This window comes from Pseudomonas sp. C2.3V, from assembly GCF_058536325.1.
Window position 1 is genome coordinate 1,557,192 of the sequence record NZ_JBZUBN010000001.1, and the last position, 915,281, is coordinate 2,472,472.

Consider the following 915,281-nt stretch of genomic DNA (forward strand, 5'->3'; position numbering starts at 1 on the left):
CTGCCATACCTTGTACTTCCCAGAAGACAAGCGTGTTACCAAGCGCGCTGTCAATTTCTCTCCGAAGACAGTTCCTACGTTCGAACCTAAAGTTCGTACATACTGAGGTTTGCCGTTATGTTGCAAGTCAGTGTTTACCGCTATAACCCTGAAAAGGATGAACTTCCTTTCATGCAGGAATTTCAGATCGAGACCGGTGGTAAGGATCTGATGGTTCTTGACATCCTAGCCTTGATCAAAGAACAGGATGTTACGTTCTCTTACCGTCGCTCTTGCCGCGAGGGTGTTTGCGGCTCCGATGGTATGAACATCAATGGCCAGAATGGCTTGGCATGTATTACACCGCTTTCAAGCGTTGTAAAAGGTAACAAACTGGTTGTTCGTCCTTTGCCAGGTCTGCCTGTCATCCGTGACCTCGTGGTCGATATGAGTATCTTCTATAAGCAGTACGAGAAGGTGCAGCCCTATCTGCAAAACGAGACGCCTGCGCCAGCTATCGAGCGGCTGCAAACACCTGAAGAGCGCGAAAAGCTTGATGGCTTGTACGAGTGCATCCTGTGCGCCTGCTGCTCTACATCTTGCCCGTCGTTCTGGTGGAATCCTGACAAGTTCCTGGGCCCTGCTGCGCTGCTGCAAGCCTATCGTTTCCTGGCTGACAGCCGTGATACGCATACTCAGGAGCGCCTTGCTGCCATGGACGATCCCTTCAGTGTCTTCCGTTGCCGTTCGATCATGAACTGCGTGACGGTATGTCCGAAGGGGTTGAACCCAACGAAAGCAATTGGTCATGTGCGTAGCATGCTGCTTCAGAGCGGTACTTAATTAGCGATTTGCACCGACAAAGGAACAGAATCCTTTGTCGGTGCTCTAAAGCGACCTGCAAGGCGTAGGCTCTGCCGGTTGATTGAATACATATTAGGGGCAACCGGGCTGGTGCCCGGACATCAATGAATGCTGTATAGCTTTCTGGCGCGCAGTATGACTCGATGGTGTTGTCCCTGACCGAGGGGTGACTTAAATGCACGAAAGCGTTATGCAGCGGATGTGGGAAAGCGCTCACCTATCAGGTGGGAATGCCTCCTATGTCGAAGAGCTCTATGAGCTCTATCTGCACGATCCCAATGCCGTTCCTGAGGAATGGCGCTCTTATTTCCAGAAGCTTCCTGCAGATGGAAATTTCTCCCCTGACGTATCGCACTCAGCGATTCGTGATCACTTCGTTCTCCTGGCAAAAAATCAACGCCGTGCCCAGCCTGTCTCAGCAGGTACAGTTAGCAGTGAGCATGAGAAGAAGCAGGTCGAAGTTCTGCGCCTTATTCAGGCTTATCGTATGCGCGGCCATCAGGCTGCGAGTCTGGATCCGCTGGGGTTGTGGCAGCGTCAAGCGCCTGCCGACCTGTCACTCAATCACTATGGGTTGACTGACGCAGATCTCGATACGACCTTCCGCACCGGCGAGTTGTACTTCGGTAAAGAAGAGGCAACTCTGCGGGAAATACGGGATGCTCTGCAAGAGACATATTGCCGCACTGTCGGTGCGGAGTTCATGCATATTGTCGATTCCGAGGAGCGCCGCTGGTTCCTGCAGCGTCTGGAAAGCGTCCGTGGACGTCCTCAGTATTCCGCCGAAGCCAAGACACACCTGCTCGAACGCCTAACGGCCGCAGAAGGTTTGGAAAAGTATCTGGGTACCAAGTATCCAGGCACCAAGCGTTTTGGCCTGGAGGGTGGAGAAAGCCTCATTCCGCTGATCGACGAAATCATCCAGCGCTCCGGCTCCTATGGCGCCCAAGAGATCGTAATCGGTATGGCCCACCGTGGCCGCTTGAACGTACTGGTTAACACGCTAGGCAAGAATCCTCGCGATCTTTTCGATGAGTTCGAAGGCAAGAAAATCGTTGAGCTGGGCTCCGGTGATGTGAAGTACCACCAGGGTTTCTCCTCCAACGTAATGACTGAAGGTGGAGAAGTTCACCTAGCGCTCGCCTTTAACCCGTCACACCTGGAAATCGTTTCTCCAGTGGTGGAAGGATCGGTACGCGCACGTCAGGATCGTCGTAGCGACAAATCCGGCGATAAGGTCGTTCCGATTTCCATTCATGGTGATGCGGCCTTTGCAGGGCAGGGTGTAGTGATGGAAACCCTGCAGATGTCCCAGACCCGGGCTTACAAGACCGGTGGCACGCTGCATATCATCATCAACAACCAGGTCGGCTTTACCACAAACCGCCAGGAAGATGCCCGTTCCACCGAGTATGCAACTGATGTTGCCAAAATGGTGCAGGCGCCTATCTTCCACGTGAATGGTGATGATCCGGAAGCGGTTCTCTTCGTGACACAGCTGGCGGTCGACTACCGCATGCATTTCAAGCGTGACGTAGTCATTGACCTCGTTTGCTATCGTCGTCGTGGCCATAACGAAGCTGACGAACCCAGTGGTACTCAGCCGCTGATGTATCAGCAAATCACCAAGCAGCGCACCACACGTGACCTTTATGCGGATGCGTTGGTACAGGCTGGTGTAATGAGCACCGAGCAAGTACAGGCTCAGTTCGAGAACTATCGTAGTGCCTTGGACGAAGGGCGCCATGTGGTGGCGAGCCTGGTCAAGGAGCCGAACAAAGGTCTGTTCGTTGACTGGCGCCCCTACCTGGGACATGCCTGGACCGCACGTCACGACACTCGATTTGACCTGAAGACTTTGCAGGAACTATCCAACAAGTTGCTGCAGCTGCCGGAAGGCCTAGTTGTACAGCGTCAGGTTGGCAAGATCCTCGAAGATCGCCAGAAGATGAGTGCTGGTGGACTCCCAATCAACTGGGGCTACGCGGAAACCATGGCCTATGCCACGTTGCTGCATGAGGGCCATCCGGTTCGTATTACTGGTCAGGATGTTGGCCGTGGTACGTTCTCGCATCGCCATGCTGTGCTTCATAACCAGAAGGATGGTGTGCCTTATGTTCCGCTGCAACATCTGAGCGAAGATCAGCCAAGTTTCGAGATCTACGATTCCTTGCTGTCCGAGGAAGCTGTACTGGCGTTTGAGTACGGCTACGCCACGACGACACCAAATGCTTTGGTGATCTGGGAAGCGCAGTTTGGTGATTTCGCCAACGGCGCGCAGGTTGTCATCGATCAGTTTATTACCAGTGGCGAAATCAAGTGGGGCCGCTTGTGTGGCCTGACTATGCTGCTGCCTCATGGTTATGAAGGACAGGGCCCCGAGCATTCCTCTGCTCGTCTGGAGCGCTACCTGCAACTGTGTGCCGAGCAGAACATCCAGGTATGCGTACCGACCACGCCCGCTCAGATCTACCATCTGTTGCGTCGCCAGGTTATTCGTCCGCTACGTAAGCCACTTGTGGTTCTAACACCCAAGTCGCTTCTGCGTCACAAGCTTGCCATTTCCACACTGGAAGATTTGGCTGAAGGCTCGTTCCAGACGGTTATACCGGAAATCGATGCGATCGATCCGCAAAAGGTAACCCGTCTGGTCATGTGTAGCGGCAAGGTCTATTACGACCTGCTTGAGAAGCGCCGTACCGAAGGTCGTGAAGATACAGCGATCGTACGCATCGAACAGCTTTATCCGTTCCCTGAGGATGATCTGACAGAAGTCATGTCTGCCTACAGCAATCTGACGGATATTGTTTGGTGTCAAGAAGAGCCTATGAACCAAGGTGCCTGGTATTGCAGTCAGCATCATATGCGTCGCGTCATTTCAGCGCTCAAGCCTGAGATTGGCCTTAAGTACGCAGGACGTGATGCCTCCGCTGCGCCGGCAGTTGGTTACGCTTCGATGCATGCCGAGCAGCAGGAAAAACTGCTGAACGATGCTTTTAATGGTTAACGCGCGCGCATAAAACGAATTAAGGAATCCAATAGAATGGCTATCGAGATCAAAGCCCCAACATTTCCAGAGTCGGTTGCAGATGGCACCGTCGCTACTTGGCACAAGAAGCCTGGTGAAGCCGTAAAGCGGGACGAACTGCTGGTCGATATCGAAACCGACAAGGTTGTCCTGGAAGTTGTGGCTCCCGCTGACGGTGTGTTGGCCGAAGTCTTGAAAAACGAAGGCGACACCGTGCTGAGCGAAGAAGTCATTGCACGCGTGGAGGAGGGTGCTGCAGCTGCTGCGCCAGCCGCTAGTGCTCCGGCCGTAGCGCCGTCTGCTGCGCCTGCTACTGCAGCTCAGGATGAAGAGGATCCGATTCTGGCGCCAGCCGCTCGTAAGCTGGCAGAAGAAAATGGTCTGGATCCAGCCAGCATCAAGGGCACCGGAAAAGGCGGTCGCGTAACCAAGGAAGACGTTGTAGCCGCTATCGAAGCCAAGAAAGCTGCGCCTTCCGCTCCGGCAGCCAAGCCGGCTGCAGCGGCTGCGCCGGCGCAGACCTTTGCTGCAGGCGATCGCGTCGAGAAGCGTGTACCGATGACACGTCTGCGTGCCAAGGTCGCCGAGCGTCTGGTCGAAGCTCAGTCAAGCATGGCCATGCTGACTACATTCAATGAAGTCAACATGAAGCCGATCATGGAGCTACGCGCCAAGTATAAGGACATGTTTGAGAAGAAGCACAATGGCGTACGCCTTGGCTTCATGTCTTTCTTTGTTAAGGCGGCGACCGAGGCTCTCAAGCGTCAGCCAGGCGTCAATGCCTCTATCGATGGTAGCGACATCGTTTACCACGGTTATCAGGATATTGGTGTCGCGGTTTCCAGTGATCGTGGCCTGGTTGTTCCGGTGCTGCGCAATGCCGAGCTCATGAGCCTGGCTGAAGTCGAGGGTACCATTGCTGATTTCGGCAAGAAGGCGAAAGCCGGCAAGTTGACCATGGAAGACATGCAGGGCGGTACCTTTACCATCTCCAACGGTGGTGTTTTTGGCTCGTTGCTATCCACTCCGATCGTTAACCCGCCGCAGACTGCCATTCTTGGCATGCACAAGATCCAAGAGCGGCCTATGGCAGTGAATGGTCAGGTTGTCATTCTGCCGATGATGTACCTTGCACTGTCCTATGACCACCGTCTGATCGACGGTAAGGAAGCCGTAACCTTCCTGGTCACCATGAAGGATCTGCTGGAAGACCCGGCCCGTCTGCTGCTGGATATCTAATCTGGTCCATATATAGAGACGGCTTCGTAAGAAGCCGTCCGGTTTATCGAAATAGGATGAAACTTATGAGCGAAAAATTCGACGTAGTCGTGATCGGTGCCGGCCCTGGCGGCTATGTGGCTGCCATCCGTGCTGCGCAGCTCGGCCTGAAAACTGCCTGTATCGAGCGATACAAGGGTAAGGAAGGCAAGGTCTCCCTGGGTGGTACCTGCTTGAACGTAGGTTGCATTCCTTCCAAGGCGCTGCTGGATAGCTCTTACAAGTTTCATGAAGCGCATGAAGGCTTCAAGGTTCACGGCATCGATGCACCCAACGTGACTATCGATGTACCTGCCATGATCGGTCGTAAGGATCAGATCGTTAAGAACCTGACAGGTGGTATCGGCACGCTATTCAAGGCCAACGGTGTAACGCTGTTGGAAGGACATGGCAAGCTGCTAGCCAACAAGCAGGTTGAAGTGACAGGTCTGGACGGTCAGACTCAAGTTGTCGAAGCGACAAATGTCATCCTGGCTTCGGGCTCGCGTCCGATCGAAATTCCGCCGGCTCCGCTTGTTGAAGGCATTGTTGTTGACTCCACGGGTGCTCTTGACTTCACTGAAGTTCCGAAGCGTCTGGGCGTTATTGGTGCAGGCGTTATTGGTCTGGAACTGGGCTCGGTATGGGCTCGTCTGGGGGCCGAAGTAACTGTTCTGGAAGCGCTGGACAAATTCCTGCCGGCTGCCGATGAGCAGATTGCGAAGGAAGGCCTGAAGATTCTAACCAAGCAAGGTCTGAACGTTCGTCTGGGTACACGTGTAACCGGTTCGGAAGTCAACGGAAACGAAGTGACCGTGACCTTTACCGACTCTACCGGTGAGCAGAAGCAGACGTTCGACAAGCTGATCGTAGCCGTAGGCCGTCGTCCCGTGACGACCGATCTGCTGGCTTCTGATTGCGGCGTGGAGAGCGATGAGCGCGGATACATCTATGTTGATGACTATTGCGCTACCAGCGTACCCGGCGTTTACGCAATCGGTGACTGTGTACGCGGCCTGATGCTGGCTCACAAAGCTTCCGAAGAAGGTGTCATGGTGGCCGAGCGTATCGCAGGTCACAAGGCTCAGATGAACTATGATCTGATTCCTTCGGTTATCTATACCCATCCGGAGATGGCATGGGTCGGCAAAACCGAGCAGGCTTTGAAGGCTGAAGGCGTTGAAGTGAATGTCGGCACCTTCCCGTTTGCTGCAAGTGGCCGAGCCATGGCGGCCAACGATACGGCTGGCCTGGTCAAGGTAATTGCCGACGCCAAGACCGATCGCGTTCTAGGTGTTCATATTATTGGCCCAAGTGCAGCGGATCTGGTTCAGCAAGGCGCCATCGCCATGGAATTCGGCACCAGTGCCGAAGACCTGGGCATGATGGTGTTCTCGCACCCAACACTGTCTGAAGCGCTGCATGAAGCGGCCCTGGCAGTGAATGGCCATGCCATTCATATTGCCAACCGCAAGAAGCGTTAAGACGGTAGACCAACGGTGAGCAGCCCGCCGCTACTCCAGGGGAGGGCCGCAGGAACGCTCACCGGACTGCCAGAGGGCAGTTACAGGTGGCGCGGCGCCAGTGAGCGCAGCGCCGAAAATGCGCAATACCTAACGAAGACGGTAGATAAGCATGAATCTCCACGAGTATCAGGGTAAGCAGCTGTTCGCTGAGTACGGCCTGCCTGTATCCAAGGGCTTCGCTGTAGACACCCCGGAAGAAGCGGCGGAAGCCTGCGACAAAATCGGCGGCAGCGAGTGGGTCGTTAAAGCACAAGTTCATGCGGGTGGCCGTGGTAAAGCCGGCGGTGTGAAGCTGGTCAAGAGCCGTGAAGACGCCAAGGCGTTTGCTCAAAACTGGCTAGGCAAAAATCTGGTGACCTACCAGACTGATGCTAATGGTCAGCCGGTTAGCAAGATCCTGGTTGAGTCCTGCACGGACATCGACAAGGAACTGTACCTCGGTGCGGTCGTTGACCGCTCCAGCCGCCGTATCGTTTTCATGGCCTCCACCGAAGGTGGCGTGGACATCGAAAAAGTTGCGCACGACACGCCTGAGAAAATTCTGAAGGCAACCGTTGATCCTCTGGTAGGTGCTCAGCCTTATCAAGGCCGTGAGCTGGCCTTTCAGCTAGGCCTGACTGGTAACCAGATCAAGCAGTTCACCCAAATTTTTGTTGGTCTGGCTAAGTTGTTCCAGGATTATGACCTGGCGCTGCTGGAAGTGAACCCGCTGGTCATCAAGAAAGATGGCGACCTTCACTGCCTGGATGCCAAGATCAATATCGACAGCAACGCCATGTATCGTCAGCCCAAGCTGCGTACAATGCATGATCCATCCCAGGATGATGCTCGTGAAGCCCATGCGCAGAAGTGGGAACTGAACTACGTTGCACTTGAAGGTAACATTGGCTGCATGGTTAATGGTGCAGGTCTGGCCATGGGTACCATGGACATCGTTAACCTGCATGGCGGCAAGCCGGCCAACTTCCTGGACGTAGGCGGTGGCGCGACCAAAGAGCGCGTAACCGAAGCGTTCAAGATCATTCTGTCCGACAGTAATGTTAAAGCCGTACTGGTTAATATCTTCGGCGGTATTGTTCGTTGCGACATGATTGCTGAAGGCATCATCGGCGCAGTGAAAGAAGTCGGCGTGAAGGTTCCCGTCGTTGTGCGCCTGGAAGGCAACAACGCTGAGTTGGGTGCCAAGGTCCTGGCCGAAAGCGGTCTGAACATCATCGCGGCAACTAGCCTGACCGACGCTGCCCAGCAGGTCGTCAAGGCCGCGGAGGGTAAGTAATGAGCGTCCTGATTAATAAAGACACCAAAGTTATCTGCCAGGGCTTTACCGGTAGCCAAGGTACTTTCCACTCCGAGCAAGCTATCGACTACGGCACCAAGATGGTTGGCGGTGTAACGCCAGGCAAGGGTGGTACTACTCACCTGGGTCTGCCCGTATTCAATACGGTTAAGGAAGCAGTAGAAGCGACCGGCGCCGAGGCTTCGGTCATCTATGTTCCGGCTCCTTTCTGTAAGGACTCCATTCTTGAAGCCGCGTTTGGTGGTATCAAGCTGATCGTTTGCATCACCGAAGGCATTCCTACGCTGGATATGCTGGATGCCAAGGTCAAGTGCGATGAGTTGGGCGTACGCCTGATTGGTCCAAACTGCCCAGGCGTAATCACACCCGGCGAATGCAAGATCGGCATCATGCCTGGTCACATTCATTTGCCAGGTAAGGTTGGTATCGTTTCTCGCTCCGGCACGCTGACGTACGAAGCGGTTAAGCAAACCACTGACGCAGGTTTCGGCCAATCCACATGTGTGGGTATCGGCGGTGACCCGATTCCGGGTTCCAACTTCATCGATATTCTGAAGCTGTTCCAGGAAGATCCCCAGACCGAAGCGATCGTCATGATTGGTGAGATCGGTGGTTCTGCCGAAGAAGAGGCTGCAGCCTTCATCAAGGCCAATGTGACCAAGCCTGTTGTGTCCTACATTGCCGGTGTTACTGCACCTCCTGGCAAGCGTATGGGTCATGCGGGCGCAATCATCTCTGGCGGTAAAGGTACTGCTGACGAGAAGTTCGCTGCGCTGCAAGACGCAGGCGTCAAGACCGTACGTTCCCTGGCTGATATCGGCAAGGCCCTGGCCGAGCTGACTGGTTGGGAAGTCAAGAAGGCGTAAGCCTTACCTTGATGCAAAGGCCACCTTTAAGGTGGCCTTTGTTTTTATAGGGCTGATAAATTTTTAGTTCTGTAAATCGCTGATCGATCGACAATACTGCTACACGAGGGCCTGATTTCGGCCCGTTTAGTCGGGGTGTAAGACGTTTTTGCTGCCTTTGCCTGCAGATTTCGTTAGGATGTGCACCCTTCACAGCCACCGTCTCCAAAAGAGTAGGGTAGCCATTAGTGGTCCGCTTTAGCCAAGCGGGCGTCGTTCCTAATAAGCAACGGGAACCCTTCGCGATCAATCTGTCTGAATCCGGTATTCCCTTAAATGAAATCTCTGAAAGGCCAGGATATCCTGGCGCTTGGCTTTATGACCTTCGCTCTCTTTGTAGGCGCGGGTAACATCATTTTCCCTCCGATTGTAGGCTTGCAAGCCGGTCCCCACGTTTGGGCTGCGGCTATTGGCTTCCTTATTACAGCGGTAGGCTTGCCTGTACTAACAGTGGTTGCCTTAGCTCGTGTAGGCGGCGCCATGAATGCGCTGAGTTCACCAATCGGACGGGTAGCCGGTGGCTTGTTGGCAGCGGTCTGCTATTTATCAGTCGGTCCGCTGTTTGCCACCCCACGTACTGCAACTGTCTCATTCGAGGTTGGGCTTGCGCCCCTTACAGGTGGTGGGGCGCTACCGCTGTTTCTCTACAGCCTTGTCTATTTCTGTGTTGTATTGCTGGTATCGCTTTATCCAGGTCGCTTGTTGGATACGGTGGGCCGTTTCCTGGCGCCGTTGAAAATCCTGGCGCTTGCCATTCTGGGAGCAGCGGCATTCCTATGGCCTGCCGGCGGGACGGGCGAGTCCGTCAGAGCTTACCAGGCACAGGCGTTTTCCCAAGGTTTCATTAATGGTTATCTGACCATGGATACGTTGGGCGCTCTGGTGTTTGGCATCGTCATTGTAAATGCGATCAAGGCGCGTGGCATAGAATCAGCAACACTGATTACGCGCTACGCTGTTATTGCAGGACTGATTGCAGGTGTTGGGTTGGCTCTGGTTTACATCAGCCTGTTCCAGCTGGGCTCTACTAGCCATTCATTGGTGCCAGCGGCCACTAATGGGGCAGAGGTGCTTCATGCCTATGTACAGCATACGTTTGGTGAACCTGGCAGTATTTTCCTTGCCTGTCTGATTTCGCTTGCCTGTCTGGTCACTGCGGTTGGATTGACCTGCGCCTGTGCAGAATACTTTAGTGAAGCCCTGCATCTGCCTTACAAAGTTCTGGTTGTTGCACTGGCACTTTTTTCTCTACTCGTTTCGAATCTGGGTTTGACTCATCTGATTCAAATATCCGTACCCGTGCTGACGGCTATTTATCCACCGTGCATTGTCTTGGTTGTGCTTAGCTTCTGCTCCAGACTGTGGCATTCATCCTCGCGCGTTGTAGCCCCTGTCATGCTGGTTGCGTTTCTGTTCGGCATTGTAGATGGCATAAAGGCGGCAGGTTTTGATGTCAGCTGGATTACATGGCTGGAAGCCAAGCTTCCGCTGGTAGATCAAGGGCTGGCGTGGCTCATTCCATCGGTTGTAGTGGGTGTATTGGCTACGCTCTGGGATAGACAGCAAGGCCAGCCACAGGCCGTGCGAGCTTCATAAGAGCTTTTTCCCGGTAATAAAAAAGCCCGCTATTGCGGGCTTTTTTATTACAAGCTTACTGCTGCTTGGTGTTCGGATCACCGCCTTGCAGAGGCTGATCCGGATTTCCCTGAGGAGAAGTATTGGTGCCGGTATCCTGAGCTTCTTTAGCTTGCTCTTGGGCGGCCTCAGTACGCTCTTGAGCAGCCTGATTGCTTTCCTTGGCTGCTTCATTCATGTGTTCTTGAGCTTTCTGCTCGGATTGCTGTGCGTCTTGTGCCTTTTCTTCGGAAGGCTTGTCACAGGCAGCTAAGCCAAGGGCTGCAGCAAGCAGCAGGGCGTAAGCGAAAGGTTTTTGCATGGTCTTCTCCTTGTTTAATTCACGGCAGCACTTCGAGCATACGTATACAGCGAAGTTCCGCGTAGACCTTCTTAGCGTCTATGGCGGTATGCGAGCCTAACAGGTACGGCTGCCAGACCTATTGGCAGCAATCATGGCCAGGTAGTTCCTGACATTTGATTAAATGGCCCGGATATGAGACCTGCAATCCGTTTTGGGTTGAAAAATAAGGACTTGCCCCCATTTTGCGTCCATCACCGCTATCGCGGCTCAACCGTCATCTGTGGAGTTCGTAACCATGAGTGTGGAGACTCAGAAAGAAACATTAGGTTTTCAGACTGAAGTGAAGCAGCTGCTTCATCTCATGATTCATTCTCTGTATTCCAACAAGGAAATTTTTCTTCGGGAGTTGGTTTCCAACGCATCCGATGCGGCGGACAAGCTCCGCTTTGAGGCCCTGGCCAAGCCGGAGCTGCTTGAGGGCGGCGACGCGCTCAAGATCCGTATCAGCTACGACAAGGATGCACGCACTGTCACGATAGAGGACAACGGCATCGGCATGAGCCGTGAGGATGTCGTTACGCATCTGGGAACTATTGCCAAATCAGGCACCGCTGATTTCCTTAAGAACCTGTCGGGCGACCAGCGCAAGGACTCCCACTTGATCGGCCAGTTTGGGGTCGGTTTTTATAGTGCCTTTATCGTAGCGGACAAAGTGGATGTCTTTACACGCCGTGCTGGACAGCCTGCTGCGGAAGGGGTTCACTGGAGTTCGAAAGGCGAAGGCGAGTTCGATGTTGAAACCATCGAAAAACCTGAGCGTGGTACTCGCATCGTTCTGCATCTGAAAACAGGCGAAGAAGAGTTCGCTGACGGCTGGCGTCTGCGTAATATCATCAAGAAGTATTCTGATCACATTGCACTGCCGATCGAGTTGCCAAAAGAGCATCACGGAGAGGACGCACCCTCAGAGCAGGAGTGGGAAACGGTCAATCGGGCCAGCGCGTTGTGGACACGGCCGCGTACTGAAGTCAAGGATGAGGAATACCAGGAGTTTTACAAGCACGTCTCCCATGATTTCGAGAACCCTCTGACCTGGAGTCACAATAAGGTAGAGGGCAAACTTGAATACACCTCGCTGCTTTATGTACCTGCACGCGCGCCCTTTGATCTGTACCAGCGTGAAGCGCCGCGTGGATTGAAGCTTTATGTGCAGCGTGTATTCATTATGGATCAGGCTGACGAGTTCCTGCCCCTTTACCTGCGCTTCATCAAGGGTGTGGTGGATTCCAACGATCTCTCGCTTAACGTCTCTCGTGAGATTCTTCAGAAGGATCCGGTCATCGACTCCATGAAGTCGGCGTTGACCAAGCGGGTCCTGGATATGTTGGAAAAGCTGGCCAAAAACGAGCCGGAGCAATACAAGCAGTTCTGGAGTGCTTTTGGACAGGTTCTGAAAGAAGGGCCGGCGGAGGACTTTGCCAATCGTGAGAAGATTGCCGGCTTGCTGCGTTTTGCATCGACTCATGGAGATGCGGGTGAACAGGACGTTGCGCTCGCTGACTACATTGGTCGCATGAAGGAAGGGCAAGACAAGATCTACTACCTGACAGGCGAAAGCTACAATCAGGTGAAGAGCAGTCCACACTTGGAAGTTTTCCGTAAGAAGGGTATCGAAGTCCTTCTGCTAACGGATCGCATCGATGAGTGGCTGATGAGCTACCTGACTGAGTTCGATGGTAAGGCATTCGTTGACGTCGCTCGTGGCGATCTGGACTTGGGTAAGCTTGATTCCGAAGAGGACAAGAAGGCTCAGGAAGAAATAGCCAAGGCCAAAGAAGATCTTGTTGGTCGCATCAAGAAGGCACTGGATAACGAGGTCAGCGAAGTGCGGGTTTCTCATCGCCTGACAGACTCACCGGCTATTCTGGCAATCGGCGAACAGGACCTGGGTCTGCAGATGCGTCGCATCCTTGAGGCGAGCGGCCAGAAGGCCCCTGAATCCAAGCCGATTTTTGAAATCAATCCACAGCATCCTTTGATTGAAAAGCTGGACATGGAGCAGGATGAAGACCGCTTCGTAGATTTAGCTCATGTCTTGTTCGATCAGGCAGCTCTCGCTGCAGGTGATAGTCTCAAGGATCCGGCTGCGTACGTGCGCCGTCTCAATAAGCTTCTGGTAGAACTTTCTGCCTGATGCGCTGATAAAGCCCGCTTCTGGCGGGCTTTCTTTTAACACCCAACGACGAAGAGGTAACCCATGGCCGAAATGACGGTTAAGGCAATCCAGTATGAGATCGATGGACAGCCGTTCGAAGGGCAGCTGGTCTACGATGCTGATCAGCCCCAGACGCGGCCAGCAGTTCTGCTTTCGCCTAACTGGATGGGCGTATCGCAAGGTGCTATTGATTTAGCCAAGCGCCTTGCCAGCGAAGATGGGCTGGTTTATTTCATCGTGGATTTTTATGGTCAGAAGGTGCGTCCTGCTAATGCAGATGAGGCGCTGGCAGCCATGATGCCGATTCGTAATGATAGGGCTTTACTACGCAAGCGCCTGCAGTCTGCTTATCAGGCGCTTGTTGCTCAAGCGGGCACTGTTGCAATAGACACGAAACACATTGCTGCCATTGGCTTTTGCTTTGGTGGCTGTGCTGCGCTTGAGTTGGCGCGTGAAGGTGCAGAATTGGCTGCTGTTGTCACTTTCCATGCCAATCTGGATACGCCAAATCCTGAAGATGCCCGTAATATCAAAGCACCCGTTCTAGTGCTGCACGGGGCTGCTGATCCGTTAGTGCCTAGCGAACAGATTTCTGCTTTCGAGGCAGAAATGACCGCAGCCAATGTCGATTGGCAAGTTATCAGTTACGGTAATGCTGTCCATTCCTTTACTGATCCGGAAGCCAATAATCCAGGCAAGCAGCAATACAATCCGGTTGTTGCCAAACGCGCCTTCCTGGCTATGCATAATCTGTTTGATGAGGTCATGTCGCGCTAGTATGCGAAGACCCGCAGCAGTGCCTGGTCTAAGAAAAGCCCGCCAATAGGCGGGCTTTTTATGACCTGTAAGATTTAATCGTCGTCATGCATATTGGATTGCAGGTAGTTCTCAATCCCTACCTTGTCGATCAGCCCCAACTGAGTTTCGAGCCAATCGATATGCTCCTCTTCAGACTCCAGGATGTCCTTGAGCATGTCGCGACTTACATAGTCTCGAACACTTTCGCAGTACACAATTGCATCTCGTAGGTCGGTAACCGCTGCGATTTCCAGGCGAAGGTCACACTCAAGCATTTCCTTGGTATTTTCACCAATCATCAACTTGCCAAGATCCTGAAGGTTTGGAAGGCCTTCAAGAAACAGGATTCGCTCAATCAGACGATCCGCATGCTTCATCTCGTCGATTGACTCATGGTATTCATGGTGGCCAAGTTTTTTCAGGCCCCAGTCGTTATACATGCGCGAATGGAGGAAGTACTGATTGATGGCAACCAGCTCGTTTCCAAGTATCTTGTTGAGATGCTGAATGACTTTAATGTCGCCTTTCATGACGGCTCCGCCCAAGGATTATGTAATACAAGTCTGGGCGCGAAGCGAGGGCTTGTCAAACGTAAGTTATTGAATTGATTATGAAAAACATCTGTGAATAACACGCTTTCGCAACTGATTCATAACCTACTGATTTTTAGACATAAAAAAACCGGGCCAACTGCCCGGCTCTTAAAAATCTGTTTATCAGGCTTGGGATAATCCGACCGAGTAGGCCAGACTTTGAGCCGCCTGAAGCTCGCCAAGGGTTTCTCTGACAACCGTTTTAGCCAGGCAGGCACATTTACCGCATTGAGTACCTACTCCTGTGCATTCCCTTACTTCCCGATAGCTGCAGCATCCTTCGTAGATAGCTTCACGGATTTGCTTATCGGTGACACCTCGGCACAAACATACGTACATGGCGATTCGTCTATGGCTGAAAAGAGATATCGGCAGACTAATCGTAGTGAGAATGATTGTCAAAGCGTTATAGGAGGGAATGTTATTAACCTGCCGAGCGGCACGATGTCCGCTCGGCAAAAGGTTTATTCAGGGTCCATCCAGCCGCCCAGCTCACGCCAGCGATTGACGATACCGCAGAACAGATCGGCCGTTTTTTCTGTGTCATAACGGGCAGAGTGCGCTTCCCGATTATCAAACTCGATTCCAGCGCTTTGGCAGGCTTTGGCTAGTACTGTTTGCCCATAAGCCAGTCCGGCTAATGTAGCCGTGTCAAAGCTTGAGAAGGGGTGAAAGGGGTTTCGTTTGATACCACAGCGCAAGACCGCAGCGTTAAGAAACGCAAGATCAAAGCTACTGTTATGACCTACCAAAATGGCTCGCTTGCAACCGTTGGCTTTCAAAGATTTCCGCACCCCACGGAAGATTTCCGTAAGGGCATGTTCTTCCTTGACGGCCATTCTCAGCGGGTGATCAAGCTTGATGCCAGTAAACTCGAGCGCGGCAGGTTCTACATTGGCCCCTTCGAACGGCTCGACCCGAAAGAAATGGGTGTGCTCAGGGAAGAGAAAACCTTTCTCATCCATCCCAATGATAGTAGCGGCTATTTCCAATAGCGCATCGGTGGACGCATTGAAGCCACCGGTTTCCACGTCCACGACTACAGGTAAATAGCCACGAAAGCGTCGGGCCATTGGAATACGCGAGTCGGACATTGGCGCGGTGTTTTCCATTTCTTCCGCGAACAGTTCTTCATCATCACTCATGCAGAGGTCTCCAGACGCCAACGCAACGTTTCTCCGGCACGCAGCGGCACAACTTCAAAATCGCCAAAAGGCAGGGAGCTAGGTGCTTTCCACTCTTCACGCACCAGCGTTACGGTATCGGTATTATGCGGAAGGCCATAAAAGTCGGCGCCAAACAGGCTGGCGAAGCCCTCTAATTTATCCAGCGCGTCGCGGCCTTCGAAGGCTTCGGCATACAGTTCAAGTGCTGCATAGGCGGTATAGCAGCCAGCGCAGCCGCATGCAGACTCCTTGGCGTGTTTGGGGTGTGGTGCTGAGTCCGTACCCAGAAAGAACTTTGGACTTCCGCTGACAGCGGCATCCAGTAGCGCTTCCTGATGCGTGTTGCGTTTGAGGATAGGTAGACAAAAAAAGTGCGGACGGATGCCGCCAACCAGCATGTGATTACGATTATAGAGCAGATGATGAGCGGTGATGGTGGCGGCTACGTTTGCCGACGCATCACGTACGAATTGTGCTGCATCGCCTGTCGTGATGTGTTCAAGCACGACCCGAAGCGCGGGGAAGCGTCTAACGATGACGCTAAGCTGCTCGTCGATAAAGCGCTTTTCACGGTCGAAAATGTCGACTTCTGAGCGTGTAACTTCGCCATGTACCAGCAGCGGCAGTCCTACCTCGGCCATCGTTTCCAATACCGGAAAGATATTGTCCAGCGAGGTGACCCCTGAGTCGGAATTTGTTGTGGCGCCAGCAGGGTAGAGCTTGACGGCATGTACGAAGCCGCTCGCCTTGGCAGCACGGATTTCGTCTGGTGTGGTGCGGTCAGTCAGGTACAGTACCATCAGCGGTTCGAAGCGGTTGGCGGCGGGGCGGGCAGCCAGAATACGTTCGCGATAAGCCGCGGCTTGTTCCGCATTGCGTACAGGTGGTACCAGGTTGGGCATGATGATGGCACGGGCAAAGGTGCGAGCAACATCGGCTACGGTTTGGCTCAAGGCCGCACCATCACGGAGGTGTATATGCCAGTCATCGGGACGGCGAAGCGTTATCCGGTCGGACATGCTGATTTCCAGGCGAACAAATGTGGAGAGAATGCTACCGGAAAAGGCGGACTCGGGCACGCCGCCCAGCCTAGAAGTATTTCAGAATAGCTGATCCATTGGGTGAAACAGGCAGAGTTGTTCTAAAGCAATGCCGCCTGCGTAGCGTTGGCGTACTATCCAAGTGCTGATTGTATTCAAGTTTTCTGGGTAATGAACCGATATCACAAGGGTAAGATTCTTCTATTGGATTCGGAGCCTCCCCGTGCGCCTTCGTTACTTGACCCTTCTACCGCTCCTGGCCAGCCTGCCGGCAATGGGCATCACATTCCAGGACCGCATTGAAAAAGCGGGATGGAAAGTGGAGGGCGATCAGTTTGAATGCCGGCTTTCTCAGGATGTTCCCCGCTTTGGTACGGGTGAGTTTGTTCGTCGTGCCGGAGAGCAACCTACTTTCAGGCTCAAAACATCTGAAAACTGGCTTTCCCAAGGCTCTGCGACGCTGCTGGCTGCCGCTACGCCATGGCAGCCGGGACGAGGTGATGAGTCGCTGGGTTCAATCAGAATTCAAAGTGGCAATACTCCGCTCAATACGAGCGAGAGTCAGGGGCGGCGCCTGCTGACCGGATTGATGGAAGGTCGCAGTCCATTGATCAAATCGCGTAGCCGTAATGGCGACCCGCTTGAGGTTCGTATTTTACCCGCGAGGTTTGAGTCGGCGTATCAGGATTTCCAGCTGTGTGCTGCCAAGCTTCTGCCAGTCAACTTTGATCAAATTCGTCACTCCCTGGTTGGCTTTCCCAAGGGGGGAAGTGATCTGGATGAAGTGGCACGTAACAAGCTGGACATCATTCTTCAGTATCTCAAAGCCGATCCCACTGTAAACCATGTAGTGATTTCTGGCTTTACCGATAATTCTGGTAATCGACTCGATAACCGCCAGGAATCGCGGCTGCGTGCAATGGCTGTCATGCAGTACCTGAAAGCCAGCGGCGTTCCTGAGGAGCAAATGGAAATTCGCTTTTTTGGAGAGCAGTATCCTTTGGTCGCCAATAACAGCAAGGCAAATCGAGCCAAGAACAGAAGGGTGTCGATGGTGTTTACCCGTGAGCCTGTAGCCTCTGACTCCAAGCCAGAGTCTTCTACGGCAGCGCCAGCCGACGCGCCGGCGGCCGTTCCAGCTACAGCTTCGCAAGGTGGTAAGCCAAGCAGTTAATAGCGCACCGGGTGTCGCCTAGGCAACTTCTTGTGTCGCGCCTCTATAAATAGCTCCGCTTGGCAAGTAGAATCATCTTCTTTCTAAGCAATGCGTGGGAGCGAGTGGCATGACGGACGTCAAGAAGGTAGTCCTGGCGTATTCGGGCGGCCTGGATACTTCGGTGATCCTCAAGTGGCTGCAGGATACCTATAACTGTGAAGTCGTAACATTTACAGCGGACCTTGGCCAAGGGGAAGAAGTGGAGCCCGCTCGCGCTAAAGCCAAGGCTTTAGGCGTCAAGGAAATCTTCATCGAAGACCTGCGTGAAGAATTCGTTCGTGATTTCGTTTATCCGATGTTCCGGGCGAATACGGTATACGAAGGCGAATACCTGCTGGGTACTTCCATTGCTCGTCCGCTTATCGCCAAGCGATTGATCGAAATTGCCAACGAAACGGGCGCTGATGCCATCTCCCACGGTGCAACCGGCAAGGGCAATGATCAGGTACGCTTCGAACTGGGAGCCTATGCGCTCAAGCCTGGCGTAAAGGTTATTGCACCCTGGCGTGAGTGGGATTTGTTGTCCCGCGAAAAGCTCATGGATTATGCAGAAAAGCACAATATCCCGATCGAGCGTCACGGCAAGAAAAAATCGCCTTATTCCATGGATGCTAACCTCCTACACATCTCTTATGAAGGTGGTGTGCTGGAAGACACATGGACTGAGCATGAGGAGGACATGTGGCGCTGGACCAAGTCGCCAGAGGCTGCTCCGGATCAGCCGACGTATATCGAATTGACTTACCGTGCTGGTGATATCGTGGCTATCGATGGCAAGGACATGACGCCTGCCCATGTGCTGGCTGAGCTCAATCGCATCGGTGGCGAAAACGGTATTGGCCGTCTGGATATCGTTGAGAACCGTTACGTGGGAATGAAGTCGCGTGGCTGCTATGAAACGCCTGGCGGCACCATTATGCTCAAGGCCCACCGAGCTATCGAGTCCATTACCCTGGATCGTGAAGTCGCCCACCTCAAGGATGAGCTCATGCCTCGCTATGCGAGCCTGATCTATACCGGCTATTGGTGGAGTCCCGAACGCCTGATGCTGCAGCAGATGATCGATGCTTCTCAGTCCAACGTAAACGGGGTCGTACGTCTGAAGTTGTATAAAGGCAACGTAATTGTCGTTGGTCGTAAATCTGACGATTCCCTGTTCGATGCGAATATCGCTACGTTTGAAGAGGACGGTGGTGCTTACAACCAGGCTGATGCAGCAGGTTTCATCAAGCTCAATGCACTGCGTATGCGTATCGCCGCTAATAGCGGACGCAAATTGTTTTGAGTGATCTTGCCCCGGATCAATACCTGGGCAGCCCTTCCGTCTGGAGGGGCTCTCGCTCTTAAGCGCTAATAAAAAAAGCCCAACCGGGCTTTTTTTATTTACAGATCGAAATCGTATTCCGAGATCTGACGCTTCAAGCGACGCTCTTCAAGCATATTGTCTATTAAGCGGCGCTTGGTAAGGTTGGTTTTGCTGACAGGCACATCAGCAGCCTCAACGTCACCCTCGGTTTCTACGAAGTCATCATCAAGTTCGATATCACTTTTCTCGCTCGCCATGAGAAAACTCCTAGCATGAGGTGGTCAAGGAGCGGGTGCAGCTTGAGAGGACTACACAGCCCTTTTGGCGCACCTTATAGCGACAAAGTGATGAGTCGTAAAAAAGATTTTTTTAATCGATCAGCTTGAAAGTTACGGTACTTATCAATTATCCGATGTCTTAGCTTTGTATTCGCACAGGTCCTCAATGCGACAGCTCCCACAGCGGGGTTTTCGCGCCTGACACACGTAGCGCCCATGCAGAATCAACCAGTGGTGTGCATCCAGCAGATATTCCTTCGGAACCACCTTGAGAAGCTTTTGCTCCACCTCAACCACATTTTTTCCTGGAGCAAGATTGGTCCGGTTGCTGACACGGAAAATATGCGTATCAACGGCCATTGCAAACTGCCGAAACGCTGTATTTAAAATGACATTTGCAGTTTTACGACCTACGCCAGGAAGGGCTTCCAGTGCCTCACGTGTCTGTGGGACTTCACCGTTGTGCTGCTCGATCAAAATACGGCAGGTCTCGATAACGTTCTTGGCTTTCGTGTTATAGAAATTGATCGTATTGATGTATGCAGAAAGCCCATCCACACCAAGGGCATACAGGCTTTCCGGAGTGTTGGCCACTGGGAACAACTTTGCGGTTGCCTTATTGACCCCTTTATCGGTGGCTTGTGCCGATAGCATTACGGCAATCAGTAATTCGAAAGGCGTCGTGTAGGACAGCTCGGTCTTGGGATCAGGGTTGTCCTCGTGGAGACGACGAAAGATTTCCAGGCGCTTGGCGGCATTCATGGGAATAGTGGCTCGGCTTTCACGGTATAAGGGCTAACGCATCATTACGACGCCAAATGCTCTGACAGTTTATTTTCAAGCTCGGTCAATCGGCCACGCACTTCCAACAAGACATTCTCGGAAGTGTTCCTGTCGCGTTCAAGGCGTTTTACTTCTGCCTTGGCATAAGCAATCTGCGTCTTAAGGGTCCGCGTTAGAGGGTCGACAGGGCTTTTCTGTATCAGAGTATGCTCCGGCAGAGGTCTGTCTGAAGCCTTTTCAGCCATGTCCAAAGTGTTCTCAGCCTGATGAAGCATTTGGCGCAGTTGCGAAAGCTCCTCTTGAGGTGCACCGTTACGCTCTGCCGAGAGAAACGCGGCACGGGCACTTACTAGACCCAACTTTGCCTGTTTCAATGCATCCGGCGTCTTGGACGGCGTCTGATCTTCAAGATTTGCCAGGGCTTGTGCAGCAGCGGCAGCTGAGCCGTGAAGCATGCTCAGCTGCTCTTGCTGTTCCGGGGTTGGCTGTTGCCCGAATGCTTTCTCAGCTTTACTGAGTTGCGCTCGTGCCATGGCAGCATTGATTTTGGCTCGCTTTATTTCAGCAGAAACATCAATCGGTTGGGCTTGGCTTGAAGGGCGGCTACCACTCAGCGCTTCATCCAGCGCTTGCTGGGCGGCTTCAGCGGCCTGCTTGAGCCATTTAACCTGATCTTCCAATTGTTGTGTGGCACGCTGAGCCAGCTGCTTTTCAGCTTTCTTGAGCGCCATTTGGGCTGTAGAGGCGTTGATCTTGAGTTTTTTAAGTATTACGTCCGCATCAGTGGATGGATCTTTCTGAGCTTTGATGCGCGATATTGCTGCCTGGACAGGATCGACTGACGTGGCAGTTTGAACCGCCTCTGTCGACAATTGAGAGCGTGCCAGACGTGCATCTCGATCGGCCTGTTTACGCTGCTCTTCACGCGCCAGACGTGCGTTGTGTGCGTCATAGCGTAAGCGGTAATGAGCCGCTTGCTGCCGTTGCTGTTCGTGAGAAGGTTGTACAGGTAGCGGGTTCAGATCGATACAGTCGACAGGGCAAGGCGCAATGCACAGTTCACATCCGGTACATTCAGCCGCTATGACCGTGTGCATCAGCTTTGCTGCGCCTACGATGGCATCCACCGGGCAAGCCTTTAAGCATTTGGTACAGCCAATGCATTCTGCCTCACGAATGAACGCTACCTGAGCAGGTGTGGGCGGGTAGGGTGAGTCCAGAGGCGTGGCCTCGACGCCCAGTAGCACGGCCAGATCATGAATGGTTTCATCCCCACCGGGAGGGCATTTGTTAATGGCTTCGCCCGCCGCAATGGAAGTGGCATAAGGGAGACAGCCAGGATGGCCACATTTACCGCACTGGGTTTGAGGTAGAAGCGCGTCGATTGCATGTATCAGGCTCATGCACATACATCCAGTGACGTGCGCATGGCGCCAAAAACAAATTCAAGCATGGTCAGCAGATAAAGCGGATAGCCAAACAGGCGCGTATTATCCGGGATATGACCATGAATGAACACCTGCCGCTGGCCAGCGGCAGGCTGCTAGATCAATGAGGCGCTATGGAGGCCATCGATCAGGACTTGCGGTCGCCCTTTGGAGCAAGACTCAATCCGTGCGCGAACTCCATAAACTTCTGCCAGACTATCCGCATCGATCACGCTCTGCGGAGTGCCATGAGCCGCCAGGCGTCCATTCTTGAGCATGACAATATGGTCGGTTTGTCTCAAGGCGATGTTGATATCGTGCAACACGATAAGGGTAACCATATCGCGCTGACGTGTTTCCTGGGCTATCACGTCCATCACATGAAACTGGAAGTTCAGATCGAGTGCGCTCAGGGGCTCATCAAGTAAAAGCAGTGTCGGCCTGCGGATCAGGGCCTGTGCCAGACCTACCAACTGCTTTTGTCCACCAGAGAGCTGGTCAAGGTAGTGCATGCCCAGGTGTTCGATCTCAAGGCGCCTAAGCAGGGTAAGCGCGTCCTCAGTGTCTTTGGCATGCGGCTGCCCAGAGGCGCGGCGTGCAACCAGAAGCGACTCGAAAACACGCAGATGGACGCTGGCAGGCAATGTCTGGGGAAGATAGACCACTTTCTCCGCGCGTTTGGCAAAGCTCAGACTGGTAAGCGCCTCTTCGTCCAGTGTGATGGTGCCTTTGGCCGGCGTCAGGCCAGCGATGGCCTTGAGTAAAGTTGACTTACCGCTTCCGTTGGGACCGAGCAAGGCGGTTACCTTGCCATGCGTAATGCCTTCAAGGGTAAGGTCCTGAATGATCGTTTTTTTGCCATAGCCAACATTCAGCCCCTGCATAGATAACGCGTGCATTACAGGCCTCCCTTGTTACGCAGGACAACCGTGAGGAAAAAGGGTATACCCACAAGAGCCGTTACGATTCCAACCGGTATCAGCACGCCGGGGAGCAGGTTCTTGGATGCAACAGATGCAAGTGAAAGAATCAACGCACCGGCCAAGGCGCTGGCAGGTAGATAGAACCGGTGATCTTCGCCAAAGATCAGGCGAGAAATGTGCGGGCCTACCAAGCCAATGAAGCCGATGGTGCCTACAAACGCCACAGCCAGGGCGGTGAGAATACTAACTCTCAGCAGGGTGCCTAGCCTTAAGCGCTTGACATTGATTCCAAAGCTGGCTGCACGATCCTCACCGAGTCGTAACGCTGTCAGCTGCCATGCCCGACGAAGCGACAAGGGAAGTGCGATAGCGAGTGCCAGCGCCAGAATGCCGAGCTTGAGCCAGGTGGCTCGGGCAAGGCTTCCCATGGTCCAGAAGACCAGTCCTGAAAGCGTATCTTCACTGGCAACAAATTGAACCAGCGATACTAGTGCCTGAAAGGTAAAGCCCAAGGCAATACCGAACAGCACAATGGCGCTGGTTGTGGCTTGACGAAGCCGTGCGACAGCGTCGAGTAGAAGGGTTGCTGCCAGAACAAACACAAAGGCGTTGATCGAGATAAGCCACTCGCTGGGTACACCCGGAATGCCCAGATTCAACACAATGGCCAGGGCCGCTCCGAACGCGGCGGCGTGTGAAAGCCCTAGCGTGAAAGGGCTGGCCAGAGGGTTATTCAGTATTGTCTGCATTTCGGCGCCGGCAAGGCCTAACGCTGCGCCGACACAAACGGCCATGAGCGCTTGCGGGAGACGAATATTCCAGACAATAACCGCCTGACTAGGACTGACCGATTCGCGATGCACCAGGGTTTGCCAGAGATCACTAACGCTCAGGCCGGCCGGCCCGAGCGTGAAGTCCAGTAATAACGAACAACCAATCGCGATTACGAAGATCGCCAGAATAAGGAGTCGCTTACTCAGGAGCGAGCGGTAATCGTTAGAGAGAGAGGCATCCAGGGCAGGATGCTCAATCGATTGCTTGGCGTTCATGGATTACTCTTGGCTTGCGTCCAGTAGGCGCCACGGATATCGACAGGAAGGAACTGGTTATTCAGCTCATCCAGCGTTTGCTTGGGGTCGACGTCCTTGAACGCGTCCGGGTAGAACCATTTGGCAAATGCCTCGATGGCCAAAATGTTGTAGGGCGAGTTATAGAAATTATGCCAGATGCCGTACGTACGACCTTCATGAACAGCTCTGAGCGGCGCGATTTCCTGACGCTTGAGCAGGCCTTGCAGGCTGGCGGCCGCGGCATCATCTGTAACGCCTGTGCCTGACTTCAGGCCATTGTCAGTGGAGCTCATGTCCCGAGTGCCACTTGCAATGTAGATATCAGGGTTAACACTCAGAAGGGTCTCGGCATTGATGTCGCCGATTACGCCAGGCAGCAGGGGAGCGGCCAAGTTGTTGCCTCCAGCCGCTTCGATAAATTCGCCAAAATTGCCTTTACCGGCCGTATGGCAGCACGCTGCGCCAGGCCAGATACCTGCCAGCATTTCGATGAAGACATTGGGACGTTTGTCGCTAGGGATAGTTGAGACGGTTTTCTGAATTCGATCCAGATGACGTTGATAGAACGCAATGTAATCTTCAGCCTGCTTTTCTCGATGCACAGCCTTGCCAAGTACACGCATACTGGGAATGGTGTTTTGCATGGGGTGCTGACGGAAATCAATGAAAACAACCGGCACACCTGCAGCCTTTAGCTGCTCTACCAGCTCATTCTTGACGCCCGGGCCGTGACCAGCAATGCCGAAAATTGCAATATCAGGCTTCAGGGAGATCGCTTTTTCATCGTTGACACTGGCTTCAGACGTTTTGCCAATAGTCGGGATCTTGTCGATTTGAGGATACTTGGCCTGATAGGCCGCGTAGCCCTGCTTGTCTACGGTACTGAGTTCACCTTGCCAGCCAACAATACGGTCGAGTGGCTTGTCGCCTTCCAGTAGAGCCAGTGCATAAAGCATCCGTCCTTCGCCCAGAAGGATACGGTCAACCTTGGCAGGAATTTCTACCTGGCGGCCAGCGATATCAGTAATAGTCTCAGCATGAAGACCACTCGACATGATGGCAGCCAGAGAAAAGCCTGATAGAAGGCCAAGCCAGCGCTTGCCAGACAATATGGAATTAAACATTACTCTTCCCTGCAAATGAGATGCTTTATTATTAGGCGACTAACAGCTTATGTTTTCAAGTCTCTTTGCAATATTTAGCCGTTATTGTTCAACCACTTGTAAGAAAACGGCCGCTTATAGCGGCCGTTTTGATTACTTCACTCGCTGCCCTGGCAAGGCACCCGCGTCTGGACTTAACAAGAAAATATCTTTCCCACCAGGACCGGCTGCCAGCACCATGCCTTCGGAAACACCAAAGCGCATCTTACGGGGAGCCAGATTGGCAACGTACAGAGTAAGGCGACCTTCCAGCGTAGCGGGGTCATAGGCGCTCTTGATTCCAGAGAACACATTGCGCAATTCGTCGCCAATATCGAGCGTGAGTTGCAGAAGCTTGTCAGCCCCTGCCACCGCTTCAGCCTTGACGATACGTGCCACTCGCAGATCTACAGCGGAAAAGGCATCGAAGTCGATGGTTCCTGCAATAGGCTCCTTGGCCAGCTCACCATTATTGGAGGCCTGAGGCGCTGTAGTGCTGGCAGTCAGGTCTTCTTTTGATGCTTCGATCATCTCGGTCACTTTTGCAGATTCGATTCGTGTCATGAGGGGTGCAAATGGGTTTAGCTGATGATTCGCCAATGCCGTTGAAAGATCTTCCCAGTGCAGCGGAGCTATATTCAGGAACGTTTCGGCGGCCTCTGCGAGCTTGGGGAGTACGGGCTTGAGGAAGATGACCAGTTGACGGAAGAGATTGATGCCCAATGCGCAGATTGCCTGGACTTCATCCTGTTTACCTTCCTGCTTGGCCAGTGCCCAAGGCGCTTTTTCAGCAATCCAGGCGTTAGCCTGGTCGGCCAGCGCCATGATTTCACGCATGGCGCGCCCAAATTCGCGACCTTCATAGGCTTCGGCGATGCTGGGCGCCGCGGCCTGAAATGCCTGCCAGAGTTCAGGTGCCGGGTTGGCCTCGATCAAGAGCCCGTTATTACCCTTGTGAATGAAGCCAGCACAGCGGCTGGCGATATTGACAACCTTGCCCACCAGATCGGAATTGACTTTCTGGACAAAATCTTCAAGGTTCAGGTCCAGGTCATCTACACCGCGACCCAGCTTGGCGGCATAGTAGTAACGCAGGTATTCAGGCGAGAGATGCTCAAGGTAAGTACGTGCCTTGACGAATGTACCGCGTGACTTCGACATTTTCTGCCCATTTACCGTAACGTAACCATGAACGTTGACGGCGGTAGGCTTGCGGTAGCCTGCACCCTCCAGCATAGCTGGCCAGAATAAGGCATGGAAGTTGACAATATCTTTGCCGATAAAGTGATAGAGCTCTGCGGTGGAGTCCTTGCCCCAAAATGCATCGAACTCAAGACCTAGTTCCGGACGATGAGTGATCAGGTTCTGGAAGCTGGCCATGTAGCCAATTGGAGCGTCCAGCCAGACGTAAAAATACTTGCCAGGCGCATCAGGGATTTCGAAGCCGAAGTAAGGCGCGTCACGGCTGATGTCCCACTCCTGCAGACCGGCATCGAGCCATTCGGCAATCTTGTTGGCTACTGACTCCTGTAAGGCGCCGCCGCGCGTCCAGCTTTTGAGCATGGCGTCGAAGTCAGGTAGCTTGAAGAAAAAGTGTTGCGATTCCTTGAGAACAGGTGTCGCGCCGGAGATGGCTGACTTTGGATTGATCAGATCCGTTGGTTCATAGGTAGCGCCACACTTTTCGCAGTTATCACCATATTGATCCTCGGTGCCGCATTTAGGGCAAGTGCCCTTGATGAAGCGGTCAGCCAGGAACATGTTCTTATCCGGGTCGAAGTACTGGGTCACTGCACGTGTAGCAATGTGGCCTGCATCCCGTAGCTTCAGATAGATCTGGCTTGCCAGCGCACGGTTCTCTTCCGAGTGCGTCGAATAGTAATTGTCGAAATCAATAAGAAAATCGGCGAAATCCGCCATGTGCTCGGTGCGAACACCATCAATAAGCTGTTGCGGCGTAACGCCTTCACGTTCGGCGCGCAGCATGATGGCGGAGCCATGGGCATCATCGGCACAGACATAGATGCACTGGTTGCCGCGCAGTTTTTGATAGCGCACCCAGATGTCAGTCTGGATGTATTCCAGCATATGGCCAAGGTGAATCGAACCGTTGGCATAGGGGAGGGCGCTAGTGACAAGAATCTTCCGGGGTTCGGACATAGGGCTCGACTGTCAATTAAGGCTAAAAATAATTGAACACTATAAAGGCCGAACCGTTTTTTTTCACGCCTGGTCCAATAGCTGAGTATTCGGGTAGGTTTTATCCTGTCTGACCGGTAGCATAGTGACTACGATTACACCGTACCCTTGTTTGGAGCTGTTATGAGCGCACTTACCCGCGAAGTGGTAGAAGCCACTCTGCGCCAGTACACCGATCCCTACCTCAACCAGGACCTGGCCACCGCAGGTTGCCTGCGCGATGTCACCCTTAACGGCGGACACATCGTCGTTAGCATCGAACTGGGTTATGCGGCGGGACTGTTCAAGAATGGCATGGCACAGGTGCTCAAGAATTCGCTGGAAAACCTGCCAGGTGTGACCCAGGCGGATGTCCAGATCCAGTGTGTCATCAAGCCCCATGCGGCTCAGCCTCAGGTTGAGGCGATGTCGAACGTAAAGAATATTATTGCGGTCGCGTCTGGTAAGGGTGGGGTCGGCAAGTCTACGACTTCTGCCAACCTCGCGCTGGCCCTGGCACGTGAAGGGGCTCGAGTAGGTATCCTGGATGCCGACATCTACGGCCCCAGCCAGGGCATCATGTTTGGTTTGCCTGAAGGTACACGTCCCAAGATCCAGGATGAGAAGTGGTTCATTCCGCTGGTGGCACATGGGGTCGAAGTCATGTCCATGGCTTTCCTGACCGATGAGCGCACACCTGTGGTGTGGCGTGGTCCGATGGTGTCGGGCGCGCTGCTGCAGCTGATTACTCAGACCGCCTGGAATAATCTGGATTACCTCGTCATCGATATGCCGCCAGGCACGGGTGACATCCAGCTTACGCTGGCCCAGAAGGTTCCTGTAGCTGGTTCTGTCATCGTAACGACTCCGCAGGATCTGGCCCTTCTTGATGCCAAGAAGGGCGTTGAGATGTTCCGTAAGGTCAATATTCCAGTGTTGGGCGTAGTCGAGAATATGGCTGTGCACATCTGCTCGAATTGTGGTCATGCCGAGCATTTGTTTGGCGAGGGCGGCGGCAACAAGCTTGCCAGTCAGTATGGGGTTGATCTTCTAGCCTCTCTGCCGCTATCCATGGCTATTCGCGAGCAGGCGGACCAAGGACGTCCTACGGCCATCGCTGATCCAGACAGCCAGATCGCCATGATTTATCAGGATATGGCGCGTCATGTTGGCGCACGCATTTCTCAGAGTGGAAAAAAGGCTGCCATCATGCCCACCATCACGGTTTCGGACGACTGATACCATTGACGAGCGAGGGACTGAATAGCGTTGGTCCTTCGCTTTCTCATGGTTTAGGTCTTTGATGAGTGCCGCCGTACCGGTAAGATGTGCGGTTATGTTTTTACCCCTGACAGGACAGTGCCATGAGCATCAAAGCAGATAAGTGGATTCGCCGCATGGCCCAGGAACACGGCATGATCGAGCCGTTCGTTGAGCGGCAGATGCGTGGGGAGGGAGCCGACCGGCTGATCTCTTTTGGCGTGTCCAGCTACGGTTACGATGTGCGCTGCGCTGATGAGTTCAAAGTATTCACCAACATCCATTCAGCTACCGTCGACCCGAAGAATTTCGATGAAAAAAGCTTCGTCGATATCAAGGGAGATGTTTGCGTTATTCCGCCAAACTCCTTTGCGCTGGCGCGTACCGTCGAGTACTTCCGTATTCCTCGTAACGTATTGACCATCTGCCTTGGCAAAAGCACTTATGCCCGCTGTGGCATTATTGTGAATGTCACGCCGCTTGAGCCGGAGTGGGAAGGGCACGTAACATTGGAGTTCTCCAATACTACCAACCTGCCAGCTAAGATCTATGCTAACGAAGGCGTGGCTCAAATGCTGTTCCTGGAATCTGACGAGCCTTGCGAGGTGTCTTACAAGGATCGTGGTGGAAAGTATCAGGGGCAACGCGGTGTAACACTGCCGAAAGCCTGATTGACAATAGTGGCTGAAGCCGGGCGTGTCCCGGCTTTTTCATGCCTGCTGATCTAACCAGTCTGCTCAACCGTATTAAGAGGCCGGTTAGACGGAGGCGTAAAAACGCTTTAAGTAGACCCTACCGCATGCCGATACAGTAAGAGCCATACAGCCATCTATCGTGGCTGAGCGGACGGGCTTTTGCAGAGTTTCGCTTCAAGGTCCTTGCAAGATGGCCGATACCTAGGAAACGCTATTCTTAGGAGATTTGGCATGGCTAGCATTCTTGATTCTGTCGACCAGCGCACGCAGCTGGTAGGCGAGAACCGTCTGGAAATTCTGATGTTTCGTCTGTCCAGTCGGCAGATGTTTGCCATCAACGTGTTTAAGGTGCAGGAGGTATTGCACCTGCCCAAACTGACTTTAATGCCCAAGCGTAATCCGATGGTCTGCGGTGTCATTCATCTGCGCGGACAAACACTGCCGGTTATTGACTTGGCATGTGCCATTGGGATGAGGCCGATTGTGCCTGATCAAAACAGCACGATTATCGTCACTGAGTACAACCGCACCGTCCAGGCGTTCCTGGTAGGAAGCGTGGATCGCATCATCAACCTTAACTGGGACAGCATCCAACCCCCTCCGGGTGGAGCCGGTCGTCAACATTATCTGACGGCTATTACCAAGTTTGAGGACAAGCTGATCGAAGTCATCGATGTAGAAAAAGTACTGGCTGAAATCGTGCCTTATAACGTCAAGGTTTCCCGCGAGCGCTTGGACGACTCGTTGCTAACCAAAGCGAAGTCACGTGAAATTATGTTGGTGGATGACTCCAGCACCGCGCTCAATCAGATGCGCGATACACTGACGCAGCTCGGTTTGACCTTCCACATCGCTACAGATGGTCTCAAGGCGTTGCAGAAACTCAAACAATGGGCCAAGGACGGGGTCAATGTCTCTGAAAAGCTGCTAATGCTTATTACAGACGCTGAAATGCCGGAGATGGATGGCTATCGCCTAACGACGGAGATCCGTCAGGATCCTCAGCTCAGTAGCCTCTACGTCGTACTCCATACCTCGCTATCCGGTAGTTTCAACGAGGCGATGGTCAAGAAAGTAGGCTGCAACGCATTCCTGTCCAAGTTCCAGCCTGATTTATTGGTTGAGGCGGTACGAACCCGATTGAGCCTGCTAGACCAATAAGTGTAGGTCCTGACAATAATTTTGTCCGTCAAGCCTGCACACAGGCGCTGATCTTTTCTAGACTCACGGCTTCTTTGGTCGACAGGAAGCCGTGCCATGTTTCATCTCAGCGGACTTTATCGTTATCCCGTCAAATCTACTGCGCCTGAGCCTCTTGAGCGTGCCGATATTGATTGCCTAGGCGTGGCGGGTGATCGGCGATGGATGGTGGTAGAGGCTTCGACAGGACGTTTCCTGACCCAGCGATTGTTACCCAGCATGGGGCAGATTGTAGCCCGTTGGATCAGTAACGGTTGTCTCTCGCTTAATGCCCCCGGAATGTCAACGCTTGAAATTTCTGTTCCTCTGCCAGATGAGGCCCTGCAGGGCGTCACACTCTGGCGAGACACGTTCCAGGTTCCAGAGGCAGGAGAAGAAGCCAATGCCTGGTTAAGCACCTTCTTGGACAGACCTTGTCGCTTGGTGTACATGCCCGAAAGTCGGGCGCGTCAGGTTGATACTGCTTATGCCAGTCCTGGTGATCACGTTAATTTCGCAGATGGTTTTCCATTGCTACTGATTGGCCAGGCCTCTCTGGATGATCTGGCTCAGCGTGTGGGCCGGCCTTTGGATATGAGGCGGTTCAGACCTAATCTGGTCGTTGAAGGTAGCAAGGCTTACGCGGAGGATAAATGGACGCATATACGAATAGGGGAGGTTGAATTTCGTATTGTGAAGCCTTGCTCTCGGTGTGTACTGATTACTGTTGATCCGGTTACCAGCGTGCGCAGTCATGACCGGGAGCCTTTAGCAACACTGAAGACTTATAGAGAACATGAGGGCGCCGTTTACTTTGGGCAGAATCTGATCCAGCTTAATCCAGGCGCAGTGAATATCGGTATGCCTGTTGAGGTGCTGGCATAGCGCAGTGGAAATGAAAGGCCCTTCTGAGAAGGGCCTTTGTCATCAACCAGCTACTAGAACCCGTATAGATTCAAGGCGTAGCGATGCTTTGTCCAAGTGGGCAATACCTTCTTCACGCTGCTGACGCAGGGTGTCGATTTCAGTATCACGAACACTTGGGTTGACGGCTTGCAATGCCGTCAAGCGAGCCAGCTCCTCGTCCATGTTGGCAACGAAACGCTGACGTGCCAGTTCGACGCGCTCGTTATGACGAGGCAATACCTTGCCTTCGCCAGCCGCCACGAGTTTGCTCAAGGCGTCACGCTGGGCTTGAACAAACTTGTTGGCGCTTCCGCGTGGTACGCTTTCCAGCTGATCATTAAGCGTCTCGAACGAAACGCGTGCAGCCAGATCATTGCCGTTTGCATCCAGCAGGCAGCGAAGGGCAATAGGGGGCAGGAAGCGAGTCAACTGAAGTGAACGTGGGGCTACCGCCTCGCTGACGTAAAGCAGTTCAAGCAGTACTGTGCCAGGCTTGAGTGCCTTGTTCTTGATCAGCGCTACTGCCGTGTTGCCCATCGAGCCTGATAGCACAAGGTCCATGCCGCCCTGGACCATGGGGTGCTCCCAGGTAAGAAACTGCATGTCTTCACGTGCCAGGGCCAGATCCCGGTCATAGGTAGTCGTCACGCCTTCATCGTTACCCAGGGGGAAGCCTGCATCGAGCATTTTTTCGCTGGGCTTGAGGATGAGCGCATTATCGGAGTGGTCTTCGCTGTCGACGCCAAAGGCATCCAATAGCTTCTCCATATAGATCGGCAGTGCAAACTCGTCATCCTGTTCCAGGATCGCCTCCTGAAGCTCTTCACCTTCGCCGGAGCCACTGGAGTTAAGCTCAAGCAACCGATCGCGGCCTGTATGCAGCTCAGCTTCAAGTGCTTCACGTGTGCGGCGACCCTCTTCAAGCAGAGCTTGCCAGCTGTCCTCATCTCCACCAGGGAGCAGCGTGTTGAGCTGTTCACCGAAGCGCTGCTCTAGCGTATTGCCGGTAGGGCAGGTTGACAGAAACGCATTCAGTGCATGGTGGTACCACTGGAACTTGCGCTCCTGTGCGCTACCTTCGAGGTAAGGAACATGCAGCTGAATAGTGTGGCGCTGACCGATCCGGTCCAAACGGCCGATTCGCTGCTCCAGCAAGTCAGGGTGCGCGGGTAGATCGAACAACACGAGATGATGGGCAAACTGGAAGTTGCGTCCTTCACTACCAATTTCAGAGCAGATCAGTACCTGCGCCCCAAATTCTTCGTCAGCGAAGTAGGCGGCAGCCCGGTCACGTTCAAGAATGCTCATCCGCTCATGGAAAACCGTGGCCGGAATGCCCGAGCGCAGTCGCAAGGCGTCTTCCAAATCCAGTGCAGTCTCTGCATGTGCGCAGATGACTAGAACCTTGAATTTTTTCAAGCCTTTGAGGGTTTCAATCAGCCACTCTACACGTGGGTCATGGCGCCACCAGCGATCGTTTTCATCCTCTGGAACATACAGTGTTTCAGGATACAGCGAGGCGCTGGCATCCATGTACTGATCTGGGAAGGGCAAGGCTGATGCATCCAGGTTTCGCTCTGGAAAGCCCAGCACTGCGGCGCGAGTATTACGGAAAAGAACCCGACCTGTCCCGTGACGGTCCAGTAGTTCACGAATAAGGCGCGAACGAGCCTCTTCGTCACCAGCCGCAGCGGATGTAAGCAGCGCGTCGCCTTCCTCGCCCAGGAAGCCATGAATGGCGGCACGTGAAGCATCGCTCATCGTACCGTGGTCCAGCAGCTCTTGAACAGCTTCGGCAACCGGGCGGTAATTGGCACTTTCATTACGGAATGCTTCAAGATCGTGGAAGCGATTAGGATCCAGCAGGCGCAGGCGGGCAAAGTGGCTGTCTTGACCAAGCTGTTCGGGCGTAGCGGTCAGAAGCAGGACGCCAGGGATGACTTCAGCCAGCTGCTCGACCAGAGCATATTCGGGACTTACCTGTTCCGGGTGCCATACAAGGTGATGGGCTTCATCCACAACCATAAGGTCCCAGCCGGCTGCAAACGCGGCGTCCTGGGCGCGCTCATCACGCTTTAGCCAGTCCAAAGAGACCAAAGCAATCTGATTATCTTCAAAAGGATTGGTCGCGTCACTGGCGCGGAAGCGCTCTGAATCGAACAGGGCGACTTCCAGATTGAAGCGCCGGCGCATCTCTACCAGCCACTGATGCTGGAGGTTTTCAGGCACAAGAATCAGAATGCGACGCGCACGACCACTGAGCAGCTGACGATGGATAACAAGACCTGCTTCGATCGTCTTGCCAAGGCCCACTTCGTCGGCCAAAAGGACACGTGGAGCAATACGGTCAGCTACACTACGGGCAATATGCAGCTGGTGTGGGATAGGTTGGGCTCGAGCGCCTGCCAGCCCCCAGAGTGGCGATTGTAAGAGACGACTGCTGTGTTCAAGTGTGTGGTAACGCAGGCTGAACCAGGAAAGCGGGTCGATTTGACCTGCGAAAAGACGATCACTTGCCAGACGGAACTGAATAAAGTTGGACAGTTCAGCCTCGGTCATCGTGCGAGGTTCGTTTTTGGCATTCAAACCGTGATAGGTGAGCAGGCCTTCGTTTTCTTCCACCTCACGAACGGTGAGTTTCCAGCCTTCAAAGTGGGTGATTTCATCACCTGGTGCGAAGCGTACGCGGGTCAAGGGTGCGTTGCGTTGAGCATACTGGCGTGTTTCTCCGGTAGCCGGATACAGTACGGTCAGAAGGCGTCCATCCTGTGCCAGGATGGTACCGAGCCCCAGCTCGGCTTCACTGTCACTGATCCAACGTTGCCCAGGTTGATACTGCGCCATGTAGTAGCTTCTCCCGCCCATTCAAAAAGCCGGTTATGTTAACGAATGCGCCCGCCGAGGCCAAAGCCTGATGGCATAAAATCTTTAAATAGGTATATCGCGAGAGGACAAGTTGATGTTACCGCCCATACCGCAAGCCTTGATTCCGATCACTACGCAGCACGATTCCGTAAAGCCTCGACCGGACATCGCTCCAGTAACAGCTGTCGCCCATGCAAAGGAAGCAGGCTTTCAATCCGTTCTGGATGAGCAAAAGCTGGAGCAGGAAAGCGAAAAACGTCGCAAGCGTAAGCGGGGACTGCAGGTTTTACTGCCGGATGAGCGTGCCGAAGCATTGATGGAACCTTCCGAAAAAGGGCAGTGTGTTGATATCAAAGTTTAGGCGGCGGCTGGGTTCTATCAAGCCATATATAGCGCTCTGTATAAGTCAATGCCAAGAGAGGGTCGGCCGCAAGCCCTCTCGGGAAGGAGAAGGGAGGCCATGACTCAGACAGGTTTGGCGAATGCCGATGTGACGCTCTATGAGTCTTGGGTTGTTTCTCAGGAAGCTGACGACTGGATGGCGGAGCTGATTAAACAAACGCCATGGGAGCAGCCGCAGGTGCAGGTTTACGGCAAGAGCTATCCAACCCCCAGGCTCGTTGCTTGGTATGGTGATCCTGGAATCAGTTATGGATATTCCAGTCTTGCGCATCCTTCTTTGCCTTGGACGGAGCTTCTTGGCGATATTCGTGGTCGAGTGAGTCGGTTTTGTGAACACCCATTCAATGGGGTGTTGATCAACTATTATCGTAACGGCCAAGATGCCATGGGTTGGCATAGTGATAACGAGGCTGTGCTAGGCCGAAACCCTACAATTGCTTCGTTAAGCCTGGGGGAGGCGCGACGTTTCGATCTGCGTCGTCGCGGTGTGCAACGTATCGAGCATTCCATCGAGCTAACGCACGGCTCGCTTCTGGTTATGCGAGGTGCTACCCAGCATTATTGGCAGCATCAAGTTGCCCGTACAAAACGGTCTATGTCTTCTCGACTCAATCTTACTTTTCGTTGGATACGAACGTGAGCGATAACAACCTGATTGATTTTACTTCCGAGCGAAGCAAGCGCATCCATGATTTGAATGAAAAACGGCTGAACGAGATGCGTCAGGCGTTCGAACAGGCTCTGCCATTGGCGAAGCCCAAAAAGAAAGGCAAGTCAAAGCCCAAGAAACGTTGAGTGTCAGTTACCTACCTACCCAACCATTGACTGAGGTCAATAATCCGAAGCTGTCTCTCGTTTAACGTATACCCATTGCTTGGCCGCAGAGATCATCACCATGTTTATCGATGATGTCATCACAATGGGTATCGGCGCGTTGGCTTCGATTTCGCTGTTTGTTGCGGTTGTAGGTTTCATCGTCTGGAAGGATATGCATAAACGCTGACCTTCTGGACAAAGGGCACGCAAGGCACTTGGGCGACTTCGGTCGCCTTTTTTTTGCTCTATTTTCAGGGATTAGAAAAAGGCTGGCTAAAAAGCCAGCCTTTTGTGTTTAGTGAGCAACTACAGGTTTGGTGCGATAGCCTTTCAAACCGTAGAAGAGAATGTAGACATAGCCCAGCATCGGAACAAAGAACGACATCAGCAGGCCGATAGAGTCAGCAAACATAGCCTGGATAAACGGAACCAGTGCGCCGCCAACGATGCCCATGCACAGCAGACCAGAGCCCTTACTGGTGAACTTGCCTAGGCCGTCTAGAGCCAGGGAGAAGATGGTGGGGAACATAATGGAGTTGAACAGACCAATGCAAAGCAGAGCCCACATTGCTGCCTTACCACTGACTGCCATGGCAATCGCAAGCAATACGACGTTTGCAACGCTGTTGAAGGCCAGCACATAGTTAGGTCTGACGCGTGCCATGATCACACCACCGACAAAGCGGCCTACCATCGCGCCGCCCCAGTACAGAGCGAGGTAGCGTCCAGCTACATCACTCGAGAGGCCTGCCACGTCAGGGCTTTCCATCAGGCTGATCAGGTAGGTGCCGATCGATACCTCGGAGCCTACATACATGAAAATACCGATAACACCGAGAAGAAGGTGCTTGTACTGCCAGATGCTTTTGGCTTCGTGCTGAGGAGCGCTGTTCTGCTGGGTCTGAACTTCGTCATTACCACCTTTGATTTGCGGCAATTTGATAAAGCCAATGATCACGGCAATTGCCAGAAGCATACCGGCCAGAATCAGGTAGGGCATCTGTACCGAAGAGGCATCTGTGCTGTGCTCGACCAGTGCCAGAATGGTTACGGCGCCAATCAGCGGGCCTACGGTTGTGCCCAGAGAGTTGAAGGCCTGAGTCAGCGTCAGACGGCTTGCAGCGGTTTCCGGCTTACCAAGAACAGTAACGTAAGGGTTGGCTGCCACCTGTAGGACAGTGATACCGCCCGCTAGTACGAATAAGGCCAGTAGGAAGAAGGCGTAGGAGTGCGCTCCGGCAGCTGGATAAAACAGCAAACAGCCAACAGCAGCTGTACATAAACCGAAGATAATTCCCTTCTTGTAGCCAAGCCCCTCAACCAGGCGACCTGCCGGGAACGAGACGATGAAGTAGGCGGTAAAGAAACAGAACTGAATCAGCGAGGCTTGAACGTAGCTCAGCGTGAAGACAGCCTTGAGGTGAGGAACCAGAATATCATTCAGCGAGGTAATCAATCCCCACATGAAGAACAGTACGGTCAGTACCGACAGGGGGCCTCTGTAATTTGGAACTTCGTTGGAATTATTCATCTTCTCTCCAAAGGGGTAGGCGACTCAAATAAACGCCCGTTTAAAGCTCGCATATGATTGATCCAATCCGTTTCGGTTCAATCCGCGCGGAATAATAGTTATGAACCGTGCAGAAATCGATTCAGCGAGAGGTTAAATTTTTAAAAAGTTCGTCTAAAGTCATGTTTTGGTTGTAAAAAAACCCGCACGGTGTGCGGGTTTTAGGGTGTTGCACGCGGCGCTGGATCAGCTATTCCAGCGCTTGAGAATCAGCGTGGCGTTGGTTCCACCAAAGCCAAAGCTGTTGCTCATGACAACGTCGAGCTTGGCATTCTCCTGAGTCTCACGAAGAATGGGCAAGTCTGCTACCTGAGAGTCGAGCTCATCGATATTGGCTGAGCCAGCGATGAAGTTGCCTTCCATCATCAACATGCAGTAGATCGCTTCATGAACACCAGCGGCGCCCAAAGAGTGACCTGACAGGCTCTTTGTAGAGCTGATGGCCGGGGCCTTGTCACCAAAGACTTCCCGTACCGCCTTGATCTCCGCAACATCACCCACCGGAGTGGAGGTGCCGTGGGTGTTCAGGTAGTCAATCGGGGCGTCCACTGTAGACATCGCCTGGCGCATGCAGCGTGCAGCGCCTTCACCGCTCGGCGCAACCATGTCATAGCCATCGGATGTTGCACCGTAGCCTACGATTTCTGCATAAATCTTGGCACCACGAGCAAGGGCATGCTCGAGTTCCTCGACTACAACCATACCGCCGCCGCCAGCGATGACAAAGCCATCACGATTGGCATCGTACGCGCGGGAAGCTTTTTCAGGGGTTTCGTTGTACTGGCTAGACAGGGCGCCCATGGCGTCGAACAGGAAGGACTGGGACCAATGTTCCTCTTCACCGCCACCGGCAAACACGACGTCCTGCTTGCCCAGTTGAATCTGCTCCATCGCCAGACCAATGCAGTGCGCACTGGTTGCGCAGGCCGATGCCACGGAATAGTTCAGGCCTTTAATTTTGAAAGGCGTTGCAAGGCAAGCCGATACCGTGCTGCTCATAGTACGAGTAACCCGGTAGGGGCCGACACGCTTGACGCCTTTTTCGCGCAGGATATCCAGCGCTTCCATCTGGTTGAACGTAGAGGCGCCCCCAGAGCCGGCAATCAGGCCGGTACGTGGGTTTGAAACCTGCTCTTCGGTCAAGCCTGAGTCTTTGACAGCCTGTTCCATTGCCAGGTAGGCATAGGCGGCTGCATCACCCACGAAGCGCTTGACCTTGCGGTCGATCAGCTCTTCCAGGTTCAGGTCGACGGACCCGGACACTTGGCTGCGAAGCCCCATTTCGGCATATTCCGGATTGAAACGAATGCCGGGACGACCTGCGCGCAGGTTGGCGGAAACGGTGTCTTTGTCATTGCCGAGGCAGGAAACAATGCCCAAGCCGGTGATCACGACGCGACGCATGCGGAAGGACCCTTAGAAACTTTCTGTTGAAGTGAATAGGCCGACACGAAGACCTTCGGCCGAGTAAATCTCGCGACCATCAACGCTAACCGTACCATCTGCAATGGCTAGAATTAGCGAACGTGTAATGGTGCGCTTGATATGTATGTTGTAGGTCACTTTCTTGGCAGTGGGCAGTACCTGGCCAAAAAACTTGACCTCTCCTGAGCCCAGCGCACGGCCGCGGCCAGGATTTCCCTGCCAGCCAAGATAGAAACCTACCAATTGCCACATGGCATCCAAGCCCAGGCAGCCTGGCATTACCGGGTCACCTTCGAAATGGCATTTAAAGAACCAGAGATCTGGATTGATATCCAGCTCGGCGACCAGTTCACCCTTACCGTACTTGCCGCCTACATCGCTGATATGAGTGATCCGATCGATCATCAGCATGTTCGGGGCGGGCAGTTGCGCATTACCCGGGCCGAATAGCTCGCCACGGCTGCAGCGCAGCAAGTCTTCGTGGGTGAAGGCGTGTTGTTTGGTCATGCAAGCTCCTGTAGCTGGCCTGGTGATCAATGTCGGCGATTATAGTGTCGCTCTCGCTATTGGACAGCCACCACATAGACAGCCAAGCCATTTTGAAAGTCACAGCGAGGCGGTAAAACCTCGCGAAAGACGAATTGTGCACGTTGGAGATCAAATACTCCAATAGTGATGCATATCCGATTACAAGGACGTTGCTCCTCGAGACCGCTCGGGCTGGCTAATCCAGCGTTGCAGCATCTGTTGAAGATCAGCTCGCTTGAAGGGTTTTGCCAGATAATCATTCATTCCGGCAGCCAAACAATTTTCCCGATCCCCCTGCAGCGCATTGGCCGTTAGTGCAATGATGGGAACCATAGGCCCAGGCTGTTGACGGATCAGGCGAGTAGCCTGATAGCCATCCAGCACCGGTAAACGACAGTCCATGAGAATTGCACTGAAAGACTGCTGCTCGGCCAGACTTACCGCCTGGGCTCCATCCCCTGCGATAGTAATATGATACCCCAGGCTGCGTAACATGGCTTCGATAACTGTCTGATTGACCGGGTTATCCTCAACCAGCAGGACGTTCAGTCCATTGACCTGAAACTCCTGAAGAGGAGACTGGTTGCGCTCTGTCTGCTGGACGTGTCGGAAGGGAAGCGGCAATTCGAGCGTAAAGGTTGATCCCTGGCTTTCCTGGCTTATGGCATGAAGCGATCCACCCATCCGCTCCGCCAGTGTGCGTGCGATGGACAGTCCAAGCCCGGTACCTCCGTAACGGCGGCTGATGGTTGGGTCAGCCTGCTGGAAGGCATCAAACATGCGTTCCAGGCGTTCTGCCGAAATACCTATGCCGCTATCGTGTACCGAGCAGGTGAGCCAGAGCAGGCGCTCATCCAGAGGTTGGCAGTAGCATTTAACCTCGATTGAGCCGCTCTCGGTAAATTTGAGTGCATTGCCAACCAGATTGACCAGGATCTGCCTCAGGCGCGTCGGGTCTCCGGTAACCTCCAGTCGCTCCAGACTTTCGGCGCCTTCAAGCGCCAGCTGCAGACCACGTTGTGTTGCACTGTGCTGGAAAACCTGCACCGAACCTGTAATCAGGTCGGCCAGATTGAATGGAATGCTTTCCAGCTCCAGCGCACCACGCTCGATGCGTGAGAAATCCAAAACATCGTTGATAACTTTCAGCAAATGCTCTGTGGATTCGGTAGCAAGGCTAGTGTATTCACTTTGCTCGCGGGATTGCTCTGTGGTTTCAAGGAGCTGCAACATGCCCAGTACGCCATTGAGTGGTGTACGAAGCTCATGACTCATCATGGCGAGAAAGTCTGATTTGGCGCGGTTGGCCTGCTCGGCCTCTTCACGTGCCGCAACCAGCTGATCAATGCTGCGCTGTTGCTCTTCACTGGCCCGCTGCAGGGCTTGGGCAAGATCATTGATCAGATGCGCCAATACGCCCATTTCGGAGTTGTCTGGTACCGGAAGACGGCTGTGGTAGTCGCCTGCGCGAATGGCATTCACGGTACGACCCATGTCGCTTAGCGGCGCGGAAAGGCGCTTGGCCAGGCGCCAGGCCAGCAAGAAGGTAAGCCCAAGTGCCAGTAAGGCCAGTGCGCCTGCCTTGGTCAAAATAGCCTGTTGGCGCTCATGGAAGGCTTCGTTGGTCACGCCAACGGCAACACGGCCAAGGGACCCATTCGAATTGGGTGTGCCCGAGCGGCTGATGCTTGCGTGAAATATCTCTACCTGTGAAGCCGATTGCGCATTGGGGGGCGGATTATGCGCATACATGATGATGCGCTCCTGACGATCGCGGATTTCGATAAAGCGAACGTAGCGGGTCGCCAGTGTGGCCTCCAGGAGGTTGCGTAGCATCGGGAGGTTATCGGTCGAGACCCCATATTCACTGGCAGATGCCAACTGAATTGCAATCAGCTGACCTGTGTGACTGAGTTCGTGATGCAGATCCTGAAGGCGGGCGTATGTGAAATAGCCCGTCAGTACCAATGTAATAATCAGGGCAGGTCCCAGGCTGATGGCTAAAGTACGGGTACGTATGCCCCAGCCGCGTCGCTTGTCCAATAGAGCGTTCTCCGTGAGCCTTGAGCTCGATGCTCTTACTACAATAGGCCATTCTGGCCGTTATGGTGTTAGCGTCCACCTTCAGGAAGAAGGATACGGTAATTACACATGGTTCAATAAAAGAGAGCGGAATGTTAAATAGGGGCTTCGTATAATGTGGATACCGTCGCACATTGCGGCATAAATGGATAACCCGATGAGTGTAAAGCAACCTATAGCAGTCTTGGGCGGAGGCAGTTTTGGAACTGCCCTGGCCAATCTGCTGGCGGAGAATGGTCATCCTGTAAAGCTCTGGATGCGCGATCCTGAGCAGGCTGAAGCTATTCGTCAAGTTCGTGAGAATCCGCGGTATCTAAAGGGCATAAAGGTTCATCAATCTGTCGAGCCGGGATGTGATCTTGATGCCTCTCTGGCAGGGTGTGACATTGCCTTTGTCGCGCTGCCCTCCAGTGCGTTACGTAATGTGCTTGCCCCGGTAGCCGATCGCCTGGCGGGTAAGGCGTTGGTCAGCCTCACCAAAGGAATTGAAGCGCATACCTTCAAGCTGATGAGCCAGATTCTTGAGGAGATCGCACCGAAAGCCAGAATTGGTGTGATTTCAGGACCTAACCTGGCGCGAGAGATTGCAGAGCACGCACTGACGGCTACCGTTATTGCCAGTGAAGATGATGCGCTCTGCCAGCAGGTGCAGGCTGTTCTCCATGGGCGTACCTTCAGGGTCTATGCCAGCCGTGACCGGCTGGGAGTAGAGCTGGCCGGAGCCTTGAAGAACGTATATGCCATCATGGCGGGGCTGGCAGCTGCGCTGAATATGGGTGAAAACACCCGCAGCATGCTGATTACCCGCGCGCTCGCCGAGATGACTCGCTTTGCCGTACAGCAGGGTGCCAATCCCATTACATTCATGGGTTTGGCCGGGGTAGGTGATCTTATCGTCACTTGTTCTTCGCCCAAGAGCCGCAACTATCAGGTAGGGCATGCATTGGGTGAGGGCCTTACGCTTGAGGCGGCAGTTGCTCGAATGGGGGAGACGGCGGAAGGGGTCAACACCTTGCGTGTTCTCAAGGAAAAAGCCGATGAACTCGGCGTCTATATGCCGCTGGTGCAAGGCCTGTATGCGGTACTGTTCGAATCCCGCACGCTGGATCAGGTTATTGCTGCGCTGATGCGTGGGGAGCCTAAAACCGATGTCGATTTCTATTTGCCGATAGGCTCCGAAGCTTAGGAGAGAATATGTCAGCAGACACTCATGAACGCGAAAGCCTCGCGTTGCGTCTTATCTGGATGGTGATTTTCCTGCTTGTATGGTTAGTGTCGCAGTACCTTTTTGCAGGCGTGGTAATTGCTCAGCTGGGCTATCGCCTCGTCAAAGGCACACCAAGTGACGCCTTAAGTGAATTTGGTTCGAGTTTGTCCTGCTATCTGGCGCAGATTGTTCGTTTCGGAACCTTTGCTACAGAAGAAAAGCCATGGCCTCTTGCTGACTGGCCCGATACCGCTTCCTCTATGCAAGAGAAGCAGCCATGACTCTCTGGTTGCTAAGGCATGGTGAGGCGGAGCCGCGTTCAGAGGGCGATGAGTTCAGGCCGTTGACGGATAGAGGGCGTACTGAGGTCAGGCGCAGTGCAGAGCGGCTATTAGGGCAAAGAATCGATGTGATTTATGCCAGTCCATACGTCCGAGCCCAGCAGACAGCCGAGCTGGTCAGGGGTGTTCTAGGGCACAAAGAGTCCATTGTCACTCTGCCCTGGATAACGCCTGATGATGACGTGATCAAGGCTATTGATCTTCTGGATGATCTTTCCGGCAGTAATATCCTGTTAACTACCCATAATCCCTTTGTCAGCTACCTGGCTGGTCTTCTGGTTCATGGAAACCTACAGCAGCCACTGAGTATGGCTACAGGCTCACTGGCTACGCTTGAAGGGGAAATGCGCATTGCAGGTGCCATGGAGCTGGTTGAGCTTTTCCATCCTTGACTGATTCGACGATTCCATAATTTCTAACAAAAAAGAGGTCGTTATGTTAATTGATGCATCAGGTGTGTCTTTACGGGTCTATGCGGAGTACCTGGTATGAGTATCTGGTTCACCGAGCCGGACCTCGCTGCGCTGGATGAGAGTTTGCAAAACACTATTTGCGAGCGCGTGGATATTCATTTTGAGGCTTATGATGAAGATTCGCTCACTGCAAGCATGGCGGTAGATGAGCGTACCCACCAGCCGTTTGGGTTGCTTCATGGAGGGGCTTCTGTTGTCTTGGCAGAAACCGTCGGCTCCATTGCCAGTCTGCTCTGTATCGACAGGAGCCAGTACACCTGCGTGGGGCTTGAGGTCAATGCCAATCATTTGCGCGCTGTTAGACGTGGACGGGTGACCGCTGTGGCAAAGCCTGTCCATCTGGGTCGAAGTACTCATGTATGGGATATCCGATTGTCAGATGAAGCGGGGCGTGCAACCTGTATTTCGCGTTTAACGGTAGCTGTCATCCCCAAAGACCGCATTTCGTCCTGATGCCGCGCCTGGACCAGCCCTTTCGGTTATTAGGTGTTGGTCTTGCGCCTCTTTATATCTAGAGCATTTACTGGTTCGTCGAGCATGAGCGCCATTGCTCTGCGAAGCCCTTCTGCTTGCTTTATTGTCTGATTTGAAAATCAATTATGAGAACTAGACATGACTGCCCATGTACAGGAGTTGCGCCTTAACTTACCCCACCTTGAGCTTGCGGCTCGTTTATTCGGCCCTGAAGACGGGCGGCCAGTGCTGGCTTTGCATGGCTGGTTAGATAATGCCATGACGTTCTCGCGATTGGCCCCTTATCTGGAGGGGTTGCGCATTGTTGCAGTCGACCTGCCGGGGCATGGTTTATCCGCTCATCGCCCGGTCGGTGTTGGCTACCTGCTGCAAGACTACGTGCAGGACGTCTTGATGGCAGCAGAGCAGCTAGGGTGGGAGCGCTTCTCGTTACTGGGTCACTCACTCGGGGCCATTATTTCGGTGCTTTTCGCAGCAGCATTGCCGGAACGTGTCGAGCGTCTGGCATTGATCGACGGGCTGCTGCCGTACACGACAGAGCCGGATGAGGCGCCTGAAAAACTAGGCAATGCCTTGCGTGCTCAGCTTAATTTGCCCAATAAGCGCAAGCCGGTTTATGAGACTGTTCAGCAGGCCGCTCAAGCCAGACTCAAAGGTGTGGGATCGGTCAGTATGGAGGCTGCAGAGCTACTGGCAGAGCGAGGGTTGATGCCTATTCCAGGAGGGTATACCTGGCGCTCCGATGCTCGTTTAACCTTGCCGACCACATTAAGGCTGACGCGTGAGCAGGCCTTGGCGTTCATTAAAAAAGTGCAGTGCCCCGCGAGTCTCGTTGTGGCTGACAAGGGGCTGCTCGTCAATATTCCCGGTATCGATGGACTCCTACAGGAGCTTGCTTGCTATGAAGTTACCCGTTTGGCTGGGGGGCATCACTTGCATCTGGATAACGAGGTTGGCGCAAGGGCGGTAGCAGATTGTTTCAATCGCTTTTTCTCTGCAGCTTGACTCGAATACGGGTATTGATAAGGCTTGTTATGCATAAAGGATCAATAGCGATCAAGTCACAGGGAGCCATGCCTCTAAAGGATGCAGCGTTTGGACGGTTTTGAACGTGTATTCGCTCTGTCAGATTCGCCTGTCAGTCCTCAGGCAGGAAAAAGCGTGTGCCGGTATAACGCGCTACTCCAGGTAAACATGTCCCCGCTATTATTTATGGGTCTTTAAATTAATTCAGGGTGATTCACTAATATATATGCGACTTTTTTTTGCGCTTGGTCTGGGATTCATGACGTGTGCTGCTGTTGCGGCAGATATGCCAGGCAGTGTCGATCTTCCAGTGCTGGCGCGACCTGCCCATGCCGAAATTATTGATTATCGTGAGGCTGGGTCTGTCGAAAAAATGTACCCACAGGGCGCTGTAAGTCGTATAGGAGGCAAGTTGCGCCTGGAGGGAGACGTCCAAGCAGAGGGTAAGCTCGTCACGCTGACCTATGAGTTGCCCCGTGGACATGACCCTATTGCGGCACTCAATGAGGCCAGAAGTACATTGCAGAAACAGGCTGCGATACCGTTATCGTGGTGTGAGGGACGCGATTGTGGCTCCAGTAATGTATTTGCCAATGCTATTTTTGGAAAATCGCAGTTGTATGGGCCGGACGAGCAGCAGTCGTATCTCCTGTTGCGTCTCGCTCCACCACAAGACGAGACATTGCTGGCGCTTTACGCGATCACTCGAGGTAATCGAAGGGGTTATCTGCATGTGGAGCAGCTCGAGGCTTCCATACCTTTGGGCAAGCTGGTAGCAAGTCCTGCAACATTGCTTCGTCAATTGCGGCAAGATGGTGAGTTACATCTTCCTGCGTTAGCCGATCCACCAGACGATATCTGGCTGGACCTGGTAGGGCAGTGCCTTAATCTGGACACAGGTACCCGAGTGATCATCGGTGGGCCGCAAGCGGGCAAGTGGGAAAAAGCGTTGCTGGCCAGGAGAATACGAGCTGCCCGGCTTGAAGTTGACCCGAATCGTGAGCCTGGGCTCTATCTGCAGCTATAACCCATCTAGCGGTAACGACAGGTATCTGGCGGGGCGTTAAGCTCTGACATTGTCGCTTGCCTGTCCGGCGGGTGGAACCGATTAAGCAGGACAGTGATTCGATTGTCATCTTAGGAATTTTTATGCGGCTTCCTGCTGGTCAGTCTCCCCAATTACCTCCGCCCATGTATGAGCACGATCGCCTGCTCGTCCGCATACTTCTCCTGTCACTCCTTGGTGCCTGTCTATGGGTGTTGCTGCCATTCATGTCGGCCCTATTTTGGGCTGCGGTACTGGCTTACGCCAGTTGGCCCCTGATGCGGGGCTTGACCCGCAGGCTGAACGGCCGTAATACGGTGGCCGCTGCGATTCTTACGATCGGTTGGATATTGTTGGTGGCATTGCCGCTTGTATGGGTCGGTATGGGACTTGCTGATCATGTGCGTGGAACGATTGAGTTAGTTCGCAGCATCCAAGTGGGCGGTTTGCCGCCTGTGCCAGAGTGGGTAGTGCGGTTGCCTCTTGTTGGCGACCGGCTGGCCAGTCTATGGCAAACCCTGGATGCGCGAGGTACTGCCTATTTTGACAGCTTGAAGCCCTATCTGGGGCAGATGGGGAATTGGCTTCTGGCGCGAAGTGCGCGTGTAGGTGGCGGCTTTTTAGAGCTGGCGCTAAGTCTTGTCCTGGTGTTTTTCTTCTACCGTGACGGACCTCGGCTGGCTACCTTGGTTGAAAAGCTGCTCGTCAGGCTGATTGGTGCTCAAGCCGGCCATTATATGCAACTGGTCGGCGGCACAGTGCATCGAGTCGTAAATGGAATTCTAGGAACGGCGGCGGCTCAAGGTGTCTTGGCGATGATAGGCCTAATGATCGCTGGGGTGCCCGGCGCGTTAGGATTAGCGTTGTTGACCTTTGCATTGAGCTTGATCCCTGTGGGGCCTCCGCTGGTCTGGATACCTTCAACGATCTGGCTGGTGCTCCAGCAGGAATATGGATACGCCATATTCATGGGACTTTGGGGGCTCTTTGTCATTAGCGGTGTAGATAATATTCTCAAGCCGTATTTGATCAGTCGGGGAGGGGACCTGCCATTGGTAGTCGTATTGCTTGGTGTCTTTGGCGGCCTGCTGGCGTTTGGTTTTATGGGATTGTTTCTGGGGCCTATTCTTTTGGCCGTTGCCTACAATCTGATTCGTGACTGGATGGCAGGCGCTGCAGATCAGGTTCCAAAGCCATAACCAAACGAGTGGGGCAAACAAGACGTTTTCCCCCACTCAAGCACGTTATAGCGGAAGGCTCTTGGCGTTTACATGCAGGTTGCGTCCTGCAAGCAGGCCAAATAACGCGGCTAAAATGGCGATTCCAATAAACAGGATGCCCACACTGCTCCAGCCGCTGCTCATGTCATGGATCACGCCTACCAGCAGGGGGCCCATGGCTGCCAATGTATAGCCTACGCCTTGGGACATTCCTGACAGACGAGCTGCAATATGCGCATCAGGTGAACGAAGTACAATCAAGGCCAGGGCAATACTGAAGGTTCCGCCTTGGCCCAGGCCTAGAATGCAAGCCCAGAACCATAGACTGCCGAGGGAACCGTACAGGCAGCCAAGAAGGCCGGTTAGCGTCATGCTCAGCACCAGGATGATGGCCAGGCGCTGGTCTTTGCCTCGGGTAGCCAGCCAGGGCGTGATAAGCGCGGTCAGTAATTGAAGTAGGACTGAAATGGACAGCATGAGTCCTGCCTCTACAGCGCTGAGACCTCGATCAATCAGGATGGAGGGTAGCCATCCAAAAACAATATAGGCGAGCGACGATTGAAGCCCCATATAAAGGGTGACCTGCCAAGCCAGCTTATCCTGCCATAAGCCTACCACCTGCCATTTCTGGCTGTTCGCATGATGATTAGCGCGGGTTTGCGGCAACCAGACGATTGCTGCCAAGATCGCTGGTGTTGCCCAGAAAGCCAAGGCCGGTTGCCAGCGGTCGTTGAACAGATGCTCCAGTGGGGCTGTTGCACCGGCGGCGAGGGCGGCACCCAGGCATAGCGCCATGGTATAGGCGCCCATGAGCATGCCTGCCTGCTCCGGAAAGTCCCGCTTGATAATGCCGGGTAATAGAACGCCGATGACTCCAATGCTGGCACCTGCAACAAGACTGCCTATAAACAGGCCGGCAAGGGGTAACAGACTACGTAAGACAATACCGCCTGCCAGTGTAAGCAGTATCACCAGCACGGTTCTTTCGCTGCCCAGCCATCGGGAGAGGCGAGGCGCCAATGGCGCAAAAAGTCCCAGACACAGGACGGGTGCTGTGGTCAGTAGTCCGGCTGCCGAGCTGGACAACCCGGTCGAGGCCTCGATCTGACGAAGCAGAGGGGAAAGACTTGATAAGGCGGGCCTTAAGTTGAGGGCGACAAGAAAGAGTCCCAGCAGGAGTAACCACGCACGTGCGGGTACAGATGAGGTGTGGGTTGATGGGGCAGACATTAAGTAATCCAAATGTATAAACATGCTTATCCTACCTCAAACAATCGGCAGGACATTTTTGTAGTTGGGGTGGCGAGATATACACACCCGACTAAAACGCCATTGGGCGTAATGTCAAGGGGTTGTAATGCGTAGTAAAGCTATACTCTAAAATTATAAATGACTGAAAAGGCACAGAATTTATGGATTGCCTAAAAAAACGACAGTTTAGTTAAAAGTGGCGTGGCTACTGGCGTTGCGGTGATTTCCATCATCTTTTCCACGAACTTATCCACAGCTTTTGTGGATTAAAAACGTTCATGTCAGGTACTTTTAGGCGTTTATACAATGTTTTTTCGCGACATTTTGTCCTTGTAAATAGCTGGCAAGTTCCATCTGTGGCTCCATACGAGCCTCGAATCACGCGTATAGCAGGCGTATTCTGGCTATTTAGTCTGGTTCACTTACCAAGCAAGCCTAACCTTATCCAGGCTTTGTTAGAATACTGACCTATAAGCGCGCCTCGCGCGTATGAAATTCTTAGCCTTCAGCGGAGTACTTATGTCCGAGCCGATTCGCCTTACCCAATACAGCCATGGAGCCGGCTGTGGTTGCAAGATTTCGCCTAAGGTATTGGAAATCATTCTGGCCGGCAGTGGTGCCCAGCATCTGGACCCGAACCTTTGGGTAGGAAATGCCTCGAGGGATGATGCAGCGGTATATGCCCTTGATGCTGAGCGAGGTGTGGTTTCCACAACTGACTTCTTCATGCCCATTGTGGATGATCCCTTTGATTTCGGACGTATCGCGGCGACCAACGCCATTAGCGATATCTACGCCATGGGTGGCGATCCTTTGATGGCAATTGCAATTTTGGGCTGGCCTGTTAATGTGCTTCCGCCTGAGGTTGCACGGGAAGTGGTGGCAGGTGGCCGCAAGGTTTGTGACGAGGCGGGCATCCCGTTGGCTGGTGGACACTCTATCGATGCGCCTGAACCTATTTTTGGTCTGGCAGTAACAGGTGTCGTCGAAAAGCGAAAGATGAAGCGAAACGACACGGCTTCGTTAGGCTGCAAGTTGTTCCTCACCAAGCCTCTAGGCATCGGCATCCTGACTACCGCTGAAAAAAAATCAAAATTGCGTGTGGAAGACATGGGTGTCGCACGCGATTGGATGTGTCAACTGAACAAGCCGGGTAGTCGCTTTGGCAAGTTGGCTGCCGTCACCGCAATGACAGATGTAACGGGCTTTGGGTTACTGGGACATCTAGTGGAAATGGCTGACGGCAGCGGCTTGACTGCCCGGGTCGAATATAACGCAGTTCCACGTTTGCCTATGGTTGAGCAGTATCTGGAGTGGGGGTGTGTGCCTGGTGGCACCTTACGCAACTTCGATAGCTACGGTGACCGTATTGCATCGCTATCCGAGCAGCAGAAATTGCTTTTGTGCGATCCCCAGACCAGTGGCGGGCTGTTAATCGCGGTCGAGCCGCAGGGCGAGTCAGAATTCATGTCGGTCGCTCGAGAGTTAGGCCTGTCACTTCAGCCTATTGGCGAAATGGTTGATCGACAGCGGCATGCGGTTGAGGTGTATTGATGCGCGATGACGCTCGGGACTACCGCTCCCTCTTTCTTTCTGGTGTGCCGCTAATGGATGTGCGCGCACCCGTCGAGTTTTCCAAGGGCGCTTTTCCGGGCGCAACCAACCGGCCGTTGATGAATGACATCGAGCGGCAAAAGGTGGGTACCTGTTACAAGCTGAAGGGGCAGCAGGCTGCTCTGGAGCTTGGACACTCCCTGGTTTCCGGCAAGTTGAAGGAAGCGCGGGTACAGGCGTGGGCCGAGTTTGCCGAGGCCAATCCGGAGGGCTATCTGTACTGCTTCAGGGGTGGCCTGCGGTCGCAAATTACTCAGCAATGGCTGCTTAGTGAGGCAGGTATTGCCTATCCACGTGTAGCCGGCGGCTATAAGGCCATGCGTACGTTTCTCATGGAAACACTGCTTCAGTCTGTTGAGGAATGCCGCTTCGTATTGGTGGGCGGTATGACTGGAACTGGCAAAACAGAAGTCATCGCTCAGCTCGACGATAGTGTTGATCTGGAAGGGCATGCCAATCATCGCGGCTCAAGTTTTGGTAAGCGCGCCACCGTACAGCCATCACAAATCGATTTTGAAAACAGTTTGGCCATTGACCTGTTGAGGCGTCGTGCAAAGGGGCAGGATCGTTTTGTGCTGGAAGATGAGTCTCGGTTGATTGGGCGGTGCTCCTTGCCTTTTGAGTTGCACCAGGCCATGCAGCATTTTCCCATGGTATGGCTGGAAGACACCCTGGAGGGGCGTGTTGAGCGAATACTAAAGGACTACGTGATTGATCTGGCAGCCGAGTTCAATCGTGAGCATGGCGACAGCGGATTCGATTTGTTTGCTGAACAGCTTTGTAAGAGTCTTTCCAATATTGCCAAAAGACTGGGCGGCGAGCGCTATCAACGCCTAGCGGAGATCATGAATGAAGCACTCGCGGTGCAGAAGGTCAGTGGCGATGTAGGGCAGCATCGTGAATGGATTCGAGCGTTGCTAAGTGAATATTACGACCCTATGTATGCCTATCAACGCGAGAATAAGTCGGGGCGCATCCTCTTTGCTGGAGATCAGCAGTCGGTCGTGAGTTATCTCAAGGCAAACCGTTGAACAGGCTAGTTAAAACGAGGTCTTTAATGCGCCGGATTTACTTATCCATTGAAGGAGTCAAATCATGAATCGCTGGCTTGCAATGATGCCTGTCGCGGCGCTGGTACTTGCTGGATGTGCAGCCAAAACGGTCAACCGAGACAGTTGTGCGGCAGAGGTGAACGCTGCATGGAAAGAACTGGATATAGCCAAAACCGAAGGGTTTGCAGGTACGGTCAGCTATTCCAAGGCGCTGGGCTTGATTTCAACCGCCAAGACTCAGCAGCAGGTAGAGGCCTATAACGGCTGCGTTCAGAATGCTCAAAAGGCGCGCTTCTATATTCGCGAATCACGCGCTGGTCGTTGATTGATCCAAGGATGAACATCTCACATGTTCATCCTTTCTTGCTTCCCTTTCCTCTATCTAGCCTTGAGCGTTGAACGCTTGCCCATTGACGTGTGCGCTGTCTGGTCCCATCAAATAGAGGTAGACGGGCATGATCTCCTCGGGTGTTGGGTTGCGTGCAGGGTTTTCAGCAGGGTAAGCGAGGGCGCGCATGTCGGTTCGGGTTCCGCCGGGATTGATACTGTTGGCCCGTACGGCCGCAGTGCCATCCATTTCATCGGCAACCACCTGCATAAGGCCTTCGTTGGCAAATTTAGAAACGGCGTATGCTCCCCAATAGGCACGTCCTTTTCGCCCCACACTGCTGGAGGTGAAAATGATCGAGGCATCGTTCGATTGTCTGAGCAGTGGCAGTAGCGCACGCGTTAGCATGAAGACTGCGTTGACGTTGACTTGCATAACCTGCATGAAGGCTTCTCCGCTGGTCTGCTCAACGGAGGCGCGAGGACCTAGAATGCCTGCATTGTGCAAAAGACCATCAAGTCGACCAAACTCCGTCTCTACCATGGCAGCCAGCTCTTCGAACTGCTCAGGCCGTGCGGCTTCAAGGTCAAAAGGAACGACTACCGCTTGTGGATAGCCAGCAGCCTCGATTTCATCGTAGACCTCGTTGAGGTTCTCTTCTGTCTTACCCAAGAGCAGGATGGTTGCGCCATGGGCAGCATAGGTTTTTGCCGCTGCCCGGCCAATGCCTCGTCCGGCACCTGTTACAAGGATGATTCGATTTTTGAGAAGGTCAGGGCGGGCCTTGTATTCAAACATCTTGACTCCCAGCCGCTCGCTTGAGCGGCCCTACTGTTTTAACAGCCGCAAATGGCGCGGTCCAAGGCGTCACGCAGCTCAAGCGGGTGATCTACTACCAGATCGGCGCCCCAGTGAGCAGGATTGTCCTCTGGATGGATATAGCCATATCGCACGGCCGCTGTTTTGGTGCCCGCTGCGCGCCCCGATTCGATATCTCGACGATCGTCACCGACAAAAATGACGGCTTGCGGCTCGATATTGATTTGTTTACACGCTAACAACACGGGCTCTGGATCAGGTTTGCTGTGGGTGACATGGTCAGGGCAGACCAGAACGGCTGAACGTTTAGCAAGGCCAAGTGCCTGCATGATGGGCTCTGCATAACGGACGGGCTTGTTGGTGACTACGCCCCAAGTCAGACGAGCCCGTTCCAGGTCCGCCAACAATTCTTCCATGCCCTCGAATAGGTGAGAGTGGATGGCGCAGTGATCCTGATAGCGGTCAAGAAAGTCCAATCGTAGTGGGTCAAACTCATCGCTCAAGGGATCTACTTCGAACGCGCTGGCTACCATGGCTCGTGCGCCACCCGATACGACGTCCCGGACAGTTTTCTCATCGACGGCTGGCAAGCCTCGATCAGCGCGCATGGACTGGATCACGGCGATAAAGTCAGGTGCCGTGTCGAGCAATGTGCCGTCCATATCGAACAGTACTGCTTTTATTCGCATCCTATTACTCCTCGCGGATGGTGCGCAGCATGTAGTTTACGTCGACATCATTGCCCAACTTGTAGACCTTGGTAATCGGGTTGTAAGTCATACCGATGACATCGCGTACGTGTAGGCCGGCGTTTCGGCACCAAGCGCCTAATTCGGATGGACGAATAAACTTGCGGAAGTCATGAGTGCCGCGCGGCAGCAGACGCAAGACATATTCGGCGCCCACAATGGCAAATAGATAGGATTTGGGGTTGCGGTTAATCGTAGAGAAAAAGACATGGCCGCCAGGTTTAACTAGTGTCCGGCATGCTTGAATCACAGATGCCGGATCTGGGACATGCTCAAGCATTTCCATGCATGTGACGACATCGTAAGCGCCGGGCGTTTCAGCTGCCAGCTCCTCAGCGGTAATGCGGCGGTAGCTGACGGGCACACCTGATTCCAGTTGGTGAAGCTGTGCAACTGAAAGCGGCGCTTCGCCCATGTCGATTCCTGTGACGTCCGCGCCCCGTACTGCCATGGCTTCGCTCAGGATGCCGCCGCCGCAGCCTACGTCGAGTACTTTTTTGCCGGCGAGGTTGGCGTGTTGGTCAATCCAATTGACGCGCAGCGGATTGATATCATGAAGCGGCTTGAATTCACTCTCTCTGTCCCACCACCGCGAGGCCAGGGCTTCGAATTTGGCAATCTCGGCATTATCGACGTTGGACATCCCTTACACTCCATTCTCTAAATTCGTTGTGCAAATGCGCTTGTGATTTGGCATTTGCTAGATGAACGCACCACTGGCGCAGCCAGTCGTTAGCGAGCGGCTATCTTTTGGCCCCAGGTGCGAGCGTTCTCGATAAGTTCTTGTTCATCCAGGCGGGTCAGCTTGCCGTCCTTTAACAAGGGGCGGCCACCCACCCAGACATGCTTCACACAATCACGGTTGCTGGCATAAATCAGTTGAGACACTGGGTCATAAATGGGTTGCTGAGCCAGTCCGCTCATGTCGAAAGCGACCATGTCAGCTGCCTTGCCCACCTCAAGGGAGCCCAGGCAGCGCTCAAGACCTAGGGCACGTGCCCCATTGAGTGTGGCCATACGCAAGGCTCTGTGTGCATCCAGTGCTGTTGCGGAACCGGCTACGGCCTTGGCCAGGAGAGCGGCGGTACGGGTTTCGCCCAACAGATCCAGGTCATTGTTGCTGGCTGCCCCGTCCGTACCTATCGCGACGTTCACGCCTGCCTGCCAAAGCGTTTCTACCGGGCAGAAACCGCTGGCTAGCTTGAGATTGGACTCGGGGCAGTGGATTACATGAGTGTTGGTCTCAACCAGATTTTCCAAGTCTTCCTCGTCGATCTGGGTCATGTGGACAGACTGGAAGCGGGGACCTAAAAGTCCTAGCCTGCGCAGGCGAGCAAGCGGACGTTCCCCTGTCTTTTCGATTGCCTCCTGCACCTCGCCAGCCGTTTCATGCACATGCATGTGGATGCATGCGTCAAGTTGATCGGCCAACATCAGGACATTGGCCAGCTTGTCATCGCTGACGGTGTAGGGGGCGTGAGGCCCAAAAGCGACCTTGATGCGCTCATGTAGCTTCAGGTCATCAAAAAGCTCAAGTCCCCGGCGTATCGCCTCATCTGCAGTCCTTGCCCCTGGTACAGGAAAGTTCATGATCGGCAGGGTGACTTGCGCCCGCATACCTGACTCGTGGATGGCCTCACACGCTACCTGCGGAAAAAAGTACATATCCGAAAAGCAGGTTATGCCGCCTTTGATTTGCTCTGCGATGGCCAATCGGGTGCCGTCGCGGACGAAATCCTCGCTTACCCATTTGGCTTCAGCGGGCCAGATATGTTCCTGTAGCCAAGTCATGAGCGGAAGGTCATCCGCAAGGCCACGAAACAGTGTCATCGCAGCATGGCCGTGCATATTGATGAGGCCCGGACTCAGTAGCATGCCGGGAAGTTCGACTGACTCGGCTGCCTGATAGCGTCGCAGATCAGAGCGGGGTGCCAATACGGCGATTTGCCCATCCTTGATGCCGATAGCGTAGTTAGTCAGTACCACCCCGGCCGGTTCCACCGGAACGATCCAGGTGGGAAAAAGAAGCAGGTCAAGGGGCACGACACCAGGCATGGAAGGGCTTCCTGAAGGTAAATAAATGAAAGTATAACTGGCGTCAGCCCAATGGCGGGACTCAGTCGAGCCACATTATCGATAAAAGCGTTTATAAACCCATGTATTCGCGATGTCCTGTCACAGCGGCTTGTATCACCCCTGTATAATCGACTTTTTTGTTTCAGGCGATGAGGGTGATCATGCGCGAGCGACTTCTGGCCGCAGAGAAGGTCAAGGCTATCGAGTGGAAAGAGGGCGTACTGCATCTGCTAGATCAGCGTTTATTACCCATGCAGGAAGTCTGGCTCACGTATGACTCGGCCAGTGGTGTGGCCGAGGCAATCAGGCAGATGGTCGTGCGAGGAGCACCGGCAATCGGTATTAGTGCAGCCTACGGCGTTGTGCTAGGCGCTCGAGCGCGCCAGCAGGCAGGGGAAGACTGGTTGCAAACGCTGGATGAGGATATGCAGATGCTCGCAGAGTCCCGTCCTACAGCGGTCAACTTGTTCTGGGCGCTTAATCGTATGCGAGAGCGCCTGAAGCGACTCAAGCCGGGCGAGGAGGCACTAGCGGCCCTTGAAGCGGAGGCCGTTGCCATCCATGAGAGCGATCGCGAAGCCAATCTGACCATGGCGCAGCTCGGGGTCGAGTTGATTCGCAAGCATGGCGATGGCGTTCAGACGCTTCTGACCCATTGCAATACCGGTGCGTTGGCGACCGGAGGGTTTGGAACCGCCCTGGGGGTTATTCGTGCGGCTCACCTGGAAGGACTTGTGGACAAGGTATTTGCCGATGAGACGCGCCCGTGGCTACAAGGTGCCCGCCTTACTGCCTGGGAGTTGGCTGGCGAAGGCATTCCTGTCACTTTGAATGCCGATGCGGCAGCGGCCCATCTGATGAAAACCGGCAATATCTCCTGGGTCATCGTAGGGGCTGACCGAATCACAGCCAACGGTGACGTTGCCAACAAGATCGGGACCTATCAGCTGGCCGTCAATGCAATGCACCATGGGGTGCGCTTTATGGTTGTGGCGCCCAGCTCGACCATCGACATGAATCTGACATCCGGTGAGGATATCCCCATCGAGCAGCGTGAGGGACGCGAACTGCTTGAAATAGGCGGTGTTCGGATTGCGGCAGAAGTCGATACTGTAAATCCTGTTTTCGATGTAACGCCTGCTGATCTGATTGATGCGATTGTCACGGAGCGAGGCGTCGTGGAGCGGCCCACTGCAGAGAAAATGGCTGCACTTATGAACCGCAAGCGCTTGCACTGATTTTTCCGCTTAACACGACTCACACATCGCCTGCGGGAAACCGCAGGCAACCCTTGGTTTGTGGTAGTATTTACTGCTTTCCCGCAGGGTGTTGAAACTAAGGAACCAGGCTTCTCATGGGCGAACTGGCCAAAGAAATCCTCCCGGTCAATATTGAAGACGAACTCAGACAGTCTTACCTCGATTATGCGATGAGCGTAATCGTCGGACGCGCATTGCCGGATGTGCGCGACGGCTTGAAACCTGTGCATCGCCGTGTGCTTTATGCCATGAGCGAGCTGGGTAACGATTGGAACAAGCCTTATCTGAAATCCGCCCGTGTCGTGGGCGACGTAATCGGTAAATACCACCCTCACGGCGACTCTGCGGTATACGACACGATTGTACGTATGGCGCAGCCGTTCTCCCTTCGCTACATGCTGGTGAATGGTCAAGGTAACTTCGGTTCGGTTGACGGTGACTCCGCAGCCGCTATGCGATACACCGAAGTGCGCATGTTCAAATTGACCCACGAAATCCTGGCGGACCTGGATAAGGAAACCGTTGACTGGGTAGACAACTACGACGGGTCCCTGAAGATCCCGGCAGTCATGCCTACAAAGGTTCCGAACCTTCTGGTCAATGGCTCCAGTGGTATCGCGGTGGGGATGGCTACTAACATTCCGCCTCACAACCTGACCGAAGTGATTGATGGCTGCCTGGCGCTGATCGAAAACAGTGAGCTGACTGTCGACCAACTGATGCAGTATATCCCGGGGCCTGATTTCCCGACTGCAGGCATTATCAATGGCCGGGCAGGTATCATCGAGGCTTATCGTACAGGGCGGGGGCGTATTTACGTACGTGCACGTGCTGACGTCGAAGATATCGACAAGTCAGGCACTCGCCAGCAGATCGTCATCACCGAGCTGCCTTATCAGCTGAACAAGGCTCGTCTGATCGAAAAGATTGCCGAGCTGGTGAAAGAACGCAAGATCGAAGGTATCACCGAGCTGCGTGATGAGTCCGACAAGGATGGCATGCGTGTCGTGATCGAGTTGCGTCGTGGTGAAGTGGCTGAGGTTGTGCTGAACAATCTGTATGCACAAACCCAGCTGCAAACAGTGTTTGGTATCAATATCGTTGCGCTGGTGGACGGCCAGCCCAAGGTCCTTAACCTAAAGGACATGCTTGAGGCATTCATCCGTCACCGTCGCGAAGTGGTTACCCGTCGGACCATTTATGAACTGCGTAAAGCGCGTGAGCGTGGTCATATTCTCGAAGGCCAAGCGGTTGCGCTGTCCAATATCGATCCGGTTATTGAACTGATCAGGTCCTCTCCAACCCCAGCTGAAGCCAAAGAGCGGCTCATTGCGACCGGTTGGGAGTCCAGTGCTGTCGAGGCGATGGTAGAACGCGCTGGTGCGGATTCCTGCCGCCCGGAAAACCTTGATCCGCAGTATGGTCTTCGTGACGGCAAATACTGGCTATCTCCTGAACAGGCGCAGGCCATCCTTGATTTGCGACTGCATCGCCTGACCGGCCTGGAGCATGAAAAGCTGCTGGCTGAATATCAGGAGATCCTGAAACAGATTGCAGAGCTGATCCGAATACTCAACAGCCCTGAGCGTCTCATGGAAGTCATCCGTGAGGAGCTTGAAAAGATCAAGGCAGAGTTCGGTGATGCACGTCGTACTGAAATCGTCGCGTCTCAAGTCGACCTGACCATTGCTGACCTGATCACAGAAGAAGATCGTGTCGTCACCATTTCCCATGGCGGCTACGCCAAGTCCCAGCCCTTGCATGCCTACCAGGCTCAGCGCCGTGGTGGTCGCGGCCGTTCTGCCTCGGGCGTGAAGGAAGACGATTACATCGAGCATCTTCTCGTCGCCAATAGCCATACCACACTGCTGTTGTTCTCCAGCCTGGGTAAGGTGTACTGGAAAAAGACCTACGAAATTCCTGAGGCTTCTCGTGCTGCACGTGGTCGTCCGCTTGTAAATCTGCTGCCATTGGCTGAAGGCGAGCGTATCACTGCGATGTTGCCAGTAGATCTGGAGGCCGTGCGTCAACAGGCACCTGAAGATGAAGACCTGGGTGATCAGGACGATGTCGTTGAAGACGTGGTGCTTGAAGATGATGTTGAGGTCGATGAGGGCGCAGAAGGGGTTGAAGATAGCGGCAAGGATGAGCCTACCGGATCCTATATCTTCATGGCTACTGCTTACGGCACGGTCAAGAAAACCCCGCTGGTGCAGTTCAGTCGTCCTCGTAGCAATGGCCTGATTGCGCTGAAGCTGGAAGAGGGCGATAGCCTGATTGCAGCGGCCATTACCGATGGCGCCCAGGAGGTCATGCTGTTCTCTGACAACGGTAAGGTCATTCGCTTCAAGGAGCGTCATGTCCGCACAATGGGACGTACAGCCCGTGGTGTCCGCGGTATGCGTCTGGGTGATGGGCAGCATCTGATTTCCATGCTGATTCCAGAAGAGCAGGCGCAGATACTGACAGCCAGTCTGAATGGTTATGGCAAGCGTACTGCTATTGCTGAGTATCCGCAGCGTGGTCGTGGTGGTCAGGGCGTAATAGCCATGGTAACCAATGAGCGTAATGGCCCGCTGATTGGCGCTACTCAAGTCCTTGAAGGTGAGGAAATCATGTTGATTTCCGATCAGGGTACGCTGGTGCGTACACGGGTTGATGAGGTTTCCCTGCAAGGCCGCAACACGCAGGGTGTAACACTGATCAAGCTTGGCAAGGGCGAGAAGCTCGTAGGCCTTGAGCGTGTGCAGGAGCCCTCTGTTGACGACGAGTTGATCGAGCATGAGGGCGAGCTTGATGACGAGTTGCTTGAAAAGGAGCTTCCTGTCATTAGCGAAGAGCCAAGCGATGAGGATGTCCTGCCGGGCGCCAACGATGTTCCCTCTGATGACATGCCCAATGAGGACGATGAGTGATGAGCAAGCGAGCGTATAACTTCTGCGCTGGCCCGGCTGCGCTGCCGGAGGCGGTACTGAAACAAGCTCAGGCCGATCTGCTCGATTGGCAGGGGCGCGGCTTGTCTGTCATGGAGATGAGTCACCGTGGCGACGACTTCACTGCAATCAGCTCGAAAGCCGAGCAGGACTTGCGGGATTTGCTTGTAATCCCCGCTGATTACAAAGTGCTTTTCCTGCAGGGCGGGGCAAGTCTACAGTTCGCTCAGATTGCACTGAACCTGCTACCTGAAAGTGGAAAGGCTGATTACATCGATACAGGGATCTGGTCACGCAAGGCTATCGAGCAGGCGCAAAACTATGGCGCAGTGAATGTTGCCGCCAGCGCCAAGAAATACGATTACCTGGCTATCCCTGGGCAGAATGAGTGGCAGCTTTCCAAGGATGCGGCCTACGTTCATTACACGCCGAACGAAACCATTGGCGGTCTTGAGTACAACTGGATTCCTGAGACAGGCGATGTTCCTCTAGTTGCTGATGCGTCCTCGAACCTGCTGTCACGTCCTTTGGACGTGTCACGGTTTGGGTTGATTTATGCGGGCGCACAGAAAAACATCGGACCCAGTGGGCTTGTAGTGGTGATCGTTCAGGAGGAGTTGCTGGGGCGGGCACGTTCCTCTTGCCCCAAGCTCCTTGATTATAAGGTCGAAGCAGACAATGGTTCGATGTACAACACGCCCGCCACGTTTTCCTGGTATCTGTCTGGCCTGGTGTTCCAGTGGCTGAAAGATCAGGGTGGACTACCTGCCATCGAGCGGATCAACCGTCAGAAGCAGGAGCTTCTGTATGGCTTCATCGATAGTAGTGACATGTACATGAATCCGATTGCGGTAAATGATCGTTCCTGGATGAACGTGCCTTTCCGCCTGGCAGATGAGCGTCTGGACAAGACTTTCCTGTCGGGTGCCGAAGAGCGAGGCCTTCTATATCTTCAGGGGCATCGCTCGGTAGGTGGCATGCGCGCATCCATCTACAACGCTGTCAGTCTTGAGGCTGTGCAAGCACTGGTCGCCTATATGACAGAGTTTGAAAAGGAGCACGGTTAAACCATGGCGGAACAAGAGCTCAAGGCCCTGCGCCTCCGTATCGATAGCTTGGATGAACGGATTCAGGAACTCATCAGTGAGCGCGCCCGCTGCGCTCAGGATGTGGCTCGCGTGAAAATGCAGTCGCTAGGTGAGGGTGAAAGTCCGGTTTTCTATCGACCGGAGCGCGAAGCGCAGGTGCTCAAGCGGGTAATGGAGCGTAACCAGGGCCCGTTGGGTAACGAGGACATGGCTCGTTTGTTTCGAGAGATCATGTCGTCGTGCCTTGCGCTTGAAGAGCCATTGAAGGTTGCCTATTTGGGGCCGGAAGGTACGTTTTCGCAGGCGGCTACGCTTAAGCATTTTGGTATGGCGGTAAAGACACGGCCAATGGCCGCTATCGACGAAGTTTTTCGTGAGGTGGCGGCTGGGGCCGTAAATTTTGGTGTGGTTCCTGTTGAGAACTCAACTGAAGGTGCCGTCAACCATACGCTTGATAGTTTCCTGGAGCATGATCTGGTTATCTGCGGCGAGGTGGAATTGCGTATCCACCATCATCTGCTTGTGGGTGAAACGACCAAGACAGATAGCATTTCGCGTGTTTACTCACACGCGCAGTCCCTGGCTCAGTGCCGTAAATGGCTAGACGCGTATTTCCCTAACATCGAACGAATCGCAGTTTCGAGCAATGCCGAGGCTGCGAAGCGGGTTAAAAGTGAATGGAATAGCGCGGCGATAGCAGGGGATATGGCGGCTTCCCTGTATGGTTTGTCAAAGCTGCATGAGAAAATCGAAGATCGTCCAGATAACTCCACGCGGTTTTTGATTATCGGAAATCAGGAGGTCCCGCCTAGCGGCGATGATAAGACGTCTGTGATCGTGTCGACTCGCAATAAGCCGGGCGCCTTGCATGATTTGCTAATGCCGTTTCATGCCAACAACATTGACCTGACGCGCATCGAAACACGTCCGTCCCGCAGTGGTAAGTGGACCTATGTTTTCTTTATAGACTTCATCGGTCATCAGCATGATCCTCTCATCAAGGATGTGCTGGAAAAAATCAATGGCGATACGGTCGCCTTGAAAGTTTTAGGGTCGTATCCTAAAGCAGTGTTGTAACGCTCGAAAGCCACACCGTTAGGGTGTGGCTTTTTTATATTTGCTTTCTGTATCTGCAACGCATCCCGCATCATCAAAACTAATGACGCGTGAATGCTTCTTGCGCTGCGTTACATAGTAGTAACGGGCGCGATTATTGTTCTCGACGATCCTGTCTGGCTTTCCCAGGGCGCTTTCGACATCCTCTTTCGTCATGCCCGCTATAACCTTTTTGTGGATGACCGCCATTCTTCTTTCCGAGCCTGAAAGCACGTTTGGGCAGGCTCCTTCCTTGGCTCCCACAACTGCCAGCTCATGGTGGGCAGGCAACTGATCCTTGGCGGGAGAAGGTGAGGATAACGGTTGTGTCGATATCGGTGTTTTGGGTCCGTTGCCGCCAGGCTTGGGATTATCAGCGGTTTGGTGGCTGATCGTATCGCCTTTAAGGCAGCCATTTGCGGAAAAGCTGATATGGCCGTCTTCGCTTGCACACCGAAAGACCGTTGTGGCAGTAGCCATATTTGAAAAAAACAACGTTACCAAACATAGAAGTGTAACGGGATTACGGTACATAGCTGTCCTCCATGACATCTGTTCATAGCGTAGTGCGAGATGCGCCGTGCCGCTGTGATTGGCTCCGCAGATCAACGGCCAGGCTCGGTCAGGCATGAGCATTAGCTGCCAAATGATTGTTTTTAACTGTTTTACATCGCCGATTCAGCGCATGCAGTGCTATGATTCCGCTGTCAGCCCCGCCGGGGCTCGTGGACCCTTTCCATGGACATACCCCGATCTAACAAACTTCGATCGCTGTTTCGTTTATTAAAGATTTAATTCCCGCAGCGCGCTCCGTTGCCGGGGATGGAGTGCGCTTATGAGTGAAGTGGAAGCAAGAAAGCCACAGGAAAGTTTGCAGGAGCGACTGGCTCAAGTCGTTGAGCTGCTCCATCAGTATCGTTTCGTTGAAGGTCCCGCTCACGACGAGCAGGTTGTACAGCCTGATGAGGCGCTGCATGAAGAGGGGCTGTCCGAACTCCGTCGCCGTCTGGATGAACTGCATCCGGCCGATATTGCTTTTATCCTTGAGGCGCTTCCACTTCATGAGCGTCTGACCGTCTGGAGCCTGGTTAAGACCGAGCGTGACGGCGACATCCTTCTTGAAGTCTCCGACTCTGTTCGTGAAACACTGATCGCCGACATGGATGATCAGGAAATCCTTGCAGTGGCAGGACAGCTGGATGCTGATGAGCTGGCCGACCTGGCGCCTGACCTGCCTCGAGATGTTGTACATGAGCTTATGGAGGCTCTGGACGCCCAGCAGCGTGAGCGGGTGCGCTCAGCGCTTTCATATGAAGAGGATCAGGTTGGCGCACTGATGGACTTCGAGATGGTGACTATCCGCGACGATGTCACGCTTGAGGTTGTTCTGCGGTATTTGCGTCGCTTGAAGGAGCTGCCAGGCCATACGGATAAGCTGTTTGTTGTCGATTATGACGGCATATTGAAGGGCGTGCTTCCTGTGAAGCGGCTTTTGGTCAATGACCCGGAAAAGCAAGTCGCTGAGGTAATGGCTAACGATCCGGTAGCGTTTCATCCTGATAATGATGCCTACGAGGCCGCTCAAGCGTTTGAACGTTACGATCTAATTTCTGCGCCTGTCGTTGACAAGAATGGCAAATTGATAGGTCGTCTCACTATCGATGAAATGGTGGACTTGATTCGCGAGGAAAGTGAATCTGAAGTCCTCAACATGGCGGGTCTTCGTGAAGACGAAGATGTTTTTGCTTCTGTTTGGAAGTCGGTCGGCAATCGTTGGACCTGGCTTGCTACGAATCTGGTAACGGCGTTTGTTGCCTCTCGTGTAATCGGGCTCTTTGAAGGCAGCATTGAAAAGTTAGTAGCGCTGGCCGCCTTGATGCCTATCGTTGCAGGTATTGGCGGTAATTCGGGTAATCAGACGATCACTATGATTGTGCGTGCTATCGCGCTGGGTCAGCTCAATGCCAGCAGCACCATGAGATTGTTGAGGAAAGAGCTAGGTGTTGCGCTCTTCAATGGATTGATTTGGGGTGGGGTAATTGGCCTGATTGCCTATTACCTTTATAACAGTTGGTCGTTGGGGGTCGTCATGACGGCTGCCATGACGTTGAATCTCTTGCTAGCCGCGTTTATGGGAGTATTGATTCCCATGACGTTACAACGGTTTGGACGAGATCCCGCAATGGGGTCCAGTGTGCTGATTACAGCAATGACAGACAGCGGCGGCTTTTTCATCTTCCTTGGTCTTGCCACTATGTTCCTTCTGTAACTTCAAGCGAAAGGATCAGGGTGTATCCCTGATCCTTTAACAAATACTTTATTCCTGTGATGACTCGACGTCATTGGCAATCAGAGAGAGGAGGGCGTTTTGCTGGCGTCCAGAAAGTTGCCTGAAGCGCTGTAGCAGTTCCCGTTCATGAGTGCTTAGCTCTGGACTATCCATACGCATGCTCGGGTCTGTATCGATAGCGCCTTCTTGAATGAGACTCTGCTCCAGTCGAGCAATGATTTCAGAATTCATGCTGCGATGATGGTTGCGTGCAACTTCGGCGATACGTTCGCGCATTCCTTCGGGAAGACGGACGACGAATTTGTCAGCTGTGCGACTGGAGTACGATCTAATTGCCTGAGTCATGAGTACATTCATCTAAGTGGTCAAGGACGATGCCAACAAGGCTTTCATGAAGCTTGGGACAGCATTTGTTATTTGCTCTCAACGCTATTACTTGCGTGAGCTTATTGGCGTCAATTTAGTGACAATTTTCAAAAAAAGCAAAGTGGCTTCTCTCTAAATCAATGCTAATGAGAAGCTTAGCAATGATTTCTGGGAATAGCGGTCTTTAACGCTAGGTTTTACATAACGCATGACAAAGCGCGCTCTTGTCGTTAACATTCTGCTCTCGCACGACGTCATTTGGTCCCAGTAGCTCAATTGGATAGAGCATCCCCCTCCTAAGGGGAAGGTTGTGAGTTCGAACCTCGCCTGGGACACCATAAAACTTGCAATACCTCACGCACTTCTACTCTTCACATCCTTGACTAACGCATAAACTGGACTTTATGGTCTTTTATATTATTGTGCGTTAACGGTTGTCCTTTCATTTTTATGGCAACTATTAATATGACTATTAATATGAGTTCTACCGTAAAGTGATATTAATAGTTAGCCGTCCTAGAACCGATATATAAATATGTGATGGGGTTGGCAGACTGAAGGGGAACCTTTGGTGGGCATGAGAATCTATCGCTGGCGCTAGTATTAAGGGGTAACAAGATTCCTTAATTATAGTTATGTTATTCCGGTGCTCATTGGGCTGAGCGTGTTGGCCTCGATAACGATTCGAACAAGCAGAGCCCAGCAATGAACTTGTTTTACAGGCACGGCCAATTGAGTTGGCTGTGATGGTTTGTTCGTTATGTCGCGCCCATTCTTAATGAAGCCGCAATATTAAAGTTTATCTAGACAGCTTTGCTGAATATGGATCAACCCACTTGGGCTCTCTGAGAGGAAGCGTGAATGTCTTATTATCCCGTTCTGTTATCAATCGTTTTTGTTGTCCGTAATCAGTCTAGGGAGCTTGCAGAGTCATTGACTAATGCGGCGAGTATTATCGCCTCACTAGTGAGTGACTATGAGTTGATCATTGTTGACAACGCCTCTACCGATGACAGTGTAGCCATGCTCAAGGATTTGACTGGTGAAAAGGGGCTGCCGAATCTTCAGGTGTATGCTCTGACCAAAGAGGTCGATACGGATACCGCTTGCTGGGTGGGTTTGGAAAATGCACTTGGCGATTATGTAGCCGTCATTGATCCACTGACGGACGATGTCGGGTTCTTGCCTGCAATGCTGGAAAAAGCAGCGGAGGGAAGTGACGTTGTATTTGCGGCCAATTCCCAAAAGCCCAAGCGTACATTAGCCTACAAAGCCTGCTTCTCCAGCTTTAACTCTTTGTACAAGCGTCTAGGCGGCATCGACCTTGCAAACGATGCCCCTCAGTATCGCCTGTTGAGCAAGCGCGTAGTTAATTTTATTCTGCAACACCCTGTTCCTGCTTTGACCTATCGTCATTTGCCGGCAACAGCGGGCTTTGCTCAGACAAAGTTGACCTATAGCTCTACGCCCAAAGCGCCTCAGAACAAGCGTCTGGGAGACAGTATCGAGCGGGGAATCCGTCTCCTGATCTCTACAACGCGTGCCCCTATGCGACTGGTCAACATGCTTTGCATGTTTGGTGCTGCAGCCAACCTTATCTACTCGGCATATGTCATCGCGGTTGGGCTTCTCAAGTCGGATGTTGCGCCAGGTTGGGTAACGCTATCCCTGCAACAGTCAGGCATGTTCTTTCTTTTGTCCCTCGTGCTGCTGGTATTGGGCGAATACATCCTGCAAGTGGCTACCCGTACCAATGAAGGGCCGGCATACCATGTTGCTCAGGAGTTTACGAGCGCCATCATGACGCGACGCGAGAAACTCAACATCGAGGTTGTCAGTGACCCACAGCCGTCTACCGTGACTGCTGCTGCCTCTAATATGGCTTAAGGCATACATACATCATGCAGGATGCTATTGTCATTGGTGGCGGTTTCTACGGATCCATGATTGCCTTGTATTTGATGAAAGTACGAGGTTTCAAGGCTGTGACGTTGATTGAGCGAGAGGCGACTCTGCTCAATCGTGCGTCTTATAACAATCAGGCCCGTGTGCATAACGGCTATCATTATCCGCGTAGTTTCACGACTGCCTTCAGAAGTCGCGTCAACTTACCCCGCTTTATAAAAGACTATCCTGACGCTGTAGTCACAAACTTTACAAAGCTCTACGCCATAGCCCGTAATAACTCGAAAGTTACTGCCAAGCAGTTCGAGCGGTTTTGTCATGAAATTGGTGCAAAGCTTGAACCTGTACCTGCGTCAATGGAAAAGCTCTTTGAGCCACGGCTTATTGAGGCTGTTTATCTAACGGAAGAGTACGCGTTCAATTCTAGAGAATTGGCAGGAGAGGCGAGGCGCGAACTCGATGAAGTTGGAGTCGAGGTATTACTTAATACCAGGGTGAAATCTATTCATCGGCAGGGCAGTGACACGCTTTCGGTCACTTATGAGCAGGATGGAAAATCGGTAGAGCGCTCCACGCGGTTCATTTTTAACTGCACCTATAGTGGCCTGAATCAGTTTTCTGGCGACTTTCCGGGTACTCAAACCAAGTTGAAGCATGAGTTAACAGAAATGGCCTTGGTTGAGATGCCGGATGCGCTTAAAGGCCTGGGCGTTACGGTGATGGATGGGCCTTTCTTTTCCATGATGCCTTTCCCTGCGAGAGGGCTACATACGCTATCCCATGTACGCTACACGCCGCATATGCAGTGGAACGATTCACCGGATCTCGATCCCTATCATCGCCTTGAGCATTACCATCGTGACACACGCGTTGATCGCATGATTCGAGATGTAGCACGCTACATGGCGCCTGTTGCCAATGTTCAGTACAGGGACTCGCTTTTTGAAGTCAAGACCATTCTCGTTAAGAACGAAGGGGATGACGGTCGGCCAATTCTTTTTGAGCAGCACGCCCAACTGCCCAATTGTTACTCGGTTCTAGGTGGAAAAATCGATAACATTTTTGATGTTCTGGAGAAGCTAGATGCCGAATCCATCCACTGATGCAACCAATTTCGCGGATGTCACTCCAGCTCGGTCAGTCCGTTGGCTCGGAGTCGTTGCGCTATTCGCATTTGCTTTCGTCAGTTTTTTTACGCTAGGCCCCGGCAATATTGTCGATCCCTTTCACCAGGGAGAATACTTTGCCACTTTGCCCAGTATGCTGCATGGTCGGGTAGGTGAGCATGCCTTCACCATTCATGGTGCGCTCGACTTTTTGCCTGCCTGGATCGCCACTCATTTCAGCGGGCCGGATAATAACTTTCTCTATACCCAGGTTGCCTACGCGCTGTGCAACCTAGGTGCGGCTTGGCTGTTTTACTTGATAGCGTCTTTATTCATTGAGCGTGGCGCTAGATATGAGTTGCTGACACTCGTTGCAGTGGCGGTGGTAGCCAGCCAACTGGTTGGTTACCGTGACCTGTGCTTGCTGCTTTCGATCTATTTATTCCTGCTGTGTTTGCGAGCCAATCGCTCCTCCGATTTTTTTGTTAAAGCGACTCTCTTGGGTATTGCTGCAGCATTCAACATGTTTTGGTCTTATGACCGGGGCATTACCGGGTTTGGGGCGATAGGGTTGGGCGTGCTTCTGGCCAGCTTTTACGATCGCCGTTTCATCTATGCCATGGCCATCTTTGTTGGGACGTTTCTTGTACTGTCCCTGATGACCGAGGTGTTTTCCCTTAGCGATTATCTACGGAACTTCGACTTTCTACTCAGTACATCCTCGCAATGGACGTATCACAGTCCACGCTTCATCATTCAGAGCGCGCTACTGACCGTACCGACAGTGCTGGCTTATTATGCACTGTTCAAAGCGCTGCCTAAGCCGTTCCATTTCGGCTCTGCGTTTGCCATTGCTGGAATGCTGGCTGTCCTGATGTTGGTTTTGTACAAGATCGCGACCAACCGTGCAGATTTCATCCATGTTCCGATGGGTATGTGGGCGCCTTTGCTCAGTTTCCTCTTCGCTTATGATCAGCTGCGTAAGACGGGCCGAAAGCAGGAATTTGTGCTGCTGAAAAAGCCCGTAGCCGTGGCGGTGGTTGGGTCTATGCTGCTTCTAGGGCTGATTGGTAAGAACCCGATGCCCTTTTTTGCAGTTCTGCTGGGTTTGGTACTCATTAACAGCAACCGCAAGCCCTTGGGGTATGTAGCCCTGGTAGGTCTCTCGGGGTTGCTGGCTGCCTTTACACTTTACAAATCGCCAGTCCCCAATGTTCTTGTAAACGGCTACAAGTGGCTACCCAATATGGCGTCGCCCCCTGAGAACTCTCTGCTGGTCTCTGACGGTGCGCGTTGGGCGGCCAGCCAGATCAAGGGGTCAGGATCGCAGTGTGTGTTTGATCTTTCCAATAACGGAATTATCAATGGCGTGACAGGTTTGCCCGCGTGTACGAAATACATTTATCCGGTGTATGCCACGCGCGTGTATGAGCAAGACATGATTTCGGATCTGAAAAAGTCAGACCCCTCTGTCGTGGTCTACTCCACAACGTTCTGGTCGTTCAATATCAACGACATATCAATGCACGACAAATTTCCTGAACTCAAAAAGTATCTGGATGAAAGGTATCCGTACGAAAAGTGCGAGTCGGAATATTGTCTTCGTTTTAAAAATACTCAGGGGTGATAGGAATGAGTTTGCCAGACGCGCTTATAGGATATAGCGGCTTTGTCGGTTCGACATTGCTCAAGCAAAAAGACTTTGAGGGCCAGTTTCGCTCGACCAACATCTCTGAGGTAGGCGAAAAGGCTTATCACACGCTTGTATGCGCCGGTGCCCCCGCTCAGAAATGGATCGCGAACAAGGATCCCGAGGCTGACCGTGAGAAAATCGATGGTTTGATCGAACACTTGAAGCAGGTTAAATGCGAGACATTTGTTCTTATCAGCACTGTTGATGTATTCGGCTCGCCCGTTGGAGTCAATGAAGAAACGCCTGTTGTTGAAGAGGGCCTGCATGCGTATGGCTTGAATCGCAGGCGCCTTGAGAAATTCGTAGAAAGTCATTTCCCCAATTACCTGATTGTTCGTTTGCCAGGTCTAGTTGGACCAGGACTTCGCAAGAACGTTATTTTTGACTTCCTGAACGATAATAATCTTTCGGTCATCGATAGCCGTGGGGTATTCCAGTTCTATCCCATGGTCAATCTCTGGTATGACATCCAGACTGCCCTGAAGGCTAATCTCAAACTGGTGCATTTTACTTCGGAGCCTGTCAGCGTCGCTGATATCGCTCGCTATGGCTTTGGCTTCGAGTTCACTAATGAATTAAGCAACGCTCCAGCTTCGTATGATTTCCAATCCCTCCATGCTGAGGAGTTTGGCGGTGGTGCCGGCTATCAGTACAGCAAGCGTGAGACGCTTCAGGCAGTAAGGGCATATGCACAGTCCGAGCCGTTGAAAGCGAAGACTGCTTCGGAGGCTCATTGATGCGAGTCGCCATTTCCAACATCGCTTGGGATGTTTCCAATGACGAAGAAGTAGCGCAGCTGCTTTCCCGTTATGATGTAGATGCAGTCGATATAGCGCCCGGTAAATACTTTCCGCAGCCCAAGGATGCGACTGACGCAGAGATCCGGGCGGTCGAGCAGTGGTGGCAGTCCCGTGGTGTTTCGCTAACAGGTATGCAGTCCCTGTTATTCGGAACTACTGGATTAAATGTTTTTGGCTCCGCTGAGTCACAGCAGGCAATGCTGGATCACTTGGATGCCGTCTGCCGTATTGCGGCAGGCCTGGGCTCTACGCGTTTGGTATTTGGCTCTCCCAAGAACCGTGATCGCTCTGCAATTGCGGATGAACAGGTAGATAGCGTAGCTATCCCTTTCTTCCGCCGCTTGGGTGATATTGCTGCTCGTCATGGTGTGCTGATATGCCTGGAGCCAAATCCCACCTGTTATGGCGCTAACTTCATGGTCAATAGTGTAGAGACTGCTCGTGTAGTTGAGGCAGTTGATCATGACTCTATCCGGATGCAACTCGATACCGGCGCCTTGGCGATCAATGACGAAAATCCTGAAGAGATCATTGCCCGCTTTGCACCTTTCATTGGGCATATACATGCCAGTGAACCCAATCTGATTACGTTGGGTGATGGCGGTTCGAAGCATGCGCAGGTTGCCCAAGCATTGGCAAAACACCTTCCCGATCATGTCGTGACTATCGAGATGCTCCCTGCCAAGGAAGAGTCGAACATGGCATCTATCGAAAGAGCACTGGGCGTTGCTACACGGCTCTATCGAGATGGTGTGCAAGCAGGGGTAATGGCATGAAGTGGATGATCCTCATACTGGGCATCCTGTCCAATGCATCTGCCAGTGTCCTTGTAAAGATGGCCATGATGCCACCAAGAAAGTTTCCAAGTCTTTCCGATCCTATGGGAGCGTTAAGCAACTGGCCATTCTGGCTTGGGCTTTTTCTTTATGGATTGGCGTTTCTGCTGTATGCCGCTGCGCTTGCACGTTTGCCGCTGAATGTGGCGCATCCCGTTTTGACCGCTGGTGCCATAGCAACCGTGGCGATCATGTCGGCAGCGATATTCAAAGAACCTTTCCCATGGACGACCATTACCGGGATCATCATGGTAATCGCCGGTGTTGCGCTGATTACGGCCCGTGTAAGCTCATAATGTAGAAATGACTATGACAGCAGATATTTCCGAACACATACGCACTTCCTGGCAAGTGCCTGCGTATGAAAAAACGATGTGGTTGGGCAAGCAGCACGCCACATGCATCATCATTCCTGTGATCAATGAAGGAAGCCGTATTGTCAGTTTGCTGACTCGGATGAAGGATCTGAACGTTGATCAAGCGTCGGATGTAATCATTATCGATGGCGGCAGCACAGACGGCTCATTGGAGCTGGAGCGCCTCAAGTCCAAGGGTGTTAGAGGCCTGTTGCTCAAAAAGGGACCTGGTAAGCTAAGTGCTCAGTTGCGTTGTGCCTACGCCTTTGCATTGGAGCAGGGCTACGAGGGCATCGTGACGATTGACGGTAACGACAAGGATGATCCTGAGGCTATCCCGCGGTTCATCAAGGCGTTGGAGGAGGGGGCGGACTTCGTGCAGGCGTCGCGCTTCCTGCAAGGCGGTGTTGCTGAAAACACGCCAAAGTCCCGTGATTTCGCTATTCGCTTCATTCATGCGCCTATGCTGAGCATGGCGTCAGGCTTTCACTGGACCGATACGACCCAGGGGTTCCGGGCCTATAGCCGCAAAATGCTGTTGGATCCGCGCGTCGCTCCATTCCGTGATGTGTTCATGACCTATGAGCTGTTGGCTTACCTGTCCTATCGAGTGCCCAAGCTGGGTTATCGTTGTGTAGAGCTGCCTACCATCCGCCGCTACCCTAAAGGTGAAGTGCCCACCAAGATCAGTAGCGTGAGAGGAAATCTCTCTGTTCTTCAAGTTCTCTTCAAGGCGTGTACGGGACAGTACAACCCTTGAGGGACTATAAACACGGCGGCTTAGGTCGCCGTGTTTATTTCGGCTAAAAATCCCTCCTGACTCGACCGAACTCTTGGGCTTGCTACTCATCGAAGGGGTACATCAACGTCAAGGCATTAGGCCTTCGTGTCAAACGCATAAGAATCTGTCTTTGAAGCGCATTGTGCTGCCTTCGTAAGGAGCTGTAATGGGACGTACGTTATCTGCCTTCCGAGCGCTTTATGCTGCTACGTTGCTCATGCTGATCGGCTCAGGCCTGCTTAGCACCTATATGGCACTAAGGCTTGCGTCCGAGGAAGTTCCAGGGGCCTGGATCGGTGCATTGACAGGTGCTCAATACCTGGGTCTGGTGTTGGGAGGCAAGGTAGGGCATCGTCTTATTGCGCGTGTAGGGCATATAAGGGCTTACGTTGCTTGTGCGGGAATCGTAACTGCTGCAGTTCTGGGAACCGGAATATTGCCCTTTCTGCCCGTGTGGCTGCTGCTGCGTATGCTGGTAGGGATGGGCATGATGTGCCAGTACATGGTGTTGGAAAGCTGGTTGAATGAGCAAGCTGAGCCCAACCAGAGAGGCAAGGTATTCTCGGGGTATATGACGGCTTCCTACTTTGGTCTGGTTCTAGGGCAAGGTGTACTGATTGCCTGGCCTGAGCTCGGTAGCGAAAAGCTTATGCTGGTTGCGCTCTGTTTTGCGCTCTGTCTGGTGCCTGTTGCGATCACTGCGAAGATCCACCCGGCCCCGATGAGTCCGGCTCCTCTTGATCCTGGATTTTTCTTCAAACGAATCCCCCAATCGTTAACAACAACTGTAGTGAGTGGCCTCGCTATCGGTTCGTTTTATGGTCTTGCGCCTGTTTACGCCGCGGCCCAAGGGCTGCCAACCGAGCGAGTCGGCTTATTCATGGGGGTTTGTATTTTCGCAGGGCTGCTGGCTCAATGGCCTATTGGTTGGCTTTCCGACCGCCATGATCGTAGTTGGCTGATCAATAAGGTTGCGCTTGTTCTGGTGGTGGCTGCACTACCGCTGGCGTTATTGCCCAAGGTCCCCTTATTACTGCTGCTTGCTCTTGGCTTTGCAGTCAGCATGTTGCTTTTTGTGCTTTATCCTCTAGCCGTTGCGCTTTCCAATGACCATGTGGAAGGGGAGCGACGGGTATCCCTTACCGCCATGCTCCTGGCCACCTTTGGCGTGGGGGCCTGTATCGGTCCGCTATTGGTAGGTGCCTTGATGAATTGGTTCGGCGCCAACATGTTGTACGCGTCCATCGGTGTGTGCGGATTGATTCTGGTGTGGCGTATCAGGCCGCAGGATGTAAAAGGCTTGCACCGTGTCGACGAGGCCCCGCTGCAACACGTGCCTATGCCGGATAGCCTGGCCAGCTCACCTTTGGTTGCGGCACTGGACCCGCGAGTAGATGAGCAGGTAGTCCATGATCAGATGCAGAATGCAGAGGCAGTGGCAACTCCAGCGGAGGCTGCAGATGAAGAGACTTCCTCATCTGCAGTGCAGGCTATGGTTGAAGAGAGCAATCCTATACCTGAGGATGAGCCCAAGCGTTAGTCTATCCGCCGTGTTTCGCGTTGAAGTTGATAGACGAAGCGTTCGACCTGACGTTGAGTTAGGCCCGACATGCGATAGAAGCGCAGGCCTACCTCGGTACAATCTAGCCTTTCGTTATAAGAAACGTGGCGGACTTCTACTGTTGAGCTAAGGGCGCTGCCAGGGAGGGCTACGGAAAATTTTTCCAGTAGCTCACCAGGAGACACCATGGACGTTGCATTCTTGGCGATACGGATCTTGCAGCCGGTCGCCGAGATGTCCAGGAGCGAACCTTTCAGGAATTTTTTACTGGGAAGGTCTGAGAGCTCGGCTGTTGGCTGGCGATTAAGCTGAAGGCGGACCCGAAAAGCATTTCGGCGCTGGTGATAGCTTACTTCCTTCGGGAGTGGAAACCAGTAGCAGCGGCTGTCGTTCAGCTCGCTCAAATTGCCTGGAACGTCGTACTCCCAAGTGATTTGCACGCCTTCATGGGAGCTGTCGATGCGAAAACGCTCTCCCTGAAGCAGTAGCCGTTCCCCCTCGGTAGGGATGAGTTCATCCAGCGCGATCAAGCCTTGTTCGGTATTGATGTCGATCAGAAAGCTCTGGAACTGTCTGTTACGTTCCAGAAAGGTTACGCGGAGTGGACTACGGGTTTCCACCAACGGTTTTAGGTATGCAGCTATCTCAATAGGTGTCTTGAGTAGCTTGGGTGGCTGAGGACCCTGCACATCATTAAATGCGTTGGACACGCCCTGTCTCCATTTCTTGACAAATAAATAAAGAATGGCCGGGATCGTTTAATCCCAGCCATTGTATCAACAATTCATACCTGACTTAACGGGCGTTGGTAATTCGAGCGGGGCAGATGGCCGCGTCTGTTGTACAGACTGGGCACAGGAGGGCCCTGCAAAATTTCGAGCATGCTGGCCACAGTATACTGGTTGGCCTTGATGATCTGGCCATTCCGGTTGTTGGCTTCCTTGCACTGCTCAATAACGGTCGTGAGCTGGTCTGCCGCCTCGATCAACTGATCGTCCTGCTCGAAACGTTCGGCATAGGCTAACAGGCCTTCACGGCTCAAGGGTAACCCCAGGCGCTGCAATTGTGCAGAGCGCAAGTGATTATGCTGATCCAGTTGAACCAGGAGTGGCTGCTTTTCATCCAGCAACAGGCCAAGCAAATCGAACTTGCGATTTACCAGGGCTTCGTGTTCTAACTCGATCAGTTCCAGTAACCTTGTAGCGATGTTCAAATCGCTAAGGGTTAGCTCAAGCAAGCTGGCGTTGTGCATACGATCTACACTCGTGCGTCATATTTCCAACGCTGCGTCGCTTAGCGCTGGGATTCAAAATCAAGCAGTTTGGAAGCTACGCGCTGGCTATCGACTTTATAGCTGCCATCAGCAATGGCCTGCTTCAGGCGATTAACACGCTCGCTATCAACCACCGGCTCTTGGCGAATCTTTTCGACAGCCTTCTGAAGCGTTTGGGCTTCATCGCTCAGCTTTACATTTTCGCCTGCTGGCTGGGTTGGGGATACGGCAGCTGCTTTGGCAACTTCACTGGTTTTGTTAGTTGCATTGGTCGCTGCAGGTCCAGTAGTCCGGCTAGTGCTGGCGGTGCTGGAAGTGCTGTTCGTTCTGTTGAAATCAATAACCATGATGGAGAACCTCGGACAGTTTCGGTCGCATGCCCAGCTTTTCGGCTTAGCCCAAAAAAACTTTAGGCTAAATTTTGTGCTCCGTTTGGCAAAAAGCTAATGGGTCAGTATAAACCATCTGTTAGAGGCCATGGTGGCTGTTTGGCTTACATGGCGACCTCAACCATTCCCGGGCCAGTCACGCGCGCTTTAATGACGCGCTTGGAATTCAGATTCTTGACGCGAATCTGTTCTCCCTGGGCTCCATCAACCAACGCCTCTCCCTGCATTCTTACAGTAAAGCCTCCCGATCCCGCACTAATGACAACCTGATCGCCCTTGCGCACCACTTCGGCTGCCTGGAGGAAGGAGGGAGCTAATATTTGATCTGCCACTACCTGCCGCTTGAGTTTCTGACCCATCACTAGATCGATATCTGTCAGATAACCTTGAGGCAATTTTCCGACGTCTCGCTCCAGTAGAGCTACATTCTGCGGATCTATAATCGTATCGCGCAGCAATGGTCGGGTGGTGACTACGACATTTCGATACAGGCGAACCTCCGCAGGGATGTAGACGGTCCAGGGGGTACTTCCTTCGCATCGAACACGTACCGAAACACGGCCTAGCGGTGCTTCAAGGCCCTGCTGTGCAACGGTTAATGGTCGATCACAGGCCGCCAGCCGTAAACGTGGGTCCAAGTCTTTCACCTGAACTTCATGTCGACCCTCAGCATGACTCTCGATCAAATATTCCTGAACGCGCTCCTCAAGAAATCCTTGAGCTGCGCCGATAAGTTCTTCAGGCAGGGTTAGCTCGGCAGCTGCATAGGTCTGGTTTGCAGAGCAGAACCCTACAAGCGTTATCAGTAATGAGATGTGGCGTCTGTTCATGCGTCGAGAAACTGTCTTCGGCGGTTCATGAATCTACCTAAGCAATCCCTGTGCCGTCTTCTGTCATCCGATAGGCCGGCCTTTTCAGGAGTTCACAAATGGCTGGCGTATTAGATGCAGTCAACCAGCGTACTCAGTTGGTCGGGCAGAATCGGCTGGAACTGCTGTTGTTCCGTTTGGACGGCCCGCAGCTTTATGGAATCAACGTCTTCAAGGTAAGGGAAGTGCTGCAGTGCCCTAAACTTACCGTGATGCCGAAATCCAGTGCTGTCGTACGTGGCGTTGCAAGTATTCGTGGTGGCACCTTTCCGATCATGGACTTGGCGCTGGCAACGGGTCGCCGTGGTCTGGATGATCTGACGAACAGCTTCGTCATCATTACAGAATACAACACCAAGGTTCAGGGCTTCCTGGTGCGCTCCGTCGAGCGAATCATCAATATGAACTGGGATATGATCCAACCGCCACCCAAGGGAACCGGTCGTGATCATTACCTGACGGCTGTTACGCGTGTCGATAATCAGCTGGTTGAAATTATCGACGTGGAAAAAATCCTTTCAGAAGTAGCGCCTTCGGTCGAAACCATTTCGGAAGGTGTTATTGACACGGTTGTTCAGGCAAAAGCCGTTACCAAGCATGTGCTGATCGTCGATGACTCGTCTGTGGCACGTAAGCAGGTGAGCCGCTGTCTGGGAACCGTTGGAGTGGAAGTAACTGCGCTCAATGACGGACGTCAGGCGCTGAATTTCCTGAAGGACATGGTCGATAATGGTGAAAAGCCGGAGCGGGAGTTGCTCATGCTGATCTCTGATATCGAGATGCCTGAAATGGACGGCTATACTTTGACGGCAGAAATCCGTAACGACCCCCGGATGAGCAACCTCCATATCCTTCTTCATACCTCGCTGTCTGGTGTATTCAACCAGGCTATGGTTAAGAAGGTTGGAGCTAATGATTTCCTCGCTAAATTCCGCCCCGATGATCTTGCGTCCCGGGTTATTGAGCGTATCAAGGCAGCCGATGAAGGCTGAGATGATCAACGCTCTTCTTTTCTGATTCAGGAGCAGAACGGAAGTGTCAGCAGTTAATGCAGATTTTATGCAGTTCCGTGTCTTTCTTGAAAAGACGTGTGGAATCCTGCTTGGTGATAATAAACAGTATCTGGTTTCCAGCCGCCTCAACAAACTGATGGAGGCGGAAGGAATCAAGTCGTTGGGAGAGCTGGTGCAGCGTATCCAGACCCAGCCACGCAGCGGACTCAAGGAGAAGGTCGTCGATGCGATGACGACCAATGAAACCCTATGGTTTCGTGATACCTACCCGTTTGAGGTTCTGAAGAATCGCCTGTTACCGGAGTTGACCAAAGCCAACCCTGGACAGCGACTGCGTATCTGGTCGGCAGCCTGCTCGTCGGGCCAGGAGCCTTACTCGCTATCGATGACCATAGACGAGTTTGAGCGTAGCAGCCCAGGCCAACTACGCAGCGGTGTCCAGATCGTGGCAACAGATTTGTCCGGTGTAATTTTGACAGCGGCTAAATCGGGTGAGTATGACTCACTGGCAATCGGGCGTGGCCTTTCCCAGGAAAGACTGCAACGTAATTTTGACGTGGTTCCGCCGAATCGGTGGTCAGTAAAGCCCGCTATTAAAAGCCGCGTTGAATTCAGAGCGCTCAATCTGTTGGACAGTTATGCCAGCCTGGGCAAGTTCGACATGGTCTTTTGCCGCAACGTGCTGATTTATTTCTCGGCTGATGTAAAGAAAGATATCCTGACGCGTATTCACGGCACGCTCAAACCGGGAGGCTACCTGTTCCTGGGGGCGTCGGAAGCCTTGAACGGGCTGCCGGAACTCTATCAGATGGTCCAGTGTAATCCTGGCATCATTTACAAAGCGAAATAAGCCAAAGGCCCGACATGTCGGGCCTTTTCTTTTCCTGTCTTGCCATCCTTCCTGTCAAAGTTTTGCCGTCATCCTTGCCGCTTGCCCCTTCAAATACGGAAAAACCTTGCCGCTTTTGGCGCCGTAGCGCGCCTTGTTTTGTTAACTTATTGATATTTAAGGTTTTTAATAGTTGGCATGTGCATTGCTAAAGGGAGATAGCCCTTCTGGCAATAGGTTCATGACCATGAGTATCAGTTTCGATAAAGCATTGGGTATCCATCAGCAGGCGTTGAATTTCCGTTCTCAACGCGCCGAAGTGTTGGGCAACAACATTGCTAACGCCGACACGCCTGGATACAAGGCGCGCGATCTGGATTTCTCGGCCGTTCTGGCAGAGCAAGCCAACAAGTCGTCGCATAGCAAATTCAACCTTGATACGACCAACACTCGTCATATCGAGGCTGAAGGTTTCGGTGATCTGTCAGCGGATGCTGCGATGCGCTATCGCATACCCACTCAGCCTTCGCTGGATCAGAACACTGTAGATGAGCAAGTAGAGCAAGCCAATTACGCAGAAAACTCTGTGCAGTTCCAAGCCAGCTTCACGTTGCTTAACAACAAATTCAAAGGGCTCATGTCTGCCCTTCGTGGAGAGTAACCATGTCCCTGAGTAATGTATTCAACATTGCTGGTACAGGTATGAGCGCACAGACCACGCGCCTGAATACCATCGCCAGTAACATTGCTAACGCCGAAACCGTTTCGTCCAGCGTGGATGAGACCTACCGTGCCCGTCACCCTGTGTTCGCAACCATGTTGAACCAGGCGCAGAACGGTGGCAGCGCTTCTCTGTTCGATGAGCAGGGCGAGGCTGGAACGGGTGTGCAGGTACTGGGCATCGTTGAAGACCAAAGCAATCTTGAGGCCCGTTACGAGCCCAATCATCCGGCTGCTGATAAAGACGGTTATGTGTACTACCCGAACGTCAATGTCGTGGAAGAGATGGCGGACATGATTTCGGCAAGCCGTGCATTTCAGACCAACGCTGACATCATGAACACTGCCAAGCAGATGATGCAGAAAGTCTTGACGTTAGGTCAGTAAGCGGAGATCACGCATGTCCACTATCAATACGAATACCAATAACGCAGGCGTTGCAGCATCGGCATTGACAAGTCTTACGAGCACTTCGTCAAAGGATGCTACTGCGTCTACCGATAAGAAAGGCAGTCTGGGAAAGGATGACTTTCTGCAGCTGCTGGTCACTCAGCTCAACAACCAGAACCCGCTAAGCCCTCAGGACAATAGTGAGTTCGTCGCTCAGCTGGCCCAGTTCAGTAGTGTTGAAAGCCTGCAGAACTTGAACTCTGCAGTTAACGGCATCGCAGGTACCTATCAGTCTTCGCAAGCGCTGCAGGCGTCGTCACTGGTGGGACGCTCCGTGATCGCCCAGACGGGGTCGTCCATGGTGGATACCTCGAAGAGTTTCAATGGCTCGCTGGTCATGCCAGCGGCTGGTAAGGATGTCACTGTCGGCGTGTACGACAGTGCAGGTTCGCTGGTCAAGACCATCGACCTGGGCGTAGCCAAGGCAGGCACTACCGATTTCATCTGGGATGGTACAGATGCGAAAGGTAATAAAGTTGATGCGGGAATTTATAGCTTCAAGGCATCTGCCGATATCGATGAAACGCGGCAAGCCCTGACTACTTATCTGCCGGCCACCGTCAATAGCGTAACGCTGGGACAGGATGGCGGTGAAATGCAACTTAACCTGGCTGGGCTGGGCAGCGTGACGCTGTCGCAAGTTCAGATGATTGGTCAGTAAGCCGGCAGTCCGGCAGAGGAAAGAATTATGTCATTCAATGTTGGTCTGAGCGGTCTGAAAGCAGCAAGCACTCACCTGAACGTTACCGGTAATAACATTGCCAACGTAGGCAGCACCGGCTTCAAGGCATCCCGTGCCGAATTTGCCGATATCTATGCAACGTCGATGTTTGGTGTAGGCAATAACACCACAGGCAGCGGCGTCTTGACTGCCAATATTTCCCAGCAGTTCACGCAGGGCACAATCAGCAAGACCGGCAATAGCCTGGACATGGCCATTAACGGTAATGGCTTTTACATCATGAGCAACAACGGTACGGAGACCTATACTCGTAACGGTACGTTCAGCACGGATAAAGAAGGCTATATCGTTGACAATTCGGGCAACCGTCTCCAGGGCTATCGTGCTGATATCGATGGTAATATTGTGCCCGGCGCGGTGACTGACCTTGTGGTCGATACGACCAACCAGCTGCCTAAAGCCACGACTGCCGTAGCACAGACGCTGACCTTGAACTCAAGCTCGACGGTACCGACGTCCACTACATTCGATCCTAATCTGGCTTCTAGCTACAACTGGTCTACCTCAGTCAGTGTGTTCGATACTCAAGGTAACGAGCACAACATGATGCAGTACTTCGTCAAGAATGATACAAACCAGTGGACCATGTATGTAACGGTTGACGGTCGTAACCCTGCAGATCCAGCCTCAACCACACCGTATTCAGCGAACGTGAATTTTGACGCTGCCGGTCGTATGAGCTCAATTGCGTCGAATGACTTCCAGGTCGACGCAAACAACGTGCTGACCATGAACAACTGGGTGCCTGCTGCTGTTAAAGACAGCAAGGCTGATCCGGTCGTTTGGGGTGCCAATGGCGCGGCTGCCAACGGTGCGGGTGTAACCCTGGATATCACCAAGGTCACCCAGACTAACAGCAGCTCTGCAGTTACTAAAGTAACCCAGGATGGCTATACCACGGGTCAGCTGTCAGGTCTTTCCGTAGATGCCAGCGGCACGTTGTTCGCCAACTACACCAATGGCCAGTCGAAAAACATTGGTCAGACTGTTCTGGCTACCTTCGCCAACATGCAGGGCCTGCGTCCGGTAGGCAACACTAATTGGATCCAGACCGTTGCGTCCGGCGAGCCTGTTCGTGGTACTCCGGGTTCAGGTGTGATTGGTACGATCGAGTCCGGCTCATTGGAAGATTCCAACGTGGATCTGACGGCTCAGCTGGTAGACCTGATCGTTGCTCAGCGCAACTATCAGGCTAACGCCAAGACCATCGAAACTGAGAACGCTATTTCCCAGACGATCATTCAGATTCGTTAATTAGGGGAAGGATAGGTTTGCCGCTAGCGGCAACAATATTCCGGCGCTCTGATAAAAAGGCCTCATCCGAGGCCTTTTTCTTTTTAAATCAACTACTTAACTAATTTAAATAATATGGCACAGGCCTTGCTATAGATCCTGCATCGAAGCAATTCGCTGCAAAAAACCGTCGCTAGAGGATTCTATGGACAAGTTGCTTTACGTCGCTATGAGCGGTGCCAGCCAGAATGAAATGGCACAGCGTGCCCACGCCAACAACTTGGCGAACGTTTCCACTTCAGGGTTCCGTAAGGATCTTGAGCAAGCACGCTCGATGCAGGTATTTGGTGATACTCATCCTTCACGCGTCTATGCCATGAGCGAGCGTCCGGCAACGGACTTTACGCCTGGCTCGCTTCAAGAGACCGGACGGAACCTGGATATCGCTATCGAGGGTAACGGCATGATTGCTGTCCAGGCGCCCGATGGTAGCGAGGCGTATGTACGTACCGCCAGCCTTCAGATTGATGCATTGGGTCAGCTGCGTACTAGCGGCGGCTTTCCGGTCATTGGCAATGGCGGACCTATTGCGGTGCCTCCGCAAGCCAAGGTGGAAATCGGTCAGGACGGCACAATCAGTATTCAGGCGCTAGGTGAGAGTCCTCGCGTACTGGCCGAGGTTGACCGCATCAAGCTGGTTAACCCTGATACCAAGCAAATGGAAAAAGGCCTCGATGGTCTGATTCACACCAAGAACAAACAGCCTGCAGCGCCGGACGCCAATGTCCGCGTGGCTTCGGGATTCGTAGAAAGCAGCAACGTGAATGCTGCTGAAGAAATGACCTCTGTTCTTGCCCTGGCCCGTCAGTTCGAGTTGCACATCAAGATGATGCGTTCGGCTGAAGACAACTCGGCTGCGATGGCAAAGGTTTTGCAATCCTAATTACCAGTTTGCATGAAACGCCGTAAAGCCGGCGCTTGAGGAGAACGCAATTATGATGTCTGCATTGTGGGTCAGTAAAACAGGTCTATCCGCTCAGGACATGAACCTGACCACTATTTCCAACAACCTGGCCAACGTCTCCACGACGGGCTTCAAGCGCGACCGTGCCGAGTTCCAGGATTTGCTGTATCAGGTACGTCGCCAGCCAGGCGCCCAGTCCACTCAGGACAGCCAGCTGCCGTCAGGTCTGCAACTGGGTACTGGTGTACGTATCGTAGGTACCCAGAAAAACTTTACCGAAGGTAGCCTGCAAACCACGGATCAGCCGTTGGACATGGCCATCAACGGTCGTGGTTTCTTCCAGGTTTCCATGCCGGACGGCACGATTGCCTATACCCGTGACGGTACCTTCCACCTGAACTCTGATGGTCAGGTCGTTACCGCCAATGGTTTCGCGCTGGAGCCAGCGATTGTTGTTCCTGCCGAGACCAGAACCTTTACTGTGGGTGAAGACGGTACGGTGTCGGTAACCACTGCTAACAATGCGGCGCCGCAGGTGATCGGCAACCTTCAGACGGCTGACTTTATCAACCCGGGCGGCCTGCAGGCTGTAGGCAACAACCTGTTCATGGAAACCGCTGCCAGTGGTGCTCCGCAGAACGGTACCCCTGGCTTGAATGGTCTTGGCACCGTCATGCAGCAGACATTGGAAAACTCCAACGTAAGCACCGTGGAAGAGTTAGTGAACATGATCACTACTCAGCGCGCTTACGAGATGAACTCCAAGGTCATCTCCACCGCTGACCAGATGCTTGGCTTCGTTACTCAGAACCTGTAATCGCTTTTATTCGCGAGGTCGTTGTTTGTATGAACCGCCTTCTTGCTCTTGTTCCCGCGCTTGGCGCTGTATTGCTGGTTGGCTGCGTAGCACCTGCTGCTCAGCCAAACGATCCGTATTACGCGCCGGTGCTGCCGCGCACGCCGATGCCGGCTGCGCAGAACAATGGCTCCATTTACCAGCCTGGGTTCGACCAGAACCTGTATACCGACCGCAAGGCGTTCCGCGTGGGTGACATCATTACCATCACGCTGGAAGAAAGGACTCAGGCGAGCAAGAACGCGAGTTCGGATATTTCCAAGGACAGTTCGGCCAATCTTGGGGTCAGCTCCCTGTTTGGCACCAAGGCACAGATTGGCAACCCGCTTTCGGGTGGCAACCTGAACCTGGGCGCCCAGTTTGACGGCGCTCGAGAGAACAAGGGTGATGCCAAGGCTGCACAAGGCAACAGTCTGACGGGTTCTTTGACCGTGACGGTGGCAGATGTGATGCCCAACGGAGTATTGGCCGTCAGGGGTGAAAAATGGCTGACGCTCAACACAGGTAATGAGCTGATGCGCATTTCTGGACTGATTCGTGCAGACGATATCAGCACCAATAACACCGTGTCTTCCACTCGGGTAGCAGATGCACGGATTACCTATTCCGGTACCGGGGCATTTGCCGATGCCAGTCAGCCGGGTTGGTTGAGCCGCTTCTTTACTAGTCCGCTATTTCCGTTCTGAGGCGTGAAATCATGTTGAAACATCTATGCGTTGCTTTCGCACTGGTACTGTCGGCAACGGCAGTCCAGGCAGAACGCCTCAAGGACATCGCCACGATTCAGGGCGTGCGGACCAACCAGTTGATTGGTTATGGCCTGGTTGTAGGCCTGAATGGTACAGGTGACCAGACGACTCAGACACCGTTTACCGTCCAGACCTTCAATAACATGATGGCGCAGTTCGGTATCAAGGTCCCCAACGGCGGAAACGTCCAGCTTAAAAACGTGGCTGCTGTATCCATTCATGCGGACCTGCCAGCGTTTGCCAAGCCAGGCCAGACGATCGACGTTACCATCTCGTCGATCGGTAATGCCAAGAGCCTGCGTGGCGGTAGCCTGTTGATGGCTCCGCTAAAAGGTATCGACGGTAATGTGTATGCCGTCGCGCAAGGCAACTTGGTTGTAGGTGGTTTTGACGCAGAAGGTAAGGACGGCTCGCGTATCACTGTCAACGTTCCGTCAGCAGGGCGTATCCCTGGCGGGGCCACCGTCGAGCGTCCGGTTCCGAGCGGCTTCGATCAAGGCAACTCGCTGACGCTGAACCTTAACCGTTCGGACTTTACAACCGCCAAACATATCGTTGACAAGATCAACGATCTGCTGGGTCCCGGTGTGGCAACGGCAGTAGATGGCGGCTCGGTTCGTGTGACGGCACCGCTCGATCCCAACCAGCGCGTGGACTATATCTCTGTGCTGGAAAACCTGGAAGTCAGCCCAGGCGAAGCAGTTGCCAAGGTCATTATCAACTCGCGTACCGGCACTATCGTCGTCGGGCAGAACGTAAAAGTTGCGCCTGCAGCTGTTACGCACGGCAGCCTGACGGTCACCATCAGTGAAGATCCCATTGTCAGTCAGCCCAATCCGCTCTCGGACGGCCAGACAGCAGTGGTACCCAACTCGACGGTCAAGGCCAAGCAGGAAGCCAAGCCGATGTTCAGGTTTGGTCCTGGCACGACTCTTGATGAGATTGTACGGGCCGTCAACCAAGTTGGCGCAGCACCCAGTGATTTGATGGCGATCCTCGAGGCGCTTAAACAGGCTGGCGCCTTGCAGGCCGATCTGATTGTAATTTAACGGAGCAGTAGTCATGGACTCTCGTTTGGGCGGAACCTACAGCAGTAACGTCGATTCCGGCGCATACACCGACCTGAACCGCCTTGCCCAGATGAAGGGCAAGAACCGGGACAGTGAGGAAAACGTCAAGAAAGTGGCTCAGGAGTTCGAGTCGCTGTTCCTGAACCAGATGATGAAGTCCATGCGCTCGGCTAATGAAGTGCTGGCCGATAAGGACAGTCCGTTTCAGAGCGAAACGACCAAGCAATACCAGAGCATGTATGACCAGCAGATGGCCGTATCGCTTTCGCGAGAGGGCGGTGGCCTTGGCTTGGCATCAGTGCTTGAGCGTCAGCTCTCGAAGACGGGGCAGACCAGCCATCGTCCGAATCCGTTTGCGCAGGTGGGGCAGGCGGCTGCACCGAAAAGTGAAGCGTCAGCGGCTGCCCAGCCTTCAACGCTTCGCTCCGATCATAAACTGGCCAGTGTAGATCCTGCGCGTGATGACTCCAAGTTTCTCAATCAACGCCGCCTGGCGTTGCCTGGAAAGCTGGTTGATCGCGTCATGGCCGGTATTGTGCCGGATGTACAAAATCCGACCAGTCAAGTTGCCGGCACGGCTAACACTGCACTGTCAAAAAATGATTGGAAGCCTGCTCAAGCTCTGGCCGTTTCGGCCGATAAAGGTCTGAGTACGGGTGCCTCCCAAGAGATTAGTGGACGTCGGTATGCGCAACCGCCCCTGGCCAGTAAGTCATCCTTCAGTAGCCGTGAGGACTTCGTTAACACGATGCTGCCAATGGCGAAGGAAGCGGCTGAGCGGATCGGCGTCGACCCGCGTTTCCTGGTGGCCCAGGCTGCACTGGAGACCGGCTGGGGCAAGTCCATCATCCAGCAGCAGGACGGCTCCAGTAGCCACAACCTGTTCGGCATCAAGGCTCATGGCTGGCAGGGTGGTTCGGCGCGTGCACTGACTACCGAATATGTGAACGGGCAGCCCGTTAAAGAGGTAGCCAAGTTCCGTGCATATGGCTCGTACGCAGACAGCTTCCATGACTATGTGAGCTTTCTGCAGGACAACGATCGGTATCAGAAGGCGCTTAACAGCGGAGGCGATTCAGAGAAGTTCATGAAAGGACTCCAGCAAGCCGGCTACGCCACTGACCCGAACTATGCACGCAAGGTAACGCAAATTGCTCAAGGCATTGGTACTTACCAGAACATTGCCTCGAATAGCTCAACTACGATTCGTTCATAAGGCCTGATCATGTCGAACCTCATTTCAATCGGACTTTCGGGGCTTTCAGCCAGCCAGAGTGCTTTGAGCACGACGGGTCATAACATTACCAATGCGGATACCGCAGGGTATACCCGTCAGCAGACTGTTCAGAAAACGACGGCAGCGCGTCTTGAAGGTACCTCCTATATTGGTACCGGTACGACCATTGCCGACGTGCGCCGTATTTATAATGACTATCTGGGTACCCAGGTAAGGACGACCACTGCGCTGAATAGCGCCGCGCAGTCGTTTTACAACCAGGTCAAGCAGGTCGACTCACTGCTGTCGGACGGTACTACCGGCGTTAGCAAGGTCATGCAGTCGTTCTTTGCTGCGCTGCAGACAGCATCGGCCAGTCCTACGGATAATGCCTCTCGCCAGCTGCTTCTGACACAGGCTCAGGGCTTGAGCGAGCGCTTCAACTCTGTAACCAATCAGCTGGTAGACCAGAACAACTACGTTAACGAGCAGTTGGCCAGCATGGCCACGCAGGCCAACAAACTGGCAGGTAGCGTAGCTCAGTACAACCAGGCCATAGCCGAGGCCTCAGGCAACGGCGCTTCGCCCAACGACCTGCTGGATGCCCGTGACGAGGCGGTACGTCAGCTTTCCGAGATGATCGGCGTAACGGTGGTCAACCAGGACGGCAACTACAACCTATATATCGGCTCAGGTCAGCCCCTGGTGGTCGGCAACTCCGTGTCTACGCTTGCAGCAGGCCCCAGCCAAATCGATCCGGCGCGTTATGCCGTTACGTTGACCAAGGCCAATACAACCCAAGATGTCTCGTCCGTGGTAACGGGCGGTGAAATGGGTGGATTGCTCAACTACCGTGATAACGTGCTTGATCCGGCCCGAAATGAGCTGGGCCGCATGGCGATGGTGATTACCGAGCAGGTGAATAGCCAGTTGGGGCAGGGCCTGGATCTTAACGGCAACTTCGGTTCGCCGATGTTTGCTGATCTTAACAGCGCCGCCAACGTTTCTCATCGCAGCCTTGCCCAGATTGGCAACAGCGATAAGACGGCAAGCCTGAACGTAGACATCAAGGACACCAGCAAGCTGACCACTAGTGACTATGAAGTCACGATGCAGGAAGGTAATAGATATTCGGTGCGCCGTCTTTCCGATGGCCAAGCCATGGGCTCTTACAGCCTGGATGCTTCGCCTGCACCGGTGATTGATGGCTTCTCACTGAGCCTGGCGAGCGGGTCTGCGGTAAAGGGTGACAAGTTCACGATCATACCGACTCGTACCGGGGCGGCAGACATCTCCGCGCAGCTCAAGGATGCCTCTCAGCTGGCGTTCGCTGCGCCGTTGTCTGCCACGCTTACAACCGGTAATAAAGGGTCTGGCAGTGTGACGCAGCCGACTTTGACGACCAAGCTGGATGTCAATGATGCTACCGCCAATGCTCAGATGCAGGCGGGTATCAAGAACGGCACGCCGGTCAAGATTGTATTTGGTGACGTCGCGAATGGCTCTCAGAGCTACTCGGTATTCAACACCAAGGGTGAATCCATCGGGACCGGTACTATCGTTCCGGGCAACAACAACAAGGTTGCTGTCAATGTTCCTGTACTGGATAACACTGGCAATGCGGTACTGAATACAGACGGAACGGCCAAAACGTTCTCGTTTGAAATGACGGTGAGCGGCTCTCCATCCAAGGATGACAGCCTCACGGTGTCGTTCAACAAGAGCGGCGCCTCTGATAACCGCAACGCTCAGCAACTGCTGAATCTGCAAACCAAGAATGCGGTGGGCGTCAGTGGCGGGAGTGTAGGAACCAGCATTACTGGTGCTTATAGCTCATTGATTGAGCGAGTAGGGGCTATTACAAGTCAGGCCGAGCTCGATACCAAGGCGACGAGCGCTGTGCTGACCCAAGCAAAAGACAGTCGTGATTCGGTATCAGGCGTCAACCTGGACGAAGAGGCGGCTAACCTGGTCAAGTTTCAACAGTATTACAACGCGTCTGCGCAGGTGATCTCGATTGCTCGCAGCACGTTCGATACGCTGATCAATGCAGTTCGATAGAGGCTTTATTCATGCGCATCTCTACTTCACAAATGTTTGCTTCGAATATTGCCGGATATCAGAACGGCTATTCGAGCATTGTTAAAACCCAACAGCAGATCTCCAGCGGCGTTCGTATCCAGACGCCGGCAGATGATCCGGTCGGCGCTGCTCGCTTGCTTCAGCTGGAGCAGCAACAGGCTCAGCTCGGACAGTACAAAGGCAATCTGGATACGGCGAAAAATAGTTTGCTGCAAGAGGAAAGCGTTCTTACGTCTGTAAATAATATGTTACAGCGGGCGCGTGAACTTGCACTGTCGGCAGGAAATGGCGCTTACTCAGATAAGGATCGAAGCTCGGTTGCTGCAGAGTTAGATCAAATCCAGCAACAGCTCCTAACGGCGATGAATAGCCGTGACTCGAATGGCCAATATTTGTTTGGCGGTTCAAAGAGCGGAGAGGCACCGTTTACCCAGAATCCAGACGGTACTTACAGCTACGTTGGTGATCAAGGATCTCTTGACCTGCAGGTCTCCAGCTCTATGCGGCTGTCTTCCAACGATAGCGGTTGGAGCGTTTTTGAGAGTGTATCTAATAATGCTCGCACTGAATCTCAGGTGACAGCTTTTCCTGCCAGTGGTCAGAAGGCGTTTCTTGGTCAGGGTGTTGTAACTAACAATCAAACCTTTAGCAGTTCGTATGCTAGCGGCGCTCCCTATGTGGTAGAGCTGACAAGTAGCAAGGAGTACAAGGTTTATAGCAAGGCAGATCCTAGCCAGGCCTTGGCAACAGGTACAATCGACCCAGCAAAGTCTACAAATAATATTTCGTTCCGCGGTGTAGATTTTTCATTGGGTATTAGCGGCCTGTCAAAAGACTCTACTGTTTTAGATTCAGAGTTGACAGGGCATCAATTCGAGCTTTCCAGTGCGCCAGACAAATTTTCAGTTTCTGGTCAGAATGCATCGAATGTCCAGCTAAGTGGTGGGGCTGTTGTTGACTCTCAAGCCTATATCACGCAGTTTCCTGCGACTGGCGTTTCCATTAAATTCAGCAGTGCTACGGACTATGAAATTTATGCCCAACCTATAAGCGAGGGTAGTAAGCCTGTTGCGCAGGGATCATTAAGTGGCTCGTCGTTAACTTATGCAGGAGTTCAACTGCAAGTAGGCGGAACACCTCAGGCTGGAGACCAGCTAAGTGTGTCGCCAAAATCACAGACAACACAAGGTATCTTGGACACATTGTCCAATCTGTCTAAGGCGCTTAAAACCCCTGTAACGGGTAACGAGACGGCACAATTTAAATTGAATGAGTCACTTAACCTGGCAGTTAAAAATATTGATAGTGCCATGAATAATGTTGACGCTACTCGGTCGTCTATTGGTGCACGGTTAAATACGATCGAGACGCTTTCGATCGAGAATGAAAGCTTGAATATGACCAACTCTTCTACCCAGTCGGATATTCGTGACACTGACATGGCTGAAGCGTCGTCTAAGCTTATACTTCAGCAAACTATGCTAGAGGCGGCTCAGGCATCCTTTGCACGAGTCAGCCAATTGAGCTTGTTTGATAAGCTTTAAATACAACGCAATAAAAAAGGCGAGCCTGGCTCGCCTTTTTTATTGCTGCCAGATTGGCAAAGGCAGCCTAATGTAGGTTTAGAACGGATGTGCTGCGGATAAAAGGTATAGAGAAAAACTAAAGCAGCATCAAAACAGGCCGAAATAGAGAGTAACCAGTTTAGGCCATCTGCTGTAAGCGGGTGGGGTGGCGAAGTTAGCCAACTGCTTGGGAAAGACTGAAGAGAATTCTCCTAAAGCAAATTGAGCAAACGCCGATAACTTAAACGTAGGTTCTCCAGGCCATTGAGGCAACCGCCAGGCCGGGGTATCAATCAAATGACTTTTGTGAGTATCTCATCATGGCTATGACCGTAAACACTAACGTTGCCTCCTTGTCTGTTCAGAAGAACCTGAACCGTGCTTCCGACAGCCTGAGCAGCTCCATGCAGCGCCTGTCCTCTGGCCTGAAAATCAACAGCGCCAAAGATGACGCCGCCGGCCTGCAGATCGCCAACCGTCTGACCAGCCAGATCCGTGGTCTGAACGTTGCTGTAAAGAACGCCAACGACGGCATCTCCATCGCCCAGACAGCTGAAGGCGCTCTGCAAGAGTCCACCAACATTTTGCAGCGTATGCGCGAACTGGCCCTGCAGTCCCGTAACGACAGCAACAGCGAAAAAGACCGTAACGCACTGAATGCTGAATTCACTGCAATGACCGAAGAACTGAGCCGTATTGCCAATACGACTACCTTTGGTAAGGACAAGCAGCTGTTGGACGGCTCTGCCGGTAACATGCAGTTCCAGGTAGGTGCGAACACTGGCACCAACGAAGTAATCGAAATCGACCTGAGCACTGGCTTTGATGCCACCACTCTGGGTGTTGCCGGTCTTGGCATCACGGGTGCGGACAACGCTACGACTCATACTGCAGTAGACGCAGCTATCACCGCGATCGACACCGCTATGGATACCATCAACTCCAAGCGTGCCGACCTGGGTGCGGTGCAGAACCGTATGAGCAGCACAATCTCCAACCTGCAGAACATCAGCGAGAACGCTACTGCCGCTCGCAGCCGTACTCAGGATGCTGACTTTGCTGCCGAAACATCAGAAATGACCAAGCAGCAGACTCTGCAGCAGGCTTCGACTGCGATCCTGGCCCAGGCCAACCAGCTGCCAAACGCTGTACTCAAGCTGCTCAACTAATCAGGGCTGCTTTGTTGAAAGGGGAAGATGCGAAAGCATCTTCCCCTTTTTTGTTTGTGTCTTTTGTATGTGAAAGTCGCTACCAGCGGCACGTGAGCTGCCTAATGCGGTTGAAGGCAGGACGCGGCATTTAGCATCTCTAGCTCCGCTGGGCCTGTCTTTGCCGGGGCTCTCTACGCCTTACTTGCCTTCCAAGAAATCTCTTGGCGCTTTTGTTTGAGCCAGGCAATTTCTGTTGTAGTGCTTTATAGAGACTAGGGTTTGTCTGAAAAGTCGGCCCGCATGCATCGCTCGATACAGGCCAGCGTTACCATGGCCTTGAAGCTGCTAGCCAGCTTGTCAAAGCGAGTACAAAGCCGACGCTTTTCCTTTAACCAACCGAATAGCCGTTCGATCACGTTATGCTGTTGATACTTGGGCCTATCAAACAGGCGGGGCAGACCTGTCCGGGGCTTGCGGTGCATCGTGCGCTGGGCAATCACCGGCTGCATACCGAAGCGGTCGCAATAGCGACACAACCCTTCACTATCGTAGCCCTTGTCCGCGATCACTGTCCGGCAACGCTTGCGTGGTCTGCCCTGAGAGCCAGGAAGACGCACCTGATCTAGTAACGGAATAAAGTTGCGCGAATCGGCCTGCTGACCAGGCGAGAGGGTAAAGCTCAGCGGATAACCATTGGCATCGCAAAGCAGGTGAATCTTAGTACCTAACCCACCCCGGCTGCGTCCCAGGCAATGATCTACAGGTTCGTCCGGGCCCCTTTTTTTCCGCCTCCTGCCGCGGCACGGGTAGCTCGAATGGTCGTAGAGTCCACCATCCAGGTATCCAGATCGATAAAGCCATCCTGGCGAAGCCGCAGATGCAGACGAGTCAATACGCGCTCAAACGTTCCGTCGTCCCGCCATTGGCGAAAACGCTGATAGACCGTTTTCCAAGGGCCGTAGCGTTCGGGTAGATCACGCCATTTGGCGCCGGAGCAAAGGATCCAGAAGATACCATTGAGCATCTGTCGATCATCCCGGCGAGGACGGCCCATGGTCTGGGGAGGAGAAACGATGTCTTCAATCAATGCCCAGCGCTGACTCGAAAGCTCGTAGCGACCTGTCATGTCTGCCTCCGCTTGCCACAACGGCATTAGGCTAACAAACGCGACTTTTCAGACAAACCCTAATAAGGTGAATCTGGTAGTTATTATAAAGCAGTCATTTAATTGGCTGTATAACTAATAGTGCCAACTTTGTGAGTGGCGGGGCAGCTAATCAATAAATCATGTTTTTCTAAAGTAAATTAGCGAAGAGCCGAAATAGAGAGTAACCAGTTTAGGCCATCTGCTGTAGGCGGATGGGGTGGCGAAGTTAGCCAACTGCTTGGGAAAGACTGAAGAGAATTCTCCTAAAGCAAATTGAGCAAACGCCGATAACTTAAACGTAGGTTCTCCAGGCCATTGAGGCAACCGCCAGGCCGGGGTATCAATCAAATGACTTTTGTGAGTATCTCATCATGGCTATGACCGTAAACACTAACGTTGCCTCCTTGTCTGTTCAGAAGAACCTGAACCGTGCTTCCGACAGCCTGAGCAGCTCCATGCAGCGCCTGTCCTCTGGCCTGAAAATCAACAGCGCCAAAGATGACGCCGCCGGCCTGCAGATCGCCAACCGTCTGACCAGCCAGATCCGTGGTCTGAACGTTGCTGTAAAGAACGCCAACGACGGCATCTCCATCGCCCAGACAGCTGAAGGCGCTCTGCAAGAGTCCACCAACATTTTGCAGCGTATGCGCGAACTGGCCCTGCAGTCCCGTAACGACAGCAACAGCGAAAAAGACCGTAACGCACTGAATGCTGAATTCACTGCAATGACCGAAGAACTGAGCCGTATTGCCAATACGACTACCTTTGGTAAGGACAAGCAGCTGTTGGACGGCTCTGCCGGTAACATGCAGTTCCAGGTAGGTGCGAACACTGGCACCAACGAAGTAATCGAAATCGACCTGAGCACTGGCTTTGATGCCACCACTCTGGGTGTTGCCGGTCTTGGCATCACAGGTGCGGACAACGCTACGACTCATACTGCAGTAGACGCAGCTATCACCGCGATCGACACCGCTATGGATACCATCAATGCCAAGCGTGCCGACCTGGGTGCGGTGCAGAACCGTATGAGCAGCACAATCTCCAACCTGCAGAACATCAGCGAGAACGCTACTGCCGCTCGCAGCCGTACTCAGGATGCTGACTTTGCTGCCGAAACATCAGAAATGACCAAGCAGCAGACCCTGCAGCAGGCTTCGACTGCGATCCTGGCTCAGGCCAACCAGCTGCCGAACGCTGTACTCAAGCTGCTCAACTAATCAGGGCTACTTTGTTGAAAGGGGAAGATGCGAAAGCATCTTCCCCTTTTTATTGCGATTTAAAAGTATGTTTCCGAGATGTTAAGCGAATGCTGGTAGAGTGATGAGAGGTTAAAACTCTCGCTTGGTAACTTAGTCAGACGCCTGTTTCTATTTGAATTGCAATAACATAAGGGCTTTATACGCTATAAAGAGATTTTGATGCATCTTGGACTTTGTTTAATTAACTTTTTCAAGGATATTTCTTTTGACTGCCTGAGCCGATTATTTGACTAATTTATATGTTGCGTCAAACTTTTGATGGCTAGAATTTGGATATGTATCTGAGAAAATTTAGCTAAAGAAAGCCGAATCTGAGCCGAAATAGAGAGTAACCAGTTTAGGCCATCTGCTGTAGGCGGGTGGGGTGGCGAAGTTAGCCAACTGCTTGGGAAAGGCTGAAGAAAATTCTCCTAAAGCAAATTGAGCAAACGCCGATAACTTAAACGTAGGTTCTCCAGGCCATTGAGGCAACCGCCAGGCCGGGGTATCAATCAAATGACTTTTGTGAGTATCTCATCATGGCTATGACCGTAAACACTAACGTTGCCTCCTTGTCTGTTCAGAAGAACCTGAACCGTGCTTCCGACAGCCTGAGCAGCTCCATGCAGCGCCTGTCCTCTGGCCTGAAAATCAACAGCGCCAAAGATGACGCCGCCGGCCTGCAGATCGCCAACCGTCTGACCAGCCAGATCCGTGGTCTGAACGTTGCTGTAAAGAACGCCAACGACGGCATCTCCATCGCCCAGACAGCTGAAGGCGCTCTGCAAGAGTCCACCAACATTCTGCAGCGTATGCGCGAACTGGCCCTGCAGTCCCGTAACGACAGCAACAGCGAAAAAGACCGTAACGCACTGAATGCTGAATTCACTGCAATGACCGAAGAACTGAGCCGTATTGCCAATACGACTACCTTTGGTAAGGACAAGCAGCTGTTGGACGGCTCTGCCGGCAACATGCAGTTCCAGGTAGGTGCGAACACTGGCACCAACGAAGTAATCGAAATCGACCTGAGCACTGGCTTTGATGCCACCACTCTGGGTGTTGCCGGTCTTGGCATCACAGGTGCGGACAACGCTACGACTCATACTGCAGTAGACGCAGCTATCACCGCGATCGACACCGCTATGGATACCATCAACTCCAAGCGTGCCGACCTGGGTGCGGTGCAGAACCGTATGAGCAGCACAATCTCCAACCTGCAGAACATCAGCGAGAACGCTACTGCCGCTCGCAGCCGTACTCAGGATGCTGACTTTGCTGCCGAAACATCAGAAATGACCAAGCAGCAGACTCTGCAGCAGGCTTCGACTGCGATCCTGGCCCAGGCCAACCAGCTGCCGAACGCTGTACTCAAGCTGCTCCAGTAATGAGCGTTTAGTCGCTAGCAGCGAGGGGGTGCGAAAGCACCTCCTCGTTTTCTTGTTTGTGAGGTGATGACATGGACATGAATGTCAAGCTGAATACGGTTTACGCCCACAGCGGAAACTCCGCCAAGGCGGAAACAAGTGCCGGCGACCGTCAGTCTTTAAATGATTCTGCTTTGGCAAAAGCAAAAACACCTAAGCCGGATGCCAAAGAAGTAGAGCAAGCCGTTAAAAGTATCCAGGATTTTGTCGACTCGGTGCAGCGCAATCTCAAGTTTTCTATTGACGAAAGCACCGGAGATGTCGTCGTCAAGGTTATTGCCAAAGCCAGTGGTGAGTTAATCCGGCAGATTCCTTCAGAGGAAGCACTCAAACTGGCTCAAAGCTTAAAGGGTGACAATATCGCGCTTCTTCAGGATAAGGTTTAAAACTGGCCTGGATAATGCTTACTTAAAACCATGATGACTAGATAGTCAAAATTTTATTGAGGCGAAAATCATGGCAGGTATTTCGTTTAGTGGCCTTGGGTCAAGTGTCGATACAAAATCTATCGTTTCAGCGCTAGTTAATGCTGAAAAAGCACCCAAGCAGAATCAGATCGATACTCAGACCAAAAAAGCCAATACTACACTTTCGGCAATTGGTAGTCTGAAAAGTGCTTTGGAAACGTTCCAGAGTGCGGTAAAAAAACTTAACAGCGAGTCTGCTTTTGTTGGGTTAACTGCCAAGTCATCCAACGAAAAGACTGTCACTGTCACTTCCAGCACTGGTTCTGTAAATGGCAGTTATTCCCTTGATGTTAAAAATCTTGCAACCAGTTCCAAAGTGGCTACTCAAGTCATGGCGGCTGGCGTAACGACTGCTGATGCCGGTAAGCTGACTATTACTCAGGGTTCCGCCTCGGGCACAGGCAGTTCTTATGACGTCGATATTCCGGCTGGATCATCCCTATCTGAAGTGCGCGATGCGATTAACCAGCAGCTGCAAAGTAAGGGTATCACCGCTAACATCTTGACTGACTCATCAGGCAGCCGGCTTGTCTTGAGTTCAACGACAGCTGGAGCGGGTACTGATCTTTCGATCACTACAGGCGATAGTGCGCTTACTGCTTTCGCAGTTGATGGCACGACTCAGGTGAAGGATGCTAACGGTAAGCTCGTTAGTGGTTTCGTAGAGGCGCGTCCGGTGGATGCCAGCTTTACGGTTGATGGTTTGGAGATGACCAGTCCAAGTAATACACTGGACAAGACTATCAGTGGGCTTACCCTAACGTTAAGTGGAGTAGGTACTTCTACCGTATCTGTTTCCACTGATAAGGATGGTCTTAAAAAGTCTGTTCAAACGTTTGTTGATGCTTACAACGCATTGATGCAGACTACCAGCTCCCTGACTAAAGTCTCTTCTACCGTAGCTTCGGACTCTTCAAGCACTACAGCAGCTGCGCTTACAGGCGATGCTACTGTGCGGAGTCTTCTAAGTGATATTCGTAATGAACTTACGAACGTACAGAACTCTAGCACGGGTGGAATTAGTATGCTGTCCCAGTTAGGTATCATGACCAAGCAGGACGGTACGCTTGAAGTTAACAGTACCAAGCTGGATAAGGCTCTGACTGAAAACTATTCCGCTGTTGCAGGCTTTTTCACTGGCGACTCAGGACTTCTAAAAAGACTTGATAGCAGAGTTGATAGCTATACTCAGTCGAAGGGTATTCTTGATAGTAGGAAAATCAGTCTTCAAACTACCTTGGATAGTTTGACTGACCAGCAGTCAGCGCTTGATCTTCGAATTGAGAAGCTTGAAGAGACTTTGAACGCCAAGTATAACGCGATGGATAGTTTGGTAGCTCAGTTAAATGCTACCAGTACAAGCTTGATGACGACGCTAAACGCGTTAAACAACAGGAAAGAATGATTTCTTGATGTGAAAAAAGCCCGCCTTGTGCGGGCTTTTTTGTTTTAAAGCTTTCATTCGTCAGGCCGATATAAAGACATCGAAACCGAGTACGTGAGGAGCTCATTCATGTATGCCAAATCAGCTATGCGTCATTACCAGCAGGTAAACACGCACGCTCAAGTATTGGAAGCCAGTCCTCATCGACTGGTTCAGTTGCTAATGGAGACGGGTTTAACGAGGCTTGCTCAAGCAAAAGGAGCTATGGCTCGCGGTCAGGTTGCTGAAAAAGGCGTTCTGATTGGTAAGGCAATTGATATCATCGGTGGCTTGCGTGAATCATTGGATCCTGAGAAAGGGGGGAAGATAGCCCTTAATCTTAATGATCTGTATGTCTATATGACACAACGTTTGATCGAGGCGAACCAGCATAACGATGAAACAAAAATAGATGAGGTTGCCAAGCTGTTACGCACCGTCAAAGAAGGTTGGGATGGCATAGCGCCTACAGCCTAAGAAAATCGGAGATCGCGTTATGTCACTGGCTATTCAGCGAATAGATGAGGCGCGGGAAGCTATGGCTACCGCACTCGATAATCAAGATTGGGACGCAATAGGGCCCTTGGATATAGCTTGCCGCTTATACATAGACGAAGCTATGCAAGAGCAGCCACGTAATGATTATGCTTTGCGTTTAAGTTTAGAGGAATTGCTCTCTTTTTACGGGAAGCTGATCTACGCTAGTCGGATGCAGCGTAACGAGCTTGCAAAAAAAGCAACCCGAGTAAAGCGATCCCAAAAAGCAGCCAATGTTTACAAGTTATTTGGCTAAGAATACGACCAGCGGAATAAATTTAAAGTAAGAAAAACACGTCATAAAATTGACTCTGTTCCCACTTTTGACTTTACTAGGGCTATGCCTGTTAGTGGTCTTTGGCGGAAAGGGAATAATTGAAGATGTGGCGTGAAACTAAAATCCTCCTGATAGAAGATGACGCGAAGCGTCGCCACGATCTTGCCGTCATTCTGGCCTTTCTAGGCGAAGAGCATGTCGCCTGTACGAGTGCTGATTGGGAGCAGGCTGTCGAGTCGTTTGAAAGTAGTCGAGCAGTACTGTGTGTTTTGCTGGGCCAGATCGACGCGCAGGGGGGGAGCGTCGAGCTGCTAAAAAAGCTGGCAGCGTTTGACGAGGTCCTCCCTATTCTATTGCTAGGTGCCGTCACGTACAGCGACTGGCCGGATGATGTCCGGCGGCGCATCCTGGCGACCTTAGAGGTTCCGGTTAAATACAACCAGCTGCTCGACTCGCTCCATCGCGCTCAGGTCTATCGGGATATGTATGACCAAGCGCGAGACCGCGGACGCCAGCGTGAGCCCAATCTTTTCCGTAGCCTAGTCGGCACCAGCCGCGCCATTCAGGGTGTGCGGAAGATGATGCAGCAGGTCGCAGATACCGAAGCCAGTGTCTTGATTCTCGGTGAGTCAGGTACAGGTAAGGAGGTTGTTGCGCGCAACCTGCATTTCCATTCAAAACGTAAAGACGGCCCTTTTGTTCCGGTGAACTGCGGCGCTATTCCAGCTGAATTGCTGGAAAGTGAGCTGTTCGGTCATGAGAAGGGTGCGTTTACCGGGGCCATTACCAACCGCGCCGGGCGGTTCGAGCTGGCCAACACCGGTACGCTTTTCCTGGACGAGATTGGCGATATGCCACTCAACATGCAGGTCAAGCTGTTACGTGTGTTGCAGGAGCGTACCTACGAGCGTGTGGGCAGTAACAAGACTCAAACAGTCGATGTGCGCATCATTGCAGCAACTCACAAGAATCTCGAGAAGATGATCGAGGATGGGTCCTTCCGTGAGGACTTGTTCTATCGTCTTAACGTTTTTCCGATCGATATGCCACCCCTGCGGGATCGTGCAGAAGATATTCCGCTGCTCATCAATGAGTTGATTTCCCGTATGGAGCATGAAAAGCGCGGCTCCATCCGCTTTAACTCGGCGGCTATTATGTCGCTGTGCCGGCACAGCTGGCCGGGTAACGTGCGTGAGCTTGCTAACTTGGTTGAGCGACTGGCGATCATGCATCCCTATGGCGTTATCGGTGTAGCTGAGCTGCCACAGAAATTCCGTTACGTAGAAGATGAAAACGACGCAATGACCACGTCCTTGCGTGAAGAACTTGAAGAGCGTGAAGCGGTAGCGCTAGCCAGTCTTCCGGGTCCGGCAGCATCCTCTGCACTACTGCCATCAGAAGGGCTGGATCTTAAGGATTATCTGGCGAATCTTGAGCAAAGCCTTATCCAGCAAGCCCTTGATGATGCTGGCGGTGTGGTCGCTCGGGCGGCCGAGCGCTTGCGTATCAGGCGTACTACCCTGGTCGAAAAGATGCGCAAGTATGGTATGGGTCGTCGTGAGGACGAACTGGCGGATGAGGAGTAACGCTTGCCTCTGAGGCGCCTCTACTAACGGCACGCAGCTTGCACACTCTCTGTTTGGTGACGACTTCCTGTCATTAAACAGAGAGTACCGCATGAGTTCATCTGTAACGCCGGTTCCTTCTAATACGCCTTCTACGGATGACGTCAGACGAACACTTGAGCAGGCCAGTGTTCTGTTTGAACCCATCTCCGATCTCTTCAATGAGCCATATGGCTGGCTTGAAAATCGTCTATCTGATTTGAAGGGTGAGCTTGCACGTGAAACCGCCCAGCGTGTTCGGGAGTTGGCGGAGAAGGAGCGGTTGGCTAATCGATTGCAAAGCCTTCTCGATATCCTTCCGGCGGGCATTATCATTCTAGATGGGCAGGGCGTTGTCTGCGAGGCCAATCCTATTGCAGTCGCTCTACTAGGCGAGCCGCTGGTAGGAACGCTTTGGCGGGACGTTATCGGTCGCTGCTTCGCGCCTCGCAAAGATGATGGGCATGAGGTATCACTCAAAAGTGGTCGTCGGGTGTCATTGGCGACACGCTCGCTGGACGGTGAACCCGGCCAGCTCCTCATGCTGAGCGATATGACTGAAACGCGCCGCCTTCAAGAGCAGCTGGCCCGCCATGAGCGCTTATCCTCCATGGGGCGCATGGTTGCTTCGCTTGCACATCAGATTCGTACCCCCTTATCTGCCGCCATGTTGTATGCAGGCCACCTGTCTGAGCGTCCGTTGCCATTCGAGCAGCAGCAACGATTTGCCAGTCGACTCAAAGATCGCCTCCATGAGCTTGAGAACCAGGTTCAGGATATGTTGATCTTCGCGCGCGGTGAGCTGCCGCTCAATGATCGAGTTTCTCCCGTTCAGTTGTTCGCTGCCATCCAGTCAATTGCCAATCCTCATCTGGAAGATCTGCAATTGCGATGGCAATGCGATGCATTTGTAGGAGAAGTGCTTTGTAACCGGGACACGTTTGTAGGTGCAGTCATGAATGTTGTCCATAACGCTGTGCAGGCCGCAGGCAAGACCGCGCGGTACAAGATTCACGCGTACGCTAGGCAGGACACCCTGAGGTTGTCCATCAGCGACAGCGGCCCCGGTATGACCGTTGAAACAGTAAGGCGGCTTGGCGAGCCATTTTTCACCACCAAACCCATGGGAACCGGCCTGGGCATGACTGTAGCCAGGACCGTAGCCAAGGCTCACCACGGCGACCTGTTGATTCGCTCCAGGCCAGGCAGGGGAACCTGTATGACATTTGTCTTGCCGCTTCATGGACCGCGATTGGTGCTGATGGAGAATCCCCTATGAGCGCTCGTATTCTGCTGGTAGAAGACGATGCGGCCCTGCGCGAAGCACTGGAGGATACGCTAGAGGTCGGTGGCTTCGATTTCGACTCGGTCGACAGCGCAGAGTCTGCACTGGTAGCACTGGGTCAGAGCGCTTATGGGCTGGTCATCAGTGATGTGAACATGGGCGGCATGGATGGTCATCAGCTCATGGCATGTATTCAGCAGAGACAATGGCATGTACCGGTCCTGCTGATGACCGCGTTTGGCTCCATTCAGCGTGCTGTGGATGCTATGCGGCAAGGCGCTGTAGATTATCTGGTCAAGCCATTCGACCCTCGGGTGCTGCTGGAGCGAGTCGAGCGCTATGTAAGCCATTCAGCCGCTGATGAACAAGACAGTCCTGTTGCCCAGGAGCCGGCAAGTCGTCAGCTCCTGGCCTTGGCGGCCCGGGCTGCAAAAAGTGACTCAACCGTGCTGATTTCTGGCGAATCCGGTACAGGGAAAGAAGTATTGGCTCGTTATATCCATCTGCAATCAACGCGTGCAGCCGGACCTTTCGTAGCCATTAATTGCGCAGCCATCCCGGATAACATGCTTGAAGCCACCTTGTTTGGTCATGAGAAGGGCGCTTTTACCGGTGCCATAGCCTCACAGCCAGGCAAGTTCGAGTTGGCTGATGGTGGCACCATCCTGCTGGATGAAGTATCCGAGATGCCGCTAGGGTTACAGGCCAAACTTCTGCGGGTGCTTCAAGAGCGAGAAGTAGAGCGTGTTGGTGCGCGCAAACCCAAGCAGGTGGATATTCGAGTGTTGGCAACCACTAACCGGGACCTTTCCTCTGAAGTAGCCGCCGGGCGCTTTCGAGAAGACTTGTATTATCGACTGTCTGTTTTTCCCTTGGCATGGCGACCGCTTCGTGAGCGCCCTGCGGATATTCTGCCGCTTGCAGATCGGCTTTTGAAAAAGCATGCCGCTAGGGCAGGGCAGAGCGGTATTGTGTTTTCGGAAGGAGCTGCCAGGCTGCTTCAGCACTACGGTTGGCCGGGAAATGTTCGCGAATTGGATAATGCGGTTCAGCGAGCCTTGATTCTGCAGCAGGCGGGTACCATTGAGCCTGAAGACCTATGCCTTGACGGTGCTCCCGGATTTGTTGCGCGTGATATCGCTCCGCCAGTGACTGCAGCCAAAGCGCCTTTAAGTCCTACCGCTCTTGATGAATCACTAACTGCAGGAGCGTTGGGAGATGACCTGCGTCGCCGTGAATTCGAGGTCATCATGGAAACGTTACGTGCTGAGCGAGGAAGGCGTAAGGAAGCGGCTGATCGGTTGGGTATCAGTGCACGCACCCTGCGTTACAAGCTTGCACAGATGCGTGAGGCCGGTATTGATATCGAAGCCTATCTCTATGCCAGCTAGACCCCGGCCATGAGCCGGGGTCAAAGGCGTCAATCACTAGAGCTCAGGTCCATCTCTTTGTACCGAACCAGTCGGCTGCGGTGCTTGAAGCGGTAGCCCAGCCAGATCAGCAGGAACAGAGGAATGCTGATGTAGGTTGCTGCCAGACCTGCCCAGTCGATCTGCTCGCCAATCAGTGCCGTGTAGTTCTGCCCCATGGTAATGAATAGGCACAGAGCGAATGCAAGTAGCGGCCCGAAAGGGAAGAGTTTGGCCCGGTAGGGCAGGTCTTCGAGTCTTCCACCCTGAGCGATATAGCCTTTGCGGAATCGATAATGGGAAATGGCAATGCCCAGCCAGGCAATGAAGCCACACATGCCTGAGGTATTCAGAAGCCAAGTATAAAGTACTTTATCGCCAACAATCGAGGTCAAGAAGCACAGGGCGCCTACCAGTGTTGTCGCGTACAGGGCATTACGTGGAATGCCGTTTCGCGAGACCTTGGCAAACAGGCGGGGGGCTTTACCCTGCTCGGCCAGGCTAAACAGCATGCGCGTCGAGGCGTACATGCCAGAAGTTCCGGCAGACAGAATGGCAGAAAGAATGACAGCATTCATGACGCCAGCTGCAGCAGCGAAGCCTGCACGTTCAAACAGCAGCGTAAACGGGGAAACGCTGATGTCACTGGCTTCGTTTTGCAGCAAGCGTGGGTCGGTATAAGGGATCAGCATGGCAATTACAAAAATCGCCAGAATGTAGAACATCAGGATGCGCCAGAAAACCTGGCGGATAGCGATCGGAATGTTCTTTTTCGGATTTTCGGACTCACCTGCTGCCACGCCAATCAGCTCGGTTCCCTGAAAAGAGAAGCCCGCAATCATGGCCACGCCTACCATGGCCTGAAGACCACCCACGAAAGGCGCCTCACCAAGCATGAAATTGGAGAAACCCGGGGCTTCAACGCCGTGCATGATGCCAAAGATGCTGGCTAGACCAATGCCAATAAAGATGACTACTGTCAGTACTTTGATCAGGGCAAACCAGAATTCGCTTTCTCCAAATCCGCGCGCTGAAAAGACATTGAGCAGAAACATCAAGGCAAGAAAGCCCGCGCTCCAGATGATTCCGGGAACATCCGGAAACCAGAAGCTCATGATCAGCTGCGCAGCGACAAGCTCGGCTGCAATCGTCACCGCCCAGTTATACCAATAGTTCCAACCCAGGGCGAAGCCAAAACCATCTTCAACGAAGCGGCTTCCATAGGTGCTAAAGGAACCTGAGACGGGCATATAGGCCGCCATCTCGCCGAGGCTCGTCATGAGGAAATACACCATTAGACCAATCAGGGCATAGGCGAGCAGGGCACCACCAGGACCTGCTGAGGCGATGGTCGCGCCTGACGCAACGAAAAGTCCTGTGCCGATCGAGCCCCCAATGGCAATCATGTTCAGATGCCTAGGTTTCAGTACCCGGTTCAGGTGGGGCTTTTCCGCCGTGGTGGCTTGCTCTGCTGTAGATTGCCCCTGCGAGGCGGTCGGTTGTTCCGGAGGGAGGGAGACGGCAGTCATAAACAAAAGGTCCAACTAGGGCAGCAAGGGTCTGGTGATAGGTTCCAGACTCGGATAGTGCTCACCGGTATTGCCAGTGAAGGGTTTTACAGTGCAGGCGACTGGCTATGGCAGCACCTGATTGCAAAGCAGAGTTTGCAAAAAGGGCGGGAGTGTACAGTAAAAGGAAAACATGGGGCGCTTGATCGCCATTGAATTTCTGCATGAACGCTACCGCATGAAGCCTGGCTGCGCCCATAAAAAAACCCAGCCACTGGCTGGGTTTTGAATTTGGCTCCGCGACCTGGACTCGAACCAGGGACCCAATGATTAACAGTCATTTGCTCTACCGACTGAGCTATCGCGGAACAACGAAACGTATCTTACTGATTGCTAAGGAGAAGTCAACACTTCTCCTTAGACAAAAAACACGCTTAGAGAACTTCGGCGATAGCCTTGATAACCGCGTCCAGATTGTTCCTGTTCAGTGCCGCTACACAGATTCTGCCAGTTCCTACCGCGTAGATACCAAACTCAGCTTTCAGGCGATCAACTTGGTCGGTCGTCAGTCCTGAATACGAGAACATGCCGCGCTGTCCATTGACGAAGCTGAAATCGCGTTTGGCACCGGCTGCATTGAGTCCTTCCACCAGAGCATGGCGCATGCTACGGATGCGATCACGCATTTCTGCCAGTTCGGCCTCCCACATTGCGCGTAGCTCTGGATCGCGCAGAACAGTCGCAACGATCGTGGCACCGTGCGTCGGCGGATTGGAGTAATTGGTGCGTACCACACGCTTGACTTGCGACAGCACTCGAGCGGTTTCCTCGCGATCAGCCGTTACGATCGAAAGTGCGCCGACGCGCTCGCCATAGAGAGAAAATGATTTTGAGAACGAGCTAGAAACGAAAAAGGTCAGGCCTGATTCGGCAAACAGGCGGACAGCTGCAGCATCTTCCTCGATGCCATCGCCAAATCCCTGATAAGCGATATCCAGGAAGGGCACGTGCTCTCGCGTCTTGATGACTTCCAGCACTTCCTTCCAGTCGTCCAACTGCAGATCGACACCGGTCGGGTTATGGCAGCATGCATGCAATACCACAATGGAATGCGGAGGAAGGGCGTTAAGGTCTTCCAGCAGGCCGCCGCGGTTCAGACCATTCGTGGCGGCATGGTAGTAGCGATAGTTTTGTACGGGAAAGCCTGCCGCTTCGAACAGGGCGCGATGGTTCTCCCAGCTCGGATCACTGATGGCTACCGTGGCATCAGGCAGGAGACGCTTGAGAAAATCAGCGCCAACCTTTAATGCACCGGTTCCACCCAATGCCTGAATGGTAGCAACACGGCCTTCACTGATCAGTGGAGAGCCCTGACCGAACAGCAGGGTTTGCACTGCTTCGTCATAAGCGGCAATACCGTCAATGGGCAGGTATCCACGCGGCGCGCGGGCTACAACGCGTTTCTTTTCCGCTTCTTCCACGGCGCGTAGCAGGGGGATGCGACCCTGCTCGTCGTAATAGACACCAACGCCCAGGTTGACCTTGGTAGGGCGGGCATCGGCATTGAAGGCTTCGTTTAGGCCCAGGATTGGATCGCGGGCAGCCATTTCGACGGCAGAGAACAAACTCATTGTGCGCAAGCTCGATTTAGAAGAATGAAAACACGCACAAGACCCGATTGCCGTTGTGCGCAAGCGGGGAGACAGTATAGCGGGCATCGTCTGTCGGGGCGACAAAAAACAGGTCCCGCCTGGCAGTAACTAGACTAATGTTCAATGCTTGAAAAATATGCTGTCAGGACGCATCTAAAAGAATCTGGATAGCAATGTCATTCCAGGAGTACAGACAACGAAACGCTGGGTTCGTGTTGGTTATTTGGGGTGCATCTCGGGCAGGATGGCTCTCTGCACCTCCTCTTGAGGAAGCTCATGTCTGCATTTCAATTGTCTACACGTTATACCCCGGCTGGTGACCAGCCGGAGGCGATTCGCCAGATGGTCGAAGGGATCAATGCTGGCCTGTCACATCAAACCTTGCTGGGTGTGACCGGTTCGGGCAAAACCTTCAGTATCGCCAACGTCATCGCTCAGATTCAGCGACCCACGATCGTGCTGGCACCCAATAAAACATTGGCGGCTCAGCTGTACGGCGAATTCAAGGCCTTTTTTCCTGATAATGCCGTCGAGTACTTCGTCTCTTACTATGACTACTATCAGCCAGAAGCCTATGTGCCTTCCTCGGATACCTTTATCGAGAAGGATTCGTCTATCAATGATCACATCGAGCAGATGCGACTGTCGGCAACCAAGGCATTATTGGAGCGCCGTGATGCAATCATCGTAGCGTCAGTATCCTCCATCTACGGCCTGGGCGATCCCAAGGCTTACCTCAAGATGGTGCTGCATCTGGATCGCGGAGACCGTATCGACCAGCGCACGCTGCTACGGCGTCTGACTGAATTACAGTATTCGCGCAACGATATGGAGTTTTCCCGTGCAACGTTTCGGGTGCGCGGTGATGTGATCGATATTTATCCGGCTGAGTCTGACCTTGAGGCTATTCGCGTAGAACTATTTGATGACGAGGTGGAAAATCTTTCTGCCTTCGATCCCTTGACGGGGGAGGTCATCAGAAAGCTGCCGCGTTTTACCTTCTATCCCAAGACGCATTACGCCACGCCACGCGATACGCTGCTTGAGGCCATTGAGCATATCAAGGCGGAGCTCAAGGATCGGCTGGAATTCCTGCGTACGCAAAACCGCCTGCTTGAGGCGCAGCGACTTGAACAGCGAACCCGCTTTGATCTGGAAATGATCATGGAGTTGGGTTACTGCAATGGCATCGAAAACTACTCACGGTATCTGTCCGGGCGGGCTCCTGGTGAGCCGCCGCCAACCCTGTATGACTATTTGCCTCCTGATGCGCTGCTGGTGATCGACGAATCTCACGTAACCGTGCCGCAGATAGGGGCGATGTTCAAAGGCGATCGCTCACGCAAAGAGACGCTGGTCGAGTATGGCTTCCGACTGCCTTCGGCTCTGGATAATCGCCCGCTGCGATTCGAGGAGTGGGAAGCGGGGAGTCCGCAAACCATATTTGTATCAGCAACGCCAGGGCCTTATGAAGCAGAGCATGCCGGCCGTGTTATTGAACAGGTGGTGCGCCCGACAGGCCTGGTTGATCCGGAGATTGAAATCCGCCCGGCAACGACACAGGTAGATGATCTGCTTTCTGAAATCCGCTTGCGAGTAGCCAAGGATGAGCGCGTTCTGGTGACAACCCTTACCAAGCGTATGGCTGAAGACCTGACGGACTATCTGGCCGATCATGATGTTCGGGTTCGCTATTTGCACTCTGACATCGATACGGTAGAGCGGGTAGAGATCATTCGCGATCTCCGAATGGGAACGTTCGATGTGCTCGTCGGTATCAACCTGCTCCGTGAGGGACTGGATATGCCGGAGGTTTCGCTGGTTGCGATCTTGGATGCTGACAAGGAAGGCTTCTTGCGTTCAGAGCGTTCTCTTATCCAGACGATTGGTCGTGCAGCACGTAACCTGAGCGGCAAGGCGATTCTCTATGCCGATTCGATGACAGGCTCCATGCAGCGTGCCATTGATGAAACAGAGCGGCGCCGAGCCAAGCAATTGGCCTTTAACGAGGCTAATGGCATTGTGCCCAAGGGAATCAAGAAGGATATCCGCGATATCATGGAAGGTGCGGCTGTTCCGGGTGCCCGCGGTAAGCGTCGTGCCGCCAAGGCAGCCGAGGACAGTGGTCGTTATGAGGCCGAGCTGCGTTCACCGGCAGATATCACCAAGCGGATCGCTCAGCTTGAAGAGCGTATGCTCAAGCTGGCGCGTGATCTGGAATTTGAAGCCGCAGCCAAACTGCGTGATGAAATCCAGCAACTGCGTGAGCGCCTCATGGCGGCTTGAGTGAGTGTCAAACACAAAGGCCCGGTCCTAAAGCCGGGCCTTTGTGTTTTCGGCGCTGGAAGCCAAGGCTTGCCCGCTGCTACCATCTCCTTTTGTATTGTTCTGTGTCGAGACCTCCCATGACCACTGTTCGCACGCGTATCGCACCGTCGCCTACTGGCGATCCCCATGTCGGTACCGCTTACATCGCCTTGTTCAATCTCTGCTTTGCTCGTCAGCATGGCGGTCAGTTCATCCTGCGTATCGAGGATACCGATCAGCTTCGCTCTACGCGTGAGTCTGAACAGCAGATCTATGATGCGCTACGTTGGCTGGGTATCGAATGGGACGAGGGTCCTGACGTAGGAGGTCCACATGGGCCTTATCGCCAGAGTGAGCGGGGTGAGATTTATAAGAAGTACTCCGACGAGCTTGTCTCCAAGGGACATGCGTTCCCATGCTTCTGCTCGGCCGAGCGTCTGGATCAGGTGCGTGCCGAGCAGACGGCCCGCAAGGAAACGCCTCGTTATGATGGACACTGCATGCATATCGATCCTGCCGAGGCGCAGCGTCGTATTGCTGAGGGTGAATCCCATGTCATACGAATGAAAGTGCCAACAGAAGGCATCTGCGTCGTGCCGGATATGCTGCGCGGCAATGTCGAAATTCCGTGGGACCGCATGGACATGCAGGTTCTAATGAAGGCAGACGGCTTGCCGACATACTTCCTGGCTAACGTGGTCGATGACCACCTGATGGGCATTACTCACGTTTTGCGTGGCGAAGAGTGGCTGCCTTCCGCACCCAAGCTCATCAAGCTGTACGAATACTTTGGCTGGGAGCAACCCGCACTGTGCTATATGCCGCTGCTGCGTAATCCAGACAAGAGCAAGCTTTCCAAGCGCAAGAACCCGACGTCCGTAACGTTCTATGAGCGTATGGGATATTTGCCCCAGGCCATGTTGAACTACTTGGGCCGGATGGGTTGGTCAATGCCGGACGAGCGTGAAAAGTTCACGTTGGCTGAGATGATCGAGCACTTCGATATCAATCGTATCTCGCTTGGCGGCCCCATTTTCGACATTGAAAAACTGTCTTGGCTAAACGGACAGTGGATCCGTGAGCTGAGCGTAGAGGCATTTGCTGCCGAGGTTCAGAAATGGGCGCTCAACCCTGACTACCTGATGAAGATCGCGCCTCACCTACAGGGGCGTGTTGAAACCTTCAGTCAGATTGCACCGCTGGCCAGTTTCTTTTTTGCCGGCGCTTTGCCGCTGGATGCGGGGTTGTTTGCTCACAAGAAGCTTTCTCCAGATCAGGTGCGCCAGGTAATGCAGCTGACTCTCTGGAAGTTGGAATCGCTACGGCAGTGGACCAAGGATAATATTACGGCATGTATTCAGGGTGTAGCCGAGGGACTTGAGCTCAAGCTGCGAGACGTGATGCCGTTGATGTTTGCAGCTATCACTGGACAGGCCAGCTCCGTCTCGGTCCTTGATGCTATGGAAATTCTTGGTCCCGACCTCACACGCTTCCGCTTGCGTCAGGCCATAGAGCTGCTCGGGGGGGTATCCAAGAAAGAAAACAAGGAGTGGGAAAAGCTCCTGGCTACCTTGGGGTAATTGAAAAGGGCAACGTGAGCAATTACGGCGCCCCTTTTTTCTGGCCTTTTGAAGTGGCTGATTACCTTGCATCAAGGTGATGAGCATTACTCATATAGATCGGTTGTTGTTGAGTAATCCAGCGCCTTGGGCTGGGTTCCCGCGGCTGCATGGTCTACCATGGCGCCCATTCGTTTAATGGGTGCCGGGAGTCCGGCCATTATGAGGTTACAATGAGCTGCGATTTTCTAGCGCAAGCCCTGCCAGGCGTGCAGAAACTTTCACCTTATATTCCAGGCAAGCCAGTCGATGAGTTGGCGCGCGAATTGGGACTGGATCCTCAGCGTATCGTCAAGTTGGCGAGCAATGAAAATCCATTAGGCCCGAGTCCCAAGGCAACTGAGGCGATAAGAGCCGAGCTGGCTGAGCTGACACGTTACCCGGATGGCAATGGGTTTGAGCTCAAGCATAAAATTGCCAGTCGATGCGGCGTCAATATCGATCAGATAACCTTGGGCAACGGTTCTAACGATATTCTCGAGCTGGTTGCACGCGCTTACCTGGCTCCTGGTCTTAATGCGGTATTTAGCGAGCATGCATTTGCCGTATATCCCCTGGTGACGCAGGCAATTGGTGCCGAAGGTCGTGCAGTTCCCGCCGTGAATTGGGGGCATGATCTGGATGCAATGCTCAAGGCTATTGACGAGCATACGCGAATCGTCTTTTTGGCTAATCCCAATAACCCAACAGGTACCTGGTTTGGTCCACGCGCTTTGGCGGCCTTTCTGAAGGCAGTACCCGAGAATGTGTTGGTGGTGCTTGATGAAGCCTATATTGAGTATGCCGAGGGAGACGAGTTGCCGGATGGTTTGAGCTATCTGGCAGACCACTCCAACCTCCTGGTTTCACGTACATTCTCCAAGGCTTATGGCTTGGCCTCGTTACGGGTGGGGTATGCCATTTCTTCAGCGCAGATTGCGGATGTATTGAATCGCGTACGACAGCCATTCAATGTCAACAGCCTTGCCTTGGTTGCAGCATGCGCGGTTATGGATGACGCTGATTACTTGGCTAAAAGTCGTCAGGTCAATGACGAGGGAATGGCTCAGTTTGAACAGAGTTTTCAGCGGCTGGGACTTTCCTGGATTCCTTCTAAGGGAAACTTTATCGCCGTTGATCTCGGGCAACCGGCCGCGCCTGTTTATCAGGCATTGCTGCAAGAGGGTGTGATTGTCCGTCCGGTCGCTGGATACGGCATGCCAACATTCCTTCGTGTTTCTATTGGTACGAAAGAGGAAAACAGTCGTTTCCTTGAGGCGCTTGCCAAGGTGCTGGCTCGTGGTTGAATCGCAAAAGGTCCCCATGTTTGGTCGTCTCGTCGTAGTAGGACTTGGACTGATTGGCGGCTCGTTTGCCAAGGGCATGAAGGAGAGCGGCCTGTTTCATGAAGTGGTCGGCGTAGATCGGGATAGAGAAACACGGCGTCTAGCGGTTGAGTTAGAGGTTGTTGATAGCGCTGAGGCAGAGCTGGCCGTTGCTTGTCAGAATGCAGACGTTATCCAGTTGGCGGTTCCCATTCTTGCCATGGAACGAGTCCTTGCAGAGCTTGCGGCTCTCGACATCGGCCAGGCTGTGCTGACCGATGTTGGGAGTGCAAAAGGCAGCGTTGCCCGGGCAGCCAGAAAGGCCTTTGCCGGCAAAGCGTTCCGCTTCGTCCCAGGGCATCCAATCGCTGGTTCTGAAAAGAGTGGTGTTACGGCGGCTAATGGTCAGCTATTCAAGCGGCACAAAGTCATTCTTACACCCCTTGATGAGGCGGATGCTGAGGCGCTTGCAAATATTGATCTACTTTGGCGGGCACTGGGTGCTGACGTTGAATACATGACGGTTGACCACCATGATGAGGTGTTGGCTGCAACCAGTCACTTGCCGCATCTGCTGGCTTTTACCCTGGTTGATTCGCTCGCCCAGCGTAGTGAGAACCTTGAGATATTTCGTTATGCCGCTGGTGGCTTTCGAGACTTCACCCGTATCGCTGGCAGTGATCCGGTCATGTGGCACGATATTTTTCTAGCCAACCGGGAAGCCGTACTGCGGACACTGGATACATTTCGTGACGACCTGGATGCATTGCGTCAGGCTGTCATTACACAGGATGGGCATCAGCTGCTGGGTGTCTTTACCCGCGCCCGGGTTGCCCGCGAGCATTTCGGCAAAATACTGGCCCGCCGGGCCTATGTGGACGCTATGCAAACTAAAGATCTTACCTATATCGCCAATCCTGGCGGCTCGTTGTCCGGACGCGTTCGAGTGCCCGGAGATAAGTCCATTTCGCATCGATCAATCATGCTGGGCTCCCTGGCGGATGGAACGACAGAGGTGGAAGGGTTCCTTGAGGGTGAGGATGCCCTCGCTACGCTGCAGGCGTTCCGTGATATGGGGGTCGTCATCGAGGGGCCCACCAATGGTCGTGTAACCATTCATGGTGTGGGATTGCATGGCCTCAAGGCGCCTGCAGGTCCGCTATACCTAGGAAATTCAGGCACCTCAATGCGACTGTTGTCCGGGATTCTTTCCGCTCAGGCATTTGATACCACCCTGACCGGTGATGCCTCGCTCTCCAAGCGCCCCATGAACCGGGTTGCCGATCCGTTGCGGGAGATGGGGGCTGTTATCGAAACAGCAGAGCAGGGACGGCCACCGATGACCATTCGCGGCGGACAGAAGCTCAAAGGTATCCATTACGACATGCCCATGGCCAGCGCCCAGGTTAAGTCCTGCCTATTGCTGGCAGGCCTGTATGCCGAAGGAGAGACGTCGGTTACTGAGCCTGCTCCGACGCGTGATCACACCGAGCGAATGTTGCAGGGGTTTGGTTATCCGGTGACGGTAGAAGGTAATGTAGCAAGAGTGCGCTCGGGCTCCACGCTCACTGCCAATCGTATCGAAGTACCTGCAGATATTTCCTCGGCAGCTTTTTTCCTGGTGGCCGGAAGCATTGCGGAAAACTCCGAGTTGGTTCTTGAACACGTGGGTATCAATCCTACTCGTACCGGGGTCATCGATATCCTGCGCCTGATGGGTGGCGACATTACGCTTGAGAATCAGCGTGAGGTAGGGGGAGAACCTGTAGCTGATCTGCGCGTCCGCTCAGCTACGTTGAAGGGAATCGAAATACCGGAAGCGTTGGTGCCGCTGGCAATTGATGAGTTCCCGGTTCTGTTTGTTGCCGCCAGCTGTGCTCAGGGGCGTACCGTTCTGCGAGGTGCGGAAGAGTTGCGTGTCAAGGAGTCTGACCGTATTCAGGTCATGGCCGATGGTTTGAAAGTACTGGGTGTAAGTGCTACTCCTACGCCTGATGGAATCGTGATCGAGGGCGGCTCCATGGGTGGCGGAGAAGTGGAAAGTCATGGTGATCATCGCATCGCAATGGCATTTAGTGTGGCCTCGCTGCGAGCGAGCGCACCGATACGAATCCGTGATTGTGCAAATGTTGCAACTTCCTTTCCCGGCTTTCTTGAACTGGCAGCTAAAGCTGGGATTCGTGTGAAAGAAGAGGCTTCCGTATGATGAGTACCGCTCCGGTTATTACAGTCGATGGGCCTGGAGGCTCTGGGAAGGGCACTATCGCGGCACTTCTTTCCCGCCGTCTGGGCTGGAATCTACTGGACTCCGGAGCGCTTTATCGTCTGCTGGCCTTCGCAGCGCGCAACCATGGCGTTGACCTGACGAATGAGGAGTCACTCAAGGCGTTGGCAGCGTATCTTGACGTGCAATTCCAGGCTGGGCATGAGCATGGTCAGCGCATTGTCTTAGAGGGGGAGGATGTTACCGACTTCATTCGAACCGAAGATATTGGGGCAGGCGCTTCACAGGTGGCGATCCTGCCGGCTGTACGTGAAGCGTTGTTGCAGCGACAGAAAGCCTTTCGCGAGGCGCCTGGCCTTATTGCGGATGGTCGGGATATGGGAACCGTGGTTTTCCCAGATGCGGAATTAAAGATATTTCTGACCGCTAGCGCCGAAGAACGCGCCAGACGGCGCTATCTTCAGTTGAAGAAAAAGGGCGAAAGTGTTACTTTGCCGGGTCTCCTCGAAGAGATTCGTGAGCGCGACGAGCGTGATACTCAGCGCACCGTCGCTCCACTCAAGCCGGCAGATGATGCCATTGTCCTGGATTCGACGAATCTCTCGATTGAACAAGTGCTCGACCACATCCTTGCATTGGCCGCCGAGCGTGACCTGGCAGGATGACAGCCAGATTATCCTATCCTGGGATATTTGGTGAAGGCAGGCAGGAACCAGTCTCAACCTGTCTGCTGGATATTGATAACGAACCCCGCATTGGCTGGTGATGCGGTAGATCGGGTGCATCGTGTACCCAACATTACAGGTATAAACATGAGCGAAAGCTTCGCAGAACTCTTTGAAGAAAGTCTGAAATCCCTCGACATGCAACCGGGTGCCATCATCACAGGTACTGTGGTTTCCATCGATGGTGACTGGGTAGTTGTCGACACTGGCCTGAAATCTGAGGGTCTTGTTCCGCTCGAGCAGTTCTACAACGAACAAGGCGAGCTGACCATCAACGTGGGCGATGAAGTCCATGTGGCTCTCGATGCCGTGGAAGACGGTTTCGGCGAAACCAAAGTGTCTCGCGAGAAAGCCAAGCGCGCTGAGTCCTGGCTGGTCCTGGAAGCTGCGTTCAACGCTGACGAAGTGGTCAAGGGTGTTATCAACGGTAAGGTCAAGGGTGGTTTCACTGTTGACGTTAGCGGCATCCGTGCTTTCCTGCCAGGCTCCCTGGTTGATGTCCGTCCTGTGCGTGACACTGCCCACCTGGAAGGCAAAGAGCTAGAGTTCAAGGTCATCAAGCTTGACCAGAAGCGCAACAACGTTGTTGTTTCTCGCCGTAGCGTTCTTGAGGCTGAGAACAGTGCCGAGCGTGAAGCGCTGTTGGAGTCCTTGCAGGAAGGTCAGCAGGTTCGCGGTATCGTCAAGAACCTCACCGACTACGGTGCGTTCGTTGATCTGGGCGGCGTAGATGGCCTGCTCCACATCACTGACATGGCATGGAAGCGTATCAAGCATCCTTCCGAAATCGTTAATGTTGGTGACGAGATCGACGTTAAGGTTCTGAAGTTTGATCGCGAGCGTAACCGCGTATCCCTGGGCCTGAAGCAGCTGGGCGAAGACCCATGGGTTGCTATCAAGGCGCGTTACCCAGAAGGTACACGTGTTCAGGCTCGTGTTACTAACCTGACTGATTACGGCTGCTTCGCTGAGCTGGAAGAAGGCGTTGAAGGTCTGGTACACGTATCCGAAATGGATTGGACCAACAAAAACATCCACCCGTCCAAAGTCGTACAGGTTGGCGACGAAGTGGAAGTTATGGTTCTGGATATCGACGAAGAACGTCGTCGTATCTCTCTGGGTATCAAGCAGTGCCGTCCGAACCCATGGGAAGAGTTCTCCGGTCAGTTCAATAAGGGCGATCGTATCTCCGGTACTATCAAGTCCATCACTGACTTCGGTATTTTCATTGGTCTGGATGGTGGCATAGACGGTCTAGTTCACCTGTCCGATATTTCTTGGAACGAGCCGGGCGAAGAAGCCGTACGCCGCTTCAAGAAGGGTGATGAACTGGATACCGTTATCCTGTCCGTTGATCCTGAGCGTGAGCGCATTTCTCTGGGCATCAAGCAGTTGGAAGACGATCCGTTCTCCAGCTACGCTGCTCTGAACGAGAAGGGCACCATCGTTCGTGGTACTGTGAAGGAAGTTGACGCCAAGGGCGCCATCATCACTCTGGGCCATGAGATCGAAGGCGTTCTGAAGGCTTCTGAAATCAGCCGTGATCGCGTTGAAGATGCGCGTAACGTTCTGAAGGAAGGCGACGAAGTTGAAGCCAAGATCATCAGCATCGATCGTAAGAGCCGCGTGATCAGCCTTTCCGTCAAGTCTAAGGATGTTGACGATGAGAAGGAAGCGATGACGTCCCTGCGTAACAAGCAGGAGCCGAGCGCAGGCCCGACTACTATCGGTGACCTGATCAAGGCGCAGATGGAAAACCAGGGTTAATCACCTTAGGTTTTCTAGGAAAGGGGTGGCTTAGGCCACCCCTTTTTTATTGCCTAAAAAAAGCTTCTCAGATCTAAGGGGTTATATGTTTAGCGTCAAATAAATTTACAGCCTTTTGCTGGGTATATGCTTTTCAAAGCCAAGCGGTCATGCTAAAAGAGTTAAAAAATGATCTAGCCGCTTGAAAAAGAAGGAAAATTCCATGACCAAGTCGGAGTTGATCGAACGTATCGTTTCGGAGCAAGGGCAGCTGTCAGCTCGCGATGTTGAGCTGGCTATCAAGACAATGCTTGAGCAGATGGCCCAAGCGCTCTCAACCGGAGATCGTATTGAAATACGAGGCTTCGGCAGCTTCTCTTTGCATTATCGTTCACCTCGTACAGGGCGAAACCCTAAAACAGGAGAGTCTGTAACGTTGGATGGGAAATATGTTCCGCATTTTAAGCCAGGTAAAGAGTTACGGGATCGTGTTAACGAGCTAGGTTAATCTAATAGATATTTCATGAAGGCGGGCCGGGGGGGGGCTGTAGATGTTTGAATATTAAGGGCAGCTAACAAAACCCATTTCTGGTTAGCTGATATGGGCAAGCACAAGCTTGATCCTCCTTGAAATTCCATACTCCTAGCTAGCTACCTACGCTCATTGATAAGGTTTTGTTAGCAGCTCTAAGTATTCCAATAATTGTCTATAAAAGAAGCAAGACTCAAAATTTTTTGCTCTTGAGTCAGCTAATATTTCAAACGCGGTATAATGGGGGGTTCGTCATAATGTTTGTTAGCGTAATATGGGTTTTATTTCAACGTCTCTACTAACACTCTGCTACCTTTTTAATCGCGTCAGATCGCGGTTTCAAATGATAGAATCTGCAGTATTCAAGCGTGCAATATTCCTACCTGTAACCTTTAGTCCTGCCTTTGTAAAATCCCTGTGACCGAGTCATTGGCTTTACTGCATTAACCTTGCTTCCAAAGCACTAGATGAAATTGCACTCGTACATTTCCATTTTGCTTTCGAGTCATTCTAACAAATAGCTTATTTTGTGGATCGTCCTTCCTTGTGATTGTAGAGAATGTAGTGTTTTGCTGCTGCAATTTGGTTGGCGTCAAACGCATTGCGCAGATCGGCATATCGAGCCAGATATTTGCTTAGATCGAATAAGGTCAGGCATCCTTTTTGCTCCCGTAGAGCATGTAATGCCTTGTGGAAGCAAAGGTATCCGTACCAAATGCCTTAATCAGATCGGCGTATGAGGCTGTGTAATTAAGAGCATTGAAGCCATTCAGTGTGAACGAATTGCTTGCAGACTTGCCTGGCCGGCGCCCTTCTTTGTATCTATAGCTTATGTAGTATTGTGGCTGCAGTAAGGTTGGAGCCAAAGGCGTTATGAAGGTCCGCATAGTTGGCCAGGCATACATAGACCGAAGGTAGTAGTCCGACCGATTGATCAGCGCGGCATAAGTTTCGTTCGGGGGCTCCGCCAAGGGTCGGCTGTAATCGCTCCCAGCTAATGGGAAAGCGGATCATGTTGACGCCCTTGGTACTCCATTGCTGAAAATGTGCTTCGACGGAAAAATATAGTTTGTGCCATTAATGCCTGGTACAACTTGGAGAGCGAAGCCTGCTCCCCGGCATGTTTAAACCAAGCAAACCAATCGGTGTATCAGCGGGAGCTTGAACGCTGTATACTGCGGTCGCAGAGAAAACCACAAATAGAGTTTGACCTGCCCCCATCTTTAGTACCACTGCCTAGTTAGTAGGCCCTGGGGTTGATATCAATTTTTCCTGCTTCAGTTGCTGCTGGCCGACCCGCCAACTTGCAGCAAACTCTGCCGGGGTGAGGTTGCCAATGGCACTATGCGGTCGGTGCTCGTTGTAATCCCGCCGCCAAGCCGCGATATGGATTCTGGCTTCGGCGAGCGAACAGAACCAGTGCTCATTGATGCATTCGTCCCGGAGCTTGCCGTTGAATGACTTGATGAAAGCATTCTGCGTGGGTTTGCCAGGCTGAATCAGCTTCAGCTTGATGTCATGCTGATAAGCCCATTGATCAAGCGCTTTACCGGTGAACTCAGGGCCTTGGTCGGTGCGGATCGCCTTCGGGCAACCGCGAAACCGCGCCATCTCGTCCAGCGCCCGTGTGACACGAAAGCCGCTAAGGAAACTCTGATCAAGTCAGCAAGGACAGCCGATTGGCGACCGAATCGATTTTTAACCCGGTCTTTGGCGATAATCTTCACTAGAAACCCGGCTTTTGGCCGGGTTTCTGCGTTTTATAGACGCACCTCTCCTGCATCGGTCAGCAAATGTCGGCGGGCCATCCACAGGTTCTACAGGGCGAACAGCGTGACCAACTGAGCGGTGTTCTTGGCCAGGCCCCGGAAGCGCACCTTGATATAGCCGAACTGCCGCTTGATCACCCGGAAAGGGTGCTCGACTTCGGATCGTACCTGCGTCTTGGCCTTCTCGATCTTGCGCTTGGCCTTGAAAAGGGCGCTGCGCTTGCTCAACTGCTTGTAAGTGCTGCGCCGGGCCGCGATCTGCCAGATGACCTGGCGACCTTGATGCTCGGCACGCTTCTCCACGCCGGTGTAGCCCGCATCGGCACAGACCACGTTCTCCTCCCCGTGCAGGAGTTTGTCGACCTGGGTGACATCCGCCACATTGGCCGCAGTCCCCGCGACGCTGTGCACCAGGCCAGACTCGGCATCGGCACCGATATGCGCCTTCATTCCGAAGAAGTACTGATTGCCCTTCTTCGTCTGGTGCATCTCAGGATCGCGTTTGTCTTCTTTGTTCTTGGTTGAGCTGGGCGCATGGATGATGGTCGCATCAACGATAGTGCCTTGGCGTAGCGACAGCCCGCGTTCGCTCAAGTGGCCATTGATTACAGCCAGGATGCCCGTCGCCAGTTCGTGCTGCTCCAGCAGGTGGCGGAAGCTCATGATCGTGGTGTCTTCCGGAATACTGCCTTGGGTCAGACAGCTTGGCGAACTGGCGCAGCGAGGTAATCTCGTACAGCGCTTCCTATGGTCGGATCGCTCAGGGCGAACCAGTTCTGCAACAGGTGAATGCGTAGCATGGTTTCCAGGGGATACGGCGGACGGCCATTTCCAGCCTTTGGGTAGAACGGCTCGATCAGTGCCAGGAGACCAGCCCACGGCACTACCTGCTCCATTTCTACCAGAAAGCGTTCGCGCCGGGTCTGTTTGCGTTTGCCGGCGTACTCGGCATCAGAAAAGCTCATCTGGGTCATACGGCAGCGCTCGGGTTTAGCAAAGGTGGCATTTCACCAGATCGGCCGGGACTTTTCCGGAGTTTCCCTAATGCCGTGTTCCACCAGGATGCCGACCGACTCTTTAGTGAAGTCATCGACCACCGTTAGGCATTTGATCCGCCGGCCTGTGCTAAGTGCGTCAAAGACGAAATCCATCGACCAGACCTGATTCGGCGCACTCGGCAGACTCAGACGCTCGCGCTCCACTGCAACGCCACGGCGGCGCTTGCGCCGCTTCACCATCACGCCAGCCGCTTGATACAGGCGGTAAATCCGCTTGTGGTTGACCTGCACACCAGCTCGCCGCAGCAGTATATGCAAGCGCCGGTAGCCAAAGCGCCGACGCTCCTGTGCCAGTTCCACGAGTTGGGTTTGCAGCTTGATACTTTGCTCGTTGGAACGAGGTTGGTAGCGCAGCACCGAACGAGATAGCCCGACCAGCTGGCAAGCACGGCGCTCGGAGATGCCGGTTCTGGCTTGCATCTTCTGCACCGCCTCCCGCCGCGCTGTCGGGCTTACCCTTTTCCCCGAACGACCACCTTCAGTGACTCGATGTCCAGATGGGCTTCGGCCAGCAGCTTCTTCAGCCGGCTGTTCTCTAGTTCGAGATCCTTGAGTCGCTTGGCGTCTGGCACGGTCATGCCACCGAATTTGGCTCGCCAGGTGTAGAACGAGGCATCACTGAAGCCGTGCCGTCGGCACAGTTCCTTCACCGACATACCAGCCTCGGCCTGCATGAGAAAGTCGAGAATTTGCTCTTCGGTAAAACGCTTTTTCACTGCCGTCTCCTACTCGGAAAACGGACTCTACTAAGTTCAGCGTGGTACTGAAATCGGGGAGCAGGTCATCAGGTCAATAAGGCTAGCTGGTTACGTAGTAAGAGTGGTTGGTTTGCTTCTTATCTGTAGGAGTTATGACATCATGTCGCTAAACTAGTCCAAGAAAGAGATGTCGAAGGCCTCCAGGCACAGGCTAGCCAGAGTGACTGAGGAGAGATCTTCGTTATTACCTATACGTATTTCAGATAGGGCTGTGTTCCAAAGTGCTCAGACAGTCAGTAGGGACACGCTATGTATCATAGAGATAAATGCAAATGGCACCCTACATAGGGGCGGGGTTTTAAATTTATATAAAAGCGATTGTTTTCACTCTCTTTTTTAAGGGGTAGAGGAAAAGATACTGACCAACAAAGGAAAATTTATGGGGACAATGTCAGTCATCTGGCGTGGGTATGGAAACACTATCAATAAATTAATATCATTATAAGTTGGTTGAGGATTTAAATCTCTATCTCAGTTAAATTTTAAATTAATTGTGAGATGCTCAAAAACAATTTTGAATTGGTGATATAGTGATGAAATTAATTAGAGCTATTTTGGCAAGGATGTACATATTTTTCTGGAAAGTAGGGATATATGCATTTTTAAAGTATAAAAATCACTTGGAGTTTAAGAGGCAGCCTAGAAAAAAAGATATACTTTATGAGAGGGAATATACATCAGGGCCGGTTTTGTTAATGGCTCTTTACGAGAGGGGGCGGATCCGAAATGATACACAGACTCTGCTAAAGGCTGCAAAGCGGCTTGGAGCTTACGTGATTTGTGTTAATACGTTGCCAGTAAAATGGGAAGAAGGCTACCAGGGCTTTATAGACTGCTATATAGATAGAGACAATTTGGGGCGTGACTTTGGTAGCTATAAGTGTGGATTTGAGCATGTGTATTTGCGAGGAATAGATAAAAATTGCTCTCGTCTTCTAATGCTCAATGATAGTGTATTTTTTTCTGAGAAGAATTGTGAAGGATTTTTAAGCGCACTTTATAATTCTGATATAGAAGTTCTTGGTGCAACAGAGAACCATGATATAGAACATCACCTTGGCTCGTTCTGCATTTCTATTTGCGGTGACGTGCTAAGGTCAGAGGGCCTGAAGAGATACTGGGCTAAATATAAAAATTCGAACATTCGCCTCGAGGTTATTATTCGAGGTGAGATGGGGTTGTCCAAATGCCTGAAAAAGCAGGTCAGTTCTGATGGCCAATTTCGTGCTTACTATGACACAGCTTTTGTAGCCAAGGTAATAGACGAAAACCCTGAGTTGATAGCCTCCTTTTACCGCCTTAGCCGGAAATCTAAAATCGTTCCATGGGAACATTTCACGTGGGAGGGTGCGCTATCAGATAGTGCCTATTTGAAGAGTACTCTGCCAGATTATGACGTGAATGATTGGCATGGGTTAGAAGCTCTAGTGCCGCCAGGGGTTGAAAGCGAAAGATTCATGCTTGAATTAAAAGAGAAGGCAACAGCTTACTTTTTGCAGTGCTTTAATAGTGGCTCTCAACTACATATAAATAACATATTTCTGCATCATCTTGGGATGGCAATAATCAAACTGGATGGCTTGTATCGTGGTGTATTTTCTACAGAAGACGTGGAGAACATCGCTAATCAACTGCTTCCCGCTCAAAAGGAGGAGTTTAGACGAATTATGTACTCGCGTCCTTATGGCGGTAGAGTACTATTTGGCTGGAAGCATATGGCATTCCGGCTTGGCTTTATTTGATTAGGGTGACGTTATAGATGTCAAGTAATTTCAATGGTGCAGTTCGGGATATCAAGGGGGCTTATCAGAGGTTGCCTCTTGTTGGAATCCTTGGATGGCAAGACGTAAAGCAGAGATATAAAAGGTCGTCACTCGGTCCTTTCTGGTTAACAATCAGTATGGGCGTGATGATTGGGACGATGGGACTGGTTTTCGGTAATATTTTCAAGACTCCCTTGCATGATTTCCTGCCGTTTCTCGCCTTAGGCATCATTTTTTGGGGATTTATGTCAAATGTCATTAATGAGAACTGCACGGCTTTTATATCTGGTGAGGGTATAATCAAGCAGCTACCGATTCCGATGTTTGTTCATGTGTTGAGGGTTATCTGGAGAAACCTGATAATACTGGGCCATAATATAGTCATATTTCCGCTTGTACTGTTAATGGTACAGCGGGGTGTAAGTTGGAATGTGATTTTAGCTATTCCAGGGTTGATTTTGGTAGTGGCAAATTTGGCCTGGATATCATTGATTCTCGCAACTATATGCGCGCGCTATAGAGACCTTCCTCAAATAGTCACGAGCTTGCTCCAAGTTATATTTTATTTGACTCCAGTGATGTGGATGCCAAACCTTCTTCCAGAAGGTAAAGCTTATTTCTTGTTGAATTTAAATCCAGTTTACCATGGGCTTGACATCATTCGTTCCCCTTTGATGGGGCAGGTACCGTTGACAAACAGTTGGGTGATTTGTATCGCCTCAGCGCTTGTGGGATGGGTTTTGGCCTTGTCTATATACGGTCGATACAGAAAGCGTATCGCCTATTGGTTATAAATGTATGGCTTATATAAAGTTTAAAGATATGTGTGTAGATTTTCCTATCTACAACGCCTCCTCTAGGTCTTTGAAAAAAGATATTATGAAAGTGGCAACCGGTGGCCAGCTAGGCGAGGGTGGCAGTGGTAAGGTTGTAGTTAGAGCCTTAGAGAATATTAATCTGGAGCTTAAAGATGGAGATCGTCTTGGACTCTTGGGTCATAACGGTGCAGGCAAAACTACTCTCTTGCGACTATTGAGCGGTGTTTACTATCCTACCTCCGGTTCAGCACAAATACAGGGAAATATCGGCTCACTAATCGCTATTTCTTTAGGTATAGACCCAGAGTTTACTGGCCGCGAAAACATATATCTTCGCGGGGCGCTATTAGGGATAAGCCGGAAAGATATTAAAAGTAAAATAGATGAAATTATTGAGTTTTCCGATCTCGGAGATTTTATAGATATACCAGTTAGAACATATTCGTCAGGCATGCATCTCCGGCTTGCTTTTAGTGTGTCGACTATTTTTCGGCCGGAAATATTGCTAATGGATGAGTGGCTTTCTGTAGGCGATGAGGGCTTCAAGCATAAGGCCGAAGCCAGAATGAAAGAAATGATTAGCGCTACTAAGATACTAGTTATTGCCAGTCATTCAAAAGAACTAATCCTTAAGACATGCAATAGAGCTATTTGGATGGAGCATGGGCAGATAAAGATGGACGGGCTGCCTTCTGATGTGGCAAAGGCTTACTTTGGTGGCTAAAGTAAAGTTGTTAATATAGTAAAAAATTTATAAGGCTAAATTAAGGGGGCGGTTTAAAGGGATGAGACTTTATCTTGAAACATAAAATATTATTTGTAAGTCAAACTACTCAGTTGGATCGACCATTTTTAGATCCTTCGGTACGATACCGTTGCTTTCAGATGGCGGAAGCATTGACTAAGCTTGGGCATCAAGCAGCCGTAATTGCTCAGTCTGAATTTGAAGCAAAAATAGATTTTTACGGATTCTACGATAAGTATGTATTTCATAGGCCAATGATGAGCGAGGCCCTAGGAGAATTTTTACAAAAGCATAAAAAAAGTAAAGATTTGATTGCTGACTTTGATGATTACATCTTTGGGGTGGAGGATTCAGCACTTATGCCTTCTTATAGATTTAGGGGGAACTCTCTAACTCAAACGGCTAGGTATCTTGCTCTTAATGCCTGCGCATCCTCTTATTTTTCTAACTTTAGTCTATCTACTCAATATCTTGCTGATATCGTTACTGCTAAATTCTCTCCAGGTAAAGTTGAGGTAATTCATAATTCTCTTGATAAAGGGTATCAGGGAATAGCTTCGCTTATTCGACAAAGAATGAAGTTTTCTGAACGCCCTTATAGATTTGGTTATTTTGCTGGAACCGCTACTCATGATGCTGATCTCAAGCACGTTGCGCCAGCTATAGCCAAAGCTCTGCAGAGTGATCAGCACGCCCGAATGCTAATCCTAGGTCCAGCAAAAATTCCTACTGAATTACTTAGATTCGGACATAGAGTAGAACATCGTGCAGCAATAGTGCCGTTTCATCATTTGCCACTGGTCATGGCGCAAGTGCAGACGGTAATAGCTCCCCTTGAAGTTAATAAGTTTACCTTAAGTAAAAGTGGGTTAAAATTTTTCGAGGCAGCCGCTGTTGGGTGCTCCGTAGTAGCTACCCCTATTCCTGACATTGATAGATTCGATTCTCTTTTACTTCGAAAATGCCAAAATCAATATGAATGGTTAGAGGCGCTGATAACGCCTTTTAATTTATCTGTATCCGCTGTTGAAGAGGAGGCTTCTCGTATCTGTAGGCTCGTTAGCTTGGATATGGCTGCCCTCAAGTTTCAAGAGAAGTTTTTATGTCAGTAAAAAAAATTCTTATATACATTGAGCCGCATCCTTTAAGAAACTCGTTTCATGAGTACTGCGTTGCAGCAAATTTTATTATAGAGTCTTTTCTTTTAATAGATAACTCAGACTTCTATTTTGAATGGAAAGTCTATTCAAATAAGCTTGTTACTGATGAGCTAACGGCTCAGTTTGAGCTTGGTGATAGGATCATTAGCCCGGATACCGATACGGAGATGTTTCAGTTTTCTTCACTTCGTGAGTGGGATGTATCTGCAATAAAAGAAAGACAAGAACTGGTTAATGGTGTAGGCGAGATATCAAATTTTTATGAGCGGGAGCTAGCGCGAGTTAGATCTTTTTATCCGTTTGATACAGTAATTTTATGGTCAGAAAATGGCGCCGTCAGAGCCTTCTGTGAAAAAAATTACTTGCAAGTCTTTCACTGTGAGTTAGGTCCCACGAGATTGCCTTTTCCTGAAACATTTTATGTGGACAGTGATGGTACTAATGGTGCTGTATCTCTAATGCAGTATGAATTAAATAGTTATCCAGAAGAAAAAATCGTTCCCGCGGACACATGGATCTCTCTTTCAGCAGGGCATAATAGTGGTAGAAAAAGTATTATTGAAAGCCTTTTTGATGGTCGAGTATTTTCTCCTGACCAAATGAGTAGAGATTACATTGTTATTGCACTGCAGCTGGCTGACGATCTAAATACCCTTTCTCACTCTAATTTTTCTTCTCCTAAAGAGTTTCTGGAATACATTGTTCCACCTTTAATTTCATTTGGGTTTGACGTTGTTATTAAAGGGCATCCTGGAGCTGTAGGTAGGCCATATAATTTAGCGCTCCAATTGGAGGCTTTGGAATATGTGCAGGGCTTAAATGGAAATGTCTTGGTGCTTGATAAGGAATTTAGTAAAGATAAATTTTTGGTATTGCTGAAAAAAGCATATGCAGTATGTTCCATTAATAGCTCAGTAAGCTTTGAGGCTCTATTGTTGGGCACGCCTGGGATTGTTTTTGGGACGGCTGCTTATGATGTGGGTGGAGCGCTAAAAGCGTTAGGTGTAGAGTTATTGCAGGCTGGAAAAATAAGTACTGAGGGGGTTGATCTAGATAAGTTGTGTAGCATTCTGTTCAGGCATTATATCCATCCATACAATCCGGTTGTGGCTTCAAAGGTTTTTGAAATTCTAATAAGAAATTTTGAAGTACACATGAGTGGGAAAAAGTTTATCGATGGCTTGATAGATAATATCGATCATGGCGAAAGCTTTATGGATGTCGAGGTGATGGCATCAACTAAAGTTAGCGCTTTCGAAACTGTCTCAAAAAATACTCGGCTGATAGATAGTGGGTTTTATGGAAATATCGATGAGGTTCTGCGAAGCGCTGATTCTGACCTGTCGTCCCTAATGGTAAGTGGCTGGGTTTCTAGAGGTGTCGGAGATAAGCCTGTTATTGCGGTTGCCTTACGTGTTTCAGATCAACTATTGAGCGGTTTTGTCAGTGTTGCGGATCGGCCTGATGTTCGTGAAGCTCATCCCGAGATTGTAAATCCTTGTGGTTTTAATGTAGGTATAATTGTTCCTAGCGTGATGTTGCAGAGTAAGATTGAGCTACTTTTCATTTGTGCTAACGAAAGCTTTTCGTACTTGCTAGATTTGTCTAGAGTGGCGCCATACTTTATTAGTGGTCATAAAGAAATGGAAAGGTCTTCTTCGATCGGGATAATCAAGCGGTTTCTAAAAAAACTATAATGAGCTCTAATCTTCGTTATTAAGACCTTGAAGGTTGTGGTCTTTTGGTAGTGGAAAATTATGACGGCGCCTAGAGTAACTGCTTTGCGATTTGGAACTAAGATCTGTCATAATTTAGATGCGATCTAGGGGTGGGTAAATATTTAGGAAATAATAATTCGATTTTCAATTTTGGGGCGCATTGTCGGCGCTTGGTGGGCTTTGTGGTACGTTCAGAGAGTTATTATAGCCGGTGTGTCGTGGCTGAGTTATGTTAAGAAGTATAGCTGCTGTCGTTGTTGTCTATTATCCGGATATGGGTTTGCTTTGGCGAAATTTAATCAGCGTTTCGAAGCAAGTTCAATTAATTATCGTGGTTGACAATGCGTCCTTGAGTGAAGAGGAGACAGAGTGCTTAGTTAAAGTGGCGGAAGTGTTGCGATCTCCTTCTAATTTAGGGATAGCCAGTGCCCAAAACATTGGGGTGCGGAGCGCTATTGCAGCTGGGGCAGATGGCGTCATCTTTTTCGATCAGGATAGTGTAGTGCCTGATGGGATGGTTAAAGCTTTGCGTGATGAGTTTTTTGCTATTAGTGCGGCTAAGAACGTGGGTGCTATAGGCCCGGTATTTCGGAATATGGATTCCGGTTTTTTTTACCCTGTTGTCCAAATAAACTCCTTGGGTTTAGTGAGAAAAAAAGTTCCTTCTGCAGCTCTTGAGGCTATCCCAGTATCTTGCTGCATATCTTCGGGTACGCTGATACCAGTTCCTGTTATAAAAAAGGTAGGGATGTTAAATGAGGATTTATTTATAGATTATGTGGACACCGAGTGGTGCCTTAGAGCTGTTACGCATGGGTACGATATTTTTGTTACGCCTCGAGCTTTGATGGAGCATAGGATAGGGGATAAAACCTTATCGGTTGGTCCCTGGAGGCTGCCTGTGCATTCTCCGTTTCGACGTTATTACAGAATGCGAAACGTGTTTATATTAGCGCAACTTAGTCATATCCCAAGGCTCTTGTTAGTTAAAGAGTTTATCCAGAATGTCTGTCATCAGCTAATATTAATTATTACCCAGAAGGGTAAAAGAGTTTCTTATGCTAGAAGTGGATTGGCGGGGGTAGCGGATGGCGTAAAGCTTTTTCTTAATAGGCGCTTTTTTAATGGATCTTAAGCAACCCCGGTTCGCCGTTGCACTAGCGGCTTACAACGGCATGCTTTGGATTGACGACCAGCTCTCCAGTATTCTCGAGCAGCGGAGTGTAGATGTCGTCGTATTTATCAGTGTCGACATCTCGTCTGATGAAACATATGAGCATGTACTTTCGCTTGCCTCTAAAAATTCTCGCATATGTGTTTTGCCACAGATCGAGCGGTTTGGTGGGGCAGCCAAGAACTTCTATCGCTTGATACGCGATATAGATATTTCTGCATTTGACTATCTGGCCTTGGCTGACCAAGACGATATCTGGCTTGAGAATAAATTGATTAGAGCTCACCAAGTACTGATCGAACGGCAAGCTGAGGTCTATTCGGGTAATGTCATGGCATTTTGGGAGAATGGTCGGCAACGTCTGCTGGATAAGGCGCAGCCAATGCGCGCTTATGATTACCTTTTTGAGGCGGCTGGTCCCGGATGTTCCTACGTGATGGATAGGGCCTTTACTCATCGTTTACAAGCGTTCATGGAAGAAAATTGGTCGGCTGTCAATGAGGTCGCGCTTCATGATTGGCTCATTTACGCGTATGGTCGTAGCTCTGGGGCGCAATGGTGTATCGATCCGTGGCCTTCTGTTCTGTACAGACAGCATGGAGGTAATGTTGTGGGAGCCAATGTAGGTGTCCGCTCAGCCTTGAGCCGAATCAGGCGCATGAAAGGTGGGTGGTACCGAGACGAGTCGCGGAAGATCATCCGCTGTCTTGGTCTAGAAGATACACCGGGTATCGCCCATATCATCTTAAAGAAAGAACGTTTAAGCGCGATTCGTTTGCTGGTTGAAGTCAATAAGACCAGGCGGAAGCTAACGGATCGGATCGCTTTAGCTCTCTTCATATTACTAGGGCTGTACCGGTAAATGGCTAGAGTTCTGGTAACCGGGGCAGCCGGTTTTGTAGGCTCTAATCTCGTCTCGGCGTTAAATCAGCAGGGACATGAGGTTGTGGCGATGTCTCGTATGACAATCGAGACTGCAAGCGATCTTGTACAGCCCTGGCAAGCAGATTTTACAAGTCTGGATGCTAATGCTTTTCGACGCCATCGTGTCGAGAGTGTCGTCCATTGCGCGGCTAAGGTTCATGCCATGCACGAAAAGCCAGGGCAGGGGCTGGGTGAGTACCAGCGGGTAAATGTCGACGGAACGATGAAGCTTGCGCGTCTGGCGGCTGCCCATGGGGTGCGGCGGTTTGTCTTTGTCAGCTCGGTAAAGGTCAACGGTGACGAGACAGTACCCGAACAACCTTTTTCTCCCTTAGACGCACCCCAGCCTTCCGATACCTATGCCATTTCAAAATGGACTGCCGAACAGCAGCTCATGGAGCTGGCAAGAAATGGAGTAATGGATGTCACCATTATTCGTCCGGTACTGGTATATGGGCCAGGCGTAAAAGCCAATTTTCTTACTATGCTACGTTGGTTAGACAAAGGCATTCCATTGCCGTTGGGTGCTATCGATAATCGTCGCAGCCTGGTTTCGGTCAACAACTTGGTGGATTTCATTTCAACATGCCTTTTTCATCCGGCTGCTGCCGGTCAGACCTTTATGGTGAGTGATGGAGAAGACCTTTCTACTACTGAGCTGCTTAAGCGCCTAGCCCGATTTTTAGAGCGTCCCATAAGGTTGATTCCTGTACCTCGAGGATTGGTAGAGGTTGGTGCAACCATTCTTGGGAAGGGTGCGTTATCTCAGCGAGTGTGCCGTTCCCTGCAAGTCGATATTTCTAAGAACCTTGATATCACCGGTTGGCGGCCGCCTGTAGCTGTGAACGATGCTCTCCAAGCTACTGCAATTGATTTTTTGAGAAGCAAGGAAAGCTGATGACGCTATTTTTGGCTGTCTGCACGGTCGTCGCGTCTTGGGCTATGACACACTACGTTCGGCGTTATGCGTTAAAGGGACATCTTATGGATATTCCTGGTGTGCGCAGCTCTCACTCTATTCCTACGCCCCGGGGTGGTGGCTTAGCTATAGTTATCGTGTTTTCTATCGCTACCTTGGTCTGGCAATTTATTGGCGCTAATCTCTATTGGACGGATCTTGTCGCGTTGCTCGGTGCGGCATGTGGCGTTGCTCTAATTGGTTTTATTGATGACCATGGTCATATTCCGGCCAGGTGGAGGCTGCTCGGGCATTTTGCTTGCGCTGCTTGGGGGCTCTGGTGGTTGCAAGGATTTCCAACGGTCATGATTAATAATACGGCTATTAATTTTGGCTGGTTGGGCAACGCGTTTGCGTTGTTTTATCTGGTCTGGCTGCTTAATCTCTATAATTTCATGGATGGGATCGATGGCATTGCAAGTGTCGAGGCGATTTGCGTAGGGGCAGGCGGTGCCGCTCTATTTTGGATTACCGGACACGGTGCCATTGCATGGCTCCCGTTGCTGTTAGTGGCTGCCGTCTTAGGCTTTTTGATTCTGAATTTTCCGCCCGCTAGAATTTTCATGGGGGACGCGGGCAGTGGGTTTTTAGGAATCATTTTAGGATGTCTTTCTATCCTGGCTGCACGGCTTGATCCGGCTTTTTTTGTGGCATGGATTATCTTATTAGGTGTATTTGTGACGGATGCTTCCTTTACGCTGTTTCGTCGCTTGCTTAGAGGCGAAAAGGTTTATGAGGCTCATAGAAGTCACGCATACCAATCTGCTGCGCGCTTTCACAATGGGCATCGCCCCGTCACGTTGGCCGTTCTGTTAATCAATACTATTTTGCTTATACCTACGGCACTTTTGGTTGGTACAGGTTATCTATCGGGAGTTATAGGCGTGGCTGTTGCCTACGTTCCCTTGATCTATCTTGCCGTTCGTTATGAGGCAGGAAGGCCGGAAAGCTCTCGATAGATCATATTGGTAGGATTGGTGAAGGATTTGAGGGAGCTGTAGTTATGCTACGCGAGCGATTAGTCAGCCTAAGTCGTCGTAAAAAGCGTATTGTTCAAATAGCTACAGATCTGATTCTGATCTGGGTCGCCTTATGGCTCGCCTTCTTCATACGTCTCGGAACCTCTGAAAGTATCGAGCCCTTTAGTGGTCACGCCTGGCTGTTTGCTTCGGCTCCAGTAATATGTATTCCACTGTTCATCCGCTTTGGTATGTACCGTGCAGTCATGCGTTACTTGGGGTATGACGCAATGATGGCTATTGCCAAAGCTGTTACGCTTTCGGTGTTAGTGTTGTCCCTAGTGATCTACTGGTATCAGGACAAGCCCGAGATTGTTCCAAGGTCGATGATCTTCAACTTCTGGTGGTTGAGCTTGTTCATGATTGGCGGGCTACGCTTGGCCATTAGACAGTACTTTCTCGGCGATTGGTATGCGGCATTGACCAGTGTTCCCTTTATGCGCCAGCAGACTGGACTGCCTAGGGTCGCGATTTATGGGGCTGGCTCGGCTGGTAATCAGTTAGTCGCTGCGCTCCGTGCGGGGCGTGCAATGCGACCTGTTGCGTTCATCGATGACGACAAGAGTATTGCCTGTCGTGTTATTGCTGGACTTAAAGTTTACCGCCCTAAACATATTCAGCAAATGCTCAATGAAACCGGGGCGGAAGAGGTATTGTTAGCTATCCCTTCATCTTCACGTGCTCGCCGGCGTGAGGTATTGGCTCAGCTGGAACCTTACCCTTTGCATGTTCGTACTGTTCCGGGTATTACCGATCTGGCTAGCGGCAAAGTCAAGGTCGAGGATATTCAGGAAGTTGATATTGCAGACTTGCTTGGACGGGACCAGGTTGCACCGAACCAGGCGCTTTTTGAGCGTTGTATTCGCGGTAAGGTTGTTTTAGTCACCGGAGCGGGTGGATCGATTGGCTCCGAACTATGCCGCCAGATTATGGGCCAGGGTCCATTAGGGCTAATTCTATTTGATCACTCGGAGTTTAATCTCTATAGCATTCATCAGGAGTTGGCGGGCGCTATAGAGCGCGAATCCTTGCCCATTTCTCTGGTTCCGATTCTAGGATCGGTGCGTAACAACAAACACTTGCTGCACATTTTGAGGTCATGGAAAGTCAATACTATTTATCATGCCGCTGCGTACAAGCATGTTCCTATAGTTGAGCACAATATTGTCGAAGGCGTGCTGAACAATGTATTTGGTACCGTTAATACTGCCGAGGCGGCCATTCAGGCAGGTATCGAGCACTTTGTTTTAGTCTCCACGGATAAGGCTGTACGACCGACGAATGTGATGGGGAGTAGCAAGCGGCTTGCAGAAATGGTGCTACAGGCCTTGAGTCAAGAATCTGCTCCAACGCTGTTTGGTGAGCAAGGTGGAATTCATCGTGTCAATAAGACGCGCTTTACCATGGTTCGTTTCGGTAACGTCTTGGGATCCTCTGGCTCTGTAATACCGCTGTTTCGCGCTCAGATTCGCAAGGGCGGTCCGGTAACCGTGACGCATCCTGGCATTACTCGTTTTTTCATGACCATTCCCGAGGCGGCTCAGCTCGTCATTCAGGCGGGGTCCATGGGTGCGGGAGGGGATGTATTCGTACTTGATATGGGTGAGCCAGTCAAGATCGTGGAGCTGGCGGAAAAGATGATCAACCTCTCGGGCATGACAGTCCGTTCGGAGAAAAATCCCCACGGAGATATTGCCATTGAGTTCACTGGTCTGCGCCCGGGGGAGAAGCTCTACGAGGAGCTGTTGATTGGTGACAACGTCTTGCCTACAGAGCATCCAATGATCATGCGGGCCAGTGAGGATTTCGTGTCTTGGGATGCCTTCAAGTTAGTGCTGGCTGATCTAAAGTCAGCGGTGCAGGCAGATGATTATTCTCGCATTAGGCAGCTATTGCGCGAAACCGTAGCGGGATATGTACCGCAGGGCGAAATCGTCGATTGGTTATACGTACAAAGCCGTCGGGACAGATAATAAGAGCCGCTAACAAAACCCCCTTGAATCTAAGTTTGGCTACGTCCACGATAGAGGCATGAGACATCGCAAAGAGATTACGGCTGCGCTGTGGAAGCGCATCAAGCCGCTATTACCAGAGCATAAACTCTCACCCAAAGGCGGTCGTCCTCGCCTGGAGGATGAGCTCGCCCTTAATGGCATCGTATTTGTCCTGCGTACCGGCATTCCCTGGGAAGATCTACCCCAGGAACTTGGCTATGGCAGCGGTATGACCTGCTGGAGGCGTCTTAAGCAATGGCAAGCGTGCGGTGTCTGGCACCGCTTGCATCGTGTCTTGCTCGAAGAGCTGCGCGACGCAGATTGTTTGGATCTGAGCCGGGCCAGTGTGGGTGCTGCCAGCGTATCTAGCCCCCGGGGGGCCTATGCACCGGCCCAAACCCGACAGGTCGAGGCAAACTTGGCAGCAAGCGGCACCTGATTACCGACCGTAACGGTGTGCTGCTTGCCTTCTATGTCAGCGGAGCTAATCGACATGACTCGATTATGTTCGAGCCGCTGGTTGATGCCTTACCTACACCTGGAGACAAACCCAGTAGAGCCAGGCGTTGGCCTGAGAAGCTACACGCTGACAAAGCGTATGACATAGAGCGCTGCCACAGACATCTGCGCACGCGAGGGATCGCTGATCGAATCGCCCGTAAAGAGGTAGATAGCAAGGAACGACTTGGCCAGCATCGCTGGGTGGTGGAGCGTACCCATGCCTGGTTGGCCGGTATGGGCAAGCTGCGTATCCGTTTTGAGCGCAGGCTTGATACTCACCGAGCCCTGTTATCGCTGGCGTGTAGCATCATCTGTCTGCGGTCATTGGGGAGGTTTTGTTAGCGGCTCTAAGTAGCTCGTGTTAACCATCCTTTCGCCTTTATTAAGCACGTAAAATAGAATATAGATCAGCGTAGATGCAATTAAGAATCTTTCAGAGAAATTTTTGATGATGAGCACATTGAGTTAAGTTTTTCTTTCTTCGTGGAAACTTTTCTAAGTCAAAGCTGTTTAAGTCAGGTCTTGATGGCGGGTGGTGCTATTCATCAGCCTTAGGGCTTGCGTTCTAAATCTAGGGAACGAGACGCCTGTTGAGCTGTATTGGCTGCTTAACAGGAATTTATGATTTTTTAGCTGTGCCTTGCGCGTTTTGCTAACTGGCGCAGGCGTTTAAAAAGGCAGGTTCAGGATGAAAGTGCTGGTAACTGGTGGTGCGGGTTTCATTGGTTCTGCAGTGGTCCGTTTTTTGATCAACGAGACGAATTGCCATGTGGCAAACGTCGACAAACTGACTTACGCAGGCAACCTTGAGTCGCTAAATGAGGTCGCGTCATCTGATCGGTATGAGTTTCATCAGGTCGACATCTGCGATGCACCTGCCCTAAAAACTGTCTTCGATTCATTTCAGCCCGATGCGGTGATGCACCTTGCTGCCGAGTCACATGTGGATCGCTCTATCGAGGGGCCGGCTGAGTTCATTCGGACCAACGTTTTGGGGACCGGAACTATTCTAGAAGTGGCTCGTGCCTATTGGTCTGGACTCAATGCCGACCGGAAAGAAGCGTTCCGCTTCCATCATATTTCCACAGATGAGGTGTTCGGGGATCTGCATGGCACGGACGACTTGTTTACCGAAACGACACCTTATGCGCCAAGCTCTCCCTATTCAGCCAGCAAGGCGGGCAGCGATCATCTGGTACGCGCATGGGGGCGCACCTATGGATTGCCGGTGCTGATCACTAATTGTTCGAATAACTACGGACCGTTCCACTTCCCGGAAAAATTGATTCCTCACGTTATTCTGAACGCCATGCATGGCAAGCAGTTACCCGTATATGGTGACGGCTCGCAGATCCGCGATTGGCTATTCGTTGAAGACCATGCCCGTGCGCTCTACACCGTTGTAACCAAGGGTGTTATAGGTGAGACCTATAATATTGGCGGACATAACGAAAAGCGTAACCTGGAAGTGGTAGAAGCTATTTGTGATTTGCTCGAAGAGTTGGCACCTGAAAAGCCAGCTGGTATCACAGCCTACCGCGACTTGATTACTTTTGTGAAAGACCGCCCAGGCCATGACCTACGCTATGCGATTGATGCCAGCAAAATTGAGTCGGAGCTTGGTTGGGTTCCGCAGGAAAGCTTTGAAACAGGGCTTCGTAAGACTGTTCAGTGGTACCTCAACAACCGTTCCTGGTGGCAGCGCGTTCTTTCTGGTGCTTACCGTCTCGAGCGATTGGGTGAAGCTGTTTAATTTTCAGCCAGGGTTATTTGTATTTAGATCCTTAAGCCTATATCGATTGAGAGGGACGCGTAATGAAAAAGTATAAAGGGATATTGTTGGCGGGCGGTTCTGGAACCCGTTTGCACCCCATCACACTAGGTGTTTCGAAGCAGTCACTGCCTGTCTACGATAAGCCGATGATTTATTATCCTTTGTCGGTGTTAATGCTGGCCGGTATTCGGGAGATTCTCATAATTTCTACACCGACAGACTTGCCAGGTTTCAAACGCATGCTGGGTGATGGTAGTCAATATGGTATCGAACTTAGTTATGCGGAGCAGCCAAGTCCCGATGGACTAGCTCAGGCGTTTATAATTGGATCCGAGTTTGTTGGTCAGGATAATGTCTGTCTTGTTCTGGGTGACAACATATTTTATGGTCAGCATTTCAGCGAAACGCTTATAAACGCTGCGTCCCGTGAACAAGGCGCAACGGTATTTGGTTATTACACTGCTGATCCAGAGCGTTTCGGTGTCGTTGAATTCGATGAAAATGGCAAAGCCATTAGCATCGAAGAGAAGCCTAAAAAGCCTAAGTCCAACTATGCAGTGACTGGTCTTTACTTCTACGATAACGACGTACTTGAGATTGCAGCCAATATCAAGCCGTCACCGCGCGGTGAGCTTGAAATTACCGATGTCAATAATGAGTATTTGCGTCGCGGCGATCTGAATGTTTCCGTTCTTGGCCGCGGCTTCGCTTGGCTTGATACCGGGACTCATGATGCGTTGCTAGAGGCTGGGCATTTTGTCCAGACCATTGAAAAGCGTCAGGGTCTCAAGGTTGCTTGCCTTGAAGAGATTGCCTTTCAGAAGGGGTGGGTTACTCGCGAGCAGGTAGCACTGCAGGCCGAGGCCTTGAGCAAGACAGGCTATGGTCAATATCTGGCCCGCTTGATTGCAGGAGATCGATGATGGAAGTGATCGATACGATCATTGCAGACGTAAAGATCATTCAACCGCGAGTCTTTGGCGACTCGCGGGGATTCTTTCTAGAAACGTTTCAAGCCGATCGCTATGCAGAGCTGGCTGGCATAACATTGCCTTTTGTGCAGGACAATCATTCACGCTCAACGAGAGGTGTATTACGTGGCCTGCATTTTCAGCGCAGCCGTCCGCAAGGCAAGCTCGTTCGTTGCGTAAAGGGCGAAGTGTTGGATGTGGCTGTTGATATCCGTCAAGACTCGCCTACGTTTGGTCGCTGGGTTGCGGAAATCCTTTCTGAGGACAACAAGCGGCAGCTTTGGATCCCGCCAGGGCTTGCTCATGGTTTCGTTGTACTTTCTGAGACAGCGGATTTTGAATACAAATGTACTGACTATTATGATCCTTCCGCCGAGGGATGCTTGATCTGGAATGATCCTGATCTGGGTATTGACTGGAAGATCTCTGATCCTCAGTTGTCAGCCAAGGATGCTCAAGGCCTACGCTTGGTGGAGCTTTATAAATGAGAGTCATGGTCGCAGGGGGAAATGGTCAGGTAGGACAATGCCTGATTGATCGCTTGAAGCGCAGTGACTTGGCGTGGGAAGCGCATGGTCGTGCCACGTTGGACATTGCAGATGAGCGCTCTGTGGCCGAGCACCTGCAGCGTTTCAAGCCATCTGTGCTGATAAACGCTGCAGCTTATACCTCAGTGGACAAGGCGGAAATGGAGCCTGATGTAGCGGCACGCGCTAATATCAAGGGTCCTGCTACGTTAGCCAAGCTTTGCCATGAGCACGGCTGTTCAATATTACATATTTCTACCGACTATGTATTTTCGGGTGATGCTTCTGTTCCATATACACCTGATGACCCCGTGGGGCCGTCAGGTGTATACGGGGCGACCAAGTTGGAAGGTGAGTACCGTATTCAGGATGCCTGTCCGAATCATGTCATCATGAGAACGGCTTGGGTGTTTAGCGAGCATGGAAATAACTTCATGAAAACCATGCTCCGCCTGGCCTCGGAGCGAGACAAGCTACAGGTGGTGGACGACCAGCAAGGGACGCCCACTTACGCAGGGCATATTGCCGATGCTTTACTGTTGGTGGCTCATCGTATCGCTACTATTGATAACTCTCAGTTATTTGGTCTCTATCACTATGGGGGCAGCGATGCTGTTACCTGGTGTGGGTTCGCGCGGTATATTCTTGATGTTGCGCTTGAGAAGGGAATTATCAATAAGCTTCCCAAGGTAAACGGGATTACGACTGCTGATTTTCCTACCCCAGCGCGTCGTCCTTCCTATTCGGTACTAGACAGCACGCTACTCAAGAAACGGTTTGGTGTTGACCCGAGCGATTGGAAGACAGGGGTTAATGACTCCCTTGATGCATTAATAGCTGCAACCGCTGCTCACGCAAAGAATGCACCCAATCAGGTAAGTGCGTAACGTTAATAATGTGATGCTGCCAGTAGTTGGCCTTTCTGATAAGGCGTGAGTGGTTGGTAGCATATGCATTTAATTTCGAGTGAGGCCAAGGATACAGGCTCAAACTCTCCTGTAGTTGAACGTCAATTATGCGCTTGGAAAAGGATGTCTATTTATGCGCGCACTTCTATTATTTCGTATTGCCGTCTGTTTTACTCTTTTTACGTTCACTTCTGTTGCCTATGCTGAGACATACGGTGATCCGCTGCATTATCAGTTACCCAAACCTGTACCTATCGCGCGGACCTCTATTGAGGTGTCCAGATCCTCTGGACCTGTTTTTTCCAGTAAAGTCAATATCAACACGGCAGATGCCGCTACGCTGGACAAAAGACTTAAAGGTGTTGGCGCTGCCAAAGCAAAAGCGATTGTTGATTATCGGAATGCGCATGGCCCGTTTCAGGCGATTGACGAGTTGATAGAAGTAAAGGGCATCGGCCCTGCAATCTTGGAAAAGAATTCTGACGTCCTGACAATCAATTGACAAAACCGGTGCTGGTAGCCAACTAGCCAGAGTTATTCTTTTGGCACACGGTAGTTGTTGAGCCAAATTTTACTGATTGCGTTTCCCCAAGGTATCTAAACCATTTTCTTCGCTTAAGCGCCTAGCCTTACTTAGTTCAACGCTAGGCTGCTTTCGCCCAAACCCCTTTCTGGCCTGTTAATTGCTCTTACCTTGATAGTGATTGAAACCTGGCGCCAAGCCGGTTCAGTTAGCCAATTTCAGCTGACAGACAAAACTTGGCATCGCCATTGCTACATCAAGGTATAGCTAAAAGCGCGGCGTCAAAAATCCGCGCTGGTTGGAGGGTGAAATGGTTCAAGGTGTTGAGTTCAATCGTTTAATGCTGGAGATGCGCTCCATGCAGACAGAGGCAATGGCGCGAAAGCCCGTTGCGAGCCCTGTCGGTGTTGAGGGTGCTGCAAATGTTCCCAGCTTTCCGGATTTACTTGGACAGGCTGTCCGTAAAGTCAACGAGACGCAAAAGGTTTCCAATGAGATGGCCACAGCGTTCGAGCTTGGTCAGGGCGGCGTTGATCTGACGGAAGTCATGATTGCCTCGCAGAAAGCTAGCGTTTCCTTCCAGGCCATGACCCAAGTCCGTAACAAGATGGTCCAGGCCTACCAAGACATTATGCAGATGCCTATCTGAGGATAGATTGAATGGCCGACACCGCCCTCAATAATCAGGTTCCCGCTAAGGTAGACGCCTCTGGCGCATCCAAGAAGCCTTTTCCGGGCCTGGGCTTTCTAGACAACCTGTCTGAAATGCCGATCTTGCGTCAAGTAGGCCTTATGGTTGGCTTGGCTGCCAGCGTTGCCTTAGGGTTTGCAGTAGTGCTGTGGTCACAGCAGCCTGATTACCGCCCCTTGTATGGCAGTATGTCAGGCCTGGATGCCAATCAGGTAGTTGAAGCGCTGACTTCAGCCGATATCAACTACAAGGTTGATCCTAATACCGGTGCCTTGTTGGTAAAGGCGGACGATCTGGGCCGTGCTCGCTTGAAAATGGCCAGCGCTGGCGTAGCGCCTACTGACGGTATCGTTGGTTTCGAGCTGTTGGACAAGGAGCAGCCTCTGGGAACCAGCCAATTCATGGAAGCGGCAAATTACCGTCGCGGCCTTGAGGGTGAACTGTCTCGTACGATTGCCAGCTTAAATGGCATTAAAAGTGCACGTGTTCATTTGGCGATTCCGAAGAGTTCTGTATTCGTACGGGATGAGCGTAAGCCGACGGCTTCGGTTCTGGTCGAGTTGTATCCAGGCCGTACCTTGGAAACTGGGCAAGTAATGGCGATCGTTAATCTGGTTGCTACCAGTGTTCCAGAGTTGACGAAGTCTCAGGTAACGGTAGTCGATCAGAAGGGACAGCTCCTGTCGGATCAGCTGAACCAGTCTGAGTTCAGTGTTGCAGGTAAGCAGCTAGATTATACGAACCGCATCGAAAGCACATTGACTCAACGTGTGCAAAACATGATGCAGCCAATCGTAGGAAACGGTCGCTTCAAGGCAGAAGTATCGGCGGATGTAGATTTCAATGCGGTTGAGTCAACGTCCGAGCAGTTTAACCCTGATCAGCCTGCACTGCGCAGCGAGCAGATCAATACCGAACAGCGTCAAACTGCCGGCGGTGGGCCGCAGGGTGTGCCGGGAGCCTTGTCGAACCAGCCGCCTGGACCAGCCACTGCACCTGAGAACGCAACAGCGGCAGCGGGTACCAACTTTACGGCGCCGGGTCAGCTGATTCGTGACCCTAATGATCAGTTCATTACTGACCCGAAGACAGGTCTGCCGGCGACAGTGCCTTATCCGACAGACAAGCGTGACCAAAGCACACGTAATTATGAGTTGGATCGCAGTATCAGCTACACCCGCCAGCAGCAAGGTCGAGTACGTCGTCTCTCTGTAGCGGTAGTGTTGGATGATCAAGTGAAATTGGATGCAGCGACAGGGCAGGTAAGTCATACGCCCTGGAGTGCGGATGACCTGGCTCGCTTTACTCGCCTGGTGCAAGACGCGGTAGGTTTCGATGCAAGTCGTGGTGATAGTGTTAGCGTGATCAACGCTCCCTTTGCTCCGATCGCTGCTGATGATGTGGAAAGTATCCCCTTCTACTCGCAGCCCTGGTTCTGGGATGTCGTTAAGCAAGGTCTGGGTGTGCTGTTTATCCTGGTCCTGGTGTTTGGTGTCCTGCGCCCTGTTCTGAACAACCTGGCAGGTACCAACAAGAGTAAGGACTTGGCACTGGCTGATGGTATGGGTGGTGCTGGAGATCTGGCGGGTAGTGGAGCGGGCGGCCTGAGTGGTGGTGATCTGGCCGATGACAAGGTAAGTCTGGCAAGTCCTGCAGCGCTGATGTTGCCTGGACCTAGCGAAAACTACGAAGTACAACTCAATGCCATCAAGCAATTGGTGACTGAAGACCCGGGCCTGGTTGCCCAAGTTGTGAGGGACTGGATCAATGCCGACGAGTGAATTCAACAGCATGAGCAATGTCGATAAAGCCGCTGTTCTGCTGCTCTCCCTGGGTGAGGCAGACGCTGCCCAGATCCTGCGTCACCTGGGCCCGAAAGAAGTACAGCGCGTCGGTACTGCGATGGCTCAAGTGCGTAACATCAGTCGTGACCAGGCCGAGCATGTACTGGGCAACTTTATCGAAGTGGTAGGTGAGCAGACCAGCCTGGGTGTAGGCACTGACGGTTATATCCGCAAGATGCTGACCCAGGCCCTGGGCGAAGACAAGGCTAACGGTCTGATCGACCGGATCCTACTGGGTGGTAATACGAGTGGCCTGGATAGCCTCAAGTGGATGGAGCCTCGTGCGGTCGCGGATGTCATCCGTTACGAGCACCCACAAATCCAGGCGATTGTAGTGGCTTACCTGGATGCGGATCAGGCTGCCGAAGTTCTGGCGCATTTTGATCAGAAGATTCGGTTGGACATTATCCTGCGGGTGTCTTCGCTGAATACGGTCCAGCCAGCAGCACTGAAAGAATTGAATATGATTCTGGAGAAGCAGTTCTCGGGTAGTGCAAGCTCCGCCCGTACGACGCTGGGTGGCGTGAAGCGTGCAGCCGACATCATGAACTACTTGGATAGCGCGGTTGAGGCTCCGCTCATGGACGCTATCCGCGAAGTGGACGATGCGCTGTCTGCTCAGATCGAAGACCTTATGTTTGTCTTCGGCAACCTGGTCGATGTGGATGATCGTGGTATTCAGGCGCTGCTGCGTGAAGTCTCGTCCGATATCCTGGTTCTGGCGCTCAAGGGCGCAGATGACGGGATCAAGGACAAGTTCTTCCGTAACATGTCCAAGCGTGCAGGCGAGTTGCTGCGTGATGATTTGGAGTCCCGCGGCCCGGTTCGTATCTCCGAGGTAGAGGGGGCGCAGAAAGAGGTTATCGCAGTGGCCCGCCGTATGGCTGAGGCTGGCGAGATCGTCCTGGGTGCCAAGGGCGGCGAAGAAATGGTGTAAATCACCAAGTGGTTTCGAGCCCGGTCACTGTGTATTTGCAGTGGTCGGGCTTTTTTTATTCTGAGTTGGCCCAAGCTTTGCTATCTACCTGGCATACCGTAGCTTTTCTGTCAGGTGAGTCATGAACAAAGAGGACGCTAGCGATCTGATTCGCGCGAAGGAAGTCAGTATCTTCGAGCGATGGCTTTTGCCTGATCTGGATAGCAACCATGTTGAAGACGTGGCCGTTGAGCCTGATCCAGAGCCGGAAGCAGCGGAAGAGGAAACCGTCACCGTTGAAGACGTTCCGGTAGAGGAAGTCAAGCCGTTGACGTTGGAAGAGCTAGAGGCCATTCGGCAAGAGGCTTACAACGAAGGCTTCACTGCCGGTGAGCGCGATGGTTTTCACTCCGGGCAGGTAAGAGCGCGGCAAGAGGCTGAAGTAGCATTGACAGCCAAGCTGCGAAGTCTGGAAATCGTTATGGAGCAGCTGCTCGAGCCAATCGCCCAGCAGGATCGCGAGCTGGAGCAGGCGTTGGTTCGTCTGGTCGAGCATGTCACCAAACAAGTGATCCAACGTGAGTTGAAAGACGATTCTACGCAGCTGCAACGTATCCTGCGTGAGGCGCTGAAGCTTTTGCCCATGGGTGCTGAGAATATCCGCATTCATCTCAACCCGCAGGACTTCGATTTGGTGAAGGCCCTGCGTGATCGGCACGATGAGCGTTGGAAGCTGTTGGAAGATGAAAACCTGCTGCCGGGTGGTTGCCGTATCGAAAGCGAGAACAGCGTAATCGATGCAAGTATCGAAACGCGACTGGCTCAGGCACTGACGCAGATTATGGAACAGCAACGCCATCAGGCTACACAGCCTGCCGACCCTGACCTGCATATTCCTTTGGAGGATGCTGCTGATGCATCTTGATCGCCTGAGTTTCCAGCGTCGACTGGGTGGTTATATTGACGCGGTAAGCCTCCCGGGTGAGCCCGTAATCGAAGGGCGTCTGCTGCGCATGGTAGGTTTGACGCTTGAGGCAGAAGGCTTGCGTGCTGCAGTCGGAAGTCGCTGCCGGGTCATCAATGGCGGTACCTATCAACATGCTCAGGTAGAAGCCGAGGTCATGGGGTTTTCAGGTGATAGAACCTTTTTGATGCCGATTGGCAGTCTGGCAGGTATTGCCCCTGGGGCGCGTGTCGTGCCTCTGCCTGAGACCGGACGCCTGCCTATGGGAATGTCGATGTTAGGGCGTGTGCTCGATGGGTTGGGTAATGCCCTCGATGGCAAAGGGCGGATGCGCGCAGAGGATTGGGTGCCGATCGACGGCCCGACCATCAACCCGCTCAAGCGCGAGCCTATTCATGAGCCGCTTGATGTTGGTGTACGTAGTATCAATGGTTTGTTGACGGTAGGACGCGGTCAGCGTCTTGGACTGTTTGCCGGTACTGGTGTTGGTAAGAGCGTGCTGCTCGGCATGATGACCCGCTTTACCAAGGCGGACATCATCGTTGTCGGGCTGATCGGTGAGCGGGGTCGTGAGGTTAAGGAATTTATCGAGCACATCCTGGGCGAGGAGGGCATCAAGCGTTCCGTCGTTGTTGCCTCGCCAGCGGATGATGCGCCTCTGCTGCGTCTGCGTGCAGCCATGTATTGCACACGTATTGCAGAGTATTTTCGTGACAAGGGTAAAAACGTTCTGTTGCTGATGGACTCTCTGACCCGGTATGCACAGGCTCAGCGTGAAATTGCACTGGCTATTGGTGAGCCGCCAGCGACAAAGGGTTATCCGCCATCCGTGTTTGCCAAGCTGCCCAGCCTGGTGGAGCGCGCGGGTAATGCTGAAAAGGGCGGTGGTTCTATCACGGCGTTCTACACTGTACTGTCAGAGGGTGATGATCAGCAGGACCCGATCGCTGATGCGGCGCGAGGAGTGCTGGATGGTCACTTTGTTTTGTCCCGCCGTCTGGCGGAAGAAGGCCATTACCCTGCCATTGACATTGAAGCGTCGATCAGCCGAGTGATGCCGCAGGTCGTAAGTCCTGAGCATTTGCGTAATGCCCAGCGTATGAAACAGTTGTGGTCTCGCTTCCAGCAAAGCCGCGATTTGATCAGTGTGGGCGCCTATGTACCAGGCGGCGATCCTGAAACTGACCAGGCAATCAAGCGCTACCCTGCGATGCAGCAGTACTTGCGCCAAGGACTGAATGAAAGCGAGTCGCTCGAGCAGAGCGGGCATAATCTAGGCGTATTGCTGGAGAGCTGATGAATCATGAAAGGTCGTGCTGAGCGGTTGACCCCAGTGATAGATATGAGTGAGCAGGAGGAGCGGGACGCTGCTCGGCAATTAGGTAAGTGTCAGACACAACTGATGCAGGCAGAGCAAAAACTTGCTGACCTGCAGCGCTACCGGGACGATTACCACAAGCAATGGCTGAATGCGGGAAGTCAGGGTGTGTCAGGCCAGTGGATGATCGGTTATCAGCGTTTCCTCAGTCAGTTGGAGGATGCCATTGCGCAGCAGGAGCGGAGCACTAACTGGCACCGCGATGCTGTCGAAAAGGCACGCCAATCCTGGCAGCAACGATACGCACGCTTGGAAGGTTTGAAAAAGCTGGTAGAGAAATATCGCCAGGAACAGCGGCTGGTTGAGGACAAGCGAGAGCAGAAGCAGATGGATGAGTTTTCCCAACGGCTTTTGCAACGGGTTCGGATGTAAGAAAAAAGGGCCGGCCGTTTTGCTGGCCCTTTTTATTTCTTGCTAAACCTTCTAAAAGAGGTCATGACGGTTAGCAGCCAATTTTCCAGCAACATAGATTCTCTGTTGCTCATTCGCTGGAATTTTGACGTCAGGCTTATGTTTACCTTCCAAAGTCTGGTAAAAGAGCAATTACCAGAGCGCCTTCCAGCGTAAGTCCAGTGATATAAACGGTAGTAATGAGCGCTTTAGAACAATTTATTGTGTTCCAGGGGTGCCATTAGAGTGCCAGCTTTGCCAAAATCGCACCGACAGAAGGTTTGTTTAACCTAACTCCTAACGGAGGGCTTGATATGTCAGTGTTGTGTAGCAGAGCTCTTACGTTTCATCCTCATGTTACTTTGCCATTTCGTCTGGCATCTTTGGCCTGATGAGTGAGTCCTACCATGTCATTGCCACACTTAGATACCGATACTCTGCTTGCCCTGCAGGAAATTATGGAGGACGAGTACGGTAATCTGCTCGACACCTATATTTCCGACTCGGAAGAGCGTATCCGTGCGTTGAAGGAGGCCTATGCCGAACAGGAGCTGGTACAGCTTCGGCATGTGGCTCACAGCTTCAAGGGAAGCTCCAGTAACATGGGCGCCGTCGTTCTGACAAATCTTTGCCGGGACTTGGAGGAAGCTGCCCGTCGAAACGCTCCCTTGGCCGTTATAGATGAAAAGATCGAAAGCGTTCAGCGCGAGTTTGCCATTGTGCGCATTCTGTTCAAGTCGGAACGGCAACGGCACGCGTGATTTTCAGCCGTTTTTCTTAAAGCTGGCCCAGCGTTTGCTTCTCTAGCTCCAGATACCTTAACTGGAGCAATTTTATGGCTGTCGCCTCTGACTTCATTTTGTCGTCGACGCCTGATATCAGCTCGGCCAAGACCGCGTTCAAAGCGCCGTTCAAGCCCGCTGAGTCAACTCGCAGCGATACCCCACGTTTCTCGGATGTTTATGCCAAAGAGCAGCAGCCTGCTCGTAATGAGGTGCGTACTCGCGATGCGGATACAAAGTCCGTGAAGCGCGAGGCTTCCGCATCGCGTCACGATAGCAAGGTTAACGACAGCCAGACTGGCGAGTCCGTTTCTTCAGACGTAAAGCAGAAAGAGACCTCTGGATCTGCCGATAGCGGCAAGGCTTTGCCGGTAGCCGATGAGCACGCCTCTGTTCCAGACGCGCAGCTGGACCCGTTATTGCTGCTTGGCATGACTGGAACCCTGCCTGCGGAAGTGGCGCCTTTGCCAGTTTCAAACGCTGTCAGCTCTTTGACGTCCCTGACGGAAGATACGCTGACATCGGGTATTGCGTCAGCGCTTCCACAGGGGCTGGATCAGGTGGCTTCCTCGAATGGCCAGGCTGCCTCTTCTGATGATACTGCTGGCCAGCTGCTGGCCCAGGCCGGTAGTAAGCTACTTCAGACTACCGATACAGCATCTGGCACTGCTCAGGCCAATACAAGTCAAGGCTCATCTAAACAGGCCGAGGTTGTAAGTGCTCTTCTGGCTGCGGCCACTCACAGTCAGCCTACTGAGGGTGAGGCCGCCCTTGAAGCATTGCAGGGGTTAAAAGATATCGATGATAGGGCCTTGCCTGACGGTCGAAACGAGACCTTTGCAGACAAGCTGAATAGCTTGTCCCAGACAATGGGAACGCCTGTGCAGACGGCTCGTCCCGTTGCGCCTACAGTGCCGGGTCAACCGCTGGCAATGAATCAGTCCGACTGGCATGAAGGTGTAATTGATCGAGTCATGTGGATGTCGAGTCAGAACCTCAGGAGTGCTGACATTCGGCTCGAACCGGCCGGGTTGGGGCGTCTTGAAGTTCGTATCGATATGACTAACGACCAGGCTCAGGTCACTTTTGCTAGTCCGCATGCGGATGTTCGTGATGCACTCGACAGCCAGTCTCATCGCTTGCGAGACATGTTCGTGCAGCAGGGGATGACGCTTGATGTAAACGTCTCGGATCAATCAGCGCATCGTAACTGGCAGGCAGCACAGCAGGACACGGGAACCGGAGGGCGACGGTCTTCGAATACTGGGTCAGGTAGCGAAGATCGTGCGATTGATGAAGTGGCAGGTACCTCAAGTGAGACGGTAGCGCACACAATAAAGAGAAATGATGGAGTGGTGGACTTCTACGCTTGACCGGGACGCCTCCCGCAAGTGATGAGGTCTGTCTTACCAAGGGCGAATCTGACGGCTACGCCTCAAGCGATTGGCTAAAGATGAATGTATCAACAAAACTGCTGTTATTCCCTCTGCGTTTTAGGGCTGTAGGCGGTTCACTCAATTACGGATGTAAGCATGGCCAAGAAAGAACAAGCGGCTGATGACGCGGCCAAACCCGCTGGCAAAGGCAAGCTCAAGCTCATCATCATTATCGTGGTCGCATTGTTGTTGACGATAGGGGCTTCGGTAGGTGCAACATGGTTCATCATGAACAAGAAGGTTCATGATGCCGAGGCCGCAAAGGCAGAGCCCACCACTCCTGTCCGACTGCCTGCCATCTACGAAAAATTAACGCCGTCTTTTGTGGTCAACTTCAATGTGAACGGCAGGCAGCGTTATATGCAGGTGGGTGTGGCGCTGATGGGACGCGATCAGGCAAAGATGGATGAACTCAAGGCTCATTTGCCCCAGGTACGCAATCAACTGGTCATGCTGCTTTCTGCCCAGAGTTATGACGCCTTATTGACGCCGGTTGGCAAGGAGTTGCTACGTCAACAGGCAACTTCCAAGATTCAGGAGCTTGCTCAGAAGCAGGTGGGTCAACCTACGGTCGAGCAGGTTTTGTTCACTAACTTCGTCCTGCAATAGGGATTGCCATGTCTGTACAAGATTTACTGTCTCAGGATGAAATCGACGCGCTTCTTCACGGCGTCGATGATGGTCTTGTCGAAACGGATCCTATAGCGCCCACAGGCTCGGTCAGGGGATATGACCTGACCAGCCAGGATCGTATCGTCCGTGGGCGGATGCCGACATTGGAGATGATCAACGAGCGCTTTGCCCGCTATACCCGGGTCAGCATGTTCAACCTGCTTCGTCGCTCGGCTGACGTGTCCGTAGGGGGTGTGCAGGTCTTGAAATTCGGTGAGTATGTTCGCTCGCTGTATGTACCGACCAGCTTGAACATGGTGAAGATCAAGCCTTTGCGTGGTACGGCACTGTTTATTCTGGATGCCAAGTTGGTGTTCAAGCTGGTAGACAACTTCTTTGGTGGCGATGGCCGTCACGCCAAGATTGAAGGTCGTGAGTTTACGCCGACCGAGCTGCGTGTTGTACGCATGGTGCTTGACCAGTGCTTCGTTGATCTTAAAGAGGCCTGGGGCGCAATGTTGGCGTGTCAGTTCGAGTACATCAACTCCGAAGTCAACCCGGCCATGGCAAACATTGTCAGTCCGAACGAGGTGGTAGTGGTCAGCTCGTTCAGCATCGAGCTGGATGGCGGTGGCGGTGAGCTGCATATCGCCATGCCATACTCAATGATCGAGCCTATCCGCGAAATGCTGGACGCCGGCTTCCAGTCGGATGTGGATGATCAGGACGAGCGTTGGGTCAAGGCTATGCGCGAGGACCTTCTGGATATCCGTGTACCGCTGGAAGCGACGGTGGTGCGTCGTCAGCTCAGGCTACGTGACATCCTGCATATGCAGCCTGGCGATGTAATTCCGGTTGAGATGCCGGAGGAAATGCTGATGCGCGCCAATGGTATGCCAACTTTCAAAGTAAAGATGGGGGCTCGTAAAGGAAACCTGGCCTTGCAAATCATTGAACCGGTCAAGAACTCTCGCTGACGCGATTTTGACTGAATGCTTTTATTTCTTTCGAGCCATAGGCTCACCGTTTTAGATTGAGGTTAAGATGGCAGATCAAAACACCAACAGCGAAGAACAGGCTCTGGCTGATGAGTGGGCCGCGGCGATGGCAGAGGCAGGCGACTCCAATCAGGATGAAATCGATGCGATGATGGCTCAGGGCTCGAACCCGGCTTCTCGCGCGCCTGTAGAAGAATTTGCCGGGATCCAAGGTAACAATCAGCAGATTACAGGTATGGAAGGTCCGAACCTGGATGTGATTCTGGACATTCCTGTCATGATTTCGATGGAAGTCGGCCATACCGACATTTCCATCCGGAACCTGCTACAACTGAATCAGGGCTCGGTTATCGAGCTTGATCGCCTGGCGGGAGAGCCGCTCGATGTACTGGTCAACGGTACCTTGATTGCTCACGGCGAGGTGGTGGTGGTTAACGAGAAGTTCGGTATCCGGCTGACCGATGTCATCAGCCCCAGTGAACGTATCAAGAAACTACGCTGACCTTATGCGAATGCTCATTGCTCTACTGGCTACCTTGCCGCTTGTCTCCGAAGCGGCTGAAACAGCTGCACCGTCAACCAATATGGGATCGCAGCTGACTCAGCTTGTGTTGGGTCTGCTGCTGATTATTGGCCTGATCTTCGGGCTGGCCTGGCTTATCCGTCGGGTACAGCAGGTGGGGCCGCGTGGCAATAACGCTATCAAATTGGTAGCCACCCAGCATCTGGGGCCGCGAGAGAGGCTGGTGCTGGTGCAGGTAGGGCAGGAGCAAATACTCGTAGGACTCACGGCTGGGCGCATTACTCCCTTGCATGTGATGAAGGAACCGGTTCGTCTAGCCGATGAGCAACCGGCTTCGCCTGAGTTTGCTCAACGGCTTTTCGAGCTGATCAGCCGCGACCCAAAGGATAAGTCATGAGATTCGACTCATTGAAGTCTTTCGCGCGAGTGGTGCGGAGAATGAACTGGTGCTGACTGGTACAAGCGGTGTGTTTACGACGTTGTTGAAATCCAATCTTCGTTTGCTTCGTAATTGCCTGCTTGTGCTGGTGGCACTGGCGGCACCTTTGGCGTTTGGGCAGGAAAATGGGGCCAACAATCCGTTGTCCATTTCCGCTATTACCATGAGTACAAACGCCAACGGCCAGCAGGAGTACTCCGTCAGCCTGCAGATTTTGCTGATCATGACGGCGCTGAGTTTCATTCCAGCGTTTGTCATGCTAATGACCAGCTTTACACGGATCATCATTGTATTCGCCATTCTCCGCCAAGCCCTGGGCTTGCAGACAACGCCGTCAAACCAGGTGTTGATCGGGCTGGCATTGTTCCTGACATTGTTCATCATGGCGCCGGTCTTTGACCGCATCAACAACGATGCCTTGCAGCCCTATATGAATGAGCAGCTGACGGCCCAGGATGCAATTGCGCGGGCAGAGGGGCCAATCAAGGACTTCATGTTGGCGCAGACCCGGCAATCCGATCTAGATATGTTCATGCGGCTATCCAAGCGTACGGACATCGCCACACCTGATCAGGCGCCGCTGACGATCGTGGTTCCGGCCTTTGTGACCTCCGAATTGAAAACAGCCTTCCAGATCGGCTTCATGATTTTTATTCCATTCCTGGTGATTGACTTGGTGGTGGCCAGCGTGCTGATGGGGATGGGCATGATGATGCTTTCACCGATGATCATCTCGTTACCGTTCAAGCTGATGCTGTTCGTGCTGGTTGACGGTTGGTCGTTGATCATGGGTACGCTGGCTGGCAGCTTCGGTACTGTCTAAGAGGAGATACCCCATGACGCCTGAAGTAGCCGTAGATCTGTTTCGGCAAGCGCTCTGGTTGACTGCATTGCTTGTAGGCATTCTGATCGTGCCGAGCTTGCTAGTGGGCCTGGTGGTTTCAATGTTCCAGGCCGCTACACAGATCAACGAGCAGACCTTGAGTTTTCTGCCTCGACTGATTGTCACGTTGTTGACGCTGATTGTCCTAGGGCCTTGGCTCACCCGTGAGTTGATGGAGTTCATGCGCAACATGATCACCAATGTTCCGATGTTGATTGGTTAAATCATGCTTGAGCTGAGTGATGCGCAGATTGGCGGCTGGGTCGGTACGTTCCTGCTGCCTCTGTTCCGTATTGCTGCCGTCTTTATGACGATGCCTATCATCGGGACCAACATGGTTCCCGCGCGCGTAAAGCTCTATATGGCACTGGCCTTTACCGCTCTGCTGGTGCCTACGCTGCCCCCCATGCCGCAGGTCGATGCCGTGAGCGTGCAGGCCTTGCCGCTGATTGCAGAGCAGATCCTGATTGGCGCTCTGATGGGTTTTAGCCTTCAGCTGTTCTTTCACGTCTTCGTGATTGCTGGGCAACTGCTCTCCACCCAGGCAGGACTTAGCTTTGCATCAATGGTCGATCCGGCCAATGGGATTTCGGTGCCGGTGCTGGGGCAGTTCTTCAACGTACTGGTGACGCTGCTGTTCCTGTCCATGAACGGACACCTGATCGTCATGGAAATCCTGGCAGAAAGCTTTACCACACTACCGGTTGGTCAGTTGCTGTCTGTCGATCATTTTTGGGAGCTGGCCGGTAAATTGAGTTGGGTGCTTGGTGCTGGCGTATTACTGGTCTTGCCTGCTATTACGGCACTGCTGGTCGTGAACCTTGCTTTTGGCGTAATGACCCGCGCAGCGCCTCAACTCAACATTTTTTCCATTGGCATGCCCTTAACCGTAACGCTGGGTCTGATCATTATCTGGATTGGCACAGCGGATATCTTCTCGCACTACGAATCATTAGTCACTGAAGCGCTGCAATGGCTCCGAGAGCTGGTGCGAGCGCGATAGGCAGGAGGTCGCCATGTCGGACGAATCCAGCAGTGAAGACCGTACAGAGGAACCTACCGACAAACGTAAGCGGGAAGCGCGCGAGGAGGGGCAGTTACCCCGATCCCGTGAGCTTGGCACGCTGACGGTTGTGATGGGGGGGCTCATAGCGCTTCTGGCGTTTGGGTCGATCCTGGGAGATGCGTTACTGGATTTGATGCGTGGCAGTTTTTCACTAAACCGTGAAGCTGTTCTGGATGAGCGGAACATGGGGGTCATGCTGCTAACATCCGGCAAGGCCGCCATGCTGGGCATGATGCCGATTTTTCTCGTCCTTGTGCTGGCTGCCGTTATTGGCCCGATTGCACTGGGAGGCTTCTTGTTTTCCAGCAAATCCCTTCAGCCCAAGTTCAGTCGAATGAACCCTCTTTCAGGACTCAAACGCATGTTTTCGACCCATGCGTTGATGGAGTTGGGCAAGGCGCTAGCTAAGTTCGTTCTGCTGCTCACCATTGCGATCATGGTTCTCTTGTCCGAGCGCGATGCGTTGCTGTCCATTGCAAAGGAGCCTTTGGGCAGTGCCATTATCCATAGTATAAAAGTGGCGGGACATGCAGCGTTGATGGTGTCTTTAGGGCTATTACTTATCGCAGCTATTGACGTACCGTTCCAATGGTATAGCAACAAGAAAAAGCTGATGATGACCAAGCAGCAGATCAAGGATGAATACAAGGACAGCGAAGGCAAGCCCGAAGTAAAAGGGCGGATGCGCCAGATGCAGCGCGAAATGGCGCAACGTCGCATGATGACCGCCGTGCCAGAGGCCGACGTCATTATCACCAACCCAACACATTATGCTGTGGCGCTAAAATATGACGCTGCAACCGGTGGGGCGCCGATCCTGGTAGCCAAGGGTAGCGACTTTGTGGCATTGAAGATTCGTGAGCTTGCCCAGGAGCACGCCGTTACGACGCTTGAATCACCCGCCCTGGCGCGGGCAGTGTACTATTCCACTGATATCGATAGAGAGATTCCGGCAGGGCTTTACATCGCTGTGGCGCAGGTGCTGGCCTACGTTTATCAGCTCAAGCAGTACAAGGCCGGTCAAGGCCGGCGTCCAGAACAGCCGCATGAGCCACCTATCCCGCCGGATTTACGGCGTGATGAGTAGGTAAAGAGGGCCCCGCTGAACGGGGCCTTCTTGTTACTTGATAACCCCGCACGCCATCCGGGCTCCACCACCGCCTAGCGGTTTGGGATGATCCGAGTGGTTATCGCCACCTACGTGAACCATCAGAGCGTGGCCTTTGATTTCATTCAAGTCCTTCAGGCGCGGCGCCAGCACGGGCTGAGAGGCTGTTCCGTCGCTTGTGGCATAAAGGGCGGGCAGATCACCTTTATGGCCGTCGCCCCAGGGAGCGTCATGCTTGCCGGTATTCTCAGGGTCCCAGTGACCGCCTGCGGCGCCTGCCGGCGTGTTCTTGCCATCGACTTCTGCAGCGTCACAGCTGGGTTTGGCATGAATATGGAATCCATGTGTCCCTGGCTCCAGCCCTTTTAGCTCAGGTGTAAATACCAAGCCGTAGTCAGTCTTTACGACGGTGACGCTGCCTACACTTTCGCCCGGACCTTTCTCTGTTGCGATATTTAATGGAACAGTCACGGCGTCATCCGCCTGGGCCATACCAGCGAGTCCTGCTGACATCAGCGTTACGGCAATCCATTTTTTCATCGGGTTCTCCTGTTATCCACTTTATGCGCGTCTTGTGAAGGGACCTCATATGCGTGTTCAGGTTTCCTTATTACGGTGCTCGTATCAACAGTGGCTAAAGGCCGGCCTCAAGAAAACAGTCGTGCAGGCCGATATAACAGGCGCAAACGCAACAAATTCAAACAAAAAAGGAACTTGGCCCGTTGCTTGCTGAATAGCCTGCATCAAGACGCTCTGACGTCAAAAGATTGATATGCAAGGCATTCAAGAGGAACGACTGTGAAAGTTAATCACGGGCAAATGTTGACCAATGTTCGCAGCCTGAGCCGCGGTAACCTGGCTGTACCGATATTGGTTCTGGCCATGCTCGGCATGATGACATTGCCGATCCCGCCGTTTCTGCTGGACGTGCTGTTTACCTTCAATATCGCGCTGTCGATCGTGGTATTGCTGGTGAGCGTTTATGCGCTACGGCCTTTGGACTTTGCGGTGTTTCCGACGATCCTGCTCGTGGCCACGTTGCTGCGCTTGGCATTGAACGTGGCGTCTACACGTGTCGTTCTTTTGCATGGTCATGATGGCCATGCCGCTGCCGGTAAGGTGATTCAGGCCTTTGGTGACGTAGTGGTGGGTGGTAACTACGTTGTCGGTGCGGTCGTGTTCGCCATCCTGATGATCATCAACTTTGTGGTAGTGACCAAGGGTGCTGGTCGTATCTCCGAAGTATCCGCGCGTTTCACCCTGGACGCCATGCCTGGTAAGCAGATGGCCATCGACGCTGACCTGAACGCCGGTGTGATCGATCAGGCCGAAGCAAAGAAGCGTCGTGTCGAGGTAGGTCAGGAAGCTGACTTCTACGGCTCAATGGATGGTGCCAGCAAATTCGTTCGCGGTGATGCGGTTGCCGGTCTGCTGGTACTGTTCATCAACCTGCTCGGTGGTATCGCGATCGGGATGATGCAGCATAACCTGAGCATTGCCGATGCAGGCCGTATCTATGCACTGCTGACTATTGGTGACGGTCTGGTTGCCCAGGTGCCTTCGCTGTTGCTGTCTGTTGCGGCTGCCATCATGGTAACGCGTGTGTCTTCTTCCGAAGACATGGGGCAGCAGGTCAACCGTCAAATGTTCGCCTCGCCAAAGGCGCTTGCTGTCTCTGCGGCCATCATCATTGCCATGGGTCTGGTGCCCGGCATGCCGCACGTGCCGTTCTTGGGTTTGGGCTTCATGGCTGCTGCCGGTGCCTATTTCATCTGGGATCGCCAGCGCAAGGTCAAGCAAGTGGCCGAGCAGGAAGCCAAGCGTCAGCAGGATCTCGCTCCGGTACAGCGCCCCGCTGAAACCAAGGAGCTGGGCTGGGATGACGTAACGCCTGTCGACATGGTTGGCCTGGAAGTAGGTTATCGCCTGATTCCTTTGGTGGATCGCAACCAGGGCGGTGAGCTGCTAACACGTATCAAGGGTGTTCGCAAGAAGCTGTCCCAGGATCTTGGCTTCCTTATGCCTGCTGTACATATTCGCGACAACCTGGAGCTGATGCCCAATGCTTATCGTTTGACACTGATGGGCGTGAATGTTGCGGAAGCCGAAATCTATCCGGACCGCGAACTGGCTATCAACCCGGGTCAGGTATTCGGCACGTTGAATGGTGTGATTGCCAAAGATCCGGCGTTTGGCCTTGATGCGGTTTGGATTGACGTCAGTCAGCGTGATCAGGCGCAGTCCCTGGGCTATACCGTGGTCGATGCCAGCACGGTCGTTGCGACCCACCTCAACCAGGTTCTCCAAAAGCATGCCCACGAGCTGTTGGGGCATGAAGAAGTGCAGCAATTACTGCAGCTTCTGGCCAAGAGTTCGCCCAAGTTGGCCGAAGAACTGGTGCCAGGCATGATTTCCTTGTCTACGCTTCTTAAGGTATTGCAGCAATTGCTGCAGGAGCAGGTCTCGGTACGTGATGTTCGTACGATTGCTGAGGCTATTGCGAATGTGGCGCCGCGTAGTCAAGATCCTGCCGTCATGGTTTCGTCGGTTCGTGTGGCGCTGTCCCGTGCAATCGTCCAGAACATCATTGGACTGGAGCCCGAGCTGCCTGTTATTACGCTGGAACCGAGATTGGAACAGATGTTGCTTAATGGTATGCAGAAGGCCGGACAGGGTGTTGAAGATGGCATGTTCCTGGAACCAGGAATGGCCGAGAAATTGCAACGCTCTCTGGTAGATGCAGCACAGCGTCAAGAAATGATGGGTAAGCCAGTCGTGTTACTGGTAGCCGGTGCGATTCGCGGGATGATGTCCCGCTTCGCGAGAATGGCAGTTCCCACGATGTCTGTGCTGGCTTATCAGGAAATTCCGGATAACAAACAAGTCACCATTATCGCAACGGTTGGCCAGAACGGCTGAGGTTTGAACCATGCAAGTTAAACGCTTTTTTGCTGCTGATATGCGTCAAGCCATGAAAATGGTTCGTGACGAACTGGGTGCAGATGCCGCGATCCTGAGCAATCGCCGTGTTGCCGGTGGCATTGAGCTGACCGCTGCCCTGGATTATCAAGCGCCGACTCCCACTGCGCCGAATTCTGCGCTGGAAGCCGAGCTGCGTAAAACCCAAGTGCGTATCGCCGAAGCCCACGCTGAACTGGCCATTCGCTCGCCTAACCAGGGTGTCGCTGCGCCGCAAGCCAACGCTAGTCAACTCTTTGGCAGTGAGCAGATCAGCGCTCGCCAGGAACCTGTTATCTCCGAGCCCAAAGTTGCCCAGCCAGCACCTGCCGTTGCCGCCGCGCCTTCTGCCGAAGAGCGCCGCGCGCTGGATGCCATGCGCTCCGAGATCACCGGGCTACGTGAATTGATTGAAGTGCAGCTGGGCTCTATCGCCTGGGGCCAGATGCAGGACAAGCGTCCTGACGAAGCAAACTTTTGGCGCCGTCTGCAACGCATAGGTCTTCCGGCTGATCTGTGCCGTGACCTGATGGCGCGTGTGGCAAATGTGAACGAGCCCCGTCAGGCCTGGCGTATGCTGTTGGCCCACCTGACCCAGGCAATCGACACGCCCCAGGTTGATCTGCTGGAAGAGGGCGGTATCGTCGCGTTCGTCGGTCCCGCCGGATCGGGTAAGACCACTACGCTGTCCAAAATGGCAGCGAGCTATGTTCTGAAGTATGGCGCGCAAAGTCTTGCGCTGGTCACCATGGATAGCCATCGCATCGGCGCCCAAGAGCAAATCAAGACGTTGGGTCATATTCTCGATGTGCCGGTTACCGTTGTAGATCCACGTCAGTCGTTGGCTCAGGCGCTTGAGCCACTGGCTCGCAAGCGCATGGTCCTGATCGATACGGCAGGTATCCCGGCCAATGACCCCTCCCTGCGTCTGCAGCTGGAAGCGCTGGCTAATGAGAAACTGAAGATTCGCAACTATCTGGTCATGGCTGTAACCAGCCAGAGCCAAGTGCTGAAAGCGGCTTATCACAACTACAAGGGGTGCGGTCTGGCTGGTTGTGTTCTGACCAAACTGGATGAATCCGCGACGTTGGGTGAAGCGCTCGGTATAGCCATTAGCCATCATATCCCGGTAGCCTATCTCTCCGACGGTCCTCGCATCCCTGACGACCTGCATATTGCGCGCAAGCATCAGCTGGTTAGCCGTGCAGTCAATCGTCAGCTGACCGAGGAGCCAGCAGAGGAAACCATGGCGGATATGTTTGCCGAGCTCTATCAAAAGCCGGCCAAGCGCGTCGGTTAAGTTACAGTTTTTTGCGAGTTGGGTAAGGTTTTTGCAATAGAAGGTTTACAGGCGTCGTAGTGTCAGAAAGCAGTACACGCTTCAGGTTTAAGTGCCAGCTGGCTCGTTAGCATAACGATCTGGCTACACCATAAGTGCCCCTACGGGCTGGCTGGTTTTTCATAGGTGTACAGCAATGGGTATGCATCCCGTACAGGTAATTGCAGTGACAGGCGGCAAGGGAGGCGTTGGGAAAACCAACGTTTCGGTAAACCTTTCGCTAGCGTTGGCTGAACTGGGCCGACGTGTCATGTTGCTCGATGCCGACTTGGGCTTGGCAAACGTCGACGTTTTGCTCGGTTTGACTCCGAAGCAGACGCTCGCCGATGTGATCGAAGGCAAATGTGATCTTCGCGACGTGATTTTGCAAGGCCCTGGCGGTATCCGGGTCGTTCCGGCGGCTTCCGGTGCGCAAGCCATGGTGCAGTTGTCGTCTCTTCAACATGCCGGTCTGATCCAGGCATTCAGTGACATCAGCAACGATATCGATGTGCTTGTTGTCGATACGGCTGCTGGCATCGGTGATTCGGTCGTGAGCTTTGTACGGGCTGCCCAGGAAGTGCTTCTGGTGGTCTGTGATGAGCCTACTTCGATCACGGACGCTTATGCGCTTATCAAGATGTTCAACCGCGATCATGGAATCACGCGGTTTCGCGTACTGGCGAATATGGCATTGACGCCCCAGGAAGGTCGCAATCTCTTTGCTAAGCTGACCAAGGTAACTGACCGTTTCTTGGATGTGGCTCTGCAGTATGTGGGTGCGGTTCCTTTTGATGAATGTGTACGGAAAGCCGTCCAGAAGCAGCGGTCCGTATACGAAGCATACCCGCGCTCCAAAGCCGCTCTGGCTTTCCGGGCCATTGCCCAGAAGGTGGATGCTTGGCCCTTGCCAGCCAACCCACGCGGTCACTTGGAGTTTTTCGTCGAACGATTGGTGCAACCCACTGTAGGGCCAAATGTATGACAGCGTCCAGCGGTCTCCGTATGTACAGTAAATCTCAGACCCATTCACAGCAGGAGCAACTGATCAATCAGTATGCGCCGCTGGTCAAGCGCATTGCCTATCACCTGTTGGCGCGTCTGCCTGCCAATGTACAGGTGGAAGATCTCATGCAGGCCGGCATGATCGGCCTGCTCGAGGCCTCCAAGAAGTACGATGCCGGCAAAGGTGCAAGCTTTGAAACCTATGCCGGTATCCGTATCCGCGGAGCCATGCTGGACGAGGTTCGCAAAGGTGATTGGGCACCTCGTTCGGTGCATCGTAACAGCCGTATGGTGGCCGATGCGATTCGTGCTGTTGAAGCAAGAACGGGTCGTGACGCTAAAGATCCTGAAGTTGCTGCCGAACTTGGTGTAAGCCTTGAAGAATATTACGGCATTCTCAATGACACATTGGGAAGTCGCCTGTTCAGCTTCGATGACTTGATGGAAGAGGGTGAGCACGGTCTCGAAGAGAGCGGAGCCCATGATTTCGAGCCAGGTCGAGGACTGGAAGATGATCGTTTCAAGCAGGCCCTGGCGGAAGCCATTGCCAATCTTCCAGAGCGTGAGCGTCTCGTCTTGTCGCTGTATTACGACGAGGAGTTGAACCTAAAGGAAATCGGAGAGGTGCTTGGGGTAAGTGAATCCCGAGTCTGTCAACTGCACAGTCAGTGCGCAGCACGTCTGCGGGCTCGTCTGGCTGAATGGCGTTCGCGCTAAGGCAAAACACTAAGCATGTATGGCATGCCTTTGAAAAGGCATGTCTGGGGTAAGGATGGAGGTCGACTTGGACAAAGATATGAAAATTCTCATCGTGGACGATTTTTCCACCATGAGACGCATCATCAAGAATCTGCTGCGAGATCTGGGGTTCACCAATACTACCGAGGCCGACGACGGCTTGACGGCGTTGCCGATGCTGCAAAGCGGCAACTTCGACTTCCTGGTAACGGACTGGAACATGCCGGGTATGACCGGTATCGACCTGCTACGGGAAGTCCGTGCCGATGCACGCCTGAAGAACCTGCCTGTTCTGATGGTAACGGCCGAAGCCAAGCGCGAACAAATTGTCGAGGCAGCTCAAGCGGGTGTGAATGGTTACGTTGTGAAGCCGTTTACTGCCCAGGTGCTCAAAGAAAAGATCGACAAGATCTTTGAGCGGGTCAACGGCTGATAACCATCTCGAGGATGTTATGGACCTTGGCAGTAAATCATTCGAAGACCTGGAATCGACCCTGAAAAAGCATGCCCAAGAGCTGGTTGCCAGCCTTGAAGATGGCAATTTCAGCCAGGCAGTGCAGCTCATCAATGAGCTCAATCAGGTGCGAGATCGTGGTCTGTATCAGGAAATCGGCAAGCTGACGCGTGAGTTGCACAACGCGATCGTCAACTTCCAGATCGATCCCCAGGCGTCCTATGCCAATGAAGTAACAAACATTGCAGACGCCACCGATCGCCTAAGCTATGTTGTGGAAATGACGGAGCGTGCTGCCAACCGTACCATGGACTTGGTCGATGCCAGCACACCGCTTATCGAATCATTTGGTAAGGACGCTCATGACCTCCACGCCGAGTGGGGCCGCTTTATGCGGCGCGAGCTCAGTGCCGAGGAGTTCCGCGAGCTGGCCAAGCGAGTCGGTGCGTTTCTGGGGCGCAGCGATGAGGACGCCCACAAGCTGTCTTCGTTGCTGAACGATATCCTGTTGGCGCAGGACTATCAGGATCTTACCGGTCAAGTCATCAAGCGTGTGACGAACCTTGTTACACAAGTCGAGCGCGATCTCGTCAAGCTGGTCCGTATGGCCGGTCAGGTGGATCGTTATGCAGGAATTAGCCACGACCACGTCAAGGCCATCGAAGAAATTCAAAAAGAAAAGTCTTCGAAGGGTGAAGGTCCGCAGATTCATGCCGATAAAAGAGAAGACGTCGTATCCAGCCAGGATGACGTAGATGACCTTCTGTCCAGCCTTGGTTTCTAAACCTGGCCTTTTTGGAGAGTGCATGAATGAGCTTCGACGCCGATGAAGAAATCCTCCAGGATTTCCTGGTAGAGGCCGGCGAGATTCTCGAATTGTTGTCCGAGCAATTGGTGGAACTCGAAAGCCGCCCGGATGATATGAATCTTCTCAACGCCATCTTCCGTGGATTCCACACGGTAAAGGGAGGGGCAGGCTTCCTCCAGCTGCACGCCCTTGTTGAGTGCTGCCACATTGCCGAAAACGTGTTCGACATCCTGCGTAAGGGTGAGCGCCGCGTTGATGCCGAGCTGATGGACGTTGTCCTTCAAGCTCTGGATACGGTAAACGAAATGTTCGGCCAGGTACGTGAGCGTACTGAGCCGACACCGGCTACTCCTGAGCTGCTGGCTGCCTTGGCACGTCTGGCGGAGCCTGAAGGCGCCGAACCTGCTCCCACTGCTGTGGAGCCGGTTCAGGTCCCTGTGGTTGCTGTCCAGGCACCTGCTGCCAGTGACGTAAGCGACGATGAGTTTGACCGACTCCTCGATGCAATCGGGAATGAGCCTGCACCTGTGGCAGCCGTTGGCTCAGCCGTACCTGCATCTGGCGACGAAATCACCGATGACGAGTTTGAATCTCTGCTGGATCAGCTGCACGGCAAAGGCAAGTTCGATGCTGCTGTTGCAGCGCCGTCCGAGCCTGCCAAGGCTGCTGCTCCGGTAGCCAAGTCAGGTGATGAAATCACGGATGACGAGTTTGAATCTCTGCTGGATCAGCTGCACGGCAAAGGTAAGTTTGATGCTGCTGTTGCAGCGCCGTCCGAACCTGCCAAGGCTGCTGCTCCGGTAGCCAAGTCAGGTGATGAAATCACGGATGACGAGTTCGAGTCCCTGCTGGATGAACTGCATGGAAAGGGCCGTTTCGATGGGGGTGTTGCGGCTGCTCCTGTAGCGCCTGCACCTGCTCCGGTTGCCAAGGCAGCATCTGCTCCTGTGGCGAAGCCCCAGCCTGCAGCGGCCCCTGCACCGACAGCCAGCGCAGCACCCAAAGCTGAACCGCGTGCGGCGGCGGCCCCGGCAGGCGAGAAGCTGGCCAGCGAAGCTGAAACAACCGTGCGTGTGGACACCGCCCGTCTCGACGAGATCATGAACATGGTCGGTGAGCTGGTGCTGGTGCGTAATCGTCTGGTTCGTCTTGGGCTGAACAGCGGCGATGAGGCCATGGCCAAGGCTGTATCAAACTTGGACGTTGTGACAGCGGATCTTCAGACCTCGGTCATGAAGACGCGCATGCAGCCAATCAAGAAGGTATTCGGACGCTTCCCGCGTCTGGTTCGTGACTTGGCGCGCAACCTGAAGAAAGAAATCAACCTTGAGCTTGTGGGTGAGGAAACCGATCTCGACAAGAACTTGGTAGAGGCCTTGGCTGACCCGCTGGTGCACTTGGTGCGCAACGCGGTCGACCATGGAATCGAGGAGCCTGCCGAGCGCGAGAAGAATGGCAAAGCCCGTGCGGGCCGTGTCGTTCTGTCTGCGGAGCAGGAGGGCGATCATATCCTGTTGGCCATTTCTGACGATGGCAAAGGGATGGATCCCAACGCTCTGCGCGCCAAGGCTGTTGAAAAAGGCCTGCTCGACAAGGATGCGGCGGAACGTCTGACCGATCTTGAATGCTACAACCTGATCTTTGCACCAGGCTTTTCAACCAAGACCGAAATCTCCGATATTTCCGGTCGCGGTGTGGGCATGGACGTGGTGAAGACCAAGATTACCCAGCTTAACGGCACGGTAAACGTCTTCTCCAACAAGGGGCAGGGCTCCAAGATTGTGATCAAGGTCCCGCTGACCCTGGCGATCATGCCAACCCTGATGGTAATGCTGGGCGATCAGGCCTTTGCGTTCCCACTGGTCAACGTGAACGAGATCTTCCACCTGGACCTCTCGCGCACCAATGTGGTCGACGGTCAGGAAGTGGTCGTGGTTCGCGACAAAGCACTGCCGCTGTTCTACCTCAAGCGCTGGCTGGTCAAGGATGCGGCTTACGATGAGCAACAGCAGGAAGGTCACGTTGTTATCCTGTCGGTCGGTACGCAACGCATCGGTTTTGTTGTGGATCAACTCGTAGGTCAGGAAGAAGTAGTCATCAAGCCATTAGGCAAGATGTTGCAAGGAACGCCGGGTATGTCGGGAGCCACCATTACAGGTGATGGCCGGATCGCATTGATCCTTGACGTACCGAGCATGCTCAAGCGCTACGCGCGCCGCGGTATTTGAGTCGAAGCCCCGCCGTTAGGAGTGTCATATGGCTGTAAGAGTGTTGGTGGTGGATGATTCGGGTTTCTTCCGCCGCCGTTTGACTGAAATCCTGGCGGGTGATCCCAATATTACGGTCGTCGGTACGGCGACCAATGGGCGTGAAGGGATTGATCAGGTGATGGCGTTGAAACCCGACGTCGTCACCATGGATTATGAGATGCCCTTCATGGATGGCATTACGGCCGTTCGGCACATTATGCAGAAGTGCCCGACGCCTGTTCTGATGTTTTCGTCGCTGACGCATGAAGGCGCTCGGGTTACGCTCGATGCGCTGGATGCGGGTGCGGTGGATTATCTACCCAAGAATTTCGAGGATATTTCCCGCCATCCCGAGAGCGTAAAGCGCTTGTTGTGCGAGAAGATCCATACCATTGCGCGCAGCAACCGCCGGTTATCGTCTGGAAGTGTGTCGGCCCATGCGCCTGCACCCACCTCGACAATCCCTCGCCCGGCGGCGCGGACTGCTTTGGCACATCTGGCAGGCTCCTCGGCTTCAGCGTCGGTGACCAGTGCTGCGCCACGGCGCAAGAATTACAAGCTGGTGGCTATCGGTACATCGACCGGTGGTCCTGTGGCGTTGCAACGGGTACTGACCCAATTACCTGCCAACTTTCCAGCGCCAATCGTGCTGATTCAGCACATGCCTGCCGCCTTTACCAAGGCGTTTGCAGAGCGTCTGGACAAATTGTGCAAGATTTCTGTCAAGGAAGCTGAGGATGGCGATCAGCTTCGTCCTGGGCTGGCGCTACTGGCGCCTGGCGGCAAGCAAATGATGCTGGACGGGCGTGGCGGCGTGAAGATATTGCCGGGCGATGAGCGACTGAATTACAAGCCCTGCGTCGATATCACCTTTGGCTCAGCGGCCAAGGTTTTCCCGGACAAGGTACTGGCAGTGGTGCTGACCGGCATGGGCTCTGATGGCCGTGAAGGTGCTCGCCTGCTCAAGCAGGGTGGTAGCCAGATCTGGGCGCAGGACGAGGCCAGCTGCGTGATTTATGGCATGCCCATGGCCGTGGTCAAGGCAAATCTGGCAGATGCCGTCTACAGTCTTGACGACATCGGTCGACACATTACTGACGCGTGCATGTAATGGTACCGCTCTTGCTAGGCAGGAGCGGCGCCGGATTTGAATTTGACAGGTTTTGGCTTGCTGCCATGCCTTAGGGAGATGATGTGTGGATGTCTTGAGCCTGATTGGCATCCTGTTGGCCTTTATTGCCATCATTGGAGGTAATTTTCTTGAGGGCGGTACCATCGCCGCTCTACTCAACGGGCCTGCTGCCCTGATCGTACTGGGCGGCACATGCGGCGCGGCCATGCTGCAGACGCCTATCCGTGTTCTCAAGCGCTCCCTGACAATGCTCAGTTGGGTTTTCTTGCCGCCAAGAGTCGACATGCCAGCCGGTATCAATCGCATCATTGGCTGGAGCATGTCTGCCCGTAAGGAAGGTCTGCTGGGGCTTGAACCGCTCGTGGATGCCGAACGTGATCCATTCGCTCGCAAAGGCCTGCAGCTGCTGGTCGATGGTGCCGAGCCTGAAGCCATTCGCAGCATTTTGGAAGTCGATATGTATGGCCAGGAAGATCGTGATATCCAGGCGGCCAAGCTGTTCGAGGCCATGGGTGGGTATGCGCCTACCATTGGGATTATCGGTGCGGTGATGGGGCTTATCCATGTCATGCAGAACTTGGCAAACCCTTCCCAGCTGGGTAACGGGATTGCTGTTGCATTCGTAGCCACAATTTATGGGGTTGCATTCGCCAACCTGCTTTTACTTCCGATTGCCAACAAGCTCAAAGGCATGGTGCTGCGTCAAACTCGCTATCGGGAGATGCTTCTGGAAGGTTTGCTGTCTATTGGCGAAGGTGAAAACCCTCGTTCTATTGAACTCAAGCTGCAAGGCTTCATGGAGTAACCGATGCGTCGCCGTCGACACGAGGAGCATGAAAATCACGAACGCTGGCTGGTGTCCTACGCGGATTTCATCACCTTGCTGTTTGCCTTCTTTGTTGTGATGTATTCCATCTCATCCATCAATGAGGGTAAGTACAAGATTCTATCCGAGACGCTGACCGGTATCTTTACAGAGCCGGATCGCTCCATGAAACCTATTCCCATTGGGGATCAGGTGCCTCGCAGCGTTCAGCCTACTATCGAGCAGAATACGCCTGCATCAGATAACGCGCCGGCGACTACTCAAGCAGTCGATCCGCTTGAGCAGATAGCAACCAGTATGCAGAACGCCTTTGGCGATCTCATCAATTCAGATCAGATGACTCTAAGGGCAACCGAGACCTGGTTGGAAATCGAGCTGAATTCCAATCTGCTTTTTCCTAGCGGGGATGCCATTCCAGGCGATCCAGCCTTTGGCTTGATGGCGAAGGTTGCCAAAATTCTGGCGCCTTACAAGAACCCGATTCAGGTAGAAGGGTTTACTGACAATATTCCCATCAGTACGCCCCAATATCCCACCAACTGGGAGCTTTCAGCGGCGCGATCCGCCAGTATTGCTCGGCTGCTGATTGGTGATGGCGTTACACCCGAACGGCTCGCCGTGGTCGGGTATGGCAGCTATCAACCAATAGCAGATAACTCCACCCCTGAGGGCAGGGCGCGGAACCGTCGGGTGGTGTTGCTCATTTCACGAAATGTCGACATTCACCGTGGCGTGAGTGGTTTTCAGGAGCGCTCCGCTTCTGGCAGAAATGGCACGCAAAGTGCACCTGCTCCCTCCAAGTAAGCGGTAGAACCAATCGCTGTCAAATCTTCGCCGCTGGTATGTCCAGCGGCTTGGCCTTGGCAATGCAGTACGCTGCCTGGGGAGGGTAAAACGTGAGAGTTTGGGCAATAGCCAATCAAAAGGGCGGGGTAGGCAAGACAACAACGTCTGTTTCGCTGGCAGGGCTTCTGGCTGACTCGGGCAAGCGTGTCCTGATAGTCGATCTTGACCCCCATGGCTCCTTGACGAGTTATTTTGGACAGGACCCGGATCGACTGGAGCGCAGCGCCTTCGAACTGTTCCTGCATCAGGGGCAGGTTCCGGACGGGCTACCCAAACAACTTCTGCTACCGACCAGCCATGAGCGCATCTCAATGCTGCCGGCCAGTACGGCGCTGGCGACCTTGGAGCGGCAATCGCCGGGGCAGAATGGCATGGGGTTGGTGATTTCCAAAAGCCTTGCGCAGTTGTGGAATGAGTTTGACTATGCCCTGATCGATAGTCCGCCCTTACTGGGTATTCTGATGGTCAATGCATTGGCGGCAAGCCAGCAGTTGGTCATTCCTGTGCAAACGGAATTTTTGGCGATCAAGGGATTGGAGCGCATGGTCAATACATTGGCCATGATCAACCGCTCCAGAAAGCAGGCGCTTCCTTACACGATCGTACCGACGCTGTTCGACCGGCGTACCCAGGCTTCGCTGGGGACGCTTAAGTACCTCCGGGACAATTATGTCGAGCACCTGTGGCAAGCGTTCATTCCCATCGATACCAAGCTGCGGGATGCCAGCCGTGCAGGGATAACCCCCTCGCAGAACGATGCGAATAGTCGTGGTGTCATTGCATATAGGGCGTTGCTTAAGCATCTGCTTGATATGCAGCCTGCCTCAATGAACGTCGCGTGAAGACATAGTGATGCAGTACTCAAGTTTTTGCGGTATCCAGCCGATAGTTTCTTCAATCTTGAAGTGTGATACGTGACATGAGCCGTTCTACTAGCACTGAAATTCGTCCACAGCTGGCTTTGCAATCCTATCTGGATGCGCTGCTGATGGAGGCGACACTCGAGCTGCCGGTAGAGACGCCCGCCGTCCTCCAGCATGAGGCGGTTGTCGTCTCGTTGGTTGAAGCGGCGCCCGTGGCTGCGCCTGATCCTGTTGCGCCTACGGTCCAAAGCGTGTCTTTGGACGAGTTCGAGGCGGCTGTACGTGAGGAGAAGGCACGCGATGCCCAGGTCAGGGAAACGCCTGCCCAGAACAGCCTGCCTGTGGTGCCGGTTGTTAAGCCTGTAGTGGCAGAGCCGGAAAAAGTTGTCGATACCGTTATTCCGTTAAGAACTGTTCAGGCTGTCGAGCAGCAGGTGCAGCCTTTCAAGGTAAGCGACGACGGAAGGCCGGAATGGGCTGAAGAGCCGTTTGAATGTCTGTTGTTCGACGTGGCGGGGCTGACCCTTGCTGTGCCGCTGATATGTTTGGGAACGATTCATTCACTGGAAGGTCGCGAGCTGACGCCATTGTTTGGTCAGCCCGATTGGTTCCTGGGCATCCTGCCCAGCCCGCAGGGTAATTTGAAGGTATTGGATGCCGCGCGCTGGGTCATGCCAGAGCGCTACCGCGAAGACTTCAAGGAAGGCCTCCGGTTCGTTATCTCGGTTGAAGGGTATGACTGGGGAATTGCGGTACACCAGGTCAGCCGTTCGATACGTCTGGACCCTGCCGAGGTCAAATGGCGAACGCAACGATCCCAGCGGCCATGGCTGGCGGGAACGGTAATTGAGCATATGTGTGCCTTGCTGGATGTATCGGCGCTTGCGGCGCTGATTGAAAGCGGTGCTGCAAAGCAAAGGAAACAATAGAAGGGTTGACCTACGCTTAAGGGGTCGATTCTGGATCAACCAAGGCGGGAAGACCGCCAAGACCGCCAAGGCGGTATCAACGAGGCTGGGAAAATGAAGAAAACGTCTGCACAAGGTTCCGAAGATCCAATCCTGCAGTGGGTAACCTTCCGTCTGGACAACGAGACGTACGGTATCAACGTCATGCAGGTTCAGGAAGTGCTGCGCTATACGGAAATAGCTCCGGTGCCAGGTGCTCCAAGCTACGTGCTGGGTATCATCAACCTGCGCGGTAACGTCGTGACGGTAATTGATACACGTCAGCGTTTTGGCCTGGACTCTGCCGAGATCACGGATAACACCCGTATCGTGATTATCGAGGCCGACAAGCAAGTCGTTGGTATTCTTGTCGACAGCGTGGCTGAAGTCGTTTATTTACGTCAATCTGAAATCGAAACCGCGCCAAACGTGGGTAACGATGAATCCGCCAAGTTTATCCAGGGCGTTTGCAACAAGAACGGCGAGCTGCTGATTCTTGTCGAATTGGATAAGATGATGAGCGAAGAAGAATGGTCTGAGTTGGAAAGTATCTAATGTTGGCAGCGTTGATCGTGCTGGTGTTCATTTGCCTTGGGCTGGCGGGTGCCTGCTTTCTGCTATGGCAGGAGCTTAAACGGCAGGCGTCAAAGCTTGCCCAGCATGAGGAAACAACCGAAAAGCGCTTGAGGGCTCTAGCCAAGCGGCTGGAAACCTATCAGGCCGGCACGGTCCGTATGGGGGAGCAATTGCATGAAATTAATGAGATGGTTGCACCCCTGCCTGACAGGCTGACCCGTATCGAACAAAGCGATCCGGCCAGCCTGTCGTTCAGTCAGGCTGCGCGCCTTGTGGGGTTGGGTGCCAGCGTCGATGATCTGACTCAGTCCTGCGGCCTTTCACGGGCCGAGGCCGAACTGATCAGTAAGATGCATAAGGCGCGTCAGCAATCCTGACAAAGTGCATCTCGCAAGCCTGCCACAGATCTTGTGTCATATCCGGCAGGCCTTGCATTTCTTCATTTCCCGGAAAGCCATCAGTCATGCACTGATGGCTTTTTTGTGCTCTCGATAAGATGTTTCAGCATTTTCCGGATAGCGCCGATAGGATGGGATCATCCTGCCTGCATGACAGGCTCTGCAGATGCTTGCCCTTCAGATACCAGGCGAACGCGATGATTTCGGCAATCGTGCGGTATAGCGCTTCAGGAATGGCATCGCCAAGCTCAAGGCGTGCCAGCAGGCGTACCAGGTCAGCGTTCTCATAGATAGGGATTTCGTGCTCTCTGGCCAATGCCAGAATGGCTTCGGCAAGATCTGCATCGCCTTTGGCTGTTAGGGTGGGAGCGGTCTGGCCGTCATAGACCAGTGCAATAGCCTGCTTCGAAGTACTCATGCGCTTTCATCTATCCAGCGTTCTTCAATGTGCGTGCGTAGTCCACGCACCGGTTTTCCCAGCGTGCATTGCAGCTCGCCTACCAGAAGCCCGGCCTCCAGCAATCGCTCCTTGAAATGCTCCAGCTCATGGGTAATGAGCGCGGCGGTTTCCTTCTGCTCGGCCCAGAACTGGCTCGAAAGCGTACCGCGAGCAAGTTTAGCCTCGACCTGCATATTGCCGAGCGGCTCAAGATCAAAGGCAAGGTCGAGCTTCCAGATGCTGTCACGCAGTTCGCCAGCGCTTTTGGAAGGGCGTTCCTCTTGCAGCTTGTATTGCAGACTGGTGATGCGCTCACCGTTACGCATGGGGAGTTCCCCTTGCCAGGTAAGCAGCATGGATCCATCCGGGTAGTGCTGTGTCTGTTCAACGCCAGACAGCTGATGAGTTTGCAGGCGTGATAGGGCTGCTGTTGCCAACTTGAGCAGTTCTTCAAGCTCCATGCCTTCCTGCAGCAGCGAGCTAACTACCCGTGATGGCAGGGGAAAGCTCAACGCAGCATGCTTAGGGTTGCCTTGGCCTAATGCCGTTAGGGCATTGCGCAGGCTTCCTGGCAGGTTTGGCACGCCGACTTGAGGAGGAAAAGTGGAGGTCGTTGTAGCCTGGCTCAGTTGACTGATCAGGCGGAGCAGGAGCGTCTTGTAATCCTGCGGCAGCCGTTCGGTCTCACCTGAAATAAGGTGTCGCTCCAGCAAAATGCCGCTTCGCTCGAACAGGGTTTTTACGACATCCGGGTTCTTGAGTTCTTCAACCTCGGGTACGGAGGCGAGCAGCTGACCAAGCGTATCGCGCAACACGCCGGGCGTGGCGGGCGAGTCCGTGAGTAGCGGCAGAGCTTGAAACAACTGGGCCAGCGAGCCTTGTCGTTGGAACTGAGCCGTCAACTGCTGTCCCAGCTCAATCTGATCAAGTCTTCCGCTGGAGGGCACCAGAGCAACCTGCTGTGCATCGCGTACCGCAACCGTTATCAGGCTGCCGGGCTTAAGGGCATTTAGCGATTCGATTATCAGTTGTTTGCCTGCAAGGGCACCGTTGAGCAATGTCACAACGGATTTGAAGGATATCTGCCCCTCAGAGGCGTCGGCTGGTTGACTGCTGACCACTCGCGTCTGCAGCAGGGTGCCTGGCGGAAGCGCTTTGGTATCCAGGCTTTTCAAAGGCGTCTCTGCCTTGGCCTCGATCTGTACAGCCAGGCGGGTAGACGATAACGCCATGATGTTTAGTAGCGAACCGGTTGGCAGGGGTGAAGTGCTTTCCGCCGGTAGGGTAAGTTGACGTCCATTGGCAAGCGTCAACTGCAGCAATAACTGAAAACTCTGCAGATTCTGCTTAAGGGCAACAACTTGCGCCTGGGCTGTTTCGCCGGGCAGCAGAGGGCTTTCTGTCGGCAAGGTAATCCGCACGGCCGGCTCGGCGGGTAACGCTGCCCGCGTTGGGACAACTGGGGCAGAAGCGGGGCGGATAGTGCCTATGTCAGCCATGTAGCCACTCTGATAGTTTCATGCAGTCGGTCGTCCAGGCTGGCGTGATGTGTATAATGCTGGCCAATTGACGGGCTTGGTCTTGTTTCCAGCCTACTATAGCGGCCGATTCCGTTCCGACTTGATGCCAATGGTTGCGTGTAGTGATACCCCCTTGTCTTGAAGCCGTTGCGCTCACCTGTGAGCGTGACGAGCGCGTGCTGTTCGAGCAGCTGGATCTTGTGCTCGAATCTGGTGAAATGCTGCAGGTAATGGGGCCGAATGGCAGCGGTAAAACCAGTCTGCTACGTCTTCTGGCAGGGCTTATGGCTCCAACGGCCGGTGAGGTGCGTCTGGCTGGTAGGCAGCGACACGAGCCGTTCAGGCAGTTACTCTGGCTTGGCCATGCGACTGGAATCAAGGGACTCCTGACTGCCGAGGAAAACCTTACTTGGTTGTGCGCCTTGAACAAGCCCGCCACTCGGGAAGCGATCTGGCAGGCTCTGGACAGCGTAGGGCTGTCTGGCTTCGAGGATGTTCCCTGCCATACGCTCTCTGCCGGACAACAGCGTCGTGTCGCATTGGCTCGCCTGTATCTTGACCCTCCTGCCTTGTGGGTACTCGATGAGCCGTTTACGGCTCTCGACCGCCAAGCGGTGGAGCATCTTGAGCGGCATTTGAGCCAGCACTGTGAACAGGGTGGAGCAGTGGTGCTTACTACGCATCATCAAATGACGCAAACGCCGACGCGCTATCGCCAGCTAGAGCTAGGGCAGGGGGTCTCATGAGCGGGCTCTTCGTGCTTCTGCTTAAACGTGAAGCGCTACTGCTATGCCGACGCCCGGTGGAGCTGGCCAATCCCTTGGTGTTCTTTGCGATCGTGATTGCCCTGTTTCCCCTGGCGGTGGGACCTGAAAGCCAGCTGTTGAAAGAGCTGTCGCCAGGGTTGATTTGGGTCGCTGCCTTGTTGGCGGTATTGCTTTCACTGGACGGTCTGTTTCGTAGCGATTTTGAGGACGGCTCACTTGAGCAATGGGTGCTCTCGCCGCACCCACTCTTTGTTCTGGTATTGGCCAAGGTGATGGCGCACTGGGTGTTTACCGGACTGGCGCTAATCGTGCTCTCGCCTGTCCTGGCGCTCATGCTGGGGCTTCCTGTCCAGTGTTTGGGGGTGCTGCTGCTATCGTTGCTGCTCGGTACGCCTGTGTTGAGTTTACTGGGTGCTGTAGGTGCAGCGCTGACTGTAGGGCTCAAGCGGGGCGGGTTGCTGCTGGCTCTGCTTATTCTTCCGCTTTACATTCCGGTGCTCATTCTGGGCAGCGGTGCATTGCAAGCCTCTCTTCATGGAATGCCCGCCGCAGGACAGCTTTTGTGGCTGGGAAGTTTGATGGTTTTATCGCTGACGTTCTCTCCGTTCGCTATTGGCGCTGGGTTACGGATCAGTGTGGGTGAATAATGTGGAACAGTCATGAAGTGGACGTTTTTTCATAAACTGGGCTCGCCCAAATGGTTTTACGAGATCAGTGGCCGGTGGTTGCCCATCCTGGCGTGGGCGGCGGCATGCTTCGTTATGGTAGGCATGGTATGGGGCCTGGTCTTTGCGCCGCAGGATTATCAGCAGGGTAATAGCTTTCGCATCATCTATATCCATGTACCTGCTGCATTTTTGGCGCAGTCGGGGTATCTGCTTCTGGCAATTGCCGGGGTAGTAAGCCTGGTCTGGAAAATGAAGCTGGCCGATGTCGCACTCAAATGCGCAGCGCCCGTAGGCGCCTGGATGACTTTTGTTGCGCTGGTAACCGGGTCGATATGGGGCAAGCCAACCTGGGGTGCCTGGTGGGTGTGGGATGCACGGCTGACTTCCATGTTAATCCTGCTGTTCCTGTATTTCGGCATCATTGCGTTGGGGCAGGCTATTTCCAATCGGGAAAGTTCGGCCAAGGCCTGCGCGGTACTCGCCATCGTAGGTGTTATCAACCTGCCAATCATTAAATACAGCGTTGAATGGTGGAACACCCTACATCAGCCTGCCACGTTCACGCTTACCGAAAAACCGACAATGCCCATCGAGATGTGGCTTCCGCTTCTGATAATGGTGGTTGGTTTTTATTGTTTCTTCGGCGCTGTTGTCCTGATGCGCATGCGTCTTGAAATCTTACGCCGCGAATCACGAACGTCTTGGGCCAAGGCAGTGGTTGAAGAGAGCCTTGGTAAAAGGGGTAAAACATGACGTTTCATTCGATAAGCGAGTTTCTGGCCATGGGTCATCACGGACCTTATGTGTGGTCAGCTTACGGAATCACTGCACTGGTCCTGATAATCAATATCGTGATGCCACGGCTGGCACACCGTCGTTATCTGCAGAGCGAAGCACGCCGCCTGCGTCGGGAGATGAACCCGTGAATGCTGTCCGTAAAAAGCGTCTTTTGATCATTCTGGCGATTCTGGCTGGCGTTGGGGTCGCCGTGGCCCTGGCTTTGTCGGCATTGCAACAGAACATCAACCTGTTCTACACGCCCAGCCAGATCGTTTCGGGTGAAGCCCCCGTGGGCACTCGTATCAGGGCGGGCGGTATGGTCGAGCGGGGCTCTCTCCAGCGATCGGCCGACTCGCTCGATGTACGCTTCATCGTGAGTGATGGCGTTCAACACATTTCCATCAGGTACCATGGCATCCTGCCGGATCTGTTTCGCGAAGGGCAGGGGATCGTCGCGTTAGGCAAGCTCGATGCATCTGGTGTGCTCAATGCCGACGAAGTGTTGGCAAAGCACGACGAAAATTACATGCCGCCTGAAGTAACCAAGGCCCTCAGGGACAGTGGCGCCTACCAGCAGTTTAGTAACCAGAAGGACAGCTGATGCTGCCGGGCTCTGCATTTTTGTTTTTAGTGTAATGCGAGAAATTCATGATTCCTGAACTAGGCCACCTGGCTCTGATACTTGCGCTGTGCATGGCTGTGGTCCAGTCGACGTTTCCCTTGCTGGGCACATGGCGAGGCAACCGGCAATGGATGGGGCTTGCGCGGCCGGCGGCCTGGGGACAATTCGCTTTCCTTCTTTTTTCATTTGGCTGCCTGACCTGGTCATTCCTGACGAATGACTTCTCAGTGACCTATGTGGCGGAGAATTCAAACAGTCTATTGCCCTGGTACTACAAATTCAGTGCAGTCTGGGGTGCGCATGAGGGATCGCTGCTGCTATGGGCTCTGATCCTTGGCGGCTGGACGTTTGCTGTTTCCATCTTCTCCCGGCAATTGCCCGAAGACATGCTGACGCGGGTTCTGTCCATCATGGGAATGATCAGCTCAGGTTTCTTGCTGTTCCTGATCATGACGTCCAATCCATTCTCACGCCTGCTGCCCCAGTCGCCTGTGGACGGAAATGACCTGAATCCCTTGTTGCAGGATGTTGGGCTGATTGTGCACCCGCCTATGTTGTATATGGGCTACGTGGGGTTTTCCGTCGCCTTTGCCTTTGCCATCGCAGCCTTGCTGGGCGGGCGTCTGGACGCGGCATGGGCCCGCTGGTCCCGGCCCTGGACGCTGGTGGCCTGGACATTCCTGGGTATCGGTATTGTCCTGGGTTCCTGGTGGTCCTATTACGAGCTGGGTTGGGGTGGCTGGTGGTTCTGGGACCCGGTAGAAAACGCATCATTCATGCCGTGGCTGGTCGGGACAGCACTTATCCATTCGTTGTCCGTCACGGAAAAACGTGGGGTCTTCAAGAGCTGGACGGTATTGCTGGCAATTGCTGCGTTTTCCTTGAGTCTTCTGGGCACGTTCCTGGTTCGCTCAGGCGTGCTGACCTCTGTCCATGCGTTTGCTTCAGATCCTAGCCGCGGGGTGTTTATCCTTGCCTTCCTTCTGGTCGTAGTAGGCAGCTCGTTAACCCTGTTTGCCCTGCGGGCACCTGTCGTTAGAAGTCAGGTTGGATTTGAGCTGTGGTCTCGGGAAACGCTCCTGCTGATCAATAACCTCATTCTGGTCGTAGCGGCGTCCATGATCCTGCTGGGTACGCTGTATCCGCTGGTCATTGATGCACTAAGCGGTGCCAAGCTGTCTGTTGGTCCGCCTTATTTCAATGCCCTGTTTGTACCGCTGATGGTCATACTGATGATTGCACTGGCAATCGGCGTACTGGTGCGCTGGAAGAGCACCCCTGTGCGCTGGTTGCAGGGTCTGCTTATGCCGATACTCATTGTCAGCGTTGTTCTCGGCGTGCTGGCAGCGTTCATGCTGGGCGACTTTCATTGGGCGGTGCTGGCGGCGTGCTCGTTGGCGTCCTGGGTTGTACTGGCTGGCCTTCGCGATCTGCAGGACAAGACGCGCCATAAAGGTTGGCTCAAGGGTATTCGCAGCCTCGGCTGCAGTTACTGGGGGATGCAGGTTGCCCATCTGGGGCTTGCGGTGTCGGCATTAGGGATAGTGCTCTCTACCCAGTTCTCCGCTGAGCGCGACCTGCGCATGGCGCCAGGGGAGTCGGTCGAGCTGGCAGGTTATCACTTCATTTTCGATGGCACTCAGCATTTCGAGGGGCCTAACTTCAAGTCGGACTATGGCACTCTGCGGGTCTCGAAAGGCAATCAGGATGTTGCGGTTCTGCATCCGGAAAAGCGTCTTTATGTAGTACAGCGCTCGGTCATGACCGAGGCAGGCATTGATGCAGGGCTTATGCGTGATTTATACGTGGCGCTTGGTGAGCCGTTGGAAGACGGGGCCTGGGCAGTCCGCATCCATATCAAGCCATTCGTACGCTGGATCTGGCTGGGGGGCGTGCTGATGGCGCTAGGTGGACTACTTTCCATGTCGGACAAACGTTATCGACTCAAGGTGCGCCAGCGTGCCAGTCGGTCCCTGGGGCTCAAGGAGGCGCAGGCATGAAGCGTCGCCTGGTTCTGCTGGTTCCACTCGTCCTTTTTCTCGCCATGGCTGGCTTTTTGTTCAAGGGCCTGTATCTGAATCCATCCGAGCTACCGTCCGCACTGATCGACAAGCCATTGCCGCCATTTTCATTGCCCGCTGTTGACGACCCCGGCCGAACCCTGACTCAGGTTGATTTTCAAGGCAAGCCCGCCTTGGTCAATGTATGGGGCACCTGGTGTGTCGCATGCCGGGAGGAGCATCCCGTTCTGAATACGCTCAAAGAGCAGGGCATCACCATCTACGGCATCAATTACAAGGACGATAATGCCAGCGCATTGAGGTGGCTGAAGGAATTCCACAACCCTTATCAGCTCAACGTTCGCGATGACAAAGGCAGCCTGGGTCTGAACCTGGGTGTATACGGCGCACCAGAAACCTATCTGATCGATAGCAAAGGCGTCATCCGCTACAAGCATGTAGGCATTGTAAGCCAACAGGTGTGGCGTGATGAGCTGGCGCCGCGTTACCGGCAGCTCATGGAGGCGCCATGATCCGCCGGATAGGAGCATCGTTATTATTGCTGTTTATATGGATAGGCGTTGCACAGGCCGCCATCGAAACCTTCGCGTATACAAACGATGCCGAGCGCGAGCGCTTTCAAGCACTGACGCGTGAATTGCGCTGCCCGAAGTGCCAGAACCAGGACCTTGCCGACTCGAATGCACCCATCGCCGCTGATTTGCGAGGAGAGATTCATCGTCTGATGAACGAAGGTAAAAGCGATGAGCAGATCATCAACTATCTGGTGGCGCGATATGGTGAGTTCGTCATGTACAGGCCGCCTGTTGAACAGCGGACCTGGCTGCTCTGGTATGGGCCGGCTGCGTTTTTAATCTTAGGGTTCTGTATCATCCTGATCATCGTGCGACGTCGCCAGCAACAAACCTTGCCATCCAATGCTCCATTGTCTGCCGATGAGCAGGCACGCCTTGCATCACTTCTGAAAAAGAAAGATTCCTGATGATCGATTTCTGGCTCGCCATAGGGCTGCTGCTGCTCGTTGCCTTGGGCTTCCTCCTGATTCCCGCGATACGCCGTCAGCACGTTGCTTCTGGTAAAGACCGTGCCGCCGTCAACGTTGAGCTTTACGAGGAGCGACTGACAGAGCTCTCCCAGCAACACGCTGCAGGCTTGCTGACTGCTGGGCAGTGGGAAGAAGCCCGCTCCGAAGCTGCCCGTGAGCTGCTTTCCGACACTCAGCAGGCAGACACTGACGCCACAAGCGCTAAAGGCGGGCGCGCTGCGCCGTTGATCGTGGCGTTAATCGTTCCGCTCGTTGGACTTGGACTCTACCTGCATTGGGGTGCCAGCGACCGGGTCGAGCTCACTCGCGAGTTCAGCCAGCCGCCGCGCTCCATGGATGAAATGACTTCCCGGCTAGAGCGCGCGGTTGCCGTCCAGCCTGAGTCTTCTGAAGGCTGGTATCTGTTGGGTCGTACCTATATGAGCCAGGAGCGTTTCAGCGAGGCTGCTCATGCGTTTACCCAGGCAGTCCAGCAGGCCGGGCGTCAACCTGAGCTGCTAGGGCAGCTGGCGCAGGCGCAGTATTTTGCGGACGGTAAAGTCTTGACCCCGGAGGTCAAGACGTTGGCTGACGAAGCGCTCAAGGCTAATCCCAAGGAGGTGACTACGCTTGGGCTCCTGGGCATAGCGGCGTTCGAGCAGAAGGATTACGCCAGTGCAATCACTCATTGGCAAACCTTGGTCGATCAGCTGCCTACTGGTGATCCGTCCCGTAAGGCTATTCAAAGTGGTATCGAGCGGGCCCGGCGCTATATGGGCGCTAGCGGCGAAGCTGCATCTTCAGCCAGTGTTACTCAATCAGCTACCCTGAGTGTCACGGTAAGTCTTGATCCAGGCGTGAGCTCACATGTCAAGGCGAGTGATACCGTGTTCGTGTTTGCCCGCGCTGTATCAGGCCCCCCCATGCCATTGGCAGTAAAGCGTCTGACAGTAGCGGACCTGCCTGCCAGGGTATTGCTGAGTGATGCAGATGCGATGATGCCCCAGCTGAAGCTGTCAGGTTTTGATCAGGTTCAGCTGGTTGCGCGTATCTCTCGGCAGGGAAATCCGACGTCAGGTGAGTGGGTTGCGCTTGGCAAGCCGATTGCGGTTAAAGATGCCCAGCCGCAGGAGTTGAAAATAACGCAGCCCGACGCCAAATAGAAGATTTGCATGGCTTCTTGCAGGAGAGGCCATGCCTTGCCGGATGGCTGTGCGCAAGCATTCGCTTCCCGCTACACTTAAGCCTTTATTTGCCGGTATTTCTACTTAGCAGGAGCGGGAGCATGTCCACACCCTTTGCCCAAATGCTCGATAACATCACGCCGGAAATCTACGAGAACCTAAAACGCGCTGTAGAAATCGGTAAATGGCCGGATGGCCGCAAGCTGACGCGCGAGCAGGTCGAGCTCAGTTTGCAGGCAGTCATTGCCTATGAGGCCAGGCATGTCCCGGAGGACCAGCGAGTCGGCTACATGGGACCACAGGAATGCAGTTCAAAGTCCGAGCCGATTCCCAATCTTCTCTTCAAGTCCGACGCGATTCACTGATCTTCGCATCACCGCAGTTCCAAGCGCCGCGGCCCTACAGCCGTGGCGCTTTCATTTTAAAAGGTAGTGCAACACCATGGCAGAGTTAGGGCGCGGCGCGCTAAGCAAGATGACGGTGCGTCTCGGCGAGCCCGTGCAGTATTCGTTTCGCCTGGGCGAAACAGAGGTTCCCGTCAATCCGCTGATTGGCGAAAGAATCCGTCTGGAGTACCTAGGTGAAATCCATTGCACCCATTGTGGCCGCAAGACCAAGAAGAGCTTCGGTCAGGGTTACTGTTATCCCTGTTTTACCTCCCTTGCCCAGTGCGACAGCTGCATGATGAGTCCTGAGAAGTGCCATTTCGAGCATGGCACCTGTCGCGAGCCGGAGTGGGGAGAGTCTTTTTGCATGACGCCCCATATCGTCTACCTGGCCAACTCCTCAGGGCTTAAGGTCGGTATTACACGTGCCAATCAGATACCTACTCGCTGGATCGACCAGGGTGCTCATCAGGCGCTAGCCATCTTGCGTGTGGCTACCCGGCAGCAATCGGGTCTGGTGGAGGACCTTTTTCGTAGCCAGGTAGGAGACCGCACCAACTGGCGCGCTATGCTCAAGGGAGAGGCAGAGCAGGCGGACCTCGCTGCGCTGCGCGACCAGATTCTGGATGCCTGTGCGCAAGGGATGCACGTGCTTCAGGAGCGTTTTGGCCTGCAGGCGATCCAACCAATAGTCGACATGGAGCCGCTTCAGATTCATTATCCGGTTACGGTGTATCCCACCAAGATTGTTAGCCACGATCTGGAGAAGACGCCTGTAGTAGAAGGCACACTGCTTGGTATCAAGGGTCAATACCTGATGTTTGATACCGGGGTCATTAATATTCGCAAATACACAGCTTACCAGCTGGCCGTGCATCATTAAGCCGCCGCGGTACAACCGCCGTCGTGAATTAGCATAAGGGTTACGTCATGCGCACCGAGCAACCGAAGACGATACATCTCAAGGACTATCAGGCCCCTGAGTACCTCATTGACGAGACGCATCTCACGTTCGAGCTGTTCGATGACCATACGCTCGTTCATGCCGAGTTGCATATGCGGCGTAACCCTGACCGAGGCGCCGGTCTGCCACCCCTTGTTTTACAGGGGGAAGAGCTTGAGCTGTTGAGCCTGTCGGTCAATGCCGAGCCCCAGACGCCTAATGAGTATCAGGTCGAGTCCGATCACCTGACGATCCAGCCCTGTGGCAACAACTTCACTCTCAGCACCACTGTACGCATCCATCCGGAAACCAATACGGCGCTGGAAGGCCTGTATACCTCTGGCAAGATGTTCTGTACGCAGTGCGAGGCCGAGGGTTTCCGCAAGATCACCTACTACCTCGACCGCCCGGATGTGATGAGCGTATTTACCACAACCATCAAGGCGGACAAGGTCAAGTATCCGATCCTGCTTTCCAATGGCAATCCGATTGCCAACGGTGAGGAAGAGGGCGGACGTCACTGGGCGACCTGGGAAGATCCCTTCAAGAAGCCGTCCTACCTGTTCGCGCTGGTAGCCGGTGATCTCTGGTGTATTGAGGATACGTATACCACGGGAAGCGGACGCGACGTAGCCCTGCGGATCTATGTGGAGCCGGAAAACATCGGCAAGCTGCAGCATGCCATGGACAGCCTCAAGCGCTCCATGCGCTGGGATGAGGAAGTCTATGGCCGTGAATACGATCTGGATATTTTCATGATCGTTGCGGTGAACGACTTCAACATGGGCGCCATGGAAAACAAAGGGCTGAACATTTTCAATTCCAGCGCTGTTCTGGCAAGCCCGGACACTGCCACAGACGCCGCGCATCAGCGGGTCGAGGCTATCGTTGCCCATGAATACTTCCATAACTGGTCGGGTAACCGTGTCACTTGCCGTGACTGGTTCCAGCTGTCCCTGAAGGAAGGCTTCACCGTATTCCGTGATGCCGGATTCTCCTCCGACATGAACTCGGAAACAGTCAAGCGTATCGAGGACGTGGCTTTTCTGCGGACCAATCAGTTCGCAGAGGACGCCGGTCCGATGGCACACCCGGTGCGCCCGGATTCCTTTATCGAGATCTCCAACTTCTACACCCTGACTGTCTATGAAAAGGGTGCTGAGGTGGTGCGTATGCTGCACACCCTGTTAGGTGCAGATGGTTTCCGCAAGGGGACCGATCTGTACTTCGAGCGCCATGATGGCCAGGCGGTCACGGTCGAGGATTTCGTCAAGGCCTTGGAGGATGCTAACGGCGTCGACTTCACTCAGTTCAAACGCTGGTACAGCCAGTCCGGTACACCGCGTCTGGAGGTGGCTGAAGCCTTTGATGAACAGGCCAAGACCTATACGCTGACCTTCCGCCAGAGCTGCCCGCCAACCCCTGGCCAGCCCACCAAGGAGCCCTTCGTAATTCCGGTCAAGTTAGGGCTGTTGGGAGGGCAAGGGCAAGAACTGCCGCTACGCCTTGCTGGTGAGACGGAAGACGCTGTAACAGATCGCGTGATTGCCGTAACCGAGGCTGAGCAGTCCTTTACGTTCGAAGGTATTACGGAAAAACCGCTGCCCTCATTGCTGCGCGGATTTTCCGCACCGGTCAAGCTTAGCTTCCCCTATACGCGTGAGCAGCTGATGTTCCTCATGCAGCACGATTCCGACGGGTTCAATCGTTGGGATGCTGGTCAGCAACTGGCTGTACAGGTCTTGCAGGAGCTGATCGTTCAACAGCAGAAGGGTGAGGTGATGGTACTCGATCAACGTCTTGTCGAGGCGCTGCGCACGGTACTGGAGGACGAGCGCCTGGATCAGGCTATGGTGGCAGAAATGCTGGCGCTTCCAACGGAGGCGTATCTGGTCGAGCTGTCTGAGGTCGCCGATATCGATGCTATCCATGCTGCCCGTGACTTCGCTCGTGATGAGTTGGTTAAGGCGTTGTATGAGCCGCTGTGGAAGCGCTATCAGGCGAACCGCGAAACCTCACGCAATACGCCGTATGTTGCCCAGGCGGATCATATTGCCCGCCGCAGTTTGCAGAACATCGCACTAGGCTATCTCATGATGAGCCGCAAGCCGGAAGTAGTTGCAGCGGCTCAGGAGCAGTTCGACAACTGTGACAACATGACGGAACGCCTGGCGGCGCTGTCAGCCTTGGTAAACTCCGACTTCGAGGCGGAGAAGACCGAGGTGCTGGAGCGCTTTGCCGAGTGCTACAAGAATGATCCGCTGGTTATGGACTCCTGGTTCAGTGTGCAGGCGGCCAGTTACCGTCCGGGTGGTTTAGACCGCGTCAAGGCATTGATGGGGCATCCTGCCTTTACCTTGAAGAACCCCAACAAGGTTCGTGCACTTATCGGCGCCTTCGCCAACCAGAACCTGATCAATTTCCATCAAAAAGACGGCAGCGGTTATCGCTTCCTGGCTGATCAGATCATTACGCTCAATGCCTTGAATCCGCAGATTGCATCCCGCCTGCTAACGCCGTTGACCCGCTGGCGCAAGTACGATGAAACCCGCCAGCAACTCATGCGTGGGGAACTGGAGCGGATCATGGCAAGCGGTCAGCTCTCGAGCGATGTGTATGAGGTGGTAAGCAAGAGCCTGGCATAACGTAAATGCTTGGGTAGCAGGCCTGAAGGATGGGCCTGCTACTTCCGGCTGATGCCTATAAGTGATGAGCAGGCGGACGCTTGCCGTGACAGTGCGGGCGAGTTCGCTACCGCTTGCACGCTTCTGCCATAAGTGATGTTTATTCTTTCCTGGCATTCTGGTCGCGCGGACTTTCCCTGGTGTCGCTCCATAACGCCTGGGTATCGACATGAGATACCTTTGCGCCAATCGGCGTACAGCTGACCCGTCAGCGGGGCTGATTGCAATCTGTTCGAAACCGCAAAAACCTGTAGGACATATGTGTAAGAAACATTTCCTAAAGGAATCGTGCTTCAGTCACTGCTCCCGGATGTGCGCCCAGCGGATAGCCAGACGTTTGAAAAAATAAAACGATCACGAGTGGCGCTCGGTTCGTGTGAGCGCCACTGGACGGTGATGCCCGGCAGCATGGCTTAGTCAATAAAGCGAGGCATCGGCCCCTGGATTCTTAACGTACTCAATCCGTTGCCCTGTTTGCATACCTGCACCTGGACAGGAATACGCTCATGCATTTCCTGGACATGGGAAATGACAGCAACCTTGCGGCCTTGAGCTTGAAGTCCGTCTAATGCGTCCATGGCAAGCTGTAGCGAATCAGGGTCAAGGCTGCCAAAGCCCTCATCAATAAACAGCGACTCGATCTTCAGGTTAGTTGACGCCATAGAGGCGAGACCGAGGGCCAGTGCCAGCGAAACGAGAAATGTTTCTCCACCGGACAGAGAATGTACCGAGCGCAGCTCATCGCCCATTTCGGTATCCATAACCAAGAGCCCTAGCGCACTGCCGCCTCGCTTGAGCCGATAGCGGCGGACCAGCTGCTGGAGTTGAGCATTGGCATGATGGATCAGCAGATCCAGATTGTAGCCTTGAGCAATCTTGCGGAAGGTATGACCATCGGCAGAGCCGATCAGCTCGTCCAGTCTGGCCCAGCGAAGGTACTCCGCGCGGGCGCTCTCGATCGCGTTCAGCAACTCAGCGCTTTGTGTGCGCCGACGGTTGTCTTCAGCGATTTCAGCCCGTAGTTCGGCATGGCGTTCCTGAGAGGCCTGGTTGAGTTGGCTCAGCTCTGTCCAGCGCTGCTCCAGTGTCTCCTGCTCAGGAAGGTCGGCCCGCTCGGTCCGGTGGGCTGCCAGACGGTTTTCACGCTCTTGAACGACCACGTCAGCCTCATTGACAGCCCGTTCCAGGGTCTGCATCTGCCGGCGCAAGGCAGTGTGCTCACGGTCATCAATACCCAGCAGTCGAGTCAGCAGTGTCTCGTCAAGCGTACTGTGCTGGGCCCGCCAGGCCTCAAGCTCGACGAGAAGTAGACCATGTGCGGAGTCCAGCTTTTGCGCTTCGCCTCGCTTGAGTTCAACAGTATGGCGTAATTGCTCATGGCTCAGATTGGCCTCACTCCAGGCTTCCCTGGCTTGACTCTCTGCTTGGCGTGCCTGTTCAACGGATTGGTTCAATGCCTGTTGCCAGGCATGGGGGCTGGCATGTTCACCCAATGTTGTCTGAAGGCGCAGCTGACCACTCGTCAATTGTTCTTCCAGTGTTGCCAGCAGATTGGAAAGCTTTTCGTGCTGCTGAAGTCTGGTCTGCTGTTGATAACGCTCACGTTCGAGGTCGGACGTACAGGTCGTCAATGTCTTTTCCAGCTCCTGTTTGCGTAGCAGGTGATGGTGTCGAGCTTCTATGAGTGCTTCCAAGCGCGTAAACGTAGGCTGGGGCTGCTGTTGCCAATGTTCCAGCCAGGGTGCAGGCAGTAGTGCAGTGAGTTCAGCCAGCTCCTGAGCGTGTCGAAGCTCATCCTGCTGGATGGCTTTCAGGTGTTCTTCCAACTCCCATGCGGCCTGCTGGCTACGCTCGCGGGCGGTTTGCCAACGCTCCTGTAAGCCATCGATTTTTTGCTGATGATTCAATAGGAACTGCAGGCGCGTTTCTTCGGTCTGGATGCGCTTGCTGAGTGCTGTCAATTGTTCGTTCAGCCAGAAAGAGCGATGCTCCTCAGGTTGGGCGAGAAGTGTCTTGCCTTCCGGGTGGCCTCGCAGCTGCTCATGTATTCCCAACTGCTGTGCGGTCAGCTGTTCTTCTTGCTGCTTGAGATCCTTGAGTCGTTCATTCAGACCGGCAACAGCGCTTCGTAGACCAATCAGGCGTTCGTACAGCTGTTGCACATGTAGTCGAGCCTGCTCTTCTTCCCGAGCTTCATGGGAGGCTATAGCCTTTGCCAGAACACTCTCCTGATGAAAAGGATGCTCCTGGCTACCGCACACAGGGCAGGGCTCGCCCTCTACGAGTTGGGCACGCAGCTTTTCCACGCTTACGCTACGCATCAGCCGTTGCCGCTCAAGCACGGCAAGGGTGAGCTTGAGGTCGCGCTCGGCTTCGGCGTGCTCTGCAGCGGCGCGCTTACCCTCGGCTATGGTGTGGGCCCGCTCCTGCAAGAGCGCTGTCTGCTTTTCCTGATTACTGAGCCAATAGCCTTCGAGCTCTTCTCCTTGTTGCCAGAGATAGATGAGTCGTTCCAGTGAGCTGAGCAAGGGGCGGCTGGCCTGTTGCTGTTGCGTCAGCGCCTGGATTTGCTCGCTCAGGTTGCCTTCCGCGCCGGATTCCTGCTGGAGCGTCTGGATGGCTGTCTGATAAGTATCGGCCTCTTCCTGGGCTTTTTTTACAGCAGCCTGTAACTGGGGAATGCGCAGGCGGGATCCCGCCAAGCGCTCGCCGAGCTGCAGGTTCTGCTGAAGGCGAGGTCGGTAGGCTGACCAGGCATCACATAATGCTGACAGTGCCTCGCTTGTCTGAAGCTCTGTGGCTATCTGCTCCAGTGCCTGACGTTGCTCCACCTCGGTAGTTGCCAAGGCATTGATCCTTGCCAGGGATTCGCGTTGAAACGAGTCCTCTTGACGCCACGCCTCGCGGGTCTGCTGGACGTCGAGCTTGAGGCGGCTGAGGTCGTTCTCTTCTTGAAAAGCCTGTTGCAGTGAATCGGCACTTTGATGCAGGGCTTCTTCCGCGGTTTGGCGACGGGTTTGAGCGTGCTGTTGGCGTTCTGTCAACTCGTCCAGGCGTTGTTCAAGCGCTTGTTTCTGCTGTTCAAGTTGTATGAGGTGGGCCGTCAGCTGGCCCATGTCATGCTCAAGCTGCGCCTTCTGCTGATAGCGATGACGCTGTGGTAGCAACTGATCAAGCCAATGAAGCGTCTGGCGCGCCTCTTTATACTCATCGTGTTGCTGCCGCACTGTTGTACGCGCTGTCTGGGCCTGAGCAAGTTCCTGCTCCAATCGCTTCAAATCCCTTAACCAGCGCCGCTGCTGTTCGACCTCACCAAGCTCGGCCTGAATGCGGGTCAAGGCTTCCAGCGTGCTCTGGCATTGGGTTTCGAGTGCTGTGCGGCCAGCGTCGTCTAGGGGGCGGATACCACCTGCTTGCTGTTCCAGTTGATCAAGGGACTGCCGAGCCTGTTTCACCCGTTCGAAGGCGCGTCGGCCAAGCTGGCTATAGATCGCAGTATCGGTCAGTTTTTCCAAGAGTTCGCTGCGGCCGTTGTCGTCCGCTTTCAGAAAGGCGCTGAACTCGCTTTGCGCCAGTAGCACTGCGCGGGTGAACTGTTCAAAGGTAAGGCCCAGGCGCTGCTCAAGCTGGGTTTTGAATTCGGCTTTCTTGTCGGCTGCCAACAGCTGCTGCGTGTCCAGGTTCCGCAGGCTCTGGCGGCTGGGCTGAAGTTTTCCATCCGCTCTGTCTCGAGCGCGATTGGCTTCCCAGCGTGCACGGTAGCGATAACCGTCGATACCCAGGAAGTCCACTTCAGCATAGCCTGCACCGCTACCGCGGCGAAGAAGGGTACGTGGATCGCCTGTAGCAATTTCGTTATCGCCGTCTGGCACCTTGGCTTCCTTGCGCACATTGCTAAGGCGTGGCACTTCACCAAACAGCCCTAGCGAAAGGGCATCCAGCAGTGTGCTCTTGCCTGAACCGGTTGGGCCGGTAATGGCAAACAGGCCGGTGCTGGCAAGAGGTTCAGCGGTGAAGTCCAGCTCATGCGGGCCGGCAAGAGAGGCGAGGTTTTTCAGGCGAACGGCCAGAATCTTCATGCCTGTTCTCCCAGTGCGATGTCTTCAAGCAACTGGGCAAAATCGTCCAGTGTGGACGATTCTGGCATTTGCCCATAGGTATCCTGCCAGGCACGGCTGAAAAGCTCTTGTGGCGTCAGTTGCTCCAGCGCCACCAGCTCCGGCGACTCGCTGGAAGTACTGACGGCTCCCGCGTATTGCACGCCGATCCGTACGAGGCGCAGCGATTTTCTTTCAAGAGCAGACTCCAGCCGCTGCCGTAGATCGGGTTGGGGTGCGTCGAGTATGACTCTGACTTCGAGCCAGGGAGCCAGGTGGCTTCCGGGTGTATTGAAGAGGTCGATTTCGGATTGGCTTTTGAGATGCTCAAGGATATCTGCCAGTGGTGCAGGGCCCAGGCGCACCATGTCCACGGCTCGCGGGATCCGAATGCTCTCGACAGTCTTGAGCGCTTCTCCTTCGAACTGAACATCAAGAATCTGGTGAGGATAGTCCACTTCCGCGAACGAGAGGGGAAGGGGAGATCCGCTGTACCGGATACGCTCCTGCTTGGCTACCTTTTGCGGCTTATGCAAATGACCCAATGCCACGTAGGCAATGCTTGGTGGAAACAGAGAGGCAGGTTGAGCTTCGGCATTACCAACAATAATATTGCGCTCTGAATCCTCCGATACCTGGCCTCCCGCCAAGTGTGCGTGGCTCATGGCAATAAGGGCCTGGCCTGGTGTGCGACGTGTTTCAGCGTGGGCAATCAGCTCTGCGTGTACCTTGGCGATACCCTCCATATAGGTACCATCACTTCCCCCCGTTACTTCTGCCGGTCGTAAAAAAGGCAGGGCTAGGCACCAGGCTCTGATCGCGCCGTTTGCATCGGTAAGCGGAACCATTAGCCGCCTGGCATCCAGCGAGCCGTCATCCAGCCAGAGCACTCGCCCTAACGCATGGGTCCGCAGGCTGCGCATGAGCGGAGCGGGGAGTTCGATCCGGGCTCCAGAGTCATGGTTGCCTGCAATCATCACCACCGTTAGCGTAGGAAGCGCCAGGTGTGCCTGTACGATAAAGTCATAGAGGCGCTCCTGCGCCTTGACCGGCGGGTTGATCGTGTCGAAGACGTCGCCAGCGATGAGCAGGGCGTCGGGGCGGCGTGCCTTGAGTTGTGCCAACAGCCAATCGAGAAAACAGGCGTGTTCGAAGTCGCGATCCTGACCATGAAGGGTCTGGCCAAGATGCCAGTCGGAAGTATGAAGAATGCGCATGGTATTCCTGTTCAGGCGTGTGGTCGAGGCGTTGCGCCCGGACCATCAGCGCGGGTATAGCGGTGGCAGTGAGCCAGGCTCCTGTTGTACGGGCTGCGTAGAGGGTGGTAAAGCCTGGAACGCCTGCCACAGTGTCTCGCCTTGCCAGTGCTGTCCGCTTTCGCTGTAAAGCGCGCCGTTAAGGTCATCCAGAGCGACAGAAAGCGGATCGAAGCGGGCTGCCATTTCTGCCAGGGTTTCTGGCTGTTGTCGAGCCCAGGCATCGAGCGCCTGACGCGTGGCATGCGGATCGTTAGCCTGGCAGGCGCGTCGCAAATCATCGAGCAGCGTGCGTGGGCTCGGGCCGGCAGGAGCCATTTTAATAATGGCGGGCAGTTGGCGGGCTCGCCACCATAGCCCGAAACCCAACAGTGTGGTCAGAAGCAGAATAAAACTGGCCAGCTGCCATGGCCAGAGAAGTAGTCGCTTCCCGTTCACACTGGTAGAGGCCTGCCCTGGGGACGGTGGCATTAGGGTCGGGTCGGCAGCGACAGTAAGGGTATGGGCAGGTAGCTGTGTACGCTCAAGTTGGTCGGTCCGAGTGTTCCACCAGACAACTTCCAGAGCAGGTAGAGTGATGTCGCCGCTCCGGTTGGGTACGAGCGCCTCCCGCTCCTCGCGACTGCCGACCAGGCTTTGATCCTGCACGTCGTTGGTCAGCTTGGCCTGGTCTGGATAGCGGCGAAGCCCGTCTACAATCGGCTGCGGCAGAGGCGGCAGCTGTGCACTGGACAGGCCTTCTGCCTTGAGAAGAAGGTGGCGTGTTAATACGGCGCCCTGGCGCGCTTCTTCCGGCTGGGGATTCCACGCTTCGCTCAGCTCGATATGACGTGCCGGTAGCCAGGGTGCGTCAGCAGGATAATCGGCAGGCTTGGCTTTGACCTGAATGGGAATCTCGCTGGTATCCACGCGTATTACCCGACCCGGCCTTGAGCTGAACGGAGACGACTGCTGACCACTGGTTGAGGTATCAACCGCCGTGGCACTGAACGACAGGCTGGGAATGCGTAATGGACCGCTTTGCTGCGGAAAAATGGCATAGCGGATCTCGATAACACCATGTCTCACGCCGCCAATGGTCTGCTCATACGTCCTGGGCTCTCCCAAAGGCTCGACGCGCGCTGATGGCATGCTCAGCGTACTGAGGTTACTGTCATCGTAAAGCGGTACGGAGTGGAGGATGCGTAGCGTCAGGACCAGCTGCGCCTGCACATAAGCGGTTTCCTGATCCACCGTAGCATCGATAAAGACCGGCTCCAGGTTTTGAGCGCTGGGGGTAAGTGTCGAAGTTTCGTTGACATGCAGCGTAATCGGCTGGCTTCGCACCCCACTCAGGGTCAGCGGGGGAATCACTACGATTCCGCGCTGCCGCGGTTGAAGCGTTACGATCCAGCGGGTGATAGGCTCGCTTTGATCGGGACCCGCACTCAACTGGTTGATCTGGCGTGTGCCGAGAATATCGAACTGGGGCTCCAGAGGAGACAGATCCGGTTTGCCGAAAAGCGTCGGATCGCTTGATTCGAGGACAAGCTCGAAGGTCTCGCCAGGTACGAGTTGGGTATGGTCCACGCGAGCCGTAAAGTCTGCCCCCCAGCCAGGCAGACTGACCAGCAGAAGCAGGGTGAGCGCAATACGGACTAGGCTCATGGTGTTCTATTTTCCTGTTTTTGTTGCTGCTGATGCCAGAACTTGCGGCGTAACAGCTCTGCGGGATCGTCTGGTATTTCCCTTAGCCATTGTTCCAGTGACTGCCTGCGTTCCTCGCTCAGTACGTTCGAGTGAGGCTGAGACAGAAGGTCGTCGTTCTCTTCCTCGGTCTCGACGGCCTCGCTATCGCTGGCTTCGCCTGAGGTTTGGCCAACGGGCTGCCCTGATTCGTCATGGTTCGACGCAGCCCTTGGCTCATCAGTGGCGTCACTGTTTTGCGGTGAGGGTTGGGCTTGGGTGTCGGACTGACTGTGCTGGTCGTCACTTCCTGCTTCATTAGGCGTGGCGTCCTGAGCGGTTGCCTGTTCCTGTTGCTGTTTGAGCAAGGCTTCTATTAGGGCTCTGTTATGGAGGGCCTCGGGAAAATTGCTTTGCAGCCTGAGTGCTTGGTCATAAGCGTCCAGCGCGCCAGTCAATTGACCGGCTTTGGCCAGGGCGTTAGCGCGGTTGTAGTGATCTACCGCACTGTTGCCCTGGGCAAAGGTTTTGGCAGCCTCTTCATATTGACCTGCTTCGTATTGGGCGACACCACGCCATTCACGATTCTCGAACCGTCGAGCGGCTTCGTCAGGACGTTGCGCTTCAAGCAAACGGGCGCCTTGCTGATCCTTGCGCAACCAGAGATCTTCGAACGCAAACGCGTGAGCGGGAGGTGGCATGACAAACAGCAAAAGCGGTATACACAAGAGCCAGCCTTTTCGCCCTGCGCATGCAGCCAGAATCAGCACGGGGATAAGCAGCCAGTAGCCTTGGTCGACCCAGGCATCCAGGCGTACCTGTTCCTGTCGCTCGGCTACGGTGTCCGGTGTGTCGAGCAGACCCAACGCGCGGAGGTCACGCTCATCAGGCTGTTGGCGCTGATACTGCGCACCCACCGATTGAGCGAAGCGGAGCAAGGTAGCCTCATCCAGGCGTGACAGCAGAATATTACCCTGATTGTCGGTCAGATAGCCGCCTTCTTCTCGCGCCATCGGCGCACCTTCAAGTGTCCCCATACCCAGCATAAGCAAGGGAACCCTATAGCTGGATAGCGCTTCACGTATGCCTTTCTGTTCCTGGTTGCTGAGCTGGCTGGTTATTAGTAGGACTCGTCCTCCTGTACCGCTGCCTTGCCGGAGTAGCTGCAGTGCCTGGCGTACCGCTAAATCCGCACGCTCGCCGGCTTCTGGCATGATCGCCGGACGCACGGCTTCCAGCAGGCTTTGTGCCGTATGCAGGTCGTTGGTCAGCGGGACCAGGACATGACTGCTGCCGGCATAGACGACAATGGCAGTTTCAGCATCCCGACGAGCCGCCAACAGGTCCAGAATGGTGTGCTGGGCCTGAATCAGGCGAGAAGGGGAAACGTCCGAAGCCAGCATGTCCGGCGTCATGTCGAGCACGATAACCAGCGGATCGGTACGTGTGTAAGCCGGCTGCTCGGCGCGTTGCCAGCTGGGGCCGCTCAATGCCAGGATTGCCAGTGCAGCGCCAAGACCAAACAGTAACAACGGCAGGCGTTGGGTATCTCTGGATGGCGTGGTCAGCAGCCATTCGTGAAATGCCGTTGGCAAAAGCCGTTGCCAATGTCCTACGCGACGCGGACGATGCCACAGCTTCCAGAGGAGCCAGAGCAGCACGGGGAATGCTAGAAGCCAGAGAGGACGCGACAGGTGTGGAATCAGCGACATCATGTCTGCCTCCTCCCGCGCGCCTGTGCGTAGGCACGCAGCCGGGGAATACGCCGCCAGGGTTTCGGCCAGATATGCAAGGCAGCGGCGATCAGGCTGGTCAGAAGGGCAAGACTCAGTGGCCAGTAAAAGAGCGCTTTGGCTGGACGTACACGGGTGGGCTGTTGTGCAATCGGCTCGAAGCTGTTGAGTTCATTCGAGATGGCGGACAGCTCTTCCTGCGAATGGGCACGGAAATAGCGGCCTCCGGTTTCCTTGGCAATGGCTTTTAATGTGTCCTCATCCAGATCCAGGCTGCTGAAACCGAATAGGCTCGAGAGACTGGCCTGTTGTGGGTCGGCACCAATCCCGATGGCATAGATCCGTACATGCTCTTCGGCGGCCAGGCGAGCAGCGATCAGTGGATCGACGCGGCCACCGTTATTGGCGCCATCCGTAATCAAGACCATGACTCGACTATTTTCCGGACGCATCCTCAAATGCTTTACCGCCAGGCCAATGGCGTCACCGATAGCGGTGTTCTTGCCTGCAATACCTACCAGGGCCTCATCGAGCAGGGCATGGACCGTCCGGCGATCAAAGGTGAGCGGCGCCTGCACATAAGCTTGCGAACCAAAGAGGATAAGACCGATGCGATCACCCGTGCGGCCTTCGATAAAATCGCCGATCAGATGCTTTACCAGGGTGAGGCGGCTGATGTCTTCTCCCTTCCAGGTCATGTCGGGATAATCCATGGAGCCAGACACGTCAACGGCCAGCAAGATGTCTCTGCCACTGGTAGGAAGCGGAAGGGGTGAACCCACCCATTGGGGACGAGCTGTTGCTGCCAGAAGCAGCACCCAGATCAATACAAACGGCAACTGCCGCTTCAGGGCAGGCAGACGTGTATGGGCGCGGTGTCCTACAAGGTGCTCAAGTTCTTTCAGAAAACTGACCTTGAGTGCTGACTCCTGGCTTTGCGCAGGCGGCAATATCAGCCTGGCCACCCAGGGCAAGGGTGCCAGGAAAAATATCCACGGCCAGGCAAATTCAAACATGTTTGCGAATCCATATGCTGATCGCGGCGTAAAGGCCATCGATGGTCTTGTCGTCCAACCGGCAGTCCGGGCGATAAGCGCCTTCTACCAAGACCATCCAGCGTGTCAGGCCAGCTGCCGTACACCGGGTGTCGAGAAAGGCCAGCCAGGCGCGCCCGCTCAATGTCTGGCAGTGGCTGTCGGGATAGCGGGTCATGCACAGCCGTTTGAGCAGGGCATTGAGACTTTGCAGCCAGGGTCCGGCGGATTCGCCATAGGGACGGGGCATTTGTGCCAGCTCAAGCAGTGCCGCCCGGCGAGGCCTCTCCAGTTGCTCTTCTTCTGAAACAGGCTGCTCCACAGACGTCTGGCGCCGATGCCGCCATACCATGAATGCTGCAGCAGGTACCGCCACTAACATGACCAGCGCTATCCACCAGCCGGGTGCCAACGGCCAGAACGAAACGGGCTCGGGCCTGACTAGAGGGGCCAATTGATCGAGCGGGTTCATTGCTGGTAGCCAGGCTGATGCTGGTGCAGATGCTTACGCAGCTGCTCAATCAGGTCGTGGGAAGTAGAAAGCGGAAGCAGCGGGATACCCAGTCGCTGGCTTAGGCGTGTCCAGCGCTCCCGACGCTGCTTTGCCTGCTGCAGGTAGGCGTTCGACAGCGTGCCGTTCAGGGTGTCGATTTCAAGCTCGGTGTCGTGCTGGGCGAAGCGAAGAAATCCGGCTGCTGGCAAACGGTGGTCCAGCGGATCGGAGACCGGTAACAGAACCAGGTCCGTATGGCGAGACGCCAGGGCCAGTTGCTGCTCCGCGGCCTCGCTCAGGCTACGCTCATCGCATAGGATCAATGCCATGCTGCCTGGACGCAGTACTTCACGTGCGCGCCGCAGCACCAATGAAAAGGCGTCGCTCGGAAGTTTGGGTTCGGTCTGGTCCATAAGAGTGTGATTGGCCTTGATCAGATGATCGAACAACCTCAGCAGGTTTTGCTTGCTGCGCCGGGGACGCACGTCGTGAAAGCCGTCATCACCAAAAACCATGCCGCCAATGCGGTCACTGTGACCCAGCACGGACCAGCCAATTAGGGCAGCTGCCTGTGCCACCAATACCGATTTGAACACGCGCTCCGAGCCAAAGAACAAGCGCTGGCTCTGTTCAATCAGCAGATAGACAGGGCGCTCACGCTCCTCATGAAACAGCTTGGTATGTGGCTCGCGGCTTCTGGCGGTCACACGCCAGTCAATGGTGCGGACGTCGTCGCCTGGTTGATACACCCGTACCTGATCGAAGTCCACGCCGCGACCCCGCAGGCGTGAATGGTGAACGCCAATGAGCGGGCTGCGTCGCCCGGCGGCCGCGAACAGTTTGACCTCTGGAACGCGGTGTCTCATGTCGATCAGCTCGGTCAGGCTGATACTGACGCTGCGCGGCGTGCCCATGGTGCTATGCAACGGCCACGACGTCGAGAATACGTTGCACAACGCGATCATGGTCGACGCCGGCCGCTTCGGCCTCGAAGGAGAGGATTATGCGGTGTCGCAGAACGTCGAACAGTACCGCCTGGATGTCTTCCGGACTGACGAAATCCCGCCCCGCAAGCCAGGCATGTGCGCGAGAGCAACGATCCAGCGCGATGGAGCCCCGCGGACTCGACCCATAGCTTAGCCACTGTGCCAGTTCGGCATCGAAGCGTGCCGGTGTCCGTGTCGCCATTATGAGCTGGACAAGATACTCCTCGACCGCGTCGGCCATGTACAGCGAAACAACCTCCCGTCTGGCCGCAAAGATAGCCTCCTGCGTCACCTGATTAGGCGCCTTAGTTTCCCCGTGTAATGCCTCGCCTCGTGCCTGCGCCAGGATCCGTCGTTCAACGCTGGCATCCGGGTAACCAATCTTGACATGCATGAGGAACCGGTCGAGCTGGGCCTCCGGCAGCGGGTAGGTTCCTTCCTGCTCGATAGGATTTTGTGTAGCCATGACCAGGAACAACGGCGGTAGGTCATAGGTGGTGCGGCCAATACTGACCTGGCGCTCCGCCATGGCTTCCAGCAGGGCGGACTGTACCTTGGCCGGTGCTCGGTTGATCTCGTCTGCCAACACGAGATGGTGAAAGATAGGGCCGCGCTGGAATTCGAAGTTACCGCTGTCGGCTCGATAGATCTCGGTACCGGTAATGTCGGCCGGTAATAGGTCCGGAGTGAACTGGATGCGATGAAACTCGGCTTCCAGTCCGTCGGCGAGATCTTTGATTGCCTTGGTTTTCGCAAGTCCGGGAGCGCCTTCTACAAGAAGATGCCCGTCGGCGAGCAGTGCGATCAACAAACGCTCGATAAGCTTTTCCTGGCCCAGGATCTGGCTGGACAGGTAATTGCGTAGCGAGATCAGCGCTTCACGGTGTTCCATTAATACTTCCTGGAAAAATGGCAAGGATGAAAGCCTCGGCAGGGCGTTACTTTAATCCATTCCCATGCACTACACCTAACCTCTAGCGGCGTTTGGCTAGTACACGGAAGATCAATGGTCTTGCAAAGGCTGCAGGCGGTATTTTGACGAAATTTTGATTCCTGATCCGGCATTCTTACGCTTTTTGAACGGGCTGCGTATCAATGACGCTGAATAGGCGCGCCGGAAAGCTGGCTGCTATTGCAGGTATTGCGCTAATTGCAGCGGCCTGCGTTCCACTTTGGAAACACTTCTTCCCTGTCCAGGCCGCTGATGGCTGGGAGTACTCAATCTATCGCCAGAATATTCCTAACGTCAGTGCGCTGATCAGGGATGAGGCAGGCACTCTGTATGTAACGGAAGAGTTCCAGGATGGAAAGGGAAGAGTCATGACGCTTTCTCCCGATGGGACGTTAAATCCTTATGTCGAAGGTCTTTCCAAGCCTGATGGCCTGACGTTCTTTCAAGGGGGTGTGGTGTATAGCCAGGAGGCTGACCGACATCCCGTCATCTGGCAAAAGGGCGATCAAAAACGCGAGCTGTTCATGGGAAACGATGTCGAGGAAGTCTCAACCGACGGACACTACCTCTACGCCATCGAAGATCTGCATGGCAACGGGCGATTGCTGCGCTATGACCCAAGCACCCAGGCGGTGACCATTCTGCGGCAGGGCCTTGATCAGGCAGAAGCCGTCGCACCTTGCCCAGACGGTTCGCTGTTCTATCTCGAAAAGCAGAAGGGTGAAATCCACCAATGGCAAGCCGATGGCCAGGACCCTATAGTGCTCACCGGTTTGAATGCGCCTGGCTTCATGGTGTGCACCACGGAGGGTGTTTGGATTACGGAAGACGCCACGCACATGGCCCGGCTGCTGCTGCTCGATCGACAGGGCAAAGAGCATGTAATCCTGAGTCATCTTCGCTCTGCCCAGACCCTTCTGCCATCACCTGACGGCAGTTTTCTGCTATCCGAGCAGGGACGCAACCGCATCCTGAAACTCCAACGCACCAAAGAAGGCGCTTAAACAATGCAACAACCGGACGCCAAACGACCCGCTAATCCAGGGCGCAGGCCTATACAGCCAACCATTGCCAGTCATCTGGCCTTTACACTGGGGAGTGCGCTGGCCTTGCTGGTCATGTTCGCCCTGCTGCGGCTGGCCTTGCTGGCTTATAATCATGAATCCATTGGCGATACGCCTGCCGGCGAGTTCATCGAGGCGTTTATCAACGGTGCCCGCTTCGACCTGCGCCTGATTGCATACATCTGTGTGCCGCTACTGCTTTCACTGCTCAGCGTGCGTGCCATGGCGGCTCGCCGCCTGCACTGCGTCTGGCTTACGGTCGCTGCAAGCCTTTGCCTGTTCCTGGGTGTGGTGGAGCTGAACTTCTACCGGGAATTTCATCAGCGCCTGAATGGCTTGGTGTTCCAGTACATGCAGGAAGATCTCAAGACCGTATTCAGTATGATCTGGTACGGCTTTCCTGTTGTTCGCCTTCTGCTGGCCTGGCTGGTAGCAGCGTTGTTGCTGGGATGGATGTTTCATCGTATCGAGCGGGCGACGCGCCCGAAGGTTGTCGCTTCGGACAGCACGGGAGCCCGCCTGGTCGCTTCACCTGCCTGGTATGCGCGGGGCGCGGTATTCGTGGTCTGTCTGCTGGTGGCGGTCGTTGCCGTACGTGGCACGCTGCGCCATGGCCCACCGCTGCGTTGGGGGGATGCCTATACAACGGAGTCGATGTTTGCGAATCATCTGGGGCTCAATGGTACTCTGACGCTTATCAATGCGGCAGAGCACTCCTTCTCTGACCATCGGGACAACACCTGGAAAGCGACCCTGCCCGAGGATGAGGCGCTGAAGACCGTACGCAGCATGTTACTCACACCTCGTGATCAGCTGGTGGATGCCGATACCGCTGCCATTCGTCGCGTCTATACACCGGCGCCCGAAACCAGGCTGCCGGGTGTAGGCAATGTTGTCGTCATTCTGATGGAGAGCATGGCGGGCCGGTACATTGGTGCGCTGGGCAGTACGGATAACATCACGCCCAATTTCGATGCGCTAAGCAAGGACGGCCTGCTGTTTACCCGTTTCTTTTCCAACGGCACTCACACCCACCAGGGGATGTTTGCCACCATGGCCTGCTTCCCGAACCTGCCGGCTTTCGAATACCTCATGCGGATGCCAGAGGGCAGTAACAAGTTTTCAGGACTGCCGCAGATGCTCAGCCCGCGCGGCTATAATGATGTCTATGTCTACAACGGAAGTTTCGCCTGGGACAATCAGTCTGGCTTCTTTAGCAACCAGGGTATGACCTCTTTCGTAGGGCGTGACGACTTTGTCAATCCGGTCTTTATCGATCCAACCTGGGGTGTTTCTGACCAGGACATGTTTGCCCGCTCGGCTGAGGAGCTCAGCAAGCTCGAAAAGCAGGGCAAGCCGTTTTATGCCCTGCTGCAAACCCTTTCCAATCATACCCCTTACGCGTTGCCCAAAGATCTGCCGGTTGAGCGTGTAACCGGACACGGTTCGCTGGATGAGCATCTGACAGCGATGCGCTATGCGGACTGGTCGCTGGGCCAGTTCTTTGCCAAGGCGCGCAAGCAGCCCTATTTCAAGGACACCCTGTTTGTCATCGTGGGCGACCACGGTTTCGGTGCGCCGGAACAGTTAACGGAAATGGATCTTTTCCGCTTCAACGTACCGCTGCTGCTGATTGGGCCTGGCGTACAGGAAACCTTTGGCAGCAACCGCGATACGGTCGGTAGCCAGATCGACATAGTGCCCACCATCCTCGGGCGTTTGGGCGAACCGGCCCGCCATCAATGCTGGGGCCGGGATTTGCTGGACCTGCCCGCAGGTGATCCTGGCGTTGCGGTTATCAAACCGTCAGGTGGCGAACAGACCGTAGCCATCGTGTCGGGTGACAACATACTGGTGAAGCCCAAGGACCTGAACGCACGCCTGTATCGATACGAATTGGGTGCTACCCATCACGCGGAAGTGCTTAATGATTCAGACAAGGCCTCTGCCATGCAGCACAAGCTGGATGCCTTCCTGCAAACCGCAACCGACAGCCTTTTGAATAACACGACCGGTGTGACGCCGGCGACCCAGATTCCCTCCTCGAAATAATCGTTCTGGCGCAGCGGCAAACGCTGCGCCATTCCTTTCCCAAACCCCATCTGCAACAGGTATGAACGAAGATGTCGCGGCACCGAATGCAGCGGCGGCAGCTTCGTTTTAAGCTTTTACCCGGCTGAAGTCGCTGCTGCCAAAAATGTCAGGGGCTTCAGTTGCAATAAAGTTGAACTCGAGCTGAACACCCTGGGTCCTCGTCCTTGTATGTAGGCACCAGGCGTGCAAAAAACGAATAAAGCCCAGATGGAGTACAACCATGGCGTTTTTTACCGCTGCCAGCAAAGCGGACTTTCAACACCAGTTACACCTTGCTCTTGCTCAGCATGTGGACGAGCCGACGCTCTCCAGGCTGACACCCTTCGCTGACCAGTTCTTCGGAATTGTCGCGTTGGAAGAACTGACCCAGCGCCGTCTTTCGGACCTTGTTGGTTGTGTACTCTCGGCCTGGCGCTTGTTGGAGCGTTTCAATCCGGCTCAGCCGCAGGTCAATGTATTCAACCCTGAATACGAGCGGCATGGTTGGCAGTCTGGCCATACGGCGGTAGAGGTCCTGCATGCCGATATCCCATTCCTCGTTGACTCTGTCCGCATGCAGATCAATCGATCCGGACACAGCGTACATACTCTGCAGAACAGCGTGCTGAGCGTACGCCGTGATGAGACAGGCCGTCTGCTGGAGGTACTGCCCAAAGGTACCCAGGGAGAGGGAGTCAGCCAGGAATCAGTCATTTTCCTTGAGATCGATCGCTGTGCTTCAGCCAGCGACATGAAGGCGCTTGAATCAGCCCTGCTTGAAGTGCTGGGCGAGGTACGCCTGGCCGTGAACGATTTCAACCCCATGAAACAGCGTGTAGCGCATCTGCTCGATCAGCTGGATACCATGGCGGGGCCAAATGTGGCAGCAGAAGAGCTGGACGAGGTGAAGACCTTCCTGGCCTGGCTCAACGATAACCACTTCACGTTCCTGGGATATGAAGAATTTACCGTCGAGAACGAGGGTGAAGGTGGTCGCATCTTCTATGACGAGTCCTCTCTGCTGGGGCTTTCGCGGCAGCTACGCATAGGCCTTACTGCCGAAGACGCTCATATCCAGACCGAGTCGCTGCAGTATTTCCGTGAGCCGTTGCTGCTCTCGTTTGCCAAAGCTGCGTTGCCAAGCCGGGTGCATCGGCCAGCCTATCCCGATTTTGTCTCGATCCGCCAATGCGACGAACAGGGGCATGTCATTCGTGAACACCGGTTCATGGGGTTATATACCTCCAACGTCTATAACCAGAGCGTCGAAGCCATTCCCTTTATCCGGCGCAAGGCGGCGGAAGTCAGACGTCGGGCCGATTTCGGTGCCAGTGCGCACTTGGGCAAGGAACTGGCGCAGGTGCTTGAAGCACTGCCTCGTGATGATCTCTTCCAGACACCGGTAGATGATCTTTTCGCTACGGCGATGTCCATTGTGCAGATCCAGGAGCGCAACAAGGTTCGCGTCTTCCTGCGCCGCGATCCCTACGGACGCTTCTATTACTGCCTGGCCTATGTACCGCGCGACATCTATTCCACCGAGGTCCGTCAGCGCATGCAGCAGATCCTTATGGAGCGCTTGCATGGCACCGACTGCGAGTTCTGGACCTATTTCTCCGAATCCGTTCTGGCGCGTGTTCAGTTCATCCTGCGTATCGATCCGGGCCAGAAGCCGGAAATTGATCCTTCGCGTATCGAAAAGGAAATGGTGCAGGCGTGCCGGTCCTGGAAGGACGACTATGCGAGTCTGATCATCGATACCTTGGGCGAGGCGCAGGGTACCGCTGTACTGGCCGATTTCCCTCAGGGTTTCCCGGCCGGTTATCGTGAGCGTTTCGCGCCGCATCTGGCGGTGGTGGACATGCGGCATCTGCTGAACCTGTCGGAAAGCCGCCCGCTGATCATGAGCTTCTATCAGCCGCTCGGTTACAGCGGCGGCGACAATGTCCTGCATTGCAAGCTCTATCATGCGGATACGCCGCTGGCCTTGTCGGATGTGCTGCCAATTCTTGAAAACCTTGGTCTGCGCGTATTGGGTGAGTTTCCTTATCACCTGCGCAAGAAAGATGGGCGCGAATACTGGATCCACGATTTTGCCTTTACCACGGTGGCAGGGTTGCATGTGGACCTGCAACAGCTCAACGACACGTTCCAGGATGCGTTCATCCATATCGTCAATGGCAGCGCCGAGAATGACTCCTTTAACCGGCTGGTCCTGACGGCCGGGCTGCCCTGGCGTGATGTGGCCCTGCTGCGTGCCTACGCGCGTTACCTCAAGCAGATTCGCATTGGGTTCGACGTTGGCTACATTGCCAGTACGCTGAACAATCATGTGGACATTGCACGCGAGCTGACACGCCTGTTCCGTATGCGCTTCTATCTGGCGCGCCGTATGAGTCCGGAAGATCTGGAAGACAAGCAACAGCGTTTGGAGCAGGCAATCCTTGCAGCGCTGGATAACGTGGCAGTGCTAAACGAAGACCGTATCCTGCGTCGCTACCTGGATCTGATCAAAGCAACGCTGCGAACCAACTTCTACCAGCCAGACGAAAATGGTCAGCCCAAGGGCTATTTCAGCTTCAAGTTCAATCCGCGTGCTATCCCCGAATTGCCCAAGCCTGTACCGCGATTTGAGATTTTCGTTTACTCGCCACGTGTGGAAGGCGTCCACTTGCGAGGCGGCAAGGTTGCTCGTGGCGGTCTGCGTTGGTCGGATCGGGAAGAGGATTACCGTACAGAAGTGCTGGGCCTGGTAAAGGCGCAGCAGGTCAAGAACTCGGTAATCGTACCGGTAGGGGCAAAAGGTGGATTCGTACCGCGGCGTCTGCCTGTAGGCGGTAGTCGGGATGAAATCCTGGCCGAGGCAATTGCGTGCTACCGCATCTTCATTTCCGGTTTGCTGGATATCACGGACAACCTGAAAGAAGGCGAAGTCGTTCCGCCGGTGGGTGTTGTGCGTCAGGACGATGACGATCCCTATCTGGTCGTGGCAGCCGATAAAGGCACGGCGACCTTCTCGGACATTGCCAATGGTATCGCAGCTGAATACGGCTTCTGGCTGGGTGATGCGTTCGCTTCTGGTGGTTCGGCAGGTTATGACCACAAGAAAATGGGTATCACGTCGCGTGGTGCCTGGGTCAGCGTACAACGGCATTTCCGCGAGCGGGGCATTGACGTCCAGAAAGACCCAGTCACTGTACTAGGGATCGGCGACATGGCCGGTGATGTATTTGGTAACGGCCTGCTGCGCTCGGAAAGCCTTGAGCTGGTAGCGGCATTCAACCATCTACATATCTTTATTGACCCAAACCCCGATGCTGCCCGCAGCTTCGCCGAGCGCCAGCGTCTGTTTGACCTGCCACGCTCCAGCTGGACGGACTATGACGCCAGCCTGATTTCCGAGGGTGGCGGCATTTTCTCGCGTAGTGCCAAGCGAATTGAAATTTCGCCGCAGATGAAAGAGCGCTTCGATATCCAGGCCGATCAGCTGACGCCTAACGAGCTGATTCATGCACTGCTCAAGGCTCCGGTCGATCTTATCTGGAACGGCGGTATCGGTACTTACGTCAAGGCCAGCTTCGAATCCCATGCGGATATCGGCGACAAGGCCAACGATGCGCTACGGGTGAATGGCAACGAGCTGCGCGCCAAGGTGGTAGGTGAGGGCGGTAACCTGGGCATGAGCCAGCTGGCACGGGTCGAGTATGGGCTCAATGGTGGCGCATGCAATACCGACTTCATTGATAATGCCGGCGGCGTGGACTGCTCTGACCATGAGGTCAACATCAAGATTCTCTTGGGCGATGTGGTATCCTCTGGCGACATGACCCTGAAACAGCGTAATCAGCTGATGGGCGAGATGACCGATGAGGTTGGTGAGCTGGTCGTCAACAACAATTACATGCAAACCCAAGCGCTGTCTCTGGCGGAGCGTCGTGCACGGACGCATCTCATGGAGTACAAGCGTCTCATCGTGGACCTGGAAGGCCGTGGCAAGCTTGACCGCGCATTGGAGTTCCTGCCCTCTGATGATGTTCTGGCAGAGCGCGCCAGCCAAGGCATAGGCCTGACCCGCGCCGAGCTTTCGGTGCTGATCTCCTACAGCAAGATCGATTTGAAGGAGCAGTTGCTCAAGTCGAGCGTGCCGGACGATGAGTACCTTAGCCGCGACATGCATACTGCGTTCCCGCAGCGCCTGACTGAGGAGTTTGGCGAGGCGATGCAGCGGCATCGTCTGAAGCGCGAGATCGTGAGTACCCAGATCGCCAATGATCTGATCAACCATATGGGTATCACCTTTATCCAGCGCCTCAAGGAGTCCACTGCCATGAGCGCGGCGGATATCACGCGTGCCTATGTTGTGATGCGGGATGTCCTGCATCTGCCTCATTGGTGGCGTCAGATCGAAGCGCTGGACTATAAGGTTCCGGCAGATGTTCAGTTGAGTCTGATGGATGAGTTAATGCGCTTGGGGCGTCGTGCGACGCGCTGGTTCCTGCGCAGCCGTCGCGGTGAGCTGGATGCTGCGCGTGATGTTGCTCACTTCGGGCCACGTGTTGCCGCGCTGGGCGTTCGTTTGAACGAACTGCTCGAGGGCGAGCCACGCAGCCAGTGGGAAGGGCGGTATCAGCATTACATCGATCAGGGTACGCCGGAGCTACTGGCGCGTGTGGTGGCGGGTACGACGCACATCTATACGCTTTTGCCCATCATCCAGGCGGCTGACGTGACCGGGCATGATCCTATCCAGGTAGCCTCGACCTGGTTCGCTGTTGGCAATGCGCTCGACCTGACCTGGTATCAGCAACAGCTCAACGAGTTGCCGGTTGAAAACGCCTGGCAAGCATTGGCGCGTGAAGCGTTCAGAGATGAATTGGATGCACAGCAGCGCATCATCACGATTGCGGTTTTGCAGATGCCTGAGGCACCTGAAGATAACGCTGCGCGGCTGGCCCTATGGATGGAGCACAACCGTACCATGGTGGAACGCTGGAGAGGTATGCTCAGTGATGTGCGTGCCGCCAGCGGAAAGGATTTCGCCATGTATGCGGTGGCAGCCCGTGAACTAATGGACTTGGCTAGTCTGGGTTCTGCCACGAGTTCGACGATGTAAGTCGCACCATCGATAAAAAACCCCGCCTCGGCGGGGTTTTTTATGAGCTATTTAATTTCAGCCAATCCTTTGAGCAGCGCCTTGTGAAAGCGCTCGGGATCCTGGATTTGTGGTGCATGTCCCATGTCATCAAATTCGATTAGTGTGGCATGGGGAATGGTTTTGGCTGTCTGCTTGCCTAGGGTCGTGTAATCACCCAGCGCCTTCTGCACCTCTGGGGTGGCTGCGTCCTTGCCAATGGCGGTATTGTCCTTGGTGCCTATCATGAGCAGCGTTGGCATGCGCAGCTGATCAAATTCATAGACCACCGGCTGGGTATAGATCATGTCGTACAGCAGGGCCGAATTCCAGGCTACGACCTGCTTGCCTTCACCACGATACAGCCCGGCCAGCATATCGACCCAGCGATCGTATTCAGGCTTCCACTGGCCGGCGTAATAGGTGTTCTGTTCGTACTTGCGAATACCTTCGGCGCTTGTTTTGAGCTCCCGCTCGTACCATTGATCAATACTACGGTAAGGCACACCTTTGGTTTTCCAGTCTTCAAGGCCAATGGGGTTAACCATGACCAGCTGCTCGACCTGGCTGGGGTAGAGCAGGGCATAGCGGGTAGCCAGCATGCCACCGGTGGAATGACCTAAAACTGTGACCTTGTCTACACCCAGATGCTCAAGAAGCGCGTGGGTATTCACCGCCAGCTGCTGAAAGGTATATTGATAGTGTTCAGGTTTGGTGGATTTACAGAAACCAATCTGGTCCGGCGCTACGACCCGATAACCGGCCCCGCTCAGTTGGGCTATGGTCGTTTCCCAGGTTCCGGCACAAAAGTTCTTTCCATGCATCAACACCACGGTACGCCCGTTAGGTGTTGCGGTAGGCTTCACATCGATGTAAGCCATTTGCAGGCGTTGATTTTGGGATGTGAACTCAAACTCACTTACCGGGTAAGCGTATTCGAAACCTTCCAGACGTGGACCATAGGCGGCATCGGCAGCCAACGCCGAATGTGTCAGGGTAGCTAGCAGCAAAGCAGGGGCGAGGCGCGCGAACATGGATAACTTGCTCCTTGGGATGATTCAGCCGTTTCGACTTACCCTAGGTAACTAATAGTTCCGCAGTCCACCAGCACTGTTTGACAAGACATGTACAGCAGGAAAGCTCTAGTGAGCGGATCACAGATCTTTAGCGCTATCCCGATCAATCACACTTGTACAATAACGTACCTATGCAGGCACAATAGGCATAGATAAATCATCCATACGTAACGACAGGAGAGGATGCTTGGCCGTCGCCGACAATCCCAGTTCCTCGCTTCCAGCCAGCACGCTGACGGAATGTGCGAAAGAACCGATCCACATTCCCGGTAGTATCCAGCCACATGGGTTTCTGCTGGCCCTGAGCGAGCCGAGCCTGACGATTACTCAGGTTAGCCAAAACGTACAAGACTATCTGCATGCCAGCCCTGCCGATCTGCTAGGGAAGTGCCTGAGTGATTTTCTGCCAGAAACGAATCTGTCCGAGCGGCTGAAAGAGCTGGTCATCGAGGACCACAATCCCTTCTATCTGGGTGACGTGGCCTTGCGGCTTGGCGATAACGGCTACTGTTTTGCCATGTTCGTGCATCGTTTCGATGATGTATTGATCGCCGAGTTCGAAGCGGCCGGCACGGCGGCAATGGCCTACACAACGATGTACCCGTTGGTGCGTACCTTTGTCGAGCAGCTGCAGCATGCCGAGTCCATTGAGGCGCTTTGCCTGCTGGCGGTACGAGAGGTCAAGCGCATTACGCAGTTTGGCCGAGTACTGGCATATCGCTTCGATCACGACGGCCATGGCCAGGTGATTGCCGAAGAGGCAGACGAGGGTTACGACCGTTACCTTGGCCATGTCTTCCCCGAGTCGGATATCCCGGCTCAAGCGCGTCGGCTTTATCTTGAAAACCGGATTCGTGTCATTCAGGACGCCCATTACGAGCCCTCTATCATCGAGCCTTCCCTCAACCCGGAAACGGGGCGCCCACTGGACTTGAGCTTTGCAATGCTACGCAGCGTATCGCCAGTGCATGTCCAATACATGCGTAACATGGGTACGCAGGCCTCGATGTCCATTTCCATTCTGGTGGATAACGAGCTCTGGGGGCTGATTTCCTGCCACGATGCCGAGCCAAAGTCAGTGAGCTTCCAGAAGCGCACTGGCTGCGAACTCCTGGGACGTATGCTGTCCTTGCAGATCGAGGCTGGTGAGTCTCACAAGTTATCCGATCGTCGCCTGTCGCTTCGGCAGATGATCGTGCAGTTGCTGGCCGCGATGGCTGACCGCGACAGTGTTATCGAGGGCATCGCTGAAGTACCCGATATTTTTCTCCGGTTCGCCAGTGCGTCGGGTGGTGCTATCGTATCGGCTGAGCGCTGCGACCTGATTGGCCAGACGCCCCCGCGTTCGGTCGTCGAGTCGTTGGTGATGTGGCTCTCGACACATGTTGAAGATGATTTCCATACCAACAATGTGACACGCGATATTCCCGAGCTGGAATTGGGCGGCTATGTTGCCGGTCTGCTGGCGGTGCCGATTTCCGAGCTTCATTCCCATTACCTGATCTGGTTCAGGCCTGAGCAGGTTCAGGTCGTCAACTGGGCCGGGCCGCCGCATAAGGCGGTGCAGGACGACGGAATGCTCAATCCCCGCCTGAGCTTTAGCACGTGGCAGGAAACCGTCCGAGGCTTCTCATTGCCGTGGGACCCGCTGGAGGTCGAGGGTAGCATCGAGCTGCGTAATGCCGTTCGCGGTATCGTCTTGCGCAAGGCTGAAGAGTTGGCCGAGCTGGCAGAAGAGCTCAAGCGAACCAATAAGGAACTTGAAGCCTTTTCCTACAGCGTCTCACATGACCTGCGTGCGCCTCTTCGGCACATTGCCGGTTATGCAGAATTACTCAATGACTTCGAGGGCGACAAGCTCTCTGATCGCGGCGCACGCTTCCTTGAGAATATCGGCGTTTCAGCACGGTTTGCCGGAACCCTGGTTGACAACCTGCTGAGCTTTTCCCAGATGGGAAGGGCTGCGATCCGCTATTCCGATGTCAATGTCGCAGCCTTGATCGAAGCGATTCGTCAGGAGATGGCGCCTGACTTTGCCGGGCGCAACATCGAGTGGAAGGTCGAGCCATTGCCGATGGTCATTGCAGATGCGGCTTTTATTCATCTGGCGCTCCGCAACCTGATTTCCAACGCGATCAAGTACACCCGCAACCGCGAGCAGGCGGTTATCGAGATCGGCTCAGAATCAACCGACAAGGAAGACATTTTCCATGTCAGGGATAACGGGGTCGGATTCAACATGGATTACGTGGGCAAGCTGTTCGGCGTCTTCCAGCGACTGCACCATATGGACGAGTTCGAAGGCATCGGTATCGGCCTTGCCACTGTCCGCCGTATCATAGAACGCCATGATGGCAGGGTCTGGGCTGAGGGCGAGCCGGGCACAGGTGCCACGTTCTATTTTGCTTTACCGAAACAGCGCCCCCTTTCCACACAGAAACGTTGAGACTCCTTCTATGCTTAAGCCGATTCTTCTGATCGAGGATAATCCGCACGATCTCGAGCTGACGCTGGTTGCGCTTGAACGGAGCCAGTTGGCCAACGAGGTCATTGTTCTGCGCGACGGTGCCGAGGCGCTGGACTATCTCATGCGGCGGGGCGCTCATGCTGAGCGACTTGAGGGAAATCCGGCGGTAATGCTGCTGGACTTGAAGTTACCCAAGGTCGATGGCCTTGAGGTGCTCAAAGAAGTGCGTGATACCCCGTCATTGCGCAGCATACCGGTTGTAATGCTGACCTCTTCTCGCGAGGAGCCTGATCTGGAGCGGGCCTATCAGCTCGGTGTCAATGCTTATGTGGTAAAACCTGTTGAGTTTCGTGATTTCGTAGCGGCCATCAGCGACCTAGGCATCTTCTGGGCTGTGCTCAACGAGCCGCCACCCGGTTCGTTCCGTCTAACCCGTCGCCCCGGCTCATAGTGAGGTCCTTATCAAATCCTATACTGCAGATGATCCGAACGGCCTGATTTCACGTTCCATGCTCGTGGAACCTGCTCGGCGAAGCAATATGTCCTTACCGAAACGCATCAAGATATTGTTGGTCGAGGATAGCAAGCTCGACGTCGAGCTGATCCTTATCGAACTGGAGCGCAACGGCTTTAGTCTTGAGCCGACGGTTGTGTATGACCGAGCGGGGCTTGACGCAGCACTGTGCGGCCAGCCGTTCGATCTTATTCTGTCGGATATCATCCTGCCTGGCTTCTCTGGAGCCGAGGCGCTCAAAGTGGCGCGCGTAGCGGCTCCCGATACGCCGTTCATCTTTGTTTCCGGCATTTTTGGTGAGGCACATGCCGTTGAGATGATGCGCCTGGGCGCGAATGACTACGTGCTCAAACAGAGTCTGGAGCTGCTTTCTACTTCTGTAGAGCGTGCACTGACTGTTGTGCATGAACGACGGGAGCGACGCAAGGCCGAAGAGGCTCTGCAAACGCTTGAAGTGCGCTCCCGGCTGGCAATCGATGCGGCGCGCCTGGGCATGTGGGAGCTTCAACCCGAGACCAACTGCCTGCTGTGGGACGAGCGCTGCAAGGCTATGTTCGACTTGCCTTCGGACGCACAGGTCGATTTGGAGTTGTTTGCTCGACTGGGGCATCCGGACGAAGTCCAGAAAATGTTTGATGCGGTCCGCCGTGCTACCGAGCATAGCAATGACCAGGAATATCACGCGGAATACCGGATTTCTCTTCCTGCTGGAGAACAGCGCTGGATCGAGGCGAGAGGCAAGGCATTCTTCGAGGATGGCATCTGCACTCGCCTGCTCGGGGTAATGATGGATATCACCCAGCAGAAGCGGGCCACCGAAGCGCTGGAGCAACTCAATACCTTGCTGGGCGAACGTGTACAGGAACGTACACGCGAGCGCGACCGTACCTGGGATCTGTCACGAGACCTGTTGATCGTAACCGGATCACAAGGTCGTCTGTTGGCATTGAATCCGGCCTGGGCTGAGACCCTAGGATGGGATCGCCAGGCCTTGATCGACAAGCCGTTCATTGAGCTGGTGCATTGTGATGATCGCAGCATTACCCAGGCTGAGCTGAACAGTGTCAGTAACGGCCGGATAACCAACCGGTTCGTTAATCGTATTCAGCATCGAGACGGCAGCTATCGCTGGATTTCCTGGACGGCTGTGCCCGAAGATGGAAAGTTGTATGGCTCGGGGCGCGACATCACCGCTGAAGTGGATGCCATGGAAGAGCTGGCGACAGCCAACCGGCAGCTGCGTGAGCAGATCAATGAGCGGGAGCGCGTAGAGGCGACGCTGCAGCAAATGCAGCGCTTGGAAGCCGTGGGTCAGCTTACGGCCGGTGTTGCGCATGACTTCAACAATCTATTGACTGTCATTCTCAGCAGTGCGGCGTTCATGGGGCGCGATCTGGAAAAGGGCACTTTAGAAAAGTTGCCTTCGCGTCTGCAGAACGTTCGCGAGGCGGGAGAGCGAGGCGCCAAGCTGATTGGCCAGTTATTGGCGTTTTCACGACGCCAGCGTCTTGCGCCAAAGCCTGTTGAGCTAAACGAGACGGTCAACAGCATGCTGGCCTTGCTGCAAAGCACCATGGGCGGCAGCGTGTGGATTGAGACCTCCCTGGAGCCGGGGCTTTGGCATGCCTTGGTCGATCCGACCCAGATCGAGTTGATCATCCTGAATCTGGCAATTAATGCTCGGGATGCCATGAGCGTAGGCGGGTCGCTGCGTCTGACCACGGCCAACCAGACGATTACCGCTGCACCTTCGCGGCCTGAAGAGCCAGAGCCGGGCGATTACGTCATGATGTCCGTGCGGGATTCTGGCACGGGTATGACAGATGAGGTGCTGGCCAAGGCATTCGAACCGTTCTTTACTACCAAGGAAGTAGGCAAGGGGTCTGGCCTGGGGCTTGCTCAGGTGTTTGGTTTTGCCAAGCAATCCGGTGGTGGAGTGCGCATCGAAACCGAATTGGGTGTAGGCACCGAAGTCAAAGTATTTCTACCTCGCGCCGAGGTGGAGTTGGATGATGCGGCGTCGGATACCCAGGCAGCCTCCGAAAGTCGCATGGATGGACCCAGACGTACGATCCTGCTGGTTGATGATGACAGTGCCGTTCGGGAGGTTACCTCAACGCTGCTTCAGGAGCTGGGATATAGCGTCATCGAGGCGCAAAACGGTTTTGCTGCATTGGCGGTGATAGAGCGTACGGCCAAGATTGATCTGTTGCTGGCTGACTTTGCCATGCCGGGCATGAACGGCGCCGAGCTTGCCCGAACGTTGCGCCAACGCCAGCCCGATCTTCCGGTAGTCTTCATTACCGGATACGCCGAACTCGGCGAGCTGGACGAGCAGGAATATTTCATCGTACCCAAGCCCTTTCGAGAAAATGACCTGGCGAACAAGGTTCATTCAGCCCTGAAAGGCTCCAATCCCTTGAAAGTAATACAGCAGACATGAGTACGTCCTCTATTCGTGAGCGTTTACGACAGGCCGGTGGCGAATTGCACCAGCAGGTGGACGCCTTGTTTTCGTCCTATCGACTAACGGATCTGGATGGCTACCAGACGTTTCTGGTTGCCCATGCATGGGCCTTGTTTCCCATGGAGGAGATGCTTGAGTCCTCCGGCATCGAAGCGATGATGCCTGACTGGAAGCAGCGTCGGCGTCGGTTTGCGTTGGCCGAAGATTTGGCCATGCTGGGTGTGTCTGTACCTGAATATAAGCCTTTGCAGGCCTGCAGTAATGAGGCCACCCTTTGGGGATATGCCTATGTGCTTGAAGGATCACGGCTCGGCGGCAAGATGATTGCCCGCTATGTGGCTGGTAGTGATGAGCCATTGATTCGGGCTGCAACTCATTATCTGAGTCATGTTCCTGACTCCGGGCCGGCCGGATGGCCTGCTTTTCTGGCAGAGCTGGAGCATCGGGCGGTACATTGGAAAGAAGACGATCTCTTCAGCGGTCAATCTCAAGCCTTTGGCTTGTTTTTACAGGCAGGGCAACGCTTTCAACCGGTCGCCTCAAGCACCGCCTGATTCTTCAGGCGGTAACGGCGCTGTGGGTGCCCTTTCATCAGGAATCGCTCCAATCTGGCGTAGGCGAACCAACAGATCGGGAGCGCCTGCCAATTTGAGTCCCTGACCTAGCGCATCGCTTAACGGTGACTGACGGGGCAGCAGAAGCCATTCCAGCTGCTCCGGGTGTCCGGGAAGAGTAAGTCGGGCATAGGGAATGGCGTTATCAATCAGTAGTTTTACAAACCCTCGCTCGTTCCAGCACTCCGAAGGTACGGCAAGTACATGGAAGGCTTCACCGAGTGTCTCTACCGCAGCCGGATCGAGCTGATAGGTCGTCAATTCTGCGGGCAGTAGATATTCAAGGCCTCTCAGGCGTGCATAAGCTACTGCGCCTGCAAAAGCGCAAACCTGCTGCTCATCGCCATACCAGAACAGCCGTGAGCCGCGCCAGCTCGCTTCACGAAGCTGCAGTGAAAAGCGGTTTCCTGCCAGGGCCTGGCCCAGTGTGGACTCAAAGTCGCGATAACTGATAATGCGTACATGGCGGCGACAGTAGGGTGTAGCGGCCAGCTCTTCAAAGCTGCTCGCCGAGACCGTGCTGACGGCGGGGTGGCGTGTATAGACGCCGTTGATCCAGCGCAGGTCGAAGCTGGAGTAGTTGATCTGTCGCGTCTTGATGAGCTGGCTGAGAAGCTCATAGGCAGGCGCCTTGTCTTCCTGAACCGGACCTGAAAGTGCTCCACGTGACAGGGAAATCAATTGATACAGGGGAAGCCCTTCATCCCACCAGATGCTTTCGACATCCTCCGGAAGTGGCTGAAAATCAAGATCCAGACGGCTGGCGCGATGCAGCACTCGACTGGCCGACTGGCCAAGTCTCAAGCGCTGGGTAAGCGCCATGAACCGAGCACTGAGGCTTAGCGCATTCCGCGGGCTCATTTTCCCTCCGTGGGACAATTCACTGGCGCTCCATTCGTATTCAAAGACCCGTTGATAAACGGCGGGCCATCGGACCCTGCCGACTGATAAAGATTCACTGATTGCACTAACAATTCACTATGGCATGCATAGGAAAGTCTGCGCGATTTTCTTCCGAACGGTTGGAATAACCCGGGGAAGTAGAGCACACGTTGAAAGGCACCAGCCAAATACGAGCGGGTTTTGAAAAATACTCTTTTTATTCTGACATTTTATAACTTGTTCAGTTCGTTACTGATAACTGCTTTGCAATTACAAAAGAGCTGTGCGGTTTATTCCCGCTGCTGGCATGGCGAGACTCGTGACTTGTTGAACTGTATAATGACGAGTCCTTCCATTCGAACAGCCCTTGCCCATGTACTCCACGGTTCGTAACCTACTGTTCAAGCTTTCTCCAGAAACGTCCCACGATCTGACCCTTGATCTGATTGGTGCTGGTGGCAGGCTGGGTCTCAATGGCCTGTTTAATCGCCAGCCTTCGTTCCCCGTCACGGTCATGGGGCTGGAGTTCGCCAACCCTGTAGGCCTGGCGGCTGGACTGGATAAAAACGGTGCTGCCATCGATGGTTTTTCACAGCTGGGGTTCGGTTTTGTCGAGGTGGGTACGGTAACGCCAAGGCCACAGCCGGGTAACCCTCGGCCACGACTGTTCCGTATTCCCCAAGCTGAGGCCATCATCAATCGCATGGGGTTCAACAACCTGGGCGTCGACCATCTGATTCAGCGGGTTCGGGCCTCCCGGTACAAAGGCATTCTTGGAATCAATATCGGCAAGAATTTCGATACGCCTGTCGAGCGTGCCGCTGACGATTATCTGCTATGCCTGGACAAGGTCTATGAGCATGCCAGCTACGTGACCGTCAACGTCAGCTCGCCCAATACACCCGGACTGCGCAGCCTGCAATTTGGTGACTCGCTCAAAGCGCTTCTGGAAGCGCTTCGGCTTCGTCAGGAGGATCTGGCGGTGCGTTACGGCAAGCGAGTGCCGATTGCCATCAAGATCGCGCCGGACATGACGGATGAAGAGACTGTACTGGTAGCCCATGCCATTCATCAGGCAGGCATGGACGCGATCATCGCGACGAACACGACTCTGAGCCGGGACGGCGTGGAGAATTTTCCCTATGCTGCCGAGGCGGGCGGTCTTTCCGGTGCGCCGGTGCGTGATAAGAGTACGCATACGGTACGTGTGCTGGCGTCGGAGCTAAAGGGCAAACTGCCCATTATTGCGGCAGGCGGCATTACCGAGGGTATCCACGCAGAGCAGAAGATAGCGGCGGGTGCGAGCCTGGTTCAAATCTATACCGGCTTCATTTACAAGGGACCGGCACTCATTCGCGAGTCGGTAGATGCTATCGCTTCGACAATCAAAAGGGCTCCTTAAGGAGCCCTGTGCCTCGTTGGAGGCGTATCTGGTGTTCACCAGTGCGATCTGTTTGAGGGCGTTAAGTCACCCGTCCAAAACGAATTAGGTTGTATCAGCCTGCTACGTTGAGTTGATTTAAGCGATGAATACCTGCTGTGCCGATGAAGCCATCCCAGTGGTCGCCGCGGCCTTCGCGCCAACCGTTCATCCAGGCCTGGCGGATTTTTTGATGGTTAAAGGGGCAAAGATCGCGGGATTTTCCGCTAACGCCGTGCTGATAACCACGTTGAAAAGCTCGTTCCATCGGATCACGCTTAAGTCTTCTCATAGGGTGTTGCCCTCGTTTGTTGACTGTTTTTCCAATGGCCCTTGGGCCTCGTGGAAGCGTTGCCGGCGTGACGCTTCTCATCCCGCTCATTGCGAATCGGGATTGGTTAAGTTCTAACCAATGGTTACAGCTATGTGAATGATCGTTTTGGCATAACCATAGTGTTTTTATCAAATCTAACCATAACGACCGGCTAAGAAAGACCTTTACAAGGCCGGTCCTAACAGTCAAAGCCTTATGTAATAGGGCTTTTTATGGTTTTCAGTTTTCTGGCCGGTCAGTAAACCTGCCATCAATGAGTAATGACGATTCATGACCAATCAATACGAATTGTTTCTGACGTGCCCAAAAGGGCTGGACGGGCTGCTACTGGACGAGGCACAAGCGCTTGGTCTGGAGCAGGCACGCGCTCAGGTCTCTGCCATACGTGGGCAGGGCACGCTGGAGACAGCCTATCGGCTTTGCCTCTGGTCACGTTTGGCAAACCGGGTGCTGTTGGTACTGTCGCGCTTTGCAGTGACCAATGCCGATACCCTTTACGACGGGGTGGCGGCTATTGATTGGAGCGAACACCTTGAGCCCAACGGGACATTGGCCGTTGAATTTTCCGGAAAGGGTTCGGGGATTGATAACACGCATTTCGGTGCGCTCAAGGTCAAGGATGCGATTGTCGATGGGCTGCGCAGGGTATCGGGGCAGCGTCCGTCGATTGACAAGGTGCGGCCGGACGTTCGCATTCACGTTCATTTGGATCGAGGCGAAGCGACGGTCTCGCTGGATTTGTCCGGACACAGCCTGCACCAGCGAGGTTACCGTCTGCAGCAGGGTGCTGCACCGCTCAAGGAAAACCTGGCGGCAGCCATTCTGATTCGTGCGGGCTGGCCGCAACTGGCTGCGCAAGGCGGCGCGCTGGCTGACCCGATGTGCGGGGTAGGGACGTTCCTTGTAGAGGCGGGGCTGATGGCTGCGGACATCGCGCCCAATCTGAAGCGGGAACATTGGGGGTTCTCGAACTGGTTGGGGCATATTCCGGCGGTGTGGAATCGCTTGATTGACGAGGCCGAGGATCGAGCTGTCGCCGGGCTTGCGCGTCCACCGCTATGGATTCGCGGGTATGAAGCCGACCCTCGGCTTATTCAACCCGCCCGCAATAATATCGAACGGGCAGGGCTGGGCGACTGGATCAAGGTTTATCAGGGAGAAGTAGCGAATTTTGAACCGCGACCAGATAAGAACCAGACTGGTCTAGTCATCTGCAACCCACCCTATGGCGAGCGCCTGGGGGATGAGGCAAGCCTGCTGTATCTCTATCAGAACCTGGGTGAGCGTCTGCGCATGAGTTGCTTGAACTGGCGTGCCGGTGTGTTTACGGGAGCACCGGAGCTGGGCAAGCGCATGGGTATCCGCAGCCACAAGCAGTACGCCTTCTGGAATGGTGCACTGCCTTGCAAGCTGCTCATGTTCGAGATCGAACCACGGCAATTTGTGACTGGTGAACGTTCTTCCATATCGTCACAACCCCGTGATGAGGCGCAGGTAGCATCGGAACCTGCCAAGCTGAGCGAAGGCGGGCAGATGTTTGCCAATCGCCTGCAAAAGAACCTGAAGCAACTTTCCAAATGGGCGCGTAAGGAAGAGATCGAGTGTTACCGCGTGTATGACGCGGACATGCCCGAGTACGCTGTTGCCGTCGATCTGTACCGTGACTGGGTTCATGTGCAGGAATACGCACCGCCGAAGACTATCGACCCGGAAAAGGCGCAGTCGCGGTTGTTGGACGCATTGGCAGCCATTCCGCAGGCACTGAATATTGATCCTTCTCGGGTGGTCGTGAAGCGTCGCGAGCGCCAGACCGGTAAGAAGCAGTACGAGCGTCAGGCTGCGCAGGGTCACTTTATGGAGGTGATCGAAGGGGGTGTGAAGCTTCTGGTCAACCTGACCGACTATCTGGACACCGGCCTGTTCCTGGATCATCGACCCTTGCGCTTGCGTATCCAGCAGGAGGCCGCTGGCAAGCGTTTCCTGAACCTGTTCTGTTACACCGCGACGGCGACTGTACATGCAGCAGTTGGCGGTGCCCGCAGCACCACCAGCGTAGACATGTCACGGACCTATCTGGACTGGGGACGTCGCAATCTGGCGCTCAATGGCTTCTCTGACAAGCATCGTCTGGAACAAGCCAATGTCATGGAGTGGCTCGATGAGAACCGGGGAGAGTACGATCTGATCTTTATCGATCCGCCAACCTTCTCCAACTCTAAGCGTATGGAGGGCGTGTTCGATGTTCAGCGTGATCACGTTTCACTGATCGATATGGCCATGGCTCGGCTTGCCCGGGGAGGCCTCCTTTATTTTTCGAACAACTTCCGAAAGTTCGAGCTGGATGCTTCGCTCGCAGCACGCTACCAGGTAGAAGAGATTACGCACGAGACACTTGATCCGGATTTTGCACGGAACAGCAAGATTCACAGAGCGTGGCGGATTTCGGCTAAGCCAAAAGCATAATGATGCGCTTGCTTGTGACTTCTGTCATGAAGCGGGCCAAAACTTGAAACCCTGAGGGTCGATGAGAGTCGACCCTGGGCGGATATAGCCTCTAAGGTTTGTCTGAACAGGTCAGCGTTGCCTAATCAGTACCGAAAATGTGCTGTCAGAGCGGCTGATGCTGCAGCAGTCCTATCCGCATCAATGGGCTTCAAGGAGGCAAACGCTTTCAATGTTGGTTTCGCTTCAAGCGCTAAGGGCTCTGGCAGCCTGGCTCGTAGTGTTTCATCACTTCATGCAGGTCTTCTTTGATTTCCGGTCCGACACCCTGGTCGGCCATCTGCTCTCAACGCGAGGGCAAGTGGGAGTCGATATCTTTTTTGTGCTCAGTGGGTTCGTGATCTATATCTCGACAGCAGGTCGAGCCATGCCCACGTTCCGGTTCATGGTGAATAGGATCGCGCGAATAGTGCCCGCCTATTGGCTTTATACCGGTATTACCGCTGCCATCATTTATTTTGCGGCGGATGTGATGCCTGTTTATGGAGTGGCAAGCAAGGAGCTATTGCTATCGCTGTTTTTCATTCCGAGCCAGAATCCCGGAGGATTCGGTTTGTATCCCACGCTGCCGGTAGGATGGACGTTGAATTATGAAATGCTGTTCTATCTGCTGTTTGCACTGTCATTCAAAGTGCCGGAACGCTGGCGACTCTGGGTTGTATCGCTTCTGGTAGTTGGGGTCAGCGTTGCGTCAGCAGAGCAGCCTTTTATCAGCCATTTCTACCATAATCCCATCATGTATGAGTTCTTGTTGGGCATGGGTATCGGTGTGCTGTACCGAAAGGGGTTCATACCGCAAAGTCTGAAGGTGGCGCCACTGGTTGCAGGATTTTCGATAGCCACGATTCTGCATTTTGATGCCGGTAATGACTGGCGTTTGCTGACTTGGGGTGTTTCCAGCGCCTTGCTTGTAGCCAGCTGCATCGCAATGGAGCCACTGTTTGCGGGTAATCGGGTTCTCAAGGCGTTGGGTGATTGGTCTTACTCGGTCTATCTCATCCACGTTATTGTCCTATGGCTGGGCGACTACTGGCTACATCATCAGGTGGGGTTGAATCCCTATGAAACCCTGCTGCTGTGCTTGCCGATCATTCTCGTGTTGTCATGGCTCAGTTTTGAATTCATCGAGCGTCGCATGACCCGCAAGGTTAAGGCGGCATTGGAAGCGGTCCCGGCGCGTATTGCCGAGACCCTGGAGGCGCGGGCTCGCTGATCAGCGCCAAGCGTTGCGCTCGGCTTCGCTAAAGTCGGGCACAACGCTGATCCCTTCTTTTGCAGAACGCTGGACAGCCTCGATGACAGCCATGAGTGAGCACGCCTGGGCTGGCGTAACCGGGTTCTCTGCCTCACCCCGTAACGCACTGATCACGCCTTGGTAATAACGGCGATGATCCCCTGTGGGCACCGCTACAAGCTCTTGAGTGCCATCGGCATGGAACAGCTGTCCGGCATCCTCATCCAGGCCCCAATGTTCTCCGCCCGGCAAAATACCCTGACGTAATGCGTCCTCTTGACGATCAGCGCCACGCTTCAGCCAGCTGGCCTGTGTACCCTGGATCATGAAGCGGGGCGATCCTCCAGCACTCAACATTCCGGCCTGCAGGATCGCCTGAGTACGTCCATAGTCGAGTACGACGTGAAACCAGTCATCCGCCAGTGCGCCTTGCCGCTGCTTTACAAGCTGGGCAGTTACACGGTGCGGTACACCAAACAGGCAGAGTGCCTGATCCGCCAAATGCGGCCCCAGGTCGTACCACAGGCCGCTGCCCGGTCCATCACTTTCACGCCAACGTTGCCTAACCTTGGGCCGGAAGCGTTCGATACGCGATTCATACACGGCGATCTCACCCAGACGATTGCTGTTTATCAGCTCCTGAGCGCCTAGGAAGTCACTGTCCCAGCGGCGATTCTGAAAAACGGACAGAAATCTATTTTCTGCCTGAGCAATGTCTGCCAGCTGGCGCGCTTCGCGAAGCGTCAGTGTAAAGGGCTTGTCCACCACGACATGCTTACCCGCTCGCAAGGCTGCTTCAGCCAGTGTTGCATGGGTATCGTTGGGCGTGGCCAGGACCACCAGATCGACCTCAGGATGCGTTACTGCAGCGTGATAATCACTGATGACATTGATATGAGGGCGTTGAGAGCGAATCTTATTGAGCTGGCGAGAGGCAATATGCGTCAGAAGAAGGCCATCGATGCTTTCGATGAGAGGGGCATGAAAGATTTCCCCTACAAAGCCATAACCGATGAGAGCAACTCGAACCTGCGTATCCATGATGAACTAATACACTGACTGAAATGAAGTCGCAGTATAGCCAGGCTGGACACTATCGATAAGAAAGCCGCGAGAGGAAACAATTCTCTCCCGCGGCAAGGTGGGAGATACGTTATTCCTTACCTAACGCTGCCTGCTTGGCCAGGAAGTCGTCCTGCAGAAGCGAGTCGGTAAATTCCTGTGAATCTTCCAGATTAATCGGGTCGTCGATGTGGCCGGTAGACGTAACCTTTGCATCAAGTTTTCCGGTGAGGTGTTCAAGGGCGTGTCGCATTTTTTCTGCAGCGCCATCTACGGCAAGGTCTAGCGCTTCGGCTTTATGAGTCACTGAGATCGAGCGGTACCCCTTGGGGCGGGCTTCGATCTGACAACGCTTATCTTCCGCTCCGGATTTTTGAGCATTCTCATCGCTCAAGTGAATTTCAACGCGGGTCAAGAGATCTTCGAAACGCTCCAGGCGATCGACAACAGCAGAACCTACCCATTCTTGCAGCTCGGCACTGCCTTCGATCTGATTGGTGTTCACTTGGACTTGCATACCACATCCTCATGTTTTTTGACGTGCCTATCTAATAGGACGGGCTCGGCAGTAGGAGGTTCATCTTTTAAAGACTAATGGATGCCGAGTGCTTCGCCATGCAAGGCATGGAGCTGGTGCCGATAACGCTGGTAGACAGCTTCATAGGCACGCGCGCGGTCGGGATCAGGAGAGACGTGCGATGCTTCGTCCAGCTGCACGCAGCGTTTGCTCAGCGATTCAAGGGTGTCTGCCGAGTCATGCTGAGAAGACCAGCACCATGCTGCCTGTATGGCACCGCCAAGGGCCGCCGCTTCGGTGTGAAGGGTGCTGATGACCGGCGTATCCATGATATCTGCCACCAGCTGCCGCCAGACAGGGCTTTTGGCTCCTCCGCCAATCAGGCGAACAGTCTGGCTGTGCATGCCGGTGTCGCGCAGCAAGTCCAGCCCATAGCGCAGGCCAAAGGTTACGCCTTCGATCATCGCACGGCACAGGTTGGCACGGGTAAGGTTGGAGGCGGTCAGGCCCAGCAGGCTCGCCGTAGCAGTAGGCAGGGAAGGGACGCGCTCGCCGTTCAGGAAAGGTAGAACCGTAATACCCTCAGCCCCAATGGGTGCCTGTTCGACAAGGCGGTTGAAGGTGTGCAGGTCGATGTCTAAAAGCTCGCGCAGCGCGCCGCTTGCGTTTGTCAGGTTCATGGTGCAGATCAGCGGCAGCCAGCCGCCAGTCGAAGAGCAAAACGTTGCGACAGATGCATGCGGGCTGACGCGGGGGCTAGCAGAGTAGGCGTATACCGTTCCGGAAGTGCCCAGGCTCATGGTAATAAGGCCTTCCTGACTGTTTCCGGTACCGATTGCTCCCATCATGTTATCCCCACCGCCACTGGACACGATGGCGTGCTCATTCAGACCCAGCCGCTTGGCAACCGGTGGAAGCAGCGTGCCGACAGGCTGATGGGCCTCGATGAGTTCAGGCAGAGTCTTCATCAAGCGTCCAGTCGGATCAAGGTGCAGAAGCAGGTCGTTATCCCACTGCCGGGACCGCACATCGAAGTAGCCTGTCCCTGACGCATCGCCAAACTCGGTACAGCAACGGCCTGTGAGCCAGTAATTCAGGTAGTCATGGGGAAGCAGAATATGAGCGATGCGGGCGAAAAGGTCGGGAAAGTGTTTTTGTGTCCATCGAAGCTTGGATACGGTATAGCCCGGCGCAATGGCTATACCAAGACGCTCCAGCGAACCGGCAGGCCCGCCTAGGTAATCGAGCAGCTCCTCGTTCTCTAGTGTTGACTCGGTGTCGCACCACAGCTTGGCAGGGCGGAGCACTTGGCCTTCATTGTCAAGTAATACCAGCCCATGTTGTTGGCCTGATATTCCGATACCCCGGAGAGCGTTTCCTGGCAGGCCAGCATGAGCGAGTGCTTGCTGTGTAGCCGTTTCAAATGCCTGGATCCACTGTTCAGGCAACTGCTCACGACGGCCGTTGGGCCCGCTGATCATGTCGTGGGCTGCGGAGCCTTCCCCCAGGATCTGGCCCGTAGCTGAGTCGAGAATGACGGCCTTGGTGCCTTGTGTACCGCAATCAATACCAAGAAACATGTGTAGTCTCGCTGTTGTTCGTTCTGAAAGGCTCCAGACGCGGTTGTCTATAGAGCCTATGGATCACCTGTCTGACTTCAGAAGATTTTCCAGAGTTTTCTCTACGCCTAAGGTTTTCAGGCTGGCGAGGTTACGTTCGAAGGAGGCAATAAAGGCGGCGGATTTTGGGATAGAGGTTCCAAAGATTTCCTCAACACCCAGCAGCTGCTCGGTTAGGCGCTGATCGTTTCTGACCAGGGATTGGCAGAAGTCGGCGCGGGGATCAGGAATACGGTAGGTTTCGCCGCGCTCGTCTACGCCTTTGAGATAAAGCGCCCAGGCGGCCACGACGAGGGAGGCGCGATCCAGGTTCTGCTTGTCGGCAATCAGACGATTGATAGTGGGAATGGTGAACTTGGGAAACTTGGACGATCCATCCGAGCAGACGCGCTCCAGCTGATCGGCAATCGCCTGGTTGGAAAAGCGCTCGATCAGCTTGTCCTTGTAGGCTTCCAGATCAATACCGGGAACAGGGGCGAGCTGCGGGGTAACATCCTTGTTCATGTAATCACGAATGTACTGAACGAATAGTGGGTCATTCATGGTCTCGTGAACAAAACGATATCCCTTGAGAAAACCCAGGTAGGTAAGGGCAAGATGGCTGCCATTGAGCAGCTTGATTTTCATCTCCTCATAGGGCGTAACGTCGTCAGTGAACTGAACACCTACCTTTTCCCAAGCCGGTCGGCCATTGACGAATTTGTCTTCCAGTACCCATTGCATGAAGGGCTCACACGCAACCGGCCAGGCATCTTCGATGCCGTAGCTGTCTTTTAGCTTTTGCTTGTGCGCGGTGCTGGTCATAGGGGTGATACGGTCGACCATCGCGTTAGGAAAGGAGACGTTTTTGGCGATCCAGTCCGCCAGCTCCTTGTCTACCAGTTTGGTAAAGGACAGTAGCATTCGCCGGGTGACGTCGCCATTATGAGGAATGTTGTCGCAGGACATGATTGTGAAAGGGGGTATGCCTTCGCAACGGCGTTTGCACAAGGCCGCCAGCAGAAATCCGAAAACCGTTTTAGGATCCTCCGGGTGGGCGATGTCATGCTGGACCAGCGGAAGTTCATCGTTGAACTCGCCGGTGCTATCGTCCATGCAGTAGCCGCCCTCGGTGATGGTCAGCGAAACGATGCGAATATGGTGATGGGCCAGTTTATTAATCAGTGCCTGGGCACTGTCTTCTGCCAGCAGCATCTCGCTGATTGCCCCCACAACACGGACTTCAAGATCTGGCGTGTCGCCCAGCTCGAAAAGCGTATAGAGATAGTCCTGCTCGGCTAGAGTGTCGCGCATGGCGCGGTCTTCACTGCGCAATCCCACCCCACAGATGGACCAGTCCAGCGCCTCGCCCTGATTGAGAAGGGCTTCGGTATAGATGGCCTGATGGGCTCGATGAAAGCCACCAACGCCGATGTGAGCAATACCATGCCGGGTCTGACATGGTACGTAGCTTGGCGTGCGGATCGGGTCTGTCAGCTGTGCAAGATTCTGGCGATTGAGTTTCATGCAGGTGTCTCCAAGTGTGGCCCTGTTGAGCCACGCGAATTCAGTTGATCAGGCGGCTTGTTGAAGGGCACGGCTTACGGCCTGCCCATGCTCATCGAAGAGATGACAGTGGCTCACATCAACGGCCAGCTTGAGCCGCTCGCCATAGGCACCCGAAAAGTCTCCCGGTACGCGTACGGTGAGGGGTTCGCCAGACGGCGTGGTCATGTGACAGTACGTATCGCTGCCCAGGCGCTCGGTTACGTCCGTGACCACGGGCAGCTGACCTTGAGGGTCTATGACGAGATGCTCAGGACGAATACCTAGGGTGACTTCGTGGCCGACTGCCAATGCTCTGCCGTCACGTGGCAGACGCAGCCGAGGTCCGCTGGCTAGCTCGATTTCCGTCACCTGAGCGCTGGTATGGATGACCTTGGCTTTCAGGAAGCCCATCTTGGGTGTGCCCAGAAAACCTGCGACGAAGAGATTGGCAGGGTGATGGTAGAGGTCCAGCGGCGAGCCGACCTGTTCGATACGGCCGCCGTTGAGCACTACCACTTTGGTTGCCAGTGTCATGGCTTCGACCTGATCGTGGGTGACATAGATCATGGTCGCCTTGAGTTCCTGGTGGAGTCTGGCTAGTTCCAGGCGCATCTGGACACGCAAGGCTGCGTCTAGGTTGGACAGGGGCTCGTCGAAGAGAAAGACCTTTGGATTGCGTACGATGGCGCGGCCAATGGCGACACGCTGGCGTTGGCCGCCGGAGAGCTGACGGGGCTTGCGTTCAAGCAAATGACCTAATTCGAGGATACGTGCCGCCTCGTCAACTTTCTTCTCTATTTCGCTTTTGGCAATTCCCGCCAGATCCAGCGCGAACGACATGTTCTTGCGCACCGTCATATGGGGATAAAGCGCGTAGGTCTGGAACACCATGGCCAGATCCCGTTTGGCGGGGCTGACTTCGGTAATATCACGGCCGTCCAGCTCGATGGTGCCGCTGGTGACATCTTCAAGGCCGGCAATCAGGCGCAGCAGCGTGGACTTGCCGCAACCGGAAGGACCGACAAACACCACGAATTCACGGTCGTTGATATCCAGGTCGACACCCTTGATGATCTCGATGGAGTCAAAGCCTTTACGCAGGTTACGAATATTTAACGTAGCCATGGAAAATCCTCTTGTTCTTATTTGACGGCGCCGAAGGACAGGCCGCGTACGAGTTGCTTCTGACTGATCCAGCCGAAAATCAGGATAGGTGCGCAGGCCAGTGTCGAGACGGCAGACAGCTTGGCCCAGAACAAGCCTTCCGGACTTGAATAGGACGCGATCAGGGCAGTCAGTGGCGCGGCGTTGGATGAGGTGAGGTTGAGTGACCAGAACGCTTCGTTCCAGCACAGGATCAGCGACAGCAGGACCGTCGACGCCAGGCCCCCTTTGCTGATGGGCAGAAGAACCCTGACGATTTCCTGAAAGGTGGTGGCGCCATCCAGGCGAGCAGCTTCCAGGATGTCCTTCGGAATATCCTTGAAGTAGGTGTAGACCATCCAGACCATGATGGGCAGGTTGATCAGCGTGTAGATGATGATCAGCGAAAGCTTGGTATCGAGCAGGCCCAGGCTCTTAGTCATCAGGTAGATCGGCATGAGAACGCCTACGGCCGGTAACATCTTGGTCGAAAGCATCCAGAGCAATGTCTGCTTGGTCAGGCGCGTCTCATGGAAGGCCATGGAGTACGCCGCTGGAACCGCCAGCAGTAAGCCCAGCACTGTAGAGCCAAAGGAGATGGCGACGGAGTTCCAGGCAAAATGAAAGTAATCGCTGCGCTCCTGAATGTGCAGATAATTCTCCAGCGTGGGCATAAAGATGAACTGCGGAGGGGTTGCAAAGGCATCGATTTCAGTCTTGAAGCTGGTGAGGATCATCCAGAAGATTGGAAAGAACAGCACCAGCGCAATGATCCAGGCCAGCGTGCCGAGAACGGCACTGTGCAGGCGACGAGATTGCTTGAGCGTCATCATGGTCGCATCCTCACTGTTGGGTCAGGTTCTTGCCAAGCATCCGAACCAGGATGATGGCGGCAATGTTGGCGATCACGACAGCGATCAATCCGCCTGCCGAGGCCATGCCTACATCGAATTGCAGAAGTGCCTGGTTATAGATCAGATACGCAAGGTTGGTAGACGCGAAGCCAGGGCCGCCACTGGTGGTGGTAAAGATCTCAGCGAAGACCGAAAGTAGAAAGATCGTTTCGATCATCACCACGACGGCAATGGGACGCGCCAGATGGGGCAGGGTGAGGTGCCAAAAAATGGCAAGCGGGCCGGCGCCGTCCAGCCGTGCTGCTTCTTTCTGCTCCTGATCAAGCGACTGCATGGCGGTCATCAGGATAAGAATGGCGAAGGGCAGCCATTGCCAGGACACGATCAAGATGATCGACAGCAATGGGTAATTTGCCAGCCAGTCGATTGGCTGTGCGCCAAAAAACTTCCAGACGGCGGCGAGAATGCCTGAAACCGGATGGAAGATGAGGTTCTTCCAGATCAGTGCGCTGACGGTAGGCATGATGAAGAAGGGGGAAATCAGAAAGACCCGTACAATCCCACGCCCCCAGAACTCGGTGGCTTCCAGAAGCGCTGAAATCAGTACGCCCAGGACCACACTGATCAACAAGACACTCCCCACTAGTAGCAGGGTGTTGGTCATGCCCGGCATGAAGCCGGTGTCGGTGATGAAGTATTCGAAATTCTCCAGACCGACGAAGTCATTCTCACCGGGGTAGAGCAGGTTATAGCGAATTAGCGAAAAGTAGATGGTCATGCCCAGTGGCACGATCATCCAGAGCAGAAGCAGCAGGACCGACGGGCTGACCAGAAACCAGCCGGGGCTGGTCCGGCGCTTGCGAACGGTGTGCTCACGAGCTCGTGCCTGGGTAGAGACGGGGCTTTTCAACGTGGTTGTACTCATGACAGTCGCTCCGAACCGTTGCAGCGAGAGGTCTACAGGGCGGCCATCCAGAAAGCTGTCAGGCCAGGCTTGTCCTGAAGCGGCGTAGCCATTACGGCCACGCCGAACCGGTTAAGCTATTTGGGATAACCCGCGCGTTTCATTTCGCGAGAGGTCGACTGCTGGGCAGCCTGCAACGCCTGTTGCACGGGCATCTGTCCGGTCAGTGCCGCCGAGAACAACTTGCCCACCGAGGTGCCGATAGCCTGGAACTCAGGAATGGTTACGTACTGAATACCCACATAAGGAACAGGCTTGGCAGCGGGATGCGCCGGGTCGGCCTTTTCCAGCATGGACAGGGATACCTTGGCGAAGGGTGCGGCCTGCATATAGGCCTCGCTGTATGTAGACTTGCGCGTACCTGGCGGGACGTTGGCAATACCTTCCTTGTCAGCTACCAAGGTGGCGTATTGCTTGGACGTCGCCCATGTTACAAAGGACTGTGCAGCTTCCTTGTTTTTGGAGCTGGAAGGAATCGCCAGGGACCAAGCATAAAGCCAAGACGAACCTTTATCGGTTACCTGCGTTGGGGAGGCGGCAAAGCCCACCTGGTCAGCCACCTTGCTTTGCGATTTGTCGGTCGTAAAAGACCCGGCCACGCTGGCATCCACCCATAGGGCGCACTTGCCGCTGTTGAACAGCGCCAGGTTTTCGTTGAAGCCGTTGCTGGACGCACCGGGAGGGCCGTACTTCTTCATCGTATCGACATAAAAGTTGGCGGCCTTGGTCCATTCCGGGCCAGTGAATTCCGGCTGCCACTTTTCATCGAACCAACGTGCACCGAACGCATTGGCCATGGTGCCGATCAGCGCCATGTTTTCACCCCAGCCAGCTTTGCCACGCAGGCAAATGCCATACTGATCCTTGTCGGGATGGTGAAGTTTGGCGGCAAATTCACCGACCTGTTCCCAGGTTGGCTGCTCGGGCATGGTCAGCCCGGCGTCCTTGAAGAGGTCCTTACGGTAGTAGGTAATTGAGCTTTCCGCATAGAACGGCAAGGCATACAGCGTGCCCTTGACGGACAAACCTTCCCGTACCGAAGGAAACAGATCGTTCACATCATAGTCGGCTGGCAGGTCTTTCATGGGTTCCAGCCAGCCTTTGGCGCCCCAGAGACCGGTTTCGTACATGCCAATGGTCAGCACATCGAATTGACCGCCCTGCGTGGCAATGTCAGTCGTCAGGCGTTGGCGAAGTACGTTTTCTTCAAGGACTACCCAATTGAGTTTGATATCCGGATGCTGCTCTTCAAAGGTTTTGGAGAGCCGTTGCATCCGAATCATATCGCTGTTGTTAACGGTAGCGATGGTGACCGTGGCGGCCTGAGCATAGGTGACGGCAAAAATTCCGGCTGTAGCGAAAAGCGCTTTCAATAGCATGTTCATGTCGCACTCCCTTCTGCGCCGTAGCGACAGAAGCTCTTATTGTTGTTTTAACCCCCAGACTGCGAAACAGGAGGAGCGTGTTCGATTGATTACACCTCTTAAGTTAAGCGGTAGACAAATGCGAAAACACACTCAGACTGATACTTTTTTGCACTTGTTAGCGAGTGATCTTTGCGTGTGAAATAGCAACAGAACGCTCTGCAGTAGGGCTTGGCGCGTTTTTGGTGTTGAGCCTGCGTGACAGAAATTGCAAGGTATTGGCAGGCAATGAGCAGCCGCCTGGACCCGGTTTATACGTTCTGCTCGGTCAAGCGTTTTACCGTGAGGCGCCGATAATGCGTAGGCGTCATGCCTTTCATTTGTTGGAAGCGGCGATTGAAATTGGAAATGTTATTGAAGCCTGACTCGAAACAGACGTCTGTCACGGCCTTTTCGCTTTGCGATAACAGCTCGCAGGATTTGCTGATACGCAGGCTGTTCACGAATTCAATAAAGCACCGGCCGGTAGCCTTGCGAAAGAAGCGGGAAAAATAGGTAGGCGTCATGCCCAGGTGCTCTGCTGCTTCTTCAAGCATAAGCTCACTGGTGTAGCGTTCGAAGATGAAGTTAAGCGCCTTGTTGGTACGGTCCAGCGTATGTTCGTCGTCTTCCGAACGAATCGGCGCGCCGCTCAGCAGGTGATAATCCTCACAGGTCGCCAGCAGTTCCATCAATACGAAAAAGTGACCCAGACGGCTGGCACCCCGCGTCTCGGCAATACGCTGCAGAAGATCTGCCGATTCGTTGATGGTGCGCGAACAGTGGAACTGAATGCCGAAACGGGCGCGCTCAAGCAGCGGGTTCAGTGCATTGAGTTCAGGAAAAACTGTCGCCGCGTTTTCAAGCGTCTCATCGGTAAAGTTAACCAGCATGTCGCGCTTGTCGACGACCTCACCTTCCGCTACTTGGCTGATCCAGTTATGGGGCAGGTTAGGACCGGTCAAGAACAGGCTGTAAGGATAAAAGCTGCCGATATAGTCGCCAATGAAGGCTGTGCCCGAGCTGGCTATGATCAGATGCAGCTCGTATTCCTTGTGAAAATGCCAGCGAACCAGAGGGCAGGGGAAACCGTGCTCGCGGTAGATCACCGAATGGCCGCTAAGATCGTCCATCAGTTCATACGACGGATCGCGTTTGCGCAAAGGTCGAGTCATGGCCGGGTCCGTGGTGTTGTGGTTATACGGAAAAGGCCACCGCAGCATAGTCTGCTTCCCCTGAAATGTCTTTAGCGGCTCAACGATACGGCCATGCTGGGTCAGGTAACGCCGGTTTGTCGCCGGTCATACAGAAGCCGGTTGCATTTTGCTACCGTAACGCCTCCCCGCCGTCCGGATCAGGATGGTGCGACTCTAAAAAGCAAAGATTATGACTACTTATTTAGATGCCTCGTTAAACTGGCTCAGGAACTATCCCGAGCTCTACACGCTGTTCTGCCTGACCTTGCTGCTGCTGGCTGCCTGGTTATGTAACTGGATTGTGAAGCGTATTCTTGTGAAGGGTGTTTACCGGCTATTAAGCAGTGCTTCGCTGGGTCTTAAAAGCGAGGTCACCAATACCCCGATGATCGCGCGCCTGGCTAATGTGGTGCCGGCTCTGATCTTGTCGACGGGTATCGTCGCGGTACCCGGACTGCCGGAGGCGTTGGTCACAGTAGTTGGGAACGTGTGTAGCGCGTTCATTATCCTTACTATCGTGTTGGCGATCAGTAATCTGCTCGATATTGTCAATGCGGTTTATCAGCGCCGTCCCGATGCGCGATTCCGGCCGATCAAGGGGTACATCCAGGTCCTCAAGATCGGCATATTCTGCCTGGCATCCATTCTGATCATCGCCACGCTGATTGATCGCTCGCCATTGATTCTCCTGTCCGGACTGGGCGCGATGGCTGCTGTGCTGCTATTGATCTTCCAGGATACGCTCCTGTCACTGGTGGCCAGCGTACAGATCTCATCCGGGGACATCGTGCGCATCGGTGACTGGATAGAGATGCCCCAGCTCAACGCCAGTGGGGATGTCATCGATATCGCTTTGCACACGGTCAAAGTGCAGAACTTCGACAAGACGATCACCACGATTCCCACCAAACGCTTTATCTCCGATGCGTTCAAGAACTACCGCAGTATGCAGGAATCCGGCGGTCGCCGCATCAAGCGCAGCCTTTTCCTAGATCAGCAGAGCGTGCATTTCATCGATGGTGATGAGTATCGACATCTGCATCGTTTCAGCTTGCTGGCGGACTACCTGGACAACAAGCAGAAGGAGCTGAAGGAGTGGAATGATAAACTGGCTGAGCGCGGTCAGGAGCCTGTCAACACGCGTCGTATTACCAACCTGGGTACATTTCGGGTGTATGTAGAGCGTTACCTGCGTAGCCATCCCGGCCTTCGGCAGGACATGACCCTACTGGTTCGCCAGCTCGATCCTACCTCCAGCGGTTTACCCCTGGAGGTGTACTGCTTTACCAATACGGTGATCTGGGCGCAGTACGAAAATATCCAGAGCGATATTTTCGATCATTTGCTGGCGATCCTGCCGGAATTCGGGCTTCGTATCTATCAACAACCCAGCGGGGCGGACATGCGCGCCTTTCTGACGTCGGATCATCCGATCAACGCGGTAACTTCGCTGGATGACAAGCATCTGACCATACGATAGGCCGGGACGCTTTTTACCTTTGACGGTGCAACCTGGGTAATACTAGTTGGCGAAGAGCGTTTCGTGCAGCATGTATCCGGCAGCGTACCGCCAGCAGCATACAAAACGGTGGAAATTACCCGAAAAGGGTGTCGAGTGTGCTGACTCATTTGCCAGAACTCGTCTGACAGGCGTCCTAGCCGCTTTTGGGCAGCTTGCCATGCTATGTCAGAGGGGCCGGTTACTTGAGAACGCAGGACGCACTGATGGAGGGATTCATTTTTATCAGCTGGGTCCGCGCATCCATGCAGGTTTTCTGAGAATTGAACTCCTGCATGGCGACCATGGGCGAGCTGCCTTTATCGGTATGAGGATTGGTTGTATTCAGAAGGGTCACCACAAGAAGAACCCAAGTGCTCATAGGAGCTCCGTTTTAGAAACAGCGTCAGTGTTGTTACCAAGCGTCTTTTTCTACCTTAAAATTGAAGCCGGCTTATGGCGCTGAAGCGGTACGCTACTGCCTTACGCTGCCGGCTTTTTCACTGGGGCTGGAGGATACAGGATCACCGCAGCCCGCAGCTTGCTCTTGCCGAAGCGGCTGAGTTTGTCGAACTCGGCATGACTGACCGGAATGTGTTGGCAGTCCAGCTCCCGACGATGCTGGCTATGGTCTACGTCTGGGTCGTGGAAGTAAATGAAGTCTTCGTCGCAACCGGTTACAGCGATCCAGTGAGGGCCTTTGGTCTGGATAAGGCGAAAGCTGCTGATCAACACCAATGGCAGACCACCGTCGGCAATGATTTGCGGGATATCCAGCTTTGTTCGAATCAGGCGTTCAATATCAGTCTGTTTGAGTTCCCGGCTGAAGTCCTCATGCACCAGCCGCATCACGTCACGTTTTTCTTCGCTGCGTACGCCTTCCAGGAAAAGAGGGCCGCGGGTGTTAACCTGTAACTTCACACGAAAGCCGCGGCGTCGGGCGGCCAGGGCCAAGCCGTGTGGCCCGCAGCCACCGTGGCCGGCGGTCATGTAAATGGTGGTAGCCTCACGCCAGAGACGTAACTCTTCCCAACGCTCCAGCGGGCGTCCAGGCTCCAGCGCGCCCATGGCCATCAGAAGCGAGGCCGGGCCGCAGGTGAAATCCGTGGTCTGTCTATAGAAGGGTACCTTGCGTAGCCGGCCTTCACCGGGCTGACGGATACGTTTCTCGAAGCGCAGTGCCTGACTGTGATCTTCGTAATAGTCATCGACGGTTGCAAAGGGGAGATAGCCATTGCGTTCATACAGGGCAATGGCTGCAGTATTGTCCGGGCGCACCTCCAGACGCATGTACGCACAGTCCCGCTCAATGGCACAGGCTTCCGCAGCCTCGAGTAGGCGCTGCCCAAGCTTGTGCCCTCGAGCTGCCGGGTCGATGGCAATGGAATACAGCCGCGCCAGGGAGGTATTTTGGTGAAACAGAACCAAGGCGTACCCCAGGATATTTCTAGCCTCTTCCACCAGCGTGAGAGAGGCATTGGCTCGAGTCAGCATCCATTGGAAATTGCGCCGCGAAAGGCGGTCGTATTCAAAGCACCGTTTCTCCAGCTCAACCAGTGCGTTGAGGTCCTCGTGAACAGCAGGGCGTAGCGTGAAATTCATTTGTGTGAATCCCTAGCCAGGTCAAGCGCCTCAAAGACAGTCGCTCGGTCCTCAGCAGTGCGGTTAAGCCGCGGTTAATGGAGGCTGTGTTACGTAGTTTTCGTCTGTCCATCAATTGGTACAGACCGAACCTGAGTCGTTTGACAGGAACGTTGGTAATAGGCTCCCAAGGCGATTATCTGCACCGAGGAGGTGTTGTGAGCAAGCTGTATATCATCGTCGAGCGCAAGGAGGATTGGTCATCCTATTATCCGAGCGAAGACGTTATCACTGCCCAGGAATACCTTGAGCAGTCAAATGAGCAAGATAACGGCAAGCGTGTGCAGGTCATCAACCTGTGCCGTAACCAGAAGTACCTGGGGCACGGGTATTACTGCTCATTACTGGCAGAGGCCCGGGGTCACAAGGTAATTCCCTCCGTTCGCACGATCAGTGAGCTCTCCCGTAAATCCATCTATAACCTGGCGCTGGAAGATCTCGACAGGTTACTGAGCAAGGCCTTGAAGGGCCATCCCTACGCCAGTGCTGATGGGTTCACGTTGACCCTGTACTTTGGGCGAACCGATATCGAAGCCTTGCAGGATCTGGCCCGCCAGCTGTTTGAAGCTTTCCCCAGTCCACTGCTGCTCGTGGATTTTCGCCGCAATCGTGAGGGCTGGCATATTGGGGGCGTCAAGCTGGGAGCCATACACAAGCTGCACGAAGCTCAGGAAGACCTTTTTGCCAATGCCTTGGATGGTTTTAGTCGACAGGTCTGGCTCAAGCCGCGCGTACGCGAAAAATATCGCTTCGAAATGGCTATCCTGCATGACCCGAAAGAAGCGTTTCCGCCTTCTGATGCCAAGGCTCTGAAAAGCTTTGTCCGGATTGGCAAGCGCCTGGGAATTGATGTCGAGTTGATCGAGAAAAAGGATTACTCACGCCTTTCGGAATTCGATGCGCTGTTTATCCGTGAGACAACTGCCATCGATCATCACACGTATCGTTTCGCCAAAAAAGCGGAAAGCGAGGGGTTGGTGGTAATGGATGATCCCCGCTCGATCCTGCGATGCACCAATAAAGTCTATCTGGCGGATTTGCTTAAAGCACACAAGCTGGACATGCCCAAGACGGAAATTCTGTACAAGGACAATGCCGCCCAGTTGGCAACGGTAGGGGAGCGGCTGGGCTTTCCGCTGGTGCTAAAGATTCCGGATGGTTCGTTCTCGCGTGGCGTTATGAAGGTCTCCAATCAGGAGGAGTTGAACAAGGCGAGCGCCGAGTTGTTCGAGCGCTCCGTGCTGCTCCTGGCCCAGGAGTTCTTTTATACCGACTATGACTGGCGCATAGGGGTGCTCAACCAAGAGCCTATCTTTGCCTGTCAGTACTTCATGTCGAAAGGGCATTGGCAGATCTACGATCACAGCGCCGGTGCGGTCGAGAGCAGTGGTGACTTTCGCACCGTACCCATTCAGGAGGCGCCTCATGAAGTGGTCGAGCTGGCGGTTCGTACTGCCAACCTTATCGGCGACGGCCTGTACGGAGTTGACCTCAAGCAGGCGGGCGAGCGAATGGCGGTCATCGAGGTCAACGACAATCCCAATATCGACTCAGGGATCGAGGATGCCGTCCTGAAGGATGATCTGTATGCGTTGGTTCTGGAGGAGTTCATCCGCCGGTTGGAGTTGCAGCGCAACGGTCAGCGTTGGTGATCACTGATGTTCTTAAAAACATTTGGACGCTAAAGTGTCCCGCAGAGCGGTTGGAGCCCTAGAGGGAGGGTTCTCAATCCCAAGTAAGCACGTGCCAAAAGAGTGCCGATAAAGCATCGGCTTCAGGCGTAGCTGTAACGCCTGAAGCCTTTTGACTCAATGAAACACCATCCAGATCAGCAGCCCGGCCTCGAAGAGGCAGAACGCCGTTAGGCATGCCATGGTGAACTTCAGGCCCGCATCGTCACGACGGTAGGCGGCAATCTGCTCCTGCAGCTTGAACAGGCTGAGGTCACGCTCATGCAGGTTCTTGTCCGCCTGTTCCAGCATGCTGCCTACATCCAGCAGGGAAAGCACCTGCACCTTATCCATGTTCCATTCGCTTTTAAGCTCGCTGGCCTTGGGCGCGCTACAGATGGCCTTGAGGGTTTGCCCCTCAAGATAGGTAAGGGTAAAACCCTGAGCTTCCAGTGCATGGTCGCGGCGCTTGCGCATCTCCTCGACAAATCCATCACGGGCTGGCAGATCAAGGTTGGCCACCTTGTAGTGGCCCCACTTGGTCTTGGCCCATGCAATGCCCTGAGCCAACAGAAAGCGGCCCAGGCCACGATTGGATGGCTCGACTTGCAACAGTCCGCCTTCAAGTCCGCCGGGTTCGGCGGTGAAGCGGATCTCCTTGTTCTCGTGATCAGCCCAGATATTCAGGAAGTTTTGATCACGGTGAACGCGCTGTCCGGGCAGCTGAATGCTCAACGATAAAACGCTCAGATCGTCTCCATGCCGTTCGGTCTTGCCAAACTGCACAAAGCGCAGCGGGCGAGGCCCGGTAATACGATCCGTGGGCAACGGTGTCAGACGCAGCAGATAAAAATGTTCCGGTCCGAGCTCGGCCCAGGGATGCGTCTGCTTCTCAGGGGCGGTTTCCTCGGCGGTAGTGGGTTCTTCAATATCGGTTTCAGTCATGGCCGCGATCCTTTTCTACCTCCGCATGGGGTAATTCAAATCGCTATATCGGCCAAATCAGCGTGGACTAGAGACTTTTTCCTGAATGAAGGCGGTCATTCGCTCCACCAATTCGCCCGCTAATGGAAGATCCGGGTTGTTGTAGGTGGAAAGCTGAGCTTCGACATTGGCTGGCGTGATTCTGAGCATATGGTTCATGCCGGGAATCAGTGCCAGCTCGGCCTCAGGCCTTGCCCGTTTGAGCGCCTCGGCATCCTTGATGTCTACCTGAATGTCATGCTTGCCCTGGATGATCAATGCCGGAGCCTTGACCTGAGCGAAGGCCTGGGCGGGATTCTCCCGGAAGAGGGTGATCAGGTAAGGCTGAACGCTAGGGCGAAACAGCACCATCAGGGGATCCGGTACCTGAAGCTGCATCTGGCCTTTATCCAGCTGATCCATGATCCATTGTGCGCTGGCCAGCAGCGGAGGGGACAGCTTGGTTGCCAATTGCTCGCGTAATACGTCATCGATCGGGCGGCCACTTCCCGACAAGGTAATCAGGGCATCGGCACCTGCATCGTTGGCAGCGAGGCTGGCCATGAGGGCGCCTTCGCTATGGCCGATCAGGATCAGTTTTGTAAAACGCGGGTCTGAGTGGAGCTTTTTCGACCACGCGACGATATCTGCAACATAGCGTGGGACGCTCAAGTCTTCTTCTCGTGGCGCAGCAGGCGTACTTTGTGCAACGCCACGCTTGTCATAGCGAACGCTGGCAATACCGTTCTCAGCCAGGGCCTCGGCCAGGCGTTTCAAGGCAAAGTTACGCGCCATGGGGTTATTGCCGTCACGGTCTGTAGGCCCGGAACCTGCAATGATAAGAGCTACCGGCTGTGGCTTGTGACTTTCCGGCATGACCAGGCTGCCATACAGCGTTCCGTTGGCTGTTTCAAGATTGATGGGGTGATACAGGATCGGCCCCCTGGCCGCGAATGCGGGTAGCGTCAGAAGGCAACACAGCAGAACAAGCAGACGGGACATCACAACACTCATGACCATAAACAAAGGGCACCGGACGGTTCCGGTAACCTATAATTGGACGCAGCGTAACGGCTAGGGTTCTAAAGATGAACTCGGGAAAGCCAGAAGGTATACTCGTTCGCTTTCTGTGCCGGCGCTGGATAGGCTCCGGTCCATCGATTCTGCGGAGCTTTGCGACATGTCCGGCAATACCTTTGGCACATTGTTCACTGTTACCACGGCTGGCGAGAGCCATGGGCCCGGGCTGGTCGCGATTGTAGACGGATGCCCACCGGGGCTGCCGTTGGCGTTGGCTGACCTTCAACATGATCTGGACCGTCGCAAGCCGGGCACCAGTCGGCATACTACCCAGCGCCAGGAGCCGGATGAGGTCGAGATCTTGTCTGGCGTGTTCGAAGGCGTCACCACGGGTACGCCTATCGCTTTGCTGATTCGCAACACCGACCAGAAGTCAAAGGACTACTCTGCCATCAAGGACCTGTTCCGCCCAGCTCACGCGGACTATACCTATCACCATAAATACGGGTTGCGTGACTACCGTGGCGGTGGCCGCAGCTCTGCTCGTGAAACATCCATGCGGGTTGCGGCTGGCGCCATTGCCAAGAAGTTTCTGGCGACCAAGGGCATCCGTGTCCGGGGCTACATGAGCCAGCTCGGTCCTATCGAAATTCCGTTCAAGACCTGGGATAGTGTGGAGGAGAATGCGTTCTTCTGTCCTGATCCAGACAAGGTGCCGGAGCTGGAAGCGTACATGGATCAGCTGCGTCGCGATCAGGACTCGGTAGGTGCCCGGGTCACGGTCGTGGCCGACGGCGTTCCGCCGGGCCTGGGTGAGCCGATTTTCGATCGCCTGGATGCCGAGCTGGCTTATGCACTCATGAGCGTCAACGCCGTGAAAGGCGTTGAGATTGGTGCCGGATTTGCCAGTGTGGCGCAGCGGGGCACCGAGCACCGTGATGAGCTGACCCCCGAAGGTTTTCTCAGCAACAACGCCGGCGGTGTACTGGGAGGCATTTCCTCCGGGCAGCCGATCGTAGCGCATCTGGCGCTCAAGCCTACCTCAAGCATTACCACGTCTGGCCGCTCCATCGATGTGAATGGCCAGCCCGTTGATGTGATAACCAAGGGCCGCCACGATCCTTGCGTTGGTATTCGGGCCACCCCGATTGCCGAGGCGATGATGGCGCTCGTCCTGATGGATCACTACCTGCGACATCGTGCCCAGAATGCGGATGTACACGTAGGAACGCCTGTCCTGGGTCAGCTCTGATTGCGGGCTTATCAGTCTATAGACAGGTTCAACTGCAGCTGCCCGTGGAGGGCAGCTGCATGAATAGGCACGCCGCTGATCAGCTGTACCGGCCTACTCGGGCACTGCATGAATACACGTGAGTCAATGCCGATTCCTTATTGGCGTCTGTCCAGCTTCTATTTCTTCTACTTCGCCTTGCTGGGCGCAACGGCGCCGTTTCTGTCGCTCTATTTTCATCATTTGGGGTTTTCCAGCGAGCATATCGGTCAACTGGTCGCTATTCCCATGCTGATGCGCTGCCTGGCGCCCAATCTCTGGGGGTGGCTGGGCGACCGTACCGGTAAGCGGTTGACCATTGTTCGTTTCGGCGCCTGCTGCACGCTCATCTGCTTTGCGGGAATCTACCTCAGTCATAGCTACGCCTGGCTCGCCCTGGTCATGGCGGCCCATGCGTTCTTCTGGCACGCGGTGCTGCCACAGTTTGAAGCCATTACCCTGGCACACCTGCGTGAACAGGCTTCGCTGTATAGCCGCGTTCGCCTCTGGGGATCCGTCGGGTTTATTGCAGCAGTGGTAGGGCTGGGCAAGCTGTTCGAGCATTTCAGTCTTGATCTGTACCCAGCCGGCTTGCTGGTCATCATGGCCGGTATTGTCATAGGCAGTATCTGGGTTCCGTCGCCTCTTGCGGTAAAACTGGAAAACAGCGGAAGCGAAGGCGGACTCATGGGTTGTCTGCGTCAACCGGGCGTCATGGCTTTTTATTTAGGGGCCTGCCTCATGCAGCTCTCCCATGGGCCTTATTACACCTTTCTAACGATACACCTGGAAAACCTGGGTTATGCTCGCGGCACGATCGGTCTCTTGTGGGCAGTAGGGGTTGTGGCGGAGGTGCTGATCTTTTTGGTCATGCCTCGTTTGTTGACCCTGTTCAGCCTGAAACAGGTACTTGCGGCCAGCTTTCTGCTTGCAGCGCTGCGCTGGCTGCTGTTGGGGCATCTTGCCGATCACCTTGGGGTTCTGCTCTTTGCCCAGGTCATTCACGCGGCTACATTTGGTTGTTTTCATGCGTCGGCGATCCATTTCATCCAGCGCCGTTTCGGAAACAGACATCAAGGGCAGGGGCAGGCACTGTATGCTGCACTGTCGGGAACCGGAGGCGCCTTGGGGGCGTTTTACTCTGGTTATAGCTGGCAGGTGTTGGGTCCTGCCTGGACATTCGGCTTCGCCAGCCTGGCAGCGCTGGTGGGGGCATGCATGATCATTACGCGTTTGGAAGATCGACATCATGATGAATCATCGGGAGCTGCTGGCGCAGCAAATCATTGAGGCGGGTCAGTTTCTCTACAGTCGGGGATGGTCTCCAGCAACCAGTAGCAATTACTCTGCCCGGCTGTCCGAGACCCGCGCGTTGCTTACAGTCTCAGGCAAGCACAAGGGACAGTTGGGCCTGGATGATGTGCTCGTAACGGATTTGGAAGGTAACAGCCTGGAGCCCGGCAAGAAGCCGTCGGCCGAAACGCTGCTGCATACCCAGCTGTATCGATGGAAGCCGGAAATTGGCGCGGTGCTGCATACGCATTCGGTTAATGCCACGGTTCTGTCCCGGATGGTTGCCGACGAGGCGCTGGTGCTGCATGACTATGAGCTGCAGAAGGCCTTCAGCGGTATCACGACCCACGAGGGCAGGGTACTGGTACCGATCTTTGAAAACGATCAGGACATCGCCCAGCTTGCCACGCATGTTCAGACATGGCTCGACACGCATCCAGACTGCGTGGGGTATTTGATTCGTGGTCATGGTCTCTATACTTGGGGGGCTCGTATGAGCGATGCCTTGCGCCAGATCGAGGCGTTCGAGTTTCTTTTCGAATGTGAACTTAAAATATTGAGTATCCGGACATGAGCCGCCTGACTGTCTACCATGAGTCCCATCCCGAGCAGCCCAACAAGGTCCTGACCCAGGGTGATCATATCGCGGCAACGCTGGCCGAAGTAGGCGTTCGATTCGAACGCTGGCAGGCCACGGCGCCTGTAGCGCCGGGGGCGAGCCAGGAAGAAGTGATTGCTGCCTATCGTCCCGAGATCGATCGTCTTATCCAGGAACGCGGCTATCAGACCGTGGATGTGATCAGCATGAAGGCTGATCATCCTCAGAAAGCCGAGCTGCGCGCCAAGTTTCTAGACGAGCATCGTCATGCAGAGGATGAGGTCCGCTTTTTCGTAGCCGGGCGTGGCCTCTTTACCTTGCATATCGGCGAATATATCTATGCCGTACTGTGCGAGAAGAATGACCTGATTTCAGTACCCGCCGGTACACCGCACTGGTTCGATATGAGCGAAGAGCCTAACTTCGTTGCGATCCGGCTGTTCAATAATCCTGAGGGATGGATCGCCCAGTTCACCGGGGAAGACATTGCTTCCCGTTTTCCACGCCTGGAGGCAGATGCATGACCATTCGCGCTATCCTGACCGATATCGAGGGCACGACCAGCGCGGTCAGCTTTGTCTTTGATGTCCTGTTTCCTTTTGCAGCCAAGCATCTGCCGGACTATGTGCGTGAGCATGCTCAGGAGGTGGCAGTGGCAGAGCAGCTGGATGCGGTGCGCGCCGAGGCCGGGGAGTTGACTGCCGATACCGAGCGCGTCATCGAGATTCTGCTGGGCTGGATCGCTGAGGATCGCAAGGCTACACCGCTCAAGGCCTTGCAGGGCATGATCTGGGCACAGGGCTACAAGACCGGCGAGCTGAAAGGGCACGTCTATCCGGATGCCGTCGAAGCCCTTCGGCGCTGGCATGCGCTGGGGATTGCGCTTTACGTCTATTCTTCCGGCTCTGTGCAGGCGCAAAAGCTCATCTTCGGTTGTTCCGAGGCTGGAGACCTGACGCCGCTGTTTTCCGGCTACTTCGATACGATGACCGGAGGCAAGCGTGAAGCCGCTTCCTATAGCCGTATCGCCAGCGCAACCACGCATCAGGCAGATGAAATTCTCTTCTTATCGGATGTTGTCGAGGAGCTGGATGCTGCCCGGTCTGCCGGTATGAAAACCTGTGGCCTGGTTCGCGAGGGCGGCGAGCTGGCCGGTCACCCTTGCGTGAAAAGCTTTGCTGAAATCGACCCTCTGACGCTCTGACAAAAGGGGTATCAGCGACATTCGGTCGTTTAAGGCGAACTACCGCCTCGGGTGCGCAGTCCCAATTTTACCGGAACTGAATTGGAGAGCACCCATGATTAACTCAACTATAGGCGGTGTCATCGGTTTCATCGTCTTCTTGCTGGATATCTGGGCTATCGTCAGCGTGATTCGCAGCGACAGCACCAGTAACAAGAAGATCTTCTGGACACTGCTTATTATCATTCTGCCAGTCGTGGGGCTGATTGCCTGGGGGCTTGCGGGTCCTCGCGGAAGTACGTCCGTATCGGCGCCAACGCATAAAGGGTAGTAGAACGCGTCTGGAGACCGTCACGTATTGCCCTTACAATGCCCGCCTTTTCTAGGGCGGGCGTTTTCCGTTCCGCCCATCCGAGGAACGGGAGACCTCTCAATGAAAGATTATCTAGAAACCCTATATGACGGCTATGGCCAACGCTTTCGCATGGACGAGCTGCTCCATGAGGTTCGTACCGAGCACCAGCAACTCGTTATTTTCAAGAATGCCCGCATGGGACGCGTCATGGCGCTGGACGGCGTAATCCAGACGACCGAAGCCGATGAGTTCATTTACCACGAGATGCTTACCCATGTGCCGTTGTTTGCCCATGGTCAGGCCAAGCGTGTCCTGATCATCGGTGGCGGTGACGGCGGTATCCTGCGGGAAGTGGCCAAGCACAAGAGTGTCGAGCACATCACCATGGTGGAAATCGATGCGGCCGTGGTCGACATGTGCAAAACCTATCTGCCCAATCACTCCAATGGCGCATTTGACGATTCGCGTCTCAACCTTGTCATCGATGACGGTATGCGCTTCGTGGCAAATACCACTGACCGTTTCGATGTGATCATTTCCGACTCGACCGATCCCATCGGCCCGGGTGAAGTACTGTTCTCGGAAAACTTTTATCAGGCCTGCCATCGCTGCCTGAATGAAGGTGGAATCCTGGTCACGCAGAACGGCACGCCCTTCATGCAGCTTGACGAAGTGAAGACCACAGCAAGCCGGGTCAACGGGCTCTTTGCTGACTGGCATTTCTATCAGGCTGCCGTACCGACCTACATTGGCGGCGCGATGACCTTTGCCTGGGGCAGCCGAGACGCTGGCAAACGTTTCGTGCCGGTAGATACCCTACGCGAACGGTTCGCAGTCTCCGGCATTGTTACGCGCTATTACAATGCCGACATCCATATTGGTGCCTTTGCGCTGCCTCAATATGTACTAGGCGCCATTGGCAAGACTTCCAACGCCTGATACTTTCGGAAGGTGCCCTGTGATCATTTGCAGGGCACGCACCACTCGTCGCTATCCAAGGAACCGGTGCCGCCTCAAAGCTCTCTTTTAGTTGTGTGCAATGCTATACGTCAGGCGTTTGTGTTGGCGTTCTTTTAGTTGAAAGGGCTCTGCGAGTGGCTTCGCTGATACCGGCGATCACCGTTGCAACGCCTCTATCACGCTCTATCGCATTAACTAAAAATCCCATTCAATGAGCAGGAGGTGCCCTATGCCTTTAAACATCTCCGATGATGTAAGCCTTACTGTGCTCCGGCAGATGAAGGAGGGTGGTTTCGACTTCTCACGCATACATCCCATCGATTTCTTCGCTATTTTTCCTGATGAAAAACAGGCCCGAGAGGCTGCATGTCAATTCAAGGGAGAGTCGTTGAACGCTCAGATAATCCCGCACGAAGAGGGTGGGTGGCACTTACAGGTCAGTAAGGTCATGTTTGCTACCTATACGACAATTGACGATTTCGAGTCTGATCTTGAGGCCGTCGTCAGTCCTCTTGGCGGAACGTTGGATGGCTGGGGCGTAACCCAGGAAATCAGGAGGACCTGATCCTGACGTCGAGGCATGGCCGTTCGTGTCATGCCTCATTTTAGTTTCTGCCATATGCTCCGTTTGATCTCACGTCCTGCACTACCGATTTACTACTCCCCGTTCTTGCCCAAGAGGGCATAATGGACTCTTGATTCAGGGGAGAAAGGCATGCTGTCAGAGTTATTCGCGGTCATGGCGCCTGTGCTCATTGGCGCAGGTATCGGCTATTTCTGGAAGCGCTGGGGCTATGAATATCCCACTGACTTCATCTCCCGCCTGGTCTTCAACGTAGCCTCTCCCTGTTTGGTCCTGGCGACACTGGGGCATGCACACATCGACAAGCACAGCTTTGGGCAAATGGCCCTGGCCTGCGTGGTTATCTGCGCGATCATGGGGTTGGCAGCCTATGGGCTTGCCCGTGTCTTCAAGCGAGACTGGAAGGTATTAGCCCCGGCATTCATGTTTCCCAATGTAGGCAACATGGGCTTGCCGGTGTGCCTGTATGCGTTTGGCGAGCAAGGCATGACGCTGGCCGTGGCATTTTATCTGGTCTTGTCGATCGGTAATTTCAGTTTAGGGATCTTCTGGATGTCCGGCGAGCGCTCGCTCAAGATGCTGCTGGGAAATCCCATCATGATCAGCGTAGCGATTGCATTATCACTCATGATGCTTGATGCCCAACTGCCGCGCTGGATTGCCAATACCGTCGACCTCATGTCCGGCCTTGCCATTCCGCTCATGCTTATTACGCTGGGCGTGTCACTGGCCAGCATACGGCCACAACACCTGGGGTCCGGCTTCCTATTCGGTGGAATCCGGCTATGTCTGGGTGCTCTTGTGGGCTGGCTGGTGGGTTGGGCGCTACATCTGCCACCTCTGGCCCATGCTGTCCTCGTCACCCAGTCATCCATGCCCGTAGCGGTTTTCAACTATCTCTATGCCCTACGCGCTAACCGGTCTCCCCAGGAAGTAGCCAGTCTCGTATTGTGTTCAACCATACTGGCGTTTGGGTTCTTGCCGCTGATGCTGGCATGGTGGCTGCCTGCCACAGGATAATCAGCCCCCCAGCAGGCGGGTCAAGTTGGGAAGTACAAGTACGATGGTGGTGATGATCAGCACAAGGCTCGCTTGCCGCCACTTGGGTGTCGGTTCTCTTAACATGACTCAAGCCCTTTCTTCTTATAGGGAGAAGCTCGATTGCTCTGTCGGCATTTATTATGGCCCTCGCAAGGGCCATATCACATTGAGTCGAGACTAGGTCGCAAGTTACAGCCTGTTTAGATCTAAAGCTTTTCTAAATCTCCTACTTAATGGTGTTTAGCGATTAAAAGGAGCGCTGTACAGCGTCTTTTCACTGTTATAGACGCGTTTCACAGAGGTTTCGTGACAACGTGCCGTTTGTCTGATGATTGTCAGGCGCGGCCGAAGTGTTGGGCGTCCAGGGCGATAGCGTCATCCAGTGCGGACAGTAATGGCGCTCTGGCCTTTACCTTCGTGTTCCCATGGGCTGACATGTTGAGCTTGCTCAGGCGCATAGCGGCGCGGTGAACAGCGTCTTCCAACGCTTCTGGCGCTACGACTTCATCCAGAAAGCCTGCTTCGACAGCCGCTTCAGGTGAAAACATTTCAGCACCAATCACGGCTCGTTGAAAGGCGGGACGGGGCAACCGGTCGCGTGCGATTTCAATACCCGCCTGATGCATTGTCATACCAATGGCGACTTCATTCAGCCCTATGGTAAAGGCGCCTTTGACGCCAATCCGGTAGTCCGCCGACAACAACAGGAAGGCACCTTTGGCAACGGCATGACCACCACATGCAACTATCACGGGGAAGGGGTGGGACAACAGGCGACGTGACAGACGAGACCCCATTGTGACCAGATCGATCGCCTGCTGCGGGCCGCTCATCATGACCTTCAGATCGAAGCCCCCGGAGAGGATTCCCGGTTGGCCTGTAATGACCACAATGGCTTTGTCCTTTTCGGCCTGATCGAGGGCCTCGTTCAGCGCATCGATAACAGCTGGCGAGAGCGCATTGACCTTGCCGTTGTTCAGCGTAAGCGTTGCCACAGGGGATTCATAGCGATAAGAAACAAGTGCGTTCATGAGTGAGCCGTTGTCGTTATTAATATTGCGGTGAACGTAACGACTGTTTCGAGTCACGTAAAGCCGTTTGGTTGACTGCCTGGTCACGCATGAACTGGGCTTTCTGATTTAAATGCATGAATACATTAAAAAAAATTTGCCATTTCAAAACTACATGGATATAGTAGCGCACCTCAACGACGCAGACGTTGAGAAAAACTCTGGTGAGGTGTCCGAGCGGTTGAAGGAGCACGCCTGGAAAGTGTGTATACGAGAAATCGTATCGTGGGTTCGAATCCCACCCTCACCGCCAGATTAACAAAACCCCTGAGAGCGAAAGCTCCAGGGGTTTTGTGCATTCTGGGTGAAATTTCTGCCGAATAGACGGGCAGGATGTCAGCGTTTTAGATACCGAGCACCTGGGGCGTAAGTTGCGAGTGTCAGATCTGGCAGGCAGGGTTCGCTGAAAGACGTTGGTTTGCGAAGTTCGCGCTCTATGTCCGTTAGCACAGTGTCCATCAGCAAAGGGTTCTGGACTTGCGCTGAGGTCAGCTTCCAGGTGAGCGGAGAATTCCCCGTTACGGGAGCTGCAGTAATGGTCAGGCTACCATCGCAATCGACCACTGTATTGACCTGGTAGCGTCCAAGCGAGAGATCCGACAGGTGAAGAAGTGACTTCATGATCAAAGAGCAGCGTTTTCCGTGATGAGTATTAGATACGGAATTTCCCAAACATTCCCGCACGGCTTGACCGTTTGTCAGATCTTCTTTTCCTGTCTTACGTCTTGATTTAGATCAAGAAAGAGGTTGTTTCACCGACGCTGTTGACTCAAGCCGCAGCGTGTCGTGGCGACATGTCCGCCGCGACCTGCCTTTTATGGCCAAAACTTCTGATGGACTGAAGGCTGTACGGGAAGGATGGTGGTAGGTGCGGTTATAAGGTCGCTGCTTAATCGCTCGACTGTCGTTTGCCAAGTTGCTGGCCATTGAATGGCTAGGCTGACTTTTTCCCCTGGGTACTGTCAAAAACCGGGATTGTGGCGTGTGGCCAACTGGATGTTCGCTGGGTTGTCTGCAATGCTGTGTTTATCTTCAGGCAAAGGCGAACAGTTTGCACATCGCTATTCATTCCCTACCTCAACAATATGGCCATATGCGCCAGCCTGGTCTGTATTGGTTGTTGGTCAACCAGGCTCTGGTGGCCGATACGTTGCTGCTGTCAACCCTCCATGAACAAGCTTCGGACGTATCGTCAATTTGCGTATTGCCTGACCGGCCCAAGGACAGCTGGATCGACGTTCTGCTGGCTCATAAAACTAACGTCCGGTTTTATACGCTAGCTGAACAGAACCATGAACGCTGGCTGGAGCGGTTGACCGAAGAGCTTGAATGGTATGGCAGGTTGGCCGGCCGGCTGATCGTGGTGCAGTACGATGTTCGCCAATTGGACAGTCTGACCGAGGCTGCGCTGAAAAAGCGGCTGGCTCATCTGGCCGGATGGGTCCGTAAGCACAAGGCTACATGGCTCATGATTGGGGTAGGAGATGGTGTCCAGCAGCGTACACGTCTGGCGCCACTAAGTGATGAGTTATCCGGCCTGGGTGAAATGGAGCGTCATGCCTTTCATGTGCATTACCATATTGATCACTGGCGTAGCGGGGAAGGTGGCGTTTTTCATGCTGACTTCTCACTTGAGCTGAGTGAGTCCGGCCTGCGACTGGCCAATGCCGCTGATGTGGAAGTGTCTACCAGTAACCGTGATGACGAGGTGGTTCTGGCCTGGCGAGAATGCCTGGCAGGCCGACAGGCACCCTCCCGGCATTGGCAGCTGTTTGACTCACTGGAAGATCTGCTTAATGCAGCCCATGGCGCCCATGCCGCTACGGTAGTGCTGGGCATTGCAACGGCGGGCAAGGTAGAGGAGCTGGCAAGACAGATCCATGGCTTACGCGCTGCCCGAGGCAATCGGCTCAAGATTGTGATTCGTGAAATCAGTCAGTGTCTTCGCCACGTGGATGAACGGCTGTTCTTTTCAGCGGGTACCAACCTCGTTGTGCCGTACCTGAACGATGTATCCCGTTTCTTTAGTCAGTTGCAAAGTGTACAAGGACAGATTTATCGGCGAACGGGCGATACGGACTTCGATAAGCTCCTGCAGGCATTACGTCCCCAGTTCATGCGTGGCTATGTGGCTGCAGAGACTTTTATTGGCAGTGTACAGGCCGAGCTGGAGCGCATCGTACAGGATGAGCTGCCCGGCATGGTATTAAAGCTCAAGCCCGCCCATGGTCTGACCGCTCTGGATCTATTGGCACAGTGCGACATGAAGCGTCGTGGCGATTTCGTGACGGTGGTCGAGCAAAGCTTGTACCTGTATCTGTTTGCGTGTCGCCTTAACGATATCGAACCGGCCTTGCGAAATATTTTTCGTGTTTCTGTCGATACGCTGGCATCGAGTATCGAGATTTATGACAGTGCCGAGCGGTTGGGGCTGGAGCTGAGTCGAATGAATGCGCTACCGGCCCAGCATGACTATACGGATGACCTTGCCTTCCGGCTCAAAGGTATTGCCGAGCCGGCTGACATCAAAGATGTCTCTCCCGAATCGGGTGAGCCACAGCCTGTATTGAGGCGTGTTTCGCTTATGGTAAAGAGGACTGCAACCCATGAGCGATGAGCTGTTTCACTACGCCATCATTCTGACCGGCATTCTGGCCTTTCTGGCGGGTTTTTTGCTGCGCTCGGCTTGGAAGGCCATACTGGATTGGATATCTCACAAGACACAAAGGCCTCGTTACCTGAAACCCTCGATAGAGCTTAAAGGGGGCAAGATTCGTGATGGCGAGACAAAAGGGCGGGGTAATCAGTAAACCTGACGGACGTTTATGCTCCATCATCCATTCGACTACGCCTCGCTATCGCCTTGAGCGGGCAGGACGCCTTGATTGAAGATGTGTTTATGACCGATAGACCACTGCTGCTGCCACCCACCGCGCTTCAATACTGGCGAGGGTTGGGCTTCTGGAATTACTACTTCCTCACCAAATTCGTGCTGGTCTGGCAAGGCCTGCTAAATTTTCATGCGTTGGAGAATTTGGCCTTTGCGGCTTTTCTGTTGGTGCCGCTGCCGCCGGTATGGCTGCACCGTCTGAGGCATGTCGTGGCGATTCCCATTGGCGTGTCGCTTTATCTATATGACACCTGGCTACCCCCTGTCAGCCGGCTCTTTGCCCAGTCTGCTGAGATATCGGCGTTCAGTTTTGACTATATCCTTGAGCTGGTAGGGCGGTTCATTAATACTTCCTGGCTGGCCGCAGGTCTCGTGCTGTTGGTGGGGTACCTGTTCTTCAGTCAGTGGATACGTTTCACGGCGGTAACGGTTGTAGCCTTGGTAGCGATTCTGATGGCTGGCCAGACAACCTTCTGGCGTTCATCAAACCCTGCCGCGGGACCAACACTTGTAGACGTCCCAACCACGGCTGTACAGCCTGGAGGACAGGCGTCGCCTGTGCCCAGGCCGGTGGCGGGCGGAACGGTAGAGCCAACCGATGCTAATCTCAATGCAACACTCAGTGATTTTTATACCCATCAGAGCACTCTGGTCAGCCAGTTCCCTCCAACTCTAGGTAGCGACGCGGCCCCCTTTGACGTGCTGATCCTGAATATCTGCTCATTGGCCTGGGACGACATGGAGGATGTCGGACTCAGTCAGCATCCGCTCTGGAACAAGATGGACGTGCTGTTTGATGACTTCAATTCGGCCGCTACTTACAGCGGACCAGCTGTATTGAGGCTGCTTCGAGCGAGCTGCGGCCAGTTGCCTAATGCCGGGTTGTATCAGCCTGCCAGCAAACAGTGCTTTCTCTTCGAAAATCTCAAGCAGTTGGGTTTTGACGAGGCTATGGTCATGAACCATACCGGTCGCTTCGATAATCTGATTGGGCAGGTCAAAGACAACGGTGATATGCAGGCGACTCTTTTCCCGTTTGGGGACTTGCGGCCTGTCATGATGGGCTTTGATGGCTCGCCCATTTACCGTGATGGACAAGTGCTCTCCAAATGGTGGCAACAGCGACTAGACAATGCGTCAGCGCGCGAGGCGATGTTCTACAACACAATCTCGCTGCACGACGGGAATCGGGTCATTGATCCAACGTCCGGCAAGACGGTCACGGCAGAATACAAGCCGCGTCTGCAAAATGTATTAGATGACCTGAGCGGATTTATGGATCGCCTCCAGGCTTCTGGAAAGCCGGTTCTGCTGGTGATCGTGTCCGAGCATGGCGCCGCATTGCGAGGCGATCTCATGCAGATTAAGGGAATGCGAGAAATTCCAAGCCCTACCGTGACGCACATTCCGGCCGGCGTCAAACTCATCAATGCCAAGGCGACGTTGAGTGGGGCGCCTGTTCATATCCGTACGCCCGCCAGCTACTTTGCGTTGTCGGAATTGATCAATCACTTGGTGGATGGCGCTGCCTGGAAAAATCCGAATTTTGACCTGAATGCCATCATTACCAGCCTGCCGCAGCTGGATCATGTGGTGGCGGAAAACGAAGGCAGTGTGATGATGCGTTTCAACAACACGCATTATTTGAGGCTGGATGGTAAAAGCTGGATCAAGTATCCGGAGCGGGGGAAGTAAGCGAGAAAGGCCAGTCGTAATGTACGGCTGGCCTTTCTGGCGCTAGCTTCAGTCGTTGCCGACCCGGACGACCAGCTTGCCAAAGTTCTTGCCTTCCAGGAGGCCCGTAAACGCGTCAGGAGCATTCTCCAGGCCGTCCACGATCTGTTCGCGATATTTGATCTTGCCTTCACTTACCCAGGGCGTCATGTTTTCCAGGAACTCACCGTAACGGTCGCCATAGTCCATGGTGATGATGAACCCTTGCATGCGAATGCGCTTGTGCAGGAACGTAGCCTCCAGCATCGGGAGGCGATCCTTGCCGTCAGGCAGATCCTTTGGATCCTTGTTGTAAGTGGCGATCAGACCGCACACCGGTACGCGTGCCTTGGTGTTCAGGAGAGGCAGAACCGCATCGAATACCTTGCCGCCTACGTTTTCGAAATATACATCAATACCTTTGGGGCAGGCCTTGGCCAGTGCCTCGGCAAAATGCTCACTCCGGTGGTCGATGCATTCATCAAAGCCCAGGGCTTCTACGGCATGCTGGCATTTTTCGGCTCCGCCCGCGATGCCTACAACGCGGCAGCCCTTGAGCTTGGCAATCTGTCCCACCGTCGAGCCAACGGGACCGGTGGCCGCGGCAACCACAACGGTTTCACCCTCCTTGGGCTGTCCGATATCAAGCAGCCCCATGTAAGCAGTAAAACCAGGCATTCCAAGAACGCCCAATGACCAGGAGGGATGCTCCGGATTATCGCCGAGCTTGTTGAGACCATCGCCATTGGAGACGGCATAATCCTGCCAGCCATTAGCAGCTAATACCCATTCGCCTTCCTTGTAATCCGGATGTCGGGAGCTTTCCACGCGGCAAACCGTGCCTCCTACCATCACATCGCCCACTTGCATCGGATCGGCATAAGATTTCGCATCGCTCATCCGGCCCCTCATGTAGGGGTCGAGAGACAGGTAGACCGTGCGCAGCAATACTTCACCGTCTTTTGGCTCAGGGCGAGGCTCGCGCTCCAGACGAAAGTTCTCTTGCGTCGGTGCGCCTTGCGGGCGCGAGGCCATTACGATGCGGCGATTTTCGTTTTGGGATTGGATCATGTCTCACTCCTGTGGATCATCCAGGGTCAGCGCTGTGCCTGTTCAACGAGAGCAGGCGGGCTGTTGGTTACAGGGAAGGGACTGACCCAGATGCCCAGGGTTCCTGAAAATCTCTTTCAGGCTGGCCTGGGTTTAATTGAATTGTGCATATTCCTGAAGTGGCTCGGTCGGCATCCTGAGATCGCCTTCCCAGGGAGCAAAACTGTAGCGCAGGTACACGAGTGCCTGGTTGGGTTTGTAGTCACTCCCCACGGAGCGCTCGATTCCGGCAGACGTACCGATGAACCAGTTGGGCGAAAGACGACGCTCCAGCGAAAAGCTGGCTCGATAGCCAAGGCCTTTGCTGCGGCCTCCCGTCAGTACAGGATTTCCTGCTTCGCGCTGCCAGGCGGACTTTGTCGGGAAGTAATCCGCATCATCCTCTTTCACCCAGGAGTAGCTGGCTGATGCTTCGGCGTAAAACGACCAAGCATCCCAGCGTTGCGCAAAGTTGATCGGGACAGAGTAGGACAGGTATTGCTGTGGGCTATAATAGCCTCCCTGGCCGAACGTATAACCGCTCAGGTTTTCCTTGAAGTGCCAGTACATGACGTTACTGCCAACCCGCAGGCGTCGATTGGGCTCGTCGATCAGGCGAAAGTAGATTCCGCTCATCAGGCGCAGGCGATCATTGCTTTCCACGTTTTTACCAGTCAGACGATGAGCCTGCAGGCTCGACCAGATGCCATAGAAGCCGCCCTGGTCGTAGCTCAAACCAAGCGATACCCCATTGGTGCGGACGCCACCCCAGGTTTTGCCTGTGCGAGGGTCTTCAGTACCTGCATAAGCCAATAAGGACGTGGACAGGGCGCGGCGGGAAATATCCATTGTCCAGCCAAGGGGCTCAAGATCGCCGCTCAGGCGTACGCCTCCCACGATATCCTGTACTGGAAACCCCAGGGGAGTAGTACCTACGTCCCATTGGGTGTCTTGCCCACGCCAGCCAACAGCCAGGCTGGTACCTTGAGCTCGTTGGTTGATATGCCCGCGACTGCATTCCTCACGGGTCTGGCAGAGGGCCACACTTCCAAAGTTGTTCTGCTCAAGAATGTTTCCTAGGTCGCCATTATCCATCGTAATGGTTTCCGCCCGGAAAAAGCCTTTGCCCTCCCTGAGGGGATGATCAGCTTCAAAGCGTAGATCATGGGCTTTGAGGTCCGATATACCCGGTGTGCCTGAGCTGTCCCATGCGTCATATTGCAGTGTCGCAGTAGCGGTCTGCTGTTGATAAAGCTCAGCGGTATCGCTGCGAATGCTGCGGTTGAGCCAGTCGTCATCAGGTTGTACTCGGGTTTGTCGGGTGAACTGCGCATCGTTTTGGCCCGGATCGCCCATGTTGCTTGTGCGCATGGCCTGGCGATAGCGATCAAGCGCCAGGTCCGGCTGTTGATTGCGCTTGGCGAGCCGCGCCGCATCGCGCCATAGGAGCGGATCACGGGTCTCGACCTCCAGCGCGGCATTCATGTAGGCAGCGGCTTTCTCCGGCTCTCCCAATTCCGACCACAAATTGGCCATCCGACGTTGTTGTCCTGCAGTGGCTGCTTTGGAGGACAGCTCGGCCAGTTGGCGCCGTGCCTGGATATCAAGGCTCTGCTGATGGGCAAGCTCTGCCAGGCTGAGTCCGGCTTCTATATTGTCAGGCTCAAGTACCTGAGCTGCACGGTAATAACGTTTGGCCTCGTCAGGATGTCCACCTAATACCGACCACTCGCCCAGCAGGAGAGGAATACCCGCTTCCTTGGAAAAACGCGTACGTGCCTTTTCAAGCAGGGCGGTCGCATCCTGGGTGCGGCCCCGATTGTTTAAATCGCGCGCTTGAGCCAGGGTCAGGCCATAATCCAGTCGATAGGCAAGGCTGTGCATATCCTCACTCCACTGGTTGGCAGGGACTTGACGCAGGCTATCAAGCGCCCGTTGCGCCTGGTTCTGACTGTCGAGAAAGAGCGCATGGGCATACCGCAGGACCGGATCAGTGGAGCGCTGACGCAGCTGATTTGCAAAGGCGTCTTCTGCCTTTGGATTACCCAGTGCTGCGCGCGCTCTAGCAAGGTTATAGGCCAGCCAGGGATCCTGCGGCTGCAGCTCAAGGGCTTCTGTCAGCTTGTGCTCAGCGGTTGCCCATTGACCCTTGGCGGCATGGGCATCGGCCTCGCGCGACAAGATGTTCGCCTGAATCCGGTTCAACTCAGGTGTATAACGTTGACGCTGATCCTGGGGAAGGGAGGCGATAAGAGATTTGGCCGTGTCGATCTGGTTTTGCTGAAGATAAAGGTTGATGAGGCCCCGTAGTGCTGGACCGTTTCGACGGTCATAGGCCAGCGCCCGCTTGTAGGTCTGCTCGGCTCTGTTCGTATCACCCTGCGCTGCATAGACATCGGCAAGGCCCGTCAAGGGCTCTACGGCGCGAGGTTGCAGTCTGGCAGCGTTCTGGTAGGCCTTTGTCGCTGCAGTGTAATTGCCTGCACGCAATGCAGTATCCCCGTCATTGAGGGTTGCCCAGAATTGGGCTGTGTTGATCAGGCTTTGCCACTTGGCTCGCTGGTCGATGTTCTGCTCGTTGGCCAGGGCCTGCTGGTAAAAGGCCAACGCTTCTCGATGCCTACTTTCGCGCTGCCGTAGTCTTCCCAGATTGCCTAACGCATCTGAATCATTGGGGAAGCCCTTGAGGGCCTGTTGCAAGGCGCGCTCGATAGCGGCATGGTCCTGCGAGTTTTGCTCCAGGAGCTGCTGCGCCCTCTGCTTGGCTCTGAACGCTGGGTTTGCCAGCAGCTGTTGTTGCGCGGCCAATCCCTCGTGGGCGATAGGAGCTGCATCCGGGTAGGACTCAAGGTAACGCTTCCAGAGCGTGACAGCCCGATCTTCAACTGGCATTCGCTGGAGTTGGTCCAGCCATACTGCAGAGGCACCCTGGCGGGCGTAGGGGTCCTGACTGAGCTTTTCCAGGTCCTTGTAGGCTTCTGGATCATACGGATTCAGATCAAGGCGCTGTCTGACCAGCGCCAGCCGATAATTGCCACTTTGCGGATAGCGATTTACCAGTGATTGAATACCCTGTAGGGCTCTGGTATGACCCTGTGGCGTATTGGCAACCGCTTGCCAATATTCCAGCTCGTATTCAGGCGACGGTAAACCCGGCTTGAATAGTTCATCGTATAGCTTCAGGGCTTCGTCATAGCGACCCGCCCGTGCGAGCAGCCTGGCTTGAAGAAGCTGCGCTTTTTTTTGTGGCTGGTCGAGTTCGATATCAAGCCGTACCAGACTCAACGCCTGCGAACCTGGAGCAACCTTCTCCAGATGTTCCAGTGCGGCCTGTGCTTCCTGCGGCTTGTTCTGTCTTAACTTCAGGCGGGCAAGGGCAGCCAAGCCTTCCGGATGATCAGGTGCAATTTTGAAGAGGCGGTAAAGGCTGTCTTCGATCAGGTCATCTTTGTTACGCGCCTCGCCAGCCCTGACTTGCGCCATTAGCCGATCCTCCGGCGTAACGGGCCCCTCGGCCTGGGCCGACAGGCTAACCAATAGAAGAGACAGCAGAACAATCAGCGTGGGCATGCAGCGGTATCCGGCAACTGCAATTCACCATGAACGTTGAAGCGGAAGCGACCTTCTTGCCAGCCTCGTCCAAACAGCGACAGGACATTGCCATAATAGGCATCTGCCTCGAGCGGCTCCTGCTTCAGACGGGTTAGCTGAGCGTCGAGAGCCGCCTTGTCACCCAGGCTTGCCAGAAGCGGAAGTACAGCCGCCGAGAAGCCTAAAGGCCCTCGGTTTTGAGTAGTCCCTGTCTCGGCATTGACCTCTTCGGGCGGGTAGCCCCGTTGCGAGACATAAGTCTGCATGGGCTGGAAGCGCGAAAGCAGGCTATCCCGGCCGGCTGATCCAGGCGCCTGCATACCTGCCCACAGGTAAACACGAATGGCGTTATAACTGCCTTGCCAGCTGCTCCGCTCGGAGCCATGCCAGGCACCTGAGCGCCAATCAATCCAGTCAGGTGCAAAGCCTTTGGGCGCGGTTTCGTTCAGCAGTCGCAGCGTAGGAGCAATCATGCCTTGCCAGGGGCCTTCCGGATGCTTGTATGCAAAGCTGCTAAGTAAGAAAAGGGGCGTGTAGCTGGGGTTTAGCGTCCAGCTGTCCTCGTCGATAAAACCGACCGGGGCGGGCAGAAGCACCGGACCAAGCCCCTCAACCCGCGTGACTTCCTGCTTTTCGATCTGCTGCAGAAGCCGATTGGATAACGTCTGGTAATTGTGAATCCGCCAGAGGCGCGAGGCTTCCTGAAGGCTGTAGGCAATCCAGAGGTCGGCATCGGAAGCTGCGTTGTCATCCAGTATTTGAAAGTTGCCGTTTTCCGCACGCCCCCAGAGCCAGGCGGGCAGGTGTTTGGAAAAGTCTCCCTGGCTCAGGTTGCCCTGCGTCCAGTTGACTAAACGCTGAAACGTGGTTCGGTCACCTGCTACCAGGGCGAAAAAGAGCGCGTAGGATTGTCCCTCCGATGTTGTGATTGCGCGCTTGTCGCTGCGATCAATCACCCTGCCATTTTCGATGAACCCGCGCTTGAAACTTTCCCAAGCCGGCCACTGGCAGGCAGCCGAGACGGGGCTGGCGAGACTGATCAGACAGAGGGAGGCAAGCACTTTTTTCATGAAGGTTACTCCTGTTCCTGCAGGCGACGGCGCGCCAGCCAGCGGAGGACATTCCAGAGCAAGGCAGCCAATATCAGTGTGGTCACGATTGCAATGAATGCCAGTAGCAGCGGATGTGCGGACAGGTGATACCAGAGCAGCAGCCACCAGGGCAGGCTGCCTACGTAGTAAGGCTCTCCTACGATATGACTGTCGATCCGGTCTCCGCGGAAAAGACTGACGGACCCGGTGACATTCTCAAGCCCGGTATTCTGGCTCAAGGCCTCTTGCAGCTGCTGATAGCTGTTTTCGCCATAACCCATCAGAGCGACTACGCTGCGCGAGCTGGCGTCTGGGGATTCAAACCCGACCAGCGCCGAGATCGGCCCCGACGACGACGTCTGCAACTGTGTGTCTGCCGTAGCAGACCCGGTGTCCTGTAGCGGCGACTCAAGTCGGGATATCTTGCGGTTGGGCAGCATGAGCGACGTTCGGGTCTCATCCACGAACGCTGTCATATTCTTGTCCAACTCGGTCCGAGCCTGCTCGGGAATTTCACCTATTATCAGAACGTCGCGTTCGCCTTTCTTTATGGTTGACCAGTCATCACCAATAGCAACCTGTGTCGCGGGATAGCCTGTAATGGCCCCCATGCGTCCCATCAACGCAAACAAAAGGCCTGTCTGTTCCGGCGTTGGCTGCGAGGGCATCATTACCTGCGTCTGGGATAGATCGGCAAGGCGAGTAAAGGGATATCCGGCACTGACAAAGGCGCGTAGATCGGGCATGGCCTTGTAGTGATAGAGCGAAGAAAAATCAATGGTCGAGTCCGGATCGATTGCAGCTTGAACATTGAGCGGAAGCGTCGTGGTGCAGCTGGTATTGTCGCCATTGGCCGGGAAGGCGCCGAAAGAAAAATCAAAACGCAGCTCATTGCGAGCCCCTAGCTTGAGTGACGGCACTTGAAAGCCGGTACTGGTCCCTAGCGGATTTTCGTTAAGAATCGGCAGATTAACACCGCCCATGCTCTGGTTGGCATTCTTGCTCAGCGTAAAGGCCTTGATGAACTGGTTGTTGGCGTTGACCGTCAACAGGGCTGTATCGTCACGGAGCGGGGGCGTGTAGCGGTATTTAAGATCCAGCGGGATACCGCGATTACGCCACACGAACAGGTCCGGCGGAATATTGAACGCCAGCGTAATCGGTCGCGGCACCATGCCGGTGACTTCCAGCTGATTGGGATAATCCATTAGCTCGCCCAATCGAGTAGGGCGATCCAGTGAAACCCAATTTGGGGCATCGTAGGGTTGGCGGGGTGCCAGGGTTTGCAGAGAGTCCACAGTGGTGGATTGCCCTCGTAACGTAACAGCGCCCAAGGCGACAGCTTTCGCTGCAGTCAGCAGGTCGTTGTCGTCACGCCCAAGGATCAGTAACAGCTTCCCGTAGGGATTTTGCGGATTCTCGACAATCTCAATTGTCGGTGCTGTCACCTCCGCATGGCCTTCAATCAACGCAGGCAATTGTGCATTCGTTGCAAACACAACGGCATTGCCTTGAGAGGGCAGGCGTCCAAATGAGGTTGGAAAGCTGGCACCGCGCCAGCCACTCAGCGTTCCAAACCAGGACGCCATTACTGCCCCAGCAGTCTGCTCGGCACTGTTGGGGCGATCTGCAAAGATGAATGGAACGCTCAGGGGCGTTGGGTCGCGTTGATCGAAAAAGGGCTCTGGTAATTTGGATAAGTCATTCTGGATCTTTAGTGCCTGAGTGCTCAGGATCAGCTGGCTTTTCGCGCTGAAGTCAACCCATAGGCTGGAGTGCAGCGGGTCTTCGCAAATGGGGGCATAGTGGCCAACCAACTCAAAGCGCACGTTGTTGTAATCAGAAATAAACTGGGCATCGAGCGGTAGATCCCGCGTGATTTCCTTGCCCAGATCCGCCTGATTGATAGGCAATACCCCCATCAATTCATTGTTCAGATAGACCTTCAGGTGCGACTGCACCGGAATCAGCGCCGGCGAGGGGGTATACACCAGATGGAGTCGAGCGCCTGTGACGACCTCATCGCTACGTAACCCGAACGATGCGTAGAGATTTCTCAAGACATTACGGGTCGTCAGGTTTCCCGCTGATGAGATCTGATTGAAGCCCAGCTGCCGCTCCTGTACCGGTGGGGCAACGGGTGTCGTGTTGGGAGCAGGCGCAACCGTAGGCGCCGCGGTAGTCCAGGGGGCGCAGGCCAGCAGAGCCGCTGCGATGAGAAAGCGGATTACGCCTTTCATGCTTATCCTTGCTGTTGTGTTCGTTTTGGCGGTAGGACAGGGGTTACAGGTATGAACGACACGAGTTTCTCCACCAGCCACACCGAGCCCTTGATAAACGGACGGGAAAGCCTGGGGGAGTGCTGCAGCATGCGTTTATAACCTGATAATCCGACCCGGATAATGGCCAGGATGCTGCGTAGCGGGCTGTCTTGCACAAAACTTTCCTGCCATTGGGCCCAAGTGTCGGCACGTGCAAACGTACACTGCACAAAATTGATGCGTGTCTGAACATCCATCGGTTCAAGCTCTAGCCCTGCCACCCGGCCTCGCTGGTTCCGAACGCGAGTGGCAAAGCTGTACTCCTCAAGGCCGCGCTTTAGTTGCAAAAAGATCTGCTCGTCCGACTTGAGGTCCAGCTCTGGCGGCAGCTCCAGGCCCACACCGCCGTCGGAGTAGTCCGTCAGCGTACACGCATAAACGTGGCCGCCCGTCAGGCGTATGGCGGCAGGTAGTCTCAAGTCGACGCGATGGGTGCGACGAACCTGACGAACTTCTGCGGCAACTGCAATGGCGCCTCCGAGGATAATCAGGTTATAGACGGTCCAGAGCATGCTGATGATGACAGTGCCTTGTTCGACGGCTGGGCCGGTAACGTAACGATAGACACCAAACAGCAGGCCTACCACATTCAATCCAGCCAGGAACAGAAAGGACTTCGAGATCGTCCAGTCAAAGACGTTTTCCTCAACCAGTCCCCCTTTAGCCGTTACGTTGAATTTACCCTTGTGCGGATTGATCAGCGCCACTGTGGTAGGCCGGGCGATGTACCAGGACAGCACCGTCTCGTAGATCTCGCTCCAGAAGGAATAACGGTACCGACCCTGGATGCGCGAATTGGTAATGCTGGCATGGGCGATGTGAGGCAGAACGAACAGCAGAATCAGCAGCGCCGGGGCATACAGGATATACGCATGAAGGATCAGGAAGGCCAATGGTGAAAGCAGGTAGATGAGCCTAGGCACGCCAGCGAGAAAATGCAGCATTGCGTTGCAGTAGCAGAGTCGCTGGGGAAGCGAGAGGCCTTTGCCCATCAGCGGGTTGTCCAGTCGGAATATCTGCACCATACCCCGAGCCCAACGAATTCGCTGGCCGATATGGGCTGACAGGCTTTCGGTGGCGAGTCCTGCCGCCTGGGGAATACGAATATAAGCGGACGTCCAGCCGTTGCGGTGCAGACGCAGGGACGTGTGGGCATCCTCGGTTACGGTTTCCACGGCGAAACCACCAATGCTTTCCACGGCGGTGCGCCGCAAAATGGCGCAGGAGCCGCAGAAGAACGTGGCGTCCCACATGTCGTTTCCGTTCTGGACCAGACCGTAAAACAGGGTGTTCTCGTTCGGCGTACGCCGGAAGTTACCCAGGTTGCGCTCGAAGGGGTCTGGCGACAGAAAATGGTGAGGCGTCTGCATAACGCCCAACTTTGGGCTTTTCAGGAACCAGCCCATGGTCATCTGTAGAAAAGAGCTGGTCGGAATATGGTCGCAGTCAAAGATCACCAGGAAATCACCTTTGGTGACTTTCATGGCCGCATTCAGATTGCCTGCCTTGGCGTGGCGATTATCCGAGCGAATCAGATAGTGCACCCCAACTTCCGCGGCAAACTGGCGAAATGACTCCCGTTTACCGTCATCAAGAATGTAGATGTTCAGCTTGTCTTTTGGCCAGTCGATACCCAGGGAGGCCAGTACCGTCGACCGAACGACAGACAGGTCTTCGTTATAGGTGGGAATATAGATATCGACCGAAGGCCATTCGGCAATGTTGAGGGGGAGCGGATAGGGCTTGCGATCCAGCGGCCAGATTGTCTGGAAGTACCCAAGGATCAGTACCAGCCAGGAATAAGTTTCTGCCAGCAACAGGAGCAGGCCGCAGATGACATCCATCGGATTTTCCCAGTTCAGCGTCTGCGTATAGCGCCACCAGAAATACCGACACGATACAAGCAGCGAAAGGATAATAAGCGCTAACGTCGGGAAGCGCCCCGGCATCTTGCGAATGACCATTGCCAGCGCCCATAGCATGGCGATAAAAACGATCTGCTGGCCGATCTCGAATGGCTGCGTTACGCAAAGCAGCAAAAGCGGCGTGGCAATAAGCGCAAAGGCACCACCTAAGATACATTTCGTTCTAACCGAAAGAGACGACCAGGTCTCTTCTTTCAGCGTAGCGAGTGGCAAACGTTCCGGCAGACGTGCGGCTGAACGATAGAGGCGACGCCGATGTTCAAGCAGGGCAGGAAAACGTTGGAAACCCTTGGAGAGAGCAGCCAGGTAATCGGGACCTTTGCCATTGACGGGCCTGACCAGAATCAGCCAGATACTTTGCATGACAGTTCTGAGAGGATTGCCCAGGCGCCGCGTGGATAACTGAGGGTACAGTGCGCGCCAGTTGATAGCGACCCATTGCCAGGTGGGACGCTCGAATCGCAGGAATGTCCAGCCCAGTAGCCACAATGCCGTCATCAGTAAGGCAACCGGCGCGCGATGGCGCTCGCGGCTCTTGTGGTAGTACAGCGAAAGCCAGAATTTGGCAGCCGGTGCCAGGATCATGTGGCGCCTGCCTGCGCCACGCTCCATGTAGCCAGCGAGAGGAAGTTGTGGCTGGCCAGAGAGGCCGGAGCGCTATCTGCTAGCGGCCGCTTCAGGGCCAGGGCCTCGCGTACAGCTTCATCCTCGTGGATGATGGTTGAAATCAGTGTCTTGCCCAGGACCAGGCGCCAGAGTTGTATGAGATCCCGAGAGAGCTTGTAAGCGGGTTGGTAACGGTTCACCAGCCAGAAGCGGTTGGGTGTATTTAGCTGCCCCACCAGCGACTGCTGATTGATCAGGGCATGGCAGGCCGGGTCAGCCTGTACGATTTGAATCCATTGCAGGTCCGTAATCTGACCTAGTGCCTCGCGAAAGCTCGAGTGCTGTGGCACGTCGAAAATCACATAGGTATCGTCCGGCATCGCAAGTGCGCGCAGGGATGTGGGCAGCCAGTCTGCAGCCAGCTCATGTAGATGGGAAAGCGAGGTCGGACGACCAAAGGGCAGCAGCCAGATGTGCTCCTTATAAAGGAAAGCGGTGCTTTGCCAGGGGTAGCCTTCGGCGAGAGCCTGTGCCCATCCGGCATCCTCTGTAACGGATAAGCCAAAGTGCAGTCCCAGTAGATTGCTGGGGCAAAGATCGATCAGCAGAACATGCTTCTGTAAGGTGGCTAGACTGGCCGCCAGGCCTGCGGCTACTGAGGTGGTTCCACAGCCGCCCCGTATTCCCTGGACGGCTATAACGTGCATATTTTATGAGGCATTCTTCAGTTTGGCTTGCTCTTGAGTCGGTAGTACGACCTGAAGCGTCTCCAGGAGAAGAGGCCATTCGGCCAACGCTTTATTCAGATTCTGTACAGTCTGAATCTCAGCGTAGCGGAAATTTTGCAAATCGTAATGACGAATTAGCGTGGAAACGTCTTCACGACCACTGTTGCCTGTGGCAACGATCTCAGTAACGGGCAGGGTAGCCATTCTGGTATTGCTCCTGTTTGCAAAGCATCTGGGCTTTGCCGCGTTTATTTCTAGTGCACCCAGCGGCGTAAGGTGCAATGGATAAGGCACTTGGAAATAAAAGCGTCATCAAGGGCCGCCATAATAGAATTGCCCCCTACCGCCTGCGATCCGTGTCTTGAGTACAGTCTGTCCGGTCGCAGCCATGCCTTGAATTCGATTTCCTTAATCCATTCGATTCATTTTGTGAACCAGTGCAAATTATCGGCGGCTATTCCCACTGCTTAAAGGTCTATCTGGCGCCTTCTGACCGAACGATTTTTTCTCAGGACGAATGGCGTTTTGATAGCATCTGTCTGTTTCCCTTATTTCTAGTTGACCTGAGCGCTGTGTCTGGCTAAATGCCGTCCGGTTGTGACGCTGAGTGCGTCATCCGCTGAGCAGTGAGGGTGAATGAACGCTTCGTGGGATATCTTTTGCAGTGTCGTCGATAATTATGGCGACATTGGTGTGACATGGCGCCTTGCGCGTCAGCTGGTAGCCGAGCATGGTCAGCAGGTACGCTTGTGGGTGGATGATTGGTCGTCCTTTGCACGTATTCATCCAGCCGCAGGCATCAGTAATGATCCTGTCCAGCGTCATCTGGGCGTCGAAGTGCATCGGTGGACAGCCGTATGGCCCGACGATGTCATTCCGGCAGATGTCGTTGTCGAAGCGTTTGGCTGTCCATTGCCGGCTCCCTACATCGACGCAATGGCTCGACGTGCCTCCCATCCCCTCTGGATCAACCTTGAATACCTAAGCGCCGAAGCCTGGGTAGAGAGCTGCCATCGCCTTCCATCGCCGCAGCAGGGGATGCAGAAATACTTTTTCTTTCCCGGCTTCACTCAGGGAACGGGAGGGCTGCTCAGAGAACAGGACCTGCTCGACAAGCGTTTGCACTTTCAGGCGTCTACTGACGCACAAGCACGGTTTCTGGCTGCCCTGGGCGTTACCCAGACGCCTGGCGAGCGCATCCTTTCATTGTTCAGCTATGAGATTCCAGCACTATCGGAGTGGTTGGATGAACTGGCCCAGGGCGCTGAGCCCACCTTGCTGCTCATTCCTGAAGGCCGTGTATTAAGTAACGTGGCCCATTGGCTGGAGGCTGAAGAGTTAAAGGCAGGCGAGGAATACCACCGAGGCGCATTGCGGCTCTGCATTGTTCCGTTCCGCCAGCAGGATGACTATGACCTGCTCTTATGGTGCTGCGACTTCAATGCTGCACGGGGCGAGGAGTCATTCATTCGAGCGCAGTGGGCTGGCCGCCCCTTCATCTGGCATATCTATCCGCAGGAAGAGCGTGCCCATATGCTCAAGCTGGATGCGTTCCTGGACCGGTATCTCGTCGGAGCAAGCCCGGCTGCGCAGGTAGCTACGCGTACGCTATGGCACGCATGGAACGGAGAAGGATCTCTTGGGCAGGCGTGGCGTGAATGGTCAAAACATGAAGCCGAAATGACCGCTCATGCGGAAAACTGGTGTGCCCGACAGAGTGAACTCAATGACTTGGCGTCAACGCTAGTACAATTCCATACAGAGCGGCTATTATACGGCGCTTGATTTTCTATCTTCTTCCAAACGGATAACCGCATGAAAACCGCACAAGAGTTCCGTGCCGGCCAAGTGGCCATGATCGACAACGCTCCCTGGGTCATCCAGAAGGCTGAGTACAACAAGTCCGGCCGTAACGCTGCAGTGGTCAAGATGAAGCTGAAGAGCCTGCTTTCCGGCAGCAGTACCGAAACGGTATTCCGTGCTGACGACAAGCTGGAACCAGTCATTCTGGATCGCAAGGAAGTAACCTATTCCTACTTCGCCGATCCGCTGTACGTGTTCATGGACAATGAATACAACCAGTACGAGATCGAAAAAGACGACCTGGGCGATGCGGTTAACTACATCGAAGACGGCATGACTGACGTCTGCGAAGCTGTTTTCTACAATGATCGTGTAATCTCCATCGAGATGCCGACCACTATCGTTCGTCAGATCGCTTACACCGAGCCGGCTGTTCGTGGTGATACGTCTGGCAAGGTGATGAAGACTGCTCGTCTGAACACCGGTTTCGAACTGAAAGTTTCCGAGTTCTGCGATATCGGCGACCATATCGAAATCGATACTCGTACCAACGAGTACAAGTCACGCGCCAAGGTTTGATCGGCGAGTGTCACAAGAGCCCGGCTGATGCCGGGCTTTTTTGTGGGCCGTGTTTCGTTGGCCCAAAGCACAGTGATGGACAGGATGATGTATGGATGTAACGGCGATTGTGCTTGATATCCTGCTGGGTAGTGTTCTGGGCGTAGTGGGTGGTCTTTTTGGAATTGGGGGTGGTCTGATTGCGATCCCTGTGCTGGGGCTGCTCTTCGGGCTCGATCAGCAGTTGGCACAAGGCACAGCGTTGGTCATGGTCGTTCCTAATGTGCTGGTGTCAATCATCAAGTACAACCAACGCAATCGCATCGATTGGCGCCGTGCAGGTATTCTCTCGGGAGCGGGTATCCTGTCAGCCATTGCAGGGGCGATGCTGGCGGTAGGGCTGGATGCAAACCTGATGAGAAAAGGCTTTGTAGTCTTCCTGCTGTTTCTTGTGGCCTACAATCTCTGGCAGCTGCGCATGAAGAGCCATACGGTGACCAATCCACCTGGAGTCGCCTGGTTGGCAGTGCTGGGCGTGTTTGCCGGTCTGGTAGGAGGTCTCTTCGGCGTAGGCGGCGCGGTGATTGCGACCCCCATGTTGACGAGTGTCTTCGGCCTGTCCCAGGTCGTAGCGCAGGGGCTCTCGCTAACCATGGCGCTCCCGGCCACCAGCATTACGCTGGCAACCTATGCGATTCACCATGAGGTCGACTGGCTTATTGGCATACCACTGGCAATCGGTGGTTTCTTCAGCGTCGGGTGGGGTGTAAGAATGGCCCACGCCTTGCCGGAGCGTCTGCTGCGTGGGCTGTTTTGTGGTTTTCTTCTGGTATGCGCCATATTGCTTGCGCTCAAATGATCAGCCAAGACGGAAGCCTTCGACAATGAAGTTTGCGAAGGCCTCCGTAACCTGGGACTCAGTGTTCGAATTACGAACCAGCATGATCCGGGCGGAGGGCAGGCGGGGTAGACCGGCCTCTTCCTCGTTGATGATTTCCAGTTCTGGCGTAGCCAGGCTGTGCAATTGCGCGGTTACGGCAAGGCCGGTGCCGGTCATGGCCAGGATGGCCGACAGGCTGTGGCTGCTATAGGCAACCCGGTAATCGATGCCCGCTGTCTCCAGGGCATTGCACATCCACAGACGGCAAAAACAGCCATGATTGAAGACCGCTACAGGCAACGGGCTTCGCTCAAGAGCGGAGCTGCCAATGGCCTGCATCCAGCGAACGGGTTCTTCTCTAAGGAACTGACCGATTTCGTGGCCTGGCTCGCAGGTCACGATGCTCAGATCAAGGTCATGCCGCTGCAACAGCTGCGCTGATGTCTCGCACTGAACTTCGACTTGCACAAGCGGATAGGCCTGAGCAAAGCGTGACAGAATACCGGGCAGAAAGCGCATAACGTAATCATCAGGAGTCCCGATGCGAACGGTACCTACCATATGGGGCTCGCGTAGCGTATTCAGCACTTCACTGTGCAACGCCATGATACGGCGAGCGTATCCCAGCAGCACCTGACCCTCAGCCGTGAGGCGAACCTGGCGTCCCTCTCGATCGAACAGCTGACGTTGAACGATATCCTCCTCGAGACGTTTCATCTGCATGCTAACGGCAGATTGGGTTCGGTTGACGACCTCGGCCGCACGCGTGAAGCCACCGCTGTCAGCAATGGCGATAAAGGTGCGCAAGAGTTCACTGTCAATGCTGGGGAAAAGGCTCAAAGCATCAATCTCCTGAATGCAAGGCATCAGAACTATTCGTTGGATTGATCTTAGACGCGGGCCAAGAATGATGCCACTACATGAAGAGGAGGTATCAGCATGAACGCTCATGAGGTTATCCAGGCTTTCGATAGTGCGCGCCGCAAAATATCGGCTCTCTTGTTCTGGCAGAAAACACATGGAGTCATCAGGGCTTGGCGTGAGCAGGCCAGGCAACGCCAGACCTTGGCGATGTTAAGTGATGACGCCTTGAAGGATCTGGGCTTGAGCCGGGCGGATGCAGAGCGGGAGGGTTCCAAATGGTTCTGGGAGGGACCGTTTTCGCGTTGATGTCTGGCAGAGGGTTGACTAGGGTGTCCGTACCTGGCCCCTGGAATTCATCATGTCTATCCCTTTGTCCCTGTCGTTGAAAGAGGCTCGCCGACTCGCCCTGACGGCCCAAGGCTTTTACGGCTTCAAGCCCAGGGGCGAGGTACGGCATCGGCATATCGACGCGTTAATGAAGCGCTTGTGCATCCTGCAGATCGACTCGGTCAATGCGCTCGTGCGGTCACATTACCTCCCATTATTTTCCCGGCTCGGGTTCTATCCCCGAAAGCTTCTGGATGAGATGGCATGGTCATTAGAGAAACCGCACCAGCTGTTCGAGTGTTGGGGGCATGAAGCCTCCCTGATGCCTATGGAGGATTATCCGCTGATGCGCTGGCGCATGGAGCGGGCCGCTCAGGGGCAAGGCATCTATCGGGAGCTGGCACGGGTTGGGCGTGAGCAGCGCGCCGTGATTGAAGCGGCGCTACAGGCGGTACGGGAACGAGGCGCGCTTGGCGCGGGAAGCCTGACGACCCGAGTCGGCAAGGCGGGACCCTGGTGGGACTGGAGCGTCGAAAAAAAGGCACTCGAATGGTTATTTGCGGCTGGAGAAGTAACGGTGGCAGGCAGGCGTGGCTTTGAACGTCTATACGATCTGCCTGAAAGGGTGATTCCGAAGGCCATACGAGAAAAGCCGCCACTGAGTGAGGCGGAGGCCCAGCGCGAGTTGATCCGCCGAAGCGCAGCAGCCATGGGTGTGGCGGCCGAAAAGGACCTACGAGACTATTACCGGCTCGATCCTGCTGATGCCAAGGTGCGTATCGCAGAATTGGTGGAATCCGGCGAGCTGCTGATGCTGACTGTAGAGGGCTGGAAAAAGCCGGCCTTTAGCCTTGGCGAACCGCAGCAATCCCTGCGCGCGCGACACGTGAGCGCGCTGTTATCACCTTTTGATTCGCTCATTTGGGAGCGCGCCCGTACGGAGCGATTGTTCAATTTCAGGTATCGGCTGGAACTCTATACGCCTGCTCATAAGCGAGTGTATGGCTACTATGTCTTGCCTTTTCTCTTCAATGAGCACCTGGTTGCACGGGTAGACCTGCGCGCTGAGCGCGCCCATGACCGGCTGGCGGTACATGCCCTGCATGGTGAGGAGGGACACTTGAGCGAGGAGGCTGGTCGTTCGCTGGCAACCAATCTCCGCCAGTTGGCCAACTGGCTTGGCCTGGCGGAGATCAGTCTGCATGGCAGTGCAGCGGTGCTCAAGGCACCACTGGCTGAGGTCAGCGGCGGACCTGCTTGAGGGTTTCCGCAATCATGAAGGCCAGTTCCAGAGACTGGTCGGCATTCAGACGTGGGTCACAGTGGGTATGGTAGCGGTCGCACAGGCCGGCTTCGGTAATAGGTCGCGCACCCCCAATGCACTCAGTCACGTTCTGGCCGGTCATCTCGATATGAATGCCGCCCGCATAACTGCCTTCGGCTTGATGCACTTGGAAGAACTCACGAACTTCCGATAGAACGCTGGCAAAGTCACGCGTCTTGTAGCCACTGGAAGCCTTGATCGTGTTGCCATGCATCGGGTCCGAACTCCAGAGCACCAGGCGGCCCTCTTTTTGTACAGCCTGAATCAGGCGGGGCAGGTGATCACCCACCTTGTTGGCGCCCATCCGCACAATCAGATTCAGACGGCCGGGATCGTTGTTCGGGTTCAGCGTATCGATGAGGCGTATCAGGTCTTCCGTTGACGTCGTCGGTCCAACCTTTACGCCGATCGGGTTATTGACACCCCGCAGGAACTCCACATGCGCGCCGTCGGGCTGGCGGGTACGGTCGCCAATCCAGAGCATGTGCGCAGAGCAGTCGTACCAGTCACCCGTCAGGCTGTCACGACGGACAAACGCCTCTTCATAATTGAGCAGCAGGGCTTCGTGAGCGGTAAAGAAGCTGGTTTCCTTAAGCTGCGGTGCGCTTTCCAGTCCGCAGGCACGCATGAAGGCGAGAGTTTCGTCAATGCGGTCCGCCAGTTGATGGTAGCGCTCGGCCAAAGCCGAGTTCGCAATGAAGTCCAGGTTCCATTTATGTACCTGATGCAAGTCGGCAAAGCCGCCCTGGGCGAAGGCACGCAACAGGTTCAGGGTTGCCGTCGCCTGGTGATAGGCCTGCAGCAGACGCTGAGGATCCGGTACGCGGTTGGCTTCATCAAAGGTGATGCCATTAACGATATCGCCGCGATAGGCTGGCAGCGTGACGCCATCCTGGGTTTCTTCACCCGAAGAGCGAGGCTTGGCGAACTGGCCGGCCATGCGACCCACCTTGACCACAGGGCACCCGGCGGCAAAGGTCATCACCACGGCCATCTGTAGCAGCACCTTGAACGTATCGCGGATCTTGCCGGCAGAGAACTCCGCAAAGCTCTCCGCGCAGTCACCGCCCTGAAGCAGAAACGCCCGGCCATGGGTAACTTCGGCAAACTGGCGACGCAATTCACGGGCTTCACCTGCAAATACAAGCGGTGGAAAGCCGGCCAGGGTGCGCTCGACGTCGTTTAGACGCTTGGCATCGGGGTAGACGGGTTGTTGCTGGATGGGCAGTGCTCTCCAGCTGTCAGGGCTCCAGGGTTGAGTCATGATGGCTACTTGCTTTACGGATTATCCAATCGGGCAGGCATGTTAACCGATTAACAGCCTTTGGCGCTGATAGACGTGCTATATCAGTCTGCCTAAGATGGTGTGCTCTGTATAAAGGAGTCGACATGGATACTCAGGAGCGGTTACTGGCGGAAGTACACGACGAATATGGTCGTATTCGAGTCGTGGAAGCAGGGGAATACCGCTTTCTCGAGTTTGGAGACGAAATCGAGCAGAGTTGCGTATCGACTGCCAATCCCGGCTGGCTGGAATATGAGTATGGCCGGGCCATGCTGATGGGCGCGCTTTGCCATCCTGAACCACGGCGGGCGGTATTCATGGGCTTGGGTGCCGGAACACTGACGCGTGCCTGCCTTGATCATCTGCCATTGCAGGATGTCGAGGCAATCGAGCTGCGCGAAGCGGTACCGCCGCTGGCTCGACAGTATTTCGGTCTTGGTGACGATCCGCGCCTGCATATCCGTATTGGCGATGCGATGGATCTGTTGGACAGCTGCGAGTCAGCCGATCTGATTTTCGTCGACCTCTATACGGATGTAGGCCCCTCAGCCGCTCACTTGGCATGGGGGTTTCTGACAGGCTGCCAGAGCCGCCTCAATCCTGGTGGCTGGCTCATCATCAATCAGTGGAGCAGTACCGACGACAAGCCCCTGGGATCTGCATTCCTGCGCGGCATGTTCAGGCACCACTATTGGGAGTGCCCGGTGCCTGAGGGCAATGTCATCATTCTGGTGCCGGCCAGCTTCGAGCAAACCCTGGACCGGAGCGGACTGTCGGTACGTGTCGGTGCCATGGAGGAGAAGACTGGTTACTCACTGGGCCATCTGGTCGATCTGATTCGTCCGGCGAGCTAAATGCTTAGCCTTGAAAGCATTTTTGAGAAAGGCTGGGCTAATCCTGAGTTTTCCGGTATGATACGCCTCGGTCTTTTCAGACCTTTCCGTTCAGGAACTGCATTTTCCCGGTTCGCACCGGCCATAGCCTTGCAGTGCGAACTATTCCAGATGTAACACCACGTAATTTACTCATTCGCAAATCCTCACCTCGTCTGCCTGGGTGACTTCGGTCTATCGGAAATTAGCAGCACTAGGTCTTGGGTCTTTGCGATGTACAGAGGCAAGACAATGACCCAGGAAATCGGCGGTTTCGCCGCTCTCGATCTTAATCCTAACGTACTGGCGGCAATCAAGTCCGTTGGCTACGAAGAACCTTCTCCTATTCAGGCCCAGTCGATTCCAGTCATTCTGGCTGGCCACGACATGATCGGCCAGGCTCAAACGGGTACTGGCAAGACAGCCGCTTTTGCGCTTCCGTTGCTGTCCCGTATCGACCCTGCTCGCCGTGAGCCACAGGTCCTGATATTGGTGCCAACCCGTGAGCTGGCCCTGCAAGTGGCAACAGCCTGCGAAACCTACTCAACAGAAATGCCGGGCGTTAAGGTCGTTGCCTTATACGGTGGCGCGCCCATGGGCCCACAACTGCGCACGCTGCGTTTGGGCGCTCAGGTTCTGGTTGCTACGCCAGGCCGCCTGTGTGATCACCTTCGTCGGGATGACAAGATACTGTCCACTGTTGGACGTCTTGTACTCGACGAGGCGGATGAAATGCTCAAGCTGGGCTTCATGGACGATCTCGAATTCATTTTCGAAGCGATGCCTGAGTCGCGTCAGACCGTGCTGTTCTCCGCTACGCTGCCGCCGTCGATCCGTGCGATCGCCGAGCGTCATCTGAAAGAGCCCAAGCACATCCGCATTGCAGCCAAGACCCAGACAGTTGCCCGTATCGAACAGGCTCACCTGATGGTTCACGCTGATCAGAAGCCAGCCTCCGTGCTGCGTCTGCTGGAAGTGGAAAACTTCGATGCCCTGATTGCTTTCGTGCGTACCAAGCAAGCCACGCTGGACATGGCTGAAATGCTCGAGCGTCAAGGCTATCGCGTCAGTGCCTTGAACGGTGACATGCCCCAGGCTCAGCGAGAAAAAGTGATCGAGTCGCTCAAGGACGGATCGCTGGACATCGTGGTTGCAACAGATGTTGCTGCGCGGGGTCTGGACGTGTCTCGTATCACGCACGTACTGAACATCGACATGCCCTATGACCCAGAGTCCTACGTACACCGTATCGGTCGTACAGGTCGTGCCGGTCGTGAAGGTCGTGCGCTGCTGCTGGTAACGCCGCGTGAGCGTCGCATGCTGCAGGTCATCGAGCGTGTAACAGGTCAGAAGGTTGGCGAGATTCGCCTGCCTGATGCCGAAGCGGTACTGGAAGCCCGCATTTCCCGCCTGGCGGACAGTCTGGGTGCGCTACTCGCGGACGCAGAAGAAAACCGCGGTGCGCTGCGTGACGAACTGTGCGAGCGTCTGCAGTGTGATCCGACAACATTGGCCGCTGCGGTATTGGCCAAGCTGACTGCTGGCCGTGCGCTGGATATCGACACGGTTCGCCGTGAGCAGCCGCTGACACCGGCGCCTCGCTCCGATCGTGGCGAGCGTCAGAGCAGTGGTGGTCGCAGTGAGCGTGGCGAGCCACGTGATCGTCGTCCGATGGCGCCACTGCCGGAGGGTCGCGTACGTTGCCGTACAGCCCTTGGTGCACGTGATGGCATCGCTGCCAAAAACCTGCTGGGTGCTATCCTTAATGAGGGTGGCGTTCAACGCGAGGCGATTGGTCGTATTCAGATCCGTGAATCCTTCAGCCTGATCGAGTTGCCGGAAGAGGGACTCGAAGGGCTGCTGAATCGTCTGAAAGATACGCGTGTAGGTGGCAAGCCGCTGCGTCTGCGTCGTTATCGCGAAGACTAAGCAGTGTGATCTGCAAAAAGCCCTGGCCTTGTGCCGGGGCTTTTTGTTTGCGGGTGTTGGATGCCTACTGTCTAGTTATCAGCAAGGAGGTCATGTGGAAGCAGCATTCTGGATATCCAAGTGGGAGCGCAACGAGATCGGTTTTCACGTGCCTGAAGTCAGTGCTTATCTCACACGAAACTGGGCGTCACTGGAGCTAGCTGCCCGGTCGCGTGTACTGGTTCCGCTTTGTGGAAAAACACTGGATATGGTCTGGCTGGCAGAGCAGGGCTATCAGGTCGTGGGCATTGAACTCTCCCAGGTGGCGGTCGAGTCATTCTTTGCCGAGCAGGGGCTGGGTCCTATGCAGGAAAAGCGCGGTGATCTGGTGCTCTACAAGGCGGGACCTTATGAAATTGTGCAAGGTGATTTCTTCAAGGTAGGCGCAGAGCAAGTGGCGGCATGCGCTGGCTTCTATGACCGAGCAGCCTTGATTGCCTTGCCGGAAAACATGAGGCCTTCTTACGTTAAGCAAATGGGCAGGCTTATGCCAGCCAAGGCGAAAGGACTCCTCGTAACTCTTGAATATGACCAGGACCAGCGCGCGGGCCCACCGTTTTCAGTGTCGGAGCACGAACTCCATGCCTTGTATGGCTCTGCTTGGGGGCTGACCTGTCTGGAGCGCAATGATGTACTGGCGGAAAACGCCAAATTCGCCCGGCAGGGGGTGATCCGGCTTGATGAGGTGGTGTACCGAATCAGTCGGTAGGAAAGGAGGAGGGGCAGCAATGCGCTGCCCCTGAGTCAGAGAATGACTTTGTCTCGCAGCTTTTCAGCAGCCTGCTGCAAGGCCTGGATGACTTTTTCCTTGTCATAATTCTGGATGCTATTGGTATCCAGGTACATGGAAAAGCCTGGGGCTTCATGCTCCATGTAACTGGGTGAAGCGCCCAGATCACGGCGGAAGTCCACAACCTGATAGATCTGAACCGGACGGCTGAAGCCCTTTACGCTGATCTGGCTTTTATCCCGGCACATGATGACGTCCTTGATCAACGAGTAGGTCTCATGGCTGATCAGAATTTCCCCGGCATCGGCCGCACTTTCAAGCCGGCTGGCAAGGTTTACTTCACGGCCGATGATCGTGTAGTCCATCCGTGTGCTGGCACCGAAGTTACCGACCGTGCAGTAACCCGTATTGAGGCCCATGCGGATTTCCAGAGGCTTGGTAATGCCCTGGCTACGCCACTGCTGCCTGAGAACTTTCATGTGCTTGCGCATGGCGATGGCCATGGATACCGCTGCAACCGCGTCCTTCTTCGCGCCTTGGGTATTGGGATCACCAAAGAACACCATGACGCAGTCCCCTACGAATTTGTCGATCGTACCACCGTACTTGATGGCAATTTTCGACATCTCGTTGAGGTAGTTGTTGAGCATGTCCGTCAGCGCTTCGGCTTCAAGCTCTTCGGACAGCTCCGTAAACCCTTTGATGTCGGAAAAGAACACGGTGAGCTTTTTACGCTGGGTCTCCAGGATGACGTTCTTTTTACCGGTAAAGATCGACTCCCATACTTGAGAAGGCAGGTATTTAGAAAGATTGTGGGCCAGGTTCGCAGCTTTTTCATGTTCAAGCTTGAGCTCTTCCTGCGCCTGACGCAGGCGAAGTCGCTGTTCATACATGAAGTACGCTGTCATGCAGAGGTGCAGACTGGTGCCTACGATACTGACAAAGGTAACCAGAAGCGGTGTGTGCGGTTCGATGTGCTCCAGCGCGACCGCACTGGTCGCCAGTAGAGCGCTGAAGGCTGTCAGCAATGCAATAGCAGCATAGCGGCCCCCTCCCATCAACAGGGAGGTAAACGTCAGTAGCAGCAGGACCATGAAGCTGGGTACCAGCGAAAAGCCCAGCAGCAGAATGCTGATACCCGCATGCACCGAATCGATGAACAGCAGGATCAGGTCGGTTTCCTGGTTGCGGTTGCGGCGGAAGCGTATGCTGACCTGTTGAGCCACATGGGGATACAGCAGCGTGTAAGGCACCAGCCACAAAATGTTGTATGCGAAGTGGTGGGCATAGGCGCCTGCGGCAATGGTGGCTGCCAGGGCAAGGTAGGCCAATGCGCGAGAATAGTATTCGCCTAGGTACTCGGATGGGCTGTTGGCGTGTCGATGGGTCAGAAACTTCATAGAATCGAACCATCTGGAAGAAGAAGTGATGCCATAGTAACCCTCAAAAGTCTTGCAAAGAGCTGTGCCAGAATAGCGTCGCTGGCGAGCGCGATCTTATCTGAGGTCGTTATTCTCGTCCAAAGTCTTTACTTGTTACCGATGAGCAGAAGTTTGGCATGGAGTAATGGCACAATTCAGCCGGTCTGTACAACAACGATCGTTTTGATGAAAAGAGGTGTTCATGGATGCACTCGATGTGCTGCTCAACCGCGTTTCCGTTGCTCGCTTGACCGAGCCCGCCCCTACGGCAGAGCAATTGGAAACCCTCTTTGCTGCCGCGTTAAGGGCGCCCGATCATAAGCAGTTGCGCCCTTGGCGCTTCCTGACGATTCAGGGGGAAGGGCGCCAGGCGCTGGGCGAGTTGTTTTCAAGGGCGGTTCTGGCTCAACGCCCAGAGAGCCCGCCCGAAGCCTTGGCCAAGGCGCGCAACATGCCTATGCGTGCGCCTTTGCTGGTGGTGGCTGTGGCCTGCATTCAAGAGCACCCTAAAGTACCTGCGCAGGAGCAGATCCTGGCAGCAGGATGTGCCGCTCACGCTCTGGAACTGGCGGCTTATGCCATGGGGTTAGGCGCTATATGGCGCTCCGGTGATCTTACGCATGATCCTGTCGTACGCGAAGGGCTGGGCATTGGTGCTCACGAGGAAATCGTCGGTTTCATTTACCTGGGGACGCCGGACGTTACTCCGCGCAAGCCGGTAGCGTTGGAAACGAAGCAATTCGTCAAGACTTGGCCGGTGTAATCAGGCTTGCGGGAAGCTCCAGTGTGGCGACGAACCCACCCTCGGGATGGTTGGCGAACACGAGCTTTCCCCCATGTCGCTCGACCGCGCGCCGAGCGATGGCCAGGCCCAGGCCGTAACCCTGACTCGTCTGGTTGGCCGCACGATAGAAGGGTTCGCCCAACCGTGGTAGGTCTTCATTCGCCACCCCTGTTCCGTGATCACGCACTGCGATAGTCAGTGTTCCCCCGGTCTGGTGGGCTGTAATTTCCAGAGGCGTTTCAGGTGGATTGAAGCGCAGTGCATTACGGATCAGGTTATCGATGGCGCGTTCGAGCAGGTCAGGCCATCCGTGCAGCATCAGGGTAGCGGGTACATTTACCTCGATCCGCTGCTCGGGTGCGGTCAGCTGAGCGTCATCGCACAGGTGTTCGATGAGTGCATTCAGAGGGATGTCTGCCCTGTCGCCAGATTCGCCGTCCAGGCGGGCCAGCGCCAGGATCTCACCGATCAGCGTTTCCAGACGATTGCATTCCTGTTCCAGCCTGGGCCACATGGCGGCGCGATCTTCAGGGGTCGCGCGCTCGGCCAGCGCAAGGGCAATGCGAAGTCGGGCAAGAGGCGAGCGTAACTCGTGAGAGACGTCTCGAAGCAGTTGACGCTGGCTGACTATGAGACTTTGCAGGCGGTCGCCCATTCGGTTGAAGTCCTGCGCCAGTACGCCAAACTCGTCTCTTCGCCGAGAAAGCTTGGCAAGGCTGTCCTGCTGATAGGCCGTACGTCCCAGATCATGCACAGCGCTGCGCAGGCGGTTCAAGGGTCGGGTAATCGCCAGCGTTAATAGCAGACTGAACAGCGTCAGAACCACAAAGGCAATGACCAATACACTGATAGGGAAGAGCACTGAATCGCGCCGCCAGGCATTCAGCTCGGGCAGTGGGATATGGTAAATGAACAGGTAACTGCGCCCGCTTTCGCTGCTGGTATATTCCGTAGTAATCCGGCGCCAGGGCGGCGGTCTTCTGGGGCCGCGTTTTTCCATTTCCATGACATGCGGGGGGAGGGTGCCGGGCACCAGTGGCGTCCCGTTCTCGCCCAGTACCTGTATGTCGACGCCAAAGCGGCGCTTACGGTGCTCAAGCAGTCGTTGGGCTGCATCCTCGCCTTCATGCTCGTAGCGCTCGACCCACTTGGCGGGCAGTTGTTGAAGACCGGGATGGCGGGAAAGGATCCAGGAATCCTGATCGAGAATATGCCCCAGGAGCATGGTCAGGCCGACTGCCGACAGGATTGCCAGCCAGAAGGTACCGAATATTCGCCAGAACAATGTTCTCAATACCATGTGGAACCCTGGTTTGGATGGAAAACTGCCCAGCTGGGCTGGGCAGTTTTAGGCATCAATTGGATTTGTGTTCTTTCTTCCACTGCTGGAATTCAGCCCATTCCGCTTTGCGCTGTTCCTGCTTCTTGGCCAGCTCGTCGAACTTTTTGCGCTGATCAGGCGTGAGCTGATCGCGAATGGTCTTCTGCGTCTTTTCGCGGTTGGCCTTGAGCTCATCCTTCATGGCCTGGCGCTCTTTTTCTGGCAACTTGTCCAGGTACTTGTGAATGATGTCCTGGCGATCGTGCATCTCCTGACCCATCAGCTTACCGATAGTACGGTGCTGCTCAGGCGTCAGATCAAGTTCCCGGAACGGGCCGCCCATCATGTCGCGATGTCCCTTGGGACCGTCCATATGCATGCCGGGCGGGGATGGCGGCATGTCATCGGCTGGCGCAGGCGCTGCAAAAGATAAAGTAGGCAGCAGGGAAGCGAACAGCAGGGCGGGAATCATCTTGCGCATAAGGTTCTCCTTTTTGAGAGCCGGTATCGACCGGATGAGTCCACTTTAGCGGAGACAAGGTCAGGCGCCGTCAATCAAGGTAAAGCTTGGGTAAATACGCAGTCAGTAAACTGTGTCAGTACCGTGCCGCCTATTCACTGTAATAATAGCCGCGGCCTCTAATAGCCATGATGCGGGGTCTGCCATCCGCATGGGCACCCAGTTTCTTGCGCAGATTGCTGACATGCATATCGAGGCTGCGATCGTAAAGCGTAAGCTTACGTCCCAGGGCAATCTGGGCCAGAGCCTGTTTATCCAGAGGGTCACTGGGTTGGCGAAGTAGGGCTTCCAGAATGCGGCTCTCGGTAAGTGTCAGGTTGACCTCGTGCTCGCCGATGTTAGCGACGCCTCGGGCAACGCTCAATGACAGATCGCCCAGCTGTAAACGGGCTGCAGGCTGCGCCGGGTGGCTGCGGCGTAGAACGGCGCGCAGGCGCGCAGTCAGCTCTCGCGGGTCGCAGGGTTTGGCCAGATAGTCATCCGCGCCCAGCTCCAGGCCCAGGATGCGATCCAGGGGTTCGCCACGGCCGGACAGCATCACGACAGGTAGCTCGGGGTAGTCGCTGCGTAGCTGCTTGAGCAGCTCCAGACCACTTCCATCAGGCAGCATGACGTCCAGTACTACTGCAGAAGGGGTGTGGGCAGCCAGTTCCTGGCGTGCAGTCACGCCATCGTGGCTGGCGCGCACTTCGAATCCTTCCTGCTGCAACCAGGCACTTAGCAGATCGCAAAGCTCACGATCGTCATCGATCAGAAGAATTTGGCTCATTACGTTAGGCTCGTCGGAAACCGGAAGCAGGCTACCGACGTATGACAGGCCGGCAGCTGTATGAAGACTTCAGCGGTTCTAGGATTTCTTGGAGTCGCTGTCATGCAGATGCTTGGACAGGTAAATGCCCTGACCAATCATGAAGAGCAGCGTCATGCCCAGGCTGCCAAACACCTTGAAGTCCACCCAGATGCTCTCGAACGTAAAGGCAACGAACAAATTGGCAAAGCCGCAGACCAAGAAGAAGATGATCCAGGCAATGTTGAGGCGTACCCAGATCGCATGGGGCAGGGTCATGGCATGGCCCAGCATCCGTTCGATCAGCGGTTTGTCACCAATGAAATGACTGCCGATGAAGGCCAGGGCAAACAGCCAGTTGACCACAGGCGCTTTCCATTTCAGGAAAGTTTCGCTGTGGAACGCCAGGGTCATGCCACCAAACACCAGACAGGCCACCAGCGTCAGCCATTGGCCTTTCTCCAGACGTCGCTGCTGGATGAAAAGGATGCCATAGACGATGACTGACGCAATGATCAGAACCGCTGTTGCACTAAAGATGCCGCCCAGTGAGAAGGCATGACCTGCGAACTCGACGGTTCGAGGTTCAAGCTTGAAGACGATGAAGAACAGAAGCAGGGGGATGAAATCGATAAGTTGTTTCATTTAAGCAGCCGGAGCCAAGACATCCGGGCATAATAACAGACGAATCAAGACGAGGAACCAGGATGCGTGTCGATCTGCACTGCCACAGTACGGCTTCCGATGGGACACTGGCCCCGGCCGAGGTGGTTGCACGCGCCTATGAGCGGGGCGTTCGGTTACTGGCCCTGACCGATCATGACACCCTGGAAGGATTTGCCGAGGCGCGACAGACGGCCGATAAGCTGGGATTGACGTTACTGACAGGCGTTGAGCTCTCCTGTACCTGGGGCGGCGCAACCATCCATGTATTGGGCTACGGCTTTGACAGTGACTCTCCAGACCTGAAGCAGGCACTGGAGGCCCTTTACACGGGGCGTTGGGCGCGGGCCGAAGAAATTGATCGACGTTTGGCTGCCAAGGGCATGCCGGGGGCGCTTGAAGGCGCTCAGGCTATTCAGCAGGCGCTGGGTGATAGCCGTAATGCGCCTTCCCGCCCTCATTTCGCTGAGTTTCTAGTGCAGGCAGGCTATGTGAAGGACAGGGGCGAAGCATTCCGCAAATGGCTGGGCGGAGGCAAGATCGGTGATGTCAAGCAGCACTGGCCGACCCTGGAGGAAACAGTCACAACCCTGCGTGCGGCCAAGGCGTGGATCAGTCTGGCTCATCCATTGGCTTATGACTTTACACGGACTAAACGGCGCAAGCTGATCGGTGACTTCATCATGGCCGGCGGGCATGCCCTGGAAGTGGTCAATGGGGTCCAGCCAGCCGAACAGGTTGGCATGTTGGCAATTCTGGCGCGTGAGTTCGGTCTGATGGTTAGTGCCGGAAGTGATTTCCATACACCGAGTGACTGGTCTGACCTGGGCATGTACCGTCCGGTCCCTGAAGACCTGCCTCCGCTGTGGGCACGATTCGGCCATGCCATCTACCCAGCCAGTCAGGAGCCAACGTGAGCCAGTACATCGAGATACATCCGCAAAATCCCCAGCCGAGGCTGATCCGTCAAGCCGTGGATATCATTCAAAGCGGCGGCGTGATCGCCTATCCCACCGACTCGTCTTATGCATTGGGCTGTCGGATCGGTGAGAAAAATGCCGTAGAACGCATCCGGCGAATTCGCCAGCTGGACGACAAGCACAACTTCACTCTGGTATGCCGCGATCTTTCCGAGCTTGGTTTGTATGCCAAGGTCGACACGAGCACCTTTCGACTGATCAAGGCGCATACGCCAGGACCTTATACCTTTATTCTCAACGCCACCCGTGAGGTGCCACGCATTCTGCTGCATCCCAAGCGACGTACCATTGGTGTGCGGGTGCCCGAGCATCCCATCACTCAGGCGCTTCTGGAAGAGCTGGGGGAGCCGCTGATGAGTGTCAGCCTTATCATGCCCGGCGAGAAAGAGTCGCTATCCGACCCTTATGAGATGAGAGACCAGCTGGACCATCTCGTTGACCTGATCATTGATGGTGGAATGGGGGGACTTGAGCCCTCTACGGTGGTCAGCCTGACCGACAGCGAGCCGGAAGTTCTACGTGTTGGTGCTGGTGATCCAGAGCCGTTTGAGCGTGAGCGTGCATGAGCGAGCCAGGCAGTCCTGACGTGAACGAGCCTTCGGCACGCATAGAGGCGGCAGTACCGCTGGTTTACGGGCAGGCTTTTACCGAGCTGCCACAGGACTTGTATATCCCGCCAGATGCGCTGGAGGTCTTCCTCGAAGCCTTTGAGGGACCGCTTGACCTGCTGCTTTACCTGATCCGCAAACAGAATATCGATATTCTCGATATTCCAGTGGCTGAGATCACCCGGCAGTACATGGGTTATGTCGAACTCATGAAATCGGTTCGTCTGGAGCTTGCTGCAGAGTATCTGGTCATGGCAGCCATGCTGGCGGAGATCAAGTCGCGCATGTTGCTGCCTCGCTCTTCGGAGGAGGAAGAGGAAGAGGATGACCCTCGAGCTGAATTGATTCGCCGGTTGCAGGAGTACGAGCGCTTCAAAAAAGCTGCTGAGGATATAGATACTTTGCCTCGGGTAGGGCGTGACATTACCGTACCCACTTTACCGGCACCTGACGCCAAGGCGCGCAAACTCCTGCCGGATGTGGGGCTGAACGAGCTGATGCTGGCCATGAGTGAGGTTATGCGGCGGGCGGATCTCTTCGAGAGCCATCAGGTGTCACGGGAAGTCTTATCGACTCGTGAGCGCATGAGCGATGTGCTCGAACGCCTCAAGGGGGGACAGTTCGTACCCTTTATTGCCTTGTTTACCGTCGAAGAAGGCCGTTTAGGTGTGGTGGTGACATTCATGGCTATCTTGGAGTTGGTAAAGGAATCGCTGATCGAATTGGTACAGAACGAGCCCTTTGCAGCGATTCATGTACGGGCCCGAGGCGAAGACGCGCCTGTTGCCGATGCAGATATTGCTCAGTCCTGACTACCGGCGTAGGCCTAGCGCCGTCATCAGGGAATCGATTGCAGTAAATGTCTGGTCCGCCTGTGGCAATGGGGGGCGAGCACGCATCAGGACAGGGATTTTCAAGTCGCGCGCAGCGATCAGTTTAGCCTCGGTGGCGCTGCTGCCGCTGTTCTTGCATACAATCACCTCGATCTCTTGATCTTTCAACAAGGTGTATTCGTCTTCTATCTGGAATGGTCCTCGTGCGCTCAGGAGCGTAACGTTGGAACGAGTCTGCTCCGGAGTGACCAGGCAGCGAACCCACCAATGCTGGTGAGGGGGTATCTCATCGATATGGGTTAGCGGCTCTCGTCCGAGCGCCATCAGGACGCGGGCAAAGGGATAAAGCTGGGCCGTCAGATCGGGCCAGTGATGCCATTCCCGCCAGTTATCACTCGCGCAAGGATGCCAGGCCGGACGATGCAGCACCCAGTATGGGATACCTGTTTGTCTAGCGGCTTTCTGAGCATGTCGGCTGATCTGTTCAGCGTACGGATGGGTCAGATCGAGCAGCAAATCAATTCGTTGTTCATGAATGAAACGAACTAGCCCATCGATACCGCCAAAGCCACCTACGTGGCAGCGGCAGGGTAAGTCATCAGGTATCTGACCCAGGCCAGCCAGGCTATAGATGGCATCAGCGGGAAGCTGATAGGCAAGGCGCAGACCTTCGCGAGTGCCGCCCAGCAGCAGAATTTTCTTCAAGACGCGCTTCCCATCAGATTGCCGGCGCGGTCGATGGCAAAAACGTCCAGTGCCGTGGCAGCGGGCAGTTTACTGAGCGCCACATTACGAGCGAGTCGGCAGATATGGTCAGCCAGGAGGAAACCGGCCTCATGGGAAAGCTTGAGCGCCTGTTGACTGGTAGTGCAGGAAGCAATAGCCGCTTGCAAGGTGGCGCCTGCGCCGAGAGCTGCCGCCTGCTCAGCCAGCCAGGGCAGGTCTATGCTGGAGCTACGGCTGTGGAGATCCATGTGTCCGGCTGCCAATTTGCTGATCTTGCCAAAACCGCCACAGAGAGACAATCGTGGCACTGGAACGCGCTTGGTATGTTTTAAGACCGCGCCGACAAAATCTCCCATCTCGATCAAGGCAATTTCAGGCAGGCCGAAGTGGGTCCGCATGGCCGCCTCGCTGGCATTGCCGGTACACGCAGCCAAGTGAGACTCTCCATTGGCGCGGGCAACATCAATAGCCTGCTGAATTGAGGCGATATAGGCTGCACAGGAAAAGGGACGAACGATGCCGCTGGTACCCAGAATCGACAGCCCTCCCAGGATGCCCAGGCGGGCATTCATGGTCTTTTGCGCCAATACCTCACCGCTTTCAACGCCGATAGTCACTTGGAACCCGCCAGGGTAGCCAGCCTCAAGGGCGAGCCGCTCCAGATGGTGGCGCATCATCTGCCGGGGTACCGGGTTGATCGCGGGTTCACCAACCTCCAGTACCAGACCTGGTCGGGTTACTGTGCCAACACCAGGACCTGCTAGAAAGGTAATACCGGGCTCGGCTGTCAGCTCGACCTGAGCGAAAACCCGTGCGCCATGGGTAACGTCCGGGTCATCTCCAGCATCCTTGATGATCGAGGCGGTGGCACCCATAGCACTACGCTCGCAATGCTCGATACGAAGCAGAAGGGTTTTCCCGCCCTTGGGCAGATCAATGGTCAAGGCATCACAGGTTTCGCCACGCAAGAGCAGGCGTGCCGCTGCCAGGCTTGTGGCCGTGGCGCAGCTGCCTGTTGTAAAGCCGCTGCGCAGCGGACCTTTACGCTCGGGAGATTCCTCGCGCATGGGCGTTGAGTCGTCCTTCAGCCCACCACTGACATGAGTGCGTCAGGTTTGGAATGGACGAACGGGCAGGTGAACGGTCTCATGCAGGCGGCTCCTCGCTGGCTTTTTTGCGACGCTTGTATGCCGGACGATATACATGAGCCTTGTCCTCCCGGTAAAGAAAGGATTCGGAAAAATCATCTGGTGCCAGCACGCGCCCGACAAGAATCAGCGCCGTGCGGTGGAAGCCTTTGGCCCGAACTTTAGCCAGGATGTCTTCCAGCGTACCCATTACCCAGTCCTGATCCGGCCAGGTAGCTCGGTGCACCACAGCCACCGGGCAATCGGCGCCATAGTGCGGGATCAGGTCCTCGACAATCTTGTGCAGTCGGTTGATTCCCAGGTGTATGGCAAGGGTTGCGCCATGCCTAGCAAGGTCCGGCAGTTGCTCACCCTCGGGCATAGTTGTCTTGCCTGCATAGCGCGTGAGAATAATGGTTTGAGAGATATCCGGGAGCGTCAGTTCTGTACCGAGCAAGGCAGCGCAAGCAGACGTGGCTGTGACGCCCGGTATCACTTCGAACGGAATGTCCAGCTCACGTAAACGGCGAATCTGTTCGCCAATTGCGCCATAGAGTGACGGGTCGCCTGAATGCACGCGTGCTACATCCTGGCCCTTGGCGTGGGCAGCTTCGATCAGCGTCATGATTTCCGCCAGATGAAGCTCGGCAGTATTGATGACCTGTTCGGCTGTGTTGCCTTGGAGAACAGCCTCAGGGACCAGGGAGCCTGCATAGAGAATGACCGGGCAGCTGTGAATCAGTCGCTGGCCTTTGATGGTGATCAGCTCGGGGTCGCCAGGACCGGCGCCGATGAAATAAACCGTCATGCATCGGCTCCCAGTTTTTTAGCATAGCCGCGGGGCGTGTATACCCATTGGCCAACTCGGCGGGTTTCGCTGTTGCCCACCAGCACAATAGTCAGCATATCGACCTGAGCTGGGTCCAGTTCGCCTAGTGTAGTGATAGTGATCTGCTCTGTTGCCCGGGTGACGTTGCGACCGATAATGACAGGCGTGTCTGCTGGGCGTTTTTCCAGTAACAGCTCACGGGCACGTGCCAACTGCCAGGTACGCTTTTGGGAGACCGGGTTGTAGAAGGCCACCACAAAATCTCCCAGGCCTGCCGCACGGATGCGTGTCTCGATGGTTTCCCAAGGAGTGAGCAAGTCTGAAAGCGAGATGGTGCAGAAATCGTGGGCAAGTGGGGCGCCCACACGGCTGGCGCAGGCTTGCAGGGCTGAAATGCCGGGCACTACGGCAATCTCCACCTCGTGCCAGGCGGGCAGCGCCTCGTGCTCCAGTAGCTCGAACACCAGAGTCGCCATGGCATAGATGCCTGCATCTCCGCTGGAAATCAGCGCCACGCTTCGGCCTTCGGCGGCCAGCTCCAGGGAGCGGCGGGCACGGCCGATTTCATCACCCAGCGGGCTATCGTGACGTGCCTTGCCGGCCACGATCTCGCCGAGCAGGTCGACGTAGAGCGGGTAGGCAACCAGGTCTGTAGCGCCTTCCAGCGCGCGGCTGGCAGCGGGGCTCAAGTGCTCCAGCCCGCCTGGGCCGGTACCGATGATAACTAAACGTCCAGTCATGAAGGATCCTGATAGGCGCGTGCAAGAGCAAAGGTCGCACGGGCGTTCTTGTGTTTGGGAATGATCAGCTCGGCCGGACCGCCCGTTACCTGCTCGGCCATTGCAAGGGCCGCTGCCTCTGCCACGCCATAGCAGCCCGTTTCGCGAAAAACGATAGCGGAGCGTTGAGTGAGCTGGTTTTCGTACCGGTTGAGCGTGTCGGTTTCGAAAAACCGAATAGGTACATTTAATGTTTCAGCCAATGCCAGCATGCCGACTTCGTCGTGTTTCAATGCGATGCTGGCGAAGCCATTGATGTCGGCTACGGTCAGCGAATGGGCAGCCAGGGTTTCTGTCATCAGTGTATGCAGAACTGATTCCGGGCAACCTCGCTCGCATCCCAGGCCAGCAATGTAGAGAGGACGGGTGTAGCGCCGGGCACTGGTGATAACGCATTGAGCCTGCAGCTGCTCCGACCATTCCTGCGCCCAGGCGTTGGCGCCGCCTTCATGGCCGGACAGCAGGGGAATGATGAACCGACCGGCTTCATCCAACACCAGCACCGGCGGGTCGCGGTACTTGTCTTGCAACACTGGCGCCAGGGTGCGTACGGCGATACCGCTGGCGCAGATCAATGCCAGCCGATGTCCGGCCTGGAAGCGTTGCTGTACGGTTTCGATAAAAGGCTGAGGACGATGCAGCCACTCGGCACTTCGATCCAGTAACTGCAAGCGTTGAGCGAGCGCAGCACCGGCATCCGTCAGACTGACGATGGTCAGCATGGCTGTGCCCCGATTAGGAACAAGGCAAAGTAGGGGCCTTGTTCTCCATCAGGCATCGCTTCATGGCATCGAATGATCCGCTGTGTGTCACGGCTGGCGTATTCGACATAAACGCTATCAGCGTCACGTCCGGTACGTCGCAGCAAGCGCAGGATTTCACCATACTGGCGGCCGGGTTTCATGATCACGAGCGGTCCGGGCTCATGCAGGGCGCTGGCCAGCCGCTCCGGGCCGGCAGTAGCGGGCAGGATGCGCAGGCTTTGTTCGAGTCGCGTCAGCGGGTGACGCGCTGCAGCGGCGGCGGCCATGATCGAACTGATGCCCGGCACAATCTGACAGGGAAACCGCTCGCCCAGCCGATCATGTAGATAGATGAAGCTGCCGAACAGTAGAGGATCGCCTTCGCATAGAACCGCCACGTCCTGTCCATGCTCAAGCCGGTGGGCAATATCGGCAGCAGCTTGATCATAGACAGAGAGCGCCGCATCGCGCTGACGCTCGAACGGCATGTAGATAGGCAGCTCCAGCTGATCGATCAGATGTTCCTGGGCGATGACCCGCGCCTGGGAGGCACCTTGCTGATTGGCAATATAGGCTACTACCGGACACTGCCGGATCAGGCGGGCAGCCTTGAAGGTAAGCAGTTCGGGGTCGCCGGGGCCGACACCGATGCCATAAAGTGTACCAGTCATGGTTTGATTCGCTTGAAAAGAAGTACAGGCAGGTGCGGGCGCATGAGGCGTTGACCGGCGAGACGGTCGCCTCTGGAAACGGCCAACTGGATCCATTCGTCGTCCTGGGCAGGCTCAATTTGTGAAAAGCCATGCAAAGCCATACGCGCATCCTCGGTGACGGCACTGGCAATCAGGCGTCCTCCTGACGGGAGTCGAGCCCAGCATGCTTCAAGAATCGCAGCCAGATCACGGCCGCCACCGCCTACAAATACGACGGTCGGCGATGGCAGTTTAGCGATATGCTCAGGCGCACGGCCTTCATGAATATGCAGATTCTTGACGACGCCGAAGCGGTCACGGTTCGTAGCAAGATGGGTGAGTCGCTCGGCGTGATACTCCAGGGCCTGAACCTGCCCATAGGGGTTCCATCGGGCCCATTCCACCGCTACGCCACCACACCCTGCACCAATATCCCAGCCGATATCACCTGCACGGGGCTCAAGCAGCGAAAGAACACACAGCCGTACCTCGCGCTTGGTCAGCAGACCTCTGCCGGCCTCGTCACCGTCTGTGCTGAACGCGGCGTCGGTGATGCCCGGGAATTCAGGCAGTACGCCACCTGCACCTTGAGTCCTGAAGATCACGACGTTCAAGGGAGAAAAGACTTCAGTCGACTCACTGAGAAGGCTGGCCGTATGAGTGGACACACGTTCCTCATGGGTACCCAGGTTTTCTGCTACCCAAACGGTGGAATCACCAAAGCCTCCGGCAACCAGCTCGTCTGCGATCGCGGCAGGATGGCTGTGGGCATCGGTGAGCGTTGCAAACCAGCGGTTGACCTTCAGGGCGGCGCGCAGACTGGAAAGGGGACGACCATGCAGGCTGACCACTTCAGCCTCTTGCCAGGGTTGGCCGATCCGGGCAAAGGCGGCCTGGATACTGGACACTGCCGGATAAAAGCGAAGCTTTTCAGCGGTGAGGTGCTTGCGCAGATGTCCGCCAAGGCCATAAAAAAGCGGGTCGCCAGAGGCAAGCAGGACGATGCGCTGGCCGGAGTGCTCTGCCAGAAGCGACCAGAGCGCTGAAAACGGGTTAGGGAAATGGGCTCGGCGAGGAACATTGAGGCCTTGCTGCTCAAGCGCTTCGAAATGACGCGGTGCACCAATAACCAGTTCAGCCGAGTCCAGTGCCTGCCGCGCTTCGGCCGAAAGGGCTTCGCCTGCGAGCCCAAGGCCGATGACCTCCAGCGTAGGGCCATTCCAGGTTCGTTCGCTCACCAGCGTATCCCTTGCTGCACACGTGCCAGTGCATTGAGCGTAGCGGCGGCCAACGCGCTGCCGCCCCGTCGGCCACTGAGTGCTATCCACTCGATGCCGAGTGCTTGCCCATGAGCCATGAGCGCATCCTTGGATTCTGCTGCACCAATGAATCCAACCGGCATCCCGATGACAAGGGCGGGCCTGGGGCCACCCGATTCCAAGTGCTCAAGCAGTCTGAACAGGGCTGTCGGGGCGTTGCCAATGACTACAATGCTGCCGGGCAGATAGGGCTCCCACAGCGACAGCGCCACCATGCTGCGCGTTTCACCCGTTGCTTTTGCCAGTGCCGGGACGCGCTCGTCATTCAGAAAGCATAAGGGACGTTCACCGAACAGGCGTCGGGTCAGGCCGTGCCTGACCATTTCGACATCACAGAGGATAGAGGCCTGCGCCTCCACGGCGGCAAGACCGGCTTCCATGGCATGTGGGCTGAAGTGCAGCGCTTCCACAATCTCCGGTTCGCCACAGGTGTGTACCAGGCGCATGGCAATCTGCGCCTGGTCAGGGTCAAAGCGGCTGAGGTCGGTCAATGTCCTGATCTGTTCAAAGGACTGACGCTCGATGGCCTCCGGGTCGCGCTGATAATCGAAGGGCATGCAATCAATCCGCCGGGGTCAGTTTCTGAACACCTTTGAGCGGCGCTGCCTGGGCAGGTGACAGAGCATGATCATGACTGTGGCCATGTTCATGATCATGGTGGTGATGACCATGATGGTGATGATGGTGGTGGTCATGATCGGCATCGGTGCCAATACCGCGCACATGGTGGTGGTGTCCGAACTGGGGAGCACCGACACGGTCTTCGAAGCCGATGATCTGCTCGCGGTAATGGCAAAGCTGGCAGTTCATGTTGCCAGTGCCTTCCTCGGTTTCATGGAGTTTGTCCACCAACGCCTCGATGACCAAGGGATGGTCGTTGAGATAACCGGCCTTGACAACCCGTACCTCGGGATGCGCCTCGGCATAGGCATCTACGTCTGCATAGATGCGATCGATCAGGCGTCCTGTGAAAAGGAAGTAGGGGAATACGATGACATTGCGGTAGCCCAGGCGATGCACGACAGGCAGCGCGTCGGCTACCAGCGGCTTGGTTACGCCGGAATAGCAGGTCTCGGCCCAGGCGAAGCCCATGCCTTCCCACAGGAAGCGCGTGATCTTGGTGATGTTGGAGTTGGCGTCAGCATCGGACGCGCCTCGCCCGACAACGACCAGAAGGGTTTCATCGCGACGGTAATCATCGCCAAACTGCGCTTCGGCCGCCTCGATACGATCGCGTGCAGCGCGCATCATCTTGGCGTTGACGCCCAGTTCCACTCCGTAGGTGATCTTGACTTCCGGGTTCGCGGCCATGAACTCGTTGAGTTCGCTGGGAATATCATTCTTGGCATGGCCGGCGGCCATCAGCATGCCAGGAATGGCGGTAATGTTACGAGCACCTTCTGCGATCAGCTTGTTAAGGCCTTCAGCAATGGTCGGGCGGGCGAATTCGAGAAAGCCTGTGGTGCACAGACGATCTGGAAAGCGGCTCTTGAGGTGTTCGGCGAGGCGGAAGAACTCTTCGACGCCCGGCCTGCTGCGAGTGCCATGCCCCACGACGAGAATGGCGGGTGCGCTGTTACTTAAAGTCATCAGGTGTTCTCAGCTGTATCACGGGTGTAGAACCAGGCGCTCAGCCAGCCCAGCACAATCCAGAAAACGGTATTGGAAACAAGTGCTGCCAACTGGAAATGTTGCTGCAGGGATTCAGGGGCCAGGCTTGCCTGTTCGGCAGGTTGTGGTGCGCCAATTATATGGGGCAGCGCCAAAAGGGCCAATGCGGCCAGACGCAACACCCTATGGCGGGTGAAAAATAGCAGGGCCAGGGCGCAGGCTGTGGCAGCCGCGGTGCCGATCCACCAGCCTTGCCGTGCGGTCAGTTCAGCCGCTGCGGTGCCGGGCAGTTCCGGTGGCAGCCCCAGGGAGGGCGCAAGACAAAAGGTCAGATAGCCGGTAGCGCCCCAAAGCAAGCCATGCCAGGCGTGGCGCGGGGCTCGTAGCGTAAACAGGCCTGCCAATATCAGGCTGAATCCAACCGCAACGACCAGGTTGCCGCCGAGTGTCGAAAGCGTTCGTTGCCAGCCGTCTTCAGGCGCCCAGGCCTCGTCGTCATGGTGGTGAGCAGGCGTGTCAGCGGCATGCGCGTGCGCTTCACCCGCTACCTCATAGGTTTCGGCTTCCAGGATAAGCGGCGTGATCCAAAGACCCTGCAGCACGCTCAGGAGCAGTGCCGCCAGTAGTCCGGCAAAGCTGGCTGTAAAGGCAATCCGTTTGTACATGTCACAGCCTCAATGGCAGGGGAAGCCTTCACTATGACGGGTGTCATGAGCGCCATTATGAAGGGCGTCGATGTGTGAGAAGCCGGCTAGAAAGACCAGGCCTGCTCCCAACACGCACGCCAGGGCGGCGGCAGTCAGGCGTTGAGTCAGGGTGCCGGATGCCGTAGGCACATGAGACAGGGATTGGCTATTCATGGATTCCCTCCTAGGAGTGTGGCGAGGATGAGGGAACGCACGAAGGCGCGGTCGCTTGCGCGCCACGCCATTCAGCTGCGCCCGCCCACCGCAGGTTGCTCAATCGTCAATCAGGCCGGTCTCCGGACTTGTGAAGGGGGTGGAGCAAGGGGCTCCAACGCCTGCAAGATCGGCCTTCCCATGCTCTACAGCCGAGCACAGTGGATATCGATCTACACTCACGTACCGTTGCGGGGGCAGTGCCGGACTTGAACCGGCTTCCCGTTTCACCGCCACGAACCGCGTGGCGACACCTGAAATCAGGCGCAAGCAGACCACGAACACGGGCGAAGCGTCAACTTCATCGATTGACACTCCAGAGTGTCGCTCGTAGCCTTTGCGCCTTCAGGGTGCTTTGGCACATGACCAAAGCTAAGAGGGAATGCGGTGCGAGACCGCAGCTGCCCCCGCAACTGTAAACGGTTGTTTAATCGATGCTTTTCAGGAAGCCACTGCTCTTGGGCGGGAAGGCGAGAAGCGTTGCCGTGAGCCAGGAGACCTGCCTTGAACACATTTCAGAATGCGGCTGCACGTGTGAGCCGTATTCTTTCCGACAACCGGGCGGGGTGATCCGGTGTGGCGTCTGGACTGCGTATGAGCGCGTCTTCGTCATGCCTGCCTGTCCCTTTTTCATAAGGCAGCTCATGAAAACCTTGGCCAAGATTCCTGTCACAATCATTACCGGCTTTCTCGGCGCCGGCAAAACCACATTGCTGCGCCATATTCTGGAAAATGCCCAAGGGCGGCGCATCGCCGTCATTGTGAATGAATTCGGTGAGCTGGGTATCGACGGTGAAATCCTGAAGCAGTGCAGCATCGGATGTACCGAAGAAGAAGCCGCAGGCCGGGTATTCGAGCTGGCTAACGGCTGTCTGTGCTGTACCGTGCAGGAAGAGTTCTTTCCGGTGATGCGCGACCTGGTGGCCCGACGTGCCGATATCGACCACATCCTGATCGAGACGTCTGGCCTGGCGCTGCCCAAGCCGCTCGTACAAGCCTTCCAGTGGCCGGAAATCCGTAATGCATGCACCGTGGATGCCGTTGTCACCGTGGTGGATAGCCCGGCGGTTGCCCTGGGTACGTTTGCGGCCTATCCCGAAAAAGTCGATGCCCAGCGTCAGCTGGACCCCAACCTGGATCACGAGTCCCCACTGCATGAGCTGTTCGAGGATCAACTGGCAAGCGCCGATCTGGTCATCCTGAACAAGGTCGACCAGATGCCGCAAATGGCCCTGGCGGCCGTGCGTAGCCAGATCGAGAGCGAATTGCCAGCGTCCGTGAAAATCATCGAAGCGAGCAATGGGCAGCTGCCGTTGTCTGTCCTGCTGGGGCTGAATGCCGAGGCCGAGCTGCATATCGACGCGCGAAAGACGCATCACGACCATGAGCCTCATGAGGAGCATGATCATGACGAATTCGACTCGTTTGCGGTCGATCTGCCAGAGGTAGAGGAAAGTGTCTTGCTGGACGCATTGACCGGGCTGGTGCAGCGCCACGGCATCCTGCGTATCAAGGGCTTCGTCGCCATCAAGGCCAAGCCGATGCGCCTGCTGGTGCAAGGGGTAGGTACCCGCTTCGACAAGCACTTCGATCGTGCCTGGAAGGCGGATGAGGTTCGGCAGACACGTCTGGTCGTGATTGGCCAGGATCTGGATCAGGCTGCCATCAGCGCTGAACTCCGCAGCGTACTGGCTTAATACGATGCATCTCCTCAGGACTCAGCCCGGCGGCTTTACTCCCGACGACGGAATCGCTCATCTTGCACAGACCCCGGGCGACCTGGTGATCCTGTGCAGTGCCGATTCTCATCTAGCGCTGCTGGCCGAAGCGGCGCGCGGGCTGCCTGAGGACTTTCCAAGCCTGCGCCTGGCCAACCCCATGCAGCTGATGAATCACGCCTCGGTTGATCTGTATGTCGATGAGGTGCTTCAGCATGCCAAGGTCATCATTGTCTCGTTGCTGGGCGGGGCGGCGTACTGGCGCTACGGTGTAGATCAATTGGCCCAGCTGGCCGCACAAGGTGCCAGGCTGATTCTTGTACCCGGAGATGACAAACCCGATCCTGAGCTAATGGCGTTGGGTAACTCTTCCGTTGAGGATGCCGAGCGGATCTGGCAGTACCTGCGACAGGGCGGCATGGATAATGCCCGCATGCTGTATCGCTTCATCGGCCAGCGATGGTTTGGACGTGAGACGATGTGGGTCGAGCCTCAGCCGCTACCGCGTGTTGCGGTGTATGCGCCAGAGCGTGATAAAGATAAGGCGCTGGGCTCGTGGCAGCAGCGTTGGCAGGAGGATGGGCCGGTAGCAGCCCTGTTGTTCTACCGCAGTCATCTACAAGCGGCCAATACAGGGTTCATCGATACGTTCTGCGAAGCATTGATAGCTCAAGGGATTAATCCGTTACCTGTTGCCGTAGCCAGTCTCAAGGAGCCGGAGTGCCTTGCTGAGGTCGAGGCACTGCTGGAGGCGACAGAGACCGAGCTGATCATCAATACGACAGGTTTTGCCCAGTCCAACCCGGATTCCCCTCATCTCCGCCCGTTTCGTCGCGATGTGCCGGTACTGCAGGCTATTTGTGCCCAGGATAACGAACCGGGATGGCGGGAGAACGCCCAAGGGCTTGGTCCACGCGACCTGGCGATGCACATTGCCTTACCGGAACTGGATGGGCGGATCATCACGCGCCCCGTCAGTTTTAAGGGCCTGGCCTGGCGAGATGAGCGCAGCCAGAGCGATGTGGTGTGTTATCAGCCCGTTCATGAGCGAATGGCGTTTGTGGCTGAACTGGCTCGGCGCTGGATCATGTTGGCTCGATTGCCAAATAGTGAAAAGCGTACCGCCTTGATCCTGGCCAATTACCCGACCCGGGACGGCCGGATTGGTAATGGTGTAGGGCTGGATACGCCTGCCGCTGCACTCAATATTCTCAAAGCGCTGGAGACCGAAGGATATCCGGTCGAAGGCCTGCCCGAGAGCGGAACGGCCTTGGTCCATTCCCTATTGGGCGGCGTGACGAATGATCTGGGAAACCTGGATTTACGGCCGTGCCATCAAAGCCTGGGGATGGAGGACTACCTGCGCTTTTTCGCCGAATTGCCGCAGGTGAACCAGGACGCGGTGCGGGAACGCTGGGGCGATCCCGAGCAGGACCCCATGTTTCGCTGCGGCCGCATGATGGTTGCCGGGCTGCGGTTCGGACTGACGTTTGTAGGTATCCAGCCGGCGCGGGGCTATCACCTTGATCCCAGTGCGGTTTACCACGATCCGGACCTTGTACCGCCGCATGGGTATCTGGCGTTCTATTTTTGGCTGAGGCACGTCTATCGCGCCCATGTGCTGGTGCATGTCGGCAAGCATGGCAACCTTGAGTGGCTTCCAGGGAAGGGTGTTGGTCTGTCTGAAACCTGTTGGCCGGATGCCGTGCTTGGCCCGACGCCCAACATTTATCCTTTCATTGTCAATGATCCGGGCGAAGGGGCGCAGGCCAAGCGTCGTACCCAGGCGGTTATCATCGATCATCTGATGCCTCCGCTGACGCGCGCCGAGAGCTATGGACCTTTGCGCGATCTTGAGCGGCTTGCCGATGAGTTCTATGAAGCGCAACTGCTTGATCCGCGTCGCGCCCGCGAGCTGCAAGGCGATATCGCACAGCTGTTACGCCGCTCCAGCCTGGACCAGGAGCTGAAACTCTCGGATACCGAAGCGCCCGAAGACTGGTTACCCAAGGTAGACGCCTACCTGTGCGAGCTGAAGGAATCGCAAATCCGCGACGGGCTCCATATCTTTGGTGAGTCTCCTCAGGAGCGCCTGCGGCTTGATACCTTGCTGGCGTTGGTTCGTATTCCCCGCGGTAACGGGCAGGGCGGTAATGCCAGCCTGCTTCAGGCATTGGCTAAAGACCTGAGCCTGAATATTGATCCCCTTGATGCTGCGTTGGGAGAGCCCTGGCCTGGGCCGTACCCTGAAGCGTTACGGGCAGTCAGTACGGAGCCTTGGCGTATCGCCGGTGACACGCGTGAGCGCCTGGAATTACTGGCCGGTCGACTGATTGAGCAGGCACTGGGCGGTGAGTTGAATGAGGCGCAGTGGCCTTATGCGGGGCTGGTGCTGGCCCAGCTCAAAAGCCATATAGCACCGCTTCTTGACGCCTGCGGTCCGGCGGAAATCGCAGGAATCATCAGTGCATTGGCAGGACGGTTTGTCCCGGCAGGCGCCAGCGGAGCACCCAGTCGAGGCCGTCTGGATGTGTTGCCTACGGGCCGCAACTTCTATTCGGTAGACGTTCGTAATCTGCCAACCCAAACGGCATGGCGAATCGGTTGGCAATCAGCCAATCTCTTGCTGGAGCGTCATTTGCAGGATTATGGCGATTACCTGCGGCAGTTGGGGCTGTCCGTTTGGGGAACCGCTACCATGCGAACAGGTGGCGACGATATCGCCCAGGCCATGGCATTGCTGGGCGTGCGCCCCGTCTGGCAAGCGGGTAGCCAGCGTGTCAGTGATTTCGAGATCCTGCCTTTGACAATCCTGGACCGGCCGCGTGTAGACGTCACGTTGCGGGTTTCGGGTTTTTTCCGTGATGCCTTCGCCAACCTGATTAGGCTATTTGATGCTGCGGTGCAGGCGGTGGCAGCGCTGGACGAGCCGGACGATATGAATCCATTGGCCGCCCGGGTCCGTGATGAGCAGCGTGTCCTCGAAGCGAAGGGGTTGGCGACTGACGAGGCGCGGCGCCAAGCTGGCTGGCGGGTATTTGGTTCCAAGCCCGGCGCCTATGGGGCGGGTCTGCAAGGCCCGATCGATGAGCGTCAGTGGCAATCTCGCGATGATCTGGCGGAGGTATACCTTAATTGGGGCGGCTACGCCTATGGCGCAGATGACCCAGGCACGCCTGCACGGGAGCGCTTCGTCGAGCGGCTCGGCCATTTACAGGCTGTCTTGCATAACCAGGATAACCGTGAGCACGATCTGCTGGATTCGGACGACTACTATCAATTCCAGGGTGGCATGCTGGCCGCCGCAGAGACATTGCAGGGCGAGGCAGTAGCGTCTTATCACGGCGACCACAGTCAGCCGGAGTCGCCTCGTATCCGTACACTCAAGGAAGAGCTCAACCGCGTCATTCGTTCCCGGGCTGCTAATCCCAAATGGATCGATGGCGTGAAGCGGCATGGATATAAAGGTGCTTTTGAGCTGGCGGCCACGGTGGATTATCTGTTTGCCTTCGATGCCACGACAGCATTGATCGATGACCATCAGTATGCACTGTTGGCCGATGCCTATGTACTCGATCCGGCTACCCGTGAATTCATTCAGCAACACAACCCTGATGCCTTGCGAGAAATGACAGAGCGATTGCTGGAGGCCCAGCAGCGCGGGCTCTGGCAAGAGCCTGGGCATTATCGGGAAGCGCTGGAAAACGTTCTGATGGACAGCGAGGAAAGCTAAGTAGATGTTTCCTCATAATACCAGCCCATTAATGAGCCCTCTATGACTGATACTCCGCAATTTCCTTTGGCTGCCATTGTAGGAGCTGACTCCTTGAAGTTGGCGCTTTGCCTCAATGCCATTGATCCGGGTATCGGTGGGGTATTGATCGAAGGCCCGCGCGGTATGGCGAAGTCCACCCTGGCACGCGGCGTGGCCGCCCTGATGCCGGGTGGTTCATTCGTGACCTTGCCATTGGGGGCCAGCGAAGAGCGTATTACCGGCACACTCGACCTGAACGCCGCCCTGGGTGAAAAGCGCGCTGCATTTTCACCTGGCGTGTTGGCCAAGGCGGATGGCGGAGTGTTGTATGTGGATGAGGTCAATCTGCTGCCGGATCATCTGGTTGACCTGTTGTTGGACGTAGCCGCCAGTGGTGTAAACACCGTGGAGCGCGACGGGATTTCCCATCGGCATCCGGCGCGCTTTGTACTGATTGGCACCATGAACCCCGAGGAGGGGGAGTTACGCCCCCAATTACTGGATCGGTTTGGTTTCAATGTGGCGCTGAATGCCCATCCTGCGCCAGCAGAGCGAGCCGAAATCATGCGTCGTCGGCTGGCGTTCGACCTTGATCCGCCCGGCTTTATTGCCAGTTGGGCCGGAAGCCAGGCGGACCTTGTCAAGCGCTGCCAGGCTGCACGTAGCCGGTTGGCAGGGGTCGCACTGGATGATCTGTCGCTGTCGCGTATTGCCGAGCGCTGTTTTGCAGCGGCAGTGGATGGCATGCGTGCGGACCTGGTATGGCTAAGGGCAGCACGCGCCCATGCGGCTTGGCGCGGTAACGAAAAGATTACTGAAGATGATATCGATGCGGTGGAAGAGTTCGCGTTGCGTCATCGCCGACGACAGCAACCCCCTTCGGAGTTACCGCCACCGCCATCTTCTGATCGTCCCGTCTCCGAACCCTCTTCAAGCCATTCGAAGAGTGAAGGGCAATGGGGTGAGCTACCGCCTCAGGCGACGGCGATTGGAGAAAAGCGCTCAGGTGAGGGTTGGCCAAAAAAGCGCTGAGCATTCGCCCGCGTGTAACCCAAGTGGCGGATGCTCGACCTTTACCGGGGAAGGCCAGTAGCGGTCGGCACGGTGCTTCTCGCACAGGTGAGGCAGGGGCAGTTGCCTGGGTACCCACCTTACTGAGGGGGCTTCCTCGACGTGAGGCTGACCTGATACGCCAGCCTCGCTCTCAGTCGCCACGAGAGCATTGGTTGTTCATTGTCGATGCCTCGGCGTCCATGCGACGTCATGGCGCCCTGGTTCAAGCCAAGGGCGTATTGCTGGGTTTTCTCGAGCAGGCTTACCGCGCGCGGGCAAGCGTAGCGGTGCTAGGGGCAACAGGTGTACAGCCGCACTGGCTTGCCCAGGCTCGTCGAGCCAGTCAACAGGTTCCGGGTTGGCTTGCAGACCTGGGTGCAGGGGGCGGTACTCCCTTGCTTGAATCCCTGAAGCACGCACATGAGTGGCTAAAGCAACACCAACGTCGTCTCGGCAATGAGCCGGTAAGTATCGTTGTGATGACCGATGGCCGTGTACGCGCCTGGACCTCATTGCCTCGTCTTGATGCGTCTGTCCTTGTCATCGATACCGAGCGTGCTCCGGTTCGCGTTGGACGTGCGCGTCAGCTGGCAGCTGATCTACAAGCCGTCTACTGCCACGTCGATGAGCTACCCATTGGGAAGCTGAAACATCCGCTGCGCTAAATAAGGCAGCGATTTTGTTGCGTAACCGGTAGGCTATACAGCAGAACTACGATTTTCTTTGAGGTATGCGTCCTTGTTTTCCGATTTCGACCTGCACGAGCGTCTGCTCAAGGCACTGGACACGCTGAAATTCAAAAAGCCCACGCCGGTTCAGGAGGCCGCCATCGGCCCGGCACTGGATGGGCGAGACCTGCGTGTGACTGCCCGTACCGGCAGTGGCAAGACGGCTGCCTTTGTCCTGCCGATTTTGCATCGTCTGTTGTCCGAGCCCAAACCCCAAGTGGGTGCTCGGGTGTTGATATTGCTGCCTACCCGCGAGCTGGCCCAGCAGACGCTCAAGGAAGTCGAGCGGTTTGCCCAGTTCACGTTTCTAAAGGCCGGACTCATTACCGGAGGTGAGGGGTTCAAGGAGCAGGCCGCGGCGATGCGCAAGAATCCCGAGATTCTTATCGGAACGCCCGGACGGCTGATCGAGCATCTGAATGGCGGTAGCCTTGAGTTGGACGATGTCGATTTTCTCGTCCTGGACGAAGCCGACCGGATGCTTGACATGGGCTTCTCTGAAGATGTGCTTAAACTGGCCGACGCGTGCACTTCAGAGTCCCGACAAACGTTGCTGTTCTCGGCTACCAGCGGCGGTAGCTCCCTGCGTACTGTCATAGAACATGTCCTGCGTGAGCCGGAAGTGCTCATGCTTGATCGCACCGGGGAACTCAACGAGGCGGTCGCCCAGCAGATCATCACTGCCGATGACGTGGCTCACAAGGAGCGCCTGCTGCAATGGTTGCTGGCCCACGAGACCTATCGCAAGGCCATTGTCTTTACCAATACCCGTGTACAGGCCGACCGCCTGGGAGGCGTGTTGACCGCCAGCAACATCAAGGTTTTCGTTCTGCATGGCGAAAAGGACCAGAAAGACCGCAAGCTGGCGATGGAGCGCTTAAAGCAGGGCGCCGTGTCCGTGCTGGTTGCTACGGATGTAGCGGCCCGTGGCCTGGATGTGGAAGGCATGGATCTGGTCATTAACTTTGATATGCCGCGCAGCGGGGATGAGTATGTCCACCGTATTGGCCGTACCGGACGTGCCGGCGAGGCGGGCATGGCAATTTCGTTGATCTGCCATACCGACTGGAACCTGATGTCCAGCATCGAACGCTACCTGAAACTGCGTTTCGAGCGGCGCGTGGTGCAACCGCTTAAGGGCACCTATCAAGGACCGAAGAAGCTCAAGGCGTCTGGCAAGGCTGCCAGCACCAAGAAGAAAAAGACCGACACCAAGAAGCCAGTGACGAAAGCCAAGACGTCGCCACGGCCCAAGCGCCCCAGCGCTTCCAAGGTGGTCAGCCAGGATGGCATGGCGCCTCTGCGGCGTAAGAAGACGGACGCGGAATAAACGAGTTGGCCCTGTTTTTACAGGGCCAACTTCGTCTCAAGGCTAGTTCGTTGCGTAAGACGAGGAGAAAGGCGAGCCGCCCTGGCCAGAGGTCTGAGACGTTACGGGTCGCCTGAGCCAGTGCTCAAGCTCAAGCGCACCCATGGGTTTGGCAATGTGGTAGCCCTGACCTTCATCGCATCCTAGCGCCAGCACGGTGTCCAGAATCTCGGGTGTTTCCACGCCTTCCGCGGTGACTTCGTATCCCAGGCCGTGTGCCAGTTCCACCATGGTGCGAACGATGAGTGCGTCCTTGTCGTCGCCTGGCAGGCAGCGAATGAAACTCTGATCGATCTTGATGTAATCCGTTGGTATCTGGCGGAGATAGATCAAGTTGTTGTATCCCGTTCCAAAGTCATCGATTGAGATAGAGGCTCCTAGATGCCGAAGCGCATCCAACTGGGTGCGAGCGTTCTCAAAATTGCACATGAGCGAATTTTCCGTCACCTCGAACTCCACGCAGGAGGGCGGTACGCCATGTTTGGCCATTTTTTCCGCTACCCGCTCGGCAAAATCTGGATCCTCCAGGTCGTGGGACGAAATGTTGATCGACACATTGAAACAATGACCGTCTGCCTTCCAGAGCGCATACTGGCTCAAGACGGCATCAATGACCCAGTAACTGATGGAGCGAATCAGGGCCGTTTTTTCAGCCAATGCTATGAATTCGGTAGGCCCAATGGCGCCCAGCTTGGGATGAGCCCAACGCAACAAGGCTTCCACGCAGCGGCAGGTGCCCGACTTGAGGTCCACACGAGGCTGATAAAACAGGGAGAGTTGGCCCTCACTATGCAGAGCAACCGGCAGGCTGCTTAGCAACGCAAAGGCCCGTTGCTGGGCAAGGTCGTGGTCCGAGTCGTAATAACGGCTCCCCATTCGCCGCTCACGGGCGATATCGGCTGTCGAGATCAGTGCCCTCAGCCAGTCGCGGGTATCGCCGGGCTTGAGCTTGAGAATCCCCAGACCGGGACGGGTTTCAATCGGGATGCCGTTGTAGTCGATAAGCCCTGTCATGCCGCGCTCAATGCAATCAAGCACTTCCTTGCCTTGCAGATCGGTCATGCCGTGGACCAGAAATGCAAAGCGGGCCGTACCGATGGAGTACAGCCGTATCCCCGAAGGCATCAGGGAAAGCAGTCGCTCCTTGATGGACTGGAGCAGTCCTTCGTAGTGGTCCTGGCCCAGCGCATTGAGCAGGCCATTGAGATAGAACGGGTCGAACACATCCATGGAGACGGCCAGCAGCTCTTCGGAGCTGCGCAGCATCGATTCGGCATCTTCCAGCAGACGGCTGCGGTTAGGCAGCTGGGTAATAGGGTCTACGTAGCTGAGTGAACGCAGCGTCTCGATGCGCTCCATCAGCATATCGCGCAATTTACTGAGGAGTCGTACCTGGGCACCACTGAGTTCAGACCGTGGGTTGGTATCTATCAGGCATAAGGTGCCTAAGGCCAGACCTTCGTGGGTCCGTAACGGGATGCCGGCATAGAAGCGTATGCCAGGGTTACCGGTTACCAGTGGATTATCCTTGAACCGTGGATCGGTCTGGGCATCACGCACCTGCATGATATTTTCATCCAGGATGGCATGAGAGCAAAACGAGATATCCCGAGGCGTTTCCTGCGCGTCGAGTCCGCGGATAGACTTGAACCATTGTCGATGCTCATCCACCAGCGAAACGATGGCAATAGGCACGTCGAAGAGTTCGGTAGCAATTTCGGCTATGTGGTCAAATGCGGGGTCAGCTGGGCTGTCCAGCAAGTTTGAACTGCGCAAAGCAGCCAAGCGCTCTGTTTCATTAGGCGGAAGGGCAGCGCCATTACTCATAAGCTAAATCCTGCAGACATGTCTGCTAAATAACACACCCATACTTTCGCATGAGCGCTCTACAGCTCATTTCCACTAAACAGTTAGTAATCGCAACGGTTTAGTACAACTATAGGAATAGCTTAGCCTTGGCATCTGCGCCAGAGTGGCGCATCGGCATCATGAGTACCCTAACGGTCAGCCCTTAACGACGCGGCTGACCGCTGCTTGGGCGCTATCGTCCCAGATAGTGCACGCTAAAGAGGGCCGCGGGATCTTTCCATACGGCTATTGGGGAAAAGCCAGCTTCCCGGCTCAAGGTTTCAAATCCTTTCAGACTGTATTTATAAGAGTTTTCGGTGTGCAGCGTTTCGCCCTGACGAAACATGAAGCGCTGGTCTTCGACACGAATCGTCTGGGCGCGGCGGCTGACCAGATGCATTTCAATGCGAGACTGCTGTTCATTGTAAAAGGCGTAGTGGCTGAAGCGCGAAGGATCAAGGTCAGTATCCATCTCGCGACGGATACGCTCCAGCAGATTGAGGTTGAACGCCGCGGTAATACCCTCAGCATCGTTATAGGCCGCCTCCAGACGGGCCTTGCTCTTGACCAGATCCACACCGATCAACAGTCCGCTGCCCGGTGGTAGTAATCGGTGAAGGTTGCGCAGAAAGGCACATGCCTGGGTCGGCGTGAAGTTGCCAATGCTCGAACCGGGAAAAAAGGCCAGCACGGGCGCTTTTCCCAGCGTTTGTGGAAGCTTCATCGGCTGTGTGAAATCCGTGCACAGCGCACTTACGTCCAGCCAGGGATAGTCGGCGGCCAGGCGGTGCGTGCTGGACAAAAGAAAGTCTCGGGAAATGTCCACACCCAGGTAGCTTTGAGGACGCAGGGCTTCCAGCAGGAGCCGAATCTTGCGGCTGGCACCACTGCCCAGTTCCATGAGCGTCATGCCGGAGCCTGCAATAGCAGCGATATCGCCAGCCGCTTCGGTCAGGATGCGCTCTTCAGTACGAGTCGGGTAGTACTCTGGCGTACCGGTAATGGCTTCGAACAGTTCGGAGCCGCGCTGATCATAGAAGTACTTGGGCGGAATGGCCTTGGGTTCGGCTGCCAAACCATTCAGGACATCTTCACGTAGGGAGTCGCTGGCGACGTCCGGTTGTTGATCGTAGAAGCGAACCGCTAGAGCCATGATCAGATCTCCTTGGCAAGGCGAAGGCCGGCGAATTGCCAACGCATGGCTGGGTAGAAGAAGTTACGGTAGGTCGCGCGAATATGATCGGCAGGGGTAGCGCAACAGCCGCCCCGCAAGACCATCTGCCCGGACATGAATTTGCCGTTGTACTCGCCCAGACTGCCATCCAGCGGCTTGAAGCCGGGGTAGGGGCGATAGGCGCTGCCGGTCCATTCCCAAACGTCTCCAAACAGCTGGCAGGGTTGATCGGGCGTGTGAGTCCTACAGGCCACAGGCGAAAGATGGTCCTGCTCGACAAAGTTGCCTGTACGCGAAAGACCGGCGGCGGCCACTTCCCATTCGGCTTCGGTTGGCAGGCGGGCGCCGGCCCAACTGGCGTATGCATCCGCCTCGTAAAAGCTCAGGTGACAGACGGGAGCCTGCTCATCGACAGGTTGCAGGCCGCCCAAGCCCATGGCGTACCAGCGGCCGTCTACGTTCTCCCAGTAGAGGGGTGCTTGCCAGCCGGCCTGCCGCACTTGGCTGAAGCCATCGGACAGCCAGAGATCACTGCGGCTATAGCCCTGATCTTCGATAAAGGCCATGTACTCACCGTTGGTGACCAGGCGATTCGCCAACTGGAACTCATCGACAAAGACGCGGTGGCGTGGTGTCTCGCAATCAAAGGCAAAACCGTCACCGCTATGGCCTATGTGGCGTACGCCAGCCGGATATGAATGCCATGTCAGCGGAGTGGAATCAGCGTGTATGGCTGGCTTGAGATCGTGCCGATATACCGGATGGAGAGGGTTCTGGGCCAGGATATGCTTGATGTCCATGAGCAGCAGCTCCTGATGTTGCTGCTCATGGTGTAGCCCGAGTTCTGTCCGACGGGCGATTTCTTCAGCATGCTGTTCCGGCAGATGGTTTAGCAGTTCGAGCATGGCCTGATCGACCCATTGGCGAAAGCCATAGACCTCTGCAACGGTTGGACGGGAGATCAGCCCGCGCTTGGCTCGTGGGAATGGGGTGCCATGGGTTTCGTAATAGGAGTTGAACAGGTAATCGTAAGCGGGATCCAGCGTCTTGTAGCCCGGCAGGAAGGGCTTGAGAATGAACGCTTCGAAAAACCAGGTCACGTGGGCCAGATGCCATTTGGGCGGACTGACGTCTGGCATGCTTTGAATCAGGTAGTCTTCGGTCTGAAGGGGAGCACAAAGCTTTTCAGTAGCGGATCGAACCTGTGTAAAGCGTTCGATGAGGCAGCCAGGGGTGTCGAGAGCGAAGGCATCCACAGTGTTCATCTCGCGGGCGAGATGGCTCATGACGTTATCTCCAGGTCGTTCCGACAGATGCCGGAGGTGGGCTTCGTAGAACGGACCCGGAGAGAAACTTAAAGTTCTTTCTAGAATAGAGGCGGCTAAGATCGATTGCTTCTGGATGGTCGAAGGCTTATAGCCGTATCGGAGCTGATGCCAGAATACGGCTATAACGCTACCGCTTTACCACCAGGTTTCCAATTGCACGCCAAAGTTTGAACCGTGACGCTGAGAGCCGAATGCCCCTGAATCAGACAGTGCAGTGTCTTGCGCTGCGCTTAGCTGAGCGGCACGGTTCCACTGCGCATAAGTCCAGTAGAATCGGATTTCGGGACGATCCATCAGGCCCATCCCGCCTAACGCAAGGGTGGGAGCCACGGTGAACTTGGTCAATTTGCGTGTGCCGCCTTCTTCAGGATCGATCTGATCATGGCCTGCTTCTACCAACAGCTTAAAATGCTCGCTGAATGCATAGGACGGACGGACACCAAAGGAGTACCACGTCTGGCCAGCGTTGTTAGGCGCGCGGTCACGCTGTACCAACGCCAGCAGCATTCCGCCAAAACGCGGGGTAATCTGCCAGCGGGGCGATTCAAGGACCCTTATGCTCTTTACATCCTTGTCGGCTTGTACGTTACCGGTCTGGCCAAGCCCGATACCGGGACCTTCGCCGTATTGAACCGTAAACCGGTTTTCGCCGCCAAAGAAATTAACCTGCTTATGTTCGGCCGAGATGGACCAGCCGCTGTGCGAGTCTTCAACATGTCCGGCTTTCTGAATGTAGCTCAGGCCAATTTCAATCTCGGCGTCCTTGTTGGCCTTGATGCCGCCCAGGTTGATGTCGTGTCGGTTGGCCTTGTGCTTCTGTTCGATATTGTCTTCTCGGGAGAAGGCATAGCTCAGGCGTAGTCCTGTGTCACCCAGGCCATAGTCCTCGATACCTGCGCCTGTGCCGCTTGGGTTCCAGTAGTAGAAGTCATTGATGTGAATGTCGTGACGCTTGTAGTAGCGGCGACCGAACCAGAGGCCACCGCCGTTCAGTTCGGGCAACGCCAGACTGGTCCAGATTTGCGGCAAGCGGACATTGCCATTGTCGCCGCTAAACGTGGGTGACTGGTCATAGACATTGTAAAGGCTTGCCATGCCGTGCAATTTCCAGAGCGTCCCGTCAGCGCCCTTGTACAGTTCCTGGTGACCCTCTAGCTCCCAGTAGGTCTCGCACTCGTTACCCAAGCGGTATTTGGCAGGTGCTCCCGGAAGCTGAAAGCAGGACTGCTTACCGCCTGCATCAGCACCCCCTATACCAACACGTCCGTACCCATCAAATTCGAATGCCTGCCCTGTGAGCGGAAAGATGCATGCTAAAAAAGCCGCAGAGGTGCCGCGAATCATTGTTTTCATTAGTTATTTTCTCTATCCCGATAGCGCAATAGTTCTTTTTTTAAAAAAAAGCTTTTCTCGGACTCGCTGTTTCTCGACGAGTTGCGTAGCGCCTCGCTGAACTACTTTTGTATGACCTAGCTCTCAATTTGTAGACGAGCTGTACAAAAGTGCCAGTCGCATCGCTGTGCGGCCCCTTTATAAAAATAGTGAGGACAAGAAATATGGCGGCCTCAGATGTTTCCGCTGTCCAAGAGACGGATTCCCCTTCTGGCAAAAAACTGCACGAGCACATTTACGAAACCAACCTTCCGGCCCGGCTCGACCGCCTGCCCTGGGGGCGCTTTCATACCCTGTTGGTCATGGCTCTGGGTATTACCTGGATTCTCGATGGTCTTGAAGTAACATTGGCGGGTTCGGTAGCCGGCGCCTTGAAGGCGAGTCCCGCGCTTCAGTTGACCAATGCTGATGTTGGATTGGCAGGTGGCGTTTACATCGCCGGTGCAGTTCTGGGTGCGTTATTTTTTGGCTGGCTGACGGACCGGCTAGGGCGTCGCAAGCTCTTTTTCATCACACTGTTTCTCTATGTAGGTGCAACGTTTCTGACGGCGTTTTCCTGGAACCTGTGGAGCTTTCTGCTGTTCCGCTTCCTGACAGGCGCAGGCATTGGAGGCGAGTACACGGCCATCAATTCCACCATTCAGGAATTCACGCCAGCGCGTTATCGCGGCTGGGTTGACCTGACGATCAACGGCTCGTTCTGGGTGGGTGCAGCCCTGGGTGCCATGGGCTCCATTGTATTTCTAGACCCCGAACTGCTTCCAGGCGACCTGGGGTGGAGAATGTGCTTTGGCATTGGGGCAGCGCTCGGGTTGATCATTCTATTCATGCGCATGTGGATACCCGAAAGCCCGCGCTGGCTCATGATTCATAATGAGCCGGAAGAGGCCAAGCGCATTGTCGATAACATCGAAAAACGCTTCGAAGCCGAAGGCTACAAGCTTGAGCCGGTTGATCCCAAATTCCATTTGCGCATGCGCGGTCGAGACCATACGCCACTCAAGGAAGTCTTCCAGAGCTTGTTTGTCGTGCATCGCCAACGCGCATTGGTAGGCATGACCCTACTGACAGCTCAGGCCTTTTTCTACAACGCAATCTTCTTTACCTATGCGCTGGTACTGACAGACTTCTACGATGTACCCTCAGAAAATGTCGGCTGGTATGTACTGCCATTTGCGCTCGGTAACTTCTGTGGCCCACTGCTCCTGGGGCGACTGTTCGACGTGGTTGGCCGCCGGATCATGATCAGCTCTACCTACGCTATTTCGGGTGTCCTGCTCATCATCACAGGCTATATGTTCCAGCAGGGTATGCTGGATGCAACGACTCAGACGATTGCCTGGATGGTTATCTTCTTCTTTGCATCGGCGGCAGCCAGCTCGGCTTATCTGACCGTTGCTGAAACGTTCCCGTTGGAAATCCGCGCCTTGGCGATTGCAGTGTTCTACGCCTTTGGTACGGGGCTTGGTGGAATTATTGGCCCAACCCTGTTTGGTCAGCTGATTGAGAGTGGTAGCCGAGTCAACGTCTTCTATGGCTACGCCATTGGCGCTAGCCTCATGATTGCAGCAGGGATAGTACAGTCGATCTGGGGCGTGGCAGCCGAACGCAAATCACTCGAGTCAGTCGCGCGACCGTTGTCGCTGGCAGACAATTGAGTCAGAAGGCTTGATGCAATCGTCTGTTACTAAGCCGGGCGAAGTGGAGAAATCCACTCGTCCGGCTTCGTTTATACCGCCTTGTCTGTTGTCGAAGTCGCTCCCATAGTGGGGTCATGACTTATCCTTTACGTCCCGCTTCCTTCCAAGAGGCTCTGGCAGGTTTTCATCCTGCCGTGCAATCCTGGTTCTCGCGTACCTTCGCCTATCCAACCCAAGCCCAGCAGCATGCCTGGCCTGCCATCAGGGCAGGACAGTCGACGCTGGTCGCAGCCCCTACCGGCTCTGGCAAGACCCTGACAGCCTTCATGGCGGCAATCGATGAACTGGTACGCCTGGGTGTTGAGCACAACGGTGCCTTGCCGGATGAGACCTGGGTTGTTTACGTTTCACCGCTCAAGGCGTTATCGAACGATATTCGAATTAATCTGGAAAAGCCGCTCGCAGGTATCACGGCTGAGCTTGAACAGTGTGGTTTGCCGCCTGTAGCGATCCGAACAGCCGTCAGAACAGGCGATACACCGCAGCGCGAGCGTAATGCCATGCGTAAACGGCCGCCACACATCCTGGTGACGACGCCAGAGTCGCTTTATGTACTGCTGGGCTCTGATTCTGGACGCGTACTGCTACGGACGGTGCGCAGCGTCATTGTGGATGAGATTCATGCCATCGCCGACGGAAAGCGGGGTAGTCATTTGAGTCTTTCTCTCGCGCGCCTAGAGGCCTTATGCGAGCGGCCATTGGTGCGTATTGGATTGTCTGCTACACAAAAGCCCATCGGCGCCGTCGCGCGCTTTCTGGTGGGGTGCGATAGAGCAGGGCAGGAAAGACCTTGTGCGGTCGTTGATATCGGCCATGATCGTGTTCGGGATCTTGCTCTTGAAGTACCGCCCGCTCCGCTGCAGCCTGTGATGTCCAATGAAGCGTGGGAAGGGCTTTATGATCGTCTGGCCGAGCAGGCTGAGGCCCATCGAACGACGCTGATTTTCGTCAATACGCGCCGTATGGCCGAGCGCATGGCCAGGCATCTGACGGACCGGCTCGGCAGTCGGGCAGTGGCCGCCCACCATGGCAGTCTGGCCAAGGAGCAGCGCCTCGATGCCGAACAGCGCCTCAAGCGTGGCGAACTCAAGGTGCTTGTAGCAACCGCATCGCTGGAATTGGGCATCGATATTGGTGAGGTTGATCTGGTCTGCCAGATCGGGTCACCTCGCTCCATTGCCGCTTTTCTTCAGCGTGTAGGCCGCTCGGGTCACCATGTTGAAGGGATTCCGAAAGGGCGACTGTTCCCAACGTCTCGGGATGATCTGATCGAATGTGCAGCGCTGCTTGATTGCATCCGACGTGGCGAAATGGATACGTTGGTTATTCCTAGGCAGCCGCTGGATGTGCTGGCACAACAGGTCGTAGCGGAAACCGCATGCCGTGAGTGGGACGAGGACGCCATGTTTACGCTGGTCCGATGTGCCGAGCCCTATGCGGCACTGTCACGAACTGACTTCAACGCGGTAGTGACGATGCTGTGTGAAGGCTATAGCCATCGGCGAGGTGTTCGGACCGCCTATGTGCACCGCGACGCCGTGAACGGGCTCTTGCGCGGTCGTCGTGGTGGCAAGATGACTGCGGTCATGAGCGGTGGGACCATTCCTGAAACCGGCGATTATTCTGTCGTGCTGGAGCCGCAGGGGCATGGGATCGGGACGGTCAATGAGGACTTCGCGGTCGAGAGCCTGGTTGGCGATATCTTTCAGCTAGGCAATACGTCCTATCGAATTCTCAAGATCGAAAGTGGACGTGTCCGCGTTGAGGATGCACAGGGTCAGCCGCCCAATATTCCATTCTGGCACGGCGAAGCACCTGGGAGAACAGATGAGCTCTCACACGGTGTTTCGCGCTTGCGTCATGAGCTGGAGCTACGCTTATCCGATACGGCGTCGGTCATCGAATGGCTGAAAGTGGAAAAAGAGCTTCCAGCGGCGGCGGCTGAGCAGATCGTCGATTATCTGGGACGTGCTCGACAGATGCTGGGTGCGTTACCGACCCGGCAGACGCTGGTAATGGAACGGTTTTTCGATGAGGCAGGCGGCATGCAGCTTGTCATCCATTCGATTTATGGAAGCCGTGTCAACCGAGCCTGGGGACTGGCGCTGCGCAAGCGATTCTGCCGCCGTTTCAATGTGGAGCTGCAAGCGGCGGCGACAGAAGATGCCCTGATCCTTTCGCTCTCTACGAGCCATAGTTTTCCGCTGGAAGAGGTGTGGCGTTACCTGCATTCAACAAGTGCGGAGCACATTCTTATACAGGCGCTGCTTGAGGCACCGCTTTTTGGCATTCGCTGGCGCTGGAATGCCACCACCGCGTTGGCCTTGCCGCGGTTCACGGCAGGTCGGAAGGTCGCGACTCAGGTCCAGCGGATGCGCAGCGATGATCTGCTGGCAACCGTTTTTCCCGATCAGGTGGCTTGTCTGGAAAACATTGTTGGCGAGCGTGAGGTTCCCGAGCATCCGCTGGTCAAGCAGACCCTGCATGACTGCCTACAGGTATCCATGAATAGCCGCGCCTGGCTGGAGCTGCTCGGGAATATCGAGGCGGGTACGGTCGCGACAAAGGTTTGCGATCTGCCTGCACCGTCACCCCTTGCAGCCGAAATTCTTACCGCACGTCCCTATGCCTTTCTGGACGATGCTCCTTTAGAGGAGCGCAGAACGCTGGCTGTGATGAATCGGCGTTGGTTGGATTCCGCGACTGGCGATGACCTGGGTGCGCTCGATGCCGAGGCGATTGACTCAGTGCGGGAGCAGGCCTGGCCGCAGGCACGTGATGCCGATGAGCTGCACGAAGCGCTCACAGGACTGGTGTGCATGACTGAAAAAGAGATGTCTGCGCAAAACAGCTGGAAACCGTTTCTGGCCAGGTTACTCAAGGCAGGGCGGGTATGCCGTGTTGTTACGCCGCATCAGGTCTTTTGGGCCCCGGTTGAGCGTGTACGCCTTTTGGAACTGGTTTATCCGGAAATGACACGTGATCCTGATGGCTCACTGCCTGTCGAACTTGATGAGATATGCACTCGGGAAGAGGCGCTGGTAGAACTCATACGTGCCCGGCTGACAGGCTTCGGTCCGCTGACGTTAAAAATGCTGAGCCAGCACACGGGGCTTTCAATCTCAGAGCTCATGGTGGCACTCGCTGCACTGGAGCGGGAAGGTTATGTTTTGCGGGGGCGTTTCACGCCTGTCGCTGCTGAAGAGGAATGGTGTGAGCGTCATCTGCTGGCTCGCATTCACCGCTATACCGTCAACCGGCTACGTCGTGAGATTGAGCCGGTGAGTTGTACGGATTTCATGCAGTTCCTGTTTGACTGGCAGCACGTCACACCTGAGACCCAGGCCAGAGGGATCGAAGCCTTGTCAGCGGTACTGACCCAGCTGGAAGGGTATCAGGTGGCTGCTGCAGGCTGGGAAAGTGAGATATTACCTGCGCGCCTGCCGGATTATGGCTTTCATTGGCTGGATGATCTGTGTCGTAGCGGGCGTATGGTGTGGATGCGCCTGGATCCCGTAAGCAAAGCTGCTGGCGGACCTGTACGAGCTTCTCCCATTGTTTTATTGCCCAGACGCGACTTGGCTGTCTGGAATGCGCTGTCTGCTCATTCGGCCGAGCCGGAGCTTTCACCTAAGGCACAAAAGGTCATGGATGCCCTGTCCCGTCGCGGCGCGCTGTTTTTTGACGAACTGATGAGTGAAGCTCGTTTGTTGCGAACAGAGCTGGAAAATGCCCTGGGCGAGTTGGTCAATACAGGGATGGTCAACGCAGACAGCTTTGCCGGATTGAGGGCGTTATTACTGCCAGCCGCCAAGCGAGGCAGCCGTACCACGAGTCGTCGGGGCAGGGTGCCTCTGTATGGCGGGATGGACGATGCAGGCCGCTGGGCATTGATTCGGCGGCCTGCAGCAGAAGCCGAGCAGCAGGTATCCAAACCCCCACGCTGGGGTGATGACGTCATGGAGCACATTGCCTGGGTGTTGCTGAGGCGATATGGCGTCATCAGCTGGCACCTGCTGGCACGGGAGGCAGACGCCTTGCCGCCCTGGCGCGAACTGCTGCGCATCTATCACCGTCTCGAAGCGGGAGGAGACATACGCGGCGGGCGTTTCATAGCGGGTCTTTCCGGTGAGCAGTTCGCCTTGCCGGAAGCTGTTGCGCTACTACGCGCCGTGCGAACACGTGCCGCAACTGAATGCTATGTGCGTATTGCCGCCGTAGACCCACTCAATCTTGCCGGTACACTGCTACCTGGAGCCAAGGTTCCTGCGGTCATGGGGAATCGGCTGCTGTTCAGAAATGGCGTACCGATTGCGGCCTGGGTGGCCGGTAAGTTCAAGGCGTTGATCGCCTTAGAGCCAGAGGAAGAACAAAAGGCCCGGCTACTGCTGATTCGAGGTGACGCCTACCTTGCACAGACAGGCGTAAGCAGCGTTTATGAATAGTGTGCTCATTACTTTGCCATTTGTCGTGATTAGATAAGTTTAATCAGGCGCTTACTCAATAAATTCAGGCAGCAGGTCGATACCTCCTACGACACGACTGTGTCGACCCATTAAACAATTATTTCTTGGTAGAGGGCATGCCTGTGTCCGAGTCCGTTTACTCCCTAACTACCTACTACCGCAAGGCCGATAAGTTGATGTTGGCTGTGGTTTGGGTCATGTTCGTCTATTCGCTCTGCCTGACCTACTGGGAAGGAAGTCTTACGCAGGCCCTGCTTGTCGGTGGAGCACTGGCTGCTTTGCCCACAGTGCTTTATAGCGTTGTACCCGGCTCACGCCTGATGCGTTGCACCATAGCCGTTGTATTCATGGGTTTTGCTGCATTGCAGATCCACCTCTTGCGAGGCATGGAAGAAATGCACTTCGGCGTCTTTGTACTGTTGGCGTTTCTGGTGTATTACCGGGACTGGTTACCTATTCTCATAGCGGCGGGCGTTATCGCTGTTCATCATGTTGGATTTTATGCAATCCAAGCGTCAGGATGGGATCTGCATGTCATCCATCGTAGCGAAACATGGGGCGTTATTTTCCTGCATGCGTTTTATGTGGTGTTGGAAAGCGCCATTCTTATCTATCTGTCGCTTCATACCCGTAAGCAGGCGGTTGTCAGTGAATCCTTGTTACTGGCAGTAAACTATCTGACACGTCATGGTCAGGCGGTCGATCTGAGCTATCGCATTTCACTGAAAAATGAACTGACAGACCGGTTCAACGGATTTCTTGACTCGCTCGACCACACTGTTGGAAGTGTCGTTTCTAACAGCCAAGGGCTCTCTGTTGCCGGTGAGGGTATGGCTAAAGCCACTTCTCACATGCGTGAGGGCTCACGCATACAGCATGAGCAAATTACTAAGGTTTCATCTGCTATTGATCAGATGGGAGCCACAATCGGGGTAGCTGCTGAACAGGCTCAGCAGGCTGCTCAAGTAGCCGGTCAGGCGACTAAGCGTGCTTATAAAGGCAGTACCGATCTGAATGCCATGCAAAAGGAATTCAGCCTTCTGGCTGAGCATCTTGAGGGAACCGATGAGGAAATGCGTGCTTTGGCCGCTCACTCTCAACAGATCGGAAAAGTGCTGGAAGTCATCAAAGCGATTGCCGAGCAAACTAACCTTCTGGCGCTTAACGCAGCCATCGAGGCGGCCCGGGCTGGAGATCAGGGTCGAGGGTTTGCGGTGGTGGCAGATGAGGTGAGGGCATTGGCGCAGAAGACAGCGGCCTCGACCTCAGAGATCGAAAACATCATTGGCTCATTGCAGATGGGAAGCAAAAGTGCAGTAGAAGCCATGCAGGAAAGCCGAGAGCGCGCGGTTCGCTGCGCTAGCGATGTGCACAAGAGCGCTCAGTCCTTGCAATTGATCTCCGATGACATCCGTGCCATTAACGATATCAATGCGCAAGTAGCAGCTACCTCCTGTCATCAGGTTGAAGTCACTGGCGAGGTAAGTAAACACCTCTACTCTGTACGGACAATCACCGAAAAGAATGCTTTAGAAGCGGAAGGGCTTGAGCATGAAAGCCAGCGTTTGAAAAGCCTCTCAGAGCAGTTCCATCAATTGAGTAGTGTTTTCAAAACCAGCCTTTAACCTATTGCATCCAGCGGTCCTATGACCGCTGGGTGACTTAAAACAGAGGGTGCGACGCCTTTAGCAATAAAGCGGTATCGCAGTAGGCGTTGTGTCCTGAATAGGATGAGCAATCCTGTCCCTGAAGACTGGTTCCGGTGTAAGAAAAGTTGAACTGAGTATCAGCCCATTTGCGGGTCAGATTTACCGACCAATCATTATACGAGCGAACCATGTCGCCACTTGCCAGCGTCACCGGCGAGTTCAGCATGTAATTTCCATAACGCATGGAAAGGCCCATTCCGAGAATCGGAGTAGTACCCAGGTCCGCGTAAAGAGATGTGTTGCTACGGTCGGGATCATTGGCGAACGCCGCGCCAAAGCGGCTACCGAAGATGCTAATACCGGAGTAGATTTCCCGGCTGGGTTCTACGTCCTGCGTGACGTGATCGTAATTGATCAGGCCGAATTCATAACCGTATCCGCTGCTGGCAAAGCGATGCTTGTAGCCCGCATAAGTATCCATTTCAATGGATAGGTTATCTGCGGAGGATCCGCTGTTCGCCGTCCACTGGCCAAAGTACAAGCCAGTGTCATGGGTGAAATCCAGACCGCCATTTACTGCGCCGTTAGAAGGCTTGACGAGCCCCTGGGCCATAGTGCGCGTCTGGGTCGTTCCCAGTGTCATATCGAAGCCGCCCAGGTCACGCTGCAAGAGCGTCTGGGCTGTAGCAGTACCGGAGGCAAGAGCCGCCACAATAAAAACAAGCCATGAAGGGTTTGGCATGGGTTTCACTCCCCTAGGTTTAACAGGAGCGGCGATTGCTCAGCAGCCTGCACTAGCAGGCAAACAGCCAGAGGCCAAAGCAATGCCTGACGTCAACATTCATCCGTGGTTGAGCAGGTAGTTAATATTCAAAAAAGTCCGCCACGTGGAACACGCTACGTTCTTGTTATGACAGGAGGAGCCAGGCACTCAGGCACGTAAAACAGGCTCAGGGGAATAATATCGATCTAGCCGAATTGGAAAAGGTCATTCGTCGGTTAAATTTTGACCAATATTACAAACTTAGGAATAAGACCTCAGGTAATTACTCAACAGTTCCGCTGATCGTGCTAATTTTTCGTTCTATCGCACCGTTGAGGTTCAAGGTCTTTCTGTATATCCGTTAATCGACTGACGATCTGATTACGCTGTGTTTCATCCGTGGTTTTGTACACGTCGTCAATAAGCGAAATCGCTGCCTCCTGGGTTTTCGAAAAGCTTTCCCGGTAAGCAGGCGTCCACAGGCTTTCCCGATCCTGCAGCAGCTGTTTGACGCGCTGTGGGAAATCTGGCTCGCCGCGATGTTGCAAGGCCTCAAGCAGTTCTCGCTGCCACTGAATCCGATTGCCGACCCAGGCCTGATTTTGATCACCAAGTTGCACCGACCATTGCATGATTCGGTCTTTCTGAGCCGGATTGAGCGAGCCTGTCCAGAAGCTGATGCGTTCCTCCATACGAGCGGCCCGATCTCGAATCTGTTCGCCGCGAGAAGGGTCGAGGTACTTTTTACGACGGTCCTTGATGTCACGGTCCAGCTCTTCCTTCAGCTCTGCGACCTGCTGATCGGTCAGCTGTTTTAACAGATCGGTACTGGTCGGTGTGATTTCAACCGCCAGGGTATCGACGGCCTGTTTGAGTTCATCCATGCGAGCCCTGATCGTTACTGGGGATACCTGCTGGTTACGCACCATAGTCTTGATGCCATCCATCCACTCCAGATAGCGAGGAAGCTCGTGGCTACAGTGCCAACGCAGATGGTCCGCCAACCGTTCGTCAAACCAACGACGCTGCTCGGAGTTCATGTCGAGGTAGTCATTCATCGACCACGGTATAAGCGTATTGAGGTGCTTATAGGCAAAACCGACGCGGGTACACGCCCCGATACTCAGAGCGATAGTAAAGATGACCAGCCAGGGTGAAAGCGGAACACGCATGAATACTGCCTCTTCCAGAGCACTACTGTTTAGTCCTTCAGAAACACGCTCTGGTTGCATGCTTGTCTGTTTGCAACGTAGCGCACAGGCCGTTTGGGTTAAGCGAAATATAGTGTTACGGCTGGGGCAATAGTTCTGGAATTGAATAGGGCAAAATTGACTCAATATTAAGGTAAGCCTGCCGATAATCTGTTGAGTGCGTTATTCAGGCAATTTTCCGGCAGACACGTAGTCTCTGTATTACAGGTAGTAGATCTCAGGAGATCGGTGATGAAAGAACGTATTCAAGAGCTGGCGTCCAAATTGATCGAGGCGCTGGGCCTGGCTGATCAGCCGCGTCTTCAGCCTATTCCTGTGCGCAGCCGCGAGCGGGAGCGTTTGGCAGAAGAGCAGCGTCGTCGCGCACGTCGTCGCTAACCCCTACTTAAATTCTATGCATTGAACGCTTGTCTTTGCCGTAGCCCGTATAGTCAAGTCGGTAACGGCAACGTCCAATGCAGGAGTCGATGCTGATCACGGCTCCTCTTCCCTGATTAACCCCTGCAACCTGAATCGCTAACACTGCTTTCACAGCACTGATCTGCTATAGGGTAATACCATTCCTGTTAAAAGGTGCCGAAACGGACTACGCCTGTAAGCGTTCGCTTATTGTAACTGTCTATGTGAGTGGGCCTTTTTAGCCGAAGTAAAGCGCTACAGTCAGTTTTCCGGTTAAAAAGGGGGAACACTATGTTTAAGTGGGCGTTGGCAGCGGGCGCGTTGCTGTTAAGTAATGTAGTCATTGCTCAGGGACAGGTCGCTACCTATCCAAGTGAGAAAGGCAAGGTGAGCGTTACGGTCATTAAGAAAGGCTTGGACCATCCGTGGGGGCTGGCTTTTTTGCCTGATCAAAAGGGAATGCTGGTAACCGAGCGGCCCGGGCGCCTACGTGTACTCAAGAGCGACGGCTCTGTATCTAACCCTATTGCAGGCTTGCCGGATGTCTACAATCGCAGCCAGGGCGGCTTGATGGACGTGGCTTTATCTCCTTCTTTTGCTGAAGATCGTCTTATTTATCTCAGTTACTCCGAAGGGGGAGGCGAGGATGACAAGGCTGGTACGGCGGTTGGGCGAGGCACGCTCTCTGCTGACATGACCCGTGTGGAAGGCTTTACCGTGATTTTCAGGCAAGAGCCCAAACTCTCCACCGGTGCGCATTTTGGCTCACGGCTGGTGTTTGATCAGCAGGGCTATCTATTCATTGCGCTGGGTGAGAACAATCACCGTATCACGGCGCAGGCGCTCGATAAGCTCCAGGGCAAGCTTGTTCGCATCAAGGCCGATGGCACCGTTCCGAACGATAACCCCTTTGTAGACCAGTCAGGTGCTCGCCCGGAGATCTGGTCCTATGGGCATCGCAACCAGCAGGGCGCGGCCCTGAATCCCTGGACCGGACAGGTCTGGACGAATGAGCATGGGCCTCGTGGAGGAGATGAGGTCAATATTCCGCTGGCAGGTAAAAATTATGGTTGGCCTGTGGCTACCCACGGGATCAACTACTCCTATACACCCATTCCGGAAGCAAAGGGCAAGGACGTACCAGGGACAGAGCAGCCATTGTATGTATGGGAGAAGTCGCCGGGCGTCAGCGGCATGGCCTTCTACTCAGCCGATCAGTTTCCCGCCTGGAAAAACAGCCTCTTCATTGGCGCTCTTGCTCAAGAGAATCTGATCCGGCTGCAGCTGGAGGGCAACAAGGTTGTCCATGAGGAGCGTTTGCTGGAAGAAAAAGGGGCACGTATCCGGGACGTTCGCCAGGGACCTGATGGTTATCTGTACGTATTAACGGATTCGTCAGAAGGGGGAAGTGCTGAAAATAGGGCTTGAATGAAGAAGGGCGCATACGCGCCCTTTCTTAGTTATAACCCGTGCCGTCTTTCATGCGATCAGGGCTGTTGGGAGAGGGCGGGTTACGCTCCGAATCCACCTGGGCATGTTCTGTGCGGCGTGGCTTTTCTGCTTGATCTCTTTTTTCGTTTTCGGCATTTCGCGTTTGTTCAGTCATGGCTCACCTCGCATTGCGTGGTTATGAATGGCTCATAAGGTGTGACTGAACTTATACAGACCCGTTCAATGTTTTCGGCCAACGGTCATTGCAGTGTCTGAAACGTTGGCTGCTCAGCTATCAAGGTCTTTAGCTGCTCGTTGACCTGCCGGGTAAAGGTATCGGTAATCGCTTCGCCGGTTGTATGTCCCATGAAGGGAAGAAACCAGATACCCATCCAGGTCTTGATGGAATCATCGTTACGGTGCCGGGCAACTGGGTGCAGGCTAGGGTCGAATAACTCGCCTGTCAGGGTAAAGTTGTCCTTGGCCACGCCGGGGACAATAAATAGCGTTGCGCCGGTAAGCATGCCGCTGGCAACAGAAGCTGCCATGGCGCTGTGGTTGTATAGCTTCAACTTGAGCACGTAATCACCAGGCTCGGCACGATCAGGCGCCAGGCTGTAATGACTGAAGAGCTCCGAGGCCTGCAATGCCTGGATGAGGGCCGGTTCCAGACCTTCACGCGCTACTGGAATGGATCGGGCATCCCCATCGCCGGGTTCGCCACGGTAGAAATTGAATTCCACGTGTAATCCAGGACGGGCGAAAGACGGCGAAGCGATGGGCGCTGGTGTAGGGGCGACCTGATCGCCTGGAAACACCGCACATCCTGATAGGGTCAGAAGCAGAACGAGTCCTAGTTTACGAAGCATATATCATCCTGATGTCTGTCGTGCAGGCATAAAAAAAGCCCAGCTTTGCAGCGGGGCTTTTTCGAGAAGTCGGGGTAGTTAAACTACCTGAACCTCATCAGCCTGCAGGCCCTTCTGGCCTTGCACGACCAGGAAGGAAACGGCTTGACCTTCCTTCAGGCTCTTGAAGCCAGTGCTCTGAATGGCACGGTAGTGTACGAAAACGTCCGGGCCGCTCTGCGGAGTGATGAAACCGAAGCCTTTTTCATCGTTGAACCACTTGACGGTACCGGTTTGGCGAGTAGACATGGATTGCTCCCTGAACAAAGATTTTTGACAGCGCTGGAACTGCCCAGGCTGCGACTGAGTGCAAAGAGTCACCACTGCTAAGCGTGGCCATGGCCTCGCCGATAAACGGTACACGTGCAACACAGTGCAGGCACTGTAACGCTTTCGAAGATTTTGTCTAGCCCTTTTGCCAGGGCATTTCATGGTTTATCGGTTGAGCAGAATATGTCAGGTATGATAGTAGCTTCTCAATGAGGTACTAGCATGGCTTTAATCGGGCGTTTTAATAGTCTGCAAATTATCAAGCGGACGGACTTTGGCTTATATCTGGATGCCGAGCAGGACGGTGAAATCCTGTTGCCGAACCGCTATATCCCGAAGGATCAGCCCACCGAGGCGGGTGATTGGATCAATGTATTCGTTTATCTCGACAGTGAAGACCGGATCATTGCGACGACTCAAAAGCCCAAGGTTCAGGTAGGGCAGTTCGCCAGTCTGAAAGTGGTCGAGGTCAACCGTATCGGAATTTTTCTGGATTGGGGCCTACCCAAGGACCTGTTGCTCCCGCACTCCGAAGAAAAGCGCCCGTTGCAGGTTGGGGATTACTGCGTGGTCTATGTCTATATTGATCAGCGCACCCACCGAATTACCGCAACGGCCCGCCTGGATCGATATCTGGATACCGTACCGGCGTCTTACACAAGCGGTCAGGCAGTCGATCTGCTGGTGGCCGAACAAACGCCCATGGGCTTCAAGGCCATTATCGAAGGGAAGCATTGGGGACTCATTCATCAAAATGAGGTCTTCAAGTTTCTGCGCAGCGGTATGCAGGAAAAGGGCTTTATCAAGGAAGTGCGCCCCGATGGAAAGATCAGTCTTTCCCTGCAACCGTTGGGACGTCAAGCTGTCGATGCGCTGGGTCAGCAGATACTTGGGCTGGCAAAAGCCCGCAATGGCGTTCTCGAAGTCAGCGACAAAAGCTCGCCAGAACTGATCAGCAAGCTGTTCGGCGTCAGCAAGGGGACGTTCAAGAAGGCCATTGGCGGTTTGTACAAACAGGGGCTGATCGTTATATACGACGACAGGATCGAATTACCTGAGACGGACGATTGATAGCCGCCTCACCTGAACATTGACGGAGGCAGAAATGATTCGTGAACTGGTGAGAATGGGTGATGAGCGCTTGTTGCGCATCGCCAAGCCTGTGCCGGCATCCATGATTGGCAGCCAGGAGTTGGATGCGCTGGTGGCGGATATGTTCGAGACTATGGAACAAGCTGGTGGTGTGGGTTTGGCTGCTCCGCAGATCGGTGTGGATCTGCAGTTGTTCGTAATGGGCTTCGACAGCAGCGAACGCTACCCGGATGCACCGGCAGTGCCCCAAACCGTTGTTATCAATCCTGTGATAACGCCGTTGTCACAAGAGATGGAGGAGGGGTGGGAAGGCTGCCTTTCCATCCCCGGCCTGCGCGGTGTCGTTGATCGGTATGCCCGTATCCGTTACGAGGCAGTGGACCCGAGAGGCGAAACGATTGATCGGATCGCTGAAGGCTTTCATGCGCGCGTGGTTCAGCACGAGTACGATCATTTGATCGGGCGGCTCTACCCGTCGCGTATCACTGACTTTTCCCGGTTCGGATTCACGGATGTCCTCTTTCCGGAAACCTCACCGGCAGCTCAACGCTAGCAGGCTCAGCGTTGAGTCGTGAGCGTCTCGATTGCCCGTGTGAGACGCTCATAGTCCACCGCGCCGCTAAGCTGGGTTGCCTCTTCGTAGGCTTGGTCTTCCAGACGGATTAGTAAGGTGGGTACCGCTGTAATACCCAGTGTCTGGGCCAGCGCTTCATCGTCGAGCACGCTCTGGGTATGGCGATTTTCTTCGAGCGCCACACCTAATTCGAATGTATCGATGCCCTGCAGGTTCGCAATATCCAGCAGAATGTCGTCACGACCGATGTCGCGGCCTTGTTCAAAAAAGGCCTTGAATATCCCTCGATGCATGGCATCGAACTGTTCAGATTGCCGGGCATGTTCAGCTACTTCCAGTGCTCGTCGGCTACGGGGTTGCACGGGAGGCAGGCGCAATGTCAATCCCCGTTCTTCCGCCATGGGATATACCGCTCGCGCCCATGTGCTGCGTAAGTAATGGCTATCCGGGATGAGGGTTGGGATGGGGTCTGGTCTCAATTCGAAGGCATGCCATGTAACGGTCAGCCTGTCGCCATAATGCGCCTTCAGTTGATCGAGCAGCGGCAATTCCAGATAACAGAATGGGCAAACGTAATCGCTCCAGACGTCGATGTGGATAGGCAGTGTGCTCATAGGACTCTCCTTTGCAGGAACGACAGGCGTAGACTCTTGACTCTCGTTATGCCTGTCGGTTCGCAGGGGAAAAGCCCGTATTCCGCTGCAATAGCGGTAGAACGTGTTCAGACAGCAGGGGCGCCAGAGCAACCTCATAAGGTGGTGTCAGCGGTATCCAGGCCAGCGCCTCAAGCTCCGCCGCTACAGCCAGCGAGGGTGTATCTACATAAGCCATGAAAAGCTCTGCCTCAATCATGGTGTCTGGCTCGTTGGCAGCGGGCGCCTGGAAGAGGCCGAGCGGCTGGCAGGTCTCGGTATCCAGCAGCAGATTCAATTCTTCCTGAATCTCTCGTGCAAGTGCTTCGAGACCGCTTTCGCCTGCTTCTAGTTTGCCGCCAGGCAACATGAAAAATCGGGTATGTCGTTTACGTACCACGAGTAATTCGTTTGCCGGGTTGAGCAGGCAAGCGGCGGCAATTTTCAGGCGAGTAATAGGCATAGCACATCCTTGTCTTGGAAGAAGGCCACTATTGTCCGCACCTTGGTCAGTATTGACCAGCCCTATGCGCAGCTGGGGTATGACGCATTGATGCGAAAACCATAGGTAATCGGTTTTTCCAACATTTCACAAAAAACCTTTAAAGGTGGCGTATACCGATGCCGGTTATCGTGAATAGCGCTACTTGACAAAATCGAAACGAACTCCTCCGTGCCGCTGAAGTCACCTTATTAACGCGCAGTTTTATGTCTTTTGAGTCACCGCTGCGCTTACCAGCCGCTATTGTGCGGAAAAACGTAAAAATGGTGGGACCAAGCTATGACATCACCCTACGAGAGTAATACTCGAGAAAGCCAGCAGCAGAGTATGCCGTCTGCCCAAGAACAGGCCGAAGCCATGAAAGATAAGGCCCGGAGTGTGGCGGACAATGCAATGGTGCAAGGTAAAGGTCAGATTGATCGTTACAGCGACAAAGCCGCCAATGAAATCGAAACCGTCGCTAACAGTTTCAAAGCGGCAGCGTCGGAGCTGAGCGACCAGGATCGTGCCGGTCTTTCAGGCTATGTCTCCGATATCGCCCAAAGCATGGCCGGGTTAGCTGATACGCTACGTGGCAAAAGCGCTGACGAGTTGATTCAGGAGGCAGGCCGACTGGCCCGTGAAAACCCGGCACTCTTTTTGACCAGCAGCATCGCTATTGGCTTTGGACTGTCTCGCTTCGCCAAGGCCAGTAGCCGTAAAGCCGATACCTCCGGCACGGAGATGTCGTCTTCGAACACCAGCGGCTCCGGGGTAGGTTCCGACCTGTCCTCCGGTTCGTCCTATACCGCTCGGGCAGGTGCAACGGGTGAAACCATGACCACACCGCCAACGCTGGGCGAGAGCGACAAGGAAACATCCTGTCGTGTAATGGGCTCCAGTGCGGCCATGGGAACCACATCTTCGGTTAACCATGCCGGTATGGGTGGCTTTGAGCATTCAGATGGCACGCGGACTATAGATCCGGCATCCCAGACCAGTACACCTGTTATCGCCGAACAGGAAAGCACCTATCAAAACAGTACCTCCCAGTTGCCTAAAGGCGATACTACGGCCACTACCTCAATTGTCCGTCCAGTGCCTACATCCGACTTGGGCGATACCCCACCCTATGGTTCCCCCGCGCTTGATCCTGATCGTGCATCAACCACAGCGCTAGGCAATACCAAGAAGGACACTAACGGAGGTCTGTAATCATGAAAGAACAACCGAACCTACGTGATGCTACCTATCAAGAAGAGACTGGCATCGATTCAAATTCAACCTCGATTGCAGGTCTGGTGCGTCAGCTGACACGCGAAGTGCCTTCTCTGTTTACCAAGGAATTAGCACTAGCCAAGGCTGAGATTACCGAAGCCTTGAATACTACCAAGGCTGCCACAATCAGCATGGCATCAGGCGGTATTGTTTTGATGGCCGGTTTTATCATGCTGCTGCTTTCAGCCGTTCTTGGACTGAGCCAGGTCATGGCGCCCTGGTTGGCCGCCCTGATTGTGGGCGGTGTGGTGTGCGTAGTGGGTCTGGTAATGGTATCTGCGGGCAAGAAAAAACTTGACCCTGCGGCGTTCAAGCCAGAGCGAACCATTAATAGCATGCAGAAAGATAAAGAAGCCGTGAAGGGGAAAGTAGCATGAGCACCGATACCCATAGCCGACTAGACGCTGAATCGCAAAAAGATCCTGCGACTCTTGAGCGTGAAATCGATCAGCAGCGTGACAGTATCAACGATATCGTGAATGCGCTGGAAAGCCGCCTTTCTCCCGGCGAGTTGCTTGACAAGGCAATGACCTATGCCAAGGGCAATGGAGGCGAATTTATCAATAACCTGGGCTCGACCATCAAGGCGAACCCAGTGCCGACACTGCTTACCTCGGTTGGGCTCATGTGGATGATGATGGGCCAGAATCGCAGTCAGCCCTATACCAATGCAGGCATGTCCTCCACAGGCACGTCCTCTACAGGCACGTCTTCCACCGGTATCGTCGATTCGCTAAGGGACAAAGCTTCAGGCCTGAGCGACACATTACACGACAAGGCCAACAGTATGTCCGGCGCGGTACATGACAAGACAGACAGTATGAGAACGCAAACTCAGGGCTTTAAGGACAAGGCTGCGGACATGCGCAGCAGCACGTCTGACTCCATGAGTTCAGCCCGTCAGACTGTAAGCGAAAAAGCTCAGACTGCATCCGAAACCATGCGTAACCAGACGGCCAAGGCCAAAAGTGGTTTCCAGTATATGCTGGAAGAGCAGCCGTTGGCGCTGGGTGCCATTGGGATTGCAGTAGGTGCGCTACTTGGAGCGACCTTGCCTGCAACCGAGCGTGAAAATCGCTTGATGGGCAAGACCAGTGATCGGATCACTGACAAAGTGAAGATGAAAGCCGAGCAGGGTTATGCCAAGGCAACTGAAGTAGGGCAGGATCTGGCTGATCAGGCGACAAATCGTGTTAAGGAAGAAGCCGATCACATGTCTTCCAAGCATCAGGAACAAGAGCCACAGCGCGCATCACGCTCCATGTGATATGTGCTTTCCCGCTAGCGGCCTGCGCTCGGTAGGCCGCTAGAATTTCTCTAGCTTTTGATTGGATTCTCCTGAGTCGTATCGGGTATAGCGGCCTCTAACGGAGGTACGAACGTGCATCGATATCTCACGATCCACTCCTTCCCGTATCCCTTTCTTTTTTCGTCTATAGAAAGCCTTTGCTGGGACTTTATTGAGTCCTGCCAGAATACTCTGCCTACGAACGCCGTCCTAAACTCTTAAAGGTCCTACCTGACACCGCCGAAAAACTGAAAAGGTGTGCGACGGGACCAATGGTTTGAAACAGGCCCTCTCGTAGAGGTCTTAATGGGGAGGAAGGGCAGGAGATCGAAATGAGCGTATTTAAAATAGCAACGTGCGGGCTTGGGCTGGCATTGGTGTTGACCGCCAATACCGGTATTGCAGACGAGTTTGATAGACGTGCGATACCCCGAACCTATATAAGCCCCGGAGCGTCCGGGAGCATCGAAACGCAGCAGCGTAGCCAGCACTATAATCTATACGGTGGCCAGGCTGTCCCGCGTGGAACGGTTCGGGAGTACCGCTCTCATTCCAGCGGACAGTATGAACAGCGAGGCTCGATTCGCCAGAGCACGGAATACCCTGGCGGAATCGAAATTGAACGGACGCCGGGCTCTACAACCAACCGGCTTGAACGTCGTCAGTGAGTCATGGCCGCTGTTTCGGAAGGCTTGTCACTGCTCAGACGCTCAACCAGTACCAATGCCTTCTCGAAAGAAGGATAGCCGCTCTTGGCAACGTCAAGATCGCTGTAGCTGTCCTTGTAGGTTTCCGCTCGAATAGGGTCTGCTTCAGTTATCAGGTAAGGCTTGGAATAGACCTGATAGAGCATTGCATAGGCCAGCGGATACTCTTTCTTGGCTGAGGTTTCCAGCAGGGGCAGCACGTCATCTGCTTGCGGGCCTTGCTTGATCATCACCAGCGCCTTGTAGAACTCGATCTCACCGGTGCCTTCTTCAGCTTTGTCGGTTTGCATCGAGGCGCGGTTGAGCAAGGCGTCTGCCAGTTTGAGTTCATCTTCCCCTCCGGATACTACAAGCATCTTTGCCTGGAGGAGGTCATTCTGGGTGAGCAGATGCAGTTCTTCCTGAGTAAGTTGAGGGGATTTACTGGCGCAGCCTACCAGCAATGCGGTAGCGAAAAGAGGAATCCATTTTTTCATAATAGATCGTTTGATCCCTTGTCTAGCCATCTGAAGCAGCTTGTCTTCGACGGTGGTGGTGCCAACGAGTTCACTACTCATCATATCTCGTCTGCGGAAAAGCGCTTTATAATCGAACCGCTGGGCGCTTTCGTGGTCGGATCTCCCAACGCTCGGGTCGAGCGCTTTTAGACGTCCATTTAATCGGTCACTGAGAGCCTCATGCTGAGCATTGTAACCCGATGAACGGCTGTTTAGACTGCCATAGTATTGCTCCCACAGATCAAAGGACGCCCATGATCACCAAATGTCTGTTCCCGGCCGCCGGCTACGGCACTCGCTTTCTTCCAGCAACCAAAGCGATGCCGAAGGAAATGCTGCCCATCGTGAACAAGCCCCTGGTCCAGTATGCCGTTGAAGAGGCACTCGACGCTGGGCTCAAGCAAATTGCTATGGTCACCGGGCGTGGCAAGCGCTCTCTGGAAGACCATTTCGATATCAGCTACGAGCTGGAAAGCCAGATCAAGAACACTGCGAAGGAAAAGTACCTGACCGGGATTCGCCGCCTGATCGACGAGTGCTCCTTCTCTTATACCCGTCAGATCGAAATGAAAGGTCTGGGTCACGCCATCTTGACTGGCCGTCCTCTGATCGGTGACGAGCCGTTCGCCGTTGTGCTGGCGGACGACCTATGCCTGAACCTCGAAGGCGATGGCGTCCTGAAGCAAATGGTCAAACTGTACAACCAGTTCCGCTGCTCCATCGTGGCTATCCAGGAAGTACCTGCGAACGAAACACACAAGTACGGTGTGATCTCGGGCGAAATGATCCGTGATGATATCTATCGTGTGAACAACATGGTTGAGAAGCCCAAGCCGGAAGATGCACCTTCCAACCTGGCGATCATTGGCCGTTACATCCTGACGCCTGATATTTTCGACCTGATCGAGCAGACCGAGCCGGGCAAGGGCGGTGAAATCCAGATTACTGATGCCCTGATGAAGCAGGCTCAGGACGGTTGTGTTCTGGCTTACAAGTTCAAGGGTCAGCGTTTCGACTGCGGTAGTGCGGAAGGCTTCGTTGAAGCAACCAACTTCTGCTTCGAGAACGTCTACAAGGAGCTCTGATCTCCTTGTTAGCCTGTGTTTGACAGAAGCCACCTTAGGGTGGCTTCTGTCGTTTAAGGCAACAGTATTTTCGTCAGCAGCGATGCAGGTGCGTTAAGCTGGTGAGCAGTTGAGCCGATCAGGATTCGTCATGACATACGATTTTGACCTTTTTATCATCGGTGCGGGTTCGGGCGGTGTTCGTGCAGCGCGTTTTTCCGCCGATTTTGGTGCTCGCGTGGCCGTAGCGGAAAGCCGCTACCTGGGCGGCACCTGCGTAAACGTCGGCTGTATGCCGAAAAAGTATTTCGTCTATGGGGCTTCGTTCCATGACGAGTTCAGGCAGTCGCGCAGTTATGGCTGGAAGGTCGAGGAACAGGGGTTCGATTGGCAGAATCTGCTAGCCAATAAAGACCATGAGATTCGTCGACTGAACGGCATCTATCGTGCACTGCTCATCAACAGCGGTGTGACACTGCTGGAAGACCATGCGCGAATCATTGATGCGCATACTGTCGAAGTAACGGGCAAGCGCTACACCACCGAGCGAATCCTCATCGCTACAGGCGGTTGGCCCTCAGTGCCCGAGTTGCCTGGCCGTGAACACATCATCACGTCCAATGAAGCCTTTTATCTGGATAAGCTGCCCGAGCGAATGATCATCGTGGGTGGCGGTTATATCGCGATTGAATTTGCATCGATCTTTCACGGCCTGGGTGTGAAGGCGACTCTCATGTACCGCAAGGAGTTATTCCTGCGCGGGTTTGATGACTGCGTACGGGTGCATCTGCGGGATGAATTGCTCAAGCGAGGCCACGATCTGCAGTTTAATGCGGAAATTGCCCGTATCGACAAGCAGAGCGATGGCAGTTTGAAGGTTACGCTCAAGGATGGCCGTGTTCAGGAAACTGACTGCGTGTTCTATGCGACAGGCCGTCGCCCCATGCTGGATAACCTGGGCCTGGAAAACGTTGGCGTCGAGCTCGATGAACGTGGCTTTGTGAAGGTGGATGAAACCTTCCAGACCACGGAACCCTCAGTGTATGCGATTGGGGATATCATTGGCCGTGTGCAGCTGACGCCTGTTGCCCTGGCAGAGGCCATGACCTTGGCCCGCAGCCTGTACAAGCCTGAAAGTTACAAGCCACTTGATTACAACCTCATCGCTAGCGCGGTTTACAGCTTGCCTAACGTCGGAACGGTAGGACTGAGTGAAGAGCAGGCTCGTGAAAAGGGCTACAAGCTCAGGATTTTCCAGACGACCTTCAAGCCTACCAAGCTTAGCCTGACCAATGAGACGGAGCGTACGCTCATGAAGCTGGTCGTGGACGCCGAGACTGATAAGGTGCTGGGTTGCCATATGGTCGGGCCCGATGCTCCCGAGCAGATCCAGTGTCTGGCAGTGGCTCTCAAGGCCGGTGCAACCAAAAGCTGCTTTGATGACACCATCGGTATTCACCCGACAGCAGCGGAAGAATGGGTGACCATGCGTTCCCCAGTGAGGGAAGACTGATTTACGTAATACATAAAAAAGGCCGGTAGTGACCGGCCTTTTTTATAGGTGAAGCAAAAGAATTCAGTGCGCCTTGGCTACCTTGGTTTCACTGACAGTTGTCTCTTCACGCCGCCCGTAGCGCTGTGCCAATACCGCACACACCATCAGCTGGATCTGATGAAACAGCATGATGGGTAGCAGAATGGCACCCATGCTGCTGCCAGCAAATAACACCTTGGCCATCGGCACGCCAGTCGCCAGACTCTTCTTGGAGCCGCAGAACACTACTGCGATCTCATCTTCTTTATTAAAGCCCAACAGGCGCGACGTATAGCGGGTAATCAGCAGCGCCAGGGTGAGGATTACCGAGCAGACTGCAGCAAGGCCCAGCAAAGCGGTCAGTGGAATGGATGACCAGAGGCCTTCAAGAATGGCAGCGCTGAACGCAGTATAGACTACAAGCAGAATGGAGCCCTGATCGACAAACTTGAGGCTGGACTTGTGTTTGTCGACCCATCCGCCAATCCAGCGGCGCAGGATTTGACCCGCAATAAAGGGAACCAGAAGCTGAAGGAAAATCTTGGTAATGGCATCTAGAGTGGACATGCCATTGGTGTCTCCACTGCTTTGCGTGTCCAGCAGCAGGCTTACCAGGAGCGGCGTCAGGAACACACCAATCAGGCTGGACGCCGAGGCACTGCACACGGCGGCAGGCACGTTGCCGCGGCCCATTGAAACAAAGGCGATGGAGGACTGTACGGTTGCCGGTAGAGCACACATATACAGTACGCCCATGTAAAGCTCAGGCGTGACGAGGGGCGAAAGCAGCGGCTTGAGCGCCCAGCCCAGCAGCGGGAATAACAGGAAGGTGCAGCAGAAGATCAGGAGATGAAGGCGCCAGTGGGTAACGCCCGCTACAATGGCCTCGCGTGACAGCTTGGCGCCATGCAGGAAAAACAACAGGCCAATGGCGATGTTGGTGATCACATTGAGTACCCCGGCAGCGGTTCCGCTACAGGGAAAGATGCTAGCCAACGTGACGGTTGCTATCAGGTATAACGTAAAGTTGTCGGGTAAAAAGCGTGGACGAGCCATTCACATCTCTCGAACAGTTGTTGAGTCTGACTCCGCAGTCTACTGTGGTGTGATTATTCCGACTAACGTCAAAAAGGCTTTCAATGTCGCCTAACGGACAATCCGCTGAATTACGCCGGCAGATTCCTTCTCTCAAAGCGCTGCCTCGCCCGGTTTATGCCCGGGCCGAGTCGCTGGCACGTGGCTCCTGGACGCCTTGGCATAGTCATCCGTGGGCGCAGCTCTCCTATGCCATCAAGGGGGTGCTTTCAGTGCACACTCGCGCGGGTAGTTTTGTCGCACCTCCTCAGCGGGCCGTGTGGATTCCGGCGGGGCTGGAGCATGAGGTGCGCTCTTCAGCCGAGGCTGAAATGCGCAGCCTCTACCTAGGACCGCAGCTATTGCCGAACCGGGGGGCCGAGTGTCGGGTACTGAGCGTCAGTTTGCTGTTGCGCGAACTGATACGAACGTTCACAACCTTTCCTGTCGAGTACGATGAAGAAGGCAGCGAAGGACGCCTGGTCGAGGTGCTGATCGATCAACTGGCAATCGCGCCTCATATGGCGTTATCGCTGCCATTACCAGCAGATGCTCGACTGCGCCGATTGTGTGAACACTTGCAGCAAGCGCCGGATGATCAGCGCACCCTGGCGGAGTGGGCATTACTGCTGGGGGCTTCCGAAAAAACCCTGAGTAGACATTTTCAGCGGGAAACCGGTCTTACCTTCAGAGCCTGGCGGCAGAAGCTGCGTCTGCTAAGCGCACTGACCCTGCTTGAGCGGGGCGACAGTGTCACGGCGGTAGCTTTGAGTTGCGGCTATGATTCGCCGTCAGCCTTTATCGCTGCGTTTCGAGCGCAGTTCGGAACAACGCCGGGTGACTTCTTTACCCTTTGATGGAGCCCTCGATGGTTTCGCTGTTTTATCTGTGCGATCTATTTGGCGTTGCCGTTTTCGCTATTACCGGCGCCCTGATGGCCGGGCGCAAAGCAATGGATCTGTTTGGTGTTCTGGTAGTGGCCCTGGTAACTGCACTGGGTGGCGGAACCCTGCGAGACGTGATTCTGGGGTTGCATCCGGTAAGCTGGATACGGGATGACACCTACATTGCAGTGGTTGTCTTTGCCACTTTAGGTACGGTGCTGTGGGTACGTCTGACGCGACCGATACCGGAAAAAGCGCTTCTGATCGCCGATGCATTTGGTCTGGCAGTGTTTACCGTGATCGGAACGGAAGTCGCCCTGCGTCAGCAGGTACCTTTAAGCACAGCCGTCATCATGGGTGTCATGACCGGTGTGGCTGGTGGTGTCATCCGAGACATTATCTGCAATGACATTCCACTGATCTTTCATAAGGAGATCTACGCTACACCCTGTATTCTCGGCTCGCTGGTATATATCGGGTTGAACCGCCTGGCGCTGCCGGCAGAGCTAGTCACAGGCGTTGGGATGCTAGTGGTGCTTCTTATTCGCCTTGCCGCGATCCGTTGGCATTTCGCCTTGCCTCGCATGCAGTTGCTTGACCGTAACCGGTAGTGCTCAAACCAGAAAGATCTCCCAGGGCCGAAACAGGCGCGACAATACATGGGATGGCAGGATAGGCTCCGGCGCCGGGCCGTTGGCTGTGTTGAACGCCTCGACAGCATAGCGCTTAGCGGCAAGACTGGACTCATCCAGCGGTAGCCGTCGGGCACGCTCCCAGGGAAAGCGATCATCACCCGGACGGAGCCATTGCCATGCCCAAAGCGGGACTTCAATACAGCGAGCCCCTGTGACTACACAGGCAAAGCTGGCGGCACGGCCTGTCGCTTCGTGATCGGCATGACCATCCTCTCGCCAGGCGGTGAACACCGTATCGGTCGACTTGATGAGTGCCGCCAGTTGTTCGCTAAGCCGTTGTTCTTCATTGCTGGCGATGCCGTCGGAAAAGTCCAGCCGGCAGATGTCGACGGACTCCAGACACAGCCGTCGGCTGGCTTCACGACTTTCTGGCAGGGTAGGTACATGGAAAACCGGTTGGCTGCCCAGCCCTTGCTTGTATTCACCCCGCGTTACGCTGACTAAAAGAACTTTGCGCCCCAGCTCGGCAAGCTGGGCCAACAAGCCGCCACAGCCCAGAATTTCGTCGTCCGAATGGGGCGCGATAATTACGGCCCGTCGACCTGGCGGGACCAAATGATTGGCATCGACTTCCGGAATTCCGGCAAATCGGGGCCAGGCGGCCCACTCCTGCGCAGAGGCGCTTTTTTCCTCCAGGGTGCGGGTATTGAGCGTCGTCATATCGCTGTTCCTCGTGCGAGGCCATTACCTCGCATAATGCCGAACTGATATTGGGCGCTTTTGAGGCACATCAACAGTACAGGCGAATCATTTACTCCATACCTAACGTTTTTCGCTGCGCAGCGGTAATCCTCTGGCGCACGGTTGCGTAATCTGCCCAAGGATCATCTTGCCGATGATCCAAATGGTCGAACAGCGTTTCCAGTGTCCACTGGTCGCCTCGTTCAAGTGTTTTCAGCTCCTCACGGCCTATAGGGACCGATACGCCCAGACCCGGGCGTGCCCGTAGCGAATAGGCCGATACCGTGGTAGCACCTTCGCGATTGCGCAGGTAATCGATAAAGATCTTGCCGACTCTGTTCTGCGCGCCCATCTTGGCGGAGAAGCGCTCTGGAATAACCGCCGCCATATGCTGAGCAATGGCCTGTGCAAAGTCTTTCACGCTATCCCAGTCATCTCTGCGTTGCAGAGGAACAACAATGTGCAGGCCCTTGCCGCCACTGGTCTTGATAAAGGCTTTGAAGCCCAGCTCATCCAGTAGGGTCAGCAACAGCTCCGTTGCCTCCAGCATCTGTTTCCAGGGCAGTTTGGGATCAGGATCAAGATCGAAGATCATGCGATCCGGTTTACCGATCTGGTCAGCCCTGGCGTTCCAAGTGTGCAGTTCTACCGTGCCCATCTGCGCAGCACCCAGCAGTGCTTCAAGGCTGTCAATCACCATAAGCGGTGCATGGCCTGGATCCAGAGCCGGGTCCAATTCGCGGATATGCGGGATTGCCAGGGTTTGCTTGTGCTTCTGGAATATCTGTTCGCCTTTGATGCCTTCAGGAGTCCGTACCAAGGCAACCGGCCGGTTTTTTAGGTGCGGCAACATCCATGACGCAATACGCTCATAGTACTCTGCGACGCCTAGCTTGGTGGTTTTTGAAGACGGATCGATAACGCGCTCTGGGTGGCTGATGCGCACGCCTGCGACTTCAGCACCCTCTTTTTTCGTTGAGGCTAACGCTTTCTTTGGCGCAAGGGACGAAGCCTTACGCGGGACGACCTGCGCCTGTTCGAGCCCAATATCCTGAGCCGGCTTGTCTTGCCGCAACCCATGGAAAACACCCTGGCGTACAATTCCGTCGTTGGTGATGGCTGCAAACGCTACTTCACACAGTAATTCCGGCTTGAGCCACGTAACGCCGCGGGCTTGAGCACCTCGAGGCGGGTTCTTAAAGGGGGAGGTGTCAGTTGTGTAGGGCTGCATATGCTCATGGAGTGCAGCCAGGCTTTCCCGGGTAAATCCCGTTCCGATCTTTCCTGCAAAGCGTAGTGAGCCGTCCTTGTCATGCAGGCCGATCAGCAGCGCGCCAAAATGACTTCTTGCTCCCTGGGGTTGGGTATAGCCGCCAATGACGAACTCCTGCCGGCGCTTGCACTTAAGCTTGATCCAGTCGTTGCTGCGCCTGGAGGTATACGGGCTGCCAGCACGTTTTCCAATGACGCCTTCCAGGCCAATGGCGCAGGCACTTTCCAGTATTTTGTCGGCGGGTACGTCGAAGGCTTCCGAATACCGTATGACGTTAGACTGGGTGGTATCCAGTACGGCTTTGAGAGCACGACGACGTTCTTCGAGTGGATAACTGCGCAGGTCCGTACCGTTACAGAACGGCATATCGAACAGGTAGTAGAGGATGGTGGTGTTTCGGCCGGTATCGAAAGCGTTTTGCAGGGCCTGGAAATCAGAGACGCCATTGTCGTCGAGTACGATAATTTCGCCATCAAGCCAACCATTATCCAGGCTAAGTGCTGAGAGAGCCTTTGCCTGTTCTGGCAGACGATGGGTCCAGTCCTTGCCGTTGCGTGTGATAAAGCTGACCTTGCCATCATCAATACGGGTCAACAGGCGATACCCGTCAAACTTGATTTCATAGAGCCAATCGCCTGCTGGGGGCGCGTCGACCAGCGTGGCCAGTTGGGCTTCGACCATTTCAGGCAGTGCCAAAGGCGCAGCGGAAGATGTTGCCTTTGCCGCCGTGGTACGGGGCCGCCTGGGTTTTGCTGGCTCTGCTGCCTTGGCAACAGGCGCCGCTGTTTTGCCCAGTCGCGGTAAAGTCTTCTCGCTCAGTACACTGTCAGGTAGAGCCTCGGTTACGTCATATTCGCTATGAGGTTTGGCGTCAGCGTCTTTTTCCTTGATCAGCAGCCACTGCTCCTTGTTGCCGTTGCCATGCAGGCGCGTGCGTACCAGCGTCCAGTTGCCCTTGAGCTTGTCGCCTTGCAGCTCGAACTTGAGCTTGCCCGCCGCATAATCGGTAGCTGCATCGCCATAGGGTATCCAAATGCCACGATCCCAGACGATGACGTCACCACCGCCGTATTCGCCTTCTGGAATACTGCCCTCAAAGGTGCCGTATTCGATCGGATGATCTTCAACGTGAACAGCCAGGCGCTTTTCCTTAGGGTCATAGCTGGGACCTTTGGGAATGGCCCAACTCTTCAAGGTGCCGTCCAGCTCCAAACGAAAGTCATAATGCAGCCGGCGTGCATCATGTTTCTGAATCACGAACTGTAGCGCTTCGGGCGAGGTGCGCGCGTGGGGCGCATTGCCTTCAGGCTCTGCAGTCACCTTGAAGTTTCGCTTACGGGAGTACTCGCTCAACGGGTTCGCCATGGCCGGGTTCCTTATTTGGCTGCTTTACGGCCTTTGGGTGAGGCGGTACCTGACGAGCGTCGAGTGGTGCTGGTGCGCTTTGGTTTTGCCTTGGCGGGTTGGGCTTTTTCGTCGTCGTTCTCGGGCGGCGTGCGTGTGCCTCTCAGGCTACGTTTGAGCAGCTCGGTAAGGTCAATGACATCGGCCGTACGTTTGGGTGCTTCCTGTTCAGGCGCTTCAAGCGTTTCGAGCTTGCCCTCACGTACCTTGCGCTCAACCAGCTTCATGACGTTGTCTTCGAAGGTGTCATGGTATTGTTCTGGATCCCACGACTCGGTCATGTCTTCAACCAGGCGCTCGGCCATGTCGATCTCGCGCTTGGACACCTTGGCGTCCAGGTCTTCAAGGCCCACGTCCTCGGCTGAGCGAACCTCGTTGGCCCAGCGCAAGGTGTTGAGCACGAGCGTATCGCCCAAGGGCATGATCACAGCAAGGTGCTGCTTGGTGTGCATCACGACGTTGGCTACGCCAACCTTGCCGGTGCGTTTGAGTGTCTCTCGCAAAAGGATGTATACCTTCTCGCTGTGTTTCTCAGGAGATAGAAAATAGGGCTTTTCGAAGTGCAGGATGGAAATCTCGCTGGCCTCGACAAATGCCAGAATATCGATCGTCTGGGTGGCTTCCGGCAGGGCGTTGTGAATCTCCTCGTCGCTAAGCACGACATACTCGCCTTTTTCGTGCTCGATACCTTTGACGATGTTTTCCCGCGAGACCTCTTTGCCCGTATTCTTGTTGACGCGCTTGTAGCCCACCGGGTCCATGCTGCGCTTGTCCAGCCAGTCGAAATCGATTCCATGGCTGGAAGTGGCGGATACCAGGGAAACCGGAATATTGACCAGTCCAAAACTGACGGCGCCTTTCCAAATCGAGCGTGGCATACCGGTTACCTCCAGGTGTGTACTTTCCAGTTTTGAGTTGGCCGCTGCGTCCGAGGTTCCAAAGCGCCATGACGGACGGGGAACCAGATACGTTTCAAAGGCTCTACCCGTGACTGTCGAGGCAAAGCGCGCCTGCTATACACTGGCAGCGCATGGCCTCCTGGCTTACCGATTGAGTGAATTGAATGGATAGTGTGGATTCGAGCGTGTTGCGCAGCGCCTTGGCGTGGCGTCGGGAAGGGCATCGCGTTGTGTTGTTTACGGTGGTTCAGACCTGGGGAAGCTCCCCGCGTCCACCGGGTGCCATGTTGGCTCTGCGGGACGATGGTCGTACTGCCGGCTCGGTTTCTGGTGGCTGCATCGAAGATGATCTGATTGCACGCATGCATGATGGCCGGATTCCCGAAACTGGAATAGAACTCATCACCTACGGTGTGACGCAGGAGGAGGCCGCTCGGTTCGGGCTTCCCTGTGGCGGAACGCTGCGTTTGGTGCAGGAGCCTTTAGGTGATCCGCAGTGGATTGCCGATCTACTGAGCCGCTGTGACAATCACGAGCTGGTGGCCCGGCAGCTTGAACTTGGCACCGGAGCCGTTCAGTTATTTCCGGCGCAGGCGGACGACGCCTTGCATTTGGATGGGCAGACCTTGCGTGTCGTTTATGGCCCGCGTTGGCGATTGCTGTTGATTGGCGCAGGTCAGCTGTCCCGCTACGTTTCCGAAATGGCTCACATGCTGGATTTCGACGTGTTGATCTGCGATCCGCGGCAGGAATTCAACCACGGCTGGGAGACGTCAAAGGCGCGTTTCGTCCCGGGTATGCCAGATGATGCGGTGCTTTCCATTGTTCCTGATGAGCGGACGGCGATCGTGGCGCTGACTCACGATCCGCGTCTGGATGACATGGCGCTTCTAACCGCGCTCAAGTCCTCGGCTTTCTATGTCGGCGCGCTGGGCTCGTTGGGTAACAGTCGCAAGCGTCGGGAACGCTTGGCCTTGTTTGATTTGAGCGAGGATGAAATCGATCGCTTGCACGGCCCTATTGGCCTGCATATCGGTAGCCATACGCCGGCCGAGATTGCTGTTTCACTGCTGGCCGAAGTGGTCGCTGTAAAAAATGGTGTTGCGCTGACGCAAAAGAAACAGCCCAAGCCTGTTGTCGATCAAGTGGCCTGACGTGGCTGATTCGCTGTGCGTGATCGTGATGGCGGCCGGGCAGGGCAGTCGCTTTCGCGCCCAGGCCGGGACTGACAAGCTGCTGGCCAGGTATGAAACTGGGGTAGGCGAGTCGACCCTCGTGCTTCAGCAAACTTTGCGCAACCTCAAGGGTATCGGGCAGCGGCGGGTGGTCGTGACCCGACCGGATAATGGAGAGGTGGCGGCTCTCGCCAGACGCGAAGGCTTTGACGTACTGGCCGTACAAACCCAAGGGATGGGCGAAACACTGGCGCAGGCGATTGCGGCCGAGCCAAATCATCGAGGCTGGTTGATCGCCTTGGGCGACATGCCGTTTGTACAGCCGGAGACGTTCCGCCAGATAGCCGAGGCGGTGTCAGAGGACGTGATTGCCGTGCCGTTCTGCTCTCTAAAGAACAGCGTTTCACCAGCATCCAGTAATTCTCCAGACGGTACTCTGGTGGTCGGCACTCCGGTGGTCGGCACTCCGGTGGCCGGCACTCCGGTGGCCGGCAATCCGGTGGCGTTTGGCCGTCGTTACTTCAAGGCGTTGTGTGCGCTCACGGGCGACCGTGGCGGGCGAGGGCTGTTTGGGCAAGGTGAGCTACGCTGGGTAGAGTGCAGTGATCCCGGCATCTATCGTGACGTGGATGTGCCTGACGATTTGAAGCGCACCTGACGGTACGTAAGCTCTTTCCAATCGAACTTGCGCGGCGGCTGCCTTTCATAACGGAAATGCGCACTTCGTTTCGTGGGAGCATCCATGAGGTCAGATATCCAACCGGTTCTCGATTATTTGAAAGAGTACGACATGCTGCTGGTGACAGCCGAGTCCTGCACGGCAGGGCGGGTCATTCACCTGCTGTCTGAAATTCCAGGCAGTGGATCCTGTCTTGATGCCGGTTATGTCGTTTATTCTCCTGCTGCCAAGCAGCGTTTGCTGGGCGTTCACCCGTACACGATCGATACGTTCAACCTGACCAGTGAAGAGGTGGCGCGGGAAATGGCCATCGGTGCCCTGCATGACAGTGATGCAGCGGTCGCCATCTCTAACACGGGGCTTGCAGGCCCGGATGGAGTAGATGGAATACCCCCTGGCACCGTATGCTTTGGCTGGGGCTTTCGTTATCAGGGCGAGCTGGTAGTCTTCTCCCGAACCGAGCGGTTCTTTGGTGGCCGGGAGGACGTGCAATTGGCAGCAGCCGTCTACAGTTTGACGAATATTCCATTATTCCATGCACGACTATTACGCGGAGAGAGAGGCTAAACGCATGTCAGACGATTACGAATCCATTCAGCGTGACATTATCAAGGCACTCGAAATACCCACCGAATTCGATGCCCAGCGTGAGGCCGAGCTGCGTATCAAGTTTCTCAAGGATTACCTGATCAAGACCGGCATGGAAGCCTATGTGCTGGGCATTAGCGGAGGGGTAGATTCCTCGACTGCCGGCCGTCTCGCCCAGTTGGCCGTCGAGCAGGCTCGTAGTGAAGGTCACAACGCCCGCTTTATTGCCATGCGGCTGCCCTATGGCGTGCAGAAGGATGAAGAAGATGCCCAGCGCGCATTAGGCTTCATTCAGGCGGACGAGGTGCTGACCGTGAATATCAAGCCGGCTACCGACGGGATGCTGCAGGGCTTGCAGGACAGCAAGCTGGCCTTTCGTGATGAAGGGCAGCAGGATTTCGTCATGGGCAATGTCAAGGCGCGTCAGCGCATGATTGCTCAGTATGCGGTGGCGGGTGCCCGCAAGGGGCTGGTCATCGGGACTGACCATGGTGCGGAAGCACTGATGGGGTTCTACACGAAGTTTGGCGACGGTGCCTGCGACCTGACTCCGCTGCATGGGTTGAACAAGCGCCGTGTACGCATGATATGCGAATACCTGGGTGCGCCTGACAATCTTGTGCACAAGGTTCCCACGGCGGATCTGGAGTCACTGTCGCCCGGTAAGCCGGACGAAGAGGCGTTTGGCATTAGCTACGCCGAAATCGATGATTTCCTTGAAGGCAAGAAGGTCAGTGACCATGCCTATCAGGTTATTTTTAAATACTACAGCGGTTCGCATCACAAGCGAGCCTTACCTGTCACGCCGTATTCCTGAGACCAAACAAAAGGCCCGCATCATGCGGGCCTTTTGTTAAGGCAATGCTCAATCAGCTGAGCTGGGCCTTGAGTTCGTCACGCAACATCGTCTTGATCTTGACGAGGTGCTCTTCCTCATGACGCATGGGCACTTCGAAGCTGGAAGCAATATTGGGATGGTTCGCCTGGCGAGCCAGCTCGATCAGCAACTCCCATGCAGCATTGTCTGTCAGCTCGATGGTCAGCATGGCATTGAGGCATTGCGCCATGTTGGTTCTGGGGTCTGTCAGTACCTGGATAATTCCTTGAGCCATGGTGCCAGAGACATGGGCGCAAGGCGTCATGGCAGTAGGGTCCGCACCCAGTGTTTCGATGGACTCACGTAGCAGCTGCATGTGCTCGGCTTCCTGCTGTTGGATAGTCCTGAGCGTTTCTAGAAGTTCCGGACGGGCATCGGGTGCTGCGGCGACCTTGGCAATGAAGGCTTCATACAGACGAACCCCGGTGCGCTCGTAGGCCAGGCGCTCGCCTAGTTTGTCGAGAAGCAATTCAGGGTTTTTACCCATCATCTTGTCCAGGCCGGTTTTCAGTACGCCTTTCACCGAGCCGGGTGGAGGAACGGAGCCGACCTGCTCATCAATAGCTTCATGCTCACGAATGAACTTGACGCGCTCTTCAGTAATGCGTGAGGCATCGCCTGGGGGGATATCCTGGCGGAACTGCTCAGTAGCCTCAATTTGTCTTTTGGTGTCCTCGGGGGACATCTGTGTGCCGGTGCGATTCAACCCCATGGGTGCAGAAGTAGTCATGGCGAGTCCTCAAGGTTTACGGAAGAGTTCGGTACCGGGTGTCCAGATATAACCTGCCGAGGCAATATCCGCCGGAATACCCTCTGAGTTGAGGTGGTTGCGATAATCCAGAGAGGCCTTGTCTTCCTTCTCCTTCGGTACGTAGTGAATACCGTGGGCACGCAGGTCTATTTCTTTCGAAAGGGTCTCGCGCACAAAGTCGCGGTTGCGCTTCAAGGGGCGCATTTTGGGCAGCTCGCCAACCAGCACTTCAGCCGGGTCACGACGCTCGTATTTCTTGAACAGGTCACAGGCAAATTCCAGGTGGCCCAGTTCGTAATCCAGGAAGCGTTCCCACAGGGCCTTGATGCGCGGGTTCTCTTCCTGTTCGGCACAGCTCGCGTAGGCATACACTTCCATCGCCTCATGAACCAGCCATTTTTCCATGAAGGTTTCGCTGGCATCCATGAGGGACTCATATTGGGTCACATGCTGCTCTTCAACCGAAGCGATTTCTGCATACAGCGCGCGTGCAACCGGATCGGCAAACGTGTTGCCGATATTCATGTAATAATCGTGAGTCTGGTATTCCGAGCTGGTAATCATCGCCGCATGAATCTTGGTGATCAGCTGCGCGGTAGTTTTGTCATAGCTGTCGCGTAAATCGTCACTGGGGTTCCGGTGATGCTGGCTGGTCGGACGACCCGGAATGATGTCCGTGTACCCTTGCAGAATATTGTTCGGATCCTTCCCCTCCAGTCGGTCATACATGGCCGAGTAGCGATACAGGTGATCGAAGTCTTCCAGAAGTCCGAAGCGGTATGACTGTGCCTGGTAGGGATCAGGCTCGTTCTGGGCGACTGCCGCCGTGACTTCAATAGCCACCTGCTCGTAGGCAATGGTCGTTTCCAGCGGGGAGTGGTCACCGGAGATCAGCCAGTTGATGGCGGTAGCCTGATGCTGCTCTACCCGGCGGATATGGGCCAGATGAGGTTGCAGCTCCTTGTGGAACCGCGCGCCGATATGCTTGAGTCGAAGGGCCTCGGTTTCGATGCCGTTCATGAGAATGATGCGGATGCGAGTCGTAGCATCGTCATCCAACTTGCTGATCGGCCGAGTGGCCATTTCACGCCAGGTAAACCGCTGCTTATCCAGCGGCGTGCCTTTCATATCCAGAAGTCCAGCAAATGTATCCATCTTGTCCCCCAGGTTTAATCGCTTCGGGAGAGGGTTAATTCCCTTTATCGCCTTGTCAGTAATAGTCACGGTTGCACACAATAGTGGCACCTGAGGATGGACTCTTGAGGCGTCATAGCATTCCTCTTGCCACAAAATAACTGACCAGTGGAATGTACTTTGAGGAAACTTTATTTTTAGATTTGATTAGTCCATTTATGACTCAAGAGTCGACTAGGCTGTTGTATAAATCTTGTATAAATTCAGTCGTCTCGCTATAGACATATGGCGCTTCATTGCTAACAGAGCGCTCTAGAATGGGATTTGAAGGTATTATGTCTGTGGGTATGTATTTTTCAGTCGGTCATAATGCGATGGTTGGCGAGAACTTTGTGAGAAGGGCAGTTGACTAAACAGAAGTGGATAGCGAAGAAACTAAGGCGTTGTGCATTATTTAATACAAGAGTTGTAAAACTTTAAGTAATAACAGCCGCTTATGTATTTCGGATTTAGCCGCGTAAGTTGGAAAGTTCGCTTCGCTTAACTAACTTCTACCCTGACCAAAAGGTGAAGAGACATGACTACTCGTCAAGAACATCTGATCGACTGGCTCAAAGATGCCCATGGCATGGAACAGCAGGCAGACAAAATGCTGAAGGGCCAGCTGGAACGTCTTGAGAATTATCCTAAGCTCTCCGCCCGTATTCAGCAGCACATCGAAGAAACCCAGTCCCAGCTTCAGCTGATCGAAGGCTGCCTGACCCGTCTGGGGACCAGCCCCTCCACCATGAAGGACTTTACCGGTAAGTTCATGGCCATGGGGCAGGCGATGGGCGGCATGTTCATGACTGACGAAGTGGTCAAGGGGTCCATGGCCAGTTATGTCTTTGAGAACGTCGAGATCGCCATGTACACCGTGCTGATCTCTGCCGCCGAAGCGGCTGGCGATCTTGAAACCAAGCGAGTGTGCGAGCAGATCCTGCCGCAGGAAATTGCCATGGCCGAGTGGGTGAGAGAGCATCTGCCGGAAGTCACCATGGCGTTCATGGCGCGCTCCGAAGCCGGTGAAACTGCCAAGAAGTAAGTATTCTGTTGTATCGAGGGCCAACCATACGGTTGGCCCTTTTTGTTGCATGCTTACTGTGTCGGGGCCGCGTTCCGCGCTGTCCAGGGATTGGTCTCAAGACTGTTGTGAATGGCTGTCGAGCAGAGTGCAGCGTGGCCGGTCGCTACGCTGATCTGCTTGAGTGATTTGATGACATCGCCTGCGGCATACAGGCCTGGAATGGAAGTACGCAGGTGTTCATCAACAATTAATGCTCCCGTATCGTCGGCTTCGGCGCCCAGGCGTATGGCCAGCTCGGAACGGACTCTGGAGCCCAAAGACGGGTAAACGATGTCGAACCGATGGATCTCGCCCTTGCAGGTCCTGAGTTCTACCTGCTGGTCTTCCAGCAGGCGGATGCCTTCAACGCGATCAATGATCAGGCGAATGTCATAATGTTCGGCCAGAGCAAACGCTTCCTCACAGGCCTTTGGCTCTCCGTGTACGACAACGGTCACCCGATTCGTAAACGTGCGCAGGAATACAGCGTGTGAGATGGCACATTCTGCCTCGCCATACACCGCCACATTATCACCATTGATCTCGTAGCCATCACAGATTGAGCACAGGCGCACGGAAGATGCTGCAATGGCCTCGTACACACTAGGCATATCGGGCAATTCATCCTTTATACCGGTGGCCAGCAATACGCGACGCGTCAACACGCTCTGGCCATTGAAGAATACTTCGAAACCTTCTGGGCGCTGTTGAATGTCATCGACTCGGGCATTTTCGAAACGAGCACCATAGGTCGTTGCCTGCTCCCGCAAACGCTCCAGCAGACCTTTGCCCGAAATGCCGGGTGGAAAGCCAGGATAGTTATGAGAAAGGGGAATCAAGGCGGCACGACTGGCACCGTCGTCGACGATCAGCGTCTTGCGGTGAAAGCGTGCCAGGTAGATGGCAGCTGTAAGGCCCGCTGGCCCTGCACCCACGATAACGCAATCCAGCTCATCGGCTGCGCTGGCACCCGTAATGGACTCAGGTTGGTCAAATATCTGCTCATAATCTTTCATGATGGGGAGGCCCTGTTGCGTATGGTTAAGATCACACCCAGTAGGGCTGTCGACCACCTATGAGAAGTAGAAGGCTGCGCACGTTTGAAAGTTCTCCACAATTATTATTGTCTGGCGTGCGGTAGGATTACTCCGATGCTTTCTGATCGTCTTCTTTCTCCTGCATCTTTACTCCTAGACGCCTCACAGCGGGTAGCCATTCCTTGTTGCCGCAGCAGTCGCACTCCTGATCTTCAGGCGCAGGGTTGCACTCCGTTACGTGACCGCATCGTGAGCAGGCATAGTGGCTATTGACCTGGATACGCTCACTCATTTCATCGTCTGGCGTTGGCAGCAGCCAGAGTCCATAGTGCGGCGTACGGTATTTAATCAGGCTGAAGTGGCCGGATGACTCCAGGTAGACACGGCGAACCTCGCCCAGATGCTGGATATTCTGCGCGCGCAGCTCCGAGTGAATACGCTCGGGTGAGAGGCGGGCCTTGACCATGTTATCGATGACCAGACGGCCATCCTTGACGAGAATGGTTGAGTCCCCCTGGGTCGCCACTTCTACCGAGCGTCTCTTGAACGAAAGAAACGACAGGCCTCGCTGAAAAATCAGAGCCGTCAGCAAGAGGACCGCAGCAGGCAGGATGCCTTTTTCCGGTGTCTGCAGGGGCACACCAATCGCCGCACCCAGCGTAATCATGACGGCCAGTTCCGAGATGCTGAGTTGAGCGGCGACACGGCGGCCCATCATGCGCATCATCATGAGCAGAAGCAGGTAGATCACGCCGGTACGCAGCACCACCTCGATCATGAACGGCCACTGTGTTTCGCCCAGCAAAATACGGTGCCAATCCCAGGATGTAACGTTCAGCATTCAGTCCTCCAGCTCTACAGCGGCTGGCATCCAGCGCTCAGCCTTGCAGTAATCGCAGGCACATTGCGGTTCTTGCTGAGTCTTGAGTGTGTACCCGCAGCTCGTACAGGAAAAATGGTCCCGGCTGGCTACTGCTTCCCGCAACTCGGTGTCGATCTCCGGAATAATAGAAAGCCCAGGGCAGGGCTGGTCAGTCAGTACGATGGAAATGGAGCCGGAAGGCTCGATATAGACGCGGCTGAGCTGGCCCAAGTGCTGAATGTTGCGCATGCGCAGTAGTGCAAAGATTTTTTCCCGAGACAGGACAGTCTTTCGCAAGACCTCCAGTTCCAGTCGCCCATTGGTGATGGCAGTCATCACACTACCCGAGACGGCATGGTTTACCTTGGGATGGCGCATGGTCAGACGCGCAGTTACTCGCTGAAAGATGATGACGCCTGCCATGATGATCAGAGGCGGCAACATGCCGCGCTCCTGCGCTTGCAGCGGTACACCAATTGCACCGGCCAGGGTAACGACTACGGAGAGTTCGAAGAGCGTATATTGGGATGCCACGCGCCGCCCGAGGAGCCGCATGGCCATCATGATCAGAACATAGGTTAGCCCAGCCCGGATAACCACTTCTATCAGGAACGTCCAAGGTGTTTCGCCGATGAGAATGCGGTGCCAGTCTGCCAGGGAAAATTGCTTAGCTTGCATAACGGCCTCAACATCAATACGCCATGTTTGAAGCAGGGAAGGGCAAATCGGTTCGCTTGTTCCGACGAGGCGATAATCCTTTGATCGGTTAATGACCGTTTGTCGAGACGGGCATGACGCGCTTAAGGCACAAAACTGTAAAATACCGACCTTTTATGGCCGGCTTGTTGAGCACCTCCTGGATTATGAACTGCACGCTGGAAGTCTCTTCCCCTGATCCTGCTTCAATGCCACCGCTATCGTCAGATATCTTGAACGACATGGTCTTCGAGCTTCTGCCTGCCGCTGCGTTCGTGTGTGACGCGACGGGAGCCATTGTTCGCTACAACCGCAAGGCGGCAGAATTGTGGGGACGGGAGCTCGTTCCTGGTGAAACCTATTACATTGGAATCGACCGGGTTTTCCATGCCGACGGGCGCGTGATGCGACCAGAAGAGTCACCCATGGCCAGTGTGCTGCGCTCCGGCACTCCGGTGCGCGATCATGAGCTGCGAGTCCAGAACTTGACGGGGCAGGAGCGTTGGGTGCTAGTTAACATCTCGCCGATTTTCGATGCGGTCGGACAGATCCAGGGCGCCATCAATTGTTTTCAGGACATCACCGAGCGCAAGGAAAGCGAGCGAAGACTGCAGGAAAGTCAGGCTTTTCTACAGGCTATCGTTGATGCAACGCCCGAGTGCATCAAGATCGTAACCGAAGACGGCTCGCTGATGCAGATGAACGGGGCCGGCCTTGCCATGATTGAGGCCGACTGCCTTGAAGCGGTACAGGGGTCTTGCGTATTCGATCTCATCGTGCCCGAGCATCGGGAGATATGGATCGCGAATCACCTGCGCGTGTGCAACGGTGAGCAGCTCAGCTGGACCTACGACATCATTGGCTTGGCTGGCTCCCGGGTAAACATGGAAACCCATGCGGTTCCGCTGCGCCTGCCGGATGGTCGTAGAGTTCACTTGGCCGTGACCCATAACATCACCCAGCGGATAAAAGACGAGCAAGCCGTGCGCGAAAGCGAGCGGCATTTGAGTGAGCTGCTCGATGGGCTTGCCGTGGCCGTTTACACCACCGACGCGAAGGGTTACCTGACCTTCTACAACGAAGCCGCAGTGGAGCTTTGGGGGTATCGTCCCCGATTGGGTAAGGCCCAGTGGTGCGGCTCTTGGAAGATGCAGTGGCCGGATGGTCGTGAGCTGAACCATGATGAATGCTTCATGGCTGAAGTACTTAGCGATGGTAAGGCCATACAAGGTGGAGAAGGCTTTATTCTGCGGCAGGATGGCTCGCGTGTTCCATTCGCGGCGTACCCGTCCCCCTTGCGTAACGCGAAAGGTGAAATCACCGGCGCCGTCAATATGTGTGTGGATATCAGCCGGCACAAGAAGGCGGAGGCTCAGCAGCGCGAGCTTATCAATGAGTTGAACCACCGGGTGAAAAACACGCTGATGACGGTGCAGTCCATTGCAACCTATAGCCTGCGTAGCGCAAATGCCGAGTCTCGATTCCGCGAAACATTCGATGCCCGTTTGCTGGCTTTGAGCAAGGCCCACGACCTGCTGACCCATGAGCAATGGCAAGGGGCTCAACTCCGAGCGGTAATCGAGCAGGAGATTGCGCCTTATACTGAGCAGGAAAAGTCTGACCGCATTGCGCTTTTTGGCAGTGATTATGCGTTTGAGCCCCGAGAAGCACTGGCCTTGGCCATGGTCTTTCATGAACTTATCACCAATGCCGCAAAATACGGTGCACTCTCCGTCCCGGAAGGGCGCTTGCAGCTGGAGTGGTATGTCGGTAAAGATGAGCATACGGGGCATGATTGCCTGGAACTCAGCTGGCTGGAGCGCGACGGTCCCACTGTCGAGACTCCCCAGACCAAAGGCTTTGGCTCTCGCCTGATCGATCGCAGCATTACGCGTGAACTGAAAGGGCGCGTCGTAACCACATTCGTACCGCAAGGCCTCGAATGTCACCTATCCATCCCGCTGTTGTGCCTGCAGGTCAGGCCCAAAGGAAGCTTCGTTTGACCACTACCCGTAAACGTGTCCTGCTTGTCGAAGACGAAACACTGATCGCCATGCTGCTTGAAGATATCCTGGATGAGCTTGGCTACGACGTGGCAGGTAGCGCGGCTGATTTTGATGAAGGCATGCGGCTGGCCAGCTCAGAAACCTTCGATCTGGCCATTCTGGATGTGAATGTAGGTGGGCGTGAAATTTTTCCGATTGCCGAGCAGCTGGCCGCGCGCGACATCCCCTTTATGTTCTCTACTGGTTATGGGGCCTACGGGTTGCCGGAAGAGTGGAAAAATCGGCCGGTTCTGGCCAAGCCGTTCAAGCCTGACGATTTGGAAAGGGCATTACAGGCCAACTTCCCTTGATGAAAACAAGAGTGAGTGATGCCTGAAGGCATCACTCATCGTCGGAATAGCGTTCTTCCTGCCAGGGATCACCACGATTGTGATACCCGCGCTCTTCCCAATAGCCGGGCACATCGCTGACCCGAAACTGGATTCGCCTGATCCACTTGGCACTTTTCCAGAAGTACAGGTGGGGTACGATCAGGCGTACCGGCCCGCCGTGCTCGGTTGAGAGGGGATTACCTTCCCAGGAGTGGGCAAGCAGGGCGCCCGGAGCTGCGAAATCCTCCAGCGTCAGGTTGGTGGTATACCCGTCGTTGGAGTAGAGCAGTACAAAACGCGCGTCCGGGTGCGGCTGTACACGATCCAGCAGGTCCTGTGTGGTTACGCCCTGCCATTGATTGTCGTAGCGAGACCAGCTGGTTACACAGTGAATATCACTGACCAATCGAGACTGGGGTTGCGCCATGAAGGCATCCCAGTTCCAGTTCTGCGGGTTTTTCACAGCGCCGATCACGTTTAGCTGCCAACGTTCCCGAGTAACGGTTGGCCTGACGCCCAAGTCCAATATGGGCCAGTTCTTGATCAGGTGCTGACCGGGCGGTAAACGCTCCTCTTCAGGCCGTGAAATACGGCCTGTCAGATAGCGCCCCTCACTGACCCAGCGCTCTTTTGACTGGGTCAGCTTGGTGGGTTCTGGAGGTGAGTGATCCTTCTCGTCGTCCATGCACAACTCCCATTTACGGCATGAATACCGCGCGCATGCAGTCCTCGGTCTTTTCCTTGAACATGGCATAACCGCGCGGTGAATCTTCCAGACTCATCGGGTGCGTCAGCAGGTAGGACGGATCCAGCTCGCCTTTCTGAATGTGCTCGAACAGCTTATTGGCATACCGCTGGCCGGGCTGCTGGCCGGAGCGAACCGTAAGGGCTTTGTTGACGATGGCGCCCATGGGGAATTTGTCCAGGAGGCCGCCGTAAACGCCCACCACGGATACCGTCCCGCCTTTGCGACAGGCCCGAATGGCCTGACGAAGCACAGTACCGCGCTCAGTGTGCAGGTGCATCAGTTGTTTAGTCTTGTCGTATACATAATCCAGCTCGGTGCCGTGTGCTTCCATGCCGACGCAGTCGATGCAGCGGTCTGGCCCGCGCCCACCAGTCAGCTCCAGCAAGGCTTCGTGGACATTCGTGGTTTCGTAATTGATGGTAATCGCCCCGGCCTTTTTCTCGGCCAGTTCAAGGCGAGAGGCGAAGCGGTCGATAGCAATCACCCGCTCGGCACCCATCAGGTAGGCGATGCGAATAGCCATCTGGCCAACACCACCACAGCCCCAGACGGCGACAGTATCGCCCCGCTGGATATCAGCATTATCAGCAGCAAAATAGCCAGTCGGCGCAGCGTCCGACACAAAGACTGCCTGCTCATTGGTAACGCCGTCGGGCACCTTGAACAGGTTGACGTCGGCAAAGGGCACCCGGATATACGTCGCATGGCTTCCGGCATATCCGCCAAAGGCATGGCTGTAACCAATAATGCCGCAGCACGGTTGGCCGTAGGCCAGATCTGTCGTTTCCGGGTTCGGGTTGGAGTTGTCGCAGCAGGAAAAATCGCTACGCTGACAGTGTTCGCAGTTGCCGCACCCTATGATGGAAATGGTAACAACGCGATCACCCTTCTTGAATTGGCTAATGCCGGAGCCAACTTCAACTACCTCACCCATGAATTCATGACCGATGATGTCTCCCGGCTTCATGGCCGGCACGTAACCGCCCAGCAGGTGAAGGTCGGAGCCGCATACCGATGACATGGTGACGCGAAGAATGACATCGCGTGGATTAACGATTTCCGGGTCCGGTACGGTTTCTACTTGAAGAACGTTAGGGGCTTGCCAGGTGAGCGCGCGCATCAGTAAGCCCCTCCCTGACGAGTCTCATCGGTATGTGACGCGATGGTGCGCGGCTCGCTGATCACTTCGCCTTCCAACGGTACGGTTGCTGACACTTCATCCACCGGGACCCGTTCGACAGCACCTGTTCTCATGAGGCTGTTGGTAATCTCGCCGGTCTCCAGGAGCTGCTTCAGGCGACGCAAATCAAGATTAAGCTCACGTCCCGAGAATTGGCTGATCAGACTGGCTGCGGCATAACCCACCCGGCCGGCTGGCGGTTCGCACGCCAGAACGACCTGCAACTCCGTTCCCATGCCGTTAGGGGCATCTCTGAAGGTGAGGGTGGCTTTATGCTGAAGGTATGCCGTGGATTCGGTGCTCCAGACAATACGTTCCTGCGGAATCTCTTCCTCCAGGAACGCATTCCATTCTACTGTCCGATTCTGTGGGCCTACCGCAACCCAGCGATAGTGAGTGGCGTCCATCTGCTGGACGCGTTCGAGGCGACGCAGGAAGAGGGGGAGATTTTCAATGCTGCGTACGAAGTCGTAGACCTCGGCACGCGGTTTGCCAATGGTAATCGTGCGGGAAATTGCTTCGGCATTGGTCCAGCCGTACTCTTCCTGCAGAAGCGATTCGTATGGCGTAGGCGTAAGCGCTGCCTTGGCCTTGCAACGACCAGTGACGCCACGGGCTGTTACCAGTGCGCCCAAGGCCATTTGTGCCAGCCCCAGAAGACCGCCACGGCGCAGGCCGCCTGCCAGGAGTAAGCCACCACCTACAAGGGAAAGGGTGCGCTCGGTTCCCTGTACATTAGGCTCATTGAGTGACTGCTGGGACTTGCGTGTGGCCATTAGTGGTTCATGCAGGGCTTTCATCGTGTGTTATCTCCATATAGAACCAATCGGTATCTAAAGGGGACTCCACTGCGAGACGTCCTGTTCCCTGGTCGTTACAAAGGCTGACAAACGTTCAGGCGATGGACAGGTTTGCCGCCTGACGCTGAAAGCGTCTCAGGTGGTTATGCTGGTCAAGGAAGCCGTCTCCGCAGCGGGCACACGCCCGGTTACCTCGCTCAGCTCAACCTTTGACGTCTCGGGTAGCAGCAGACCTCCGATCAACGCCATTACGGATATCGCGATGAGATAGAACGCTGGTGCCAGGTTGCTACCGCTCTGTGCAATCAAATAGGTTGCCATGAGAGGCGCAGTACCGCCGAAAACGGTATAAGCCATGTTGTAGGTAATGGCTGAGGCGGTGTAACGCGTCCGGGTGGGGAAGACTTCTGACAGCAGTGCAGCGGTGACGACACCGGACAGTACCGCTCCGACGGCCAACAGCAGTACACCCAGAACCGACAGCAGCAGGTTGCCTGAGCTGGCCATCCAGAACGACGGATAGACCACAACGATCAGTAAGGTACAGGTTGTAAATACTGTAGCCTTGCGCCCGACCCTGTCTGAAAAGAGACCTGCGAATGGGCATAGCATGGCTGCAAAAACCAGGGCAATGACGGTAACCAGAAGGGCGGAGGCGCGATCAAGCCCACCGGCTACCTGCAGGTAAGTCGCAAAGTAGGTTGTGAACATGTAGAAGGACAGGGCCGTTACGGAAATAAACGCGCCCAGCCGACAGATAGCTCCGCCATTGGACTTTAGCGTTTCACGCAGTGGCGCATGTGCTACTGCGTGTTGAGCCTCGACAGACTGGAACGCCGGGGTCTCGCCTAGCCGCAACCTCAAATATAGGCCTACGAGGCCCAGAGGCGCTGCAATAAGAAAGGGTATACGCCAGCCCCAGCTGGCCATGGCGTCTTTGGTAAGCGTAGCATCCAGACCGTAGGCCAATACGGCTGCACAGGCAAAGGCCGAGAACGTCGATACGGGTACGAAACTTCCGTACGTGGCGCGTTTTTCCCGTGGTGCATGCTCCATGACATAGGCGCAGGCACCAGCGTATTCGCCTCCGGCCGAGAATCCCTGGACGCATCGGATAACGGTCAGCAGTAGCGGAGCGGCCATGCCTATGGCGGCATAGGTAGGTAACAGGCCTATCAGCGTCGTGGCACCGGCCATCATCAGGATTGTCAGGGCCAGTATCTTCTTGCGGCCGATCCGATCGCCCAGCATGCCGAAAACGATGCCGCCCAATGGCCGGAAGGCAAAGGCGACGGCGAATACGGCAAAGGTCTTGAGCAAAGCGGCTTTCGCGTCGCCGCTGGGAAAGAATTGCTCGGCAATGATCGTTGCAAGAAAGCCATAGATGGCAAAGTCGAACCACTCGACGAAATTACCGATCGAGGCGGCGGCAATGACTTTTCGCAACGTATGGGTGTCGACGGAACCGGATGCTGCCTGGGTCATGATCACGCTCCAGAGGAAAGGGATTCGCAACGGGCAGGAAAGAGCAGGCGCACGGATTATTAGGATAGTGAGGATAGGTGGCCTGGTGGTATCAAACGCTACCGTTCTGAACTGTAAAGGCGGTTTCCCAGGCACAGTGGTCTGCCACCGACCCTTACTATTGAGCAGGCGACATGTGGGTGGCAGTGTCTCTCATCATGGCGGTCTGCTCGGAAAGGTAATGTCGACCGGCACTGTCATAGCGTGTCACTTCCACAAGTAGTGGAAGTTCGTCTTGCTCGGAAAGAGGAAGGGTAGGCAAGGGCAAGACTGCGCGCTTGGTCTCTTTAACGGGCGCTCAAAACAAGCGAATTAGTCCTACTGTGGCCATAGGCTTTATTCAAAGACTGACGGATGTTTTATTTAGCATCTGGATAATGGCTTTTTTCATTTGCACCAGATCCCATGGTTTCTGCAGATAAAGCATGCCGTCTGGTAGCTCAGGAATGGTCTCCAGATCACGTCCGGTGGTTACAATGACTGAAAGACCTGGCCAGCGTGCGCCAATCATGGTTGCCAGCTCGGCGCCCTTGATCTGCCCAGGCACCAGATGATCGGTGACGACCAGAGAGGGCTTTTCACCTGCACTGAGCATGTAAACCAACGCATCATCAGCCGTCTCGAAGCTGCTGACACGACCGCCCAGTTCTTCCACGAAGCCCGATAAAATACTTTGCAGAAGTGGATCATCTTCAATCAAGACAAGCCAGTGGCCTTCAAGCAAAGCTTTAGGCTCTTCGATAACACCATTCATAGCTTTGCCAGCCCAGATCAGACGCGCTTCATGCGCAATCCCTTATTTTCTCAAATTTCAGGACGCTTCGCTTTATGGGTGGACGAACGTACACCTGTAAGTTACTTGATCCAATTAACACAACGCGACATCAGCAGTGATGCAGAAGGTGTTACACCCTAAGCGCACCGCGTGAAGATGCCATTAACAGGTGCAACATCTAGGTGTTTCTGCAGTTTCTAATCCTGTCCGCTACGGCTGTCTGTGCAGGCAGCCGTAGCGGATTTATTCGCTAACGCTTAAATGGTGCGATCGGATTGATCAAGGTTCCGGCAAGCTTCAGGTTTCCAGCCGGATCTGCCAGATTGACCATCTGTTGGTTGTTGCCCAATTGAAGACGGTTCAGGCAGGAGCGGATGAACTCGGGCGTAAACAGGTCGTATCGGGCAAATTTCTCGGCATATTGAGGGTGGCTCTGCTGATAGGTGCTGACGCACTCGGCTACCAGCGACCAGAAACGGTCTTCAGCGTAGTCGGCTTTTTCCACCAGAATGGCGCTCATGTAGCGGAAGAAGCAGTCGAACACGTCGGTGAAAAGCGACAGGACTTTCAGCTCTTCGGGTACCGAGACGGCCAATCGCTTGATCTTTTCCGGCAGCTTGGCATCAGGGTTCAGCACGGCGATTTCTTCCGCAATGTCTTTCATGATTGCCCGCGACGGAACGTTGTTATCCAGTACCAGAATCAGGTTCTCCCCGTGAGGCATGTACACTAGATCGTGAGCATAGAAGCAGTGCAGCAGGGGCGTCAGGTAGGCGTTGAGATAGCGGCGCAACCAAGTGTCTGTATCCACGCCGGAGGAGGCAATCAGCGCCGTGAGGAGCGAGTCTCCCTGGGCGTCCAGATGCAGCAGCGAGGCCATCGTCATCAGGCGTTGGCCGGGCTTTAGTTGTGGAACCGGACTTTCGCGCCACAGGGCGGAGAGCATCTTCTTGTAAGGGGTATCGTTGACCAGTGCCGTCTCGTAGTAGTGGTTGCGATAGCCCACCGAGGCTACTTCACGCAAGATGCTGAAGCCGTTTTCGGTCAAAAACGGATCGCTTTCAATCAATGCTTTCAGCCACTCGTTGATAGCAGGCGTCGCCAGCATGTAGTAAGGCGACAGACCGCGCATGAAGCCCATGTTCAGAATGGACAGTGCCGTTTTCACATAACGCTTTTCAGAGTGGCTTGCGTTGAAGAAGGTGCGGATCGACTGCTGCGCCAGGTACTGATCCTCCCCATAGCCCAGACAGACGATATTGCGGTTGGCAACATCGGCCGAGAAGGCCATAGAAAGCTTGTTGAACCACTGCCACGGGTGAGCCGGCATGAAGAGGTAATCGTTCGGATTCAAGCCTTGTTCGGTCAGCTGAGCAGTGAAATCGGCAACCGTCTGGCTGCCTAGTTCCTCTTCGAGCAGGCGCTCATAGCTCAGGTCCGATAACGATGAGAACGTTGCCTTGGTCTTGCGTACAGCCAGCCAGACCAACTGGATCGGGGAGGCGGCTTCAGGTGCATAGGCACGGTAATCGTTCGCGTCGAAGCCCATGCGGCCATTGTTCGCGACGAACCCCGGGTGGCCTTCCATCATACCGGTTTCTACGGACTGGAAGTCAGCGCGGGTGAGTTCTTCTGCAGTTAATCCTGGTTTGGCATGCTTGTAGGCGCTGCCATACAGCGTGCTGCTGATCTCGTCCAGATAGACCGGCATCATGCTTTCCTGAATACCCAGTTGATCCTTGAACTCGATGATGAACTCCAGCGCATCCAGCGGCGCAGCGTTGCCGTCCTGCGTCTTTTCGATCGAGGCGGTGTCGATCAGCCAATGATCAAGCGCCAGCTTGCGAGCTCGGAAGCGGTACTCCAGTGCCGGATTGCCATTGTCCAGACGGTAATGCTCCCAACCGTTTTCAGACGCGATCAAGGCCGGCTCGATAAGCTTTTCATGGGCAAATTCCGCCAGGGCTTTGCGCACGAGCAGGCGATTGACCTTGCTCCAACGTTCGGGGGTCAGGTGCAATGCGGCTTGACCGGGCGTGGCGGTGGGCAGAGTAGTGATCATCTGGTTCATGGGCGGTTCTCCATTACAAGGCTGGCGGCGTAGTGTTCGCGAGTGCAGAAGGCAAGGTGGGCAGTTTTTTCGCCCAGTTGAATGACACGGTCGTACTCGAAACCGACACGCTGATTGAGCACGTGGATCTTGTCGTTACGGACATCGGGCTCGACGACGACGCGGCGGGCAAAGGGATCGCTGAAAATGAATTCCATGATGGTTCGCATCACGGCCAGGGTGAAGCCTGAAACAGGTTTCTCGCAGGGCGCGACGAGAAAATGCATGCCCCGGTCACCGGGCTTCACGTCGTAGTGCTGGCCTACCGGGTCATGAAGCGGCATATAGCATTCGACCAGGAAAGCCGGTGCGCCATCATGTAAACCCAGGTAGGCGTTGGCATGAGGAGAGGCCATGAGGTCGCGGTAGAATGCTTCCACTTCTGCCTGGGTCGCATTCTGCATCCCCCAGAAGCGTGCATAATCGCGAGTCAGCCAATCATGTAGTCGCGCCGTATCCTCTGGCAGGCTGAGTGGACGCAGGCTGAAGTGGCCGAGTCCATGCTGTGGCTTGCTGAAGCACGGGCGTGTATCGATGGGTGTTTGCAAGGCAATGGCAGTCATATCAGACCCCCTTGTCGATAACAGGTGTTGTTGTGGGCTGGGCCGTGCGGACCAGCAGCGGATAGGCGAGGGCAGTCAGGGCAAAGCCTGCCGCGCCGATCAGGAAAGGCACAGTCAGGCCAAACGTGCTGACCAGGGACCCTGCCGCAAACGACGAGCCCACTACGCCGAGTTGTTGAAAGAAATTGATCTTGCTGAAATCAGCGGCATACGCATCGGGCGTGCTCAGCTCGAAGAGCAGGGCATCCAGCCGTACCGTGACTTGGAACATGGCCCAGCCATACAGGCAGCGGCCAGTCAGGATCAGGGCGGTCTGCTCACCAGCTTGAAGCAGCAGGCCGCACACACCCAGCAGCAGCGCACCGCTCAGGGCCTGTTGTCGGCTGCCAGTACGCCGGTTCAGCCAGAGTCCGAGCAGGGCCATGCCACCAGGAATGGCGTACACCAGTCCGGTCAGGGCGGCGTGGTCCAGCTGAGCGACCTGCTCCCAGTACACCGTAAAGAACGGCTTTACCAGGTAGCCGCTGAAATAGAACAGCAGCATCAGCAGGCAGAGCCGGTAGATAGGCCATGCCTTGCCGGTACGGTGCGTAATGGCTTGTTCCGGCTTGGCATGGGGTGGTTCCCGCCGTAGCAGGCGCAGGCAGATCGCCATTTGCAGAAAATCCCCCGCGGCCATCACCACAAAGACATCCCGTGGCTCCAGTACCTGAAGGACCAGGCCGCCCACCACGGCGCCGAGGATGGCGCCGAAGTGAACGACAACCGACAGCATGCCGATGGTATGGGTATGGTTCCTGGAATCTTCCAGGCTCATCACGTAGGGGTACATGAGCAGGTAGCTGCCCTTGAACACGATCATCCCCAGCGAGACAAGCCAGAACTCCAGGAGCGCCGATGCCCAATAGCAGTACAGGCACAGCAACCCGGCGGCGAGCTGCGTCCAGATCAGCAGCCGGATCGGGTGCACCCGCCGCGCCACGCGCGCCCAGAGGGGCAGCGCAAGCATGACCGTAAAGCAGATGGCGGCCAGATAGGCTCCCACATGCTCTGGCCGCGTTTCACCAAAACGGCTGGCAAAGTACTGCGGATAGAACGGAATCAGCATGGTGTCGCTGATGACGGCAAGGGCCGTCATGGCGATCAACGAGGTACGCAGCGTCATGTCTTGGCCGGCTCCGGCTGGAGCAGTGTCGAAGAGGGCGCCGTGAACTGCTGGAAGGCAATCTTGCGTTCGACGGGGTAATGTTCGCGGCCGAGCATCTCGCGAATGATATAGGCGTTGCGGTAGCACGCCATGCCCAGGTCGGGCGTTACCAGGCCATGCGTATGAAGCTCGGCGTTCTGGACGAAGATCTCCTGGCCGGCGGTATCAATCGTATAGTTTCGATTGACGGCGAAGCGGCCACGCTCATCGAAGCGCAGGCGTGAGCGTAACCCTTGAAGGAAAGGAGGGGTTCTGTAGCAATACCCAGTGGATAATACCAGCCCATCAGTCTGAAGCGTATAGCGACTCTCCTGTTCCTCCTGAAACAAGGTAAGCGTAAAGGTGCCGGTACGCTCATCGTAGCGGCAGTCCTGCAGCTCCGTGTTGGTAAGCAGGTTGGTCCTGACCGGACCGCATAAGCTCTTGTTGTACAGCAGGTCGTAGATGTCATTGATCAGGGCGCTGTTGATTCCCTTGTAGAGTCCCTTCTGACTGCGCATCAAGGCGTCACGCTTGTGGGTAGGCAGCTGATGGAAGTAGTCGATGTACTCGGGCGATGTCATCTCCAGGGTCAGCTTGCTGTATTCCAGCGGGAAGAAGCGAGGCGAGCGGGTGATCCAGTTCAGGGTGTACTCGCGCGTGTCGATTTCCTGCAAGAGGTCATAGTAGATCTCCGCCGCGCTCTGACCGCTGCCGATCAGCGTAATGGTGCTTTTTGCCTGTAGAGCTTGTTTGTCGGTCAGGTAGGTCGACGTGTGGGACAAGTGGCTGCTGGCGTCCTGGCAGCAGTCAGGGATGTAGGGTGACGTGCCAGTTCCCAGGACCAGACGGCGCGCCTGATAAACCAGGCGTTCTCCTGTTTTGGTGCAGGTACAGTTCACCGTATAGAGGCCGGTTGCCGGATCATGGTCGATACGTTCGACGTATCGGTTGAACTCGATATTGGGCAGCCGATCGATGACCCATTGGCAGTACTGGTTGTACTCGCGGCGCATCAGGAAGAAGTCTTCCTTGATGTAGAACGCATAGATGCGGCCTGTGGATTTAAGATAATTCAGGAAGCTGAACGGGCTGGTCGGGTCCGCCAGGGTGACCAGATCGGCCAGGAAGGGCGTCTGCAGGGTTGCAGATTCCAGCATCATGCCGGGATGCCAATCGAAGCACTCGTTCTTGTCCAGAAACAATCCATTGAGCTCGTCGATGGGAGCAGTCAGGCACGCCAGACCCAGGTTGAAGGGGCCAACACCAATCGCGATGAAATCGTAGGTTGAAGCCGTCATGGTGGTTCTCCAGATCAGCACGTGGCCAGGGCAGATTGTTGGTTAACGTAACGGGCACCTTCATGCTTGATGGCGTCGAGAATGCCTCGCAGGTCGTCCAGGGTGGTCATGGGGTTGAGCAGGGTAAATTTGAGATATTGTTGGCCGCCTACCTTGGTGCCCGCGACGATGGCGCGTCCGCTGCGAGAGAGCGCTTTGCGAATGGCTGCATTGGTCGCATCGATCTGCTCGGCACTCAGCGGCTCCTCGGGGATATAGCGGAAGACCAGGGTGCTCAGTTCGGGAGCATGGGCGATGTCGAAGCGTGGGTCACGCTCGATAAGCGGATAGGTTGCACGAGTCAAGTCGATCACGTGATCGAACAGGCTGCCTAAGGCATTCGCACCCATGGTGCGCAGCGTCATCCAGAGCTTGAGCGCATCAAAGCGGCGTGTGGTTTGAATGCTTTTGTTGACGAGGTTGGGTGTGCCTTCCTGGGTCTGGCTCTTGGGGTTCAGATAATCGGCATGGCAGGTGACATGGGCCAGCTCTCGACGATCCCGTACCAGAAACGCACTGCAACTGACCGGCTGGAAGAATGATTTGTGGTAATCGATGGTGACCGAGTCGGCATGTTCGATACCGGTCAGACGGTTACGGTATTTGGGCGAAATCAGCAGTCCGCCACCGTAGGCGGCATCGACATGCATCCAGATTTTTTTCTCGCGACAGATTGCCGCGATGTCTTCCAATGGATCGATGCTGCCGAAATCCGTAGTACCGGCAGTAGCCACTACCGCCATCGGAATCAGCCCTTCGGCTTCGCACTCTTCCAGCACGCGGCGCAGATCGCTCAAGTCCATTTTCTTGCGAGCATCGCTGCGTACCGGTATCACGGCGTCATAACCCAGGCCCAGGATGGCCGCGGATTTCTGTACGCTGAAATGACTGATCTCGGATGACAGGATGCGCAGGCGTTTGAAATCGGTCGGCAAGCCTTGCGTCTTGTTGCTGGCGTGACCGGGCTGACGGTTGCACACATGATCACGGGCCAACAGCATGGCCATCAGGTTGGACTGAGTACCACCACTGGTAAACACCCCATCGGCTTCGCTGCCCAGGCCGATGCGCTCAGCCGTCCAGTCAATCAACTTTTGTTCGATATACGTGCCGCCGGCACTTTGATCCCATGTGTCCAGTGAGGAATTGATAGAAGAAAGTACCAGTTCGGCAAGAATAGCCGGAATAACAATAGGACAATTAAGATGAGCAACATAGTGAGGATGATGGAAGTAAACAGCATCTTTCAGGTACAACGCTTTTAATTCTTCCAGTGCCTCGTTGAAGTTACCCAGTTTTTCATCCAGATTCACTTCGTCGAACTGCCGCTTTAGTTCATGCGGCAATATGCCGGTATAAGGCTTATCGATACCGAGCAATGTTTCCTTTATACATTCAGCCCCTTGAACCATAAGGCTTTCATAGGCCTGCGCATTCTTTTCGTTGAAAAGATGCGAAGTCGCCTGATCATCCTGTAGGCGAGCGGAAGGGTATGCAGTAATGGCCGCATACGAATGCAATGGATTATTCACGAATGGAACCTCGGCAATTGATTAAACAATTCTGCAATAACCCAACATGTTGTCGGGATATATGCCTCGCCGGGCTCTCACGGTAGTTTGATATTAATAGTTAGCTATATGCCATTATCAAACGGCTTAGCCTTTATAATTTAAAAGCAGTAATAATGCATTAAAAGTAAGTGTTCATTACTATCGCAAAGCCCATTCAGAGTAGACCTTGTATTGAATGAAAATCAATATCATTTAACGCAATGCGGGTGATGAAATGTGATGCGCTTCGCTTAATGGTGCGCTCTTTTGGTGCTGTGGCACGGTGATATTAGAAAAACTGATCGGTGACGGAGCGAAACAAACACAGCAGCGCTAACTTGGCCAGTCGTCTTCAGTTTACTCACATGGGCCAGCAGCCAGGTTCGGGCGGAGCTGCCGAGACCAGTGATTAGTAGGAAAATCTTCCAGCGACGGTTAAGGCACGACGGTTGCCTGTACCAGATTGAGCATAAACCTGTTGTATGAATAAAAAGGTCGTTGCCATGACTGAGGCGAATTGCCAAGGAATATTTGGGTCCCATTAGAAGGGCGCCCAATTGCATGTACTGAGGGCGTGACGATAACGAATTCACCGTCCTGAGAAAGGGAGCGCACTCATGCAAGAGAAAGTCGTCAGCAGTTCCAATGGTTACTATGTGTTCGAATGCGCAGATACGACTGGCGGCAGCTATTATGAAATCAGAATGGGCACACGCTGCGTCAAGCGCGTCGGCAGCCTCGACGAGGCCAAGCGATTCATCCAGTTCGCCTATGCAGAAGAAGAAAACTATCAGGACTAGCACCTTCGTGAAGACCTGGAATGAGATAAGGCTCGATCAGGTGTAAGGGATGGGAGGAAGGCCAGGGCGGCCTCCCTCCGGCAAGGTCAGAACGCGACGGCCTGGCCGTCCTTGCGTGGATCAGAGCCACCGACATAACCATCGGCCGTTTTCTGAATGATCTGAGCCCCACCGAATGCAAACACGCCGCTTGGCGCCTCAACCTGGATATCATGTCCTTTGGCGCGTAGGGCAGCTACGGTCTGTGAGTCGAACTGTCGCTCAACGGCAACCTTCCGACCTGACTCGATCCGCCAGCGGGGTGCGTCGGCCGCCGCCTGCGGGTTCTGCTTGTAGCGCAGGATACGCAACATCATCTGCAAGTGTCCCTGCGCCTGCATGGGACCGCCCATAAGGCCGAACGACATCAACGGCGTGCCGTCGGCATTCATGGCAAAACCGGGGATGATGGTGTGGAAGGGGCGCTTACCGGGAGCGACGGTGTTGACGTGCTCTGGGTCCAGAGAAAAGCCCGCCCCGCGGTTTTGCAGGCTGATTCCCGTGCCTGGAACCACTACGCCGGAGCCAAAACCCATGTAGTTGGATTGAATGAACGACACCATCATGCCGCTTTCATCTGCCGCTGACAGGTACACCGTACCGCCGGGCTTGGGCGAGCCATGGCCTGGGTCAGCAGCAGTCTCGCCGATCAGCCTGGCGCGCTCCTTTAGATAGGCCGGGTCAAGCAGATGGTGAGCCAGAACGCGCATATGGTCCCGATCTGTAATGTGATGATTGAGGTCCGCCAGGGCCAGCTTCATCGCTTCCAATACCACATGCAGGGTTTCGGGGCTGTCGACAGGATGATCGCCAATACCGATGGCCTCCAGAATCCCCAGGCCGCTGAGCGTAGCGATGCCCTGGCCGTTAGGAGGCAACTCATGGACCATGGCGCCTGCAAAGGGCGTGGATAGGGTATCGATCCAGTCAATTGAGTGATTGCCCAGGTCATCCAGGCTCATAACGCTGTTGTTGGCTCTGGCATGAGCAACCATGGCTTCGGCCAGGGCGCCTCGATAGAACGCTTCGCCGCGGGTTTCGGCGATCAGCTCCAGCGTTTTGGCATGGTCCCTGAGTTGAATCTTCTGCCCGGCTCTGGGGGCTCGGCCATCGGGCAGAAAACACTCGGCAAAGCCGGGCTGATCTTTCAGGAGCTGACCGCCTCTGTGCCAGAGCTCAGCGATTATAGGCGTTACCTGGTAACCCTCTCGCGCATAGCGTATGGCGGGTTCGGCCACCGTGGTGAAAGGCAGCTTGCCGTAACGCTCGGAAAGCCCGACCCAGGCGGAAACCGCACCGGGCACGGTCACTGCATTCCAGCCGCGCTCCGGCATGTGTTTGTGCCCTGCGAAATACTGGGGCGACCACGCTGCCGGTGCGCGTCCAGAGGCATTCAGGCCCTGTAATGTCTTGCCATCCCAGACGATGGCAAAGGCATCACTGCCGATACCACACCCTGTTGGCTCTACTACCGTAAGCACCATGGCAGCAGCAATTGCCGCATCTACCGCATTACCGCCACGGCGCAGCATGTCCAGGCCTGCCTGGGCAGCCAGTGGCTGGGAGGCCGCTACCATGTTCCGTCCCATGACAGGGGAGCGGGCAGAGGCGTAAGGCTGGCTATAATCCAGATGATCGAACATGGGATCACTCTCTTCTTGTCTGACGGTTAGTCTTTGGGATCCAGCGCATCGCGCAAGCCGTCGCCCAGCAGGTTGAAGCACAGCACCGTGATATAGATGGCCACGCCTGGAGCAATAGACATCCAGGGCGCCTGTTCCATGAAATTCTTGGCTGTGTTGAGCATGGAGCCCCAGGAGGGCGCTGGCGGTTGCTGGCCAAGGCCCAGGAACGACAGACTCGCTTCTGCGAGAATGGCTGAGGCAATGGTCAGGGTTGCCTGGACTACCAGCGGCGAAAGGACATTCGGTAACACATAGCGCAGAATGATCCAGCGATCCGGTAGGCCGATGGCGCGGGCACCTTCCAGATAATCCTCATGTTTAATCGAAAGGACCTGTCCGCGCGTCAGGCGCGCAAAGATAGGCATGGCAGACAGGCCAATGGCGATCATGGCATTAGTCAGGCTAGGGCCAAGAAATGCCCCCAGCGCGATAGCCAGCACCAGAAACGGACAAGACAGCAGTGCTTCCATGATCCGGGAAATAAGGGCATCCAGCGCGCCCCCAAAATAGCCGGCTATAAGACCTAGCGGAACACCGATGGCCATGGCGATGGCGACCGATACTCCACCCGCCAGCAACGAGCTGCGCGCACCCCAGAGCAGGCGTGAGAACAGGTCGCGGCCCAGCTCATCCGTGCCTAGCCAATACAGGGCCGAAGGTGCCTTGCGAACGGCCAGAAAGTTCGCCTTGAGTGGATCATGGGGCGCAATCCAGGGTGCCAGAACAGCTGCCAGGACAAATAACAAGAGGATAGCTGCACCGATGACAGCACCCTTGTTCTTCAAAAACTTTGCCAGGAAACGAGACTGTAGACGGGTCTGTAAGACAGGAGGGAGAGGGGTGGCAATGGCATTCATGCGGCAGTCCTCAGGCGCGGGTTGATCAGGCGATAGAGCACATCGGCCAGCAGATTCATCAGCACGAATCCAATGGCTACGCACAGCACTACACCTTGCACCACGGCATAGTCCCGGTTGAAAACGGCATCGACGATCATCTTGCCGAAGCCGGGAATACTGAACACCTGCTCAGTCAGGACTGCGCCCCCAAGCAGTTCGCCGAACAGCAGTGTAGTCAGCGTCACGATGGGCATCAGCGCGTTACGAAAGGCGTGCTTGAGAATGACTGTTCTGGGAAACAGCCCTTTCGCGCGCGCTGTCCGCACATAGTCTGAGCGCAGCACTTCAAGCATGGCGCTGCGGGTATGACGCATCAGGGTTCCGGAAAGACCTGCACCCAGCACGAAGGCTGGTAACAACAAGGTTTTAAGGTTTTGCAGCGGGTTTTCACTGAACGGTACAAAACCGGAGGCGGGCAGCCAGCGCAGCTTTACCGCAAACACCATGATGAGCAGTATCCCCAGCCAGAAGTGCGGAATAGAGATACCAGAAAGGGCAACGATGTTCGCACTGTAATCTACCGCGCTCCCTTTACGCACTGCCGAGAGAATACCGGTGGGGATACCTATCAACAGCGCAATCAGCAAGGCGAAAACCGACAATTCCAGGGTGACCGGCAGTTTCGAGACGATAAGCGCGGTCACCGGTTGCTCGGTGCGCAAGGAAGTGCCGAAATCACCTTTCAAGACATTGCCCACCCAGTTCAGGTATTGAACCGGTACGGGATCGTTAAGACGATACTTGTCTCTTAAGTATTCGATGACAGCAGGGTCGCGCTCCTCCCCAGCCATGGCCAGCACCGGATCGCCGGGCAGCAGTTTTTGCAGCGTGAAGACAAAGAGCGAGACCAGAATCAGTGTTGGGATGGCACTGAACAGGCGGCGAAGGATGAACGTCAGCATGCATAACCCTCGTGGATTACCGGCCCGTGCGGTTTACTGCAGCGGGCCGTATCGATCATTGCGCGAATGACACGTTGGCCAGGCGGATCAGTCCGTCCGGGTTGGAGACATACCCTGTCACCTTGCGATTCGCCACAATCAGTCGAGGCTCGAAGTAGAGGTAAATGTTCGGCGCTTCGTCCGCCACGATGGTCATCGCCTGGCGATACAGATCCTGGCGCTGGGCCTGGTCATTGACAGTACGTGCCTTATTGAGCAGCTCATCCAGCTTTGGATTGCAGTAATGACCATCGTTCTGGTTTCCCTTGCAGGTCACAAACTGATGGATATTGCCATCTGGATCAGGACGACCGGACCAGGCGCTCATACCTACCTGAAAGTTTCCGGATTGCTGCTCGTTAAGAAGCGTCGCGTACTCGGTGGCGACCAGATTGACGTTGAAGCCCGCTTCGGACGTCATTGCCTGGATAATTTGGCCTACCTGCTGAGAGACAGGTGTATTGCCAACCTTGAGCTCAACGTTTACCGGGGGCTTAACGCCTGCTTCCGCCAGCAGCGCCTGGCTCCTGGCAATGTCTCGCGAGGGGAGTGGTAGCTCCTTATCGAAATAAGGGCTACTTTTTGGAAAGGGTTGATTGCCCGGCGCGTAAAGTCCTTCGAATACCACCTGGTTGATAGCGTCCCGGTCCATTGCCAGCTCGAAGGCCTTGCGGACACGCTTGTCACGTCCCAACGGATTTTTGGCTTTGTCACCATTGGCGACATTGACCATCAGTTGCATATACCCCAGGCCGGGTGTGTTATAGACCGTGAGACTCCGGTCATCCTTGACCGCCTTGATGTCCGTGGGAGCAACACGTTCGACGATGTCCAGGTCTCCAGAGCGCAAGTTTGCGAGACGAACCGACGTATCAGGTATAGGCAGGAAAATCACTTTATCAAAGTGATAGGCCTGCTTGTTCCAGTAATGATCGAAGCGCTCCAGCACGATGCGATCCTGCTGTACGCGCTGCACGAATTTATAGGGTCCGGAGCAGACAGGTTTGGACCCGACATCGCTTTGTGAGGCGTTGGGGGCAAGCATCATGCCGGCCCGGTCGGAAAGCTGGGCGATCAGGGTAGCGTCCGGTTGCTTCACCTTGATCGCTACGGTCTTGGGATCGATTACATCCACGTGTTCGATAGAGGCCAGTTCGCTCTTGCGCAGTGAATCGGGCAAGGTACGAGCTCGGTCCAGATTGAATTTGACCGAGGCGGCATCAAAGGCTTCGCCATCATGAAAGGTCACTCCTTCACGTAACGTCATGGTCAGGGTTAGGTTGTCGTCGCTCCAGCTCCAGCCTGTGGCCAGTTGCGGTACAAAGGTTAGGTCCGGCGCAACATCCACCAGTTTGTCGCACAGGGCGGTGTATACCAGACGTCCCGAATAGGTTCGTGAACGGTGCGGATCCAGGACATCCGGGTCGTCCTGGATGCCGATGCGCAAGGTGGTTTCGGCAAATGCCGTGGTGCCGATCGTCAATAACAAGGCTCCAGTCAACAGGCGTACAGGATTCAAGGCTGGCTCTCCAGGGCAAAGGGCTGATGGCTTTTGAATAGATGAAGGCGTTGGGAGAAGGCGGGGCTGGGAGCTGGCACAATCAAATTGCCTGCTCCGGCATTCGCAACTTCGCGCCAGAAATGGCAGGCAACCTGACGCGCCCCTTCGACAGATTCAAAGGCAGGTTTTGCCTCTCTGCAGAGGGGGCGGGCATGGGGACAGCGCGTGTGAAAACGGCAACCGGGCGGTGGATTGGCCGGGCTTGGCATATCCCCACCCAATACGGGGCGAGCCCGTCGCAGACCGGGGTGGCTGACAGGCACAGCGGCCATAAGCGCTTGTGTATACGGGTGAAGTGGCGTTTCGAACAGCGTGTCGACCTCGGCCAGCTCCACGATCTCCCCGAGATACATCACGGCGACTCTGTCGCTCATATGGCGGATCACGGCCAGTCCATGGGCCACGATAAGCAGCGTCAGCCCAAACTGATGCTTGAGGTCTTCCAGCAAATTGACGACCTGCGCCTGGACCGACACATCCAATGCCGAAACCGGTTCATCCCCCAGGATCAAGCGTGGATTGGAGGCCAAGGCGCGAGCAATGCCGATACGCTGGCGTTGCCCACCGGAAAACTCATGGGGATAACGGTTGGCATGTTCAGGGGCCAGGCCCACGGTATGCAAGAGTTCTGCTACTCGTGCTGCGCGATCTGCGCGGTGGCTATCGGTGTGCAGCCAGATGGGTTCGCCAATGATAGAGGCCACTGTCATCCGGGGGTTGAGTGAGGCAAAGGGGTCTTGAAAGATGATCTGCAATTCCCGCCTTGCCTGCCGGAGCTTATCCGCAGGCAGGTTTCCCAGGTTTCTGCCTTCGTAGATGACATCGCCAGCGGTAGGCGCCAGCAGGTTGAGCAGCAATCGCCCCAGGGTTGACTTGCCGGAGCCCGACTCGCCTACCAAGGCTAACGTCTCGCCTCGCTTGATCGACAGGGAAACATCCGTGACGGCTTGAACAGGAGCCTTCTTGCGTTGCAGAAAGCCTGTAGGTGACGTGAAGTGTTTGGTCAGATGAAGGCCTTCAAGAATAGGGCGTTCGGGCGTTTTCATGCGCTAACTCCCAAGTGCTGCTCCAGCGGTGTACGAATGCATGCTGCCAGATGCCCTGGTGTAATCTCGCGTAGCGGGGGACGATCTGCGCGGCACGCCTGAATCACAAAAGGGCAGCGGCTGGCGAAGCGGCAGCCACTGGGCATTTCTGCAGGCGTGGGAACACGGCCGGCAATGGTGGCCAAGCGATCTTCACGCGGGCCCATCGAGGGCATCGAGCCCATCAGGCCAATGGTATAGGGGTGCTGAGGGTCATCGAACAGCGCAGTAACGGGACCGCTTTCGACAACCTGGCCCGCATACATGACCGCTACATCGTCAGCTACTTCTGCAACGACGCCCAAATCATGGGTAATCAGCATCATGGCTGTTCCGGTTTCGGCTTGCAGGTTTGCGATCAGGGAAAGAATCTGCGCCTGAATGGTTACATCCAGTGCAGTGGTTGGCTCATCGGCAATGATGAGGGCTGGGTCGTTGGCAAGCGCCATGGCAATCATGGCCCGCTGGCGCATACCCCCTGACAATTCGTGGGGAAAAGCCTCCAACCGTTGAGCCGCTGCTGGTATATGGACTTTTTCCAGCATCTCCAATGCCCGGCGGCGGGCTTGTTGGGGCGACAGGTTTTGGTGACGCACGACGCTCTCGGTGATCTGATCACCTATGGTGAATGCCGGATTGAGTGACGTCATGGGTTCCTGAAAGATCATTGCCAGGCGGTTACCGCGTACATCCAGGCGACGCTGCTCAGTCATTGCCAGCAAAGGTTCGTTAAGGAAGGTCGAAGTATCGGCATGCACTTGGGCGCTATCCGGTAGAAGCCCCATCAGCGCCATGGATGTTACGCTCTTGCCGCAGCCGGATTCACCAACAATGGCCAGGGTTCGACCCGGCGCAATGTCGAGTGACAAGCCGTCCACTACATTGGCCGCTGCACCTTTGAAGCGAACGGTCAGGTTACGGATACTCAAGACAGAGCATGGGGATTCGCTCATAAACTGTTCACCAGATCGTGATGGATAACGGTGTCGAGCGCCTGTTGCAACGCACGCAAATGGCCACGCATGGCCATCGCCGCCTTGCCGGGGTCACGCTGTTCGATCGCGGACACAATGTCGTCGTGATCATGGCTATACGCATGCATGCGGTCAGTGTTGCGGGCACGCTGGCGCAGGTCGCGCCAGACAGAGTCCAGGCGAATGGCATCGAACATTTCGAAAATATCCAGCATCAGTCGGTTGCCAGCGGCTTCCGCAATGCCTCTATGAAAGGCGCTGTCCCAGAGTTCCAGTGCTTCTGCATCGGGCGTCTGGGCATTGAGTTGTTGGCCGGTACGTTCAGCGAGCCTCCGCAGCATTGCCATCTGCTCGCCGCTGGCGCGAATGGCAGCCAGTGAGGCAAGAGCAGGTTCCAGGTAAAGGCGGGCCTCCATGATTTCGATGAAGTTGGTTCGGCTGGACAGCTTGGTAAAGCTCAGAGACGCACTGGGTGGGGTTGGGCCTACAAAGGTGCCTTTGCCCTGGCGGCGCCACACCTGTCCTTCTGCTTCAAGCACTGAAAGGGCGCGGCGAACCGAGCGACGGCTAACGCCAAAGCCAGCAGCCAGATCACGCTCCGGAGGCAGAGGTCGTTCCGGAAATGCCGAATGCTGTGCCACCAGCTGGCGAAGGGCATCGAGTGCCATCCGGGCTGATTGATCGATAGGAGTTTCCGTTTCGCACGTTTGCATCATGCTCTCTCAGGCCAACATGAATGTCTGTCTGTGCGCCTCGTATATGCTTGATAGTAGGGCGCAACAGTTACAGGCAGTTTTGCAAGCGAGATGCCAATAGCGATTGGTTCATACTGGCGAAACGGTTATGACCGGGCGCTTAGGCTATGACTACAGGCGTGTCAGGCTTTTGGTACAAAGGTGTGGAGGCAGGGAGTAGGGGATGATCTGGCATTGGTTCAGTCTCTATGCGAACTAATTTCTAGAATGGTTACGGGAATGGTCCGTTTACGGGCGACACTGCACGTTAACGGTGCGGCTAGGGTGACTGACAGGACCGAACATCTATTATGCCCGGTCCTGTTTTCATTAATCAGGAGGAGGGAACGCCCTTTTCCCAGGCACTCCAGTTCTTAACGATGTCCTGTACCAGAGGATTGCCTGTACGGAACAGGTTTTCCAGGGCGGGTTCGAAGCCGCCTTGCTTGGCGTAGTCGATCAGGTTCTCAACATCTGAATACCCCTCATAAGGGCGATCGAAGTCAGAGCCGCCACGCACTACGGCCAGGCGCTGGATATCGACACGGCCCGTACGGCTGGCCCGTAGCAGCGCCTCATAAGTGGCGTTGTCTTCTTGCTGCGTAGTGCAGTAACGGCCTTTTCCATCCGTCAGCGTACGCGTCCATTCTTCGGCGCGCTGGGAGAGCAGCGTACCGGAGAACCAGGTATCGCCGGCGACGGTGTCACAGCGGGTAACCACAGGAGGCTGGTTGGCAGGCGCATAGTTGTACTTCTTGCGCCACGCAGTAGACTCGGGGCTTTCGATGAGCTTGACGTCCTTGGAAAGGGCATAAGCCTTTTCCATCAGCTTCTGGTTAACCTCGAACACCTCGGTCTTGTAGTCCAGAGGAGGCTTTTGAGTGGGATGACGCGTATTGATACCCAGATAGCCACCTTTCCAGTCAGCCGGAGCTTCTCGAGCGTCCAGCTCCCATTGGATGCCAAAATCCACGAGATAGTGCGCCCATGCCGTAGTGCCAATGGTGCCCTCGTGCGGGTTGATTCCTGCAATACCAGCAACCAGGAAATAGGTCTTGCGCAGATCGAACTTGGGCGAGAAGGCTAATGCCATGGTCGAGGCCGCGGCATTGGTGTGCCCCATTGCGGTCGTCATCAGACACACCTGCGCCTCATTACAGAGCACATCCGGATACTCGGCAGACAGCCCTTCGACCGGCACCTTTCTATCGAGCTTGAGTTGCTCGGTCCAGGTCTTGGCTTCCGGGCCAAACATGGCGATCAGCATGACTTTGGGCGCAATGGGTTTTTCCGCTGCGGATACCTGGGGCGCCGCGGTAAGCCCGCCCAGCAGACCTGCCAGTCCTAGCGCGCTTGCGAGGGATTTTTTCAGCATGGGATGGAATAGCCTCTTATAGAGTGAGCGTGAAAAACCTGACCGGATGTTCAAGGTACATGCCAGCGCTAGGCGCAAACGCGCAAAAGCGGTTGTCTGCAACACGAATCGCTGATAGAACGCGGGTTGGCTTCACGGGCTGGCAGTATAGGAAAAGCAGTGATAGCAAAGGGCCAGCCACGCGCTTTGTGATGTGTGCAAGAACCTGTTCAATCTGAACAGGGGAACTATAGTTCTTCCGTCAGCAACCAAGGCAGGTTGTACAGCTGTTCTGCCTCAGATCGAAGCATAAGAGGACGCATGACTTTCTTTGCCTGGAAAGCGCCGCGCGCTATACGTAAGTGGAAACTGCCCCGTTCGGAAAAAAAACGAGTGTCTCCCTCCACCGCTTCGGCCGGAACATCCGGTAGCCAGGCTGCCCACGCGCCCATGGCGGTTCCGCATATTGTGCCGATTGTGTTGGAAGCAAGGGCAGGGGCGCCCGAACAGCCGGCTGTACGCATTTTCCTGGGAACCGAGCCTGCACAATACCGCGCCGAGCGGATCTTCGTGTATTCGTTGGAGCAGGTGCGCAATCCTGATCGGCGTTACGAGGTCTACCGCATGACCCGTCTGCCTGGCTTTGATGAAAGCCGCTGGCGTACCGGGTTTACGAATTATCGGTTTGCCATTCCGGATCTGGCCGGACGTCACGGGCGCGCCATTTATAACGATGTGGACCAGATCTATACGGCTGATCCGGCGGACCTCTTCGACCAGCCCATGGGTGAGCATGGTTATCTGGCGTTAACCCCAAACGACACGGCCGTCACCTTGATCGATTGCGAGCGCATGGTCGAGGTATGGAATTTTGAAAAGGCACGTTGTGAAAGCAAGAAAGTTTTGCACGCCCAGGCTGCCGAGAAGCCCGGCCTGTGGGGACAGCTCGACCCCGTCTGGCATGCGCGTGACCTTGAGTATGAGCATGGCCGTTCCAGATTGCTGCACTACACCACGCTGCACTTGCAGCCCTGGCGGCCAACACCTGAGCAATACTCCTATCAGATCAACCCGTATGCCGAGTATTTCCTGAGCCTTGAGCAGGCGGCCAATGCTAAAGGTTACGAGCCTTACACCATGGCGAGTCCTAGCCCAGACTTTAACGCAGCCTGTCAGACGCTGGCATCGCCTGCTGCGTCTCTGCCATCGGATGTCCTGTCCTTTGCAAGCGCACTGAGCGGCAACGATATCGCCTTCGTAGGGCATTGGACTGATGTTCATAAGGACTCACTGGCTACGACCCACTACCGCTTCGAGCAATTGCGCCAACCAGACCTGCCCAGCCATGACCTTTTGGCGGTCAGTGGTCTTGAGCATCTGCCACCGGAAGATGTGCCCTGGCTCGTGGACCGGCTGTTCAGGCTTAGCCGCGGTTTTGTCTACATCCGGACAGGACTGGGGACGGATGAGTCACTCATCAGCTCGATCAAGGGATGGCGGGCACTGCTGCGCCGTGTGTCCCAGCGCTATCCGGATCGTTGCTGGCAGCTTGATTGCGAAGACGATAACGGCACCTTGCAGCGTTATCTGGCGGACTTCCCGTTACGTTCCCGACGGGCAGAGGCGCTGCCCAGGGTGTGGGTACTGCTGGGCCAACATGCGGGCGATAATGCACAGCTGGTTGCCATTGCCGAGTCGCTTGGCTGGCCATATGAATGCAAGGAAACGCGGTTCAAGCCGGCCAAGTATGTGCCGGGTGCCTTGTTGCAGGGCAAGATGGCTCAGTCCGCGCCGGGTCTTGCCGCGCCCTGGCCGGATCTTGTCTTGAGTTCGGGACGACGTACAGCACCGGTGGCGCACTGGATCCAGCGCCGTTCCGAAGGGCGGAGCCGTCTGGTGGTCGTTGGGCGCCCACGCGCACCGTTATCCAGCTTTGATCTGGTCCTGACCACACCTCAATACAGCCTGCCACTACGGGACAACGTAGTGGATTTACCCGTGCCCTTTATCCAGAATCAGATACCGTCTGACCAGGAGCTGGCGGTCTGGAAAGAGCGTTTTGCGCATCTGCCGCGGCCCTGGGTTGCCATGTTGGTAGGGGGAAGCAGTATTCCTTATGAACTGGATAAGGCCGCAGGGCGAGCGCTGGGTGCCCAAGCCAGCGCTGCTGTCGGGGCCAAGGGGGGATCGCTTCTGATTTCTACAAGCCCCCGTACCGCAGAACCGGTTACCCAGTCGCTATTACAGGCCATCGAGACGCCGCACTGGTGTTACCGTTTCGACAAGGGTAGCGATAATCCCTACCGGGCATTGCTGGCGTTGGCTGATGCCTTCATCGTGACCGGCGAAAGTGTCTCCATGCTGACGGAGGCTGCCCTGACCGGCAAACCGGTTGCAGTTTTCCCATTACCGGTACGGCGCCATTTCAAGGCGCGTGTGCATCATGCGCTTGAACGCAAGCTGGGCGTGATTGACCGGGTGGCAGGTAGCCGTGGCACGCCCCGGCAGCAGAACAAGACCGGACGACTCTACGACAGTCTTGTAGAGGAAGGACTCATCAAGCGTGAGCGAAGAATCGAGGAAGTTCATGTAGCGCTGGGGCTTTTGCCTTTGCCGCAGGGACTTGATCAAATGCCAGGTCTGTCGCCAGCACTTATGGCTACCTCGCGCCAGCGTGCTATCGAGGCCGTACGGGCCGTGATTACAGGCGAGCGGGCCTTGTCGGCAAATCGCATCTAGGCGCATACATGCAGGCGGTCCGCTGGGCCGCATCGAATACCGTCAGGACACACGTACAATGACCAACGCCGCACCTCCTGTTGCCGCTAAAACAAAAGTCAAACGCAGCGCCCTCTACCGGACCGGTAAAAAGCTGCGGCCCGCGCTTAACAGCTATCTGGCCAAAAATTCTCTGGTCGGCGATCCGCCTGTATTCGATAAGCAGCTGTTTCCCTGGACGGCCTCGCTGGAGCAGCATTGGGAGGGTATACGACAGGAGGTACAACAGCTCTTGCAGGGCATGGATTCAATTCCTGCGCTTCGCGATATTTCGCCTGATCACCGCAGAATTGCCGAGGGTAATAGCTGGCGCTCCTATTTTCTGTGGGGGTATGGCTACAAGATCGAAGAGAATTGCCTGCGTTGCCCAAAGACCACCGAGGCCTTGTCCGTAGTGCCAGGTCTGAACAGTGCTTTCTTTTCCATCCTGACGCCGGGTGCGCACATTCCATGGCATACCGGAGTGACCAAGCGCATCATGACGTGTCACCTGGGACTGCTGACGCCCACTCCACGTGAAAATTGCCGCATTCAGGTAGGGGATGAAATGGTCTATTGGGACGATGGCAAATGTATCGTGTTCGATGACACCTATCCCCATGAGGTCTGGAATGAAACCGATCAGACGCGGGTCGTGCTACTGATCCAGTTCAAACGGCCATTGCGCCTCCCGGGACGGCTCTTGGGCGACCTGTTTTTAGGTGCAGTAAAGCGGAGCCCCTTCGTTCAGGAAGCACGTCGCAATCTTGCTGCGTGGGACGATGCTCAGAAATTGCTGGATGAATAACTACGTTTGAGTGACAGCTCGACGCCAGGAAACGCCGAGCCGTTATTCTATCGTTACGGCTCCAAACCACGTTCCCAGGCGCGATGGTTGCGCCGCGCATCCTGAATGAAGGGTGACCAGCGAATCAATCGTAAGATGATCCGGTTAAGCAGCGAGCCCGGCCAAGCCAAGGGTCGTTGAATGTCCAGGAACAGCACTACGCGGACGCCATCGGTCTCGTTCCAGACCTGATGTCGGTAGGTATCGTCAAAGATCATGCATTTACCGGTTTCCCAGTGCCGGGTCTCGCCACCCACCTCAATACGGCACTTTTCTTTCGGCTCGGGGACGACTAGCCCCAGGTGAGCCCGGAGCAGTCCGTTGTAGGGACCGCGGTGCAGTGGGATGTGCTTTCCAGGCTCCAGAATGGAAAAGAACGCCGTGAACATGCCTGGGATGGACTCGATGATGCGAGTTGTCTCCGGGCAGCGCAGGCAATTGCCATCCATCTTGTAGCCGTATCCGTACAGGAAGAAGGTTTTCCAACGATCATCCTGGGTGATGTTTTTCTGGTCCTTGGAGATGTCCTGGAAATTGGGAATCTTGTGCTTGTTTTGCAAGACTTCGTTCAGCTCGGCACGAATCGTTTCCCAGTGGGTTTCCAGTTCAGGCACCCAGGCAAACTGGCCGGCATCGATAAAGGGTGTCGTTTCTACCTTGGAGTAGTGCTTGATCGCTTTTTCCAGGCGCTTGATGATCCAGAGACCGATCGCCACACTGGGGCGGTGCTTTTTGCGTTTACGTTTCTGAGTAGACAGCGTGGCGTTGTCCTGGGTCTTTTCCACTCTTCACCTCGTAGGCAGTGCCGCATGGTTCCTGATGCAAGCGAAGAGCGCTCCGCTTGCGTTCGATTTAGCGTAAACGACGTTCCCTCAATAACCGCCACAGCAACGGCCAGCCGAAGATCAGCGGGTAGCGGCGCAGCCGAGGCGTTACCTCAATTGGCCGGCCCATATGCCGTTCTAGCTTCCAAGCGATGTAGTCCACTCCATTCTCGAATGTGAAAACGGACTTCATGAGCCGAAGAATATTCAGCATTCGTCCCTGACGCCGCCGGGTGCTCCACATCTGTCGGCTTTGCTGCAAGCGCTCGCGGGAAGGCATATGCGAATAAAGATCCTCTTCAGACGCTATTCGATGCATGCCGGAAAAGTCACTGACAACGGCTGCCGTTAACTGACGGTAGTAGGTTTTATCATAATGAACCAGCTCGGCAGGCCGACTTGCGGCTTCTGGACGCAGTTCAGTGCCGTAGCTCAAGGCAAGGCCCGTTTGCCATAACTGTTCACTGCTAAAGCGTTCCGGCATCGAGGGCAGTGTTTGTTCCACTAACCTCAAGACGGCGTAGCCCAGTGCCTGATAAATACGCTGCCGTATCGTGTCGTCCCGGCAGTACACCAGGCGAGACGGCTGCGCAAACCGGCCCCATAGATAGCTCTGGAACCAGCGGGCAGTGCCGCGCTCCAGATCCTTCAGCGAAAGCACCGCGCATTTGGTTTGCAGCACTTCTCCTTCTGGCGTTCGGGCTTGAAGCATGAAGACATTAGGCGGTAGCCATGCATTAGCGGCCCTAAGCAGCGCATTGGCATGTGCTCCCGCATAACTGTCGACGATAGCGTACAGGTCAACGATGCCTTCGGCCGGATTGCCACTCCGCAGGCAGGAGCCATAAAACAGCACGCCCACGACGGACGCGCCAAACCGAGCCTGGACCGCTTCACACAGGCAATCGAGTTCCTGGCGTACCGGTTGCCCGCTTTGCCTGGCGATCACCTCAAGCAATGCCGGTGAAGGACGGGGGAGCGGGGCAAGATCTGGCATGGCCGGCCTCAGTAGGTTAGAAAGCGCAGGGGAGCGGTGGTTGAAAGACGAATCGGGCAAGTAGCCTCGAACTGTTCGCCGTCCAGAAGAAAATGTGAGCTGCCCTCAAGACTGAGTGTGCTGAGGTTACGACTGATATAGCCGTCCCGTTCATGCGCAACCGATTTGCCGCGACCGCACAGCAGGAACGGTAGGACGCGTATCAGCCGTCGCGGCTGATGCTCGACGGCTGTGAAGTGCATGGGGGCCGCTTCGGTGCCCCAATACGGGCGGCAGCCGATCAACAGATTGTCGAGCGTTGACGCGAGTACCAGAAGCCAGCTGCTGCTCCAGTCATGCGTATCGGTTCTCAGTGACGCGGGTGTGGCTGGGAGAAGTGGATGGGGTTTGCTGCGCAGCAGCGACAACAGCATACGGATAAAGGCCAGAGCAGGGCCTAGCGCACCGCGTACACCCGTTGGGCGAACATGCTGATGAAAATACCGGACACCGCTCAGAATCGCGCCCGTACCGAAAAACATTCCGTACTGTGGCACGTTCGTCTCGTCGCCCACGACTTTTAGCGCGGCGCGCTCCACCTGGCGCGGCGCCGCTCCCTGGCCCTCCAGCCAGGCGCGCAAGGCCTTCAGTACGGCCTCAGGTTTCGCCCGTGTGCCCAGATCGGCGGCACTCATGTTTGTGGTGCCACCGGCAATCACCAACAGGGCAGGTAAGGGCGTGGAGGACGTTTGCAGCAGAGCCGTCAGGACGGCTTGTAACGTGCCGTCGCCGCCGATTACAACCACAAGTTCTGGTGAGTTTCCCTGCCATTGAAGCAGCGCGCGGGTAATATCCGCTGGTTCTGAAGCCTCATGCAACATGACACCGGGCAGGGTGGCAATCGATGCACGTAAAGGCTGCAGACGCCGACGAACACGACCGCTCAATGGATTCATGAGTATCCCGATCCGTTTCGGTACGGGAAGTTCGTATTCAGGCATCGGCCAGCCCGGAGCGGGGAGCAAATAGCCGAACCACCGGACGATGCCCTTCAGCCTTGAGGTCGATCTGGCTCAACCACGGCTGCAATTCAGCACCGCGTCGCCGCAACGTAATGGCCCATATGACGCGCCACGCCAGAACAAGCGTCGAGATGACTGTCCAGGCAGCCACCAGTAGCAGGCCCACATCATTGGCCCCAGCAGCCCATGCCAACGTGAGCAGCAAGAGATTGGGATTGCGGCGGGCCGTAACGAGTCGGTTCAGCGAGTCGAAGGGTTTCCAGAGGAACATCGAAAAAGGGGCGGCAAACTTGAACGAGCCTTCGCACAGGCGTCCTGCTACATAGCCAATAAAGATGGTCCAGAACACTAAAGAAAGCGGCAGGCTATAGCTCCAGGTTGCAGCAAGCCCCATACCCCAGGCGATGTACCAGAGCGGGGGATGCACGATATCGAGGGCGTGGTCGAAAATATTGCCAAAGCGGGTCGAGGTTACCGTTACGCGGGCAAGTTTGCCGTCCACGGTGTCGAGAAAGGTCATGATCCAGCCGGCGATCAGGCCCAGGCCGAACTGCCCGTTCCAGAACCACCAACCGGCCAGGATGGCCAGCACATAACTGGCGGTCGTGACGTGGTTGGGACTCAGGCCCAGACGAACACACAGGTGGGTCACCCAGCGTGCCGGCACAGGCCAGACGCCGCGGGTGATAAAGTCCGTTACACCCTTGTACGCACCATTGAACAAGGACTTTTCCAGGTGCTGGCGGTTGCTTTGGGTGATTCTTGCTACCCAAGGCTGATCGAACTTGCGCAGCTGGGTCTGTAGGCCGGAGGCTACGGTGTCAGGTTGCGCAGGACGTAGCTGAGCGACAGCAGGTGCATTCAGGTCGGCCACGCCAGACAAGCGCGAGGCGGAGAGTCGGGCCGCGACAACCGCGCCATCCCGAGGGTCCTGCAAGGCAACGTCTTGGGTATCCAGCAATCCTCTTAATACCCGGTCATCGTAAAGATAATCCTCGCGCAGCAGCAGAACATCACCTTCAGCAGGAAGCGCTTCGCCGGGGCTGGCCAGATGCGCCTTGGGAAATTTCTTCAGGATTCTTCGCAGTCGCTCCCGTGAGGTCAGGCCCCACAAGATCACCTCGCAACGGCCTACCAGATGGACCTGTATCGTCATAAGTTCTGCCTTAGTCCACGCAATGGATGTGTTATTTAAATTATTAAGCCTTGCGAGCCCTGTCTGACGAGGGCCGCAGCCTGTTTGGCAGCCTTTCGTGCCGCCTTATCGTTTTCTGTCGAGCCGAAAAATCAGGCTCATCGAGAATACCAGCATTAACAGCGCCGGAACGGTTCCCACCAGAACAGGAACAAGTCCGAACAGAATGCCCAGGTTTACAATAATCTGATTGGTCAGATAAACCAGCAGCCCCGTCACTGCGCCAAGGGCCAGCTTGCTGCCCAGCCCGGTGGAGCGTACCTGGCTAAATGAAAAAGGCACTGCCAGCAGTATCATGGCCAGGGTCAGCAAAGGTGTTCCAAGCTTTTCCCATAAGGCCACTTCATACTGGGCCGATGGTTGCTCGGTACCCTTCAGGAATTCGATGTAGTGGTAGAGCTGCCGGGAGGAAAGACTGTCCGCCGGAAGCGCAACCTCCTGCAGGCGCGTTTCAGGCAGCACTGATTGCCAAGTCATCTGATCCATGTGCTCGACCGTCTCGTCACCATCGACCCAGCGCTTCACCGTCACTTCATGCAGCTGCCATATCCCCTTGGGCTGAATGTCGGCATAGTTGGCAAACAGATATTCCTTGAGTACCTGGTCGCCGTCAAAGCTGAACACTTCGATATGGGTAGGAATCCGTCCCAGGCGCAGCCCGCCTACACGAACGAACTGCTGGTCCTTACGCCCCCAAATGCTGCCATCCTTGCCATTCCCTTCGACTGAGGCAATGGCATGTGCACGTAGCTGAATAGCGCTTTGCTGAAGAGGCGAGGCAGCAAACTCATCGACTGCCGCCAGTGCTACCGCAAGCAGCGCGCCGGCTAACACGGTACTCAGTCCGATATGAGCAGCAGAGATGCCAGCAGCACGCAGCGTGTTGAGCTCTTGCGTCAGAGCCAGCTGCCCCAGTGCAGCGATACCGCCCAGCAAGGCAATGAAGGGGCCGAGTTCTACCATGCGTCGAGGCAGCGTCATGGCGACTACCTCAATGGCCTGGACAAGCCGGTAATCTCCGCCAATGTCATCAAGCTCCCCGACAAGGTCCAGGGTGCTGAACAGTGGCAGTAACAATGCGGCAGCGGCTATGAAACCCATAAAGAGGGACTGCAGCAGGTACTTGTCGATGATCTTCATGCCGTGCGGATCCGCTTCTTGCCTACGTCCCGCCGGATGGCGACAAGCAGCGCCAGCATCATGAGAATAGGGATCAGCCACATGCCGGGAAAGAGGGGCAGCGAGCCATTGCCAACCATGCTCCGGCAAATGTCGCTGGCATAGAAAACCAGAGCAAATGCTGCCGTGACCGGTAGCATTCTCGCAAAACGGCCCTTGCGGGGAGCGGTATAGCTAAGTGGTATGGCAAAAAGTGCCAGTAGTAGGGTGGTGATGCCTCGGGTCTGGCGCCATTGCAGCTCTGCCTGATCAGATAAGGCTGACGAAGCTGCCAGTGCACTGCTGGGTGCGGCCTTGCGGCGATACTCGGCTGTTTGTGCGACCGGCGCCAGGTGCAGGGTCATATCCTTGAAAAGCATGGTCTGGTCCCGGCTGCCCTGGCGCTCCAGCGAGTAGGCAGTACCCTGTTCCAAGGACAGAACAGGGTCTTCCGGATTAGGGTCTGTAATCAATGCTTGGCGGGCCCTGAACAGGTGGGCTCTTTCTGCGCCGCTGTCGTAGATCAGCACATCCTTTAACGCGCCTGAGTCAGGCTCGATGTGTTTTGCCAGGATCATCCGACCATTGTCTTCATTGACGTTGAAGCGTTCGGCCTGCAAATGATTGACGTCCAGATCCGTTTTGGACTGCTGTTCGAGTCGATAAGCGTTGTCATATGCCCAGGGTCGGCCATAGAGGGAAAGACAGGCAACGGCGATCGCAACGGGCAGCGCAATCAACAGGATGGCTTTATACAGGCGCAGCGGGCTGACACCTGATGCAGCAATAGCCGTCATTTCCGTATCGTGGTACAAACGTCCCAGGCTCAGGACGACCGCGACATAAAGCGCCACAGGGACAAGCACTTCGAGCGCAATAAGTACCTTGTAATAGACGATATCCAGAACGACACTCAGTGCCAACGTGCCATTCGCAGCTTCAGCCAGATAGCGTTCCGAGGAGTAGCTGGCAAAAATGAAGGTAAGAATGCCCACCATGGCCAGTAAAGGACGGCATACCTCGGAGATAACATAACGCTCAATTAGACGCATGAACTCTGGAGCCTTCTGTGGTTCCAAAACACCTGCCGGTTACTATACCGTTTATTCATACGTAACTGGCTGAATAACCATCCTTAAATGTTTGGCCGGGGTTTGGCTGCTTCGAGGTGGTTAAGTTCCTTCCTGTTAGGAGACGGCATTGAATCATCTTGAACGGAATGAGCCCCGTCGGGCGATCATTTTAAGTGCGGGGCAAGGACGTCGGCTTCTTCCTTATACTGAAAACAAGCCCAAGTGCCTTATCGAGCTTGAGGGGCGTACGGTTATCGAATGGCAGATCGATGGCCTAATGGCTGCAGGAATAGAAGACATTACGGTTGTCGTAGGCTATGAGGCGGGTCAGGTAGAGCGTGTATTGAGTGACCGTTATGGTGCAGGCGTCATCCACACGCTGTTCAATCCCTTTTATGAGGTTGCGGATAACCTGGCCAGTTGCTGGATGGCGCGTGAAGCCATGCGTGATGATTTTCTGCTACTCAATGGCGATACGCTGTTTGATCTACCGGTACTCAAGCGTCTTTTGGGTGCGTCGCCGCGGCCTATCACACTGGCCATCGACCGCAAGCCCTCCTATGACAGCGATGATATGAAGGTCTGTCTCGAAGGCGATCAGCTGATGCGTGTGGGCAAGACGTTGCCGTTGCCAACGGTCAATGGCGAATCAATCGGCATGATGTACTTCCAGCCGGAGGGGGGCGTTCTGTTTCGCAAGGCGCTTGAAGACAACATGCGCAAGCCTGAAGCCCTGCAACGCTGGTATCTGAGCATTATCGATGAAATCGCTCAGCAGACCGGCCAGGTTTACGTACAGTCCATCGAAGGACTGAGCTGGGGCGAGCTGGATTTCCCCCAGGATCTCGAAGCTGCCAAGCACAAGGTGCATACCTGGCAGATGGCGACATCAGCAGCGGCTCAATACTGAGCCGCTTCACGCCTGACTCTTTCCGCCAGGATCGTCTCTACCAGTTGACGGTCCGCTGGCGTATCCACATCAACTGCGGCCTCGGCAAAGGGTAGCACCACCGCGCCAATTCGCATGTTCAGTTTGCGTGACAACCGCTCCAGTACCTGCTCCAAGGTCAACTTCCCCGCCAGGTAGCGAAGCACTGCCGTCCAGCCCAAAGCACCCGTGATGACTCGCCATGGTCGCTTGCGCTCCTGCTCGATCCGTCTCCAGAAGGGAGCCAGCTGATGACCGCGCTCCGTCATAAACGCAAACAGGTTGCAGCCACAGAAAGGGCCGTCCTTGAGCTTGATCGCCGTACGGCGATTTCCGGGAAAGCGCGCCTTGACTGTTTCCAGGCGAGCAACGCCCACCACAAAATCACATCCGCTGCGCCGGGCCTCGGTCAGGAAGTAATCGACCATGTCCGGCGTCAACAGTGCATGGTCGGCAGTCGTCAATAACACCGGTTGCGTTGGATCTTCCGCCTCAAGGCCGAGCGCGGCGCTGGCGCTGGGAGAGTTAGCATGGCTCAGCCAGTTGATTTCACCGGCTTGCAGCCATGCTTCTACCTGAGGTTCCTGGCGCAACAGGGCGCGGGTAGGGCCTATGAGCGTAATGCGCTCCACCAGAGGGCTTGAGCGCAGGGTGCTAGTCACACGGCGAACCATCGGAATGCCGCCTACGGTTGCCAATGCCTTGCAGTCCACACCGGCCGCCATTGCCACTGCGTCCCCGTCATGTCGGTCAGCGGCCAGAACCAGTGCCGAAAAGGGTTTGGATTCAGAGCTGCTTTTCATAGACGCGGTATCGCTTGTACTGGTGGGTGCCAATCTGCTCGAGAATAGTGCGCATGCCGGTATTGCTTTCCAGAATCCAGGACATCTCCAAGGCTTCAAGGCCGTGCCTGACGAAGGGTGGTTTGAGCGCTTCGATCAGGAGCAGCGCCAGCGTAGGACCGAGGCGGCTGAATTGATGTTCCTGACGTACCCCCATCAACGGTACGCGCGCTGTGGTTGGCTTGCGAATCTTGAGTCGCCACAGCAGACGCAGCCAGCCAAAGGGCAGGAGTTTGCCGTTAAGTGGCCTGATCACCTCATTCAGGTTGGGCAGGGCAATGATGAATGCGCTGGGCTTGCCATCTACTTCAGCAATGTACAGCAGGTCATCGGGCACCAGCAGCTTGAGGTTGTTACCCATCTCCCGAAACTCGGCTTCGGTAAAGGGAACGAAGCCCCAGTTGTTAGCCCAGGCATCGTTGAAGATATCGCGCAGTGTCTGCATTTCTTCGGCGAAACGGCTACGGTCCAGCGTTCGGATGCGAACCCGCCCACGGTAGCGATCCATCATACGGCGCATGGTCGGCGTGAAGTTGAGCTCGTCCGTACGCATCCAGTACGCCAGAAGATCGGCAGCGGGCCGGTAGCCATTATTCTCCAACTGCTGGCTGTAGTAAGGGTGGCCATGGCTCATCATAAACATTGGCGGTGTATCGAAGCCTTCGACAAGAAGCCCGCTCTCTTCATTGATGGTCAGGCTGAAGGGGCCTGTAATACGACGAGCGCCTTGCTCGAGCAGCCAGGCTTCAGCCGTGTCGATCAGTGCCTGAAAGACGGTTGGATCATCAATGGCTTCGAGCATGCCGAAGTGGCCGGTATCCTGGCCATGACGCTCACGATGCAGCGTGTCCACCTGCGCCGTGATACGTCCTACCGGCTCGTGACCTGACCAGGCAATCCAGGCCCGCCATTTCAAGTGTTCGAATACCGGGTTTTTTCGGGAAAGGTGCTCGTGGCGCTCGAAATGCAAAGGTTCGACCCAGTTCGGGTCGCTCTTGTAGAGGCGGCCCGGGAAACCGATAAAGGTCGCCATATCCGTCTTGCTGACAACCGGTCTGACCTCGATTGTTCCTTTGATCCCGGAAGTAAGTTGGTCCACATGAAGGCCTTTGGCTTGGTTAGCTGAACAATGCTTCGCGTTGCACTAGAAACATGCTTCCTTACATACACACATTACTTCTTCCCACGGCACGATTATGCGCTTATGGTTTACGGATGTTTCAAAAAATAACAAGCATTAGTGATTCGAATAGGCTTTCAAAGCAGCGCATAAACATTTAACTTCCGTAGCCGAACCTAATCATACGATGATCAATGGGGTCTGGATGGAATCGACTGATGCGTTGAACGCCACCATGAAGAAGTTTGGCGCTCCTGATACTGTGATTCGTGATTACCGATATTGGGCGGTGCTGTTGCGACCCCAGCAGGTAACGTTGGGCTCTCTGGTATTGATTGCCAAGGAGCAGGTGACGGCCTTTGCCGAGTTGAGTCCGGCAGCATTTGCAGAGCTCAAAGCTGTTACTGTCGACATTGAAAGCACTTTAAAAACTATCTTCAACTACGACAAACTGAACTATCTAATGTTGATGATGGTCGATCCAGACGTCCATTTTCATGTAATACCTCGTTACAAGAGTCCCCGTACTTGGGCTGACCGGGAGTTCAGTGATAGTGCCTGGCCAGGACCCCCTCAGCTGAATTCATCGATTGAGTTTCAGGAGGTCGACAACATTAATTTACGTGATGAACTGATGCGCTGCTGGCCTTGCTGATCGGCCCGCTGCATGCGATGTGCTGAAAGCAGGACCAAAGGGATGGCCGAACTGTACATGTCTGCAACACTAACTCAACACGGTTTACCTCAGCGCCTGGCTGATTTTTCGACGTTGTCGGAAGCGCTTGATTATGCGGCTGAAGGTGAAACAGGGCTGAACTTCTATGATGGCCGTTGCCGCCTGACGGCTGTTGTACAGTACGGTGCCCTTAGAAGAGAGGCTCTCAAGGTCGCTAAACGGCTTCATGGTTTGGGCCTTGAGCGGGGAGATCGGGTTGCCCTGATCGCCGACACCGATCTGTCCTTCATGGAGGTTTTCTACGGCTGTCAGTACGGCGGCTTTGTGCCCGTTCCGCTGCCGATTCCCTCGGGGCTAGGCAGTCACGATATCTACGTCAAGAAACTCAAGGGACTCCTCAAGAGTTGCGAAGCCTCTGTCGTATTCGCACCGGCCGAGTTGGTCAAGTTTGCCGAGGAGGCCGCTGAGCAGCCGATGCGATTCATCGGTACGGCCAAGGAGCTCTCCTTGCGCCCGCTTATAGCAGTCGAGCTGGCGCCTTCCCGTGCCGATGAGGTCGCGTACCTGCAGTACACCTCTGGCAGTACCCGTTTCCCGCGTGGTGTCGTTGTAACGCAGCGGGCTGTGATGGCGAATCTGCAAGGCATTACGCGAGATGGCCTGGGCGTTCAGCCGGGTGATCGCTGCGTCTCGTGGTTACCGTTCTATCATGACATGGGGTTGGTCGGATTTGTCCTTGGCCCGATGGCGTCCCAACTGTCCGTTGACTATCTGCGGACTCAGGACTTTGCCATGCGTCCCAGGCAGTGGCTGAGTCTGATCAGCCAGAACCGCGGTACGATTTCGTTTGCACCTCCTTTTGGTTACGACATTTGCACGCGCCGTGTTCGCGAAAGCGATATGGAGCGTTTTGACCTGTCCAGCTGGCGCATCGCAGGTATTGGCGCCGAGCCTATCAGGGCAGAGGTGTTGAACCGTTTCGCCATGCAGTTCGAACGGACGGGCTTTGATCGCAAGGCGTTTTTGCCCTGTTATGGACTGGCGGAAAGCACCCTGGGCGTCAGCTTCGCGCGTCGTGATACCGGTATCCAGACGGACCGTATCAATCGCTGGGAGCTTGAGCACCATTCCCAGGCCATTCCTTTCGACGGGCCGGACAGCAACGCCAGCAGCTTTGTCAATTGTGGTGCGGCCCTGCCCGCACATACGCTTGAAATCCGTGATGACAACGGACATGCCTTGCCTGAGCGTGCAATCGGTCGTATTACCCTGAAAGGGCCGAGCCTGATGTCGGGTTATTTCTGCGACGAAGAGTCTACCCAGGCAGTCATGAGCCCTGAAGGTGATTGGCTGGATACGGGAGATCTGGGCTATCTCTCCAAGGGTGAGCTCTATATTACCGGTCGCCGCAAGGACTTGATCATTGTGCGCGGACGTAATATCTGGCCTCAAGACATTGAGTACTTGGCCGAATGCCAGCCGGATATTCGCCCCGGCGACGTCATTGCCTTTCTTATTCCAGGCGAAGAGGAGCCTCAGGTCGTCGTCCAGGTTCAGTGCCGTATCATGGATCTGGAACAGCGTGAGCATTTTGCTCAATCGCTGACCAAGCTCATCAACAGCGAGTTTGGCCTTACCTGCCGGGTGGAGCTGGTGCCGCCTCATTCATTACCGCGTACGTCATCCGGCAAGCCCTCGCGAGCCGAGGCACGCAAGCGGTTTATCCAGCAGATCGAGGCTGATTGCGGCCTCTCTCTTGCTGCTGGATAAGCCTTTGACCGCTCAGGTTGTCGCCCTCACGGGGGCGACAGGCTTTATCGGAACCATCTTGCGCAAGCGTCTGGTTGAAGCGAATCTCACGGTACGCGCTCTAAACCGACGCGAAGACGGCCCCCGCGACGGTGTCACCTGGATCAAGGGTTCGCTTGAGGAGCCTGATTCACTTGAGCATCTGGTAGACGGGGCGGACATTGTTATCCACCTTGCCGGTGCCGTTAGAGGCAGCACGCCCGATCAGTTCAACCGGATCAACGTCGGCGGTAGCGTCCATCTGATGGAGGCTGTACGGCGGATTGGTGCAGGCCGGCGGTTTCTTTTGATGTCTTCTTTAGCGGCTCGGCATCCAGAGTTGTCCTGGTATGCAGCCTCCAAACGTGAGGCAGAGCAGGCTATCCAGCAACGGGCCGGCGACCTTCCGGTTACGGTATTCAGACCTACCGCAGTTTATGGGCCGGGCGACAAGGAGATGCGGCCACTATTCCAGTGGTTGCTGCGTGGCTGGCTATTGACGCTGGGTGAGCAATCCGCACGCTTGTCATTCATTCATGTGGAAGATCTCGTCCGCGCTGTGGTGGCCTGGGTCGGTGCCTCGCAGGTACACTCGGCTACCTATGAACTCAGTGATGGTCATCCTGACGGCTATGACTGGCAGAGCATTGCCGAGATTGCTAAAAGAGTTCGCCAAGGGCCGGTGCGTAAGGTTACTGTGCCTGCCGCAGTGCTTGAGGGAATGGCACAGGTCAATCTGTCCCTTTCCCGCCTGACACGACGTGCACCCATGCTGACACCCGCCAAGGTAGGTGAGTTGAGACATCCTGACTGGTCATGCAGTAATGCAGCCGTTGAGCAGGCACTGGGATGGCATCCAAATATCCTGCTGGAGAAGGCTTTGCAAGAGCGTAGTTTCTGAAAGGCCTAGGGCATTCATTCCGTTTAGGGGCTTAGTCATGACATCCCAAGAAAAAATACTCGAAAAGATCTTTGCTTACCTCAATCGCCTTGCGCCTCCTGGTACGCCTATTCATCCCGACATCGATCTGATTCAGGAGCTTGGCCTGGACTCCATCAAGGTCATGGATCTTCTGATGGAAATGGAAGACGAGTTCAATATCTCCATCCCGCTCAATGTCCTGACCGACGTCCGAACCCCCGCGCAACTGGCACATGCTGTCATCGCCTTGCTGGAGCCTGCAGATGGCACTGTTCGATAAGTTTAACAAGCTGGCACAGGAACGTACCGCTCTGATCCAGGCGGAGCCCAGTCCCTTTGGTACGCGCATCGACGAAATATATACGCCTACTGAAGGACGTATCGGGCAGTGGCGTGTAGTGCTTGCGGGAACCAACAATTACCTGGGGTTGACCTTCGATGCTGAATGCATCAAGGCTGCCCAGCAGGCGTTGGAACATGAAGGCACTGGTACGACCGGCTCGCGCATGGCTAATGGCAGCTACGGCAGCCACATGGCACTTGAAGAGGAATTAGGTGATTTCTTTCAACGCCGCTCGGTCATTGTATTCTCGACAGGCTATCTGGCCAACCTGGGCATTATCGGCACCCTGGCGGGGCCGGACGACATCGTCCTGCTGGATGCCGATTGCCATGCCAGTATCTATGATGCCTGCCGCATGGGTGGGGCACAGGTCATTCGCTTCCGGCATAACGATGCCGCCGACCTGGAAAAGCGCATGCTTCGCCTGGGCGAAAAGGCCCGTGATGCGATCATCATTGTAGAAGGCATCTACAGCATGATGGGTGATCAGGCGCCACTCAAGGAGATCGTCGAGATCAAGCGTCGTCTGGGTGGATATCTGCTGGTTGATGAAGCGCATTCCGTTGGGGTGCTGGGTGCCAACGGCCGCGGTCTGGCCGAGGAGCTGGGCGTCGAGGACGAAGTAGATGTCATCCTGGGTACGTTCAGCAAGAGTCTGGGTGCGATTGGCGGCTTTGCAGCAAGCCAGCACGCTGAGTTTGATCTGCTTCGTTATGCAAGTCGCCCTTATATCTTTACAGCGTCACCTTCGCCTTCAGTGATTGCTTCCGTGCGTACGGCGTTACGTAGCCTGCGTACCCGTCCCGAGCTTAGAACGCAGCTTTGGGACAATGCACGACAGCTGCACAAGGGATTGTCGGCGTTAGGCTATCGGGTAAGTTCAAGACCGAGTCCTGTCATTCCGGTCATGCTGGGTTCGCCCAAGGAGGGCGTTGCCTTCTGGGAAGCGCTGATCGAGCAGGGCGTTTATGTGAATCTGGTGCTGCCTCCTGCCAGCCCCAACGGGGATGCGCTGGTTCGCTGCAGTGTCAGCGCCGCTCATACGCCAGAACAGATCGACCAGATCATTGCTGCCTTTGCAACGCTACGTGATGTGTTTTCGACCGCGGCGCAAGTCGGCTGACGTGTCTGCCTTACGCCGCTTTCACAGGGGTAAGGCAGATCGAGAGTTTATGAACCAAGCTATAGGCTCACAGGGATACGGAGCTGGATTACCCCTTTGTAGTCTGGCGATAGGTTGAGCCGTGCGCTCCCTATCCAGTTAACCGAGCCCATCGCTAACGGATATACCATGCGGATTCTTTTTGCTTACGGCCGGGCTTACCCGGTGCGTACGTTTCTGATGTTGATAAGCCTGCTGCTGGCAGGTATCGCGGAAGGGGTCGGCTTGACGACCTTACTGCCGCTACTCTCCATTGCCCTGGGTGATCAGGCGCATTCTGACTTGGCCAATAAGGTCATTCATGTCCTTGGGCTGGTGGGTCTTGAGCCTACGCTGGTAACGATGCTGGTCGTGATCGTTGTGGGGCTGACGCTGAGCAGTACATTGGTGCTCTTGGGTAACCGTCAGGTCGGTTATGCCGTAGCCCATGTGGCTACTGACCTTCGAATCGATCTGATTCGTGCGTTGCTGGGGAGTCGCTGGGAATATTACCTGCGTCAGCCTGCCGGTGCGCTGGCCAATGCTGTAGCGACCGAAGCCTATCGTGCCTCGACAGGGTATGAGCATGCGGCCAACATGTTGGCGCTGGTCATCCAGGCGGTTGTGTATGCCGTCATTGCGTTCATCGTTTCGTGGAAGGCAACGCTGGTTTCGCTCATCCTTGGAGGTTTTCTCCTGATGGCCCTGCAGCGTCTGGTAAAGACGTCCCGGCGCGCCGGCAAGAGTCAGACCAGTCTCATGCGCGAGCTGCTGGCTCATCTGACCGATACGCTGGGGTCGGTCAAGCCGCTCAAAGCCATGGCGCGTTATGACATTGCCGATTCGCTGCTTCGCCATCAGGCAGCCGAGCTCAACAAGGCGATGGAACGTGAGGTCATGAGCCGTGAAGCGTTGCGTGCGCTTCAGGAGCCCATGCTTGCCATCCTGGCAGCCGCTGGGCTGTATGCGGCGCTGGTGGTCTGGAAGCTGCCTCTGTCGTCTGTCATGGTGCTCATCTTTCTGGTGGTGCGGGTACTGGGTCTGCTTCACAAGGCACAGCAGCGCTATCATCGGATGGCCGCACAGGAGAGCGCCTATTGGGCGTTACAGGATTCCATCAACGCGGCGCTGGCGGATGCTGAGCCCAATGGCGGCACCCGCACACCGTCTCTGAAAAGCGCTATCGTGTTCGAGCAGGTGTCCTTTCATTACGGAAGCAAACCGATCCTGAGCGAGGTGGACCTTACTATTCCGGTCGGAACATTCACCAGCCTTATAGGGCCGTCTGGCTCGGGAAAGACCACTATTCTGGATCTGATATGTGCGCTGCTGGCTGCGCAGTCTGGGCGCGTCCTGATCGACAGTGTTCCGATTGAGGAGCTCGACAAGCGCCAATGGCGTCGCCTGATTGGCTATGTGCCGCAGGAAACCTTACTGTTGCATGACACCGTTCTGGCTAACGTTACGCTGGGTGATCCCGAGCTTACGGCTGCTGATGCCGAGCGGGCGCTGAAGCAAGCCGGAGCATGGGAGTTCGTGGAAAAACTCACCGGCGGTATGAATGCTGTCGTAGGGGAGCGGGGCGGACGTCTTTCGGGTGGGCAGCGTCAGCGTATCGTTATTGCCCGTGCCCTGGCGCATAACCCTCGTTTGTTGATTCTGGATGAGGCCACCAGTGCGCTAGATCCTGAGTCCGAAGCCGCGATCAGCCATACCCTGAAAGCGCTAACCCCTGGTATTACCATAATTGCCGTATCGCACCGGCCTGCACTGATTGATGTGGCCGATCAGGTGTATCGCCTGTTCGAAGGGCGGCTGACGCAGATCAAAAGCAATGAGCTCGACGAGGTGGCGCATGACCTCTAACACGGATGCCGTCCGGTCTGCCTCGTAGGGCATCCGTTCAGACGCTGGCTGCCTCACCTTGTGGGCTACGGGTGAGTCGATAGAACATCATCATTTCGTCTTCCGTTTTCAGACCTAGCGAAGCGGTTTTGGAAAACAGATACTCGAAGCCGCTCTTGACCAGAACCCTGCCTGAGGCAGGGTTGCGCGCAAGGTGATTGCCGCGCACCTCGATCAGGTCCAGCGTTTGAAAGCCAAAGTCTGTAATAGCCTTGCAGGCTTCGGAGCCGTATCCCTGATTCCAGTAATCCACGCCGACCCAATAGGCAACGATAGCGCGTCGGTCACGGATATGATTCAGCGAAATGACGCCAATCAGCTGCTCTGTCTGTTTCAATCGAATGCCAAAGGCAGCCAGCTCGCCAGCTTCCCAGCGAGCGATGTGAGTAGCGATCCATGATTCGGCCAATCCATCGGGATACGGATGGGGAATGTGCGCCGTTACATCGGCAATCAAGGGCGAATTGGCCAGCAACTGAATGCGTGGTGCATCACTTGGCAGGAGCGGGCTTAATAGCAAACGGTCCGATAGGAGGGTAGGCTGAGTCACGGTCTGTTTTGCGGCGATGGACAGATCTCGAATGTAGCATGGTATCCATGACCGGATCGTGTCTTCGACTATGGAGCCTTGAGCGTAATCCAGGTAGGAGCGTGATCACTGGCATGGGGCTGGTCACGTACCCAGCGGTCTACACCGGCATCCAGCAGGCGTGGCGCGAGTGATGCACTGAGCAGGAGATGATCGATACGCATGCCCGAGTTTTTCTGCCAATGCTGGCGGAAATAGTCCCAGAATGTATAGATGCGCTCGTTAGGGTGGCAGGTGCGCAGGGCATCGGTCCAGCCTTGTTCCAGAAGCTGCTCGAAGCAGGCTCGGCTTTCCGGTTGCAATAACGCATCTTTCTGCCAGGAGCGCGTGCTATAGATATCCTCATCTGTAGGAATGACATTGTAGTCGCCTGCAAGAACGACCGGATGACCACTTGCCTGCAGCTGGGCAGCATGAGCATTCAGCTTTTCAAACCAATCCAGCTTGTAGTCAAATTTAGGACCTGGTTGTGGGTTGCCATTGGGAAGATACAGGCAACCCACGACGACTCCATGAGCGACCGCTTCCAGATAACGGCTCTGGGGGTCGTTCTCATTACCCGGGAGGCCGCGTCGACTTTCCTGGGGCGTTTCGCCCTTTGCCAGGATAGCCACTCCATTCCAGGACTTCTGGCCCTGCCATAACGCACCGTAACCGGCATTCTGGATCTCATCGACAGGAAAACTGGCATCAGCCATTTTCAATTCCTGCAAACACACAATGTCAGGGGATTCATGGTGTAGCCATTCGAGCAGATGAGCACGTCGTGCCTGCAGGCCATTCACATTGAATGTGGCGATTTTCAGCGGTTCCACAAGAGCTCCTTGTAGCGGTAATGTCATCCACAATGCGTTGTAGGGATAGACGTATGACCTCGGCAGCAGGCGTTCTTTCCGGTCGTCTGCACTTCTTCATGAAACCTTTGGATACATTGAGGCTCCACAAGGGGTATAAATCCTCACCGGCAGACTTTGCGTGTTCTGGCTCGGCACGTTGCGGCTGTCTCTGTTTCAAGGGAGATAGTGTTGACTGATTTGATGAATAATCCTGATCTTTGGCTTGCTGTTGGACAGATCATCCTGATCGATATCCTCTTGGGTGGCGACAATGCCGTGGTAATTGCATTGGCTTGTAGAAAACTGCCCGAGGCGCAGCGAAATAAAGCCATTCTGGGCGGTGCGCTCGGTGCCATCCTGCTCAGGATCGTATTGATCTTTTTCGCTCTTGAATTGCTGACGTTGCCTTATCTCAAGCTAGTTGGTGCGCTGCTGCTCGCCTGGATCGGTGTAAAACTAATGCTGCCCGAGGGTGAGGACGAACATGCTGATTTGAAGGCAAGCCCGAAACTGCTGGGCGCTATCTGGACCATTATCGTGGCAGATGCGCTTATGAGCCTGGATAACGTTGTGGCGGTGGCAGGGGCGTCCCATGGCCAGCTCGAACTGGTCATTTTTGGAATCGTGGTCAGCATCCCGATCATTATTTGGGGGAGCAAGCTGGTGTTGCGCCTGATGGAGCGTTTTCCAATCATCATCAAATTGGGCGCGGCGCTGTTGGGCTGGATTGCGGGTGGAATGGCGGTGGCCGATACCAGCCTGCCTGCCTTGCCTTCATGGGCGCATTACGCAGCGGGTGTAACAGGCGCGCTCATCGTTGTCGCGATAGGTACGTTGCTGGGGCGCTATCAGCAACATCGTGCGCTACGGTCAGGTGGTGCTTAAGGTGAGGTTAGCCTGGCGCCTGATAAAGCCCAGGCACCAGAAGTATTCACGAGAACGTGATAAGGCCGGGGATATCAGGGAGCGATAACCAGAGAAATGCAAGACCCGTGGTAAGAATCAAGAGAAAGTAAAAGACGCGCATGGCGAAAGCCTCTGAACATACAGGCACGCAAGGGCGAAGAAGCAAGCAAACATTGCAGCCTGTTAAAGATGACAAGAAGAGAGCAAAGGCAGAATCCAATTATAGATAATGCGGCGCTGTTGTCATCTGCGGTTCGCTTGTTTTTAGAGGGGATGAACGAGGGACGGGGGTACTGGGGGTGTAGGGGTAAGCCTTGGGCTGTACCTGAAAAGATCCGGACCCGCCCTTATGGCGGAAGGCAGGCCCGGATAAGAGTGCCTATTCGCGTGCTGCTGTCGCTGCGTTATCGGCGATCAATGAAATCAAGGCGTTCTGCTGACGTCCTGACAAGCCCCTGAAGCGCTGCAGCAGTTCGCGTTCATGGGCGCTCAGCTCAGGGCTATCCAGCCGCATTCTGGCGCTACCGTCCATTTCACCATTCTGGATCAAGCTCTGCTCAAGGCGAGCGATAATTTCGGAGTTCATGCTCCGGTGATGGTGACGGGCTACATCCGCAATATGATCGCGCATTCCTTCAGGAAGACGGACGACAAATTTGTCTGCTGTACGGCTGGAATAAGATCTGATTGCCTGAGTCATGAGTTTAAGTCATCTAAATGATTGGGAAGCGTATATTCAAGGTCAAGCTGGCTTTCAGGTGTTGAAAGGCAGGGATCACCTGATGTGTTTTTAAAGCCAAACTAGGGCCTTTTTATCAACGTCCTTTTATTGATTGGTCTATCCATCTTTTTATTAAGCACGCATGGCAATCAGGTCGTTTTATTGAAGACCTAATGCATTTCTTGTCTGGTTGTCGATTTCTATCCAGAAAGCGACGACCGGTTTGTTATCAATAAGATGTGGTTTGGAAATACGGTGAATATTCAGGCCAGCACGTTTGAGCAGTCTTTCGTTGCCCACGCCGGAAAAAGCGATCAAGCGGCGCGCTCCCCGAGCACTTGCAGCATCAACTACTTTTGACATCAAGGCGATATTGTTTTGCCATGATTGCGCAGCGGTTAATACTTTATTTTTGGGGGTGCTCAAGGCAAAGCGAGACAGTTCCCAAATATCGGAAGAATGCGGTAAGGCCGCGCCTTCCATTAATTCGGGGAAGACTTCACCCAGCAGATACGGTTTATGGGTGGGCAGTAAGCGGGCGCAGCCACAGACTTCGTTGTTGCTGTCATGTGCCACTACATAAAGGGTGTCTTCACGGTCGAACTCATCTTGTTCATTACCTTCCTGACACTCGAGAGGCCAACCCATCTTTTCAACAAAAATGTTGTATCGATATACCGAAAGGGCCTGTGCCATGGCCGGTTTTAAATCTTTAACCGTCCCTGTTACCATATTAAGCATATCGCATCTCCGTAAGTGTCTTTACTCCATTACAAGAGAGCGACGTTTTTTTGGACAGCTGCCCATCTGGACAGGTCTGCTTATAAGGTGACTGGAATTCCGGACTGCCAGTTTTGTCGAGAGAGCCAGGATATTAGTAGTTCTTCTGTAGCCCGTGGTCCCAGATCGTAACCGGTTGCACATCGCAGCATCAGATTGGTGCTGATTCCACCGGGAGCAAGGTAGGGGCTTCCAATTGAACTTTGTCTGAACCAGGTCCAGCCAATGCTGATAGAGGGTGAATGGGTCGTGCTGGCCCATTCGCAAAATCCGGCAGAAGCGGCGTCTATTCCAAGGCTGTGCAGCTCTTCGACGAGATCCATGTCCATCCAGGCCATGTATTGGTAAAAGGTGACGTCGCTGAACTCCTTGTAAGACATGCGGATGAAATGATCTGGTGCTAATAAAGACATGGCAGCGCCCTTGGGATGCGACGAAAGAATACCTAAATCGACCAAGATTCATCACCTTACAAGTTGTTTCGCAATAATTAAGTCATCACCAATAGATGATGGTACGGAGCCTGTTAGAAACAAACCACTGCCCATTTGGGCATCTTTTACAAAGGTTGAAGTAATGTGAAAGACTGGCGTGAGGATTATCTCTCTTTATGCTCCGGGGCTAAATCCGAACATCAATTGTTCAGTGAGCTTGGAAAGATCATTTCAGGTCTGGGGTTTCAATTCTGTTCTTATGGCCTTCAGGCGCCACTTCCTGTTTCTAGCCCAAAAATAGAACTTCTTACAACATTTCCTGATGCCTGGAAAAGTAAGTATGTAGCTAATAATTATTACTGCATCGACCCAACCGTACGGCACGGTATCCGGGAACAGTCCCCTCTGATCTGGTCAGCGGAGCAGCCAGCGGTGGAGCATGATTTCTGGGAAGAGGCGATGCAGCATGACATTCGTCATGGCTGGTGCCTGTCGTCGCGAGGGCAGTTTGGGACGATGGGGCTGTTGTCGCTGGTTCGTTCTTCGGAAAAACTTACCGTTACAGAACTCGACGAAAAAGAAGCCAAGCTTATATGGCTGACTACGCTTGTTCATTCTTCAATGGTGCGTTTTCTGGCTCCGAAAACCATGCCTGAATGTACGAGTGAACTAACTTGCCGTGAGCGGGAAGTTCTCAAATGGACAGCCGTAGGCAAGACGTATATCGAAGTTGGACTGATTCTTAATATCGACGAGCGTACCGTTAAGTTTCACTTGGTAAATGCCATGCGGAAACTTCATGCATCCAATAAGGCGGAGGCGGCGGTCAAAGCGTCTTTGTTGGGGATGTTATTCTAGTGACTACTGCCTCAAGGGCCTGTCTGAAACGCATCAGCCAGGTCCTTGATTCATTACGCAGCTCACTTACCGGGCCGGTCCATCAGACCAGGGAATCTGAAGATGGGCTCGATCCTTGTACTGGTCGATACGCAGAGCGTTGGGCTCATCGGTCTGCTCAACCCAGGCCTGAGCAGCTTCGCGGCTTCGCCCAAAATGCATATGGCGCTCGATCAGCCGGGTACGGCGCTCATCAGGGTCGACAGCAACGTACCAGCACTCGTCGAACAGTTCGGCCACGGGTTGCCAGGGGCCTTCATCAAGTAGCAGATAGTTTCCCTCACTGATGATCAGCGATACTTCGGATGAGACTGGAATCGATCCGGCAATGGCTTCCTCAATGTCACGATGAAACGAGGGCGCGTAGACCGTTTCGTCTGCCTGCTGGTGCCTGAGACGCTCCAGCAGGGCCCGGTATCCATACACATCGAACGTATCCGGTGCCCCTTTGCGCTCCGCGCGGCCAAGGCGAGCCAACTCCCGATTGGCCAGATGAAAGCCGTCCATGGGTACGACCAATGCTCGCGTGCCCAGCTCAGCCGCCAGCAGATCCGCCACGGTCGACTTGCCAGCACCCGGTGGGCCAGCGATTCCCAGCAGGCGACGACCACCTTGCTGCAAAAGGGCTTCGGCCCGCTCGATAATGGGTTTAGGTAGGGAGAGGCCCGTTACCGGGCGTTGGCTGCTGGTCATCGTGGCTCGCTTCTTGTTGCGGATGGATTGTCTATGCCGAACGGGCTGTATGCCTGGGCAGATGGTTTGTCACCGCGCCGTTACCAACTAACAGTTCGCAGCATAGGATGCAGTGACTACTATTCCGACACACCTGTTTTGTACGGTAGTCCTGAGTCTGCGTGGTCGTATCGCACGAAGACAAGGGAAAAGGTGCCGAACCTATTGATTCCTTGAACGGGAGAGAATTCATGGATGTTGTGCGCTGGGGAATGATTGGCTGTGGGGATGTGACGGAGCGGAAAAGCGGGCCAGCCTTTTACAAGGCGCCTGGCTCTGCGCTGGTAGCGGTGATGGGCCGCTGTGCCGAGGCAGTCACCGATTATGCGGCGCGTCATGGCATTGCGCGGGTATACACCGATGCGCAAGCCTTGATCGATGATCCAGACGTGGACGCTGTTTATATCGCAACGCCTCCCGACAGCCATCATGCCTATAGCATGCAGGTGGCCGCTGCAGGCAAACATTGCTGTGTCGAAAAGCCGATGGCGCTCAGCAGTACGCAGAGCGAGAAGATGCAGCAGGCATTCGACAAGGCGGGTCGCCATCTTTTCGTATCGTATTACCGTCGATCACTGCCCCGGTTTCAGCGGGTACGCGAATGGTTGACGCAGGGCCATATTGGCGAAGTCAGGCAGCTGACCTGGAGCCTGATAAAGCCGCCTTCGCAAAAAGATCTGGAGCAGCAGGCCAACTGGCGAACCGACCCGGCTGTCGCAGGGGGTGGATACTTTGCCGATCTGGCCAGTCATGGCCTTGACCTGTTCCAGTACCTGTTGGGCGATATCGTGGCCGTAAGCGGTTTCACTGCAAGACAGGCAGGGCTCTATGCGGCGGAAGATGCAGTAGTTGCAAGCTGGCGTTTCTCATCCGGCGCGCTCGGCATGGGGGGCTGGAATTTTGTGGCTGACCGCCATGAAGATCGAGTCGAAATCATTGGCAGTCGGGGGCGTATTCTCTTTTCAGTATTTGGTGATGAGCCGGTCCGGCTGGACGCTGAAGAAACCGTTAGCGAGTACATCCAGCACCCTGAGCATATCCAGTGGTATCACGTGCTGGGTATGAATGCGCATATTCGAGGTGAGCGTGACTACGCTGCGCTAGCGCGGGAAGCCGTCAAGACGGACCGGGTAATGGACCAGATTCTGGGGCGCGCCAAGACATAGATAAGCTTGTTGAAATACCTGCGCCAGACAAATCGGTGCGGTTAGCAAGCGGATTCGTAAAACCTGCTCTATAGTTCCAGTGCCCTAGATCATTAGTGCGCTACGTTAACCAATAACAAGGAAAAGAGAGGGTTCGATGAAAAAGGCCGCTGCTTTAATCAGCTTAGCCACACTGGCGACAGGAGTCTCGGCGCAAGGTATTTCTTCGCACGGTGTAACGCTTGAGCAGAAAGACCTGCCTGTACTAACGGTGGGCGGCTTGCAGTTCAAGGACATGAACCGTAACGGTCGGCTGGATCGTTATGAGGATTGGCGACTGCCTGCCGAGGACCGTGCCCGCAATCTGGTTACCTGGATGACGCTTGAGGAGAAGGCAGGAGCCATGATGCATGGCACCTTTCCGACCGTAGCGGATGCCGGTGGGCTGGGTGGCGGTGCCGTCTATGATCAGGAGGCGATTGCCAAGACGATCGAAACCAAGAAGGTAAACACCTATATCACGCGCCTGGATACAGACCCCGAGAATTTCGCCAAACAGAACAATGCGCTGCAAGTCTTGGCTGAACAATCGCGGCTGGCGATTCCCCTGAGCATCAGCACCGACCCCCGCAACTCTTTCCTCTACACACCAGGTGCCAGCAACCAGTCCGGTTCGTTCTCCAAATGGCCGGAAGCCTTGGGGTTGGGCGCCATTGGGGACGCTAAGGTCGTCAAGACCTTTGCCGAGGTCGTACGCGATGAGTATCGCGCGGTAGGCATCAACGTGGCGCTATCTCCGCAGGCGGATCTCTATACCGAGCCGCGTTGGCCCCGTGGCAGTGGTACCTTCGGACAAGATGCCCAGTTGGCCAAGCGTCTGGTTCGCGCCTATGTTCAAGGCATGCAGAATGGTAATTTCCTAAACCCGGGCAGTGTGGTGACTGTGGTCAAGCACTGGGTAGGCTATGGAGAAGCGAAGGATGGCTGGGACAGCCACAATGCCTATGGCAAATACGCAGATTTCTACGGCAAGGACATTCGTCAGCATATCGTTCCGTTCATAGGGGCATTCGAGGCGAATGTAGGCTCCGTCATGCCGACCTATTCGATTCTGCAGAACGCCTCTCACCAGGGACGGCCGATTGAAGAGCAGGTGGGAGCAGGATTCAATCGCTTCCTGTTGCAGGATCTCCTGCGGGACCGCTATGGCTTTAAGGGCGTCGTCGTGAGCGACTGGCTGATCACCAAAGACTGTAACGAGGCTTGCCAGAACGGCAGCAAGCCGGGTGAGCCGTTCTCGCTGGGAATGCCCTGGGGGGTCGAGTCGCTGACAGAGCTTGAGCGTACCGCCAAGGCCATCAACGCCGGGGTCGACCAGCTTGGCGGAGTGGATGACAGCAGTCTTGTAGTGAGTGCGGTCAAGCAGGGGCTTGTGTCCGAGCGTCGTGTGGACGAGGCGGTCATCCGCATCATGAAGCAGAAGTTCGAGCAGGGACTCTTCGAGAATCCGTATGTGGATGAATCCAAGGCCGCCGAGGTTGTAGGCAGTGCAGAGCATCAGCAATTGGCAGATGACGCACAAAAGAACTCGCTGGTACTGCTCAAGAACCGCAAGTTGCTGCCTATTGGCCAGGGCCGAAACGTTTATCTTTATAACGTCGATGCCACTGCGGCGCAAAAGGCCGGCCTGAATGTCGTGGACTCGCTGGACAAGGCGGACGTTGCCATCATGCGTTCCACAGCGCCCTACGAGCTCTTACATCCGAATTATCTGTTCGGAAGCATGCAGCATGAAGGTTCGTTGGATTACCCGGAGGACAATCCAGACCTTATCCAGATCAAGGCTGCCAGCGCAAAGGGTGTGCCGACTATTGTAAGTGTGTATCTGGATCGTCCGGCCGTGCTGACCAAGCTTCAGGGGCAGGTAGGTGCCCTGATCGGCAACTTTGGTGTATCCGACGAGATCCTTCTGGACGCGGTAGTCAATCCGACCCGCTTCAAAGGCAAGCTACCGTTTGATCTGCCGCTTTCCATGGAACAGGTAATCAACCGTCACTCAACTAACCAAGAAGGCAACCGCAAACCTCTGTACCCGATGGGGTATGGATTGATGTTCTAACTGCTCTCTGGAAAGGCTTGCCGTGTGGTTGCCGGTGTGGCAAACCCTGCCAGCAGCCTCGACCACGCCACAGGTCTTGTGTGGCGTGGTTTATTGCAAGCGCTCCAGCGGTATCTGTGTCGTGACAGAGCTATCAAGGCTGGTGGAAATCGCCGGTCTTCTTGAAGACCTCGAACGCCTGGATCAGCCCACTCAGCGTTCCGGGTTCCATTGGTGAGTGGCCTGCATCAGGCACCATGTTCAGCACGGAGCCAGGCCAGGATTTGTGCAGCCGATAGGCAGCATGAGGCGTTGCGATCATATCGTGCCCACCTTGCACAATGGCGCACGGCAGGTGGTTGATACGGTCAATGTTGCGAAGCAACTGGTCGTCTTCCAGAAACATGCTGTGCTTGAAGTAATACGGATCCAGGATACCCATGCCCATCATGGTCGTATCGTCAGCGGCTTGCTCTTCAACGCCTTCAGGATCATGGCGCAGCAGCGCACAGCTGCCGGAATATTTTACCCAGTAACGGGCGGCCTCCTGCCGAACGTCTCTATCTTCGGAGGTCACCCGCTTGCAATAGGCTTCTAACAGGTCACCTTGTTCCTCCTCCGGCAGCCACTTGACGAAGTCTTCATGGGCCTTTGGGAAAAACAGGCGCATACCGTAAACGAACCAGTTGATCTCATCGGTTGTGCCCAGAAAGATGCCACGCAGGACAAAACCCAGGCAACGCTCAGGATGGGCTTCGCCATAAGCAAGCGCCAGGGTGGTTCCCCATGAGCCGCCACAGACAAGCCATTTGTCAATGCCGAGCATCTCCCTCAGGGTCTCGATATCATCGATCAGATGCTGGGTCGTATTGTTTTTAACCTCGGCCAGGGGAGTGGAGCGTAACGCGCCACGCTGATCGAAGAGGATGATGCGGTAATAGTCCGGGTCCCAGAATTGGCGCTTGGAGGGCGGGGCCCCTTCGCCAGGTCCGCCGTGCAGATAGACGACGGGTAACCCCTCAGGATTGCCGGACTCCTCCCAATAGAGTTGATGGGTGTCGTCAACCTGAAGCATCCCGCTTCGGTTGGGATTCTCGATGGGAGGGAAAATTGAATAACAAACTTCACACTGAGCATCCATAGATAACTCCGCAAGACAGATTTAATGCTCTATTCGACTGTGCGGCTTCCTGCTGAATGTGAGGCAATACCTGCCATATCAGGTTAGGGCGAATGAGGTATGAGCTGAGAAGAGGGTGGTAATCCAGATCAGGTTATTGATTCGGATACGTTTTATAGGAGCTGTTTCGCTGGCGTGGAGTTTCTATTGAAAGGTATCGAGCCGATAGAAGGCCGGGTGCGCGATGGCCACCCGGCGTGAGAGCATCAAGCCGAGGCTATGGCGTCCGGACGCATGGCCTGATCAATGGCCTTGGCCAGCTCTTCCAGGCGGAAGGGCTTAGCTAGCTTATGCAGATCAACCGAAAGCGTCGCTGGCAACTCGGCATACCCTGATGCGAGCACTATGGGAAGGTCCGCCCAATGAGCCCGTATGGCCTCTGCCAATTGAGTGCCGCTCATGTAAGGCATGGCTTGGTCGGTAATGACCAAGTCCACAAGAGGGTATGCCTTCCTCAATATATCGAGCGCCTGGGCACCATTAGAGGCCTTGTAAACGGTATTTCCGAGATCCTCCAGCATGGCAGCGGTACTGGTCAGAACAAGTGGGTCATCGTCTACCACCAGAATATGAAAGGTATTTTCGGGTTTGTCTGTTGAAGGCGCGGGTAGGGGGGCGTCAGTGGTCTGCATGCCGGCAGCAGATACGTGCGCGGCGGGTAACCAGATTTCGGCTGTAGTGCCTTCGCCCAGCCTGCTTTTGAGGATGAGCCTGCCACCGGATTGTTCGGTAAGGCCGTGCACCATGGACAGTCCAAGCCCCGTTCCCTTGCCGATGCCCTTGGTGGTAAAGAAAGGCTCCATGGCGCGGGACAATGTGTCTTCATCCATTCCCTGGCCGGTGTCCTGTACCGATAGGCAGACGTAGGCCCCGGGTTTCAAGTGGCTGGGATGGCCTTGGGAGATCAGTTCATCACGGGCCGAGATGATGATGGAGCCGCCCTCTGGCATGGCGTCTCGTGCATTCATGGCCAGGTTGAGCAGGGCCAGCTCCAATTGATTGGTGTCGGCGTGGGCGGGTCTGAGAATCAGCGGAAAGCGGGTTTCGATCTTGATCGACGGGCCCAGAGAGCGCTGAAGCAGTTCGGCCATACCGCGGACCAGAGTAGGCAGCTCAATGGTCTCCGGATTCAGTTCCTGACGGCGTGCGAAGGCCAGCATGCGCTGGGTCAGAGAAACGCCTCGCTGTGCCCCCTGGATGGCATTGTCGAGCAGCGGTGTAACCTTGGGATCATCCGGCAGACGCTTGCGAACCAGCTCAAGGCAGCCAATGAACACCATGAGTAGGTTGTTGAAGTCGTGGGCAATCCCACCGGTCAGCTGGCCCAGGGCTTCCATCTTCTGTGACTGGAACAGGGCCTCCCGGGCTTGCTCCAGAGCCAGTTGGGTTTCCCGCTTCTCGGTGATGTCACGGGTGACCTTGGCGTAGCCGAGGAGGGTGCCGTTGTCGTCCCTTATTGCATCGATGACAACATTGGCCCAAAAGCGTGTACCGTCCTTGCGGATTCGCCAGCCTTCCTTTTCAAAACGACCCTCACGTTGAGCCGTTTCCAGCCCCTGTTGGGGCAGGCCTGCTTCCCGATCTTCAGGGGTGTAGAAGCGTGAGAAATGCTGACCGATGATTTCCTGTGGGGTGTAACCCTTGATCTTCTCGGCACCGGCATTCCAGCTAGTCACCTGACCGGTCGGGTCCAGCATGTAAAGGGCATAATCGGAGACGCCTTGAACCAGCAGGCGGAACTGCTCTTCACTTTTTCTCAAGGCGTCTTCCGCCGCCTTTCGCTCGGTAAGGTCGCGCGTCACCTTGGCAAAGCCCAACAGCGTGCCTTGTGCGTTACGAATAGGGTCGATTACAACATGCGCCCAGAAGCGTGTGCCATCCTTGCGTACACGCCAGCCTTCCTGCTCGAACCGGCCTTCACAGCGGGCCTGCTCAAGTGCCCGGCCGGGTAGGCCGGTCAGCAAGTCCTCAGCGGTATAGAAGCACGAAAAGTGATGACCGAGGATTTCTGCTGTCTCGTACCCTTTGAAGCGGCGAGCGCCGGGATTCCAGCTTGCTACGAAACCGTCCGGATCCAGCATGAAAATCGCGTAGTCAGAAACGGCTTCCACGAGCAGACGATACTGCCCCTCATCGATGAGAGCGGCAGGCAGCCGTTCGGCATGTTGCATCAAGGCATCCTCCAGGTGGGGCTTTATCGTTCTTATAGGTTCAACAGGCTCAGGCCATTAATGCAGGCATTAACGTACTGAAAGGCTATCAATAATGGCACGTTCACTATAGGAAAAATTGCGGGGAAACGAAGCGAATTGCAGGGGTGATCCGATGAGCTGCCAGTCGGCAGTAGAGAGGGGCTGCTGGTCCCGATGAGACCAGCAGTCATGCGATGGATCAGTTACCCATCAGGCTGGGTAGGAAGAGAGAGATTGCGGGGATATAGGTTACGGCCATCAGGGCTGCAAACAGGGCTACATAGAACGGCAGCAGCGCCTTTACGGTTTGCTCGATAGTCACCTTGCCTACAGCTGCGCCCACGAACAGCACGCCGCCTACCGGTGGGGTGATCAGACCGATACCCAGGTTGACCAGCATGATCATGCCGAAATGCACGGGATCTACGCCAATGGAGATCATGACCGGTAACAGGATAGGCGTCAGGATCAGGATCAGCGGAGCCATATCCATTACCGTACCCAGGATCAGCAGCATGATGTTTACGCACATCAGGATTACATAACGGTTTTCCGAAATGGTCATGAGGGCGCCGGTGATCTGTGCCGGAATCTGCATGAGCGTCATGATGTAGCCAAAGCTTGAGGCAAAGGCAATCAGGATCATCACCACAGAGACCGTACGTACGGTTCGATGCATGAGCTTGGGCAGTTCATTCCACTTGTAATCGCGGTAGATGAACATTGTCACGAAGAATGCCCACAGCACGGCAACCGCAGCAGATTCCGTTGCTGTAAAGATGCCGGAGATAATGCCACCAAGAATGATTACCATGGTCATCATGCCCCAGAGCGCTTCGACGCAGATCTTCAGCGCCTGCTTCATGGGAATGACTTCACCCTTGGGGTAATTGCGCTTCTTGGCGAAGAACAGGCACATCAGCATCATAATGGAGCTGAGCAGAAGCCCCGGTCCAATGCCGGCGATGAACAGCGAGCCGATGGAAACAGTGCCACCCGCAGCCAGCGAGTACAGGACGGAGTTGTGGCTGGGTGGAGTCAGCAGCGCCTGAACCGAGCCGCTGACCGTAACGGCAGTGGCATAGTCACGCGGATAGCCCTTCTTTTCCATTTCCGGAATCAGTACCGAGCCTACCGAGGCGGTATCCGCCAGGGAGGAGCCGGAAATTGCACCAAAGAAGGTCGAAGCCAGGATGTTGACCAGCGACAGCCCGCCGCGAATGAAGCCTACCAGTACGTTGGCACACTCCACCAGCCGCCGCGACATACCCCCTTCGGCCATGATGGCCCCCGCCAGCACGAAGAAGGGAATGGCCAGCAGGGAAAACTTGTTGATACCCCCAGCCACCTGAATCATCAGCGCATCGAACGGAATATCGATCCACCAGGCGCCGACGAGCGCCGCTAGGCCCAGTGCGTAGGCAACCGGCATGCCCAGCAGAATCAGCAGTATGAAACTGCCTAGTAATACGAACGCATCCATATCAGGCAACTCCTTCGGCCGCTTCTTCTACCGCATCGTATTGCACGACGCGCCGTTGGCTTTGATCGCCAAAAATGATCCTTTCGAGCACGAACCAGAGGGTCAGCGCGCCACCGATTGGGATAGGCGAATAGGCAATCCCTACCCGGAGCCAGGCCAGGTCACTGGTGAACTGGTACCAGGTCGCCATGCACAGCTTGATACCCCAAATCGTCATGAAGAGGCTGATGGCGGTCATCAGCAGATTGACCAGAACGGCATCGTATTTCTTGAGCAGTGGCGGAAGACGATCGGTAAACATTGCTACAGCCATGTGCGCACCGGCACGGTAGCTGGGCGCTGCGCCAATGAACGTGAAAATGGACATGAGCAGAATGGCGATAGGCTCCGGCCAGGATGAACCGGTTCCCATTACGTAACGGGTAAAAATACCCCACGGAATGATGAGCGAGATGACAAGAATTGACAGGCCCGCTATCCAGACACAGAGGGTATAGATGACATCGTTGACACGCAGAAGAGCATGTTTCATGAAAAGCTCCGAGCGGCCGCATGCTCGCTGCGAGAGGACCTCGGAGCGAGCAGGGCATGTCAGGTTGTTGTTGTAATGGCCGTCAGGCCTTATTGCACCGCTTCAACACGCTTGACCAGCTCGGCGAATTTGGGTCCGTACTGCTGGCTATATTTTTCACGTACCGGCGCGGTGGCGTCATAGAAAGGCTTGCGGTCAACTTCGATAAACTCAACGTTGGCAGCTTTCAACTTGGCGACACTTTCCGCGTTGTACTTGTCCCACAGCTCACGCTCTTCCATCTGCGCTTCGCGTGCAGTTTTCTTGACCAGCGCCTGTTGATCCGGCGTCAGCTTGTTCCAGGTGGCCTTGGACATGACCAGCATTTCCGGCAGGATCAGGTGACCTGTCTGGGTGTAATACTTGGCTACCTGGAAATGGTTCTGCGTAACCATGGTAGGCGGGTTGTTTTCCGCGCCATCGATCACGCCGGTCTGCAAGGCGCTATAGATCTCACCGGTTGCCATCGCAATACCGCTGCCGCCCATGGCGTTCAGGGTGTCAATGAAGATCGGGTTGCCGATTACACGGATCTTCATGCCGCCAAGGTCTTCTATCTTGCGCACCGGCTTTTTGGTGTACAGATGGCGAGTACCGCCATCCATCCAACCCAGGGCCACGAGATTGAAGTTGGAGTTGGTTACGGTATCCAGCAACTCCTGGCCTACTTCACCATCAATCACTTTGCGCATATGCGCTTCGTCGCGGAAGACGAAGGGCAGGTTGAACACGTTGACTTCCGGCACTACCGGGCCTACCGAGCCGATGGAAATGCGAGCCATCTGAATCGCGCCCAGCTGAACCTGCTCGACCACTTCCTTTTCGCTACCCAGAACACCGCCGGGGAACATGCGAATGCTGAGTTCGCCGTCGGTTTCCTTCTTGAGTTTCTTACCCATGTTGTCGACGGCAACGACCGTCGGGTAGCCCGCTGGGTGAACGTCCGAAGACTTCAGGGTGATATCAGCCAGCGCGATTGCGGGAGTCAGAAGCGCACAGCATGCAGCGGCCAACAGGTTACGTTTGAAATTCATGAGATAACTCCTTAGTACATCTTGTCTTTGTTATGAGGAGTACAGCGGTAGTAGAAGGCGTTGTTCTATCCTCTGAACGTCGGCTCTTCCAGGCCTTTCACGCCAGGCCTCAAGGCAAACACACCGCCCGCCAGAGGTTGATCAGATAGATCACCGCCAGGTCGGATGGAGGTGACGAACAGCGTATCCAGGCCCGGTCCGCCAAAGGCGCACATGGCCGGTTTTTTTACCGGTACGGTCAGCGAACGATCCAGCTTCCCATTAGGGGTAAAGCGATGGATCTGGCCAGCATCATTACCGCAGATCCAATAGCAACCGTCCTCATCCACCGCGGCGCCATCAGGGCGACCAGGATAATTGTTCATATCAACGAACAGACGGCGGTTGTGAGGGGTGCCGGTATCCGTGTCGTAGTCGAATGCCCAGATCAGCTGTGCATTGGGATGCGAGTCGGACAGATACATGGTCCGGCCGTCTGGGCTGAAGCCCAGGCCGTTGGGTACGATAAGGTCTTCCAGAATCGGGGTCAGGCCATCGGCTGCAGTCGAGTGTTGCTCAGGGAAGCGGTATAGCTTTCCCGCCGGTGTTGCAGCTGCCATATCCATGACCATGGTTCCCGCCCAGAAGCGACCCTGGCGGTCACAGCGCCCATCATTAAAGCGCATGTTTCCGGTCGGGTGCGTCACGTTGGCCAGGGCTGTGGCTTGCAAGGTGTCTCCGTTGGTGATCTCTACCTTGAACAGACCACTCTCAAGGCCTGCCAACCATGCAGTGTCACTGCCGTCATAGCGTGCCACGCAGGCGATCATTTCCGGAGCCAGCCATGCGCGGGTGCTGCCATCGGCAGCACTCCAGCGATTGAGGGTACGAGCAGGGATATCGACCCAGTAGAGCGCCTGTTCCCGTGGGTTCCAGACCGGGCTTTCTCCCGTACCGTTGCGGGCATCCAGAATCAGTTCAGCTTGCATCATTCTTATCTCTCTTGTTCAGTCCGATCGTCCTGATCCATCGCAAGCAACGGCGTACTTATTCAAACGGACCCGAGGCGACGAAAGCGCCGCCTTGATACACCATGGACGGATCATCCGCCGCCGGAGCCGGCTCTGCTTCGACTTTCTCGCGGAACTGCTCGGAAGAGTCCTGTGGCTCCCAGCCCAAGTGAGCGGCCAGGCGGTTATCCCACCACACGTCACGGTTCTTGGAAGCGCCAAACACGACGGTGTGGCCAACATTGGGCGTGAACAGGGAGCGGGCGATCAGATTGGTCAGATCGTTGTAGCTCAGCCAGGTAGCCAGCATGCGGCGGTTCTGCGGCTCGGGGAAGGAGGAGCCGATACGGATGCTAACGGTTTCGATGCCATAGCGATCAAAATAGAAGCTGGCGACGTCTTCACCATAGGATTTGGACAGCCCGTAGTAGCTGTCTGGGCGGCGCGGCGAGCTGGCATCGATACGTTCGGTCTGCTTGTAAAAGCCGATGACGTGGTTCGAGCTGGCGAAGATGACGCGCTTGACGCCATGGCGGCGTGCCGCTTCGTAAATGTGGAAGACGCCTTTGATGTTGGCTTCCAGGATTTCCTCGAAAGGACGCTCAACCGAAACCCCGCCAAAATGCAGAATCGCATCTACACCTTTGACGAGCTCATCGACGGCGGCTTTGTCAGAAAGGTCGCACGGAACGACTTCTTCATGGGGGCCTTCGGCGGGTGCCATGTTGGCGATATCGGAAAGCCGAATCACTTCAGCGTAAGGGCGAAGGGCTTCGCGGAGTACCTTCCCGAGACCGCCTGCGGCGCCGGTGAGAAGGATACGGTTCAAACGCTGATTCTCTACAGAACTGGTCGCCATGTCAGTTTCCTGGTTATTAGTATTATTTTGAGTCGTAAGACATCATACGACTAGATGGCGAAATTTTTAACAGTGCTTACCTGCGATGTCAACGACGCCTTTTTCTTGGAGGCGGTAAGTTGTCGTATCTTACGAGTTTCGCCAAGACTCCTGTAAGGAAACCCTTCGCTGGAAATATTCTCTTACAAGCTTTTAAGGGTGTCGATTAAGCTCAAACCCAGGGTACAAGCGCCCTATAGTGGCGTAATGACCTGATTGATAAGAGCGGAGCAGAGAAATGCTGGGTTTGACCGATAGGTCATTGCTGTTGGTTAGACAAAGGTCTAATCCCGCCGGGGTAGTCTGCCGTGCTAGGTGCGCGCAAGGTTCTAAGTGCGGGCGGTAGGACGTCAGGTGTTACTACGCGCTCGCTCTTAAACGGGCCATATCCTTCATGGGCGGCGCGCCAAACAACCGGCTGTATTCGCGGCTGAATTGAGAGGGGCTTTCATAACCCACCCGGTGCGCTGCCGACGAGCAATCGATGCCCTCATGGAGCATTAGGCGCTTGGCTTCCTGAAGGCGTAGCTGCTTTTGATATTGCAGTGGACTCATTGCAGTCACCGCCTTGAAGCGATGATGCAGCGTTGAAGGGCTCAGATTGACGCGCCGGGCAAGCTCATCGATCTTCAACGGCTCGATGTAGTTCTGATTCAACCAGTTGATGGCGCGATTTACACGGTGGGTTTGGCTGTTCGTTATTGCCATTTCGTACAGTCGATATCCCTGGGGGCTACGCAGTAACCGATAATAGATCTCTCGTAGCACCAGAGGGGCCAGCATCGCCGCGTCACGCGGGGTGTGCAAGAGACGAACCAGTCGAGTCACGGCATCGAGCATGGCATTATCCACGCGCTCGACGTACAGGCCCCGGTGAGCTGGTACGACGGGGACACCTGTTGGGCCGGCGTCGGCTATCAGGCGGGTAATTTCTGCCGGGTCCAGGTTGATCCGAATACAGAGATAGGGGCGCTCGGAGGTAGCCTCGATAATCTGGCCAGTTACAGGAAGCGAGACGGAGCCCACCAGGTAATACAGCGGGTCATAGGTAAAGCATTCATCGCCAAGCGTAACCTGCTTGCGACCTTGTGCGATGACACAAAAGCTGGGGTTGCTGATCCCATGCACAGGGTCTGAGGGCTGGCTTGCACGCATCAGGCAAAGACCGTCGATCCGGGTGGTATGAGCGCCATCCGTCAACGTAAGCTGATCGATCAGCGCTGCCAGTTCCTGCTGCTGAAGCGTGTCTCGACTATGCGTGGATTCATGCGTTACACAGTCCATGCTGATCCCCTGAAGCTAGCGGTTCCCATTGTATCGGCGTGCACAGGCGTACCGATCAAGTCAGGCGTCACGATAACCAAAAGTGGCAATGCAGGGTTATATCAATTCTGCTGACTTCTTGCCTGATCCTGTCATGGTACGCCCGCGGTCCGCAGGATTGTGAAAGCCAGCGTAGTCCAACCTTGCCTGCAGAGCGCGAATAATCGTGTTGGACAGGCGCTCCCTGGCCCACTGCATTCTTCTCCGTGCAGGATCAGGCAAGAAGCGAGCAGGATCCGTCTAACGTCTGAATGCCTTTCGGCTCTAGCCTTGTCACTAACGCGGCAACACCGGCCGCCCTCACTGACAGGCAAGGAGATTCGTATGAAAGGTCTAGAAGGCAAGGTCATCGCAATTACCGGCGCAAGCAGTGGCATTGGCGAAGCAACCGCACGGTATCTGGCGGCACAGGGCGGCTTCGTCATTCTAGGGGCGCGTCGTACAGAGCGGCTTGAGACCCTGGTAGCTGAAATCAGGGCGCAGGGCGGCAAGGCTGACTACCGCCGGCTCGACGTTACCGCATTGGAGGATATGGAGTCGTTTGTGCAGCTCGCTCAGCAGCAGGGCGGAAGTCTGGATGTGCTGGTCAACAATGCGGGTGTGATGCCGCTTTCCAAGCTTGAAGCGCTCAAGGTTGACGAATGGAATCGCATGATCGATGTGAACATTCGGGGCGTGCTCCACGGGATTGCGGCGGGCTTGCCGGTCATGCAACAGCAGCGTAGCGGACAGTTCATCAATCTGTCTTCGATTGGCGGGCATGCTGTCAGTCCTACTGCCGCGGTTTACTGTGCAACCAAGTTTGCCGTCAGGGCCATTTCCGAAGGGTTGCGTCAGGAGGTAGGAGCCGATATCCGCGTCACTGTGATCTCGCCCGGGGTAACGGAGTCTGAGCTGGCTGACACCATCACCGATCCAACCGCTCAGGCAGCCATGGACGCGTTTCGCCGAGGGGCTATTTCACCGGAGTCCATCGCGCGCGCCATTGCGTTTGCAATTGAACAGCCTGCTGAAGTGGACGTAAGCGAGATTATCGTCAGGCCGACCGCGAGCCCTTATTAAGGGCTTCCGGTTTCAACCCGTGGCACTTCATCTCGGAGGAGGACTCATGTCCGCATCGCCTTGTACATCGTTGCTCTTGATCCATGCCCGCACCGGGCGCTCCGCAGCCCTCAGGGCATGTCTCAGGGGATTGCCTTATCCAGGGCAGACGTGTCTCACCTTTACCGTCATGCCATCGCCGAAAGAGGAAAACTGCTGGTTGGTGTATGGCCAATGGCAGTCGCAGTCGGATATGGACAGCTACTTCAACACGCTTCCAGCCGAGCTGTGGATGCGCCTGGTAAATGGCTCCCTTGCGGCCCATATGGAGTTCATGACGTTCGAAGGTAACGAGTTGCCCAACGCCTATCGTTGGGCAACTCCACGGTTCAGCTCGCCTGGTTGCGCCTCCTATGCCTGTTGTGGCTAGGCGCAGGCGCCATGTCTCCCTGTAAGTTGTGAGCTGCGTTTTACGTCATTGGGAGTAGGTGTTCTCATCGGCGGTAGCCGGGTGGTAGTCCGTAGGAGCGCAGAGGCTCAGGTTTTGCACCGGCACCAGGCGAGCCGGGCCCATTGGAACTCGTGTTGCCGCCACAGCCAGCAGATTGAACGTACCTTGAGCCGCAACGGCCCAGCGTCCGGTTACGGGCTCGCCGCGAAGCAAGGTAGCGGCGGCCAGAAGGAGCTTCAATCCGCTGCAGGTATCGATATTGAGATGAACCGTCATGGGCAGCTTGCGCACCAGACCATACTCGTAGTTGGTCAGAAGGCTGTAGGTTGCGGTTGAAAGTCCTGCAACGGCAAACAGTTGGCGGGTGCGCGGTCCCCACTCGTTGACACCTGCCAACGCCAGACAGAGGCCTGCTGAGGCATAGTCCAGAAGGCCGTGCATGCGAGGTGATAATAATTTGGCTGGCGCCAGCCGATCACGACCCTGATCCATGCCAGAGACGACAATTTCATTACTCATGTCGGTTGCCCGGGTATCGAAACGACCGGTGATGAACCGATGGACCAGCTGCGACATGAGCGGCGCGGCGGTGTAGTGCGCGTTGTGCGCCGCGCCTTCTACAACCACCAGTTTGCCGTTGGGAAGTAGACTGGTGAATTCCTCTGCCCACTGCTGGGTAAGGGTCTTGTCGTATTGGCCACGGATTACAAGGGCAGGAACATGCACGTGGGACAGACGGTTTTCTATGGGGTCGTCCACCGTTCTGCGAAGCTGCTGAACCATGCGCGGTAGGCCATTGGAAAGATACTCCATGTGCATCAGCGGGTTGATCGAAGGTGCCTCGAACGGCATGTTCAAGACGAGGCGGGCGTACTGCCGCGCCGGTGTCCGATAGGCCGGGTCTGGCGTAGGTGCGATCAGGATCAGGCGCTCGACTCTATCCGGAAAGCGTGCCGCAATTTCAACGGCGATTTGTACGCCTACGGAGTTGCCGCATAGCACCGCCTTGTGGATTCCGTTGGCATCCATCCAGGCCAGCAGATGATTCGACTGCTCTCTGACATCCGGACCTGCTGGCCACTTGGACATCCGCGGCGCAGGCGAGCGCCCGAAACCGGGTAAATCGGGTGCCATGACGTCATGACCCATCGATGCGAGACGTCTCCCCAGCGGGACCATATAGCGGCTTGAAAGCGCCAGGCCATGAATCAGGATGATTGGAACCTGATGTGGATCATCTTCATGGGCTAGCCAGGTGCGGGCGTGCATGCGAATGCCGAGCGAAGGAATAGTCGTCCAGGTTTTGTAAGGGGCGTAAGCGAGTTTGAACATAAGGGACAGCTCCCATGTATATCGAGCCTTGCCCAGGTCGCAGCGTGCTGGAAAGCATCATGAGCCAATCATACGGCATGCGCGGGCTCCTGGGCGTGAGCATTGTAAATGTCGTCTGAACATGCAGAAAAAAGAAGGCCCGCAGAGCGGGCCAAAACGAGCTTTGAACAGCTCGCTGCCGCGAAAGGGCCCGTTCCATCAAGGGCCCAGAGGGGAAGTTATTGCCGGGAAGTAATCAGTGATGATGAGCAGGTTCCGCAGTGAATAGCGGCTGAAATAAAGGGGGCTGCACATCTCAAGACTCCTCATGTCACGGCGTATCACCATCGGTCTGAGCATAAGCTCGTACCGATTCGAATGTGAAAAGGGCAAGGTCAGCAAATATATGCCTTGCTTAATGACCGATAGTTTGGAAAAGAAAAAGTGCCTTGGAAGCGACGAACGTAAGTACCTTTTATCCCTTGCAAAACGATGACGGAGCCGATCAAACGATACGTTGAAGCTGACTAGAGAGGTAGACGGAACCCTGTCTTGTAATACCAGCCTGATAATAAGTAAGCGAGCCGAATTTCCAGCCTGTTGCAGCTTAGTGCAGGTTAATAGGCGCATCGACAATGGCTTTATCTGATTGTGAATATGTTTAATCGGTCAGATTGGGATGAGACGGCTATAATGAATGTTGGTATTACTTATTGAGGAAAGAGGTGCTCATGATCACTGACGTGCGCGAAGCGTGGCAGGAAATGGTAGAAGCTCAGCGAGCCTTCAACGCAACGTGGCCTTCGGCGGTGGTTCATGCACAAGTCTGGTTGCTTCCCATCAACAAGGAGCCTAAAGGCCAGACTAAAATCACACCGATGGAGCTAGTGGGTGAGCCTGCCATCGAGGCTGCGAAAAAGGCCATCCTGCAATTCGAGCAGGAGGAGGGGCAGCACCCTAGTACCGTCATGCGGCTCCCAGGGTGGATCGGCGTTTCGCAGTCAGTGCTGGAGTACGCCCGTGAGGCCAATGCCGCGCGTGATCGTTTTCTTGAGGTTCTGGCTCAGGAAACGGCCTCCATGAACCTGAAATCGCTATCCAAGGGAAAGCATCTTCGGAGCATTCTCAAGCTGCCGATCGTCATCAAGCAGATCGAGCGCCATATCCAGGTGTTTGAAGGGGTGCCACGGCGTATCCTGTTCACCTGGGCGGGCAAAACGGCTGCCCCGGAAAGCATCCCTGTCAAGGATGTGATCGAAAAGATCGAAACGCAGCTGGCTGATGCCGTGGCCAAGGCTGATATGGACAAGGAACGCAATCTGAGGCTTGAGCTCAAGGCGTTGGGGTTTCTGGATGCAAAGGCCGAACTGCATCGCTACCGTCCTATTGCGCCCCACCCGCGCGTGATGCTGTATTTCTCCAAAAGCCCTCGTTATGACGCCATGCCTCACGCCAATCTGCCGATTTTTGTTTCACTGGATGAGAAGCAGCCGTGGCCGCGGGTCGATGCGCTCGAAGAGTTTGATGCAGAAAACGCTCAGGCTGAGCGCTCGGACAAGGTGCCCCGCCAGGAAATCATTCCGCGCCTGGGGCTGTACCTTAAAACCGCGCCCGACCGTAAGCGCAGCCCCAGGACGGCCCGTGGGGACTCGACCGCCGTGGCGCGAGCGTTAGTCTCGTCTACTTATCAAAAGCGTTGAGTGGTAAACGGACACTCACAATATGTACGCAGAAGGTGGATTAAATAAGGGTCAACAGACTAACGCATTGGTTGAATGGAATATGTTCCGTTTCGATGACTGAAAGACTCTATTTTCAATTCATGTGCGGGGCATTGCCAAATCTTATTCATATGCTGTTTGCTAAGCGAGTAATGCTTTATACAAAGCAATACTCGCTTAGCTCATATATAAGCATCTGCTTGTTAGCGGTTATTTACAAATATTTACTCAATTAACTGTTTGAATATGCTGCTTAGTGAATCTGTTCGCATAATTAGTGCGTTGCAATCTTGACCGATAAAGCGACAAAGGATTCTTAATTGCTTGGAAATCATGGCGTTAAGACATTAAAGGTCATTATATGAAGGGTCGGTTTGCAGCTATTTATAATTCTTAATATTCGTGTAATTAAATGTTCATGCCTTGCGGGGCAACATTCACTCGTCTGGCAGCGATTGGGGTTCGAAAGAATCAGGACGTTGCTGGAAATATGCTCTTCTCTGCAGCCGTGTAGTAGCAGTTGGCGCATGTCTAATTTCTTTCAATAAGGAGATATTGATATGAGTAATGTTACTCCGACCAGCACCAGTTCTTCCGACGCTGCTATCGACAAAATGACTGCCGCTTTCGATGCCGCCATCGAAAAATCCGCGAAGATCACTGAGATCACCACCGAGAAGAAAACTGAGCTTGACGCGACCAAACAGCGTCCTCAGAACTAAGGTGTGGGCGGGCGGCGCCTTGTGGCGCCGTCTGTTTGTTCAGACAGCTTTCCAGATTGGACCTGCATGCAGGCTGGCCTTGCCATGCGTGCCGGGTCAGGCAAAACAATGATGTCCGCAATGTCTTCTCTTCCCGGCTCAAAACCTGCAGTGCCTACTCTTGAGGTCATTGCGGGACTGCATACCGGCGTATCGGTATCGCTGGATGAACCTGCCTATTGCCTGGGCGCCTCCGACGAGGTGGATCTGGTGCTCAGGGATGCAGGCGTTGCGCCTCGCCATGCCGTGTTGCGTCTGGAGAAAAATACAGTCGCCGTTGAGGCAATTGGAGGCGATGTATTCACGGCTGAAAAACGAATTCCTTTGGGCAAGGGGCTGCGCCTGCCATTACCGGTCGAGTTATCCGTTGGGGAGGCTCGAATCCGCTTATCTGCTCCGCTGACAAAGTTGGTTGCGCCTCCCAAACGATGGCCTGTTACCCACGCCGGTATGATGGCACTTTTTGGCGCGGCGGTATTGCTAGGCCTGTATACGCTGATTGGCACCAGCGAAGCCGAAGATCGCTTATCGCCTATTGCCAACGCGCCAGTTAGCCCGGCACTCGACAGCGGCGCTGGTCAGGAGCCCGTAGTGCGGGACGATCAGGTTGCCCGGCAATTGCTGTCCCGACTTGAGGCCGCTGGACTTTCCGCGCTCCATGTGAAATCACAAGGTCGCCATTTTATGCTCTCTGGTGAAATTGATACTGCTCAGCAGCCAGCCTGGGTCGATATCCAGAAGTGGTTCGATGGTGAATATGGCAGCAGCCATGTACTGGTCAGCTCGGTCACGCTACGCAAGGCGCCGGTTTCTCCCCGTGTCAGGTTCCAGGCGGTATGGCTGGGACAGGATCCTTATGTGGTTAGTGAGTCTGGTACACGTCTTTACCCCGGCGCATCGCTGGACGATGGCTGGGTGCTCAAGGGGATAGAGCCACAGCGGATTGTCCTGAGTCGCAACGGCCACGAGTTTGCCCTGACCCTATGACGCTGCCATTGCTTACACAACCCCTGGGTGGGAGGCCTTTTCGATGAGAATCGATACCAGCCGACCGCTGGATCTGCAGCGGCCTGAAGAGGCGTCCAGCGAATCCTTGCGTCGGGCCAGCTCGGTTGCCAGGGCCAGGCAGAGTGAGGTGTTCGATTCGCTGCTGCGCCTGCGCAACCGGACTCCATTCAAATCCCTGCGTAACGAACTGGCGGAGCTGATCGGCCCTCCCGTTAACGACCCTGGCATCTTCAGCCCTGGCCATTCGCTTCAGGTGCTGGAACACATCATTGATACGGTGTTGCCTCGGCTGGACGCCGAGCCGGAGATCAAAGCACTTGCTGCCAGCCTGCTTGAGCAGGAAATCCAGCAACGTCGGGAGCTTGGGATGCGGTTGAGCGAGATCGACGATTTATGAACGTACAGGATCGCGAGGCAGTACAGCTGCTGCACTCGCTTGGCGCTCTGTATCTACGCAGCGGACAACAGCGACGAGCGCTGATCTATCTGCTTCTGGCTATTCAGATCGACCCGGCAGATACCGCTTTGCTGCGTACGCTCACCAATGGCTTTATTGCCACTGGTGATGGGGAGCGGGCACTGGCTGCTATCGGAAGGCTGGAGCAGCTTGAAGGGTCAAGCATGCCGCTCAAGTTTCTGCGTAGCCGCGCATTATGGGCGTTGGGTGCCAAAGACGAGGCACGACGCTGTTTTCGTGAATATCTGGATAGTCGGAGGGCCGTAACGTGCTCGCCAGATTGAACCGCCTGGCTGTAATGGCCTCACAGCGTACCGATATCGTCATTGCACTGTTCATGATGCTGGCCATCGTGATGATGATCATCCCGCTCCCCACAGTAATGGTCGATGTGCTTATCGGCACCAATATCGCGTTCAGTCTGCTGGTTCTGGTCGTTGCGTTCTACGTGTCGCATTCAGTGGATTTCTCTGCACTCCCGCCGGTGATTCTGCTCAGTACGCTGTTTCGCCTGTCGCTTTCCATTACCACTACCCGGTTGATCCTGCTCAACGGAGAAGCGGGGGATATTGTCGAGGCATTTGGCAATTTCGTGATTGCCGGTGAGGTGGTCATTGGCCTGGTAGTTTTTCTGATCATTACCGTGGCGCAGTTCATCGTTATCACCAAGGGCGCCGAGCGGGTGGCCGAGGTGGCGGCTCGCTTTACTCTGGATGCGATGCCAGGCAAGCAGATGAGTATCGACAACGATCTGCGTAATGGTGATATCGATCAGGCCGAAGCCCGTCGACGTCGCTCACGCCTGGAGCGGGAAAGCCAGCTCTATGGGGCCATGGACGGTGCCATGAAATTCGTGAAAGGAGATGCGATCGCCGGATTGGTCATCCTGTGCGTGAACCTGCTGGGTGGCTTGCTGATCGGTATGATCAAGCGGGGCATGCCCTTTGGCGAGGCGGTGCATACCTATTCGCTATTAACCGTAGGCGATGGGTTGATCGCCCAGATTCCTGCCCTGTTGATTGCGGTTGCCGCAGGCACGGTAGTCACGCGCGTAACAACCGATGCAGAGACAGATCTCGGCACGGAAATTATTAGTCAACTAAGCGCCAACCAGCGGGCGTTGGCACTGACGTCTGCCATTCTGCTGGGCGTTGCGTTTATTCCAGGATTCCCGGCGCCTGTATTCATTGCCATTTCGCTGGTCCTGGGCGGAACGGCCTTCTACATGCATCGGCGTAAACAGACCGCGGAACAAGTTCCGGCTGCTCAGGAGGAGCCGGAACCACGTGAGGTTACGGCTGAGCCAATACAAGATGTAGAGGACACGGGTCATTTCCGCATTACGCTATGGATTAGTAAAGCCCATGTGTCACAGGTCTCGCTCAATACGCTCAGGCAGCGATTGGACAGTACTCGTTACGAGATCAGTGAGGACTTGGGCGTCGAGCTTCCCCGTATCGGCTTGCGCATTGACCGCAACGCCGTGGCGGAGCGGTTCAGGATTGATCTGGAGGGCGTGCCCGTCATGGAGGGAGCTATCCGCCCTGATGCGGTGCTGCTGCAGGACGATGAAGTTCATCTCGAACTGCTGGCAATCGAGCATACAGCCTCGGCCCCGTTGTTACGCCGTAAGCCTGCCCTGTGGGTGGATGCACAACAGGCTGCCACGCTGGTAGAGGCTGGGGTAGGGCATCTGGATCTGGCGCAGACGTTTGACGCCTGCATGGATCAGACCTTACGCCGCTATGCGGCTGAATTCCTGGGTATCCAGGAGGCCCGTCAGATCCTGACCGAGATGGAAGAGCAGTATCCCGAGCTCGTTAAGGAGGCCCTCCGTGTGCTGCCCTTGCAGCGAATCGCGGATGTGCTGAGGCGGCTGGTCAGTGAGCATATTTCCATCCGCAACCGCCGCGCCATTCTTGAGGCGATTGTGGAGTGGGCACCGCGTGATCTGGATACGCCCATTCTGACCGAGCACGTCCGTGCTGCGCTAGCCCGGCAGATTTGCTATGCGTACGCCGACAGTCACCGCGTCATTTCGGCCTATGTCTTTTCCCGAGACCTGGAAGAGGCACTACGGGCGCCACTGCGCCGTAGTGATAAAGGCCGCCCTACGGTGCTGCCGCCCGACTTGACCCGCACTATTACGATCCAGCTTCAGCATGCGTATGACGCTGCCAGTCATGATCTGAATCCGGTGGTCATGGTGACGGCAGACATCCGTCGCCCGCTCCGGCAGTTGCTGACCCGGCATGATCTGGATGTTCCCGTGCTGTGCTACCAGGACCTGACCCGGGAATTCACCGTGCAGTCGCTGACGACGCTCACGCTACCGGAGGCCAATGCGGCCTTGCCACACACCGTAACGGAATCGTTGACGGCTCCACAACCGTTGTAAGGGAACAGAAAGGATGGTGAGGGTGTTTGATGATTACCGGCAGGCAGGGGGTGTGCCGAGACCGACGTTAAGACAATGGCTGATTATCGGTTTCGGTTGTCTTTTACTGTTCGGCGGCTGGCTGGCTCCCGGGTGGGCCGTTGCGCAACCTGTTGAGGGGGCGAGTTCTGAGGGGCGTGTGCTTTACCTCGCCTCGGGGGAGGGCCAGATTGTGAAATTCAAGGCGCCGGTAGAGTCGGTATTTGTCGCTGATCCTGCCATTGCCGATCTGCGCGTTGTCTCGCCGGGAGTGGTGTATGTCTATGGCAAGACCAGTGGCGAAACGAATCTGATTGCCCTAAGTGCAAACGAGGACATTCAAGGCACCTGGCAGCTCAAGGTCCAGCCCAATGTCGGGCCGATCAAGGAGGCCGTACAGGCATTGCAGCCAGGCAGCAGCGTTTCGGTGGCGCAATCCGGCAAGCGGCTGATAGCCAAGGGAGCCACCCAGGATGTTGCGTCGGCGCTGGATATAAATGCATTACTCGATAGCCAGACACCAGCCGGTGGCCCGCCACCCCTGAACACCACGACTTATCCTGAATCGCCCCAGGTCAATATCCGGGTACGTTTCGCCGAGGTGTCACGCGAGCAGTTGCTGCGGTATGGGGTGAACTGGAATGCGCTCATTACCCGTGGTTCGTTTTCGTTCGGGCTGGTGACAGGCGGTCCGCTGGCGCAGTCGGCAGTAGCCGGGGCCACGAATCTGATCTCGGCAGGTTACAGCTCCGGCAGCGCCAATATCGATGTGCTACTCGATGCGCTGCAAAGTAACGGCATTCTCGAAATTCTGGCAGAGCCAAACATCACGGCGGTAACGGGGCAAACGGCCAGTTTTTTGGCAGGGGGCGAAGTGCCGGTACCGGTTCCTGTGAGTCGTGACCTGGTAGGTATTGAATACAAGCCATTTGGTGTATCGCTGCTCTTTACGCCTACGCTGCTTCCCAGTGGGCGTATCGCCATGCAGGTTCGCCCCGAGGTCAGCAGTCTTTCAACGACCAGTGCTGTGCAGATAGCGGGCACCAGTGTGCCAACGTTCCAGGTCCGGCGGGCCGATACGCGTGTTGAGGTAGGCAGTGGTCAGACATTTGCCATCGCCGGTCTTTTCCAGCGCAACAGCGCGCAGGACATGGACAAGCTTCCCATGCTGGGTGACGTTCCGATCCTGGGCGCATTGTTCCAGTCCAAACGCTTTCAGCGCAACGAAACCGAACTGGTCATTCTGATCACGCCGTACCTTGTCGAGCCTGAGTCAGACCACACGCTGGCTACGCCACTTGATCCGAGCGCGTCCAATCCTGCACAGCACTTGGCGCGAACGTCTACCACGCCCACCAAGCCTTACTCGGAGTTCGGGTTTTATGTGGATTGATTCGAGACACTCCCTTGCTGTGCTCGGCGCGGCTGTCATGCTGCTGGCGGGGTGCTCGCTGGAGCCGGTGTCCTATGCATCGGATTATGTCCGTCTGGCTGATCGCAACGGTCAGGCGGTATGGGTGCCCCGTGCGTGCTTGAGTCCCGAAACGGCGGCAGCGCCCGATCGTTTACCCATGGGCTGCGCCAATGCGCTTAATCTGGCCAGAATGATCGAGCGACCTACTGACCTACAGCGTGGTCGTCCGATGGGACCCGCCATGGCCGCTCCGGTAGCGCGTGCGGCAGAAGCTTATATCACCGGCCACACTGCCGATGACATCAGGCGGCAACGGCTCGAGCAGGAAGCGGCAAACCGTAACGCTGCCGGAATGTGATGATGTTCGTCAGATCAGGTCTGGCGAGCATTTTTAATTGGGATGAGTGGCGATAAGCCCTACTGCCTGGGCGCGTTGCATCGGGTCGCGCAGGGACTTGATCTGCCGGGCCTCTTCGAGCAGCCGGGCTTTTTGAGCCGGTGTCGTTTGGGGAATGACCAGGCCCGTAGCCTCCTGCTCGTGACCGGCTAGTACCAGTGCCAGAAGCAGGTTGCGGTAATGGCCTGGCATGGCCAGAGGGGAGCGGGTGACTTCACGCAGCCGTGTGACGGCACGATCCGGTGAGCCTCCCAACGCCATGGCGACGGCCTGATTGCTTTGAATGTCCAGATTGCCGGGCGCCAATTCAAGCGCCTGGGAAAAGGCTGTTTCCGCTGCGGCTGGCTGGCCCAACAGACTGTAGGCCGTGCCCAGCTTGCTATAGATACTGGCCGTTTTCTTGAGCGGGGCAACTTCCTTCAGCGCATTTGCCGCACTGCTGGCATTGCCGAGCCGTAGCTGGGCACTACCAAATCCCAACAGCGCGTCGGGATTATGGGGTTCCTTTATCAGAGCCTCGCGAAAGGCCTGGGCGGCACCGTTGGCATCTCTGCTGCCAAGCCGGGCATTACCCAGGCGAATGAACGCGGGAGCGTCCTGCTGCTGTTGAGCCGCGCGTGCATACAGGGCCGACGCGGTGGCAGGGTCGCCCCGGCGTTCGATGTCGGATGCCAGTTTGTCCAGCTGAAGATCAGGGTGAGGATTGGAAGGTGCAGAGCTGCAACCGGCCAGCCAGGAGCACACAACAGCCAGGACGAGCCGGGTAGGGCGGGAGGTAGGCAAAATCACACTCCATGTTTTGACTGCAAAGAGCCACATCCTGCGCATTTGGCCGGACAAACATGACAGCGCGATGACAGCGCCCGGCTGTGTTTGAGGCTTGTCCTGTACCGCCCTGGTTCTGTGATACAGACAACACTCATTGGGTGACTTGCAACGGGCTTGTCACAAAGCCTCACCATACTCGGGGCATCGAGAAAGTGTCCGAACGTTCCGGATAAAGGATAAGCCGGAGTCGTCGTTTGGTTTGCTTCGTACAGGGATGGATCACTGTCTGCCATCGGTTCGAGTCGTATGTGGCATCGAGCCGGGTATGGAAGAGATGAAGAAGAACGAGCAAGCCATGCCGTTGCCTGTTTTTACCGCTCGCTGTTTACGTTCACTGTGTTGCCTGCTTGCGCTTGCAGGGGTTGCGCTTGATGGCTGGGCACAGACAGAGAAACCTGTCTGGCTGGACCAGCCCTATCACTACGTTGTGATTGATCAGGATGTACGCGGCGTACTGATGGAGTTCGGTCGTAATCTGTCATTGCCTGTGGTCTTGTCCGATCAGGTCAAGGGCCGGGTACAGGGCCGTGTGCGGGCGGAGCGCGCGGGTGAGTTTCTCTCGCGTATCAGCGCCACCCAGGGGCTGGTCTGGTACTACGACGGCAGCGCCCTGCATGTGAACGCCAACCGCGAGCTGATCAGTCAGGTCATCGATACCCGCCGGTTCGATCAGAAGGCTTTGAGAGGCGTGCTCGACCAGCTGGGCCTGGTAGGCGAGAACGTATCGATACAGCTCAACCCCGGCCGCTCGGTTCTGAGCGTATCCGGGCCGCCTGCCTACATTGGCTACGTGCAGCGCAGTCTCGAAGGCCTGGAAAGGCCCGTTATTTCGAGGGGAAAAAGCCAGGGCATTCGTATCTTTAGGGGTGGCGCGGAAACCGAAGTCTTTAGCGGACAGGGTTGAACATCTGGCCTTTTGGCCCTCACAGACAAGGAGAAGGACATGGCAACAGCACCCATAGATAACAGCAGTACCGGCAGCGTCACTAACAGCGAGCAGACATTCGATGCTGCGCTCGAGTCGTCTGATACCGGCATGACCGATGAAGAGTTCACCCAGCAGTTAGTGGACGGTGCGGTGACCGTCGCCGGGCAGATGATCATCATGCCCCGTGCGAACGAAATCCTGAACGAGGCGATGTCGGACGAGTAAGTCTGGCGGCCCTGTGCATTATCGACGTGTGTCTGGAGATATTCATGACTGTCAGTATTCCTCCTGTAGCCCCGCAGCCCATGCCGGAACCTGCCGCGCAGGCTGCCCAGAATCTCTTCGAGCACATGGCGATGCATGCCCAGGGCCTTCCTCAGGGAGCAAGCCCGGCTCAACTGAGCCAGGGATTGATGGAGCGGCTGGATGGCTTTCTGGATCGTTCCCATCGCTTCGCTGAACGGGCCAACGGCGGTGTCGATCAGACGCAGACCTTCAGTCCGGTGCTCCATAGCCCCCAGGCCGAAGGCACGGCGCTTCCGGACAGCCAGATGGACAAGGTTGTCACCGCACTGAGCCGCATGTTCGATCATTCGATCGAAACCCAGATGGTTGTCCGAGGCGCGACCCAGGTTTCCGGGGCGGCCAACACCCTGCTGCGTGGTCAATAAGATGACCGGTTGGAACGGATGGTTTGCAAAAGCGGTAGTACTGCTCACGCTGGTGGCGTTGCTGCAAGGATGTAAAACGGACCTGTATACCAACCTCTCAGAACGCGATGCGAACAGCATGGTGGCGGAGTTGTTGCGGCGCGGCATTTCTGCTGAACGCGTCGTTCAGAAGGACGGCCGTCTTACCGTCAAGGTAGACGAGGCACGCTTTGCCGAGGCCATGCATATCCTCGACGAAGCTGGCTTGCCAGGGCAATCCTTTGCCAACCTGGGCGATGTATTCAAGAGCAATGGGCTGGTGTCTTCGCCTGTTCAGGAACGTGCTCAGATGATCTATGCCCTGAGCGAAGAACTCTCTCATACCGTATCGCAGGTCGATGGAGTGCTGTCGGCCCGGGTGCATGTGGTATTGCCCGATAATGACCTGCTTAAACGCAATGTCACGCCATCTTCCGCATCGGTTTTTATCCGGTATGAACCGGGGCTCGATATCAATCCGCTGATTCCACAGATCAAGACTCTGGTCGCTAGTAGCATTTCGGGCCTGACTTATCAGAACGTTTCAGTCGTACCGGTCGAGGCGGTCAAGCGGGTCGAAGGCTCCCAAGAGGGCGAACCCCTGGCTTCGTTCATGGGGGTCTGGATGCTTCAATCGAACGTCGGCAAGGCCGCTTGGATCACGGGCGGGCTGCTTTTCCTCGTGCTGGCGCTGGCCACTTCACTGGTTTACGTGGTGTGGCAGTCCCGGCGTACTCAACCCTACGAATTGGTGCCATTGAAATGAGCCTGACACAGTCTGCAGAACTGCCGTTGTTTCGTGGTGAAAACGGATGGAGCCTCTTCAAGACCAACCCTTTGCGCTTCGTACACGGCAAGCACGTTGCTGAGTGCTTCAGTGAGTGGGGCGAGTATTCCATCGTGGCCGCCATCCAGGCCGAACAACGGTTTCAGTCTCGACTTGAGCGTTTGTTCCAGGATCACTTCGCGCTGCCACCGTTAAATGAGGTAGAGCCGCCCGTTGAAGAGGACTTGGCCATTGCGTTACTGGCGCCGGAACACTTTGCTGCACTTGTGGTGCCGTGTGGTGTGGTCCTTCATGGACGCTCCTTCACCCAGGAGATCAGAGCGTCGGCCTTGCGTACGCTGAAAGCGCGCTTTGGTGAGGACTTATTCGCCCTGGCCGTAACCAATGCCGATCTGGCCAGCACCTCCACCGTTCTGACCGATCTCGATGAACTGGAGCGGGCCGTTCAGCTGGATGGAGAGGCCTGTATCGCCGCCTGGCTGGCTGCTCAACCTACCTCGCTCGCCGCCTGGCTGCGACTGAAGGTGACGGATGAGCCTGTTTACAGCCGCGCACTTTCGACGGACCTGCTGCAACGCGGGCCCGCCATCGTCAGGCGTATAGCGCCGCATGTTCAGGCCTATGCAACAGTGAGGAAGGCTTCTTGAGCGAACTGCCTCGTCAACCTACCCAAACCATTCTTCGGCAAGCTGAGGCCGCCCAATGGATGGATGGCTACACGTTTCTCGAGCAGGCTCGACAGGAAGCGGATGCCCTGCTGGCCAGTACACAGGCGCAAGTCGATGCCGCCCGCACTCAAGGCTACGCTGAAGGCCAGCGCGCCGGCATCGAGGCGGCAAACAAGATACTGGTGAATACCACCCGCCAAATGGATCAGTATTTGGCCAGTCTGCCGGAGGCTTTGACCGACCTCGCTCTGGATGTGGTCCGCCGCGTTCTGGGCCAGTTTGAGCCCGGCGAGCTAGTGGCCCGTGTCGCTCGCGAAGCCCTGATGACCTTTCGTGGTCAGCACACGATAACCGTGAGGGTAGCGCCAGAGCATGTGGCCCACGTGGAAGCAATGCTGCTGGGAGGGGCTGGATCATCAGCCTCATTTCGCGTCGAGCCCGATGCCCAGCTCACAGCGACTCAATGCGTTATCGCCAGTCCTGTCGCTGTGGTGGATGCCAGCCTAGACATGCAGCTGGACGCGCTTCGTACCGCCTTGGTCAGCCCTGGCGAGTCTGAGGCGGTGTAATGCAGGAGTCGGTGTTGGAAGTGTTAGATCTCCAGACGATCATCCCCAGCTTGAAAGCGCGCCTGGATCGGGCAGAGGCGCGTCCGGTACGCGGACGTGTGAAGTGTATTCGCGGGATCATGGTGCACGCCATGTTGATCCAGGCGCGGGTTGGCGAGCTTTGCTACTTGCGCGACCCGCTCACGGGACGCACGATTCCCGCTGAAGTCATCGGCTTCGAGCATGATGAGGCGCTGCTGACACCGGTGGGTGAGTTGGAGGGTATGTCGACCCGTACAGAAGTTATCTCCACCGGTCAGGCGATGACAATCACCGTAGGTGATCATTTGCTCGGCGCGGTTATCAGTCCGACCGGCGAGCGGCTGGATCGTGTCGAAGGAACAGCTGATGGGCATGATACGCGCCGCTATCCGCTTCAGGCCGAGCCGCCAGCGCCGTTCGAGCGAAGCCTGATCAAGGAGCCCTTGCAATTAGGTATTCGCGCCATTGATGGACTCATGACGGTTGCCCGGGGTCAGCGCGTCGGGATTTTTGGTGAACCTGGTATCGGCAAGTCTTCTTTGTTGGCCAGTATTGTCAAAGGCACCGAGGCGGACATCATTGTTCTGGGGTTGATTGGCGAGCGTGGCCGCGAAGTGCGCGAACTGCTGGATGTTCAATTGGGCAGGCGGGCACGGGCGCGTACCGTAGCGGTGGTGGCTACCTCGGATCGGCCTGCCATCGAGCGCGTCAAAGCCGCCTACGTGGCGACCAGCGTTGCCGAGTATTACCGTGACCAGGGCAAGAATGTATTGCTGCTCATGGACAGCATTACCCGGTATGCCCGTGCGCAGCGGGAGATCGGCCTGGCGGCAGGGGAGCCGCCTACTCGACGAGGGTACCCGCCATCCTTCTTTGCCGCATTGCCACGGTTGCTCGAACGGGCCGGCCCCGGGCAGCACGGAACGATCACTGCGTTGTATACCGTCCTGACTGAAGGGGACGGCACCCTTGATCCCGTCGCCGAAGAAACCAAGTCCATTCTGGATGGACACATTGTGCTGAGTGCAGAGTTGGCTCAACGCAATCATTTCCCAGCCATCGACGTGTTGCGTAGTCGTAGCCGTTTAATGGACACGGTTGCGTCCGAGGCGCACCGCCGATGGGCGGGCCAGGTACGTGAACTGATGGCGCGCTATGCCGACATCGAGTTGCTGCTCAAGGTGGGTGAATACACGACTGGCAGCGACGCCATGACAGATCAGGCCATTGCGCAACAGGGCGCGATCGAAGCCTTTTTACGGCAGCCTACCGAGGAACGCGCGGCGTTCGCCGAAACCGTGCGGCGCTTGGCGAGCCTTGCATCATGACCCATTCCAGAAGCCGTCTGAATGTGTTGATTGCGTTGCGCACACGGCGTGAAGAACGTGCCATGGCAGCACTGGCAGCTGCTACAGAGCGCTCCAGCGAGGCGCAGGAGGCTGCTGCAAATGCCCGGAAACAGCATCACGCCCATTGCGTCGACCAGCGTCAGCAGGAGGCGCAGCTGATGGCTACTCTGGCTCATGGAGCCTTTGGGCATCGTGAAGTACAGCAGGTGGACGAGGCGCTCAAGGCATTGACCGGACGTCGGATGGATCTGGAGGACGAACTCCGCCGACTGGACGAGCAGCATGCCATGGCGCTGCTCAGGCGTAGCGAAGCCCTGCAAACGCGTAACCAGTGCTGGAAAGCGAGGCAGGCCGTCAGCCTTCTACTGGCCAATGAGCATAAAAACATGCGTCTTGCAGAAGAGATGCAGGCTGATATCGAGACGGAAGATCGCCCGCAAGCCAGGAAGACCCCGTGATGTGGATGACCGATACATCAGCTGGTGATGAGTTTTGCACGAGTGAAGAGGTTGCCCCTCTGGTGTTTCCCCTTGTCACACTCGAAGACGTCAGGCTTGCCAATCGTGTGTATCGCTCGCGTGAAGACTGGCAGGGAAAGATTACAGGTCATCCCGTCAGCGTTCGGCTTGCATGGAACTCCCAGCCCATCCAGTCCGCCTTGTCGTTTCCGCTCATGTTCGATGAGCAGCCAGCCTGTCTGCAGCTGCCGTCATCACTGGCTCAGGCACTTGGCGGAGCGCTACTGGAGGGCATCGGCGCTCCGGCGCGCTTCCGGGCCTTGCTGATCGAGCAGGCGCTCCTGACCTCTATTCAGCCCATTGAGCAATCCACCGGATTCGCCATTCGATTCGCAGCCAGTCCCGTGGACATTCCTCATCCCATACGGCTCTCGTTTCAGGTAACGCTGCGGGACAAGACCTATCCCGTGATGCTGGATCTTTCAGCCACAACCCTTGGTCCGCTCTTGCCATGCCTCGATCAAACATTTCCTGCCAGTGATTTGCCTCTTTCTCAGCTGCGGCTCCCCGTAACGCTCTGCACCGGCAGCCAGCAGGTGCGCCTGAGTGAACTGCAAGGTTTGCAGCCTGGTGATGTAGTGATGCTGCGCTCGAACCAGGGCGCCTGGATATCGGTTGAAAACCGGCTCAGGGCGCCTCTGGCAGTAGTGGCCTCGGGATACCAGCTGCAAACCGGATTGGTTTTAACGTCTGTTAGTAAGGAATGGGACATGAGTGATACGTCCATGCATAAAACAACCGCCGAGGACGATCCATTAGGGGAGGTGCCTGTTACATTGGTATGTGAGGCGGGGCGGCTGGAGTTGCCGCTAGGTGAGGTCAAGGCGCTGTCGGAAGGAAGCATCCTTGCGTTTCCGGACTCGACTGACGAGGCCGTTGAGATCACTGTGAACGGCCGCCGACTCGGCCGCGGTACCCTGGTCAGGATTGGCGAAGGGCTAGGCGTACGGATCACGAGCCTATCAACACATGGATGAATTTCAGCCCAACCTGATTGAGATCATCATTGTTGTTGCGACGATCGGGCTGGTTCCGCTTGCAGTCGTCACGATGACGGGATTTCTCAAGATCTCTGTCGTCTTGTTTCTGATCCGCAATGCCTTGGGCATTCAGCAAACGCCGCCGAACCTCGTCTTGTACGGTATTGCTTTGATTCTGACCGTGTATGTGACCACTCCGCTGGTAGGTGAGATGTACCGGCAGCTGGAGCATCAACCGATCAGTTTGGAGAGCGTGGACGGTGTCAAAGCAGCCGCCGGAGCGCTTCGCCAGCCATTGCAGAACCATCTTTCGAGGTTCGCCAATGATAATGAGCGCGCATTCTTCATGCAGGCGACAGAGAGCATCTGGTCGGAGGAGGCGCGGGCAGACTTACGGGACGATGATCTGGTTGTACTCATTCCCGCCTTTGTCAGTTCGGAGCTGACCCGCGCATTTGAGATCGGCTTTCTTTTATATATCCCGTTTCTGGTGATCGACCTGATCGTCTCCAATGCCCTCATGGCCATGGGCATGATGATGGTGTCGCCTACGTTGATTTCCATTCCCCTGAAAATTTTCCTGTTCGTGGCGGTTGAAGGATGGTCACGCCTGATGCACGGATTGATCATGAGTTACGGAGGCTGAGGTGGGACAGGATCTGTTTCTTTCCTTGATGAAGGAGTCACTGCTTACCGTGTTGCTCCTGTCGGCGCCGGCTCTGATCGTCGCCATCGTGATCGGCTTTGGGGTAGGGCTCATGCAGGCTCTTACACAGATTCAGGATCAAACGCTGCCGCAGGCCGTCAAGCTGGTGGCTGTGCTGCTTGTGCTGATCCTGGTCGGCCCGCTTCTGGCCGGGCAAGTGGGGCAGTTGGCCGAACGGATGCTCGATAATTTCGCAGCCTGGACACGGTAAGGCACTGACGTGAATTTTGCCGTTGCCCAGGCGCTTCTGGACTATGTCTACCCCTTCCTCGCGGCCTTTGGCCTGGCAGTGGCACGGGCGTTGGGCATGGTCATCATCAGTCCGGCATTCAATCGCCTGGGACTGACCGGCATGATCCGTTCGGCGGTAGCCGTCGTGCTGGCCATTCCGGTGGCGCCAGTCATCTATGCCGGGCTTTCGCTGGCAGACGCACCGACTGGTTTTGCCATTGCAGGGCTGCTGATCAAGGAAATGGCGATTGGCTTGGTGATTGGTCTTGCCTTCGGTATTCCGTTCTGGGCTGCAGAGGTTGCAGGTGAGCTGGTCGATCTTCAGCGTGGGTCTACCATGGCCCAATTGGTAGACCCACTGGGCGCCGGTGAGACGAGCATTTCCTCCACGCTTCTGACGGTTACCCTGATCACACTGTTTTTCATGTCTGGGGGCTTTACGCTCATGGTGGATGGGTATTACCGCAGCTATGGCCTCTGGCCGACCCTGACCTTTAGCCCGATCGTGGTAGAAAACACGGCGCTGGAGATCGTGCGGATACTGGACCGTGTGATGCAGATCGGGGTGTTGCTGATCGCACCCATTGTCGTGGCGCTGCTAGTGGCTGACATGATGCTGGCCTATCTCTCCCGTATGGCGCCCCAGCTGCATGTATTCGATCTGTCTCTCCCGGTAAAGAATCTGCTGTTTTCGTTCTTGATGGTGCTTTACGCATCCTTCCTTGTGCCGCTCATGTTATCGGAGCTGGGTAGCCTGTATGAGGTATTCGACTGGTTGGAACAGGCCGTCTCTGAGGGCTAGGGCAATGAACAGGCGCTTTCAGGTAGTGGTGTCATGAGTCAACAGACTGAGGAAAAATCCCTTCCGGCCTCAGCCAAGAAACTGCGTGATGCACGCAAGAAAGGACAACTGCCCAAAAGCCAGGATCTGGTAACCGGTATGGTTATCCTGGCCTGCACCCTGTGCGTGGTCGTGATAGCGCCCGATATCGAGGCGCGTGTGGAGGCGCTGTTGCTTGAGGCAGGCCGAATCTACGTCGAGCCATTCACCCAGGTCTGGCCAAGGCTGCAAATGCTGGGGCTTGATGTCCTGATGGCCGCCACGTTACCGCTGTTTGCTGTCACGGTAGTCACAGTGATTCTGACGAATATTGTAGTCATGCGCGGTATGGTCTTTTCGGCCGAGCCGGTGAAGCCAACGTATGAGCGGATCGATCCGGTTGCTGGCTTCAAGCGTATTTTTTCCATGCGCAGCGTTATCGAATTTCTGAAGGCGCTTATCAAGCTCTGCGCAATGGCGGTGGCGTTCATCATCGTCTACCGGCTGGGGCTGCAACGGCTAGTGGAGTCTTCCTACTGCGGTACCTCCTGCCTGTATGCCACGTTTCTGGGGCTTCTAAAACCTTTGGTCATCACGGCTATCATCGCTTTTTTGATCGTAGGCGGTTTCGATGTGCTGATGCAGCGCTGGCTCTTTGCTCGGGAAATGCGCATGACCAAGAGCGAACAGAAGCGCGAACTCAAGGACACTGACGGCAACCCGATGGTCAAGCGTGAGCGCCAGCGGTTACGCCGCGACATGCAGAGCCTTTCAGCCAAGCGTGGCCTGCAGCATGCCTCGCTCATTATTGGTGCGCCTGGGCAGTGGGTCGTAGGGCTGAGATATGTCAGGGGCGAGACACCGGTGCCGGTCATTGTCTGCCGTGCAGAACCCGAGCAATCCCACCAGATGATTCAGGACGCACAGCAGTTGCGACTCCCTTACGCGGTTAACGGAGGACTGGCTGAGCGCATTGCCCAGCGGACAGCCGGAGAAGGAGTGCCGGAAGCGACCTTTCAGGCCGTGGCGGACATTCTGGTAGGTGCTCGCCTGATTTAGCTGATAGACAAGGGCGCAGGCTAAGGAGTAAGTCGATAAAGGCCAAACGTATGAAGAGTGCAAACAATAAGGGCCGGTAACTGTTCCGGCCCTTATGCGTAGTACTGACAGGCTTGATCAGCCCGCTGTTACTTCTTCGAGTCCTGCCCTTTGACGATCTTGATGATCGCGCCTTCGGTGTCTTTCAGGAGCACATAATCGTTACCGATCTTGACCCAGTGCTGGTTCTCTTCGGGAGCGCTCAGGCCGTGGGCTTTCCAATCCTTGATTCGGTAGGTATCACGCTGATATTTATCAGGCGCTTCGCTGCCTACCTTATATTCGTTGTTGCTGTTCGGGTCCTTGACGGTGGCATCTTCTGACTGATTAGGTGCCTTTTTCATTACTTCGGACTGGTACTTGCTGTTGGAAGGCTGGTGATCGCCAGCGGCTTGCTGGGCGAAGAGGGCACCGCTTGCAAGGGATGCGCTGATGGCTACAACGGCCGATAGTGCTTTGATATTCATCTCGTCCTCCAATGATCGAGTCTATACATGAGACCTGCATTGGCTCCTGGATATCCCCAAGGCGTTTTATTTTCCGCTGCGGCCCCGCGTCACGGTGCAGGGCTGATAAACATAAGCAGGGCGCTGATCGTGAAGAATGAAGCGGTAGTGGCAACCATAAGCGCAGCCGCGCAACGGCCTTCCAGCCCATAGCGTTGTCCTATGATCGGATAAATACTCATCATCGGCGCGCTGGCGAACAAAACGGCTGCGAGCTTGAGCGTTGGATCAATGGAGGGCAGCATCAGGGTCATCAGAAAGACGGCCAGCGGATGCAGAATGAGTTTGCTGCCCGCAATCCGACCGACGTCGACCAGCATGCCTTTTGCCTTCAGGCCATACAGCGTGGCGCCAATTACAAAGAGCGCAGTGGGCGCCGAGGCGTGGGCCAGCATGTCGATCACCGTATAGATCGCGATAGGCAGTTTGATCTGTAGTGCCGACAGCAGGAGCCCGACAAGAATCGCAATGATCATCGGGTTCTTGCCCAGTCGCTTGACGATGTCCAAGAGCACTTTCAACACACCGCCTTCGCTGGAGCGACTAGCTTCAGCCAGCGCCAGCGCTAATGGAATCATCAGCATGTTTTCCACCAGCATGTTGAGGGCCAACGCTACCGCAGCCGGTTGTCCCAGTACCAATACGGCAATCGGATAGCCAATGAAGCCACTGTTGGACACCGACATGCCCATGCCTGTAATGGCGCTTACATCCAGGGTCTGTTTGAGCTTGTAGCGGGTAAAGCAAAAGCCGCCGGTGAATACCAAAAGCGATCCTACCGCGTAGGCGATCAGATAGGATTTATTGAACACCTGATCGATCGGGCTTTCGGATAACGCCCGGATGATCAGGGCCGGCATTGCGAATGTGATGACGAAGCTACCCAAACCACGGATCTGCTCCCGCACCAGAATGCCGCTCTTGGAGGCAAAAAAGCCAAGACCAATCAGGATGAAGATAGGGGTCGTGATGGACAGTATCTGTAGCACGGTAACCGCTGCGTCCTTGTTGTTTTGACTCATCATGGCAGCTTGGCAGGATCAGGGCCAGGCTCGATGCCAGCGTTCTTACGGCTAAGATCCGTACCGCCTTTCTTAATTCATTCAAATAATGATTAATTGCATCGAACCTGCTGCATCGAACACTGTCATAGCGCCATCATTGCATGGAGCGACTTAATGGCAACCCCAAGGAAACACCCGAATCTCAGGCTGAAGGCCGCGCAAACCCTCATGTTAAGCCTGGCTTTTTTGGGTGCCTCTTTCTCCTCGATCACAGTGCATGCGGCTGAAGTTTCGTTTCGTGAAGCCGGGCCTGAGCAAACCTGGCATGTGCAGACAGACAACGTGTTGGTGCGTAAATGGCCTGTTGTGTATGACACGGCAGCGGCTCGGCGGGGGAATGTGCAGACTCGTCTGGCTGCTGGCACATCCGTACGGGTAGTGGATACGCGTGAATACAAGCGCTGGAAAAAGATCCAGATCTCTACGGGTGATCAGCAGCCGGTAGAGGGATGGATTGAAAGCAAGGATGTGCATTCCGCCATACGAGTAGAGTAACAAATTGCCTGACAGGTAATTGCTGCCTGCGCTGAACCATTGGCTTTCCTCGAACGATCCCGCTCGTCTTGCGTCTTACTTCACAGAGGCTTGTCCAGACCACTGGATAAGACGAGTGAGTGACCGAAACAAGAAGGAATGCCCATGGCTACCGGAACATCAGCCACGCTTCTGGCGCGCCGATCCCTGACAGCTGCGTTGCTTATTGGGATCGGCTTCATGGCCGCCATCGATGAAATCATTTTTCACCAGGTCTTGGCCTGGCATCATTTTGTGGATCGTGGCACGGGTGCTTTCGCCTTGCTTTCCGATGGCATCCTGCATTCGGCCGAACTCATTCTGATTATTGTCGGGTTTTTCATGGTGGCCGAACTGCGGGAGCGTAAAGCCTTTGCCAAACCCCAGGCCTGGGCCGGCTTCTTCATGGGGATGGGGGCATTCCAACTGTTCGATGGCCTGATTGACCACAAAGTCCTGCGCCTGCATCAGGTCCGATACGTCGACAATTTAATGCTGTATGACCTGCTCTGGAACCTCGCGGGTATCGTATTGCTGCTGATTGGCCTTTTATTGCTGAGAAGAGCCCGACGCACCTACGTCAGCCCATAACCCCTAGGAGCCTTGCTGATAATGCATGCCTATTTCCTGGGACCGGGCCACGTAGCGGTATTCCCGATCCTGCTGGCTATCATCGTCTGGTTGTTCTACTGCTTCGGTGTAATCTGCTTGCAGCGACAAGGGCGGACATGGTCCGGCTGGCGTACGCTCAGCTTTGCGGTTGGCATCGTCCTGATCGTGGTCGCCTTCATGCCACCGGTATCGAGCGTTGCTCATCAGGACCTTCGAGGACATATGCTCCAGCACCTTCTGCTGGGCATGTTTGCGCCGCTGGGCCTGGTATTTGGCGCACCAGGTACGCTGGTGCTGCGTACTATACCCATTGATAAGGCACGGGTACTGGTTCGCCTGTTGGCGACGCGCTTCATGCGTGTGCTGACTCATCCGATTACGGCGGCGCTTCTGGATATAGGCGGTATGTATGTTCTGTATCTAACCTCATTTTTTGCGCTAAGCCAGAGCAGCCCATGGGTTCATACCTGGCTGCATCTGCACTTTATCCTGTCGGGGTATCTGTTCACCTGGGCCATTGCCGGACCTGATTCCGCGCCTCATCGGCCTACGCTGCGCCTGCGACTGGTCGTGCTGTTCATCGCTATGGCCGCCCATGCAGGGCTGGCCAAGATCATGTACGAGTTTGGTTATCCCCGTGGGCTTGGTTATGCGCGTACCGAGATCGAATCTGCCGCTCAATGGATGTACTACGGTGGTGATTTGGCAGAGGTGCTACTGGCCGTTGCGTTCTGCAGGGTGTGGTTCCGTCATCGCAAACGCCTCCAGGTCCAGGCATACAGTCATCAGCCGCTGGTTTATGGGCTGACCAGAACAGGATAAGGAGAACCTGCACATCCTTTCAGTTATCGAAGCGTTAAAGACATGCTAGATTCGCGTTCCCACGGCTAGAGGTCCCGTTGTGAAAGAAGATAAAAGCCCCCATACCCATCTCAATACCGATGAGCCCGAGCCGCCGCCCAGTAAGGCCGGTTGCCTCTGGATGACCGTCGGTGCCATTGCCTTTGCCTTCGCACTGTTTGGCGGCATGATCTATCTCTTTACCCGCGGACCTTCGCCTCAGGTTGAAGCCAACGAGCGGAGTACGATCGAAGCCTGTCATCAGCGCGCTGATGCTGCCGCCGCTGGCTCAGGGGATCGTCTCTCGATTCAGCAGTCCTGCCAGGAAATGGAAAAGCAGTTCATCAAGAAATATGGCCACGCGCCTAACCAGTAAGGCCCTACACGGCGCCTTTCAGCGTTAGGCTCCGATTATTCAGAGGGTGTTGTCTGCCTTGCCAGTACACGCCCTTTGTCGTCTCTCTGGTTCTGACCGGAACCTCCGGTCTCATATTGTGGCCCACACCTTGAACAGGTTTGGAGGTCACATGAACAAGTCATCTTTCAATTTCGACAAGAAACGCTTGATCTTGAGTAGCGTGGCGGCGGCCTGTGCACTGGCCATGCCCCGTGGAGGGCTGCGCAGTATGGTGTCGGCTGCAGCGGCGTTGGGGCTAGGTAGCGCGTTGCTCAAGCCGAGTGCCAATGAGGCGTCAATCGATGCGAATGAGCAGGCAGCGCCCGAGCTTATTCGTACAGCCCTCGTCAATGGCATCACTATGCGGTGGGAGGAGCACGGTGATTCCGACCCAGGTGCAGTACCTGTCATCATGGTACATGGTATTCCTACTCATCCACGTCTGTGGCGTTATGTGATTCCGCAGGTCTGTAAGCCGGGTGTGCGTTGCCTTGCCTGGGAGCTGGTGGGCTTTGGCTGGTCGATGGAAGAGGGCCTTGAGCGCGACATTTCGCTCCCCAAACAAGCGGACTACCTGTACGACTGGCTGCAGCACATGAATATCACCCAAGCCGTCTTCGTCGGACATGATCTAGGCGGGGGCGTACTTCAGGAACTCCTGGTCAGGCATCCTGAGTTTAGTAGCGGATTGGTGCTAGTCGATAGCGTCGCGTATGACAACTGGCCCGTTCCTACGGTGCGCCTGGCCAAACTCAAGGCGTCGGTCATCGAACAGCTTCCACCCAGTCTGTTCAAGCCACTCTTTTTAAGCGGTGTGTACAACCTGGGACACGATAATGAGGCTCGCCGCCAGGAGTCGATCAGCCTGCATTGGCAGCCGTACTCGCGAACCATCGGCCCCAAGGCCTTTGCGCATCAGATCAGTTGTCTGGACTCGAAAGACACCCAGGCACTGGCGGGGAAACTGTCCATCATCCGTGGGCCCAAGCGGATCGTCTGGGGAGATTCGGACTCCATTACGTTCGCTTCAGGCCAGCAGTTGGCAGCTGAGCTGAACGCCTCTCTGGTATCCATTCCCGGCGGGCGACATTTCAATCCTGAAGACCACCCGAGCATTGTCAGTCAGGCAATCAGCGAGGTGCTTCAGTTGGCCGACAAAAATGCTGGAGTCGATCCATTGGTTGCAGAAGGTACAGAACTCGCCTGACTCATCCAGCCGGCGGATGATCGACCTGAGGGCTACGCAGCGCGTCGGCTAGTGCGTTACGGCAATCTGTTAACGCGCGGCGCAGGCCCTCGTCATTTGCCTCCATCCGCCAGGCAGGGCCAACCAGGGAAATGGCATACCTGCCCTGAGGCGTTTCAATGCCGATAGCCATGGCATGGACACCCAGCATGTGCTCTTCGCGATCATAGGAAAAGCCATCCTCCCGAATCTGCTGCAACTCATCGAGCAAGGCGGGCAGGGTGGAAAGGGTCTTGTGGGTAAGCACTTTTAGCTCGGGCCCAAGCAGCTGGGTTACTACGCTGTCCGTCATGCCCGACAGCAGCATTTTTCCACCCGAAGTAGCGTGAATGGCCAGAAAGTTACCGGGGGTGGGTGCTACTCGTAGTTCCTGACTGGATATAACCGAGTGCAGCACCATCAATTCAGCGCGATTGGCATGCACCAGTACAGCCGTCTCGCCGGTGTGCTTGGACAACTCTTCCAGAAAGGGGCGCACCCGCTGGGTGATATCGCCATGGCTCCGGGACGCCAACCGGATCAGGGCTGGTCCTAACCGCACGCCGCCAGCGCCATGAACCTCGAGCAGCTGCTCCAATGCCAGTGCATCCACTAGCCGCTGCACGGTGGAGCGGGGCAGGTCGATGCGTTTGGCGATAGCGCCAAGGCTTAGCCCTGCGGGTTCATTTTCAAGGCAACGAAGGATGGCCGCGGCCCGTGAAATAACCTGAATGGCACCACGTTCCGGCTCAGAGGTCGTCATGGATATTGTCCTGTGTATCACTGTTCGGTACACTGTACCGCATATTGCTTCTGCACCATAGGCTCAGTTTCGAGCCCTTTCGTTTCTGGAAATTCTATGTCTCCTACTGCGCCACCGGCGCCAGCTCCAGCACCCTTTGGCTGGCGTTTGGCTATTGGACTTATCGGCGTCCTGATTGCAGCGTTGACTTCAGGTCTCAATGACCGCGTAACGGAAATCGCCCTTGCAGATATACGGGGCGTATTTGGAATCGGTCATGACGAAGGCACCTGGATTAGCGCATTGTACGGAGCCGCCGAGGTGTCGGCGATGCTCATTTCACCGTGGCTGGCGGTTACGTTTTCGCTGCGCCGATTTGCTATCGGGGTAACACTGGCGTTTGCCTTCCTGGGATTGCTGTGTCCGTTTGCACCAGATCTGCCGTCGCTGCTGTTTTTACGCGTCCTCCAGGGATTGGCCGGAGGGGCGCTGCCGCCGCTCCTGATGACGGCGGCGCTACGCTTCCTGCCCTGGCATATCAAGTTGTATGGTCTTTCAGCCTATGCCCTGACCGCGACGTTCGGCCCAAACCTTGCCGTACCGCTGGCTGCCGTCTGGACGGATTATCTGGACTGGCATCTGGTGTTCTGGCAGGTGGTGCCTTCCTGCCTGATCGCCGCCGCCTGTATCGCTTATGGCTTGCCGCAGGACCCGCTGCGCCTTGAGCGCTTCAAACAAGCCGACTGGCTGGGTGCACTGCTTGGGTGTGGCAGTGTGGCTATGTTTGTGATTGCCCTGATGCAGGGGGAGCGGCTGGACTGGCTGGCTTCGCCACTGATCCGCACATTGTTCATTGGCGCTGCCATCCTGTTTCCTCTGTTTCTGATCAACGAGTGGTTTCACCCGCTTCCGCTGGTAAAGCTGCAACTGCTCAGTCGACGCAATTTCTCGTTCGGCATCGTTACGCTGGCCAGTTTTCTGATCTTGGGCATGTCGGGTGTGGCGATTCCGTCCGCTTATCTTGCCCACGTGCATGACTACCGCCCCCTGCAAACCATGCCGATTGCTCTGATGATCGCCTTGCCACAGCTTCTTATGGCGCCGTTGGTAGCCACTGTCATCAATCGCAACTGGGTGGACTCCCGTTGGGTCATTGCCTGTGGCCTTGGCCTGATGACGCTGGCTTGTCTGGGTGGCTCCCAACTGACAAGCGATTGGATTCGGGACGATTTCTATACCTTGCAAATCCTGCAGACCCTGGCGCAGCCGATGATTGTGGTTCCGCTGCTCATGTGCGCCACGGGTGTGGTACAGCCTATTGAAGGTCCTTTTGCCTCCGCCACCGTCAATACCGTACGGGGTCTTTTCTCTGTAATCGGTGCGGCGCTGCTGGAGCATTTCATCACGGTGCGTGAGCACTTTCATTCTAATGTCCTGCTTGACCGGCTCGGGTCGGCGCAGGCCCAGCTATTACCTCTGCTGACCAACGATTCGATGTCGGCCTTGAGCCACCGCGTTCGCGAGCAGGCCTTCGTTCTGTCGTTCAGCGACGCCTATCTGGCTCTGATCGGCGTCGCGGCATTCATGCTGCTGGTCCTGCTGACCCTGCCCAAGCGGGCTTATCCACCTCAACCTCCGGTAATGCCATGAGTCATAAAACCGCGTTTTCTCTTGTCGGCGTCGCCGTTGTGCTTGGCGCCCTGTATGCCTGTGTCCATGTCGCCCAGAATGATGGAACGCAAAGCACAGACGATGCTTTTATCACCGCTGATTCAGTACTGGTCGCGCCCAAGATCGCAGGTATGGTGTCCGAGGTGCTCGTCTCGGATAACCAGCCAGTCAAGGCAGGCCAATTGTTGGCCCGTATCGATGACCGGGATTTCGTGGCGGCGCAGGCTTCGGCTCAGGCGGCGGTGAAGGCTGCTGCGGCCGAGGTGGCCAACCTGACTGCTGAAATCGATCGTCAGGCTGCCATCATCGATCAGGCGGCGGCGACGGTGCGTGCCACCGATGCATCGCTTACATTTGCCCAAGCCAATGCCAAGCGCTATCGCAACCTGTCCAAGGCAGGGGCCGGTACCGTCGAGGAGCAGCAGAAGGCTGAGGCCGAACTCCTGCAATGGCAGGCCGCCAGGGATCGTGACAGTGCAGCCCGCGTCGCGGCCCAGAAGCACTTGGCCGTACTCAAGGCGCAGCGCGATGTCGCAATAGCCACCCAGGCAAAGGCCGAAGCTGCACGCGAACAAGCCGACCTGAATGTGTCATACACTCATATTGTAGCGCCTCGCGATGGCGTGATTGCCCAACGCTCGGTTCGGGTAGGTGCCTACGTAGCGCCGGGCAAACCGTTGCTTGCCGTGGTACCGGTCAGTGAAGCCTATGTGGTGGCGAATTTCCGTGAAACACAGCTGGGAAGGATGCAGGCCAATCAGCCGGTCGATGTGCGGGTCGATGTTTTCCCGGATCAGGTCCTGCATGGCCATATCGAAAGTCTCGCACCCGCTACAGGCCTTGCGTTTTCAGCGATTGCACCCGATAACGCCACCGGCAACTTTACCAAGGTCGCCCAGCGGGTCCCGGTCAAGATCGTGTTCGAGCCTGATCAGCCAGCCGTTGCCAATCTGCGTGTAGGGTTGTCGGTGGTGGCGACTGTCGATACGCAGGGAGAGGTTCACTGATGCGCCGCTCTCTATTGGCTATCACGTTGGCCGTGCTTTCCGGATGCAGCGTGGGACCTGATTTTCATAAACCTGAGGCGGTCCTGCCCAAGGCCTGGCAAGGCCCGTCACAGGCCGTTGGCAGCGTGACGGTTAGCCATCCCATTGAAAAGGCGTGGTGGACACAGTTCAACGATCCACTCCTGACCTCACTCGTTGAGCGGGCCGCCTCCACCAACCTGGACCTGGCCCTTGCCAGCAGCCGCTTCGAGCAGAGTCGTTCGCTGCTGCAGGTTGCCGGTGCCGATGTACTGCCAGACGTCTCGGCCACAGGAGGCTACCAGCGTGCACGCAACAGCGAGCAAGGCCTTATGGATGCCTCGGGCAATAATGGAAAGTCCGACTTCAATCTTTGGCAGTACGGCCTTAAGGCGAGCTGGGAGGTAGACCTTTGGGGCCATGTCAGGCGTACCCTGGAGGCTGCCAACGCAGGCGTTGCCTTGAGCGAGGCTGAACGGAATGGCGTCGCCTTGAGCATTGCGACAGAAACCGCAGCGGACTACCTGCGCCTGCGAGGTGTTCAGGCAACGTTGGCGGTTACCCGGCAGAACCTGGATATTGCCAGGCAAAGTCAGGCACTTACCAAAACCCGTTTTGAGAATGGTGTAACAACCAACCTGGATACTGCCAACTCGGCTGCCCAGGTGGCCACGATCGAAGCCCGTATTCCGTTGCTGGAGGCAGAGCAGGCCCGTCTCATTAATGCCTTGAGTTATCTGCTTGGCCAGGAGCCCCATGCGCTCGGCCAGGAGTTGGGGCAGCCGCGAGACTTGCCAGAGCCGCCGTCGGCCGTACCGGTGGGGTTGCCGTCGGAGCTTGCCCGTCGTCGTCCGGATATCCAGAAGGCCGAAGCAGCTCTGCATCAGGCTACAGCAGCCGTAGGCGTGGCCCAAGCGGATTTCTATCCACGCATCAGCCTGGGCGGCAATTTTGGCTTCCAGGCACTGGAAGGCTCTAATCTCGGGTTATGGAGCGCCCGCCAGTTCTCGATCGGTCCCAGCCTTTACCTGCCTGTTTTCCAAGGTGGACGCCTGACCGGCACGTTGGAGTTGCGCGAACGTCAGCAGCAGGAAGCGGCTTTGAATTACCGACGCACCGTATTGGCTGCCTGGCATGAAGTAGACGATGCACTGACGTCCTACAGTGCTGAGCAACGTCACCATGCGGCGCTTGCACAAGCGGTCAGTCAGAACCGTATCGCGCTGGAAACAGCCCAGGCGCGCTACAAGGAAGGCGCCATTGATTTCATCAACGTGCTGAATGTCCAGCGTGAGCTGATCCAGACTCAAAGCGCCTTGGTGGACAGTGCCACCCGCGTCTCGACGGATCTGGTGCAGGTGTACAAGGTATTGGCCGGTGGATGGCCGAAGTCTTCGGGCCATCAAGGTTAAACCGTAACCCTGCAATAGGAATGTTTAAATCCTTCATAGGAATAATCTAATCAAGCGCAGCGGGAGTAGGCCGATAGCAAAGGCATCAATTTAATCAGGCCTTTACTATGTTCAACCGTCTTTCAATCCAGCTGAAGATCACTGCGCTGGCAGGCTTATGCCTGCTGGCTATTGTGACACTGCTAGTCGGTGCGTCTCTTTACCAGGCCAAGCGTAGCGGTGAGGTGGTCAAGCAGACCAGTTCCAGCATGCTTGAGCAGTCCGCGGAGCTTCGCTTGCAAACCTCAGGCGAAGCCCAGGCGCTGCGCATCCAGCGAGACTTCATGAGTGCCTATCACTACGGACTGGGCCTGGCAGGCCAGGTCAAGCTGCTGAGTGAGCAGCAGGCAAGAGGGGCTATCAGTGCCCGTGAATTGCGTCAGGAGCTGGTTGAGGTAGTGGGCAACGCACTCAAGGCACGCCCTGACCTGTTGGGGCTGTACATTGCCTTCGAACCCAACGCACTAGACGGACAGGACAGACAGTTCATCAATGCGGAAGAGGAAAGCAGCAACGCAAGTGGCCGTTTTGCCTTGTACTGGTCTCAAGGGGAGCCGGGAACATTCGATTTCGAATCGATGACCGAGGAGGAGCTTACCAAGACGACTCCCGGGCCGAGTGGTGCAGCCTATAACGCCTGGTACACCTGTCCTCGTGATACGCGTAAGGCCTGTCTGCTGGACCCTTATTTCGATGAGGTGAATGAGCAGCAGGTCCTGATGACCAGCATCGCCCTGCCTATCGAGCAAAACGGCAAGGTGACTGGTGTTATCGGCATTGATATCAGCCTGAACACACTTCAGCAGATCGCCGAAAAAGCCAGCGACAAGCTGTACAAGGGGGAGGGCGAGGTCAGCATCATCAGTCCAGCTGGTCTCCTGGCGGGTCATAGCCTGGATGCCAAGCGGTTGGGAGAGTCCCTGGACAAGATCTATGCCAGCCAGGCAGGTGAGCTGAAGCAGGCCTTGGCGACAGGCGAGTCTGCCATGTTGTCCCATGATGATCTGGTACGTGTCATCGAGCCGATCAGGCCCATCCCGGAAGCCAAGCCGTGGGGCATTCTGCTTGAGGCGCCCAAGAAGCTGGTTCTGTCCCGTGCCATTCAACTATCCGATGAGCTGGACGAGCGGCGCGTTTCCGACAGTGTGTTCTCGGTTGTGGTGGGCCTGATTGCGGTGCTGAGCGGTCTGGTATTGATGTGGTTCGCTGCCCGCAGCGTAACCCGGCCGATTCTGGCCGTTGCCGCCATGCTCAAGGACATCGCCAGTGGTGAGGGTGACCTGACCCGCCGCCTGGGATATGCCAAGCAGGACGAACTCGGACAGTTGGCGGGCTGGTTCAACCGGTTCCTCGACAAGCTCCAACCCATTATTGCGGACGTAAAGCGCTCGGTTCAGGATGCGCGTACAACGGCGGACCAGTCTGCGGCCATTGCGACTCGTACAAGTGAGGGCATGCAGCACCAGTTCCATGAGGTGGAGCAGGTTGCAACGGCATCTCATGAGATGAGCGCCACGGCCCACGATGTCGCGCGCAATGCTGCGCAGGCCGCAGAGGCTGCGCGTGGCGCTGACCATGCGACCCATGAAGGTCTGGACATCATTACCGAGACCACGCGCAGCATCGAAAAGCTGGCAGCTGATATGAGCGCGTCCATGAGTCAGGTCGAGGGTCTGGCGGAAAGCAGCGAGCAGATTGGCAGCGTTCTGGAGGTCATCCGGGGTGTTGCCGAGCAGACCAATCTGTTGGCGCTGAACGCTGCTATCGAAGCGGCACGGGCTGGCGATGCGGGCCGAGGCTTTGCGGTCGTGGCCGATGAGGTGCGTGGCCTTGCCAAGCGGACCCAGGAGTCGGTCGAGGAGATTCGTCAGGTGATCGAAGGGTTGCAAAAGGGCACGCGGAACGTAGTGGATTCCATGCACGATGGTCACCGGCAGGCTCAGGGTAACGTCGAGCATGTAGGTAAAGCCGTGTCGGCCCTGCGTCAGATCGGTGATGCCGTCTCGGTCATTACCGAAATGAACCTCCAGATTGCCAGCGCTGCTGAAGAGCAAAGCGCCGTGGCAGAAGAAGTTAACCGTAACGTCAGCGGTATCCGTGAGGTCACGGAGTCGCTTTCAGAGCAGGCGGAAGAATCCGCGCGGGTCAGCCAGTCGCTGAATGCGCTGGCCAACCATCAACAGACCCTAATGGATCAGTTCAAGGTGTAACCGCGAAGGCCGCCCTCCGGGGCGGCTTTTCATTTTTGACAGTCTTTTACGGTACCGTACTATCCCGCCTGCATCTCGTATACAAACTCCCGCTCCCCGGTTACGGAAAAGCCGAGCTGTTCGTAAAGCCGCTTGGCTGGGTTGTTCTAAAGTACGGTCAAGACCACCGGTATGGATGCACACCGCGCTTCATGCAACAGGTTTGTCACCAGGGTGGTGGCAATACCGTTGCCCTGTTGCTCCGGGATGATTTGGAGCTGAAGCAGTTTCCACGCACGGTCCGATTTCACTACCTTGATGAGCCCAATGGGTGTGTTCCCAAGCACTACCAGTTGACCGCTTTCAAGGTGCGCCAATACCCGGGCCTTATGCTCTTCCTCGGAGCGCTGCATACCGGCTGCCACTCCATGAGGTACGAGCACGCGTCTCCTCAAACCAAGAAGAAAAGACACATCTGCTTCTGATATCGGCTTGAGGGTCAGCGTATCCATACGGCTCTTCTACGATAGGTCGTTGTGGTTAACCTTTCATACGATTTACGCCACTGGAATAGCAGCCTTAGTCTGACTGTATGACACCACAAGGCAGACAGTTGCCATAACAAAGAACAGTAATGAGGCGCTTAGCACGCCCGTATAGCCATAGGCAGGATAGACCCAGCCCGCCACTGCCGATCCAAATCCAATGCCGCAAAACATGAAGGAAGCCGTCAGCGCCAGGGCGATACCGCGTCGTTCCGGCATACGCTCGACTACCCGCCGTTGCTGTGAAGGCCATACCATGTCCGTAGCGAATGCCCATAGAACCAGCACAGGCAGCAGCCAGCCCAGGCGAGCGGGACCGTATCCCAAGAGTAGAAGCGTTAAGGCCAGGAGGCTGATTCCGGACAGAAGCATATGCTCTGCACTGTAACGTCCGGCAGCCCGTGTCACGAACAGGTTGCCTGCTACGCCCGCTATGCCCAGCACGGCCAGGGCAACAGACACGTCTTCTGGCCCACCGTGATACACATCGCGGATGATGGGGGACAGAAACGCATGGGTAGAAAACACGCCTGAAGTGATGAAAAACACCACCAGAAAGGTACTGAGCGAACCAAGGCGTGTGAGCAGGGATACAACCGTTGAAACCGCGATGCGCTCACCTTGCACATGGTCGGGAACGAATCGGGCAATCAGAAGGGCAGTCATGAGGCCCGCGACGCTCAGCATCAAATAAAGCGAGCGTACGCCCCAATGCTGAGCGATCCAGGCGGCCAAGGGAATGCCTGCCATCCCGGCCACGCTCAATCCCAACAATATAATGGCAATGGCGCGGCCTTGCTGGGCCCGGTCAACCAGGGCTGAGCCCAGTGCACCTAATACCGGACCGATAAAGCCTGCGCCCAATCCCATAAGAACGCGAGCCAGCACCAGCACGCCGTAATTTGGCGCCAGTGCGAAAAGAAGCGAAGCGCTGCTGAAAAGGCCCAGGCCAAGCAGAACCTGCCGCCGTCTGGGAAGGTGTCCCAGAACGACCTGCAGCAGGGGCGCAGCCAGGGCAAAGGTGATGCCGAAGAGGGAGATCAGGTACGCGCTTTGGGTATCGGTCAGCAACCATTCCTGGGAAATCTGCTGCAGACAGCCAACCACGGACAAAGCACCTACCGCCTGGACGAAATACGCAAAACTCAAGGATCGCAATGCAAGCAAGGTGGGTGGTGCGATAAGACCTTTCATGAGCGTCTCCAGTGAATCACCCAGGCCACCCGTGGCGAGTAGCCTGGGGCGTATTCAGCCGACAGGAATAGGGTTGGCAATCAGGGCTTGGTTGAACTGCTCTACCAACGCATGCTCATTGGGGCCGGGATTGGCGCGGAAGGCCGCAACACGATCGACAATGACTTCCGTTTCAGCGCTTTGCAGCTTCTCCAGAATCTCTGTAATGAATTCATCCAGCGGCATGGCGCGTGGATCACCACTCTTGTGAATGAGATCGGTATCGACCCACGGGGGTGCGATTTCCAGCACCTTTACTGACGTATCCCGAAGCATGAAGCGCTGCGACAGGCTATAGGAGTGAATCGCCGCCTTGGTGGCGGAGTACAGTGCGGTAACTGCCAGCGGTACATAGGCCAGAATCGAACTGTTGTTGATGATGTACGCTTTGGGCTGCCGCTTTAGATGTTCTACAAATGCAGCACTGACCCTGACCGGACCCAGGAGGTTGGTCGTGAGCAGCTGCACCGCCTGTTCATCGTCCAGTGCGCCGGAGGCCGCATTATCGAACGGCATGACGCCAGCATTGTTGATGATGACGTTAAGGGTAGGGTGGCGCTCGATGACTGTTTGGACGACGGCTTTGATCTGTTCCGGATCGTTGATATCCAGCGCGATGGTATCGATACCGGGATTAGCCCTGGCGACTTCATCGAGCAGGGCTTGGCGTCTGCCCGCAACGATAACCTTGTTCCCACGTTGATGAAAGGCTTCGGCCAGTGCACGACCAATACCAGACGTACCGCCAGTGATGAAGATAGTGTTTCCGCTTGTGTTCATGGTGAAGTCTCCTGGTTGAATGTAGAAGTGATCAGTACGAGGCGTAGCGGGAGGCAGGCGTATTGCTGGAGAGCTGCGTGGCCAGGGCCTGGCGGGCCGCTTCAAGGGCTTCCCAGCGTTCGAGGGCGTGCAACGAAGGAATGGTGATCAGCTCGCCCTGGTCAAAGCCGGCCAGCGCTGCTTTCACCAGGTCTTCCGGTGACATGACGATGCGTTTGTCGAGGTTTTCCAGCGGCAGACCGCCGATATCCCAGAATTCAGTGGCCGTAGCGCCGGGCAGGACGGCCTGTACGCGGATGCCTTTGTCGGCCAGTTCATGGCTCAGAGACTGAGAGAACGCCGTCACGTACGCCTTGCTGCCGCCGTAGACGCCATTGAGGATCTCTGGTGCAAGGCTGACGATGGAGGAGATATTGATAATGGCGCCCTTGCCGCGGTGGACGAATCCCGGAACGGCAGCGTAGGTAAGGCGAGTGAGTGCCGTCACGTTCAGGTCAATCATTCGCACCATCTGCTCGACATCGCTCCCGAGCAATGGGGTGTGAGTACCGATTCCCGCGTTGTTCACCAGAAGAGTGATGCTGGCGTCTTCCTTGAGCTTTGCCTCAACGGCTGCTAAAGATGATTTATCGTTGAGATCGGCAGGCAGGACCTCCACGGCTCGTCCGGTCAGCGTGGCAATGCGCTCGGCCTGAGTGTTGAGTCGCTCACGGTTGCGGGCAACCAGAATCAGGTCATAACCGCGACGGGCCAATTGCTCGGCATATACCGCGCCGATACCGGAAGAGGCGCCAGTGATGAGTGCAGTGCCTTGATGAAGAGTGTTCATGATGCTGCTCCGTTTGGGTGGGTGTGGAGGCATCATGCAGTGAATTGACCGCGACCTAAATGACGTTTATGGTGCGTTTTCAGGACATCGTCAGGGAGACGATCATGCACCGAGTAGGCTACATGCTGTCAAACGGGTTCCAGATCCTTTCACTGGCGACGCAAACGGTTTTCGAATATGCCAACGTGGTGGCAGGCGAGCCGTTCTACGAAGTCGAGAACTTCTCGCTGGAGGGCGGCGAGGTCCGCTCCTCGCTTGGCCTGACGGTGGGTTCCCGGGCACTCGGGCCCAATAGCCAGGCGGATACCTGGATCGTGGCGGGGGTAAACAACCCACTGGCTGCACCATCATCTGACGCTGTGCTTGGTTTTATTCAGGACGCCAGTACCCAGGCGCGCCGGATGACCGCAATCTGTACCGGTGGCTTTGTACTGGCGGAAGCTGGATTACTGGCGGGACGACGTGCGACCACCCATTGGGCATATGCACGGGAGTTGCAGCGGCGTTATCCTGATATCCGTGTCGAGGAAGATCGTATCTATATCACGGACGGTCCGATGTGGACGTCAGCCGGGATGACGGCAGGGCTTGATCTGACACTTGCAATCGTGGAAAAGGATTTGGGTAATGAGGTTGCCCGGTCGGTAGCGCACAAGCTGGTCATGCACCAACGACGTGCCGGTGGTCAGAGTCAGCATTCCGAAATGCTAAACCTTGCACCTAAGTCTGATCGTATCCAGAACGCCCTGAACTATGCCCGACAACACCTGAGCCGCCCCCTGAGCGTGGAAGAGCTGGCCGAATCCGTTCACCTCAGCCCGCGTCAGTTCAGCCGTGTCTTTACGGCAGAAACTGGCCAATCGCCTGCCAAGGCTATCGAGAGTCTGCGTCTGGAAGCAGCTCGACTCATGATCGAGCAAAGTCGTCATTCATTGGATGTGATTGCCAAGAAAACCGGCTTTCGTGATCGCCGCCATATGCGAGAGGCCTTTATACGTGGCTTCGGCATGCCACCACAGGCAATACGGCGAGGTAATGCGATGACTGAAGAGATGCTCTGAAGGGAAGGGCGCATACGGCCGTGCGGCAAGATGCTTGGCAATATTCAATCGGTTGGAAGCATAAAAAGGACTGGGAATAAGCCAACTCTACCGATTTGAATAAAAACGGTTAGGCTCTTCATGTAGCCAAAGCCATGACGCCTATTGCCCTGTAATTGTAAGAAATTGTTCTGTTGTTTCAGCCATTTGCTCTAGGTTGCGCCTTTCCAGTCAGACATAGACTCTCATCTAGGTTGCACTTTACTTTCTATAGTCATACGATGTCGTACAACAAGTAGCGGTTATTCCTTAGCCACGTACGCCATCAAGCAAGGTGCAATAAAAATGACTCCACAAGAACTCAAGCACACCCTTTCATCCGGATTGCTGTCCTTTCCGGTAACCGATTTCGATGCGCAGGGCGATTTCCGCCGCGATACCTACATCAAGCGCCTGGAATGGCTGGGGCCCTACGGCGCCAGCGCTCTGTTTGCGGCTGGCGGCACCGGTGAGTTCTTCTCGCTGGACCAGAAGGAATACTCCGACATCATCAAAACGGCCGTGGACACCTGCAAGGGCATGGTCCCGATTCTGGCCGGTGCCGGTGGTCCAACCCGCGTGGCGATCCAGCAGGCTCAGGAAGCCGAGCGCCTGGGCGCCCAGGGCATCCTGCTGCTGCCGCACTACCTGACCGAAGCCAGCCCCGAAGGCGTAGCTGCGCATGTCGAGGCGGTGTGCAAGTCCGTCAAGTTTGGCGTGGTGGTGTACAACCGTAACGTCTGCCGCTTGAAGCCTGACCAGCTGGAAATGCTGGCCGAGCGCTGCCCCAACCTGATCGGCTTCAAGGATGGCATGGGTGACATCGAGCTGATGGTCTCCATCCGCCGTCGCCTGGGTGATCGCTTCACCTACCTGGGTGGTCTGCCGACCGCTGAAGTCTATGCCGCGGCCTACAAGGCACTGGGTGTACCGGTGTACTCCTCGGCGGTGTTCAACTTTGTTCCCAAGACGGCCATGGACTTCTACAAGGCCATCGCTGCGGATGACCACGAGACCGTGGGCAAGCTGATCGATGATTTCTTCCTGCCGTACCTGGACATCCGTAACCGCTGCGCAGGCTATGCGGTAAGCATCGTCAAGGCGGGTGCGAAGATCGCAGGTTACGATGCCGGTCCGGTACGCGCACCGTTGACCGACCTCAAGCCTGACGAGTACGAGCGTCTGGCTGCGCTGATGGACAAACTCGGTCCGCAGTAAGGCTCTGTGAGTGGGCTGGCCTCTCAGGCTGGCCCACCAGTTAATAAACCTGCAAGACTGGCCGCCTGCCTGGCCATTTCCATAACCCATTTCAAATGCTTCTCTGACACGACAATTCTAAAAAGGAGAATCCATGACTGCCTCAAGCGCTTCCCAGACCCATGCTTCTGGGCAAGACACGGTTCACCTTACGCTTGATGACGTACGGGCACTGGCGACGCGTGTGCTCCAACACTATGGCTTTACCGCACCTCATGTCCGCTACGTTACCGAAACGTTAGTGGCTGGCGAGCGCGATGGATGTTCATCCCATGGTCTGTATCGGCTGTTGTCCTGCATCAATACCTTCAAGGCAGGCAAGGTCTCTCCGGATGCCGAGCCAGAACTGCATGACATAGCGCCCGCTCTGGTACGCATCGATGCCAAGGGTGGCTTTTCGCAAGTCGCTTACCAGATGGCACTGCCACATCTGATCAAGAAAGCCAAGACGCTGGGTATCGCTGCGTTAGGCATCAACCACTGCGCTCACTTTTCTGCTCTCTGGGCAGATATCGAACCGCTTACGGATGCCGGTCTGGTTGCCTTGGCCTGTACGCCCAGCCATGCCTGGGTGATGCCTGCCGGTGGGAGCAAACCACTTTTCGGAACCAACCCTTTTGCCTTTGGCTGGCCTCGTCCAGGCAAGCCTGCATTCATCTTTGATTTTGCGACCAGCATGGTGGCGCGCGGTGAAATTGAACTGCATCGCCGCGCCGGCAAGCCTATTCCTGAAGGGTGGGGCGTTGACGCTGAAGGCAGGCCTTGTACCGATCCGGCCACCGTGCTTGACAAGGGTGCCATGCTGACATTCGGAGGGCATAAAGGCTCGGCTCTGGCCGCAATGGTGGAGCTGATCGCTGGTCCCCTGATCGCCGACATGACCAGTGCCGAGTCGCTGGCATTTGATAACGGCGCACGGGTTACTTCCATGGGAGGCGAGCTGATTATTGCTATCGATCCGCAACGCTTCCTGGGTGAGCAGGCTGAGACCGAGCTTGCCCGTGCCGAAAAGCTGTTCGAGTCCATGGTAGCCCAGGGGGCGCGTCTACCTTCGCAGAGGCGTTATCAGGCTCGTGAAAAAAGCCTGCGTGAAGGGGTCTGGATACCCAAGGCACTCTACAACGATATCCAGGCGCTGGTAAGCGCTTGATCCGGCAGGAGGAGCACACCTGATGCTCCTCCTGACCTGCCTACCGGTGATATTGCCCGGCCTGTTCAGGCTGAAAGGGGATATCCATGATCCTGACCTTGAGCATTCCTTTGCCTGGGGTGGGCCACTCAATGTAGGCCCCGATGGACAGCCCCAGCAGTGCACTGCCTACCGGGGCGAGGATAGAAACCTGCCCCGAATCGCCTGCAAGATCCTTGGGATACACCAGTGTCTTGCAGAATTCCTCACCAGTTGCGTCCATGCGAAAGCGCACGGTTGAGTTCATGGTGACGACCGTAGGCGGTATCTCATGCGGATCGACAATATCCGCTCGACCAAGCTCCTCCTGTAAGGCGGTTTGCATGGAGTGTTCGCTGGCCGGCAGGGACTCGAGCAAATCTTCTATCCGCTCAAGGTCCAGTGAGGACACGACAATATCCGGTTTCATGGTCATAAAGGCTCTTGTTGAAAGTGTGCATCCTGTTGTGAATGCTGGGGAAATAACGTCTTGCACGGAATCGAGTATGGACCGCTTATCCGCTTTCAACTACCTGAAACCATTAACGCCTGTTTCTGTAGGCAGTGCGATCCCTTGCAGGGAGGAGGCGTGCTGAACAGGCTTTTGCGGTTTACAAGCGTTTGTTGAACGCATGGCCTGATCAGGTATCAGATGACAAACACGCAGAGGTGATTTATGAGCAACCCGGAAAACATGCCTGATCAAGGCCAGACGCCTGACGAATATGATGAATACGGTGACGTTCCTGATACCCAGGACACGCCTAACATGGATGAAAGGCCAGACGTGGACGACAGTCCGTTAGGGTGATACTGGGCTAGCAAGACCTAGGCAGCCGTCAGGGGCGGTTGCATCAGTGAGGCAAAAGCGCACGAAAGCTAAGGCAGATACTCCACCAGGGTATGGTCAAGGCCTGCCAGCTCTTCATTGATGAGGGCACCGAGGATTGCCCAGTCACCCTCTGCAAGCCCGGCGCCAATGCGAGGGTAGCCGATACGGCATCCCGAGAACCCTTGCCGAATCGCCCTCACGACTGCGCGGATAGCCTCATAATCTGCCTTGACGCCCTTTCCGCGCCAGTGAACTGAGTGTAAGCATTCACTACTGTAAGCTCGAGGTTGCCTTGCTTAATTCGGGCGCATGACTAAGTGCTCGTTTTTCCCGTACTCCTTTTGAAGCTAGGCAATCAGCTTCATAGGCTTCAGAAAACACCTGTTTTATAGACTTAGCGATTCCTACACCTATTTGGCACTGTAATTACATCCATGGACGATAACGTTGGACTGGCCCGCTAGAGCAAGTTTGACCAAATCTCCTTTTATTACCGGCATGATTCAGAGGCCTCCCAAATAAGATTAGTGTAACTGTTTGTATGTAAACGCATAAAACAGCCAGCAAGCTGAAGAGAGCCTGTACACTATTACCTATTCAAAGACCTTGTTTTTGACAAGCGAGCACACGAAAGCAATTTTTGACCCCTGCACATTTAGGCCGTGGCAAGGTTCTTGCGTCTTATAAGGTGACGGCAGAAAATTGTTATCTAGACTCAGCCAAAATGACTGGCTGGTCAGAATCTGTTTATTAAGCAAATAAAATCTTCTGCTAAATGATATTTAGCACTAAGCTTCTTCGCTAGCTAAACCGCCAAGCGGTAGAGGCAATTAGCCATCTTGGATGGGATTTCAAATTCAAGCTCGTCACGTCAGCTGCTGGTTGTTCTAGAGGACATCTACACATGAACGAATTGTCATTGGCAGGCACACAGATTGAACACTTTCATGTCTGCGCTTTTTTCGATAGTCGTGAACAGGAGTACGATGTCCTGGCCCCTTTCTTCAAGGAGGGGATTGATCAGGGCGAGAAGAATATACATATCGTAAATCCTGCCAAGATGGATGACCATCGGGTACGCCTTAACAAGGCGGGAATCGATACTCATGCCTGTGAGGCCTGTGGGCAACTTGAGGTTCAATCGTGGCAGGGTGCCTATCTTGATGAAGCCGGCACCTTTAATAAGGACCGCATGCTCAATACGCTGGAAAGTGCCTGCAAAGCCGCGCGGGAAGCTGGATTTCCACGCGTGCGTATCATGGGCAATATGGACTGGGTCTTTAATGATGTGCCTGGTGCTAAAGACATTCTGGCGTACGAGGCCGAAGTAAATGAAGTGCTTTCCCAGAACCGTCAACCAGCCGTATGTGTATATGACATTGCAAAAATGTCCGGCTCCATGATGATGGATCTCTTACGTACCCATCCGTTGACGCTTATCAATGGTGTAGTACAGGAAAATCCCTTCTATACCCCAGCATCAGAAATGCTGGCTGAGCTTGCCAAGCGTCAGGTCAAGGAAGACGCCTCGACCACCTGATATGTTATTTTCCTCCTTTCATTTCGCCTTTTTGGAAGACAATGAACCGTTACCCTGAATTATTACCGGTTCCCTCCCAGGAAGGCGATTCCTCAGAACGTGGTATCCGAGACCTGATGGGTCTTCTCGCCTTACCCGCCTTGTGGGCAGGGCGAGAGGGTGAAACGGTTCTTCGCCTCATGATTGAGGCCGCCGAACGTATTGTTCCCCTTCGCTTTAGCTATGCCCAGGCGTTGTTGGCTGATAATCCCTCCTTCAAGGGCCTTTTGCGAGTCGAGGGGCGTTATTGCCAGGGCGAAGAGTTATCTCGCTGGGAAGTTACAGCCGAAGCCTGGAAAAACACGCGTGTTCCTGACGGGCGAGCCTATGAGTCAGATACTCCATTGGGGTCCATGTACATTGTTCACTTGAGCATGGGCTATGGAACGTATGGTGGAAAAATCTGGTTTGGTTCTTCTGCGCCCGGTTTTCCAAGCATCAACCAATTAGCTCTTTTGCGAGCTGCTGCTTCATTGGCTGCTACAGGATTACAAGCCGCAAGGGCAGATTTTGAGCGTGAGCAAGCCAGTCGAGCCAAAGATGTATTTCTAGCGATGCTGGGGCATGAGTTGCGTAATCCCCTGGCACCCATTGTCATGGCGCTTGGACTGATCAAAAGAAGGCATCAGGGCCTGTTTCCGCGAGAGCTGCAGATCATCGAGCGGCAGGCTGATCATTTGTCGCGTCTGGTGGATGACCTGCTCGATATTACGCGTATCACTCGTGGAAAAATCGAAATCAATAAAGAGCCTACAAGCATAAAAGGAGTAGTGCTCCAAGCCCTTGAGAATACAAGTGCGCTTGTTGGTGACCGGCGTCAGCAGATCACTCATATATTTCCCGATGAAGAGGTCTGGGTGTCAGGGGACTCTGTCCGCCTGACCCAAGTCTTTACCAATCTACTGACCAATGCAGCCAAGTACACTCATGTTGGGGGCCAGATAGAGGTCGAGGTAAAGGCCGACGGCGGACAGGTTTCTATTCTGGTCAAAGATAATGGCTCCGGTATCAGCCCTCAGTTATTACCCCGTATTTTCAATATTTTCGAGCAGGGTGCGGTTACCATAGATCGGGCGAAAGGCGGATTGGGTATTGGTCTGGCCTTGGTCAAGAGTTTCATAAGCCTGCATGGAGGAACGGTAGCGGCTAGCAGCGGCGGTGTTGGCTGCGGTTCTACTTTTACGGTTACGTTGCCACGGCTCTTGTTGGCGATCAGCGAACCAATGCAGGTCCCTGAGGAAGATAGCAATACGGTAGTAAAACCGGCTCGGATCCTGATTGTTGATGACAACCTTGATGCGCTTGAAAGTACCCAGGCTGTCTTGCGTCAACAGGGACATACCGTCCAGGCAAGCAGTAATCCATTCGATGTACTGAATATAGTCCGTGAGTTCAAGCCCGAGGTTGCGGTGCTCGACATAGGGCTGCCCGACCTGGATGGTTTTCAGTTGGCCTCTATGCTCCGTGAGCATTTTCCTCCATCAGCGCTAGGATTGATCGCTTTGACCGGTTATGGGCAAGTTAAAGACCGGGAGCGTTCCAAAGCGGCAGGTTTTGATGTGCATCTGGTTAAGCCGGCTTCACTCCATGACCTGACAGCCGCTATTACACGTCTTTCATCAAAATAGATATTCTTTCCTGGTTTATAGCCTGCCTATGCGAGCGCAGGTTTAAACAGGATGAAAAGCCGGGTTATTGAAGAATAAGCCTTGAGCCATGAAGCGGGTAAATAACGACTTATTTCATGTCTGGCTTTAAGCCAAGGCCTAGTACTTTCCATATCCAACCCATCCGAACACCTGCGAGTCACGTTCAGACGCAACTCTTCTGGATACTCTCAAGCATGAACCTGCCGTAGCCGTACCGTCCTATCCTTATAGGATTCACAGTTATCGGTATGGGATTCTAATGAAGCCTGTCCGATTCGCTTTGACCGGCCTATGGGGTAAATGGGTGCTGTTGATAAACAAGGGCTAGGTTTACCTGAGTTTGCGCATCTTGAGGGCATCCGGTTATGACGAAGTCATGTTCGATTTGCCGGGACGGAACAGAAACGGGAGTTTACCAGCAGAAGTAGGGCAGCCCATGCCCAGCACCCGCTAGGAATAATTTGCTGGTGTGAGGAGCATTCCGCGCTACCCAAAGGCGGCTGAAAAGCTGGAGCACCAGCCCGTTGCACCAGAGTGTTCATATTGGCAAATAAACAATCTGACCTATTAGGGCCAGTACGGATAGCGCGTAGTGCTATGCCGGGCCCCTAGGTTTACAGTGATTGCCAACGCTGAAACCATAGGTGATTAAGATTGTTGACACTTTTCTGTTTTTGGGCCTAATGTCTGACGCAAAGGTCGCTAAAAAAATAAATGTGTCGACAGTATGAATCAACTAAGCGAAATACCTTCTGCCAATACGCCTGAAAGCGAGACGCTTTCGGAGCATGTCTTTCGCCATATCCAGGCGGCCATCATTAAGGGTGAAATTAAACCGGGCAGCAAAATTTCAGAGCCTGAGTTGGCGCGTACCTATGGGATCAGTCGAGGTCCATTGCGTGAGGCTATTCATCGTCTGGAAGGGCAAAAGCTGGTCGTACGCGTGCCCCACGTGGGCGCTCGTGTTGTCTCGCTGGGCCTTGAGGAGCTGGTTGAGCTCTATCAAATCCGTGAATCGCTTGAAGGAATGGCGTGCCGACTGGCAGCCGAACGCATGACCGACGCAGAGATTCTCGAACTGCGGCAGGTGCTAGAAACCCATGAGCACGACGCCTCGTTTCAAGCTGGGGTGGGGTACTACCAGCAGGAAGGCGACCATGATTTTCATTACCGCATCATTCAGGGCAGCCGAAACCGCACACTGACCCGCATGCTGTGCGATGAGCTGTATCAGCTGGTACGCATGTACCGGATCCAGTTTTCCGCCACACCCCACCGGCCGCGCCAGGCCTTTGCCGAGCACCATCGTATTCTCGACGCCATCGCTGACCGTGACGGTGAGCTGGCCGAACTCTTGATGAAGCGCCACATTGCTGCGTCACGGCGCAATATCGAGCGCCAACTTGACACTCAGCACCAACCCGAGCATGCCGTGGTAAGCGCGGCGTCTGCCAACAAGAATAGAGGTGAATCATGAGTCAGGGTCTTTCCATGCGTCCCGGCCAGCGTTTTCGAGAGGCTGTTGCGGTCGAACATCCGCTCCAGGTAGTTGGCACTATCAATGCCAATCATGCCTTGCTAGCCCAGCGCGCCGGCTTCAAGGCCATTTACCTGTCCGGTGGTGGCGTTGCAGCCGGTTCATTGGGGCTACCGGATTTGGGTATTTCAAACCTGGATGATGTCTTGACTGATGTGCGCCGGATTACCGATGTGTGCGACTTGCCATTGCTGGTTGACGTAGACACCGGGTTTGGCTCGTCAGCGTTCAATGTGGCCCGCACCGTCAAGTCAATGATCAAGTTTGGCGCGGCGGCCCTGCATATCGAGGATCAAGTGGGGGCCAAGCGCTGCGGTCATCGACCCAACAAGGAGATCGTCTCGCAGCAGGAAATGGTGGATCGCATCAAAGCGGCCGTGGATGCCCGGAGTGATGACAGCTTTGTGATCATGGCGCGAACCGATGCATTGGCGGTTGAAGGCTTACAGTCGGCTATCGATCGAGCCTGCGCCTGTGTAGAAGCGGGCGCGGACATGATCTTCCCAGAAGCCATGACTGAGCTTGGGATGTACAGAGAGTTCGCTGGCGCGGTGAAAGTACCGGTACTGGCAAATATTACCGAGTTTGGCTCGACGCCACTGTTCACAACCGAGGAGCTGGCCTCCGCAGATGTCTCGCTGGTGCTCTATCCCTTGTCGGCTTTCCGCGCCATGAACAAGGCGGCTGAAAACGTTTACACCGCGATTCGGCGCGACGGTACGCAAAAGAATGTAGTCGACACCATGCAAACGCGTATGGAGCTGTACGAAAGTATTGGCTACCACGAGTTCGAGCAAAAGCTGGATGCGCTGTTCGCCCAGAACAAGCGCTGATCCGGCGAAGGTCCGTCAGCTAACCTGACAGATGCAGTTGCACCATCCATAACAAGTCCAAGAAAGGAGAGAGCAATGGCTGAAGCAAAAGTATTGAGCGGCGCTGGCCTACGGGGTCAGGTCGCCGGCCAGACAGCCTTGTCTACCGTAGGTAAAGAAGGCGCTGGTCTGACCTATCGAGGTTATGACGTGCGCGAGCTGGCCGAGCATGCCCAGTTCGAAGAAGTGGCTTATCTGCTGTTCCGGGGTGAGCTGCCCACTCGTGAGCAGCTAAATGACTACCTGAATCGTCTGATGACCCTGCGTGATCTGCCACAGGCGTTGAAAGAGGTGCTTGAGCGCATCCCGGCGCAGGCGCATCCGATGGATGTGATGCGGACCGGCGTTTCGATGCTGGGCAACCTGGAGCCGGAGCGCAGCTTTGAGCAACAGCAGGTCGTATCGGATCGGCTGCTGGCGGCATTACCGGCTATCATGTGTTACTGGTATCGCTTCAGCCATCAGGGTGTGCGCATCAAGTGCATAACGGAAGAACCCTCTATTGCCGGGCACTTCCTCAAGCTTCTGCATGGCAAGGCACCCAACGAGCTGCACCGCAAGGTGATGAACGTGTCGCTGATTCTTTACGCCGAGCATGAGTTCAACGCCTCGACGTTTACCGCGCGCGTGTGCGCATCCACGCTTTCGGACATGTATTCCTGCATCACCGGTGCGATTGGTTCATTGCGTGGGCCTCTGCATGGCGGGGCCAACGAGGCCGCCATGGACATGATCCAGCGCTTCAAGTCACCTCAAGAGGCCATTGAGGGCACGCTTGGCATGCTGGAGCGCAAGGACAAGATCATGGGCTTTGGCCATGCCGTTTACAAGGATTCGGACCCGCGCAATGAAGTCATCAAGGTCTGGTCGAAAAAGCTCTCCGAGGAAGTAGGCGATACGGTGCTATTCCCTGTATCGGAAGCGATCGACCACACCATGTGGGAGCAGAAGAAGCTGTTCCCCAACGCCGATTTCTACCACGCGTCCGCGTACCACTTCATGGGAATTCCCACCAAGTTGTTTACCCCGATCTTTGTCTGCTCACGGGTTACAGGCTGGGCGTCCCATGTGTTCGAGCAGCGTGCCAACAACCGCATCATTCGCCCGAGTGCGGAGTACACCGGCGTCGAGCAGCGCCCGTATGTGCCGCTCGAAGAGCGCAGCGCGTAGATACATCCAAAGGCAGCGACTGCCGCTGCCTCACATAACAATGAACCATGAGAGCGAGAGCATGAGCGCCAACGTCGACCTGAACAATCGTCCTGACTATGACAAGGTCCTGCAGGACATCGCCGACTACATCCTGAACTACACGATCGACTCTACCGAGGCGCTAAACACGGCGCGTAATTGTCTGATGGATACGCTGGGGTGTGGCCTTCTGGCCCTGCGTTTCCCAGAATGCACCAAGCATCTGGGTCCGTTTGTGGAAGGGACCGTGGTGCCGTATGGCGCGCGCGTACCCGGAACGAGTTTTCGCCTGGACCCGGTAAAGGCTGCCTGGGATATCGGCTGTATCGTGCGTTGGCTGGATTACAACGACACCTGGCTCGCAGCGGAGTGGGGACATCCTTCGGATAACCTGGGCGGCATTCTGGCAGTAGCCGATCATTTGTCGCAAAAGCGCGTTGCGCAGGGCGAGGCGCCTCTGACCATGCGCGCCGTGCTTGAAGCCATGATCATGGCGCACGAGATTCAGGGCGTGTTTGCGCTGGAGAACTCCTTCAACCGGGTCGGGCTTGACCATGTCATCCTCGTCAAGGTGGCGTCGACGGCGGTTGCGGCCAAGTTGATGGGCGCCAATCGCGAGCAGATGCTTGCCGCTATCTCTCACGCCTTTGTAGACGGACAGGCATTGCGTACCTATCGGCACGCGCCGAATGCAGGTTCGCGCAAGTCCTGGGCAGCAGGGGACGCCACCAGCCGCGGTGTACGTCTGGCAGACATTGCCATGCGCGGCGAAATGGGTATTCCGGGCGTGCTGAGCGCACCTCAATGGGGCTTTTATGATGTGCTGTTCAGCCATACCAACAAAGACCTGGAGACCAAGCCGCAGGACAAGCGCCAATTCAGCTTCCCGCAGGGGTTTGGCAGTTACGTAATGGAAAACGTCCTGTTCAAGATCAGTTTCCCTGCAGAGTTTCACGCCCAGACGGCGGCCGAGGCAGCGGTCATTCTGCATCCCCAGGTTCGTGAGAAGCTCGATCAGGTCGAGAAAATCGTGGTGACTACCCACGAGTCTGCCATCCGCATCATTTCCAAGGTCGGCCCGCTGGCCAACGCGGCTGACCGCGACCACTGCCTGCAGTACATGATTGCCGTGCCGCTGTTGTACGGAGACCTGGTGGCCGAGCACTACGAAGATGCCTTCCATGCAGCGCATCCGCTGATCGATCAGTTGCGCGAGAAAATGGAAATCATCGAAGACCTGCGCTACAGCCAGGAGTACCTGGAGTCTGACAAGCGCTCTATAGCCAATGCCATCCAGGTATTCTTTAAGGATGGCACCTGTACCGACAAGGTCACGGTAGAGTATCCGATTGGCCATCGCCGTCGCCGCGACGAAGGCATCCCGCTGCTCGAGGCCAAGTTCAAGAACAACCTGGCTACCCGTTTCCCGGCACAGCGCTGTGAGCAGATTTTTGCTTTGTGTAAGGATCAGGCGACCCTCGAGCGTACTCCGGTCAATCGGTTCGTTGATCTCTTTGTCATCTGACGTATCCCTTCAGGCCCGTATGACACGGGCTTGCCTTCCTTTCAGCCTCAGGCACCCGAGTATCGTTTCGCTCAGGTGCCTGACGCCCTCATAAAAAAATCAGATACCCCCTTAAGCATTTCCCAGACGACGGGCCAGGCGAGTGGCTTTAACGTCTGGGCTGACCGTGAGGCAGTTTCGTTCTGCCATCACGTGATAAGCCCTATGGGCATTCGAATCACCATAAAAACAACAAGGGTGGCCGTCATGCACACCGACTCGCCTGTCGACGTTAAACAATGGATTGATAACCGGCCTGTCTCGGGCTATCAGTGGTTGATCCTTGTCCTGTGTTTTTTCATCGTCCTGTTCGATGGTGTGGATGTCGCCGTCATGGGCTTCATTGCGCCGTCACTGATGCAGGACTGGAATCTATCCAAAACCGCCTTCGGACCGGTCATGAGTGCGGCCATGGTTGGCCTTGCGGTGGGTGCATTGGTTGCGGGCCCTTATGCCGACCGCTTCGGTCGCAAGACGGTACTGCTCGGTGCCGTGACTGTATTTGGTGCGCTGAGCCTGGCATGCGCCTTCGCACGTAACCCTTATGAGCTGGCCATCCTGCGTTTTCTCACCGGGGTAGGGCTCGGGGCGGCGATGCCCAATACGACGACACTGCTTTCGGAGTATTTACCCGAGCGCTATCGCTCCGTGCTGATTACCGTGATGTTTACCGGGTTCAACCTGGGCTCGGGTGCCGGCGGCTTTGTAGCTGCCTGGCTGATTCCCCATTATGGTTGGCAGTCTGTGCTGCTGGTGGGTGGCCTTCTACCTATCCTCTTGCTGCCGTTCCTCTGGCTGTTTTTGCCTGAGTCTGCCCGGTTTCTTGTCGTAAAAGACGCACCTGCCGCCCGTATCGCCAAAGTGCTGAATCGACTGGGTGGCCAGTTTACGGCGCAAACACGGTTTATCACGCTTGAGCCTACGGTTCACCACAAGGCGCCGGTTCGCGCCTTGTTTGCAGAGCGTTATCGTTTAGGAACGTTTTCCCTCTGGGTTACCTATTTCATGGGGCTGCTCGTGATCTACCTGATGATGGGCTGGTTGCCTACGCTGATTCGTGAGTCCGGTATCCCGATCGAGCGTGCAGCGACTATCACAGGACTGTTTCAGATTGGCGGGACGGTAGGAGCAATCGTGGTTGGCTGGATCATGGACAGGCGCAATCCCAATCGTGTTATTGCAGGCTCCTATGCTTTGGGCGGTGCGTTCATCCTGCTCTTGGGTGCCTTTGGCCTGGAATCCAGCCTGCTGACACTTGGCGTTATCGCGGCGGGCTTTTGCATGAGCGGCGCGCAGACAGGTCTTAATGCCTATGCCCCCGGCTATTACCCTACCGAGTCCCGCGCCACAGGTGTGAGCTGGATGTTGGGGATAGGCCGCTTTGGTGCGATCTTCGGCTCGGTAATCGGTGGTGCGGTGCTGAGCCTTGGGCTGAGCTTCGGATTGATTTTTGCAGTGCTGGCGATACCGGCTTTCGTGGCAGCGCTGGCCATACTGGGCAATGGTTATGCTGCACGGCGTGCAGCCCAGCCTGCCTTGGCGTCTTGATCATTCATTAAGGATTATTTTATGGCACGTATTATCGGAGGCCTGGCCGTCTCGCACACGCCTACGATCGGCTTTGCAGTCGACCACAACAAGCAGGAGGAGGCCGCCTGGGCGCCCATCTTCAAGAGCTTCGAGCCGATGAAGGGGTGGCTTAAGGATAAGCAGCCTGATGTGCTGTTTTATATCTTCAACGATCACATCACCTCGTTCTTCTTCGATCACTATTCGGCCTTCGCCCTGGGCGTAGACGATCACTATGGTGTGGCAGACGAGGGCGGTGGCGTACGTGGACTGCCTGCCATTGGTGGGCATGCGGCGCTGGCCCGGCATATCGGGGCCAGTCTCATGGCTGATGAGTTCGACATGTCGTTCTTTCGTGACAAGCCGATCGACCATGGTCTGTTCTCGCCCATGTCTGCGCTGCTGCCGTTCGAGCCGGAATGGCCGGTAGACGTAGTGCCTCTGCAGGTCGGTGTGTTGCAATTTCCGATCCCGAGTGCCAAGCGCTGCTACAACCTGGGACAGGCCTTGCGGCGTGCCATCGAGAGCTATCCCGAGGATCTGAAGGTGGTCATTGCTGCCACGGGTGGTGTGTCCCATCAGGTCCATGGTGAGCGGTGTGGCTTCAATAATCCTGAATGGGACGCCCAGTTTGTTGATCTCTTTGTCAACGACCCCGCGCGTCTTACCGAGATGACCATTGCCGAATACGCAACGCTGGGTGGACTTGAGGGGTCGGAGGTCATCACTTGGCTGATCATGCGTGGTGCGCTCTCATCCAATGTAAAGCTGATTCACCAGGATTATTACCTGCCTTCGATGACCGGGATCGCGACGCTGCTCCTGGAAAACCAGGCACGGCCATTACCCATCGACGTACAAGCCCGCCACCGCGAACACATGAACCATCAGTTGGCCGGTGTCGAAAAGCTGGAGGGCACGTACCCGTTTACGCTGGAGCGCAGTGCCAAAGGGTATCGGCTGAACAAGTTCCTGCATGGCATGATCACTCCGGCCTGGCGTGAGCGTTTTCTGGAGGAACCGGAGGCCATGTTCGAGGAAGCCGGCCTGACTGACGAAGAACGCGACCTGATTCGACGCAGCGATTGGCGTGGGCTGATTCACTACGGTGTTATTTTCTTCCTGCTAGAGAAGCTCGGCGCGGTGGTAGGGGTATCCAACCTGCACATCTATTCAGCCATGCGTGGTCAATCACTGGAAGAGTTCCAGAAAACGCGTAATCAGCAGGTGCTGTACTCGGTTGCTGGAAAGAAATAACTCCAACCCAGGGCGCGGTGCCTGTCGCTGCGTCCATTCACTAAATGGCGATAGTCCATTGGCAGTCTGGTGTCATGACGTTTCTGGAAGCACTTCTCGCCCTGGCACTTGCTGCCGAAATACACGACTCTAACGAGGCCGTAACACGAACGGCCAAGCGATGCCTTGACCAGATTCCTGCCAAATACAAGGCAGTAGTGGCATCCATCGCAGACAGTCCTTCACCACTGTTTTGCGTCAAGGTGCTGATCAAAACCATCCCTGACAGCGTTATTGGCAAAGTGGGTGCGGTCTAGGCTGGCTTATAAAGCGCCTGCATCCCAGTAAAATCAGGCGTCCAAGCGCTCCAGGGCTACTTCACGGATCTTTTCCATCAACGCTTTGGCTGCAGGTGAGTGCAGGCCACCGGTGCGGTAGATCAGACCTATGGCGCGGGTGGTATGGCGAAGCCGCAAGGGGAGACGTTGCAACTCGCCTGAGGCGATCTCGTATTCAAGTTGATGGGCTGAAACGACAGCCAACATATCAGAGCGTACGAGCAGCCCACGGATAATCGCCAGATCCCCCGTTTCAACTACCGGTAGTGGCGTTTCCGTACCCAGCTCGCTAAAGAAGGCATCGAGCTGGTTGCGGGCCGGCGAGCCTGCACGGGGCAGCACCCAGCGAGCATGGATAAGGTCATTGGTATTTACCCCCTGATCCAGTAATGGATGGCCCCGGCGTACCAGTACCACCAGCTCTTCAGTCAGCAGCGTTTCACCCAACAGATCGCTGGCATAGTCGGAGGGGCGCAGGGCGCCCAGTACAAAGTCGATGTCACCGGCCCGCAGGTCGGTAGCCAACAGGTCAAACGCACTTTCATTGGTCGCCACACGAATTTGAGGGTACGCAGAGACGAGGCGCACAATAGCTTCAGGCAACAGCCGGGTTCGCCCCAAGGGCAAGGCACCCACCATGACGGTTCCCTGGAGCGAGCCGCGTAGGGCGGCAATGTCGGCATCGATATGGCGCAGCTCATTCAATGCCCGACGAATCGGCAGGACAATATCCAGGCTCGCTCGTGTAGGCTGAAGGCCTTTGGGAGTGCGCTCGAACAGTGTATGGCCGCAACCACCTTCCAACACCTTGAGGGCTGCACTCACAGCGGGTTGGGTCAGACCGAAAAGGGTAGCTACCGTTTGCATATGGTGGGTTTCGCACAGCTTGACGAACACTTCCAGACGCCGGGTATGCATCAGATAAAGGGGTTCGGTGATCGCGCCTGGATGGGTACCCAGCAAGCGGGGTACTGTCTCCAGCTCAGCCAGTGCCTGTCGTGCACGAGGCAAGATGCGGGCGCCGTAATCGGTCAGCCGCATTCCATTGGCATGCCGTTCGAACAATGCAATGGTAAGCCGCTCTTCCAGGTCGCGAATGGAACGGGTGACAACCGATTGCGCGCGGTACAGTACTTCAGACGCCTTGGAAACACTGCCTTGGTCCGCCACCCGGACAAACGCGCGTATCTGCATCAGATTGGGAAGTTCGGCAGTCATGGTGTTCTCTTGGCAGGGCACATGCCTGCATCATGCGCGCGGCGTGTTGATAAGTAAAAGGTATACCTGCTCTAGCTGAACGCAATATTCGCTCAGGATCAGCCGTGCGACTCTCCTTGAAAACATGAGGAGCCTGGACATGATCGATTCCAACAAAAAAACTGCTCTGGTTGTCAGCGCCCATTCCGCTGATTTCGTCTGGCGTGCAGGTGGCGCTATCGCTCTGCATGCCAGGCAGGGTTATGACGTGCATGTCGTCTGCCTGTCCTTTGGTGAGCGGGGCGAGTCAGCCAAGCTCTGGCGCAAGGGCGAAATGACCGAAGAGAAGGTCAAGGCGGCGCGCCGTGAAGAGGCGCAGGCGGCAGCTGAGATACTGGGTGCCACTGTCGAGTTCTTCGACATCGGTGATTACCCTATGCGTGCCGACAAGGAAACGCTGTTTCGTCTGGCCGATGTGTTCCGCCGCGTACAGCCGGAATTTGTGCTTAGTCACTCGCTGAAGGACCCCTACAACTACGACCATCCACTGGCTACGCACCTGGCACAGGAAGCGCGCATCATCGCTCAGGCAGAAGGCTACAAGCCGGGCGAGAAAATTGTCGGTGCGCCGCCCGTCTATTGCTTCGAGCCGCACCAGCCTGAGCAGTGCGAATGGCGCCCGGATGTACTGCTGGACATCACCGACGTGTGGGACAAGAAGTATGCCGCTATTCAGTGCATGGCTGGCCAGGAACACTTGTGGGAGTACTACACTCGTGTAGCGCTACAACGCGGCGTACAGGCCAAGCGCAACGTAGGCATTACCTCCAGTAAGAACATCATCTACGGTGAGGGCTACCAGAGCATCTTCCCACGCGTGACGGAGAATCTGGGATGAGCAGCTTGATCGGCAAGACCGGCGTTGTAGTCCGCACTATCGCACGGGCCGAAGCGGGGCTGATTGATGAGCTGGGTCAGTATGGTGTAGCAACCGTTCACGAAGCTCAGGGTCGCAAAGGGCTGCTGGCTCCAGATATTCGCCCGATCCAGCAGGATTATGGCATCAGCGGTTCGGCTGTAACTGTACTGGTAGCACCTGGGGACAACTGGATGTTCCATGTTGCGGTAGAGCAGTGCCAGCCGGGCGATATCCTGGTCGTAGCACCCAGTTCGCCATGCCACGATGGTTACTTTGGTGATCTGCTGGCGACCTCGCTCAAAGCATGCGGTGTACGTGGGCTAGTGGTCGATGCAGGTGTGCGCGATAGCCGCACGCTGCGGGAGATGGGCTTTGCCGTGTGGTCGAAAGCGGTCTATGCCCAGGGCACGGTCAAGGAAACGCTCGGCTCGGTCAACATTCCAGTGATTTGTGCCGGCCAGCTGATCAACCCCGGCGACGTTATTGTGGCTGATGACGATGGCGTTGTGGTGGTTCGGCGTGCCGAGGTGCAAACCGTGGTCGAGGCCAGTCGCAAGCGGGCCGATGCCGAAGAGCAGAAGCGGATTCGGCTGGCTAATGGCGAATTAGGGCTCGACATCTACAACATGCGTCCTCGCCTGGCCGAAAAGGGCCTTCGGTACGTTGATAGCCTGGACGAGCTGGAGGGCTGAACCATGGGACAGACTCGTATTCCTTGCCTGATGATGCGCGGCGGTACTTCCAAGGGAGCGTACTTTCTCGCCACTGATCTTCCTACCGATGAAGCACTGCGGGAAAAAGTCCTGCTGGCCGTTATGGGCTCGCCTGACAAGCGCCAGATTGACGGTATCGGCGGCGCAGATTCGCTGACCAGTAAGGTTGCGATCATCAAGCGCTCCGAGCGACCGGATGTCGATGTGGACTACCTGTTCGCTCAGGTACTGGTAGAGGAAGCGCGAGTCGACTATGGGCAGAACTGCGGCAATATTCTGGCGGGTGTTGGCCCGTTTGCCATAGAACAAGGACTGGTTCCTGTGCTGGAAGATACAACTCAGGTTCGTATCTTCATGGAAAACACCGGTCAGATTGCCGTTGCGAATGTACTTACGCCAAACGGTGAGGTGCAGTATGAAGGCGATGCCCGCATTGATGGCGTACCGGGTACGGCCGCTCCGCTGATTGTTGAATTCGAGGATATTGCTGGCTCTAGTTGTGGTGCGCTGTTACCGACCGGAAACGTGTGCGACACGTTTGATGGGATTGAGGTGACCTGTATCGATAATGGCATGCCGGTAGTGCTGCTTCGAGCGGCCGATCTGGGTCGCACCGGTTATGAGACGCGTGAGCAGCTGGATGGCGATACCGAACTTAAAACCAGAATCGAGTCGATTCGTCTTCAGGCCGGGCCGCGTATGAACCTGGGGGATGTTACCCACCGTACAGTCCCCAAAATGTGCTTGATTGCTGAACCCCAAGCGGGTGGTGCTATCAGTAGCCGAACTTTTATTCCCCATCGCTGCCACGCCTCTATTGGCGTTTTCGGTGCGGTAAGCGTGGCCTCGGCCTGTCTGATCGAGGGCTCGGTAACTGATGGGTTAGCCCGGGTAGAGCAGGGTGACTCGTTGCGGCTTTCTGTTGAACATCCCACGGGAGAATTTACCGTCGAGCTCCATCGTCGGCAGGGTGAGTTAGCCGGATGTGGACTGCTGCGTACCGCGCGGTTGTTGTTTAACGGTGTAGTGTGTATACCGGCATCGGTCTGGTCCGGCAAGGTCTGAAGAAGTCGGGTACTCTCATCTGCAGAAAGGCGATAAGCTGCCCTTTTGCCGTATGAGATCATGTGTTCATGGACCTCAAGCAATTGGAGTGCTTTGTACGGGTCGCCGAGTTCGGTAGCTTTACCAAGGCTGCGGCGGTACTTGGCCTGTCCCAATCGGTGGTCAGCCGGCAGGTGCGTCAGTTAGAGGTCGAGTTGCAGGAGCATCTGCTGCTGCGCAATGGCCGTGGTGTCACGCTGACGGCCTCCGGGATGCGGTTGTTCGAGCATGGGCAAGGCATCTTACGGCAGGTTCAGGTGGCTCGGGAGGAGTTGCGTGAGCAGCGGGATACCTTGTCGGGCAAGGTGGTTATCGGCTTGCCGCCGAGCATTGCACGCTGCCACACCGTCGGGCTGGTAACGGCCTTTCGCGAGCGCTTTCCACACTGCGCGCTGGGCATTAAGGAAGGGCTGACGCACTCGATACGGGAGTGGCTGCTGCTAGGACGGCTGGATTTTGCGCTACTGTTCAACCCGGCCCAGAATGCCCAACTCTGTTATGAGCATTTGCACTCGGAGCCGCTAGTGCTGGTGGGTGCAAAATCCTTGAATCTACCAGATGAAATCCCGCTCAAGGAACTGGGCCGCTATCCCTTGATCATTCCGAGCCAACCCCATTCTTTGCGTCGCCTGGTTGAGTCCGAGGCGGCTCGCCATACCGTCGAGCTGGATGTCGCGCTTGAGGTGGATGGCATTCCTTCTCTGCTTGAGCTGGTGGCCCTGGGGTTGGGCTACGGCATTCTGTTCCGTACGGCGTTGTCCGGGCCTTATGTACCAGAAGGCCTGCGCTCGGCAGCTATTATCGACCCGGTTGTTCATACGCATCTGTTTGTTACAACCGCCGCGCAGCGGCCCCTGACGCGATTGGCTGACCAAACGCTGGCGATGGTCCGCGAACACGTGCATAGCCGCTGACCCGTTATGCAAATCCTGCATAGCTGCTAGAACCCAGGCTTTATTGTTGCTCCAAGAAATAGCCGTCACCATCGACGTATCCCTTCGAATAATCACAATGAATGAGGAGACGTGATGAAAAGCTGTCTGGCACCTGATCCCCAACCTACCAGGCCACACCATACCCTGCCGGAAGGTGCATGGGATGCCCATTGCCATGTGTTCGGCCCAAGTAGCCGATTCCCATACGCTCCGGATCGTAGCTACACGCCACCGGATGCACCCTTTGAAACCTTACGTAATCTTCATGATTTTCTAGGCTTTAGTCGGGCTGTGATCGTACAGGCGAGCTGCCATGGCAGCGATAACCGGGCCATGCTCGACGCTATCGCGCGTAGTGAAGGACGCTATCGAGGTGTGGCCATTGTCAACGGCCGTGAAAGCGATGCGCAATTGGCTGAAATGGATGCTGGTGGCGTTCGCGGCGTACGCTTCAACTTTGTAGCCCACTTGGGTGGTGCACCCGACCTGGAGCTATTTGATCAGGTATTGGAACGCCTGGAACCGCTGGGCTGGCATGTGGTACTGCATTTGGATGCTCAGGATATCGTTACTTATGCCGATCGGTTGGAGCGTATCGGGGTTCCTTTCATCATTGACCATATGGGGCGTGTCAAGGCTCAGGAGGGACTTGATCAGGCACCATTCAAAGCCCTGCTGGAACTTATGGAAAACCCGCTGGCCTGGGTCAAGGTCTGTGGTGCAGAGCGCGTTTCAGCAGGACGCAAACCCTTCGAGGATGCCATTCCATTTGCCGAACGGCTCATTGAACATGCGCCTGATCGCGTGCTCTGGGGGACTGACTGGCCGCATCCAAATATCACCCGTGACATGCCCAACGATGGCGGTTTGGTAGACCTGATGTTTCGCTTCTGCGCTGATCCGGCGCTTCGCCAGAAACTCCTGGTAGATAACCCTATGACGCTTTATGGGCGCTGATAGAGCGCCTTCGCCACACCAAATCCAACAACAATGACTGGTAGTGGAGTCCTATATGAATCCCCTCTCGCAGGCGACCACCCCCGTAGGTGCGTCAACCCAAAACACCGTCAAGACTAAGCAACCGTTTTACCGCGCCATGTATGTTCAGGTACTGATAGGCATTCTGCTCGGCGTGGTCGTCGGGCATTTTTGGCCTAACTTTGCAGCGGATCTCAAGCCGCTCGGTGATGCGTTTATCAAGCTCATCAAGATGATTATCGGGCCGGTCGTATTCTGTACCGTGGTCATCGGTATTGCCGGCATGCAGGACCTGAAGAAAGTAGGGCGAGTAGGCGGTAAGGCCTTGCTTTACTTTGAAATCATTTCAACCCTCTCCCTGATCATTGGCTTGATTGGCGGGCACCTGTTCAATCCCGGTGGTGGATTCAATATCGACCCCAGCACCCTGGATGCCTCGGCGGTTACGGGCTTTGCAGAAAAGGCCAAGCACCTGCACATGGTCGACTTTTTGATGAGCATTATTCCTACCACCTTTTTTCAGGCATTTGCAGAAGGAAATGTACTGTGCATTCTTCTGGTTTCGGTGTTCTTTGGATGTGCGCTGTCGGCCATGGGTGAGAAGGGCAAGCCGGTCTACGACATGATAGAAGGCCTGTCGGGTGTGTTCTTTCGCATTGTGCATATCATTGCCAAGCTGTCAGCCATCGGGGCGTTCGGCGCTATTGCATTTACGGTTGGTACTTATGGCGCCGCCTCACTGCTACCCCTGTTTAAACTGATCGGCAGCTTCTATCTGCTCTGCGTTCTGTTCATTGTCGTGGTGCTGGGAGGCGTTGCACGGCTCTCTGGTTTCAGCATTCTGCGCTTTATAGCGTATATCAAGGATGAGCTGCTGGTCGTGTTGGGCACGAGCTCCTCCGAAGTGGTGCTACCGCAGATCATGGAAAAAATGGAGCGCCTGGGTTGTTCCAAGTCGGTTGTGGGGTTAGTTGTACCTACGGGGTACTCGTTCAACCTGGACGGCACCAATATCTACCTGACCATGGCGGTGCTCTTCATTGCCCAGGCTTTGAACATTGATTTGAGCTTAAGTCAGCAACTGACTCTGGTCATCGTGGCGATGCTGACCTCCAAAGGTGCCAGTGGTGTGTCGGGCGCGGCTTTTGTAATGTTGACCAGTACCTTGATGGTGATTCCAGTGGTGCCAGTGGCCGGCATGGTGTTGATCCTGGGTATTCACCGCTTCATGGGGACGGGCCTTGCAATGACAAACCTGGTCGGCAACGGCGTAGCTACGCTCGTAGTGTCCTCATGGGAGAAAGAACTGGACCGCGACAAGCTGGCCCAAGAGCTCCACCACAAGCACTAAATCCCGCCGTTTATCTTGGTCCTGTCCGGTTATGCCGGGCAGTGCTCTCTTGCGCCTGGAGAAAACAACAATGATTCATATCCTGCGCCATACCGTATTCACCTTAGGCATGCTTTGCTCTCTACCGTTATGGGCTGCTGGCTTCATGGACGACAGCAAGGCCCGACTCGATATCCGTAACTTCTATTACAACGGTGACTTTCGGGAAGATGCCGGTGTTTCGAAGCGGGATGAGTGGGCTCAAGGGCTTTTGCTGCAGTACGAGTCCGGATTTACCGAGGGGACGGTAGGTCTGGGTCTTGATGCGATGGGCTTTTGGGGACTCAAGCTTGATTCCAGTCCTGATCGTACAGGGAGTGGCCTGCTGCCCAAGACCAACTCGGGAGAAGCGGCAGAGGAATATTCAAAGGGCGGTATAGCGGCCAAAATCAAGTATTCCAAGACGGTGCTGCGTCAGGGAATTGCCTTGCCAAAGGTTCCGGTCCTTCAGTTCAACGGTAGCCGGATGTTTCCTCAGTTTTACCAGGGAACGCAGATCAGCTCGAATGAAATCACAGGGCTTTCGCTCAACGTTGCTCAGTTCGACCGTACCACCACCCCTGACTCGACCGATCTGCAAAAAATCATGATAGCCACCAAAGAGGGTCGCTTCCGCGCGACAGGTGAGGGCGATCATTTCCGTTATGGGGGTGGCAGTTACACTGTCACGCCAGCACTGACGGCCAGCTATTACTACGGCGAATTACAGGGTGTCTATCGGCAGCATTTTCTGGGGCTTACTCACCGCCAGAAATGGGGCGAAGGAACGGTAGAGGCCGATCTAAGGACTTTTTTTAGCCGTGACACAGGTGCGGCGCGGGTGGGGGAAATAGAGAGCGATGTATACAGCGGATCCCTGACGTACAGTGTGAAAGGCCATAGCTTTACGGCAGTTTATCAACATCTGGAAGGCTCAAGCGGCTTTCCTTATATCAACAATCCGTACCTGCCGAATTATGTGCAATACCATGACTTTGGCACCGCAGGTGAGCGGAGCTGGCAGGTGCGCTATGGCTATGATTTTGCCCCGATGGGGCTGCCGGGACTCAGTTTCTTTACGAGTTATATCCACGGCTCGCATCTGGATAAAGTCGGAGGAGGCCATGAGTGGGAGCGTGATATAGACGTGACGTATGTCGTTCAGCAAGGCCTGAAAGGGCTTTCGATACGCTGGCGAAACGCAACCTACCGGAGCAGTTATGGCAGGGATATCGATGAGAACAGGCTGATCATTAATTATCCGTTTTCGTTCCTATAAGTATTGGGTGTCTGCTGCGTGGTCGGTGAGCGCTACTGCTCATGGAGGCTTTTACAACGTTTGCAAAAGCCTCTTCTATCTTGGCAAGACGCATGCAGGCATACGTTAGGAGCCTCCGCTGCGCAGCGCTATTTAGGTGGACCAAACGTTGAACAGCTGGTGTTGTTGATGTATTTCTTTAGCGTTGCCCATTGCGGTCTCTCGCGACCGCCAACAGGCTCCACAGACATAAAGTAATTTCCCCAGCCTGGCCCCGCTGCCCAATAGGTAGCTGGAATGCAATTCTGCTTCAGATACGCCAGCATATTGTCCATCATGGTTAGCCAGCGGGGGTCATTATCTGGAACCCCGAACTCTCCGATGTAGCCTCGCTTGCCATTTTTCTTGAGCCATTCTACAAACGGTTTTACTCGCGTTACGCCATACATGGGGTCCAGTTTTCCGACATCTACCGCCTGGTAGTTCCCACCTGCATTTTCGTCGAAATAAGAGTGAGCCGAATAGACGATATTATTTGCCGGGTCCTTCAGGTTGAGCAAAGAGTCGTTCCATTCCGGCCATCGGGTTGCGCTGGCCCAGCCGTTGCCCTCGATAATGATTGGCTTTGTTTTATCAATGACACGTACGCCATCTATCCCATATTGAGCGGCGGTTGGCCAATAGGCGAGAGCTCCATTGGGTTCGTTCATGATGTCATAGGCAAACAGTGCCGGTTGGCTACTCCACTTGGTAGCGATATGGGTCATTATTTCCTTGTAACGGGAGTAGGGTACAGCGGAGGTTCCTATGATCTGCCCCTTGTATCGCGCATAATTATGAAGGTCCAGAATAACTTTCATATTATACTTCTGAGCGTAAGCAAAGGTTCTATCCACCAAAGCGATATAGTTTTGATCAAGAGGCCCTCCGAGGTTTGATTGAAGTCTCTCCCAAATAATGGGGAAACGAATCAGTCTGATGCCCTGGCTGCTCCAATACTTAAAGTAATTTTCTGTAGGAAATACATAGTTCTTTTCATTAATGCCAGGAAGAACCTGCGGAGCAAAGCCGGCACCCGACATATTCAAGCCTAGAAGTTCAAAGCCAGCGCTCTGGGCTTTTACGTTATCACTTAAAAATCCCAAGGCTCCAGCAAGTATTATTGCTAACTGAAATTTTGATATACGCTTAATAAAATAAAGTTCGCCAAGGTACTTCATATGCGTTTTCCCGCAAAAGTTTACATACATGAATAGTTTTAACAATCCAGTCTGAACGACTTGCGAGGAAAGCATGCTTCCAGAATGCTTTAAGTAATAGATGTCATCAGTCCGGTATTCTCCTCTTTATGATTAAGGATAGTCTTATTAAAGAGGGGATTTTTTATATTGCAAGACCGATTGTCCTTATGGGTTAAATGCCTGTTTGATATCGAATTGCTATCTTTTTGGGTTTATTAAAGTAAGTGACATTATGTTTGTTTCATAAAATGCTCTTTTGCGGCGGCTCTTTACCCGCAATAAATGCGTATGTATGAAAGCCAGTAGTCAGGCTATTTGTCGGAAGCGCTTTAAGGCTTTTACACATGAAAGGGGGGTAAGTAGAGGCCAGTGCCGACTCTGACTAGTCCAGCTTGAAGCTGTAACCTACGCCATATACCGAGCGAATGAATTCTTGATTAGGCAGGTGTTGCTGTAGTTTGCGACGCAAATTGCTGACGTGGCTGTCTACCGTTCTGTCCGATACGATGCGGTGATCCTGATAAAGGTTGTTCATGAGCTGATCGCGTGAGAAGACCTGCTCCGGGTGTTCGGCAAAGGTCATCAGCAGGCGAAACTCTACAGGCGTCAGATCAAGCAGGGCTCCGTTAAGAAAGGCCTGGTAGCGGGCGGTATCAATACTCAAGCCGCCTGGCAGGGCTGGCGCAGGTGTTTGCGTTCGACGCAGCACGGCCTTGATCCGGGCAATGACTTCGCGGGGACTGAAAGGTTTGCAGATGTAATCATCCGCGCCAATCTCCAGGCCCAGCAAGCGATCCACTTCTTCCACCCTGGCTGTTACCATGACCACAGGCGCCTGGCTGATTGCGCGAATCTCGTGACACACCTCAATCCCGTCCTTGCCGGGTAGCATGAGGTCAAGCAGGACCAGGCTTGGGCTGTATTCTGTAAAAGCAGGCAGCACCTCAAGACCGTTCATGACCAGCTGGGCATTCCAGCCGGCCGCTCTGACGTAATCTGCCAGGAGCGCGGCCAGCTTGGGTTCGTCTTCCACAATCAGGATGGTAGGTGTTGAAAGAGAGGAGCGGTGCGGCATCTTTAGTTACTCGGCAAGTCAGGCAGGGGGTCAAACTGCAATGTCACGCAGAGCCCGCCTAAGGGCGAGGATGTGGCGTCGATTCGCCCACCATGGGCTTCGACAATACCGCGGCAAATCGCCAGCCCAAGCCCAGCGCCGCCGGTGGCCCGGTTGCGTGATTGCTCGACTCGGTAGAACCTCTCGAACAGGCGGCCCAGTTGCTCTTCGGATACGCCTGGCGCGGAGTCTTCACAGCTGATTAGGATGCCGTCTCGCCCTCGTCGAGCGCGTATCAGGATATGACCGCCTGCATCGGTATAACGCAGGCTGTTTTCCAGCAAGTTAGTAAAGAGTTGTTGAAGCCGACTTTCATCACCGCTGATCCACAGCGGTTCGCCCGGTATTTCCAGGGTTAACGATAGCGTGTTTACCAAGCAGCGCCTTTCAAACGTAGCGGCAATGCCATAAAGAACGGACTCCAACTGCACCGGACGCTTTTGGTAGGCCTGAGCACCCAGCTCAGAAAGGGATAGGGTAAAAATATCGTCAACCAGCTTGCTCAAGGATTCTACTTCGGCCTGAAGGGAGGCAATTGCTTCCTTGGTCAGCGGGCGAATGCCATCTTCAAGCGCCTCCATTTCCCCTTTCAGGACAGCAAGTGGCGTTCTTAGCTCATGGGAGATATCCGCCATGAAGTGGCGCCGCATGTTCTCGTTGTTTTCCAAGGTTTTGGCCATCTGATTGAAGTCCTGAGCAAGCTGGCCCACTTCATCCTGTGAGTGGACGCCAACCCGTGTGCTGTACTCTCCTCGGGCCAGCCGATGGGTAGCCAATGCCACCTGCCTGATCGGACGCGACAGCGTGCGGGCAATACGCCAGGCAATGAAGGAGGAGATGATCAAACTGGCACCCACGATCAACCAGATTGAGCGAACCTGGTCTTGTTGAAAGCGCTCATCACCAATGGCCGTAACGCTCTCGAAGGGCGTCATGCCCATCCAGCCTACAACCATACCGTTTGCCTGTACCGGTTTGAAGGTGGCGATGTCCTTGTAGTTGGGATAACCATTGATATAGCGGTGCTGGGCATCCAGAAGGGTGAAGCGCATATGCGCTCCCGTCAGATCGGCTATGGGAGGCTCGCGTCGGGTATGGGGCTCACCTTCATGCTGTCTGAGACTGGTACTCAAGAGTTCGAACCATTGAACATGCGTTCCTACCAGAAACTGCCAGCTGCCATGTTGGGTATAGGCGTCTTCCAATGTTGGAATAGCATTGGTCATACGAATAATAGCCTGCTCGTTCAGAAAGCCTACAAAGCTGCGGGTAAAGCTCCAGTAGGCGGCAAACCCCATGCTGAGCACTGCCAGGACCGACAGGGTTTGTATGGCAATAAAGGCTTTTGTGGAAATGCTGAGCTTCATAAGGAGCGGGCCTGAGGGGTACTGCTAAGTATATTTAGGCGGGTGTGTCTGTCGTTTTCAAGGACATAGTTCAATCTTCACATTGCCTGCACAGTTGTTACTCACACTTGAGGCTGAAAAAAGCATGAGCGACAGCCTGACTGATTCAGCCATGCGTCAAATACCTGATGAGATAACCCAGGATAGCCCTGTACTACCGGCACTGGCAGTCGATTGCAGCAGCAGTAGTCACTGCACAAGCGGTATGCCTGGAGGCTAGCCTGTTTTTAAGTATTCATAGAGATCGTCCCATGTACAACGAACGTTTCAGACGCGCCTGTATGGCCGTTACGTTATGGGTGTGTTCATCAGCTGCCAGTGTGGCGGGCGCTGCTACCCAGGAAAATAATTCAGCTGCTTCGCTGGCGTTGTCTCAATCACTGCCTATCGTCCAACCTGTTCAGGCTTGTTCGTCGCTTAAAAGTCTCGACATGAGCGACATTGGCGGTAAGGGTAGTTCGATCACTTCAGCCACTGAAACCTCTGATAATGGCGTAGCAGTGTGTGCGGTTGAGGGGACGCTGGCCCCCTCGATTGGCTTCAAGGTAGTTCTTCCCTTGCACAGCTGGACTCAGCGCTATCTGCAGGTAGGATGCGGCGGATTATGTGGCCGTATCTCGCTTGAGGTCGGTGCGGCCGAAGGGTGTACGCCGCTCAATACAGGCGGCTTTGTCACGGCAAGCACCGACATGGGACACCAGGGTGAGGAGTCGTTCGGAGAAGATCCGCAAAAGCGTCAAGACTTTGCCTTTCGCGGTGTGCATCTTACGGCCCTGGCCGCCAAAAAGCTGATCCATGCCTTTTATGGTCGTAGTGAGGCCTATTCCTACTTTAACGGTTGCTCTGATGGCGGACGCGAAGCGTTGATGGAGGCGCAACGCTATCCGAACGATTTCAATGGCATCATTGCCGGTGCCGCGGCGATGAACTTCCAGACCCAGAATGCGATGTATCACGCCTGGCAGGCACGTACGAACACCAGCCCAGACGGTAAGGCTGTTCTGATAGCCTCTCGCCTTCCGTTGATTCACAGGGCTGTACTCAATCAGTGTGACGCGTTGGATGGGCAGGTCGATGGTCTGATTTCCGACCCGCGTGCCTGCCATTTTGATCCGGGCACGTTGCAATGCAAGAGCGAGCAGAAAGGCGATAGCCCTAACTGTCTGACTGCGGCCGAGGTTAGTGTGGTGCGTCGCTTGTACGAAGGACCTAAAGATCCTGCGACTGGCCAGCGGCTGATTGCTGGTGGACCGCAGCCGGGATCTGAATTGGCGTGGGCGAATGTCTTTGTTCCGCAAAGCCATGACGATCCTATCTTCAGCAAAATGATTGCCATGGGCGCACTGCAATGGCTGTCATTTGAGCAGAATCCGGGCAAGGACTTCAAACTCTCGGATATGCAATTCGACTTGAAGACCTTTGACCGCCTAAGGCCGCTACATGCTTTTTATGATGCAACCAACCCGGACCTATCAGCCTTTGCCAAGGCTGGCGGCAAGCTCATCATCTGGCATGGCTGGGCTGATCCGCATATCTCGCCCATTAACTCCATTGCGTATCACGAGGCTGTTCAGCGCGTCATGGGCAAGGAGCAGGCTTCAACCTTCGAGCGGCTTTACCTGTTGCCAGGCGTCTACCATTGTGGCCAAGGTGAAGGGCCGGCGAAGCTTGACTTGTTGACACCCATGCTCTCCTGGGTTGAGGGCGGACAAGCACCTGAAGCCATCCTTACAAACCAGACCGATGGGCAAAACGTCATGGGCCATTTTGGCGCGCCGACGGATAGACCCATGAAGGGCGCTCCTGACTTCAAGAAGATGAAGGATGCTCCAAACCTCATGAAAAAGCCGGTAGCAAAAGGTGAAAAGGTGATCCGTTCGCGGCCGGTCTATCCCTATCCGTATGTGGCAGCTTACGACGGCAAGGGCGACCCAGCCAATGCTGAAAGCTATAAGCAGGGTAAGCCTCTTTTCAACGAGGAGACTCGTCCGTGGGCCGGCTCGGATTTCTATAGCCCCTACACGTTCCGCATGCAATAACCATTAAGGTGGCGCGAGAAGGCGGCACCTGTGTGGCTATCGAACGAGCAGGCAAGGAAAGGATATGGACGAGAAAATCAATACGGTGCTTGAGACTTATCACGCGCGGATACACAAAGAGAAAAGCGCGCCCCGCGAGCTTCCTCCTGGCGGACGTGACGGCGGGCAGGATCAACGCATGCGCGCTGTCGGACCGCAAACCGGACAGCTGATCAATATCTTGGCGAAAAGCCTGGAGACCCCTACGATTCTGGAAATTGGTACCTCCTTTGGCTATTCCGGCATCTGGCTTGGCGAGGCTGCACGCGCAACGGGTGGACGACTGATCACTCTGGAATTGCATGAGTACAAGGCACTCTATGCACGGGAGATGGCCGAAAAGGCAGGGCTTGCAGACTACATAGACTTTCAGGTCGGTGATGCCGTACAGCTGATCGAGGCCCTACCCGGTAGAGTGGACTTTGTCCTGCTTGATCTGTGGAAAGACCTCTACGTACCGTGTCTTGAGGCGTTTTATCCCAAGCTCAACCCGGGTGCGATCATTGTTGCGGATAATATGATCCGGCCCGGCAATGACGATGTGAAGCGCTATGGGCGCGCTATTCGAGCCAAGGCGGGCATTACCAGTGTATTGCTGCCGGTAGGAACAGGACTTGAGGTAAGCCGGTTCGAGGCGTGATATTCAGGCACAATCTGTTAGACAGCACTGTGCCTTCGAACGTTGACGGTCAAGAGCGGGGCAATCGTCATGTGCGGTTGCCCCTATTTACCTTTATTGATTGCGCGAGTATGCCGCGGCGGCTTCAACCTGCTCAGGACTTGGGCGGATGCCGGTGTACAGGACAAACTGCTCCAGTGCCTGGAGGGCAACAACCTCTGCGCCGGTAATGACGGGCTTGCCCAGTTCGCGGGCGCGTTTGATGAGTGGGGTTTCGGATGGCATTGCCACGACATCAAATACCACTTTAGCCTCTTGAATCACTTCGTCATCAAAAGACAGATCGTCCGCTTCCGGTCCGCCGGCCATGCCTACGGGTGTCACATTGATGATGAGCTCAGGGCGCAGGTCGCCTAGGGATTCGGTCCACTCATACCCGCAGGATTCAGCCAGGGCTCGGCCGGTAGTGGGATTGCGGGCCACGATGTGTCCCTTCTTGAAGCCGGCCTCCCGCAAGGCAAACGCCACAGCCTTGGCCATACCGCCGCTACCCCGCAGCGCAAGCGTCAGATCACGAGACACCTGATGGCTATCAAGCAGTGAGGCGACAGCCAGAAAGTCCGTGTTATAGCCTGTCAGCTTACCGTCATCGTTCACAATAGTATTGACCGAATCGATCACGGCGGCAGAAGGGTCGAGGCCATCCAGTAGAGGAATGCAGGCTTCCTTGAACGGCATGGAAATAGCGCATCCGCGTATGCCAAGCGCTCGAATGCCGCCAATGGCAGCAGGCAGGTCGGTGGTTGTGAACGCCTTGTAGAGATAATTCAGGTTCAGGGCTTCGTACAGATGATTGTGAAACCGTGTACCGGTGTTGCCAGGGCGTCCCGCCAGGGACATGCAAACCTGGGTGTCTTTATTGATGGCGTGAGGCATTTTGATTCCTTCAAAAAAGCGGCTCCTGTTTGTCAGCCAAGCGGGCTTGCGGTTCCCAAGCACCGCTTGGTATGTGAACCCGATCAGCTCTCCAGTACCGCCCGCAGGTAAGGCGCGGTCTTACTGCTGGTCTCTTTTGCAACGCTCTCGGGTGTACCGCTCGCGACAATGTGTCCGCCTCTATCACCAGCCTCTGGGCCGATATCGATGACCCAATCGCTTTGCGCCACGACGCGCATGTCATGTTCAACCACAACGACTGTATTGCCAGCCTCTACCAGACCGTTGAGCTGGCGCACCAGGCGGTCTGTATCAGTAGGATGTAGACCCGTTGTAGGCTCATCAAGTACATAGAGCGTAGCGCCGCGCTGGGTACGTTGCAGCTCGGTTGCCAGCTTGATGCGCTGTGCTTCACCGCCGGAAAGCTCCGTGGCTGGTTGCCCCAGGCGCAGATAGCCCAGACCAATATCACGCAGGACATGCAAGGGGCGGAGTACGCCAGCTTCCTCCGCGAAAAAGGTACAGGCATCCTCTACCGTCAGGTTCAGGACTTCCGCAATGGTTTTTCCTTGCCAGGTGACTTCCAGCGTTTCGGCGTTGTAACGGGCGCCATGGCAGGTCGGGCAGGGCGCATACACGCTGGGCATGAACAGCAGTTCGACACTGACGAAGCCTTCGCCCTCACAGGTCGGGCAACGCCCCTTGGCTACGTTGAATGAAAAGCGACCGGCGTCATATCGCCGTTTCCGGGCTTCCGGAGTCGCGGCAAACAGTTTGCGGATGCCGTCAAAAAGGCCTGTATAAGTGGCAAGGTTGGAGCGCGGTGTGCGACCGATCGGCTTCTGATCCACCTGGACCAGTCGGCGAATATGCTCCATGCCTTCAATGATTTGTCCTGAGAGCGGCTGAGGAGCCTCCTCGTCCATAGGTGATTCGTCTTCATCGCGCTCGGCCAGTGGCCGGTCTAGGTGCTCACCGACCAACTCCAACAGGGCCTGGCTGACAAGAGTCGATTTGCCGGAGCCAGAGATACCGGTAACGGAGGTAAAGCAGCCAAGTGGAAACGCAACATCAAGGGCCTTGAGGTTGTTGCGCGTTACGCCGGTGAGTCTTAGCCAATGAAGCGGCTTGCGGTGCGGGCGGCTCAAGGGGGCTGCTGTGCGCCGAGACGCAAACAGGTAATCCCGCGTTTGGGACGCTTCGACATGGGCCAATCCGGCAGGCGGTCCGCTGTAGAGAACCGTACCACCGTGTTCGCCTGCTGCAGGGCCCACATCTACCAGCCAGTCCGCACGACGCATCGTCTCTAGATCGTGTTCCACTACGAACAAGGAATTGCCGGCCGCCTTGAGTTGATCCAGAGCCGTGAACAACGCTTCGCCGTCAGCAGGATGCAGACCGGCGGACGGTTCATCGAGCACATAGATCACTCCGAAAAGCTGCGAATTCAACTGAGTGGCAAGGCGTAGACGTTGCAGCTCTCCCGAAGACAATGTTGGGGTACTGCGTTCCAGGGAGAGGTACCCCAGGCCTAGCTCGGTCAGGGTTGTCAGGCGTTCCAGCAGATCCTGGGCGATACGTTGGGCCGCCAGGCGCTTTTCGTCTGATAGGGTCGGCGTACGGCGCACGTCCGGGGCGGCCTCATGGGAAGCGCCACCTTCCCGGGCACGCGCTTCACGTGCGCGGCGTGATTCTTCCCTTGTGAAGGTTTTCTCCACGGGAGAAGATCCTGAAGCCAGCGCACCGGCTGCAATAGGTGTGAGGACATCAACCAGGGTCAGCAGAGGCATGCGGGCCAGCTCGCCAATGTCATACCCGGCAAAGGTGACGGACAGCGCCTCACGCTTCAGGCGCTTACCTTCACACAGCGGACACAGGCTACCCACCATGAATTGGGATACGCGTTTTTTCATTAACGCGCTCTGCGAATGGGCAAAGGTATGTAACACATAGCGGCGCGCACCGGTGAAGGTGCCCATGTAGCTGGGCTCGCGCTTGTGCTTGAGAGCTTCGCGGGTCTGCTCTGGTGTCAGGCTGGGATAGACCGGAACGGTCGGCTGTTCTTCAGTAAAAAGAATCCAGTCGCGATCCTTTTGGGGGATATCGCGCCAAGGTGTGTCTACGTCGTAGCCCAGGGTTACCAGAATGTCCCGCAGATTCTGCCCCTGCCAGGCAGTAGGCCAGGCGGCAATGGCCCGCTCGCGAATAGTCAGCGAGTCGTCCGGTACCATAGACTGCTCGGTTACTTCATAGACTCGTCCGAGCCCATGACATTTAGGACAGGCGCCTTGGGGTGTGTTGGGCGAAAAGTCCTCTGCGTAGAGCATGGGTTGATCAGGCGGATAGGTGCCGACGCGTGAGTACAGCATGCGGATCAGGCTGGACAGGGTAGTGACGCTACCCACCGAAGAGCGAGCGCTGGGCGTGCCGCGTTGCTGCTGGAGAGCAACAGCCGGAGGCAATCCTTCTATGGTGTCCACATCCGGTACGCCCACCTGATCGATCAGGCGACGGGCATAGGGTGCCACCGATTCAAAGTAACGACGCTGGGCCTCGGCGTACAGGGTTCCAAAGGCAAGGGAGGACTTGCCAGAGCCCGAAACGCCGGTAAAAACAACCAGGCTGTTGCGGGGGATGTCGACATCTACATTCTTGAGATTGTGCTCACGCGCGCCCCGGACGCGGACAAAGCCGGAGGCTGTAGAGGGAGAGGCGTGGGTGGGATCAGGCGTGCTTCGTTTGTTGGGCATGCGTCAGGTCTTGGCGTAGGAACGTGTTCATAGGACCTTTTACCTGCCGGGACGACTGCACAACAGCCAGGAAAACCGCTACGTTGCGATCCAGGCCTCATGCACGTTGCAAGATATCCCCACGTAAATACCCACCGGCGTATCCACGAATCGGGTTACCGTACACGTCCTCAAGGCCCAATACCTCTCGGGCGCAGCTCATCCAGGCCTGAAGCATGTCTGGAGAGCCATTCAGGGCGCCGACCTTGATACGTCCGCTCCGTGGCTCCGGCATGCTGTACATGACGGGGCGCCCCAAGATGGCGGACGCCTCGGAGAGTTCGGGGATGTCGTGATCCATGGCATCGAAGAATTCATGGCCGGCGATGGAGATTGGTTTGAGCGCCTTGACCTGTTCGAGTGCCGCCTCGATCGTGGCTCGTAATTGATCAGGATTGATCTTTTGCCAGTTCGACCGGGAGGCGATACGCCACGCGCGTAGATCAGCCGGATCGACTCCAGGGCAGAGACCCTTGTAGGCTGCGCTCAGGCAATGGTCGGCGGCGGCAGCCAGTTGCAGCTCCGGCGTCGGCTCGATCTCCAGCAGCTGGCAGACCTGCCCCAGCGAGGAGCCTTCCCAGTAGCGCGCCGGAGGCATGTCATACCCCGGATCGCCTTCATGATGATGGTCTACCACGATATCACGAGGTTGGGAGGTATCGGCGAGGCCGCATTCCACCCAGACGATAGGGCCATGGGGCTCGCCTTGGCGGGCAGATGTGCGATCGGCTTTATAGGCATTGCCTGCGTATACCCGACGCTCATCCGCCAGCGCATAGGCCAGTCGATGCCGTGCCCTAAGAACCAAGGTCTCGATGAGCATCATTTCAGGATCTCGCGCACCAAGGATGAACAGGTATTTCATAAACATGACTGACGCTTCAGGGAGTTGAGTTATATCAGGGATAGGCGTATCGGATTAGACCCGCTGCCGTGCCATGGGTTGAGGCGAACACTTAGACGATTGACATGAGGGACTTCGAGATACGTTTACACTGTAACAAGACAGCGACTTCCCTGTATTCTGCGCCGCCTCATGTTTAGGCAAGAAGAGAGCGGGCACGTTTACATGCATAGCGACATTCATACGCCTACCCGGCGATTATCCTGGCAGGACCATAAGACCCTGGGTCTGGCGGCGCTGGGCGGTGCCCTGGAAATCTACGACTTCATTATTTTCGTCTTTTTCGCGCTGGTGCTCAGCCAGTTGTTTTTCCCGCCGGAAATGCCTGAATGGCTGCGGCTGCTGCAAAGCTTCGGCATTTTTGCCACCGGGTACCTGGCGCGCCCACTGGGCGGGATTCTGATGGCGCATTATGCCGACCGCCTCGGGCGCAAGCGTATGTTCAACCTGAGCATCCTGCTTATGGCATTGCCAAGCCTGCTCATTGGCGTGATGCCTACTTATGCGCAGATCGGCTACTTTGCACCGCTGATCCTGCTGGCACTACGGGTATTGCAGGGGGCTGCCGTCGGCGGCGAGGTGCCCAGTGCCTGGGTGTTTGTAGCAGAGCATGCCCCGGCCAATCACCGAGGTTATGCGCTGGGTATTCTTCAGGCAGGCCTGACATTTGGCTACCTGTTGGGTGCACTGACGGCCACGGTGCTGTCATCAATCTATGCCGAGAAAGAACTCCATGCCTATGCCTGGCGTATCCCCTTTATCCTGGGCGGCTTTTTTGGCGTCCTGGCGGTATGGCTACGGCGGTGGCTGAACGAGACGCCTGTCTTCATGGAGATGCAGGCTCGCAAGGTATTATCGGCGCGCCTGCCGTTATCGACGGTCCTGCGAGAACACCGCACCGCCTTGCTGCCGGCGGCACTGCTGACTTGCGTTCTGACTTCGGCAGTGGTCGTCTTGGTGGTTGTGACGCCTACCGTGATGCAGAAGTACTTTCATATTCCGACCAGTACCGCGTTCCGCATGAGCTGCATCGGTATCGTGTTTCTGAATATTGGCTGCGTCATCGCCGGGCGCATCGCCGATCGGATAGGTGCCTGGCAAGCGATGGGATTGTACAGCGCCGTTCTCGCCCCCGGTATTGCCGTCCTGTATGCGAGTCTGGTCAGCGAGGCGATAGCGCTCTGGCTGGGCTACGCAATCGCAGGTCTTGCCTGCGGCATTGTGGGCGTCGTGCCATCGGTGATGATCGGGCTGTTTCCCTCCAATATTCGAGTCACGGGTATTTCCTTTACCTATAACATTGCGTACTCGATCTGGGGCAGTATCACGCCGTTGATTCTGATTGCCCTGATGCCGGTCAGCCCCTGGTTCTGCGTGGGCTACTGTGCGGTCATGGGCCTGGTCGGACTTGTCCTTATGCTGGCTTACCGGCATGACCCTCGATTGTCGCGGCCCCTGACCGATTTCTCCTCCTCGTCAGACTGATTTTGCTTCTGCACCTGTCGTGTCGGCTGAGCATCCGGCAAGGCAGGCGCGACGAGGTGTTGTCCTAACCGACAGGCTGCAATTCAGCTTTTCTGGTCTGCGCCGATAGAGCCTTTTAGCTAAGTAGACATGGGAAAGGCACCATGAAATTCAAGTCCATTCAGTACACCATCATGGCGTATGCCGGTGCCTGTATCCTGGCGATCGTCATCGCCCTGGTGGGGTATGCGTTGGTTACCGGCGAGCGTACACAGGATCAGGCGGCCAAGGGTACAGAGGCGTTGTTTGAAAAGGTCATCCAGGAGCGGCTGATTTCTCTGGCCGATGCCAACGTCATGCATATCCAGCATGACCTTGAAAAGCCATTGAACATCGCAGCATCACTGGCGCAGCTGAGCGCCTTGGCTGCCAGCGATCCGAGCACCAGCGTCCATCTGTCGCGAGATGAGCAGGATCGAATCGTTCGAAATGCGATGGAAAAGCACCCTGAACTCCTGGGCGCTTATCTGGGCTGGGAGCCCAATGCCTTTGCAGGTGACGACTATCAGTTCATGGGGCAGCCTGGGCATGACAGCACTGGCCGCTTTCTGCCGTACTGGTTCCGCAATGCCGATGGTACGCTCGGCCATGACATCATTCAGTTCATGGAAAGCCAGAAACGCTCCGACCTGGGCGTGCGCGAGGGCGAGTACTATCTGTGTGCCAAGGAAACGCAACAGCTTTGCGCCGTTGACCCCTATACCTATGACGTCGCTGGCAAACCTGTCCTGATGGCGTCGTTTACCGCGCCTATCATGGTCAAAGGCAAGTTCCAGGGTATTGCCGGTGCGGACCTGTCCGTCGGCTTTATCCAGGATGCTCTGGTCAAGGCCAACCAGTCGCTCTACCAGGGCGCAGGTCAAATGGCACTGATTGCCAGTAATGGTGCCTTGATTGCCTATACCAAGGACGCCGGCCAGCTAGGCAAGTCTGTCAGCACTCTGCTGGATGAAAACGAGCTGAATAATCTGAAGCAGCTGAAGTCGACCGAGCCGCTATACGACTATGACGAAGCGCATGGGCATATCGAGCTGTTTCTACCGTTCAAGGTTGGTAACACGTCTGCTCAATGGACACTGATGATCCAGCTGCCCATCCAGGCCGCACTGGGCGAGTCTCTGAAGCTTCACGACGATATCAAGGCGCAGAGCGATCGAAATACCTTCGGAATGGGATTGGTCGGCCTGGCCCTTGCCATTATCGGGCTTGGCGCGCTGTGGCTGGTAAGCCGCAGTATCACCCGACCACTGAAACAAATGGTGCTGATGCTGGACGACATTGCTCAAGGCGAGGGTGATCTGACTCGTCGGCTGGATGAAAACCGGCCCGATGAGCTGGGTGCCATGGCAAAGGGTTTCAACCGCTTCCTGGCCAAGCTGCAAGCCATGATTACCCAGGTAGTATCCTCGGTACAAAAAGTGAGCGATGCATCCGAGCATACAGCAGAGATCGCCATTCACACCCAGCAAGGGGTACAGAAGCAACAATCTGAAATCGATCAAGTGGCAACGGCCATTCAGGAAATGTCCGCTACAGCTCAGGAAGTTGCCCGCAGTGCCAACCAGGCGGCCGAGGCGGCAGGTAATGCGGATCAGTCAGCCAATCACGGGCGGACCATTGTGCAGAACTCCAGCGATGCGATTTCCGCACTGGCTGCCGAGATCGACCGTGCGGTTGTCAGCGTGGAAGGGCTGGCCAAGGACAGCGAAAACATTACCACGATCCTGGTCAGCATTCGCGGCATTGCCGAACAGACCAACCTACTGGCCCTCAACGCAGCCATTGAGGCGGCACGGGCTGGTGAGCAGGGCCGCGGCTTTGCCGTAGTGGCGGATGAAGTTCGTAATCTGGCGGGCAAGACTCAGCAGGCGACTCAGGAAATCCAGACCATGATCCAGCAGCTGCAAAGCGGTACGCAGGACGTGGTGCAGATCATGCAGGCCAGCCAGGCGAAGACCGAGACCAGCGTGCAGCAGTCTTCCGAGGCCGCAGCTGCGCTGGCGGCGATCACCGAGGCGGTTTCCGTCATCACGGAAATGAACATCCAGATCGCGGGAGCGGCCGAAGAGCAAAGTGCCGTGGCTGAAGACATCAACCGTAATGTCACGGTGATCGGAACGGTTGCGTCTGAAGTGGCCCAGGGTGCAGAGCAGTCGTCGCACGCCAGTGCCGAGCTGACACAGCTGGCCGAGCAGCAGCGTCGCCTGGTCAATCAGTTCAAGGTCTAACGGCAGAACTGCCCGCCCGCGACAAGGGCGGGCAACGCAGGGAAGCAATCGGAGTAGGGGAGGGCGGTTCTTACACTGCAATACGGCGATAAGAACACGACCCTCTCAGGTCAGCAGCGTGGGCCGGGTTACAGCTCAGCCAGCCGGATGAGATAGCCGTCGATTTCTTGCACAGGCATGCCAGTTTCGGTGCAAAGGTAGGTACTTTGCACCACCTTGTCGTCAAGAATCATCGGTGAGTTGGCAGCGTCTTTCCCTTTCAACTCCGTCAGTGCTTCTTTCAAATCAAATACAGCATCGCTATAGCTAACCAGCTTGTGACCATACTGGCCCTGCATGATGAGAAAATGCATGAGGTTTGTCCTGTAGGTTGCTGACCTGATTAGTTATAGGTGACTTTTAGGCATTTACAAAGCCCCGCTAATCGGCAAGCGGCTAACTTCTTATCACCGTTAGGATTAATTGTCTCCCTTGGGTGGAATGTGCTTATCTGATAGGGCATTTCTCATGGCCCCGTCGCTCCTGGCAGACAGGGCGACCGATAAGAACAAGACGAGAGCACCTACATGAGTGAGCGCTGCATCCAGGTAACGGAACTGCCACTGGCCTCTGGCAAGCGGCTCGGGCGCGTGACGCTAGACGCACCGAGCAGCCTGAACGCCCTGTCCTTCAACATGGCCGTCCAGCTGGAAGAACAGCTCAGGCACTGGGCGGAGCAGGACGATATTGACGCGGTCTGGCTGGAGGGAACTGGTGAAAAGGCCTTTTGCGCGGGAGGCGATATCGTCGCGCTCTACAAGGCCATGCGGGAAGGAGAAGCTGGGCCGGGCAAGGCAACCGGTGAGTACTTTACGCTGGAATACCGGCTCGATCACTTCATCCATCATTACCCCAAGCCGCTTATTGCCTGGGGGGCGGGTTACGTCATGGGAGGAGGGCTTGGGTTGCTCGCCGGTGCCTCTCATCGCGTGGTATGCGAGAGCACCCGTGTTGCCATGCCTGAGGTCAGCATCGGGTTATATCCCGATGTAGGGGCGAGCTGGTTTCTCAACCGCATGCCGGGCCGTTGCGGGCTGTTCCTGGGCGTTACCGGCGCACAGCTTACGGCGCGTGATGCGGTTTTCGTCGGGCTGGCGGATCGCTGCATTGCAGCGGAGCGGCGTGAACAGGTCATTGCCGATTTGCAGGCCATGCCCGATAGGATGCTCGGCCATGCCTCGGTTGCACAGGTGCTGCGCCAGCATGAGCAAGCAAGCATGGCCGTGATGCCTGAGCCAAATGTGCAACCGCTCTTCGATACCCTTCAGGCCCTGACGGATTTCGATGATGACAAAACCGTACTTGCTGAAATCAAGGCCTACAGCGGCGATAATCCCTGGCTAACCAAGGCGGCCAAGACATTGGCCCAGGGCTCACCGACTTCGGCGGCCATCACGCTGCGTCAGCTCAGGCGCAGCAAACGCTGGTCGCTGGCCGAGGCGCTGCGCAGTGAATTGGACCTGTCGGTGCGCTGCACTCAGCTCGGTGAGCTGCAGGAGGGGATACGCGCCCTGCTGATCGACAAGGACCGCCAGCCGAAATGGCATGCAGATCCACTCGCAACGGACGACACGGCTTGGCTGGATGCCTTTTTCGAGCCTGCCTTTTCGGCCCACGAGCATCCGCTGCGCGCCCTGAGGGACTGATCAGTGGTCAGCCGTGCCGTTCCCAAGGGCACCATCTCGACCTATCTGGTGGAGGAGGCGCTACAGGCCTTTGCTGCGCGGGGAATGAGCCATGCGGAATTATTGTGCGACATCGGGCTGGCGCCAGACTGTCTGGCGGAGCCGGGCGGCCGGGTGCCCGTCCCCTTTTACGGGCGCATCTGGCGGCGTCTGGCCCGGCGCTTTGATGATGAGTTTTTTGGCATGGACCCGCGTGGCATGCGGTCCGGTAGTTTCGAGTTTCTCTGCCGGGCCTGCCTGTCCCAACCTACGGTAGGCGCAGCGTTGATCCATGGGCTGGCTTTTCTCGGGCTTACCTTCGAGCGTCTTCGTGGTGAGTTGGTCCGCAGCCAGAGCCTGGCGGAAATTATATTGCGTGAGCCCGCCGGGGCGCCCAATCGAGCCTTCGCGTATTTCACCTACTGGATGATCGTTCACGGCGTAGCCTGCTGGCTGGCTGGCCGCCGGATCCCGATCCTGGCAATCGAGCTGCGCTGCCCCGAACCCGCCTTTACGGCCGATTACAAGGTCATGTTCTCGGACAACCTGCGTTTCAACCAGAGCCGGACACGGATCATCTTTGCTGCTGAGGTGCTGGATGTGCCGGTAAGACGCAGCGAGGCGGACCTGCAGCGTTTTCTGGCTGAGGCACCCTGCAATATTCTGGAGAAATACCGCGATTCGGATAGTTTGGCGAGCCGGATCAAGCTGCAGCTGCGGCAATTGCCGGGCGAGCAATGGCCTACCAGTGAAGCCCTGGCGCACACCCTGTGCATGTCGCCTGCAACCCTGCGGCGGCGTCTGGCAGAGCAGGCGCAGTCCTACCAGGCGATCAAGGATACCGTACGCAAGGAACAGGCGATCGACTGGCTGGCCGATCCCTCGATGACCTATTCGGACATTGCTACTCAGCTTGGCTTCGCTGATATCAGCGCCTTCTACAAGGCCTTTCGTAAATGGACCGGAACCAACCCTGGTCACTACCGCAACCTGATTCTCGCCCAGGCCGACTCTGCCTGATTGTCCAAACCGCTCAGCCAGATTGAAGGGTTTGACCATTGCAAGCCAGCGCTGGCGCGATACAGTCAAAAAAGACGCTCCTGACGTTCCAATAACAACAAGCCGAGGAACTGATCATGCAGGACTATCAGGCTGCCTATTCCAGCTTTGATTTCCCTTCTGTTGTTGCCAGCCGACTGAGCGGGACGCTCGAGTCGCTCAACGCCTGTATCGAATGCTGCGACCGCCACGCCCTGCCAGGCCGTATCGCCCTGTTCTGGGAGGGCCGCGACGGCAGCAGCGAAACCTGGACGTTTATCGACCTCATGCAGCGCGCGGCCCAGTTCGCCCATTTTTTGGTGGCCCAGGGGATAGGTCCGGGTGATCGTGTGGCGGGCCTACTGCCGCGTACGCCAGAGCTTCTTGTGACGATCCTTGGCACGTGGCGGGCCGGTGCGGTCTATCAACCCGTGTTCACAGCGTTTGGCCCCAAGGCCATCGAGCATCGACTTACGACATCAGAGGCGAAACTGGTCGTGACCGATGGGGCCAACCGAGGCAAGCTGAGCGACGTCGATCATTGCCCCACCATTGTTACGCTGGGTGGCCGACGCGGTCTGGGCATTGAGCGGGGCGACTTCAGTTTTTGGAGCGAACTGGAAAAGCATCCTACCCATTTCGAGCCGGTCATGCGTGCAGGGGATGATCCTTTCCTGCTCATGTTTACTTCGGGCACCACAGGCCCTGCCAAGCCACTGGCCGTTCCGCTCAAGGCCATCGCTGCGTTCATGGGTTACATGAGCGATGCCATCGATCTGCGTCCGGAAGATGCCTTCTGGAATGTGGCTGATCCCGGCTGGGCCTATGGACTGTACTACGCCGTGACAGGCCCTCTGGCGCTGGGACATCCCACTACGTTTTATGATGGTCCCTTCTCGGTGGAGAGCACCTGTCGCATCATCCGCAAATATGGCATTACCAACCTGGCCGGTTCGCCTACTGCTTACCGGATGCTGATCGCCGGTGGTGACAGCGTAATCGACTGCCTCAAAGGGCGGCTGCGAGCGGTCAGCAGTGCAGGAGAGCCGCTCAACCCGGAGGTAATCCGCTGGTTCGCGCAGAACCTGGGCGCGACCATCCATGACCATTACGGGCAGACCGAGCTGGGCATGGTGCTGTGTAATCACCACGCACTGGAGCATCCGGTGCGGCCCGGCTCGGCAGGCTTTGCCAGTCCTGGACACCGAGTCGTGGTAGTGGATGACCAGGCGCAGGAGTTGCCCGCAGGCCAGCCCGGTATTCTGGCGGTAGATCTCTCACAGTCGCCCATGTGCTGGTTTGGTGGTTATCTGGGGCTGCCTACCAAATCCTTCGTCGGCCCTTACTACCTCAGCGGCGATACGGTCGAGCTGAACGATGACGGCAGTATCAGCTTTGTGGGGCGATCCGATGATGTGATCACAACGTCGGGCTATCGCGTAGGACCGTTCGATGTGGAAAGTGCCTTGATCGAGCATCCGGCCGTGATCGAGGCGGCCGTAGTGGGCAAGCCTGATCCAGAGCGCACCGAAATCATCAAGGCATTCGTCGTCATTCATAGCCGGTACTGCGATACCCCAGAGCTTGCCGAAGAGCTGCGCCAGTACGTACGCAAACGCCTGGCCGCCCATGCCTATCCGCGGGAAATCGAATTTGTGGCGGAGCTTCCCAAAACCCCCAGTGGCAAAGTTCAGCGATTCATCCTGCGTAACCAGGAGATTGCGAAGGCCCAGGCTACCCCGGCATCTGCCGCCTAAGGAGTGCTGTATGCAGATTGAAAACAAAACGTTCCTTGTGACCGGTGCGGGCTCGGGCCTGGGGGCTGCTACCGCGACCATGCTGGTGGAGGCTGGAGCCAACGTTATGCTGGTGGATATGCATGCGCCCAGTGTCGAGGCGAAGGTCGAGGTACTTGGCCCACGGGCACGCTGCGCCGTGACCAATGTCACCGACGAAGCTCAGGCGCGTTCAGCCGTAGCCGCCACGATGGAGGCTTTTGGCGCCGTTCATGGGCTGGTCAATTGCGCAGGTGTCGTAGGGGGTGAAAAGGTACTGGGAAAAAGCGGTGTTCATGGTTTGGACAGCTTCAGCCGAGTCGTCGGCATCAATCTGATTGGCAGTTTCAACATGCTGCGTCTGGCCGCCGAAGCTATGACGCAGGGCGAGGCTGAGGCCAGTGGCGAACGTGGCGTCATCATCAACACCGCTTCCATTGCGGCCTTTGACGGGCAAATCGGGCAAGTAGCCTATGCAGCCTCGAAAGGCGGCGTCGCCAGCATGACGCTACCGGCTGCCCGGGAGTTGGCACGTTACGGGATACGGGTCATGACCATCGCCCCAGGTATCTTCGAGACGCCCATGATGGCAGGCATGACAGAGGCCGTGCGCGAATCCCTTGCTACAGGCGTGCCGTTCCCGCCGCGTCTTGGCAGGCCTGAGGAATATGCAGCCCTGGTCAGGCACATCATTGAAAACAGCATGCTCAACGGCGAGGTGATTCGTCTCGACGGCGCCTTGCGCATGGCAGCCAAATAAGAGAGATCATCATGAATCACGATCCCATCGTTATCGTCAGTCTTGCCCGCACCCCCATGGGCGGTTTCCAGGGCGATCTGCAAGGGCTGAGCGCAACGGAGCTGGGCGCCCAGGCCATCGGCGCGGTTATCGAGCGTAGCGGCATCAGCGTTGAGGCAGTAGATGAGGTGCTCATGGGCTGTGTGCTTCCCGCCGGCCTGGGGCAGGCACCGGCACGGCAGGCTGCACTGGGTGCAGGCCTTACCCAACACACACCCTGCACTACGCTCAACAAAATGTGTGGCTCCGGCATGCAGGCTGCCATTCTTGGCCATGACCTGCTGCGGGCTGGCAGTGCCAACGTTGTCATTGCCGGGGGCATGGAAAGCATGTCCAACGCACCGTATCTGTTGGATCGTGCCCGCGCCGGCTATCGCATGGGCCATGGGCGCGTACTGGATCATATGTTCCTGGATGGGCTGGAGGATGCCTATGACAAGGGTCGCCTCATGGGGACTTTTGCCGAAGACTGTGCCCAGCAGCATGAGGTCAGCCGTGCTGCCCAGGATGAGTATGCGATGGCCTCTCTGACCCGGGCGCGCAAGGCCATCGAGGAGGGTGCCTTTGCGGCCGAGATCGTGCCGGTTAGTGTCAAGACCCGTAAGGAAGAACGCCTTATCCGCGATGATGAGCAGCCGCCCAAGGCCCGGCTCGACAAGATTCCCGAATTAAAGCCTGCGTTCCGTCAGGACGGTACGGTAACGGCTGCCAATTCCAGTTCGATTTCCGATGGTGCGGCGGCGCTGGTACTGATGCGCCGCTCCGAGGCCGAGCGGCAGGGGCTGACACCATTGGCCGCTATCCACGGACATGCAGCCTTCGCCGATGCACCGCATCTGTTTCCCACGGCGCCCATTGGCGCCATCCAGAAGCTCATGAAGCGGACAGGCTGGTCGCTGAACGACGTGGATCTGTTCGAAATCAATGAAGCATTTGCTGTAGTTGCCATGGTCACCATGCGCGAGCTTGGGCTTCCCCATGAAAAGGTCAACGTTCATGGCGGTGCCTGTGCATTGGGCCATCCTATTGGCGCTTCAGGTGCACGGATTCTGGTGACCCTGATTTCGGCCTTGCGCCGTCATGGGCTGCGCCGAGGCGTAGCGGCCATTTGCATTGGCGGCGGCGAGGCAACCGCGATGGCCGTGGAATGCCTGTATTGATGTGAGGACAAGATCATGCTGATTACCGAAGAACAACAAAGCATTGCCGACATGGCCCGTCAGTTTGCTCAGGAGCGGCTGCGTCCGTTCTCGGCAGAATGGGACCGCGAGCATACCTTTCCTCGAGAAGCGTTACGGGAGATGGCTGAGCTGGGTTTCATGGGCATGCTGGTGCCTGATACCTGGGGCGGCTGCGAGACAGGTTATGTTGCCTATGCACTGGCCCTTGAGGAAATTGCCGCCGGTGACGGAGCCTGTTCCACCATCATGAGCGTGCATAACTCGGTAGGCTGCGTCCCGATTCATCACTTCGGCACCGATGAGCAGAAAACCCAGTTTCTGATACCGCTGGCTACGGGTGAAATGATTGGTGCCTTTGCACTCACCGAACCTCAGGCTGGCTCGGACGCCAGTGATCTACGGACCAAGGCACGGCGGGAAGGTGATGAGTACGTAATCAACGGGGCCAAGCAGTTCATTACCTCCGGCAGTAATGCAGGCGTTGTGATTGTCTTTGCCGTGACGGATCCATCCGCTGGTAAACGAGGCATCACCGCCTTTCTGGTGCCAACCTCAACACCCGGCTATTCGGTCGTTCGTGTAGAGCACAAATTGGGCATTCATGCCTCCGACACCTGTCAAATCCAACTGGACAACGTGCGTATCCCGGCGGCTTATCGGCTGGGCGAGGAAGGGCAAGGCTACAAGATCGCCCTGGCCAACCTTGAGGGCGGACGCATCGGTATTGCAGCGCAAGCAGTGGGCATGGCTCGCGCGGCATTCGAATATGCACGCGATTACGCCCGTGACCGGCAGACCTTTGGCAAGCCTATCGTCGAGCATCAGGCTGTGTCTTTCCGCCTGGCGGACATGGCAACCGAAATCGCCGTGGCTCGGCAGATGGTGCTGCATGCCGCCGCGCTCAGGGATGCCGGCAGGCCTGCATTGGTCGAGGCCTCCATGGCCAAGCTGTTTGCCTCCGAGATGACGGAGCGCGTCTGCTCCGCTGCGTTGCAAACCCTGGGTGGCTATGGCTACCTCAACGACTATCCGCTGGAGCGCATCTATCGCGACGCCCGGATCTGCCAGATTTACGAGGGCACCAGTGATATTCAGCGGCTTGTCATTGCCCGCCATCTAGGAGAGTAACTTTATGTCCTATGAAACCCTGGTGATCGAAATACAGGAGCGTGTCGCGCTGATCACGCTCAACCGTCCTCAGGCCCTGAATGCCCTAAACACGCAATTGATCGACGAGCTCAATCAGGCGTTGGACGGGCTGGAGCGGGACAGCACCATTGGCTGCATCGTGCTGACCGGATCGTCCAAGGCCTTTGCGGCAGGTGCGGATATCAAGGAAATGGCCGACCTGACCTTTCCTGACATTTATCTAGATGATTTTTTCTCTGCTGTGGATCGTGTCGCCAGCCGGCGCAAGCCGATGATTGCAGCCGTAGCCGGATATGCCCTGGGAGGTGGGTGTGAACTGGCGTTGCTATGCGACTTCATCTACGCCGCGGACAATGCCAAGTTTGGCCTGCCGGAAATCAAGCTTGGCGTCTTGCCGGGCATGGGAGGTACTCAGCGGCTGACTCGGGCGCTGGGCAAGGCCAAGGCCATGGAAATGTGCCTGACCGGCCGCATGATGGAGGCACCGGAAGCCGAGCGGGCAGGGTTGGTAGCCCGCATTTTCCCTGTGGACAGCCTTGTGAGCGAAACCCTGAAAGTTGCTCATGAGATCGCCAACAAGTCGTTGACGGCAACGCTGATGGCCAAGGAGAGCATCAACCGGGTCTTTGAAACGAGCCTGAGTGAAGGTGTGCGGTTCGAACGACGTATTTTCCATGCCGTCTTCGCCACGGCAGATCAGAAAGAGGGCATGAACGCCTTTGTTGAAAAGCGAGACGCAAACTTTAAGCACCAGTAATACCGAGGCTGGGTCTGATGGAGGACCCAGCCATTGTTTCAGGGAAGCGTAGACAGCCGCTGGCAGCTGTTCTCGAACTTCTTGTCACAGGCGCTCTTGTAGAGCTGCTTGGCCTGAAAGGTATCCTTGGGCAGGCCATGCATGCCTTCCATATAAAAGTTACCCAGCATGTGCTGAGCCATGGGATTGCCACCGGCTGCCGACTGATTAAGGTATTTGATCATATCGGCCTCGTTGGCCAGGGCCGGATCAGCTTGTCCTGAATACAGAAATGCCAGGTTCACGGCTGCCTCGGGATGACCGCGGTCAGCGGCCAGCTTCCACCAGCGCTCGGCCTGTCTCAAATCCTTGGTTGGCTTGCCCATGAAATAGAAGCTGCCCAGTTGGATCTGCGCGTCGATATCGCCACGCTCAGCCATCGCTTTGGCGGTATTGAAATCCATGGGCGCTTGAGTGGTCGGGCTAGCCGCAGTGCCTTGGGTGAGTTGGTCGGTTGTTTCTGGCGTATCCGCTTCTTGATGGGCGCAGCCACTCAACAGCATAAGGCCAAGCAGTGGACCTGCCAGTTTTCTAATGAGCATTCGTTCTCCTTGATAATAACGTCCGGGTCTGGCCCTTAGGCTTGTACATAAACGAAAGATTCAACACGCCGCAACGCATCGCTTCAAGAACATTGTCTTGGCGCACATGACCACTATCCGAGAGATATCAAAGGTGATCACAGGATAGAGAAGGCATTCTCAAAAGCTGATTGTGTTATGTTATAACCTAATTGAGTATTGTGTGTTTGAGTCTATATCCGACAGGTCCTGCCCGTGCTGCGTCAATACGCATTTACACCCAACATACTGACCTCTTGTTTGTTAGGTGGGGGAAGCAAGCCTGTGCCTGACGCTTTAAAAAGTGAGTCTGATGAACATGGCAGAACCTAGCGTTACACCCCGGCAAATAGCAGGCGATACCCCTGCCGTTTTGGCTGATGTGCTCCATGAGGGTATCAATCTCGCCATCTGGAACCGCTGCCTTCCTTTGCACATTGAACAGTTCGCCCGGATGTTGACCGGCGTGGCCGAGCCATTTGCCCAGTCTCTGGTAGTGCAACTGGAGGATGCAGAAGCCGAACCCAATCTGAGTCAGTTGGCCGGCACCCATAAGGATTTGGAGGGCTACGAAGGGTTTGTTGCAGACGTCGCCTGGCTGGTCAAAGCCTTCGCCTATTTGCTCAATGCCCGCCGAGTCGGGGTGCGTTTGCGCTTGCTGGACAAGGCAATGTGCCCACGCTTTCACGTTGACCACGTGCCGCTTCGGCTGGTGGCGACCTATTCCGGGCCGGGCAGTCTCTGGTCAGGCAAAAGCCAGCTGACCACTATCTCTCTGGACGAAGCCCATCAACTCGCGCCGGGTGCAGTGGCGCTGCTCAAGGGTGAGAAGTGGGAGGGCAACGAAGGGGCAGGCATCGTGCATTGTTCGCCTGCCTTGGCGGCGGGCGAGAAGCGCCTGTTTCTGTCACTGGACTGGCTGGCTTAGAGAGGTCAAAAGCCTATCACTCATTAGAACCTACGTTGTATTGATTAGGTATGGAAGAAAGAGCCGGTGTCTGGTTGGAACGGTTGACTTCGAGGAAGGCCTGAGGGACGAAACCCTCAGGCCATGTGGATCAGCTGAACAGATTGATACCCAGTTGGAAAGCAATCCATACGGCCAAAGCTGTCGCGAACCCCAGCGCGATGTTCTCGAACCAGTTGTTCCGGTATTTACCCAATAGTGATTTCTGGTTGGACATGATCAGCAGTCCAAGGGAGATCACCGGCAAGCCAATGATGTTCAAGGCATTGACTGCGATCGTCAGGGTAACGAAGTTAGGCATCCCCGGAAGCGACCACACTAATGGCGTAACCAGGATAAACAGCATGAACCACTTATGCATCGGATCATGGTGCAGGACCTTGCCGTAGCGCTCACGGCGACCGGGGCGGATGTACTGGAAAGCATCGGTAATCAACATGGGCAGGGCGGTTGTCTTGCCTGAAATGCTGGCAAACAGCGTTGCGAACACGCCCACAAAGAAGATCAGCCATCCCCCTTGGCCAAAATACAGCTCCAGCGCAGCGCCCAGATCATCCAGCGTATTGACCTGAATACCGTTGGGCCGCAGGATCTCTGCGCCTACGACCCAGATGGCCAGGTTGATGATAATGCCGACAATCACCGCAAACAGAAGGTCGTTACGCTGGATGCGTTTGTGCTCAGGCCCTGTCCAGCCTTTTTCCTTCATCACATAGGGGTGAACGAAATTGGAAAACGAACCCGCCACGGCACCGATGACAGATACCGCCACCAGCAGCGCACCGTGAACGCCTTCATCGGCTGGTATGCTGAAACCGATGGTTCCACGCAGGATGCCGCCCATATCCGGCGTAGCCATGATCGCCAGGGTCAGGAAGGCCAGTGTCATGATAGCCAGTAGCAACTTCATGACGCCTTCGATCATCGCATAGAAGTTTCGCCCCACCAGCATCCACACGGCCAGCACGACCGCCACCGAGCACAATAAGGGCTGGTTAATGTGCAGCAATGTCGAAAGCGCCTCGCCGGCCCCCTTGATCATGTAGGCATTGGTCAGGTGTGCCATGATCAGCGCATAGCCAAACATGAAGTAGGCGAAGAGCGGGTGAAGTTGGGCATAGCCTTGCAGGATGCTCATGCCCTGGTTGTTGCACAGCTGGAAGCGGGCAATGATGTTGACGATCAAGAAGCGGAGCAAAAGGGATACGGCCAATACCCACATCATGGCATAGCCATAATTCGAGCCGGCGACCGATGAGGTGATCAGGTCGCCCGCGCCTAGCCAGGAGAGCACTGCGATAATGCCAGGGCCGAGCACCTTGGCGAGGTTGGAAAGAGAATAACGGGAAGTACTGACTGCCTTTTTGGAAACCGATTCGGTATGTGCCATGACGTAACTCTCTGAATAGGTTGATTGTTCTTGTCACTATCAAGAGCGTTTTGCAGTCCAATGTCGGCAGACCTACTGCAGGCCATGGAACGGGGTTCGGACAAGCCCGCCTCGTTGGTATGTAAGCGATCTGAAGGTGGTCGTGTCTCCTGTTGAGAAGGGAACGTTAAGCCTCCGGTGAAACCGTTGGAGGCTCGGTGGATTACACGGGGGTCTTGAGTTTTCCGCTCGTGAAATACAGATTGAGATTTTCAAGCACAAGATTGGCCATGGCCTGACGTGTCTCATGCGTCCCGCTGCCCAGATGGGGTGTCAGGACAACGTTATCCATTTCCAGCAATGGCTGAGGCACTTCGGGTTCATGGGCGAATACATCAAGCCCGGCGCCTGCAATAACGCCTTGTTGCAGTGCACTCACTAGCGCGGCTTCATCTACCACCGAACCACGGGCAATGTTGATCAGGAAGCCATCCTTGCCCAATGCCTGTAGTACGTCTGTACCGATAAGGTGATGGGTCGCGTTACCACCGGGGACCGCCAGCACCAGAAAGTCGGACTGGCTGGCCAGCGCCTTCAGGTCCGGCTCGTAGCGGTAGGGCACATCTGCTTGTTGATGGCGACCATAATAAGCAACATTCATGTCAAAGGCGGAAACCCGCTTGGCTATGGCTTTGCCAATGTTGCCCAACCCCACAATACCGCAGGTCTTGCCGCCGAGCTTGCGTCCCAGGGGAAACTTTTCCTTGAGCCAGCGGCCATTGCGAACGAAGCGGTCTGCCGCGCTGATGCCGCGAGCTACGTCGATCAGCAGGGCAAATGCAGTGTCGGCCACGCAGTCGTCCAGTACGCCTGGTGTATTGCTGACCGCTACCCCTCGGTCTCGTGCAGTAGCAATGTCAATTGCGTCATAACCCACGCCGAAACTAACGATAACTTTCAGGTTGGAAAGCGCCCGTATTACCTCGCCTTTGCAGCCATGAATTCCGCTGGTGACAATCCCTTGAATAGAGTCACCATGACTCTTGAAAAAGGTGTTTTTGTCCTCGACTTCCCAGAGCTTGTAGACTGCATACATCGATTCGATCTGCTGCTGTAGCGCTGGCAATAAAGGACCAATCAGTAAGAGCGTAGGCGTTTGATTTGTGGTCTCGCTCATAAGCGTCTCCTGTAAAGAGATGGAGTATGTTCGTCTGGCCTCTTTTAAAGGTTAGTCAGCTTTTTGTTGTGTACTGTTAATAAGGCGCTCGCGACGTGTGGTGCTAACTCAAACGCGCCCGGCGCATTCGCACCGGGCGGTAAGGTCAGGAGCGCATTAGTTCGGCGGCTCCTCCCTTCTTGGACGGGCGCAGCGTGCCATACACATGCCAGGCGACCGAGAGAGCAGCCAAAGCCAGGAAAGTGGCGCAAATCGGATTGGTCAGGAACCCCGTGAAGTTTCCATCCGAAAGCATCAGCCCACGCCGCAGGTTGGTTTCGGCCATCGGCCCGAGGATAAATCCGATAATAAATGGCGCAGCAGGTATACCGCCTTTCACAAAGCCATAGCCAATCAGGCCAAACAACAGAATGGTCCAGATATCGAAGATACGGCTACTCAGGCCAAACGCACCCACTACGCACAGTACAAGGATGATGGGCAGGAGGATGTGCTTAGGTACGGCAAGCAGTTTGATGAAGATACGCAGGCCATAAAACTCCAATATCAACATCATGACGGAAGCCAGGAGCAGGGCGGCAAAAATGGTATATACCAGCGGTCCCTGACTCATGAATAGCATCGGTCCTGGCTGAATGCCATGAATCATAAAACCACCCAGCAGAATGGCTGTGACGGCATCGCCGGGAATTCCCAGAGTTAGCAGCGGAATCATCGCACCGCCGATTCCGGCATTGTTAGCGGTTTCACTGGCTACCACACCGTCGATTACACCTTTGCCAAACTTCTCGGGATGCTTCGAGCGTTTCTTGGCTACGATGTAGGACACGATGTTCGAGGTGCCAGCTCCTACGCCGGGTAGAATCCCGATGCCGATACCGATCAATGATGAGCGAATCGAGTTGGGCAATTGACCAATGAATTCCTTCATTGAGAAACCAAATCCCTTGATCTGCTTCATGCTGACCGAAGCAACGGCCGCCTTGCGTTCTGACCGCACGCTTTCAGCGACTTTAATGATCTCGGAGATGGCAAAAATGCCCACCAGCACGGTAAGAATCTCAAAACCGCTGTTGAGGTTAGGGGTATCAAAGGTAAAGCGCCGGATGGCATCTACCGGTGCAATGCCTACCGTGGCAAAGACAAAGCCTACTACGCCGGAAAACAGGCCCTTGATCATCGAGCCGGTCGAAAGCGTGGCGATCAGCGTCAGGGAAAAAATCGCAATCCCGAAATACTCATGAGGGCCAAACCGCAGGGCAACTTTGGCTAGCCAGGGAGCGATAAACATGAGTGCAGCGATACTGACAATCGTACCGATAAACGAGAATACAATCCCTGCACCGAGTGCCTTGACGCCTTCACCTTTCTCCATCATCGGCGCGCCGTCAAACGTTGTCGCAATGGACGAGGGCGTGCCAGGAATCTTCAGTAGGATGGCCGAAATCAAGCCGCCTGACGTCGCGCCAATATACAGTGATACCAACAGCGACAAACCCGCAGCAGGTCCCATTGTGTAAGTCAGTGGCAGGCTCAGAGCGATTGCCATGACAGCGGTGAGACCCGGTACCGCTCCAAATACGATCCCAACGGCTACGCCCAAGGTAATAAGGATTAAAATCTGAAACGAGAATACGGCGGAAAAGCCTTCCTGCAAGAGTTCTAACATGGCCGTCTCCTTATAGGTCCAGGAATCCGGCCGGTAGCATCAGATCGAAGCCATGGCGGAAAATGAAATAGATAGAGGTTGAGGCGATAACGGCAATGATCAGATAGTTCACATGTTTGACACGGTGGCTGGCGGGTGTCAGTACGATGAACTGTAGATAGAGATACAGCGCGGTGATCACGAGAAAACCTACTGTATCCAGCAGGGCCGCATAAAGAACAATCAACCCCAGCGTCTTCAATACAGTTGCATAATCAGCCGGAGCACTGACGCTTTCGTTGTCCCCCTCAGGGTTGGCCGGCTTTCTGCTGGCAATCAACTGCATTACGCCTAACAGGCACATCATCATAGAGAGGGCATAAGGTACAAAGGCGGCGTCAACAAAACCTTTGCGGGGTAGGTTCATTGTCATGAACAGGTAAATCAGACCAGCGCCAAGCATAACCACGCCGATCACAAGCTCTTTTTTCTTGTGGCTTTCCATATAACGTCCTCACATGGAAACAGCAGCGCCAGGCTCGATTGACGAGCCTGGCTGGCAGGGTGGCTTACTTGTTTTGCTGCAACATATCCTTGTACTGCATGAACGTTTCGCGCGTTTCCTTCAGACGAGCAACAGCCTGTTCAGTATTGTAGTAGCTGACCGGCTGCTTGAAGCCCTGCTCAAGATCTTTCGCATAAGCAGGCAATTCAGTAATCTGCTTCATGACGTCAGCCATTTTCTTAACGATGGCTGGGTCCGTCCCTTTGGGAAAGGCGATGATGTAGGGTTTATCCATGACAAAGTCGATACCCTGAGACTTGAAGGTCTTTACATCACCCAAAAGCGGGTTCGGCTCTTCGTTAGGCTGCGCCAGGATATGCATATCGCCGGTTTTGACATAGTCCTGTACGGCGCCATAGCTCACTGCAGACATATCGATACGGCCGCCAAGCAGGGAAGTGACTTTCTCAGCTGCCGAACCAGTATCAACCATCTTAAGTTGTACCCCGGCAAGCTTCTGGAAGATAAGTCCCTGCAAGTGCGAGAAGCCACCCAGCTCTGTTCCATAGATAACGCTATTAGGTTTTGCCTTGGCTTTTTCGATTAGTGCGTCCAGCGAGTCGACGCCGGATGGCTTACCCGATACAAATACGGCTCCTTTGTCTACCGCAGCGATGCTGGATATGTCGAAGGCGTCATAGCTGTAATCCACCAGGCCGGAAACCTCGTTGACAATCAGTTGGCCGACGTGAGCAAACAGGATCGTATTGCCGTTGGGCTCGGCATTCTTGACCTGGGAGGTGGCTACAGAGCCGCCACCTCCGCCCATGTTGGTAATGACCATCGATTTACCCGTGATCTGGGTAAAGTACTTAGCCATAGTGCGGGCGTTGAAATCCGTATCACCGCCCGCACTGGCAGGCACAATGACCTGTACCGGACGAGTAGGCCACTTGGTTTCCTCTGCAGCAAAAGCACTGCTTGCAGTGAGTGAAACGAATGCAGTCAGAAGGGAGGCGCATAAAGCTTTTTTCATTGTTTTACTCCAAGGTACGGCTATGCTGCGTGTATTGATGGAACGAACAAATTCAGCGGACCATGCAAGGACGCTTGTTATTGAATGTCCAGTTCGGCACGAGGAACTGCATGGCTACAGCATCATCCCGTGCGCCCAGTCCCATGCCTTTGTACAGCTCGTGGGCCTTGGCAACCTGATCCATGTCGATCTCGACGCCCAGTCCCGGCTTTTGCGGAACAGCGACCAGACCGCCCTTGATCTGGAAGGGCTCCTTGGTCAGGTGCTGGCCGTCCTGCCAGATCCAGTGTGTATCGATGGCTGTGATTTTTCCTGGCGCGGCCGCAGCGACGTGGGTGAACATGGCCAGGGAAATATCAAAGTGATTGTTGGAGTGCGAACCCCAGGTCAGGCCCCAGTCATTGCACATTTGCGCAACACGAACTGAACCTTGCATCGTCCAGAAATGCGGGTCGGCCAGCGGGATATCCACGGACTGCAGCTGGATAGCATGACCCATCTGACGCCAGTCGGTCGCAATCATGTTGGTAGCAGTCGGAAGGCCTGTGGCGCGGCGGAACTCAGCCATCACCTCACGGCCGGAGTAGCCATCCTCAGCTCCACAGGGATCTTCGGCATAGGCCAGTACGTCATGCTTGTCACGGCAAAGAGCGATCGCCTCCTTGAGTGACCAGGCACCGTTCGGGTCCAGCGTGATCCGCGCTTCGGGGAAACGTTCAGCCAGAGCCGTCACCGCTTCCATTTCTTCTTCGCCGCGCAGCACGCCGCCCTTGAGTTTGAAGTCGTTGAAGCCGTAGCGGGCATAGGCTGCTTCGGCCAGGCGCACCACAGCTTCCGGGGTCAGGGCTTCCTCATGGCGCACACGGAACCAGTCATTATCGGCCTCTGGCTCGCTGCGGTAGGGAAGATCAGTCTTGTTGCGGTCGCCTACGTAGAACAAATAACCCAGCATTTCTACAGCGTCGCGCTGCTGACCTTCGCCCAGCAGGGCGGCAACCGGAACGCCCAGGTGCTGACCGAGCAGGTCCAATAGGGCGGCTTCTACAGCTGTTACGGCATGAATGGTGATGCGCAGGTCAAATGTCTGTAGGCCTCGACCGGCAGCATCACGATCCGCGAACGTACGGCGCATCTGATTAAGGATGTTGTTGTAGGTACCAATGGTCTGTCCAACGATGAGTGCACGAGCATCTTCAAGGGTCTGCCGGATCTTTTCGCCGCCGGGCACCTCACCCACGCCAATATGGCCTGCATTGTCTTTCAGGATAACGATATTGCGAGTAAAGAACGGACCGTGTGCGCCGCTGAGGTTGAGCAGCATGCCATCGTGCCCTGCAACCGGAACGACCTGCATGTCGGTGATGACGGGCGCTTGTGTGAGAGCCTCATGAGTGACCTGTACGTTCATACCTATTCCTCTTCACGCTTTATTCTTGTGGCAGGCAGTGGAGTACTGCCGGTACGCTTGTTTAGGTAACGCCCAGCGGTAAAGCCGGGCGTAGTGGGAGTTAAACGGGCTTGAGTTCCAGGCCTGTGCTGCCAGCGTCTGGTTTCTGTCCTTTGGGCTTGGTCCGGGCAAAGAACACCACGATGGCCGCCAGGATGGACGTAGCTGCCAAGCCATAAAGGCCGCCCTGGATTGAACCGGTCCGCTCTTCAAGGATGCCGAAGACAGTCGGTGCAACGAAGCCACCCAGGTTGCCCAGCGAGTTGATGAGGGCCAATACGGCTGCTGCGATGCGAGCATCCAGGTACGCCTGGGGAATCGGCCAGAAGCATGAGGATGCGGACTTGAAGCCGATGGCGGCGAAGCAGATGGCAACGTAGGCAAAGATGGGGCCGCCTGTGGTCGACATGAACATGCCTGCCGCCGCTACCAGGAGGGCAACGGCAACCCAGGCCTGCTGGAATTTCCAGCGTGCCGAAAGCGAGGCGAAGGCATACATGGCCACAATGGAGATCAGCCAGGGTACGGAGTTGAACAACCCGACCTCAAAGTCGCTGATGTTGCCCATTTTCTTGATGATGCTGGGCAACCAGAACGTGGCGGCATAGATGGTCAGCTGGATGGCAAAATAAATCACGCAGAACAGCATGATCTGGGAGTCTTTGAGCAGTTGCATCAGAGTCGGTTTAACCGTCTGTGCCTGTTCCCGCTGACGTTGCTCATCCTCAATGGTTGATACCAGAGCATCCTGCTCTTCGCGCTTTAGCCATTTGGCATCATGGGGCAGTGAGTCCAGCCAAAACCAGACAAAGCCGCACAGCGCAACGGAGAAAAGCCCCTCGATCAAAAACATCCATTGCCAACCGTGCAGGCCCAGCCCCTCGATTTGCAGCAGGGCGCCTGTTACCGGGCCGGAAATGATCGAGGCGATAGCCGATCCGGAAAGGAATAGCGCAATGGCCTTGCCGCGCTCGGCACCGGGTAGCCAGCGAGTAAAGTAGTAGATGACACCCGGAAAGAAGCCCGCTTCGGCCACACCGAGCAGAAAGCGCAGGATATAAAAGTGCGTTTCGTTCTGGATAAAGGCCATCATGGCAGCCACGATGCCCCAGGTGGCCATGATGCGTGTCAGCCAGGCGCGTGCGCCAACCCGTTGCAGCAGGATGTTGGAGGGGACCTCAAACAGCGCATAGCCGACAAAGAACAGACCAGCGCCCAGACCATAGGCGGCTACACCAATGCCCAGGTCAGTTTGAAGATGGTTTTTGACAAACCCGATGTTCACGCGATCAATGTAATTGACGATGAACATGATGATGAACAGCGGTAGGACGTGTCGCTTGACCTTGGCGACTGCGCTCGCCAGAACGTCGGCTGATACAGCCGATTGAGCGGTATGGCTCATGAATGCTCTCCCACTTTTATTGTTGTGGCGGGTACTGCATTGTCAAAAAGGGCGGGGCGGACCGCCCTTGGCTGTAAAACAGGCTCGGTTGCAATACGCTGCGTAGGGGGCACGCAACCGGCCCAAATGCTTACTGCGGACCGAGTTTGTCCATCAGCGCAGCCAGACGCTCGTACTCGTCAGGCTTGAGGTCGGTCAGCGGTGCACGTACCGGACCGGCGTCGTAACCTGCGATCTTCGCACCGGCCTTGACGATGCTTACCGCATAACCTGCGCAGCGGTTACGGATGTCCAGGTACGGCAGGAAGAAGTCATCGATCAGCTTGCCCACGGTCTCGTGGTCATCCGCAGCGATGGCCTTGTAGAAGTCCATGGCCGTCTTGGGAACAAAGTTGAACACCGCCGAGGAGTACACCGGTACACCCAGCGCCTTGTAGGCCGCGGCGTAGACTTCAGCGGTCGGTAGGCCACCCAGGTAGGTGAAGCGATCACCCAGGCGACGGCGGATGGAGACCATCAGCTCGATATCGCCCATGCCATCCTTGAAGCCGATCAGGTTGGGGCAGCGCTCGGCCAGCATTTCCAGCTGGTCAGGCTTCAAACGGCAGACGTTACGGTTGTACACCACAACGCCAAACTTGACGGACTTGCACACCGCCTCGACATGCGCGGCTACGCCTTCAGGGCTGGCTTCGGTCAGGTAATGCGGCAGCAGCAGGATGCCCTGGGCACCCAGGCGCTCGGCTTCCTGAGCCTGCTGGATCGCTACGCGGGTTGGGCCACCGGCACCGGCCAGAATCGGGACCATGCCCTTGCAGGTGTCCACGGCCGTTTTGATGATGTCGGAGTATTCCTTCTGGTCCAGCGAGAAGAACTCACCGGTGCCGCCCGCCGCAAACAGGGCGCTGGCACCGTAGGGCGCCAGCCATTCCAGTCGCTTGATGTAGGTATCGCGGCGGAATTCGCCCTGCGCATCGAAATCGGTTACCGGAAAGGACAGCAATCCGGATGAAAGGGTGTGCTTGAGTTCTTGCGGATTCATGTATTGCACCCTGCTGAGAGCCATGAGGTTTGTTGTTGTGGATTTAGCCTAACCTCTCATCAGTCGTCATACAAGTGGGTGCGATGCTCTTTTGCTTATTTTTTGATTGCAGCTGGCCCTTCTAAAGTGACTGCATCACTTTTACCAATCGTTCTCGGCTGTTACTAAGGTGCAGACGCATAGCTGCCGCAGCCCCAATGGCATCCTGCCGGGCAATGGCGTTATAGATGTCTTCATGTTCGGCATCGCGCCGTTCAAGATAGGCTTGGGACAGCGAACTTTCATTAAAGGCTTTGTTCAGGCGCATACGTGGAATGAGTTCTCGGCTAAGGCAGCTCATGATCTCTGTAAAGTAGCGATTACCGGTTGCCTGGGCGATCAAAAGGTGCATTTCCATGTCGAGATCCTCTGAGGGAGAGGACGCTCTTGCCCGTGCCTGCATACGGTCGAGCAGAGCTCTAAACTGCGTCAGATGTGCCTCTGAGCGCCTTTGTGCTGCCAGGGCTGCCGCTTCGGACTCAAGGCTGATTCGGACTTCAACGACTGAAAGAACATCCTGCAGTGTCTCTACACTGGAGGGATCAATCATGCCTGATAGCCGAATAATGGGCTCGCAGACAAATGTGCCGATACCTTGCCGGGTGACTACCTTGCCGTTTGCCTGAAGGTGGGAAAGCGCTTCACGAACAACCGAGCGACTCACGCCATGAGCCTTCATGATTTGCGCTTCGGAAGGCAGTTTTGCGCCAGGGCTAAGCTGGCCATCGCGTATCTGGCTATCGAGAATATTGGCCAGCTCCTGCGAAAGATTATGCGAGCGTTTGGCGAGAAAAACAGGCTCGGAATGCATCTGGAACACCTTCTTATTTAGATTAATTATCCGGTCTACCTATAAGATGTCTGACAAGATTAGCGCTGTAAAGAGGTTTTGCAGTAGAGGTACGTTGGCTATTTTGATAAATAACCAACGTCGTTGTAAAAACCGAAGTTTTCCAAGCTGAGAGAGCTAGCCCGCCTAAACTCATCCGAAAGCCGAGAAACCTTCCCACGGATTCCAGCTCTGCGTATTTTTCATTTCTTTAAGATAATAGGCGTAATTGGCGATCATTGAGTTAGCAATCGCAAAGCCTATGCTAATGCCAAAGTCAAGCGCTTGGGGGACATCAATCCCCGTTAGCTCCTGAAACAGAAGTTCAAGTAAGCCGGTAGAGAAGGCAATGCCTAACATGGCTAAACCTTTTTTCTTTAAACCTAACGCAAAAATCAAATAGAAAGGTCCGAGAAAAAAGGCTGGCCAGCATCTAATGATCAGGAGCTTCTTTCGAAAAGGAAGCTGCTTGAATGCCTTTTTGCAGGTAGCGGTTTTAGGTGCACCATAGGTTTCGTAAAAGGCGAAACGCTCTTGCCATTTTGGCGGATATGATGCTTTTCTGGAGGGTTCCGTGGTGTCCATATTATTACTCCTTGGCGTGTGGCCTGTATTTCTTTACTAAGGTGTATCCGTGAAGTTCACCCATACATGTGCGGCTTGGAACAAGCTTGTGTATGGCAAGGGGGCGAGCATACCGAGGTGATGGGAGGTTCGGTTTCTACCCTGTCTCAAAATGCTTATTTGAACGTATTGAAAGGCGGCCTAGTTCAAAACAGCAGGAGCTACATAGGCAGAAAGCCTACTGCCTGTGAGAAGGGATCATCAGCCGTAAAGCCTGAGTAAACACGCAGTAGGTACAAGAGGGCGTTTTAGCCCCCTATATGGAGGCGTAGCTTACATGCCGCAGCTGGTCAACGTTCCGGTTTGATAGTTCACTTCATTGCCAAGGCTAAAGAGTACATCGCTCGAAAAGGACGTACTTTCTACAAAATAGGCGCTATGCTCTCGCAGGCGCTTGGCCAAGCCGCTTGCTTGCTCGACGGGTAGAAATAACAGGACAAACGCGGTGCCGAAGGCAAAGCAGACTTCAAAGACACTGGTTTGTGAGCAGGCGTGGCGGATACGCAGGTACCAATCGATCATCATGGGCATTCTGTAGTCGGCAGTTCGTTCCAACGCTGCGCGGTTTGCGCAATGGTTTTGGCTAGAGTAGCAATAGCCTTCTGATGGGCTATGACGAGGCTTTCAAGCTCCATGCCGGCAGGCTCGCGAATGATACTGCTGCAGGTCAACGTTCGGCGTGGGCTACCTTCGCTTCTCAGGTTAAGGCTCCAAACCACATCAATCAAGGCATACCGCTCGGGCAGCATGTCGAAGCGGCGTACATCAGTGCGTAGCGTCAACACCGGCTTGCCGGAGGTTTTGGGAAGTCCTGCCAGATCCCGGACGCCGAGCTGTTGCTCCAGCTGACCTGCCAGGGCGTCATGAAATTCATCGCCAAGCGGCGCGCTCCAGCGTTCGGACTCCAGAATGGCGAGGCTACCATTGCTTTGCCTCACCACCAGTTGGGGCTGGTCAACCTGCACAGGCATGCGCACAGGCGCAAGCTCGAACTGAAACGCTGCGGAGGCGGTGTGAGAAGCCGCCTGGCCAGACAGGGGAGGCAGTAGTGTGTAGTAATGCGTAGGGGCTGAGCTGCACGCGGCAAGCCCCAGCGTGGTCGCTATTGCAGCCAGCGATAAGCGAAGGGTCATGGCTGGGACTCCATTTCAATGTCTCGAGAGGATGACTTCCCTTTATAGGAGCCGGGCGCCGCTTCCTCGGTACGGCCACGAATCAGCGACTCGGGATGGCGGCTCAGATAATCGGTCAGTACACGCACGGAGCGAGCGGTTCGCTGGACCTCATCCATGGCTTGGTTGACCTGCTGGCGTGCCGGCGAATCTTCATCCAACGTTTCGTTGGCAGTCTTGAGCGTGTTTTGCAGCTCCTCAAGCGTACCGCGCATTTGCGGCAACACATCGCCATTGACCTGTTTCATCGTTTTCTGCAACTCGTTCAGGCTGCCGTTCAGGTTGTTGGCAATCGAGTCGATAGGTAGCTTGCTGATCTTGTCGACCATAGCCTGCAGCTGCTCCTGTAGCTTATCGAACCCGCCTGGAACCGTCGGAATCTCAAGAGGACGACTGTTAGGGTTGAAGCTGACCTTGGCCGCCTTGGGATCGAAATCCAACGCGATATAAAGCTGTCCTGTCAGAAGGTTGCCTGTGCGGGCCTGGGCTCGCAGACCTTGCTCGACCAGACGCTTGATCAGTTGAGCGGATTGCTCTTCGCTTTCACCGCCGATCTGCTTGACCAGCTTGTCATGGGCACTGCCCAGACGCTGCGGATAGACCACTGCACCTACCGTAGTCGGGAACCGCTGCGTTTTGGGGTCATAATCAAGATCCACTGAGACAACCCGGCCGATATTCACCCCCAGGAACTCCACGGGAGCATTCACCGCAAGTCCGCGTAAGGATTGATTGAAACGCAGGCGAATAAACCGAGGTTCGCCGGAGGGAGGCGCCAGTGCCGTTTGCTGGTCGTTATAGAGCGTGAACTCGTAGTGCTCTGGAGCTGGTTTGGCGTCCGGGCTGTAATTAGGCTCTCGAAAGGCAATGCCGCCCGCCAGAATGGAAGGGATCGTCTGGGTGTTGACCTTCAGGCCGCTGGCATCAACCGAGACGTCAATGCCGCTGGCATTCCAGAAGCGGGTATCGTCGGTCACAAACGCATCGTTGGGCGAATTGACGAACACCTGAACATCTACCCCTTTGCCATCTTCCGTCAGGTTATACGAGATGACCTGGCCTACCTGAATGCGGCGATAGTAGACCGGCGAGCCAATATCCAATGAGCCAAGATCGTCGGTATGAAGGGTAAAGCGCTTGCCCCTTTGCCCGTAGGTGACAGGAGGAGGGTTTTCCAGTCCGACGAAATCTTTTTTGGTCACGTCGGAGCGGCCAGCGTCCGCACCGATGAAGGGACCGGAGAGCAGTGTGTCTACACCGGAAACCCCGTTGGCGCCGATACGCGGACGGACCACCCAATACTGGGTATCCTCGCGCGTAAAGGGTTCGGCTGACTTATCTAGGTCAATCGTGGCGGTAACGTGGGTGCGGTCTTCGCTGAGGGCGATCCGGGTAACCGTACCGATTACCACGTTCTTGTACTTTACCTGGGTCTTGTTTGCTTCAAGCCCCTCAGCCGTCTGAAAACTGACGTTGACCTGAGGACCTGCGCGCAACCAGCTATTGACGACCATGGATAGCCCTACCAGAGCCGCCACGATCGGGACCAGCCAGACCAGAGAAATACTGAAGCGCCGCTTTCTGATCTGAGGCGTGCCAGGGGTTGGAAAAGCAGTGTTCGGGTTATTCGACATCATTTACCTCAGCGTCCCAGATCAGGCGCGGATCAAAGCTCATGGCAGACAGCATGGTCAACACAACAACCAGGCCAAAGAACAGGATACCCAGACGGGGCTCGATCGTGCTCAAGGCTCGGAATTGAACTAGCGCAGCCACCAAGGCCACGACCAATACATCGAGCATCGACCAATAGCCGATCAGCTCTACGAAGCGATAAAGCTTGGCCCGTTCGCGCATGGCCCAGCGGCTGCGCCTTTGACAGGTAATCAGCAAAGTACCCAGGACGCAAAATTTCATGCAAGGCACGGCAACGCTGGCAATGAAAATCAGGATAGCGATGTCCCATGAGCCGTGCTGCCAGAACTCGATGACACCGCTCATGATCGTATTTTCACTGCCCCCGCTGAACATGCTGGTATACATCACCGGCAGGACATTGGCCGGCACATAAAAGATGATCGAAGCAAGCAGAAAGGCCCAGGTACGGGCGATGCTGTTGGGTTTGCGCGTATGAACCGGGGAATAGCAGCGCGGGCATTCATGCGCTCCCTCAGGGCAGACAAATCCACAGGTATGGCACAGGCAAACCTTGAGTTCGCGCGCGTAGGGCGGTTTATTCATATAACCGGCACCTCCAGATCATCCCAGAGGTAGCGGATGTCACGACCGGCAATGAGAATAATCAGCACCGTCAGCATGGCCATGGCCCATAAGCCGACGCCAGGCGAAACGTTGAGCATACCGGCCAGTTTGATAATGGCTACGAGAATGCCAAGCAGGCAGACCTCCAGCATGCTCCAGGGTCGTAAATGCTCAAGCGCCCGCATACAGGCCCTGAAACCAGGGGCCATTTCGCCCACATAAGCGTAACCCAGCACCCAGCCCAGCAGCAGAATCTGAAACAGCGGCGCGAAGATAATCGCCAGGCCTGCCACCAGCGCAATCAACGTAATACGACCTTGAGCCAATGCCTCGACAGATTCCCAGAGCGTGGCCTCGTTGCTCAGCCCTTGCAAGCTGATGTGCATGATGGGGAAGACGTTGGCCAATATGAACAGGATGCCAGCTGCCAGCGTAAGGGCGAACAACTGTTCGACATTGAGCCGTCTGCTGCGCTCGATCACGGCATCGCAACGCACGCAGCGGGCAGCTTCGCCCCGCGCGAGAGGGCGCCGATGGTAGACCGAATCGCAGTGCTCGCAGATGATCCAGTCAGGGTGTTGAGGCATGGCTGATGGTGTGCATTAGATAGGTTTCGGTGAAGTGTGGAAACGCCGACCCGTCGACCAGCACCTGATCGTTAGGATACTGCGTTAGGCCGTTTCGCTGTATGGGTGTTCGAAACGGTGCGTTGTCGATTTTGTAACAAGGACACATAGAGCACCGTACTTGTTTCATATGTCCGGTAAAAACCTGTGGGTGGTAGAAGCGTTAGATGTGCTGCAAGTCACGAAGGATCGATGAATCTCATTTCACTGGAGGCGCCGCTTAACAGTGGTTCGTTCAGTTCGGCGCAGGCTTTGAGGTAGTCCCAAAGTAGCGTAACGCGCTTCAATGCCCGCAAATCCTCCTGACAATACATCCAGAAATGCCGTGTTATCTGAATTTCCTCCGCAAGCAGCGGTTGCAAACGGGGATCCGGGCCGGCCAGAAAGCAGGGCAAGATCGCCAGCGAGCGTCCCTGAAGCGCCGCTGTATATTGAGCGATTACACTGGTGCTGCGTAACACCGATCGAGCGCTTGGAACAGCGTGTTCCAAATACAACAGCTCCGGGCTAAAAGCGAGATCATCTACATAGGTGATAAAGGTGTGCTCAGCCAGATCGCTCCGATCATGAATAGGGCCGTGCCGCTCTAGATAGCCCGGAGTCGCATAGAGCCTAAGCTGATAATCACACAGTTTCGTGCAGACGTAAGGTCCTCGTTCAGGCCGCTCCAGGGTAATGGCAATGTCTGCCTCACGTTTGGACAGGCTGATGAAATGCGGAACCGGCAAGACATCGACCGTCAAGCTTGGATAGGTTTGCTGAAAATGGCTGACTTGCGGCGCGATGAAGAAGCTGCCGAACCCTTCTGTGGAGCCAATTCGGACATGTCCCGACAGGGACAGCCCTGCACCGGCGACCTCTTCACAGGCCGATTGCAGCGTGCTCTCGATAGCCTCTGCATAGCCCAGGAGCCGCTGGCCTTCGGTGGTCATTGCAAAGCCGCTGCTGCGTGATTTTTCAAACAGTAAGGCGCCTAGCGTCTGCTCCAGAATACGGATACGGCGTGACACTGTTGTGTAGTCCACCGCCAGCCTACGGGCCGCGCCGGTAGCCGTTCGTGTCCGGGCTACCTCCAGGAAAAACTTGAGATCGTCCCAGTCAAGTGCGGCAGGAGACATGAGATTTTTTTGCATATCGGTTCGGCTTTTTTGTGCGTTCTTATTGGAAGTTTGCACACCTATACTCTGAAACAGCCGCAAGCGCCAGAACGCGATTTCGGCTGATGACACCTCGCACAACAACAATAAGCGGAGGCGTTTATGACTGCAGGCACGACATCATCCAGAGCGACCTCATCTGGTCGCAAGCACTATCGGATCGCCGGGTTGGCCAGCATGGCCGGAACCACCATTGAGTGGTATGACTTTTTTCTCTACGGCACTGCTGCGGCATTGGTCTTTAATAAGCTGTTCTTTCCTGCCCTCGATCCCATGAGTGGCGTACTGGCTGCCTTTGCCACCTACGCTGTGGGGTTTCTTGGTCGTCCCATGGGCGGCATCGTGTTTGGTCATTTCGGTGACCGGATTGGGCGAAAATCCATGTTATTGCTGACGCTTATGTTGATGGGCGTTCCTACCATCGCCATCGGCCTGATTCCCACCTATGACCAGATCGGCTATTGGGCGGCCTTGCTGTTGGTAGTCATGCGCTTCCTGCAAGGCATGGCCGTAGGCGGCGAGTGGGGCGGCGCCGTGCTGATGGCGGTCGAGCATGCGCCGGAAGGCAAAAAAGGCTTTTATGGCAGCCTGCCGCAGACTGGTGTTGGAGCAGGCTTGGTACTGGCCTCGCTGGCCATGGGTGCGGTGGCCACTTTGCCAGAGGAAGATATGCTGGCCTGGGGGTGGCGGCTGCCATTCCTGGCCAGTGTGGTACTGCTGGGTATTGGCTGGCTGATCCGGGTAAAGGTGGCGGAGTCGCCTGACTTTGAACGGCTCAAGCAGGAGGGGCGTAAGGTCAAGGTCCCCTTGTTTACAGTGCTCAAGGAGCACCCTCGGGAAACTCTGGCCATCATCGGCGCCCGCACGGCTGAAAACGCCTGGTTCTATATGGCGGTCACCTTTGCGCTGGCCTATGCCGCCAATCAGCTCCAGATTCCCCGCGCCAGTGTACTGAATGCCATTACCGCCGGTGCTGCACTGTCCCTGGTCACCATGCCGTTCTGTGGTTACCTCTCTGATCGGGTAGGGCAGCGGCGTCTCTATTTTGCCGGGCTGCTCCTGTTGTGCGCCTTTGTTTATCCCTTCTTTGCCATGCTGGGAACACGTGAACCCCTGCTTGTTTGGTGGGCCATGGTGCTGGCCGTGGGCGTAGTGTTTCCCATCCTGTATGCGCCTGAGTCACTGTTATTTGCCCGTCAGTATCCGGCGCAGATTCGCTATAGCGGAATTTCGCTTTCCGTGCAGTTTGCTGGCGTGCTGGGCGGCGGCTTTGCACCCATGATCGCCACTACGCTGCTGTCGCTGGGAGAAGGCAATCCGCGATACGTCATCGTCTATCTGCTGGTCATGGGTGCGATCGCATTGCTTTGTACGGCCCTGATGAAGCCGGATCCTCAGGTCGGCCGCTCCGCTATTTCCACTACCGCTTCCCGCCCCGTTGGCATGGTCAATTCCACCTCAGGAGAATCCCTATGAACGCCCCCTTGAATGATGCCAAGGCTGATATCAGCCAAGTCAAACTGCTGATCAACGGTGAGTGGGTGGACTCCAAAACGCACGAGTGGCGCGATGTTGTCAACCCGGCAACTCAGCAGGTGCTGGCTCGTGTTCCGTTTGCCACGACCGATGAGGTTAATGCGGCGATCGCTGCAGCCCGGCAGGCGTTTACCCGCTGGAAACGTACGCCTATTGGTGCGCGTATGCGCATCATGCTCAAGTATCAGGCATTGATCCGTGAGCATATGAAGCCCATTGCCCAAACGTTGAGTGCCGAACAGGGCAAGACCGTGGCCGATGCCGAGGGTGACATCTTCCGGGGTCTGGAGGTCGTCGAGCATGCCTGCTCGGTGGGTAGTCTGCAGATGGGAGAGTTTGCCGAAAACGTGGCGGGCGAGGTGGATACTTATACGCTACGTCAGCCCATTGGTGTCTGCGCAGGCATTACACCCTTTAATTTCCCGGCCATGATCCCGCTGTGGATGTTCCCCATGGCTATCGTCTGTGGCAATACGTTCGTGCTCAAGCCTTCCGAGCAGGACCCGCTTTCCACGATGCAGCTGGTCGAGTTGGCGCTTGAGGCCGGCATTCCACCCGGTGTCCTCAATGTGGTACACGGCGGAAAGGACGTAGTCGATGCGCTGTGTACTCATCCCGATATAAAGGCTGTCTCCTTTGTCGGGTCTACAGCCGTTGGTACCCATGTTTACAACCTGGCCGGTCAGCACGGCAAGCGCGTGCAGGCGATGATGGGCGCCAAGAATCACGCGGTGGTGTTACCCGATGCCAACAAGGAGCAGACGCTTAATGCATTGGTAGGTGCGGCTTTTGGTGCTGCCGGCCAACGCTGCATGGCCACTTCGGTGGCTGTTCTGGTAGGTAAGGCGCGCGAATGGCTGCCGGAGCTCAAGGCCAAGGCTGAACAACTCAAGGTCAATGCCGGGTCCGAACCGGGGACTGACGTTGGTCCGCTGATCTCCAAACAGGCCAGGGAGCGTGTGCTCGGTCTGATCGAAAGCGGGGTGGCGGAAGGTGCTTCATTGCTGCTTGACGGCCGCAATGTTCAGGTGCCCGGATACGAGCAGGGTAATTTCGTAGGACCTACGCTGTTTTCCGGGGTTACGACAGACATGCGTATCTACACGGAAGAAATCTTTGGTCCGGTCCTGCTGACTCTAGAAGTTGATACGCTGGATGACGCGATTGCTCTGGTAAATCGCAACCCCTTTGGTAACGGAACCGGACTCTTCACCCAGAGCGGTGCAGCGGCTCGCAAATTCCAAAGTGAAATCGATGTTGGTCAGGTAGGAATCAATATTCCGATTCCGGTACCGGTTCCCTTCTTCAGCTTTACCGGTTCTCGTGGCTCCAAATTGGGTGATCTGGGGCCCTACGGTAAGCAGGTTGTTCAGTTCTATACCCAGACCAAAACCGTCACGGCCCGCTGGTTCGACGATGACAGTGTCAGCGATGGGGTGAATACCACGATTACCTTGCGTTGATCGGAGCGGTCTTCAACGTTACAGAAGGAGAATAACCATGCGTATTGCCTTTATTGGTTTGGGAAACATGGGGGCTCCGATGGCGCATAACCTGCTGAAAGCCGGACATGCGCTCACGGTCTTCGATGTCAACGCACAGGCGGTTGGCGCCCTGGCGGAAGCGGGCGCCAAGGCGGCAAACTCCGCCCGGGACGCCGTACTGGAATGTGAGCTGGTCATTACCATGCTGCCTGCCGCGGCCCATGTGCGCAGTGTCTACCTGGGTGAAGAGGGGCTTCTGGCAGCGCTGCCTGACGGAGCCGTAGCAATTGACAGCAGCACCATCGATCCTCAGACGGCCCGGGAGGTTGCCCAGGTGGCGGCGGGGCGAGGAGTCGCCATGGCCGATGCGCCGGTTTCAGGGGGGACCGGCGGTGCGCAGGCAGGCACCTTGACTTTTATGGTCGGCGCGACGCCTGAGCTGTTCAATCTCATACAGCCGGTACTCTCTGATATGGGTAGGAATATCGTGCATTGTGGTGAGGTCGGAACCGGACAGGTCGCCAAAGTCTGTAACAACCTGCTGCTGGGCATCAGCATGATCGGTGTTGCAGAAGCCATGGCGCTGGGCGATGCGCTCGGCATCGACACCAAGGTTCTGGCCGGCATCATCAATACCTCTACCGGACGCTGCTGGAGTTCGGATACCTATAACCCCTGGCCGGGTATTATCGAAACGGCGCCGTCTTCACGAGGCTACACCGGTGGGTTTGGGGCTGACCTCATGCTCAAGGATTTGGGGCTTGCCACTGAAGCGGCGAAGCAGGTGCGCCAACCGGTTCTGTTGGGTGCGCTGGCACAGCAGCTTTACCAGAGCATGAGCCAGCGAGGTGAGGGCGGCAAGGACTTTTCCGGCATCATTGGGCTGTACCGCAAGCCTTAGCGCTGATCAGTCGGCCCAGCGGTAATACCACGCCGCTGGGCCAGCGAGTCGGCATCCGGCAGCGCCTCCCTGTACACTAGGCATTCGATTATTTCCGGATGCCTCACATGAAAGACCAACTCCTTGAACTGATCACCCTAATCAGCTCCGGCTGTATGAGCGATGAGGAGATCGCGCGGATCGCTGACGAAGCTGCACAAGCTTATGCCGATCCCGAAGCGTTCCTGGCAGCCAATCCGGATATAAATTACGACGAGACCTTCCCGATTTCGCTGGGCGAGTGGGTAGTAGTCGGCAGTTTGCCGGAAACGGTACTGTTCCAGGCCGATAGCTACGATGAGCTGCTCCAGCACATCATGGATTCCTTCGGCAAGGATGTGCCGTTCAACATCAAACCCAAGCAGCTGGTGAAGGTTGAACCACTCAAGGCGCTCAATCGGATCCAGGTTCAGCTGAGCAGCATGTACAAGGAAAAGGGTGGCTACACCCTGATGGATTTCAGTGAGCCACTTGATGATGAGCTGCAAGCCGTTCTGGTGTACACCCATGACGTGCAGCGGGTACTGGATCTCTGCGCCGAGCTCGACATCTACGCGGCGCCCTCCTATGAAGCGCTAAAGAACGCGTTGGAAGACTGAGGCGTTCAGTCATCAACCTGCCATCTCTCCACTGGATAAACAGCGGGTCGGCCATTATCGACCCTGAGGTTCCCTTTTATGAAAGCCATGGCCAAACATATTCTGGTCAAGACATCCGACGAGGCGGACGCCCTCAAGAAGCGCCTTGAAAAAGGCGAGGCCTTTGACGTACTGGCGAAGAAATTTTCGATTTGCCCTTCAGGAAAGCGGGGCGGCGACCTTGGCGAGGTCAAGCCGGGCCAGATGGTCAGGGTGATCGATCAGGTAATTTTCAAGAAGTCGGTCGGTGATATTCATGGTCCGGTCAAAAGCAAGTTTGGCTATCACCTGGTCAAAGTGTATTACCGGGACTGAGCGCAGCCTGCTCAGTCACCCAGACAGGAACAACGACCCGAGCGAGGACCGTTTTGGCCAACGAACCTGTAACACCTGATGCACCTGCAAAATCCGATCGCTGGCAGTCCCCAGTCTTTCGCATGAAGGTTCTGGCGGGCTGCCTGTTGCTGGCAGCCGCTGTCCTGTATGCGGTCGCTACCGCACTGCATGACATCCATCCTGGCTGGGGGTATGTCGCCGCCTTTGCCGAGGCGGCGATGGTTGGCGCGATCGCCGACTGGTTTGCGGTTACCGCGCTGTTCAGGCATCCCCTAGGGCTGCCCATTCCTCACACGGCTATCATTCCACGTAACAAGGCGGGCATAGGGCGCAAGCTTTCGGATTTCATCTGTCTTAATTTCCTGTCCACCCCTCAGCTGATGGCAAAGGTCAGAGAATTCAACGCAGCCGACCAACTGGCCGGCTGGCTGCAAAAGCCTCACCATGCCGAAGCCTTGGGTAATCATCTGATAGGGGTGGCCCGATTCGGTGTAGGTGCCTTGCGGGATGAGCGTGTTCAGCGCTTTATCCAGCGCACGGCGACGGCTCGGTTGCAGCAGGTTGACCTAGCACTGTTGAGCGGGCAGCTGCTGGATGTCATGACGGCAGACCGGCGCCATCAGGCCATGCTCGATGATGTGCTGCGTGAGATCGACCGCATGATGAGGGACGAAGATACTCAGGCGATGATTGCCCGTGCCATCTCTTCAGAGCTCAGCGCGTTGCGCTATGTTCGGCTTGATGAGTATGCGGGGCGCTGGTCGGCCGAGAAGGTCGTCAAGCGGATCTCGATGCTCATTACCGAGATCAGCGAAGACAAGGATCATGAGATGAGGGCTCGCTTCGACCATTATGTCGCCGACTTCATCGAGAAGCTCAAGAACGATCCCGAATTTCGAGTGAAAGGCGAGCAGGTCCGTATGCAGCTGATCGAGCACCCCGCCATTGCCGGGTATCTGCAAGGGCTCTGGGATGATCTGATTGACTGGCTGCAGGATGATCTGGGCAAGGACGATTCCTCAATACGTCGACGCCTGATTCGTCTGACCCAAGGGCTGGGGGCTGCGCTGGCAGCGGATGCGCCTATGCGGCAATGGATCAATGACCAGATCGAGGAGGTAGCGCCTCCTGTCATTGAGCGTTATCGCGGTCAGGTGGGAGACTACATCGCCGAGCGAGTCGAAGCCTGGAACACTGACGAGTTGGTCGAACAGCTTGAGAAGAACGTAGGCAGAGACCTGCAGTTCATCCGTATCAACGGCACGCTCGTAGGCGGACTGGTTGGACTGATCATCCATACGGTCACCCAACTGCTGGTAGGGTAGCCGGGTGAAGAAGTGCCGGATGGCCCGGCACTTCCAGCTGGTTAAAGCAGGCGGAACTGCTGCTCCTTTACCTCTTCCGAATCCAGTCCGATATAGACCTTGAATGCACCGGGCTCGGCGGCGTACTTCAGGTCTGCATTGTAGAATTTTAGGTCTTCTTCACTGATGTCGAAGTCGATAATCTTTTCTTCGCCAGGTTGCAGCATGACCTTGCGGAAATTCTTCAGCTCCTTGATCGGACGACTGATTGAGGCAGTAACGTCTCGCAAGTACAGCTGTACAACCGTCTCGCCCGCGCGCTGTCCCGTATTTTTCAGCGTCACACTGGCTTTCAGTCTGCCATTTCGGTGCAGCGTGCCGCTGGAGAGCGTTATATCGGAAAGGTCGAAAGTGGTGTAGCTCAAGCCGTAGCCGAAGGGATACAGCGGTCCGTTAGCCTCATCGAAATAGCGAGACGTGTATTTGCCTGGGTCTTTCGGATTGAACGGTCTGCCGGTATTGAGGTGATTGTAATAGATGGGTATCTGGCCAACCGAGCGTGGAAAGGTCATGGGCAGCTTGCCGGAGGGGTTGTAATCGCCAAACAAGACATCGGCGATAGCGTTACCGCCCTCAGTGCCGCTAAACCAGGTTTCCAGTAGCGCGTCGGCCTGTTGGCTTTCCCAACTCAGATCCAGTGGTCGGCCATTCATGAGCACCAGTACCAGAGGCTTACCAGTGTCTTTCAAGGCTCTGATCAAGCGGCGCTGATTGTTCGGAATATCGATATGGGCGCGGCTGGATGCTTCATGGGCCATGCCTTGCGATTCACCTACCGCGGCGACAATGACATCCGCTTTCAAGGCTACCTCGACCGCCTCCTCAATCATATCTTCGGTAGAGCGGTGGTCTACCTCGACAGCAGGATCGTAGGAGTTTAGATAGGCCAGAATGCTGGCGTCATCAGTAATGTTGGCGCCTTTGGCATAGACCAGTGTGGCCTTGTCGCCGACTGCGTTAGCCAGGCCCTGATAAAGGGAGACGGCTTGCTGGGTGATCCCGGCGGCTGACCAGTTTCCCATTACGTCGCGCTGGCTCTTGGCCAGGGGGCCGATAACCGCAATGGTGCCGTTCTTTTCAAGCGGAAGCAGGTTGCCTTTATTCTTGAGCAGGACCTGACTTTTGCGGCCTACCTCCCGCGCGGCTTCGCGGTGTAAGCGGCTCTCGGCGTTGGTATCAAAAGGCGGATCGTTCGGTTTGCCCAGGAAGGCATAAGGGTCCTTGAACAGGCCCAGGTCATATTTGGCACTAAGTACATAACGGCAGGCATCGTCGATTTCCTGTTGGCTGACCTCACCGCTCTTGAGCAGGGCGGGAAGCTGAGTGCCATATAAATCGTCGTGCATGTTCAAGTCCACGCCTGCCTTGATAGCGAGTTTTGCGGCTTCGTGCCCATCTTCGGCGACGCCGTGACGGATCAACTCGTTGATGGCGCCATGATCGCTGATGATGAGACCCTTGAAGCCCCACTGGTCTCTCAGCAGATCCTTGAGCAGCCATCGATTGGCTGTGGAAGGAATGCCGTTAATGGCATTGAGGGAAACCATGACGCTGCCCGAGCCTGCCTCCACTGCCGCCTTGTAGGGGGTAAGATAGTCTTGGAACATGCGCTGGGGGCTCATGTCGACCGTGTTGTAATCACGACCGCCTTCAGTCGCGCCGTACAAGGCGAAGTGCTTGAAGCTGGCCATAATCGAATGCGCAGACGCCAAGTCGTCACCCTGATACGCCTTGATCAGTGTGCCGGCAATCCTTGAGGTCAGGTAGCTGTCTTCACCAAACGTCTCGGAAACCCGTCCCCAGCGAGGGTCACGAGTGACGTCAACTGTCGGCGAGAAGGTGAGATTCAGACCGTCTGCACTGGCTTCCTCTGCTGAAATGCGCCCGCTCAAGGCAATCGCATCCAGATCCCAGCTGGACGCCATCCCCAGGTTGATAGGAAAAATGGTGCGGTGGCCATGCACCACATCATAAGCATATAACAGGGGGATCTTGAGGCGGCTGTGCTCTACCGCCTGGACCTGCATCTGACGAATGTCGGGCCGAGTGACCGTATTGAACATCGCGCCTACCTTGCCGGCCCGAATGTCCGCCATGATGGCGTCCTTGGTGTAGTCAGGACCAACGCTTACCAGGTTGAGCTGGCCTATCTTTTCTTCAAGCGTCATTTGTTTCATGAGCTTGTCGATAAAAACACTCTTGTCATGTTCCCTGACTGAAGGGGCAGCGCGGTCTGTTTCAGCCAGCGCAGCAGCACAAAAGCATGCCGCCAAGGTTCCTAGCACATACAGCTTCTTCAAGTGACACCTCAAAGGGTTTTATTCTTCTTTCTCTTCTTGCAGCGAAACGGCAAGAGTGAGCAGTTTCGCATAACAGCAAAATGCGGGCATGTGATTTCTGAAGCGTCGAGTTCAGCCGGTTGACCGACTGTCTTTTTGGTTCGACAGGCTACTGTTTTCAGGTCCGTGATGTCATTCTGATAACCTGTGACTTCGGCGGATGGACGCGGCAGGGTATATTAGCGATCTATACTGATAGCGTTCATCGGACGTTGTCATGGTTTGCAGTTCAGTAAGGGTTACCCGTGCGCACAGGCATCTACGTCGATTCAGACAATATCAGCTCAAGTGGCGGCAGCTACATGCGCTACGAAACGCTCAGGCGTTTCTATGAGGCATCCAGCGTAGTCACTATCGCCAAGGCTTATCATGCCTTCGACGAAGTGCTGGCCGAAGAAAAGCCCGAGTATGCGAACTGGCATGCTGCCCACGTCGCCCGTATCCAGGGCGCCGGGTTTCGGTTGTTGATCAAGCCGGTCAAGCGCTACAACAACGATACGGGCACGTCCCGCAAGGGCAATGTCGATGTGGAACTGACCGTTGATGTCCTGACCCAAGCTGACAAGCTGGATCGGGTCGTGCTGGTGACAGGCGACGGTGATTTTGTCGCGCTGGCACAGGCGCTTCAGGCGAAGGGCGTACGGGTGGAAGTCGTAGCGTTCAAAAATATCTCAAGCGATCTTGTCCAGATCGCCGATGTGTTCCTGAATGCCTATCTGATCCCCGATATTCTGGCTGGCGATGCTCAGCCTCGGGACCGAGTTATTCAGATCATGAATGTCGACCTGAATGGACAGCGAGCCTTCTATTCCTGCCTGGAGCAGGCGCCCACCTCACTCTCGCCGGATGATCAGGCCTGGTTGCGTGGCGAGCTAAGATTGACCAAGTCGATGATTGACTCCCGTAATTTCCGTCCCGGCAAGATTCTCGCCTGGCGTGGACGTAACGCGGATGAGCAGGCGTTTGAAGTTTTGGCAACGCAGCGACTGTAATTTAATGCTGTCGCCATGTGACTCGGGGTGCAGGATTGCACTCTATGAATTAAGGTGATTTGCAGCATTAACCCTTACAGTATGCAATCTTTGTTTCAGGCTTTTGGTCTTCCAGGTTTGCCTAGATATGCTTGATCTCGAAAATGGGTACGACTCGAAGGCCAAGCGGTTACCGCTACAGCTCCTGACGATTCTCTTTTTGGTCACGGTTTGCCTGTCAATGGTGGCATTGACGGCTTGGCAGGTCTGGAATTCGCGAAATGTCCAGATCAGCGAAGGCGAGGTCATGACCTCCAACCTTGCAAAGTCCTTGGCCCAGCATGCCGAAGATACGTTCACCGAGGCTGATACCGTACTGCTCGGTCTGCAGGAGCGTATGGAAATAGATGGCACCAGCACCCAGCACATGACTCGGATGAGTATGCTGCTCAGGCGGCATGTGCAAGATCTTCCACAGCTCGAGGGATTGTTCGTCTATGATGAGAAGGGCGATTGGCTGGCGACATCCTTTCCGACGATACCGGCCAATAGTAACAATGCGGACCGTAACTACTTCAAGCAGCATGTCTCCAATTTCAATCTGACGCCACACATTGATCATGCCGTGCGCAGCCGCTCTTCCAACAACTGGATCATTCCGATCTCGCGGCGTTTCAACAAGCCTGATGGAAGCTTTGGTGGCATTGTGTTGGCTACGGTCAAGATGAGCTATTTCCAACAGTTCTATGACAGTTTCAAGCTTGATGACGAGGGCGCGATCTTTCTTGCCCTGACCGATGGCTCGATCATCGCCCGACGTCCTTTTAAAGATGAATACGTTAACAAAAGCATTCAGCAAGGTCCGATTTTCAGTAATTATCTTCCTGGCGCACCTGTAGGTGTCGCGGTGGTCCGCGCGTCCGTAGATAATGTTGAGCGCATGTATGGTTATCGCCAGTTAGAGCGTTATCCATTGGTAATTGGTGCCGCCTTGTCCAAAAAAGCTGTTCTGGCTAATTGGACTGACGAGACGCGCAGAGCCGTTGCCATGGTGGCGCTGATGCTGTTGGGCATGACGATGTTCGGGCTTTTACTACTCAGGCAGATTCAGCACGGCATGCAGGCAGAGGCTGACCTAGTCGATGCCAAGCAGGGGCTTGAAAAGTTGGCCATGCATGACGGCCTGACCGGTCTCGCCAACAGACGTTATCTGGATACATTGTTGCCTGCCGAGCTGGGACGTGCACTTCGTTATTCTCATCCGGTCGGTCTGATCATGATCGATATCGACTACTTCAAGACGTATAACGATCTCTTCGGCCATCCAGGCGGCGACGATTGTCTGCAACGTGTCGCCAAAGCCATCCAGAAAAGCCTCAACCGCCCCAGCGATGTTGCTGTTCGCTATGGTGGCGAGGAGATTTCGGTACTTCTACCAGGAAGCGATCTGGATGGATCCGTTCTGGTTGCGGAGCGGATTCGTGAAAATGTACGAGAGCTCAAGCTGGCGCATCCTGGTAATCCAACCGGCTATGTAACGGTCAGCTGCGGTGTGCATGCGTATGTACCTAGTCGTGGCGATGAGTGTTCCGGCAAGAAACTCATCATGAACGCGGATCAGGCACTTTACCGTGCCAAACGTGACGGCAGAAATCAGGTTCAGGCGAACCGTGAGCCTTTTCATCAAGCATAATCTGCATGCCATAGATGAGAGTTTGCTATAAGATTACAGCCTAGTTTATTGTTTAAATTGAACTAATTCTCATCTGTAAGGTCTTTGCGCAACCTAGTTATCTGTAGTTGGGCAGGGACCTATGCAACATTTACGTTACGAAGCCATTTGTGGAAAGATCCGATACGCCCTGGCGCCTCTTCGCTGCGTCTTTAAACAAGGTGAGGCATACAGAACTTTCAGCTTCATGGTTCACGATAAGGAAAATGGCATCCTGTTCAGTTCCGAGCCGTTGAACAGTGCTTATTTCAGCAACCCCATCGTCCTGCATCATTACCTGAAGGATTTACGTGAGCGCTTGGCTGACCAAGGCGTTGCGCTCGCTGACTGGCAGGATTGCATTACGCTTGAGAAACTGGCGACATGGCGCAAGCGGGTGTTACCCAAGCCAGGCCCCACCATGCGCGCTGCAACGTCCTGAGTTCAGTCGAGTCGTCTGCCGTCTGAGAAGGGGCGTATGTCCAGTCCTGGTTGCAAAGGCGGCTCTACATGATCAGAGGTCGGCTTTGGGCGTTGATAGTTTCTGGATTCGGCTATCAGCGCCTTGGCAGATTCGACCAGCGCTTCAAGTTCTGTGTCGATCTGAATCAACCGGTCTATCAGATAACGAGCCTTGCCTGCGTATTCAGGGTGAATACTGCCATCCAGCACTAGGGCCAGACGACAAACCTCAGAGGCATGTGCCTGAAAACGTGCTGAATCAATAGCTGTTACAGCACTGTCAATACGAAACTCGCTGGCATCCTTGCTGGCATGAGTGAAACTCAAGATGATCTTCCATTCCACAATAAACAGTGAATTATTAGATCACAGGGCCAGTAGTAATGGCTAATTGCCTTTATATTGTTTTGATCTAGTTTCCAAACTGTTCAGATAGCAACCTGATGTTTCGCACGCTTGGCTCATAGGGGAAGATTAAAGGCTGTTCAGCTTTTGTTTTGGTTGGATGGGATATCTTGAAACTGCAATCTCATCACCTCCTATGAGCTTAGTCAGCACCGTTAGAACCGCATTACTGACAACCCCGCCTCGGCGGGGTTTTTATTTGCCTTAAGAAAATTCAATGGTTACCGGCAACCCCGCAGGACCGGTGCAGGCTCCCGCGGGCTATCAGTGTCACCGATATTTAATGAGATTTCTCAGCGTTGTTGCCCAGAGCGGTCTCAAGCAGGTCTGCCTCACGCACGAGTTTGCGTAAGGTGTTGTCATTGATAATGTGCTTGCTGCGCAACTTGTAATACTCATGACGCTCAGCTTTCAATGCTTCCAGACGGGTTTCACGCTCCAGCTCCCGGCGACTTTCCAGGACAGGTGTGGAGAGCTCGACATTATTGATTTCCAGCCGCTTGTGGTAGTAGTCCATCAGCTGGAGCGTAACGTCATTGAACGCAATGATGATTTCTTCATCACCCTTGTGCTCGGCCAGTTTCTTGGCTTTTTCCTGTCGGTAGCTTTCAATTCGACGAATAGCTGCTTCAGCGCCGCGAATGCGGGCTGTTCGCTCCTCTTCATACGCCTTGGTGTCCTTTGGCAAGTGCAGATTCCGAAGCACCAAGGGAAGGCCGATACTGCCGGCAATCAAGGTAAACATAATGACGCCGGTAGCCAGGAAGATAAGTAGCTCTCGTGCTGGAAAGGGAGTGCCGTCATTCATTGCGACCGGTAAGGAGAGCGCTGCTGCCAAGGTTACCGTGCCGCGGATACCAGCTAGGCTACCCGCAAGAATGACGCGCATCGATACCCTGGGTCTGGCTTTACGCCTGGACAGCAGGCGAGGCAGGTGGGCTGCGCCTAGAATCCAGACAAAACGCATGGCAAACAATGATAGGGAAATCAGGCCGACCAAACCCAGCAGCTTAAAGAATTCGAGCGTACCGCCATTCTGCTCCGCATAGTGCAGGGCACCCTCGATGATTTCGGGTAGTTGAAAACCTAGGAGCAGGAAGACCAGGGCGTTGAGCACAAACTCAAGCATGTCCCAAACGCTGCGCGTTTGAATGCGTGAGCTGGTCTGGTCCTGACGTTTCAGGTCCTTATAGTTAATGACCATCCCCGCAGCTACGGCGGACAGGATGCCCGACATATTGAAATGCTCAGCCACCAGATAAGCTGCAAAGGGCAGCAGAAGCAGTAGAAGCACGATTTGGATCGTTGAAGCTTCGCCCAGTCGGCGCTCGATCAGGCGCGTTCTGATGAAGTTGAAAACAAAGGCCATGGCCGCGCCGATGACGAGACCACCTATCGAGATCATGAAGAAGCCCACAGTGGCATCCATGATGGAAAACGCGCCGGTAAGCGCTGCCGCAACTGCAAACTTGAACGCCACAAGGCCTGAGGCATCGTTCATCAACGATTCGCCTTCGAGGATATGCATGAGCCGCGGCGGAACGGGGAGACGACCGGAAATGGCGGACACCGCCACGGCATCGGTGGGAGACAGAATGGCAGTGAGCGCAAAGCAGACGGGCAAGGGCAGGTGAGGGAATATCCAATGCACGACATAGCCGACACCAACCACCGTCATAAGCACCAGACCTAGGGCCAGCGCCAGGATAGGACCTCGCAGAATCATGAACTCTCTTTGAGGAAAGCGTCGCGCATCGGCAAAGAGAAGCGGAGCAATAAAGAGCAGCATGAAGATTTCAGGCTCAAGTTCCACATGCAGACCGCCGGCAGGCCAGGCCAGCAATGCACCAAATGCGATTTGAACCAGCGGTGTCGGAAGTACGGGTAGGAAGCGGGCAGCCACACCGGTTGCAGACGCTACCAGTAGCAGAATCAGAACGAGATAAACGGTATTCATGGGTAAGGCGAATCAACCTGCGGGAAAGGGTTGATGGCTAGTCAAACCGTCGAGCGGGACGAGGCGTATGAATGCTAGAGGGAAACGCAGGGAAGCATAACTACGGCAAGGTACAGCTTAAGGTGTTGAAGCCAGAATGGATTGCAGTCGAGACAGCCTTGACATAGCTTTTGGCTATAAGCAAGGCCGTACCGATTAGACTCTATTAGTTATTTATCGCGATGTCCATGAACGCATTGTCGCGTGCGTTGTGGCATGGCTTAGGCCCTGCCTACCTTTTCACGCTTCTCTACCATCGACTTTGCGAATCGTACAAACCGTATCGAACCAGGCCTGGTTACCAATGAGCGGTTGTGGGTTGATGGGAATAATTCGGTTCACGTTGTAACCGTTACCGCGGCCCCCCTGGCGCTCATCCCACCAGAGCGAGGTGCTTAGGTCATCCTGTTCTGGAGTCCCTCCATAACCCTGCTGGCCAAGTGTCGCTTCGGTATTGCGCTCGCCCTGACGTGCAAGGGCAGCGCGACCCGATACGAGATAGCCGAGGCTATTGGATACCGCAAACACGCGAGGATGTATGCCCTGGGTTACGAAAATACGAACACGCTCGGAGCCTATAGGCTCACCTGTCCCCTTATAGGCCTGGTCACCATGCGGGCCGCTGACCGGGCGGTAGGTGGTCAATTCAACCCAGTCGCCGGTTTTAAGGCCAAGTGACGCGGCAGTGGATGCATTGATCCACATGGGATTGTGATGGACGATTTCCGTCAGGTATTTCTGATTGGCTGTCCGGGCCTGAGTATGCACATTCCATTTGAAGCTGGTCAGGATGAACCGGTCTTCCGGCAGGTTCTGGTGCGCAGGAATAGGGATATAACTGGGCAGACCGTCATCGGTAATGCCGAGTGTCGTAGCGACCTTGACCAGCTCCGGACAGTACAGCTCGAATTTGCGAGAGGGTGTCTGGAAACCTCTGACTGCTGTGCGAATCCCGTCCTCTTTGATCATTAGGCCAATAGCACTTTCCTGGCCGGCCGTATTCGCCGTATAGATGACCTGCGTGGCTTCGTCGACTCTCGTGTTGCGGAGCTGTTCAGGCGTGAGGCGACGGCGATGTACCTCGTAGCTTTTCGGAGCGCTGCGGTCGACGTATACGCCATGCTTTTTCATGTACTCGAAGCCATCAGCTTCTTCGCCAGCCGGTATGTTGGCGCATTGGTGTCGGACAAACGCCTCATGGTCACCAAACTGAAAGTATCTGGCCTGTTCCGGGCCGAGGCGTCGGCCAATATCAAACAGCACATCGGCATAGCTACGTGCCTCGCCCGGCGGCTGCACCATGGGTTGACGCAAGGTAACGAAGTGCTGGAGTTCCAGGCTGTTACGGGTATCAAGCCCCCAGCGCTCCAGATAGGTCGCATCCGGCAGGATCAAATCGGCGTAATGGGCCATCTCTGAATAAACTACGTCGGAGCAGGCATGAAAAGGGATCAGGGATTCATCCTTGAGCACCTCGACCGTTGTCGAGCGGCCCTCAGGCCAGGTCATGGGGGAGCTGATCGTATAGGATAGATACACATCAACCTTGGCGCGGCGTTGGCGGATGTAGTCATACACAATCTGGCCCACCTTCATCTCCTGCCAGCGGTTGGCCAGTGGCCACTCGGGTGGATCTTCCAGATCCGTTCTCAGCTTCGGCTTGGGCGGCACAGGTTGCGGCTGCGGATAGCGAGTGGCGCTGAGCTTTTCTTCCAGGCCATAGCAGTAACCACCCGGCTGGCCTACAGCGCCAACCAGGGCATTAAGCATGACCACGGCGCGTTCAGCATTGAGTCCATTGTAATGGGCGCCTGTCCCCCGGTTGGTAAACGCCACAGCAGCGGGGCGCTGGCGAGCAAATTCAAGTGCAAGGCGTTCGATGTCGCTGGCGGCGATCCCTGACTGCTGGGCCGCCCATTTAGGCGTGTAAGGGGCAAGGAAGGCATGGACTTCTTTCAGGCTCAGGTTGACGAAGTGCTCCATAAACCTGCGGTCGTATTCACCCTCGCGCATGATGACATGGCCCATGGCGAGTGCAATAGCACCCTCGGTACCCGGAAAAGGCGCGTGCCACTCATCGCTGCGGCCAGCAGTGTTGGATAGGCGAATGTCGAAGGTGACAAGCTTGGCACCATGATCGAAGCGGGCGGTTGCCACACGCTTGGCCAAATGAAGACCGCCCTGGTGGGCCTCATAAAAATTGGAGCCGAAGTTCAGAAAGTATCGGCAGCGCTCGGCATCGATGGACTCCCAGTCGGTGTCGCCCAGGCTGATATAGTTGGCGCCGCGCTTGCTGGCCGAGCACAAGGCGCGATGGTTGAGCTGCACGGGTGAGCCTATAGCGCCTAAAAAACGCTTAATTTCCGCATCAATGCGAGAGCGTCCGGCATGCAGGGCGACCCGTTCGGGGTGCCCTGCATCGATACTGCGCTGAATGCGCGAGGCAATCTCTGTATAAGCTTCATCCCAGCTAATCCGTTGCCATAAACCTTCGCCCCGAGCGCCCGCCCGCTTCAGAGGATAAAGCAGTCGCTCGGGATAGTCATTGATCGTCGGCCCGCTCTGACCTTTGGCGCAGGTCATGTAGCTACCCATGTTTGGATCGAGAGGGTTGCCACGAATCTTGACGACCTGGTTATCAATGACAAAGCCTTCGATACCGCATACGGTGGAGCAGTTCAGGCATACGCTTTTGACGCGTTTGGCCTGACTGTAGTCATGCCTGGTCTTGCGGGGCGGTGGATCCATGGCCAGGGCGGCAGCGACACCACCGGCACCAACGGCGGTACCTACGCCCAGATAGATGTATTCACCCAGTTTAAGCTGCGCGAGCGCTGCCATTCCGGATTTGATGAACGTGCGACGTTTCATTGATTCATGCTCGAACAGGGACAGGACGCAAGCGTGTTCAGGTAGGCGTACCGAGCTCCGCCCACGTATCGATCTCGTAGGAATGCGGGTCGTGGTTGCGTCCGTGTGGCAGCTTGGTCTCGATGGTACGAGGCGCAACGCGATCCAGTCCTCGGTAGAGAACTTGCGGCTGAGTGGCCTGTTCAGGCTTGAGGCTGGCCAGCTCGGCTCCGCGCTTCTGGTAGAATTGCGCGACAGGGCTTGCTGCATCGCTGAGATCACCAAAGACCAGTACGCCGGTTGGGCAGGCTTCGACGCAGGCAGGCTGCATGGCCTGTTCCAGGCGGTGGCTACAGAAGTCGCACTTGTCGGCGACCCACTGGACCGGATCAATGTGCAGGGCGCCGTATGGGCAGGCGGTCACGCAGCTGCCCCAGGTATCACACGTATCCACGTTGATTCGAACAATGCCGTCCTTGCCCTTTTCGATGGAATGCGTAGGGCACGCCTTGATACAGGGTGCATCGGCGCATTGCATGCACAAAGCCGGAAGAAAGCTGCGCTGTGTGTGAGGAAATTCGCCTTGGTCGTGGTAATAGACCTTGGTTCTGAAGTGGCCAAGTTCCACTTGGTTTTCGACCTTGCAGGCGACCGAGCAGGCATGACAACCGATACAGCGCTCCAAATCGATTGCCATGCGCCATTGGGGGGAGATGTCCTCCATACCAAACCTTCTAGTGTTATTTATAAGTGATTCGTGCACCGGAACGTCTGGTCTGGTCCAGACGAAACGGGCAGTCTCAGTCAGGGCGTAAGCGGTAAAGACGGAAATTGTGGCACAGCTAGGCAGGACGTCAAAAAACTGATGGTGTAGCGCAGGGCGAAACAGGGTCTTGCAGGCAAGACCCTAGTGGAGCAGTGTCAGTAGTCCTGAAGCGTAGGACGGAAGAGAATCTCGTTGATGTCTACATCATCCGGCTGGCTCATGGCATAAACGACGGCTCGCGCGAAGGAGTCGGCCGGAATAGCGATTTCATAGAATTTGCGGACGTTTTCGGCGACGTCCTGCTCGGTGATGCTGTCTGGCAGCTCTGTAGCAACTGCGCCTGGAGAAATGATGGTGGTGCGGATGTTGTAGGGCTTCACCTCTTGGCGTAGTCCTTCGGAGATGATGCGTACGGCATGCTTGGTCGCAGAGTAGACCGTACTGCCAGCGCGCACCTTGTGTCCGGCTACTGACGATACGTTGATGATATGACCGGTCTTGCGCTCGGACATGTGGGGCAGTACCGCAGCAATGCCGTAAAGCACACCTTTGACGTTGACGTCGATCATGCGGTCCCAGTCTTCGATCTTGAGCCGCTCAAGCGGGGAGTGCGGCATGAGTCCTGCGTTGTTCAACAGGGTGTCGACGCGGCCATAGGTGGCGATGGCTTTTTCGACCAGTGCCTTGACCTGTGCGCTGTCGGTTACGTCAGTCTTCATGGCAAGCGCCTTGCCGCCGTTGCCATTGATTTCATCAGCCAAGGCCTGGATACGCTCCAGGCGGCGCGCGCCTAAAACAACGGTTGCGCCCATCTGACTTAACTGTCGGGCCGTTGCCTCGCCCAGCCCGCTACTGGCACCGGTAATCACAACGATCTTGCCTTCAATGTTGTTGCTCATGGCCTGTCTCCTTGGGGTTTAAGCCTTGGATAAAGAACAACGCGAACGGGCATAGGTTCTATTGAAGTCTCCTACAGGCCAGGCAAACAGAAGGCCGGTCGTTTGTTGCAACCATGGAACCGGCTCCTATCAGCGGCTTTCTGCTGGTGTGCTGCCTATAACGCGGTTATGTTTCCGCAACGTTGCGGTCTTACCTGAATGCTCTAGAACAGGATCTTTAAATGTTTCGCTCACGCTGGACGATGCCGGTCATCCTGATTTTGCTTCATGTTTATGTCGGCGTGACGCTGATTCCCCATCTGCCGCTTAACGATGTAGGGCAGTTGCTTGCCGCGCTTTTGCTGGCGCTGTCCTGCTACCTGGTGCCATTAGGGTTTCGCTCGCGCAGTTTGCGCATGCCCTGGCTGGCCTGGGCAGGTCTGCTGGCCATGGGAGTCTTTTCCAGCCTGGCCGTGCTAAGCCTGTTGCGCGGTGTGCTGATCGCTGTGCTCATGTTGTTTCCTGGCGCGCTTTCCGGGGCGGTCACAGAACGCTCTGCCGAGGCAGTCATAGGTCTGGTGCTGCTTTTCACGGTGCTGGGCGTCTTCAATGCACGACGAGTTGCAAACGTCGTTGACGTTGAATTACCCGTCGAAGACCTGCCGGAAGCCCTGGAAGGGTTTACGATCGCTCAGATCAGCGATATCCATGTCGGACCGACAATTCACCGGTCTTATATTTCTGCCATTGTTCAAAGTGTGAACCGTCTTGACGCCGATGTCGTCGCGGTAACAGGGGATCTGGTCGATGGTTCTGTGAAGCAGCTGGCCGAGCACATTCAGCCACTGGCCGAACTAAAAGGCCGTTACGGTGTGTACGTGGTGACAGGCAATCATGAGTACTACTCAGGTGCTTTGGAGTGGGTAAGCCACTTGAAACACATGGGGCTCAGGGTGCTGCTCAACGAGCACGTGGTGATTGCTCACAACGGGGCTGAGCTGGTGCTGGCAGGAATTACGGATTATTCCGCCGGAATGTTTGTGCCGCAGCACAAAAGCGATCCGCAGGCGGCGCTCCAGGGTGCACCGAACAACGTGCCCAAGGTTCTTCTAGCCCATCAGCCACGCTCAGCAAAGCTGGCAGCCGAGGCGGGGTTTGATGTTCAGCTTTCTGGACACACCCATGGAGGGCAGTTCTGGCCGTGGATGCATTTTGTGCGTTTCCAGCAGCCGTGGGTGGCCGGTATCCATCGGCTGGGGAGGCTTTGTGTCTATATCAGCCGGGGCACAGGTTATTGGGGGCCTCCGGTTCGCTTTGGTGCGCCCTCGGAAATTACCCGCATCCGACTGGTCTCTGCGCATCGCTGATTACTTATCGGACGTGGCGGTTGCTGGCGTAACCGCTGCATCCAGGAACAGAAGTGATCCGCTGAAAGACACCGCCATGAACAGGAACCAGGATACTTTGCGCAGCATCCAGATGATGATGTCGCTGCGGTTATCTGCACTGTTCAGCATCAGATGATGCGTTTTGAAGGGGTCGAAAAAACCTAGCAGGCCGAACAGTGCCAGCGTGCCGCAAAACAGGAAGACAAGCGCGAGTGCGTAATAGCGCGCGTTCTTCGAGGCCAGTAAGTTGTGCATGAAATAACCCTTGAAAAGACGTTGGATAAATAAGGCCCGTTCGGTCTTTTCAGCAACAATGCTGCGCTCTTGTTCAGGAGCGGCATGATTGATTTATCAGGTCTGAAAGCTCGATGCCCATATGCTCTATGACGGCACGGCTGTCCGATACTTGAATCGGGCCGTCGACGTACGACAGGTTCAGACCTGGTCGATGCCAGCCTAGGCGGTATTGGGATTGTTCTAGGAATAAGGGCGTTAACCCGTACAAGCGCAGCATGACGCTGAAAAGAGGCGTACCGGCGCAAAGGCAAATACGGTACGCATCATATGGCTGGCTCTTAATATAAGGGCAGAATGCTGGGTTTCAAATACCGCTGAACCAATTGTAGCCCTGATCTTCCCAGTACCCTCCCGGGTATTGGTTGGTTACAAACAGTTCGCCAATATGCTTGGGGTTCTTGAAGCCCAGCTTGGTAGGTACGCGCAGGCGAAGTGGGTAGCCGTAGTCGGGCGGTAACGGTGACTTGCCAAAGTCTAGTGCCAGAAGGGTTTGTGGATGAAGGGCAGTGGCCATGTCGATGCTGGAGTAATAGCGGTCGGCACACTTGAAGGCAAGATACTTTGCCGTGGTGTCAGCACCGATGTGTTCGAGAAAGGTCTTGAGCGGTACGCCACTCCACTGACCAATGGCACTCCAACCTTCGATACAGATCAGCCGAGTAATGTCGCTGCGCTGAGGAAGTCGCCGCAGCGCTTCCAGCGTCCAGGGCTGCTTCTTTTGTACGAGCCCCGAGACCTCAAGGCGATAATCGCTCAAGTCTACGTCAGGAACGTTGTATTCAGGGTAAAAGGCGTTGAAAGGAAAGGGGTGAGTGATCTGGTCTTCCCGGTAGACCGGCGCCAGACGCTGGCCGCCAAACAACCAGGCCTGAACCCGATCATTCCAACGGGACAAGGCCCAGAGCACCTTGTCTACCTGATCGCCATCCTGCAGATTACAGCCAGTCAGCATGGCCATGGCGCCAACGGTAAGACCGGAGCGCAGGAACAGTCGCCGCTGCAGGTTAACCACTTGCGTACGCTGCGCTGGCTCAAGGTGAATTCTAGTTTTGCGCTCACTCATGATGCGTTTCCTTGGCCCGACCGGTGATCATCGGAAGAAAGGTGCGAGGGACAAGCATGACGAGGGTCAGGTGGATAATCACAAACCCGCCGATCCCAGCCATGGCAAGGAAGTGGACATAGCGTGCCCGGTCAAATCCACCGAGCAGAGTGGCCAGGGCCTGAAACTGTACGGGTTTCCAGATCGCAAGACCCGAGAGCACGACCAGAACGCCCATGGCCAGTACGAACCAGTACATCAGCCGCTGCACAGCGTTATACGTCCCCAGTCGATGGGCTAACCGAAAGCGCAGCGCATCCATGAGGTCCTGGCGAAAGGCCCGAGCGCCTATGGGCAACAAGTCCCGACGAAAGTGTCGGCTGGCGAGGCTGTACAGCACATAGAGGGCGCCATTGATCACCAGGACCCACATTACCGCGAAATGCCAGGCAATGGAGCCACCCAGCCAGCCGCCCAAGGTAGCCCAGGTCGGAAAGGCGAACCCGAATAGCGGTGAGGCGTTGTAGATACCCCATCCGCTCAAAAACATGCAGGGCATGGCAAGGGCGTTGATCCAGTGAGTCAGGCGTACCGGCCAGGCATGCACCAGCCGCCGCGTGGTAGTCGGATGCGTCATGGGTCATCTCCGATAGGAGGGTAGGCGCACCGCTCCGGTGCGCCTCAGCTGGACTACATGGGTGGGGTATAGCCGTCTTTGCCGATTGCAACGCCTTTGGCCGTCTTGCCATCAGCATCAGGAAACAACACGATCTTGGTTCCAGGCTTGAGTTCGTCCGCCTTGCCGGGTTCTACATAGGCAATCGGCACATCTTCAGGCACATGCAACTGCTTTTCGCCGCCCTTGTACTGCACTGTCAGGGTGCGGCCGTTGGCATTCTTGAGTTCTCCAACAGTACCGTTGGTCATGGTACCGGAAGAGCCATCAGCGTTTTCCCATCCGTAATGGCCTTCGCCAGTACCCCGCAGGCTAGCTTCAAATACGGTGACTTCCAGTGCCTTGAGGCTGCCGTCCGGCTGCGGAATGGCGGCGGAACCTACAAAGCTGTTGGGCTCGATTGCGTCCAGTTTGGCCGGAGAGACCAGGCGATAAGATGTCTTGTCAGTCAATGCAACCGACAGGTGTTGGCCATTGCGAGTGGTGAGATCCAGCCTGTTGGTTTGAACGGCATCTACCGTTCCGCGAACCGGCTTGACAGTCGGCATGGCGGTGCCTGCGGGGGCGGCGGCCTGGGCAAGCAGCGTACTGCCCAACAATAAGGTACCTAGGGCAGTGAATAGTAGATTCTTGGTCATGGGCGAATCCTTCTGGGATAGGTTGCAGGAGCCATGCTCGCGCAGGGAAGGGGTCATGAAGATGACGGGGGAATGACAAAAATGTAATCCACCGTCGTCGCCGTGCTCGTTAGAATTGACTGATCGCAGGAGAGCAACTGTGCACCTATTACTGATTGAAGACGACACAAAAACCGGTGAGTACCTGAAGAAAGGGCTGGGTGAGTCCGGCTATGCGGTGGATTGGGCCCAGCATGGCGCGGACGGCCTGCATATGGCGCTTGAGCAGCACTATGACCTGATCATTCTGGACGTCATGCTGCCTGGTATCGACGGTTGGCAGATCATGGAAGTGCTGCGCAAGAAGCATGATGTGCCTGTCCTGTTTCTTACCGCCCGCGATCAGGTGCAGGACCGTATCCGCGGCCTTGAGTTGGGTGCGGATGATTATCTGGTCAAGCCGTTTTCGTTTACCGAGCTGGTGTTACGTATCCGTACGTTGCTCAGGCGTGGCGTTGTCCGTGAGGTCGACCACTACCACCTGGCAGATCTGGAGCTGGATCTGCTCAGGCGGCGCGTTACGCGGCAGCAGCAGGTGATTACGCTGACCAACAAGGAGTTCGCATTGTTGCATCTGCTGCTGCGCCGTGAAGGTGAGGTGCTCTCGCGTACCCTGATCGCGTCGGAGGTGTGGGACATGAATTTCGATAGCGATACCAATGTAGTGGATGTGGCCATCAAGCGACTACGCAGTAAGATCGATCAACCCTATCCCATCAAACTTATTCATACGGTACGCGGCATTGGCTACGTCTGTGAGGCTCGGCCATGCGCATCCGAAGACAGCCCTCTCTAACCCTCCGGGCAACCCTGGCCTTTGCGGTTGTCGCCATGCTGACCGTGGGCGGCGCGGGCGTCTACCTGTACGGCTCGTTGAAACACACGCTACTGGAGCGCAGTGATTATGCCGTACTTGGGCGGGTCGACCATTTTCGCAAGCTGTTGAGGTATGACCTGAATCTTGCGGATCTGCAGCGCAATCCGCAGCTGTTCGAAAACATGCTGGGTAATGAGGAGGATGTCTTCATCATCAGCCAGCAGGGGCAGCCTATCGTCATGGTCAATCCCAAGCAGGCCATACTGCCGGATTTGCCTGTGGTCGGCAGTGAGGAGTCATTGAGTCTGGATGACCTGCGCAGTGGCGTTGCGCCGGACAACACTCCCTTGCGCGCGGCGGCGGCTGAAGTCCGTTCCGGGGATACCTCGGTTCGTGTCGTGGCGGCTCATTTGCTGGTCAAGGAAATGGCCATGCTTGATACGTTCCGTGAGCGCATCCTGGGCGCCGTAGTGCTGGCGTTTCTGCTGACAGCTATTCTGGGCTATCTATTGCTGCGCAGAGGGTTACTGCCTATTCGTGAAATGGCTGCCCATGCTGCAACAATCACTCCCGCGCGACTCAATAGTCGACTCGACCCCGCCAATACGCCCAAGGAATTGGATCAACTCACCACGGCGTTCAACGGTATGCTGGATCGGCTGGCAGATGGTTATCAGCGTCTGGTGCAATTTTCAGCGGACCTTGCCCACGAGATTCGCACGCCTATCGGTTCGCTGATGGGGATCTGCCAGGTTACGTTGCAGCAACCTCGCTCTCTGGATGAGTACCAGAGTGTGATCGCCTCCAATCTGGAAGAGCTGGAGCGTATTTCACGCATGGTGGAGAGCATTCTGTTTCTGGCCCGCGCCGATGATGCACAGGCGGTACTTGATTACAAAACCCTGGCGCTCGCGGACGAGCTGGAGCGTGTAGCGGACTATTTCGAAGGGCTGGCCGAAGAGCGCGAGCTGCGGCTCAGCACTAAAGGCGACGGGAAGTTGGAAGCTGATCCGCTGATGGTGCGCCGTGCGCTGAGCAATCTGGTTGCCAACGCCATTCGATATGCGGACAAAGGTTCCGTTATCCATATCCGTACACTGCAAAAAGGACAGGAGCAATGGATCCAGGTAGAGAACAGCTGCCCTATGCTCGAACCTCGTCAGCTGGAGCGCTTGTTTGATCGGTTCTACCGAGGTGATGCGGCACGGCATGGCTCGGAATCCAACGGGCTTGGACTGGCGATTGTAGCAGCCATCATGCGTCTGCATGGGGGAAGTGCAAGCGTCGAGCAGGATGAGCATCGGCACATTTGCTTTACCTTGCGCTTTCCCCATGTGGCTCCAAAGCGCGAGTCCATACTGACGGCACCTATGGCAAAAGGCTTACACGGATAGAAGTCGGTTGGCGCTAGGCCTGCATGCAGCATCTGCGTAATCTACACATATCGGAATGCAGCGCAGGAAGCGCTCATCGCACCTCAAGGACGACGACCACGCCAGGATGGCAACTTGACAGGATGTTGAGTAAGGTCGACGAAACCCCGCCAAGCGCGGGGTTTTTCGTTTGCGCTGAATAATTATTGGGTATTTATTTCGGCCGGTACATCTTGAAGAGCTGCGCTTCGGTAATCTCGAAATAGTCTGCCGGGCCACCCCCGCGCAGGATGGGCCGTGCTGCCGCTGTCTGGTAGACCCCGTCGACCAACAGTGACTTGTCGATATGCACGCCCACCACCTCTCCCAGCACCAGCCAGCTTTCCACCGAATCCCCGGCTGCGGTTTGCAGTTGGATCAGTTGAGTGAGCTTGCATTCGAAGGACACCGGGGTTTCGGCAACACGTGGTACCGAGATCACGCGTGAGGGTGCAGTCGTCAACCCGGCCAGCTCAAATTCGTTGACCTCCGGCGCTACCGCTGCACAGCTGGTGTTCATCTGTTCCGCCAGTGCGCGTGTCGCAAGGTTCCAGCAGAACTCACCCGTCCGCTCGATATTACGTACGCTATCCTTATAGCCAATGCTGGAAAAGCCGATAATGGGCGGCACATAGTTGAAGGCATTGAAGAAACTGTACGGCGCCAGATTCAATTGCCCCTGCTCGTTGTGAGAGGAAATCCAGCCAATAGGCCGGGGTCCGACAATGGCGTTGAAGGGGTCGTGGGGAAGGTCATGGCCCTTGGCGGGTTCGTAGAAATGAACGTGATCAGACATCGACAGCCTCTCCTGACTAGATGATTACATACTGACACACACCAGCTCGGGGTGACGCAATGCCATTTGCTTTTCTTGATACGGAGTTCACCAGTCTTACCGCGCAAGCCAGACTGGTTTCGCTGGCGCTGGTTGTTCCAGACGGCCCCGAGTTCTATGTTGAATTGCCGCAGAATTGGGACCTTGCAGACTGCTCTGACTTTGTCATTGAAATTGTGCTGCCGCAGCTGGACCTTGTGCAGTATGGCATGAGTGTGCCGGACGCCAGGGAGGCGCTATGGCAGTTTCTATCCCGCTTTGATGAGGAGGTCATCGTGTGCTGTGATGCGCCACTATGGGATTGGGAGTTCTTCAGTCAACTGGCATATCGCCATGGCAAGTGGCCTGCCAATGTGCGTAATGCCCCCCGTAACAGCTATGACCTGATACCGGACCTTGCCAGGGCCATTCCTGAAGAACAGGTGCCTCATCACGCACTGCTGGATACGCGTCTGGCGGCCAGGCAGTACCGCATTGCGACCAGCCGGGGCTAGGCCGCAACACGACCTAATCGCTACGCAAGCCAATATAGCCCGTTGTGAGGCGAGGTTATCGCCACTGCTTGATGCTCAACCTCGCTCCGGCGGAGCTGTTACCACTGATACGTTGCGCTCAACTGCGCCGTACGCTGCGAACCGTACCAGCACCACGAATACGAGTAGCAGGTTGTGATGTATTCCTTGTCCGTCAAGTTGGTTACATTCAGCGCCAGCCGCAAGTTGTCGGTAGGGCTATTGATGTGGCCGATGTCATAATGGATTGCGGCATCAAACAGCGTATAGCCAGATACTTTTAACGTGTTGGCGGCATCACCCCAAGAGGAGCTGACGTAGCGTACACCGCCGCCTACACCAAGACCTTTAACCGGCCCCTCATGAAAAGTGTAATCGGCCCAAGCGGAAGCGGTATGGCGAGGCAGGCCGTACGTAGTCGTGCCTTCCACGGGTACCTCGGGACCGTTTGCAACACCCGTCACCCCAGGGGCTCTGTTGGTGGTGTTGTTGGATTTTGTGATCCGGTTGTCGAGGTAGGCGTAGGCGGCAGTGATGTCCAGATTATTGGTCAGGCTGGCTTTGCCTTCAATCTCCAGTCCACGGGACTGGACTTCGCCATCCTGTACTTGGCACCGACTGCCGTTACACAGGTGCGTTGGGTCTGGATCGAGCGTCGGTACGTTGGTCTTGCGAAGATCAAACGCTGCGATGGTGATAAAGCTGTTGCTCCCAGGCGGTTGGTATTTGATTCCGATTTCGTACTGCTTGCCTTCCGATGGCTGAAAGAGCGAGCCGCCATAGAGCGTGCCCGACTGTGGCTCGAACGATTCCGCATAGCTTACATAAGGTGCGAACCCATTATCGAACAGGTAGACCAGGCCCAGACGTCCTGTAAATGCTTCGCTGGACTGCGAGCTTTTGGCTTTTCTGTCGGTGCTGAGGGTAAGTGTGCTATTGCTGGTATCGGCCCAGTCGTATCGTCCTCCCATTAGCAGGACCCAGCGGTCCCAACTCAGGTGATCCTGTAGGTAGAGACCTTTCTGCTCACTGCGCTGAGTCGCGTCGGTCGAGAAAGCAGGATAGCGATCGATACCGGTATAGACAGGGTCGAAGATATCCAGGCTACTGCCTTTTCCATAACCGGCCTTGGTATCGCTGCTGGTGTTCTGATAGTCAGCACCCAGTAACACGGTGTGTTGTAACGGGCCCGTACCAAACTTGGCCTGGAGTTGGTTGTCGAGGGCGTAGGCGTCAATATCCACATCGGTTGCAATGGTGCTGCGGCTCATCGTGCGGTAATCAGGCGCCAGGACAGACGCGTTGTACAAGCTGCGGTAAATACCTTCGCTGCGCAGATAGCGCGCGTTTTGCCTTATGGTCCAGATGTCGTTGAAGTGATGTTCGAACTGATAACCGAGTGAGTAGTACTCGCGATCAGACTTTTCGAACTCCTTGTCACCGTCGTAAAAGTCGACCTTGATGCGCCTGCCGGTTGGACTATGCAGTGCTGAGCCATAGGCGGGAATAGAGCCGTAGGAGCCCCCTTTGGGATCCCGCTGGAAATGGCCCAGCAATGTAAGGGTCGTGTTCTCCGAGAGGCGCCAGGTGAATGACGGTGCAATGGACTGTCGACGTACTTCGGTGTGTTCGATCTGGCCATCCGCATCGTCATAAAGACCCAGCAGGCGGTAGGAAAACTCTCCTGCGTCGTCTAAAGGACCGCTGAAATCCAGCGTGGTCCGCTTCTTGTCAAACGTGCCTATCTGAACACCGATTTCATGGTAGGGCGTATCCAAGGGACGCTTGCTGACCATATTGATCACGCCTGCCGGGCTGGATTGTCCATAGAGTACCGACGCAGGCCCTCTTAGTACCTCTACACGCTCCAGATCAAAGGCATCTTCCTGAGGAAGGGCATCCCGGCTGCCGGGCATGCGCAGCCCGTCTAGGTAACTGCCTGGTGAAAACCCCCGAATGGTCAACTGGTCCAGGCGCGAAGCGGTAGCGCCACGACTTTCCGGAATGACGGCCGCGGTGTAACGCAGGATCTGATTGAGGCTCTGCGCATCCTGAGCCTGCATCTGATCACGGGTAATGACCGAAATGGACTGCGGTGTCTCGATTAATGAGGCATCGGTCTTGGTCGCCGTAAGGCTGCGATTGGCGACATATCCACTCACCGGCCCTGTAGGATTTTCATCCAGCGATTCCTCGCTGATTTCGGTAGCGTCCAGTTCAAGGGCAGCCTCTTGTTCAGCCGCATTTATGGGTGAGGCAAGCAGGGTCACGCAGGCAACGATAGCGCAAGATGAAGCAGCAGAGCGGTACATACAAGTCCTTTGTAGATAAGCGCTTAAGTACAACCACAGCTAATAGCGCGAGGTGAGAGGTTTTCTATCTACCTGATAACTTATATCAATTGAGAATTTGTATCAAAAAAGAAAATATCTCATTACAAATTAGCCATAAGGCTTTATCGACGTAACGGGATAGGATGGATGTGAGGTAAGGGCTAAAGAGGTCAAGCAGGCGGAAAAACGCTTCTCATCAATGATTTTTACATGCTTTATGTACTGCTGCGCGATACATGAAAGCGGTGCAACCGGTGCGAATTTCTTTTGCCAAGTGGTGAAGGGGCGCTTCCAGTAACCTTCAATAAGGAAAACCTGTGGTGATACTTAGAAACGCTCTGCTCTGTATTGGTCTTGGTAGCGTTGTACTTAATGCAAGCGCGCATGAACTCTGGCTTGAGCGGGATGCAAGTGGCCCCATACGTGTCTACCTCGGCGAGCCGGACGAGGGCGTATTGGAAACCGGCGAGACCATTGCTGCGCTGGCCCCTACCACTCAAGTGTTTACCCATGATCGAAATGCAACGGCAAAGGTTGTAGCACGTGAAGATCACCTGGAGGCTGCAGTAAACGAGCAGGGGGATGTTCGCAGTTATAACGATCAGGTCTGGAAACCTTGGAAGGATGAGCAGGGCCATTATACAGCCGCCTTGATGCACGCTCGTGCAGGCCGCACCGAGACCAAGGCATTGCTGGATTACGAACTCGTGCCTGCTGCTGCAAACAGTAACCGCTTTACCTTACTGTTCAAAGACAAGCCGCTTGCCGAACATGATGTGGTTCTGTTCGATCCAAAAAATCAGGCGCTGAAATTGAAGACGGATAGTCAGGGCGTTGTCGATGTCCCTGCCAAGGAGAAAGGTCGGTTCATCTTGGCAAGTGGTTACCAGACGCCTGCGAATGGTTATGAAGTAGCCGGTCAAAAGATGGATAATCTCTATTACGGTACTACCACAAGCTTTATCGTGGATTGACGGCTGCACACTAAATGCACTGTTACTTCTCCGCTGCTTTCGCTAGTAGCAGCGGAGACACGTCGAACATTTAGTTAAACATGCTTTCGGGGCAACCCAAGCGGCGCGAAATGACCTGGGCTGTTTTTAGTAATTCCTGAACGTATTCGTCTTTGAGTTCTTCTCTGAAGCGAAAGCAGGGGAAGGAAACACTCATTCCAGCAACGACATGGCCGAAGCGGTCATGGATGGGCGCGGCAAGGCAGCGCATATTCTCTTCGAATTCTTCTTTGTCCTCACCGTATCCCTGGCTGCGGATAAGTGCCAGCTCCTCAAGGTAGGCCTCCAGACTCGACAGGGTATTGGCCGTACGAGGCTGGAAGGTCTCGCTCGCCAGGCGCTTGCGTACATCCTGCTCGTCGCGCCAGGCCATCAGTACCTTGCCAATGCCTGTGCAATAAAGCGGCGCACGCAAGCCGATCCGCGAGTACATCCGCAGGTTGTAGCGCGAGTCGATCTTGTGGACATAAACGATATTGTCTTCATCGAGAATGCCTAGATGCACTGTTTCGCTCGTAAGCTCATTGATGGTACGCATGCCGGGCTCGGCTTCACGTACTAGATCAATATGCGGCAATGCCTTACTGCCCAGTTCGAACAGCCGCACGCTGAGGCGATAACGATCCTCGCTGTCCTGTACGACATACCCTAGCGATTTAAGGGTCTGTAGAAAGCGGTAGACGGTGCTCTTGGACATGTCCAGCTTTTGCGCAATTTCTGAAACGCCACTTTCTTCAGGACACTGACCCAGCGCTTCCAGAACAGCCATGGTCCGGCTAACCGCGGTTACAGATTCATTATTGGTAGTGGGACTATCCATGCGGGCTCCTCTGCGAACGTTGTTAAGTGTATCTGAATTCCATTTCGAAACAGCGTTTCATTTCTCTTGACGTGCCTTGTTGAATCGCTACACTCGGTTCAATACAGGAATTGAAACCACGTTTCAATAATGCTGATGTAGGGGCCGCAAGCGTGGAACCCCGCTACAAAAACAAGAAGGCACCAGATGATGCAGGCTATTCCACAGCGGTATCTAATGCCCGTCCAGGCAGACGCGTATGTGACGAATCGGGTGGGGGGCTCCCTATGACGACCCTCTTCAAATCTTTGCCATCCCCGATACGGGTTGCCCTGGTTGGTGAATGCATGATCGAGCTGCAACGCGACAGCGCAGGCACGATTACTCAGGCATTTGGCGGGGATACACTCAACGCCGCGGTCTACCTGGCTCGGCTATGCCAGTCCACGGCCATTTCGGTGGACTATATAACCGCCATCGGTCAAGACCCGTTCAGCGAGGCCATGTGTCAAACCTGGCAGGCTGAAGGGCTGGGTACACAAAATGTGCGACACCTGCCTGATGCATTGCCTGGTCTTTATTTCATCCAGACTGATGAGCAGGGCGAGCGGCAGTTTCTTTACTGGCGTGGTGAGGCGGCCGCCCGACGCTGCTTCGATGGCCATGAGGCAGCGCAGACGCTGGCGGCCTTGCTCAACTATGACGTCATCTACCTGAGTGGCATCAGCTTGGCGGTGCTGACTGCTGAAGGCCGGGCACGGCTTCTCGAGACATTGGCCGAGGCGCGCATGCAGGGCACGCGGATCGTGTTCGATAATAATTACCGCCCCCGACTCTGGCCGGATCGCGGCGCGGCACAACACTGCTATCAGGCATTGCTGGCGTTGGTCGACCTGGCGCTGATTACCTGGGAGGACGATGTCGAGCTGTTCGGCTTCTCTTCACCTGAGGTCTTGTTCCGCACCTATGTCGAATCAGGCGTTACTGAAATAGTCCTCAAGCGGGGGGAGGCTCCGTGTCTGATCCATACCGGACGGCAGGTTCTGACGATTCCCGGCGAGAAGGCGCAGCAGGTGGTCGATACCACCGCCGCCGGTGACTCCTTCAGCGCAGCATACCTAGCCTGTCGCCTGCAGGGCGGTAATCCCGAACAGGCTGCCCGGTGGGGTCACCGGTTGGCTGTCAATGTCATTCAGCACCGAGGCGCCCTGATTCCGCCTCCCGCCATGCCGGCAATGCCCGCGCTTTCGTATTCCCTAGCTGCCCAGGCTTGAACAATGAAGATAAGAGAAGCCCGCGTTATCGTAACCTGTCCCGGTCGTAATCTGGTCACTCTCAAGATTGTGACTGACGAAGGTCTTTACGGAATCGGCGATGCTACCCTCAATGGCCGTGAGCTGGCCGTGGTCGCCTATCTGGAGGAACATGTTATTCCTGCCTTGATCGGACGGGATGCTCATCGAGTCGAAGACATCTGGCAGTACCTGTACCGCGGTGCCTACTGGCGTCGTGGGCCCGTCACCATGACGGCGATTGCCGCGGTTGACCTGGCGTTGTGGGACATCAAGGCCAAGGCCGCCAATATGCCGTTGTATCAATTGCTTGGCGGCAAAAGTCGTGAGCAGGTGATGGTATACGGGCACGCTACCGGCAAGGACATCGAATCCTGCCTGGACGAGGTAGCCCGACATGTAGAGCTGGGCTACAAGGCCGTCCGAGTCCAATGTGGCATTCCCGGTATTCCCACCACCTATGGTGTAGCCAAGCGCGAAGGTGAGCGCTACGAGCCGGCAGACAGTGACCTGCCGGCCGAACACGTCTGGGACACCGCCAAGTACCTCAAGTATGTCCCCAAGCTGTTTGCTGCGGTTCGTGAACGCTTCGGTGACGACCTGCACATCCTCCACGACGTGCACCATCGCCTGACACCCATTGAAGCAGGGCGTCTGGGTAAGTCGGTAGAGGAATTCAATCTGTTCTGGCTGGAAGATTGTACACCTGCCGAGAATCAGGAAGGTTTCCGCCTGATCCGCCAGCACACCACCACACCACTGGCGGTGGGTGAAGTCTTCAACTCGATCCATGACTGCCGCGAGCTGATCCAGGAGCAGCTGATCGATTATATCCGTGCAACGCTTGTGCATGCCGGTGGCATTACCCATGTCCGGCGCATCGCCGATCTGGCGGCGCTGTATCACGTGCGTACCGGTTTTCACGGCGCAACTGACCTGTCACCGGTATGCATGGGAGCGGCACTGCACTTCGATACCTGGGTACCTAACTTTGGCATCCAGGAGCACATGCCCCATGAGGAGCGGATCGATGAAGTCTTCCCCCACGCGTATCGATTCGAAGATGGTCATTTCACGCCGGGCGAAGCGCCAGGGCATGGCGTAGACATCGATGAAGATCTGGCGGCGCGCTATCCCTACAAGCGTGCCAGTCTGCCGGTAAACCGCCTCGTAGACGGCACGCTCTGGCACTGGTGAATCATGCTCGACAATGACAACAACAGACGGGTACGCACAATGAACAAACAGAATCGATTGTATGCAGGGAGGCTGCTGGGTAACGCCGGTGCAGCCGTTAGGTCGATCCAGAGGAGTGGCAAATAATGAAAGCCTTTCAGGTACGGGCTCCCCATGAGTTCAGTCTGGCCCAGGTCGAGACACCAGTCGCTGCGCCAGGTGAGGTGGTGGTAGGCGTGGCGTATGCGGGTATCTGCGGTTCGGACATGCATATCATCCATGGGCAGAACGCATTCGTTCGGTTTCCACGGGTGACCGGGCATGAGTTTGCCGGTGTCGTTCAGGAGGTCGGCGAGGGTGTCGAGACGCTGAGCGTTGGCGATCGTGTGTGCGTCGATCCGGTCATCAGTTGCGGCACCTGCTACCCCTGTCGCATTGGCCGTCCTAATGTCTGTACCCATTTGCAAGTGATTGGCGTGCACCGCGACGGTGGTTTCAGCGAGCGCGTCAGTGTGCCAGCGGAGAACGCTCACAAACTGCCAGAGGGGATGCCGCTCAGCCATGCCGCCTTGGTGGAGCCGTATTCCATCGCGCTGAACGTGCTTGATCGCATGCAACCTCAGCCAGGCGACTCTGTACTGGTCTATGGCGCTGGCGTTATCGGGTTGACCATCGTGCAGATGGCGCGCGCCCTGGGACTTACCGACATCACTGTTACCGATGTGATTGATACGCGCCTGCAAACAGCCCGGGCGTTGGGCGCGACACGCACGATCAACGGGCAGGCACAGGATGTGGAGTCTGTCATGAAGGAGCAGACCGGAGGCGAGGGCGTACCGCTCATTGTAGATGCAGCCTGTATTCCTGCGTTGATGCCTCAAATGGTGCGGCTGGCGTCACCCGCCGGGCGGATTGGTCTTCTGGGTTTCAATGCAGCGCCCAGCGACCTGGTACAGCTTGAAATGATCAAGAAGGAATTGACACTAGTAGGATCGCGGCTCAATAACCGCAAATTTCCACGGGTGATTGAGCTGATGGCGACCGGAAAGCTGAATGCGCAGGATCTGATCAGCCATCGCGTAGCCTTTGACGATATGCCTGAGGCCATTGATCTGATCGAAAGCCATCCTGAGCAGACGCGTAAGGTGTTAGTGGAGTTGATGCACGTGGCGGGTTAACTCGGACGGCCTTAGCCGTCTTTCCAATCGATACGCGCCCACCCGGGCGCCCTCACCGATAAATACAAGAAGCGGGAGGTTTCCATGTTTGGTCAAGGTCGTAGCCTGGTACTCGTCATGCTGTTTCTGGCGGGTGTCATCAATTATCTGGATCGCTCGGCATTGTCTGTGGCGGCTCCGTTCATTCAGAAGGACTTTGGGCTCAATGCCGGCGAGATGGGGCTGATCTTCAGCAGCTTTTTCGTAGGGTATGCAGCCTTCAACTTTGTCGGCGGCTGGGCAGCGGATCGTTATGGTGCCAAAACCACGCTGCTGGTGGCTATGGTGCTGTGGTCACTGTTCAGTGGCTTGACGGTGCTGGCCCTGGGCTTTGCCTCATTGTTCCTGATCCGTGTGCTGTTTGGCATGGGGGAAGGGCCGCTGAGCGTGACAACCAGCAAGATGGTGAACACGTGGTATGCGCCCGATAAGCGAGCACGCGTCTTGGGTGTTTCCATGGCCGGTACGCCGTTGGGTGGCGCCATTTCCGGGCCGGTGGTAGGCATCATTGCCGTTACCTACGGCTGGAAGGAGTCCTTCATCGTCATCATGATCATTGGCCTCGTTTGGGCGGCGGTGTGGTTCAAGTTCATCAAGGCCAAGCCGGACGGCGCGGCAGCACGTGAAATCGAAGAGGGTGAACGGCTCACCGAGATTGCCAACGTGCCGACTCAGCCACTCCGGTATTACCTCAAGCAGCCTACCGTGCTGTTTACGGCGTTTGCCTTCTTCACCTACAACTACACGCTGTACTTCTTCCTGACCTGGTTCCCAAGCTACCTGACCATGGCCCATGGCATGAACGTGAAGGACATGAGCATCGCGACCGTCATTCCGTGGATTCTGGGATGCCTGGGACTGGCGCTGGGTGGCTTCGTGTCCGACTTCGTGCTCAAGAAAACCGGCCGGATGATGTTTTCGCGCAAGGTAGTGCTGGTGGGGTGCCTGTTGTGCTGTGCGGTCTGCATCGGTTGCGCCGGGCTTGTTTCCACCATGTATAGCGCGGTAGCGCTGGTGGCGCTGTCTGTATTCTTCCTGTATCTGACCGGCGCTATTTACTGGGCCATCATCCAGGATACCGTACCGGCGGCACGGGTCGGTGGAGTAAGCGGCTTCATGCACTTCCTGGCCAACACCTCCGGCATCGTCGGACCAACCGTGACCGGTTTTATCGTCCAGTTTACCGGGGCATTTACCAGTGCCTTCCTCCTGGCAGGTCTTTTGACGGTTGTGGGTGCGCTGTGTGTGGCCCGTTTCGTCAAGCCTATTGCCCCTGTGCAGGCGGAGATGGCGCCACCGGTCGCTACGCCGTCAGTACTGGGCCGTTCCTCGTAAGGAGTTGCAGATGCAGTACACACGTGTAGAACAAGGGGCGCTTGAAGGATTCTGCCAGCAGGTCTTTAGAGCCCATGGTCTCGCCGCACTGGACGCCGAACTCGCTGCCCGGGTGCTGGTGAATTCTGACGCCCGGGGCATTCCTTCCCATGGCGTAGCACGTCTGCCGCGCTATGTGCGAGGGCTCAAGGCGGGCAGTATCCTGACAGATGCCAAACCGAAGCTGGTTCATGAAACGCCGCTCTCTCTGGTGTTGGACGCCCAGGGTGGTATGGGCACCACGGTCAGCCAGCAGGCCATGGATGCCGTGATTGCCAAAGCCTGCGAGCACGGCGCGGGTTTCGCTACCGTACGCGATTCGAACCACTTTGGTATTGCCGCCTGGTACGCCATGCAGGCGCTGCCCCATGACCTGATTGGCATCGCCATGACCAACACGGCGGCACTTGGCGTTCCCACGCATGGTCGACAATGCATGTTTGGCACCAACCCGATCGCTTTTGCCGCACCGGCCGACAGGGAGAAGGCCTTTGTGCTGGACATGTCGACCACAGCCGTGACGCGCGGCAAGCTGGAAGTCTATGGCCGGCAGAACACACCGTTGCCCACTGGATGGGCTGCGGCACCGGATGGAGGCGATGCCCATGATGCCCCCAGTCTTCTGGAAAGCATGAACATCTATGCAGGCGGCGGGTTGCACCCATTAGGCGGTGCGGGCACCGAGTTTGGTGGCCACAAGGGCTATGGTCTTGCCGTGATGGTCGACATCCTTTGTGGCGCACTGGCGGGGCATGGGTTTGGCAGGCACCTGCACGATACGCCTGGGAGTACGGGGCGAGTGGGGCACTTTTTTGCTGCTTTTCGAATCGACCTGTTCCGTCCCGCGGATGAGTTTCGCCAAGCCATGGATCAGCTCTTGTCAGACCTGCGTACCTCGGAGCCTGCCGCAGGGCACGATCAGGTCTGGTACGCGGGACTCAAGGAAATCCAGGCCCAGGAAGCGGCATCGCGTGAGGGTGTGCCGGTTGAGACAGGGGTGATCGAATCCCTTCAAGCGCTAGGGGAAGCCTGTGGCGTTACTCTGGCAGGAATCAAGGAGCCTTCCCATGCGTGAAGTCGAGCGGTATCCCTCAACCTATCCAAAGCCGATCATCGGCATCGTGCATCTGGGCCTTGGTGCATTTCACCGAGCGCATCAGGCGGTCTACATGGAGCGCACTCTGGCACGGCATGGTGGCGGAGAGTGGGGTATATGCAGCGCCAACATTCGCTCCAACCGCGCACTTGTCGATCAGCTTCGTGCCCAAGACTGCCGCTATCACGTGGCCGAATACCGAGACAGCGAACACGTTGCCTTGCGAGAAATCGCAGCGTTGCAGGAAGTGCTTTATGCCGGTGAAGGTAGAGAAGCCTTGCTCGAACGAATGGCCGAGCCAGCAACACGCATCGTAACGCTGACTGTGACGGAAAAAGGCTACTGCTTGAGTCCCGCTACTGGGCAGCTACGCGTAGATGACCCCAATATCGCCCATGATATTCGCACGCCCCATGCGCCGCGTACGGCCCCAGGTCTGCTGGTAGAGGCCTTGCGCCGCCGTCATGCCCGTGGGATAGCCCCCTTTACGGTATTGTGCTGTGACAACATGCCGGACAACGGCCAGCGAACACGGCAGGCGGTAACGCAACTGGCGGCTGCCCAGGATGAACGACTGGCCGCCTGGATCAGTCAGGAGGTCGCGTTTCCCAGCAGTATGGTAGACCGCATTGTTCCTGCCATGACTGACGCCTCGTTCGAAACGTTGCGCCAGCTTGGCTGCGAGGACCAGGCAGCCGTTATTGGCGAAGCCTTCAGCCAGTGGGTGATAGAGGATCAGTTTCCTCAGGGGCGGCCCGACTGGGAGCAGGAGGGGGTGCAGATGGTGGCGGATGTACGCCCATTCGAAACCATGAAACTACGCCTGCTCAATGGCAGCCATTCACTTTTGGCCTACGTAGGTGCACTGGCAGGTTATACCACGGTGTATGACGCCATGAACGATCCTGCGCTGGTCAGCCTTGTCCGGCATTACATGAAAGACGAGGCCATGCCGACGCTGGAGATGCCGGCAGGAATCGACCTCAACGCCTATGCTGATGATCTGGTAGCACGCTTTCGCAACGACAGCCTCCAGCACCGTTTGCATCAGATCGCTATGGACGGCTCGCAAAAGCTGCCCCAGCGCTGGCTCTCCGGAACGGAAGCACGGCTTGCTCAGGGAGGCGGAATCAGCTGCATTGCGTTTGGCGTAGCGGCCTGGATTGAGTACTGCTCCGGGCAGAGCAGCCAAGGGGCGCATGAGGTAAATGATCCGCTGCATGACACCTTTGCTGAGTTGCATGCGCACCGGCAGGGCGAAGCACTGGTCGAGGCCTTTCTGGGACTTACGGACGTATTTCCGGCGAGTCTGGCCGAGCAGGAGGCGTTCCGGCAGGCCGTGCATCAAGCCTACCGTGTGCTGAGCACCCAAGGTATTGCCGTGGCGCTCGCAGAAGCGACGAACAGTAATAATCATTAAGGAGCGAAGTCATGGAGCATACCTGGCGCTGGTTCGGCCCTAACGACCCCATCAGCTTGAGCGATATTCGGCAGACCGGCGCGACAGGCATCGTCACGGCCTTGCATCAGGTTCCCAACGGGGAAGTCTGGACAGTAGAGGCGATCAGTGAACGAAAGGCGATGATCGAGGCAGCTGGACTGACCTGGTCGGTGGTGGAAAGTATTCCCGTTCACGAGGATATCAAGCGAGGCTGTGGCCGCCGCGATGACTACATTGGCAACTACCAACAGAGCCTTCGCAATCTCGCGGCGTGCGGCATCGACATCGTCTGCTATAACTTCATGCCCATCTTAGACTGGACCCGTACGGACCTCGCATGGCCGCTGGAGGATGGCGGGTGGGCATTGCGCTTTGATCAGGATGCATTTGCCGCGTTTGATCTCTTTATCCTCAAGCGTGAAGGCGCCGAGGCGGACTACACCGAGGACGATATCCAGCGGGCCCGTACCTATTTTGACAACCTGGACGACACCCGGCGCGATACGCTCGTTGCTACCTTGATTGCCGGTCTGCCAGGCGCTGAAGAGCACTATAGCCTGGATGATTTCAAAGGACTGCTTGCGACCTATGCGGACATCGACGCGGAGCAGCTTCGGGAAAACCTGGGCTACTTTCTCAAGGCCATTGTGCCGGTGGCGGAGGCGGCGGGCGTACGCATGGCCATTCACCCCGACGACCCGCCACGGCCTCTTCTGGGCTTGCCTCGTATCGTGTCTACCGCACAGGACGCCCAATGGCTTCTTGATGCGGCACCCAGTCCGGCCAACGGGTTGACCTTTTGCACCGGATCCTACGGGGTGCGTGCAGATAACGACCTCGTTGCCATGGCTCGGCAGTTTGCGCCTCGCATCTATTTCACTCACCTGCGCTCGGTGAAGCGCGAGGCTGATCCGCGCAGCTTTCACGAAGCGCATCATCTGGCTGGAGACGCAGACATGGTTGGTGTGATCCGTGAGCTGGTTCTGGAAGAGTGTCGACGCGAACATGAGCATGGCCCCCGACTTCCCCTGCGGCCCGATCATGGTCATCAGCTGCTAGATGATCAGCATCGCCGTACCAACCCCGGCTATTCACTGATCGGCCGTCTCAAAGGATTGGCAGAGTTGCGCGGGGTAGAGCTGGCCGTGCGTCAATTACTGCAAAATTGACATTACCGTGAGAACGCCATGGAACTGATAACAAAAACAGGCGGGATCGATACCGCCAAAGCCGTGATTCGCCTCCACCCGCAGGACGACGTCCTCGTGGCGCTACAGCCGCTGCCGGCAGGGCTTGCCATCGCGGAGGAGCGCGTAACCCTCAGTCAGCCCATTCCCGCAGGCCACAAGTTCTCGGTGCGCCGGATTGATAGCGGGCAACCGGTGCGCCGCTATGGTCAGATCATCGGCTTTGCCACGACCCTCATCATGCCCGGCGAGCACATCCATGTTCATAACCTGGCGATGGGTGAGTTTGCCCGGGATTATGCTTTTGGAGAGGATGCCCACGTGCAGGCCTTTCCCACCGAGGGGCCGATGTTTCAAGGTATCGTCCGCCCGGATGGTCGTATAGCGACGCGCAACTATATCGGTATCCTGACCTCGGTAAATTGCTCGGCGACTGTAGCTCGGGCAGTGGCTGACTATTTTCGGCGGGATATCAATCCGGCCGCCCTGGCGCCTTATCCCAATGTGGATGGCGTCGTCGCGCTGACGCATAGCTCCGGCTGCGCTGTAGATTCAGCAGGCGAACCTCTGGCCATCTTGCGCCGCACTCTGGGCGGATATGCCGTCCATCCCAATTTCGCGGCGGTCATGGTGATCGGACTTGGCTGCGAAACCAACCAGATCGAAGGCATGATGGCGGCTCAGGGGCTGGAAGCGACTGCAACACTGCGTACGTTCACCATTCAGGATACGGGAGGTACGGCCAAGACCGTAGCCAAAGGCATTGCGTATGTGAAAGACCTCTTGAACGAAGCCAATCGCATCGAGCGCCAGCCTGTGAGTGCCCGTCATTTGATAGTAGGCCTGCAATGCGGCGGCTCGGATGGCTACTCCGGTATTACCGCCAATCCGGCCCTGGGTAATGCGGTGGACCGATTGGTAGCCTGCGGTGGTACGGCTATCCTGTCCGAAACACCGGAAATATATGGTGCCGAGCATCTGCTGACCCGTCGGGCTACCAGTCGTGAGGTAGGCGAAAAGCTCATCGAGCGCATCCATTGGTGGGAAGAGTATTGCCGACGCACGGGAGCGGAGATGAACAACAACCCGTCTGCAGGCAACAAGGCGGGTGGCCTTACGACCATTCTGGAAAAATCGCTTGGCGCGGTAGCGAAAGCCGGATCAAGTAACCTGATGGCTGTCTATGAATATGCCGAGCCGGTAAGGGCTCAGGGGCTGGTGTTTATGGACACGCCGGGCTATGACCCGGTTTCCGCTACCGGGCAGGTGGCGGGTGGCGCAAATCTCATTGCCTTTACCACCGGACGGGGCTCAGCCTATGGATGCGCACCGGCGCCCTCGATCAAGCTCTCGACCAATAATGCCCTCTGGCAGCGTCAGGAAGAGGACATGGACATCAACTGTGGCGAAATCGCGACCGGTACGCTGACCATCGAAGCATCCGGAGCCGAGATTTTCGACAAAATGCTCAGGATTGCCTCGGGCGAGCGCAGCAAGAGCGAGCAGCACGGTTATGGACAGAATGAATTCGTTCCCTGGCATATTGGCGCCATCACATAATCTGTTCGGCCGCACGGTGTGAACCCTCCTGTATCGGCATAGGCAGGTCAACCAACAGCTTGCCGGCGCTGCCGTGTGAGGCATGCTGACGGTTGGCCCCTTCAACCGCCGGGTCTATGGCATTCGGCGAGCGAAGCGTGCTGTTGTGTCTAGGACGCATCGACTAATACCTGATAACTATGCTGACTCGGGGCTGGTGCTGGATGCAGGAGCCGGCGAACCCTTTGGTTAATCTAGGTAGGCCCTAGAGACACAGTCGGCGGAATCGAGTGGACCTACCTCATCGGTAGATCCGCTCAATTCGCAAATCTATGTGTCGATCAACAATTCCTTAAATCAGAATCACACGTTGGCGCCTGATTTCATGAAAAGCTGGAAGGGTGGTATGTGGTCCGCGCTGGATGCAACAACTGGCCGGATTCTCTGGCAAGCGCCTGCCACCGGTACCAATCCGGTGACGTCAAAACATACTAGCGGGTTAGGGCCGATGGCGTCGTCGCCGGGTCTGGTTTATACCGGTTCGATGCCTGATGACATGGTAGCGCTCGACGCCAATACCGGGGCTACTATCTGGAAGTATGTGTCGGGGGATCGGTAGCCAGTGCGCCATTGATTATAAATGGTCAACTGTTCTGGGGCTCTGGCTATGGTCGCTTCAATTTTGGCAGGCCCTAATGACAAGCTTTATAAGTTCACGCCAGTCGGCTCCGCACCAGCTCCGCATTGATCAACGTACAAAGCCTCCTGTCTGACCGCAGGGGGCTTTTCAGATGAGAGCGCACGGCATGCTTTAATGTTGGTTTATATCTATAAATAACATTAAATTACATAAATAAGTTTTTGATTTATAGCGATTAAATCTTCTATTCGATCAGATTTGAACAGCTCTTTACGTAGCTACCCAGTATTTAAAAACCGTTCACTTAACGTTAGATATAGGATCAATTTTTTAGTTTAAATAATTGAAATTTAAGGATAAAACGTCCGGTGCAGTAGTCTGCCAAATTAGGATCTAGTAGTGCGTAAAGTACCTTGAGAGGTCGAAGCGTTCTGTCTCGCGCTCGAATCAAGTGACCCTTCAGGTTAAAGGCCGTCGAGTCCGCCGCGTCGTGCAACAGGGACTCGATGATTAACCAATACTCAATCAACATGGCGTCTTTACCACCGGTTCGGACAGCTTCATGAAAAACCGGCCTACGTTTATCGGTTGTGGCTAAGCTGAGTAAGCGTGGCCATCTTGTGGTTGCGGATACTATTCAGGCATTAACTGTGCAGATCGTGTTCGATCACCTGGATATTTCACACCGATTTTGGCTGTTTATCCTTGCGGCTCGGTAGGCTGCCCAATGCTGTATAAACGGAGCTTGTTGGCAATGGTGGTATGGGAAACGCCAAGTCGCTTACCCAGTAAACGACTACTGGGGTATTGGGTGATCAGCTGTTCCAGCACTGCCTTTTCGAATCGACCAACGATCTGGTCAAGATTACCGTCCAGCGTGAAGTGTCCCAGCGGTTGTGGGGTACCGTAATCCGGCAGGCGTATGTGCTCAGGTTTAACCACCCTGCCTTCGGCCAAGGAAACCGCTTGAAAGAGTGCATTTTCTAATTGACGCACATTGCCAGGCCAGGGGTAATGGCGTAGTCGCTCGAAGGCGGCAGGGGCCAAAGGCTTGAGCGGGCAGCCGATCTGGCGGCTGGCTTGATCCAGAAAGTGCTCGACCAGCGGCTCCAGTCCATCCAGGCACTCCCGCAAGGGGGGGATGTGCAGCGAAAGCACATTGAGGCGATGGTATAGGTCCTGGCGGAATTCGCCTTGTACGCACAAATCGGACAGATCCTGCTGGGTGGCGCAGATAACACGGACGTCGAGGTAGACCTCCTCGTCGCTACCCACCCGGCGAAAAATCCCATCTTGAAGAAACCGAACCAGTTTGGCTTGAAGGCGCAGACTCATCTCACCCACTTCATCCAGAAAGAGCGTGCCACCGGCGGTAAGCTCAAGCAGTCCGAGCTTGCCCTCTGGCCGAGCCCCTTCGAATGCACCAGCGCTGTATCCAAACAGTTCCGTCTCAGCCATCGACTCGGGCAGCCCTGCACAGTTGAGCACCATGAAGGGGGCTTGACCGCGCGGGCTTGCCAGGTGACAGGCCCGCGCCAGCAGCTCTTTGCCGGTACCGGTTTCGCCGGTAATCAGCAGCGGCGCATCAAGAGGAGCCATGCGTCGCGCCTCCCGGACGACAGCAGCCATGGATCTGGAGCTCTGGAAGATGCTGTCAAACCCTCGAAGCTCCTGCTTGCGTACCTGATAGATACGCTCGCCCACCTGGTCGGCACGGTGCAGCGTCAGTACGGCGCCCGCCAGGGCCTCGCTGTCGTCATGCCCGGTCTGCAGGGGGGTAATATCGGCGAGAAAGACATCGCCCTTGATCTGGATACGCAGACCATTGAGCCGGGACTTGTTGGCGCGAACCAGCTCAGGCAGGTCCAGCTCATCCACATATTTAGAGAGTGCCATCCCGGGCACCTCGTCCACTCGGGCACCCAATAGCTGCGCTGCTGCGCGGTTGGCTGCAACGATATGGCCAGCCATATCAATTGACAGCACGGGAAACTCCAACGCGCCGAGCAGCGTATTGAGTTCCAGGTGGCGACGCTCGCTGGGCATGAGGCTGATACGCCAGATATCGAACACACCGGGGATGGCCGCGAGCTTGGGTCGCAGCGCCTGAAATTGCAGATTGATCAGATTAGGGCAGTAGAGATAGACCGTATTGCCTTGGTCGCCTCCCACTTCGCCGCGGGCCACGTTGATCCCGTAGTCAGCCAACAGATTGAGCATGTCGCGCAGAATGCCTACGCGGTTCTGACACAAAACTTTGATTCGCATCGAGCGGGCCCATTGTTGTGATTATGGCGGGCGGTGCAGCCGAATTTTTCAGTGGGCCGCAAATTGAGTGTCAAGAATATGTGCCAGATAGGTGCTTTATCAAGTAAACCACACAGCCTGAAGTGAACCATTAACAGTTTGCTGTAAAGATTTTCTTACGAATCATCCAGGCAACCTATGCCGCCTTGATCTTTTACCCTTATACACACAGACCGCCTTCGCGCTATTGCTAGAGCCATACAACAAGACCCAGCGGCATCCGCCGTCAAGGAGGCTACATGAAAGGTACGCAGTACGTGGCGAGAAAACCGGATGAGTCTGGTTTTATTCATTACTCGGATGACGAACACGGTGTATGGAATACGCTGATCATCCGGCAGTTGAAGGTGATTGAAGGCAAGGCCTGCCAGGAATACCTGGACGGTATTACCCAGCTTGATCTGCCTATGGACCGCATACCTCAGTTGTCCGAAGTCAACCGCGTACTGGAACGCACCACGGGCTGGCGCGTGGCACAAGTACCCGCGTTGATACCGTTTGAGACGTTTTTCGCCTTGCTGGCCAGCAAGCAGTTTCCAGTCGCCACGTTCATTCGAACCCGGGAAGAACTGGACTACTTGCAGGAGCCCGATATCTTCCATGAAATCTTTGGACATTGCCCGCTGCTGACCAATCCCTGGTTTGCCGAATTCACCCACACCTACGGCAAGTTGGGGCTCGCTGCTTCCAAGGAAGAGCGCATCTTCCTGGCGCGCCTGTACTGGATGACCATTGAGTTTGGACTGGTGGATACGCCAATGGGACGTAAGATCTATGGAGGCGGTATCCTGTCATCGCCCAAGGAGACGGTGTATTCGCTTTCGGCCGAACCGGAGCACCTGCCGTTCGATCCCATCGAGGCCATGCGTACCCCGTATCGAATCGATATTTTGCAACCCGTCTATTTCGTGTTGCCTGAACTCAAGCGGCTATTCCAGGTCGCTCATGAAGACATCATGGGCATGGTTCGCGAGGCCATGCAGCTCGGACTTCACAAACCCCGCTTTCCGCCCAAAGCAGCCTGATATTACAAGGAGAACACATGACTGCTACCGCTCTGAAACAAGGTCACTGCGAAGCCTGTAGCGCCGATGCCCCCAAAGTCAGCGAAGAAGAGCTGGCGGAGCTGATTCGGCAGATTCCGGACTGGAACATTGAAGTGCGTGACGGAATCATGCAGCTCGAAAGGGTCTTCCGCTTCAAGAATTTCCGCCATGCACTGGCGTTCACCAATGCCGTTGGTGCCATTGCCGAGGAAGAAGGGCATCATCCCGGTCTCTTGACCGAATGGGGCAAAGTGACGGTGACCTGGTGGAGCCATTCGATCAAAGGGCTTCATCGCAATGATTTCATTATGGCGGCCCGCACGGACGAGGTGGCGGCTACAGCGGAGGGGCGCAAGTGAGCCATTTCAAGACGGTCGACTGGGTAGCCGGCGACCCGATCATGGGGCTGCTTGAAGCGTTTCGAGCCGATTCGAACCCTGCCAAGCTTGATCTGGGCGTAGGCGTATACAAGGATCGACAAGGCCTTACTCCCATTCCCAAAGCCGTCAAACTGGCGGAGCAGGCATTGATTGGCAGCGAGCAGACCAAGAGCTATGTTGGCGGCCATGGTGATGTAAGCTTCGGGACCTACCTGCTGCACCTTGTTCTAGGTGCACATAGCCCGGTGATCGATGACAAACGGGCCGGCTGTACCCAGACCGCCGGTGGTACAGGAGCCCTGCGGCTAACAGGGGAGTTCATTGCGCAGTGTCTGCCAGGCAAGAGCGTCTGGTTGAGTCAGCCAACCTGGCCGATTCACGAAACGCTGTTCAGGGCCGCCGGGCTCGCCGTGCAGCATTACCCCTATGTGGGGGCAGATAACCGTCTTGATGTAGCCGGTATGCTCGAAGCCATGCGGCAGATTCCCAAAGGTGACGTCATCCTGTTGCACGCCTGTTGTCATAATCCGACTGGCTTCGATTTGAGTCGAGCCGATTGGCAGCAGGTATTGGGGATCGTGAAGGAGCGCGAGCTGCTGCCCTTGTTCGACTTTGCCTATCAGGGGTTTGGCGACGGGCTGGAAGAAGACGCCTGGGCTGTCAGGTTATTTGCCCAGGCGTTGCCAGAGCTTTTGATTACCAGCTCCTGCTCGAAGAACTTTGGTCTGTACCGTGAACGTACGGGAGGGCTGATCGTGGTGGCGGAAGATGCAGATCGTCTTCTGGCCGTACGCAGCCAGCTCGCCTCGATTGCCCGTAATCTCTGGTCTACGCCACCTTCCCATGGTGCGGCGGTCGTGGCCGAGATCCTGGGTACTGCTTCATTGCGCACAATGTGGGAGGAAGAAGTCAATGCCATGCGCACGCGTATCACGAGCTTGCGCAAGGGACTGGTCGAAGCATTGATCCCCTTTGGCTTGAACGAGCGCTTTGCTCATATTGCCGAGCAGCGCGGTATGTTCTCGTATACAGGACTCACCGCTGAGCAGGTCGCACAGCTCAAGGCGCGTTATAGCGTTTATCTCGTCAGTAGCGGCAGGGCCAATGTCGCCGGGCTGGACGAGAGCCGGCTCGATGAACTGGCACGTGCGATTGCTGAGGTCTCTCGGTAGCGGAAAAGCCGGCAATCGCCGGCTTTTCTTTCAGAACGTGCCCTGGTAATGCCCACCATCGAGCAACACGTTCTGGCTGGTCATGTAACTCGCATGTTGGCTGCATAGAAAAGCACACACCGCACCGAATTCATCTGCCGTGCCGAAGCGTCTGGCGGGGATCGTTTGTAATCGCTGCTGAACGATATCTGCTACCGGCTTGCCAGTGGACTGTGCAGAACGCTCCAGTGTGTTTTGTAGCCGATCGGTATCGAAAGAGCCTGGCAGAAGGTTGTTGATCGTAACGTTGCGCTCCGCCAGACGAGCCTGACGCGCAAGCCCGGCGACAAACCCCGTCAGGCCGCTGCGTGCGCCATTGGACAATCCTAGAATATCGATAGGCGCCTTGACGGCAGAGGACGTGATATTCACGACACGACCGAATCCTCGCTCCGCCATGCCATCAACGGTTGCCTTGATCAGCTCGATGGGCGTCAGCATATTGGTCTCGACGGCGCTCAGCCAGTCCTCCCGCGTCCAGTCACGAAAGTCTCCCGGCGGAGGTCCGCCTGCGTTGTTCACAAGGATGTCGACCTGTGGACATTGAGTCAGGAGTGCCTGTCTGACGTTTTCATCACTGATATCGCCTGCGACACAGCGGACCTCAATAGCAGGATTGAGCGAGCGTAGAAATGTGGCGGTCTCCTCCAGTGCTTCAAGGCCGCGTGCATTGATTACCAGGTTGACGCCTTCCTGAGCTAACGCGCTGGCACAGCCTTTACCCAGCCCCTTGCTGGCAGCACATACCACTGCCCAGCGTCCCGAAATGCCTAAATCCATTGCTCTTCCTCCGGTTGCGAACACGCAAGATTGGAGCATTAGGCTACAGCGGGAGGGAAAAGTTGATACAGAGGAGGAGCCTGGACCCTTACGGGTCCAGGTGTCTGGCTTAGTCAGCCGAAGTGGCTGCCAGCGAAGGTTCTGCGGCGTTGGCGTCCGGCTTACGCTTGAGGCGATAGCACGCCACCATGATGACCAGCCATACCGGAATGGCGTAGACCGAGATATTGATGCCGGGAATCAATAGCATGGTGCCCAGGATGAAGACTACAAACGCTAGGCACAGGTAGTTCCCATAGGGATACCAGAACGCCTTGAACGCCGTGCTGACACCCTGGCGCTTCATCTGCGCACGAAACTTCAGATGCGCCAGGCTGATCATCGCCCAGTTGATTACCAGCGTTGCCACTACCAGCGACATCAGGAGCTCAAGCGCCTGCTGCGGCATCAGATAATTGACAACTACCGCCAGGAAGGTAATAGCGGCCGAGAACAGAAGGGCACTTACCGGTACGCCGCGAGCATCGACCTTGGCCAGGAAACGAGGCGCATCGCCTTGCTCAGCCAGACCCAACAGCATGCGTCCGTTACAGTAGCAACCACTGTTGTAGACGGACAACGCTGCGGTCAGTACGACAAAGTTCAGGATGTGGGCCGCTGCATCACTGCCAATCAGAGAGAAGATCTGGACAAAGGGGCTACCGCTGTACGCATCGCCGGAGGCAGTCAGCGTCTGTACCAGCGAATCCCAGGGCTTGAGTGAAAGCAGAATGATCAGGGCGCCGACATAAAAGATCAGGATACGGTAGATTACTTGGTTGATGGCTTTGGGGATGACTTTCTTGGGCTCCGAGGCTTCGGCGGCGGTAAAGCCCAGCATTTCCAGGCCACCAAACGAGAACATGATGATGGCCATGGACATGACCAATCCCTGAATGCCGTGGGGGAAGAAGCCGCCATGCGACCACAGGTTGCTGACAGAAGCCTGTGGGTCACTGCCACCGATAAGCAGGTAAGTTCCCAGCAGGATCATGCCGATGATGGCAACCACTTTGATGATTGCAAACCAGAACTCGGCCTCGCCGAACAGTTTCACATTGGCCAGGTTAATGGCATTGACCAGCAGGAAAAAGAAGGCGGCGCTGGCCCAAGTGGGTATCTCCGGCCACCAGTAGTGAATGTACTTGCCAACCGCCGTCAGCTCGGACATGCCTACCAGGATATAGAGAACCCAGCAGTTCCAGCCTGACAGAAAGCCGGCAAAGCCTCCCCAGTATCGATGAGCGAAGTGGCTGAACGAGCCAGCTACAGGTTCCTCGACAATCATCTCGCCCAGTTGGCGCATGATGAGAAAGGCAATAAATCCTGCCAGGGCATAGCCCAGGATCATGGAAGGGCCGGCCGACTGCATGACGCCTGCCGAGCCAAGAAACAAACCAGTACCAATAGCGCCACCCAGGGCTATCAATTGGATATGGCGATTTTTCAGGCCACGTTTGAGTGTACCCGATTGGGTGTTACGACCAACCATTTAAACGTCCTCACGCAAGGTGTTGTTATTGTGCGGTGTGAAGCGTGTCTATGCGAAGGCCAAACTAGGTAAAAATGTCGCAGGTACTCCGCCTTTTATCGGTTGAAGCACTCTTTTGATGAGTACACCTGTGATAGGTAAGGTTAATCGAGGCGGTTTTAGAGCTAGAAAGCAGGCAGTCTACGTTCAGGATCATGCGTCACCTTTTATTGTTGTATGTGACGGAGCGGACGTACCGGAGAAGCGGTAATGGAATGTCCTTTCCAGTAGACCTATATGAGCCGAAGCCAACTTAGGTAACAACCCCGGCCTGAAGAGCCAGGGCTGTTCCCGTGAGAGAAAGTGTCACGTTTTTCTGACAGCCGCGCCAAAACCCGCGATTTACGATGCCTGCTGTAAAAGTTTTTTGACGAGCGGATCACTGTGTGGGTTAACGCCTCAGTCAATCAAGCGGCCAGGGGCAGCGTGAAATGAAAGGTGCTGCCTTGTCCGGGATCGCTCACGGCCCAGATTCTACCTCCATGCGCTTCCACAATTCCCTTGCTAATGAATAGGCCCAGCCCGGTTCCCGTTGGGTTGCCTGCCTTGACGTGCCAGTAACGATCAAAGATATGCTTCAATTCGTCATCGGAAATGCCTATGCCGCTGTCTCTGATGGAGAAGCAGGCGTGGCTACCCTCACGCGTCACGGATATTTCGATACTGCCACCAGCAGGTGTGAACTTGATACCGTTACTGATCAGATTCGATAGCACCTGAAAGAGCCGCTCGGCATCGGCATTGAGGATCACGTCGTCTTCTGCATGAATCTTGAGCTGAATGGATTTGGTTTCGGCGAGCGACTGCAATAACTGCACCGCCTGGTGGACCAGACTGGAAGCATCATGGGGCTGAGGTGAAATCTGAAAGCGGCCCGATTCAATCTTGGACAGGTCCAACAGGTCGCCAATCATGCTATTCATGCGTGTAGCGACCGTTTGAATGATATTGATCGCCGACAGCAAGCGCTTGGATGATTCACGTTGATCGCCCACGATCATCCGCTGCATAAGGCCTGCCTGCATGGTCACAATCGTCATGGGATTACGCAGGTCATGGGAGACTACTGCCACAATCTCGTCACGGGCACGTACGGCCTCGCGTTCGCGGGCGACCTGAAGGGCCAGATCAATTTCTATCGCTGAGCGGCGCAAGTCCTTGACGGCATAAATATCTCCAGGAAGCCAGCGCTTGGAGCGTCCACGTACCTGTTCTCGCCAAACGGCAAAGCTGCGCCGCGGATGAGGACGCAGCTGACCGGTCTCTGGGTCCGCTTCTAAGGGTTTATTCGGATTACCGCTCCATTTGAGGGTTTTGACCAGCTCTGGTCTGAACCACAGCACCATATTGGTGACTGGCTTGGGCAGGGTAATAGCCATAAGGCCGCTACCTAGGTGCGCATAGGCAGAGGCATCAGCCAGCTCATTGGGTAGACAGCGCGTATGGAAAATCCCGCTCTCGCCAAGTTGCGATTCAGCCCATTGGGCGAGCGCCTTGATTTCAGTATCACCCGGACAATCCCCCACAACCAATACGCGTTGATCGACTAAAATGGTAGCGCCACTGGCATCCGCAAGCGCCAGAAGATCGTCCCCTTTGTACATCAGCCCGATCAACGCCTCATCTTCAGCCGAATGCATGGCTTCCACCAGGCGAGAAAGGTATTCCTGCTTGGCTTCACGCTGCTGTTGGGCATCCCGCTCCTGGAGCGCATTGATCTGGAGCGACGTTAACTCGCCAATTGCCTGGCAAGCGGCACGAATTCGGTAGGGAAGGTAATGGGGCTCCCTATGACCGCAGCTGATCAGGCCCCATAAGGAATCGCCCTGCATAAGCGATACACTCATTGACGCCCGCAAGCCTTGATAGCCAATGTATTCCCGATGCAGCGGCGAAACACTGCGCAGGATTGCACAACTAAGGTCTACCGGCTGGCCTGTCTCGCTTCTGAATGGCGGGAGCAGGGGGGCCGGCTCATAGCGAGCATCGGGAATCAGGCGAATCCAGTTATGCTCATAGAGCTTACGGGCCTGGGCCGGTATATCAGAGGCAGGAAACCGAAGCTCGAGATAGGGATCTACCTCAGGATCTCGTGCCTCTGCCACCACTTGGCCGTCACCTTCGTTATCGAATCGGTAGACCACAACGCGGTCGAAGCCTGTCAGGGCTCTGACCTCCTCGACTACCACTTGCTGCAAATCCGCCAACGTGCGTACTTTTTGCAGGCGACGCAACGCGCGTGAATTCAGAACGCCGTCAGAAGGCGAAGTGGGTTGAGCACGCTCCAGTTCGAGAAAGATCAAGCCATCATGTTGATGCAGCAGACCCTCGTATTCGTGGCCCCCGACCGTCAATAACAGCGGATTGACCTCGTCGAAATGGGGCTGCCGGAGCGCTTGCTCGACCTGCGACAGCGCTTGAGCATTCAGGATCTTTGCAAGAGGCTGTCCAAGTACCGCATCCGCTTTGCAGTCCAAAAGCGTAGGGAGGTTGGCGCTGATGTGCTGAACGCGAGTATCGGCTTCTCTAAAAGCAATCAGATACCCATGAGGCTGAATAGCGCCTGGAATATGAATAGGCTCGCTCTCACAGCGTATGGGGTCGGCTTCGCGTTGATCGTGGCCAGTCATGCCGAATGTAAACTCCTTCTAATCCAGAGCTGTGCAGTCAATAACTGCCACTTCGTCTGTTATAGATGTGACTGCATTTGGCCTTGATCGTTTGATCAAGGTGTCGAAGCGGTAGGCACCCCTAGGATGCATGAACGGTCAGAAACTACTGAGAGTGGCAGGGTGGAACAGGGTTATGCAGCAGATTGACGTGGTTGTGGTAGGAGGAGGGCAGTCCGCGCTGGCAGTTGCCTATTTCCTGCGCCGTACGTCACGTTCATTCGTGTTGCTGGATGCAGAGCAGCATCCAGGTGGTGCCTGGCAACACGGGTGGGATTCGTTGTATCTTTTCTCACCGGCCAGCTCCAGCTCCATTCCTGGTTGGCCCATGCCTCCTACCCACGAAGAAACGCCTTCGCGTGACCATGTCCTGGATTATCTGACCCGGTATGAGCAGCGTTACGGGTTTCCCATCAGGCGTCCTGTCTGGGTAGAGAGCATTGAGTCACGCCCGGACGGCTTGCTGGTCAAGGCTGGCGCAGAGGCATGGCTAGCCCAGGCGGTAGTCAGCGCAACCGGAACCTGGCGACATCCCTACACACCTCGTTATCCGTGCCAAACACTGTTCAGCGGACAACAGATTCATTCGGCACAGTATGTCAATGCCGAGCCTTTTATGGACAAAAGCGTATTGATTGTCGGAGGGGGCAATTCAGGGGCTCAGATCCTGGCTGAAGTATCCAGGGTGGCAGAGGCTCATTGGATTACCCTGGCGGATCCACAATTTCTACCGGACGATGTGGATGGATATGTCCTGTTCGAGCGAGCAACCGAGCGCTGGAGGGCGCAGCAGGAAGGCCGCGTCTGGGATGAGCCCGCGGGTGGGCTGGGCGATATTGTCATGGTTCCCAGCGTGAAGGAGGCAAGGACACGAAGCGTATTACGGGCCGTGCGGCCATTCGAGCGCTTTACTGAGAGCGGCGTAGTCTGGTCCGACGGACATGAAATTGCAGTAGACGCGGTAATCTGGTGCACGGGCTTCAGGCCTGCGTTGACGCATCTGGAAGCGCTGGGGCTAGTCGAGCCGGATGGACGCGTTCAGGTTAACCGCACTCGTTCGGTCAAGGAGCCCCGTGTGTGGCTCGTGGGCTACGGTGAGTGGACCGGTATGGCATCAGCAACGCTGGTAGGCGTCACCCGAACGGCACGGAGCACCGTTCAGGAGATTGAAGTCTATCTCGATCAGAGGGAGCGTTGATTGACGCGCCGGGACAGTGCCTCGGCAGATTCCTTGCGTTCCGAGTAACGATCTACCAGATACGTCTGGCGCCCACGGAGCAGGAGCGTGAACTTCATCAGTTCTTCCATGACGTCCACCAGGCGATCGTAATAGGGCGAAGGTTTCATTCGTCCTGCCTCATCGAATTCCAGAAACGCCTTGGGCACCGAGGACTGATTTGGAATCGTGAACATCCGCATCCAACGACCTAAAACACGCAGTTGATTCACGACATTGAAGGACTGCGAGCCTCCGCAGACCTGCAGAACAGCGAGGGTCTTGCCTTGGGTAGGGCGAACCGCACCCATGGCCAGCGGAACCCAGTCGATTTGTGCTTTGAAAACGGCGCTCATGGAGCCGTGTCGCTCAGGTGAGCACCATACCTGACCTTCTGACCATTGCATCAATTCCCGCAGCTCAACGACTTTCTCATGGGTATCGGGGGCATCGTCAGGCAAGGGGAGACCTGAAGGGTCAAAAATTTGGACGTCGGCGCCAAAATGTTCGAGCAGAAGAGCGGCTTCCTGTGTCAGGAGTCGACTGAAGGAGCGCTCTCGGTTCGATCCATAAAGCAACAGAATCCTGGGCTTATGGGGCAGGGGCTGCTGACTATCCAGGCGCTCGACAGCGGGAATGTCGATCAGGGACATATCGAGATTCGGCAGGTTATCCAAGTAAAGCCTCCCGGTCAGTTGCCAAGCGCATTAACTGCGGAGCGGAGTTCGTCCCGATTCAAGCGATCAAACGGTAGGGCAAGGAATGCCTGCACGCGCTGCTCGATGATCCTTAGCGTTTTCTCGAAGGCTTGCTGAATATCCGCTTCGCTGGCCTCCAGTGCAGAGGGATCCTCCAGCCCCCAATGAGCCTTGAGTGCATGACCAAAATAGACCGGGCAGGCCTCGCCAGCTGCACGGTCGCAGACGGTAATAACCACATCAGGCGGAGCGTCAGCAAACACGTCGGAAGACTTGCTATAAAGTCCCTCCGTTGTAATACCAGCCCTTTTTAGAGCATTTAAAGTCAATGGACTGACCTCCCCGCTAGGATGGCTACCAGCGCTAACCGCCTCGAATCCATCAGGAGCTAGATGATTGAACACTGCCTCCGATAGAATGCTTCTGCAACGGTTATGGGTACACATGAACAGTACTTTCATAAAGCCTCCTGGCGCTTACAGACTTAAACGCAGAGCGAGCGCAGCAAGCGTCGCGAGCAAAACAGGCAGGGTAAGCACGATACCTACCTTAAAGTAGTAACCCCAGGTAATCGTAATGTCCTTGCGTGCTAGAACATGTAGCCAGAGCAGCGTGGCCAGACTCCCGATAGGGGTGATCTTCGGGCCCAGGTCGCTGCCAATAACGTTGGCGTAAATCATGGCCTGCTGGACCACACCGCTGGTTTCACTGTCATGAATGGAAAGCGCTCCAATGAGAACCGTAGGCAGGTTGTTCATGATGGACGACAAAAAAGCGGTTAGCAGGCCGGTTCCGATTGCAGCGCCCCATACACCGTAATGAGCGCAATATTTCAACGCCTGCGTCACGTAGTCTGTCAGACCCGCATTGCGCAGCCCGTATACCACCAGATACATCCCAAGGGAAAAGACGACAATTTGCCAGGGAGCGTCCTTGAGCACCTTCTGGGTGCTGATCACATAACCTCGCGCCGCAATTACGAATAGCAGCAGGGCACAGGCCGCAGAAATAACGCTGATAGGTACACCCATCGGCTCAATGATGAAGAAACCAATGAGCAGAAGGCCCAGTACCCACCAGCCAGCAATGAACGTTGCACGGTCGCGTATGGCTTCACGGGGGTCCTTGATCTGGGCCAAGTCGTAGTGCTGAGGGATTTCACGGCGGAAAAACCAGAGCAGCATGATCAGCGTGGCCAGGATGCTCACGATATTCACGGGTGCCATGATGGCGGCATATTCGCCAAAGCTGATGCCGAAATAATCCGCCGAAACGATGTTTACCAAGTTGGATACCACGAGCGGCAGGCTGGCTGTATCGGCAATAAAACCGGCCGCCATGACAAATGCCAGCGTGGCGGCTGGAGAAAAGCGCAAGGCCATTAGCATGGCGATGACAATAGGAGTGAGGATCAGCGCCGCACCGTCATTGGCGAACAGGGCAGAAACCGCAGCCCCCAGCAGAATAATGAACGCGAACAGTCTGCGTCCATTGCCGCCACCCCAGCGGGCGACATGCAATGCGGCCCATTCGAAAAAGCCTGCCTCATCCAGTAGCAGGCTGATGACGATAATGGCGATAAAGGTGGCAGTAGCATTCCATACGATATGCCATACGACCGGGATGTCTCCCAGGCTTACGACACCTGTCAGAAGTGCTAGAACGGCTCCTAGGGATGCGCTCCAGCCCACGCCTAACCCTTTGGGCTGCCAGATGACCAGAACGATCGTTATCAGAAAGATCAGAGATGCAATCAGCATGCATGAAACTCGATGGAAGGTTGACGTTGATTAACAGCAAAGCGCCTTACGCTCGGGACGGTTACCCATTTTGTGCAGGCGTTCCATGTCCACCGCGAGCCACGCTGGATTGGCTTCCAGCGTGCTCCGAAGGACAGCCTGAATCCACCCGGGCAAGGTTGGGTGAATCCGGTAATACACCCATTGGCCCTGGCGACGATCCGCTAGCAGTCCACATTGGCGCAGGTGTGCCAGATGGCGAGAAATCTTTGGTTGGATTTCATCCAGAGCGCTGGCGAGTTCACATACACATAGCTCTTCCTCTTGAAGGATCAGCAATGTCATGCGTGCACGGGTCTCGTCGGCGAGGCATTTAAACAGGAGTGAAGGCGTCAGGGATTGGGACATATATGGCTTCCTTCAATAAGGGAGGCACTATAATTAATATATGAAAATTCGTATATATGCATATCCATATAATCTGTCAGCACTTACGTTGGAAACGTATTTGCTTGCTGGCCGCTCTGATAAGAGCAGACAAAGAGTGCAGGTGTGAATCATGAGCAGTATCTGGAGCATGACGCTGGCAGCCTTTCGTGATGCAACGGCTGCCAACAGCTCGACACCCAGCTGTGGGGCTGCAGCGGCCGTCTCGGCCACGATGGGAAGTGCGTTGATACTCATGGCGCTGCGGATCAGCGAATCCAAATCGGCTGCTCCTGGTCGGAGCGAGCTGATCAAGCGCGTCGAGCAGCAGATGGCGAAGCTTGGTACCTACGCCGACGCAGATGTAAAAGCGTTTGAGCGCTATATGGATGCGGCTCGACTACCGGAGCATTCCTCAATCCAGGCAGAAGAACGTGAGCAGGAGGTACAAGATGCGGTGGTCGAGGCCACGCAGGTCCCGTTGGAAACAGCAGAAACCTGTCTCGAACTGCTTCGCCTGGCGGAAGAAGGCGTTTCGTTTACGTCCGAGAATGTGCTGAGCGACATACTGTCTGGGAGTCTGTTATTGCAGGGTGGGTTATCGGCGGTACTGCTCAATGTAGATGCAGATGCAAAGATGCTGGAGGAGGGCAAGATGCGGGAGCAGGCAGTTACAAAACGGCAATGGCTTGAGCAGCAGGCAGACCTGTATCTACAGTCCATTAGGAAGGCAGTCTGTACCCGCTAGACACTTTTCTACGGATGTGACTAGCCATTTGGCCTGAATAAGCCAAATGGTTCTATCGTACCTGTACGGTGTTGCGGTACGGGTTAAGTTGCTTTTTCGATAGCCAAGGCCAGTAGATCCTTGGGCTCCAGGTCACGTCCCAGTACATCAATCACGCCCGGCGTAAAGCTGGCCGTGATTTTTTTGGGATTGGACTTCCAGCCCTGAAGAATCATCAATGTCGCCTTCTGGCCATTCTTATGGATGACACGTAAGGAGGCACGTGATAATTGAGTCAAAAGTGCCTCAATTTCGCTGATTTCTTCAGAATCGTGCGGGATAATGATTAGTTCGTTGCGTTTGCGATCATCAAAAAAGATTTCTTCGGTGCGGCGCAGGGCGTTGTTGTATTTGGCCATGAAAGGTATCTCGAAATCGGTAGGGAGACGGGAGCAAAGGCTCTGAACCAGTCTCAATATTGCTGGAGCTCCATCAGCTACGACCGGCCATGAGAACGGTGAACTGTTCAGCCTGAGCCTCGCCTGAGAAAAATTTCAGGCGATCTGAAACGAGATTTTCCAGCCGCTATAGCGTTTGCATACTACGCACAGGCAGTTTGCAAACGTTTTCCAATTTAATGGGGCAACCGTTACGAGCACTTACTCGACAACAACGGCGAGATTTGGCGGGGATCAAAATTTCATAGCTGAATCAACTTCTTACCTTCAGCATGAATACCGCGTTGCTCAAACCCGTCCATCTCACGTGTTTGAAAGGGTAGCGTTCATAGCGCTAGAAAAGTGAGACGCATGTCTCGTTATTGCATTTTGCTGTCTTCTGATCGTCATAAAGACGACGCCAGTACGAAAGAAGTTGCACCGATACGCAGCGAAGCCGTGTTCATCTACCGACTCCTGCACACATCGACTGATACCAAGTAAAAATTTACCGTTCGTCGGACGTACTACTTGAAAAAAACGAGAGGGTTCCTATATGGAATCCTGCAGGGCGCCGAAGTCGGGCCCTGCGTTGAAACTTGCTGATGACTCAGGAGATTCTCTATATGAACACTGCATTCTCTCTTGCTCCCTTGTTCCGCCATTCCGTTGGATTCGACCGCTTCAATGATCTGTTCGAATCCGCATTGCGCAACGAGTCGGGTAGCTCCTATCCACCCTATAACGTGGAAAAGCATGGCGACGATCGCTATCGCATCGTGATCGCGGCTGCCGGCCTTGCCGAAGACGACCTTGAGCTCGAAGTGGAGCGGGGCGTGTTGACCGTGAAGAGCGGCCGCCGTGAGAAGAGCGCCGACAGCGTGACCTACCTGCACCAGGGCATCGCCCAGCGTGCGTTCAAGCTGTCCTTCCGCCTGGCTGACCACATTGAGGTGAAGGGCGCGAGCTTGAAGAATGGCCTGCTCAACATCGATCTGCTGCGTGAAGTACCGGAAGAGGCCAAGCCCAAGCGCATCGCTATCAACGGCCAGTTGAGTGCCGATGAAAAGCCTGCGCTGGAAGGCCAGATTGCCTAAGTACAGCAGGCATCAGACCCTAGAAAAGGGACGCCATGTGCGTCCCTTTTTGTAGTGCCTAAGTAATACCAGCCCCTTTATAGGCTTTTCAAACACCTCCATAAAAGCAACAAGTCATCAGGAAAAACCGCTACGTTAAGAGACTGGCTTCATACAAACGTAGCTTTCATGCCAGGAGAAGAGGGGCATTACCAGCCGTAGAAATGAATCGCTGTCTAACCAAATATTTTTCCAGTGCTCCAGCTTCATCTTTTCCTTCCAGATCAGCGGAGCGGGGCATTCGCGTCGGCATCGTAATCAGCGTTTCGAGCAGTAATCGAACGGTAGGAAATACGCCCAATGTATCCAGACCTCTAGCATTGCTCCATGATGTTGATGCTTACCTCATGAAGCATGATCGGTAAAAGCGGGTACGTTGCATATGAACCGTTACGAGTACTTATAAAGTCTCGTAACGGTAGGGGAGGAGCGCTATTTAAAAGCCTTGGCGACTCGAGAGCCTGTATCGCGGCCTAGGACCTCACAGATTCGCTGACCTGCGGCAATCAGCCGAGAAAGATCTACTCCAGTCTGGATACCAAGGCCGTTGAGCATGTAGAGCACGTCCTCTGTGGCCACATTACCGCTTGCACCCGTTGCATAGGGACAGCCTCCCAGGCCGGCAACAGAGCTATCGACCACAGAGACACCCTCCAGCAGGGCAGCGTAGATATTGGCCAGTGCCTGGCCATAAGTGTCGTGGAAATGCACAGCCAGTCGATCGCGTGGAATCTCTTGGGAGAGCCTATCTATGAGCGTTCGTACAGCACCCGGTGTACCTATACCTATCGTGTCACCCAATGAAATTTCGCGGCATCCCATATCAATCAGTTCACGTGCAACTGATAAGACTTGATCAGGCGTAATATCGCCTTCATAAGGGCACCCCAGTACGCAGGAAACATACCCACGGACGCTAATCCCATGCTGCCGTGCAGCCTCCATTACAGGTTTAAACCGCTGCAGGCTCTCATTGATAGAGCAGTTGATATTACGTTGAGAAAAGCTCTCGGATGCTGCTGCAAAGATGGCTATTTCTTTCACACCTACATTCAAGGCAGCTTCGAAACCCATCATGTTAGGCGTCAAGGTACTATAGGTAATACCAGCCCTTTTAAAGATCTTCAAAAATAGATCAGAACTCCCTGCCATTTGCGGCACCCACTTGGGAGAAACAAAACTACCCACTTCAATGTAATCAAGGCCAGTATCAGTCAAATCATTTACCAGCCGTACCTTGTCCTCCAGGCTAATCGGCTGCGTTTCATTCTGAAGGCCATCTCGTGGGCCTACCTCAACCAGACGAACACGCTCAGGCAGCATCCTCAGCCTCCATTTCAACCAGCGTCGAACCCTCGCTGACCATGTCACCCTCATGGCAAAGGATGGCCTTGAGCATGCCTGGAGTCTGGGCCCGGATGGTATGTTCCATCTTCATGGCTTCCAGAACCACCAGCGGGGTGCCAGCTTCAACGCGTTGACCTGGTTCTACCAGTATCCGCACAATGCTGCCATTCATAGGAGCGGTAAGCCCACCTGAGTGGGCCGTTTTATTGGTTGCGGCCTGTATGGGATCGAAGCGGGTAAGGGTGTGGGTTTCGCCTTGCCAATCCAGATAGAGGTTGTCGTCGCGGCGCTGTGCCTTGACCTTTCGATCTTTTCCATCCCAGACAACACGCTGTTTTTCTTCATTGCATATCAGCGTTACTGCCTGCCGATTCGGCAAGCCTGCTCGCCATCCGGGCAACGATGCCCAGGGAGCGCTGGGGTCATCAGCCCTTGCTACCGGCGGCTCGCTGCCTAGCCAGCCTTGAACAGCTGCTTGCCAGAAATCATTGTCATGTTCTGCAGGGGCTGGCAGTAATTCATTCCGATACCGAGGGATGAAATCTGTATCCAGTTCAGCACGCGCGAAGGCGGGGTGAGCCAACACGCGCTTGAGAAAGGCCAGGTTGGTTCGCAGCCCGCCTACCTGGGTATGCTCCAGCATGGCGAGCAGACGTTGTCTGGCTTCTTCGCGGTTCTCGCCCCAAGCGATGATCTTGGCCAGCATGGGATCGTAAAAGGGCGATACTGTATCACCCTCGGTTACACCACTATCGATGCGGCGACCTGGACCACTGGCGGGTTCCTGATAGAGATGCAAGGTACCGGTAGCGGGCAGGAAATCATTGCCAGGATCTTCTGCATACACGCGTACCTCAATAGCATGCCCTTCAAGCGGGACCTGATCCTGAGTGATGGGCAGGGCTTCACCTCGGGCGATGCGAATCTGCCAAGCAACAAGATCCAGTCCGGTGATAGCCTCTGTCACAGGATGCTCTACCTGTAAGCGCGTGTTCATCTCCATAAAGAAGAATTCGCCACGGTCGTCCAACAGAAACTCGACGGTACCGGCACCGACATAGCCGATCGCCTGTGCAGCCCGTACGGCAGCTTCTCCCATGGCTTTACGCAATGCAGGAGAAAGTCCGGGGGCAGGGGCTTCTTCTATGACTTTCTGATGGCGACGCTGAATCGAACAGTCGCGTTCGTTCAGATACAAACAATGACCGTGCTGATCGGCAAAGACTTGTATTTCGACATGTCGAGGCTTGAGCACGTATTTTTCAACCAGCATGCGGGCGTCGCCAAAGGCAGATTGAGCTTCACGCTGCGCCGAGGCCAGGGCATCAGCCAGATCGGCCTCTCGCTCAACGATTTTCATGCCCTTGCCACCACCGCCAGCAGCCGCTTTCAGCAGAACGGGATAGCCGATCTGCTCGGCGGCCTGTCTGAATGTTTCTAGCGTCTGGTCCTCGCCATGATAGCCGGGAACCAGGGGCACGCCGGCGGTTTCCATCAGGGCCTTGGCGGCAGCCTTGCTACCCATCGCCTCAATTGCGGAGGCGGGAGGGCCGAGAAAGAGCAGGCCTGCTTCTTCAATCGCTTGGGCAAAGGCTGCATTTTCGGAAAGAAAGCCATACCCCGGATGGATGGCCTGGGCACCGCTGTTCTTGGCCGCTGCAATAATCTTGTCGATACACAGATAGCTTTCGCCCGGTTTACTACCACCCAGGTTAACAGCCAGGTCTGCTTCGCGAACATGGCGGGCTGTAGTGTCGATCTCGCTGTGCACGGCGACCGTTCGGATGCCCAGCGATTGGGCGGTACGCATGATACGACAGGCAATCTCGCCGCGATTGGCGATCAGGAGAGTGTCGAGAGGCTTTAACATGCTCATACGGAGGGCTCCTGCCAGCTGGGCATACGTTTTTCAAGGAAGGCGCCTAGTCCTTCCTGTGCTTCTGGGCTTACCCGCAATGATGCAATGAAGTGCTGGGTATAACCTTTCAATGCATCATCCAGATTTGCAGCCGTACCCACTTGGTGTAGCAAGCTCTTGCAGGCTTTAAGGGCTGCGGGGCTGTTGAGGAGCAGATTGTTTTTCCACTCATTGACGGCGGCTTCCAGCTGGTCAGCCGGGTAGGTTTCATCCAATAGCCCTAAGGCTTGCGCACGTCCACTGGAAAAGCGCTCGGCTGTCAGGGCATAGCGGCGCGTGGCTCGCTCGCCAATAGCCCGGACGACATAAGGGCTGATCACTGCCGGAGCCAGACCGATGCGGACTTCGGAAAGGCAGAACACAGCATCCTGCGAACCGATGGCCATGTCGCAACAGGCAATCAATCCAAGCGCTCCACCAAAGGCCGCTCCCTGCACGACCGCCAACGTAGGTTGGGGTAGGGCATGAAGTGTTTCCATTAAAAGGCTCAGTCGTTGTGCATCGTCATGGTTTTCCTTGAGGCTCAAGGTGGCCGATGCCTGCATCCAGGCAAGGTCTGCTCCTGCGGAAAAGTGCCGTCCCTGTCCACGCAGAATCAGAAACCGGATGGCCTCATTAGCACCAATTGCTTCCAATGCGTGAATGAGCTCGGCAATCACCTCGGCATTGAACGCATTGTTTTTTTCCGGGCGGTTCAGCCACAAGGTGGCAACGCCGCGGCTGTCGATATCAAGTTGCAAGGTCTGGTAAGTCATCGCGGGATTCCTTACATGCGGAACACGCCAAAGCGGGTCGGCTCAATAGGTGCGTTTAAAGAAGCGGAGATAGCCAGAGCTAGTACTTCACGCGTCTGGGCAGGGTCGATCACGCCGTCATCCCATAATCGGGCGCTGGAGTAGTAGGGGTGACCCTGACGGTCGTACTGCTCAAGGATCGGCTCTTTGATGGCTGCTTCCTCTTCCAGGCTGAGTGCTCCGCCTGTCCGCTCGGTCTGTTCCCGCTTGACCTGCACCAGTACACCGGCTGCCTGTTCACCGCCCATTACCGCGATACGGGCGTTAGGCCACATCCAGAGAAAGCGGGGATCATAGGCTCGGCCGCACATGCCGTAATTGCCCGCGCCAAAGCTGCCGCCAATGATCACGGTAAACTTGGGGACTTGTGCACAGGCGACAGCGGTCACAAGCTTGGCCCCATGCTTGGCAATGCCGCCTGCTTCATATTTTTGGCCAACCATGAAGCCCGTGATGTTTTGAAGAAACACCAGTGGAATACCTCGCTGACAGGCCAACTCGATGAAGTGCGCACCTTTTTGCGCCGCCTCGGCAAACAGGATGCCGTTATTGGCCAGAATTGCTACGGGGTAGCCGTGTAAATGCGCAAAACCGCAGACCAGCGTAGGCCCGAACAGCGCCTTGAACTCGTCGAATTCGCTACCATCAACCAGACGCGCAATCACTTCGCGAACGTCGTAGGGCTGTTTGGCATCTGCCGGGATAACGCCATAAAGCTCATCGGGTGAGTATTTAGGTGCTACAGGGGAGCGCATCTGTACTTGACCCTGTTTACGCCAGTTCAAATGGCCAATACAGCGACGCGCCAGGGCAAGGGCATGCTCATCATTCTCCGCGTAGTAATCCGCCACGCCGGACACCTTGCAATGTACATCAGCGCCACCCAGTTCCTCAGCGGTCACCACCTCACCGGTAGCGGCTTTGACCAGGGGCGGACCGGCCAGAAAGATGGTGGCCTGGTTGCGAACCATGATGGTTTCGTCCGCCATGGCGGGCACATAGGCGCCACCGGCAGTACAAGAACCCATCACTACCGCAATCTGCGGAATGCCTTGGGCGCTCATGGTTGCCTGGTTGAAGAAAATTCGTCCGAAATGCTCGCGATCAGGAAAGACCTCATCCTGTCGGGGCAGGTTGGCACCGCCAGAATCCACAAGGTAGATGCATGGCAGTCGGTTCTCTTTGGCAATGGCCTGAGCACGCAGGTGCTTTTTGACGGTAAGGGGGTAATACGTCCCTCCCTTGACCGTCGCATCGTTGGCAATGATCATGCACTCCACGCCCTCGACTCGGCCAATACCGGCTACCACGCCAGCCGCCGGTACGTCCTCGCCATAAACCTCATGAGCGGCAAGTTGGGCAACCTCCAGAAAAGGCGAGTTGAGGTCGAGCAGGTGATCAATGCGGTCTCGTACCAGCAGTTTGCCGCGTGAGGTATGACGCTCCTGCGCCTTGGGTCCGCCGCCTTGCTGGATGTGGGCAAGCAGCGCGTGCAGGTTCGCCACCTGTGCCTGCATGGCGTCTTGATTGCGGATAAAGTCAGGCGAGCGGGGGTCGAGCTGACTGGTTATAATGGTCATGGCGGATCTCGCTTCAGCGTTGTTGTTAGAATGTCCGCAGGATAAGAAGCGGGCTACATCGTTTCCTTGAACAACTCGCGCCCGATCAACATGCGCCGGATCTCGCTGGTCCCCGCACCGATTTCGTACAGCTTGGCATCACGTAGAAGGCGGCCGGTTGGGAATTCGTTGATATAGCCATTGCCGCCCAGGATCTGGATAGCATCCAACGCCATCTGGGTTGCTCGCTCAGCCGTATAGAGAATGACGCCCGCGGCATCTTTGCGCGTGGTTTCTCCTCGATCACAGGCTTGGGTAACGGCATACAGGTACGCCCGGCTGGCATTGAGCTGGGTATACATGTCTGCAACCTTGCCCTGGATCAGCTGAAACTCGCCAATGCTCTGGCCAAACTGTTTGCGGTCGTGAATGTAGGGGACAATGACATCCATACAGGCCTGCATGATGCCGACAGGTCCGCCAGAAAGCACGACACGCTCGTAATCCAGCCCGCTCATAAGTACCTTTACGCCCCCGTTCAGGGCGCCAAGGATGTTTTCTTCCGGCACCTCGACGCCATCAAAAAAGAGTTGGCAGGTATTGGAGCCTCGCATGCCCAGCTTGTCGAACTTGTTGCTGCGGCTGAAGCCTTTCCAGTCACGTTCAACGATGAATGCTGTGATGCCGTGTGGTCCTTTATCCAGGTCAGTCTTGGCATAGATCACATAGGTATTGGCATCTGGTCCATTGGTAATCCAGGTTTTAGTGCCGTTGAGGATGTAGCGGTCACCCTGTTTCTCTGCACGCAGTTTCATGGAAACTACGTCAGAACCGGCATTCGGCTCGCTCATGGCCAGGGCGCCGACATGCTCACCTGATACCAGCTTGGGCAGATATCTGGCTTTTTGCTCAGGCGTCCCATTACGGTGGATTTGATTGACGCACAGGTTTGAATGCGCACCATAGGAGAGGGCGATAGAGGCCGAGCCTCGGCTGATTTCTTCCATGGCCACCACATGAGCCAGATACCCCAGTGTCGAGCCGCCGTACTCTTCATTCACTGTGATACCCAGGAGGCCCATGTCGCCAAACTTGCGCCAAAGGTCATGGGGAAACGTGTTCTCACGGTCAACGGCTTCTGCGCGGGGTGCGATTTCCGCTCTGACAAAGCTTTGCACCTGCTCGCGCAGCATGTCGATGGTTTCGCCGAGGCCAAAGTTGAGCGAGGGGTATGTCATGGGGTCACCTGTGATTGTTTTTGTCTGGTGGAAGCAAAAAAGGGATCAAGCCGTTGCGTTAGCCATCTCCAGCGCCGCACGACAGCGTTCTTCAGCCGTGTCTAGTTCGAGCTGCATCTGTTGAATATCCAGCAGCTGCTGTGCAAGCTGCTCGCGACGTTCCGCAATCTTGGTCAGCATGCTATTGAGCTGCTTCTGGTTACCTGAACTCGGGTCATACAATTCGATTAATTCCCGGCACTCCGCCAGTGAAAACCCGATTCGCTTACCCCGCAGAATCAACTTGAGCGTGACGCGATCCTTGGCCGAGTAGATGCGCTCCTGACCACGCCGCTCGGGCGTAAGCATGCCTTGCTCCTCATAGAAGCGAATGGTGCGGGTTGTAATATCCAGCTCTCGGGCTAGATCGGAAATGCTGTAACTCGCCGTCATATGTAAACTCAACTGGATTACCTTTACGTTAACGTAAAGCTGGTCAGCGAAGCTGTCAACTCGCTTCGGTAACGTCTGGATGCAAATACCTCGCAAGCATGCCAGACACTTCTTCAGAAATTTGGCTGTGCTGGTTGGATACAACGACTTGCCATGCCCTTTACGTTAACGTAAAGATAACTAGGCTTTAGCGGTAGCCACATGAGTCAGCAGCTCCCACAACAATGACAAGAAGGGAAAGCCATGAACCAACCGAGCTATACCCAGGGCAGTCAAGACAAGCCCTTACTGGCTATGACGATTGGAGAGGCCTTTGATCTTACAGTAGCCCGTTACCCTGGGCGAGAAGCGCTAATTGTTCGTCACCAGAATGTACGGCTGACCTGGCAGGCGTTGGCTGAGGAGGTAGAGCGTTGCGCCAGTGCCTTGATGGCATTGGGTGTAGAGCAGGGGGACCGACTAGGTATCTGGGCACCAAACTGCATGGAATGGTGCGTCACGCAGTTTGCCAGCGCTAGAATCGGGGCCATTCTGGTCAATATCAACCCGGCATATCGGGTAGGTGAGCTGGAGTATGTGCTGAAGCAATCCGGCTGCCGTTGGCTGGTGTGCGCGCATACCTTCAAGACGTGCGACTACCACGCCATGTTGAACGAGCTTCTCCCTGATCTTGAAAGCCAGCCCCCAGGGCGGCTGCGCTGTGTAAACCTTCCGGATCTGCACGGCATAATCACGCTGGGCGAAACGGCACCTGCCGGTTTCCTGCGTTGGAGTGATCTTTCCAATTTCGCCAAGCAAACGAGCACGGCTGATGTGCATGAGCGCAGCGCGCTACTTCAGTTCGATGACCCTATCAATATCCAGTACACCTCGGGCACCACAGGCTTTCCCAAGGGAGCCACTCTGAGTCATTACAACATTCTCAATAACGGCTACATGGTGGGAGAAAGCCTTGGGCTGACCGAGCGGGATCGTCTGGTCATTCCCGTACCGCTGTATCACTGCTTCGGTATGGTCATGGGTAATCTAGGTTGCCTGACCCACGGTTCCACTATGATCTATCCAGCGCCATCTTTTGAGCCGTTGGCAACATTGAGCGCTATCTCGGAAGAGCAGGCCACCGTGCTCTATGGCGTTCCCACCATGTTTATCGCCGAACTTGATCATCCCGAACGTGTGCGTTTTGACTTGTCCTCCCTGCGCAGCGGCATCATGGCAGGATCGACATGCCCGATCGAAGTGATGCGCCGAGTCATAACCGAGATGCACATGAGCGAAGTGCAGATTGCCTATGGCATGACCGAGACCAGTCCGGTCTCCCTTCAGACCGGCCCTGACGATGAACTGGAGCGACGCGTTACCACCGTGGGCCGCAGTCAGCCCCATTTGGAAAGCAAGATCATCGATGAGCAGGGCCGCATCGTTCCTCGTGGGCAGATAGGCGAGTTATGTACACGCGGCTACAGCGTGATGCTGGGCTATTGGGAAAACCCAAAGGCCACATCCGACGTGCTGGACGGTGCCCGCTGGATGCATACGGGCGACCTTGCCTGCATGGACGAGCAGGGCTATGTGCAGATCGTGGGCCGCAGCAAGGACATGATCATTCGGGGTGGTGAAAACGTCTATCCACGTGAAATCGAAGAGTTCCTATTCCGTCACCCGTCAGTGGCAGATGTTCAGGTAATTGGCATTCCTGACGACAAGTACGGTGAGGAGATCGTCGCCTGGGTCAAGCTGCATGACGGGCACAGCCCACAGGAGGAGGTGCTTCGCGACTTCTGCAAGGCCTACATCGCACACTTCAAGGTGCCGAAACATGTTCGCTTCGTAGACGAGTTTCCCATGACCGTAACGGGCAAGATTCAGAAATTTCGCATGCGGGAAATCATGATCGAGGAGCTGACGCAGCGAAAGGCATCGTAGTGCATACCGCTTCCGCTGGTCATGATGTCAGCGGGAGCGGTACTCTAAGCATACGAATACGAGCGGCTCATTCCTGCAACCGCTCGATTCAACACCTTACAGCTGGGTAGTACGAATGCGCTGCAGAGTCTCCTGTACCTCAGCGGCAGCGTCTACAAACGAGGCTTGTTGCCTCAAGCGGGCCAGCAGCTCGGCACGCTTGCGTTCAGCTGTAGCCAGATAGCGCTCCTGTACCGGACCGAAACCTCGAATATCCAGTGGCAGTTTGGCAAGTTCAACCGCAACGGAATAATTGTCAGGCGTCAGACGCTGCAGGATTTCATCCAGGTTGGCTTCGTATTCCCTGAGCGTCTTCAACTCTCGCTTGCGGTCTTCAGTGCGGGCAAAGGGGTCCAGCCAGGTATTTCGGATATCTTTCAGGCGCGCCAGCATGCTGAAGCCTTTCATCATCCACGGTCCGAACTGCTGCTTCTTCGGCCCCTCACCAGCCTTGGATTTATTGAAGATAGGCGGAGCCAAATAGAAGTTGAGCGTGTAGTCGCCTTCAAACATCGAAGCAATTTTGCGCTGGAAGTCGCCATCGGTGTACAGACGCGCCACCTCGTACTCATCCTTGATAGCCAGGACCTTGTAATAGGCACGGGCAACCGCCTCGCTCAATTCACCAGGCTGTCCCATCAGGACTGTGTCAGCTGCCTTGATCTTTTCAAGACGCGCAAGGTAGCGCTCGGCATAGGCGGTGTTCTGGTACGCCGTCAGATCATCCACACGCCGCAGAATCACTTCTTCAAGGGTTTTGGATAACTGGTGAGACGCGGTAACAACGGAGCCTTCCTTGACCTTCTGCTCAACCCGCGCCTGGTCAACGGCAGTTCGACGGCCCCAGATGAAGGCTTTTTTGTTCAGCTCGACGGCAGCGCCATTCATCTCGATCGCCTGGAATAGCGAGTCCTGGCTAACCGGCAGCCAACCTTTCTGATAGGCCACTCCCATCAGGAAGGTATTGGTTGCAATCGAATCCCCCATCAGCGCAGTGGCGATACGGCTGGCATTGAGGAAAAAGGCACGATCCGCTCCTACGGCTTCGGCGATCTGAGCGGCCATGTCCGTAGACTGGAATTGAGGATCAGGATGGGTGTGAATATCGCCACTGTTTGCCTGATGGGCAAAGGTGCGAACAAAGTGGCTGGTTACGCTTTCCTGGCTGTTGACGAGCGCCTGGGTGACGCCCTGGCGAAGCTTATCAAGCGTCTCGGCATTGGCACTGACGATGAGATCGCCACCTAATAACAGGTTGGTTTCACCTTCGGCAATGTGAGGAGCAAAGAGCTGCTCCTGCCGCTCGGCGATGCGTACATGGGTCCACACCGCGCCACCTTTCTGCGCCAGCCCCGCCATGTCCAGCGTCAGCACTCCCTTGCTTTCAAGATAAGCCGCCATGCTCAGCAGGGCACCGATCGTGACGACTCCTGTACCGCCCACACCGGTTACCAGAATGCTGTAAGGCTCACTGACCGAGGCCAGTACAGGCTCAGGTAGATCCCAGCTATCGGAAGGGTCTTCCGCCAGCGCCTTGGCCTTGCGCAGCTTTCCGCCTTCCACCGTGACAAAGCTCGGGCAGAAACCTGAAAGACAACTGAAATCCTTGTTGCAAGCGGATTGGTCGATCTCGCGCTTGCGTCCGAACTCAGTCTCGACCGAAGCCACGGACATGCAATTGGACTTGCTGCTGCAATCACCGCAGTTTTCACACACGGCCTCGTTGATCACAACGCGACGAGCGGGATCAGGATAGGCACCACGCTTGCGGCGACGTCGCTTCTCGGCGGCACATGTCTGGTCGTAGATGATGACGGATGCGCCCGGGTGCTCTCGCAGCTCACGTTGCACAGCGTCCAGCTCGTCACGGTGTTTGACCGGTACATTCTCGGCAAGCCCTTTGACTGGCTTGTATTTGTCCGGGTCATCCGTGACGACCACGATGCGCTCGATACCCTCGGCGCGTAGCTGCTGGGAAATCTGCGGCACGGTCAAGGTACCGTCCACCGGTTGGCCGCCTGTCATGGCCACGGCATCGTTGTAGAGAATCTTGTAGGTAATCGGTACTTTCGCGGCGACCGATGCGCGAATGGCTAGAAGCCCTGAGTGGAAATAAGTCCCATCGCCCAGGTTCGCAAACACATGCTTTGTCTGAGTAAACGGTGCCTGTCCTACCCAGGCAACACCTTCACCACCCATCTGGCTGAATGTCTGGGTGTGCTCAGGGTAGATCCAGGTTGCCATGTAGTGACAACCGATCCCGGCCAGTGCGCGACTGCCTTCCGGGAGCTGAGTAGAAGTGTTGTGTGGACAGCCAGGGCAGTAATGGGGCATCCGCGCCATCTTGGTGACCAGTCCGCCTTTAGCCGCCAACTGAGCATCCAACACCGCCAGGCGCATCTGCAGCAGGCCATTGGATTGGCGTTGCAGGATGCGCTTGACCACTGCACGGGCAATCTGCGCCGGAGTCAGGTCACTGGTGGCCGGGAGCAGCCAGTCCGTATGGGGCAGGGACCATTCGCCCTTGTCGTCAAACTTGCCTACGATGCGTGGACGAACATCCTCGCGCCAGTTGTATAGCTCCTCCTTGAGTTGGTATTCGATCAACTGGCGTTTTTCTTCCACCACGATGATTTCTTCCAGCCCGTCGGCAAAATGCCGAACGCCTTCGGCTTCCAGGGGCCAGACCATGCCCACCTTGTACACGCGCAAGCCGATCTGCCGGGCCATGTCTTCGTCGATACCCAGAATCTTCAGGGCTTGGCAGACTTCCAGATACGATTTGCCTGACGTGATGATACCGATGCGGGCGTTGGGAGAATCATGGGTGATGCGGTCGAGCCCGTTGGCCCGCGCATAGGCGAGGGCGGCATAGAGCTTATGCTCCAGCAAGCGCTTCTCTTGCACCAGTGGCGGATCGGGCCAGCGGATGTTGAGACCATCCGCCGGTAGCTCATAGGTAGGCACCTTGGGCTGTACACGAAGCGGATCGACATCGACCACCGCGCCACTTTCCACAGTTTCCGAAATGGCTTTCATAGCTACCCAACAACCTGAATAGCGGGACATGGCCCAGCCATGCAAACCAAAATCGAGGTATTCCTGCACCCCGGAGGGAGACAACACGGGCATCATCACGGCCTTGAAGATGTGCTCGGTCTGATGAGGCAGGGTGGAAGAACGAGCGCCATGGTCGTCACCAGCGATAACCAGCACGCCGCCAAAGCGTGAAGAGCCTGCAGCGTTAGCGTGGCGAAAGACATCGCCACAGCGGTCAACGCCTGGGCCTTTGCCATACCACATGCCAAACACGCCGTCGTATTGCGCACCCTGGAAGAGGTTGACCTGCTGTGATCCCCAGACGGCCGTAGCGGCCAGGTCTTCGTTCAGGCCGGGCTGAAAGACAACGTGATGCTGTTTGAGATGGCTCTGAGCCTTCCACAACGCCTGGTCCAGGCCGCCCAGTGGCGAGCCACGGTAGCCCGAGATGAACCCAGCAGTATTCAAACCTGCTGCAAGATCACGTTGCCGTTGCATCAAGGGTAGGCGAACGAGCGCCTGGATACCGGTTAGCAGGATACGCCCGCTTTCCAACGTGTACTTTTCATCCAACGTCTTGTTGGCTGCACTCATTCGCTATTCCTCGATTTATTGTTTTTGTCATCAGGATCGGGGCGAGCGAAGCCCCATTTGCTTTTGAGTGTAGGAAGGGGTACAGGTAACGTAAAATTCTAAAAACCGCACTCAGGTATTCGAAAATCAGATGGCCAGCTCCAAAGATATTTCGATGCGTCAACTACGCTACTTTGTGGCGGCTGCCACCACGGGCCGTTTCTCCCAGGCGGCATTGGATGTCCATGTTTCCCAGTCCGCGATTACCTCGGCAGTGGCTCAACTGGAGGAAAATCTGGGGGTCAATCTGTTTGAGCGACAGCCCTACGGGGTTGCTCTGACAGCAGAGGGGCACCGGTTCCTGCAGCATGCCCGGCACATTCTCGATACGCTGAACGATGCACTCAAGGAACCCCTATTCTTGAGTCATACCCAGGAGGGAGTGGTGCGCGTAGGAGCCACCTACGCAGTGCTGGGGTATTTTCTGCCCAGCCTGCTGGCTCGCTTCAAGCGCAGCTATCCGCAGGTGGATATCGATCTGGTAGACATGGATCGGCCCAGCATCGAGCAGGCTGTTCTGGAAGGGCGCCTGGATCTTGGCCTGATCATTGTGTCCAACAGCGAGGCCATTGACCGTTTCGAGCATTATGTTCTGATCCGATCACGCCGCCAGCTCTGGCTGGCCAGTCACCACCCGCTGATGACCAAACCCGACATTACCCTCAAGGATGTGGCCGAGCATGCCTATATCCTCGGGACGGTCGAAGAGGGCGAAGCCTCGACCCAGCGCTATTGGCAGGCACGCGGTCTGGAACCAAGGGTCGCGTTTCGAACATCCTCTATGGAGTCTGTACGTGGCCTGGTTGCCCATGGATTTGGCGTGACCATCCTGTCGGACATGGTGTTTCGTACCTGGTCGCTTGAAGGCAAGAAGATCGAGGTCCGCCCGCTCAATGATGCCGTTCCGCCTATGGAGCTCGGGCTGATCTGGAAGCCGGATACCGAACTGCCGACGGCGGCAGAAGCCTTTCGACAATTTCTCATTCAAGCCTGCGGAATGTAGAAGCAGCTTTTGCTGAATGGTCAAGTTGTCGTATAACCGTTGCAGACCTAAGCATAAGCACAACAGAAGAGAGGAGAACGCCTTGAGCTATACGGCTGCCATCAACCGATACGAATCCATGCCTTACCGCCGGGTAGGCAAGAGTGGTCTGGTCCTGCCTGCACTGTCCCTGGGCTTGTGGCACAACTTCGGTGACACCACACCCATTGAAAACCAGCGGGCCCTGTTGCGTACGGCGTTCGACTTTGGCATCAACCATTTCGATCTGGCCAATAACTACGGTCCTCCCTACGGCAGCGCTGAAACCAACTTCGGCCGAATCCTGCGGGAAGACTTCAAGCTCTATCGGGACGAGCTGATCATTTCCAGCAAAGCCGGCTGGGATATGTGGCCAGGGCCTTATGGACAGGGCGGTGGCTCACGCAAATACGTCCTGGCAAGCCTTGATCAGAGCTTGAAGCGTATGGGGCTGGATTACGTCGATATCTTCTACTCCCACCGCTTCGATGCCAACACACCACTTGAGGAAACCGCCAGTGCATTGGCTACGGCCGTGCAGCAGGGCAAGGCCCTGTACATTGGCATATCATCCTATTCGGCCGGCAAGACACGCGAGATGGCAGCGCTGCTCAAGGAATGGAAGGTTCCTCTTCTCATCCATCAGCCTTCCTACAACCTGTTCAATCGCTGGATCGAAAAAGACCTGCTGGATGCAACTGATGAGGTCGGTGCAGGCGTCATCGCATTTACACCGTTGGCCCAAGGCTTGCTGACCGGCAAATACCTCAATGGCGTACCGGAGGATGCACGGGTGAACCGTCCCGGCGGTGCCTCCTTGCGACCGGAGCACCTGTCCGATGACAACATCGCACGGGCGCGCGCACTGAATGATATTGCCCAGCGTCGCGGTCAGAGTCTGGCTCAGCTTGCCCTGGCCTGGACGCTACGCGATCCGCGTGTCACCTCGGCGCTGATTGGGGCGAGTCGTCCGGAACAGTTGCAGGAAAATATCGGAGCCTTGAACAATTTGTCCTTTAGCGCGGAGGAGCTGGCAGAAATCGATAAGTATGCAGTTGAAGGGGGAATCAATCTGTGGGAAAAACCCTCTACCGATAGCCCTATCTGATCGAGTGAAAGGGTATGGCCTCTTCAGGTCGTACCCTTTGGAGAAGTATATGCAACCCGCGTGGCCGCTCACCTTGTTTTACGATGGCGACTGTCCGCTGTGTGCCCGCGAGATTCGATATCTGCGTCGATATGCTGACCCTGCACGTCTTTTATTTACAGACGTAGCTGACCCGACCTTCGAGGCACCGGCACCTGGCATGTCATCACAGCAGTTCAGGGATCTGTTGCACGCCCGATTTGCCGACGGGCAATGGGTCAAGGGGCTGGATGCAACCTATTGGAGTTGGCGAGCGGCAGGGCTTGGCCGTTGGGCAGCACCTCTTGCCTGGAAGCCGCTGCGGCCGATGTTTGATTTGGGTTATCGCCTGTTTTTGCGCGCTCGCCCGCAACTGGCCTGGATTCCTCACCCGGAAGGCTCCAAGCGCTGCAAGGATGATCAATGTACGCTTCCTGAGAAATCGAACGCTACCCGCGATTAACAGATAGAAAGTAGCTCTATAAGGTTTCTTAAGAGGAAATGACCAACAGGTCATCTTTATTCCTTACCGTTTGGTTTGAGGATCCGGGCAATCTTTGAACTTTTCCTATGCGTTCTGATGTCCTAATAGCATCACTGCCAAGGGAGTGGCCTTATTCATACAGCCCGCCCATGTCCCAGACAGGAGGGACCTTCACGCTGTTGGTGACGGGACTTTTCAACCAACGTTGGAAGAACGCGCATGAAAGCACTCTGTTGGCACGGGAAAAACGATATCCGCTACGACACCGTTCCGGACCCCAAGATCGAACACCCACGTGACGCTATTATCAAGACAACCAGCTGCGCCATTTGCGGCTCCGACCTTCACCTCTATGACCATTTCATTCCCGGCATGGAGTGCGGCGATGTTATGGGCCATGAATTCATGGGAGAGGTAGTTGAGGTCGGCTCGGAAAACAAAGAGTTAAAGGTAGGCGATCGCATCGTCGTGCCATTCACCATCACCTGTGGCGAATGCGAGCAATGCAAGCGTGGTAATTTCTCTGTCTGCGAGCGCTCGAATCGCCGTAAGGACTTGGGTGACAAAGTGTTTGGTCACTCCACTGCAGGCCTTTTTGGTTACTCGCACCTAACCGGCGGTTACGCAGGCGGGCAGGCCGAGTATGTACGTGTTCCGTTCGCAGATTCTACCCATGTAAAGGTTCCAAGCACGCTTACGGACGAACAGGTACTGTTCTTGGGTGATATTTTCCCCACGGGTTGGCAAGCTGCGGTGCAGTGTGACATTCAGCCTACTGATACCGTAGCGGTCTGGGGGGCGGGTCCGGTGGGTCAGTTTTGTGTGCGCAGCGCCATACTGCTGGGCGCCAAGCAGGTCGTGATGATTGATAACGTGCCTGAACGACTGCTCATGGCAGAAGCGGGCGGGGCGATAACCATCAACTTCGACAAGGAGAGCGTGGTTGAGCGTCTGAACGAGCTTACCCGCGGTAAGGGTCCTGAGAAATGCATTGATGCCGTAGGCCTTGAGTCCCATGCGACGCGGTCGCTGGATGCCGTTTATGATCGGGTCAAGCAGGCGACCATGATGGAGAGTGATCGTCCTCATGTATTACGCGAGATGATCTATGTCTGTCGCCCGGCGGGCATTTTATCTATCCCGGGCGTTTACGGCGGTCTGGTCGATAAGATTCCCATGGGGGCGCTCATGAATAAGGGGCTTACCATGCGCACCGGGCAAACGCATGTCAAACGTTGGACGGATGACCTGCTGCGCCGTATCGATGACGGACAGATCGACCCCTCATTCGTGATTACCCATACGGTAAGTCTCGACCAGGGCCCGGAAATGTATAAGACCTTCCGGGACAAACTCGACAACTGCATCAAGGTTGTTCTGAAACCTTGAGGGAGACGGCTATGACCATGCTTGAGAAATTTTCATCCCCCCAGCGATCACTAGGCGCTTCAGACAAGCTGGCCCGTGGCCTCGGCTTTTACAGCCTGGGTCTTGGTCTCCTGGAGTTGGCTGCTCCACGATTATTGACCCGCGCCCTGGGCATGGAAGGGTCGGAGAATATTGTTCGTGCCTATGGGGTGCGTGAGATTGTCAGTGGTGTCGGTGCGCTGAGTGACAACCCTACACCTGCGCTCTGGAGCCGTGTAGCGGGTGATGCCCTGGATCTGGCTACACTGGCGACCGGTCTGAATGCCGATAATCCCAAGCGGGGAAACGTGAAAATCGCGATGGCTGTCGTGCTGGCTACCGCGTTGGTCGATGTCATGGCAACACGGGGCGTCACAGAGCGCCACCACCGTCCACGGCACATGCATATACGTGACTACAGCAATCGATCCGGCTTTCCAAAGTCAATAAGCGACATGCGTGGTGCCGCAAGTGACTTTGAAACACCGGCTGATATGCGAGCCGATATCGGTAACGGTTATGCACGTGCAGATACTGGCCGCGCGTAGTCAGAAACCAGCAAGACAAGGCCTGCTTTTAAGCAGGCCTTTTCATTTCAGGCGAGGTGAGAATGAGAAAATGCGTTGTTGTTGCCTATCTCATCAAGCAAGAACGCCTGAAGTTTTTCGAAGGGAAGAGGGCGACTGGGTAGAAACCCCTGGGCAAGGTCGCACTGGTTATCGATCAGAAAGGTAATCTGTTGCTGGGTTTCCACGCCTTCGGCAATGACTTTCAGATGCAGCTTGTGTCCCATGGCGATGATGGCTTCCGCCAGGTCAAGGTCCCGCGCATTGTTGGGAATATCCTGAATGAACGAGCGGTCCACCTTGATAGCATCCAAGGGAAGCTGGCTCAGATACGCCAGTGATGAGTAACCTGTACCAAAGTCGTCAATGGACAACCGCACGCCAAGCTCACGCAACTGCCTTAGCTGCCCGATAACCTGGTCAATGTTGGCCATTAGCGCATTTTCGGTTACTTCAAGTTCGAGAAACTGGGGCTCCAGGCGTGCCTGACTCAAGGCTTCCTGAACGTTGGATACGAGCGTTTCACGCTCCAGGCTGCGTACACAGCAGTTGACCGCAACTCCAATCTTAAAGCCTTGCCGATGCAGTTTCTTGATATCACGACAGGCTCGGCGAATCACCCAACGGTCAATATCAGCAATAAACCCGTTTGCTGTCGCAATGTCGATAAAGTTACCGGGCAGCAGCAGGCCTTGTTCGGGGTGCTGCCAGCGCACCAATGCCTCTACATGACAAACCTTGCCGTTACTCAAGTCAAAGACGGGCTGGTAATACACGGTCAGATTATTACGACTCAATGCCTGTCGTAGCTCTTCCTCCATCTTTAGCTCAAGAGACGCTTTGCTCCTGAGCTGTTCCTGAAAGAAATACAGCATGTTGCGACCATTAGCCTTGGATTTGTACAAGGCCAGATCGGCATGCTTCATGAGATCTTCACCGGTCGTTGCATCTTGCGGGAATAGACTGGCCCCAATGGATGTGGTTATGACCATTTTTCGACCGGCCAGGATAATGGGCTCTTTCATCTTTTGCAGGATGCGGCGCCCCAACAGCTCGGCCTCATAATTCTCTTCAACGTTGGCAAGAATGCAGAATTCATCACCGCCTAGGCGTGCAATCAGGTCTCGCTCACGCAAGGCACTTTTCAGGCGCTGAGCCACAACACGCAACAGCTCATCACCGGCATCATGACCTAATGAATCATTGATCCGCTTGAAGTTATCCAGATCCAGAAACAGCAGGGCCATGGAAGTGCCTTGGGCCACGTGTTCATCCAGCCGCATCTGGATTTCCTTGTTGAAGGAATAGCGATTGTGCAGGCCTGTAAGGGCATCGAAATGAGCGACGTTATGGAGTGAAGCCTGTGTGCTATCAAGTTCGTGGAGCAGGGCGTTGACCCGTTCAAGATCTCGACGCTGGCTTTCCAGCTTCTTTCCTGCCCATACCGCAACCAGGCTGCAGCTGATAATAATCAGCGAAATAAAAGCCGTCGCTATACCTAGATAAGGTGAGTGATTGTCAACGTGCGCACCAGGGTCAAACGTCGAGCCGGCGGGGAGGGTAAAGGTAACGGCCGCCATACCACTGAAATGCATGGAGATAATACCTGCACCCAGCGCCAGACTCGCCGCCAGTTTCAACTTGAGCGGAGCAGGGTTGTCCGGCTGGCGTAGCTTCATGATCAACATCATCGACCCGAGGCTTGCCAACATCGATACCACAATAGAAAGCACGAATAGCCAGGGATCATAGTAGGCCGTTGCAGCAGATTGCATGGCGGCCATACCGATGTAATGCATGGCTGTAACCCCCAAGCCAATACTGATCGCCGCGCCGATATATTGTCTGGCGGTAAGAGCAGGGCGACCAATCATGACCATGGCCAGCAAGGACGCCATGATAGCGATGACCAGCGAAAGGGCTGTAAGGCGATGGTCGTAATACACTGGAATCGGCATGACGAACGCCATCATGGCAAGGAAGTGCATCGACCAGATACCGCCGCCCAAACAAAAGGCACCGATCCAGCGCCACAGCATGCGCGTTCGGCGATCATCAGCGACCGCAACATCAGCAAGGCTCAGCGCGGTATAACCGGCAGCAGTTGCAATCAGATAGGAAAAGACAACCAATAGAGAAGTGTGGCTATGCTCGACAGGCGAAAGGCCGGATTGCTGAAGATCTGTGAGAAAATGAATACCTAACCAGTCCACGGCGAGCCACCTTTAAAGCTGAACGGCATTTGCCTATAAAAATGAGATCAATCTCACACAGCTTAGTTCTTTAACGGTTCGTTGGAAGCGGCCCGAGACGACTTTCGTAAGTACTTGTGTCTTCTATAAAATCCTATAAATAAGCTAATTTCCGATTACGTCCATAATCGGAAATTGATATACTAAGAAACCTGCCTTTTCAGTGTTATTTCGATGCTTTTCTCGTCTAAACCCCAGCCTTTATTTGATACTTATGCCAGTTTTCTTGGGCTTAACGCTACGTCTTATGAGGCAGAACATACGTCTATCCTGAATTACCTGAAACGGTTTGAGCCCGGTATTCCGGCTAAAGACGATTATTTTCATGTGCGTGAATTTTTGCGCTCTTATGCCGGCTGGGAAACGACATTCAAAGCCTATCGCACCCAAGTTGAACGTCTCCTTCTGTGGAGCTGGATCAAGGAAGGGAGGTCTATCCTTTCGCTCCGCCGCCAGGATGCCGAGGCGTTCCTGGCATTCAGTCAGGAGCCTGACGAGGACTGGGTGGGCACCTCTGTTCGTCGCCGCTTCATTCTGAAAGATGGCAGCATGGAGCCCAATCCGTTGTGGCGCCCCTTTGGGATTCAGGGTGACAAAGCCTCACGCAAGCTTGCTGTCGAAACAGGAGACGACGATGACACTACCCCAGAACGCTATGAAATGGCTCAGGGTACGCTCAAGCAAGTCTTTGCAATCTGCAGCTCATTCTATGATTACCTCAATGATCAGGACGTATTGGTGGGTAATCCCTTTCGAGCGATCAAGCAGAAGAGCCGCTTCTTTCAAAAGAAAGCCAAGGCTGTCAGCGGCAAGGTCCTTGACCGCCTTCAATGGGAGTTCGTTATTGAAACAGCGGAATGCATGGCTGCAGAAGAGCCTGAAAAGCACGAGCGTACACTCTTTATCATAGCGACCCTATTTTCACTCTACCTGCGAATCTCCGAACTTTCCGGGCGGCCCGGCTGGTCTCCCACCATGGACGCCTTTCAGAAAGACCCTGACGGTTCCTGGTGGTACGTTGCAATTGGCAAGGGCAACAAGGAGCGTCGCATCTCGGTCAGTGATGACATGCTGGTCTATCTCAAGCGCTACCGGGCCTTCCGCAATCTGACGCCGCTGCCATACGCCGGAGATCCTGCGCCGCTACTGACCAAACACAATGGACAAGGCGGCCTGACCGATCGGCAGATTCGCAACCTGGTACAGGAATGCTTCGACACGGCGCTTGTACGAATGAAACAGGAAGGTCGCAGCGAGGACGAAGTATCCAATCTGCGTGCAGCCAGCGCCCATTGGTTACGCCACACCAGCGCAACCTACGATGCACCAAGCAGACCACTCAAACACCTGCAGGAAGATCTTGGCCACGCCAAGGCGAGTACAACGCAAGACATTTACTACAACGCCATCAACCAAGAGCGAGCGGCGTCTGGTAAACAGCGGCGTTTAAAGGATCAATAAAGAAGTGAGCCATAAAAAGCTCAAAAAAGCTCATATGGGGTTTCGCAGCGTTCAAGGCGCTGCCCATGGCTCCACATCCAGAACACATTGCTTCGCATAATGTATATTATGTTAAATTAGATATTAGCAAGCACTGACGCCTCTATCCCCTTCATGGGTTTTGGGTCTTAAACCTTCCTCTGGATCCGGTTAAGCCAAGACAGATTTTCTTGCCTCGTTAATGGGCCTTCCTACGCCTTGTCTTTTTCTTACTGCCTGATACAACTGCCCAACTGAAATTCACTTTGCGTGTTCAGTAAACCTTTTCTGCGTGCGTGCAGCCTCGATGTTGCGCCTTATCCTGTCACTCAAGGAAAGCCTGGTATGTTCAAACGATTTGCAGCAGATGCTTTGGGACTAAGCGACATCGGATCGATTATCAAACCAGCAGACTTCGACAAGGTCGATGCGGACGACTATCTCTTTCACGAGGACGGTGAAAAGATTTTCTTTCTGATCAAATCGAAAAAGGATGAATACTGCTTTACCAATCTGGCGTTGATTCATGTGGACGGCGAATCTGCGGTATCGTCCAAGCGCACTATCAAACGCTACGATTACCTCCGCGAGCGTATTCAGAGCGTCATGATTGAAACGGCCGGCACGGTGGATCTAGATGTCGAGCTGAAATTCGTCATAGGCGGCAAACCCTTCAGCATCGATATCAAAAAGACCTTTCTTGAACAGGTCAAAGACATCTACAAGTCTCTGATCGGAATCAGTAAGATTCAGCACCTAGAAGAACTCAAGCGTGCCAATGCATTAAAAGTACTGGATGTGACGGCCTCCATGTACAAGATTGCTAACCCAGCATCGCCTGAACACATAACCCAGCAATACACAGGTACCTTGGACACGCTGAATACCTTGATGCTGGAGACTTATATGACCCATGATTACAGCGCTGTATTCAGCAAGTATGTCCAGGCTTAAATATTCGCCAAGCAGCAATAGATAAAGTTTACATAAAAAGTAAAATGCGTAATGGGCGGCAGCTATCACCGCCCTATTCTCCCGGACGGCCTTCAGCTACTGTCCATTCTTTTAAAGCTCTGTATTGCACGCTTCCCTGGCTGCTTTCCGATACAAACAAGGCAAAGCGCTCTACTGGCCACGCCAATGACGGTAGTCCATTTGGCCGATAGCGGCTTTTACGTGCAGCCGTCAGGTGTGGGACAAAGGGTCTGCGATCCAGCGGAACGCCCAAACTTTTCAGTCCCCGGTTTAGATCGTCAACCAGCGACACCAGCGGCACAGGCGTCTGGGATGCAATCATGCTGATAAGCCCCTGATGCCAACGCTCGACGCGATCAAGCACGACCGTACATGGCTCAAAGCGTATGTGATCGCCTAGAGCCATAAGCGCGTCTATCTGTTCTTCTGGAATTTCACCCAGAAAAGCCAGTGTCATGTGGAGATTTCCAGGAGGAACCAGGCGCCCATCCATGCCCTGCTCCTTTCGCCAAGCGACTACACGTGTAACCACAGAGGCTGGGCACGGCAACGCAAAAAACATACGCATGATGATGGAATCCCTATAGTCAGAGTGATCAAACACTCTGACCCAGGAGCGGAAGCCTTATTCCGGTTTTTTGTAGGCAACGCAATCCACTTCGACTTTGCAGTCAATTACCATGCTCGACACTACACAGGCGCGTGCAGGCGGATGCTCGCCAAAATATTCCTTGAAGATCCTGTTGAAAGACATGAAGTCACGAGGATCATCCAGCCATACACCGCAACGCACCACATGCTCCGGGCCGTAGCCGGCTTCCTTGAGAATGGCCATGACGTTATCCAGGCATTGGCGCGTTTGAGTGACGATGCCGCCTTCGACCACCTCTCCGTTGACCATAGGGGTCTGGCCCGAGACGTAGAGCCATCCATCAGCTTCAACAGCGCGCGCAAACGGCAGGTGCTGCCCGCCTGTCCCGCTACCACCCTCAACACCGTAACGTTTGATTGACATGTCATCCTCCTAATTAAAGTGTGTACGCAGGTCACCTTGCCGGGAAAGGAAGCGACCGTTTCTATGGGGAGTCAGTTGTTTAGCTGAATACGACAGGATTCCATTTACCCAGACCGCATCGATCCCCTCTGCGACAACCTTGGGCGTCTTGAAATCGGCGGCGTCATGTACGGTTTTGGGATTGAACAAGACCAGATCCGCCCAATAGCCTTCCTTGATTAATCCGCGCTCGTAGAGCCCAAAACGGGCCGCTGAAAGTCCGGTCATCTTGTGTACCGCAGTATGTAGGGGAAACAGGGCCACGTCGCGACTGTAATGTCCCAGCACTCGCGGAAAGGCGCCCCACAAGCGAGGGTGCGGGAATGGGTCTTCGGGTAGGCCGTCCGACCCGATCATTGATAGCGGATGAGCCAGAATGCGCCTCACATCGTTTTCATCCATCCCGTAATACACTGCCCCGGCCGGTTGCAGGCGTTTGGCAGCATCCAGTAGTGATACGCTCCACTCCTCTGCAATGTCGTTCAGGTCGCAGCCGCTCACGTCAGGATAGGGGGTAGACCAAGTAATGGTTATGCGAAAATCAGCTGTTACCTGCTTGAGATCCAGCGTTGAGGAACTGGCCGAATAAGGATAGCAATCACACCCAACTGGATGATCCCGTGCAGCTTGCTCCAACGCCGCAAGAAGCTGTGGACTACGTCCCCAATTGCCTGCACCGGCACATTTGAGGTGCGAGACGATAACGGGCGCCTTCGCATGACGACCGATACGAAACGCTTCGTCCAAGGCCTCTAGTACAGGCTCGAATTCGCTACGCAAATGTGTGGTGTATACCGCTCCGTAGGCGTCCAGCTCTGAGGCCAGCTCCATTACTTCATCGGTACTTGCGTCATAGGCCGAGGCATAAGCGAGCCCTGTGGAAAGCCCCAGCGCACCTTGCTCCAGACTCTCACGCAACTGAGCCCGCATGGCAGCAATTTCGCCAGGCGTTGCCGTACGATAAAGGTCATCCATATGGTTGCTGCGCAGCGCTGTATGCCCAACGAGGGCAGCAACGTTTACCCCCGGATGCGCCTGTTCGACGGCTGACTTGTAATCGGCGAACGTCGGATAGGCAAAGGCCGCTGCTGGCCCCAACAGGTTCATGGGATCTGGCGGCTCGCCTTTCAAGCTGACGGGAGAAGCGCTGATGCCACAATTACCTACGATAACAGTCGTTACACCCTGGCTTAGCTTGGGCAGCATCTCCGGCTGACGAATCACCACGGTATCGTCATGGGTATGAACATCAATGAAGCCCGGTGAAAGCACCCTCCCCGCGGCGTCAACTTCATGGGTTGCCGTTGCCCCACTTATGCATCCTATCTGTTCTATTCGGCCGTTCTGTATAGCGATATCCGCCTGATAACCCGGCGAGTTGCTGCCATCGATCACCTGTGCATTGCGGATAAGAGCATCGTAGGTTGGCATTGTCAGTCTCCCAGCGGCAATCGCTCATCGCCGCCACGGTAGTCGTCCATGGCGAGCTTGATGCGCCGCAAGCGTTCCTGATTCGCTTCAGGTGCGCTCAATGCCAGCTCAGTAGCCAGAATATCCACGGCAAGCATCATTCCGTAGCGGGCGGCGGTAGGTTTATAGATAAAGTCTGTTTCAGCCAGAAACAGCGGCAGTACGACATCAGCCAGTTGGGCAACCAGCGATGTTTCGGGTGCGATGGCCAGAATGCGAGCGCCGTACCCCTTGGCCAGCTGCAACGACTCGACAAGTTCGGGGGTTATGCCCGTCATCGAGCAGGCAATCACTACCTGATCCTGGCCCAACGTGGCAGCCGTCAGGCGCATCAGGACCGGATCGTGATAAGCCGCGATGGGGTATCCCAGCCGAACCAGCCGGTACTGCAGTTCATCCGAAAAGATCGTAGAGCAACCGCCCATACCAAAGGCGTAAACCATGCGCGCCTCATGAACAAGTGCAACCGCCTGTGCAAAGGTTTGCTCATCGAAACAGGCCAGATGCTGGCGAAGCGTTGCTTCAATGTCACTGACGATATTACCAAAGAATGCAGAATGCTCCGGTGCGTGTGTTCGGCCCAGAAACCGCGCTCCAACACCGCTGGCCTGAGCTAGCTGCAAGCGCAGGTCCCGCAAGTCCTTGCACCCTGCGCTGCGGGCAAAGCGGGACAAGGTCGCACTACTGACTTCAGCCCGTGTCGCCAGCTCGTCCAGGCTGGCGCTGGCTGCGAACGGCACATCCTCCAGGATCAGGCGAGCGATACGTTGTTCGCCTGCACTCATATGCTCGAGACGTGCACGGATTTGATACAGAATATCCATTACAGTACAGCCGCCAACGCTAATGTCAGAAGAAAGGCGATGATGGAAATCAAGGTTTCCAATACGGTCCACGTCTTGAACGTCTGGGTTACCGTCATGTTGAAATACTCCTTGATCAACCAGAACCCGCCGTCATTTACATGGGAAAAGATGACCGACCCTGCCCCGGTAGCCAGAACCAGCAGTTCAGGGTGTGGATAGCCTAACCCTAGCGCAACAGGCGCGACGATGCCTGAAGCCGTGGTCATGGCGACCGTGGCCGAGCCGGTGGCAATGCGCATCAGCGCAGCAAAAAGCCACCCCATCATCAGAGGTGATAGGTTGAATTCCCGGGCCAGTCCAACGATTTCGGTGGTCACACCGGCATCGATAAGGATTCGGTTGAGCCCTCCACCAGCGCCTACCAGTAATGTGATCGTGGCCGTTGGAGCCAGGCATTCATTGGTAAATTTCAGGATCGTATCGCGGTTGAAGCCTTGAGCCAGCCCTAACGTCCAAAAACTCACCAATGTGGCAACCAGCAGTGCAATCACGGAGTTGCCGATAAATTGCAGAAACTGATTGAAGGCGCTGCCCGGCGTTGAAATCAGGTTGGCCCAGCCACCCATCAACATCAGCACAACGGGCAGGATAATCGTACCGATCGTGACGCCAAAACCAGGTAGCTGTTTACGAGGCTCACGCTCGGTAAACTGCTCAGCCAGTGGATTTTCGGCAGGTAACTGAATCTTTGGAACGATGAACCTGGCGTAGACCGGTCCGGCAAGAATGGCCGTCGGAATACCTACCAGAACCGCATAGAAGAGCGTCTGCCCTACCAAGGCATGATAGGACTGCACGGCCAGCATGGCAGCAGGATGCGGCGGAACGAGCGCATGCACAACCGACAACCCCGCCACCATGGGCAGGCCTACCATCAGGATAGAGACACCTACACGGCGGGCCACGGTAAAGGCGATAGGAACCAGCAGCACGAAGCCCACTTCAAAAAACAGGGGCAGCCCCACGAGAAAGGCAATGCAGACCATCGCCCAATGGGCATTGCGCTCGCCGAATCTGGCTATCAGGGTACGAGCGACCTGCTCTGCGCCGCCTGACTCGGCCATCATCTTGCCGAGCATGGTGCCCAATGCCACGACCAGGGCGATATGACCAAGCGTCTTGCCGACACCGGCCTCATAAGAGGCAACAATCGTATTGGCTGGCATACCGGCGACCAGAGCCAGTCCTACCGATACCAGGGTAATCACGATAAAGGGATTCAGCCGATACCGCGCAATCAAGACAATCAACGCAATGATGGCTACTACGGCATAGATCAGAAGCCAGAACCCGGTAGAAGGCGTCATCGAGCATTCCTCGTGCCTGAGTCCGTCCAAGGCTGGACGGCACAACGTCATTGTTAGAAGTAGGTGGCGACGGCCCCGGTGACACGGTATTGCTCATCTACCAGGAGGAGCTGCTTCCATTTATCGAACGTGAGACATGGATGAGAAATATCGAAACACAGCATGTCCCCTACCTGCAGATCCGCATCGGGTGGTACGTCCATAAAGGCATGCTGATCCATCATGGCGCTGATCTTCCAGGCTGCAGGCGCCTCCATTGGAGAGGCGGAATGACCGGGCCGAAAATGCAGCGAGGGAACAGGGAAACCGGCATCGAACGCCGCATCACGCTTGCCCAGTGCAATGATGGCGCGGCCCGGCTCGGGTCGTGATTGCACATAGGCCCAAAGTTGCAAGGCTGGCAGAAGGCTGCGCTGCATTTCCTGTGCAACAGGGTTATTGGCTTGAATACGTGCTTCGGCCGCTTTGTATATACCTACGTCATGGGTGAGATAGCAGCCGGGGCGTAACACAATATCCAAAGGCAGCCCCGTCTGAGGAAGCGCAAACTCCTCGGCAACCAGATCGAACCAGGCAGACCCAGCGCCTGACAGGATAATGCGAGGCTCGGCAAACCCGCTTTCATCAGCTATGGCACGCGTCCTTGCTACGGTTTTCTTGAGAAAATCACGGATTTCGGCCTCCTCTTTCAGGACCCCCTCGTAGACCTCAATCCCTACCAGGGCCAGTACCTGCGGCCAGCGTGAAATGGCGTCTCGCACTGCCCTTTCCTGCTCCTCATTACGCACGCCAGTACGACCGCCTGATACGCCGTATTCGAGTAGAACCCTGAGACGCTGACCTCTCCCGCTGAAGTAACGCCCCAGGCTTTCGACGTTCTGAGGGGAATCAACTACACAGCAAAAGCTGAAACCGGGATCGGCCTCTTGCAGATCGGCAATCAGGGCCATATTGGCTTTGCCAACCAGCTGATTGGCCATTAGCACACGCCGTATCCCGTGGGTAAACGCTACGCGAACCTGTGGTGCAGTGGCGAGCGTAATACCCCAGGCCCCCGCCTCCATTTGCCGCTTGAACAATGCCGGGCTCATGGTGGTTTTACCATGCGGCGCAAGCCGTACGCCGTATCGCTCCATGAACTGCTTCATCCACTGCAGGTTATGCTCGATACGCTGTTCCCGCAGTACCGCAACAGGCAGACTCACGTCCTCCTTCAAGATATCCCACCCCGAGGCGGCAACTTCTTGGGTGGAGACAGTACCCGCTAACGAACCGAGACCCTTTCCGAGTCCATTGACTTGTTCAGATGCAGCATGGTGAGGCTTCACGGCGATTCCCCTGCCTGGCTTTTTGAAAGCAACATACACCGAAGCGAGGTTTTATCAATTGATCATGAAAACTAATTTCATAAGCAGAAGACCTGATGCCGTTATTGGATAAAAACAGGTCGTAATTTAGGGAGAGGTTGTGCTTTTGGCAGGGCATGTAGAGACAATGGGCTCGTCTGTCATAACTTTGTGAGCAAAGCTCAATGCATCCTTTTGAGAGACCAGCCAAGCCCCTGAATGGCTTTCGCCCTTATATACATGAGCCTCAATTGTCGTACCGGCATTGCAGGCCTCCCGAACCAGTAGCTGCTGCCCCTCCGGACGAACATCCCGGTCCGCATCGCCGGTTCCGACAAACAAGGGCTGGTCCAGCTTCAAGGTATTGAAGCGATATTGAGGCAAAAGAATCTTAGCCATCGTCTTTACCGCCTCGGGTTGAACCGTATTAGCCTGAGTGAGGCCAGCCTGCATGACCTCTCGTGCCAAGGTGCCCACACACAAGCGGGCGGCCTTTTCGAATAACGGCATGGCTTTTGGCGTAAACAGCGTCGAAGCATCGGTTACTGGCTGCCTCTGATGGGCAACCAGCGCTACGTAAAACATATAGGCAATGCCGGGATCCACCTGGTTAGGATCTACCCCCGAGACGGTCATCGTTCTTTCCGTCAGATACGGTATACCTGTGACTATCGTGCCCTTGATATCCAGCTCCGGCGCATACTCCTTGGCAAATCCGGCCGTCGCAAAGGCCGCTCCGCCCCCTTGGGACTGTCCTGCCACGATCACCTTGTTGGCGATGGGATATCGTCCATCCGTAACGGCGCGGATACTATCGAGCACACCGTAGGCCTCGGAGCGCTTGGTCAGGTAGGGATGCAAACCGGGCGTGCCAAGCCCCTCATAATCCGTCGCGACAATGGCGTAACCCTGCTTAAGCCAGCGATTCAAGTAATCTTTGTAAACGGTTGGTGCTTCATTCCAGGACGGCGCGCAGACATCGGCTACGCCTACTGTTCCATGAGCCCACGCCAGCAACGGCCACCCTCCCTCAGGCGGTTGCCCTTTGGGAACGAACAACTGACCAGAGACCGTAATGGGCGAGCTGTCCAGACCGCTCACTGACGTGTAAAGAATACGAAACTGCCCTTCTGCATCCTCCAACCGATTTTGTGGGGGAAGTGGCTCACTGCGCAGCAACTCACCTGCAGCGGTTGGAATAGGTTTATCCCACCGATAGAACGTTGAAACGCCGCCGTCCCCCGAATCCCAAGATTCCTGAGCCTTGGCTGACTCTATTCCCATTAGTAACAACTGGGCACTGACCAGCAGAGTTGCTCTGAGCAGTCCTCTACGTTCATGAACAGGTCTTGCTCTGAATGACATCGTACTGTCTCTCCGCAGAGTTTATGGGACGGCTTTTATGCAAGACAGCGACTACGGCTCATGGTTTGATCAACGCCCTTTTGACCTGCTGCGCCGTACCAGAAATAGGAGTGCGAAGACTCGCACAGTTAAAAAACCGAAGACCGTCTATCCTGTTTTTGCTTGTCGTACCGCTTCGCTTGGAATACTGTATATCCAAACAGGAAAAGGACTGAGGTTGCATTATGTCGCTTGATCAAGCGGAAATGACAGTTAAGCAAGACCTGGAATGTGCTCTGGCATCGCTGGACATGCAGCGTGACGATTTTCTCGAACTGGCGCGCGGCATCAGACAGAAAATCTCGGAAGAGACTGAGGAAGCCGTTGAGCTGGAAGCCAATCTTGGCTGATTGCTCTTGAGTTAAACGGTACTTCTCCCGCTGCGGCTGCACCTGATCAGCCGCACGCTAATCTCCTGATTAAAGCTTTTTGCTATATCTATAGCGCCGGAAGCTATTTTATTAGCCCACTTGTGTAATCTTATAGTTCTAGATCCTTACATTATGGAATAAGAACATGAGAACCGCTCTGCGTCGTTATTTCACGTTTGCAAGCCTGGCTCTGGCACTCGGTATCTCCGTTAATGCCCATGCAGAAGACCTGTTAAAGGAAGTCAAGCAGCGCGGTACGCTGGTGATTGGGCTTGAGGGTACTTACCCTCCTTTCAGTTACCAGGATGAAAACGGCAAGCTGACCGGTTTTGAAGTCGAGTTTGCCCAGGCGCTGGCCAAGGAAATGGGCGTACAGCCAAAAATCCAGCCGGGCAAATGGGATGGTTTATTGGCCGCGTTGGATTCCAAGCGTCTGGATGTGGTGATCAATCAGGTCACCATTAGCGAAGAGCGCAAGAAAAAATATGATTTTTCGACGCCCTATACGGTCTCCGGTGTCCAGGCAATGACTCGCAAGAACGAGCAGGACACCATCAAGAAGCCGGAAGACTTGGCCAACAAGAAGGTGGGTGTTGGTCTTGGTACCAATTATGAGCAATGGCTCAAGGAAAACGTACCACAGGCTGATGTTCGCACTTATGAAGACGACCCAACCAAGTTTCAGGACCTGCGTGTAGGTCGGATCGATGCCGTTCTGGTAGACCGACTGGCCGCCTTTGAAATGGCTGCCAAAACCGGCAACCAGTTTGTACCGGCAGGCGAACCGTTCAATCGCCAGGAGTCGGGCGTGGCCGAGCGCAAGGGAAATCCTGAATTCCATGCCGCCATCGACCAGGCCATTGCCAAGATGAAAGCTGATGGCACGCTGGCCAAGCTCTCACAGAAGTGGTTCAAGGCTGACGTCACTCAATGAGCGAATCCAGCCTTCAACTGATACTGGATTCGCTTCCGTTTCTGCTCAAAGGTGCTGTCTGGACTGTACTACTCAGTCTGGGCGGCATGTTTTTCGGGCTGGTGCTCGGGTTCTTTCTGGCGCTGATGCGGCTTAGCCAAAACATGGTAGTGCGTGCAGTAGCGCGGGTATACGTGTCTTTCTTTCGAGGCACCCCACTGCTTGTGCAGCTGTTCATGATCTATTACGGCTTGCCTGAGATAGGCATTCAACTGGATGCTCTGCCTTCCGCGCTTGTAGGCTTCTCGCTAAATATGGCCGCCTATGTTTGTGAAATTCTCAGAGCCGCCATTGCGTCGATTGATCGTGGACAATGGGAGGCAGCTGCCAGCATCGGCATGACACGGACACAGACACTGCGTAGGACTATCCTTCCTCAAGCAGCCCGTACGGCGCTTCCACCATTGGGTAACAGTTTTATTTCCCTAGTAAAAGACACGTCACTAGCAGCCGTCATTCAAGTACCGGAGCTGTTTCGTCAGGCGCAACTCATTACAGCGCGTACCTTTGAAATCTTCAGCATGTATCTAACGGCAGCATTGATCTACTGGGTTCTGGCCAGCACCCTGGCGGCGTTGCAGAACACGCTGGAAAATCGGGTAAACCGGCATGATCAGGAGCGTTGAGTCATGATTGAAGTACGTAACCTGACCAAGTCATTCAATGGCCAGCCGGTGCTCAAGGGGATCAATCTGGATGTAGCAGCGGGCGAAGTCGTTGCCATTATTGGCCCCAGTGGCTCCGGCAAGACCACCCTGCTTCGTTGCCTGAATCTTCTTGAAACGCCCGATAAAGGCCGTATCCGCGTTGCAGATATCGCTATTGATGCAAGTCAGAACCTGAACTCGCAGCAGAGCCAGATTCGGACGCTCCGCCAACGCGCCGGCTTCGTATTTCAAAGTTTTAACCTTTTTCCTCATCGTACGGCTCTGGAAAACGTGATTGAAGGGCCGATTGTGGTCAAACGGGAGGCCAGGGAATCCGCCGAAGCCCGGGGCCGGGCATTACTGGCGAAGGTAGGTCTGGCGGGCAAGGAAGATGCGTATCCCAGACGGCTATCCGGCGGACAGCAGCAGCGCGTTGCCATTGCCCGTGCGCTGGCGATGCAGCCCGAGGTTATTCTCTTCGATGAGCCCACGTCAGCCCTTGATCCTGAGCTGGTCGGTGAGGTGCTGACAGTCATTCGTGACTTGGCCAATGAGCAGCGGACCATGGTAATCGTGACGCACGAGATGAGCTTCGCCCGTGACGTGGCGCATCGCGTGCTGTTTGTCGATCAGGGCGTGATCGTGGAACAAGGAGAAGCTAAGGAGCTGTTTGCCAATCCCCAGGAAGAACGGACGCAACGATTCTTGAGCATATTCAGAGGCCATGAAGGTTAGATGCTAACCTTCATGGCCTGTTGGTCACTGCTTGTCGGGACACCTCGGTTAATAGCTGGAACAGCCTATTAACCGTTTGGGCGTGGTCAGAGATCACCTAGCGCTGTTTAAAGCTGGTCAGTGCATTTAAAAGATAAACATATTAATTCATGACTATATCGCTTTTGATGCTTGTAACGGCTTGTAATCGAGAATGCAAAGAATACGCATAATCAAACAGTCGCTTTCTTGTTGATCCGCATGCATGATTTGCGGCCTTTTCAGCTGGCTGAGCCCGTTCGCTATGAATTTACGTTTTTGCCTCATTGCCATGACGGCCCTGGCAGTTATTGGCGATAACATGCTCATTCCCTTTTATCCGCAATACTTTGCTAGCCGTTTTGACGATCCTCGTCCCGAGCAGGTCGGTGCCTACCTGGCTGCTATTTGCGTTGTTGTCATGTTTGCCTTTCCTCTCTGGGCCAAACTGGCCAAGCGGGTGCACCCTATTCGGATCCTGATCTGGACACAGTTGGCTGCGGGGCTGCTCAGCGTATGCTGCTATACCATCGACTCCCTGCCCTTGTTCTGGGTTGTCTCACTAGGCATGGTGGTCTTCAAGGGCAGCTATCTCTTGATGTATCCCTATGTGATGAGTCTGGAAGCCAAGGAAAGCCACACGCGAACCATTGGCACATTGTCGGTTGTAGTGCATTTCGGAGCCATCTTTGGCGCAGCTGTGGGCGGGCTAGTTCTCCAGGCGCTGGAAATGGGCGAAGTCTTCCTGATCATGGCGCTGGGCGACTTCATTCAGATGGCGATCTGTATGCGTCTGATGCGAGACAAACCTCCCGCTTCGGGAGAAGCTCCAGCCTCCAGCGAAACCCCGGAACAATCTGCAGCCGAAGTGCCTATCGCCAAACCAGGTAGCCACCTGATCATTTACAAGCTCTGTCTGATCATGTTGCTGTTCTACTTCAGTGCCTATGTCATTCGACCGTTCTTCTCGGTTTACTGGCAACAGGTTTCCGCTCTGGAAAATGAGCTCGTCACCGGCTTCGTCTATTCGCTGCCAGGCGCTGTAGCGCTAGTTGCACTCTGGTGGAGCAAGCGAGCCAGCCAACAAGGCCAGGCCTGGGAAGGTATCCTGTCCGCCCTGCTGCTTGGCGTCTGCGGTATTTTCATTCAGGGCGTTGAAAACGAAGTGGCCATCCTAGGAGGCCGTCTGCTGTTCGGCTGGGCCTTGTATCAGGTCACGGTGCGCCTGGATGCGCTCATGTTCGAGATGAGCAAGCCCGAGGCGTATGCTGTGGACTTTAGCAAGGTCAATTTTTTCCAAAGTCTGGGTGTCATGTGTTCATCCTATGGCGCTGGGCTTCTCGTCAGCCATTTCACGCTTTCTACGCCGTTCTGGGTAGGCGCAGCCGGCCTGCTGCTCACGGCGGTTCTCTTTCCGCTACTGGTTAAAGCGCCCAACAAGGCTACAACAGCAGTCAAGGCGTAAATGCTTGAGGCGGTGGCAACCCTCTGCTACCGCTCACCCTGTTCCGCTCATCGCAATCTAGCGAAATGTGACACCTGGATTGCTAATGATAATTTGATGCATTTGTATTTAAGTGTTTAAATCGGCATTTCCGAGCATGTCCACCCGAACGGCCGAACCAGACGTTCGGGAGATGACATCCAACCTCGTTCTGGGTCCGACGTATGACGATTCAGGTAAAGACCGATCTTACCCGCCTGCTGGATCTTTCCGCCCTTTCCTATTTAGGGCTCAAGGGAACGATAGGCCCTGCAGGCCCGGATGACCTCGCCTGCGGCAGTGCCGAAAACCATGTGCGCATTGCAGCGCTTTATGACCATTGGCAGCAGGCCCATCCGGAGGCCGGCCCCCATTACTGGTCAGCGCGCAGCTGGACGCTCATGGTCTGGCAGCCGATCTACCTGACGATTCTGGGTGTCCACCTCGGTCGATGTGTTCCTTCTCTCGATCAGTTTGCCCAGCGCGTGCACCACGGGTTCGTGGCAGGGTTTTACCTACATGATCATTGTCCCTATATCGCCGACCAGGACACGTTGATTCGTGTCGCCGCCAAGCAATTACAGAACCTTTTCGAACGGCAGCTGGAAGAGGCAGGCACGGTTTTCAAGCTCAACCCGAAAATGGCCCGCCGTCTAGCGGCAGACTGCGTACTGGCAGCCCTTCTCTATGTGCAGAACAATCTGCGCGAAACGCTATGCAACAACCGTATGCGTGTGCTGGAAGGTATGTGGCTCGAAGCGCTGGGCCTGAAGGACAACAGCGAGCTGATCTGCATTGCGCTTGACGACGGACAAGAGCGGCTGGCGCTTGGACGCAAGGTCTGCTGCCAACACTTCCGCCGCGCAGATGGAGAATTATGCAGCACCTGCCCCAAGCTCAAGCAGGAAGAGCGCATTGCCCGTTTACGACAGGAGTTAACCCTTGAAGCTGCAACTCACTGATATCCGCGTCAACCGCGGCGGACGACTCATTCTGAGTCTGGACCAGCTGCGGCTTGCCGGAAATGAGCTGACAGTCATTCTAGGGCATAACGGTTCCGGCAAGTCGACATTGATGAACCTGCTGGCGCGTCAGACCATGCCCGACAGCGGCAGGATCGAGCTGGACGACCAGCCCATCGCACGGTTGAGCCAGCGGGAATTTGCGCGGCAGATTGCCTTTCTGCCTCAGCGGTTGCCGGAAGTCGCCGGGCTTACAGTACGTGAACTGGTGCGCCTGGGCCGTTTTCCCTGGCGCGGTCTGTTAGGCCGCTGGCAGCGTGAAGATCAGACGATCATCGAGCGAGCCATGCAACAAACGGATGTGGCGCATTATGCCGATCACCTGACCGACACCCTTTCCGGCGGCGAACGGCAACGGGCCTGGATTGCGATGCTATTGGCCCAAGAATCGCCACTGATTCTGCTGGATGAACCCACATCGGCCCTGGACCTCTCTCATCAGTATGAGCTGATGGGCCTTTTACATGAGCTGAACCAGAAGACCGGCCGCGGAATTGTCGTCATTCTGCACGACATCAATCTGGCTACACGTTATGCCGACCGTATCGTTGCCCTCAAGCAGGGTCGGCTGTTCTTTGACGGGACGCCACAGGCCTTGTTGTCCAGTCGTTTGCTATCCGAGCTGTACGAGATCGATATTCAACTCATTGAGCAGCCTGCGGCGCAGCGCAAGATTGCGGTTGTTGCCTGAAGATGCACGTTACCCGCACCGGGACGGGCGTCCCGTCCAGAACCATGTTATCTACTGCACCAGGTCTTCTGCGTTATCCGCTCACGCTACTGTCATTGCTTCTGGTACTGCTCGTACACCTGCAGATTGCTTCACCGCTGTCGTTAGGTCAGCAGTGGCATGCATTGTTCGATGCCTCCAGCCAAGACTTCACGCTGCTGCAATTTCGTGACTCTGCGCTTCCACGGGTTGTTATGGGTCTTCTGGTTGGGGCAGCGTTGGGCTTATCAGGCAGTCTTCTTCAGCAATTGACACAAAATCGTCTGGTTTCACCCATGACTATCGGGTCGGCCTCAGGGGCATGGTTAGGACTGGTTTGTGCCACGCTGATTGCACCAACCCTGGCTGCCGATCATGGTGAATGGGCCGCGCTACTGGGCGCAATGGCTGCAGTAGGCATTGTCCTGTTGATTGCAGGGCGATCTGGTATTGCTGGTCTTCCAATCGTTTTGGCCGGTATGGCCATGAATCTTCTTCTAGGAGCGCTGGCCTCGGGGCTCGTATTGCTCAACGATCAGTACGCCCGGAATCTTTTCCTCTGGGGGGCTGGCGATCTGGCGCAAATGGACTGGCAATGGGTCATCTGGCTGCTGCCCAAGCTGGCGGTCGGTCTGCTTGTCCTAGCCTTTGCCCAGCGACCGTTGACCCTGCTGCGCCTGGGCAGTGAAGGCGCACAAGCACGCGGCATGAGTTTATGGCCGATTATGTTGATGCTGTTTCTCGCCTCACTGTGGCTCACATCTGTTTCCATTACCGCGGTCGGCCTGATTGGGTTCATTGGTCTGCTCACACCTAATCTTGCGCGATTGTTCGGCGCTCGCACCGCCTTTGATGAACTGCTATACAGCACACTGCTGGGAGCTGTTCTACTGCTGACAACCGATGCACTGGCTGTGCTCGCCAGTCAATGGACGATCAACCTGATTCCCAGCGGAGCAGCGGCCGCATTGATAGGTGCACCGGCACTCTTATGGCTTTCTCGCCGCAAAATGTCGGCAGAAGACCAGCGCGGACTGACGCTCCCAGGCAATAGCGACAGAAGAATCACCACATCAGGCTGGGTACTTATTCTGGGCATTGCCCTGGCGATTGCATTACTGACCCTATGCCTGGCGCCGGGCGCCCAAGGCTGGCAGTTGAACTGGCCCTCCTCCCTCGTCTGGTCCTTTCGCTGGCCGCGGACGCTAACGGCCGCCTCGGCAGGATTCGGACTGGCGATTGCAGGTGCCATTCTTCAACGACTGCTGCGCAACCCCTTGGCGAGTCCGGACATTCTTGGCCTTTCCGCCGGGGCAACGCTTGCCCTCCTCATAAGTGCGTTTGTCATGGGTGAAACTATCCAGACTGCAGGCGGGCCATTGGCGGCTTTTGCCGGGAGCATGCTGGTCTTGGCTGTGCTACTTCTGTTTGGTCGCCGGCACCAATATGCACCGGGCATGCTGGCATTGGTAGGTATCTCCCTGATGGCATTGCTGGACGCCATCCTTCAATTTGCCCTGGCCAAGGGGACAGCAGACTCCTTCGCCATCATGGGCTGGTTGGCAGGTTCGACCTACCGGGTTTCGGCCAGCCAGTCTGTCGGACTTTGTGTAGGCGTTCTGCTTATCGGAGGGATCAGTCTACTGTTCCATCGAGGCCTGTCGCTGATTTCGATAGGTGACGGCGTGGCCCTTGGTCGCGGCCTGAATCTGACGCGCCTACGTATCGTGCTATTGGTTCTGGTTTCGCTGATGTGCGCGCTCGTGACCAGCGTAATGGGGCCGGTCGCCTTTCTGGGCCTGCTGGCACCGCATATTGCAGCCATCCTGGGTGCCAGGAAAGTACTGCCTCAACTCTTACTCGCTGCCACGCTGGGCAGCGTATTGATGCTTGTCGCTGACTGGATAGGCCGAGTCATGATCTATCCCCTCCAGATGCCGGTAGGCATCGTGGCGTCCGTTCTGTGTGGAGTCTATTTCATTATTCTGTTAGCCAGACAGCGAGGCGCGTAGGGTTGCTCAAGCATAAAATCAGTCCCAGCCTGCTCCGTTGGGTCCTAACCGGACTCTTGATGATCGGCTCTGCACTCGCTCACGCAGCCGAAACGCCGCAGCGGGTAGTCGCGCTCACCTGGGAAGCGGCTGAGCATTTGGTCGAAATGGGGATCACGCCCTTGGCGGTAGCGGACGCCGATGACTACAAGGTGTGGGTCGTGCGCCCTGCTTTGCCATCATCGGTTCTCAATGCTGGAAGCCGTGTCGAGCCCAATCTTGAGCTCTTGGCCGAACTCAAGCCAGACCTGATCATCTCCAGCCCGGCCCTCGGAGATTTGCGTGACAAGCTTGAGCAAATCGCTCCGGTAGAGTCATTCGACAGCTATCGACAGGATCACAACAATTACGAAACCGCACGGCAAAATTATCTGACACTGGCCAGGCAGTTTAATCGCCTCGATCAGGCGCAGCAGCGCTTGGCGGAAATGGATCGCCATATTGCTGAACTACGGCAGCGGCTGCTTGAGCACTTCAATGGCGAACCTCCGAAGGTCACGGTGATTCGCTTTTCTACGCCGGCGGTGGCTTATGTGTATGGCGACAACTCCATGCCCCAATATGCCATGAACCTACTGCATCTTCAGCCTGCCTACCCTTTACCCGCTACCGCCTGGGGTATTACACAGAAACCTATCAGTGACTTGGGAAAGATACGTGAAGGCGCTGTGCTCCATATCGAGCCGTTCTCCCAGGAGGACAAACTCTTTCCTACCCGCCTCTGGCAGGCGATGCCCTTCGTGCAAGCACGACGATTCGCTACGGTCCGCTCAACCTGGACCTATGGTGGTGTTTTCTCGGTGGAATATCTGGCTGAGTCGCTTGTAGACGCGCTCCTGACCTTGCAGCCTGAGTAACGAGCTTTCTGCTCTTAAGCTCGCCCTAGTCTTATAGCTAGAAAGTATTTATAACTCTTTTTAAATTCCTTTAACGTCTATTTACCGGATCACCGGACCTGCACTGACTTTTCATCTGTCGGTCCGGCTCCGCTGTGGATCTGGCCGGCATTGCTCATTACGAGGCCGTATGCTCAAGCCAGATACCCTTCTTGATAACGATCAAGATGTAGCTCCACCCGTCTACTCTGCCCGTACTTTCACTACCGACGCCGAAGCCATTACTGCTGCTCATGAGGTAGCCCGTTTCGTGGAGGTACTGGGTTATATCGCTGCTAATGGTAGGCGTCTCCTCCCTGATCGCACTGATTGCCGGTATTCCATTAGCCGTGTTTCTGGTTACCAGTGGTAAAGGCGGGATGTTCGAGGCTGTTCGTTTGAACAGGCTGATTGGAAGTATCGTCAACCTCTTCCGCTCCATTCCTTTTCTGATTCTGATGGTGGCTCTTATTCCGTTCACCCGCCTGATTGTAGGCACCACTTACGGTGTGTGGGCCGCCGTCGTACCGTTGGCTATTGCAGCAACGCCGTTCTTTGCCCGTATCGCTGAAGTGAGCCTGCGTGAGGTAAACCATGGCCTGATCGAGGCCGCCCAGGCCATGGGATGCCGACGCCGACATATCGTCTGGCATGTTCTGCTACCTGAGGCCCTGCCGGGTATCGTGGGCGGATTCACCATTACGCTTGTTACGATGATCAATTCCTCTGCCATGGCCGGTGCCATTGGTGCGGGCGGCCTGGGAGATCTTGCTTATCGCTATGGTTATCAGCGGTTCGATGTGTCAGTTATGTTCATTGTCATTATAGGGCTGGTATTACTTGTCACATTAATTCAATTTGGCGGGGATCGCTTGGCGAAGGCGTTAAACCATCGAGCATGAGCCGATAAAAAAGGCCAGTCGGGAGCCCGCTGGCCTTTTTTGCATTCGTATGAAGTTTAAAACAGTTCGATCTTGAGTCCTTCGGACTGCACTTCGTGTCCCCGACCTATCTCTTCAAGATGGCCCTTGTGCTGTGAGTGCGTCACATAGCTGTTCAGGTGCTTTTGCATCCGAGCATCGAGATCAGGTAGCTCCCCCGGCTGACAGGTTTCAGGTGAGGCAAGCCCGACACCATAGGCCTCCATAACATCGCTCAAGGTGTCCAGCATATGACTGCTCTGCTCCAGGCGCTGACGTAGCGGGTCCTGGAACTGCAAACAGGACAGTACGCCTTGCAGATCATTGTTCACTTCGGAGCTTAACCCTTTGACACCACTGACGACTGACGTCATGCATTCCGCTGCTTCCTGTAGATACCTCACCATGGAACGCAACTCATTACCTACATGTTCCAGTCCGCTTCTGGCCAGAAAATCCTCCTGCCGGTTTTGTGCGGCTGTCGACTCCTCCTCAAAGCGTGAGGCCAGATTCTGAATAGTCGTGGAAATCGAGTGCGCCGCCTCTGCCGTGCGCGCGGAGAGATTACGTACTTCAGTGGCGACTACGGCAAACCCTCGACCGGAGTCCCCTGCCCGTGCAGCCTCGATAGCTGCGTTAAGCGCCAGCAGGTTGGTCTGTTTGGCAATATCACTGATGAGGGCAATCAACGGCCCGGTGGCGTTGACTTCCTCATACAGGCGCCGCATACGCTCGATATCACTACTGAGGCTTTCCTTGCGCTCTTTTTCAAATGCAGACAGTGTCGCCAGTGTCTTTTCATTGCGCTGCTGATGCTCATCCGCCTCACGGGAAAGCGTCTGGGCACAACCACATCCTTCACTTACCGTCTCGGACAGCTTCTGACCGGTAAGATGAATATTATTGAGACGTTCGATTGCGCACAGCACATTGCGCTCGGTCTCATCACTCACCTCTTTCAGGTTACGCTGCACGATACGGCTCAGGCCAGGCACAGCATTGGCCGTGGCGACTGTTTTATCGAACAGGACTGCGTGTGTGCTCCCCTCCTCTGTTCGCTCAGGAACATGGGCAGAATTTTGGGACAACCTCCACGTCATTAATAACAGCGGAATGGAAAAAAACACGGCGACGCTCATGCAGGCCAGGGTTGACTGTTGCGCCAGCCAAGCCGACCAGACCGGCGAGCTGAGGCCCAGCGCCACGATGGCCAGCAACAATCCGGCTTTGAGGTAGGCTTGGTTGTTCATTTTTGCTCCTTAGGCGCCCGGCAGGACTTGCTTGATGACCTTGAGCAGGTCCGCTGCCCCGACAGGCTTCACCAGCCAGCCGGTGGCACCATTCTTTTTGGCCTCGTCACGCTTGCTTTGCTGGCTCTCGGTAGTGAGCGCCAGAATGGGAACAAAGCGCATTCCAGGTAACGCACGGGCCTTGCCGATCAGCTCAAGACCACCCATGTTGGGCATGTTGATATCAGTGATGATCAGATCCGGCTTGTAGCCGCCTTGCAGCTTGTTCATCGCCTGCACACCATCATTGGCCGCCTCGACTTTGAAGCCGGACATTTCCAGGCTGCTGCGCAGACTCATCAGCATGGTCGCGGAGTCGTCGACGATCATGATGTTTTTGCTCATTTCACTCTCTCCTACGCATTCAGTGCGGCTTCAAGCCACACCTTTATATCGGTATTTTTCGGCCAAACTGAAACGTTTGGTTTCAATGCCATAAGTACTTGCAGATCAGCGGTATGCAGGTGTTCGAGGTCACCCAGATTGACCTTTGCGGCCGGGTTTTTCACCAGCCATTCCAGCAGGGTTTCTGCCTCTTCCACCGTGACCTGATCAGCCAATACGGCTACGCTTTTCTTGAAGGTAATGCTCATTCGAATAGCTCCGTGGGGTTGAGGATCATCAGGATGGAACCATCCCCCATCACGGCCGTACCGGAGTAACCAGATAGCTCACCGAGAATGCCCACCATGGGCTTTAGGATGATGTCGATCGAGCCGTGGAAATCATCAATGATCAGGCCGACCAGCTCGCCTCGGCTGCGTAGCACCATCAAGGCGTACTCATCATCCTCGTTAAGCACCTGCTCCTCGGAGACCGCCAGCATCTGGTTCAAACTCTTGAGCGGAATCGTGCGACCGCGCAGTTGCGCGGTGGGCTGATGCTTGATGGTATGGATCGAATCCTTGGGTAAGCGCACGGTTTCCATGACTTGATCCATGGGAATGCCAAAGCGCTGACCGCCTGACTCAATCACCATGACCTGCGTTACTGCCATGCTCAGCGGCAGTGTCAGGCTCAGCTGCGTACCCTTGCCGACCTGACTGGTCAGGCGCAGTTGGCCGCCCACTTTTTCGATACCTGAGCGCACCACATCCATACCAACGCCACGGCCGGACAGATCGGAAATCTGCTCCGCAGTCGAAAAGCCCGGCAGGAAGACCAGATTGACCAGCTCCTGATCACTCATCGCATCCAGGGCGGTCTGTTCGACCAGACCTTTACCAGCCACCTTGGCCTTGATCTTTTGTGGATCGATACCGCGACCATCGTCTTCAATAACAATAACCACATGGTCCGCGTTCTGGCTGGCGCGAATACGCAGCGTGCCGGTTTCCGGCTTGCCAGCGTTTGTACGCTCCTCCGGAAGCTCCAGCCCGTGATCCATGGAGTTACGGACGATATGCACAAGCGGATCGGCCAAGGCCTCGATCATGGATTTGTCCGCTTCGGTGTCTTCCCCTTCCAGGATGAGGTTGACCTTCTTGCCCAGCTTGCGCGCGATATCACGCACCAGACGTGGGAAGCGCTGCAGCACAAAAGAAACCGGCATCATGCGTACTTGCATGATGGCATCCTGCAGGTCTTCGGCGATACGGTTGACTACGGCATATTGAGCCTTGATCTCTCGCGCCAGCTCGCGCTGACCATATTGGTCTTCAGCACGCTCGGCCAGATAAGGTAATCCGTTCTTGGCAACTACGATCTCGCCAATCAGGTTCATTAAGCGGTCGATCTTTTCCTGCTCGATCTTGAGGACCTTAGGCGTAACATGATTGCCAGCCTCCTCCTGACGCCGACCGGCAGATGCCTCGGAAGGCGCGCGTGCAGCTTCCACCACCGGAACAACAGGTGCTGCGGGATCAAGCTGTGCCGACAGCCATGCGCTCATGGCCTCTTGAGTACGACCCTCTTCTTTGGGCGCCTCGGATATGGAGTCAGCACCCGTCTGCCAGTGTGCCTGGAACCAGGCCATAATCGGTGTGGCGCTGCGCTGCTGATCGGCGTCCATCACGCTACGCTGCAAGGTCTCATTGAGTGCAGGATAAGCCATGAGAACATTGGTTAATGTCCGGACGATGGCGGCATGCTGACCGCTACGCCAAGGCTGAGAGAGGCAGGCAGCCAAGGCTATCTGCTGAGTGCCTACTACGTCCCGTACCAGTGGATCGATTGCTTCGTTACCATGGCTTAAGCTCTGTTGAGCCTCTTCGGCCGGAGCAGGTGCAGCAAACAGTGCCGCTGTTACGGCCTCCCAGCTGACCTGATCACTGACATACCGGAAGTGCTCAGCCAGATCCTCTTCCCGTATCGCTAACAGGAATTCGATACGCAGATTGCAGTGATAGGCATCCAGTTCTGACGCTGCCGCCCAGGGCTCTACAGCGGTCACACGACGCCAGAAAATGTCCGGCAGCTGACGCACCAGGTGCAAAGGATCGGTGCCCTGGAAAAAACAATCGGCGGCAGGACGATACTCAACACAGTAAACGCATTGTTCATCCTTCAAACGATCGGCTATGTGCTGACGTACTTCATCATTCAGTTCAGTCGCCCAGGCGGGCGACTCGCTTTCAGACGTACCGTTTTTGGCGCCAGCAGCAACCACGGCCGTCTCGCTGCTGGTAAGCCACGCGCGCAGCCCATCGACCAGTTCACGAGGCGGAACCTGAAAGCCGTCACCCGGCTGACCGTTTTGTTCGATCTCATCCAGGAACTCGCTGACATAGTCAGCCGTGTTCAAAAGCTGATCAGCCAGTTGTTGATTGAAGTCCAGCTCACCGTTACGGACTGCATCCATCACGTCTTCAGCGGCATGCAATACACTGGTCAGCGCCGGAAAATCAAACAGGCCTGAGTTACCTTTAAGCGTATGCACCAGGCGGAACAGTTCGCCTAGTGGGGCGGTATCGCCAGGCTCTCGTTCCATGGCGAGCAAGGTACTGCCAATGGACTCCAGGGCTTCCCGGCTTTCCTGAATAAACTGTTGCAGCAATGCGTTCACTGGGCACCTTCTCCGGTCAGAACACTCACCAGCCTCAGCAACGCTTCCGGCTTAATCGGTTTAGTTAAGTAATAATTAGCACCAGATTCCCAAGCCTGCTGACGATCATGATCACCCGACTCGGTTGTAATCATTACCGCAGGGGCCTGTTCAATTGGCCGGGAGCGCAATTCACGCAGGAAGCTGAAGCCGTCCTGCATGGGCATATTCACGTCTACCAGATACAGGTCGTAGGGCGTCTCGAGGCTTTTTTCCAGCGCCTCAATGCCGTTGATGGCCTCGTCAACGTGATAACCGGCTTTCTCTAGTATTTGTCGGTTGAACAGCCGTACGGTGGCCGCGTCGTCGACGATCAGAATGCGTTTCATCGGGCCTCCAACGGCTTCTGGTAAACAATTGCTTCAGGGAATTTGCGTACCTGGAACAGAGACGAGATACGACTCATGGACTCCGAGTGACCCAGGCAGATCATCCCGCCTGGATTGAGTGCATCAAAAAACGTGTCGGCCGCCTGGCGACGCGACAGGTCATCGAAATAGATCAGCAGATTGCGACAGAAAATAATGTCGAAGCCCTTATAAGCCTTCACATCGGCAGCGCTCATCAGGTTTACCCGGCTGAACTCGACGCTTTGACGAATATCATCGATCAGCTGGTAATCCCCGGTTTTCTGCCGCTTGAAATACTTCTCAAGCAGCATGGCCGGCAGGTTATGTACCGAACGAGGGCTATAAAGACCTCTTCTGGCACGCTCCAGAATATTGGTGTCGATATCCGAGGCGAAAAGCTCGACATCCCACTCTTCAATACCCTTCCAGTATTCGAGCAGGTACATGGCGATGGAGTAAGGCTCCTCACCGGAGGACGACGGCATCGACCAGATACGAATGGGCCCTGAGTCACGCTTACGTCGGGTGACCTCCTCCAGCATGTTCGTCACGAGACACTTGAGCTGATACTCCTCACGGAAAAAGTAAGTCTCGTTGACGGTCATCGCATTGACCAGAGACTGCAGCTCATCACCCGATGCCTGAAAACGCAGGTTCACAAAATAGTTGCGAAAAGTACCCGCGTCCGTGGCCTCGATGCGCTCGATCAAGCGCTTGTCCACGAAATAGCGCTTCGAGTCATCGAAGTGGATACCGGTCTTGCGGTAGAAGAATTCGCGAAACTTCACGAAGTCTTCTTTGGTAATCGCGGGTGTCTGGCTCACAGGACTGATTCTCCACGCAGGCGCTGGATAGCCAGATCAACGGCGAAACGCAGGTAAGCCTCGTCAGGGAAGCGCTCAAGGCAAGCCTCAAGCGCTGGCACCGCGCGCTCGCTCCCGATTTCGCACAGCAGATCTACGGCGCAGGCACAAACGTTAAGGTGCGGGTCATGCTCCAGCAGATCGATCAGCCACAGCTCGACATCCGGATGCTTGAGTGATTCCAGAATGCCGATAGCCAGGATACGGACGTCGGCGTCGTAGTCCTGCAGCGCGTTCTGAATCAACCCAGGATGCTGAACACCTGCCGTCTTCAGAGCTTCGATGGCATCGTTACGTAGCGCCGCATCCTCACTGCGCAGGCAGTCAAGCAGAGCGGTGACTGAGCTGACATCGGCGATAGCAGCCAGACTGGTGATAATGGCCTCACGCACAGACGGTTCGGCTTCTTCCTCCAGGTGATCGATCAGAGCGCTACTGGCGTTTGGAAACCTTGCTATTGCACGTGCGGCCAAGCGACGAGCCGCAGTATCGGGGCTGTCGAGTGTATCAAGCAGCTGCTCGAACCCGCTTGGCTGGTCATCACCGGCCTGATCGGCCAGAGTATTACGAACGAGTGGCATGACGGGATACTCGAGAAGACGTAGTGGTTTTACCGCTTCCCCAACGGATAAGGGTGGCGGCCATTTCAGTGCAGGCCATAATTTCCGTGGCACCGCCACGACGGATCAGCTCTGCCGGCATACCAAATACAACAGATGATTCCTTGGACTCAGCCAGGGTGCGCCCTCCACGGCGCTTGAGTTCGGTCATCTCATCAGCACCGTCGTACCCCATGCCCGTCAGCATTACGCCGATCAGTTGACTTGGCTGGAAATGCTCCATGGCAGTTTCCACCATCAGGCTGACGGAGGGATGCCAGAGGTACTTGTTGTTTTCCGGTTTGGGCAAGGCATAAGGACGGCCTGCACGACGACCGATACAAACGTCACTAGCCCCCATCCCAACGTAAACCGTACCGGCTTCGAGCGGCATGGGCCTGCTGACCTCTACTACCGTAAGCGCGCAGACATTGTTCATGCGCTCGGCGAAAGCACGGGTAAAGTTGGCCGGCATGTGCTGGGAAACCACGATCGGCCAGGGATAGCTCGCCGGAAGCTTCGACAGGATTTCTTCCAGCGTACGAGGGCCGCCGGTAGAGGAGCCGATCAGCACAAGCCCTTCACCCAAGTCACCTGCCAGCTCTACGGCTTTTTCCACCGGCTCGCGCTCGATTTGGGAGCGAGTCGGCGCGGTTGATCCGGCGCGTGGTTTTCCTGCCTTCTTGAGCTGAGCGCCAGCAGCGGCACGCACCTTGGCAACCAGGCTGTCACGCACCTGATCAATATTCAGAGAAATCGTACCGCCCGGTTTGGGAAAGAAATCCACCGCGCCGAGCGCCAACGCTTCAAGCGAGGCAATAGCGCCCTGCTCGGTCAGCGATGAAAACATCACGACCGAACGAGGCTTTTCCGCCATGAGCATGGACAAGGCCGTCAGCCCGTCCATCTCAGGCATATTGATATCCAGGGTGATGACGTCCGGATCGAACTGGCGAGCCAGCTCAATCGCTTCGAGGCCATTGCGGGCCATTTCGAGTTCGAAATCACCTTCGGCCTCGAACACCTTTTGCAGATGGCGACGCATTAATGCGGAGTCATCGACGATAAGCAGACGAATCATGACGGCAGCACCCTTCTCTTACGCGACGCTCGACAGGGCGCTAAGCTCCTGCTCGCCCAGAAGCTGACGCGGCTCGACAAGCTGGATCATGCGCTTCTGCTTGGGCAGGTTTGCCACGCGACCAAACAGGCGCTGCTGTTCACTCGACAGTGCCGGTGCGGGTTCGATGAGGTTGCGTGAGATTTTCAGCACTTCAGCGACCGAATCCACGATAAAGCCGGTGCGCAGATCATTGATGACAAACACCATGATGCGCTGGCGATCATTGTTCTCAATGCTCGGCAATCCGAAGCGGCGGCGCTGATCGATTACCGGCAGCACAACGCCACGCAGGTTCATGACACCCTCGACAAAGGAAGGCGCCTTGGGTACATGCGTCAGGTTTTCCGGGACGCGAACGATCTCCTGGACGCTGTCGATGGGTACGCCAAACTCTTCATTACCCAAACGGAACACCACCAGTTGCTCTTCGTCGTCGTTATCAATCTGATCGAGCAGCTCTTCGTCCACGCTCGGCTCCTTATCATTCGTATTCAAAACACGTTGCACCGACTGGTGCTGGAACAAGCGCTCTGCTGACACGACGGAGACCAGTCGCTTGCCATTTTGCAGGCGGCATAAACCGGTCAGCTCAGCCATGTTCTGGTCTCGCGCCAGCATTGGCGGCATGGGCTCAACCTGAGAGCCGGGCACTCGCAAGACTTCATTAACACTATCGAGAATGATCCCAACCGATACCCCGGCGAGACTTACCACCAGGATGCGGCTGCGCTCGTCAGTCTCCTGACTGGGCAAGTGGAACATCTCGCGTAGCGATACCAGAGGCAACAGGCGCTGACGCAGAGTCATGACACCACGCACATGGGACGCCGTCTTGGGTACAGAGACGATATGCTCGGGAACCTGGACGATTTCCTGAACATCCTCGATCGCGATACCGTATTCCTGACTGTCTACGGTAAAGCTGACCAACTGAAGCTCATCACTGTCCTCATCCTCATCGGCGGTGTCAGGCAGAACGGACATGCTGCTGGCCATGACGGTACGCTGGAGCAGACTGTTCTCGCTGAAGCTGTCTCGGATCAGGGCCTGGAAATCCAGGATCATTACCAGTTCGTGGCCGCCAACCTGCTTGAGCAGCCCTGTCAGGAGCCGGGTGTTGATCGTGGACTGGACATGGCTGACCGGCTCGATCTGATCGTCTTCCACCATAATGACACTGGCAACACGGTCAACCACGAAACCCAGCGGCTGGCCCAAATTGAGCACAATGGCGCGGGTCGAATCATCGGCATCGCGGGCTTCCATGTTGAACAAGGTCCGCAGGCAGATAATCGGCAACACGTTACCGCGCAGGTTGGCCAGACCGTTCAGGGCTGGCGGTGTTAGTGGTACACGGATCACCTCCGGTACACGGATGATTTCCTGCACAGGCAACATCTCGACCGCGAACACCTCCTCACCGACGGTGAACGTTACGAACTGATGCCCTTGAGCCAGCTCGTCGTCATCTCCCTCGCCGCGTACGACGAGGGCTTCATTTGCAGTTGTTTGAGTCATCTCGATCCCCTCACTTCAGGGATTTAGGCGCTTTGCAGCTCATCAGCCAGGGAGGCAATTTCTTCAATGGCGGCAGACAGCTCCTCAGCACCCTGCGACTGCTGCTTGGCAGCAGCGGCGGCTTCCTGAGCGGCGTGCTCGGCTTCCTGGGCGGCGGCAGAGATCTGGTCGATACCGGATTTCACCTGGGTGATGCTGGCGCTGATCTCTTCGGCAGATTTCAGGATGTCGGAAGAACCCACCTCCACACTGGCAATGTCACCGGCCATGCTGTCCAGGTTGCGGGTAATCACCGTTGCCTTCTGAGCTTCTACCAGGGCAGCGCTGATGATTTCTTCCAGGTCGCGACCCACTACCCCGATCTGGTCCTGAACGGCTTTCACCAGATCCTTGATGCGGTCAGCGTTCTCAGCGGAGTCATGGGCCAGGTTACGGATATCGGTCGCCACGACGACGAAGCCTTTACCGAACTCACCGGCTCGGGCCGCTTCGATAGAGCCGTTCACGGCCAGCATGTTGGTCTGGATGGAAACCGTGGTAATCGCGTCAACAATCTTGTCGATCCGGCGGGAGATCAGTTCCAGATCCTTGATCTGGCTCAGGCTGGCACGAGTCGCTTCGATGGACGACGTCACACCATTGACCATGGCGTCGATGTTGCCCTTGTTGGCCCCCATCAGCGTCTTGATGGCATTCGCCTTCTCCAGGCTGGCCGTTGCACGGCCTTGCGCCAATTCCAGACCTTTTTCGATCTGAGTGACCGCTGCAGCGGACTCTTCGGTAGCAGCAGCCTGCGTTTGTGCGCCTTGGCGGATCTGGTCGATTACCAGAGAAATCTGGCTGGACGCACGATTGATCTCCTGAACAGCCGAAGACAGCTCTTCAGCCGCTGAGGCAACCTCTTCGGCGCTTTTGCTGACATCAGTTGAGCTCTTGAGCTCTTCAGCCAGCTCTGACAGGCTCTGAGCAGCCTGCTCACACTCAGCCAGCGCCTGGGCCTGCTCATCTACCGTCTTGGCGGATTCCTCGGCCGCGGCGGACTGCTGCTCGGCAGCGGAGGCAATGGAATCTGCACCGCGCAGCGCCTGTTGGGCAGCAGCGCTGCTTTGAACAGCGCCCGCGGCGATGTCCTGCGCACCTTTTACAATTTCTATGCAATCCAGACGAATCTGTTCAAGCTGCTGGGTGATGGTGCCACCCTTCTCTACTTCGGTCTGGATGGTTTCAGCGGAGCGGTTAATGCCTTGGGCAATGTTTTCCACGTCATGCTGGATCTTGCCGACCATGTCGGAAATCTGCTTGGCACTCTTCTCGGAGGTTTCTGCCAGGGTGCGGACTTCGTCAGCCACTACGGCAAAGCCTTTACCATGCTTGCCTGCACGGGCGGCTTCAATGGCAGCGTTCAATGCCAGAAGATTGGTTTGGTCAGCGATACGGCCAACAGCCTTGACGATCTCGCCAATGTTAGCGGCCTGCTGTTTAAGCTCAGCGACGCGGTCAACCGAGCCGGACTGACGCTCTGCCGCAACACGAACGTTGGCAATGAGCGCTACTACGTCAGTATTGACCGCTGCAGCCAAGCGCTGCATGGCCTCGGATTTTTCCTGGGCAACCGCAGCGCTTTGCTGCTGAAGCTCAATGGATCGGCCTACGATCTCGAAAGCTTTTAGGGACTGCTGAGCAGCGCCGGAAGCTTCCTCTGCACCGCTGGCGATTTGATCGGCCGCACGCTTGAGTTCTTCTGCAGCAGAAGCGGCTTCATTCACGCCTGTAGATAGCTGATTGGTCGCAGCGGCAATACGTTCGGCTGCCTGCTGCTGCTTGGCCAGTGTGCGGGCGCGCTTGCGCTGTGCCTCAGCGTCACGGGCAACGGTACGGGATACGACTTTTTCAGCCGCGGCGGAAGGCGTGGTGGGTTTCTTGACCAGGGCCATGAAGGTTTCCTCAACTACGAGCAATGGTTTCATTGATAAATGGATGCATACGCAGCTGGGTGGCTCCTGCTCACTCCAAAGCGTGCGGCCTGTCTGATGTAGGCCGAAACACTTCGGCTCGCCTGACATCCACGGCAGGCATATTTAAGCGTCGTTGATCAAGAGAAACTATCGGGGAGAACCTGAGGTAAAACGCCTGCTTTTCCTAAGAAAAAACCTGAAACATCTAAGCCACCGAGCGGCTAAAGTTTCAGGATGGATGGCAGAATCGAAGGCCTGCCACGCCGTAAGCTCAAAAAAAAGCCGCTCTACAGCGGAGCGGCTCTTTGACACAGCAAGCTGAAAGAACTAAGTCATTTACCTAATGGCAATATGCTTTTCCTCAAAAATAACGGCGTCAACCGGCGGACTGATCAAGAACCCCTGCATCTGGTCACAATGCAGTTCCTCTAATAACCGTTGTTGCTCCAGCGACTCTACACCTTCGGCCACAACCGTCATCGACAAGGCGTGAGCCATCTCAATAACGCTTTTCACAATGGCACGATCAGAAGCATTGCTAGCCATCTCGTTAAGAAAGCATCGATCAATCTTGAGTGTGTCCGGCACAAAGGAACGCAAACTTCCCAAGGTCGAATAACCCGTACCGAAGTCGTCCACTGCTATCCGGACGCCCAACGTTTTCAGATCATTGATGATGGCGCTCGAATCGCTGCCTGCCTCAGGCATGATGGACTCGGTAAGCTCCAGTTCCAGGCAGCCCGGCTCAATACCATGTCGCTCCAAACTGGCTCGCACTTGCTCGCATAGGTTGGGCTGCAGCTGGCGAAGCGACAGGTTCACCGCTACTACAAAATGGCCTAGCCCCCTTGATTGCCACTCAGCCAGTTGCGCCAGAGCCTGGTCGATACACCAGAGCCCAACGGGCACGATCAGGCCGGTTTCCTCAAGCAATGAAATGAACCGTAGCGGACTAAGGAGACCATGAGCTGGATGTTCCCAGCGAATCAGGGCCTCGGCGCCACATACCTGTTGATTAGCCATATCCACTTTGGGCTGGTAATACAGAACGAACTCGTTTTGATCGATCGCACGACTAAGTTCAGCTTCAAGCTTAAGCGTATCGAAGCTGTGCTTGAGCAATCCTTGGTTGAAGAATTGATACCCATTGCGCCCAGATTTCTGTACGGCGTACACGGCAGCATTGGCGTTCTTGATCAATTGCTCGGCCGTGTCGCCATCCAGTGGGTACTGAGCCACACCGATGCAACCTGTCAGCCGGATCGATTCTGTCGCCAGTAAGAAATGCTCATCAAGCGACTGAAGCAAGGCCTGGATAACATCATGCACATGCGCCATTTCCTCCTCTCGGCTCAACAGTACCGCAAATTCATCGCTGGCTAGATTGGCAAGGTAGCCCCTTGCGCCTAGTACGGTCTGGAAACGCTCGGAAACCTGATTGACCAATTCATCCCGTATACGCTGGCCCAGGCATTGCTGGACCCACTTGATACGATCAAGCCCAATGAAGAGTACCGAGAACTCGCGATTACCCTTTCCAGCCTGAACACATTGTTCTTCCAGGCGTTTATGGAACATGACTCGGTTGGGTAACCCACTTAAACTATCGAAATGCGCAGCCGCATAAAGTTGTTCCTGGTAGGTGCGCGCCTCGGTGATGTCTTCGGCGATACCCACAATACGAGCAACCTCTCCTTGGGCGTTCGGAAATGGAAAAGCCTTATTACGGACCCACAAAAGTTTACCGTTGGCATCGACTGAGCGGTACTCGACCTCAGCAGACCGGTGATGCCAGATCACTTCTTGGTGAAAGCGCTCAACCAATGGTTGATCATCCTGATGGACAAGGCTGATCCATTGTGTCGCGTTCTCGTATAACAACTCAGGCGAATGTCCCCATATTTTCTGGAAAGCTGGGCTTACATAGCTGACTTTTTCCTTGGAAATGTCATATACCCAGAAGACATGAGGAAGATATTCAACCATTTCCCTGAAACGAGCTTCACTTTCTTGAAGCTGAGCTAAAAGGTCTCGCTGAAAATCGATATCCATCAGCGATCCTGCGAAGCGCACCAATACATCCCCTTCCCGCTCGGCCTTGCCACGGATCCTGAACCAATGCCAGCCCATAGCCGTTTGCAGACGCAGCTCGATATCAAATGGCGCGTCGTGCACCAGATGGCATTCAAGCATAGATACCAACGCCTCGGTCTCATCGGAATGAGTATGTTCAATCAACCACTGTGGAAACGGTTGATTCTTATCAGGGATGCTTCCTATCAATTCAATGAAACGCTCGGACAGGTAAAGCGCTTTACGCTGCGGGATCCACTCCCACAACCCATCGCTCGAGCCTTCGTAAATCAACTTGAGCCGTTGGGCCTGAGTATTTAGTGTTCGCTGAAGACGAGCCGTTTCGGTGACATCCTCATGCACAATAAGTAATTGCTTCTGCTCAGTGTCCATTAGCAGGGCAAACATCTTGAAGACGCGAACCTCATCCCCCAAGTCCATTTTGAACTCCAGGCTGAAAGGATCACCTTCTCCATCTAGCAGAGACTGGAGTTTAGCCAAAATAGTCTGCGCCACGGCCTCACCCCGGCCTGCCATACTTGCGCAGAATTTCAGGTAATTCGTTCCAGCATCCGGCCAGTCCCACTGGGCGGGATGGGTATCAATAAACTGGGTCCACGCTTGATTGACGGTAATTACAGTACCGGCTTCGTCCAATACACATACCAACTGCGGTAGTGCATCAAGAATACTGCGTGTAAAGGCTTCCGCCTGAATCAGGCGCTGCTCGCGATGCTTCTGCAAGGACACATCCTGCATGCAACCCACCAAAAGGCCTTGGGGATGAGCTTTAGGGCGGAGCACCACGCCTGCAAATTGAAAGTTTCTCCATGCTCCCGACCGCCCGACGTGCTTGAGACGTAAAGAGACACTCAAGGAAGCTTTTCCCTCGGTCAAATCCAGCAGCGCTGAAACCAGCTCCAGACGATCATCAGGATGCAAATGCTTAATCAGCTCATCCTGATGCGAACCACCTGCCTCCATGGAAATATTCAGGAGCTGTATCGCCTGCTCGGATAACATAAGTTCACGCGAGGCCAGATCGAATTGCCAATCGGCGAAACGACCAATTTCCTGAGCCAAGCGCAGGCGAGTTTCTGTTGTCTGGCTCTGTTGGACGCTGGCAACATCCGAGGTGATGTTGCTAAAGAACACGGTGATACCGTTAGGCCGCGGATAAGCGCTGACACGATGCCATTGCTGAAAAGGCCGAAAATAGAATTCAAAATGACGAGGGAAACCGGAGTACATCACATCCCGATAAGCTGAACCGAGTTCCCGATCTTCATCCTCTGGGTAAAGATCCCAGATGTAAGCGCCCAATAGCTCTTTTCGTGTGCGCCTGAGCAGGACCTCAGCCATTTCATTGACTTGAATGAAACGCCACTCCTGATCGAGCCGATACATTCCTTCATCAAGGTTATTCAGAAGAGCATCAAATTCATCGTGGGTGTCTTTAAGCTTGGCAGCGTTACGCTGAGCTTCGGTAATGTCCCAAGAGAACGCCAATATCGTCTCGATCTGCCCTTGCTGCCCACGGACAGGCAGGACCAGTACATCCCACCATTTGGCTGTGCCATTGAGCGTGTCACATTGGCCAACAAAACGCCCCGGCACGCCCAAACAGGCCTGATCAAACGCCTGACGCGCCTTTTGAGCCCATTCGTCTTTCCAGAAGCTCAACCAATCCGCGCCGTGGACCTGCTCGGAATTGCAAACGTCCATGAGCAATCGACCCTGGTCGTTCATGCTTAAAAGACGACCGCTCAAGTCAATCTCTTTAAGGCATACGTCAGGCGACTGGGTAAGGACCGAACTTAACTGCGCCAACAAGTGGTTGTGTATGTGCTGCTGTTTGATTCTCGTCTTCAGCCGAGCCACCTTCCCCGAAAGATAGCTGACCGAAATAACCAACCCGCAAACGATCACGAGATGAATATCGATATCGTAGGGGTGGGGATCAATGACATACCAGACCAGACACCCTGCAAGGGTAACCAGCCCGCAAACGCTGAACGCTTGCCAAGCCAGACGCTTTACCGTGGCCATTGTCAGCGCGCCCCCCCAGACCAGTAACGCAACCTCTAGCTGGCCAAGGCCCAGGCAAAGGAGACTGACCATGGAAACGCCCAAGCAGAGCGCCCACGAGGAGGACACCGAAAACGAAGCAGAAGGTGCGTCTGAAGCATCATGACGTGAGAGATAATGCTCCAGGAAACGATCAGCCTGGGACGAAAATGAAGACATAGGGCACTCTTTCAATAGCCAGTGACCTAGTGTGCGAAACTTGCACTACCTTGACTATCAGGGAATTCCCTAAGCCAATAGGCTGTTAATCCTCAGGGCTTATCAAGCCTTTACGTACAGCGTATAAAACCAGCGAGGGCACATCATGCAGATTAAGGCGATCCATGATTTGCGAGCGATGGGTATCTACGGTTTTTACACTGAGTCCAAGGCCCTGAGCGATATCACGTGTCGAGCAACCACGTGCAATCAAACGCAAGATTTCTGTTTGCCGGGGCGTCAATACCGAACCGCCGCTACTACTCTCGCGTGGTCGGCCTTCGACGATAGCGGACTGAATAACGGTCTGGGCAATACCGGGACTTAAATACGACTCGTTGCGTGCCAGGGCTTGCAAAGCAAGGTCTAGCTCCTGTGCAGCCGCATCCTTGAGCAGATAGCCCCGCGCACCTAGGCGTAACGCAGCCAGAACATAGTCAGGTGTAGCATGCATGGAAAGCATAAGAATCTGAACATCTGGATACTGTTCACGCCATTGGCGTAGCGCATCGAGACCACTAAGGTGCTTCATGCTGATATCCAACAATAAGATGTCAGGTTTATGCTCCCGCAGAATACTTTCTACATCGGAGCCATCTCCTCCCTCCGCCACAACCTCATAGCCAGGCTGGTCTTCGACCAAAGACCGCAGCCCAGCCCTAATCAACGCATGATCATCAACGAGCGCTACACGGGTTACCAAGCTCATTCTCCTTTCATCAATTAATCGCAACAGGCAGAACCGCTGTGATACGTGTGCCTACGCCCGATATGCTTGAGATCCTGACCTTCCCGTTTAAAGAAGCCACCCGCTCATGCATGCTGGTAAGCCCCAGACTTCTGGCTCCCTGAGACGCACTGCTGACATCAAATCCGCAACCATCATCCAATATCTCTAATCTTAGCCCTTCAACGTCATGACTTAAGGTGATCCTTATGGAAGCCGCCTGCGCATGCTTGGCTACATTGTTCACGGCCTCCTGAATGATTCTGAACGCGACAACCGCCATGTCGGCTGACAGGTTATCCAACGTCCCTTCAACATTCAGCTCCCATTGAGTAGACGTAGCCCCTAGAAATTGGGACAGATGCCACCGCACGGCAGCTTCAAGTCCTAGTGTTTCAAGTTGTAGCGGATGAAGGGACAACGAGAGGCTTTTCACCTTGGCCAGAGCATCATTTACGCTTTGGCCAAGGTCGGTAGCTAATGTTTTGACTTCAGATTCATGGTCGAGTTTGCGAACAAGTCGTTGCAGGTGCAGCTTGATGCCTGTGAGCTGCTGCCCAATATCATCATGCAGATCGCGGGCCAGCTGTCGGCGCTCAAACTCCTGCACCTCGATCAGTCGCTGGGACAGACGTTGCAAGCTCTTATTGGCTACCTCCAGGTCCCGGCGCATCTGAGAGGCTTGACTGATATCCCGAACAAGTAACTGCACGTCACGGTGTCCATGCTCTTCAAGAATGATTTCAGCCAATTCAGCCTCGAATTCTGAGCCGTCCAGCCGTAATAATGTGATATGCCTGAATGTCTGCTCTTGCGTCAGACCTTTATGCAAGGCATCAAGGCGGTCCATCTCGCGCTCCCGATGATCCGGATGGAAACACAGCCCGATATCCAACGCCCGTAACCGCGCACCTGAATGTTCGGCGAACATATGGCAGGCGGCCTTATTGGCATATGTAACACGCCCCTGATGGATGATCAGTACACCTTCTGGAAGGGTGTCAACCATATGTTCATAACGCTTTTGCTGCCTCACCAATGCCTGCTCGGCCACCTTGATTTCGGATACATCAATAAACGTCCCGAACAGCGTTCGGGCGACTCCCTGTTCATCTCCTATTAGCTGAGTACGCTCAAACACGTAGCGAAGCTCTCCATTATTTGGAGTAACCCGATACTCATGAGTGGTCTGCCCCACCGAAGCCGCCTCATGATATATCTTGGCCATGCGCGCTCGATCATCCCGGTGAATAAGAGAAAGAAAGCGCTCGAAGGTAAGTTCTTCCTGTCTGGGGTCCAGGTTGAGGATTGAATAAATCTCAGGCGACCAGCGAATCGACTGGTCTTTTAGATCCCGCTCCCAATAACCCATCATGCCAATATGCTGGGCCAGCTCAAGCTGCCTCAAGCTATTGGCCAGCTTTTTCTCAAGCTCGAAATGGGCGCTAACGTTTTGTGCCATCAGAAGCCCGTAAGGCTCATGTTTGAAAATATGCTCATGGCAAAGCACATCTACATCCATGGAATTGCCGGATTGATTGACATGCTTGCGAATACCAGAAAGATGCTGACTGTTAATACCGTTTTTATGGGTGCGATTTTTAAATTCATCCCTATCACTGGATGCGTACAAGTCAGTGATCTTCAGCTGGGCAAATTGAGCACTGGTGTAACCATAAGTCCTGTGAGCCGCCTCGTTTGCCTTAATGATAACGAGACTGTGCTTGTCATAGAGCCACATGGGTGCTGGATGAATTTCGAATAAAGCTCGGTAATCGCCTTCCGATTGGCTGATCAGTCGCTGGGTCTGAATCGCAATTTGAGTCAGCCGCTTGATAAACCACCATCCCGTGATGGCCGTGAACAAGGTAAATAGCAGCCCGCGAAGTGTATAGCTCCATTCAGGAAGCTTTAATGTCTCAATGACAAAGGACGTACCTACGACCCAAAGGACACCCACTACGGTATATACCAGAACCAGTCGCCACGGGGCTGCCAGCAGGACATTTCGAGAGGACGACACGTGGGTGTCAATATCGGATGAACGCATAAACATCAAAGGACGGATTACCTATTCAAGTGACTCGCCTCAACACGAGGTGCTTATCTAACTAGTAGCACTGAATGGCCGTTTGGCTAAGTAAATCGACGCTGCATATCCCTTGAAACTGTCATCAGCCCAGCCTTTCCATAAGGATGTCGGCCTCTCTTTGATAAGCTTTACGTCTATAGCTGAAACGATTCATTACTTTCTTCTTAGTAATTACGTATGGCCTGTTCAAACGGACTGGGATTGGTAGTATCCATTCCCTTATATAGGCTGGTATTACTACTCGCCTGATGACCGTTCAGCTGCTAAAGCCGCTCTAGCTGGGAGGCTGGGGAACCAGAGCCCGAGAAGCCCAGTCGGAATTGACAAGCGCTGAATCATCAGCGCGACCAGGTCCAAGTTCCTTGCAGCATTGAGGTGAGATGCCATGATGATCATCGATATCACCCGCAGCTATGCGCGCAATGTGTCTGCTGTGGCACGTATTCAAACTATTCAAGCCGCTAACGACGCTGATGCCGGTAGTGTTGATAACACCCCCCTTCCGCCTGAAAGCCCTACTTCGCTTTAAACCCACCGACTGAATCAGCCGATAAAGCCGCGCTTCGCGGCTTTTTGATTCCTAAGGACTCTGGATGATGTCCATCGACTGGTCGACATTTCTCTCCTCTCCGTGGCTGGCTACTCTGGTAGCAGCATGTGTTTCGATGGCAATCGCCAGCATTGCCGTACTGGTTATTTCCACCGTACTGAAACGACTCGCGCGTCCCTTTTTGCTGGCCCAGACACTGATCCGCTACTCCGAGCGCCCTGCCCGGTTTCTGATCCCGCTGATAGCCTTGCAAGGTGTATTGGGTTCAGCGCCTGACACCCTGCCCCTGATCGGTGGCTTAAGGCACCTGACGGCCCTGATCACAATCGCTGCGTTTACCTGGCTGGGTTTACGGTGCGTAAAAGCCATTGGCGCGACCATTTCCATCCGTCACCCGGTCAATATTGAAGACAACCTTCGCGCCAGACGTATCCAGACCCAGACGCGCGTCATGGTGCGCAGCCTAGGTTTTGTCGTCTTTCTGGTAGGCCTGTCGTCCATGCTGATGACGTTTCCCGAGGTCAGGCAAATCGGTGCCAGTCTGCTCGCTTCCGCTGGTGTGGCCGGTATCGTGGCGGGTATCGCCGCACGCCCTGTACTAGGCAATCTCATTGCCGGTCTGCAGATTGCCGTGACCCAACCCATTCGAATTGATGATGTCGTGATCGTCGAGGGGGAATGGGGCCGGGTTGAAGAGATTACCGGAACCTATGTCGTGGTGCGGATCTGGGATGATCGTCGCTTGGTAGTACCCCTACAGTACTTTATCGAGAAGCCTTTTCAGAACTGGACCCGCACCAATTCCAGCCTCATGGGATCAGTCTTCATGTGGGTGGACTATTCTCTCCCGATGGAGCCGATACGCGCTGAATTGGAGCGCGTGTGCAATGAAGTGCCCCATTTGTGGGATGGCCGTGTGTGCGTCTTGCAAGTTACGGATGCTTCGGACAGAGCTATACAGCTACGCGTCCTCGTTACCTCTCCAGACTCATCTAAGAACTGGGATCTACGCTGCCATGTACGTGAGCGTCTGATTGCCTTCGTAAATCGGGAATTTCCAGAGTGTTTGCCTCAGCTGCGGGCGGAAGTGGGTACACAAATCAAACGGCCCCATTCAGGATCCGACGAAATGCACAACACGCCAGCTAGACAGCCTGAAATCTGAATTTAAGGCGATTACGCAGAGTACTGTCGCGTAATTGTAACGATCTTCGCTAAAGCTACAGGGGCGTGCTTTATTTCCAGCCCACCAGAAGCGGCACGGTTCTAGCACGTTCGTCAAATGTGCATACCCAACCAGGAAACTTAGGCGAGCTGGCGCAGGTCATCTTTTATGCAGACTGGACTATCGGGCGCAACCTTGCAATGCCCTTTGTCCAGTCCCTTACAGGGGGACGTCGCCAGGGGGCTGTAAGCAGCATGGCTGTGGACGTTTTTGATCGGTATGTCGGCTTCGACGAGAAGCGTTCATTGGGCAAACCTCAGTCATTACTGCTTTTTGGGAGCGCAATATGGCAAATGCCGTTGTGGGGAAATTTGAAACGCTTGTAGCTGCGAACTCAGCAGAAGTGCGCAATGCCAATCGCTTCCCTACTCAAACCGACGAGCGCCAGCTCAAGCTGAGCTCAGTCGTTGAAACACGTAAGCGTATTTTGTTCGTAACACCCGAGATTACCGATTTTGTAAAAGCTGGTGGCCTGGGAGAAGTCTCCGCCGCCCTGCCACGCGCGTTGTCTTCCAAGCATGACGTCCGGGTTCTTATTCCCGGCTATCGTCCTGTCATGGATGCCATCCGCGACGAAATGCAGATTGTCGGACGTATTCCGGCACTGGCTGCCATGCCTGCCTGCGACATCGCCCGTGTCGATCAGGAAGACGGTCTCGTGATTTATGTGTTGGTCTGCCCCGAACTCTATGAGCGTCCGGGCACACCTTATGCCGATACCCATGGTGCCGACTGGGTCGACAACCATATCCGCTTTGGTCGACTGGCTTCGGCGGCAGCGGATCTGGCAGCAGGCACGGCGTCCATTCGCTGGTGCCCTGATCTCCTGCACTTGAATGACTGGCAGACAGGCCTGGCCGCAGGTTATGTGCAATGGCGCGGACTGAAAACACCGTCAGTGATGACCATTCACAACCTGGCTTATCAAGGCGTATTCCCCCGTTACTGCATGGCAGACCTCGGTATCCCGGCCGAAGCGTTTTCCATTGACGGTCTTGAGTATTACGGCAAGATCTCCTTTCTCAAGGCAGGCTTGAGCTACGCCAGTCACATTACGACGGTAAGCCAGACTTATGCCAAGGAAATCACCACACCCGAGTTTGGTTGTGGGCTGGAAGGTCTGCTTCAGGTCAAGGCCAAGCAGGGCAAGCTGTCCGGAATCCTCAACGGAATCGACGAGGGCTGGGATCCTTGCAATGACCCGCACCTGTGCCAGAGCTTTTCTCCCTATGACTGGGCAGGCAAGCGGGCCAATGCAGACCGTATCCGTGAGGATTTCGGTCTTGAAGTTTCTGAAGGTCCCCTGTTCGCGGTCGTTTCCCGTCTGGTGCACCAAAAAGGTATCGATCTGACCATTGAAGCAGTTGACCATATCGTCTCTCGCGGTGGCCAATTGGTGATCATTGGTTGCGGAGAGCCTGCGGTCGAGCGCGCAGTGAATGAGCTGTCCAAGCGCTACAAGGGTCGTGTTGGCGTACACGTAGGTTTCTGCGAGACCGAAGCTCGCCGCATGTTTGCAGGCAGCGACTTCCTGCTGATGCCCTCTCGCTTCGAGCCTTGTGGCTTGAGCCAGATGTATGCGCAGCGCTTTGCCTCTCTACCAATTGCTCGCCGCACAGGTGGCTTGGCGGACAGTATTGAAGACGGTGTTACCGGTTTCTTGTTCGACAAGCACACTCTGGAAAGCTACACGAAGTCCATTGATCGTGCGTTCGAAGTGTTCGAGCGTAAGGATCTGCTTCAAGCCATGCGTCGACGCGCCATGAGCGGCCCGTTCTACTGGTCTCAGAGCGCTCAACCGTACGATGAGCTCTATCAATCGCTGCTTTCTAAAGTTCGTCAGGAACAAGCTGCGATCTGATTCAACTTTAGCGCCATCTTTCTGGTCATAGAAAGAACACTCCCGCCTTCATGGCGGGAGCGCGCACTACAAACCGAACCTGCACCCACGTGCCTTACCCTGCCCTCCACTGGGAGACAGAACGCATGAAGGACTTGTCACGCCCGTCCAAAAATAACCGCTACGCCTGGCAATGCACGGCTGGCGCCACTCTTCTCTCCGACAATCGTACCCAATTCTGTTTCTGGGCCCCCAGCGCCACGGCTGTCGACGTAGTGCTCGATGGCGGCATGATTGTTCCCATGCAAGCCCTCGATGGGGGTTGGTTTAGTGCTGAAGCCGCCTGTGGTGTCGGCACACGCTACCGCTATCGTATCGGTGACCTTCTGGTTCCCGATCCTGCGTCCCGGGCCCAGGCGGGTGACGTACATGAAGCCAGCATTGTCATTGATCCGCATACCTATGAATGGCGTCATACCCAATGGAGCGGCCGCCCCTGGCACGAGAGCGTTATCTACGAAGTCCATGTCGGTACGCTGGGTGGATTCAAAGGCGTTGCAGATATTCTGCCTAAGCTGGCTGCACTCGGGGTCACGGCCATCGAGCTGATGCCGCTGAGCGAATTCCCTGGCGGTCGCAACTGGGGTTATGACGGTGTGCTGCCCTACGCCGTGGAATCCTCCTACGGCACGCCTGAAGATCTCAAGGCCATGATCGATACGGCCCATGAGCATGGTCTTATGGTGTTCCTTGATGTGGTCTACAACCACTTCGGCCCGGACGGCAACTACCTGCACGCCTACGCCGAAAAGTTTTTCCGTGAAGACATCCATACGCCCTGGGGTGCAGCCATTGATTTCCGTCAACAGGCCGTACGTAGCTACTTCAAGGACAATGCCCTGATGTGGCTGATGGAATATCGCTTTGATGGCCTGCGCTTCGATGCAGTCCACGCCATTGGAGACAAGGGTTTCCTGATGGAAATGGCTGACGAGATTCGCTCAACGGTCGAGCCGGGCCGCCATGTGCATCTCGTTCTGGAAAACGAGGACAACACCGCTTCCCTTCTGGGCGGCGTGCATTACGATGGGCAGTGGGCGGATGACTGGCACAATGTGATTCATCCCATGATTACCGGTGAGAACGAAGGGTACTACCAGGACTTCACCCAAGACGCCACTGCCAAGCTGGTTCGTTGCCTGAGCGAGGGCTTTATCTACCAGGGCGAAGACACTCGCCACGGCAAGGGGCGCGGGGAGCCGAGCAGCCATCTGCAACCAACGGCCTTTGTCATCTTCCTGCAGAACCACGACCAGATTGGCAACCGTGCCCTCGGTGAGCGCCTGACCCTTCTCGCCCCAGAGAATGCTCTAAAAGCCGCTACGACTCTCTTGCTGCTCAGCCCCATGATTCCACTGCTCTTCATTGGTGAGGAATGGGGTAGCCGGCAGCCCTTCCTGTTCTTTACCAGTCATAACGAAGAGTTAGCCAAGCTGGTAAGAGACGGTCGCCGCAACGAGTTCAAGGATTTCGAATTTTTCACCCATGAGGAAAACCGGGAAAAGATCCCGGACCCTAATGCGATTACCACCTTTGAAGATTCGAAGCCCAATTTTGGAGAAGCGGACCAGCCAGATCATGCCTTGTGGGTCGGTCTATACAAAAAGCTTCTAGAGATTCGCCATCAGGAGATTATTCCGCGTCTGCCTGGTGCTCGTCCGGCAGAGGCTAAAGCGTTAGGCGAAAAGGCGGTCACCGCCTGCTGGACGCTGGGTGATGGTGCCCGCCTTACGTTGGAAATCAACCTGAGCGAGCAAGCCGTTTCTGTCGATGCCAAGCAACCGGGTCGACTGCTCTTCGCCAGCACGGATAGCGGTCTCTCCGAGCGCGAACAAGGCCAACTGGCTGGGCATACCGCCCTCGCCTGGCTGGAGGATGCTCAATGAACGATTCTGACCAACTGCACGCACTAGCAGAAAAAGCCGGCATCTCCATTCACTGGGACGCCTACGACGGCACGCCTCAACAGGTATCGGATGAGGCCTTGTGTAGTCTGCTCGCCGCACTTGGCTTGCCCGCAGATTCGGAGGCGGACATCAAGGCCAGCCTGGCGAAACTGGATGAGTTGGAAGACAGCGAAAACCTTCCTCCCCTCATTACTGGGGACTGCAACAAGCCTGTCGGCCGCACAGGTCAGTTCAAGGCTGGACAGACCTATGCGCTTACCCTTGAATCCGGTAATAGCGTGACCGGCAAGGTAGACGGTAACGGCCAACTCGCCCCCATCGACACCATGGGCTATCACACCCTGAAAATAGGCGAACAGCAGGTCACCCTGGCGATTGCACCCGAGCGCTGCTACAGCATTGCCGATGCCCTGGGTAAACCCGAACCGCGCACCTGGGGTTTGGCCGTGCAGGTGTATAGCCTGCGTCGTCCCGGGGATGGTGGCCTGGGTGATCTGAAAGCGCTCGAAGAGTTTGTTTGCTCGGCAGCTAAGCTGGGCGCTCATGCGGTTGCCATTAGCCCGCTGCATGCCATGTTCAGTGCCGACGGTAACCGTTACAGCCCCTATTCGCCCTCCAGCCGGATGTTTCTCAATATCCTGAATGCTTCACCCGCCGCGATTCTAGGTGAGGAAGCGCTCAAACATGCGTTGGACAAAACCGGGCTGGCGCAGGAATGGTCCCGCCTGGAAGGGCTGGAAATGGTCGACTGGCCTGCCGTGGCCAAGACTCGCCTTCGTGTACTTAGAGCGCTATTCATGGACTTCCGTGTGAAAAGCGGTGAGTTACAGGACGATTTCAAGGCCTTCCGTCAACAGGGCGGCGAAGCGCTGGAGAACCACTGCCGGTTCGAAGCGCTACACGCATCCTTTGCCCATGGCACCGCGGCGCCCAGCTGGCAGCATTGGCCAAAGGAATATCAGGACCCTCAAAATCCTGCTGTCGCCACGTTTGCTGAAACCCATGCACAAGACGTGGAGTTCTATGCGTTCACGCAGTGGCTGGCCGCCCGCGGCCTGGAAAGCGCACAAAAGGCTGCTCAAGCGTCAGGTATGAAAATCGGCCTTGTTGCTGATATTGCCGTAGGCGCAGATGGCGGCGGCAGTCAGGCCTGGAGCCGGCAGGAAGAGCTGCTGTCGTCTGTCAGCGTTGGAGCACCACCCGACCTGCTCAACCAGCGCGGCCAGGGCTGGGGCATCTCTGCATTCTCGCCGTCTGGTTTGCAGCGCCACGGCTTTCGGGCATTTCTTGAAATGCTCAAGGCGAATTTTGCCCACGCAGGCGGTGTACGTATCGACCATGTGATGGGTCTGCAACGACTGTGGCTGGTGCCCGAGGGCGCCTCACCGGCCGATGGCGCCTATCTGTCTTATCCCATTCAAGACATGCTTCGTCTGGTGGCGATCGAGTCCTGGCGTAACGAATGTATTGTCATGGGTGAAGACTTGGGCACCGTACCGGAAGGGTTTCGTGAGCGTCTGATGGAAAAGTCCATCATGGGCATGCAAGTGCTGATGTTTGAGCGCGACGAGGACCAGAACTTCAAAGAGATCGAAGATTGGAACAATACCTCCATCGCCATGACCACGACGCACGATCTTCCTACCATGACTGGCTGGTGGATTGCGCGTGATGTCGAATGGCAGGCCCGGCTGGAACAGTTGGCGGAAGACACCACCGAAGAAAAAGAAAAGCAGAATCGTGCAGAGGATCGCCAGCGCCTGGCCAAGACATTGGGCCTGAAAGACACCAGCCCTGATAGCGCCAAAGCGGCTGTGGATGCCTGCATAAGCCATATCGGTAAAACACCGGCACCGCTGGTTATCCTGCCGGTTGAAGATGCCTTGGGCCTGGAAGAACAAGCCAACCTGCCCGGCACCATCGATAGCCACCCCAATTGGCGCCGTCGCTGGCCGGATCAGGCCAGCACCCTACTCAATAACGAAACCCCCAAGCGTCGCCTGCAGTTACTGGCGGCAGCCCGTCAAGAAGCGGAGAGCCACTCATCATGAGCCCAGTGCGCGCGACTGTTCGCCTGCAGTTTCACAAGGACTTTACCCTGGACGATGCCATTCCCCTGGTCGATTATTTTGCCGACCTGGGCATCAGTCATATCTATGCCTCCCCCATCACCACGGCCAGAGCCGGCTCGGTTCACGGCTATGACGTTGTGGACCCTACCCGCGTCAATCCTGAATTGGGCGGTGAAGAGGCCTTGCGCCGTTTGGTTGCCCGTCTGCGCGAGCGTGGCATGGGACTGATCGTCGACTTTGTACCCAACCACATGAGCGTGGGCGGATCGGAGAATGCGTGGTGGCTGGATGTGCTCAAATGGGGACGCCATAGCCCATACGCCAAATTCTACGACATCAACTGGTACAGCCCCGACCCTGAGTTGCATGGTCAGCTACTGCTGCCTTTCCTGGGTGGCGCTTATGGTGACATCCTGCAGGCCGGTGAGTTGAAGCTGGTATTTGATGAGAAAGACGGTTTCCGGGTCGAGTACTACGCGCACCATTTCCCTATTTCACCGCCTACCTACGCCGATATCCTACGCGCAAGCGATGCCTCCGAGTTGCGCCTGTTTGCCGATGCGTTCGAGGCCCGCGAGGGTGACCGTGAAGGCGCCAACGAGGCCGTTACCCAGTTGGCAGAAAGTGCTCGTCAAAACCCTGCAGTCAAGGCAGCGCTGGACCAATGCCTGGCAGCTTTCGATGCAAGCGACGCGGCCAATCACGAGCGTTTGCATGCGCTGCTGGAGCGTCAACATTACCGTCTGGCAAGCTGGCGTACCGCTTCCGACGATATCAATTGGCGCCGCTTCTTCGATATCACCGAATTGGGTGGCCTGCGCATGGAGCGCCCCGAGGTCTTCGACGCGCTGCATGCCATGATTTTCCGACTGATCGGCGAAGGCTGGATCGACGGTCTGCGCCTGGACCATATCGACGGTCTGGCCAATCCCCGTGGCTATTGCCGCAAGCTGCGTCGACAGATCGATACGATCTGCCAGAGCCGTTCCAACGGCACGCCTGAAGGCGGCTTCCCCATTTATGTGGAGAAGATCCTTGCCGAGGGCGAGCACCTGCGTGGCGACTGGGGCATTGACGGCACCACCGGCTATGAGTTCATGAACGAAGTGTCGGGGGTTATGCATGATCCGGCCGGCGAAAAACCTCTGAACGAATTCTGGGCTGAAAAGACCGGACGCCCAGCCGACTTCATGGAAGAAGTTCGTGAGGCGCGCCGCCTCGTGGTGACTACTGCACTGGCCAGTGAATTCGAATCCACTGCGCATACCTTGCATGTAGTGGCTCAGCAGAATTGGCGTACCCGTGATATCAGCCTGGGTTCCATTAGGCGCGTCTTGCTTGAGCTGATTACCTACTTCCCGGTTTACCGCACCTACGCCAGCGCAGCCGGCTTTACCGGTGAGGATGAAAAGTTCTTCCAGAAGGCCGTAGACGGCGCGCGTCCCAATCTTTCCGAAGCTGAGCTACCGGTGCTGGAGCTGCTGCATGAATGGTTGGGTGGCAAGGCTCCCTGCCGTCAGCCGGTGGGTAGCGTGGCACGTCGCGAGCAGCGTCGCGCCATTACCAAGTTCCAGCAGCTGACTTCACCCGTTGCAGCCAAGGCCGTGGAAGACACCTCCTGTTACCGCTCAGGCGCCCTGCTCTCGCGCAACGATGTGGGATTCGACCCACAGAACTTCAGCCAGAGCACCGAAGAATTCCACGCAAGCAGCAAACTGCGGTCCGAGCAGTTCCCACGCAACATGCTGACTACCGCGACCCATGACCACAAACGCGGCGAAGACACACGAGCACGCCTCGCGGTCATCTCCGAAATGGCTGATCTCTATACCCAGGCCGCAACCCGCTGGTTGGAGATGGGTTCAACGCTGCGGGGAACCTTTGCTGACAAGCCTGCCCCTACCCCGGGTGATGAGCTGATGCTCTACCAAACCCTGCTGGCCAGCTGGCCGCTTGATCTGGCAGCCGATGACAAGCAGGGGCTTCAGGCGTATCTGGACCGTCTCCTGCCCTGGCAGGAAAAAGCCTTACGTGAAGAGAAGCTTGAGTCAGACTGGTGGACGCCTAATACCGAGTACGAAGCAGCGTGCCGTAATTTCCTGGAACAATTGATCACCGGTGAAAAAGGCGCGGCACTTCGTAAGGAAATTGTCGAGACGGTAGCCCGTATCGCTCCCGCAGGTGCGCTGAACGGCATGACCCAGGCGGTGCTTAGAATGACCGCACCCGGTGTACCGGACCTCTATCAGGGATGTGACTTCTGGGATCTGAGTCTGGTCGAGCCTGACAACCGCCGTCCGGTGGACTATCCGCCTCGCATCGCTGCGCTGAAAGAGGCCAAGGCCCCGGCAGAGCTGCTTTCTAGCTGGAAGGATGGCCGCGTCAAGCAGAGTGTGATTGCAAGAACCCTGGCGGCCCGTACCTCTCATGCGGATGTGTTTCTCAAGGGCCAGTACATACCGCTGGAAGTCTCGGGAGCACAGGCGAGCCACGTACTGGCATTCGCCCGTGAGTATCAGGGCAAGGCCGCTATCATTATTGTACCGCTGCGCGTTTGGCGCTTCATTGGGGAGAACCCTACTCCCTCTTTTGAGGCATCAGCATGGCAGGACACCTCTGTAAAAGTGCCAAAACAGTTCATCGATCAAATTTTTACGGAAACTTTCAGCCATTCATCTGTCCATGTGAAACAGAGTGAACTTTCATTAAGCGAGCTTCTTGCGAGCTTTCCTCTTGGTTTATTGATTACACAAGACCTGTCACAAGGAGAGACATTATAATGAGTCAACGCACCGAACGCATTCAGCAGCTCGCCTACCAGATTTGGGAGTCCGAAGGTCGTCCTGCTCATCAAGAGCATCGCCATTGGGAAATGGCTACCAAGCTCTATGAAGCCGAGCAGCAGCAAGGTGTAGCGCCTGAAACTGCAGCAGCGCCTGTAGCCAAGCCCAAGAAGCCTCGTGCAACCAAGCCCAAGGCTGCCTCGCTGGCCGAAAAAGCGGTCGAAAAGGTCAAGGAAGCCGTCAAGCCCAAGACTGAAAAGCCTCCGGTCGAAAAAACCACAGCTGCCGCTGCAGCGCCCAAGAAGCCCCGTGCTCCGCGTGCCAAGGCCGTACCTAAAGAGTAAGTCCTGCCTTAATGTCTCTACCCCTTCTGCTACTAGCAGAAGGGGTAAACACTTTTTCTCTTTGATATGTGGCTCTGCTTATATATCAAAAGGCCATATACCTTTTATCCGGATACTATCAACGGCCGATAAAAGGCTGGAACTAGCCTTCCCTCTGCGTATCAATTCCAGCACTCGATTCAAGGTGTTCGGGTATAAATTTAATCCTATGAGAATTGATGCCATGGCACACCGTCCTGAAGTTCCTCAACCTGACCCGATCGTAAGTGACAATCCTGCCAAGATGCCTAGCTGCATTGAGTTTGAACCACGCGATCTAGACGGCTGGTTAACTTCCGAGCCTAATTGCTGCCAACTAAATGCCAATCCACACACGGCGGATTTTAATTAATCAGTTAAGGCTTAAATGAATAGGTCTTACCATGCGCCGTCTATTTGCAGGTAATGCTCTCAACCTACCATTTAAGCAAGGGAGGAGCATCCAAAAAAGGCCTGGACCACTCGTCAGCCGTGGGCTCTAGCGGGTGAACCGTAGCCTCATGAGGCTATCCCATACAGTGAAGGGTTAGCAGTTAATAGCGGTAATAACTGCTATTTCCAGAAACCAACGTGAGGGTAAATTCATGACTGCCAAGAACAACAATCCTGGTAATTTTGCCAATGATCGTGAAAGAGCGGCCGAAGCCGGACGTAAAGGTGGCCGTAATAGCGGAGGCAACTTTGCCAACGACCGTGAGCGTGCAGCTGAAGCCGGCCGCAAGGGCGGTTCCAAATAAAAGGTGTTGATCTTCCGACTCGTTACTAAGTTGTATTGATCACCATTAAAAATGGCGGAAAAGAATGAACATTCTTTTCCGCCTTTTTAATTCAATCTGAAATTTATAACTCTACAAATCTTATACACGAAACCTTATAAAAATAACTATTTATTTATTGAAACTTGCGCTGCTTCGCTCTAACCGGCATGACACACGTCCTTTCGGAACTGCCAGCATCCGGAAGCCTCTATACCTATGACGTACAAGAAGGTCCGGAAACATCACGTTACCGGATGGTTGAAAGTACCTCGCTCCAGATAGAGCCGGTACCGTTACCTCAATACAGGCAGCACCTGGTTGAGCTCTAAGACATAGACCTGAGTCGATTACTATGAGCGCTAACAAGCCTAGCGATAGTTCTGAGAAGACCCAAAACGCTTTCGTCAACCGCACGACATCCCGCATTCGCGAAGGACTGCCCTATCCCCTGGGAGCCACCTGGGACGGCTCCGGCGTCAACTTTGCCCTGTTTTCGGCTCATGCTACCAAGGTTGAGCTTTGCCTGTTTGACCAGGATACCCTTGAAGAGATCGAGCGCATTGAGCTGCCCGAGTACACCAATGAGATCTGGCACGGCTACTTGCCTGACGCACGTCCGGGGACGTTGTACGGTTATCGCGTACACGGCCCCTATGAGCCAGAGGCAGGCCATCGCTTCAACCACAACAAGCTACTGATCGATCCTTATGCCAAGCAGATCGTAGGCGAGCTTGAGTGGAACGATGCGTTGTTTGGTTACACCATTGGCCATCCTGACGGTGATCTTTCGTTCGATGAACGCGACAGTGCACCTTATATGCCTCGCTGCCGCGTGATCGATCCGGCCTTTACCTGGGGTACTACAGAGAAGCCCAAGGTACCGTGGGACCGTACTGTCTTTTACGAGACCCATGTCCGTGGTTTCACCATGCAGCATCCTTCAGTGCCGGAAAACACCCGCGGCACGTTCTCTGCGTTCCACGAAAGCGATGTTGTCGATTACATCCGTTCGCTAGGTGTGACGTCCGTCGAGCTGATGCCCATCCACTACTTCCTGGATGACAACCATCTGCTTGAGAAAGGGCTGCGTAATTTCTGGGGTTATAACACCCTGGCCTTTTTTGCCCCTCATGCCCGCTACATGGCCAGCCAATCCATCGGCGAGTTCAAGATCATGGTCGCGCGGATGCACAAGGCCGGCCTTGAAGTCATTCTCGACGTGGTCTACAACCATACAGCCGAAGGCAATGAGATGGGCCCGACCCTCTCGCTCAAGGGGATCGATAACGCCAGTTACTATCGTCTGATGCCGGATAATCCCCGGTATTACATCAACGATACCGGTACGGGTAATACACTCAACATGAGTCACCCTTGCGTATTGCAGATGGTGACTGACTCCTTGCGCTATTGGGCAACCGAGATGCGTGTGGATGGCTTCCGCTTTGACCTTGCTACCATTCTTGGCCGCGAACCCCATGGTTTCGACGAAGGCGGCGGTTTCCTCGATGCCTGCCGTCAGGATCCGGTACTCAATCAGCTCAAGCTTGTTGCCGAACCCTGGGACTGCGGTCCAGGCGGCTATCAGGTGGGTAATTTCCCACCCGGCTGGATGGAGTGGAACGATAAATTCCGCGATACGGCACGGTCCTTCTGGAAAGGCGATGACGACAAACTTGGCGACTTTGCCAAGATCGTTCTCGGCTCGGGTGATCAATTCAACCAGCGTGGCCGCAAGCCGGCGTCGTCAGTCAACTTTGTCACTGCTCACGACGGCTTTACCCTCAACGATGTAGTGTCCTACAACGACAAGCACAACGAAGCCAATGGCGAGGGCAATAACGACGGCCATTCAAATAACCTGTCCTGGAACTGTGGCGTAGAAGGTGAAACGGACGATCCGGAAATCATTGACCTGCGCTACCGCCAGATGCGTAATTTCCTGGCAACCCTGTTCTTCTCCCAAGGCACACCGATGCTGTTGGCGGGTGATGAGTTCGCGCGGACGCAAGGCGGCAATAACAACGCCTATTGCCAGGACAGCGAAATCGGCTGGATAAACTGGGATATCAAGGAGCGCAGTGCTGAGCTTCAGGACTTCACGCGCCGACTCATCGAGCTTCGTATGAAGTATCCGTTACTACGTCGTAGCCGCTTCTTTACTGGCGTATACAACGAAGCGCTGGATATCAAGGATGTGACTTGGTTAATGCCCAGCGGTGAAGAAATGGGCATGGAACAGTGGCAGGACGGCAGCAATCGCTGCATGGGCATTCTGCTTGACGGTCGTGCGCAACCTACAGGGATTCGCCGTGCCGGCTCTGATACGTCGCTTCTGATGATCGTAAATGCTCATTACGATATGGTGGATTTCACACTGCCCGAAGTGCCTCAAGGTGAGCACTGGGTTTTGCAGGTTGATACCAATCAGCCTGATTTGTTGGAAACCGGCGACACCTTTGCGTTTGGCGATGTCTATCAAGTAACAGGACGGTCATTTCTGTTGTTCGAATTGACCAAGCAAACCAAACGGAGGAAGCGTCAAGCATGACGAACGCAACAAAGGGTTTCTCGTTCAAGATCCTCACTATCAACACGCACAAGGGCTTTACGTCCTTCAACCGCAAGTTCATCTTGCCGGAGCTGCGTGATGCGGTGCGCACGACATCGGCTGATCTCGTGTTTCTGCAAGAAGTGTTAGGTACGCACGAGAAGCACCCGTTGCGCTTCGAGAACTGGCCAGCGGCGCCGCAGTATGAGTTTCTGGCTGATTCCATGTGGACCGATTTCGCCTACGGGCGAAATGCGGTCTACCCGGATGGCCACCATGGCAACGCCGTACTGTCCAAGTTTCCGATCGTGACGTACCAGAACCTTGACGTGTCCATTACCGGCCCGGAAAAGCGCGGCTTACTGCATTGTGTGTTGCGCGTTCCGGATCATGACTTTGATATCCACGCGATCTGTTGTCATTTGGGGCTCAGAGAGAACCACCGTCTGCAACAGCTGAAACTGATGTGCAAGCTCATTGAAAATCTGCCGGAAGATGCGCCGCTGGTTGTTGCAGGTGACTTCAACGATTGGCGCCAACGCGCCAGCGATGTGCTCAAGGCGGGCGCAGGACTTGAGGAAGCGTTTCTGAACGCCAACGGGCAACACGCCAAGACATTCCCAGCGCGTATGCCTATGTTGCGATTGGACCGGATCTACACACGCAACCTCACGGTGCGTACCCCTGAAGTCTTATCCAACCGCCCTTGGTCTCACCTGTCCGATCATGCCCCGCTGGCTGTGGAGTTGTGTGTATGAACCCGCAATGGCGAGACGGCAATCGAATTGAGCTCCTGGAGAATGGTGAAGAATACTTTCCCCGGGTATTTGAAGCCATCTCCCAGGCCAAGCGGGAAATCCTGCTGGAAACCTTCATTCTGTTTGAAGACAAGGTAGGCAATGAGCTACACCGTGTATTGATAGAAGCAGCCCGGCGTGGCGTACGCGTTGAGGTCACGGTGGATGGCTACGGTTCGGCGGAATTGACCAAGGACTTCCTTGATAAACTCGTGCTTGCCGGTGTTCGCTTCCGCTTTTACGATCCGCGCCCCCTCTTCATGGGGCGTAGGACTAACCTCTTCCGCCGTCTTCATCGCAAGATCGTTGTCATTGATGCTGAAATCGCTTTTGTTGGAGGCATCAATTTTTCTGCTGATCATCTGGGCGATTTTGGTCCTACGGCCAAGCAGGACTACGCAGTAGAAGTCGAAGGTCCTATCGTAGCCGATATTCATCGCTTTAGTCTCGAGGCTCTGGGCAATAGCGAAGAGCCTCGTCGTTGGTGGGGTCGACGCCGCAATGAGCCTGCTCGCAACGACTTCCCCGGTGATGCACAGGCGCTGTTCGTTTATCGAGACAACGATGAGCATCGTACGGATATCGAGCAGCACTATATCGAGATGATGCGAAGCGCCAAGCGTGAAATCATCATTGCCAATGCCTATTTCTTTCCCGGTTACCGCCTGTTGCGTGAGCTGCGAGACGCGGCCCGGCGTGGCGTGAAGGTCAGACTGATCGTCCAGGGCGAACCGGATATGCCGATCGTGAAGGTCGGTGCACGGATGCTTTACAACTACCTTGTACCTGAGGGCGTCGAAGTCTACGAATATTGCCGCCGCCCTCTGCATGGCAAGGTGGCGCTGATGGACGATTATTGGGCTACGGTAGGCTCCAGCAACCTGGACCCTTTAAGTCTTTCTCTTAACCTCGAATCCAATCTCATCTTCCATGACCGAGCCTTTAATCAGGTCTTGCGTGGTCGGCTCGAACAACTCATGGCGCAGCATTGTCAGCATGTGGACATGACCAAGGTGCCGCGCAAGACCATCTGGCACCTGGCCAAAACTATGCTGGTGTTTCACTTCCTTCGGCACTTCCCTGCCTGGGTAGGCTGGTTACCGGCACACACCCCTAAAATAGCGTTGGTCGAACCGCCCGCTCAATCGCATCTTGAACGATCCGATGTAGCAGATCCGGAACGTGCGAGGACTCATACATGACCGCCACTCTAAGGCACTCTCAGGATGCCTCCGTGAAGTCGAAACCTTCTCCCAAAGGTAAAGTGTGGCCGATCGCCAAGAGGCTTCTGACCTACGCTTTTTTCATTGCCGTTACTGTTCTACTCGTGATGTATGCCCGGCAGGTGAACTGGGTGCAGGTCTGGCATTCCATTCGCCAGTATGGCTGGACCGCTATCCTCATGGCCGTGGGTCTGGTTGTGGTCAGTTATATCATGTATGGCTTTTATGACCTGATCGGGCGAGCCTACTGCAGGCACAAACTAGGCAAACGGCAGGTGATGATCGTGTCGTTTATCTGTTATGCCTTTACTCTTACGCTCAGTACATGGGTAGGCGGCATTGGCTTGCGGTACAGACTCTATTCTCGCCTGGGTCTGGAAAGCGGCACCATTACCCGTATCTTCAGCCTAAGCCTGGCGACTAACTGGCTGGGCTACATCCTATTGGCAGGGATTATTTTTACAGCAGGGCTGGTGAAGATTCCGCCACACTGGTACATCGGCAATATGACGCTACGGATGATAGGCATCGGCCTTGTCACCTTTATTGCCGTCTACCTGCTGTTCTGCCAGTTTTCCAAGCGTCGCTCATGGACCATCAAAGGGCAAAACCTTAATTTACCTTCCCTGCGTATGGCCTGTATTCAGCTTGTGGTGTCGTCCATCAACTGGATGGCAATGGGTGCCATTATCTATGTGCTGCTCGGACAGAAGATGGATTATGTGTTTGTGCTGGGCGTTCTGCTCATCAGCAGTTTTGCCGGTGTCATCACGCATATTCCTGCGGGCATCGGAGTGTTGGAAGCAGTATTCGTAGCCTTCATGGGCCATGAGCTAGATCAGTCGTACATCATCGCGGCACTGCTTGCCTACCGAGCCATCTATTTCATCGCTCCGCTGCTGATTGCCATCGTTGTGTATTTCTTCATGGAAAGTCGTGCCAAGAAAATCCGGGCGCGAAACGAGGCCAAGATGGAAAAACAGGACGAACAGGCACAGGCCAAAGGTCCGGCAGCCTAACGGGCTGCCGAGTCCTTATCGGTTGTTGGGTTGATGCATGGTGATCAATCGGTTGAAGGTCACCTTACCCCCTTCAGTAGAAGGTCCTTCCTTGTCCTCCACATAAGCGCCCGCCTTAAAGTAAAGGTGGTAACTTGCCCAGCGCTGATCCAATTGCACGGACAGCTCCCCGTTTCCGCGCCCATGTGTAAAAAGCCTTACGCTCAGCACGCCGGTCCGACTCAAGCGCAATTCATAACTGAACGGACCGTCCAATGGAATATTGCGTAGCAGAATTTGTGGCGGAATCTTGAGGGTGTCCGGCTTGGTACGAATCAAGGCCTCAACCTGTCCAGTGACAGGCGTTTTCCCCTCCATGGTGGGGTCCAGACGATAACGCAGGCTGATCAATGCTGAATCCGGTGTACCCTGACTATCTCCCACCGTACGGATCTGTCCGATAATCATCTTGCCACTGGAAGGCACTTGATTAACGCGCAGGTCAGCCTGCATCAGGCTGACGGAGTCTTCGTATTTCCAATTGTATTCACTGCCATCTGGGCGTGTTTCCCGAAGCTCAGTACTGGGATAATTGAGTTCCGGCGCGTAACGTCCTGTTACGGGAGCCCAGAGGGTCACGCTACCATCGGGAGTACGATAAAAGTAATCACTGCGGTAGTTGCGATTGAGTACGTTGGTCTCAATAACGACAGGATTGGATGGCTCGGGAATTGTCAGATTCCACTCTGCCAGATCTACCATATGAGTCCTCCCTGATTACCTATAAAGACCCTGATCCGGTGCTACTGCATTAGTAGAACCCATAGCGTGTCAATAAAACGTGAATGATGCAAACAGCCGCTTAACAACCCCGATAGCAGTAAAATATCAGCCTCTTTCACCAGTCAAAAAACGCAAGAAAAACGGCGCGTTAAGCGCCGTTTTCTTTTGCTGTCTCCCGATCAATGCTCGGGCCGGGTGCCAGGTCTCAGGATAACGACACCCAATGGCGGCAACTTCAGATTCAAAGAAGCTGGCTGGCCATGGCTAGAGGTTTCATCTGCCGTAACGGCACCACCATTGCCAACACCACTACCGCCGTAAATATCGCTGTCGCTATTGAAGAGTTCTAACCACTGTCCCCCTTCAGGCACGCCTATACGATAGTCATAACGCGGTACCGGTGTGAAGTTTCCAACAACCAGCAGAGGCCGTTTCTGTGAGTCGAAACGCAACCAGGCAAATACACTGTTGGCAGAATCATCACCTACCAGCCACTGGAAGCCTTCCGGTTCGCAGTCATGCTCGTGCAGCATGGGCTCTGCCCGGTATAACCGGTTCAGATCCGCTACCAGCTTTTGTACACCCTGGTGGTTCTGATGCTGCAGCAGGAACCAGTCCAGTTCGCGGTCGTGGCTCCATTCACGCCATTGACCGATCTCGGACCCCATGAACAGGAGCTTCTTGCCCGGATGCGTCCACATAAAGGACAGGTACGCACGCAGGTTGGCAAACTTCTGCCAATTGTCACCGGGCATCTTGTTCAGCAAAGACCCTTTGCCATGCACGACTTCATCATGGGAAATGGGAAGAACAAAACGCTCGGAATAGGCGTATACCATACCGAAGGTCATGTTGTGATGGTCGTAACGGCGGTAGATCGGATCACGCTCGATGTAATGCAGCGTGTCATGCATCCAGCCCATGTTCCACTTGTAGGAGAACCCAAGACCGCCCTCGGAGGTAGGCTTGCTGACACCAGGCCATGCGGTGGACTCCTCTGCAATCATCAACGCACCGGGCGCTTCTTCATGCACCACATCGTTCAAATGGCGGAGAAAATCGATTGTCTCGAGGTTCTCGCGGCCGCCATATTTATTGGGAATCCACTCGCCCTGCTTGCGGGAATAATCGCGGTACAGCATGGATGCGACCGCATCCACACGCAGGCCGTCTATATGGAAATGCTTGAGCCAATGCAGCGCAGACGACAGCATGAATCCGTGTACTTCATTGCGCCCAAGGTTATAGATGTAAGTGTTCCAATCCTGATGGAAACCTTCGAAAGGATGCTCGTACTCATAGAGTGCTGTACCGTCGAAACGCGCCAGCCCATGGGGATCCGTCGGGAAATGCGCGGGCACCCAGTCGAGAATCACACCGATGTGCGCCTGATGGCAGGCATCTACGAAGGCTGCGAAATCAGCCGGCGTGCCATGACGAGAGGTTGGAGCGAACTGCGACAGTGGCTGATAGCCCCATGATCCACTGAACGGGTGCTCCATCACAGGCAATAGCTCGATATGAGTAAAGCCCATCTCCTGAATATAGGGAATCAGCTGTTCAGCCAGCTCCCGCCAATTCAAGATACGACCATCGTCGCCACCGTCACGACGCCATGAGGTAGAGTGCAGCTCGTACACCGAGAACGGCGCATGAACAGACTGGCGCTCCTTGCGCTGCGCCATCCAATCATCATCATGCCACTCGAACGGAGCCGGATCAGCCACTACCGAGGCGGTGCACGGCGGTAACTCCGTTGCCAAGGCGACTGGGTCAGCTTTTAGGGGCAATAACCCATGCTGACCAAGGATTTCGTACTTGTATGAATCACCCGGCCTGACGCGGGGGATAAACAATTCCCACACCCCTGCACCGTGCCGTAGGCGCATTGGGTGACGGCGACCGTCCCAGGTATTGAAGTTACCCACTACTGAAACCCGACGTGCATTGGGTGCCCACACAGCAAAGCGTACACCCTGAACACCATCGATGGTCATCGCTTGAGCACCCAGGCATTGGCCTAGCTGACGATGCTTACCCTCATTGATCAGGTAGATATCGACATCGCCCAACAGTGTACCAAAGCTGTAAGGGTCTTCTGTCTCCTGTACGCCACTGGGCCAGCGGATCCTGAAGAAATACGTTGCCTGATAGTCCAGGCGGGCATAAAACAGCCCGGGAATCTGCCCGGCTTCCATATGGGCCAAGTGGCGACCGCTCTCACGCTCGACCAGCTCGACACCCAGCGCATTGGGTAAAAAGGCACGAACCAGAAACCCGGTACCATCCGGGTGAGGCCCCAAGATGGCAAACGGGTTGCCATGTTCTCCGCGAGCCAGCGCGTCCGCCTCTGGAGCAGACAGCTGGGCGTAGTCTGGTTGGTGGTTCTGGGGTGCTACGGCTTGAGTCATCCTTTTGCTCCCGAAATGAGCGAATCCACAATAGCGGCTACGCCGCGCAGCGGAATGTTGATCCAGTTAGGCCGATTGGCCGCTTCATAACCAATTTCATAAACGGCTTTCTCTAGCGTATAGAGATCCAGCGCTGCCTGCTCACCACGCTCGCTCCACTCATGGGCGATACCGGCAGCAGCCTCACGATAAGCCTTGAGGAAGGCCGCGTAAGCCGTTGTGCGATAGGTCTCTGCTGCCTGTCGCCGTTGACGCATTGCCTCTTCCGACGTATCGGCACCACTGTTACTGCTCATGGTGAGCATGGCCGCCGCATAGTCAAAGGATCGCAGCAGACCTGCCACGTCCTTGTGCGGACCGTACTTGGCACGACGCTCGTCCAGCGAACGGGCAGGCTCACCTTCAAAGTCGATCAGGTAGGCATCGTCCTGAGACACCAGGACTTGCCCAAGGTGCAAATCTCCGTGAACACGGATGCGCAAGCCACCCGCTACGTCTTCGGCAAGGGCTTCGATACGCTCGCCAAGTTCCTTGCGCTGAGACACCAACTTGTCGAGGTGCTGGGTGCTGGCGCTATCCAGGGAGGCGCGTTTGTTCTCAAGCGTATCCAGCGCAGCGTCAACCTGCTCCCGTACACGGTGAGCAAACGTACGCGCGGAGTCTGCATCGATCTTCTCGGGTGCAAACGCAGCGTCATCGGTGTCCTGGGCAAGCAAGGTGTGCATTTCACCCAGGCGCTGCCCCAGAATGGCGGCAAAGTTTTCCAGATCGGACATGGCAGTGAACTCGTTCTCCACCTCTGACAGACCTGCCTCCAACATGTCACGGGTTACCTGGTCCAGCTTGTCCAGCGTCCACTTCCAGGCATCCCCCTGGTTATGGATCTGAGGCTGCACCAGCATGAGCACATTGGGTGTCCCCTCTTTGTTGTAGCGTGTTACCTCACCCAGCAAGGGCGCCATGTTGGCAAAGCCTTTGTCCGTCAGGAACCGACCCATTTCGACTTCAGGGTGAATACCTGTAGCTACCTTCCGGATCAGCTTGAGCATGTACTTGTCGCCTACAATGAGCGAACTGTTGGACTGCTCTACACCCATGTGCCGAATTTCAGTTTCATCGGTTGTAGTAAAGTTCTCGACATCCATGTACGGCTGGAAGCGGATTTCACCTGCAGGGGACTTCAGTACGGCCTGATCCTTGAAGGCCTTGAACACCCCATGCACAAAGCTGGTCAGCGTAAAGGCATCGGTAACCAGACCTACGTTGCGAACATGGCGAATGCGGGACATCGCCAACTGGGTAGCCAACGGACTGCAATGCTGGTCACTCTCGGCCAGGAAGCCCAACGGCAAGGCATAATGTTCCTGCCCCTTGGCATTTTTCACGCAGACTTCCATGAACAGCACGGGGAATTTCGGCGTTGGAATTTCCACAGCGTACATAAGGGTGACCTGCTGGATCGCCTCGTCCTTGCTACCGAACCAGCGGCGCTTGGGCAGATACAGCGGCAGGATTTCCTGCTCAAGAGCCTTGCGCGGCGTACCGCTGAGCAACTCTTGCAGATTCTTTTTGATGACGAGCGTTTGGAAGTCAGGCATGGTTTCTGGAGGCTCGGAGTGCCACGCAGGCATCTGTTCATTGCCTGCGAGGTAGAACCAATAAAATCCGTACGGCTGAAGTGTCAGCATGTAAGGCAGTTGGCCAATGGGCGGAAAGGCACTGCCTCCCAGCATTTCCACGGGCACCTTGCCTGCCATGGATGACAGATCCAGTTCGACGGCCTGGGCAGCACGCGACACGTTGGCAACACAGAGAATGGTCTCGTGCTCGCCTTCGGGCGTAGTGTAGTCACGCAAATACGCCAGAATACGGCGGTTGGTTGGCCGGAGCATCTTCATGGTGCCGCGACCAAAGGCTTTCTGTTGCTTGCGCACGGCCAGCATGCGGCGCGTCCAGTTCAGCAGCGAATGAGGATCGCGCGCCTGTGACTCTACGTTGATCGACTGATAGCCATATAGCGGGTCCATTACCACCGGTAGCACGAGGCTGGCCGGGTCGGCACGGGAGAAGCCACCATTGCGGTCGACCGACCATTGCATCGGCGTACGTACGCCGTCTCGGTCGCCTAGGTGGATATTGTCGCCCATGCCGATTTCATCGCCGTAGTACATCGTAGGCGTACCTGGCATGGAGAGAAGCAGGCTATTGAGCAGTTCGATCCGCCGACGATCCCGCTCGAGGAGCGGTGCCAGGCGACGACGAATCCCCAGATTGATGCGCGCGCGCCGGTCCGAGGCGTAAAAATTCCACAGATAATCCCGTTCCCGGTCAGTCACCATTTCAAGCGTCAGTTCGTCATGGTTGCGCAAAAAGATCGACCATTGACAGTTCGCTGGGATTTCAGGGGTCTGACGCAGGATATCGCTGATAGGAAAGCGGTCTTCCTGGGCAATAGCCATATACATGCGAGGCATCAGCGGAAAGTGGAACGCCATGTGGCACTCGTCACCTTCGCCAAAGTACTGCTGCGTATCTTCCGGCCACTGATTGGCTTCCGCCAGCAACATCCGGTCCGGGTAATTCGCATCGATCTCGGCACGAATCTGCTTAAGTACCGCATGGGTTTCGGGCAGGTTTTCGTTATTGGTGCCGTCACGCTCCACCAGATAGGGAATGGCATCCAGACGCAGGCCATCGACGCCCATGTCCAGCCAGTAGCGCATGATCGAGATCACCGCTTTCATGACCTGAGGGTTATCAAAGTTCAAGTCAGGCTGGTGCGAGTAGAATCGGTGCCAGTAATACTGCTCAGCGACGGGATCCCACGTCCAGTTGGACTTTTCGGTATCCAGAAAGATGATCCGCGTACCGTCGTACTTCTTGTCATCATCTGACCAGACATAAAAGTTACGCGCCGAAGACCCTTTCTTCGCCTTGCGTGCACGCTGAAACCAAGGGTGATCGCTAGAGGTATGGTTGATTACCAGCTCAGTGATGACCCGCAATCCCCTTTTGTGCGCCTCGGCAATAAAGCGCTTGGCATCCGCCATGGTGCCGTAATCCGGATGCACTCCACGGTATTCGGAGATATCGTACCCGTCATCGCGGCGCGGCGACGGGTAGAACGGCAGTATCCAAATGGTGTTGACGCCCAGGCCAGCAATGTAGTCGAGCTTATCGATCAGGCCAGGGAAGTCACCGATTCCGTCGTTGTTGGAATCGTAAAACGACTTCACGTGAACCTGATAGATGACCGCATCCTTGTACCACAACGGGTCATTGATAAAGGCCGCCGGTTTGCGCGAGCGCGTTTTCTTTGGTTTCGCCATTTATAGTCTTCCTTTGGCCTAGATGGCCGGGCGGATACGCCATATGCCAAATGGCATGGAAGGATCGAGACGCGTCCATTGTGTTTTCCCGTGCCATGTCCAGCGGTGGCCGGTCATTAGGTCTTCGCCATGCATGGATGCATTGTCATCGAGTCCGAATTCCCACAAGGGGAGTTCAAAGTGGCCTTCCTGGGCGTTATGGGGATCAAGATTGATTGCCACGAGTACGAAATTGCTGAGATCGGGCGTGTACTTGCCGAACAGGATGATGTTGTCATTGAACACGTTGTAGAACTTGATCCCCAGATGTGTCTGGAGAGCCGGGTTCTGCTTGCGGATCCGGTTGAGCTGTGCAACTTCCGCCATGATGTTGCCCGGCGCATACCAGTTGCGGGGGCGTAACTCGTACTTCTCGGAATCCAGATACTCTTCCTTGCCGGGCGTTAGCGGCGTGCCTTCACACAGCTCAAAACCTGAATACATGCCCCACAGGCCCGACCCCATGGTGGCCAGCGCTGCGCGAATCAAAAACCCTGGACGCCCACTGGTCTGTAGGAAAACCGGATTGATGTCCGGCGTGTTGACGAAGAAGTTGGGGCGATAGCATTCACGCCAGGGCGAACTATTGAGCTGTGTGAAATATTCCGTCAGCTCAGCCTTTGTATTGCGCCAGGTAAAATAGGTATAGCTCTGCGAATATCCGACTTTGCCCAAACGTGCCATCATCGCTGGCTTAGTAAAGGCCTCGGCCAGGAACATGACTTCTGGGTCACGGCCACGGATATCCGCAATCAGCCATTCCCAGAACGGCAATGGCTTGGTATGGGGGTTATCGACCCGGAAAATCTTGACGCCCTGCTCCACCCAATGCCAGACCACATCACGCAGCGCGAGCCAGAGGTCCGGGACGGAATCCTTGGCATAAAAATCGACGTTGACGATGTCCTGGTACTTTTTGGGCGGGTTTTCCGCGTAGCGCATGGAGCCATCAGGACGCCAGGAGAACCAGCCCGGATGCTCCTTGAGCCAGGGATGATCAGGTGAACATTGGATGGCAAAGTCGAGTGCGATTTCAAGACCATGGTCAGCCGCTGCGGCAACCAGCGCACGGAAATCTTCAAGCGTTCCGAGTTGCGGATGTACGGCATCATGGCCACCATCGGGACTACCAATGGCATAAGGGCTGCCAGGCTGATCAGGGCCCGCACCCAGGGTATTATTCTTGCCCTTGCGGTGGGCGAGACCGATCGGATGGATCGGTGGGAAGTACAGGACATCGAAGCCCATGTCACGTACACGAGGCAGCTCACCGATTACATCGCGAAAGGTGCCGTGACGCTGTGGGTCATTAGTGATCGAGCGGGGAAAGAGCTCATACCAGCTGGCGAATTGTGCCTTGAGGCGCTCAATGTCCAACGGGTACTCGACGCTGTGGGTTAGATGCGGATAGGCATCGGCGTCGCGCATGTTGCGCTCAGTTTCCGAGCTAAGCAACAAAGCCACCTTGTCACCTTCGGTAGCGCACTGATCGAACCGTGCCAGCAAGGATTCCAGACCGGGCCGCACCTCGTCATCCGCACGAGTCAGGGCCTGCTCCAGATGGATGCGTCCTTCCTGTAACTCAAGTCCGATCGGCACACCAGCGCCATATTTCTTTTCAAGCTCGTAGCGGTAACTGCCGTACACATCCCACCACGCTTGAACGACAAATTCATGTCGAGCCACCTGTACCGGCGTGAACTCGCACAGCCACAGGTCATTGGTTTGAAGCTCCAGCGGTACTCGCTGCCAGTCTTCAGCACCCTCCACGCGCCACAATACGCAGGCGGCCAGCTTGTCGTGCCCGTCTGCGAAAATGGTGGCCTTTACGGTAATGGGCTGGCCGGCGATGCCCTTGGCAGCGAATTGTCCGTTATCCACTGTCGGGCTGACCGACTCGATGGCAATTCTCGGTGTTTGCGACGCCGTTTCCGGGTCATAAGGTAGATACGCGAGTGAACCGGGGAGATCGGTATTCGACATCGAGCCTGACTCCTTAAAGTGCTGTTGGCTGGCTCATGCCCAGCTTCCGGCGATCGGAACATCCTTCGATGCCTTGTGGCGGGTGCGGCCGAGGGTCATAACCTCTACCGCGCTGAGCCCAATAGGTATGAAATACTGAGCCGACGCCTAAGGGAAAAGTTCAGGCTATTGATGGAGATAAGTTGCAAGCAGCCGAACGGTTGACTCGGCTGCAGCACAGGCGGGGGGAAGAAATCAGGCGTGTCGGGCAACGCACTGCAGGCGCACTGCCCGTCTACTTACTCAACGGTCAGGACAACACGCCCCTTGAGGCATTCGTTTTCTACGAGCCGATGGGCTTCCACGAACTGGTCAAACGGCAGCGTATGCGCAACGATGGGCTTGAGCAGGCCATCCCGGGTCATTTGATTGATCACCGTCAGCGCGCGCTGTACCGCCTCGGCATGGGGCTCCAGACCAAGCTCTGGATGACCTGTAAAATCCAGGACGCTATGCCGGAAAATCTGCAGGTGTTTCTTGAACGCAGCGCAGGCCGGAAAGGACGCCTCGTTACCACCACCCATGCCGTAAATGATCAGCTTGCCCCGTGTCGCGGCAATATCACCCAGGCGGGACAGCTGCGGACCACATAGCGCATCCAGTACAACCTCAACGCCGCGACTCTCGGTAAAACGCTCTACTTCCAGCACCAGATCCTGCTCATCGGTCGATACGACCTTCACAGCACCCAGCCCTTTGAGCAGTGCACGGTTTTCCGACTCGCTGGTAGCCGCGATCACCTGTGCACCCAACGCGGCCGCCAGCTGAACCACCGCCGGGCCGACGCAGTTGCTGGCTTCGGTGACTAACACCTGCTGTCCGGCCTTGAGTTGAGCCAGATCCACCAGAGCAAAATAGGCCAGGAGCAGACCGGCATAATGCACCGCCGCTTCAGCCGGCGTCAGCGTGTCAGGGTATTCGGTCAGTGCCTGCTGGGGCATCAGCACCATGTCACCACTGGCCGGATACTGGTTGATCGAGTGGGCAGGAAAGCTGGCCACTCGCATGCCTGGTTGGAAATGGCGGACGCCCTCGCCCACGGACACAACCTCACCCGCCAGCTCAGAACCAAACCCAGCCGGCAATGTGGCAGGCTCATCGGCCAGGTTCTGCCGCCAGAGCACGTCGCCCCAACATACGCCCAGCGCCTGTACACGCACCAATACTTCCCCTGCACCAGGCTCAGGAGTGGGTTGGTTTTCGCAGCACAGGACATCAGCACTGCCGAACTGGTGAAAGCGAATCACACGGGACATCGCAAACCTCTTTGGTGGATTCCGTATGGCTACGGACTGTATCCAAGCTGGCGCCTCAACGCTACCCGCCCGTATCGATAGTTGTCATGAATGCCAGTGATGCAAGGCTTGACGCCGCCCTCGACTCACTACAGTCTCATGCGCTCGAACAAATGCATGGCCACGGTTAAGGGCATACCATGAATCGCAACGATCTTCGCCGAGTAGACCTCAACCTGTTGATTGTGTTCGAGACATTGATGCGGGAGCGGAGCGTAACCCGCGCTGCTGAAAAGCTCTTCCTGGGCCAGCCTGCCATCAGCGCCGCCCTTGCCCGTCTGCGCAGCCTGTTTGACGATCCATTGCTGGTCCGCACCGGCCGCACGATGGAACCTACGCCCCGTGCCATGGAGATCTTCGGCCTGCTTTCACCGGCCCTGGACTCAATCTCCTCGGCCATGAGCCGCGCACAGAATTTCGAACCGGCAAGCGCCGATCGCGTATTCAGAATAGGACTGTCGGACGACGTCGAGTTTGCCCTGCTGCCGCCCCTGCTCAGGCGCCTTCGCGCAGAGGCACCCGGAGTAGCCTTGGTCATACGCCGAACCAACTACCTGAACATTTCCAGCCAACTGGCCTCCGGCGAGATCACAGTAGGCGTTGCCTACACCTCGGAACTGCCCGCCAATGCCAAACGCAAGACCTTGCGGCGCTCGCGCTCAAAAGTGCTTCGGGCCGATTCCATTCCCGGCACGCTGACCTTGGACGACTTTTGTGCTCGCCCTCATGCGCTGGTATCGCCTGCCGGCGACCTGAGTGGGTTTATCGATGATGCGCTGTCGACGCTGGGCAAGCAGAGGCGCGTCGTGCTGGCAGTCCCCCAGTTCAACGGCCTGGGAACACTGCTGACCAATACGGATCTGCTCGCCACCGTCCCGGACTACACCGCCCAGGTACTGGCTTCCAACGGCGGCTTGCGCATCGAAGATCCACCTCTGGAGGTGCAATCCTTTGAACTCTCCATGGCCTGGAGCGGTGTGCACGATAACGACCCTGCCGAACGATGGTTACGCTCTCGTATACAAATGTTTGTGGGAGATCCAGACAGTTTATAATCATGGGCTGGTATTACATAGCTAAAGATAGTCTGCTATCGATATATTTGAAGGCTTTTATCATTTTGATCGATAGTTAAATTCAGAGTGTTCGATTCGATCGTGCCAGACCCTTGAGCCAGACTCCGCCGTACTTAAATTTTCCTCACTTTGTCCGGCGGAAACGAACATGGAACAGTCTTCCACTCTCTGGCGATCTTCTCTGGCATTAGCCAGCGTTCTATTGCTCAGTGCCTGCGACAACAAGCCTGATGCATCGGCCACAGCACCAGCAAAGCCCAAGGTCAGCGCCGCTCAGGTCATCCAACAACCGATCACGGAATGGGATGAGGTTACCGGCCGCCTCGAAGCGCCCGAGTCTGTCATCATTCGTCCGCGCGTTTCGGGCTATATCGATCGGGTTGTCTTTCAGGAAGGCACCTTGGTTAAGAAAGGCGACCTGCTTTTCCAGATCGACCCCCGCCCTTTCCAGGCCGAAGTGAAGCGTCTGGAAGCGCAGCTGCAACAGGCCAAGGCTCATCTGGATCGGGCTCAGAATGAAGCGCAACGTGGCGAGCGCTTGCGCTCAAGCAATGCGATCTCTGCCGAAGTAGCGGATGCCCGCATCAGCGAAGCACTGGAAGCCAAGGCGACGCTTGCCGCTACGCAAGCCGAACTGGACGCAGCCCGTCTGAACCTGAGCTTTACTCAAGTTACCGCCCCCATTACAGGTCGCGTTGGCCGGGCCGAGGTCACCGCGGGTAACCTGGTAAATGCTGGGGAAAGCCAGCTCACCACGCTGGTATCCACCGACAAGGTGTATGCCTATTTCGATGCTGATGAACGTGTTTTCCTCAAGTATTTCAACTTGAAACGCCAAGGTGTGCGGGGCGAAACCAGTCCGGTCTTTATGGGGCTTTCCAGCGAAACCGGCCACCCTCACCTGGGCAAGATGAACTTTCTTGATAATCAGGTTGATCCCCGTACAGGCACCATTCGTGGACGGGCCGTATTCGAAAACACCGATGGCCAGTTTACTCCCGGGCTCTATGCAAGGCTGAAGCTGGTTGGCAGCGGCACCTATAACGCGATGCTCATCAAGGATGAGGCTGTAGGTACTGATCTGGGCAAAAAATACGTGCTGGTAGTCAAAGACGACGGCACCGTGGATTACCGCTCGGTTGAACTGGGCCCGAAAATCGAAGGGCTGCGGATCGTCCGTACAGGTCTGGCCAGCAATGACAAGGTCATCATCAATGGCCTGCAACGCATCCGTCCGGGCTCCCAGGCAGACGCTCAGATCGTACCCATGGCTGACGAGGCCACCCTGGCTGCACTCAAGCATCAGCGCGAGCTGGTAGCGAAAAGCCTACCTCTGCCGGACAAGCCGATTCAGCTTACTGCCAACGATACGCGTCGTTAACACCGTCTAACCCTGCCGCCAAGCCCATGCACCTCGCTCTTCTACCAGGAGAGCGTCGGTGCCCTGTTGCTCGCGTTTACAAAGGAATGGTCCGATGAACTTCTCACAGTTCTTCATCAAGCGTCCCATTTTCGCGGCCGTTCTCTCGCTGATTATCCTGATCGGCGGAGCCGTCTCGCTCTTTCAACTTCCCATCAGTGAATACCCGGAAGTCGTGCCGCCCACGGTAGTGGTTCGCGCCACCTTCCCGGGTGCCAACCCCAAGGTTATCGGCGAGACCGTGGCAGCCCCGCTGGAGCAAGCCATGAACGGCGTCGAGCACATGCTCTATATGTCGTCCCAGGCCACTGCCGACGGCAAGATGACCCTGACCATTACGTTTGCCTTGGGCACAGATCTGGATACGGCGCAGGTACAGGTGCAGAACCGTGTCACCCGTACCCTGCCCAAGCTGCCTGAAGAAGTGCAGCGTCTGGGCGTAACCGCTGACAAGGCCTCACCGGATCTGGCCATGGTGGTGCACCTTACCTCGCCCGATGAGCGCTACGACATGCTGTACCTGTCCAACTATGCGCTGATCAACATCAAGGACGAGCTGTCCCGCCTGGACGGTGTGGGTGATGTCCAGCTGTTCGGCATGGGCGAGTATTCCCTGCGTGTGTGGCTTGACCCGAACAAGGTGGCCTCCCGTGGCCTGACGGCAACAGATGTCGTCAACGCCATTCGCGAACAAAACCGTCAGGTTGCGGCAGGCTCTCTGGGCGCCCCGCCCGCCCCCAACGCGAACAGCTTCCAGCTGGCTATCAACACCCAAGGCCGCCTGGTCAATGAGGAAGAGTTCGAAAACATCATCGTTCGAGCCGGCGCAAATGGTGAAATCACCCGCGTGAAGGACATTGCGCGCGTTGAATTGGGCTCGAACCAGTACGCCCTGCGTTCACTGCTGAACAACAAACCAGCCGTCGCCATACCGATCTTCCAGCGTCCAGGCTCCAACGCAATCGACCTGTCCAATCAGGTGCGGGCGAGAATGGCTGACCTGAAGAAGAGCTTCCCTCAGGGTATGGACTACTCCATCGTTTATGACCCTACGATCTTCGTCCGTGGCTCCATCGAAGCGGTTGTGCATACCCTTTTTGAAGCCATCGTGCTGGTTGTGCTGGTTGTGGTGCTGTTCCTGCAAACCTGGCGAGCCTCCATCATCCCGCTGGCAGCCGTTCCGGTTTCGTTGATCGGCACGTTCGCCTTGATGCACTTGTTCGGGTTTTCACTGAACGCACTATCCCTTTTCGGGCTGGTATTAGCTATTGGGATTGTGGTGGACGATGCCATCGTGGTCGTGGAAAACGTCGAACGGAACATTGGGCTGGGCCTCTCTCCGGTTGCCGCAACCCAGCGAGCGATGCGGGAAGTAACTGGTCCTATCATCGCTACCGCGCTAGTGCTGTGCGCTGTGTTTGTACCCACCGCCTTTATTTCCGGATTGACGGGACAGTTCTATCGACAGTTCGCCCTGACCATTGCTATTTCAACGGTCATCTCAGCCTTCAACTCGCTTACGCTCTCCCCTGCACTGGCAGCCGTCCTGCTCAAGGGACACGATGCTCCCAAGGACCGTTTTTCGCGCTTGCTGGATCGCCTGTTGGGCAGCTGGCTGTTCGCGCCATTCAACCGTATGTTCGAACGCGCCAGTCATGGCTATGTAGGCGTGGTTGCACGTGTGCTTCGCCGCGGCTCGATTGCGCTAGTGGTCTATGCCGGTCTGATGGCGCTGACGGTGTTTGGGCTGACGAACACGCCTACAGGTTTCGTGCCGCAGCAGGACAAGCAGTATCTGGTCGCCTTTGCGCAGCTGCCTGACGCTTCTACGCTGGATCGTACCGAAGACGTCATCAAGCGGATGTCCGATATCGCGCTCAAGTATCCAGGCGTGGAAAGCACCGTGGCGTTCCCGGGACTCTCCATTAATGGGTTTACCAACAGCCCCAACAGCGGCATTGTTTTCGTGACACTCAAGCCCTTCGAAGAGCGTAAGGACCCGAGCCTGTCAGCCAACGCGATTGCAGGTGCACTCAACGGCAAGTTCAGTTCTATTCAGGATTCGATCATCGCGATCTTCCCGCCTCCGCCGGTTCAGGGCCTGGGTAGCATCGGCGGTTTCCGTGTGCAAATCGAGGATCGAGGCAACCTGGGCTATAACGAGCTGTTCGCCCAAACGCAGAACATCATTGCGAAAAGCCAGAGCGTGCCGGAACTGGCAGGCCTGTTCTCCAGTTACCAGGTCAACGTTCCGCAAATCGATGCCGATATTGATCGTGAGAAAGCCAAAACTCATGGCGTTGCGATCAGCGATATCTTCGATACGCTACAGGTTTATCTGGGCTCGCTGTATGCCAACGACTTCAACCGCTTTGGCCGTACCTTCCAGGTCAACGTACAAGCCGATCAGCAGTTCCGCCTTGAAGCCGACCAGATCGGCCAGCTGAAGGTACGTAACAACCTGGGCGAGATGGTGCCGCTGTCTACCTTCGTGAAGGTAAGCGATAGCGCAGGTCCCGACCGCGTGATGCACTACAACGGGTTTATCACTGCCGAAATCAACGGCGCCCCGGCACCCGGTTACAGCTCGGGCCAGGCACAGGCCGCGCTGGAAAAACTCATGAAGGAAGAGTTGCCCAACGGCATGACCTACGAGTGGACCGAGCTGACCTACCAGCAAATCCTGTCGGGCAACACGGCCTTCCTGGTCTTCCCGCTGTGCGTGCTGCTGGCCTTCCTGGTGCTTGCTGCCCAATACGAAAGCTGGAGCCTGCCGCTTGCCGTTATTCTCATCGTACCAATGACGCTTCTGTGCGCTATCACAGGGGTCATTCTGTCCGGGAGTGATAACAACATCTTTACTCAGATCGGCCTGATCGTCTTGGTTGGCCTGGCCTGCAAAAACGCAATTCTGATCGTGGAATTCGCCAAGGATAAACAGGAAGAAGGCATGGACCGTGTGGCCGCCGTACTGGAAGCATGCCGGTTGCGTCTACGTCCGATCCTGATGACCAGCTTTGCCTTCATCATGGGCGTGGTGCCGCTGGTGACATCTACCGGTGCAGGTGCCGAGATGCGTCATGCCATGGGCGTTGCGGTGTTCTCCGGCATGCTGGGCGTGACCTTCTTCGGCCTGTTGCTGACCCCCTTGTTCTATGTACTGATCCGCGCGTTCGTCGAGCGTCGCGCTGAGCGTCGTGTCGCCGCACAGGAGGTGCTGTCATGAGAATCTTCGTTCCCAGTCTATTGGCCCTTGCCTTGAGTGCCTGTGCGGTCGGTCCGACCTATCAGGCACCGCAAACCGAACCGGCTCATCTGCAGACCGCGGCGGGCAGCCAATATGATCACTCCCGTTTCGAGGCACAGTGGTGGCAACAATTCGAGGACCCCACCCTTAATCAGCTGGTGGCGCGCTCGATTTCCGGCAACCGGGAGCTTCGTGTGGCCTACGCCCGGCTGCGCTCGGCTCGTGCCCTGCGTGATGACACGGCCAATGACCGCTTTCCTGTTGTGACCAGTCGCGCCAGCAGCGAGATCGGCAAGGCGCAGCAGCCGGGCTTCACCGATAAGCGTACAAACAATGAGCGTTATGATCTTGGATTAGACATGGCCTGGGAGATTGATCTCTTCGGCCGGATCCAGCATCAACTGGAAGCCAGCGATGCTCAGGCAGACGCCGCGCAGGCAGAACTCAATCAACTGCAGGTCAGCCTGATTGCAGAACTGGTAGACGCCTATGGCACGCTCCGCGGTGCCCAGCTGCGCGAGCATATTGCGCAGGAAAACCTGAAGAATCAGCGGGCCTCCCGGCAATTGACCCAAACCCTGGATGAAGCAGGCGTAGGCAGCCAGCTGGATGTCTTGCGGGCTGATGCACGCCTTGCGGCCACCGAGGCGACTCTGCCGCAACTCCAGGCAGAAGCGGCGCGGGCAAAGAATCGGATAGCGACTCTGATAGGCGAACGGCCTGATGCGATGAGCATTGACCTTTCACCCAAGCCATTGCCTGCAATTGCCAAGGCGCTTCCCATTGGTGACCCGGCCGAGCTGTTGCGCCGCCGCCCGGATATCCAGGCAGCCGAACGTCAGCTGGCAGCCGCAACCGCGAATGTCGGTGTAGCTACTGCAGATCTTTTCCCGCGAGTTAGCCTGAGCGGCTTTCTAGGGTTCACCGCGGGGCGGGGTTCCGAGATCGGCTCTTCGGCCGCCCGCGCATGGGGCCTGGGCCCTACCTTGAGCTGGCCGGCCTTTGACCTGGGTAGCGTTCGTGCACGCCTGCGTGGAGCCAAGGCAGATGCCGAAGGCGCCCTGGCCAACTATGAACAGCAAGTGCTGCTTGCCCTTGAAGAAAGTGCCAATGCCTTTAGCGACTATGGCAAACGCCAGGAGCGCCTGGTTGCGCTGATTCGCCAGTCCGAGGCCAGCCGGGCAGCAGCCGAGCAAGCAGCGATCCGCTACCGCGAAGGCGGATCGGACTTCCTGGTATTACTGGATGCAGAGCGCGAGCGACTGGCGGCGGAAGACGCCCAGGCCCAAGCGGAAGTCGAACTCTACCAAGGCATTGTGGCGATCTATAAATCACTAGGCGGCGGTTGGGAGATCCCCAACGCCTGATCCTTCGGTTAGGGGCGACGATGTCGCCCTGGCCCGCGGCTTTCCCTGCTCCTTGGGCCGCGGGCTTTTTCTTGTTACGGCTCACTCCTGGCGAGCGGATCCTGCTGAAGCTCAACGGCATCCCAGCCACCACCCATTGCAGCAATCAACTGAACGCTGGTAACCAGACGGCTACCCAACAACGTCAGGTTGGTGCGTTCGTTGTTTAATGCTGTAGTTTGCAAGGTTACTACGTCAAGATAATCGATCAGACCTGCACGGTACTGATTTTCTGCCAGACGCAGCGACTCCCGCGCCGAATCCAGTGCCTCCTGCCTTACACCAGACTCCTGATTAAGAACGTCCAACTCAACCAAGTAATCCTCGACCTCCTTGAAGCCGTTGAGCACTGCCTGGCGATACTGCGCAACGGTCTGGTCGTAGGACGCTTCGGCCTGCTCGACTTGTGCACGGCGTGCGCCGAAGTCAAACAATGTCAGATCGAACGCTGGCCCGATGGACCAATAACGGTTAGGAGTGCTGACCAGATTACCCCACTGGCTGTTTCGATAACCGCCCGAGGCTGTCAGGGAAAGCGTCGGGTAATATGCCGCCTTGGCAACACCGATCTGGGCATTGGCAGACATTACCTGCCGCTCAGCCTGAGCAATATCCGGACGACGCTGCAACAGCTCGGACGGCACGCTGGCAGGGATGCCGGGCACGGTCGGTACTCTCTCCACTGCTGCCAGACTGAACTCGGATGGCGGAACACCAATCAACACAGCAATCGCATTTTCCAGCTGCGCACGCTGGTACTTGAGGTCAATGGCATCCGCCTGGGTACTTTTGAGCTGGGTCGTAGCCTGGGCAACGTCCGAACGCGTAGTCATACCGGCGCGATACTGGTTTTCGGTTACCCGTAGTGACCGCTCATAGGCCTGCACCGTAGCATCCAGGAGCCGTTGCTGGGCATCCAGAACCCTCAATTGCAGATAGTTCTGTGCCAGCTCCGATTGCAGACTCAACTTGGTAGAGGCCAACTCGGCCACGCTGGCTTGCGCCGATCCTGTTTGGGACTCCACGCTGCGGCGAATGCTTCCCCACAGGTCAAGCTCCCAGCTGACACCAAGACTGGTGGTGTAGCTGTTGGAAGTAGTGGCGCTGCTGGTGCCTTGTGGCAATGTGACGGTTGTTCCTGTTGACGTCTGATATTGATAACTCGAACTGCTTCCACCGCCCTGCCCCGAGCGTGTTGCGCCAGCGCTTCCGGTTACCGCGGGAAGGAAGGAGGCGCGTGCTTGGCGTACCAGAGCGCGTGCCTGGCGATACTGGGCTTCATACTGGGCCAGTGTCTGGTTGGAGTTCTCCAGGCGCTGCATCAGACCATCAAGGGTGCTGTCTCCATACACCTCCCACCATTGCCCCCGCTTGATGGCATCGCTGGGCTTGGCCATCTGCCAACCTTCAGCATGCTTGAATGCGATGGGCGTAGTGACCTGGGGTCGCTGGTAATCTGGTCCCACTGTGCAGCCACCCACGGCTAAGGCAAGGGCAAGTCCCAAGTAATGGGGACGAGCTGAAAACGACATCATGATGATTTCTCCATGGGCGCATGCGTGCGCGAGCCTGCTCGGCGTCCCGCCCAACGGCGGTTAAACCAGTGTCGCAGACGGTCCAGATACAGGTAGATAACGGGAGTGGTATATAACGTCAGTAACTGACTGCCAATCAAGCCACCGATGATAGTGATCCCCAGCGGCCGACGCAGCGGCGCATCACCGCCCATGCCCAGAAGCAAGGGCAAGGCGCCAAGCACTGCAGCCAGCGTGGTCATCATAATTGGTCGGAAACGTCTGACGCAGCCATCCAAAATCGCCTCGCGAGGCGCTAGCCCCAGACGCCGCTCGGCATCCAGCGCTGAGTCCACGATCATGATGGCATTCTTCTTGACGATCCCAATAAGGAGGATTACGCCAATAAGTGCGATCAAAGTGAACGGCGTATTGAAGAGCTGCAGCGCCAGCAAAGCTCCAACGCCCGCCGAAGGCAGCGTCGACAGAATCGTCAGTGGATGGATGTAGCTTTCATACAACATACCCAGCACGATATACACCGCAACCAGGGCAGCCACAATAATCAGGGGCATAGCGCTCTGGGACTGCTGCGCCATGCTGGCATTTCCCGCAAACGCCGTCTGTAATCCAATCGGCAGCTTCAACGGTTTGATCGCGTCACGGATCGCATCCCTGGCCTGACTGATACTTACATCAGGCGCGAGATCGAAGGAAAACGTCGACGCGGCAAACTGACCATCATGGGCAACCCGCAGCGGAGCGTTACTGAACCGATAACGAGTGAAGCTGGAAAGCGGGACACGATTACCCTCGCTGGTGACCACATACACCTGGCTCAAGACGTCCACACTCTGCCTGTACTGATCACCCACACCCAGCACAACGTGGTACTGGTTGCGGTCTTCATACATGGTCGAGATTTGCCGCTGCGAGAACGAGTTGTTCAAGACGGCATTAATCATCTGAATGTCGACGCCGTACCGGCTGGCCGTGTCGCGATCGATGTCCAGCGACAACTCAACCCCTTTGTCCTGCGAATCGCTGTTCACAGAAATGATCTGCGAGACCTTTCGAAGAGCAGCCTCGATCCGTGGATTCCAGGTACGCAAAAGCTCCAGGTCGTCACTTTTGACCGTGAACTGATAGGCACCATTTCCTTCCCGCCCTCCGGCGCGAAAGTCTTGTGACGCCACCAGGAAGAGGTTGGCACCAGGCACCTGAGCTGCCGCGGCTTTGCGCAGCCGCATGGCGACGGTCTCGACTGGATCGCGCTGGGAGATATCCTTGAGCGTAATGAAAAACGACCCGCTATTGGTAGATGAGCCGCCGGGCCCTCGACCTCCGGTAAAGCCCAGCACATTGTCGACCGCCGGATCGGCCATGAGCACTTTCCGATAAGCCTCCATCTTGCTCTGCATCCCACTGAAGGAGATTCCCTGATCTGCCACAGCATAGCCACGCAGGCGGCCGGTATCCTGATCTGGCAGAAAACCCTTGGGTACTACGGCATACAGGTAGAAGTTGAGCGCAATCGTGGCGATCAGAATCAACAGCATGAGAAACGAGTGATCCAGCGCCCAGGCAAGGCTTGCCCGATAATACCGGGACATTGCCGCAACCAAACGACTTGTCTTTTGCTCTACAGGCGTTTCCTTGCGGGGCCGGTGCGCCCTGAGAAGCCTGGCGCACAGCATCGGCGTAAGCGTCAGCGATACGACCATCGACACCAGAACGGCAACCGATAGCGTCACTGCAAACTCGCGGAACAGGCGACCGATAATGCCCGTCAGCAACAGAATCGGCAGAAAGACTGCCACCAGCGACAGGCTCATGGAAAGAACCGTGAATCCTACCTCGCGCGCACCCAATAATGCGGCCTGATAGGGTTTCTCGCCCTCTTCGATCCGGCGGGCAATATACTCCACCACCACAATGGCATCGTCGACCACAAACCCAGTACAGACGATCAACGCCATGAGTGACAGGTTATTGAGCGAAAACCCGCACAGATACATCACCGCAAAGGTGCCCACCAGAGAAATTGGTACGGCAATGCTGGGGATTAACGTCGCACGTATGTCCCGCAGGAACAGGTACACCACCAGAATGACCAGGGCGATGGAAATGATCAGCGTAAACTCGGCCTCATGCAGCGAATCGCGAATGCCGGGGCTACGGTCATCCATGATGCTCAGCGTGACGTCCTTACCCAATGTCTCCTGTAGCGCTGGCAACTGCTCCCGGATACCGTCGATGGTTTCGATGATATTGGCGCCGGCCTGCCGTGAAATCAGAATGAGCACCGCCGGAGAATTATTGGAGAAACCAAGGTTGCGGGTGTCTTCGACTGAATCGGTAATGGTGGCTACATCGTCCAGTCGCGCCACTTGCCCATTACGGGTACGAATGATGAGCGGTTGATAGTCACTCGCCTTGTTCAACCGGGAATTGGCGTCAATTTGCCAATGCAGATCGCCGTACTCAAATGCGCCTTTGGGCGAATTGGAATTGGCCGCATTGATTGCGGTACGAACATCGTCTAGAGACAGGCCGTAATGGTTGAGCGCATCCGGGTTCAGATCAATCCGCACGGCAGGCGACGAACTGCCGCCTACGCTGACCTGACCGACACCTTTGGCCGAGGCCAATTTAAGGGCGACCGTATTGGATGCCAGATCATAAAGCTTGCCCTTGTCCAGCTTATCCGACGTGAGCGCCAATACCATGATGGGCATATCGGCCGGATTGATCTTGCGGTAGGTCGGATTGCTGGGCATTCCCGTGGGCAACGAAGGCACCGCCGCATTGATGGCAGCCTGAACCTCACGCGCGGCACCGTCGATGTTCTTATCCAGATCGAACTGGATGATGATGGTGGTACTGCCCTGAGAGCTGGTGGACGTCATTTCAGTAATGCCCGAAATACGTCCCAATGAGCGTTCCAGAGGTGTAGCCACTGAAGAGGCCATGGTCTCGGGACTGGCTCCTGCCAGAGTGCCGCTGACCACAATGGTAGGAAAATCCACCTGTGGTAGCGGTGCAACTGGCAGCAAACCGAAAGACAGCCAACCGGATAACACGATAGCCAGCGTCAACAGCAAAGTCGCAACCGGTCGCCGAATGAACAGTGCCGAAAAATTCATCGGATTTCCCCGGAGAAATCCAGGTTATGCCGATAGCGCCAGCGGTTGAATCGTGTGGCTAACCGGCCAAACGCCAGGTAAATGACCGGAGTGGTAAACAAGGTCAGCAGCTGGCTAACCAGAAGACCGCCTACCATCGCAATACCCAGCGGCTGGCGCAGCTCGGCGCCTGCACCACTGGCCAACATCAATGGCAAGGCGCCCAGCAAGGCAGCCATGGTAGTCATCAGGATCGGCCGGAAGCGCAGCAGACAGGCCTGGTAGATAGCCTCCTCCGGTGTTTTACCCTCTTCCCGCTCGGCTTCAAGGGCAAAGTCGATCATCATGATGGCGTTTTTCTTGACGATACCGATCAGGAGAATGATGCCGATGATGGCCACCATGCCGATGTCCTGCCCAGCAATCCAGAGCGCCAGCAACGCTCCTACCCCGGCCGAAGGCAGCGTCGATAGAATCGTGACGGGATGGATAAAGCTCTCATAAAGAATTCCCAGCACAATGTACATGGTGACCACTGCGGCCAGAATCAGCAGTAGCGTACTCGACAGGGAAGACTCGAACGCCAGCGCTGCACCCTGGAAATGGGTATCAACAGTTGCCGGCATTTTGAGATCCTGCTCCGCCTGACGAATCGCTTCCACAGCCTCACCCAGCGATACACCCTTGGCTAAGTTGAAGGAAACTGTCGCGGCAGGTAACTGCCCGGCATGGTTGATCGCCAGAAGGGTATTGCGCTCCTCTACATGGGCAATGGCCGATAGCGGCACCTGCCCACTGGTTGTAGTAGTCGTGCCGTTGGTAGTGGTCGTCGTGGAGCTTGGCACGTAGATCTGCGTCAGCGCCTGCGGTCCCAGCTGGAACTGCGGCCCCACTTCCAGTACGACCCGGTACTGGTTGGACTGAGTAAAGATGGTTGAAACCAGGCGCTGACCAAACGCGTTGTACAGTGCGCTGTCAACATCGCTCAGGCTCACGCCCAGCCGAGACGCGTTATCCCGATCAACGCTGATATAGGCCTGCAGGCCGCGCGGTTGCAAGTCACTGGCGACTTCCGTCAGCTGCGGTAGCGTCTGCAAATGCTCGACCAGCTTTGGAACCCAAGTCTTGAGCGTTTCCAGGCTCGAGTCGACCAGACGGAACTGGTATTGCGTACGACTAACCTGATCTTCCACCGTTAGATCCTGTACCGGCTGCAGATAAAGCTTCATGTCAGGCAGATCGGCCATCTGGTCCTGAAGGCGTGTAATGATCTCCGAGGCAGATACATCTCGGGCATCATGAGGCTTTAAGTTGATCAACATGCGCCCGGTATTGAGGGTCGGATTATCACCATCAACTCCGATAAACGATGACAGACTGTCGACCGCAGGGTCTTGCATGATGATCGAAGCCAGCGCCTGTTGCCGCTTGGCCATTCCTTCAAAGGACATGCTTTGCGGGCCTTCGGAAATTCCCTGAATCAGACCTGTGTCCTGAAGTGGGAAAAACCCCTTCGGCATGAAGAGATAAAGCACCGCGGTCAGCACCAGCGTACCGATGGCAACCATCAGTGTCAGAGGTTGATGCCGAAGAACCCAGCGCAAACCTGTAGCGTATCGTTGGATCATCCCGTCGATAACGGCTCCGGCCTTGCGCGAGAATGCGCTCTGCTTGTCTTCCGGCACATGGCGCAACAGTTTCGCACTGAGCATCGGTGTGAGGGTTAACGAAACCACGCAGGAAATTAGAATGGAAACAGCCAGCGTAATGGCAAACTCACGGAACAGCCGCCCGGCAATGTCACTCATGAACAGAAGCGGGATCAGTACAGCAATCAGCGAGAAGGTCAGCGAGATGATCGTGAAACCTACCTGCTTTGAGCCTTTGAGTGCAGCCTCAAGTGGCGATTCTCCTTCCTCTAGATAGCGGGCAATGTTTTCGACCATGACGATGGCATCGTCAATGACGAAGCCGGTAGCGATCGTCAGCGCCATCAACGACAGGTTGTTGATGGAAAAGCCAGCCAGGTACATGACTCCAAACGTACCAACCAACGACAACGGCACAGCGACGCTGGGAATCAGCGTCGCCGAGACGTTGCGCAGGAACAGGAAAGTCACCATGACCACCAGTCCTATGGCCAGCACCAGTTCGAACTGAACATCACGGACCGATGCTCGGATAGTGGTTGTGCGATCCGTCAGCACCATCACATCCAGGTTTTCCGGCAAGGTCTCCTGCAGGGTTGGCAGTAGCCGCTTGATCTGATCCACAACCTGAATGACATTGGCGCCGGGCTGCCGCTGAACGTTCAGAATGACTGCAGGAGTGTCGTTGGCCCAGGCAGCCAGCTTGTTGTTCTCAGCCCCATCGATTGCCAACGCAACGTCTTTCAGCCGTACAGGCGCACCGTTCTGATAGGCAATGACGAGGTTTTTGTACTCATCGGCTGATTGCAACTGATCATTCGCGTCCAGTGTCGATGAGCGTGTCGGTCCGTCAAAGCTTCCCTTCGGCCCGTTCTGGTTGTTGTTAGCGATGGCGGTCCGCAGGTTTTCCAGACTCAAACCATAGGCCGCCAATGCAGTAGGATTGGCCTGAATCCGAACAGCAGGACGCTGCCCGCCGGATAGGCTAACCATACCAACGCCACTGACCTGAGCGATCTTCTGCGCCAGGCGGGTTTCCACCAAGTCCTGAATCTTGGGCAAGGGCAGGCTGCTGCTGGTGACTGCCAACGTCAGAATCGGCGTATCGGCCGGATTGACTTTGCTAAAGATCGGCGGCTGCGGCAGGTCGTTGGGCAGCAGGTTATTAGCGGAGTTGATCGCCGCCTGTACTTCCTGCTCCGCCACATCCAGATTACTGTCCAGACTGAACCGCAGCGTTATGACAGAGGCGCCTCCGGAGCTGGTGGAAGACATCTCCTCCAGCCCAGGAATCTCCCCTAACTCTGACTCCAACGGCGCGGTCACGCCTGAGTTCATGATTTCAGGGCTGGCTCCCGGATAAAGGGTCTTGACCTGAATGGTGGGATAATCAACTTCTGGCAGCGAGGCTACAGGCAACAACCGGTAAGCAATAATACCGGCCAGCAGAACAGCGACCATCAATAAGGTGGTCGCTACCGGCCGAAGGATAAAAAGACGAGACGGGTTCATTCACCGGCTCCGCCGCCTAACGTGGCCTCATTGGCGTCCGGATCTGACTTGGGCGCAGTTTCCGTAATAGGCTGAGTAACCTTGACTGTCTGGCCGTCACGCAGGCGGTCGAGTCCTTCTGTCACAACAGTTTCACCGGCATCCAGGCCTGAACGGACCTCTACCTGCTCGCCCTGTATCTCGCCCAGGCTGACTTTACGCGTCGCAACCTTATTGCCTTCGCCAACGACGAAAACGTAAGGCCCTTCGTCGTTACGTTGAATGGCCGAGATCGGAATGACAATGACATCGCTCAGCTCCAGCGCATGCAAGCGGACATTAACGAACTGATTGGGAAACAGCGACTCATCCTGATTATCGAAGCGAGCCTTGAACTTGACCGTGCCCGTGCTGGTATCGATCTGGTTGTCCACCGTTACCAGCGTACCCGTTGCCAGAACCCTGTTTCGCCCGCGGTCCCATGCCTCTACGGCCAGCGGCTTTCCCGTTGCCATCTGGCGACGCACCGTGCTGAGCTGGTCCTCAGGCAGGCTGAATGTCAGGGCAATAGGTTTGGTCTGGGTAATGGTTACGATCGGCGTAGTGTCACCGCTAGCCACCAGATTACCCACGTCCACCTGACGCAGACCCAAACGGCCGCTGATGGGAGCCCGTACTTCGGTAAAGGTCAGGTTCAGTCTGGCATCGGCCACCTGCGCTTCGCTGTTCTTGATGGTTCCCTGATACTGAGCAACCAGCGCCTGCTGTGTATCCAGTGTCTGCTTGGCTACTGAGTCTTCCTTGAAGAGCTGGCGATAACGCTCCAGATCGATCTGTGCATTCTTCAGCTGAGCCTGATTCTCCTGCAAGGTCCCCTGGGCTTGTGCCAGCGCCGCCTGATAAGGCCGCTGATCGATGACAGCCAGTACGTCCCCGGCCTTCACCTCCTGCCCTTCAGTAAACAGTACCTTGGCCAACTGACCGTCGACACGGGCATGAACTTCAACCGTGTTGTAGGCCGTTACCGTGCCCAATGCATTGAGGTAAACCGAAAGCGTCGTTTTTTCGGCCTTTCCAGTGCTCACGATCATGTCTGTTGGAGCCATGGAACCACGGCGTCCGGCTCCAGCCGGCCCTTTCTGCTCAGTTTGAGCAGCGTTACGACCGGTAGGCCCTGCCTGTTCAGGCGATTTACCTAGAAAATGCCATGCAGCTACAGCGCCAACCGCCACTACCACAACAGCAATCAACAAAGGAAATTTGGAGCGAGAAGGTTTGGAATTGAGGGAATCGCTCATGAACGCCACAGCAATAAGTTTCGGAAAGATAACGGTAAGCCGCAGCCTTCATCAGGCCAAGCGGATTTACGCGTTGTTTACATACAGGATTGAATGGTGCGGAGCAGCAAGCAATACACTGCCGCCAGAATGTCATAAGAGTATGACGGAACGTTGGATTCTGCCTTGCCTTGTTACATCTCGAAGCGCATCGACTTCATGCATCAGCACCCGGGCCTTGATCGAGGCCCGAGTGCTTTTCTTCTACCTTATTTCAGCGCTGCAATAGCCGCTTCGTAGTTGGGCTCCTGTCCAATTTCAGGCACCAGTTCGCTATAAAGCACCTTATTATTTTCATCCAGAATCACTACCGCACGTGCGGCAAGACCCGCCAAGGGGCCGGACGCGATAGCAACACCGTAGTCTTTCAGAAACTCGCGACCACGCAGCGTGGATAGGTTGATTACATTTTCGATGCCTTCCGCACCGCAGAAACGCTTCTGGGCAAACGGCAAGTCAGCTGACACGCACAGGATCACGGTGTTTTCCAGCTTGGCGGCTTCGGTATTGAACTTGCGAACCGACATGGCACAGGTCGGGGTATCCACACTGGGGAAAATGTTCAGCACCTTGCGCTTGCCGGCAAAGCTTTCCAGCGTGGTATCGGCCAGATCGCCATTGACCAGGCTGAATGCCGGTGCGGACTGACCCGCCTGAGGCAGAGTACCTTCAATCTGAACCGGATTACCGCGAAGAGTGACTTCTGTCATGACCTGTTTCCTACAATTGAATGGAACATCAAGTAAACACGCTTCGCCTCAGGCTTTAAAGCCTGAAGACCTGTTTATTGCAAATCATCCCTACCGTGCACTAACGGGTCACTACCCAAGCGTTACCCTGTTGCCCGACCAATACGATCGGGCAACCCTGGCGGGTTAGAAGTCTCGCTTGTAGAAGAAATCCAATGAGCTGGCAATACCACTGGCTGCTTCAAGATACAGCTGCTTGGTAAGCTGATAACGCAAGGCGACCGTATTGGCCGGCTCGAAGACGCCTACACCGTATCGAAGCGCCAAGCGGTCGGTAATATTGCCTGACGCAACGACACTGGTCTTGTCACCTGTCCCTTCGGTATCCAGCTGAAAGTTCTGTACGCCCAAACGCTGCGCCAGCTCACCCGCCGTGGATGACCCTCCGGCAAGGCCCAGCGCAAGTGCGGCCTGCCCCAACATGTTGTTCTCGCCTTCGTCGTTGTTGGTCAGCGGGCGCCCTAGAACAATATAGGCCAAGGCTTGCTCCTGGCCCATAGTAGGGTCCGAAAACACCTCGACGCGTGGCTGGTCGGCCAGACCTGACAAACGTAACCCTGCGGTTACGTCATCCACGACACGCACCGCTTCCACATCCAGGAACGGTTGAGCGATCGGACCCTGGAAGAATATACGCGCCCGCCGAATAGTCAGTCGCTGACCGTAAGCACGGTAGCGACCATCCATTAAACGAACTTCACCGCGCGTATCCAGGTTGTCACCAATATGCACGTTCCCTTCAAGGTTGGCAGTCAGACCGAACCCTGAAAACGTGAGCTTGTCCTGGCCCACCAGTACATTTACATCCATGGACAGCTGGGTCTCCTGCTTGGGCGCAGGCGCTTCCTGTCCAACGATTACCGCATCATTGGAAACCTTGACGGTAGACGGTGGCAACTCCCGAACCGTAATGGCACCGCTCGGCACGCGAACCGTACCCTTGAGCGCCAGACTACCGTTCTGCATGACAATATTCAGGTCAGGCGCCACGATAAGGTTAGCATAGGGCTCAACCACAACAGGAAGACGATTGCCACGTACGGCGACATTCATGTCCAATCCATCCGCCCAGGATATCGCTCCACTCACATTACCCTGGCCGCGCTCGCCGCTGCGCCATCCACCGCTCACGTTCGCTTGGTTCCCGGCAATCAGAGCAGTCAGCCGAAGATCTTGAAGACGGGTTGGAACGATACCGCCCCCGATCTGACCATTGCTCAAATCGATCCGACCATTGATCGAAGGTTGAAGCAGCGTACCGCTTACCTGACCACTACCGTCGATTCTTCCGTCCAGCTGCTCAATACCTGAGACAAACCCTTTGGCAATGGCTACATTCAACCCGCGCAGATCGAAGCGCCCTGAAACAGGCTTGTCATCAGGTCGTGGATCAATCTGTGCATTCAGGGTGAGGTTGCCAAGCTGCGGGCCATTAAAACCCAATGAGACACGCACATCATCGGGGCGCAACGTACTATTGAGCTTGAGCGTGTCATAGGCAAAGTCTGCCCACTGGCTGTCGGCGTTACGTGCTCTTAGCGTCCCTGTGCCTGCGTCGACTGTAACCGTGCCGTCTGGCCCGCTCTCAGGAAGATCAAGACGGATATCAGCATTAAGCGCACCTTGCCAGCCAAAATCCTCGGGCAGGAAAGGTGCCAGTCCGGCAAGGTCAAAGTTGCGCAGATGGTAGCGTAGCCGTGGTTCCGGCATCAGGCGCTGGTCTTCCCCACAGAGCGAGGCTTTACCTGATAGCCAGCAGTGCTGGCCAAGCGTCAGTTGCCCGTTTGCCAGACGCTCAAGGCTTGCAGGGTTTTGCAGGCGCCAGTCCTGGGGACCACTCTGGACAGCACCTCGAGTAAGCCGCCCTCGCCAGTTCATCGCATCATCGAGCGTACCCTCCAGGGCAAGCGCCAGATTTGCCAGCGGCCCTTTTACATCAAGCGTGACTGCCTGCTGATGACGGTTACCCTGTCCATCGAGCGTCACACGTCCAATGTCGCTAGTGCCTGCACGCACACCGGAGGTTAATAGCTGGATTCGTCCCTGCTGACGCGCATCAAGCGTACCTTTAAGGCTCAAGGCCGCCAGCCGGTTGGTTTGATAGGCAACCTCTCGCCCATTCAACACCAGCTCCCCTTGCGGCGCCTGCTGAGTTCCGCGCAAATCCACTTTTCCATTAATGGCACCAGCCAGACCAGGCCATAACTGGCCGAGACGAGGCAAGTCGATATCCAGGTGCCCTTTCCATTGCTCGGCCAGCTGACCGCTTCCCTGAATGCGATTACTGCCCAGACGGACAGTCAGGTTATCAAGATCCCATTGCTTATCCTGACCACGCGCCTGCGCTGCCAGCTGAGCAGGTTGACCTCTCAGCTGTCCCTGCAGTCCCAGATCAGCCGTTACACGCAGCTGCTCACCCTTGATTTCTCCTTCACTGCGTAGCGGTCCGCCCAGATTGCCAGGCAGCTGGGCGACCCAGAATGCAGGATTAAACTGGCTGAGGTTCAGGTTTGCCTTCCAACCAATGCCATCAGCAAACCGGACATTCACCTGCCCCTCGGCACGTCCTTGCCCGGCATGTAGATCCAGCGACGGCAAATTGATCTCTGTGAGATCACCTGTAAACGGCGTCACTAGCGTGAAATCACCGGCAGGCCCCGTTAGTGCAGCGTCCACATTTCCGATATAGCGCTCATCGGTGTACTGAACTTCACCTTTCAGTCGACGCAGCGCTACGGGCGGTTCCTCGATCTCGGGATACAAACGACGCCATGGGAACTCATTCCAGTTGATGGTGGCATTTGCATTGAGGCCTTCCGACCAGCCTGCTTTGCCGCTCAAGACGACTTTACGCTGCTGCCCCGCATCGAGCGTCAGTCCTTTAAGGTCTGCACCTTCTGCCGTAACGGTGCCATCAAGCTTCAGGGCGACCTCACCTCCTTCACCCGGCAATACAGACGTGCCTACCAACTTATATCCATCTGTAAGAGTGCCGTTTGCAGTCAGGTCGAGCGCATTGAACGTCAGGGTCTTTGGCAGATCCTGTGTTGGCTTGAAACCGTTGGCCGTCAGATGCAGCGAAGCTGGCACACCCTCTGCCAAAGGCTGCACGTCGCCTGTCAACCGGCCCGGCAGGTAGCCGCTGCTGTCGGCCTGAAGAGTCAAGCTTCCCTGCAGATCACCTTCCACATGTAAGGTCAGTGGCCACTCCTGCTGGTCAGGCGCAGGCAGACGGGCATTGGCGTCCGCCGTCAAAGGCCATTTCCCGGAAGGCTGCAACGTCCCGGTAAGGCTGAGCATCATGTCGTCGCGGTGCGCATCCAGCTGCTCAATGACCAGGCTGCCACCCTTAGAATGAGCGCGTAGCGTGGCGTTTGCGAACTGCTCATTGCCATCGAGCGTAAACCGTCCTATGCGTACATCACCCAGCTGAACGTCTACCGGTAGCTTAAGGTCGGGTAACGTAACCGGCCCCTCATCGGGCGTCTGCTCCTCGGTAGGCGCCAGATCGAGATTGATCTCGCTGGCTACGAGCGTATCGATGCACAGTGTTCGCTTGAACAGGCAACCAGGCGACCAAGCGAACTCAGGAGACACCAGCCTAACCTGCGTACCGGCCTGAGCCCAGGTCAGCGTGTCGGCCTTCCAGTGCCCTCCCAGTCGACCCGTATAGCCTTCCACTGCAAGCCCGGGAATCCGGCCCAACACCCAACGGCTTCCAGACTCGGTTCCCAATAAAATGGTCACGCCCAATACAAGAACAACGACAACCGTCAGCAGCGTGGCGCCAACAATCTTGAGCGCACGCATCATAATTCCGGCCCCATCGAGAAATGCAAACGAAAGCCACCTTCTTCATCAAGGCCATGAGCCAGATCGACACGTATGGGCCCCACTGGCGAAACCCAACGGATACCAAGGCCGATACTGGTCTTGATATCCGGATTATCGAGCGCATTGAACGCTCCCCCCTGGTCGACAAAGGTCGCTAGTCGCCATTTATCCTTGAGCGGATACTGGTACTCAACGCTGCCGGTGACCATGTATCGTCCACCGATTCTGTCTCCGTCGGAGTTCGTGGGCGATAGCGTCTGGTAGTCATAGCCCCTGACGCTCTGATCACCACCGGCAAAGAAGCGCAGCGATGGCGGAATCTGCTTGTACCCATTGGTGGCGTTGCCGCCGACCTGAACCCGCCCTAGCAGCCGGTGCCCACCGGCAAAAGTGGTCAGGCCACGCGCCAGCGCCGTCACATGCACCATGTTAGCGTCGGACACGATGCCCTCTTTGGCAGCCGAGACACCAAACTGCAATCGGTAACCATGGCTGGGATCGATCCGGTTATCGCTGCGCAGGTAGGAATAATCGACACCCGGCATGAGCAGTGTCGATAGACCCGAATCGTCTCCCAGACGGTATTCCTCTCGCTGGAGTTTCAGGGAGAGCACCCGTGTCCAGCCGCTGGGCAATTTGCGATGCCATTCGGGCCCGACGGTGAGCAGGCGACTCAGCGAATCGTCATCGGCGATTTCTTCATACTGATATCCCCCCGCCAAACGGAATTTATCGTTGATGGGGTCGCGCCCGGGAATGTCATACCAGGCGCCGATGTTCTGACGTGGCGCGGAAAGCTCCATCTCCGCGCCCAAGCTATGCCCCTGCGCATTGAGCCAATGTCGATCCCAGGTTGCGCGAACACGCGGGCCGACGTCGGTAGAGTAGCCAAGCCCCAATCCCAGCGTGCGTGGCTTGCGAGTAGTCAGGTTCACCATGACCGGAATCGTCTGGTCTTTGGCATCTGCCGGAATAGCGTTGACGCGCACGCTGTCGAAATAACCGCTTCGGAGCAGCGTCTGCTGAAGCTCAGCAAGGGTTTCCGAATCATAGGGCTCGTCTGGCTTGAACGGCACCATGCGATTGAGCAGGTCTTGATCGAATGGAAAATCCCCTTCGTATTCAACGTTACCCAACCGGTAGCGAGGCCCGCTTTCGTAAACCAGTGCAATGTCTGCGTAGCCAGCCTGCGGATCGATGATCAATTTCTGCTGGGTGAAGTGCCCACTGAAGAAGCCATAACGTGCAGCCTGATTCTGGATCAGTGTCTTGGCATCTTCATAGAAGCCATGATTGAGCTGAGCGCCAGACTTCAGATTGGCACCATCAGGCGCCTTGAATGACCTGAGTTCCCGCGCCGGGCCTTCCACGCGGATATCTACCTGGCGCAGTCGAACGGGCTCTCCAGTCTGGATATCCAGGACCAACCGAGGCGTCTGCCCCGGCTCGACCCGGCTATCAATCTGCGCATGGTAGTAGCCCAGTGCCTGGGCAGCCTGCTCCGCCTGGCCTTCAGCCGTACGCCGCAGCCGTTGCAAGGCAACCGCATCCCGATCGGCAAGGCTGCCAATATACGCAGCAATGTTATCCCGCAGCGCACGATTATCAGGCGTAACGTGCACGGTGAGTTCGGCCGCTTGGGCCATGGCGACGCCGCTCATTAAAAGCAGGCCGGCAATACTGAGTCGGAGTCGTAGATGAAAAGTCATGACGCGATGCTACCGGGCGAGTGGTCGTGAGACAAACGCAGCGTCGTGGCGTTCATCGGCTATACCAGCGAAGCAGGCTCGTCATGAAGCCGTTCTATACGCTAGGATGGCCATTTTACCGAGAGTCTTCTTCGCCCATGAAGATTGTTTGCTTTAATATCAATGGTTTGCGAGCACGTCCTCATCAGCTGGCTGCCTTGATCGAACGTCACGCACCCGATGTTATCGGGCTTCAGGAAACCAAGGTCTCGGATGACCAGTTCCCGCTGGCTGATATCGAGGCGTTGGGCTATCACGTTCACTATCACGGGCAGAAAGGTCACTATGGCGTAGCACTGCTTTCACGCCAGGCACCGCTGGAGATCCACAAGGGCTTCCCCAACGACGGCGAAGAGTCCCAGAAACGTTTCATCTATGGCGTTTATGCCGACCATAACAACCAGCCGGTCGTCATTATGAACGGCTATTTTCCGCAGGGCGAAAGCCGGGACCATCCTGTCAAGTTTCCCGCCAAGACCAAGTTCTATGCAGACCTGCAGCAGCTTCTCGAACAGCGCTACTCCACCAATACACCGCTGCTGCTAATGGGCGATTTCAATATCTCACCTGAAGACTGCGATATTGGCATTGGTACGGATAATGCCAAGCGCTGGTTACGTACCGGCAAGTGCAGCTTTCTACCCGAGGAGCGCGAGTGGCTGGCCAAGCTCAAGAACTGGGGGCTGGTTGATAGTTTCCGCCACCTCAACCCTATTGTTGCGGATCGTTTCAGCTGGTTTGATTACCGTAGCAAAGGATTTGAAGCGGAGCCCAAGCGGGGTCTTCGCATCGATCTGATCCTGGCCTCGCAAGGTGCCCAGCCTCGCCTCAAAGACGCCGGTATTGACTATGACATCCGTGCCATGGAAAAGCCCTCTGACCATGCCCCTATCTGGGTTGAGCTGACCTGACGCGATACAGTGGTCTGCTCAAGCAGGCCACCTCACAACGCAATAGTGGCAAAAAGCTGCCGTTGTAATGTTTTCGTCATTTTTCCCTTTTATGCTGCCCGCGTCTCATTTCCAGGGTAGCTGTAGGAATATGAATTCCGCCCGTCAGGATTCCACCCGTTGGAGCCGTCTTCTTGCCGGCGCGCTTCTCGGCATCGTTTGCACCGTCTCATCATGGTCGACCGCGGCGCAGCCATTACCGCTTCGCACAGATGGCAAACCGGTATTGAGTATCCATGGCTCCAACACCATCGGCGCTCAGCTTTCCCCGCTCATGGTCGAAGGCTTTCTCAAAACACATGGGTTCGAGACCATAAACAGCCGGACTGGCAGTCATGAAAACGAACGTATCATTATTGGCAGACGCGCCAACGGTGATCAGGTTCGCATCGATATGGCGGCGCATGGATCGAGTACCGGCTTTGCCGATCTTATTCATGGCGATACCGATATCGCTGCTGCCTCACGTCCTATCAAGGACAGCGAGGCACTCGAACTCAAGCGCTTGGGTAATGCACGAGATGCCAGATCCGAGCATGTCATCGGTATTGATGGCATCGCTATCATCCTGAACGCGGCGAACCCATTGACCACGCTCTCAACCGATGAGTTGGCCCGACTCTTTTCAGGCGATGTGAAGAATTGGAAAGACATTGGGGGCTCACTAGGTCCTGTTCACTTGTATGCGAGAGATGACCAATCAGGCACCTTTGATACCTTCAAGGAACTGGTCATGTCCTCTCATGGCAAAAGCCTTTCGCCTACAGCTACGCGTTTCGAATCCAATGACGAGCTATCCGACGCTATCAGCCAGGATCCATATGGAATCGGCTTTGTCGGACTGGCTGCTGTAGGCAAGGCAAAAGCCGTATCGATCTCTGACGGATCGGCGCTAGCTCTCCCCCCAACGGTTACCACCGTTGCTACGGAAGACTATCCCCTCTCACGTCGTCTGTTCCTCTATAACAAACCCGACGAGAAAAATCCGTGGGTAAATGCCTTCATCCGCTACGCTCAAAGTTCGGAGGGGCAAAGATGGGTCAGCAAGAGCGGATTCGTGGCTCAAGAAGTACTGGCGGTCCAGCCCGTCGTGCCGGCAGATGCGCCAGCGTTTTATCGTCAGCTTGCCGACCATGCGCAGCGCCTTTCGGTCAATTTTCGCTTCGCTGAGGGTAGCGCCACGCTGGACAACAAGGCCAACCTCGATATCGAACGTCTGATGACCTACCTCAGAGAAAATGACAAGCTCGACAAGAAGGTAGCACTGATTGGCTTTAGCGATACAAAGGAAGACTTGAAGCGAGCCGAACTGCTCTCCAAGCTACGCGCCATGGCCGTACGGCGGGAGCTGAACAAGGGTGGCGTGATGTTCCATGACATCGTAGGGCTGGGCGATGCCTTGCCTGTAGCAGCCAATAGTGATGAAGGCCGGATGAAGAACCGGCGCGTAGAAGTGTGGGTCTATTGACATGACGAAGCCAACCGCTTTGTTAGATTCAACCCTACCTCTATGGAGGTGTGACGCCGGGCCCCTCTGACGATCACCCGATCGCCATGTCGGAGTCACCTAACGACATCGACAGGATCGATCATGCCCGACGCATTTGATTTCCTGACTACGCCCTTCATGGGCGCCGCCGCTTGGCTGTGGCTGAGCTTTCTTATCATCGTACTCTTGCTTCTGATCTTCGATCTGGGTGTCCTGCAGCGCAATCATCACGAAATAGGCATCAAGGAGAGCCTGGTGATGTCGGCAGGCTACATCTCGTTCGGGATCGCCTTTGGTGGATGGATCTGGTACGAATTTGGTGCCACTCGCGCCCTTGAATATTACACAGGCTATCTGGTCGAACAGTCGCTTTCGATGGATAACGTCTTTGTCATGGCGCTGATCTTCAGCTTTTTTCAAATTCCGCGTAAATACCAGCATGAAGTCCTGTTCTGGGGTGTACTCGGCGCCATTGTCATGCGTGCCATCATGATTGGCGTTGGCGCTGCGCTGGTACAACGCTTCGATTGGATCCTTTATGTATTTGGCGCGTTCCTATTGATCTCAGGAATCAAAATGCTCTTCAGCCGCCACGACGACCAGCCCGACCTGGCCCAAAATCCCATGCTGCGCTTCTTGCGCAAGCATATCCGCGTGACGGACCAGCTTCATGGTGATCGCTTTCTGATACGCAAGGAAAAGGAAGGCTTCAGCAAGCCCCTGGTCTACGCCACTCCGCTTCTCTTGGCGTTGATACTCATCGAAATGGCGGACCTGGTTTTTGCGGTGGATAGCGTTCCGGCCATCTTCTCGATCACCCAGGAGCCTTTTATCGTTTACACATCAAACATTTGTGCCATTTTGGGCCTTCGAGCGCTCTACTTTGCCTTGGCTGCCATGATCAGCCGATTCGCCTATTTAAAATATGCGTTGGCGTTGGTGCTCATTTTCATCGGGGCCAAGATCTTTGCACACTCCTTCATTGGCCCAATCCCGGCACCGCTATCACTGGGTGTAACCTTTGGTCTGCTGGTTGGTGGTATTGTGTTGTCGTTGTTCAAGACACGCGGACACGCCGAGCACTTAAAGACAGGCACCTCTAAAAACAACTCCGGCCCTTGGGGGGATCATAAATAACGGGTCCAAAGAATCTGGACCGTAGGCTGAGCCCGACCAATATCATACATAGCGCCACTGTTTGTCGTACCAGAGCCTTCCGGCGCATTACCGGGGGCCTGCTCGGGAGAAAAGGTGGAAGGCCACGCTGTGGTATCAATCGTGGTTGAGCCTCCAAGTTGTTGAATGCCTCCGCCTTGAGCGGCAGACGTAATCGTACCGTGGACCCGTGTGTTCCCGGTTGTCACAACGTTATTACCCGCCACTACGCTGCCATAAACATCGTTACTGGCTCCCAAAGTGACCGTCCCCCCAGAGAAAGTGCCGTTGAGGTAACCCCCCGCTAGCAGCGCCACGTTTCCTACAGCAGAGGGCTTATAAAGACCTTTTGCTATATCACAAAGATTCAAAGGATAGAGTCCAGCCAAATCCAGGCTGGCCGGAACGTTGTCTTCTGCGCGTCGCGTATTTCTACAAATCGGATCAAAGCCAGCATAATTGACAGCGATAGTTTTATTTTTGGCGGTAGTTGCTATGTTGCCCGTCGCAATAATGCTGTTGTAATAAACACCGCTCCCAGCTTGAACATCCCCTTGAAACCATAGGACACCTGGCGCAAGGCTCCAGCCAGAAAGCGACCACAATCCATCTCTGTAAGTTATGCAGCCATTAAATGTAGTTGCGCCCTGACATATCGTCTTATTAGGCTGAAGCGGAGCGGTACACATACCCTGAGCATTAACTTCGTTACAAAGAAAATCACGGTAACCTCTTCCGCCAGCATCCGGGTAATTTCCCAGGAGATAAACACCATTAGCAATACCACTGACACCTTGGACAGTTACCTGTCGCTGCCCAGTGGATGAGAGTTGAAATACATAATTGGCGTTGGAACGAAGTTGATAAGCGTCTACCTTACTCGTCTGCACTACTGTTTCTTTCACAGTTTGAACAGTAACGCGCGGTACATTGACCTGATAATTAATAGTCCGTACTACGTTTACCTTGGAATTTTTATCTACCGTGAGCGCACCGCCAACTGTTCCGCTTGCAACAAGACCAGTACTTGCGGTCAAAGCGCCTTGTCCATCGAGGCGGCTAGTTATCTCTCCTCGATTTATTATTGTATTACCCTGGGTTTTAACCGTCTGGACCGCGCCGTCATCAATTCGTATATCGCCAATAGCCGCTACAGCCGTACTGTTATTGGAACCGAAATAAGTAACCTTACCATTGGTATTGATTTCTCTGGCTGAGTCCTTACTTGTCCAAAAAACGTCTGCTTGACTATTGAGTGTCGTGATAGCGCCACTGCTTATATTGACATTCCCGGTTAGGTTCGCTGTCGAAATCTGACGCCCAGCCATATTAAGCGTGCCATTGGCGGTAACCGTTCCCGCGCTGGCATTTCCGGTTAGGGTTACGTTCTTGATAGCTGAGACAGTTAGTGCCGAAGCGTTTCCTTCCAGCGTCACGTTGCCGTTTGTCGTCAATGAACTGACAGAGACCGAGCTGCCAACCGTAATATCATCCGTTGAACTGATTGCATCCAGACCCGTGACATTACCAGAAAGATTGACCTTTCCTTTGACACTTATATTGGCCTGTTGCGGCCCTTCGAAACTGACAGACCCATTAAGGTTGAGATCTGTACTAATTCGGATGAGAGGCGGTACTGATGCAGGACTTGAGGGACTGGTCGCACCAGAAGCAGCTCCAGTCGTCGGGCCTGCACCCGTTGAGGTGTAGTCCAGCGGATTGACCTCAAAAATCGCTTGTACGATGGCAGTTGAGTCGGCTGCTCTACCCGTAATATTAGCTACTATGCGGTACTGATCGCTTTTGGGCTTAGTCTTGGACAATAGCTCTACCCGTAATCCTTCAGTTCCGCCTACAGCAATTTCTCCCGCCGCAAGCGCCTCCAGATCATTTGTAGATCGGTTTGTCAAAAATTGCCTCAGCAGCTCCACGCCTGTCCAGGCCTTCAACTGGGCTGGCGTTGTTGCATGAACCGCCAGCTGCCGCTCCTGCGTGCCTTGCACCATGTACATCATGCCTAGCGCTGCGATGGTCAGCGTCATTCCAGTCAGCAGAATGACCATCAGTGAGGCGATACCTCTTTGGCGAGCCGGAAAGCTAATCATGGCGCGAAATTCGACAGGCACGTGGTAAAACTAATCGTCAGCGGCTCAGGCTGCGGTTCCAGATCCAATACGGGAAAACGCACCTGTACCGCATGAACCCCTTCATTTGTACTAAAAGGCCAACATGTCGCTTCGACCACTTGCATATAGGCGCCCTGTGTATCGCTGCCCATCTCGTTGATCAGGTCAGCCGTGATCCAATCCAGCGATGCCCACACCTTCGCACTTGTGCATTTCATGGGTTTGAGCAGTACAAGCCCTGAGGAAGTCGAGACCAGACCGCTGCATTGATAGGCATCCGCGATCGGAGCAGCCGTAATGGTGCTGGCATTGAAGCCCCAGATAATCGCGTTTCCCAACGACCCTTTAATCGGGTCCGCTTTGGTAAAATCGATTACCGTTCCACCCGATAATTTGCGCACATTGTTTTCGTCTGCCTTGGACAGCACTGCATCACGGATGAAGACCAGATCCGTACCTAGTTGAGGTCGCTTGGTACCAGTCACCGGCAAACCAAACCCTGCCTGTTGCAAAGCGATCTGTGCAGTCAAAAGTCCCGAGGCTTTCTGCCCCTCCACCTTGGCCAGGCTTGCCGACTCTACACTTACACCTACCAGGGTCCGGTATAGCGACAACATCGCCAGTACGGTAATCAGCGAAATGACCATGCCTATCATGAGGCTGATCAGGTTGAATCCCCTCTGACGATTATCTGTCACAGATCGCCCACCTGAATGGGCAGACCAAATACCTCCTGGTCCATGGCACGGGTCTGTAGCATAACGTGTTGAGGAGACGCATCTACTGTGCGTCCACCCAGCGAAATAGCGCCCGACGTCGTCGTGCATTCCACATCCAGTGGAAATGGGGAACCATCAATGGGTGAATAGACAATGGCTTTGCTATTGGCGCTATTACCTGGACAGAGCGTTGTTCCATAGACATGCAGCAGGTTGCGCATTTGCACCACGATATAGTTCTGGATATGCAGGTCTGTTTGCGTCTGCTGAATACGCGTGGCGATATGAATCATGCCGATGCCTATGATTGACATCAGCAAGACACCTACTAGCGCCTCGATCAGCGTATCGCCGCGCTGACAAGACCTGCCATTAAATGATAGTGATCGGAAGCGCATCTTCTCGACCCGCCTTTACCGCCAGATCCACCGTGGCGCAATCAAGTCCCGACTGGCTACTTTGAAAAGGTAGCGCTCGGTTATCCAATGCGACGCACTGGAAGGACTTGTTGTCGGACTCGATGGTAACTTGTTTGGGTAGCGCACTGCTCCATACAACCTGGGCATTACCCACCTGCCCGCAATTAAAGGCGCTTTGCCCGGCAACTGGCTGGGCCAGCATCAAGGAAGTGTCGTTCAAACAGAGCAAGGCAGCAGGTTTGTCCGCTCCGACGACGCCCGCCGGGTTCCTCAATGCCATCGCCTTGGCCCGCGCAATTCCCTGTTGAAGAACACTGGCAGCATCACGCTGATGAGCACTGTTCAACCATCCCTGAGTCAAGGGAACGCCCGCCATCAAAAGAATGCTCATCACGGCCAACGTGACCATCAGTTCGATCAGGGTGAAACCCTTGGCCTGTTTTACCATGATGTCACTCCTGGGCACCCGGTCGCGGTACGCTCGTTCTTGCTTGTCAATGTAAGCGTACAGGTGCTCAACTTGGCACTCTTGCCACGGGCAGATACCGTATAGGCCGTATCGGTGACTTGAGTGATCATGTATTCGAAATCCGCACCCTGAGCAGGCTGCCATTTGCCATTGAACAGCGCCTGTGTGGCAGCTGTGGTCGTTGTAACCGGCGCAGAGGAATATTTCAGGGTACGCTGCCGCACGTTCTCCATATTAAGTCCAAGCGCCACAAGGTCGCCCTGCGCTGTCTTGATCTGGCTGCGAGTGACATACGAGCTGTAGGACGGAACCGCGATAGCCGCCAGGATGCCGACTATGGCGACCACAATCAGAATTTCGATAAGTGTAAAACCGCCGCTGCGGCGAGTATCGATATGCTTATGCATGTGTTTGAACCTACGTCTCTTTAACGTCCATGCACGATAATTCCGAACAGTGTTCGGACTTTCCCTGAACCGTTGATCGTTATACAGCCAACTACCAATACCTATTCAAATGCTGTGCCAGCTAAGCAAACTGTTGTTCTGCTTCAGGCTGGACACAGCATCAATAAAGGGCCAGAGCACCTTCAAACTTTATGCATATACGATAAGAGAAGCTGGTAAAGCGCCATGATGCAAGTCGTTGATGACAATATTCTGGCGCAAAGCTAGCGAAGCGGAAGACGCTGCCAGAAAACAGTCTAGCCAGAAGGACCCTTTCCTCAATCACATACTTACTGTTAGCTTTAACTTTATTAATTAAGTAGCTGATTAATCTGTATAAATTAGACAATCCTAGAAATTACTTTAACTTTTTAATCTGTGTTCTGAAATGAGGTATAGCTTTCTAGGCCTCTCATCCGATAACGCTTTAATACGGCAAATACCTCATGCAGTGGCTTACGTAACGAAACCCTGCTCAGCAGCGTCTACACGGTAATATCGCTTTATTGGATGCTTAGCTAATGATCCAATAAACAGTTCAAACATTCAGGAACGCTTTTGTTGTCCATGTCGAACACCGAGTCCCAATCACAGCGACCTTTTGCAATTACGCTTGTAGTCGTTTCAACTGTCCTCTTTACTTTCCTTGCTTATCTGACCATCGGGATTCCACTTGCGGTCCTGCCCAAATATGTGCACGACCAGTTGGGGTTCAACTCGGTCGTCGCCGGACTCGTCATTAGCAGTCAATACCTCGCTACGCTTCTCTCACGATCCCATGCTGGTAAAGTCATCGATACCATAGGCGCCAAGCAAGCTGTCATTTATGGCATGGCTGGATGTGGCATCAGTGGGACGCTCATGCTGGCATCGACGCTTTTACAGAACGCACCCTCAATCAGCTTAGGGTGTTTGCTGGCAGGACGCCTTATCCTGGGCTGCTCGGAAAGTCTTGTAGGCACGGGAGCCATCAGTTGGGCGATTGGTCGTACCGGGGCGGCGCATACGGCCAAGGTCATTTCCTGGAATGGCATCGCCAGCTATGGGGCCTTGGCCGTTGGCGCACCCTTGGGCGTCATGCTGGTCAATGGTCTGGGCCTACGGAGCATGGGTGTCAGCATTCTTTTGCTTGCCCTGCTAGGCTTCTACCTGGCCAGACCTAAACCTGCCATTGCAATTGTGCCTGGTAAACGCATGCCCTTTCTCAATGTGCTGGGGCGGGTTGCGCCGTATGGCATGGGCCTTGCCCTAGGCGGAATCGGCTTTGGAACCATCGCAACCTTCATCACACTCTTCTACAGCAGCCGTCATTGGGACAATGCGGCCTTTTGTCTGAGTGTATTCGGCTTTTTCTTCATCTGTGCACGCCTCTTGTTTGCCAATGCCATCAATCGACTAGGCGGATTTCGGGTAGCGATTGTCTGCCTGACCGTTGAGACGTTCGGATTACTGATGCTCTGGCAGGCCTCGACACCTTTCCTTGCGCTTGCAGGCGCAGCCCTGACCGGGTTTGGCTTTTCCCTGGTATTTCCTGCACTGGGTGTCGAGGCCGTCCGGCTGGTGCCAGCCGCGAACCGAGGCTCGGCGCTGGGCGCCTACTCAGTTTTCATTGATCTCTCATTAGGTATCACGGGTCCATTGATTGGGGCCATTGCAGCGAACTTTGGCTATCCCATTATGTTCCTAAGCGCAGCCCTGGCGTCGTTAATGGGCTTGGCATTGAGTATCACGCTGCTAAAACGGAATCCTAACGTCTGAGCCGGGAGGCCTTACCTACTGATGAACGCTTCAGAATCCGTTGCCATTACCTTGCGTATCGCCTCAATCGTCGTTTTCAGCTTTTTGACGTTTCTGGCCATTGGTCTACCGCTTGCCATCCTGCCCGGATATGTCCATGACACCCTGGGCTTTGGGTCGGTCATGGCAGGCCTGACCATTAGCATCCAATACATCGCCACCCTGTTTACGCGCCCGATTGCAGGCAAGATTGCTGATAGCATCGGCCCCAAGAAAGGCGTAATCGCAGGGCTGTTTGGCTGCGGCATCTGTGGCATCCTGACTCTCATCTCAACTCTGCTACAGGACTTTCAGGTTGCAAGCCTGGTGCTGCTTATCATAGGGCGAGTCTTTCTAGGATGCGCCCAGGCACTGATTGGTACAGGCTCGCTGAGCTGGGGCATGGGCAGTGTTGGGATGCAGCACGTCAGCAAGGTGATCTCCTGGAACGGGATCGCAGCCTACGGCGCCTTGGCCATTGGTGCTCCGCTAGGCGTTGCCATGGTAAGCAGCTTGGGACTCTGGAGCCTGGGTGTAAGCATTGTTTTACTGGCCGCCATCGGCTTGGCCCTGGCCTGGAATAAAGAGCCAGCTCCTGTCATTCCTGGCGAGCGCCTCCCCTTTCTTCGCGTCTTCTGGCGCATCAGTCCTTATGGATTGGGTCTACTGTTAAGCTCGATTGGCTTTGGCACCATCGCGACGTTCATTACGCTGTACTACGGCAGCCATGGCTGGCCTAACGCTGCCTATAGCCTAACCGCATTTGGTGCTGCGTTCATTTGCGCCCGTCTTTTATTTGCAGGAACAGTCAACCGCTTCGGCGGCTACCCCGTCGCCATTGCCTGCTTTATCGTGGAAACACTAGGTCTGCTGCTTCTGTGGCTAGCCGTTTCACCCGGCATGGCCATGGCAGGAGCCGCGTTAGCAGGCTTTGGCCTCTCGCTTGTTTATCCCGCCCTGGGTGTAGAGGCCATTGTAAAGGTCCCCGCCACTAACAGAAGCGCTGCGCTAGGTGCCTACTCACTGTGCCTAGACATGTCGCTCGGAATTACCGGCCCCGTAGCCGGCAGCATTGCCAATGCGTTTGGCTTCAACTCCATTTATCTCTTTGCTGCAATAATGTCTCTAGCCGGCCTTCTGCTGTGTCTTTATCTTTTCAAACAGGCGCAGCGTGCTATGGAAACACCTAACGCCAGGCAGGATCGGCCAAGCTAGGCTTACAGATGAAAGTATCCAGCTGATACGCATGTCAGCTGGATACTTTCGTTCAGCACACACTAACAACCTATGGCGTAAAAGCTTCGGGCCAAGTTAGCAAGATATTATCAATAATGCCTCGCATTACACATCAAGCACTTACTGTAGAACCCGTGCTCATCATCATGATGGCTTAACAAGCCCTCACAATGGATACACCCTCCATGCAGCCTTCCTTTTTTCCAGCGCAGCAGTTTTTGGAGGCGTGTTAACAGCCACGACAGACCTATCGACAAACTTACCAACCACATCATCAAGCTAATCAGCTTGGCAGTAATCGCTAGATCCAAAAGCACTAGCGCTTCAACGTTACCCGCCCAAACGAAAAGAACGATCGAAACAGCCTGGCCTACCAACAGCACTAATACAGGCATGGCAAAAAGTCTAAAACCCATAGAGCCCAACACGAATAAAAGACAATTAATGACTCCTTTGAAGATGCCTGGCCATACAAACAACCGGGACAATCTTATCGGGTAAGCCGAAACGTTGACTCAATGTCAATTTAACGGCCTCCTATCCCAAAGCTGAAATGAATATCAGACTCAAAGCATTCAACGCTACGTCGATCCAGGAGAGCCCATTATACAATCACCAGACGCTATCAAATGGCCACTAGTCTAAAAGCTTTGCCGCTGGTGCCATAAGGAGCCAACAGAGCATGGCTCCCATATCCAAGTGATTAATAACAACCCCTTCCGCACTTAAGCCATTAATAAAGCTTACGCCTAGGCTGCTTGTCTTGAAAAAGCCCCTACATCAGGCACCCGCTTAATGCCCATGTTTTTTAGAAATGGAATTTTCTATATAAATTCATATTAGGGCTTCGTAATTTCATTAATGACCTGAAAAACGCCAGCTTATATTTCTTACTCCACGATCCAAACACTTGAAAAAGCGACAAGCGGTCCATACAACCCAAACAATTGATATTGTTTTTAACCCTCTCGACCCCATATCTGTAAAGCACGACCTAGAACTTCGGAAATTTATAACTAGCGCGTAAGTTAATTATAAAGCACGCTTCTGACCGTTTAGATGTCAGCTTACTGAGCAACTCTCAACTTCAGTTTTCAGGAATGATTGAACGTATCGATGGGCAAACTAAAATAGTCGGCTTATACGTATGGACATCAGTAATGTATACAAAAGACCGCAGCCCTAGTGCTGACTGTGAGGTTTCGAATGGCTAGAGGTATCAACAAGGTTATTCTCATTGGCAATGTAGGTGCCGATCCCGAAATCCGCTATACGCCCAATGGTAACCCCATCACCAATATCACCCTTGCAACCAGCGAAAGCTGGAAGGACAAACAGAGTGGTCAGTTGCAAGAACGAACCGAGTGGCATCGGGTCGTCTTTTTTGGCCGGCTGGCCGAGATAGCCGCCGAATACCTTCGCAAAGGGTCACAGGTTTACGTAGAGGGTACATTACGCACACGAAAGTGGCAGGGCCAAGACGGGCAAGACCGCTACACGACTGAAGTTATCGTCGACATAAGCGGTACCATGCAACTGCTTGGCGGCCGAGGGGATAACGAACCATCGAGTAACCAACAATCCGGCAAACAACCCTCTGGGCAAGCCCGTAGGCCTACACAGCCGCAGCCCTCAACCCAGCCGGCTCCAGACTACGACAGCTTCGATGATGATATTCCCTTCTAAAGGCGCTTAGGCGCCTTTTCTTCTGCCATGTGATGGCTGGCTCTCAGTTCTTCAGGGCATACGCACATCGCTTCTCAGGCGGTGAATGATGTGTCATTCACCTTTTGAGCTAATTTTTTTCGCCCACTGTGCAGCGCTTTTAAATTTTTATGGTCATAGCTGGCAGATCAGCTTCATCACTTCGTTTTGTCGCCCAGCTGACTCACGCTTCCGCTCTATCTCTACTCAGCAAGGAATGCTTTATGACCCGCATACAACTTCGCCGTCGACTCATCTGGACAAGTTTTGCTTACGCACTGCTTTTTTATGCAGGGGTTATTTCTGTATTAGGCTTGGCTGATTTTGTATCCAGTTAGTGATAGTTAAGAGTTAACATTAGTCACACCTAGAGCCCCTTCCTCTTTCGTGCAATCTATTAGGCAAAGCACTTATGAGAAGTTAGCTACGCAACTAACTCAAGCTGTTCCACATATTTTTAAAAGACGCTGTTAATTGTTAAACAAGCACTAGCCAACTTCAAACGTTAAGAGTAAAAAGAGAGCGGCACCAAAATGCCATCATCCTTAGCGTATTCATGGAGCGAAACGTTATGAACGAGTCGTCAAAAGTAGAGACCGGTAATTTGCTGAGCTGGCTATTTCTTGCCGCTTTCAGTATGACAGTATGGTGGGCGTATGATGGAGACTCCTGTCTTGAGCAGTGTAGGCCATCGGCTGACATGTCATTAGCGGCCAATGTCAACGACCAACGCAGTGTTGACATGAGCCTGACGGCGAAAACAGATTTCGATGTTTCTCATCGTCGTTATCGCTGACCGTAAAACAAAGCTCCACTGCATGTGGAGCTTTGTTTTTAAAAGGCTTAATGATCGCTATTTACAAGCAGCCTGATACGGTGCTTCTGATTCCAGCAAAAGGAAAGGGATTATTCGCCTTGCCGTCTCGCAGGACGACTTTAGTCCCATGCGAAGTCTTGTCAGCAATAACCAGTGCCGGAGCTGGCGAGGCCAACCCTTGAGGAACCAGGGCCTTGATACTACTTCCCTTCCTCTCAATAATAACTTTTGACTGATTGACAGACAGGTCTGTCATCAGGCACTCCATAAAGGCATCTGGATCTTTATTTGATCTTCCCGCTAGAGAAGGCTGTACCTTTTCAATATCGCCAACCCCAGCGCAACCTGTTAAAGCAAGGCTGATAACTACTACTAAACGCTTCATGCCTACCCCGGCTAAACCGCTCCATTGATTAAATACGAATCCAGAACCTCTGGAGCCGTCTCGATCAATTAACGTCAAGAAAGATGTTCGAATGAAAGCTGCATCAACAGTATTGGTGCGGCCGCGTCAGATTGGCTAAGTGTCACGGTAGTTCTTCAGGATCTTTGTCTGGCATCAGTCGATGCCAATCAACACCCAACCCTAGACACAACGGGACCAGCATCCACAGCCAGTAACTGTGCCTGAATCCAAAGAAAATACAGCCAAACGCCAATAGAAACGCCCACCCCTCTATCTGGAGATTGCGCTTCAGGTTGATCCATTTTCCCATATACACTCAGTCGCTCCAGACTATGCCATACAGAGCGAACTACAACGTTAAACGTGTAAGGATACTCAAGATTTGAGTGATCGAAAACACAACCCGACACTCAGTACCGATTTCAAGATCGCTGGTTATCGATCAGGATAGCGCGCGTTTCTTTCGATACGCTCTGTTTTACACCAAATAAAGTACTGCTTAACCGACTATTGCGGCAGAGTTGTCGATGTGCAGGAAAGGCTTTGTATATCCCACCATCAAAGTTACGCATCGGCGCTTCAGAAATACAAATAATTCTTATTTATAATACAGACTAAATGCATAATTACGTCTGAAAGTAATTTGAGAGTATTTTAACGCGCTACCAATTAGCGTATTCAATAGCTCGAACTACCCTGAAATACCAGCAGCCCTAGCGCTTGCCTCTGAGTATTCATCGGTCAGTACAAGAGCCACGTCATCATCAGTCGAAGACATTTTTTGTATGGATCTGGGTCGCCCTTCTAGGTGCTTCATTAACTTCCTTGGAGGCCCAGAAGTCCAGCAATGTAAAACTGGTCAGCCAAAAGAAGCATTCAGTACCGAAATGGCTGAGCGCTTATAGCCTGTTTTCTCCAAACAAGCTCCATTTGAGTACTGCTTGCAGATCATCAGTGAGCAGAACACACGTTTGGCTAGTCGCACTAGCCAAGCAGGCAACACCAGACGGCACAACCATTCTCCAAGCCGTTTCAGCCTCAATGAGCCTACTTCCCAATGTTTATGACTCGATCGAATATGACCCGATCAACGACTTTACGCCCCTCGCCTTGTTAGGGACTACACTTATGCTCTTGCTGTAGGGCCAGCAGCTCCGCAGTCTATCCAGAGCGTGGTTGCCTATGTCGACTGGGTTAGCAAAAAACCACACTTCCGAGATGTAGGTATAGCCCTGTATGGGTCTCAAAGTCATCTGGCAGGCTTGATGTTGGGCTTCGAAGAAGAAATTGCTCTGCGCATGCAAACATACAGTCACACCACAGCTATTATCGACGACCTACTCGACGGAGGATTGGCCGCCACGATATTTGTATGCGGACAGGTTAACAGCCGTAGAGCAGAAGGAAAGGTACACGCTCTTACTGTAACCAGCAAAGATCGCCTTCCTAACTGGCCGGCCGTCAAAACCTTCACTGGGCAAGGTATGCCGATGGATATAAATGGCTGGATTGGATGGTTCGTGTCAGCTAATACATCAGACCCAACGATTTCCGACCTATTTAACGTATGCAGCAGACCCAGGACTATCAGGAATTGCAAAAGCGTTATCTGCTTACTCAGGTTTCTCTTTCACCCGAGCAAATTCAAACAACGCATCACTGATGAAAATGGTTATTCCTGTAAGTTCATAACAGAATTAGGTATAAGCAAGCTGAGCAATAGCGCCTAAGCGTCACAACGGATAGATCCTGAACTTGACCAGCACCGCTTCGGCAGCCTATCTGAGGGCCTATCTGCACAATCAGCAGACACATAAGTTCAGACAACGTGAAGACCAGCTTGATACGGAAGCGAAACCCGACTCATCGGCCGGGTTTCAACAAGCTGAATCAGCACTTATGAATACTCTCCTCAAAAGCAGGCCATAGCACTGCGTGCTTCGTACCAGTGTATAAGGAGCTGCTTTCAAACATTATTTCTCTTGTGATGGAATAAACTCAGCGACTGCCTGATCCGCCGCCCGAGCCGGATGAAGATCCGCCCGCCCCGCCAGTGCCGCCCATACCGCTGCCCGCACCTCCAGGTCCACCTGCCGCACCACCTTGCTCCTGCGGACTGACATCTCCGCCCCCTTGATCTTTGCCCCACGGTACACAGCCAGTCGCCAACAATGCCCCGAATAAGATACTCGTCACCCATGCTGCTCGTTTCATTTTGGATCCTCCTGTCTGAACTAAGTGGGACCCTCAACATGGCCAATAAGTGCAAGGCGAGAGGCTCTACGGCGTTTCTTTCCTAGGAGTCACTCTGGTGCTTGTCCTGGGCACTATCCATAAGCGTCAGAAGAGCTTCACTAATGAAATCAGCATTTGCTGCAAGCTCTTCAAGATGCTCCATGGCACGACCTGACACATCGGTTGACCCGCGCTGATCAATCCAAATTGCAAGCTCCTCAACCGCTGCGCCGAGCGCTAATTGGTTCCGGTTCAAACGGGACAGTAACGCCACCATGATTTGTTGATCACCGTAAAGCATACCGGGCAGACTCCTGGGCTTGGGAATGAAACTACGCATCGCTTGAACGTTATACCTAACCTACTCCTACGCCGATATGATCAAAAGATCATGAATAGTTAAAGCATGACAAGACAAGCTCATCACTAGGCTAGCAACCGCACAAAAGGTAGTGATGCATTCTTTGTAGCCTTTCGCCAGCAAACGCAGCCGTACTCTAAAGCCTGGCCTGAGTATTGCTAGAACACTGAGGCACTATTCCTCAAGCTCTATTCTGTCAAAAAACCATCAAATTAAATTTTCGGCCGGTTTTGACGATAAGCAGACGTGCGCTCCGTTGTCCGTATTAGGTGTGAGCAATGAATATACTTTTTTATCTGTCCGGCTTTATCAGAAAAGCGCCGCTTTTCCTGTCATTTTTTGTTTTATTGACCGTCCAAACCGAAACTGCTAAGGCATCCGTAGAGTTGATAGGTCTGAATATGTCTGGAGCAGGGTTTGCAGGACAAGTGCTGCCTGGCGTAAACGGCCGTAACTACATTTTTCCTACAGAACCTTACTTTCAGCAATGGAGCGCCAAAGGCATACGGCTGATTCGCTTTCCTATTCTTTGGGAACGCCTTCAGCCTACCCTAGGTGGGCCGCTGGATCCGACTTACGCTGCCTTGATAGATGGTACGTTTAATCTTGCCAATAAATATGGCATGAAGGTAATTCTGGACCTGCATAACTACATGCGTTATCGGGGACAGATTATTGGTACAAGTGGTGTGCCTTATCAGAGATATCAGGACATCATGGCCAGGATTGCACAGCGCTGGAGCACCCAACCATCGTTGTATGCTTACGACATCATGAACGAGCCTCATGATGCCCTAGCCTATTGGCCAACGGCCGCTCAATATGGGATTAATGGTGTTCGCAGTATAGATAATGTTCGCCCCATCATGATCGAAGGTAACGGATGGGCTGAGGCCACCCGCTGGGCATACTGGAATGATCCGCTGCTCAAACTGCAGGATCCTGCAAATAATATTATTTTCGAAGCACATACTTACTTTGATGAGGGAGCTGGCGGCACATACGACGCTGTCGACGTTAGCACCCTAAGCCCAACATATGGTGTTGAACGTGTTAAGCCCTTTATAGAATGGCTGAAGAAAAACGGCAGACGAGGCTTTATTGGAGAATTCGGCGTTCCAGATAACGACCCCCGCTGGCTCACTATTATGGACAACATGCTGGCTTACCTAAGACAGAACTGCATTCCAGCAACTTACTGGGCAGCAGGTCCTGGCTGGGGAACATATAACCTGTCAGTAGAACCCGTTGGCGGACAAGACCGCCCTCAGTGGGCGACACTGAAAAAATATATCGATAATACAAGCTGTTCTTCCTATGGACCTGCAGTAACACCTGTTACAGCTCTGCCATCAGGAGCAGGAGTCATTACCCCGTCGACACCTAATACAGCTATACCAAAAGCCACACCTACAAATACGGCTCCTGTTTCAAATATCTCTGTGTCACTATCGGGGTTTGATGCACTAAACTATATAGCATCGTATCCGGACTTAGCGGCTGCTTTTGGTACAGACGTTCAAGCTGCAACGCAGCACTATATCAATACTGGATACAAGGAAGGACGGGTTGTGTCATTCAACCCTCTAAGCTATATAGCTTCAAACCCTGACCTGATTGTAGCTTTTGATACAGATACTAATGCTGCAACCAGACATTATATCCTTTATGGATATAGGGAAGGCAGAACGGTATCCTTTAATGCTCTATCTTATATCGCAAGCTATCCTGATCTTATAAAAGCGTTTGGTACAGATACTAATGCTGCAACCAGACATTATATCCTTTATGGATACAGGGAGGGCAGAACGGTATCCTTTAATGCTCTATCTTATATCGCAAGCTATCCTGATCTTATGAAAGCGTTTGGTACTGACATCAATGCAGCAGCCAAACACTACATACTAAATGGATCTAAAGAAGGCAGAAAAATTTCCTTCAGCCCAGATAGATACTTGGCAAAATATGCAGACCTCCGCGCTGCGTTTGGGTCGAATAGAAATTTTGCGACCCTGCACTATATAGATCATGGCTATAAGGAAGGGCGCTCACCCTGACGCTCATATGGATTTCGAATCGCACGAAACTATTCGCTTGACGATTCGCAATCCAAAAGTCTTATATATTTCAAAGTACTTCTGATCAGCCATGACCTTCAATAATCTATTTTTAACTAAGCCAGCCACTTATTTCAGCTGCAATGCACTAGGTTTTAACTCTCACTGATCAGCATCACTGGAAACCGAGCAAAACTAGCGGCAACATCAGGGTAAATTAGACTCACGTCTAGGCCTGCACAGGCGGACCCGACTACCACCTGCAATATAATTAGCGCTGCGCGCTAAAATGCTGACCCTTGGCGATCGCAAAGACCTTTTTGAAGGAATCCCTTAACTAGTGTGGTGAATCACAACTACCAAGCACAAATATGGTCTGCAGAGTGAGTATTCAAAACTGACTCAAGGAGGCATGCGATGAGAACAGGCCGTCCTGCTGTACTGATCACCCTGACCAGGCAAGAACATGCCGAGCTCAGCCGTCGAAGGGCTCAGCGTAAAGGTCCTGCGGATTCAAAACTATGCGCTGAAATCATCCTTTCTTGCGCTAGCGGTGAGCCCGGCTCATCGATTGCCAGGCGCCTGGGTATTACTGCTCAGACCGTATCGCGGTGGCGTCTTCGCTTCTCACAATGGGGACTTGAGGGGCTTAATGATGAGCCCAGATCTGGGCGACCCCGCAGTATCAGTGACGAGAAGGTTCAGGAGGTTGTTGATCGGGTCCGGCAAACCAAGCCTGAGGATGCCAGCCACTGGAGTTCGCGCCGCATGAGCAAGGCTACCGATATTTCCATGGCCAGTGTGCAACGTATCTGGCGAGCCTTTGGCCTTAAGCCTCACCTTGAGCAGACGTTCAAACTCTCAACCGATCCGGCCTTCGTCGATAAAGTTCATGACATCGTTGGGCTATACCTGAACTCACCGGATAAGGCTCTGGTGCTGTGTATTGGTGAGAAAAGCCAGATCCAAGCCCTGGATCGAACCCAGCCAGGTCTGCCTTTGGCACCAGGCCCTCCGGTAACTTGAACACACGACTATCAGCGCTTTGGCACAACGTCATTGTTTGCTGCGCTGGATGTTGCCACAGGCGAAGTGATCGGGCGTCTCAAGCGTCGTCATCGTAGCGCTGAGTTTGTGGAGTTCTTGAAGGCTATTGATGAAGAGATCTGTACGGACCTACCGGTTCACTTGCTCATGGACAACTATGAGGTGCATAAAACCGATCAGGTAAAGGCCTGGCTAGCCGCACACCCTCGTTATCAGGTGCATATCACCCCAACCTCGGCTTCCTGGCTAAACCTGGTAGAGCGCTTTTGCTCGACCCTTAGTCAGAGATGGATCAAGCGGCAATCACATACCAGCGTGAGCGATCTTGAGCAGTCTATTAACCATTATTTGGCTACTTACAACCAGAACCCGAGGCCCTTCCGCTGGAGTAGGAGCGCTGGTGAAATTCTGGCTTCAGTAGGTAGAGCAGCACGAGCTTTTCGTAGAAACTAATTAAACGTACTTGTGATTCACAACACTAGTATGAGTCTGGGCATAGATCTGCCTATATTCATGGATCAATAAATAGCACTTTTCTCGCAACTGAGCCAAGAGTCCCAAGCGCTGCGTTGGCCCTCCCATTGCTAACGGCGCCCTAATTTGTCAGCCCTCGGCGTTGCATAGATAATCACCTATCGCATATACAATGCCAAAGACAACCAATGCTCCCCCGGTCCTCTATCCGCAGCACATGCTGAAGAAAGCAAGCCGGTGGAAAGCTTTCAAGCTTGTACAGCCGCAATCAATTTTTATCCCCCGCAGACTGGTGAACTGAGATTATAAATCATCTAGACTCTTTCACACCTCTCGGACAGTCTTTATACTCCGCAAAAAAACCATACATCTCTCAGCAAATAATAAGGATATGAAATGAAAATACCAAACTTCAAAGGTTTATAAATTTTATAACTCCCCGTTTCTTTAAGTTAATTAATAAAGAATAAGCAAACAGCCAGATGACTTTAATAAGGTATTTTAAAATTTGGCTTTTCAACACTTTCTTGATGCTAGTCATGCTTTGATCGGAAGTCCTCATGCTTACTAACGAATCTTATTTAGGGCACGACAAAAAAGTGCTAAGGTCATCTACTGCAATTTCGGTATTTGTAGCAATAAGTTTTTTCGCAATAGCATTCATGTTATTTTTTATGCGAAATTCAGAGCCACTCCTCAATCCGACTGTGTTTGCTGAAGATGGTGTTTGGACAGGTATGGGAATGGAGCATGGATGGCTACAAACTGCATGGAATGCAAGGCCTGATTATAAGGTCGTCCTAAATGTCGCTATGCTTTGGCTAGCTGCAAAAACAAGCTATATTTTTACAGGAAGCCACATAGAAGGATTGGCTTTCTTTATAGCTATATTTTCATATGCTTTTTTTGCCGCTATCGCTACGCTTGGCTACCTTGCTACGCAAGGTATTATCAGCCACCCATTGAGGATCGTGCTTTACATTCTAATTGTAATGGCTCCAGTGGGTCTGCATGGAAATGAAATATTTGGAAGGATTCTCCAAATAGGGTTCTTTTTGCCACTGGCTTCTATTTTTCTTCTGATGATAAGAGACCAAACGCTTGGAGTTATCGGCACTATTACTATCGATGCGATTTTAGTTTTGTTCGTGATAACAAACCCAGTCGTTGCGTTACTGGTATTTCTATACGCAGCGCTTTACCTCCTAAAAAACAGGAACCTCCTCGCCACTATTAAAAGCTTAGCACCACTATGCTTGATTTCTCTAACCTACATTATCGCGGTAAAGGACAACGTTCGACCAGGCTCGTCGCTGCCTATAGCGTGGGACCAAAATCATGCTGTAGAGGCGATTGTAGCAAGGAGTGTGCTCTACCCATTCGTTCATTTAATTTATAGAAACATGACCGATGTTACTTCTATAGTTTTACTGGTTGTATTTATTACACTTATTACATGTGCACTTTACCTTTCCCGCAGGAACGGTAAGTGGTTTATACTCGCATTCTCAGCTGCATCGCTGTTCATCTACGTCGCGCTAACATTCAAGATGCGCGGGGGACTGACGACGCTGCTAAACGGATACAACTCGACGTTCCCTGACCGTTATTTTGTCGGAATAAACTTGATTGCGATGCTTTGCTTTGTTCTGGCACTCTCGATTATTATCGAAAGCGCAGGTAGGAATGTGCGCATTGCATGCTATTCATTATTGGCACTGATTGTTTTTTCCTATGTTTGGAAAGCAAGCTCAATATTCGAAAGAGGCAGGCCGACGATGGTAATTTACCAAGACAAATCATTTGGAGACCGACTGTGTGCTGCTAAAAAAACTATGGATGGACTTTATTCTCAAGTGCTAATAGAACCGGCAGGATGGTCAATGAAGATACCAAATGGAGAGCTTCATTTAACCAGATGCCCGTAGCTAGAATAGGCCACGATCAGGCAACCAGAATATACCAAGGTGGCGATATTAACATTTTCACCTTGGCATATACTTATTTCTAGCAATGTGAGTCACATCCTGCCATTTAAAACCAAAAGAATTACTTTAGAAATGCGCATCACTACTAGCCACTTTATTATGCACATAAACAGCGAAACCCGATGACTTCTCTCTGTATTCTTATTAGCGTAGCCAGATCAATAAGTTGAATTTACAAAAATTTTCACTTTTCTCAAGATAACAAACTTCGCAATATCAAAAATTAATATTCAGATTCCTGACTGGCTAGCTGGATGCCTTGCATCAACACAGTATTTATTCCAATAGAGCCGATCAAAGATCGTTTCTTTGGTACCTAAAATACTCGTATTGTCAGGAGCCTCGACCCATATATTATTTATAACTAATGTATTTTCTTTAACTGACACTGACGAAACATACCTCATGAAACGTGGAGCAGTTTCCCTGACGCCTACCCCGCTTAAGCGCCCACATACATATCCGTCCCCAGTCCCGCTACTCAATGAGCCTAAAAAGTAGGTATACCCAAATTTTGCTGACTTTGGGTCTTTCAGCTCTTTCTTGACTAACGCCTGACTTTTTTCAATAGCATCCTTCTCGGTTGGACTACATCCAGCCAAGCACACAAAAGCAATAGCAATTAACAGGACGTTTCTCTTCATGACTGGTCTCTTCAAACCGCTCAAAGGCTAAATACATTTTTTACATTGAAGTCCGAATATGATTACGCCGGTTTCTACCGCTTTCTATGAACAGTTGGAGGAGTCGAAACCATAAATCTTGCCGTACACCTTTAAGCCAAACCTTCATCATTGACCACCGTATAACTGTAGGCACAGTTATGCCACAATATGCCTAATGTCGGGAACGAATCCCGCTTTCATCACCGGTCAGCTGGGTCATAGCGTTCAACTGCTGCTATTACCCTAAGCCGCTGGATCTCTTCACAATCAGACTGCAACGAGCTGGCAAAACTTCAAATTGGCCTTGAATCGGTCCTCGCCTCGCTTATGACAGTCTGGACACCGCGACAGGTAAGACTCTTGATCTCCACCGCCAATATCACCATGCAGTTCGGGGCAAAGCCCCTGTTTGAAAATGTTTCAGTCAAATTCGGCAATAGCAACCGTTACGGTCTGATCGGCGCGAACGGTTGTGGCAAGTCGACCTTCATGAAGATTCTGGGTGGTGATCTGGAACCGTCAGCGGGTCAGGTCATGTTGGAGCCGAATACTCGTCTGGGTAAGCTGCGCCAAGATCAGTTCGCCTATGAGGAGTTTACCGTCATCGATACGGTCATCATGGGGCACACCGAGCTGTGGAGGGTTAAAGCCGAGCGTGATCGCATTTATGCACTTCCGGAAATGTCGGAAGACGACGGCATGGCGGTTGCCGAGCTTGAAGTTCAGTTTGCTGAAATGGATGGCTACACAGCCGAATCACGTGCAGGCGAACTACTGCTCGGGCTCGGTATTCCTCTTGAACAGCATTTTGGTCTCATGAGTGCCGTATCGCCAGGCTGGAAGCTTCGCGTGCTTCTCGCGCAGGCGCTGTTTTCAGATCCAGACGTGTTGCTGTTGGACGAACCCACCAACCACCTGGATATCAACACAATCCGTTGGCTCGAAGGTGTACTCACTGCGCGTAACAGCACCATGATCATCATTTCGCACGATCGCCACTTCCTTAACAGCGTCTGCACGCACATGGCCGATCTGGATTATGGTGAGCTGCGTCTGTTTCCTGGCAACTACGACGAATACATGACGGCCGCTACCCAGGCGCGTGAGCGTTTGCTGTCTGATAATGCAAAGAAAAAAGCACAGATTGCTGAGCTTCAGTCCTTTGTCAGCCGTTTCTCGGCTAACGCATCCAAAGCAAAGCAAGCTACAAGCCGAGCACGCCAGATCGACAAGATTCAGCTTGAAGAGGTAAAGCCTTCTAGCCGGGTAAGCCCCTTTATTCGCTTCGAACAGACTAAGAAACTGCATCGCCAGGCTGTAACGTTAGAGAGCGTTGCCAAGGGCTATGACGGCAAGCCGCTTTTTGATCGCTTGAGTCTTCAGATTGAAGCCGGTGAGCGCGTAGCCATCATCGGACCGAACGGGATTGGTAAAACCACCCTTCTCCGCTGCCTTGTCGGCGAGTTGCCTGTCGATAAAGGTGAAGTTAAGTGGACAGATAGCGCGGAGGTTGGCTACTTCGCCCAGGATCACGCCGAGGATTTCGAAGACGATATCAACCTGTTCGACTGGATGGGCCAATGGACCCAGGGCGGAGAACAGCTGGTACGTGGAACGCTAGGTCGGATGCTATTCTCCAACGATGACATTCAGAAGTCTGTAAAAGTCATCTCGGGTGGTGAACAGGGTCGTATGCTGTTTGGCAAGCTTATCCTCAAAAAGCCTAACGTACTGGTAATGGACGAGCCGACGAACCACTTGGATATGGAGTCCATCGAAGCCTTGAACCTGGCGCTCGAAAACTATCCCGGTACACTGATTTTTGTCAGCCACGACCGCGAATTTGTGTCCTCGCTCGCCACCCGTATTGTTGAGCTGACCGAAACAGGTATTACTGACTTCAGTGGTACCTATGATGATTACCTGCGTAGCCAAGGTGTAATTGGCTAGGCCAATGTAGCCTTTAGTATATAACGCTACAAAAAGCGGTGAGATTTATTAAAAGTCCACCGCTTTTGGGTTTTATCCTGAGCTCCGCGCTTGTATCATCCGCCATGCTTTTCCGATTCGCCCATGAAACGGATATTTCAAGCATGTTCCGGTATGTCCGGCTGTTGAAAAGAGAAAATGCCTTTTCCTACGTCGCTCACCTTATCGAGTCGTTGTGTACTCGATCCTTCCATCAGGCAGCCATGATGCCTGACCGCAGCGATATTCTTCGTTTCCTTAAGCATCGCCGCCGACTGTCTTCAACAAAATTATCTGTCAGCATTGTTAGTCTGCTTACGATCTGGCTTAAGATTGTTTATAACGTATTTCCGTTTGTGTTTTATGCCTCAAGCCCCATATGGATAAGGTGTGGCTTTGCATCGCGTCACAGCCAGATGTGTCTGGCACGCGAGCTCGAGGTATCTGAACTAGGTAATGCAGGCTCAAGTCGTAAAAGGCTTGGCCTTTATAATTCAAGAATGACCTTGTGCTTCAGGAGTACCATTAATGACCCAACGTGGTAGCGGAGAGTCGGATCTCGTTTTCGTGGGAGCCGGCATCATGAGTGCGACGCTTGCTGTCATGCTCAAGGAACTCGACCCCTCATTGAATGTGGAAGTTCTAGAGCTACTCAGTTCCGGCGCCGCCGAAAGTTCCAACCCTTGGAACAATGCCGGCACAGGTCACGCAGCACTTTGCGAGCTGAACTACACCCCGGAAGGCAAGGACGGTACGGTAAACATTACCAAGGCCATCGATATCAACATCATGTTCGAAACGTCCAAGCAGTTCTGGACCTACCTTGTCGAACAGGGCCATTTCGATTCGCCTAGAAGCTTTATCAATCCTGTTCCTCACCTAAGCTTTGTCCGCGGCGATAAGGATATTTCGTTCCTGCGCAAGCGCTTCGAAGCATTGTCGGCGACCCCCTTGTTTGCCGGGATGGAATACACCGAAGATCGTGCAAAGCTTGAAGAGTGGATGCCCCTGATGATGAAGGGACGCACCACGAATGAAAAGATCGCGGCGACACGCACTGAGAGCGGTACCGACGTGAACTTTGGCGCACTGACCACTAACCTGCTCCATCACCTGACCAAGCAGCCGGGTACCAAGATTACGTATAACCAGAAGGTTACCGATCTGCATCGCGAGCCTGACAATCGCTGGCGACTGACCATCCAAGATACCCAGACCGGCGCAACTCGCACCTTACGGGCCCGGTTTGTTTTTCTTGGCGCAGGCGGCGGTGCTCTACCACTCCTGCAAAAATCCGATATACCGGAAAGCCACGGTTATGGCGGTTTCCCGGTGAGCGGTCAATGGCTGCGCTGTGACAAGTCGGAAGTGGTCAGTCAGCATCAGGCCAAGGTGTATGGCAAGGCAAGCGTAGGCTCGCCCCCCATGTCCGTACCCCATCTGGATACGCGTGTCGTGGACGGCAAGAAATCTCTACTGTTTGGTCCATTTGCAGGCTTCACAACGAAATTCCTGAAGCAAGGCTCCTTTATGGACCTGCCTAAATCCATTCGAGCCAATAATCTGGGCCCCATGCTGGCTGTGGCACGGGATAACATGCCCTTGACCAAGTATCTGATCGGTCAGGTCATGCAGACGTTCGACCAGCGTATCGAGGAGCTTCGGGGCTTTTATCCAGAAGTGGACAAGAATGACTGGCGCCTTGAGATTGCAGGTCAACGCGTTCAGATCATCAAGAAAGATCCCAAGACGGGCGGCACTCTGCAGTTCGGAACGGAAATCGTGTCGGCACAGGACGGATCGATTGCAGCGCTACTGGGTGCCTCTCCAGGCGCGTCGACGTCAGTCTCGATCATGCTTACGCTCATTCAGCGCTGCTTCCCTGAGCAATACAAGAGTGAGGCCTGGCAGGCTCAGTTATTGAGGATGTTCCCAGCACTCAATGGTTCGCTGGATAAGGACCCTGAGCTGCTTCAGCGCGTGCGTTCACACTGTAATGAAGTTTTGCAACTCCGATAATATCGGTGAAAGAGGACGTGTTGAGCACGTCCTCTTAGAATAATTAGAATATCTAGCTAGCGTGTATTCACTGGACAACCGTCCACCCCGCCCCGAATACCGCCTCAGTGACTGTCGAATGCCATGAGAAACTCTTCCATGGCATTCGATTCGCGACCTTACTCAAGCCACTGCAGACGTCCAATCCACCCAGCCAAACTTCCAGGTTGCCAGGATCAGCAGACCAAAGACGATCCGATACCAGGCGAACATCGCATAACTGTGGTTACCAATAAATTTCAGGAGACCACGCACGGCGATCATCGCGAAAATAAAGGACGTGATGAAACCGATAGCGAATACAGGTAGGTCACTGGGCTGAAAAAGATCCCTGTACTTGTAGCCTGAATAGACCGCGGCGCCGACCATGGTAGGCATGGCGAGAAAGAATGAAAACTCGGTTGCAGCTTTTCGAGAAAGGCCAATCAGCAAACCACCAATAATGGTAGACCCCGAACGGGAAGTACCTGGGATCATAGCCAAACATTGAATGCAGCCAATCTTGAGCGCATCGACCCAGGTCATGTCATCGACATGATCGATATTCGTGTTGTGTTGGCGCCGCTCCGCCCACAGCATGATCACGCCACCAATAACCAGTGCCATGGCTACCGTGATGGGATTGAACAGGTATTCATGGATCGCATCGGCAAAGGCAACGCCCAGAATGACGGCTGGAAAGAAGGCTACCATCAGATTTACGGTAAACCGTTGAGCTTCTCGTTGGCGGGGCAAGCCGACCACGACATCGATGATCTTGCGGCGAAACTCCCAAACGACAGCCAAAATCGCACCCAACTGAATAATGATGTTGAACGCCATGGCTCTATCGCCACCAAATCCCAACAGGTCGGCCACAATAATCTGGTGACCTGTACTTGAGATCGGCAGAAACTCGGTCAAGCCTTCTACGATGCCCAAAATTAGCGCCTGGATGGCACTCCATAGATCCATTCGTTTCTCCATATAGCTGCCGAGGTAGCAGCGCTAGCTTGCTTATTCAATTGGGGGAGTCAGGTCTACAACCGGAACGCCGTGAACAATACCAGGCCTTACTTTTCGTTGGCATACGTTCAATAAAACGGAGCGATACAACTGAAGGTAAGATACGGTCCCTGTCCGACATATTTTCCCAGGGTGCTTAGGGTGTCTTCTTTTGAAATAGTTGCAGCCGTTTTAGGCGTTATCGCGGTCTGGCTCACGGTTCGGCAAAATGTTTGGGCCTGGCCGGTCGGATTAGTCATGGTCGTGATGTATGCCTGGGTCTTTTATGATGTCAAACTGTACTCAGATATGCTGCTTCAGGGCGTTTATGCCGTTCTGCAGCTCTATGGCTGGTGGCAGTGGGTCAAGGGCGGACAAGATCATCAAGGACGACACGTCACTCGTCTTTCAAATGCAGCTCTGCTGGGTAATCTGCTGGTAGGTGCTCTCGGGACAATTGCCTTAGGTTATTTAATGAGCACCCATACCGACGCAAGCCAGCCCTGGCTGGATGCGGGGCTGACCAGCTTTAGCCTGGTTGCTCAGCTCTGGATGGCACAGAAGCGGGTCGAATGTTGGGTGCTTTGGTTCGTAGTCGATGTAATCTACGTTGCGCTCTTTATCTACAAGGCCCTCTACCTGACCGCCCTGCTCTATGTACTGTTTGTTGGTTTGGCCGCGCGCGGCTGGTTTGTATGGCGACGTGAGGTAGCAACCGTATGAAGGTGATCGTACTGACAGGCCCTGAATCCACTGGCAAGTCATGGTTGGCTCAAACGCTCAAAGACAATCTGGACGGAATGCTGGTAGGCGAATATGTGCGGGAATACTTTGCTACGCTAGGGCGCGATACTACCTACGAAGACATCACCCCTATCGCGCGTCGTCAGCTTGAACATGAAGACGCAGCACGCCAGCAGCGCCCCGCTCTTCTGATCCTAGATACTCATCTCTTAAGCAACATCTTGTGGAGCCGCTTTCTATTCGATGATTGCCCGGACTGGCTGGAAGCTGCATTGCTTGCGCGCCACTACGATCTTCATCTGCTGCTGGACCCGCGGGAAGTACCCTGGAGCAACGACGGACAACGCTGCCAGCCCGACATGCGAGACCGCCTGGCCTTTTATGAGGCTTGTAAAACGTGGCTGGATAACCATAAGCAAACCTATCGGTGCATCGGAGGCAACTGGGCGAATAGACAACGCCTGGCCTTGCAATATGTCACTGAGTTGCTGGAAGGTTAGCGTACCTGCATGTCTATCCAGTAAAATGATGAAATCATTTGGAGGCCCTATGCCAGACGACGATTTCTCATCATTCGCCAGTGAAATGCGAGGCGTTCGACGCTTGGTAGATGACCATGCAGACACCGGTAAACCGCGCACGGATCGTCAGCAGGTCGTCAAGCGTCGTGAAGCCGCCATACAGTCAACGACAGCTATCAAGGTTGATGGGTTGTCTGATCAGTTCATCATCGACGTGGGTGCTGAAGACGAGCTTTACTGGGCACGTGATGGTGTTCAGGATAGCCAGATTCGTAAGCTCAAGGCCGGGCAGATTCCGTTTGATGGCAGCCTGGATTTGCATGGCATGACGGTAGAGAAAGCGCGCGCGACACTGTGGGACTTTATCGCTGAGGCAACGAAATTCGAAGTTCGCTGCGTTCGCATTACTCACGGGAAGGCAGCGCGCCTTGACGGACGACGTCCGCTCATCAAGAGTCATGTCAACACTTGGTTGCGTCAACATTCTCAGGTGCTGGGCTTTGTGTCTTGCCAACCGCGCCATGGCGGTACTGGCGCCGTCTATGTACTGCTTAAACGAACCATGCTGGAAGGTCGGGACGAATAACCTAGCTTTCCAGTCAGAATTGATTTTAATCGCCGCAGCCCCTACTCTCCTCATCCCGCATCGCTGCGGTGTCAATATCCATAGGAATTACCATGTCATTGGAACAACACTACTCCGCCATTCTTTCTCAGTTAGGCGAGGATGTTTCCCGGGAAGGCTTGCTGGATACGCCCAAACGTGCCGCCAAAGCCATGCAGTACCTGTGCAAAGGCTACAACCAGACGTTGGAAGAAGTGGTTGGAGATGCGCTGTTCACTTCAGACAATAGCGAGATGGTATTGGTCAAAAACATCGAGCTGTATTCCCTGTGCGAGCACCATATGCTGCCCTTTATCGGCAAAGCTCACGTAGCCTATATGCCAAGCGGCAAGGTGCTGGGCTTGTCCAAAGTTGCCCGCATCGTTGATATGTACGCGCGCCGCCTGCAGATTCAGGAAAACATGACCCGTGAAATTGCCGAGGCGATTCAGAAAGTCACCAACGCGGCGGGTGTAGCGGTAGTCATCGAGGCTCAACATATGTGTATGATGATGCGCGGCGTCGAGAAGCAGAACTCATCGATGGTTACTTCCGTCATGCTTGGCCAGTTCCGTAGCAACGATGCAACACGCGCCGAGTTCATGGGCCTTATCAATCGATAAGTCTGATGCTCGTGAAAAACCGGCCTGAATGGCCGGTTTTTTATTTAACCTGCATTGCGGTGTTGGGCCTGTACGTCATCAAGCCCCTTGGCCTGGATAGTCCATAACGACTCGAACAGTCCTCCACTTCGCTGCAAAACAGCCGGTGGGCCATCTTCGACAATACGCCCTTTGTCCATCACGATGACCCGATCGAACGATGCGACTGTAGACAACCGATGGGCTACTGCCAGAACAGTGCGTCCACGAACCAGGTCCGTCAGCGCCATCTGAATTTCCTTTTCCGAATGCGTGTCCAGCGCAGAGGTCGCCTCATCCAGAATCAGGATGGGGGAGCTCTTCAAAAACGCCCGCGCAATGCCCAAGCGCTGACGCTGCCCTCCTGACAAGCGAGCCCCTCGTTCGCCTACCAGTGTGTTGTACCCTTCGGGTAGCTGGCGTATGAAATGATCGCAATAGGCGTGGCAAGCTGCTTTATAGACCTCTTCATCCGTAGCATCAGGTTTTCCATAACGGATATTTTCACGGATGGAGCGATTGAAGAGAGCGATCTCCTGCGGCACCACTGCGATGGCTGCGCGCAAGCTGTCTTGGCTGACTTCATGAATAGGCTGACCATCGATAAGAATGCGACCGTTACTCACTTCATCCAGACGTTGAAGAAGGTTAATCAACGTAGACTTGCCTGCCCCGGAGGTGCCCACTAGGCCAACCTTTTGGCCTGAGGGAATGTGCAAGGACAGGTCATCAATGACTTTGGATCCGTCAGGATAGCTGAATGAAACATGCTCAAACGTGATGGAGCCTGATTTGGCATTGAGAGTAGCAGCGTTTTCCGTGTCCTGAATGCCATGGGGCTGGGCAATCACCTTGAGCGTATCGGCCACCGTTCCAAACTGCTGCGCGGCATCGACCAGTGCCAGCGCCAAGTCTCTGGAGCCATGCAGAATACGGAAGGTCAGTGCACTTACCACGACGACGTCACCAGGCGTAACAGTACCTTGTCGCCACAGGTAAATAGCCCAGAGCAGCATAGAGCCGGCCATCAAGGTCAGGCATATATCGTGTAGAACTCGCGCTTTTTCAACGTACATCCAGCTACGACGCTGAGCACGTGCCTCAACACCCAGTTCCTGCGCCAAGCGATCACGCTCTCGAGCCTGAGCCGAAAAAGCCTTGATAGTCCAGACATTGGAAACCATGTCCACAACCTCTCCGCCTACACGCGACGCTTGCTCGGCAAAGGCCTGATGCTTATGGCGACCACGGATGCCAAAACCCGTAATGATGCAGCCAACCAGCAGCACAAAGCCTATCAACGCCAGCGCCATTTCCCAGCGGATGGACAGCATAACGACTACCGCCCCCAGGAAATCGGTACAGGGCGGGACGATACGCCACGTCAACGCGGAAAAAATATTCGCGACGGCTGTGCTGGTCTGATTGATTCGATTGCCCAATGCGCCAGAGAAATGCTCCTTAAAGTAACGCATTGGGTGGCCGGTCAAATACTCGAACAGATCGATTCGCAGATCTACGCCTGTCTTGACAATAGTCCGACAGCCAAGCCACCCACCTCCTCGCCACAGGATGTTTTCAAGAGCAATAAGTCCGATGAAAAAACCAAAGGGGAGCCAGACATTGGCTTCCATCCGGTTGTCACTGGCCATGGCATCCACAAGAAGCTTCATGGCGTACTGAACGGCAACGGCGCAGGTGGCGCCGCCAACCATTAGGAAAAACAACCCTCCAAACGCCAAACGGCGCCGACAGACATAGCGCCATAGAAACGCGATCGGACGAGAGGGGAACGGTCGCCCCCCTGGAGAGCTGGAAGTGTTGCTCATGAAGCCTGTCCTTCAGCCATCGCAGCGAACTGAGCCTGTTGACGCTCCAGCTCTTCTGCCAACGGAGAATAAATGGCTCGATGACCCTGAGGATCAGCATAACCATATAAACCGACTTCACATAGGCGCTCATCGTTCCATCCCGGATAGTCCAAGATGGGATACAGGCAAATGCCTTCGACAGGGATATTCTGAGTCATGGCGTTACGAACTTCTTCACATACGTATGCCAGCCATGAAGGCCTCGCCTCACCTTCCGCTCCTGTCTCTGCAATCATGAGCGGCCGCTGGTAGCGGGCATAGACCTCAGCCAACATTCCACGCAAGGGACGATACAGTGGGTCATCCCGAAAAACGGTTTTACCGCCGTTAAACCATTGATTGTCGGAATAGAAGTTGAGCCCTACGATATCAAGATATTCAGCCTTCCCACCGAGCCCCGGCCAAGCTTTTCCACACAACATGTCCCAGGCTTCGAACTGAGACTGCCGGTAGGCTTCGGCCGCCTCGCGGTCTGCTGCTCTACCAGAGGCAGGAATCACATTGATGAGTGGGTCCGCCTGGACGAACCGAGCCTTGGGCGCAACACCACGAATGGCTTCGATGGCAGCAATCGAGGCTCGGATCAACTGATGCTTGAGTTCAGCTCCCCGCTTGACACCCTTGGGGTTGAACTGACCCGTATCACCGCCACCCCATGCCCAAAAAGATATTTCATTGACTGGACAATAAAAGGGTACCTCTATGCCTTCGTCACGCATAAACGTGGCAACAGCCTTTGTGAATCGCTCAAAGCGTTCCACAAAGCCGGGATACCAAATATCGATGTCGTCAGGCCACCCATAGTGGCACAGGTCCCACACAATCTGGACACCCTCTTCCCGGGCGGCTTTGACCTGGGGAAGCAGGCTCGACCAGTCAAAAAAACCTGGCCGCGTCTCAATCAGATGCCAGCGCACACCATCACGAGCAGCCTGAATACGGTGGGTACGCAAGCGCGCAAAGTCGGCTTTCGCAAAGCGATCATGCCCCGTCGCCTGGATCAAATCCAGGCGACGGTTATCGAAACGGCGGTGAGTTGAGCACTCGAACCCACCCAGGAAAAAACTGTTAAAAGTCCCAGGTACATGCATCGTAATGTGCTCCGGTCTTTATACTGCTGAGACTTCAGCAGTGTCCTCAACCACACCTTCCGATTCCGCGATACGCTTGTAGGCTGTCAATGCCTGTCCAACGACCTGATCCATGTTGTAGTACTTGTACGTACCCAAGCGGCCCAGGAATGTCACGTTAGGCGTTGAGTTAGCCAACTCCTGATATCGCTTGTAGAGCTCGGCATTTTCCGGGCGAGGGATTGGATAATAGGGGTCGCCCTCCGCCGAGGGATATTCATAGGTCACGCTGGTTTTCAAATGCTCTTGGCCGGTCAGGTGCTTGTATTCACTGATACGGGTGTATGGAACATCTTCAGAGGGATAATTGACGACTGCCACAGGTTGGAACTGCGCCGAATTGACCGTTTCGTGATGAAACTTTAGCGAGCGGTACGGCAGCTTGCCGTAGCAATAATCAAAATATTCATCGACAGGACCGGTATAGATCAGATGATCGAACTGGACTTCGTTGCGGATCTCGCGGTAATCGGTGTTGAGCATGACCTTGATGTTGGGATGATTCAGCATCTTCTCGAACATACGGGTGAAGCCATGCAATGGCATGATCTGGAAGGTATCGCCGAAATAGCGATCATCCGTATTGGTACGGGTAGGAACGCGCGAAGTGACTGATTTATCCAGCTGTGACGGATCAAGCCCCCATTGCTTACGGGTGTAGCCACGGAAGAACTTCTCGTAAAGCTCACGGCCTACCTGATTGATGACAACATCCTCAGATGTCCGGATAGGCTCTACCGGTTCAGCCCGACCTTTCAGGAAGCTCTCGGCCTCCTCGTCTGTTTTCAGGTCAAGACCATACAACGCATTCACCGTGGTACGGTTGATTGGGATCGGTACCAGTTGATCGTCCACATAAGCAAGCACCTTATGCTCGTAGGTACGCCACTCGGTAAAACGGGAAAGATAATCCACGATCCGCTGCGAGTTGGTATGAAAAATATGCGGGCCGTAGCGATGAATCAGAACCCCTGCCTCGTCATAGTGATCATAGGCGTTGCCCGCAATATGGGGCCGGCGGTCTACAATCAGGACACGCTTGTTGAGCCCTACGGCCAGACGCTCAGCCAGTACGCTCCCGGCAAATCCGGCGCCTACGATCAGATAGTCGAACCCACGTCTCTGGGATTCGTTTGAACTCGCTACACCTGCAGACATGGCTTCCCCCTCGTTTATCGTGCGCATTTCATTTGCTCAGTCATGCCCTGCCAAGTGGCATCCCACGACATTTCACCCAGGATAGAGTCGGCCTGTTTCAAAAGCCCTTCCCGGTCCTGGGCATCTACCAGCGAAGCCTCTACGGCACGAATGAATGCTTCAGCGCTATCTGCAATACGGACGATACCCGACTCACCATAGGTGCGTACCACATCGGTAATGGGTGTCGATACGACAGGCTTACCGCCTGCCAAGTATTCGGGCGTCTTGGTAGGACTGATGAAACGTGTCGACTCGTTTAAGGCAAAAGGCATGATCGCGACGTCCCAGCCCGCAAGATAATGGGGCAGCTCGTCATATACCTTGCCGCCCAAGAGATGAATGTTGTCGAGCTTAGGCAAACTATTGGGATCTATCTTGACGACCGGACCAATCAGCACAATGTGCCAATCAGGCCGTTGACGCGCGACCTCGGCCAGCAAGTCGATATCCAGACGCTCGTCAATCACGCCATAAAACCCAAGACGCGGATGCGGAATACTGTTCTGGTCATCAGGATCAAGCTGCTCGGCGCGGGCTTGAGCGAAATGAGCGATATCTACACTGCTCGGGAAAGGATGGGCGTTAGGGTGGCGCTCGCGCTTGGCCTCATACAGGCTATAACCGCCCGTAAACACCACATCGGCCTTTTCCAACAGAAGTCGTTCACGCTCTAGCATTTCCGGCGGCGCGCCTCGGAAAGCAGAAAGCTCATCCATGCAGTCATACACGGTAAGCGTGGATTTCAGGTGATGGCTGAAGGGCCAGCTCATGGGTGTGTAATACCATAGAACCGCCTCCTCAATTCCGGACTCTTCGACGTATCTGTCCAGCAGACGCTTCAATACTGCCTCAGCCGCCTCGCCCTGTACGTCAACAGGCAGTCTGGGTACCAGACGCGTAACACCTAGATCAGCTTCGATTTCTTCAAGCCAGGGATTGGGTTCATCCGATGGCATCGGCTCTTCAAAGAACAGTACGTTGTAGTCGCGCGCAAAGCGGGACATCAAGTGCTGAGGCCGTTGGTAGACGAAATTCCAGCGCAAATGGGAAAGACAAATCAGGGTAGGAAGGTTTTCCCTGCCTGATGCATCAAAGCCCATTTCCGTTCTGGATGACGGCTTTGACTTGCCAATCTCATATTGAAAGGGTCCAGCCCAGCTCATCGATTACTCCTTAACTCGTGTATGACCAAGTCAGGAACTCGTACAACACGAATCGAGTTCTATGCCTTTTCCCGTTGGAAAGATCCGATTCTTTCCATTTAAGAGCTAAACCCGCCGGCTACTCAATACGTCAAAACCGGCAAAAATCAGAACACCTTGCATTCGAACATCATCGAATATCAATGGAGTCAATGGGCGGTGAGACTGGTTCTGAGCAAACCCAGTTCCAACCCTTTCGTCGATACATGTTTTTTTACACTTACCTCATTCCTGTAGGAACTAGTCGTCATATCACCGGGTCTGGCTTTATACATGCATATTCTTTGTGCATGGCCTGTCTTGTTTGCCGCTTCGAATAGGCCGCTGAACCTCGTTCAGCGCTTCGCTGTGTCGGCGTGCTTTGTATTATGACTAGATCAATGGAGCGTGACGATGATTCTTGTGACTGGGGGCGCGGGTTATATAGGGTCGCATGCTGTTTTGGAGCTGTTACTGTCAGGGCAAGACGTTCTCGTATTGGATAACCTGTGCAACAGTTCACGTGTAGCATTACAACGGGTCGAGCAGCTAGCTGGCCGCAGCGTGCATTTCGTCAAAGGTGATATACGCCGACGCGCGCAGTTGGATGCTCTGTTTGCACAATATCCAATCGAGGCTGTCCTGCACTTTGCCGGGCTCAAAGCAGTAGGCGAAAGCGTCAGACACCCGTTGAGCTATTACGACAATAATGTGGGTGGCAGCCTGACGCTTTGCCAGGCAATGGCTGACGCGGGTGTCTTCAAGCTGGTATTCAGTTCATCAGCAACCGTTTACGGCATGCCTGACACGGTTCCTATCAGCGAGCAGGCACCTACCGGTATACCAACCAATCCGTACGGGCAATCCAAGCTCATGGTTGAAAACCTGCTGCGCGATCTGGCTGCTGCAGATCCTCGCTGGTCCATTGCCCTGTTACGCTATTTCAATCCCATAGGTGCACACGAATCCGGCATGATTGGTGAAGACCCAAGTGGCATTCCCAATAACCTTCTACCGTACATCACGCAGGTAGCCATTGGCCGTTTGGAGCGCTTGAGCATCTATGGCTCGGACTACCCTACTCCAGACGGTACCGGGATACGTGATTACATTCATGTGGTCGATCTAGCCAAAGGCCATCTTTCCGCCCTGCGCAAGCTGCAAAGCGTCAAGGGAGCGCACGTCTGGAACCTTGGAACCGGGCGCGGCTATTCGGTACTGGAGTTAGTCAGGGTGTTTGAAGAGGTTGCGCAGATGCAGCTGCCCTATCGCTTGGCGCCTCGCCGCGAGGGGGATGTTGCGGAGTGCTGGGCCGATCCTTACAAAGCCGAACAGGAACTGGGTTGGAGAGCAGAACGCAGCCTGACGCAGATGATTGCCGATGCTTGGCGCTGGCAATCGCAGAATCCAAATGGTTATCGTGTTGCAGAGACAGTGAAGAAGTCCATCAAACAGATTCCAGCAAAGCCTATTACTGGCACTACCGGAAGCCGGATAAACACGTCTGCCAACGCCTCGGCTTGATTCTCAGATATAAAAAGGCCGCTGTAAAACAGCGGCCTTTTTATTCCCGTCAATCAGTCATACATGTCCACATGCTGCGGATGGCTTGCAACACGCTGCAGCCAGGCATTGATGGCAGGATACCGAGACAAGTCGAATCCACCCTCTGCCGCTACGTGCGTATAGGCGTAAAGCGCAATATCGGCAATGGAGTACGTATCGCCTACCAGATACGGTGTCCGGGAGAGTTGCTGCTCCATAACATCCAATGCCTTATAGCCTTCCTTAAGGCAACTTGCATGTTCGGCACACCGCTCCTCAGGCATGTCAAGGTAAAACTGAATAAACCGCGCCACTGCTACGTAGGGCTCATGACTGTACTGCTCGAAGAATTGCCATTGCAGTACATGAGTCCGCAAACGCGGCTCCCGAGGCAGGAATGTGCTGCCTTCTGCCAGGTAGTTCAGAATGGCATTGGACTCCCATAGGTAGGAGCCATCATCTAGCTCAAGCACAGGAATCTTGCCATTGGGGTTTTTTTCAAGAAACGCCGGAGAGCGTGTCTCGCCCTTTAAGATATCTACATCAACCCATTCATAGGCAAATCCGCGCAAGGCCATCATCAGCTTGACCTTATAGCAGTTGCCGGAACGCTGGTCTCCATAAATCCGGTACATAATGATCTCCTTTCATTACAAGGCCTGGGCGGCCTTTATGACACTGGCCAAACGGCTCAGCCCTTCATCAACACGCTCAGGTGCCACATGGCTGAAATTCAGGCGCAAGCGACCAAGGTTGCCCTCCGGGTCACTGAAGAAAGGCTCCCCAGGCATGAAGGCCACATCCTGAGCCAAAGCGGGCTCCAACAGCAAGCGTGTGTCGATTGGCTGGCGCAGTGTTAGCCAGAAAAATAGCCCCCCCTGAGGCTGATTCCAGTCTGCAAGCTCACCAAAGTGGCGAACCAGCGCAGCCTGGAAGGCATCGCGACGAGCACGATAGAAATTGCGCAGCTCCTGAATATGGGCTTGATAGCGTGGCGTTCCGACCCACTGTAAGGCCTGCCACTGCCCGATACGGTTCGTATGCAGATCAGCGGCCTGCTTGAGGCGCAACAAATAAGGATACAGATCAGGAGAGGCAATCAGATACCCCACGCGCAAACCAGGCAGTAACGTCTTGGAGACCGTACCGGTATAGATCCAGCTGGTTCTCTTCAAGCGGCTTACGATAGGCGTAGCCGGTGCATCATCAAAGATCAGCTCGCGATATGGCTCATCTTCGATCAGCGTGACGCTGAACTCATCCATCAAGGCTGCCACTTGATCACGGCAGGCTTCGGTGTAACGTACACCGGACGGGTTCTGGAAAGTAGGAATCAGATAGGCAAAGGCTGGCTTGTTGGTCTCGAGGCACTGGCGCAGCGCTTCAATATCCATGCCTTCCGCCGTCAGTGGTACTGTCAGGCAATCGGCACCGAAAAATTGAAAGCTCTGCAGCGCAGCCAGATAGCTGGGGCCTTCTAACAGCACCTGAGTATCTTGGTCGATGTAGAGTTTTGCAGCCAGATCCAATGCCTGTTGCGAACCAGCCGTAACCAGTACTTGACTGGCATCACACTCAACGCCCAAGGCTCTGGCCTGGGCAGCGATCGCTTCGCGCAGCTCCGGCTCTCCTTCGCTCGTTCCATACTGCCCCAGATTCACCGGCAGAGCATCCCATTCCACGCGAGGCAACATCTCCTGCGCAGGCAGACCACCTGCAAAGGACATCACTTCCGGACGCTGTGCCGCTGCCAGAATTTCGCGGATAAGACTGCTTTTTAGACGGGTAACGCGTTCGGAGAAAGCCATGGAAGCACCAGTAGTCAGCGGCCGGAGAATAAGTCAAACTGCTTGACCGAAACTACGCTGAACCGGATAGAAGCGTCAATATGCTTGACCTAAAAAATACCGTAGCCCAACGCCAGGCGATGCAGTCATTCTTCTTCGGCTACCAGGCATTTACCGCCAAGGCCGACGAAATGCTTTCGCGCCGCGGGTTTAGCCGCGTACACCAGCGTATTCTCTTTTTCGTGGCTGGCTCGCCAGGAATCAGCCACAAAGAGTTGCTGGAGGCTTTGGGGGTTACCAAGCAGGCAGCTAATCCGCCCGTTCGCCAGCTAATTGAAAAGGATATGCTTGTGGTGGAGTCAGACGCGGAAGACAAGCGCAAGCGCAAGTTGCGGCTGACATCGCACGGTGCAAAGCTTGAGCAGCTCCTGCGGCGGGAACAAGTCAAGCTGCTACAGCGTGCCTTTGACGAAGCCGGAGAAGCCGCAGTAGAGGGATGGATGAAAATCAACCAGACGCTGGCAGGCCAGGAGCGCCAACGCGAATCGAGCCGGAAAGACGGGTCGACTTGAGCACAGACTAGCGGCTTCATTCAGACAAAGCCTGATCGACTGTACGGCTCCTTCTACAAGTGAGTGTATCGGTACGCCAGCCAACAGGCTGTTTATGCTGGAAAAAAAGGGAGTCCAGCCATGACAGCCGAATTACTTACCGCTTTTATACTTTTCGCCTTCGTATCCTCAGCTACTCCGGGTCCCAATAACATGATGCTGCTCGCGTCAGGCGTTAACTATGGTTTCCGCCGGACACTTCCGCATATGTTCGGCATTAGCCTTGGGCATATGGTGATGGTAATCACCATGGGATTGGGTCTTGGACAATTGTTCAGCCTGTACCCCTCACTGCACATGGCCTTGAAGGTCGTGGCTACTGCATACCTGTTGTACCTGGCATGGAAAATTGCCAACGCCGCACCGCCTACGCCCAAGCAGGCTTCCGGCAAACCATTCGGTTTTTTTCAGGCAGCTGCCTTTCAATGGGTTAATCCAAAAGCCTGGGTAATGGCCATAGGCGCCGTCACCACGTATTTGCCCGTTCAAGATTTCAACAGCAACCTGCTGCTGATAGCGCTGCTGTTTGCGCTTATCAACCTGCCTAGCGTTAGCCTTTGGACGCTGTTTGGTATGGCATTACGTACACTTTTGAATAGCCCGATGCGTCTGCGTGCGTTCAACTGGACGATGGCTGCCCTGCTAGTTATTTCTCTGTACCCGATTCTGCTGTCTACCCATTGAAGACCGTACCATGACCGTATCCACCGCCTTGCGTCCTTTTGCCGACACATCGCCTTCTTCAATCGTTGCCGGTTTCGTAGCGATGCTGGTTGGCTACACCAGCTCCCTGGTGCTTATGTTCCAGGCAGGCCAGAATGCAGGGCTGAACAGCGCTCAGATTTCCTCCTGGATCTGGGCGCTGTCCATCGGGATGGCGATAACCACGATCGCGCTCTCGCTGCGCTTCAGGACTCCCATCGTCATCGCGTGGTCTACCCCCGGTGCTGCCCTGCTGATGACCAGCTTGCCTCAGGTCCCTTACAGCGAGGCTATTGGCGCTTTCATGTTATGCGCCCTCCTCACGGCCTTCTGCGGTATGACTGGCAGCTTCGAGCGTCTGATGCGCAAGGTTCCTGCTGCATTGGCCGCCGCGCTGCTGGCGGGCATCCTGTTTCGGATCGGCATTGAGATCTGCTCGGCTACTGAGCAGCAACCTCTGCTTGTAATAGGCATGTTCCTGACGTATTTGCTGACCAAGCGACAGGCACCCCGTTATGCCGTATTGGCTGCCCTGATGATTGGAATGATCATCGCCGCCGTCGTAGGACTGTTGCATTTCGAGCACTTTCATTTGCAACTGGCGGTGCCTGTCTGGACCACACCGTCCTTCTCCATGTCCGCCATCATCAGCATTGGTATTCCGCTATTTGTTGTTGCCATGGCTTCTCAAAACATGCCAGGCATTGCGGTGTTGCGGACCGACGGCTATCAGACACCTGCCTCACCCCTGATATCCGTTACCGGAATAGCCTCGTTACTGTTGGCCCCATTCGGCTCCCACGGAATTAACCTGGCGGCCATCAGCGCAGCCATCTGCACAGGGCCTGAGGCCCACGAAGACTCACAAAAGCGCTACACCGCAGCGCTCTGGTGCGGCTTCTTTTACGGTATAGCCGGAACGTTTGGTGCAACACTGGCAGCCCTGTTTGCAGCGCTTCCTAAAGAATTAGTGCTATCCATCGCGGCACTTGCACTGCTTGGGTCCATCATGAATGGGCTTAACAGTGCCATGAGCGACCCTAAACAACGCGAAGCCGCTCTTGTCACCTTTCTTGTAACCGCTTCAGGCATGACATTATTAGGCGTTGGGTCGGCTTTCTGGGGAGTGGTCGCAGGCCTGATCACCCAGTTAGTCCTGAATTGGAAAAAGGCTGCTTGATCAACGATGATATAGGTAGAGCCCATACAAAAACGGCTCGCCTAGGCGAGCCGTTCGAGCACAGATAACCGCTTAGCGTTTACCGCGATTATTACTACCAAAGCCTGGACGCTGACCTTCACGGGCTGGACCATTACGGCGCTGTGCCGGTGCGGCCCGTTCCCGGGCAGGGCGCTCGCGACGTCCGTCATCGCCAGAGGCATGCTCTTCACGAGTCCGTACCGGACGCTTGCGCCCACTTTCGGATGGGCGCTCAGCCAATGGCGTGCCACCACGGCGGCCCTCGCCCTGCGGCTTGCCAGAGCGCTTGTCACCACGGCCGCCGCGGCCAGCCTCAACAGGCTTGCCGGACTTGCGCTGCATACGCTCAAGCTTTTCGCGAACCTTCGCGGTCACAGGAGGCAATTCAACAGGCGTCAGCCCTACTTCTGCGCTGAGAATATTGATCTCACCCTGCATCATCTCGCGCCAGCGACCCATGGACAATTCAGCCGTCAGGAAAACCGGTCCGAAACGTACCCGCTTCAAGCGGCTGACCAGCACGCCCTGGGATTCCCACAGGCGACGAACCTCTCGGTTACGTCCTTCCATGACTACGCAATGGAACCAGTGGTTGAAACCGTCACCATTGGGAGCCTGTTGGATATCGGTAAAACGTGCAGGACCGTCTTCCAGCATGACACCTGTCTTGAGACGCTCGATCATGGCCTCATCGACTTCACCACGCACGCGTACCGCGTACTCTCGGTCCATCTGATAAGAGGGATGCATCAAGCGGTTGGCCAGTTCACCATCGGTTGTGAACAAAAGCAGGCCAGTCGTGTTGATATCCAGACGACCAATATTGATCCACCGCCCGCCTCTCAAGCGCGGCAATCGGTCAAACACCGTAGGACGCCCTTCGGGGTCATCACGGGTGCAGACTTCACCTTCAGGCTTGTTGTAAATCAGTACACGGCGAACATTTTCGGTGGCCTCTTCGCGGCGTAGCACACGCCCGTCCACAGCAATGGCATCCTGAGGCGTAACACGCTGACCCAGAGTGGCGACATTTCCGTTTACTTGAATACGGCCCTCGGCAATCCAGGCTTCCACATCACGGCGGGAACCTACACCCATACGGGACAGGACTTTCTGGAGTTTTTCCCCGACTGGGGTATGAGGAGTGTTGTCGTTCATAAGGCACCTCCCGGTGTAAGCGGCAACAAAAAGGCGCGCATCATAGCGTCACCTGGCCTTTGAGCCTAGCGACTAAATGACTCGACGTGCAGGCCTTTCGACAGAAAAGAGATGGATGGTCTGAGATGCAGACGGCCTGCATGATACAGGCCGTCGAACAAGATGACTGCCTTAATCAAGCGCAGCCAGGGCTTCGCGGCAAAGCTGCTCTATTTTTGTCCAGTCACGCGCCTTGATAGCGTCGGATGGCAGCATCCAGCTACCTCCTACGCACATGACATTGCTTTGCTGGAAATAGGCTTTGACATTACTCGGATTGACGCCGCCCGTTGGGCAGAATCGAAGATCGCCAAAAGGACCGGCAAAGGCTTTAAGCGCGTCTATTCCACCGTAAACATTGGCCGGGAAGAGCTTGAAGCGACGGTAACCCAGCCGATAGGCACGCATGATGTCTGAAGGCGTAGCAATACCGGGCAGTAGCGGCACATCGCTTTTAACGCCTGCCTCAAGGATTTCGTCCGTGCAGCCGGGCGTTACAATGAACTGAGCACCTGCTTCTACCGCAGCATCAAACATGTGGGTGTCCAGAACAGTACCGACACCCACCGTTAGCTCCGGGCGTTCCTTGCGCAGCAGGCGCACAGCATCCAAACCATGGGCAGAGCGAAGCGTGACCTCCAGTGTCTTGAGCCCCCCCGCTGCCATCGCGTCAGCAAAAGGCAGGACGTCAGCCGGATCGTTGATCACGATGACGGGCAGGATGCGTGCTTTCTGGCTCAGCGCATCAATGGCAGCGATCTTGTTTTGCATGTCACTCATCCTCAAGGGCACCAATAGATCTTCAGCGGCTCTCGCAGGAAGGCGCTGATAGGAGTCGCCAGCTCATCACCGGCGGTTGCAGCGGTTTGCAGAGCGGCCAACTTGCTCTGGCCCTGGATGGCCAGGAACTGATTGTGAGCACCAGACAACAATGCGCGTGTCATGGTCAGACGTTGACGAGGCACGGAAGGTGCCCACATGGGCAGGCACAAGCGCTCGCTCTGTGGATCAAGCGCATCTTCAAGCCCAGGGCTTCCGGGAAACAACGAAGCAGTATGTGCATCGTCGCCCATTCCCAGCACCAGTACATCGATAGGCTTGGGCAGATTCTGCAAGCGGTTATCAGCCTCCTGAGCAGCCGCTTCAGCGTTTTCGCCAGCGGCATACAGGTCTACAAAAGTCGCTGTACGGGCTGCATTACGTAACAGGTGCTTGCGAATTAGCCCGCCGTTGCTATCCGGATGTTCTAAAGGCACCCAGCGCTCATCGGCGAGCGTAATCGTGACCTTCGCCCAGTCCAGCTCCTGCTCGGATAACTGTTCAAAGAACGGCACAGGGCTACGACCACCCGAAACCACCAGTGTGGCCGCACCTTTCTGTGTAATGGCCTCACGAAGCGCAGCCGCTACAGCCTGGGTCAGCTGCTCAGCATGGGCCTCACGACCGTTCAGCTCGATGAATTCGACGCCTTGTGGCAGGTTAGATATCGCCATACCAGGATCTCCCGTCACGTGCAATGAGAGCAATGGAAGTCAGCGGGCCCCATGTGCCAGCTGCGTATGATTTCGGGGTATCACCCATTTTTTCCCAGCCTTCCATGAGCTGGTCGCACCAGCGCCAGGCCGCCTCGATCTCGTCCTTGCGCACGAAGAGAGACTGGTTGCCCTGCATCACTTCCAGCAACAAACGCTCATACGCGTCTGGTACCCGCGCCGACTTGAAGGCCTCGGAGAAGTTGAGCTGCAACGGACCGCTGCGCAGCTGCATCCCTTTGCTCAAGCCTTGATCCTTGGTCATGACCTGCAGGGAAATCCCTTCGTCCGGCTGAATACGGATGATCAGTCGGTTGTTGATCAGACTCCGCTGCTCAGGCGCGAAGATGTAATGTGGCGGTTCCTTGAAATGAATAACGATCTGCGAAAGTTTTTGCGGCATACGCTTGCCGGTACGCAAATAGAAAGGCACTCCGGACCAACGCCAGTTACGAATATCGGCGCGAATGGCCACGAATGTTTCCGTGCTGCTGCTCTCGTTGGAGTTTTCTTCCTCCAGATAGCCGGGCACCGGCTTGCCATCGCTGTAACCACTCGTGTACTGGCCCAGCACGACACGGCTGGCCAGCTGATCGGCGGTGATCGGCTCGAGCGCCTTGAGCACCTTGACCTTTTCATCACGAATACTGTCCGCCGAGAGATCAGCGGGCGGGTCCATTGCAGTCAGGCAAAGCAGCTGCAGCAAGTGGTTCTGCACCATGTCGCGTAGCTGCCCGGCCTGATCGAAATAACCCCAGCGGCCTTCGATTCCTACTTTCTCAGCAACCGTAATCTCCACATGGGAGATATAGTTCTGGTTCCATTGGGTCTCGAACAGACTATTTGCAAACCGCAGAGCAATCAGATTCTGTACGGTTTCCTTACCCAGGTAATGGTCGATACGATAGACCTGACTTTCCGGGAAGAACCGAGCCACGGAGTCGTTCACGACACGCGAAGACTCAAGGTCATGGCCGATGGGCTTTTCCATGACGACACGTGTACGGCTGCTAAGCCCTACCGCATCAAGATTCTCGCAAATCGAGCTGTATACTGAGGCGGGTGTTGCGAAATACGCAATCACCGTTTCGGAGTCACCTACGTCTTCGGCCAGTCCGGCATAGTCTTCCATGCGTCGGAAATCCATGGCACGGTAGCTTAAGCGGGCGGCGAAACGTTCCCAGACGGCTTGATTCCAGTCAGCATTCGGCACGTAATGCCGAACCCGCTCTTCAATATGAGCGAGCTGCTTGGTGCCGTCTCCTTGATCTCGAGCAAGCGCGACGATACGCGTGTCATCATGGAGGAGACCTTCGCGATCGAGTTGGTAGAGAGCCGGAAACAACTTGCGCAGAGCGAGATCGCCCAACGCGCCGAACAGGGCCAAAGTGCAAGGGAGTACGCGAACTGCTGGCATATATTCGTTCTTTTACGAAAAGTTGGTGAATGAAAGCCCAGTTTAAGTGAGCTTTCCCCTTTTACGTAGTATAAAAATCAAAAATTTAATAAAACCTTTTTGTGCAGCCTTATTCCTCTATAGCTGTACGATAAAAGGATGACAACTTTCAGGAGCATTTGATGGATCGGGCCAGCACATTGCTGCAATTGATTCAGACCCGTCTGCCGGAATTGAACCGTGCCGAACGCAAGGTAGCCGAGGTTATTCTAAACAATCCACGGCAGGCTACCCGCCTGACCATTGCTGCTCTGGCGCAGGCAGCTCACGTCAGCGAACCGACCGTCAACCGCTTCTGCCGATCACTGGGAATCAGCGGCTACCCTGAAATGAAGATTCAACTGGCTCAGAGCATCGCCAGCGGCGCCGTCTACGTAAGCCAGGCGGTGGAAGCGGATGATGAGCCTGAAGCCTACTCAGAAAAGATTTTCAGTAGCACCATCGCCTCGCTCGATAATGCTCGTCAGCGCATGGATGCTCAAGTGATCAATCGAGCCGTCAATCTCCTGATTCAGGCACGGCAGATTCATTTCTTTGGCCTGGGTGCATCTGCACCCGTAGCGCTGGATGCCCAGCACAAATTCTTTCGCTTCGGTCTGGCTGTTTCGGCCCATTCAGACATTCTGATGCAGCGCATGCTTGCGTCTGTAGCGCAGATAGGCGAAGTCTTTGTCATCATTTCCTACACCGGCCGCACGCGCGAACTGGTGGATGTTGCCAAGCTGGCACGGGATAACGGGGCATCAGTTATCGGGATGACTGCTGCTAATTCTCCGCTTGCGAAGGTTTCAACACTTAGCCTTGATATTCCAGTGCCCGAAGATACTGATATCTATATGCCAATGTCATCACGTATCGTTCAGCTGACAGTACTCGACATTCTGGCCACTGGCGTTACGCTGCGCCGCGGCGTTGATTTCCAGCCGCACCTGCGCAAAGTAAAGGAAAGTCTGGTAGCAACACGCTATCCAATGGAGCAGGAACAGGAAGAGTTGTAATCGACGAGAAAGGCTGGAGCAGTACGCTTCAGCCTGTAGCGAGGTTATTGAGGTTATTTCTTCTTGAGCTTCTTGAGACGCTTGCTGGCCTTTTCAACCACATCCTTGCGCTCTTTGTCCTTCATGGACTTCCAGCCCTTGATTTCATCGCGGCTGCGGCCGCATCCCTGACAGACTTCATCCTTGAGCTTGCATTGGCTTACGCAGGGACTCTCAACCTTACCCACAGGGCTACCTCAGCATCTGGACACAGCGAACAGTATAAACACACTGCTCGCTGCGCCCAGTACCATCTGCGGAATTAGAACACCGCTTGGACCTTCAGGCCGCCGACAACAGCATTATCGACTTCCTTGACGCCACCCGGGTTACGCATGTACTGAATATTCGGACGTAGGGTGAGCCAGTTGGTCACGTGTACGCCGTAGTACAGCTCAGCATCGTATTCGCTGTACTGCAGCGGTACGTAGCCTGGGTTGTCATAATCGTCGATACCGGTAGCAAGGTTGGCTGCACGCTGCGCATCACGCGCATCGCTGTTGGTGTGGATACGGGCCACACCGAAACCGATGTCGTCTTTTGGTCGCGCATCGAATGGTCCCTTGTACACCACACCAGCCTGGATGTAGTTGTCTACCTTGTTGGTAGCCTTGTCATGCACCGTGAAGTTGGCAAATACACTCAGACCACGAGAAGCATCACCGTTGTGCTTGGTCAGCTGCTGCTTGGCTACAACCCAGTAGCCATGCTTACTGGAATGACGGCTGGAAACACCATCCACATCATCCGCATCAGCGGTGCTGTAGTAGTAACCGAAGCGGTACTCACCCGGCAGGCTGTTCAGTGTTGGCAACCATACCAGCTCAACTGGCAGGATCACGCCTTTGGCACCGCTGGTATTCATCTTGAAGCCATTACCGGTTTCAAGCAGCGACGGGTTCTGCTCGTAAACCCCAACCTGCGCAAACAGCTCAGGTGTCAGGTTGTACTTGACGCGCATGGCCCACTGGCTGACCGGCCAGTTGTACCACTGATCACCTACCCAGTTACCCACCTGGGAGCCACAGAACGCCAGGTTCTGGAAGTCACAGTCGAACGAGTTGAAATCTTCACCCTCGCCGAAACGACCCGCTTTGATGTCTAGGCGGCCATCAAAGAACCCCTTGCTCAACCACAACTGGGTAAGGCGCCAGGTCTGGCCGCGACCCCAGACTTCTTGTACGGAAGAATACGTACCGGAACGTGGATCACCAATATTGTCGTTGGTCAGGTTACGGCCGTCACGTGAAGTAATGGCAACTTTGAATACGGAATTCTCCCAACCCAACGTCTTGTTCATGTCGACCGCCAGGCCGAACATGTACTGGGAAGACCAACGTGCGGTGTGATCCTTGTCGTATCCACCTCGCATGTTGGTAGCGCCTTCCCCAACGTACTCCAACTTGATGTCGTAACCCTTATCTAGCAGTTCAGTACGCAGGCCACCCCAATCGCCTGTCATACCACCTGCTTCAGGGTCGAAGGCATCGGCTGCATGGGCAGTGGCACTGAGTCCACCCAGTGCAGCTAACGACAACACAGCCAAGTGCCGTACGCGTTTGCCTTTATGCTTATACATTCTTCTCGGTCCTTTATAATTTTTAATGGGCTATACGCAACACACCACAGGTCCCACGCCAATAACTGGCTAAACTTCACGGCAGAACATTGAGTACCTCGTAACAGGCTCCCATGGTGTGGTAGTCGACCTTTCCGGCCGGACTTTTTTCGTCGGAATACTTAGTATTTCGACGGTCGAGAATGCGCCACCAAGCGCCATACTCGTGATCAATGAAATGCTCCCAACTATAGTGCCAGAGCTGTTCATATTGTTTCCAACATTTACCGTTGCCGGTGCGCTCGGCAAGCAAGGCTGCAGCCGCCAAGGCCTCGGCCTGAACCCAGAAGTACTTGTCTGGATCACAAACGCTGCCATCCGGAGCGAACCCGTAATATAGGCCACCATGTTCATGATCCCATGAGGTTTTCCACGCGGCATCAAACAGCTCTGCAGCACGTGGCGCCAACCATGCTTGGGGACGATGGCGCTCGAGAATCAGCAAGAGCTTGGCCCACTCGACCTGATGTCCAGGCTGGAAGCCCCAAGGGCGGAACAGGTTGGCAGGATCATCTCTGTTGTAATCCCAATCGATGCTCCAATCCTGATGGTAATGCTCCCAGATCAACCCGCCTGGTACATCCTGAGCAACCTCAGCGATTTCCTGGCTAAGTGCTGCTTGGCGCTGAGTCATGTTGAGTGCAAGCGTTTCGGCGCGGTCCAGATAGCGGGACTCTTGTGTCGCCTCATAGGCAGCCAGAAGCGCCTCGCAGGCATGCATGTTGGCATTTTGTCCACGATAGGAGGAAACCTCGGACCAGTCGGCACTGATCTCATCACAGTACAGACCGTCTTCTTCACGCCAAAAATGACGCTCGAAGGTATCCCACGCTTCAGCCAGCCATGCTCTGGCCTCCTCGACTCCTGCCATGACGCCGTGAGAGTACGCCAGGATAACGAATGCCAGACCATAGGCATGATTGGTGCCGTCTACTACTTTGTCGCCCTTCAGTAGCCAGGCGTAGCTGCCATTGGGCTGCAGATGCTTCTCCCTTAGAAAGCGAAGCCCGTGCCGTGTGGCGCCCAAGTATTCAGCGTTGCCAAACTGCCGATAGGCCATTGCAAAATTGAAGACGAAACGGGTACTGGAGACAAGATGGCGCGTCTCTCGATCATAGATATCGCCATTGTCACGGAAGAACTGGAAAAACCCGCCCTGCTCGTCGATGCAGCGTGGATAGTAGAAAGCCAGCGTATGCTGGATATGATCCAGCAGAGTGCCACGTTGACGGAAGTCTGGAAAGTTCATGCGAAGTCCCTTAGGCAGGAAGCGGCGAAGTTGCCATCATGGCGCGAACGTCATCAAGCGTCGGCGCATAGGCCCCCGATTTTTGGCAAGACACCGAGGCACAGGCAGCTGCGAAAAGTAGCCGCTCTTCCAGTGATGCGCTTGAAATGATCCCTGACGCCAACCACCCCGCCATACAGGCGTCACCGGCACCTACGGTGTCAGCCACATGAATCGGAATACCAGGCTGAGTCCACTCCCCCTGGCTGGAAAGCAGCGTGATACCCTTGGCACCCTGCGTATAGAGGATGTTGGCCTCTGGATTCATGTCTCGCAGGCGGCTCAAGCCCTGTTCAGGCGTTAGTCCGGGATAGATATTTTCCAGGTCTTCGTCAGAAAGCTTGATGTCGTCTGCCAGCCTCACAAGGGTTGGAAAGATACGACGACAGTAGTCATCGCCCATCAGGTTTCGCCAGTTGGGGTCGTAGCTGATACGTTTACCTGCTGCCTTGGCCTTTTCTGCCTGTTCAAGCAGTTTGGAAGCCAACGGCTCACGGGCCAGACTGATGCAGCTGAAGTGGCAGAGTTCAGCAGCCTCGAGCCAGCCGTGCGGCAACGCATCCGGATCAAAGGCTAGATCCGCCTCCCCAGCAAAGAAATACCGAGGTGGATTGCTGGACGGCACTACTGCCACAAGCGGATCAGCTTCGACCCGCTGCAGAAAACGCATATCCAGTCCGGACACCTGAGACTGCTCATGAATCTCATCGCCTAGAGAATCCAGGCTGATTGACCCCGCAAACGCAGCGGGTACGCCCAGACGCGCCAGCGTCCGGGCAACATTCCACGGTGCACCGCCTGGATGGCCTTGCCACTGTCCGGGTGAATGCTGGACCAGATCGGTCAAGGCCTCTCCAAAAACCACCACACGTGGCAATGTCATAACTTTCTCCTAAGCGATACGAGCACCTGAAGCAGGTTCGAATAATACGAGACGCTCTACATCAAGCTCTAGCGTTACGATTGATCCGATTTCAGGAGTGTCGACTGGCGCTACTCGACAACACACCTGGACGCCATTGACCTCGACATAAACCAGAGTGTCGGGGCCTGTTGGCTCCACGACCTGCACTCGGGCGCTGACCAATGGCAAATCGCCGATCTGACCACTGCGAATACAGATTTGCTCAGGTCGAACCCCTAAAATTGCTTCGCGACCGTCTGCCAGAGCGGTTTGAAGCATGGGTAGACCAATAGCGGTACGCTCGCCATGCCCCTGCAAACGCACCACAGGGCGCCCGTTTTCCTGCTCCAACGCGACAGGAATGAAGTTCATTGGCGGAGAACCAATGAAGCTGGCCACGAAGAGGTTGGCGGGGTTGTTGTAGATTTCCTGGGGAGTACCAAACTGTTGAACTTCTCCCTCTTTCATAACTGCGACACGGTCGCCCAGCGTCATGGCTTCGATCTGGTCGTGAGTAACGTAGACAGTTGTAGTCTTGAGCCGCTGGTGCATTAGCTTGATCTCGGTGCGCATTTCCACACGCAACTTTGCATCAAGATTTGAGAGCGGCTCATCGAACAGGTAAAGCTTGGGGCGGCGCGCCAGTGCGCGCCCCATGGCGACACGTTGTTGTTGCCCACCGGATAGCTGCGAGGGTTTGCGCTCAAGCAGGTGCTCAATCTGCAAAAGCTTGGCGACACGGTCCACTTCCGCCGCGATCTGGTCAGCAGGTGTCTTACGGATCTTCAACCCAAAGGCGATGTTTTCCTGCACCGTCATGGTCGGATACAACGCATAGGATTGAAATACCATGGCGATATCGCGGTCCTTGGGCTCGACCGCAGTTACATCCTCACCACCCAGCATGATGGCCCCGCTGGAAATATCTTCCAGGCCAGCAATGGCGTTCATGAGCGTAGACTTACCGCAACCGGAAGGACCAACCAGGATCAGGAACTGCCCGGTCTCGATACTGATGTTGATACCTTTAAGCGCTTCCTGAGCAGCGTTGCCGTAGGTCTTGCGGACATTTTTAAGTTCTAGTGCGGCCATGATTGTTCTTATCCTTTGACGACGCCCGAGGTCAGACCACGGACGAAATACTTGCCGGCGAAGATGTAAACGAGCAGTGTCGGAAGCGCCGCAATCATCGCAGCGGCCATATCCACGTTATATTCCTTGGCCCCGGTACTGGTATTGACGAGGTTATTGAGCGCTACCGTAATCGGCTGCGCAGAGCCGCTGGCGAACACTACGCCAAACAGAAAGTCATTCCAGACCTGAGTGAATTGCCAGATCAGGCTTACCATCACGATAGGAGTGGAAAGCGGCAGCAGAATCTTCCAGAAGATGGTGAAGAACCCTGCACCATCGAGACGCGCCGCCTTGATCAGGGCATCCGGAATACCGACGTAGTAATTACGGAAGAAAAGCGTTGTGAAGGCCAGACCATAGATGACGTGAACCAGCACGAGCCCGGTCGTGGTATTGGCCAGCCCCAGCTTGCCTAGGGTGAATGACATCGGCAGCAAGATAACCTGGAACGGAATGAAGCAACCGAACAGCAGCATGCTGAACAATACGTTCGAGCCCTTGAAGCTCCACTTCGATAAGGCGTAGCCGTTAAGCGCACCAATGAAAGTCGAGATGATGACGGCAGGAACCGTGATCATGAAGGAGTTCCAAAAGTACTCGTGAACCGTAGTCCAGGCTTTTATCCAGCCAATGAGTGTCCAGTCTACGGGCAACGTCAGCAGGTTGCCGGTGCGCACGTCATCCGGAGTCTTGAAACTGGTAAGCAGCATGACCACCAACGGCACGAGATAGACCGCACAAGCCACCAGGAGCGTGGCGTGGATTGCAATGCGGTTGAAAGACCAGCGCTTGCTGTGGGAAAGATCAGCCATGACGCTTGCTCCGCAGTTCGGAATAAAGGTAAGGCACCAGAATGGCAAGCACCGCGCCGAGCATCAGAACGGAGCTGGCCGCCCCCAAGCCCATTTGCCCGCGGGTAAAGGTGTGCTGATACATGAAGACCGCAGGAAGGTCGGATGAGTAACCGGGTCCACCGGCAGTCATGGCCATTACCAGGTCAAAGCTTTTGATCGCAATGTGCGACAGGATCATCACGGCACTGAAGAAGACTGGCCGCAAACTGGGTAGAACAATACGTAGATAAATTGTCGGCAGTGAGGCTCCGTCGATTTGTGCGGCACGAATAATGGCGCTGTCCACACCTCGTAAACCGGCCAGGAACATCGCCATGACAAAGCCGGAGGCCTGCCAGATCGCAGCGATCAGCAAGCAATAAATGACCCGATCCGTATCAACGAGCCAGTCAAAACGGAAACCTTCCCACCCCCAGTCGCGCAGGAGCTTGTCCAGGCCTAGCCCAGGGTTAAGCAACCACTTCCAGGCAGTACCTGTAACGATCATCGACAGCGCCATGGGATACAGATAAATGGTGCGGATAAAGCCTTCGCGTCGAATACGCTGATCCAGCAGGATGGCGAAGAACACGCCGATGATCAGGCAAAGCAGGATAAACATCCCACCAAAGACAGCCAGGTTTTTACAGGCCACCAGCCAACGGTCGTTGGCCAGTAGGCGTTCAAACTGGGCCAGACCTGCAAAGTTGTACACTGGCATGAAGCGGGACGTGGTCAATGAAATCACGGCCGTCCACAGCATATAGCCATACAGGCAAACGATCATTGCCACCGCTGTAGGGGCCAGAACCAGCTTGGGAAGCCACTTCTGGAGACGGTCAGGCTTTCGTACAGACGTGCTGGTACCTGTGCGCATGATTTGCACTTCGCTTAAAGACATCGAAGAACTCCTGATCCAACCCGTAGGTTGGTATTTGCATCAGGACCGGGCGTCTTGCAACGCCCTGCCCTTACTGCATTACTGCGCCGCTTTGATGGAGGCGACCAGTTGTTCGGTCGCCTTTTTGGGGTCGGCGCTTGGATCGTTGAAGAAGTTGGTGATCACATCGAAGACAGCGCCCTGGATATAGCTGGTGTTGGCCATGCTATGCGCCAGGCTTGGCTCCGCTTTGCCCGAGTCGTTGGCTGCCTGGAAATCCTTCATGGACTGTTTGGCACAGTCATCGAACTTCGCCATGTCGATATCATTGCGAACAGGAATCGAGCCTTTGTTCAGGTTGAAGACTTCTTGGAAAGGCTTGTCGATGACAGTACGGGCCAAGTCGTCCTGGGCTTTCCTGTTTGCCTCGTCCTTGAGCTTGAACATGGCCAGGGAATCGATGTTGTAGATGAAGTCACCCTGAGTGCCCGGCATGACTACGCACAGGTAGTCCTTGCCAGCAGTCTTGTTTGCAGCCGTAAACTCGGCCTTGGCCCAGTCGCCCATAATCTGCATACCGGCCTTGCCATTGATGACCATGGCGGTAGCCAGGTTCCAGTCACGGCCCGCTGCATCTGGGTCGATGTAGTTGCGAATACGCTTGAAGGTCTTGAACACTTCAACCATCTTGTCGCTGCGCAGGGTGTCTTCGTCAGTTTCGACAAATGCCTTGTGATAGTCCTCTGGCCCCATCATGGCCATGACCAGCGACTCGAAAATGGTGGTGTCCTGCCAGTTCTGACCGCCGTGGGCAATCGGAATGATACCTGCTGCCTTGAGCTTGTCTGCAGCCTCGAAGAACTCATCTAGTGTCGTTGGCACCTTGGCGCCCGCTTTCTGGAAGGCCTCAGGGTTTATCCAGAGCCAGTTGATGCGATGAACACCGGCGGGAACGGCGACGTAATCACCATCATGCTGCATGGTTTCAGCGATGCGCTTGGGCATGATGCTGTCCCATTTTCCGGCCTTGGCGATGTCGTTGAGGTTGGTAAGAAAGCCCATGTCAGCCCACTCCTGAATGTCGGGGCCTTTGAGCTGTGCTGCAGAAGGAGGATTACCAGAAACCGCACGGGTTTTCAGAACGGTCATCGCGGCCTCACCGGCACCGCCGGCAACCGCGAAATCCTTCCAGGTATCGCCCTGCTTTTGCATCATTTGCTTGAGGGTATCGACAGCCCGAGCTTCACCACCTGAAGTCCACCAATGCAGGACTTCCACTTCACCCGCCTGGGCGGTTAGAGGTAATTGACTCAAGCAGGACAAAGAAACCGCGAGGGCGAGACGATTGAGTGCTTTCATGATCAGTGACCTTGTTGTTTTTATAAATCTGATCGGAGTCTAGCCAGCCCTTGGCCAGCGTGGGTAACGAAGGGAATCATTAATGTCACAATGCCGTTACATTAGGCGGCTTTTGTAGATATCGATCACAATTTTACGCCACTCGTTTCAGGGCGCCTCTAGCGCGGCAACGTCAGCGTGACCCGCAGGCCCCCTTCCCGACGATTGCGCAAGACCACCTCCCCCCCATGGGCATGGGCTAAATTACGCGCAATCCCGAGCCCCAATCCGTATCCCTGCTGTTGACCTGTCAGGCGGACATGCGGTTCGAAAACCTGCTCTAAATCCTTTTCTGGCACCCCTGGGCCTTCATCGTCGACATGCAACATGAATACCTTGCCATCATCCTCCACCGTCAAGTGCGCCCGATTACCGTATTTCAGCGCGTTGTCGAGTACATTGCCGATACAGCGCTTCAAGGCCAGCGGCTTGCCGGGATAGAGAGCTACCGCCTCACCTTGCAACGTCGCTCGAGGCTGCTCACCGGCCTGGTAAGGCTCGACGATATTGCTCAGCAGGAGATTGAGGTCTACCGACTCGATGTTTTCGTGAATATCGGTGTCCTTGACGCACTGCAGTGCTCCCTTGACTAGCAGATCCAGTTCGTCAAGGTCTCGATTGAAGCGCGCCTGCAATGCCTCATCCTCCAGTAACTCGGCACGGAGCCGCAGCCGGGTGATAGGGGTCCGCAGATCATGGGAAATCGCACTGAAAAGCTGGCCCCGCTCGGCCAGGTATCGACTGATACGATCACGCATGGTGTTGAAGGCGCGTGTGACTTCCTGAATTTCACTCGCCCCGACTTCAGGAAGGGGTTGAACCTGTGCCTCCAGCGAAAGCTCACGTGCCTCTTGCGACAAACGTTTAAGCGGCCGGCTCTGCCAGTGGATGAGCAGGCCGATGAACAAGAGCAGAAAAGCGCTGCTGAACAGGATGAACCAAGCCTGCTGCAGAGGCAGGAACGGCTCATCCAGGGTGAGATAAGGGGCTGGCATCAGTGTCCCGATGTAGACCCACTCCTCCGGGCCTATTCGTATCTGGGTGACCAGAATGGGCGGATCTAGTGGTTCAAAGCTGAGGACGTAGTGCGCCCAGGAGCGTGGCAACTCATCCAGGGAAAGATTGCCATTGAACAGGCGCAGGTGCTTGGGGCTGACAAACTCCACATACATCGGCATCCCATTGCCGAGACGCTCCCGCAAGACTGACTCCACAGCATGAAGTACCGCCTGCTTGCCAGGCGAATCGGGCAGCGGCTCCATGATCAAGGGCTTTTCATTAAGCGATACGAAAAACCGTGTACCGCCCATATTACGCAACTGCTCCAGCACTACCGGACGATACGCCGGCGGTAGCAGACTGAAGTAACGCACGCTGGCCGCAATGGAGTAACCAAGGCTGCGCGAAGCGTTCAGCAGACCTTCCATTCGGCTGGCACGCAAGTGCGATATCCAGAAGAGGCTGGAAACGCCCTGGGCCAGCAGAACCGCCAGCAGCGTAAGCAACAGCATTCTTCCCAACAATGAGTGCGGTACCAGCCGCTGGAGTGCCTTAAAAAACATCTGCGGTCGGGCCATGCACCTGCGCCGCCAGAAGGTAGCCACTGCCCCGTACCGTACGAATCAGTCGAGGCGATTTTCCGGTGTCACGCAGCCGTTGACGCAAGCGGCTGACGGCCATGTCCACGATGCGGTCAAGCGGCATGACTTCACGCCCCCGCGTCGCGTTGGCAATCGTGTCACGGTCAAGTATTTGCTGGGGATGATCTAGAAACAGTTTGAGCAGAGTGAAATCAGCGCCGGACAGAATGACCTCTTCTCCGTCCTGGTGGAACAGCCTGTGCGTGACAGTATCAAGACGCCATTCATCAAACACCAATGTGTGTCCCGACTTGGCGTCACCAAAACCTGCGCGCCGGAGAAGCGCTTTGATCCGCGCCTGCAATTCCCGCGGGCTGAATGGTTTTCCAATGTAATCGTCAGCGCCTAATTCAAGGCCAATCACACGATCTGCCTCATCGGAGCTGGCGGTCAGCATGATGATAGGTACTTGAGAGATGGAACCACTCAGCGCCCTGACCCAACGGCAAAGACTGAAGCCGTCCTCACCCGGCAGCATGACATCCAGTATCAGAAGATCAGCCGGCTCGGCTTTAAGCGCAGTACGAAATCCGTAGCCGTCTGCCACAGCCCGAACGCTAAATCCGGCACGGCTCAGATAAGCCTCAAGAAGCTCACGAATGTCCTGATCGTCATCGACCAGCAGGATGGATTTACCCATCGGCGTCATAGCGTTGTCCCTTGTCTTTTTTATTATTGCCCTGGTGTCGAAGCATGCACGACACCAGGGGGAACGCCAAGAGGTGAAACGCGGTATTACTGACCGTTCAGGCTTTGCTGCAAGGCAACCCCTGCGCCAAACAAGCCAGGGTACTCGGCGGTAACCAGCCAAGCAGGAATATCCTGCAGGTAGGCACTGCTCGTCTTACCCTTGTCCGCAAACGCCTTGGCAAAGGCGCCGTTCTGGAAGCGCTCGACAAATCGCGGCAGGATTCCACCGGCAATGTAAACGCCACCCAGTGCGCCCAATGTCAGTGCAGCGTTACCCGCCACACGGCCCAGCCATACGAAGAACTGCTCAAGCACCTCGTCGGCATAGGCATCACCGGACAGCGCCATTTCACAGATCTCGGCAGCGGTCACGCACTTCTCTTCGCGGCCATCCAGTTCACAGCTGGCCTTGTAGAGATTCACCAGGCCATTGCCGGAAATAATACGCTCCGCCGACACGTGGTTACCAAACTGGCGCTTCAGGATCTTCCAAATTTCGAACTCACGTGGCGTGCCGATCGGCAAATCAACGTGACCGCCTTCGCTGGAAAGTACCATCCAGCGGTCATCCCCGATCGGCAGCAGACCGGCCACACCCAGGCCAGTCCCCGGCCCGATGATCAGACGTGCCCGATTGGCATGCGCCGCTCCCTCACGGACCTGAACGCAATGCGCTTTGTCCAGCTTAGCTACAGCCCAGGCCATTGAACTGAAGTCATTGATCAGAAGCAGGTGAGTCAGACCAAGCTCAGCGCAGAAACGCTCGCGGCTGATAACCCAGTGATTATTGGTAAAACGGAAGTCACCCTCGCCTACCGGCCCCGCGCAGGCGAGACATACGGAGTGGATATCGTCAAGAGCGACACCGGTACGCTTGAGGTATTCACGCACAGCATCTTCGGGACGCTCGAAATCGGCACACGCCATCACCTCGATCGCATCAAGCTGCTGGTCACGCCACAATGCGAAACGGGCATTCGTGCCCCCGATATCCCCTACCAAAGCCAAATTCATTTCAGCGCCTCCAGGCTGGATGTAAATGCACTCGCACCCTTTTCGGCGGTGCTCATTGCTTGCCGCATGAACGCAAAGAGTTCACGTCCCGTTCCAATTCCCATGCCTTGCGGGGGCGCCACCTGCTCCCGAGCATTCCACTCGGCAGGATCAACCACCACGATCAACTCTCCGGTTTGTCCATTGACACGCACCAGATCACCGTCACGTACTTTCGACAACGGACCGCCATCGATTGCCTCAGGGCATACATGGATAGCCGCTGGCACCTTGCCGGATGCTCCAGACATACGTCCATCAGTCACCAGAGCGACCTTAAAGCCTCGATCCTGCAACACGCCTAGGTAAGGCGTCAGCTTATGTAACTCCGGCATACCAAGGGCCTTGGGTCCTTGAAAGCGGACCACCGCTACAAAATCGCGGTCCAGCTCACCCGCCTTGAAGGCATTAGCAAGCTCGGCTTGATCAGCAAATACTCTAGCAGGCGCTTCTACGATCTGGTGATCAGGCGCTACGGCAGATACCTTCATGACCCCACGGCCAAGGTTGCCATCCATCACACGCAAACCACCTTCAGGGCGGAACGGGCGCTCGACCGGACGCAGGATTTCTTCATCCAAGCTCGCCACAGGTCCTTCACGCCATGTCAATGTGCCATTCTCCAAGAATGGCTCCTGCAAGTAACGACGTAATCCATGACCCATGACGGTGTTCACATCTTCATGCAGCAAACCGGCATCCAAAAGGGTGCGAATCAGGAAATTGGTGCCACCAGCCGCATGAAAATGGTTCACATCCGCCTTGCCGTTGGGGTAAACCTGCGCCAGCGTTGGAACGACAGCCGACAGATCCGCCATATCCTGCCAGGTCAGTTCGATACCAGCCGCCTGTGCGATGGCGGGAATATGCAGGGTATGGTTGGTAGAACCACCGGTTGCATGCAAGGCCACGACCGAGTTGATAATGGCTTTTTCGTCAACGATCTCACCCAGCGGGATGAAATTACCGCTTTGCTGCGTGATACGTGTCACCTGACGCGCCGCTTCACGGGTCAGCTCGTCACGCAGAGGCGTATACGGATTCACGAAGGACGAGCCCGGCAGGTGCAGTCCCATCACTTCCATAACGACCTGATTAGTGTTGGCTGTACCGTAGAAGGTGCAGGTGCCGGGACTATGGTAGGACTTCATTTCGGACTCAAGCAGCTCCTCGCGGGTTGCCTTGCCCTCCGCAAAAAGCTGACGCACTCGGGCCTTTTCCTTGTTGGAAATGCCCGAAGGCATTGGACCACCCGGCACAAAAACGAATGGCAGATGACCAAAACGTAGAGAGCCAATCATCAGGCCAGGAACGATCTTGTCGCAGATGCCCAGGCACAGTGCGGCGTCGAACATATTGTGGGACAGTGCCACAGCGGTGGACATTGCGATGACTTCACGGCTGAGCAGGCTGAGCTCCATGCCTGCTTCGCCCTGGGTTACGCCGTCACACATGGCTGGCACCCCACCGGCGAACTGACCAACGGAGCCTATTTCGCGCAGAGCATCTTTGATGATCTGGGGAAAATGTTCGTAAGGTTGGTGCGCAGACAACATGTCGTTGTAAGACGAAACGATAGCGACGTTAACCTCATCCATAAGACGTAAGCGCTGTTTATCCGACGCACCGCACCCGGCTACGCCGTGGGCAAAGTTGGCGCATTGTAGCTTGGCACGCTGAGGGCCTTCGCTCGCAGCTGCCCGGATCATTTCAAGGTAGCGCGTACGCGTAGGACGGCTACGCTCAATGAGACGCTGTGTAACTTCAAGGACGCGAGGATGCATGGTTCCGATTCTCCAGGCAGGCGAAAAATTTGTTGTTTTTAAAACAAATTTGATCTGAGTGGCTATTATTCCTCTCAAAATACGCGATAGTGTAATTGTTTTTACAACAAATCCTGCCAGAACGAGGTTTCAAATATGAGCATTCGTATTGCTATCAATGGTTTCGGGCGTATCGGCCGTAATGTTCTTCGTGCGCTTTACTCCGGAAATTATCGTCAGCATATGCAGGTTGTCGCCATCAATGACTTGGGTGACGCGTCCATTAATGCCCATCTCCTGGAATTCGACAGCGTGCATGATCGTTTCAATGCTGAGATTTCCGTTGATGAGAACAGCCTGACCGTGAATGGCGACCGTATTGCGGTATCCGCCATCCGAAATCCGGCAGAGCTTCCCTGGAAAGACCTGAATGTTGACGTGGTGTTCGAATGCACCGGTCTGTTCACCAGCCGCAGCAAGGCGGCGGCTCACCTGGACGCAGGTGCTTCCAAGGTCATTATCTCCGCACCTGGTAAGGAGGTTGACGCCACAATTGTTTATGGTGTAAATGACAATATCCTGCGTCAGTCCCACCAGATCATTTCCAATGCGTCCTGCACAACCAACTGTCTGGCCCCGATCGCTCAGGTCCTGAACCGTGAGTTGGGTATCGAGCATGGTCTGATGACCACAATTCATGCCTATACCAATGACCAGAACCTGTCGGATGTCTATCATTCCGACCCCTTCCGTGCCCGCTCGGCTACTCAGTCGATGATTCCAACCAAGACCGGTGCGGCTGAAGCCGTGGGTCTGGTGCTGCCAGAGCTGGTCGGGAAGTTCAGCGGCATGGCTGTACGTGTGCCGACCATCAACGTGTCGCTGGTCGACCTGACCATTCAGGTTTCCAAGACAGCAGATGCCAAGGCAATCAATGCCTTCATGAAAGCGGCCAGCGAAGCCTCGCCGGTATTGGGTTATAACGACCGTCCACTGGTGTCGATCGACTTCAACCATAACCCGCTGTCCTCAATCTTCGATGCCAACCACACCAAGGTCACCGGCAATTTGGTGAAGGTCATGGCCTGGTACGACAACGAGTGGGGATTCTCCAACCGTATGCTCGATACCTGTCAGGCACTGGTAAACGCTCCGGCGTAACACAGAACCTGACACAGACGAATCGGCCGGATCATCTCCGGCCGATTTTTATTATAGCGGCTATTGCCTCATTGCTCTTCCCGATCCTCTCCCATCGGATCGATGGCCTCTTCCAGACGTAGATCGTTAAAATCGATCTTGAGTCCGGTCTCCATGACATCCAGCTCCGCCAGTAATGTCCGGAAACTGGTCTCCTCCGCCGGCTTGGCTGTTGTTTCGGCAGGCTCCGGTGACATGACTGACACATCTTCTGCTGCCAGCGCGTGATCGTCGAGAACAGGTTCTGGCTCGAACTCCATCTCGCGAATAGCGGCCAGCGTTGGCAACTCATCCAGGCTTTTCAGGTTGAAATAATCCAGAAACGCTCTGGTAGTGGCAAACATGGCCGGGCGGCCCGGCACATCACGATAGCCAACCACGCGAATCCATTCGCGCTCAAGCAATGTCTTGACGATCTGGCTGTTGACTGCAACACCACGCACTTCTTCGATTTCACCACGGGTGATTGGCTGTCGGTAGGCAATCAGCGCCAAGGTTTCCAGAAGCGCTCGCGAATAACGTGGCGGACGCTCATCCCAAAGACGACCGACCCAGGTTGAATACCGCTCCTTGACCTGCAAGCGATAACCGCTGGCCACTTCCTTGAGCTCAAAACCACGCTTCTTGCACGAGCCGGCCAGCACAGCGAGTCCATCGCGTAACTGCTTGGGCTCGGGCCGCTCATAGTCATCGAAGAGTTCCGCGAGGCGTTCCAGCGTCAGCGGTTTACCGGCAGCCAGCAGTATTGCTTCGAGCAGAGGCGCGAGTTCTTTAGGGTCAGAAACATTCATGGCGCGCATCTTAAAGAGGTTGTTGCCAGAGCAGAAGCCACCCTGAAGAATTTCCGATGATCTTATCCAGATGTCCATATCTGTGGGGCACCTGTCATTGCAGACAGACACAGCGCGCAGCACACTTGATTGATCCGTCCTGAGTATGAACCATGAGTGCCGTCCGCGTTGTTGCCAGCCTTCTCTATCCAGACGTAATGAGCCTGGATGTAACCGGGCCGTTGCAGGTTTTTGCGTCTGCCAATGTTGAACGGCAGCGACAAGGGCTGCCTCCGGCTTATCAGATAAGTCTTCTGGCTGATCAGCCCGGCCCAATCATGACCTCATCTGGCATTCAGATCGTGGCGGATCAATCCTGGCGTGGCATGCCTGCGGAGCAGCTCGATACCCTCCTGGTTCCTGGCGGTATTGGCGTCGAGCAGCAATGTCGACATACCGAACTGCTGGACTGGCTGCAACAGAGCCAGCCTCGCCTGCGTCGTCTGGGGTCCGTTTGCTCCGGCGCCCTGATCCTGGCTGAGGCTGGGCTGCTGAAGGGCCGACGCGCCACGACACACTGGGCTGACCTGGAAGCGTTGCAGCGTTACACCGCTATACAAGTCGAGGGAGACCGCCTGCATACCTACGATCCGGCCGGGCAGGACGGTTATGCCGATGTCTTTACTTCCGCCGGTGTTACGGCAGGCATTGACCTTGCGCTGGCCCTGGTTGAAGCGGACCTGGATCGACCTACAGCATTAAGCGTAGCGCGCAGACTCGTCATGTTTTTACGTCGTCCCGGTGGTCAGGCACAGTTTAGCGCCTGTCTTTCGCCGGAGCCCAGCCGAACTCCTCGTTTGGCCGCATTGTTGGACTGGATACCCGCGCACTTGGGGGAAGATCTTTCCATCGAGCGTCTGGCAGAGCAGGTCAACATGACGCCTCGCACCTTGTCGCGTGCATTTGGCAGGGAGTTGGGGATCACTCCGGGACGCTATGTAGAACAGGTTCGCCTGGAGACCGCCAGAGCACTTCTACATGATGCACAAGCCTCAATCAGCACCGTTGCTCGCCTCTGTGGCTTCGGCCATCGCCGGACGTTTCAGAAACATTTGTCAGTCAGCCCGCAGGCGTATAGCGCCCGATTCGGTGACCCCATACGAGGACTTGATCATGCTTGAGCTACGCCCTAACTGTGAATGCTGTGATCAAGACCTGCCGCCTGACACAAACGACGCATTCATTTGCTCTTTCGAGTGCACATTCTGCAAGACATGCGCCTTGAGTCACCTGCACGGCTGCTGCCCCAACTGTGGAGGTGAGCTGGTCAGAAGACCGATCAGACCGGCACGAAAGCTGGCGCACTTTCCTGCCAGCCTGAACAGAAAGATACAGCCCTGCCGATAACCATGCAGGCTTTCTGATGGACACGCTCTTAAGGTCCATAACTAGTACATCAACGCTATCGCCGCCGCAAGCGGAGCGGATTTGAGCGGCAAGGTAGCGCAGAACGCAGCATTCAGGATTCGCCAGGACCTGGTCGAATTTGCGGCTCGCACTATGGTGCCCGCGAAGAAAATGTTGCCTTCACGAACGGCTATGTACGCATATGGGAACAGCAGCCGGCCTTCGAAAAGTTGATCCTCATGGTCCTATATCGGCCAGATATCTCTCAAAATTCCTGCACTAACGGATATCTCCCTGATTTCCGCATCAAGCCGGTGGAAGATCGAGCCCGAGGGCAACCGTATCTCACTCCTACGCCGTAGGCGAGCCGCCCTTCATATGAGGCATTGCTGTCTGGTACAAATTAAAGGACGCCGTTGCCAGCCTAGCGGATTACCGGATTCACCCAAATGCTGATGCCCTCCCCACTCGAGTATGTACTGTAGGACGTGAAACTGACGAAACGCCTGGAGCAGGCCGAGGCCTGCTCCACGGCAAACCCCGCCACTGAGCAGGTAAATGCATGAAAGAAAAGACGGGCTGGTTAGCCGAGCTGGCCACTTTTGAATCCCAGGGCACTCCATGCGTGTTGGTCACCGTTGTTGAAGAGAAAGGCTCAACGCCGCGTACTACAGGGACAAAAATGATAGTCACTGCCGATAGTTTACGTCTGACGATTGGCAGCGGTCACCTCGAGTACAAGGCCATCGAGATTGCGCAGCAGATGCTCAAGGAAGGAATACGCGAGCCGCGCATCGAACGGTTTGCGCTGGGTGAACGTCAGGAACCATGCGGCACGGAAGCCACAGCATTGCTGTTTGAGCCAATGGGCCAGCACACGGTGCACGTCGCCGTGTTTGGTAATGGACATGTGGCGCGTGCTCTAGTACCACTACTAGCCAGCCTGCCATGCGAGATACGCTGGATCGACTCACGTGTTCGGGAGTTTCCAGACACTCTTCCTAGGGGAGTTACCAAAATCGTCACGGACGAACCTCTGGATGAAGTAGACGCCATGCCAGGCGGCACCTACTTTATCGTCATGACGCATAATCATCCGTTAGACCTTGAGCTGACCGAGCGCATCCTGACCCGTAACGATTTTGGCTATTACGGACTGATAGGCTCTAAAACCAAGTGGGTGAAGTTTCAGCATCACCTTGCAACCAAAGGTTTTACAACCGAACAGATCAATCGCGTACGTTGCCCTCTGGGAATCCCGCAAATTAAAGGTAAACTTCCTGCGGAAATTGCGATCTCTGTAGCGGGAGAAGTTATCGCGACCTATAGCGCACAGGCTACGCTACAAGAAGCCTCTCCACTGCGTCTCGTTCAGCCGACACATAACCATTCCTAATAATGTCGCGCGGGTTTGAATTGTCGACCTTGCAGTGGTTGATCGTGCGCGACAGGCTGCATGCTTGACCTGTCTACCGTTAACACACTGGATGATTAAGAAGGGATATGACTACTCAAGCCTACCGTGCCGCTCTGCTCCACTGCGTTGCCGATCCGAATGACGTCGGCATTGAGGCTGCCTGTGAGTTCGTTGAAGACGGATTGCTGGTCGTAACTGATGGTCGCATCGATGCAATGGGAAACGCAGCCACGCTGTTGCCCGTACTGCCCGAAGGAACCGAGGTCATTGAGCACCCGGATGCGCTGATTACACCAGGCTTTATCGACACGCACATCCATTACCCACAGACAGGAATCATCGCGTCCTATGGCGAGCAGTTGCTGGACTGGTTAAACAACTACACGTTCCCGGCCGAGGGAGCGTTTGCTGATTCAGCCAAAGCGGCGGAAGTCGCCGATATTTTCCTCAAGGAGCTGTTACGTAACGGCACCACAACTGCTCTAGTGTTTGGCACTGTACACAAGCAGTCTGTAGAGGCATTCTTCGAAGCGGCTGAAAAGCTCAATTTGCGCATGATCGCCGGCAAGGTCCTGATGGATCGAAATGCTCCCGACTTTCTGATAGACACGCCGGAGTCCGGCTATGCAGACAGCAAGGAGCTGATCGAGCGCTGGCATGGCAAAGGCCGCCTGCACTATGCCGTGACACCGCGCTTTGCACCAACGAGCACGCCAGAGCAGCTAACGCTTGCAGGCCAGTTGCTTGAGGAATACCCGGATATCTACCTGCACACGCACCTTTCCGAAAACCTCAAGGAGATCGAATGGGTAAAGTCGCTTTTCCCCGAGCGCAGCGGTTATCTTGATGTTTACGATCATTATCAATTGCTAGGTAAACGATCGGTGTTTGCACACGGTGTACACCTTTGCGATGAAGAATGTGCCCGCTTGAGTGAGACTGGATCAGCCGTAGCCTTCTGCCCTACTTCGAATCTGTTCCTGGGTAGCGGCCTTTTCAAACTGCCACAACTTGAGCAGCATAAGGTGAACGTTGGCCTGGGCACGGACGTTGGTGCCGGCACAAGTTTCTCGATGCTGCAGACGGTCAACGAGGCGTACAAGGTTATGCAGTTGCAAGGCGAAAAACTGCACCCGTTCAAGGCCTTTTACCTTGCTACGCTAGGCGGAGCTCGTGCATTACGCCTGGAGGATAGGATTGGTAGCTTCGCTCAGGGTAACGACGCAGACTTCGTGGTGCTTGACTACCATGCAACACCTCTGCTGAGTTATCGCCTGAAGCAGGCCAAGTCGCTGGAAGAAAAACTGTTCGCCTTGATGATGCTGAGTGATGATCGAACCGTTAAGGAAACCTACGCCATGGGCGTGAAGGTTCACCAGCGCTAAGGCGCCAATGAAAAGGCCGGCTAGAAAGCCGGCCTTTTGTTAAGGGCAAATGGTTATTCACCTACGATCAGCAGCGGGTTGAATCCGCTTCGATCAAATTGCCCTTCTTCTGCAAGCTTCATATCCAGCATAAGGCTAGCCAGATCATCCGCCATTGGTTCCGCTCCCAGATTGAACTCTTTGGTTACAATCTTGAGATAGCTGTTGCAGTCGCTACATGTTTCCGCCTGCGCAGCCACCGGCGCTTTGCCTTGCTCATCTTCGAGGCTCAGGTACTTCACCGTACGGCCTTCTCCACACACACTGCACTTGCTGCGCTCCAGATGCCATTCAGTCGAACACAGACCACAGTGCAAGTAGCGTACGCCACTGCGGTCTCGATCAGCATGAATGATACTGGCGACAGGAGCCGACCCGCAGCATGGACAAATCGTTCGTGCATTACCGGATGGCCTTCTGGGTGGCGAAGATAGACACTGCGTAAGACGAACCCAGGCGATCTGCAATGCTGCCGAGATAAAAGGAAGCAAGGCACGATGCTCTACAGGGCCTGGACGGCCATCCAGAATATCGTCCGCCAGTGCTTCCCTTGTCTCATGGTCCAGATGACGCAGTGCAGTCAAAAGCTCACGATGCTTATCGGCCACGTGGAGCTCAAGCGTATCAAGCAATGCGTTCAGCTCAGCCTGCCAGTCAATGTCACGACGCAAAGCATTGATTCCAAGCGGCGGCATACCATGCTCCAGCGCCAGCGTGAAAGCGCTTGGATCAGGTAGCCAACTGGCTTCATGCTCGTTCAAGACAATGTCCTGCGCTTTGACGAGCTGCGACATGAACAGCAAGAACCCGCTGAGCGGCTCGACTTTCTCAGAAAGCTCCTTGAGCCGTCGTGCCCGCATGGCAAATACCTGCTTTTTAGGCAGTACAACGGGAGCCGGATCCATGATCCCCGTCGGCGAGGTCCCATATTGGTGAGTGGCAGTGGCTGTCACGGCGTCCCCTTCGTTGGCATATGATGCTCATTGACCGCACCCGAACGCGAGCCGGTTCTTTCCTTTTCTTTGCGCTCCTGCTCCACAATATCATCGTACCAGAGGCGATGATGATGCTTGGCCCAGGCACGGCTAACCCGTCCCTGCGTCATCGCTCGGAAGGAGCCTTTCACCCAGATCGCCGAGTAGACGTGAATGATCAGCGTGATGATCGCAACAAAGGCGACATAGGCGTGTACCAGACTGGAGAGTCGCAACCATTCACGAGGGAAATACTCTGCGAAATAAGGACGCCAGATAACGATACCTGAGATCAACAGCAACGGCACACTCATGACCATTAGCCAGTACACCAGCTTCTGGCCAGGATTGTTAACGCCAATGGGTGGCGCCAGCTCGTCCCGGTTACTGAGTACATCACCAATGTGCTTCATCCACTCGATATCATGACGCTTGAACAAGTTGACCTTGAAAAAGCGTATGGCCATGACCACGAAACAGAGTGCCATGATCACCCCGATAAAGGGGTGAACCATGCGCGTCACTGTCGGACCGCCAAACAGGGCGGTCAGGTCAAAAAAGAAGGGGTGAAAGAACGCCAGACCGCTGAGCACCAGACATACGAATGTAATCGCGATGACCCAATGGTTCAGACGGCTAAACGTGCTGTACCGCAGAATGCCTTTCTCGCTGCTTGAAGGGGTCATTTGCGATCCTCCTCTAGGGCCTCGTGACGAATCTCCTCATCCGGCGTGTCTTCCGGCTCCTCCTTGGGGCCCTTCATCACGTAGTGCGCAAAGCCTGCCAGGGCAGTCAAACCAATCATCGCGGACATGATGGGCTTGGTAATGCCCTTCCACAGCCCTACCAGCGGACTGATCTGCGGATCGCTCGGCAGATTACTATAGAGCTCTGGTTTGTCGGCATGCTGCAACACATACATGACATGGGTACCGCCCACACCCGGTGGATCGTACAAACCTGCATTGGCGTAACCACGATCATTGAGCTGGCCTACCCGCATCAACGCATGTTCGGTCATGTCTTCCTTGGTACCAAACATGATAGCGCCTGTTGGGCAGGTCTTAACGCAGGCAGGCTCCAGACCGTGATAGACACGGTCCGAGCACAATGTGCATTTATAGGCCTTTTGATCCTTCTTGGAGATACGCGGAATGTTGAATGGACAGCCTGACACGCAATAACCGCAACCGATGCAGTGCTCGGAGTTGAAGTCCACGATACCGTTGGCGTATTGCACAATCGCCCCGGGTGCCGGACAGGCCTTCATGCAACCAGGCTCTGCACAGTGCATGCAGTTGTCCTTGCGGATCAACCACTCCAGATTGCCCTGCTCGTTCACATACTCATTGAACCGCATGACTTGGAAGGTAGTGGGGCTAAGATCTGCCGGATTGTTATAGCTGCCGTCACAGTGGCCGATCTCATCACGCAGATCATTCCACTCGGAACAGGCTACCTGGCAGGCTTTACAGCCAATGCACCGGGAAACGTCGATCAGCTTGGCGACCTTCTCCACCCCGCCGTCACGTGTGTGCGGCGAGGCTTCGGTGGTCGCGGACCGGGCGACGATGTTTTGAAAGTTGACTTGATCGCCTCTCATGATTATCGCGTCCTCATACCTTCTCGACGTTCACCAGGAACGACTTGAACTCAGGCGTCTGCGTGTTGGCATCGCCCACCACTGGTGTCAGGGTATTGGTCAGGAAACCTTTCCTGGCCACGCCTTTGAAGCCCCAGTGAATAGGAATACCAATCTGGTGCACCGTGCGTCCTTCCACTTGAAGCTTATGGATACGCTTGGTAACCACCGCAATGGCACGGATGAAGCCACGCTTTGATGTGACCTTCACCGTATCGCCTGCCTTGATGCCAAGCTCATTGGCCAGGTCTTCCCCGATTTCCACAAACTTTTCTGGCTGTGCAATGGCATTGAGTCGCGCATGAGTGGTCCAGAAGTGGAAGTGCTCCGTAATCCGATACGTCGTAGCGGCATACGGAAAGTCCTTACTGGTCCCCATTTGCTCCCGGTCGCCTTTGAACACACGTGCCGCCGGATTGTTTTTGGCTGCAGGGTTGTTCGGGTGCATCGGGTTGTAGTCGAGAGGAGACTCGAACGGCTCATAATGCTCAGGGAACGGCCCTTCCGCCATCATGCTACCGCCAAAGAAGTGCGCAACACCTTCCTGGTTGAGAATAAATGGGCTAGCACCGGCTTCTGGTGGCGACGTCCAAGGAAAGTCTGGAATATCTGGTCCAGCCCAACGCTCGCCGTTCCACCAGATGAGCCGCTTCTCGGGCGCCCAAGAGGTGCCATCAGGACGCGCGCTTGCACGGTTATACAAAATGCGTCGATTGAGAGGCCACGACCAGGCCCATCCCAATGTAATACCGACATTGTAAGGATCGGCATTATCGCGTCTATCCATCATATTGCCGGCACGAGTCCAGCAGCCAGAGTAAATCCAGCAGCCACAGGCTGTACGACCATCATCGGTCAGATAACCAAAGTCATCCAGCAGATCCCCCTTCTTGTGGGTGATGGTTTTGCCATCGGTACTGGGCAGATCCGCCAATGCGCGGCCGTTATATTCCTGGGCCAGATCTTCCGGGTTAGGCTCTTCAGGGTTGCTGTAGGGCCAGGTCAGATTCAGAATCGGATCAGGGAATGCTCCGCCTTCATCACGATACATCTGCTGCAGACGATGGAAAATACCGGCCATGATCGCAACGTCTGGACGCGCCTCGCCTGGTGGTGGTGCCGCGCGCCAATGCCACTGCAACCAACGACAGCTGTTGACGATGGAGCCGTTTTCTTCAGCGAAACAGGTCGTGGGCAGACGGAAAACTTCAGTCTGAATTTTTGACGAATCTACATCATTGTACTCGCCATGATTTTTCCAGAACTCGGTCGTCTCGATATCCAGAGGATCCATGACTACCAGGAACTTGAGCTTGGAGAGTGCTTCCACGTTCTTGTTCTTGTTGGGGAACGAAGCCAGGAAGTTGAAGCCTTGCGCCAGGTAGCCTGTTATCTCGCCATTGTGCATACGCTCAAGGGTATGCATAACGTCGTACAACGGCTCTGTGAGCTTTGGCAGCCAGTCATAACACCAGTTGTTTTCTGCCGTGGCTGCATCGCCATACCATGACTTCATAAGGCTGACATGGAAGCGCTTGAAGTATTTCCAATAAGACACCTGCCCTGGACGTAACGGCTGCTTGGCACGCCGCTCGATATAACCGTCAAAATCCTGCTCTTCATGGGAAGGCAGACGGATATAGCCAGGAAGCTGGTTTGAGAGTAGGCCTAAATCGGTCAGGCCCTGAATGTTGGAATGCCCACGCAAGGCATTAACCCCACCACCCAGCATGCCGATGTTACCCAACAACAGTTGCACCATACTGCCGGCACGAATCATCTGCGCGCCAACAGAATGCTGTGTCCAACCCAGCGCGTAGAGAATGGTCATGGTTTTGTCTTCGGCAGCCGTCTCGGCAATCATGTCCCAGACTTTCTGGACTTGATCACGTGGCATACCGCAAACGCTTTCAACCTTCTCGATGGTGTAGCGGCTGTAGTGCTTACGCATCAGCTGATAAACGCAACGGGGATGCTGTAGGGTTGGGTCTTCCTTCACCATACCCTTTTCATCGAACTCGTAACTCCAGCTCGACTTGTCATAAGCACGGATATCGTCCTGCTTATAGCCGGAGAACAAGCCGTCATGAAAGTCGAAATCCTCTTTTACGATGATTGCGACGTCGGTATAGGCCTTGACGTACTCATGGTTGATCTTGTCAGTGGTCAACAAATAGTTGATCAGACCACCCAACCACACGATGTCAGTGCCTGTCCGAATGGAGGCATGGTAATCCGCCACGGCGCCCGTACGGGTGAAGCGTGGATCGATTGAAATGAGTTTGGCGTTGTTCTTTTCCTTTGCCTCGATTACCCAGCGAAAGCCTACAGGATGCGCCTCAGCCGAGTTACCGCCCATGGAAAGGATCAGATTGGCATTGCGGATATCAGTCCAAGAATTCGTCATCGCACCGCGACCGTAAGTTGGGGCAAGACCTGCCACCGTCGGTCCGTGTCAAACGCGTGCTTGGTTATCCATTACAACAACACCAAGACTCCGTGCGATTTTCTGCGTAAGGTAAGCCGTCTCATTCGAGGTAGCAGACGCTGCGAGAAAGCCTGTTGTAGTCCAGTGGTTGACCAGATGACCATGCTGATCACGGGTCACGAAATTCTTGTCCCGGTCATCCTTCAAATGACGCGCAATGCGGTCCAACGCCTCATTCCAGCTGATACGTTTCCATTCGTTGGAACCCGGTTCGCGAACGGAGGGATGCGAAAGGCGAGATTCACTCTTGACGAAGTCGAGTGCGCCAGCACCACGAGGACACAGGGAGCCGCGACTGACCGGATGATCCGGATCGCCCTCAATGTGGTAAATATCCTCAACGGTATTGATGCTGTTATCGCCTCGGCTATAAATCAGCATGCCGCATCCTACGGAACAGTAGGTGCAGGTGTTTCGAGTTACCTTGGCTGCAGCAAGTTTGAAATAACGGATGGACGCCATAGCAGGTTCAGGCGCAAAGCCCAACATTGCCATACTCGACGTTGCCACCCCGGTCGCGCTTAATTTTAAGAAGTTTCTTCGCGATACACGGATCGACATGGGGGTTACTCCAGGCACAACTTTCACGGATCAACCCTTCGGCCCCAAGATATTCGCAATTGTTCCCCAAAAAGTTCCAATACCTTACGAAAGGTTACAAAGGGTAAATATATAAATAGGCATGTCTTGGCTCTCTACTGTACGCGTTGCGCTGCTAAAAGGACTGTCTGCTGCCCGGTACACGTTGTGTTCCATTGCTGTTTACCTATGCCGACAATGCGCCAGATCGGTATCAACACAGTACAACGCCGGAGCGATATCGGCACTTGGAGAGCCGTGCGCAGTGTGCAGTACATGGGCTGTTAATCGCCCCATGACCAGCCTCTTGAAATGGCATTGAATCAGGCAATGCGTGATGAGCCAGAGCAAACTAGGAAGCCAGCCGTTTGTCCCGCTCAGACAAGCCTTTTCTGATCGTAGTCACGTCTGCGGGTGATACGCCTGGTCCTGACCCTATTAGGACCTTCCTTCCCAACGAAGAGCAAGGCATCAGTTGTCACCAAGGAGTCTTGCATTACTCTATGCGAGCACTCTTGGATATCGAAGACTTTCCAATTGTTGACCAAAGCGGCACAGCCAATCGACAACCCGCGACTGGCCGTCATCAGGTCCACATACCGCTTGGTTATACTGATAGCTTTAGCCAGTGATCGCGACATGCAAAAACTCAGATGGATGCTGTTTGGCTCAGGGCTAACCCTGGTAGTGCTGGGCCTCTTCCTGTGGTTTGACAATGAGCAGATGTCTCCATTGATACAATCCACTAACACGCCCTCACCTATCAAAAATCCAGGCAGCCTTTACGCCACGGTACAATCGCAACAGATGCCACCTACCGCTATAGATGATTTCGCTCAGGTCGAAGGCATCATTCACGAACGCTGTACGGTCTGTCATTCCAGTCAACCCACCAGCCCCTTGTTTAGTGAGGCACCGGCTGCGGTTCTATTGGATACGCCTGATCAGATCCGGCAAATGGCCCCGCGAATCAAGCAGCAAGCCATAGATTCCAATGCTATGCCCTTAGGCAATGTCACGCAGATGACTCAGTCCGAGCGAGACCTCATAGGACGCTGGATTTCAACGCTTAATGGCGGCCGCTGAAGCTATCAGACATTTTCTAGCCCTCGACGCAACTGCTTCTTAAGCAAACGGGCACTGTCCAAGCAAACAAGCAGTACGGCAATCCAGATCGGTCCGTATGTCCAGAGCTGGGAAGAGACAAATGCTTCGTCCAGCAGCAGGATCGCGACAAACACAAGCAGGGCCGGCTCGATGTAGCTTAGGATACCAAACAGCCCCATTGGCAACAGTCGGCTTGCAGCCATCATGGCGCCGAAGGCCACCGCGCTCAACAAGCCAAGCCCCGGTAGAAGGATCCACAAGCTCGGCGCCACCTGCAGAGCCGAGGCAGGACTGAAAAAATAGAGCAGCACGATAGCCAAAGGCGCCATGCACAGCATTTCTAATATAAAGCCGGACAGCGCATCGATTTTCATCCAACGCCGCAACATGAAATAAGGTGGGTACCCCAGAGCCGATACCAGCGTAACCCATGAAAACGCCCCGGTAGCCCACCACTCATGAATGACGCCGATCAAGGCGAAGACTACAGCGACCCGATATAACGGTCTCATCTCTTCGCCGTAAAACATGCGGCCGACTATGACCATCACCAGAGGCAACAGGAAATAGCCCAGTGTTATATCCAGAGTATGCCCTGTCATCGTTGCCCAGACAAATACCCCCCATTGCGATCCAACCAGTAAGGTGCTGCCTATTAGAGCCAAAATCAGCCGAGGCTCACGAAGCAATCGAGCAAGCGCCTGTCGCAGCATAGCGCCCTGTCGTGTCAGTACCAGAAGCAGCAACACCATGGGAATCGACCATAGAATGCGTTGCGTCAGCACCTGAACACCGTCCAGTGGTTCCAGATAATTGAAGTACACCGGCATCACAGCGAACAGTACGGAAGAAAGCACCGACAACGCCATACCCCGGCCAGATAGAATCATGCGAATGCCCTGCGTCCCAAACGATTGATCATCAAAGAGGCCACGATAACCCCACCACCCAATAGCAACCGAACAAGATCCACATCTCGATTCCAGATAAGGATATTCACGATTAGACCGGCAGGTACATGCAGTTCGTTCAAAATTGCCAGTGTTCCGCCGTTGACCCAGGTTGAGCCGATCGTCCACCAGTACATGCCCAGCGCCGTGGCAAACAGTCCCATCCAGATCAGTACGCCCCACTGTACGGCTGTTTGGGGCATACGCTCCAGGTTGCCAAACAATAGAAATGACGGCAGCGCAATCAGTAAGGCGCCTAGGAAAAAGCATCCAAAACGGCGATACAGCGGGATATCCGAGGGATGACGCTGTACCAGGTATTTACACAATACCTGTCCTGCCGCGAAGGTCAGATTGGCCAGCTGCAACAACAGAAATCCCGACAGATATTCACCTTCGAGCTGATCAAAGCGAATCACCACTGCTCCCAGAACAGCCACCACAGCGGCGATCAATGACCACGGATTGAAGCGGCGACACACCACATCATCCAAAAGCGTCACATAAATAGGCGTCAGTACGGTAAAAAGGAGTACTTCCGGTACCGTCAGAACTGCAAAGCTTCGGTATAGGCACAGGTATGTAATGCCGAATTGAAAGGCACCCGCCACCATCAAGCCTGCAATGAAGCGCGGCGCAACACCTCGCCACCGAGTAAACGGCAGAAACACAGCGGCGGCCAGCAATACTCTGATCAATACAGCAAAATCACTGTCGACCTTACCGGCCAGGTATTCCCCTATCAAGCTGAAGGAAAACGCCCAAAGTACAGTGACAGACAACAGATACGGCATAACGACCACTCAGCAAAAGGTGCGCGACAGTACCGCGCTTTTTAGCATCAGAAAAGTCTTCACCTCTTGATACCGAATCCACGAGACACCAGGAATAACCAATGCCCAGACGAAAAAAAGCCTCCCGAAGGAGGCTCAATCCAAAGGTAAACGCCTGAACTTAGAGTGCTTCGGCCAATTGAGCCTTCGCCAGTTCCAGTCCCTTGGCCATTGCTTCTGGCCCCATCGCAACGCCCTCCACATGGATAAACGTCACGTCAGTAATGCCAATGAAGCCCAGCACCTGCCGCAGGTAAGGCTCCTGATGATCAAAGGTATTTGCAGGGCTTCCGGTGTAAACACCACCACGCGCCGTCAGAATATATGCGCGCTTGCCTTCAAGAAGCCCTTGGGGCCCCTGCTCAGTGTACTTGAACGTCACACCTGCACGTAGCACATGATCCAGCCAAGCCTTCAGGGTACTAGGGATAGCAAAGTTATACATGGGTGCGGCCAGTACGAGAACATCGGCTGCCAACAGCTCTTGGGTCAGCTCGTTCGAACGTGCAAGAGCTGCTTTTTGTGCCTCGGAATGTGTCTCGGCTGGGCTCATCCAACCTGCCAGAAGGTTTTCATCCAGGTGAGGAATAACATCAACGGCAACATCCCGTACCGAGATTTTGTCTTCTGGATGTTTATGCTGCCACGCTTCGATGAACTCAGCGGTAATCTGACGAGAAATCGAACCTTCTTTACGAGCACTGCTTTCAATCACGAGAACCTGAGACATTATGCTGGCGTCCTTTGTAATGGAAGAATGAGCACAGCTTAATAGCAATTAAGTTGATATAAAAACGGAATTTATAGCTAACACCAATCAAGTTTATTGATATAACAGTGTCTTATCATGGCGTTTACGCTGCCCGATTCGCTAAGGAATAGGTATGAAGGCTCCTCGAGTTACGCTAGACCAATGGCGCACCTTACAGTCAGTGGTTGACCACGGCGGTTTTGCACAAGCTGCCGAGGTACTACATCGCTCTCAGTCATCCATCAGTTATACCGTCGCGCGCATGCAGGAGCAGCTAGGCGTTCCGCTGTTACGCATCGAGGGACGCAAGGCAGTACTAACAGAAGCCGGAGACGTCTTGCTAAGGCGCTCGCGCCAACTGGTTAAACAGGCCAGCCAGCTGGAAGAGCTTGCCCACCATATGGAGCAAGGCTGGGAAGCAGAGGTACGCCTGGTAGTCGATGCAGCCTATCCTACTTCCCGTTTGGTCAGCGCACTGACCGAATTCATGCCACAAAGCCGTGGATGCCGGGTTCGCCTGAGGGAAGAGGTACTGTCTGGTGTAGAGGAAGCCTTACTTGAAGGCATGGCCGATCTTGCTATCAGCGGTCTGAATATTGCGGCTCACCTAGGCGCAGGCTTGGGTACAGTCGAATTCGTCGCAGTCGCCCATCCAGATCATCATCTGCATCGACTGCAGCGTGAGCTGACGTTTCAGGACCTTGAGGCTCAGATGCAGATTGTCATTCGAGATTCCGGTCGCACCCAACCACGAGACGCTGGCTGGCTGGGCGCGGAACAGCGCTGGACCGTCGGGAGCCTTGCTACAGCCGCCACTTTTGTCCGCAATGGGCTGGGGTTCGCCTGGCTACCTCGTCATTCTATCGAGCGCGAAATCAATGAAGGTACGCTAAAACCTCTTTCGCTGAGCCAAGGAGGTAACCGCTTCCATCCTTTTTATATGTATCAGAGTCGAGAGCGCCCGCTCGGTCCTGCCTCTCAGATACTGGTTGAACTGATCAAGAAACAAGGTACAGGGCATGGCCAGTCTTGATAAGTGCCATGCAAACCGCGCTACGCTCATACATAACCAACCCTAACCCCAAAAGGAGCGCTTATGCTCAAAGCTTTCTTTACTGCCGCCACGCTTGTACTGGCTTCTTCTGCCTGGGCTGCCGAAAATCCTCATGTCGTGCTGACCACCAACCAGGGCGAAATTGAACTGGAACTGAATGCACAAAAAGCGCCTGTCAGCGTACAGAATTTTCTTTCTTACGTAGATTCAGGTTTTTACAAAGGCACCATCTTCCATCGCGTCATTCCAGGCTTCATGATCCAGGGCGGCGGATTTACCCAGGACATGCAGCAAAAAGACACACAAGCCCCTATTCGCAATGAAGCGGACAATGGGCTTAAAAACACACGCGGTACCGTATCCATGGCACGCACCGCAGCGGTCAATTCGGCAACCAGCCAGTTTTTCATCAACGTCTCAGACAATGCCTTTCTTGATCATGGCCAGCGGGATTTTGGTTATGCCGTCTTCGCAAAAGTTACTCGCGGCATGGACGTAGTAGATAAGATCGCCGGTGTCTCGACTGTTAGCAAAGGCATGTTCCAGAACGTTCCACGCGAACCGATTTTGATCCTCGCGGCCAAAAGATCATAAGCCTGCTTCCGATTAAAGTGTGACTGCTTATTCTGCTGACAGGCAGTCACACGCCTCTGAGGATCAGGCTTAAGACAGCGCGGCTTCCTGCCGCATACACTGAACGGCAACGAGAGCGCATATGGTTTTTCGCCTGTTTGAAACTATTATTGATCCCTTCAAGCATGCCTCCGACGAAACACCTCCCAGCAACGTGATGCGGTTCTACATCCACTACCTTAAACAGGCCTGGCCTGCTTTTCTCTTTCTATTGGTAGTGGGCCTGGTAGGTTCCCTTATCGAGGTCGCACTCTTCAGCTTCCTGGGTCGAATCGTCGACTTGGCACAGAGTTCTGCTAACAGCACGGTTTTCTTTCAGGAGCATGGCCATGAACTAGTCTGGATGGCAGTCGTTACACTCTTGTTGCGTCCACTTTTTATCAGCCTGCATGACCTGCTGGTCCATCAAACCATTACTCCTAGCCTGACTACACTGATTCGTTGGCAAAATCATCGCTATGTCTTGAAGCAGAGCCTCAGCTTCTTCCATAACGATTTTGCAGGTCGTATTGCCAACCGTATTATGCAAACCGGAGCCTCGCTACGGGACTCCGCTGTCCAGGCAGTGGATGCCATCTGGCATGTACTTATCTATGCCGGCAGCGCCCTGGTTCTTTTTGCCCAGGCTGACGTCTGGCTTATGGCTCCCCTGATTATTTGGATCATCGCGTACATCCTTACCCTCTGGTACTTCGTACCCAAGACCAAGGAGCGATCCGTCATCTCGTCCGAAGCACGCTCAAAACTGTCCGGACGGATTGTTGATGGCTACACAAACATCATGACGCTCAAACTCTTTGCTCATACTCGGCAAGAGGAAGACTACGCTCATGAAGCCATGGCAGAACAAACAGAAAAAGCTCGCTATGCGTCACGTCTGATTACCGCTATGGGTGTCACTATTTCCCTGTTGAACGGCTTCCTGATCGCCGGAACGACGGGACTTGCCCTGTGGCTTTGGCATAAAGGTCTTATCTCAATCGGAGCGATCGCTCTTTCTACAGGACTTGTCATCCGTATCAACAACATGTCCGGCTGGATCATGTGGGTAGTCAATGGCATCTTCGAAAACATTGGTATGGTTCAGGATGGCCTGGAAACTATTTCCCGCCCCCGCACCGTCATTGATCAAAGCAGTGCCAAACCACTTGAGATTGAGCGAGGCGGAATCCGCTTTCAAGAGATTGCCTTTCACTATGGCAAAACCCGTGGCGTTATCGAAAACCTTAATCTGGACGTAAAGCCCGGAGAGAAAATAGGCCTTGTCGGACCCTCTGGCGCAGGGAAATCCACGCTGGTTAACGTCCTGCTTCGCCTGTATGACTTGGAAAAAGGGCAAATCTTGATTGATGGCCAGGATATTGCTCACGTCACTCAGGAAAGCCTTCGCAGCAACATAGGTGTCGTAACTCAAGACACATCACTACTGCATCGCTCGATTCGCGAGAACCTGACGTATGGCCGACCCAATGCAACAGACGAAGAAATTCAAGCAGCCGTACATAAGGCTAGAGCAGATGAATTCATTCCATTACTGACTGATGCGCAAGGACGAACCGGGCTCGATGCGCAAGTAGGCGAGCGTGGGGTCAAGTTGTCCGGCGGGCAACGCCAGCGTATTGCGATTGCACGCACCCTACTCAAGGACGCGCCTATTCTTCTGCTGGATGAGGCAACATCAGCACTGGACTCAGAGGTCGAGGCTGCCATTCAGGAAAGTCTCGAAACGCTTATGAAAGGCAAGACTGTGATAGCCATCGCTCACCGTCTCTCTACCATCGCACGTATGGACCGACTTGTTGTGATGAATAAAGGCCAGATCGTTGAAACTGGCTCCCATGAAGAATTGATTGCTCAAGGAGGGTTATATGCCCGTCTATGGCATCACCAGACGGGCGGATTCGTAGGAGAAAGCTGAGGCTATTTCAAAAGAGCTGTTTGGCAATATTGGTCAAGCAGCTTTTTTTGGTTTTCAATATCCAAGCCAGGATAGAAACCCTGAATCTTCTGAAAACCACCAAACCACCATTGCTTTTCAGTCATGCACTCATAAACAGGGCATTGCTCGCTACGGGCGGCACAGTCCTGGTAGTACGTAAGCATTTGGCTTTTGTCAGCGCTGCCTTGAAAACTTCCCTTGCGGTCCCTCAAGGAAAAGAAGTCAATAAAGGCTGGACCGCTGTAATGTCTGACCTGCACTTCAAGCGCGGATGGGTAAAAAATCACCAGCAATACGTTAAAAAGCAGCCACATGATCAGCGCTGTAACGGGTACAGGCAATCGTGCGCGATAACGTCCTCCCGCCTTTATGAAAGCAGCAGTGACTGCAGTTGTCAGTGCCAAGGCGAACAATAACGATGTCAGGCCACTGACAACATACCCACGTGTACCCGCCTCCAGTCCATTAGGTAGCGACACTGAGTCATAACCAATATGAATCAGCTCCCATCCGAGCTGATTACCAAGTACAGCGAGCATTACCAGCACTGCAGCAATTCCAATAAGCACCCAAAAAGTGAGCTTGGTTGGCGATTCCGTTGATACGTTCTTTGCCACGGGACCCCTCATACATGATTAAAGCCGCGAGCCTGCCTTGCTTGCTATCACAGCGCAACGACTTTCAGCGAGTACCGAATGCCCATAATTGTTAATCACAAAAAATTGCCTGATTAGAAACCGCTTTTGCTTCAACCAAGAGCATCTTCACAGGTTGCTTCTCCCTCTATTCACGCCTCTACAGCCCGCTCGTATTCGTCTAACATGAATCATGTGATCTTCAGGTACACCTTACCGATAAGCGCAGTCAGTCGGCGAAGTGGGATATAAAACATGAGAAGTCGAAAAAATTATGACGAAACTGTTAAACTCCGCGCCCATCAGAACCGCATGTCGCGGTAGTTCGAGCTGATCACGTGGAAATTTTTAAAGAATTCACCTTCGAAGCAGCCCATTTCCTACCTAATGTTCCAGAAGGACATAAGTGTGGGCGCCTACATGGGCACTCCTTCAAAGTAGCCATCTATCTTGAAGGGCCGGTTGATCCCCACACAGGCTGGCTACGGGATTTTGCTGATATCAAAGCGATCTTCAAGCCCATCTATGAGAGACTCGATCACTACTATCTGAACGATATTCAGGGTTTAGAGAACCCGACCAGTGAAAATCTGGCAATCTGGATTTGGCGTGAACTGAAACCACAGTTACCCGAACTCTCTCGGGTCCGTGTTCACGAGACCTGCACAAGCGGCTGCGAATACCGCGGCGACTGAATATTACCCATTTATTACACAAAGGGTCAGTTGTCTGGCTGCTTTCTGACATAATTGCTGCCTTTCAACTGTCGATGAAACGATATGTTCGATCTCTTCAGCGGGCTAGATGTCTGGGTAGGCATTAGTCTGGTTCTTGCCTTGGCTTTCGTGCTGACATTTGAATTCATTAACGGTTTTCATGACACCGCAAATGCTGTCGCAACCGTCATTTACACCAAGGCAATGCCGCCTCATTTAGCGGTTATGTTCTCAGGTATATTCAATTTCTTAGGCGTTCTGTTTGGTGGTGTTGGTGTTGCCTATGCCATTGTTCACCTCTTGCCAGTCGATCTACTCATTAATGTGAATACAGGCCATGGCCTCGCCATGGTCTTTTCGCTTTTGGCTGCTGCCATTACCTGGAACCTAGGCACTTGGTATTTCGGTATACCAGCCTCTAGCTCTCACACTCTGATTGGCTCAATTTTGGGTGTTGGCCTTACTAACTCCCTTATCACAGGTATCCCCTTAAGCGAGGGCGTTAACTGGCAGAAAGTAATTGATATCGGCCTTTCGCTTATTGCCTCTCCAATAGCGGGTTTTGTACTGGCAGGCGCTATTCTTATAGGTCTAAAGCGCTGGCGCCCCCGTTCCAAAATGCATAAGACACCTGAGCAACGCCGCGAAATAGACTCAAAAAAGCATCCACCTTTCTGGAACCGTTTGATGCTAGTCATCTCGGCCATGGGTATGAGCTTCGTGCACGGCTCCAATGATGGCCAAAAAGGGATTGGCCTCATCATGCTGGTACTCATAGGCATCGTGCCAGGTAAGTTCGTCTTGGATCTGACTAGCACCACCTATCAGATTGAACGCACCCGTGATGCGGCTATTCACTTGGGTCAGTTCTACGAGCGTCAATCGAGTGTTCTGAAGGAGTACTTGGATTACACAACTGGCAATCGGGATCTTCCTGAAGAGTTCAGCTGTGAAACCAGGCTTACAATCCCTACACTTAATGCGTTGTTAAGCAATCTGAATGGTGTGACCGACTATCGCGCCATGACCGTGGATCAGCGGACCCAAGTACGCCGCTATTTGCTTTGCCTGGACGATTCCGCAAAGAAAATTAGCAAGCTTCCCGTTCTGGAAGGCCGCGACGTTGAAGATCTGAACAGGCTACGTAAAGACCTTACCAGCACAACAGAATATGCTCCGTACTGGGTGATCATCGCAGTAGCATTGGCTCTAGGGATCGGAACCATGGTCGGTTGGAAGCGAGTGGTACTGACAGTAGGTGAAAAGATAGGCCGGCAAGGAATGACGTATGCACAAGGTGTCAGCGCGCAGTTTACTGCCGTAATCGCCATCGGCGCCGCGAACATTTATAGTCTGCCCGTATCCACTACACACGTTCTATCTTCTGGTGTAGCAGGCACAATGATCGCCAACCGCAGCGGTCTGCAGGGCGGTACGGTACGTAATATTCTATTAGCTTGGGTACTAACTCTACCCGCCTCGATGCTGCTTTCAGCTGCCCTTTTCTGGTTGTCCAACCAGTTTATTGGGTGAGATCTTAGCTTGGTAGCTAACTAGCTATGATTGCTAGTTAGCTACTCGCCTCAGGCGACTACTCGTCGAATTCCTGTAGAAGCTCTAAACATCTCTTGCTTTAGCGAGTCTGTATAGGTATAGCCCCTTTAAGGGATATCAATACGCTTGAGCAGTATGGTGACGCCATGAGCCCAGCAGCCTATATAGTATTATTGATTATCGGATGGCTCGCATTAGCCGGTACGATGTTATGGGCAATGCTTAGAATAAGCCGATCTCCACGGCATCATAGACATTCGCACTCTGAAACAGACAAGCCGGTTACAGTAAAGCCTACTGGCTCAGAACCTCCGCAGCATCTTTTAAACCTATCTCATAAGGCTCGTTCCTTCCACGCCTGAGCGGCTAATAAAAACCGACCTATTAAGGTCGGTTTTATTCATCTCTTCGCTATATCGAGCTGACCAACAAAGGCACTACTTCCGTACTGCTTTCGAACTCTCGTTCAATCATCTTTTTCAAAGTCAATAACGAATCCTGAGACGCTGGCTTTTCAAAAAGTTTTACGTGAGAAGTGATAAGGCCATTTAGCCAAGCGGCTAATTGCTCAGCAATTGTCTCCTTAGCATCACCTTTAACTTGAAAGGCAAAGCCAGGAACTTCTCCAATAACAAAACCAGAACCAATAGCAGCAAACATAAATCCACCTCACTCAATGCTTGTATCTAGTTGAGTGAGCAAGCGAGAGGGAGTTCGTGACTGTTTATCGGGAAAGAGCTTTTTGCTGAAAAGAAGAGGCCTAACCTCAGTAACCAGGCGGAGAGACAGGTGGCAGCAAATAAGCAGCTCTTGTAGGCCGCGCAGGAAAAGCAGCCTATCTCTTTTATTTCTGCCGCAAAAGCAAAACCCCCGGGCGGTTAGGCCTGGGGGTTTTGGGTATAGGTGCTTGACGATGACCTACTCTCACATGGGGAAACCCCACACTACCATCGGCGATGCATCGTTTCACTTCTGAGTTCGGAAAGGGATCAGGTGGTTCCAACGCTCTATGGTCGTCAAGCAATTCGGGTGGGGAACCGGTGTCTAGTCGTTTCCCCGAATGGGTATGTGATCGGTATTTTGCGGTTCAACCAAGCTTTCGGCTGGTCTTTACCAAACAACAGATTGTTTGGGTGTTATATGGTCAAGCCTCACGGGCAATTAGTATCGGTTAGCTCAACGCCTCACAGCGCTTACACACCCGACCTATCAACGTTGTAGTCTTCAACGGCCCTTCAGGAAGCTCAAGGCTCCAGTGAGATCTCATCTTGAGGCAAGTTTCCCGCTTAGATGCTTTCAGCGGTTATCTTTTCCGAACATAGCTACCCGGCAATGCCACTGGCGTGACAACCGGAACACCAGAGGTTCGTCCACTCCGGTCCTCTCGTACTAGGAGCAGCCCCTCTCAAATCTCAAACGTCCACGGCAGATAGGGACCGAACTGTCTCACGACGTTCTAAACCCAGCTCGCGTACCACTTTAAATGGCGAACAGCCATACCCTTGGGACCGGCTTCAGCCCCAGGATGTGATGAGCCGACATCGAGGTGCCAAACACCGCCGTCGATATGAACTCTTGGGCGGTATCAGCCTGTTATCCCCGGAGTACCTTTTATCCGTTGAGCGATGGCCCTTCCATACAGAACCACCGGATCACTAAGACCTACTTTCGTACCTGCTCGACGTGTCTGTCTCGCAGTCAAGCGCGCTTTTGCCTTTATACTCTGCGACCGATTTCCGACCGGTCTGAGCGCACCTTCGTACTCCTCCGTTACTCTTTAGGAGGAGACCGCCCCAGTCAAACTGCCCACCATACACTGTCCTCGATCCGGATAACGGACCAGAGTTAGAACCTCAAGCATGCCAGGGTGGTATTTCAAGGATGGCTCCACGAGAACTGGCGTCCTCGCTTCAAAGCCTCCCACCTATCCTACACAAGCAGGCTCAAAGTCCAGTGCAAAGCTACAGTAAAGGTTCACGGGGTCTTTCCGTCTAGCCGCGGATACACTGCATCTTCACAGCGATTTCAATTTCACTGAGTCTCGGGTGGAGACAGCGCCGCCATCGTTACGCCATTCGTGCAGGTCGGAACTTACCCGACAAGGAATTTCGCTACCTTAGGACCGTTATAGTTACGGCCGCCGTTTACCGGGGCTTCGATCAAGAGCTTCGCTTGCGCTAACCCCATCAATTAACCTTCCGGCACCGGGCAGGCGTCACACCCTATACGTCCACTTTCGTGTTTGCAGAGTGCTGTGTTTTTAATAAACAGTCGCAGCGGCCTGGTATCTTCGACCGGCATGGGCTTACGGAGCAAGTCCTTCACCCTCACCGGCGCACCTTCTCCCGAAGTTACGGTGCCATTTTGCCTAGTTCCTTCACCCGAGTTCTCTCAAGCGCCTTGGTATTCTCTACCCGACCACCTGTGTCGGTTTGGGGTACGATTTCTAATTACCTGAAGCTTAGAGGCTTTTCCTGGAAGCATGGCATCAACCACTTCCTCTTCATAAGAAGAGTCGTCATCAGCTCTCGGCCTTAACTGTCCGGATTTACCTAAACAGTCAGCCTACCGCCTTAAACTTGGACAACCAACGCCAAGCTGGCCTAGCCTTCTCCGTCCCCCCATCGCAGTAATTAGAAGTACAGGAATATTAACCTGTTTCCCATCGACTACGCCTTTCAGCCTCGCCTTAGGGGTCGACTCACCCTGCGTCGATTAACGTTGCGCAGGAACCCTTGGTCTTTCGGCGTGCGAGTTTTTCACTCGCATTGTCGTTACTCATGTCAGCATTCGCACTTCTGATACCTCCAGCAAGCTTCTCAACTCACCTTCACAGGCTTACAGAACGCTCCTCTACCGCTCATCTTGCGATGAACCCGTAGCTTCGGTGTGTAGTTTGAGCCCCGTTACATCTTCCGCGCAGGCCGACTCGACTAGTGAGCTATTACGCTTTCTTTAAAGGGTGGCTGCTTCTAAGCCAACCTCCTAGCTGTCTAAGCCTTCCCACATCGTTTACCACTTAACTACAACTTTGGGACCTTAGCTGACGGTCTGGGTTGTTTCCCTTTTCACGACGGACGTTAGCACCCGCCGTGTGTCTCCCATGCTTGCACTTCTGGGTATTCGGAGTTTGCATCGGTTTGGTAAGTCGGGATGACCCCCTAGCCGAAACAGTGCTCTACCCCCCAGAGTGATACATGAGGCGCTACCTAAATAGCTTTCGAGGAGAACCAGCTATCTCCGAGCTTGATTAGCCTTTCACTCCGATCCACAAGTCATCCCCTGCCTTTTCAACGGAAGTGGGTTCGGTCCTCCAGTCAGTGTTACCTAACCTTCAACCTGCTCATGGATAGATCGCCCGGTTTCGGGTCTATACCCAGCGACTAAAACGCCCTATTAAGACTCGCTTTCGCTACGCCTTCCCTATACGGTTAAGCTTGCCACTGAATATAAGTCGCTGACCCATTATACAAAAGGTACGCAGTCACCCAACAAAGTGGGCTCCCACTGCTTGTACGCATACGGTTTCAGGTTCTATTTCACTCCCCTCTCCGGGGTTCTTTTCGCCTTTCCCTCACGGTACTGGTTCACTATCGGTCAGTCAGTAGTATTTAGCCTTGGAGGATGGTCCCCCCATATTCAGACAACGTTTCACGTGCGCCGTCCTACTCGATTTCACTCAAAAGATCCTTTCACCTACGGGGCTATCACCCACTATGGCCGCACTTTCCAGAGCGTTCGGTTAAAATCAATTGAGCTTAAGGGCTAGTCCCCGTTCGCTCGCCACTACTTAGGGAATCTCGGTTGATTTCTTTTCCTCAGGGTACTTAGATGTTTCAGTTCCCCTGGTTCGCCTCTCACACCTATGGATTCAGTGTGAGATACCTGACTTATGTCAGGTGGGTTCCCCCATTCAGAGATCTCCGGATCACAGTCTATTTGCCGACTCCCCGAAGCTTATCGCAGGCTATCACGTCTTTCATCGCCTCTGACTGCCAAGGCATCCACCGTATGCGCTTATTCACTTGACCATATAACCCCAAAGAATCTGAAGTTATGTTTGGTTTGGAACACGACATTCGCCGAAAACTTGCGCTTGAACTCGCAAATTTACCTTGACCACATAGTCTGCAGTGAAACAGCCTATGTGTTCGTACTTCTATCACATACCCAAATTTTTAAAGAACAGTCTGAAAACAAAGTTCAGAAGTCAATGCTCCAACCCAACCCTTAGGGGGGGGTAAGCACTCAGTTCTGAGCTTTAACGCGGTGTTAGATGGTGGAGCCAAGGAGGATCGAACTCCTGACCTCCTGCGTGCAAAGCAGGCGCTCTCCCAGCTGAGCTATGGCCCCATCGATTGGTGGGTCTGGGCAGATTCGAACTGCCGACCTCACCCTTATCAGGGGTGCGCTCTAACCAACTGAGCTACAGACCCAATCGTCTAACGCTTGAGTCTTGACTCATCTCGCGTCTTTATTTCAGTGAATCAAGCAATTCGTGTGGGAGCTTATGCCAAAGCTGGGATCTATCGATTAAGGAGGTGATCCAGCCGCAGGTTCCCCTACGGCTACCTTGTTACGACTTCACCCCAGTCATGAATCACACCGTGGTAACCGTCCTCCCGAAGGTTAGACTAGCTACTTCTGGTGCAACCCACTCCCATGGTGTGACGGGCGGTGTGTACAAGGCCCGGGAACGTATTCACCGTGACGTTCTGATTCACGATTACTAGCGATTCCGACTTCACGCAGTCGAGTTGCAGACTGCGATCCGGACTACGATCGGTTTTATGGGATTAGCTCCACCTCGCGGTTTGGCAACCCTTTGTACCGACCATTGTAGCACGTGTGTAGCCCAGGCCGTAAGGGCCATGATGACTTGACGTCATCCCCACCTTCCTCCGGTTTGTCACCGGCAGTCTCCTTAGAGTGCCCACCATGATGTGCTGGTAACTAAGGACAAGGGTTGCGCTCGTTACGGGACTTAACCCAACATCTCACGACACGAGCTGACGACAGCCATGCAGCACCTGTGTCAGAGTTCCCGAAGGCACCAATCCATCTCTGGAAAGTTCTCTGCATGTCAAGGCCTGGTAAGGTTCTTCGCGTTGCTTCGAATTAAACCACATGCTCCACCGCTTGTGCGGGCCCCCGTCAATTCATTTGAGTTTTAACCTTGCGGCCGTACTCCCCAGGCGGTCAACTTATTGCGTTAGCTGCGCCACTAAAGTCTCAAGGACCCCAACGGCTAGTTGACATCGTTTACGGCGTGGACTACCAGGGTATCTAATCCTGTTTGCTCCCCACGCTTTCGCACCTCAGTGTCAGTATCAGTCCAGGTGGTCGCCTTCGCCACTGGTGTTCCTTCCTATATCTACGCATTTCACCGCTACACAGGAAATTCCACCACCCTCTACCGTACTCTAGCCAGGCAGTTTTGGATGCAGTTCCCAGGTTGAGCCCGGGGATTTCACATTCAACTTACCAAGCCACCTACGCGCGCTTTACGCCCAGTAATTCCGATTAACGCTTGCACCCTCTGTATTACCGCGGCTGCTGGCACAGAGTTAGCCGGTGCTTATTCTGCTGGTAACGTCAAAATTGCAACGTATTAGGTTACAACCCTTCCTCCCAGCTTAAAGTGCTTTACGACCCGAGGGCCTTCTTCACACACGCGGCATGGCTGGATCAGGCTTTCGCCCATTGTCCAATATTCCCCACTGCTGCCTCCCGTAGGAGTCTGGACCGTGTCTCAGTTCCAGTGTGACTGATCATCCTCTCAGACCAGTTACGGATCGTCGCCTTGGTGAGCCGTTACCCCACCAACTAGCTAATCCGACCTAGGCTCATCTGATAGCGTGAGGTCCGAAGATCCCCCACTTTCTCCCGTAGGACGTATGCGGTATTAGCGTTCCTTTCGAAACGTTGTCCCCCACTACCAGGCAGATTCCTAGGCATTACTCACCCGTCCGCCGCTGAATCAGAGAGCAAGCTCTCCTCATCCGCTCGACTTGCATGTGTTAGGCCTGCCGCCAGCGTTCAATCTGAGCCATGATCAAACTCTTCAGTTCAAACATATCCGGGTTTTGAGAAAACCCTAAACTTGGCTCAGCAATCGCAAATAAACTCTCGAATTCACGAGTGTTACTTGTCTTGCTGATAATCTTGTCGATCCATCAGTCTTACAGCACAAGCACCCACACGAATTGCTTGATTCAACTTGTTAAAGAGCGGTTGGTTAAGACCTTGTCTCAACCGAGGCGCGCATTCTACGCTAACCTCTTGTCCTGTCAAGCATTTTGTTCAACCGGTCTAACCCGCTGAACCGCTTGCCGGACCTGCCGGATCAGGAAACCTGTTCTGGCAGCGGGAGGCGTATTCTACACAAGCCCAGGGGCTTGTCAACTACCGCTTCCCTCTTTCCGCTTCTGCCAGACCGGAGGTCTGACCCTGACTAAACAGCTAAGCCATTGATCTACAAGGCTTTTTGCCGTTCCGTTGCAGCGGAAGTGGGGCGCATTATAGGCCCCTCCGCTCACAGGTCAAGCTTTATTTGAGATCAACAAACAGACTAGCCGCTTATTGATGCTACTGGCGACCTCCTGCGACGGCACTCTGGCCACCAAAGCAGTACCCAGTATGGTACGGGTAATCTGCAAGCACACTGACCATAGCCTTGGACGGCACTAACGAGCTGTTACATGAGGACTGGCTGCAGATCCACAAGCAAGGCATCGGCCGCTCGGATGCGGTGGACCTGAATCCGCAAAAATCGCGGCTGGTGAAAACCAGTTGTGATATCGAACTGCCGAAGGCCGATTCTCTGGATGAGGAGAGCCCGATGTGCCATGGCAACGCCCCTAAGCTAATAGTGGCTTGGCATTGTAGCAAACGCATGAAGAACCATGTGCGCCGTCGCATTAATGCCTACTGCAGCACCCGAACCTTGATCTTCCTTAGATGCCAGCCAATATTAACCGTGAGAAAATCTTGGCCGCTTAGTCGCCGGAATGAGCATAAGTGATCACACTCATCTCAGTGCAATGCGTTCCAGAACGTGGCCTGCCATCGATTCCTGAGATATCGCCAGACGACAGTAGAGCATATCAGCCGCGATGACTCCCCCTCCCTTTTCTAACCACTCCACCGCGGCAGACTGCCTATCGAAATCAGCAGGCTTGTTGAGGCGTGCCTCAAGAATGCGCGCGATCGTCGCCGGCGCTGGCACCACTACCGCCGAAGCGCCAGTAGTCATCGACTTCATCAGGCCCTGCGGGTCGTAGTCTGGAAAGCTGATTAAATCAGAATTCCCCACCCTCGCAGCAGAAACAGCCTTCGGCGACCGCTGTCAATCGCCCCGAAACAACATAGGTACGTCCTAGAGCTGTGCCGGCATTTGGTATCGGTGAGCCGCGAGCATAACGCTCAGGTTCTCCACCAGCAGAACCCTTTCTAGCCCGTGCAAGTCGCTAGTCTGGATATTCAGCGTGCCGCCGCGGGAGTGCTGGTAGCCACCTGATGGCAAGAGAACCCTGCCCGATGGGTGAGCGACCAGCACCAGGCCCTCGCCTACCATCCGGCCACTGACCTTTTTGTTTCTGGAGATCGCGGCCAGAGCCAGCCTATCTCCGCCGTGCTGTGCTTCAGCGGACCCAGAGACATGTCCTTTCTCACCACCGCCAGCAGCGTCTGGTGATCCTCTGCGGTCAGCACCAACGCCGATGTGCCGTGCTTCGTCCCTACGCCATAAAGTTGGTGGATCTGCCGCCAGGTATCTGTAAGGGTAATTTTGTCTTGGTTGCGCCGAACCGCATTCATGATCGCTGTCAGGTGGCGATTGTTGGTCAGCATGCGCTATCGCCTCGGCACCCTATCTAGGGTCAACTTCAGGACACGTCGGTTCGCCGAAAACCGACTATGTGGCGCCAGCGTCGGCACAAGGCGGTAGTTCAGTTCCTTACCGTTGACTTTGGCGAATGCCGCCTGCAACTGGGCATAGCCATCCGGAGCGTAGAGCCATATTCCGTCAGGGATGTCGGGGTCACCACAGTCCTGCCAGTAAGCGGTAGCCGATTGAGGTTTACCAGTGGCAATCAGCTCCCGAAGCATAACCTCCAAGTGAGCACGCACGAACGGTTTTTCCAGCTCCTTTTCCTGATTGACCTCTGAGGGGACAATTCTTGATTCACGCTCCTGGACTGCTGCCGCTGGCGCCGTTTTGACCTTCGGTTCCGGCAGTGAGACTATCAGCAACTCCAGCCGCTCAAGGTTCTCGCCGACGTTGACGTCACAGAATGCACTGCCGCCCTAGAAAAATGGAGCAGAACCAACCCAAACTGCAGCATCAAGTCGTTCAAGAAGTGGCTCAAGATCGATTACGCCGCCGGCCTGCAGGTGAGCGTCGACGGCCTGTGCCACCTGGCGCATCTTGCTGCGCTTACGCACTGTCAGACTAAGCCGACCAACCATCTCGTCGAGAGCGAAGCGGTTGCGAGACACCGCGCCTAACAGAACGTCCATGAGCTTGCCCCGCAGCGCCCGGTCGCTTCTTGTCAGCTGCAACAGGCCCATGTGTGTAAACAGGCCCATGTGTGTAAACAGGCCCAACTTCTCGTGCAGTCGCTTGAGGCGGTCGATCGCATTTTTGATGTCGCGGATCCTGTCGGTGAGCCGGACGGAGAATCCATACCCTCCTTCAATAAATGCCCTGATGACGTTTTGCTCGCTTCTCAGGTGCTGCACCACCTGGCTGGCGGTGTTGGTGACACGTCGGTAAGCGGTAATCTGCCGATGCCTCCAGTCCTCATCGATTAGAGTGATTTCGCGGAGCAGCTCCTGCCGATTCACTATACCTTGGCGCGCATCACCTTCCAGCTTGATAACCAGGTCCTCTGCAGAGAGGAGCACCAAAGCATCAATAAAAGGCACCGTTTCCTTGCTTAGATGAAATGAAGGCTGCAGCTTCAGCAGAGACGCCAGCTTTTGCGCTTTGCGCAGAGCAAGCAAGCAAGCGGGGATTGTCGAAAATCTTCTGCCCACGTTTGGGCAAAGGCCTTTCCCAAACCCAGTTGACAGCGTCACCCCGAATCACACCAGGATGGGACTTGATCTCAATGACGTACATGCCCTTAGGCGTCAACACCATGAGATCAACTTCGTTGATGGAGCCATCCTGAGCAATGAACTCGAAGTTGGCCCAAGCACGATAAAGGTCGCGATCAGGGAGGAGAAGCTGCCTGGCAAACTCCAGCGTTTCCCGCTCCCATGTGTAATCGGATTGGGGGGATTTGCTTCCAGAGCTTGTCCATCAATGGCCGTCCTTGTTGATCGGCTGACGTGGGCGACACTCACACGCTGCAGTGATAGAGCTCTCGGAAAAGCGCTCCCCTCGATAAGGCTGAGGTAGCCTTAATATATCTGCAGATCTGCCGGGAGCCTGTACAGCCTAGTTAATCTCAATTGGCAACCAGGAAGCCAGGAAGCCAGGAAGCCAGGAAGCCATTTTCTAGGAAGCACCGAAAAATCGTCGGAAATAAAAAATCCAATCACCGTTAAGTGACTGGATTTTCTAGAGTTCATTGGTCGGGACGGAGTGATTCGAACACTCGACCCCTTGCACCCCATGCACGCAGGAGCAAGGAAACCAACGTAATATCAGGCGTTTAGGCCGATTCTCGCTGCAATCGATGAATAACCAAGCCTAACGGTAAATTACGAATCCCTGAAAAAGTCCCTATGGCTTTTTTGTGCCCTCTCCCGAAAAAGTCACTCATCTATAGCCACCCTCCCTCTTTCCGACTACTGTATGCATCCTCAGTAGAACGGACCCTCTTATGAGCACTTCAATTGCCGAATGGGAAAGACTGGCTAATGACCAGCATGCCCTTGTTCGCCTGCCAGAACACCATACCTCTTACATGAAAGAAGTTGCCGACCGGCTACTGAGTACCCAGGCAATCACCAAAGACCGTTGGGCGGATATGATGGAAGTCATCGACTCTGCAAAGCTATGGGCAGCCGAAGCATTGGCTACTTACTCGCCAGATTTCCTCAAAGGCGGCATCTACGAACTCAGGGACACGAACGGCAAGCTGGCTGGGATCGTCGAGCAGTCGGCATTCGAGTTCTACAACCTGAGCGAGGATCATGGTGTTGTCCGGAGAGATCCGAACGGACGCCTGGAGTTTCATGAGCGAAACGCTGGGCTATACGGCTCGGTCGATGGGATGAGACTGACGCGAAAGGACGGGCAGCAGTTCGACCTTGTGATGATCGGGCGGGTAGTCAATGGGGAGCGGGTGCTTAATCGCCGACTAACTGATTAATGCGGTAGGTTTATAGTACCCCTCTCCTCCTATCCGGACCCCTATATAAAAGAGGCTTGCCCTCCACCTTGCCACGCCCTCCGCACGAAGTGCTCGATATAGCACGCCATCAGCCTCCTCTCTGCTCAATACATCCCCTCGCTCTGTCTTTCCCCCTCCATATAAATAGTCATGAACGGTACAGGCTGCGTTTCCATACCCCACTAGTGTTGCATAGATAGGGCTGGCGATAACTCGAAGGCTACGGATAGAGGCGAAATTAGTCTCGAATCCTGCAGGGACGGTGATCATGGCGTGAACGGAATCGTTGTGGATCAGCGGTGAGGTGAGTCGCCATTCCCAACGCCTCAACTGTTCGGCAACCAGGTGTGAGACGAACTCGCCGGGATCAGTTACTGCAGGCGAAAGCATTAGCGTGCTCATCCTTAATCATTATCCTATCTGATGGTTTTCGCTTAGAGCATAAAATGCTCATGCACTGCAAGCATTGCCAAAGCTATACTAACGGTCCAATAATCTGGATTACACTGAATTTAAGTTAAGCTGATTATTCAAAGCTCAACCAAATACTACCTTTAAATAGTGTTAGAAATAATTAATTACATGCCAAAACATTATAAAGGAAATAATTAAATAATGGATAAAGATTACTCATCAATAGCATCTACAGCTATCGTTAGTGAAAAGTCTAATATATCCCATCCCGTTAATATAGGTAGAAATACTGAGATACACCAAAATACCAATATAGACCAATTTACATTTATAAACGCACAATCTGTGATTTATGCAAATGTTAATATTGGCAGATATTGTGCAATTGCCAGAAATTGCGAAATAGGGGTAGCAAACCATCCTACTGACTGGCTCGCCACAATCGGAAATTTCAAGTCCTACTTCCCAAGGTTCCCAGGCTTTTCAGATTCAGAAAATCTACCGATGAACCCACACCCAGCCACCGTAATTGGCAATGACGTGTGGATAGGTGGAAAGGTAGTCGTGAAATCAGGAGTTAAGATCGGAAATGGAGCAATCATTGCTGCCGGGGCAGTCGTTACTAACGACATTCCACCTTATGCTATATATGGCGGCGTACCAGCTAAGCTTATACGATACAGATTCAGCAGTGACACGATAGAAGAGCTACAAGAACTAAAATGGTGGGACTTAGAGCCTGAGATAGTATCGACCTTGCCTAGAAATAATATAATTAAATCTATAGAAATTCTTAGGAAAGTAAGAAGCACAAGACCTCAAAAGAAATCTTTAATGTCTAGAATATGGAATCTTAAATAAACTAATGCTTATAACAAAAATCCTGCGTATTACTACGCAGGCCACCATTTGTCGTCTGTGTAATCAGCGGGGATTGGGTGCATGTCCTTGAGCGTACGAGCCGTAAAGATCAGCGCTTGCTTTTGTGCAGCAGCTGCCTTGCCGAACTCAACTACAGTCTGTGCATCCATCGGCACTAACGTGTTATCCAAGGCTATCCAGTTAAAATCCTGATCAGGATTTGACCACCTCAAGTCTCCTGGCTGAGCACCGCCCATGATTGCCATGAATGCCAGCTGAGCCGTTCCGGCGATGTTCTCCCGATCCGTTGCGCGAGACTGAAACATGACACCGTTAAATTCGAAGCCTGCATCGATACGCCGATCACGCTCCGCATCAACAGCACCTGTCATCTGCTCTTTGAGCGCAGCCGCTTTAACCTCAGACGTTATCAGCTGGGAAAGATCAATATTCATTGCGGGAGCTCCAGAGGGCCATCAGCTGGATTAACGAGTTCAGAAGGAAAGGCCAAGGCTTGAGACGGATTAGGACCATGCGGCAAAATCAGAGTCAACGTTAACTCGCCATTGGTGCGGTGGACTTGGTCTGTAACCCACTCGCAATCAACTGCGTCAGCTGGCAACGTGGCCCCTTCAGGAATAACGCTAAAATCAAAGGCTTGGCCGTTAAACGTGAGGGTGTCGCCAGATTTAATAACGCTTAAGCTATCATCGCGACGCTGTGGCTTAAATTTTATGATCATTTCCATCTCCCTATAGCCAATCCATCCACTCGCTGGCCTGTTCTACTGACAGCCGATAAAACCCTTAATACTCCATACGTGGTATCGGCAGGACCAGACTGGCCCCCCCATCCCTCCACGTTACTGGAATATGTAGAAGCTACAAACACATTGCCAGAGTCAATAAATGCTGCGGGGTACGTCCAGTTATAAAAGCCTCGGTATAATGTTCCTCCAGCTACTGCAGTAGCGATATCGATCACAGCAGATCTGACCCAGCAAATCTGAAGCCCGCTATTGAATCGCTGATAGAAACCGTTTGCATTCGAACCAGACTCAACCACCCCGCCCTGCCCTAATGATGTGTAAAGCTCCTGCGTCATACTGTTGATTTTGGTGAAAGCATTAATAGCTGACTCACCTTTCTTACCGTTTGGCTGTACGGTAGTTAGGTCGATAACTTGTCTTGCCATGAGAGGTTTACCTACTGCAATTCGTGCGAGGGAATGGCGTAAATGAAGGGCCAGTTAAAGTTGGGGTTGTTGCCGGACACATCGCCGTACATGTCGTAGTTCTGCCAGTACTGCGCCTGGTTCTCTGTGGCTCGGTAATAGCCAAAGCTTGCTACGTTGCCAGTCCCCGCTCCATCTAAGAGATACCCGGTAAAGTTGGATATGAGCACATAGCTGTTGGGGTTGACCGAGTAGCTAGTGTTGGTTGTCCAGTACCAAGTGCGATTCCATCCACTCTGATTGGTTGGTCCGCTTCGGGTATAGCTTCGGGTAGCAAACTGAAAAACCATGGTGGAGTAGCCGCTATCCAGGATGAGCTGGCCGGCAGCATCGAATAGCTGCACACCGTAGGTCTGCGAACTCCTCGGAGGCATAAAGACTGCTACGCAGTATGTATAAGTCTGAGCGGAGCCTACGACACTCGGATTGATGGTCATGCCCGTCCAGTTGCCAGCTGAACCGACATACTGGAAGTTGCCGCACCCATAACCACCTGCTTGGATTTTCTGAAATACCAGTGGCGGCAGCTGGGTTGTGATCGCTTGAGGCCAAGTAACCGTGACCGCGCGTGTTGTGTTTGCGGTTATGGTGTACTGAGCGGTAAACACCCAATGCAACAGCGAATTATCGCTATCGATCAGAAGCTGACTGGCATCGTTAAAAATCTGGATTCCGTAGCTCATCCGAATGACACCGCCATTACCCAGGCCTTCTGGTTTCCAGCCATGTCCATCGTGACCCGGTTACCGCTTAACGTGTATGGCGGAATACTGCTTGCGCTTTCATACGCCTGCACCCAGATCATGGAATTACTCCCAAGGTTGCCCGGTACGTCATAAATCATTCCGCGCACATATGAACTGCTGGTGTTAGTCACGACCGCTCTATGAATGACGCGCACAGAGAAGCGCGAACCGTCCAGAATGCGCCGCCCCTGCGGATCGTTGATTACAAAGTCATAAGCCATCAGCCCAACCACCCCATCCGCATACGAAGGATGTTGTTAGCGTCGAAGAGAGAGATGTTTTGCGAGTTGATGACCATGCGACCCTGCCCAGCAACCATGCCGTTGATTTCGAAAGTACCGTCCTTGTTAATCCGCCAGCCGGTTTGCCCCGCTACGTAATTATTGGACTGGATGAAGCTTCCAATCATGGCGTTAGTGATACGCCCGGTGCCTATGTAAGCCGAATTGATAACCGTCTGGCCGTTCTCGATCACGAACGGAAGCGTTGTTGTGCTGCCGTCGTTGTTGAGCACCGCAAAACGGTTCGCCATCACCAAAAATTGGCTGGTGACATCCCCGCCCGAGTAATCGACACCTAAAGCAATCCCTGCGGCATAGCGCTGGCCGTTAGCAGTGACTTCAGTTTTGATGGTGTAAGACGAGGACAGCCTTCCATCTAGTGTTGCTACCGCCTTTTGTGCGGTTTGAACGGCTGCAGTATTTTCACCAATACCTACCTCGACCGTGTCAATCCGCTGCGCTACTGCCCGAGTTGCGTCAGCGGCTACAGACTGAACAGTTACAGTCCCGGCGTAGACTGTCTCTTCACCTATATACCACTCAGGATCGCCCGTAAGGTCGGGTGTAATCTGGGCATAGAGAGAGTCAGTCTTGCTTGATTGGGCAGTGAGTTTGTTATCAATAACGCTGATGTCATTGGTGTTCTCAGTCACCTGAGCCGCCAACGCACCGGCCTCGCTGACGATCTGCCCCACATCCTCCCAGTAGGTATCGTTAGGCGGCGCGTTACTACCATCTGCCGCAGCGGGAACTGCTTGGCGCGCCTGCCACAGTCGCTTGCCCTCTCGAACGATATCTCCAGTTGCATAGGCTAACGCTGGGTCGTAAGCCAAGGCATCGGTTAGGTTTTTGATCTGCTCCTGAATCTCGTCGATCTTATCAATATCAGACAGTAAATCCTGCCCAAGTTGATTTTTGGTGATCTTTCCTTCCAGAAGCTTTAGATACTGGCCTACATCCGCAGAGGTTCGCGCTGGCACATACAGAAAGCCGCTACGTCCGTACGCATTAACCGAGCGGACGTAGTAATGGTATGGCGTATCGAAAGACAGGCCGTTATGGGTTAGCGATAGGCCCTGCCCAATATAGGTAGCTTGTTCAGCAGGAACGCTAGCTGTTAGCGCAAAGTAATACTCATAGGTCCCGCCGTTCAGGCTTGTAGCAGTGTTACGTGGCACAAGCGTGATGGCATCCACCGTTGTGTACACAGCACAGCTCTCTGGTACCGGAGGGCCATCGATGTTTACGGTGATTGTCGCTTCGCCCGACCGTGCCAGCGGGCCCTGAGCCGATACGCTCATGGTATAGCTGCCCGACACCAGCCCGTTGATGTTGCACTGGGTAGCGCTTGCGGGAACCTGGATAGCCTGAACCGCTTTGCCAGCCTGCCGCACCACTACGTTGTAATAACTGACTACCGAAGCCGGAGCCGTCCAGGACAGTACGCCTTGGGTAACCTCGGCAAGCGTCTCTACCGACCAGGTAAGGTTCGATGGTGAACCCACAGAACCTGCAGGCAGATTGATAAAGCCGATAGGGTTATAGGGCTGCCCTACCGCGTCATCAAAGATGGCTGGCTCATACTGCGATACCGTAACGGTACAACCATCCAGCGCGCCCATGGTCCAGTCGGTGACAATGAACTCGCCGTTGATATTGAGCGATGGCAGGTTAACCCGCACCACGCGCCCAGGTCGGCAGTTATAGCCGTTGAAGTTCAGAGGAATGCTGAGAGATCCGCCCGCCCTACGACGGCGTAGCTCGATGTTCGCCAGACGCTGGGCCTGATAGGAGTCTGTCACGTAGGAGAACGACAACGTTTCGGATGCCTCACCGCCATCCTCCTGGACCCACTGATCTACCCGGACCTCGGGGTAGTCCGTTTCCGCCCACGCTTGAGATGGGTCAACAAAAGTGCCGGTGATGACGTTGATTGCGGAGTCGTTATCAACCTCGCTGCTTCCTGCAACGGTACCGATCACCATATCTTCCGTGATCTCGAAGTCAGCAGGGCCATAGTACGCACCGGCCTGCAGCATCCACTTGCCGCCTACACGAATCAGCCGCCCGGCGCAGGATTGCTCTAGCTTTTGCAGGACTTGGGTGCGCGGCTCATCAGCACCGATGACACAGCCGGTGTGATAGCGGTTGCTGCTGGACCCATCCGCGTTACCTACCAGCTCATCGCAGACGTTGGCTGCACTCAGGAAGGTCTCAAAGATGATCTCATCGTCTGGAATGCCGCAACGGTTACGCAAGTACCAGAGGATATGCAGCGCCGTGTTCTGGCTATAGACGTTGCCGCCAATGCGTGGATCGTAGATATCGTTCCGGCCACGCACAACAAAGCGCACATCCGGAATGCCGGACGGGTACTTCTCTGCACTGTAGCGCAGTGACAGACGAACAAATGACAGGCCCCGGCCAATTTGAGTGTCTTTCCAGTCCGGACAGTTCTCTAGCAGGAAGGCATTAGGCTCGGTTGGATTGATGACAACTTCATATGAGGCGTACTCACCATACGACGCAATGGCTTCTTCGTTCAGGTAAATCTCGGATACGCCATCAATGGACCCTTCCGCCAGCACATAGACCAGGTGTAGCCACTCACCGTTACCTTGATTGCCGCCCTGCTCCTGCGCCCATACCAATACGCCACCGGTACTGGCCTGACCAAGAATGAAGCGGGCCGGAGCCTTGGACGAGCGTACCGTCTGCGCTGAAGGCTCGCTGGAGCCGCCTTTGACCTTGGCCGACTTCTGGCTGGAGGCGTAGAGAGCCGCAGCTCCACCGACCAGCGCGCCTTTCCATCCACCAGTGGCATAGCCAATAGCTGCGCCTACTGCTACCTGAGCAACTGATTTGACTGCCTTACCCATTATTCAACTCTCCAGACCACCAGTGGAGTGCAGTCGATACGACCCACCCCATCTTCCGCTGTCGACCAGCAGTTACCCGCCCAATACACAGCCACGCTTCGCCCATTGGCTCCGTCGTACAGAACCACGTCCCCGCGCTGCATGAAGGCAGGATTGACGCGCTCGAAGTAGGCGTCCCACGCTGCCTCCAGGCTGCCATGGGTCTTTGCCAGCGCCCGCTTGGCCCCGGCTTCGGTCTTGTACTTGCCCCGGTACTTCTCGGCTGGATCCACACCGCATATGGCCTTGGAGCAGTCGGCCGCAAACAGGCAGCAGTCAAATTCGCCCCAAGAAAAAGGCCGCTCAGTGGCGGCCTTGATCGTGTCGTGCAAACGGGTTGTCCAGTCTCGATAGCGCATGGGTTACTCGTATTTAAATGACGGGGCGTCCTTCGAGGCCCCCCAATAGATTGGCGATTCACTGAGTTGGGCCACGGCAAAGAAGAAGCGGTCGTCTTCATGTCTGGCCCGGTGGTTCTCATCAGTCCACCGCTCAGTGCCGGTCCGGCTCCACTCCGCCATGCGGTCAATGATGGGTACGGATATCGTGTTCCCGTCTCCGCCGTTGCCGCCGAAGGAAAACTGAGCGGCATCCATGCGGCCACTGAACAAGATGTCAGCGGCGTAGTTACCGGCCTGGTCGAACACGACAAACATCAGCCTGCCGTAGCGGCCACGGCACCCTCTCAGGTTCGTTTCGGACAAGATGTAGGCATCCAGCCCGGTCAAGGTCAGCTCAACCGTCATGGGCGACTGTGAGTTGTCGCTTTCCTGCGACTGCCCTACCTCGCCAAACGTACCCACACCGTCATAGGTGATACCGTCAATAACGATCTGCCCGGTGCCGGTGTGGGCGTATACCGTGCCGTCTGCGAAATCCAGCTGGCAGGCATACACCGCCATGAAGTTGCCCTGCGCAATGATGTCCACCACGCGCTGGCTGAAAGGAAACGAGGCTGGCATTAGAAGGCCTCCCGGAACTGAAAGCTGCCGTTTGAAACCACCCGCTGAACAGTAAGCTGGTTGGTGTCGTCCATTCGGCGCATCTCGGAATACGGGTTACGGTATTCAACTGCCGTACCTGCCGGAATTGCCTTACGGATACGCTTGTTCAGGTTGAGCTGAACACGGCCGCCAGAAGTTGACGTTGCATCATCAACCACTTCGAACATCTCGCCGTTGATGGTGATGTAATCGCCCATGCTGAATACCTTGCGACTGGCGGTAACGTCCTGCAGAAGCATCGTTGTCGCTTGGGCATTGGCTGTCACTACTGTTGGAGCACCGATGTTGTCGCCCCTCCGACGAGTGAAGGCCGGAACGTAGACCGTCCCGTACATACCCTGAAGCCGTCCAAGAAAGGCGGTCAGCTCCCGCTCCATCTGCTTGGTCATCACGCCAAAGGTCAGTTGGCACTGCCAGTAGGCACCCGGATACCCGACTACCTGCTGAGCATTCGACAGCGTTGAGGTAAAGGCACGGTTGTTATAAACGATGCCCCAGGTCATTTCGCTGGGGCGAATGGAAGCCGGCCATTGAATAGCCATCTAATTCTCCTGAACTGCTTAGCGGCTTATCAGCTGTCTAGCCGGCCCGTTTTGCTTAAGATCGCGTAACACCATTTGATATCCCTGCCGGGCTCCCTGGTCAGCTGCCTCCCTGATCCTGGCAAGCGTGGCTTCGTCAGCCGTGCCTTGAACACTGATATGCTGAGTGATAGTAGGAGCGGATGCGTATCCAGCAGAACTGCTTGAAGTTGAGGCAGAGAGGTTTCTTGTATCGGCTATGGGGGTGACATAACCACCCTGGGATCCACTCATGAGGTAGGTTCTACCTCCCTGACTGAACAGCTCTGGACCTTTCTCGTTCACTTCGTAGAACTTGTCAGGATCAACCGACCCGCCAACGGCACGGCCGCCGCCGAAGCTGTAGGATGAACCTTCGCTAAAGCCGGTCATGGTCCCAGACCCGCCAAACAGCGAGGTTCCACCACTGAATGCTGAGCTTAATAACCCGGCTGCGGCCTGCCTGACTTGAATACGGATCAAGTCTTCAACGAGCGAGTTAGCAAAGTCCTTGAACGACAGCTTCCCGGTTTTGACGAAGTTGACGATGCCGTCTTCCATATTCCTGAAAGCGTTGGAGAACATGTCACGGGTCTGGCCAGCTACGTTGCGTGCGCTGTCCAGGTAATCATTAAAGGCATCGCTTGCCCCTACTGACCAATCCTCGTTCTGCTTATCAAGCTCGTTGTAATAGTCTCGGTTTGCCTGCAAGGCTGTGTTCAGGCTGTCCTGAATGCTTTGAGACGCCCTCTTGTACTCCTCAGATCCCAGAGCATCTTTAGGCGTAGCCTTGTCGAGCTGTTCCTGATAACGCTGGAACTCCCTATAGATAGAGCGCTGAGCCTCAATCCGCTCCCTAGCCTGACTGCCTAGCCCTGCGCCCTGTAGCTGCCTGTCGTACTGCTCTTGCTGTAGTCGCAACGAGTTTGCGGCGGACTCCTGAATCTGAGCAGAGCGCTCTGCCAGCTTGTTAAGCTGCTCTCGGGTAGCTAGCTGCTTTTCAAGCTCAACATTGGTTTCGAGCTCAGCCCTGATCTGCAGCTCGCTAGCCAGCAGACTTTTTTGCTCAGCGGTTAACTGCTGCTTGCCGCGCAGATCGGCTATCTGCTGTTCGAACTGAGCGAGTTCGCGCCGTGAGCCTGTCAGTTTTTCAGAAGAGGACAGTTGCTCGCGCAGCACGGCCTCTTGCTGGTTAAGATTGGCCAGCATCCGGGTAGCGGCATCGTCCTGGTAGGCTTTTGCCTTGGGTGCTGACTTACTGTAGTCTTCTTCAATCTTTTTACGAGCTACCTCATACTCGCGATTTATCTGAGCTACATCTACATTCTTCCCGCCTAGTGCCTCAGCCCGCGCACGGTCTATCTTCTCAATTTCAAGTTTCTTCTTAGCTTCCCTGTCTAGCCCTGCAAGATATCTAGCATGAAGCTCGTTTCCACTACTTATAGATTGCTGTTCTGCTCGAGTAGACTTTTCCTGAGCATCAGCGGCCGACTGTTGAACATCTCGCTGTTGCTGTAGAAGCCTCAGTCTTGCCTGCATACCAGCTAGCTGAGACGACGAGGTGTAATTCCCTTGACCTAACGCTTGATCAACGAAACTGCGGGATGATGACTTTTGAGCTTCCTGTATGTCCTTTTGTAGAGAGGAAATTTGCTCGTCAATAGTTTGCGAGCGCCCAACAGCCAGCATTTCGTCCCAAGCACCCTTGGCAGCCGACTTGATAACATTCCATGCGCTTTCAATTGAACCCAAGTTCTGTTTGATGGCATTGGAGCGGCTTTGCAATGCGTTTGCATAGGTCTCTTCAGCTAGGTTTGCTGCGCCTACCGTATCCCCTTGTTCCTGAAGCGCCCGTATCTGGTTATATACCGAAGCGGTAAGGTAGTTGTATTGCTTATTGAGTTCAGCCGAGGCCTTGGCAGGATCTTCGGCAAGCTTCTGGAACTGGGCAATGGTTTCGTCTATTGCTTGCCCGGTTGCACTTTCAAAAGCGACCGCAGCGATAGCGATATTTTTGAACTGTTCACCAGCAATCGCACCGGTTGAGGCGATCTTGGTCAGCGCATCAGCCGCTGCGCCCGTTGTCCCGGTAACGGCACTTACCTGCTTGGCTAGCCCAGCCATACTGTTGGCAGTCTGCCCGGACTGGTTACCGGTAACGATTAGCGCCTTGGTGTAATCGCTGGCTTCATCACTGCCCTGCTTGTAGGCAAGAGCTAGTACACCAGCGGCAGCAGCGGCTACCGTAAAGGGATTGACCAAACCGAGGACATAGCCGCCCAAAGCACGAGCAGCCGGCCCGATGCCGCCGAACGTATCCTTCAGTTGTCCGCCCTGCTGAAGGAGTACAGTTAAGGGCTGCTGACCGCCTTGTAGAGAAACGACTATGTCGGTGAATTGCGCTGGCACACCACGGAGAGCGTTTGCGGTCTGCTTGGCCGTATTGCCCGTACGAGTAAGGCTGTCATTTGCTCGGGCTAAGGCATCCCGGCCCTCGTCAATCTTCTGCCGATACTGAGTATACGTATCAAGGTCGAGCCTATTCGATGCCCGCAGCTGGTAAAGCTTGCGCTCTTGCTGATCCAGACGTTCGAACGCTTTGGTGGTCGGGTCAATCTGGCCTAATAAGCGAGCAATCTCATCCTTTTCTGACTTGACGGACTCTTTGGCCTTTTCAGTTGACTCCTCAAACTTGCGTGTCGCCTGCTCAGCTCTTGCTCCAGACTTGGCGAGTTTATCAAGGCTCTCTGAGCCGCGCTCAACCTCGCTGGAATCAACGCGCAGGCCAAGGCTGGCAATATCGTTCGCCATACTTTTCTCCGGGCAATAAAAAACCCGCCGAAGCGGGCTGGTTACTTAAGGCCTATAGTCCTGTTGCGGTAGGCGGATGCTTATCGTCTACACAAGAGGGATTCCAATATACCTTTTCGAATACGGTGAAATTTGTTCCAGGCGAGCTTCTTCTATCAAAGTCTTCAAGCTGAAGATTACTTACATCCATCAAGTTGTCCCCAAACAATACCGTAGAGACAAAGCGAACCGTAGCATCTCCAGAGTCCTTGAAGCTTCCGCATACATGGCCTCCACCTGCTCCATCATTCTCATGGCCTATAAAAAAGACCTCGCCAAACCTGGGTGAATAACCAAGTTTTTGTTCTACAGCCTTTTTTGCTGTGTCCAACGCCTTGACTTTCGGCGGCTCGCACCCAGCCAGCAGCACAAGCCCGGCGATAAGCAGTACCTTTCCCTTCATACGACCTCCCGAGAAAATGAGAACCATATCTCAGGAGAACGCGAAAACCCAGCTTAAGCGCTACATCGGTCAGCGATGAATGGCGGCATAAATATTCTCTAATTGTCTGCAGCCCAATAAACACGTGCGCTTACTGAGAAGCCCTAGAGCCATGCGGACCGTTTATCGTTTTTGATCAAGCAAGTGCTTTATTTATGCACTTATTTCGGTACACTTTACAAAGTAAAGCCAAGGATGTGCGTAGTGGATCCTCTAGCAAAAAAGCTAAACGTCAAATTCTTCATTAGCGATCTAGGAAACGAGCCGGTAAGAGACTGGCTGCGAGATCAGGACTTCAACATCCGCAAGGCTATTGGAGAAGACATTAAGACGGTTCAGCTCGGCTGGCCAATAGGAATGCCGGTCGTACGTAAGCTTGAGAATGGCTTATGGGAGGTCCGCACCAAGTTTGATCATGGCATTGCTCGGGTGATCTTTACCGTTGTTGGCTCTGACATGGTTTTACTGCATAGCTTTATCAAGAAATCCGATAAAACGCCGAAATCTGATCTGAAGACGGCGAGAGATAGAAAATCATTACTTCTTAGGAAACCGAAATGAACGCAAATATTGGATCCGACTTTGATGACTTTCTCGCTGAGCAAGGCATCCTTGAGGAGGTTTCCGCGACTGCTCTGAAGCGCGTCATTTCATGGCAACTGACAGAAGCTATGAAAGAGGGAAAGATCACTAAAAAGGCCCTAGCTGAGCGCATGCACACAAGCAGGACCCTAGTTGATCGCGCTCTGGATGAACGAGACCCCGGCATGACAATCGCCACTCTGGCTAATGCTGCAAAGGCAGTCGGCCGGCGTGTAGAGATTCGCCTTTTGCCAGAGCATGAGCCCGCTTAATTGATAAGCCTTATCAATCCTGCCTCTGCTCTGCCATGACCTTTAGCGCCTCTGCCTCCATAACCCTGACGTCATAAAAGACGTCGGGTTGATGCTTCTTTTTGATCCCACAAAGGCGCATCACGTCAGGGAGCGCGCAGTAATCTAAGCCTGTAGCTCCGCAACCACCCGTGCGCCACTGCGTACCCATTGCTTCAAAGACGGTGAACGAGTTCCAGTTATCCGGCCAAATGAGGACGTCTTCGCTGTCCAGGTCGGAGAGGAAGAGGCCCATAGCAGCAAGCCCCTCCTCGTCCTCACGCTCATAGAGCGCCTGGGCAGCTTCCCTCAGTTTCCCAAGCGGGCCTGACGGATCTCGTCGAGGTAGGTAGATACGATTGCCGAACCCGCACCCTGGTAGTTCTGAATGAGCTTCTTGATGTTGTCATCGTTAAACTCATCTTCCAGCTCCCAGCCCGTTGCGACTGCCTTGATCGACTCAACCTCAGTCATGCCCTGGGCGCTAGCCGAAACCTCAGCCAGCTGGTCCTTGGTCATGTGCTTGAAGGTGAAGCGAACGTTTTCTGTTCCTTTGCCATGAATAGGCACTGGAACCATCGCATCAAAGGTTGGGTTAGGGTCTAGCTTGAACTTCTTGCTCATGATTCACCTTACGCCGCATAACGGACAGGACGGCCAGCCAGGGATAGCGTGATCGTGCGGGTCATGATGTTGTTGCGAGACAGGCTTGGCGTGGCGCTGATCGACACGTAGGCGTTATAAAGTATCACCGAGCCATTAGGCAGAGTCAGGCGCAGAACACGAGGCTCACGGTCATCGTCTGCTGCTTCGCAGGTCGCCACATAAGGCAGTGTCGGGTCATCAGCTACGGTCAGCGTCATACTCAAGGCTGACTTCGTAGTTGGAAGCTGGCGGTCTTCGTCTTCCTCAAGGAAGCCGAAAGTAGCGAACTGCTGCTCGCCGCCCGATGTAGCCACGTCAGTGATTTGGCTAATCTGGTTCCAAGTGGCAACCGCACGACCAGTACCAGTACCCGCGCCTGCGGTAAATGCAGCGCCGCTCGTATCAACGCCTTCAAGCGTAAAGCCGTCAGCGGTAGGCGCATCAGCACGGAAGGCACGATCATTTAAGCGGGTCCAGCCGGAGGTCAACGCGACCACATCACCATCTGCCAAGGCAGCATCGGGTGCAGTCACAACGCCAGGGTTAGCATTGGTGATCCCTGTTACAGCGAACTGCGTACCGTAGGTGGCAGCGATTTCCATGATCGAACCGTTAGGCAATCTGTAGCCCATTGTCTTTTCCTCATTGCAGAAATGAAAAACCCGCTCAATGGCGGGTCTTGGTGATGCCCAACGGGCGATTAGTTGGTGTCAGCGCGATATGTCAGACTGACCGGGATAGTGAAGTCGGTATCGCCCTGAATCTCCCTGGCTACTGCCATAGGGGTGATGATCTGGACGATAAAAGCACCCTTGCTCAGGCGGTCGTTGAGCGGATACAGAGCGGCAAGCTCATCCGCCAAGGCTTCCCCTGCCCCGGCTCCCTTCCCTGCCGGCGTCACAACGCTGACCTGGAAGATGCCGGTGTATTCCCGATGATCCCCGGCGAGCGTCAGGCTGTCGGTCAATGCGGGAAGCGTGGCAGTCGTTAAGTAGGTCTCGCCTGTGGCCGGTGTGAAATTCTGGTTCTGATAGGCGACTCTAAGATTTTTGGTCTTGGCCCAGGCTGCAAGCCGAGTTTCCATTAGTGATCGGATAATGCGATGGCTCATACCTGATTCACCCTAGCCGCCTCTCGGACGATCTGCTGGAAGCGGGCCACGGTAGTCCTGACCATACCTTCAGGCGCTTGTGTTGAATGCCCATACTCAAGCTCAATCGCATAAGGCAGATTATTGACGATGTAAGCCACTTGGCCGGCAGTGAAGCTATTGGCTTCAGCAACTAGCTTGTTGATTGTCTCGCTTCCGTTGGGGTCAATGGTTGGCAGCTCGCCAGAAGCTGGGCGCTCAATACTGAACTGCCAGTTACCCCTAAAACGCCCGCCGACATAGCCGGGAGGCGGCGGGTTCTTCCAGGTCTCGGGGTTTCCTACTGGTGACATGCGGATCAAGGAACTGCCAACCTCAATAATGATGGTCCGACAGGTCTCGTCTAATGCACCTTCAACCTTCTCAGCCCATTCACGAATGTTGAGCGCAAAGTTGCTTTCCATTACGCCCTCACCTGCAGTGTGTAGACGAGAGGTATGCCGGCCGGGTTGGTCTCGTTAACGTTGATGACGCTATAGGCCTTTCCCTGGATGACGGCTTTATTGGCCAGCTCAGGAGGCCATTGGAGATCCTTGGCAGCGACCTTGAGCTTCTTATCACCCTGCTGGATTTGGGTGTTGTTCTGAAACTCAATGCCTTCATAGTCGAGCAGGATGCCTTGGGCTGGCTGCTCTTGTGCCACTCCATCACCAGTCGTCCCGGTCTCGGGGTCGTATTCGCCCGCTTCGGTACGCTGCAGGGTGACGGTCTGGCCGAACTCTGTAATCAGTTCAAGGGCAACATCGGCCATCTCATCGTAGAAAGCCATGCTGGGCTCCATAAATGAATAGGCCCGCATTGCGGGCCTATTTGTTATCGCTTTACTTGGGCTTGGATGTTGTACCCGCTACCTCCATAGCCGCGGACTGAAATATCTGCGCCTTGAAAGTACTCTCGTAGCCTCTTTTCAAATAAAGCAGTGATCTCCTCCCCAGCCTTGACCTCATCGGGGTCAGTAATTGTAGAAGAGTAGATTATTGTTTTTCTGCCAGGGTTTTCTTGGTCTTCCTTAGCCACCTGTGACATCAGGCTTTCAACATACTTTTCAGCTATATGGCTCACGCATCAACTCCTTCGCGACGGGATGGAGTTTGCATTACTATCTCATGCCCTGATGGCAAACAACCCACGCCTGTCTAGGTAGTCAGCGAACTGGGTTTGGCTTGGCCGGTTAGGAGCTGCTGGCAGCAGCCTGCCCGACGTGTTGTTGATCTGAGCATACTCAACCTCTACCGCACCCTCAACACGCTTACGAATCACCGCGCCCTGACGTGTTTCGGGCGGGCTTAGGTCATCCTTATGGATCTCCGCAGCCAGGGCCAGCTGCCCGTAGAAGATCTCGCGCGGGATGTAATTTGATTTCTTGTACGCACCATCGACCATGACGCCCTCACGAGGCCAAGCCAAAGCCTGTTCCTCATGAGTACGCCGGCCTTTCCACTTCATGCCGTTCATCACCAAGGCAGAACGGCGCAGCAAGGCCTCCTGAGCTTCTACCGTGTCGGGAATGGTTACGCCAAATTTACCGGCGTATGAGACCAATTCCTCAGCGGTGGCATATGACTCCGCGTCAGGATCTCCTGCCCCTACCTCAATGATGAGCGTCATGCCTTACTCCTGATCTTGCGCTTTCAGTAGCTGAAGAAGCTCAGCCTTATTTGCCGTGGAAGGATACTCAACATCCTTGGCTTCCAGCTGCTCTTTAATCTGCGCAACAGTCAAGCTGTCACGAGGATCAGACGTATTGCTTTGCCCAGCTACCACTGCGCCCTGACTTAAAGCGTCAGCACCGCCGCCGTTGTTACGTGCCGCCGTCTCATCTACCGGAGTACGGGCTGTTTCTACGCCGCCGGTTTCGCCAACAGTCTGAGGACCTACGGTGATATTTTCAGCCGTGCCGCCAAAACCCCAACGAGCCTTTTCATTCGGGTCAATGTACTTGTCTTTTTCGATGGTCATGCGGTTTCTCCTTTAGATCAGCCAGCCCCCGAAGGGGCCAGCATGGGATCAGGCAGATACGGTGGATGTGACGAAAGCCAGTGGGACTTCCTTCCGGTTGAACTTGCGCTCCCAGTTGGTAGCTAAGGCCAGATCAGCCCAGTTGGCAGACACAGGACGGCTAGTGCCTGGGGTGCCGGTGATAGTGGTGGACAGGAAGGAGTAGCCCAGCGGGTGGATGACATAGTTACGGCGAGTCCACAGGGTCTCGGTACCGCCACCATTGCCACGATCCGGGGCGCGTTCGTACTCAAGGCCGTCTTCGCCTGCCGGCTGCTGCTCTTCGTAGCCGATAGCACCTGGGCCAAAGATGACAGACAGGTAGCGGGCTTCGGCACCGGTGCCAATCACAGGCATGCTGTCGTCAACCACAACACGCATACCCTGGAAGCGGCCAAACTCAGGCACCTGATCCGCAAGTGGGGTGAAGTCGATCAGGTTGAGGATCTGCAGCTCAGTCTGTACTGCCGAGTGCATGGCAATGACACTCAAGCCGCCCAGCTGACCGGAGTAGTCGCCCATGGTGGCCTTGGCACGAATGATCGAAGCCGCATCAATGGTGCCGGGCGCAGCTACAACCATGTCACCGCCGTTGTTAGCGACGTTGGCGTTGTAAATACCGATAACGCTGGCGATGGTGCGGCGCTGAGCTACACGCTGCCAGTAGCTGGTCAGGCGACCGGCGACGAACTCCAGCGGGTCCTGCTTGGTGATGTTCTTCACCAGATTCATGCAGTTCCAGCCTTCGTTCAGGTAGGCCGCGCGCGCTTGCATGCTTGCACTGGTCACCGCCAGAGGTACTGCGATGTCGGTGTACACGTCGTTCGAGTAGTTCGACTCGATAGACGCATCCAGATCCACCCACCATGGAATGGTGAAGGTGTTGGAAGGGCTAGCCAACAGCTGAGCCATGTCGTTGTTCTGAACCAGAATGCCTGATTCGAAGAACGCGGTGCGCTCGGAGGTGTTTACGTTGATGTAATCGCGGAGTTCGTCGCGGAAGACCACATCAGAGAGAATGGTAGGCATTGCTTATTTCCTTAATGAGCTGCCGACTGCGCTTTCAGGCGCTCGTATTCGGCGGGATTGGTACGGCGGAGCTCTACTCGCTCCATTCCAGTTAGTTGATTGAAACTCTTTGCGGCCCCGCCGCTCTTGCTACCACCAGCCCCGCCGCCGGTAGCTCTCGATCCCGCAATCAGCGGTGCCAATGCTGGATCATTTGTGATTTCTGCCTTGTATTCGGCCACTGTCATGGCGGATGGACGACCCTCAGGGTCGAGCACCACAACAGTTGGCTTGCCGTCTCGGATTTCCATGCTCAGACGTGGAGCAATCAGCCTTTCCAGAACGCCAGAACTGCCCTGTACGGCGAGCTCGCCTGCAAGGGATGCTGCGGTAGCGCCTACGGTCAGCTTTTGAATCTGGGCTTGCAGAGAGAGAACCGTCTGATCCTTGTCGGTCAGCGCTTTGGTGTACTTCTCTTCCCAGGACTTCTGAAGGGCATCGACGTCGCCTGTCTTGCGGGCGTGTTCCTCGGCTGCGCGTTTGGCTGCCTCTTCGGCTTCCTGTCGGCGGCGCTTCTCTTCTTTGCGCTCATCCATCAGCTCGTTCAGCTTTTGCTTGAGGCCAGCTACATCCTCACCCTGAGGAATTCCCTCAATAGCGAGCACGTACTTGCCATCCTTCTCGACATAAAGCGCTTGAACTGATTCAGCTAGCCCCTCAAGGCTTTCGACTTGATATTTTAGAGTCATGGAGTCTCCCCGAGACGATTACTCTGGCCCCGCCAGAAATGAAAAAGCCCCGCATTAGCGAGGCCATAAAGCAAAAACCCGGCATTTGCCGGGTTGCTGTTAAAAAGGGCTGATTTGCTGAGGACCCTTTAGACGATCAGTATTCATCTAACCTTTTTAGCTCAAGCAAACCATCCGAAAGCGTTTCCTTCCAAGTGCCAGTAGTAGTACGCACCTCGAAATTAAGTCCGTCAGTTCTACCTTTGCAGTGTTCTAAAACAAACTCTCTGATGACGGCCTCGAATCCAGGAATTAGGTGTATCCCTGCTTGCTCGCCATACTCCAAGCGGGCAGGTAGCTGCGTAGGCGAAGTAGGAGCTAGCCTAGGTATAGGCAAGAAAACCTTTGCATGCGCCGATGTGACACTTAAGGATTTAACTGTTACTGGTCGCTTTCCCTTAGACGTTAATTCCAGAGATATAAACGGGGCACTATCTATTAAGCCGAATGGATAACTCGCATGGACTGCAACATTAAGCTGCTCAACGTCTTCTCTTCTTTGGCGGTCTGCTAACCACAATGTCACGAGAACAGCAGATAAAGCTCCAGTACCAGAAACCCAATCACCTAAACTACCCCATGCCGGAACATACTTAACCGTAGATGCGGGATTAAGGTTTATCCCTGCTGTCAATCCGAGCAGACCACTTATAACGCACAAGAAAACGCCAACAAGCACAAATACCCAGCGCATACGCCCAATCCTTGAAATAAAGCAGGCAATTTAGTGCGACTTATATCTCAAATTCCAGCACGCTCAAACGCTAGCGGCTCAAGTTTTCTTATCTCCTCCAGAGTTAGAGGAGAGAAATTCCTGTCCAGCTGTAACTGAGAGAAGCGTTCAGCGCTCAATCCGCTATCCCTGAACAGCTTTGCCCTTGCCTTGCCCAGGGCTTGATCCTGAAAGCTCGCAGGCTGCGTTTTAAGCCACTCGTAATAGCTAAGTGATGCACTGACCTGCTTTCCACCTTCAGCACCCTTGGAGGACCGCGTAGCGCCTTGGCTGAATAGCTTCGAGAACTTGGTGATCGGCACGATGGTTGACCGGCAGTTGATGTGGATCGGTGGCCGTGGACCTGAATCAACCGGGAACCGTTGCCCGTCCAGTGTCTTGCACTGCGGAGTGGTCCGACTGTCGAGTGTGCTGACCCATTCCACCTCAGTCACTACATCGCTATTGGCCTTCAGCGTCTCGCTGCGAGCCTGACTAGCGACATGCTGAACCGCTGTCCTGACCACTGCCGCGGCGTTGCGATCGGTGATAGCCAGAATGCCGTCTTTATACTGCTGAGCCTTGGTGCCCCGGATAGCCTGGATGATCTGCGTTGTGGTCTGGCCCTCGAAGAAGCCCTGACGTATCGCACCGACCATCCTTTGGCGTTCTGTCTGCGTCCAGCCTTGGATGAAGGCCTCTAGCAGCTTTCCACCGTCTACCCCTCTCACACTCAAGGGATTGGTAAGGATTGCCGCCTTGATTGCCGCAGCACCGGGCAGGACCGCTTCGAACGTCACCGATACCGAAGTATTAGCCGTAGCCACTGCCGCAGCATTGCTCAGGCTAGATGCCTCGAACTGAGCTTCGTACATCGCAAGGTCAACCAGATCCAACTGAAGCTGGTCAGTGAATCGGGAGAAGATACCCAGCAACAGGCTATCAACCTGCTCTAGCAGCTTCTCCTGTCGCTTGCGTGTGTACTCAGTGATATCCGGGTCGCTCAGCTTGGCCCTGATCTTTCGATCCAGCTCCTTGAGGAATGGGGCAAACTTGGCGACCTCATTGGCCTTGAGTCGTTCGAGCAAGACGGCATGACGAACCGTGGCATCAAACAGTGCTGGATTAGCTGCCATCTCGCTCACCAAGGATTACATCTACAAGCGCCTGATCACCCAGCTTGAAAGCAGCTAGGCATGACAGCTCATCTGATCTAGGCCCGAACCCGTAGATGGATGGCGGATTGTCACTGTTAAGGATCACCAATGCGCAGGTTTGCACATCAGGCTCTTCCCCGCTTTCAATATCGTCGGCGATCTTACGGAGTGCCTTAGCCGCGTTTCGATAATGCTCTTTCTGGAAATCTACTACGCGGATATCAGGCATCTTCCTCTACCTCTTCATCTAGGTTTGGTCCGGGGCTCGTGGTCTCAAGCTCGTCTCTGATCGCGTCGTCCTTCTTCTCGGGGTCAATCAGCTGATAGTCACGCAGCTGACGCCAGAAGTCGGACTGAGGAATCAGCCCGGCCTGTACGCCCTTGATCAGGTTGGCAAGCAAGTTTGCATCGATCTGTACGCGGACGAAGTTCTGGTTGAGTGTGTACTCCATCTTGCCAGTGGCATTCATGAAGAGACCCATCCACTCCAGCACCTTGCTGTAGGCTTCGGATACGTTGCTGACCACCAAAGAGAGAACCGAATGCTCAGCAGCGTTCTCGTTCTGTTCCTGCGTGGCTGTCTTGGCTCCACTGCCCTGCTCGATCAGGCGAGCGCCCAAGGCCACCATCTGGCGTTCCTTGGCGTCCATGGCCTCTTTAGCTAGCGTATTGGGCTGAGCCTGGAGGATGCCTGCCTGACCGCCATTGGGAAGCAGCAGCGGCGCACGTGACCCAAAGTAGATCCCGGTTTCCTCCATATGGTCTCGCCACTGTTCATCCAGACCGGAGATATAGACCTGCGGCTGACCCACCAGATAGGCGCTGTCCTCATAGTCAGCACTGTTCCGGTAGTGGGCAATGTTCAGTTCCGCCATGTCGTATAGCGGGGCGTCGTCGAGATTGGCGTCGTTGCTCTGCGATCCGAGAAAGGTAAAGGGAATTTCAGTCCAGGCAGCGCCGCGACCATCTGTTGGCTCACGAGCGTCAAAGATGTTCCAGCCACCCTCATTACGCCAGATCTCAACGGCGTACCGACCTTCATCTGTCAGCCTGAGAACGCGGTACTGGTCTTTGACCTCCTGACCGAAGCCGTCCGCTGTGTCTTCCTCGTACTGCTCCTTCAGCACCACAAGGGACAGGACGTGCTGACCACCTACCTGGCGCGTACGCCAGTTGATGATGTCCTCAGCCTTGTACCCAGTTACCGTGGCCCGAATGCGCCCGGCCTGCATGTCAGCAAGCGATGCCCCGCCGTCAATGGCTGGGTAGTCCACCAGAAGCCCGTGCCGGCCAGTTTCGAGCAGATGCCCGATGACCGCCTGACTCTGTTGGTAGATGCTGACGCCCTGACCGTCGATATCCTCGCTGACGTACTGGAGCAGAGAGGGAACCTTAAGCGTCGGCCATGTCGTGAACACCGCACCGACCAGACCGTTCTTTGTCCGCCCTGTGGCGTTGTAGAACACCGCCCGAGCAAGGTAGGAGTCATAGCGCGCCCGGTTGGCCTCACTCTTGTCTTCAGGGTTGGGCTGGGGCAAGTAGAAACTCTTGCTTTCCTTGATGCGTTCGGAGCCTTTGCAGACGTCGCGCACCAGTCGCCAGCGGCGTCGTGCAGCCGTAAGCTCTGGCCTTTCGTAAGTAACGTCTGCCATTAGCGTGCAAATCCCATAGCAATAGTGGTGACAGGCTTGACGATCGGATAGTCCTTGTGGATGAAGTACCCACCGGCATCGTTCGCATGGTCATTGCCTTGTGTCTTGTCTGGCTCACCGTTAGCAGCCCATACCTGCTGCTCTAATGAGTCGGCATAGGTCGGGCACTTGTCGGCGTTAACTCGGTAGCGGCGCTCACCCTGGGCATTGCAGAACATCGCATTCATGGCGTTGATGCGATCCTTCACCGGAGGGTTGCTTGGCGGCGCTATGACGGCAAAGCCTGCTTGTTTCAGCTGGGCTATATCCGTTGTGCTGGCGTTCACTGACTTTCGTGAGTCACCAGAGGCGTCAGGGTAAATCCTGATCTGCCGTGTGTTGCGATAGTCACCATCGGCGTACAGCCAATAGCGCTCCTTGATCTTCTTGATCATGTCCGGCGTGTCATAGCCGTTGATGATCTCATCCACCGCATGAGGCATACCCAGGCGTTTGACGTGGACGATGGCCGACATCTTGCCAACGTTAAAGTCCATGCCAATGAACAGGGGTTCTGCTGGCTGTATCGTCTCCTGTGAGGCGTTCAGCTTGCGGTCATACGTGTGATAGATCGATCCTGACGTCAGGTTGACGAACTGACCGTTCAGGTATGCCCTGATCAGCTGTTCCGGATACGACTCGAACAGTGAGGGTATGTAGTCATCAGGAAGGTTGAGTTCGTTGTCGTAGGTGCTTGCCTGGATCATTCCATAGCGCTGGCCTAACCCTGGGTTCTCTCTTACCTGCTTGACGAACTGCTGATAGACGAACTTGAAGCCTTCGGGCGTCGTTGTAACGTCTACCCCGTTCTTTAGCCCGTCTACGTTGTAGCGCATACGAGCAATGATCTTTCGCCATGCCTGCTGAGCCTTAACCGCGGACATAACGTCCAGCTCATCCACAAGCGCATGACCAATCTTGAAGCCTACGATGGTTTGCGGCTTCTCCATGGATCTGCAGATGATCGTGCCTCGGTAAGCACGGCCACTGTAGACATGGACTTCATGGTTGGCCTGATTGACCAGTACCTTTAAGCCCCACTCGTGAGCCACCTCTTCCATGGTTGGATAGAAAATGTCACGTATCTGACTATAGGTTGGAGCGAAGTACCCAGCGTTCACACGAGGCCATGACCACATGTGCTGGGACAGCCCACAACACCCTACCCATGTCTTGCCTGAGCCAAATCCAGCCACGAAGGCGCGGAATTTGTGAGGCAAGGCAAGGAAGCTGGCTTGAGGCACATTAAGCGTCGGGTTTACGAGCATCTCGAATCGTTACCTCAACGCGGGCCGGTACTGCTTCCTCCTGATCTTCACCCTCTGGCTTGTCACGCCACTTGTTACGCTGTCTGTTCTTTAGCCAGAAGATTGCTGCGGTAGTGTCAGGAGGATAGTGTTTGATGATAGGCGTCTGGATGATCTCGCCATTAACGACCCTTATGTCCAGATCGTCATGTGAGTATCCAGTCGCCCTATGGAATAGCTTCGAAGCAACCTCGGCATCAGCCATCGTTTTCCCGCCCTTTAGGGACTCAAGAAACGCTGGATGAGACTTCTTCCAAGCATTCAATGTCTGCTCGGACACCTCGAAGTATTCTGCTAGTTCTTTATCGGTCAGGCCCAGCTTGCAAAGCTTGAGTGCCTGTGCGGCGTACTCCGCCTTGTAGCTTGTTGGTCTGCCCATAGTTCATTGCCGCTACACCTTTTCAGGCTTCTCATGGAGTTCGTACTGCTTGATGATCTCGATCACTTCCTGGGCCTGCTGCTGAGTAGCCAACAGCTTCACCTGAATCTCTACTGCTTCATTGACTTCAAAATGAAAGCTCACTGCCTTGACGCGCCGACCTTCAAGATTAAGAAGCTTGAGGATGTCTTTTGCGACCTCTTGGGTGGAAACCACCTTATCAGCACTCATTCGATCACCCGTTGAATTGATACCACACCGTAGAAGTACTCAATCTCTTCCGCGCCGCAGTAAAAGGTTGCTAGGCGGCCACGCCAGACGACAGAGTCAGCCTCTACGATCCGCTCATCATTGTCGTCTGTTGTTACCTTCCACTGTGTCATGGCCTTCACCTAGGCTCTTGGCCCCCATTTGTCGGTGGTCTTGCTGGCGCGATCGACCGTTGGCACTCGACTGGCCTTGTAGGCGAAGGTGTCATCGGATAGGCCAAGCACATCACCGTTAGGGATGCCTGGGCCGTACTCCCACTGGGCAGACGGCACGCGCTTGCTGATCAGGTAGTCGAGACCCTTTGCTGTGGCTTTCTCAGCTGATGTATTACCTGATGGATAGCCATGCTCACCCATGAACAGGGCGACGTTATTGTCTTCGCCCCACTTCACCCAGTTTTCAACCATCTTGATGAAGTTGCCTTCAGGGATCTGCTCATTGCGATTAGCCCAGGCTCCACCGCCACCCGTGTTTCCATCCAGGTAGTTGTGGCCTTCGAAGACAATGATCTTGTTTGGGTCCTTGATCGATGCCATCCAGCTCGATACAGCCACCCAGTTGCGGGTTGTGGCGTATCCACATCCACACAGGTGAAGCTTGTGCGTCTTGCTGGGCCATGCATCAACGATCTTCTGGACGTTGGCCTTGTAGCCTTGCTCGACGTTGAAGTCGCTTTCGCCTCGGTTATGAGGCTCGTTAGCAGCACCTACCCCTTCGAAGTTCGGGTACTGCATGAATTCTTTACATACCGCAGCTACCAGCCATGCGTAATCGTCATAGCTCATACCACCTGGAGCACCAACAGGCGTCCACTCGGTACGCTTGCCATTGAAGTCCATGTACAGGTAGCCCGGCTTATTGGTGCCGGCCGGAACGACTCGCCATACACGCAGATAGCTATGCAGGTCGATGTTCATATGGGTTACGCCATACTGACCTGCCCACTTGTACTGCTTGTGGATCAGGGCAACGTATGCAGGGTTTAGACCGGCTGACTGCGAGCCTTGCCAAAACCTCTCCACCGCTGTCACTAGGCGGATACCCTTGATATCGTGCTGCTGGATCTCTTTCCAGTGACGCTCTTGAGGCTCTCGGTAGTGAGTCTCAAGCACTGCGCCTTGGACGTAGGGGTTATTACCCAGTCCCACCAGATTCCACCAGATGAGCGGGATAGCCTGCTTCTGGTTTGTGTCTGTAATGTTTACAGGTTCATTGGCCGGCACATTGGCCGACCCTTCAGACTTTGGGACAGTGAAGATCACCGCCTTACCAGCCACCTTGCTTGGATCCAGCTTGTTACCATCAAAGGTTACGCTTGTCTTATCGTTAAATACTTCGACGTTGATGACCTTGCGGGTAGTGCCGTCAGGCAATGCTGCTGTCTGCCCTTTAGCCAAGGCAGGGTTACTGGCGACAGAGATACGTGCAGCGTCATCTGCTACCCATACGCCTAGGTTCCAATCACCTGTAGTCACCTGCTCATTAGGCACAAGGCTTAACGTTGTGGTCTCTGCTGGCGTTTCGATTGGCGCTGTAGGCGTCTCTACGTGCTTTGTAGGCGCTTCTACCGGTGTAGCTGGCGTACCTGCATTGATCTTGGCGATTGCTGCCGATAACGGCGCTATAGCCTTCGTAACACTGCTATCGATGAGCGCAGTGAGTTCGTCGTCCGTAAGAACGACTATTTTGGGCATTTCGGCCATGTGACTCTTCCTCGTTTGGTTGCCGCGCCGGACTACACAAACTCGGTCACTGGCCTATGGGTTATTGGTTAGTCAGTAATGCCCAACGCAAGCTTTCGAATAGCTTTGGCGTCTTCTAGGGCGTTATGAGGTAAAGCGGATTCAGCATCCAGGTCGCGCCGGACTTCCATCGTTAGAGGCGGCGTATCCAGTCGATACCCCGGACCGGTAATCAGCGACTCACAAAAGTGGGCGATGTCTTCCGGCCAGTCAGCGATGATGTGAATGTTTCCGTACTGCGACAGGAAACCAGCAAGGCTGCTTTGAAACTCAGTCATGCTTACCGGCTCCTTGTTAAGGATCGGCATTACATGCTCAGCAACCCATGGATCAGGGTTATCGCAGCCAAGCACCTCGTACCATTCAGAGCCGTACTCATCCACCAATGCCATTGAAATCAATGCGCCTTTGAACGAGTTGAACTCACAGTCAACGTACAGATTCATTGGTTGTTCCTGATGGCGTCATAAGCGGACTGACAGGCACTGCCGGCAATCCTTGATCGGTCATAAGCTGCAGCCAGCTCTCTTGCTCGTGCATCCATCCGGCCGAGCACGTCGGAGAGCACCATTGCGGCGCGGGCTCTTGTCTCGCCTCCCTCGGCAGTGGCGGCACCCGTGGGGCAGCTACGGAGGGAAGCGGTAAGTCGTTCTGTTTGCTTGCGCAGGCGGTTACTAGCAGCATCAGCATCAGCGGCATCAGCCTTTGCAGCTTCAATCTGCTTTGCGGTGTCTGCGCCGAGTTCGTCAAACTTCTTTCTCCACCCGTCTTCGATCGCTCTCGCTTTTCTCTCGGCCTCCGCGACTTTCTCGTTCGCTTTGGCAAGGGCCGCATTGTCCTGGCTATCACGCTTTTCATTAGTCTCATGCACTCCATAGCGGTATGGGGCATAAAGGAGCGCAAGGACGATAGCGGCAGCTATGCCCCACTTGAGGATGAGCGATTGCATGGGTTAGCCCCAGGTGCCGGTACGCATTGCCTGGGCGAGTTCTTTGGCGCGCCCTTTGACTTGGCTGGCCCACTTGCTGTCCAGCATCTCAGTAGCGGCTAGGTCGAACTGCTGATTACCAATGGCTGCCAGCATCTTCTTGAAGCCCGCCAGACGGGAGCGGCCAAGGTTGAAAGCCATCTCGATCATGACTTCCTGCCGCACGCCATCCAGCGATTGGTAGCGAGGCACTACAGCCAAGGCATCTTTGATTGCATCATCGATATCGTTAGCCAGGAGAAAGGCAATCTCAGAGTCTCTGAGGCCCTTGTCGTCCAGGTTGCGACCAATGCCTATGGTTAGCTTTCCTTCTGTATCTGAATACGGCTTACTGCGCTTGCCTTCCTTTGCGGCAAGACGACGCTGAAGCCTTGCCATGTCGATAGCCATTAATGCCGTCTCCGCTCAGTGCGTCCGTCCCATTCATCCCATGTAGCGATCTTGGCGACGTTGCCGTTCGCTCGGCAGACCAATATCAGGATGATGGCGAGAATCATGGTGTTGTAGATGGATACTTCTGGCCATTCCCCGTACACGAGGATGCGGCCTGAGATGCTTAGCCATTGCTGAGCGGTGGCCGAGGCCAGTCCGAACGCGCAGAGGCTAGGCAGGAGGCGGTACTTTGACCGGCCCCTTGAATACTTGAAGGCGATCATGATGCAGATGCCCGCGCATACGGAGGCTTGAGCCAGAGCCGCATAACGAATGGGCTCAGTCAGGTATCCGTAGGTCGCCATGGCCCCTGTCATCGCAGCAGCGCACATTGCCCCTGCCTGGTTATCCCGGCGGTAGTACACGGCCGAGATGGTTGCAAACAGGATGGTTAAAAAGATCAGTACCGAGGTTGAGGTCATGGCTGCGTGTCTCGCTTACCAAGGAAGCGATTCAGAATGAACAGGAGCCACTTGGGCGCGCGTCCAGTCTGTATGGCTTCCAAGACTGAGATGCAGACAACTACACAAATAAGGCCTGCGATGAATGCTGCAAAGCCGCTGGTTTGCGCCCATTTCTGAGCAAGCAGCTCTACAGCTCCGAAGTAGCCGCCTATCCACCCCACAAAGAGGTAGCCCAGGCGCTGCAGCACCTTAAGATCCTTGGCGAAAATGATAAAAGCGAATGCTCCCCCGAACGCGCCTACTACGGCGGCTAAGTCCACTCCGGGGAAGATGCTGGCTAAACTGAGTCCGAAAAATCCCGCAGCCAGCGGTGTACCTAAGCTGGTCGTGGGTTCGGCCATGTTTGCTCCGGTTGTAAAATCCCGCTGTAAAGGGGATCAGCGGGTGCCAAGGCGCTTGGCGTAAAGGGTGACAGGTGGCCGGCCCGACACTCCGGCTAGTGAATCTCTCGGCGACCGGTATCTACCAGTCCATTCACCTGTCTATTGGTCCGTCATGGGGCTTTTGTCCGTACGGGAGCACGCATGCGGGACTAATTAGGGCCTTATTTCAGGCAATAAAAAACCCGACACAGTGGCCGGGTTTCTTCTGGGTGAGGTCTTAAATTATGAGAAAAGCATAGCAAATCTAAATCAAAATGCAAATGTTATAACGTCAATATTCACTATGCCGCTTGTCGCATTGATCCGATGAGTTGAGCGACTGGTTTCAAGGCTTCTTTGTCCAGGTCATTGCACACGTTAAAGCACGCATCGATGTACTCTTCCCACTCGCGGACAAAGTTGAACTCACTGAGCTTTACGCCGCATTCAAGCTCTACCCACTTGCGGAAATGTTCAGGCTTTGCCAGTGGGTCGATACCTTCACTCTGCCCACCCTGGTGCATCCGGCGGTACCGGAACAGGACGGCCCGAGCTACTGCCCTGGCCTTCTCCTTCTTCTTCAGGGTCATCTCGAACTTGATATGAGCCATCTGGTAGATCAGTGCCTCGGCAAAGTCCTTCTGATCATCCGTGGCGAGTGGCGAGTACATCCAGTCACCGAATGTCCGCAGATGCAGCGGAAGCGTTTGTATGGCCTTCTGGATGCGTCCGCACACCGCTTGATGCATTGCCACGTATGTGCGGCTATCTCGCTCTGTGCGTTGAATTGAGCAGCCTAGCGCCGCTGTTTCTTCTGCGACGGCCAAGACGCTAACGCGGGATTGGTAAAAGCAGTCATGCCAAGCAATACGTGCGGACTTCAATGAATTCAGGCGCATGGGTGTTCTCCAATTTCAATCTGTACCAATCCACCAGCCCGCACCGGGCCGCGAATAATGCGTAGGTCATCGATCTGGCTGTCGTCTTGCCATGCACCGCCATGTGTCAGCGCATCGAGCAGCCCCTTGAGAAGGTTGTCCAGGTCTCTCTGGCGACGATCTGGAGGACAGGCAGTGATTACCACCTGTAAACGCCCTTCTCGCTTCTGAACGCAAGATAGGAGGCATTCCGCCTGCACAGAGGCGCGGTATGCGCGCCCCTTTTCACTGATGAGGTGTCTACCGGCCAATGCGCCCTTGCTTGGATGCCTCCAATAGGTGTTTACGCTGGGCGGCCATGGAAGAGTGATAGTGGTCATTGGGCACCATCCATGAGGCCGTATTCACGTAACCACTCATCACCGACCCGGTAGTGTTCGCCGTCGCCGTGGGAAACCGCGACCCTATCGGTCCTCTCTTCGTTGAAGTCATAGAGGTGTGGGTGTTTCTCTTGGCTGAACATGTCCAGCTGGTCGTCTGGGAACCTCATTCGCCAAACTCCTGAAACAGCCTGTCCCGATACCAGTTAGCCTTAGCCAAGCATTTGTCAGCAGGCCCTTTCTCACCGGCACGCAGGCGATATTTCAGACAGTTACCCTTGAGGTAGCCGCGGTATTCCTCGGCAGTCATGGCAGCTTTGATGACGTCAATTGCTTGCTGCCCTGGAAATAGGTCGTAATGAGCTGGATTAGTAATTTCGTTATGGCTCATGGCTTCACCTTCTTGACTTCGATCAGGCCACGCTGGGCCAGCTCACGGATGGTTAGCAGTACCGCCTTGTCCAGTTCGGCGCGGCGTTCTTCCTTGGTCAACCGGTGGCCGTTGTCGATCTCGTAGTGGCAGCTTGGGCACAGGGCAGCGCTCAAGCAGTCATCAACCTTCATGCTCATTCCCTTTGATTCGTTTCGGTGTGCTGCCTGGACGCCATAGGCCCCACACAGCACGCAGTTTTCCAGTGACCGGACGGCAGCTAGCCAGCGGTCTGATCGGTAGGCGGGTTGACGCTGACGGAGAAAAGTCATGCGGCTCTCCTTCCGTAGATAGCCATCATCAAGTCTTCTGGGTGCGGCAGTAGCAGGCCTAGGCTCTCAGCGCAGTACTGGTCCAGCATCTCCAGGTACTCGGTCATCTGCGCCTGGGTGAAGCCGCGTGTCTTGGCGCGGCCTACCTTGTATGCAGACCCATCTGGCAGCTCAACACGGTGCAATTCGGACGGCCACAGCTTGGCAACCATTATTTCGTGCCACTCTTCAGCACTGGCGATCTGTCCATAGGCTTCACGCAGGTGCTTCTGAATCTCGTTGTTCCACATCCAGAGCAAACGGTTCTGTGCATCACTGCGCTTGCTGCGGATCTCAGTGATAGCGATCTTGCGCGGCTTGGTCAGGTCCAGGCCGGACAGGAAACCGATCAGACGCTGGCGATCCATAGGGGTACGGATGATGTGATCCATTAGCGCTTACCTCCTGATAGAGTCCGCAGCTCTGCCAACTCAGCCGTCAGCTGATCTGCGCCGTCCTGTTGCCTTTGCATCACTAGCCATATCTCCTGTGGAAGGCGCTCCATAAATTCGAGGCTGCATTCCGTGGATAAAGCAGCACCTACTTCCTTGGAGCTATTGATGATGATTTGGCGTAGCCTCTCGTTCTCAGCGATCAGCTCTAACACTGCGGCAGGGTTCGCCTGCTCACGGAAAGACATGCTGTAAAGGGTCATCAGCGTTTGGTGCTCATCAAATGACTCAGCATCTTGAACACCAGCTTTTAGCCGCTCTGCTGCGAGCTTGAGTTCATCCCACTTGCTCATCATTTACGCTCCCTGGCAGCAAGCATCTCGTCAGCAAAGCTATAAGCAGCATCGCTGAACTCACGCATATTCTTGTAAGGGACGTGCTGGCCGTCTTCGCCTTTATGCCCCCAGGTGCCTTTCATGAGCAGCGTCTGAAGGGTCCGCATAGCTATCTCGTCACGTAATGCAACTAGATCCTCGCTAGGCAACTTGAAAGCTGTTTGAGGCTTGCTCATTGCATCCTCCATAGCCAGCACAGCTGATCCTCTACGTCCTGGCAGCGGATGTGCAGATATGGCTCTGTGTTCAACAGATCATCAGGGTTGCCGCCGTTCTCAATCACAGTTAGTCGACGTTTAAAGCCTGCTGCATGAACGCGCTCTCCAAACTCTCTGAGCTGGTCAGTAGTGAGGGTGTAGGTCCTCATGCCGCCCCCTTGAACATTTCTAACTGCTGGATGCGCTCAGGGCGCTCAATCAGGCCATTTACCCAGGCGTCCCATGTCTTTCTGTCGATCAACTGGCCTTCGTACTCATGCCCGCCACAGGTATGGCAGTACACATGCGGGGTCTGGATACCGAAGCTTGAGGTCTTGGCTGATTTACAGAGCTTGCAGGTCATACAGCCTCCCGTTCAGCAAGAAAGAAAACGCCCAGCCCTAAGTGCTTCCATAGCCCGCTGCCATAGACTCGAACCTGGATCCCAGGCTTACTCAGCTTGTGGTGGCGGTCATACCCAAACCGCCCCAAACGCACATCAAGGAAACTCATGCCGCTTCCCTCCCCATGATCTGCAAATGACGCTCACAGCGCTCCTTGGCTTCCTTCACGCTGTCGCAGGGGTAGCCGATGGCTTCCATGCCTAGCCAGGGTTGGTAACGGGCTTCTTCAGCGATCATGTATTTCGCAATTTGATAGCCCGACTCGCCGCGCAGGACGTATTTACCGTCTGGTTTCCAGTTCATACCCGACCTCCTTTCAGCATGGCGCGCATCTTTGCCAGCTCACGGTTAACGGTCTCAGGCTTGGCAGGAACGCTCACCTCAGACGGCAGGGCCTTCGGGATCTCCTTCAGCGGCTCACCCTTGGCAACCATGCGGCAGGCAATGTCATAGTTGCGGTTGAACAGCTTCTTGCTCTCGTCTTCCTTGAGCGTGTTCAGGTTGTAGAAGCCGGTTTCGTTGGCTGCGTGCATCACCGCTGCATGGGTCCAGTGGCGGTCAGCAGATGGGTGAGCATTGCGGCAGGCTTCGGTATAGGCCTTGTCAGCAGATGGCAGGCCAAGCATCTCAGCGGTGGGTTCACACATCTTGATGAAGCGGCCAACGCTGGGGGCGAAGTCCTGACCTAGGTTCCGGCACGCCTGGATACCAAACTTGATCTGCTCAATAGTGTTGATCCCGGCATCACGGAAACCCTTAGTCCAAGTCTTCTTGGCCTGATTTAGGGCCTCATCAGTGGGCCATGCTTGCTTCCAGGCCGGGAAGATGGATTGCAGTTCCTTGAAAAGCATGTTCACTACTCGCGCACTTCCCTGGTCGATGGAGGCTGGTTCGTTAACAAAGCGGTTCTCAGCACGGACGATCTTGGCTGTCGCGGCTGGAACTAGGTCTTTGGCGTTTTGCATCACAGTGCTCCTAGGTCATCAGCCCATGACGTGTCGTCAAAATCGGGGCCTTTGGTTTTGTTATTGACTTGTGCGCGCTCTGCGTCTGTACGAACCCAGTTGCGCCAAGTAGCGAACCAGTCCGCTTTCAAGGCAGCAGCACCCGCACGGGCTAGCCAGTAGTCCTTGAATTTTTCAGCCATCAGGAAGACGTGTTGCTCTGAGTAACTGGGGAAGTTGTTCAGCGCCCAGTCGAGATAAGCGCTTGGAAGTATCCAGTCGTGAGCAATGCGTGAAGCTTTCGAGCGAGGGGTTGAAGATTTCTTCTTTTCTGTGGGAACCACAGCAAGAGAAGACTTATTACTTGTATCCTTATTACTTATATCCTTATTTGTCGGAGAATTTTCCGACCCTTGCTCGGATATTTTTCCGAGGTAGGTCGGATATTTTTCCGAGGTTTGCGGCATAGGGGTCGGATATTTTTCCGACCCATCCACCTTCTTATTCCACTCACGCCCCTTATCTGTAAGTTGAACCAGGGTGATAGAAGCAGTGGATGAAAGCAGAATCAGACCAATAGTCTCCAGGCTCTTAAGCATCCTGTAGATAGTGTCTGGCTTGTCAGTAAGGATTGGCAGCTCTTCGGCTACCTTTCTCTTAGCGAGCGCAAAGAAGGTTCCATCTTCGTTATTAATTAGTCGGGCCCAGCTAGGGCATTCATAGACGAAAGCAAATAGGATGGCTTGCTGAGCGTTTAGGCCCCATTCGATAGCTTTGGCCTGATTGATTGTTATGGTGTATCTCATCTCAAGCCACCGCACTGTATTGGGCGGCAATAGCCGAAAGATCACTTACTGAATAAGCGCCGCAGGTCATTTCTGATAGTTTTTTAGCTCTACCATCTTCCATCCAAGACTTAGGTAGATAGCCATAGCAGGCAATCTGCGATATGTAAGCAGCGGGCATTTCAAGACGCTCTGCTACTGCCTTTCTGCCACCTGCGGCCTGAATGACCAGATACACTTCGGTGTGCTCTGGATTCCTCTCGTAAGCTAAGGTCCGCCCTAGAATTGAATTATTTACACATGTGTCTATATAGACGTTACCAAGCTCATAAGAGCCAGAGTCGCCTATCCTGCACATGCAATAACCGCCCTTCCCTCGACCGCGATGCTCCCACTTCCCTGATTCGGCCCAGATGTTCCACCAGGTCCAAAAATTGAGTTTCCACTCTACTTTGCGGCGGAAGGCATGGTTCTTTTGATTAAGGAAGAGAAGGTAAGGAGAGCCAGCTCCGTTTCCACGTTCGCCGCAAACCGAGACAAATTGATCGTAGGTACAGCCATGCTTTGAGAGATATTTTTCATCTCTTTTGTCTTTAGCCGCTTTCTCTTTAGCCGCTGTTTTATAGGCCCGGCCACCATCACGACCCTTAATGCCGTACTTAGCAAGATGCTGACGAACGCGTTCGCCTGACACTCCATAAATTGAGCCAATCTCTCTTAAGGTTTTGCCTTGTTTGAACAGATCAATAATGGTGCTATGATCTTTATCGCTGATTGACATTTTCGCCATGTCGAATGCCTCATTCAGTTGCTCTACGAAGCCGGGCCGCAATCCCGGCTTTTTTTATTGCCTGTTTCTGGACTTGTTAGGGGCTGGGCAGTCCCTCATCAGTCCCTTGCCCGGAAGGCCTGGATCTTTCCAGGCATCCTCTTGGGTCTCGTTACCCTCCTTATGTTTTGCTGTATTCCTTCTTTGGCTTGCTGGCACACGTCCAGCCCGTTCGCCTTTGCTAGTTCTTCAAGAAATTTCAAATCTTCTTCGTCTAGCAACGACGCGAGTTCGTATCCGTCGTTTCTAGCCATTAGCCCTCACCCGGGCCTTCAGGCCACGTCGTTGTTCGTTTTAAACTGGTCACGCATTGAATCGATCCAGCTCTTGAGGGCTTCACGAGCCAGAACTGCCTTTTGTGTTTTCTGAATCTTTGCGATGGCAATCAGCGCATCCTCGTATTCATCATCCAAACGGACTTTCGTCTCGTTCGTGTGCTTATGTCTTGAATCTGCGTACATGCTTTACTGCTCCTGGTGCCTCTTAGGCGGCTTGGTTACTGTCTTTCGGGGATACATCAATCATCAAAGCGCCTTCCGTTAAGCGCTCGATCTGGAACTGACGTAGCTCTGGAATCTGTTCTGGCCACTGGCGGACAGCCTCATAGGTAATGCCCAAGGCTTTGGCCAAGCGTGAGATGCCACCAAAGTGGTTTATTGCTTGTGTCTTGGTCATAGAGACCTCCATTAATTTCAGCTTAATTCAAGCATGCTTGTGTTTATAAAGCAAGCATGCTTGGCAAGGCAACTTGTAAATTGCCATCATGAACATCACAGATCGTCTGAATCAGTTAGTACAGGCACGGAAGCCCGATGTGGCAGTTCGTGGAATTAAGCGCGACATCGCGACTTCATGCGGGATCAGCTATGAAGCTGTACGGCAGTGGTTCGCTGGTGATACTGGGAATATCAAGAATGAGCACCTGATATCAATTGCTTACGCGTATGACACGACCATTGATTGGCTGTTAGTCGGGAAAGGGGCGCCGCCTCGCCGCCAGGAAAAACCTGATAAAGCGATTGCATACCCCAAAGAGGAGCTGGGTGTAGCAAATGGCAGCCACGTTGTGGTGCCCTATTTTGATGTTGCGGCCTCTATGGGGCCAGGAGTCATAGCTCCTGACCACCTGGATGTTATCCAGCAGCTCGTTGTTGATCGTGAATGGTTGCGCGAACAGCGCCTAACCCATACGGGCGCTCCTAACCTTGCCGTAGTTACAGGCTTCGGTGACAGCATGGAAGGCACGTTTAGTAGTGGTGACCCATTGCTAGTAGATCGCGGTGTAGAGGCAATGGATCGTGATGGTATCTATGTCTTCAGCGAAGGCGAGATGCTGCATATCAAGCGGCTTCAGTTTGACGGGCCCGGAATGGTTTTCATCATTTCTGATAACCCAATATATGAGAAGCGAAAGGCAAGGCTTGCAGATATACGCATCCATGCCCGCGTTTTGATCGGACTCAATATAAGAAAACTGCAGTAATAGCCTGGATGCGGTAGGAGCACTAGATGACAGGTCCAATACAAACGCGTCGATATAATATCGATTTTTATCAGCTAAACCACACATCCACTCCGCAAGTACCTGCCATTCTTGATGGCTTCAATAATATTCTTAATGGGGCCCCAGCTGTCCACAACGTGAAGGGGTATATCCGAGAGCTTTGCATGCTCAGTTCCCGTAATTCACCTTTCGGAATGTCTATAGGTGGCCAGTTCAGAAAGTTTAGAACCAGCGATTTGCCTGAGATTGGTGCTGCGGGCGGAGATGCCGTAGAGCTTGAACTAGCAGAAAATCAAGGGCTTATAGAGCGTAATTTCTTCGTTTTTTATCCAGATAGAAATCTGATTGGATGGTGCAGAAATGCTCACGCTAATACCGCAAACCATTTTGCTGATTTCTTATCCACTTGCTTCGGAACGAGAGTCACGGCTGGCTTAATAATAGAGCCTGATGCTGTACGGAGACTGATGCGAGATGACATTCAACTAAAGAAAATCGAAGTAACCATCCCCAGGCCCACTAATCCTGATTTTTACCCTGATAGCGAGTTTAGCCGAACCATAGTCGGCTTACTCCGCGATAATGGAGCAGATAGTATCCATGTGACATTAGGGGTTAATAGTCGCCGATCAGACACTCAAGGAAGACTGGGATCTACCCTGAAAAATGCGCTTTCAGAAGTATTAGGTATGGGAGCGTCTACCGCAAAAGCAATCGTGTATGATGACGGCATAGAGCAACCATTAGACCTTATTGCTGATCGCGTTAAATCTCTACAGGATATTGATACCAATGCTCGATTTCCACCAAGCGAAACGATGTATGCGGCCATAGATGCGGCTTATCAAGAATGCCAGGGGCAAATTGATGACTACTTCGGTTCATTGGAAGGCGCTATTATTTAGGATTGCAGTGTCGTTAGCTGCGGGGCTTGCATTTTATAAGCTTGCTCTCATTGAGCCCTCGCAAATCTATAGCGCGGCGGGCGTGGTTGCTGGCGTATGCGCAACACTTCTCGGATTCTTGGTTGCTGCCGTAGCTCTTGTAACTGCATTAACAGATAAAACACTTATCTCCAACATGCGCAAGACTGGACATTATCGGGTGCTTGTAAGTGACACCTTTATGACCTGCACCTTCTTGTTAATTACCCTGAGCGTTAGCGTTTTCAGCTTAGTAGTCAGCGGATCCATTCTAAAAGCTACATTTAGCGCTGTCCTTTTTGGGCTGGCACTGAGCTTACTGTATGTCTATGAGGCCGGTCGCCGGTTCTCGTTAATCGTCCAGTCTCTCTAGTAGATAAAATTTTGACCCAAACCCGCTTCGGCGGGTTTTTTATTGCCTGCGAAAATATTTCACAAGGATACTTGCATATTATCCACAAGCATGCTTTTATAAATGCAAGTTCGCTTGTGTTTTCAGGGACTCAAAAGTACCCAGCCAACACGGCGGCAACGAAGCCCAGGCTTCACCGCTCTTTACACAATTCAGAATCCCTCCGCAGTCCCGGCTTGCCGACGGAGGTTAAACAGACTGCCCTACGGTGTGACGGCAATGCACCCATACAGGCCCAAGCTCTGTATGCGATCAGCCACTAGCTGCTCATGTTGACGCCAGTAGCGGACATGAGATGTCGGGAGGACCTGCAGCAAGGAAGGTGGTTGAGAGAGAAGAATTGAATTAGGGAGCCGAGCTTCGGCGTTGAGGCTCCCAGGACCTCCTGTTGTGTGCCTAATTCACCGGGCACCAGGGCTGTACGCAACAGGTTGTATATGCCCGACGACTCCACGGCAATGCTGATCAAGCCGTGTACGAGGGAAGCCCTAAGCCAACCTACCGATAACTCTGAGCCTGCAATCAGTAGCGGGTAAGGAGCGGTGCCAGTGCCGAGGGACTGGATGACAGCCGGGAAAGACCGGCACCTAGACGGTTTAAGGCAGCCAGTTCCAGTTAGCTGGCTGTTCTTAAACCCACTGGAGAGACGAGATGGTCAAGCGAGCGCCTAACACAGCCAAGGCAACGGTCTGGACTGAACGAAGCAAGGTTGAGGTAGATGGCCCCTCTTGGACCATCGCCTACCACGTGTTCCAAACGCTGAATCGTGAAGACCGCGAGAAGGCATTGGGCAAGATCAACGAATGGCATGAGCAAGCGGCTCAGGCCGGCAGATAGGAGATGACACGATGAGCAAAACAGATCAGATGTGCCTGACCGAGTTCGGGACCGTAGCCGTCGATGACTATGGCGTCTCGATCACTTGCTTCGACGCTGAGAACGCAAATAACCGTCAGCTAGCAATCATGGCCTGCTGCTGGGCAATCGGCGAGCTACAGCGCGAGATGCTACTCCTGCTTGAAGGAGGCAGCATTGCTGGTCAGGTAACGGTTGATGGCGACAGGGTTTAGCCCTGCTGGCTTCCCTGCATATGGAGATATGAGATGGAACAAAAGCGTAAGCCTGTTTTAGATAAGCACGGCAAGCTTGAAAACTTCACGATAAGGATCGCTGGTGAGCGTTTTAGATGCGATTGCAGGTGCAACGTGTTTAACAAGCCAGATGATCGAGATCTGAATCTTTACCAGTGCAACTCATGCCGCACTGAATACCAAACCGAGTAACCGTACCACCTGCCCCGCTTAAGCGGTAAGCAGTCTCCCTGCCCCTCTACGGAGGGGTATGGCTTCAGGTTGTAGTGGGAAGCCCCTAGCGTAAAGCGCGGAAAGCATGGCGCCGATGTGACACCGCGGTGCTAAGGGCTTCACCAGTACAACCTATCCCCGAGATTCCCAGCATGAACGGACCCAAATGCAGATGGTGCGGCTCAGAAACCGAAGCCGAGTACGTAGATGTAGGTGTTGGATATCAGCAAGTCACCGGCGGGCAATGCTGGGATTGCGGGGCTCTTGAGCTTGGCCCTCATCTAGTGAAGCAGAGCAGATGCTCTGAGGTTGAGATGGCAACGATGTGGCACGGCCCAGTCGAAGATTGCGCCGACTTCAGCCCATTCAATCCTGAACAGCAAGACTTCCCCTTCTAGCAGATTCCCATGACTACCCAACAACTAAGCGCCCGAGCTTCTGAGCTTAGGCGTCAGGCCGCGTCGTTCCCGTTATTCGTAGCAACGATGCTGATTGAGCGAGCTGAAGAGCTGGAGCGCAAAGCCCAGCAAGGACGTATCACGTATGGACCCCTACGAGCGGTTGCATAGAGCTGATGAGCTTCGCAAAGAGGCTGCCCAGCTTCGATCTGTGTTCTACCAGCGTGACCGGCTTGATTACGAAAGTTACGAGTGGACGCACAGCATTGCTCTGGATCGTGAAGCGGACGAGCTGGACGGCACGGCAGCAGTTAGGCGCAGACAGGATGAGGAACGTGAGGCTCGCCACCGAGAGCGCATGGCCCTCTTCCACCAGTACCCGCCTGAAGTCAGGGCTAAGCAGAAGCAGGCCCGCATCAAAGAAGTCATCCAGAACCTAGACGCCCTAAACAACTGGCGTCACGAGAACCTAGACCCTCTATACGCCTACAACGCAGGCACGCAAGGAGCACGCTGATGGACAGAGCTAGAGCAGAGCGAATCATCGAAGACCAGATCATGAGCCTGTATACCTCGGCTCATCTAACCGCTGACTACTGGGCTGCATGGGGCTTCATTGAGGCCTATCACGCAGCTGACTTCATCAGTAAGGACATCCGTAATCACTACATTAGTCGCCTGAACAAGCTGGTTAACGAGCGTCGTCAGGTAATGGGAGCGTTAGCAGCATGAGCCATACACCGGGACCTTGGATTACTGATGGAAAACTTGTTCATGCTGCGAACGGATCAGCCCTTTATATAGCCGAATGCCAAAACGTAGGCGTAGGCGAAAGATGGAGCGGAACAGACTACGCCTCTGAGCCTCACGCTGAGGCAAACGCCCGCCTGATAGCTGCCGCGCCTGAGCTGCTGGAGGTCTTGGAGAGCATAGAAATGCGCCTAGATGCTTTCAATGAGGCTCAACGCGACATGCCTGCTGATTCAGTTTGGGTATGCCTAGAAAAAGCCCGCGCAGCCATCGCCAAAGCCAAAGGAGAGACAGCATGAGTATTCAGGAAGTAGCAGGCCGCACCGAAGCAGACTGCTTCAAGATCGCAGTAGCCAAGGGTATCAGCAAGTATCCCCGTCAGGTTCGCAGGCAGCGCACAGATGCAGGCTGGATCTGGGTTCATCGCTATCAGATAGGCATTCGCGTTACAGGATGAGGTGGTTATGAGTGAATGGATAAGCGTTAAGAATAGGCTCCCCGAGCTAAAGGATGACAGCGTTCTTGCCTACTTCGGGGCTCCTGACTACAGCGGATACTGTAGCTACGGCATTGATATGGTTCACATCGAAGAATACTTCAAAGACATACAGGATGGCCTAGATCAAGACGGCAACCAGTTATATTCCAAGTGGTATGTATCAGCCGGATTAACCCACTGGCAGCCATTGCCAGAGCCTCCCAAAGCCTAACACCCCTCTCCCTCTTCCCCTTTATGCAGCCATGCATGATTCGGCTGCCTGGAGAAATCATGACCAAATCAGAATCCATAGCTGCACTAGCTAAGGCGCTTGCGGCTGCTCAGAACGAAATCGAGAACGCCAAGAAAGACAGCACCAACCCCCATTTCCGCTCTTCGTATAGCTCACTGGCCGAGATCCTTGATACCTGCCGGCCAGTGCTAAGCAAGAACGGCCTGTCCATTACCCAGATGCCAGGGTTCGAAGACGGCAAGGTCAGCGTAGAAACGATGATCATGCATGAGTCTGGCGAATGGATCAGCAGCACGCTCACTGTTCCTGTAGGCAAACAGGACGCTCAAGGCGTAGGCAGTGCGACAAGCTACGCCAGGCGCTATGCACTGGCCGCAGTGGTAGGCATTGCTCAGACTGATGATGATGGCGAAGCAGCAGTTCAGCAGATACCACGACAGACCCAGCCTGCCAATAAGCCAGCCGCACCGGTAAAGCTGGTTGGCGAAGGTGAGGCCTCTCAACTCCGCCAAGCCCTGACAGTTGCCGGAATGACGGAAGAAGCCTTCTGCGCTGTATCCAAAATTGGATCGATCGAACAGCTACCGCTAGGCAAGTTTGCCGGTGCGATCGACTACATCAAGAAGCATCAATCCCAAGGCAATGCAGCGTAGGTGATCTATGCCCTTCCAGCCCGGTAACTCTCATCACAATACGAAGCTGACCGAAGCCGACGTACACGCCATGCGTGACCTTTATGAGTGGCGTAAGGCTGAGATCGAACGAATCAACTCAATTGCCAGCACCAAGGCTCTTGCCGAGAAGTTTGAAGTATCGGAAAGCGCTGTATTGCAGATCGTGAGCTTCCGGCGCTGGAGCCATATTTAACTTTGGTGCTCATCATGCTTGTAGACACCCGCGCAATCACCCAGCGTCAGCCCTCTCGTGAGCAGCTTGCTCAAGCCCTTGAAGCGTATCTATCCAGCGGTAAGCAGGTAACGGAGTTGGGTTACTGCCTACCCTCAGCAGACCGTTACAACATCCGAACCCATTTCAAGCTGCCTGGAACACCGGAATTCAGCGCCCAGTAGTTGGAGGCGAACATGACCATAGATCAACTCGTGAAGGCGTACGAGATGCACGCCGAAGGCTTCACCTGGAAGCTAATTGCCTACGTTATGGACCTTGATGCCGACAAGTTGCGCAAGAAGGTCAAGGCATTCGAGCAGAACGGAATACCTCAGCGTTACCTGCTAACCGCATAGGTACACCCCATGACAACGTTACGAGAATCAGCGCAGGCCGTTGAGGCTTGTGTGTGGCTGCATGTCCCTACCGGTGTTCGGTATCGAATCGTACTCACCTCAGACGCAGGCGTAGAGCTGGAGAACATAGCAGCGATGCGGTGTAGGCAAGTGCTTTGGAAGGACTTCAATAACTCAAGCGTATGGGAGAGGCAGAGATGAGCGACCGTGAATTGCTAGAGCTGGCTGCTAAGGCGGCTGGCATTCATTTTGAATGGATGCCGATGGATGCAAACCCTGACCAGCCATTCATTAAAAATGACGGTTATTGGAACCCGCTAACTGACGACGGTGACGCACTGCGGCTGGCTGCAAAGCTGGAATTCATGGTGGACTTCCGGAAAAAGACAATAGTGTATGCCTGCCTTCCTCATAGGGATTTCGTAGAGGATCAGTGCTACCGCCGTGCAATCGTGCGCGCCGCAGCTGATATAGGGAGAGCCATGCCATGACCCTCATATCCGCTCTACTCCCTCCCCTAACCCTCACTATCACAGTCATAGCCGTACTGGCTTGGAGCGTTACGCATGAACATTGATATCGATGGATTGATTGAGCTAGCGAAGAAGGCAACTCAAGGCAAGTGGGAAAGAGGTTCTGGAAGTGACGTGTTGACCAGTGAATGTGGCGATGAAGCCTACTGGGAATGGGAAGAAGCTGGTCCTGCGCAACTGCATGAGCGCAATGCAGAGAATGATGCTGACTACATAGCAGCAGCCAACCCCGCCGTCATCATCGCCCTCTGCGAACGCCTGCGCGAAGCAGAAAAGACCATTCAGAACGCACTCTCCGAGCTAAAGGCTGGAGGCGGGAAATGAGTGAGCGTGAAGACTTCAAAGCATGGCTGAAGACGTGGGCACTTCCGGGCAACACAAGCCGGGAGGATGCCATGTATGCGGCATGGCAAGCACGCGCCGCCCGTACCGCACCCGACGCACTCCAGGTAGAAGTATCGAAAAATAAACTTCTGCGCGCACAGCTAGAAACGGTACGGATGCAACTGGATAAAGAGCTTAAAGAGAAGTGCGAGGCACTGAATGACGTTGAGCGCTTACGGGAGGAAGTGGAGAAGGCAGTAAATGACGGGCTGAAAATTGCTTTCCGAGAAGCTAAGGCTAAGAAAGAGCGTGACGCGCTGAAGGCTGAAGCCCAATTCCTCATCGAAAGGCTGAACAGCCTTGAGTTCACTGATATGGACGACTTGGTGCGTGATTGGTACGGCCATGTGGTGCCGTCGCTTTCCAGGCTGCAAGCACTCACAGCCAAGCCAGAGGTGGATCATGAGTGCACATGCCCAAGCGGCGACGGATCGCTGCGCTGGCCTTGCCCAAAGCACAAGCCAGAGGTGAATTCATGATCATGGTCATCGCCTTCCTTGCCACTGCCGTGACGACGCTTGCGCTGGTTCAGTCGCCGATGTGGGCATCCCTTCTGCCGTTTGTGATGTTTAGCGTGGAGATCGAGTCATGAGTATGCGTGAAGATTTTGAGGCGTGGGCGATCGAATCCGGCGAAACAGCTTTATCGAAAGCTCACATGCTCAAGAGCGAAGACGGCGAGTATTACAACTACGCAGCAAAAACCTATTGGAAGGCATGGCAAGCCTCCCGCGCTGCTCTGGAGGTTGAGTTGCCTTCGTTCAGCGAGGGGAATCGACCCTACAATCAGGGCATATACGATACTAAGTGCCGCATCGAAGCCGCTGGCGTACAGGTGAAGCCATGACTCAACAAGCAAAGCAGCCCTTCACCTGGGGCGAACTCCTGGCCTGGGCGATCCTTGCCTTCTTCGCTTGGCTTTACTGGGAGGCTTACCAGATGCAGGGAGGGATATGGTAACGACGAAGTATTGCCCAGCTTGCGGCAACCAAGAACTGGTAAGAATGAGCACGCTTAATTTGAAGTGGTGCCCTGATTGCAGGCTAGAAATACCTTGGTTTCTAGAGGAAGGGCAGCAGCCGCTACTCGGAGGCCCTTCCCATAGGGAAACTACAGCTTATCCACGACATCCTTAGCATCTAATACTTCTTGGATTGCATTTGTATTATGTGGGTGCTCAACATGCCGGTATGGATCATGACCCATAAGGCCTCCCTTAACCTCAGAAATCAAATCATCAAGATCAACACCAAGCTTTTTGGCCTCCGCCATTACTGCTACCAAGGCCTGCTCTAAAGCTATCTCGCGATTATTCATAACTGATACCCGTAGTTTGAAAAACGAAGCATAGCTCCGGCGACCAACTACGCAACCCCCTTCCCCTTCCTTTATATACACCTGCCCTGCAGGAGGCACACCTATGGGCCAACCAGCCTATCCCCCGCGATTTATCCGAGCCGGTGACGCGCCGGGCTACCTCGGCATGTGCCGGGATGAGTTCAACAAGACAGTAAGGCCCTTTGTGAAAGAAGTACCGATCGGCATTCAGGGAATCGCCTTCGACCGGTACGAGCTGGACGCATGGGCAGATAACTACATTCAGCAGAAAGCGATTGAAAAGGCAGGCGCACAGGGAAACAATCCGTCCCGCAGCGAGCGTCGGCCAGGAGATAAGCCATGGCGCGAAAAACGATCACCGGCCTCTACCAGAAAAACGGCCTCTGGTACGTCGACAAAGTCTTCAGAGGTCAGCGAATTCAGGAAAGCACTGGAACAAGCGAAAGGCAGGAAGCCGAGCAATACCTGATCCACCGGCTTGAGCAGTTGAGGCAGGAGAAGATTTACGGAGTACGAAGGGTAAGAACCTGGGAGGATGCAGCGACACGCTTTCTGGTCGAATACAAGGACCAGCCTTCTATAGGGCTCTCAGCTACCTACCTAGAACAGCTTCACCCCTACATCGGCCACCTCCCCGTTACCCATATCAACGACACGACCCTAGCCCCCTTCATCAAGGATAAGCAGAAGTCGACCGTGCTGGAAAACGGAAAGGTAAAACCTCCTGTATCGAACCGGACAATCAACATAGCCCTGCAGCGGGTAGTACGGGTGCTTAACCTGTGCGCCCGTAAGTGGAGGGATGATGAGATGAGGCCCTGGCTCGATACGGTACCGATGATCACCATGATGGATGAGAAGACCAGTCGTAAGCCCTACCCCATGTCATGGGAGGAACAGTCGATTCTGTTCGCAGAGCTTCCGGCGCATCTTCAAACAATGGCGTTGTTCAAGGTGAATACCGGCTGTCGGGAACAGGAAGTTTGTAAGCTGAGGTGGGATTGGGAGATTGCGGTACCGGAACTGGGAACGAGCGTGTTCCTCATACCGGCTAACTTTGGAGGGAGGCATGAGAAGGCGGGAGTAAAGAATGGAGACGAGCGCCTAGTCATCCTCAATAGCGTAGCCAAGTCGATCATCGACAAGCAGCGAGGCCAGAGCAAGGAATGGGTATTTCCTTACAACGGCACCGCGATTCATAGAATGAACGACTCGGCCTGGAAGAAGGCGCGCGTCAGGGCTGCCAAGATCTGGCAGGAAAAGAACTTGCGCCCCGCTCACCCAGGATTTCTTTCAATACGGATCCATGACTTGAAGCATACGTTTGGCAGACGACTTCGAGCGGCAGGCGTAACGGAAGAAGACCGGAAGGTGTTATTGGGTCACAAGAACGGAAGCATCACAAGTCACTACTCATCAGTAGAGCTTGGACATTTGATTGAAGTGGCTAACAAGGTGTCGGCAACTGACTCACGCGGGCCAGCCTTGACGGTATTAAGAAGGAGGTCAGGATGAGGAAGTCCCGAAAAACTCCCTACAAATGAAAAAGCCTAGTGCGGCTACACTAGGCTCTAATCATTGAAATCATTGGTCGGGACGGAGTGATTCGAACACTCGACCCCTTGCACCCCATGCAAGTGCGCTACCAGGCTGCGCTACGCCCCGACTCTATCCCTTGCGAGATGGCGAACATATTAAGCTAAGGTTTTGATAAATGGAAGGTTTTTTTAAATTATTTTTGAAGAACTCCCAAAACATCCTCTAATTCGCTAATCATTTGCTTTATTAGCTGGCGATACTGGGTAGTATCATCCTTAGCATCATCACTCGACAACCTTAGACGAGCCCCGCCTATGGTAAAACCTTGGTCATAAAGCAGAGCCCTGATCTGACGGATCATAATGACATCTTGTCGCTGGTAATAACGACGATTACCTCGCCTTTTTACCGGGTTAAGCTGAGGAAACTCCTGCTCCCAGTATCTAAGGACATGGGGTTTTACCAAACAGAGGTCACTTACCTCACCAATAGTGAAGTATCGCTTACCCGGTATAGCAGGTAACTCATTGTTATGGCTTGGTTCCAGCATACGCTTCTACCCTGGCCTTAAGTTTTTGCCCAGGACGGAAAGTCACCACACGGCGTGCCGTGATTGGTATCTCTTCACCTGTTTTAGGATTGCGTCCGGGGCGCTGACGCTTGTCTCGCAAATCAAAGTTACCAAAACCTGATAGCTTAACCTGCTCGTTCTGCTCTAAAGCATTTCGAATTTCTTCGAAAAACAACTCCACTAGCTCCTTGGCCTCACGCTTATTCAGACCAAGCTCCTCATAGAGACGTTCAGCCAACTCAGCTTTCGTCAGAGCCCCCATACGCTATTTCCTTAATGTGGCGTTAAACCTTTTTTCTAGGGAAACGAGGATTTTCTGTGTCGTTTCGTTGATTTCTTCATCAGTAAGAGTGCGTGATGGATGCTGCCAGGTCAAGCCAACTGCAAGACTTTTTCTAAGCGGATCAATGCCCTTGCCTTGATATACGTCAAACAGTCTTAAATCAACCAGATACTCACCAGCCTTGTCCCGTACAACCGACAAAACATCCGCCGAAGATACCTCTATATTCACTAGGACTGCCAAGTCTCTACGTACTTCTGGATAACGTGACAGCTCTTGGAAACGTGGTAGGTATCTCTGCTCCGCCTCACCTAGCAACACTTCAAATACATAAACAGGTTGATCTAAATCCAAAGCTTTTAATAACTCGGGATGTAACGCTCCCACATAACCCACCAGCCGGCCGTCACGCTCAATGCGTGCAGTCTGCCCAGGATGCAACGCAGGATGCTCTGCCGCGACAAAGGTAAAATCACCTGCACCCTCACCGCAACCTAACAGCGATTCAACATCGCCTTTGATATCGAAAAAATCTACACGCTCAGAACCAGCGTTCCAGCTTTCTGGAGAGCGTGGCCCCGAAATCAGACCAGCCAAGACACGCTCTTGCGCCAAATCATCTAGTGAACCGACAAAACGAAGCCCTGACTCAAACAAGCGCACCCGACTCTGCTGGCGATTAAGATTGTGCTGCAACACCTTGACCAAGCCCGGCCAAAGCGAAGCGCGCATAGCAGCCATATCTTGAGAAATCGGATTAGCCAACAATACTGGATCAAGCGTTGGCGAGAATAGCTTGAATGTCTTTTCGTCTATGAAACTATAAGTAATAGCTTCCTGATAACCCCGAGCAACCAACTGGTGTCGAAATTGCGAAAGGCCAGTACGCGCCTCGGCATATCCTTTTGGAGCCAAGCGTGCTTGTGGAAAACGAGTCGGAAGGCGGTTATATCCGTAAAGGCGCGCCAATTCTTCTATCAAATCGACTTCGATTGCTATGTCGAAACGATGGCTAGGAACGCCAATTTTCCAGTGGTTTTCATCTGTAGACTCAACGGTCAATGCAAGACCTTTCAGCAGGCGCTCAACTTCATCACTCTCAAGACGCAGACCTAGCACTTGCTCGATGCGCTCACTACGCAAAGTAATAGGGGTCTTAACAGGCAAATGTTCAGCACTTGCTATCTCTATCACCGGACCTGGTTCGCCGCCGACAATATCTACCAGTAGGGCTGTAGCGCGCTCCATTGCACGACGAGGCAGATCAAAGTCTACTCCGCGCTCAAAGCGGTGCGAAGAGTCAGTGTGAAGACCATAGGAGCGTGCCTTACCAGCAACAGCAATAGGATCGAAGAAGGCGCTTTCCAGGAACAGATCCGCGGTAGTGGCGCTTACACCACTGTATTCCCCCCCCATGATCCCAGCTATAGCTAGCGCGCGCTCATGGTCGGCAATAACTAACGTATCCGGGCGAAGAGTAATCTCTTGGCCGTCTAACAGAACCAGCTTCTCGTCGGGCTGCGCTAAGCGAACACGAATGCCGCCCTTGATCTCGTTGAGATCAAAAGCATGCATAGGCTGCCCAAGCTCAAGCATAACGTAATTAGTTACATCGACTGCAGCATCAATGCTACGAATCCCGGATCGCCGCAGGCACTCTACCATCCATTGTGGCGTAGGGCGGGAGAGGTCAACATTTTTTAGCACACGCCCTACATAACGAGGGCAAGCAGAAGGCTCAACAACCTCAATTGGGCGCACATCTTTTATACTTACTTGTGCAGGAGGAACATCAAGCGCATGCACCGGGACGCCATAGAGCGCACCAACTTCACGAGCGAGACCGGCAATTGATAAACAATCGCCGCGATTAGGCGTTAGATCAACGTCTATAGAAACGTCGTCCAACCCCAAGTAATCACGGAAATCCTTGCCTACCGGTGCATCTGACGGCAGTTCCATCAGACCTGCATTATCTTCTGATACGCTCAACTCACTAGCAGAACACAGCATGCCTTGAGACTCAACGCCGCGCAGCTTGGCTTTCTTTATAGTGAAATCACCTGGCAACTTGGCGCCAATCATAGCGAAGGGAATCTTTAGACCAGCACGCACATTTGGCGCACCGCATACGACCTGAAACTCTTCCTGGCCATTACTAACACGGCATACATTCAGCTTATCAGCGTCAGGATGCCGCTCAGTAGCGAGCACCTCCCCTACTACCACACCGCTGAACTGCCCGGCCACCGGCTCGACGTCGTCCACTTCAAGACCTGCCATGGATAACTGAGCGACTAAATCGTCCCGAGAAGCCGGTGGACTTACCCAAGATCTCAACCACTGTTCACTGAATTTCATTGTGCCCCCTATTAAAGCTAGCGGAATTGCGCCAGGAAGCGCAGGTCGTTATCGAAGAACAGCCGTAAGTCATTTACGCCGTAACGCAGCATGGCTAGGCGCTCAACGCCCATACCAAACGCGAAGCCCTGATATTTCTCAGGATCGATACCCGCCATTTGCAACACGTTAGGGTGCACCATTCCGCAACCTAAGACTTCAAGCCAGCTAGGGGTCAGCTGGCCGTCCTTATTGACATGTCGACGGATGTCGACTTCTGCAGAAGGCTCAGTGAATGGAAAATAAGAGGGTCTGAAGCGGACCTCTAGGTCTTCTTCAAAAAACTCGCGCAGAAAACCCACTATCGTGCTCTTGAGGTCGGCAAAGCTGACCTTCTCATCAATCACAAGCCCTTCTACCTGATGAAACATCGGCGAGTGCGTCTGATCGGAATCGCAGCGATAAACTCGGCCTGGGCAGATGATACGAATCGGAGGCTGCTGCTGCTCCATGACACGAATCTGCACGGGTGAGGTATGCGTACGCAGTAGACGTGTAGCATTAAAATAAAAAGTATCGTGCATAGCACGAGCCGGGTGGTGACCTGGAATATTAAGCGCCTCGAAGTTATGGTAGTCGTCTTCGATTTCAGGGCCCTCAGCCACGCTGTAACCAATACCTGTAAAAAGTCGCTCGATACGTTCCAAAGTACGGGTGATAGGGTGCAAACCACCCGTTGTTTGCCCTCTGCCAGGCAACGTTACGTCAACCCGCTCCGCTGCTAATTTTTCAGCCAAAGCGGATTCTTCTAAAAACTGTTTGCGGGCGTTAAGCGCATCTTGCACACGCTCTTTAGCCGCATTGATCAGCGCACCGACTTTCGGCCGCTCTTCTGCAGGCAGATTGCCCAGCGTCTTCATGACCTGGGTAAGCTCACCTTTTTTTCCTAGGTAGCCAACCCGTAGCTGTTCAAGAACAGTCGTGTCTTCAGTTTGCTGCACGGCCTCCAACGCTTGGCTGACCAGTGCCTCCAGGTTTTCCATTCACTGACTCCAGATACAAAATAGGGGAAGAGCTTTAGGCCCTTCCCCTACTGGTGACGTTACTGTCGGGCCAAGGCCCTGATTGACGCAGGGCTTAAGCCAAAGAAGCTTTAGCTTTCTCGACAATCGCAGCGAACGCTACTTTTTCATTTACCGCCAGATCGGCCAGAACCTTACGGTCGATCTCAATGGCCGCTTTCTTCAAGCCAGCGATGAAACGGCTGTAAGACAGACCGTTCATACGAGCACCAGCATTAATACGAGCGATCCATAGGGCGCGGAACTGACGCTTGCGCTGACGGCGGTCACGATAGGCGTATTGGCCTGCCTTGATCACAGCCTGCTTGGCAACACGGAACACGCGAGAGCGAGCACCGTAGTAACCTTTAGCCAGCTTCAGAATTTTTTTATGACGACGACGGGCAATTACGCCACGCTTAACACGAGCCATGAGTTATACCTTTACCTTGTGACCGATTAACGAACGCGCAGCATGCGCTCAACTTTTTGAACGTCAGACGGGTGCATCAGAGATGTACCACGCAGCTGGCGCTTACGCTTGGTGGTCATTTTGGTCAAGATGTGACTCTTGAACGCGTGCTTGTGCTTGTAGCCGGAAGCGGTCTTTTTAAAACGCTTCGCTGCACCACTTTTGGTTTTCATCTTTGGCATGTTCATATACTCCGCATTGGGTGATTACGCATAACCGCAAGGCCTGCCAGTGCCCTGGTGGTTACTTTTTCTTTTTGGGGGCGATGACCATAATTAGCTGGCGTCCTTCCATCTTAGGATGCTGTTCTACGGCACCGTATTCAGCAAGGTCAGCCTCGACCCGCTTTAACAGCTCCATACCCAGCTCCTGGTGAGCCATCTCACGACCACGGAATCGCAAGGATACCTTGGCCTTGTCCCCCTCATTAAGGAAACGTACCAGGTTGCGTAGTTTTACCTGGTAATCCCCTTCTTCCGTCCCTGGACGAAACTTGATTTCTTTTACCTGAACCTGTTTTTGGTTCTTTTTCGCTGCTGCGGTCTGCTTCTTCTTCTCGAAAAGATGCTTGCCATAATCCATGATGCGGCACACAGGAGGTACTGCATCGGCGGAAATTTCCACCAAGTCCAGCTTGGCTTCATCAGCAGCGCGTAGCGCTTCATCAATCGAGACGACGCCAATCTGTTGGCCGTCAGCACCAATCAACCGGACTTCACGAGCCGAGATATTCTCGTTGATCGGAGCCTTGGGTTGAGTTCGCTTATCCTGTCTCATTTCACGCTTAATAGTCATTACTCCAATTCTTGTCGACCGCGACGAGCAACTGCTTGAGCTAGAAGCTCCTTGAAGTCCGCAATAGGCATTGAGCCCAGATCAGCACCTTCACGCGTGCGTACAGCCACGGCTCTTGATTCAACTTCCCGATCACCTATAACAAGAAGATAGGGAACCTTGAGCAAAGTATGCTCCCGAATTTTAAAGCCGATTTTCTCGTTTCTCAAGTCAGCTTTAGCTCGGAAACCGCTTTGATCAAGAATTTGCACCACTTCGTTAGCGAAATCGGCCTGTTTGTCAGTGATATTCATGACCACTGCCTGAGTTGGAGCAAGCCACGCCGGGAAAGATCCCTCGTAATGCTCAATCAAAATACCGATGAATCGCTCAAAGGAACCAAGGATAGCACGATGCAGCATTACTGGGTGCTTACGGCTATTATCTTCACTGACGTATTCAGCCCCGAGACGAGACGGCAAATTAAAATCAAGCTGTAGCGTACCGCATTGCCATACTCGACCCAGACAGTCCTTCAAAGAAAATTCAATTTTTGGACCGTAGAATGCACCTTCTCCCGGCTGCAAGTCATAGGCCAGCCCTGCATGATCAAGCGCCGCAGCTAATGCTGATTCTGCCTGATCCCACAAGTCATCTGAGCCAACACGCTTTTCAGGACGGGTAGAAAGCTTCAGTTGTATATCAGTGAATCCGAAATCAGCGTAAACCGCCAAAGTAAGCTTAATGAAAGCAGCCGCCTCTTCCTGCATTTGGTCTTCTGTGCAGAAAATGTGAGCATCATCTTGAGTGAACCCTCTGACACGCATAATGCCATGTAAAGAGCCTGATGGCTCATTACGGTGACAAGCGCCAAACTCTGCCAGACGAAGAGGCAGCTCCTTGTAACTCTTGAGCCCCTGATTAAATACCTGTACGTGGCAAGGACAATTCATTGGCTTGATAGCATAGTCACGACTTTCCGATTCAGTCGTAAACATATTGTCGGCATAGTTAGCCCAGTGGCCGGACTTTTCCCAAAGGGAACGATCCACAACTTGTGGCGTACGGATTTCGGAGTAGCCGTTTTCATGCTGAATACGGCGCATGTACTGCTCAAGCGCCTGATAAACAGTCCAGCCGTTAGGATGCCAGAACACCATTCCTGGCGCCTCTTCCTGAGTATGGAAGAGATCCAGCCGCTTGCCCAGCTTGCGGTGGTCACGTTTTTCAGCTTCTTCAATGCGCTGAATATAAGCTGCCAGCTGCTTTTTATCGGCCCAAGCCGTACCATAGACACGCTGCAGCTGTTCGTTTTTGGAGTCGCCACGCCAGTAGGCACCAGACAGCTTCGTTAGCTTAAATGCCTTCAAAAAGCGGGTATTGGGCACATGCGGACCACGACACATGTCCACATACTCCTCATGATGATACAACCCCATTGCCTTTTCATCAGGCATATCTTCAATCAAGCGGAGCTTGTAATCTTCCCCTCTCGCTTTAAACGTCTCGATAACCTGCTCTCGCGGAGTCATACGCTTGATGACGTCGTAGTCCTTATCGATCAACTCACGCATCCGCGCCTCGATAGCAGCCAGATCATCCAGCGTAAAAGGACGCTCATACGAGATGTCGTAATAGAATCCCTCATTAATAACAGGACCAATTACCATCTTCGCTGTCGGGAACAGCTGCTTTACAGCATGACCAACCAGATGAGCACAAGAGTGACGGATGATCTCCAAACCCTCTTCATCTTTAGGCGTAATAATTTGCAGGGACGCGTCATGATCAATAACGTCGCAAGCATCCACCAGACGTCCATCTACTTTGCCTGCCAGAGTAGCTTTCGCTAATCCAGCGCCTATAGACTGAGCGACCTCTGTGACTGTAACAGGATGATCGAATAAACGTTGGCTACCGTCGGGAAGAGTAATAGTGGGCATGGCGCCTCCTTTAACAGTGGTGACCCATACCAAGGGCCACATGGTTCGGATGAGCCAGTAAGCTACAGCATCGAATTATATATCCTACCGAACGATGGCAGGCCTATGCACTTTTCAATTAATCGATGAAGGATCACTGGAGCAACAAAGAATATATATGCTTTCAGAAAATGATTAGCTATACAACCAAGCATTAGGCCATACCTAAAAATATTAGCCCTCCACACCAAGCTAATCAGTCTAGCTACCTAGTGGTTTTCACGCAGCACAACTTGAAAGCAAGCCATCACCTGGGCACTTGATCAAAGATCACTTTTGGCATGCCGTAGCTGTAAAAACTATTGATTGAAACTGAAGAATAGCCAACACAGGCCGATAACTCGCATAACCAAAGCGGGATCGACTTGCCGTGATCATTCCAGACATACCGATTGTAAGAATAAGCCTGAAAGACTACGCGTTGTTAGCAAGGGCGCTAGATTCAACGGTGTTTTCAATTACATTGAAAACAGACGAAGGAAAGCCCATTGCCTGGCGCTTTTCAAAGGGTTACTTCACGAATAAAAGAATGTTTGAGCAGATAGTAGGCCGATTGCCACTATAAAGCAGCCAGACCTTGCCCCAAAAAAATAAGGGCCTGACCAATCAAGTCAAGCCCTTATTACAACTGGTGCCCGGAGCCGGAATCGAACCGGCACGGAGTTTCCTCCGAGGGATTTTAAGTCCCTTGCGTCTACCGATTTCGCCATCCGGGCGGTAGCGCTCTACACTGAGCATTTAGCTAGGGATAGATAGCAAACAATCCAACTTAGCCAGCACAGCGAACAACAAAGTAAAAATAAAAAGCCCTACAGACCGCTAGATCTGCAGGGCTACATAGTGGAGGCCGAGGTCGGAATCGAACCGGCGTACACGGATTTGCAATCCGCTGCATGACCACTCTGCCACCCGGCCTCATAAGCCAACCCCAATCAAAGCGGAGCTGACTGACAAACTGGAGCGGGAAACGAGACTCGAACTCGCGACCCCGACCTTGGCAAGGTCGTGCTCTACCAACTGAGCTATTCCCGCGTCTTGGTGACGGGCGCCATTCTATACAATCCAACGACGCTGTCAACTCATTGATTCAAAAAAGTTATTTTTTCTTCGTTATGCTCAGATGCGGCCAAGCCGCAAGCAGATAACTGCACATAGACCAAAGCGTAAGCGCAGCCGCAATGATCAGAAGAACATACCCTGTCAAAACCCAGAACGTCAGTTGAGGAGGATTAGCCAACAGCACAATCAAAGACACCATCTGCGCCGCTGTTTTCCATTTTCCAAGACTAGATACAGCTACTTGAGCTCGCGCCCCTAATTCTGCCATCCACTCACGAAGGGCTGACACTACAATTTCTCGACCAATAATAATGGTAGCAGGCAACGTTAACCAAATAGTGGCATGTTCCTGCACCAGAAGCACCAAGGCCACCGCAACCATGAGCTTGTCAGCAACCGGGTCCAGGAAAGCTCCGAATGGAGTACTCTGTTTCCATCGACGAGCCAAGTAGCCATCCAGCCAATCAGTAAAACTAGCCAAGGCAAACACTGAACTCGCCGCCCAATAGCTCCAAGAAACCGGCAGGTAAAACAGAGCAATAAAGAAAGGAATGAGCAGAACGCGCAGAACAGTAAGCAGGTTAGGAATGTTCATTGGCACAGGAAATATATGAATGTCTGGACATTCTACTCACTGTGCAGTGCAGCATAAATCTGCTCAGCTAGTTTTTTGCTAATTCCTGGCGCCTTGGCTATCTCATCGACACTTGCACGATTAAGCTCTTGCAGGCCTCCGAAGTACTTAAGCAGCTCTCTACGCCGCTTCGGCCCTACTCCTGCAACATCTTCAAGTGTAGATGTCCTACGCGCCTTCCCTCTTCTTGCTCGATGCCCCGTAATAGCAAAGCGATGCGCCTCGTCACGAATCTGCTGTATCAGGTGCAATGCAGGAGAGTGACCCGGCAAGCTGAACTCATTAGAGGGATCATTCAGATAGAGTGTCTCCAAACCTGGCTTGCGAGTCACACCCTTAGCCACACCCAACAAGACGAGATCCGGAACCGCCAGCTCTTGAAGCACATCACGAGCCATTGCCAACTGCCCCTTACCGCCATCCACCAGTAAGATATCAGGCATTTTACCCTCCCCATCCTTGAGCTTACTGAAACGACGGGTTAACGCCTGATGCATGGCAGCATAATCATCACCTGCCGTGACACCCTCAATATTGTATCGGCGATAATCGGATTTAATAGGCCCCTCAGGACCAAACACCACACAGGAAGCAACTGTAGCCTCCCCACTTGAGTGGCTAATATCAAAGCACTCCAACCTTTGTGGCGCCTCAGCCAACCCCAACACATCCGTAAGCGCCTCAAAACGAGCAGCCATATGCTGGCGATTAGCAAGCCGAGTATTAAGCGCCTGCTCAGCATTTGTCACAGCCAATTGCTGCCAGCGGGCACGAGTGCCTCGAACACGATGCGAGATCTCAAGACCTCGAGAATGCAATTCGTTAAAGGCACTTATGAGGGTTGGGAAGTCCTCATGAACGGTATTTACGATGACTTCATCGGGCAAATCCCGCTCCATATGAGCAAGATAATACTGTTCCAAAAATGCAAGAAGAACGTCATGGGGCTCCTCCTCAATCGCAACCTGCGGGAAAAAGTTTTTGCTACCAAGAACACGGCCGCCACGCACAGTGATTAGATGAACGCACGCACCACCTGGATTCACCATCGCAGCGATAACATCTACATCCCCGCTCCCACCCTCTATATGCTGCTGATCCTGCACTCGTCGCACTAAGGCAATTTGATCACGCAGCTCGGCGGCCCGTTCAAAATCCAAAGCCATGGCAGCCTTTTCCATAACTGCACTTAGCTCTTCAGCCAAGGCATTGCTCCGCCCTTCCAGGAACATAGCCGAATGACGAACATCTTCAGCATATTCCTCTCGGGAAACCATATTGGTGCACGGACCCTTGCAGCGCTTGATTTGATATTGAAGACAGGGGCGAGTACGGTTCTTGAAAAAACCGTCCTCACACTGGCGCACCATAAATGCCTTTTGCAAGAGATTCAGACTTTCTCGGATAGCACCCGCACTCGGATACGGACCGAAATAGCGGCCCCGTTCCTTTTTAGCGCCTCTATGGATAGCAAGCCGAGGAAATTCATCTTCAGTTGACAGAAAGACATAAGGATAGGATTTGTCATCCCGAAGGAGAATATTGTAAGGGGGGCGTAACTGCTTGATAAGGTTCTGCTCAAGCAGAAGCGCCTCTGTCTCATTCCCAGTAATAGTTATCTCAATCTGGGAAATTTTTGCTACTAACGCCGCTGTCTTGGGAGCCAAGCCAGTTTTGCGGAAGTAACTCGAAAGGCGCTTTTTGAGATTCTTTGCTTTTCCGACATAAAGCACCTTGGAGCTTTCGTCGAACATTCGATAAACACCTGGCCGAGAACTGCAGCCAGAAAGAAAAGCAGAAGGATCAAACGTTTCGGTCATTTCAACTCGTAGCGTCTACCATCCCGTGACGAACTGCCAATAAAGCCAGCTCCACATCACTGGTAATGGAGAGTTTCTCGTAAATACGATAACGATAGGTGTTAACGGTCTTGGGCGACAGGCAAAGCTTATCGGAGATCACCTGAACCTTATGGCAATTAGCAATCATCAATGCGATCTGGATTTCGCGCTCTGAAAGAAGATCAAACGGCGAGCCATTGCTTTGAGGTTGAAAAGACTTTAGCGCTAACTGCTGAGCAATCTGAGCGCTTATGTATCGCTGACCGCCAAATGCATGACGTATAGCAGTAATCATCTCCTGGATATCCGCACCCTTTGTAAGATAACCAGAAGCCCCAGCCTGCAACAGACGAGTCGGAAAGGGATCTTCCTCACATGCCGTTACTGCAATGACCTTTACCTCGGGATGACTACGAAGAAGCTTTCGAGTAGCTTCCAAGCCGCCGATGCCTGGCATCTTGACGTCCATGAGGACCACATCAGGCTTTAACTCTCTGACAAGCTTTAATCCATTCTCGCCAGAATCTGCCTGACCAATGACCTGAATGCCATCGACATCCGCCAACATACGGATAATACCGGCCCTTACCAGATCATGGTCGTCGACCACCAGCACTTTAATCACCGTGCACCTCATAACGCTGATGCATAAGCCAATTACAAGCCTAAGACTCGTCTCAAGCTAATAAATGCGAAAGAATGTGTAGCGACTATACACAAGTCAGAGATAAACGCACGATGACTTGGAGCAAGAAGATGGCGGAGGCGGTGAGATTCGAACTCACGGAAGAGTCTCCCCTTCGACGGTTTTCAAGACCGTTGCCTTAAACCACTCGGCCACACCTCCGCAGGTGCGGGCCGCAATATTACCCGAACGAAACACGCTGTCAAACACTTAAATCTATTTTTTTTCAAGGAGTTGTTATTATCTTATGGTATGAATAGGTTTCGACCACATTAGGAGTGTCGTTATGAACGAGCGTCAATATGCCTTCAACCCTGCGGTTGCCGAACGGCGCGACATTAGTCGCACGCTGCGCAATACCTATGCTCTGTTGGGAATGACGCTGGCCTTCAGTGGCTTGGTAGCTTACGTCTCGCAGCAGATGCGTGTTGCATATCCCAACATTTTTGTAGTTCTGATCGGCTTTTATGGTCTGTTCTTTCTCACTGTGAAATTGCGTAACAGTGGCTGGGGGCTGGTCAGCACGTTTGCGCTTACCGGCTTCATGGGCTACACCCTAGGCCCGATACTGAATATGTATCTGGGCCTGCCTAATGGCGGAAGCATCATTTCTTCTGCCTTAGGCATGACTGCCCTAGTCTTCTTTGGCCTGTCGGCATATGCACTGATTACCCGCAAAGACATGAGCTTTTTGTCGGGCTTTCTAATGGCCGGATTCTGGATATTGCTAGGCGCAATAGCGCTGTCGTTCTTTGTGAATATCAGCGGCTTGCAGCTTGCGATCAGTGCGGGCTTTGTACTGTTTGCCTCGGCAGCAATTCTGTTCCAAACCAGCGCCATCATCCATGGCGGGGAAGATAATTACATCATGGCTACCATCAGCCTATACGTCTCGATATACAATCTGTTTGTCAGCCTGCTTCAATTGCTAGGCTTTGCCAGCAGCAATGATTAACGAGACGTGCACTGGAGAGGCCCGCTTCGGCGGGCCTTTTTTATTTATGAAATTTGCTATCGTTGTATTTTCCGCACCTCACTCGCCCTCCTCCCGAAGAGCCCTTCGGTTTGCTGAGGCCGTGTTGTCCGCGCACCATGAAATCACTCGTCTTTTTTTCTATCAGGATGGAGTACACAATGCCTCTTCATCCATCGTAACGCCTCAAGATGAGCAAGACTGGGCGGGCCAATGGGGCTTATTCATTCAGCAAAACAAGCTGGATTCAGTCGTCTGCATTTCTGCCGCTTTACGGCGCGGCATTCTGAGCTCGGAAGAGGCTCATCGCCATGGGCGCCAGAGTGCCAACCTTTACGAGCCCTGGCAGCTTTCTGGTCTAGGGCAGCTTCATGAGGCTGCACAGGAAGCCGATCGCCTCATTTGCTTTGGAGACATTTAATGGCAAAGTCGCTGCTCATTATTAGTCGGCAAGCGCCATGGTCGGGCATGGCAGCCCGAGAAGCCCTAGACATTGCCCTAGCAGGCGGCGCTTTCGATTTACCCATTGCCATGCTCTTTATGGATGACGGTGTTTTCCAATTACAACCCTCTCAGGCCGCTTCACATCTTGAGCAAAAAGATCTGACCGCTAATCTACAAGCTCTTCCCTTGTTCGGCGTAGACAAACTGTATGCATTGGAAAGCAGCTTACTGGAGCGCAACGTAATGCAATCAACGCTTGAACTGGAAGTTGAGATCCTATCTACCGAAGAGGCTCGGCTGCTTTTAAATCAGCACGACATGGTGATTACACTGTGAAGACGCTTCACCTTATCTTGGCTTCGCCTTTCCAGAGCAGGATGCTAGACAGCGCCCTACCGCTACTTGCGGAGCAGGATGCACTTTTATTAATGGGCGACGCTACATACCTGCTACAAGAAAGCTCGCGAACAGCGGCTCTGCTTGAAACACTTCAAACCGGCGTCAAAGGCTTTGCTCTTCAAGAAGATGTCGAGGCCCGTGGACTCAGAGAAACATCTCGTTTTGAAATGATTGACTATGATCGTTTTGTGGCTCTTTGTGTAGCTTATGACAAGGTACATAGCTGGCCATGACTGCACTCAATGTTGACAAGGAAGGCTATTTACTGGATCTGGAAGACTGGTCCGTTGAAATAGCTGAGGAACTGGCTCTGCGGGAGGATCTCTCTCTGACGCCTGAACATTGGGAAATCCTTCATGCACTCAGAGATTTCTATACTGAGTTCCAGCTTTCCCCAGCTAATCGTCCGCTGATTAAATATATTGCGCAAACCTTAGGTCCCGAGAAGGGTAACAGCCTTCATTTGAATCTCCTTTTCAAAGGAAGCCCCGCCAAGCTAGCAGCCAAGCTGGCAGGACTTCCAAAACCGACTAATTGCTTATGATAACGACGCATGAAGAACATCCCTTTGCTCAATTCATACGCATACTCGGCAAAGGTAAACGCGGTTCACGCAGCCTAACTCGCGAAGAAGCCCAGTGCGCCATGGAGATGATCCTTGAGGGAAATGTCGAGGATGTTCAACTCGGCGCTTTTCTTATGCTGCTTCGACACAAGGAAGAAAGCGCAGAAGAGCTTGCCGGCTTTACCGATGCTATTCGAGCACATCTCAACGCCCCGACCATTCCAGTAGATCTGGACTGGCCTAGCTATGCAGGTAAAAAACGCCACTTACCATGGTTTCTGCTTGCCACCAAATGCCTGTCATCCCATGGTGTGCGGATTCTGATTCACGGCGGCGGCGCTCATACAGCAGGACGACTATATACTGAGCAGGTTCTAGAAACGCTGGGTATTCATCTTTGTAACGATTGGCACCAGACACAGGAAGCTTTAAATAAAGACCACCTGGCGTTTATGCCACTGGAAAACTGGATGCCTGCCTTGCAGCATATGATCAACTTACGCAACACGTTGGGATTGCGTTCGCCTATTCATTCGCTGGTCAGACTGTTAAATCCGCTCAACGCAACTTGCATCCTGCAAAGTATCTTTCACCCAGGCTATCAACCCATTCACCGTGAAGCCAGCCGCCTATTAGGCGACAAGGCTATCGTGATTAAAGGCGAAGGCGGTGAAATTGAAGTCAACCCAGACAATGATTTTCATCTCTATGGCACAGAGTACGGCACTGAATGGAATGAAGCCTGGCCTGCACTTTCAGAAAGAAGACACGTCAAACCTGAGCGGCTGGATGCCAATCATCTATTAGATGTATGGACCGGCAAAGCAAACGATGCCTACGGCGAACTGGCCGTTCTTTCTACGATAGCCTTGGGTTTGAGAGCGCTTGGCCACAGCCGGGAAGCCGCTCTAGCCAAGGCAAAAGATTACTGGAGCCAACGTCACTAATAGACGGCTCCACAATATGGAGAGGAGCCGATGGGCCTATTGATAGAAGGCAAATGGCAGGACCGCTGGTACGACACCGGCGAAGATGGAAGCTTCAAGCGGGAAAGCGCCCAGTTCAGACACTGGGTAACGTCCACTGGTGAGCCTGGCCCTACAGGCGAGGCAGGCTTCGAGGCAGAGCCTAACCGCTACCGCTTGTATATTTCTCTAGCCTGCCCCTGGGCTCATCGCACCCTTATTTTCCGAAAGCTTAAAGGCCTTGAGAGTATTATCGACGTATCCGTTGTTAGTTGGCTTATGAAGGACAAAGGATGGACTTTTGATCAAACGCTCGGCTCAACGGGTGACACACTTGATGAAGCCAAGCGGTTCCTTTATGAGCGCTACCTAGAGGCTACACCTCATTACACAGGTCGCGTTACAGTACCAATGCTTTGGGATAACAAGCATAAGTGCATCGTTAACAATGAGTCTGCCGATATCATCCGCATGATGAATCATGCATTTGACGGACTGACAGGCAACAGCATCGATTTTTATCCAGAACCATTACAGCAAGACATCGACTCACTTAACGAGCTTATCTATGCCAAGGTGAATAACGGTGTTTATAAGGCTGGATTTGCAACAGAGCAGTACGCTTACGAACTCGCCTTTGAAGAGCTGTTTACTACTCTTGATCAACTAGAAAATCGCCTGAGCAGGCATCGCTATCTGACAGGAAAATACCTGACAGAAGCAGATTGGCGACTTTTTACAACATTAATACGGTTCGACTCAGTCTATTACGGACACTTCAAATGCAATCTACGCCGCATTACAGACTACCCTAACCTTCAGGGATGGCTGAAGGAGCTCTATCAGTGGCCAGGCATTGCAGGGACTGTCAACTTTGAGCATATCAAGCATCACTATTATGGCAGTCACGAAACGATTAACCCTAACGGGATCATTCCCAAAGGGCCAGCACTCGACTTAACGTCGCCTCACGATCGAGAGCAGTTGCCCGCTGTAGGTTTATGGCAGCGTGACCGTTAAGGATGCGATTGGCCTTCGAACCAGGCCAGCTTTTCACGCAAGGTTACGACCTCACCTACGATTATTAGCGTAGGCGCATGAACCTCATGGCGCGCTACGAGAACAGGTAAATCTGCCAGCGTTCCCGTAAATACACGCTGACTTGAGGTGGTGCCTTGCTGAACCAAGGCGGCCGGCGTACAAGCGTCACGCCCGTGCTTGATAAGCTGCTCGCAAATGATTGGTAGCCCAACCAACCCCATATAAAAAACCAACGTTTGCCCCGGAGAGGTCAAATCACTCCATGGCAAATCACACGTGTCATTTTTTAAATGGCCTGTGATAAAGCGTACAGATTGGGCATAGTCTCTGTGCGTCAACGGTATACCGGCATAGGCCGCACAGCCACTGGCAGCTGTAATACCCGGCACTACCTGGAATCCGATCCCATGGGCAGCCAGACGCTCAATTTCTTCGCCCCCGCGCCCAAAGATAAACGGATCGCCGCCTTTAAGTCTTAGGACACGCTTACCTTGACCGGCCAAATCAATTAAAAGCTGATTGATTTCTTCTTGCGGAACCGCGTGCTCAGCCCTTTTTTTGCCTACATAGATTCTATCAGCGTCTCTACGACACATATCCAGGATAGCGGGAGCAACCAAGCGATCGTATAAGACTACATCGGCCTGCTGCATGAGGCGTAAAGCCCTGAATGTCAGCAAGTCAGGATCGCCCGGTCCCGCGCCCACCAGATAGACTTCGCCCTTAATGCTTGAGGATGCGTTACAAAGTTTCTCTTCAAGCAAACGCTCAGCTACTTGAGGCTGGCCAGCGAGTACCTTTTCGCCAATTTCGCTTTGGAATACCTCTTCCCAGAAAACGCGCCTCGCCTGGACATCACCAAAACGGCGCTTAACCTTAGAACGAAATTTCTTAGCCAGGCCGGCTAGCTCACCATATGCAGCAGGTATCCAACTCTCTAGTTTGGCTCGTACAAGCCGAGCCAAGACAGGCGCATCTCCCCCGCTCGAAACCGCGACAATCAAAGGTGAGCGGTCAATAATTGCAGGAAAGATAACAGTGCACAGTGAAGGAGAGTCCACCACATTAACTGGCACACCTATCGCCTTGGCTTGGGCCGAAACCTGGATGTTAAGGTCTTCATTATCGGTTGCAGCAATAACCAGGACGGCCCCACCCATATCATCTGCCTGGTAGGGCCGCTCGATCAACGAATCGCCACCATTTTCAATCAATTCTCGCATGGCCGGATGAATGCGTGGCGCAACAACCTTGAGCATTGCCCCAGCATCCTTAAGTAAACGCGCCTTGCGTAAAGCGACCTCACCTCCACCAACAATCAGTACAGGGCGGCCGCTCAGATTGTGAAACAGTGGCAAGAACTCCATCAGCCAATAACCTCAACGCCACCCATGTACGGCTTGAGGACTTCCGGTACGCGAATGGTTCCATCGGCTTGTTGATAATTTTCTAGCACAGCCACTAACGTACGACCCACTGCTAAGCCCGAGCCGTTTAATGTATGTACGAGCTCTGGCTTGCCCGTTTCCGGGTTACGCCACCGAGCCTGCATACGGCGCGCCTGGAAATCACCGCAGTTAGAGCAGGAAGAAATCTCGCGATATTTATCCTGACTCGGAATCCATACTTCAAGGTCATACGTTTTGGTGGCACTGAAGCCCATATCGCCAGTGCAGAGAGCAAGCACACGATAGGGCAACTCTAGAAGTTGCAGAACACGCTCAGCATGACCTGTCAGAGCCTCTAACGCCTCGAAAGATTTTGCAGGCTCAACGATATGTACCATTTCAACCTTATCGAACTGGTGCTGACGGATCATGCCCCGCGTATCGCGTCCGGAAGCACCCGCCTCGCTACGGAAGCATGGGGTATGGGCTACCAACTGAATAGGCAGTGCCTTGGCATCCAAAATCCTGCCCGCTGCGATATTGGTCAATGTGACCTCCGCAGTCGGGATCAGATAAAGCGGACTTTCACCGTCACGCGGAACCTTGAACAGATCTTCCTCAAACTTAGGAAGCTGCCCTGTGCCTTGTAAGGTTTCGGCCTGGACAAGATAAGGTGTGTAAGCCTCCTCGTAACCATGCTCGCCCGTATGCAGATTGATCATAAACTGCGCCAATGCACGGTGTAGACGGGCTATAGGGCCTCGCATCAAGGCAAAGCGAGCACCCGAGAAGCGAGAGGCCGTATCAAAATCCAACCAACCATGAGCTTCACCCAGGGTTACATGATCCTTAACTTCAAAGTCAAAACGCTTAGGAGTGCCCCAACGGCGAACCTCTACGTTCTCCTCCTCGCTGGTGCCCACTGGAACGGACTCATGTGGCAAGTTAGGCAGCCCCAGCAGCAGAGCATCCAATTCAGACTGAATCACGTCCAGCTCACGCTTGGCGGTCTCCAGCTCGCCTCCCATACGGTCCACATCGGCCAGAAGCGGCGCGATGTCTTCACCGCGCGCCTTGGCTTGACCAATGGCCTTTGATCGACTGTTACGTTCAGCCTGAAGCTCCTCGGTACGTGTTTGCACAGACTTGCGAGTTGATTCCAAGGATTCGATGCGCTGTACATCAAGCGTGAAACCACGCGCGGCAAGGCGTTCTGCCACTTCCTGAGGCTGTGTACGTACCAGTTTTGCATCAAGCATGTTTTTTCTCGTATCAGAGTTTTGTCAATGACAGGCCTGCCCACGTAGCAAGCAAACCACCTACGACGCTGGCCGTGGCATATCCAATGGCAAGCAAAGCCTGGCCACCTTCCAGCAAGCGTAATGTATCAAGGGAAAAGGAAGAAAAAGTTGTTAAGCCACCTAGAAAGCCAACGATAAGCCCTGCTCTTAGCTCCGCAGGCACATCAGGTCGAATAAGGAAAAGACCGTATAAAACACCGATAAGCAAGCAGCCCACATAGTTGACGATCAATGTGCCCATGTAGAAATGCTTAGGCCAGCTCGCCGTTATCCAGGATGTCGTGATAAATCGCAACAGAGTGCCTAGTACACCACCCGCTGCGATAGCCAGGATCATGGGTGTCATGGCGCTTTCCGCCGCTGGCGCAGACTGGCCCTATCCAAGTCAGCCAAATGACTGAGCTTGTCACGAATTTTGAGCTCTAAACCGCGTGGTACAGGCTCGTAGTAATGAACCGGCGCCTTATCCTCGGGAAAATAATCTTCACCTGCCGCATATGCATCAGGTTCATCATGTGCATAGCGATACTCCTCACCATACCCCAACGACTTCATTAGCTTGGTTGGCGCATTGCGAAGATGTACAGGAACTTCATGAGAGCCATTCTGCCTGACATCTGCCATTGCCATGTTGAAAGCTTTGTATACCGCATTGCTTTTAGGCGCACAGGCCAAGTAAACAAGGGCCTGCGCAATAGCAAGCTCACCCTCCGGGCTGCCCAACCGCTCTTGGACATCCCAGGCAGAAAGACAGATTGATAATGCACGCGGATCGGCATTACCGATATCTTCACTGGCCATCCGCACAACACGACGAGCAATGTAGAGCGGATCGCAGCCTCCATCGATCATACGGGCGTACCAATACAAGGTTGCGTCGGGATTAGAACCCCGAACAGACTTATGCAACGCAGAAATTTGATCGTAAAACGCTTCACCGCCTTTATCGAAACGGCGGCGCCCATCACCAAGCAAGCTTTGTAAAAGATCCGGGCTTATGTCTGAGCCGTCTTCAGCCAAATCGGCCGCATTTTCAAGTAGATTGAGTAATCTGCGGCCATCTCCATCGGCAGCGGCCAATAAAATCTTCCGACTTTCCTCTGGAAGGCTTAACCGGCGCTTACCAAGGCCCTTGTCTTCAAACAACGCTCGATTGGTAAGCTGAGTTAAGGCCTCTTCATCCAGGCTTTTGAGAACATAAACACGTGCTCTCGAAAGAAGCGCATTATTAAGTTCAAAAGAAGGGTTTTCAGTCGTCGCTCCAATAAACAAAAGGGTGCCGTCTTCCACATAGGGAAGAAACGCATCTTGCTGGGATTTATTGAAGCGGTGAACTTCATCAACGAACAATATGGTTCGACGCCCATACTGAGCAGCCTGCTGCCGGGCTATCTCAACAGCCTGACGGATCTCCTTTACACCGGAAAGAACCGCCGAGATCGTCTCGAAATGAGCATCGCTGACTTCAGCCAGCAAACGCGCCAATGTCGTCTTGCCGACGCCTGGTGGGCCCCAGAAAACCATTGAATGCAGCGCGCCCTGCTCCAGTGCTTCTCGCAGAGGTTTTCCTCGGGCAAGCAAATGCTGCTGGCCAACGTATTCGTCCAGGGTGGTGGCACGCATACGAGCAGCCAGCGGCTGAGCCACTGGCGTTGCGCGGAATAGATCCATGGGGCAGGATCACTCCTGAATGACGTCGGCACCTTTAGGAATTTCAAACACGAATTCCGAGGCGTTTACCGGCTCATTCATTTTTACGTTGAAGAACAGGATATTGGTGCGTTGACCGACGCTATCGATCAGCTGCATATCGTTGATTACGTTACCGCGAAATGAGAGGCGCAAGCTGTCAAACAGCGTATCGCTGGTTTTAGGCTTGAGCACAAAATCAGTCACGTTACCGCTTTGCTTGTAGGTAATTGTAAAACTGTCCTCAATCTTCGACACATCACCGGACAATAGCAACGCAGGCGTCTGGGTTAGGCGCTGATCCAGCTTCTGAATAGTCACCTGCTCAAGGTCTGGATCGTATAGCCATACCTTTTGCCCATCAGACACCAGCAACTGCTCCATGGGAGAATCTGTATGCCAACGAAAAAGACCTGGCCGCTTGAGACTCAAATTACCCGCAGTCTCCTGAAGACGGGTCCCGGAGCCATCTAGAGTCAGCTGGGAAAAGCGAGCCGTCATGGTCTGCGCTTTCTCCAGATACTGGGACAGACGGTCCGCTGCATCCGATGCAGCCTGAGCCGAGACGCTTAGAAAAGTTGTAATTGCCAGGGCAAACAAGCGAGTCAATCGCATGGAATTCCTCTTAAACATTGGTTAATCACGCACAGGAGAAGGTGCAATCACCTCTCTTGAACCGTTCGTATTCATAGGCGTGACAACTCCAGCCATCTCCATGGCCTCGATCATTCGCGCAGCACGGTTATAACCGATCTTGAGCTTGCGCTGAACCGCAGAAATCGAGGCCCTGCGGCTTTCGGTTACAAAGCGGACAGCCTCATCGTAAAGGGGATCGTCTTCATTTCCTTCACTGCCATCACCACCGCTACCACCCTCAAAGGAGCCACCGCCCTCATCTGCTCCCGCAAGGATGTCTTCAATGTAGTCAGGCGCGCCGCGTTGTTTCCAGGCTTCAACCAGGCGATGCACCTCGTCATCTGAGACGAAAGCGCCATGGACACGAATAGGAAGACCCGTGCCTGGTGGGAGATAGAGCATGTCACCATGCCCCAGCAGCTGTTCTGCACCACCCTGATCAAGAATGGTTCTAGAGTCGATCTTGCTCGATACTTGGAAAGCCATACGCGTCGGGATGTTAGCTTTGATCAGGCCGGTAATAACATCTACCGAAGGGCGCTGCGTGGCCAGGATCAGGTGAATACCTGCAGCACGCGCCTTTTGAGCAATACGCGCAATCAGTTCTTCCACTTTTTTGCCAACAATCATCATCATGTCGGCGAATTCATCGACAACTACAACGATCGTAGGCAGCGCTTTTAGAAGCGGCGCTTCGTCATCCATGCTTTCGCGTCGATAAAGAGGATCTGTCAGAGGTGTCCCTGCCTCCTCCGCGTCCTTGATCTTGCGGTTGAAGCCAGCAAGGTTTCTGACCCCCATAGCAGCCATGAGCTTATAGCGCCGCTCCATTTCGGCTACGCTCCAGCGCAGCGCATTGGCAGCCTCTTTCATGTCCGTCACGACAGGGCAAAGAAGGTGTGGAATGCCCTCGTAGATAGACAATTCCAACATCTTGGGGTCGATCATGATCAACCGCGCCTCTTCGGGCGTCGACTTGAACAGAATCGATAGAAGCATAGCGTTTACGCCAACGGACTTACCCGAGCCTGTGGTACCTGCTACAAGCAAGTGCGGCATTTTGGCCAAATCCGCGATAACAGGCCTACCGCCAATGTCATGGCCTAGGGCGAGCGTCACGGGCGACTTGGAGGCCTCATATTCAGGAGACTCCAATACTTCAGAAAAACGCACCATCTGTCGGTCTTCATTTGGAATCTCGATACCGACAGTAGTTTTGCCCGGAATGACCTCAACAACCCGAACACTGAAAACAGCCAGTGAGCGCGCCAGATCTTTCGCCAAGTTAGAAATACGGCTGACTTTCACTCCAGCAGCAGGTTGTATCTCAAAACGAGTAATGACTGGTCCCGGGTGAACCGACTCGACTGTGACCTCGACACCAAACTCCTTGAGTTTTATCTCAAGCAGACGTGACATCGTCTCAAGCGACTCTGGAGAAAAACTCTGCTGTTTTTTCTCTGCCGGATCCAGCAAGGATATCGGTGGTATCGTACCTTCAACGGCTGAATCAACAACGTGCGCGGCAGGCGGAGCGGATCGTTTTGCCTCGATCGGCTTAGGGATCGGAGCAGGCGCTGGCATATTGATCTGAGGTGCTGGCTTGGCAGCTTGAGGCTTTTCCACTACAGGCCGCTCATTAACTGGCATAGCGGGAACGGACTTGCGCTCAGGCACCAGAGCTTCATCATCAAGCTCAACGGTTTCAACGACACGCTCACGAGTCTTTTTAGCTTCTCGCTTGATAGGCGCCTGAGGTTCTTCCTCCTCAACCTCAAGCTCTTCATCGTCGTAATACTCTTCATCCTGCAGTTGTGAAGCAAGACGCTTCCGCTCACTGCGGCTACCCATCCAGCGGCTGGCGCCTCCCTGAACAAGCTCGAATAAATCAAGCGTAATCTTTCCTGTCAGGTCCATGACCTTAAACCAGGAGAGATCGGTAAAAACGGTGAGGCCCAACAGGAATACTGCTAAAAATAGCAATGTACTGCCCTGCACATTTAGAGCATTAAGGGCAAGTTGCCCCAGGCTTTCTCCAAGCGCACCGCCTGCCGAAGCCGGCAAATGGGCGTCAGCGTGAAAGTGAATGTAAGCCAGTGCAGAGCCTGCCAGAATAAGGAAAACCAGTCCGGTCAGACGCCATGAAAACAGCCACCCGCTCCATTCCCATGGCATATAGCGATGCCTGAACACCTGCCAGGTCTTGATGCCTAACAGCAACGGAAAAATGAAAGCGAAGTATCCCAACGCCATAAAGAGGACATCAGCCAGCCATGCGCCAGCACGCCCTGCAGCGTTGTGGATCTGATCTATACGACTGGTGTGCGTCCAGCCTGGATCAGAGGGGTCATAGGTCAATAAAGCCATCAGTGTATACAGACACAAGGCGGCTAATGCGATAAGCAACACCTCCTTCAAACGATAATGAAGGTGTTCGCGCCACTGTGTCACATGGCTGGCAGAAGTAGATTGTTTCAAACGCGACTTTTCCTGCACCGACAACGTGAAGATGAAAAGAAACAAGGCAGCATTCTACGACCCTACGCAGCTCGTTCCATACGAAAAACCGAGTCGCAACAACAATGACCTATTTTTACCACGACTTTAGCCGTGAACCATGCATTGGAACATTCTTTTGCTGTTGTGACAAAGAGTTATGCAGCATTCCTCAACAAAGTTTAAATCAAAAGGGAAAACTGGCGCTTGCCAGTAATCGGAGTTAGCCTGAAGACTACTTTGTTAACCCCCTCCCCTTCCATGCTGACTTGGTTGAAACGCGACTTTATACAATTTCCGCCGCTCAGTAGTGCGCTGAGCGAACCTAATGGGCTGCTTGCGATAGGCGGTGACCTTTCACCCGAACGCTTGATTGCCGCCTATCGTCACGGTTGCTTTCCATGGTTCCAGGCTGACCAACCCATTCTTTGGTGGTCACCCGACCCCAGAACGGTATTGATACCTGAAGAGATCCATATCTCTCGCAGCCTTGCAAAGCTGATTCGTCAGCAACGCTTTACGGTGACCTTTGACAAAGATTTTGCGCAGGTCATCAAGGGGTGCTCTGAACCACGAGATTATACCCACGAAACATGGATTACCTCGGAAATGCAGCAGGCCTATGTAGAGCTTTACAAACGAGGCATTGCTCATTCAGTCGAAGTTTGGGAAGAAGACTCGCTCGTCGGCGGCCTGTATGGCTTGGCAATCGGTAAACTATTCTTTGGAGAGTCCATGTTTAGCCGCACCGCCAACGCGTCCAAGGTTAGTTTCGCTACATTGGCTCAGCAACTGGCAGAATGGGACTTCGCGCTGATTGATTGCCAGATGCCCACGCGACATCTTGAAAGCTTTGGCGCGACGAGCATTTCTCGTACGCAATTTTCGAACTATTTGGCACGATACCTGGACGAAACATCTAAAGCAGACTGGTCTTCGCAACCGGCATGACAAGATTGATTACCTTCCTCATGTTTTCCTAGAGGTAGATTATGAGCGAGCTGGCCCGATTGAAGTTTTACGCCACTCAGCCGCACACTTGCAGTTACCTGCCTGACCAGCAGGCAACCACGCTCTTTCTCGACCCCGCCCAACCCATGAGCGGCCAGCTGTATGCCGAACTCTCTGAATTAGGTTTCAGGCGCAGCGGAGATCATCTATATCGACCTCACTGCCAGCAATGCAAGGCGTGCGTTCCGGCACGTATTCGCGCTGCCGATTTTGTTCCCGATAGACGTCAGAAGCGTATTCTCAAGCGAAATGCAGATATCACCATTGAAAAGCGTAGGCCTCGCTTTACAGAAGAGCATTATCGACTGTATGCACGCTACATTACGGAACGGCATGCAGACGGAGACATGTACCCTCCAAGCCGAGAACAGTTTACGACCTTTCTTATCCGGGAGCTGCCTTACGCCTTTTTTTACGAAATGCGCTTGGGCGAACGCTTGGTTGGCGTTGCAGTAACCGATGTGTTACCCAACGGCCTGTCTGCCGTGTATACCTTCTATGATCCAGACGAGGAACGTAGAAGTCTTGGTACGTTTGGCATTCTCTGGCAGATCGCGGAAACGGCACGCCTGAATCTTGAAGCGGTTTATCTCGGTTATTGGATCAAAGGCTGTCGAAAGATGTCCTATAAGACTCAATATCGGCCAATCGAACTCTTTGTCAATCAACGCTGGGTTCGAGTGTCCTGACATCAGACATGGCATCGATTGAGTTTTTCGGGCACAATGCATGCCGATTTTCCGCCTGGATGGTCCAGGCATTTTTATGTTACCGAGGGGCTTCATAACCTATGTCGAAAGAAGACAGCTTCGAAATGGAAGGTACTGTCGTCGACACCCTGCCTAACACCATGTTCCGCGTGGAGTTGGAAAATGGGCACGTCGTTACGGCGCATATTTCTGGAAAGATGCGCAAGAACTACATTCGTATCCTAACCGGAGACAAGGTGCGCGTGGAACTGACGCCCTACGATCTGAGTAAAGGTCGAATCACGTATCGCGCTCGTTGATACCTCCACAAAAAAGCCCGGCATATGCCGGGCTTTTTTGTGGGCGCAACCTCTTTATGCAGGCTCCGCCGTAGTTTCGTACTCAAAGGCTAACTCATCACCCTTGAGATCGATGTGAACCACCCCCCCATGTTCAGCCAACTCACCAAACAAGATCTCTTCAGCCAGCGGCCGCTTGATCTTATCCTGAATGAGACGCCCCATGGGCCGAGCTCCCATCTGAGGATCATAACCGTTGGTAGCCAGCCAGCCGCGGGCAGCATCCGAGACCTCAAGCTGAACGCGTTTATCTTCCAGCTGAGCTTGCAACTCAGTGAGGAATTTATCCACGATGCTCTTGATGGTTTCGTGGCTAAGGCGACCAAACTGGATAATGGTATCCAGGCGGTTACGGAACTCAGGTGTAAAGCTCTTCTTGATAACTTCCATTGCGTCGGTTGAGTGATCTTGCAACGTGAAGCCGATCGAGGCACGAGAAGCAGTTTCAGCACCTGCGTTGGTCGTGAGAATCACAATAACGTTACGGAAATCAGCCTTACGGCCGTTGTTATCCGTCAACGTACCATGATCCATGACCTGCAGAAGCAGGTTAAAGACCTCAGGATGCGCCTTTTCGATCTCATCAAGCAGAAGTACACAATGCGGCGTCTTGGTAATAGCTTCAGTCAGCAGACCACCCTGGTCAAAGCCAACGTAGCCAGGAGGCGCACCGATCAAACGCGAAACGGTATGACGCTCCATATACTCCGACATATCGAAGCGGATCAATTCGATCCCTAACGCTTTAGCTAGCTGTCTTGCCACCTCTGTCTTACCAACACCGGTAGGACCGGCAAACAGGAAGGAGCCGACCGGCTTGTCGGGCGATTTAAGACCAGCTCGCGAGAGCTTGATAGCAGTCGACAGCGAGTCGATTGCCATGTCCTGACCAAATACCGTCAATTTCAGATCGCGCTCCAGATTACGCAGAAGCTCCTTGTCCGACGTATTGACCGTCTTTGGAGGAATTCGAGCAATCTTGGCAACGATGTCCTCAACCTGTGCGACTTCGATACGCTGCACACGCTTCGATTCAGGCTGTAATCGCTGGAAAGCACCCGCCTCATCAATGACGTCGATAGCCTTGTCCGGCATATGTCGATCATTAATATAACGCGCAGCCAAATCGGCGGCGGCACGCAGTGCCTCATCACTGTACTCAATACCATGATGTTGCTCAAAGCGAGCTTTCAGGCCTCGCAAGATACCAAAGGTATCTTCAACGGAAGGCTCAACCACATCAACTTTCTGGAACCGGCGCGCCAAGGCACGATCTTTCTCGAAAATACCGCGGAATTCCTGGAAGGTTGTTGAGCCGATGCAGCGGATTTCACCCGATGACAACAATGGCTTGAGCAGGTTAGAAGCATCCATTACACCACCAGATGCGGCACCCGCACCGATGATTGTGTGGATCTCGTCAATAAACAACACAGCATGGGGACGCTTACGCAACTCGTGTAGCAACCCCTTGAAGCGCTTCTCAAAATCGCCGCGGTACTTGGTACCAGCCAGCAGCGCACCCAAGTCAAGTGAATAAACGACACTATCAGCCAGCAGATCCGGCACCTGCCCATCAACGATGCGCTTAGCCAAACCTTCAGCAATCGCCGTTTTGCCTACCCCGGCCTCACCCACCAGCAAAGGGTTGTTCTTGCGGCGGCGAGCCAGAATCTGGGCGACACGCTCTACTTCGTTCTCACGACCGACAAGAGGATCGATACGACCCTGACGAGCCAACTCGTTCAGATTACTTGCATAAGCCTCCAGAGGATGGTTGCTGGCGGTTGTTTCTCCGCCCTCCTCATCAGGCTGATCCTGCTCTTGGTCTCTCTCATTGGTGCCAGGCACCTTGGAAATCCCATGAGCGATAAAATTGACAACATCAATACGCGCTACGCTCTGTTGCTTGAGCAAAAAGACCGCCTGGCTTTCCTGCTCTGAAAAAATCGCAACAAGGACGTTCGCTCCGGTTACCTCTCGCTTGCCGGAACTTTGCACATGGAAAACAGCACGCTGCAGGACACGCTGGAAACCAAGCGTAGGCTGGGTTTCACGCTCTTCATCTTGCTGCGGGATGAGCGGAGTCGTCGAGTCGATAAACTCGTGCAGATCCCGCCGCAACTTATCCATGTTCGCACCACATGCACGAAGCACTGTTGCAGCCGCTTCGTTATCCAGCAACGCGAGGAGGAGGTGTTCGACAGTCATGAATTCATGACGCTTCGTTCTTGCCTCCTTGAAGGCAAGATTGAGGGTGACTTCGAGCTCACGATTCAACATAGCTTCACCTCATAGCCAGGCACAGATCAACTTTCTATTTCAATCTCACAAAGGAGCGGATGCTGGCTCTCCCTAGCATATTGATTCACTTGCATGGCCTTGGTTTCAGCAATGTCGCGAGTAAAGACTCCACACACGGCCTTACCTTGGGTGTGAACGACCAACATTATCTGTGTGGCCTTTTCACGATTCATGCTAAAGAACTTCTCAAGCACCTCAACAACAAACTCCATCGGGGTGTAGTCGTCGTTGAACATAAGTACCTTATACAACGACGGAGCCTTCAATGCAGGTTTTGCTTCCTGGACAGCCAGGCCTGCACCGTCATCCTCGTGATGTGAAGGGCCTTGTTCTGATGTTAGTCGAATATGGCTGATTGGATGCATGCTCAAGAAATTTTTTCTAGTGAATGGATTAGAAGGTCCGCAAAGACCTTGATCTACTTCTCAGGCGAATATCGCATCGCCTTGACTAACCCTAAAAGGGTGTTAAAACCTTTGGATACCCATAAGGGTACCAGGGGTTCCGTGTTTTAGTGCGTTCAAGACTATCTGAACGGGACTGTAGTGGGATAATACTCCACCTGTGGAGTCCTTTGCAGAGGGATGCCAGCATGCTCAGCGGCAAAGTCAAGTGGTTCAACAATGCCAAGGGATACGGCTTCATAGTAGCGGAAGGAAGCGACGAAGACCTATTCGCTCATTATTCAGCAATCCAGATGGACGGCTATCGAACACTGAAAGCTGGCCAGGCCGTGAATTTTGAAATCATTCAAGGCCCCAAGGGCTTGCATGCCGTTAACATCCGCGCTGCGGAAGTAGCTGCACCAGCAAGAACCGAACGAATCAGCGAGCCTGCCAATGCAAGGATGACCTCCGAGGTGTGACGCCAGGATTCGCAGTTATGCCTGAGCGGCTTTATCGCTCAGGCATAGAATCTTGCTTACCTTGCCGATCACTATGACCTAAATCCCTATCCGGATTAATAAGGTCGCGAACACGCTGTTTCAAGACCTTGGCCTCAGGAAAACCTCCATCCCGTTTTCTTTCCCATATGAGAGCCCCATCGCAAGTAATCTGAAAAGTACCACCTGTCGATGGCTCAAGGCTGACCCGGCCCAGTTCAGTGGCAAAGGTACTCAACAACTCCTGCGCCATCCAGGCCGCTCGCAGTAGCCACTGGCATTGTGTGTAATAGGTAATAACCACCTCTGGCTTTTGCTCAGTCATCCCATTCTCCTCTTTTGAGCTGCTTATAATAAGCTTCCCGTCTCTCGCCTGCCTGTGGCTTGCTCATGCGATACCTATTTCTTTGTTTACTACTGTTACTGCCAAGCCTTTCATGGAGTGACCAAGCTCACTCTAAAATAGGGCTGGTATTATCTGGGGGCGCAGCGCGCGGACTCGCTCATATCGGCGTATTGAAAGCACTGGAAGAACAAGGCATTCATGTCGATGCCATCGCTGGAACCAGCATGGGTGCAGTCATTGGCGGTTTGTATGCAGCTGGCTACAAAGTTGACGAAATTGAGCGCATTGCCAAAGAAATGGACTGGCAGCAGGTACTTTCGGATCAACCTCCCCGTAAGGACGTTCCGTTTCGACGAAAGCAGGATGACAGAGACTTTCTCATCAAGCAGCAACTCAGCTTTCGAGACGATGGAACGCTGGGCCTTCCGATTGGTGTCATTCAAGGCCAGAACCTTTCCATGCTACTGGAAAGCCTGCTGGTCCACACGAGCGAAACGCGAAACTTCGATAAATTGGCTATTCCCTTTCGTGCCGTTGCCACTGATATCGTGACAGGCGAAAAAGTTGTGTTCAGCAAGGGACATTTGCCCCGGGCTATTCGAGCCAGCATGTCAATTCCAGCCGTATTTGCACCGGTTGATGTAGACGGACGCTTGCTAGTCGATGGTGGCATGGTTGATAACATCCCTATCGATGTCGCTCGCAGCATGGGTGTTGATAGGGTTATTGCTGTTGATATCGGCACTCCACTATTGAAACGCAAGGAGCTTACTACCGTTGTAGACGTGCTCAACCAGTCCACTACCCTGATGACACGCAACAACTCCGAAGCTCAGCTGGCAACACTCACATCCAAAGATATTTTGGTTGAACCACCGCTGGCTGCGTACACCAGCGCTGACTTTGGTAGCGTCAATGAATTAATTGACGCTGGCTATCGCGCCACTCAGGCATTGTCTTCTCGCCTGGCCAGTCTGAGGCGCCCGCCGGTAGACGATACGGACATTGCATTGTCCATTGCACGCCAGCCGGGGCAGCGAAACCCGATCATTACAGAGGTACGGATCGAAAACGACTCCAAGGTAAGCGACAGTGTTATCCGGCATTACGTACGTCAGTCATTAGGCGAACCGCTTGATCTAGAAAAGTTAAAAGACGATATGGGCACCATTTATGGGCTCGACTACTTTGATCAGGTGGAATACCGCATCGTCCGACAAAAGAAGAAAGGCGAAGACGATAACGCCCTTGTAATTCATGCGCTCGGAAAACGCAGCGGCACTGATTTTCTGCGGCTAGGCTTGAACCTTTCAGACGACATGGAGGGCGACAGCGCTTTTAATATAGGCGCCAGCTATCGGATAAACGGCATCAATAAATTAGGCGCCGAATGGCTGACCCGCCTTCAGGTTGGCGACAAACAAGAACTTTACACAGAGTTCTATCAGCCGCTGGATGTAGGCTCACGATATTTCTTTGCGCCCTATCTGAGTGCGGACGCACAAAACATCGAAGCCGTCCAGGATAATGATCCTATAGCTGAATATCGTCGTGAGCGGTATGGGTACGGATTTAATGTGGGGAGACAGATTAACAACAATGGCGAGATCCGCTTTGGCATCGGTCAGCGCTGGGGTAAAACGAAGGTCCATATCGGTAATTCGAATCTCCCGACCGATACATTTAGCGAAGGCTTCTATGAGCTGAAATACTCATTCGATACCATGGATAATGTGGACTTTCCCAATGAGGGAGAAGATATTTCTGTAACCCTTCGCCAATTTGATACCAGCCTTGGCTCGGATGAGCGTTACCAGCAGATGGAGTTCAAATTAGACAAGGCGTTGACGTTTGGCCAGGACACTGTAGTTCTAGGTGGTTATTACGGCCGAACGTTCAACGATATTGACACGGTAACCAGCAGCTATCTCTTGGGCGGCGCAAGGCAACTTTCCGGTTATCGACAGGATGCCCTGTCTGGCCAGAATTACACGCTGGGGCGGCTGATCTATTATCGTCGGATGACAGAGCGCTCACTCCTACCGCTCGACTTCCCTGTTTATCTCGGAGGAAGTCTTGAGCAAGGGCGTATCTGGAACAATGGAAATAACTATGACAGCGGCTCAATCACCGCAGGTAGTATTTTCCTGGGATTTGATACTCCACTGGGACCGCTTAACTTTAGCTATGGATTAAATGATGACGGCCAACGAGCGGTTTACCTGAATCTCGGAAATAACTTCTAAGGCTCAAATTAGACGTTTACAGCGCGCATCAAGCAATGCGCGCCAGTAGTACCTCTGCCTCATGGCGCTGTGCATCGTTTCCTTCATTGAGGATCCGCTGAAGAATAGCGCTGGCTGCCCGCATATCGCCTTGGGCCATGCAGGATTTCGCCTGTTGCAACAGAGGGCTGGCCGGATAATCGCTCAGCTCATTGTCTGCCACCGAGGCGCTCGGCACATGGCTGGCGAAATGCTCGTCCAGCGTCATGTCCAGCTCATCCACTGATGGCAACTCTCCTAACGTATAAGGAAAATCATCGTCCAACGCCTCAGCAGGCTTGGCTTTTTCATGTCCTTGCTCAGCGTCTAGCAGCTCTGTAAGGGCAATAGCGTCATCAAAACTGAGGTCCTGTAAATCCAGATCGAAATTTTCGATATCGGCTTGAGTGGGCTTCATTTCGTCAGCTTTCAAGTCAAGCTGAGGTTTCCACTCCTCTTCCAGACCGTCGGGCAGATCAAGAGAAACCTCCAGAGGTTCCTCCTCAGCTTTGACGCTCTGCTCCTCAGCCGATTCCTCGATCATGCCTGGAAGGAGTGCCTTTAGCTGATCGATTGCCTGCGTATCGCCACCCAATTCACGAACGGCCGCCTCTTGAACGGCGAACAGCTTTCTCTCACCTAAAGCAGCCAGCACCTGGAGCAGCATCATGCGCAGATCCAGGCGGCCAGGCTGCTCGGCGATGCCTTCCTCAAGCACCTCACGAGCCTGGTTATAACGTCCATAAGCCAGGTAAATTTCGGCACGTCCCAGAAATTCATCGTCAGCCTTGGGCGTGGCATGCTGGGGTGAAACAGGTATCTGAGGCTCAGCATCATGCGGTTCCACACGGCTAGCTATAACCGCTGGCTCGACAAGCGGCACAAGAGCATGACCGTCATGATCGGGCTCGTCCCCTTCAGGTACACCAGTCACTACAGCAACTGCCGATTCCTCCCGTGTACGTCGACGACGTAACGCAATGACGGCCGCTGCCAGCAAGGCGGCTACAGGAACCAGCCATAAATAATAGGATGACCAATCCCTTTCCTGCTCTGCGCCGGCTTGCACCGGTGACGGTGCGACAAGAGGGCTTAGGGTCTGCGAAGCGCTCTGTTCAGGCAGCGTAGTTGGAGCAGACGGAGCAATGGTGGGTGCCTGTGAAGGATCTTCAGACGGCGCCCGAGCTACTCCTATATCACCGTCGGAAAGAGTTGACGGGGGCGGTGCCAAAGACGGGTCCGCTGGCGAGGGTATATCGCTTGTTTTTTCAGAGGTACGCAGCTGAGCAACCTCCTGCTGCAACGCTGCGATCTGGTTATCCTTATCCCTTACGGTTTCATCCAGACGAGCCTGGAGTTGCTCCAATTGAGCTTGCAGCTGAGCCATACGAAGCAGAAGCTGATCCTGCTGAGCAACCGCCGTAGGTACTGTCTGCTCCACTCCAGCTTGTACCGGGGCAGTGTTCGTGGGCGACTCTGACGGTAAGGACTGTTCACGAGGAGGATTTTGCGCCGGAGCAGCAATCGATGCGCCGTTTTGTTCAGCCCCTGCTACAGGAGTAGAAAAGTCGGCAGGAAGACGTAACGTTTGCCCTACCCTGAGCCGGTGCATGTCGCCCGCGGCAAATGCATTGGTATTCAGCGAATACAAGTCCCCCATCATTTGCTGAACAGAGCCTTTACCCGCCTGGCGAACCAGCTTCTGTGCAATCTGCCAGAGCGTATCGTTTGCGCGTGTCGTGTAGGTAGCAGCACCTGCCTGAAGGCCTGGTCTGGGTGTCGGCGCAGGAGGCGTAGATGGCCGCGAAGCACGGGGTGCAGCAGGACGTGATACCTGTGCATAGCTGTTGCTCCGGCTCACCGCAGGGCTTGCAGGCACCTGATAGCCAGGCGGATCTATCAGCACAGTGAACTCACGCAACTGACGCCCGCCGGGCAGCTCAAGACCAACCAGAAAACTCAAATAAGGCTCGCTAACCGGACGGGTCGATGTGACGCGAATATAACTCCTGCCGCCCGGCTCAATCACTGGCGTGAAGTGCATGTCGCTCATGAACTGAGTACGATCGAGGCCAGAACGCGCAAACTCGTCATTAGACGCAAGGCCGATGTGAAAATCGCTGGCCTCAAGCTCACCGACATCCACCAGCTCGATACGCGCGCTAAGAGGCTGATAGAGGGAAGACTGAAGCGTGATGTTGCCCAGCCCGACTGCAAAGACAGAGCTGCTGCCAACGCCCAGCACCAGGCCGGATACTATTACGAGAGTTCGAAAACGATTAACGTTTTTCGTGGCCATTCAGCGCCCTAACTGCAAATAAAAAAATTACCGCCCTGACAACGGCAACGGCTGCGCTCGTAGAAAGTTTAGGAAATCGACTAGCGAGCGCTATTCAAAAAAGTAGCACTGAAAGTATAGAGGGACAAACCGATGCGACGCGGCCCTCAGCGGAGCCGCGAAGATTCCGATTACTGGCCTCGTTTTTCGAGGTTGGCTAGTACTTTCTGATGGACTTGCTGGCAAATATCAATCGCGGAGTCATCAATACCCGCCAGCAACTCTTCACGCAACTCATCCGCAATGGCTTGAATCTTTTCAATAAGCGGGCCAGCGGCAGCTGTCAGCATGATGCGCTTGGCTCGACGATCTTCACTCACCGCCACTCGGCGCACCAGTTTCTGAGCTTCAAGTCCGTCCAAAAGACGAGCCAATGTTGGCCCCTCTACACTGACACTTTGGGCCAGTTCTCGTTGAGTAGGATGCTGATCCTTCATGCGTGCAAGGGTCAGCAAGACCTGCCAGCGCGCCTGGGATAAACCCAGATGGCTCAGACGGCGATCAAGCTCTGCCCGCCAGGCACGCGAAACATGGAAAAGCTGACGACCAAAGAGATGGGGATCGTTTTGCGGCATGGACCAATGACCTTATCGTTTTGACGGTTATTATTGTTTAGCTATTAAACAGCCTACAATCTAGTTTTGATAGTGAATTTATCCCGCCATCAGCTCATTTGACAGCTTATCTCTCTTTACTCTGCGAGCTCTGCAGCCAGTGCAGCCCTTATGCAGTACAAAACACCGACAGGCACTTGGTCAGCGAATCGATCCGCCAGCGCTGCTGCTGGAGGCAAGTCGCCCTCTTCCTCCAAAAACGCATCCTGGATTTCGCCTACAAGATCATCGGGCAGCTCAAGCGCCTGCTCCAGTGAAAGCTGCTGTCGTGCAATGGCCTCCGCTAGAATGCTGTACACATTTTTCTCAGAGCAGGAAAGCTGCCGTGAGATTTGCGGAGGCGTCATACCCGCACGGACCAGGGTAATGACCTCATGACGAACATCGGCAACAGGCTCCAGTGCTGCTGGGGCGTCTGTCAGCACGTCAAGAAAAGCCTGGCCATACCGTTCAAGCTTCCGCGCGCCCACACCACTGATACGCCCCATATCGTGCAAGGTTCGTGGCTGTCCCCGCAACATTTCCAACAAGGTTGCATCCGGGAAAATGACATAAGGAGGCACTCCGTGCTCTTCTGCCAGTTTCCGACGCAGCGTACGCAGGGCCTCCCACTGCTGACGCTCTTCAGAGCGTACCAATTGGCTGGCTGCGCTGGGGCCGGAATTGTTACCGCGTGTACGCTGCGGCTTGGGATCACGGCGTAGCTCGAGCGTCGTTTCCCCACGCAGAAGCGGACGGCATGCCTCCGTCAGACGGAGACCACCAAAGCCGTCTACATCCACGTCAGCGAAACCACGCGCTACCAGCTGACGAAAGAGGGTTCGCCATTCATCTTCAGCCAGCGATTTACCAAGGCCGAAAACAGCCAGACGCTCATGACCCAGACTTTTGATCTTGTCATTTTCCCGCCCCAGCAGGATATCGACCAGATGGCCTACGCCATACCGCTGACCGCTCCTATAGATGGCTGACAATGCCTGCCGAGCCGGCTGGGTGGCATCCCAGGTTTCGACACCATCTACGCAATTATCACAATGCCCACAGGGCTCAGGCAATGTTTCATCGAAATAGGCCAGCAGTACCTGCCGGCGGCAGCGTGTCTCTTCGCACAATGCCAGCATGGCTTCGAGTTTGTTGCGCTCTACGCGCTTATGACGCTCATCCCCTTCGGAGCTTTGCATCATCTGGCGAAGCAGCAGGACATCCTGCAATCCATAAGCCATCCAGGCATCAGAGGGCAAACCATCCCGCCCTGCTCGTCCAGTCTCCTGGTAATACGCTTCCAGACTCTTGGGCAGATCCAGGTGCGCGACAAAGCGAACGTTCGGCTTGTCGATGCCCATGCCAAAGGCAATAGTCGCGACCATGATGAGCCCTTCTTCGTTGAGGAAACGTTTCTGGTTAAACGCACGCAGCTCGTTGGAAAGCCCTGCATGGTAAGGCAAGGCGGGAAAACCCTGCACAGAAAGGTACTCAGCTACCTCCTCGACCTTTTTACGCGACATGCAGTAAACAATGCCCGCATCACCCCGATGCTGCGTCAGAAACGACAACAACTGCTTGCGAGGCTGCTCCTTGGGAACAATACGGTAGAAAATGTTGGGTCGGTCAAAACTGGATAGAAACTGCTCGGCATTCTGCAGATGCAGTCGCTGAATCATTTCATCCCGGGTCCGCATGTCTGCCGTAGCGGTCAAGGCAATGCGTGGCACATCGGGAAACTGCTCTGCCAATTGGCCAAGCTGCAGATACTCTGGCCTAAAATCGTGCCCCCACTGGGAAACGCAGTGCGCCTCGTCGATGGCGAATAGTGCAATGTTGCCGAGTCGCTGCAGGAAATTCAGCATGCGCGGCTGCACCAGACGCTCCGGCGCCAGGTACAAGAGCTTGATCTCGCCGCGCTCAAGCCGTGCAGCAATGTCGCGCTGTGCCTCGGGCGAAAGCGTCGAATTGAGCGCGACCGCTGGCACGCCTAGTTCATCCAGCGTCGCAACCTGATCATCCATCAAGGCGATCAGTGGCGAGACGACAACGGTCAGCCCCTCACGCAACAAGGCGGGTACCTGATAACACAGGGATTTGCCGCCACCTGTAGGCATGAGCACCAGCGCATCTCCGCCGTTGGCAACGCGCTCGATAATCCGGGCCTGATTGCCACGGAACGCGTCATAACCAAAGACGTCTTTAAGAATACGCAAAGCTTGATCGAACATGCTGCCTCCATTTGATGGCGCGCATTATACGGGCACTGACAAGAAACGCCCGGTTATCCGTCACTCAGTGCCCAAGGCTGTAACAAAGCCCTGATAGAAGGGCCAGATTGGCTAGATTAATGACGTGCCTTTTGCCGCGGCGCACCGGCTCGTCTACAATCGGCTTCGTTGAGGCAGTTGCAGAACGTGACACCATGCACGTCGTCCGTGTGGCTTTCCCGAGTTCAGCCTATGAACAATATGGAACTCAATAGGCGATTTGCGGGAACATCATCGTAACGCGACTGCCTTTATCGTATATCCAGCCCGTTTTCCGAGGTAAGTAACCGATGTCCTTCGCTGAACAACTGTCCCGTCTCCGTGAGTTTCTTGATGCGGACGACCTGCATGAGGAAGCGCTCGACTACATCGCAGCGCACGGTTATCTAACCGCTCTGGCCATTTGCCCGGAAGACGTACCCGAGCGTGAATGGATCGATGCCCTTTTCGCCGAGCCGCCGCATTACACCAGCGATGCACAGCGCGAAGAAATCGAATCCACGCTTGTCCAGCTCAAGGCGCATATCCTGCGCATACTGGGCAGCGATGAAGAGCTTGAGCTTCCATGCGACCTGGAGCTAGGCGACGATCCAGATGACTCCGACCTGCGCGGCTGGTGTATCGGATTCATGGAAGGCGTCTTCCTGCGTGAAGCCGTCTGGTTCGAGCAGGCCGAGGAAGAAGTCAGCGAGCTGCTGTTGCCCATCATGGTTGGTTCAGGCCTTTTCGAAGAACAGGCTGAATTCAGCGATATCGCTGAAGACCCTGAACTGGTCGATAACATGGTTTCGCAGACTCCGGAAATCCTGACGCAGCTGTTCCTGCTGTGCCATGCCCCTGAAGAAAAGCCAGCGTTGCTAAAGCCTCGTCACTGAGGCTCTCAACATCGAATGCCTGAACGAGATGTACGCGTCAGCCGGCGGCCCTGGGTCCGTTATAGCCTGCTGACGCTGGGCTGGGTCAGTGTTACCTTGGGCGTGATTGGCATTTTTCTGCCTCTTCTACCAACCACCCCTTTTCTCCTCCTCGCAGCGGGCTGCTTTATGCGCAGCTCGGAGCGCTTCTATGGCTGGCTGGTCAACCATCCTCGGCTAGGCCCCTGGATCAAGGATTATCTGGAAGGTGAAGGGATTCCGCTCAAGGGAAAAATCTACGCCATTCTCACCATGTGGATCAGCATTGGAGTCTCCAGCTGGCTAGTACCCTATTTCTGGGCACGCGTGTTCATGGTGGTCAGCTCGGTCTGCGTGACAATCTACATCCTTCGTCAGAAGACTCGTCCCGTCCCTTAGCGGGACTCATTTATCATCCTTAAAGAAGCGTTTTCTACTTGACTTCTCTTGCTTACCTCTATCGCATCCGGTCATAAAAGCACCACTACATATAGTGTTAACGTTTGAACGAAATTTCATTTGGCTGCTCTGACGAAAAGATGTGGAAAACGCGACTGACGGCGAACCTCAGAAGCCATGCGACCTGCGTCGACATATCCCAAAATTACCCACTTTTTATCCACAGGCTGTGGCGTTTTATCAACTTGCAAAGCAGCCGCTAGCGCATTATCTTGTACCTCGCTTTAACGAACATCCCTATATATTGGGGTTCGCCGAGCAACCGGACACTAGACAATGTAAAACTTGTCAACCCGTCAAGCGTTCAGCCTCCGGTTGGTCGAAGCTCTTTTTCAATGACGATTGACGCAGCTTCGGAGACCAGCCAACCCGCTATTCCTCCCCGAAGCCCATACAGCCCCTACCACTACATGATGTGGTTAGCCGCCGGCTGGTATTGAATCGTTTTTTGAGCCTTTAACGCTTTATGGCTCATGTTTGAGTGATTAACGGGCCTGGCCATAAGCCGTGTCTGGTGTGAGCGTTTTGCAAAGCCAACCCGGCGCCGTTTTGCAAAACGCTTAAAGATAGGAGCCGTAGAGGCTCCATCGTACTTATAACGTTAGGAGACGAACCCGCATGCAGACTGATCTGTCCCGCGAGAAAGCAACGACCGACGGCTTCCCGGCCGACGACAACAACCTGGACGTCAAGGCCACTGCTCCCGGCCAACTGCGTGTCATCAAGCGTAACGGCACAGTCGTTCCCTACACTGACGACAAGATCACCGTTGCCATCACCAAGGCATTCCTGGCTGTTGAAGGTGGTACTGCTGCGGCTTCCTCACGTATCCATAACACGGTAAAGCGTCTGACCGAGCAGGTCACAGCGACCTTCAAGCGTCGCATGCCTTCCGGTGGTACGATTCACATCGAAGAAATTCAGGATCAGGTCGAATTGGCCCTGATGCGTGCCGGCGAACAAAAAGTGGCCCGTGATTACGTGATCTATCGCGAAGCACGCGCCCAAGAGCGCAAGCGCGCCGTTGCTGAAGTGGCAGAGCCGCATCCAAGCATCCGCGTAACCAAGGCTGACGGTACTCTGCTTCCGCTGGACATGGGTCGTCTGAACACCATCATCTCCGAAGCATGTGAAGGCTTGGCCGAAGTCAACGGCGAGCTGATCCAGCGCGAAACACTGAAGAACCTGTACGACGGCGTAGCCGAAAAAGACGTTAATACCGCCTTGGTCATGACGGCGCGTACGCTGGTTGAGCGTGAGCCGAATTACTCCTTCGTTACAGCCCGCCTACTGCTCGACAGCCTGCGTGCTGAAGGCCTGTCCTTCCTAAGCGTTGCAGAAAGCGCCACTCACCATGAGATGGCCGACCTGTATGCCAAGGCCCTGCCCGCCTACGTTGCCAAAGGCGTAGAGCTGGAGCTGCTGGATCCGAAACTGGCAAGCTTCGACCTGGAAAAGCTGGGCAAGGCGATCAACCACGAGCGTGACGGGCAGTTCACCTACCTCGGCCTGCAGACGCTATATGACCGCTACTTCCTGCATAGCAACGGTACCCGCTTCGAACTGCCGCAGCTGTTTTTCATGCGCGTCGCCATGGGCTTGTCCCACATGGAAGCCGACAAGGAAGCGCGGGCAATCGAGTTTTACAATCTGCTGTCCAGCTTTGACTACATGGCGTCCACACCGACCCTGTTCAACGCCGGCACCCTGCGCCCACAGCTGTCCAGCTGCTACCTGACTACCGTCCCGGATGATCTGTCGGGCATCTACGGCGCGATCCACGATAACGCCATGCTGTCTAAATTCGCCGGCGGCCTGGGTAATGACTGGACTCCGGTCCGTGCATTGGGCTCCTACATCAAGGGCACCAACGGCAAGTCCCAGGGCGTTGTTCCGTTCCTGAAGGTAGTGAACGACACCGCCGTAGCCGTTAACCAGGGTGGCAAGCGCAAGGGCGCCGTCTGTGCGTACCTGGAAACCTGGCACCTAGATATCGAAGAATTCCTCGAGCTGCGCAAGAACACCGGTGACGACCGCCGCCGTACTCACGACATGAACACCGCGAACTGGATTCCGGATCTGTTCATGAAGCGTGTATTCGATGACGGCAATTGGACCCTGTTCTCCCCTTCCGATGTACCGGATCTACACGACCTGTACGGCAAGGCATTTGAAGAGCGTTATGAGTATTACGAAGCCCTGATCGAATACGGCAAGATCAAGCTGTACAAGACCATCAAGGCCAAGGATCTGTGGCGCAAGATGTTGTCCATGCTGTTCGAAACCGGCCATCCCTGGTTGACCTTCAAGGACCCATGCAACCTGCGCAGCCCGCAGCAGCACGTGGGCGTGGTTCACAGCTCCAACCTGTGCACCGAGATCACCTTGAATACCAACAAGGACGAGATCGCTGTATGTAACCTGGGCTCGATCAACCTGGTGAACCACATCGTCGAAGGCAAGCTGGACATCGAAAAGATTGGCCGTACCGTAAAGACGGCCGTGCGCATGCTCGATAACGTTATCGACATCAACTACTACTCGGTTCCTCAGGCTCGCAACTCCAACCTGAAGCACCGCCCGGTGGGCATGGGCATCATGGGCTTCCAGGACGCGCTGTACCTCCAGCACATCGCCTATGGTTCAGATGCCGCCGTCGAGTTCGCCGACAAGTCCATGGAAGCGATTAGCTACTTTGCGATCCAGGCGTCCTGTGACCTGGCCGACGAGCGTGGTAGCTACGAGACGTTCGAAGGCTCGCTGTGGTCCAAGGGCATTCTGCCGATCGACTCTGAAAAGATGCTGATCGAAGAGCGTGGCTCCAAGTACATTGAAGTCGACCTGTCCGAGACATTGGATTGGGCGCCGATTCGCGAACGCGTTAAGAAAGGTATCCGTAACTCGAACATCATGGCCATCGCGCCGACTGCAACCATCGCCAACATCACCGGCGTATCGCAGTCCATCGAGCCGACTTACCAGAACCTGTACGTGAAATCGAACCTGTCGGGCGAGTTCACCGTGATCAACCCCTACCTGGTGCGTGACTTGAAAGCACGCGGCCTGTGGGATCCAGTCATGGTCAACGACCTCAAGTACTACGACGGCTCCGTCCAGCAGATCGAGCGCATCCCGCAAGACCTGAAGGACCTGTACGCTACCGCGTTTGAAGTCGAAACCCGTTGGATCGTGGAAGCAGCGAGCCGCCGTCAGAAGTGGATCGATCAGGCACAGTCCCTGAACCTCTACATCGCTGGCGCCTCGGGCAAGAAGCTGGACGTAACCTATCGCATGGCGTGGTTCCGTGGTCTGAAGACCACCTATTACCTCCGCGCCCTGGCTGCTACCAGCACCGAGAAGTCCACCATCAACACCGGCAAGCTGAATGCCGTTAGTGCAGATCCGATCACCGGCGTACAAGCCAGTGCCTCACCGGCGCCAGCACAAAAAGCCGAGGCAGCACCCGCTCCGGCTCCGGCACCAGTGCCCAAGGCCTGCAGCATCGACGACCCCGACTGCGAAGCCTGTCAGTAAGCCATAAGCCCTCTCTTCGGAGAGGATTCGGGGAGGGGTTTACCACCCTCCCCGAACGTAAATCCAAACACAACAAGTACTGAAAATCGGCCTCACGAGACCGATTGGCCTGTCCCTGCCTTGAGCATGATTACAGGGGCTCACCTTGGCAGAGCAGGCATGATTGGGGCGTAACCACATAGTGCGGTCATCCGCTGCTTAAACGTGTGACGTCCGATCAAACACCGTGCCCCATGTGCACTCTAAAAGACATCTAGATTTTACCGACTGGCCGAGTGCCGGTCCTCACGCAGGAGAACACACCATGCTGAGCTGGGACGAATTCGACAAAGACGAAGAAGCAACCGCCACCCCTGCCACTGCACAGCAGGACGGCGACATGCCGCTGGAAAAACTGGATAGCGTAGGCGGTGCTGCTGCCAACGAAGCACGCGCCGTAGATGCCGCCGACTCTGACGCCGTAGCCCGCGCCAAGGCCGCACTGAACGATCTCGACATTCAAGAAGGCCTGGATGATCTGGAAGGCTCCGCTGCCCGTGTACAGGTAGGCGACAAGCAAATGATCAATGCCCGCGCCGACTTGAACCAGCTCGTACCCTTCAAGTACGACTGGGCCTGGCAGAAGTACCTGGACGGCTGCGCCAACCACTGGATGCCGCAGGAAGTCAACATGACTGGGGACATCGCTCTGTGGAAGAGCGCTGACGGTCTCTCCGAGGACGAGCGCCGTATCGTGAAGCGTAACCTGGGTTTCTTCTCCACTGCCGACTCCCTGGTTGCTAACAACCTGGTGCTGGCCGTGTACCGCCTCATCACCAACCCCGAGTGCCGCCAGTACATCCTGCGCCAGGCATTTGAAGAAGCGATCCACACTCATGCGTACCAGTACTGCATTGAATCCCTGGGCATGGACGAAGGCGAAATCTTCAACATGTACCACGAGATTCCGTCAGTCGCGAAAAAAGCGTCCTGGGGCCTCAAGTACACCCGCTCCATCTCCGATCCGGAATTCAAGACCGGCACACCCGAGACGGATCGTCAGTTCCTCAAGAACCTGATCGCGTACTACTGTGTACTGGAAGGTATCTTCTTCTACTGCGGTTTCACCCAGATCCTTTCCATGGGCCGTCGCAATAAGATGACCGGTACTGCCGAACAGTTCCAATACATCCTGCGTGACGAGTCCATGCACCTGAACTTTGGCATTGACATGATTAACCAGATCAAGATCGAGAACCCGCACCTGTGGGATGCCCAGATGAAGGACGAAGCCACCCAGATGATTCTCCAGGGCACGCAGCTCGAGATCGAATACGCGCGCGACACCATGCCCCGCGGCGTACTGGGCATGAACGCGGCCATGATGGAAGACTACCTGAAGTTCATCGCCAACCGCCGTTTGACCCAGATCGGTCTGAAGGAAGAATACCCCGGTACCACTAACCCCTTCCCGTGGATGAGCGAAATCATGGATCTGAAGAAAGAGAAGAACTTCTTCGAGACGCGCGTGATTGAGTATCAGACGGGTGGTGCGTTGAGCTGGGATTGATGTGAGGTGCGTCACGGAGTAAATTAACCCTACACCTGCCATGGATGTTGGGTAAACCCCGCCTAGTGCGGGGTTTTTTATGGAAGAAGAAAATGACCTAACTAGAAGAAGCAATATCTAGCATATACGGTGAGCAAGATGACTTTATTATAATAGGTCTCATTGGGCGCACTGGGAGCGGATGTACCACAGCTGCAAACTTACTAACAAAAAATTTTTCTGAATTAAAAAACTCACTCTATACAGGGACGACTCCTGAAAGCAATGAGCACAGAAAAGAAAAAATAATACATAAGAGAGCTCAATCAAGCTGGACTCCATTCATTCATATCCAGGCGAGCACTATTCTTACTCTTGAACTAGCAAAATCAGCCTTAAAAGATGAGGCTGAATTCTCTCAGTTTATAAACTCTCATATAGAGTGTTCCGATGAGAATATTTCTAAAATACTTACTGAGCTTGAAAAGACAAAGAGAGACTATTTAAGCACCAACGAACTTGTCAGAGATTTCTATGGAGAGACACTTCAAAAAATAAACTCAGAACTAAGAAATATTCTAGGAAAAGCTAATTTTGTAAAAATTTTCCAAAAAATAGGAAAAAATATCAGAAGCTCAGGAAGCCCTTTTACGGAAAAAGTGCTACCTGGAAAATTTACGACCGTTTCTGAAAAGATAGATGAAATAATAAAGTCAATAAGAAAAAACTCTAAATCCACAGATACAAAAAGAACATACATTGTTATTGATGCGATCCGAAACCCATTCGAGGCCGTTTACTTTCAAGATAGATATTCTGCATTCTATTTAATTGCAGTATCGTGTATTGACGAAAAACGAAAGAAGAGATTACGGCTTCAAGGGTACACCGACGATGAAATAAAAAAAATTGACTCAGCGGAGTATCCTGATGAAGCATTTAAGCTAAACACCCCTCTAGCTTACATTACTCAAGATATTCCGTCATGTTTGCAAATCGCAGATCTGCATATAAACAATCAGCCTGCCGAAAACAAAGTTTCTGAACATTTCGGCCTAGCGAATCAGCTTATTAAGTTTGTTACGCTCATGAGATATCCAGGGACAATAACCCCTACAGCCTTAGAAAGATGTATGCAAGTAGCACATACAGCAAAGTTAAACTCAGGCTGTATTTCTAGACAAGTAGGCGCAGTAGTTACGGATCAAAACTTCTCCGTAAAATGTATCGGGTGGAATGATGCTCCAAAAGGACAGGTTCCGTGCAATCTGAGAAGTAGAGTTGATTTAGAAGAAGGCTTTGACCAATCTGCATACTCAGAATTTGAAAAAGGGAGCTCTGATTTTATCAACCATATTGCCGTAAAAACTATAAAACTAAAAAACATAAGCGAAATTACTGGAAGAAACTTATCTTACTGCTTTAAAACTGAATACAACAAACTCAAAGATAGCAATAATCAAGTCTTCACACGCTCTCTACATGCAGAAGAAAATGCTTTTCTCCAATTAACGAAATATGGTGGTCAAGCTATAGAAGGAGGCAAGCTGTTTACTACAGCAAGTCCGTGTGAGCTATGCTCAAAAAAAGCTTACCAGCTTGGAATAAAAGAGATCTACTATATAGACCCTTACCCTGGCATAGCTATAAACCACATTCTTATGGGCGGCAGTCAAAATCCAGACTTAATTCTTTTCTCAGGAGCTATTGGCCGAGCTTTTCACAACCTATATACCCCTAAACTTTCATACAAGGACGAATTAGAAACTTTTGTAGCTGCCCAGACTCTTTATTAATAAATAAAGCGATTTTTTTATAGGGTGGCGTACAGCTAAGCGCACGCCCTTATAGATTCCATGAGTGAAAGGTGGCAGGTTTGCTTTCGCTATAGCAAGTCTTTACTACTTATTTCCACTACTCTTTTCGAACCTGACTGCTATTTTAAAGTCCCTTTTTTGAGGCTTAGCCTCTTGAAGATTGACAAGGCATCGACTGCACGTTCGCTGGCGGAATATAGAAACCCACGCGTAGGAATTGTTCCTCGACTGCTGCCTAGCAGACATATGGCGGACATGTGTTGCATAGCCGCGGCGAAACGTGTGAAATCCACGATTTATCAGCCATCACCAAGGAGGGCCTTGTGGCCAAGTTTCTGAACACCAGCGCAACCAACTACTACCTTGAAGAGATGATCAAGTCAGCCAAGGATCGACTAATCCTTATTAGCCCGTTTCTGCGACTAAACGAACGTATCAAGGAGTTATTGGAAGACAAAGATCGGCTGAAAATAGACGTACGAATTGTTTACGGAAAAAGCGAACTGCAGCCGGAAGAAGTCAATTGGCTTAAAGGTTTAAGCTACATCCGTACGAGCTTCTGCAAAAACCTGCACGCAAAGTGTTATCTAAATGAAGAAGCCTGCATCATTACCAGCCTCAACCTTTATGAGTTCAGCCAGGTCAATAACAATGAAATGGGCGTTTTGATTAATCGTGCAGATGACGCTGATCTCTATAAAGATGCTTATGAAGAGGCCCAGCGCATTATCCGTATTAGTGATGAGGTACGTATATCTCTAGAGGTAGTTGCCAAGGATAGCGAGGCTGTTAGCGAAGCCGATGAAAGTACAAGCAAACTGACTAGCTCGAAACTAGCACAAAGGCTGGGACTGAAAACACCTGAGCTTATGGAGAAATTATTAAGTGAGGGGTTTCTAGAGCTGCGTGATGGCAAAAACTACTTGACCGAAAAAGGAAAGGAAGCAGGCGGCGAATTCCGTATGAGCACTAAATTTGGTCCTTATTTTTTATGGCCAGTCGGCCTGCCTGTTTAAACTAGCTGTCCAGCAGCAACGGTGGAAAAGGCTTGGCTGGTTTCCACCGTACATGCCACGCTAACTTACCCTACTCTAAACACAACACTCATTGGCCCACTCCCCTCGTGCCGTAAATACCGTACCTTCCCGTAATAAATAAAAGGTGCCGCTTTTCCAGCCTCCAGCTTATGCTCCCGCACAAAAAGATGGATATCGATTCCCAGTCGCTCATGCTCAATTAGCTCCTTGCCTTTCTTGCTTTGAGGCGTGGTCGCGTTCTGGCTTTGCCAATGAAAAGTGTGCTGATCGACCCAATGATCCAGGTATTTATGCTCCTCGGCTTTGCCCTGCTTATTCAGCGTTACGAGCAATACGTGAGCCTTCTGTTCAGGTAGCACGACGTGGCCAACATTCCAGTTGCCTGGGTTGAACGTGACATTGAACAGCGCAGGAATATCCTCGCGCAAAAAACGCTGACCCATCGCCATTTCCAACGGATCTAGCACTGCTTTAAGCCGAGCGAATGTACGCAGTTGTTCGCGCAGTTCTTCCGTTACCGATATATCAGCATAATCCGAGTTGTTAGCGCGTAATGTATAGCTGCCGTCCTTTTCCTTGAGGATCACACGCAAGAGGTACTGGTTGTCACCGGTCCCGTCCTGGCGCTCGATAGCCAAAGTTGAGCCAGTGATGCTGCCTGCTGACTTCGAGTCCATGTGTTCCAGCAACAGATAATCCCCATCGAAGATGGGTCGCTTCCCACCATTCATAGAATTACCAGACGCGCGGGCGATGAAGTGCCGGGTCGGGTCCAGATGGCCGAAGCCTTCACCAATACGACGATACTCTTCGCTATCGACATGACCCGTTTTGAAATGGCCGCATGCAATTTTTAGATTAGGGAAGAATGGCAACTCAGTACCGACTGGCTCTTCTTTTCGCAGCGGGATGACAGGTGCCAGCGGTCCAGACTGGCGAGCCGTGTATTGTGCCAAGCGACAATCAAGTACCTCTTGTACCAGATCGGTAAAGGTTTCTCGATCATCAGCTACAACGCTAAAACGTGGCTGAAAGCGACTTTCATGTACTTTAAAGAAAGCATCAGCTTTACTTTTGTTACCACTGATCCAGGCATTGATGGGGTTGGCTTGCCAATAGCGCAACCATGCGTGATCGCTACCGTTAGCAAGCCTAGCCAATTCTGCAGGCAAGTCGCTCAAGAACGTGCGGCGGCGCTGCAGCACCGTCCAGGAACGTTCGGCAAGGTCTGCCTCGGTAGGCGGTAGCTGCCAGCCATCCAGCTCTTGGAAAGCTTCCAACAGGATCATCTTGAAGCTTTTAGTCATCGCCGTGGTTTCCAGCTCACGCAGGAAGACCTTATGCGTCTCGACCATTACAAGTTGCTTGCTGTCTAGGTCGCCTTGGGCTGCTACTAGTGCAAACCAATTGCCGTACTGCTTGCGCATCTGTTGCAGACTGGCACCCGCGCGATAGAACTCAGTAAGCGTTGGTCGGCGATTGAGGCTTTCGCGCAAGGCCAGGTAGTGACCTTGAATACCGTCACCATCCAGCGACTTGAGGAAGTCGATCAGCTGCAAGTCATAGTTTACAAAGCAGCCTTCGGGCAGTTCCAGCTGTTGCGACTGGGCCGCACGAGCATAATCGGCTAACTGCCGATGGGTCATACTCCGCCCCATAAGCGCCTGTGGTTTGTGTAAAAAGCTCTGGTGGTTGCCGATGAAGTCCAGCACCACCAAATGGTCTTTACCTTTGGCCCGACGCAATCCTCGACCTAGTTGCTGGAGAAAGAGAATCTTAGACTCGGTTGGCCTTAGCATCATGACAGTGTCGATAGCAGGCAAGTCGACGCCTTCGTTGAAGAAATCAACTGAAAAGATTGCCGCCAAGCGACCATCGCTTAGTTGCTCTAGGGCCTCCCCTCGAGCGAGCTCTGAACCAGCGTATACAGCAGCAGCTTGAATGCCCGCCTTGCGAAACTGCTCGGCCATAAACTCAGCATGGCGAATGGAGATGCAGAATGCCAATGTGCGCTTCTGTGCATACTGACGCCACGTGCGTAAAGCGTGACGGGCCCGTCCGAGCGTAGCGAGCCGGCTAGCCAGTTGCTCAGGATCGAAACGCCCATTGCGCCAGGGTATGGACTGATAGTCCACGTCTTCATCGAAGATACCGTAGTAGCGGAACGGCACGAGCAAGCGCGCCTGGATACCATGGAATAAATCCGTCTGGAAAACCAAGTTGTCATCGCATAACGAGAGTATGTCTGAACAATCGGTGCGATCTGGAGTGGCGGTGAGCCCGAGCAAAAAGGCCGGTAAGAAATGGTTAAGCAAATGCCGGTAAGTAGGCGCGGCGGCGTGGTGAAATTCATCCACTACGATGTAATCGAAATGGCGCGGCGAGAAGCGCTGCAGGTGCTCGTTACGTCCTAGCGTCTGGATCGATGCGCAAAGCACCTCGACTTCCACATCCCGCTGCCGGCCCATGTAGTAATCCACACGTAAACCGGGACGAATACGTACGAAGGTTTCGGCTGCTTGGTGCAGAATTTCCTCTCGGTGCGCCACAAACAACACACGTTTAGCGCCGAACTGCCTGGCGTCGAACGCAGCAAGCCAGGTTTTGCCTAAACCGGTCGCAAGAACGACTAATCCGCGCTGATAGCCTTCTGCACGGGTTTTATCGAGCGCGGCCAACGCCTCATTTTGTATTGATGTTGGGGTAGGAGGTGGCTTGATCTCCTCTTCCACGCCGATGGGCGCTAGAGTAGGCGGCTTCTTGCGCCGCGCCTCATAAGCATCAATCCAGGCGTGCGTTAGCGGCTTAGAACGTGGATCAGCGAATAACGTTTCGAAGCGGTCACGGGCTTCGAGAAATCCATTATCGCCAGGATAGTCGATGCGATAGTTCCACTCTAGGCCATCACGTAATGCCTTACGGCTGATGTTGCTAGAGCCAATAAAAGCCTGACCGTGCACGTTATTCGGGTCGTCCTGCGTCACGAATAGGTATGCCTTCAAATGGAAGCTGTGCGGTCCTTTGCATTCATAAACGCGTACTTCGGCACCAGCGTCCTGCAGCAGCATCAATCGACGCAGAGCCTCCACATCCGTTACATCGAAGTAATCACTGGTAAGGATACGTATACGCGCAGGCATAAACGCTGCCTCATGCTCACCTGCGGGTTGAAGCTTGACGTGCAGGTCATCAATCAGCAGATCCAGCCCGCCCGTCATGACGAATGCAACGGCCATATCGATCTTTCTTGCACTATTGATAGCGGCGAGCAAGTGCGGCAGAAAATGGTCTTGGCCGCCTGTGACTAGGCGCTGCCTAGGTGCCTCAGCGCGGCAAGCCAACAGGTTTATCCATTGCTCATCACGACCAGGGCGCTGATCGCGGGTATGCCAGATCTTGATGTCAGCAACATCGTCCACAGTAGCCAGCCACTCACGTAGTTGTTCCTCGTCAGCATCTGTAAAGCGTCGTCCACCCTGCTCCCGCTCGCCCCGTCCAAGTTTGAAACTGCAATAGAAAGTTCCACCCGGTTTCAGTCCACGCCAGAGATTAACTAGCGCTTGGGGCATCTTTATCTGTGGAACATGTAATAAGCTGGCGCAAGCCCAGATGCCGTCATAAACCTGGACTTCACTGAACTGAGAGAAGCGAAGCACCTGTACCGGTTGCCCTAAATAATTGCTGGCGAGGTCCGCTAACACCGGCGAGGCATCAAAAGCCGATACTTGGTAGCCCAGTTGCATGAAGGCTTTGGCATCTCGTCCAGAGCCACAGCCAGCATCGAGTATGTAACCACCAGCCGGGATTCGGGCGAGAAATTGCATGTGTAACTCATGCATATCGACTTCGGCGGTTTCAGCGAAAAACTGTGCAGCATGTTTCTGATAATAATCGTACGTACTGTTCAACGTTACGTCTCTGTGCAAGCGGCCCAATTCAGATATCGGCCCTAACAATAGCAGGTGAAGTTATAGATCCGAGTGCTATGTTCCTCCGGCATATCACCCTGCGTCGCATCTAAAACTTACTTAATCAATTATACAAGGATGGTCCTGTTTAACGGAGATGGATATCGCTCCGCTCAACCTATCCTACGGCTTTGGTCATCCTTTCTCAGGAACCGCCCCGCTTGTGGTCAGTTCTTAGCAAGCAGCTACAACCGCTATGCTTTACACGGGCCTAATCCATGCTGACTGCGAGACTAGTCATGACAATTACTCCAAAGACTGCCGCCCTCTCCCTTCTTGCCCTTTTTATGGCGGGCTGCTCTACGCCACAGGCCGATACCCAAACGTCCAAACACGAACTAATCGGGCGCGCTCAAGATCTTTATGATTTACCGCCGGCTTACCAGCCCGGAACGTATCGGCATATGGATCAGCTCTTCTTCACGCGTGAGGTACACCGCGGTCCGGCAGTTTATCCGCTGCCACGCCAGCACGAGATCAATGTGCACTACCAAACGGATGATGGCACGCTGGGTGTTGATGAGTTCATGCAACGCAATCACGTGGGTGGGTTGTTGATCATCAAGAACGACAGAATCGCTCTTGAGCGGTACGGCCTGGGAAATACAGAAGAGACGCGCTGGACGTCATTCAGCGTAGTGAAATCCATCTCCTCTTCCCTTGTTGGAGCGGCGGTACAACAGGGGCGAATCAAGAGTGTGAAGGAGCCTATTGCACGTTATCTGCCACAACTATCGGGTGGCGCCTATGACAACGTGACGATAGAGCAGGTATTGCAGATGAGTTCAGGGGCTGCCTGGAACGAAACCTATCGTGATCCCACGTCGGATCGGCGTCGAATGTTTGAGCTTCAGCTCGCTAATAAGCCCGGCGAATTGTTAAAGCAATTGTCAGGACTCAAGCGTGCCTCGGCGCCCGGTACAGCCTTCAAGTACAGCACCGGTGAGTCGCACCTTCAGAGTGAGTTGGTTCATGCCGTAACGGGCATGACTACGAGTGACTATCTCTCCGAGCGTATCTGGGCACGTATGGGTATGGAGCGCGACGCCTTTTGGCAGCTCGACGCGAGAGCAGGCCAGGAAATCGGCAGCAGCGGCTTCTCGGCTACCTTGAGGGATTATGGTCGTTTTGGGCAATTCATTCTCAATGATGGTGTGATCAACGGTGAGCGTATCCTGCCGGCGGGCTGGATTGATCAGGCGACTCGTGTAGACCCAGCATCCTATCTGGCTCCCGGAAAGCTATACGAGGGCGAGTATCCCTTGGGTTATGGTTATCAATGGTGGACATTCCCTGTAGGCACCCACGCCCTGCCCGGCCATGAGGGCGGAGCGTTCGAGGCACAAGGGATCTTTGGGCAGTTCTTGTATATCAACCGTAAGGAAGGTGTCGTTGCCGTGGTGTGGAGCGCTTGGCCTAAACCCGAAATGGATAAGCAGGAAATGGAGACCTATGCATTCTTGGGCGCTGCAATTAAAGCGCTGCGCTGACATTTGAATACAGTTTTGAGGGCGTTTGCTTAAGGCTTTCTTTGAGCAAATGCCCTAGGTCCTACACCTCTGAGTTTTAATCAATTCGCTCGATCTTGACTGGCCCTGTGCCGTCTTCTACAAGATCGACCCGCTTAGCCGCCGCGCGAGACAAGTCGATAATGCGGCCACGGATAAAGGGGCCCCGGTCGGTAATCCGCACCACCACCTGTTTGTTGTTTTCCAGGTTGGTGACACGCACCTTGGAACCTAGAGGAAGCGTTTTATGGGCAGCAACCAGCGTATTGTTATTGAATGTCTCACCGCTAGCCGTCTCTCTGCCATGAAACTTCTGGGAGTAGTATGAAGCTTTACCCTTCTGCTCGAATGGCTTGGGCGCTTGCTTCGCCTCCTTGATTGGAACGGCCTCCGCTTTTTTATCCTGGCAGGCCACGCAACCCACCAGCAGAGAGAAGAACAGCAGCAAACGTTTTGAATCGATAAGCATGCTTGAACCCTTCTTTATTATTGGTCTGCCTGTAAATGCTGCGCCTGGTTATCCAATCGCGGCGTGCATCTATTCAGGCAACCCTTAGTTTTTGGAAAGCAAAAGCACTGGCTGGATCAGGTCTTACTGCATACAAAGGTTTGAGCGCAGCGATAGCTGAACCGTTCTTGAAGATGGCACCCTAACATCACATTTGTGATGGGTTGCTCAGTTGCTTGCTCTCTTTCTCAGCCCTCCATCAGTCGCATGAAACGACCAAAGACCGCACAATCTTGTCCTAACGTCATAACTCACTGATTTTCGGGAAGTCCCTGCAATGCCTAAAGGTGACTATAGACAGCGTAAAGCGCTCCGCCTTGAACGTCTCAAGCGGTTTATTGAGTGGGCAACCGGGCGGTATCCCGATTTCATCCCCAAGAAGCATCATCAGGAAGAGTGGTACAAGCCCTATATTGGGTATGCCATTCCCAACCTGGGTCGTGCCGCTAAGGGTTTCTGGTTAGGGCTAGATGCCGGCACCATCGAGGCGACTATGGATGAGCCTGATCCAGAGCGGTTGCTAGGGCGTATCTTGTTACGCGACAGCAGCGACTATAGGTGCCTTATTGATATTTTTGGCGCTGAAAAGATCGTCTCGTTGGGTTCAGTACAGCTCTTGATCGAGCCAGAGTGGACGTTACGCCTGGAAGACAGTGATTCTCATGAGGCATTCGAGGATCAGGCTCGGCAAGCTATGGAGCATTATGTGCAGGAGCGGCTACGCATCCTGGAGCGCCCGTTCAGGGAGATGAGCGAAGACGATCGACCGGAAGTGCTTGAGCGGCTACGGCCGGAGCTTTCACGTATTGATGACTTTCTGGAACATGCGGTCGAGATCATCAATGAGGTTCGCCATGAGCTGCGCTTTGTAGTTGAGTTGCGCCACGGCGATCTGGCATTGGATATACAGCGCCGGATACCGGCAAACCAAAGCCATATTCTCAGCAAGGAAGAAGTCCAGACCCTGAAGGATGAAGACCGGCAGGAAGTTCTGGCCAAGTTCAATATGGTCCTTGAAGAAGCTGGCGACTTTGACCTGCTGCAACTGGGTCAGCATCGATTGACAGAGCTGTTCATGCAAGACACCGGTCGGCTGCGCAAGACGATTCGTAGTACGTTGCGTAACTACAAGGAGAAAATGGCCTTCGCTACGCTCCTGCAGAACGATCCGCGCTTTTTGCATTATCACAAGCTGTATCCGGCTCGCCAATTAACGCGTAAGTGGATTGCCCTACTCGGCCCTACCAACAGTGGCAAAACGCACCAGTCCATAGAAGCGATGACTTCGGTTACCCACGGTATCTACCTTTCACCGCTGCGCCTGATGGCCCTGGAAAATCAGGAGCGCATCGAGTCCATGGGCATTCCTTGCTCGCTTGTAACCGGTGAAGAAGAAATTATCCGGGAAGGTGCGACGCATTTTTGCTGCACGGTTGAAGAGTTTGCACGCTTTCGCCAGAAGCGCTGGGATGTGGTCGTGGTGGATGAAGTGCAGATGATGGCCGACTCACAGCGAGGCTGGGCCTGGGTAGACGCGCTCGTCAGCGCCTATACGCCTGAGTTGATCATGACTGGACCGCCGCTGATCGAGCCGTCACTGAAAACGCTATGCGACTTGTGCGAAGACCGCCTGATCATCAAGCGCACCAAGCGGCTCTCCCCTGTCGAGGTTTCGAGACACTCCACCAGCCTGAAGAACCTGGAGCCCGGATCGATGCTGGTGGCTTTCAGCCGTCGTACGGTGCTGGATCTCAAAGCAATGCTGGAAATGACGGGCAAAACGGTTTCGGTGGTTTACGGTGCCTTGTCTCCAGAGGTAAGGCGCGAACAGGCACGCCGGTTTCGCGAAGGTGAAGCAGACATCATGGTAGCAACCGATGCGGTGGGCATGGGCCTTAACCTACCGGCCCATACCCTGTGCTTTTACACGGATGAAAAGTTTGACGGCATTCAGGTGCGGCAGCTCAACGTGCAAGAGGTCAAGCAGATTGGCGGGCGCGCCGGACGCTTTGGCCATCATGACGAAGGCGTCATCACTGCCTTGGAGCCCCACGTACTCAAGTCCATCAAACGGTTGTTCAACAGTCCCGACAAGCCAGTAGACTTGTCTCAGTTTCAGGTGCGGCCTTCTATCGATCACCTGAAAGCCATTTCCGAGCTGATGAATGAACCCAGCCTGCTCAGAGCGTGGCTGACGTTCAACCGAAACATCAATTATGGCGATGCGTTTGTATCTGTATTGCCCGATGAGCTGGCTGACTGGATCAAGGCAATCGATGATCCACGCATTCCCCTCTGGCTACGCTGGATTTTCGCCTGCACTCCTATTCGGGGAGGCCTGGAAAGCCCTGCCAGCACCTTTGCACAACACTGGTTGAAAAAGGTTGCCCAAGAAAAGGTCATTGAGCTGCCACGCCTGATTCTCGAATCAGATCTTGCAACGCTGGAAAGCTCGCTGCATATCGTGGAGACCTACCTGCACCTTGCACGTACATTGCCGGAATATTTCCCGGACATCGAGCGTGGTGAAGAGCACCGCACCTTGCTGAACGAAGCCATTACACGTGAGCTTTCCAGGCGCAAACGCCCTCGTCGTTCAAGCCTGGGACGAGGGAATCAGAGCGGACGTGAAAAGCAGGGAGAAGCAGAAGGAAGACGCGCGTCTCGCTCGGCGCGTGGCCGTTAGCAGTGATGTGCCGAGAGCCAGCAGGCACCTCGGCACATCACTTGTTTATAGCGGATTGGCGTTGAGCTGCTTGGAAAACTTGAGTGTCATGATGTAGCAGAACGCCAAACCGGCAAATGCCAGCAGACCGCCTACAACACCGATTTGGGTGAGCCCGAGTTGTGTCCCTACGACGCTTCCCATCAAGGCCCCTCCGCCGATCCCAATATTGTAGATACCTGAGAACAGAGCCATCGCCACATCGGTGGCATCCTTGGCCAACGCCAGCACTTTGGCCTGCAAGGCAAGACCAAAACACATGATGGCAACGCCCCAGACAACACTCAATCCGCCCAGGAGATAGGCATGCTGGGCGAACGGCAGCAGTACCAGCAGAGAAATAGTGATACCCGCGATAGCCGAGATCAGAAAGCCATTGGGATACATGATGCTGTACCGGCTGAACAGGACGGAGCCTATGACACCAGCGCCACCAAACAGGAGCAGCAGAACCGTTGTCATGTTTCCACTCAGATGGGCGATCTCCTGAGCGAAGGGCTCAATGTAGCTATAACCTGTGAAATGGGCCGTTACCACGAGCACTGTCAGGATATAGATACAGACTAGGGCAGGCCGCTTGAAGAGCACGGGCAAGCTGCTCAGGGAACCGGAATTATGGCTTGGCAGCAACGGTAATGCCCTGGCCAGCCAGATCACTATACCGGTAGCAAAGACCGCAATCGCCACGAAAGTTGCCCGCCATCCCAGGGTTTCTCCCAACACCCGCCCTAGCGGAATACCCAGGACCATGGCAAGACACGTACCGGTTGCCAAAAGGCTCAAAGCCTGCGTCTGCTTGCCCTCAGGAGCAATGCGTACAGCCAGCGACGCCGTGATGGACCAGAAGACCGCATGTGCAATGGCGATGCCGATACGGCTCACAATCAATACAGTGAAGCTCCAGGCGAAGCCCGACAGGATATGACTGGCAACGAATACTGCAAAAACCAGAATCAGCAGCCGCCGCCGCTCGATATTACGCGTGAACAGCATCATGGGGAGCGAAATGAGCGCCACGACCCAGGCATAGATGGTCAGCATGATGCCCACCTGAGCTGGTGACATCTCGAAGGTTTTGCCGATGTCACTAAGCAGCGCCACCGGTACGAATTCAGTGGTATTGAAGATAAAGGCTGCCAGCGCCAGCGCAATTACGCCAAGCCAGGCACCGCCGCGTGAATCAACAGAGGTATTCATCAGCACTATCTAATCTTCTGGTTTACAGGATGAGTCTTGGTCCGGCAGTTTAGGAACTGCCTGCCTGAAGCTTAGCCATCCAATGCCACTAGACCCGAAACGACAACACACCAACCCGCAGCATCACTGGCCGCGTATGGCGTATATGTTATTCAGAAAGAACTGCAGAGCTTAGATGGGAAACTAAGTAACACAAATGATACGCTTAGTAACATCGACCCACAATATCATCAGGCGTTCCAAAAGACCTGATTCATCGGCTCAATGTAGTTCTCACGATAGCTTATTAGCGGACACGCTCTAATGCGGGGCTGTCTTGCTACAAGAAGCAGTGGCCTTCACACAGGGTTTCGATAGAGTCCGCCATATACTGCGTTTCGCCAGTGAACTGGCCTAGCTTTATTTGTGGTCTCTTCGAATCCATAAAGTCGACCGTAACGGTATAGTTGGATGTCTTATACCGATTTAAATCGGTCCTTATGCCTGGACAGTTGGAATAAAAGCCTGCTTCGTAACGGGTCTTTTTATCGCAACGCTCATCATCTTCATGCCTGTGATAGCCCTTGCTTCCGCTTGAATGGGATTTGCCGGATTTACACTCCAGTAGAGTGACCTCATGGGAGCAGATGCCTGAAGTGGTACAGCCTACCTGGTCTTCCTGTTCGAAAAGATGGGTGTTGTGGCGCGTCCAACTCACCTTCAAATTGTAAGGTAACGTGCTCTCTTCTTCAGACACGGTGAATGACTGACCGAGATAGGCATCACGGTACACCTTCGCGCTGAGCGAAAAGTCCCAGCCGTCAATCGTTATGGAGGTGTACCACCAGGGCGTTGGCCCGAACAGGATGGTAGCAGGGCCTGTTCTTAGCCGATTTTTATGCGCATTATCAAAGTCTGTCGGAAAAACCTCTTCATAGACCTGCGTCTTACCTTTTGCTTCAAAGGTATGGGTGCAACCTATCAAGCAGAACAAAGTGACCATTAAACAGGGCGCAACGTTTCTTGTTTTCATTGACTCACCGGACTGCATGCGCGGCGATACTCAGCCAGCAGGATGTTCTGCTGGCTGGTAGGTCATTCAATAGATTCAGGGAAATTGCGTTGACTGCTTGATGGCCAGCCACGCTACAGCCAGACCAGGAATCCGATCCGGCGGATAGGTTAAGCGTTACTTCTTGTCGTCTGTCTCGGAGCTGTTCATGTCCATGACAGTCCTGGCTGGGGTCTCAGGTTCATTCATGACCGGAGTCGGCGCTACGGGCTCGCTCTTTTTCTTACCCCGAAACCGGTTGAATATCCAACCAATCAGAAGCATGGGTAGCATCCACAGCTTCTTGAACAGTAATAGCGCTCCAGCCAGAATTCCCAACTTGGCCGCCGCCTTGCCTGCAATCAGTGCGCCTATGCCATAAGCTGCCACTTTGTCGATGTCAGGATTGAAATCGGCGTAACGGTTACCTTCATTGAAGTTGGTCATTGCCAGGACGGCAGGTGCGCTTTTCTGGATTTGAGGCAGCTGATCCATACCAGCGATGAAACTCAGCACCAGTACGCCTTTACGGCCCAGTACGCGGATATCGTAGTTGAGGCCATGCTCGGTATCATTGCCCAGCTTGAGCTCTTGAGCCCAATAGAGCTTTTTGCCTTCCTTGTCGTAACGCGGCGCAGCAGCCCAGCCTACCAGCTCAAGCGGCTCATATCCTTGTTCTTGACGCGCTTTGTTGCCATCGCGAACATCCTGCTGCATGTCCTTCAGCAGGTCGGCATAGTCGATGTCAGCCGCATCCTCATCAGATACGTAGCCGCTTTTTTCGTAATAGACCGTCATGCCCCATGACTCGCGCTCGAACGGCGAAATGCCGGCAAGCATCACCATCCCCATGGGCGGGTTCTGGCTGGGAGGATTGCCCCAAGCTTCCAGTACACGCTCGGCATCCTTACTGTTCAGAAAGACGAACTCTTTAGGCAGATCAAGCGTTGCAAGATTGCCATTCAGGACGATCTTGCCCGTCTTGAAGTTCAGCGACTTGAGGAACCTATCCACCGCCAGCTCTTGAGCGTTTGACGTAGCAGGCGCGGCGCTGACGGGTTCAGGCTGTGGATTGGCAGAATAAGCGGCAGGAATAACGGCCACAGCCAAAAGGCTGGCCAGGATCAGTTCCTTGATCGGCATAAAAGCTCCATGAAGATATGTTGTGCTATCCAGACGCAATCATATCATCAGCCCTACAAAGACGCTGCGGCGCAACGAAATTTTTTGATACATGTGGTCAAACACAACCTTGCCGATAGCTACAGGTTAACACAACCGCTTCAAGGCTCAGACGATTGGAAGAGCAGAGGTTGGGCCAGCACGATTAAAAGCCGGACTGGACGATGCGTCATGAGTTGATGAACTGGAGCCATACCGCGCAGCCAGATTGGTCCTGAAATGTACCTAGCTGAGAGGTGGCCGTCCCGCCTGGGGACAGGCACACCCTCGTGGTGTTGTGCTAGCGATACTCATGTTCAGCGCGAACAAAGCGACTGACAAAACGGTACAGTGCGATTAAGCGGCGTAAGCCTCTGACTTGGCCAGGATTCGACTGATTTCATAACGATTCTCAGTAGTCAGATGATCGGTCAAACGATGCAACTGCCTGACAATCAGTTGCTGACTGTCATGATCACGTGCTGCCCGTAGCTCTTTCATCAGCGAGCGGATGATTTGTGCAGTGAGTTCAAGATCGCTCATGGGCTTTCCCTCATGAAGGCTATAAATGGGATAGTTCGTAAGCCGGCTTACTTACTCTGTCCATTACATCCCTCAAACAGTTCTCGTTTAGCCGATGAGCGAACCCTCTGCCGATAACTGGCAGGTTACGATCCGCTGTATTCTTTTGATTGATTTACTGGATGCCCCTCCTCTTTGCGGCTGTCTGAGTAGTACGCATCCTTCAAGATCTATTCGTTTGTGTAAGACGCTCAAGCAGCCAGGCTGCAGCAGGACCAAGCGGCTGTTTACGTGACCACACCACATCCACCGATACCTGCTTGGGCCAGCCATTCATGACCAACTCATGCACCCGCCCCTGTGCATGGGACTCGACCAACCCCTTGGGTAATGCGGCCCACCCAAAGCCCAACGCCGCCATTTCCAGCAACAACAGGTAGTCTGGAGTCGACCAGCATCGCGTACTGTGTGCAGGCAAGGTCGCGTCATCCAAATCGCTGCTGACAACACTGCTCAGACGCAGCATGCGGTAGTGAGCAAGGTCTTGAGGTTCAACTACCGCTTTCTGCGTAAGGGCATGACCTTGGCTGACAAAAAGACCAAAGGAGGAATAGTAAGGCAGCCGGGAATGCGCAATGTCCGGCCCGTATTCCGGTTGAGCGGCCAATAGCCCCAGGTTGGCGCGGCCTTGACTGACCAGATCCAGCACATCGGCCTGTTCGGCAAAAAAGCACTCGAACTCCAGATCAGGATAGCGCTGGTCCAATTCGTGAAGACGCGCTTCATATTGGCTCTGCTGGTAGGTATCCGACAGTACCAGTGTCAGCTTGGCTTCCTGCCCGCGGCCCAAGGTAGCCGCGTGACGCTTCAATCGGTCTATCGCCGATAGCGTCTCCAGCGCATACCCCAACAAGCTGCGCCCAGGCTCGGTCAATGTCAGCTGGCGAGCGCCACGAACAAAGAGCTCAACGTCCAGTTCTATTTCAATGCGGGCAATGGTTTCACTGATGGTCGACTGGCTTTTACCAAGCGCCCTCGCTGCCGCGCTGAACGAGCCACTGGATGCGGCATGAACAAACGACTCGAGTGCTTCTATTGAAAGATTCATATCGGTCTAAGCGATACCAGCTAATTTTCGGTTATTGGTTAAACCGATGATAATAGATCATTAAATTTATCCCTAAGCGAGCTTTTCAATGTCTTCTACCTCATCACCTGATCGCAGTTTTTGGGAGCGGGCAGGTCATGCGCTGGCCTTCGAGCTGATTGCCCTGGGCCTCTGTGCGCCTGTGATTGCCTGGGCTATGGGCAAACCCATGGCACAGATCGGCGTGTTGACGCTTATGTTTTCGACCATAGCCATGTTGTGGAACATGATTTTCAACTTATTGTTTGACCGTGCGCAGAACCGCTTGGGATTCAAACGCAGCTTTGCCGTCCGCCTGATTCACGGCTGTCTTTTTGAGGCTGGCCTAGTGGTCTTGCTGGTTCCGTTGGCAGCGTGGTGGCTTTCAATCAGCCTGCTCCAGGCGCTAGTGCTCGATATCGGACTGATCCTGTTTTTCCTGCCTTATTCGGTATGCTTCAACTGGATTTACGATACGCTTCGGGCCCGTTATGTACGTCGCCAGGGCATTGGCGCAGCGTACGAAAAGTGATGAACCGAGTAATAGAAAGGCACCACGCCTTACGGTGAATGAGTCGGGCTGCCTTTCATACTTGGCAGAGCTTAAAGAGAGCCTGCTGACGACTCTACGTTGAAAAGCCCCCCAATAGAGACAAAACGTCGCCCTACCCTCTTTTTTCCTTTTAATCGCCGATTTTCGACTACGCTTCTCATTCCACTCAGCGAAAGGCGGGATGGCTATGGCTGCTCGGGTCGAGAGACAAGGACGCTGCTTGTGCAGCGCGGTGCACGTAACTGTCAGTCTGGAAAAAACATCTGTCAGCGCTTGTCATTGCTCCATATGTCGGCGATGGGGTGGCGGCCCACTGATGGTTGTCGAAAGCACGCTCCCTCCCCAATTGACAGGAGAGGAGAATGTTCACGTCTACGAGTCATCAGAGTGGGCTGAGCGAGGCTTTTGTCGCCGATGTGGTACTCACCTGTTTTACCGGTTAAAACACGGCGACTTTCATGCCGTCCCGGTTGGGTTGTTTGATGACCCGGATGACTGGACATTTGCGCTGCAGGTTTTCATAGAAGAAAAACCAGCTTTCTACTGCTTTGCCAACAATACCCGCACCCTGACTGGAGAAGAACTGATTGCGCAGTTCGGCTCCGAGTAAGGCATAGGCCATGCTCGTGCTTGAAAATTTTAATCGTACCCATGGATTACGTTGTTTGGTGACGGCCGGACAGGTCGGGTTATTTTCGTCCTATTGATTTGCCAGCAAGGGAGGAATGATATGAAGACGGTAGCGGATATCCTTAGAGCCAAGCAAAGCCAGGGTGTGTTTACGATCACCCCAAACGTTACGGTGCTTGATGCGCTTAAAGTCATGGCCGAGAAAAATGTGGGTGCCCTGCCCGTTACCGAAGACGGTAAGCTGGTCGGTATCATCAGCGAGCGCGACTATGCGCGCAAAGGCGTATTACAGGGCCGCTCCTCCATAGGAACCGCTGTTCGGGAAATCATGACCCGTGCTGTGATCACGGTGACGCCTCGGGAGAGCATTCGTGAGTGCATGTCGCTCATGACGGATCGCCATCTGCGCCACTTACCGGTGATCGACAATGATCAGCTGATCGGTCTGCTTTCCATTGGCGATATCGTGAAGGAAACGATTGCTGAGCAGGACGGGCTGATTCTGCAACTGGAGCAATACATCCGTGGTGAATATCCTACATCACTGGCCGGATGATCAGAGGGAGCAGCTAGGCCATGCGTTTGAGCATGGCCTGCGTTGACTAAAAGTCTGGTTGGGCTTTTTCGTAATCACGACTTCCTTGCCCGTCAGGCTGAACTGTTGCGGCGCCTTATGGACGAATCCATTGCCATCATTGATTAAACAGTGACTGGCACTTCTCAAGGATTCAATAAGGCGCCTATCTGCTGTGCCCGATAAATATCTGGAACCCCTGCCCAATTGGGAGCCGCACGAGCGGCCCTCGATGCCGGGCTCTCCGGCTACGCCACTGCATGCCCCACCGGTACGCCTTGCCTACGCGCTGGTGTCTGTGCTGCTGGGCCTGACAGGCGGCCTCGGTAATGCGCTGATCAGCGTGAACCTTCCCTACATCCAAGGTGATCTGGGTCTGACACCCACCCAGGGTGCCTGGCTGCCTGCAGCCTTTCTGATGGTAAACGTGTCAGCCAACCTGATTCTCGTGAAGTTTCGCCAGCAATACGGGCTTCGCCGCTTTGCCGAGATCGGGCTGACGCTGTATGCCGTATTCACGATTGCCCATGTGTTTGCCAACAACTTTCCCATGGCGGTGCTGGTCCGGGCCGCCAGTGGCTTTGCTGGCGCGACGATCACAACCCTGGGTACGCTGTATATGCTCCAGGCGTTTCGGAAGGCTCAGGTAGGCAAAGGTTTGGTCATTGGCGTTGGCATCTCCCAGTTGGCAACGCCTCTGGCTTGGCTGCTCTCGCCCGCGCTCAGGGATCTGGGCGAGTGGCATCGCCTGTATATCTTCGAGGCCGGCATGGCGCTGTGCTCACTCGCGGCCATCACCTTGCTCAAGCTACCCCCAGGCATACGCATCAAGGCGTTCGAGCGACTGGACTTTCTGACATTTGCCCTGCTTGGCCCTGCCCTTGCCATGATTGCCGCCGTCCTGGCACAGGGGCGCATTCAATGGTGGCTGACGCAGCCCTGGATGGGGTTTTCATTGGCAGCCGCCCTCGTATTGATCATCATTGCGGTCGCCATTGAGCACCATCGACGCAATCCCCTGCTCCAGACTCGCTGGCTTGGCACCTCCGAGATGCTGCGCTTTGCCTTCGGGGCGATCATGCTGCGCTTTATCCTGTCCGAACAGAATTATGGCGCAGTGGGTCTGCTGCAAACCCTAGGGCTTACAGCCGATCAGTTACAACCGCTTTTTGCAGTGATTCTTGCCGGCATCGTGGCGGGGATTGCCGTCAGTGCTCTGGTGTTCAGCCCGAAAACGATGATCCCTCAGATTCTGGTTTCGATTGTATTGATCGGTATCGCCAGCTTCATGGATACCGACTCGACAAACCAGACACGCCCGCAGGACCTGTTTGTCAGCCAGGGTATTCTGGCTTTTGCCAGTGGCATGTTCCTGGGTCCGCTGATGATGATCGGCTTCTTGCGTGCCCTGCAGAACGGTCCGACCTATATCGTCAGCTTTACCGTGTTGTTTTCCTTTACGCAAAGCCTGGGTGGATTGGCCGGCCCGGCTCTGTTTGGAACATTCGAGACGGTGCGAGAGAAATACCATTCCAGTCACCTGATCGAGAACGTCAACCGTACCGACCCACTGGTGGTGCAGCGCCTGCAGCTTCAAAGTCAGGTTTATGCCCCGGTGCAGACCGACCCTACCCTGCAACAGGCGCTAGGCACCTCCCAACTCAGCCAGGCCGCCACACGAGAGGCACATGTGCTGGCCTTCAACGATGTCTTTCGGCTGATCGGCTTCGTATCGATCACCTTCCTGAGCTGGTCACTGTTTCATACCCTGCGCCTGTCCTATCGGCGAAGAAAGGCGGAACGGGCACAAGCCAACTCCTCTAATAACGCTGCTACGTGAGACGCCATGAGCGACGAAAAACCATTACCTGATGACGAGCGCAAGGGCTCAAGCGAAGCTGAAAAAACGCCGCCTCAAACCGAACAGGCAGCTTCCGTACCGGACGCCGGAGCGACAAATCCTGGGCCGCCCAAAGTGATCAAACCGTCACGGATGACGGTCATCATCATGCTGGTGGTAGCGCTGGCAGGCGTCCTGACGATTCTCTATGCGTGGCAGCTGTGGCCGTTTACCAGTGGCATCGTGACAACCAACAATGCCTACGTCCGGGGACAGATTACCGTCATGGCCCCTCAGGTGAATGGTTATGTAGCCGAGGTACTCGTACAGGACTTCGAGCATGTAAAGCAGGGGCAACTGCTGGTTCGGATCGACGACCGAATCTATCGCCAGCGTGTTGAGCAAAACCAGGCACAGCTGGCAGCCCGGCAGGCGGATCTTGCGAACTCCATACAAACCCTGGCCTCCAACCAGGCCACACTGGCGTCGCGCCGGGCGGAACTGCTGTCGGTGCAGGCCGAACTGGATCGCGCACGAGCCGATGAGCGTCGTGTCAACGAACTCGCCTCCCGAGGCTCGGTTTCCCTGCGCGAGCGTGATCAGACACGCGCTTCGGCCAGGGCCGCCGCCGCTCAGGTCAAGCAGGCACAAGCGGCCATCAATATTGCCGAGGAAAACGTAAAGGCGACTCGCGTGTCACGCGGAAGCCTGGAAGCTCAGGTACAGATGGCGGAAGCGGCGCTGCATCTGGCACAGATCGACCTCGACAATACTTTGATCAAGGCGCCACGGGAAGGACAGCTCAGCGAAGTATCCGTACGCCTCGGGCAGTACGTGACGGCAGGCTCGCAACTCCTCTACCTAGTACCGGATCTGGTCTGGGTGGTAGCCAACTATAAGGAAACGCAGACACACAACATGGCGATTGGTCAGCCGGTCCGCTTCAACGTCGATGCCTTGGACGGCGCAGAGCTTACCGGCCGTGTCGAGCGGTTGGCGCCTGCAACCGGCTCGGAGTTCAGCATTCTTCGCCCAGACAACGCCACGGGTAATTTCACCAAGGTGGTACAGCGCATCCCTGTGCGGATCACCATTGATCCTAACCAACCCTTGGCGCAGCGGCTAAGGCCAGGCATGTCTGTTGTTACCCATATTGATACGGATGCGACCCCAGCGACCAGCCAGACAGAACGACCTGTAGCGCAACGGAGCGCTGCACCATGAGGGATGTTCGATTCCATCCTTTGCTATTGGCCCTGGCGGTAAGCCTGGCCGCTTGTGTGCCACCCAAGAAACCGCTACCGCCCGAAGCTGCCATACAGCCTCCTGGGCAGTGGCGTGCAGCGAGTGAGCCGGCAAGTGCCGTTCGAAGCGATTGGTGGCGCAACTTTAACGATCCCCGGTTGACTCGCTTGGTAGAAACCGCGCTTGAGCACAACACTGACGTGTTAGCTGCTATTTCCCGCGTCGATGCGGCTCGCGAGCAGATTGCACTGGCACGTTCGGCCCTGTTTCCTTCGATAAATGCCTCGGTTGCCACACAAACCAACCGCAATCTCGGCACGCTGGGTATCACCCATACCCGTTCGGCTCAGCCACAGGTACAGATTGCGTATGAGCTGGATGTATGGGGGCGCCTGCGTACTCTCGAACAGGCCGCACGGCTCCAATATCAGGCCAGCCAGACCGATCGGGATGCTGTTCTTCTCACCGTGGCCAGCACGACCGCACGGGCATACATCACCCTTCTCTCACTGGATGCTCAGCTGCAGGTTACCCGTGAGACAGCCGAGTCTCGCCTTGGGGCGCTCAAGGTCGCAGAGGATCGCGCCGGTGAGGGCTACACGTCAGAATTGGAGTTGACGCAGGCCCAGTCCGAATATGAGGCCGCCATGCAAATGATTCCGCAGCTTCAACAGGCCATTCGCCGACAAGAAAATGCCATTCAGGTGCTGACGGGCGCTCTGCCGGCCCCAGTGGACCGTGGGCTGCACTTTCAGGACGTACACCCGCCCCACGTTCCCGGTGTATTGCCATCGGAGTTGCTGCGCAGACGGCCGGATGTCGCACGTGCCGAACAGCAGCTGGCTGCCAGTGATCTCACCCTGGAGGCCCGACGTGATGAGTTTCTTCCGCAGGTACAACTGTCCGGCAGCGTCGGCCGGCTTTACATCAATTCGCTGAACTACGATCCGGTCAAGGTCTGGAGCCTGGGCGCCAGCATCCTTGCTCCGATTTTTACAGCGGGTCGACTCGAAGCCCAGGTCAATATCGCTACCGCTCAGCGTAATCAGGCCGCTTATGCGTATCGGGCCGCAGCGCTGAATGCGTTTGCCGACGTTGAAAACGCGCTGTCAGGCGTCACGCTGTATGCCGAGCAGATTGATCGTATCCAGGCACGCCGACGTACGCTGGCACGTTCGCTTGAAATCGCCCGGGATCGCTATCGCAGCGGTTACTCCTCATACCTTGATGAGCTCGATGCCCAACGTAACCTCTTCAATCTGGATCTGGCGGCCGTACAGGTGCGCGAGAGCCAGCTGAACAATGTCATTTCGCTCTACCAGGCGCTGGGAGGGGGTTGGACACCTGCGCGGGATTAGCTGTGCATGGCACACAGCTGATCATTTAGCTCCGCTCAAACCCTCGGTATGGACTAGAATTTGCGCCTTTATTCCCTCTTGAAGAGACAACTATGGGCGCACAGTGGAAAGCCAAACATAAAGAAGCCGCAGCCAATGCCAAGGGCAAGATCTTTGGCAAACTGTCGAAAGAGATCATGATCGCTGCGCGCTCCGGCCCGGACCCAGACATGAATCCTCGCCTGCGTCTGGTCGTCGAGCAGGCCAAAAAGGCCTCCATGCCTCGCGAAACACTGGAGCGCGCCATCAAGAAAGGCGCAGGTCTTTTGGGCGAAGCGGTCAACTATGAGCGCACCACCTATGAAGGTTTTACTCCCCACCGTGTGCCGGTCATTGTGGAATGCCTGACCGATAACGTGAACCGTACTGTCGCCGAGATTCGCGTACTGTTTCGCAAGGGCCAGCTTGGCGCGTCCGGCTCGGTAGCGTGGGATTTCGATTATGTAGGCATGATCGAGGCAACGCCCGATACGCCAGAAGCTGATCCGGAGCTGGCCGCGATCGAAGCAGGCGCTCAGGATTTCGAGGCGGGTGAGGATGACGCTACCCTCTTTATAAGCGACGCTACCGACATGGACGCCGTCTGCAAGGCGCTGCCAACTCTTGGTTTTACAGTACAGTCGGCCAATCTGGGTTATCGCCCCAAAAACCCGGTCACCGGCTTGAGCGATGCTGAAATGGAAGAAGTAGAAGCCTTTCTGGAAGCCCTGGATGCCCACGATGACGTGCAGAACGTTTATGTAGGTCTGGCAGGTTAAGCCATGCAGCCAGGGCGAAAAGCAATTCTTGCCTTTCGCCCTGTGAGATACGTATCAGGCAGCCTTGGGCTGATCAAACAGCATTCGCCCATGGTCCAGGCATTGGTCAACTAGCCATTTGCCGTGAGCAATGGACGCTCTCTGGGCCTGATCCAGTTCGGCCAGGAAGGCATGACTGACCGGAAGCGGCATGCGCCGGGTTACATGCCCGTGCAGGTCGCTTATCCGGCAACCGCCTGCCCAGGGTAAAGGGCTGCCTGGATGCTCCATGATTTCAGCCGTAATGACATGATCGCGGTAGGTACATTGCATGGTACTCATGGTCTGATCCTCGCTTTCGAATGGCATCGTCAGGTTCGCACAGGTATGCCCGCTTCGTACAAGTCCTGTCTCAAAGGATAGATGAACGGCGACACAACCCTGTACCGTCATGCCCCACGCGCAGAAAAACGCAAAAGGCTTAGTTACTGTCCAACGAGGGCCCTATCAGGCCTGCTAGCTGCTCATATACTCCGGGCGCAGCGACCAGAAGCGGATTCCCTTCCAGCAGCCCTTCGCCACGGAAGAAGTCACTCGACCGACCACCGGCTTCCTTGACCATGACAAGGCCTGCCAGGCAATCCCAGCTGTTGATAAGCGTCTCGTAATAGCCAATCAACCGACCCGCGGCCACATAAGCCGTCATCAGCGCCCCGGAGCCGTTGCGGATAAACATCCCACCCTCGTCCAACAGACCGGTCAGGAAAGGAATAAAGTTTTCCTTGCCACGGCGGTGCGTTGTACCTACCCCTACGACTCCTTCACGAACGTGTTGGGCAGTATGGGCCTTGAGCGGGATATCATTGACGAACGCGCCCTGGCCCAGGCAGGCATGAAAGAGTTCCTGATGGTTCGGATCGGCGATAGCGCCCAGATAGGGCTCACCGTCAATCATGAGTCCGATGGATACACACCAGCTGTGCAAGCCGTTTACGAAACAGCTGGTTCCGTCGATGGGGTCGATGACCCAGATGCAGCGCGCATTCAATGCTGCAGTACCGTTTTCCTCACCGATAAAGCCATCCTCCGGAAAACGCTCCGAAAGCTGCGCCCGGATGAAGTCCTCCAGTGTCTTGTCGGCAACACTGACGACATCCTGCAGGTTACCGCCTTTGTGCATTACCGTCAGGCTCGAACGGCGCGCATAGAAGTCCATGCCCAGGCGTGCCGCTTCCTGTGCGATAGCCTTGGCGGCCTCATAGCGTGAATCGATATCGAGGCTATCCGGTGCGCTGGCGCCGGTAACAGTCGTGGTCATGACGGGTCCTTTTCAAAAACATGGTGCAATAATTGGGAGCGCCTAATCTAAGCGCTCCACTGTGACAAATACTGCGCGGCTCGGCATAGGATAAAAAGATGCACTTTAAGCCTAGGCCATGAATGCTGGCAGCAAGACGGACCTTCCAGGCCTATTTACTTATAAGGCAAGCTCAACCCTGGCTATCACCTTTCAGGCCGCGGTTAATCAGCATGGGCTCGATATCCGGTTCATGGCCCCGCCAGTCCCGGTAGACCTGCTCCAGATCGGTGCTGTTGCCACGAGAAAGAACCATGTCGCGGAAGCGTTGGCCGTTTTCAGGAGTAAGGCCGCCGTGTTCTCTGAACCACTCGAAGCCATCATCGGCCAGCATCTGTGTCCACAGATAAGCGTAATACCCTGCCGCATAGCCATTGCCCCAGATGTGCATGAAATAGCTGGATCGGTAGCGAGGCGGCACATAACTGAGGTTTATGCGGTCCTTCTCCAGCGCAGCCTTTTCAAATGCATCAACGTCTTGCTGAGGCGCTTCAGCTGCAATCATGTGCCAGTGCATGTCGAGTAGCGCAGCGGCCAGAAGCTCGGTCATGTCATAGCCCTTGTTGAAGCGAGACGCGGTCTTGATCTTCTCGACCAGCTCGGCGGGCATGGGCTTGCCGGTTGCGTAGTGCTTGGCATAGTTGGCGAACACCTTGGGGTCTTCCGCCCAGTGCTCGTTGATTTGCGAAGGAAATTCGACGAAATCGCTCGGCGTATTGGCGCCCGAGATACTGGCGTACATCTGGTCGGCGAACATACCGTGCAGGGCATGACCGAACTCATGAAACAAGGTTATGACATCGTCCCATGAAAGCAGCGCCGGTTGACCTGGGGCCGGCTTGGTGAAATTGCAGACGTTATAGACAACCGGCTTAGTGCCCAGCAGTCGGGACTGATCGACGAAGTTACCCATCCAGGCACCTCCGCTCTTGTTATCCCGAGCGAAGAAATCGGTGTAGAACAAGGCCATTGAAGAGCCATCCTTGTCGAACACCTCATAAACCTTCACATCCGACTGATACACCGGAATGTCCGTCCGTTCCTTGAACGTAATGCCGTAGAGCGCCTGCGCTGCGTAAAACACCCCGTTCTGGAGCACATTATTAAGCTCGAAATACGGGCGAATCTGTGACTCGTCCAGATCGTAACGGGCCTTGCGAACCTGCTCCGCATAATAAGGCCAATCCCAGGCCTGCAACTTGAAGCCGCCCCCCTGTTTGTCGATAACGGCCTGAATATCCGCCGCCTCGCGCTTGGCTCGGGCTGTGGCCGCCGGCGCGATGTCCCGCATGAAACCTAGCGCAGCTTCTGGCTTCTTGGCCATCTGATCCTGTAGCTTCCAGGTCGCATAATCCGGGAACCCCAGCAGCCTGGCCTGCTCGGCTCTCACCTTGGCCAGACGCGCGATAAGCGAGCGGGTATCGTTGGCATCTCCCTTCTCGGCCCGATTCCACGAGGCATCGAACAAGGCCTTACGCGTATCGCGGTTGGCAAGAGACGCTAGCCAAGGCTGTTGCGTGGTGTTCTGAAGAGTGAGCAGCCATTGCTGGTCCAGATGACGGTCCTGGGCTGCTTGTTCGGCTGCCTTGATCTCAGGCTCAGAAAGTCCCTCAAGCTGATTCTTGTTGCTGACAACCAGGGCCCCGTTCTTGGCTGCAGCCAGCAGCCGATTCACAAACTGGGTAGTGAGCGTTGCCGCCTCTTGGTTGAGCGATTTGAGCTGGGCCTTATCAGTCTCAGACAGCCGGGCACCTGCCAACACGAAATGTTGATGGGTAATCTCGATAAGCCGCTTGTCCTCGGGTGTCAGATCAAGCGTTTCGCGCTGGTCGTAAACGGCCTGTAGACGGTCGAACAATGTGCTGTTGAGCGTGATTGCATCACCCAGCGCAGCCAGCTTGGGCGACTGCTCTTCATTGATCCGCTGAAGCGTGTCGGACGTATTGGCGCCAGTGAGCGCGCTAAAAACTGTCATGACCCTGTCCAGCAGGGCTCCGGCTTTTTCCAGCGCAACGTAGGTATTCTCGAAAGTAGGCGGCTCGGGGTTGTTGGCAATGTGCTCGATTTCAGCCAACTTTTGCCGGATGCCTTCTGTAATGGCGGGCTCGAAGTCCGACTCCTTGATCAGGTCGAACCGAGGTGCCTGAAAGGGCAATGCACTCTCCTGGAAAAAGGGATTCGCCTGAAGGGCCGAGCCGTTCTTATCTGCCATGTTGACCTCCTGTACCGTCGTTCCGGCTTCAGTAACAGACTGGGTTTCGTTAGCAAAGGCATAGCTGCCAAGGGACGTACTGATAGCCAGAAACAGCAAAGATAGACGCATTAATGCTTACTCTCCCTATTTTTCTTGTTCCATGCAGCCACGACGCGGCCATACAAAATAGCGCGTCACATTGGGCACAGCGTAGTTTCAAATTGGCAGGCGAGTCTTGGCGATTGAACTCGAACAAAACGGTGTGAACCGCAGACCGCAATTTGTTATAAGCAAAGAAACCCGTCTGGGCCGGGCCTTGGGATAGTATCGCCTGCCCAAGGGATGCACTAGTCTTAAGAACTGCCCTTATCGTTTCAGCCTAATGGAAAGCCGCCATGCCTGTACGAGCAGCCACGTTTGAAGATGCCTCCGCAATCGCCATGATCCATATCGAATCCTGGCGCGCCGCCTATCAAGGCATCATGCCTCAGGCAGTGCTGGATAACCTCCAATACGAGTCCAGATATGCCCATTGGAAATCAAGACTGGAAGCGGAAAATGCTCCGATATGGGTTGCTGAGCGCAGCGGGTCAGTAGCCGGCTGGATGGCGTGCGGCCCTGACCGTGATTGGCCGGAAGAGGCCTCCAGGCGAGAAATTCATGCGATTTACATAGCCCCACGACACTACCGTACCGGCCTCGGAACAGCGCTGTTACGGCATTATTTCTCTTCGCTGGAGTTGCCCGCGGTTAGTTGTGTATCCCTCTGGGTATTACAGGACAACCTTGCAGCAATGGCTTTTTATCGACAGCACGGCTTCGACCATACAGAAGCCCATAAAACCCTATCAAGAGGTGGTGTCGACCTGACCGAAGTGAAACTGACCAAGCGGCTTATCTGACGTGACCCTTGAAATATCTGCTTTCATTTAAATCCTGCCGGTATTCCGGAGCCGCGGTAGCGTACGCGTTTCGCTGAACCTCACGCTTCAAGGAAACGGCTCATGTTCAAGACGCTTTTTACGGCGTTGGTCACGGCTGGCTGCGTGTTCAACGTTTTATCTGCCCAGGCTGCAAGCAACCTGGTCTACTGTTCGGAAGGCAGTCCAGCAGGATTTGACCCCGGCCTGTACACAGCGGGAACCGATCATGATGCTGCGGCCAGTACGTTGTTCAACCGACTGGCCGATTTCGAGCGAGGCGGCACCAAGGCTATTCCTTCCCTTGCAGAGCGTTGGGACATCAGCGAAGACGGCAAGACCTATACCTTCTTTCTACGGCAGGGTGTAAACTTCCATACGACGGACTATTTCAAACCGACCCGCCCCTTCAATGCCGATGACGTCCTGTTCACCTTTCAGCGCATGCTGGATAAAGAGCATCCGTTCCGCAAGGCCTATCCCAGCGAGTTCCCCTACTTTACCGGCATGAGTCTGGACAAGAATATCGCTCGGGTTGAAAAGGTGGACGAGTATACAGTTCGCTTCATGCTGAATGAGCGCGACGCTGCTTTTGTGCAGAATTTGGCGATGCGGTTTGCCGGTATTCATTCAGCTGAATATGCCGACCAGCTGCTCAAACAGGGCAAGGCTGAACAGATCAACCAGAAGCCTATCGGTACCGGCCCCTTCGTCTTCAGTCGCTACCAGAAAGATGCCATGATCCGTTTCAAGGGCAACAAGGATTACTGGCAACCGGGACAGGTCAAGCTCGACAACCTTATCTTCTCGATTAATACCGATTCTGCCGTGCGGGCGCAAAAGCTGCGCACAGGCGAATGCCACGTCAGCGTTTACCCTAATCCGGCGGATATTGCCTCGCTGGAGAAAGACCCCAACCTGAAGGTCATGAGTAGCCCTGGCTATAACATTGGCTACCTAGGCTATAACGTTCAGCATCCGCCACTGGACAAGCTGGAAGTTCGCCAGGCGCTAGACATGGCGATCAACAAGCAGAACATCATTGAAGCCGTTTTCCAGGGCGCAGGACAGCTTGCCGTTAACGGGATGCCGCCCAGCCAGTGGTCCTACAACGAAACGATAAAGGATCTGCCGCGCGACCCGGTCAAGGCCAAGGAGCTTCTCAAGCAAGCTGGCGTCAAGGAAGGCACAAAGATCACCTTATGGGCTATGCCGGTCCAGCGGCCGTATAACCCGAACGCGCGCCTGATGGCCCAGATGATCCAGAACGACTGGGCCAAGATTGGCATCAACGCCGAGATCGTGACGTACGAATGGGGCGAATACCTCAAGCGCGCCAAGAGCGGCCAGCAGGACACCATCCTGGTGGGCTGGACAGGCGACAATGGTGATCCAGACAACTGGCTGGGTACGCTGTATGGCTGCGATGCGATTGGTAGCAACAACTACTCCATGTGGTGCGACAAAACCTACGATGACCTCGTGAAGAACGGCAAGCGTGTCTCCGATCAGGCCGAGCGGACCGAGTTTTACCGTCAGGCTCAGGTGCGCATGAAGGAACAGATCCCCAATACCCCTATCGCCCACTCCACGGCGTTCATGCCCATGCGCAAGAATGTGCAAGGCTATGTAATGAGCCCGCTGGGCCATAACGCTTTCGTTGGGGTCAGCGTTGACTGATGTCGATACGGCGAGCCGTTAATCGCTCGCCGTGTCGCTCGCGGTAGGTAAATACGTCGGTTCGGTTTTATCATGACGGGTTGCTGCAAGAGATCATCATGAGCCGAGCCGATTTTCATCAAGCACATGCCACACAAGCCGTTGCCGAGGCACAGCGCCTGCTCTCCAGACGAGACGAAATGGGCGCACGCTGGCTACCCTGGGTCGCTACTGAGCTCTATAGCCTCAGCCCCACTGAGTACGCCTCGATGGTGAGGCGTGCCTTGGAGCAGCTGGCCGGTAATACGCCCAATACCTGAATGCTATTTGTCCTCAAAGAGCTATGAGCGAACTGCAGTACGGCCTCCTCTCACCTGAACTCCGCCCGCTTATCGACAAGTTTTATCGCGCCCATGGCAGCACCATGCGAACCGCCAGAGGCGATGGCGTGCGCTATTGGATAGCCCGGCGACAAGGCATTCTCGGTGTCCTGAACCTTAGTCCCATCGAACAGGGCTTTTGGCTGACGGGCCTCTTCGTTTCACATGAGGAGCGCGGCCAGGGTATTGGTGGCAGATTGCTGGAGCATGCCGTAAACCATGCGGCATCGCCTGTCTGGCTGTTCTGCCACCCCGAACTCGTCCCTTTTTACCAATCCAATGGATTTCAGACACTAGCATCCTTGCCTGAGTCGCTTAGCGATAAACTCCGGCGCTATCAGCAAAGCAAACCCTTGATAGCCCTGGAATACAGCCCGTCGTGATTGCCTTCTGATTCATGTTTCGGTCACATGATGAAGCTATGTTGAAGAAGTATATTACGGCTGCGGCAGCCTCTTGCCCGCACAGTCGCCCTGCTATCCGTTTCGCGCAGATGGAAATTTCTTTGCCAGCCTTGAAGCAAAACGGTTGGCTTCGGGTCTTAAGACCATATAGTCCAGACGCGCGCCAGGAGGCCCCATGACTTCGCACCCCCAGCTCCACGGTACCGGTTTTCTCCTTTTGCTAAAGCGTCTGGTCTCCAAGCGCACCTTCGAGGATATTGATCGCCAGCTTGAGCAACTAGGTACCGAATTCCCCCTGTTCGACCACCCGCCACTGAACATCGACCAGGAAGGCGCAGAAAGCCTTGAAGGGCTTGGTATCCGGGCGTATCAGTTCCAGGTCATGAGTTGTCACCAAGGTAAAATGGGTTTGGGTGCCGCCTTGATGAAGCTGGGCTTTACTCCCGTTTCGAGCACTCCTGAACAGACGCTGTATCGCAACGAGGCGGGTGAAAAACTGATGCTGCGCATGCAGTCCGAATTTGGCGGTGTGCTGCTCAATCTGGTCACGGACTCACCCGCCCTACTGGCCTCCATTCATGCACAAAAAATTGCACCGCCAGCTCCCTGGCAGGCATTTCCTACGGTCGATGTGGGTTGCATGGATACGCTACAAGGCGAGTTGGCGTTCTGGTGGAGCCAGCACTGGACGCCTTATTGGAGCCGCCTGGATGAAAACGAGCGTCTTCAGTACCTGCAACTCAACAACGTGCCCGCTGTCTGGAAAGATTTCCTTTCGCTACACGCCTAAGCCACCCTGCTTTGCTGCTTGACGAGAACCTTTTCGCTCAAGCAGCGCTTGCTCTGTTGGCAAAAACAACACGCCAATTGACGCCCTCTCGTGAAACGTCTACAACACATCATGTTGTACGACGACTTATGACCGCTGTGCCTCTTCCATACTCGAACGAGATCCACAGCCATCACGTACAACGATCCATTCCGCATCGCTTACAACAACAAGGAAATGCTCATGCGAAATATCAAGCTGATCGTTGGCTTTCTGTGCCTTTTCAGCGGCTATGCTATGGCCGCCACGTCTTCGGATGAAACGGCGGTAGCTGAGGCCGTGGACAAGCTTACCCAGGCCATGTGGCACAAGGATATTGCCAGTCTGAATGCCCTGACGGCCGAAAATCTTACCTATGGCCATTCCAGCGGCAACATCCAAGATAAGAAAGCATTCATTGCGGATATCGAAACAGGCAAAAGCGCATTCAAAGAGCTGAAAATGCTCAACCAGAAAATCACAATGTCGGGTGATGTGGCCCTGGTTCGCAATCATTTCTCTGCACAAGCCATCAATAGCGGCAAGTTGACGCCTACTGAAATTGAAAACTTTCAGATCTGGCAAAAACAGAACGGAGAATGGCTGTTGATCGGCCGTCAGGCTTTCCGCTTCTAACCAGGCACCTGCCGCTTCCCCGCTACGAAGCGGCAGGATCAATCACCTGATCCGTTAGTCAAACACAGATCAGACACGACTGGCTTAAAACTGATTTTGAATACACTTCCCTACATTGGATGCGCTGGCTGGAGCCTGCCGCGTTCACAGTGGTCCGACTTCCGGCAGAGGGCACCCACTTGCAGCGCTACGCTGCCCGCTTCAATACCGTTGAAATCAACTCATCGTTCTATCGCCCTCACCAACCGGCGACCTACGCCAAATGGGCTGACTCGACGCCAGAGGGTTTTCGCTTCGCAGTAAAGGTCCCCAAGCAGATCACTCACATTCAGCGCCTCGCTCACGGCGGAGCACTGTTGAACGGCTTTCTGTCGGAGTGCAGTCACTTGGGAGAGAAACTGGGCTGCCTGCTGATCCAGCTTCCTCCTTCACTGGCATTCAAGGCAGAACTTAGCCGTGACTTTCTGGAGGATCTCAGGGCTCGCTACAACGGACACGCCGTTCTTGAACCCCGCCATGCCAGCTGGCAACGTGATGATGCCCAGTCCATGCTGGTGGCTTATCGAATTGGCCAAGTAGCTGCCGATCCCTCTCCATTGGTGAACGGCAACATGCCCGGTGCATCGCCGGAGGTGGTCTACTATCGCCTTCACGGCTCGCCCCAGATCTATCACTCCTCCTATACCCATGATGCCCTTGCGTCTCTGGCCCAGACCTTGGCACATCATCATGGACGGAGCGTTCCCACATGGTGCATTTTTGATAACACCGCCAGCGGCGCAGCCGTACCCAACGCACTGGACATGCAACGTCTGCTTGCAGGCTGATGGCGTATGCCGACCGCCGGACCTTTTGAAGGCGAACCCTTGGTTATCCACTTCCCTCTAAATCAGAGAGGTAGCGAGCCGCCCTGAGAATCGTAATGCCTTTGCAGGCCAGCCATGAAAATTCGATTTATTTCCAGCAACACGCGAAAGATTGAAGAAGTCTCTCACCTGCTCGCCAAAACGCGAATCGAGATTGTCCCCTACCAGATCAAAATCGATGAACTGCAAACCGAGGATGTGTGCCAATTGATCAGCGACAAGCTGCTCAAAGCCTTCCGCCTCGTTGGGAAGCCTGTATTCGTTGAACACACCGGGCTTTACATCAAGAGCCTGAATGATTTCCCTGCCGGCCTTACACAGCTCTTCTGGGACAAGTTACTGGCAGAACGCTTCTCTTCCGTCATAGGCGGCCTTGAAGATCCTTCAGCCGTGGCCAAGACGCTGATCGGCTACTGTGACGGTCGCAAGAAATACTTCTTTGAGGGCGCCGTTCCTGGACGAATCACAGAGCAGCCGGCCGGTGATAGCAGCTTTGAATGGGACTGTGTGTTTATGCCTGATGGCCTTGATCAAACCTTTGCCCAGCTGGGACCACGCAAGCATGAGTATTCCATGCGACGGCAGGCGCTGGAAAAATTCGTCAGCTTTATCGAGGAGTCCTAAAAATGGAGAGCCTTAGGGACGCTTACCGTAGCAATCGGCTGATCCTGTTCGTAGGGGCTGGAGTATCAGCCAACCTTGGCTTGCCGCCTTGGAAACAACTAATCGAAGAAGTTGCCGTCCAGCTGGATTATGACCCTGACGTCTTCAACACCTACGGTAATTTTCTTGCACTAGCCGAGTATTACCGTATCAAGAAAGGCAACATCGGTGCGCTCAGAAGCTGGATGGACCGGGAGTGGCATAAAGATATCGATATCACGGCATCAGAAATACATCGGCTGATCGTACAAGGCCGGTTCTCAGCGATCTACACCACCAACTACGACCGCTGGCTGGAATATGCCCACGATGCCTATCAGCGAGAGTACATCAAGATCGCCAATGCCAGCGATCTGGCCAAGGCGCAGGACAACATCAGACAGATCATCAAATTTCATGGGGATTTCGACGATGACTCGTCGATTGTGCTGGCCGAAACAAGCTATTACGAACGGCTTCAATTCGAGACGCCGCTCGATATCAAGCTGAGAGCCGACACACTGAGCAAAGCCGTTCTGTTCATTGGTTACAGCCTTTCGGATACCAATATCCGGCTGCTCTTCCATAAGCTTTCAAAGATGTGGAGCAAGTATGAGCCCTCCGGCGTCAGGCCCATCTCCTATGTCTTTTCTCACATGCCCAATCCGGTACAGGAAGAGATCCTGAGCCAATGGGGCATTCGCATGATTTCGTCTGATCATGACGACCCTGGCCATGCCTTGACGTGCTTTCTCAAGGAGCTGGTTGATTCCTGAGGCAGGCATCCATGCCCTATCCATTTTACAACGAGCGAGCGTACTGACCGCGGCCGAACATGCGGTCATAGTCATCCGGTGTGGCCTCTGCACGAGAGGCCGCGCCTTCCGCCTGAATCTCCTTGGTCATCTCGACCAGTCGAATGGCAGCAGGTCGCTTTGAAATCTCGCCCAACCAGCGTGTCAGATGGGTATAACGCTCATGGGGTAAGCCAAGGAACTCGAGAATGGCCATCCAGGGATACGTCGCGATATCGGCAATCGAATAGGTATCGCCGCCCAGATAAGAATGAGTAGCCAGACGCTGGTCGATAAGCTCAACCAGGCGCAGCGCCTCAGTGGTATAGCGCGAGCGCGCGTACTGGGAGACTTCAGGCTCGAAGCGCGTAAAGTGAACATACTGGCCGAACATGGGGCCGACTCCAGTCAACTGGATCATCAACCACTGCATGACGTCATAACGTGCCGTACCGCTTGCAGGCAGAAACTTCCCCGTCTTCTCAGCAAGGTACTGCAGGATTGCACCCGACTCGAACACACGATATGGCTCCCCGCTCGGTCCGTCAGGATCGATCAACACAGGAACCTTGCTGTTCGGATTGAGTGCCTTGAAGGTATCGGTGAACTGTTCCCCCTTCCAGACATGTACATGCTTGAACCGGTAAGCCAGTTGCAGCTCCTCCAGCATCAGCACCACTTTCAGGACATTGGGGCTACCCATGCCATAGAGTTCAATCATTACGTTTGCTCCTTATCAGGTCCGTTCGCTACAGCCTTGGACAATGCTGTACACCAGTCAGAAAAAAGGGGTATCGGACAGTTCTGCTCGCTCATCAGGAGAGTTGAAAAATGCCTCCTGTCGCTCACCCAGAACGTTAGCTATTCGGCAAACCTCTGAATAGATAGCAGATGATTACCTACAGAACCCTTTGTCCTATTTGCCGGAGAAACCTGCATGGTTGATGTCGATAAAATCCCTGTTCAAGCGGACGTACTAGGCTCCGATGGTCAACACGTCGGCAAGGTCTATGACATTGTGGATCGCAATAAACTCAAGCTTGAGCGAAGTGATCCAGATGCTCAGGGGCAATATCACCTGATTCCTCTAGAATGGGTGGCCCGCGTAGACGGCGCTACCGTCCACTTGGCACGAACATGCGAAGAGGCACAGCGGGATTGGCAGACGGGATAAGCAGGAATCTGAAAAGCAAAACGGTGGGCTTGAACCCACCGTTTTATTACCTTCCAGGCCTACCATTCAGGTCGCTTGAAACGGCTTATTCTCGTGCAGCAATACGTTGAGTTCATCAACGATCGGCTCCCACTCGGCATCGTTCATGATTTCTTCTTTCAAAAACGCCGCCTGGCTGGGCGTCCAAAAAGGTGCTTCGGAAATCTTGACGTCATCGGGAAGCGGATAGTGCTTGGCGACAAACGCGTCAATACTGGCCTTATCTGAGTCCAGACCCAATTGATCGAATAAGGTCGTGAGATCTTTTACAGGAAGTTCCATAGTCATCTCTCCAGGCTTTCAAATCAGTTCGTAGCAAACTGGGACGTAATGCAGTGTCGTCACTTAATCGCTTACGAAGCATTTACCAATAGAGAGGCAGCTGAGCGCATCGGTTCAATCACAAGCCATCAGCAGATGCATTTGATCTGGAAGCAGCCGAGCGAGTGAGAAAGATCACAAAAACGTAGTCATACCGTCATAAGAGCTTAAAAAGGCGGCCTGCATATGCGCTATCAAAAACAAGCGGTTGCGCTCGTAGTGGCTTGGTTCATGGTAGGTGGTTTCGCCCACCTGTTCATGGCCGGCTTTTTCGTCAAACTTGTCCCCATCGACGTACCCTACCGGTTTGCCATCGTTTGCTTTGGCGGCATTCTGGAAATGGTGGTAGCGGTTGCGGTGCTCTTCAAAGAGCTTCGTCGTTACGCGGGCAGCGTTCTCTTTGTCTGTACGCTCCTTATGCTGCCTGTACACTTCTACACCTGGCAACATGCGGGCCTGTTTCCAGCGCTTCCTGAGTGGGTCCTGGCAGTACGTCTTGTACTGCATGCGCTTTTTCCAATCGTCATCTGGTATGGCTGTATTCATTACACCCCACCTGCCGAATTGGTAGACAGCAAAAAAGGGGCTGATGAAGGTGTCCACGGCCAGCTCCAGACTGGCGTTGGCCAGCCTGTTATGCGCACCGTAGGCGTAACGCCGGCTTCCAATGCTACTCAGTGGAGCGAACAGAAGCGTTCTCCGACTCCCTGAACATGGACGAAAGATTCTTCTCGATGTTCGCGCAGAGATCAGTCATCTGTATCTGGTGCTGGCTTTCGGAAAACGGGCTTTGTAAATCAGTTCCGATTTTTTCGAGTGCGAGCAACATAAAGCCCACTACCGTAGAGGCCAGAGGTGTAAACCAGCCTAACGACTCTACCAACCCTACCGGGACGATCAAACAGAACAGCGAGATGAACAGGCGTGGAAAGTACACATAAGGATACGGCAACGGAGTATTAGCGATGCGCTCCATACCTCCCTGCCAGTTAGAAATATCCACCATCGTCGATTCAAGACGTGCCAAGCGTATGCTGTCCAGACGCCCTGCCTTGTACTCCTGGGCAATCAAAGCTGCCGAGCCGCTTAGGATGTCGTTGGGAAAATTATTGGTATCACCGCTTCGAGCCACTTCCTCAGCAGGCAACAACTCTGCAAGTCGCTCTGGAATCGGCGCCTTCTTGAGATGCGCGGCTAAAGCATTGACATAGGCCACATGGCGGCGAAACAGCACCTCCTTGATAGGGTTTAAAGCATCGCCCGGGTCATCAACCAGAATCAGAACCTGACGGGCAAAGTTGCGCGAGCTGTTAACCATCCCTCCCCATAACGTACGAGCTTCCCACCAGCGGTTGTAAGCGCTGGTGTTCCGAATACTCACCAGCATGGCCAGGGCGGAGCCCAGCAGCGTCAATGGCATCGAAGGAAGGCTCATTCGATCATCGACGAACAGCATGAAGTCAACGGTGACAACAATGTCCCAGATAAGCAGCCAAAACAGCGACCAACCTGTATAGGAAAGGGTTTTATGCAGGAATCGGTACTTACGGCGAATAAGGGTTGGCAATGCAGCGCTACTCCAAAATAAAAACTTACTAGCGCTATGACCACTGTGTTTGAAACCTGGCTCACGAAAGCCATCTCAGGAAGTTGATTCAAGATTCTTCCGGGTCAACCTACTCCGAGATGTCCTCTGATCGCAGCGGTAGTTGAGGCAGATCAACAGGACTTATTGCGATCGTTTTTGACAATCTACGGCTGAATTTCAAGTATACGTAATAATTCAAACCACCTCTCACTTTCGCCTTTGCACAAATCCACAAAACACCTTTGCCTAACTTGAATATGCGCAGAGGGTGACAGACGGTATAAGATTGTTGTTATAAGAATTCCAACATCCTTCACCGTGCAACTCCCGGATGGCCCTTGTGGTCCAGTCCGGTGAATCCTATTTTAAGAATTTGGTATTGCCTTCATGAACGAAACGACTGGACCGTTTGCAAAAACGCGTCTTTTTTCTACGTTAGTCGGCATCGTCCTTGTGTTGATTGGTCTCGCCATGCTTGTAGGTGGCGTCAAACTGATCACTGTAGGAGGATCCTTCTATTACGCCCTCGCGGGTGCCGGTATTTTCATCACTGGTATCCTTCTCGTGCTTGCCCATCGTGCAGCACTCCCATTGTTTGCGCTCGTTCTGTTTGCCTCAACGCTGTGGGCGCTGTACGAAGTCGGTCTGGACTGGTGGCAACTGGTTCCACGTCTGGCACTGTGGTTTGTAGTAGGCATCGTTCTGCTTTTGCCATGGATACGTCGCCCCATGGCACGTAAGGCGGGTGTCAGCTCAGTAGGCGCCATGCCACTGACCGGCGCGGTCGTTCTGGCCGGTGCTGCTGCAGTCGCCAGTCAATTCACCAATCCACATAACATTGAGGGCAGTCTGGATCGTGCCAGTGCAGGTACAGTGAACGCTGCCCCCACCATGCCCGATGGCGATTGGCAGTCGTATGGGCGTACGTCATTTGGCGACAAATATTCCCCGCTGAATCAGATCACCCCGGAAAACGTGAATCAGCTGGAAGTCGCCTGGACCTATCGTACCGGCGACATTCCCGGGCCGAACGATCCGCAGGAAACCACGGCTGAAAATACGCCCCTCAAGGTCAATGGAAAGCTGTACGTCTGTACGCCGCACAGCCAGGTCATTGCCCTGGACCCCGACTCCGGCAAGGAGCTATGGCGCTTTGATCCCAAGCTGAGCACTCAGAGTGCCGACAGCTTCAAGGGCTGGGCACACATGACCTGCCGTGGCGTGGCCTACCATGATGATGCCGCCTATGCACAGGCGGATGCTCAGGACAATGCGCAGGCAGCGTCTGCCCCAGCAGAGGCTACACCGGTCAGCAACTCCTGCCCTCGCCGTCTGTTCCTGCCCACTGCCGATACTCGCCTGATCGCCATAAATGCCGACACTGGCAAAATGTGCGAAGACTTTGGTGACAAAGGCTCCATCAACCTGGGCGCCAACATCGGCGGCTTCACTGCTGGTGGCTACTACTCCACCTCGCCGCCGTCAGTTACCCGTGACCTGGTCATCATTGGTGGCCATGTAACGGATAACGCCTCTACTGACGAGCCTTCCGGCGTTATTCGTGCCTATGACGTGCACGACGGCCATCTCGTCTGGAATTGGGACAGCGGTAACCCTGAAGCTACCGAGCCGATTCAGCCAGGCCAGACCTACACCCGCAACTCCGCGAACGTATGGTCCGTCATGTCAGTGGACGAAAAACTGGGCCTGATCTATCTGCCAATGGGTAACCAAACACCGGATCAGTACGGTGGCATGCGTACGCCAGAAGCCGAGAAATACAGCGCCGGCGTTGTCGCTCTGGATGTCAATACGGGTAAGGTACGCTGGAATTACCAGTTCACTCACCATGACCTATGGGACATGGACGTAGGTGGGCAGCCCACGCTGATGGATATCAAGACGGCTGACGGCATCAAGCCGGGCCTGATTGCATCCACCAAGCAAGGCAGCCTCTATGTGCTGGATCGCACCAATGGTCAGCCCATCGTTCCCATACACGAGACACCCGTTCCGCAGGGCGCAGTGGAAGGCGATCATACGTCCCCCACGCAGCCAATGTCCGAACTCAACATGATGCCGCAGACACTCAAGGAAGCGGACATGTGGGGCGTGACACCTCTGGATCAGATGCTGTGCCGTATCACGTTCAAATCGCATCGCTATGAAGGCATCTACACGCCGCCTTCCCTGCAGGGTTCGATCGTTTATCCGGGCAACTTCGGTGTATTCGACTGGGGTGGCGTCGCCGTGGATCCTATCCGTCAGGTGATGTTCCTTTCGCCTAGCTACATGGCCTTTACATCCAAGCTTGTCGCACGCGAGGACGTCGAGGGCGGTCCGGCTCGCAAGAGTGAGACAGAGGGCGTTCAGCCAAACAAAGGCGCACCGTACGGTGTGATCATGGGTGCACTGCTGTCCCCGATGGGCCTGCCTTGCCAGTCACCGCCATGGGGTTATGTGGCTGCTGTCGACATGACGACTAATCAGGTCATCTGGAAGCACAAGAACGGCACTGTTCGTGACAGTGCGCCTGTTCCAATGCCGCTCCCCATGGGTGTTCCAGCATTGGGTGGGGCTTTCATGACATCCAGCGGCCTGGCCTTCCTGAGCGGTACGCTAGACCAGTACCTGCGTGCCTACGATGTTCGTAACGGTAAGCAGCTGTGGGAAGGTCGCCTGCCTGCAGGTGGCCAGACAACCCCCATGACCTACACTGGCAAGGATGGACGTCAGTACATCCTGGTTTATGCGGGTGGGCATGGCTCTCTAGGCACTCGTCAGGGCGACTATGTAATCGCCTTTGCACTGCCTCAGAAGTAAAAGCCTGATAGCAGGCGGGGCTTATCTGTAGCCCCGCCTGCTTTCACCCTTCAAGCTGACATCTCTTCAAACTGCTCCGCCTTACGCCCTTCTCTTCCAACTGTCGTTTCGCTGTACCAGACGTCACATTTTCAAAAAAATAGATCACTGTACTTTTCTTTGAATTTTTAGCCAGTTCAAGGAAATAAATACGTTTTTTAGTGGTCTATATCGCTGACCGGACAGCCTGCAATCATGGGTTTGATCATTAGATGAACTTTTGGTCTTTTCAAATGCTCATATATGATCGTAATATGATCCTGCTGTGCCCGTGCATTACTGTGAATCGCAACATGGTGTTTAGATACAGATCCAACATCGTTACGACTCCGTTACACTCAGTGCTCAGTCTCGGTCAAGACTTCCCTTTACCGAAACTTAATTTTTGAAAAGGTAAAAAACACCATGGCTAATCGCGAAACCGGTACTGTTAAGTGGTTCAACGATGAGAAAGGTTTTGGCTTCATCACCCCGTCCTCCGGCGGTGCTGATCTGTTCGTTCACTTCCGCCAGATCAAGGCTGCCGGCTTCAAGAGCCTGAAAGAAGGTCAGGCTGTATCTTTCGTGGCTGCCAAAGGCCAGAAAGGTATGGAAGCACAAGAGGTTGAAGTGGTTTAATCCACTTCCCTTGAAAAAGCCCCGTCCATGACGGGGCTTTTTTTATGCCTGAATCAAATGCAAAGGCTTAGTCAAACAGGGGTTGGCTATCTGCACTGATACCCGTCATCTTCTGCAGGATCTCATCCGCCGCACGCTCGGCCTCCATAAGGTCCGTAAAGGTACGGTCTGTCGCTACTCGGTGCAGAGCTTCCTCTTCCTTTCCATGCCCTTGTATGGCAATAAAGGCTTCGATGCCTGTTTCGCTTTCTACCGCACTTGCCCAGGCGCGGTGATCGCCAAAGATTCGCAATCCCATCAATTTCTCCTCTCGTCTAATCCGTGTTCATAAGATAGACACAGGCCAAAGCCATCCTATCCACAACGAGAGTAGATTGATCGATTCAGAGTAGACTCAGGCAGACCAACCTGATCAGAGGCATCAGTGTTGGCCCGCCCTCGGATGTATCAGCCACAACGAGCCGTCTTGATCACAAGCGCCTCATCAGTGGTAACCGTCAGGCGCTCAGAGTTGAAATCCATCGTCATGGCATCATCCGGACGCACAAGACGTGTAATCCTTGCACCAGAACGCTCTTGAAGCTGCTTGAAGAGTTCAGGAGTGGCCGTCTTACCTACCGCATATTGTGCAGCATCGGAATTACAACCACTTCCAAGTGAGGATGCGGATGTAGCTGCATCACTGCTTCGGGTACGTTCGTTACTGCCGGACTCTGGAGAGCTGCTACAGGCACTTACAAGAACCAAGGAAGAAATTAACGCTGCCAGGGAACTCAACTTCCAAGTCATTACACTGCCTTATCGTTTACATAAAGCTCTACCATACGGACTCGAAGCACCCGGCAACAAGGGCTACTTTGTAAATATGGCTTACCGTCTTCAAGAGGGAGCGTGCGTGCTCCACCGTACCAGAAAGAAACCGACCAGTAGCAAGAAGCCAACAACCAAGGTATTAAGCTCGAAAAGACTTTGAATACCTAGACGGGAAGCAATGCGGCGAGCTATGAAATAGCGCCATGTCATTTGAGGGCCAAACATGGCCATCAGAAGACAGACAAAGAGAATCCCTTGAACTACCCATCGGCATGTATACATGCAGCATTAAACCCTCTCCTAAATTAGGGCGAGATTTTCAGTGCGCCTATCAATGCTCACAATTCACATCAGTCGAAAGTGTGACGTACTTACCTTAGCAAAATGCAAAACCCATGCGTTTACGCCTGGAAGCCATTCAGGCTGCCTTTGTAAGGAATGAATTCATTATTAGCCCGTCAAAAGAGATGGCTTCATCGAATTACACCACTAAGGGAGTACGATCATGAACAATGCAGGCAACCTGGTTATTACCTATGAAGAGGCAGGAGAACCAAGAGAACTGGCAATAGCCGACGCGCCGACTGATGTCGATGAAGGCACTGTCCTTTTGTACGTACTGAAACAGCATGGAGGCGAGAGCTTGGAACTGGATTTCCCCCCCTATAGTGACGAACTCAACAAGCGTCGTCTGCGTGCACAAAAGCTCAACCTGCTTAACATCGACTGGGCTTATCGCTAGGCATCCGCCTGCCCTGCTAGATGGGCCTTGCTACGCTTGACAGCCTGTCCTGCTTTTTCGAATCATGCACGACTCATTTATAAATCAGTTCGCTATAAATGAGTCGGCAACGTCTGGTTATTTGTTCTCTGCGTCCTCATCAGACTCCAGAGGAACAGGAGCCTCTTTAGGGTTAGGCTGAATCTCAGGGTCGACGTCGATCTGGTCAGGATTTATATGATCAGTTTCAGGCATGTTGGCATCTCCAAGAAGTAAGCAGCAATATTTTGGGCATTCATACCGGGTATTGGTTCTTACCTTTCTCTGCCCTTAAGCGCGTTATAATGAGAATAGAGGCAAGCCAATACGCATCGAGTCATGTCTTTCGTATCGCCTACTGCCGATCAGCATTCATTCGCTTTACCTAGAGAGTCCATATGTTACGCACAGTATTGTTTTTGGCGTTGACTGCATTCATCGCCTGCGCCTTTGGGATGTTACTTCTGGGTAATGCCTACTGGTTTACAACAGGCGGCTGTCCTTCGCATGGCGGTGTTGCTGAAATATGTGATCAAACCAAAGCCAGAATTCAGTTGGGCTTCGGTATTGCAACGATGATTGTGGCCACTATCGCCATGATTGTCTGCATCGTTAGAGACACCCGAAAATAGAGATTCTTAACGGCTTTAACCTGCAAAATAGATATCTTTAACAATTAAAGGCTCAAACAGCGCTTCCTATCGAACTACTGTATAAACTTAATGTCAGTGTGCCATCCTAAATAGTCGTTCTAAGCATACTGACATGCAACCCTCTCGCTACGATGCCGCCCGCTCCAGAATACAAGCTGCCCTGGCACCCTTGGAATGCCATTTCACCAACCGTGATTCTCGCGGTACCTTTGCCTTTAAAGCGATAGATCCTCAGGGAGTTATCCACTTTGAATCCGGGCGTATCCGTACCGCGATCTACTGCAATCCTACTTCCCTACACCACCTTCTGGTCGCCGCCCGTAAAAAACTGCTGGCTCAAAACATTGAGCTGGAGTCCTGGGACGAGCGCCTTACTCTTGAGATGATTGGGCAGTGGGAAAAGGCAGCCAAGCGTACACGTCGCTAATCCTGTCGCTAGCGGGTTACATGACAGTAAGTCGCTAGCAATTACCCTCTCGCCAAATAGCTGTCTATCCATACAGTGAACCATTTCTCATTTTAGTCCTACTGCCTTCCTCAAACCCAACGCTGCCCGTTACCATCCGCGCCGATTTACTTATCGAGCACGGCCATGTTTCGTATTTTTTCTCTGATTTCTTTCTTCTTTTTTATCATTCCGGCTCATGCAGAAGCGCCTCGCACGTTTCGCGAAGCCAAAGTGATAGGCGCCAAAGTCTACAAGCAGCAACCTGTAGATTTTTATTGCGGCTGCCACTACTCCGGCAAGACGGTGGACCTGAAAAGTTGTGGCTATGTGCCCCGCAAAAATGCGACCAGAGCCTCTCGCATCGAATGGGAGCACATCGTGCCTGCCTGGGTTATCGGCCATCAGCGCCAGTGCTGGCAAAAAGGAGGAAGAAAAAACTGTACTTCAAGCGATCCGGTTTACCAGAAAGCCGAAGCTGATTTGTTCAACCTGGTACCGGTCATCGGTGAAGTGAATGGCGACCGCAGCAATTTTGCGTTCGGCTGGCTGCCACAGAAACCGACCCAGTATGGAGCCTGCCAGATGGTGGTCGACTTCAAGGCCAAAAAAGCCATGCCCCGCCCAGAAATCCGCGGCATGATTGCGCGCACCTACCTATACATGAGCGAACGGTATGACTTGCGCTTATCCAAGCAGGACCAACAGTTGTATTCAGCCTGGAACAAGCAATACCCGGCCGAGCGGTGGGAGCGCCAACGAAACCAGCGCTTGGCGTGCATTATGGGTCACGGCAATAAATACGTTGGAAACGTCGATCTCAAGGCCTGTCGTACCTAAGATCACTGATCATCCTGTAGCGCTGACTGCTAACCAACGCTACAGGACAGGCGAATTGAAAGAGTTCAGGCAGGAGGGGAAGAGGAAAGAATCTGGATGGTCATTGCTACCAGAAGTGTTACGAGACCAAACAGAAGCAGTACGACGCGCCCCCACCATGTATGGTTATTCTTGACACCCACGATCAGCGCTATTCCCAGAATAGCCAGCGTAGCCGGCAGGTAACGAACCGCCCAGAGCATTACCCAAAAAATCCTTTCCCATACGTGGATCAACACGTCCTGCATTTCTACTTCCCGCGAAGAATTATTGTCAGGCTTTCATTTTACAGACCGGACACTCATGCACCCAACCTGAATGCCTACCAATGCCGCGACCATTCATCTGCCATTGCAGCCGCCCTTACCTGCCCACTTCAAGTTTCGCCTGTTACGCCGATATGTCATGTAGCTCAGGCATATTTCCGGCCTTAATGTCCCACTCATCACATAGCGAATTCATACAGGCAGTCACTCGCGATGATCAGTAAAAAGCCCTTCACGCCCACCGAAAAATTTCTCTACGTTTCCGTCCCGGTCGTTTGGGTCATTTTATTCGGCGCACTTTTCTCATACCTCTAGATGACTGAGAGCGTGCTCTCGAAACAACCTAAAGGGCACGCTGCTTAACCCGTTAGTCAATGCAATACTTAACCGCCTCGCGAACATCGCTGGGCCGAAGAGGATTGTTAGCCATGCGTTCGTGCAGTGTGATGTGACTGCCACGAGAGCTATCGTCTACATGGATAACCGCAGCAGGAATAGAAGAAACCTTGGATGGCACAATAATTCTTTGCTCGCTAGCTGTTCCTGCCAGCGTTGCAGGCGCCCGACTTTTAGCCAGTCGATCAACCAGGCATTGGGTATAGGCCTGAACGTCCTTACCTGATCTGACATCCATTGAAGGCGGACTTTGCTCCAGATCTTTTACGCTTGCACACCCGGCGAGTAGAAGCACGGCTCCTACACAAAACCATTTCATTACCCACTCCTGGCACCGTGACTCGTCAGTCAGAAGACCTGACGTTATACGTCAATTTGAGAACATTATTGAGCTGTGTTTGAGACGAAATGTTTTAACGACCCAAACAAAAAAGCCGATCCTTTCGGATCGGCTTCTTGCCCCGCCAGCAGTGCGGGAATATTTGGTAGGCACGATTGGACTCGAACCAACGACCCCCACCATGTCAAGGTGGTGCTCTAACCAGCTGAGCTACGTGCCTGCTGTGGGTGCGCATTTTACGGAATCAGACTGGGTCGTCAAGCCTTTTTTCTTCTAAATTACTGAAAAGACGAAAATTTATTGGCATAGCCTGAAATCCGGTAATTCCCTAGTGAGAGAACTGAACCTTAAATGGCTTGGCAACCGGATAGGCTAGATCTTCTCCCTTGCATACCGACAACCTCCGCTCAAATAGCCCTTCAGCCAACTTGATGACTACAGTAACTTTCGCCTACGGAGAAACCTGTTGCCTCGGCCAGAGGCCGCGCAAGTCTGCCATTCCACCATATCCCTGGGACGATGGCTTATCACCTCGCGCCCTACCTTGCGCCCTTTTTCAGCGACTCGCTCAATCGACAGCGGACTTGTATCTTTCAAAGCCACTACCGGCTCATCTATGCACCTGACCAACGCATACAAAGTACCTATGCCGTATCGGTCAAGAAGATGCTCGGCAGTGATACGGATATGGATCAGCGTCATGGTTATCACGAAGCGTGCTGAAATCAGGCCCACTAAAGCAGGCGACTGCCGGTCGATAGAGGCAGTTGTCCACATTGCAGGCTGAGCGACACAAAAAAGGCCGGAATTTTCCGGCCTTTCAATTTAGACGAGACGTCGGGCTGGCCTACGCCGCGGCATGATAAGTACAGCCGATGCCAAGGCGATGGCCTCGATGATCCAGGACAGTAAAAAGGCACAGGCCAGCCCCCAACCAATACATTCAGGCGTCAGGACAACCTGATAACGGTAGCCTTGCCACGTCTCTTCAAGTATTGCTGGGTTAGCCTTGGTAAAGACATGCCAGGCGCGCTCATACCAGCGGCCCTGCAATGCCTGCCATTGCGAATCGAGCATTTGCTCACGGCGCATCAGCATGCCAAGGCTATCGGCATCGCTCTGGAAGACCGGATCATCACTGGCACGATAATGGGCTACCAGACGATCCATATCACCGCCAAAAAACTCGCCTGCCGTTTTGCGATACCCTTCCAATGCCTGATGGGCTTCAAGGCGATGGGCCTCGATACGCTGGCTGTAATCAGTGATAAACCCTGGTATCTGCACACCAACCAGAAGGCCTAGCGCAAACAGGATTAGCCGGATGTAACTACGCAGCATCATAACTCCTTGCGTATTGAATAGCAGGCTTCGCTACAACCGCTTAGACCCGCCCCTGGGTGACGATTTCGCCATCCCACCATAATTTCCACTCACCAGGCTGATGAAGCGCCCAGGTTTCGTTGGCCGTCAAAGGCTCTGTCGCAATCACTGTAACCACATCATCAGGCGTTGTTTCAGCCTTGAAATCTACCGTCAGGTCGGCGTCCTTCAAGTGCGCCGGACCAAACGGGGCCCGTCGCGTAATGTGGGCTAACTTGGTCGAACAAAACGTGAACAGCCAGTCACCGTCACTCAGTAGACAGTTGAACACACCAAAGCGGCGAAAGTGATCGCAAGTTCCGACCAGAACAGGCAGGAGCATTTCGACAGGCACCGGATCGGGAAAACGCCGCCTGACCTCATTAAGCAGATGACAGAATGCCGCCTCACTGTCCGTGTCCCCTACTGGCTGGAACAGACCGGGATCTGGTACGAACTCGTTGAGCTGGCCATTATGGGCAAAACACCAATAGCGCCCTCCCAGCTCCCGAACGAAAGGGTGTGTATTGGCAAGGTTTACCGAGCCAACGTTGGCATGGCGAATATGCGCGATAACCGTGCGACTCTTGAGCGGATAGCCCTGGATCATGCGAGCCACTTCGGAATCCGCTCCCGGCATGGAATCCTTGAACATGTGCAGTCCGCGTCCTTCGTACAGCGCCACGCCCCAGCCGTCCCGGTGGGGACCGGTACGTCCTCCTCGCTGCATCAGCCCCGTCAGGCTGAAGGTGATATCGGTAGGAACATTGGCACTCATGCCCAACAATTCACACATATCCAGACCTCATTCGATACGGCACGAGAGATGCTCTAATAGCAGGCCCTCTGCCAGACAATGAGTATGTCCAAGAAACAGTTTTGAATCAGCTGTTTGACGACGATACGGCAATAAAACGGCTACCTGACGGTACTCCCGGCGGCTTCCTATCATTCACTTGTCTTATGAACATACATAGAGATGGACCCAGCCAGACGGAGAACATTCGCCCCAGCCTGCAAACAGACAAGGGCGGCGTGATAGCTACAGGCGCGGCTCGATGCGCGTACGACGCTCTGGGACCCGTGATGGTGGGGATGATGGCGAGGGGTTGTTCGCTGCCGTGGGAGCAGGCTGGTCGGCAGGCGGTGGTGTCTGGTTGGCAGCCTCATCATTGCGTCGGGAGCGTTGAAACAGCCAGCGGATCAGCGCGAAGATGAAATATGCCGCGAATGCGATACACCCATACAGCGCCATTTCCGCCACAGCCCGCCAGGCGCTGTTTCCTACATGGAAGCCGAGATCCATGACGACAATGGCGCTGGAGGGTGCGTAAAAGCTGTGCTCAGGGTCTGCTATCGTCGGAGAGAACAGTATCAGGGCAACAATCAAACGGATGGGTTCTCGCAGCCAACGCCACATCCAGCCGGTCGCTTTGAAACACACCCATAGACAGCCTAGTGCGGCAACACCATAGACAGCCCAGGCAATCAGGTAATCGTGCTCAGTCATTTCGATACATGGCGGGTCTATAAAAAGGATGCCTATGATAGCGACTTTTGCACGGTTGGGCGCCCCTACTCGCGCCCTGCCCATGCACAGACACCTCAAAACCGGTCCACCGACACCTAAGGAGTCACCCATGACACAACCTCCTCTCGCTCAACGTACGCACGGCGCAGATCCCTACGTTTGGCTGGAGAAACGCGATGATCCTGAAGTGCTGGCTTATCTGAAAGCTGAAAATGCTTATCTGGACGAGGTGTTGCAGCCGGAAGCCGCGCTGCGTGAGACACTTTTCCAGGAGATCAAGGGACGCATCCGGGAGACGGACCTGTCACTGCCGGTACCGTACAAAGATTATCTCTACTACCACCGAACCCGCGCCGGTGATGAATATGCGCGCCATTACCGCTGCCCTCGCCCCCGGGACGGCTCGCTGACCATCGATGAGCCCCAGGAGGAATTGCTACTCGACGCCAATGAACTGGCCGGTGGTGGATTTCTGTCAATTGGCCGTTTCACGCTCAGCCCTGATCAGACCAAGCTGGGTTACAGCCTGGACCAGACTGGTGACGAAACCTATCGTCTATTTATAAAAGACCTGGCATCAGGCGACTTGACCGAACTTCCTTTCAATGACTGCGATGGCAGCATGACCTGGGCTGGCGATAGCCAAACCCTGTTTTTCGGAGAGCGTGACGAGGCTCATCGTCCTCACAAGCTCTATCGCTATCGCCTGGGTGACCAAGAGGCGCAAATGGTCTTTCACGAGACGGATGGCCGCTTCTTTATTGGATGCTACCGCTCAAGCTCCGAGCGCAAGCTGATTCTCCTTTCCCACAGCAAGACCACCAGTGAAGCCTGGGTCATGGACGCGGACCGGCCAAGCGAGGCTTTCGTCTGTGTAGCCCCTCGTCAGGAAGGTCATGAGTACTTCCCTGATCATGGAGCTGATGGCTGGATGATTCGAAGCAACCAGGCAGGTATCAACTATGCCCTGTATCAAGCGCCAGATGACATGCCCAGCCGCGAGCACTGGGAGCTGCTGGTTCCACATGATCCCGAGCGCATGCTCGAAGAGGTAAACCTCAATGCCAACGGCTATATCCTGAATCTGCGCGAGTCAGGTCTGCCGGTGCTCGAGGTACGCCCTAAAAACGCACCTGCCTATCGGGTACAGTTACCCGACGAGATTTACAACCTTGGGATGATCGACGTGCTGGAGTTTGACAGCCCGGTCATGCGTTTGCGTTATGAGTCACTCAATCGCCCTGCACAGGTACGCCAACTAGACCTTGCCACCGGCGAACAACAGGTCTTGAAGGAAGTCCCGGTAGAGGGGCCGTTCGACGCCGACGACTATGTCAGTCGACGTTTGTGGGCTACGGCGCCAGATGGCACACAGATCCCGATCAGCCTGGTCATGCGCAAGGATCGGGTGGGCCAGCCTACCCCGTTGTACCTGTATGGTTATGGCGCCTATGGTCACAGCCTCGATCCCTGGTTCTCCCATGCGCGCTTGAGTCTGCTGGACCGTGGCTTCACCTTTGCCATCGCACATGTGCGAGGCGGTGGTGAATTAGGTGAGGCCTGGTATCAGGCGGGCAAGCTGGAAAACAAGCAGAACACGTTCGATGACTTTATTGCCTGCGCCGAACACCTGATCGAGCAGAGCCATACCACCGCCTCGCAGTTGTGCATCAGCGGCGGTAGTGCTGGCGGCCTGTTGATTGGCGCTGTGCTCAATCAGCGGCCTGATCTGTTTGCGGCAGCCATTGCAGAAGTCCCGTTCGTGGATGTGCTTAATACGATGCTCAAGCCCGACCTTCCCCTGACCGTCACCGAGTACGATGAATGGGGCAATCCAGGTGAGGCCGATGTATACGCCCGCATCGCTGCGTATGCGCCTTACGAAAATGTAAAGGCCCAGGCTTATCCAGCCTTGCTGGCCGTAGCAGGCTATCACGACACTCGCGTGCAGTACTGGGAAGCGGCCAAATGGGTAGCCAAGCTCAGAGCCACGCGCACGAATGATGCCTTGCTGCTACTCAAGACCGAGTTTGGCGCAGGTCACGGCGGCATGAGCGGCCGTTATCAGGCGCTACGTGACGTAGCACTTGAGTACGCTTTCCTGCTCAAGGTTCTTGGACTGAGTCACTGATACGCTTCCAGCAGGCAGAGCATCAGACCCTGCCTGCTGGAAACGCTCCGATCTGTTAACCAGCTATCGATCCCACCGGAACAGCTTTGTCTTGGCGCGGTCTTTTTGTAATTGCCTGTCATCAAGGAGCTTGCCATGTTGGGCCGCCGTGCTACCCGGAACAGCCATCTTTCAGACCGCGTGCAAAATGTGGGGGGACTTGAGCGTGTTGCCTCCCTGACAGGGGGTGGCCTGCTATTGATCAAGGGACTACGACAGGGCGGCCTGCTCGGGGTTGCCAGGATGGCGGTCGGGGCGTTGGCACTTTACCGAGGTTATTCAGGGCATTGTGCTGCCAAACAAGCGTTGAGCCATAGTGAGTTTGAACGCCAGCTGATGCGCGACTATCACTGGAAAAATGCCAAGACCGAGTCTTGCTGTGTGGTTATCAATCGACCCAAGGACGAGCTCTATCAGTTTTGGCGCAACTTCAAGAACCTGCCTGCATTCATGGAGCTGATCCAGCGCATCGACATCCTGGACGACAAACGCTCTCACTGGATGATTCAAGGCCCAACCGGCCCGCTGGAGTGGGATTCAGTCATCACGGAGGACGAGCCTGGCAACTTGATTGGATGGCGCTCCATCGCCGGCGGTGATCTCAATACGATGGGCTGGGTAGCCTTCAATGAGCGTCCTGATGGCAGTACCGAAGTCGAAACCCTGATTGCCTATGATCCGCCAGGCGGCGTACTGGGGCACAGCCTCGCCAAGATCATGAAACGCGATCCGGCGTCACAGGCTTCCCGAGACCTGACTCATCTGAAACGCTTGATGGAAAGTGCGGCCAGCGCCACGCAGACGGTAACCGTTACCGGAAACGCATCGCTGACCGATCCGTCCCCGGTGGGCTGACTCAGCCCGCCCGAAAGATCATATAGTCTTCCCAGTCCTCTTCCGCTACCTGGGTTTCACTCAGCATGCGGCCCGACTGGGAGATTCCGGCATCATGTACGGCGCTTTCGTCTCCCGAGACCAAGGGATGCCAGAGCGGCAGGTCCTTGCCTTCTGACACCAGGCGATAGCCACAGGTGGGCGGCAGCCACTTGAATTCATCAGCCTGTCCTGGGGTGAGCTGAATACAATCAGCCACAAACTGCTTCCGTTCGGCGTAGCGGGTGCACTTGCAGGTTTTCAGGTCCAGTAATTTGCAGGCGATACGCGTGTAATACACGCTGCCATCGTCCTCATCCTCCAGCTTTTGCAGACAGCACAAGCCACAGCCGTCGCATAAGGACTCCCACTCCCCCTGGTCGAGCTGGTCTAGGGTCTTGCGTTTCCAGAAAGGTCGAGTGATATCAGCCATGAACGTAGTCGGTTGCGAAAAGCGCGCAGTCTAGTCCTCATGCACGAATCGGCCAAGCACCGCTCGTGCAGCTTGTCGCCGCAGCCTTCTGGAGGTTAACGTTACAGGGCTTCTCCAGATGCGCAGCTCATGGGCCTGCCTGAGCGTAAAATGTGACGAACCCATGCGCAGGCGAAACAGCATCCGCGGCCAGAATGGCTGAAGTCAGGATGATGGCTTCTGCATGGCGTGCCTCATATCATTTCCTTCAGGCCGAACCAGGGCGACGCGTAACACTTTACCTGCATAGGACGTCACATGACCGCTAGCACTCGTGTTCCGCAGTATGAAGTCGACCCGCAATTCGTCCAACGGTGGTCTCCCCGCGCCTTCAGTGATGCCGCTATAGAAGAAAACCAGTTGATGAGTATCTTCGAGGCCGCTCGCTGGGCGCCCTCGGCCTACAATGCTCAGCCCTGGCGCTTCCTCTATGCTCGCCGTGGCTCTGCGCACTGGGATACCTTTCTCAAGCTGATCAGTGAATATAACCGTAGCTGGGCACAACATGCTGCGGCGTTGGTCATCGTCTTGTCCAAGACCACCTTCGTACCGCCCGGCGGTAGCGATGAGGTTCCGCTGGGTAGCCATAGTTTTGATACCGGCGCAGCCTGGGGCTTTATGTCTCTACAGGCTGGCAAGCTGGGCTTTCATACCCACGGGATGGCAGGTATCGAGTACGACCTAATTCGTCAGGAGCTGAAAGTACCCACCGATCTCAAGATCGAAATGGCAATTGCCATTGGCAAGCTGGGCGACAAGTCGTCTTTGTCTGAGAAATTACAGGCCCGTGAGCTGCCTAGCCCACGTCGGCCAGTCGAAGAGTTGGCTGCCGAAGGCCCTTACACTCTCGGCTAATGCCGCCACAGAGCCGGCTTACGAATAGGCCGGCTCTGCACGCAATCAATACCCTTGCTTGAAATCCACCTGCCCTTTCAATGCCTCTCCATTGCGGTAGCGGCTCAGGTTTTCAAGAAAGAGTCGGGCAATATAAGGGGGCGAAGACACTGCCGCGGTATGGCTGGTAATGATCAGTCCAGGCGCCGACCAGAACGCATGAGTCTTAGGCAGCGGCTCCTCTCGAAAAACATCGAGCACGGCGCCGGCCAGGTATTTCTGCTCCAATGCTGTTACCAGATCGGCATCCACAACGGCAGTGCCACGTCCTGCATTTACGAACAGTGCCGAAGGCTTCAGTTGTTTGAACAGGTCAAGCGTATAGAGATCACGCGTATGCGAAGTGTCAGGTAAAAGGTTGATGAGGTAGTCAGCTTTCGAGGCCTCACGACTCAGGTCCTCAAGACCATGCACGTCAAGAAAGCCGGGCAGTGCGCGCGGGCTTCTGGCAATACCGTAGAGCTCAACTCCAAAAGGCGCTAGAAAGCGTGCTACATCCTGGCCAATGTCACCGGCCCCGACAATCAGAACACGTCGCCCTGCCAGCGAGCCGGGGGTGCAGGCTTCCCAAAGTCGATCCGCCTGTTTTCGAGCGCGCTCCAAGAGACATCGCTCATGGGCAAGCAGATAGCCGAGCACATACTCGCTCATCAGCTGCCCGAACACGCCCACTGCGCGCGTGAGCACATAGTCCTGTGTTAACCCGGAGGCCAGTAGCGGCCGGATGCCCGCCCAGGTGGACTGAACCCATGAGGGCTTGAGCCCCTGATCCAGAAGCTTTGCGACGAGATCTGGCTGCCCTAGCCAGATCTGGCACTCGGCAGCCACGCCTGCCACCTTTTCCGGATCATTACCTCCGACTATTTCCAGAGAGGCGTCCAACCCATGCAACGCGGTGAAATAGTCCTGATAACTGTCTTCCAACAACAAGAAACGCATGATCTGGTCTTTCCTTGACAAGCAATGGTGATGACTGTCGCGTTACATGGGGTCGTTCATACGCAGCAAATGCTCAGGCAGATGCTCAATGTACTCCTCCTGAGGTGGTGGCATCTGCAGGTGATAACCCTGCTTCTCCAAATTTTCCAAAACCTTTGCAGTGTCTTCGCGCTCCAGCTGTCGTTCCGGCGTAAGAACGAATTCAAACGTAAGCTGAGGGGTACCAAAGGCTGCAATCAACCCTTCTGGTACGCGAGCAAGCCCGTCACGCTTGTCGACGTAGAGGTACATTTCGCTTTTGCGCGGGCTTTTGTAAATGGAACAGATTCGTTTCATGGGTACTCCGGATAACATCAGGTTCGCAAGGCAGCTAGGCGATCCAGCAAGGCCTGCCCCATCAACTCGCGGCGCCATCCGCGCAGCGTGTCGGGTAAAACATATTGACCATCCGGCCAGCCACTCTTGATCAAGGCTTCCAGTACTTTCTTTCGCAGCATGAGTTCAGGCGCCATGGTCAGGCGCTCAGCTTCACTCTGGCCAATGAGACGAAGGTCCTTCAGAATCGGCGAGATTTCCGGAGGCAGCGGCTCGGATAACGGCTCAGGCCATTGATCCGGAGACGTCTTGGCGGCCTCGCTGATCAGCTCGATCAGGTGATCGCCGTATTGACGTACAGTACGAGGATGCATGTCATCGATACGGGCCAGCGCGACCTTGTCCTTGGGCTGAAGTCGCGCCAGAGGCCACAGGGAGCGCTCGCGCACAATACGATTGCGAGGCTGGTTACATAACCTTGCCTCCTGCTCGCGCCACGCACAGATGGCCCTTAGCACAGCCAGCTGCTGACGTGACAGACGCCAGCCCAGCTTGACATCTTTATACGCCTGATAGGGGTCCGACTCCTGCTTAAGGTTGGCTACCAGCTCACGGCCATCTTCCAAGAGCCATCCCCGCTTCGTCTGATCCAGGCGCTCAGACAACGCCAGATACAATTCCGCCAGATGCTCCACGTCAGCCGCGGCATAGCGCTCTTGTAGCTCCGTCAGTGGGCGCTGAAGCCAGTCCGAGCGTGTCTCGTCCTTGGGCAAGGCGATACCTAACAGTTCGTGTACCAGACGCGAATATCCCATCGAATGACCCAACCCCAAATAGGCAGCCGCCAGCTGCGTATCGAATAGCGGCTCGGGGAGGCTTCCGGTCAGCTTGAGCAGAACCTCAAGGTCCTCACTGCAGGCATGAAGGACTTTTGTGACCTGCTTGTCTTCCAACAGCCCAGACAACGGCGCCCAGTCACTGATCGTCAATGGGTCGATCAGAAAAGCGCCCTGCCCGTCGCCGACCTGAAGGAGGCCCGCAATGGGATAGAAGGTATCGACCCGCATGAACTCGGTGTCGAGCACGATGAAGGGCAAGGTGCGCCAGAACGCGCATTGTCGAGCAAGGCTGGCATCGTCTTTGAGCCATTGGATAGCAAGAGCCACGTAAATCCTCCAGTACTGTTACCGGAAGTATATCCATCCTGAAGCATTCAGGCAGATCAAAGGCCCAGATTAAGCCGCTTAATGCTTATCAAGCGTCCCGATTTGCCACATTTGAGGCGCTTCGTTGTCTTAGAACATAGGGCAGGCTGCACGGCATGACCAGACAGGCACCAGCCTGCCGAGGCGACCGCCATCCGAACCTGGCGGCATGAGTCTAACGTGACCAAGCGGAATATGGGCAGGGATGAAAACTTCAAAATCGTCTAAGGGCTTAGGTTTACGTGCGAAACTTAAAGCTAAACTTGAAGTTCAAGGCCTAACGTCAAGAGAAGTCGGGGCTACACGAAAACAACATCAACCGACCAGGCATTCGACTCGAGCGGGTCATTGTCTTAGTGATGAGGTAGCCATGGGAATCGCTGCATGCGAATTGAGTCAGTATGTTATTCGTCCCACCCTGGTCTATCTAGACCGCTATTCCCTGGCAGCAGAGGCCATGCTGCTGGCCACCGCCGCCACGCAGTCTGCGCTAGGCGCCACGCTTGAAACACAGCAATACCACGGTATTTACCGAATTTCCGCCGAACGGCATGCCGCCCTCTGGGATTACTATCTGGCCCGCGACCCTGAGCTGGCCAGCCTTGTCCGAGGCCTCGCCAGTCAACATGCCTTTTTCGGGGCGCCTCATCTGGAGCTGACCGTCAACCTTCGTTATGCCACAGCAATCGCCTGGCTCATGATCGAAGAATCACGCCTGCCCTTACCGGAGCCTGACGACCATCAAGGGCAGGCCCGGTTATGGCGTAAGGTTTTCAATCCTAGAGGCCGTCTTCATGACTTTCACATGGCCTGGCAGCGCTGCAGCGAGACGTGGAACCAGGTAGCCTGAGTATGACCCGGTAGTCTTTTTTGAATAACGGCCAATAGACTGTTAAAACCTTTTTTGAGCGATACGCTCGTCGTGGCTGTTGGTAAAAGGTCACCGTTCTGATAGTTTCCGCCCGCGTCATCTTCTGGAGTTGCGCTAACAATGAAAACAACAGGGTTGAAAACAGCAATTGCGCTGGCTGTCGCCAGTTTTTCTAGCCTTAGCCTTGCCAACGGCATTGCCATCAACGAGCAAAGCGCCAGTGGCATGGGGACCTCCTTTGCCGGTCGTTCGTCCTCTGCATTGGATGCTTCGACCGTTTTTGGTAACCCGGCTGGCATGTCCAAGCTCAAGCGTACTGAAATCAGCGGCGGAGCGGCCGTAATTGATGCCAGTAGCGATTTTAGTAATGTACGCTCGAATGCGCGTGGCACCAACGAAGGGGATATGGTGCCAACATCCGCCGTTCCGTTCGGCTACGTTGTAACACCACTTAATGATGATTGGCACTTTGGTCTGGGTATCTATGTACCCTACGCGCTGATCAGTGACTATGAAAATAGTTTCCAGGGTCGTTATCACGGATCGTACAGCAAGGTTGAGGTCATTACAGTCCAACCAACGCTGAGCTACAAGATCAATGACCGCGTATCCGTTGGCTTTGGCCCTACGATCAACCGAATAGCAGGCAAGCTGGAAAGCAACTTGTCCCTTGCGCCCTTGGGCGGCGGTGATGCGGAAGTTAAAATCAAGGGCGATGATGTTGCGCTGGGCTACAACATTGGCGTGCTGGCCGATGTAACGGATCAGTTAGCGGTCGGGGTCACCTATCACTCCAAAGTGAAATACAAGTTGGAAGGCCATACCAAGGCCAGTGGCGTGTCCAGTCTATCTCCCGTCGTCAATCGTCTGATCAGCCCGCTGAATGGCAAGTACGATGCCGAGCTGGATATCACTACCCCTGAATCGCTGGATACATCCTTTACTTACAAGCTTGACGATCGCTGGACACTATACGGTGGCGCAACCTGGACCCGCTGGAGCCGTCTGGACAAGCTGGAAGTACAAAACAGTGGAACACCTACAGTACCTACTCTGGGCAATGTCCTTGGCACAGTGGATGAAGAACTCAAATGGCACGACACTTGGTCCTATGCCATCGGCGCTTCCTATCAGCTGAACCCCCAATGGGTACTGCGCACTGGTTTCGCAATCGATCCGTCGCCAACCGACAACGAATACCGCAACGTGCGTATTCCGGTGGGTAATCGCAAGACCGTATCGATTGGTGCAGGCTGGTCTCCTTCGCCTGATCTGACCGTTGATGTTGCCTATGCCTACCTGTGGGAAGACAAGGCGTCAATCAATCGTGAAGCGACTGCTTTGCAGCCGGCCTACAGTGCTAAGGTTGAAAACAGCGCCCATGGCTTGGCCGCTCAGGTCAGCTATCGCTTCTGATAGACATGTATGAAAAAACGCCGCCCTTGAGGCGGCGTTTTTATTCAGATACTCGTCAGGGCTAACGCAACCAGAACACCGCACTCAAGCAACTCGACCAGCGCACCCGCCGTATCGCCAGTAGTCCCGCCCAGGCGTGTCATGAATGCTCGACGAAGCCACAGAAAGAGCAGCACTGCCATCAGCAAAGCGATCAGGCTTTCTCGTATCACGAGCAACATGACGATGACATGGGCGGCCAGTACAAGGCGCAGCAACCGCTTCGGCATGTGATCGACCAGCACCTGACCCAAGCCTCCCGGCCTTGCGTAAGGGGTCACGAGTAGCAGCCCAGGCAGCGCAACTCGCGCAAGCCAGGGAACTAGGAGGAGGGCATCCAACTGGTGGTGCTCAAGCAGTACGAAAAGCGCCGCGAACTTGAGCAAGAGCACAATGATCACCGCAACGACCGCCATCGGGCCGGAGCGAGGGTCCTTCATGATTGTCAGGGTGCGTTCACGGTCACCAAAGCCACCGACCCAGGCATCTGCCGTGTCCGCCAGGCCATCCAGATGCAGCGCACCGGTCAGCGCGACCCATACAGCTAGAACAATAGCGGCCTGCAATACCGGAGCCGCTTGCCCGAGCAGGTTGCCAAGCAGCCATAAAATGGTACCCACCAGCACGCCTACCATGGGGTACCACAATAAAGACTCACCGGTTTTCTCGGGTGGAGGCATGCCGGGCAGGCGTACCGGCAGACGAGTCAAGAACTGCAGGGCAATCAGGAAGGGCAGCATGGTGGGTATGTGTCGCTCAAGGCAGACGCCTCAAAAGCATGAAGACTGGCATAAGGAACTTCTACTTGAAGCAGATCCTTGCGAGGTAGTCCCTGCTGCCGTGCCAGTAACAACCGGATAACGCCGCCATGGGTTACCACTAGTGCGCGCGTATCCGCTGTACGCCTGACTATACGCTCCATGGCGCCTAGGACACGCTGTTCGAACGTGGCCACCGGCTCTCCATTGGGCGGCGTAAAACTGTAGGGATCAGCCCAGAACTGGCCTAGGGCATCAGCCTGACCCTCCATCAGTTCGGCAGCGGTACGCCCCTCCCAATCGCCAAAGTCCAACTCGCGCAGGTCAGGCTCAAGTTTGCACTCTACTCCCTGCCTACCTGCCAGCCACTCAGCAAAGGCTCGGCACCGCTCAAGGGGTGAGCTGATAATCAACTCCCATGACGGTAATGCCTGGACCGCGGCCTGCATACTGGACCAGCCCTGCTCCGAAAGCGGATGATCCAGACGCCCCCGAAAACCACCCGGCCCTTGTGTCTCACCATGTCTCAACAGAAACAGGCTCATGCCGGGCGATCCGATACGCTGGCCTCGGCAAAGGTCGCCATTTCGCCATGCAGGCGACACGCCAACTGAAGCAAGGGCACCGCCAATGCTGCACCGCTTCCCTCCCCCAGACGCAGCCCCAGCTCAATCAGCGGCTGAGCGTTGAGTGCTTCAAGCACAAGTGCATGGCCCGGCTCGGCTCCGCTGTGAGCAAACAGCAGCCACTCCCGCCCGGTGGGGCTCATTCGTACGGCGCACAAGGCGGAAACAGAGCTGATGAACCCATCGACCAACGCCGGAACCCCCTCCTGCATGCAGGCAAGGTAAGCGCCGGTCAACGCGGCAATCTCGAAGCCACCCAGACGGCGCAACACCTTTAGCGGGTTACTCAATGACTCCGCATGGCGTAGCAGACCACGCTGGATAACCGCGACCTTCAAGGCGATGCCATCTGCATCGAGTCCGGTTCCCGGCCCCGTCATCGCGAGGGGTGAAGCTTCCAGCAATGCACAAGCCATAGCGCTGGCCGCCGTGGTGTTGCCAATCCCCATCTCACCACCGATAAACAGCTGAGCGCCACTTGCCTTGGCTTTCTGGACGCTGTCTCGTCCTGCCTGCAGAGCTGCCTCGCATTGAGCAACAGTCATGGCCGGCTCGCGAGTAAAGTTGGCCGTACCTGGACCAAGAGGACGATCAATAACGCCTGGCAACGCCTCCATTGGCTCAGCGGTTCCCAGATTAATGACCTCCAGCGGAGCCTTGAGCGAACGCGCCAGAACGCTGATGGCAGCGCCACCGCCAACAAAGTTGCGCAGCATTTCGCCTGTCACCGCCTGAGGATAGGCCGACACCCCTTCCTCCACGACACCGTGATCCCCTGCGAAGACACTGATTGCCACGTGCTCGATAACAGGCCGTTCACGTCCCTGCATCGCCGCCAGATCAATCGCAACCTGCTCCAGCAGCCCGAGTGCGCCACGCGGCTTGGTAAGCTGCGCCTGGCGGGCCGTCGCCAACTGGCGGGCCCGCTCATCCAATGGCTGACAGGGTGCCTGCCACCAGTACTGCGTCATAAAGAAGCTCCTTTGAGCGTCATTGGCAAACCTGCCACGGTCAACACAACACGATCACATTGCTCAGCCAGCGCCTGGTGCAGCCAGCCCGCCTCATCGACATAGCGCCGGGTTAGCTCACCCAGCGGCACTACTCCCATGCCAGTCTCGTTGCTGACCAGAATGATATGGCCTGGTAGTTCGGATAGGGCTTCCAGCAAGGCCGCTCGCTCCCGGGCGAGCATAGTGGCATCCTCTGCCATTAGAAGATTGGTCAGCCAGAGGGTCAGGCAATCCACCAGAAGACAGCGCCCAGCCGAAGCATGAGCTCGCAGCACCGCAGCTAGATAAAGAGGCTCTTCCACCAGTCTCCACTCAACGGGGCGGCGGTCGGCATGCTGGGCAATTCGGGTACGCATTTCGGCGTCCCAGGCCTGGGCCGTCGCAATGTAGATGACATCCAGACCTGAGTCAGTGGCCAATTTTTCTGCAAGGCGACTCTTGCCCGAACGCGCGCCCCCCAGAATCAATTCCTTCATTGGTTTATTCCACATAAAGCACGCAATTTCGCGGTGTCCAGATGCTGGTCGACCAAGTCCGCCAGCCGTTCGAGATCGCGCTCGCGCAAGGCATGGTAGTCAACACGTTCAGGAGTAGTCAGCCCCGCCCAGCGCAACAAGGCGGTGCACGCATCAGGCGACTCGAACAACCCATGCAGGTAGGTTCCCATGATCAGCCCGTCTTCGCTCAGTGCGCCATCGCAGCGACCATCATCCAGGATAATGGCAGGTCGCTCCAAGGCGGCCCCTTCGGTGACTCCCGCATGAATCTCATACCCTGTTACGGCAGACCGGGTAGCCGCCAGGCAGCCCGCGACATTACGGAGTTGTTTTTCAGCGGCCAGCTCGGTGTTCATGTCGAGCACGCCCAAACCTGCGCTGTCACCTGGATCACTTTCCAGCCCGAGCGGGTCACTTACGGTACGGCCCAGCATCTGATAGCCGCCACAAATACCCAGCACGCGTCCTCCATAACGGAGATGCCGTTGGATATCAGTATCCCACCCCTGTTTGCGCATGAAGGCCAGATCGCCTCGCACGCTTTTTGACCCAGGAAGAATGATCAGGTCGCAAGGCGGTAGCGCCTGACCTTGTCTTACAAAGCTGATTTCGACTTGGGGATGCAGCCTTAACGGATCGAAGTCAGTGTGGTTGCTGATGCGTGGAAACACCGGCACCACCACTCGGATAACCTCGCCCCGCTTGGCGATCTGTCGCGTATCGACCGCATCTTCGGCTTCGAGATGCAGGTCGTGCAAGTAAGGCAGAACACCCAGCACCGGCTTGCCCGTCCGCGCTTCCAGCCAGTCCAGGCCCGGCTTGAGCAATGCAATATCGCCACGGAAACGGTTGATAACGAAACCTGCCACACGCTGCTGCTCCGACTCGCTGAGAAGCTCTAGCGTGCCCACGAGATGGGCGAAGACACCGCCCCGGTCGATATCGGCGATCAGGATAACCGGGCAGTCCACGCGCTCGGCAAACCCCATGTTGGCAATATCGCCTTCACGCAGGTTGATTTCTGCGGGCGAGCCTGCTCCTTCCACCATGATCACCTCGTATCGGCCGGCCAGACGCGCATGGGATTCCAGCACCGCCTCGCGAGCGATACGCTTGTAGCCGTGATAGGTCTTGGCATCCATCGTAGCCACTGCACGACCATGAATAATGACCTGTGCGCCGATGTCCGTATTGGGTTTGAGCAACACGGGATTCATATCTGTATGCGGCGCGATTCCACAGGCTTGGGCCTGTACAGCCTGGGCGCGCCCTATCTCACCATGGTCTGCCGTGACGGCACTGTTGAGAGCCATGTTTTGTGGTTTGAACGGTACGACAGCCACTCCCTGGCGTTTGAGCCAGCGGCACAAACCGGCGACCAAGGTGCTCTTGCCGGCATCGGAGGTGGTGCCCTGCACCATCACGGTTGTCATAAGGAATCCTTGTATGCCTGCAAAGCCAGGGTGAGTCGCGTCCACCCGGCTTCATCACAGGGAAGACCAAAGCGGATGCCCGCTATTGAAGGGAAAAACCGCGTGAGAATGGCTCGGCTGGCCAGGAACTCATGAAGCGCCTCAGCATCGGGTCGAGACAACCATTGAAACAGACCGCACCCGCCATCAGGGACCAGCTCGTGAGCGGTCAATACATCAGCCAGGCGCTGCCCTGCCGTCGCAAGCCTCTTGCGCTGCCGGTCATGACCACGCTTATCGAGCAGAATTTCACGTGCCACGGCCCGAGCTGGACCACTGACTGTCCAAGGGCCCAAAACATCGTCCAGTCGTTCCAGCAAGTTCGCTTCAGCCAGCACAAAGCCCAGGCGGACGCCTGCAAGACCGAAGAATTTCCCGAAGGACCGCAGTACGATCAATCCTGGCCGATCCGTCCATGAAGCCAGACTGTAAGCGGGAGAGAGATCCATGAACGCCTCATCCACGACTAGCCAACCACCCCGGTCGGTCAGCTTGGCATGCCAGCGGAGCAGCCGCTCAGGCTCGATAAGCTGTCCGGTAGGATTGTTCGGGTTGACCAGCACCAAGACGTCAAGCGTGCTTAGCGCTGCCTCTACATCGTCGAGTGACAGGGGTACAACATAATGCCCTGCTCGCCCCCAGGCCTGCTCGTGTTCGGCGTAACAGGGTGCCAGTACGCCTATTCGCCCCTCAGGACGAAGTGTGGGAAGAGCCTGGATGGCCGCCTGCGAGCCGGCAGCAGGCAGCACCCGTGGAGCCCTGTAGTAACAAGCAGCAGCCTCCTCCAGGCCGTCGTTTGTCTCGGGCAGACGCGCCCAGGCTGATAACGGTATGTGGGGTATTGGCCAGGGCATAGGCGCAAGCCCTGTCGACAGGTCCAGCCAATCCTCCAACGCGATACCATAACGCTGCGCAGCCTTGCGCAGACGTCCGCCATGCTCAAGCACTGATCACGCCTCCCAGCACGATAACTGCCACCCAGAGCATGACGCCCCGACGGACGAGCAGCAGTGCCATATCGATACTGTGCGCTGTGGGTGCAGGCCCCAATCCCAGAACAGGCCGATCATGTAGCTCGCCGTGATAGCGCGCTGGACCACCCAGTGTCACGCCCAGCGCACCGGCGCCCGCCGCCATGACCGGACCGGCATTGGGACTGTCCCAACGAGGCGCCTGTGTTCGCCAGCAATGCAGAGCGGAGCCAAAGTTACCCAACAGTGCATACGTCAATGCCACCAGACGCGCCGGCACGTAGTTGAGCCCATCATCTATGCGTGCAGCCGCCCAGCCAAAGCGTTCGAAGCGGGTATTGCGATAGCCCCACATGGCATCCAGCGTATTGGCCAAGCGGTATAGAACAACACCCGGGGCGCCTAACAGGACAAACCAGAAGAGAGCCGCAAAAACAGCGTCGCTTCCGTTTTCCAGTACGGATTCCGTACCTGCCCGCGCGACAGCCTCTTCATCCAGCTCACGGGTTTCCCGGCTGACCACATAGCCAACACGCCGCCGCGCCTCCTCCAGGTTATTACGCCGTAGCGCCAGCGCGATGGGCTTGGCATGCTCGCCCAAGCTTTTAAGGCCAAGCGCGAAGTACAGCGCCAGCGCCTCAACCAGCCAGCCTACGTAGGGAATCTGATCGAGTAGCGCTACCAAGACGACCCACGGTAGTACAGCCATGCACCAGGCCGTCAGCCCGTGACTGCGCCAGCCGCCACCGCCTGGATTGAAACGGCGCTCCAGCGCGTTTGCCCACCGACCAAATCCCACCAGAGGATGCCAACGTCGAGGCTCGCCCAGTATCGTATCCAGCAGCACACCTAAAAAGGTGGTCAGGGCCAGAATCATGTCTTTTCAGTCTCCTTGACAGAACCCCAGCGGTTTTCAAACACGAGCTCATCCAACGGGCGAGCCGTTCGCCAACCCTCCTCGACCAGCATGGGCTGATTGTAGAAGGCCTCGACAGGCCCAAGACACAGGATGGCCAGCGGCTTGCTGCCTTCAGGCATCCCCAGCAGTTCAGCCACCGCAGTCGGGTCGAACAGCGAAACCCACCCCATCCCAAGCCCCTCCGCCCGGGCGGACAACCATAGATTCTGGATCGCACAAGACAGCGATGCCACGTCCATTTCAGGCAGCGTACGGCGTCCGAAGATATGGGCTTCTCGCCCCTCCATGAGGGCAGCCACCAGCAGCTCGGCACACTCTTTTATGCCTTCCACCTTGAGCCGCATGAACTCATCGCTACGCTCACCCAGCGCCTCTGCCGTGCAGACACGCTCGGACTCGACCAGCCGGTAAAGCTCGGCACGCAGCTCCTGATCAGTAATGCGCATGAAGCGCCATGGCTGCATGAGGCCTACGCTTGGCGCTTGATGAGCAGCGCTCAACAGCCGCCGCAGCTGATCCTCCGGTACATGGCCGCCACTGAAATGACGCATGTCACGTCGTTCGGCGATAGCACGATAGACGCCGGCCTGCTCGGCGGAAGGAAAGGCGTGAGGATTCATGGTGCTAGCAGGGCAGCCGCCGTTTCGGGGGCGGATGGCATGTAGAAGTGAATGTAGCTGGCAGTCAGGCGGCCCTGTTGGAACACCGACTCCGCCGTGGCCTTGCCATTGGGACAGATACCACGCAACGTTGGAGCCAATGGCGATTCCAAGGATGAGTGATGATACGTATGGCCACGCAAGGTGCCGCTCTCGAAGGCAACGCTTTGCAGCGCCAGTGCAGTAAGACGTGGCTGCAAGGTGGCTTCTCCTTCAAGAAGTCCAACCATCTCGCCCTGCTCGCCTGTCTTGTCAGCCAGGCGCTCCAGCAGATAGAGCATCCCCCCGCATTCGGCCAGAATGGGCTTGCCTGCGGCATGATGCGCCCGAATAGCAGACTGCATGACGGTATTTCCAGACAGCTGTTGAATATGTAATTCAGGATAACCGCCCGGCAAGTAGAGACTGTCTACTTCCGGTAACTGCTGGTCCTGCAACACTGAAAAATGCCGAATCTCAGCGCCCATGGCGCGTAGAAGATCAAGGTTCGCCTGATACAGAAACGACAGTGCCGCGTCGCGTGCCACCCCGATGCGTACATCTGCCAGCAGCGGTTCGACGCTCTTCTTCATAGGGGCCTGAAACAGCACAGGCTCCGGTAGTGAGGTATCGGCACTGGCAGCAATGGCATCGGCCGCAGCGTCCAGACGTGCATCCAGATCCGACAACTCGTCAGCCTGGATCAGCCCAAGATGCCGGCTCGGCAACTCGATACCCGAGTTGCGCGGCAAGGCACCAAACCAGCGCATACCGCTTGGCAAACTGGCCTTGAGCAGCTCGGTCTGCCGGGCGCTGGAGCCACGATTGGCCAGTACGCCAGCAAAGGGCAGATCCGCCTGATAATGTGCAAGACCGTAGGCTAATGCCCCAAAGGTCTGCGCCATGCCGGTCGCCTCAATAATACCCAGTACCGGCACATTGAAGCGACGTGCCAGGTCCGCACTAGACGGCGTGCCGTCAAATAGCCCCATGACGCCTTCGATAAGGATCAGATCAGCTTCGCCTGCCGCTTCCCATAGCAGCCGGCGACTTTCTTCTTCCCCTACCATCCACAAGTCAAGCTGGTACACCGGCGCACCGCTCGCACGGGCCAGGATCATGGGATCGAGAAAGTCCGGGCCGCACTTGAATACACGGACCTTGCGGCCCTGTCTTGTATGCAGACGTGCCAGGGCTGCCGTTACACTGGTCTTGCCCTGGCCGGAGGCCGGCGCAGCAACCAGGAGCGCCGGACACCGACGATGATCATGCAGGTTCAAAATTCGATTCCTTTCTGGGCGCGAATGCCGCTCTGGAAGGCATGCTTGACCAAGCCCATTTCACTGACGGTATCAGCCGCGTCGATCAGCGCCTGCGGTGCACCGCGCCCCGTTACGACAACGTGTTGGGAGACCGGACGCGCCTCGATATCCGCCAGCACGTCTTCAACCTTCAGGTAGCCATGCTTGAATGCGATATTCAGTTCATCAAGCACTACGAGTGCTATTTCAGGATCACTTAATAATGCCTTGGCCACAGCCCAGGCACTGGCAGCGTTTTCGATGTCCCGTTGACGATCCTGGGTCTCCCACGTGAATCCCTGGCCCATCACATGGTAACGGACCTCCTCGGGGAACCGCTGGAAGAACATCTGCTCACCGGTACTGACGCGTCCCTTGATGAACTGTACGACGCCCACTTTCAGTCCATGCCCCAAGGCTCGGGCCACCATGCCAAAGGCAGAGCTGCTCTTGCCCTTGCCGATACCGGTGTGTACCAGCAGCAAGCCTCGCTCATTCTGTGCATTGGCGATCCGCTCGTCCATGACAGCTTTCTTACGGACCATTCGCTCACGGTGGCGCTCATTGCGCGCATCATCGACGGGTAACGAGGTGGGGGTTTCTGGGGTATCGCTCATGACGCTCTCCTTCAGGCAAGGGCTGAGGCGAACGGAAAGATCTGCTCCGCAAGGATACAGATGAGGCAACGACGCACAACGCCATTAGCCCTGTGCGACGATCAATGCCCTCCGCATTGCCGTGTAACGCCTGAGGCCGGTCTCCGGGCTCGTGAGCGGAAAACTCCTCCGCCGCGCCTTCCCAGACAGCTGTCCAGTGGCCTGTGCGACGTTCAACTCACCTACCGTTGCGGGGGCAGCGCCGGCTTGCTACCGGCTTCCCTGTTTCACCTCGTCGACCCATGTCACGAGGCACCTCAAGCAGACGCGCAGGTTACGGGCAAGCCCTGGGAGCGTCAACGAAAGTCATGGCAAATGGGGATAAATCTTTGCGCAGAAAATCCACCGGCGCGACAGATTCATTTCGCTTTGTCGTCACCGCGCTATCATATTTGATAGCCATGCTGGCTGAAGCTGGTGATAATGCGCCGCTTTCCATCCAGTCAAACCCTTTGGCTGGCCATGAAGTTATCGAGCTACAGGTCTCCCTATGTCCGAATCCACTGCCAACGATCCCCGTCTTAGCCGCATGAAGCGCCGTATCCGCAAGAAGCTCTACCTGGGCGAATTCCAGGAACTGGCATTCGAGCTCAAGGCTGATTTCAAGGAATCGCTTGAAGACGAAGCGCTAGAAGCGCTGCTGAGCGATTTCGTCGATTTCGTCGAGTCCCGTAACCTGGACTACATGGGTGGCTTCGGCGAAACCTGGATCGAAGGCACTATCATGGCAAACAAGCGCTACGGCTCGCCCACTGAGGAAGACCGTCAGGCCCTGACCGATTGGCTCAAGGCACGCAAGGAAGTGGCAAGCGCTTCTGCCAGCGAACTCTACGATGCCTGGCACTTTGAAGAGTAACAGGTCATCGTGAAAAGCCCCGGCCAGTGCCGGGGCTTTTTATTTCTGCTGCGTTCAGGAGGCTGGCCAGTAGATCCGCGTCAAGGGAATCAGAGATTTCAGCTCCAGATCCAGAGACTCGTAATGCACCAGAAGCATGTCGACTAACTGATCCATGTCCATCAGAGCCACCAATTGACCGGCGCGCTCGGCCTCATAGATGGCCTCCTGGCTGAAGCCGCATGTACTGACAAAAATACCCTTGTCGTCAGCCTTCAGACAGTTCAGAAGCTCTCGTAAAGTCTCACCGCCTACGACACCTTGACGATGCTGAACCTGGACCTTTACATGAGGGGGATGCAGACCCAGGCCATCCAGGGAAGCCTCGATAGCCAGGCTGCCGTTGGACGCAGGAGGCTGTTTGGTGATAAATCCCATGGCGCGTACCAGACCGGATACCAGCTGGATGATCTGCGCCTCGGAAAGACGATCGAGCCGATCAGCAATCAGTTCGCGAGCCTGTGCTTCCATATCCTGTCGAGCACTCAGGATAGTGTCGGCCTCCTGCTCGCCCGGCTGAAAATCACCACGGCTGAGTGAGTCGAGCTGCTGCCAGATTTCCTGGCGCAACTGACAGCCCTGCACCGCATTCAATGCATTGCGCGCCTTGACGCTGAGCTGCGCACGGGGAATCTGTGCATACCACCTGACTTGTCTCAGGTTGGGCCACTCCTCGCATTCATGCGGATCATAGCTGTACCCACCTGTAACATGTCCCAGCCAGTACTGACGCGTCCTGTGGTCATACACGACTAAGGCATCGCCTACCCTGATGTCGTGGGTCAGCGTCTTGAGCGCCGACGCCCACGTATCCAACATTGACTCACTATGCTGGGTCGTATACTCGGAAAGCTTGATCTTGATTGCCTTTTCATCCGGATAAGCCCGCAGATCGCCCAGCTTGGGCCAACCCAGCGCAATTATCCCACGGCGCAACGCCTCGTTAAGCGCGCGCCCTTCTACCTCAATCTTCCACGCTTGATTCATAGCGATGCGCTTCCATTAACCTGCAGATACCTCCTGTTTGAAGGTACCCGCACATTCTGGTGAGAAATCAGTAATCAGGTTTGTAACCAGACCAAAATCCGGGAAGCGATGACGTCTAAAACGCCCGTGATATATTACAAATCGTGAGCCATGAAGTACTGCTAATCGTTGATAGCGACAAGCGGCGGCAGCAGATTACTGCTCAATGATGAGAAACTGTCTGCAAGTTTTTGGATAAAAACATCACATATTTTTCCTTAACCTATGCGAAGGGACATCGGTGTCGTTTTTCATCGATAATGCCGTTTGAACGTTTGAACGAATAACGGCTAACTCAAGACGCCCATGCAAGTGGAATCGCCTAACCACTTACAGCCTCTTAACCGTTAAATCAGGCCAGACAATCGAATTCTCGCCGCCCATTAGCGTCGTAACTTCACACTGACAGCATGCATTTCCCATGACAACGATTCTGCAAATCTCCGATACTCACTTCGGTACCGAACAACAACCCGTACTTGATGCGCTGGAAGATCACGTACGTGAACATGGCGCCGACTTGCTGATTCTTTCAGGAGATATCACACAGCGAGCCCGTGACAAGCAGTTCGAAGCCGGGCTGGCTTACGTGCAGCGTCTTGAGAAATATGGCATTCCAGCTACCCTGGTAATACCAGGCAACCACGACATTCCGCTTTATAACCTCTTTGCCCGCTTCATGACGCCCTATGCCAACTACCAGCGTCATTTTGGAAGCGACCTTGAGCCTACCTATGAAGATGAACATCTTCTGGTCATTGGGTTGAACACTACGCACCCCAAGCGGCGCAAGGACGGAGCGGTTACATCCGAGCAGATTCAACGCGTCGTCGACCGCTTGAACAAGACCTCAAAGGAAAAGCTGCGCATCGTTGTAGCACATCAACCCTTTGGCGCCATGGTTCTGAGTGACTTGAGCAATCTGCAGGGCGGCGCAGGAGATGCGCTTACCGCCTGGGCTGACGCCGGCCTAGACTTGGTAATGGGTGGCCATATCCACCTCCCTTATGTTCTTCCCCTAAGCGGCCAGTACCCTGAGCTTTCCCGAGAGATATGGATTGTGCAGGCAGGCACGACGCTCTCCTCTCGCGTACGTGGCAGTGCACCCAACTCCTTCAATCGACTGATCGTAGGCAACGGCGAAACCAAATGCGTCGAGGTAGAGCGCTGGGACTTCATCGACAAGCGCTTTACAGTTGCCGAGCGCTTCAACCTGACCTGGAAGGCAGAAGAGCAGGCACTGGAGACGGATCGCCATGAGGTCCTGGTGCCCGGCGGTCAGCAGTAAGAAGGCTTATGCGTGCATGGCATTGGTCAGGCGCGCTCTTGTCAGAGGTACCTGCCGCAGCCGTAACCCTGTCGCATCGAATACCGCATTGGCAATAGCGGCAGGCACTGCAGCAGACGTTGCTTCACCTGCCCCAACAGAAGGCTGGTCCGGCTGATCGAGCAAGACGATGTCAATCTCTGGTACTTCATGAAAGGCCAGCACGGGATAGGCTCCCCACTCAAGACTGGTCACACCGGTAGGGTTGAACGTCACTTCCTGCTTGAGTGTACGGGCGACCGCCTGAATCACATTCCCCTCAATCTGATTCCTAACACCGTCCGGGTTGATGATGAGCCCGCAATCATGGGCAACCGTCACGCGTCTGACCCTTACTCCGGCTGAGCTGACATCCACATCGGCGACTACGGCCACATAGGCATTTTCATTCTCGTATTGAACGTAACTGATCCCGCGGCCCTGGACGGATTGGCCTTTCCATCGATCAGGACCCTGCTGTCGAGGCGTCCAGCGAGCCTGCCGGGTGGCCGCTTCAAGCACGGCACGGCCGCGAGGATCCTGCAGATAACGCAGTCGAAACGACAAGGGATCAACCGACACGGCCCAAGCCAGCTCATCCATGAAGGATTCATTGGCAAAGGTGTTTGCTACCGCTCCCAAACCACGCAGTGCAGAGGGCCGTAGCGGCGAACTCAAGGGGTCGATCCAGTGCGTTTCAACCCGACAGTTCACCAGGGTGTAATTGGTGGGGGCGTTACGGTCTCCCCCCGCGTTGGGCCCCTGGATGGCCAGTCCCCGAGAGAGTTGCCCAGCCAACAGGGAAGCAGCTCCCGCCTTGGCGCTGGGCCGGGTGACATGAGTAGGCGTCCAGTTCTGGAAGTGCCACGCCACAAGGTCACCGGATTCGTTCATCCCTCCTTGCAGCTGCATCAGCATAGCCGGACCCTTGGGGTTCCAACCATGCTCGTCAGCCCTGGACCACTGCACACGTACCGGACGACCACAGTGCCTGGACAGCAGCGCAGCATCACCCGCGACATCGTCTGCCCCATTATGTCCATAGCATCCTGAAGCTTGGCTATAAATGACATGCACGGCGTGTTCGTCCATGCCTAGCAGATTGGCCAAAGCCGACCGTAACGGATAAATGCCTTGAGTACCCGACCAAATGGTTGCCGCGCCAGCTCGTACATCGGCAATAGCGCACGAAGGGCCAATCGAGTCGTGGTTTTGAAAAGGCCAGCGGTACTCAGCCGAAATAACCTGGGCGGCTTGTCCCATATGCTCGATGACATCTCCCTGCTCGACCAGCACCTCAGGCTCGCCGGCCACATGGCGTAAGCGGCCGTACAAATCGCCAGGGTTCGGCAACGTGGAGGTATAGCTCCACGTCACTTTGAGCGCACGGGCAGCCTGCATGGCCACCCATTCCTGTTCTGCAACCACACCCACGAAGTTGCCTTCATAGACCAGTTGCGCGCCTGCCGGTAGTTCACTGGCATCAAGGTGCTCGACTTTTAATCCATCCAGACGGCTGGCACCCGTTATCGGAGGACGAATCACCCGCCCATGCACCATACCCGGGACAGTTAGGTCATGAACGTAACGAAACTGACCGAAGACTTTGGCAGGAATATCTACCCGCGGTATGGATTGACCAACGACTCGATAGCTTTCGACTGCTCGAACACTAGCAGTCTTATCTACAGAACGTTCAAAGGCACCCTGCGTCAGCAGGTCGGAATAACGAACATAACGACCTGTTGGATCGCCTCGGTAGACCACACACCCATCCACCGTATCGAGCACCGACGTATCGAGCCCCAGGCGACGTGCACCCTCATTAAAAAGATAATGCCGGGCTGAAGCGGCAGCCTGACGCAATTGGGCACCACCCACCTGAATCGTCTTGCTCCCTGCTGTGATGCCCTGGTTGGGCGTCAACTGTGTATCACCCTGAATCAAACGAGTAGATTCGAACGAGACGCACAATTCATCCGCCACGATCTGGCGCAATGCGGTCTCAACCCCGGTTCCCAGCTCCACCTTGCCGCTATAGATAATGACGCGGCCATCCTGGCGAATAGCCAACCAGGCGTCGAGCTGTCTGGCGTCCAGGTTTTTCTTCACCTGCTCGGCCGAAAGGTCAGGCGTCAATAGCTCGGCAGCCCGAACACCGTCAAAGCTGAACCCTACCACCAGAGCGGATAGCCCTTGGAGAAAACAACGGCGCGACACCAGAAAAGTCATAAGCGCTCCTCGCCCTGGCGCATGAGGCCTGCGGCACGCTGGATTGCTTTGACGATGCGCGTATGTGTTCCACATCCACACAGATTACCGGCAAGCGCCCGTTTGACCTGCTCGTCGGTTGGCGAGGTGTTTTGAGAGAGCAATGCCTGTGCACTCATCAACATGCCTGGAATGCAATACCCACATTGCGCGGCCTGCTCATCGATGAACGCCTGCTGCAGAGGGTGTGGTCGGTCTGGCGTACCCAGGCCTTCAACGGTCACAATAGCCTGGCTTGCCAGTGAGCCGACCGGCACGCAGCAGGAGCGTACAGGGCGACCGTCTGCCAGAACCGTGCAAGCCCCGCACTCACTAAGACCGCATCCGAATTTAGGGCTTATGATGCCCAACTCGTTGCGCAGCACATACAACAATGGCACCTGCGGATCGACATCGACCTCGTAAGCCGCGCCATTGACATTCAATTGATGGATTGTCATTGCCCGGCTCCTGCTTCTCGTTGACGGGCTACGTCCTGAGCCGAAAACACATGGGTATGGCCACCGAACCGGTGGCCGATATAAGTGGCCAGACTTGCAATCTGATCATCATTCAAGAGTGCGCGGTAGGCAGGCATAAAAGCCTCATCCTGCATCCCCTTTCGCTCAATCCCTTCAAGCATGACACGAATGAGGTTTGTTCCATCCGGGTCGCGCACGGCCGAGTAATTCGGAAAGGAATGCGGATAAGGTCCTCCCAGCCCTTGTCCATCGGGATGATGACAGCTCTCGCATAGCGACACGAATAACGCTTCGGCGTCTGTATTGCCCTGCGTTTCCGGCTTCACGCTTATTTCGGCATGCGTCGGTACGGTGCCCGGCTTTGCAGGCACGCTACGCAAATACGCCACCATGGCCCGCAGGTCTTCGTCCGTCAAAAACCGCAGGCTACCGCTGACAACCTGTGCCATGGGTCCGCCCGCTACCGCCTCCCCACGCTGATGACCATTTCGCAAGTAATTCATCAGCTTTTCGTCACTCCAGTCACCGATACCACGAGGGTCAGACGTGATATTCCAGGCCGTCCATCCCTGCTGGCGCGCACCGGCATAGTGTAGAGAGCGATCCAACCCCTGACTCCAGGTACGGGGCGTATGGCACTCCCCACAATGCCCTAGCGCCTCACTCAGATAAGCGCCACGGTTGATCTGTTCGTTCGAAGAAACCTCGTTGAAACGGCCTTCACGGAAATTGAGTAGCTTCCAGCCCTTGATGATCCAACGCTGATCGAAAGGAAAACGCAGCTCATTGGTAGGCGGCGTATAGACAACGCTTGGCCGGGACCTTAGGTACGCAAGGATGGACAGAACGTCGTTACGGGATAATTGGGTGTAAGCCGTATAGGGAAACGCCGGGTACAGATGTGCGCCATCAGGCCGTATGCCTTTATGCATGGCATTGAGAAACTGGTCGTCGCTCCAGGCACCGATACCAGTCGTGTTTTCAGGCGTGATGTTAGTAGAGTAAAGCGCACCGAAGGGAGTGATAAAGGCTACGCCACCGGCGAAGGGCAAGCCGTCCTTACGGGTATGGCAGCTCTGACAGTTTCCCAACTGCGTCAGGTATTCGCCCCGTTTCGCATCAATGCTTGCGCCCTCTCCCGCCCAGACAGGGCCATTGAGCGTGGCGAGCAACAACAAAGGCAGGGCTTTACACAAAGCCCGCCCTAAAGGTGGGCCTAACCCCATCGGCTATCGTCCTATTCTTCTATTTTTCACCTGCCCCGATGCAATGGGACGACAGCTGCGATTCGACTCGCCAAGATAAAGGCCACAAGCGGTGTGTGCAAGCCAAATGGACCAAAACGGATTCAGCAAGCCTGGCGGTCATTATCAAAACCTCAGACTTGTCACCTGCCCAAAATTTACGTACTGCTTACACAAGCCAAACACTTCTTGCAGTTCAACTGGGTAGGATGCCTTTCCATGATTGCGCATACAACATGGGAGCACATATGCATCTTTTTTCTCTCAGCAAAACAGTTGTTGGCCTCGCAGCTATAGGCATAGCCAGTCTTGCTACGGCAGAGCCGCTTCACGGGCCTGGTCCCGGGTCAGACTGGCGTGCTCCACACAATGCCGGTCCGGCCTTCAACCCAGGCCCCCGACATGGGCACGGGCTACCAGACTTTGCGCGGGAGGTCTGGATAGGCAGTGCACTCTACTTTTTGGCTGCAGGTACTTACTATGTATGGAATGCCGATCAACAGCGCTATATCGTTGTAACACCACCTGTTCCTACAACAGTCAGTACACAAAGTTATGACGTCATCGCCTACCCGGCTCGCGGCCAGACGCCCGATCAGCAGGCTCGGGATCGATATGAATGCCATAGCTGGGCAGTCACTCAA

At 54.7% G+C, this 915,281-nt stretch carries 845 protein-coding genes, 11 tRNA genes, 3 rRNA genes, 14 pseudogenes and 3 riboswitches (2 of these 876 cut by a window edge); of the genes and pseudogenes, 451 read left to right on the forward strand and 422 right to left on the reverse strand.

Features of this window, described 5'->3' with window-relative positions; genetic code table 11:
* The 8 genes from sdhA to brnQ form a co-directional block, all read left to right on the forward strand.
* A protein-coding gene (sdhA, locus tag AC4LF3_RS07345) for a succinate dehydrogenase flavoprotein subunit (protein ID WP_010797803.1) crosses the window boundary here: on the forward strand, window positions 1-106 show its final stretch. 1,667 nt of this gene lie to the left of the window's left edge; 106 of the gene's 1,773 nt are visible here — the last part of the coding sequence; its start codon lies off the left edge, out of view; it ends in the stop codon at window positions 104-106.
* 11 nt (window positions 107-117) lie between these two features.
* The gene (locus tag AC4LF3_RS07350) at window positions 118-822 is read left to right on the forward strand and encodes a succinate dehydrogenase iron-sulfur subunit (RefSeq protein WP_010797804.1); all 705 of its coding nucleotides are present in this window, start codon (window positions 118-120) and stop codon (window positions 820-822) included.
* A gap of 196 nt (window positions 823-1,018) precedes the next feature.
* Complete coding sequence (locus tag AC4LF3_RS07355) at window positions 1,019-3,850, forward strand: 2-oxoglutarate dehydrogenase E1 component (protein WP_125887834.1); 2,832 nt, start codon at window positions 1,019-1,021, stop codon at window positions 3,848-3,850.
* Window positions 3,851-3,886: 36 nt separating this feature from the next.
* On the forward strand, window positions 3,887-5,110 hold the full coding sequence (gene odhB, locus AC4LF3_RS07360; RefSeq protein WP_010797806.1) for a 2-oxoglutarate dehydrogenase complex dihydrolipoyllysine-residue succinyltransferase: 1,224 nt from the start codon (window positions 3,887-3,889) through the stop codon (window positions 5,108-5,110).
* 65 nt (window positions 5,111-5,175) lie between these two features.
* A complete protein-coding gene (gene lpdA / locus AC4LF3_RS07365) occupies window positions 5,176-6,612 on the forward strand; it encodes a dihydrolipoyl dehydrogenase (protein ID WP_010797807.1) in 1,437 nt (478 codons plus the stop codon).
* A 151-nt stretch (window positions 6,613-6,763) separates the two neighbouring features.
* A complete protein-coding gene (gene sucC / locus AC4LF3_RS07370; RefSeq protein ID WP_491835022.1) occupies window positions 6,764-7,930 on the forward strand; it encodes an ADP-forming succinate--CoA ligase subunit beta in 1,167 nt (388 codons plus the stop codon).
* Window positions 7,930-8,817, forward strand: coding sequence for a succinate--CoA ligase subunit alpha (gene sucD / locus AC4LF3_RS07375; protein WP_125887835.1), 888 nt, complete (start codon window positions 7,930-7,932; stop codon window positions 8,815-8,817). Before sucC ends, sucD begins: the two co-directional genes overlap by 1 nt.
* 315 nt (window positions 8,818-9,132) lie before the next feature.
* The gene (gene brnQ / locus AC4LF3_RS07380; protein WP_491835023.1) at window positions 9,133-10,452 is read left to right on the forward strand and encodes a branched-chain amino acid transport system II carrier protein; all 1,320 of its coding nucleotides are present in this window, start codon (window positions 9,133-9,135) and stop codon (window positions 10,450-10,452) included.
* 55 nt (window positions 10,453-10,507) lie between these two features.
* Here the strand turns inward: brnQ and AC4LF3_RS07385 are convergent, their stop codons facing one another.
* Window positions 10,508-10,792: a hypothetical protein gene (locus AC4LF3_RS07385; RefSeq protein ID WP_010797811.1), complete on the reverse strand. Its 285-nt coding sequence runs from the start codon at window positions 10,790-10,792 to the stop codon at window positions 10,508-10,510.
* A 277-nt stretch (window positions 10,793-11,069) separates the two neighbouring features.
* On the opposite strand from AC4LF3_RS07385, the gene htpG reads away from it, so the two are divergent.
* Both htpG and AC4LF3_RS07395 read left to right on the forward strand, forming a co-directional pair.
* Window positions 11,070-12,968 carry a molecular chaperone HtpG gene (gene htpG, locus AC4LF3_RS07390; RefSeq protein WP_125887836.1) on the forward strand — a complete coding sequence of 633 codons (1,899 nt, stop codon included), beginning with the start codon at window positions 11,070-11,072 and terminating at the stop codon, window positions 12,966-12,968.
* A 63-nt stretch (window positions 12,969-13,031) separates the two neighbouring features.
* Window positions 13,032-13,766 carry a dienelactone hydrolase family protein gene (locus AC4LF3_RS07395; protein WP_074827365.1) on the forward strand — a complete coding sequence of 245 codons (735 nt, stop codon included), beginning with the start codon at window positions 13,032-13,034 and terminating at the stop codon, window positions 13,764-13,766.
* Between the two features lie 74 nt (window positions 13,767-13,840).
* Here AC4LF3_RS07395 and bfr read toward each other — a convergent pair whose 3' ends face one another.
* The 4 genes from bfr to pyrC form a co-directional block, all read right to left on the reverse strand.
* The gene (bfr, locus tag AC4LF3_RS07400) at window positions 13,841-14,317 is read right to left on the reverse strand and encodes a bacterioferritin (RefSeq protein ID WP_491835024.1); all 477 of its coding nucleotides are present in this window, start codon (window positions 14,315-14,317) and stop codon (window positions 13,841-13,843) included.
* A 186-nt stretch (window positions 14,318-14,503) separates the two neighbouring features.
* Window positions 14,504-14,719 carry a bacterioferritin-associated ferredoxin gene (locus AC4LF3_RS07405; RefSeq protein ID WP_491835025.1) on the reverse strand — a complete coding sequence of 72 codons (216 nt, stop codon included), beginning with the start codon at window positions 14,717-14,719 and terminating at the stop codon, window positions 14,504-14,506.
* Between the two features lie 125 nt (window positions 14,720-14,844).
* Window positions 14,845-15,492 (reverse strand): ribonuclease T, encoded by a 648-nt coding sequence (rnt, locus tag AC4LF3_RS07410; RefSeq protein ID WP_371106384.1) that lies wholly within the window; start codon window positions 15,490-15,492, stop codon window positions 14,845-14,847.
* A gap of 29 nt (window positions 15,493-15,521) precedes the next feature.
* Window positions 15,522-16,565, reverse strand: coding sequence for a dihydroorotase (gene pyrC / locus AC4LF3_RS07415; RefSeq protein ID WP_074827361.1), 1,044 nt, complete (start codon window positions 16,563-16,565; stop codon window positions 15,522-15,524).
* A 244-nt stretch (window positions 16,566-16,809) separates the two neighbouring features.
* On the opposite strand from pyrC, the gene AC4LF3_RS07420 reads away from it, so the two are divergent.
* Complete coding sequence (locus AC4LF3_RS07420) at window positions 16,810-17,760, forward strand: flagellar protein MotY (RefSeq protein ID WP_073450678.1); 951 nt, start codon at window positions 16,810-16,812, stop codon at window positions 17,758-17,760.
* A 109-nt stretch (window positions 17,761-17,869) separates the two neighbouring features.
* On the forward strand, window positions 17,870-19,087 hold the full coding sequence (locus tag AC4LF3_RS07425; protein ID WP_019365393.1) for an argininosuccinate synthase: 1,218 nt from the start codon (window positions 17,870-17,872) through the stop codon (window positions 19,085-19,087).
* 98 nt (window positions 19,088-19,185) lie between these two features.
* Here AC4LF3_RS07425 and AC4LF3_RS07430 read toward each other — a convergent pair whose 3' ends face one another.
* The 7 genes from AC4LF3_RS07430 to metG all read right to left on the reverse strand — a co-directional run bounded on the left by AC4LF3_RS07430 (window position 19,186) and on the right by metG (window position 26,891).
* Window positions 19,186-19,365 (reverse strand): PA3496 family putative envelope integrity protein, encoded by a 180-nt coding sequence (locus AC4LF3_RS07430; RefSeq protein WP_010797819.1) that lies wholly within the window; start codon window positions 19,363-19,365, stop codon window positions 19,186-19,188.
* 144 nt (window positions 19,366-19,509) lie between these two features.
* Window positions 19,510-20,148 (reverse strand): endonuclease III, encoded by a 639-nt coding sequence (gene nth, locus AC4LF3_RS07435; protein ID WP_010797820.1) that lies wholly within the window; start codon window positions 20,146-20,148, stop codon window positions 19,510-19,512.
* A gap of 44 nt (window positions 20,149-20,192) precedes the next feature.
* Window positions 20,193-21,572: an electron transport complex subunit RsxB gene (gene rsxB / locus AC4LF3_RS07440; protein WP_312270954.1), complete on the reverse strand. Its 1,380-nt coding sequence runs from the start codon at window positions 21,570-21,572 to the stop codon at window positions 20,193-20,195.
* Between the two features lie 140 nt (window positions 21,573-21,712).
* Complete coding sequence (locus AC4LF3_RS07445) at window positions 21,713-22,495, reverse strand: ABC transporter ATP-binding protein (RefSeq protein ID WP_010797822.1); 783 nt, start codon at window positions 22,493-22,495, stop codon at window positions 21,713-21,715.
* Window positions 22,495-23,568 (reverse strand): FecCD family ABC transporter permease, encoded by a 1,074-nt coding sequence (locus tag AC4LF3_RS07450; RefSeq protein WP_491835026.1) that lies wholly within the window; start codon window positions 23,566-23,568, stop codon window positions 22,495-22,497. Before AC4LF3_RS07450 ends, AC4LF3_RS07445 begins: the two co-directional genes overlap by 1 nt.
* The gene (locus tag AC4LF3_RS07455; protein WP_074827353.1) at window positions 23,565-24,713 is read right to left on the reverse strand and encodes an ABC transporter substrate-binding protein; all 1,149 of its coding nucleotides are present in this window, start codon (window positions 24,711-24,713) and stop codon (window positions 23,565-23,567) included. The genes AC4LF3_RS07450 and AC4LF3_RS07455 overlap by 4 nt, the downstream gene beginning before the upstream one ends.
* Before the next feature lie 132 nt (window positions 24,714-24,845).
* Entirely contained in the window at window positions 24,846-26,891 is a 2,046-nt protein-coding gene (metG, locus tag AC4LF3_RS07460; RefSeq protein WP_286788210.1) for a methionine--tRNA ligase, read from the reverse strand.
* Between the two features lie 162 nt (window positions 26,892-27,053).
* Here metG and apbC point away from each other — a divergent pair, with 162 nt between their 5' ends.
* From apbC to AC4LF3_RS07480, 4 genes are all read left to right on the forward strand, one after another.
* A complete protein-coding gene (gene apbC / locus AC4LF3_RS07465; RefSeq protein ID WP_125887846.1) occupies window positions 27,054-28,148 on the forward strand; it encodes an iron-sulfur cluster carrier protein ApbC in 1,095 nt (364 codons plus the stop codon).
* 125 nt (window positions 28,149-28,273) lie between these two features.
* Window positions 28,274-28,840, forward strand: a complete 567-nt coding sequence (gene dcd, locus AC4LF3_RS07470; RefSeq protein ID WP_010797827.1) for a dCTP deaminase — start codon at window positions 28,274-28,276, stop codon at window positions 28,838-28,840.
* A gap of 255 nt (window positions 28,841-29,095) precedes the next feature.
* Entirely contained in the window at window positions 29,096-30,025 is a 930-nt protein-coding gene (locus AC4LF3_RS07475) for a chemotaxis protein CheV (RefSeq protein ID WP_010797828.1), read from the forward strand.
* A 96-nt stretch (window positions 30,026-30,121) separates the two neighbouring features.
* Window positions 30,122-30,928 (forward strand): MOSC domain-containing protein, encoded by an 807-nt coding sequence (locus AC4LF3_RS07480; protein WP_074827347.1) that lies wholly within the window; start codon window positions 30,122-30,124, stop codon window positions 30,926-30,928.
* Window positions 30,929-30,970: 42 nt separating this feature from the next.
* Here the strand turns inward: AC4LF3_RS07480 and rapA are convergent, their stop codons facing one another.
* Window positions 30,971-33,793 carry an RNA polymerase-associated protein RapA gene (rapA, locus tag AC4LF3_RS07485; RefSeq protein ID WP_491835027.1) on the reverse strand — a complete coding sequence of 941 codons (2,823 nt, stop codon included), beginning with the start codon at window positions 33,791-33,793 and terminating at the stop codon, window positions 30,971-30,973.
* Window positions 33,794-33,908: 115 nt separating this feature from the next.
* On the opposite strand from rapA, the gene AC4LF3_RS07490 reads away from it, so the two are divergent.
* The 4 genes from AC4LF3_RS07490 (at window position 33,909) to ccoM (ending at window position 35,219) form a co-directional block, all read left to right on the forward strand.
* On the forward strand, window positions 33,909-34,175 hold the full coding sequence (locus AC4LF3_RS07490; protein WP_074827344.1) for a hypothetical protein: 267 nt from the start codon (window positions 33,909-33,911) through the stop codon (window positions 34,173-34,175).
* A 99-nt stretch (window positions 34,176-34,274) separates the two neighbouring features.
* Window positions 34,275-34,856, forward strand: a complete 582-nt coding sequence (locus AC4LF3_RS07495; protein WP_150347682.1) for an alpha-ketoglutarate-dependent dioxygenase AlkB family protein — start codon at window positions 34,275-34,277, stop codon at window positions 34,854-34,856.
* Entirely contained in the window at window positions 34,853-35,011 is a 159-nt protein-coding gene (locus tag AC4LF3_RS07500) for a hypothetical protein (RefSeq protein WP_010797833.1), read from the forward strand. The genes AC4LF3_RS07495 and AC4LF3_RS07500 overlap by 4 nt, the downstream gene beginning before the upstream one ends.
* A gap of 100 nt (window positions 35,012-35,111) precedes the next feature.
* A complete protein-coding gene (gene ccoM / locus AC4LF3_RS07505) occupies window positions 35,112-35,219 on the forward strand; it encodes a cytochrome c oxidase subunit CcoM (RefSeq protein ID WP_019365407.1) in 108 nt (35 codons plus the stop codon).
* A 108-nt stretch (window positions 35,220-35,327) separates the two neighbouring features.
* On the opposite strand, the gene AC4LF3_RS07510 is transcribed toward ccoM, so the two are convergent.
* The 4 genes from AC4LF3_RS07510 to AC4LF3_RS07525 all read right to left on the reverse strand — a co-directional run bounded on the left by AC4LF3_RS07510 (window position 35,328) and on the right by AC4LF3_RS07525 (window position 40,598).
* Window positions 35,328-36,563, reverse strand: a complete 1,236-nt coding sequence (locus tag AC4LF3_RS07510) for a sugar MFS transporter (protein ID WP_010797835.1) — start codon at window positions 36,561-36,563, stop codon at window positions 35,328-35,330.
* Between the two features lie 225 nt (window positions 36,564-36,788).
* A complete protein-coding gene (fabB, locus tag AC4LF3_RS07515; RefSeq protein ID WP_074827340.1) occupies window positions 36,789-38,006 on the reverse strand; it encodes a beta-ketoacyl-ACP synthase I in 1,218 nt (405 codons plus the stop codon).
* Between the two features lie 12 nt (window positions 38,007-38,018).
* Window positions 38,019-38,534, reverse strand: coding sequence for a 3-hydroxyacyl-[acyl-carrier-protein] dehydratase FabA (gene fabA, locus AC4LF3_RS07520; RefSeq protein WP_010797837.1), 516 nt, complete (start codon window positions 38,532-38,534; stop codon window positions 38,019-38,021).
* 180 nt (window positions 38,535-38,714) lie between these two features.
* Window positions 38,715-40,598 carry an ATP-binding protein gene (locus tag AC4LF3_RS07525; protein ID WP_010797838.1) on the reverse strand — a complete coding sequence of 628 codons (1,884 nt, stop codon included), beginning with the start codon at window positions 40,596-40,598 and terminating at the stop codon, window positions 38,715-38,717.
* Between the two features lie 196 nt (window positions 40,599-40,794).
* On the opposite strand from AC4LF3_RS07525, the gene AC4LF3_RS07530 reads away from it, so the two are divergent.
* From AC4LF3_RS07530 to AC4LF3_RS07560, 7 genes are all read left to right on the forward strand, one after another.
* A complete protein-coding gene (locus AC4LF3_RS07530; RefSeq protein WP_074827333.1) occupies window positions 40,795-41,823 on the forward strand; it encodes an NAD(P)H-dependent glycerol-3-phosphate dehydrogenase in 1,029 nt (342 codons plus the stop codon).
* 8 nt (window positions 41,824-41,831) lie between these two features.
* On the forward strand, window positions 41,832-42,125 hold the full coding sequence (locus AC4LF3_RS07535; RefSeq protein WP_219653209.1) for a DUF4389 domain-containing protein: 294 nt from the start codon (window positions 41,832-41,834) through the stop codon (window positions 42,123-42,125).
* Window positions 42,122-42,577, forward strand: coding sequence for a phosphohistidine phosphatase SixA (sixA, locus tag AC4LF3_RS07540; RefSeq protein ID WP_074827331.1), 456 nt, complete (start codon window positions 42,122-42,124; stop codon window positions 42,575-42,577). Before AC4LF3_RS07535 ends, sixA begins: the two co-directional genes overlap by 4 nt.
* Window positions 42,578-42,673: 96 nt before the next feature.
* Window positions 42,674-43,111: a hotdog fold thioesterase gene (locus tag AC4LF3_RS07545; RefSeq protein ID WP_010797842.1), complete on the forward strand. Its 438-nt coding sequence runs from the start codon at window positions 42,674-42,676 to the stop codon at window positions 43,109-43,111.
* A 159-nt stretch (window positions 43,112-43,270) separates the two neighbouring features.
* Window positions 43,271-44,137 carry an alpha/beta hydrolase gene (locus AC4LF3_RS07550; protein ID WP_491835028.1) on the forward strand — a complete coding sequence of 289 codons (867 nt, stop codon included), beginning with the start codon at window positions 43,271-43,273 and terminating at the stop codon, window positions 44,135-44,137.
* Window positions 44,138-44,384: 247 nt separating this feature from the next.
* Window positions 44,385-45,185, forward strand: a complete 801-nt coding sequence (locus AC4LF3_RS07555; RefSeq protein ID WP_491835029.1) for a DUF4892 domain-containing protein — start codon at window positions 44,385-44,387, stop codon at window positions 45,183-45,185.
* Between the two features lie 164 nt (window positions 45,186-45,349).
* Window positions 45,350-46,402, forward strand: a complete 1,053-nt coding sequence (locus AC4LF3_RS07560; protein WP_491836259.1) for an AI-2E family transporter — start codon at window positions 45,350-45,352, stop codon at window positions 46,400-46,402.
* 45 nt (window positions 46,403-46,447) lie between these two features.
* On the opposite strand, the gene AC4LF3_RS07565 is transcribed toward AC4LF3_RS07560, so the two are convergent.
* Window positions 46,448-47,653 (reverse strand): CynX/NimT family MFS transporter, encoded by a 1,206-nt coding sequence (locus tag AC4LF3_RS07565; protein ID WP_491835030.1) that lies wholly within the window; start codon window positions 47,651-47,653, stop codon window positions 46,448-46,450.
* A 540-nt stretch (window positions 47,654-48,193) separates the two neighbouring features.
* Here AC4LF3_RS07565 and selD point away from each other — a divergent pair.
* From selD to AC4LF3_RS07580, 3 genes are all read left to right on the forward strand, one after another.
* Window positions 48,194-49,228 (forward strand): selenide, water dikinase SelD, encoded by a 1,035-nt coding sequence (gene selD, locus AC4LF3_RS07570; protein ID WP_074827323.1) that lies wholly within the window; start codon window positions 48,194-48,196, stop codon window positions 49,226-49,228.
* Complete coding sequence (gene mnmH, locus AC4LF3_RS07575) at window positions 49,228-50,319, forward strand: tRNA 2-selenouridine(34) synthase MnmH (protein WP_312270947.1); 1,092 nt, start codon at window positions 49,228-49,230, stop codon at window positions 50,317-50,319. Before selD ends, mnmH begins: the two co-directional genes overlap by 1 nt.
* Before the next feature lie 64 nt (window positions 50,320-50,383).
* A complete protein-coding gene (locus AC4LF3_RS07580) occupies window positions 50,384-50,665 on the forward strand; it encodes a hypothetical protein (protein ID WP_010797849.1) in 282 nt (93 codons plus the stop codon).
* Window positions 50,666-50,722: 57 nt separating this feature from the next.
* Here AC4LF3_RS07580 and AC4LF3_RS07585 read toward each other — a convergent pair whose 3' ends face one another.
* The 4 genes from AC4LF3_RS07585 to AC4LF3_RS07600 form a co-directional block, all read right to left on the reverse strand.
* Window positions 50,723-51,466, reverse strand: coding sequence for a YciK family oxidoreductase (locus AC4LF3_RS07585; RefSeq protein ID WP_312270946.1), 744 nt, complete (start codon window positions 51,464-51,466; stop codon window positions 50,723-50,725).
* 38 nt (window positions 51,467-51,504) lie between these two features.
* Complete coding sequence (gene mupP, locus AC4LF3_RS07590) at window positions 51,505-52,176, reverse strand: N-acetylmuramic acid 6-phosphate phosphatase MupP (protein ID WP_150347675.1); 672 nt, start codon at window positions 52,174-52,176, stop codon at window positions 51,505-51,507.
* Between the two features lie 4 nt (window positions 52,177-52,180).
* A complete protein-coding gene (ubiG, locus tag AC4LF3_RS07595) occupies window positions 52,181-52,879 on the reverse strand; it encodes a bifunctional 2-polyprenyl-6-hydroxyphenol methylase/3-demethylubiquinol 3-O-methyltransferase UbiG (protein ID WP_010797852.1) in 699 nt (232 codons plus the stop codon).
* Window positions 52,880-52,968: 89 nt separating this feature from the next.
* A complete protein-coding gene (locus tag AC4LF3_RS07600) occupies window positions 52,969-54,291 on the reverse strand; it encodes a TRZ/ATZ family hydrolase (protein WP_404627690.1) in 1,323 nt (440 codons plus the stop codon).
* A 182-nt stretch (window positions 54,292-54,473) separates the two neighbouring features.
* Here AC4LF3_RS07600 and mtnA point away from each other — a divergent pair, with 182 nt between their 5' ends.
* From mtnA to pheA, 4 genes are all read left to right on the forward strand, one after another.
* The gene (mtnA, locus tag AC4LF3_RS07605; protein ID WP_010797854.1) at window positions 54,474-55,550 is read left to right on the forward strand and encodes an S-methyl-5-thioribose-1-phosphate isomerase; all 1,077 of its coding nucleotides are present in this window, start codon (window positions 54,474-54,476) and stop codon (window positions 55,548-55,550) included.
* A gap of 116 nt (window positions 55,551-55,666) precedes the next feature.
* Complete coding sequence (gene gyrA, locus AC4LF3_RS07610) at window positions 55,667-58,486, forward strand: DNA gyrase subunit A (protein ID WP_491835031.1); 2,820 nt, start codon at window positions 55,667-55,669, stop codon at window positions 58,484-58,486.
* Window positions 58,486-59,571: a 3-phosphoserine/phosphohydroxythreonine transaminase gene (gene serC, locus AC4LF3_RS07615; RefSeq protein WP_010797856.1), complete on the forward strand. Its 1,086-nt coding sequence runs from the start codon at window positions 58,486-58,488 to the stop codon at window positions 59,569-59,571. Before gyrA ends, serC begins: the two co-directional genes overlap by 1 nt.
* 3 nt (window positions 59,572-59,574) lie before the next feature.
* The gene (gene pheA, locus AC4LF3_RS07620) at window positions 59,575-60,669 is read left to right on the forward strand and encodes a prephenate dehydratase (RefSeq protein WP_010797857.1); all 1,095 of its coding nucleotides are present in this window, start codon (window positions 59,575-59,577) and stop codon (window positions 60,667-60,669) included.
* Window positions 60,670-60,687: 18 nt separating this feature from the next.
* Here the strand turns inward: pheA and bamE are convergent, their stop codons facing one another.
* Window positions 60,688-61,221, reverse strand: coding sequence for an outer membrane protein assembly factor BamE domain-containing protein (bamE, locus tag AC4LF3_RS07625; protein ID WP_404627689.1), 534 nt, complete (start codon window positions 61,219-61,221; stop codon window positions 60,688-60,690).
* 301 nt (window positions 61,222-61,522) lie between these two features.
* Between bamE and mgtE the strand changes: the two genes are divergently transcribed.
* Window positions 61,523-62,956: a magnesium transporter gene (gene mgtE, locus AC4LF3_RS07630; RefSeq protein ID WP_010797859.1), complete on the forward strand. Its 1,434-nt coding sequence runs from the start codon at window positions 61,523-61,525 to the stop codon at window positions 62,954-62,956.
* Between the two features lie 48 nt (window positions 62,957-63,004).
* On the opposite strand, the gene AC4LF3_RS07635 is transcribed toward mgtE, so the two are convergent.
* The gene (locus tag AC4LF3_RS07635; RefSeq protein ID WP_491835032.1) at window positions 63,005-63,322 is read right to left on the reverse strand and encodes an Arc family DNA-binding protein; all 318 of its coding nucleotides are present in this window, start codon (window positions 63,320-63,322) and stop codon (window positions 63,005-63,007) included.
* A gap of 282 nt (window positions 63,323-63,604) precedes the next feature.
* Between AC4LF3_RS07635 and AC4LF3_RS07640 the strand changes: the two genes are divergently transcribed.
* From AC4LF3_RS07640 to AC4LF3_RS07680, 9 genes are all read left to right on the forward strand, one after another.
* Window positions 63,605-63,681: transfer RNA gene (locus tag AC4LF3_RS07640), tRNA-Arg, on the forward strand.
* A 523-nt stretch (window positions 63,682-64,204) separates the two neighbouring features.
* Complete coding sequence (locus AC4LF3_RS07645; protein ID WP_313548611.1) at window positions 64,205-65,230, forward strand: glycosyltransferase; 1,026 nt, start codon at window positions 64,205-64,207, stop codon at window positions 65,228-65,230.
* Window positions 65,231-65,244: 14 nt separating this feature from the next.
* Window positions 65,245-66,351 (forward strand): FAD-dependent oxidoreductase, encoded by a 1,107-nt coding sequence (locus AC4LF3_RS07650; RefSeq protein WP_313548608.1) that lies wholly within the window; start codon window positions 65,245-65,247, stop codon window positions 66,349-66,351.
* Window positions 66,332-67,981 (forward strand): hypothetical protein, encoded by a 1,650-nt coding sequence (locus tag AC4LF3_RS07655; RefSeq protein WP_313548606.1) that lies wholly within the window; start codon window positions 66,332-66,334, stop codon window positions 67,979-67,981. The genes AC4LF3_RS07650 and AC4LF3_RS07655 overlap by 20 nt, the downstream gene beginning before the upstream one ends.
* Before the next feature lie 5 nt (window positions 67,982-67,986).
* Window positions 67,987-68,784, forward strand: a complete 798-nt coding sequence (locus tag AC4LF3_RS07660; RefSeq protein ID WP_404627686.1) for an NAD-dependent epimerase/dehydratase family protein — start codon at window positions 67,987-67,989, stop codon at window positions 68,782-68,784.
* Window positions 68,784-69,623 (forward strand): sugar phosphate isomerase/epimerase family protein, encoded by an 840-nt coding sequence (locus AC4LF3_RS07665; protein ID WP_404627685.1) that lies wholly within the window; start codon window positions 68,784-68,786, stop codon window positions 69,621-69,623. Before AC4LF3_RS07660 ends, AC4LF3_RS07665 begins: the two co-directional genes overlap by 1 nt.
* Window positions 69,620-69,979 carry an EamA family transporter gene (locus AC4LF3_RS07670; protein ID WP_010797866.1) on the forward strand — a complete coding sequence of 120 codons (360 nt, stop codon included), beginning with the start codon at window positions 69,620-69,622 and terminating at the stop codon, window positions 69,977-69,979. Before AC4LF3_RS07665 ends, AC4LF3_RS07670 begins: the two co-directional genes overlap by 4 nt.
* Before the next feature lie 13 nt (window positions 69,980-69,992).
* Complete coding sequence (locus tag AC4LF3_RS07675; protein WP_010797867.1) at window positions 69,993-70,799, forward strand: glycosyltransferase family 2 protein; 807 nt, start codon at window positions 69,993-69,995, stop codon at window positions 70,797-70,799.
* A gap of 187 nt (window positions 70,800-70,986) precedes the next feature.
* The gene (locus tag AC4LF3_RS07680) at window positions 70,987-72,360 is read left to right on the forward strand and encodes an MFS transporter (protein WP_125887867.1); all 1,374 of its coding nucleotides are present in this window, start codon (window positions 70,987-70,989) and stop codon (window positions 72,358-72,360) included.
* Here AC4LF3_RS07680 and AC4LF3_RS07685 read toward each other — a convergent pair.
* The 4 genes from AC4LF3_RS07685 to flgA all read right to left on the reverse strand — a co-directional run bounded on the left by AC4LF3_RS07685 (window position 72,357) and on the right by flgA (window position 74,873).
* On the reverse strand, window positions 72,357-73,091 hold the full coding sequence (locus tag AC4LF3_RS07685; RefSeq protein WP_407363153.1) for a flagellar brake protein: 735 nt from the start codon (window positions 73,089-73,091) through the stop codon (window positions 72,357-72,359). The genes AC4LF3_RS07680 and AC4LF3_RS07685 overlap by 4 nt on opposite strands.
* A 74-nt stretch (window positions 73,092-73,165) precedes the next feature.
* Complete coding sequence (locus tag AC4LF3_RS07690) at window positions 73,166-73,633, reverse strand: flagella synthesis protein FlgN (protein ID WP_125887869.1); 468 nt, start codon at window positions 73,631-73,633, stop codon at window positions 73,166-73,168.
* Between the two features lie 41 nt (window positions 73,634-73,674).
* Window positions 73,675-74,001, reverse strand: coding sequence for a flagellar biosynthesis anti-sigma factor FlgM (gene flgM / locus AC4LF3_RS07695; RefSeq protein ID WP_010797871.1), 327 nt, complete (start codon window positions 73,999-74,001; stop codon window positions 73,675-73,677).
* A gap of 146 nt (window positions 74,002-74,147) precedes the next feature.
* A complete protein-coding gene (gene flgA / locus AC4LF3_RS07700) occupies window positions 74,148-74,873 on the reverse strand; it encodes a flagellar basal body P-ring formation chaperone FlgA (RefSeq protein WP_125887870.1) in 726 nt (241 codons plus the stop codon).
* 98 nt (window positions 74,874-74,971) lie between these two features.
* Between flgA and AC4LF3_RS07705 the strand changes: the two genes are divergently transcribed.
* From AC4LF3_RS07705 to AC4LF3_RS07770, 14 genes are all read left to right on the forward strand, one after another.
* The gene (locus AC4LF3_RS07705; RefSeq protein WP_010797873.1) at window positions 74,972-75,904 is read left to right on the forward strand and encodes a chemotaxis protein CheV; all 933 of its coding nucleotides are present in this window, start codon (window positions 74,972-74,974) and stop codon (window positions 75,902-75,904) included.
* A gap of 43 nt (window positions 75,905-75,947) precedes the next feature.
* Window positions 75,948-76,775 carry a protein-glutamate O-methyltransferase CheR gene (gene cheR, locus AC4LF3_RS07710; protein ID WP_010797874.1) on the forward strand — a complete coding sequence of 276 codons (828 nt, stop codon included), beginning with the start codon at window positions 75,948-75,950 and terminating at the stop codon, window positions 76,773-76,775.
* Window positions 76,776-77,001: 226 nt separating this feature from the next.
* A complete protein-coding gene (gene flgB, locus AC4LF3_RS07715) occupies window positions 77,002-77,415 on the forward strand; it encodes a flagellar basal body rod protein FlgB (protein WP_026003857.1) in 414 nt (137 codons plus the stop codon).
* A gap of 2 nt (window positions 77,416-77,417) precedes the next feature.
* Entirely contained in the window at window positions 77,418-77,861 is a 444-nt protein-coding gene (gene flgC / locus AC4LF3_RS07720; RefSeq protein WP_010797876.1) for a flagellar basal body rod protein FlgC, read from the forward strand.
* A 13-nt stretch (window positions 77,862-77,874) separates the two neighbouring features.
* Window positions 77,875-78,585, forward strand: a complete 711-nt coding sequence (locus AC4LF3_RS07725) for a flagellar hook assembly protein FlgD (RefSeq protein WP_010797877.1) — start codon at window positions 77,875-77,877, stop codon at window positions 78,583-78,585.
* Between the two features lie 27 nt (window positions 78,586-78,612).
* Window positions 78,613-79,920 carry a flagellar hook protein FlgE gene (gene flgE / locus AC4LF3_RS07730; protein ID WP_219653228.1) on the forward strand — a complete coding sequence of 436 codons (1,308 nt, stop codon included), beginning with the start codon at window positions 78,613-78,615 and terminating at the stop codon, window positions 79,918-79,920.
* A gap of 184 nt (window positions 79,921-80,104) precedes the next feature.
* Window positions 80,105-80,842: a flagellar basal-body rod protein FlgF gene (gene flgF, locus AC4LF3_RS07735; protein WP_019365186.1), complete on the forward strand. Its 738-nt coding sequence runs from the start codon at window positions 80,105-80,107 to the stop codon at window positions 80,840-80,842.
* A gap of 52 nt (window positions 80,843-80,894) precedes the next feature.
* Entirely contained in the window at window positions 80,895-81,680 is a 786-nt protein-coding gene (gene flgG, locus AC4LF3_RS07740; protein WP_010797880.1) for a flagellar basal-body rod protein FlgG, read from the forward strand.
* A 29-nt stretch (window positions 81,681-81,709) separates the two neighbouring features.
* Window positions 81,710-82,405: a flagellar basal body L-ring protein FlgH gene (flgH, locus tag AC4LF3_RS07745; RefSeq protein WP_010797881.1), complete on the forward strand. Its 696-nt coding sequence runs from the start codon at window positions 81,710-81,712 to the stop codon at window positions 82,403-82,405.
* An 11-nt stretch (window positions 82,406-82,416) separates the two neighbouring features.
* Window positions 82,417-83,517 (forward strand): flagellar basal body P-ring protein FlgI, encoded by a 1,101-nt coding sequence (locus tag AC4LF3_RS07750; protein WP_010797882.1) that lies wholly within the window; start codon window positions 82,417-82,419, stop codon window positions 83,515-83,517.
* A 13-nt stretch (window positions 83,518-83,530) separates the two neighbouring features.
* Complete coding sequence (gene flgJ / locus AC4LF3_RS07755) at window positions 83,531-84,754, forward strand: flagellar assembly peptidoglycan hydrolase FlgJ (protein WP_491835033.1); 1,224 nt, start codon at window positions 83,531-83,533, stop codon at window positions 84,752-84,754.
* Window positions 84,755-84,763: 9 nt separating this feature from the next.
* Window positions 84,764-86,815: a flagellar hook-associated protein FlgK gene (gene flgK, locus AC4LF3_RS07760; RefSeq protein WP_491835034.1), complete on the forward strand. Its 2,052-nt coding sequence runs from the start codon at window positions 84,764-84,766 to the stop codon at window positions 86,813-86,815.
* An 11-nt stretch (window positions 86,816-86,826) separates the two neighbouring features.
* Window positions 86,827-88,380 (forward strand): flagellar hook-associated protein 3, encoded by a 1,554-nt coding sequence (locus tag AC4LF3_RS07765; protein WP_491835035.1) that lies wholly within the window; start codon window positions 86,827-86,829, stop codon window positions 88,378-88,380.
* A gap of 341 nt (window positions 88,381-88,721) precedes the next feature.
* Entirely contained in the window at window positions 88,722-89,570 is an 849-nt protein-coding gene (locus AC4LF3_RS07770; protein ID WP_112297861.1) for a flagellin domain-containing protein, read from the forward strand.
* Window positions 89,571-89,824: 254 nt separating this feature from the next.
* Here AC4LF3_RS07770 and AC4LF3_RS07775 read toward each other — a convergent pair.
* A protein-coding gene (locus AC4LF3_RS07775) for an IS5 family transposase (RefSeq protein ID WP_491835036.1) occupies window positions 89,825-90,678 on the reverse strand; the annotation gives its coding sequence in 2 pieces (ribosomal slippage) (window positions 89,825-90,330 and window positions 90,330-90,678; 855 coding nt in all).
* Window positions 90,679-91,070: 392 nt separating this feature from the next.
* Here AC4LF3_RS07775 and AC4LF3_RS07780 point away from each other — a divergent pair.
* The 9 genes from AC4LF3_RS07780 (at window position 91,071) to AC4LF3_RS07820 (ending at window position 100,351) form a co-directional block, all read left to right on the forward strand.
* Window positions 91,071-91,919 carry a flagellin domain-containing protein gene (locus tag AC4LF3_RS07780; protein WP_112297863.1) on the forward strand — a complete coding sequence of 283 codons (849 nt, stop codon included), beginning with the start codon at window positions 91,071-91,073 and terminating at the stop codon, window positions 91,917-91,919.
* A 560-nt stretch (window positions 91,920-92,479) separates the two neighbouring features.
* Window positions 92,480-93,328, forward strand: coding sequence for a flagellin domain-containing protein (locus AC4LF3_RS07785; RefSeq protein WP_010797887.1), 849 nt, complete (start codon window positions 92,480-92,482; stop codon window positions 93,326-93,328).
* 71 nt (window positions 93,329-93,399) lie between these two features.
* A complete protein-coding gene (locus tag AC4LF3_RS07790; RefSeq protein ID WP_010797888.1) occupies window positions 93,400-93,753 on the forward strand; it encodes a flagellar protein FlaG in 354 nt (117 codons plus the stop codon).
* Between the two features lie 70 nt (window positions 93,754-93,823).
* The gene (fliD, locus tag AC4LF3_RS07795; RefSeq protein WP_010797889.1) at window positions 93,824-95,239 is read left to right on the forward strand and encodes a flagellar filament capping protein FliD; all 1,416 of its coding nucleotides are present in this window, start codon (window positions 93,824-93,826) and stop codon (window positions 95,237-95,239) included.
* Window positions 95,240-95,347: 108 nt separating this feature from the next.
* A complete protein-coding gene (gene fliS, locus AC4LF3_RS07800; protein ID WP_491835037.1) occupies window positions 95,348-95,734 on the forward strand; it encodes a flagellar export chaperone FliS in 387 nt (128 codons plus the stop codon).
* A 19-nt stretch (window positions 95,735-95,753) separates the two neighbouring features.
* Entirely contained in the window at window positions 95,754-96,050 is a 297-nt protein-coding gene (locus tag AC4LF3_RS07805; protein ID WP_010797891.1) for a hypothetical protein, read from the forward strand.
* A 125-nt stretch (window positions 96,051-96,175) separates the two neighbouring features.
* Entirely contained in the window at window positions 96,176-97,657 is a 1,482-nt protein-coding gene (locus AC4LF3_RS07810; protein WP_010797892.1) for a sigma-54 dependent transcriptional regulator, read from the forward strand.
* A gap of 91 nt (window positions 97,658-97,748) precedes the next feature.
* Window positions 97,749-98,954 carry a sensor histidine kinase gene (locus AC4LF3_RS07815; protein WP_491835038.1) on the forward strand — a complete coding sequence of 402 codons (1,206 nt, stop codon included), beginning with the start codon at window positions 97,749-97,751 and terminating at the stop codon, window positions 98,952-98,954.
* A complete protein-coding gene (locus AC4LF3_RS07820) occupies window positions 98,951-100,351 on the forward strand; it encodes a sigma-54-dependent transcriptional regulator (RefSeq protein ID WP_491835039.1) in 1,401 nt (466 codons plus the stop codon). Before AC4LF3_RS07815 ends, AC4LF3_RS07820 begins: the two co-directional genes overlap by 4 nt.
* A gap of 29 nt (window positions 100,352-100,380) precedes the next feature.
* Here AC4LF3_RS07820 and AC4LF3_RS07825 read toward each other — a convergent pair whose 3' ends face one another.
* From AC4LF3_RS07825 to AC4LF3_RS07835, 3 genes are all read right to left on the reverse strand, one after another.
* Entirely contained in the window at window positions 100,381-101,898 is a 1,518-nt protein-coding gene (locus AC4LF3_RS07825; protein WP_491835040.1) for an amino acid permease, read from the reverse strand.
* Between the two features lie 271 nt (window positions 101,899-102,169).
* A tRNA-Asn gene (locus AC4LF3_RS07830) sits at window positions 102,170-102,245 on the reverse strand.
* Between the two features lie 66 nt (window positions 102,246-102,311).
* The gene (locus AC4LF3_RS07835; protein WP_150347646.1) at window positions 102,312-103,508 is read right to left on the reverse strand and encodes an amino acid aminotransferase; all 1,197 of its coding nucleotides are present in this window, start codon (window positions 103,506-103,508) and stop codon (window positions 102,312-102,314) included.
* A 297-nt stretch (window positions 103,509-103,805) separates the two neighbouring features.
* Here AC4LF3_RS07835 and uvrB point away from each other — a divergent pair, with 297 nt between their 5' ends.
* From uvrB to ihfB, 7 genes are all read left to right on the forward strand, one after another.
* Complete coding sequence (gene uvrB / locus AC4LF3_RS07840) at window positions 103,806-105,815, forward strand: excinuclease ABC subunit UvrB (protein ID WP_010797897.1); 2,010 nt, start codon at window positions 103,806-103,808, stop codon at window positions 105,813-105,815.
* A 119-nt stretch (window positions 105,816-105,934) separates the two neighbouring features.
* Window positions 105,935-107,416 (forward strand): glutamate--tRNA ligase, encoded by a 1,482-nt coding sequence (gltX, locus tag AC4LF3_RS07845; protein WP_491835041.1) that lies wholly within the window; start codon window positions 105,935-105,937, stop codon window positions 107,414-107,416.
* Between the two features lie 212 nt (window positions 107,417-107,628).
* A complete protein-coding gene (hisC, locus tag AC4LF3_RS07850; protein WP_312270930.1) occupies window positions 107,629-108,741 on the forward strand; it encodes a histidinol-phosphate transaminase in 1,113 nt (370 codons plus the stop codon).
* 16 nt (window positions 108,742-108,757) lie between these two features.
* The gene (locus tag AC4LF3_RS07855; protein WP_239380992.1) at window positions 108,758-110,965 is read left to right on the forward strand and encodes a bifunctional prephenate dehydrogenase/3-phosphoshikimate 1-carboxyvinyltransferase; all 2,208 of its coding nucleotides are present in this window, start codon (window positions 108,758-108,760) and stop codon (window positions 110,963-110,965) included.
* On the forward strand, window positions 110,962-111,648 hold the full coding sequence (cmk, locus tag AC4LF3_RS07860) for a (d)CMP kinase (RefSeq protein ID WP_074825215.1): 687 nt from the start codon (window positions 110,962-110,964) through the stop codon (window positions 111,646-111,648). Before AC4LF3_RS07855 ends, cmk begins: the two co-directional genes overlap by 4 nt.
* Window positions 111,649-111,795: 147 nt before the next feature.
* Entirely contained in the window at window positions 111,796-113,475 is a 1,680-nt protein-coding gene (gene rpsA / locus AC4LF3_RS07865; protein ID WP_010797902.1) for a 30S ribosomal protein S1, read from the forward strand.
* A gap of 202 nt (window positions 113,476-113,677) precedes the next feature.
* Entirely contained in the window at window positions 113,678-113,962 is a 285-nt protein-coding gene (gene ihfB, locus AC4LF3_RS07870) for an integration host factor subunit beta (protein ID WP_491835042.1), read from the forward strand.
* A 1,260-nt stretch (window positions 113,963-115,222) separates the two neighbouring features.
* Here the strand turns inward: ihfB and AC4LF3_RS07875 are convergent.
* The 3 pseudogenes from AC4LF3_RS07875 to AC4LF3_RS07885 all read right to left on the reverse strand — a co-directional run.
* Window positions 115,223-115,633: pseudogene (locus tag AC4LF3_RS07875) on the reverse strand (integrase core domain-containing protein); the annotation flags it as partial.
* A gap of 170 nt (window positions 115,634-115,803) precedes the next feature.
* Window positions 115,804-116,729 (reverse strand): annotated as a pseudogene (locus AC4LF3_RS07880) (IS5 family transposase).
* A gap of 69 nt (window positions 116,730-116,798) precedes the next feature.
* Window positions 116,799-117,529 (reverse strand): annotated as a pseudogene (locus AC4LF3_RS07885) (IS3 family transposase); the annotation flags it as partial.
* Between the two features lie 575 nt (window positions 117,530-118,104).
* On the opposite strand from AC4LF3_RS07885, the gene AC4LF3_RS07890 reads away from it, so the two are divergent.
* From AC4LF3_RS07890 to flhB, 32 genes are all read left to right on the forward strand, one after another.
* The gene (locus AC4LF3_RS07890) at window positions 118,105-119,313 is read left to right on the forward strand and encodes a rhamnan synthesis F family protein (protein ID WP_491835043.1); all 1,209 of its coding nucleotides are present in this window, start codon (window positions 118,105-118,107) and stop codon (window positions 119,311-119,313) included.
* A 17-nt stretch (window positions 119,314-119,330) separates the two neighbouring features.
* Window positions 119,331-120,128 (forward strand): ABC transporter permease, encoded by a 798-nt coding sequence (locus tag AC4LF3_RS07895; protein WP_491835044.1) that lies wholly within the window; start codon window positions 119,331-119,333, stop codon window positions 120,126-120,128.
* A 4-nt stretch (window positions 120,129-120,132) separates the two neighbouring features.
* Window positions 120,133-120,876: an ABC transporter ATP-binding protein gene (locus tag AC4LF3_RS07900; RefSeq protein WP_491835045.1), complete on the forward strand. Its 744-nt coding sequence runs from the start codon at window positions 120,133-120,135 to the stop codon at window positions 120,874-120,876.
* A gap of 74 nt (window positions 120,877-120,950) precedes the next feature.
* Window positions 120,951-122,009, forward strand: coding sequence for a glycosyltransferase (locus AC4LF3_RS07905; RefSeq protein ID WP_491835046.1), 1,059 nt, complete (start codon window positions 120,951-120,953; stop codon window positions 122,007-122,009).
* Window positions 122,000-123,754 carry a capsular polysaccharide export protein, LipB/KpsS family gene (locus AC4LF3_RS07910; protein WP_491835047.1) on the forward strand — a complete coding sequence of 585 codons (1,755 nt, stop codon included), beginning with the start codon at window positions 122,000-122,002 and terminating at the stop codon, window positions 123,752-123,754. Before AC4LF3_RS07905 ends, AC4LF3_RS07910 begins: the two co-directional genes overlap by 10 nt.
* Window positions 123,755-124,004: 250 nt before the next feature.
* Window positions 124,005-124,910, forward strand: a complete 906-nt coding sequence (locus tag AC4LF3_RS07915) for a glycosyltransferase family 2 protein (RefSeq protein WP_491835048.1) — start codon at window positions 124,005-124,007, stop codon at window positions 124,908-124,910.
* Window positions 124,900-125,811: a glycosyltransferase gene (locus AC4LF3_RS07920; protein ID WP_491835049.1), complete on the forward strand. Its 912-nt coding sequence runs from the start codon at window positions 124,900-124,902 to the stop codon at window positions 125,809-125,811. The genes AC4LF3_RS07915 and AC4LF3_RS07920 overlap by 11 nt, the downstream gene beginning before the upstream one ends.
* Window positions 125,812-126,771, forward strand: coding sequence for a UDP-glucose 4-epimerase family protein (locus AC4LF3_RS07925; protein ID WP_491835050.1), 960 nt, complete (start codon window positions 125,812-125,814; stop codon window positions 126,769-126,771).
* On the forward strand, window positions 126,771-127,790 hold the full coding sequence (locus AC4LF3_RS07930; protein ID WP_491835051.1) for an MraY family glycosyltransferase: 1,020 nt from the start codon (window positions 126,771-126,773) through the stop codon (window positions 127,788-127,790). Before AC4LF3_RS07925 ends, AC4LF3_RS07930 begins: the two co-directional genes overlap by 1 nt.
* Window positions 127,791-127,834: 44 nt before the next feature.
* Window positions 127,835-129,823, forward strand: a complete 1,989-nt coding sequence (locus AC4LF3_RS07935; protein ID WP_074825233.1) for a polysaccharide biosynthesis protein — start codon at window positions 127,835-127,837, stop codon at window positions 129,821-129,823.
* A 58-nt stretch (window positions 129,824-129,881) separates the two neighbouring features.
* A protein-coding gene (locus AC4LF3_RS07940; protein WP_491835052.1) for an IS5 family transposase occupies window positions 129,882-130,687 on the forward strand; the annotation gives its coding sequence in 2 pieces (ribosomal slippage) (window positions 129,882-130,212 and window positions 130,212-130,687; 807 coding nt in all).
* A gap of 346 nt (window positions 130,688-131,033) precedes the next feature.
* On the forward strand, window positions 131,034-132,098 hold the full coding sequence (gene rfbB, locus AC4LF3_RS07945) for a dTDP-glucose 4,6-dehydratase (RefSeq protein WP_074825235.1): 1,065 nt from the start codon (window positions 131,034-131,036) through the stop codon (window positions 132,096-132,098).
* Between the two features lie 62 nt (window positions 132,099-132,160).
* Window positions 132,161-133,042, forward strand: a complete 882-nt coding sequence (gene rfbA / locus AC4LF3_RS07950; RefSeq protein WP_010797914.1) for a glucose-1-phosphate thymidylyltransferase RfbA — start codon at window positions 132,161-132,163, stop codon at window positions 133,040-133,042.
* The gene (gene rfbC, locus AC4LF3_RS07955) at window positions 133,042-133,578 is read left to right on the forward strand and encodes a dTDP-4-dehydrorhamnose 3,5-epimerase (RefSeq protein ID WP_010797915.1); all 537 of its coding nucleotides are present in this window, start codon (window positions 133,042-133,044) and stop codon (window positions 133,576-133,578) included. Before rfbA ends, rfbC begins: the two co-directional genes overlap by 1 nt.
* On the forward strand, window positions 133,575-134,504 hold the full coding sequence (rfbD, locus tag AC4LF3_RS07960) for a dTDP-4-dehydrorhamnose reductase (RefSeq protein WP_150347637.1): 930 nt from the start codon (window positions 133,575-133,577) through the stop codon (window positions 134,502-134,504). Before rfbC ends, rfbD begins: the two co-directional genes overlap by 4 nt.
* Window positions 134,505-134,658: 154 nt before the next feature.
* The gene (locus AC4LF3_RS07965) at window positions 134,659-135,027 is read left to right on the forward strand and encodes a ComEA family DNA-binding protein (RefSeq protein WP_434136032.1); all 369 of its coding nucleotides are present in this window, start codon (window positions 134,659-134,661) and stop codon (window positions 135,025-135,027) included.
* A 331-nt stretch (window positions 135,028-135,358) separates the two neighbouring features.
* Window positions 135,359-135,697 (forward strand): flagellar hook-basal body complex protein FliE, encoded by a 339-nt coding sequence (gene fliE / locus AC4LF3_RS07970; protein ID WP_010797918.1) that lies wholly within the window; start codon window positions 135,359-135,361, stop codon window positions 135,695-135,697.
* Between the two features lie 11 nt (window positions 135,698-135,708).
* On the forward strand, window positions 135,709-137,520 hold the full coding sequence (gene fliF, locus AC4LF3_RS07975; RefSeq protein ID WP_010797919.1) for a flagellar basal-body MS-ring/collar protein FliF: 1,812 nt from the start codon (window positions 135,709-135,711) through the stop codon (window positions 137,518-137,520).
* Window positions 137,507-138,520, forward strand: coding sequence for a flagellar motor switch protein FliG (fliG, locus tag AC4LF3_RS07980; protein ID WP_010797920.1), 1,014 nt, complete (start codon window positions 137,507-137,509; stop codon window positions 138,518-138,520). Before fliF ends, fliG begins: the two co-directional genes overlap by 14 nt.
* Before the next feature lie 121 nt (window positions 138,521-138,641).
* Window positions 138,642-139,424, forward strand: a complete 783-nt coding sequence (gene fliH, locus AC4LF3_RS07985; protein WP_010797921.1) for a flagellar assembly protein FliH — start codon at window positions 138,642-138,644, stop codon at window positions 139,422-139,424.
* Window positions 139,414-140,760 (forward strand): flagellar protein export ATPase FliI, encoded by a 1,347-nt coding sequence (fliI, locus tag AC4LF3_RS07990; protein ID WP_491835053.1) that lies wholly within the window; start codon window positions 139,414-139,416, stop codon window positions 140,758-140,760. Before fliH ends, fliI begins: the two co-directional genes overlap by 11 nt.
* Before the next feature lie 6 nt (window positions 140,761-140,766).
* Window positions 140,767-141,213: a flagellar export protein FliJ gene (gene fliJ, locus AC4LF3_RS07995; protein WP_491835054.1), complete on the forward strand. Its 447-nt coding sequence runs from the start codon at window positions 140,767-140,769 to the stop codon at window positions 141,211-141,213.
* Window positions 141,214-141,638: 425 nt separating this feature from the next.
* Window positions 141,639-141,992, forward strand: a complete 354-nt coding sequence (locus tag AC4LF3_RS08000) for an Hpt domain-containing protein (protein ID WP_122042893.1) — start codon at window positions 141,639-141,641, stop codon at window positions 141,990-141,992.
* Between the two features lie 74 nt (window positions 141,993-142,066).
* Entirely contained in the window at window positions 142,067-143,386 is a 1,320-nt protein-coding gene (locus AC4LF3_RS08005) for a flagellar hook-length control protein FliK (protein ID WP_491835055.1), read from the forward strand.
* A 159-nt stretch (window positions 143,387-143,545) separates the two neighbouring features.
* Complete coding sequence (gene fliL / locus AC4LF3_RS08010; protein WP_010797926.1) at window positions 143,546-144,058, forward strand: flagellar basal body-associated protein FliL; 513 nt, start codon at window positions 143,546-143,548, stop codon at window positions 144,056-144,058.
* Window positions 144,059-144,066: 8 nt separating this feature from the next.
* The gene (gene fliM, locus AC4LF3_RS08015; protein ID WP_010797927.1) at window positions 144,067-145,038 is read left to right on the forward strand and encodes a flagellar motor switch protein FliM; all 972 of its coding nucleotides are present in this window, start codon (window positions 144,067-144,069) and stop codon (window positions 145,036-145,038) included.
* Window positions 145,039-145,105: 67 nt separating this feature from the next.
* Window positions 145,106-145,561 (forward strand): flagellar motor switch protein FliN, encoded by a 456-nt coding sequence (fliN, locus tag AC4LF3_RS08020; RefSeq protein ID WP_010797928.1) that lies wholly within the window; start codon window positions 145,106-145,108, stop codon window positions 145,559-145,561.
* Between the two features lie 4 nt (window positions 145,562-145,565).
* Complete coding sequence (fliO, locus tag AC4LF3_RS08025; protein ID WP_491835056.1) at window positions 145,566-145,979, forward strand: flagellar biosynthetic protein FliO; 414 nt, start codon at window positions 145,566-145,568, stop codon at window positions 145,977-145,979.
* Window positions 145,980-146,061: 82 nt separating this feature from the next.
* The gene (fliP, locus tag AC4LF3_RS08030) at window positions 146,062-146,844 is read left to right on the forward strand and encodes a flagellar type III secretion system pore protein FliP (protein ID WP_026003850.1); all 783 of its coding nucleotides are present in this window, start codon (window positions 146,062-146,064) and stop codon (window positions 146,842-146,844) included.
* 13 nt (window positions 146,845-146,857) lie between these two features.
* Window positions 146,858-147,127 carry a flagellar biosynthesis protein FliQ gene (gene fliQ, locus AC4LF3_RS08035; RefSeq protein WP_010797931.1) on the forward strand — a complete coding sequence of 90 codons (270 nt, stop codon included), beginning with the start codon at window positions 146,858-146,860 and terminating at the stop codon, window positions 147,125-147,127.
* Window positions 147,128-147,130: 3 nt separating this feature from the next.
* Window positions 147,131-147,907: a flagellar biosynthetic protein FliR gene (gene fliR, locus AC4LF3_RS08040; RefSeq protein ID WP_150347631.1), complete on the forward strand. Its 777-nt coding sequence runs from the start codon at window positions 147,131-147,133 to the stop codon at window positions 147,905-147,907.
* A 13-nt stretch (window positions 147,908-147,920) separates the two neighbouring features.
* Window positions 147,921-149,057: a flagellar biosynthesis protein FlhB gene (flhB, locus tag AC4LF3_RS08045; protein WP_150347630.1), complete on the forward strand. Its 1,137-nt coding sequence runs from the start codon at window positions 147,921-147,923 to the stop codon at window positions 149,055-149,057.
* Between the two features lie 33 nt (window positions 149,058-149,090).
* On the opposite strand, the gene sodC is transcribed toward flhB, so the two are convergent.
* Window positions 149,091-149,618 carry a superoxide dismutase [Cu-Zn] SodC gene (gene sodC, locus AC4LF3_RS08050; protein WP_491835057.1) on the reverse strand — a complete coding sequence of 176 codons (528 nt, stop codon included), beginning with the start codon at window positions 149,616-149,618 and terminating at the stop codon, window positions 149,091-149,093.
* A 279-nt stretch (window positions 149,619-149,897) separates the two neighbouring features.
* On the opposite strand from sodC, the gene flhA reads away from it, so the two are divergent.
* The 14 genes from flhA to AC4LF3_RS08120 all read left to right on the forward strand — a co-directional run bounded on the left by flhA (window position 149,898) and on the right by AC4LF3_RS08120 (window position 164,175).
* Window positions 149,898-151,997, forward strand: a complete 2,100-nt coding sequence (flhA, locus tag AC4LF3_RS08055) for a flagellar biosynthesis protein FlhA (protein WP_491836260.1) — start codon at window positions 149,898-149,900, stop codon at window positions 151,995-151,997.
* A 10-nt stretch (window positions 151,998-152,007) separates the two neighbouring features.
* On the forward strand, window positions 152,008-153,336 hold the full coding sequence (gene flhF, locus AC4LF3_RS08060; protein WP_491835058.1) for a flagellar biosynthesis GTPase FlhF: 1,329 nt from the start codon (window positions 152,008-152,010) through the stop codon (window positions 153,334-153,336).
* A 175-nt stretch (window positions 153,337-153,511) separates the two neighbouring features.
* Window positions 153,512-154,339, forward strand: coding sequence for a flagellar synthesis regulator FleN (gene fleN, locus AC4LF3_RS08065; RefSeq protein ID WP_010797937.1), 828 nt, complete (start codon window positions 153,512-153,514; stop codon window positions 154,337-154,339).
* Complete coding sequence (fliA, locus tag AC4LF3_RS08070; protein WP_010797938.1) at window positions 154,336-155,076, forward strand: RNA polymerase sigma factor FliA; 741 nt, start codon at window positions 154,336-154,338, stop codon at window positions 155,074-155,076. Before fleN ends, fliA begins: the two co-directional genes overlap by 4 nt.
* A 79-nt stretch (window positions 155,077-155,155) precedes the next feature.
* Complete coding sequence (locus AC4LF3_RS08075; protein ID WP_173869067.1) at window positions 155,156-155,530, forward strand: chemotaxis response regulator CheY; 375 nt, start codon at window positions 155,156-155,158, stop codon at window positions 155,528-155,530.
* Window positions 155,531-155,549: 19 nt separating this feature from the next.
* Window positions 155,550-156,335 carry a protein phosphatase CheZ gene (locus AC4LF3_RS08080; RefSeq protein ID WP_010797940.1) on the forward strand — a complete coding sequence of 262 codons (786 nt, stop codon included), beginning with the start codon at window positions 155,550-155,552 and terminating at the stop codon, window positions 156,333-156,335.
* 26 nt (window positions 156,336-156,361) lie between these two features.
* Window positions 156,362-158,587, forward strand: coding sequence for a chemotaxis protein CheA (locus tag AC4LF3_RS08085; RefSeq protein ID WP_491835059.1), 2,226 nt, complete (start codon window positions 156,362-156,364; stop codon window positions 158,585-158,587).
* Between the two features lie 28 nt (window positions 158,588-158,615).
* A complete protein-coding gene (locus tag AC4LF3_RS08090; RefSeq protein WP_491835060.1) occupies window positions 158,616-159,719 on the forward strand; it encodes a protein-glutamate methylesterase/protein-glutamine glutaminase in 1,104 nt (367 codons plus the stop codon).
* 85 nt (window positions 159,720-159,804) lie between these two features.
* Entirely contained in the window at window positions 159,805-160,545 is a 741-nt protein-coding gene (locus AC4LF3_RS08095; protein ID WP_010797943.1) for a flagellar motor protein, read from the forward strand.
* Between the two features lie 3 nt (window positions 160,546-160,548).
* Entirely contained in the window at window positions 160,549-161,370 is an 822-nt protein-coding gene (gene motD, locus AC4LF3_RS08100; protein WP_010797944.1) for a flagellar motor protein MotD, read from the forward strand.
* A gap of 92 nt (window positions 161,371-161,462) precedes the next feature.
* The gene (locus tag AC4LF3_RS08105) at window positions 161,463-162,254 is read left to right on the forward strand and encodes a ParA family protein (protein ID WP_491835061.1); all 792 of its coding nucleotides are present in this window, start codon (window positions 161,463-161,465) and stop codon (window positions 162,252-162,254) included.
* A 77-nt stretch (window positions 162,255-162,331) separates the two neighbouring features.
* Window positions 162,332-163,204, forward strand: a complete 873-nt coding sequence (locus AC4LF3_RS08110; RefSeq protein WP_434136041.1) for a CheW domain-containing protein — start codon at window positions 162,332-162,334, stop codon at window positions 163,202-163,204.
* Between the two features lie 93 nt (window positions 163,205-163,297).
* Window positions 163,298-163,777 carry a chemotaxis protein CheW gene (locus AC4LF3_RS08115; protein ID WP_010797947.1) on the forward strand — a complete coding sequence of 160 codons (480 nt, stop codon included), beginning with the start codon at window positions 163,298-163,300 and terminating at the stop codon, window positions 163,775-163,777.
* Window positions 163,777-164,175 carry a DUF2802 domain-containing protein gene (locus AC4LF3_RS08120; RefSeq protein ID WP_010797948.1) on the forward strand — a complete coding sequence of 133 codons (399 nt, stop codon included), beginning with the start codon at window positions 163,777-163,779 and terminating at the stop codon, window positions 164,173-164,175. The genes AC4LF3_RS08115 and AC4LF3_RS08120 overlap by 1 nt, the downstream gene beginning before the upstream one ends.
* A 124-nt stretch (window positions 164,176-164,299) precedes the next feature.
* On the opposite strand, the gene AC4LF3_RS08125 is transcribed toward AC4LF3_RS08120, so the two are convergent.
* Window positions 164,300-164,614 carry an EscU/YscU/HrcU family type III secretion system export apparatus switch protein gene (locus AC4LF3_RS08125; protein WP_010797949.1) on the reverse strand — a complete coding sequence of 105 codons (315 nt, stop codon included), beginning with the start codon at window positions 164,612-164,614 and terminating at the stop codon, window positions 164,300-164,302.
* Entirely contained in the window at window positions 164,611-166,134 is a 1,524-nt protein-coding gene (fliK, locus tag AC4LF3_RS08130; protein ID WP_010797950.1) for a flagellar hook-length control protein FliK, read from the reverse strand. Before fliK ends, AC4LF3_RS08125 begins: the two co-directional genes overlap by 4 nt.
* A 143-nt stretch (window positions 166,135-166,277) precedes the next feature.
* On the opposite strand from fliK, the gene ccmA reads away from it, so the two are divergent.
* From ccmA to pepN, 12 genes are all read left to right on the forward strand, one after another.
* Window positions 166,278-166,901, forward strand: a complete 624-nt coding sequence (gene ccmA, locus AC4LF3_RS08135; protein WP_010797951.1) for a cytochrome c biogenesis heme-transporting ATPase CcmA — start codon at window positions 166,278-166,280, stop codon at window positions 166,899-166,901.
* Entirely contained in the window at window positions 166,898-167,569 is a 672-nt protein-coding gene (gene ccmB / locus AC4LF3_RS08140) for a heme exporter protein CcmB (RefSeq protein ID WP_010797952.1), read from the forward strand. Before ccmA ends, ccmB begins: the two co-directional genes overlap by 4 nt.
* Window positions 167,570-167,581: 12 nt before the next feature.
* On the forward strand, window positions 167,582-168,343 hold the full coding sequence (locus AC4LF3_RS08145; protein WP_010797953.1) for a heme ABC transporter permease: 762 nt from the start codon (window positions 167,582-167,584) through the stop codon (window positions 168,341-168,343).
* Window positions 168,340-168,516 carry a heme exporter protein CcmD gene (ccmD, locus tag AC4LF3_RS08150; protein ID WP_010797954.1) on the forward strand — a complete coding sequence of 59 codons (177 nt, stop codon included), beginning with the start codon at window positions 168,340-168,342 and terminating at the stop codon, window positions 168,514-168,516. The genes AC4LF3_RS08145 and ccmD overlap by 4 nt, the downstream gene beginning before the upstream one ends.
* On the forward strand, window positions 168,513-168,971 hold the full coding sequence (gene ccmE, locus AC4LF3_RS08155; RefSeq protein ID WP_491835062.1) for a cytochrome c maturation protein CcmE: 459 nt from the start codon (window positions 168,513-168,515) through the stop codon (window positions 168,969-168,971). Before ccmD ends, ccmE begins: the two co-directional genes overlap by 4 nt.
* 47 nt (window positions 168,972-169,018) lie before the next feature.
* The gene (locus tag AC4LF3_RS08160) at window positions 169,019-170,992 is read left to right on the forward strand and encodes a heme lyase CcmF/NrfE family subunit (protein WP_010797956.1); all 1,974 of its coding nucleotides are present in this window, start codon (window positions 169,019-169,021) and stop codon (window positions 170,990-170,992) included.
* Entirely contained in the window at window positions 170,989-171,525 is a 537-nt protein-coding gene (locus AC4LF3_RS08165; RefSeq protein WP_010797957.1) for a DsbE family thiol:disulfide interchange protein, read from the forward strand. The genes AC4LF3_RS08160 and AC4LF3_RS08165 overlap by 4 nt, the downstream gene beginning before the upstream one ends.
* The gene (locus AC4LF3_RS08170) at window positions 171,525-171,995 is read left to right on the forward strand and encodes a cytochrome c-type biogenesis protein (RefSeq protein ID WP_037030874.1); all 471 of its coding nucleotides are present in this window, start codon (window positions 171,525-171,527) and stop codon (window positions 171,993-171,995) included. Before AC4LF3_RS08165 ends, AC4LF3_RS08170 begins: the two co-directional genes overlap by 1 nt.
* On the forward strand, window positions 171,995-173,200 hold the full coding sequence (gene ccmI, locus AC4LF3_RS08175; RefSeq protein WP_010797959.1) for a c-type cytochrome biogenesis protein CcmI: 1,206 nt from the start codon (window positions 171,995-171,997) through the stop codon (window positions 173,198-173,200). Before AC4LF3_RS08170 ends, ccmI begins: the two co-directional genes overlap by 1 nt.
* A 122-nt stretch (window positions 173,201-173,322) precedes the next feature.
* Window positions 173,323-173,586 carry a YeaC family protein gene (locus AC4LF3_RS08180; protein WP_010797960.1) on the forward strand — a complete coding sequence of 88 codons (264 nt, stop codon included), beginning with the start codon at window positions 173,323-173,325 and terminating at the stop codon, window positions 173,584-173,586.
* A 76-nt stretch (window positions 173,587-173,662) separates the two neighbouring features.
* Window positions 173,663-174,490 carry a DUF2797 domain-containing protein gene (locus tag AC4LF3_RS08185; RefSeq protein ID WP_434136046.1) on the forward strand — a complete coding sequence of 276 codons (828 nt, stop codon included), beginning with the start codon at window positions 173,663-173,665 and terminating at the stop codon, window positions 174,488-174,490.
* 47 nt (window positions 174,491-174,537) lie between these two features.
* On the forward strand, window positions 174,538-177,195 hold the full coding sequence (gene pepN, locus AC4LF3_RS08190) for an aminopeptidase N (RefSeq protein ID WP_491835063.1): 2,658 nt from the start codon (window positions 174,538-174,540) through the stop codon (window positions 177,193-177,195).
* A 452-nt stretch (window positions 177,196-177,647) separates the two neighbouring features.
* Here the strand turns inward: pepN and AC4LF3_RS08195 are convergent, their stop codons facing one another.
* From AC4LF3_RS08195 to AC4LF3_RS08230, 8 genes are read right to left on the reverse strand one after another with little or no spacing between them, the layout of a single operon-like run.
* Complete coding sequence (locus AC4LF3_RS08195; protein WP_491835064.1) at window positions 177,648-181,313, reverse strand: AAA family ATPase; 3,666 nt, start codon at window positions 181,311-181,313, stop codon at window positions 177,648-177,650.
* The gene (locus AC4LF3_RS08200) at window positions 181,310-182,548 is read right to left on the reverse strand and encodes an exonuclease SbcCD subunit D C-terminal domain-containing protein (RefSeq protein ID WP_491835065.1); all 1,239 of its coding nucleotides are present in this window, start codon (window positions 182,546-182,548) and stop codon (window positions 181,310-181,312) included. The genes AC4LF3_RS08195 and AC4LF3_RS08200 overlap by 4 nt, the downstream gene beginning before the upstream one ends.
* Before the next feature lie 45 nt (window positions 182,549-182,593).
* On the reverse strand, window positions 182,594-184,234 hold the full coding sequence (locus tag AC4LF3_RS08205) for a BatD family protein (RefSeq protein WP_491835066.1): 1,641 nt from the start codon (window positions 184,232-184,234) through the stop codon (window positions 182,594-182,596).
* Window positions 184,231-185,964 carry a VWA domain-containing protein gene (locus AC4LF3_RS08210; protein WP_491836261.1) on the reverse strand — a complete coding sequence of 578 codons (1,734 nt, stop codon included), beginning with the start codon at window positions 185,962-185,964 and terminating at the stop codon, window positions 184,231-184,233. The genes AC4LF3_RS08205 and AC4LF3_RS08210 overlap by 4 nt, the downstream gene beginning before the upstream one ends.
* Window positions 185,964-187,001 (reverse strand): vWA domain-containing protein, encoded by a 1,038-nt coding sequence (locus AC4LF3_RS08215; protein WP_491835067.1) that lies wholly within the window; start codon window positions 186,999-187,001, stop codon window positions 185,964-185,966. The genes AC4LF3_RS08210 and AC4LF3_RS08215 overlap by 1 nt, the downstream gene beginning before the upstream one ends.
* On the reverse strand, window positions 186,994-187,491 hold the full coding sequence (locus AC4LF3_RS08220; RefSeq protein ID WP_491835068.1) for a DUF4381 domain-containing protein: 498 nt from the start codon (window positions 187,489-187,491) through the stop codon (window positions 186,994-186,996). Before AC4LF3_RS08220 ends, AC4LF3_RS08215 begins: the two co-directional genes overlap by 8 nt.
* On the reverse strand, window positions 187,488-188,426 hold the full coding sequence (locus tag AC4LF3_RS08225) for a DUF58 domain-containing protein (protein ID WP_491836262.1): 939 nt from the start codon (window positions 188,424-188,426) through the stop codon (window positions 187,488-187,490). The genes AC4LF3_RS08220 and AC4LF3_RS08225 overlap by 4 nt, the downstream gene beginning before the upstream one ends.
* 4 nt (window positions 188,427-188,430) lie before the next feature.
* Window positions 188,431-189,390, reverse strand: a complete 960-nt coding sequence (locus AC4LF3_RS08230) for an AAA family ATPase (protein WP_010797970.1) — start codon at window positions 189,388-189,390, stop codon at window positions 188,431-188,433.
* A 203-nt stretch (window positions 189,391-189,593) separates the two neighbouring features.
* Between AC4LF3_RS08230 and AC4LF3_RS08235 the strand changes: the two genes are divergently transcribed.
* The 3 genes from AC4LF3_RS08235 (at window position 189,594) to AC4LF3_RS08245 (ending at window position 197,700) form a co-directional block, all read left to right on the forward strand.
* Window positions 189,594-190,454, forward strand: coding sequence for an SMP-30/gluconolactonase/LRE family protein (locus AC4LF3_RS08235; RefSeq protein ID WP_491835069.1), 861 nt, complete (start codon window positions 189,594-189,596; stop codon window positions 190,452-190,454).
* A gap of 3 nt (window positions 190,455-190,457) precedes the next feature.
* Window positions 190,458-192,566: an LTA synthase family protein gene (locus AC4LF3_RS08240; protein ID WP_491835070.1), complete on the forward strand. Its 2,109-nt coding sequence runs from the start codon at window positions 190,458-190,460 to the stop codon at window positions 192,564-192,566.
* 262 nt (window positions 192,567-192,828) lie between these two features.
* Complete coding sequence (locus tag AC4LF3_RS08245; RefSeq protein WP_491835071.1) at window positions 192,829-197,700, forward strand: NAD-glutamate dehydrogenase; 4,872 nt, start codon at window positions 192,829-192,831, stop codon at window positions 197,698-197,700.
* Window positions 197,701-197,747: 47 nt separating this feature from the next.
* Here AC4LF3_RS08245 and AC4LF3_RS08250 read toward each other — a convergent pair whose 3' ends face one another.
* Window positions 197,748-198,752, reverse strand: coding sequence for an alpha/beta fold hydrolase (locus AC4LF3_RS08250; RefSeq protein WP_491835072.1), 1,005 nt, complete (start codon window positions 198,750-198,752; stop codon window positions 197,748-197,750).
* 229 nt (window positions 198,753-198,981) lie between these two features.
* Here AC4LF3_RS08250 and AC4LF3_RS08255 point away from each other — a divergent pair, with 229 nt between their 5' ends.
* The 4 genes from AC4LF3_RS08255 (at window position 198,982) to AC4LF3_RS08270 (ending at window position 204,796) form a co-directional block, all read left to right on the forward strand.
* On the forward strand, window positions 198,982-201,240 hold the full coding sequence (locus AC4LF3_RS08255) for an ATP-binding protein (RefSeq protein WP_404627645.1): 2,259 nt from the start codon (window positions 198,982-198,984) through the stop codon (window positions 201,238-201,240).
* Window positions 201,241-201,250: 10 nt separating this feature from the next.
* Window positions 201,251-201,712 (forward strand): response regulator, encoded by a 462-nt coding sequence (locus AC4LF3_RS08260; RefSeq protein WP_073449641.1) that lies wholly within the window; start codon window positions 201,251-201,253, stop codon window positions 201,710-201,712.
* Between the two features lie 88 nt (window positions 201,713-201,800).
* Window positions 201,801-204,218 carry a response regulator gene (locus tag AC4LF3_RS08265; protein WP_491835073.1) on the forward strand — a complete coding sequence of 806 codons (2,418 nt, stop codon included), beginning with the start codon at window positions 201,801-201,803 and terminating at the stop codon, window positions 204,216-204,218.
* Complete coding sequence (locus AC4LF3_RS08270; RefSeq protein WP_010797978.1) at window positions 204,215-204,796, forward strand: biliverdin-producing heme oxygenase; 582 nt, start codon at window positions 204,215-204,217, stop codon at window positions 204,794-204,796. Before AC4LF3_RS08265 ends, AC4LF3_RS08270 begins: the two co-directional genes overlap by 4 nt.
* On the opposite strand, the gene AC4LF3_RS08275 is transcribed toward AC4LF3_RS08270, so the two are convergent.
* A complete protein-coding gene (locus AC4LF3_RS08275; RefSeq protein ID WP_491835074.1) occupies window positions 204,782-205,717 on the reverse strand; it encodes a DUF6685 family protein in 936 nt (311 codons plus the stop codon). The genes AC4LF3_RS08270 and AC4LF3_RS08275 overlap by 15 nt on opposite strands.
* A 394-nt stretch (window positions 205,718-206,111) precedes the next feature.
* Here AC4LF3_RS08275 and AC4LF3_RS08280 point away from each other — a divergent pair, with 394 nt between their 5' ends.
* The gene (locus AC4LF3_RS08280; RefSeq protein ID WP_491836263.1) at window positions 206,112-207,140 is read left to right on the forward strand and encodes a quinone-dependent dihydroorotate dehydrogenase; all 1,029 of its coding nucleotides are present in this window, start codon (window positions 206,112-206,114) and stop codon (window positions 207,138-207,140) included.
* 94 nt (window positions 207,141-207,234) lie between these two features.
* On the opposite strand, the gene rmf is transcribed toward AC4LF3_RS08280, so the two are convergent.
* The gene (gene rmf / locus AC4LF3_RS08285) at window positions 207,235-207,450 is read right to left on the reverse strand and encodes a ribosome modulation factor (RefSeq protein ID WP_010797981.1); all 216 of its coding nucleotides are present in this window, start codon (window positions 207,448-207,450) and stop codon (window positions 207,235-207,237) included.
* 312 nt (window positions 207,451-207,762) lie between these two features.
* Between rmf and rlmKL the strand changes: the two genes are divergently transcribed.
* Together rlmKL and AC4LF3_RS08295 are read left to right on the forward strand one after the other, a co-directional pair.
* Window positions 207,763-209,955: a bifunctional 23S rRNA (guanine(2069)-N(7))-methyltransferase RlmK/23S rRNA (guanine(2445)-N(2))-methyltransferase RlmL gene (gene rlmKL, locus AC4LF3_RS08290; protein ID WP_312270899.1), complete on the forward strand. Its 2,193-nt coding sequence runs from the start codon at window positions 207,763-207,765 to the stop codon at window positions 209,953-209,955.
* 211 nt (window positions 209,956-210,166) lie between these two features.
* On the forward strand, window positions 210,167-211,207 hold the full coding sequence (locus AC4LF3_RS08295) for an acyltransferase family protein (protein WP_491835075.1): 1,041 nt from the start codon (window positions 210,167-210,169) through the stop codon (window positions 211,205-211,207).
* On the opposite strand, the gene AC4LF3_RS08300 is transcribed toward AC4LF3_RS08295, so the two are convergent.
* The 9 genes from AC4LF3_RS08300 to AC4LF3_RS08340 form a co-directional block, all read right to left on the reverse strand.
* Window positions 211,208-212,269, reverse strand: a complete 1,062-nt coding sequence (locus AC4LF3_RS08300; protein WP_491835076.1) for an oxidoreductase — start codon at window positions 212,267-212,269, stop codon at window positions 211,208-211,210. It abuts the gene before it with no gap.
* A 112-nt stretch (window positions 212,270-212,381) separates the two neighbouring features.
* Window positions 212,382-212,807 (reverse strand): HPF/RaiA family ribosome-associated protein, encoded by a 426-nt coding sequence (locus tag AC4LF3_RS08305; protein ID WP_010797985.1) that lies wholly within the window; start codon window positions 212,805-212,807, stop codon window positions 212,382-212,384.
* A 74-nt stretch (window positions 212,808-212,881) separates the two neighbouring features.
* The gene (gene xylB, locus AC4LF3_RS08310) at window positions 212,882-214,387 is read right to left on the reverse strand and encodes a xylulokinase (RefSeq protein WP_491835077.1); all 1,506 of its coding nucleotides are present in this window, start codon (window positions 214,385-214,387) and stop codon (window positions 212,882-212,884) included.
* 63 nt (window positions 214,388-214,450) lie between these two features.
* Window positions 214,451-215,932, reverse strand: a complete 1,482-nt coding sequence (locus AC4LF3_RS08315; protein ID WP_239380554.1) for a mannitol dehydrogenase family protein — start codon at window positions 215,930-215,932, stop codon at window positions 214,451-214,453.
* A 48-nt stretch (window positions 215,933-215,980) separates the two neighbouring features.
* The gene (locus tag AC4LF3_RS08320) at window positions 215,981-217,078 is read right to left on the reverse strand and encodes an ABC transporter ATP-binding protein (protein ID WP_404627639.1); all 1,098 of its coding nucleotides are present in this window, start codon (window positions 217,076-217,078) and stop codon (window positions 215,981-215,983) included.
* 17 nt (window positions 217,079-217,095) lie between these two features.
* Window positions 217,096-217,929 carry a carbohydrate ABC transporter permease gene (locus tag AC4LF3_RS08325; RefSeq protein WP_491835078.1) on the reverse strand — a complete coding sequence of 278 codons (834 nt, stop codon included), beginning with the start codon at window positions 217,927-217,929 and terminating at the stop codon, window positions 217,096-217,098.
* A gap of 10 nt (window positions 217,930-217,939) precedes the next feature.
* Complete coding sequence (locus tag AC4LF3_RS08330; RefSeq protein ID WP_434153575.1) at window positions 217,940-218,875, reverse strand: carbohydrate ABC transporter permease; 936 nt, start codon at window positions 218,873-218,875, stop codon at window positions 217,940-217,942.
* Window positions 218,876-218,991: 116 nt separating this feature from the next.
* Window positions 218,992-220,299 (reverse strand): ABC transporter substrate-binding protein, encoded by a 1,308-nt coding sequence (locus tag AC4LF3_RS08335; protein WP_491835079.1) that lies wholly within the window; start codon window positions 220,297-220,299, stop codon window positions 218,992-218,994.
* A 290-nt stretch (window positions 220,300-220,589) separates the two neighbouring features.
* Window positions 220,590-221,492 carry an AraC family transcriptional regulator gene (locus tag AC4LF3_RS08340; protein ID WP_491835080.1) on the reverse strand — a complete coding sequence of 301 codons (903 nt, stop codon included), beginning with the start codon at window positions 221,490-221,492 and terminating at the stop codon, window positions 220,590-220,592.
* A 211-nt stretch (window positions 221,493-221,703) separates the two neighbouring features.
* On the opposite strand from AC4LF3_RS08340, the gene AC4LF3_RS08345 reads away from it, so the two are divergent.
* A complete protein-coding gene (locus AC4LF3_RS08345; protein WP_491835081.1) occupies window positions 221,704-222,993 on the forward strand; it encodes a mechanosensitive ion channel family protein in 1,290 nt (429 codons plus the stop codon).
* A 220-nt stretch (window positions 222,994-223,213) separates the two neighbouring features.
* On the opposite strand, the gene AC4LF3_RS08350 is transcribed toward AC4LF3_RS08345, so the two are convergent.
* Together AC4LF3_RS08350 and AC4LF3_RS08355 are read right to left on the reverse strand one after the other, a co-directional pair.
* Entirely contained in the window at window positions 223,214-223,393 is a 180-nt protein-coding gene (locus AC4LF3_RS08350) for a hypothetical protein (RefSeq protein WP_010797995.1), read from the reverse strand.
* 101 nt (window positions 223,394-223,494) lie between these two features.
* Entirely contained in the window at window positions 223,495-224,613 is a 1,119-nt protein-coding gene (locus tag AC4LF3_RS08355; RefSeq protein ID WP_312270892.1) for a GNAT family N-acetyltransferase/peptidase C39 family protein, read from the reverse strand.
* A gap of 197 nt (window positions 224,614-224,810) precedes the next feature.
* Here AC4LF3_RS08355 and AC4LF3_RS08360 point away from each other — a divergent pair, with 197 nt between their 5' ends.
* Window positions 224,811-226,304, forward strand: a complete 1,494-nt coding sequence (locus tag AC4LF3_RS08360; RefSeq protein WP_010797997.1) for a RimK family ATP-grasp domain-containing protein — start codon at window positions 224,811-224,813, stop codon at window positions 226,302-226,304.
* A 156-nt stretch (window positions 226,305-226,460) separates the two neighbouring features.
* Here the strand turns inward: AC4LF3_RS08360 and AC4LF3_RS08365 are convergent, their stop codons facing one another.
* Both AC4LF3_RS08365 and AC4LF3_RS08370 read right to left on the reverse strand, forming a co-directional pair.
* The gene (locus tag AC4LF3_RS08365; protein WP_125887954.1) at window positions 226,461-227,267 is read right to left on the reverse strand and encodes a hypothetical protein; all 807 of its coding nucleotides are present in this window, start codon (window positions 227,265-227,267) and stop codon (window positions 226,461-226,463) included.
* Window positions 227,268-227,324: 57 nt separating this feature from the next.
* A complete protein-coding gene (locus AC4LF3_RS08370) occupies window positions 227,325-228,290 on the reverse strand; it encodes an alpha/beta hydrolase (protein ID WP_491836264.1) in 966 nt (321 codons plus the stop codon).
* Window positions 228,291-228,465: 175 nt separating this feature from the next.
* Between AC4LF3_RS08370 and aroC the strand changes: the two genes are divergently transcribed.
* From aroC to AC4LF3_RS08415, 9 genes are all read left to right on the forward strand, one after another.
* Window positions 228,466-229,557, forward strand: coding sequence for a chorismate synthase (aroC, locus tag AC4LF3_RS08375; RefSeq protein ID WP_019365091.1), 1,092 nt, complete (start codon window positions 228,466-228,468; stop codon window positions 229,555-229,557).
* A 126-nt stretch (window positions 229,558-229,683) separates the two neighbouring features.
* Window positions 229,684-230,865 (forward strand): MFS transporter, encoded by a 1,182-nt coding sequence (locus AC4LF3_RS08380; protein WP_491836265.1) that lies wholly within the window; start codon window positions 229,684-229,686, stop codon window positions 230,863-230,865.
* Window positions 230,825-231,442 carry a methylthioribulose 1-phosphate dehydratase gene (locus AC4LF3_RS08385; protein ID WP_286788692.1) on the forward strand — a complete coding sequence of 206 codons (618 nt, stop codon included), beginning with the start codon at window positions 230,825-230,827 and terminating at the stop codon, window positions 231,440-231,442. The genes AC4LF3_RS08380 and AC4LF3_RS08385 overlap by 41 nt, the downstream gene beginning before the upstream one ends.
* Window positions 231,439-231,990: a 1,2-dihydroxy-3-keto-5-methylthiopentene dioxygenase gene (locus AC4LF3_RS08390; RefSeq protein WP_074825355.1), complete on the forward strand. Its 552-nt coding sequence runs from the start codon at window positions 231,439-231,441 to the stop codon at window positions 231,988-231,990. Before AC4LF3_RS08385 ends, AC4LF3_RS08390 begins: the two co-directional genes overlap by 4 nt.
* Window positions 231,987-232,670: an acireductone synthase gene (mtnC, locus tag AC4LF3_RS08395; protein WP_491835082.1), complete on the forward strand. Its 684-nt coding sequence runs from the start codon at window positions 231,987-231,989 to the stop codon at window positions 232,668-232,670. Before AC4LF3_RS08390 ends, mtnC begins: the two co-directional genes overlap by 4 nt.
* A 94-nt stretch (window positions 232,671-232,764) precedes the next feature.
* Entirely contained in the window at window positions 232,765-232,980 is a 216-nt protein-coding gene (locus AC4LF3_RS08400; protein WP_010798005.1) for a PLD nuclease N-terminal domain-containing protein, read from the forward strand.
* A 102-nt stretch (window positions 232,981-233,082) separates the two neighbouring features.
* Entirely contained in the window at window positions 233,083-233,943 is an 861-nt protein-coding gene (gene speE / locus AC4LF3_RS08405; RefSeq protein ID WP_019365086.1) for a polyamine aminopropyltransferase, read from the forward strand.
* Window positions 233,944-234,193: 250 nt separating this feature from the next.
* Entirely contained in the window at window positions 234,194-234,529 is a 336-nt protein-coding gene (locus AC4LF3_RS08410) for a ribonuclease E inhibitor RraB (protein WP_010798007.1), read from the forward strand.
* Between the two features lie 150 nt (window positions 234,530-234,679).
* The gene (locus AC4LF3_RS08415; protein ID WP_125887960.1) at window positions 234,680-235,567 is read left to right on the forward strand and encodes an AEC family transporter; all 888 of its coding nucleotides are present in this window, start codon (window positions 234,680-234,682) and stop codon (window positions 235,565-235,567) included.
* Between the two features lie 356 nt (window positions 235,568-235,923).
* Here the strand turns inward: AC4LF3_RS08415 and AC4LF3_RS08420 are convergent, their stop codons facing one another.
* Window positions 235,924-236,619, reverse strand: coding sequence for a crotonase/enoyl-CoA hydratase family protein (locus tag AC4LF3_RS08420; RefSeq protein ID WP_286788691.1), 696 nt, complete (start codon window positions 236,617-236,619; stop codon window positions 235,924-235,926).
* Between the two features lie 202 nt (window positions 236,620-236,821).
* Between AC4LF3_RS08420 and AC4LF3_RS08425 the strand changes: the two genes are divergently transcribed.
* The 4 genes from AC4LF3_RS08425 to bcsG all read left to right on the forward strand — a co-directional run bounded on the left by AC4LF3_RS08425 (window position 236,822) and on the right by bcsG (window position 241,243).
* A tRNA-Ser gene (locus AC4LF3_RS08425) sits at window positions 236,822-236,911 on the forward strand.
* A 798-nt stretch (window positions 236,912-237,709) separates the two neighbouring features.
* Window positions 237,710-239,275 (forward strand): cellulose biosynthesis protein BcsE, encoded by a 1,566-nt coding sequence (bcsE, locus tag AC4LF3_RS08430; protein ID WP_491835083.1) that lies wholly within the window; start codon window positions 237,710-237,712, stop codon window positions 239,273-239,275.
* A complete protein-coding gene (gene bcsF / locus AC4LF3_RS08435) occupies window positions 239,265-239,468 on the forward strand; it encodes a cellulose biosynthesis protein BcsF (protein WP_491835084.1) in 204 nt (67 codons plus the stop codon). Before bcsE ends, bcsF begins: the two co-directional genes overlap by 11 nt.
* Before the next feature lie 89 nt (window positions 239,469-239,557).
* On the forward strand, window positions 239,558-241,243 hold the full coding sequence (gene bcsG, locus AC4LF3_RS08440; RefSeq protein ID WP_491835085.1) for a cellulose biosynthesis protein BcsG: 1,686 nt from the start codon (window positions 239,558-239,560) through the stop codon (window positions 241,241-241,243).
* A gap of 48 nt (window positions 241,244-241,291) precedes the next feature.
* Here bcsG and curA read toward each other — a convergent pair whose 3' ends face one another.
* From curA to bcsR, 7 genes are all read right to left on the reverse strand, one after another.
* A complete protein-coding gene (curA, locus tag AC4LF3_RS08445; protein WP_491835086.1) occupies window positions 241,292-242,332 on the reverse strand; it encodes an NADPH-dependent curcumin/dihydrocurcumin reductase in 1,041 nt (346 codons plus the stop codon).
* A 132-nt stretch (window positions 242,333-242,464) separates the two neighbouring features.
* Window positions 242,465-245,920 (reverse strand): cellulose synthase complex outer membrane protein BcsC, encoded by a 3,456-nt coding sequence (gene bcsC / locus AC4LF3_RS08450; protein ID WP_491835087.1) that lies wholly within the window; start codon window positions 245,918-245,920, stop codon window positions 242,465-242,467.
* Window positions 245,908-247,011, reverse strand: coding sequence for a cellulose synthase complex periplasmic endoglucanase BcsZ (gene bcsZ, locus AC4LF3_RS08455; protein WP_491835088.1), 1,104 nt, complete (start codon window positions 247,009-247,011; stop codon window positions 245,908-245,910). The genes bcsC and bcsZ overlap by 13 nt, the downstream gene beginning before the upstream one ends.
* A 5-nt stretch (window positions 247,012-247,016) precedes the next feature.
* Window positions 247,017-249,272 carry a cellulose biosynthesis cyclic di-GMP-binding regulatory protein BcsB gene (bcsB, locus tag AC4LF3_RS08460; protein ID WP_491835089.1) on the reverse strand — a complete coding sequence of 752 codons (2,256 nt, stop codon included), beginning with the start codon at window positions 249,270-249,272 and terminating at the stop codon, window positions 247,017-247,019.
* A gap of 2 nt (window positions 249,273-249,274) precedes the next feature.
* Window positions 249,275-251,863: a UDP-forming cellulose synthase catalytic subunit gene (gene bcsA, locus AC4LF3_RS08465; RefSeq protein WP_491835090.1), complete on the reverse strand. Its 2,589-nt coding sequence runs from the start codon at window positions 251,861-251,863 to the stop codon at window positions 249,275-249,277.
* Window positions 251,860-252,591 carry a cellulose biosynthesis protein BcsQ gene (gene bcsQ, locus AC4LF3_RS08470; RefSeq protein WP_010798020.1) on the reverse strand — a complete coding sequence of 244 codons (732 nt, stop codon included), beginning with the start codon at window positions 252,589-252,591 and terminating at the stop codon, window positions 251,860-251,862. The genes bcsA and bcsQ overlap by 4 nt, the downstream gene beginning before the upstream one ends.
* Before the next feature lie 3 nt (window positions 252,592-252,594).
* The gene (bcsR, locus tag AC4LF3_RS08475) at window positions 252,595-252,816 is read right to left on the reverse strand and encodes a BcsR/BcsP family cellulose biosynthesis protein (protein WP_010798021.1); all 222 of its coding nucleotides are present in this window, start codon (window positions 252,814-252,816) and stop codon (window positions 252,595-252,597) included.
* 432 nt (window positions 252,817-253,248) lie between these two features.
* Here bcsR and earP point away from each other — a divergent pair, with 432 nt between their 5' ends.
* The 3 genes from earP to AC4LF3_RS08490 all read left to right on the forward strand — a co-directional run bounded on the left by earP (window position 253,249) and on the right by AC4LF3_RS08490 (window position 255,832).
* Complete coding sequence (gene earP / locus AC4LF3_RS08480) at window positions 253,249-254,397, forward strand: elongation factor P maturation arginine rhamnosyltransferase EarP (protein ID WP_491835091.1); 1,149 nt, start codon at window positions 253,249-253,251, stop codon at window positions 254,395-254,397.
* Window positions 254,398-254,427: 30 nt separating this feature from the next.
* Window positions 254,428-254,994: an elongation factor P gene (gene efp / locus AC4LF3_RS08485; RefSeq protein WP_010798023.1), complete on the forward strand. Its 567-nt coding sequence runs from the start codon at window positions 254,428-254,430 to the stop codon at window positions 254,992-254,994.
* Between the two features lie 91 nt (window positions 254,995-255,085).
* On the forward strand, window positions 255,086-255,832 hold the full coding sequence (locus AC4LF3_RS08490; RefSeq protein ID WP_150347574.1) for a sulfite exporter TauE/SafE family protein: 747 nt from the start codon (window positions 255,086-255,088) through the stop codon (window positions 255,830-255,832).
* On the opposite strand, the gene AC4LF3_RS08495 is transcribed toward AC4LF3_RS08490, so the two are convergent.
* Window positions 255,833-256,693 (reverse strand): LysR substrate-binding domain-containing protein, encoded by an 861-nt coding sequence (locus AC4LF3_RS08495; RefSeq protein WP_010798025.1) that lies wholly within the window; start codon window positions 256,691-256,693, stop codon window positions 255,833-255,835. It abuts the gene before it with no gap.
* A gap of 99 nt (window positions 256,694-256,792) precedes the next feature.
* Between AC4LF3_RS08495 and AC4LF3_RS08500 the strand changes: the two genes are divergently transcribed.
* On the forward strand, window positions 256,793-257,023 hold the full coding sequence (locus AC4LF3_RS08500; protein ID WP_010798026.1) for a DUF1127 domain-containing protein: 231 nt from the start codon (window positions 256,793-256,795) through the stop codon (window positions 257,021-257,023).
* A gap of 52 nt (window positions 257,024-257,075) precedes the next feature.
* A complete protein-coding gene (locus AC4LF3_RS08505; protein WP_491835092.1) occupies window positions 257,076-258,305 on the forward strand; it encodes a winged helix-turn-helix domain-containing protein in 1,230 nt (409 codons plus the stop codon).
* Here the strand turns inward: AC4LF3_RS08505 and AC4LF3_RS08510 are convergent.
* Window positions 258,286-259,632, reverse strand: coding sequence for a class II 3-deoxy-7-phosphoheptulonate synthase (locus AC4LF3_RS08510; RefSeq protein ID WP_010798028.1), 1,347 nt, complete (start codon window positions 259,630-259,632; stop codon window positions 258,286-258,288). The two genes, AC4LF3_RS08505 and AC4LF3_RS08510, sit on opposite strands and share 20 nt — an antisense overlap.
* A 125-nt stretch (window positions 259,633-259,757) precedes the next feature.
* Between AC4LF3_RS08510 and AC4LF3_RS08515 the strand changes: the two genes are divergently transcribed.
* From AC4LF3_RS08515 to AC4LF3_RS08525, 3 genes are all read left to right on the forward strand, one after another.
* Complete coding sequence (locus AC4LF3_RS08515; protein WP_491835093.1) at window positions 259,758-260,507, forward strand: spermidine synthase; 750 nt, start codon at window positions 259,758-259,760, stop codon at window positions 260,505-260,507.
* Between the two features lie 270 nt (window positions 260,508-260,777).
* Window positions 260,778-262,454, forward strand: coding sequence for a DEAD/DEAH box helicase (locus AC4LF3_RS08520; protein ID WP_010798030.1), 1,677 nt, complete (start codon window positions 260,778-260,780; stop codon window positions 262,452-262,454).
* A 94-nt stretch (window positions 262,455-262,548) separates the two neighbouring features.
* Complete coding sequence (locus AC4LF3_RS08525) at window positions 262,549-263,202, forward strand: thiopurine S-methyltransferase (RefSeq protein WP_491835094.1); 654 nt, start codon at window positions 262,549-262,551, stop codon at window positions 263,200-263,202.
* A gap of 35 nt (window positions 263,203-263,237) precedes the next feature.
* Here the strand turns inward: AC4LF3_RS08525 and AC4LF3_RS08530 are convergent, their stop codons facing one another.
* Entirely contained in the window at window positions 263,238-264,623 is a 1,386-nt protein-coding gene (locus AC4LF3_RS08530; RefSeq protein WP_010798032.1) for an adenylate/guanylate cyclase domain-containing protein, read from the reverse strand.
* A gap of 223 nt (window positions 264,624-264,846) precedes the next feature.
* Here AC4LF3_RS08530 and AC4LF3_RS08535 point away from each other — a divergent pair, with 223 nt between their 5' ends.
* Window positions 264,847-265,407 carry an NAD(P)H nitroreductase gene (locus AC4LF3_RS08535; RefSeq protein WP_010798033.1) on the forward strand — a complete coding sequence of 187 codons (561 nt, stop codon included), beginning with the start codon at window positions 264,847-264,849 and terminating at the stop codon, window positions 265,405-265,407.
* Here the strand turns inward: AC4LF3_RS08535 and AC4LF3_RS08540 are convergent.
* From AC4LF3_RS08540 to AC4LF3_RS08555, 4 genes are all read right to left on the reverse strand, one after another.
* Window positions 265,388-266,722, reverse strand: coding sequence for a HAMP domain-containing sensor histidine kinase (locus AC4LF3_RS08540; protein ID WP_037030878.1), 1,335 nt, complete (start codon window positions 266,720-266,722; stop codon window positions 265,388-265,390). The two genes, AC4LF3_RS08535 and AC4LF3_RS08540, sit on opposite strands and share 20 nt — an antisense overlap.
* Window positions 266,723-266,783: 61 nt before the next feature.
* Window positions 266,784-267,230, reverse strand: coding sequence for a Spy/CpxP family protein refolding chaperone (locus AC4LF3_RS08545; RefSeq protein WP_150347567.1), 447 nt, complete (start codon window positions 267,228-267,230; stop codon window positions 266,784-266,786).
* A 130-nt stretch (window positions 267,231-267,360) separates the two neighbouring features.
* Window positions 267,361-268,038 carry a response regulator transcription factor gene (locus AC4LF3_RS08550; RefSeq protein WP_010798036.1) on the reverse strand — a complete coding sequence of 226 codons (678 nt, stop codon included), beginning with the start codon at window positions 268,036-268,038 and terminating at the stop codon, window positions 267,361-267,363.
* 78 nt (window positions 268,039-268,116) lie between these two features.
* Window positions 268,117-268,701, reverse strand: a complete 585-nt coding sequence (locus AC4LF3_RS08555) for a septation protein A (protein WP_150347566.1) — start codon at window positions 268,699-268,701, stop codon at window positions 268,117-268,119.
* A gap of 62 nt (window positions 268,702-268,763) precedes the next feature.
* Between AC4LF3_RS08555 and AC4LF3_RS08560 the strand changes: the two genes are divergently transcribed.
* Genes AC4LF3_RS08560 through AC4LF3_RS08570 form a run of 3 tightly spaced genes read left to right on the forward strand, consistent with a single transcriptional unit; the run spans window position 268,764 to window position 271,119 of the window.
* On the forward strand, window positions 268,764-269,636 hold the full coding sequence (locus AC4LF3_RS08560) for a PHP domain-containing protein (RefSeq protein ID WP_010798038.1): 873 nt from the start codon (window positions 268,764-268,766) through the stop codon (window positions 269,634-269,636).
* A complete protein-coding gene (locus AC4LF3_RS08565; protein ID WP_010798039.1) occupies window positions 269,633-270,265 on the forward strand; it encodes an L-threonylcarbamoyladenylate synthase in 633 nt (210 codons plus the stop codon). The genes AC4LF3_RS08560 and AC4LF3_RS08565 overlap by 4 nt, the downstream gene beginning before the upstream one ends.
* Complete coding sequence (locus AC4LF3_RS08570) at window positions 270,262-271,119, forward strand: segregation and condensation protein A (RefSeq protein ID WP_491835095.1); 858 nt, start codon at window positions 270,262-270,264, stop codon at window positions 271,117-271,119. The genes AC4LF3_RS08565 and AC4LF3_RS08570 overlap by 4 nt, the downstream gene beginning before the upstream one ends.
* Here the strand turns inward: AC4LF3_RS08570 and AC4LF3_RS08575 are convergent, their stop codons facing one another.
* The 11 genes from AC4LF3_RS08575 to AC4LF3_RS08625 form a co-directional block, all read right to left on the reverse strand.
* Window positions 271,120-271,845 (reverse strand): cobalt-precorrin-6A reductase, encoded by a 726-nt coding sequence (locus AC4LF3_RS08575; protein WP_491835096.1) that lies wholly within the window; start codon window positions 271,843-271,845, stop codon window positions 271,120-271,122.
* On the reverse strand, window positions 271,842-272,933 hold the full coding sequence (locus AC4LF3_RS08580) for a cobalt-precorrin-5B (C(1))-methyltransferase (protein ID WP_491835097.1): 1,092 nt from the start codon (window positions 272,931-272,933) through the stop codon (window positions 271,842-271,844). The genes AC4LF3_RS08575 and AC4LF3_RS08580 overlap by 4 nt, the downstream gene beginning before the upstream one ends.
* 79 nt (window positions 272,934-273,012) lie before the next feature.
* Window positions 273,013-273,801, reverse strand: a complete 789-nt coding sequence (gene cobM, locus AC4LF3_RS08585; RefSeq protein ID WP_286788677.1) for a precorrin-4 C(11)-methyltransferase — start codon at window positions 273,799-273,801, stop codon at window positions 273,013-273,015.
* The gene (cobJ, locus tag AC4LF3_RS08590; RefSeq protein WP_125887982.1) at window positions 273,798-274,562 is read right to left on the reverse strand and encodes a precorrin-3B C(17)-methyltransferase; all 765 of its coding nucleotides are present in this window, start codon (window positions 274,560-274,562) and stop codon (window positions 273,798-273,800) included. The genes cobM and cobJ overlap by 4 nt, the downstream gene beginning before the upstream one ends.
* On the reverse strand, window positions 274,559-275,323 hold the full coding sequence (locus AC4LF3_RS08595) for a cobalamin biosynthesis protein (protein WP_434136081.1): 765 nt from the start codon (window positions 275,321-275,323) through the stop codon (window positions 274,559-274,561). Before AC4LF3_RS08595 ends, cobJ begins: the two co-directional genes overlap by 4 nt.
* Window positions 275,317-276,015, reverse strand: a complete 699-nt coding sequence (cobI, locus tag AC4LF3_RS08600; RefSeq protein WP_010798046.1) for a precorrin-2 C(20)-methyltransferase — start codon at window positions 276,013-276,015, stop codon at window positions 275,317-275,319. Before cobI ends, AC4LF3_RS08595 begins: the two co-directional genes overlap by 7 nt.
* Window positions 276,012-277,274, reverse strand: a complete 1,263-nt coding sequence (gene cbiE, locus AC4LF3_RS08605) for a precorrin-6y C5,15-methyltransferase (decarboxylating) subunit CbiE (protein WP_219652013.1) — start codon at window positions 277,272-277,274, stop codon at window positions 276,012-276,014. The genes cobI and cbiE overlap by 4 nt, the downstream gene beginning before the upstream one ends.
* Window positions 277,271-277,912: a precorrin-8X methylmutase gene (locus tag AC4LF3_RS08610; RefSeq protein WP_150347560.1), complete on the reverse strand. Its 642-nt coding sequence runs from the start codon at window positions 277,910-277,912 to the stop codon at window positions 277,271-277,273. The genes cbiE and AC4LF3_RS08610 overlap by 4 nt, the downstream gene beginning before the upstream one ends.
* A gap of 4 nt (window positions 277,913-277,916) precedes the next feature.
* Window positions 277,917-278,945 (reverse strand): sirohydrochlorin chelatase, encoded by a 1,029-nt coding sequence (locus AC4LF3_RS08615; RefSeq protein ID WP_313548366.1) that lies wholly within the window; start codon window positions 278,943-278,945, stop codon window positions 277,917-277,919.
* Entirely contained in the window at window positions 278,945-279,631 is a 687-nt protein-coding gene (locus tag AC4LF3_RS08620) for a CbtA family protein (protein ID WP_491835098.1), read from the reverse strand. The genes AC4LF3_RS08615 and AC4LF3_RS08620 overlap by 1 nt, the downstream gene beginning before the upstream one ends.
* A gap of 9 nt (window positions 279,632-279,640) precedes the next feature.
* Complete coding sequence (locus AC4LF3_RS08625) at window positions 279,641-279,826, reverse strand: CbtB domain-containing protein (protein ID WP_019365051.1); 186 nt, start codon at window positions 279,824-279,826, stop codon at window positions 279,641-279,643.
* A gap of 96 nt (window positions 279,827-279,922) precedes the next feature.
* A riboswitch (cobalamin riboswitch) is annotated at window positions 279,923-280,138 on the reverse strand.
* A 58-nt stretch (window positions 280,139-280,196) separates the two neighbouring features.
* Window positions 280,197-280,386: riboswitch (cobalamin riboswitch) on the forward strand.
* 123 nt (window positions 280,387-280,509) lie between these two features.
* Between AC4LF3_RS08625 and cobW the strand changes: the two genes are divergently transcribed.
* From cobW to AC4LF3_RS08650, 5 genes are all read left to right on the forward strand, one after another.
* Entirely contained in the window at window positions 280,510-281,562 is a 1,053-nt protein-coding gene (cobW, locus tag AC4LF3_RS08630) for a cobalamin biosynthesis protein CobW (protein WP_019365050.1), read from the forward strand.
* A 4-nt stretch (window positions 281,563-281,566) separates the two neighbouring features.
* Window positions 281,567-285,316, forward strand: a complete 3,750-nt coding sequence (gene cobN, locus AC4LF3_RS08635) for a cobaltochelatase subunit CobN (RefSeq protein ID WP_219652019.1) — start codon at window positions 281,567-281,569, stop codon at window positions 285,314-285,316.
* 42 nt (window positions 285,317-285,358) lie between these two features.
* Window positions 285,359-286,369 carry a magnesium chelatase ATPase subunit I gene (locus AC4LF3_RS08640; RefSeq protein WP_312271077.1) on the forward strand — a complete coding sequence of 337 codons (1,011 nt, stop codon included), beginning with the start codon at window positions 285,359-285,361 and terminating at the stop codon, window positions 286,367-286,369.
* Window positions 286,351-287,055 carry a VWA domain-containing protein gene (locus tag AC4LF3_RS08645; RefSeq protein ID WP_219652023.1) on the forward strand — a complete coding sequence of 235 codons (705 nt, stop codon included), beginning with the start codon at window positions 286,351-286,353 and terminating at the stop codon, window positions 287,053-287,055. The genes AC4LF3_RS08640 and AC4LF3_RS08645 overlap by 19 nt, the downstream gene beginning before the upstream one ends.
* Before the next feature lie 73 nt (window positions 287,056-287,128).
* Window positions 287,129-288,448: a DEAD/DEAH box helicase gene (locus tag AC4LF3_RS08650; RefSeq protein WP_409438703.1), complete on the forward strand. Its 1,320-nt coding sequence runs from the start codon at window positions 287,129-287,131 to the stop codon at window positions 288,446-288,448.
* A 42-nt stretch (window positions 288,449-288,490) separates the two neighbouring features.
* On the opposite strand, the gene AC4LF3_RS08655 is transcribed toward AC4LF3_RS08650, so the two are convergent.
* From AC4LF3_RS08655 to AC4LF3_RS08670, 4 genes are all read right to left on the reverse strand, one after another.
* Window positions 288,491-290,314: a sensor domain-containing phosphodiesterase gene (locus AC4LF3_RS08655; protein WP_491835099.1), complete on the reverse strand. Its 1,824-nt coding sequence runs from the start codon at window positions 290,312-290,314 to the stop codon at window positions 288,491-288,493.
* A 214-nt stretch (window positions 290,315-290,528) separates the two neighbouring features.
* Window positions 290,529-291,488, reverse strand: a complete 960-nt coding sequence (gene egtD, locus AC4LF3_RS08660) for an L-histidine N(alpha)-methyltransferase (protein ID WP_125887993.1) — start codon at window positions 291,486-291,488, stop codon at window positions 290,529-290,531.
* Between the two features lie 2 nt (window positions 291,489-291,490).
* Complete coding sequence (egtB, locus tag AC4LF3_RS08665; RefSeq protein ID WP_491836266.1) at window positions 291,491-292,774, reverse strand: ergothioneine biosynthesis protein EgtB; 1,284 nt, start codon at window positions 292,772-292,774, stop codon at window positions 291,491-291,493.
* 198 nt (window positions 292,775-292,972) lie between these two features.
* On the reverse strand, window positions 292,973-294,190 hold the full coding sequence (locus AC4LF3_RS08670) for a maltoporin (RefSeq protein ID WP_026003839.1): 1,218 nt from the start codon (window positions 294,188-294,190) through the stop codon (window positions 292,973-292,975).
* A 203-nt stretch (window positions 294,191-294,393) separates the two neighbouring features.
* On the opposite strand from AC4LF3_RS08670, the gene AC4LF3_RS08675 reads away from it, so the two are divergent.
* The 3 genes from AC4LF3_RS08675 (at window position 294,394) to AC4LF3_RS08685 (ending at window position 302,020) form a co-directional block, all read left to right on the forward strand.
* Window positions 294,394-295,887 carry an MFS transporter gene (locus AC4LF3_RS08675; protein WP_010798063.1) on the forward strand — a complete coding sequence of 498 codons (1,494 nt, stop codon included), beginning with the start codon at window positions 294,394-294,396 and terminating at the stop codon, window positions 295,885-295,887.
* A 116-nt stretch (window positions 295,888-296,003) separates the two neighbouring features.
* The gene (locus AC4LF3_RS08680; RefSeq protein ID WP_491835100.1) at window positions 296,004-300,374 is read left to right on the forward strand and encodes a DNA glycosylase AlkZ-like family protein; all 4,371 of its coding nucleotides are present in this window, start codon (window positions 296,004-296,006) and stop codon (window positions 300,372-300,374) included.
* A gap of 1,040 nt (window positions 300,375-301,414) precedes the next feature.
* Complete coding sequence (locus AC4LF3_RS08685; RefSeq protein ID WP_376738964.1) at window positions 301,415-302,020, forward strand: methyl-accepting chemotaxis protein; 606 nt, start codon at window positions 301,415-301,417, stop codon at window positions 302,018-302,020.
* Window positions 302,021-302,057: 37 nt separating this feature from the next.
* On the opposite strand, the gene AC4LF3_RS08690 is transcribed toward AC4LF3_RS08685, so the two are convergent.
* The gene (locus tag AC4LF3_RS08690) at window positions 302,058-302,786 is read right to left on the reverse strand and encodes a TorF family putative porin (RefSeq protein WP_074825426.1); all 729 of its coding nucleotides are present in this window, start codon (window positions 302,784-302,786) and stop codon (window positions 302,058-302,060) included.
* Between the two features lie 329 nt (window positions 302,787-303,115).
* Window positions 303,116-304,039: a DUF6279 family lipoprotein gene (locus AC4LF3_RS08695; protein WP_491835101.1), complete on the reverse strand. Its 924-nt coding sequence runs from the start codon at window positions 304,037-304,039 to the stop codon at window positions 303,116-303,118.
* A 210-nt stretch (window positions 304,040-304,249) separates the two neighbouring features.
* Between AC4LF3_RS08695 and AC4LF3_RS08700 the strand changes: the two genes are divergently transcribed.
* Entirely contained in the window at window positions 304,250-304,396 is a 147-nt protein-coding gene (locus AC4LF3_RS08700; protein WP_010798068.1) for a PA1414 family protein, read from the forward strand.
* 312 nt (window positions 304,397-304,708) lie between these two features.
* Complete coding sequence (locus tag AC4LF3_RS08705) at window positions 304,709-305,845, forward strand: PQQ-dependent sugar dehydrogenase (RefSeq protein WP_491835102.1); 1,137 nt, start codon at window positions 304,709-304,711, stop codon at window positions 305,843-305,845.
* A 28-nt stretch (window positions 305,846-305,873) separates the two neighbouring features.
* Here AC4LF3_RS08705 and AC4LF3_RS08710 read toward each other — a convergent pair whose 3' ends face one another.
* The 3 genes from AC4LF3_RS08710 to AC4LF3_RS08720 form a co-directional block, all read right to left on the reverse strand.
* Complete coding sequence (locus AC4LF3_RS08710; RefSeq protein WP_010798070.1) at window positions 305,874-306,023, reverse strand: hypothetical protein; 150 nt, start codon at window positions 306,021-306,023, stop codon at window positions 305,874-305,876.
* Between the two features lie 85 nt (window positions 306,024-306,108).
* Window positions 306,109-306,717 (reverse strand): hypothetical protein, encoded by a 609-nt coding sequence (locus AC4LF3_RS08715; RefSeq protein ID WP_491835103.1) that lies wholly within the window; start codon window positions 306,715-306,717, stop codon window positions 306,109-306,111.
* Between the two features lie 78 nt (window positions 306,718-306,795).
* Window positions 306,796-307,005: a cold-shock protein gene (locus AC4LF3_RS08720; protein WP_010798072.1), complete on the reverse strand. Its 210-nt coding sequence runs from the start codon at window positions 307,003-307,005 to the stop codon at window positions 306,796-306,798.
* Between the two features lie 243 nt (window positions 307,006-307,248).
* Between AC4LF3_RS08720 and AC4LF3_RS08725 the strand changes: the two genes are divergently transcribed.
* Together AC4LF3_RS08725 and def are read left to right on the forward strand one after the other, a co-directional pair.
* The gene (locus AC4LF3_RS08725) at window positions 307,249-308,097 is read left to right on the forward strand and encodes a CvfB family protein (RefSeq protein WP_074825433.1); all 849 of its coding nucleotides are present in this window, start codon (window positions 307,249-307,251) and stop codon (window positions 308,095-308,097) included.
* Between the two features lie 34 nt (window positions 308,098-308,131).
* Window positions 308,132-308,671, forward strand: a complete 540-nt coding sequence (gene def / locus AC4LF3_RS08730) for a peptide deformylase (protein WP_491835104.1) — start codon at window positions 308,132-308,134, stop codon at window positions 308,669-308,671.
* Window positions 308,672-308,676: 5 nt separating this feature from the next.
* Here def and AC4LF3_RS08735 read toward each other — a convergent pair whose 3' ends face one another.
* Together AC4LF3_RS08735 and AC4LF3_RS08740 are read right to left on the reverse strand one after the other, a co-directional pair.
* On the reverse strand, window positions 308,677-309,306 hold the full coding sequence (locus tag AC4LF3_RS08735; protein WP_491835105.1) for a DsbA family oxidoreductase: 630 nt from the start codon (window positions 309,304-309,306) through the stop codon (window positions 308,677-308,679).
* 46 nt (window positions 309,307-309,352) lie between these two features.
* Window positions 309,353-309,787 (reverse strand): NUDIX hydrolase, encoded by a 435-nt coding sequence (locus AC4LF3_RS08740; RefSeq protein WP_125888000.1) that lies wholly within the window; start codon window positions 309,785-309,787, stop codon window positions 309,353-309,355.
* 318 nt (window positions 309,788-310,105) lie between these two features.
* Here AC4LF3_RS08740 and AC4LF3_RS08745 point away from each other — a divergent pair, with 318 nt between their 5' ends.
* The 4 genes from AC4LF3_RS08745 (at window position 310,106) to AC4LF3_RS08760 (ending at window position 313,039) form a co-directional block, all read left to right on the forward strand.
* Window positions 310,106-311,020, forward strand: coding sequence for a hypothetical protein (locus tag AC4LF3_RS08745; protein ID WP_491835106.1), 915 nt, complete (start codon window positions 310,106-310,108; stop codon window positions 311,018-311,020).
* Window positions 311,021-311,022: 2 nt separating this feature from the next.
* Entirely contained in the window at window positions 311,023-311,460 is a 438-nt protein-coding gene (locus AC4LF3_RS08750) for a phage holin family protein (protein WP_312507952.1), read from the forward strand.
* Window positions 311,457-312,350, forward strand: a complete 894-nt coding sequence (locus AC4LF3_RS08755; RefSeq protein WP_491835107.1) for a DUF3618 domain-containing protein — start codon at window positions 311,457-311,459, stop codon at window positions 312,348-312,350. The genes AC4LF3_RS08750 and AC4LF3_RS08755 overlap by 4 nt, the downstream gene beginning before the upstream one ends.
* A gap of 353 nt (window positions 312,351-312,703) precedes the next feature.
* Window positions 312,704-313,039 carry a hypothetical protein gene (locus tag AC4LF3_RS08760; protein ID WP_491835108.1) on the forward strand — a complete coding sequence of 112 codons (336 nt, stop codon included), beginning with the start codon at window positions 312,704-312,706 and terminating at the stop codon, window positions 313,037-313,039.
* Here the strand turns inward: AC4LF3_RS08760 and AC4LF3_RS08765 are convergent.
* Complete coding sequence (locus AC4LF3_RS08765; protein WP_491835109.1) at window positions 313,033-313,554, reverse strand: hypothetical protein; 522 nt, start codon at window positions 313,552-313,554, stop codon at window positions 313,033-313,035. The two genes, AC4LF3_RS08760 and AC4LF3_RS08765, sit on opposite strands and share 7 nt — an antisense overlap.
* Window positions 313,555-313,829: 275 nt before the next feature.
* Between AC4LF3_RS08765 and galU the strand changes: the two genes are divergently transcribed.
* Window positions 313,830-314,660, forward strand: coding sequence for a UTP--glucose-1-phosphate uridylyltransferase GalU (galU, locus tag AC4LF3_RS08770; protein ID WP_010798082.1), 831 nt, complete (start codon window positions 313,830-313,832; stop codon window positions 314,658-314,660).
* Between the two features lie 130 nt (window positions 314,661-314,790).
* The gene (gorA, locus tag AC4LF3_RS08775) at window positions 314,791-316,152 is read left to right on the forward strand and encodes a glutathione-disulfide reductase (RefSeq protein ID WP_010798083.1); all 1,362 of its coding nucleotides are present in this window, start codon (window positions 314,791-314,793) and stop codon (window positions 316,150-316,152) included.
* 63 nt (window positions 316,153-316,215) lie between these two features.
* Here the strand turns inward: gorA and AC4LF3_RS08780 are convergent, their stop codons facing one another.
* On the reverse strand, window positions 316,216-317,229 hold the full coding sequence (locus AC4LF3_RS08780; RefSeq protein ID WP_074825449.1) for a bile acid:sodium symporter family protein: 1,014 nt from the start codon (window positions 317,227-317,229) through the stop codon (window positions 316,216-316,218).
* A gap of 83 nt (window positions 317,230-317,312) precedes the next feature.
* Between AC4LF3_RS08780 and AC4LF3_RS08785 the strand changes: the two genes are divergently transcribed.
* Both AC4LF3_RS08785 and AC4LF3_RS08790 read left to right on the forward strand, forming a co-directional pair.
* Window positions 317,313-318,104, forward strand: coding sequence for an AraC family transcriptional regulator (locus AC4LF3_RS08785; protein ID WP_019365026.1), 792 nt, complete (start codon window positions 317,313-317,315; stop codon window positions 318,102-318,104).
* A gap of 11 nt (window positions 318,105-318,115) precedes the next feature.
* On the forward strand, window positions 318,116-318,742 hold the full coding sequence (locus AC4LF3_RS08790) for a trimeric intracellular cation channel family protein (RefSeq protein ID WP_010798086.1): 627 nt from the start codon (window positions 318,116-318,118) through the stop codon (window positions 318,740-318,742).
* A 3-nt stretch (window positions 318,743-318,745) separates the two neighbouring features.
* Here the strand turns inward: AC4LF3_RS08790 and AC4LF3_RS08795 are convergent, their stop codons facing one another.
* The 3 genes from AC4LF3_RS08795 to ku form a co-directional block, all read right to left on the reverse strand.
* Window positions 318,746-319,486 (reverse strand): PIG-L deacetylase family protein, encoded by a 741-nt coding sequence (locus AC4LF3_RS08795; protein WP_010798087.1) that lies wholly within the window; start codon window positions 319,484-319,486, stop codon window positions 318,746-318,748.
* 91 nt (window positions 319,487-319,577) lie between these two features.
* Window positions 319,578-322,145, reverse strand: a complete 2,568-nt coding sequence (ligD, locus tag AC4LF3_RS08800) for a DNA ligase D (protein ID WP_491835110.1) — start codon at window positions 322,143-322,145, stop codon at window positions 319,578-319,580.
* Between the two features lie 11 nt (window positions 322,146-322,156).
* Complete coding sequence (gene ku / locus AC4LF3_RS08805) at window positions 322,157-323,062, reverse strand: non-homologous end joining protein Ku (protein ID WP_197870317.1); 906 nt, start codon at window positions 323,060-323,062, stop codon at window positions 322,157-322,159.
* A 185-nt stretch (window positions 323,063-323,247) separates the two neighbouring features.
* Here ku and AC4LF3_RS08810 point away from each other — a divergent pair, with 185 nt between their 5' ends.
* The 4 genes from AC4LF3_RS08810 to nadE all read left to right on the forward strand — a co-directional run bounded on the left by AC4LF3_RS08810 (window position 323,248) and on the right by nadE (window position 326,342).
* Window positions 323,248-324,237, forward strand: coding sequence for an XdhC family protein (locus AC4LF3_RS08810; RefSeq protein WP_491835111.1), 990 nt, complete (start codon window positions 323,248-323,250; stop codon window positions 324,235-324,237).
* A gap of 1 nt (window position 324,238) precedes the next feature.
* A complete protein-coding gene (locus AC4LF3_RS08815; protein WP_491835112.1) occupies window positions 324,239-324,916 on the forward strand; it encodes a nucleotidyltransferase family protein in 678 nt (225 codons plus the stop codon).
* A gap of 84 nt (window positions 324,917-325,000) precedes the next feature.
* On the forward strand, window positions 325,001-325,504 hold the full coding sequence (locus AC4LF3_RS08820) for a CinA family protein (RefSeq protein WP_010798092.1): 504 nt from the start codon (window positions 325,001-325,003) through the stop codon (window positions 325,502-325,504).
* Between the two features lie 4 nt (window positions 325,505-325,508).
* Entirely contained in the window at window positions 325,509-326,342 is an 834-nt protein-coding gene (gene nadE / locus AC4LF3_RS08825; protein ID WP_122042709.1) for an NAD(+) synthase, read from the forward strand.
* 52 nt (window positions 326,343-326,394) lie between these two features.
* Here nadE and AC4LF3_RS08830 read toward each other — a convergent pair whose 3' ends face one another.
* Both AC4LF3_RS08830 and AC4LF3_RS08835 read right to left on the reverse strand, forming a co-directional pair.
* A complete protein-coding gene (locus tag AC4LF3_RS08830; protein ID WP_074825459.1) occupies window positions 326,395-327,132 on the reverse strand; it encodes a ferritin-like domain-containing protein in 738 nt (245 codons plus the stop codon).
* A gap of 9 nt (window positions 327,133-327,141) precedes the next feature.
* Window positions 327,142-328,308, reverse strand: a complete 1,167-nt coding sequence (locus AC4LF3_RS08835; protein ID WP_074825461.1) for a hypothetical protein — start codon at window positions 328,306-328,308, stop codon at window positions 327,142-327,144.
* A gap of 556 nt (window positions 328,309-328,864) precedes the next feature.
* Here AC4LF3_RS08835 and AC4LF3_RS08840 point away from each other — a divergent pair.
* Window positions 328,865-329,371 (forward strand): ferritin-like domain-containing protein, encoded by a 507-nt coding sequence (locus AC4LF3_RS08840; RefSeq protein WP_010798096.1) that lies wholly within the window; start codon window positions 328,865-328,867, stop codon window positions 329,369-329,371.
* A 53-nt stretch (window positions 329,372-329,424) separates the two neighbouring features.
* Here AC4LF3_RS08840 and AC4LF3_RS08845 read toward each other — a convergent pair whose 3' ends face one another.
* The 3 genes from AC4LF3_RS08845 to AC4LF3_RS08855 all read right to left on the reverse strand — a co-directional run bounded on the left by AC4LF3_RS08845 (window position 329,425) and on the right by AC4LF3_RS08855 (window position 331,969).
* The gene (locus AC4LF3_RS08845) at window positions 329,425-330,408 is read right to left on the reverse strand and encodes an NAD(P)/FAD-dependent oxidoreductase (protein ID WP_491835113.1); all 984 of its coding nucleotides are present in this window, start codon (window positions 330,406-330,408) and stop codon (window positions 329,425-329,427) included.
* A gap of 127 nt (window positions 330,409-330,535) precedes the next feature.
* Window positions 330,536-331,270: a DUF421 domain-containing protein gene (locus AC4LF3_RS08850; RefSeq protein ID WP_491835114.1), complete on the reverse strand. Its 735-nt coding sequence runs from the start codon at window positions 331,268-331,270 to the stop codon at window positions 330,536-330,538.
* Window positions 331,271-331,969 carry a DUF421 domain-containing protein gene (locus AC4LF3_RS08855; protein ID WP_312271098.1) on the reverse strand — a complete coding sequence of 233 codons (699 nt, stop codon included), beginning with the start codon at window positions 331,967-331,969 and terminating at the stop codon, window positions 331,271-331,273.
* 155 nt (window positions 331,970-332,124) lie between these two features.
* Between AC4LF3_RS08855 and AC4LF3_RS08860 the strand changes: the two genes are divergently transcribed.
* Window positions 332,125-333,990 carry a PAS domain S-box protein gene (locus AC4LF3_RS08860; RefSeq protein ID WP_491835115.1) on the forward strand — a complete coding sequence of 622 codons (1,866 nt, stop codon included), beginning with the start codon at window positions 332,125-332,127 and terminating at the stop codon, window positions 333,988-333,990.
* Window positions 333,987-334,343 (forward strand): response regulator, encoded by a 357-nt coding sequence (locus tag AC4LF3_RS08865; protein WP_019365010.1) that lies wholly within the window; start codon window positions 333,987-333,989, stop codon window positions 334,341-334,343. The genes AC4LF3_RS08860 and AC4LF3_RS08865 overlap by 4 nt, the downstream gene beginning before the upstream one ends.
* Before the next feature lie 31 nt (window positions 334,344-334,374).
* On the opposite strand, the gene AC4LF3_RS08870 is transcribed toward AC4LF3_RS08865, so the two are convergent.
* The 10 genes from AC4LF3_RS08870 to AC4LF3_RS08915 form a co-directional block, all read right to left on the reverse strand.
* Complete coding sequence (locus AC4LF3_RS08870; protein ID WP_491835116.1) at window positions 334,375-335,049, reverse strand: sulfite oxidase-like oxidoreductase; 675 nt, start codon at window positions 335,047-335,049, stop codon at window positions 334,375-334,377.
* A gap of 13 nt (window positions 335,050-335,062) precedes the next feature.
* A complete protein-coding gene (locus AC4LF3_RS08875; RefSeq protein WP_010798103.1) occupies window positions 335,063-336,232 on the reverse strand; it encodes a zinc-dependent alcohol dehydrogenase in 1,170 nt (389 codons plus the stop codon).
* Window positions 336,232-337,092 carry an SRPBCC family protein gene (locus tag AC4LF3_RS08880; protein ID WP_074825474.1) on the reverse strand — a complete coding sequence of 287 codons (861 nt, stop codon included), beginning with the start codon at window positions 337,090-337,092 and terminating at the stop codon, window positions 336,232-336,234. The genes AC4LF3_RS08875 and AC4LF3_RS08880 overlap by 1 nt, the downstream gene beginning before the upstream one ends.
* A 135-nt stretch (window positions 337,093-337,227) precedes the next feature.
* Window positions 337,228-338,577, reverse strand: coding sequence for an MFS transporter (locus tag AC4LF3_RS08885; protein ID WP_491835117.1), 1,350 nt, complete (start codon window positions 338,575-338,577; stop codon window positions 337,228-337,230).
* A 379-nt stretch (window positions 338,578-338,956) separates the two neighbouring features.
* The gene (locus tag AC4LF3_RS08890; RefSeq protein WP_491835118.1) at window positions 338,957-339,370 is read right to left on the reverse strand and encodes a response regulator; all 414 of its coding nucleotides are present in this window, start codon (window positions 339,368-339,370) and stop codon (window positions 338,957-338,959) included.
* A gap of 271 nt (window positions 339,371-339,641) precedes the next feature.
* The gene (locus tag AC4LF3_RS08895) at window positions 339,642-341,462 is read right to left on the reverse strand and encodes an IucA/IucC family protein (protein WP_491835119.1); all 1,821 of its coding nucleotides are present in this window, start codon (window positions 341,460-341,462) and stop codon (window positions 339,642-339,644) included.
* Window positions 341,459-342,064 carry a GNAT family N-acetyltransferase gene (locus tag AC4LF3_RS08900; RefSeq protein WP_150347521.1) on the reverse strand — a complete coding sequence of 202 codons (606 nt, stop codon included), beginning with the start codon at window positions 342,062-342,064 and terminating at the stop codon, window positions 341,459-341,461. The genes AC4LF3_RS08895 and AC4LF3_RS08900 overlap by 4 nt, the downstream gene beginning before the upstream one ends.
* Before the next feature lies 1 nt (window position 342,065).
* Window positions 342,066-343,229, reverse strand: a complete 1,164-nt coding sequence (locus AC4LF3_RS08905) for an MFS transporter (protein ID WP_010798109.1) — start codon at window positions 343,227-343,229, stop codon at window positions 342,066-342,068.
* Window positions 343,226-344,551: a lysine N(6)-hydroxylase/L-ornithine N(5)-oxygenase family protein gene (locus tag AC4LF3_RS08910; protein ID WP_010798110.1), complete on the reverse strand. Its 1,326-nt coding sequence runs from the start codon at window positions 344,549-344,551 to the stop codon at window positions 343,226-343,228. The genes AC4LF3_RS08905 and AC4LF3_RS08910 overlap by 4 nt, the downstream gene beginning before the upstream one ends.
* A gap of 14 nt (window positions 344,552-344,565) precedes the next feature.
* Window positions 344,566-346,122 carry a pyridoxal phosphate-dependent decarboxylase family protein gene (locus AC4LF3_RS08915; RefSeq protein ID WP_491835120.1) on the reverse strand — a complete coding sequence of 519 codons (1,557 nt, stop codon included), beginning with the start codon at window positions 346,120-346,122 and terminating at the stop codon, window positions 344,566-344,568.
* Between the two features lie 638 nt (window positions 346,123-346,760).
* On the opposite strand from AC4LF3_RS08915, the gene AC4LF3_RS08920 reads away from it, so the two are divergent.
* Entirely contained in the window at window positions 346,761-346,943 is a 183-nt protein-coding gene (locus AC4LF3_RS08920; protein WP_491835121.1) for a hypothetical protein, read from the forward strand.
* 86 nt (window positions 346,944-347,029) lie between these two features.
* On the opposite strand, the gene AC4LF3_RS08925 is transcribed toward AC4LF3_RS08920, so the two are convergent.
* From AC4LF3_RS08925 to AC4LF3_RS08960, 8 genes are all read right to left on the reverse strand, one after another.
* Window positions 347,030-348,625: a gamma-glutamyltransferase family protein gene (locus AC4LF3_RS08925; RefSeq protein ID WP_010798113.1), complete on the reverse strand. Its 1,596-nt coding sequence runs from the start codon at window positions 348,623-348,625 to the stop codon at window positions 347,030-347,032.
* A gap of 26 nt (window positions 348,626-348,651) precedes the next feature.
* Window positions 348,652-349,524 carry an ABC transporter permease gene (locus AC4LF3_RS08930; protein ID WP_150347517.1) on the reverse strand — a complete coding sequence of 291 codons (873 nt, stop codon included), beginning with the start codon at window positions 349,522-349,524 and terminating at the stop codon, window positions 348,652-348,654.
* A complete protein-coding gene (locus AC4LF3_RS08935; protein ID WP_197870346.1) occupies window positions 349,521-350,468 on the reverse strand; it encodes an ABC transporter permease in 948 nt (315 codons plus the stop codon). The genes AC4LF3_RS08930 and AC4LF3_RS08935 overlap by 4 nt, the downstream gene beginning before the upstream one ends.
* Window positions 350,469-350,523: 55 nt before the next feature.
* Complete coding sequence (locus AC4LF3_RS08940) at window positions 350,524-352,026, reverse strand: ABC transporter substrate-binding protein (protein WP_491835122.1); 1,503 nt, start codon at window positions 352,024-352,026, stop codon at window positions 350,524-350,526.
* A complete protein-coding gene (locus AC4LF3_RS08945; RefSeq protein ID WP_491835123.1) occupies window positions 352,023-353,114 on the reverse strand; it encodes an ABC transporter ATP-binding protein in 1,092 nt (363 codons plus the stop codon). Before AC4LF3_RS08945 ends, AC4LF3_RS08940 begins: the two co-directional genes overlap by 4 nt.
* Complete coding sequence (locus AC4LF3_RS08950; protein ID WP_150347514.1) at window positions 353,111-354,106, reverse strand: ABC transporter ATP-binding protein; 996 nt, start codon at window positions 354,104-354,106, stop codon at window positions 353,111-353,113. The genes AC4LF3_RS08945 and AC4LF3_RS08950 overlap by 4 nt, the downstream gene beginning before the upstream one ends.
* On the reverse strand, window positions 354,103-354,840 hold the full coding sequence (locus tag AC4LF3_RS08955) for a FadR/GntR family transcriptional regulator (protein ID WP_125889078.1): 738 nt from the start codon (window positions 354,838-354,840) through the stop codon (window positions 354,103-354,105). The genes AC4LF3_RS08950 and AC4LF3_RS08955 overlap by 4 nt, the downstream gene beginning before the upstream one ends.
* A 355-nt stretch (window positions 354,841-355,195) precedes the next feature.
* On the reverse strand, window positions 355,196-356,236 hold the full coding sequence (locus AC4LF3_RS08960) for a purine-nucleoside phosphorylase (RefSeq protein ID WP_434140744.1): 1,041 nt from the start codon (window positions 356,234-356,236) through the stop codon (window positions 355,196-355,198).
* Between the two features lie 300 nt (window positions 356,237-356,536).
* Here AC4LF3_RS08960 and AC4LF3_RS08965 point away from each other — a divergent pair, with 300 nt between their 5' ends.
* Complete coding sequence (locus tag AC4LF3_RS08965; RefSeq protein WP_434140745.1) at window positions 356,537-358,954, forward strand: ELM1/GtrOC1 family putative glycosyltransferase; 2,418 nt, start codon at window positions 356,537-356,539, stop codon at window positions 358,952-358,954.
* 58 nt (window positions 358,955-359,012) lie between these two features.
* Window positions 359,013-359,780 (forward strand): aspartyl/asparaginyl beta-hydroxylase domain-containing protein, encoded by a 768-nt coding sequence (locus AC4LF3_RS08970; protein WP_491835124.1) that lies wholly within the window; start codon window positions 359,013-359,015, stop codon window positions 359,778-359,780.
* 53 nt (window positions 359,781-359,833) lie between these two features.
* On the opposite strand, the gene AC4LF3_RS08975 is transcribed toward AC4LF3_RS08970, so the two are convergent.
* From AC4LF3_RS08975 to lptF, 6 genes are all read right to left on the reverse strand, one after another.
* Window positions 359,834-360,604, reverse strand: a complete 771-nt coding sequence (locus AC4LF3_RS08975; protein WP_010798123.1) for an aspartyl/asparaginyl beta-hydroxylase domain-containing protein — start codon at window positions 360,602-360,604, stop codon at window positions 359,834-359,836.
* Window positions 360,605-360,671: 67 nt separating this feature from the next.
* Window positions 360,672-361,640 (reverse strand): hypothetical protein, encoded by a 969-nt coding sequence (locus AC4LF3_RS08980; RefSeq protein ID WP_491835125.1) that lies wholly within the window; start codon window positions 361,638-361,640, stop codon window positions 360,672-360,674.
* Window positions 361,641-361,648: 8 nt separating this feature from the next.
* On the reverse strand, window positions 361,649-362,575 hold the full coding sequence (locus AC4LF3_RS08985) for a diacylglycerol/lipid kinase family protein (protein ID WP_491835126.1): 927 nt from the start codon (window positions 362,573-362,575) through the stop codon (window positions 361,649-361,651).
* A gap of 37 nt (window positions 362,576-362,612) precedes the next feature.
* Window positions 362,613-363,797: a CDP-alcohol phosphatidyltransferase family protein gene (locus AC4LF3_RS08990; protein WP_491835127.1), complete on the reverse strand. Its 1,185-nt coding sequence runs from the start codon at window positions 363,795-363,797 to the stop codon at window positions 362,613-362,615.
* A gap of 105 nt (window positions 363,798-363,902) precedes the next feature.
* Complete coding sequence (gene lptG / locus AC4LF3_RS08995) at window positions 363,903-364,976, reverse strand: LPS export ABC transporter permease LptG (RefSeq protein WP_491835128.1); 1,074 nt, start codon at window positions 364,974-364,976, stop codon at window positions 363,903-363,905.
* Entirely contained in the window at window positions 364,973-366,046 is a 1,074-nt protein-coding gene (lptF, locus tag AC4LF3_RS09000; RefSeq protein WP_239380726.1) for an LPS export ABC transporter permease LptF, read from the reverse strand. Before lptF ends, lptG begins: the two co-directional genes overlap by 4 nt.
* Window positions 366,047-366,194: 148 nt before the next feature.
* On the opposite strand from lptF, the gene AC4LF3_RS09005 reads away from it, so the two are divergent.
* Window positions 366,195-366,977 carry a phosphocholine cytidylyltransferase family protein gene (locus AC4LF3_RS09005; protein WP_010798129.1) on the forward strand — a complete coding sequence of 261 codons (783 nt, stop codon included), beginning with the start codon at window positions 366,195-366,197 and terminating at the stop codon, window positions 366,975-366,977.
* Here AC4LF3_RS09005 and AC4LF3_RS09010 read toward each other — a convergent pair.
* The gene (locus AC4LF3_RS09010) at window positions 366,968-367,798 is read right to left on the reverse strand and encodes a nucleotidyltransferase family protein (RefSeq protein ID WP_434136114.1); all 831 of its coding nucleotides are present in this window, start codon (window positions 367,796-367,798) and stop codon (window positions 366,968-366,970) included. The two genes, AC4LF3_RS09005 and AC4LF3_RS09010, sit on opposite strands and share 10 nt — an antisense overlap.
* On the reverse strand, window positions 367,782-368,936 hold the full coding sequence (locus AC4LF3_RS09015; protein ID WP_434136115.1) for an N-acetyltransferase: 1,155 nt from the start codon (window positions 368,934-368,936) through the stop codon (window positions 367,782-367,784). Before AC4LF3_RS09015 ends, AC4LF3_RS09010 begins: the two co-directional genes overlap by 17 nt.
* Window positions 368,937-369,162: 226 nt before the next feature.
* Between AC4LF3_RS09015 and AC4LF3_RS09020 the strand changes: the two genes are divergently transcribed.
* The 6 genes from AC4LF3_RS09020 (at window position 369,163) to AC4LF3_RS09045 (ending at window position 375,693) form a co-directional block, all read left to right on the forward strand.
* On the forward strand, window positions 369,163-369,612 hold the full coding sequence (locus tag AC4LF3_RS09020; protein WP_037030207.1) for an HIT family protein: 450 nt from the start codon (window positions 369,163-369,165) through the stop codon (window positions 369,610-369,612).
* A gap of 42 nt (window positions 369,613-369,654) precedes the next feature.
* Window positions 369,655-371,403 carry a fatty acyl-AMP ligase gene (locus AC4LF3_RS09025; protein WP_491835129.1) on the forward strand — a complete coding sequence of 583 codons (1,749 nt, stop codon included), beginning with the start codon at window positions 369,655-369,657 and terminating at the stop codon, window positions 371,401-371,403.
* 4 nt (window positions 371,404-371,407) lie between these two features.
* Complete coding sequence (locus AC4LF3_RS09030) at window positions 371,408-372,322, forward strand: NAD-dependent epimerase/dehydratase family protein (RefSeq protein WP_491835130.1); 915 nt, start codon at window positions 371,408-371,410, stop codon at window positions 372,320-372,322.
* A gap of 37 nt (window positions 372,323-372,359) precedes the next feature.
* Window positions 372,360-372,623: an acyl carrier protein gene (locus AC4LF3_RS09035; RefSeq protein ID WP_491835131.1), complete on the forward strand. Its 264-nt coding sequence runs from the start codon at window positions 372,360-372,362 to the stop codon at window positions 372,621-372,623.
* Window positions 372,607-373,809, forward strand: coding sequence for a serine palmitoyltransferase (spt, locus tag AC4LF3_RS09040; RefSeq protein WP_181123571.1), 1,203 nt, complete (start codon window positions 372,607-372,609; stop codon window positions 373,807-373,809). Before AC4LF3_RS09035 ends, spt begins: the two co-directional genes overlap by 17 nt.
* Before the next feature lie 168 nt (window positions 373,810-373,977).
* Window positions 373,978-375,693: an ABC transporter ATP-binding protein gene (locus tag AC4LF3_RS09045; RefSeq protein ID WP_491835132.1), complete on the forward strand. Its 1,716-nt coding sequence runs from the start codon at window positions 373,978-373,980 to the stop codon at window positions 375,691-375,693.
* A gap of 37 nt (window positions 375,694-375,730) precedes the next feature.
* Here the strand turns inward: AC4LF3_RS09045 and AC4LF3_RS09050 are convergent, their stop codons facing one another.
* The gene (locus tag AC4LF3_RS09050) at window positions 375,731-376,282 is read right to left on the reverse strand and encodes a GNAT family N-acetyltransferase (RefSeq protein ID WP_491835133.1); all 552 of its coding nucleotides are present in this window, start codon (window positions 376,280-376,282) and stop codon (window positions 375,731-375,733) included.
* A gap of 68 nt (window positions 376,283-376,350) precedes the next feature.
* On the reverse strand, window positions 376,351-377,136 hold the full coding sequence (locus AC4LF3_RS09055) for an exodeoxyribonuclease III (protein WP_475255682.1): 786 nt from the start codon (window positions 377,134-377,136) through the stop codon (window positions 376,351-376,353).
* 210 nt (window positions 377,137-377,346) lie between these two features.
* On the opposite strand from AC4LF3_RS09055, the gene AC4LF3_RS09060 reads away from it, so the two are divergent.
* Window positions 377,347-378,042 carry a TerC family protein gene (locus AC4LF3_RS09060; RefSeq protein ID WP_286788625.1) on the forward strand — a complete coding sequence of 232 codons (696 nt, stop codon included), beginning with the start codon at window positions 377,347-377,349 and terminating at the stop codon, window positions 378,040-378,042.
* 400 nt (window positions 378,043-378,442) lie between these two features.
* Here the strand turns inward: AC4LF3_RS09060 and AC4LF3_RS09065 are convergent, their stop codons facing one another.
* From AC4LF3_RS09065 to AC4LF3_RS09075, 3 genes are all read right to left on the reverse strand, one after another.
* Window positions 378,443-378,763, reverse strand: a complete 321-nt coding sequence (locus tag AC4LF3_RS09065; protein WP_010798142.1) for an Arc family DNA-binding protein — start codon at window positions 378,761-378,763, stop codon at window positions 378,443-378,445.
* A gap of 180 nt (window positions 378,764-378,943) precedes the next feature.
* Window positions 378,944-379,525 (reverse strand): acyl-homoserine-lactone synthase, encoded by a 582-nt coding sequence (locus AC4LF3_RS09070; protein WP_122042672.1) that lies wholly within the window; start codon window positions 379,523-379,525, stop codon window positions 378,944-378,946.
* Between the two features lie 80 nt (window positions 379,526-379,605).
* Window positions 379,606-380,022, reverse strand: coding sequence for a DUF4902 domain-containing protein (locus AC4LF3_RS09075; protein WP_083397884.1), 417 nt, complete (start codon window positions 380,020-380,022; stop codon window positions 379,606-379,608).
* 120 nt (window positions 380,023-380,142) lie between these two features.
* Between AC4LF3_RS09075 and AC4LF3_RS09080 the strand changes: the two genes are divergently transcribed.
* The gene (locus AC4LF3_RS09080; RefSeq protein ID WP_010798145.1) at window positions 380,143-380,856 is read left to right on the forward strand and encodes a LuxR family transcriptional regulator; all 714 of its coding nucleotides are present in this window, start codon (window positions 380,143-380,145) and stop codon (window positions 380,854-380,856) included.
* A gap of 66 nt (window positions 380,857-380,922) precedes the next feature.
* Here the strand turns inward: AC4LF3_RS09080 and AC4LF3_RS09085 are convergent, their stop codons facing one another.
* Window positions 380,923-381,588 carry a nucleoside/nucleotide kinase family protein gene (locus AC4LF3_RS09085; RefSeq protein WP_491835134.1) on the reverse strand — a complete coding sequence of 222 codons (666 nt, stop codon included), beginning with the start codon at window positions 381,586-381,588 and terminating at the stop codon, window positions 380,923-380,925.
* Window positions 381,589-381,818: 230 nt separating this feature from the next.
* Here AC4LF3_RS09085 and AC4LF3_RS09090 point away from each other — a divergent pair, with 230 nt between their 5' ends.
* The gene (locus tag AC4LF3_RS09090) at window positions 381,819-382,793 is read left to right on the forward strand and encodes a Gfo/Idh/MocA family protein (protein WP_491835135.1); all 975 of its coding nucleotides are present in this window, start codon (window positions 381,819-381,821) and stop codon (window positions 382,791-382,793) included.
* Between the two features lie 136 nt (window positions 382,794-382,929).
* A complete protein-coding gene (locus AC4LF3_RS09095) occupies window positions 382,930-384,891 on the forward strand; it encodes a glycoside hydrolase family 3 protein (protein WP_312271124.1) in 1,962 nt (653 codons plus the stop codon).
* Between the two features lie 133 nt (window positions 384,892-385,024).
* Here AC4LF3_RS09095 and pip read toward each other — a convergent pair whose 3' ends face one another.
* The 8 genes from pip to AC4LF3_RS09135 form a co-directional block, all read right to left on the reverse strand.
* A complete protein-coding gene (pip, locus tag AC4LF3_RS09100) occupies window positions 385,025-386,011 on the reverse strand; it encodes a prolyl aminopeptidase (RefSeq protein WP_010798149.1) in 987 nt (328 codons plus the stop codon).
* A gap of 245 nt (window positions 386,012-386,256) precedes the next feature.
* Window positions 386,257-388,221, reverse strand: a complete 1,965-nt coding sequence (locus tag AC4LF3_RS09105; RefSeq protein ID WP_491835136.1) for a hybrid sensor histidine kinase/response regulator — start codon at window positions 388,219-388,221, stop codon at window positions 386,257-386,259.
* A 220-nt stretch (window positions 388,222-388,441) separates the two neighbouring features.
* Entirely contained in the window at window positions 388,442-389,725 is a 1,284-nt protein-coding gene (locus AC4LF3_RS09110; protein WP_150347494.1) for a TRAP transporter large permease, read from the reverse strand.
* A 1-nt stretch (window position 389,726) separates the two neighbouring features.
* On the reverse strand, window positions 389,727-390,257 hold the full coding sequence (locus AC4LF3_RS09115; RefSeq protein ID WP_010798152.1) for a TRAP transporter small permease: 531 nt from the start codon (window positions 390,255-390,257) through the stop codon (window positions 389,727-389,729).
* 89 nt (window positions 390,258-390,346) lie between these two features.
* Entirely contained in the window at window positions 390,347-391,330 is a 984-nt protein-coding gene (locus tag AC4LF3_RS09120) for a TRAP transporter substrate-binding protein (RefSeq protein WP_010798153.1), read from the reverse strand.
* 65 nt (window positions 391,331-391,395) lie between these two features.
* The gene (locus AC4LF3_RS09125) at window positions 391,396-392,298 is read right to left on the reverse strand and encodes an SMP-30/gluconolactonase/LRE family protein (RefSeq protein ID WP_491836267.1); all 903 of its coding nucleotides are present in this window, start codon (window positions 392,296-392,298) and stop codon (window positions 391,396-391,398) included.
* 58 nt (window positions 392,299-392,356) lie between these two features.
* On the reverse strand, window positions 392,357-393,178 hold the full coding sequence (locus AC4LF3_RS09130; RefSeq protein ID WP_010798155.1) for an NAD-dependent epimerase/dehydratase family protein: 822 nt from the start codon (window positions 393,176-393,178) through the stop codon (window positions 392,357-392,359).
* A gap of 399 nt (window positions 393,179-393,577) precedes the next feature.
* Entirely contained in the window at window positions 393,578-394,501 is a 924-nt protein-coding gene (locus AC4LF3_RS09135) for an AraC family transcriptional regulator (RefSeq protein ID WP_239380747.1), read from the reverse strand.
* Window positions 394,502-394,864: 363 nt separating this feature from the next.
* Between AC4LF3_RS09135 and AC4LF3_RS09140 the strand changes: the two genes are divergently transcribed.
* Together AC4LF3_RS09140 and AC4LF3_RS09145 are read left to right on the forward strand one after the other, a co-directional pair.
* Complete coding sequence (locus tag AC4LF3_RS09140) at window positions 394,865-395,602, forward strand: SDR family oxidoreductase (RefSeq protein WP_491835137.1); 738 nt, start codon at window positions 394,865-394,867, stop codon at window positions 395,600-395,602.
* Between the two features lie 46 nt (window positions 395,603-395,648).
* The gene (locus AC4LF3_RS09145) at window positions 395,649-396,011 is read left to right on the forward strand and encodes a putative quinol monooxygenase (RefSeq protein ID WP_491835138.1); all 363 of its coding nucleotides are present in this window, start codon (window positions 395,649-395,651) and stop codon (window positions 396,009-396,011) included.
* A gap of 45 nt (window positions 396,012-396,056) precedes the next feature.
* Here the strand turns inward: AC4LF3_RS09145 and AC4LF3_RS09150 are convergent, their stop codons facing one another.
* The gene (locus tag AC4LF3_RS09150; protein WP_122042662.1) at window positions 396,057-397,364 is read right to left on the reverse strand and encodes an alpha/beta fold hydrolase; all 1,308 of its coding nucleotides are present in this window, start codon (window positions 397,362-397,364) and stop codon (window positions 396,057-396,059) included.
* Between the two features lie 710 nt (window positions 397,365-398,074).
* Between AC4LF3_RS09150 and AC4LF3_RS09155 the strand changes: the two genes are divergently transcribed.
* The 8 genes from AC4LF3_RS09155 to AC4LF3_RS09190 all read left to right on the forward strand — a co-directional run bounded on the left by AC4LF3_RS09155 (window position 398,075) and on the right by AC4LF3_RS09190 (window position 405,478).
* The gene (locus AC4LF3_RS09155; RefSeq protein WP_122042661.1) at window positions 398,075-399,043 is read left to right on the forward strand and encodes a DNA replication terminus site-binding protein; all 969 of its coding nucleotides are present in this window, start codon (window positions 398,075-398,077) and stop codon (window positions 399,041-399,043) included.
* Window positions 399,044-399,624: 581 nt separating this feature from the next.
* Window positions 399,625-399,786 (forward strand): hypothetical protein, encoded by a 162-nt coding sequence (locus AC4LF3_RS09160; protein ID WP_010798161.1) that lies wholly within the window; start codon window positions 399,625-399,627, stop codon window positions 399,784-399,786.
* 120 nt (window positions 399,787-399,906) lie between these two features.
* Entirely contained in the window at window positions 399,907-400,812 is a 906-nt protein-coding gene (locus AC4LF3_RS09165; protein WP_491835139.1) for a SctD/MshK family protein, read from the forward strand.
* A 43-nt stretch (window positions 400,813-400,855) separates the two neighbouring features.
* Window positions 400,856-401,230, forward strand: coding sequence for a hypothetical protein (locus AC4LF3_RS09170; RefSeq protein ID WP_125889054.1), 375 nt, complete (start codon window positions 400,856-400,858; stop codon window positions 401,228-401,230).
* Window positions 401,227-401,574 (forward strand): type III secretion apparatus assembly chaperone SctY, encoded by a 348-nt coding sequence (sctY, locus tag AC4LF3_RS09175; RefSeq protein WP_150347488.1) that lies wholly within the window; start codon window positions 401,227-401,229, stop codon window positions 401,572-401,574. The genes AC4LF3_RS09170 and sctY overlap by 4 nt, the downstream gene beginning before the upstream one ends.
* Before the next feature lie 14 nt (window positions 401,575-401,588).
* Window positions 401,589-403,688, forward strand: coding sequence for a type III secretion system export apparatus subunit SctV (gene sctV, locus AC4LF3_RS09180; RefSeq protein ID WP_491836268.1), 2,100 nt, complete (start codon window positions 401,589-401,591; stop codon window positions 403,686-403,688).
* 52 nt (window positions 403,689-403,740) lie between these two features.
* Window positions 403,741-405,099: a type II and III secretion system protein family protein gene (locus tag AC4LF3_RS09185; protein ID WP_491836269.1), complete on the forward strand. Its 1,359-nt coding sequence runs from the start codon at window positions 403,741-403,743 to the stop codon at window positions 405,097-405,099.
* Window positions 405,089-405,478, forward strand: coding sequence for a CpaD family pilus assembly lipoprotein (locus AC4LF3_RS09190; RefSeq protein WP_312271131.1), 390 nt, complete (start codon window positions 405,089-405,091; stop codon window positions 405,476-405,478). Before AC4LF3_RS09185 ends, AC4LF3_RS09190 begins: the two co-directional genes overlap by 11 nt.
* A 33-nt stretch (window positions 405,479-405,511) precedes the next feature.
* On the opposite strand, the gene AC4LF3_RS09195 is transcribed toward AC4LF3_RS09190, so the two are convergent.
* Window positions 405,512-406,300 carry a tetratricopeptide repeat protein gene (locus AC4LF3_RS09195; protein WP_491835140.1) on the reverse strand — a complete coding sequence of 263 codons (789 nt, stop codon included), beginning with the start codon at window positions 406,298-406,300 and terminating at the stop codon, window positions 405,512-405,514.
* Window positions 406,301-406,544: 244 nt separating this feature from the next.
* Here AC4LF3_RS09195 and AC4LF3_RS09200 point away from each other — a divergent pair, with 244 nt between their 5' ends.
* Genes AC4LF3_RS09200 through AC4LF3_RS09260 form a run of 13 tightly spaced genes read left to right on the forward strand, consistent with a single transcriptional unit; the run spans window position 406,545 to window position 415,670 of the window.
* On the forward strand, window positions 406,545-407,249 hold the full coding sequence (locus AC4LF3_RS09200; protein WP_491835141.1) for a type III secretion protein: 705 nt from the start codon (window positions 406,545-406,547) through the stop codon (window positions 407,247-407,249).
* A gap of 39 nt (window positions 407,250-407,288) precedes the next feature.
* Window positions 407,289-407,498, forward strand: coding sequence for a hypothetical protein (locus AC4LF3_RS09205; protein ID WP_010798170.1), 210 nt, complete (start codon window positions 407,289-407,291; stop codon window positions 407,496-407,498).
* 44 nt (window positions 407,499-407,542) lie between these two features.
* Window positions 407,543-407,944 (forward strand): hypothetical protein, encoded by a 402-nt coding sequence (locus AC4LF3_RS09210; protein WP_162997631.1) that lies wholly within the window; start codon window positions 407,543-407,545, stop codon window positions 407,942-407,944.
* Window position 407,945: 1 nt separating this feature from the next.
* A complete protein-coding gene (sctJ, locus tag AC4LF3_RS09215; protein ID WP_491835142.1) occupies window positions 407,946-408,728 on the forward strand; it encodes a type III secretion system inner membrane ring lipoprotein SctJ in 783 nt (260 codons plus the stop codon).
* Window positions 408,725-409,396 (forward strand): hypothetical protein, encoded by a 672-nt coding sequence (locus AC4LF3_RS09220; RefSeq protein WP_434136136.1) that lies wholly within the window; start codon window positions 408,725-408,727, stop codon window positions 409,394-409,396. Before sctJ ends, AC4LF3_RS09220 begins: the two co-directional genes overlap by 4 nt.
* Window positions 409,393-409,986 carry a type III secretion system stator protein SctL gene (gene sctL, locus AC4LF3_RS09225; RefSeq protein ID WP_491835143.1) on the forward strand — a complete coding sequence of 198 codons (594 nt, stop codon included), beginning with the start codon at window positions 409,393-409,395 and terminating at the stop codon, window positions 409,984-409,986. The genes AC4LF3_RS09220 and sctL overlap by 4 nt, the downstream gene beginning before the upstream one ends.
* Window positions 409,987-410,006: 20 nt before the next feature.
* Window positions 410,007-411,335: a FliI/YscN family ATPase gene (locus AC4LF3_RS09230; RefSeq protein ID WP_407363377.1), complete on the forward strand. Its 1,329-nt coding sequence runs from the start codon at window positions 410,007-410,009 to the stop codon at window positions 411,333-411,335.
* Window positions 411,332-411,814 (forward strand): hypothetical protein, encoded by a 483-nt coding sequence (locus AC4LF3_RS09235; protein WP_416613576.1) that lies wholly within the window; start codon window positions 411,332-411,334, stop codon window positions 411,812-411,814. The genes AC4LF3_RS09230 and AC4LF3_RS09235 overlap by 4 nt, the downstream gene beginning before the upstream one ends.
* Window positions 411,814-412,851: a type III secretion system cytoplasmic ring protein SctQ gene (gene sctQ / locus AC4LF3_RS09240; protein WP_491836270.1), complete on the forward strand. Its 1,038-nt coding sequence runs from the start codon at window positions 411,814-411,816 to the stop codon at window positions 412,849-412,851. Before AC4LF3_RS09235 ends, sctQ begins: the two co-directional genes overlap by 1 nt.
* Window positions 412,844-413,500, forward strand: coding sequence for a type III secretion system export apparatus subunit SctR (gene sctR / locus AC4LF3_RS09245; protein WP_010798178.1), 657 nt, complete (start codon window positions 412,844-412,846; stop codon window positions 413,498-413,500). Before sctQ ends, sctR begins: the two co-directional genes overlap by 8 nt.
* Window position 413,501: 1 nt before the next feature.
* The gene (locus AC4LF3_RS09250) at window positions 413,502-413,771 is read left to right on the forward strand and encodes an EscS/YscS/HrcS family type III secretion system export apparatus protein (protein ID WP_010798179.1); all 270 of its coding nucleotides are present in this window, start codon (window positions 413,502-413,504) and stop codon (window positions 413,769-413,771) included.
* A 9-nt stretch (window positions 413,772-413,780) separates the two neighbouring features.
* Window positions 413,781-414,593, forward strand: coding sequence for a type III secretion system export apparatus subunit SctT (sctT, locus tag AC4LF3_RS09255; RefSeq protein WP_122042647.1), 813 nt, complete (start codon window positions 413,781-413,783; stop codon window positions 414,591-414,593).
* A 33-nt stretch (window positions 414,594-414,626) separates the two neighbouring features.
* Complete coding sequence (locus AC4LF3_RS09260) at window positions 414,627-415,670, forward strand: EscU/YscU/HrcU family type III secretion system export apparatus switch protein (RefSeq protein ID WP_491835144.1); 1,044 nt, start codon at window positions 414,627-414,629, stop codon at window positions 415,668-415,670.
* Between the two features lie 128 nt (window positions 415,671-415,798).
* Here AC4LF3_RS09260 and AC4LF3_RS09265 read toward each other — a convergent pair whose 3' ends face one another.
* Entirely contained in the window at window positions 415,799-416,176 is a 378-nt protein-coding gene (locus tag AC4LF3_RS09265) for an RcnB family protein (protein ID WP_010798182.1), read from the reverse strand.
* An 89-nt stretch (window positions 416,177-416,265) separates the two neighbouring features.
* On the reverse strand, window positions 416,266-417,204 hold the full coding sequence (locus AC4LF3_RS09270; RefSeq protein WP_037030913.1) for an AEC family transporter: 939 nt from the start codon (window positions 417,202-417,204) through the stop codon (window positions 416,266-416,268).
* 189 nt (window positions 417,205-417,393) lie between these two features.
* Between AC4LF3_RS09270 and AC4LF3_RS09275 the strand changes: the two genes are divergently transcribed.
* The 5 genes from AC4LF3_RS09275 (at window position 417,394) to AC4LF3_RS09295 (ending at window position 420,848) form a co-directional block, all read left to right on the forward strand.
* Window positions 417,394-417,774: a hypothetical protein gene (locus AC4LF3_RS09275; protein WP_491835145.1), complete on the forward strand. Its 381-nt coding sequence runs from the start codon at window positions 417,394-417,396 to the stop codon at window positions 417,772-417,774.
* Window positions 417,775-417,918: 144 nt separating this feature from the next.
* Window positions 417,919-418,383: a DUF2243 domain-containing protein gene (locus AC4LF3_RS09280; protein ID WP_010798185.1), complete on the forward strand. Its 465-nt coding sequence runs from the start codon at window positions 417,919-417,921 to the stop codon at window positions 418,381-418,383.
* A 21-nt stretch (window positions 418,384-418,404) separates the two neighbouring features.
* Window positions 418,405-419,226 (forward strand): cytochrome c oxidase assembly protein, encoded by an 822-nt coding sequence (locus AC4LF3_RS09285; protein ID WP_491835146.1) that lies wholly within the window; start codon window positions 418,405-418,407, stop codon window positions 419,224-419,226.
* Between the two features lie 79 nt (window positions 419,227-419,305).
* Window positions 419,306-419,620: a hypothetical protein gene (locus AC4LF3_RS09290; protein WP_083603066.1), complete on the forward strand. Its 315-nt coding sequence runs from the start codon at window positions 419,306-419,308 to the stop codon at window positions 419,618-419,620.
* A gap of 151 nt (window positions 419,621-419,771) precedes the next feature.
* Complete coding sequence (locus AC4LF3_RS09295; RefSeq protein WP_491835147.1) at window positions 419,772-420,848, forward strand: alpha/beta fold hydrolase; 1,077 nt, start codon at window positions 419,772-419,774, stop codon at window positions 420,846-420,848.
* 1 nt (window position 420,849) lies between these two features.
* Here the strand turns inward: AC4LF3_RS09295 and AC4LF3_RS09300 are convergent, their stop codons facing one another.
* On the reverse strand, window positions 420,850-421,629 hold the full coding sequence (locus AC4LF3_RS09300; RefSeq protein ID WP_122042642.1) for an IclR family transcriptional regulator: 780 nt from the start codon (window positions 421,627-421,629) through the stop codon (window positions 420,850-420,852).
* A 96-nt stretch (window positions 421,630-421,725) separates the two neighbouring features.
* Between AC4LF3_RS09300 and AC4LF3_RS09305 the strand changes: the two genes are divergently transcribed.
* From AC4LF3_RS09305 to AC4LF3_RS09325, 5 genes and pseudogenes are all read left to right on the forward strand, one after another.
* Window positions 421,726-423,258: an MFS transporter gene (locus AC4LF3_RS09305; protein WP_010798191.1), complete on the forward strand. Its 1,533-nt coding sequence runs from the start codon at window positions 421,726-421,728 to the stop codon at window positions 423,256-423,258.
* The gene (locus AC4LF3_RS09310; protein ID WP_312271139.1) at window positions 423,255-424,286 is read left to right on the forward strand and encodes an HlyD family secretion protein; all 1,032 of its coding nucleotides are present in this window, start codon (window positions 423,255-423,257) and stop codon (window positions 424,284-424,286) included. Before AC4LF3_RS09305 ends, AC4LF3_RS09310 begins: the two co-directional genes overlap by 4 nt.
* Window positions 424,286-425,716 carry an efflux transporter outer membrane subunit gene (locus tag AC4LF3_RS09315; protein WP_491835148.1) on the forward strand — a complete coding sequence of 477 codons (1,431 nt, stop codon included), beginning with the start codon at window positions 424,286-424,288 and terminating at the stop codon, window positions 425,714-425,716. The genes AC4LF3_RS09310 and AC4LF3_RS09315 overlap by 1 nt, the downstream gene beginning before the upstream one ends.
* Window positions 425,717-426,039: 323 nt before the next feature.
* Window positions 426,040-427,107, forward strand: a pseudogene (locus tag AC4LF3_RS09320) (methyl-accepting chemotaxis protein); the annotation flags it as partial.
* Window positions 427,108-427,209: 102 nt separating this feature from the next.
* Window positions 427,210-427,965 (forward strand): methyl-accepting chemotaxis protein, encoded by a 756-nt coding sequence (locus AC4LF3_RS09325; RefSeq protein WP_491836271.1) that lies wholly within the window; start codon window positions 427,210-427,212, stop codon window positions 427,963-427,965.
* 146 nt (window positions 427,966-428,111) lie between these two features.
* Here AC4LF3_RS09325 and AC4LF3_RS09330 read toward each other — a convergent pair whose 3' ends face one another.
* The 4 genes from AC4LF3_RS09330 to AC4LF3_RS09345 all read right to left on the reverse strand — a co-directional run bounded on the left by AC4LF3_RS09330 (window position 428,112) and on the right by AC4LF3_RS09345 (window position 431,331).
* Window positions 428,112-428,387 (reverse strand): GNAT family N-acetyltransferase, encoded by a 276-nt coding sequence (locus AC4LF3_RS09330; RefSeq protein WP_491835149.1) that lies wholly within the window; start codon window positions 428,385-428,387, stop codon window positions 428,112-428,114.
* Between the two features lie 114 nt (window positions 428,388-428,501).
* Window positions 428,502-429,683 (reverse strand): MFS transporter, encoded by a 1,182-nt coding sequence (locus AC4LF3_RS09335; RefSeq protein WP_491835150.1) that lies wholly within the window; start codon window positions 429,681-429,683, stop codon window positions 428,502-428,504.
* Window positions 429,684-429,737: 54 nt separating this feature from the next.
* Window positions 429,738-430,502 (reverse strand): SDR family oxidoreductase, encoded by a 765-nt coding sequence (locus AC4LF3_RS09340; RefSeq protein ID WP_491835151.1) that lies wholly within the window; start codon window positions 430,500-430,502, stop codon window positions 429,738-429,740.
* Between the two features lie 31 nt (window positions 430,503-430,533).
* The gene (locus tag AC4LF3_RS09345) at window positions 430,534-431,331 is read right to left on the reverse strand and encodes an SDR family NAD(P)-dependent oxidoreductase (protein WP_150347469.1); all 798 of its coding nucleotides are present in this window, start codon (window positions 431,329-431,331) and stop codon (window positions 430,534-430,536) included.
* Window positions 431,332-431,435: 104 nt separating this feature from the next.
* On the opposite strand from AC4LF3_RS09345, the gene AC4LF3_RS09350 reads away from it, so the two are divergent.
* The 3 genes from AC4LF3_RS09350 (at window position 431,436) to AC4LF3_RS09360 (ending at window position 434,817) form a co-directional block, all read left to right on the forward strand.
* Window positions 431,436-432,392, forward strand: coding sequence for a GlxA family transcriptional regulator (locus AC4LF3_RS09350; protein ID WP_491835152.1), 957 nt, complete (start codon window positions 431,436-431,438; stop codon window positions 432,390-432,392).
* 324 nt (window positions 432,393-432,716) lie between these two features.
* Complete coding sequence (kdgD, locus tag AC4LF3_RS09355; protein WP_197870447.1) at window positions 432,717-433,628, forward strand: 5-dehydro-4-deoxyglucarate dehydratase; 912 nt, start codon at window positions 432,717-432,719, stop codon at window positions 433,626-433,628.
* Window positions 433,629-433,761: 133 nt separating this feature from the next.
* Window positions 433,762-434,817: an Ldh family oxidoreductase gene (locus AC4LF3_RS09360; RefSeq protein ID WP_239380788.1), complete on the forward strand. Its 1,056-nt coding sequence runs from the start codon at window positions 433,762-433,764 to the stop codon at window positions 434,815-434,817.
* Between the two features lie 40 nt (window positions 434,818-434,857).
* Here AC4LF3_RS09360 and rnk read toward each other — a convergent pair whose 3' ends face one another.
* Window positions 434,858-435,271, reverse strand: coding sequence for a nucleoside diphosphate kinase regulator (gene rnk, locus AC4LF3_RS09365; RefSeq protein WP_491835153.1), 414 nt, complete (start codon window positions 435,269-435,271; stop codon window positions 434,858-434,860).
* Between the two features lie 240 nt (window positions 435,272-435,511).
* Here rnk and AC4LF3_RS09370 point away from each other — a divergent pair, with 240 nt between their 5' ends.
* Window positions 435,512-435,646 carry a hypothetical protein gene (locus tag AC4LF3_RS09370; protein WP_010798202.1) on the forward strand — a complete coding sequence of 45 codons (135 nt, stop codon included), beginning with the start codon at window positions 435,512-435,514 and terminating at the stop codon, window positions 435,644-435,646.
* Window positions 435,647-435,714: 68 nt separating this feature from the next.
* Here the strand turns inward: AC4LF3_RS09370 and AC4LF3_RS09375 are convergent, their stop codons facing one another.
* Window positions 435,715-435,867, reverse strand: a complete 153-nt coding sequence (locus tag AC4LF3_RS09375) for a macro domain-containing protein (RefSeq protein WP_019365865.1) — start codon at window positions 435,865-435,867, stop codon at window positions 435,715-435,717.
* A gap of 704 nt (window positions 435,868-436,571) precedes the next feature.
* Here AC4LF3_RS09375 and AC4LF3_RS09380 point away from each other — a divergent pair.
* The 9 genes from AC4LF3_RS09380 (at window position 436,572) to AC4LF3_RS09420 (ending at window position 447,181) form a co-directional block, all read left to right on the forward strand.
* Window positions 436,572-437,207, forward strand: coding sequence for an MEDS domain-containing protein (locus AC4LF3_RS09380; RefSeq protein WP_122042630.1), 636 nt, complete (start codon window positions 436,572-436,574; stop codon window positions 437,205-437,207).
* A gap of 41 nt (window positions 437,208-437,248) precedes the next feature.
* Window positions 437,249-438,874: a hybrid sensor histidine kinase/response regulator gene (locus AC4LF3_RS09385; RefSeq protein ID WP_491835154.1), complete on the forward strand. Its 1,626-nt coding sequence runs from the start codon at window positions 437,249-437,251 to the stop codon at window positions 438,872-438,874.
* Window positions 438,875-439,622: 748 nt separating this feature from the next.
* Window positions 439,623-440,372 carry a GntR family transcriptional regulator gene (locus tag AC4LF3_RS09390; protein ID WP_286788053.1) on the forward strand — a complete coding sequence of 250 codons (750 nt, stop codon included), beginning with the start codon at window positions 439,623-439,625 and terminating at the stop codon, window positions 440,370-440,372.
* Window positions 440,369-441,265 carry a methylisocitrate lyase gene (prpB, locus tag AC4LF3_RS09395; RefSeq protein ID WP_404627471.1) on the forward strand — a complete coding sequence of 299 codons (897 nt, stop codon included), beginning with the start codon at window positions 440,369-440,371 and terminating at the stop codon, window positions 441,263-441,265. Before AC4LF3_RS09390 ends, prpB begins: the two co-directional genes overlap by 4 nt.
* Before the next feature lie 75 nt (window positions 441,266-441,340).
* Window positions 441,341-442,474, forward strand: coding sequence for a bifunctional 2-methylcitrate synthase/citrate synthase (prpC, locus tag AC4LF3_RS09400; RefSeq protein WP_404627469.1), 1,134 nt, complete (start codon window positions 441,341-441,343; stop codon window positions 442,472-442,474).
* Window positions 442,475-442,535: 61 nt separating this feature from the next.
* Window positions 442,536-444,020 carry a 2-methylcitrate dehydratase gene (prpD, locus tag AC4LF3_RS09405; protein WP_289927833.1) on the forward strand — a complete coding sequence of 495 codons (1,485 nt, stop codon included), beginning with the start codon at window positions 442,536-442,538 and terminating at the stop codon, window positions 444,018-444,020.
* A 246-nt stretch (window positions 444,021-444,266) separates the two neighbouring features.
* Window positions 444,267-445,607 (forward strand): MFS transporter, encoded by a 1,341-nt coding sequence (locus AC4LF3_RS09410; protein WP_010798210.1) that lies wholly within the window; start codon window positions 444,267-444,269, stop codon window positions 445,605-445,607.
* A gap of 21 nt (window positions 445,608-445,628) precedes the next feature.
* Window positions 445,629-446,885, forward strand: coding sequence for a gallate dioxygenase (locus AC4LF3_RS09415; protein WP_491835155.1), 1,257 nt, complete (start codon window positions 445,629-445,631; stop codon window positions 446,883-446,885).
* 74 nt (window positions 446,886-446,959) lie between these two features.
* The gene (locus AC4LF3_RS09420) at window positions 446,960-447,181 is read left to right on the forward strand and encodes a DUF7740 domain-containing protein (protein ID WP_010798212.1); all 222 of its coding nucleotides are present in this window, start codon (window positions 446,960-446,962) and stop codon (window positions 447,179-447,181) included.
* A gap of 33 nt (window positions 447,182-447,214) precedes the next feature.
* Here the strand turns inward: AC4LF3_RS09420 and AC4LF3_RS09425 are convergent, their stop codons facing one another.
* Window positions 447,215-448,420 (reverse strand): LysR family transcriptional regulator, encoded by a 1,206-nt coding sequence (locus tag AC4LF3_RS09425; RefSeq protein WP_312270774.1) that lies wholly within the window; start codon window positions 448,418-448,420, stop codon window positions 447,215-447,217.
* 139 nt (window positions 448,421-448,559) lie between these two features.
* Between AC4LF3_RS09425 and galB the strand changes: the two genes are divergently transcribed.
* The 7 genes from galB (at window position 448,560) to AC4LF3_RS09460 (ending at window position 455,696) form a co-directional block, all read left to right on the forward strand.
* A complete protein-coding gene (gene galB / locus AC4LF3_RS09430; protein WP_122042624.1) occupies window positions 448,560-449,297 on the forward strand; it encodes a 4-oxalmesaconate hydratase in 738 nt (245 codons plus the stop codon).
* A complete protein-coding gene (locus tag AC4LF3_RS09435) occupies window positions 449,294-450,010 on the forward strand; it encodes a 4-carboxy-4-hydroxy-2-oxoadipate aldolase/oxaloacetate decarboxylase (protein WP_491835156.1) in 717 nt (238 codons plus the stop codon). The genes galB and AC4LF3_RS09435 overlap by 4 nt, the downstream gene beginning before the upstream one ends.
* 3 nt (window positions 450,011-450,013) lie before the next feature.
* Complete coding sequence (locus AC4LF3_RS09440; RefSeq protein ID WP_289927837.1) at window positions 450,014-451,096, forward strand: 4-oxalomesaconate tautomerase; 1,083 nt, start codon at window positions 450,014-450,016, stop codon at window positions 451,094-451,096.
* Between the two features lie 68 nt (window positions 451,097-451,164).
* A complete protein-coding gene (locus AC4LF3_RS09445) occupies window positions 451,165-452,049 on the forward strand; it encodes a LysR family transcriptional regulator (protein WP_491835157.1) in 885 nt (294 codons plus the stop codon).
* 114 nt (window positions 452,050-452,163) lie between these two features.
* Complete coding sequence (locus AC4LF3_RS09450) at window positions 452,164-453,027, forward strand: amidohydrolase family protein (protein WP_404627462.1); 864 nt, start codon at window positions 452,164-452,166, stop codon at window positions 453,025-453,027.
* Window positions 453,028-453,082: 55 nt separating this feature from the next.
* The gene (locus AC4LF3_RS09455) at window positions 453,083-454,399 is read left to right on the forward strand and encodes a dicarboxylate/amino acid:cation symporter (protein ID WP_150347457.1); all 1,317 of its coding nucleotides are present in this window, start codon (window positions 453,083-453,085) and stop codon (window positions 454,397-454,399) included.
* 70 nt (window positions 454,400-454,469) lie between these two features.
* Complete coding sequence (locus tag AC4LF3_RS09460; RefSeq protein ID WP_491835158.1) at window positions 454,470-455,696, forward strand: OprD family porin; 1,227 nt, start codon at window positions 454,470-454,472, stop codon at window positions 455,694-455,696.
* Between the two features lie 128 nt (window positions 455,697-455,824).
* Here AC4LF3_RS09460 and AC4LF3_RS09465 read toward each other — a convergent pair whose 3' ends face one another.
* From AC4LF3_RS09465 to baeS, 3 genes are all read right to left on the reverse strand, one after another.
* Window positions 455,825-456,895, reverse strand: a complete 1,071-nt coding sequence (locus tag AC4LF3_RS09465) for a glycoside hydrolase family 5 protein (RefSeq protein WP_197870473.1) — start codon at window positions 456,893-456,895, stop codon at window positions 455,825-455,827.
* 403 nt (window positions 456,896-457,298) lie between these two features.
* Window positions 457,299-457,991 carry a response regulator gene (locus AC4LF3_RS09470; RefSeq protein ID WP_491835159.1) on the reverse strand — a complete coding sequence of 231 codons (693 nt, stop codon included), beginning with the start codon at window positions 457,989-457,991 and terminating at the stop codon, window positions 457,299-457,301.
* 2 nt (window positions 457,992-457,993) lie between these two features.
* Window positions 457,994-459,397 (reverse strand): sensor histidine kinase efflux regulator BaeS, encoded by a 1,404-nt coding sequence (gene baeS / locus AC4LF3_RS09475; protein ID WP_491835160.1) that lies wholly within the window; start codon window positions 459,395-459,397, stop codon window positions 457,994-457,996.
* 290 nt (window positions 459,398-459,687) lie between these two features.
* Between baeS and AC4LF3_RS09480 the strand changes: the two genes are divergently transcribed.
* Window positions 459,688-461,475, forward strand: coding sequence for a tannase/feruloyl esterase family alpha/beta hydrolase (locus tag AC4LF3_RS09480; protein WP_491835161.1), 1,788 nt, complete (start codon window positions 459,688-459,690; stop codon window positions 461,473-461,475).
* A 64-nt stretch (window positions 461,476-461,539) separates the two neighbouring features.
* Window positions 461,540-462,154, forward strand: coding sequence for an O-methyltransferase (locus AC4LF3_RS09485; RefSeq protein ID WP_491835162.1), 615 nt, complete (start codon window positions 461,540-461,542; stop codon window positions 462,152-462,154).
* Window positions 462,155-462,247: 93 nt separating this feature from the next.
* Here the strand turns inward: AC4LF3_RS09485 and AC4LF3_RS09490 are convergent, their stop codons facing one another.
* The 3 genes from AC4LF3_RS09490 to AC4LF3_RS09500 form a co-directional block, all read right to left on the reverse strand.
* Window positions 462,248-463,069: a shikimate 5-dehydrogenase gene (locus AC4LF3_RS09490; protein ID WP_491835163.1), complete on the reverse strand. Its 822-nt coding sequence runs from the start codon at window positions 463,067-463,069 to the stop codon at window positions 462,248-462,250.
* Window positions 463,070-463,152: 83 nt separating this feature from the next.
* The gene (uvrA, locus tag AC4LF3_RS09495) at window positions 463,153-465,819 is read right to left on the reverse strand and encodes an excinuclease ABC subunit UvrA (protein WP_491835164.1); all 2,667 of its coding nucleotides are present in this window, start codon (window positions 465,817-465,819) and stop codon (window positions 463,153-463,155) included.
* 97 nt (window positions 465,820-465,916) lie between these two features.
* Window positions 465,917-466,729 (reverse strand): hypothetical protein, encoded by an 813-nt coding sequence (locus AC4LF3_RS09500; protein ID WP_491835165.1) that lies wholly within the window; start codon window positions 466,727-466,729, stop codon window positions 465,917-465,919.
* Between the two features lie 198 nt (window positions 466,730-466,927).
* Here AC4LF3_RS09500 and AC4LF3_RS09505 point away from each other — a divergent pair, with 198 nt between their 5' ends.
* The 3 genes and pseudogenes from AC4LF3_RS09505 to AC4LF3_RS09515 all read left to right on the forward strand — a co-directional run.
* Window positions 466,928-468,247 (forward strand): MFS transporter, encoded by a 1,320-nt coding sequence (locus AC4LF3_RS09505; protein ID WP_073449702.1) that lies wholly within the window; start codon window positions 466,928-466,930, stop codon window positions 468,245-468,247.
* Window positions 468,248-468,582: 335 nt separating this feature from the next.
* Window positions 468,583-469,659: pseudogene (locus AC4LF3_RS09510) on the forward strand (methyl-accepting chemotaxis protein); the annotation flags it as partial.
* 264 nt (window positions 469,660-469,923) lie between these two features.
* A pseudogene (locus AC4LF3_RS09515) lies at window positions 469,924-470,514 on the forward strand (methyl-accepting chemotaxis protein); the annotation flags it as partial.
* Window positions 470,515-470,642: 128 nt separating this feature from the next.
* Here AC4LF3_RS09515 and AC4LF3_RS09520 read toward each other — a convergent pair.
* Window positions 470,643-470,867, reverse strand: a complete 225-nt coding sequence (locus AC4LF3_RS09520; protein ID WP_010798231.1) for a hypothetical protein — start codon at window positions 470,865-470,867, stop codon at window positions 470,643-470,645.
* A 213-nt stretch (window positions 470,868-471,080) separates the two neighbouring features.
* Between AC4LF3_RS09520 and AC4LF3_RS09525 the strand changes: the two genes are divergently transcribed.
* From AC4LF3_RS09525 to AC4LF3_RS09555, 7 genes are all read left to right on the forward strand, one after another.
* Complete coding sequence (locus AC4LF3_RS09525; protein WP_475255770.1) at window positions 471,081-472,199, forward strand: enoyl-CoA hydratase/isomerase family protein; 1,119 nt, start codon at window positions 471,081-471,083, stop codon at window positions 472,197-472,199.
* Window positions 472,200-472,283: 84 nt separating this feature from the next.
* A complete protein-coding gene (locus AC4LF3_RS09530; protein WP_289928189.1) occupies window positions 472,284-473,237 on the forward strand; it encodes an AraC family transcriptional regulator in 954 nt (317 codons plus the stop codon).
* Between the two features lie 116 nt (window positions 473,238-473,353).
* Complete coding sequence (locus AC4LF3_RS09535; protein ID WP_074826295.1) at window positions 473,354-475,012, forward strand: AMP-binding protein; 1,659 nt, start codon at window positions 473,354-473,356, stop codon at window positions 475,010-475,012.
* A 10-nt stretch (window positions 475,013-475,022) separates the two neighbouring features.
* Window positions 475,023-475,790, forward strand: a complete 768-nt coding sequence (locus AC4LF3_RS09540; RefSeq protein ID WP_491835166.1) for an SDR family NAD(P)-dependent oxidoreductase — start codon at window positions 475,023-475,025, stop codon at window positions 475,788-475,790.
* An 11-nt stretch (window positions 475,791-475,801) separates the two neighbouring features.
* Window positions 475,802-476,989, forward strand: a complete 1,188-nt coding sequence (locus tag AC4LF3_RS09545) for an acetyl-CoA C-acyltransferase (RefSeq protein WP_434153483.1) — start codon at window positions 475,802-475,804, stop codon at window positions 476,987-476,989.
* A gap of 15 nt (window positions 476,990-477,004) precedes the next feature.
* A complete protein-coding gene (locus AC4LF3_RS09550; RefSeq protein ID WP_010798237.1) occupies window positions 477,005-478,138 on the forward strand; it encodes an acyl-CoA dehydrogenase family protein in 1,134 nt (377 codons plus the stop codon).
* Window positions 478,139-478,142: 4 nt separating this feature from the next.
* Complete coding sequence (locus tag AC4LF3_RS09555; RefSeq protein WP_491835167.1) at window positions 478,143-478,916, forward strand: enoyl-CoA hydratase; 774 nt, start codon at window positions 478,143-478,145, stop codon at window positions 478,914-478,916.
* 38 nt (window positions 478,917-478,954) lie between these two features.
* Here AC4LF3_RS09555 and AC4LF3_RS09560 read toward each other — a convergent pair whose 3' ends face one another.
* The gene (locus AC4LF3_RS09560; RefSeq protein ID WP_491835168.1) at window positions 478,955-479,497 is read right to left on the reverse strand and encodes a tetratricopeptide repeat protein; all 543 of its coding nucleotides are present in this window, start codon (window positions 479,495-479,497) and stop codon (window positions 478,955-478,957) included.
* Between the two features lie 337 nt (window positions 479,498-479,834).
* Here AC4LF3_RS09560 and AC4LF3_RS09565 point away from each other — a divergent pair, with 337 nt between their 5' ends.
* Window positions 479,835-480,443 (forward strand): DUF1826 domain-containing protein, encoded by a 609-nt coding sequence (locus tag AC4LF3_RS09565; RefSeq protein WP_491836272.1) that lies wholly within the window; start codon window positions 479,835-479,837, stop codon window positions 480,441-480,443.
* Window positions 480,444-480,573: 130 nt separating this feature from the next.
* Here the strand turns inward: AC4LF3_RS09565 and AC4LF3_RS09570 are convergent, their stop codons facing one another.
* The 16 genes from AC4LF3_RS09570 to AC4LF3_RS09645 form a co-directional block, all read right to left on the reverse strand.
* Window positions 480,574-481,872, reverse strand: a complete 1,299-nt coding sequence (locus AC4LF3_RS09570) for an Nramp family divalent metal transporter (RefSeq protein ID WP_122042600.1) — start codon at window positions 481,870-481,872, stop codon at window positions 480,574-480,576.
* Between the two features lie 202 nt (window positions 481,873-482,074).
* Window positions 482,075-483,028, reverse strand: a complete 954-nt coding sequence (locus AC4LF3_RS09575) for a 2-hydroxyacid dehydrogenase (protein ID WP_150347441.1) — start codon at window positions 483,026-483,028, stop codon at window positions 482,075-482,077.
* 145 nt (window positions 483,029-483,173) lie between these two features.
* A complete protein-coding gene (locus AC4LF3_RS09580; RefSeq protein ID WP_491835169.1) occupies window positions 483,174-484,697 on the reverse strand; it encodes a tripartite tricarboxylate transporter permease in 1,524 nt (507 codons plus the stop codon).
* Between the two features lie 10 nt (window positions 484,698-484,707).
* Window positions 484,708-485,181, reverse strand: a complete 474-nt coding sequence (locus AC4LF3_RS09585; RefSeq protein ID WP_010798244.1) for a tripartite tricarboxylate transporter TctB family protein — start codon at window positions 485,179-485,181, stop codon at window positions 484,708-484,710.
* A gap of 64 nt (window positions 485,182-485,245) precedes the next feature.
* Entirely contained in the window at window positions 485,246-486,217 is a 972-nt protein-coding gene (locus tag AC4LF3_RS09590; protein ID WP_010798245.1) for a tripartite tricarboxylate transporter substrate binding protein, read from the reverse strand.
* Window positions 486,218-486,269: 52 nt separating this feature from the next.
* On the reverse strand, window positions 486,270-487,625 hold the full coding sequence (gene gudD, locus AC4LF3_RS09595) for a glucarate dehydratase (RefSeq protein WP_491835170.1): 1,356 nt from the start codon (window positions 487,623-487,625) through the stop codon (window positions 486,270-486,272).
* Between the two features lie 100 nt (window positions 487,626-487,725).
* Window positions 487,726-489,069 (reverse strand): MFS transporter, encoded by a 1,344-nt coding sequence (locus AC4LF3_RS09600; RefSeq protein ID WP_010798247.1) that lies wholly within the window; start codon window positions 489,067-489,069, stop codon window positions 487,726-487,728.
* 130 nt (window positions 489,070-489,199) lie between these two features.
* Window positions 489,200-490,111: a 5-dehydro-4-deoxyglucarate dehydratase gene (kdgD, locus tag AC4LF3_RS09605; protein ID WP_074826324.1), complete on the reverse strand. Its 912-nt coding sequence runs from the start codon at window positions 490,109-490,111 to the stop codon at window positions 489,200-489,202.
* A gap of 121 nt (window positions 490,112-490,232) precedes the next feature.
* Complete coding sequence (locus AC4LF3_RS09610; RefSeq protein WP_010798249.1) at window positions 490,233-490,961, reverse strand: FadR/GntR family transcriptional regulator; 729 nt, start codon at window positions 490,959-490,961, stop codon at window positions 490,233-490,235.
* Window positions 490,962-491,132: 171 nt separating this feature from the next.
* The gene (locus AC4LF3_RS09615; protein ID WP_074826328.1) at window positions 491,133-491,564 is read right to left on the reverse strand and encodes a DUF2628 domain-containing protein; all 432 of its coding nucleotides are present in this window, start codon (window positions 491,562-491,564) and stop codon (window positions 491,133-491,135) included.
* Between the two features lie 312 nt (window positions 491,565-491,876).
* Window positions 491,877-492,128, reverse strand: coding sequence for a hypothetical protein (locus AC4LF3_RS09620; RefSeq protein WP_122042593.1), 252 nt, complete (start codon window positions 492,126-492,128; stop codon window positions 491,877-491,879).
* Window positions 492,125-492,736 carry a PqiC family protein gene (locus tag AC4LF3_RS09625; RefSeq protein ID WP_491835171.1) on the reverse strand — a complete coding sequence of 204 codons (612 nt, stop codon included), beginning with the start codon at window positions 492,734-492,736 and terminating at the stop codon, window positions 492,125-492,127. The genes AC4LF3_RS09620 and AC4LF3_RS09625 overlap by 4 nt, the downstream gene beginning before the upstream one ends.
* Window positions 492,733-494,409, reverse strand: coding sequence for a PqiB family protein (locus AC4LF3_RS09630; RefSeq protein WP_074826334.1), 1,677 nt, complete (start codon window positions 494,407-494,409; stop codon window positions 492,733-492,735). The genes AC4LF3_RS09625 and AC4LF3_RS09630 overlap by 4 nt, the downstream gene beginning before the upstream one ends.
* A complete protein-coding gene (locus tag AC4LF3_RS09635; RefSeq protein WP_010798254.1) occupies window positions 494,399-495,016 on the reverse strand; it encodes a paraquat-inducible protein A in 618 nt (205 codons plus the stop codon). The genes AC4LF3_RS09630 and AC4LF3_RS09635 overlap by 11 nt, the downstream gene beginning before the upstream one ends.
* Window positions 495,013-495,624: a paraquat-inducible protein A gene (locus tag AC4LF3_RS09640; RefSeq protein ID WP_010798255.1), complete on the reverse strand. Its 612-nt coding sequence runs from the start codon at window positions 495,622-495,624 to the stop codon at window positions 495,013-495,015. The genes AC4LF3_RS09635 and AC4LF3_RS09640 overlap by 4 nt, the downstream gene beginning before the upstream one ends.
* Before the next feature lie 218 nt (window positions 495,625-495,842).
* Window positions 495,843-496,796: a LysR family transcriptional regulator gene (locus AC4LF3_RS09645; RefSeq protein WP_074826774.1), complete on the reverse strand. Its 954-nt coding sequence runs from the start codon at window positions 496,794-496,796 to the stop codon at window positions 495,843-495,845.
* 126 nt (window positions 496,797-496,922) lie between these two features.
* Here AC4LF3_RS09645 and AC4LF3_RS09650 point away from each other — a divergent pair, with 126 nt between their 5' ends.
* The 6 genes from AC4LF3_RS09650 to AC4LF3_RS09675 all read left to right on the forward strand — a co-directional run bounded on the left by AC4LF3_RS09650 (window position 496,923) and on the right by AC4LF3_RS09675 (window position 503,079).
* Entirely contained in the window at window positions 496,923-498,296 is a 1,374-nt protein-coding gene (locus AC4LF3_RS09650) for an MFS transporter (protein ID WP_491835172.1), read from the forward strand.
* On the forward strand, window positions 498,293-499,819 hold the full coding sequence (locus AC4LF3_RS09655) for a CoA-acylating methylmalonate-semialdehyde dehydrogenase (RefSeq protein ID WP_491835173.1): 1,527 nt from the start codon (window positions 498,293-498,295) through the stop codon (window positions 499,817-499,819). Before AC4LF3_RS09650 ends, AC4LF3_RS09655 begins: the two co-directional genes overlap by 4 nt.
* Before the next feature lie 37 nt (window positions 499,820-499,856).
* On the forward strand, window positions 499,857-500,741 hold the full coding sequence (mmsB, locus tag AC4LF3_RS09660) for a 3-hydroxyisobutyrate dehydrogenase (protein WP_434140762.1): 885 nt from the start codon (window positions 499,857-499,859) through the stop codon (window positions 500,739-500,741).
* Between the two features lie 107 nt (window positions 500,742-500,848).
* Window positions 500,849-501,379, forward strand: coding sequence for a hypothetical protein (locus AC4LF3_RS09665; RefSeq protein WP_074826344.1), 531 nt, complete (start codon window positions 500,849-500,851; stop codon window positions 501,377-501,379).
* 78 nt (window positions 501,380-501,457) lie between these two features.
* Window positions 501,458-501,733, forward strand: coding sequence for a peptidylprolyl isomerase (locus tag AC4LF3_RS09670; protein WP_010798261.1), 276 nt, complete (start codon window positions 501,458-501,460; stop codon window positions 501,731-501,733).
* A gap of 122 nt (window positions 501,734-501,855) precedes the next feature.
* Window positions 501,856-503,079, forward strand: coding sequence for a DUF445 domain-containing protein (locus tag AC4LF3_RS09675; protein ID WP_150348627.1), 1,224 nt, complete (start codon window positions 501,856-501,858; stop codon window positions 503,077-503,079).
* Window positions 503,080-503,120: 41 nt separating this feature from the next.
* On the opposite strand, the gene bglX is transcribed toward AC4LF3_RS09675, so the two are convergent.
* A complete protein-coding gene (bglX, locus tag AC4LF3_RS09680) occupies window positions 503,121-505,418 on the reverse strand; it encodes a beta-glucosidase BglX (protein ID WP_491835174.1) in 2,298 nt (765 codons plus the stop codon).
* A 284-nt stretch (window positions 505,419-505,702) separates the two neighbouring features.
* On the opposite strand from bglX, the gene AC4LF3_RS09685 reads away from it, so the two are divergent.
* The 3 genes from AC4LF3_RS09685 (at window position 505,703) to AC4LF3_RS09695 (ending at window position 508,581) form a co-directional block, all read left to right on the forward strand.
* The gene (locus tag AC4LF3_RS09685) at window positions 505,703-506,449 is read left to right on the forward strand and encodes a LabA-like NYN domain-containing protein (protein WP_074826351.1); all 747 of its coding nucleotides are present in this window, start codon (window positions 505,703-505,705) and stop codon (window positions 506,447-506,449) included.
* A 127-nt stretch (window positions 506,450-506,576) separates the two neighbouring features.
* The gene (locus AC4LF3_RS09690) at window positions 506,577-508,121 is read left to right on the forward strand and encodes a sensor domain-containing diguanylate cyclase (RefSeq protein ID WP_074826354.1); all 1,545 of its coding nucleotides are present in this window, start codon (window positions 506,577-506,579) and stop codon (window positions 508,119-508,121) included.
* A gap of 226 nt (window positions 508,122-508,347) precedes the next feature.
* Window positions 508,348-508,581 (forward strand): hypothetical protein, encoded by a 234-nt coding sequence (locus AC4LF3_RS09695; RefSeq protein WP_037030230.1) that lies wholly within the window; start codon window positions 508,348-508,350, stop codon window positions 508,579-508,581.
* 2 nt (window positions 508,582-508,583) lie between these two features.
* Here AC4LF3_RS09695 and AC4LF3_RS09700 read toward each other — a convergent pair whose 3' ends face one another.
* From AC4LF3_RS09700 to AC4LF3_RS09720, 5 genes are all read right to left on the reverse strand, one after another.
* Window positions 508,584-508,928, reverse strand: coding sequence for a hypothetical protein (locus AC4LF3_RS09700; protein WP_491835175.1), 345 nt, complete (start codon window positions 508,926-508,928; stop codon window positions 508,584-508,586).
* A gap of 358 nt (window positions 508,929-509,286) precedes the next feature.
* Window positions 509,287-510,963, reverse strand: coding sequence for a Na+/H+ antiporter (locus AC4LF3_RS09705; RefSeq protein WP_286788835.1), 1,677 nt, complete (start codon window positions 510,961-510,963; stop codon window positions 509,287-509,289).
* A gap of 279 nt (window positions 510,964-511,242) precedes the next feature.
* Window positions 511,243-513,873 (reverse strand): molybdopterin-containing oxidoreductase family protein, encoded by a 2,631-nt coding sequence (locus AC4LF3_RS09710; protein WP_491835176.1) that lies wholly within the window; start codon window positions 513,871-513,873, stop codon window positions 511,243-511,245.
* Between the two features lie 37 nt (window positions 513,874-513,910).
* Window positions 513,911-514,576, reverse strand: coding sequence for a 4Fe-4S dicluster domain-containing protein (locus AC4LF3_RS09715; protein WP_491835177.1), 666 nt, complete (start codon window positions 514,574-514,576; stop codon window positions 513,911-513,913).
* 197 nt (window positions 514,577-514,773) lie between these two features.
* Window positions 514,774-515,517: an SDR family oxidoreductase gene (locus tag AC4LF3_RS09720; protein ID WP_407363322.1), complete on the reverse strand. Its 744-nt coding sequence runs from the start codon at window positions 515,515-515,517 to the stop codon at window positions 514,774-514,776.
* A 221-nt stretch (window positions 515,518-515,738) separates the two neighbouring features.
* Between AC4LF3_RS09720 and AC4LF3_RS09725 the strand changes: the two genes are divergently transcribed.
* Window positions 515,739-516,863: a metallophosphoesterase gene (locus tag AC4LF3_RS09725; protein ID WP_491835178.1), complete on the forward strand. Its 1,125-nt coding sequence runs from the start codon at window positions 515,739-515,741 to the stop codon at window positions 516,861-516,863.
* On the opposite strand, the gene AC4LF3_RS09730 is transcribed toward AC4LF3_RS09725, so the two are convergent.
* From AC4LF3_RS09730 to AC4LF3_RS09745, 4 genes are all read right to left on the reverse strand, one after another.
* Window positions 516,864-517,139 carry a hypothetical protein gene (locus tag AC4LF3_RS09730; protein WP_010798273.1) on the reverse strand — a complete coding sequence of 92 codons (276 nt, stop codon included), beginning with the start codon at window positions 517,137-517,139 and terminating at the stop codon, window positions 516,864-516,866.
* Between the two features lie 346 nt (window positions 517,140-517,485).
* The gene (locus tag AC4LF3_RS09735) at window positions 517,486-518,244 is read right to left on the reverse strand and encodes a molybdopterin-dependent oxidoreductase (protein WP_491835179.1); all 759 of its coding nucleotides are present in this window, start codon (window positions 518,242-518,244) and stop codon (window positions 517,486-517,488) included.
* Entirely contained in the window at window positions 518,237-518,860 is a 624-nt protein-coding gene (locus AC4LF3_RS09740; RefSeq protein WP_491835180.1) for a cytochrome b/b6 domain-containing protein, read from the reverse strand. The genes AC4LF3_RS09735 and AC4LF3_RS09740 overlap by 8 nt, the downstream gene beginning before the upstream one ends.
* 53 nt (window positions 518,861-518,913) lie before the next feature.
* The gene (locus AC4LF3_RS09745; protein WP_491835181.1) at window positions 518,914-519,537 is read right to left on the reverse strand and encodes a hypothetical protein; all 624 of its coding nucleotides are present in this window, start codon (window positions 519,535-519,537) and stop codon (window positions 518,914-518,916) included.
* A gap of 139 nt (window positions 519,538-519,676) precedes the next feature.
* Between AC4LF3_RS09745 and AC4LF3_RS09750 the strand changes: the two genes are divergently transcribed.
* Together AC4LF3_RS09750 and AC4LF3_RS09755 are read left to right on the forward strand one after the other, a co-directional pair.
* Window positions 519,677-520,372, forward strand: coding sequence for a heavy metal response regulator transcription factor (locus tag AC4LF3_RS09750; RefSeq protein ID WP_019365718.1), 696 nt, complete (start codon window positions 519,677-519,679; stop codon window positions 520,370-520,372).
* Window positions 520,351-521,787 (forward strand): heavy metal sensor histidine kinase, encoded by a 1,437-nt coding sequence (locus AC4LF3_RS09755; RefSeq protein WP_491836273.1) that lies wholly within the window; start codon window positions 520,351-520,353, stop codon window positions 521,785-521,787. The genes AC4LF3_RS09750 and AC4LF3_RS09755 overlap by 22 nt, the downstream gene beginning before the upstream one ends.
* A 193-nt stretch (window positions 521,788-521,980) precedes the next feature.
* Here the strand turns inward: AC4LF3_RS09755 and AC4LF3_RS09760 are convergent, their stop codons facing one another.
* Window positions 521,981-522,601, reverse strand: a complete 621-nt coding sequence (locus tag AC4LF3_RS09760; protein ID WP_491835182.1) for a flavin reductase family protein — start codon at window positions 522,599-522,601, stop codon at window positions 521,981-521,983.
* Between the two features lie 59 nt (window positions 522,602-522,660).
* Between AC4LF3_RS09760 and AC4LF3_RS09765 the strand changes: the two genes are divergently transcribed.
* Window positions 522,661-523,134 (forward strand): 3'-5' exonuclease family protein, encoded by a 474-nt coding sequence (locus tag AC4LF3_RS09765; RefSeq protein ID WP_491835183.1) that lies wholly within the window; start codon window positions 522,661-522,663, stop codon window positions 523,132-523,134.
* 98 nt (window positions 523,135-523,232) lie between these two features.
* On the opposite strand, the gene AC4LF3_RS09770 is transcribed toward AC4LF3_RS09765, so the two are convergent.
* Window positions 523,233-525,464 (reverse strand): TonB-dependent siderophore receptor, encoded by a 2,232-nt coding sequence (locus AC4LF3_RS09770; protein ID WP_491835184.1) that lies wholly within the window; start codon window positions 525,462-525,464, stop codon window positions 523,233-523,235.
* Window positions 525,465-525,802: 338 nt separating this feature from the next.
* Here AC4LF3_RS09770 and AC4LF3_RS09775 point away from each other — a divergent pair, with 338 nt between their 5' ends.
* Window positions 525,803-526,459: a nickel uptake transporter family protein gene (locus tag AC4LF3_RS09775; RefSeq protein ID WP_491835185.1), complete on the forward strand. Its 657-nt coding sequence runs from the start codon at window positions 525,803-525,805 to the stop codon at window positions 526,457-526,459.
* 70 nt (window positions 526,460-526,529) lie between these two features.
* Here AC4LF3_RS09775 and kdgR read toward each other — a convergent pair whose 3' ends face one another.
* Window positions 526,530-527,318 carry a DNA-binding transcriptional regulator KdgR gene (kdgR, locus tag AC4LF3_RS09780; protein ID WP_010798283.1) on the reverse strand — a complete coding sequence of 263 codons (789 nt, stop codon included), beginning with the start codon at window positions 527,316-527,318 and terminating at the stop codon, window positions 526,530-526,532.
* 266 nt (window positions 527,319-527,584) lie between these two features.
* On the opposite strand from kdgR, the gene kdgK reads away from it, so the two are divergent.
* From kdgK to AC4LF3_RS09825, 9 genes are all read left to right on the forward strand, one after another.
* Window positions 527,585-528,571 (forward strand): 2-dehydro-3-deoxygluconokinase, encoded by a 987-nt coding sequence (gene kdgK, locus AC4LF3_RS09785; protein ID WP_491835186.1) that lies wholly within the window; start codon window positions 527,585-527,587, stop codon window positions 528,569-528,571.
* 3 nt (window positions 528,572-528,574) lie between these two features.
* Window positions 528,575-529,786 (forward strand): D-mannonate dehydratase ManD, encoded by a 1,212-nt coding sequence (manD, locus tag AC4LF3_RS09790; RefSeq protein WP_491835187.1) that lies wholly within the window; start codon window positions 528,575-528,577, stop codon window positions 529,784-529,786.
* 125 nt (window positions 529,787-529,911) lie between these two features.
* The gene (locus AC4LF3_RS09795) at window positions 529,912-530,943 is read left to right on the forward strand and encodes a Zn-dependent oxidoreductase (RefSeq protein WP_074826405.1); all 1,032 of its coding nucleotides are present in this window, start codon (window positions 529,912-529,914) and stop codon (window positions 530,941-530,943) included.
* Between the two features lie 84 nt (window positions 530,944-531,027).
* On the forward strand, window positions 531,028-532,317 hold the full coding sequence (locus tag AC4LF3_RS09800) for an MFS transporter (protein WP_434154804.1): 1,290 nt from the start codon (window positions 531,028-531,030) through the stop codon (window positions 532,315-532,317).
* A 10-nt stretch (window positions 532,318-532,327) separates the two neighbouring features.
* Window positions 532,328-533,431, forward strand: coding sequence for an Ldh family oxidoreductase (locus AC4LF3_RS09805; RefSeq protein WP_491835188.1), 1,104 nt, complete (start codon window positions 532,328-532,330; stop codon window positions 533,429-533,431).
* The gene (locus tag AC4LF3_RS09810; protein ID WP_491835189.1) at window positions 533,424-534,872 is read left to right on the forward strand and encodes a mannitol dehydrogenase family protein; all 1,449 of its coding nucleotides are present in this window, start codon (window positions 533,424-533,426) and stop codon (window positions 534,870-534,872) included. Before AC4LF3_RS09805 ends, AC4LF3_RS09810 begins: the two co-directional genes overlap by 8 nt.
* A gap of 11 nt (window positions 534,873-534,883) precedes the next feature.
* Window positions 534,884-536,062 (forward strand): mannonate dehydratase, encoded by a 1,179-nt coding sequence (gene uxuA / locus AC4LF3_RS09815; RefSeq protein ID WP_491835190.1) that lies wholly within the window; start codon window positions 534,884-534,886, stop codon window positions 536,060-536,062.
* Window positions 536,063-536,080: 18 nt separating this feature from the next.
* Entirely contained in the window at window positions 536,081-537,640 is a 1,560-nt protein-coding gene (locus AC4LF3_RS09820; protein ID WP_434154798.1) for a UxaA family hydrolase, read from the forward strand.
* A gap of 364 nt (window positions 537,641-538,004) precedes the next feature.
* The gene (locus tag AC4LF3_RS09825; RefSeq protein WP_491835191.1) at window positions 538,005-538,238 is read left to right on the forward strand and encodes an outer membrane protein assembly factor BamB family protein; all 234 of its coding nucleotides are present in this window, start codon (window positions 538,005-538,007) and stop codon (window positions 538,236-538,238) included.
* A 720-nt stretch (window positions 538,239-538,958) separates the two neighbouring features.
* On the opposite strand, the gene AC4LF3_RS09830 is transcribed toward AC4LF3_RS09825, so the two are convergent.
* Complete coding sequence (locus AC4LF3_RS09830; RefSeq protein ID WP_491835192.1) at window positions 538,959-540,527, reverse strand: sigma-54-dependent transcriptional regulator; 1,569 nt, start codon at window positions 540,525-540,527, stop codon at window positions 538,959-538,961.
* Between the two features lie 278 nt (window positions 540,528-540,805).
* On the opposite strand from AC4LF3_RS09830, the gene phhA reads away from it, so the two are divergent.
* The 3 genes from phhA to AC4LF3_RS09845 are packed head-to-tail and all read left to right on the forward strand — an operon-like array spanning window position 540,806 to window position 543,164.
* The gene (gene phhA, locus AC4LF3_RS09835; RefSeq protein WP_312270816.1) at window positions 540,806-541,591 is read left to right on the forward strand and encodes a phenylalanine 4-monooxygenase; all 786 of its coding nucleotides are present in this window, start codon (window positions 540,806-540,808) and stop codon (window positions 541,589-541,591) included.
* Window positions 541,592-541,608: 17 nt separating this feature from the next.
* On the forward strand, window positions 541,609-541,971 hold the full coding sequence (locus AC4LF3_RS09840; RefSeq protein ID WP_312270817.1) for a 4a-hydroxytetrahydrobiopterin dehydratase: 363 nt from the start codon (window positions 541,609-541,611) through the stop codon (window positions 541,969-541,971).
* The gene (locus tag AC4LF3_RS09845) at window positions 541,968-543,164 is read left to right on the forward strand and encodes an amino acid aminotransferase (RefSeq protein ID WP_491835193.1); all 1,197 of its coding nucleotides are present in this window, start codon (window positions 541,968-541,970) and stop codon (window positions 543,162-543,164) included. The genes AC4LF3_RS09840 and AC4LF3_RS09845 overlap by 4 nt, the downstream gene beginning before the upstream one ends.
* Window positions 543,165-543,194: 30 nt before the next feature.
* Here AC4LF3_RS09845 and AC4LF3_RS09850 read toward each other — a convergent pair whose 3' ends face one another.
* The 3 genes from AC4LF3_RS09850 to AC4LF3_RS09860 form a co-directional block, all read right to left on the reverse strand.
* Complete coding sequence (locus AC4LF3_RS09850; RefSeq protein ID WP_491835194.1) at window positions 543,195-543,983, reverse strand: SDR family oxidoreductase; 789 nt, start codon at window positions 543,981-543,983, stop codon at window positions 543,195-543,197.
* A gap of 109 nt (window positions 543,984-544,092) precedes the next feature.
* Window positions 544,093-545,514, reverse strand: coding sequence for an amino acid permease (locus AC4LF3_RS09855; RefSeq protein WP_010798298.1), 1,422 nt, complete (start codon window positions 545,512-545,514; stop codon window positions 544,093-544,095).
* 446 nt (window positions 545,515-545,960) lie between these two features.
* Window positions 545,961-548,183 carry an ATP-binding protein gene (locus tag AC4LF3_RS09860; RefSeq protein WP_491835195.1) on the reverse strand — a complete coding sequence of 741 codons (2,223 nt, stop codon included), beginning with the start codon at window positions 548,181-548,183 and terminating at the stop codon, window positions 545,961-545,963.
* A 175-nt stretch (window positions 548,184-548,358) separates the two neighbouring features.
* Here AC4LF3_RS09860 and AC4LF3_RS09865 point away from each other — a divergent pair, with 175 nt between their 5' ends.
* Window positions 548,359-549,420 carry an ArsO family NAD(P)H-dependent flavin-containing monooxygenase gene (locus tag AC4LF3_RS09865; RefSeq protein WP_010798300.1) on the forward strand — a complete coding sequence of 354 codons (1,062 nt, stop codon included), beginning with the start codon at window positions 548,359-548,361 and terminating at the stop codon, window positions 549,418-549,420.
* Here the strand turns inward: AC4LF3_RS09865 and arsH are convergent.
* The 4 genes from arsH to AC4LF3_RS09885 are packed head-to-tail and all read right to left on the reverse strand — an operon-like array spanning window position 549,405 to window position 552,283.
* Window positions 549,405-550,115 (reverse strand): arsenical resistance protein ArsH, encoded by a 711-nt coding sequence (gene arsH, locus AC4LF3_RS09870; RefSeq protein WP_256680790.1) that lies wholly within the window; start codon window positions 550,113-550,115, stop codon window positions 549,405-549,407. The genes AC4LF3_RS09865 and arsH overlap by 16 nt on opposite strands.
* 14 nt (window positions 550,116-550,129) lie before the next feature.
* Window positions 550,130-550,597, reverse strand: a complete 468-nt coding sequence (locus AC4LF3_RS09875) for an arsenate reductase ArsC (protein ID WP_312270822.1) — start codon at window positions 550,595-550,597, stop codon at window positions 550,130-550,132.
* A gap of 15 nt (window positions 550,598-550,612) precedes the next feature.
* Complete coding sequence (locus tag AC4LF3_RS09880; protein WP_491835196.1) at window positions 550,613-551,896, reverse strand: arsenic transporter; 1,284 nt, start codon at window positions 551,894-551,896, stop codon at window positions 550,613-550,615.
* Window positions 551,897-551,926: 30 nt separating this feature from the next.
* On the reverse strand, window positions 551,927-552,283 hold the full coding sequence (locus tag AC4LF3_RS09885; RefSeq protein WP_286787997.1) for a metalloregulator ArsR/SmtB family transcription factor: 357 nt from the start codon (window positions 552,281-552,283) through the stop codon (window positions 551,927-551,929).
* Window positions 552,284-552,434: 151 nt separating this feature from the next.
* On the opposite strand from AC4LF3_RS09885, the gene AC4LF3_RS09890 reads away from it, so the two are divergent.
* On the forward strand, window positions 552,435-553,049 hold the full coding sequence (locus tag AC4LF3_RS09890; protein ID WP_286787998.1) for a cyclodeaminase/cyclohydrolase family protein: 615 nt from the start codon (window positions 552,435-552,437) through the stop codon (window positions 553,047-553,049).
* Window positions 553,050-553,132: 83 nt separating this feature from the next.
* Here the strand turns inward: AC4LF3_RS09890 and AC4LF3_RS09895 are convergent, their stop codons facing one another.
* Window positions 553,133-553,447, reverse strand: coding sequence for a hypothetical protein (locus AC4LF3_RS09895; RefSeq protein WP_286787999.1), 315 nt, complete (start codon window positions 553,445-553,447; stop codon window positions 553,133-553,135).
* A 644-nt stretch (window positions 553,448-554,091) separates the two neighbouring features.
* Between AC4LF3_RS09895 and AC4LF3_RS09900 the strand changes: the two genes are divergently transcribed.
* Window positions 554,092-554,562 (forward strand): Hsp20 family protein, encoded by a 471-nt coding sequence (locus AC4LF3_RS09900; protein WP_010798307.1) that lies wholly within the window; start codon window positions 554,092-554,094, stop codon window positions 554,560-554,562.
* Window positions 554,563-555,033: 471 nt separating this feature from the next.
* Here the strand turns inward: AC4LF3_RS09900 and AC4LF3_RS09905 are convergent, their stop codons facing one another.
* From AC4LF3_RS09905 to AC4LF3_RS09930, 6 genes are read right to left on the reverse strand one after another with little or no spacing between them, the layout of a single operon-like run.
* Window positions 555,034-555,924: a hydroxymethylglutaryl-CoA lyase gene (locus AC4LF3_RS09905; RefSeq protein ID WP_491835197.1), complete on the reverse strand. Its 891-nt coding sequence runs from the start codon at window positions 555,922-555,924 to the stop codon at window positions 555,034-555,036.
* Entirely contained in the window at window positions 555,914-557,824 is a 1,911-nt protein-coding gene (locus AC4LF3_RS09910; protein ID WP_491835198.1) for an acetyl/propionyl/methylcrotonyl-CoA carboxylase subunit alpha, read from the reverse strand. Before AC4LF3_RS09910 ends, AC4LF3_RS09905 begins: the two co-directional genes overlap by 11 nt.
* Window positions 557,821-558,621 (reverse strand): enoyl-CoA hydratase-related protein, encoded by an 801-nt coding sequence (locus AC4LF3_RS09915; protein WP_312508117.1) that lies wholly within the window; start codon window positions 558,619-558,621, stop codon window positions 557,821-557,823. The genes AC4LF3_RS09910 and AC4LF3_RS09915 overlap by 4 nt, the downstream gene beginning before the upstream one ends.
* Window positions 558,622-558,632: 11 nt before the next feature.
* Window positions 558,633-560,240: a carboxyl transferase domain-containing protein gene (locus AC4LF3_RS09920; protein ID WP_491835199.1), complete on the reverse strand. Its 1,608-nt coding sequence runs from the start codon at window positions 560,238-560,240 to the stop codon at window positions 558,633-558,635.
* 53 nt (window positions 560,241-560,293) lie between these two features.
* Window positions 560,294-561,457, reverse strand: coding sequence for an isovaleryl-CoA dehydrogenase (locus AC4LF3_RS09925; RefSeq protein WP_074826468.1), 1,164 nt, complete (start codon window positions 561,455-561,457; stop codon window positions 560,294-560,296).
* Window positions 561,458-561,502: 45 nt separating this feature from the next.
* Window positions 561,503-561,889, reverse strand: a complete 387-nt coding sequence (locus AC4LF3_RS09930; RefSeq protein ID WP_010798313.1) for a MerR family transcriptional regulator — start codon at window positions 561,887-561,889, stop codon at window positions 561,503-561,505.
* Window positions 561,890-562,132: 243 nt separating this feature from the next.
* Between AC4LF3_RS09930 and AC4LF3_RS09935 the strand changes: the two genes are divergently transcribed.
* Window positions 562,133-563,815, forward strand: a complete 1,683-nt coding sequence (locus AC4LF3_RS09935) for an AMP-binding protein (protein ID WP_491835200.1) — start codon at window positions 562,133-562,135, stop codon at window positions 563,813-563,815.
* A 96-nt stretch (window positions 563,816-563,911) separates the two neighbouring features.
* Here AC4LF3_RS09935 and AC4LF3_RS09940 read toward each other — a convergent pair whose 3' ends face one another.
* On the reverse strand, window positions 563,912-567,487 hold the full coding sequence (locus AC4LF3_RS09940) for an indolepyruvate ferredoxin oxidoreductase family protein (RefSeq protein ID WP_491835201.1): 3,576 nt from the start codon (window positions 567,485-567,487) through the stop codon (window positions 563,912-563,914).
* 130 nt (window positions 567,488-567,617) lie between these two features.
* Here AC4LF3_RS09940 and AC4LF3_RS09945 point away from each other — a divergent pair, with 130 nt between their 5' ends.
* The 5 genes from AC4LF3_RS09945 (at window position 567,618) to AC4LF3_RS09965 (ending at window position 572,112) form a co-directional block, all read left to right on the forward strand.
* A complete protein-coding gene (locus AC4LF3_RS09945; protein WP_019364172.1) occupies window positions 567,618-568,529 on the forward strand; it encodes a LysR substrate-binding domain-containing protein in 912 nt (303 codons plus the stop codon).
* An 82-nt stretch (window positions 568,530-568,611) separates the two neighbouring features.
* Window positions 568,612-569,655, forward strand: coding sequence for an L-glyceraldehyde 3-phosphate reductase (gene mgrA, locus AC4LF3_RS09950; protein WP_491835202.1), 1,044 nt, complete (start codon window positions 568,612-568,614; stop codon window positions 569,653-569,655).
* Window positions 569,656-569,704: 49 nt separating this feature from the next.
* Window positions 569,705-570,136 (forward strand): thiol-disulfide oxidoreductase DCC family protein, encoded by a 432-nt coding sequence (locus AC4LF3_RS09955; RefSeq protein WP_491835203.1) that lies wholly within the window; start codon window positions 569,705-569,707, stop codon window positions 570,134-570,136.
* 240 nt (window positions 570,137-570,376) lie between these two features.
* Window positions 570,377-571,546 carry a zinc-dependent alcohol dehydrogenase gene (locus tag AC4LF3_RS09960; RefSeq protein WP_010798320.1) on the forward strand — a complete coding sequence of 390 codons (1,170 nt, stop codon included), beginning with the start codon at window positions 570,377-570,379 and terminating at the stop codon, window positions 571,544-571,546.
* 11 nt (window positions 571,547-571,557) lie between these two features.
* Window positions 571,558-572,112 (forward strand): hypothetical protein, encoded by a 555-nt coding sequence (locus AC4LF3_RS09965; RefSeq protein ID WP_491835205.1) that lies wholly within the window; start codon window positions 571,558-571,560, stop codon window positions 572,110-572,112.
* 47 nt (window positions 572,113-572,159) lie between these two features.
* On the opposite strand, the gene AC4LF3_RS09970 is transcribed toward AC4LF3_RS09965, so the two are convergent.
* Entirely contained in the window at window positions 572,160-574,343 is a 2,184-nt protein-coding gene (locus AC4LF3_RS09970; protein ID WP_491835206.1) for a putative bifunctional diguanylate cyclase/phosphodiesterase, read from the reverse strand.
* Window positions 574,344-574,556: 213 nt separating this feature from the next.
* Between AC4LF3_RS09970 and AC4LF3_RS09975 the strand changes: the two genes are divergently transcribed.
* Together AC4LF3_RS09975 and AC4LF3_RS09980 are read left to right on the forward strand one after the other, a co-directional pair.
* Complete coding sequence (locus AC4LF3_RS09975) at window positions 574,557-575,843, forward strand: tyrosine-type recombinase/integrase (RefSeq protein WP_010798323.1); 1,287 nt, start codon at window positions 574,557-574,559, stop codon at window positions 575,841-575,843.
* A 363-nt stretch (window positions 575,844-576,206) separates the two neighbouring features.
* Window positions 576,207-576,815, forward strand: coding sequence for a PH domain-containing protein (locus tag AC4LF3_RS09980; RefSeq protein ID WP_491835207.1), 609 nt, complete (start codon window positions 576,207-576,209; stop codon window positions 576,813-576,815).
* A gap of 73 nt (window positions 576,816-576,888) precedes the next feature.
* Here the strand turns inward: AC4LF3_RS09980 and thpR are convergent, their stop codons facing one another.
* The 7 genes from thpR to AC4LF3_RS10015 form a co-directional block, all read right to left on the reverse strand.
* On the reverse strand, window positions 576,889-577,404 hold the full coding sequence (gene thpR, locus AC4LF3_RS09985) for an RNA 2',3'-cyclic phosphodiesterase (protein WP_491835208.1): 516 nt from the start codon (window positions 577,402-577,404) through the stop codon (window positions 576,889-576,891).
* A gap of 57 nt (window positions 577,405-577,461) precedes the next feature.
* Complete coding sequence (locus AC4LF3_RS09990) at window positions 577,462-577,851, reverse strand: RidA family protein (protein WP_010798326.1); 390 nt, start codon at window positions 577,849-577,851, stop codon at window positions 577,462-577,464.
* 9 nt (window positions 577,852-577,860) lie between these two features.
* Window positions 577,861-579,321 carry an N-acyl-D-amino-acid deacylase family protein gene (locus AC4LF3_RS09995; protein ID WP_491835209.1) on the reverse strand — a complete coding sequence of 487 codons (1,461 nt, stop codon included), beginning with the start codon at window positions 579,319-579,321 and terminating at the stop codon, window positions 577,861-577,863.
* A 2-nt stretch (window positions 579,322-579,323) separates the two neighbouring features.
* Complete coding sequence (locus AC4LF3_RS10000) at window positions 579,324-580,184, reverse strand: MurR/RpiR family transcriptional regulator (protein ID WP_491835210.1); 861 nt, start codon at window positions 580,182-580,184, stop codon at window positions 579,324-579,326.
* Window positions 580,184-581,533, reverse strand: a complete 1,350-nt coding sequence (locus AC4LF3_RS10005; protein WP_491835211.1) for a GntT/GntP/DsdX family permease — start codon at window positions 581,531-581,533, stop codon at window positions 580,184-580,186. The genes AC4LF3_RS10000 and AC4LF3_RS10005 overlap by 1 nt, the downstream gene beginning before the upstream one ends.
* Before the next feature lie 53 nt (window positions 581,534-581,586).
* Entirely contained in the window at window positions 581,587-582,738 is a 1,152-nt protein-coding gene (locus AC4LF3_RS10010) for an amino acid deaminase (RefSeq protein ID WP_491835212.1), read from the reverse strand.
* 249 nt (window positions 582,739-582,987) lie between these two features.
* Window positions 582,988-584,244, reverse strand: a complete 1,257-nt coding sequence (locus AC4LF3_RS10015; protein ID WP_491835213.1) for a lipase family protein — start codon at window positions 584,242-584,244, stop codon at window positions 582,988-582,990.
* Between the two features lie 224 nt (window positions 584,245-584,468).
* Here AC4LF3_RS10015 and AC4LF3_RS10020 point away from each other — a divergent pair, with 224 nt between their 5' ends.
* From AC4LF3_RS10020 to AC4LF3_RS10065, 10 genes are all read left to right on the forward strand, one after another.
* Complete coding sequence (locus tag AC4LF3_RS10020; protein WP_010798332.1) at window positions 584,469-584,633, forward strand: hypothetical protein; 165 nt, start codon at window positions 584,469-584,471, stop codon at window positions 584,631-584,633.
* A gap of 166 nt (window positions 584,634-584,799) precedes the next feature.
* Window positions 584,800-585,588 (forward strand): cystine ABC transporter substrate-binding protein, encoded by a 789-nt coding sequence (gene tcyJ / locus AC4LF3_RS10025; protein ID WP_491835214.1) that lies wholly within the window; start codon window positions 584,800-584,802, stop codon window positions 585,586-585,588.
* Complete coding sequence (gene tcyL, locus AC4LF3_RS10030; protein ID WP_219652707.1) at window positions 585,585-586,253, forward strand: cystine ABC transporter permease; 669 nt, start codon at window positions 585,585-585,587, stop codon at window positions 586,251-586,253. The genes tcyJ and tcyL overlap by 4 nt, the downstream gene beginning before the upstream one ends.
* A gap of 3 nt (window positions 586,254-586,256) precedes the next feature.
* The gene (gene tcyN / locus AC4LF3_RS10035; RefSeq protein WP_491835215.1) at window positions 586,257-587,009 is read left to right on the forward strand and encodes an L-cystine ABC transporter ATP-binding protein TcyN; all 753 of its coding nucleotides are present in this window, start codon (window positions 586,257-586,259) and stop codon (window positions 587,007-587,009) included.
* 283 nt (window positions 587,010-587,292) lie between these two features.
* Complete coding sequence (locus AC4LF3_RS10040; protein WP_491835216.1) at window positions 587,293-588,492, forward strand: MFS transporter; 1,200 nt, start codon at window positions 587,293-587,295, stop codon at window positions 588,490-588,492.
* A gap of 203 nt (window positions 588,493-588,695) precedes the next feature.
* Window positions 588,696-589,472: a siderophore ferric iron reductase gene (locus tag AC4LF3_RS10045; RefSeq protein ID WP_491835217.1), complete on the forward strand. Its 777-nt coding sequence runs from the start codon at window positions 588,696-588,698 to the stop codon at window positions 589,470-589,472.
* Complete coding sequence (locus tag AC4LF3_RS10050) at window positions 589,453-590,223, forward strand: ABC transporter ATP-binding protein (protein WP_289928006.1); 771 nt, start codon at window positions 589,453-589,455, stop codon at window positions 590,221-590,223. Before AC4LF3_RS10045 ends, AC4LF3_RS10050 begins: the two co-directional genes overlap by 20 nt.
* A 44-nt stretch (window positions 590,224-590,267) precedes the next feature.
* Complete coding sequence (gene fhuB / locus AC4LF3_RS10055) at window positions 590,268-592,253, forward strand: Fe(3+)-hydroxamate ABC transporter permease FhuB (protein WP_491835219.1); 1,986 nt, start codon at window positions 590,268-590,270, stop codon at window positions 592,251-592,253.
* 59 nt (window positions 592,254-592,312) lie between these two features.
* On the forward strand, window positions 592,313-593,149 hold the full coding sequence (locus AC4LF3_RS10060; RefSeq protein WP_491835220.1) for an ABC transporter substrate-binding protein: 837 nt from the start codon (window positions 592,313-592,315) through the stop codon (window positions 593,147-593,149).
* A 317-nt stretch (window positions 593,150-593,466) separates the two neighbouring features.
* Window positions 593,467-594,069 (forward strand): methionine ABC transporter permease, encoded by a 603-nt coding sequence (locus tag AC4LF3_RS10065; RefSeq protein WP_491835222.1) that lies wholly within the window; start codon window positions 593,467-593,469, stop codon window positions 594,067-594,069.
* 56 nt (window positions 594,070-594,125) lie between these two features.
* Here the strand turns inward: AC4LF3_RS10065 and AC4LF3_RS10070 are convergent, their stop codons facing one another.
* The 14 genes and pseudogenes from AC4LF3_RS10070 to AC4LF3_RS10135 all read right to left on the reverse strand — a co-directional run bounded on the left by AC4LF3_RS10070 (window position 594,126) and on the right by AC4LF3_RS10135 (window position 611,936).
* Entirely contained in the window at window positions 594,126-595,337 is a 1,212-nt protein-coding gene (locus tag AC4LF3_RS10070; protein WP_491835225.1) for a methyl-accepting chemotaxis protein, read from the reverse strand.
* A gap of 9 nt (window positions 595,338-595,346) precedes the next feature.
* Entirely contained in the window at window positions 595,347-595,721 is a 375-nt protein-coding gene (locus tag AC4LF3_RS10075; RefSeq protein WP_150347364.1) for a response regulator, read from the reverse strand.
* Between the two features lie 11 nt (window positions 595,722-595,732).
* On the reverse strand, window positions 595,733-595,969 hold the full coding sequence (locus tag AC4LF3_RS10080; protein ID WP_010798349.1) for a hypothetical protein: 237 nt from the start codon (window positions 595,967-595,969) through the stop codon (window positions 595,733-595,735).
* Window positions 595,966-598,380 (reverse strand): chemotaxis protein CheA, encoded by a 2,415-nt coding sequence (locus AC4LF3_RS10085; RefSeq protein WP_491835226.1) that lies wholly within the window; start codon window positions 598,378-598,380, stop codon window positions 595,966-595,968. The genes AC4LF3_RS10080 and AC4LF3_RS10085 overlap by 4 nt, the downstream gene beginning before the upstream one ends.
* On the reverse strand, window positions 598,377-598,748 hold the full coding sequence (locus tag AC4LF3_RS10090; RefSeq protein WP_074826539.1) for a response regulator: 372 nt from the start codon (window positions 598,746-598,748) through the stop codon (window positions 598,377-598,379). Before AC4LF3_RS10090 ends, AC4LF3_RS10085 begins: the two co-directional genes overlap by 4 nt.
* Complete coding sequence (locus tag AC4LF3_RS10095; RefSeq protein ID WP_219652695.1) at window positions 598,745-599,593, reverse strand: CheR family methyltransferase; 849 nt, start codon at window positions 599,591-599,593, stop codon at window positions 598,745-598,747. The genes AC4LF3_RS10090 and AC4LF3_RS10095 overlap by 4 nt, the downstream gene beginning before the upstream one ends.
* Complete coding sequence (locus tag AC4LF3_RS10100; RefSeq protein ID WP_219652694.1) at window positions 599,590-600,213, reverse strand: HEAT repeat domain-containing protein; 624 nt, start codon at window positions 600,211-600,213, stop codon at window positions 599,590-599,592. Before AC4LF3_RS10100 ends, AC4LF3_RS10095 begins: the two co-directional genes overlap by 4 nt.
* Complete coding sequence (cheB, locus tag AC4LF3_RS10105) at window positions 600,197-601,312, reverse strand: chemotaxis-specific protein-glutamate methyltransferase CheB (RefSeq protein WP_434154748.1); 1,116 nt, start codon at window positions 601,310-601,312, stop codon at window positions 600,197-600,199. Before cheB ends, AC4LF3_RS10100 begins: the two co-directional genes overlap by 17 nt.
* A gap of 18 nt (window positions 601,313-601,330) precedes the next feature.
* Window positions 601,331-602,872 carry a chemotaxis protein CheW gene (locus AC4LF3_RS10110; RefSeq protein ID WP_074826555.1) on the reverse strand — a complete coding sequence of 514 codons (1,542 nt, stop codon included), beginning with the start codon at window positions 602,870-602,872 and terminating at the stop codon, window positions 601,331-601,333.
* A 23-nt stretch (window positions 602,873-602,895) separates the two neighbouring features.
* Entirely contained in the window at window positions 602,896-603,549 is a 654-nt protein-coding gene (locus AC4LF3_RS10115; protein ID WP_491836274.1) for a methyl-accepting chemotaxis protein, read from the reverse strand.
* A 444-nt stretch (window positions 603,550-603,993) separates the two neighbouring features.
* Window positions 603,994-604,935: pseudogene (locus AC4LF3_RS10120) on the reverse strand (methyl-accepting chemotaxis protein); the annotation flags it as partial.
* 228 nt (window positions 604,936-605,163) lie between these two features.
* Window positions 605,164-609,147: a sensor domain-containing protein gene (locus tag AC4LF3_RS10125; protein ID WP_491835227.1), complete on the reverse strand. Its 3,984-nt coding sequence runs from the start codon at window positions 609,145-609,147 to the stop codon at window positions 605,164-605,166.
* Window positions 609,148-609,232: 85 nt separating this feature from the next.
* A complete protein-coding gene (locus AC4LF3_RS10130) occupies window positions 609,233-609,889 on the reverse strand; it encodes a response regulator (protein ID WP_010798358.1) in 657 nt (218 codons plus the stop codon).
* Window positions 609,890-609,905: 16 nt separating this feature from the next.
* Window positions 609,906-611,936 (reverse strand): sensor histidine kinase, encoded by a 2,031-nt coding sequence (locus AC4LF3_RS10135; protein WP_491835228.1) that lies wholly within the window; start codon window positions 611,934-611,936, stop codon window positions 609,906-609,908.
* 454 nt (window positions 611,937-612,390) lie between these two features.
* Between AC4LF3_RS10135 and AC4LF3_RS10140 the strand changes: the two genes are divergently transcribed.
* From AC4LF3_RS10140 to AC4LF3_RS10195, 12 genes and pseudogenes are all read left to right on the forward strand, one after another.
* Complete coding sequence (locus tag AC4LF3_RS10140) at window positions 612,391-612,534, forward strand: hypothetical protein (RefSeq protein WP_010798360.1); 144 nt, start codon at window positions 612,391-612,393, stop codon at window positions 612,532-612,534.
* A gap of 64 nt (window positions 612,535-612,598) precedes the next feature.
* Window positions 612,599-613,720, forward strand: a complete 1,122-nt coding sequence (locus AC4LF3_RS10145) for a mechanosensitive ion channel family protein (protein WP_491835229.1) — start codon at window positions 612,599-612,601, stop codon at window positions 613,718-613,720.
* 346 nt (window positions 613,721-614,066) lie between these two features.
* Window positions 614,067-615,641 (forward strand): glycogen synthase GlgA, encoded by a 1,575-nt coding sequence (glgA, locus tag AC4LF3_RS10150; RefSeq protein ID WP_083397923.1) that lies wholly within the window; start codon window positions 614,067-614,069, stop codon window positions 615,639-615,641.
* Window positions 615,642-615,766: 125 nt separating this feature from the next.
* Complete coding sequence (gene treZ, locus AC4LF3_RS10155; RefSeq protein WP_312270858.1) at window positions 615,767-617,566, forward strand: malto-oligosyltrehalose trehalohydrolase; 1,800 nt, start codon at window positions 615,767-615,769, stop codon at window positions 617,564-617,566.
* Window positions 617,563-619,638, forward strand: coding sequence for a 4-alpha-glucanotransferase (malQ, locus tag AC4LF3_RS10160; protein WP_150347354.1), 2,076 nt, complete (start codon window positions 617,563-617,565; stop codon window positions 619,636-619,638). The genes treZ and malQ overlap by 4 nt, the downstream gene beginning before the upstream one ends.
* Window positions 619,635-622,439 (forward strand): malto-oligosyltrehalose synthase, encoded by a 2,805-nt coding sequence (gene treY / locus AC4LF3_RS10165; protein WP_491835230.1) that lies wholly within the window; start codon window positions 619,635-619,637, stop codon window positions 622,437-622,439. The genes malQ and treY overlap by 4 nt, the downstream gene beginning before the upstream one ends.
* The gene (locus tag AC4LF3_RS10170) at window positions 622,439-622,786 is read left to right on the forward strand and encodes a DUF2934 domain-containing protein (RefSeq protein WP_491835231.1); all 348 of its coding nucleotides are present in this window, start codon (window positions 622,439-622,441) and stop codon (window positions 622,784-622,786) included. The genes treY and AC4LF3_RS10170 overlap by 1 nt, the downstream gene beginning before the upstream one ends.
* 647 nt (window positions 622,787-623,433) lie before the next feature.
* Window positions 623,434-623,562 (forward strand): annotated as a pseudogene (locus tag AC4LF3_RS10175) (con-10 family general stress protein); the annotation flags it as partial.
* Between the two features lie 373 nt (window positions 623,563-623,935).
* The gene (gene glgX / locus AC4LF3_RS10180; RefSeq protein ID WP_074826573.1) at window positions 623,936-626,134 is read left to right on the forward strand and encodes a glycogen debranching protein GlgX; all 2,199 of its coding nucleotides are present in this window, start codon (window positions 623,936-623,938) and stop codon (window positions 626,132-626,134) included.
* Complete coding sequence (locus AC4LF3_RS10185) at window positions 626,131-626,892, forward strand: endonuclease/exonuclease/phosphatase family protein (protein ID WP_010798371.1); 762 nt, start codon at window positions 626,131-626,133, stop codon at window positions 626,890-626,892. Before glgX ends, AC4LF3_RS10185 begins: the two co-directional genes overlap by 4 nt.
* Window positions 626,889-628,133, forward strand: coding sequence for a cardiolipin synthase ClsB (gene clsB, locus AC4LF3_RS10190; RefSeq protein WP_150347350.1), 1,245 nt, complete (start codon window positions 626,889-626,891; stop codon window positions 628,131-628,133). The genes AC4LF3_RS10185 and clsB overlap by 4 nt, the downstream gene beginning before the upstream one ends.
* A gap of 32 nt (window positions 628,134-628,165) precedes the next feature.
* Entirely contained in the window at window positions 628,166-629,173 is a 1,008-nt protein-coding gene (locus tag AC4LF3_RS10195) for a lysylphosphatidylglycerol synthase transmembrane domain-containing protein (RefSeq protein ID WP_150347349.1), read from the forward strand.
* Between the two features lie 15 nt (window positions 629,174-629,188).
* Here the strand turns inward: AC4LF3_RS10195 and AC4LF3_RS10200 are convergent, their stop codons facing one another.
* The 5 genes from AC4LF3_RS10200 to AC4LF3_RS10220 all read right to left on the reverse strand — a co-directional run bounded on the left by AC4LF3_RS10200 (window position 629,189) and on the right by AC4LF3_RS10220 (window position 638,992).
* On the reverse strand, window positions 629,189-629,914 hold the full coding sequence (locus AC4LF3_RS10200; RefSeq protein ID WP_491835232.1) for a polysaccharide lyase family 7 protein: 726 nt from the start codon (window positions 629,912-629,914) through the stop codon (window positions 629,189-629,191).
* A gap of 200 nt (window positions 629,915-630,114) precedes the next feature.
* Window positions 630,115-632,346: a 1,4-alpha-glucan branching protein GlgB gene (gene glgB, locus AC4LF3_RS10205; RefSeq protein WP_491835233.1), complete on the reverse strand. Its 2,232-nt coding sequence runs from the start codon at window positions 632,344-632,346 to the stop codon at window positions 630,115-630,117.
* Window positions 632,343-635,675, reverse strand: a complete 3,333-nt coding sequence (gene treS, locus AC4LF3_RS10210) for a maltose alpha-D-glucosyltransferase (RefSeq protein WP_491835234.1) — start codon at window positions 635,673-635,675, stop codon at window positions 632,343-632,345. The genes glgB and treS overlap by 4 nt, the downstream gene beginning before the upstream one ends.
* A gap of 18 nt (window positions 635,676-635,693) precedes the next feature.
* Entirely contained in the window at window positions 635,694-637,697 is a 2,004-nt protein-coding gene (locus AC4LF3_RS10215) for an alpha-1,4-glucan--maltose-1-phosphate maltosyltransferase (protein WP_289928055.1), read from the reverse strand.
* Between the two features lie 278 nt (window positions 637,698-637,975).
* The gene (locus AC4LF3_RS10220; RefSeq protein WP_150347346.1) at window positions 637,976-638,992 is read right to left on the reverse strand and encodes a zinc-dependent alcohol dehydrogenase family protein; all 1,017 of its coding nucleotides are present in this window, start codon (window positions 638,990-638,992) and stop codon (window positions 637,976-637,978) included.
* A 179-nt stretch (window positions 638,993-639,171) separates the two neighbouring features.
* Between AC4LF3_RS10220 and AC4LF3_RS10225 the strand changes: the two genes are divergently transcribed.
* The 4 genes from AC4LF3_RS10225 to AC4LF3_RS10240 all read left to right on the forward strand — a co-directional run bounded on the left by AC4LF3_RS10225 (window position 639,172) and on the right by AC4LF3_RS10240 (window position 646,141).
* A complete protein-coding gene (locus AC4LF3_RS10225) occupies window positions 639,172-640,086 on the forward strand; it encodes a LysR family transcriptional regulator (protein WP_010798379.1) in 915 nt (304 codons plus the stop codon).
* Between the two features lie 169 nt (window positions 640,087-640,255).
* Window positions 640,256-641,488: a multidrug efflux RND transporter periplasmic adaptor subunit MexE gene (gene mexE, locus AC4LF3_RS10230; protein WP_491835235.1), complete on the forward strand. Its 1,233-nt coding sequence runs from the start codon at window positions 640,256-640,258 to the stop codon at window positions 641,486-641,488.
* 94 nt (window positions 641,489-641,582) lie between these two features.
* Window positions 641,583-644,753, forward strand: coding sequence for an efflux RND transporter permease subunit (locus AC4LF3_RS10235; RefSeq protein WP_404628079.1), 3,171 nt, complete (start codon window positions 641,583-641,585; stop codon window positions 644,751-644,753).
* Window positions 644,750-646,141 (forward strand): efflux transporter outer membrane subunit, encoded by a 1,392-nt coding sequence (locus AC4LF3_RS10240; protein WP_239380938.1) that lies wholly within the window; start codon window positions 644,750-644,752, stop codon window positions 646,139-646,141. The genes AC4LF3_RS10235 and AC4LF3_RS10240 overlap by 4 nt, the downstream gene beginning before the upstream one ends.
* 74 nt (window positions 646,142-646,215) lie before the next feature.
* Here AC4LF3_RS10240 and AC4LF3_RS10245 read toward each other — a convergent pair whose 3' ends face one another.
* The 7 genes from AC4LF3_RS10245 to AC4LF3_RS10275 form a co-directional block, all read right to left on the reverse strand.
* Window positions 646,216-647,715, reverse strand: coding sequence for an efflux transporter outer membrane subunit (locus AC4LF3_RS10245; RefSeq protein ID WP_414479217.1), 1,500 nt, complete (start codon window positions 647,713-647,715; stop codon window positions 646,216-646,218).
* On the reverse strand, window positions 647,712-650,840 hold the full coding sequence (locus tag AC4LF3_RS10250) for a multidrug efflux RND transporter permease subunit (protein ID WP_010798384.1): 3,129 nt from the start codon (window positions 650,838-650,840) through the stop codon (window positions 647,712-647,714). Before AC4LF3_RS10250 ends, AC4LF3_RS10245 begins: the two co-directional genes overlap by 4 nt.
* Window positions 650,837-653,980, reverse strand: coding sequence for an MdtB/MuxB family multidrug efflux RND transporter permease subunit (locus AC4LF3_RS10255; RefSeq protein ID WP_491835236.1), 3,144 nt, complete (start codon window positions 653,978-653,980; stop codon window positions 650,837-650,839). The genes AC4LF3_RS10250 and AC4LF3_RS10255 overlap by 4 nt, the downstream gene beginning before the upstream one ends.
* Window positions 653,977-655,257: an MdtA/MuxA family multidrug efflux RND transporter periplasmic adaptor subunit gene (locus AC4LF3_RS10260; protein ID WP_407361849.1), complete on the reverse strand. Its 1,281-nt coding sequence runs from the start codon at window positions 655,255-655,257 to the stop codon at window positions 653,977-653,979. Before AC4LF3_RS10260 ends, AC4LF3_RS10255 begins: the two co-directional genes overlap by 4 nt.
* Window positions 655,258-655,505: 248 nt before the next feature.
* The gene (gene tpx, locus AC4LF3_RS10265; RefSeq protein WP_010798387.1) at window positions 655,506-656,006 is read right to left on the reverse strand and encodes a thiol peroxidase; all 501 of its coding nucleotides are present in this window, start codon (window positions 656,004-656,006) and stop codon (window positions 655,506-655,508) included.
* 165 nt (window positions 656,007-656,171) lie between these two features.
* The gene (locus tag AC4LF3_RS10270; RefSeq protein ID WP_491835237.1) at window positions 656,172-659,855 is read right to left on the reverse strand and encodes a translocation/assembly module TamB domain-containing protein; all 3,684 of its coding nucleotides are present in this window, start codon (window positions 659,853-659,855) and stop codon (window positions 656,172-656,174) included.
* Window positions 659,855-661,588, reverse strand: a complete 1,734-nt coding sequence (locus tag AC4LF3_RS10275; protein ID WP_286786714.1) for an autotransporter assembly complex protein TamA — start codon at window positions 661,586-661,588, stop codon at window positions 659,855-659,857. Before AC4LF3_RS10275 ends, AC4LF3_RS10270 begins: the two co-directional genes overlap by 1 nt.
* Window positions 661,589-661,725: 137 nt before the next feature.
* Between AC4LF3_RS10275 and xthA the strand changes: the two genes are divergently transcribed.
* The 3 genes from xthA (at window position 661,726) to AC4LF3_RS10290 (ending at window position 665,203) form a co-directional block, all read left to right on the forward strand.
* Window positions 661,726-662,538, forward strand: a complete 813-nt coding sequence (xthA, locus tag AC4LF3_RS10280; protein ID WP_219652771.1) for an exodeoxyribonuclease III — start codon at window positions 661,726-661,728, stop codon at window positions 662,536-662,538.
* A gap of 130 nt (window positions 662,539-662,668) precedes the next feature.
* Entirely contained in the window at window positions 662,669-664,045 is a 1,377-nt protein-coding gene (locus AC4LF3_RS10285) for a phosphate ABC transporter substrate-binding/OmpA family protein (protein ID WP_286786715.1), read from the forward strand.
* Between the two features lie 123 nt (window positions 664,046-664,168).
* Complete coding sequence (locus tag AC4LF3_RS10290) at window positions 664,169-665,203, forward strand: TerC family protein (protein WP_312508175.1); 1,035 nt, start codon at window positions 664,169-664,171, stop codon at window positions 665,201-665,203.
* Here the strand turns inward: AC4LF3_RS10290 and AC4LF3_RS10295 are convergent.
* The 5 genes from AC4LF3_RS10295 to AC4LF3_RS10315 are packed head-to-tail and all read right to left on the reverse strand — an operon-like array spanning window position 665,194 to window position 669,361.
* Window positions 665,194-667,347, reverse strand: a complete 2,154-nt coding sequence (locus tag AC4LF3_RS10295) for an autotransporter outer membrane beta-barrel domain-containing protein (RefSeq protein WP_491835238.1) — start codon at window positions 667,345-667,347, stop codon at window positions 665,194-665,196. The two genes, AC4LF3_RS10290 and AC4LF3_RS10295, sit on opposite strands and share 10 nt — an antisense overlap.
* Complete coding sequence (locus AC4LF3_RS10300) at window positions 667,323-668,045, reverse strand: PilW family protein (RefSeq protein ID WP_019365589.1); 723 nt, start codon at window positions 668,043-668,045, stop codon at window positions 667,323-667,325. Before AC4LF3_RS10300 ends, AC4LF3_RS10295 begins: the two co-directional genes overlap by 25 nt.
* Window positions 668,042-668,380, reverse strand: a complete 339-nt coding sequence (locus tag AC4LF3_RS10305) for a hypothetical protein (RefSeq protein WP_139272271.1) — start codon at window positions 668,378-668,380, stop codon at window positions 668,042-668,044. The genes AC4LF3_RS10300 and AC4LF3_RS10305 overlap by 4 nt, the downstream gene beginning before the upstream one ends.
* A gap of 58 nt (window positions 668,381-668,438) precedes the next feature.
* Window positions 668,439-668,933 (reverse strand): pilus assembly FimT family protein, encoded by a 495-nt coding sequence (locus tag AC4LF3_RS10310; RefSeq protein WP_434134326.1) that lies wholly within the window; start codon window positions 668,931-668,933, stop codon window positions 668,439-668,441.
* Entirely contained in the window at window positions 668,927-669,361 is a 435-nt protein-coding gene (locus AC4LF3_RS10315; protein WP_122042487.1) for a type IV pilin protein, read from the reverse strand. The genes AC4LF3_RS10310 and AC4LF3_RS10315 overlap by 7 nt, the downstream gene beginning before the upstream one ends.
* A 606-nt stretch (window positions 669,362-669,967) precedes the next feature.
* Between AC4LF3_RS10315 and AC4LF3_RS10320 the strand changes: the two genes are divergently transcribed.
* The 4 genes from AC4LF3_RS10320 to AC4LF3_RS10335 all read left to right on the forward strand — a co-directional run bounded on the left by AC4LF3_RS10320 (window position 669,968) and on the right by AC4LF3_RS10335 (window position 674,912).
* The gene (locus AC4LF3_RS10320; protein ID WP_491835239.1) at window positions 669,968-671,158 is read left to right on the forward strand and encodes an MFS transporter; all 1,191 of its coding nucleotides are present in this window, start codon (window positions 669,968-669,970) and stop codon (window positions 671,156-671,158) included.
* A 21-nt stretch (window positions 671,159-671,179) separates the two neighbouring features.
* Window positions 671,180-672,391, forward strand: coding sequence for an MFS transporter (locus AC4LF3_RS10325; protein ID WP_312270874.1), 1,212 nt, complete (start codon window positions 671,180-671,182; stop codon window positions 672,389-672,391).
* 1,227 nt (window positions 672,392-673,618) lie between these two features.
* Window positions 673,619-674,098, forward strand: a complete 480-nt coding sequence (ssb, locus tag AC4LF3_RS10330; RefSeq protein ID WP_010798402.1) for a single-stranded DNA-binding protein — start codon at window positions 673,619-673,621, stop codon at window positions 674,096-674,098.
* Between the two features lie 589 nt (window positions 674,099-674,687).
* Entirely contained in the window at window positions 674,688-674,912 is a 225-nt protein-coding gene (locus AC4LF3_RS10335) for a hypothetical protein (RefSeq protein ID WP_074826650.1), read from the forward strand.
* 61 nt (window positions 674,913-674,973) lie between these two features.
* Here the strand turns inward: AC4LF3_RS10335 and AC4LF3_RS10340 are convergent, their stop codons facing one another.
* Entirely contained in the window at window positions 674,974-675,318 is a 345-nt protein-coding gene (locus AC4LF3_RS10340; protein WP_019365581.1) for a hypothetical protein, read from the reverse strand.
* 142 nt (window positions 675,319-675,460) lie between these two features.
* Window positions 675,461-675,649, reverse strand: a complete 189-nt coding sequence (locus AC4LF3_RS10345) for a hypothetical protein (RefSeq protein ID WP_010798406.1) — start codon at window positions 675,647-675,649, stop codon at window positions 675,461-675,463.
* An 823-nt stretch (window positions 675,650-676,472) separates the two neighbouring features.
* Between AC4LF3_RS10345 and AC4LF3_RS10350 the strand changes: the two are divergent.
* Window positions 676,473-677,069 (forward strand): annotated as a pseudogene (locus AC4LF3_RS10350) (tripartite tricarboxylate transporter substrate-binding protein); the annotation flags it as partial.
* 268 nt (window positions 677,070-677,337) lie between these two features.
* Here the strand turns inward: AC4LF3_RS10350 and AC4LF3_RS10355 are convergent.
* Complete coding sequence (locus tag AC4LF3_RS10355) at window positions 677,338-677,553, reverse strand: hypothetical protein (RefSeq protein ID WP_125888442.1); 216 nt, start codon at window positions 677,551-677,553, stop codon at window positions 677,338-677,340.
* Window positions 677,554-677,635: 82 nt separating this feature from the next.
* On the reverse strand, window positions 677,636-677,875 hold the full coding sequence (locus AC4LF3_RS10360) for a hypothetical protein (RefSeq protein ID WP_074826660.1): 240 nt from the start codon (window positions 677,873-677,875) through the stop codon (window positions 677,636-677,638).
* Window positions 677,876-678,213: 338 nt separating this feature from the next.
* On the opposite strand from AC4LF3_RS10360, the gene AC4LF3_RS10365 reads away from it, so the two are divergent.
* The 3 genes and pseudogenes from AC4LF3_RS10365 to AC4LF3_RS10375 all read left to right on the forward strand — a co-directional run bounded on the left by AC4LF3_RS10365 (window position 678,214) and on the right by AC4LF3_RS10375 (window position 683,441).
* On the forward strand, window positions 678,214-679,992 hold the full coding sequence (locus AC4LF3_RS10365) for a glycoside hydrolase family 5 protein (RefSeq protein ID WP_491835240.1): 1,779 nt from the start codon (window positions 678,214-678,216) through the stop codon (window positions 679,990-679,992).
* A 417-nt stretch (window positions 679,993-680,409) separates the two neighbouring features.
* Window positions 680,410-681,492 (forward strand): annotated as a pseudogene (locus tag AC4LF3_RS10370) (IS630 family transposase).
* 581 nt (window positions 681,493-682,073) lie between these two features.
* A complete protein-coding gene (locus tag AC4LF3_RS10375; RefSeq protein ID WP_491835241.1) occupies window positions 682,074-683,441 on the forward strand; it encodes a hypothetical protein in 1,368 nt (455 codons plus the stop codon).
* A gap of 290 nt (window positions 683,442-683,731) precedes the next feature.
* On the opposite strand, the gene AC4LF3_RS10380 is transcribed toward AC4LF3_RS10375, so the two are convergent.
* Entirely contained in the window at window positions 683,732-684,145 is a 414-nt protein-coding gene (locus AC4LF3_RS10380) for a hypothetical protein (RefSeq protein WP_010798416.1), read from the reverse strand.
* Between the two features lie 154 nt (window positions 684,146-684,299).
* Between AC4LF3_RS10380 and AC4LF3_RS10385 the strand changes: the two are divergent.
* The 3 genes and pseudogenes from AC4LF3_RS10385 to mqo all read left to right on the forward strand — a co-directional run.
* Window positions 684,300-684,487: pseudogene (locus AC4LF3_RS10385) on the forward strand (site-specific integrase); the annotation flags it as partial.
* Between the two features lie 39 nt (window positions 684,488-684,526).
* Window positions 684,527-686,116: an ABC-F family ATPase gene (locus AC4LF3_RS10390; RefSeq protein ID WP_491835242.1), complete on the forward strand. Its 1,590-nt coding sequence runs from the start codon at window positions 684,527-684,529 to the stop codon at window positions 686,114-686,116.
* A 546-nt stretch (window positions 686,117-686,662) separates the two neighbouring features.
* Window positions 686,663-688,153, forward strand: coding sequence for a malate dehydrogenase (quinone) (gene mqo / locus AC4LF3_RS10395; protein ID WP_491835243.1), 1,491 nt, complete (start codon window positions 686,663-686,665; stop codon window positions 688,151-688,153).
* A gap of 162 nt (window positions 688,154-688,315) precedes the next feature.
* Here the strand turns inward: mqo and AC4LF3_RS10400 are convergent, their stop codons facing one another.
* Complete coding sequence (locus tag AC4LF3_RS10400; RefSeq protein WP_010798420.1) at window positions 688,316-689,146, reverse strand: undecaprenyl-diphosphate phosphatase; 831 nt, start codon at window positions 689,144-689,146, stop codon at window positions 688,316-688,318.
* Between the two features lie 192 nt (window positions 689,147-689,338).
* Between AC4LF3_RS10400 and pnuC the strand changes: the two genes are divergently transcribed.
* The 4 genes from pnuC to folE all read left to right on the forward strand — a co-directional run bounded on the left by pnuC (window position 689,339) and on the right by folE (window position 691,668).
* Entirely contained in the window at window positions 689,339-689,899 is a 561-nt protein-coding gene (gene pnuC, locus AC4LF3_RS10405; RefSeq protein ID WP_037030284.1) for a nicotinamide riboside transporter PnuC, read from the forward strand.
* The gene (locus tag AC4LF3_RS10410; protein WP_074826676.1) at window positions 689,896-690,420 is read left to right on the forward strand and encodes an AAA family ATPase; all 525 of its coding nucleotides are present in this window, start codon (window positions 689,896-689,898) and stop codon (window positions 690,418-690,420) included. Before pnuC ends, AC4LF3_RS10410 begins: the two co-directional genes overlap by 4 nt.
* Before the next feature lie 49 nt (window positions 690,421-690,469).
* Window positions 690,470-691,027, forward strand: coding sequence for a Smr/MutS family protein (locus AC4LF3_RS10415; RefSeq protein ID WP_019365570.1), 558 nt, complete (start codon window positions 690,470-690,472; stop codon window positions 691,025-691,027).
* Between the two features lie 92 nt (window positions 691,028-691,119).
* Window positions 691,120-691,668, forward strand: coding sequence for a GTP cyclohydrolase I FolE (gene folE, locus AC4LF3_RS10420; RefSeq protein WP_010798424.1), 549 nt, complete (start codon window positions 691,120-691,122; stop codon window positions 691,666-691,668).
* A gap of 44 nt (window positions 691,669-691,712) precedes the next feature.
* On the opposite strand, the gene AC4LF3_RS10425 is transcribed toward folE, so the two are convergent.
* From AC4LF3_RS10425 to AC4LF3_RS10440, 4 genes are read right to left on the reverse strand one after another with little or no spacing between them, the layout of a single operon-like run.
* Entirely contained in the window at window positions 691,713-693,515 is a 1,803-nt protein-coding gene (locus AC4LF3_RS10425; RefSeq protein ID WP_491835244.1) for an ABC transporter ATP-binding protein, read from the reverse strand.
* The gene (locus AC4LF3_RS10430; protein ID WP_491835245.1) at window positions 693,512-694,648 is read right to left on the reverse strand and encodes a family 1 glycosylhydrolase; all 1,137 of its coding nucleotides are present in this window, start codon (window positions 694,646-694,648) and stop codon (window positions 693,512-693,514) included. Before AC4LF3_RS10430 ends, AC4LF3_RS10425 begins: the two co-directional genes overlap by 4 nt.
* 18 nt (window positions 694,649-694,666) lie before the next feature.
* The gene (glf, locus tag AC4LF3_RS10435) at window positions 694,667-695,872 is read right to left on the reverse strand and encodes a UDP-galactopyranose mutase (RefSeq protein ID WP_374940344.1); all 1,206 of its coding nucleotides are present in this window, start codon (window positions 695,870-695,872) and stop codon (window positions 694,667-694,669) included.
* On the reverse strand, window positions 695,860-697,050 hold the full coding sequence (locus AC4LF3_RS10440; RefSeq protein WP_491835246.1) for a glycosyltransferase family 1 protein: 1,191 nt from the start codon (window positions 697,048-697,050) through the stop codon (window positions 695,860-695,862). The genes glf and AC4LF3_RS10440 overlap by 13 nt, the downstream gene beginning before the upstream one ends.
* A 432-nt stretch (window positions 697,051-697,482) precedes the next feature.
* On the opposite strand from AC4LF3_RS10440, the gene galE reads away from it, so the two are divergent.
* Complete coding sequence (gene galE / locus AC4LF3_RS10445) at window positions 697,483-698,592, forward strand: UDP-glucose 4-epimerase GalE (RefSeq protein WP_491835247.1); 1,110 nt, start codon at window positions 697,483-697,485, stop codon at window positions 698,590-698,592.
* 53 nt (window positions 698,593-698,645) lie between these two features.
* Here the strand turns inward: galE and AC4LF3_RS10450 are convergent, their stop codons facing one another.
* On the reverse strand, window positions 698,646-699,248 hold the full coding sequence (locus AC4LF3_RS10450; protein ID WP_491835248.1) for a glutathione S-transferase family protein: 603 nt from the start codon (window positions 699,246-699,248) through the stop codon (window positions 698,646-698,648).
* 15 nt (window positions 699,249-699,263) lie between these two features.
* Window positions 699,264-700,421, reverse strand: a complete 1,158-nt coding sequence (locus AC4LF3_RS10455; protein WP_019365563.1) for an aminotransferase-like domain-containing protein — start codon at window positions 700,419-700,421, stop codon at window positions 699,264-699,266.
* A gap of 80 nt (window positions 700,422-700,501) precedes the next feature.
* On the opposite strand from AC4LF3_RS10455, the gene AC4LF3_RS10460 reads away from it, so the two are divergent.
* The 3 genes from AC4LF3_RS10460 (at window position 700,502) to AC4LF3_RS10470 (ending at window position 702,893) form a co-directional block, all read left to right on the forward strand.
* Complete coding sequence (locus AC4LF3_RS10460) at window positions 700,502-700,972, forward strand: MarR family winged helix-turn-helix transcriptional regulator (protein ID WP_010798432.1); 471 nt, start codon at window positions 700,502-700,504, stop codon at window positions 700,970-700,972.
* Between the two features lie 120 nt (window positions 700,973-701,092).
* Window positions 701,093-701,695: a LysE family translocator gene (locus AC4LF3_RS10465; RefSeq protein WP_037030959.1), complete on the forward strand. Its 603-nt coding sequence runs from the start codon at window positions 701,093-701,095 to the stop codon at window positions 701,693-701,695.
* A gap of 10 nt (window positions 701,696-701,705) precedes the next feature.
* Window positions 701,706-702,893, forward strand: a complete 1,188-nt coding sequence (locus AC4LF3_RS10470) for a benzoate/H(+) symporter BenE family transporter (protein ID WP_150347325.1) — start codon at window positions 701,706-701,708, stop codon at window positions 702,891-702,893.
* Window positions 702,894-702,965: 72 nt separating this feature from the next.
* On the opposite strand, the gene rluB is transcribed toward AC4LF3_RS10470, so the two are convergent.
* From rluB to zwf, 4 genes are all read right to left on the reverse strand, one after another.
* Complete coding sequence (gene rluB / locus AC4LF3_RS10475; RefSeq protein WP_074826701.1) at window positions 702,966-704,072, reverse strand: 23S rRNA pseudouridine(2605) synthase RluB; 1,107 nt, start codon at window positions 704,070-704,072, stop codon at window positions 702,966-702,968.
* Between the two features lie 171 nt (window positions 704,073-704,243).
* On the reverse strand, window positions 704,244-704,882 hold the full coding sequence (locus tag AC4LF3_RS10480; RefSeq protein WP_010798436.1) for a bifunctional 4-hydroxy-2-oxoglutarate aldolase/2-dehydro-3-deoxy-phosphogluconate aldolase: 639 nt from the start codon (window positions 704,880-704,882) through the stop codon (window positions 704,244-704,246).
* An 11-nt stretch (window positions 704,883-704,893) separates the two neighbouring features.
* Window positions 704,894-705,604 (reverse strand): 6-phosphogluconolactonase, encoded by a 711-nt coding sequence (gene pgl, locus AC4LF3_RS10485; protein ID WP_491835249.1) that lies wholly within the window; start codon window positions 705,602-705,604, stop codon window positions 704,894-704,896.
* Window positions 705,591-707,060, reverse strand: a complete 1,470-nt coding sequence (zwf, locus tag AC4LF3_RS10490; RefSeq protein WP_010798438.1) for a glucose-6-phosphate dehydrogenase — start codon at window positions 707,058-707,060, stop codon at window positions 705,591-705,593. The genes pgl and zwf overlap by 14 nt, the downstream gene beginning before the upstream one ends.
* A 161-nt stretch (window positions 707,061-707,221) precedes the next feature.
* Between zwf and AC4LF3_RS10495 the strand changes: the two genes are divergently transcribed.
* Window positions 707,222-708,097, forward strand: a complete 876-nt coding sequence (locus tag AC4LF3_RS10495) for a MurR/RpiR family transcriptional regulator (protein WP_074826707.1) — start codon at window positions 707,222-707,224, stop codon at window positions 708,095-708,097.
* Between the two features lie 53 nt (window positions 708,098-708,150).
* On the opposite strand, the gene AC4LF3_RS10500 is transcribed toward AC4LF3_RS10495, so the two are convergent.
* The 12 genes from AC4LF3_RS10500 to edd all read right to left on the reverse strand — a co-directional run bounded on the left by AC4LF3_RS10500 (window position 708,151) and on the right by edd (window position 721,358).
* A complete protein-coding gene (locus AC4LF3_RS10500) occupies window positions 708,151-708,324 on the reverse strand; it encodes a DUF1289 domain-containing protein (protein ID WP_010798440.1) in 174 nt (57 codons plus the stop codon).
* 74 nt (window positions 708,325-708,398) lie between these two features.
* Window positions 708,399-709,715, reverse strand: a complete 1,317-nt coding sequence (locus AC4LF3_RS10505) for a carbohydrate porin (protein WP_019365555.1) — start codon at window positions 709,713-709,715, stop codon at window positions 708,399-708,401.
* Between the two features lie 76 nt (window positions 709,716-709,791).
* Complete coding sequence (locus AC4LF3_RS10510) at window positions 709,792-711,003, reverse strand: AGE family epimerase/isomerase (RefSeq protein WP_491835250.1); 1,212 nt, start codon at window positions 711,001-711,003, stop codon at window positions 709,792-709,794.
* A 10-nt stretch (window positions 711,004-711,013) separates the two neighbouring features.
* A complete protein-coding gene (locus AC4LF3_RS10515) occupies window positions 711,014-711,925 on the reverse strand; it encodes a carbohydrate kinase family protein (protein WP_491835251.1) in 912 nt (303 codons plus the stop codon).
* 9 nt (window positions 711,926-711,934) lie between these two features.
* Window positions 711,935-713,038, reverse strand: coding sequence for an ABC transporter ATP-binding protein (locus AC4LF3_RS10520; RefSeq protein ID WP_491835252.1), 1,104 nt, complete (start codon window positions 713,036-713,038; stop codon window positions 711,935-711,937).
* 8 nt (window positions 713,039-713,046) lie between these two features.
* Complete coding sequence (locus AC4LF3_RS10525) at window positions 713,047-713,892, reverse strand: carbohydrate ABC transporter permease (protein ID WP_491835253.1); 846 nt, start codon at window positions 713,890-713,892, stop codon at window positions 713,047-713,049.
* Entirely contained in the window at window positions 713,885-714,814 is a 930-nt protein-coding gene (locus AC4LF3_RS10530; protein WP_491835254.1) for a carbohydrate ABC transporter permease, read from the reverse strand. The genes AC4LF3_RS10525 and AC4LF3_RS10530 overlap by 8 nt, the downstream gene beginning before the upstream one ends.
* 78 nt (window positions 714,815-714,892) lie before the next feature.
* On the reverse strand, window positions 714,893-716,152 hold the full coding sequence (locus AC4LF3_RS10535; protein WP_010798447.1) for an ABC transporter substrate-binding protein: 1,260 nt from the start codon (window positions 716,150-716,152) through the stop codon (window positions 714,893-714,895).
* A 158-nt stretch (window positions 716,153-716,310) separates the two neighbouring features.
* Window positions 716,311-717,768, reverse strand: a complete 1,458-nt coding sequence (locus AC4LF3_RS10540) for an ATP-binding protein (RefSeq protein ID WP_434154704.1) — start codon at window positions 717,766-717,768, stop codon at window positions 716,311-716,313.
* The gene (locus AC4LF3_RS10545; protein ID WP_010798449.1) at window positions 717,743-718,480 is read right to left on the reverse strand and encodes a response regulator; all 738 of its coding nucleotides are present in this window, start codon (window positions 718,478-718,480) and stop codon (window positions 717,743-717,745) included. Before AC4LF3_RS10545 ends, AC4LF3_RS10540 begins: the two co-directional genes overlap by 26 nt.
* Before the next feature lie 86 nt (window positions 718,481-718,566).
* Window positions 718,567-719,535, reverse strand: a complete 969-nt coding sequence (locus tag AC4LF3_RS10550; RefSeq protein ID WP_010798450.1) for a glucokinase — start codon at window positions 719,533-719,535, stop codon at window positions 718,567-718,569.
* Window positions 719,532-721,358 carry a phosphogluconate dehydratase gene (gene edd / locus AC4LF3_RS10555; RefSeq protein ID WP_074826722.1) on the reverse strand — a complete coding sequence of 609 codons (1,827 nt, stop codon included), beginning with the start codon at window positions 721,356-721,358 and terminating at the stop codon, window positions 719,532-719,534. Before edd ends, AC4LF3_RS10550 begins: the two co-directional genes overlap by 4 nt.
* A 135-nt stretch (window positions 721,359-721,493) precedes the next feature.
* On the opposite strand from edd, the gene gap reads away from it, so the two are divergent.
* Window positions 721,494-722,498, forward strand: coding sequence for a type I glyceraldehyde-3-phosphate dehydrogenase (gene gap / locus AC4LF3_RS10560; RefSeq protein WP_491835255.1), 1,005 nt, complete (start codon window positions 721,494-721,496; stop codon window positions 722,496-722,498).
* A gap of 68 nt (window positions 722,499-722,566) precedes the next feature.
* Here the strand turns inward: gap and scpB are convergent, their stop codons facing one another.
* Window positions 722,567-723,328, reverse strand: a complete 762-nt coding sequence (gene scpB, locus AC4LF3_RS10565) for an SMC-Scp complex subunit ScpB (protein ID WP_125888456.1) — start codon at window positions 723,326-723,328, stop codon at window positions 722,567-722,569.
* Window positions 723,329-723,480: 152 nt separating this feature from the next.
* Between scpB and AC4LF3_RS10570 the strand changes: the two genes are divergently transcribed.
* The 4 genes from AC4LF3_RS10570 (at window position 723,481) to guaD (ending at window position 727,516) form a co-directional block, all read left to right on the forward strand.
* Window positions 723,481-724,488 carry a GlxA family transcriptional regulator gene (locus AC4LF3_RS10570; RefSeq protein WP_491835256.1) on the forward strand — a complete coding sequence of 336 codons (1,008 nt, stop codon included), beginning with the start codon at window positions 723,481-723,483 and terminating at the stop codon, window positions 724,486-724,488.
* Window positions 724,481-724,714, forward strand: a complete 234-nt coding sequence (locus AC4LF3_RS10575) for a DUF1272 domain-containing protein (protein WP_312272142.1) — start codon at window positions 724,481-724,483, stop codon at window positions 724,712-724,714. The genes AC4LF3_RS10570 and AC4LF3_RS10575 overlap by 8 nt, the downstream gene beginning before the upstream one ends.
* Before the next feature lie 562 nt (window positions 724,715-725,276).
* Entirely contained in the window at window positions 725,277-726,110 is an 834-nt protein-coding gene (xdhC, locus tag AC4LF3_RS10580) for a xanthine dehydrogenase accessory protein XdhC (protein ID WP_491835257.1), read from the forward strand.
* A gap of 107 nt (window positions 726,111-726,217) precedes the next feature.
* Window positions 726,218-727,516, forward strand: coding sequence for a guanine deaminase (gene guaD, locus AC4LF3_RS10585; RefSeq protein WP_491835258.1), 1,299 nt, complete (start codon window positions 726,218-726,220; stop codon window positions 727,514-727,516).
* A 53-nt stretch (window positions 727,517-727,569) separates the two neighbouring features.
* On the opposite strand, the gene fdhE is transcribed toward guaD, so the two are convergent.
* The 4 genes from fdhE to fdnG are packed head-to-tail and all read right to left on the reverse strand — an operon-like array spanning window position 727,570 to window position 733,214.
* The gene (gene fdhE / locus AC4LF3_RS10590) at window positions 727,570-728,460 is read right to left on the reverse strand and encodes a formate dehydrogenase accessory protein FdhE (RefSeq protein ID WP_491836275.1); all 891 of its coding nucleotides are present in this window, start codon (window positions 728,458-728,460) and stop codon (window positions 727,570-727,572) included.
* A 44-nt stretch (window positions 728,461-728,504) separates the two neighbouring features.
* Window positions 728,505-729,215, reverse strand: a complete 711-nt coding sequence (locus tag AC4LF3_RS10595) for a formate dehydrogenase subunit gamma (protein WP_491835259.1) — start codon at window positions 729,213-729,215, stop codon at window positions 728,505-728,507.
* Window positions 729,212-730,132: a formate dehydrogenase subunit beta gene (gene fdxH / locus AC4LF3_RS10600; RefSeq protein WP_010798462.1), complete on the reverse strand. Its 921-nt coding sequence runs from the start codon at window positions 730,130-730,132 to the stop codon at window positions 729,212-729,214. The genes AC4LF3_RS10595 and fdxH overlap by 4 nt, the downstream gene beginning before the upstream one ends.
* Before the next feature lie 13 nt (window positions 730,133-730,145).
* Window positions 730,146-733,214, reverse strand: a complete 3,069-nt coding sequence (gene fdnG, locus AC4LF3_RS10605; RefSeq protein WP_139208821.1) for a formate dehydrogenase-N subunit alpha — start codon at window positions 733,212-733,214, stop codon at window positions 730,146-730,148.
* Window positions 733,215-733,606: 392 nt separating this feature from the next.
* Between fdnG and AC4LF3_RS10610 the strand changes: the two genes are divergently transcribed.
* Together AC4LF3_RS10610 and AC4LF3_RS10615 are read left to right on the forward strand one after the other, a co-directional pair.
* A complete protein-coding gene (locus AC4LF3_RS10610; protein ID WP_409438736.1) occupies window positions 733,607-733,870 on the forward strand; it encodes an ureidoglycolate lyase in 264 nt (87 codons plus the stop codon).
* 217 nt (window positions 733,871-734,087) lie between these two features.
* Window positions 734,088-734,324 (forward strand): annotated as a pseudogene (locus AC4LF3_RS10615) (urate hydroxylase PuuD); the annotation flags it as partial.
* Window positions 734,325-734,329: 5 nt separating this feature from the next.
* On the opposite strand, the gene rarD reads toward AC4LF3_RS10615, so the two are convergent.
* From rarD to AC4LF3_RS10630, 3 genes are all read right to left on the reverse strand, one after another.
* The gene (gene rarD, locus AC4LF3_RS10620) at window positions 734,330-735,235 is read right to left on the reverse strand and encodes an EamA family transporter RarD (RefSeq protein ID WP_122042447.1); all 906 of its coding nucleotides are present in this window, start codon (window positions 735,233-735,235) and stop codon (window positions 734,330-734,332) included.
* Window positions 735,232-736,089 (reverse strand): carboxylate/amino acid/amine transporter, encoded by an 858-nt coding sequence (locus AC4LF3_RS10625; RefSeq protein ID WP_491835260.1) that lies wholly within the window; start codon window positions 736,087-736,089, stop codon window positions 735,232-735,234. Before AC4LF3_RS10625 ends, rarD begins: the two co-directional genes overlap by 4 nt.
* A 160-nt stretch (window positions 736,090-736,249) precedes the next feature.
* On the reverse strand, window positions 736,250-736,858 hold the full coding sequence (locus tag AC4LF3_RS10630; protein WP_074826758.1) for an FMN-dependent NADH-azoreductase: 609 nt from the start codon (window positions 736,856-736,858) through the stop codon (window positions 736,250-736,252).
* Between the two features lie 154 nt (window positions 736,859-737,012).
* Here AC4LF3_RS10630 and AC4LF3_RS10635 point away from each other — a divergent pair, with 154 nt between their 5' ends.
* The 3 genes from AC4LF3_RS10635 (at window position 737,013) to AC4LF3_RS10645 (ending at window position 740,484) form a co-directional block, all read left to right on the forward strand.
* Window positions 737,013-737,912, forward strand: coding sequence for a PA3225 family LysR-type transcriptional regulator (locus AC4LF3_RS10635; RefSeq protein WP_010798469.1), 900 nt, complete (start codon window positions 737,013-737,015; stop codon window positions 737,910-737,912).
* A gap of 63 nt (window positions 737,913-737,975) precedes the next feature.
* The gene (locus AC4LF3_RS10640) at window positions 737,976-738,527 is read left to right on the forward strand and encodes a peptidylprolyl isomerase (protein WP_312272137.1); all 552 of its coding nucleotides are present in this window, start codon (window positions 737,976-737,978) and stop codon (window positions 738,525-738,527) included.
* Between the two features lie 121 nt (window positions 738,528-738,648).
* On the forward strand, window positions 738,649-740,484 hold the full coding sequence (locus tag AC4LF3_RS10645) for an ABC transporter ATP-binding protein (protein ID WP_312272136.1): 1,836 nt from the start codon (window positions 738,649-738,651) through the stop codon (window positions 740,482-740,484).
* 2 nt (window positions 740,485-740,486) lie between these two features.
* Here AC4LF3_RS10645 and AC4LF3_RS10650 read toward each other — a convergent pair whose 3' ends face one another.
* Window positions 740,487-741,122: a hypothetical protein gene (locus AC4LF3_RS10650; RefSeq protein ID WP_491835261.1), complete on the reverse strand. Its 636-nt coding sequence runs from the start codon at window positions 741,120-741,122 to the stop codon at window positions 740,487-740,489.
* Window positions 741,123-741,478: 356 nt separating this feature from the next.
* Between AC4LF3_RS10650 and queD the strand changes: the two genes are divergently transcribed.
* The gene (gene queD / locus AC4LF3_RS10655) at window positions 741,479-741,835 is read left to right on the forward strand and encodes a 6-carboxytetrahydropterin synthase QueD (protein ID WP_010798473.1); all 357 of its coding nucleotides are present in this window, start codon (window positions 741,479-741,481) and stop codon (window positions 741,833-741,835) included.
* A gap of 84 nt (window positions 741,836-741,919) precedes the next feature.
* Window positions 741,920-743,389: an inorganic phosphate transporter gene (locus AC4LF3_RS10660; RefSeq protein ID WP_010798474.1), complete on the forward strand. Its 1,470-nt coding sequence runs from the start codon at window positions 741,920-741,922 to the stop codon at window positions 743,387-743,389.
* 432 nt (window positions 743,390-743,821) lie between these two features.
* On the opposite strand, the gene AC4LF3_RS10665 is transcribed toward AC4LF3_RS10660, so the two are convergent.
* The 6 genes from AC4LF3_RS10665 to AC4LF3_RS10690 all read right to left on the reverse strand — a co-directional run bounded on the left by AC4LF3_RS10665 (window position 743,822) and on the right by AC4LF3_RS10690 (window position 749,481).
* The gene (locus AC4LF3_RS10665) at window positions 743,822-744,070 is read right to left on the reverse strand and encodes a hypothetical protein (RefSeq protein WP_019365524.1); all 249 of its coding nucleotides are present in this window, start codon (window positions 744,068-744,070) and stop codon (window positions 743,822-743,824) included.
* Between the two features lie 245 nt (window positions 744,071-744,315).
* Window positions 744,316-744,431 (reverse strand): 5S ribosomal RNA (gene rrf / locus AC4LF3_RS10670).
* A gap of 119 nt (window positions 744,432-744,550) precedes the next feature.
* A 23S ribosomal RNA gene (locus AC4LF3_RS10675) occupies window positions 744,551-747,441 on the reverse strand.
* Between the two features lie 246 nt (window positions 747,442-747,687).
* Window positions 747,688-747,763, reverse strand: a tRNA-Ala gene (locus tag AC4LF3_RS10680).
* A 6-nt stretch (window positions 747,764-747,769) separates the two neighbouring features.
* Window positions 747,770-747,846: transfer RNA gene (locus AC4LF3_RS10685), tRNA-Ile, on the reverse strand.
* A gap of 98 nt (window positions 747,847-747,944) precedes the next feature.
* Window positions 747,945-749,481: ribosomal RNA gene (locus AC4LF3_RS10690) — 16S ribosomal RNA — on the reverse strand.
* Together the 16S, 23S and 5S rRNA genes with 2 tRNA genes alongside form the textbook arrangement of a ribosomal RNA operon.
* Before the next feature lie 514 nt (window positions 749,482-749,995).
* Here AC4LF3_RS10690 and AC4LF3_RS10695 point away from each other — a divergent pair.
* Together AC4LF3_RS10695 and AC4LF3_RS10700 are read left to right on the forward strand one after the other, a co-directional pair.
* Window positions 749,996-750,095: pseudogene (locus tag AC4LF3_RS10695) on the forward strand (DUF932 domain-containing protein); the annotation flags it as partial.
* Window positions 750,075-750,367 (forward strand): annotated as a pseudogene (locus AC4LF3_RS10700) (YqaJ viral recombinase family protein); the annotation flags it as partial. The pseudogenes AC4LF3_RS10695 and AC4LF3_RS10700, both read left to right, overlap by 21 nt.
* 73 nt (window positions 750,368-750,440) lie before the next feature.
* On the opposite strand, the gene AC4LF3_RS10705 reads toward AC4LF3_RS10700, so the two are convergent.
* The 5 genes from AC4LF3_RS10705 to AC4LF3_RS10725 form a co-directional block, all read right to left on the reverse strand.
* Complete coding sequence (locus AC4LF3_RS10705; RefSeq protein WP_491835262.1) at window positions 750,441-750,725, reverse strand: DUF7281 domain-containing protein; 285 nt, start codon at window positions 750,723-750,725, stop codon at window positions 750,441-750,443.
* A 254-nt stretch (window positions 750,726-750,979) separates the two neighbouring features.
* The gene (locus AC4LF3_RS10710) at window positions 750,980-751,261 is read right to left on the reverse strand and encodes a hypothetical protein (RefSeq protein WP_491835263.1); all 282 of its coding nucleotides are present in this window, start codon (window positions 751,259-751,261) and stop codon (window positions 750,980-750,982) included.
* Window positions 751,262-751,264: 3 nt separating this feature from the next.
* A complete protein-coding gene (locus AC4LF3_RS10715; RefSeq protein WP_434134346.1) occupies window positions 751,265-751,540 on the reverse strand; it encodes a hypothetical protein in 276 nt (91 codons plus the stop codon).
* Window positions 751,541-751,717: 177 nt separating this feature from the next.
* The gene (locus AC4LF3_RS10720) at window positions 751,718-752,317 is read right to left on the reverse strand and encodes a hypothetical protein (RefSeq protein ID WP_491835264.1); all 600 of its coding nucleotides are present in this window, start codon (window positions 752,315-752,317) and stop codon (window positions 751,718-751,720) included.
* A gap of 7 nt (window positions 752,318-752,324) precedes the next feature.
* Entirely contained in the window at window positions 752,325-752,660 is a 336-nt protein-coding gene (locus AC4LF3_RS10725) for an NERD domain-containing protein (protein WP_491836276.1), read from the reverse strand.
* A 583-nt stretch (window positions 752,661-753,243) separates the two neighbouring features.
* Between AC4LF3_RS10725 and AC4LF3_RS10730 the strand changes: the two genes are divergently transcribed.
* Complete coding sequence (locus AC4LF3_RS10730) at window positions 753,244-753,735, forward strand: hypothetical protein (RefSeq protein ID WP_491835265.1); 492 nt, start codon at window positions 753,244-753,246, stop codon at window positions 753,733-753,735.
* On the opposite strand, the gene AC4LF3_RS10735 is transcribed toward AC4LF3_RS10730, so the two are convergent.
* On the reverse strand, window positions 753,724-754,158 hold the full coding sequence (locus tag AC4LF3_RS10735; RefSeq protein ID WP_491835266.1) for a DUF1353 domain-containing protein: 435 nt from the start codon (window positions 754,156-754,158) through the stop codon (window positions 753,724-753,726). The two genes, AC4LF3_RS10730 and AC4LF3_RS10735, sit on opposite strands and share 12 nt — an antisense overlap.
* Window positions 754,159-754,371: 213 nt before the next feature.
* On the opposite strand from AC4LF3_RS10735, the gene AC4LF3_RS10740 reads away from it, so the two are divergent.
* Window positions 754,372-755,031, forward strand: coding sequence for a CatB-related O-acetyltransferase (locus AC4LF3_RS10740; RefSeq protein WP_491835267.1), 660 nt, complete (start codon window positions 754,372-754,374; stop codon window positions 755,029-755,031).
* A 32-nt stretch (window positions 755,032-755,063) separates the two neighbouring features.
* On the opposite strand, the gene AC4LF3_RS10745 is transcribed toward AC4LF3_RS10740, so the two are convergent.
* From AC4LF3_RS10745 to AC4LF3_RS10790, 10 genes are all read right to left on the reverse strand, one after another.
* Window positions 755,064-755,486 carry a DUF4376 domain-containing protein gene (locus AC4LF3_RS10745; protein WP_491835268.1) on the reverse strand — a complete coding sequence of 141 codons (423 nt, stop codon included), beginning with the start codon at window positions 755,484-755,486 and terminating at the stop codon, window positions 755,064-755,066.
* Window positions 755,483-755,773, reverse strand: a complete 291-nt coding sequence (locus AC4LF3_RS10750) for a hypothetical protein (protein WP_491835269.1) — start codon at window positions 755,771-755,773, stop codon at window positions 755,483-755,485. Before AC4LF3_RS10750 ends, AC4LF3_RS10745 begins: the two co-directional genes overlap by 4 nt.
* Window positions 755,774-756,236: 463 nt before the next feature.
* On the reverse strand, window positions 756,237-756,947 hold the full coding sequence (locus AC4LF3_RS10755; protein ID WP_491835270.1) for a hypothetical protein: 711 nt from the start codon (window positions 756,945-756,947) through the stop codon (window positions 756,237-756,239).
* Window positions 756,944-757,231 (reverse strand): hypothetical protein, encoded by a 288-nt coding sequence (locus AC4LF3_RS10760; protein WP_491835271.1) that lies wholly within the window; start codon window positions 757,229-757,231, stop codon window positions 756,944-756,946. The genes AC4LF3_RS10755 and AC4LF3_RS10760 overlap by 4 nt, the downstream gene beginning before the upstream one ends.
* Complete coding sequence (locus AC4LF3_RS10765; protein WP_491835272.1) at window positions 757,231-760,170, reverse strand: phage tail tip fiber protein; 2,940 nt, start codon at window positions 760,168-760,170, stop codon at window positions 757,231-757,233. Before AC4LF3_RS10765 ends, AC4LF3_RS10760 begins: the two co-directional genes overlap by 1 nt.
* Window positions 760,170-760,568 (reverse strand): DUF6950 family protein, encoded by a 399-nt coding sequence (locus tag AC4LF3_RS10770; protein ID WP_491835273.1) that lies wholly within the window; start codon window positions 760,566-760,568, stop codon window positions 760,170-760,172. Before AC4LF3_RS10770 ends, AC4LF3_RS10765 begins: the two co-directional genes overlap by 1 nt.
* Window positions 760,569-760,571: 3 nt before the next feature.
* Window positions 760,572-761,171 carry a hypothetical protein gene (locus AC4LF3_RS10775; protein WP_491835274.1) on the reverse strand — a complete coding sequence of 200 codons (600 nt, stop codon included), beginning with the start codon at window positions 761,169-761,171 and terminating at the stop codon, window positions 760,572-760,574.
* Complete coding sequence (locus tag AC4LF3_RS10780) at window positions 761,171-761,755, reverse strand: hypothetical protein (protein ID WP_491835275.1); 585 nt, start codon at window positions 761,753-761,755, stop codon at window positions 761,171-761,173. Before AC4LF3_RS10780 ends, AC4LF3_RS10775 begins: the two co-directional genes overlap by 1 nt.
* Before the next feature lie 18 nt (window positions 761,756-761,773).
* Complete coding sequence (locus tag AC4LF3_RS10785; protein ID WP_491835276.1) at window positions 761,774-764,584, reverse strand: phage tail tape measure protein; 2,811 nt, start codon at window positions 764,582-764,584, stop codon at window positions 761,774-761,776.
* Between the two features lie 52 nt (window positions 764,585-764,636).
* The gene (locus tag AC4LF3_RS10790) at window positions 764,637-765,026 is read right to left on the reverse strand and encodes a hypothetical protein (RefSeq protein WP_150347303.1); all 390 of its coding nucleotides are present in this window, start codon (window positions 765,024-765,026) and stop codon (window positions 764,637-764,639) included.
* 234 nt (window positions 765,027-765,260) lie between these two features.
* Between AC4LF3_RS10790 and AC4LF3_RS10795 the strand changes: the two genes are divergently transcribed.
* Complete coding sequence (locus AC4LF3_RS10795) at window positions 765,261-765,626, forward strand: type II toxin-antitoxin system RelE/ParE family toxin (RefSeq protein ID WP_491836277.1); 366 nt, start codon at window positions 765,261-765,263, stop codon at window positions 765,624-765,626.
* Window positions 765,623-765,919: an XRE family transcriptional regulator gene (locus tag AC4LF3_RS10800; protein WP_150347302.1), complete on the forward strand. Its 297-nt coding sequence runs from the start codon at window positions 765,623-765,625 to the stop codon at window positions 765,917-765,919. Before AC4LF3_RS10795 ends, AC4LF3_RS10800 begins: the two co-directional genes overlap by 4 nt.
* A 13-nt stretch (window positions 765,920-765,932) precedes the next feature.
* On the opposite strand, the gene AC4LF3_RS10805 is transcribed toward AC4LF3_RS10800, so the two are convergent.
* The 42 genes from AC4LF3_RS10805 to AC4LF3_RS11010 form a co-directional block, all read right to left on the reverse strand.
* Window positions 765,933-766,193 carry a DUF1799 domain-containing protein gene (locus tag AC4LF3_RS10805; protein WP_491835277.1) on the reverse strand — a complete coding sequence of 87 codons (261 nt, stop codon included), beginning with the start codon at window positions 766,191-766,193 and terminating at the stop codon, window positions 765,933-765,935.
* Between the two features lie 53 nt (window positions 766,194-766,246).
* Entirely contained in the window at window positions 766,247-766,561 is a 315-nt protein-coding gene (locus AC4LF3_RS10810) for a phage tail assembly chaperone (protein WP_434134364.1), read from the reverse strand.
* An 8-nt stretch (window positions 766,562-766,569) separates the two neighbouring features.
* On the reverse strand, window positions 766,570-767,214 hold the full coding sequence (locus AC4LF3_RS10815; RefSeq protein WP_491835278.1) for a phage tail protein: 645 nt from the start codon (window positions 767,212-767,214) through the stop codon (window positions 766,570-766,572).
* A gap of 68 nt (window positions 767,215-767,282) precedes the next feature.
* Window positions 767,283-767,693, reverse strand: a complete 411-nt coding sequence (locus AC4LF3_RS10820; RefSeq protein ID WP_475256059.1) for a phage tail terminator-like protein — start codon at window positions 767,691-767,693, stop codon at window positions 767,283-767,285.
* A complete protein-coding gene (locus tag AC4LF3_RS10825) occupies window positions 767,690-768,136 on the reverse strand; it encodes an HK97 gp10 family phage protein (RefSeq protein ID WP_491835279.1) in 447 nt (148 codons plus the stop codon). Before AC4LF3_RS10825 ends, AC4LF3_RS10820 begins: the two co-directional genes overlap by 4 nt.
* Window positions 768,136-768,501 (reverse strand): hypothetical protein, encoded by a 366-nt coding sequence (locus tag AC4LF3_RS10830; protein ID WP_491835280.1) that lies wholly within the window; start codon window positions 768,499-768,501, stop codon window positions 768,136-768,138. Before AC4LF3_RS10830 ends, AC4LF3_RS10825 begins: the two co-directional genes overlap by 1 nt.
* Window positions 768,502-768,545: 44 nt before the next feature.
* Window positions 768,546-768,794, reverse strand: coding sequence for a hypothetical protein (locus AC4LF3_RS10835; RefSeq protein WP_491835281.1), 249 nt, complete (start codon window positions 768,792-768,794; stop codon window positions 768,546-768,548).
* Window positions 768,795-768,836: 42 nt separating this feature from the next.
* Complete coding sequence (locus AC4LF3_RS10840; RefSeq protein WP_491835282.1) at window positions 768,837-769,340, reverse strand: DnaT-like ssDNA-binding protein; 504 nt, start codon at window positions 769,338-769,340, stop codon at window positions 768,837-768,839.
* 3 nt (window positions 769,341-769,343) lie between these two features.
* Window positions 769,344-769,691, reverse strand: coding sequence for a HeH/LEM domain-containing protein (locus AC4LF3_RS10845; RefSeq protein WP_434134370.1), 348 nt, complete (start codon window positions 769,689-769,691; stop codon window positions 769,344-769,346).
* A gap of 48 nt (window positions 769,692-769,739) precedes the next feature.
* On the reverse strand, window positions 769,740-770,759 hold the full coding sequence (locus AC4LF3_RS10850) for a hypothetical protein (protein WP_491835283.1): 1,020 nt from the start codon (window positions 770,757-770,759) through the stop codon (window positions 769,740-769,742).
* Window positions 770,760-770,770: 11 nt separating this feature from the next.
* Window positions 770,771-771,487 carry a hypothetical protein gene (locus AC4LF3_RS10855; RefSeq protein WP_491835284.1) on the reverse strand — a complete coding sequence of 239 codons (717 nt, stop codon included), beginning with the start codon at window positions 771,485-771,487 and terminating at the stop codon, window positions 770,771-770,773.
* 136 nt (window positions 771,488-771,623) lie between these two features.
* Window positions 771,624-772,220: a hypothetical protein gene (locus tag AC4LF3_RS10860; RefSeq protein ID WP_491835285.1), complete on the reverse strand. Its 597-nt coding sequence runs from the start codon at window positions 772,218-772,220 to the stop codon at window positions 771,624-771,626.
* A 47-nt stretch (window positions 772,221-772,267) separates the two neighbouring features.
* On the reverse strand, window positions 772,268-773,374 hold the full coding sequence (locus AC4LF3_RS10865; protein ID WP_491835286.1) for a minor capsid protein: 1,107 nt from the start codon (window positions 773,372-773,374) through the stop codon (window positions 772,268-772,270).
* Window positions 773,364-773,624 carry a hypothetical protein gene (locus AC4LF3_RS10870; RefSeq protein WP_491835287.1) on the reverse strand — a complete coding sequence of 87 codons (261 nt, stop codon included), beginning with the start codon at window positions 773,622-773,624 and terminating at the stop codon, window positions 773,364-773,366. The genes AC4LF3_RS10865 and AC4LF3_RS10870 overlap by 11 nt, the downstream gene beginning before the upstream one ends.
* A complete protein-coding gene (locus tag AC4LF3_RS10875; RefSeq protein WP_491835288.1) occupies window positions 773,617-775,047 on the reverse strand; it encodes a DUF4055 domain-containing protein in 1,431 nt (476 codons plus the stop codon). Before AC4LF3_RS10875 ends, AC4LF3_RS10870 begins: the two co-directional genes overlap by 8 nt.
* The gene (locus tag AC4LF3_RS10880; RefSeq protein ID WP_491835289.1) at window positions 775,047-776,354 is read right to left on the reverse strand and encodes a terminase large subunit domain-containing protein; all 1,308 of its coding nucleotides are present in this window, start codon (window positions 776,352-776,354) and stop codon (window positions 775,047-775,049) included. The genes AC4LF3_RS10875 and AC4LF3_RS10880 overlap by 1 nt, the downstream gene beginning before the upstream one ends.
* Window positions 776,332-776,772, reverse strand: coding sequence for a terminase (locus AC4LF3_RS10885; RefSeq protein ID WP_475256083.1), 441 nt, complete (start codon window positions 776,770-776,772; stop codon window positions 776,332-776,334). Before AC4LF3_RS10885 ends, AC4LF3_RS10880 begins: the two co-directional genes overlap by 23 nt.
* A gap of 12 nt (window positions 776,773-776,784) precedes the next feature.
* Window positions 776,785-777,003: a hypothetical protein gene (locus AC4LF3_RS10890; protein WP_491835290.1), complete on the reverse strand. Its 219-nt coding sequence runs from the start codon at window positions 777,001-777,003 to the stop codon at window positions 776,785-776,787.
* On the reverse strand, window positions 777,000-777,155 hold the full coding sequence (locus AC4LF3_RS10895) for a hypothetical protein (RefSeq protein ID WP_159435136.1): 156 nt from the start codon (window positions 777,153-777,155) through the stop codon (window positions 777,000-777,002). Before AC4LF3_RS10895 ends, AC4LF3_RS10890 begins: the two co-directional genes overlap by 4 nt.
* A gap of 9 nt (window positions 777,156-777,164) precedes the next feature.
* Window positions 777,165-778,745 carry a cellulase family glycosylhydrolase gene (locus AC4LF3_RS10900; protein WP_491835291.1) on the reverse strand — a complete coding sequence of 527 codons (1,581 nt, stop codon included), beginning with the start codon at window positions 778,743-778,745 and terminating at the stop codon, window positions 777,165-777,167.
* Window positions 778,746-778,813: 68 nt separating this feature from the next.
* Complete coding sequence (locus AC4LF3_RS10905) at window positions 778,814-779,230, reverse strand: hypothetical protein (RefSeq protein WP_491835292.1); 417 nt, start codon at window positions 779,228-779,230, stop codon at window positions 778,814-778,816.
* Window positions 779,227-779,733 carry a DUF2514 family protein gene (locus AC4LF3_RS10910; protein ID WP_491835293.1) on the reverse strand — a complete coding sequence of 169 codons (507 nt, stop codon included), beginning with the start codon at window positions 779,731-779,733 and terminating at the stop codon, window positions 779,227-779,229. The genes AC4LF3_RS10905 and AC4LF3_RS10910 overlap by 4 nt, the downstream gene beginning before the upstream one ends.
* 3 nt (window positions 779,734-779,736) lie before the next feature.
* Window positions 779,737-780,162, reverse strand: a complete 426-nt coding sequence (locus AC4LF3_RS10915) for a glycoside hydrolase family protein (protein ID WP_288659521.1) — start codon at window positions 780,160-780,162, stop codon at window positions 779,737-779,739.
* Window positions 780,162-780,626: a phage holin family protein gene (locus tag AC4LF3_RS10920; protein WP_491835294.1), complete on the reverse strand. Its 465-nt coding sequence runs from the start codon at window positions 780,624-780,626 to the stop codon at window positions 780,162-780,164. The genes AC4LF3_RS10915 and AC4LF3_RS10920 overlap by 1 nt, the downstream gene beginning before the upstream one ends.
* Window positions 780,623-781,009 (reverse strand): putative holin, encoded by a 387-nt coding sequence (locus AC4LF3_RS10925; protein WP_010794601.1) that lies wholly within the window; start codon window positions 781,007-781,009, stop codon window positions 780,623-780,625. Before AC4LF3_RS10925 ends, AC4LF3_RS10920 begins: the two co-directional genes overlap by 4 nt.
* 323 nt (window positions 781,010-781,332) lie before the next feature.
* Window positions 781,333-781,929, reverse strand: a complete 597-nt coding sequence (locus AC4LF3_RS10930; protein ID WP_491835295.1) for a hypothetical protein — start codon at window positions 781,927-781,929, stop codon at window positions 781,333-781,335.
* Entirely contained in the window at window positions 781,920-782,288 is a 369-nt protein-coding gene (locus AC4LF3_RS10935; RefSeq protein WP_491835296.1) for a RusA family crossover junction endodeoxyribonuclease, read from the reverse strand. The genes AC4LF3_RS10930 and AC4LF3_RS10935 overlap by 10 nt, the downstream gene beginning before the upstream one ends.
* Complete coding sequence (locus AC4LF3_RS10940) at window positions 782,285-782,458, reverse strand: hypothetical protein (RefSeq protein ID WP_491835297.1); 174 nt, start codon at window positions 782,456-782,458, stop codon at window positions 782,285-782,287. Before AC4LF3_RS10940 ends, AC4LF3_RS10935 begins: the two co-directional genes overlap by 4 nt.
* Entirely contained in the window at window positions 782,455-782,679 is a 225-nt protein-coding gene (locus tag AC4LF3_RS10945; protein WP_491835298.1) for a DUF3310 domain-containing protein, read from the reverse strand. Before AC4LF3_RS10945 ends, AC4LF3_RS10940 begins: the two co-directional genes overlap by 4 nt.
* A complete protein-coding gene (locus tag AC4LF3_RS10950) occupies window positions 782,676-782,990 on the reverse strand; it encodes a hypothetical protein (RefSeq protein ID WP_491835299.1) in 315 nt (104 codons plus the stop codon). The genes AC4LF3_RS10945 and AC4LF3_RS10950 overlap by 4 nt, the downstream gene beginning before the upstream one ends.
* Entirely contained in the window at window positions 782,987-783,421 is a 435-nt protein-coding gene (locus AC4LF3_RS10955) for a recombination protein NinB (protein WP_150347222.1), read from the reverse strand. The genes AC4LF3_RS10950 and AC4LF3_RS10955 overlap by 4 nt, the downstream gene beginning before the upstream one ends.
* Window positions 783,421-783,777, reverse strand: a complete 357-nt coding sequence (locus AC4LF3_RS10960; RefSeq protein ID WP_491835300.1) for a hypothetical protein — start codon at window positions 783,775-783,777, stop codon at window positions 783,421-783,423. The genes AC4LF3_RS10955 and AC4LF3_RS10960 overlap by 1 nt, the downstream gene beginning before the upstream one ends.
* Window positions 783,774-783,992, reverse strand: a complete 219-nt coding sequence (locus AC4LF3_RS10965; RefSeq protein WP_073450237.1) for a hypothetical protein — start codon at window positions 783,990-783,992, stop codon at window positions 783,774-783,776. Before AC4LF3_RS10965 ends, AC4LF3_RS10960 begins: the two co-directional genes overlap by 4 nt.
* A 187-nt stretch (window positions 783,993-784,179) precedes the next feature.
* Window positions 784,180-784,377, reverse strand: coding sequence for a hypothetical protein (locus tag AC4LF3_RS10970; RefSeq protein ID WP_491835301.1), 198 nt, complete (start codon window positions 784,375-784,377; stop codon window positions 784,180-784,182).
* The gene (locus AC4LF3_RS10975) at window positions 784,374-784,526 is read right to left on the reverse strand and encodes a hypothetical protein (protein WP_491835302.1); all 153 of its coding nucleotides are present in this window, start codon (window positions 784,524-784,526) and stop codon (window positions 784,374-784,376) included. The genes AC4LF3_RS10970 and AC4LF3_RS10975 overlap by 4 nt, the downstream gene beginning before the upstream one ends.
* The gene (locus tag AC4LF3_RS10980; protein WP_491835303.1) at window positions 784,523-784,720 is read right to left on the reverse strand and encodes a hypothetical protein; all 198 of its coding nucleotides are present in this window, start codon (window positions 784,718-784,720) and stop codon (window positions 784,523-784,525) included. The genes AC4LF3_RS10975 and AC4LF3_RS10980 overlap by 4 nt, the downstream gene beginning before the upstream one ends.
* The gene (locus AC4LF3_RS10985; RefSeq protein ID WP_491835304.1) at window positions 784,717-785,382 is read right to left on the reverse strand and encodes a replication protein P; all 666 of its coding nucleotides are present in this window, start codon (window positions 785,380-785,382) and stop codon (window positions 784,717-784,719) included. Before AC4LF3_RS10985 ends, AC4LF3_RS10980 begins: the two co-directional genes overlap by 4 nt.
* The gene (locus AC4LF3_RS10990) at window positions 785,382-786,167 is read right to left on the reverse strand and encodes a hypothetical protein (protein WP_491835305.1); all 786 of its coding nucleotides are present in this window, start codon (window positions 786,165-786,167) and stop codon (window positions 785,382-785,384) included. The genes AC4LF3_RS10985 and AC4LF3_RS10990 overlap by 1 nt, the downstream gene beginning before the upstream one ends.
* Before the next feature lies 1 nt (window position 786,168).
* The gene (locus AC4LF3_RS10995) at window positions 786,169-786,936 is read right to left on the reverse strand and encodes a sigma factor-like helix-turn-helix DNA-binding protein (RefSeq protein WP_491835306.1); all 768 of its coding nucleotides are present in this window, start codon (window positions 786,934-786,936) and stop codon (window positions 786,169-786,171) included.
* Window positions 786,937-787,034: 98 nt separating this feature from the next.
* Window positions 787,035-787,229 (reverse strand): hypothetical protein, encoded by a 195-nt coding sequence (locus AC4LF3_RS11000; protein WP_491835307.1) that lies wholly within the window; start codon window positions 787,227-787,229, stop codon window positions 787,035-787,037.
* An 18-nt stretch (window positions 787,230-787,247) separates the two neighbouring features.
* Window positions 787,248-787,436: a hypothetical protein gene (locus AC4LF3_RS11005; protein WP_073450213.1), complete on the reverse strand. Its 189-nt coding sequence runs from the start codon at window positions 787,434-787,436 to the stop codon at window positions 787,248-787,250.
* 22 nt (window positions 787,437-787,458) lie between these two features.
* Window positions 787,459-787,650, reverse strand: coding sequence for a Cro/CI family transcriptional regulator (locus AC4LF3_RS11010; RefSeq protein WP_073450210.1), 192 nt, complete (start codon window positions 787,648-787,650; stop codon window positions 787,459-787,461).
* A gap of 88 nt (window positions 787,651-787,738) precedes the next feature.
* On the opposite strand from AC4LF3_RS11010, the gene AC4LF3_RS11015 reads away from it, so the two are divergent.
* From AC4LF3_RS11015 to AC4LF3_RS11100, 18 genes are all read left to right on the forward strand, one after another.
* The gene (locus AC4LF3_RS11015) at window positions 787,739-788,458 is read left to right on the forward strand and encodes a S24 family peptidase (RefSeq protein WP_491835308.1); all 720 of its coding nucleotides are present in this window, start codon (window positions 787,739-787,741) and stop codon (window positions 788,456-788,458) included.
* Between the two features lie 26 nt (window positions 788,459-788,484).
* On the forward strand, window positions 788,485-789,384 hold the full coding sequence (locus AC4LF3_RS11020; protein WP_491835309.1) for a hypothetical protein: 900 nt from the start codon (window positions 788,485-788,487) through the stop codon (window positions 789,382-789,384).
* A complete protein-coding gene (locus AC4LF3_RS11025; protein WP_491835310.1) occupies window positions 789,347-789,775 on the forward strand; it encodes a hypothetical protein in 429 nt (142 codons plus the stop codon). Before AC4LF3_RS11020 ends, AC4LF3_RS11025 begins: the two co-directional genes overlap by 38 nt.
* A 690-nt stretch (window positions 789,776-790,465) precedes the next feature.
* A complete protein-coding gene (locus tag AC4LF3_RS11030) occupies window positions 790,466-790,651 on the forward strand; it encodes a hypothetical protein (protein ID WP_491835311.1) in 186 nt (61 codons plus the stop codon).
* An 11-nt stretch (window positions 790,652-790,662) separates the two neighbouring features.
* Window positions 790,663-790,884, forward strand: coding sequence for a hypothetical protein (locus tag AC4LF3_RS11035; RefSeq protein WP_491835312.1), 222 nt, complete (start codon window positions 790,663-790,665; stop codon window positions 790,882-790,884).
* Between the two features lie 726 nt (window positions 790,885-791,610).
* Entirely contained in the window at window positions 791,611-792,033 is a 423-nt protein-coding gene (locus tag AC4LF3_RS11040; protein WP_491835313.1) for a hypothetical protein, read from the forward strand.
* Window positions 792,033-792,248 (forward strand): hypothetical protein, encoded by a 216-nt coding sequence (locus AC4LF3_RS11045; RefSeq protein ID WP_491835314.1) that lies wholly within the window; start codon window positions 792,033-792,035, stop codon window positions 792,246-792,248. Before AC4LF3_RS11040 ends, AC4LF3_RS11045 begins: the two co-directional genes overlap by 1 nt.
* Window positions 792,245-792,565 carry an XkdD/Y8K6 family phage-associated protein gene (locus AC4LF3_RS11050; RefSeq protein ID WP_491835315.1) on the forward strand — a complete coding sequence of 107 codons (321 nt, stop codon included), beginning with the start codon at window positions 792,245-792,247 and terminating at the stop codon, window positions 792,563-792,565. Before AC4LF3_RS11045 ends, AC4LF3_RS11050 begins: the two co-directional genes overlap by 4 nt.
* The gene (locus AC4LF3_RS11055; RefSeq protein WP_019365300.1) at window positions 792,562-792,723 is read left to right on the forward strand and encodes a hypothetical protein; all 162 of its coding nucleotides are present in this window, start codon (window positions 792,562-792,564) and stop codon (window positions 792,721-792,723) included. The genes AC4LF3_RS11050 and AC4LF3_RS11055 overlap by 4 nt, the downstream gene beginning before the upstream one ends.
* A gap of 7 nt (window positions 792,724-792,730) precedes the next feature.
* Window positions 792,731-792,976, forward strand: coding sequence for a DUF551 domain-containing protein (locus AC4LF3_RS11060; protein WP_491835316.1), 246 nt, complete (start codon window positions 792,731-792,733; stop codon window positions 792,974-792,976).
* A 59-nt stretch (window positions 792,977-793,035) separates the two neighbouring features.
* A complete protein-coding gene (locus AC4LF3_RS11065; RefSeq protein ID WP_181591853.1) occupies window positions 793,036-793,650 on the forward strand; it encodes an ERF family protein in 615 nt (204 codons plus the stop codon).
* A gap of 7 nt (window positions 793,651-793,657) precedes the next feature.
* Window positions 793,658-793,864 carry a hypothetical protein gene (locus tag AC4LF3_RS11070; protein ID WP_074830742.1) on the forward strand — a complete coding sequence of 69 codons (207 nt, stop codon included), beginning with the start codon at window positions 793,658-793,660 and terminating at the stop codon, window positions 793,862-793,864.
* A 14-nt stretch (window positions 793,865-793,878) separates the two neighbouring features.
* Window positions 793,879-794,067, forward strand: a complete 189-nt coding sequence (locus AC4LF3_RS11075; protein WP_491835317.1) for a hypothetical protein — start codon at window positions 793,879-793,881, stop codon at window positions 794,065-794,067.
* A gap of 12 nt (window positions 794,068-794,079) precedes the next feature.
* Window positions 794,080-794,241, forward strand: coding sequence for a hypothetical protein (locus AC4LF3_RS11080; RefSeq protein WP_010794632.1), 162 nt, complete (start codon window positions 794,080-794,082; stop codon window positions 794,239-794,241).
* A 197-nt stretch (window positions 794,242-794,438) separates the two neighbouring features.
* Window positions 794,439-794,732 (forward strand): hypothetical protein, encoded by a 294-nt coding sequence (locus AC4LF3_RS11085; protein WP_491835318.1) that lies wholly within the window; start codon window positions 794,439-794,441, stop codon window positions 794,730-794,732.
* A gap of 75 nt (window positions 794,733-794,807) precedes the next feature.
* Window positions 794,808-795,098: an ead/Ea22-like family protein gene (locus AC4LF3_RS11090; RefSeq protein WP_491835319.1), complete on the forward strand. Its 291-nt coding sequence runs from the start codon at window positions 794,808-794,810 to the stop codon at window positions 795,096-795,098.
* Window positions 795,095-795,637 (forward strand): hypothetical protein, encoded by a 543-nt coding sequence (locus AC4LF3_RS11095; protein WP_491835320.1) that lies wholly within the window; start codon window positions 795,095-795,097, stop codon window positions 795,635-795,637. Before AC4LF3_RS11090 ends, AC4LF3_RS11095 begins: the two co-directional genes overlap by 4 nt.
* A gap of 109 nt (window positions 795,638-795,746) precedes the next feature.
* Window positions 795,747-796,004, forward strand: coding sequence for a phiTE_015 family protein (locus AC4LF3_RS11100; protein WP_491835321.1), 258 nt, complete (start codon window positions 795,747-795,749; stop codon window positions 796,002-796,004).
* Window positions 796,005-796,267: 263 nt separating this feature from the next.
* On the opposite strand, the gene AC4LF3_RS11105 is transcribed toward AC4LF3_RS11100, so the two are convergent.
* Window positions 796,268-796,474, reverse strand: a complete 207-nt coding sequence (locus AC4LF3_RS11105; protein WP_491835322.1) for a hypothetical protein — start codon at window positions 796,472-796,474, stop codon at window positions 796,268-796,270.
* 360 nt (window positions 796,475-796,834) lie between these two features.
* Between AC4LF3_RS11105 and AC4LF3_RS11110 the strand changes: the two genes are divergently transcribed.
* Window positions 796,835-798,010, forward strand: coding sequence for a tyrosine-type recombinase/integrase (locus AC4LF3_RS11110; protein WP_491835323.1), 1,176 nt, complete (start codon window positions 796,835-796,837; stop codon window positions 798,008-798,010).
* A gap of 73 nt (window positions 798,011-798,083) precedes the next feature.
* Here AC4LF3_RS11110 and AC4LF3_RS11115 read toward each other — a convergent pair.
* From AC4LF3_RS11115 to AC4LF3_RS11190, 16 genes are all read right to left on the reverse strand, one after another.
* Window positions 798,084-798,160: transfer RNA gene (locus AC4LF3_RS11115), tRNA-Pro, on the reverse strand.
* A gap of 67 nt (window positions 798,161-798,227) precedes the next feature.
* Window positions 798,228-798,584 (reverse strand): MerR family transcriptional regulator, encoded by a 357-nt coding sequence (locus AC4LF3_RS11120; protein WP_010794557.1) that lies wholly within the window; start codon window positions 798,582-798,584, stop codon window positions 798,228-798,230.
* Window positions 798,565-798,867 carry an integration host factor subunit alpha gene (gene ihfA / locus AC4LF3_RS11125; RefSeq protein WP_010794558.1) on the reverse strand — a complete coding sequence of 101 codons (303 nt, stop codon included), beginning with the start codon at window positions 798,865-798,867 and terminating at the stop codon, window positions 798,565-798,567. Before ihfA ends, AC4LF3_RS11120 begins: the two co-directional genes overlap by 20 nt.
* Window positions 798,868-798,870: 3 nt before the next feature.
* Complete coding sequence (gene pheT, locus AC4LF3_RS11130; protein ID WP_491835324.1) at window positions 798,871-801,249, reverse strand: phenylalanine--tRNA ligase subunit beta; 2,379 nt, start codon at window positions 801,247-801,249, stop codon at window positions 798,871-798,873.
* A gap of 17 nt (window positions 801,250-801,266) precedes the next feature.
* The gene (gene pheS, locus AC4LF3_RS11135; protein ID WP_074830316.1) at window positions 801,267-802,271 is read right to left on the reverse strand and encodes a phenylalanine--tRNA ligase subunit alpha; all 1,005 of its coding nucleotides are present in this window, start codon (window positions 802,269-802,271) and stop codon (window positions 801,267-801,269) included.
* Window positions 802,272-802,365: 94 nt separating this feature from the next.
* Window positions 802,366-802,722, reverse strand: coding sequence for a 50S ribosomal protein L20 (gene rplT / locus AC4LF3_RS11140; RefSeq protein ID WP_010794561.1), 357 nt, complete (start codon window positions 802,720-802,722; stop codon window positions 802,366-802,368).
* 26 nt (window positions 802,723-802,748) lie between these two features.
* Complete coding sequence (gene rpmI / locus AC4LF3_RS11145; RefSeq protein ID WP_010794562.1) at window positions 802,749-802,943, reverse strand: 50S ribosomal protein L35; 195 nt, start codon at window positions 802,941-802,943, stop codon at window positions 802,749-802,751.
* A 61-nt stretch (window positions 802,944-803,004) separates the two neighbouring features.
* Window positions 803,005-803,556, reverse strand: a complete 552-nt coding sequence (gene infC, locus AC4LF3_RS11150) for a translation initiation factor IF-3 (protein WP_010794563.1) — start codon at window positions 803,554-803,556, stop codon at window positions 803,005-803,007.
* Window positions 803,556-805,478 carry a threonine--tRNA ligase gene (gene thrS, locus AC4LF3_RS11155; protein ID WP_491835325.1) on the reverse strand — a complete coding sequence of 641 codons (1,923 nt, stop codon included), beginning with the start codon at window positions 805,476-805,478 and terminating at the stop codon, window positions 803,556-803,558. The genes infC and thrS overlap by 1 nt, the downstream gene beginning before the upstream one ends.
* A 668-nt stretch (window positions 805,479-806,146) precedes the next feature.
* Window positions 806,147-806,233: transfer RNA gene (locus AC4LF3_RS11160), tRNA-Leu, on the reverse strand.
* 125 nt (window positions 806,234-806,358) lie between these two features.
* Window positions 806,359-806,432, reverse strand: a tRNA-Cys gene (locus tag AC4LF3_RS11165).
* A 41-nt stretch (window positions 806,433-806,473) separates the two neighbouring features.
* Window positions 806,474-806,549, reverse strand: a tRNA-Gly gene (locus tag AC4LF3_RS11170).
* A 64-nt stretch (window positions 806,550-806,613) separates the two neighbouring features.
* Window positions 806,614-807,171: a CDP-diacylglycerol--glycerol-3-phosphate 3-phosphatidyltransferase gene (pgsA, locus tag AC4LF3_RS11175; protein ID WP_122042363.1), complete on the reverse strand. Its 558-nt coding sequence runs from the start codon at window positions 807,169-807,171 to the stop codon at window positions 806,614-806,616.
* A gap of 32 nt (window positions 807,172-807,203) precedes the next feature.
* Window positions 807,204-809,030 carry an excinuclease ABC subunit UvrC gene (gene uvrC / locus AC4LF3_RS11180; protein WP_150347195.1) on the reverse strand — a complete coding sequence of 609 codons (1,827 nt, stop codon included), beginning with the start codon at window positions 809,028-809,030 and terminating at the stop codon, window positions 807,204-807,206.
* A gap of 1 nt (window position 809,031) precedes the next feature.
* Window positions 809,032-809,676, reverse strand: a complete 645-nt coding sequence (gene gacA, locus AC4LF3_RS11185; RefSeq protein WP_010794643.1) for a response regulator transcription factor GacA — start codon at window positions 809,674-809,676, stop codon at window positions 809,032-809,034.
* 132 nt (window positions 809,677-809,808) lie between these two features.
* A tRNA-Ser gene (locus AC4LF3_RS11190) sits at window positions 809,809-809,898 on the reverse strand.
* Window positions 809,899-810,022: 124 nt separating this feature from the next.
* Here AC4LF3_RS11190 and AC4LF3_RS11195 point away from each other — a divergent pair.
* From AC4LF3_RS11195 to AC4LF3_RS11225, 7 genes are read left to right on the forward strand one after another with little or no spacing between them, the layout of a single operon-like run.
* A complete protein-coding gene (locus AC4LF3_RS11195) occupies window positions 810,023-810,691 on the forward strand; it encodes a Bax inhibitor-1/YccA family protein (protein WP_010794644.1) in 669 nt (222 codons plus the stop codon).
* A gap of 46 nt (window positions 810,692-810,737) precedes the next feature.
* Window positions 810,738-811,130 carry a sulfurtransferase complex subunit TusD gene (tusD, locus tag AC4LF3_RS11200; RefSeq protein WP_037029544.1) on the forward strand — a complete coding sequence of 131 codons (393 nt, stop codon included), beginning with the start codon at window positions 810,738-810,740 and terminating at the stop codon, window positions 811,128-811,130.
* A complete protein-coding gene (gene tusC, locus AC4LF3_RS11205) occupies window positions 811,130-811,489 on the forward strand; it encodes a sulfurtransferase complex subunit TusC (protein WP_010794646.1) in 360 nt (119 codons plus the stop codon). The genes tusD and tusC overlap by 1 nt, the downstream gene beginning before the upstream one ends.
* On the forward strand, window positions 811,486-811,785 hold the full coding sequence (gene tusB, locus AC4LF3_RS11210) for a sulfurtransferase complex subunit TusB (protein WP_037029547.1): 300 nt from the start codon (window positions 811,486-811,488) through the stop codon (window positions 811,783-811,785). Before tusC ends, tusB begins: the two co-directional genes overlap by 4 nt.
* The gene (locus AC4LF3_RS11215; protein ID WP_219653035.1) at window positions 811,782-812,096 is read left to right on the forward strand and encodes a TusE/DsrC/DsvC family sulfur relay protein; all 315 of its coding nucleotides are present in this window, start codon (window positions 811,782-811,784) and stop codon (window positions 812,094-812,096) included. Before tusB ends, AC4LF3_RS11215 begins: the two co-directional genes overlap by 4 nt.
* Window positions 812,093-813,064: a glycosyl transferase family protein gene (locus AC4LF3_RS11220; protein WP_491835326.1), complete on the forward strand. Its 972-nt coding sequence runs from the start codon at window positions 812,093-812,095 to the stop codon at window positions 813,062-813,064. Before AC4LF3_RS11215 ends, AC4LF3_RS11220 begins: the two co-directional genes overlap by 4 nt.
* A 30-nt stretch (window positions 813,065-813,094) precedes the next feature.
* Window positions 813,095-814,102 carry a glutathione S-transferase family protein gene (locus AC4LF3_RS11225; protein ID WP_434134411.1) on the forward strand — a complete coding sequence of 336 codons (1,008 nt, stop codon included), beginning with the start codon at window positions 813,095-813,097 and terminating at the stop codon, window positions 814,100-814,102.
* On the opposite strand, the gene cysG is transcribed toward AC4LF3_RS11225, so the two are convergent.
* From cysG to AC4LF3_RS11255, 6 genes are read right to left on the reverse strand one after another with little or no spacing between them, the layout of a single operon-like run.
* Entirely contained in the window at window positions 814,099-815,490 is a 1,392-nt protein-coding gene (cysG, locus tag AC4LF3_RS11230) for a siroheme synthase CysG (RefSeq protein WP_491835327.1), read from the reverse strand. The genes AC4LF3_RS11225 and cysG overlap by 4 nt on opposite strands.
* The gene (gene serS / locus AC4LF3_RS11235) at window positions 815,490-816,770 is read right to left on the reverse strand and encodes a serine--tRNA ligase (RefSeq protein WP_404627934.1); all 1,281 of its coding nucleotides are present in this window, start codon (window positions 816,768-816,770) and stop codon (window positions 815,490-815,492) included. The genes cysG and serS overlap by 1 nt, the downstream gene beginning before the upstream one ends.
* Window positions 816,771-816,783: 13 nt before the next feature.
* The gene (gene crcB, locus AC4LF3_RS11240; protein ID WP_010794653.1) at window positions 816,784-817,158 is read right to left on the reverse strand and encodes a fluoride efflux transporter CrcB; all 375 of its coding nucleotides are present in this window, start codon (window positions 817,156-817,158) and stop codon (window positions 816,784-816,786) included.
* Complete coding sequence (locus tag AC4LF3_RS11245; protein WP_073450179.1) at window positions 817,155-818,483, reverse strand: replication-associated recombination protein A; 1,329 nt, start codon at window positions 818,481-818,483, stop codon at window positions 817,155-817,157. The genes crcB and AC4LF3_RS11245 overlap by 4 nt, the downstream gene beginning before the upstream one ends.
* Before the next feature lie 9 nt (window positions 818,484-818,492).
* Window positions 818,493-819,116: an outer membrane lipoprotein periplasmic chaperone LolA gene (gene lolA / locus AC4LF3_RS11250; protein ID WP_010794655.1), complete on the reverse strand. Its 624-nt coding sequence runs from the start codon at window positions 819,114-819,116 to the stop codon at window positions 818,493-818,495.
* A 21-nt stretch (window positions 819,117-819,137) separates the two neighbouring features.
* On the reverse strand, window positions 819,138-821,639 hold the full coding sequence (locus tag AC4LF3_RS11255; RefSeq protein ID WP_219855017.1) for a DNA translocase FtsK: 2,502 nt from the start codon (window positions 821,637-821,639) through the stop codon (window positions 819,138-819,140).
* A 255-nt stretch (window positions 821,640-821,894) separates the two neighbouring features.
* On the opposite strand from AC4LF3_RS11255, the gene aat reads away from it, so the two are divergent.
* The 3 genes from aat (at window position 821,895) to infA (ending at window position 823,653) form a co-directional block, all read left to right on the forward strand.
* Window positions 821,895-822,584, forward strand: a complete 690-nt coding sequence (aat, locus tag AC4LF3_RS11260) for a leucyl/phenylalanyl-tRNA--protein transferase (protein ID WP_491836279.1) — start codon at window positions 821,895-821,897, stop codon at window positions 822,582-822,584.
* Between the two features lie 41 nt (window positions 822,585-822,625).
* Window positions 822,626-823,333, forward strand: a complete 708-nt coding sequence (locus AC4LF3_RS11265; RefSeq protein ID WP_010794658.1) for an arginyltransferase — start codon at window positions 822,626-822,628, stop codon at window positions 823,331-823,333.
* Between the two features lie 101 nt (window positions 823,334-823,434).
* Complete coding sequence (gene infA, locus AC4LF3_RS11270; protein WP_002553999.1) at window positions 823,435-823,653, forward strand: translation initiation factor IF-1; 219 nt, start codon at window positions 823,435-823,437, stop codon at window positions 823,651-823,653.
* Window positions 823,654-823,707: 54 nt separating this feature from the next.
* Here the strand turns inward: infA and clpA are convergent, their stop codons facing one another.
* Entirely contained in the window at window positions 823,708-825,975 is a 2,268-nt protein-coding gene (gene clpA / locus AC4LF3_RS11275) for an ATP-dependent Clp protease ATP-binding subunit ClpA (RefSeq protein ID WP_074824332.1), read from the reverse strand.
* Between the two features lie 26 nt (window positions 825,976-826,001).
* The gene (gene clpS / locus AC4LF3_RS11280) at window positions 826,002-826,361 is read right to left on the reverse strand and encodes an ATP-dependent Clp protease adapter ClpS (protein ID WP_026004116.1); all 360 of its coding nucleotides are present in this window, start codon (window positions 826,359-826,361) and stop codon (window positions 826,002-826,004) included.
* Between the two features lie 227 nt (window positions 826,362-826,588).
* Here clpS and cspD point away from each other — a divergent pair, with 227 nt between their 5' ends.
* Window positions 826,589-826,861 carry a cold shock domain-containing protein CspD gene (gene cspD, locus AC4LF3_RS11285; protein ID WP_010794662.1) on the forward strand — a complete coding sequence of 91 codons (273 nt, stop codon included), beginning with the start codon at window positions 826,589-826,591 and terminating at the stop codon, window positions 826,859-826,861.
* Window positions 826,862-826,892: 31 nt separating this feature from the next.
* Here cspD and AC4LF3_RS11290 read toward each other — a convergent pair whose 3' ends face one another.
* Complete coding sequence (locus AC4LF3_RS11290; RefSeq protein WP_491835328.1) at window positions 826,893-827,204, reverse strand: Rdx family protein; 312 nt, start codon at window positions 827,202-827,204, stop codon at window positions 826,893-826,895.
* 65 nt (window positions 827,205-827,269) lie between these two features.
* On the opposite strand from AC4LF3_RS11290, the gene AC4LF3_RS11295 reads away from it, so the two are divergent.
* Window positions 827,270-829,471, forward strand: a complete 2,202-nt coding sequence (locus tag AC4LF3_RS11295; RefSeq protein ID WP_491835329.1) for a patatin-like phospholipase family protein — start codon at window positions 827,270-827,272, stop codon at window positions 829,469-829,471.
* 28 nt (window positions 829,472-829,499) lie between these two features.
* On the opposite strand, the gene AC4LF3_RS11300 is transcribed toward AC4LF3_RS11295, so the two are convergent.
* From AC4LF3_RS11300 to recQ, 3 genes are all read right to left on the reverse strand, one after another.
* Window positions 829,500-831,788, reverse strand: coding sequence for a type IV pilus assembly protein FimV (locus AC4LF3_RS11300; RefSeq protein WP_491835330.1), 2,289 nt, complete (start codon window positions 831,786-831,788; stop codon window positions 829,500-829,502).
* A 170-nt stretch (window positions 831,789-831,958) separates the two neighbouring features.
* Complete coding sequence (locus AC4LF3_RS11305) at window positions 831,959-832,402, reverse strand: MarR family transcriptional regulator (protein ID WP_010794666.1); 444 nt, start codon at window positions 832,400-832,402, stop codon at window positions 831,959-831,961.
* Window positions 832,403-832,518: 116 nt separating this feature from the next.
* Window positions 832,519-834,654 (reverse strand): DNA helicase RecQ, encoded by a 2,136-nt coding sequence (gene recQ, locus AC4LF3_RS11310; RefSeq protein ID WP_491835331.1) that lies wholly within the window; start codon window positions 834,652-834,654, stop codon window positions 832,519-832,521.
* 329 nt (window positions 834,655-834,983) lie between these two features.
* Between recQ and AC4LF3_RS11315 the strand changes: the two genes are divergently transcribed.
* The 6 genes from AC4LF3_RS11315 (at window position 834,984) to AC4LF3_RS11340 (ending at window position 843,940) form a co-directional block, all read left to right on the forward strand.
* Window positions 834,984-835,568 carry a UPF0149 family protein gene (locus AC4LF3_RS11315; protein ID WP_491835332.1) on the forward strand — a complete coding sequence of 195 codons (585 nt, stop codon included), beginning with the start codon at window positions 834,984-834,986 and terminating at the stop codon, window positions 835,566-835,568.
* A gap of 15 nt (window positions 835,569-835,583) precedes the next feature.
* Window positions 835,584-835,985, forward strand: a complete 402-nt coding sequence (locus AC4LF3_RS11320) for a YbaN family protein (protein WP_150347186.1) — start codon at window positions 835,584-835,586, stop codon at window positions 835,983-835,985.
* Window positions 835,986-836,663: 678 nt separating this feature from the next.
* The gene (locus AC4LF3_RS11325) at window positions 836,664-839,579 is read left to right on the forward strand and encodes a ribonucleoside-diphosphate reductase subunit alpha (RefSeq protein WP_019367028.1); all 2,916 of its coding nucleotides are present in this window, start codon (window positions 836,664-836,666) and stop codon (window positions 839,577-839,579) included.
* A gap of 304 nt (window positions 839,580-839,883) precedes the next feature.
* On the forward strand, window positions 839,884-841,128 hold the full coding sequence (locus tag AC4LF3_RS11330) for a ribonucleotide-diphosphate reductase subunit beta (protein WP_019367027.1): 1,245 nt from the start codon (window positions 839,884-839,886) through the stop codon (window positions 841,126-841,128).
* A gap of 638 nt (window positions 841,129-841,766) precedes the next feature.
* Complete coding sequence (locus AC4LF3_RS11335; protein WP_491835333.1) at window positions 841,767-842,903, forward strand: hypothetical protein; 1,137 nt, start codon at window positions 841,767-841,769, stop codon at window positions 842,901-842,903.
* Window positions 842,904-843,247: 344 nt separating this feature from the next.
* On the forward strand, window positions 843,248-843,940 hold the full coding sequence (locus AC4LF3_RS11340; RefSeq protein WP_491835334.1) for a phospholipase D family protein: 693 nt from the start codon (window positions 843,248-843,250) through the stop codon (window positions 843,938-843,940).
* A 65-nt stretch (window positions 843,941-844,005) separates the two neighbouring features.
* On the opposite strand, the gene AC4LF3_RS11345 is transcribed toward AC4LF3_RS11340, so the two are convergent.
* Window positions 844,006-847,917, reverse strand: coding sequence for a DUF3427 domain-containing protein (locus AC4LF3_RS11345; protein ID WP_491835335.1), 3,912 nt, complete (start codon window positions 847,915-847,917; stop codon window positions 844,006-844,008).
* A gap of 251 nt (window positions 847,918-848,168) precedes the next feature.
* Here AC4LF3_RS11345 and AC4LF3_RS11350 point away from each other — a divergent pair, with 251 nt between their 5' ends.
* Window positions 848,169-849,419: a serine hydrolase domain-containing protein gene (locus AC4LF3_RS11350; protein WP_491835336.1), complete on the forward strand. Its 1,251-nt coding sequence runs from the start codon at window positions 848,169-848,171 to the stop codon at window positions 849,417-849,419.
* Window positions 849,420-849,495: 76 nt separating this feature from the next.
* On the opposite strand, the gene AC4LF3_RS11355 is transcribed toward AC4LF3_RS11350, so the two are convergent.
* Entirely contained in the window at window positions 849,496-849,906 is a 411-nt protein-coding gene (locus AC4LF3_RS11355) for a septal ring lytic transglycosylase RlpA family protein (protein ID WP_219653044.1), read from the reverse strand.
* 316 nt (window positions 849,907-850,222) lie between these two features.
* Here AC4LF3_RS11355 and AC4LF3_RS11360 point away from each other — a divergent pair, with 316 nt between their 5' ends.
* Window positions 850,223-852,631 (forward strand): helicase-related protein, encoded by a 2,409-nt coding sequence (locus AC4LF3_RS11360; RefSeq protein ID WP_491835337.1) that lies wholly within the window; start codon window positions 850,223-850,225, stop codon window positions 852,629-852,631.
* A 45-nt stretch (window positions 852,632-852,676) separates the two neighbouring features.
* Here the strand turns inward: AC4LF3_RS11360 and AC4LF3_RS11365 are convergent, their stop codons facing one another.
* The 5 genes from AC4LF3_RS11365 to AC4LF3_RS11385 all read right to left on the reverse strand — a co-directional run bounded on the left by AC4LF3_RS11365 (window position 852,677) and on the right by AC4LF3_RS11385 (window position 857,688).
* Window positions 852,677-853,867, reverse strand: coding sequence for a sugar transporter (locus AC4LF3_RS11365; protein WP_312509845.1), 1,191 nt, complete (start codon window positions 853,865-853,867; stop codon window positions 852,677-852,679).
* 319 nt (window positions 853,868-854,186) lie between these two features.
* A complete protein-coding gene (locus AC4LF3_RS11370) occupies window positions 854,187-854,879 on the reverse strand; it encodes a hypothetical protein (protein WP_491835338.1) in 693 nt (230 codons plus the stop codon).
* A gap of 156 nt (window positions 854,880-855,035) precedes the next feature.
* Window positions 855,036-856,040, reverse strand: coding sequence for a DUF2167 domain-containing protein (locus tag AC4LF3_RS11375; RefSeq protein ID WP_491835339.1), 1,005 nt, complete (start codon window positions 856,038-856,040; stop codon window positions 855,036-855,038).
* 375 nt (window positions 856,041-856,415) lie between these two features.
* The gene (locus tag AC4LF3_RS11380; RefSeq protein ID WP_019367020.1) at window positions 856,416-856,601 is read right to left on the reverse strand and encodes a hypothetical protein; all 186 of its coding nucleotides are present in this window, start codon (window positions 856,599-856,601) and stop codon (window positions 856,416-856,418) included.
* A gap of 202 nt (window positions 856,602-856,803) precedes the next feature.
* The gene (locus AC4LF3_RS11385; protein ID WP_019367019.1) at window positions 856,804-857,688 is read right to left on the reverse strand and encodes a LysR family transcriptional regulator; all 885 of its coding nucleotides are present in this window, start codon (window positions 857,686-857,688) and stop codon (window positions 856,804-856,806) included.
* Window positions 857,689-857,776: 88 nt separating this feature from the next.
* Here AC4LF3_RS11385 and AC4LF3_RS11390 point away from each other — a divergent pair, with 88 nt between their 5' ends.
* The 7 genes from AC4LF3_RS11390 (at window position 857,777) to AC4LF3_RS11420 (ending at window position 864,703) form a co-directional block, all read left to right on the forward strand.
* Window positions 857,777-858,238, forward strand: coding sequence for a multidrug/biocide efflux PACE transporter (locus tag AC4LF3_RS11390; RefSeq protein ID WP_019367018.1), 462 nt, complete (start codon window positions 857,777-857,779; stop codon window positions 858,236-858,238).
* Window positions 858,239-858,446: 208 nt separating this feature from the next.
* Window positions 858,447-858,869 (forward strand): GFA family protein, encoded by a 423-nt coding sequence (locus tag AC4LF3_RS11395; protein WP_491835340.1) that lies wholly within the window; start codon window positions 858,447-858,449, stop codon window positions 858,867-858,869.
* Between the two features lie 120 nt (window positions 858,870-858,989).
* On the forward strand, window positions 858,990-859,445 hold the full coding sequence (locus AC4LF3_RS11400) for a CBS domain-containing protein (protein ID WP_010794683.1): 456 nt from the start codon (window positions 858,990-858,992) through the stop codon (window positions 859,443-859,445).
* 250 nt (window positions 859,446-859,695) lie between these two features.
* Entirely contained in the window at window positions 859,696-861,303 is a 1,608-nt protein-coding gene (locus AC4LF3_RS11405) for an MFS transporter (RefSeq protein WP_491836281.1), read from the forward strand.
* A 6-nt stretch (window positions 861,304-861,309) separates the two neighbouring features.
* Window positions 861,310-862,527, forward strand: a complete 1,218-nt coding sequence (locus AC4LF3_RS11410) for an HlyD family secretion protein (RefSeq protein ID WP_074824279.1) — start codon at window positions 861,310-861,312, stop codon at window positions 862,525-862,527.
* Window positions 862,524-863,906, forward strand: a complete 1,383-nt coding sequence (locus tag AC4LF3_RS11415) for an efflux transporter outer membrane subunit (RefSeq protein ID WP_491835341.1) — start codon at window positions 862,524-862,526, stop codon at window positions 863,904-863,906. Before AC4LF3_RS11410 ends, AC4LF3_RS11415 begins: the two co-directional genes overlap by 4 nt.
* Window positions 863,907-863,998: 92 nt before the next feature.
* Entirely contained in the window at window positions 863,999-864,703 is a 705-nt protein-coding gene (locus tag AC4LF3_RS11420) for a YebC/PmpR family DNA-binding transcriptional regulator (protein WP_074824271.1), read from the forward strand.
* Window positions 864,704-864,757: 54 nt separating this feature from the next.
* On the opposite strand, the gene AC4LF3_RS11425 is transcribed toward AC4LF3_RS11420, so the two are convergent.
* From AC4LF3_RS11425 to dcp, 3 genes are all read right to left on the reverse strand, one after another.
* Window positions 864,758-865,024: a hypothetical protein gene (locus AC4LF3_RS11425; protein WP_122044769.1), complete on the reverse strand. Its 267-nt coding sequence runs from the start codon at window positions 865,022-865,024 to the stop codon at window positions 864,758-864,760.
* Window positions 865,025-865,163: 139 nt separating this feature from the next.
* Window positions 865,164-866,000 carry an inositol monophosphatase family protein gene (locus AC4LF3_RS11430; RefSeq protein WP_491835342.1) on the reverse strand — a complete coding sequence of 279 codons (837 nt, stop codon included), beginning with the start codon at window positions 865,998-866,000 and terminating at the stop codon, window positions 865,164-865,166.
* A gap of 172 nt (window positions 866,001-866,172) precedes the next feature.
* Complete coding sequence (dcp, locus tag AC4LF3_RS11435) at window positions 866,173-868,362, reverse strand: peptidyl-dipeptidase Dcp (protein ID WP_491835343.1); 2,190 nt, start codon at window positions 868,360-868,362, stop codon at window positions 866,173-866,175.
* A 266-nt stretch (window positions 868,363-868,628) separates the two neighbouring features.
* Here dcp and AC4LF3_RS11440 point away from each other — a divergent pair, with 266 nt between their 5' ends.
* The 9 genes from AC4LF3_RS11440 to AC4LF3_RS11480 all read left to right on the forward strand — a co-directional run bounded on the left by AC4LF3_RS11440 (window position 868,629) and on the right by AC4LF3_RS11480 (window position 875,324).
* Complete coding sequence (locus AC4LF3_RS11440) at window positions 868,629-869,135, forward strand: GNAT family N-acetyltransferase (RefSeq protein WP_197872867.1); 507 nt, start codon at window positions 868,629-868,631, stop codon at window positions 869,133-869,135.
* A gap of 102 nt (window positions 869,136-869,237) precedes the next feature.
* Window positions 869,238-870,833 carry an ABC transporter substrate-binding protein gene (locus AC4LF3_RS11445; protein WP_122042334.1) on the forward strand — a complete coding sequence of 532 codons (1,596 nt, stop codon included), beginning with the start codon at window positions 869,238-869,240 and terminating at the stop codon, window positions 870,831-870,833.
* Between the two features lie 98 nt (window positions 870,834-870,931).
* Window positions 870,932-871,132, forward strand: coding sequence for a hypothetical protein (locus tag AC4LF3_RS11450; RefSeq protein ID WP_074824259.1), 201 nt, complete (start codon window positions 870,932-870,934; stop codon window positions 871,130-871,132).
* 23 nt (window positions 871,133-871,155) lie between these two features.
* Complete coding sequence (locus AC4LF3_RS11455; RefSeq protein WP_491835344.1) at window positions 871,156-871,575, forward strand: GNAT family N-acetyltransferase; 420 nt, start codon at window positions 871,156-871,158, stop codon at window positions 871,573-871,575.
* A 196-nt stretch (window positions 871,576-871,771) separates the two neighbouring features.
* Complete coding sequence (locus AC4LF3_RS11460) at window positions 871,772-872,386, forward strand: hypothetical protein (protein WP_074824253.1); 615 nt, start codon at window positions 871,772-871,774, stop codon at window positions 872,384-872,386.
* Between the two features lie 222 nt (window positions 872,387-872,608).
* Window positions 872,609-873,040, forward strand: coding sequence for a nuclear transport factor 2 family protein (locus AC4LF3_RS11465; protein ID WP_074824250.1), 432 nt, complete (start codon window positions 872,609-872,611; stop codon window positions 873,038-873,040).
* A 179-nt stretch (window positions 873,041-873,219) separates the two neighbouring features.
* Window positions 873,220-873,867 (forward strand): DUF72 domain-containing protein, encoded by a 648-nt coding sequence (locus tag AC4LF3_RS11470; RefSeq protein ID WP_491835345.1) that lies wholly within the window; start codon window positions 873,220-873,222, stop codon window positions 873,865-873,867.
* Between the two features lie 114 nt (window positions 873,868-873,981).
* Window positions 873,982-874,530: a non-canonical purine NTP pyrophosphatase gene (locus tag AC4LF3_RS11475; RefSeq protein ID WP_074824241.1), complete on the forward strand. Its 549-nt coding sequence runs from the start codon at window positions 873,982-873,984 to the stop codon at window positions 874,528-874,530.
* A 2-nt stretch (window positions 874,531-874,532) separates the two neighbouring features.
* Window positions 874,533-875,324, forward strand: coding sequence for an SIR2 family protein (locus AC4LF3_RS11480; protein WP_491835346.1), 792 nt, complete (start codon window positions 874,533-874,535; stop codon window positions 875,322-875,324).
* A 25-nt stretch (window positions 875,325-875,349) separates the two neighbouring features.
* Here AC4LF3_RS11480 and AC4LF3_RS11485 read toward each other — a convergent pair whose 3' ends face one another.
* Window positions 875,350-876,063 (reverse strand): glutathione S-transferase N-terminal domain-containing protein, encoded by a 714-nt coding sequence (locus AC4LF3_RS11485; RefSeq protein ID WP_491835347.1) that lies wholly within the window; start codon window positions 876,061-876,063, stop codon window positions 875,350-875,352.
* A 216-nt stretch (window positions 876,064-876,279) separates the two neighbouring features.
* Here AC4LF3_RS11485 and AC4LF3_RS11490 point away from each other — a divergent pair, with 216 nt between their 5' ends.
* The gene (locus AC4LF3_RS11490; protein WP_074824233.1) at window positions 876,280-876,516 is read left to right on the forward strand and encodes a DUF2171 domain-containing protein; all 237 of its coding nucleotides are present in this window, start codon (window positions 876,280-876,282) and stop codon (window positions 876,514-876,516) included.
* Between the two features lie 66 nt (window positions 876,517-876,582).
* Here the strand turns inward: AC4LF3_RS11490 and AC4LF3_RS11495 are convergent, their stop codons facing one another.
* Window positions 876,583-876,837 (reverse strand): DUF2789 domain-containing protein, encoded by a 255-nt coding sequence (locus AC4LF3_RS11495; protein WP_074824231.1) that lies wholly within the window; start codon window positions 876,835-876,837, stop codon window positions 876,583-876,585.
* A gap of 225 nt (window positions 876,838-877,062) precedes the next feature.
* Here AC4LF3_RS11495 and AC4LF3_RS11500 point away from each other — a divergent pair, with 225 nt between their 5' ends.
* Complete coding sequence (locus tag AC4LF3_RS11500; RefSeq protein ID WP_010794703.1) at window positions 877,063-877,587, forward strand: DoxX-related protein; 525 nt, start codon at window positions 877,063-877,065, stop codon at window positions 877,585-877,587.
* On the opposite strand, the gene AC4LF3_RS11505 is transcribed toward AC4LF3_RS11500, so the two are convergent.
* Entirely contained in the window at window positions 877,547-878,443 is an 897-nt protein-coding gene (locus AC4LF3_RS11505; protein ID WP_010794704.1) for a bestrophin family protein, read from the reverse strand. The genes AC4LF3_RS11500 and AC4LF3_RS11505 overlap by 41 nt on opposite strands.
* 408 nt (window positions 878,444-878,851) lie before the next feature.
* On the opposite strand from AC4LF3_RS11505, the gene AC4LF3_RS11510 reads away from it, so the two are divergent.
* A complete protein-coding gene (locus tag AC4LF3_RS11510; protein WP_010794705.1) occupies window positions 878,852-881,287 on the forward strand; it encodes a membrane-bound PQQ-dependent dehydrogenase, glucose/quinate/shikimate family in 2,436 nt (811 codons plus the stop codon).
* A gap of 444 nt (window positions 881,288-881,731) precedes the next feature.
* Window positions 881,732-881,944 (forward strand): cold-shock protein, encoded by a 213-nt coding sequence (locus AC4LF3_RS11515; RefSeq protein ID WP_010794706.1) that lies wholly within the window; start codon window positions 881,732-881,734, stop codon window positions 881,942-881,944.
* Between the two features lie 67 nt (window positions 881,945-882,011).
* On the opposite strand, the gene AC4LF3_RS11520 is transcribed toward AC4LF3_RS11515, so the two are convergent.
* Window positions 882,012-882,242 carry a hypothetical protein gene (locus AC4LF3_RS11520; protein WP_010794707.1) on the reverse strand — a complete coding sequence of 77 codons (231 nt, stop codon included), beginning with the start codon at window positions 882,240-882,242 and terminating at the stop codon, window positions 882,012-882,014.
* Between the two features lie 149 nt (window positions 882,243-882,391).
* Window positions 882,392-882,733: an I78 family peptidase inhibitor gene (locus tag AC4LF3_RS11525; RefSeq protein ID WP_150347161.1), complete on the reverse strand. Its 342-nt coding sequence runs from the start codon at window positions 882,731-882,733 to the stop codon at window positions 882,392-882,394.
* A 529-nt stretch (window positions 882,734-883,262) separates the two neighbouring features.
* Between AC4LF3_RS11525 and AC4LF3_RS11530 the strand changes: the two genes are divergently transcribed.
* The 4 genes from AC4LF3_RS11530 (at window position 883,263) to AC4LF3_RS11545 (ending at window position 885,455) form a co-directional block, all read left to right on the forward strand.
* A complete protein-coding gene (locus AC4LF3_RS11530) occupies window positions 883,263-883,499 on the forward strand; it encodes a hypothetical protein (RefSeq protein WP_491835348.1) in 237 nt (78 codons plus the stop codon).
* A gap of 416 nt (window positions 883,500-883,915) precedes the next feature.
* Window positions 883,916-884,149: a hypothetical protein gene (locus AC4LF3_RS11535; RefSeq protein ID WP_010794712.1), complete on the forward strand. Its 234-nt coding sequence runs from the start codon at window positions 883,916-883,918 to the stop codon at window positions 884,147-884,149.
* A 133-nt stretch (window positions 884,150-884,282) separates the two neighbouring features.
* Complete coding sequence (locus AC4LF3_RS11540) at window positions 884,283-884,597, forward strand: hypothetical protein (protein ID WP_010794713.1); 315 nt, start codon at window positions 884,283-884,285, stop codon at window positions 884,595-884,597.
* A 165-nt stretch (window positions 884,598-884,762) separates the two neighbouring features.
* Window positions 884,763-885,455 (forward strand): endonuclease, encoded by a 693-nt coding sequence (locus AC4LF3_RS11545; protein ID WP_219653058.1) that lies wholly within the window; start codon window positions 884,763-884,765, stop codon window positions 885,453-885,455.
* Window positions 885,456-885,520: 65 nt separating this feature from the next.
* Here AC4LF3_RS11545 and AC4LF3_RS11550 read toward each other — a convergent pair whose 3' ends face one another.
* The 6 genes from AC4LF3_RS11550 to AC4LF3_RS11575 all read right to left on the reverse strand — a co-directional run bounded on the left by AC4LF3_RS11550 (window position 885,521) and on the right by AC4LF3_RS11575 (window position 889,368).
* The gene (locus AC4LF3_RS11550; RefSeq protein WP_073450168.1) at window positions 885,521-885,742 is read right to left on the reverse strand and encodes a hypothetical protein; all 222 of its coding nucleotides are present in this window, start codon (window positions 885,740-885,742) and stop codon (window positions 885,521-885,523) included.
* A gap of 385 nt (window positions 885,743-886,127) precedes the next feature.
* On the reverse strand, window positions 886,128-886,475 hold the full coding sequence (locus AC4LF3_RS11555) for a hypothetical protein (protein WP_010794716.1): 348 nt from the start codon (window positions 886,473-886,475) through the stop codon (window positions 886,128-886,130).
* A gap of 164 nt (window positions 886,476-886,639) precedes the next feature.
* Window positions 886,640-886,716: transfer RNA gene (locus AC4LF3_RS11560), tRNA-Val, on the reverse strand.
* A 605-nt stretch (window positions 886,717-887,321) separates the two neighbouring features.
* Window positions 887,322-887,837 carry a DUF2937 family protein gene (locus AC4LF3_RS11565; protein ID WP_407361911.1) on the reverse strand — a complete coding sequence of 172 codons (516 nt, stop codon included), beginning with the start codon at window positions 887,835-887,837 and terminating at the stop codon, window positions 887,322-887,324.
* A gap of 43 nt (window positions 887,838-887,880) precedes the next feature.
* The gene (locus tag AC4LF3_RS11570; protein WP_312272302.1) at window positions 887,881-888,654 is read right to left on the reverse strand and encodes a class II glutamine amidotransferase; all 774 of its coding nucleotides are present in this window, start codon (window positions 888,652-888,654) and stop codon (window positions 887,881-887,883) included.
* 246 nt (window positions 888,655-888,900) lie between these two features.
* Complete coding sequence (locus AC4LF3_RS11575) at window positions 888,901-889,368, reverse strand: hypothetical protein (RefSeq protein WP_026004109.1); 468 nt, start codon at window positions 889,366-889,368, stop codon at window positions 888,901-888,903.
* Window positions 889,369-889,498: 130 nt separating this feature from the next.
* Between AC4LF3_RS11575 and AC4LF3_RS11580 the strand changes: the two genes are divergently transcribed.
* Both AC4LF3_RS11580 and AC4LF3_RS11585 read left to right on the forward strand, forming a co-directional pair.
* Entirely contained in the window at window positions 889,499-891,520 is a 2,022-nt protein-coding gene (locus AC4LF3_RS11580; RefSeq protein WP_010794720.1) for a S9 family peptidase, read from the forward strand.
* Between the two features lie 135 nt (window positions 891,521-891,655).
* A complete protein-coding gene (locus AC4LF3_RS11585; RefSeq protein ID WP_491835349.1) occupies window positions 891,656-892,414 on the forward strand; it encodes an SRPBCC family protein in 759 nt (252 codons plus the stop codon).
* 1 nt (window position 892,415) lies between these two features.
* Here the strand turns inward: AC4LF3_RS11585 and AC4LF3_RS11590 are convergent, their stop codons facing one another.
* Window positions 892,416-892,865 (reverse strand): YcgN family cysteine cluster protein, encoded by a 450-nt coding sequence (locus AC4LF3_RS11590; protein WP_010794722.1) that lies wholly within the window; start codon window positions 892,863-892,865, stop codon window positions 892,416-892,418.
* 297 nt (window positions 892,866-893,162) lie between these two features.
* Here AC4LF3_RS11590 and AC4LF3_RS11595 point away from each other — a divergent pair, with 297 nt between their 5' ends.
* Entirely contained in the window at window positions 893,163-893,759 is a 597-nt protein-coding gene (locus AC4LF3_RS11595) for a nitroreductase family protein (protein ID WP_010794723.1), read from the forward strand.
* Between the two features lie 45 nt (window positions 893,760-893,804).
* Here the strand turns inward: AC4LF3_RS11595 and AC4LF3_RS11600 are convergent, their stop codons facing one another.
* Genes AC4LF3_RS11600 through rnd form a run of 3 tightly spaced genes read right to left on the reverse strand, consistent with a single transcriptional unit; the run spans window position 893,805 to window position 896,218 of the window.
* A complete protein-coding gene (locus tag AC4LF3_RS11600; protein ID WP_125889634.1) occupies window positions 893,805-894,737 on the reverse strand; it encodes a D-2-hydroxyacid dehydrogenase in 933 nt (310 codons plus the stop codon).
* A gap of 42 nt (window positions 894,738-894,779) precedes the next feature.
* Window positions 894,780-895,073 carry a YcgL domain-containing protein gene (locus AC4LF3_RS11605; protein ID WP_010794725.1) on the reverse strand — a complete coding sequence of 98 codons (294 nt, stop codon included), beginning with the start codon at window positions 895,071-895,073 and terminating at the stop codon, window positions 894,780-894,782.
* A 17-nt stretch (window positions 895,074-895,090) separates the two neighbouring features.
* Entirely contained in the window at window positions 895,091-896,218 is a 1,128-nt protein-coding gene (gene rnd, locus AC4LF3_RS11610; RefSeq protein ID WP_010794726.1) for a ribonuclease D, read from the reverse strand.
* Window positions 896,219-896,627: 409 nt separating this feature from the next.
* Between rnd and AC4LF3_RS11615 the strand changes: the two genes are divergently transcribed.
* Together AC4LF3_RS11615 and AC4LF3_RS11620 are read left to right on the forward strand one after the other, a co-directional pair.
* Window positions 896,628-897,107: a hypothetical protein gene (locus tag AC4LF3_RS11615; RefSeq protein WP_010794727.1), complete on the forward strand. Its 480-nt coding sequence runs from the start codon at window positions 896,628-896,630 to the stop codon at window positions 897,105-897,107.
* A 141-nt stretch (window positions 897,108-897,248) separates the two neighbouring features.
* Window positions 897,249-898,544: an outer membrane protein transport protein gene (locus AC4LF3_RS11620; protein WP_010794728.1), complete on the forward strand. Its 1,296-nt coding sequence runs from the start codon at window positions 897,249-897,251 to the stop codon at window positions 898,542-898,544.
* Between the two features lie 44 nt (window positions 898,545-898,588).
* Here the strand turns inward: AC4LF3_RS11620 and AC4LF3_RS11625 are convergent, their stop codons facing one another.
* The 10 genes from AC4LF3_RS11625 to cobO are packed head-to-tail and all read right to left on the reverse strand — an operon-like array spanning window position 898,589 to window position 907,395.
* Entirely contained in the window at window positions 898,589-899,323 is a 735-nt protein-coding gene (locus AC4LF3_RS11625; RefSeq protein WP_491835350.1) for an adenosylcobinamide-GDP ribazoletransferase, read from the reverse strand.
* Window positions 899,308-899,886: an alpha-ribazole phosphatase gene (cobC, locus tag AC4LF3_RS11630; RefSeq protein ID WP_010794730.1), complete on the reverse strand. Its 579-nt coding sequence runs from the start codon at window positions 899,884-899,886 to the stop codon at window positions 899,308-899,310. Before cobC ends, AC4LF3_RS11625 begins: the two co-directional genes overlap by 16 nt.
* Window positions 899,883-900,938: a nicotinate-nucleotide--dimethylbenzimidazole phosphoribosyltransferase gene (gene cobT / locus AC4LF3_RS11635; protein ID WP_010794731.1), complete on the reverse strand. Its 1,056-nt coding sequence runs from the start codon at window positions 900,936-900,938 to the stop codon at window positions 899,883-899,885. The genes cobC and cobT overlap by 4 nt, the downstream gene beginning before the upstream one ends.
* A complete protein-coding gene (gene cobU / locus AC4LF3_RS11640; protein WP_491835351.1) occupies window positions 900,935-901,456 on the reverse strand; it encodes a bifunctional adenosylcobinamide kinase/adenosylcobinamide-phosphate guanylyltransferase in 522 nt (173 codons plus the stop codon). The genes cobT and cobU overlap by 4 nt, the downstream gene beginning before the upstream one ends.
* Window positions 901,453-902,910, reverse strand: coding sequence for a cobyric acid synthase (locus AC4LF3_RS11645; protein WP_010794733.1), 1,458 nt, complete (start codon window positions 902,908-902,910; stop codon window positions 901,453-901,455). The genes cobU and AC4LF3_RS11645 overlap by 4 nt, the downstream gene beginning before the upstream one ends.
* Window positions 902,907-903,896 carry a threonine-phosphate decarboxylase CobD gene (gene cobD / locus AC4LF3_RS11650; protein ID WP_010794734.1) on the reverse strand — a complete coding sequence of 330 codons (990 nt, stop codon included), beginning with the start codon at window positions 903,894-903,896 and terminating at the stop codon, window positions 902,907-902,909. The genes AC4LF3_RS11645 and cobD overlap by 4 nt, the downstream gene beginning before the upstream one ends.
* Window positions 903,889-904,797 (reverse strand): adenosylcobinamide-phosphate synthase CbiB, encoded by a 909-nt coding sequence (cbiB, locus tag AC4LF3_RS11655; RefSeq protein ID WP_010794735.1) that lies wholly within the window; start codon window positions 904,795-904,797, stop codon window positions 903,889-903,891. The genes cobD and cbiB overlap by 8 nt, the downstream gene beginning before the upstream one ends.
* The gene (gene bluB, locus AC4LF3_RS11660) at window positions 904,794-905,459 is read right to left on the reverse strand and encodes a 5,6-dimethylbenzimidazole synthase (RefSeq protein ID WP_010794736.1); all 666 of its coding nucleotides are present in this window, start codon (window positions 905,457-905,459) and stop codon (window positions 904,794-904,796) included. The genes cbiB and bluB overlap by 4 nt, the downstream gene beginning before the upstream one ends.
* Window positions 905,456-906,757, reverse strand: a complete 1,302-nt coding sequence (locus AC4LF3_RS11665; RefSeq protein WP_010794737.1) for a cobyrinic acid a,c-diamide synthase CobB — start codon at window positions 906,755-906,757, stop codon at window positions 905,456-905,458. The genes bluB and AC4LF3_RS11665 overlap by 4 nt, the downstream gene beginning before the upstream one ends.
* Window positions 906,754-907,395, reverse strand: a complete 642-nt coding sequence (cobO, locus tag AC4LF3_RS11670) for a cob(I)yrinic acid a,c-diamide adenosyltransferase (RefSeq protein WP_010794738.1) — start codon at window positions 907,393-907,395, stop codon at window positions 906,754-906,756. Before cobO ends, AC4LF3_RS11665 begins: the two co-directional genes overlap by 4 nt.
* Window positions 907,396-907,512: 117 nt before the next feature.
* A riboswitch (cobalamin riboswitch) is annotated at window positions 907,513-907,709 on the reverse strand.
* A gap of 215 nt (window positions 907,710-907,924) precedes the next feature.
* Here cobO and AC4LF3_RS11675 point away from each other — a divergent pair.
* Complete coding sequence (locus AC4LF3_RS11675; RefSeq protein ID WP_010794739.1) at window positions 907,925-908,290, forward strand: YggL 50S ribosome-binding family protein; 366 nt, start codon at window positions 907,925-907,927, stop codon at window positions 908,288-908,290.
* A 54-nt stretch (window positions 908,291-908,344) separates the two neighbouring features.
* Here AC4LF3_RS11675 and AC4LF3_RS11680 read toward each other — a convergent pair whose 3' ends face one another.
* On the reverse strand, window positions 908,345-909,316 hold the full coding sequence (locus tag AC4LF3_RS11680) for a restriction endonuclease (protein WP_150347145.1): 972 nt from the start codon (window positions 909,314-909,316) through the stop codon (window positions 908,345-908,347).
* 460 nt (window positions 909,317-909,776) lie between these two features.
* On the opposite strand from AC4LF3_RS11680, the gene AC4LF3_RS11685 reads away from it, so the two are divergent.
* Window positions 909,777-910,643: a metallophosphoesterase family protein gene (locus AC4LF3_RS11685; protein WP_010794741.1), complete on the forward strand. Its 867-nt coding sequence runs from the start codon at window positions 909,777-909,779 to the stop codon at window positions 910,641-910,643.
* Between the two features lie 6 nt (window positions 910,644-910,649).
* Here AC4LF3_RS11685 and AC4LF3_RS11690 read toward each other — a convergent pair whose 3' ends face one another.
* The 3 genes from AC4LF3_RS11690 to AC4LF3_RS11700 are packed head-to-tail and all read right to left on the reverse strand — an operon-like array spanning window position 910,650 to window position 914,571.
* Window positions 910,650-912,893: a xanthine dehydrogenase family protein molybdopterin-binding subunit gene (locus AC4LF3_RS11690; RefSeq protein ID WP_150347144.1), complete on the reverse strand. Its 2,244-nt coding sequence runs from the start codon at window positions 912,891-912,893 to the stop codon at window positions 910,650-910,652.
* Entirely contained in the window at window positions 912,890-913,372 is a 483-nt protein-coding gene (locus tag AC4LF3_RS11695) for a (2Fe-2S)-binding protein (protein ID WP_150347143.1), read from the reverse strand. Before AC4LF3_RS11695 ends, AC4LF3_RS11690 begins: the two co-directional genes overlap by 4 nt.
* Window positions 913,369-914,571 (reverse strand): c-type cytochrome, encoded by a 1,203-nt coding sequence (locus AC4LF3_RS11700; protein ID WP_491835352.1) that lies wholly within the window; start codon window positions 914,569-914,571, stop codon window positions 913,369-913,371. The genes AC4LF3_RS11695 and AC4LF3_RS11700 overlap by 4 nt, the downstream gene beginning before the upstream one ends.
* 314 nt (window positions 914,572-914,885) lie before the next feature.
* Between AC4LF3_RS11700 and AC4LF3_RS11705 the strand changes: the two genes are divergently transcribed.
* Window positions 914,886-915,281, forward strand: partial view of a hypothetical protein gene (locus AC4LF3_RS11705; protein WP_100217777.1) — the 5' portion only. Its footprint extends 111 nt past the window's final position; 396 of the gene's 507 nt are visible here — the first part of the coding sequence; it begins with the start codon at window positions 914,886-914,888; the stop codon falls past the right edge of the window.

Excerpts from the sequence above, each read along its gene's own strand:
- AC4LF3_RS08685 (WP_376738964.1), top strand. The coding sequence starts at position 301,415 with ATGCAAAAGGAATTCAGCCTTCTGGCTGAGCATCTTGAGGGAACCGAT.
- AC4LF3_RS07560 (WP_491836259.1), top strand. The coding sequence starts at position 45,350 with ATGTATGAGCACGATCGCCTGCTCGTCCGCATACTTCTCCTGTCACTC.
- AC4LF3_RS10450 (WP_491835248.1), bottom strand. The coding sequence starts at position 699,248 with ATGTACCGGATTTATGGAGACCAGCGTTCCGGCAACTGCTATAAGGTC.
- AC4LF3_RS09160 (WP_010798161.1), top strand. The coding sequence starts at position 399,625 with ATGAGTAATGTTACTCCGACCAGCACCAGTTCTTCCGACGCTGCTATC.
- AC4LF3_RS08400 (WP_010798005.1), top strand. The coding sequence starts at position 232,765 with ATGATTAACTCAACTATAGGCGGTGTCATCGGTTTCATCGTCTTCTTG.
- AC4LF3_RS10890 (WP_491835290.1), bottom strand. The coding sequence starts at position 777,003 with ATGAGTGCTGATAAGGTGGTTTCCACCCAAGAGGTCGCAAAAGACATC.
- AC4LF3_RS10005 (WP_491835211.1), bottom strand. The coding sequence starts at position 581,533 with ATGACGCCTTCTACCGGGTTCTGGCTTCTGATCTATGCCGTAGTAGCC.
- AC4LF3_RS11110 (WP_491835323.1), top strand. The coding sequence starts at position 796,835 with ATGGCGCGAAAAACGATCACCGGCCTCTACCAGAAAAACGGCCTCTGG.
- AC4LF3_RS09590 (WP_010798245.1), bottom strand. The coding sequence starts at position 486,217 with ATGAAAAAAGCTTTATGCGCCTCCCTTCTGACTGCATTCGTTTCACTC.
- cbiB (WP_010794735.1), bottom strand. The coding sequence starts at position 904,797 with ATGATTCTGGCCCTGACCACCTTTTTAGGTGTGCTGCTGGATACGATA.
- AC4LF3_RS10525 (WP_491835253.1), bottom strand. The coding sequence starts at position 713,892 with ATGGCTGATCTTTCCCACAGCAAGCGCTGGTCTTTCAACCGCATTGCA.
- tpx (WP_010798387.1), bottom strand. The coding sequence starts at position 656,006 with ATGACAGAAGTCACTCTTCGCGGTAATCCGGTTCAGATTGAAGGTACT.
- AC4LF3_RS08145 (WP_010797953.1), top strand. The coding sequence starts at position 167,582 with ATGAAGTGGACGTTTTTTCATAAACTGGGCTCGCCCAAATGGTTTTAC.
- AC4LF3_RS11440 (WP_197872867.1), top strand. The coding sequence starts at position 868,629 with ATGCCTGTACGAGCAGCCACGTTTGAAGATGCCTCCGCAATCGCCATG.
- scpB (WP_125888456.1), bottom strand. The coding sequence starts at position 723,328 with ATGAATGTTTCTGACCCTAAAGAACTCGCGCCTCTGCTCGAAGCAATA.
- AC4LF3_RS08120 (WP_010797948.1), top strand. The coding sequence starts at position 163,777 with ATGTTGGCAGCGTTGATCGTGCTGGTGTTCATTTGCCTTGGGCTGGCG.
- thrS (WP_491835325.1), bottom strand. The coding sequence starts at position 805,478 with ATGCCCACTATTACTCTTCCCGACGGTAGCCAACGTTTATTCGATCAT.
- AC4LF3_RS08695 (WP_491835101.1), bottom strand. The coding sequence starts at position 304,039 with ATGCAACCAGAGCGTGTTTCTGAAGGACTAAACAGTAGTGCTCTGGAA.
- AC4LF3_RS09145 (WP_491835138.1), top strand. The coding sequence starts at position 395,649 with ATGTCCGCATCGCCTTGTACATCGTTGCTCTTGATCCATGCCCGCACC.
- AC4LF3_RS09975 (WP_010798323.1), top strand. The coding sequence starts at position 574,557 with ATGCTTTTCTCGTCTAAACCCCAGCCTTTATTTGATACTTATGCCAGT.
- AC4LF3_RS08000 (WP_122042893.1), top strand. The coding sequence starts at position 141,639 with ATGTCATTGCCACACTTAGATACCGATACTCTGCTTGCCCTGCAGGAA.
- AC4LF3_RS10880 (WP_491835289.1), bottom strand. The coding sequence starts at position 776,354 with ATGCTCGTAAACCCGACGCTTAATGTGCCTCAAGCCAGCTTCCTTGCC.
- AC4LF3_RS11395 (WP_491835340.1), top strand. The coding sequence starts at position 858,447 with ATGGCTGCTCGGGTCGAGAGACAAGGACGCTGCTTGTGCAGCGCGGTG.
- AC4LF3_RS09770 (WP_491835184.1), bottom strand. The coding sequence starts at position 525,464 with ATGTACCGCTCTGCTGCTTCATCTTGCGCTATCGTTGCCTGCGTGACC.
- fliO (WP_491835056.1), top strand. The coding sequence starts at position 145,566 with ATGCGAATGCTCATTGCTCTACTGGCTACCTTGCCGCTTGTCTCCGAA.
- AC4LF3_RS08335 (WP_491835079.1), bottom strand. The coding sequence starts at position 220,299 with ATGAACATGCTATTGAAAGCGCTTTTCGCTACAGCCGGAATTTTTGCC.
- sctR (WP_010798178.1), top strand. The coding sequence starts at position 412,844 with ATGGATGAATTTCAGCCCAACCTGATTGAGATCATCATTGTTGTTGCG.
- AC4LF3_RS10925 (WP_010794601.1), bottom strand. The coding sequence starts at position 781,009 with ATGGCCGAACCCACGACCAGCTTAGGTACACCGCTGGCTGCGGGATTT.
- uvrA (WP_491835164.1), bottom strand. The coding sequence starts at position 465,819 with ATGCCCAACAAACGAAGCACGCCTGATCCCACCCACGCCTCTCCCTCT.
- AC4LF3_RS10285 (WP_286786715.1), top strand. The coding sequence starts at position 662,669 with ATGAATTCCGCCCGTCAGGATTCCACCCGTTGGAGCCGTCTTCTTGCC.
- AC4LF3_RS10305 (WP_139272271.1), bottom strand. The coding sequence starts at position 668,380 with ATGTCAATCATAGGCATCGGCATGATTCATATCGCCACGCGTATTCAG.
- bcsQ (WP_010798020.1), bottom strand. The coding sequence starts at position 252,591 with ATGCACGTTATAGCCGTCCAGGGAATACGGGGCGGCTGTGGAACCACC.
- AC4LF3_RS08595 (WP_434136081.1), bottom strand. The coding sequence starts at position 275,323 with ATGCTGACCATCGTCAGTCTGACGGATGCCGGTGCTGCGCTCGCTCAA.
- AC4LF3_RS08690 (WP_074825426.1), bottom strand. The coding sequence starts at position 302,786 with ATGCCAAACCCTTCATGGCTTGTTTTTATTGTGGCGGCTCTTGCCTCC.
- AC4LF3_RS07585 (WP_312270946.1), bottom strand. The coding sequence starts at position 51,466 with ATGTTTGAATACAAGGCCCGCCCTGACCTTCTCAAAAATCGAATCATC.
- uxuA (WP_491835190.1), top strand. The coding sequence starts at position 534,884 with ATGGAGCATACCTGGCGCTGGTTCGGCCCTAACGACCCCATCAGCTTG.
- AC4LF3_RS09550 (WP_010798237.1), top strand. The coding sequence starts at position 477,005 with ATGCTGATTACCGAAGAACAACAAAGCATTGCCGACATGGCCCGTCAG.
- AC4LF3_RS11415 (WP_491835341.1), top strand. The coding sequence starts at position 862,524 with ATGAGGGATGTTCGATTCCATCCTTTGCTATTGGCCCTGGCGGTAAGC.
- AC4LF3_RS10780 (WP_491835275.1), bottom strand. The coding sequence starts at position 761,755 with ATGGCTATTCAATGGCCGGCTTCCATTCGCCCCAGCGAAATGACCTGG.
- AC4LF3_RS09865 (WP_010798300.1), top strand. The coding sequence starts at position 548,359 with ATGCAGCAGATTGACGTGGTTGTGGTAGGAGGAGGGCAGTCCGCGCTG.
- AC4LF3_RS08830 (WP_074825459.1), bottom strand. The coding sequence starts at position 327,132 with ATGACTACTTCTGCACCCATGGGGTTGAATCGCACCGGCACACAGATG.
- AC4LF3_RS08620 (WP_491835098.1), bottom strand. The coding sequence starts at position 279,631 with ATGTACAAACGGATTGCCTTTACAGCCAGCTTTGCCGGACTACTGGCG.
- AC4LF3_RS07855 (WP_239380992.1), top strand. The coding sequence starts at position 108,758 with ATGTTTGGTCGTCTCGTCGTAGTAGGACTTGGACTGATTGGCGGCTCG.
- AC4LF3_RS10930 (WP_491835295.1), bottom strand. The coding sequence starts at position 781,929 with ATGCGCCTGAATTCATTGAAGTCCGCACGTATTGCTTGGCATGACTGC.
- AC4LF3_RS09350 (WP_491835152.1), top strand. The coding sequence starts at position 431,436 with ATGCACCGAGTAGGCTACATGCTGTCAAACGGGTTCCAGATCCTTTCA.
- AC4LF3_RS11025 (WP_491835310.1), top strand. The coding sequence starts at position 789,347 with ATGACTACTTCGGTTCATTGGAAGGCGCTATTATTTAGGATTGCAGTG.
- AC4LF3_RS10480 (WP_010798436.1), bottom strand. The coding sequence starts at position 704,882 with ATGCAAAACAAGATCGCTGCCATTGATGCGCTGAGCCAGAAAGCACGC.
- AC4LF3_RS10785 (WP_491835276.1), bottom strand. The coding sequence starts at position 764,584 with ATGGCGAACGATATTGCCAGCCTTGGCCTGCGCGTTGATTCCAGCGAG.
- AC4LF3_RS08005 (WP_491835055.1), top strand. The coding sequence starts at position 142,067 with ATGGCTGTCGCCTCTGACTTCATTTTGTCGTCGACGCCTGATATCAGC.
- AC4LF3_RS09035 (WP_491835131.1), top strand. The coding sequence starts at position 372,360 with ATGACATCCCAAGAAAAAATACTCGAAAAGATCTTTGCTTACCTCAAT.
- AC4LF3_RS09655 (WP_491835173.1), top strand. The coding sequence starts at position 498,293 with ATGAACGCCCCCTTGAATGATGCCAAGGCTGATATCAGCCAAGTCAAA.
- AC4LF3_RS10360 (WP_074826660.1), bottom strand. The coding sequence starts at position 677,875 with ATGCTTTACGGTGATCAACAAATCATGGTGGCGTTACTGTCCCGTTTG.
- AC4LF3_RS08670 (WP_026003839.1), bottom strand. The coding sequence starts at position 294,190 with ATGAAAACAATGATTCGCGGCACCTCTGCGGCTTTTTTAGCATGCATC.
- AC4LF3_RS09925 (WP_074826468.1), bottom strand. The coding sequence starts at position 561,457 with ATGACATACCCCTCGCTCAACTTTGGCCTCGGCGAAACCATCGACATG.
- AC4LF3_RS08300 (WP_491835076.1), bottom strand. The coding sequence starts at position 212,269 with ATGGATACGCAGGTTCGAGTTGCTCTCATCGGTTATGGCTTTGTAGGG.
- AC4LF3_RS08780 (WP_074825449.1), bottom strand. The coding sequence starts at position 317,229 with ATGGCTCGTCCACGCTTTTTACCCGACAACTTTACGTTATACCTGATA.
- AC4LF3_RS10990 (WP_491835305.1), bottom strand. The coding sequence starts at position 786,167 with ATGAGATACACCATAACAATCAATCAGGCCAAAGCTATCGAATGGGGC.
- AC4LF3_RS08890 (WP_491835118.1), bottom strand. The coding sequence starts at position 339,370 with ATGAATGGTGTTATCGAAGAGCCTAAAGCTTTGCTTGAAGGCCACTGG.
- AC4LF3_RS09025 (WP_491835129.1), top strand. The coding sequence starts at position 369,655 with ATGGCCGAACTGTACATGTCTGCAACACTAACTCAACACGGTTTACCT.
- galB (WP_122042624.1), top strand. The coding sequence starts at position 448,560 with ATGATCGATTCCAACAAAAAAACTGCTCTGGTTGTCAGCGCCCATTCC.
- AC4LF3_RS08785 (WP_019365026.1), top strand. The coding sequence starts at position 317,313 with ATGTCGCCTAACGGACAATCCGCTGAATTACGCCGGCAGATTCCTTCT.
- AC4LF3_RS09905 (WP_491835197.1), bottom strand. The coding sequence starts at position 555,924 with ATGCTGCCTGAGCGTGTTCGTCTGGTTGAGGTAGGCCCACGAGATGGC.
- fliA (WP_010797938.1), top strand. The coding sequence starts at position 154,336 with ATGACAGCGTCCAGCGGTCTCCGTATGTACAGTAAATCTCAGACCCAT.
- AC4LF3_RS10905 (WP_491835292.1), bottom strand. The coding sequence starts at position 779,230 with ATGAATCTGTACGTTGACTGTGAGTTCAACTCGTTCAAAGGCGCATTG.
- AC4LF3_RS07790 (WP_010797888.1), top strand. The coding sequence starts at position 93,400 with ATGGACATGAATGTCAAGCTGAATACGGTTTACGCCCACAGCGGAAAC.
- fabA (WP_010797837.1), bottom strand. The coding sequence starts at position 38,534 with ATGACCAAACAACACGCCTTCACCCACGAAGACTTGCTGCGCTGCAGC.
- AC4LF3_RS08380 (WP_491836265.1), top strand. The coding sequence starts at position 229,684 with ATGCCGATTCCTTATTGGCGTCTGTCCAGCTTCTATTTCTTCTACTTC.
- AC4LF3_RS08220 (WP_491835068.1), bottom strand. The coding sequence starts at position 187,491 with ATGAACCCGCTCGATCAATTGGCCCCTCTAGTCAGGCCCGAGCCCGTT.
- fdxH (WP_010798462.1), bottom strand. The coding sequence starts at position 730,132 with ATGAGAGGCGATCAAGTCAACTTTCAAAACATCGTCGCCCGGTCCGCG.
- pgsA (WP_122042363.1), bottom strand. The coding sequence starts at position 807,171 with ATGAACATTCCTAACCTGCTTACTGTTCTGCGCGTTCTGCTCATTCCT.
- AC4LF3_RS09795 (WP_074826405.1), top strand. The coding sequence starts at position 529,912 with ATGAAAGCCTTTCAGGTACGGGCTCCCCATGAGTTCAGTCTGGCCCAG.
- AC4LF3_RS11645 (WP_010794733.1), bottom strand. The coding sequence starts at position 902,910 with ATGACAACCGTGATGGTGCAGGGCACCACCTCCGATGCCGGCAAGAGC.
- AC4LF3_RS09345 (WP_150347469.1), bottom strand. The coding sequence starts at position 431,331 with ATGAACACTCTTCATCAAGGCACTGCACTCATCACTGGCGCCTCTTCC.
- AC4LF3_RS09600 (WP_010798247.1), bottom strand. The coding sequence starts at position 489,069 with ATGAGCCATACCGCTCAATCGGCTGTATCAGCCGACGTTCTGGCGAGC.
- AC4LF3_RS08835 (WP_074825461.1), bottom strand. The coding sequence starts at position 328,308 with ATGGATACATTTGCTGGACTTCTGGATATGAAAGGCACGCCGCTGGAT.
- rpsA (WP_010797902.1), top strand. The coding sequence starts at position 111,796 with ATGAGCGAAAGCTTCGCAGAACTCTTTGAAGAAAGTCTGAAATCCCTC.
- AC4LF3_RS11365 (WP_312509845.1), bottom strand. The coding sequence starts at position 853,867 with ATGAATACCTCTGTTGATTCACGCGGCGGTGCCTGGCTTGGCGTAATT.
- gap (WP_491835255.1), top strand. The coding sequence starts at position 721,494 with ATGAGCATTCGTATTGCTATCAATGGTTTCGGGCGTATCGGCCGTAAT.
- AC4LF3_RS11100 (WP_491835321.1), top strand. The coding sequence starts at position 795,747 with ATGAGTATGCGTGAAGATTTTGAGGCGTGGGCGATCGAATCCGGCGAA.
- AC4LF3_RS07915 (WP_491835048.1), top strand. The coding sequence starts at position 124,005 with ATGTTAAGAAGTATAGCTGCTGTCGTTGTTGTCTATTATCCGGATATG.
- AC4LF3_RS11615 (WP_010794727.1), top strand. The coding sequence starts at position 896,628 with ATGGGAATCGCTGCATGCGAATTGAGTCAGTATGTTATTCGTCCCACC.
- AC4LF3_RS09915 (WP_312508117.1), bottom strand. The coding sequence starts at position 558,621 with ATGACTTACCAGACCTTGCAACTTGATATCGACAGCCGCGGCGTTGCC.
- AC4LF3_RS10535 (WP_010798447.1), bottom strand. The coding sequence starts at position 716,152 with ATGAAAGCACTCAATCGTCTCGCCCTCGCGGTTTCTTTGTCCTGCTTG.
- AC4LF3_RS10000 (WP_491835210.1), bottom strand. The coding sequence starts at position 580,184 with ATGGATATTCTGTATCAAATCCGTGCACGTCTCGAGCATATGAGTGCA.
- flgE (WP_219653228.1), top strand. The coding sequence starts at position 78,613 with ATGTCATTCAATGTTGGTCTGAGCGGTCTGAAAGCAGCAAGCACTCAC.
- recQ (WP_491835331.1), bottom strand. The coding sequence starts at position 834,654 with ATGTTCGATCAAGCTTTGCGTATTCTTAAAGACGTCTTTGGTTATGAC.
- AC4LF3_RS08755 (WP_491835107.1), top strand. The coding sequence starts at position 311,457 with ATGAGCACCGATACCCATAGCCGACTAGACGCTGAATCGCAAAAAGAT.
- AC4LF3_RS09960 (WP_010798320.1), top strand. The coding sequence starts at position 570,377 with ATGAAAGCACTCTGTTGGCACGGGAAAAACGATATCCGCTACGACACC.
- AC4LF3_RS07770 (WP_112297861.1), top strand. The coding sequence starts at position 88,722 with ATGGCTATGACCGTAAACACTAACGTTGCCTCCTTGTCTGTTCAGAAG.
- AC4LF3_RS08790 (WP_010798086.1), top strand. The coding sequence starts at position 318,116 with ATGGTTTCGCTGTTTTATCTGTGCGATCTATTTGGCGTTGCCGTTTTC.
- AC4LF3_RS08905 (WP_010798109.1), bottom strand. The coding sequence starts at position 343,229 with ATGACGCTGCGTACCTCGTTGATCGCCATGACGGCCCTTGCCGTCATC.
- AC4LF3_RS07455 (WP_074827353.1), bottom strand. The coding sequence starts at position 24,713 with ATGTTTAATTCCATATTGTCTGGCAAGCGCTGGCTTGGCCTTCTATCA.
- apbC (WP_125887846.1), top strand. The coding sequence starts at position 27,054 with ATGAGCGCACTTACCCGCGAAGTGGTAGAAGCCACTCTGCGCCAGTAC.
- serS (WP_404627934.1), bottom strand. The coding sequence starts at position 816,770 with ATGCTTGATGCAAAACTGGTACGTACACAGCCTCAGGAAGTGGCAGAA.
- AC4LF3_RS09930 (WP_010798313.1), bottom strand. The coding sequence starts at position 561,889 with ATGACGGCGAGTTACAGCATTTCCGATCTAGCCCGAGAGCTGGATATT.
- AC4LF3_RS09315 (WP_491835148.1), top strand. The coding sequence starts at position 424,286 with ATGCGCCGCTCTCTATTGGCTATCACGTTGGCCGTGCTTTCCGGATGC.
- AC4LF3_RS10950 (WP_491835299.1), bottom strand. The coding sequence starts at position 782,990 with ATGACTTTTCTCCGTCAGCGTCAACCCGCCTACCGATCAGACCGCTGG.
- AC4LF3_RS07480 (WP_074827347.1), top strand. The coding sequence starts at position 30,122 with ATGTTTCATCTCAGCGGACTTTATCGTTATCCCGTCAAATCTACTGCG.
- AC4LF3_RS11215 (WP_219653035.1), top strand. The coding sequence starts at position 811,782 with ATGACTGCACTCAATGTTGACAAGGAAGGCTATTTACTGGATCTGGAA.
- AC4LF3_RS09675 (WP_150348627.1), top strand. The coding sequence starts at position 501,856 with ATGAAGGTTCTGGCGGGCTGCCTGTTGCTGGCAGCCGCTGTCCTGTAT.
- AC4LF3_RS07825 (WP_491835040.1), bottom strand. The coding sequence starts at position 101,898 with ATGACTGCCGTCTCCCTCCCTCCGGAACAACCGACCGCCTCGCAGGGG.
- ccmB (WP_010797952.1), top strand. The coding sequence starts at position 166,898 with ATGAGCGGGCTCTTCGTGCTTCTGCTTAAACGTGAAGCGCTACTGCTA.
- AC4LF3_RS10470 (WP_150347325.1), top strand. The coding sequence starts at position 701,706 with ATGACCGTATCCACCGCCTTGCGTCCTTTTGCCGACACATCGCCTTCT.
- AC4LF3_RS08740 (WP_125888000.1), bottom strand. The coding sequence starts at position 309,787 with ATGCCTATTACTCGCCTGAAAATTGCCGCCGCTTGCCTGCTCAACCCG.
- AC4LF3_RS10465 (WP_037030959.1), top strand. The coding sequence starts at position 701,093 with ATGACAGCCGAATTACTTACCGCTTTTATACTTTTCGCCTTCGTATCC.
- AC4LF3_RS07750 (WP_010797882.1), top strand. The coding sequence starts at position 82,417 with ATGTTGAAACATCTATGCGTTGCTTTCGCACTGGTACTGTCGGCAACG.
- AC4LF3_RS11480 (WP_491835346.1), top strand. The coding sequence starts at position 874,533 with ATGGAGAGCCTTAGGGACGCTTACCGTAGCAATCGGCTGATCCTGTTC.
- def (WP_491835104.1), top strand. The coding sequence starts at position 308,132 with ATGATTCGTGAACTGGTGAGAATGGGTGATGAGCGCTTGTTGCGCATC.
- AC4LF3_RS09520 (WP_010798231.1), bottom strand. The coding sequence starts at position 470,867 with ATGCATTTTCTCATCATGCAGGGCCAGTATGGTCACAAGCTGGTTAGC.
- AC4LF3_RS09625 (WP_491835171.1), bottom strand. The coding sequence starts at position 492,736 with ATGACCCTTCGCTTATCGCTGGCTGCAATAGCGACCACGCTGGGGCTT.
- AC4LF3_RS07705 (WP_010797873.1), top strand. The coding sequence starts at position 74,972 with ATGGCTGGCGTATTAGATGCAGTCAACCAGCGTACTCAGTTGGTCGGG.
- AC4LF3_RS08325 (WP_491835078.1), bottom strand. The coding sequence starts at position 217,929 with ATGATGACGCTCAAGCAATCTCGTCGCCTGCACAGTGCCGTTCTCGGC.
- metG (WP_286788210.1), bottom strand. The coding sequence starts at position 26,891 with ATGTCCGAACCCCGGAAGATTCTTGTCACTAGCGCCCTCCCCTATGCC.
- AC4LF3_RS08750 (WP_312507952.1), top strand. The coding sequence starts at position 311,023 with ATGAAAGAACAACCGAACCTACGTGATGCTACCTATCAAGAAGAGACT.
- AC4LF3_RS10260 (WP_407361849.1), bottom strand. The coding sequence starts at position 655,257 with ATGAGCGATTCCCTCAATTCCAAACCTTCTCGCTCCAAATTTCCTTTG.
- AC4LF3_RS11305 (WP_010794666.1), bottom strand. The coding sequence starts at position 832,402 with ATGCCGCAAAACGATCCCCATCTCTTTGGTCGTCAGCTTTTCCATGTT.
- AC4LF3_RS07660 (WP_404627686.1), top strand. The coding sequence starts at position 67,987 with ATGAGTTTGCCAGACGCGCTTATAGGATATAGCGGCTTTGTCGGTTCG.
- AC4LF3_RS10775 (WP_491835274.1), bottom strand. The coding sequence starts at position 761,171 with ATGCCAGCCTCGTTTCCTTTCAGCCAGCGCGTGGTGGACATCATTGCG.
- AC4LF3_RS11315 (WP_491835332.1), top strand. The coding sequence starts at position 834,984 with ATGTCCTTCGCTGAACAACTGTCCCGTCTCCGTGAGTTTCTTGATGCG.
- fliS (WP_491835037.1), top strand. The coding sequence starts at position 95,348 with ATGTATGCCAAATCAGCTATGCGTCATTACCAGCAGGTAAACACGCAC.
- AC4LF3_RS07550 (WP_491835028.1), top strand. The coding sequence starts at position 43,271 with ATGACTGCCCATGTACAGGAGTTGCGCCTTAACTTACCCCACCTTGAG.
- rnt (WP_371106384.1), bottom strand. The coding sequence starts at position 15,492 with ATGGAAAACACCGCGCCAATGTCCGACTCGCGTATTCCAATGGCCCGA.
- AC4LF3_RS07935 (WP_074825233.1), top strand. The coding sequence starts at position 127,835 with ATGCTACGCGAGCGATTAGTCAGCCTAAGTCGTCGTAAAAAGCGTATT.
- AC4LF3_RS10315 (WP_122042487.1), bottom strand. The coding sequence starts at position 669,361 with ATGCATAAGCATATCGATACTCGCCGCAGCGGCGGTTTTACACTTATC.
- AC4LF3_RS08560 (WP_010798038.1), top strand. The coding sequence starts at position 268,764 with ATGCGTGTCGATCTGCACTGCCACAGTACGGCTTCCGATGGGACACTG.
- AC4LF3_RS09910 (WP_491835198.1), bottom strand. The coding sequence starts at position 557,824 with ATGAGCATGTTAAAGCCTCTCGACACTCTCCTGATCGCCAATCGCGGC.
- glgX (WP_074826573.1), top strand. The coding sequence starts at position 623,936 with ATGAGCGCTAACAAGCCTAGCGATAGTTCTGAGAAGACCCAAAACGCT.
- AC4LF3_RS09235 (WP_416613576.1), top strand. The coding sequence starts at position 411,332 with ATGACCCATTCCAGAAGCCGTCTGAATGTGTTGATTGCGTTGCGCACA.
- AC4LF3_RS09995 (WP_491835209.1), bottom strand. The coding sequence starts at position 579,321 with ATGCCAACCTACGATGCTCTTATCCGCAATGCACAGGTGATCGATGGC.
- AC4LF3_RS11065 (WP_181591853.1), top strand. The coding sequence starts at position 793,036 with ATGACCAAATCAGAATCCATAGCTGCACTAGCTAAGGCGCTTGCGGCT.
- AC4LF3_RS10995 (WP_491835306.1), bottom strand. The coding sequence starts at position 786,936 with ATGGCGAAAATGTCAATCAGCGATAAAGATCATAGCACCATTATTGAT.
- AC4LF3_RS11490 (WP_074824233.1), top strand. The coding sequence starts at position 876,280 with ATGGTTGATGTCGATAAAATCCCTGTTCAAGCGGACGTACTAGGCTCC.
- AC4LF3_RS08675 (WP_010798063.1), top strand. The coding sequence starts at position 294,394 with ATGGCGGCCTCAGATGTTTCCGCTGTCCAAGAGACGGATTCCCCTTCT.
- selD (WP_074827323.1), top strand. The coding sequence starts at position 48,194 with ATGTCCGAGCCGATTCGCCTTACCCAATACAGCCATGGAGCCGGCTGT.
- flgF (WP_019365186.1), top strand. The coding sequence starts at position 80,105 with ATGGACAAGTTGCTTTACGTCGCTATGAGCGGTGCCAGCCAGAATGAA.
- AC4LF3_RS11675 (WP_010794739.1), top strand. The coding sequence starts at position 907,925 with ATGTCCGAATCCACTGCCAACGATCCCCGTCTTAGCCGCATGAAGCGC.
- AC4LF3_RS11510 (WP_010794705.1), top strand. The coding sequence starts at position 878,852 with ATGAACGAAACGACTGGACCGTTTGCAAAAACGCGTCTTTTTTCTACG.
- AC4LF3_RS10045 (WP_491835217.1), top strand. The coding sequence starts at position 588,696 with ATGACGATTCAGGTAAAGACCGATCTTACCCGCCTGCTGGATCTTTCC.
- AC4LF3_RS09885 (WP_286787997.1), bottom strand. The coding sequence starts at position 552,283 with ATGTCCCAATCCCTGACGCCTTCACTCCTGTTTAAATGCCTCGCCGAC.
- AC4LF3_RS11010 (WP_073450210.1), bottom strand. The coding sequence starts at position 787,650 with ATGACCAAGACACAAGCAATAAACCACTTTGGTGGCATCTCACGCTTG.
- AC4LF3_RS09705 (WP_286788835.1), bottom strand. The coding sequence starts at position 510,963 with ATGAATACCGTTTATCTCGTTCTGATTCTGCTACTGGTAGCGTCTGCA.
- AC4LF3_RS10830 (WP_491835280.1), bottom strand. The coding sequence starts at position 768,501 with ATGGCTTTCTACGATGAGATGGCCGATGTTGCCCTTGAACTGATTACA.
- AC4LF3_RS11450 (WP_074824259.1), top strand. The coding sequence starts at position 870,932 with ATGAGCCGAGCCGATTTTCATCAAGCACATGCCACACAAGCCGTTGCC.
- AC4LF3_RS09285 (WP_491835146.1), top strand. The coding sequence starts at position 418,405 with ATGCATGCCTATTTCCTGGGACCGGGCCACGTAGCGGTATTCCCGATC.
- AC4LF3_RS10945 (WP_491835298.1), bottom strand. The coding sequence starts at position 782,679 with ATGAGCCATAACGAAATTACTAATCCAGCTCATTACGACCTATTTCCA.
- AC4LF3_RS09485 (WP_491835162.1), top strand. The coding sequence starts at position 461,540 with ATGGACGAGAAAATCAATACGGTGCTTGAGACTTATCACGCGCGGATA.
- AC4LF3_RS11685 (WP_010794741.1), top strand. The coding sequence starts at position 909,777 with ATGACAACGATTCTGCAAATCTCCGATACTCACTTCGGTACCGAACAA.
- fliL (WP_010797926.1), top strand. The coding sequence starts at position 143,546 with ATGGCCAAGAAAGAACAAGCGGCTGATGACGCGGCCAAACCCGCTGGC.
- AC4LF3_RS08625 (WP_019365051.1), bottom strand. The coding sequence starts at position 279,826 with ATGAATAGCCAATCCCTGTCTCATGTGCCTACGGCATCCGGCACCCTG.
- AC4LF3_RS09650 (WP_491835172.1), top strand. The coding sequence starts at position 496,923 with ATGACTGCAGGCACGACATCATCCAGAGCGACCTCATCTGGTCGCAAG.
- prpB (WP_404627471.1), top strand. The coding sequence starts at position 440,369 with ATGAGTCAGGGTCTTTCCATGCGTCCCGGCCAGCGTTTTCGAGAGGCT.
- cspD (WP_010794662.1), top strand. The coding sequence starts at position 826,589 with ATGCTCAGCGGCAAAGTCAAGTGGTTCAACAATGCCAAGGGATACGGC.
- clsB (WP_150347350.1), top strand. The coding sequence starts at position 626,889 with ATGAACCCGCAATGGCGAGACGGCAATCGAATTGAGCTCCTGGAGAAT.
- rpmI (WP_010794562.1), bottom strand. The coding sequence starts at position 802,943 with ATGCCAAAGATGAAAACCAAAAGTGGTGCAGCGAAGCGTTTTAAAAAG.
- AC4LF3_RS08345 (WP_491835081.1), top strand. The coding sequence starts at position 221,704 with ATGACTACTTATTTAGATGCCTCGTTAAACTGGCTCAGGAACTATCCC.
- mgtE (WP_010797859.1), top strand. The coding sequence starts at position 61,523 with ATGAGTGAAGTGGAAGCAAGAAAGCCACAGGAAAGTTTGCAGGAGCGA.
- ssb (WP_010798402.1), top strand. The coding sequence starts at position 673,619 with ATGGCTAGAGGTATCAACAAGGTTATTCTCATTGGCAATGTAGGTGCC.
- AC4LF3_RS10200 (WP_491835232.1), bottom strand. The coding sequence starts at position 629,914 with ATGGTAGATCTGGCAGAGTGGAATCTGACAATTCCCGAGCCATCCAAT.
- AC4LF3_RS11595 (WP_010794723.1), top strand. The coding sequence starts at position 893,163 with ATGACCGCTAGCACTCGTGTTCCGCAGTATGAAGTCGACCCGCAATTC.
- AC4LF3_RS10375 (WP_491835241.1), top strand. The coding sequence starts at position 682,074 with ATGCTTACTAACGAATCTTATTTAGGGCACGACAAAAAAGTGCTAAGG.
- AC4LF3_RS09275 (WP_491835145.1), top strand. The coding sequence starts at position 417,394 with ATGGCAACCCCAAGGAAACACCCGAATCTCAGGCTGAAGGCCGCGCAA.
- fliJ (WP_491835054.1), top strand. The coding sequence starts at position 140,767 with ATGAAAGGTCGTGCTGAGCGGTTGACCCCAGTGATAGATATGAGTGAG.
- AC4LF3_RS08580 (WP_491835097.1), bottom strand. The coding sequence starts at position 272,933 with ATGCGCGAGGAATCTCCCGAGCGTAAAGGTCCGCTGCGCAGCGGCTTT.
- AC4LF3_RS08270 (WP_010797978.1), top strand. The coding sequence starts at position 204,215 with ATGAGTACGTCCTCTATTCGTGAGCGTTTACGACAGGCCGGTGGCGAA.
- AC4LF3_RS08840 (WP_010798096.1), top strand. The coding sequence starts at position 328,865 with ATGACTACTCGTCAAGAACATCTGATCGACTGGCTCAAAGATGCCCAT.
- AC4LF3_RS08250 (WP_491835072.1), bottom strand. The coding sequence starts at position 198,752 with ATGTTCGCGCGCCTCGCCCCTGCTTTGCTGCTAGCTACCCTGACACAT.
- AC4LF3_RS08090 (WP_491835060.1), top strand. The coding sequence starts at position 158,616 with ATGGCTGTAAGAGTGTTGGTGGTGGATGATTCGGGTTTCTTCCGCCGC.
- AC4LF3_RS09810 (WP_491835189.1), top strand. The coding sequence starts at position 533,424 with ATGCGTGAAGTCGAGCGGTATCCCTCAACCTATCCAAAGCCGATCATC.
- uvrB (WP_010797897.1), top strand. The coding sequence starts at position 103,806 with ATGTCTGCATTTCAATTGTCTACACGTTATACCCCGGCTGGTGACCAG.
- AC4LF3_RS09260 (WP_491835144.1), top strand. The coding sequence starts at position 414,627 with ATGAGTCAACAGACTGAGGAAAAATCCCTTCCGGCCTCAGCCAAGAAA.
- AC4LF3_RS08985 (WP_491835126.1), bottom strand. The coding sequence starts at position 362,575 with ATGAATCCATTGAGCGGTCGTGTTCGTCGGCGTCTGCAGCCTTTACGT.
- AC4LF3_RS09715 (WP_491835177.1), bottom strand. The coding sequence starts at position 514,576 with ATGGAGGACATCTCCCCCCAATGGCGCATGGCAATCGATTTGGAGCGC.
- treZ (WP_312270858.1), top strand. The coding sequence starts at position 615,767 with ATGAAGGACTTGTCACGCCCGTCCAAAAATAACCGCTACGCCTGGCAA.
- AC4LF3_RS08870 (WP_491835116.1), bottom strand. The coding sequence starts at position 335,049 with ATGGACGACGAGAAGGATCACTCACCTCCAGAACCCACCAAGCTGACC.
- AC4LF3_RS07495 (WP_150347682.1), top strand. The coding sequence starts at position 34,275 with ATGACTCAGACAGGTTTGGCGAATGCCGATGTGACGCTCTATGAGTCT.
- AC4LF3_RS09335 (WP_491835150.1), bottom strand. The coding sequence starts at position 429,683 with ATGAAAGGTCTTATCGCACCACCCACCTTGCTTGCATTGCGATCCTTG.
- pyrC (WP_074827361.1), bottom strand. The coding sequence starts at position 16,565 with ATGTCCGACCGGATAACGCTTCGCCGTCCCGATGACTGGCATATACAC.
- AC4LF3_RS11020 (WP_491835309.1), top strand. The coding sequence starts at position 788,485 with ATGACAGGTCCAATACAAACGCGTCGATATAATATCGATTTTTATCAG.
- AC4LF3_RS09695 (WP_037030230.1), top strand. The coding sequence starts at position 508,348 with ATGGTTCACGATAAGGAAAATGGCATCCTGTTCAGTTCCGAGCCGTTG.
- folE (WP_010798424.1), top strand. The coding sequence starts at position 691,120 with ATGTCATTGGAACAACACTACTCCGCCATTCTTTCTCAGTTAGGCGAG.
- dcd (WP_010797827.1), top strand. The coding sequence starts at position 28,274 with ATGAGCATCAAAGCAGATAAGTGGATTCGCCGCATGGCCCAGGAACAC.
- AC4LF3_RS09980 (WP_491835207.1), top strand. The coding sequence starts at position 576,207 with ATGTTCAAACGATTTGCAGCAGATGCTTTGGGACTAAGCGACATCGGA.
- AC4LF3_RS08640 (WP_312271077.1), top strand. The coding sequence starts at position 285,359 with ATGACTGATACTCCGCAATTTCCTTTGGCTGCCATTGTAGGAGCTGAC.
- flgK (WP_491835034.1), top strand. The coding sequence starts at position 84,764 with ATGTCGAACCTCATTTCAATCGGACTTTCGGGGCTTTCAGCCAGCCAG.
- AC4LF3_RS10060 (WP_491835220.1), top strand. The coding sequence starts at position 592,313 with ATGATCGGCTCTGCACTCGCTCACGCAGCCGAAACGCCGCAGCGGGTA.
- AC4LF3_RS09105 (WP_491835136.1), bottom strand. The coding sequence starts at position 388,221 with ATGCAACATGCCGAACGGCTGCCTGCCGCTCTCATCGATGAGGGGCAG.
- AC4LF3_RS09565 (WP_491836272.1), top strand. The coding sequence starts at position 479,835 with ATGGCAGAACCTAGCGTTACACCCCGGCAAATAGCAGGCGATACCCCT.
- AC4LF3_RS08410 (WP_010798007.1), top strand. The coding sequence starts at position 234,194 with ATGCCTTTAAACATCTCCGATGATGTAAGCCTTACTGTGCTCCGGCAG.
- AC4LF3_RS08185 (WP_434136046.1), top strand. The coding sequence starts at position 173,663 with ATGGCAGAGTTAGGGCGCGGCGCGCTAAGCAAGATGACGGTGCGTCTC.
- AC4LF3_RS11050 (WP_491835315.1), top strand. The coding sequence starts at position 792,245 with ATGAGCCATACACCGGGACCTTGGATTACTGATGGAAAACTTGTTCAT.
- AC4LF3_RS09525 (WP_475255770.1), top strand. The coding sequence starts at position 471,081 with ATGAGTGAGCGCTGCATCCAGGTAACGGAACTGCCACTGGCCTCTGGC.
- AC4LF3_RS07445 (WP_010797822.1), bottom strand. The coding sequence starts at position 22,495 with ATGCACGCGTTATCTATGCAGGGGCTGAATGTTGGCTATGGCAAAAAA.
- AC4LF3_RS09210 (WP_162997631.1), top strand. The coding sequence starts at position 407,543 with ATGACTGTCAGTATTCCTCCTGTAGCCCCGCAGCCCATGCCGGAACCT.
- bcsC (WP_491835087.1), bottom strand. The coding sequence starts at position 245,920 with ATGCCCACGCTGATTGTTCTGCTGTCTCTTCTATTGGTTAGCCTGTCG.
- AC4LF3_RS11695 (WP_150347143.1), bottom strand. The coding sequence starts at position 913,372 with ATGACAATCCATCAATTGAATGTCAATGGCGCGGCTTACGAGGTCGAT.
- AC4LF3_RS08200 (WP_491835065.1), bottom strand. The coding sequence starts at position 182,548 with ATGCGCATTCTTCATACTTCCGACTGGCATCTTGGCCAGACCCTTCAT.
- AC4LF3_RS08340 (WP_491835080.1), bottom strand. The coding sequence starts at position 221,492 with ATGACTCGACCTTTGCGCAAACGCGATCCGTCGTATGAACTGATGGAC.
- cobM (WP_286788677.1), bottom strand. The coding sequence starts at position 273,801 with ATGACGGTTTATTTCATCGGCGCCGGTCCTGGCGACCCCGAGCTGATC.
- cobO (WP_010794738.1), bottom strand. The coding sequence starts at position 907,395 with ATGAGCGATACCCCAGAAACCCCCACCTCGTTACCCGTCGATGATGCG.
- AC4LF3_RS08080 (WP_010797940.1), top strand. The coding sequence starts at position 155,550 with ATGGACCTTGGCAGTAAATCATTCGAAGACCTGGAATCGACCCTGAAA.
- AC4LF3_RS10570 (WP_491835256.1), top strand. The coding sequence starts at position 723,481 with ATGAGTGCCGTCCGCGTTGTTGCCAGCCTTCTCTATCCAGACGTAATG.
- AC4LF3_RS09095 (WP_312271124.1), top strand. The coding sequence starts at position 382,930 with ATGAAAAAGGCCGCTGCTTTAATCAGCTTAGCCACACTGGCGACAGGA.
- AC4LF3_RS10340 (WP_019365581.1), bottom strand. The coding sequence starts at position 675,318 with ATGAAGCGTTTAGTAGTAGTTATCAGCCTTGCTTTAACAGGTTGCGCT.
- AC4LF3_RS10975 (WP_491835302.1), bottom strand. The coding sequence starts at position 784,526 with ATGAGTTTCCTTGATGTGCGTTTGGGGCGGTTTGGGTATGACCGCCAC.
- AC4LF3_RS08765 (WP_491835109.1), bottom strand. The coding sequence starts at position 313,554 with ATGAAAAAATGGATTCCTCTTTTCGCTACCGCATTGCTGGTAGGCTGC.
- AC4LF3_RS08720 (WP_010798072.1), bottom strand. The coding sequence starts at position 307,005 with ATGTCTACTCGCCAAACCGGTACCGTCAAGTGGTTCAACGATGAAAAA.
- fliE (WP_010797918.1), top strand. The coding sequence starts at position 135,359 with ATGGTTCAAGGTGTTGAGTTCAATCGTTTAATGCTGGAGATGCGCTCC.
- AC4LF3_RS10730 (WP_491835265.1), top strand. The coding sequence starts at position 753,244 with ATGAGCACTTCAATTGCCGAATGGGAAAGACTGGCTAATGACCAGCAT.
- ku (WP_197870317.1), bottom strand. The coding sequence starts at position 323,062 with ATGCCACGCTCGATTTGGAAAGGCGCCGTCAGTTTTGGACTGGTCAAT.
- zwf (WP_010798438.1), bottom strand. The coding sequence starts at position 707,060 with ATGCCAGCAGTTCGCGTACTCCCTTGCACTTTGGCCCTGTTCGGCGCG.
- AC4LF3_RS09820 (WP_434154798.1), top strand. The coding sequence starts at position 536,081 with ATGGAACTGATAACAAAAACAGGCGGGATCGATACCGCCAAAGCCGTG.
- AC4LF3_RS08085 (WP_491835059.1), top strand. The coding sequence starts at position 156,362 with ATGAGCTTCGACGCCGATGAAGAAATCCTCCAGGATTTCCTGGTAGAG.
- speE (WP_019365086.1), top strand. The coding sequence starts at position 233,083 with ATGAAAGATTATCTAGAAACCCTATATGACGGCTATGGCCAACGCTTT.
- AC4LF3_RS08935 (WP_197870346.1), bottom strand. The coding sequence starts at position 350,468 with ATGCTGACGTTCATCCTTCGCCGCCTGTTCAGTGCCATCCCAACACTG.
- AC4LF3_RS07890 (WP_491835043.1), top strand. The coding sequence starts at position 118,105 with ATGAAATTAATTAGAGCTATTTTGGCAAGGATGTACATATTTTTCTGG.
- AC4LF3_RS09010 (WP_434136114.1), bottom strand. The coding sequence starts at position 367,798 with ATGAAAAGCAGCTCTGAATCCAAACCCTTTTCGGCACTGGTTCTGGCC.
- cobJ (WP_125887982.1), bottom strand. The coding sequence starts at position 274,562 with ATGACTGGACGTTTAGTTATCATCGGTACCGGCCCAGGCGGGCTGGAG.
- AC4LF3_RS10325 (WP_312270874.1), top strand. The coding sequence starts at position 671,180 with ATGAACGCTTCAGAATCCGTTGCCATTACCTTGCGTATCGCCTCAATC.
- AC4LF3_RS08260 (WP_073449641.1), top strand. The coding sequence starts at position 201,251 with ATGCTTAAGCCGATTCTTCTGATCGAGGATAATCCGCACGATCTCGAG.
- tcyN (WP_491835215.1), top strand. The coding sequence starts at position 586,257 with ATGATTGAAGTACGTAACCTGACCAAGTCATTCAATGGCCAGCCGGTG.
- AC4LF3_RS08615 (WP_313548366.1), bottom strand. The coding sequence starts at position 278,945 with ATGACTTTAAGTAACAGCGCACCCGCCATTCTCGTCGTGGGGCATGGC.
- AC4LF3_RS07450 (WP_491835026.1), bottom strand. The coding sequence starts at position 23,568 with ATGAACGCCAAGCAATCGATTGAGCATCCTGCCCTGGATGCCTCTCTC.
- ihfA (WP_010794558.1), bottom strand. The coding sequence starts at position 798,867 with ATGGGGGCTCTGACGAAAGCTGAGTTGGCTGAACGTCTCTATGAGGAG.
- AC4LF3_RS09340 (WP_491835151.1), bottom strand. The coding sequence starts at position 430,502 with ATGAACACAAGCGGAAACACTATCTTCATCACTGGCGGTACGTCTGGT.
- AC4LF3_RS07675 (WP_010797867.1), top strand. The coding sequence starts at position 69,993 with ATGACAGCAGATATTTCCGAACACATACGCACTTCCTGGCAAGTGCCT.
- cobN (WP_219652019.1), top strand. The coding sequence starts at position 281,567 with ATGCATCTCCTCAGGACTCAGCCCGGCGGCTTTACTCCCGACGACGGA.
- AC4LF3_RS09480 (WP_491835161.1), top strand. The coding sequence starts at position 459,688 with ATGTACAACGAACGTTTCAGACGCGCCTGTATGGCCGTTACGTTATGG.
- AC4LF3_RS11460 (WP_074824253.1), top strand. The coding sequence starts at position 871,772 with ATGACTTCGCACCCCCAGCTCCACGGTACCGGTTTTCTCCTTTTGCTA.
- AC4LF3_RS09155 (WP_122042661.1), top strand. The coding sequence starts at position 398,075 with ATGATCACTGACGTGCGCGAAGCGTGGCAGGAAATGGTAGAAGCTCAG.
- AC4LF3_RS10240 (WP_239380938.1), top strand. The coding sequence starts at position 644,750 with ATGAGAATCTTCGTTCCCAGTCTATTGGCCCTTGCCTTGAGTGCCTGT.
- AC4LF3_RS08160 (WP_010797956.1), top strand. The coding sequence starts at position 169,019 with ATGATTCCTGAACTAGGCCACCTGGCTCTGATACTTGCGCTGTGCATG.
- htpG (WP_125887836.1), top strand. The coding sequence starts at position 11,070 with ATGAGTGTGGAGACTCAGAAAGAAACATTAGGTTTTCAGACTGAAGTG.
- AC4LF3_RS11290 (WP_491835328.1), bottom strand. The coding sequence starts at position 827,204 with ATGACTGAGCAAAAGCCAGAGGTGGTTATTACCTATTACACACAATGC.
- AC4LF3_RS07965 (WP_434136032.1), top strand. The coding sequence starts at position 134,659 with ATGCGCGCACTTCTATTATTTCGTATTGCCGTCTGTTTTACTCTTTTT.
- AC4LF3_RS09135 (WP_239380747.1), bottom strand. The coding sequence starts at position 394,501 with ATGGACTGTGTAACGCATGAATCCACGCATAGTCGAGACACGCTTCAG.
- AC4LF3_RS11400 (WP_010794683.1), top strand. The coding sequence starts at position 858,990 with ATGAAGACGGTAGCGGATATCCTTAGAGCCAAGCAAAGCCAGGGTGTG.
- AC4LF3_RS08855 (WP_312271098.1), bottom strand. The coding sequence starts at position 331,969 with ATGCAAGCTAAGCAATTTTCCCTGGCAGACTGGCACCGCATTCTCATC.
- AC4LF3_RS08510 (WP_010798028.1), bottom strand. The coding sequence starts at position 259,632 with ATGACTCAACCCTGGAGCCCTGACAGCTGGAGAGCACTGCCCATCCAG.
- AC4LF3_RS08180 (WP_010797960.1), top strand. The coding sequence starts at position 173,323 with ATGTCCACACCCTTTGCCCAAATGCTCGATAACATCACGCCGGAAATC.
- AC4LF3_RS09505 (WP_073449702.1), top strand. The coding sequence starts at position 466,928 with ATGCATAGCGACATTCATACGCCTACCCGGCGATTATCCTGGCAGGAC.
- rplT (WP_010794561.1), bottom strand. The coding sequence starts at position 802,722 with ATGGCTCGTGTTAAGCGTGGCGTAATTGCCCGTCGTCGTCATAAAAAA.
- AC4LF3_RS09875 (WP_312270822.1), bottom strand. The coding sequence starts at position 550,597 with ATGAAAGTACTGTTCATGTGTACCCATAACCGTTGCAGAAGCATTCTA.
- AC4LF3_RS09220 (WP_434136136.1), top strand. The coding sequence starts at position 408,725 with ATGAGCCTGACACAGTCTGCAGAACTGCCGTTGTTTCGTGGTGAAAAC.
- AC4LF3_RS08420 (WP_286788691.1), bottom strand. The coding sequence starts at position 236,619 with ATGAACGCACTTGTTTCTTATCGCTATGAATCCCCTGTGGCAACGCTT.
- AC4LF3_RS08225 (WP_491836262.1), bottom strand. The coding sequence starts at position 188,426 with ATGGGCACGCCGCGCAGCGTCAGTATCAGCCTGACCGAGCTGATCGAC.
- AC4LF3_RS09825 (WP_491835191.1), top strand. The coding sequence starts at position 538,005 with ATGAAAAGCTGGAAGGGTGGTATGTGGTCCGCGCTGGATGCAACAACT.
- AC4LF3_RS10510 (WP_491835250.1), bottom strand. The coding sequence starts at position 711,003 with ATGAACTTTCCAGACTTCCGTCAACGTGGCACTCTGCTGGATCATATC.
- ccmD (WP_010797954.1), top strand. The coding sequence starts at position 168,340 with ATGACGTTTCATTCGATAAGCGAGTTTCTGGCCATGGGTCATCACGGA.
- pheA (WP_010797857.1), top strand. The coding sequence starts at position 59,575 with ATGGCGGAACAAGAGCTCAAGGCCCTGCGCCTCCGTATCGATAGCTTG.
- lolA (WP_010794655.1), bottom strand. The coding sequence starts at position 819,116 with ATGCGATTGACTCGCTTGTTTGCCCTGGCAATTACAACTTTTCTAAGC.
- AC4LF3_RS08320 (WP_404627639.1), bottom strand. The coding sequence starts at position 217,078 with ATGGCTACGTTAAATATTCGTAACCTGCGTAAAGGCTTTGACTCCATC.
- AC4LF3_RS10665 (WP_019365524.1), bottom strand. The coding sequence starts at position 744,070 with ATGTTTGCTGCTATTGGTTCTGGTTTTGTTATTGGAGAAGTTCCTGGC.
- fliQ (WP_010797931.1), top strand. The coding sequence starts at position 146,858 with ATGACGCCTGAAGTAGCCGTAGATCTGTTTCGGCAAGCGCTCTGGTTG.
- AC4LF3_RS11545 (WP_219653058.1), top strand. The coding sequence starts at position 884,763 with ATGTTTCGTATTTTTTCTCTGATTTCTTTCTTCTTTTTTATCATTCCG.
- egtD (WP_125887993.1), bottom strand. The coding sequence starts at position 291,488 with ATGGCTCTAGCGGTTCGCTTCTACGATCAACAACCGGACGTCGCCAGC.
- cobT (WP_010794731.1), bottom strand. The coding sequence starts at position 900,938 with ATGACGCAGTACTGGTGGCAGGCACCCTGTCAGCCATTGGATGAGCGG.
- AC4LF3_RS10520 (WP_491835252.1), bottom strand. The coding sequence starts at position 713,038 with ATGGCCGCACTAGAACTTAAAAATGTCCGCAAGACCTACGGCAACGCT.
- AC4LF3_RS11370 (WP_491835338.1), bottom strand. The coding sequence starts at position 854,879 with ATGAAAACAAGAAACGTTGCGCCCTGTTTAATGGTCACTTTGTTCTGC.
- AC4LF3_RS11565 (WP_407361911.1), bottom strand. The coding sequence starts at position 887,837 with ATGCTGCGTAGTTACATCCGGCTAATCCTGTTTGCGCTAGGCCTTCTG.
- AC4LF3_RS10885 (WP_475256083.1), bottom strand. The coding sequence starts at position 776,772 with ATGGGCAGACCAACAAGCTACAAGGCGGAGTACGCCGCACAGGCACTC.
- AC4LF3_RS09540 (WP_491835166.1), top strand. The coding sequence starts at position 475,023 with ATGCAGATTGAAAACAAAACGTTCCTTGTGACCGGTGCGGGCTCGGGC.
- AC4LF3_RS08990 (WP_491835127.1), bottom strand. The coding sequence starts at position 363,797 with ATGACGATACAGGTCCATCTGGTAGGCCGTTGCGAGGTGATCTTGTGG.
- sodC (WP_491835057.1), bottom strand. The coding sequence starts at position 149,618 with ATGAAAAAATGGATTGCCGTAACGCTGATGTCAGCAGGACTCGCTGGT.
- flgA (WP_125887870.1), bottom strand. The coding sequence starts at position 74,873 with ATGAACAGACGCCACATCTCATTACTGATAACGCTTGTAGGGTTCTGC.
- fleN (WP_010797937.1), top strand. The coding sequence starts at position 153,512 with ATGGGTATGCATCCCGTACAGGTAATTGCAGTGACAGGCGGCAAGGGA.
- AC4LF3_RS07920 (WP_491835049.1), top strand. The coding sequence starts at position 124,900 with ATGGATCTTAAGCAACCCCGGTTCGCCGTTGCACTAGCGGCTTACAAC.
- AC4LF3_RS08305 (WP_010797985.1), bottom strand. The coding sequence starts at position 212,807 with ATGCAAGTCCAAGTGAACACCAATCAGATCGAAGGCAGTGCCGAGCTG.
- AC4LF3_RS11220 (WP_491835326.1), top strand. The coding sequence starts at position 812,093 with ATGATAACGACGCATGAAGAACATCCCTTTGCTCAATTCATACGCATA.
- AC4LF3_RS11620 (WP_010794728.1), top strand. The coding sequence starts at position 897,249 with ATGAAAACAACAGGGTTGAAAACAGCAATTGCGCTGGCTGTCGCCAGT.
- AC4LF3_RS08215 (WP_491835067.1), bottom strand. The coding sequence starts at position 187,001 with ATGTTTGAATTTGCCTGGCCGTGGATATTTTTCCTGGCACCCTTGCCC.
- AC4LF3_RS07405 (WP_491835025.1), bottom strand. The coding sequence starts at position 14,719 with ATGTACGTATGTTTGTGCCGAGGTGTCACCGATAAGCAAATCCGTGAA.
- sctJ (WP_491835142.1), top strand. The coding sequence starts at position 407,946 with ATGACCGGTTGGAACGGATGGTTTGCAAAAGCGGTAGTACTGCTCACG.
- AC4LF3_RS11035 (WP_491835312.1), top strand. The coding sequence starts at position 790,663 with ATGAGCAAAACAGATCAGATGTGCCTGACCGAGTTCGGGACCGTAGCC.
- ccmI (WP_010797959.1), top strand. The coding sequence starts at position 171,995 with ATGATCGATTTCTGGCTCGCCATAGGGCTGCTGCTGCTCGTTGCCTTG.
- AC4LF3_RS10800 (WP_150347302.1), top strand. The coding sequence starts at position 765,623 with ATGAACGCAAATATTGGATCCGACTTTGATGACTTTCTCGCTGAGCAA.
- AC4LF3_RS09295 (WP_491835147.1), top strand. The coding sequence starts at position 419,772 with ATGAACAAGTCATCTTTCAATTTCGACAAGAAACGCTTGATCTTGAGT.
- AC4LF3_RS10410 (WP_074826676.1), top strand. The coding sequence starts at position 689,896 with ATGAAGGTGATCGTACTGACAGGCCCTGAATCCACTGGCAAGTCATGG.
- serC (WP_010797856.1), top strand. The coding sequence starts at position 58,486 with ATGAGCAAGCGAGCGTATAACTTCTGCGCTGGCCCGGCTGCGCTGCCG.
- AC4LF3_RS09945 (WP_019364172.1), top strand. The coding sequence starts at position 567,618 with ATGGCCAGCTCCAAAGATATTTCGATGCGTCAACTACGCTACTTTGTG.
- AC4LF3_RS08230 (WP_010797970.1), bottom strand. The coding sequence starts at position 189,390 with ATGGAACACCGTGAAGCGCTGATCTCGCTACGCAATTACCTGTCCAGC.
- AC4LF3_RS08725 (WP_074825433.1), top strand. The coding sequence starts at position 307,249 with ATGGCTTTAATCGGGCGTTTTAATAGTCTGCAAATTATCAAGCGGACG.
- AC4LF3_RS11515 (WP_010794706.1), top strand. The coding sequence starts at position 881,732 with ATGGCTAATCGCGAAACCGGTACTGTTAAGTGGTTCAACGATGAGAAA.
- AC4LF3_RS10825 (WP_491835279.1), bottom strand. The coding sequence starts at position 768,136 with ATGGAAAGCAACTTTGCGCTCAACATTCGTGAATGGGCTGAGAAGGTT.
- AC4LF3_RS10225 (WP_010798379.1), top strand. The coding sequence starts at position 639,172 with ATGAATCGCAACGATCTTCGCCGAGTAGACCTCAACCTGTTGATTGTG.
- AC4LF3_RS11555 (WP_010794716.1), bottom strand. The coding sequence starts at position 886,475 with ATGAAATGGTTTTGTGTAGGAGCCGTGCTTCTACTCGCCGGGTGTGCA.
- AC4LF3_RS11570 (WP_312272302.1), bottom strand. The coding sequence starts at position 888,654 with ATGTGTGAATTGTTGGGCATGAGTGCCAATGTTCCTACCGATATCACC.
- AC4LF3_RS09725 (WP_491835178.1), top strand. The coding sequence starts at position 515,739 with ATGTTTCGCTCACGCTGGACGATGCCGGTCATCCTGATTTTGCTTCAT.
- pepN (WP_491835063.1), top strand. The coding sequence starts at position 174,538 with ATGCGCACCGAGCAACCGAAGACGATACATCTCAAGGACTATCAGGCC.
- AC4LF3_RS09855 (WP_010798298.1), bottom strand. The coding sequence starts at position 545,514 with ATGGTTGGTCGTAACACCCAATCGGGTACACTCAAACGTGGCCTGAAA.
- AC4LF3_RS08355 (WP_312270892.1), bottom strand. The coding sequence starts at position 224,613 with ATGAATTTCACGCTACGCCCTGCTGTTCACGAGGACCTCAACGCACTG.
- AC4LF3_RS09990 (WP_010798326.1), bottom strand. The coding sequence starts at position 577,851 with ATGTCAATCAAACGTTACGGTGTTGAGGGTGGTAGCGGGACAGGCGGG.
- AC4LF3_RS10080 (WP_010798349.1), bottom strand. The coding sequence starts at position 595,969 with ATGAGCATTACCTTCAAGAAAAGCGTAGCCGTATTGGCTGATCAGGTC.
- AC4LF3_RS09380 (WP_122042630.1), top strand. The coding sequence starts at position 436,572 with ATGAACGAATTGTCATTGGCAGGCACACAGATTGAACACTTTCATGTC.
- ihfB (WP_491835042.1), top strand. The coding sequence starts at position 113,678 with ATGACCAAGTCGGAGTTGATCGAACGTATCGTTTCGGAGCAAGGGCAG.
- AC4LF3_RS08520 (WP_010798030.1), top strand. The coding sequence starts at position 260,778 with ATGACCCAGGAAATCGGCGGTTTCGCCGCTCTCGATCTTAATCCTAAC.
- AC4LF3_RS08950 (WP_150347514.1), bottom strand. The coding sequence starts at position 354,106 with ATGAGCGAATCCCCATGCTCTGTCTTGAGTATCCGTAACCTGACCGTT.
- fdhE (WP_491836275.1), bottom strand. The coding sequence starts at position 728,460 with ATGGATCCGGCTCCCGTTGTACTGCCTAAAAAGCAGGTATTTGCCATG.
- gudD (WP_491835170.1), bottom strand. The coding sequence starts at position 487,625 with ATGAACGTACAGGTCACTCATGAGGCTCTCACACAAGCGCCCGTCATC.
- AC4LF3_RS11300 (WP_491835330.1), bottom strand. The coding sequence starts at position 831,788 with ATGGCCACGAAAAACGTTAATCGTTTTCGAACTCTCGTAATAGTATCC.
- AC4LF3_RS08960 (WP_434140744.1), bottom strand. The coding sequence starts at position 356,236 with ATGCTGAAAAAATCCCTCGCAAGCGCGCTAGGACTGGCAGGTCTGCTG.
- AC4LF3_RS08195 (WP_491835064.1), bottom strand. The coding sequence starts at position 181,313 with ATGAAGATTCTGGCCGTTCGCCTGAAAAACCTCGCCTCTCTTGCCGGC.
- AC4LF3_RS10090 (WP_074826539.1), bottom strand. The coding sequence starts at position 598,748 with ATGAAACGCATTCTGATCGTCGACGACGCGGCCACCGTACGGCTGTTC.
- AC4LF3_RS10100 (WP_219652694.1), bottom strand. The coding sequence starts at position 600,213 with ATGCCACTCGTTCGTAATACTCTGGCCGATCAGGCCGGTGATGACCAG.
- flgJ (WP_491835033.1), top strand. The coding sequence starts at position 83,531 with ATGGACTCTCGTTTGGGCGGAACCTACAGCAGTAACGTCGATTCCGGC.
- AC4LF3_RS08240 (WP_491835070.1), top strand. The coding sequence starts at position 190,458 with ATGCAACAACCGGACGCCAAACGACCCGCTAATCCAGGGCGCAGGCCT.
- AC4LF3_RS08505 (WP_491835092.1), top strand. The coding sequence starts at position 257,076 with ATGTCTATCCCTTTGTCCCTGTCGTTGAAAGAGGCTCGCCGACTCGCC.
- AC4LF3_RS07565 (WP_491835030.1), bottom strand. The coding sequence starts at position 47,653 with ATGTCTGCCCCATCAACCCACACCTCATCTGTACCCGCACGTGCGTGG.
- AC4LF3_RS09435 (WP_491835156.1), top strand. The coding sequence starts at position 449,294 with ATGAGCAGCTTGATCGGCAAGACCGGCGTTGTAGTCCGCACTATCGCA.
- AC4LF3_RS10110 (WP_074826555.1), bottom strand. The coding sequence starts at position 602,872 with ATGACTCAAACAACTGCAAATGAAGCCCTCGTCGTACGCGGCGAGGGA.
- thpR (WP_491835208.1), bottom strand. The coding sequence starts at position 577,404 with ATGCGTATGTTTTTTGCGTTGCCGTGCCCAGCCTCTGTGGTTACACGT.
- AC4LF3_RS10440 (WP_491835246.1), bottom strand. The coding sequence starts at position 697,050 with ATGAGCTGGGCTGGACCCTTTCAATATGAGATTGGCAAGTCAAAGCCG.
- AC4LF3_RS10320 (WP_491835239.1), top strand. The coding sequence starts at position 669,968 with ATGTCGAACACCGAGTCCCAATCACAGCGACCTTTTGCAATTACGCTT.
- AC4LF3_RS09470 (WP_491835159.1), bottom strand. The coding sequence starts at position 457,991 with ATGCCGCACCGCTCCTCTCTTTCAACACCTACCATCCTGATTGTGGAA.
- AC4LF3_RS09310 (WP_312271139.1), top strand. The coding sequence starts at position 423,255 with ATGAGTCATAAAACCGCGTTTTCTCTTGTCGGCGTCGCCGTTGTGCTT.
- AC4LF3_RS10760 (WP_491835271.1), bottom strand. The coding sequence starts at position 757,231 with ATGGCTTATGACTTTGTAATCAACGATCCGCAGGGGCGGCGCATTCTG.
- AC4LF3_RS09765 (WP_491835183.1), top strand. The coding sequence starts at position 522,661 with ATGCCATTTGCTTTTCTTGATACGGAGTTCACCAGTCTTACCGCGCAA.
- AC4LF3_RS11080 (WP_010794632.1), top strand. The coding sequence starts at position 794,080 with ATGACCATAGATCAACTCGTGAAGGCGTACGAGATGCACGCCGAAGGC.
- AC4LF3_RS07785 (WP_010797887.1), top strand. The coding sequence starts at position 92,480 with ATGGCTATGACCGTAAACACTAACGTTGCCTCCTTGTCTGTTCAGAAG.
- AC4LF3_RS10185 (WP_010798371.1), top strand. The coding sequence starts at position 626,131 with ATGACGAACGCAACAAAGGGTTTCTCGTTCAAGATCCTCACTATCAAC.
- AC4LF3_RS09620 (WP_122042593.1), bottom strand. The coding sequence starts at position 492,128 with ATGATGATCGATTGGTACCTGCGTATCCGCCACGCCTGCTCACAAACC.
- AC4LF3_RS10645 (WP_312272136.1), top strand. The coding sequence starts at position 738,649 with ATGGTTTTTCGCCTGTTTGAAACTATTATTGATCCCTTCAAGCATGCC.
- xylB (WP_491835077.1), bottom strand. The coding sequence starts at position 214,387 with ATGTTTCTTGGTATTGATTGCGGTACACAAGGCACCAAGGCCGTCATT.
- AC4LF3_RS08810 (WP_491835111.1), top strand. The coding sequence starts at position 323,248 with ATGGATAGTGTGGATTCGAGCGTGTTGCGCAGCGCCTTGGCGTGGCGT.
- efp (WP_010798023.1), top strand. The coding sequence starts at position 254,428 with ATGAAAACCGCACAAGAGTTCCGTGCCGGCCAAGTGGCCATGATCGAC.
- AC4LF3_RS09425 (WP_312270774.1), bottom strand. The coding sequence starts at position 448,420 with ATGACTGCCGAACTTCCCAATCTGATGCAGATACGCGCGTTTGTCCGG.
- AC4LF3_RS10765 (WP_491835272.1), bottom strand. The coding sequence starts at position 760,170 with ATGGGTAAGGCAGTCAAATCAGTTGCTCAGGTAGCAGTAGGCGCAGCT.
- AC4LF3_RS11540 (WP_010794713.1), top strand. The coding sequence starts at position 884,283 with ATGCAACCCTCTCGCTACGATGCCGCCCGCTCCAGAATACAAGCTGCC.
- AC4LF3_RS10915 (WP_288659521.1), bottom strand. The coding sequence starts at position 780,162 with ATGGCTATCGACATGGCAAGGCTTCAGCGTCGTCTTGCCGCAAAGGAA.
- mqo (WP_491835243.1), top strand. The coding sequence starts at position 686,663 with ATGACCCAACGTGGTAGCGGAGAGTCGGATCTCGTTTTCGTGGGAGCC.
- AC4LF3_RS07680 (WP_125887867.1), top strand. The coding sequence starts at position 70,987 with ATGGGACGTACGTTATCTGCCTTCCGAGCGCTTTATGCTGCTACGTTG.
- AC4LF3_RS08110 (WP_434136041.1), top strand. The coding sequence starts at position 162,332 with ATGAGCCGTTCTACTAGCACTGAAATTCGTCCACAGCTGGCTTTGCAA.
- AC4LF3_RS10845 (WP_434134370.1), bottom strand. The coding sequence starts at position 769,691 with ATGACCATCGAAAAAGACAAGTACATTGACCCGAATGAAAAGGCTCGT.
- AC4LF3_RS08875 (WP_010798103.1), bottom strand. The coding sequence starts at position 336,232 with ATGCGCGCGCTCACCTGGCAAGCCCCTAACGTTCTTCAAGTAGAAACC.
- AC4LF3_RS10540 (WP_434154704.1), bottom strand. The coding sequence starts at position 717,768 with ATGGCCCGACCGCAGATGTTTTTTAAGGCACTCCAGCGGCTGGTACCG.
- egtB (WP_491836266.1), bottom strand. The coding sequence starts at position 292,774 with ATGAACACTGTGGATGCCTTCGCTCTCGACACCCCTGGCTGCCTCATC.
- AC4LF3_RS08530 (WP_010798032.1), bottom strand. The coding sequence starts at position 264,623 with ATGAAGTTTCTGACCCATCGACACGCCAACAGCCCATCCGAGTACCTA.
- ligD (WP_491835110.1), bottom strand. The coding sequence starts at position 322,145 with ATGGCGAACCCGTTGAGCGAGTACTCCCGTAAGCGAAACTTCAAGGTG.
- AC4LF3_RS07665 (WP_404627685.1), top strand. The coding sequence starts at position 68,784 with ATGCGAGTCGCCATTTCCAACATCGCTTGGGATGTTTCCAATGACGAA.
- brnQ (WP_491835023.1), top strand. The coding sequence starts at position 9,133 with ATGAAATCTCTGAAAGGCCAGGATATCCTGGCGCTTGGCTTTATGACC.
- AC4LF3_RS08930 (WP_150347517.1), bottom strand. The coding sequence starts at position 349,524 with ATGAATGCCATTGCCACCCCTCTCCCTCCTGTCTTACAGACCCGTCTA.
- AC4LF3_RS08745 (WP_491835106.1), top strand. The coding sequence starts at position 310,106 with ATGACATCACCCTACGAGAGTAATACTCGAGAAAGCCAGCAGCAGAGT.
- AC4LF3_RS11575 (WP_026004109.1), bottom strand. The coding sequence starts at position 889,368 with ATGACTGAGCACGATTACCTGATTGCCTGGGCTGTCTATGGTGTTGCC.
- AC4LF3_RS09545 (WP_434153483.1), top strand. The coding sequence starts at position 475,802 with ATGAATCACGATCCCATCGTTATCGTCAGTCTTGCCCGCACCCCCATG.
- clpS (WP_026004116.1), bottom strand. The coding sequence starts at position 826,361 with ATGCATCCAATCAGCCATATTCGACTAACATCAGAACAAGGCCCTTCA.
- AC4LF3_RS07805 (WP_010797891.1), top strand. The coding sequence starts at position 95,754 with ATGTCACTGGCTATTCAGCGAATAGATGAGGCGCGGGAAGCTATGGCT.
- cobU (WP_491835351.1), bottom strand. The coding sequence starts at position 901,456 with ATGAAGGAATTGATTCTGGGGGGCGCGCGTTCGGGCAAGAGTCGCCTT.
- AC4LF3_RS07645 (WP_313548611.1), top strand. The coding sequence starts at position 64,205 with ATGTCTTATTATCCCGTTCTGTTATCAATCGTTTTTGTTGTCCGTAAT.
- AC4LF3_RS08295 (WP_491835075.1), top strand. The coding sequence starts at position 210,167 with ATGTTGGTTTCGCTTCAAGCGCTAAGGGCTCTGGCAGCCTGGCTCGTA.
- AC4LF3_RS10070 (WP_491835225.1), bottom strand. The coding sequence starts at position 595,337 with ATGAACAACCAAGCCTACCTCAAAGCCGGATTGTTGCTGGCCATCGTG.
- AC4LF3_RS10745 (WP_491835268.1), bottom strand. The coding sequence starts at position 755,486 with ATGAATATTGATCTTTCCCAGCTGATAACGTCTGAGGTTAAAGCGGCT.
- treS (WP_491835234.1), bottom strand. The coding sequence starts at position 635,675 with ATGGCGAAACCAAAGAAAACGCGCTCGCGCAAACCGGCGGCCTTTATC.
- AC4LF3_RS08210 (WP_491836261.1), bottom strand. The coding sequence starts at position 185,964 with ATGTCGCTGATTCCACACCTGTCGCGTCCTCTCTGGCTTCTAGCATTC.
- odhB (WP_010797806.1), top strand. The coding sequence starts at position 3,887 with ATGGCTATCGAGATCAAAGCCCCAACATTTCCAGAGTCGGTTGCAGAT.
- AC4LF3_RS07930 (WP_491835051.1), top strand. The coding sequence starts at position 126,771 with ATGACGCTATTTTTGGCTGTCTGCACGGTCGTCGCGTCTTGGGCTATG.
- AC4LF3_RS10270 (WP_491835237.1), bottom strand. The coding sequence starts at position 659,855 with ATGCGTGCGCTCAAGATTGTTGGCGCCACGCTGCTGACGGTTGTCGTT.
- AC4LF3_RS10220 (WP_150347346.1), bottom strand. The coding sequence starts at position 638,992 with ATGTCCCGTGTGATTCGCTTTCACCAGTTCGGCAGTGCTGATGTCCTG.
- AC4LF3_RS11385 (WP_019367019.1), bottom strand. The coding sequence starts at position 857,688 with ATGAATCTTTCAATAGAAGCACTCGAGTCGTTTGTTCATGCCGCATCC.
- AC4LF3_RS09535 (WP_074826295.1), top strand. The coding sequence starts at position 473,354 with ATGCAGGACTATCAGGCTGCCTATTCCAGCTTTGATTTCCCTTCTGTT.
- AC4LF3_RS09920 (WP_491835199.1), bottom strand. The coding sequence starts at position 560,240 with ATGACCATTATAACCAGTCAGCTCGACCCCCGCTCGCCTGACTTTATC.
- AC4LF3_RS09635 (WP_010798254.1), bottom strand. The coding sequence starts at position 495,016 with ATGAATAAACCGCCCTACGCGCGCGAACTCAAGGTTTGCCTGTGCCAT.
- AC4LF3_RS09665 (WP_074826344.1), top strand. The coding sequence starts at position 500,849 with ATGAAAGACCAACTCCTTGAACTGATCACCCTAATCAGCTCCGGCTGT.
- AC4LF3_RS08535 (WP_010798033.1), top strand. The coding sequence starts at position 264,847 with ATGGATGCACTCGATGTGCTGCTCAACCGCGTTTCCGTTGCTCGCTTG.
- AC4LF3_RS08205 (WP_491835066.1), bottom strand. The coding sequence starts at position 184,234 with ATGAGCCTAGTCCGTATTGCGCTCACCCTGCTTCTGCTGGTCAGTCTG.
- AC4LF3_RS08925 (WP_010798113.1), bottom strand. The coding sequence starts at position 348,625 with ATGTTCGATCATCTGGATTATAGCCAGCCTTACGCCTCTGCCCGCTCC.
- AC4LF3_RS10430 (WP_491835245.1), bottom strand. The coding sequence starts at position 694,648 with ATGCATGTACCTGGGACTTTTAACAGTTTTTTCCTGGGTGGGTTCGAG.
- AC4LF3_RS09325 (WP_491836271.1), top strand. The coding sequence starts at position 427,210 with ATGCAGCACCAGTTCCATGAGGTGGAGCAGGTTGCAACGGCATCTCAT.
- AC4LF3_RS07900 (WP_491835045.1), top strand. The coding sequence starts at position 120,133 with ATGGCTTATATAAAGTTTAAAGATATGTGTGTAGATTTTCCTATCTAC.
- AC4LF3_RS07355 (WP_125887834.1), top strand. The coding sequence starts at position 1,019 with ATGCACGAAAGCGTTATGCAGCGGATGTGGGAAAGCGCTCACCTATCA.
- AC4LF3_RS09730 (WP_010798273.1), bottom strand. The coding sequence starts at position 517,139 with ATGCACAACTTACTGGCCTCGAAGAACGCGCGCTATTACGCACTCGCG.
- AC4LF3_RS07555 (WP_491835029.1), top strand. The coding sequence starts at position 44,385 with ATGCGACTTTTTTTTGCGCTTGGTCTGGGATTCATGACGTGTGCTGCT.
- AC4LF3_RS08415 (WP_125887960.1), top strand. The coding sequence starts at position 234,680 with ATGCTGTCAGAGTTATTCGCGGTCATGGCGCCTGTGCTCATTGGCGCA.
- AC4LF3_RS10425 (WP_491835244.1), bottom strand. The coding sequence starts at position 693,515 with ATGAGCAACACTTCCAGCTCTCCAGGGGGGCGACCGTTCCCCTCTCGT.
- AC4LF3_RS09085 (WP_491835134.1), bottom strand. The coding sequence starts at position 381,588 with ATGACCAGCAGCCAACGCCCGGTAACGGGCCTCTCCCTACCTAAACCC.
- AC4LF3_RS08980 (WP_491835125.1), bottom strand. The coding sequence starts at position 361,640 with ATGCCAGATCTTGCCCCGCTCCCCCGTCCTTCACCGGCATTGCTTGAG.
- AC4LF3_RS11585 (WP_491835349.1), top strand. The coding sequence starts at position 891,656 with ATGTTGGGCCGCCGTGCTACCCGGAACAGCCATCTTTCAGACCGCGTG.
- AC4LF3_RS07430 (WP_010797819.1), bottom strand. The coding sequence starts at position 19,365 with ATGGCGAGCGAGAAAAGTGATATCGAACTTGATGATGACTTCGTAGAA.
- lptF (WP_239380726.1), bottom strand. The coding sequence starts at position 366,046 with ATGCGTCTAATTGAGCGTTATGTTATCTCCGAGGTATGCCGTCCTTTA.
- AC4LF3_RS10310 (WP_434134326.1), bottom strand. The coding sequence starts at position 668,933 with ATGGTAAAACAGGCCAAGGGTTTCACCCTGATCGAACTGATGGTCACG.
- sctV (WP_491836268.1), top strand. The coding sequence starts at position 401,589 with ATGGCCTCACAGCGTACCGATATCGTCATTGCACTGTTCATGATGCTG.
- AC4LF3_RS11485 (WP_491835347.1), bottom strand. The coding sequence starts at position 876,063 with ATGATTGAACTCTATGGCATGGGTAGCCCCAATGTCCTGAAAGTGGTG.
- AC4LF3_RS10935 (WP_491835296.1), bottom strand. The coding sequence starts at position 782,288 with ATGACCACTATCACTCTTCCATGGCCGCCCAGCGTAAACACCTATTGG.
- AC4LF3_RS11605 (WP_010794725.1), bottom strand. The coding sequence starts at position 895,073 with ATGAAACGAATCTGTTCCATTTACAAAAGCCCGCGCAAAAGCGAAATG.
- AC4LF3_RS10795 (WP_491836277.1), top strand. The coding sequence starts at position 765,261 with ATGTGCGTAGTGGATCCTCTAGCAAAAAAGCTAAACGTCAAATTCTTC.
- AC4LF3_RS09900 (WP_010798307.1), top strand. The coding sequence starts at position 554,092 with ATGAACACTGCATTCTCTCTTGCTCCCTTGTTCCGCCATTCCGTTGGA.
- AC4LF3_RS09265 (WP_010798182.1), bottom strand. The coding sequence starts at position 416,176 with ATGAATATCAAAGCACTATCGGCCGTTGTAGCCATCAGCGCATCCCTT.
- fliK (WP_010797950.1), bottom strand. The coding sequence starts at position 166,134 with ATGGCTGACATAGGCACTATCCGCCCCGCTTCTGCCCCAGTTGTCCCA.
- infC (WP_010794563.1), bottom strand. The coding sequence starts at position 803,556 with ATGACTATTAAGCGTGAAATGAGACAGGATAAGCGAACTCAACCCAAG.
- AC4LF3_RS08265 (WP_491835073.1), top strand. The coding sequence starts at position 201,801 with ATGTCCTTACCGAAACGCATCAAGATATTGTTGGTCGAGGATAGCAAG.
- AC4LF3_RS09280 (WP_010798185.1), top strand. The coding sequence starts at position 417,919 with ATGGCTACCGGAACATCAGCCACGCTTCTGGCGCGCCGATCCCTGACA.
- AC4LF3_RS11420 (WP_074824271.1), top strand. The coding sequence starts at position 863,999 with ATGGGCGCACAGTGGAAAGCCAAACATAAAGAAGCCGCAGCCAATGCC.
- AC4LF3_RS10920 (WP_491835294.1), bottom strand. The coding sequence starts at position 780,626 with ATGACCTCAACCTCGGTACTGATCTTTTTAACCATCCTGTTTGCAACC.
- AC4LF3_RS10750 (WP_491835269.1), bottom strand. The coding sequence starts at position 755,773 with ATGATCATAAAATTTAAGCCACAGCGTCGCGATGATAGCTTAAGCGTT.
- AC4LF3_RS11350 (WP_491835336.1), top strand. The coding sequence starts at position 848,169 with ATGACAATTACTCCAAAGACTGCCGCCCTCTCCCTTCTTGCCCTTTTT.
- AC4LF3_RS11360 (WP_491835337.1), top strand. The coding sequence starts at position 850,223 with ATGCCTAAAGGTGACTATAGACAGCGTAAAGCGCTCCGCCTTGAACGT.
- AC4LF3_RS08760 (WP_491835108.1), top strand. The coding sequence starts at position 312,704 with ATGAGCGTATTTAAAATAGCAACGTGCGGGCTTGGGCTGGCATTGGTG.
- rfbA (WP_010797914.1), top strand. The coding sequence starts at position 132,161 with ATGAAAAAGTATAAAGGGATATTGTTGGCGGGCGGTTCTGGAACCCGT.
- AC4LF3_RS07820 (WP_491835039.1), top strand. The coding sequence starts at position 98,951 with ATGAGCGCTCGTATTCTGCTGGTAGAAGACGATGCGGCCCTGCGCGAA.
- AC4LF3_RS08350 (WP_010797995.1), bottom strand. The coding sequence starts at position 223,393 with ATGAGCACTTGGGTTCTTCTTGTGGTGACCCTTCTGAATACAACCAAT.
- AC4LF3_RS11495 (WP_074824231.1), bottom strand. The coding sequence starts at position 876,837 with ATGGAACTTCCTGTAAAAGATCTCACGACCTTATTCGATCAATTGGGT.
- glgB (WP_491835233.1), bottom strand. The coding sequence starts at position 632,346 with ATGACTCAAGCCGTAGCACCCCAGAACCACCAACCAGACTACGCCCAG.
- AC4LF3_RS10400 (WP_010798420.1), bottom strand. The coding sequence starts at position 689,146 with ATGGATCTATGGAGTGCCATCCAGGCGCTAATTTTGGGCATCGTAGAA.
- AC4LF3_RS09585 (WP_010798244.1), bottom strand. The coding sequence starts at position 485,181 with ATGGAAAGCCACAAGAAAAAAGAGCTTGTGATCGGCGTGGTTATGCTT.
- AC4LF3_RS10075 (WP_150347364.1), bottom strand. The coding sequence starts at position 595,721 with ATGAGCAAAAACATCATGATCGTCGACGACTCCGCGACCATGCTGATG.
- manD (WP_491835187.1), top strand. The coding sequence starts at position 528,575 with ATGAAGATAAGAGAAGCCCGCGTTATCGTAACCTGTCCCGGTCGTAAT.
- AC4LF3_RS10020 (WP_010798332.1), top strand. The coding sequence starts at position 584,469 with ATGTCGCTTGATCAAGCGGAAATGACAGTTAAGCAAGACCTGGAATGT.
- AC4LF3_RS11600 (WP_125889634.1), bottom strand. The coding sequence starts at position 894,737 with ATGCGTTTCTTGTTGTTGGAAGACAGTTATCAGGACTATTTCACCGCG.
- AC4LF3_RS08550 (WP_010798036.1), bottom strand. The coding sequence starts at position 268,038 with ATGAGCCAAATTCTTCTGATCGATGACGATCGTGAGCTTTGCGATCTG.
- xthA (WP_219652771.1), top strand. The coding sequence starts at position 661,726 with ATGAAGATTGTTTGCTTTAATATCAATGGTTTGCGAGCACGTCCTCAT.
- AC4LF3_RS08515 (WP_491835093.1), top strand. The coding sequence starts at position 259,758 with ATGGATACTCAGGAGCGGTTACTGGCGGAAGTACACGACGAATATGGT.
- AC4LF3_RS11005 (WP_073450213.1), bottom strand. The coding sequence starts at position 787,436 with ATGTACGCAGATTCAAGACATAAGCACACGAACGAGACGAAAGTCCGT.
- AC4LF3_RS09895 (WP_286787999.1), bottom strand. The coding sequence starts at position 553,447 with ATGGCCAAATACAACAACGCCCTGCGCCGCACCGAAGAAATCTTTTTT.
- rmf (WP_010797981.1), bottom strand. The coding sequence starts at position 207,450 with ATGAGAAGACTTAAGCGTGATCCGATGGAACGAGCTTTTCAACGTGGT.
- AC4LF3_RS10460 (WP_010798432.1), top strand. The coding sequence starts at position 700,502 with ATGCTTGACCTAAAAAATACCGTAGCCCAACGCCAGGCGATGCAGTCA.
- AC4LF3_RS11425 (WP_122044769.1), bottom strand. The coding sequence starts at position 865,024 with ATGAGTACCATGCAATGTACCTACCGCGATCATGTCATTACGGCTGAA.
- AC4LF3_RS09575 (WP_150347441.1), bottom strand. The coding sequence starts at position 483,028 with ATGAGCGAGACCACAAATCAAACGCCTACGCTCTTACTGATTGGTCCT.
- rfbD (WP_150347637.1), top strand. The coding sequence starts at position 133,575 with ATGAGAGTCATGGTCGCAGGGGGAAATGGTCAGGTAGGACAATGCCTG.
- AC4LF3_RS08900 (WP_150347521.1), bottom strand. The coding sequence starts at position 342,064 with ATGACTGCCATTGCCTTGCAAACACCCATCGATACACGCCCGTGCTTC.
- AC4LF3_RS11320 (WP_150347186.1), top strand. The coding sequence starts at position 835,584 with ATGCCTGAACGAGATGTACGCGTCAGCCGGCGGCCCTGGGTCCGTTAT.
- bcsG (WP_491835085.1), top strand. The coding sequence starts at position 239,558 with ATGACCGATAGACCACTGCTGCTGCCACCCACCGCGCTTCAATACTGG.
- fliI (WP_491835053.1), top strand. The coding sequence starts at position 139,414 with ATGCATCTTGATCGCCTGAGTTTCCAGCGTCGACTGGGTGGTTATATT.
- galE (WP_491835247.1), top strand. The coding sequence starts at position 697,483 with ATGATTCTTGTGACTGGGGGCGCGGGTTATATAGGGTCGCATGCTGTT.
- AC4LF3_RS08545 (WP_150347567.1), bottom strand. The coding sequence starts at position 267,230 with ATGCGCAAGATGATTCCCGCCCTGCTGTTCGCTTCCCTGCTGCCTACT.
- AC4LF3_RS08235 (WP_491835069.1), top strand. The coding sequence starts at position 189,594 with ATGACGCTGAATAGGCGCGCCGGAAAGCTGGCTGCTATTGCAGGTATT.
- AC4LF3_RS09070 (WP_122042672.1), bottom strand. The coding sequence starts at position 379,525 with ATGCTTAATATGGTAACAGGGACGGTTAAAGATTTAAAACCGGCCATG.
- AC4LF3_RS11680 (WP_150347145.1), bottom strand. The coding sequence starts at position 909,316 with ATGAATCAAGCGTGGAAGATTGAGGTAGAAGGGCGCGCGCTTAACGAG.
- AC4LF3_RS09955 (WP_491835203.1), top strand. The coding sequence starts at position 569,705 with ATGCAACCCGCGTGGCCGCTCACCTTGTTTTACGATGGCGACTGTCCG.
- AC4LF3_RS10805 (WP_491835277.1), bottom strand. The coding sequence starts at position 766,193 with ATGGGCCTCTTCCTCTCCGACCTGGACAGCGAAGACGTCCTCATTTGG.
- mtnC (WP_491835082.1), top strand. The coding sequence starts at position 231,987 with ATGACCATTCGCGCTATCCTGACCGATATCGAGGGCACGACCAGCGCG.
- AC4LF3_RS07475 (WP_010797828.1), top strand. The coding sequence starts at position 29,096 with ATGGCTAGCATTCTTGATTCTGTCGACCAGCGCACGCAGCTGGTAGGC.
- AC4LF3_RS08845 (WP_491835113.1), bottom strand. The coding sequence starts at position 330,408 with ATGAAAGATTATGAGCAGATATTTGACCAACCTGAGTCCATTACGGGT.
- AC4LF3_RS11330 (WP_019367027.1), top strand. The coding sequence starts at position 839,884 with ATGCTGAGCTGGGACGAATTCGACAAAGACGAAGAAGCAACCGCCACC.
- AC4LF3_RS09385 (WP_491835154.1), top strand. The coding sequence starts at position 437,249 with ATGAACCGTTACCCTGAATTATTACCGGTTCCCTCCCAGGAAGGCGAT.
- infA (WP_002553999.1), top strand. The coding sequence starts at position 823,435 with ATGTCGAAAGAAGACAGCTTCGAAATGGAAGGTACTGTCGTCGACACC.
- AC4LF3_RS11550 (WP_073450168.1), bottom strand. The coding sequence starts at position 885,742 with ATGCAGGACGTGTTGATCCACGTATGGGAAAGGATTTTTTGGGTAATG.
- ccoM (WP_019365407.1), top strand. The coding sequence starts at position 35,112 with ATGTTTATCGATGATGTCATCACAATGGGTATCGGCGCGTTGGCTTCG.
- rfbC (WP_010797915.1), top strand. The coding sequence starts at position 133,042 with ATGGAAGTGATCGATACGATCATTGCAGACGTAAAGATCATTCAACCG.
- AC4LF3_RS09410 (WP_010798210.1), top strand. The coding sequence starts at position 444,267 with ATGCACACCGACTCGCCTGTCGACGTTAAACAATGGATTGATAACCGG.
- cmk (WP_074825215.1), top strand. The coding sequence starts at position 110,962 with ATGATGAGTACCGCTCCGGTTATTACAGTCGATGGGCCTGGAGGCTCT.
- bcsA (WP_491835090.1), bottom strand. The coding sequence starts at position 251,863 with ATGATCCTGGCACCGGCTGCCAAATTCTGGCTTTCGCTGTACTACCAC.
- prpD (WP_289927833.1), top strand. The coding sequence starts at position 442,536 with ATGAGCGCCAACGTCGACCTGAACAATCGTCCTGACTATGACAAGGTC.
- AC4LF3_RS09500 (WP_491835165.1), bottom strand. The coding sequence starts at position 466,729 with ATGTTTATGAAATACCTGTTCATCCTTGGTGCGCGAGATCCTGAAATG.
- AC4LF3_RS10735 (WP_491835266.1), bottom strand. The coding sequence starts at position 754,158 with ATGAGCACGCTAATGCTTTCGCCTGCAGTAACTGATCCCGGCGAGTTC.
- AC4LF3_RS10065 (WP_491835222.1), top strand. The coding sequence starts at position 593,467 with ATGGTAGGCGTCTCCTCCCTGATCGCACTGATTGCCGGTATTCCATTA.
- AC4LF3_RS08330 (WP_434153575.1), bottom strand. The coding sequence starts at position 218,875 with ATGAGTACAACCACGTTGAAAAGCCCCGTCTCTACCCAGGCACGAGCT.
- AC4LF3_RS09020 (WP_037030207.1), top strand. The coding sequence starts at position 369,163 with ATGGAATCGACTGATGCGTTGAACGCCACCATGAAGAAGTTTGGCGCT.
- treY (WP_491835230.1), top strand. The coding sequence starts at position 619,635 with ATGAGCCCAGTGCGCGCGACTGTTCGCCTGCAGTTTCACAAGGACTTT.
- AC4LF3_RS07655 (WP_313548606.1), top strand. The coding sequence starts at position 66,332 with ATGCCGAATCCATCCACTGATGCAACCAATTTCGCGGATGTCACTCCA.
- cobC (WP_010794730.1), bottom strand. The coding sequence starts at position 899,886 with ATGAGCCTGTTTCTGTTGAGACATGGTGAGACACAAGGGCCGGGTGGT.
- AC4LF3_RS11530 (WP_491835348.1), top strand. The coding sequence starts at position 883,263 with ATGAACAATGCAGGCAACCTGGTTATTACCTATGAAGAGGCAGGAGAA.
- AC4LF3_RS09800 (WP_434154804.1), top strand. The coding sequence starts at position 531,028 with ATGTTTGGTCAAGGTCGTAGCCTGGTACTCGTCATGCTGTTTCTGGCG.
- AC4LF3_RS08315 (WP_239380554.1), bottom strand. The coding sequence starts at position 215,932 with ATGAAACTCAATCGCCAGAATCTTGCACAGCTGACAGACCCGATCCGC.
- AC4LF3_RS09445 (WP_491835157.1), top strand. The coding sequence starts at position 451,165 with ATGGACCTCAAGCAATTGGAGTGCTTTGTACGGGTCGCCGAGTTCGGT.
- AC4LF3_RS08910 (WP_010798110.1), bottom strand. The coding sequence starts at position 344,551 with ATGACGGCTTCAACCTACGATTTCATCGCGATTGGTGTTGGCCCCTTC.
- AC4LF3_RS07690 (WP_125887869.1), bottom strand. The coding sequence starts at position 73,633 with ATGCACAACGCCAGCTTGCTTGAGCTAACCCTTAGCGATTTGAACATC.
- AC4LF3_RS09745 (WP_491835181.1), bottom strand. The coding sequence starts at position 519,537 with ATGACCAAGAATCTACTATTCACTGCCCTAGGTACCTTATTGTTGGGC.
- AC4LF3_RS08820 (WP_010798092.1), top strand. The coding sequence starts at position 325,001 with ATGAGGTCAGATATCCAACCGGTTCTCGATTATTTGAAAGAGTACGAC.
- AC4LF3_RS11095 (WP_491835320.1), top strand. The coding sequence starts at position 795,095 with ATGAGTGAGCGTGAAGACTTCAAAGCATGGCTGAAGACGTGGGCACTT.
- tusD (WP_037029544.1), top strand. The coding sequence starts at position 810,738 with ATGAAATTTGCTATCGTTGTATTTTCCGCACCTCACTCGCCCTCCTCC.
- AC4LF3_RS11045 (WP_491835314.1), top strand. The coding sequence starts at position 792,033 with ATGGACAGAGCTAGAGCAGAGCGAATCATCGAAGACCAGATCATGAGC.
- curA (WP_491835086.1), bottom strand. The coding sequence starts at position 242,332 with ATGATCCAATCCCAAAACGAAAATCGCCGCATCGTAATGGCCTCGCGC.
- AC4LF3_RS09645 (WP_074826774.1), bottom strand. The coding sequence starts at position 496,796 with ATGCAAAAAAATCTCATGTCTCCTGCCGCACTTGACTGGGACGATCTC.
- flgC (WP_010797876.1), top strand. The coding sequence starts at position 77,418 with ATGTCCCTGAGTAATGTATTCAACATTGCTGGTACAGGTATGAGCGCA.
- AC4LF3_RS10625 (WP_491835260.1), bottom strand. The coding sequence starts at position 736,089 with ATGCCGTATCTGTTGTCTGTCACTGTACTTTGGGCGTTTTCCTTCAGC.
- AC4LF3_RS07490 (WP_074827344.1), top strand. The coding sequence starts at position 33,909 with ATGTTACCGCCCATACCGCAAGCCTTGATTCCGATCACTACGCAGCAC.
- AC4LF3_RS09110 (WP_150347494.1), bottom strand. The coding sequence starts at position 389,725 with ATGGATGCGTTCGTATTACTAGGCAGTTTCATACTGCTGATTCTGCTG.
- AC4LF3_RS08795 (WP_010798087.1), bottom strand. The coding sequence starts at position 319,486 with ATGACGACGCTCAATACCCGCACCCTGGAGGAAAAAAGCGCCTCTGCG.
- xdhC (WP_491835257.1), top strand. The coding sequence starts at position 725,277 with ATGAAAGAAAAGACGGGCTGGTTAGCCGAGCTGGCCACTTTTGAATCC.
- AC4LF3_RS11055 (WP_019365300.1), top strand. The coding sequence starts at position 792,562 with ATGAGTATTCAGGAAGTAGCAGGCCGCACCGAAGCAGACTGCTTCAAG.
- nadE (WP_122042709.1), top strand. The coding sequence starts at position 325,509 with ATGTCAGACGATTACGAATCCATTCAGCGTGACATTATCAAGGCACTC.
- AC4LF3_RS10235 (WP_404628079.1), top strand. The coding sequence starts at position 641,583 with ATGAACTTCTCACAGTTCTTCATCAAGCGTCCCATTTTCGCGGCCGTT.
- ubiG (WP_010797852.1), bottom strand. The coding sequence starts at position 52,879 with ATGTCCAACGTCGATAATGCCGAGATTGCCAAATTCGAAGCCCTGGCC.
- AC4LF3_RS08655 (WP_491835099.1), bottom strand. The coding sequence starts at position 290,314 with ATGAGTAATGGCGCTGCCCTTCCGCCTAATGAAACAGAGCGCTTGGCT.
- AC4LF3_RS10170 (WP_491835231.1), top strand. The coding sequence starts at position 622,439 with ATGAGTCAACGCACCGAACGCATTCAGCAGCTCGCCTACCAGATTTGG.
- AC4LF3_RS10895 (WP_159435136.1), bottom strand. The coding sequence starts at position 777,155 with ATGACACAGTGGAAGGTAACAACAGACGACAATGATGAGCGGATCGTA.
- AC4LF3_RS09090 (WP_491835135.1), top strand. The coding sequence starts at position 381,819 with ATGGATGTTGTGCGCTGGGGAATGATTGGCTGTGGGGATGTGACGGAG.
- AC4LF3_RS09390 (WP_286788053.1), top strand. The coding sequence starts at position 439,623 with ATGAATCAACTAAGCGAAATACCTTCTGCCAATACGCCTGAAAGCGAG.
- AC4LF3_RS10850 (WP_491835283.1), bottom strand. The coding sequence starts at position 770,759 with ATGCCTACCATTCTCTCTGATGTGGTCTTCCGCGACGAACTCCGCGAT.
- pip (WP_010798149.1), bottom strand. The coding sequence starts at position 386,011 with ATGGATGCTCAGTGTGAAGTTTGTTATTCAATTTTCCCTCCCATCGAG.
- kdgD (WP_197870447.1), top strand. The coding sequence starts at position 432,717 with ATGACTCCACAAGAACTCAAGCACACCCTTTCATCCGGATTGCTGTCC.
- AC4LF3_RS10335 (WP_074826650.1), top strand. The coding sequence starts at position 674,688 with ATGAACGAGTCGTCAAAAGTAGAGACCGGTAATTTGCTGAGCTGGCTA.
- AC4LF3_RS10940 (WP_491835297.1), bottom strand. The coding sequence starts at position 782,458 with ATGAGGTTCCCAGACGACCAGCTGGACATGTTCAGCCAAGAGAAACAC.
- AC4LF3_RS11325 (WP_019367028.1), top strand. The coding sequence starts at position 836,664 with ATGCAGACTGATCTGTCCCGCGAGAAAGCAACGACCGACGGCTTCCCG.
- AC4LF3_RS10145 (WP_491835229.1), top strand. The coding sequence starts at position 612,599 with ATGATGTCCATCGACTGGTCGACATTTCTCTCCTCTCCGTGGCTGGCT.
- AC4LF3_RS10595 (WP_491835259.1), bottom strand. The coding sequence starts at position 729,215 with ATGACCCCTTCAAGCAGCGAGAAAGGCATTCTGCGGTACAGCACGTTT.
- lpdA (WP_010797807.1), top strand. The coding sequence starts at position 5,176 with ATGAGCGAAAAATTCGACGTAGTCGTGATCGGTGCCGGCCCTGGCGGC.
- AC4LF3_RS09120 (WP_010798153.1), bottom strand. The coding sequence starts at position 391,330 with ATGAATTTCAAACGTAACCTGTTGGCCGCTGCATGCTGTGCGCTTCTG.
- aroC (WP_019365091.1), top strand. The coding sequence starts at position 228,466 with ATGTCCGGCAATACCTTTGGCACATTGTTCACTGTTACCACGGCTGGC.
- flhF (WP_491835058.1), top strand. The coding sequence starts at position 152,008 with ATGCAAGTTAAACGCTTTTTTGCTGCTGATATGCGTCAAGCCATGAAA.
- AC4LF3_RS11455 (WP_491835344.1), top strand. The coding sequence starts at position 871,156 with ATGAGCGAACTGCAGTACGGCCTCCTCTCACCTGAACTCCGCCCGCTT.
- gorA (WP_010798083.1), top strand. The coding sequence starts at position 314,791 with ATGACATACGATTTTGACCTTTTTATCATCGGTGCGGGTTCGGGCGGT.
- mnmH (WP_312270947.1), top strand. The coding sequence starts at position 49,228 with ATGCGCGATGACGCTCGGGACTACCGCTCCCTCTTTCTTTCTGGTGTG.
- AC4LF3_RS07600 (WP_404627690.1), bottom strand. The coding sequence starts at position 54,291 with ATGCCTGGTGTCGTGCCCCTTGACCTGCTTCTTTTTCCCACCTGGATC.
- AC4LF3_RS08570 (WP_491835095.1), top strand. The coding sequence starts at position 270,262 with ATGAGCGAGCCAGGCAGTCCTGACGTGAACGAGCCTTCGGCACGCATA.
- AC4LF3_RS10970 (WP_491835301.1), bottom strand. The coding sequence starts at position 784,377 with ATGACCTGCAAGCTCTGTAAATCAGCCAAGACCTCAAGCTTCGGTATC.
- AC4LF3_RS10910 (WP_491835293.1), bottom strand. The coding sequence starts at position 779,733 with ATGCAATCGCTCATCCTCAAGTGGGGCATAGCTGCCGCTATCGTCCTT.
- AC4LF3_RS09720 (WP_407363322.1), bottom strand. The coding sequence starts at position 515,517 with ATGAGCAACAACATTGAAGGCAAGATCGTTGTGATTACCGGTGCCAGT.
- AC4LF3_RS10710 (WP_491835263.1), bottom strand. The coding sequence starts at position 751,261 with ATGCTGACCAACAATCGCCACCTGACAGCGATCATGAATGCGGTTCGG.
- sucD (WP_125887835.1), top strand. The coding sequence starts at position 7,930 with ATGAGCGTCCTGATTAATAAAGACACCAAAGTTATCTGCCAGGGCTTT.
- AC4LF3_RS08275 (WP_491835074.1), bottom strand. The coding sequence starts at position 205,717 with ATGAGCCCGCGGAATGCGCTAAGCCTCAGTGCTCGGTTCATGGCGCTT.
- AC4LF3_RS08700 (WP_010798068.1), top strand. The coding sequence starts at position 304,250 with ATGAAAGAACGTATTCAAGAGCTGGCGTCCAAATTGATCGAGGCGCTG.
- AC4LF3_RS09615 (WP_074826328.1), bottom strand. The coding sequence starts at position 491,564 with ATGGACACCACGGAACCCTCCAGAAAAGCATCATATCCGCCAAAATGG.
- AC4LF3_RS07810 (WP_010797892.1), top strand. The coding sequence starts at position 96,176 with ATGTGGCGTGAAACTAAAATCCTCCTGATAGAAGATGACGCGAAGCGT.
- AC4LF3_RS11030 (WP_491835311.1), top strand. The coding sequence starts at position 790,466 with ATGGTCAAGCGAGCGCCTAACACAGCCAAGGCAACGGTCTGGACTGAA.
- AC4LF3_RS09305 (WP_010798191.1), top strand. The coding sequence starts at position 421,726 with ATGTCTCCTACTGCGCCACCGGCGCCAGCTCCAGCACCCTTTGGCTGG.
- AC4LF3_RS08880 (WP_074825474.1), bottom strand. The coding sequence starts at position 337,092 with ATGAAAGCCCTGCATGAACCACTAATGGCCACACGCAAGTCCCAGCAG.
- phhA (WP_312270816.1), top strand. The coding sequence starts at position 540,806 with ATGAAAGGTACGCAGTACGTGGCGAGAAAACCGGATGAGTCTGGTTTT.
- kdgR (WP_010798283.1), bottom strand. The coding sequence starts at position 527,318 with ATGGATAGTCCCACTACCAATAATGAATCTGTAACCGCGGTTAGCCGG.
- AC4LF3_RS10550 (WP_010798450.1), bottom strand. The coding sequence starts at position 719,535 with ATGAATTTGGCTTTGGTAGGGGATATCGGGGGCACGAATGCCCGTTTC.
- AC4LF3_RS09530 (WP_289928189.1), top strand. The coding sequence starts at position 472,284 with ATGAGCCATGCGGAATTATTGTGCGACATCGGGCTGGCGCCAGACTGT.
- AC4LF3_RS10355 (WP_125888442.1), bottom strand. The coding sequence starts at position 677,553 with ATGAAACGAGCAGCATGGGTGACGAGTATCTTATTCGGGGCATTGTTG.
- AC4LF3_RS07725 (WP_010797877.1), top strand. The coding sequence starts at position 77,875 with ATGTCCACTATCAATACGAATACCAATAACGCAGGCGTTGCAGCATCG.
- AC4LF3_RS11500 (WP_010794703.1), top strand. The coding sequence starts at position 877,063 with ATGCGCTATCAAAAACAAGCGGTTGCGCTCGTAGTGGCTTGGTTCATG.
- gyrA (WP_491835031.1), top strand. The coding sequence starts at position 55,667 with ATGGGCGAACTGGCCAAAGAAATCCTCCCGGTCAATATTGAAGACGAA.
- AC4LF3_RS07895 (WP_491835044.1), top strand. The coding sequence starts at position 119,331 with ATGTCAAGTAATTTCAATGGTGCAGTTCGGGATATCAAGGGGGCTTAT.
- AC4LF3_RS11475 (WP_074824241.1), top strand. The coding sequence starts at position 873,982 with ATGAAAATTCGATTTATTTCCAGCAACACGCGAAAGATTGAAGAAGTC.
- AC4LF3_RS09710 (WP_491835176.1), bottom strand. The coding sequence starts at position 513,873 with ATGAAACGTCGCACGTTCATCAAATCCGGAATGGCAGCGCTCGCGCAG.
- AC4LF3_RS11090 (WP_491835319.1), top strand. The coding sequence starts at position 794,808 with ATGAACATTGATATCGATGGATTGATTGAGCTAGCGAAGAAGGCAACT.
- cobI (WP_010798046.1), bottom strand. The coding sequence starts at position 276,015 with ATGACTGGTACACTTTATGGCATCGGTGTCGGCCCCGGCGACCCCGAA.
- AC4LF3_RS10810 (WP_434134364.1), bottom strand. The coding sequence starts at position 766,561 with ATGAGCAAGAAGTTCAAGCTAGACCCTAACCCAACCTTTGATGCGATG.
- AC4LF3_RS09170 (WP_125889054.1), top strand. The coding sequence starts at position 400,856 with ATGAGAATCGATACCAGCCGACCGCTGGATCTGCAGCGGCCTGAAGAG.
- AC4LF3_RS09935 (WP_491835200.1), top strand. The coding sequence starts at position 562,133 with ATGAACCAACCGAGCTATACCCAGGGCAGTCAAGACAAGCCCTTACTG.
- fliG (WP_010797920.1), top strand. The coding sequence starts at position 137,507 with ATGCCGACGAGTGAATTCAACAGCATGAGCAATGTCGATAAAGCCGCT.
- AC4LF3_RS08735 (WP_491835105.1), bottom strand. The coding sequence starts at position 309,306 with ATGAGCACACTGCCTATCCACATCGACGTCTGGAGCGATTACGTTTGC.
- AC4LF3_RS09630 (WP_074826334.1), bottom strand. The coding sequence starts at position 494,409 with ATGTCGAATAACCCGAACACTGCTTTTCCAACCCCTGGCACGCCTCAG.
- AC4LF3_RS09490 (WP_491835163.1), bottom strand. The coding sequence starts at position 463,069 with ATGCCTCACGCCATCAATAAAGACACCCAGGTTTGCATGTCCCTGGCG.
- AC4LF3_RS07780 (WP_112297863.1), top strand. The coding sequence starts at position 91,071 with ATGGCTATGACCGTAAACACTAACGTTGCCTCCTTGTCTGTTCAGAAG.
- sctY (WP_150347488.1), top strand. The coding sequence starts at position 401,227 with ATGAACGTACAGGATCGCGAGGCAGTACAGCTGCTGCACTCGCTTGGC.
- baeS (WP_491835160.1), bottom strand. The coding sequence starts at position 459,397 with ATGAAGCTCAGCATTTCCACAAAAGCCTTTATTGCCATACAAACCCTG.
- AC4LF3_RS11625 (WP_491835350.1), bottom strand. The coding sequence starts at position 899,323 with ATGCTGCCCTTCCTGATTGCCCTGCAGTTCTTGACTCGTCTGCCGGTA.
- bcsZ (WP_491835088.1), bottom strand. The coding sequence starts at position 247,011 with ATGAAAAAAGTGCTTGCCTCCCTCTGTCTGATCAGTCTCGCCAGCCCC.
- sctQ (WP_491836270.1), top strand. The coding sequence starts at position 411,814 with ATGTGGATGACCGATACATCAGCTGGTGATGAGTTTTGCACGAGTGAA.
- AC4LF3_RS10530 (WP_491835254.1), bottom strand. The coding sequence starts at position 714,814 with ATGTCTTTAAGCGAAGTGCAAATCATGCGCACAGGTACCAGCACGTCT.
- AC4LF3_RS11245 (WP_073450179.1), bottom strand. The coding sequence starts at position 818,483 with ATGGATCTATTCCGCGCAACGCCAGTGGCTCAGCCGCTGGCTGCTCGT.
- AC4LF3_RS09300 (WP_122042642.1), bottom strand. The coding sequence starts at position 421,629 with ATGACGACCTCTGAGCCGGAACGTGGTGCCATTCAGGTTATTTCACGG.
- AC4LF3_RS11265 (WP_010794658.1), top strand. The coding sequence starts at position 822,626 with ATGAGCGAGCTGGCCCGATTGAAGTTTTACGCCACTCAGCCGCACACT.
- fliH (WP_010797921.1), top strand. The coding sequence starts at position 138,642 with ATGAACAAAGAGGACGCTAGCGATCTGATTCGCGCGAAGGAAGTCAGT.
- rarD (WP_122042447.1), bottom strand. The coding sequence starts at position 735,235 with ATGATTCTATCTGGCCGGGGTATGGCGTTGTCGGTGCTTTCTTCCGTA.
- AC4LF3_RS09610 (WP_010798249.1), bottom strand. The coding sequence starts at position 490,961 with ATGCATTCCGAGCCTGTTTTTCTCGCCAAACGCTCGCATAATCTTTCG.
- earP (WP_491835091.1), top strand. The coding sequence starts at position 253,249 with ATGAACGCTTCGTGGGATATCTTTTGCAGTGTCGTCGATAATTATGGC.
- AC4LF3_RS07350 (WP_010797804.1), top strand. The coding sequence starts at position 118 with ATGTTGCAAGTCAGTGTTTACCGCTATAACCCTGAAAAGGATGAACTT.
- AC4LF3_RS11000 (WP_491835307.1), bottom strand. The coding sequence starts at position 787,229 with ATGGCTAGAAACGACGGATACGAACTCGCGTCGTTGCTAGACGAAGAA.
- flgG (WP_010797880.1), top strand. The coding sequence starts at position 80,895 with ATGATGTCTGCATTGTGGGTCAGTAAAACAGGTCTATCCGCTCAGGAC.
- AC4LF3_RS08245 (WP_491835071.1), top strand. The coding sequence starts at position 192,829 with ATGGCGTTTTTTACCGCTGCCAGCAAAGCGGACTTTCAACACCAGTTA.
- AC4LF3_RS10250 (WP_010798384.1), bottom strand. The coding sequence starts at position 650,840 with ATGAATTTTTCGGCACTGTTCATTCGGCGACCGGTTGCGACTTTGCTG.
- AC4LF3_RS10755 (WP_491835270.1), bottom strand. The coding sequence starts at position 756,947 with ATGAGCTACGGAATCCAGATTTTTAACGATGCCAGTCAGCTTCTGATC.
- AC4LF3_RS10815 (WP_491835278.1), bottom strand. The coding sequence starts at position 767,214 with ATGGGCTACAGATTGCCTAACGGTTCGATCATGGAAATCGCTGCCACC.
- tusC (WP_010794646.1), top strand. The coding sequence starts at position 811,130 with ATGGCAAAGTCGCTGCTCATTATTAGTCGGCAAGCGCCATGGTCGGGC.
- bcsR (WP_010798021.1), bottom strand. The coding sequence starts at position 252,816 with ATGGCTACCCTGCCCGTTACTGAGATCGTTGCCACAGGCAACAGTGGT.
- AC4LF3_RS10115 (WP_491836274.1), bottom strand. The coding sequence starts at position 603,549 with ATGGGGGCCAACAAGGGCAACATCGACGCCATGGTCAATGGTGTGACG.
- AC4LF3_RS08610 (WP_150347560.1), bottom strand. The coding sequence starts at position 277,912 with ATGCCCTTCGATTATCAGCGCGACCCGGAGGCCATCGAGCGTCAGTCC.
- pheS (WP_074830316.1), bottom strand. The coding sequence starts at position 802,271 with ATGGAAAACCTGGAGGCACTGGTCAGCCAAGCGTTGGAGGCCGTGCAG.
- AC4LF3_RS11410 (WP_074824279.1), top strand. The coding sequence starts at position 861,310 with ATGAGCGACGAAAAACCATTACCTGATGACGAGCGCAAGGGCTCAAGC.
- pheT (WP_491835324.1), bottom strand. The coding sequence starts at position 801,249 with ATGAAATTCAGTGAACAGTGGTTGAGATCTTGGGTAAGTCCACCGGCT.
- tcyL (WP_219652707.1), top strand. The coding sequence starts at position 585,585 with ATGAGCGAATCCAGCCTTCAACTGATACTGGATTCGCTTCCGTTTCTG.
- AC4LF3_RS10660 (WP_010798474.1), top strand. The coding sequence starts at position 741,920 with ATGTTCGATCTCTTCAGCGGGCTAGATGTCTGGGTAGGCATTAGTCTG.
- AC4LF3_RS07510 (WP_010797835.1), bottom strand. The coding sequence starts at position 36,563 with ATGAATAATTCCAACGAAGTTCCAAATTACAGAGGCCCCCTGTCGGTA.
- fliF (WP_010797919.1), top strand. The coding sequence starts at position 135,709 with ATGGCCGACACCGCCCTCAATAATCAGGTTCCCGCTAAGGTAGACGCC.
- prpC (WP_404627469.1), top strand. The coding sequence starts at position 441,341 with ATGGCTGAAGCAAAAGTATTGAGCGGCGCTGGCCTACGGGGTCAGGTC.
- flgH (WP_010797881.1), top strand. The coding sequence starts at position 81,710 with ATGAACCGCCTTCTTGCTCTTGTTCCCGCGCTTGGCGCTGTATTGCTG.
- AC4LF3_RS07580 (WP_010797849.1), top strand. The coding sequence starts at position 50,384 with ATGAATCGCTGGCTTGCAATGATGCCTGTCGCGGCGCTGGTACTTGCT.
- AC4LF3_RS09125 (WP_491836267.1), bottom strand. The coding sequence starts at position 392,298 with ATGCAAGCTGAACTGATTCTGGATGCCCGCAACGGTACGGGAGAAAGC.
- AC4LF3_RS10790 (WP_150347303.1), bottom strand. The coding sequence starts at position 765,026 with ATGAAGGGAAAGGTACTGCTTATCGCCGGGCTTGTGCTGCTGGCTGGG.
- AC4LF3_RS10770 (WP_491835273.1), bottom strand. The coding sequence starts at position 760,568 with ATGCGCTATCGAGACTGGACAACCCGTTTGCACGACACGATCAAGGCC.
- crcB (WP_010794653.1), bottom strand. The coding sequence starts at position 817,158 with ATGACACCCATGATCCTGGCTATCGCAGCGGGTGGTGTACTAGGCACT.
- AC4LF3_RS09065 (WP_010798142.1), bottom strand. The coding sequence starts at position 378,763 with ATGACTCAGGCAATCAGATCTTATTCCAGCCGTACAGCAGACAAATTT.
- AC4LF3_RS10415 (WP_019365570.1), top strand. The coding sequence starts at position 690,470 with ATGCCAGACGACGATTTCTCATCATTCGCCAGTGAAATGCGAGGCGTT.
- sixA (WP_074827331.1), top strand. The coding sequence starts at position 42,122 with ATGACTCTCTGGTTGCTAAGGCATGGTGAGGCGGAGCCGCGTTCAGAG.
- AC4LF3_RS11375 (WP_491835339.1), bottom strand. The coding sequence starts at position 856,040 with ATGCCGATCAAGGAACTGATCCTGGCCAGCCTTTTGGCTGTGGCCGTT.
- AC4LF3_RS08945 (WP_491835123.1), bottom strand. The coding sequence starts at position 353,114 with ATGAAAACGCCCGAACGCCCTATTCTTGAAGGCCTTCATCTGACCAAA.
- AC4LF3_RS07910 (WP_491835047.1), top strand. The coding sequence starts at position 122,000 with ATGTCAGTAAAAAAAATTCTTATATACATTGAGCCGCATCCTTTAAGA.
- AC4LF3_RS09440 (WP_289927837.1), top strand. The coding sequence starts at position 450,014 with ATGGGACAGACTCGTATTCCTTGCCTGATGATGCGCGGCGGTACTTCC.
- AC4LF3_RS11690 (WP_150347144.1), bottom strand. The coding sequence starts at position 912,893 with ATGACTTTTCTGGTGTCGCGCCGTTGTTTTCTCCAAGGGCTATCCGCT.
- AC4LF3_RS10955 (WP_150347222.1), bottom strand. The coding sequence starts at position 783,421 with ATGGATCACATCATCCGTACCCCTATGGATCGCCAGCGTCTGATCGGT.
- AC4LF3_RS09690 (WP_074826354.1), top strand. The coding sequence starts at position 506,577 with ATGCTTGATCTCGAAAATGGGTACGACTCGAAGGCCAAGCGGTTACCG.
- rsxB (WP_312270954.1), bottom strand. The coding sequence starts at position 21,572 with ATGAGCCTGATACATGCAATCGACGCGCTTCTACCTCAAACCCAGTGC.
- AC4LF3_RS09450 (WP_404627462.1), top strand. The coding sequence starts at position 452,164 with ATGAAAAGCTGTCTGGCACCTGATCCCCAACCTACCAGGCCACACCAT.
- hisC (WP_312270930.1), top strand. The coding sequence starts at position 107,629 with ATGAGCTGCGATTTTCTAGCGCAAGCCCTGCCAGGCGTGCAGAAACTT.
- AC4LF3_RS09115 (WP_010798152.1), bottom strand. The coding sequence starts at position 390,257 with ATGAAACATGCTCTTCTGCGTGTCAACGATGTCATCTATACCCTCTGT.
- AC4LF3_RS11590 (WP_010794722.1), bottom strand. The coding sequence starts at position 892,865 with ATGGCTGATATCACTCGACCTTTCTGGAAACGCAAGACCCTAGACCAG.
- flgM (WP_010797871.1), bottom strand. The coding sequence starts at position 74,001 with ATGGTTATTGATTTCAACAGAACGAACAGCACTTCCAGCACCGCCAGC.
- AC4LF3_RS11535 (WP_010794712.1), top strand. The coding sequence starts at position 883,916 with ATGTTACGCACAGTATTGTTTTTGGCGTTGACTGCATTCATCGCCTGC.
- AC4LF3_RS08860 (WP_491835115.1), top strand. The coding sequence starts at position 332,125 with ATGGCCGGCTTGTTGAGCACCTCCTGGATTATGAACTGCACGCTGGAA.
- AC4LF3_RS10980 (WP_491835303.1), bottom strand. The coding sequence starts at position 784,720 with ATGAACTGGAAACCAGACGGTAAATACGTCCTGCGCGGCGAGTCGGGC.
- AC4LF3_RS11390 (WP_019367018.1), top strand. The coding sequence starts at position 857,777 with ATGTCTTCTACCTCATCACCTGATCGCAGTTTTTGGGAGCGGGCAGGT.
- AC4LF3_RS11405 (WP_491836281.1), top strand. The coding sequence starts at position 859,696 with ATGCCGGGCTCTCCGGCTACGCCACTGCATGCCCCACCGGTACGCCTT.
- tcyJ (WP_491835214.1), top strand. The coding sequence starts at position 584,800 with ATGAGAACCGCTCTGCGTCGTTATTTCACGTTTGCAAGCCTGGCTCTG.
- AC4LF3_RS08075 (WP_173869067.1), top strand. The coding sequence starts at position 155,156 with ATGAAAATTCTCATCGTGGACGATTTTTCCACCATGAGACGCATCATC.
- AC4LF3_RS09805 (WP_491835188.1), top strand. The coding sequence starts at position 532,328 with ATGCAGTACACACGTGTAGAACAAGGGGCGCTTGAAGGATTCTGCCAG.
- AC4LF3_RS10515 (WP_491835251.1), bottom strand. The coding sequence starts at position 711,925 with ATGACATTGCCACGTGTGGTGGTTTTTGGAGAGGCCTTGACCGATCTG.
- AC4LF3_RS09740 (WP_491835180.1), bottom strand. The coding sequence starts at position 518,860 with ATGACGCATCCGACTACCACGCGGCGGCTGGTGCATGCCTGGCCGGTA.
- fliN (WP_010797928.1), top strand. The coding sequence starts at position 145,106 with ATGGCAGATCAAAACACCAACAGCGAAGAACAGGCTCTGGCTGATGAG.
- AC4LF3_RS07835 (WP_150347646.1), bottom strand. The coding sequence starts at position 103,508 with ATGAGTTTGTTCTCTGCCGTCGAAATGGCTGCCCGCGATCCAATCCTG.
- AC4LF3_RS11525 (WP_150347161.1), bottom strand. The coding sequence starts at position 882,733 with ATGACTTGGAAGTTGAGTTCCCTGGCAGCGTTAATTTCTTCCTTGGTT.
- AC4LF3_RS09850 (WP_491835194.1), bottom strand. The coding sequence starts at position 543,983 with ATGGATTTAGGCATTTCGGGACGCTGGGCAGTGGTATGTGCTGCCAGC.
- AC4LF3_RS11580 (WP_010794720.1), top strand. The coding sequence starts at position 889,499 with ATGACACAACCTCCTCTCGCTCAACGTACGCACGGCGCAGATCCCTAC.
- AC4LF3_RS11380 (WP_019367020.1), bottom strand. The coding sequence starts at position 856,601 with ATGAGCGATCTTGAACTCACTGCACAAATCATCCGCTCGCTGATGAAA.
- AC4LF3_RS09045 (WP_491835132.1), top strand. The coding sequence starts at position 373,978 with ATGCGGATTCTTTTTGCTTACGGCCGGGCTTACCCGGTGCGTACGTTT.
- AC4LF3_RS08390 (WP_074825355.1), top strand. The coding sequence starts at position 231,439 with ATGAGCCGCCTGACTGTCTACCATGAGTCCCATCCCGAGCAGCCCAAC.
- dcp (WP_491835343.1), bottom strand. The coding sequence starts at position 868,362 with ATGCGTCTATCTTTGCTGTTTCTGGCTATCAGTACGTCCCTTGGCAGC.
- AC4LF3_RS10245 (WP_414479217.1), bottom strand. The coding sequence starts at position 647,715 with ATGATGTCGTTTTCAGCTCGTCCCCATTACTTGGGACTTGCCCTTGCC.
- glf (WP_374940344.1), bottom strand. The coding sequence starts at position 695,872 with ATGCGCACGATAAACGAGGGGGAAGCCATGTCTGCAGGTGTAGCGAGT.
- mmsB (WP_434140762.1), top strand. The coding sequence starts at position 499,857 with ATGCGTATTGCCTTTATTGGTTTGGGAAACATGGGGGCTCCGATGGCG.
- AC4LF3_RS10865 (WP_491835286.1), bottom strand. The coding sequence starts at position 773,374 with ATGGCAGCTAATCCAGCACTGTTTGATGCCACGGTTCGTCATGCCGTC.
- AC4LF3_RS08850 (WP_491835114.1), bottom strand. The coding sequence starts at position 331,270 with ATGCTGAACGTTACATCCTGGGATTGGCACCGTATTTTGCTGGGCGAA.
- AC4LF3_RS08165 (WP_010797957.1), top strand. The coding sequence starts at position 170,989 with ATGAAGCGTCGCCTGGTTCTGCTGGTTCCACTCGTCCTTTTTCTCGCC.
- AC4LF3_RS11225 (WP_434134411.1), top strand. The coding sequence starts at position 813,095 with ATGGGCCTATTGATAGAAGGCAAATGGCAGGACCGCTGGTACGACACC.
- AC4LF3_RS10290 (WP_312508175.1), top strand. The coding sequence starts at position 664,169 with ATGCCCGACGCATTTGATTTCCTGACTACGCCCTTCATGGGCGCCGCC.
- AC4LF3_RS09560 (WP_491835168.1), bottom strand. The coding sequence starts at position 479,497 with ATGCTCATTAGAAAACTGGCAGGTCCACTGCTTGGCCTTATGCTGTTG.
- AC4LF3_RS11015 (WP_491835308.1), top strand. The coding sequence starts at position 787,739 with ATGAACATCACAGATCGTCTGAATCAGTTAGTACAGGCACGGAAGCCC.
- AC4LF3_RS09570 (WP_122042600.1), bottom strand. The coding sequence starts at position 481,872 with ATGGCACATACCGAATCGGTTTCCAAAAAGGCAGTCAGTACTTCCCGT.
- gltX (WP_491835041.1), top strand. The coding sequence starts at position 105,935 with ATGACCACTGTTCGCACGCGTATCGCACCGTCGCCTACTGGCGATCCC.
- bluB (WP_010794736.1), bottom strand. The coding sequence starts at position 905,459 with ATGAATCCTCACGCCTTTCCTTCCGCCGAGCAGGCCGGCGTCTATCGT.
- AC4LF3_RS10965 (WP_073450237.1), bottom strand. The coding sequence starts at position 783,992 with ATGAGCAAGCCTCAAACAGCTTTCAAGTTGCCTAGCGAGGATCTAGTT.
- fliR (WP_150347631.1), top strand. The coding sequence starts at position 147,131 with ATGCTTGAGCTGAGTGATGCGCAGATTGGCGGCTGGGTCGGTACGTTC.
- nth (WP_010797820.1), bottom strand. The coding sequence starts at position 20,148 with ATGAATGCCGCCAAGCGCCTGGAAATCTTTCGTCGTCTCCACGAGGAC.
- AC4LF3_RS09830 (WP_491835192.1), bottom strand. The coding sequence starts at position 540,527 with ATGCGAATCAAAGTTTTGTGTCAGAACCGCGTAGGCATTCTGCGCGAC.
- AC4LF3_RS10630 (WP_074826758.1), bottom strand. The coding sequence starts at position 736,858 with ATGTCTCAGGTTCTCGTGATTGAAAGCAGTGCTCGTAAAGAAGGTTCG.
- AC4LF3_RS09840 (WP_312270817.1), top strand. The coding sequence starts at position 541,609 with ATGACTGCTACCGCTCTGAAACAAGGTCACTGCGAAGCCTGTAGCGCC.
- AC4LF3_RS10365 (WP_491835240.1), top strand. The coding sequence starts at position 678,214 with ATGAATATACTTTTTTATCTGTCCGGCTTTATCAGAAAAGCGCCGCTT.
- AC4LF3_RS09965 (WP_491835205.1), top strand. The coding sequence starts at position 571,558 with ATGACCATGCTTGAGAAATTTTCATCCCCCCAGCGATCACTAGGCGCT.
- AC4LF3_RS08125 (WP_010797949.1), bottom strand. The coding sequence starts at position 164,614 with ATGAGTACTTCGAAGCAGGCTATTGCACTGGTCTATGACGGCCAGACC.
- mexE (WP_491835235.1), top strand. The coding sequence starts at position 640,256 with ATGGAACAGTCTTCCACTCTCTGGCGATCTTCTCTGGCATTAGCCAGC.
- AC4LF3_RS07635 (WP_491835032.1), bottom strand. The coding sequence starts at position 63,322 with ATGACTCAGGCAATTAGATCGTACTCCAGTCGCACAGCTGACAAATTC.
- lptG (WP_491835128.1), bottom strand. The coding sequence starts at position 364,976 with ATGAAGATCATCGACAAGTACCTGCTGCAGTCCCTCTTTATGGGTTTC.
- AC4LF3_RS10345 (WP_010798406.1), bottom strand. The coding sequence starts at position 675,649 with ATGGGAAAATGGATCAACCTGAAGCGCAATCTCCAGATAGAGGGGTGG.
- AC4LF3_RS08885 (WP_491835117.1), bottom strand. The coding sequence starts at position 338,577 with ATGACCCAGGCAGCATCCGGTTCCGTCGACACCCATACGTTGCGAAAA.
- flhB (WP_150347630.1), top strand. The coding sequence starts at position 147,921 with ATGTCGGACGAATCCAGCAGTGAAGACCGTACAGAGGAACCTACCGAC.
- AC4LF3_RS10125 (WP_491835227.1), bottom strand. The coding sequence starts at position 609,147 with ATGTCTTCATTTTCGTCCCAGGCTGATCGTTTCCTGGAGCATTATCTC.
- fabB (WP_074827340.1), bottom strand. The coding sequence starts at position 38,006 with ATGCGTCGCGTCGTGATCACCGGCTTGGGCATTGTTTCCTGCCTCGGC.
- AC4LF3_RS10040 (WP_491835216.1), top strand. The coding sequence starts at position 587,293 with ATGAATTTACGTTTTTGCCTCATTGCCATGACGGCCCTGGCAGTTATT.
- AC4LF3_RS09130 (WP_010798155.1), bottom strand. The coding sequence starts at position 393,178 with ATGGCGACCAGTTCTGTAGAGAATCAGCGTTTGAACCGTATCCTTCTC.
- AC4LF3_RS08115 (WP_010797947.1), top strand. The coding sequence starts at position 163,298 with ATGAAGAAAACGTCTGCACAAGGTTCCGAAGATCCAATCCTGCAGTGG.
- AC4LF3_RS08955 (WP_125889078.1), bottom strand. The coding sequence starts at position 354,840 with ATGCAAACGTGCGAAACGGAAACTCCTATCGATCAATCAGCCCGGATG.
- AC4LF3_RS09760 (WP_491835182.1), bottom strand. The coding sequence starts at position 522,601 with ATGTCTGATCACGTTCATTTCTACGAACCCGCCAAGGGCCATGACCTT.
- AC4LF3_RS09205 (WP_010798170.1), top strand. The coding sequence starts at position 407,289 with ATGGCAACAGCACCCATAGATAACAGCAGTACCGGCAGCGTCACTAAC.
- AC4LF3_RS09370 (WP_010798202.1), top strand. The coding sequence starts at position 435,512 with ATGAGCAACCCGGAAAACATGCCTGATCAAGGCCAGACGCCTGACGAA.
- bfr (WP_491835024.1), bottom strand. The coding sequence starts at position 14,317 with ATGAAAGGCGACATTAAAGTCATTCAGCATCTCAACAAGATACTTGGA.
- AC4LF3_RS08385 (WP_286788692.1), top strand. The coding sequence starts at position 230,825 with ATGATGAATCATCGGGAGCTGCTGGCGCAGCAAATCATTGAGGCGGGT.
- kdgD (WP_074826324.1), bottom strand. The coding sequence starts at position 490,111 with ATGAATCCGCAAGAACTCAAGCACACCCTTTCATCCGGATTGCTGTCC.
- AC4LF3_RS08710 (WP_010798070.1), bottom strand. The coding sequence starts at position 306,023 with ATGACTGAACAAACGCGAAATGCCGAAAACGAAAAAAGAGATCAAGCA.
- AC4LF3_RS09150 (WP_122042662.1), bottom strand. The coding sequence starts at position 397,364 with ATGTTCAAACTCGCTTACGCCCCTTACAAAACCTGGACGACTATTCCT.
- AC4LF3_RS08965 (WP_434140745.1), top strand. The coding sequence starts at position 356,537 with ATGACTTTCTTTGCCTGGAAAGCGCCGCGCGCTATACGTAAGTGGAAA.
- kdgK (WP_491835186.1), top strand. The coding sequence starts at position 527,585 with ATGACGACCCTCTTCAAATCTTTGCCATCCCCGATACGGGTTGCCCTG.
- AC4LF3_RS11070 (WP_074830742.1), top strand. The coding sequence starts at position 793,658 with ATGCCCTTCCAGCCCGGTAACTCTCATCACAATACGAAGCTGACCGAA.
- AC4LF3_RS09465 (WP_197870473.1), bottom strand. The coding sequence starts at position 456,895 with ATGAAGTACCTTGGCGAACTTTATTTTATTAAGCGTATATCAAAATTT.
- AC4LF3_RS07670 (WP_010797866.1), top strand. The coding sequence starts at position 69,620 with ATGAAGTGGATGATCCTCATACTGGGCATCCTGTCCAATGCATCTGCC.
- glgA (WP_083397923.1), top strand. The coding sequence starts at position 614,067 with ATGGCAAATGCCGTTGTGGGGAAATTTGAAACGCTTGTAGCTGCGAAC.
- AC4LF3_RS08895 (WP_491835119.1), bottom strand. The coding sequence starts at position 341,462 with ATGAACCAGATGATCACTACTCTGCCCACCGCCACGCCCGGTCAAGCC.
- mupP (WP_150347675.1), bottom strand. The coding sequence starts at position 52,176 with ATGCGAATAAAAGCAGTACTGTTCGATATGGACGGCACATTGCTCGAC.
- AC4LF3_RS10575 (WP_312272142.1), top strand. The coding sequence starts at position 724,481 with ATGCTTGAGCTACGCCCTAACTGTGAATGCTGTGATCAAGACCTGCCG.
- AC4LF3_RS11520 (WP_010794707.1), bottom strand. The coding sequence starts at position 882,242 with ATGGGATTGCGAATCTTTGGCGATCACCGCGCCTGGGCAAGTGCGGTA.
- AC4LF3_RS08555 (WP_150347566.1), bottom strand. The coding sequence starts at position 268,701 with ATGAAACAACTTATCGATTTCATCCCCCTGCTTCTGTTCTTCATCGTC.
- AC4LF3_RS07535 (WP_219653209.1), top strand. The coding sequence starts at position 41,832 with ATGTCAGCAGACACTCATGAACGCGAAAGCCTCGCGTTGCGTCTTATC.
- AC4LF3_RS10455 (WP_019365563.1), bottom strand. The coding sequence starts at position 700,421 with ATGGCTTTCTCCGAACGCGTTACCCGTCTAAAAAGCAGTCTTATCCGC.
- AC4LF3_RS11060 (WP_491835316.1), top strand. The coding sequence starts at position 792,731 with ATGAGTGAATGGATAAGCGTTAAGAATAGGCTCCCCGAGCTAAAGGAT.
- flgB (WP_026003857.1), top strand. The coding sequence starts at position 77,002 with ATGAGTATCAGTTTCGATAAAGCATTGGGTATCCATCAGCAGGCGTTG.
- fliM (WP_010797927.1), top strand. The coding sequence starts at position 144,067 with ATGTCTGTACAAGATTTACTGTCTCAGGATGAAATCGACGCGCTTCTT.
- rfbB (WP_074825235.1), top strand. The coding sequence starts at position 131,034 with ATGAAAGTGCTGGTAACTGGTGGTGCGGGTTTCATTGGTTCTGCAGTG.
- mtnA (WP_010797854.1), top strand. The coding sequence starts at position 54,474 with ATGCGCGAGCGACTTCTGGCCGCAGAGAAGGTCAAGGCTATCGAGTGG.
- AC4LF3_RS10860 (WP_491835285.1), bottom strand. The coding sequence starts at position 772,220 with ATGCGCTGGGTATTTGTGCTTGTTGGCGTTTTCTTGTGCGTTATAAGT.
- AC4LF3_RS07395 (WP_074827365.1), top strand. The coding sequence starts at position 13,032 with ATGGCCGAAATGACGGTTAAGGCAATCCAGTATGAGATCGATGGACAG.
- AC4LF3_RS08715 (WP_491835103.1), bottom strand. The coding sequence starts at position 306,717 with ATGCTTCGTAAACTAGGACTCGTTCTGCTTCTGACCCTATCAGGATGT.
- AC4LF3_RS07385 (WP_010797811.1), bottom strand. The coding sequence starts at position 10,792 with ATGCAAAAACCTTTCGCTTACGCCCTGCTGCTTGCTGCAGCCCTTGGC.
- AC4LF3_RS10820 (WP_475256059.1), bottom strand. The coding sequence starts at position 767,693 with ATGAGCCATCGCATTATCCGATCACTAATGGAAACTCGGCTTGCAGCC.
- AC4LF3_RS10840 (WP_491835282.1), bottom strand. The coding sequence starts at position 769,340 with ATGACGCTCATCATTGAGGTAGGGGCAGGAGATCCTGACGCGGAGTCA.
- cysG (WP_491835327.1), bottom strand. The coding sequence starts at position 815,490 with ATGGAGTTCTTGCCACTGTTTCACAATCTGAGCGGCCGCCCTGTACTG.
- AC4LF3_RS09735 (WP_491835179.1), bottom strand. The coding sequence starts at position 518,244 with ATGAGTGAGCGCAAAACTAGAATTCACCTTGAGCCAGCGCAGCGTACG.
- AC4LF3_RS10495 (WP_074826707.1), top strand. The coding sequence starts at position 707,222 with ATGGATCGGGCCAGCACATTGCTGCAATTGATTCAGACCCGTCTGCCG.
- AC4LF3_RS08970 (WP_491835124.1), top strand. The coding sequence starts at position 359,013 with ATGACCAACGCCGCACCTCCTGTTGCCGCTAAAACAAAAGTCAAACGC.
- cobW (WP_019365050.1), top strand. The coding sequence starts at position 280,510 with ATGAAAACCTTGGCCAAGATTCCTGTCACAATCATTACCGGCTTTCTC.
- AC4LF3_RS09455 (WP_150347457.1), top strand. The coding sequence starts at position 453,083 with ATGAATCCCCTCTCGCAGGCGACCACCCCCGTAGGTGCGTCAACCCAA.
- rluB (WP_074826701.1), bottom strand. The coding sequence starts at position 704,072 with ATGAACGACAACACTCCTCATACCCCAGTCGGGGAAAAACTCCAGAAA.
- uvrC (WP_150347195.1), bottom strand. The coding sequence starts at position 809,030 with ATGACCGAAACGTTTGATCCTTCTGCTTTTCTTTCTGGCTGCAGTTCT.
- AC4LF3_RS08365 (WP_125887954.1), bottom strand. The coding sequence starts at position 227,267 with ATGACTGAAACCGATATTGAAGAACCCACTACCGCCGAGGAAACCGCC.
- sucC (WP_491835022.1), top strand. The coding sequence starts at position 6,764 with ATGAATCTCCACGAGTATCAGGGTAAGCAGCTGTTCGCTGAGTACGGC.
- AC4LF3_RS10875 (WP_491835288.1), bottom strand. The coding sequence starts at position 775,047 with ATGGCAGACGTTACTTACGAAAGGCCAGAGCTTACGGCTGCACGACGC.
- flhA (WP_491836260.1), top strand. The coding sequence starts at position 149,898 with ATGTTGACCAATGTTCGCAGCCTGAGCCGCGGTAACCTGGCTGTACCG.
- AC4LF3_RS10380 (WP_010798416.1), bottom strand. The coding sequence starts at position 684,145 with ATGAAGAGAAACGTCCTGTTAATTGCTATTGCTTTTGTGTGCTTGGCT.
- AC4LF3_RS07815 (WP_491835038.1), top strand. The coding sequence starts at position 97,749 with ATGAGTTCATCTGTAACGCCGGTTCCTTCTAATACGCCTTCTACGGAT.
- spt (WP_181123571.1), top strand. The coding sequence starts at position 372,607 with ATGGCACTGTTCGATAAGTTTAACAAGCTGGCACAGGAACGTACCGCT.
- bcsF (WP_491835084.1), top strand. The coding sequence starts at position 239,265 with ATGAGCGATGAGCTGTTTCACTACGCCATCATTCTGACCGGCATTCTG.
- AC4LF3_RS09640 (WP_010798255.1), bottom strand. The coding sequence starts at position 495,624 with ATGCCTCAACACCCTGACTGGATCATCTGCGAGCACTGCGATTCGGTC.
- AC4LF3_RS07530 (WP_074827333.1), top strand. The coding sequence starts at position 40,795 with ATGAGTGTAAAGCAACCTATAGCAGTCTTGGGCGGAGGCAGTTTTGGA.
- AC4LF3_RS11295 (WP_491835329.1), top strand. The coding sequence starts at position 827,270 with ATGCGATACCTATTTCTTTGTTTACTACTGTTACTGCCAAGCCTTTCA.
- AC4LF3_RS09140 (WP_491835137.1), top strand. The coding sequence starts at position 394,865 with ATGAAAGGTCTAGAAGGCAAGGTCATCGCAATTACCGGCGCAAGCAGT.
- AC4LF3_RS10255 (WP_491835236.1), bottom strand. The coding sequence starts at position 653,980 with ATGAACCCGTCTCGTCTTTTTATCCTTCGGCCGGTAGCGACCACCTTA.
- AC4LF3_RS07925 (WP_491835050.1), top strand. The coding sequence starts at position 125,812 with ATGGCTAGAGTTCTGGTAACCGGGGCAGCCGGTTTTGTAGGCTCTAAT.
- AC4LF3_RS07765 (WP_491835035.1), top strand. The coding sequence starts at position 86,827 with ATGCGCATCTCTACTTCACAAATGTTTGCTTCGAATATTGCCGGATAT.
- AC4LF3_RS08920 (WP_491835121.1), top strand. The coding sequence starts at position 346,761 with ATGCAAGAGAAAGTCGTCAGCAGTTCCAATGGTTACTATGTGTTCGAA.
- AC4LF3_RS09165 (WP_491835139.1), top strand. The coding sequence starts at position 399,907 with ATGTCTTCTCTTCCCGGCTCAAAACCTGCAGTGCCTACTCTTGAGGTC.
- AC4LF3_RS10960 (WP_491835300.1), bottom strand. The coding sequence starts at position 783,777 with ATGATGAGCAAGTGGGATGAACTCAAGCTCGCAGCAGAGCGGCTAAAA.
- AC4LF3_RS08705 (WP_491835102.1), top strand. The coding sequence starts at position 304,709 with ATGTTTAAGTGGGCGTTGGCAGCGGGCGCGTTGCTGTTAAGTAATGTA.
- AC4LF3_RS11430 (WP_491835342.1), bottom strand. The coding sequence starts at position 866,000 with ATGACCACGACTGTTACCGGCGCCAGCGCACCGGATAGCCTCGATATC.
- AC4LF3_RS09555 (WP_491835167.1), top strand. The coding sequence starts at position 478,143 with ATGTCCTATGAAACCCTGGTGATCGAAATACAGGAGCGTGTCGCGCTG.
- AC4LF3_RS10505 (WP_019365555.1), bottom strand. The coding sequence starts at position 709,715 with ATGTATAAGCATAAAGGCAAACGCGTACGGCACTTGGCTGTGTTGTCG.
- AC4LF3_RS10215 (WP_289928055.1), bottom strand. The coding sequence starts at position 637,697 with ATGTCGAATACCGATCTCCCCGGTTCACTCGCGTATCTACCTTATGAC.
- fhuB (WP_491835219.1), top strand. The coding sequence starts at position 590,268 with ATGTTATCTACTGCACCAGGTCTTCTGCGTTATCCGCTCACGCTACTG.
- guaD (WP_491835258.1), top strand. The coding sequence starts at position 726,218 with ATGACTACTCAAGCCTACCGTGCCGCTCTGCTCCACTGCGTTGCCGAT.
- AC4LF3_RS10275 (WP_286786714.1), bottom strand. The coding sequence starts at position 661,588 with ATGACTTTTCATCTACGACTCCGACTCAGTATTGCCGGCCTGCTTTTA.
- AC4LF3_RS09420 (WP_010798212.1), top strand. The coding sequence starts at position 446,960 with ATGACGTTTCTGGAAGCACTTCTCGCCCTGGCACTTGCTGCCGAAATA.
- cheB (WP_434154748.1), bottom strand. The coding sequence starts at position 601,312 with ATGATTCGTCTGCTTATCGTCGATGACTCCGCATTAATGCGTCGCCAT.
- AC4LF3_RS10640 (WP_312272137.1), top strand. The coding sequence starts at position 737,976 with ATGCTCAAAGCTTTCTTTACTGCCGCCACGCTTGTACTGGCTTCTTCT.
- AC4LF3_RS10740 (WP_491835267.1), top strand. The coding sequence starts at position 754,372 with ATGGATAAAGATTACTCATCAATAGCATCTACAGCTATCGTTAGTGAA.
- AC4LF3_RS10545 (WP_010798449.1), bottom strand. The coding sequence starts at position 718,480 with ATGACGCCGATGGGTAAATCCATCCTGCTGGTCGATGACGATCAGGAC.
- AC4LF3_RS09940 (WP_491835201.1), bottom strand. The coding sequence starts at position 567,487 with ATGAGTGCAGCCAACAAGACGTTGGATGAAAAGTACACGTTGGAAAGC.
- AC4LF3_RS10985 (WP_491835304.1), bottom strand. The coding sequence starts at position 785,382 with ATGCAAAACGCCAAAGACCTAGTTCCAGCCGCGACAGCCAAGATCGTC.
- fliD (WP_010797889.1), top strand. The coding sequence starts at position 93,824 with ATGGCAGGTATTTCGTTTAGTGGCCTTGGGTCAAGTGTCGATACAAAA.
- motD (WP_010797944.1), top strand. The coding sequence starts at position 160,549 with ATGCGTCGCCGTCGACACGAGGAGCATGAAAATCACGAACGCTGGCTG.
- AC4LF3_RS08490 (WP_150347574.1), top strand. The coding sequence starts at position 255,086 with ATGGATGTAACGGCGATTGTGCTTGATATCCTGCTGGGTAGTGTTCTG.
- AC4LF3_RS09580 (WP_491835169.1), bottom strand. The coding sequence starts at position 484,697 with ATGTTAGAACTCTTGCAGGAAGGCTTTTCCGCCGTATTCTCGTTTCAG.
- AC4LF3_RS09360 (WP_239380788.1), top strand. The coding sequence starts at position 433,762 with ATGACTGCCTCAAGCGCTTCCCAGACCCATGCTTCTGGGCAAGACACG.
- AC4LF3_RS09670 (WP_010798261.1), top strand. The coding sequence starts at position 501,458 with ATGAAAGCCATGGCCAAACATATTCTGGTCAAGACATCCGACGAGGCG.
- rapA (WP_491835027.1), bottom strand. The coding sequence starts at position 33,793 with ATGGCGCAGTATCAACCTGGGCAACGTTGGATCAGTGACAGTGAAGCC.
- malQ (WP_150347354.1), top strand. The coding sequence starts at position 617,563 with ATGAACGATTCTGACCAACTGCACGCACTAGCAGAAAAAGCCGGCATC.
- edd (WP_074826722.1), bottom strand. The coding sequence starts at position 721,358 with ATGCATCCTCGCGTCCTTGAAGTTACACAGCGTCTCATTGAGCGTAGC.
- AC4LF3_RS07425 (WP_019365393.1), top strand. The coding sequence starts at position 17,870 with ATGACGGACGTCAAGAAGGTAGTCCTGGCGTATTCGGGCGGCCTGGAT.
- AC4LF3_RS10140 (WP_010798360.1), top strand. The coding sequence starts at position 612,391 with ATGATGATCATCGATATCACCCGCAGCTATGCGCGCAATGTGTCTGCT.
- AC4LF3_RS09190 (WP_312271131.1), top strand. The coding sequence starts at position 405,089 with ATGTGGATTGATTCGAGACACTCCCTTGCTGTGCTCGGCGCGGCTGTC.
- AC4LF3_RS10900 (WP_491835291.1), bottom strand. The coding sequence starts at position 778,745 with ATGGCCGAAATGCCCAAAATAGTCGTTCTTACGGACGACGAACTCACT.
- AC4LF3_RS11085 (WP_491835318.1), top strand. The coding sequence starts at position 794,439 with ATGAGCGACCGTGAATTGCTAGAGCTGGCTGCTAAGGCGGCTGGCATT.
- AC4LF3_RS09460 (WP_491835158.1), top strand. The coding sequence starts at position 454,470 with ATGATTCATATCCTGCGCCATACCGTATTCACCTTAGGCATGCTTTGC.
- AC4LF3_RS10015 (WP_491835213.1), bottom strand. The coding sequence starts at position 584,244 with ATGTCATTCAGAGCAAGACCTGTTCATGAACGTAGAGGACTGCTCAGA.
- AC4LF3_RS11105 (WP_491835322.1), bottom strand. The coding sequence starts at position 796,474 with ATGAATAATCGCGAGATAGCTTTAGAGCAGGCCTTGGTAGCAGTAATG.
- AC4LF3_RS09880 (WP_491835196.1), bottom strand. The coding sequence starts at position 551,896 with ATGCTGATTGCATCTCTGATCTTTCTGATAACGATCGTTCTGGTCATC.
- AC4LF3_RS10855 (WP_491835284.1), bottom strand. The coding sequence starts at position 771,487 with ATGACTCTAAAATATCAAGTCGAAAGCCTTGAGGGGCTAGCTGAATCA.
- AC4LF3_RS08280 (WP_491836263.1), top strand. The coding sequence starts at position 206,112 with ATGTACTCCACGGTTCGTAACCTACTGTTCAAGCTTTCTCCAGAAACG.
- AC4LF3_RS09860 (WP_491835195.1), bottom strand. The coding sequence starts at position 548,183 with ATGACTGGCCACGATCAACGCGAAGCCGACCCCATACGCTGTGAGAGC.
- rlmKL (WP_312270899.1), top strand. The coding sequence starts at position 207,763 with ATGACCAATCAATACGAATTGTTTCTGACGTGCCCAAAAGGGCTGGAC.
- rnk (WP_491835153.1), bottom strand. The coding sequence starts at position 435,271 with ATGACCATGAAACCGGATATTGTCGTGTCCTCACTGGACCTTGAGCGG.
- bamE (WP_404627689.1), bottom strand. The coding sequence starts at position 61,221 with ATGTACCGTAATCCCGTTACACTTCTATGTTTGGTAACGTTGTTTTTT.
- AC4LF3_RS11445 (WP_122042334.1), top strand. The coding sequence starts at position 869,238 with ATGTTCAAGACGCTTTTTACGGCGTTGGTCACGGCTGGCTGCGTGTTC.
- AC4LF3_RS09415 (WP_491835155.1), top strand. The coding sequence starts at position 445,629 with ATGGCACGTATTATCGGAGGCCTGGCCGTCTCGCACACGCCTACGATC.
- AC4LF3_RS07545 (WP_010797842.1), top strand. The coding sequence starts at position 42,674 with ATGAGTATCTGGTTCACCGAGCCGGACCTCGCTGCGCTGGATGAGAGT.
- bcsB (WP_491835089.1), bottom strand. The coding sequence starts at position 249,272 with ATGAAAGGCGTAATCCGCTTTCTCATCGCAGCGGCTCTGCTGGCCTGC.
- AC4LF3_RS08500 (WP_010798026.1), top strand. The coding sequence starts at position 256,793 with ATGAACGCTCATGAGGTTATCCAGGCTTTCGATAGTGCGCGCCGCAAA.
- AC4LF3_RS07650 (WP_313548608.1), top strand. The coding sequence starts at position 65,245 with ATGCAGGATGCTATTGTCATTGGTGGCGGTTTCTACGGATCCATGATT.
- AC4LF3_RS09890 (WP_286787998.1), top strand. The coding sequence starts at position 552,435 with ATGAGCAGTATCTGGAGCATGACGCTGGCAGCCTTTCGTGATGCAACG.
- AC4LF3_RS11075 (WP_491835317.1), top strand. The coding sequence starts at position 793,879 with ATGCTTGTAGACACCCGCGCAATCACCCAGCGTCAGCCCTCTCGTGAG.
- AC4LF3_RS11465 (WP_074824250.1), top strand. The coding sequence starts at position 872,609 with ATGCGAAATATCAAGCTGATCGTTGGCTTTCTGTGCCTTTTCAGCGGC.
- AC4LF3_RS08680 (WP_491835100.1), top strand. The coding sequence starts at position 296,004 with ATGACTTATCCTTTACGTCCCGCTTCCTTCCAAGAGGCTCTGGCAGGT.
- aat (WP_491836279.1), top strand. The coding sequence starts at position 821,895 with ATGCTGACTTGGTTGAAACGCGACTTTATACAATTTCCGCCGCTCAGT.
- AC4LF3_RS11355 (WP_219653044.1), bottom strand. The coding sequence starts at position 849,906 with ATGCTTATCGATTCAAAACGTTTGCTGCTGTTCTTCTCTCTGCTGGTG.
- AC4LF3_RS10635 (WP_010798469.1), top strand. The coding sequence starts at position 737,013 with ATGAAGGCTCCTCGAGTTACGCTAGACCAATGGCGCACCTTACAGTCA.
- clpA (WP_074824332.1), bottom strand. The coding sequence starts at position 825,975 with ATGTTGAATCGTGAGCTCGAAGTCACCCTCAATCTTGCCTTCAAGGAG.
- galU (WP_010798082.1), top strand. The coding sequence starts at position 313,830 with ATGATCACCAAATGTCTGTTCCCGGCCGCCGGCTACGGCACTCGCTTT.
- AC4LF3_RS11120 (WP_010794557.1), bottom strand. The coding sequence starts at position 798,584 with ATGCTGGAACCAAGCCATAACAATGAGTTACCTGCTATACCGGGTAAG.
- pgl (WP_491835249.1), bottom strand. The coding sequence starts at position 705,604 with ATGGCGATATCTAACCTGCCACAAGGCGTCGAATTCATCGAGCTGAAC.
- AC4LF3_RS10870 (WP_491835287.1), bottom strand. The coding sequence starts at position 773,624 with ATGCCTGATATCCGCGTAGTAGATTTCCAGAAAGAGCATTATCGAAAC.
- AC4LF3_RS11195 (WP_010794644.1), top strand. The coding sequence starts at position 810,023 with ATGAACGAGCGTCAATATGCCTTCAACCCTGCGGTTGCCGAACGGCGC.